This is a genomic window from Gilvimarinus sp. DA14 (assembly GCF_024204685.1).
Lineage (GTDB): Bacteria > Pseudomonadota > Gammaproteobacteria > Pseudomonadales > Cellvibrionaceae > Gilvimarinus.
The window spans coordinates 1,652,501-2,575,246 of the sequence record NZ_CP100350.1; the positions used below are offsets into that span (position 1 = coordinate 1,652,501).

786 protein-coding genes, 2 tRNA genes and 1 riboswitch (2 of these 789 only partly in view) are annotated in these 922,746 nt (G+C 53.7%); of the genes, 302 read left to right on the forward strand and 486 right to left on the reverse strand.

From position 1 onward, the window contains the following. Nucleotides 1-932, reverse strand: the 5' portion of a protein-coding gene (gene ilvC / locus NHM04_RS07315) for a ketol-acid reductoisomerase (RefSeq protein WP_254266327.1). 85 nt of this gene lie to the left of the window's left edge; 932 of the gene's 1,017 nt are visible here — the first part of the coding sequence; its start codon is at nucleotides 930-932; the stop codon falls past the left edge of the window. Between the two features lie 113 nt (nucleotides 933-1,045). Between ilvC and ilvY the strand changes: the two genes are divergently transcribed. Next, nucleotides 1,046-1,909, forward strand: a complete 864-nt coding sequence (gene ilvY / locus NHM04_RS07320) for an HTH-type transcriptional activator IlvY (protein WP_254266608.1) — start codon at nucleotides 1,046-1,048, stop codon at nucleotides 1,907-1,909. Between the two features lie 33 nt (nucleotides 1,910-1,942). On the opposite strand, the gene NHM04_RS07325 is transcribed toward ilvY, so the two are convergent. The 4 genes from NHM04_RS07325 to NHM04_RS07340 all read right to left on the reverse strand — a co-directional run bounded on the left by NHM04_RS07325 (nucleotide 1,943) and on the right by NHM04_RS07340 (nucleotide 9,648). Further along, nucleotides 1,943-4,564, reverse strand: a complete 2,622-nt coding sequence (locus NHM04_RS07325; RefSeq protein ID WP_254266328.1) for a glycoside hydrolase family 5 protein — start codon at nucleotides 4,562-4,564, stop codon at nucleotides 1,943-1,945. A 69-nt stretch (nucleotides 4,565-4,633) separates the two neighbouring features. Continuing rightward, nucleotides 4,634-7,762: a TonB-dependent receptor gene (locus NHM04_RS07330; protein WP_254266329.1), complete on the reverse strand. Its 3,129-nt coding sequence runs from the start codon at nucleotides 7,760-7,762 to the stop codon at nucleotides 4,634-4,636. A 348-nt stretch (nucleotides 7,763-8,110) separates the two neighbouring features. Continuing rightward, on the reverse strand, nucleotides 8,111-8,710 hold the full coding sequence (locus NHM04_RS07335) for a beta-phosphoglucomutase family hydrolase (RefSeq protein ID WP_254266330.1): 600 nt from the start codon (nucleotides 8,708-8,710) through the stop codon (nucleotides 8,111-8,113). 53 nt (nucleotides 8,711-8,763) lie between these two features. After that, complete coding sequence (locus NHM04_RS07340) at nucleotides 8,764-9,648, reverse strand: ABC transporter substrate-binding protein (protein WP_254266331.1); 885 nt, start codon at nucleotides 9,646-9,648, stop codon at nucleotides 8,764-8,766. Between the two features lie 230 nt (nucleotides 9,649-9,878). Here NHM04_RS07340 and NHM04_RS07345 point away from each other — a divergent pair. Both NHM04_RS07345 and rnk read left to right on the forward strand, forming a co-directional pair. Continuing rightward, nucleotides 9,879-9,965 (forward strand) — tRNA-Leu (locus NHM04_RS07345). A gap of 792 nt (nucleotides 9,966-10,757) precedes the next feature. Further along, entirely contained in the window at nucleotides 10,758-11,150 is a 393-nt protein-coding gene (gene rnk, locus NHM04_RS07350) for a nucleoside diphosphate kinase regulator (RefSeq protein WP_254266332.1), read from the forward strand. Here the strand turns inward: rnk and azu are convergent, their stop codons facing one another. The 5 genes from azu to NHM04_RS07375 are packed head-to-tail and all read right to left on the reverse strand — an operon-like array spanning nucleotide 11,151 to nucleotide 16,002. Continuing rightward, entirely contained in the window at nucleotides 11,151-11,603 is a 453-nt protein-coding gene (gene azu / locus NHM04_RS07355; RefSeq protein WP_254266333.1) for an azurin, read from the reverse strand. It abuts the gene before it with no gap. Between the two features lie 24 nt (nucleotides 11,604-11,627). Next, entirely contained in the window at nucleotides 11,628-12,641 is a 1,014-nt protein-coding gene (locus NHM04_RS07360; protein WP_254266334.1) for an ABC transporter ATP-binding protein, read from the reverse strand. After that, entirely contained in the window at nucleotides 12,641-14,161 is a 1,521-nt protein-coding gene (locus tag NHM04_RS07365; RefSeq protein WP_254266335.1) for an iron ABC transporter permease, read from the reverse strand. The genes NHM04_RS07360 and NHM04_RS07365 overlap by 1 nt, the downstream gene beginning before the upstream one ends. After that, nucleotides 14,158-15,195: a substrate-binding domain-containing protein gene (locus NHM04_RS07370; RefSeq protein ID WP_254266336.1), complete on the reverse strand. Its 1,038-nt coding sequence runs from the start codon at nucleotides 15,193-15,195 to the stop codon at nucleotides 14,158-14,160. Before NHM04_RS07370 ends, NHM04_RS07365 begins: the two co-directional genes overlap by 4 nt. After that, the gene (locus NHM04_RS07375) at nucleotides 15,196-16,002 is read right to left on the reverse strand and encodes a hypothetical protein (protein WP_254266337.1); all 807 of its coding nucleotides are present in this window, start codon (nucleotides 16,000-16,002) and stop codon (nucleotides 15,196-15,198) included. A gap of 163 nt (nucleotides 16,003-16,165) precedes the next feature. Between NHM04_RS07375 and NHM04_RS07380 the strand changes: the two genes are divergently transcribed. Together NHM04_RS07380 and NHM04_RS07385 are read left to right on the forward strand one after the other, a co-directional pair. After that, the gene (locus NHM04_RS07380; protein ID WP_254266338.1) at nucleotides 16,166-17,320 is read left to right on the forward strand and encodes a Card1-like endonuclease domain-containing protein; all 1,155 of its coding nucleotides are present in this window, start codon (nucleotides 16,166-16,168) and stop codon (nucleotides 17,318-17,320) included. Then, nucleotides 17,317-18,024: a glutamine amidotransferase gene (locus tag NHM04_RS07385; protein WP_254266339.1), complete on the forward strand. Its 708-nt coding sequence runs from the start codon at nucleotides 17,317-17,319 to the stop codon at nucleotides 18,022-18,024. The genes NHM04_RS07380 and NHM04_RS07385 overlap by 4 nt, the downstream gene beginning before the upstream one ends. Before the next feature lie 129 nt (nucleotides 18,025-18,153). Here the strand turns inward: NHM04_RS07385 and ada are convergent, their stop codons facing one another. Further along, nucleotides 18,154-19,257 (reverse strand): bifunctional DNA-binding transcriptional regulator/O6-methylguanine-DNA methyltransferase Ada, encoded by a 1,104-nt coding sequence (gene ada / locus NHM04_RS07390; protein ID WP_254266340.1) that lies wholly within the window; start codon nucleotides 19,255-19,257, stop codon nucleotides 18,154-18,156. A 392-nt stretch (nucleotides 19,258-19,649) separates the two neighbouring features. On the opposite strand from ada, the gene NHM04_RS07395 reads away from it, so the two are divergent. Both NHM04_RS07395 and NHM04_RS07400 read left to right on the forward strand, forming a co-directional pair. Then, nucleotides 19,650-22,658 (forward strand): TonB-dependent receptor, encoded by a 3,009-nt coding sequence (locus NHM04_RS07395; RefSeq protein WP_254266341.1) that lies wholly within the window; start codon nucleotides 19,650-19,652, stop codon nucleotides 22,656-22,658. Between the two features lie 219 nt (nucleotides 22,659-22,877). Beyond that, complete coding sequence (locus tag NHM04_RS07400; protein ID WP_254266342.1) at nucleotides 22,878-23,612, forward strand: DUF599 domain-containing protein; 735 nt, start codon at nucleotides 22,878-22,880, stop codon at nucleotides 23,610-23,612. Nucleotides 23,613-23,615: 3 nt separating this feature from the next. Here NHM04_RS07400 and NHM04_RS07405 read toward each other — a convergent pair whose 3' ends face one another. The 3 genes from NHM04_RS07405 to NHM04_RS07415 are packed head-to-tail and all read right to left on the reverse strand — an operon-like array spanning nucleotide 23,616 to nucleotide 25,698. Continuing rightward, a complete protein-coding gene (locus NHM04_RS07405) occupies nucleotides 23,616-24,503 on the reverse strand; it encodes a hypothetical protein (RefSeq protein WP_254266343.1) in 888 nt (295 codons plus the stop codon). A 44-nt stretch (nucleotides 24,504-24,547) separates the two neighbouring features. Continuing rightward, nucleotides 24,548-25,027: a hypothetical protein gene (locus NHM04_RS07410; RefSeq protein WP_254266344.1), complete on the reverse strand. Its 480-nt coding sequence runs from the start codon at nucleotides 25,025-25,027 to the stop codon at nucleotides 24,548-24,550. A 5-nt stretch (nucleotides 25,028-25,032) separates the two neighbouring features. Continuing rightward, nucleotides 25,033-25,698: an SDR family oxidoreductase gene (locus tag NHM04_RS07415; protein ID WP_254266345.1), complete on the reverse strand. Its 666-nt coding sequence runs from the start codon at nucleotides 25,696-25,698 to the stop codon at nucleotides 25,033-25,035. Between the two features lie 58 nt (nucleotides 25,699-25,756). Here NHM04_RS07415 and NHM04_RS07420 point away from each other — a divergent pair, with 58 nt between their 5' ends. Next, nucleotides 25,757-26,383 (forward strand): SDR family oxidoreductase, encoded by a 627-nt coding sequence (locus tag NHM04_RS07420; protein WP_254266346.1) that lies wholly within the window; start codon nucleotides 25,757-25,759, stop codon nucleotides 26,381-26,383. A 113-nt stretch (nucleotides 26,384-26,496) separates the two neighbouring features. Here the strand turns inward: NHM04_RS07420 and cls are convergent, their stop codons facing one another. Further along, a complete protein-coding gene (cls, locus tag NHM04_RS07425; RefSeq protein WP_254266609.1) occupies nucleotides 26,497-27,930 on the reverse strand; it encodes a cardiolipin synthase in 1,434 nt (477 codons plus the stop codon). Between the two features lie 128 nt (nucleotides 27,931-28,058). Between cls and NHM04_RS07430 the strand changes: the two genes are divergently transcribed. Continuing rightward, entirely contained in the window at nucleotides 28,059-28,685 is a 627-nt protein-coding gene (locus NHM04_RS07430) for a hypothetical protein (RefSeq protein WP_254266347.1), read from the forward strand. Nucleotides 28,686-28,697: 12 nt separating this feature from the next. Here NHM04_RS07430 and NHM04_RS07435 read toward each other — a convergent pair whose 3' ends face one another. The 12 genes from NHM04_RS07435 to NHM04_RS07490 all read right to left on the reverse strand — a co-directional run bounded on the left by NHM04_RS07435 (nucleotide 28,698) and on the right by NHM04_RS07490 (nucleotide 43,385). Beyond that, nucleotides 28,698-30,254, reverse strand: coding sequence for a phosphatidylserine/phosphatidylglycerophosphate/cardiolipin synthase family protein (locus NHM04_RS07435; protein ID WP_254266348.1), 1,557 nt, complete (start codon nucleotides 30,252-30,254; stop codon nucleotides 28,698-28,700). Nucleotides 30,255-30,614: 360 nt separating this feature from the next. Then, complete coding sequence (locus tag NHM04_RS07440; protein ID WP_254266349.1) at nucleotides 30,615-31,910, reverse strand: adenylosuccinate synthase; 1,296 nt, start codon at nucleotides 31,908-31,910, stop codon at nucleotides 30,615-30,617. A 44-nt stretch (nucleotides 31,911-31,954) separates the two neighbouring features. Next, complete coding sequence (locus NHM04_RS07445) at nucleotides 31,955-33,130, reverse strand: ATP phosphoribosyltransferase regulatory subunit (RefSeq protein ID WP_254266350.1); 1,176 nt, start codon at nucleotides 33,128-33,130, stop codon at nucleotides 31,955-31,957. 179 nt (nucleotides 33,131-33,309) lie between these two features. Continuing rightward, nucleotides 33,310-34,185 (reverse strand): protease modulator HflC, encoded by an 876-nt coding sequence (gene hflC, locus NHM04_RS07450; RefSeq protein ID WP_254266351.1) that lies wholly within the window; start codon nucleotides 34,183-34,185, stop codon nucleotides 33,310-33,312. Continuing rightward, nucleotides 34,185-35,330 carry an FtsH protease activity modulator HflK gene (gene hflK, locus NHM04_RS07455; protein ID WP_254266352.1) on the reverse strand — a complete coding sequence of 382 codons (1,146 nt, stop codon included), beginning with the start codon at nucleotides 35,328-35,330 and terminating at the stop codon, nucleotides 34,185-34,187. Before hflK ends, hflC begins: the two co-directional genes overlap by 1 nt. A 111-nt stretch (nucleotides 35,331-35,441) precedes the next feature. After that, nucleotides 35,442-36,767: a ribosome rescue GTPase HflX gene (gene hflX, locus NHM04_RS07460; RefSeq protein WP_254266353.1), complete on the reverse strand. Its 1,326-nt coding sequence runs from the start codon at nucleotides 36,765-36,767 to the stop codon at nucleotides 35,442-35,444. 17 nt (nucleotides 36,768-36,784) lie between these two features. Then, nucleotides 36,785-37,051: an RNA chaperone Hfq gene (gene hfq / locus NHM04_RS07465; protein ID WP_020209817.1), complete on the reverse strand. Its 267-nt coding sequence runs from the start codon at nucleotides 37,049-37,051 to the stop codon at nucleotides 36,785-36,787. Between the two features lie 129 nt (nucleotides 37,052-37,180). Further along, on the reverse strand, nucleotides 37,181-38,170 hold the full coding sequence (gene miaA / locus NHM04_RS07470; RefSeq protein ID WP_254266354.1) for a tRNA (adenosine(37)-N6)-dimethylallyltransferase MiaA: 990 nt from the start codon (nucleotides 38,168-38,170) through the stop codon (nucleotides 37,181-37,183). Next, a complete protein-coding gene (gene mutL, locus NHM04_RS07475) occupies nucleotides 38,160-40,016 on the reverse strand; it encodes a DNA mismatch repair endonuclease MutL (RefSeq protein WP_254266355.1) in 1,857 nt (618 codons plus the stop codon). The genes miaA and mutL overlap by 11 nt, the downstream gene beginning before the upstream one ends. A 10-nt stretch (nucleotides 40,017-40,026) precedes the next feature. Next, complete coding sequence (locus NHM04_RS07480) at nucleotides 40,027-41,370, reverse strand: N-acetylmuramoyl-L-alanine amidase (RefSeq protein ID WP_254266356.1); 1,344 nt, start codon at nucleotides 41,368-41,370, stop codon at nucleotides 40,027-40,029. Nucleotides 41,371-41,434: 64 nt separating this feature from the next. Beyond that, nucleotides 41,435-41,911: a tRNA (adenosine(37)-N6)-threonylcarbamoyltransferase complex ATPase subunit type 1 TsaE gene (gene tsaE, locus NHM04_RS07485; RefSeq protein WP_254266357.1), complete on the reverse strand. Its 477-nt coding sequence runs from the start codon at nucleotides 41,909-41,911 to the stop codon at nucleotides 41,435-41,437. Next, nucleotides 41,904-43,385, reverse strand: a complete 1,482-nt coding sequence (locus tag NHM04_RS07490) for an NAD(P)H-hydrate dehydratase (RefSeq protein WP_254266358.1) — start codon at nucleotides 43,383-43,385, stop codon at nucleotides 41,904-41,906. The genes tsaE and NHM04_RS07490 overlap by 8 nt, the downstream gene beginning before the upstream one ends. Nucleotides 43,386-43,465: 80 nt before the next feature. Between NHM04_RS07490 and queG the strand changes: the two genes are divergently transcribed. The 3 genes from queG (at nucleotide 43,466) to NHM04_RS07505 (ending at nucleotide 47,296) form a co-directional block, all read left to right on the forward strand. After that, entirely contained in the window at nucleotides 43,466-44,593 is a 1,128-nt protein-coding gene (queG, locus tag NHM04_RS07495; protein WP_254266359.1) for a tRNA epoxyqueuosine(34) reductase QueG, read from the forward strand. Nucleotides 44,594-44,782: 189 nt separating this feature from the next. Continuing rightward, the gene (gene gnd / locus NHM04_RS07500; protein WP_254266360.1) at nucleotides 44,783-46,237 is read left to right on the forward strand and encodes a decarboxylating NADP(+)-dependent phosphogluconate dehydrogenase; all 1,455 of its coding nucleotides are present in this window, start codon (nucleotides 44,783-44,785) and stop codon (nucleotides 46,235-46,237) included. 171 nt (nucleotides 46,238-46,408) lie between these two features. After that, nucleotides 46,409-47,296: an alpha/beta hydrolase gene (locus NHM04_RS07505; protein ID WP_254266361.1), complete on the forward strand. Its 888-nt coding sequence runs from the start codon at nucleotides 46,409-46,411 to the stop codon at nucleotides 47,294-47,296. Between the two features lie 24 nt (nucleotides 47,297-47,320). Here NHM04_RS07505 and NHM04_RS07510 read toward each other — a convergent pair whose 3' ends face one another. Beyond that, nucleotides 47,321-47,656 (reverse strand): zinc ribbon domain-containing protein YjdM, encoded by a 336-nt coding sequence (locus tag NHM04_RS07510; RefSeq protein WP_254266362.1) that lies wholly within the window; start codon nucleotides 47,654-47,656, stop codon nucleotides 47,321-47,323. Between the two features lie 141 nt (nucleotides 47,657-47,797). Then, nucleotides 47,798-48,625: an alpha/beta hydrolase gene (locus NHM04_RS07515; RefSeq protein ID WP_254266363.1), complete on the reverse strand. Its 828-nt coding sequence runs from the start codon at nucleotides 48,623-48,625 to the stop codon at nucleotides 47,798-47,800. Between the two features lie 306 nt (nucleotides 48,626-48,931). On the opposite strand from NHM04_RS07515, the gene NHM04_RS07520 reads away from it, so the two are divergent. Continuing rightward, the gene (locus tag NHM04_RS07520) at nucleotides 48,932-49,141 is read left to right on the forward strand and encodes a DUF3622 domain-containing protein (RefSeq protein WP_254266364.1); all 210 of its coding nucleotides are present in this window, start codon (nucleotides 48,932-48,934) and stop codon (nucleotides 49,139-49,141) included. Nucleotides 49,142-49,156: 15 nt separating this feature from the next. On the opposite strand, the gene NHM04_RS07525 is transcribed toward NHM04_RS07520, so the two are convergent. Continuing rightward, the gene (locus NHM04_RS07525) at nucleotides 49,157-49,843 is read right to left on the reverse strand and encodes an alpha/beta hydrolase (protein ID WP_254266365.1); all 687 of its coding nucleotides are present in this window, start codon (nucleotides 49,841-49,843) and stop codon (nucleotides 49,157-49,159) included. A gap of 222 nt (nucleotides 49,844-50,065) precedes the next feature. Further along, entirely contained in the window at nucleotides 50,066-50,623 is a 558-nt protein-coding gene (gene orn / locus NHM04_RS07530) for an oligoribonuclease (protein ID WP_254266366.1), read from the reverse strand. A 72-nt stretch (nucleotides 50,624-50,695) separates the two neighbouring features. On the opposite strand from orn, the gene rsgA reads away from it, so the two are divergent. Genes rsgA through NHM04_RS07545 form a run of 3 tightly spaced genes read left to right on the forward strand, consistent with a single transcriptional unit; the run spans nucleotide 50,696 to nucleotide 53,428 of the window. Beyond that, nucleotides 50,696-51,712: a small ribosomal subunit biogenesis GTPase RsgA gene (rsgA, locus tag NHM04_RS07535; RefSeq protein WP_254266367.1), complete on the forward strand. Its 1,017-nt coding sequence runs from the start codon at nucleotides 50,696-50,698 to the stop codon at nucleotides 51,710-51,712. A 27-nt stretch (nucleotides 51,713-51,739) separates the two neighbouring features. Further along, nucleotides 51,740-52,546, forward strand: coding sequence for a sulfurtransferase (locus NHM04_RS07540; protein ID WP_254266368.1), 807 nt, complete (start codon nucleotides 51,740-51,742; stop codon nucleotides 52,544-52,546). A gap of 3 nt (nucleotides 52,547-52,549) precedes the next feature. Then, nucleotides 52,550-53,428 (forward strand): mechanosensitive ion channel family protein, encoded by an 879-nt coding sequence (locus NHM04_RS07545; RefSeq protein WP_254266369.1) that lies wholly within the window; start codon nucleotides 52,550-52,552, stop codon nucleotides 53,426-53,428. A 500-nt stretch (nucleotides 53,429-53,928) separates the two neighbouring features. Here NHM04_RS07545 and NHM04_RS07550 read toward each other — a convergent pair whose 3' ends face one another. From NHM04_RS07550 to NHM04_RS07560, 3 genes are all read right to left on the reverse strand, one after another. Continuing rightward, nucleotides 53,929-54,921, reverse strand: a complete 993-nt coding sequence (locus NHM04_RS07550) for an LLM class flavin-dependent oxidoreductase (RefSeq protein ID WP_254266370.1) — start codon at nucleotides 54,919-54,921, stop codon at nucleotides 53,929-53,931. An 80-nt stretch (nucleotides 54,922-55,001) separates the two neighbouring features. Next, the gene (locus NHM04_RS07555; RefSeq protein ID WP_254266371.1) at nucleotides 55,002-56,153 is read right to left on the reverse strand and encodes a glycoside hydrolase family 18 protein; all 1,152 of its coding nucleotides are present in this window, start codon (nucleotides 56,151-56,153) and stop codon (nucleotides 55,002-55,004) included. Nucleotides 56,154-56,216: 63 nt separating this feature from the next. Further along, nucleotides 56,217-57,818 carry a carbon-nitrogen hydrolase family protein gene (locus tag NHM04_RS07560; protein WP_254266372.1) on the reverse strand — a complete coding sequence of 534 codons (1,602 nt, stop codon included), beginning with the start codon at nucleotides 57,816-57,818 and terminating at the stop codon, nucleotides 56,217-56,219. Nucleotides 57,819-57,896: 78 nt separating this feature from the next. On the opposite strand from NHM04_RS07560, the gene NHM04_RS07565 reads away from it, so the two are divergent. The 4 genes from NHM04_RS07565 to NHM04_RS07580 all read left to right on the forward strand — a co-directional run bounded on the left by NHM04_RS07565 (nucleotide 57,897) and on the right by NHM04_RS07580 (nucleotide 62,838). Further along, complete coding sequence (locus tag NHM04_RS07565) at nucleotides 57,897-60,221, forward strand: fatty acid cis/trans isomerase (RefSeq protein ID WP_254266373.1); 2,325 nt, start codon at nucleotides 57,897-57,899, stop codon at nucleotides 60,219-60,221. Between the two features lie 85 nt (nucleotides 60,222-60,306). Continuing rightward, the gene (locus NHM04_RS07570) at nucleotides 60,307-61,410 is read left to right on the forward strand and encodes a DnaT-like ssDNA-binding domain-containing protein (RefSeq protein WP_254266374.1); all 1,104 of its coding nucleotides are present in this window, start codon (nucleotides 60,307-60,309) and stop codon (nucleotides 61,408-61,410) included. Continuing rightward, the gene (locus NHM04_RS07575) at nucleotides 61,322-61,999 is read left to right on the forward strand and encodes a replication protein P (RefSeq protein WP_254266375.1); all 678 of its coding nucleotides are present in this window, start codon (nucleotides 61,322-61,324) and stop codon (nucleotides 61,997-61,999) included. Before NHM04_RS07570 ends, NHM04_RS07575 begins: the two co-directional genes overlap by 89 nt. A gap of 17 nt (nucleotides 62,000-62,016) precedes the next feature. Further along, nucleotides 62,017-62,838: a glucosaminidase domain-containing protein gene (locus NHM04_RS07580; RefSeq protein WP_254266376.1), complete on the forward strand. Its 822-nt coding sequence runs from the start codon at nucleotides 62,017-62,019 to the stop codon at nucleotides 62,836-62,838. On the opposite strand, the gene NHM04_RS07585 is transcribed toward NHM04_RS07580, so the two are convergent. From NHM04_RS07585 to NHM04_RS07610, 6 genes are all read right to left on the reverse strand, one after another. Next, a complete protein-coding gene (locus NHM04_RS07585; RefSeq protein WP_254266377.1) occupies nucleotides 62,835-63,377 on the reverse strand; it encodes a DUF924 family protein in 543 nt (180 codons plus the stop codon). The genes NHM04_RS07580 and NHM04_RS07585 overlap by 4 nt on opposite strands. An 11-nt stretch (nucleotides 63,378-63,388) precedes the next feature. Then, nucleotides 63,389-64,447: a polysaccharide deacetylase family protein gene (locus NHM04_RS07590; protein ID WP_254266378.1), complete on the reverse strand. Its 1,059-nt coding sequence runs from the start codon at nucleotides 64,445-64,447 to the stop codon at nucleotides 63,389-63,391. After that, nucleotides 64,447-65,628 (reverse strand): pilin, encoded by a 1,182-nt coding sequence (locus tag NHM04_RS07595; protein WP_254266379.1) that lies wholly within the window; start codon nucleotides 65,626-65,628, stop codon nucleotides 64,447-64,449. The genes NHM04_RS07590 and NHM04_RS07595 overlap by 1 nt, the downstream gene beginning before the upstream one ends. A gap of 6 nt (nucleotides 65,629-65,634) precedes the next feature. Continuing rightward, complete coding sequence (locus NHM04_RS07600; RefSeq protein WP_254266380.1) at nucleotides 65,635-65,898, reverse strand: PilZ domain-containing protein; 264 nt, start codon at nucleotides 65,896-65,898, stop codon at nucleotides 65,635-65,637. 11 nt (nucleotides 65,899-65,909) lie between these two features. Next, complete coding sequence (gene parC, locus NHM04_RS07605) at nucleotides 65,910-68,168, reverse strand: DNA topoisomerase IV subunit A (protein WP_254266381.1); 2,259 nt, start codon at nucleotides 68,166-68,168, stop codon at nucleotides 65,910-65,912. Nucleotides 68,169-68,240: 72 nt separating this feature from the next. Beyond that, nucleotides 68,241-68,717 carry an LEA type 2 family protein gene (locus NHM04_RS07610; protein WP_254266382.1) on the reverse strand — a complete coding sequence of 159 codons (477 nt, stop codon included), beginning with the start codon at nucleotides 68,715-68,717 and terminating at the stop codon, nucleotides 68,241-68,243. Between the two features lie 215 nt (nucleotides 68,718-68,932). On the opposite strand from NHM04_RS07610, the gene NHM04_RS07615 reads away from it, so the two are divergent. Beyond that, on the forward strand, nucleotides 68,933-69,265 hold the full coding sequence (locus tag NHM04_RS07615; protein ID WP_254266383.1) for a hypothetical protein: 333 nt from the start codon (nucleotides 68,933-68,935) through the stop codon (nucleotides 69,263-69,265). A 4-nt stretch (nucleotides 69,266-69,269) separates the two neighbouring features. On the opposite strand, the gene NHM04_RS07620 is transcribed toward NHM04_RS07615, so the two are convergent. Genes NHM04_RS07620 through NHM04_RS07630 form a run of 3 tightly spaced genes read right to left on the reverse strand, consistent with a single transcriptional unit; the run spans nucleotide 69,270 to nucleotide 70,999 of the window. After that, a complete protein-coding gene (locus NHM04_RS07620; protein WP_254266384.1) occupies nucleotides 69,270-69,632 on the reverse strand; it encodes a DUF2750 domain-containing protein in 363 nt (120 codons plus the stop codon). Between the two features lie 19 nt (nucleotides 69,633-69,651). Further along, complete coding sequence (locus NHM04_RS07625; RefSeq protein WP_254266385.1) at nucleotides 69,652-70,359, reverse strand: M48 family metallopeptidase; 708 nt, start codon at nucleotides 70,357-70,359, stop codon at nucleotides 69,652-69,654. Further along, entirely contained in the window at nucleotides 70,352-70,999 is a 648-nt protein-coding gene (locus tag NHM04_RS07630; protein WP_254266386.1) for an MBL fold metallo-hydrolase, read from the reverse strand. The genes NHM04_RS07625 and NHM04_RS07630 overlap by 8 nt, the downstream gene beginning before the upstream one ends. A 111-nt stretch (nucleotides 71,000-71,110) precedes the next feature. Here NHM04_RS07630 and asd point away from each other — a divergent pair, with 111 nt between their 5' ends. Further along, entirely contained in the window at nucleotides 71,111-71,974 is an 864-nt protein-coding gene (gene asd / locus NHM04_RS07635; RefSeq protein WP_254266387.1) for an archaetidylserine decarboxylase, read from the forward strand. A gap of 41 nt (nucleotides 71,975-72,015) precedes the next feature. Here asd and NHM04_RS07640 read toward each other — a convergent pair whose 3' ends face one another. From NHM04_RS07640 to gltB, 4 genes are all read right to left on the reverse strand, one after another. Beyond that, nucleotides 72,016-73,392 (reverse strand): HD-GYP domain-containing protein, encoded by a 1,377-nt coding sequence (locus tag NHM04_RS07640; RefSeq protein ID WP_254266388.1) that lies wholly within the window; start codon nucleotides 73,390-73,392, stop codon nucleotides 72,016-72,018. Between the two features lie 120 nt (nucleotides 73,393-73,512). Beyond that, a complete protein-coding gene (gene hemE / locus NHM04_RS07645) occupies nucleotides 73,513-74,577 on the reverse strand; it encodes a uroporphyrinogen decarboxylase (RefSeq protein WP_254266389.1) in 1,065 nt (354 codons plus the stop codon). 80 nt (nucleotides 74,578-74,657) lie between these two features. After that, nucleotides 74,658-76,076, reverse strand: a complete 1,419-nt coding sequence (locus tag NHM04_RS07650) for an FAD-dependent oxidoreductase (RefSeq protein ID WP_254266390.1) — start codon at nucleotides 76,074-76,076, stop codon at nucleotides 74,658-74,660. A 33-nt stretch (nucleotides 76,077-76,109) separates the two neighbouring features. After that, the gene (gene gltB, locus NHM04_RS07655) at nucleotides 76,110-80,564 is read right to left on the reverse strand and encodes a glutamate synthase large subunit (RefSeq protein WP_254266391.1); all 4,455 of its coding nucleotides are present in this window, start codon (nucleotides 80,562-80,564) and stop codon (nucleotides 76,110-76,112) included. A 552-nt stretch (nucleotides 80,565-81,116) separates the two neighbouring features. On the opposite strand from gltB, the gene NHM04_RS07660 reads away from it, so the two are divergent. After that, entirely contained in the window at nucleotides 81,117-83,138 is a 2,022-nt protein-coding gene (locus NHM04_RS07660) for an Ig-like domain-containing protein (RefSeq protein WP_254266392.1), read from the forward strand. Between the two features lie 96 nt (nucleotides 83,139-83,234). Here NHM04_RS07660 and NHM04_RS07665 read toward each other — a convergent pair whose 3' ends face one another. The 8 genes from NHM04_RS07665 to NHM04_RS07700 all read right to left on the reverse strand — a co-directional run bounded on the left by NHM04_RS07665 (nucleotide 83,235) and on the right by NHM04_RS07700 (nucleotide 91,284). Then, a complete protein-coding gene (locus NHM04_RS07665; protein WP_254266393.1) occupies nucleotides 83,235-84,650 on the reverse strand; it encodes an SPOR domain-containing protein in 1,416 nt (471 codons plus the stop codon). 18 nt (nucleotides 84,651-84,668) lie between these two features. Continuing rightward, the gene (aroB, locus tag NHM04_RS07670; protein WP_254266394.1) at nucleotides 84,669-85,754 is read right to left on the reverse strand and encodes a 3-dehydroquinate synthase; all 1,086 of its coding nucleotides are present in this window, start codon (nucleotides 85,752-85,754) and stop codon (nucleotides 84,669-84,671) included. A gap of 89 nt (nucleotides 85,755-85,843) precedes the next feature. Continuing rightward, nucleotides 85,844-86,353: a shikimate kinase AroK gene (gene aroK / locus NHM04_RS07675; protein ID WP_254266395.1), complete on the reverse strand. Its 510-nt coding sequence runs from the start codon at nucleotides 86,351-86,353 to the stop codon at nucleotides 85,844-85,846. A 3-nt stretch (nucleotides 86,354-86,356) separates the two neighbouring features. Next, entirely contained in the window at nucleotides 86,357-88,468 is a 2,112-nt protein-coding gene (pilQ, locus tag NHM04_RS07680) for a type IV pilus secretin PilQ family protein (RefSeq protein ID WP_254266396.1), read from the reverse strand. Nucleotides 88,469-88,504: 36 nt separating this feature from the next. Then, nucleotides 88,505-89,035 (reverse strand): pilus assembly protein PilP, encoded by a 531-nt coding sequence (locus NHM04_RS07685; RefSeq protein ID WP_254266397.1) that lies wholly within the window; start codon nucleotides 89,033-89,035, stop codon nucleotides 88,505-88,507. Next, entirely contained in the window at nucleotides 89,025-89,636 is a 612-nt protein-coding gene (locus NHM04_RS07690; protein ID WP_254266398.1) for a type 4a pilus biogenesis protein PilO, read from the reverse strand. Before NHM04_RS07690 ends, NHM04_RS07685 begins: the two co-directional genes overlap by 11 nt. Then, nucleotides 89,636-90,217: a PilN domain-containing protein gene (locus NHM04_RS07695; RefSeq protein WP_254266399.1), complete on the reverse strand. Its 582-nt coding sequence runs from the start codon at nucleotides 90,215-90,217 to the stop codon at nucleotides 89,636-89,638. Before NHM04_RS07695 ends, NHM04_RS07690 begins: the two co-directional genes overlap by 1 nt. Continuing rightward, nucleotides 90,217-91,284 (reverse strand): pilus assembly protein PilM, encoded by a 1,068-nt coding sequence (locus tag NHM04_RS07700; RefSeq protein ID WP_254266400.1) that lies wholly within the window; start codon nucleotides 91,282-91,284, stop codon nucleotides 90,217-90,219. The genes NHM04_RS07695 and NHM04_RS07700 overlap by 1 nt, the downstream gene beginning before the upstream one ends. A gap of 155 nt (nucleotides 91,285-91,439) precedes the next feature. Here NHM04_RS07700 and NHM04_RS07705 point away from each other — a divergent pair, with 155 nt between their 5' ends. Next, complete coding sequence (locus NHM04_RS07705; protein WP_254266401.1) at nucleotides 91,440-93,881, forward strand: penicillin-binding protein 1A; 2,442 nt, start codon at nucleotides 91,440-91,442, stop codon at nucleotides 93,879-93,881. A 77-nt stretch (nucleotides 93,882-93,958) separates the two neighbouring features. Here the strand turns inward: NHM04_RS07705 and rpmE are convergent, their stop codons facing one another. Beyond that, nucleotides 93,959-94,180, reverse strand: coding sequence for a 50S ribosomal protein L31 (rpmE, locus tag NHM04_RS07710; protein WP_254266402.1), 222 nt, complete (start codon nucleotides 94,178-94,180; stop codon nucleotides 93,959-93,961). 234 nt (nucleotides 94,181-94,414) lie between these two features. On the opposite strand from rpmE, the gene NHM04_RS07715 reads away from it, so the two are divergent. The 6 genes from NHM04_RS07715 (at nucleotide 94,415) to NHM04_RS07740 (ending at nucleotide 100,443) form a co-directional block, all read left to right on the forward strand. Continuing rightward, on the forward strand, nucleotides 94,415-96,613 hold the full coding sequence (locus NHM04_RS07715; RefSeq protein WP_254266403.1) for a primosomal protein N': 2,199 nt from the start codon (nucleotides 94,415-94,417) through the stop codon (nucleotides 96,611-96,613). 62 nt (nucleotides 96,614-96,675) lie between these two features. Next, complete coding sequence (locus NHM04_RS07720) at nucleotides 96,676-97,263, forward strand: SPOR domain-containing protein (protein WP_254266404.1); 588 nt, start codon at nucleotides 96,676-96,678, stop codon at nucleotides 97,261-97,263. 170 nt (nucleotides 97,264-97,433) lie between these two features. Further along, nucleotides 97,434-97,973 carry an ATP-dependent protease subunit HslV gene (hslV, locus tag NHM04_RS07725; RefSeq protein ID WP_254266405.1) on the forward strand — a complete coding sequence of 180 codons (540 nt, stop codon included), beginning with the start codon at nucleotides 97,434-97,436 and terminating at the stop codon, nucleotides 97,971-97,973. A 14-nt stretch (nucleotides 97,974-97,987) separates the two neighbouring features. Beyond that, nucleotides 97,988-99,304, forward strand: a complete 1,317-nt coding sequence (hslU, locus tag NHM04_RS07730) for an ATP-dependent protease ATPase subunit HslU (RefSeq protein ID WP_254266406.1) — start codon at nucleotides 97,988-97,990, stop codon at nucleotides 99,302-99,304. Between the two features lie 8 nt (nucleotides 99,305-99,312). Next, entirely contained in the window at nucleotides 99,313-99,687 is a 375-nt protein-coding gene (locus tag NHM04_RS07735; protein WP_254266407.1) for a gamma-butyrobetaine hydroxylase-like domain-containing protein, read from the forward strand. 75 nt (nucleotides 99,688-99,762) lie between these two features. Then, on the forward strand, nucleotides 99,763-100,443 hold the full coding sequence (locus NHM04_RS07740) for a hypothetical protein (protein ID WP_254266408.1): 681 nt from the start codon (nucleotides 99,763-99,765) through the stop codon (nucleotides 100,441-100,443). Between the two features lie 30 nt (nucleotides 100,444-100,473). Here the strand turns inward: NHM04_RS07740 and NHM04_RS07745 are convergent, their stop codons facing one another. From NHM04_RS07745 to NHM04_RS07785, 9 genes are all read right to left on the reverse strand, one after another. Further along, the gene (locus NHM04_RS07745; RefSeq protein ID WP_254266409.1) at nucleotides 100,474-101,460 is read right to left on the reverse strand and encodes a glycosyltransferase family 4 protein; all 987 of its coding nucleotides are present in this window, start codon (nucleotides 101,458-101,460) and stop codon (nucleotides 100,474-100,476) included. Nucleotides 101,461-101,617: 157 nt separating this feature from the next. Then, nucleotides 101,618-103,051 (reverse strand): bifunctional D-glycero-beta-D-manno-heptose-7-phosphate kinase/D-glycero-beta-D-manno-heptose 1-phosphate adenylyltransferase HldE, encoded by a 1,434-nt coding sequence (gene hldE / locus NHM04_RS07750; RefSeq protein ID WP_254266410.1) that lies wholly within the window; start codon nucleotides 103,049-103,051, stop codon nucleotides 101,618-101,620. 11 nt (nucleotides 103,052-103,062) lie between these two features. Further along, nucleotides 103,063-104,835 (reverse strand): lipid A export permease/ATP-binding protein MsbA, encoded by a 1,773-nt coding sequence (msbA, locus tag NHM04_RS07755; RefSeq protein ID WP_254266411.1) that lies wholly within the window; start codon nucleotides 104,833-104,835, stop codon nucleotides 103,063-103,065. A 22-nt stretch (nucleotides 104,836-104,857) separates the two neighbouring features. Then, nucleotides 104,858-105,631 carry a glycosyltransferase family 2 protein gene (locus NHM04_RS07760; RefSeq protein WP_254266412.1) on the reverse strand — a complete coding sequence of 258 codons (774 nt, stop codon included), beginning with the start codon at nucleotides 105,629-105,631 and terminating at the stop codon, nucleotides 104,858-104,860. After that, complete coding sequence (locus NHM04_RS07765; protein ID WP_254266413.1) at nucleotides 105,624-106,748, reverse strand: O-antigen ligase; 1,125 nt, start codon at nucleotides 106,746-106,748, stop codon at nucleotides 105,624-105,626. Before NHM04_RS07765 ends, NHM04_RS07760 begins: the two co-directional genes overlap by 8 nt. A 213-nt stretch (nucleotides 106,749-106,961) precedes the next feature. Continuing rightward, a complete protein-coding gene (gene waaF, locus NHM04_RS07770; protein WP_254266414.1) occupies nucleotides 106,962-108,029 on the reverse strand; it encodes a lipopolysaccharide heptosyltransferase II in 1,068 nt (355 codons plus the stop codon). A 3-nt stretch (nucleotides 108,030-108,032) separates the two neighbouring features. Next, nucleotides 108,033-108,962 carry a branched-chain amino acid transaminase gene (locus NHM04_RS07775; RefSeq protein WP_254266415.1) on the reverse strand — a complete coding sequence of 310 codons (930 nt, stop codon included), beginning with the start codon at nucleotides 108,960-108,962 and terminating at the stop codon, nucleotides 108,033-108,035. Nucleotides 108,963-109,021: 59 nt separating this feature from the next. After that, a complete protein-coding gene (gene glnE, locus NHM04_RS07780; protein WP_254266416.1) occupies nucleotides 109,022-111,937 on the reverse strand; it encodes a bifunctional [glutamate--ammonia ligase]-adenylyl-L-tyrosine phosphorylase/[glutamate--ammonia-ligase] adenylyltransferase in 2,916 nt (971 codons plus the stop codon). Between the two features lie 14 nt (nucleotides 111,938-111,951). Then, entirely contained in the window at nucleotides 111,952-113,730 is a 1,779-nt protein-coding gene (locus NHM04_RS07785) for a GspE/PulE family protein (protein WP_254266417.1), read from the reverse strand. 131 nt (nucleotides 113,731-113,861) lie between these two features. Between NHM04_RS07785 and NHM04_RS07790 the strand changes: the two genes are divergently transcribed. The 5 genes from NHM04_RS07790 (at nucleotide 113,862) to ilvD (NHM04_RS07810) (ending at nucleotide 120,404) form a co-directional block, all read left to right on the forward strand. After that, nucleotides 113,862-114,542, forward strand: a complete 681-nt coding sequence (locus NHM04_RS07790; RefSeq protein WP_254266610.1) for a TIGR00153 family protein — start codon at nucleotides 113,862-113,864, stop codon at nucleotides 114,540-114,542. A gap of 49 nt (nucleotides 114,543-114,591) precedes the next feature. Next, on the forward strand, nucleotides 114,592-115,866 hold the full coding sequence (locus NHM04_RS07795) for an inorganic phosphate transporter (protein WP_254266418.1): 1,275 nt from the start codon (nucleotides 114,592-114,594) through the stop codon (nucleotides 115,864-115,866). A gap of 93 nt (nucleotides 115,867-115,959) precedes the next feature. Further along, complete coding sequence (gene argE, locus NHM04_RS07800) at nucleotides 115,960-117,129, forward strand: acetylornithine deacetylase (RefSeq protein WP_254266419.1); 1,170 nt, start codon at nucleotides 115,960-115,962, stop codon at nucleotides 117,127-117,129. Beyond that, nucleotides 117,126-118,445 carry an amino-acid N-acetyltransferase gene (argA, locus tag NHM04_RS07805; RefSeq protein WP_254266420.1) on the forward strand — a complete coding sequence of 440 codons (1,320 nt, stop codon included), beginning with the start codon at nucleotides 117,126-117,128 and terminating at the stop codon, nucleotides 118,443-118,445. Before argE ends, argA begins: the two co-directional genes overlap by 4 nt. A gap of 117 nt (nucleotides 118,446-118,562) precedes the next feature. Continuing rightward, entirely contained in the window at nucleotides 118,563-120,404 is a 1,842-nt protein-coding gene (ilvD, locus tag NHM04_RS07810) for a dihydroxy-acid dehydratase (protein ID WP_254266421.1), read from the forward strand. Between the two features lie 152 nt (nucleotides 120,405-120,556). On the opposite strand, the gene NHM04_RS07815 is transcribed toward ilvD (NHM04_RS07810), so the two are convergent. The 11 genes from NHM04_RS07815 to NHM04_RS07865 all read right to left on the reverse strand — a co-directional run bounded on the left by NHM04_RS07815 (nucleotide 120,557) and on the right by NHM04_RS07865 (nucleotide 131,078). After that, nucleotides 120,557-121,939, reverse strand: coding sequence for a lipopolysaccharide assembly protein LapB (locus tag NHM04_RS07815; protein ID WP_254266422.1), 1,383 nt, complete (start codon nucleotides 121,937-121,939; stop codon nucleotides 120,557-120,559). 9 nt (nucleotides 121,940-121,948) lie between these two features. Continuing rightward, entirely contained in the window at nucleotides 121,949-122,572 is a 624-nt protein-coding gene (locus NHM04_RS07820; protein WP_254266423.1) for an energy transducer TonB, read from the reverse strand. Nucleotides 122,573-122,578: 6 nt separating this feature from the next. After that, on the reverse strand, nucleotides 122,579-122,983 hold the full coding sequence (locus tag NHM04_RS07825; protein ID WP_254266424.1) for a biopolymer transporter ExbD: 405 nt from the start codon (nucleotides 122,981-122,983) through the stop codon (nucleotides 122,579-122,581). A 39-nt stretch (nucleotides 122,984-123,022) separates the two neighbouring features. Further along, nucleotides 123,023-123,550, reverse strand: coding sequence for a MotA/TolQ/ExbB proton channel family protein (locus tag NHM04_RS07830; RefSeq protein ID WP_253968999.1), 528 nt, complete (start codon nucleotides 123,548-123,550; stop codon nucleotides 123,023-123,025). Between the two features lie 10 nt (nucleotides 123,551-123,560). After that, nucleotides 123,561-124,937 (reverse strand): MotA/TolQ/ExbB proton channel family protein, encoded by a 1,377-nt coding sequence (locus NHM04_RS07835; RefSeq protein ID WP_254266425.1) that lies wholly within the window; start codon nucleotides 124,935-124,937, stop codon nucleotides 123,561-123,563. After that, nucleotides 124,934-125,716: a DUF3450 domain-containing protein gene (locus NHM04_RS07840; protein WP_254266426.1), complete on the reverse strand. Its 783-nt coding sequence runs from the start codon at nucleotides 125,714-125,716 to the stop codon at nucleotides 124,934-124,936. Before NHM04_RS07840 ends, NHM04_RS07835 begins: the two co-directional genes overlap by 4 nt. A 276-nt stretch (nucleotides 125,717-125,992) precedes the next feature. Then, on the reverse strand, nucleotides 125,993-126,505 hold the full coding sequence (locus tag NHM04_RS07845) for a dihydrofolate reductase (RefSeq protein ID WP_254266427.1): 513 nt from the start codon (nucleotides 126,503-126,505) through the stop codon (nucleotides 125,993-125,995). A 38-nt stretch (nucleotides 126,506-126,543) separates the two neighbouring features. Beyond that, nucleotides 126,544-127,383 carry a thymidylate synthase gene (locus NHM04_RS07850; RefSeq protein ID WP_254266428.1) on the reverse strand — a complete coding sequence of 280 codons (840 nt, stop codon included), beginning with the start codon at nucleotides 127,381-127,383 and terminating at the stop codon, nucleotides 126,544-126,546. Further along, on the reverse strand, nucleotides 127,380-128,204 hold the full coding sequence (gene lgt, locus NHM04_RS07855; protein WP_254266429.1) for a prolipoprotein diacylglyceryl transferase: 825 nt from the start codon (nucleotides 128,202-128,204) through the stop codon (nucleotides 127,380-127,382). The genes NHM04_RS07850 and lgt overlap by 4 nt, the downstream gene beginning before the upstream one ends. A 71-nt stretch (nucleotides 128,205-128,275) precedes the next feature. Continuing rightward, nucleotides 128,276-130,540 carry a phosphoenolpyruvate--protein phosphotransferase gene (gene ptsP / locus NHM04_RS07860; RefSeq protein WP_254266611.1) on the reverse strand — a complete coding sequence of 755 codons (2,265 nt, stop codon included), beginning with the start codon at nucleotides 130,538-130,540 and terminating at the stop codon, nucleotides 128,276-128,278. A 40-nt stretch (nucleotides 130,541-130,580) separates the two neighbouring features. Then, nucleotides 130,581-131,078 (reverse strand): RNA pyrophosphohydrolase, encoded by a 498-nt coding sequence (locus NHM04_RS07865; RefSeq protein ID WP_254266430.1) that lies wholly within the window; start codon nucleotides 131,076-131,078, stop codon nucleotides 130,581-130,583. 212 nt (nucleotides 131,079-131,290) lie between these two features. On the opposite strand from NHM04_RS07865, the gene NHM04_RS07870 reads away from it, so the two are divergent. Both NHM04_RS07870 and NHM04_RS07875 read left to right on the forward strand, forming a co-directional pair. Continuing rightward, nucleotides 131,291-131,950 (forward strand): HAD family phosphatase, encoded by a 660-nt coding sequence (locus NHM04_RS07870; RefSeq protein ID WP_254266431.1) that lies wholly within the window; start codon nucleotides 131,291-131,293, stop codon nucleotides 131,948-131,950. A 4-nt stretch (nucleotides 131,951-131,954) separates the two neighbouring features. Next, complete coding sequence (locus tag NHM04_RS07875; protein WP_254266432.1) at nucleotides 131,955-133,013, forward strand: imelysin family protein; 1,059 nt, start codon at nucleotides 131,955-131,957, stop codon at nucleotides 133,011-133,013. Here the strand turns inward: NHM04_RS07875 and NHM04_RS07880 are convergent. The 8 genes from NHM04_RS07880 to NHM04_RS07915 form a co-directional block, all read right to left on the reverse strand. Beyond that, nucleotides 132,958-134,148: a class I SAM-dependent rRNA methyltransferase gene (locus NHM04_RS07880; protein ID WP_254266433.1), complete on the reverse strand. Its 1,191-nt coding sequence runs from the start codon at nucleotides 134,146-134,148 to the stop codon at nucleotides 132,958-132,960. The two genes, NHM04_RS07875 and NHM04_RS07880, sit on opposite strands and share 56 nt — an antisense overlap. A gap of 94 nt (nucleotides 134,149-134,242) precedes the next feature. Then, nucleotides 134,243-134,668, reverse strand: a complete 426-nt coding sequence (locus NHM04_RS07885; protein ID WP_254266434.1) for a hypothetical protein — start codon at nucleotides 134,666-134,668, stop codon at nucleotides 134,243-134,245. Nucleotides 134,669-134,719: 51 nt separating this feature from the next. Further along, a complete protein-coding gene (locus tag NHM04_RS07890) occupies nucleotides 134,720-136,195 on the reverse strand; it encodes a cellulase family glycosylhydrolase (protein WP_254266435.1) in 1,476 nt (491 codons plus the stop codon). Nucleotides 136,196-136,411: 216 nt separating this feature from the next. Further along, entirely contained in the window at nucleotides 136,412-137,773 is a 1,362-nt protein-coding gene (locus NHM04_RS07895) for an NAD-dependent succinate-semialdehyde dehydrogenase (RefSeq protein ID WP_254266436.1), read from the reverse strand. An 8-nt stretch (nucleotides 137,774-137,781) separates the two neighbouring features. Continuing rightward, nucleotides 137,782-139,050, reverse strand: a complete 1,269-nt coding sequence (gene doeA / locus NHM04_RS07900) for an ectoine hydrolase (RefSeq protein ID WP_254266437.1) — start codon at nucleotides 139,048-139,050, stop codon at nucleotides 137,782-137,784. Further along, entirely contained in the window at nucleotides 139,047-140,321 is a 1,275-nt protein-coding gene (locus NHM04_RS07905; RefSeq protein WP_254266438.1) for an aspartate aminotransferase family protein, read from the reverse strand. Before NHM04_RS07905 ends, doeA begins: the two co-directional genes overlap by 4 nt. Nucleotides 140,322-140,370: 49 nt before the next feature. Then, on the reverse strand, nucleotides 140,371-141,534 hold the full coding sequence (gene doeB2, locus NHM04_RS07910) for a N(2)-acetyl-L-2,4-diaminobutanoate deacetylase DoeB2 (RefSeq protein WP_254266439.1): 1,164 nt from the start codon (nucleotides 141,532-141,534) through the stop codon (nucleotides 140,371-140,373). Between the two features lie 212 nt (nucleotides 141,535-141,746). Further along, nucleotides 141,747-142,514 carry an EAL domain-containing protein gene (locus NHM04_RS07915; RefSeq protein ID WP_254266440.1) on the reverse strand — a complete coding sequence of 256 codons (768 nt, stop codon included), beginning with the start codon at nucleotides 142,512-142,514 and terminating at the stop codon, nucleotides 141,747-141,749. A gap of 154 nt (nucleotides 142,515-142,668) precedes the next feature. Here NHM04_RS07915 and NHM04_RS07920 point away from each other — a divergent pair, with 154 nt between their 5' ends. Then, a complete protein-coding gene (locus NHM04_RS07920; protein ID WP_254266441.1) occupies nucleotides 142,669-143,691 on the forward strand; it encodes a sulfite exporter TauE/SafE family protein in 1,023 nt (340 codons plus the stop codon). A 15-nt stretch (nucleotides 143,692-143,706) separates the two neighbouring features. On the opposite strand, the gene NHM04_RS07925 is transcribed toward NHM04_RS07920, so the two are convergent. Further along, nucleotides 143,707-145,734 carry a cadherin-like domain-containing protein gene (locus NHM04_RS07925; protein ID WP_254266442.1) on the reverse strand — a complete coding sequence of 676 codons (2,028 nt, stop codon included), beginning with the start codon at nucleotides 145,732-145,734 and terminating at the stop codon, nucleotides 143,707-143,709. Between the two features lie 223 nt (nucleotides 145,735-145,957). Between NHM04_RS07925 and NHM04_RS07930 the strand changes: the two genes are divergently transcribed. Next, nucleotides 145,958-146,728 (forward strand): polysaccharide deacetylase family protein, encoded by a 771-nt coding sequence (locus NHM04_RS07930; RefSeq protein WP_254266443.1) that lies wholly within the window; start codon nucleotides 145,958-145,960, stop codon nucleotides 146,726-146,728. Nucleotides 146,729-146,787: 59 nt separating this feature from the next. Here the strand turns inward: NHM04_RS07930 and nagP are convergent, their stop codons facing one another. The 5 genes from nagP to NHM04_RS07955 form a co-directional block, all read right to left on the reverse strand. Next, nucleotides 146,788-148,131, reverse strand: coding sequence for an N-acetylglucosamine MFS transporter NagP (nagP, locus tag NHM04_RS07935; RefSeq protein WP_254266444.1), 1,344 nt, complete (start codon nucleotides 148,129-148,131; stop codon nucleotides 146,788-146,790). Between the two features lie 809 nt (nucleotides 148,132-148,940). Beyond that, nucleotides 148,941-149,016: transfer RNA gene (locus NHM04_RS07940), tRNA-Phe, on the reverse strand. Between the two features lie 81 nt (nucleotides 149,017-149,097). Beyond that, nucleotides 149,098-149,376, reverse strand: a complete 279-nt coding sequence (locus NHM04_RS07945; protein ID WP_254266445.1) for an oxidative damage protection protein — start codon at nucleotides 149,374-149,376, stop codon at nucleotides 149,098-149,100. Next, nucleotides 149,373-150,452, reverse strand: coding sequence for an A/G-specific adenine glycosylase (gene mutY, locus NHM04_RS07950; RefSeq protein ID WP_254266446.1), 1,080 nt, complete (start codon nucleotides 150,450-150,452; stop codon nucleotides 149,373-149,375). The genes NHM04_RS07945 and mutY overlap by 4 nt, the downstream gene beginning before the upstream one ends. Further along, nucleotides 150,449-152,632 carry an AsmA family protein gene (locus NHM04_RS07955; RefSeq protein ID WP_254266447.1) on the reverse strand — a complete coding sequence of 728 codons (2,184 nt, stop codon included), beginning with the start codon at nucleotides 152,630-152,632 and terminating at the stop codon, nucleotides 150,449-150,451. Before NHM04_RS07955 ends, mutY begins: the two co-directional genes overlap by 4 nt. A gap of 169 nt (nucleotides 152,633-152,801) precedes the next feature. Here NHM04_RS07955 and gcvT point away from each other — a divergent pair, with 169 nt between their 5' ends. The 3 genes from gcvT to NHM04_RS07970 are packed head-to-tail and all read left to right on the forward strand — an operon-like array spanning nucleotide 152,802 to nucleotide 154,581. Next, complete coding sequence (gene gcvT, locus NHM04_RS07960) at nucleotides 152,802-153,887, forward strand: glycine cleavage system aminomethyltransferase GcvT (protein WP_254266448.1); 1,086 nt, start codon at nucleotides 152,802-152,804, stop codon at nucleotides 153,885-153,887. A 19-nt stretch (nucleotides 153,888-153,906) separates the two neighbouring features. Then, complete coding sequence (gene gcvH / locus NHM04_RS07965) at nucleotides 153,907-154,299, forward strand: glycine cleavage system protein GcvH (RefSeq protein WP_254266449.1); 393 nt, start codon at nucleotides 153,907-153,909, stop codon at nucleotides 154,297-154,299. 3 nt (nucleotides 154,300-154,302) lie between these two features. Next, a complete protein-coding gene (locus NHM04_RS07970) occupies nucleotides 154,303-154,581 on the forward strand; it encodes a hypothetical protein (RefSeq protein WP_254266450.1) in 279 nt (92 codons plus the stop codon). Between the two features lie 214 nt (nucleotides 154,582-154,795). Here NHM04_RS07970 and NHM04_RS07975 read toward each other — a convergent pair whose 3' ends face one another. The 3 genes from NHM04_RS07975 to NHM04_RS07985 form a co-directional block, all read right to left on the reverse strand. Continuing rightward, on the reverse strand, nucleotides 154,796-155,332 hold the full coding sequence (locus NHM04_RS07975; protein ID WP_254266451.1) for a peroxiredoxin family protein: 537 nt from the start codon (nucleotides 155,330-155,332) through the stop codon (nucleotides 154,796-154,798). An 84-nt stretch (nucleotides 155,333-155,416) separates the two neighbouring features. Continuing rightward, a complete protein-coding gene (locus NHM04_RS07980; protein ID WP_254266452.1) occupies nucleotides 155,417-155,956 on the reverse strand; it encodes a hypothetical protein in 540 nt (179 codons plus the stop codon). Between the two features lie 593 nt (nucleotides 155,957-156,549). Next, complete coding sequence (locus NHM04_RS07985; protein WP_254266453.1) at nucleotides 156,550-158,430, reverse strand: choice-of-anchor I family protein; 1,881 nt, start codon at nucleotides 158,428-158,430, stop codon at nucleotides 156,550-156,552. Between the two features lie 234 nt (nucleotides 158,431-158,664). Here NHM04_RS07985 and ettA point away from each other — a divergent pair, with 234 nt between their 5' ends. From ettA to arfB, 6 genes are all read left to right on the forward strand, one after another. Next, nucleotides 158,665-160,329 carry an energy-dependent translational throttle protein EttA gene (gene ettA, locus NHM04_RS07990; RefSeq protein ID WP_254266454.1) on the forward strand — a complete coding sequence of 555 codons (1,665 nt, stop codon included), beginning with the start codon at nucleotides 158,665-158,667 and terminating at the stop codon, nucleotides 160,327-160,329. Nucleotides 160,330-160,407: 78 nt separating this feature from the next. Further along, nucleotides 160,408-160,956, forward strand: a complete 549-nt coding sequence (locus NHM04_RS07995) for a hypothetical protein (RefSeq protein WP_254266455.1) — start codon at nucleotides 160,408-160,410, stop codon at nucleotides 160,954-160,956. Further along, nucleotides 160,953-163,178 carry a patatin-like phospholipase family protein gene (locus tag NHM04_RS08000; protein WP_254266456.1) on the forward strand — a complete coding sequence of 742 codons (2,226 nt, stop codon included), beginning with the start codon at nucleotides 160,953-160,955 and terminating at the stop codon, nucleotides 163,176-163,178. The genes NHM04_RS07995 and NHM04_RS08000 overlap by 4 nt, the downstream gene beginning before the upstream one ends. A 149-nt stretch (nucleotides 163,179-163,327) precedes the next feature. Beyond that, a complete protein-coding gene (locus NHM04_RS08005; RefSeq protein ID WP_254266457.1) occupies nucleotides 163,328-163,648 on the forward strand; it encodes a helix-turn-helix transcriptional regulator in 321 nt (106 codons plus the stop codon). 1 nt (nucleotide 163,649) lies between these two features. Then, on the forward strand, nucleotides 163,650-164,714 hold the full coding sequence (locus NHM04_RS08010) for an alkene reductase (RefSeq protein ID WP_254266458.1): 1,065 nt from the start codon (nucleotides 163,650-163,652) through the stop codon (nucleotides 164,712-164,714). Between the two features lie 111 nt (nucleotides 164,715-164,825). Further along, entirely contained in the window at nucleotides 164,826-165,239 is a 414-nt protein-coding gene (gene arfB / locus NHM04_RS08015; RefSeq protein ID WP_254266459.1) for an alternative ribosome rescue aminoacyl-tRNA hydrolase ArfB, read from the forward strand. 4 nt (nucleotides 165,240-165,243) lie between these two features. On the opposite strand, the gene NHM04_RS08020 is transcribed toward arfB, so the two are convergent. The 3 genes from NHM04_RS08020 to NHM04_RS08030 all read right to left on the reverse strand — a co-directional run bounded on the left by NHM04_RS08020 (nucleotide 165,244) and on the right by NHM04_RS08030 (nucleotide 169,057). Next, nucleotides 165,244-166,710 carry an alpha/beta hydrolase gene (locus NHM04_RS08020; RefSeq protein WP_254266460.1) on the reverse strand — a complete coding sequence of 489 codons (1,467 nt, stop codon included), beginning with the start codon at nucleotides 166,708-166,710 and terminating at the stop codon, nucleotides 165,244-165,246. 65 nt (nucleotides 166,711-166,775) lie between these two features. After that, complete coding sequence (locus NHM04_RS08025) at nucleotides 166,776-168,242, reverse strand: S9 family peptidase (protein WP_254266461.1); 1,467 nt, start codon at nucleotides 168,240-168,242, stop codon at nucleotides 166,776-166,778. A gap of 392 nt (nucleotides 168,243-168,634) precedes the next feature. Then, complete coding sequence (locus NHM04_RS08030) at nucleotides 168,635-169,057, reverse strand: CBS domain-containing protein (RefSeq protein ID WP_254266462.1); 423 nt, start codon at nucleotides 169,055-169,057, stop codon at nucleotides 168,635-168,637. 342 nt (nucleotides 169,058-169,399) lie between these two features. Here NHM04_RS08030 and NHM04_RS08035 point away from each other — a divergent pair, with 342 nt between their 5' ends. From NHM04_RS08035 to NHM04_RS08045, 3 genes are read left to right on the forward strand one after another with little or no spacing between them, the layout of a single operon-like run. Then, nucleotides 169,400-170,710: an acetyl-CoA C-acetyltransferase gene (locus NHM04_RS08035; protein WP_254266463.1), complete on the forward strand. Its 1,311-nt coding sequence runs from the start codon at nucleotides 169,400-169,402 to the stop codon at nucleotides 170,708-170,710. Nucleotides 170,711-170,718: 8 nt separating this feature from the next. Next, the gene (locus NHM04_RS08040) at nucleotides 170,719-172,824 is read left to right on the forward strand and encodes a 3-hydroxyacyl-CoA dehydrogenase NAD-binding domain-containing protein (RefSeq protein WP_254266464.1); all 2,106 of its coding nucleotides are present in this window, start codon (nucleotides 170,719-170,721) and stop codon (nucleotides 172,822-172,824) included. Continuing rightward, nucleotides 172,817-174,685: an acetyl-CoA hydrolase/transferase C-terminal domain-containing protein gene (locus NHM04_RS08045; RefSeq protein WP_254266465.1), complete on the forward strand. Its 1,869-nt coding sequence runs from the start codon at nucleotides 172,817-172,819 to the stop codon at nucleotides 174,683-174,685. Before NHM04_RS08040 ends, NHM04_RS08045 begins: the two co-directional genes overlap by 8 nt. 20 nt (nucleotides 174,686-174,705) lie before the next feature. Here NHM04_RS08045 and NHM04_RS08050 read toward each other — a convergent pair whose 3' ends face one another. From NHM04_RS08050 to NHM04_RS08060, 3 genes are all read right to left on the reverse strand, one after another. Next, nucleotides 174,706-177,165 carry a vitamin K epoxide reductase family protein gene (locus NHM04_RS08050; RefSeq protein ID WP_254266466.1) on the reverse strand — a complete coding sequence of 820 codons (2,460 nt, stop codon included), beginning with the start codon at nucleotides 177,163-177,165 and terminating at the stop codon, nucleotides 174,706-174,708. A gap of 139 nt (nucleotides 177,166-177,304) precedes the next feature. Next, complete coding sequence (locus NHM04_RS08055; RefSeq protein ID WP_254266467.1) at nucleotides 177,305-178,540, reverse strand: hypothetical protein; 1,236 nt, start codon at nucleotides 178,538-178,540, stop codon at nucleotides 177,305-177,307. A gap of 109 nt (nucleotides 178,541-178,649) precedes the next feature. After that, nucleotides 178,650-179,129: a hypothetical protein gene (locus tag NHM04_RS08060; protein WP_254266468.1), complete on the reverse strand. Its 480-nt coding sequence runs from the start codon at nucleotides 179,127-179,129 to the stop codon at nucleotides 178,650-178,652. Nucleotides 179,130-179,467: 338 nt separating this feature from the next. Between NHM04_RS08060 and nhaD the strand changes: the two genes are divergently transcribed. The 4 genes from nhaD to NHM04_RS08080 all read left to right on the forward strand — a co-directional run bounded on the left by nhaD (nucleotide 179,468) and on the right by NHM04_RS08080 (nucleotide 188,163). After that, on the forward strand, nucleotides 179,468-180,913 hold the full coding sequence (gene nhaD, locus NHM04_RS08065; protein ID WP_254266469.1) for a sodium:proton antiporter NhaD: 1,446 nt from the start codon (nucleotides 179,468-179,470) through the stop codon (nucleotides 180,911-180,913). Nucleotides 180,914-181,541: 628 nt separating this feature from the next. Continuing rightward, complete coding sequence (locus NHM04_RS08070) at nucleotides 181,542-182,354, forward strand: gamma-glutamylcyclotransferase family protein (protein ID WP_256527338.1); 813 nt, start codon at nucleotides 181,542-181,544, stop codon at nucleotides 182,352-182,354. Nucleotides 182,355-182,363: 9 nt separating this feature from the next. Beyond that, nucleotides 182,364-183,098 carry a hypothetical protein gene (locus tag NHM04_RS08075; protein ID WP_254266471.1) on the forward strand — a complete coding sequence of 245 codons (735 nt, stop codon included), beginning with the start codon at nucleotides 182,364-182,366 and terminating at the stop codon, nucleotides 183,096-183,098. Nucleotides 183,099-183,117: 19 nt separating this feature from the next. Next, on the forward strand, nucleotides 183,118-188,163 hold the full coding sequence (locus NHM04_RS08080; protein ID WP_254266612.1) for a diguanylate cyclase: 5,046 nt from the start codon (nucleotides 183,118-183,120) through the stop codon (nucleotides 188,161-188,163). A 66-nt stretch (nucleotides 188,164-188,229) separates the two neighbouring features. On the opposite strand, the gene NHM04_RS08085 is transcribed toward NHM04_RS08080, so the two are convergent. After that, nucleotides 188,230-189,138 (reverse strand): ROK family protein, encoded by a 909-nt coding sequence (locus tag NHM04_RS08085; RefSeq protein WP_254266472.1) that lies wholly within the window; start codon nucleotides 189,136-189,138, stop codon nucleotides 188,230-188,232. A gap of 107 nt (nucleotides 189,139-189,245) precedes the next feature. Here NHM04_RS08085 and NHM04_RS08090 point away from each other — a divergent pair, with 107 nt between their 5' ends. The 4 genes from NHM04_RS08090 (at nucleotide 189,246) to rimI (ending at nucleotide 192,677) form a co-directional block, all read left to right on the forward strand. After that, nucleotides 189,246-189,611: a PilZ domain-containing protein gene (locus tag NHM04_RS08090; protein ID WP_254266473.1), complete on the forward strand. Its 366-nt coding sequence runs from the start codon at nucleotides 189,246-189,248 to the stop codon at nucleotides 189,609-189,611. A gap of 233 nt (nucleotides 189,612-189,844) precedes the next feature. Then, nucleotides 189,845-191,392: a 2-isopropylmalate synthase gene (locus NHM04_RS08095; RefSeq protein ID WP_254266474.1), complete on the forward strand. Its 1,548-nt coding sequence runs from the start codon at nucleotides 189,845-189,847 to the stop codon at nucleotides 191,390-191,392. A 6-nt stretch (nucleotides 191,393-191,398) separates the two neighbouring features. Next, nucleotides 191,399-192,178, forward strand: coding sequence for a hypothetical protein (locus tag NHM04_RS08100; protein WP_254266475.1), 780 nt, complete (start codon nucleotides 191,399-191,401; stop codon nucleotides 192,176-192,178). Further along, nucleotides 192,168-192,677 (forward strand): ribosomal protein S18-alanine N-acetyltransferase, encoded by a 510-nt coding sequence (gene rimI / locus NHM04_RS08105; protein ID WP_254266476.1) that lies wholly within the window; start codon nucleotides 192,168-192,170, stop codon nucleotides 192,675-192,677. The genes NHM04_RS08100 and rimI overlap by 11 nt, the downstream gene beginning before the upstream one ends. Before the next feature lie 87 nt (nucleotides 192,678-192,764). On the opposite strand, the gene ilvN is transcribed toward rimI, so the two are convergent. Next, nucleotides 192,765-193,256 carry an acetolactate synthase small subunit gene (gene ilvN / locus NHM04_RS08110; protein ID WP_026286800.1) on the reverse strand — a complete coding sequence of 164 codons (492 nt, stop codon included), beginning with the start codon at nucleotides 193,254-193,256 and terminating at the stop codon, nucleotides 192,765-192,767. A gap of 1 nt (nucleotide 193,257) precedes the next feature. Beyond that, nucleotides 193,258-194,991, reverse strand: coding sequence for an acetolactate synthase 3 large subunit (locus NHM04_RS08115; protein WP_254266477.1), 1,734 nt, complete (start codon nucleotides 194,989-194,991; stop codon nucleotides 193,258-193,260). A 425-nt stretch (nucleotides 194,992-195,416) separates the two neighbouring features. Here NHM04_RS08115 and NHM04_RS08120 point away from each other — a divergent pair, with 425 nt between their 5' ends. After that, complete coding sequence (locus tag NHM04_RS08120; RefSeq protein WP_254266478.1) at nucleotides 195,417-195,860, forward strand: DUF4124 domain-containing protein; 444 nt, start codon at nucleotides 195,417-195,419, stop codon at nucleotides 195,858-195,860. A 197-nt stretch (nucleotides 195,861-196,057) separates the two neighbouring features. Here the strand turns inward: NHM04_RS08120 and clpB are convergent, their stop codons facing one another. The 3 genes from clpB to rluD form a co-directional block, all read right to left on the reverse strand. Next, the gene (gene clpB / locus NHM04_RS08125) at nucleotides 196,058-198,706 is read right to left on the reverse strand and encodes an ATP-dependent chaperone ClpB (RefSeq protein WP_254266479.1); all 2,649 of its coding nucleotides are present in this window, start codon (nucleotides 198,704-198,706) and stop codon (nucleotides 196,058-196,060) included. 106 nt (nucleotides 198,707-198,812) lie between these two features. Beyond that, the gene (gene pgeF, locus NHM04_RS08130) at nucleotides 198,813-199,571 is read right to left on the reverse strand and encodes a peptidoglycan editing factor PgeF (protein ID WP_254266480.1); all 759 of its coding nucleotides are present in this window, start codon (nucleotides 199,569-199,571) and stop codon (nucleotides 198,813-198,815) included. After that, nucleotides 199,564-200,517 carry a 23S rRNA pseudouridine(1911/1915/1917) synthase RluD gene (gene rluD, locus NHM04_RS08135; protein ID WP_254266481.1) on the reverse strand — a complete coding sequence of 318 codons (954 nt, stop codon included), beginning with the start codon at nucleotides 200,515-200,517 and terminating at the stop codon, nucleotides 199,564-199,566. Before rluD ends, pgeF begins: the two co-directional genes overlap by 8 nt. Before the next feature lie 130 nt (nucleotides 200,518-200,647). Here rluD and NHM04_RS08140 point away from each other — a divergent pair, with 130 nt between their 5' ends. After that, entirely contained in the window at nucleotides 200,648-201,550 is a 903-nt protein-coding gene (locus NHM04_RS08140) for an outer membrane protein assembly factor BamD (RefSeq protein WP_254266482.1), read from the forward strand. A 62-nt stretch (nucleotides 201,551-201,612) separates the two neighbouring features. Here NHM04_RS08140 and NHM04_RS08145 read toward each other — a convergent pair whose 3' ends face one another. Then, on the reverse strand, nucleotides 201,613-202,764 hold the full coding sequence (locus NHM04_RS08145) for an IS4 family transposase (RefSeq protein ID WP_254266613.1): 1,152 nt from the start codon (nucleotides 202,762-202,764) through the stop codon (nucleotides 201,613-201,615). 124 nt (nucleotides 202,765-202,888) lie between these two features. After that, complete coding sequence (locus tag NHM04_RS08150; RefSeq protein WP_254266483.1) at nucleotides 202,889-204,517, reverse strand: NAD+ synthase; 1,629 nt, start codon at nucleotides 204,515-204,517, stop codon at nucleotides 202,889-202,891. Nucleotides 204,518-204,631: 114 nt separating this feature from the next. On the opposite strand from NHM04_RS08150, the gene NHM04_RS08155 reads away from it, so the two are divergent. Then, a complete protein-coding gene (locus tag NHM04_RS08155; protein WP_254266484.1) occupies nucleotides 204,632-206,242 on the forward strand; it encodes a PAS domain-containing sensor histidine kinase in 1,611 nt (536 codons plus the stop codon). Next, nucleotides 206,239-207,618, forward strand: coding sequence for a sigma-54 dependent transcriptional regulator (locus NHM04_RS08160; protein WP_254266485.1), 1,380 nt, complete (start codon nucleotides 206,239-206,241; stop codon nucleotides 207,616-207,618). Before NHM04_RS08155 ends, NHM04_RS08160 begins: the two co-directional genes overlap by 4 nt. Nucleotides 207,619-207,664: 46 nt before the next feature. On the opposite strand, the gene NHM04_RS08165 is transcribed toward NHM04_RS08160, so the two are convergent. From NHM04_RS08165 to NHM04_RS08195, 6 genes are read right to left on the reverse strand one after another with little or no spacing between them, the layout of a single operon-like run. Next, the gene (locus tag NHM04_RS08165) at nucleotides 207,665-208,060 is read right to left on the reverse strand and encodes a type IV pilin protein (RefSeq protein WP_305881966.1); all 396 of its coding nucleotides are present in this window, start codon (nucleotides 208,058-208,060) and stop codon (nucleotides 207,665-207,667) included. Nucleotides 208,061-208,074: 14 nt separating this feature from the next. Further along, the gene (locus tag NHM04_RS08175; RefSeq protein ID WP_254266486.1) at nucleotides 208,075-212,346 is read right to left on the reverse strand and encodes a pilus assembly protein; all 4,272 of its coding nucleotides are present in this window, start codon (nucleotides 212,344-212,346) and stop codon (nucleotides 208,075-208,077) included. Between the two features lie 36 nt (nucleotides 212,347-212,382). Continuing rightward, on the reverse strand, nucleotides 212,383-212,901 hold the full coding sequence (locus NHM04_RS08180) for a PilX N-terminal domain-containing pilus assembly protein (RefSeq protein WP_254266487.1): 519 nt from the start codon (nucleotides 212,899-212,901) through the stop codon (nucleotides 212,383-212,385). A gap of 10 nt (nucleotides 212,902-212,911) precedes the next feature. Continuing rightward, nucleotides 212,912-213,946, reverse strand: coding sequence for a PilW family protein (locus NHM04_RS08185; protein WP_254266488.1), 1,035 nt, complete (start codon nucleotides 213,944-213,946; stop codon nucleotides 212,912-212,914). A 3-nt stretch (nucleotides 213,947-213,949) separates the two neighbouring features. Continuing rightward, a complete protein-coding gene (gene pilV / locus NHM04_RS08190; protein ID WP_254266489.1) occupies nucleotides 213,950-214,354 on the reverse strand; it encodes a type IV pilus modification protein PilV in 405 nt (134 codons plus the stop codon). Next, the gene (locus NHM04_RS08195; RefSeq protein ID WP_254266490.1) at nucleotides 214,354-214,926 is read right to left on the reverse strand and encodes a GspH/FimT family pseudopilin; all 573 of its coding nucleotides are present in this window, start codon (nucleotides 214,924-214,926) and stop codon (nucleotides 214,354-214,356) included. The genes pilV and NHM04_RS08195 overlap by 1 nt, the downstream gene beginning before the upstream one ends. Before the next feature lie 206 nt (nucleotides 214,927-215,132). On the opposite strand from NHM04_RS08195, the gene NHM04_RS08200 reads away from it, so the two are divergent. Further along, entirely contained in the window at nucleotides 215,133-215,660 is a 528-nt protein-coding gene (locus NHM04_RS08200; protein ID WP_254266491.1) for a GspH/FimT family pseudopilin, read from the forward strand. Here the strand turns inward: NHM04_RS08200 and ispH are convergent. The 8 genes from ispH to NHM04_RS08240 form a co-directional block, all read right to left on the reverse strand. Next, nucleotides 215,652-216,584, reverse strand: coding sequence for a 4-hydroxy-3-methylbut-2-enyl diphosphate reductase (gene ispH / locus NHM04_RS08205; RefSeq protein ID WP_254266492.1), 933 nt, complete (start codon nucleotides 216,582-216,584; stop codon nucleotides 215,652-215,654). The genes NHM04_RS08200 and ispH overlap by 9 nt on opposite strands. 61 nt (nucleotides 216,585-216,645) lie before the next feature. Next, complete coding sequence (locus NHM04_RS08210) at nucleotides 216,646-217,095, reverse strand: peptidylprolyl isomerase (protein WP_254266493.1); 450 nt, start codon at nucleotides 217,093-217,095, stop codon at nucleotides 216,646-216,648. Continuing rightward, the gene (gene lspA / locus NHM04_RS08215; protein WP_254266494.1) at nucleotides 217,088-217,639 is read right to left on the reverse strand and encodes a signal peptidase II; all 552 of its coding nucleotides are present in this window, start codon (nucleotides 217,637-217,639) and stop codon (nucleotides 217,088-217,090) included. The genes NHM04_RS08210 and lspA overlap by 8 nt, the downstream gene beginning before the upstream one ends. Continuing rightward, nucleotides 217,632-220,433: an isoleucine--tRNA ligase gene (gene ileS / locus NHM04_RS08220; protein WP_254266495.1), complete on the reverse strand. Its 2,802-nt coding sequence runs from the start codon at nucleotides 220,431-220,433 to the stop codon at nucleotides 217,632-217,634. The genes lspA and ileS overlap by 8 nt, the downstream gene beginning before the upstream one ends. 12 nt (nucleotides 220,434-220,445) lie before the next feature. Then, a complete protein-coding gene (ribF, locus tag NHM04_RS08225) occupies nucleotides 220,446-221,387 on the reverse strand; it encodes a bifunctional riboflavin kinase/FAD synthetase (RefSeq protein ID WP_254266496.1) in 942 nt (313 codons plus the stop codon). Between the two features lie 195 nt (nucleotides 221,388-221,582). Further along, nucleotides 221,583-224,069: a ThuA domain-containing protein gene (locus NHM04_RS08230; RefSeq protein WP_254266497.1), complete on the reverse strand. Its 2,487-nt coding sequence runs from the start codon at nucleotides 224,067-224,069 to the stop codon at nucleotides 221,583-221,585. Between the two features lie 299 nt (nucleotides 224,070-224,368). Continuing rightward, complete coding sequence (gene radA, locus NHM04_RS08235) at nucleotides 224,369-225,742, reverse strand: DNA repair protein RadA (protein ID WP_254266498.1); 1,374 nt, start codon at nucleotides 225,740-225,742, stop codon at nucleotides 224,369-224,371. A gap of 12 nt (nucleotides 225,743-225,754) precedes the next feature. Then, a complete protein-coding gene (locus NHM04_RS08240) occupies nucleotides 225,755-226,021 on the reverse strand; it encodes a YrhK family protein (RefSeq protein ID WP_254266499.1) in 267 nt (88 codons plus the stop codon). A 130-nt stretch (nucleotides 226,022-226,151) separates the two neighbouring features. Here NHM04_RS08240 and NHM04_RS08245 point away from each other — a divergent pair, with 130 nt between their 5' ends. Further along, nucleotides 226,152-226,616 (forward strand): hypothetical protein, encoded by a 465-nt coding sequence (locus tag NHM04_RS08245; protein WP_254266500.1) that lies wholly within the window; start codon nucleotides 226,152-226,154, stop codon nucleotides 226,614-226,616. Nucleotides 226,617-226,625: 9 nt separating this feature from the next. Here NHM04_RS08245 and NHM04_RS08250 read toward each other — a convergent pair whose 3' ends face one another. The 3 genes from NHM04_RS08250 to NHM04_RS08260 form a co-directional block, all read right to left on the reverse strand. Then, entirely contained in the window at nucleotides 226,626-227,264 is a 639-nt protein-coding gene (locus tag NHM04_RS08250) for a hypothetical protein (RefSeq protein WP_254266501.1), read from the reverse strand. 68 nt (nucleotides 227,265-227,332) lie between these two features. Then, on the reverse strand, nucleotides 227,333-228,790 hold the full coding sequence (locus tag NHM04_RS08255) for a YHYH protein (RefSeq protein ID WP_254266502.1): 1,458 nt from the start codon (nucleotides 228,788-228,790) through the stop codon (nucleotides 227,333-227,335). A 124-nt stretch (nucleotides 228,791-228,914) separates the two neighbouring features. Continuing rightward, the gene (locus NHM04_RS08260) at nucleotides 228,915-230,447 is read right to left on the reverse strand and encodes a sigma-54 dependent transcriptional regulator (protein ID WP_254266503.1); all 1,533 of its coding nucleotides are present in this window, start codon (nucleotides 230,445-230,447) and stop codon (nucleotides 228,915-228,917) included. A 186-nt stretch (nucleotides 230,448-230,633) separates the two neighbouring features. On the opposite strand from NHM04_RS08260, the gene NHM04_RS08265 reads away from it, so the two are divergent. From NHM04_RS08265 to NHM04_RS08290, 6 genes are all read left to right on the forward strand, one after another. Beyond that, a complete protein-coding gene (locus NHM04_RS08265) occupies nucleotides 230,634-231,560 on the forward strand; it encodes a diguanylate cyclase domain-containing protein (RefSeq protein WP_254266504.1) in 927 nt (308 codons plus the stop codon). A 55-nt stretch (nucleotides 231,561-231,615) separates the two neighbouring features. Beyond that, entirely contained in the window at nucleotides 231,616-233,697 is a 2,082-nt protein-coding gene (locus NHM04_RS08270) for a TonB-dependent siderophore receptor (RefSeq protein WP_254266505.1), read from the forward strand. A 25-nt stretch (nucleotides 233,698-233,722) separates the two neighbouring features. Continuing rightward, complete coding sequence (locus NHM04_RS08275; protein ID WP_254266506.1) at nucleotides 233,723-234,307, forward strand: hypothetical protein; 585 nt, start codon at nucleotides 233,723-233,725, stop codon at nucleotides 234,305-234,307. Then, the gene (locus NHM04_RS08280) at nucleotides 234,304-235,899 is read left to right on the forward strand and encodes a HAMP domain-containing sensor histidine kinase (RefSeq protein ID WP_254266507.1); all 1,596 of its coding nucleotides are present in this window, start codon (nucleotides 234,304-234,306) and stop codon (nucleotides 235,897-235,899) included. The genes NHM04_RS08275 and NHM04_RS08280 overlap by 4 nt, the downstream gene beginning before the upstream one ends. Nucleotides 235,900-236,139: 240 nt before the next feature. Further along, nucleotides 236,140-237,102: an FHA domain-containing protein gene (locus NHM04_RS08285; protein WP_254266508.1), complete on the forward strand. Its 963-nt coding sequence runs from the start codon at nucleotides 236,140-236,142 to the stop codon at nucleotides 237,100-237,102. A gap of 32 nt (nucleotides 237,103-237,134) precedes the next feature. Next, a complete protein-coding gene (locus NHM04_RS08290) occupies nucleotides 237,135-239,711 on the forward strand; it encodes a serine/threonine-protein kinase (RefSeq protein ID WP_254266509.1) in 2,577 nt (858 codons plus the stop codon). Between the two features lie 45 nt (nucleotides 239,712-239,756). Here the strand turns inward: NHM04_RS08290 and NHM04_RS08295 are convergent, their stop codons facing one another. The 9 genes from NHM04_RS08295 to thiD form a co-directional block, all read right to left on the reverse strand. Further along, nucleotides 239,757-240,245 carry a DP-EP family protein gene (locus NHM04_RS08295; protein ID WP_254266510.1) on the reverse strand — a complete coding sequence of 163 codons (489 nt, stop codon included), beginning with the start codon at nucleotides 240,243-240,245 and terminating at the stop codon, nucleotides 239,757-239,759. Nucleotides 240,246-240,281: 36 nt separating this feature from the next. Next, nucleotides 240,282-242,540 carry a TonB-dependent receptor gene (locus tag NHM04_RS08300; protein WP_254266511.1) on the reverse strand — a complete coding sequence of 753 codons (2,259 nt, stop codon included), beginning with the start codon at nucleotides 242,538-242,540 and terminating at the stop codon, nucleotides 240,282-240,284. Nucleotides 242,541-242,685: 145 nt separating this feature from the next. Then, a complete protein-coding gene (gene parE / locus NHM04_RS08305; protein ID WP_254266512.1) occupies nucleotides 242,686-244,575 on the reverse strand; it encodes a DNA topoisomerase IV subunit B in 1,890 nt (629 codons plus the stop codon). Between the two features lie 19 nt (nucleotides 244,576-244,594). Further along, entirely contained in the window at nucleotides 244,595-245,191 is a 597-nt protein-coding gene (locus NHM04_RS08310; RefSeq protein WP_254266513.1) for a YqiA/YcfP family alpha/beta fold hydrolase, read from the reverse strand. Nucleotides 245,192-245,206: 15 nt separating this feature from the next. Next, nucleotides 245,207-246,031 (reverse strand): 3',5'-cyclic-AMP phosphodiesterase, encoded by an 825-nt coding sequence (gene cpdA, locus NHM04_RS08315; protein ID WP_256527339.1) that lies wholly within the window; start codon nucleotides 246,029-246,031, stop codon nucleotides 245,207-245,209. Nucleotides 246,032-246,187: 156 nt separating this feature from the next. Then, nucleotides 246,188-246,595: a DUF1249 domain-containing protein gene (locus NHM04_RS08320; RefSeq protein WP_254266515.1), complete on the reverse strand. Its 408-nt coding sequence runs from the start codon at nucleotides 246,593-246,595 to the stop codon at nucleotides 246,188-246,190. Between the two features lie 46 nt (nucleotides 246,596-246,641). After that, entirely contained in the window at nucleotides 246,642-247,274 is a 633-nt protein-coding gene (locus NHM04_RS08325) for an NUDIX domain-containing protein (RefSeq protein WP_254266516.1), read from the reverse strand. 6 nt (nucleotides 247,275-247,280) lie between these two features. Continuing rightward, on the reverse strand, nucleotides 247,281-249,197 hold the full coding sequence (gene thiC, locus NHM04_RS08330) for a phosphomethylpyrimidine synthase ThiC (RefSeq protein WP_254266517.1): 1,917 nt from the start codon (nucleotides 249,195-249,197) through the stop codon (nucleotides 247,281-247,283). After that, nucleotides 249,184-250,071: a bifunctional hydroxymethylpyrimidine kinase/phosphomethylpyrimidine kinase gene (thiD, locus tag NHM04_RS08335; RefSeq protein ID WP_254266518.1), complete on the reverse strand. Its 888-nt coding sequence runs from the start codon at nucleotides 250,069-250,071 to the stop codon at nucleotides 249,184-249,186. The genes thiC and thiD overlap by 14 nt, the downstream gene beginning before the upstream one ends. A 102-nt stretch (nucleotides 250,072-250,173) precedes the next feature. Further along, nucleotides 250,174-250,268, reverse strand: a riboswitch (TPP riboswitch). A 229-nt stretch (nucleotides 250,269-250,497) separates the two neighbouring features. On the opposite strand from thiD, the gene NHM04_RS08340 reads away from it, so the two are divergent. After that, complete coding sequence (locus NHM04_RS08340) at nucleotides 250,498-251,880, forward strand: TolC family outer membrane protein (protein WP_254266519.1); 1,383 nt, start codon at nucleotides 250,498-250,500, stop codon at nucleotides 251,878-251,880. A gap of 84 nt (nucleotides 251,881-251,964) precedes the next feature. Here the strand turns inward: NHM04_RS08340 and panD are convergent, their stop codons facing one another. The 3 genes from panD to NHM04_RS08355 all read right to left on the reverse strand — a co-directional run bounded on the left by panD (nucleotide 251,965) and on the right by NHM04_RS08355 (nucleotide 253,945). After that, nucleotides 251,965-252,345 carry an aspartate 1-decarboxylase gene (gene panD, locus NHM04_RS08345; RefSeq protein WP_254266520.1) on the reverse strand — a complete coding sequence of 127 codons (381 nt, stop codon included), beginning with the start codon at nucleotides 252,343-252,345 and terminating at the stop codon, nucleotides 251,965-251,967. A gap of 51 nt (nucleotides 252,346-252,396) precedes the next feature. Continuing rightward, nucleotides 252,397-253,248 carry a pantoate--beta-alanine ligase gene (panC, locus tag NHM04_RS08350; RefSeq protein ID WP_254266521.1) on the reverse strand — a complete coding sequence of 284 codons (852 nt, stop codon included), beginning with the start codon at nucleotides 253,246-253,248 and terminating at the stop codon, nucleotides 252,397-252,399. 154 nt (nucleotides 253,249-253,402) lie between these two features. After that, on the reverse strand, nucleotides 253,403-253,945 hold the full coding sequence (locus NHM04_RS08355; RefSeq protein WP_254266522.1) for an MOSC domain-containing protein: 543 nt from the start codon (nucleotides 253,943-253,945) through the stop codon (nucleotides 253,403-253,405). 167 nt (nucleotides 253,946-254,112) lie between these two features. On the opposite strand from NHM04_RS08355, the gene NHM04_RS08360 reads away from it, so the two are divergent. Then, nucleotides 254,113-254,598 (forward strand): 2'-5' RNA ligase family protein, encoded by a 486-nt coding sequence (locus NHM04_RS08360; protein WP_254266523.1) that lies wholly within the window; start codon nucleotides 254,113-254,115, stop codon nucleotides 254,596-254,598. Between the two features lie 67 nt (nucleotides 254,599-254,665). On the opposite strand, the gene dnaB is transcribed toward NHM04_RS08360, so the two are convergent. The 12 genes from dnaB to NHM04_RS08420 all read right to left on the reverse strand — a co-directional run bounded on the left by dnaB (nucleotide 254,666) and on the right by NHM04_RS08420 (nucleotide 269,257). Then, the gene (gene dnaB, locus NHM04_RS08365; RefSeq protein WP_254266524.1) at nucleotides 254,666-256,060 is read right to left on the reverse strand and encodes a replicative DNA helicase; all 1,395 of its coding nucleotides are present in this window, start codon (nucleotides 256,058-256,060) and stop codon (nucleotides 254,666-254,668) included. Nucleotides 256,061-256,205: 145 nt separating this feature from the next. Continuing rightward, nucleotides 256,206-256,652 (reverse strand): 50S ribosomal protein L9, encoded by a 447-nt coding sequence (rplI, locus tag NHM04_RS08370; protein ID WP_020209935.1) that lies wholly within the window; start codon nucleotides 256,650-256,652, stop codon nucleotides 256,206-256,208. A 36-nt stretch (nucleotides 256,653-256,688) separates the two neighbouring features. Then, on the reverse strand, nucleotides 256,689-257,537 hold the full coding sequence (locus tag NHM04_RS08375; RefSeq protein ID WP_254266525.1) for a hypothetical protein: 849 nt from the start codon (nucleotides 257,535-257,537) through the stop codon (nucleotides 256,689-256,691). 11 nt (nucleotides 257,538-257,548) lie between these two features. Then, nucleotides 257,549-257,776, reverse strand: coding sequence for a 30S ribosomal protein S18 (rpsR, locus tag NHM04_RS08380; protein WP_254266526.1), 228 nt, complete (start codon nucleotides 257,774-257,776; stop codon nucleotides 257,549-257,551). 3 nt (nucleotides 257,777-257,779) lie between these two features. Then, nucleotides 257,780-258,226 carry a 30S ribosomal protein S6 gene (rpsF, locus tag NHM04_RS08385; RefSeq protein ID WP_254266527.1) on the reverse strand — a complete coding sequence of 149 codons (447 nt, stop codon included), beginning with the start codon at nucleotides 258,224-258,226 and terminating at the stop codon, nucleotides 257,780-257,782. 458 nt (nucleotides 258,227-258,684) lie between these two features. After that, a complete protein-coding gene (gene glyA, locus NHM04_RS08390; RefSeq protein ID WP_253968897.1) occupies nucleotides 258,685-259,947 on the reverse strand; it encodes a serine hydroxymethyltransferase in 1,263 nt (420 codons plus the stop codon). A 528-nt stretch (nucleotides 259,948-260,475) separates the two neighbouring features. Beyond that, nucleotides 260,476-261,456: a 2-hydroxyacid dehydrogenase gene (locus tag NHM04_RS08395; protein WP_254266528.1), complete on the reverse strand. Its 981-nt coding sequence runs from the start codon at nucleotides 261,454-261,456 to the stop codon at nucleotides 260,476-260,478. Between the two features lie 6 nt (nucleotides 261,457-261,462). Continuing rightward, the gene (locus NHM04_RS08400; protein ID WP_254266529.1) at nucleotides 261,463-261,984 is read right to left on the reverse strand and encodes a DUF4870 domain-containing protein; all 522 of its coding nucleotides are present in this window, start codon (nucleotides 261,982-261,984) and stop codon (nucleotides 261,463-261,465) included. A 20-nt stretch (nucleotides 261,985-262,004) separates the two neighbouring features. Beyond that, nucleotides 262,005-263,624 (reverse strand): tetratricopeptide repeat protein, encoded by a 1,620-nt coding sequence (locus tag NHM04_RS08405; protein ID WP_254266530.1) that lies wholly within the window; start codon nucleotides 263,622-263,624, stop codon nucleotides 262,005-262,007. A 47-nt stretch (nucleotides 263,625-263,671) separates the two neighbouring features. Further along, nucleotides 263,672-265,426 carry a DUF1631 family protein gene (locus NHM04_RS08410; RefSeq protein ID WP_254266531.1) on the reverse strand — a complete coding sequence of 585 codons (1,755 nt, stop codon included), beginning with the start codon at nucleotides 265,424-265,426 and terminating at the stop codon, nucleotides 263,672-263,674. 157 nt (nucleotides 265,427-265,583) lie between these two features. Then, entirely contained in the window at nucleotides 265,584-266,897 is a 1,314-nt protein-coding gene (locus NHM04_RS08415; RefSeq protein ID WP_254266532.1) for a hypothetical protein, read from the reverse strand. A 20-nt stretch (nucleotides 266,898-266,917) separates the two neighbouring features. Beyond that, nucleotides 266,918-269,257, reverse strand: coding sequence for a TonB-dependent receptor (locus NHM04_RS08420; protein ID WP_254266533.1), 2,340 nt, complete (start codon nucleotides 269,255-269,257; stop codon nucleotides 266,918-266,920). A 378-nt stretch (nucleotides 269,258-269,635) separates the two neighbouring features. Here NHM04_RS08420 and NHM04_RS08425 point away from each other — a divergent pair, with 378 nt between their 5' ends. Beyond that, nucleotides 269,636-270,628 carry a GTP-binding protein gene (locus NHM04_RS08425; RefSeq protein ID WP_254266534.1) on the forward strand — a complete coding sequence of 331 codons (993 nt, stop codon included), beginning with the start codon at nucleotides 269,636-269,638 and terminating at the stop codon, nucleotides 270,626-270,628. Here the strand turns inward: NHM04_RS08425 and NHM04_RS08430 are convergent. Beyond that, entirely contained in the window at nucleotides 270,625-273,240 is a 2,616-nt protein-coding gene (locus tag NHM04_RS08430) for an ATP-binding protein (protein ID WP_254266535.1), read from the reverse strand. The genes NHM04_RS08425 and NHM04_RS08430 overlap by 4 nt on opposite strands. A 444-nt stretch (nucleotides 273,241-273,684) precedes the next feature. After that, entirely contained in the window at nucleotides 273,685-274,821 is a 1,137-nt protein-coding gene (locus tag NHM04_RS08435) for a cellulose binding domain-containing protein (RefSeq protein WP_254266536.1), read from the reverse strand. Nucleotides 274,822-275,118: 297 nt separating this feature from the next. Between NHM04_RS08435 and NHM04_RS08440 the strand changes: the two genes are divergently transcribed. From NHM04_RS08440 to NHM04_RS08510, 15 genes are all read left to right on the forward strand, one after another. Further along, nucleotides 275,119-275,493: a MerC domain-containing protein gene (locus tag NHM04_RS08440; protein ID WP_254266537.1), complete on the forward strand. Its 375-nt coding sequence runs from the start codon at nucleotides 275,119-275,121 to the stop codon at nucleotides 275,491-275,493. After that, on the forward strand, nucleotides 275,487-275,891 hold the full coding sequence (locus NHM04_RS08445) for a TraR/DksA C4-type zinc finger protein (protein ID WP_254266538.1): 405 nt from the start codon (nucleotides 275,487-275,489) through the stop codon (nucleotides 275,889-275,891). Before NHM04_RS08440 ends, NHM04_RS08445 begins: the two co-directional genes overlap by 7 nt. Further along, nucleotides 275,881-277,086: a zinc metallochaperone GTPase ZigA gene (gene zigA / locus NHM04_RS08450; protein WP_254266539.1), complete on the forward strand. Its 1,206-nt coding sequence runs from the start codon at nucleotides 275,881-275,883 to the stop codon at nucleotides 277,084-277,086. The genes NHM04_RS08445 and zigA overlap by 11 nt, the downstream gene beginning before the upstream one ends. Beyond that, a complete protein-coding gene (locus tag NHM04_RS08455; RefSeq protein ID WP_254266540.1) occupies nucleotides 277,086-277,748 on the forward strand; it encodes a DUF1826 domain-containing protein in 663 nt (220 codons plus the stop codon). Before zigA ends, NHM04_RS08455 begins: the two co-directional genes overlap by 1 nt. Continuing rightward, nucleotides 277,745-278,347, forward strand: a complete 603-nt coding sequence (locus NHM04_RS08460; RefSeq protein ID WP_254266541.1) for a DUF2796 domain-containing protein — start codon at nucleotides 277,745-277,747, stop codon at nucleotides 278,345-278,347. The genes NHM04_RS08455 and NHM04_RS08460 overlap by 4 nt, the downstream gene beginning before the upstream one ends. A 2-nt stretch (nucleotides 278,348-278,349) precedes the next feature. Then, entirely contained in the window at nucleotides 278,350-278,892 is a 543-nt protein-coding gene (locus tag NHM04_RS08465) for a Fur family transcriptional regulator (protein WP_254266542.1), read from the forward strand. Between the two features lie 30 nt (nucleotides 278,893-278,922). Beyond that, nucleotides 278,923-279,351 carry a MerC domain-containing protein gene (locus NHM04_RS08470; protein WP_254266543.1) on the forward strand — a complete coding sequence of 143 codons (429 nt, stop codon included), beginning with the start codon at nucleotides 278,923-278,925 and terminating at the stop codon, nucleotides 279,349-279,351. Further along, nucleotides 279,348-279,761: a phosphoribosyl-AMP cyclohydrolase gene (gene hisI / locus NHM04_RS08475; RefSeq protein WP_254266544.1), complete on the forward strand. Its 414-nt coding sequence runs from the start codon at nucleotides 279,348-279,350 to the stop codon at nucleotides 279,759-279,761. Before NHM04_RS08470 ends, hisI begins: the two co-directional genes overlap by 4 nt. A 49-nt stretch (nucleotides 279,762-279,810) precedes the next feature. After that, nucleotides 279,811-280,737: a GTP cyclohydrolase FolE2 gene (gene folE2 / locus NHM04_RS08480; RefSeq protein ID WP_254266545.1), complete on the forward strand. Its 927-nt coding sequence runs from the start codon at nucleotides 279,811-279,813 to the stop codon at nucleotides 280,735-280,737. Next, nucleotides 280,734-280,916, forward strand: a complete 183-nt coding sequence (locus NHM04_RS17370) for an SEC-C metal-binding domain-containing protein (protein ID WP_083915359.1) — start codon at nucleotides 280,734-280,736, stop codon at nucleotides 280,914-280,916. Before folE2 ends, NHM04_RS17370 begins: the two co-directional genes overlap by 4 nt. Nucleotides 280,917-280,961: 45 nt before the next feature. After that, complete coding sequence (locus tag NHM04_RS08490) at nucleotides 280,962-281,186, forward strand: hypothetical protein (RefSeq protein WP_254266546.1); 225 nt, start codon at nucleotides 280,962-280,964, stop codon at nucleotides 281,184-281,186. Nucleotides 281,187-281,289: 103 nt separating this feature from the next. Beyond that, a complete protein-coding gene (thrS, locus tag NHM04_RS08495) occupies nucleotides 281,290-283,293 on the forward strand; it encodes a threonine--tRNA ligase (protein ID WP_254266547.1) in 2,004 nt (667 codons plus the stop codon). Beyond that, nucleotides 283,290-284,669 (forward strand): dihydroorotase, encoded by a 1,380-nt coding sequence (locus NHM04_RS08500; protein WP_254266548.1) that lies wholly within the window; start codon nucleotides 283,290-283,292, stop codon nucleotides 284,667-284,669. The genes thrS and NHM04_RS08500 overlap by 4 nt, the downstream gene beginning before the upstream one ends. A gap of 34 nt (nucleotides 284,670-284,703) precedes the next feature. Next, entirely contained in the window at nucleotides 284,704-285,093 is a 390-nt protein-coding gene (locus NHM04_RS08505; RefSeq protein WP_253969072.1) for a nuclear transport factor 2 family protein, read from the forward strand. Between the two features lie 24 nt (nucleotides 285,094-285,117). Next, entirely contained in the window at nucleotides 285,118-286,032 is a 915-nt protein-coding gene (locus NHM04_RS08510) for an aspartoacylase (RefSeq protein WP_254266549.1), read from the forward strand. Between the two features lie 80 nt (nucleotides 286,033-286,112). Here the strand turns inward: NHM04_RS08510 and NHM04_RS08515 are convergent, their stop codons facing one another. Continuing rightward, on the reverse strand, nucleotides 286,113-287,813 hold the full coding sequence (locus NHM04_RS08515; RefSeq protein ID WP_254266550.1) for a YdiU family protein: 1,701 nt from the start codon (nucleotides 287,811-287,813) through the stop codon (nucleotides 286,113-286,115). 223 nt (nucleotides 287,814-288,036) lie between these two features. Here NHM04_RS08515 and NHM04_RS08520 point away from each other — a divergent pair, with 223 nt between their 5' ends. From NHM04_RS08520 to NHM04_RS08535, 4 genes are all read left to right on the forward strand, one after another. Continuing rightward, complete coding sequence (locus NHM04_RS08520) at nucleotides 288,037-288,453, forward strand: DUF4174 domain-containing protein (RefSeq protein WP_254266551.1); 417 nt, start codon at nucleotides 288,037-288,039, stop codon at nucleotides 288,451-288,453. Nucleotides 288,454-288,657: 204 nt separating this feature from the next. Then, complete coding sequence (locus NHM04_RS08525; RefSeq protein ID WP_254266552.1) at nucleotides 288,658-288,891, forward strand: hypothetical protein; 234 nt, start codon at nucleotides 288,658-288,660, stop codon at nucleotides 288,889-288,891. Nucleotides 288,892-289,079: 188 nt separating this feature from the next. Further along, a complete protein-coding gene (locus tag NHM04_RS08530; RefSeq protein WP_254266553.1) occupies nucleotides 289,080-289,433 on the forward strand; it encodes a DUF1428 domain-containing protein in 354 nt (117 codons plus the stop codon). 44 nt (nucleotides 289,434-289,477) lie between these two features. Next, complete coding sequence (locus NHM04_RS08535; RefSeq protein WP_254266554.1) at nucleotides 289,478-289,963, forward strand: VOC family protein; 486 nt, start codon at nucleotides 289,478-289,480, stop codon at nucleotides 289,961-289,963. A 634-nt stretch (nucleotides 289,964-290,597) separates the two neighbouring features. On the opposite strand, the gene NHM04_RS08540 is transcribed toward NHM04_RS08535, so the two are convergent. The 5 genes from NHM04_RS08540 to NHM04_RS08560 form a co-directional block, all read right to left on the reverse strand. Then, complete coding sequence (locus tag NHM04_RS08540) at nucleotides 290,598-291,863, reverse strand: metallopeptidase TldD-related protein (RefSeq protein WP_254266555.1); 1,266 nt, start codon at nucleotides 291,861-291,863, stop codon at nucleotides 290,598-290,600. After that, complete coding sequence (locus tag NHM04_RS08545; protein WP_254266556.1) at nucleotides 291,863-293,221, reverse strand: TldD/PmbA family protein; 1,359 nt, start codon at nucleotides 293,219-293,221, stop codon at nucleotides 291,863-291,865. Before NHM04_RS08545 ends, NHM04_RS08540 begins: the two co-directional genes overlap by 1 nt. 150 nt (nucleotides 293,222-293,371) lie before the next feature. Beyond that, the gene (locus NHM04_RS08550; protein ID WP_254266557.1) at nucleotides 293,372-293,911 is read right to left on the reverse strand and encodes a hypothetical protein; all 540 of its coding nucleotides are present in this window, start codon (nucleotides 293,909-293,911) and stop codon (nucleotides 293,372-293,374) included. Between the two features lie 102 nt (nucleotides 293,912-294,013). Further along, a complete protein-coding gene (locus NHM04_RS08555) occupies nucleotides 294,014-294,343 on the reverse strand; it encodes a hypothetical protein (RefSeq protein WP_254266558.1) in 330 nt (109 codons plus the stop codon). 161 nt (nucleotides 294,344-294,504) lie between these two features. Next, nucleotides 294,505-295,062 carry a DUF3299 domain-containing protein gene (locus tag NHM04_RS08560; protein ID WP_254266559.1) on the reverse strand — a complete coding sequence of 186 codons (558 nt, stop codon included), beginning with the start codon at nucleotides 295,060-295,062 and terminating at the stop codon, nucleotides 294,505-294,507. A gap of 68 nt (nucleotides 295,063-295,130) precedes the next feature. Here NHM04_RS08560 and NHM04_RS08565 point away from each other — a divergent pair, with 68 nt between their 5' ends. Beyond that, nucleotides 295,131-295,808 carry an ATP-binding cassette domain-containing protein gene (locus tag NHM04_RS08565; RefSeq protein ID WP_254266560.1) on the forward strand — a complete coding sequence of 226 codons (678 nt, stop codon included), beginning with the start codon at nucleotides 295,131-295,133 and terminating at the stop codon, nucleotides 295,806-295,808. Beyond that, nucleotides 295,805-297,019 (forward strand): ABC transporter permease, encoded by a 1,215-nt coding sequence (locus tag NHM04_RS08570; RefSeq protein ID WP_254266561.1) that lies wholly within the window; start codon nucleotides 295,805-295,807, stop codon nucleotides 297,017-297,019. Before NHM04_RS08565 ends, NHM04_RS08570 begins: the two co-directional genes overlap by 4 nt. A 62-nt stretch (nucleotides 297,020-297,081) precedes the next feature. Here the strand turns inward: NHM04_RS08570 and chrA are convergent, their stop codons facing one another. Continuing rightward, nucleotides 297,082-298,269: a chromate efflux transporter gene (gene chrA / locus NHM04_RS08575; RefSeq protein WP_254266562.1), complete on the reverse strand. Its 1,188-nt coding sequence runs from the start codon at nucleotides 298,267-298,269 to the stop codon at nucleotides 297,082-297,084. 404 nt (nucleotides 298,270-298,673) lie between these two features. On the opposite strand from chrA, the gene NHM04_RS08580 reads away from it, so the two are divergent. Together NHM04_RS08580 and NHM04_RS08585 are read left to right on the forward strand one after the other, a co-directional pair. Then, nucleotides 298,674-300,134 (forward strand): family 43 glycosylhydrolase, encoded by a 1,461-nt coding sequence (locus NHM04_RS08580; protein WP_254266563.1) that lies wholly within the window; start codon nucleotides 298,674-298,676, stop codon nucleotides 300,132-300,134. Nucleotides 300,135-300,572: 438 nt separating this feature from the next. Next, nucleotides 300,573-301,097 (forward strand): PepSY-like domain-containing protein, encoded by a 525-nt coding sequence (locus NHM04_RS08585; protein ID WP_254266564.1) that lies wholly within the window; start codon nucleotides 300,573-300,575, stop codon nucleotides 301,095-301,097. A gap of 61 nt (nucleotides 301,098-301,158) precedes the next feature. Here the strand turns inward: NHM04_RS08585 and NHM04_RS08590 are convergent, their stop codons facing one another. From NHM04_RS08590 to NHM04_RS08600, 3 genes are all read right to left on the reverse strand, one after another. After that, the gene (locus NHM04_RS08590; RefSeq protein WP_254266565.1) at nucleotides 301,159-302,733 is read right to left on the reverse strand and encodes an MFS transporter; all 1,575 of its coding nucleotides are present in this window, start codon (nucleotides 302,731-302,733) and stop codon (nucleotides 301,159-301,161) included. 146 nt (nucleotides 302,734-302,879) lie between these two features. Further along, on the reverse strand, nucleotides 302,880-303,239 hold the full coding sequence (locus NHM04_RS08595; RefSeq protein WP_254266566.1) for a PilZ domain-containing protein: 360 nt from the start codon (nucleotides 303,237-303,239) through the stop codon (nucleotides 302,880-302,882). Between the two features lie 27 nt (nucleotides 303,240-303,266). Beyond that, nucleotides 303,267-305,012 (reverse strand): DUF1631 family protein, encoded by a 1,746-nt coding sequence (locus NHM04_RS08600; protein ID WP_254266567.1) that lies wholly within the window; start codon nucleotides 305,010-305,012, stop codon nucleotides 303,267-303,269. A 289-nt stretch (nucleotides 305,013-305,301) separates the two neighbouring features. Here NHM04_RS08600 and NHM04_RS08605 point away from each other — a divergent pair, with 289 nt between their 5' ends. Next, entirely contained in the window at nucleotides 305,302-306,777 is a 1,476-nt protein-coding gene (locus NHM04_RS08605; RefSeq protein WP_254266568.1) for a NarK family nitrate/nitrite MFS transporter, read from the forward strand. 92 nt (nucleotides 306,778-306,869) lie between these two features. Continuing rightward, nucleotides 306,870-308,591 carry a bifunctional protein-serine/threonine kinase/phosphatase gene (locus tag NHM04_RS08610; RefSeq protein WP_254266615.1) on the forward strand — a complete coding sequence of 574 codons (1,722 nt, stop codon included), beginning with the start codon at nucleotides 306,870-306,872 and terminating at the stop codon, nucleotides 308,589-308,591. Nucleotides 308,592-310,295: 1,704 nt separating this feature from the next. Here the strand turns inward: NHM04_RS08610 and NHM04_RS08615 are convergent. The 3 genes from NHM04_RS08615 to serB form a co-directional block, all read right to left on the reverse strand. Next, the gene (locus NHM04_RS08615; protein ID WP_254266569.1) at nucleotides 310,296-310,748 is read right to left on the reverse strand and encodes a hypothetical protein; all 453 of its coding nucleotides are present in this window, start codon (nucleotides 310,746-310,748) and stop codon (nucleotides 310,296-310,298) included. A 369-nt stretch (nucleotides 310,749-311,117) separates the two neighbouring features. Then, nucleotides 311,118-311,450: a hypothetical protein gene (locus NHM04_RS08620; RefSeq protein ID WP_254266570.1), complete on the reverse strand. Its 333-nt coding sequence runs from the start codon at nucleotides 311,448-311,450 to the stop codon at nucleotides 311,118-311,120. A gap of 842 nt (nucleotides 311,451-312,292) precedes the next feature. Further along, nucleotides 312,293-313,510: a phosphoserine phosphatase SerB gene (gene serB / locus NHM04_RS08625; RefSeq protein ID WP_254266571.1), complete on the reverse strand. Its 1,218-nt coding sequence runs from the start codon at nucleotides 313,508-313,510 to the stop codon at nucleotides 312,293-312,295. A gap of 95 nt (nucleotides 313,511-313,605) precedes the next feature. Here serB and NHM04_RS08630 point away from each other — a divergent pair, with 95 nt between their 5' ends. Then, a complete protein-coding gene (locus NHM04_RS08630; protein WP_254266572.1) occupies nucleotides 313,606-314,745 on the forward strand; it encodes a hypothetical protein in 1,140 nt (379 codons plus the stop codon). Between the two features lie 86 nt (nucleotides 314,746-314,831). Continuing rightward, nucleotides 314,832-316,550, forward strand: coding sequence for a lysophospholipid acyltransferase family protein (locus tag NHM04_RS08635; protein ID WP_254266573.1), 1,719 nt, complete (start codon nucleotides 314,832-314,834; stop codon nucleotides 316,548-316,550). A gap of 130 nt (nucleotides 316,551-316,680) precedes the next feature. Here NHM04_RS08635 and NHM04_RS08640 read toward each other — a convergent pair whose 3' ends face one another. From NHM04_RS08640 to NHM04_RS08660, 5 genes are all read right to left on the reverse strand, one after another. Further along, nucleotides 316,681-317,244 (reverse strand): HdeD family acid-resistance protein, encoded by a 564-nt coding sequence (locus tag NHM04_RS08640; protein WP_254266574.1) that lies wholly within the window; start codon nucleotides 317,242-317,244, stop codon nucleotides 316,681-316,683. A gap of 67 nt (nucleotides 317,245-317,311) precedes the next feature. Beyond that, nucleotides 317,312-318,175 carry a TraB/GumN family protein gene (locus NHM04_RS08645; protein ID WP_254266575.1) on the reverse strand — a complete coding sequence of 288 codons (864 nt, stop codon included), beginning with the start codon at nucleotides 318,173-318,175 and terminating at the stop codon, nucleotides 317,312-317,314. Between the two features lie 32 nt (nucleotides 318,176-318,207). Further along, nucleotides 318,208-318,645: a D-aminoacyl-tRNA deacylase gene (dtd, locus tag NHM04_RS08650; RefSeq protein WP_254266576.1), complete on the reverse strand. Its 438-nt coding sequence runs from the start codon at nucleotides 318,643-318,645 to the stop codon at nucleotides 318,208-318,210. Next, a complete protein-coding gene (gene pip, locus NHM04_RS08655; RefSeq protein ID WP_254266577.1) occupies nucleotides 318,645-319,616 on the reverse strand; it encodes a prolyl aminopeptidase in 972 nt (323 codons plus the stop codon). Before pip ends, dtd begins: the two co-directional genes overlap by 1 nt. Before the next feature lie 117 nt (nucleotides 319,617-319,733). After that, nucleotides 319,734-321,038 (reverse strand): endo-1,4-beta-xylanase, encoded by a 1,305-nt coding sequence (locus NHM04_RS08660; RefSeq protein WP_254266578.1) that lies wholly within the window; start codon nucleotides 321,036-321,038, stop codon nucleotides 319,734-319,736. A 122-nt stretch (nucleotides 321,039-321,160) separates the two neighbouring features. On the opposite strand from NHM04_RS08660, the gene NHM04_RS08665 reads away from it, so the two are divergent. Beyond that, on the forward strand, nucleotides 321,161-322,288 hold the full coding sequence (locus tag NHM04_RS08665) for a PQQ-dependent sugar dehydrogenase (protein WP_254266579.1): 1,128 nt from the start codon (nucleotides 321,161-321,163) through the stop codon (nucleotides 322,286-322,288). 74 nt (nucleotides 322,289-322,362) lie between these two features. Here the strand turns inward: NHM04_RS08665 and NHM04_RS08670 are convergent, their stop codons facing one another. Together NHM04_RS08670 and NHM04_RS08675 are read right to left on the reverse strand one after the other, a co-directional pair. Then, nucleotides 322,363-322,638 carry a DUF6482 family protein gene (locus tag NHM04_RS08670; RefSeq protein ID WP_254266580.1) on the reverse strand — a complete coding sequence of 92 codons (276 nt, stop codon included), beginning with the start codon at nucleotides 322,636-322,638 and terminating at the stop codon, nucleotides 322,363-322,365. After that, entirely contained in the window at nucleotides 322,628-322,999 is a 372-nt protein-coding gene (locus tag NHM04_RS08675; RefSeq protein ID WP_254266581.1) for a thiol-disulfide oxidoreductase DCC family protein, read from the reverse strand. Before NHM04_RS08675 ends, NHM04_RS08670 begins: the two co-directional genes overlap by 11 nt. 126 nt (nucleotides 323,000-323,125) lie before the next feature. Here NHM04_RS08675 and hemH point away from each other — a divergent pair, with 126 nt between their 5' ends. Continuing rightward, nucleotides 323,126-324,148, forward strand: a complete 1,023-nt coding sequence (gene hemH, locus NHM04_RS08680; RefSeq protein ID WP_254266582.1) for a ferrochelatase — start codon at nucleotides 323,126-323,128, stop codon at nucleotides 324,146-324,148. Here the strand turns inward: hemH and NHM04_RS08685 are convergent. Next, nucleotides 324,145-324,948, reverse strand: coding sequence for a sulfite exporter TauE/SafE family protein (locus NHM04_RS08685; RefSeq protein ID WP_254266583.1), 804 nt, complete (start codon nucleotides 324,946-324,948; stop codon nucleotides 324,145-324,147). The genes hemH and NHM04_RS08685 overlap by 4 nt on opposite strands. 21 nt (nucleotides 324,949-324,969) lie before the next feature. Continuing rightward, on the reverse strand, nucleotides 324,970-325,191 hold the full coding sequence (locus NHM04_RS08690; RefSeq protein ID WP_254266584.1) for a peptidase S14: 222 nt from the start codon (nucleotides 325,189-325,191) through the stop codon (nucleotides 324,970-324,972). Nucleotides 325,192-325,255: 64 nt separating this feature from the next. Between NHM04_RS08690 and NHM04_RS08695 the strand changes: the two genes are divergently transcribed. The 3 genes from NHM04_RS08695 (at nucleotide 325,256) to NHM04_RS08705 (ending at nucleotide 327,552) form a co-directional block, all read left to right on the forward strand. After that, complete coding sequence (locus NHM04_RS08695; RefSeq protein WP_254266585.1) at nucleotides 325,256-325,936, forward strand: TrmH family RNA methyltransferase; 681 nt, start codon at nucleotides 325,256-325,258, stop codon at nucleotides 325,934-325,936. A 475-nt stretch (nucleotides 325,937-326,411) separates the two neighbouring features. Next, a complete protein-coding gene (locus NHM04_RS08700) occupies nucleotides 326,412-327,209 on the forward strand; it encodes a transporter substrate-binding domain-containing protein (RefSeq protein ID WP_254263403.1) in 798 nt (265 codons plus the stop codon). A 1-nt stretch (nucleotide 327,210) separates the two neighbouring features. Beyond that, nucleotides 327,211-327,552 carry a hypothetical protein gene (locus NHM04_RS08705; RefSeq protein ID WP_254263404.1) on the forward strand — a complete coding sequence of 114 codons (342 nt, stop codon included), beginning with the start codon at nucleotides 327,211-327,213 and terminating at the stop codon, nucleotides 327,550-327,552. 9 nt (nucleotides 327,553-327,561) lie between these two features. Here NHM04_RS08705 and NHM04_RS08710 read toward each other — a convergent pair whose 3' ends face one another. Both NHM04_RS08710 and NHM04_RS08715 read right to left on the reverse strand, forming a co-directional pair. Further along, nucleotides 327,562-328,374 carry a DUF4824 family protein gene (locus tag NHM04_RS08710; protein WP_254263405.1) on the reverse strand — a complete coding sequence of 271 codons (813 nt, stop codon included), beginning with the start codon at nucleotides 328,372-328,374 and terminating at the stop codon, nucleotides 327,562-327,564. Then, a complete protein-coding gene (locus tag NHM04_RS08715) occupies nucleotides 328,371-329,435 on the reverse strand; it encodes a DUF2157 domain-containing protein (RefSeq protein ID WP_254263406.1) in 1,065 nt (354 codons plus the stop codon). The genes NHM04_RS08710 and NHM04_RS08715 overlap by 4 nt, the downstream gene beginning before the upstream one ends. 137 nt (nucleotides 329,436-329,572) lie before the next feature. On the opposite strand from NHM04_RS08715, the gene NHM04_RS08720 reads away from it, so the two are divergent. After that, nucleotides 329,573-331,540 (forward strand): glycoside hydrolase family 97 protein, encoded by a 1,968-nt coding sequence (locus NHM04_RS08720; protein ID WP_254263407.1) that lies wholly within the window; start codon nucleotides 329,573-329,575, stop codon nucleotides 331,538-331,540. A 321-nt stretch (nucleotides 331,541-331,861) separates the two neighbouring features. On the opposite strand, the gene NHM04_RS08725 is transcribed toward NHM04_RS08720, so the two are convergent. Further along, entirely contained in the window at nucleotides 331,862-332,569 is a 708-nt protein-coding gene (locus NHM04_RS08725; protein WP_254263408.1) for a hypothetical protein, read from the reverse strand. A 123-nt stretch (nucleotides 332,570-332,692) separates the two neighbouring features. Between NHM04_RS08725 and NHM04_RS08730 the strand changes: the two genes are divergently transcribed. The 11 genes from NHM04_RS08730 (at nucleotide 332,693) to NHM04_RS08780 (ending at nucleotide 344,069) form a co-directional block, all read left to right on the forward strand. Further along, nucleotides 332,693-333,241, forward strand: coding sequence for a DUF2058 domain-containing protein (locus NHM04_RS08730; protein ID WP_254263409.1), 549 nt, complete (start codon nucleotides 332,693-332,695; stop codon nucleotides 333,239-333,241). A 108-nt stretch (nucleotides 333,242-333,349) separates the two neighbouring features. Beyond that, a complete protein-coding gene (locus NHM04_RS08735) occupies nucleotides 333,350-334,489 on the forward strand; it encodes an endo-1,4-beta-xylanase (protein ID WP_254263410.1) in 1,140 nt (379 codons plus the stop codon). Between the two features lie 166 nt (nucleotides 334,490-334,655). Further along, nucleotides 334,656-335,372 (forward strand): septum site-determining protein MinC, encoded by a 717-nt coding sequence (gene minC, locus NHM04_RS08740; protein WP_254263411.1) that lies wholly within the window; start codon nucleotides 334,656-334,658, stop codon nucleotides 335,370-335,372. 28 nt (nucleotides 335,373-335,400) lie between these two features. After that, the gene (minD, locus tag NHM04_RS08745) at nucleotides 335,401-336,210 is read left to right on the forward strand and encodes a septum site-determining protein MinD (protein ID WP_254263412.1); all 810 of its coding nucleotides are present in this window, start codon (nucleotides 335,401-335,403) and stop codon (nucleotides 336,208-336,210) included. Next, a complete protein-coding gene (gene minE, locus NHM04_RS08750; protein ID WP_020210023.1) occupies nucleotides 336,210-336,470 on the forward strand; it encodes a cell division topological specificity factor MinE in 261 nt (86 codons plus the stop codon). Before minD ends, minE begins: the two co-directional genes overlap by 1 nt. A 202-nt stretch (nucleotides 336,471-336,672) precedes the next feature. Next, complete coding sequence (locus tag NHM04_RS08755) at nucleotides 336,673-337,848, forward strand: MFS transporter (RefSeq protein WP_254263413.1); 1,176 nt, start codon at nucleotides 336,673-336,675, stop codon at nucleotides 337,846-337,848. Nucleotides 337,849-338,056: 208 nt separating this feature from the next. Continuing rightward, nucleotides 338,057-340,399: an arylsulfatase gene (locus tag NHM04_RS08760; protein WP_254263414.1), complete on the forward strand. Its 2,343-nt coding sequence runs from the start codon at nucleotides 338,057-338,059 to the stop codon at nucleotides 340,397-340,399. Between the two features lie 927 nt (nucleotides 340,400-341,326). Next, entirely contained in the window at nucleotides 341,327-342,268 is a 942-nt protein-coding gene (locus NHM04_RS08765; RefSeq protein WP_254263415.1) for an MrcB family domain-containing protein, read from the forward strand. Between the two features lie 122 nt (nucleotides 342,269-342,390). Further along, complete coding sequence (locus NHM04_RS08770; RefSeq protein ID WP_254263416.1) at nucleotides 342,391-342,732, forward strand: hypothetical protein; 342 nt, start codon at nucleotides 342,391-342,393, stop codon at nucleotides 342,730-342,732. A gap of 88 nt (nucleotides 342,733-342,820) precedes the next feature. Next, complete coding sequence (locus tag NHM04_RS08775) at nucleotides 342,821-343,288, forward strand: GNAT family N-acetyltransferase (protein WP_254263417.1); 468 nt, start codon at nucleotides 342,821-342,823, stop codon at nucleotides 343,286-343,288. 61 nt (nucleotides 343,289-343,349) lie between these two features. Continuing rightward, complete coding sequence (locus tag NHM04_RS08780; protein WP_254263418.1) at nucleotides 343,350-344,069, forward strand: ZIP family metal transporter; 720 nt, start codon at nucleotides 343,350-343,352, stop codon at nucleotides 344,067-344,069. A 31-nt stretch (nucleotides 344,070-344,100) separates the two neighbouring features. Here the strand turns inward: NHM04_RS08780 and NHM04_RS08785 are convergent, their stop codons facing one another. Further along, on the reverse strand, nucleotides 344,101-344,394 hold the full coding sequence (locus tag NHM04_RS08785; RefSeq protein WP_254263419.1) for a hypothetical protein: 294 nt from the start codon (nucleotides 344,392-344,394) through the stop codon (nucleotides 344,101-344,103). A 202-nt stretch (nucleotides 344,395-344,596) separates the two neighbouring features. Between NHM04_RS08785 and NHM04_RS08790 the strand changes: the two genes are divergently transcribed. Together NHM04_RS08790 and NHM04_RS08795 are read left to right on the forward strand one after the other, a co-directional pair. Further along, nucleotides 344,597-345,310: a spermidine synthase gene (locus NHM04_RS08790; protein ID WP_254263420.1), complete on the forward strand. Its 714-nt coding sequence runs from the start codon at nucleotides 344,597-344,599 to the stop codon at nucleotides 345,308-345,310. 110 nt (nucleotides 345,311-345,420) lie between these two features. Then, nucleotides 345,421-345,741, forward strand: a complete 321-nt coding sequence (locus NHM04_RS08795) for a heavy metal-binding domain-containing protein (RefSeq protein WP_254263421.1) — start codon at nucleotides 345,421-345,423, stop codon at nucleotides 345,739-345,741. Nucleotides 345,742-345,870: 129 nt separating this feature from the next. On the opposite strand, the gene NHM04_RS08800 is transcribed toward NHM04_RS08795, so the two are convergent. Together NHM04_RS08800 and NHM04_RS08805 are read right to left on the reverse strand one after the other, a co-directional pair. Then, complete coding sequence (locus NHM04_RS08800) at nucleotides 345,871-346,467, reverse strand: hypothetical protein (protein ID WP_254263422.1); 597 nt, start codon at nucleotides 346,465-346,467, stop codon at nucleotides 345,871-345,873. A 245-nt stretch (nucleotides 346,468-346,712) separates the two neighbouring features. Continuing rightward, the gene (locus NHM04_RS08805) at nucleotides 346,713-347,144 is read right to left on the reverse strand and encodes a DUF4168 domain-containing protein (RefSeq protein WP_254263423.1); all 432 of its coding nucleotides are present in this window, start codon (nucleotides 347,142-347,144) and stop codon (nucleotides 346,713-346,715) included. A gap of 201 nt (nucleotides 347,145-347,345) precedes the next feature. On the opposite strand from NHM04_RS08805, the gene NHM04_RS08810 reads away from it, so the two are divergent. Next, nucleotides 347,346-348,095, forward strand: a complete 750-nt coding sequence (locus tag NHM04_RS08810; RefSeq protein ID WP_256526209.1) for a DNA alkylation repair protein — start codon at nucleotides 347,346-347,348, stop codon at nucleotides 348,093-348,095. Here NHM04_RS08810 and NHM04_RS08815 read toward each other — a convergent pair. Then, the gene (locus NHM04_RS08815) at nucleotides 348,092-348,796 is read right to left on the reverse strand and encodes a GMP synthase (RefSeq protein WP_254263425.1); all 705 of its coding nucleotides are present in this window, start codon (nucleotides 348,794-348,796) and stop codon (nucleotides 348,092-348,094) included. The genes NHM04_RS08810 and NHM04_RS08815 overlap by 4 nt on opposite strands. A gap of 89 nt (nucleotides 348,797-348,885) precedes the next feature. Between NHM04_RS08815 and NHM04_RS08820 the strand changes: the two genes are divergently transcribed. Then, the gene (locus NHM04_RS08820) at nucleotides 348,886-349,665 is read left to right on the forward strand and encodes a polysaccharide deacetylase family protein (RefSeq protein ID WP_254263426.1); all 780 of its coding nucleotides are present in this window, start codon (nucleotides 348,886-348,888) and stop codon (nucleotides 349,663-349,665) included. Here NHM04_RS08820 and NHM04_RS08825 read toward each other — a convergent pair. Continuing rightward, nucleotides 349,662-350,903: an EAL domain-containing protein gene (locus tag NHM04_RS08825; RefSeq protein ID WP_254263427.1), complete on the reverse strand. Its 1,242-nt coding sequence runs from the start codon at nucleotides 350,901-350,903 to the stop codon at nucleotides 349,662-349,664. The genes NHM04_RS08820 and NHM04_RS08825 overlap by 4 nt on opposite strands. Nucleotides 350,904-351,263: 360 nt before the next feature. Between NHM04_RS08825 and fusA the strand changes: the two genes are divergently transcribed. Beyond that, nucleotides 351,264-353,354, forward strand: coding sequence for an elongation factor G (gene fusA, locus NHM04_RS08830; protein WP_254263428.1), 2,091 nt, complete (start codon nucleotides 351,264-351,266; stop codon nucleotides 353,352-353,354). Nucleotides 353,355-353,480: 126 nt separating this feature from the next. After that, nucleotides 353,481-354,491, forward strand: coding sequence for a Solitary outer membrane autotransporter beta-barrel domain (locus NHM04_RS08835; RefSeq protein ID WP_254263429.1), 1,011 nt, complete (start codon nucleotides 353,481-353,483; stop codon nucleotides 354,489-354,491). Nucleotides 354,492-354,511: 20 nt separating this feature from the next. On the opposite strand, the gene NHM04_RS08840 is transcribed toward NHM04_RS08835, so the two are convergent. The 3 genes from NHM04_RS08840 to NHM04_RS08850 all read right to left on the reverse strand — a co-directional run bounded on the left by NHM04_RS08840 (nucleotide 354,512) and on the right by NHM04_RS08850 (nucleotide 357,074). Beyond that, on the reverse strand, nucleotides 354,512-355,315 hold the full coding sequence (locus NHM04_RS08840; protein ID WP_254263430.1) for a hypothetical protein: 804 nt from the start codon (nucleotides 355,313-355,315) through the stop codon (nucleotides 354,512-354,514). Between the two features lie 64 nt (nucleotides 355,316-355,379). Beyond that, the gene (locus tag NHM04_RS08845) at nucleotides 355,380-356,051 is read right to left on the reverse strand and encodes a lysozyme inhibitor LprI family protein (protein ID WP_254263431.1); all 672 of its coding nucleotides are present in this window, start codon (nucleotides 356,049-356,051) and stop codon (nucleotides 355,380-355,382) included. 105 nt (nucleotides 356,052-356,156) lie between these two features. After that, the gene (locus NHM04_RS08850) at nucleotides 356,157-357,074 is read right to left on the reverse strand and encodes a LysR family transcriptional regulator (protein WP_254263432.1); all 918 of its coding nucleotides are present in this window, start codon (nucleotides 357,072-357,074) and stop codon (nucleotides 356,157-356,159) included. Nucleotides 357,075-357,200: 126 nt separating this feature from the next. Between NHM04_RS08850 and NHM04_RS08855 the strand changes: the two genes are divergently transcribed. Then, entirely contained in the window at nucleotides 357,201-358,205 is a 1,005-nt protein-coding gene (locus tag NHM04_RS08855; protein WP_254263433.1) for an NAD(P)-dependent alcohol dehydrogenase, read from the forward strand. 224 nt (nucleotides 358,206-358,429) lie between these two features. After that, nucleotides 358,430-359,296, forward strand: coding sequence for a hypothetical protein (locus NHM04_RS08860; protein WP_254263434.1), 867 nt, complete (start codon nucleotides 358,430-358,432; stop codon nucleotides 359,294-359,296). A gap of 123 nt (nucleotides 359,297-359,419) precedes the next feature. Here NHM04_RS08860 and NHM04_RS08865 read toward each other — a convergent pair whose 3' ends face one another. From NHM04_RS08865 to dauA, 6 genes are all read right to left on the reverse strand, one after another. Then, the gene (locus NHM04_RS08865; protein WP_254263435.1) at nucleotides 359,420-360,496 is read right to left on the reverse strand and encodes an ABC transporter substrate-binding protein; all 1,077 of its coding nucleotides are present in this window, start codon (nucleotides 360,494-360,496) and stop codon (nucleotides 359,420-359,422) included. Between the two features lie 12 nt (nucleotides 360,497-360,508). Continuing rightward, nucleotides 360,509-361,768, reverse strand: a complete 1,260-nt coding sequence (locus NHM04_RS08870) for a porin (RefSeq protein ID WP_254263436.1) — start codon at nucleotides 361,766-361,768, stop codon at nucleotides 360,509-360,511. 9 nt (nucleotides 361,769-361,777) lie between these two features. Beyond that, nucleotides 361,778-363,889 (reverse strand): BCCT family transporter, encoded by a 2,112-nt coding sequence (locus NHM04_RS08875; RefSeq protein WP_254263437.1) that lies wholly within the window; start codon nucleotides 363,887-363,889, stop codon nucleotides 361,778-361,780. A gap of 301 nt (nucleotides 363,890-364,190) precedes the next feature. After that, nucleotides 364,191-365,198, reverse strand: a complete 1,008-nt coding sequence (locus tag NHM04_RS08880) for an HAD family phosphatase (protein ID WP_254263438.1) — start codon at nucleotides 365,196-365,198, stop codon at nucleotides 364,191-364,193. A gap of 314 nt (nucleotides 365,199-365,512) precedes the next feature. Continuing rightward, nucleotides 365,513-366,007: a TspO/MBR family protein gene (locus NHM04_RS08885; RefSeq protein ID WP_254263439.1), complete on the reverse strand. Its 495-nt coding sequence runs from the start codon at nucleotides 366,005-366,007 to the stop codon at nucleotides 365,513-365,515. Between the two features lie 130 nt (nucleotides 366,008-366,137). Continuing rightward, nucleotides 366,138-367,886 (reverse strand): C4-dicarboxylic acid transporter DauA, encoded by a 1,749-nt coding sequence (gene dauA, locus NHM04_RS08890; protein ID WP_254263440.1) that lies wholly within the window; start codon nucleotides 367,884-367,886, stop codon nucleotides 366,138-366,140. Between the two features lie 260 nt (nucleotides 367,887-368,146). Here dauA and NHM04_RS08895 point away from each other — a divergent pair, with 260 nt between their 5' ends. Next, complete coding sequence (locus NHM04_RS08895; protein WP_254263441.1) at nucleotides 368,147-368,941, forward strand: transporter substrate-binding domain-containing protein; 795 nt, start codon at nucleotides 368,147-368,149, stop codon at nucleotides 368,939-368,941. Nucleotide 368,942: 1 nt separating this feature from the next. Here NHM04_RS08895 and NHM04_RS08900 read toward each other — a convergent pair whose 3' ends face one another. Beyond that, nucleotides 368,943-369,587 carry a class GN sortase gene (locus tag NHM04_RS08900; RefSeq protein ID WP_254263442.1) on the reverse strand — a complete coding sequence of 215 codons (645 nt, stop codon included), beginning with the start codon at nucleotides 369,585-369,587 and terminating at the stop codon, nucleotides 368,943-368,945. Further along, nucleotides 369,577-371,616: a marine proteobacterial sortase target protein gene (locus tag NHM04_RS08905; protein ID WP_254263443.1), complete on the reverse strand. Its 2,040-nt coding sequence runs from the start codon at nucleotides 371,614-371,616 to the stop codon at nucleotides 369,577-369,579. The genes NHM04_RS08900 and NHM04_RS08905 overlap by 11 nt, the downstream gene beginning before the upstream one ends. Before the next feature lie 115 nt (nucleotides 371,617-371,731). On the opposite strand from NHM04_RS08905, the gene NHM04_RS08910 reads away from it, so the two are divergent. The 3 genes from NHM04_RS08910 to NHM04_RS08920 all read left to right on the forward strand — a co-directional run bounded on the left by NHM04_RS08910 (nucleotide 371,732) and on the right by NHM04_RS08920 (nucleotide 374,272). After that, nucleotides 371,732-372,304: a GNAT family N-acetyltransferase gene (locus NHM04_RS08910; protein ID WP_254263444.1), complete on the forward strand. Its 573-nt coding sequence runs from the start codon at nucleotides 371,732-371,734 to the stop codon at nucleotides 372,302-372,304. Then, entirely contained in the window at nucleotides 372,279-372,749 is a 471-nt protein-coding gene (gene ybaK / locus NHM04_RS08915) for a Cys-tRNA(Pro) deacylase (protein ID WP_254263445.1), read from the forward strand. Before NHM04_RS08910 ends, ybaK begins: the two co-directional genes overlap by 26 nt. Nucleotides 372,750-372,826: 77 nt before the next feature. After that, nucleotides 372,827-374,272, forward strand: a complete 1,446-nt coding sequence (locus NHM04_RS08920) for a helicase HerA-like domain-containing protein (RefSeq protein WP_254263446.1) — start codon at nucleotides 372,827-372,829, stop codon at nucleotides 374,270-374,272. On the opposite strand, the gene NHM04_RS08925 is transcribed toward NHM04_RS08920, so the two are convergent. From NHM04_RS08925 to NHM04_RS08940, 4 genes are all read right to left on the reverse strand, one after another. Next, the gene (locus NHM04_RS08925) at nucleotides 374,265-375,158 is read right to left on the reverse strand and encodes a neutral zinc metallopeptidase (RefSeq protein WP_254263447.1); all 894 of its coding nucleotides are present in this window, start codon (nucleotides 375,156-375,158) and stop codon (nucleotides 374,265-374,267) included. The two genes, NHM04_RS08920 and NHM04_RS08925, sit on opposite strands and share 8 nt — an antisense overlap. Before the next feature lie 114 nt (nucleotides 375,159-375,272). Continuing rightward, nucleotides 375,273-375,752, reverse strand: coding sequence for an ATP-binding protein (locus NHM04_RS08930; protein WP_254263448.1), 480 nt, complete (start codon nucleotides 375,750-375,752; stop codon nucleotides 375,273-375,275). Beyond that, the gene (locus tag NHM04_RS08935; RefSeq protein WP_254263449.1) at nucleotides 375,749-376,171 is read right to left on the reverse strand and encodes a CBS domain-containing protein; all 423 of its coding nucleotides are present in this window, start codon (nucleotides 376,169-376,171) and stop codon (nucleotides 375,749-375,751) included. The genes NHM04_RS08930 and NHM04_RS08935 overlap by 4 nt, the downstream gene beginning before the upstream one ends. A gap of 109 nt (nucleotides 376,172-376,280) precedes the next feature. Further along, nucleotides 376,281-377,144: a PA4780 family RIO1-like protein kinase gene (locus NHM04_RS08940; protein ID WP_254263450.1), complete on the reverse strand. Its 864-nt coding sequence runs from the start codon at nucleotides 377,142-377,144 to the stop codon at nucleotides 376,281-376,283. A gap of 253 nt (nucleotides 377,145-377,397) precedes the next feature. Between NHM04_RS08940 and NHM04_RS08945 the strand changes: the two genes are divergently transcribed. Together NHM04_RS08945 and gdhA are read left to right on the forward strand one after the other, a co-directional pair. After that, a complete protein-coding gene (locus NHM04_RS08945) occupies nucleotides 377,398-377,841 on the forward strand; it encodes a hemerythrin domain-containing protein (protein ID WP_254263451.1) in 444 nt (147 codons plus the stop codon). Nucleotides 377,842-377,879: 38 nt separating this feature from the next. Further along, the gene (gdhA, locus tag NHM04_RS08950) at nucleotides 377,880-379,220 is read left to right on the forward strand and encodes an NADP-specific glutamate dehydrogenase (protein WP_254263452.1); all 1,341 of its coding nucleotides are present in this window, start codon (nucleotides 377,880-377,882) and stop codon (nucleotides 379,218-379,220) included. Between the two features lie 79 nt (nucleotides 379,221-379,299). On the opposite strand, the gene NHM04_RS08955 is transcribed toward gdhA, so the two are convergent. Continuing rightward, the gene (locus tag NHM04_RS08955; RefSeq protein WP_254263453.1) at nucleotides 379,300-380,073 is read right to left on the reverse strand and encodes a cation diffusion facilitator family transporter; all 774 of its coding nucleotides are present in this window, start codon (nucleotides 380,071-380,073) and stop codon (nucleotides 379,300-379,302) included. An 89-nt stretch (nucleotides 380,074-380,162) separates the two neighbouring features. On the opposite strand from NHM04_RS08955, the gene NHM04_RS08960 reads away from it, so the two are divergent. Then, the gene (locus NHM04_RS08960; protein ID WP_254263454.1) at nucleotides 380,163-381,044 is read left to right on the forward strand and encodes a LysR family transcriptional regulator; all 882 of its coding nucleotides are present in this window, start codon (nucleotides 380,163-380,165) and stop codon (nucleotides 381,042-381,044) included. Here the strand turns inward: NHM04_RS08960 and NHM04_RS08965 are convergent. From NHM04_RS08965 to efp, 10 genes are all read right to left on the reverse strand, one after another. Further along, nucleotides 381,041-381,505 (reverse strand): hypothetical protein, encoded by a 465-nt coding sequence (locus NHM04_RS08965; RefSeq protein ID WP_254263455.1) that lies wholly within the window; start codon nucleotides 381,503-381,505, stop codon nucleotides 381,041-381,043. The genes NHM04_RS08960 and NHM04_RS08965 overlap by 4 nt on opposite strands. 259 nt (nucleotides 381,506-381,764) lie before the next feature. Further along, the gene (locus NHM04_RS08970; protein ID WP_256526224.1) at nucleotides 381,765-382,250 is read right to left on the reverse strand and encodes an NUDIX hydrolase; all 486 of its coding nucleotides are present in this window, start codon (nucleotides 382,248-382,250) and stop codon (nucleotides 381,765-381,767) included. 195 nt (nucleotides 382,251-382,445) lie between these two features. Next, nucleotides 382,446-382,871: a hypothetical protein gene (locus tag NHM04_RS08975; RefSeq protein ID WP_254263457.1), complete on the reverse strand. Its 426-nt coding sequence runs from the start codon at nucleotides 382,869-382,871 to the stop codon at nucleotides 382,446-382,448. Nucleotides 382,872-382,970: 99 nt separating this feature from the next. Beyond that, on the reverse strand, nucleotides 382,971-383,708 hold the full coding sequence (locus tag NHM04_RS08980; RefSeq protein WP_254263458.1) for a trypsin-like serine protease: 738 nt from the start codon (nucleotides 383,706-383,708) through the stop codon (nucleotides 382,971-382,973). Nucleotides 383,709-384,090: 382 nt separating this feature from the next. Beyond that, on the reverse strand, nucleotides 384,091-384,720 hold the full coding sequence (locus NHM04_RS08985) for a nucleotidyltransferase domain-containing protein (protein WP_254263459.1): 630 nt from the start codon (nucleotides 384,718-384,720) through the stop codon (nucleotides 384,091-384,093). Then, nucleotides 384,720-385,538, reverse strand: coding sequence for a pentapeptide repeat-containing protein (locus NHM04_RS08990; protein WP_254263460.1), 819 nt, complete (start codon nucleotides 385,536-385,538; stop codon nucleotides 384,720-384,722). The genes NHM04_RS08985 and NHM04_RS08990 overlap by 1 nt, the downstream gene beginning before the upstream one ends. Before the next feature lie 78 nt (nucleotides 385,539-385,616). After that, a complete protein-coding gene (locus NHM04_RS08995; RefSeq protein WP_254263461.1) occupies nucleotides 385,617-387,305 on the reverse strand; it encodes an ATP-binding protein in 1,689 nt (562 codons plus the stop codon). A 430-nt stretch (nucleotides 387,306-387,735) separates the two neighbouring features. Next, nucleotides 387,736-390,351, reverse strand: a complete 2,616-nt coding sequence (ppc, locus tag NHM04_RS09000) for a phosphoenolpyruvate carboxylase (RefSeq protein ID WP_254263462.1) — start codon at nucleotides 390,349-390,351, stop codon at nucleotides 387,736-387,738. Between the two features lie 324 nt (nucleotides 390,352-390,675). Further along, nucleotides 390,676-391,629 (reverse strand): EF-P lysine aminoacylase EpmA, encoded by a 954-nt coding sequence (gene epmA, locus NHM04_RS09005; protein WP_254263463.1) that lies wholly within the window; start codon nucleotides 391,627-391,629, stop codon nucleotides 390,676-390,678. Nucleotides 391,630-391,634: 5 nt separating this feature from the next. After that, a complete protein-coding gene (gene efp / locus NHM04_RS09010; protein ID WP_254263464.1) occupies nucleotides 391,635-392,204 on the reverse strand; it encodes an elongation factor P in 570 nt (189 codons plus the stop codon). A 39-nt stretch (nucleotides 392,205-392,243) separates the two neighbouring features. Between efp and epmB the strand changes: the two genes are divergently transcribed. The 3 genes from epmB (at nucleotide 392,244) to NHM04_RS09025 (ending at nucleotide 397,482) form a co-directional block, all read left to right on the forward strand. Then, nucleotides 392,244-393,266 carry an EF-P beta-lysylation protein EpmB gene (gene epmB, locus NHM04_RS09015; protein ID WP_254263465.1) on the forward strand — a complete coding sequence of 341 codons (1,023 nt, stop codon included), beginning with the start codon at nucleotides 392,244-392,246 and terminating at the stop codon, nucleotides 393,264-393,266. A 92-nt stretch (nucleotides 393,267-393,358) separates the two neighbouring features. After that, nucleotides 393,359-395,164, forward strand: coding sequence for a hypothetical protein (locus tag NHM04_RS09020; RefSeq protein WP_254263466.1), 1,806 nt, complete (start codon nucleotides 393,359-393,361; stop codon nucleotides 395,162-395,164). A gap of 236 nt (nucleotides 395,165-395,400) precedes the next feature. Beyond that, nucleotides 395,401-397,482, forward strand: coding sequence for an EAL domain-containing protein (locus NHM04_RS09025; protein WP_254263467.1), 2,082 nt, complete (start codon nucleotides 395,401-395,403; stop codon nucleotides 397,480-397,482). Between the two features lie 229 nt (nucleotides 397,483-397,711). On the opposite strand, the gene NHM04_RS09030 is transcribed toward NHM04_RS09025, so the two are convergent. From NHM04_RS09030 to NHM04_RS09050, 5 genes are all read right to left on the reverse strand, one after another. Next, a complete protein-coding gene (locus NHM04_RS09030; RefSeq protein WP_254263468.1) occupies nucleotides 397,712-398,938 on the reverse strand; it encodes a glycoside hydrolase family 27 protein in 1,227 nt (408 codons plus the stop codon). An 11-nt stretch (nucleotides 398,939-398,949) separates the two neighbouring features. Then, nucleotides 398,950-400,272, reverse strand: coding sequence for a cellulase family glycosylhydrolase (locus tag NHM04_RS09035; protein ID WP_254263469.1), 1,323 nt, complete (start codon nucleotides 400,270-400,272; stop codon nucleotides 398,950-398,952). A 36-nt stretch (nucleotides 400,273-400,308) separates the two neighbouring features. Next, a complete protein-coding gene (locus NHM04_RS09040; RefSeq protein ID WP_254263470.1) occupies nucleotides 400,309-401,529 on the reverse strand; it encodes an AGE family epimerase/isomerase in 1,221 nt (406 codons plus the stop codon). Next, on the reverse strand, nucleotides 401,526-402,707 hold the full coding sequence (mgp130, locus tag NHM04_RS09045) for a 4-O-beta-d-mannosyl-d-glucose phosphorylase Mgp130 (RefSeq protein WP_254263471.1): 1,182 nt from the start codon (nucleotides 402,705-402,707) through the stop codon (nucleotides 401,526-401,528). Before mgp130 ends, NHM04_RS09040 begins: the two co-directional genes overlap by 4 nt. A 113-nt stretch (nucleotides 402,708-402,820) precedes the next feature. Continuing rightward, nucleotides 402,821-404,680, reverse strand: a complete 1,860-nt coding sequence (locus NHM04_RS09050; RefSeq protein WP_254263472.1) for a sodium:solute symporter family protein — start codon at nucleotides 404,678-404,680, stop codon at nucleotides 402,821-402,823. 293 nt (nucleotides 404,681-404,973) lie between these two features. Here NHM04_RS09050 and NHM04_RS09055 point away from each other — a divergent pair, with 293 nt between their 5' ends. Then, nucleotides 404,974-405,975, forward strand: a complete 1,002-nt coding sequence (locus NHM04_RS09055) for a LacI family DNA-binding transcriptional regulator (RefSeq protein WP_254263473.1) — start codon at nucleotides 404,974-404,976, stop codon at nucleotides 405,973-405,975. A 517-nt stretch (nucleotides 405,976-406,492) separates the two neighbouring features. Here NHM04_RS09055 and NHM04_RS09060 read toward each other — a convergent pair. Beyond that, nucleotides 406,493-407,638: an AGE family epimerase/isomerase gene (locus NHM04_RS09060; protein ID WP_254263474.1), complete on the reverse strand. Its 1,146-nt coding sequence runs from the start codon at nucleotides 407,636-407,638 to the stop codon at nucleotides 406,493-406,495. A 196-nt stretch (nucleotides 407,639-407,834) separates the two neighbouring features. Between NHM04_RS09060 and NHM04_RS09065 the strand changes: the two genes are divergently transcribed. Next, nucleotides 407,835-408,659 (forward strand): hypothetical protein, encoded by an 825-nt coding sequence (locus NHM04_RS09065; protein WP_254263475.1) that lies wholly within the window; start codon nucleotides 407,835-407,837, stop codon nucleotides 408,657-408,659. Here NHM04_RS09065 and coaD read toward each other — a convergent pair. Both coaD and rsmD read right to left on the reverse strand, forming a co-directional pair. Then, nucleotides 408,652-409,128: a pantetheine-phosphate adenylyltransferase gene (coaD, locus tag NHM04_RS09070; protein ID WP_254263476.1), complete on the reverse strand. Its 477-nt coding sequence runs from the start codon at nucleotides 409,126-409,128 to the stop codon at nucleotides 408,652-408,654. The two genes, NHM04_RS09065 and coaD, sit on opposite strands and share 8 nt — an antisense overlap. A 37-nt stretch (nucleotides 409,129-409,165) precedes the next feature. Further along, on the reverse strand, nucleotides 409,166-409,762 hold the full coding sequence (gene rsmD / locus NHM04_RS09075; protein ID WP_254263477.1) for a 16S rRNA (guanine(966)-N(2))-methyltransferase RsmD: 597 nt from the start codon (nucleotides 409,760-409,762) through the stop codon (nucleotides 409,166-409,168). Between the two features lie 76 nt (nucleotides 409,763-409,838). Between rsmD and ftsY the strand changes: the two genes are divergently transcribed. From ftsY to NHM04_RS09110, 7 genes are all read left to right on the forward strand, one after another. Continuing rightward, a complete protein-coding gene (gene ftsY / locus NHM04_RS09080; protein ID WP_254263478.1) occupies nucleotides 409,839-411,020 on the forward strand; it encodes a signal recognition particle-docking protein FtsY in 1,182 nt (393 codons plus the stop codon). After that, a complete protein-coding gene (gene ftsE, locus NHM04_RS09085; protein WP_254263479.1) occupies nucleotides 411,017-411,682 on the forward strand; it encodes a cell division ATP-binding protein FtsE in 666 nt (221 codons plus the stop codon). Before ftsY ends, ftsE begins: the two co-directional genes overlap by 4 nt. Next, entirely contained in the window at nucleotides 411,679-412,665 is a 987-nt protein-coding gene (ftsX, locus tag NHM04_RS09090; protein WP_254263480.1) for a permease-like cell division protein FtsX, read from the forward strand. Before ftsE ends, ftsX begins: the two co-directional genes overlap by 4 nt. Nucleotides 412,666-412,821: 156 nt before the next feature. Beyond that, nucleotides 412,822-413,682 carry an RNA polymerase sigma factor RpoH gene (gene rpoH, locus NHM04_RS09095; protein ID WP_254263481.1) on the forward strand — a complete coding sequence of 287 codons (861 nt, stop codon included), beginning with the start codon at nucleotides 412,822-412,824 and terminating at the stop codon, nucleotides 413,680-413,682. Between the two features lie 76 nt (nucleotides 413,683-413,758). Beyond that, on the forward strand, nucleotides 413,759-414,133 hold the full coding sequence (locus tag NHM04_RS09100) for a DUF423 domain-containing protein (RefSeq protein ID WP_254263482.1): 375 nt from the start codon (nucleotides 413,759-413,761) through the stop codon (nucleotides 414,131-414,133). Nucleotides 414,134-414,139: 6 nt separating this feature from the next. Beyond that, nucleotides 414,140-414,838 carry a tRNA (guanosine(46)-N7)-methyltransferase TrmB gene (gene trmB / locus NHM04_RS09105; RefSeq protein WP_254263483.1) on the forward strand — a complete coding sequence of 233 codons (699 nt, stop codon included), beginning with the start codon at nucleotides 414,140-414,142 and terminating at the stop codon, nucleotides 414,836-414,838. Between the two features lie 36 nt (nucleotides 414,839-414,874). Beyond that, nucleotides 414,875-415,630: a CPBP family intramembrane glutamic endopeptidase gene (locus tag NHM04_RS09110; protein WP_254263484.1), complete on the forward strand. Its 756-nt coding sequence runs from the start codon at nucleotides 414,875-414,877 to the stop codon at nucleotides 415,628-415,630. A gap of 11 nt (nucleotides 415,631-415,641) precedes the next feature. On the opposite strand, the gene NHM04_RS09115 is transcribed toward NHM04_RS09110, so the two are convergent. After that, complete coding sequence (locus NHM04_RS09115) at nucleotides 415,642-416,433, reverse strand: ABC transporter substrate-binding protein (protein ID WP_254263485.1); 792 nt, start codon at nucleotides 416,431-416,433, stop codon at nucleotides 415,642-415,644. 202 nt (nucleotides 416,434-416,635) lie between these two features. On the opposite strand from NHM04_RS09115, the gene NHM04_RS09120 reads away from it, so the two are divergent. The 3 genes from NHM04_RS09120 to NHM04_RS09130 all read left to right on the forward strand — a co-directional run bounded on the left by NHM04_RS09120 (nucleotide 416,636) and on the right by NHM04_RS09130 (nucleotide 419,592). Further along, complete coding sequence (locus tag NHM04_RS09120) at nucleotides 416,636-417,718, forward strand: endonuclease/exonuclease/phosphatase family protein (protein WP_254263486.1); 1,083 nt, start codon at nucleotides 416,636-416,638, stop codon at nucleotides 417,716-417,718. Between the two features lie 50 nt (nucleotides 417,719-417,768). Continuing rightward, on the forward strand, nucleotides 417,769-418,488 hold the full coding sequence (locus tag NHM04_RS09125) for an SIMPL domain-containing protein (RefSeq protein ID WP_254263487.1): 720 nt from the start codon (nucleotides 417,769-417,771) through the stop codon (nucleotides 418,486-418,488). Nucleotides 418,489-418,602: 114 nt separating this feature from the next. Then, on the forward strand, nucleotides 418,603-419,592 hold the full coding sequence (locus tag NHM04_RS09130; RefSeq protein ID WP_254263488.1) for a GGDEF domain-containing protein: 990 nt from the start codon (nucleotides 418,603-418,605) through the stop codon (nucleotides 419,590-419,592). Here the strand turns inward: NHM04_RS09130 and fghA are convergent. Together fghA and NHM04_RS09140 are read right to left on the reverse strand one after the other, a co-directional pair. Beyond that, nucleotides 419,552-420,388, reverse strand: a complete 837-nt coding sequence (gene fghA, locus NHM04_RS09135; protein WP_305881938.1) for an S-formylglutathione hydrolase — start codon at nucleotides 420,386-420,388, stop codon at nucleotides 419,552-419,554. The genes NHM04_RS09130 and fghA overlap by 41 nt on opposite strands. Next, nucleotides 420,388-421,512 carry an S-(hydroxymethyl)glutathione dehydrogenase/class III alcohol dehydrogenase gene (locus NHM04_RS09140; protein WP_254263489.1) on the reverse strand — a complete coding sequence of 375 codons (1,125 nt, stop codon included), beginning with the start codon at nucleotides 421,510-421,512 and terminating at the stop codon, nucleotides 420,388-420,390. Before NHM04_RS09140 ends, fghA begins: the two co-directional genes overlap by 1 nt. Before the next feature lie 104 nt (nucleotides 421,513-421,616). On the opposite strand from NHM04_RS09140, the gene NHM04_RS09145 reads away from it, so the two are divergent. Continuing rightward, complete coding sequence (locus tag NHM04_RS09145) at nucleotides 421,617-422,501, forward strand: LysR substrate-binding domain-containing protein (RefSeq protein WP_254263490.1); 885 nt, start codon at nucleotides 421,617-421,619, stop codon at nucleotides 422,499-422,501. Between the two features lie 119 nt (nucleotides 422,502-422,620). Beyond that, nucleotides 422,621-424,759 carry a methyl-accepting chemotaxis protein gene (locus NHM04_RS09150; RefSeq protein WP_254263491.1) on the forward strand — a complete coding sequence of 713 codons (2,139 nt, stop codon included), beginning with the start codon at nucleotides 422,621-422,623 and terminating at the stop codon, nucleotides 424,757-424,759. A 19-nt stretch (nucleotides 424,760-424,778) separates the two neighbouring features. Here the strand turns inward: NHM04_RS09150 and NHM04_RS09155 are convergent, their stop codons facing one another. From NHM04_RS09155 to NHM04_RS09185, 7 genes are read right to left on the reverse strand one after another with little or no spacing between them, the layout of a single operon-like run. Further along, nucleotides 424,779-425,978: a hypothetical protein gene (locus NHM04_RS09155; RefSeq protein ID WP_254263492.1), complete on the reverse strand. Its 1,200-nt coding sequence runs from the start codon at nucleotides 425,976-425,978 to the stop codon at nucleotides 424,779-424,781. Next, complete coding sequence (locus NHM04_RS09160; RefSeq protein WP_254263493.1) at nucleotides 425,971-427,581, reverse strand: VWA domain-containing protein; 1,611 nt, start codon at nucleotides 427,579-427,581, stop codon at nucleotides 425,971-425,973. Before NHM04_RS09160 ends, NHM04_RS09155 begins: the two co-directional genes overlap by 8 nt. After that, the gene (locus NHM04_RS09165; RefSeq protein ID WP_254263494.1) at nucleotides 427,574-428,563 is read right to left on the reverse strand and encodes a VWA domain-containing protein; all 990 of its coding nucleotides are present in this window, start codon (nucleotides 428,561-428,563) and stop codon (nucleotides 427,574-427,576) included. Before NHM04_RS09165 ends, NHM04_RS09160 begins: the two co-directional genes overlap by 8 nt. After that, complete coding sequence (locus NHM04_RS09170) at nucleotides 428,560-429,039, reverse strand: DUF4381 domain-containing protein (RefSeq protein ID WP_254263495.1); 480 nt, start codon at nucleotides 429,037-429,039, stop codon at nucleotides 428,560-428,562. Before NHM04_RS09170 ends, NHM04_RS09165 begins: the two co-directional genes overlap by 4 nt. Before the next feature lie 3 nt (nucleotides 429,040-429,042). Beyond that, a complete protein-coding gene (locus tag NHM04_RS09175; RefSeq protein WP_254263496.1) occupies nucleotides 429,043-429,990 on the reverse strand; it encodes a DUF58 domain-containing protein in 948 nt (315 codons plus the stop codon). 9 nt (nucleotides 429,991-429,999) lie between these two features. Next, nucleotides 430,000-430,977, reverse strand: a complete 978-nt coding sequence (locus NHM04_RS09180; protein ID WP_254263497.1) for a MoxR family ATPase — start codon at nucleotides 430,975-430,977, stop codon at nucleotides 430,000-430,002. A 16-nt stretch (nucleotides 430,978-430,993) separates the two neighbouring features. Continuing rightward, on the reverse strand, nucleotides 430,994-433,285 hold the full coding sequence (locus NHM04_RS09185; protein ID WP_371872537.1) for a tetratricopeptide repeat protein: 2,292 nt from the start codon (nucleotides 433,283-433,285) through the stop codon (nucleotides 430,994-430,996). A gap of 316 nt (nucleotides 433,286-433,601) precedes the next feature. Between NHM04_RS09185 and NHM04_RS09195 the strand changes: the two genes are divergently transcribed. After that, on the forward strand, nucleotides 433,602-435,176 hold the full coding sequence (locus tag NHM04_RS09195; protein WP_254263498.1) for an arylsulfatase: 1,575 nt from the start codon (nucleotides 433,602-433,604) through the stop codon (nucleotides 435,174-435,176). 92 nt (nucleotides 435,177-435,268) lie between these two features. Further along, nucleotides 435,269-435,691, forward strand: a complete 423-nt coding sequence (locus NHM04_RS09200; protein WP_254263499.1) for a hypothetical protein — start codon at nucleotides 435,269-435,271, stop codon at nucleotides 435,689-435,691. Nucleotides 435,692-435,777: 86 nt separating this feature from the next. On the opposite strand, the gene NHM04_RS09205 is transcribed toward NHM04_RS09200, so the two are convergent. Continuing rightward, entirely contained in the window at nucleotides 435,778-436,578 is an 801-nt protein-coding gene (locus NHM04_RS09205) for a hypothetical protein (RefSeq protein ID WP_051083982.1), read from the reverse strand. Between the two features lie 91 nt (nucleotides 436,579-436,669). Continuing rightward, nucleotides 436,670-437,245 (reverse strand): MliC family protein, encoded by a 576-nt coding sequence (locus tag NHM04_RS09210; protein ID WP_254263500.1) that lies wholly within the window; start codon nucleotides 437,243-437,245, stop codon nucleotides 436,670-436,672. Nucleotides 437,246-437,339: 94 nt separating this feature from the next. Between NHM04_RS09210 and NHM04_RS09215 the strand changes: the two genes are divergently transcribed. Both NHM04_RS09215 and NHM04_RS09220 read left to right on the forward strand, forming a co-directional pair. Continuing rightward, on the forward strand, nucleotides 437,340-439,070 hold the full coding sequence (locus NHM04_RS09215; RefSeq protein WP_254263501.1) for a diguanylate cyclase: 1,731 nt from the start codon (nucleotides 437,340-437,342) through the stop codon (nucleotides 439,068-439,070). A gap of 206 nt (nucleotides 439,071-439,276) precedes the next feature. Further along, the gene (locus tag NHM04_RS09220) at nucleotides 439,277-440,422 is read left to right on the forward strand and encodes an AraC family transcriptional regulator (RefSeq protein WP_254263502.1); all 1,146 of its coding nucleotides are present in this window, start codon (nucleotides 439,277-439,279) and stop codon (nucleotides 440,420-440,422) included. A gap of 335 nt (nucleotides 440,423-440,757) precedes the next feature. Here the strand turns inward: NHM04_RS09220 and NHM04_RS09225 are convergent, their stop codons facing one another. The 6 genes from NHM04_RS09225 to NHM04_RS09250 all read right to left on the reverse strand — a co-directional run bounded on the left by NHM04_RS09225 (nucleotide 440,758) and on the right by NHM04_RS09250 (nucleotide 453,537). Beyond that, entirely contained in the window at nucleotides 440,758-445,905 is a 5,148-nt protein-coding gene (locus NHM04_RS09225) for a di-heme oxidoredictase family protein (RefSeq protein WP_254263503.1), read from the reverse strand. A gap of 372 nt (nucleotides 445,906-446,277) precedes the next feature. Beyond that, the gene (locus NHM04_RS09230) at nucleotides 446,278-447,411 is read right to left on the reverse strand and encodes a helix-turn-helix domain-containing protein (protein ID WP_254263504.1); all 1,134 of its coding nucleotides are present in this window, start codon (nucleotides 447,409-447,411) and stop codon (nucleotides 446,278-446,280) included. 9 nt (nucleotides 447,412-447,420) lie between these two features. Beyond that, complete coding sequence (locus NHM04_RS09235; protein WP_254263505.1) at nucleotides 447,421-448,905, reverse strand: tryptophan halogenase family protein; 1,485 nt, start codon at nucleotides 448,903-448,905, stop codon at nucleotides 447,421-447,423. A 27-nt stretch (nucleotides 448,906-448,932) separates the two neighbouring features. Beyond that, nucleotides 448,933-449,700, reverse strand: coding sequence for a cupin-like domain-containing protein (locus NHM04_RS09240; protein ID WP_254263506.1), 768 nt, complete (start codon nucleotides 449,698-449,700; stop codon nucleotides 448,933-448,935). Between the two features lie 152 nt (nucleotides 449,701-449,852). Then, nucleotides 449,853-452,912 (reverse strand): TonB-dependent receptor, encoded by a 3,060-nt coding sequence (locus NHM04_RS09245; RefSeq protein WP_254263507.1) that lies wholly within the window; start codon nucleotides 452,910-452,912, stop codon nucleotides 449,853-449,855. A 373-nt stretch (nucleotides 452,913-453,285) separates the two neighbouring features. Beyond that, nucleotides 453,286-453,537 (reverse strand): GlsB/YeaQ/YmgE family stress response membrane protein, encoded by a 252-nt coding sequence (locus NHM04_RS09250; RefSeq protein WP_254263508.1) that lies wholly within the window; start codon nucleotides 453,535-453,537, stop codon nucleotides 453,286-453,288. 262 nt (nucleotides 453,538-453,799) lie between these two features. Here NHM04_RS09250 and NHM04_RS09255 point away from each other — a divergent pair, with 262 nt between their 5' ends. After that, nucleotides 453,800-455,020, forward strand: coding sequence for a DUF3300 domain-containing protein (locus NHM04_RS09255; protein ID WP_254263509.1), 1,221 nt, complete (start codon nucleotides 453,800-453,802; stop codon nucleotides 455,018-455,020). A 50-nt stretch (nucleotides 455,021-455,070) separates the two neighbouring features. Here NHM04_RS09255 and NHM04_RS09260 read toward each other — a convergent pair whose 3' ends face one another. Together NHM04_RS09260 and aqpZ are read right to left on the reverse strand one after the other, a co-directional pair. Continuing rightward, nucleotides 455,071-456,849: an alkaline phosphatase gene (locus NHM04_RS09260; RefSeq protein ID WP_254263510.1), complete on the reverse strand. Its 1,779-nt coding sequence runs from the start codon at nucleotides 456,847-456,849 to the stop codon at nucleotides 455,071-455,073. A gap of 450 nt (nucleotides 456,850-457,299) precedes the next feature. Continuing rightward, nucleotides 457,300-457,992, reverse strand: coding sequence for an aquaporin Z (aqpZ, locus tag NHM04_RS09265; protein WP_254263511.1), 693 nt, complete (start codon nucleotides 457,990-457,992; stop codon nucleotides 457,300-457,302). A gap of 217 nt (nucleotides 457,993-458,209) precedes the next feature. Here aqpZ and NHM04_RS09270 point away from each other — a divergent pair, with 217 nt between their 5' ends. Further along, nucleotides 458,210-459,691 carry a glycosyl hydrolase gene (locus NHM04_RS09270; protein ID WP_254263512.1) on the forward strand — a complete coding sequence of 494 codons (1,482 nt, stop codon included), beginning with the start codon at nucleotides 458,210-458,212 and terminating at the stop codon, nucleotides 459,689-459,691. 48 nt (nucleotides 459,692-459,739) lie between these two features. Here the strand turns inward: NHM04_RS09270 and NHM04_RS09275 are convergent, their stop codons facing one another. Beyond that, nucleotides 459,740-460,288 carry a YbhB/YbcL family Raf kinase inhibitor-like protein gene (locus NHM04_RS09275; RefSeq protein ID WP_254263513.1) on the reverse strand — a complete coding sequence of 183 codons (549 nt, stop codon included), beginning with the start codon at nucleotides 460,286-460,288 and terminating at the stop codon, nucleotides 459,740-459,742. Nucleotides 460,289-460,432: 144 nt separating this feature from the next. Between NHM04_RS09275 and NHM04_RS09280 the strand changes: the two genes are divergently transcribed. Continuing rightward, on the forward strand, nucleotides 460,433-461,509 hold the full coding sequence (locus NHM04_RS09280) for a CNNM domain-containing protein (RefSeq protein WP_254263514.1): 1,077 nt from the start codon (nucleotides 460,433-460,435) through the stop codon (nucleotides 461,507-461,509). A 334-nt stretch (nucleotides 461,510-461,843) separates the two neighbouring features. Here NHM04_RS09280 and NHM04_RS09285 read toward each other — a convergent pair whose 3' ends face one another. The 9 genes from NHM04_RS09285 to tkt form a co-directional block, all read right to left on the reverse strand. Then, a complete protein-coding gene (locus tag NHM04_RS09285; RefSeq protein WP_020207706.1) occupies nucleotides 461,844-462,050 on the reverse strand; it encodes a cold-shock protein in 207 nt (68 codons plus the stop codon). Between the two features lie 277 nt (nucleotides 462,051-462,327). After that, nucleotides 462,328-463,161, reverse strand: a complete 834-nt coding sequence (gene rhlP / locus NHM04_RS09290; protein ID WP_254263515.1) for a rhombotarget lipoprotein — start codon at nucleotides 463,159-463,161, stop codon at nucleotides 462,328-462,330. A gap of 66 nt (nucleotides 463,162-463,227) precedes the next feature. Then, nucleotides 463,228-463,557, reverse strand: a complete 330-nt coding sequence (locus NHM04_RS09295; protein WP_254263516.1) for a YceK/YidQ family lipoprotein — start codon at nucleotides 463,555-463,557, stop codon at nucleotides 463,228-463,230. Nucleotides 463,558-463,628: 71 nt separating this feature from the next. After that, nucleotides 463,629-465,257, reverse strand: a complete 1,629-nt coding sequence (locus NHM04_RS09300) for a DUF4124 domain-containing protein (RefSeq protein WP_254263517.1) — start codon at nucleotides 465,255-465,257, stop codon at nucleotides 463,629-463,631. A gap of 119 nt (nucleotides 465,258-465,376) precedes the next feature. Then, nucleotides 465,377-465,781: a GFA family protein gene (locus tag NHM04_RS09305; protein ID WP_254263518.1), complete on the reverse strand. Its 405-nt coding sequence runs from the start codon at nucleotides 465,779-465,781 to the stop codon at nucleotides 465,377-465,379. A 13-nt stretch (nucleotides 465,782-465,794) separates the two neighbouring features. Further along, on the reverse strand, nucleotides 465,795-466,313 hold the full coding sequence (locus NHM04_RS09310) for a GNAT family N-acetyltransferase (protein WP_254263519.1): 519 nt from the start codon (nucleotides 466,311-466,313) through the stop codon (nucleotides 465,795-465,797). 58 nt (nucleotides 466,314-466,371) lie between these two features. Next, entirely contained in the window at nucleotides 466,372-466,968 is a 597-nt protein-coding gene (locus tag NHM04_RS09315; protein WP_254263520.1) for a hypothetical protein, read from the reverse strand. 1,054 nt (nucleotides 466,969-468,022) lie between these two features. Further along, nucleotides 468,023-469,198, reverse strand: coding sequence for a phosphoglycerate kinase (locus NHM04_RS09320; RefSeq protein ID WP_254263521.1), 1,176 nt, complete (start codon nucleotides 469,196-469,198; stop codon nucleotides 468,023-468,025). Between the two features lie 92 nt (nucleotides 469,199-469,290). After that, a complete protein-coding gene (tkt, locus tag NHM04_RS09325) occupies nucleotides 469,291-471,291 on the reverse strand; it encodes a transketolase (protein ID WP_254263522.1) in 2,001 nt (666 codons plus the stop codon). Nucleotides 471,292-471,536: 245 nt separating this feature from the next. Here tkt and NHM04_RS09330 point away from each other — a divergent pair, with 245 nt between their 5' ends. The 7 genes from NHM04_RS09330 to ppk1 all read left to right on the forward strand — a co-directional run bounded on the left by NHM04_RS09330 (nucleotide 471,537) and on the right by ppk1 (nucleotide 479,054). Next, complete coding sequence (locus NHM04_RS09330; RefSeq protein ID WP_254266618.1) at nucleotides 471,537-472,529, forward strand: metalloregulator ArsR/SmtB family transcription factor; 993 nt, start codon at nucleotides 471,537-471,539, stop codon at nucleotides 472,527-472,529. Between the two features lie 36 nt (nucleotides 472,530-472,565). After that, a complete protein-coding gene (gene metK, locus NHM04_RS09335; protein ID WP_253967900.1) occupies nucleotides 472,566-473,720 on the forward strand; it encodes a methionine adenosyltransferase in 1,155 nt (384 codons plus the stop codon). Nucleotides 473,721-473,854: 134 nt separating this feature from the next. After that, the gene (locus NHM04_RS09340) at nucleotides 473,855-474,211 is read left to right on the forward strand and encodes a four helix bundle protein (protein ID WP_254263523.1); all 357 of its coding nucleotides are present in this window, start codon (nucleotides 473,855-473,857) and stop codon (nucleotides 474,209-474,211) included. Between the two features lie 70 nt (nucleotides 474,212-474,281). Beyond that, entirely contained in the window at nucleotides 474,282-475,673 is a 1,392-nt protein-coding gene (ahcY, locus tag NHM04_RS09345; RefSeq protein WP_254263524.1) for an adenosylhomocysteinase, read from the forward strand. A 56-nt stretch (nucleotides 475,674-475,729) separates the two neighbouring features. Then, complete coding sequence (metF, locus tag NHM04_RS09350) at nucleotides 475,730-476,572, forward strand: methylenetetrahydrofolate reductase [NAD(P)H] (RefSeq protein WP_254263525.1); 843 nt, start codon at nucleotides 475,730-475,732, stop codon at nucleotides 476,570-476,572. A gap of 13 nt (nucleotides 476,573-476,585) precedes the next feature. Then, nucleotides 476,586-476,900 carry a DUF4156 domain-containing protein gene (locus NHM04_RS09355; RefSeq protein ID WP_254263526.1) on the forward strand — a complete coding sequence of 105 codons (315 nt, stop codon included), beginning with the start codon at nucleotides 476,586-476,588 and terminating at the stop codon, nucleotides 476,898-476,900. Nucleotides 476,901-476,999: 99 nt separating this feature from the next. Continuing rightward, nucleotides 477,000-479,054, forward strand: coding sequence for a polyphosphate kinase 1 (ppk1, locus tag NHM04_RS09360; RefSeq protein ID WP_254263527.1), 2,055 nt, complete (start codon nucleotides 477,000-477,002; stop codon nucleotides 479,052-479,054). A gap of 52 nt (nucleotides 479,055-479,106) precedes the next feature. Here the strand turns inward: ppk1 and ppx are convergent, their stop codons facing one another. The 4 genes from ppx to NHM04_RS09380 all read right to left on the reverse strand — a co-directional run bounded on the left by ppx (nucleotide 479,107) and on the right by NHM04_RS09380 (nucleotide 481,970). Next, nucleotides 479,107-480,624, reverse strand: coding sequence for an exopolyphosphatase (gene ppx / locus NHM04_RS09365; RefSeq protein ID WP_254263528.1), 1,518 nt, complete (start codon nucleotides 480,622-480,624; stop codon nucleotides 479,107-479,109). Nucleotides 480,625-480,728: 104 nt separating this feature from the next. Continuing rightward, complete coding sequence (secB, locus tag NHM04_RS09370) at nucleotides 480,729-481,241, reverse strand: protein-export chaperone SecB (RefSeq protein ID WP_254263529.1); 513 nt, start codon at nucleotides 481,239-481,241, stop codon at nucleotides 480,729-480,731. A gap of 31 nt (nucleotides 481,242-481,272) precedes the next feature. Then, a complete protein-coding gene (gene grxC / locus NHM04_RS09375; RefSeq protein WP_371872599.1) occupies nucleotides 481,273-481,512 on the reverse strand; it encodes a glutaredoxin 3 in 240 nt (79 codons plus the stop codon). Between the two features lie 44 nt (nucleotides 481,513-481,556). Further along, a complete protein-coding gene (locus NHM04_RS09380) occupies nucleotides 481,557-481,970 on the reverse strand; it encodes a rhodanese-like domain-containing protein (RefSeq protein WP_371872539.1) in 414 nt (137 codons plus the stop codon). 225 nt (nucleotides 481,971-482,195) lie between these two features. Here NHM04_RS09380 and gpmM point away from each other — a divergent pair, with 225 nt between their 5' ends. The 5 genes from gpmM to NHM04_RS09405 all read left to right on the forward strand — a co-directional run bounded on the left by gpmM (nucleotide 482,196) and on the right by NHM04_RS09405 (nucleotide 487,604). Continuing rightward, nucleotides 482,196-483,746: a 2,3-bisphosphoglycerate-independent phosphoglycerate mutase gene (gene gpmM / locus NHM04_RS09385; RefSeq protein ID WP_254263531.1), complete on the forward strand. Its 1,551-nt coding sequence runs from the start codon at nucleotides 482,196-482,198 to the stop codon at nucleotides 483,744-483,746. Next, entirely contained in the window at nucleotides 483,746-484,942 is a 1,197-nt protein-coding gene (locus tag NHM04_RS09390) for a murein hydrolase activator EnvC (protein ID WP_254263532.1), read from the forward strand. The genes gpmM and NHM04_RS09390 overlap by 1 nt, the downstream gene beginning before the upstream one ends. Before the next feature lie 72 nt (nucleotides 484,943-485,014). Further along, a complete protein-coding gene (locus NHM04_RS09395) occupies nucleotides 485,015-486,376 on the forward strand; it encodes a S41 family peptidase (RefSeq protein WP_254263533.1) in 1,362 nt (453 codons plus the stop codon). Further along, a complete protein-coding gene (locus NHM04_RS09400) occupies nucleotides 486,363-487,271 on the forward strand; it encodes a divergent polysaccharide deacetylase family protein (protein ID WP_254263534.1) in 909 nt (302 codons plus the stop codon). Before NHM04_RS09395 ends, NHM04_RS09400 begins: the two co-directional genes overlap by 14 nt. A 108-nt stretch (nucleotides 487,272-487,379) precedes the next feature. After that, nucleotides 487,380-487,604 (forward strand): DUF6316 family protein, encoded by a 225-nt coding sequence (locus tag NHM04_RS09405; RefSeq protein ID WP_254263535.1) that lies wholly within the window; start codon nucleotides 487,380-487,382, stop codon nucleotides 487,602-487,604. 86 nt (nucleotides 487,605-487,690) lie between these two features. On the opposite strand, the gene NHM04_RS09410 is transcribed toward NHM04_RS09405, so the two are convergent. Next, nucleotides 487,691-488,644, reverse strand: a complete 954-nt coding sequence (locus tag NHM04_RS09410) for an alpha/beta hydrolase (protein WP_254263536.1) — start codon at nucleotides 488,642-488,644, stop codon at nucleotides 487,691-487,693. A gap of 82 nt (nucleotides 488,645-488,726) precedes the next feature. On the opposite strand from NHM04_RS09410, the gene NHM04_RS09415 reads away from it, so the two are divergent. Both NHM04_RS09415 and NHM04_RS09420 read left to right on the forward strand, forming a co-directional pair. Then, entirely contained in the window at nucleotides 488,727-489,296 is a 570-nt protein-coding gene (locus NHM04_RS09415) for a CPBP family intramembrane glutamic endopeptidase (protein WP_254263537.1), read from the forward strand. A 66-nt stretch (nucleotides 489,297-489,362) separates the two neighbouring features. Next, nucleotides 489,363-489,605 (forward strand): DUF5062 family protein, encoded by a 243-nt coding sequence (locus NHM04_RS09420; protein ID WP_254263538.1) that lies wholly within the window; start codon nucleotides 489,363-489,365, stop codon nucleotides 489,603-489,605. Between the two features lie 34 nt (nucleotides 489,606-489,639). Here the strand turns inward: NHM04_RS09420 and NHM04_RS09425 are convergent, their stop codons facing one another. Genes NHM04_RS09425 through NHM04_RS09455 form a run of 7 tightly spaced genes read right to left on the reverse strand, consistent with a single transcriptional unit; the run spans nucleotide 489,640 to nucleotide 495,971 of the window. After that, on the reverse strand, nucleotides 489,640-489,975 hold the full coding sequence (locus NHM04_RS09425) for a cupin domain-containing protein (protein ID WP_254263539.1): 336 nt from the start codon (nucleotides 489,973-489,975) through the stop codon (nucleotides 489,640-489,642). Further along, nucleotides 489,972-491,198, reverse strand: coding sequence for a heme biosynthesis HemY N-terminal domain-containing protein (locus NHM04_RS09430; RefSeq protein WP_254263540.1), 1,227 nt, complete (start codon nucleotides 491,196-491,198; stop codon nucleotides 489,972-489,974). Before NHM04_RS09430 ends, NHM04_RS09425 begins: the two co-directional genes overlap by 4 nt. Further along, the gene (locus NHM04_RS09435) at nucleotides 491,195-492,367 is read right to left on the reverse strand and encodes a uroporphyrinogen-III C-methyltransferase (protein WP_254263541.1); all 1,173 of its coding nucleotides are present in this window, start codon (nucleotides 492,365-492,367) and stop codon (nucleotides 491,195-491,197) included. Before NHM04_RS09435 ends, NHM04_RS09430 begins: the two co-directional genes overlap by 4 nt. Nucleotides 492,368-492,381: 14 nt before the next feature. Further along, entirely contained in the window at nucleotides 492,382-493,170 is a 789-nt protein-coding gene (locus tag NHM04_RS09440; RefSeq protein WP_254263542.1) for a uroporphyrinogen-III synthase, read from the reverse strand. Then, entirely contained in the window at nucleotides 493,167-494,114 is a 948-nt protein-coding gene (gene hemC / locus NHM04_RS09445) for a hydroxymethylbilane synthase (protein ID WP_254263543.1), read from the reverse strand. The genes NHM04_RS09440 and hemC overlap by 4 nt, the downstream gene beginning before the upstream one ends. Nucleotides 494,115-494,167: 53 nt before the next feature. Next, entirely contained in the window at nucleotides 494,168-494,905 is a 738-nt protein-coding gene (locus tag NHM04_RS09450) for a LytTR family DNA-binding domain-containing protein (RefSeq protein WP_254263544.1), read from the reverse strand. Further along, nucleotides 494,898-495,971: a sensor histidine kinase gene (locus NHM04_RS09455; RefSeq protein WP_254263545.1), complete on the reverse strand. Its 1,074-nt coding sequence runs from the start codon at nucleotides 495,969-495,971 to the stop codon at nucleotides 494,898-494,900. The genes NHM04_RS09450 and NHM04_RS09455 overlap by 8 nt, the downstream gene beginning before the upstream one ends. Nucleotides 495,972-496,094: 123 nt before the next feature. Here NHM04_RS09455 and argH point away from each other — a divergent pair, with 123 nt between their 5' ends. Beyond that, the gene (gene argH / locus NHM04_RS09460; RefSeq protein ID WP_254263546.1) at nucleotides 496,095-497,486 is read left to right on the forward strand and encodes an argininosuccinate lyase; all 1,392 of its coding nucleotides are present in this window, start codon (nucleotides 496,095-496,097) and stop codon (nucleotides 497,484-497,486) included. A gap of 190 nt (nucleotides 497,487-497,676) precedes the next feature. Continuing rightward, nucleotides 497,677-500,148, forward strand: coding sequence for a PAS domain-containing hybrid sensor histidine kinase/response regulator (locus NHM04_RS09465; protein ID WP_254263547.1), 2,472 nt, complete (start codon nucleotides 497,677-497,679; stop codon nucleotides 500,146-500,148). Nucleotides 500,149-500,194: 46 nt separating this feature from the next. Here the strand turns inward: NHM04_RS09465 and NHM04_RS09470 are convergent, their stop codons facing one another. From NHM04_RS09470 to NHM04_RS09525, 12 genes are all read right to left on the reverse strand, one after another. Then, nucleotides 500,195-501,685 (reverse strand): tryptophan halogenase family protein, encoded by a 1,491-nt coding sequence (locus tag NHM04_RS09470; protein ID WP_254263548.1) that lies wholly within the window; start codon nucleotides 501,683-501,685, stop codon nucleotides 500,195-500,197. Nucleotides 501,686-501,695: 10 nt separating this feature from the next. Next, nucleotides 501,696-503,195 carry a tryptophan 7-halogenase gene (locus tag NHM04_RS09475; RefSeq protein WP_254263549.1) on the reverse strand — a complete coding sequence of 500 codons (1,500 nt, stop codon included), beginning with the start codon at nucleotides 503,193-503,195 and terminating at the stop codon, nucleotides 501,696-501,698. Beyond that, nucleotides 503,188-504,708 (reverse strand): tryptophan halogenase family protein, encoded by a 1,521-nt coding sequence (locus tag NHM04_RS09480; protein WP_254263550.1) that lies wholly within the window; start codon nucleotides 504,706-504,708, stop codon nucleotides 503,188-503,190. Before NHM04_RS09480 ends, NHM04_RS09475 begins: the two co-directional genes overlap by 8 nt. 76 nt (nucleotides 504,709-504,784) lie before the next feature. Then, nucleotides 504,785-508,171, reverse strand: coding sequence for a TonB-dependent receptor (locus NHM04_RS09485; protein ID WP_254263551.1), 3,387 nt, complete (start codon nucleotides 508,169-508,171; stop codon nucleotides 504,785-504,787). A gap of 783 nt (nucleotides 508,172-508,954) precedes the next feature. Beyond that, nucleotides 508,955-510,466, reverse strand: a complete 1,512-nt coding sequence (locus tag NHM04_RS09490) for a tryptophan halogenase family protein (RefSeq protein ID WP_254263552.1) — start codon at nucleotides 510,464-510,466, stop codon at nucleotides 508,955-508,957. Between the two features lie 22 nt (nucleotides 510,467-510,488). Then, nucleotides 510,489-511,946 (reverse strand): tryptophan 7-halogenase, encoded by a 1,458-nt coding sequence (locus NHM04_RS09495; protein WP_254263553.1) that lies wholly within the window; start codon nucleotides 511,944-511,946, stop codon nucleotides 510,489-510,491. Next, complete coding sequence (locus tag NHM04_RS09500; protein WP_254263554.1) at nucleotides 511,939-513,471, reverse strand: tryptophan halogenase family protein; 1,533 nt, start codon at nucleotides 513,469-513,471, stop codon at nucleotides 511,939-511,941. The genes NHM04_RS09495 and NHM04_RS09500 overlap by 8 nt, the downstream gene beginning before the upstream one ends. A gap of 138 nt (nucleotides 513,472-513,609) precedes the next feature. Continuing rightward, nucleotides 513,610-517,041 (reverse strand): TonB-dependent receptor, encoded by a 3,432-nt coding sequence (locus tag NHM04_RS09505; protein WP_254263555.1) that lies wholly within the window; start codon nucleotides 517,039-517,041, stop codon nucleotides 513,610-513,612. A gap of 281 nt (nucleotides 517,042-517,322) precedes the next feature. Then, nucleotides 517,323-519,011 carry a family 15 carbohydrate-binding domain-containing protein gene (locus NHM04_RS09510; protein WP_254263556.1) on the reverse strand — a complete coding sequence of 563 codons (1,689 nt, stop codon included), beginning with the start codon at nucleotides 519,009-519,011 and terminating at the stop codon, nucleotides 517,323-517,325. A 492-nt stretch (nucleotides 519,012-519,503) separates the two neighbouring features. Beyond that, on the reverse strand, nucleotides 519,504-520,838 hold the full coding sequence (gene xylA, locus NHM04_RS09515) for a xylose isomerase (protein WP_254263557.1): 1,335 nt from the start codon (nucleotides 520,836-520,838) through the stop codon (nucleotides 519,504-519,506). A 66-nt stretch (nucleotides 520,839-520,904) separates the two neighbouring features. Next, nucleotides 520,905-521,861 (reverse strand): aldose 1-epimerase, encoded by a 957-nt coding sequence (locus NHM04_RS09520; RefSeq protein ID WP_254263558.1) that lies wholly within the window; start codon nucleotides 521,859-521,861, stop codon nucleotides 520,905-520,907. Nucleotides 521,862-521,864: 3 nt separating this feature from the next. Further along, nucleotides 521,865-523,349 (reverse strand): xylulokinase, encoded by a 1,485-nt coding sequence (locus tag NHM04_RS09525; RefSeq protein WP_254263559.1) that lies wholly within the window; start codon nucleotides 523,347-523,349, stop codon nucleotides 521,865-521,867. A gap of 269 nt (nucleotides 523,350-523,618) precedes the next feature. On the opposite strand from NHM04_RS09525, the gene NHM04_RS09530 reads away from it, so the two are divergent. The 3 genes from NHM04_RS09530 to NHM04_RS09540 all read left to right on the forward strand — a co-directional run bounded on the left by NHM04_RS09530 (nucleotide 523,619) and on the right by NHM04_RS09540 (nucleotide 528,194). Continuing rightward, entirely contained in the window at nucleotides 523,619-524,347 is a 729-nt protein-coding gene (locus NHM04_RS09530; protein WP_254263560.1) for an NUDIX domain-containing protein, read from the forward strand. A gap of 399 nt (nucleotides 524,348-524,746) precedes the next feature. After that, nucleotides 524,747-527,629, forward strand: coding sequence for a glycosyl hydrolase 115 family protein (locus NHM04_RS09535; protein WP_254263561.1), 2,883 nt, complete (start codon nucleotides 524,747-524,749; stop codon nucleotides 527,627-527,629). A 118-nt stretch (nucleotides 527,630-527,747) separates the two neighbouring features. Beyond that, nucleotides 527,748-528,194 carry a DUF6491 family protein gene (locus NHM04_RS09540; protein ID WP_254263562.1) on the forward strand — a complete coding sequence of 149 codons (447 nt, stop codon included), beginning with the start codon at nucleotides 527,748-527,750 and terminating at the stop codon, nucleotides 528,192-528,194. A 270-nt stretch (nucleotides 528,195-528,464) separates the two neighbouring features. Here NHM04_RS09540 and NHM04_RS09545 read toward each other — a convergent pair whose 3' ends face one another. From NHM04_RS09545 to NHM04_RS09555, 3 genes are read right to left on the reverse strand one after another with little or no spacing between them, the layout of a single operon-like run. Beyond that, on the reverse strand, nucleotides 528,465-528,899 hold the full coding sequence (locus NHM04_RS09545; protein ID WP_254263563.1) for a response regulator: 435 nt from the start codon (nucleotides 528,897-528,899) through the stop codon (nucleotides 528,465-528,467). Continuing rightward, nucleotides 528,856-530,445, reverse strand: a complete 1,590-nt coding sequence (locus NHM04_RS09550; protein WP_254263564.1) for an ATP-binding protein — start codon at nucleotides 530,443-530,445, stop codon at nucleotides 528,856-528,858. The genes NHM04_RS09545 and NHM04_RS09550 overlap by 44 nt, the downstream gene beginning before the upstream one ends. Next, a complete protein-coding gene (locus NHM04_RS09555) occupies nucleotides 530,445-531,212 on the reverse strand; it encodes an ABC transporter substrate-binding protein (RefSeq protein ID WP_254263565.1) in 768 nt (255 codons plus the stop codon). Before NHM04_RS09555 ends, NHM04_RS09550 begins: the two co-directional genes overlap by 1 nt. 165 nt (nucleotides 531,213-531,377) lie before the next feature. Between NHM04_RS09555 and NHM04_RS09560 the strand changes: the two genes are divergently transcribed. Both NHM04_RS09560 and NHM04_RS09565 read left to right on the forward strand, forming a co-directional pair. Continuing rightward, on the forward strand, nucleotides 531,378-532,172 hold the full coding sequence (locus NHM04_RS09560; protein ID WP_254263566.1) for an AfsA-related hotdog domain-containing protein: 795 nt from the start codon (nucleotides 531,378-531,380) through the stop codon (nucleotides 532,170-532,172). Beyond that, nucleotides 532,169-532,855, forward strand: a complete 687-nt coding sequence (locus tag NHM04_RS09565; protein WP_254263567.1) for an HAD family phosphatase — start codon at nucleotides 532,169-532,171, stop codon at nucleotides 532,853-532,855. Before NHM04_RS09560 ends, NHM04_RS09565 begins: the two co-directional genes overlap by 4 nt. On the opposite strand, the gene NHM04_RS09570 is transcribed toward NHM04_RS09565, so the two are convergent. Next, on the reverse strand, nucleotides 532,856-534,949 hold the full coding sequence (locus NHM04_RS09570; protein ID WP_254263568.1) for a bifunctional diguanylate cyclase/phosphodiesterase: 2,094 nt from the start codon (nucleotides 534,947-534,949) through the stop codon (nucleotides 532,856-532,858). It abuts the gene before it with no gap. A gap of 455 nt (nucleotides 534,950-535,404) precedes the next feature. Between NHM04_RS09570 and NHM04_RS09575 the strand changes: the two genes are divergently transcribed. The 3 genes from NHM04_RS09575 (at nucleotide 535,405) to manD (ending at nucleotide 539,208) form a co-directional block, all read left to right on the forward strand. Then, complete coding sequence (locus NHM04_RS09575) at nucleotides 535,405-536,871, forward strand: hypothetical protein (RefSeq protein WP_254263569.1); 1,467 nt, start codon at nucleotides 535,405-535,407, stop codon at nucleotides 536,869-536,871. Between the two features lie 95 nt (nucleotides 536,872-536,966). Further along, nucleotides 536,967-537,911 carry a sensor domain-containing diguanylate cyclase gene (locus tag NHM04_RS09580; RefSeq protein WP_254263570.1) on the forward strand — a complete coding sequence of 315 codons (945 nt, stop codon included), beginning with the start codon at nucleotides 536,967-536,969 and terminating at the stop codon, nucleotides 537,909-537,911. Nucleotides 537,912-537,999: 88 nt separating this feature from the next. Continuing rightward, nucleotides 538,000-539,208 (forward strand): D-mannonate dehydratase ManD, encoded by a 1,209-nt coding sequence (gene manD, locus NHM04_RS09585; protein ID WP_254263571.1) that lies wholly within the window; start codon nucleotides 538,000-538,002, stop codon nucleotides 539,206-539,208. 21 nt (nucleotides 539,209-539,229) lie between these two features. Here manD and NHM04_RS09590 read toward each other — a convergent pair whose 3' ends face one another. Genes NHM04_RS09590 through NHM04_RS09600 form a run of 3 tightly spaced genes read right to left on the reverse strand, consistent with a single transcriptional unit; the run spans nucleotide 539,230 to nucleotide 541,393 of the window. Then, nucleotides 539,230-539,676, reverse strand: coding sequence for a hypothetical protein (locus NHM04_RS09590; protein WP_254263572.1), 447 nt, complete (start codon nucleotides 539,674-539,676; stop codon nucleotides 539,230-539,232). Between the two features lie 47 nt (nucleotides 539,677-539,723). Next, nucleotides 539,724-540,662: a lipid kinase gene (locus NHM04_RS09595; RefSeq protein ID WP_254263573.1), complete on the reverse strand. Its 939-nt coding sequence runs from the start codon at nucleotides 540,660-540,662 to the stop codon at nucleotides 539,724-539,726. Continuing rightward, nucleotides 540,659-541,393, reverse strand: a complete 735-nt coding sequence (locus NHM04_RS09600) for a phosphatase PAP2 family protein (RefSeq protein WP_254263574.1) — start codon at nucleotides 541,391-541,393, stop codon at nucleotides 540,659-540,661. The genes NHM04_RS09595 and NHM04_RS09600 overlap by 4 nt, the downstream gene beginning before the upstream one ends. A 245-nt stretch (nucleotides 541,394-541,638) precedes the next feature. Between NHM04_RS09600 and NHM04_RS09605 the strand changes: the two genes are divergently transcribed. The 3 genes from NHM04_RS09605 to NHM04_RS09615 are packed head-to-tail and all read left to right on the forward strand — an operon-like array spanning nucleotide 541,639 to nucleotide 543,701. After that, nucleotides 541,639-542,967: a sodium:alanine symporter family protein gene (locus tag NHM04_RS09605; RefSeq protein ID WP_254266620.1), complete on the forward strand. Its 1,329-nt coding sequence runs from the start codon at nucleotides 541,639-541,641 to the stop codon at nucleotides 542,965-542,967. A 15-nt stretch (nucleotides 542,968-542,982) separates the two neighbouring features. Continuing rightward, the gene (locus NHM04_RS09610) at nucleotides 542,983-543,228 is read left to right on the forward strand and encodes a DUF2164 domain-containing protein (protein WP_254263575.1); all 246 of its coding nucleotides are present in this window, start codon (nucleotides 542,983-542,985) and stop codon (nucleotides 543,226-543,228) included. Next, entirely contained in the window at nucleotides 543,225-543,701 is a 477-nt protein-coding gene (locus NHM04_RS09615; RefSeq protein ID WP_254263576.1) for an N-acetyltransferase, read from the forward strand. Before NHM04_RS09610 ends, NHM04_RS09615 begins: the two co-directional genes overlap by 4 nt. Before the next feature lie 84 nt (nucleotides 543,702-543,785). Here NHM04_RS09615 and NHM04_RS09620 read toward each other — a convergent pair whose 3' ends face one another. Both NHM04_RS09620 and NHM04_RS09625 read right to left on the reverse strand, forming a co-directional pair. Beyond that, nucleotides 543,786-545,111, reverse strand: coding sequence for an OmpP1/FadL family transporter (locus NHM04_RS09620; protein WP_254263577.1), 1,326 nt, complete (start codon nucleotides 545,109-545,111; stop codon nucleotides 543,786-543,788). A gap of 101 nt (nucleotides 545,112-545,212) precedes the next feature. Then, complete coding sequence (locus tag NHM04_RS09625) at nucleotides 545,213-546,847, reverse strand: mechanosensitive ion channel family protein (RefSeq protein ID WP_254263578.1); 1,635 nt, start codon at nucleotides 546,845-546,847, stop codon at nucleotides 545,213-545,215. Nucleotides 546,848-547,055: 208 nt separating this feature from the next. On the opposite strand from NHM04_RS09625, the gene NHM04_RS09630 reads away from it, so the two are divergent. Then, nucleotides 547,056-547,466 (forward strand): Dabb family protein, encoded by a 411-nt coding sequence (locus NHM04_RS09630; RefSeq protein WP_254263579.1) that lies wholly within the window; start codon nucleotides 547,056-547,058, stop codon nucleotides 547,464-547,466. Between the two features lie 20 nt (nucleotides 547,467-547,486). On the opposite strand, the gene NHM04_RS09635 is transcribed toward NHM04_RS09630, so the two are convergent. Together NHM04_RS09635 and NHM04_RS09640 are read right to left on the reverse strand one after the other, a co-directional pair. Next, entirely contained in the window at nucleotides 547,487-548,917 is a 1,431-nt protein-coding gene (locus NHM04_RS09635; protein ID WP_254263580.1) for an MATE family efflux transporter, read from the reverse strand. A gap of 37 nt (nucleotides 548,918-548,954) precedes the next feature. Further along, the gene (locus NHM04_RS09640; protein ID WP_254263581.1) at nucleotides 548,955-550,724 is read right to left on the reverse strand and encodes an SLC13 family permease; all 1,770 of its coding nucleotides are present in this window, start codon (nucleotides 550,722-550,724) and stop codon (nucleotides 548,955-548,957) included. 152 nt (nucleotides 550,725-550,876) lie between these two features. On the opposite strand from NHM04_RS09640, the gene NHM04_RS09645 reads away from it, so the two are divergent. Continuing rightward, nucleotides 550,877-551,971, forward strand: coding sequence for a Gfo/Idh/MocA family oxidoreductase (locus NHM04_RS09645; RefSeq protein ID WP_254263582.1), 1,095 nt, complete (start codon nucleotides 550,877-550,879; stop codon nucleotides 551,969-551,971). Between the two features lie 91 nt (nucleotides 551,972-552,062). Further along, nucleotides 552,063-553,172, forward strand: coding sequence for an acyltransferase (locus NHM04_RS09650; protein ID WP_254263583.1), 1,110 nt, complete (start codon nucleotides 552,063-552,065; stop codon nucleotides 553,170-553,172). 54 nt (nucleotides 553,173-553,226) lie between these two features. Here the strand turns inward: NHM04_RS09650 and NHM04_RS09655 are convergent, their stop codons facing one another. The 7 genes from NHM04_RS09655 to NHM04_RS09685 form a co-directional block, all read right to left on the reverse strand. Then, on the reverse strand, nucleotides 553,227-553,955 hold the full coding sequence (locus tag NHM04_RS09655) for an energy transducer TonB (protein WP_254263584.1): 729 nt from the start codon (nucleotides 553,953-553,955) through the stop codon (nucleotides 553,227-553,229). Between the two features lie 371 nt (nucleotides 553,956-554,326). Then, nucleotides 554,327-557,026: a TonB-dependent receptor domain-containing protein gene (locus NHM04_RS09660; protein WP_254263585.1), complete on the reverse strand. Its 2,700-nt coding sequence runs from the start codon at nucleotides 557,024-557,026 to the stop codon at nucleotides 554,327-554,329. 160 nt (nucleotides 557,027-557,186) lie between these two features. Further along, on the reverse strand, nucleotides 557,187-558,884 hold the full coding sequence (locus NHM04_RS09665) for a hypothetical protein (RefSeq protein WP_254263586.1): 1,698 nt from the start codon (nucleotides 558,882-558,884) through the stop codon (nucleotides 557,187-557,189). Between the two features lie 312 nt (nucleotides 558,885-559,196). Next, a complete protein-coding gene (gene arsB, locus NHM04_RS09670) occupies nucleotides 559,197-560,216 on the reverse strand; it encodes an ACR3 family arsenite efflux transporter (RefSeq protein ID WP_254263587.1) in 1,020 nt (339 codons plus the stop codon). 1 nt (nucleotide 560,217) lies between these two features. Further along, nucleotides 560,218-560,922 (reverse strand): arsenical resistance protein ArsH, encoded by a 705-nt coding sequence (gene arsH, locus NHM04_RS09675; protein ID WP_371872540.1) that lies wholly within the window; start codon nucleotides 560,920-560,922, stop codon nucleotides 560,218-560,220. Continuing rightward, nucleotides 560,915-561,391, reverse strand: coding sequence for an arsenate reductase ArsC (locus tag NHM04_RS09680; RefSeq protein WP_254263588.1), 477 nt, complete (start codon nucleotides 561,389-561,391; stop codon nucleotides 560,915-560,917). Before NHM04_RS09680 ends, arsH begins: the two co-directional genes overlap by 8 nt. A 52-nt stretch (nucleotides 561,392-561,443) precedes the next feature. Beyond that, complete coding sequence (locus NHM04_RS09685; protein ID WP_254263589.1) at nucleotides 561,444-561,767, reverse strand: metalloregulator ArsR/SmtB family transcription factor; 324 nt, start codon at nucleotides 561,765-561,767, stop codon at nucleotides 561,444-561,446. A 101-nt stretch (nucleotides 561,768-561,868) separates the two neighbouring features. On the opposite strand from NHM04_RS09685, the gene NHM04_RS09690 reads away from it, so the two are divergent. Then, complete coding sequence (locus NHM04_RS09690; RefSeq protein WP_254263590.1) at nucleotides 561,869-562,237, forward strand: STAS/SEC14 domain-containing protein; 369 nt, start codon at nucleotides 561,869-561,871, stop codon at nucleotides 562,235-562,237. Here the strand turns inward: NHM04_RS09690 and NHM04_RS09695 are convergent, their stop codons facing one another. Further along, entirely contained in the window at nucleotides 562,238-562,804 is a 567-nt protein-coding gene (locus tag NHM04_RS09695) for a DUF922 domain-containing protein (protein ID WP_254263591.1), read from the reverse strand. Between the two features lie 185 nt (nucleotides 562,805-562,989). On the opposite strand from NHM04_RS09695, the gene NHM04_RS09700 reads away from it, so the two are divergent. The 3 genes from NHM04_RS09700 (at nucleotide 562,990) to serA (ending at nucleotide 567,432) form a co-directional block, all read left to right on the forward strand. Beyond that, nucleotides 562,990-565,329 (forward strand): methyl-accepting chemotaxis protein, encoded by a 2,340-nt coding sequence (locus NHM04_RS09700; protein WP_254263592.1) that lies wholly within the window; start codon nucleotides 562,990-562,992, stop codon nucleotides 565,327-565,329. 51 nt (nucleotides 565,330-565,380) lie between these two features. Further along, entirely contained in the window at nucleotides 565,381-566,127 is a 747-nt protein-coding gene (gene tsaA, locus NHM04_RS09705; protein WP_254263593.1) for a tRNA (N6-threonylcarbamoyladenosine(37)-N6)-methyltransferase TrmO, read from the forward strand. Between the two features lie 75 nt (nucleotides 566,128-566,202). Then, a complete protein-coding gene (gene serA, locus NHM04_RS09710; protein WP_254263594.1) occupies nucleotides 566,203-567,432 on the forward strand; it encodes a phosphoglycerate dehydrogenase in 1,230 nt (409 codons plus the stop codon). 39 nt (nucleotides 567,433-567,471) lie between these two features. Here the strand turns inward: serA and NHM04_RS09715 are convergent, their stop codons facing one another. Together NHM04_RS09715 and NHM04_RS09720 are read right to left on the reverse strand one after the other, a co-directional pair. Then, nucleotides 567,472-569,241, reverse strand: coding sequence for a hypothetical protein (locus NHM04_RS09715; RefSeq protein WP_254263595.1), 1,770 nt, complete (start codon nucleotides 569,239-569,241; stop codon nucleotides 567,472-567,474). A gap of 77 nt (nucleotides 569,242-569,318) precedes the next feature. Continuing rightward, complete coding sequence (locus tag NHM04_RS09720) at nucleotides 569,319-570,566, reverse strand: TonB family protein (protein ID WP_254263596.1); 1,248 nt, start codon at nucleotides 570,564-570,566, stop codon at nucleotides 569,319-569,321. A gap of 136 nt (nucleotides 570,567-570,702) precedes the next feature. Between NHM04_RS09720 and NHM04_RS09725 the strand changes: the two genes are divergently transcribed. The 4 genes from NHM04_RS09725 to NHM04_RS09740 all read left to right on the forward strand — a co-directional run bounded on the left by NHM04_RS09725 (nucleotide 570,703) and on the right by NHM04_RS09740 (nucleotide 574,400). Next, entirely contained in the window at nucleotides 570,703-572,706 is a 2,004-nt protein-coding gene (locus NHM04_RS09725; RefSeq protein ID WP_254263597.1) for a protein-disulfide reductase DsbD, read from the forward strand. Next, on the forward strand, nucleotides 572,706-573,311 hold the full coding sequence (locus NHM04_RS09730) for a thioredoxin family protein (RefSeq protein ID WP_254263598.1): 606 nt from the start codon (nucleotides 572,706-572,708) through the stop codon (nucleotides 573,309-573,311). Before NHM04_RS09725 ends, NHM04_RS09730 begins: the two co-directional genes overlap by 1 nt. Before the next feature lie 85 nt (nucleotides 573,312-573,396). Further along, on the forward strand, nucleotides 573,397-573,987 hold the full coding sequence (locus NHM04_RS09735) for a DUF938 domain-containing protein (RefSeq protein ID WP_254263599.1): 591 nt from the start codon (nucleotides 573,397-573,399) through the stop codon (nucleotides 573,985-573,987). After that, the gene (locus tag NHM04_RS09740; RefSeq protein WP_254263600.1) at nucleotides 573,984-574,400 is read left to right on the forward strand and encodes an MAPEG family protein; all 417 of its coding nucleotides are present in this window, start codon (nucleotides 573,984-573,986) and stop codon (nucleotides 574,398-574,400) included. Before NHM04_RS09735 ends, NHM04_RS09740 begins: the two co-directional genes overlap by 4 nt. Before the next feature lie 353 nt (nucleotides 574,401-574,753). Here NHM04_RS09740 and NHM04_RS09745 read toward each other — a convergent pair whose 3' ends face one another. After that, nucleotides 574,754-575,053, reverse strand: a complete 300-nt coding sequence (locus NHM04_RS09745; protein ID WP_254263601.1) for a type II toxin-antitoxin system RelE/ParE family toxin — start codon at nucleotides 575,051-575,053, stop codon at nucleotides 574,754-574,756. After that, a complete protein-coding gene (locus tag NHM04_RS09750; protein WP_254263602.1) occupies nucleotides 575,050-575,331 on the reverse strand; it encodes a type II toxin-antitoxin system Phd/YefM family antitoxin in 282 nt (93 codons plus the stop codon). Before NHM04_RS09750 ends, NHM04_RS09745 begins: the two co-directional genes overlap by 4 nt. A 274-nt stretch (nucleotides 575,332-575,605) precedes the next feature. Here NHM04_RS09750 and NHM04_RS09755 point away from each other — a divergent pair, with 274 nt between their 5' ends. Beyond that, entirely contained in the window at nucleotides 575,606-577,003 is a 1,398-nt protein-coding gene (locus NHM04_RS09755) for a methyl-accepting chemotaxis protein (RefSeq protein ID WP_254263603.1), read from the forward strand. Nucleotides 577,004-577,462: 459 nt separating this feature from the next. Here the strand turns inward: NHM04_RS09755 and NHM04_RS09760 are convergent, their stop codons facing one another. The 7 genes from NHM04_RS09760 to NHM04_RS09790 form a co-directional block, all read right to left on the reverse strand. After that, nucleotides 577,463-578,125, reverse strand: a complete 663-nt coding sequence (locus NHM04_RS09760) for a hypothetical protein (RefSeq protein ID WP_254263604.1) — start codon at nucleotides 578,123-578,125, stop codon at nucleotides 577,463-577,465. Then, nucleotides 578,125-579,000 (reverse strand): nucleotidyltransferase, encoded by an 876-nt coding sequence (locus NHM04_RS09765; protein WP_254263605.1) that lies wholly within the window; start codon nucleotides 578,998-579,000, stop codon nucleotides 578,125-578,127. The genes NHM04_RS09760 and NHM04_RS09765 overlap by 1 nt, the downstream gene beginning before the upstream one ends. Before the next feature lie 78 nt (nucleotides 579,001-579,078). Then, entirely contained in the window at nucleotides 579,079-579,855 is a 777-nt protein-coding gene (locus tag NHM04_RS09770) for a toll/interleukin-1 receptor domain-containing protein (RefSeq protein WP_254263606.1), read from the reverse strand. Nucleotides 579,856-579,994: 139 nt separating this feature from the next. Then, nucleotides 579,995-580,552 carry a hypothetical protein gene (locus NHM04_RS09775; protein ID WP_254263607.1) on the reverse strand — a complete coding sequence of 186 codons (558 nt, stop codon included), beginning with the start codon at nucleotides 580,550-580,552 and terminating at the stop codon, nucleotides 579,995-579,997. Nucleotides 580,553-580,725: 173 nt separating this feature from the next. Further along, nucleotides 580,726-581,346, reverse strand: coding sequence for a GTP pyrophosphokinase family protein (locus tag NHM04_RS09780; RefSeq protein ID WP_254263608.1), 621 nt, complete (start codon nucleotides 581,344-581,346; stop codon nucleotides 580,726-580,728). Between the two features lie 96 nt (nucleotides 581,347-581,442). Further along, the gene (locus NHM04_RS09785) at nucleotides 581,443-581,796 is read right to left on the reverse strand and encodes a hypothetical protein (RefSeq protein WP_254263609.1); all 354 of its coding nucleotides are present in this window, start codon (nucleotides 581,794-581,796) and stop codon (nucleotides 581,443-581,445) included. Continuing rightward, nucleotides 581,786-582,553 (reverse strand): toll/interleukin-1 receptor domain-containing protein, encoded by a 768-nt coding sequence (locus tag NHM04_RS09790; RefSeq protein ID WP_254263610.1) that lies wholly within the window; start codon nucleotides 582,551-582,553, stop codon nucleotides 581,786-581,788. The genes NHM04_RS09785 and NHM04_RS09790 overlap by 11 nt, the downstream gene beginning before the upstream one ends. Nucleotides 582,554-583,353: 800 nt before the next feature. Here NHM04_RS09790 and NHM04_RS09795 point away from each other — a divergent pair. The 6 genes from NHM04_RS09795 to NHM04_RS09820 all read left to right on the forward strand — a co-directional run bounded on the left by NHM04_RS09795 (nucleotide 583,354) and on the right by NHM04_RS09820 (nucleotide 593,749). Then, entirely contained in the window at nucleotides 583,354-586,926 is a 3,573-nt protein-coding gene (locus NHM04_RS09795; protein ID WP_254263611.1) for a family 16 glycoside hydrolase, read from the forward strand. 229 nt (nucleotides 586,927-587,155) lie between these two features. After that, nucleotides 587,156-588,346, forward strand: a complete 1,191-nt coding sequence (locus NHM04_RS09800; protein ID WP_254263612.1) for a BamA/TamA family outer membrane protein — start codon at nucleotides 587,156-587,158, stop codon at nucleotides 588,344-588,346. Between the two features lie 760 nt (nucleotides 588,347-589,106). After that, nucleotides 589,107-589,745, forward strand: a complete 639-nt coding sequence (locus NHM04_RS09805; RefSeq protein WP_254263613.1) for a hypothetical protein — start codon at nucleotides 589,107-589,109, stop codon at nucleotides 589,743-589,745. A 6-nt stretch (nucleotides 589,746-589,751) separates the two neighbouring features. Beyond that, nucleotides 589,752-591,008, forward strand: a complete 1,257-nt coding sequence (locus tag NHM04_RS09810) for a flagellar assembly protein T N-terminal domain-containing protein (RefSeq protein WP_254263614.1) — start codon at nucleotides 589,752-589,754, stop codon at nucleotides 591,006-591,008. A gap of 36 nt (nucleotides 591,009-591,044) precedes the next feature. Next, on the forward strand, nucleotides 591,045-592,238 hold the full coding sequence (locus NHM04_RS09815; RefSeq protein WP_254263615.1) for an NAD(P)/FAD-dependent oxidoreductase: 1,194 nt from the start codon (nucleotides 591,045-591,047) through the stop codon (nucleotides 592,236-592,238). Nucleotides 592,239-592,597: 359 nt separating this feature from the next. After that, the gene (locus NHM04_RS09820; RefSeq protein ID WP_254263616.1) at nucleotides 592,598-593,749 is read left to right on the forward strand and encodes an MFS transporter; all 1,152 of its coding nucleotides are present in this window, start codon (nucleotides 592,598-592,600) and stop codon (nucleotides 593,747-593,749) included. 20 nt (nucleotides 593,750-593,769) lie between these two features. Here NHM04_RS09820 and NHM04_RS09825 read toward each other — a convergent pair whose 3' ends face one another. From NHM04_RS09825 to NHM04_RS09870, 10 genes are all read right to left on the reverse strand, one after another. Continuing rightward, nucleotides 593,770-594,912, reverse strand: a complete 1,143-nt coding sequence (locus NHM04_RS09825; RefSeq protein ID WP_254263617.1) for an HBL/NHE enterotoxin family protein — start codon at nucleotides 594,910-594,912, stop codon at nucleotides 593,770-593,772. A gap of 249 nt (nucleotides 594,913-595,161) precedes the next feature. Next, nucleotides 595,162-596,256 (reverse strand): putative urea ABC transporter substrate-binding protein, encoded by a 1,095-nt coding sequence (locus NHM04_RS09830; protein WP_254263618.1) that lies wholly within the window; start codon nucleotides 596,254-596,256, stop codon nucleotides 595,162-595,164. Nucleotides 596,257-596,273: 17 nt separating this feature from the next. Further along, nucleotides 596,274-597,221, reverse strand: coding sequence for a hypothetical protein (locus NHM04_RS09835; protein WP_254263619.1), 948 nt, complete (start codon nucleotides 597,219-597,221; stop codon nucleotides 596,274-596,276). A gap of 9 nt (nucleotides 597,222-597,230) precedes the next feature. Continuing rightward, entirely contained in the window at nucleotides 597,231-598,265 is a 1,035-nt protein-coding gene (locus NHM04_RS09840) for an isopenicillin N synthase family oxygenase (RefSeq protein ID WP_254263620.1), read from the reverse strand. A 317-nt stretch (nucleotides 598,266-598,582) separates the two neighbouring features. Next, on the reverse strand, nucleotides 598,583-599,008 hold the full coding sequence (locus NHM04_RS09845; protein ID WP_254263621.1) for an FKBP-type peptidyl-prolyl cis-trans isomerase: 426 nt from the start codon (nucleotides 599,006-599,008) through the stop codon (nucleotides 598,583-598,585). 33 nt (nucleotides 599,009-599,041) lie between these two features. After that, on the reverse strand, nucleotides 599,042-599,464 hold the full coding sequence (locus NHM04_RS09850; protein ID WP_254263622.1) for a DUF488 domain-containing protein: 423 nt from the start codon (nucleotides 599,462-599,464) through the stop codon (nucleotides 599,042-599,044). A gap of 23 nt (nucleotides 599,465-599,487) precedes the next feature. After that, a complete protein-coding gene (locus NHM04_RS09855; RefSeq protein WP_254263623.1) occupies nucleotides 599,488-600,939 on the reverse strand; it encodes a sodium:solute symporter family protein in 1,452 nt (483 codons plus the stop codon). A gap of 143 nt (nucleotides 600,940-601,082) precedes the next feature. Continuing rightward, the gene (locus tag NHM04_RS09860; RefSeq protein ID WP_254263624.1) at nucleotides 601,083-601,472 is read right to left on the reverse strand and encodes a RidA family protein; all 390 of its coding nucleotides are present in this window, start codon (nucleotides 601,470-601,472) and stop codon (nucleotides 601,083-601,085) included. A gap of 16 nt (nucleotides 601,473-601,488) precedes the next feature. After that, nucleotides 601,489-602,940 (reverse strand): amidohydrolase family protein, encoded by a 1,452-nt coding sequence (locus tag NHM04_RS09865; RefSeq protein WP_254263625.1) that lies wholly within the window; start codon nucleotides 602,938-602,940, stop codon nucleotides 601,489-601,491. 20 nt (nucleotides 602,941-602,960) lie between these two features. Beyond that, a complete protein-coding gene (locus NHM04_RS09870; protein ID WP_254263626.1) occupies nucleotides 602,961-603,827 on the reverse strand; it encodes a MurR/RpiR family transcriptional regulator in 867 nt (288 codons plus the stop codon). Between the two features lie 161 nt (nucleotides 603,828-603,988). Between NHM04_RS09870 and NHM04_RS09875 the strand changes: the two genes are divergently transcribed. From NHM04_RS09875 to NHM04_RS09885, 3 genes are read left to right on the forward strand one after another with little or no spacing between them, the layout of a single operon-like run. After that, nucleotides 603,989-605,230: an amino acid deaminase gene (locus NHM04_RS09875; RefSeq protein ID WP_254263627.1), complete on the forward strand. Its 1,242-nt coding sequence runs from the start codon at nucleotides 603,989-603,991 to the stop codon at nucleotides 605,228-605,230. Nucleotides 605,231-605,259: 29 nt separating this feature from the next. Next, nucleotides 605,260-607,617, forward strand: coding sequence for a beta-N-acetylhexosaminidase (locus tag NHM04_RS09880; protein WP_254263628.1), 2,358 nt, complete (start codon nucleotides 605,260-605,262; stop codon nucleotides 607,615-607,617). Next, nucleotides 607,614-608,540 carry an SMP-30/gluconolactonase/LRE family protein gene (locus tag NHM04_RS09885; RefSeq protein ID WP_254263629.1) on the forward strand — a complete coding sequence of 309 codons (927 nt, stop codon included), beginning with the start codon at nucleotides 607,614-607,616 and terminating at the stop codon, nucleotides 608,538-608,540. The genes NHM04_RS09880 and NHM04_RS09885 overlap by 4 nt, the downstream gene beginning before the upstream one ends. On the opposite strand, the gene NHM04_RS09890 is transcribed toward NHM04_RS09885, so the two are convergent. Together NHM04_RS09890 and NHM04_RS09895 are read right to left on the reverse strand one after the other, a co-directional pair. After that, on the reverse strand, nucleotides 608,519-609,421 hold the full coding sequence (locus NHM04_RS09890; protein WP_254263630.1) for an aspartyl/asparaginyl beta-hydroxylase domain-containing protein: 903 nt from the start codon (nucleotides 609,419-609,421) through the stop codon (nucleotides 608,519-608,521). The genes NHM04_RS09885 and NHM04_RS09890 overlap by 22 nt on opposite strands. A 284-nt stretch (nucleotides 609,422-609,705) precedes the next feature. Then, entirely contained in the window at nucleotides 609,706-609,915 is a 210-nt protein-coding gene (locus NHM04_RS09895) for a helix-turn-helix domain-containing protein (protein ID WP_254263631.1), read from the reverse strand. 93 nt (nucleotides 609,916-610,008) lie between these two features. Here NHM04_RS09895 and gmk point away from each other — a divergent pair, with 93 nt between their 5' ends. The 4 genes from gmk to NHM04_RS09915 all read left to right on the forward strand — a co-directional run bounded on the left by gmk (nucleotide 610,009) and on the right by NHM04_RS09915 (nucleotide 613,980). Beyond that, nucleotides 610,009-610,626 carry a guanylate kinase gene (gmk, locus tag NHM04_RS09900; RefSeq protein ID WP_254263632.1) on the forward strand — a complete coding sequence of 206 codons (618 nt, stop codon included), beginning with the start codon at nucleotides 610,009-610,011 and terminating at the stop codon, nucleotides 610,624-610,626. Nucleotides 610,627-610,782: 156 nt separating this feature from the next. After that, nucleotides 610,783-611,040 (forward strand): DNA-directed RNA polymerase subunit omega, encoded by a 258-nt coding sequence (gene rpoZ, locus NHM04_RS09905; protein WP_254263633.1) that lies wholly within the window; start codon nucleotides 610,783-610,785, stop codon nucleotides 611,038-611,040. A 53-nt stretch (nucleotides 611,041-611,093) separates the two neighbouring features. Next, entirely contained in the window at nucleotides 611,094-613,208 is a 2,115-nt protein-coding gene (locus tag NHM04_RS09910) for a bifunctional (p)ppGpp synthetase/guanosine-3',5'-bis(diphosphate) 3'-pyrophosphohydrolase (protein WP_254263634.1), read from the forward strand. Between the two features lie 142 nt (nucleotides 613,209-613,350). Next, nucleotides 613,351-613,980, forward strand: coding sequence for a hypothetical protein (locus NHM04_RS09915; RefSeq protein ID WP_254263635.1), 630 nt, complete (start codon nucleotides 613,351-613,353; stop codon nucleotides 613,978-613,980). Here NHM04_RS09915 and NHM04_RS09920 read toward each other — a convergent pair whose 3' ends face one another. From NHM04_RS09920 to NHM04_RS09930, 3 genes are read right to left on the reverse strand one after another with little or no spacing between them, the layout of a single operon-like run. After that, nucleotides 613,981-614,706: a LytTR family DNA-binding domain-containing protein gene (locus NHM04_RS09920; protein WP_254263636.1), complete on the reverse strand. Its 726-nt coding sequence runs from the start codon at nucleotides 614,704-614,706 to the stop codon at nucleotides 613,981-613,983. It lies immediately after the preceding gene. After that, nucleotides 614,688-615,740, reverse strand: coding sequence for a sensor histidine kinase (locus NHM04_RS09925; protein WP_254263637.1), 1,053 nt, complete (start codon nucleotides 615,738-615,740; stop codon nucleotides 614,688-614,690). Before NHM04_RS09925 ends, NHM04_RS09920 begins: the two co-directional genes overlap by 19 nt. Nucleotides 615,741-615,773: 33 nt before the next feature. Continuing rightward, entirely contained in the window at nucleotides 615,774-616,646 is an 873-nt protein-coding gene (locus NHM04_RS09930; protein ID WP_254263638.1) for an alpha/beta fold hydrolase, read from the reverse strand. Nucleotides 616,647-616,815: 169 nt separating this feature from the next. Here NHM04_RS09930 and NHM04_RS09935 point away from each other — a divergent pair, with 169 nt between their 5' ends. Next, complete coding sequence (locus NHM04_RS09935) at nucleotides 616,816-617,205, forward strand: RidA family protein (RefSeq protein ID WP_254263639.1); 390 nt, start codon at nucleotides 616,816-616,818, stop codon at nucleotides 617,203-617,205. Here NHM04_RS09935 and NHM04_RS09940 read toward each other — a convergent pair. Then, nucleotides 617,192-618,010, reverse strand: a complete 819-nt coding sequence (locus NHM04_RS09940) for an SDR family oxidoreductase (protein ID WP_254263640.1) — start codon at nucleotides 618,008-618,010, stop codon at nucleotides 617,192-617,194. The two genes, NHM04_RS09935 and NHM04_RS09940, sit on opposite strands and share 14 nt — an antisense overlap. Before the next feature lie 44 nt (nucleotides 618,011-618,054). Here NHM04_RS09940 and NHM04_RS09945 point away from each other — a divergent pair, with 44 nt between their 5' ends. From NHM04_RS09945 to NHM04_RS09955, 3 genes are all read left to right on the forward strand, one after another. After that, nucleotides 618,055-618,990, forward strand: a complete 936-nt coding sequence (locus tag NHM04_RS09945; protein WP_254263641.1) for a hydrogen peroxide-inducible genes activator — start codon at nucleotides 618,055-618,057, stop codon at nucleotides 618,988-618,990. Nucleotides 618,991-618,994: 4 nt separating this feature from the next. Continuing rightward, nucleotides 618,995-621,082, forward strand: coding sequence for an ATP-dependent DNA helicase RecG (recG, locus tag NHM04_RS09950; RefSeq protein ID WP_254263642.1), 2,088 nt, complete (start codon nucleotides 618,995-618,997; stop codon nucleotides 621,080-621,082). A gap of 273 nt (nucleotides 621,083-621,355) precedes the next feature. Continuing rightward, entirely contained in the window at nucleotides 621,356-622,756 is a 1,401-nt protein-coding gene (locus tag NHM04_RS09955) for an aminoacyl-tRNA deacylase and HDOD domain-containing protein (RefSeq protein WP_254263643.1), read from the forward strand. Nucleotides 622,757-622,798: 42 nt separating this feature from the next. Here NHM04_RS09955 and NHM04_RS09960 read toward each other — a convergent pair whose 3' ends face one another. Continuing rightward, nucleotides 622,799-624,058 (reverse strand): dicarboxylate/amino acid:cation symporter, encoded by a 1,260-nt coding sequence (locus NHM04_RS09960; RefSeq protein WP_254263644.1) that lies wholly within the window; start codon nucleotides 624,056-624,058, stop codon nucleotides 622,799-622,801. A 173-nt stretch (nucleotides 624,059-624,231) separates the two neighbouring features. Here NHM04_RS09960 and NHM04_RS09965 point away from each other — a divergent pair, with 173 nt between their 5' ends. The 11 genes from NHM04_RS09965 (at nucleotide 624,232) to NHM04_RS10015 (ending at nucleotide 633,614) form a co-directional block, all read left to right on the forward strand. Continuing rightward, nucleotides 624,232-624,825, forward strand: a complete 594-nt coding sequence (locus NHM04_RS09965) for a chorismate lyase (RefSeq protein ID WP_371872541.1) — start codon at nucleotides 624,232-624,234, stop codon at nucleotides 624,823-624,825. Continuing rightward, nucleotides 624,822-625,694: a 4-hydroxybenzoate octaprenyltransferase gene (ubiA, locus tag NHM04_RS09970; RefSeq protein ID WP_254263646.1), complete on the forward strand. Its 873-nt coding sequence runs from the start codon at nucleotides 624,822-624,824 to the stop codon at nucleotides 625,692-625,694. The genes NHM04_RS09965 and ubiA overlap by 4 nt, the downstream gene beginning before the upstream one ends. A 181-nt stretch (nucleotides 625,695-625,875) precedes the next feature. Beyond that, the gene (gene phoB / locus NHM04_RS09975; RefSeq protein WP_254263647.1) at nucleotides 625,876-626,571 is read left to right on the forward strand and encodes a phosphate regulon transcriptional regulator PhoB; all 696 of its coding nucleotides are present in this window, start codon (nucleotides 625,876-625,878) and stop codon (nucleotides 626,569-626,571) included. Nucleotides 626,572-626,615: 44 nt separating this feature from the next. Then, on the forward strand, nucleotides 626,616-627,938 hold the full coding sequence (gene phoR / locus NHM04_RS09980) for a phosphate regulon sensor histidine kinase PhoR (RefSeq protein WP_254263648.1): 1,323 nt from the start codon (nucleotides 626,616-626,618) through the stop codon (nucleotides 627,936-627,938). Nucleotides 627,939-627,987: 49 nt separating this feature from the next. Beyond that, complete coding sequence (locus NHM04_RS09985) at nucleotides 627,988-628,980, forward strand: cellulase family glycosylhydrolase (protein ID WP_254263649.1); 993 nt, start codon at nucleotides 627,988-627,990, stop codon at nucleotides 628,978-628,980. Nucleotides 628,981-629,044: 64 nt separating this feature from the next. Beyond that, nucleotides 629,045-629,323, forward strand: coding sequence for a dihydrouridine synthase (locus NHM04_RS09990; protein WP_254263650.1), 279 nt, complete (start codon nucleotides 629,045-629,047; stop codon nucleotides 629,321-629,323). Nucleotides 629,324-629,343: 20 nt separating this feature from the next. Continuing rightward, the gene (locus NHM04_RS09995; RefSeq protein WP_254263651.1) at nucleotides 629,344-629,772 is read left to right on the forward strand and encodes a hypothetical protein; all 429 of its coding nucleotides are present in this window, start codon (nucleotides 629,344-629,346) and stop codon (nucleotides 629,770-629,772) included. A gap of 21 nt (nucleotides 629,773-629,793) precedes the next feature. Continuing rightward, complete coding sequence (locus NHM04_RS10000) at nucleotides 629,794-631,614, forward strand: DUF885 family protein (RefSeq protein WP_254263652.1); 1,821 nt, start codon at nucleotides 629,794-629,796, stop codon at nucleotides 631,612-631,614. A gap of 65 nt (nucleotides 631,615-631,679) precedes the next feature. Next, a complete protein-coding gene (locus NHM04_RS10005; RefSeq protein ID WP_254263653.1) occupies nucleotides 631,680-632,120 on the forward strand; it encodes a hypothetical protein in 441 nt (146 codons plus the stop codon). 68 nt (nucleotides 632,121-632,188) lie between these two features. Further along, entirely contained in the window at nucleotides 632,189-633,115 is a 927-nt protein-coding gene (locus NHM04_RS10010) for a sensor domain-containing diguanylate cyclase (RefSeq protein WP_254263654.1), read from the forward strand. A gap of 46 nt (nucleotides 633,116-633,161) precedes the next feature. Then, the gene (locus NHM04_RS10015) at nucleotides 633,162-633,614 is read left to right on the forward strand and encodes a DUF2147 domain-containing protein (RefSeq protein WP_254263655.1); all 453 of its coding nucleotides are present in this window, start codon (nucleotides 633,162-633,164) and stop codon (nucleotides 633,612-633,614) included. Nucleotides 633,615-633,631: 17 nt separating this feature from the next. Here NHM04_RS10015 and NHM04_RS10020 read toward each other — a convergent pair whose 3' ends face one another. The 9 genes from NHM04_RS10020 to NHM04_RS10060 are packed head-to-tail and all read right to left on the reverse strand — an operon-like array spanning nucleotide 633,632 to nucleotide 641,167. Beyond that, entirely contained in the window at nucleotides 633,632-634,420 is a 789-nt protein-coding gene (locus NHM04_RS10020) for a MipA/OmpV family protein (protein WP_254263656.1), read from the reverse strand. 2 nt (nucleotides 634,421-634,422) lie between these two features. Then, nucleotides 634,423-635,298 (reverse strand): Hsp33 family molecular chaperone HslO, encoded by an 876-nt coding sequence (gene hslO, locus NHM04_RS10025; protein ID WP_254263657.1) that lies wholly within the window; start codon nucleotides 635,296-635,298, stop codon nucleotides 634,423-634,425. After that, nucleotides 635,299-635,730, reverse strand: coding sequence for a DUF4124 domain-containing protein (locus tag NHM04_RS10030; RefSeq protein ID WP_254263658.1), 432 nt, complete (start codon nucleotides 635,728-635,730; stop codon nucleotides 635,299-635,301). Between the two features lie 55 nt (nucleotides 635,731-635,785). Next, the gene (locus NHM04_RS10035) at nucleotides 635,786-636,178 is read right to left on the reverse strand and encodes an RNA-binding S4 domain-containing protein (RefSeq protein WP_254263659.1); all 393 of its coding nucleotides are present in this window, start codon (nucleotides 636,176-636,178) and stop codon (nucleotides 635,786-635,788) included. 2 nt (nucleotides 636,179-636,180) lie between these two features. After that, on the reverse strand, nucleotides 636,181-636,843 hold the full coding sequence (gene yrfG / locus NHM04_RS10040; RefSeq protein ID WP_254263660.1) for a GMP/IMP nucleotidase: 663 nt from the start codon (nucleotides 636,841-636,843) through the stop codon (nucleotides 636,181-636,183). 41 nt (nucleotides 636,844-636,884) lie between these two features. Then, nucleotides 636,885-637,958, reverse strand: coding sequence for an efflux RND transporter periplasmic adaptor subunit (locus NHM04_RS10045; RefSeq protein ID WP_254263661.1), 1,074 nt, complete (start codon nucleotides 637,956-637,958; stop codon nucleotides 636,885-636,887). A gap of 16 nt (nucleotides 637,959-637,974) precedes the next feature. Next, nucleotides 637,975-639,240, reverse strand: a complete 1,266-nt coding sequence (locus NHM04_RS10050; RefSeq protein WP_254263662.1) for an ABC transporter permease — start codon at nucleotides 639,238-639,240, stop codon at nucleotides 637,975-637,977. After that, nucleotides 639,240-640,478 (reverse strand): ABC transporter permease, encoded by a 1,239-nt coding sequence (locus NHM04_RS10055; RefSeq protein WP_254263663.1) that lies wholly within the window; start codon nucleotides 640,476-640,478, stop codon nucleotides 639,240-639,242. Before NHM04_RS10055 ends, NHM04_RS10050 begins: the two co-directional genes overlap by 1 nt. Beyond that, a complete protein-coding gene (locus NHM04_RS10060; protein ID WP_254263664.1) occupies nucleotides 640,475-641,167 on the reverse strand; it encodes an ABC transporter ATP-binding protein in 693 nt (230 codons plus the stop codon). The genes NHM04_RS10055 and NHM04_RS10060 overlap by 4 nt, the downstream gene beginning before the upstream one ends. A 132-nt stretch (nucleotides 641,168-641,299) precedes the next feature. Here NHM04_RS10060 and nudE point away from each other — a divergent pair, with 132 nt between their 5' ends. After that, nucleotides 641,300-641,845, forward strand: a complete 546-nt coding sequence (nudE, locus tag NHM04_RS10065; RefSeq protein WP_254263665.1) for an ADP compounds hydrolase NudE — start codon at nucleotides 641,300-641,302, stop codon at nucleotides 641,843-641,845. 129 nt (nucleotides 641,846-641,974) lie between these two features. Then, nucleotides 641,975-642,208 (forward strand): hypothetical protein, encoded by a 234-nt coding sequence (locus NHM04_RS10070; protein ID WP_254263666.1) that lies wholly within the window; start codon nucleotides 641,975-641,977, stop codon nucleotides 642,206-642,208. A gap of 9 nt (nucleotides 642,209-642,217) precedes the next feature. On the opposite strand, the gene glp is transcribed toward NHM04_RS10070, so the two are convergent. Genes glp through moaA form a run of 3 tightly spaced genes read right to left on the reverse strand, consistent with a single transcriptional unit; the run spans nucleotide 642,218 to nucleotide 644,962 of the window. Further along, nucleotides 642,218-643,420 carry a gephyrin-like molybdotransferase Glp gene (gene glp / locus NHM04_RS10075; RefSeq protein WP_254263667.1) on the reverse strand — a complete coding sequence of 401 codons (1,203 nt, stop codon included), beginning with the start codon at nucleotides 643,418-643,420 and terminating at the stop codon, nucleotides 642,218-642,220. Beyond that, entirely contained in the window at nucleotides 643,417-643,920 is a 504-nt protein-coding gene (gene moaB / locus NHM04_RS10080; RefSeq protein WP_254263668.1) for a molybdenum cofactor biosynthesis protein B, read from the reverse strand. Before moaB ends, glp begins: the two co-directional genes overlap by 4 nt. 40 nt (nucleotides 643,921-643,960) lie before the next feature. Further along, nucleotides 643,961-644,962, reverse strand: a complete 1,002-nt coding sequence (gene moaA / locus NHM04_RS10085; protein ID WP_254263669.1) for a GTP 3',8-cyclase MoaA — start codon at nucleotides 644,960-644,962, stop codon at nucleotides 643,961-643,963. Nucleotides 644,963-645,414: 452 nt separating this feature from the next. On the opposite strand from moaA, the gene cobA reads away from it, so the two are divergent. From cobA to nirD, 3 genes are read left to right on the forward strand one after another with little or no spacing between them, the layout of a single operon-like run. Continuing rightward, nucleotides 645,415-646,251: a uroporphyrinogen-III C-methyltransferase gene (gene cobA / locus NHM04_RS10090; protein ID WP_254263670.1), complete on the forward strand. Its 837-nt coding sequence runs from the start codon at nucleotides 645,415-645,417 to the stop codon at nucleotides 646,249-646,251. A 24-nt stretch (nucleotides 646,252-646,275) separates the two neighbouring features. Continuing rightward, nucleotides 646,276-648,822, forward strand: a complete 2,547-nt coding sequence (gene nirB / locus NHM04_RS10095; protein ID WP_254263671.1) for a nitrite reductase large subunit NirB — start codon at nucleotides 646,276-646,278, stop codon at nucleotides 648,820-648,822. A gap of 13 nt (nucleotides 648,823-648,835) precedes the next feature. Then, on the forward strand, nucleotides 648,836-649,192 hold the full coding sequence (nirD, locus tag NHM04_RS10100; protein ID WP_254263672.1) for a nitrite reductase small subunit NirD: 357 nt from the start codon (nucleotides 648,836-648,838) through the stop codon (nucleotides 649,190-649,192). A gap of 278 nt (nucleotides 649,193-649,470) precedes the next feature. Here nirD and NHM04_RS10105 read toward each other — a convergent pair whose 3' ends face one another. After that, the gene (locus tag NHM04_RS10105) at nucleotides 649,471-649,713 is read right to left on the reverse strand and encodes a hypothetical protein (RefSeq protein ID WP_254263673.1); all 243 of its coding nucleotides are present in this window, start codon (nucleotides 649,711-649,713) and stop codon (nucleotides 649,471-649,473) included. A 188-nt stretch (nucleotides 649,714-649,901) separates the two neighbouring features. On the opposite strand from NHM04_RS10105, the gene NHM04_RS10110 reads away from it, so the two are divergent. From NHM04_RS10110 to NHM04_RS10125, 4 genes are all read left to right on the forward strand, one after another. After that, nucleotides 649,902-650,777, forward strand: a complete 876-nt coding sequence (locus NHM04_RS10110) for a CsgG/HfaB family protein (RefSeq protein ID WP_254263674.1) — start codon at nucleotides 649,902-649,904, stop codon at nucleotides 650,775-650,777. A gap of 90 nt (nucleotides 650,778-650,867) precedes the next feature. Next, a complete protein-coding gene (locus NHM04_RS10115) occupies nucleotides 650,868-651,524 on the forward strand; it encodes an HAD family phosphatase (protein WP_254263675.1) in 657 nt (218 codons plus the stop codon). A 159-nt stretch (nucleotides 651,525-651,683) separates the two neighbouring features. Beyond that, nucleotides 651,684-652,247 (forward strand): type 1 glutamine amidotransferase domain-containing protein, encoded by a 564-nt coding sequence (locus NHM04_RS10120; protein ID WP_254263676.1) that lies wholly within the window; start codon nucleotides 651,684-651,686, stop codon nucleotides 652,245-652,247. Nucleotides 652,248-652,304: 57 nt separating this feature from the next. Further along, nucleotides 652,305-652,463: a YqaE/Pmp3 family membrane protein gene (locus tag NHM04_RS10125; RefSeq protein ID WP_254263677.1), complete on the forward strand. Its 159-nt coding sequence runs from the start codon at nucleotides 652,305-652,307 to the stop codon at nucleotides 652,461-652,463. Between the two features lie 257 nt (nucleotides 652,464-652,720). On the opposite strand, the gene NHM04_RS10130 is transcribed toward NHM04_RS10125, so the two are convergent. The 7 genes from NHM04_RS10130 to mutM all read right to left on the reverse strand — a co-directional run bounded on the left by NHM04_RS10130 (nucleotide 652,721) and on the right by mutM (nucleotide 659,432). Continuing rightward, nucleotides 652,721-653,887: a class I SAM-dependent methyltransferase gene (locus tag NHM04_RS10130; RefSeq protein WP_254263678.1), complete on the reverse strand. Its 1,167-nt coding sequence runs from the start codon at nucleotides 653,885-653,887 to the stop codon at nucleotides 652,721-652,723. 117 nt (nucleotides 653,888-654,004) lie between these two features. Next, nucleotides 654,005-654,544 (reverse strand): hypothetical protein, encoded by a 540-nt coding sequence (locus tag NHM04_RS10135; protein WP_254263679.1) that lies wholly within the window; start codon nucleotides 654,542-654,544, stop codon nucleotides 654,005-654,007. Nucleotides 654,545-655,032: 488 nt separating this feature from the next. Continuing rightward, the gene (locus NHM04_RS10140) at nucleotides 655,033-655,482 is read right to left on the reverse strand and encodes a hypothetical protein (protein ID WP_254263680.1); all 450 of its coding nucleotides are present in this window, start codon (nucleotides 655,480-655,482) and stop codon (nucleotides 655,033-655,035) included. Between the two features lie 618 nt (nucleotides 655,483-656,100). Further along, a complete protein-coding gene (locus NHM04_RS10145) occupies nucleotides 656,101-657,513 on the reverse strand; it encodes a TonB family protein (protein WP_254263681.1) in 1,413 nt (470 codons plus the stop codon). A 13-nt stretch (nucleotides 657,514-657,526) separates the two neighbouring features. Then, a complete protein-coding gene (locus tag NHM04_RS10150) occupies nucleotides 657,527-658,042 on the reverse strand; it encodes a hypothetical protein (protein ID WP_254263682.1) in 516 nt (171 codons plus the stop codon). A 68-nt stretch (nucleotides 658,043-658,110) separates the two neighbouring features. After that, nucleotides 658,111-658,554 (reverse strand): DUF2059 domain-containing protein, encoded by a 444-nt coding sequence (locus tag NHM04_RS10155; RefSeq protein ID WP_254263683.1) that lies wholly within the window; start codon nucleotides 658,552-658,554, stop codon nucleotides 658,111-658,113. Nucleotides 658,555-658,619: 65 nt separating this feature from the next. Continuing rightward, nucleotides 658,620-659,432, reverse strand: a complete 813-nt coding sequence (gene mutM, locus NHM04_RS10160) for a bifunctional DNA-formamidopyrimidine glycosylase/DNA-(apurinic or apyrimidinic site) lyase (RefSeq protein WP_254263684.1) — start codon at nucleotides 659,430-659,432, stop codon at nucleotides 658,620-658,622. Between the two features lie 91 nt (nucleotides 659,433-659,523). Between mutM and NHM04_RS10165 the strand changes: the two genes are divergently transcribed. Further along, entirely contained in the window at nucleotides 659,524-661,500 is a 1,977-nt protein-coding gene (locus NHM04_RS10165) for a hydantoinase/oxoprolinase family protein (protein ID WP_254263685.1), read from the forward strand. Between the two features lie 12 nt (nucleotides 661,501-661,512). On the opposite strand, the gene NHM04_RS10170 is transcribed toward NHM04_RS10165, so the two are convergent. Then, the gene (locus tag NHM04_RS10170) at nucleotides 661,513-662,496 is read right to left on the reverse strand and encodes an alpha/beta hydrolase (RefSeq protein WP_254263686.1); all 984 of its coding nucleotides are present in this window, start codon (nucleotides 662,494-662,496) and stop codon (nucleotides 661,513-661,515) included. A gap of 114 nt (nucleotides 662,497-662,610) precedes the next feature. Here NHM04_RS10170 and NHM04_RS10175 point away from each other — a divergent pair, with 114 nt between their 5' ends. Then, entirely contained in the window at nucleotides 662,611-663,327 is a 717-nt protein-coding gene (locus NHM04_RS10175) for an SIMPL domain-containing protein (protein ID WP_254263687.1), read from the forward strand. A gap of 9 nt (nucleotides 663,328-663,336) precedes the next feature. Next, complete coding sequence (locus tag NHM04_RS10180; protein WP_254263688.1) at nucleotides 663,337-663,780, forward strand: MgtC/SapB family protein; 444 nt, start codon at nucleotides 663,337-663,339, stop codon at nucleotides 663,778-663,780. Here the strand turns inward: NHM04_RS10180 and NHM04_RS10185 are convergent. The 9 genes from NHM04_RS10185 to NHM04_RS10225 are packed head-to-tail and all read right to left on the reverse strand — an operon-like array spanning nucleotide 663,765 to nucleotide 669,973. Then, the gene (locus tag NHM04_RS10185) at nucleotides 663,765-665,039 is read right to left on the reverse strand and encodes a glycosyltransferase (RefSeq protein ID WP_254263689.1); all 1,275 of its coding nucleotides are present in this window, start codon (nucleotides 665,037-665,039) and stop codon (nucleotides 663,765-663,767) included. The two genes, NHM04_RS10180 and NHM04_RS10185, sit on opposite strands and share 16 nt — an antisense overlap. Beyond that, nucleotides 665,036-666,010 (reverse strand): lipid A deacylase LpxR family protein, encoded by a 975-nt coding sequence (locus NHM04_RS10190; protein ID WP_254263690.1) that lies wholly within the window; start codon nucleotides 666,008-666,010, stop codon nucleotides 665,036-665,038. The genes NHM04_RS10185 and NHM04_RS10190 overlap by 4 nt, the downstream gene beginning before the upstream one ends. Then, the gene (locus NHM04_RS10195; RefSeq protein WP_254263691.1) at nucleotides 665,994-666,287 is read right to left on the reverse strand and encodes a DUF3144 domain-containing protein; all 294 of its coding nucleotides are present in this window, start codon (nucleotides 666,285-666,287) and stop codon (nucleotides 665,994-665,996) included. Before NHM04_RS10195 ends, NHM04_RS10190 begins: the two co-directional genes overlap by 17 nt. 8 nt (nucleotides 666,288-666,295) lie before the next feature. Further along, nucleotides 666,296-666,685 carry a nuclear transport factor 2 family protein gene (locus tag NHM04_RS10200; protein ID WP_254263692.1) on the reverse strand — a complete coding sequence of 130 codons (390 nt, stop codon included), beginning with the start codon at nucleotides 666,683-666,685 and terminating at the stop codon, nucleotides 666,296-666,298. 57 nt (nucleotides 666,686-666,742) lie between these two features. After that, nucleotides 666,743-667,495 (reverse strand): hypothetical protein, encoded by a 753-nt coding sequence (locus tag NHM04_RS10205; protein ID WP_254263693.1) that lies wholly within the window; start codon nucleotides 667,493-667,495, stop codon nucleotides 666,743-666,745. Further along, nucleotides 667,492-667,842, reverse strand: coding sequence for a hypothetical protein (locus NHM04_RS10210; protein WP_254263694.1), 351 nt, complete (start codon nucleotides 667,840-667,842; stop codon nucleotides 667,492-667,494). The genes NHM04_RS10205 and NHM04_RS10210 overlap by 4 nt, the downstream gene beginning before the upstream one ends. Before the next feature lie 9 nt (nucleotides 667,843-667,851). Further along, nucleotides 667,852-668,757, reverse strand: a complete 906-nt coding sequence (locus NHM04_RS10215) for a hypothetical protein (protein WP_254263695.1) — start codon at nucleotides 668,755-668,757, stop codon at nucleotides 667,852-667,854. Next, nucleotides 668,754-669,614: an ABC transporter ATP-binding protein gene (locus NHM04_RS10220; RefSeq protein WP_254263696.1), complete on the reverse strand. Its 861-nt coding sequence runs from the start codon at nucleotides 669,612-669,614 to the stop codon at nucleotides 668,754-668,756. Before NHM04_RS10220 ends, NHM04_RS10215 begins: the two co-directional genes overlap by 4 nt. Further along, entirely contained in the window at nucleotides 669,611-669,973 is a 363-nt protein-coding gene (locus NHM04_RS10225; RefSeq protein WP_254263697.1) for a GntR family transcriptional regulator, read from the reverse strand. The genes NHM04_RS10220 and NHM04_RS10225 overlap by 4 nt, the downstream gene beginning before the upstream one ends. 213 nt (nucleotides 669,974-670,186) lie before the next feature. On the opposite strand from NHM04_RS10225, the gene NHM04_RS10230 reads away from it, so the two are divergent. Then, a complete protein-coding gene (locus tag NHM04_RS10230; protein ID WP_254263698.1) occupies nucleotides 670,187-672,511 on the forward strand; it encodes a Tex family protein in 2,325 nt (774 codons plus the stop codon). Nucleotides 672,512-672,753: 242 nt separating this feature from the next. On the opposite strand, the gene NHM04_RS17375 is transcribed toward NHM04_RS10230, so the two are convergent. Together NHM04_RS17375 and NHM04_RS10245 are read right to left on the reverse strand one after the other, a co-directional pair. Then, nucleotides 672,754-675,120, reverse strand: a complete 2,367-nt coding sequence (locus tag NHM04_RS17375; RefSeq protein WP_305881939.1) for a LamG-like jellyroll fold domain-containing protein — start codon at nucleotides 675,118-675,120, stop codon at nucleotides 672,754-672,756. 223 nt (nucleotides 675,121-675,343) lie between these two features. Continuing rightward, the gene (locus NHM04_RS10245; RefSeq protein ID WP_254263699.1) at nucleotides 675,344-676,213 is read right to left on the reverse strand and encodes an alpha/beta hydrolase; all 870 of its coding nucleotides are present in this window, start codon (nucleotides 676,211-676,213) and stop codon (nucleotides 675,344-675,346) included. Nucleotides 676,214-676,358: 145 nt separating this feature from the next. Between NHM04_RS10245 and NHM04_RS10250 the strand changes: the two genes are divergently transcribed. Continuing rightward, nucleotides 676,359-676,985, forward strand: a complete 627-nt coding sequence (locus NHM04_RS10250; RefSeq protein ID WP_254263700.1) for a trans-aconitate 2-methyltransferase — start codon at nucleotides 676,359-676,361, stop codon at nucleotides 676,983-676,985. Then, nucleotides 676,982-677,338, forward strand: a complete 357-nt coding sequence (locus NHM04_RS10255) for a VOC family protein (RefSeq protein WP_254263701.1) — start codon at nucleotides 676,982-676,984, stop codon at nucleotides 677,336-677,338. The genes NHM04_RS10250 and NHM04_RS10255 overlap by 4 nt, the downstream gene beginning before the upstream one ends. Here the strand turns inward: NHM04_RS10255 and NHM04_RS10260 are convergent. After that, nucleotides 677,327-677,821: a DUF4019 domain-containing protein gene (locus NHM04_RS10260; RefSeq protein ID WP_254263702.1), complete on the reverse strand. Its 495-nt coding sequence runs from the start codon at nucleotides 677,819-677,821 to the stop codon at nucleotides 677,327-677,329. The two genes, NHM04_RS10255 and NHM04_RS10260, sit on opposite strands and share 12 nt — an antisense overlap. A gap of 189 nt (nucleotides 677,822-678,010) precedes the next feature. On the opposite strand from NHM04_RS10260, the gene NHM04_RS10265 reads away from it, so the two are divergent. Next, nucleotides 678,011-678,484: a hypothetical protein gene (locus NHM04_RS10265; RefSeq protein ID WP_254263703.1), complete on the forward strand. Its 474-nt coding sequence runs from the start codon at nucleotides 678,011-678,013 to the stop codon at nucleotides 678,482-678,484. Nucleotides 678,485-679,002: 518 nt separating this feature from the next. Here the strand turns inward: NHM04_RS10265 and NHM04_RS10270 are convergent. The 5 genes from NHM04_RS10270 to NHM04_RS10290 form a co-directional block, all read right to left on the reverse strand. Further along, nucleotides 679,003-680,364: an efflux transporter outer membrane subunit gene (locus tag NHM04_RS10270; RefSeq protein WP_254263704.1), complete on the reverse strand. Its 1,362-nt coding sequence runs from the start codon at nucleotides 680,362-680,364 to the stop codon at nucleotides 679,003-679,005. A 3-nt stretch (nucleotides 680,365-680,367) separates the two neighbouring features. Next, the gene (locus NHM04_RS10275) at nucleotides 680,368-682,338 is read right to left on the reverse strand and encodes a MacB family efflux pump subunit (protein ID WP_254263705.1); all 1,971 of its coding nucleotides are present in this window, start codon (nucleotides 682,336-682,338) and stop codon (nucleotides 680,368-680,370) included. Beyond that, a complete protein-coding gene (locus tag NHM04_RS10280) occupies nucleotides 682,295-683,473 on the reverse strand; it encodes an efflux RND transporter periplasmic adaptor subunit (protein WP_254263706.1) in 1,179 nt (392 codons plus the stop codon). Before NHM04_RS10280 ends, NHM04_RS10275 begins: the two co-directional genes overlap by 44 nt. Nucleotides 683,474-683,627: 154 nt before the next feature. After that, nucleotides 683,628-685,256, reverse strand: coding sequence for a methyl-accepting chemotaxis protein (locus tag NHM04_RS10285; RefSeq protein WP_254263707.1), 1,629 nt, complete (start codon nucleotides 685,254-685,256; stop codon nucleotides 683,628-683,630). A gap of 80 nt (nucleotides 685,257-685,336) precedes the next feature. After that, nucleotides 685,337-687,235 (reverse strand): ATP-binding cassette domain-containing protein, encoded by a 1,899-nt coding sequence (locus tag NHM04_RS10290; RefSeq protein WP_254263708.1) that lies wholly within the window; start codon nucleotides 687,233-687,235, stop codon nucleotides 685,337-685,339. A 46-nt stretch (nucleotides 687,236-687,281) separates the two neighbouring features. On the opposite strand from NHM04_RS10290, the gene NHM04_RS10295 reads away from it, so the two are divergent. Further along, a complete protein-coding gene (locus NHM04_RS10295) occupies nucleotides 687,282-687,740 on the forward strand; it encodes a TIGR02444 family protein (RefSeq protein ID WP_254263709.1) in 459 nt (152 codons plus the stop codon). 52 nt (nucleotides 687,741-687,792) lie between these two features. Here NHM04_RS10295 and NHM04_RS10300 read toward each other — a convergent pair whose 3' ends face one another. Next, nucleotides 687,793-688,623 carry a hypothetical protein gene (locus tag NHM04_RS10300; RefSeq protein ID WP_254263710.1) on the reverse strand — a complete coding sequence of 277 codons (831 nt, stop codon included), beginning with the start codon at nucleotides 688,621-688,623 and terminating at the stop codon, nucleotides 687,793-687,795. 348 nt (nucleotides 688,624-688,971) lie between these two features. On the opposite strand from NHM04_RS10300, the gene NHM04_RS10305 reads away from it, so the two are divergent. After that, on the forward strand, nucleotides 688,972-689,718 hold the full coding sequence (locus tag NHM04_RS10305) for an FKBP-type peptidyl-prolyl cis-trans isomerase (RefSeq protein WP_254263711.1): 747 nt from the start codon (nucleotides 688,972-688,974) through the stop codon (nucleotides 689,716-689,718). Nucleotides 689,719-689,811: 93 nt separating this feature from the next. On the opposite strand, the gene NHM04_RS10310 is transcribed toward NHM04_RS10305, so the two are convergent. Together NHM04_RS10310 and rsd are read right to left on the reverse strand one after the other, a co-directional pair. Further along, nucleotides 689,812-690,750, reverse strand: a complete 939-nt coding sequence (locus NHM04_RS10310) for a WD40 repeat domain-containing protein (RefSeq protein ID WP_254263712.1) — start codon at nucleotides 690,748-690,750, stop codon at nucleotides 689,812-689,814. A gap of 121 nt (nucleotides 690,751-690,871) precedes the next feature. Continuing rightward, nucleotides 690,872-691,336, reverse strand: a complete 465-nt coding sequence (gene rsd, locus NHM04_RS10315) for a sigma D regulator (RefSeq protein WP_254263713.1) — start codon at nucleotides 691,334-691,336, stop codon at nucleotides 690,872-690,874. Between the two features lie 146 nt (nucleotides 691,337-691,482). Here rsd and fliL point away from each other — a divergent pair, with 146 nt between their 5' ends. Next, entirely contained in the window at nucleotides 691,483-691,887 is a 405-nt protein-coding gene (gene fliL / locus NHM04_RS10320; protein ID WP_254263714.1) for a flagellar basal body-associated protein FliL, read from the forward strand. Here fliL and gshA read toward each other — a convergent pair. The 3 genes from gshA to NHM04_RS10335 all read right to left on the reverse strand — a co-directional run bounded on the left by gshA (nucleotide 691,871) and on the right by NHM04_RS10335 (nucleotide 694,538). Beyond that, nucleotides 691,871-693,496 (reverse strand): glutamate--cysteine ligase, encoded by a 1,626-nt coding sequence (gshA, locus tag NHM04_RS10325; RefSeq protein ID WP_254263715.1) that lies wholly within the window; start codon nucleotides 693,494-693,496, stop codon nucleotides 691,871-691,873. The genes fliL and gshA overlap by 17 nt on opposite strands. Nucleotides 693,497-693,510: 14 nt before the next feature. Then, nucleotides 693,511-693,837: a hypothetical protein gene (locus NHM04_RS10330; RefSeq protein ID WP_254263716.1), complete on the reverse strand. Its 327-nt coding sequence runs from the start codon at nucleotides 693,835-693,837 to the stop codon at nucleotides 693,511-693,513. A gap of 149 nt (nucleotides 693,838-693,986) precedes the next feature. Continuing rightward, nucleotides 693,987-694,538 carry a DinB family protein gene (locus tag NHM04_RS10335; protein ID WP_254263717.1) on the reverse strand — a complete coding sequence of 184 codons (552 nt, stop codon included), beginning with the start codon at nucleotides 694,536-694,538 and terminating at the stop codon, nucleotides 693,987-693,989. Between the two features lie 99 nt (nucleotides 694,539-694,637). Between NHM04_RS10335 and uvrD the strand changes: the two genes are divergently transcribed. Further along, on the forward strand, nucleotides 694,638-696,836 hold the full coding sequence (gene uvrD / locus NHM04_RS10340) for a DNA helicase II (protein ID WP_254263718.1): 2,199 nt from the start codon (nucleotides 694,638-694,640) through the stop codon (nucleotides 696,834-696,836). Nucleotides 696,837-696,925: 89 nt separating this feature from the next. Then, nucleotides 696,926-698,068 (forward strand): TRAP transporter substrate-binding protein, encoded by a 1,143-nt coding sequence (locus NHM04_RS10345; RefSeq protein WP_254263719.1) that lies wholly within the window; start codon nucleotides 696,926-696,928, stop codon nucleotides 698,066-698,068. Between the two features lie 100 nt (nucleotides 698,069-698,168). On the opposite strand, the gene katG is transcribed toward NHM04_RS10345, so the two are convergent. From katG to NHM04_RS10405, 12 genes are all read right to left on the reverse strand, one after another. Further along, nucleotides 698,169-700,385 carry a catalase/peroxidase HPI gene (gene katG / locus NHM04_RS10350; protein WP_305881940.1) on the reverse strand — a complete coding sequence of 739 codons (2,217 nt, stop codon included), beginning with the start codon at nucleotides 700,383-700,385 and terminating at the stop codon, nucleotides 698,169-698,171. Nucleotides 700,386-700,697: 312 nt separating this feature from the next. Next, complete coding sequence (locus NHM04_RS10355) at nucleotides 700,698-701,810, reverse strand: glycoside hydrolase family protein (protein ID WP_254263720.1); 1,113 nt, start codon at nucleotides 701,808-701,810, stop codon at nucleotides 700,698-700,700. A 389-nt stretch (nucleotides 701,811-702,199) separates the two neighbouring features. Next, nucleotides 702,200-705,100, reverse strand: coding sequence for an NAD-glutamate dehydrogenase domain-containing protein (locus NHM04_RS10360; protein WP_254263721.1), 2,901 nt, complete (start codon nucleotides 705,098-705,100; stop codon nucleotides 702,200-702,202). 288 nt (nucleotides 705,101-705,388) lie between these two features. Next, on the reverse strand, nucleotides 705,389-706,345 hold the full coding sequence (locus NHM04_RS10365) for a DUF4862 family protein (RefSeq protein ID WP_254263722.1): 957 nt from the start codon (nucleotides 706,343-706,345) through the stop codon (nucleotides 705,389-705,391). A 154-nt stretch (nucleotides 706,346-706,499) separates the two neighbouring features. Beyond that, a complete protein-coding gene (locus tag NHM04_RS10370; protein ID WP_254263723.1) occupies nucleotides 706,500-707,924 on the reverse strand; it encodes a heme peroxidase family protein in 1,425 nt (474 codons plus the stop codon). A 668-nt stretch (nucleotides 707,925-708,592) separates the two neighbouring features. After that, on the reverse strand, nucleotides 708,593-709,786 hold the full coding sequence (locus NHM04_RS10375) for a transposase (RefSeq protein WP_254263724.1): 1,194 nt from the start codon (nucleotides 709,784-709,786) through the stop codon (nucleotides 708,593-708,595). A 156-nt stretch (nucleotides 709,787-709,942) separates the two neighbouring features. Beyond that, on the reverse strand, nucleotides 709,943-710,458 hold the full coding sequence (locus NHM04_RS10380; protein WP_254263725.1) for a hypothetical protein: 516 nt from the start codon (nucleotides 710,456-710,458) through the stop codon (nucleotides 709,943-709,945). A gap of 400 nt (nucleotides 710,459-710,858) precedes the next feature. Continuing rightward, nucleotides 710,859-713,594 carry an aconitate hydratase AcnA gene (gene acnA, locus NHM04_RS10385; RefSeq protein ID WP_254263726.1) on the reverse strand — a complete coding sequence of 912 codons (2,736 nt, stop codon included), beginning with the start codon at nucleotides 713,592-713,594 and terminating at the stop codon, nucleotides 710,859-710,861. Between the two features lie 537 nt (nucleotides 713,595-714,131). After that, the gene (locus NHM04_RS10390) at nucleotides 714,132-715,631 is read right to left on the reverse strand and encodes a tryptophan halogenase family protein (RefSeq protein ID WP_254263727.1); all 1,500 of its coding nucleotides are present in this window, start codon (nucleotides 715,629-715,631) and stop codon (nucleotides 714,132-714,134) included. Between the two features lie 80 nt (nucleotides 715,632-715,711). Next, nucleotides 715,712-718,675: a TonB-dependent receptor gene (locus NHM04_RS10395; protein WP_254263728.1), complete on the reverse strand. Its 2,964-nt coding sequence runs from the start codon at nucleotides 718,673-718,675 to the stop codon at nucleotides 715,712-715,714. 451 nt (nucleotides 718,676-719,126) lie between these two features. After that, nucleotides 719,127-722,057: a TonB-dependent receptor gene (locus tag NHM04_RS10400; protein WP_254263729.1), complete on the reverse strand. Its 2,931-nt coding sequence runs from the start codon at nucleotides 722,055-722,057 to the stop codon at nucleotides 719,127-719,129. A gap of 612 nt (nucleotides 722,058-722,669) precedes the next feature. Then, nucleotides 722,670-725,054, reverse strand: a complete 2,385-nt coding sequence (locus NHM04_RS10405; RefSeq protein WP_254263730.1) for a glycoside hydrolase N-terminal domain-containing protein — start codon at nucleotides 725,052-725,054, stop codon at nucleotides 722,670-722,672. A gap of 279 nt (nucleotides 725,055-725,333) precedes the next feature. Between NHM04_RS10405 and NHM04_RS10410 the strand changes: the two genes are divergently transcribed. Beyond that, the gene (locus NHM04_RS10410) at nucleotides 725,334-726,584 is read left to right on the forward strand and encodes a lytic polysaccharide monooxygenase (RefSeq protein ID WP_254263731.1); all 1,251 of its coding nucleotides are present in this window, start codon (nucleotides 725,334-725,336) and stop codon (nucleotides 726,582-726,584) included. 104 nt (nucleotides 726,585-726,688) lie between these two features. Next, nucleotides 726,689-727,201, forward strand: coding sequence for a superoxide dismutase [Cu-Zn] SodC (gene sodC / locus NHM04_RS10415; protein WP_254263732.1), 513 nt, complete (start codon nucleotides 726,689-726,691; stop codon nucleotides 727,199-727,201). A gap of 41 nt (nucleotides 727,202-727,242) precedes the next feature. On the opposite strand, the gene NHM04_RS10420 is transcribed toward sodC, so the two are convergent. From NHM04_RS10420 to NHM04_RS10440, 5 genes are all read right to left on the reverse strand, one after another. Next, on the reverse strand, nucleotides 727,243-728,286 hold the full coding sequence (locus tag NHM04_RS10420; RefSeq protein ID WP_254263733.1) for an RDD family protein: 1,044 nt from the start codon (nucleotides 728,284-728,286) through the stop codon (nucleotides 727,243-727,245). A 51-nt stretch (nucleotides 728,287-728,337) separates the two neighbouring features. Next, entirely contained in the window at nucleotides 728,338-729,057 is a 720-nt protein-coding gene (locus NHM04_RS10425) for a YebC/PmpR family DNA-binding transcriptional regulator (protein ID WP_254263734.1), read from the reverse strand. An 80-nt stretch (nucleotides 729,058-729,137) separates the two neighbouring features. Then, nucleotides 729,138-729,974: a CPBP family intramembrane glutamic endopeptidase gene (locus tag NHM04_RS10430; protein ID WP_254263735.1), complete on the reverse strand. Its 837-nt coding sequence runs from the start codon at nucleotides 729,972-729,974 to the stop codon at nucleotides 729,138-729,140. A 598-nt stretch (nucleotides 729,975-730,572) separates the two neighbouring features. Further along, entirely contained in the window at nucleotides 730,573-731,706 is a 1,134-nt protein-coding gene (locus tag NHM04_RS10435; protein WP_371872542.1) for a GNAT family N-acetyltransferase, read from the reverse strand. Between the two features lie 541 nt (nucleotides 731,707-732,247). Continuing rightward, nucleotides 732,248-732,991: a polysaccharide lyase gene (locus NHM04_RS10440; RefSeq protein WP_254263736.1), complete on the reverse strand. Its 744-nt coding sequence runs from the start codon at nucleotides 732,989-732,991 to the stop codon at nucleotides 732,248-732,250. Nucleotides 732,992-733,319: 328 nt separating this feature from the next. Here NHM04_RS10440 and gspC point away from each other — a divergent pair, with 328 nt between their 5' ends. The 15 genes from gspC to NHM04_RS10515 all read left to right on the forward strand — a co-directional run bounded on the left by gspC (nucleotide 733,320) and on the right by NHM04_RS10515 (nucleotide 748,413). Beyond that, the gene (gspC, locus tag NHM04_RS10445) at nucleotides 733,320-734,363 is read left to right on the forward strand and encodes a type II secretion system protein GspC (protein ID WP_254263737.1); all 1,044 of its coding nucleotides are present in this window, start codon (nucleotides 733,320-733,322) and stop codon (nucleotides 734,361-734,363) included. A 12-nt stretch (nucleotides 734,364-734,375) separates the two neighbouring features. Continuing rightward, nucleotides 734,376-736,400 (forward strand): type II secretion system secretin GspD, encoded by a 2,025-nt coding sequence (gene gspD / locus NHM04_RS10450; protein WP_254263738.1) that lies wholly within the window; start codon nucleotides 734,376-734,378, stop codon nucleotides 736,398-736,400. Nucleotides 736,401-736,457: 57 nt separating this feature from the next. Beyond that, nucleotides 736,458-737,957, forward strand: a complete 1,500-nt coding sequence (gspE, locus tag NHM04_RS10455; protein ID WP_256527344.1) for a type II secretion system ATPase GspE — start codon at nucleotides 736,458-736,460, stop codon at nucleotides 737,955-737,957. 3 nt (nucleotides 737,958-737,960) lie between these two features. Next, nucleotides 737,961-739,196 (forward strand): type II secretion system inner membrane protein GspF, encoded by a 1,236-nt coding sequence (gene gspF, locus NHM04_RS10460; protein ID WP_254263739.1) that lies wholly within the window; start codon nucleotides 737,961-737,963, stop codon nucleotides 739,194-739,196. Nucleotides 739,197-739,331: 135 nt separating this feature from the next. Continuing rightward, the gene (gene gspG / locus NHM04_RS10465) at nucleotides 739,332-739,778 is read left to right on the forward strand and encodes a type II secretion system major pseudopilin GspG (RefSeq protein WP_254263740.1); all 447 of its coding nucleotides are present in this window, start codon (nucleotides 739,332-739,334) and stop codon (nucleotides 739,776-739,778) included. Between the two features lie 6 nt (nucleotides 739,779-739,784). Beyond that, nucleotides 739,785-740,339, forward strand: a complete 555-nt coding sequence (locus tag NHM04_RS10470; RefSeq protein ID WP_254263741.1) for a prepilin-type N-terminal cleavage/methylation domain-containing protein — start codon at nucleotides 739,785-739,787, stop codon at nucleotides 740,337-740,339. Then, nucleotides 740,336-740,710 carry a type II secretion system minor pseudopilin GspI gene (gspI, locus tag NHM04_RS10475; protein ID WP_254263742.1) on the forward strand — a complete coding sequence of 125 codons (375 nt, stop codon included), beginning with the start codon at nucleotides 740,336-740,338 and terminating at the stop codon, nucleotides 740,708-740,710. The genes NHM04_RS10470 and gspI overlap by 4 nt, the downstream gene beginning before the upstream one ends. Next, entirely contained in the window at nucleotides 740,703-741,407 is a 705-nt protein-coding gene (gene gspJ / locus NHM04_RS10480) for a type II secretion system minor pseudopilin GspJ (RefSeq protein ID WP_254263743.1), read from the forward strand. The genes gspI and gspJ overlap by 8 nt, the downstream gene beginning before the upstream one ends. Next, nucleotides 741,391-742,476: a type II secretion system minor pseudopilin GspK gene (gene gspK, locus NHM04_RS10485; RefSeq protein ID WP_254263744.1), complete on the forward strand. Its 1,086-nt coding sequence runs from the start codon at nucleotides 741,391-741,393 to the stop codon at nucleotides 742,474-742,476. The genes gspJ and gspK overlap by 17 nt, the downstream gene beginning before the upstream one ends. Further along, complete coding sequence (gene gspL, locus NHM04_RS10490) at nucleotides 742,469-743,713, forward strand: type II secretion system protein GspL (RefSeq protein WP_254263745.1); 1,245 nt, start codon at nucleotides 742,469-742,471, stop codon at nucleotides 743,711-743,713. The genes gspK and gspL overlap by 8 nt, the downstream gene beginning before the upstream one ends. Then, a complete protein-coding gene (gene gspM, locus NHM04_RS10495) occupies nucleotides 743,710-744,195 on the forward strand; it encodes a type II secretion system protein GspM (protein WP_254263746.1) in 486 nt (161 codons plus the stop codon). The genes gspL and gspM overlap by 4 nt, the downstream gene beginning before the upstream one ends. Then, nucleotides 744,195-745,340 (forward strand): sialidase family protein, encoded by a 1,146-nt coding sequence (locus NHM04_RS10500; protein WP_254263747.1) that lies wholly within the window; start codon nucleotides 744,195-744,197, stop codon nucleotides 745,338-745,340. Before gspM ends, NHM04_RS10500 begins: the two co-directional genes overlap by 1 nt. Nucleotides 745,341-745,352: 12 nt before the next feature. Then, a complete protein-coding gene (locus NHM04_RS10505) occupies nucleotides 745,353-746,102 on the forward strand; it encodes a type II secretion system protein N (protein ID WP_254263748.1) in 750 nt (249 codons plus the stop codon). Nucleotides 746,103-746,184: 82 nt separating this feature from the next. After that, complete coding sequence (locus tag NHM04_RS10510; protein WP_254263749.1) at nucleotides 746,185-746,535, forward strand: hypothetical protein; 351 nt, start codon at nucleotides 746,185-746,187, stop codon at nucleotides 746,533-746,535. Between the two features lie 324 nt (nucleotides 746,536-746,859). Continuing rightward, nucleotides 746,860-748,413, forward strand: coding sequence for a YfaP family protein (locus NHM04_RS10515; RefSeq protein ID WP_254263750.1), 1,554 nt, complete (start codon nucleotides 746,860-746,862; stop codon nucleotides 748,411-748,413). 64 nt (nucleotides 748,414-748,477) lie between these two features. On the opposite strand, the gene NHM04_RS10520 is transcribed toward NHM04_RS10515, so the two are convergent. Next, nucleotides 748,478-749,569 (reverse strand): MBL fold metallo-hydrolase, encoded by a 1,092-nt coding sequence (locus NHM04_RS10520; protein WP_254263751.1) that lies wholly within the window; start codon nucleotides 749,567-749,569, stop codon nucleotides 748,478-748,480. Between the two features lie 123 nt (nucleotides 749,570-749,692). Between NHM04_RS10520 and NHM04_RS10525 the strand changes: the two genes are divergently transcribed. Next, nucleotides 749,693-750,283: a TetR/AcrR family transcriptional regulator gene (locus NHM04_RS10525; RefSeq protein ID WP_254263752.1), complete on the forward strand. Its 591-nt coding sequence runs from the start codon at nucleotides 749,693-749,695 to the stop codon at nucleotides 750,281-750,283. Nucleotides 750,284-750,326: 43 nt separating this feature from the next. Here the strand turns inward: NHM04_RS10525 and NHM04_RS10530 are convergent, their stop codons facing one another. Together NHM04_RS10530 and NHM04_RS10535 are read right to left on the reverse strand one after the other, a co-directional pair. Continuing rightward, nucleotides 750,327-751,202 carry a prohibitin family protein gene (locus NHM04_RS10530; protein WP_254263753.1) on the reverse strand — a complete coding sequence of 292 codons (876 nt, stop codon included), beginning with the start codon at nucleotides 751,200-751,202 and terminating at the stop codon, nucleotides 750,327-750,329. 263 nt (nucleotides 751,203-751,465) lie between these two features. Further along, nucleotides 751,466-752,881 carry a mechanosensitive ion channel family protein gene (locus NHM04_RS10535; RefSeq protein ID WP_254263754.1) on the reverse strand — a complete coding sequence of 472 codons (1,416 nt, stop codon included), beginning with the start codon at nucleotides 752,879-752,881 and terminating at the stop codon, nucleotides 751,466-751,468. Nucleotides 752,882-753,011: 130 nt separating this feature from the next. On the opposite strand from NHM04_RS10535, the gene NHM04_RS10540 reads away from it, so the two are divergent. Beyond that, nucleotides 753,012-753,311 (forward strand): DUF2007 domain-containing protein, encoded by a 300-nt coding sequence (locus tag NHM04_RS10540; protein WP_254263755.1) that lies wholly within the window; start codon nucleotides 753,012-753,014, stop codon nucleotides 753,309-753,311. Between the two features lie 61 nt (nucleotides 753,312-753,372). On the opposite strand, the gene NHM04_RS10545 is transcribed toward NHM04_RS10540, so the two are convergent. From NHM04_RS10545 to NHM04_RS10560, 4 genes are all read right to left on the reverse strand, one after another. Continuing rightward, nucleotides 753,373-754,161, reverse strand: a complete 789-nt coding sequence (locus NHM04_RS10545; RefSeq protein WP_254263756.1) for a sulfite exporter TauE/SafE family protein — start codon at nucleotides 754,159-754,161, stop codon at nucleotides 753,373-753,375. A 102-nt stretch (nucleotides 754,162-754,263) separates the two neighbouring features. Further along, nucleotides 754,264-755,298 (reverse strand): methionine synthase, encoded by a 1,035-nt coding sequence (locus NHM04_RS10550; protein WP_254263757.1) that lies wholly within the window; start codon nucleotides 755,296-755,298, stop codon nucleotides 754,264-754,266. 66 nt (nucleotides 755,299-755,364) lie between these two features. Then, nucleotides 755,365-756,342 (reverse strand): DUF1852 domain-containing protein, encoded by a 978-nt coding sequence (locus tag NHM04_RS10555; protein WP_254263758.1) that lies wholly within the window; start codon nucleotides 756,340-756,342, stop codon nucleotides 755,365-755,367. Nucleotides 756,343-756,706: 364 nt separating this feature from the next. Further along, complete coding sequence (locus tag NHM04_RS10560; protein WP_256526346.1) at nucleotides 756,707-757,072, reverse strand: zinc ribbon domain-containing protein; 366 nt, start codon at nucleotides 757,070-757,072, stop codon at nucleotides 756,707-756,709. A 179-nt stretch (nucleotides 757,073-757,251) separates the two neighbouring features. Here NHM04_RS10560 and NHM04_RS10565 point away from each other — a divergent pair, with 179 nt between their 5' ends. Then, on the forward strand, nucleotides 757,252-757,776 hold the full coding sequence (locus tag NHM04_RS10565) for a lipocalin family protein (protein ID WP_254263760.1): 525 nt from the start codon (nucleotides 757,252-757,254) through the stop codon (nucleotides 757,774-757,776). 295 nt (nucleotides 757,777-758,071) lie between these two features. After that, nucleotides 758,072-759,325: an MFS transporter gene (locus NHM04_RS10570; RefSeq protein ID WP_254263761.1), complete on the forward strand. Its 1,254-nt coding sequence runs from the start codon at nucleotides 758,072-758,074 to the stop codon at nucleotides 759,323-759,325. A gap of 199 nt (nucleotides 759,326-759,524) precedes the next feature. Here the strand turns inward: NHM04_RS10570 and NHM04_RS10575 are convergent, their stop codons facing one another. The 26 genes from NHM04_RS10575 to NHM04_RS10700 form a co-directional block, all read right to left on the reverse strand. Beyond that, on the reverse strand, nucleotides 759,525-759,977 hold the full coding sequence (locus NHM04_RS10575; RefSeq protein WP_254263762.1) for a hypothetical protein: 453 nt from the start codon (nucleotides 759,975-759,977) through the stop codon (nucleotides 759,525-759,527). A gap of 94 nt (nucleotides 759,978-760,071) precedes the next feature. Beyond that, complete coding sequence (locus NHM04_RS10580) at nucleotides 760,072-760,890, reverse strand: SIR2 family protein (RefSeq protein WP_254263763.1); 819 nt, start codon at nucleotides 760,888-760,890, stop codon at nucleotides 760,072-760,074. Further along, a complete protein-coding gene (locus tag NHM04_RS10585) occupies nucleotides 760,891-761,451 on the reverse strand; it encodes a non-canonical purine NTP pyrophosphatase (protein WP_254263764.1) in 561 nt (186 codons plus the stop codon). Nucleotides 761,452-761,544: 93 nt separating this feature from the next. Further along, nucleotides 761,545-762,492 carry a hypothetical protein gene (locus tag NHM04_RS10590; protein ID WP_254263765.1) on the reverse strand — a complete coding sequence of 316 codons (948 nt, stop codon included), beginning with the start codon at nucleotides 762,490-762,492 and terminating at the stop codon, nucleotides 761,545-761,547. 772 nt (nucleotides 762,493-763,264) lie between these two features. Beyond that, entirely contained in the window at nucleotides 763,265-763,555 is a 291-nt protein-coding gene (locus tag NHM04_RS10595) for a type II toxin-antitoxin system RelE/ParE family toxin (RefSeq protein WP_254263766.1), read from the reverse strand. Beyond that, complete coding sequence (locus tag NHM04_RS10600) at nucleotides 763,536-763,784, reverse strand: CopG family ribbon-helix-helix protein (protein ID WP_254263767.1); 249 nt, start codon at nucleotides 763,782-763,784, stop codon at nucleotides 763,536-763,538. The genes NHM04_RS10595 and NHM04_RS10600 overlap by 20 nt, the downstream gene beginning before the upstream one ends. Before the next feature lie 632 nt (nucleotides 763,785-764,416). Next, nucleotides 764,417-765,394: an AgmX/PglI C-terminal domain-containing protein gene (locus tag NHM04_RS10605; protein WP_254263768.1), complete on the reverse strand. Its 978-nt coding sequence runs from the start codon at nucleotides 765,392-765,394 to the stop codon at nucleotides 764,417-764,419. Beyond that, entirely contained in the window at nucleotides 765,394-765,915 is a 522-nt protein-coding gene (locus tag NHM04_RS10610; protein WP_254263769.1) for a biopolymer transporter ExbD, read from the reverse strand. Before NHM04_RS10610 ends, NHM04_RS10605 begins: the two co-directional genes overlap by 1 nt. Next, the gene (locus tag NHM04_RS10615; RefSeq protein ID WP_254263770.1) at nucleotides 765,912-766,484 is read right to left on the reverse strand and encodes a biopolymer transporter ExbD; all 573 of its coding nucleotides are present in this window, start codon (nucleotides 766,482-766,484) and stop codon (nucleotides 765,912-765,914) included. Before NHM04_RS10615 ends, NHM04_RS10610 begins: the two co-directional genes overlap by 4 nt. A 9-nt stretch (nucleotides 766,485-766,493) precedes the next feature. Further along, complete coding sequence (locus NHM04_RS10620) at nucleotides 766,494-767,174, reverse strand: MotA/TolQ/ExbB proton channel family protein (RefSeq protein ID WP_020211009.1); 681 nt, start codon at nucleotides 767,172-767,174, stop codon at nucleotides 766,494-766,496. Between the two features lie 65 nt (nucleotides 767,175-767,239). Then, complete coding sequence (locus NHM04_RS10625) at nucleotides 767,240-767,581, reverse strand: hypothetical protein (protein WP_254263771.1); 342 nt, start codon at nucleotides 767,579-767,581, stop codon at nucleotides 767,240-767,242. Next, nucleotides 767,578-768,279 (reverse strand): tetratricopeptide repeat protein, encoded by a 702-nt coding sequence (locus NHM04_RS10630; RefSeq protein WP_254263772.1) that lies wholly within the window; start codon nucleotides 768,277-768,279, stop codon nucleotides 767,578-767,580. Before NHM04_RS10630 ends, NHM04_RS10625 begins: the two co-directional genes overlap by 4 nt. Further along, nucleotides 768,266-771,247 (reverse strand): tetratricopeptide repeat protein, encoded by a 2,982-nt coding sequence (locus NHM04_RS10635; RefSeq protein ID WP_254263773.1) that lies wholly within the window; start codon nucleotides 771,245-771,247, stop codon nucleotides 768,266-768,268. The genes NHM04_RS10630 and NHM04_RS10635 overlap by 14 nt, the downstream gene beginning before the upstream one ends. Further along, nucleotides 771,244-773,184, reverse strand: a complete 1,941-nt coding sequence (locus NHM04_RS10640) for a hypothetical protein (RefSeq protein WP_254263774.1) — start codon at nucleotides 773,182-773,184, stop codon at nucleotides 771,244-771,246. The genes NHM04_RS10635 and NHM04_RS10640 overlap by 4 nt, the downstream gene beginning before the upstream one ends. Continuing rightward, nucleotides 773,172-773,675, reverse strand: coding sequence for an AraC family transcriptional regulator (locus tag NHM04_RS10645; protein WP_254263775.1), 504 nt, complete (start codon nucleotides 773,673-773,675; stop codon nucleotides 773,172-773,174). The genes NHM04_RS10640 and NHM04_RS10645 overlap by 13 nt, the downstream gene beginning before the upstream one ends. Nucleotides 773,676-773,802: 127 nt before the next feature. Beyond that, nucleotides 773,803-775,299, reverse strand: coding sequence for a diguanylate cyclase (locus tag NHM04_RS10650; RefSeq protein ID WP_254263776.1), 1,497 nt, complete (start codon nucleotides 775,297-775,299; stop codon nucleotides 773,803-773,805). Continuing rightward, complete coding sequence (locus NHM04_RS10655) at nucleotides 775,292-782,182, reverse strand: putative Ig domain-containing protein (protein WP_254263777.1); 6,891 nt, start codon at nucleotides 782,180-782,182, stop codon at nucleotides 775,292-775,294. The genes NHM04_RS10650 and NHM04_RS10655 overlap by 8 nt, the downstream gene beginning before the upstream one ends. Nucleotides 782,183-782,349: 167 nt before the next feature. Continuing rightward, nucleotides 782,350-783,165: an efflux RND transporter periplasmic adaptor subunit gene (locus tag NHM04_RS10660; protein WP_254263778.1), complete on the reverse strand. Its 816-nt coding sequence runs from the start codon at nucleotides 783,163-783,165 to the stop codon at nucleotides 782,350-782,352. A gap of 124 nt (nucleotides 783,166-783,289) precedes the next feature. Next, nucleotides 783,290-785,497 carry a biotin/lipoyl-binding protein gene (locus NHM04_RS10665; protein ID WP_254263779.1) on the reverse strand — a complete coding sequence of 736 codons (2,208 nt, stop codon included), beginning with the start codon at nucleotides 785,495-785,497 and terminating at the stop codon, nucleotides 783,290-783,292. After that, nucleotides 785,473-787,155: an efflux RND transporter periplasmic adaptor subunit gene (locus NHM04_RS10670; RefSeq protein WP_254263780.1), complete on the reverse strand. Its 1,683-nt coding sequence runs from the start codon at nucleotides 787,153-787,155 to the stop codon at nucleotides 785,473-785,475. The genes NHM04_RS10665 and NHM04_RS10670 overlap by 25 nt, the downstream gene beginning before the upstream one ends. A 10-nt stretch (nucleotides 787,156-787,165) precedes the next feature. Continuing rightward, nucleotides 787,166-788,158, reverse strand: coding sequence for an FAD:protein FMN transferase (locus NHM04_RS10675; protein WP_254263781.1), 993 nt, complete (start codon nucleotides 788,156-788,158; stop codon nucleotides 787,166-787,168). A gap of 49 nt (nucleotides 788,159-788,207) precedes the next feature. Beyond that, a complete protein-coding gene (locus NHM04_RS10680) occupies nucleotides 788,208-790,589 on the reverse strand; it encodes a bifunctional diguanylate cyclase/phosphodiesterase (protein ID WP_254263782.1) in 2,382 nt (793 codons plus the stop codon). Nucleotides 790,590-791,246: 657 nt separating this feature from the next. Continuing rightward, nucleotides 791,247-791,654: a hypothetical protein gene (locus tag NHM04_RS10685; protein ID WP_254263783.1), complete on the reverse strand. Its 408-nt coding sequence runs from the start codon at nucleotides 791,652-791,654 to the stop codon at nucleotides 791,247-791,249. Nucleotides 791,655-792,036: 382 nt separating this feature from the next. Beyond that, nucleotides 792,037-794,391 carry an arylsulfatase gene (locus NHM04_RS10690; protein ID WP_254263784.1) on the reverse strand — a complete coding sequence of 785 codons (2,355 nt, stop codon included), beginning with the start codon at nucleotides 794,389-794,391 and terminating at the stop codon, nucleotides 792,037-792,039. Nucleotides 794,392-794,519: 128 nt separating this feature from the next. Further along, nucleotides 794,520-795,059 carry a pyridoxamine 5'-phosphate oxidase family protein gene (locus NHM04_RS10695; protein WP_254263785.1) on the reverse strand — a complete coding sequence of 180 codons (540 nt, stop codon included), beginning with the start codon at nucleotides 795,057-795,059 and terminating at the stop codon, nucleotides 794,520-794,522. A 29-nt stretch (nucleotides 795,060-795,088) separates the two neighbouring features. Continuing rightward, nucleotides 795,089-795,739, reverse strand: a complete 651-nt coding sequence (locus NHM04_RS10700) for a DUF4919 domain-containing protein (RefSeq protein WP_254263786.1) — start codon at nucleotides 795,737-795,739, stop codon at nucleotides 795,089-795,091. 194 nt (nucleotides 795,740-795,933) lie between these two features. On the opposite strand from NHM04_RS10700, the gene NHM04_RS10705 reads away from it, so the two are divergent. From NHM04_RS10705 to NHM04_RS10715, 3 genes are all read left to right on the forward strand, one after another. After that, entirely contained in the window at nucleotides 795,934-797,193 is a 1,260-nt protein-coding gene (locus NHM04_RS10705) for a PepSY domain-containing protein (RefSeq protein WP_254263787.1), read from the forward strand. Between the two features lie 116 nt (nucleotides 797,194-797,309). After that, complete coding sequence (locus tag NHM04_RS10710) at nucleotides 797,310-798,398, forward strand: BamA/TamA family outer membrane protein (RefSeq protein ID WP_254263788.1); 1,089 nt, start codon at nucleotides 797,310-797,312, stop codon at nucleotides 798,396-798,398. A gap of 85 nt (nucleotides 798,399-798,483) precedes the next feature. Next, nucleotides 798,484-798,936: a hypothetical protein gene (locus NHM04_RS10715; protein WP_254263789.1), complete on the forward strand. Its 453-nt coding sequence runs from the start codon at nucleotides 798,484-798,486 to the stop codon at nucleotides 798,934-798,936. Between the two features lie 63 nt (nucleotides 798,937-798,999). On the opposite strand, the gene NHM04_RS10720 is transcribed toward NHM04_RS10715, so the two are convergent. The 4 genes from NHM04_RS10720 to NHM04_RS10735 all read right to left on the reverse strand — a co-directional run bounded on the left by NHM04_RS10720 (nucleotide 799,000) and on the right by NHM04_RS10735 (nucleotide 801,620). Next, nucleotides 799,000-799,467 carry a nucleoside deaminase gene (locus tag NHM04_RS10720; protein WP_305881941.1) on the reverse strand — a complete coding sequence of 156 codons (468 nt, stop codon included), beginning with the start codon at nucleotides 799,465-799,467 and terminating at the stop codon, nucleotides 799,000-799,002. Further along, on the reverse strand, nucleotides 799,467-800,291 hold the full coding sequence (locus NHM04_RS10725; RefSeq protein ID WP_254263790.1) for a response regulator: 825 nt from the start codon (nucleotides 800,289-800,291) through the stop codon (nucleotides 799,467-799,469). Before NHM04_RS10725 ends, NHM04_RS10720 begins: the two co-directional genes overlap by 1 nt. Before the next feature lie 66 nt (nucleotides 800,292-800,357). Continuing rightward, the gene (gene yaaA, locus NHM04_RS10730; RefSeq protein ID WP_254263791.1) at nucleotides 800,358-801,128 is read right to left on the reverse strand and encodes a peroxide stress protein YaaA; all 771 of its coding nucleotides are present in this window, start codon (nucleotides 801,126-801,128) and stop codon (nucleotides 800,358-800,360) included. Nucleotides 801,129-801,143: 15 nt separating this feature from the next. After that, the gene (locus NHM04_RS10735) at nucleotides 801,144-801,620 is read right to left on the reverse strand and encodes a DUF4265 domain-containing protein (protein ID WP_254263792.1); all 477 of its coding nucleotides are present in this window, start codon (nucleotides 801,618-801,620) and stop codon (nucleotides 801,144-801,146) included. A gap of 103 nt (nucleotides 801,621-801,723) precedes the next feature. Between NHM04_RS10735 and NHM04_RS10740 the strand changes: the two genes are divergently transcribed. From NHM04_RS10740 to NHM04_RS10775, 8 genes are all read left to right on the forward strand, one after another. After that, nucleotides 801,724-803,007, forward strand: a complete 1,284-nt coding sequence (locus NHM04_RS10740; protein WP_254263793.1) for a M48 family metalloprotease — start codon at nucleotides 801,724-801,726, stop codon at nucleotides 803,005-803,007. A gap of 68 nt (nucleotides 803,008-803,075) precedes the next feature. Then, nucleotides 803,076-803,627: a TRAP transporter small permease subunit gene (locus tag NHM04_RS10745; protein WP_254263794.1), complete on the forward strand. Its 552-nt coding sequence runs from the start codon at nucleotides 803,076-803,078 to the stop codon at nucleotides 803,625-803,627. After that, entirely contained in the window at nucleotides 803,620-804,978 is a 1,359-nt protein-coding gene (locus NHM04_RS10750) for a TRAP transporter large permease subunit (RefSeq protein WP_254263795.1), read from the forward strand. The genes NHM04_RS10745 and NHM04_RS10750 overlap by 8 nt, the downstream gene beginning before the upstream one ends. A gap of 107 nt (nucleotides 804,979-805,085) precedes the next feature. Beyond that, complete coding sequence (locus tag NHM04_RS10755; RefSeq protein ID WP_026286865.1) at nucleotides 805,086-805,478, forward strand: acyl-CoA thioesterase; 393 nt, start codon at nucleotides 805,086-805,088, stop codon at nucleotides 805,476-805,478. 131 nt (nucleotides 805,479-805,609) lie between these two features. Continuing rightward, nucleotides 805,610-806,170 (forward strand): cytochrome b, encoded by a 561-nt coding sequence (locus NHM04_RS10760; protein ID WP_254263796.1) that lies wholly within the window; start codon nucleotides 805,610-805,612, stop codon nucleotides 806,168-806,170. Nucleotides 806,171-806,192: 22 nt separating this feature from the next. Then, nucleotides 806,193-806,795, forward strand: coding sequence for a YceI family protein (locus tag NHM04_RS10765; RefSeq protein ID WP_254263797.1), 603 nt, complete (start codon nucleotides 806,193-806,195; stop codon nucleotides 806,793-806,795). A 426-nt stretch (nucleotides 806,796-807,221) separates the two neighbouring features. Further along, nucleotides 807,222-808,295 (forward strand): DUF1254 domain-containing protein, encoded by a 1,074-nt coding sequence (locus tag NHM04_RS10770; protein ID WP_254263798.1) that lies wholly within the window; start codon nucleotides 807,222-807,224, stop codon nucleotides 808,293-808,295. A 60-nt stretch (nucleotides 808,296-808,355) separates the two neighbouring features. Beyond that, a complete protein-coding gene (locus NHM04_RS10775; protein WP_254263799.1) occupies nucleotides 808,356-810,725 on the forward strand; it encodes an arylsulfatase in 2,370 nt (789 codons plus the stop codon). 62 nt (nucleotides 810,726-810,787) lie between these two features. On the opposite strand, the gene NHM04_RS10780 is transcribed toward NHM04_RS10775, so the two are convergent. Beyond that, nucleotides 810,788-811,837: an acyltransferase gene (locus NHM04_RS10780; RefSeq protein ID WP_254263800.1), complete on the reverse strand. Its 1,050-nt coding sequence runs from the start codon at nucleotides 811,835-811,837 to the stop codon at nucleotides 810,788-810,790. A gap of 194 nt (nucleotides 811,838-812,031) precedes the next feature. Here NHM04_RS10780 and NHM04_RS10785 point away from each other — a divergent pair, with 194 nt between their 5' ends. From NHM04_RS10785 to NHM04_RS10795, 3 genes are all read left to right on the forward strand, one after another. After that, nucleotides 812,032-812,883 carry an MOSC domain-containing protein gene (locus NHM04_RS10785; RefSeq protein WP_254263801.1) on the forward strand — a complete coding sequence of 284 codons (852 nt, stop codon included), beginning with the start codon at nucleotides 812,032-812,034 and terminating at the stop codon, nucleotides 812,881-812,883. Nucleotides 812,884-813,723: 840 nt separating this feature from the next. Then, the gene (locus NHM04_RS10790; protein WP_254263802.1) at nucleotides 813,724-814,113 is read left to right on the forward strand and encodes a hypothetical protein; all 390 of its coding nucleotides are present in this window, start codon (nucleotides 813,724-813,726) and stop codon (nucleotides 814,111-814,113) included. A 371-nt stretch (nucleotides 814,114-814,484) separates the two neighbouring features. Then, on the forward strand, nucleotides 814,485-815,981 hold the full coding sequence (locus NHM04_RS10795) for an alkaline phosphatase D family protein (RefSeq protein ID WP_254263803.1): 1,497 nt from the start codon (nucleotides 814,485-814,487) through the stop codon (nucleotides 815,979-815,981). Between the two features lie 95 nt (nucleotides 815,982-816,076). On the opposite strand, the gene NHM04_RS10800 is transcribed toward NHM04_RS10795, so the two are convergent. The 6 genes from NHM04_RS10800 to NHM04_RS10825 all read right to left on the reverse strand — a co-directional run bounded on the left by NHM04_RS10800 (nucleotide 816,077) and on the right by NHM04_RS10825 (nucleotide 821,287). Then, nucleotides 816,077-817,471, reverse strand: coding sequence for a family 43 glycosylhydrolase (locus NHM04_RS10800; RefSeq protein ID WP_254263804.1), 1,395 nt, complete (start codon nucleotides 817,469-817,471; stop codon nucleotides 816,077-816,079). A gap of 166 nt (nucleotides 817,472-817,637) precedes the next feature. Then, a complete protein-coding gene (locus NHM04_RS10805) occupies nucleotides 817,638-817,856 on the reverse strand; it encodes a helix-turn-helix transcriptional regulator (RefSeq protein WP_254263805.1) in 219 nt (72 codons plus the stop codon). Next, nucleotides 817,856-818,278 carry a hypothetical protein gene (locus NHM04_RS10810; RefSeq protein WP_254263806.1) on the reverse strand — a complete coding sequence of 141 codons (423 nt, stop codon included), beginning with the start codon at nucleotides 818,276-818,278 and terminating at the stop codon, nucleotides 817,856-817,858. The genes NHM04_RS10805 and NHM04_RS10810 overlap by 1 nt, the downstream gene beginning before the upstream one ends. A gap of 92 nt (nucleotides 818,279-818,370) precedes the next feature. Then, nucleotides 818,371-818,706: a glutaredoxin family protein gene (locus NHM04_RS10815; protein ID WP_254263807.1), complete on the reverse strand. Its 336-nt coding sequence runs from the start codon at nucleotides 818,704-818,706 to the stop codon at nucleotides 818,371-818,373. Between the two features lie 30 nt (nucleotides 818,707-818,736). Continuing rightward, entirely contained in the window at nucleotides 818,737-819,957 is a 1,221-nt protein-coding gene (locus NHM04_RS10820; RefSeq protein WP_254263808.1) for a nucleoside recognition domain-containing protein, read from the reverse strand. Between the two features lie 154 nt (nucleotides 819,958-820,111). Continuing rightward, nucleotides 820,112-821,287: a glycoside hydrolase family 19 protein gene (locus NHM04_RS10825; protein WP_254263809.1), complete on the reverse strand. Its 1,176-nt coding sequence runs from the start codon at nucleotides 821,285-821,287 to the stop codon at nucleotides 820,112-820,114. A gap of 374 nt (nucleotides 821,288-821,661) precedes the next feature. Between NHM04_RS10825 and rimO the strand changes: the two genes are divergently transcribed. The 4 genes from rimO to NHM04_RS10845 all read left to right on the forward strand — a co-directional run bounded on the left by rimO (nucleotide 821,662) and on the right by NHM04_RS10845 (nucleotide 827,718). Beyond that, nucleotides 821,662-823,071 carry a 30S ribosomal protein S12 methylthiotransferase RimO gene (gene rimO, locus NHM04_RS10830; RefSeq protein WP_254263810.1) on the forward strand — a complete coding sequence of 470 codons (1,410 nt, stop codon included), beginning with the start codon at nucleotides 821,662-821,664 and terminating at the stop codon, nucleotides 823,069-823,071. A gap of 50 nt (nucleotides 823,072-823,121) precedes the next feature. Further along, on the forward strand, nucleotides 823,122-823,595 hold the full coding sequence (locus NHM04_RS10835) for a Tfp pilus assembly protein FimT/FimU (RefSeq protein ID WP_254263811.1): 474 nt from the start codon (nucleotides 823,122-823,124) through the stop codon (nucleotides 823,593-823,595). A gap of 570 nt (nucleotides 823,596-824,165) precedes the next feature. Then, complete coding sequence (locus tag NHM04_RS10840; protein ID WP_254263812.1) at nucleotides 824,166-825,899, forward strand: polysaccharide lyase family 7 protein; 1,734 nt, start codon at nucleotides 824,166-824,168, stop codon at nucleotides 825,897-825,899. A gap of 169 nt (nucleotides 825,900-826,068) precedes the next feature. Then, nucleotides 826,069-827,718 (forward strand): polysaccharide lyase family 7 protein, encoded by a 1,650-nt coding sequence (locus NHM04_RS10845; protein ID WP_254263813.1) that lies wholly within the window; start codon nucleotides 826,069-826,071, stop codon nucleotides 827,716-827,718. A 72-nt stretch (nucleotides 827,719-827,790) separates the two neighbouring features. Here the strand turns inward: NHM04_RS10845 and NHM04_RS10850 are convergent, their stop codons facing one another. The 3 genes from NHM04_RS10850 to NHM04_RS10860 all read right to left on the reverse strand — a co-directional run bounded on the left by NHM04_RS10850 (nucleotide 827,791) and on the right by NHM04_RS10860 (nucleotide 830,513). Beyond that, a complete protein-coding gene (locus tag NHM04_RS10850; RefSeq protein ID WP_254263814.1) occupies nucleotides 827,791-829,773 on the reverse strand; it encodes a sialate O-acetylesterase in 1,983 nt (660 codons plus the stop codon). Nucleotides 829,774-829,842: 69 nt separating this feature from the next. Next, a complete protein-coding gene (locus NHM04_RS10855) occupies nucleotides 829,843-830,307 on the reverse strand; it encodes a hypothetical protein (RefSeq protein WP_254263815.1) in 465 nt (154 codons plus the stop codon). Nucleotides 830,308-830,336: 29 nt separating this feature from the next. Further along, nucleotides 830,337-830,513 (reverse strand): hypothetical protein, encoded by a 177-nt coding sequence (locus NHM04_RS10860; protein WP_254263816.1) that lies wholly within the window; start codon nucleotides 830,511-830,513, stop codon nucleotides 830,337-830,339. Nucleotides 830,514-830,577: 64 nt separating this feature from the next. Between NHM04_RS10860 and NHM04_RS10865 the strand changes: the two genes are divergently transcribed. Beyond that, a complete protein-coding gene (locus NHM04_RS10865; RefSeq protein WP_254263817.1) occupies nucleotides 830,578-831,045 on the forward strand; it encodes a tRNA-uridine aminocarboxypropyltransferase in 468 nt (155 codons plus the stop codon). A 6-nt stretch (nucleotides 831,046-831,051) separates the two neighbouring features. Here the strand turns inward: NHM04_RS10865 and NHM04_RS10870 are convergent, their stop codons facing one another. The 10 genes from NHM04_RS10870 to NHM04_RS10915 form a co-directional block, all read right to left on the reverse strand. After that, nucleotides 831,052-831,462 carry a hypothetical protein gene (locus tag NHM04_RS10870; protein WP_254263818.1) on the reverse strand — a complete coding sequence of 137 codons (411 nt, stop codon included), beginning with the start codon at nucleotides 831,460-831,462 and terminating at the stop codon, nucleotides 831,052-831,054. Nucleotides 831,463-831,595: 133 nt separating this feature from the next. After that, nucleotides 831,596-832,360, reverse strand: a complete 765-nt coding sequence (locus NHM04_RS10875) for a GIN domain-containing protein (protein WP_254263819.1) — start codon at nucleotides 832,358-832,360, stop codon at nucleotides 831,596-831,598. Nucleotides 832,361-832,417: 57 nt separating this feature from the next. Beyond that, entirely contained in the window at nucleotides 832,418-833,410 is a 993-nt protein-coding gene (locus NHM04_RS10880) for a lysylphosphatidylglycerol synthase domain-containing protein (RefSeq protein WP_254263820.1), read from the reverse strand. Nucleotides 833,411-833,413: 3 nt separating this feature from the next. Beyond that, nucleotides 833,414-834,715, reverse strand: a complete 1,302-nt coding sequence (gene clsB / locus NHM04_RS10885; RefSeq protein WP_254263821.1) for a cardiolipin synthase ClsB — start codon at nucleotides 834,713-834,715, stop codon at nucleotides 833,414-833,416. A gap of 14 nt (nucleotides 834,716-834,729) precedes the next feature. Further along, the gene (locus tag NHM04_RS10890; protein ID WP_254263822.1) at nucleotides 834,730-835,470 is read right to left on the reverse strand and encodes an endonuclease/exonuclease/phosphatase family protein; all 741 of its coding nucleotides are present in this window, start codon (nucleotides 835,468-835,470) and stop codon (nucleotides 834,730-834,732) included. A 130-nt stretch (nucleotides 835,471-835,600) separates the two neighbouring features. Then, complete coding sequence (locus NHM04_RS10895) at nucleotides 835,601-835,918, reverse strand: hypothetical protein (RefSeq protein WP_254263823.1); 318 nt, start codon at nucleotides 835,916-835,918, stop codon at nucleotides 835,601-835,603. Next, complete coding sequence (locus tag NHM04_RS10900) at nucleotides 835,905-836,462, reverse strand: RNA polymerase sigma factor (RefSeq protein ID WP_254263824.1); 558 nt, start codon at nucleotides 836,460-836,462, stop codon at nucleotides 835,905-835,907. Before NHM04_RS10900 ends, NHM04_RS10895 begins: the two co-directional genes overlap by 14 nt. Before the next feature lie 7 nt (nucleotides 836,463-836,469). Beyond that, nucleotides 836,470-836,835 carry a DUF6249 domain-containing protein gene (locus tag NHM04_RS10905; RefSeq protein WP_254263825.1) on the reverse strand — a complete coding sequence of 122 codons (366 nt, stop codon included), beginning with the start codon at nucleotides 836,833-836,835 and terminating at the stop codon, nucleotides 836,470-836,472. 137 nt (nucleotides 836,836-836,972) lie between these two features. Next, the gene (locus NHM04_RS10910) at nucleotides 836,973-838,388 is read right to left on the reverse strand and encodes a sugar porter family MFS transporter (RefSeq protein ID WP_254263826.1); all 1,416 of its coding nucleotides are present in this window, start codon (nucleotides 838,386-838,388) and stop codon (nucleotides 836,973-836,975) included. A gap of 164 nt (nucleotides 838,389-838,552) precedes the next feature. Next, entirely contained in the window at nucleotides 838,553-838,948 is a 396-nt protein-coding gene (locus NHM04_RS10915; RefSeq protein ID WP_254263827.1) for a GtrA family protein, read from the reverse strand. 78 nt (nucleotides 838,949-839,026) lie between these two features. Between NHM04_RS10915 and NHM04_RS10920 the strand changes: the two genes are divergently transcribed. Continuing rightward, on the forward strand, nucleotides 839,027-839,563 hold the full coding sequence (locus NHM04_RS10920; protein WP_254263828.1) for an FAD-binding oxidoreductase: 537 nt from the start codon (nucleotides 839,027-839,029) through the stop codon (nucleotides 839,561-839,563). Between the two features lie 44 nt (nucleotides 839,564-839,607). Here the strand turns inward: NHM04_RS10920 and NHM04_RS10925 are convergent, their stop codons facing one another. From NHM04_RS10925 to NHM04_RS10960, 8 genes are all read right to left on the reverse strand, one after another. Then, nucleotides 839,608-840,303, reverse strand: a complete 696-nt coding sequence (locus NHM04_RS10925) for a GPP34 family phosphoprotein (protein WP_371872600.1) — start codon at nucleotides 840,301-840,303, stop codon at nucleotides 839,608-839,610. 70 nt (nucleotides 840,304-840,373) lie between these two features. Beyond that, nucleotides 840,374-840,610: a helix-hairpin-helix domain-containing protein gene (locus tag NHM04_RS10930; RefSeq protein WP_254263829.1), complete on the reverse strand. Its 237-nt coding sequence runs from the start codon at nucleotides 840,608-840,610 to the stop codon at nucleotides 840,374-840,376. A gap of 10 nt (nucleotides 840,611-840,620) precedes the next feature. Further along, complete coding sequence (locus NHM04_RS10935; protein WP_254263830.1) at nucleotides 840,621-841,709, reverse strand: DUF3570 domain-containing protein; 1,089 nt, start codon at nucleotides 841,707-841,709, stop codon at nucleotides 840,621-840,623. Between the two features lie 106 nt (nucleotides 841,710-841,815). Further along, nucleotides 841,816-842,028: a DUF4266 domain-containing protein gene (locus tag NHM04_RS10940; protein ID WP_254263831.1), complete on the reverse strand. Its 213-nt coding sequence runs from the start codon at nucleotides 842,026-842,028 to the stop codon at nucleotides 841,816-841,818. After that, complete coding sequence (locus NHM04_RS10945; protein ID WP_254263832.1) at nucleotides 842,025-842,510, reverse strand: TlpA disulfide reductase family protein; 486 nt, start codon at nucleotides 842,508-842,510, stop codon at nucleotides 842,025-842,027. Before NHM04_RS10945 ends, NHM04_RS10940 begins: the two co-directional genes overlap by 4 nt. Before the next feature lie 17 nt (nucleotides 842,511-842,527). Then, on the reverse strand, nucleotides 842,528-843,166 hold the full coding sequence (locus tag NHM04_RS10950; protein ID WP_254263833.1) for an outer membrane beta-barrel domain-containing protein: 639 nt from the start codon (nucleotides 843,164-843,166) through the stop codon (nucleotides 842,528-842,530). Beyond that, on the reverse strand, nucleotides 843,136-843,897 hold the full coding sequence (locus tag NHM04_RS10955; protein WP_254263834.1) for an outer membrane beta-barrel protein: 762 nt from the start codon (nucleotides 843,895-843,897) through the stop codon (nucleotides 843,136-843,138). Before NHM04_RS10955 ends, NHM04_RS10950 begins: the two co-directional genes overlap by 31 nt. Next, nucleotides 843,897-846,569, reverse strand: coding sequence for a hypothetical protein (locus tag NHM04_RS10960; protein ID WP_254263835.1), 2,673 nt, complete (start codon nucleotides 846,567-846,569; stop codon nucleotides 843,897-843,899). The genes NHM04_RS10955 and NHM04_RS10960 overlap by 1 nt, the downstream gene beginning before the upstream one ends. Before the next feature lie 302 nt (nucleotides 846,570-846,871). Here NHM04_RS10960 and NHM04_RS10965 point away from each other — a divergent pair, with 302 nt between their 5' ends. The 4 genes from NHM04_RS10965 (at nucleotide 846,872) to NHM04_RS10980 (ending at nucleotide 853,392) form a co-directional block, all read left to right on the forward strand. Further along, entirely contained in the window at nucleotides 846,872-848,077 is a 1,206-nt protein-coding gene (locus tag NHM04_RS10965; RefSeq protein WP_254263836.1) for a hypothetical protein, read from the forward strand. A gap of 181 nt (nucleotides 848,078-848,258) precedes the next feature. After that, entirely contained in the window at nucleotides 848,259-850,745 is a 2,487-nt protein-coding gene (locus NHM04_RS10970) for a LamG domain-containing protein (protein ID WP_254263837.1), read from the forward strand. A gap of 389 nt (nucleotides 850,746-851,134) precedes the next feature. Then, a complete protein-coding gene (locus tag NHM04_RS10975) occupies nucleotides 851,135-852,724 on the forward strand; it encodes a general secretion pathway protein GspF (protein ID WP_254263838.1) in 1,590 nt (529 codons plus the stop codon). A gap of 320 nt (nucleotides 852,725-853,044) precedes the next feature. Beyond that, entirely contained in the window at nucleotides 853,045-853,392 is a 348-nt protein-coding gene (locus NHM04_RS10980; protein ID WP_254263839.1) for a hypothetical protein, read from the forward strand. 91 nt (nucleotides 853,393-853,483) lie between these two features. On the opposite strand, the gene NHM04_RS10985 is transcribed toward NHM04_RS10980, so the two are convergent. The 7 genes from NHM04_RS10985 to NHM04_RS11015 all read right to left on the reverse strand — a co-directional run bounded on the left by NHM04_RS10985 (nucleotide 853,484) and on the right by NHM04_RS11015 (nucleotide 864,460). Then, nucleotides 853,484-854,605 (reverse strand): toll/interleukin-1 receptor domain-containing protein, encoded by a 1,122-nt coding sequence (locus NHM04_RS10985; RefSeq protein WP_254263840.1) that lies wholly within the window; start codon nucleotides 854,603-854,605, stop codon nucleotides 853,484-853,486. Further along, complete coding sequence (locus tag NHM04_RS10990; protein ID WP_254263841.1) at nucleotides 854,595-855,326, reverse strand: hypothetical protein; 732 nt, start codon at nucleotides 855,324-855,326, stop codon at nucleotides 854,595-854,597. The genes NHM04_RS10985 and NHM04_RS10990 overlap by 11 nt, the downstream gene beginning before the upstream one ends. 9 nt (nucleotides 855,327-855,335) lie before the next feature. After that, entirely contained in the window at nucleotides 855,336-857,660 is a 2,325-nt protein-coding gene (locus NHM04_RS10995) for a RyR domain-containing protein (protein WP_254263842.1), read from the reverse strand. Nucleotides 857,661-858,217: 557 nt separating this feature from the next. Beyond that, nucleotides 858,218-861,118 (reverse strand): cellulose-binding domain-containing protein, encoded by a 2,901-nt coding sequence (locus NHM04_RS11000; RefSeq protein ID WP_254263843.1) that lies wholly within the window; start codon nucleotides 861,116-861,118, stop codon nucleotides 858,218-858,220. A gap of 552 nt (nucleotides 861,119-861,670) precedes the next feature. Continuing rightward, complete coding sequence (locus NHM04_RS11005; protein ID WP_254263844.1) at nucleotides 861,671-861,892, reverse strand: hypothetical protein; 222 nt, start codon at nucleotides 861,890-861,892, stop codon at nucleotides 861,671-861,673. Between the two features lie 151 nt (nucleotides 861,893-862,043). After that, nucleotides 862,044-863,159: a cellulose binding domain-containing protein gene (locus tag NHM04_RS11010; RefSeq protein ID WP_254263845.1), complete on the reverse strand. Its 1,116-nt coding sequence runs from the start codon at nucleotides 863,157-863,159 to the stop codon at nucleotides 862,044-862,046. Between the two features lie 422 nt (nucleotides 863,160-863,581). Next, on the reverse strand, nucleotides 863,582-864,460 hold the full coding sequence (locus NHM04_RS11015; RefSeq protein ID WP_254263846.1) for a LytTR family DNA-binding domain-containing protein: 879 nt from the start codon (nucleotides 864,458-864,460) through the stop codon (nucleotides 863,582-863,584). Nucleotides 864,461-864,570: 110 nt separating this feature from the next. Here NHM04_RS11015 and NHM04_RS11020 point away from each other — a divergent pair, with 110 nt between their 5' ends. The 3 genes from NHM04_RS11020 (at nucleotide 864,571) to NHM04_RS11030 (ending at nucleotide 868,230) form a co-directional block, all read left to right on the forward strand. Further along, nucleotides 864,571-865,758 (forward strand): acyltransferase family protein, encoded by a 1,188-nt coding sequence (locus NHM04_RS11020; RefSeq protein ID WP_254263847.1) that lies wholly within the window; start codon nucleotides 864,571-864,573, stop codon nucleotides 865,756-865,758. Nucleotides 865,759-865,954: 196 nt separating this feature from the next. Beyond that, nucleotides 865,955-867,253: a putative DNA modification/repair radical SAM protein gene (locus NHM04_RS11025; protein WP_254263848.1), complete on the forward strand. Its 1,299-nt coding sequence runs from the start codon at nucleotides 865,955-865,957 to the stop codon at nucleotides 867,251-867,253. Nucleotides 867,254-867,255: 2 nt separating this feature from the next. Further along, nucleotides 867,256-868,230: a TIGR03915 family putative DNA repair protein gene (locus NHM04_RS11030; protein ID WP_254263849.1), complete on the forward strand. Its 975-nt coding sequence runs from the start codon at nucleotides 867,256-867,258 to the stop codon at nucleotides 868,228-868,230. A 120-nt stretch (nucleotides 868,231-868,350) separates the two neighbouring features. Here NHM04_RS11030 and NHM04_RS11035 read toward each other — a convergent pair whose 3' ends face one another. Beyond that, nucleotides 868,351-868,851, reverse strand: coding sequence for a hypothetical protein (locus tag NHM04_RS11035; protein ID WP_254263850.1), 501 nt, complete (start codon nucleotides 868,849-868,851; stop codon nucleotides 868,351-868,353). Between the two features lie 12 nt (nucleotides 868,852-868,863). Then, the gene (locus NHM04_RS11040; RefSeq protein WP_254263851.1) at nucleotides 868,864-869,631 is read right to left on the reverse strand and encodes a MipA/OmpV family protein; all 768 of its coding nucleotides are present in this window, start codon (nucleotides 869,629-869,631) and stop codon (nucleotides 868,864-868,866) included. A gap of 162 nt (nucleotides 869,632-869,793) precedes the next feature. Between NHM04_RS11040 and NHM04_RS11045 the strand changes: the two genes are divergently transcribed. Both NHM04_RS11045 and NHM04_RS11050 read left to right on the forward strand, forming a co-directional pair. Continuing rightward, complete coding sequence (locus NHM04_RS11045) at nucleotides 869,794-870,948, forward strand: sensor histidine kinase (protein ID WP_254263852.1); 1,155 nt, start codon at nucleotides 869,794-869,796, stop codon at nucleotides 870,946-870,948. 11 nt (nucleotides 870,949-870,959) lie between these two features. Beyond that, nucleotides 870,960-871,598 carry a response regulator transcription factor gene (locus NHM04_RS11050; protein WP_254263853.1) on the forward strand — a complete coding sequence of 213 codons (639 nt, stop codon included), beginning with the start codon at nucleotides 870,960-870,962 and terminating at the stop codon, nucleotides 871,596-871,598. A 212-nt stretch (nucleotides 871,599-871,810) separates the two neighbouring features. Here the strand turns inward: NHM04_RS11050 and NHM04_RS11055 are convergent, their stop codons facing one another. After that, nucleotides 871,811-872,086, reverse strand: a complete 276-nt coding sequence (locus NHM04_RS11055) for a hypothetical protein (protein WP_254263854.1) — start codon at nucleotides 872,084-872,086, stop codon at nucleotides 871,811-871,813. Between the two features lie 139 nt (nucleotides 872,087-872,225). Continuing rightward, nucleotides 872,226-872,807 carry a TetR/AcrR family transcriptional regulator gene (locus NHM04_RS11060; RefSeq protein WP_254263855.1) on the reverse strand — a complete coding sequence of 194 codons (582 nt, stop codon included), beginning with the start codon at nucleotides 872,805-872,807 and terminating at the stop codon, nucleotides 872,226-872,228. A 159-nt stretch (nucleotides 872,808-872,966) separates the two neighbouring features. Between NHM04_RS11060 and NHM04_RS11065 the strand changes: the two genes are divergently transcribed. Continuing rightward, the gene (locus NHM04_RS11065; RefSeq protein WP_254263856.1) at nucleotides 872,967-873,365 is read left to right on the forward strand and encodes a RidA family protein; all 399 of its coding nucleotides are present in this window, start codon (nucleotides 872,967-872,969) and stop codon (nucleotides 873,363-873,365) included. 74 nt (nucleotides 873,366-873,439) lie between these two features. Here the strand turns inward: NHM04_RS11065 and NHM04_RS11070 are convergent, their stop codons facing one another. Next, nucleotides 873,440-874,900, reverse strand: a complete 1,461-nt coding sequence (locus NHM04_RS11070) for an Nramp family divalent metal transporter (RefSeq protein ID WP_371872543.1) — start codon at nucleotides 874,898-874,900, stop codon at nucleotides 873,440-873,442. Between the two features lie 440 nt (nucleotides 874,901-875,340). Between NHM04_RS11070 and NHM04_RS11075 the strand changes: the two genes are divergently transcribed. After that, a complete protein-coding gene (locus NHM04_RS11075; protein WP_254263858.1) occupies nucleotides 875,341-876,969 on the forward strand; it encodes an FAD/NAD(P)-binding protein in 1,629 nt (542 codons plus the stop codon). Further along, on the forward strand, nucleotides 876,962-877,339 hold the full coding sequence (locus tag NHM04_RS11080) for a DUF1622 domain-containing protein (RefSeq protein WP_254263859.1): 378 nt from the start codon (nucleotides 876,962-876,964) through the stop codon (nucleotides 877,337-877,339). Before NHM04_RS11075 ends, NHM04_RS11080 begins: the two co-directional genes overlap by 8 nt. Nucleotides 877,340-877,549: 210 nt before the next feature. Here the strand turns inward: NHM04_RS11080 and NHM04_RS11085 are convergent, their stop codons facing one another. From NHM04_RS11085 to NHM04_RS11095, 3 genes are all read right to left on the reverse strand, one after another. Then, on the reverse strand, nucleotides 877,550-878,098 hold the full coding sequence (locus NHM04_RS11085; RefSeq protein ID WP_254263860.1) for a DUF3617 domain-containing protein: 549 nt from the start codon (nucleotides 878,096-878,098) through the stop codon (nucleotides 877,550-877,552). Nucleotides 878,099-878,196: 98 nt separating this feature from the next. Beyond that, complete coding sequence (locus NHM04_RS11090; protein WP_254263861.1) at nucleotides 878,197-878,439, reverse strand: TIGR02647 family protein; 243 nt, start codon at nucleotides 878,437-878,439, stop codon at nucleotides 878,197-878,199. A 325-nt stretch (nucleotides 878,440-878,764) separates the two neighbouring features. Continuing rightward, nucleotides 878,765-880,984 carry a TonB-dependent receptor gene (locus NHM04_RS11095; RefSeq protein ID WP_254263862.1) on the reverse strand — a complete coding sequence of 740 codons (2,220 nt, stop codon included), beginning with the start codon at nucleotides 880,982-880,984 and terminating at the stop codon, nucleotides 878,765-878,767. Here NHM04_RS11095 and NHM04_RS11100 point away from each other — a divergent pair. Then, nucleotides 880,974-881,408, forward strand: a complete 435-nt coding sequence (locus NHM04_RS11100) for a hypothetical protein (RefSeq protein WP_254263863.1) — start codon at nucleotides 880,974-880,976, stop codon at nucleotides 881,406-881,408. The two genes, NHM04_RS11095 and NHM04_RS11100, sit on opposite strands and share 11 nt — an antisense overlap. A 295-nt stretch (nucleotides 881,409-881,703) precedes the next feature. Here the strand turns inward: NHM04_RS11100 and NHM04_RS11105 are convergent, their stop codons facing one another. The 3 genes from NHM04_RS11105 to NHM04_RS11115 all read right to left on the reverse strand — a co-directional run bounded on the left by NHM04_RS11105 (nucleotide 881,704) and on the right by NHM04_RS11115 (nucleotide 887,174). Beyond that, complete coding sequence (locus tag NHM04_RS11105) at nucleotides 881,704-882,645, reverse strand: alpha/beta hydrolase (protein ID WP_254263864.1); 942 nt, start codon at nucleotides 882,643-882,645, stop codon at nucleotides 881,704-881,706. A gap of 271 nt (nucleotides 882,646-882,916) precedes the next feature. Then, nucleotides 882,917-884,590 (reverse strand): dihydroxy-acid dehydratase, encoded by a 1,674-nt coding sequence (gene ilvD / locus NHM04_RS11110; RefSeq protein ID WP_254263865.1) that lies wholly within the window; start codon nucleotides 884,588-884,590, stop codon nucleotides 882,917-882,919. A gap of 208 nt (nucleotides 884,591-884,798) precedes the next feature. Next, complete coding sequence (locus NHM04_RS11115) at nucleotides 884,799-887,174, reverse strand: glycosyl hydrolase family 18 protein (RefSeq protein WP_254263866.1); 2,376 nt, start codon at nucleotides 887,172-887,174, stop codon at nucleotides 884,799-884,801. Nucleotides 887,175-887,515: 341 nt separating this feature from the next. Between NHM04_RS11115 and NHM04_RS11120 the strand changes: the two genes are divergently transcribed. Further along, nucleotides 887,516-888,025, forward strand: coding sequence for a protease complex subunit PrcB family protein (locus NHM04_RS11120; protein WP_254263867.1), 510 nt, complete (start codon nucleotides 887,516-887,518; stop codon nucleotides 888,023-888,025). Between the two features lie 58 nt (nucleotides 888,026-888,083). Here the strand turns inward: NHM04_RS11120 and NHM04_RS11125 are convergent, their stop codons facing one another. From NHM04_RS11125 to NHM04_RS11135, 3 genes are all read right to left on the reverse strand, one after another. Continuing rightward, nucleotides 888,084-888,830 carry a glycoside hydrolase family 11 protein gene (locus NHM04_RS11125; RefSeq protein ID WP_254263868.1) on the reverse strand — a complete coding sequence of 249 codons (747 nt, stop codon included), beginning with the start codon at nucleotides 888,828-888,830 and terminating at the stop codon, nucleotides 888,084-888,086. A 136-nt stretch (nucleotides 888,831-888,966) separates the two neighbouring features. Then, nucleotides 888,967-889,299 (reverse strand): zinc ribbon domain-containing protein YjdM, encoded by a 333-nt coding sequence (locus tag NHM04_RS11130; RefSeq protein ID WP_305881942.1) that lies wholly within the window; start codon nucleotides 889,297-889,299, stop codon nucleotides 888,967-888,969. A gap of 71 nt (nucleotides 889,300-889,370) precedes the next feature. Continuing rightward, nucleotides 889,371-890,366 (reverse strand): family 43 glycosylhydrolase, encoded by a 996-nt coding sequence (locus tag NHM04_RS11135; RefSeq protein ID WP_254263869.1) that lies wholly within the window; start codon nucleotides 890,364-890,366, stop codon nucleotides 889,371-889,373. Nucleotides 890,367-890,884: 518 nt separating this feature from the next. Between NHM04_RS11135 and NHM04_RS11140 the strand changes: the two genes are divergently transcribed. After that, entirely contained in the window at nucleotides 890,885-891,082 is a 198-nt protein-coding gene (locus tag NHM04_RS11140) for a CsbD family protein (RefSeq protein WP_254263870.1), read from the forward strand. A gap of 91 nt (nucleotides 891,083-891,173) precedes the next feature. Here NHM04_RS11140 and NHM04_RS11145 read toward each other — a convergent pair whose 3' ends face one another. Beyond that, nucleotides 891,174-892,628: an RICIN domain-containing protein gene (locus NHM04_RS11145; protein ID WP_254263871.1), complete on the reverse strand. Its 1,455-nt coding sequence runs from the start codon at nucleotides 892,626-892,628 to the stop codon at nucleotides 891,174-891,176. Nucleotides 892,629-893,185: 557 nt separating this feature from the next. On the opposite strand from NHM04_RS11145, the gene NHM04_RS11150 reads away from it, so the two are divergent. Continuing rightward, the gene (locus tag NHM04_RS11150; protein WP_254263872.1) at nucleotides 893,186-893,590 is read left to right on the forward strand and encodes an SRPBCC family protein; all 405 of its coding nucleotides are present in this window, start codon (nucleotides 893,186-893,188) and stop codon (nucleotides 893,588-893,590) included. A 211-nt stretch (nucleotides 893,591-893,801) separates the two neighbouring features. Here NHM04_RS11150 and NHM04_RS11155 read toward each other — a convergent pair whose 3' ends face one another. The 23 genes from NHM04_RS11155 to NHM04_RS11265 all read right to left on the reverse strand — a co-directional run. Further along, nucleotides 893,802-894,296, reverse strand: coding sequence for a cytochrome c oxidase assembly factor Coa1 family protein (locus NHM04_RS11155; protein WP_254263873.1), 495 nt, complete (start codon nucleotides 894,294-894,296; stop codon nucleotides 893,802-893,804). A 116-nt stretch (nucleotides 894,297-894,412) separates the two neighbouring features. Beyond that, nucleotides 894,413-894,706, reverse strand: coding sequence for a hypothetical protein (locus NHM04_RS11160; protein ID WP_254263874.1), 294 nt, complete (start codon nucleotides 894,704-894,706; stop codon nucleotides 894,413-894,415). Nucleotides 894,707-894,743: 37 nt separating this feature from the next. Beyond that, nucleotides 894,744-896,279: a methyl-accepting chemotaxis protein gene (locus NHM04_RS11165; RefSeq protein WP_254263875.1), complete on the reverse strand. Its 1,536-nt coding sequence runs from the start codon at nucleotides 896,277-896,279 to the stop codon at nucleotides 894,744-894,746. A 327-nt stretch (nucleotides 896,280-896,606) separates the two neighbouring features. Further along, nucleotides 896,607-898,337 (reverse strand): ShlB/FhaC/HecB family hemolysin secretion/activation protein, encoded by a 1,731-nt coding sequence (locus NHM04_RS11170; protein WP_254263876.1) that lies wholly within the window; start codon nucleotides 898,335-898,337, stop codon nucleotides 896,607-896,609. Continuing rightward, nucleotides 898,327-904,374, reverse strand: coding sequence for an MBG domain-containing protein (locus NHM04_RS11175; RefSeq protein WP_254263877.1), 6,048 nt, complete (start codon nucleotides 904,372-904,374; stop codon nucleotides 898,327-898,329). The genes NHM04_RS11170 and NHM04_RS11175 overlap by 11 nt, the downstream gene beginning before the upstream one ends. A gap of 108 nt (nucleotides 904,375-904,482) precedes the next feature. Then, on the reverse strand, nucleotides 904,483-905,052 hold the full coding sequence (locus tag NHM04_RS11180) for a DUF4136 domain-containing protein (protein ID WP_254263878.1): 570 nt from the start codon (nucleotides 905,050-905,052) through the stop codon (nucleotides 904,483-904,485). A gap of 10 nt (nucleotides 905,053-905,062) precedes the next feature. Then, on the reverse strand, nucleotides 905,063-905,827 hold the full coding sequence (locus tag NHM04_RS11185; protein ID WP_254263879.1) for a TlyA family RNA methyltransferase: 765 nt from the start codon (nucleotides 905,825-905,827) through the stop codon (nucleotides 905,063-905,065). Beyond that, a complete protein-coding gene (gene glmS / locus NHM04_RS11190) occupies nucleotides 905,827-907,656 on the reverse strand; it encodes a glutamine--fructose-6-phosphate transaminase (isomerizing) (protein WP_254263880.1) in 1,830 nt (609 codons plus the stop codon). Before glmS ends, NHM04_RS11185 begins: the two co-directional genes overlap by 1 nt. A gap of 44 nt (nucleotides 907,657-907,700) precedes the next feature. Continuing rightward, nucleotides 907,701-908,468: a DeoR/GlpR family DNA-binding transcription regulator gene (locus tag NHM04_RS11195; RefSeq protein ID WP_254263881.1), complete on the reverse strand. Its 768-nt coding sequence runs from the start codon at nucleotides 908,466-908,468 to the stop codon at nucleotides 907,701-907,703. A 101-nt stretch (nucleotides 908,469-908,569) separates the two neighbouring features. Next, complete coding sequence (locus tag NHM04_RS11200) at nucleotides 908,570-911,329, reverse strand: insulinase family protein (RefSeq protein ID WP_254263882.1); 2,760 nt, start codon at nucleotides 911,327-911,329, stop codon at nucleotides 908,570-908,572. Nucleotides 911,330-911,413: 84 nt separating this feature from the next. Further along, nucleotides 911,414-912,247 carry an undecaprenyl-diphosphate phosphatase gene (locus tag NHM04_RS11205; RefSeq protein ID WP_254263883.1) on the reverse strand — a complete coding sequence of 278 codons (834 nt, stop codon included), beginning with the start codon at nucleotides 912,245-912,247 and terminating at the stop codon, nucleotides 911,414-911,416. An 11-nt stretch (nucleotides 912,248-912,258) separates the two neighbouring features. Next, nucleotides 912,259-913,623: a bifunctional UDP-N-acetylglucosamine diphosphorylase/glucosamine-1-phosphate N-acetyltransferase GlmU gene (gene glmU / locus NHM04_RS11210; RefSeq protein ID WP_254263884.1), complete on the reverse strand. Its 1,365-nt coding sequence runs from the start codon at nucleotides 913,621-913,623 to the stop codon at nucleotides 912,259-912,261. Between the two features lie 120 nt (nucleotides 913,624-913,743). Beyond that, entirely contained in the window at nucleotides 913,744-914,169 is a 426-nt protein-coding gene (locus NHM04_RS11215; RefSeq protein ID WP_020208610.1) for a F0F1 ATP synthase subunit epsilon, read from the reverse strand. A 49-nt stretch (nucleotides 914,170-914,218) separates the two neighbouring features. Next, the gene (gene atpD, locus NHM04_RS11220; protein WP_254263885.1) at nucleotides 914,219-915,598 is read right to left on the reverse strand and encodes a F0F1 ATP synthase subunit beta; all 1,380 of its coding nucleotides are present in this window, start codon (nucleotides 915,596-915,598) and stop codon (nucleotides 914,219-914,221) included. A 70-nt stretch (nucleotides 915,599-915,668) separates the two neighbouring features. Continuing rightward, nucleotides 915,669-916,532, reverse strand: a complete 864-nt coding sequence (atpG, locus tag NHM04_RS11225; protein WP_254263886.1) for a F0F1 ATP synthase subunit gamma — start codon at nucleotides 916,530-916,532, stop codon at nucleotides 915,669-915,671. Between the two features lie 51 nt (nucleotides 916,533-916,583). Further along, nucleotides 916,584-918,128 carry a F0F1 ATP synthase subunit alpha gene (gene atpA / locus NHM04_RS11230; RefSeq protein WP_254263887.1) on the reverse strand — a complete coding sequence of 515 codons (1,545 nt, stop codon included), beginning with the start codon at nucleotides 918,126-918,128 and terminating at the stop codon, nucleotides 916,584-916,586. A 16-nt stretch (nucleotides 918,129-918,144) separates the two neighbouring features. After that, the gene (locus NHM04_RS11235) at nucleotides 918,145-918,681 is read right to left on the reverse strand and encodes a F0F1 ATP synthase subunit delta (protein ID WP_254263888.1); all 537 of its coding nucleotides are present in this window, start codon (nucleotides 918,679-918,681) and stop codon (nucleotides 918,145-918,147) included. A 12-nt stretch (nucleotides 918,682-918,693) separates the two neighbouring features. Continuing rightward, a complete protein-coding gene (locus NHM04_RS11240) occupies nucleotides 918,694-919,164 on the reverse strand; it encodes a F0F1 ATP synthase subunit B (protein WP_254263889.1) in 471 nt (156 codons plus the stop codon). Nucleotides 919,165-919,214: 50 nt separating this feature from the next. Continuing rightward, nucleotides 919,215-919,451: a F0F1 ATP synthase subunit C gene (gene atpE, locus NHM04_RS11245; protein WP_020208604.1), complete on the reverse strand. Its 237-nt coding sequence runs from the start codon at nucleotides 919,449-919,451 to the stop codon at nucleotides 919,215-919,217. Between the two features lie 49 nt (nucleotides 919,452-919,500). Continuing rightward, nucleotides 919,501-920,445, reverse strand: a complete 945-nt coding sequence (gene atpB, locus NHM04_RS11250; RefSeq protein ID WP_020208603.1) for a F0F1 ATP synthase subunit A — start codon at nucleotides 920,443-920,445, stop codon at nucleotides 919,501-919,503. Nucleotides 920,446-920,498: 53 nt separating this feature from the next. Continuing rightward, entirely contained in the window at nucleotides 920,499-920,831 is a 333-nt protein-coding gene (locus NHM04_RS11255; RefSeq protein WP_254263890.1) for an ATP synthase subunit I, read from the reverse strand. A 395-nt stretch (nucleotides 920,832-921,226) separates the two neighbouring features. After that, entirely contained in the window at nucleotides 921,227-922,138 is a 912-nt protein-coding gene (locus tag NHM04_RS11260; RefSeq protein WP_254263891.1) for a ParB/RepB/Spo0J family partition protein, read from the reverse strand. Between the two features lie 28 nt (nucleotides 922,139-922,166). Next, nucleotides 922,167-922,746: the 3' portion of a ParA family protein gene (locus NHM04_RS11265; protein WP_254263892.1), read on the reverse strand. It continues 227 nt past the right edge of the window; 580 of the gene's 807 nt are visible here — the last part of the coding sequence; its start codon lies off the right edge, out of view; it ends in the stop codon at nucleotides 922,167-922,169.

Consider the following 922,746-nt stretch of genomic DNA (forward strand, 5'->3'; position numbering starts at 1 on the left):
TGAGCCGCGTTGTTACGACGCGCCGCAGTCATTGAAGGATAGTTGTGTGCACCTTCGGCAATGAACATTTTGGCGTACTCGCCGTTTTGGATACGCTTAAGGGCGTCACGCATGGCTTCGCGAGATTCATCGTTGATCACCTCGGGGCCAGTAACATACTCACCATACTCGGCATTGTTAGAGATGGAGTAGTTCATGTTAGCGATGCCGCCTTCGTACATCAGGTCAACGATCAGCTTCAGCTCGTGCAAGCACTCAAAGTAAGCCATTTCTGGAGCGTAACCCGCTTCGGTCAGGGTTTCGAAACCGGCTTTTACCAGCTCCACCGCACCACCACACAGAACAGCCTGCTCGCCGAACAAGTCGGTTTCGGTCTCGTCTTTAAAGGTCGTCTCGATAATACCGGTACGACCGCCGCCTACGCCACTGGCATAAGACAGGGCAACGTCTTTGGCCTTACCTGATGCGTCCTGGAAGATCGCGATCAGATCAGGAATGCCACCACCTTTGGTGAACTCGGTGCGCACTGTGTGGCCCGGAGCCTTAGGGGCAACCATAATCACGTCCAAATCTTTGCGCGGCACGATCTGGTTGTAGTGGATCGCAAAACCGTGGGCAAACGCCAGGGTAGCGCCTTCTTTCAGGTTAGGCTCAATCTCTTCTTTATACAGCTGGGCCTGGAACTCGTCTGGAGTGAGAATCATAACCACTTCAGCACCGGCAACCGCTTCAGCAACTTCCGCTACCTTAAGGCCGTGGGCTTCAGCTTTCGCTACAGAAGATGAGCCCTTACGCAGACCAACAGTAACGTCAACGCCCGAGTCGTTCAGGTTGCACGCATGGGCATGGCCCTGAGAACCGTAACCGATAATGGCAACTTTCTTGCCCTGGATAATAGAAAGATCACAATCTTTATCGTAATAAACCTGCATAGCAGACTCCTGTAATTAGGGTGAATAGAAAAATCCCGTGCAGTGTAGTGAATACATCGCGTTACGTAAAATGATATATTCGCAACTTAATGTTGCAAAAACTAAAACACACTATGGACATTTATAAGCTCAAACTGTTTACCGCCCTGGCCTCAGCGGGCCACTTTGGCCGCGCCGCCAGCGCCTGCCACGTCAGCCCCTCGACAATTAGTCGCAACTTAAAACAACTGGAAGAGGAGTTGGGCACCGAACTGGTACTGCGCGACAACCGCTCGGTGGCGCTAACTGACCAGGGGCACCAGTTTTTGCAGTTTGCCCGCGAGACATTACAACAATGGGAAACTTTTCAGGAATCGCTGCTGGCAGGCAGCCAGGAGTTACGTGGCCAGCTCAGCATTTATTGCTCCGTGACCGCAAGCTACAGCTTCCTGTATGACATTCTCACCGAATTTCGCCGTCATCACCCGGGCATTCATATAAAGCTACACACGGGCGACCCCGCCCAGGCCATTGAACGAGTCACGGCAGGATTTGAAGATATCGCCATTGCCGCACGCCCCGACCGCCTACCCGCCGGGCTGGACTTTAAGCCCATCGCCCGCTCTCCGCTGGTCTTTATCGCGCCGCAGCAACAGACAGTGGACGAGCATTGGTATCTGCAGCCGGTGATTGTCTCGGAGGAAGGACTGGCTCGCGAAAGGTTTAACAGCTGGTGCAAAACCCAAGACCTGACCCCGAATATCTATGCAGAGGTAAAAGGTAATGAGGCGATCGTCAGCATGGTGAGCTTGGGGTTTGGCGTAGGGCTGGTACCACTCATTGTACTGGAGAATAGTCCACTTAAAGACAAAGTGCAGCGGATAAAAAACCAGCCGGATCTAGGCCCGTTTGAGACCGGCATTTGTGTACTGGAAAAGCGACTAAAAAGCCCGATTGTATCGGCGCTTTGGCAGCAGATTGCCGACAAAGCGCCTTGACGAGAGGGCGCAGCATGACTGCGCCCAGTGAAGTTACTCAAACATTACGGGAAAGGACGTCTCAGCGATACCATTTGCACCGTTCACGATTTCCTCACCGCGCTCGGTCAATACCTCGCCCTGCACGTCATCGGCAATGGTTAACGCACTCGTATCGAACCAAGTACTGGCGGTCCAGCCAAATGGCACTACATGGTAGCCTGGTTTTTTCGCTGCCAGCATTGAGCCCGAGTCCAGCGCACCCTGAGTAAAATCTACAGCCAAGTCATCTATCGAACCCATGGTACTGAAACCCTGCTCGTAGATAGGCTGCAAATCATCCACCACGCTATCACCGATGATTTCAATATCATCCAGCTTGAACTGACCTGCAAGAGTACCGCCGTACTGGAAGCCAAACATTTGTGGCGACAGAGTGCGTGAGAATCCCTCTGGGTAATCCTCATCCGTAATTTCGAATTGCAGATCATTCCACTCACCATAAGTGATGCCAGACATATCCACTTCCCCGAAGGGGAAATGTTGCCAACTACCGCTTTGGAAGAAGAACGTCATCCAGAATTCGGAGCCGGAGTACTCTTCTGGCAAAAACAAACGAGCTTTCACCGTCAAGTTGCCGGCAAAGTTAATCTCTTGCACCGAGTTCACGTCAGCTTTGTTCACCGCTCCGCCGTCACCAGCCGGCACAGTCGCCACCAGTTCGCCGTCCACGTTCGATACCTCAACCTGACCGCCATCCCAGCCGGCATTAACAAAGCCTTCAGTGCCGCCGGTAAAAGTGGCTTTGTACTGAGTATCAGTAACAATTTTAGTTGGTCGTGCCGAGGGGTCTTCGATCACGATAGAGTCGATGAGGACTGACTGTGATTTAGGCAAGCTGATACCGCCCAATTGCAAACCAAACGATTGTTTCGTATTAATGCAATTTGTGCCGCTAAAATCTACGTTAAATTTCAGCTCAGACCACTGGCCGGGAACTAGTTGTGCGACGGGCATTGACACCTGATTCCAAGCTGACCAATCGTCGCAGAACTGCGCAAATGCCTGCCCCCACAACCCGTCACCCGAATACTCCTCAGGCAAAAACATCCGCACAGTGACGTTTAAGACGCTGCTAAAGTCAATCAGCCCTAAGGTGCTTCCCCCAAGCTGGTAGTTTATCTGCTCACCTGTTGGCAATGCTTGCAAGCTACCATCCGCTGTCGTGAAATCGGCACCGTTGCCTCCCCAACCCTCAGAGTCGCCATCAGTATTGAACTCAGCGGTATACATGGGCGGAACACCCGGGAATAAATTCAAATTGTCGAACTTAATCTCGCCTTCAGCCAAATCAGATTTACCATTGGCAAGAATTTCTATTCCCACATGGGTGACGGCCGCCTGATCAAACTCAGTAGCACCATCCAATAAATTAGCCGGATCAATCTCAGCCGGAACATCAAAGCGCAATTTATTCCAGACGTTTTCACGCAGCTCGCGTGCTAATGACATGCCCAAACGCAGGCGATTGCCGTTCTCGTCCATCAAATACATCGCAATGCCCGTGGTGCCGTTGGGCGCATAGTTAGAGCTACCGGGAGAGACTCGCATAAACTCCAGGTAACGACGATCCATAAATACATCCAGCGACGTGGCACCGCTGGTTAAATCCAAAGTTTCGCCAAAGGCGTTTAAATAACCCACGCCATCGTCACTGCCAACCCAGGGGGTATCCACCACCAGTGCGGTATCGCCCACAGCCTGGGCCATAAACTCAGTTTCATCCACAGGGAAATCGCCAGTTTCAGAACCGCCAAATGCATTCATAACAAAAGGCACATCTTGCTGCGCAAGCAACGTGTTAGCGGCAATGATTTTGTCCGCGCTGTCCCAACGCTGGCCGTCACCATCGGCGGCGAAAATTAGATTCTTTTCCGCGTCCGCCGCCAACAGTTCGTCACCACGCCCCACTAAGAAGGCGTTAAAGTCCTGACCGCAGTTAGCGCCATCAATCATCAATGGCAGTTTAAAACCCGCTTCACGGAAACGACGAATCAACGCTTTATAAGTATCGATGTACTCTTTGTAGCCAAGACTTGAGGCGTTAAAGACACCCATGGGGCCCCAACCGTCGGCAATATTAATAATCACCCGGCCTTGATAACGATCTTGTGCCAGCACCGAAATCCACTGATCCAACCAAAGTGTGTTTACCGCATCGACAATTGCGTCTGAACTTTCCTGACAGTGCAGCGCCGAGCCGTCATCGGTCAGGCTCACAACCGCCACCATATTGTTGTTGGCGATAGTGCTCAGCGCGCCGTCCAGCTGGTCTTCCGTCACGCTGCTATCAATCATCAAACGCACCGCGTTAGCGCCAGTTGCTGCGATGGGTTCAATAGCCTGAATCATTTGCGCCGTGTCTTTGTAATACTCAAGCGTTACCCCGCGCAGAAAAACAGGATTGCCCGCGACATCCAACAAAAACTCATCGGTTGTTGTCATGGTGGGTTCACCTTCGGGGGGGCGCGGACGATCGGTCGGATCTTCTGTTCCCGCTTCGGGGTACATCATATCCACGTCATTGTCTTCACCCAGCAGGCCATCGCTGCCACCGCAGGCGGTTAGAGTTAACGCACCGGTCATAACGACCCATGGTAGTAATTTCATCTTCATATCAAAACTCCGTCATTATTCTTTTGACCTGCGCACTCAGTGCGCAGGCGAGTACATGATTAGTCAGCCTTAAAAGGTCAGAGTAAAGCCCGCCGCGTACCGGCGCTCTTGCACATTGATGCTTTGCAACTGATCTTCGTACTGGGCGTAGTTTGTGCGATCGGTAGCGGTCAGGTTGGTACCGTTCAAGTACACACTGATATGCTCGTTAATCCAGTAGCTCATAGACACATCCAAATAGCCTGCTGGCTCGGCCCACGTCGCTAGATTAAGAGGTTCGCCGTTGGCGCTTCTGCCAACTGATTGCACATACTCATCACTACGCCAGTTGTAAGCGGCGCGAAGATTGAACCCGGCGTTGTCGTACCAGAGAATCAAGTTAGTTTGATGCTCGGAGTTTGAAGGAAGGGGTAAGGTATTACCTTCAAGATCTTTTTCGTCAGACTCACTCTGCGAATAGGTGTAGTTAAACTCGATACCCGTCGAACTTAAAAAGCTCGGCAAGAACGTGAACGGCTGGCGGTAACCAAACTCAACACCATAAAGCGACGAGCCGCTGGCGTTTTCCGTGGTCCACACATTGGCGGTGTTGCCGCGGTCTACGTCATCGCCATCAACAAACGAGCGCTGCTCTTGAAAGCTTCTAACCGAAGTATCGACATCCATGTAGAAAAGGCCCACACCAAGAATGGCGTTATCGTCGAAATACCATTCGGCGGAGGTGTTATACACATCGGCAATCCACGGATCGATATTAATATCGCCGTTATCACTACCGCCACCTACACAGGTCACTTCTTCTCCCACCAAGTTACCCGAACTGTCGACGATCAGAACACGATCACCATTCTCGTCGGTTTTTTCACACTGGCTGTACCACAGACTCAAGCCCGAGCCGACGTTTTGCAAATCGTTGCGCGAGGTTGTACGCGCCGCCGCAAAACGCACCACGACATCTTCAGCGGGGAACATGTTCATATTGAACGACGGCAGGTACTGCGTGAACGAGCGCTCTTTGGTTTCAATATCGTACACAAACGCTAACTGCTGATAGTCAACCGAACCGATAGAGTTAAAAATGTCCAGTACTTCAGGGACGGTATTACGCTCTACCGTGCGGTCCGTTTGCATAACTTTCAAACCAACGTTACCGCTGTAGGGTATGCCAAACAAACCCTCTTCTGAGCCGAAGTTAAGTTGAGCAAACACCTCAGCCGAAGCTTCTTCAACGTTATAAGCGTAAGCCGGGTCTTCTACCGTGCGTGTGCCTGGATAGAGCTGGTTCATGAAATCCAGCGGCGAATCCCACGCGGAAGGATCAAGCGAAGACACCCCGCCAGCAAACCCGGTAAAAGGACCAAAATCGGTAAACACGGACGTATCGGCAGCCGTAAAGCCATTGTTGTACAAGCCGGCGTCAATCAATGCCTGCGGCTCATCATCGTAGTTAAACAAACGCCAGTCCGGGTAACGCTGCCACACGCGGTTACCTTCATACAGCTGGTTTCGCTTATCAATGGGAATACGTTGATCGTCAGCGTAGCGCTGTGTAGGCGTTACATAGTAGTACTGCGCATAGTCAGCCTCGCGCACGCCGTAGCGAACACCAAAATCTACAGACTCAAAAAAACCGCCATTATCGAACTCAAAATTCGCATCCACTCGGGCAACGTTCAGAACACCCTCGGTGTTATCGCCGGTGGCAATGGATTGATAGCGGCCCAGCAGGTTTGCATCGGAAACATCTTTGTCGAACTGGAAAGACGGATAATCACCGGTGTAATCAACCGTGACAGCGTAGGGATCGATCGGGTCTTTACCGGGAATGCCATCAACATCTACCCACTCCCAAGCCGGAGTACCCTGCTGCAACGAGGCATTACGATGACGCTTTTCCGCCTCAGCGTAAATATACCGCGCCGTTACCGTTAAGTTATCGTGGTTGGTGTAATCCAGCTGAATATTGGTGTTTAACGCAGCGGTTCTGTTGATGTCATTGGACGAAGTGGTGGTAAAGTCCGGCGCCAAGACATCGGCAACGCGCAAACTGTGAATGGTCGCGGTTTGCGACTGACCATTTTCATCGACATAAGAGTACTGCCCGCTTTCACTAAACACCGACCCTTCTTCCAGAGCGTTGAACAAATCCGACTCTGTACCCGGTGTGCCATTGACCTCGTAAGAGCTAACAGCGCTCCTGGCATTAAAGGCGACGCGCACACCGCGATCATACTGCTCCATCTCAGTGTAAAAGGCGTCACCGCGAAGGCTGAAGTTGTCATTGATTTGCCATTCGATACTGGCCGAACCGCCCTGACGCTCACGGGTGACAAAACTGCTAGAAGCACCAAAGGTTTCAGGCACTAAGTACCAGTCGTTGACCAAGTCGCCATCGCCATCCAAATCCAATGGGTCGGTGGGCGTTCCGTTTTGACGATCCAGAAAGCCGAAGTTGGCATCCTGAGTCATAGAATAGTTAGCGTTGTAAGACTCTGAGCTAAACAAGCCCATATTGAACGCCAGGTTGTCGTTAAACTTGTAACCGAAAAAGCCACTCACGTTGTAATCAGGGTCGCGAGTGCCGGTACTGCCGTCTGCTTTCACCTCGTCTTTCGAGCGGTCACCCATGGAGCCTTCGGCGCGCAGGTTGGCGGTAACGCCATCTTCCATTGCCAGCGGTGACAGGGTTTTCAAGTCAACCACGCCGGAAATACCGCCGGCCACCATTGAGGCAGACTGCGATTTATAAACATCTACACCACTAATCATACCGGCGGGAATGTCCGAGTAGTTAGCCCCGATGCCCGTAATACTCCAGGGGCTTAGGAACTGTTCGCCATTAAGGGTAGTAAGCACCTGGGGCATACCGCGAATGTTCAGAGAGGTACCCTCGTTCGCCTCGCGGTTAATCTGCACCCCGGTTACCCGCTGCAGAGAGTCAGTAATGGTTAAATCCGGCAGCTTGCCAATGTCTTCGGCGACGATTGAATCCACGATGCGGTCCGAGTCGCGTTTGATATCAATGGCTTTTGCCTGAGACTGACGCACCCCTCGAACAATCACTTCCTCTAAAAGCAGATCTTCTTCCGCCGTGGCGGCGCTGGAGTCTTGGGCATAACTGAACTGGCCTGTCGCGGCAACGCCTATGGCTAACGCCAGGGCACTCTTGCGCGCGAAAAGCATATGGCTTTTTCTCATCTGGAACATCCTCGTGCGATTTTATTGTTAGTTATCGTCTACAGGGGTACAGCGCAGCGTGTACCGCTACTGCTATCACCAGCGCCTTAGAAACGCCTGTGCAAATTGTTATTTTCTGCCAAGCGGACACTACCCCTAAAAATCCGCCACCAAACTGTAATCGATTACAATATGAGCAAGCAAGCACTATCTTCGTTTTATATAAAAACTTATTTTTTCATACAAAAAAACAAGAGCAACAAAGAGAGAAGAGAGAATGGAAAAAAGTACTTAAAAATCAATCGGTCATAGAGAAGAGCTGCTTGGTATCGCTTTCACCAAGCAGCCTTACGGAAGGGATACCAGCGCTTACAGAAAGTAATCGTTTTCAATGCCCAGCACTTCGAGTACATCAACACCCGTCATCCCGGCGCGCTCAGCGGCCTCCAGGCCGAGCTTTGAGTCTTCAAATACCACACAGTTTTGCGGCTGTACGCCCATCAGCTCGGCGCAGCGCAAAAAGGTATCCGGGGCCGGCTTGGGGTTAGCGACCAAGTCTGCGCCCACAATATGATCCAGCAAGTGACTGATACCACAGTGCTCGATAATTCCACGCGCCTCTTCGGTATAGGCGCCGGTGCCAACGCTCATGGGCTTGCTGCCTGCGTACTTCTCGGCCACCTGCAAAAGAGCGGTAGGTTTTACATACTGCTGCGCCACCCTGGCGACCACAGCCTCTTTATAGTCATTCATCTCATCCAGACTGGCGGGAGCCTGAAGGGAAAACTTATCCAGCAGAATTTCGATGGTTTTCTTGGTAGGCACTCCGGCCAGAGATCGCATTAAGGGGCGGTCAATGGGAATAGCATACTGGTTCAGGGTTTCGGTCCACGCCACCTCATGCAGCTGACCGCTGTCCACCAAGGTGCCATCCATATCAAAAATAATCGCTTCGTATTGATCGAACAAAAGAATATACCTACTACAACAAAGGAAGGGAGGCCTACTTTACCGCGCCCACCCTAAGGTTGGAACCATAGGTCGCTGTGTTCCAGAGGGGTTGAATCACTCAAATCGGGGTTATACAGCTGGTAAATACGCCGTTCACTCAAGCGCGAGCGCTCAATCACCTCGCCGTAATAACGCAAGAACAGCTGATCAAAAGAACCATCCTCTAGCGCAGAATGGAGCCCCTGCCTCAATAAGTCAGCTAGCGCCTCATTGTCGCGAGCCGTAAACATATAAAAGGCACTGGGGTAGTGAATAGCCACACAGCAGGCTACCGCAAGGGGCATTTGCCGATAATGCTCCAATTCGTCCCACACTTCGATGACTGAACGCGACACATAGTCGATCCGATCCCCGATCAACATATTGATAAGACTATCGCGATTGACCGAGGTAACCACCTCATAGCCATTGGCTTTCATGTAACGCACATCAGGCCAATCATGACCCAACCCTGCGCGCAGGCGTTTAAACTCGCCTGGCGTCAACTTGCGATCGAACCGACTGGCATCGGTTTCGCGCACCAGCAACAAACGCCAACCCGCAAGGCCTTTAAACATAGGAAAATAAATAGGCCGCAAGGTTGTTTCACGATCCGGACTGGTATGCATAAAATTGACGTCATAAACGCCGCTATCCAGGTTCCGCATAGCGCGTCTGTCAGTAACGGCCTGCCCCGGCACAGGAACCAAATGGTAAGTTCGCCCGCTTTTGGCCAGGGCCAAATCCAGCAGGTCGGCGAAATAATCCGTCAGACGAGAAAAAACTGGGTCATCACCCACATATTCTGGGTACCTCACCTGCAGGGACTCCTTCGCGGAGGGCTCGGCGCCACAGAAGCCGGTGGCGGCAACCATAAACAAGGCAACGCCCGCCACGACAGACCGTAAATACAACATAGGTGGCCCTCCAAATTATTATTCTGGGCTCAGTATAGACCGCAGGCAGAAATTCCCCAACCGTCGAAATCCCCCGCTAAACGCTGGCATCACTGGCAAAAATGCTCACAAAATCATCAAGTTGTACGTTTTAATCGTTTTTTTACAGTTTTCTTAATTTAGCCGTTGACAAGCAATTTCTCTCCCCCTATTATGCGCGTCCTCAGTTCGAGGTCACCCCGAACTGATCCGCCCAGGTGGTGAAATTGGTAGACACGCTAGCTTCAGGTGCTAGTGGCCTCACGGCCGTGGAGGTTCAAGTCCTCTCCTGGGCACCATCTTCGAAAAAGGCTGAATCCTCAGGGTTCGGCCTTTTTTATTGGCTGGACATACTTGTTACACAACGTCGAGGACTTTCGTCCTTCGTCGCTCCCGGCATCCTGCCTCCCGCGACACTTGCGCATCCCTGCGCATCGTCCTGGGCACCATATTCGGAAAAAGGCTGAATCCTCTGGGTTCAGCCTTTTTTATTGCCTGGAGTTGCGCGTTACACGACGTCGAGGACTTTCGTCCTTCGTCGCTCCCGGCATCCTGTCTCCCCGCGAGGTTTGTAGGTCCTGTTCGGTCGCTTTCAGCATCCTGCTTGTCGCGACACTTGTACATCCTTGTACATCGGTCGCTTTCAGCATCCTGCTTATCGCGACACTTGTACATCCTTGTACATCGCCCAGGTGCATATAGGCTTCTCGAAAGCTCCTGCCAGGGCACGTATTCAATTTTGAATCAGGATATGACGCTTATATGTGAGCGTTGATTTGCATTTGGTACTGATTTAGAACTTGACCTGCGAGATTTCGAAAATGCCTGCTAACGTCTTGATGGCAGGCCGCTCTCGATTTCTTGAACAATTGACTTTGCCGCCCAATGCGTTAATTTACTCAAATCACGACACAGGTATCAGTATGCTTATTATTCAGATCAACCGCTTTTTAATGTGGAGACTTGCTCCGATCTTCCCCGCCTAACCGGGCCGCCGTCAGGCGTCCCGTAGTCTCTATTACTTTTCATTTCGTGATTTTCGTTGCTACCCCGGCAAATGACTTGGCTGGGATTTCTTTATTGGAGTACGTATGGCCGTTAAAAAACCAAAAATCGTGGTGTCTCAGGATGTGTACGAGACCTTGTGTCGCATGATCGATGCCCGCGACGGTGACCCCGCTGCCGAACTGTTGTTGGATGAACTCGAGCGGGCTAAACGCGTTAAACCGGGCAAGCTGCCCCGTGATGTCGTTACGGTAAATTCCAAGGTCACATTTGTGGTGCAAAGCACCTCAAAAAGTTACACCTATCAACTGGTGTACCCACAGCATGTGAGCGGCAATGCTCAGGCGTTGTCGGTTTTCAGCCCGGCAGGCAGTGCGCTTTTGGGTCTGAGCCCTGGGCAAAGCATCGACTGGCCGGTAAAATCGGGCCAGTCGAGCGTGATAGAGGTGACTACGGTTGAGCCACCCGAGAAGGGATGATTATTCGACGGTGACCGTGCCTTTCATTAAGGCATAGTGGCCAGCAAAAGAACAAAAGAAACTGTAATCACCGCCCACTTCAAGCACAGAGGGATCAAAAGTTACCGATGTGCTTTCACCACCACCAATAACGTCGGTGTGAGCTATCACACGCTCGTCGCCGGGCTTGATGTAGTTGTTGTCCAGACCTGCACTCATACCGTCCATGGCAATACCTTGCAGGTCGGATGTTTTAGACAACACCCAGTTATGGCCCATAACATTTTTGGCCATACTGCCCGAGTGCGTGAGGTTGACGGTAAACTCTTCGCAAGATGAGGGAATTGTCATCGAGCCTGTATCAAAGCGCATCTGGTCGGTGCTATCGATGGTAACAGAACACTCTTGCGCCTGAGCAGTAAAGCAGAGCGTGGCCAAGGCTGCGCCGGCAACAATGTTAGAGACAAGTTTCATAGCGAACTCCTTTGAAGAAAGAAATCATTTTCGATTAAATACGGCCAACGGATGAGTTGTGATCACTTCTAACTGTACTCTGGCGCCGATGGCGGCGTGCACTTCGTGACTGACGCGTACTTTTACTTCAGTGTTATCGTCTAAAGTTACCGCGAAAAGACGGCTGCCGCCCTCGTAGCGAACCCAAGTAACGACGCCATGACCGCCTTCCGCGGCAGGTGTCAGAGCTATATCGTCGGGCCGCAGGAGCAGGTCCACCTCCCCTGCTGCGCCATCCACAGGTGTTCCTGGGGCATTACCTATTGCAGTAACGACCCGCCCCTGCTCCAGCTTACCCGGAATAAAACTCGCCTCGCCTAAAAAGCGGGCCACAAAACGACTGGAAGGCTCGCAAAAACAGGTTTCGGGCGTGTCCAATTGTTCCAGTTTGCCGCCGTTTAAAATACCGACTCTGTCACCCACCGACAAAGCCTCTTCCTGATCATGGGTTACCCAAATGGCGGGTACGCCGGCTTTTTTTAAAGCGTTGCGAATCTCCCAGCGCAAGCTGTCCTTGAGGGCGGCATCTAGGTTGGAAAGTGGCTCATCCAGTAGAATAAACACGGGCTGGTGCGCCAGGGTTCGCGCCAGAGCGACCCTCTGTTTTTGACCACCAGATAGAGTAGCAGGTTTGGCATTGCGCAGTGCAGAGAGCCCCAAAAGGTCAATCCAATGATCGCCCAGCGCAGGGTCCTTGAGACGAAAACAAACGTTTTGCTGCACCGTCAAATGAGGGAAGAGCGCAAAGTCCTGAAACACCATGCCAACGCTGCGTTTCTCAGGCGGTACGGGATTTTTTGCCGTGGCACTCCAGGCCCCCAGAGTGATCTCCCCTTCGGCAATGGGGATAAGCCCGGCAAGCGCCTGTAATATAGTGGTCTTACCGCAGCCGGTGGGCCCCACCAGCATCAGGATTTCATCGTCCGCCAGCGCCAGGTTCAGCTTATCCACTACTCGAGTGGGGCCGTAATCGACCGACAGATTGTTCACGCTCAGCATTAGCGGTTGGAATCCTCTGTTACATCAAATTCGCCTCGGCGCTCACCGGTAAGCATTAACGCCAGCCCCAGGCCGGACATTAACACCAGCAGCAAACCGGGCACTGCAGCACGGCCAAAGTAGCCGGCCTCATAAACCCGCCACAAATAAGTGGCCAGAGTTTCAAAGCCGGTCGGCCCGAGCAATAAAGTGGCGGGCAGCTCGCGCATCGCCTCTAAAAATACCAAAGCGGCGCCGGCTATCATACCGCGCAACGTCAGCGGCAGGGTAATACGGGTAAACGCCTCTTTGGGGCTGGCACCCAACAGGCGTGCCGCTTTCACCAGACTCGGGTCCAAACTCTCGGCGGACGAGCGCACCGAGCCTACCGCCAGAGGCAAAAAGCGCAACACGTAAGCAAGCACCAACAAACCCAACGTTTGATACAAAAACGGCAGTTTAAGCCCCACGTAGACCAGCGCCGTACCCATTACAATACCGGGCACACCAAACCCAAAGTACGTAACCCGCTCCATGATGCGGCCCGCCTTACCACTGATAGCGGCGTGGGCCACAGGCACGGCCAACACCACCGCAACGACAGCGGCCAAAAAAGAGGCATAGGTCGAATTCCAGGCGTAACTAAACTGGAAGCCAGCGGTTCCTTCGCGCACCAGCCAAAGCCCAAAAATCGCCAAAGGCAAAACAATAGACAACAAAGACACAGGCAATGCTGCCGCTAATAGAGCATTCACTTGCCAGCGCGAGGGCCAGAGCATTAGGCGGCGGCCAGGACGCTCACGGGTGGCTTTTACCCGCGACTCCAAAAACAGCACCAGCCCTACAATAACCAACAATTGTAACGACAACATGGCAGCCTGGCTGAGGCCAAAAGCGTTGTACTCGACGTAAATCACCCGGGTAAAAGTATCCAGCCGCATGATCGCCGGCGTACCAAAATCCGACAAAGTGTAAAGCGCTGCGAGCAACGCACCGGCGGCAATGCCGTTAAACACGCGCGGCAGGACAACCCTCCACAAACTCATCCCCAAAGACATACCCAGGGTGCGCGCAGCGTTGACCAGGCTGGCGTCCAGGCTCAACAAAGAGGCGCGGGTGGTGAGCAACACAAAAGGGTAGGTGTACAACGTCATCACCAGCGCGGCGCCGGGTAAGCCGTAAAACGCCGGGGTGGGCAATCCGGTGAGGTTATTAATTTCACCGCCCGGACCAAAGGCAGCATAGAGGGTAAAGGCGCCGATATAACTGGGCATTGCGAGAGGCGCGGCGAACAAAATCAACCACAGACGACGCCAGGGCAGATACACATAGGCCGTCAACAACGCCAGCGGAACCCCAATAAGCACTGAGCCCAGCACGGTTAACCCCATCAGCGCGAGGGTGTTACCTAACACTTTCAGGTTATGCGCATCGAACAGCTGGGCCGTGTCACTGGCCAGAGACACCAGCACCCCCACTGGCACCAGCGCAAACAGCGCTATCAGTAGCGCCAGGGGGTAAGAACCGGGCAGTCGGGTCATAGCACTCCGACGCGACGCATCAAATCCAAGGTGGGGCGTAAATCTGCCAAGCGAGTCAAATCCATTTTAGGCGGCGAGACAGTACTCAGTGCCGGCAATCCCTCAGGCGGCGCAACGCCATCTACCAGCGGAATTTCGTAGGCCTCGCTGGCGAGATACGACTGCACCTCGCGGGTGAGCAGGTAGCGAATAAAATTAACCGGCAGCTCGCCTTCGCTTAACGCCAAAATACCCGATGCGTTTACCAGGCAGCCAGCATCGTTGTTGGTAAAGGCCAAATCCACAGCGGCGTCTGGCTTACCCGCTTTCAGGCGTAAGGTGTAATAGTGATTGGCAAAACCCACATCCACCTCGCCACGCTCTACCGCCATAACCACGCCCAGCTCACCGGCGTAGTTTTTACCGCGTTTATTCATGGCCTTGAGCCATTCACCTGTGGCTTTTTCGCCCTCCAGTAAACGCATGGCGGTAATAAACGATTGAAACGAAGCGTAAGCTGGCGCCCAACCGATGGACAAACCGCTGTCCGGCAATGCCATGACACTGTCGGGTATTTTATCGGCGCTGAGCTTATCGCTGTTAAAAGGCAGGGTGCGAATCCGGCCGGTAACCGGAGACCAGTTATCGTAGCGAAAGCCTTCCTTTAACTGGCCGGTTAAATCCGCCGGCAACGGGCGCGCAAGGCCTTCACCATTAACCAAGCCAATCGCCCCCGAATCCACCGCCCAAAACACATCGGCGCGACGCACTCCCGCTTTGGCCTCGGCAACAATGGTATTGGCCAAGGCCGCGGTAACGCCGCGGCGAATGTTCAAGGTAAAGTCAGGATTGCGCTTTTGAATCGCCTGCAACACATTTTCGTACAGGCCCCCTTCGCCGCGGCCCAGATAGAGCGTCAACTCGCCTTTGAGGGCGGGCAAGTCCTCGACCGATACGGCGCCGGCAGTAGCGGCCAATGCGCGTGCGGCCGACAGTGGCAGGCTGCCGAGCAAGCCGGCGCCCGCCAGGGCTTGTACAAAAGTTCTGCGTTGCACTTAGAAAACGTCCTTACGTTCAGATTCGGCTTTTTCCAGCAGGTCTTTGGCGCTGTCGAGTTTGGTTTGCATATCCGTCACCACACCGCGCACCTCGTCTACACTGCCGCCGCCAGAGATGGCCTTGGGCAGAGTAACGTTAAAATCTTTTTCCAGACTCTCCACCAGCGCCGCGTCCTGCTCAATCAGCGCCCCCTCTACCCCTTCAAACAGGTTCAGGTAGGTGTCGTGCACAATGCCTGTGGCCTCATCGGGCAGCTGCTCGGCGTACTTGGCAACCACGCGATCCAGGCGGTGTTTTACCTCATCCAGGGTTGCTGTGGGAGTCGTCGGCGCGCTCGCGGTGGTTTTTACCTGATCCAGCAAACCGCGCTGCTGATACAGGGCCGCCAGTTTAACCGCACCCAGCGCCTGCCACAATGACTCTTCCAGGGCGGCTTGCTCGGCTCGAACTTCAGCCACGGGCTTTTCCGCATCAATCGCCTCTTTAACACCGTACAGCCCCTGCCAGATGCTGGCGTAAATAGGTACATAGTTCACTTCAATGGCAGAGTGAAAAAGTACCGACTCCCAGATATCCACAACCTTATCCGACTCGGCCGCCTCAGCGCCTTTTGCCTCATAGGTATCCACCATGGCGTCGATTCTCTCGTTAATCCAGTTCACCTCCTTGGTGTATTTGTCCAGATTATCCTGCAGGTGATTCACATGCTCGCCAATTTCGCCATTGGCCGATACCTGCACGGCGGCGAACAATAAAGAGGCCGCTACCAGGGCTTTGTGACAGTATCGCAATAAAACTTTCATAAAAATTTCCATTATTAAGACTTGACCACCTAAATGATACTTATTATCAGAAACCAGGTAAAGAAAAGCCGCGGTAAAGAAACGAAATCTGGCCAGCCCCCACCACTTGCCTCCATGGGTGAACACAGTAGACTGAGGCCTCAATGAAAGGATCCACAGCCCCATGGACAGTCACTCTACACAGTTTCTGATTATTTCCGACCACCCCAACGGCAACTTAATGCCACTGACCGATTCGCGCCTTAAACCCGATGAAGTCGTCTTACTGACTCCCCCCGGTGAACACCTGGCCGATTACCAGCACTGGCTGATACAAGTGTGCCAGCCCATGGGCATACGCTGCACCACCATAGAGCTGGCCCAACCATGGGATATTGAACAGTTGCGGCAAACTCTGGAAGAGCTAGTGGTCGCCAGACTGGCTCAAGGCGAAAACTTGATATTGAACAACAGCGGCACTAAAGGCCCCATCGGGATTATCGCGCACGAAGTGTTCTTCTATCGCAACCTACCCGCGTTTTATGTCCGCAACGATCAGGTGTACTGGCTTTGTAACCCCGATAACCGTTCCAGCTTTAACCTTGAAGACAAAATAAAGCTGCCCGCTTTTTTGCAAAGCCACGGCCTCAAGGTGACTCATTACTCTCGCGAGGGCATCGCCAGAGCGCAGCGCGATATTGCCGAACGCTGGTTGCTCGGTGCCACCAGCTACAGCAAAGCCATGGGCATTCTTAACTACTACGCCTCCAGAGCCGAATCCGGCCTAAGCACCCGGGTGGACCACAACCATTTGCGCGGCAATACACCGTTTAACCAACTGCTGGACGACCTGGCGCAACACCAACTTGTGCAACTAAAGGGCAACGAGTTGAGCTTCAGCAGCGAAGAGGCCCGCTTTTTTGCCAACGGCGGCTGGATGGAAGAGCTGGTGTTCAGCGAGCTACTCAAATTGCGCGGCGAATTTCCCCAGCTGCAAGACCTGGCGCGCAGCGTCCAGCTCAACTGGCTGGAAAGCCGCCGCCAACGCCCAGTGCGCAACGAACTGGATGTGCTCGCCCTCTACAACAACCGCCTGATTGCCATCGAATGCAAAACCAGCCGTTTTGAACAGGGCAACGGCAAGAAAGTTGTCTACAAGCTGGGCGCCATGCTAAAGCACCTAGGCGGCCCCAGCGCCCGCGGCTTGATCGTTAGCTTTCACCCCATTAAACAAATACACTGCGAGCGCGCCGAACTGTTCGATGTGCACGTATGCGAACGCAGCCAACTGGGCAACCTGACTCACCTTTTACGTACACTTCTTAAGGAGCTGCAATGAACACCGCCCTCGCTCTCTACCATATTGATTTTGAGAAACTCGGTACGCTTGAGCCCGTACTGACCGAGCAGAATTACCGGTTGCAATACCTCAATGCCTGCACAAATGATTTGCAAGCGGTGGATGCCAATGAGGTAGACCTGCTGGTTGTGCTAGGAGGGCCGGTGGGGGCTGAAGATGGACACTTGTACCCGTTTATTAGCGACGAACTGGAGTTAATTAAACGGCGTATCGCCAGCGGCAAGCCGTTGCTGGGTATTTGTCTGGGAGCGCAGTTTATTGCCAAGGCTCTGAACGCAGACGTATCGCCCACTGGCGGCAAAGAAATTGGCTTTGCTCCGCTCAACTTTACCCCTGAAGGACAAGACTCTGTTCTGGCGTTGCTGCAAGATACTCCTGTACTGCACTGGCACGGCGATGCATTTGCCATACCCGAGGGTGCACAGCACTTGGCCAGCACAAACGTTTGCGCCACCCAGGCTTTTAGCCTGGGCAACAATATTCTGGCGCTGCAGTTTCACTTAGAGGCAGACCCGGATGAGATTGAGCGCTGGCTGGTGGGCCACAACTGCGAGATAAGCGCGGCCGGGATAGACCCGCGCGAGATTCGCACCCAGGCCCAGCAGGCCGGAGCTCTGGCCGACAAGGCTCGCCAAGTTTTTAGCGCTTGGTTGCGTCAGTTGAACCATTTTCCCGGCAATTAACATTGCCGGACCAGGGCCTGTTAACACTAATTAGAACCGCCTGCTGGAAGCCAGCGCGAGCCCTTGACCTACCAGCACGCCCGCGTGCGCCAGAATTTTAAGGGCGGCAATCAAATAGATCAGGACGATTTATTTGATTGCCAGGTTAATAGCGGCGCCTTCGCGCTGTAGCAGTTCGCGTTTGCGCTCGACGCCCCAGCGGTAGCCGGACAATCCACCGTCGCGGCGCACGACGCGGTGGCAGGGCACAGCCACTGCCAAAGGGTTGGCCGCACAAGCATTGGCCACGGCGCGCGCCGCGCCGGGCAGGTTCATGGCCTTGGCAAGCTCACTGTAGCTAAGAGTTTTTCCGGGCTGAATACGCCCTAAAGCGTCCCATACTTTGCACTGAAACGCCGTACCGCGCATATCTAATGGCAGAGCATGCCCCTGGGCGGGCGACTCAATTAACCCAAGCACCTGGGACACCGTCTGCTCAAACGACGCATCGGCACCTTTCAACTCGGCCCGGGGAAAACGGCTCTGCAAGTCATCCAGTAGCTCTTGAGGATCGTCGCCCAGCAAAATAGCGCACACGCCCTTAGCCGTTTGCGCCACCAATACCTGGCCCAAGGAGCAGTTTGCCAGGGCAAAATAAATAGTCACGGTGTCTCCTTGCGCCCGGTATTGGCGCGGTGTCATACCCAATATGTGTTCTGCCTCGGCGTAAAAACGGCTGCTGTCCGAATAACCCGCGCCATAGACAGCAGCGGTGACACTCGCCCCGTGCTGAAGTTGCTCGCGCAAGCGGGCGGCACGCAATTGCCGCGCATACTGTGCGGGACTAACCCCCACCACCTGACAAAACTGGCGCTGTAAATACGACGCGCTAATTCCCTCGGCCGCGGCGAGCTGAGCCAACGAGGGGATGGAGTCTGCATTTTGCAGGTGGCGGCATACTCGCACGGCCCGCGCCAGCGAGCCATTCAATGATGTTAGCGCATGGGGCTGGCAGCGCCGGCACGGTCGCAGACCGTCTGCTTCTGCCTGTACAGAGTCTGCGTAAAAGCGGACGTTTTTAGCCAGCGGTTTACGCGCGGGGCACGAGGGGCGACAGTAGATCCCGGTCGTGACCACGCCGTACAAAAACTGGCCATCGGCCGCCGGATCGCGCTGGCAAAGGGCTCGCCAGCGCAAGTCTTGCTCATTAACCGGTGCGGTGAGCGGGGCTCGGGTGCAGACTGATATACTCATGGTGCTATGGTGCCGAGAAAACTTGGCGACGTCATCCCGAATCTTGCACTCAAATTTCCGCCCGCGACGCACTAAAAAAGGGCTTTTCAAGCCGCTGGCGCCAGCGACTGGTGCAAGCTTGCACTTTTTTACTTGAACGCCTGTTCATTCTGCCATACCCTTCTGTAACCGTTTACAAAATAGCCTCTGACTAATCTGATTATGCTCAGATTGTTTACTCGCTAAACTCACAATAACTCCAATAAAAAGCCTCGTTGAATGTTCGAATCATCTCGAACAAGGGCATGGTTTTATCTGTGAGACTGTAACCGGTTACTAAACTGGCCATTATTGCACTACAAAACTCCAAATAGCAGTAACGGCCATGCCTATAAAAATGGAGACCCTGATCGATGAAAGTTAGCCATGTACTCAGCAAAAAACGTCTTGCAGCCTGCGTATCTGCCATTGCGGTAGGGGGTACTGCCCTGCCCGCACTGGCCCAACTGGACAGCCCTGCGCTTGAAGAAGTAGTGGTAACCGGTGTGCGCGCCGCCCAGGAAAATTCGGTAAACATTAAACGCGACGCCGACTCGGTGGTGGATGCGATTTCCGCCGAAGATATCGGCAAATTACCCGATGTCACCATCACCGACTCACTGCAGCGCATCAGCGGTGTGCAAATCCGCCGCAGCGCCGGTGAAGGCACCGCCCTGAACATTCGCGGTCTGCCCCAAGTGTTGACCACTTTAAACGGTGAGTCTTACCTGGGCGCGAACTCGCTGACCACCGTACAGCCCAACTACAGCGACATTCCCTCGCAGTTATTCTCCGGTGCCGAAGTGGCCAAATCGCAAACGGCTAGCATGAACGCCGGCGGCATTACCGGTATTGTCGATCTGAACACCTATCGTCCGTTTGATTTCGATGAGGGCTTTACCATTTCCGGCGCCGTTAACGGCACCTATGGCTTAGAAACCGAAGAGACAGATCCCTCGGCCAACCTGCTGCTGAACTGGAACAGCGAGCGCATTGGCGTAATGGCAGCCGTGAGCCACCAAGAAGCGACTCTCGCCAACTATTACTCGGGTGTTATGGGAGACGGCGGCTGGACCGGTTTTACCAACGAGACCGACTACGGCTGGGTAAGCCCTGATAACGCTCAGTTTGCCGACCGCTACAGCGACGGCGGTGTCGACATTAACAATGACGGAGATCTTGACGATCGCTACTGGGCTTACGTAGGCCACACCGCCTACAACCGTCAAACCGAACGCGAGCGCACCGGTGCCAACCTGGCGGTTCAGGTAGACCTCGGCGCGGGCTTTGAGCTGATCGCCGAAGCACTGGTGACCGACCTGGAAGACAATGACTTTCAGGCAGGTATCGCCAACTCTGACAAGTGGCAGAGCTGGAGCTGGTACGACGCCACCCAATCTACCGACCATGGCAGCGTCAATACCGTGCAGGAATACACCACCTCTGGCCGCCGCATTAAGTCTTATTCTTCTGTCCAGGCGCAAACCGCCGAGTCGCAGAATTACAACCTGGAACTGAACTACGACAACGGCGGCGAATTTACCGGCTCATTCCGCTACATTCACGGCGAAGCCGAGCAAGAGCGCCTTAACAGCTACACCGATGTGGATCTGGCCAACGGCAGCCAGTGGGGTGTTGAGTGTCAGTACTACCCCGACGGCACCGCCGGTGAGCAGGGTGACTGCGCCGACGGCCAACTGCAAACCAACCCTGGGGGCTACCTGGGCTACCCGCAGCTGACTATTGATTACACCGGTGACGACCCGCGCTGGAGCGGCTTTGATAACAACGCCAACCTCAGCATTAACGGTGAATCACTGGGCGAGGCGCGCACTATTGCCGACTACCTGGGCGATGTAAACAGCTACGCGCTTGGTGCTTTTGCCAGTGAGAATAACTTCTCTCGTGAAGGCGAGCTGGACGTAGGGCGTTTTGACGGCGAGTATCGCTTTGACACCAACTTCCTTACCTCGGTGGAGTTTGGCGTGCGCCTGAGCGAACGCAGCGTAGACAATTTCGAATTTGATTTACTGTCTCCGGTAAACGGCTGCGACGTTAAATGGAAAGCCACAGACGTAGTGCTCGATGGCGGCGGCGTTGAGGGTGCCTGTGTTGCGGGCGATGGAGAAAACTTCTACACCGCAGGCATACCTACGCCTCTGGCCGATCTGAATCCGATTCAAATCAGCGACTTTGGCAGTGCATCTGGCATTCCCGCAATTTGGGGCGTAGACCCTCGCGCAATGGCTGATGTAGAGGCCTATCACGAAGCCTTGTACCCAGGCACCTATCGCTCTATTTTCCCGGGCCGCTCCTACGAGGTTGAGCTGGAAGAGCTGAGCTACTACGCCAAAGCCAATTTTGAAACCGGCATTATGAGCGGTAACTTTGGCCTGCGCGCGGTAGATTCGGACCTGACCGTGGTCCAAAACCAAGTGGGCGCTGCCCAGGCTTACGGGGCCGCCGCGGTAGATGCTGGCGATATCACCACCGAGCGTTCACTGGATTACCTGCTGCCTTCTTTGAACCTGCGCTTTGACTTAAGCGAAGACTTGATTCTGCGAGCCTCTTACGCACAAACCATGGCGCCGCTGGATCTGGCGCAGTGGGGCGGCGGCTTAGCCCCCAACTATGTAATCGACAGCAACCCAGAAAGCGACACCTACAACCAGTTTATCGTCAGCGGCGGTAACGCCAACGGCAACCCCGAGCTGGACCCCTGGGAGGCCACCAACTACGACTTGTCGGTGGAGTACTACATGGGTGGTGCCAGCAGTGTATCTGTGGGTTGGTTCTACATTGATGTCGAGAGCTTTATCGAAAGCGGTAGCGTACAAATGGAGCTGCCCGATCAGGATGGCGTTGTGCGCCGTAGCGTACCCATTTCTACCAGCATTCAAGGCGAAGGCGGCGTGTTGAAGGGTGTTGAGCTGGCAGCCAAGCTGGCTTTTGACGACTTCCTCGACTTACCCATGCTAAGCGGCTTTGGTATGGACGCCAACTACACCTACTCGCCCAGTGAGTCGGGCAACCAGGGTATGGACGGTCAGGAGCTGCCTTTCCAGGACAACTCAGAAGACGTTGTTAACCTGGTCGGTTGGTATGAAAACGGCCCGCTGCAGGCGCGTATCGCCTACAACTATCGCAGCGAGCGCGTGGTTGGCTTTAACCAAACCTGGGGCGAAGGCACCTTGTGGCAAGAGCCCACCGCGTATGTGGATGCGTCAGTCAGCTACGACATCAACGACTATGTCAGCGTGTTCTTGAACGCCTCTAACATTACCGAAGAGAAAGAGACTTACTACCTGGAGTACGAAGACCAGTTCGCCTGGCAGAACGAGTACGAAGCTCGCTACACCATGGGCGTAAGAGCTACTTTCTAAGCTCCATTCGGGGCACCTTGTGCCCCTCCTTACTGTCGTGGAGTTAGGGGTTCAACCCTAAGCTCTCCTGTTTGGCGCTCGGGCAACCGAGCGCCTTTTTTATATCCCTCTTAGGCCTGCCCTCACTGCAACCACAGACAATCCTGAAAATCTTTCCGCGCAGGATTTTTCTCGCCTCATGCATCAGGTAAGATGCCGGTATCGATCAAGGAGATACAAGTGCCGGTGACCGCATACGACTGGATTAACATTGGCGCAGCCATATGGCTGTTTGCAGCCTGGACTGGTTACGCTCGCTTTGCCCGCCATCGGGCACGTACCGATCACTGCTTGGCATCGGTACTGCACATCTATCGCAAAAGCTGGATGATCGAAATGCTCGGACGGCAGAACCGCATTGCCGACACCGCGCTCATTGCCAGCCTGGAGCGCAACGTTTCTTTTCTAGCCTCTACCGCCATTCTTATTATTGCCGGTTTAATCACGATAATGGCGTCCATTGACAAAGTGTATCTGACCATCAGTGCCCTGCCCTTTGCCAACGAATCCATGTCGCCGCGGCAATTGCAGCTCAAAGTGATTTTGCTGTTGCTTATTTATGTATACGCCTTTTTTACCCTGACCTGGGCTATGCGACAGTACGGCTTTTGCGCCATTTTATTTGGCGCTGCACCGGCTCACGACGCGCAAATAGACGATGAAGACCGTCGTCGCTACGCCATCAGCACGGCAAAAATTATTGACCAGGCGGGCCACAGCTATAACTACGGCCTGCGTGCCTACTATTTTTCGCTGGCGGTATTGCCGTGGTTTTTTAACACCTGGCTGTTTATTTCGGCAGTCGCGATTGTGGTTGGCGTGTTGTATCGGCGGGAATTTCGCAGCTCAACTCTGCAGGCGTTGCTGCGGGAGATTAAACAGCGCGAGACCACAGAAACTCACGCTGATTCTTAACCATCAATGCTTAAAATATTGATGGACTTTGTTGGGAAACAAGGTCTCAGCCAATCCCTTTAAGCGGCGGTTAGAGGAAGACACCCTGCAATGCAGTGCAATGCTGTCGTAAGCAAACTCACTAGCCGCAGCTATGTCTTCTTGCAGATTTCGATTATACAGTTTTGAGTGCAAATAAAACTCGGCAATGGCCGCGTTCCACTGCTCTTTATTGCCCCAGTAGTGCCCGATCCAAGTATCCGCAGGTTGCAAGGCTACGGCATGATTTAGCGCTAGAGAAAAAGCAAACTGTTCCAATAATTTCCGGGGCGCCTTAGTCGCACACAGGCTGTCGCAAACGGCCACGGTATGCTCTGCCACCGCGCTGGCGATTGGGCCGGGCAGCGCAACCACACCGGCGTTCCACATGGCAGAACCCTTGTCGATCGTTATGCCCTCGTGGCAGCTCCCCGCCAGCACTTGCCACATGTTACGTGTGGTTTTCGTATCCAGCTGCGCCAATTTTCCCTCGTTCAGGTGCATTAATGTCTGCCCCTGATCAAGGTGCTGGATCACGTCTTGTAGCCCTCCGCCTAAAAAGGTATCGGAGTCCACATACATAATGTGCTGGCCCGGGTGGCGCAGCACCATGTCCTCTACCGCTTTACATTTGATCCTCCAGAAAAAATCAGCCTCACCCCGCCACGCCTGCAACTGCACCTGATCAACTACCACAAGATCGACTTGGCCTTCAAAGCATCGGTAAAACTCGGGGCGATCGGTATAAACCGTCACCGCAGGTTTAAGAGGATCTTTTAAAAATGAAAGAATGCAAAAACAGGCTTGGTAGTGGTTTTTAATATTCGGCCCAAAGGTGAGCAACATTAGTTGTAATGATTGATTCTGGTTCATCTGTGACCCTGTGGACAATGTTAATCAATATCTAGCGCTGAAGTTTAAACAGCTTCTACTAACTGAGCCAAACGGGCAATACGCTCATTACTTAACTGACGATAATCCAGGTAAGGTGAGACAACCAGCCTGTCTGCTCGATTGATGGCAAAGTGTGCATCCAGCCAGTCCAGCCCCTGTAAACCCAGCTCGGTGGCGTGGGTTTTACCTGCCACAATGTGGATGCGCGTTTTAGCAATCGGCGGGGGACTGAACAACAAAGCCGTTTGGCTGTTGGCTTGTAACAAATAGTTATCGCGGTAATCCTGCCAGCGCACTGGCCACCCGGCGCGGGGGCCAAGCTGGTATAAAAACTTGGCATAAACACTGAACAGCTTGCGCCAGTGATTGCTGGTGTTGGCGACAATGTGCGTGAGCTCGCCCGGTGCCAGCGCCTGTAGAGTGTCCAACGCAGGATAGTGATCGAGCGCCGGCCTGTTAGCGACACAAAAGGCGATGCAATAATCCGCATCGCCCAAGCCCACAGGCCCTACCAAGGCAGCTGCTGGCCGTTGGAGTGCCAGAAGGTGCCACTGTTACCCAGATTGAGCTCGTCAATACGCGCCACCAAGCGCTCGGCCGCCTCATCTGGCGTGATATCTCCATGGCCGCCAATCATCTCGGTACCCACCAAGCCCGGGTGCAAAATCGCCACAGCAATACCACGGTCTTTTAAATCACAGGCCAGCGACCTACCCGCCGCATTTAAAGCCGCCTTAGACATACGGTAACCATAGCGACCGCCACTGGTGTTATCGGCAATAGAACCCATACGACTGGTGATTAAGCCGATTTTAGCATCGTCGCTTAACTGCGCCATTAACGCTTCGGTTACCCGCAAAGGCGCCAGGGCGTTTACTTCAAACTGCTCGCGAATGGTTTTTATATCCAGCTGACCTAAACGCTCATCGCGCAGAATTCCGGCGTTATTAATCAGCAAATCAATTGTCACGCCATCAAGCGCTTTTACCAAGGTTTTCAGACCTTCATCTGTACCCACATCAACACCGTCAACGATGCGCGCACCTGAGCCTTCCAGCTCGGGTGAGGCGCTGCGACAGGCGGCATAAACGGTGTAGCCGCGCTGTAAATAAAGCTTGGTAAACGACAACCCAATTCCGCGATTGGCTCCGGTAATTACGACAGTCTTAGACATATTCACCTCTTAAATGCGTTACAGTGGCGCTACTTTAACACAGCCTATAGGAGCGATTATGACCACATTAGTAATCGGCGCAGGCGGGCAAATCGGCCGCATGATTGTGCGCAAATTGCATGAAAGCGGAAAACCGGTGATCGCCATGCTAAGAAAACCCGATGCCGAGCTGGAATCACTGGGAATCGATATTCGTTTTGCCGATTTAGAAGAGGATTTTAGCCACGCGTTAACAGGCTGCGACCAAGTAATCTTTACCGCCGGATCTGGCGCTAAAACCGGCGCCGATAAGACCATTCTGGTGGATATGTGGGGCGCTATAAAAGCAATAGATGCCGCAAATAAGGCGGGAATAAAACACTTTGTTATGGTCAGCTCGCGCGGAGCAGAAGATCCGGACAATGGCCCTGCCGCTATTAAACACTATTCGGTGTGCAAAAAAATGGCCGATGACCATTTGCTGGCTAGCGGCTTAAACTACACTATTTTGCGCCCGGGGCGCCTGTTGAACGAACCAGCTACCGGTGGCTTTAGCAGCGCCATGCCCGAAGCAAAAGAAGCGCAGATAATCACCCGTGAAGACGTCGCCGACGCCTGCATTTATTGTCTGCAAACGTCGGGCACTGTGAATAAAATCTACCCACTGGTAAACGGCAACCAGCCCTTAGCCAACGCCCTGAATTAATCCAACCCCAGCGACGGGCACCACCACGTTGCCCGTATCCCGTCCAACATGCTCCGCTGTGCGTACCGGCCCCTAGCATCAGACTTCAGACATCCGGCGTCGGACGTTAAAACCTAAATCAACGGACTAAACAGATGCGTGATGTTCTCAAAAAAGCGCGACATCACACTGCGCTGGCGCCAACTTTCGGCACTGACACGATCGGCCTCGGCGCGGTAGGCGTCTAACAGCTTGGAGAGCTCGCAGGCGGTTGGCTGGTCATAGATAATCATGGTCATTTCAAAGTTCAGCCATAGGGAGCGCAAGTCCAGATTCACCGTACCAAAAAACGCCAGGCTCTGATCTACCACTATGGCCTTGGTATGCAGCAGACCGGCACGATAAGTGTAAATTTCCACTCCGGCGGCCAGTAAACCATCAAAATACGAATGGCTGGCATGGCGCACCAAGAACGAATCTACTTTTTCTGGCACCAATAGCCGCACCACCACACCGCGCCGTGCAGCGATGCGCAAAGCCTGCTCTAAGGCTTCCCCGGGCACGAAATAAGGGGTGACAATATCCACCGAGGTCTCGGCAGAAAAAATTGCCTGCAGCAGTGCACTGAGAATACTCTCCTTGGCGGCATCTGGGCCCGACGGTGCCAACTGCAAGAGCGCGGGACTGGGATCGGCAGCGAGCTTTTCCTGCAACAGAGGTAAGTCCTCACCCGTTTCGATATTCCAATACCAGCGAAACACCGAGTCGAATACCGTTACTGCCGGACCTTCAATGCGCGCCATCATGTCCACCCACTGGCCCACACCGGCATCCACTTTAAAGTGGGCCGGATCCACCAGATTAAAACTGCCCATATAAGCCACACGATTGTCCACCACTACCGTTTTACGGTGGTTGCGCAGGTCGTATCTGGCCAATTGCCAGGGCGTCATGTTTATGGGGCAGGCCTTTACCATCTGTACACCGGCCGTTTTTAAGCGGTGATACTCGGAGGTGGAGAAAAATGGCGAGCTACCGACAGCATCGAGCATTAGGCGACACTCGACGCCTCGTGTCGCAGCGTCCAGCAGCTCTGCCACCACCCGGTCAACCTGTCCACCCGCCTGGCAAATGTAAAACTCCAGATGACAGAATTCCCGCGCCTGGCGAATGTCGGCAACCAAGGCATCGATGATGTCATGGGTGTGACCGAGAAATGCCAAGCGATTCCCACCCACGGGCGGGATGCCCGAGGTGCGATACTCCAAGCGCGACAACGCCCTGCCGGCGGTGTGGTATTCGCGCCAATCAATTACCGACTCGTTTTGCTGGCGTGTGTGCAGGTAAGCCTGGCGCAAACGCACACTGCGCTGGGAGCGTTTAACGCCTAAAAAGCGCTCGCCAAACAACAGATATAGGCCCACCCCTACGTAGGGCAAAAGCACCAGTACCAGCAGCCACGCCAGCGACACCCCTACCGGCAAACGCTTCATAATCACCCGCACGGCGAATGTAATCACCAGTAGCAAGTGCCCCCAGATTAACAATTGCTGCAATACACTGAGCACTAAGGACAAGCAAAACCTCCATGGCGCCGCGCGAGCGCGGCAAAACCTACTAGATAAGGTATTATACGGTCATATCCCGTCATGGATGCAATCAACCACTTATGCGCGTAAATGCGATAGGAGATCAGATGTTAAACCGTACCGCCTGTGGCTTACTGCTAACAGCCCTACTTGCCAGCCCTGTATGCCAGGCTGCGAATTTACAGTTTATGGGTCGCAGTGTGGCCAGTGAAATGACGCCCTCTGAAGTAACCGACTTTAAGCGCAGCATAGCCCAAGCCCTGAACGAGGCGCCCGATTTACGCACTATTAACTGGCAGTCTGAAACCTCTTCGCGCCACGGTAGGGTAAAGATTAAATACAGCTACAAAAATAACGACCAGGAGTGTCGCAAAGCAATTTTCGATTTGCGCAACGAAGAACAGAGGCGCGATTTTTTCCATTTTGATGCGTGTAAACAAGATAGTGGCAAATGGGCCGTGAGCGAAACCGCGGCGACAGAATTTAGCAAAGAAGAGTGGAGCCAACTTAAGGCAATCTTTGTTGATGCCATTGAGCACAACCGCGACGGCGAAACAGCCGAATGGGCCAACAATGGTAACAGCGCCAGCATTACTCCACGCAGCACGCTTAAAAACGCCGACAGCCACTGCCGGGTTATGGACATATCCCTGGAGGACCAATCAGGGGACACCGCCGTTGGGATTTACACCTTTTGCAAAGATGAGTACCAGTGGCGCCGCCAGGCACCTTAACCCCCCGTCTAACTACAACTGAGACTCCACCGGCATTATTTTTAAGACATTAGCCATTGCCCGACGCCACCAGCTGGCGTTGGGCTCTGTGTTGTAGACTTCGCCGCTGTAAGTATCCAGCCAAGCAATATCTTCGTCCTGCCACTGCACTTCATAGGCTATATTTTGCAATAGCGCGTCTACGCCCTCGAGCAGTTTGCGAGCCAGATCGGGGGAGTCGATCAACACACCCATTTCAGAATTCAGCCAAGCCGAGCGCGGGTCCAGGTTAAACGAACCGACAAATACCCAGCGCTGATCAACGACAAAAGTTTTGGCGTGTAAGCTCGATGATGATGAAATGCTCCAGGCTTTCGGATCTACATTCGGCCTGGCTTTTACCTCGTAGAGCTTTACCCCCGCCCGCAGCAAATCATCGCGCTTTTTCGCATAACCACTGTGCACGGCTACTACATCGGTGGCGGCCAGAGCGTTGGTGATAACCGTCACCGACAATCCCTCGCTGGCTTTGCGTGTGAGAAGTTCGGTGCCGCTATCGCGGGGTACAAAATAAGGTGAAACTAAAAACAGCTCTTGCTCGGCCGAGCTAAACATTTGCATCAGCCGATTAATCACTAATGCGTCGCCCGAGTCTTTAGCATCCATCAGCGCCAAATCCGGAGTATCAGCCCAAATTTGCACTGGGGCCCAAATCATGGGCAAGCTGCCATCTTTAATTTTCTCGCCAACTGCCGTTTCCACCAGGGCGTCGCTGTAGCTGCTATTTTCCAGGTGCTCAAGCGCAGTCTCAACCGATGCATCGGCGCGGCGTTTATCACCAGAGCTTTGACTATCCTCGTGTAACAATGCCAGTGGATAAACTAGCTCACTGTTCCAGTAGGCATCAAACTGATTTGACACTTTAACCACCGCCGGGCCAAACAGGAGCGCATCCATATCGCCAAAATTCACTACCTGATTCGCTGCAAAATATTCATCCCCCACATTGCGCCCCCCAACTATGGTGGCAATATTATCTGCAGTGAGAGACTTGTTGTGCATGCGGTGATTCAGGCGGCCAAAATCAGTCATCAATTGCCAACCCCGCCCGCCGCGCCAATAAAACGGGTTGTACATTCGCACGGTAATATTCGGATGCGCATCCAGATAAGTCAGCGGAAAGTCGTGCGGGCGTTTTTCCATATCGTCTAATAACAAACGAACTCTCACACCGCGCTCTGCCGCCTGCCACAGAGCCCAGGATAAAATATTCCCCGTATCATCCTGATGAAACAGATAATACTGTACATCCAGAGTCTGGGTAGCGTTGGCAACCAATGCCAAGCGCGCAGCAAACGCCTGAGTCCCCTCGCTAAGAAGATGTACCCCAGAGTGCTCGGCCGCCGCTTGTGCATGCTGGCGCAACTTTCGCTCTGCCTCAACCAAGGGCGCTTGCTCGGGCGCGGGCTGACTTAACTGTACCTCCACTTCGGACCTATCCGGCGCCGAGGCACAGCCCCACAGCCCGGAACCCAAACACATAAGACTGGCAAGGCGAAGAAATTTTTTACGAAAGCCGATGAGCTGCATGAAAAGGTCCGTTTATTCTGTGCAAATTATTACTGTCAGTGTAGCAACAACCCCGAGAACACTGTAGTCAGCGTGCCCTTGTATGCCGATGCTGGTAAATGAATCAGGGGCAGGGCCAGTAAAGAGCCGCATTTTAATATCAGCGCAGGGCAAGCCAATATTTCGGCTTCTTCTTACTTTTCCACTCATCGACGGCAGACCGCTATGCAGTGAATATATGGTCAAGCGCTGGCTTAGGCAAACACCCCCTTAGCGATCGGGTGAAATTTTGCTGTGTAAAACCACCAGTACCATAATGCGACAGCTAAAAAAAACGCCACATCAATGTGGCGTTTTAATACAACACACCTTCGCGTTACATTATTCCGAGAACGGATGGCGCAAGACTATCGTCTCTACACGGTCGGGACCGGTCGAGATAATGTCCACCGGTGTGCCAAGAATTTCTTCCAGACGCTTGATGTAATTAATGGCATTCTGCGGCAGTTCGTCCATAGTGTGAACACCAAAGGTAGACTCGCTCCAGCCGGGCATCTCTTCGTAGATAGGTTGCACACGATCCCAGCCATCGGCGTCGAAAGGAATGGGCATAGCGTTGCCGTCTTTATCCTGATAACCGATACAGATTTTTACGGTCTCCAAACCATCCAGCACATCCAGCTTGGTCAGACACATACCCGATACCGAGTTGATTCGATTGGCGTGGCGCACGGCGACGGCGTCAAACCAACCGCAGCGACGCTGGCGACCTGTAGTAGCACCAAACTCGTGACCCTTTTCGCCCAGATGCTGACCCACTTCGCAACCCAATTCCGTGGGGAAGGGTCCGGAGCCAACCCGTGTGGTATAAGCTTTGGTAATACCCAACACGTAATCAAGGTACAAAGGACCAAACCCTGAACCCGTGGCGGTGCCGCCGGCGGTGGTGTTAGAGCTGGTCACGAATGGGTAGGTGCCGTGGTCGATATCCAGCAGCGAGCCCTGCGCACCTTCGAACAAAATGCTTTGCCCCTGCTCGCGAGCGGTGTGCAGAATTTCTGTCACGTCGGCAATCATGGGCTTAAGCTCTACCGCCCAGGCTTTTACTTGCTCCAAAACTTGCTCGTAGCTCACCGGGTCGGTTTTGTAGTATTCGGTCAGAGCAAAGTTATGGTATTCCATCACGTCTTTGAGCTTGCCGGCAAAGCTGTTCATATCCAGCAAATCACCCAAACGCAAACCGCGTCGAGCCACTTTGTCTTCGTAGGCGGGGCCGATGCCACGGCCGGTGGTGCCAATTTTAGCCGCGCCACGCTTGAGCTCGCGGGCCTGATCCAAAGCAATATGATAAGGCAAGATCAGCGGGCAAGCGGGCGATAAGCGCAGGCGCTCGCGCACAGGTACGCCACTTTCTTCCAGCTCGGCAAGCTCGGTGAACAGTGCCTCGGGAGACAGCACCACACCATTGCCAATCAGGCAGGTCACGCCCTCGCGCAGCACACCCGACGGGATCAGGTGAAGTACGGTTTTCTTGCCATCGATCACCAGGGTGTGCCCGGCGTTGTGTCCGCCCTGAAAGCGCGACACCAGCGATACCTGATCGGTCAGCAGGTCGACGATTTTACCTTTACCTTCGTCACCCCACTGGGTGCCCAATACCACAACATTCTTGCCCATGGTTGGCCTTACTCTCTTTGCAATAATTAAATGAATGAAATTTCTTACAGCGCTGCCAGGGTGTAGCCGTCGCCGTCTTTTACCAGTGTTTGATCGCAACCCAGCGCTTGCATCTCTTCTCGGCTGGCGGCCGCCACCAGGCATTTACCCTGGCCGCGCAATTCGGCCACAGCCTGCCACTGGGCAGCCGTGCCGTCGTCGCTGTAGCCGATCAGGGTGCTGGGTTCGGCGCTCAACACACCCAATTTCGAAAGGGCGGTAATATCCACCGCAAACCCGGTAGCCGGACGGCGGCGGCCAAACACTTCACCGATATGATCGTAGCGACCACCACTGGCAATCGGGTTACCGTAACCGGGAGCGAAGGCGGCGAAGACCATGCCGGTCAAATAGTGATAGCCCCGCAGCTCACCCAGATCAAAGTAAAGCTCGGCCTCGGGGTAGCGTGCCGCGACCACATCGGCCACAGCGGCCAGCTCATCCACGGCGTTAACTGCATCACTCGCCACCGCGGCGAAGAGCGCGCGGGCGTCGGTCAGAATTTCGCGGCTGCCGGCAAGATTGGGCAACGCCAACAAAACCTTGGCAATTGTTTTGTCTTTGATATTGGCGGCGACCCAAGCCTGCATTTCGGCTACGGCCTTGCGCTGTAGCATGGCAAAAAACATTTCTTTTTGCGGCGTGGGCACATCCACCTTGGCCATCAAAGCGCGGTAGATGCCTACATGTCCCAGGTCTATATGTAGTTTGGGCAGTCCCGCAGCGCGCAGTGATTCGAGCAATAACGACACGACTTCAGTGTCTGCCGCATTACTGGCATCACCATAAAATTCCAGCCCCGCCTGAATTGGCGTGCGGGTAGCGAGCGGATTTTTAGGTTTGGTATGCACCACGTGGCCGGCGTAACACAAACGGCTGGCGCCTTCACGTTTGTAACTGTGAGCATCCATGCGCGCGGTTTGCGGGGTAATATCGGCGCGTATGCCAAGAGTGCGGCCGGTCAATTGATCGGTCACTTTAAAGGTAAGCAGGTCAACGTCGCGACCCATACCTATCAGTAGCGAGTCGGTGTATTCCAGCAGCGGCGGAATCACCATTTCGTAGCCCCAGCTGCGATACAGTTCAAGCAGCTTGCGGCGTAATAATTCGATGGGCCGGGCCTCGTCGGGAAGAATTTCTTCAATTCCGTCGGGCAATAGCCAGCGGTCGGCATAAGTCATAGCAGACTCTATCGGTTTGAATCTTGGTTGAAACTGTGCGGCAGCGCCAAGCGGTACCTATCGATGCGACACAAAAAAGCCGGGCTTTAGTTCGCCCGTCACGGTATTGGTGACGGGCGAGCTCACCCGGCTGGGGGATTCTACCACCTTTGAGCGGCAAATGTTGAGCGAAAAATCGCCTATTTTTGCCCGTTTGCGTCCTTCAAGAAGCGGAAGAAATCGCTTTCGGGGTCCACTACCATCAGGTCTTCCTTGCTGGCGAACGACTTTCTGTAAGCCGTCAGCGAGCGCACGAAAGCGTAGAAATCCCGGTTCTGATTGTAGGCCTCGGCGAAAGTGGCCGCCGCAGTGGCATCGCCCTCACCGCGAATCTTTTCCGCATCGCGATAGGCGTTAGCTTCCAACACTGCCACCTGACGGTCAGCATCTGCACGAATCACTTCAGCCTGCTCGGCACCCTTGGAGCGATACTCGCGAGCTTCTTTTTCCCGGTCGGCCGACATACGGTCAAATACGGATTCACTCACGTCTTCAGGCAAGTCGATACGCTTAACACGAATATCCAGCACATCGATACCCAACAGCTCATTGGCTGACTCGTTCAGGCTCAGCGTCAGCTCGTGCATCAATTCATCGCGTTTACCGGAGACCACTTCGTGCAAGGTACGGCTACCAATCTGGTTACGAAGCTCATCGGCAACACGGCTGGCCAAACGACTGGCCGCCACCGCTTCATCGCCACCGGTAGCTTTGTAATACTCATCGACATTTTCGATGCGCCACTTCGCGTAGGAATCCACGATCAAACGCTTATTCTCGATGGTATAAAAACTTTCCGGGCGCGCGTCGGTAGTCATAATGCGACCGTCGAACTTGCGCAGTTTATCGGCAAACGGAATTTTAACGTGCAGGCCGGGCTCGACATCGGGATTGATCAGGCGGCCAAAGCGCAACACCACCGCACGCTCATACTCGGAAACGATATAGAGACTGTTAGCTGCCACCAGCACCACGAGGGCAATGGCTGCCAAACCAAAAAAGGATTTGTTAGACATTAGCGGCCCTCCCGATAGTTGCTGGTGCTATTGGTACGACCCAGCTGGCGTGCCACATAATCGCTGATTTGACGCAGCTGATCCTGAGTCAGGGTGGCACTGCGATTCTGACTTTCGCTCGCCGCCATCAGTTTATCCAGAGGCAGATACATCATGTTATTGCCCCCTTCTACGTCCACCAGTACTTTGGAAGCTGCGCCCATTACTTCCTCAACAGTTTCAATGTACAAACGCTCGCGGGTAACTTCCGGCGCTTTTTCGTACTCGGCCAGCAAATTCAAAAAGCGTTCGGTTTCACCTTCGGCGCGGCTGGTCACCTCGGCCTTGTAGGCCTCAGCTTCTTCCAGCATACGCTGAGCGCGACCACGGGCTGCGGGCACTACCGCATTGGCGTAGGCCTGGGCTTCGTTCTTCAGGCGCTCTTCGTCTTCTTTCGCTTTAATTACATCATCGAAAGCGGCGCGAACTTCTTCCGGCGGACGACCTTCCTGAATATTCACATCGCGCACCAAAATACCTGTGCCGTAGCTGTCCAGGTACTGCTGCAAACGCACTTCAACTTCGTCGGCTATTTTGCCGCGGCCTTCTGACAGCACCTGTTCCAGCTCGGTGGAGCCCACTACGTGGCGCAAAGCAGAGTCGGCGGCATGGCGCAGGCTGACTTCCGGCTCACGCACATTCAGCACATAAGCTTTTACGTCGTTAACATTGTACTGCACGGTAATGGGCAACTCGACGATGCTCTCGTCTTCGGTCAGCATCAATCCGCGGCTGGGGTACTGGCGCTCCTCGGTGACGTTTTCCACGAACACTTCGGTAACCAGAGGCGCATTCCAGCGCAAACCTGGCTGCTTGATCTCTTTAAACGCACCCAGCTGCAAAACGACCGCACGCTCTTTTTCATCTACCTGATAAAAGCCGGTAAACGCGTACAACAACGCTGCAACAATACCAGCGCCGACCAGCAGCGAGCCGAAGCCTTTGCCGCCACTACCACTGCCGTCGCCTCCGCCGGATTTACCGCCAAAGATACCGCCCAGCTTTTCCTGCAGTTTTTTCAGCGCTTCATCCAGATCTGGCGGGCCGTCGTTGTTGCGATTGCCCCAGGGGTCCTTACCCCCGCCTCCCGGTTCATTCCAGGCCATAGGTTAACTCCGTTGCATGTTAAGTGTGGCGAGCACCGGACGGTACTCGCCTGTTATTTTTGCTGGCGCAATTCTAGCATTGGGTGGAAGAGGTTAACACCAAGGCCGGACTTAAAAATTGCCCGCTGCCTGATGGTCTACAGGTGCCTCACCGTGCCAATGCAACTGATCAAACCGCAGCCCCAGACTACTGAGAATACGCATAAGATCGCTATGGGGAATACGCAGAGCCACGGTGCTGCAGCCATCTTCGCGATAGGTTTCAGCGCCTATAGCGTGCTGCTCAAATAAGCGCGCACGCAAACGGCCGTCGGTAGGGGCCAGGATCAGATCGCCCTCGATCATCTCTTCGCCCACCAGCTCGGTAACCGCCTGGTAAAGCAATTCGACGCCTGCACCGGTTTGCGCCGATAGCCACACGGCCACAGGGCTGCCGTCGTCATCGCGATCGATACGCGGCTCCATATTCAGCAGATCAATTTTATTAAATACCCGCAGCTGCGGCAGCTCGCCCGCGCCGATTTCCACCAGCACTTCGTCTACCTGCTCAATATAGTGCAGCCGCTCGTCCGCCGCCGCGTCTATCACGTGCAACAGCAAACTTGCATTTGCGGCCTCTTCCAAGGTCGCGCGAAAGGCCTCCACCAGCTTATGCGGCAAATGACTGATAAAACCTACGGTATCGGCCAGAATTACCGCGCCAATATCGTCGAGCTCGACACGGCGCATGGTCGGGTCGAGAGTCGCAAACAGCTGGTCCTCGGCGTAAACGTCCTCACCAGTAATCTGATTGAACAAGGTAGACTTACCGGCGTTGGTGTAACCCACCAGCGACACCGTGGGGATAGAGGCACGCTGACGCGACCGCCTGCCCTGTTCGCGCTGGGTGCGGACCTTGGACAAGCGCTTCTCGATACTGGAAATACGCCCGCGCAGCAGACGGCGGTCCGTTTCAAGCTGGGTTTCACCCGGCCCGCGTAAACCAATACCGCCTTTTTGCCGCTCCAAGTGGGTCCAGCCCCGCACCAGGCGGGTGGACATATGACGCAGCTGCGCCAGCTCTACCTGGAGCTTACCCTCGAAGGTACGAGCGCGCTGGGCAAAAATATCCAGAATCAAACCGGTGCGATCGAGCACCCGGCACTTGAGCGCTTTTTCAAGGTTGCGTTCCTGAGACGGACTGAGGTTGTGATTAAAAATAACCAGTTCTGCCCGGTGCTCTTCCACCAAGGCCTGCAGCTCTTGCAGCTTGCCTGTACCGACAAAGTATTTGGCGTGAGGCGCGTCGCGATGACCACCCACAAACGCCACCGGGTCGCCACCGGCAGACAAAACGAGTTCTTCAAATTCTCGGGGGTCTTCGGGCTCTTGCCCGCTGGAGAGGTCCAGATGAACCAGCACCGCTAGCTCACCTGAATCAGGTCGATCAAAAAACAATGATTTACCTCGTGGAATTACTCGCCCTGAGCATCGCCACCGTCTTCACCCTCAGCAGCAGGGTTCAACAGCGGAACGCGAACAGCGCGCGAAGGTACCACAGTAGAAATGGCGTGTTTATAAACCATTTGACTGACAGTGTTTTTCAGCAGCACCACAAACTGGTCGAAGGACTCGACCTGGCCCTGCAGCTTAATACCATTTACCAGGTAAATGGATACCGGAACGCGCTCTTTACGCAGCACATTCAAGTAAGGGTCTTGTAAGCTGTGCCCTTTTGACATCTTTTTTCTCCTTTTGATAATAAAAATACGCCTAAGTCTTTCAAAAACCGGAAGCATTTCGGCCCGAAAGGGGGCGATGACAAGCATGAAAAACTGACTAGGATTTTCACAGTTGTATTATATGGCCCCCTATGGCAGATAATTCAAGCTATATCGCACAATTTCTTTGATTTTTAATGCCTCACCGGCCTCATTTTCGGTATAAACCCAATTTAAGTCCGGCCAACCGCGCAACCAGGTAAATTGTCGCTTGGCTAATTGACGTGTCGCTATGATACCGCGCTCCACAGCTTCATTAAGGTTTGTGCGCCCGGCCAGGTAATCCCATATCTGCCGATACCCCACCGCGCGAATGGCCGGCAGGTTCTCGTCAAGATCGCCACGCTGATAGAGCGCTTCCACCTCCGCTACCAGGCCCGATTCGACCATAGCGTGAAACCTCTGTTCTATACGCCGGTGTAATATTTTTCGATCACGGGGCGCAATTGCGAGCTGAGTCACGTTAAAACGCTCGCTAAAGGCCGGGCCCTCCTCGCGCTTTTGCCGCGCGCGCAGCTCGGTCATGGTTTCGCCCGAACTCAAATAAACCTCCAGCGCCCGCGACAGGCGCTGAGAATGGTTGGGGTGAATTTCGGCGGCGCACTGAGGGTCGACTTTCTGCAACTGTGCATGAATATACGGCCAGCCATGCTCGAGGGCATCGCGCTCAATGCGCTCGCGCACCGCCGGGTCGGCCGCAGGCATGGGCGCCAGGCCGTCCAGCAGAGCTTTAAAGTAAAGCATGGTGCCGCCTACCAGCAGGGGGGTGCGCCCGGCCGCATGAATATCGGCAATTTCTCGCTCGGCATCGGCGACAAAGTCGGCCGCCGAATAGGGCTCTGCCGGATCGCGAATATCCAGTAGGCGATGCGGCGCTCGCGCAAGCTCGGCGGCCGAGGGCTTGGCGGTGCCGATATCCATGCCGCGATACACTAAAGTGGAATCTACACTGATCAAATCCACCGGCAACTGCTGATACAGTTCGCAGGCAAGATTGGTTTTGCCCGAGGCCGTGGGCCCCAGCAAAAAGATAACCCGGGGCTTGGTATCCAGCGCCGCTGAACTCAATTTACTGGCCACGCATAAAGAGCTTGTCCAACTCATCCAGCGACTGCAAAGTCCAGGTTGGGCGGCCGTGATTGCACTGACCACTGCGTTCGGTGGCCTCCATATCACGCAACAGAGCGTTCATTTCGGCGATCGTCAGCTTGCGATTGGCCCGCACCGAACCGTGGCAAGCCATGGTAGAGAGGATTTCATTGACATGATGCGCCAAGCGCTCACTACTGCCGTGCTCGATAATATCTGACAACACATCGCGCACCAGTTGGTCCACCTTGGCGCCGTGCAAAATTGAAGGAATCTGACGAATCAGCAGCGATTCGGGCCCCGCGCGCTGAAGCTCAAAGCCCAGGGCCGCAAAGGTCTCCGGGTGCTCTTCAGCGCAATAGGCTTCTTTTTCGCTCACCGCCAGAGTCACCGGCACCAAAAGCGGCTGCGCCTGGATGCGGCCTCCGGCAAAGGCGGTTTTCATGCGCTCGTAAGTAATGCGCTCGTGGGCCGCATGCATATCTACAATAATGAGTCCCTGAGCATTTTCAGCAAGTATATAAATACCCTTCAGCTGCGCTATGGCAAACCCCAGCGGTGGAATTTCTCCTTCGGCAGAAGACAACTCATCCATCACCGGATGCGCTGATGCCGTGGCCGAAGGGTAGCTAGGTGTCGGGGCCTCGGCAATAGCGGTATCAGCCTGCTCACCACCGGCCGCCTGCATTGCGGCGGGAAAATAGTTTTGCCGCCAGTCCCCCACGGGACGCGCCGAACCCGCCAGCGGCATGGGGGCTTGCTGCGACATCTGCCCCGGGTCATCGGCGCGCGGGCGCTGATACTGCTGCGCCTGATGATCCAAGCGCTCGCCGGGCGATACCTCTGCCAGGGCGTGATGCAGAGAGCTGAAAATAAAATTGTGCACCGTGCGGCCATCACGAAAGCGCACTTCGTGCTTGGTGGGGTGCACATTGACATCCACAGTGGCTGGGTCCACCTCCAGGTACAAGACAAATGCCGGATGGCGACCGTGGTAGAGCACATCTTGATAAGCCTGACGCACCGCATGGCTCACCAGCTTGTCGCGAATTGAGCGGCCATTGACGTAAAAGTGCTGCAAATCCGCCTGCGAGCGGGAGAAGGTTGGCAGTGCCACCCACCCCCACAAACGCAACCCAGCGCGTTCGATATCCAGATGCACCGCATTATCCATAAATGCCGGGCCGCACACCTGGGCCACGCGGCGTTCACGCTCGGGCTGGCTGGCACCGCCGCGCCAGTTGTGAATTGCGCGGCCGTTATGGCGCAAAGTAAAAGAGACATCATAGCGCGACAGCGCTAAACGCTTTACCACATCCTCAAGATGATTGAATTCGGTTTTTTCGGTGCGCAAAAATTTACGTCGCGCCGGGGTATTAAAAAATAAATCCCGCACCTCTACCGTGGCACCCTGCGGGTGCGGGGCGGGCGCCAGTTCGGTTTCCATGTCGCGGCCCGCAGCGGTCACCTGCCAACCGGCCCCCGATTCATCGGTGGCACTGGTGAGCGCTAAACGCGCCACCGAACTGATACTGGCCAGCGCCTCGCCGCGAAACCCCAGGGTAGCGACCGCCTCCAGGTCTTCCAAGTCGGTAATCTTACTGGTGGCGTGACGCGATAACGCCAAGGCAAGATCTTCGCGATCAATACCCGAGCCATTATCGCGCACCCGCATCAGCTTCACACCGCCGTCTTCGACCTCGACATCCAGGCGCGTGGCTCCGGCGTCCAGACTGTTTTCCAACAACTCTTTGATCACCGACGAGGGGCGCTCGACCACCTCACCGGCAGCAATCTGGTTGGCAAGGCGAGGGCTTAACAGCTTGATTTTTGACATGAAAACTTCTTTAGGAGGTTGGTATTCGCAGCACCTGACCGACTTGAATCACGTGATTATCCAAACCATTGTGCTGCTGCAAGCGACTGACGCTGATGTTAAAACGCTTGGCGATCTCGCTCAAGGTATCACCACTGCCGATGGTGTATTCCGTCTCACCGCCGCCATTTTGCTTTTGCCAGGCGATATAACTGCCCGCGGGCGGGTACTGATAAAAATACTGTTTGACCCCGGCCACCAACTGATTGGCGAGCTTATTGCGATAGTTACGACTGCCGAGGTTTTTCGCCTCGGTGGGGTTAGAGATAAACCCGGTCTCCACCAAAATGGACGGTACATCCGGCGATTTTAAAACCGCAAAACCCGCCTGTTCTACCTGATGCTTGTGAAGGTGTGCCATCTGCCCCATGGATTTGAGCACATAGTCGCCTACCTGCAAGCTGGCGCCTAAGGTGGCTGTCATGGACAAGTCCACTAACACGCCGGCGAGCACTTCGTCTTTATCTTCCAGGCTGACACTGCCCACTCCGCCGATTAAATCAGACTCATTTTCCCGCTGCGCGAGAAAGCGGGCCATCTCACTGGTAGCGCCGGAGCGTGACAGTGCAAATACCGAAGCGCCGCGTGCGGAGGGTTTAGTAAACGCATCGGCGTGAATGGACATAAACAAATCCGCCTGCATTCGCCGCGCGATGTTGCGCCGCTCGCGCAGAGGCACATAGTAGTCGCCGGTGCGCACCAGTTTGGCGGTATAGCCGGGCTCGGCATTGAGTTTATCCACCAGCGCTTTAGAAATTGCCATAACCACGTCTTTTTCGCGCAACCCGTTGGGGCCCAACGCACCCGGATCCTCACCACCGTGACCGGCGTCTATTGCGATAATAATATCCCGCTTACTAGTCTCCACTTCGGGTACGCTAACCGGTGGCGGCCCCTTCTTGCTGGGCACCAGGTCTTTTAAATCCACCACCAGGCGGTCACCGGCGCCGGCCTGACGCTCGAGAAAAAAGCTATTGGGCTTTACCTTGACGGACAAATCCAATACCACGCGCAAATCAGAACCATTGCGTGGGGCATGGCGAATCGATTTGATCGGTGTCTCGTTTAAATTAAGTGATGCAAAGTCGGCCTTGAAGCGGGTATTGCTGACATCAATAACAACCCGATCCGGGCCATCGAGCGTGAACAGGTCGTGTGAAACCGGAGCGGATAAATCGAACACCAGGCGGGTGTGATCTGGGGCGCGCCACAGCCTAACCCCTTCGACTTCGGTGGCAGCGCGAGCCAGGCCAGCCAGCATTAACACGCCGAACAACATAAAGGTAATGCAGGCTTTTACTCTGACTGGGGCCATACAAGTCATGGGCTCTTCGTAAGGGTGTTATTATCCGGCGCAGGACGACTGGCTTAAGCCCTCGCTATGGATGCTCGGGCAAGCGCGCAATCAGCGCCGCGCCTCGATCAGAACTGGCCTCTAGCTTAACAATTCGCCCGCCATCTTGCACCTTAAGGGTGGCAATCACATCGGGCGCGGGCAACACACCTTCACCTCGGCTGGGCCACTCAATCAAGCTAATGCTGTCTGTAGCGAAGTAATCGCGAATCCCCATGTATTCCAACTCTTCCGGCTCACCCAAGCGATACAGATCAAAATGGTAGAGATCGCGCTCGGGCAGCTGATACACCTCTACTAGCGTATAAGTGGGGCTCTTAACCGCGCCTGAATGTCCAAAATGCCGCAACACACCGCGAGTTAAAGTGGTTTTACCGGCTCCCAGGTCGCCCTGCAAATGCACCGTAATCAGCCCTTTCACTTGCGCCATGGCGCCACCAATAAGCTCACCCGCCGCAACGGTGGCGGCTTCATCGGGAAGAAACTCTGACCACTCAGTCACCCAGCAAGGCCCCCAGATAATCGAACAAATCGGTCGCGAGAAGACTGATTTGACCGCGATCTTCCGCGGCCAAATCGGCGCAGTGCGCGTGCAAACTCACGCCCAGGGCCGCGGCATCGGCAACCTCCATACCCTGCGCTAGCAGCGCCCCGAGAATACCGCTGAGCACATCGCCCATACCGCCACTGGCCATCCCAGGGTTACCGGCGGTGATAAGCTGCACCGGAGCGTCAGCCGCCGCAATCAACGAGCCAGCACCTTTGAGAACCACCGCACCACCGTAGTTTTGTTGCAGCGCCTCAACTGCGGCGAAACGATCCGATTGAACCGCGGCGGTATCTGATTGCAATAAGCGCGAGGCCTCACCTGGATGAGGCGTTAAAATCCAGTTTGTGCGAGTTTTTCCAGCGGGCCAGAGGTTACCCCCAGCAATCAAATTTAAGGCATCGGCATCCAGCACCAAAGGTAAATCCGTCGCCAACGCCTGTTGCAGCATTTGCTCGGACCAGGGCGAATCCCCCAAACCGGGCCCAACCACTAAAACGCTGGGGCGATCCAGCCAGGGCTCTAACTCCTGCCCCGAAATAACACCGCAGGTCATCACCTCGGGGCGGCGTGCCAGAGCCGCAGAGACATGCTCAGGCCGGGTTGCCAGGCTCACCAGCCCAGCACCCGAGCGCGCCGCCGCCTCGGCCGCCATTAAAGCTGCACCGCCACGACCAGTATCACCCCCAATCACCATCACATGGCCGAAACTTCCCTTGTGGGCATCGGCCTCGCGCTCACCCAACAGGGCCCGCAGCTCAGAGTACTCGGGCACCAACACCTGAGATTCAGCCTGCTGGTAGATCGCCTCCGGCGCGCCCAAACTTTCAAACAAAAGCTCGCCAATCAGGGCCGGACCGCGGCCGGTAAGCAGGCCGCGCTTCAGACCGATAAAGCTCACCGTCAACTGCGCCTTAACCGCCACGCCGCATTCGGCGCCGGTATCAGCGCTGAGGCCGGAGGGGATATCCAGAGCCACAACAGGCAGGTTACTGGCATTAATCTGCTCTATCACCTGGCGGTACTCGGGTCGCACCTCACCGCTGATGCCTGTACCCAGCAGCGCATCGACAATCACACCGGTGCTGGGCGCTGGGCCGGGCGGCATCATAATTACGCCCTCCTGCCGAGCATACTCGTAGGCGGCGCGGGCTGCATCGCTAAGCTTTTCTACGTCCCCCACCAACACTACATTCACTGGTATGCGCTGCGCCGCGGCTAAGGCTGCCACCACAAAACCGTCACCACCGTTGTTACCGCTGCCGCAGTAAATAGTCAGCTCCTCGGGCTCGGGCCAGCGCGCCAGAATTGCCTCAAAGGCGGCGCGACCGGCGCGCTTCATCAGCTGCGTAGCGGGCACCCCGGTGGCGATAAAAGCATTGTCGAGGGCACGCACCTGCGCGGCGGTGTACAAACGGGTGGCAGTCATAAAGTTTTCCGCTGTCTCTTCGGGTTAGAATGGCCGGTATTATAAGGATTTTCTCCCATCACACCCAACCGGAGTTACGCTTGAGCAGCTTTGATTTTCATCAACTGGCCCGCGATATTAAACGCTGGGGCCGAGAGCTGGGTTTTCAGCAGGTGGGAATAACCGACGTAGAGCTATCTGAACAAGAACAAAAGCTTAAGCAATGGCTGGCAAAAGGCTATCACGGAGAGATGCTGTGGCTAGGCGAACACGGCAACAAGCGCTCGCGCCCCACAGAACTAGTGCCCGGCACCGCGCGAGTGATTTCGGTGCGAATGGATTATTTGCCCGGCGACACAGCGCAAATTAAAGTGCTCAAAGACGCCGACAAAGCTTATGTGTCACGCTACGCCCTGGGGCGCGATTACCACAAACTTATCCGCAAACGCCTGGCGGCACTTGCCAAACAGATCGAGGCAGTCCTGCCAGAGGAGTTCAAACCCAAAGGCGAGCGACAAATGCGCCCCTTTGTGGACAGCGCCCCGGTAATGGAGCGCCCGCTGGCGGACAAGGCAGGCCTGGGCTGGACTGGCAAGCATACGTTGATTCTTAACGACAGCGCTGGCAGCTGGTTTTTTTTGGGCGAGCTGTTCACCTACTTACCTCTGCCGATCGATAAAAGCGAGCAACCCAACCGCTGCGGTGAATGTACGGCCTGTTTAAAGGTGTGCCCCACTGACGCATTCCCAGAACCCTACACCCTGGATGCGCGGCGCTGCATCTCCTACCTGACCATTGAACTCAAAGGCGCCATCCCCGAGGAGTTTCGCGAGCCCATAGGCAATCGGGTGTTCGGCTGCGACGACTGCCAGGCGATCTGTCCCTGGAATAAATACGCCAAACCCACCTGCGAGACAGATTTTTTACCTCGCCACGGGCTGGACAACAGCGACTTGCTAACCCTTTTTAAGTGGAGCGAGGCGGAATTTCTCAAGAACACCGAGGGCTCGGCCATCCGGCGGGTTGGTTATGAGCGCTGGCTGCGCAACCTGGCAATAGGCCTAGGCAATGCCCCCAGCCGACCGGATATTATCGATGCCCTGCAACAGCGCCTGGGCCAACACGGCGAGCTGGTGGACGAACATATTGAGTGGGCCCTGGCGCAGCAGGCGCACCCCAACAGACGCCGCAAGCGCAAGATTAAGCACCGCGAAGCTAACACTCGTTAGCAGCGCTATCGGCCCAATTGAGAATAAAAATCACCTTATCGCGCGCAAAAAAGGCCAGTTTCGGGTACAATGCCCGCCCGCTGAAGCCGGACACCGCCAATGCCCAGAAAGAATGAAGCGGTGATTATCGGTTACACGAGCTCCAAAAACAGCTTCCTCTCAAATCACTGACAAAAAGTACGGTTTGCTATGAAAACACTGTCTGATATCGGTTTGGTCGGTCTCGCCGTTATGGGTGAGAACCTTATCCTCAACATGGAAAGCAAAGGCTTCACAGTAACGGCGTATAACCGCTCTGTGGAAAAGGTCACCAACTTTATTGAGGGCCGCGCGAAAGGTAAAAACATTCGCGGCGCCGAGTCGATTGAAGAGCTGGTGAACTCGCTGGAAAAACCTCGCAAAATTATGCTGATGGTTAAAGCCGGTGCCCCGGTTGATGCTTTTATCGAGCAGCTGATTCCGCACCTGGACAAAGGCGACATCATCATCGACGGTGGTAACACCCACTTCCCCGACACCAACCGCCGCGTAGAGTACCTGCGCGAGAAAGGCATTCACTTTATCGGTGCCGGTGTATCCGGTGGTGAAGAAGGCGCCCTGATCGGCCCATCTATTATGCCCGGCGGCGCCCCCGAAGCCTGGGAATACGTTAAGCCTATTTTCCAAGGCATTGCGGCAAAAGTTGAAGACGGCTCGCCCTGCTGTGACTGGGTAGGCGAAAACGGCGCCGGCCACTTTGTAAAAATGGTGCACAACGGCATCGAGTACGGCGACATGCAGCTTTTGTGTGAAGCCTACCAGATCATGAAAGAACTGCTGGGCATGAGCGCCGACGAAATCCACAAGGTCTTCGCCGACTGGAACAACACCGAGCTGGACTCCTACCTGGTAGAAATCAGCCGCGACATCATGGCGTTTAAAGACGAAGACGGCGAGCCGCTGGTTGAGAAAATCCTGGATACCGCCGGACAAAAAGGTACCGGCAAGTGGACCGGCGTAGTCGCCCTGGACTTTGGCGTACCCCTGACGCTGATCGCTGAATCGGTATTTGCGCGCTGCATCTCGGCGCTGAAAGACGAGCGTGTAGAGGCCTCCAAAGTGCTGAGCGGCCCGGCGAAAAGCTTCACCGGCGACAAAGAAGCCTTTATTGAAGATCTGCGTCAAGCGGTACTGGCCGCCAAAATCGTTTCTTACGCCCAGGGCTATACCCTAATGCGCGAAGCGGCAAAAGAGTTTGGCTGGAACCTGAACTACGGCGGCATCGCCCTGATGTGGCGCGGCGGCTGCATTATCCGCTCAGCCTTCTTGGGTGACATTAAAGCGGCCTTCGATAAAAACCCAGACCTGAACAACCTGCTGCTGGACGACTACTTCAAAGAAGTTGTGGTTAATTCACAGCAAGGCTGGCGCAATGTTGCAGCCACTGCCATCACCAACGGTGTACCAGTGCCCTGCTTAACCGCCGCCCTTAACTACTTTGACGGCTACCGCACCGAGCGTTTGCCCGCCAACCTGCTGCAGGCGCAGCGCGACTACTTCGGCGCCCACACTTACGAGCGCTTAGACAAACCACGCGGTGAGTTCTTCCACACCAACTGGACCGGTCGGGGTGGGGATACGGCGTCTACGACCTACGATGTCTGAGGACTGATGCTGAACGCTGAACAGCGAACATAAAAAACGGGGAGCAGCTTGCTCCCCGTTTTTTATTGCCTTAAAGAAACATTTGGGGCATTTTATTCTGGCTTGAACTTAAGCGTTGTGCTTCACCAACAATAAGCTTACAGCTCAATAACACAATCAAGGAAAGATCATTTGAAAACACGACTGCTATCGCTGCCCTTACTTCTTCTTGGACTCTTTACGGGACATTTGGCCAGCGTCGCCCAAGCCAAGGGCTTTATTATCCCAGACTCGTCGACGCACACAATTACCTCGGACACCCTGGGAAGAACCTACGACATTTACGTTAAAGTGCCGAAGGAGTATCACTCCGTCTACGCAGCCCAAAAGCGCTATCCCGTTATCTACTTAAACGATGGTCCCTATACGTTTCAAGTCGCATCGGGGGTGACGCACCTACCGATGAATATTGGCAAGCTGGAAAAAGCCATTGTGGTCGGCCTGTCTTTTGCGGAGGGAGAAAACGGCATGGATAGCCGAGTGCGCGACTTAACGCCGACGGAGGATAAAGGCTGGACTCGCTACCAGACAGGGGGTGCACCCGAGTATTTAACGTTTCTGGAAAAAGAAGTAATCCCCTATGTGGAAAAACATTATCGAGCCGATAGCAGCAACCGAACCTTAGCGGGGCAATCATTGGGCGGATCTTTTGGCGCCTGGGTTCTGTTAACGCGCCCCGATTTATTTAATAACTACATCCTGACCAGTGGTTCTTACTGGTATCACGACCGCGTTATATTTGCCATGGAAGAGCGCTATGCCGAGCAGCACAACGACCTAAAAGCGCGTGTTTATTTTGCAGTCGGCGAACATGAAGATTTGGAACACCGCAACACGCGCAACGATATGGTCGGCGACCAGCAAGCGCTGGTGGCCAAGCTTCGCTCTCGCGGCTACCCAAGCCTTGTGATCAAGGATGACATTATTAGCGAGGGGCTGCACGAAACCACCTTCCCGATTGGCTTTACTCGGGGTGTACGTTGGCTTTTCGATAAACCACAGGAGTCGCACAAGCCTTAACCCGCCGATACAGTAAAGTCCAGACTAGGCTTTCTTCACAAACTCACTTTTAAGCATCATATCGCCGCCTTTGGCGAGCTTGCAGTCGATGTTGTGGTCGCCATCGACAATGCGCTTAATGGTAATTTTGGTTCCGACTTTTAGCACGTCCGACGTACCTTTCACTTTCAGGTCTTTTGCCAGAGTGGCATTGTCGCCCTCTAATAATTTATTGCCGTTAGCGTCGCGCACAAAGTTTTCTTCTTCAGATTCACTTTCGGCATTGGCGGACCACTCGTGGCCGCATTCGGGGCAAACCAATAGGGCTTGATCTTGGTAGACAAATTCGGAGTTGCACTGAGGACAGGGCGGGAAAGACATAGCATTATCTCGGCGTAAATTCGGCGCCATTATCCGCGGTGAACCTGATGTTGGCAAACGCCTCTGCGGAATACCAGCCGGAGATCAGGCCACATTTAACGCCGCAACGGCAACACAGGCAGTTTTTCCATAGCCGATCAATTACTCAACCATAGATTCCACGATATCCGCCAGCAGGGTAACATCCATAAAAAGTGGATCAATCAGATCAAAATGATCCGCACCAGTTATCAGCAAATGCTCACTGGTATCGCCAGCTTTTGTTGCGGCTTCTACGTACGCCTCAGAAATAGACGAGACCACAATGCCGTCACGTGTGCCACTAAACAACACCGTGGGAATGCCTGTCGGCAACATCTTTATGGGCGATGTGTTGCTCAATCGGTACTGCAAGGTAGTGGGAGTAAGCGCTTGCGCATCTATTAATCGCTGGGCATTGTCGCCACAGGCGTTCGCCTCCAGATCGGCCACACCCGCGAGGCTGATTGCTCCCGCTAAAAGCTGAGGATTTGAACGGAAAAGGGGACTGCCGGCATCGATATTTCGGCGGCTGGCGAGCCAAAGGGCCAAGTGCCCACCGGCGCTATGCCCCATACTCACCACCTTGGAGGTATCTAACGGATACTTGAGAGCAAGCTGCGGTACATAGTCTATGGCATTGGCGACATCATCAAACAGCGCGGGCCATTCGCCACCGCCGCCCAACCGGCGATACTCGATATTCCACACGGCTAAACCACGCGCCGCTAAAGCGCGGGATAATGCATCCTGTAACACCAGTCCATAGGGCTCACTCCAGCAACCGCCATGAATCATCACTACGACCGGCAAGAATGTACGCTCAGTTTTTTGCGGTAAATACAGATTGCCAAACTGGGAGTTTCCATCCCCCCAAGAGATTTGCTCAACCGTCAGATCAGGCTCCTCTGGCGGGGTGACTGGCAACGACGAGACCGACGACGAGGACATTGACGTAAGGCTGAAGCTCGAGCTTGTTACAGGCTCAGAACTGGACGATTGACCACCGCATCCACTCAATAAAACCGCACCACAAATACCCCATAAACACGCTTTTAACATAAGCCGCTCCCAACCTCTGAACACCTATGGGCTACGACAGAGACCGTGATTTGGATGCAGCGAGGAGGCTTAGCGGTCCAACTGAGACAACGGCAGCATTGTATCTGGGCGCCATGAGTGCATAATGCGCGCACCCGGCGCAAAGCCCAAGCGCCTCCGTTCACCACGCCCCAAGCGTTATCAGAGATTTTCACTATGGCAACAGGCAAAAAGTTTGACTACCGCGTCAGCGAGTCCAATGGTAACTGGAGCGCGGAGATTACCCGCCGCGCCAGCGCCCGCAACACCGTCACCACCAAAGCCCAAGATGGGTTTGCCAGCGAAGCCGAGGCCGTGCAATGGGCCGAGAATGAACTGAAAACCATCATAGAGAATGTGCGCGCCCGCCAGGACGCTAAGCGGTGACAAGATAACCGCCCGTTAATCCGCCAGCGGCAGACATCGATTGATAAACGCGCTGATATCCACAATCTGCTCGCGACACACCTCGTGGGCCATGGGATAGCGATGGGCATCGAAGCGATAACCCTGCTCTGACAGCACCGATTCAGCGCGATCGGCCAACTCGGGCGGCACCACATTATCCTGAGTGCCATGCTGAATCGAAACGGGGATATCTTTATTCTCTGCCGTAAAGTTGCAGCTATCGCTTGTGGCAAAATACGTGGATAAAGCCATCAGCCCCGCCAGGGGCTTGGTATTATTCAAAGCGACATCATAGGCGACCGCCCCGCCCTGGGAAAAACCCGCGATTAAAATTCGCTGGCTCTCGATACCCGACTCGATTTGCTCATTAATAATCTCATCAATCGCAGCACTCGCCTGCTTTAAATGCTCAGCGTTAAATTTGCGGTCCACATCCAAACTTAACAAATCGTACCAAGCGGGCATTTGGTAGCCATTATTCACGCTGACCGGCATGGTAGGCGCTTGGGGAAACACAAACCGAATCCGCGCCCCCGGCGTCAGGTTAAGCTCGGGCAGTAGATTGGCAAAATCGTTACAACTGGCCCCCAAACCGTGCAGCCAAATTACGCAGGCATCGCTCTCGCCGGCATTGGGATTCTCCAAGGTTAAGCATTCTAGATTTTCAAATGGGTTGGGCATTGTTGCTCGCCTTTTGGGTTAAAAAGTTTTGACCGCCAGTGGCGGACTCGTTTTAAGCTCGTATCATCCACGCTGCGATTTACTTTTTCGGGGCATAGTAACGCAGTGGTTCATCTGCACTTGGTATAAATGATTTGCTTCACGTCAATAACCTCGCCCTTGGGTTATGCATGCACTGCAACCGATTTGAGGGCGCCGTTCAGCATTCACCGCTCTCCCTCTCTACTCACCCAGATCAATAAACGTCTCGCGATAATGCACCAACTCGGCAATTGAGTCCTTGATATCATCCAAAGCCAAATGCGCACCGGATTTTTTAAAACCTTCCAGCGCCTCTGGCTTCCAGCGGCGGGCGAGTTCTTTTAAGGTGCTTACATCCAGGTTGCGGTAGTGAAAATAGCGCTCCAGCGCGGGCATGCCGCGCGCGAGGAAGCGACGATCCTGGCAGATGGAGTTGCCGCAAATGGGGGATTTTCCGGCGGGCACCCACTGTTCTAAAAAGGCGATAGTCTCCGCCTCAGCCTGGGCCAAGGTGACGTTGGATTCTTTAACCCGCTGGGTAAGACCGGATTTGCCGTGCTGGTTGGTATTCCATTCGTCCATACCGTCTAGTATCGAGTCTGGCTGATGAATCGCCATAACCGGCCCCTCGGCAAGAATATTGAGGTGTGCATCGGTGACGATGGTGGCAATCTCAATAATCACGTCATTGTCCGGATCGAGACCTGTCATTTCCAAATCAATCCAGATTAAATTATCGGCATTTACACTAGGGCTCATGGGGCGTTTTTCCTTTACAATGCGGGTTGAGTTTCTAACCCACATGTTAACACCGCAGACCGGGGCCTGCCTTTGAGCAAACGCAAGCTGACGCGCCGCCAGGCGTGGCGCATTGAAAAAATCCAGAAGGAGCGCGAAGAGCGTGCAGCCAAGCGCGACCAGCGAGCCGACGACAAGTTGGGCGAGAGCAATCTGGGCCCGGAGCAGTCGGGCCTGATTGTGACCCACTATGGCACCCAGGTGATGGTGGAAGATACCGCCACCGGAGAGGCCAAGCGGTGCCACTTTCGCAGTAACCTGGGCGGCCTTGTCACCGGAGATAGAGTCGCCTGGCGCGACGGCAACCCCTATGGGGTGGTGGTCGCCAGAAGTGAGCGCGAGACCGCGCTGATGCGCCCCGATCCTTATGGGGCAATGAAAACCGTGGCGGCTAATATAGACCGGATTGTGATCGTGATTGCTCCCTACCCCGAGCCTCATTTCAACCTGATTGATCGCTATCTCGTTGCTGCCGAGGCCATTGGCATTGAACCGGCGCTGGTGATCAACAAGATTGATCTTATCGATGACAACCAGCGCGCCAAGGTAGAGTCCATCCACACTTTGTACCAAGAACTGGGCTACCAAGTGATTCTCGCTGCCGCCAAAGAGGACCAGGGGCTGAAACCTCTGCGCGAGTATTTGGCCCACTTTACCAGCGTATTTGTGGGGCAATCCGGGGTGGGTAAATCGTCACTGGTCAATGCCCTGCTGCCCGAGGTGAACTCGCGCGTGGGCGACCTGAGTGAGAGATTAACCGGCACCCACACCACCACCAGTGCCCAGTTGTACCACATCCTTACAGGCGGAGAGTTGATCGACTCCCCCGGTATTCGCGAATTTGGTCTGTGGCATATAGAGCCCGACGACGTGCTGGCGGGATTTAAAGAGTTTCGCCCTTTTATCGGCGCGTGCAAATTTCGCGATTGCTCACATACCGTAGAGCCCGGCTGTGCTATTTTACAGGCGCTCGAAGACGGAAAAATCAGCCCGGGACGGCTTGCGAGCTACCGCCATATTCTGGCAGATTTGCACCCCGGCCGAGCCTGATAGAATTTTTAACGAAAGGATTGCTGTATGTCCGATTTGCCCCTAATCCTCGAACCCGCTGAGCTTTTACCCCTATTGGGTAGCCCAGATGCGCCGTTAATTGTGGATTTGTCCAGCGAAGACAATTACCGCCGGGGGCACATTCCCGGGGCCGCCCATGTACCGCCGCAAATGCTGCTGTGCAATCGACCGCCAGCACCGGGGCGTATTGCCCCGGTAGAACAACTGAACCGGCTGTTTACCTATTTAGGTCTTACACCTGAGACTCACGTGGTGGTCTACGACGACGAAGGCGGCGGTTGGGCGGGCCGTTTTATCTGGACGCTGGATACCATTGGCCATAAAAACTACAGCTACCTGAACGGTGGCCTGCACGCCTGGCTGGGAGAAGAGCTGCCCGTGACGCAGGATGTGGAGGACCCGAATACCCGCGAAGTGGAGGTGGAAATTAACCCCCAACACCTGGTGGAAATTCCGGACATTCTGCAGGGCCTGGAAACCGACAGCCTGCAAATATGGGATGCTCGCGGCCCGCAGGAATACCGCGGCGAAAAAATACTCGCACAAAAAGCCGGACATATTCCCGGTGCCATCAACGCCGAGTGGACCGAACTGATGGACAGACACAATGGCCTGCGCATTCGCAAAGATGCGCGTGAATATTTGGCAGCCAAAGGCATCACTGGCGATAAGCCAATTGTCACCCACTGTCAGAGCCATCATCGTTCGGGCTTTACCTATTTAGTCGGCAAGTCGCTGGGGTTCGACATCAAGGGTTACCATGGCTCCTGGTCTGAATGGGGCAATCACCCCGACACCCCGGTGGAGGTGTGAGTCTTGCTGGCCTGGCTGGATATTACGCTTGTAAAAGTAGGTGAATATACGCTAACCACAGGTGCACTGTGCGCGGCTATTTTGGTGGTGGTTGCCACTTTTATTATTGCCGGGCTTATCAGCCGCGCCATCAATCGCCTGGCGCTTTATCGTCACCCCACGGTTAGCCATCAAATTTATACCGTCAACAAAATTGTCTATTACTTTTTAATTGTATTAGGGTTTATCGGGGCTTTATCGGTACTTGGGTTTCAGCTCGATAAGCTGGTAATCGTCGGCGGCGCCCTGGGTATCGGTATCGGCCTGGGGCTGCAATCCATTGTTAACAACTTTGTTTCTGGCATTATTATTTTGCTGGAAAAATCCATCAAGGTGGGAGACTTTCTAGAGTTGGACTCGGGGTTAATGGGCGAGGTCAAAGCCATTCGCCTACGCTCAACGCTTATTCGTACCAACGACAATATTGATATTCTGGTACCCAGCTCCGAGTTTATCAGCGGCCGAGTGATTAACTGGACGCTGGAAGAAAATGTACGTCGCTTTCGCATTCCTTTTGGCGTGGCCTACGGCTCAGACAAACAAAAAGTGAAAGACGCAGTACTCGCAGCGGCGAAAAAAATCAGTTACACCCTGGATGATGACAAACACAAACCCCTGGTATGGATGACCGGCTTTGGCGACAGTAGCCTTAATTTTACCCTGGGTGTTTGGGTCGCTCCGGATGCGGTCAAGCGTCCCAGCCAAGTTACCTCAGACTACGTGTGGGCCATTGATGATGCTCTGCGCGAAGCAGGCGTAGAAATACCCTTTCCACAGCGTGATCTACATTTGCGCTCTAGCAGTATTGAGTTGGCTAACAGAACGCCAGACGCTGAACGCTGAACGCTGAACGCTGAACGCTGAACGCTGAACGCTGAACGCTGAACGCTGAACGCTGAACGCTGAACGCTGAACGCTGAACGCTGAACGCTGAACGCTGAACGCTGAACGCTGAACGCTGAACGCTGAACGCTGAACGCTGAACGCTGAACGCTGAACGCTGAACGCTGAACGCTGAACGCTGAACGCTGAACGCTGAACGCTGAACGCTGAACGCTGAACGCTGAACGCTGAACGCTGAACGCTGAACGCTGAACGCTGAACGCTGAACGCTGAACGCTGAACGCTGAACGCTGAACGCTGAACAGAAATATTTTGGTTTTGGCACAGCCGCTGTCAAGTTTATTGTTCGCATCTAAGGCATAATTCTCAGAGTAAAAAAGGGCAAGCCGCTAGGTCTTTCTCTTTTTTTGCGTTCCGCGTATCGCGTTCTGCGTTCCAGCTAAAGCTCTCTGGGCAACAAAGCGCTTCGCCCCCGTAAACCTTTCCCCGCACTCCCACTATCAAACTCCCTTCATTACCTCGGCAACTATTTCCAAGGACCGCAATCGGTCACTCTGCTCATAAAAGCTACTGGCGAAAATAAACTCATCGGCGCCTGTTTCAGCTTTAAGTTCGATTAAGTGGTCCTTAATTGTCTCGGGGCTTCCTACCGCGGCAATACCATTAAATTCATTAATGTGCATTTGCTCTTGGGGTGTCCACAAGTTATCCATACTTTCAACTGGAGGGCGCAAACGCAAGTGCTCGCCCCGCAGCAGGGCCAAGACACTTTGTTGCGCGGTGGTATGTAGGTAACGGGCGCGGGCGTCTGTGTCGGCGGCGCACACAGGCACGCCGATAGCGGCGTAGGGCTTATCCAGTACAGCTGAAGGCTGAAAGCCCGAGCGGTACACGTGCAGCGCCTCCATCAACAAACGCGGCGCAAAATGGGAGGCAAAAGCAAACGGCAGACCACGCTTTGCCGCCAGCTGAGCGCTGTATAGACTGGAGCCCAGCAGCCAAATGGGAATGTCAGAATTCATCCCTGGGGCCGCGAACACTTTCTGCCCCGGTTGTTTGTCGCCTAAAAAGTACTGCAGCTCGGCCAGCTGCTCGGGAAAGTCATCCACCCCGCTGTTAAAATCGCGGCGCAGTGCGCGCATGGTGGCGCCATCGCTACCGGGCGCTCGCCCCAAACCCAAATCAATGCGTTGCGGGTACAGCTCCGCTAGCGTACCAAAGTGTTCGGCAATAATAATAGGTGCATGGTTGGGCAGCATAATACCGCCGGCGCCCACGCGGATTGACTCTGTCGCCCCAGCAATGTGACCGATCAGTACACTGGTTGCCGAGCTGCCAATCCCTTCCATGCTGTGATGTTCGGCGAGCCAGAAACGGGTATACCCAAGTCGTTCGGCGTACTGCGCCGCCTCAACCACGCGCTGATAGGCGTCGCGATAACTAGCATCCAATTTGGCATGGGCGAGATCGAGAATGGAGTAGGCAGTAGACATAGCAAATACCTCGGGAGCAAAACACGGCTTATGCTAACGCGTCCTTTGCTCCCGGGGTGACAAGAATGGTTAATTTTCCCTCAGCGCCACCCTAACGCCTTATTGATTGTGTTGAGCAGCTCATTATTGTAATCGGAGGTATATTGCCAAAACATAACCCCACCCAAGTCCTGCTGACGGATGTACTTTACCTTGGCGGCGATGGACTGCGGATCATCGTAACTGACAAAAGTTTGTTCTTTTTCGCTCCACAACCAAGGGGCTTGGGCTACCTCGTCCCAATAGCGCCGATAACCCTTTTTACCGATGACATTGGGGCGTAAATTATCGTAACGGGCACTGCCAAAACTGGCCTCGCCAGCATCCGCTGATTGATTTAAACCAGAGTTTTTCGGGCTAACATTCACCCAAGTGCGACCGTAAAATGCCACCCCTACCACCAATTTGTGTGCGGGCACCCCAGCGGCCATATGGTTTTTAACTGCAGCATCGGCGGATTGGCCAGAAGCATCATCTGGGTGTGAATAGAGCGCGGTATGATGGCCAGTGACACCATCCTCGCGAGGGAAGTTATAGTCGTAAGCCATGATATTGATGTAGTCCAAATACTTCTGCCAATTACCTATATCACTCTTTGCCAGGTAATCTGGAAAACCGCCGCTGGCGATTGTAATTAATAAGGGGCGCTCTAACTCCTGCGCCAAAGAATCAAAGGCGGTGCGCAAACCCTTTAACACCAACGTAAAGTTGCGACCATCTTCCGGCCTGTGAGTATTGCCCGCGCCGACCAGGCCCGGGTACTCCCAGTCGATATCAATGCCGTCCAGCTGATGGCGGCGTACAAACTCTACCGCGCTATCAATAAATACCTGACGCGACTGCTCCGTTAGAGCCATATCCGAAAAACCGCCGGACCAGGTCCAGCCGCCTACCGATGAGAGTATTTTTAACTTAGGGTTACGCTCTTTTAAAGTCTGCAATAAGCGGTAGTTTTGATCGTCAAAATCAAACCCATTTACAATTCGCCCGCTCTCAATATTGGAAAAAGCGTAGTTAATATGGGTGAGTTTTTCCGCGGCAATGCTGTCGGGCTTGAGTGGTTTATCCGGACTAAACACATAGCCAATAATCGCGGGCTCTGTCGTGTGCGGGTGATGCTCAGCATGAGCATTACAAACAATGGCTTGAGCGGCAAACACTAGGCCGCTGAACCAGGCAAATAGGACTTTCATTGGATGTCTCCACAATTATGTGGCCCCCGGCTTAGCTCCGGGGGCGTGAGATCATCTATTGGCTCAATCGTTTTTTATCGGTAAGACTCTATCGCCCTTCCATACCATTCGGTACAAGTCGTGACGGCGGTCTTTTAGGTTCTGCACTGTACCACTGTTGCGCGCCATAATCAGCGATTCGGGGCGTAAGTCGGCAAAGGCCACGGTTTCAACATTTGGGTCGGTATCGGCGGCAATGCCATCGCGGGCAAAGGCAAAGTCGCAGGGCGTGAGAATACAGCTTTGCGCGTACTGAATATCCATATTGGCAACGTTGGGCAAGTTGCCCACATTGCCCGACATAATAACGTAAAACTGGTTTTCCACCGCACGGGCCTGGCACGAGTAACGCACCCGCAAATAACTTTGGCGCTCATCCGTACAGAAGGGAACAAATAAAAAGTGGATGCCCTGATCGGCCAAATGTCGGGCCAGCTCTGGGAATTCCGAATCGTAACAAATTAATACCCCAATAGGGCCGCAGTCGGTATCGATGGCTTGTAAACTGCTGCCGCCCTCTATATCCCACCAGTAAACCTCGTTGGGCGTAGGGTGAATTTTGGGCTGCTCGAACATTCGGCCATCGCGCAGAAAAATATAGGCAATGTTTTCGATACGGCCATTTTCCATCCGAGTTGGATGAGAGCCTGCAATAATATTGACGTTATATTGCAGCGCCATATTGCGAAACGCCTCTTTGAGGCGCGGAGTGTATTTGGTGAGTGCTTCAATGGATTCGTAGGGCGTTAACTCTTGGTCTTCAATCGATAAAAGCTGCAAAGTAAACAACTCGGGGAAGACCACAAAATCGCTTTTATAGTCGGCCACTACATCGACAAAATATTCGATGTATTTTAAAAACTCACTAAACGAATTAATTTTACGCTGCATGTACTGTACAGTTGCCACGCGTACCACCTCAGGGGTGCGCACCCCATAAGTTTTGCGCGGCTTGTCATCTTTTTTAATGACCTTGGGGTTTTCCCACTTCATGTGTGCGGCATAGCCTAAAGACTGTTTGTCTTCATCCAAATAGTCTTTGAGAATGCCGATAATTTCAAAACCGTTGCGCAACTGAAAAGACAGCACCGGGTCTTTAGCTTTTTTGTGGATCACCTGGTCCACGTAATTTTCCACGGTTTTAAATTTCTTGATCCGGCGGGCCAGGTTAGGCATTCGCCCGGCAAACACCACGCCTTTTAAGCTTAAAGATTCACACAGCTTTTTGCGTTCGTTGTACAAGCGCTGCCCGATTCGGTAACCGCGATAGGCGTCGTCGATGCACACTTCCATGCCGTACAACCACTCGCCGTTAATATCGTGGCGCGATGCGTAGCCGTTGCCGGTGATCTCGACCCAATTGTGGGGCTTAAGAGCCACTTTGCCCGAGATACGAAAGGTAGCACAGTAACCCACCAGCACGTCTCCCACCATGACGACAAACTGCCCCTGGGGAAAGGTATTGATCTGACCGACAATCGCCGAACGTACATAGGCTTCCATACCCACCGGGGTATAAACACGATCCGATAAATCCACAATGGCATCCACATCGCCCAAGGTAGCGTTGCGCACAATCAAATGCGATTTGGGATCGGCGAGCTTATTGTCTGCGGACGTAACCATAAATTGCCTCGTTCAGTTTAAGCGATCACTTTATAGCAAAACCCCTGTGGTATGCTACGGCGTCTGGAGGATAGCCGAATGAAAAAACGTACCACCGCCCTGCTGCTTTTTATTTTAACCGGTTGTGCCGTTATTGGAGCCTCCTCGATCGATATCGAATTCGGTAAACCCAGCCCTCGTGAATTGAGCGCCGGTGGCGACGCGAGCCATTACCAACAAGCCGTCAAACCGATTATCGAAACCCGCTGCACCGTTTGCCACGGCTGCTACGACGCCCCCTGCCAGCTAAAGCTGGACGCCGATATAGGACTGCTGCGCGGCGCCAGCAAAGAGAAAGTCTACAATGGCACCCGCCTGCTGGGCGCCGAGCTGACCCGTCTGTTTACCGATGCACAATCCACGGCCGAGTGGCGAGACAAAGGTTTCTACCCTGTACTTAATGAACGCGAAGACAGCGCCAAAGCCAATCTGCAAGCCAGCGCGATGGCGCGCATACTTAAGCTAAAGCAAGCCCATCCACTACCCACCCAAGCGGTGCTTCCCGACAGCTTCGACTTCTCAACAGACAGAGAGCAATATTGCCCCAGCATTGAAGAGTTTGATGATTTTGCCGAGGAAAAGCCGCTTTGGGGTATGCCCTATGGCCTGCCGGGGCTTGAACAAACTGAATATGAAACCCTGTTGACCTGGCTGCGCCAGGGGGCCGCACTGGGCGCTCAACCGGCCATTAGCGCAGGCCTGCTGGACAAAATAGCCCGCTGGGAAGATTTTTTTAACGGCCCATCGCTCAAGGCGCAGCTGGTTAACCGCTACTTGTACGAGCATTTATTCCTCGCCAGCCTGCATTTTGAAGCCTCCCCAGAGACAACCTTTAAACTGGTGCGCTCCAGCACTCCACCGGGCGAACCAATTGAGCGTATTGCCACGCGCCGCCCCTTTGACGATCCAAAAACCGAGCGGGTTTACTATCGCCTGTGGCACGACCCCAGCAGCCGCTTAGCGAAAACCTACATGCCCTACACCCTCAGTGAGGCGCGTATGGCTAACTGGCAAAAATGGTTCTACAAAGAGCCCTACCAGGTAAGCAAACTGCCCGGCTACCAACCCGAAACCGCCGCCAACCCCTTTGACAGTTTTGCCCAGCTGCCAGTGGATGCGCGCTACCGGTTTTTGCTGGATGAAGCACAGTTCACCATCATGAACTTTATTAAGGGGCCAGTCTGTCGCGGTCAGGTAGCGCTGAACGTTATTGAAGATCACTTTTGGGTGTTTTTTGTCAGCCCCGATACCATTGACCCCGCCACCGACAATGCCTTTTTTCAAAGCAATGCCGAGCATTTACGCCTGCCCGCCGAAGCGGGGAATACCTTTCGCCCGCTATCGCGCTGGCTGGAATACGCCCATCTGCAAGAGGATTACCTAAAGGCAAAAGCGCAATATGTGCGAAAGCGTGTCGGCACCTACAAGGAAATCAACCTGGAGTTAATTTGGGATGGCGAACAGAGCAATGACAACTCGGCACTGACGATATTTCGGCACAACGACAGCGCCTCTGTTGTTCGTGGCCTGGTAGGCCCCGAGCCCAAAACCAGCTGGCTAATAGACTACCCACTGCTCGAGCGTATCCACTATTTGCTGGTGGCAGGCTTTGATGTCTATGGCAACGCCTCGCATCAGCTTTTAAGCCGCTTGTACATGGACTTTTTGCGTATTGAAGGTGAGATGAACTTTGTCGCCCTGCTACCCAAGCAGGCCCAGGACCCGCAAATCAAAAGCTGGTACCGCGGCGCCGAAGACGATATCAACACCTACTTAAACCGCTACCTGGATAATTTGCCCGAGGTAGGTCTGATTGACTACCGCACAGAGGAGCCCAAAACCGAGCTTTTACAGGCCCTGCAAAAGCACGTAAAACCGAGCCAGCGAGACAGCAAAGCGATTCAGGCACTGACCTGGCCACAGGAGCTGAAAAGTGAACTGGCCCAACTGCAAGCCACCCAGGGCACCCCGGCAAGCATTATGCCCGAGGCCAGCTTGCTGTTAATTCCCCAGCAGGGCGTTTTTAGCCTGCTGCGCACCAGCGCCCACAGTAATGTCGCCTCACTGCTCGACGAGCAAGATCGACGCCGCCCCAATGAGGACCGACTGGTAGTAACCGCTGGCGTAGTGGGCGCTTACCCAAACACATTTTGGCTCGTGGACCAGAACCAATTACCGGACTTTGCCAGAGTCATGGCCCAACTCGGCAGCGAGGCTGACTACCGCAAGCTAAAAGCCAAGTACGGCATCAGCCGCGCCGATCCCAACTTCTGGCAGATCAGCGATCAAATACTGACTGCATACCGCCAGCAGCAACCTCGCTCGGCAGGTTTGCTGGACTACAACCGGCTGGAAAATCGCTGATTTGCGCGGTGTGGACGGAAAAAGCACTGACAGGGCGAAGTGATACACCTACAATCGGCCCCCCGTTCAATGCTAAAGTGCGCCCATGACCGCTTCTCTGCTGCCTGAAAAACCGTTGCTTATCTCCCCTTCGCTGGCCGCCACCATAGGCCTTGAGGAGGCTCTGTTGCTGAGTGTTATGGCAGAAGCAGAACACAGCTGTCAGCTATCACAGCCGATGCTAACCGAGCGCCTGCCATTTTGGCCCGCCGAGGATATCCAGCGTATTGCCAAAAACCTGCAGGAAAAGGGGCTGATTCAAATAACCAGCGCCCCCTACACCCAGAGCGCAATGCTCGCTTGGCGATTTAGTCCCGGGGTGATCGCGCGCGAACCACAGGCCTCTGCCCCTGCCAGCGCGCCCCCAGCGCCGCCTGTTAGAGCGCGCCAGAGCAATCAAATTGGCCCCCATTGGCAGCCGGACAACGAATTAAAAGCACAGCTGGCGCAGTACAACATTCCCGACTATTTTATTCGCCAGCAAGTACCGGAGTTTGTCACATATTGGCGCGAGCGGGGCGAAGCCCACCACAGCTGGGGGTCAAAGTTTCTCAAGCAGGTAGTGCGCCGCTGGCGCGAGCACGAAGCGGGGATGTTCCAGCGCGAGCAAGACACCCCCATGAGCGCCGAATGGCGACCATCGCGCGATGCCATGGTGCTGCTGGTGCGCCACGCCGGCATTAATCAGGCCTTTGTCGAGGATGCCATTCCCGAGTTTGTGCTTTACTGGCGCGAGCGCGGTGATGTCGGCCGTACCTGGAACACTCGCTTTATTCAGCATGTAAAACGCCAGTGGGCCAAATACACCAGCGCTTTGGAGCACGACCCCGACCCCAAGCGTATTCCCGACAACTGGCAGCCAGGGCAAGATGTATTCGATGTGCTGGCGCTGGCAAACATAGACTTAGACTTCGCGCGTCAGCAAATTCCTGAATTTGTGCTTTTCTGGCGCGAGAGCAACCGGGTGCACAGCTCCTGGAACACAAAATTTTTACAACATGTAAAATTCCACTGGGCGCGCCAGCATGCGCTCAGCCAAGTATCACCACAGGGTAATAACCATGTCCGACAGCAACCAGTTGCTGGATCAAGTACAACGCGAGATAGAAGCCTCGTCGAAGACCTCACCGACCGCAGCTGGGCAAGCTGAGCAGACAGAGCCCCGCCGGCAGGTAACCGACGCCCACATTGACGCGCTCAATGAGGTGTTTGCGCTGTTTCGTATCAATTACCACAACCAATATTACAAGGCCTATAGCGACGCAGCGGTACTGGGGCAAATCAAAAAACTATGGCTGGATTCGCTGCTGCGCTTTGAGCCTGAAACGATTCGCCGCGGCGCCCGCGAGGTTATTGAAACCAGCGAGTTTTTGCCCACACTGAACAAAATGATTAACGCCTGCCAGGGCGATCCCAAGAAACATGGGCTTAAAGATTCCCACGCAGCCTATGTTGAAGCCTGCCAGGCGCCCTCACCTAAAGCGGCATTTAAGTGGAGCCACCCTGCAGTTTATTATGCGGGCAAAGCCGCCGACTGGTATTTTCTTGCCAGCTCCAGCGAGCGCCAGGCATTCCCGGTATTTGAACAACATTACAAACGCTACTGTGAGCGCGTCATGAACGGCGAAACACTCACCCCGCCAGACACCCCGGCCCTCCCCGAATCTGTCGAGGTACCCCTTTCAAAAGAAGAGAATAAAAAACGTCTGGATGCGCTGCGCAAAGAGCTGGATCTGTAATTAGAGTTAGTATTGTTATGACATTTCAACAAAAATTTTACGCCCTAGCCGCTGCGCTAGTCCTCTACAGCATCGGCACCCTGGGCCTGACCATCTATCTCAGCCAGCATAGCTACCAACCCGCAGGCGTTGCGTTATTACACGGCAAAACCCCATTGCCGAACCTGAAAGCCATCAGTGATATTCCCCAGCGCAAACAAACTTTCGTCGCACTGCTCGAACCCTTAATTGCCGAGAAGAACCAAGCGCTTCTGGGGCTGCGCAGAGAAGTGCTGGCGCTGCATAAGAAGCTAAATGAGGGTTCTGCGTTAACTCGGGTGGAGCAGGAGCGGCTCGAGCGATTAGCCAGACGCTACAATATCCGCGTCGAAGGCCTGACCCCACTTGAGACCAGCAGCCTGCTGCTAAAACGCGTGGACATTATTCCGCCGTCTATGGTGGTAGCTCAAGCGGCTAAAGAATCCGGTTGGGGCACATCGCGCTTCGCCCGCGAGGGCAACAACTTATTTGGCCAGTGGTGCTACACCAAAGGTTGCGGCATAGTGCCGGGCCGGCGCAGTGCCGGAGCGCGCCACGAGGTGCAGAAATTCCCCGGTATTGAAGATGCCATCAACGCTTATTACCACAACATCAACACACACAAAACTTATCGCGAACTGCGCAATATTCGCGCACGGGCACGTCAATCGCACAGCCAGCTAAGCGGTTTAAACCTGATTCAGGGATTAAACGGCTACTCCAGCCGCGGAGAGGTTTATGTTCAAGAACTCGCCGAACTGATTCGCTACAACCAGTTCGCCAAGCTGGACATATCAACGGCAGAACTTACCGACAGTTAAAAAGACGACCCCGGCAGCTGTAAGAAAGCGAGTTCTTCCGCCGTACTTTTACGCCCGAGCACTTGATTGCGATGAGGGTAGCGGCCAAAGCGGTCAATAATGGCTTTGTGCTGACGCTCAAATTTTAAATTAATGGCGTTTCCCAGACGAGCAAAAAGATCCAACGCCGTCTTATGCACCTGCGGGCTTTCACTGTGCATATACGGCATGTAGAGAAAACTACGCTCCTCAGCTGTCAACTTGTTATCCCAGCCCCGCTTAACCGCAAACACAGCCAACGCCAGAGCCTGGTCGTCATAAGCAAACGCCTTAGCGGTATCGCGAAACATATTGCGACTAAACTGATCCAGTACGATAACCTTAGCCAGTAATGATCTAGGTGTATCTTTATCGCTGGGTGCGACATTTTCGCAGACAATGCTATGCAGCTCAGCAAAGCGCGCGCTAATGGTACGATCCAAACGATCACTTTTTTTAAACCAGTCTTGTGGCTTGAGCTCTACAAACCAAAACTTTAGCACCTCTTCCAGGTCACTCATGGCCATTCCCTTTAGTCTGTGTGCTGCCAATCGCCATTACTATCGGTGACAAACCAGGGCTGTGAAAACCAGAAGAAGCGGTCAGAACCGGAAATAGAAGCGGTACAATTATAGCGAGAACGCCCTGGCTTTAGACCTGCATCGCTTCGCACAGAAATTATCGCCCTATCTCGCATTACCTCCATTGGTTTGCCATTCCAGAAGCACTGCACTCGGGCCGCTAAGGAGTCATTCTCGAGCTCCAACTCAAGCATCGGACGGCTACCCCCCCTTACAATTGGCTCGTCGAGTTTATTATTGCTGTCGTCACGCAAAATCCTATTGGCCAGCGGCAAGGGCTGTGACATGACCTTGTCAGGGAAAGTATCCATATTGCCGTAAGAGCTGCCCATGGGAAAACGCGGCAGGGCCAAGAAGTCACTGTCCGGCCCCACTGCACCCGAGTGCTGCGCAAAGCCCACGTACCCCATACCTTCAACCAGCGCCAATAAAGGAGCACTGTACTCCCCGTAGGGGTAGGCGAGATATTTCTCAGAGCCTCCTAGCGCCTCTTCAATAATTTGCTGGGAAGACTCAATCTCGTCGCGCATTCTTTCACGCCACTGCTTTTGCGTTTCGCCTTTTTCTAAACGCACCATATGCGGGTGAGTCGCCGTGTGATTGGCGATGGTAGCGCCACTGTCCTGCATCAACTTAAGTTGCTCCCAACTCGCATAACCTGAACTTCCCACCAAAGCGGAATTAACAAATACAGTGAAGGGATAGTCGTACTTTTTTAGCAGCGGCAAGGCTGTGCGAAAAACCGAGTCGTAGCCATCGTCGAAGGTAATAGCGGCAACTTTTTCGTTTAGCGCTTCGCCATTGCGCAATCGCTTAAGCAGCTCGGGCAAAGCCAGAACGGTGAAATTGCGCTTATCGAGATACTCCAGGTGCTGGGCAAATAATTCGGGCTTGGTTGAGGTGGCGGCCGGAGTTGTCTCACTAATATGGTGATACTGCAAAATAACCGCCGCCCGGGCCCCACAGCCAAGCAACATACCCAGCACAAGCAACAATAGGTGAACTCGCATTAATACTCCTCACAAGCACTGGGTAATATGGAGGCGGCGGCATTACTGATGCAGCGCCACTTAATACCGGTATAACCATGCTCAAGCTCCGGGACCAGTTCGATAAACACACCTTCGTTCGCGCCGGCCAGATCGGCGCGCATTACGCCCGGCTGCCTCATCTCCAGATGCTGTATTACCTCACTGCGCATGGCGGGGCTGCGAACTCCGATAGCACTGACCGACAGCGGCATGACTCCACGCACCTGATAATACTCGGCTACCGCAACACGCAGCGGTGCAATCTCTGCAAAGGCTCGCGCCAGTTCGGCCTGTTGCAGATAGGTTTGCGCAGGAGTTTGCAACTGCGGGTCGGGTGGATCAGCAGCAGGGGCCGTGGTCCGGTTAGCATCTGGGTTGGTTACAGCCGCGCGCCAACGACTATCGTTTTGCAATTGATCTAAAGCTGCAAGATAAGCATCTTCAACAGCACGGTAAAGGCTTAACTCTCGGTCGAGCCTGGTGGCAGCCACCCCTTGGGTAACCCAAGTATGTGAGGGATCACTGCTGGGCGAATCGGCCAATTGCCAAGTGACTTGGATCCAGCTATTGAGAACATCAAAACTGCCGGCGGTTGCCGACTCAAGATCACCACTGGCGGCTCCTCCCATAAGCTTGGTGCGGCAAGCATTTATTTTTAGATCGGTCACCTGCGCATTTAAAACTCGTATCTCGGCGTTATCCACCACCGGCATAGAATAGTGGCCGGCACGATAGAGCAAACCATAGGAAGATTTACGCAGCTGACGATAGGTATTCGCCTGCAGCTTTTTGTCGTCCTGCAGGATTTGCGGATAGCGAACTCGCAATTGGTTAAAGTTCTCACTGGTAGGAGATACGCAGTCGCCGCCGAAATAATAAGTAATCAGGGCTCTATTTTCATCACTGACTGAGTCGGCGTAGAAAAAACGATCCAACACCAGTGGATAGACCTCAGCGCCATAGCTGGCCGGTGTTTGATGGTCAAGTAAAGGCGCCGGCGGCATTCCTCCGATATCAATCACTTTGGCCTCGGCATGAGACACCCGGCGCTGATCTGAGTAGTGCACCTTACCCTGCTCATCGGTCCAGGTGTAAACCTGCGCAAGAGCTTTCCCTAGCGGGCAAAGCAGCATTGCTAAGACCAGTAAACGAATGCCCATGAAAAATCAGAGATTGATAAAACGCAAGCCAACGCCTCGAGGCTCGACCCGCACCACTTCCATTTCCACGACAGGTGCATCATCCATCAAGCCTTGTACCTGGCCCGTCACAATGGAGCCCACGGGTGGGATTTGCTCAGGTTCGAGAACCACAAACACACCACCATCGGAGATGTCGCGGGTTTTGACCAGCATTTCTCCGAGTTGCTCGTGACAAATTTTAATTTGACACACCACCGGGGTGCGTAAGTGCTCTCGCTTATTCTCCACCTGCTACTCCGCTATTTTTGTTCTACCGCCAGGCGGTCTACTTTTTGAAAACCGCGCGGCAGTTTGTTGCCTCGCCGGCCCCTTTCACCATGATAGTGCTCGAGATCTGCGGGCTTAAGCGTTAAATGCCGTTTACCCGAGTAAACCGTCAGTGACTGACCAGCCACCAATGTGACAATCGCGGCAGCGAACTCTTCTCGAGCTTGCACGCGTGCAGCCGGAATATTAATGATTTTATTGCCTTTGCCTCGCGCCAAAATGGGCAATTCAGCCAGTGGGAAAACCAACAGGCGCCCCTCATTGCTGACTGCGGCAACATAGGCATTTTCCTCGGCGGCGACCAGTGCCGGCGGTAAAACCTGCGCGCCCTTCGGCAGCGTCAAGGCACTCTTGCCCGCTTTATTTTTACTGTACAAATCGCCTAGGCTCGTAATAAAACCATAGCCGGCATCGCTTGCCAAAAGCACTGCATCACTATCGCCACCCATTAACAAGCCTTCGAAGGTTGCGCCATTGGGCGGGTTTAAACGCCCGCTAACAGGCTCGCCCTGCCCTCGCGCTGAGGGTAGTGTATGCGCCGCAATGGCGTAGCTACGGCCGGTGGAGTCGAGCAATATCACTGATTGATTCGACTTGCCCGGCACCGCCAGCTTAAATGAGTCTCCAGCTTTATAATTGAGCGCGGCCGGATCTACATCATGGCCTTTGGCGGCGCGAATCCAACCTTTTTCTGACAACACCACGGTCACCGGATCGACACTGATCAGCTCGGCCTCACTAAAGGCCTGGGCGTCGCCGCGCTCTACCAATGGCGAACGGCGATCGTCGCCGTACTCATCAGCCACCTGTTTTAATTCTTTACGAACTAAAGTTTTCAGCCGTGCGGCAGAGCCGAGAGTTTTATTTAAATCCTCTCTTTCTTTTTCGAGCTTTTCCTGCTCTTCTTTAATTTTCATTTCTTCAAGCCGCGCCAACTGACGCAACTTGGTTTCAAGAATATATTCCGCCTGCATTTCAACCAGATTGAAACGCTCCATCAGGATTGGCTTGGGATGATCTTCCTCGCGGATAATGCGGATAACTTCATCGACATTAAGATAAACAATCATCAAAGCTGCGAGGCGCAGCAAACGCTCCTCAACTTTTTCCAGACGGTGCTGCAGTCGCCTGCGAGTGGTGACGGTGCGAAAGCTCAGCCACTCACTGAGTATTTTTTGCAAGCTTTTTACCGCCGGACGCCCATCAATACCGATCATGTTCATATTGATGCGGTAGGACTTTTCCAAATCGGTGGTAGCAAACAGATGCTGCATCAGTTGTTCGCTATCGACGCGATTGGAACGGGGAGTAATGACTAGACGGGTCGGGTTTTCGTGGTCGGATTCATCGCGTAAATCGGCCACCATGGGCAGCTTTTTGTTCTGCATTTGCGCGGCAATCTGCTCGAGGATTTTGGCTCCGCTGACCTGGTGCGGCAGCGCAGTTACCACTAAATCTCCGCTGTCTTTTTCCCGGCTCCACAGGGCACGCATTTTTAAGCTGCCGCGGCCGGTTTTGTACAGTTCGACAATGTCTTTGCGCGGAGTGATAATTTCCGCATCGGTGGGCATATCCGGCCCCTGCACAAACTCACACAGCTCATCGATATCCGCCTTGGGGTTATCCAGTAAGTGAATACAGGCCCCCACCACTTCCCGCAAATTGTGTGGCGGTATGTCTGTTGCCATACCCACCGCAATACCCGTAGTACCGTTGAGCAAAACATTGGGCACCCGCGCAGGGAAAACTTCGGGCTCGTCCATGGTGCCATCGAAGTTGGGTTGCCAATCGACAGTGCCCTGCCCCAGCTCTTCCAGTAACACCTCTGCGTAGCGAGCCAGCTTGGACTCGGTATAACGCATCGCGGCGAAAGATTTCGGGTCATCGGGCGAACCCCAGTTCCCCTGACCATCCACAAGCGGATAGCGATAGGAAAATGGCTGAGCCATGATCACCATGGCTTCGTAGGCGGCCGAATCACCATGAGGGTGAAACTTACCGATAACATCACCCACGGTGCGCGCCGACTTTTTATACTTAGCGGTGGACTTAAGTCCCAGCTCGCTCATGGCGTAGACGATACGTCTTTGCACCGGCTTCAGGCCATCTCCCACATGGGGCAGGGCGCGGTCCAAAATAACGTACATGGAATAATCTAAGTAAGCCTTTTCGGCATACTCTTTCAAGGAAATAAACTCTTCGGCCTCAGAGAAGGTCGTGTGTTCTGACATGCTTGTTCCTGCGTATTAGGCGGTGCCTAAATGATATTTTATGTAGTGGTTACCCCGGCAGTTGCAGCTAGCCTAAAGTGAATCCAGGGCAATAGTGCCGGCTTCGCTGACCCGAATAGCGGGACTGAAACGGCCGGTGTCCAGTTTGGCATTAAACTCGTATTCTAAAGGCTTATTTGCCGGTCGCTCGGCCAGGGCACGCACCAGTTTGACCATTTGAATCACATCGGCCGACAGCGATAGTTCCAACGGGGTTTCACTGTAAGCCTTGAAGGTTGGCACATCCGCACGTACCCCCGAGAGCAAACTGAAGCCATCCAAGTCTATGCTATAGGACATACCTGTGACAGACAAATCAACATTATTAGGATTGCTGATAGCCAGCTGAACGCCCAGTCGCGGAGCCATTTCACCCTGCTGAGCGGGCAGCAATTTTAACCCCACCACCTTGACCTCGGGGTCAGTAAAGCCAGGGGACAAAGCCGCGCAACCCGACAAACTGACTATCAACAGCAGCAGCCAAGCCCGCATATTAAGCATCCTTTTCATTTACATACCTCAAACCATTGATGGGCGCCCTAGAGAATACCCAAGCTCGCCGATTTACCCAAGCACCAGCGTTAAATTTGGTCTATGAAGCTACAAGGGCAGAACAGAAGCACACCGGCAAGCACCGGGCTTTTGTGACTCAGCTCACACCAGCCAGCCACCTACTGTGCTCTAATCGGTGGAAAAATATCAACCGGCCGGCCAGAGAGAGATGTATGCCTGACCAGCAGAATTTTAACCAAGAGTTTCTTGGCAGCAGGGAAATCAGCTTTACCAATCGACAGGAGTCAATTTACCCCACATTAATGCGCTTTTGCCTGGATTTTAAATTCAAGGTATTACAGGTGTTGTTCGCGCCTCAGGAAGGTTCACCGCCTAGTAAGATGCTGGTGATGACGCGGGCGGACTACGCTGGCAACACTGAGGGCGTTATTACCCCGGCCTTTACCCAGCTCGAGCAATTAGAGCGCTATGTGTGCGATAACCAGATAGATATTCTGCACGATTACCTATTCGGCGTGGATGAGCTAGCGCAGCAAACGGGCTGAACGGCTAGCCAAGCTCGGCTTCGAATTCGGCCAATAAATCCAGAGGCTCCCACTCTTCTCCTTCCAACTCGCTGTCCCAGTTTACCCCCACCAACAGCACATCGTCGTGCATACCGGGGAGCCAGTCTTCAAGAAACTCTTCCAGAGCGATAGCGACGGGCTTGTAAATGGACCACTCTTCCACGCAATGTGCCGCGGCCAGCTCGCGATCGGACCATAGAGGCATAACATCGGTATTATCGTAGCGTTCTGAATCACACAGCGCCCATCCTTCCGGTCCCTCTAGCCCCCACACACAACCCGTGTCTATCCCCTCGACCACAAAACGATCCAGGTTTTCTTCAAAATTATCGGTGACAGGTTCCATGGTCTGACCCTCAGGCAACTTATACGGCAGGTAAAATCAATGTATGGCCATGCTCGCGCAGCCACTGACGCCAGCTCTGGTAGCCGGGGCAAAGCCGCTCTACCTGGCGCCAAAACGCCGGGCTGTGATTTTGCTGAACCAGGTGGCTCACTTCATGGGCTACAAGATAATCCACCACAGGCTCGGGGGCCAGTAGAATTTGCCAGTTATACTGAATATCCCCTAGGCGTGTGCAGTGTCCCCATTTGGAGCGGGTGGCGCGCACACTAACTTTACCCGCCCTTAGCCCCGCATTAAGGCAAAGCCTGCGAGTCTTGGTCTCTAGCACCTCGAGCGCCCGCATTCGGTACCAGGCAGCCACAGCGGCGTGAATTTGCTGCGGCTCGCTCTGGCGACTGCGCCTACCCAACTGCACTACCAAGTCTTCTCCATCGCGCCAGCATTCTTGCCTAGCGCCCTGACTAACTTTTAAGCGCAAGCGGCCGCCTAGGTAAGGGAAATACTCAGCATCACAGTACTGATAAACGGGCCTGTCGTGGAGCCTCTGGCGTTGACGCGCCACCTTATCTTCAATCCAGCGCGATTTAGCAGCGACCATGGCGCGCAATTGCGACTCCGGAAAACCCCGCGGCGCCCGCACAACTACCTGGGCATCGCGCACCTCTATGCCTATGGTTCGACGACGTGACGAGTAACGAATCTCAACGCTGGGAAGCAACTTAGCCAAATTTTTTATCCGCCACAAAAGGATTATCAGCACGCTCAGCGGCAAAAGTAGACATAGGCCCGTGGCCCGGCACAAAGCGGATATCATCACCCAGGGGCCAGAGTTTGGTCGTAATCGAAGTCACCAAAGTCGCATGATCACCAAGCGGAAAATCGGTCCGCCCCACCGAGCCCTTGAACAAAACATCGCCCACAAAAGCCAGCCTCGAGGACTCATCCACCAATACCACATGACCAGGTGTGTGCCCGGGACAGTGCAGCACCGATAGCTCACATTCTCCAATGGAAATTTTATCGCCATCTTTTAGCCATTGATCCGGGTGAACATTACCCACGGGTGTAAAGCCCATCATCTGAGCCTGCTGCGCCAAATTATCTAGCCAGAATCGATCGTCTTTATGCGGCCCAATTATAGGAACGCGCAACTGCTCGGCAAGTGCCGTTGCCGCGCCCACATGATCCATATGGCCGTGGGTCAGGAGAATTTTTTCCACCACTAGTCCAGTCTGCGCGACCAACGCCAATAACTTTTCCGCTTCACCACCAGGGTCGATCAAAGCCGCTTTAGCGGTTGCCCGGCACCAGACCAGACTGCAGTTTTGCTGGTAGTGAGTGACGGGAATTATCTGGTACTCAAGCACTTTGTCCCCCTAAAAACGCACTATTTTACCAGTGTTTTACGCTTCGCAGCGCGGCAAGAGGGCAAACTCTGGTAGCATAGCGCCACTGTTTTTGCGGAGCTTAGCACTATCATGACGTTTAAAGACTCGCTATTTATTGCCAGCCAACATTTAATTCCTCAGCACACCATCTCGCGGGTTGCGGGGCGCCTTGCCAATTGCAGGCAGCCCGCCGTGAAAAAACGTTTTATCAGCTGGTTTGCTAAGCGCTATGGCGTGGACATGAGCGAAGCCGAGCGGCCCAACCTGGAAGACTACGAGTGCTTCAATGACTTTTTTACTCGTGCAATGAAAGCCGACGCTCGCCCGATCGACAATGGCGAAGAATCCATTGTCTGCCCCGCCGATGGCACCATCAGTCAGTTGGGCTCGATTAACGAGGGGCGCATCTTCCAGGCCAAAGGGCAAAGCTACAGTACCCTCGAGCTACTGGGCGGAGATCCGGCCCTGGCTGAAGAGTTCGCCGATGGCAGCTTCGCCACGGTCTATCTCTCCCCCAAGGATTATCATCGGGTACATATGCCTATGACCGGTACACTGCGACAAATGGTGGCGGTACCGGGACAACTGTTTTCCGTTAACGAAGTCACCGCACGCCATGTGCCGCGTTTATTTGCTCGCAACGAGCGCGTGGTCTGTATTTTCGACACGGAGATCGGCCCTATGGCGGTGGTTCTGGTAGGCGCCGTCATCGTGGCAGGAATTGAAACGGTTTGGGCTGGCGAACAGGCACCCATCGGCCGCAGGGTATCCACCACTTACTACGGCGATGCTGCGCCCGCGAGTATCAAGCTGGACAAGGGCGCCGAGATGGGCCGTTTTAAGCTGGGATCAACCGCGATTGTGTTGTTTGGCAGAGATAAAGTCCACTGGAGCGAGCAATTTAGCGCGGGTACCCCCACCCGAATGGGTGAAGCGCTCGGCCAGCGCGCATAAGGCGTTACACCCAAACTGCGAGGCGCGGCAGGACAGCGTAATTAATTTTTAAATCTGTCCAGCAGGCCGAGCAGGCCCTTGCGCTCGTTGGACATTAAATAATCGTCGCGTATCTTTAAAATATCCACATCATAGCTGCCGGGTTCCAGGTCGCGCGAAATTTCTATTTTCTGTGCATCTTCCAGGGTCCGCTTACCGGCATCAATAAGGGCTTGTTTACGCTTGTCGTCTTCCGCTAAATCCAGCAAATATGGCTTTTCTAGTGCGTTTTTCAGCGCGTCAATAACCACCATAACCCTTGGTTTTAAGCGGCGTTCGAAGTTTTGCTCCACCACCACGCCAACCTCCCCCGTGCTCAGCTCTACCAGAGTGCCCGTGGGGTAAAGCCCGATCGCGCGAATAAACTCCACCACCAAATCCTCTTGGAACAAGGTATTGCGCAGCTCGTAGAGGCGGGCCACCGCCCGGGAGGGCGCTATTGGTACGGTGGCGGTGCGCGGCGTTACGACAGTATCGTAAAAGGTTACTATCCCCGCAATTTTACCCAGCAAAGGAATTTTATCGCCCACCAAATGCTGTGGAAAACCACTGCCATTGAGGCGTTCACAGTGGGTGCGCACTACGCTAATCACCCGGGGCTCTACGCCCTCGGTTCCGCGCAATATCTGCACCCCAAACTCGACGAATTTTTCGTACTCTTCGCGCTCCGCTTCACTTAATTCTGCTTTGCCGATCAGCTCGCGTGGCAGCTTGGTTTTGCCCACATCTTTGAGCAAAACCCCCATCGCCAGAATGTCTAAGTCGCGCTTTGCCAAACCTATATGGCGGCCGAACAAGATGCCCCACACGGCAGCCCGCAACGCATGACTATAGGTGTACTCGTCGGTCTCTTGTACCCGCGACAACCAAGTAAAGGCATCGGGGTTACGCACCACACTGTCGACCATATCGCTGGCGAGCTTTCGCGTTTCGGCAACGGGAATGTCGTGATAACGCTCGGCGTCCAACTGCTGCAATACCTGACCGACGGCGGTGTAAACCTTCTGGTGCAACTGGCGAGCTTGCTTTACCTCTTTTTTCAGAGGCTTTACGTCTAGATACTGGTCGCGCTTTACGGTGATTGGCTTAACCGGCACCGACACGGGAATCTCTTCAGCGCGCCGGCCATTTTTACCTGACTTAGCGCCGCCAATACCCGGCGTTATAGTTTTTAGATTGGTTGAGACAGGAGCGCGGCCTTTTACCACATCGATATAAACGTGATTGCACAGGCTTTTTAACTTGCGAATCTCGTCCATCTCGCGAATGTAGAAGCCCTGCAACGGAAATGGGGTTTGCGTCCAGGGCCTATCGAGGCCCGAGACAAACATACCGATTGTCAGCTCGTTAACATTCAGTTTGACTTGTTTGATGCCCACATTTAATCCCCGTAAATGAGCGAACCTGCCCGCGTCCTTACTCGATTTATACCTTTAATCGAGACAGGCAGTTTAATCAATAACCAAATGCTGTGCCAACTACTTAGAATCTACGGCTGGTTAAGAGTGGTAAGCGGCCGACAAATCGTGGACAGCGTTAATAAACGCACCAGCGTGCTCCGGATCCACTTCGGGGGTAATGCCGTGGCCCAGATTAAAAACATGGCCTGCTCCAGCACCATAGGAATGTAGAATACGGCCCACCTCGTCACGAATACGGTCGCTTGAGGCATAAAGAATGGTTGGGTCCATATTGCCCTGCAACGCCACTTTATCCCCCACCCGACTGCGCGCCACACCGATATCCGTGGTCCAGTCCAAACCCAGGGCATCAGCACCGGTCGCCGCCATGGGCTCTAGCCACTGGCCGCCCCCCTTGGTAAACAGAATCACGGGGACTCTGCGCCCCTCGCGCTCGCGAATCAGACCAGAAACAATTTTTTGCATGTAATTGAGGGAGAACTCGGCATAGGCCTGATGCGACAGAGCCCCACCCCAGGTATCAAAAATCTGCACCGCCTGAGCACCGGCCTCAATTTGTGCATTCAAATACACCGTGACCGATTGGGCGAGAGTATCCAGCAGCTGATGCATCACCTCTGGCGAGTTGTAAAGCATCTGCTTGGCGCGGCGGAAATCGCGACTGGACCCGCCTTCAATCATATAGGTAGCCAGCGTCCAGGGGCTGCCAGAAAAACCTATCAGAGGCACCCGGCCGTTTAGCTCGCGGCGGATTAAAGATACGGCATCAATTACATAGGGTAAGTCGCGCTTAGGATCAATCACCTGCAGCGCATTGACATCGGCTTCGCTGCGCACTGTCTTTTTAAACTTGGGGCCTTCACCGGTTTCAAAATACAAGCCCAAGCCCATAGCATCGGGTATGGTCAGGATATCGGAAAAAAGAATTGCGGCATCCAGCGGGTAGCGCTCCAGCGGCTGCAAGGTGACCTCGCAGGCCGCTTCAGGATTACCACACAGCCCCATAAAGTTACCCGCTCGTTCACGGCTGGCCCGATACTCGGGCAAATAACGCCCCGCTTGGCGCATCATCCATACAGGGGTGACATCAACAGGCTCGCGCAGCAAGGCGCGCAGAAAACGATCATTTTTTAAATCTGTCATAAAGGCTTCTTACGGATAAAAATCTACGGGCCGAAGGTGAATAACCCATAAAAAAGCCGGTCAGATGACCGGCTTTTGCATCAAACACTCAAATAATCGAGTATCCCTTCAGCGGCTTGGCGCCCCTCCCAGATGGCGGTTACCACCAAGTCAGAGCCGCGTACCATATCGCCGCCGGCAAAGACTTTAGGGTTAGAGGTCTGGAACATATATTCCTGTTCTTCAGGTGCAACCACACCACCCCAGTTGTTGGTCTCGACACTGTGATCGGCCAACCACTCCGGCGGATTAGGACGGAAACCAAAGGCAATCAACACCACATCGGCGGGCAGGATTTCTTCGCTGCCGGGAATCGGCTCGGGGCGACGGCGGCCGTTTTCGTCCGGCTCACCCAGTTGAGTAGTAACTACCTTTACGCCCTCGACCTTGTCTTCGCCGACAATGGCGACCGGCTGACGATTAAACAAGAACTCCACGCCTTCTTCACGGGCGTTGGCCACCTCACGCTTGGAGCCGGGCATATTCTCTTCATCACGACGGTAAGCACAGGCCACAGATTCCGCGCCCTGACGGATAGAGGTGCGGTTACAATCCATCGCGGTATCACCACCACCCAGCACAACCACTCGCTTACCTTTTACGCTAATAAACTCTTCCGGGCTTTTTTCAAAACCCAGGTTGCGGTTGACGTTTGAAACCAAAAACGGCAAAGCGTCGTAAACGCCGGGTAGATCCTCGCCGGGGAAACCACCTTTCATGTAGTTGTAGGTCCCCATCCCCATAAACACAGCATCGTATTGCTCTAACAATTCGGCCATGGTGATATCTTTACCAACCTCGGTATTGAGGCGGAACTCAATACCCATTTCGGTAAAGATCTCGCGACGACGAGTCAGGACAGTTTTTTCCAGCTTAAACTCGGGAATACCAAAGGTGAGCAACCCGCCAATTTCTGGATAGCGATCAAACACCACCGGCTTAACGCCGTTGCGCACCAAAACGTCGGCGCAGCCAAGGCCCGCGGGGCCGGCCCCGATAACAGCGACCTTTTTGTCGGTCCACTGCACTTTGGACATATCCGGACGCCAGCCCATAGCGAACGCAGTATCGGTAATGTATTTTTCGGCATTACCAATGGTCACGGCGCCAAAGCCATCGTTCAAAGTACAAGCGCCTTCGCACAGACGGTCTTGCGGGCACACCCGACCGCATACTTCCGGCAAAGTGTTAGTCTGGTGACTCAGCTCCGCCGCTTCAAAGATATTGCCCTCGGAAATCAGCTTGAGCCAGTTGGGAATAAAGTTGTGTACCGGGCACTTCCATTCACAGTAAGGGTTACCACATTCAAGACAACGGTGCGCCTGACTGGCAACTTCTTCTTTGCCATAGGGCTCGTAAATCTCCACAAACTGGTGTTTGCGGGTTTGAATGTCTTTTTTCTGCGGGTCTTGACGACCCACATCAATAAACTGGAAGTTGTTGTGTAAACGCTCGGCCATAATCAATGCCTCTAATCTGTTCAACCCAAGGGGTTATTCACCGCGGTTCTTCATACTTTCAAGCAAGCTTTTCATGCTCGCCGCCTTGGGTTTGACTAGCCAGAATTTGCCAACATAGTCATCGAAGTTTGCCAGCAGCTGCTCGCCCCAGGCACTTTCGGTCTCGCGAGTAAACTCTTCTATCACACTACGCAAATGATTGCGGTGCGCCTCTAAAGATTCAGTATCCACGCGGTGAATTTCCACCAGCTCGTGGTTGTAGCGATCCACAAAAGTGTTGCTCTCGTCCAACACATAGGCAAAGCCGCCCGTCATACCCGCGCCAAAGTTCACGCCGGTATCACCCAGAACAGTCACAACACCACCGGTCATATATTCACAGCAGTGATCGCCCGCGCCTTCGACGACAACATGTGCGCCCGAGTTGCGCACACCGCAACGCTCACCCGCAGTGCCTGCGGCAAATAATTTACCGCCCGTCGCGCCGTACAAACAGGTGTTACCGATAATGCTGGTGCGATTTGAAGCAAACTCAGAACCTTTAGGCGGACGGATAACGATCTTACCGCCAGCCATGCCTTTGCCTACATAGTCGTTGGCATCTCCTTCTAGGTACATTTCCAGGCCGCCGGCGTTCCACACGCCAAAACTCTGCCCGGCAATACCAGTCAGCTGCAACTTGATGGGCGCATCCGCCATCCCCTGGTTGCCATAGCGCTTGGCAATTTCACCGCTTAAGCGCGCACCGATAGAGCGGTCGCAGTTTGTTAGATGGAAACTGAACTCACCGCCTTTTTTCGCTTCGATAGTGGGTAAGATCTCGCGCACCATCGCCTCGGCCAACTCACCTTTGTCGAACGGGTGGTTGCGATCAACCGCACACAGCTGCGGCTTGGTGGCCAGGAAGTCATCGGTGTGCACCACCGGACTTAAATCCAATTGTTTTTGCTTCTCGGTTATCCCTTCGGTCAGCTCCAACAGATCCACTCGGCCCACCAGTTCGGCCAGTGAGCGCACGCCTAGATCGGCCATCAACAGACGAGCTTCCTCAGCGACGAAACGGAAGAAGTTTTTCGCCATCTCCACGGTGCCGATATAGTGGTCGCGACGCAGCTTATCGTTCTGGGTTGCAACACCGGTAGCGCAGTTATTCAAGTGACAAATACGCAGATATTTACAACCCAAGGCCACCATAGGTGCAGTACCAAAGCCAAAGCTTTCTGCACCCAGCATGGCCGCCTTAATTACATCCAAACCGGTTTTTAAGCCGCCGTCGGTTTGTACGCGAACTTTATCGCGTAAGTCATTGGCTCGCAGAGTCTGATGAGTCTCGGACAAGCCCAGCTCCCAGGGCGAACCCGCGTAGCGGATAGACGTCAGAGGACTGGCAGCGGTGCCGCCGTCATAACCGGAAATAGTGATCAAATCAGCGTAAGCTTTCGCCACACCGGCGGCAATAGTACCGACACCAGGGCGGGATACCAGTTTCACCGAGACCAATGCATCGGGATTGACCTGCTTAAGGTCGTAAATCAGCTGCGCCAAGTCTTCAATAGAGTAAATATCGTGGTGCGGCGGTGGAGAAATCAATGTCACACCGGGCACCGAGTAGCGCAAGCGTGCGATCAGTTGATTAACCTTACCGCCTGGCAGCTGCCCACCCTCACCGGGTTTGGCCCCCTGAGCAACCTTAATCTGCAACACTTCGGCATTGACCAAGTAGTGTGGGGTTACACCAAAACGGCCGGAGGCGATCTGCTTAATTTTGGAGACCTTAGGCGTGTTGAATCGCGCCGGATCTTCGCCGCCCTCACCACTGTTGGAGCGACCGCCAAGGGTATTCATCGCCTCGGCCAGCGCTTCGTGCGCTTCAGGTGACAAAGCACCGAGGGACATCCCCGCCGAGTCAAAGCGTTTGATAATGCTTTCGACAGGCTCGACTTCATCCACGGAAATTGGCTCGCCCACTCCGCCGCGCACCTTAATCAAGTCGCGCAGGGTCGCCACCGGACGGGTATTTACCAAATCCGAATATTTCTGCCAGTCGCTCCAGTTGCCACTTTGCACCGCTTTTTGCAGCGTTTGTACGACATCTGGATTAAACGCGTGATATTCCTGGCCGTGTACGTACTTCAGCAGACCACCTTGAACAATAGGCTTGCGATCCAGCCAAGCGGTTTTCGCCAACGCTTTTTGATCAGCTTCCAAGTCTTCGAAGCGCGCACCTTTAATGCGCGAGGTGGTACCGGTAAAGCACATGTCCACCACATCTTCGGCCAGGCCCACAGCTTCAAACAGTTGCGCACCACGGTAAGAGGTGATGGTCGAAATACCCATTTTAGAGAGGATCTTCAACAGGCCTTTGTCCAGCCCTTTGCGGTAATTTTTATACGCTTGATCCACATCGGTAAGCAACTCGCCTTTGTTCAGCAAGTCGTTCATAACATAGTAACTGAGATAAGGGTAAACGGCGGTTGCACCATAACCGATAAGCGTCGCCACCTGATGGGAGTCGCGTGCGGTACCGGTCTCAACAATAATGTTAGCGTCGCAGCGCAGCCCTTTCTGAGTCAGGTAGTGATGCACAGCACCCGTTGCCAACAGCGCATGCACCGGCAGCTGGCCCTGTTGCAGCCCCATATCACTCAATATAACTTGTACTGTACCTGCGCTCACAGCTTCTGCGACACGCTCGCGCAGCTCAATCACGGCTTGTTTTAAACCTACTTTCTCCGGATCGTAAGCGAGCGAGAAGGTCTCGGCTTTATAGTCATCGCGCCCCAAGTTTTTCAGTGCGCGAAATTTCGCTGGCGACAATACCGGCGAACTGAGGATGACGCGATTGGCGTGGGCTTCGGTTTCGTCGTAAACCGACAACTCGCGGCCCACACAAGTTTCGAGCGACATTACAATCGCTTCACGCAGGGGGTCGATTGGCGGGTTAGTTACCTGCGCAAACTGCTGACGGAAATAGTCGTACAGGGAGCGCTGCTTACCAGACAGTACCGCCATGGGAGTGTCATCCCCCATCGAGCCGACCGCCTCCTGACCACCTTCGGCCAGCGGGCGCAGTACTTGGTCACGCTCCTCGAAGGTCACCTGATACTGCTTCATGTAAGCTTTCATTTCGGCTGCAGACAAGCCGTTCTCAGCCACATCGGTCTCTAAGGTAGACTCAATGCGCACGGCATTGTCTTTCAACCACTGCTTGTAAGGTTTACCGGCCTTAAGTTGGGCATCGATGTCTTCGGTGTGATAAAGCTTACCGGTTTCGGTATCGACAGACAGGATCTGACCCGGGCCAAGACGGCCCTTGGCAACCACATCTTCAGGCTTGTAGCCATAAACACCCACTTCGGAGGCTACAGTAATCAAATCGTCTTTGGTGATAACCCAGCGCGACGGCCGCAAGCCATTGCGATCAAGAGTACAAACCGCATAGCGACCATCGGTAATCACGAGTCCCGCGGGACCATCCCAAGGCTCTACGTGCATGGAGTTATATTCGTAGAAGGCGCGCAAGTCTGAGTCCATGTGCTCTACGTTTTGCCACGCCGGCGGCACCAGCATACGCACAGCACGATGCAGCTCCATGCCACCAATCAGCAGCACCTCGAGCATGTTATCGAGGCTGGATGAATCAGAGCCAGTACGATTAACCAGCGGCGCCACTTCGGCGATATCGGGCAGTAGCGGGGTAGAGAACTTATCGGTGCGGGCGACCGACCAGTTGCGGTTACCCATAACCGTGTTGATTTCACCATTGTGCGCCAGCATGCGGAAAGGCTGCGCCAGCGGCCACTGAGGCATGGTGTTGGTGGAGAAGCGCTGGTGGAATACACAAATAGCGGTTTCCAAACGTTCGTCGGCCAGATCGGCAAAAAATTTGGGCAAGTCCACCGGCATCATCAACCCTTTATAGGAGAGGATGCTGGTGCTTAGGCTGGCTATATAAAAGGAAGTGTCTTCCTTAAGAGCCAGCTCAGTGCGACGGCGGGCCATCAGCAATTTTGCACTGAAAACAGCATTGCTGGTATCCGCGGGCGCATTGACAAATACATGGTTAAACAGCGGCAAAGACTCAAGAGCGATAGGCCCCAGACAACTGGAGTCCACTGGCACTTCGCGCCAGCCTGCAGGTTGCAGTCCCTCTGCACGCAAGGCGTCTTCAAGTACGCGGCGAGCCTGATCGGCCTTTTCGACATTGCGGCTCAACATCACCGCGCCTACGCCATAGACTTCACCCAGCTCATCGCAGCCGGCCTCTTTGGCGACAGCTCGCAGAAAACTGTCGGGCTTTTGCAGCAACAGACCGCAGCCATCACCAGTTTTACCATCGGCCGCAATACCACCGCGGTGGGTCATGCAGGTCAGGGATTCGATAGCAGTTTCGAGTAAACGGTGGCTGGTCTTACCCTTAAGATGGGCAATCAGACCGAAGCCGCAGTTATCTTTAAACTCGTCCAAACTGTACAGACCAGTGGTCATACGCTGTCTCTCAATAATTACCTGTTTTACTCTCACAAAGGCAGGCCAACTTCACTGCACCATGCGCCAGACAAAAAAGCCCCTAAACAAGAGGGGCTGTACAAATGGGCGCAGAATATTACCCGCTGGAGCCTCTTTAGGCAAGCAAAAGCGAGCCTTTGGGCCTTTACAGCAGTGGGCTAAAAATCGAAGTTGAGCTGAATCACGGAAGCTCCCAGACTAGGCGCCATCGCCTAAAAAAGCAACTCACAATACGCCAAAGTCTGCGAGCAACTGGCGCAAAATGGATGAGAAACTACAATCAAAACCCACAACAACAGCCTGAAATTAAAAGAAATTGTAAAAATGTGCCACTATTCCTCATTTTCGGCACAACAGACCTTTATCCCGCCCGTAAATTACGCTAATTTAGGCACCAGGAGCGGTGTTTCACCTAGTTTCTACACAGAAGCACGACATTTGCCCGCACTACACAGGCCCATGGGGGAAGCTTTCGCTCGCGGCCGCGAGGCAAATAACAACGACAATTCCGATAAATTCAGGACCATAGATATGCGGATAATCAAACTCGGGTCTCATGCGTCAAAACTTGCGGGGGTCCTTGCCCTGTGTACCGGACTCGCTGCCTGCGGTGGCGGCAGCAACGGCACCACGCTCGACAACCTTAACAACCAAGGCGGCGGTGGCGGCGGCAGTAGCAGCAGCGCGGCCAATGATCTGGCAGAGATTGGCTCAGGCTCAGGAGCGGATTTTCAGCCCGGCGTTATCGGTGTAGGCATTGGTGACGGCGTACTCTCTGCCGGTGGAAACACCCTGCTCTCAGTTAATGTAGTCAATAACGGCGAGCTGATTACCGATGCGGTGGATGTGACCTTCAGCTCCCCCTGTATTGCCGCCGGCGAATCCCTGCTCAGCCCACAGTCGGGCGAGATTTGTGAATCCGACTGCCCCACCAACATTGTGCAAACCACTAATGGCCAAGCGACTATCCGCTATACCGCCAATGGCTGCATAGGGACTGACTCCATCACCGCAACCACCTCTTACGGCGGCTCGGTCATCAGCGCTAACGGCGCCGTAGAAATTGCGGCCGATACCGTACAAAGCCTGACCTTTGTAGAGGCATCGCCCAATGCTATTACCCTTAAAGGCACAGGCGGCAATGAAACTGCAACCCTAACCTTTAGAGTGCGCGGCAGTACTGGCGCACCGGTCAAAGGCATAGCTGTAGACTTTAAACTAAACAGCTCCAGCGGCGGCCTGTCTTTGGTGAACGACTCTGGCACCTCCGATGTGGACGGCCTGGTATCCACCACTGTGCAATCTGGCTCAGTTCCCGGTGCCGTGCGCGTTACAGCCACTACCGAAGGCGGCATTTCTACCCAATCGTCGCAGCTTGTGGTTTCAACCGGTCTGCCGGACCAAAACAGTATGTCGATCGCCGGTAGCGACAACCACCCAATCGCCTGGCGCTATAACAATGTCACGTCACAGATCACCGTGAACGCGGCCGACGCTTTCAACAACCCAGTACCTGACGGCACTCCGATTTACTTCACCACCGTAGGCGGTGCAATCGGCTCAAGCTGCTTAACCGGCACCAGCACTGAAGAGGACGAAGGTGTCAGCGGCTCCTGTAGCGTTACCTGGCAGAGCCAGAGCCCCAAACCAGAAGCAGATCAGGGCTTTACGATTATTGAAGAGCCCAACAACTACGATCACACGCCTTATTTACAGTGCAACAATGGCGCTGCGCATTGCCGCGACGGCCGGGTAAAGATTCTGGCCACGACTATAGGCAACGAATCCTTTATCGATGCCAACAATAACGGTATGTACGACCCTGATGTAGACGTTTTCTATACCGCAGACAGCACCGAAGGCGATGTTGCCGCGCGTATTAGAAACTGCCAACGCTCAGAGCCGGTATCAGGCTCAGCGTCTCATGCCGACTCAGGCTCTACCTCAGAAGCCTTCGGCTGTGACGACCTCGGCTCGCCCTATGTGGACCGCAATTTCGACGGTCGCTATAACGCCGGAGAAGAGATTGCCACCGTCAACGCCGGCGATAGCAACAGCTACGAGCCAGGTGACGGTCTTTACAATGGCGTGCTGTGCCGTGAAGAAGACGCAGCAGCGGGCGCCTGCACACGCGACGCCGTATTGGTGCGAGCTGAGCACATGCTGGTAATGTCTTGCGACGCCCCACTTTATACCGCAGATGGCCGCCTACCTGGCGAGCCCACCGAAACAGTCACCTTTGAACCAGGCGAAACCAAAAGCTTTAAGTTTATGCTGGCAGACTGCAACGGCAACGGCATACCCGGCGGCACCGAGATCTCCGTCAATGCCGACCTCGCCCAAGGTGTTGAAGCGGAAGTGTTCCCCAACGGAGAAATCAGCGCCTCGTCCGACTACAGCTACGTGACTTTATTTATCTCTGCCGATGACTCTGATCCAGCAAGCGGCGCCGTTTTTATCGAGATAGAAGTGCCCACTCCTGGAGATGGCAGTATCAAATATGGCTCTAACGGTGTGAGAGTATTCTCTGAAATACCCGAAGAAGAGGAATAAACCTTCCACCCATAAAAAAGCCCCAGCCTTACGGCTGGGGCTTTTTTATGCGCGCTTACAAATTGCTGTAGGAATCCGAAACATGCCACCGGGCTATTATTTTTGCAGCTCTTGCTGAATATCCTCTACACCACGAAGCCAGGGCTGAGCATCGCGCTGCTTGGCAGGCAGCCGGGCAATGGCCGCCTGTGCCTCTGCTCTGGATGAATATCTACCGGCCAACACCACATACCAAGGCTTACCTGCCCGCGTTGAACTATAAACCCGTAACTGATCACTATTCGCTTGGGCTCGCTGATAGCTTTGCGCAGACGCAAGGTTACTCACACCCAATACTTGCAAGGTATAGGAGTCTTTCGGCCACGATAATATTTCCAGCTCATCCTCGCTGTACGACGCATCGGCCGGCCTCACAGCGACGCTCGACGATGAAGATGAAGATGAAGATGAAGAAATTATCTCAGGCGCAGGTGCTAACACCAAGCTGGAGCTTGCACCCTGTACTTCAGCCTTATTGACATCATCAGGTCGGGATGCAGGCTCACTGACGGAAGACACCTGAGCGGAAGACGACTCAAGGCTGCTAGCCGCTTGCGACGATACTGCCGCGCCCACATCAGCAGCGGGGATCTTTAGCGTCTTGCTCGTTGCTACATCTTGAGTTGCATCATTACTGTAAAGATAGACCATCCCCAAAGCAGTAATAAGGCCCGCGACAGCAAGTATATGCACTACCGGAAGCTTAGAAATCGATTGAGGGCTGGCATCGCTATCTTGGGGAGGATCGCTTACAACAGCGTAATCCTGTAACCATAGCCTGGCCGACGCCAGCAAGCTGCCTATATTACCGGATGCAGAATCCCACCAGGGCTCTACCAATGAACGATCAAACAGCGGCTCGCCTTCGTAGCCGGCATCGTCGAGACGCCGCTGCAACAACTGAATCGACTCGTGTAAATCAATTTGCGGCAGCTGAAAATCCTGCACCTCTATATCAGGCATACCATAGCTATCGAGCCTGGGGGCTAGATCATCGCGCCCCAGGAGCAGGAGGCGAATAGGAGGCAGGTCTTGCGCCGACTGCAATAAGCTCATTAACGGAACGAGCGTCTCATCTCCCAATGCGTCGGCATCATCGATCACTACATAGATCTGGCCTTCGGCCATTGCAGAGCGTATCTGGACAAGTAACTCGCCGGTACTAGTATCAGCATTGAGGGGAAGATTGAGAAAATCTGCGATTTTTCTCAGTAGGTGATCACCTTCAGCCCCGCGCGCGGAAAAGTAAATTGTCTCGCGTGACAGCGCCAAACGATTATACAGTTCTGCAGCGAGCGAAGTCTTACCCTCACCCTCTGCGCCGGTAATCACCACTAGCGGAGCAATAAACTCTATGTTGTGTAGTACCTCAAGAGAAAGCGCTTCCAGCCCGGACCACAACTCGGCTGCAGGCGCAACGGCCATCGGGTCATGATCTAACCCAAGTAGCGCAAAGTAGCTAGGCTCACTCATGACGGACTCCGTAGTCACTTAGGCAATGCGCGATTGGGTAAGCGTTTGTTCGAGCAATTGCGCATCGAAGTCTGCGGTGACAACCGCTTTGCCCAATGCCTCGAGCAAGACCAGGCGCAAACCACCATCCATCGCCTTTTTATCGACTGCCATCAACGTTAAAAAGTCGTCGTTGCTCATGTCAGCTGGAGCGATGGTAGGTAAGCGGGCTGCCAGCAAAAGGCTGCGCGTTCGCTCAACCAAATCGGCGGGTACATTGCCCATACGCTGCGACAAGTCTACAGCCATCATCATGCCGGCGGCCACAGCCTCACCGTGCAGCCAGTTACCATACCCTTGAGCCGTTTCAATGGCGTGACCAAAAGTGTGCCCTAAATTCAATATGGCACGGACACCACCCTCGCGCTCATCTTCTGCAACCACTTTGGCTTTATCCTCGCAGGAGCGCACCACGCAATAGGCAAGCGCGTCGGTATCTCCAGCCATTACTCGTGCAATATTCTCTTCGAGCCAAACAAAAAAGCTGGCATCGCAAATCAACCCGTACTTAATCACCTCGGCAACCCCTGCAGCCAACTCACGAACCGGAAGGCTCTTTAACACAGAGACATCGGCCAGCACCGCTTGAGGCTGATAAAAGGCGCCTATCATATTCTTACCCAGTGGGTGATTTACCCCCGTTTTACCGCCGACGGAGGAATCTACCATTGAAAGTAAGGTAGTGGGTATTTGAATAAATTTTACGCCGCGCTGATAGCAAGCCGCGGCAAAGCCCGCCATATCGCCAATGACTCCGCCACCCAGGGCTATGAGCGTACATTGACGATTAAAGCGCGCCTGCAACAGACCATCAAAAACCAGATTTAGGGTTTCCAGGTTTTTATGTTTTTCGCCATCGGGCAACACGACGGTTTCCAGGGTGTAACCGCCACCAGACAGGGCTTCTAATAATGTCTGTAAATACAGCGGGGCAACGGTCTCATTGGTGACAACGCAAACTTGCCGACCGTGGATGTGAGGGGTTAAATACTCGGGACTAAACAGCCCCTCACCGATATAGATAGGATAACTGCGCTCACCGAGCTCTACCTTTAAGCTATGCATAATCTTTGGCACCGTTGCGAAAACTCTGCGGCTAGTTTACCACAGACACCCTCAGGCAAACGCGGGCAACAAGCGCAGAACAGCAATACCTAAAGTAAGGCGTCGACAATTTCCTGCACAGCTGCCTTGGGGCTAAAACGGTCGGTATTAACCACCAAGGTGGCAATGGCGCGATAGATAGGCTCACGCTCGGTCAGTATTTCTACAATTCGTTGCCTGGGGTTTTCAACCTGCAACAAAGGGCGCTTGCGATCCCGTGACGTGCGCTCAACCAGCTGCTCTACCGATGCGTTCAAATAGCAGACACAGCCGTGACTTTGCATCAGCTGGCAATTTTGCTCACGAGTGACAATTCCGCCGCCGGTGGCGATCACCGAAATTTCACCTTCGCAAAGCTCTTTTAAAACGCCCGTTTCGCGATCACGAAAGCCCTCTTCACCTTCCATATCAAAGATCCATGGGATATCCGCCCCGGTTCTGGACTCTATCAAGCGATCGGTATCGACAAAGGGAAGGTGTAACTCAGAGGCCAATAAGCGGCCGATGGTAGACTTGCCGACCCCCATGGGGCCGACAAGAAAGACATGCTGTTTAATCATCCGTTATTCAGTCAACTCGTTAGCCATAATACGCGGAGTAATAAAGACCAACAGTTCACTTTTCTCATTGTTCACAATATCGCGACGGAACAGGCGCCCCAAGTAAGGGATATCACCCAAGAATGGCACTTTATCCACACCGGTCAGTTGTTGCATCTCGAAAATACCACCCAACACAATAGTCTGACCATCGCTGACGAGGACTTTTGTGTTCACCCGAGTAATGTCGATAATCGGAACGTTAAACTCTTGGTTAATCTCAGCAAGCAAATCTTTTTTGATCGCCAAGTCCATAATGATGTTGTTATCCGGTGTGATCTGCGGCGTAACATCCAGCTCCAAGACAACCTCTTTAAAGGACGCAGCCGTTGCACCACTGGCCGAAGCCTCTTGGTAGGGGATCTCACTACCGGTAGAAATCTTAGCCTGCTGCTTATCGCCGGTAATCACTTTAGGCTGGGAGACAATCTCGGCGTAGCCGTTGTACTCCATTGCTGACAGCTCCAGATCCAAGAAGGTGTTATCGGTCAACAAGCCGAAAGCAATACTGCCAACAGGGTTTTCGATCCCCATGTCCACCATCATGTTTTCATTCAGATCCATGGTGCCGCCACCATAGATAAAGTCAAACGGAGTGCCGGGGTCTGAATCCAAACCATCAACAGAGCCACCCACCTCAAACAAAGCGTCATCGCCCAGGCTGGCTCCTACACCACCCCAGCGCACACCCAGCTCTTCGCGGAAATCTTTGTTGGCAATAACCAAACGCGCCTCGATCATCACCTGCTTGATCGGCACATCAATTTCTTGCAGCAACGTTTTAAATGCTTCAACGCGATCTACTGTATCGGTGACAATAATTGAGTTGGTACGGCTATCAACCACCGCATGGCCGCGCTCAGACAGCAGGGTGTAATTGGCGCCCTGACTGTTGTTACTGCGGTTGCCACTTTCACCACCCATGGCGATTTCAAAAACTTCCTGCGCATTGGCGTAGCTGATGCGAATATATTCAGTGCGCAGCGGTGCCAATTCTTCTAACTGACGCTTGGTAGACAGCTCTTGGCGCTCGCGCTCAGCGATTTCTGCCGCCGGTGCCACCATCAGCACATTACCCACCTGACGCTTATCCAAACCTTTGGTTTTAAGTACCATATCGAGCGCCTGATCCCAGGGCACATTGTCCAAACGCAGCGTAATCCGACCTTGCACCGTGTCAGAGGCAACCAGATTAAGCTCAGTGAAATCAGCAATAATCTGTAAGACCGCGCGCACTTCAATATCTTGGAAGTTAAAAGACAGGCGCGCCCCAGTGTATTCAAATTCGCGCTCTTTCTGGGCTTTCTCAGCCGCCGTTAGAGGCTTAACACTAACGATATAACGGTTATTGGTTTGGTAGGCGAGATAATCAAACTCACCCTGCGCCTTAATATTTAGTACCGCATCGCCATCGTCGCTGTCGGCCGAAATAATGCTAACCGGGGTAGCAAAATCAATCACATCAAGGCGGCGACGCAGTTCAGCAGGCAGCTGAGTATTGCTAAAACGAACCCGCACACCTTCGGCCGTATCGCGCAGATCAGCACGGATACTACTGTTGGACAAATCGACAATAATTCGACCTTCCCCGCTTTCCCCGCGGCGAAAATCAATGGCTTTGATAGCCTTAGCGCCAGAGCTTTTAGACTGCGTAGTAGTAACCGCCTTGGCTGTTTGGCTGGCGGTATTTTGCTGCACCACGCCTGGATCATTAGCTCCTACCTCAACGACATAAGCATTGCCATCAACACTCGATTTGTAAGTAGAGAGGTTTTCCAGATTCAAAATCAGGCGGGTACGGTCACCAGAGGTCAGCACCATGGCGCTCTTGCCATTGTCAAACGCCAATGGATAGCGGCGCTCTTGCAGCTCGCTGACAACCTCGGGGAAGTCCAGCACAATGCGCGCAGGAGATTCAATCGTATACCCTTGGGGCTCGGGAGGCGCGTCACTGAAAGTAAGGCGCACCTCAAAGCGCTGATTAGGCAGCTCTGCGAACCGGATATCGTCCAGGGTTGTCGCCCCCGCCGCACACGACAGCAGGGAAACCATTAGCAACACGAGTGTTTTTCTCATTTTCCACCCCATAAAGAACAAAGCACGCATGACCGCCTATTCCTTTTCTTGTAATTTGATAATACGAGGACGCTCGACCCAGCCGTCATCGCCATCGGATACGATTTCCATCACCTCAATTTGCGTCGGTGATGCCGATATAATCTTGCCGTGATTACGGCCCATGTAGTTGCCCACGGTGACAGGCTCAACGCTACGCTGACTACCTGGCCCGGTGTCGATCAAGGCCCATAGAGTACCTTGTTGCTCCACCGTACCTACCATCAGCATATTGGTGATACTGAAATTTTCCAGGTACTCTTTCGGCCGACTCAAATCAGGCTCGACGGATTTGCCGCCCTTGACGCTGGCCAGTTCCTCAACAGGACGCTCAAACGGACTGCGCAAGGTCATCGCCGAATAGCTAAACGGTGGCAGAGGCCGAAATACAGGCAAAGGTTCAATCTGCTTGCCCGGGCGACGCTTGGTCTCCTCAATGTAATCACGCAAGTCGCTTAAATCGCCGCCTGCGCCACAACCGGCCAGTAGCACTACAGCCAAAAGAAGCGGGGTCTTATTATTCATCATCCCCTCCTCCTTGATAATGGTAGGTTTTAGCCCCTATCTCCATCAACAAGTCTCCACCCTCTTCGGACTGCTTGATAGAAAAATCATGCAGGGTGACAATACGCGGCATGCCTGCCACACCACTGACGAAGCCACCGAAATCGTGATAGCCACCCTTCACGCTAATACTAATAGGCAACTCCACATAATATTCTGCATCTCGCTGATCTTGCAGCTCAAGACTCAGATCACTTAAACCGCTTTCGACGCTGCGCGCATCGATATCATCCAACAAGCCAGGCACTTCATTGTCAGAGGGCAAGCGTGCCAACAAAGACTCGAAAGAGCGCTGCATTTCTTCCATTTGCGCTCGATAAGCCGCCAGGTTGGCCGCCTGCGCACTGCGTGTTTCAAAAGTTTGACGCAAGGTGCGCTCTTCAGCCTGCTCTCGCACTAAAGTTTCGTTAATTGATTTAACTTTAAAGTAGTAGGTGGCCGCCAACACAGCGGCAACAATAAACAGACATACAAGAATTTTTGTTGGCAGAGGCCAAACACCCAGCTTATTGGGATCTTCGTAATCAAACTCGCGAACTTGCGCAATGGTATCTTTAAAAGCCATTACTCTGCCCCCTGCTCTTCTGACTCAACATCAGCCGCTTTAGCAACAACCGTTTTAACGGTCATAACAAAAGCATTTGCTTGCCCTCCTGCCCCCGGAGCCACTTCTACCGATGACAAGTTGGGTGAGTCGTACCAGGGAGAGGCATCCAGATTACGCATAAAACTGGACACCCGGTTATTCGATTCCGCCAGACCTTCCATATTCATGGTTTCGCCAACCCGCTCCAAGGAGGTCAGATAGACGCCATCGGGAATAGCGCGGACCAAATCGTCAAAATGATGCACGATTACCGAGCGAGTGCCTTCAAGGCTACGAATTAGCTCCATGAGTTCGAGCAGTTCTTCGCGCTTTTTCTGCAGATCTTTAATTTCGGCAACTTTTTTGTCCAGCTCGGTAATCTCGGCCTGCAGCATTTGGTTGCGCTGACGCTGATGATCTACCCGACCATTGGCCTGGGATACCCAGAAAAACGCAAGCACACAGGCGACTAAAAACACGCCGAACATGATGGCGATAAATTCTTTCTTCTTTTCTTCCCGGTAGGTGACCCGCCAGGGAAGGAGGTTTATATTAGCCATTAGTCAAAGCTCCTCATCGCCAGTCCGGTTGCCACCATCAGCGAAGGGGCATCATTGGCAAGAGCTGCTGCGTTCACCCTCGATGCGACCGACATGTTCGCAAAGGGATTGGCAACCAGTGTTTGCGTGCCAAGCTTTTCCTCTATTAATTCAACCAGGCCTTCCATAGAAGCCACACCGCCTGCCAGGACGATGTAATCCACATCATTGTATTCACTGGAAGAGAAAAAGAATTGCAGCGAACGAGTAATCTGCTGGATTACCGCCTCTTTAAACGGCTCAAGCACTTCGGACTGATAGTCATCAGGCAGACCGCCCTGCTTTTTCGCAAGCCCGGCTTCTTCCATCGACAAACCGTAGCGGCGCTGAATTTCTTCGGTGAGTTGACGCCCGCCAAACAGCTGCTCGCGAGTATAGATAGTGCGACCATCGACAAGCACACTTAGGGTGGTCATGGTGGCGCCGACATCGAGCACAGCAACAACCTGATTGTCCTGATCTTCGAGCTGCTCCAACACCAATTCAAAAGCGCGCTCCATAGCGTAAGCTTCGACATCGACCACTTTTTCTTCCAGGCCAGCGCCCTGAAGCGCCTCAACGCGGGAATCGACATTTTCGGTGCGACAAGCCGCGAGCAGTACCTCGACCATTTCCGGGTCGTTGGGAGACTCGCCCACCACCTCAAAATCAATGGAGACTTCGTCGGTATCGAAAGGAATGTATTGATCGGCTTCTAAGTAGATGCGATTTTCCAGATCGTCATCACTCAAGCCAGCGGGCTGCTCAATGACTTTGGTGATAACCGCAGAACCAGCTACCGAAACAGCGGCCTGTTTAACTTTGGTTTTCGACTGCTTTACCAAAGTGCGGATAACTTCCGCCACCGCCACCGGGTCATTAATGTTTTTTTCGACCACCGCGTTGGGAGGCAGAGCACGCACCGCATAGGTTTCTACCCGGTAACGATCCCCGCTGCGACTCAACTCCAGAAGCTTGACCGAAGTAGAGCTTATATCGACCCCCAGCACCGGCTTGGTCTTTTTATCCAAGAATCCGAAAACGCCCATTTTTCTATCTATATCCGTAACTTAGCCGTCGTTTATGTTATAGCACTTTAACTTAAGCCTGCAACAAGTACACACATATGTAAACCGATAAAAACCCCGTATAATGCTGGCCTCAATCGGCAGATGTTGCTAACCCTCTAATTCCCATAGAAAAAATGCTTAAAAAATATTCTTTTATCAAAGTGCTTTTATGGTTAATCGCGGCCGGATGCGGCGTGACAGCCATCACATTTGCCGGCCTCTACCTCTATCTTGACCCAAAACTGCCGGATGTTCAGTCTTTAAGACAAATAAAACTGCAAACTCCCCTGCGCATCTACTCCAGCGACAACAAGCTTATCGGCGAGTTTGGCGAGCAGCGGCGTACCCCTATCAGCTATAACAAGATCCCACCGTTATACATAAAAGCTCTACTTTCAGCGGAAGATGCCCAATTCTACGGCCATAACGGCGTCTCCATTAAAGGACTTTTGCGAGCGACTTCACAATTATTGCAAACAGGACAGATTCAGTCCGGCGGCAGCACCATTACCATGCAAGTAGCGAGGAACTTTTTCCTCACTTTCAACCAGACTTTTGCCCGCAAATTCAATGAAATTTTGCTCGCCCTGCAGATCGAGCGCGAACTCAGCAAAGCCGAAATCCTCGAGCTATACAACAACAAAATTTATTTTGGTAACCGCGCCTATGGCATCCAAGCCGCCGCCAGCGTCTATTACGGCAAGGATATCGGCGATTTGAGCCTCGCCCAATGGGCGATGATCGCCGGTTTACCCAAAGCCCCGTCAGCCTACAACCCGCTGGCCAATCCCCAGCGCGCCCTGATTCGACGCAATTGGATTCTGGGTCGCATGTACGAGCTGGGCCATATAGACGAGCAGACCTGGCGCAGCGCAACGGCCGAGCCTATTACGGCCCGCTACCACGGCCTAACCCCTGAGCTCTACGCGCCCTACGTTGCAGAAATGGCGCGCCAGGAAGCCATAGACAGGTTCGGCCAGGCAGCCTACACAGACGGCTACAATATCTATACGACAGTGAACGCCCACTTGCAAGAAATCGCGCAACAGGCGGTGGTTGAAGGCATTATCACTTACGATCAGCGCCACGGCTATCGCGGCCCGGAAGGGAATCTTGCCGACAGCGATGAAAGCGAATGGCTCGAACTACTTAAAGACGTTCCCGCCTATGGCGGCCTGACACCCGCCGTAGTCACGCAGGTAGCAGAGCAATCAGCCGACGTTATGCTGCGCGACGGCAGCCTGATTCAGCTCAACTGGGAGCAGGGGCTGTCTGACGCCCGCCCATACCTAAACGAAAATTACCGCGGTAAAAAACCCACTACCGCAGCCGATGTTCTGGCCGTTGGCGACTTAATTCGCCTGCGCGAGTCCAATGAGGGCTGGCAATTAAGCCAGCTACCTGAGGCAGAGGCGGCTCTTATAGCTCTTAACCCCCACGACGGCGCCATTGTCTCTATGGTGGGCGGTTTTGACTTCAACCAAAGTCACTTTAACCGGGTCACTCAGGCCACCAGACAACCGGGCTCGTCTTTTAAGCCTTTTATCTACACCACCGCACTTGAGCACGGCTTTACCCCAGCCACCATCATCAATGATGCCCCCATTGTGATTGAAGATGCGAGTTTGGAGGGAACTTGGCGCCCCGAAAATGACGGAGGTAAATTCCTTGGCCCCATGCGCATGCGCACGGCCCTTTATCGCTCGCGCAACTTGGTTTCCATCCGGATTTTACGCTCCCTGGGAATGAAAACAGCACACGAGAGCCTGGCAAGGTTTGGCTTTGACCCCGATGCCATGCCCTACGACCTGTCGCTCGCCCTGGGCAGCCACGATGTAACACCGCTGCAGCTTGCGGAAGGTTACACCGCTTTTGCCAACGGTGGCTTTAAAGTCGAGCCCTACCTGATCGACAGAATTGAAACCGTCAATGGTGACCTGCCCTTTAAAGCGACTCCGGCCACCGTCTGCCATAACTGCGAGCGCGAAGAAAAGGTGGAGAAGCCCGCCGAGGCGAGCACCTTAGAAGAGCTACTCGCAGCGAACAGCGAAAAGCCCGAAGACTCAACGACGGAGACCAGTGTACCCGCGCCGCGAATTCTGGATGCGCAAACCGCTTTTATCGCCGACTCAATGCTGCGCGATGTGATTGCCCGTGGCACCGGCAAACGCGCACGCGTGCTAGAGCGCGGCGATATCGCAGGTAAAACAGGGACCACCAACGGCCCCCGCGATGCCTGGTTTGCCGGTTACAACCCGGATATCGTGACCGTCACCTGGCTGGGTTTTGACAAAAACACCCCTCTGGGTAATAACGAATACGGCGGCTCAGCGGCTCTACCCATTTGGATTGACTATATGCGCGCAGCGTTAGCCGAAAAACCTGAAAAGCCCAGCAAAAGGCCCAATGGTATCGTCACGGTGCGGATCGATCCGGAAACCGGTAAACGCGCAGGCCCCAATGACCCCGACGCCATCTTTGAAATTTTCCGCGAAGACAACATTCCCCCCATGGAGGACTCGGGCGCGAGCAGCGCGGACCAAAAAACGCAAATGCTGCCCGAAGAACTCTTTTAATACCGCACACAAAAAAGCCCGTCGCGAAGACGGGCTTTTTTATTGGCTGCTGGAGCATAGCTCCAAGACAACTCACATTACTTTTTAGCGCCACCGATACGGCCGCCAAAACGCTTGTTGAAGCGATCAATACGACCACCGGTATCAACAACTTTCTGCTTGCCGGTGAAGAATGGGTGACACTCAGAGCAAACGTCGATGTGGAAGTCTTCGCCCAGAGTAGAGCGAGTTTTGATCTGGTTGCCACAGCTACAGTTTGCAGTGACATCGGTGTAATTCGGATGAATATCAGCTTGCATGATCTTGACCTATGTTGTGTATACCGCCACCTGAACACAAGGTCGAAGCCTCTTTGCCTGGCACGGTATCGCGGGTTATCGCAATTTCGGGGCCGCGATACTAACACAACGACTTACCAAATCAAGAAAAATGTGCGTTTTTTAGCCTCAAGTAGCCCAACCCTCCGCCCCAGTGAGTTTCCGCATCAATTCCAGTAAGCTTGGCGACTATCAATCATTTAAGCATTATCCTTAATGACCGAACTCTTCTGCGTACAAGTCGCGCTGCCCGTACCCTTGCGACAACTTTTCGACTATCGCCTAGCCCCAGCCTCTGCCCCCGCGACAGTGGGCGCGCGGATTCGTGTGCCCTTCGCTGGGCGCGAACTGGTCGGGGTAATAATGGCAGTAAAGGCCAGTGGCACAGTCGCCCCCGAGAAGATCAAGTCCGCCATCGAATTACTGGACCCCGAACCTGTCTTGCCAGCAGACATAGTGCAATTGTTAAGTTGGGCGGCAGACTATTATCACTGCCCTATTGGTGAAGCGATACAAGCTGCCTTGCCAGTCTTACTGCGCCAAGGCGAACCTCCCGAGTACCAGCAAGATCCACACAGCCGCTACTGGCAATTGACCCCGGAGGGACAGGGGCTGCCGGACCAACCACTGCGCAAGGCGCCGCGCCAAGCTGAGCTCATACTCTATTTGCGCGAGCAGGGCCCCAGCCGCTGGCAAGATTTAAAAACCGCGGGTTTTGCCCGCGATGCTCTCAAACGCCTGTGCGAGCGGCAACTCATCGAACCAACCCACGCCCCCAGGCGCCAATTCTCCCCCCAGGCTGCTCTACCCCTAAACGAAGACCAACGCCTGGCTTTGGACAATATTGATCTGAGTAAATACAACACCTATTTGCTCGATGGGATCACGGGCAGCGGCAAAACCGAAGTGTATTTACAAGCTATTGCCCGCACTCTAGAAGCGAACCCGCTGGCACAAACCCTGGTTTTAGTCCCTGAGATCGGCCTAACGCCACAAACCATTCGCCGCTTCGAGCGCCGCTTTGACGAAGATATCGTCACCTTGCATTCGGGGCTGTCCGATCGCGAGCGCCTGAACGCCTGGACCAAAGCGAGCGACGGCAGTGCTCGTATTATTATTGGCACCCGCTCGGCAATATTTACCCCATTGCGCCACCCCAGCCTGATTATCGTAGATGAAGAGCACGACGGCTCATTTAAACAACAGGATGGCTTTCGCTACTCAGCTCGCGACCTGGCTTGCCTGCGAGCCAAAAACCTTGGGATTCCAATCATACTCGGCAGCGCCACTCCCGCACTGGAATCGCTCTACAACGCCCGCCGCCAGCGCTACACTCAGCTAAAGCTGCGCCAGCGCGCCAACCAACAAGCCGCACCTCGCATTCAAATAGTCGACAGCAATGAGTGTGCTCCTGACAGAAGCATCACCGACTTCAGCATGAATGCCATTCGGCGCCACCTCGATGCGGGCAATCAGGTATTGGTGTTTCTCAACCGTCGCGGTTATGCCCCCACCCTGCAATGTTACGACTGCGGCAGCCAAGTCCTCTGTCCCAACTGCGACGCCAGACTTACCTTGCATCAACAGCCCAGACACCTGCACTGCCATCACTGTGACTACCAGAGCCCCGCGCTTACACGTTGCAGCAATTGCAACAGCCACAAATTGTTAGCGCTGGGCTCGGGTACCGAGCGCAGCGAAGAGCTGTTAGCCCGCGAGCTGCCCGGTACAGACATCATTCGTATTGACCGCGACTCCACCCGCCAGAAAAACTCGCTGGAAAACAAACTGGCCAGCATCAAAAGTGGTGGCCCCTGTGTATTAGTAGGTACGCAAATGATCGCCAAGGGACATCACTTTCCCGATGTGACCCTGGCCATTATTCTCGATGTAGACAGCGGCCTGCTGAGCGCCGACTTTCGCGGGCCCGAGCGCATGGGCCAACTGATCACCCAGGTGGCGGGCCGGGCTGGGCGCGCGCAAAAGCCAGGGGAAGTGATTTTACAAAGCCGCACGCCTGAGCACCCGCTGCTGAATTTACTGGTACAGCAGGATTACCAGCAATTTGCCGAAGCCATCCTCACCGAGCGCGAGATTACCCTGATGCCGCCCTACAGCCATTTGGCACTACTGCGTGCCGACGCCCCTAACGCGGAGCAGGCGCTGCACTTTCTCCAGGGCTTGCGCATCTTCAGCGATAGCTTACCCCACGACCCAGCCCTGCAAGTTCTCGGCCCCATGCCCTCATTGATGGAAAAACGCGGGCAGCGCTTTCGCTACCTGATACAGCTAAAATCCACCAGCCGAGGGCTACTGAATCAACACCTGCAGATCCTGGCGCATCACATTAGCGAGCTAAAACCCCATCGCAACTTACGCTGGTCAATCGACGTGGATCCACAGGATATGAGCTGAGTAACAATTGCAGCTTTGTTCCCACTGCCCGTAAAATACCCGCTTTTGTAAGAGCGCCCCCCATGACCCGAGACTACGCCAAGAAAAAGCGCCCAGCGGCTAAAAAAGCCGCAGCCAAGCCTCAAGTGCCCTGGTGGGTGTGGCTTTTTATCGGCTCCATGCTGGGCGCTTTCATTATGTTCCTGGTTTATCTGGCGGGCGTATCTCCCAGCCAGCAGGCACTGGCACCGCGCCAAGCTGCCCCTGCCCCGCAGGCCACGGCTGCCGAGCCAGAACCCGTCGAACAGGAAAAAAATGATTTACCCAAACCGCGTTTCGACTTTTACAAGCTGCTGCAAGAGAGCGAAGTGATCGTGCCCGCCACCGAGCCGGTCGAGACCTCGCAAAGCGCAACGCAAGAACCGGCCGTAGAGTACCTGCTGCAAGTGGGCTCATTTCGCAATGCCGAGGACGCCGACAACCTGCGCGCGCAACTCATTTTACTCAACCTAGATGCGCGCACAGAAGATGTCACCATCCGCAATGGCGAGCGCTGGCACCGAGTAGTGGTGGGCCCGTTCGACAACCAATCGCGCTTAGCTAAGGCCCGTTCAACGTTGGTATCGAACCGCTATAACGCTCTGGTACTAAAACGCAACCCAGAGGGCTAAAAGCTCAGCCCCCCTTTCCCCGCGCCGGCCGACAAACCCGTTTGCCGGCGGCGCCCGCCGCTGCTGCACGCTTGAATTTTTAAAACTTGCCCCCACCCTGACACTACTCGCCGCTCTCGCGGCCTCTGGCCTCAGCGCCACAAGTAATTACCAACAGCAAAGGATACACAGTGGAACAGTACCGAGGTACCACCATTCTCTCCGTGCGCCGTGGCAATACTGTTGTCATTGGTGGCGACGGCCAGGTCTCACTGGGCAACACCATTATGAAAGGCAACGCCCGTAAGGTAAGGCGTCTGTATAAAGATCAGGTTTTAGCGGGTTTTGCCGGCGGCACTGCCGATGCATTCACCCTTTTCGAGCGCTTCGAAGCCAAGCTCGAAGCCTACGGCGGCCAGCTTACCCGCGCGGCAGTCGAGCTTGCCAAAGACTGGCGAACCGAACGCTCGTTGCGTCGCCTCGAAGCTCTACTTGCGGTAGCGGACAAAGAAGCCTCGCTGATTATTACCGGCAATGGCGATGTCATTCAGCCAGAAGACGATCTGATAGCGATTGGCTCCGGTGGCGCATTCGCCCAATCGGCGGCGCGCGCCCTGCTGGATAACACCGAACTGGACGCCAAATCGATTGTAGAGAAAGGGCTGTCCATTGCCGGCGACATTTGCATTTATACAAACCACAACCAGACCATCGAATCTCTGGATTACTGATTGCGAGTAATTTTATGTCCAGTATGACCCCACGAGAAATCGTGCACGAACTCGACCGTTTTATTGTCGGCCAACAGGACGCCAAACGCGCTGTTGCCATCGCCCTGCGCAACCGCTGGCGCCGTATGCAGGTTAACGCCGATTTACGCAGTGAAATTACACCCAAAAATATTTTGATGATTGGGCCCACCGGGGTAGGCAAAACCGAAATTGCCCGGCGCCTGGCCAAACTGGCAAAGGCCCCTTTTATTAAAGTGGAAGCCACCAAATTTACCGAGGTCGGCTATGTGGGCCGCGACGTCGAATCCATTATTCGCGACCTGGTTGAAAGCGCGATCAAAATGCAGCGCGAACAAGCCATGAAACGGGTGGAAGTACGCGCCGCCGAGGCCGCCGAAGAGCGGGTTTTAAACGCACTGCTACCCAAAGCCCGCGGTGAAACCGACTCCGAGTCCGGCGCCAACACCCGCCAGGTATTTCGCAAAAAGCTGCGTGAAGGCGACCTAGACGATAAAGAAATTGAAGTAGACCTGTCTGCTAACCCTGTCGGCGTAGAAATCATGGCGCCTCCGGGTATGGAAGAAATGACCAGCCAGCTACAAAATATGTTTTCGTCCATGTCCAGCGGCAAAACGCAAACCAGCAAAATGACAGTTAAGCAGGCGCTAAAAGCACTGCAGGAAGAAGAAGCCGCTAAGCTGGTCAATCACGACGATATAAAAAGCATGGCCATCGAATCGGTTGAGCAAAATGGCATTGTGTTTATCGATGAAATCGACAAAGTAGCCAAACGCGGCGAAAGTGGAGGCGCCGATGTTTCGCGCGAAGGCGTGCAGCGCGACCTGCTGCCGCTCATTGAAGGCTGCACCGTCAGCACCAAGCACGGTATGGTAAAAACCGACCATATATTGTTTATTTCTTCCGGCGCCTTCCATTTATCCAAGCCGTCAGACTTAATCCCCGAGCTACAAGGGCGTCTGCCTATTCGGGTGGAGTTGAGCGCGCTGTCGCCGGATGACTTCGAACGCATTCTCACCGAGCCCTCGGCCTCACTCACAGAACAGCACCAGGCGCTGCTGCAAACCGAAGGGGTGGAGATTGAATTTACCAAAGATGGTATCCGTCGCATCGCAGAGACAGCTTACGACGTCAACGAGCGCACCGAAAACATCGGCGCACGCCGCTTGCACACCTTACTCGAACGCCTGCTGGAGGACATTTCATTCGATGCCGGCAGCGCCGACAGCCGCTTTGTGATAGATGCCAGCTATGTGGAAAAGCATCTGGGTGAGCTGGCCCAAAACGAAGATCTCAGTCGCTACATTCTCTAGGAGCTGCCGTGCAACCACCACGCAAGATAAAGCTGCACCGCGATACTGCCGAACTGGAAATCCAGTTCGGCGATGAATCTTATCGCCTCAGCGCGGAGTTCTTGCGCGTTCATTCACCCAGCGCCGAGGTTAAAGGCCACGGCCCTGGGCAGGCGGTTTTGCAACACGGCAAAAAAGACGTTGCCATCACCTCGGTAGCGGCCGTCGGCAACTATGCCATCGGACTTACCTTTAGTGACGGTCATGATTCTGGAATTTATACCTGGGAGCACCTGAAGGATTTCACCAGCCATAAAGAGGCCTATTGGCAGCAATATCTCGACGCGCTGAATAAAGCCGGCCTCAGTCGCGACCCACATACCAGTGCGGTAAAACTGGTTTAAGACAGGCATTTCGCTTTTTGCGCTGTGCATCCGTTATAATGCGGCGCTACATTCATACAGCCAGCGTAATACTGCATGTCGGACCTTCCCGCCCAACCTCTTCGCTATTTACTTCGTCTCGCACTGTTATTGGCAGGCCTGCTCGCAATTATCACCTACTACTTTCTTGCGGGTGACGAAGCCGCCCAGCGAGCTGCTCAGGAAGGTGGTTTGATAGACCTGTCCTCTGCCCTTGGCTATTTTATTTGCGCCGGGTTAATGGCCATTGTCGGAGGCCGGCACGTCATTAAACATCATTACCCTCTGATTCTGTCACTGCTATTGCTGGGCATGCGCGAGCTCGATTTTGACAAACGCTTCTCGACCTACGGCGTTTTCAAAAGCCAGACCCTTCGCTCTGCCGATGTATCCTGGCTGGAAAAAGGCCTGTCCTTGGCCATAATCCTGGCCGTGCTCTGGCTGTTGGTGGTCTTGATTAAACGCTACACCCGCCCATTGTGGTCCAGCGTCTGGCGCTTTGAGGCCGTCTCACTGATTACCGGTTTCGGCTGTGGCATGCTGGTATTGGCGCGCTTACTAGACGGCATTGCGAGAAAGCTTTCCCGGTTGAATATTGCGTTTTCTGAACATCAGGAAATTCTTACCACCATTACCGAAGAAGTACTCGAGCTGGGCGTCCCGCTGTGTTTTATTTTGGCGTTTTTTGCCTACTACCGAGTCTACCACCCGGGTGCGCAGCAAAAACAAATGCAATAATTTCCCCGCAAACAGCTCTCTAAAAACCAGTTAACGGCAGCTGGGCTTCACGTAGAAATTCAGTCGCTCGGCAATCGCTTCAGAGCTGTACATCTTTTCAACGGTTAATCTAGCCTGCTTTCCTAATCGCGCTCTGCGTTGAGGGTCGGCCACCAATTCCTTCAGCAGCGTTAAAGCTTGCTCAGAAGTATCAAACAGTAGGCCATTCACATCATGCTCGATCCAGTCTGCATAGCCGCCGTTGCGATGACAAACCACAGGCAAACCACAAGCCATAGCTTCGATCACGACACGGCCAAAAGTTTCGACTACTTGGTCACTGGTTCTATAATAGAAAATATCCAGACTTTGAAGAAACTCCGCTGCATCAAATTTACCAGCAGGCCACAAATGAACCCCAGGCGTGCGCTGCAAACTCTTGAGACACGCTCCCCCCTGCAGATAACATGGCACTTGCATAGCAGCCAAAGATTGGTAAATAGCGAGATCCTCGGGGTGATGCTTATCAACCGTATCACGACTTATGCGGCCTACTCGCACTGCTCGCGAAGTTGGCTTGGGCTTAGGCCAAAAACGTTTTATATCAATAGGAGATGGATGGACCTGAGCCTCTATACCCAAGTGCTGACACTGAAACTGGGAAATTGCCACATATTCAGGTTTAGGCCAGCGAGGGGGCACCTTGGCCGTATGCGTCAATAAACCTGGAAGAAGAGTGTTGTATATATAAATCAACCTTTGCGGTGGCTTCGCGAGCCATGGCCAGCACTTACCACGCCAATGGGTACCGACAAAAATATAATGCCCGCCATCGGGCATGTAGCTTGGAATAGGCCGGGTACGACGCAACTTAAATTCGCTTACAAGCTCATGTGAGCCTCGCGAAGAGGCAGCCCATAATGTCGTCTCTGCAATATTAGACAAGGCTTGCGACAAGCCTAAGGTTTCTAGCTCACTGCCACCATAGGGTGAGTGAAACGCATTGAATAAATGCAACTTGAGAGGAGAAAGCTCCATGAGTAACAACAACTCCCTACTAAATAATACCGCCTGCTCATAGCATAACGCTGCTCTATGAACAGATTATTGAAGCGTGATTTTAGTGAACTATGAACACAAAGATGCCGCCGCATCATCTCACGCGGCAGCTCTGACCAAACATTGAAGGGAAAGTTTACTCTTCGCTTTTTTGATTAATGCGCTTAATAAGACCCGTGGTAGAACAGTCATCCAAAAACTGAAGCACCTGTACCTGACCACCATAGGCGCGCACAATTGGGGCACCCACTACCTGCTCCTCAGTATAGTCGCCACCTTTTACCAATACATCGGGCTGTAGTTCTCTCAATAACGCTTCAGGGGTGTCGTCAGCAAAGCTGACCACCCAATCCACAGCTTCCAACCCGGCCAAGACTGCCATTCGCCTATCGACAGGATTAATAGGACGCGAGGGTCCTTTGAGTCGCGAAACTGATTCATCGCTATTTATCGCCACAATTAATCTATCCCCAAGCGCCCGAGCCGACTGTAAGTATCCGACATGCCCTGCGTGAATAATATCGAAGCAACCATTGGTAAAAACGACTTTTTCACCTTTGCTTCGCGCTTCTTGCAGTGCAATTCGCAGCTGCTCTTGAGAGACAACACCGCGTTCAACGCCTTGCTCAGCCTGAACGGCAAGGCGTAGCTCCGGTCCGCTGATGGTTGCCGTTCCCAGCTTACCTACAACCATGCCTGCGGCGAGATTAGCCATGCCCACCGACTCCGGCAGGCTATAACCTGCGGCGATAGAAGCGGACAGTACCGCAATCACAGTGTCTCCTGCGCCCGTCACATCAAAAACCTCACGGGCGCGTGCGGGCAAGTGCAGTTCGGGCTGAGCTTTACGCAACAACGTCATCCCCTGCTCGCCCCGGGTGACCAGCAACGCTTCTAAATCTAAGGTGGCCATCAATTGGTTGGCTTTATCGACTAGCTCCTCTTCACTAGTGCAGCTACCGACTACCGCTTCGAATTCGTGCAAGTTTGGCGTCAATAACGTCGCACCCGCGTAACGAGAGAAATCAGTGCCCTTGGGGTCAACCAGCACAGGAACACCGAATTGCCGCGCAGTTTTGATCAACGCCTGGCAGTCACCCAATGAGCCTTTGGCATAATCTGACAACACCAATACATTGACAGTTTGCACCAGTTGCTGCAGCTTTTGTTGATGCTCGCTACAATCACTGTCGGAAAAAGTTTCTTCAAAATCCATTCGCAACAATTGCTGGTGGCGGCTCATCACACGCAGTTTGGTGATTGTGGGTTTATCCTGCGAAATTTGAAATTGTGTCGACACACCGGCCGCCTGAAGCTGTCCGACTAAAATGTCAGCCGCCTCGTCCTGCCCCACTACACTAATCAGCTCCGCCGATGCGCCCAATGCCGCCAGGTTAAGCGCCACATTCCCCGCACCTCCAGCGCGATCATCCGTTTGCGATACTTTAACCACAGGCACCGGCGCTTCGGGAGATATACGTGAAGTTCCGCCATACCAGTATCGATCAAGCATCACATCGCCAATCACCAAAACCCGCGCATTGTCGTATCTGGGTGTAGAAAGATGCATAGCATAAAACCTTAAAGTGTCAGTGAATCGGATTGTGTGGCACTGTGCAAACGTGCGTAGTGGCCCTGTTTGGCCATTAGCTCAGCATGTGTGCCTTGCTCGACAATACAGCCATCTTCCAACACCACGATCAAATCGGCTTTTTCAATAGTCGACAAGCGGTGTGCGATCACGAACGTAGTTCGCCCCCGCGAAACCGTATCCAATGCTTGCTGAATATAGCGCTCAGATTCGTTATCCAGCGCCGAAGTTGCCTCATCTAATATAAGAATTGGTGCGTCTTTTAAAATCGCACGGGCAATGGCGAGCCTCTGTCTCTGGCCGCCGGAAAGTTTGGCACCGCCTTCACCAATAAAAGTGTCGTAACCCTGCGCAAGCTGTTCGATAAACTCATCGGCATAGGCTAACTTGGCAGCGCGCTGAATATCCTCTGCGGCGGTTTTATGCAAGGCGCCATAGGCGATATTGGCGGCCACGGAATCATTGAATAAAACCACCTGTTGAGTCACCAAGGCGATTTGCGAGCGCAGGTTCTGCAACTGAAATTTACGAATATCCGTGTCATCAACGGTTATGTCACCGCTAAAGCCGCTGTAAAAGCGCGTCAACAGGTTCACCAAGGTAGACTTACCGCTGCCAGACTTGCCCACTAGGGCGACAACTTTGCCCGGTTCAACTTCTAAATCTATTCCTCTTAGCGCTTCGCGCTCACTGCCTTGATAAGAAAAGTGTAAATTGCGCACAGACACCTTGCCGCGCACACGTTCTGGAGCATAATCGCCGTTATCTTCTTCCGGCTTTTCATCCAAGACCTGAAAAATACTGTCGGCGGCCGCTACACCTTTTTGAATCACTGGCACCATTTCACTAAGTTGGCGCATGGGCTTCAACACCATACCCACCGCCAAAAAATAGGCCACGAAGGCGCCTGAGTCCTGTATCTGCATCTGCCCTAAAGCGACCCAAAGTAAGCTACCCATAGCGAGTGCTACCAGGATCTGAATCAAAGGCGTGTTTAAGGTAGAGGTCAAAACAATTTTTAGGTTCTGTAAATAGTTGCGCCAGCTGGCCTCAGTAAACCGCTGTTTTTCATACTCCTCGCCACCGAAACTGCGCATTACCCGGTAACCATTTATCATTTCTGAAGTCACTTGGGTTATGTCTCCCATGCTGTGTTGCACTTTGGTACTAAGGCGACGCAGCCGTTTTCCAACATAACCCACCAAAGCGGCGATCACTGGCACTACCGCCATCATCAGGAGAGTCAGTACCCAATCTTTATAAAACAGATAACCGAGTAAAGCGATCACCGTGGTGCCTTCGCGAATCATGGTTTTTAGCGCTTCGGTAGAGGCTGTGGTGACGTTATTAACGTTGAAGGTAACCAGCGACATTAATTGCCCTGAGTCATTGCGCTCGAAATACTCGCCCGGCAGGTAAACCATATGACTGAACAATTGCACGCGCAGGGTATCGACAATGCGGTAGGAAACTTTGGCGATAAAAAAGTTACCCAAAAAGCCACCAAACCCGCGCACCGCGATAATGCCAATAATAATCAGCGAGGGCATCCATAAAGGGCCGCGATTTTCTGATTCGATAAAATTCAGCAAATATTCCATGTACTGAGCCATGGCAGGCTGCGATGCAGAATAAATGACAAAGCCTATAACGCTGATTAAAAAACTCAGCCAATGGGGTTTAACATAGCGAAGCAGACGCAAGTAAACCGTTAGCGAAGCGGTATCGGATGATGAGTTGGGCGAGCTTTTTGTAGCACTCATGGGCTCTTACCAAAGTTTTGATTCACGAAGAGGCGCGGGTGCGCACCCATAGATCAGCGTATTTCACAAAGGTGGCGTGAGACATCACCAGAGCAATCAGCAGCCCCTGCCCACCGTCGAGAAAACCGCGTTTGAGAATGTACATACGCAAGAAACAGGATAGACCGTGTAAACAGGCTGACCAAAGCGATCCTTTTTTCCCTTGCTCGTGCCGGGCTATGGCCCACTGCTCGGAGTAAAGCGCAGATTTTGTAACTAAATGACGCACACTGTTGTAGACATAATGCAACAAGTCGCCCTGTAAACGCTTCACTGGCAACTTATTAGGGTTTTGCAGACGCTCGTGCACCCTGGTGTTATCAAATCCCGCACTCAGGCGGGGATACAAACGCGGAATCCAGTCGGGGTACATATCGGTATGACGCATGTAGCGACCAAAACACCAGCTGAGGCGATTTACCTCATAAATACAGTCGTCGCTCTCTATTGCGTTCAGTATTTCACGCTTTAACGGCTCACTGACGCGCTCATCGGCATCAATGCACAAAACCCAATGCCCTCGCGCCAGCGCTTGAGCGCGCTGGCGCTGCACTCCAAACCCCTGCCAATCAGCATTCTGCGTGACCCGCGCCCCAAGGCGCTCGGCTAAAGCTTGGGTACCATCACTACTGCCAGAGTCGAGCACAACAATCTCATCGGCAAAATCTAATGATTGCAAGCAAGCCTCAAGCTTGTCTGCTTCGTTCTTTACGATCAGCACAGCCGACAAGCGTATTTCAGAGTCCACTTCAGGCATAAGCCTCGCCGACCTCCCGTTGCTGGGCACAGCGCATATAGCCCCACGCCGCCACCAACATAAACGCGTACAAGGTGACACCGCTGTTGTGGCGCAAAAAGGCCTGGGTAAGGCCGAATAAAACCACAGAGACCACTAGTATTATGCCGGACATGGCGAACGCCTTGGCTTCAACTTGAGAACGCTTCATGCGTAGGGCTTCACTGCAGAAAAGCGCAAGTGGAACGGTATAAATAATCAGTAGTGCCAGTAAACCCAATACTCCGCGTTTGACTGAGACATCCAGCACATCGTTATGGACGTGGGAAAAGCGACTCACACCTTCGCGTACCTTACTATCGTCAATGCGTTGCATCATTGGCTCGATGTAGCCTTCCTCGCCCCACCCTGCGAGAGGCTTTTCATCAATCAAAGTAGAAGCCGAGCGCCACATTTCCAGGCGCAAGCCCACTGAGCGGCCAACACTTTTGCCACTCAAATATTGAGCGGTTTCAACCGCGCCCCGGTTCACTCGCTCCTGCACGCCCGTTTGGGGAATTAAATATAGCGCCGCCAAGAATGCCAGGGCCGTCGCACAGCTGGTGTACAAAACGCGGCGCGGCAGATGGCTGCGCAGGTTAAAAAACAATATCAACACGATTGCCGGAAAGGCCAGCCAGCCGCCCCGAGCGCCCGACAATACAGATGCCAGAATACCCAGGGTCGCTGCCGCGGCCAATGCCAACACCCAGTAGCCACTGCAGCTCTGTCGCTTGGCCCAGCCTAAACCGGCCAGGCACAAACCACTCATCAAAATCGATAAATTGCCAAACTGAATCGGATTCATCAAACCAAAGGCCCGCTCGCGGTGCTCCATCAGCACTTGTATTAGTGCGTAAACACCGGCCGAAGAAGCCCCAATAATCAGTCCCACCCACCAAAACTTTACTAAGGGACGACAACCGAGAATGGCGAGTAAGGCCCCCACCGCCAACAGATATCGGCTCGGCTCTTCGTAGTAGCGTGACGACGCGCCGTGAATCAAATTTACGGTGCAATTCAACACAAAGCACGCCAACAGTGCGCCAATCATAATGGCGTCTTTACGGTTCAGTCCCAGCGCCGGGCGCTTTATCAACAGCCAGGGAACTCCCGCTAGAAAAACCAGGGCAGGCCCATAGGAATATCCACTGGGCAACACAAAGCAAAGAGCGCAGCTTATCGCGATGCAAAAGGACAAAAAGAGTCGAAAGCGCCCGTTGTCTGCGTGAAATCCAGCAGCTGTCATAAATTAATATCCAAACCTAAAAGATAGCCCCGCTCCGCGCATTGTCTCCTATGCACGGCCATTTTACTGAGCACTACTCATGTTACTTTCAATAACAGAGCCCTTGTTATCCGCCAGCAATCGGTCCAGCTGCGCCAACACTGCAGCTGGAGGTAAATCATGCAGGCACCTTTTATGTCCCAAGGGGCACTCGCGAGCGAAACACGGCTGGCAATCTAATGTTAGCGATGCCGTTGCCACAGCGTCACCTAAAGGCGGTGTAAAACCGGGTGAGGTAGACCCATACACCCCCACCAGTGGGAGCCCCAGTGCTGCAGCAATATGCATCAGCCCCGAATCATTGCTCACTGCCGCAGAGCTGAGGGACATCAAATCTATAGCATCTGCCAAGGTCGTTTTGCCGGCCAGAGAGACCACCGGCGCATCAGTAGCCAGCAATTGAGCAATCTCTGCAGCCACAGGCTGATCTTTTGCCGAGCCGAAAATCCAAACCTGCCAGCCTCGGGCGATCATCTGCTTGGCGACTTCGGCATAGTGAGGCGCAGGCCACTGTTTGGCCGGGCCAAACTCGGCGCCGGGACACAGTGACAGCACAGGTTTTTTCAGGTTGACTCCATAGCGCTCCCTTAGCGACTCAACACTGTCTTGCTGCGCCACAAGTCGAGGCTCGGGAGGCTTGGGTAGATAAGCGCCCGGCGCATAGGCCAGAGCGGTAAAACGCTGCACCATCAACGGATAGCGTATGGGGTCCAGTTTACGAATGTCGTTGAGCAGGCCATAGCGCATCTCGCCGCGCCAACCCACCCGCACAGGTATGCCGGCAAACGCAGGAATCAACGCAGACTTAAGTGAGTTGGGCAGCACATAGGCTCTGCTGTAATTGTGCTTAGCCAAGCTGCGAGCCAACTGCCAACGGGCTTTAAGCATTACCTTGCCATGGCCCACGGGCATATCAATGCTCGCGGCGACCTCAGGCATCCGCTCGGTAATAGGGCGACTCCAGGCTGGGGCCAGCACGTCGATGGCCGCGTCGGAATATTGCTGGCGCAACACTTTAAACAGCGACTGCGCCATTACCATATCGCCCACCCATGATGGGCCGACAATCAATATCCGTTCGCTCGCGGCCACGAATTACCCTTTAACCGGTGCCAACCATGCTTTGTGCTGAGGCAGCCGGCCTTTTACCGCATCGAAATACAAGCTCTGTAATTCAGTGGTAATAGGACCGCGCTTACCTTCGCCAATGACCCGGCCATCCAGCTCGCGGATAGGCAGGACCTCGGCCGCAGTACCGGTAAAGAACACCTCATCCGCCACATAGACTTCATCGCGGGTGATGCGCTTTTCTTTTACGGTATAGCCGCATTCAGCTGCCAGAGTAAAAATCGTGTTGCGAGTGATGCCGTCCAGGCAGGAGGTCAATTCGGGGGTATAGATAATGCCGTCACGAATCACAAACACATTTTCGCCACTGCCTTCGGCGACATAACCTTCGTTATCCAGCAGCAAAGCTTCTTCACAACCGCTGTCCAGGGCTTCTTGCAGCGCCAGCAGCGAGTTAATGTAATGACCATTGGCCTTGGCTTTACACATGGAAATATTCACATGGTGGCGAGTGTAACTTGAGGTACGCACCTTAATACCCAAATCACGGGCCTCGGGCGACATATATGACGGCCAATTCCAGGCCGCAACCATAACGTGTACACGCAGGTTATCAGCGCGTAAACCCATGCCCTCAGAACCATAAAAAGCCATCGGACGCAGATAACTCTCGTGCAGGTTATTTTCGCGCACCACCAGTTTTTGCGCTTCATTGAGCACGTCTTTTTCATACGGCAACTTCATACGCATGATGTGCGCTGAGCGGTACAAGCGGTCGGTGTGCTCTTGCAGGCGGAAGATGCTGGTACCATCTTCGGCGGTCTCATAGGCGCGCACCCCTTCAAAAACGCCCATGCCGTAATGCAGTGTGTGGGTCAAAACGTGCACGCGGGCGTCACGCCAGGGCACCAGTTCGCCATCCAGCCATATTACGCCGTCGCGATCGGCAAATGACATAGCCAACTCCTAAATAAAGTCTCAATGTAGTCTGGGATTATCGGTTTGACGGCCAGCTCTTATGGGGCACCGGGGTTGAGCAACAGCTGCTGCCACATCGCGGTTACCTGTTTGCGCTCGGCGGCAAACACATCTGTACCTTGCAAAACCGCCTGCTGGTGCTGTAGCGCCAGGCGGTGTCCGGTGGATCGATAAGCCTTGTAGGCGTCGATCAGTTGCAATACCTCGGCAGCGGGTAGCAAGGCCTCTCGCTCCAAGGTTTCCAAAATGCGTATATTATCCGTATACCGGGTCAGGGCAGGCGCTTTGTGGGCCCACGCCAAAACCGCGTATTGAACCATAAATTCAATATCGACGATACCTCCGCTATCCTGCTTGAGGTGAAATTCCTCGCTGCCGGCGGCAGTGCCGAGATGGGTGCGCATCTTTTCGCGCATTTCGATCACATCGGTACGCAGTTTTGCCAGATCGCGCTGGCGCTGCAGTACGCCGTCGCGCACCCGGGCGAACTCGGCCGCGAGACTTTCATTACCCGCAATGGCCCGCGCCCGCACAAGTGCCTGATGCTCCCAGGTCCAAGCTTCATTTTCCTGGTATTTGGCAAAGGCGCCTATAGAGGCAACCAACATACCCGAGTTGCCCGATGGACGCAGGCGCATATCCACTTCGTAAAGCTGGCCGGAAACCGTCTGGGTATTAAGGATATGAATAATGCGCTGTCCCAGGCGGGTGTAGAAGGTGAGATTGTCGACCGACTTTTCCCCGCCGGTCGCTCCGCCGGTCCAGGTGTTGTGCAAAAACACCAAATCCAGATCTGAGCCGTGCCCCAGCTCAATACCGCCGAGCTTGCCATAACCGATTATCGCCAATTCAGGCTCGCGGGCTTCGCCGCCGCCCTCTTGTGCAGGAAAACCGTGGCGCGCCACCATTTGCTCCCAGGCGAGCGCCAACACATGCTCGAGAATGACCTCGGCAATATAGGTCAGGTAATCACTGACCTTCATCAACGGCAATGCACCAGTGACTTCACTGGCGGCCACACGCAGGGCGTGGGCACTGCGGAAATAACGCAGCGATTCCATATGCCCTTCCAGATCATCCCATCCCAGACGCAGCAATTCACGGCGCAACTCATCACGCAGCTCGTCTTTATCCGGCGGCGAGTAGAGGCTTTCGGGGGTAAGCAACTCATCCAAAAGTATCGGGTGCTGCGCCAATTGATCCGCAATCCAGGGACTAACAGCGCTTAACTGCACCAACTGACTCAAAGCGGTGGGGTTTTCCACCAACAGCACCAGGTAAGCACTGCGGCGCACAACCGCCTGCACGAAGGGCATAATCCGCTTTAGCGTGGCGCCCCGGTCTATCTCATCTTGTGCCGCGACCGATGCCAGCAGCCGAGGCACAAAGGCATCGAGCCGAGTTCGGCTAGAGGCCTGCATCGCCAACACCTGACGAGAAGTTTTTAACTCCTCCTGCCACTGCATAACCGCCTGCGGATCAGCGAACGCCTGATCGGCCAAAAACTCTACTGCCTCGGTCTCGGCCAAGCTGCCATCCCACAGTCCCAGCCAGCTGGCGAGCTCGGCATCATCCACGCCGGATTCATTGTCCGGATCGGCGATAACCTGCTGAAACTCTTGATTGACGCGACTGCGGTGTGCACTTAAGGCCTGATAGAACTCATCCCAGCAGGCAAAGCCAAGCATAAACGCGAGGCGTAGCTGACCGGCTTCATCCATCGGCAGAGATTGGGTCTGGCGGTCTTGATAGCCCTGAATCGCGTGCTCGGTGTTGCGCAGAAAAATATAGGCCTGCAACAGGGCTTCCCCGCTACCGGCGGGCAGGTACTTCTCTTGCTCCAGCAACGGCAAGAGTTTACAAACCTGACGCTCGCGCAGGGCCATCTCTTTACCGCCGCGAATTAACTGAAACAGCTGCACCACAAATTCGACTTCGCGAATGCCTCCCTCGCCGAGCTTGACGTCCAGATCCATACCCTTGCGCTGCACCTGACGCTTGATCAAGCCCTTCATATCCCGCAGCGACTCAATCACACTGAAATCCACGTACTGGCGATAGGTAAAAGGCGCGAGCATTTGCATCAGCTCATCCGCCGCTGCTTCACCACCAGCACTCCAGGCCACGGGCCGCGCTTTGATCATGGCGTAGCGTTCCCAATCCCGCCCCTGCGATTGATAGTAACCTTCCATGGCATCAAAATTTTGCACCAGCGCGCCGCTCTGACCGTGGGGACGCAGACGCATATCCACCCGAAAAACAAAACCATCGGCGGTTTGTGCATCCAGCGTTTTAATCAGCTTTTGCCCCAAACGGACAAAAAACTCCTGATTGCTGAGGTTTTTGCGCTCGCCGTTGGTTTCACCGGCTTCGGGGTAGGCGAATATCAAATCAATGTCGGACGAAACGTTCAGCTCACGGGCGCCAAGCTTGCCCATGCCCAGTACCACCATGGCCTGAGCCTGGCCCGAGTCGCGGCCCACAGGCTCACCAAAACGCGCCGTCAGCGCGCGATGGTGCCAGTTGAGGCACCCTTGAATCACGGTATCTGCGAACGCTGACAGCTCTGCCGTTACCTCAGACATCGAGGCCAAACGATTCAGGTCCCGCCAAATAATGCGCACCATGGCACGGTTGCGCGCAAGCCTCACCCGGCGATCGAGTTCAGCGTCGTCTTCGGCGCCCTCTAAGGTCTTTTGCAGTGCAGCCAGCTGCTTTTCGCTCTGCACCGTAAATAAATCCCCGGTTTCTACCAACGACTGCAAATGCTGTGGATTGCGGGCGCAGGTTTGCGCGATAAATTCGCTACCGGCGAGAGCCAGATCCAGCTGTTGTGAAAACACCTCAGGCGCCTTATCCAGTAAAGATTGCAAGTCACAGGTTTCGGCTAACTGCTCGCGATGGCGTGCCGCAACGGCGGCCAGTGCTTCTGGCAGGGGACGATTTTGATTCATAGACATTGTTACTTTCAGTGGTCGGCGCGCTCGGGCGGTGGAGCCACCCGCAGCACTTCTTCCATAGTGGTCAGGCCCGCGGCGATCTTTTGCGCGCCGGACAAGCGCAGAGTCCGCATGCCCTCGCGCATGGCCTGCTTACGCAAGGCCTGCAAATTACACTGGCCGGTAATAAGATCTTTGATGGAATCGCTCAAGGTGAGAATCTCATAGATACCCTGGCGCCCCAGGTACCCGGTATTGCGACACTCCAAACACCCCACAGGACGGTACACCTTTTCTGGCAAGTTAACTTTCCAGGGTGCTACCAGTGAGTCCCAGTCTTCGCGTTTAATGCTGCCCTCTTCTTTGCAGTGAGGGCACAGTGTACGCACCAGTCGCTGCGCCATTACCCCCAGCAAGGTGGCGTTTATCAAGTAAGAGGGGATCCCCAGATCCAGCAGACGGGCCACGGTAGCCGGGGCATCATTGGTATGCAAGGTGGACAGCACCAGGTGCCCGGTGAGCGCTGCCTGCACCGCCATCTGTGCGGTTTCCAAATCGCGCATCTCACCTACCATGATGATATCCGGATCCTGACGCATCAAAGTGCGGATACCGGCGGCAAAATCCAATTCGATTTTGTGGTGCACCTGAGTCTGGTTAAAGCTCTCCTCCACCATCTCAATCGGATCTTCGATGGTGCTGACGTTAACCTCACTGGTGGCGAGCTTGCGCAGCGATGAATAGAGCGTAGTGGTTTTACCCGAACCGGTGGGGCCTGTGACCAGCACAATGCCGTTAGGGCGCGACAGCATGCCATCCCAGCGTTTGAAGTCGTCCCCAACCAGCCCCAAGTCGTGAAAACTGCGCAGCAGTACTTCGGGATCGAAAATACGCATAACCAATTTTTCACCAAACGCCGTTGGCAGTGTCGACAAACGCAGCTCCACCTCACTGTCATCGGCGCGGCGGGTTTTGATACGGCCGTCCTGCGGCTTGCGCTTCTCGGCAATGTTCATCCGTCCCAGCACTTTAAAGCGGCTGACCACGGCCATTGCCACGGAAGCGGGAAACTCGTAAACATCGTGCAAAACGCCGTCAATGCGGAACCTGACCTTGCCGATTTCGCGCCTGGGCTCTATATGAATATCACTGGCGCGCTGATCGTAAGCATACTGTAACAACCAATCGACAATATTGACGACGTGCTTGTCGTCTGCATCAGCATCGCCAAGGGATTTTAGCTCTACCAGCTGTTCGAAGTTAGTGGCGCCCGAGGCGCCGGGGCCACCGCTGGCGCCAGACACCGAACGGGCCAGAGTGTAAAACTCAATTTGATAGCGAGACACGTCCGCCGGATTGGCAAACACCCGCCGCACGCGTTTGCGCGCAACATGCTCAACCTGAGGCTCCCAGCCAGCGAGAAACGGCTGGGCACAGGCAATGACGACCTCATCTGGGGTCACTTCAACGCAGAGAATGCTGTGGCGCTTGGCAAAGCCATAAGACACCACCGAGGTTACTTTAGAGACATCGATTTTGAGCGGATCAATATGTACCACATCGAGACCGGCCCGCCCCGCCATCCATTGGGTGAGCGCTTCGCCGTCCAGCAGCTTGCCCGGGCGGGCGGCATCATCGACATTCTGGCTGGCCACATATGCCATGGGGTGCATGGCCGTCTGCGCGCGACTTCTATTAGCACCCAGCAGTATGTTGGCATCGGCCTTACTGATGCGCTCATCTGCCAACAGCTCATTGATGACAAAGCGCAGGTCCAACACCGTATCCGCCGGTATCTGCTGGGGCATAGCACACTCCCAAGTATTCGATTCGAGCGCCGATTGTAGCCTGCGGATGGCGAATGAGTCACCCGCCCGGCGTGACCTGGGCGGGCAATGTTTTTATACTGCGCGCTGAATTTGAGAGAGGACTCAAGATTATGGCTTTCAGCAACCCGTTTTCCAATATGTTCGGGCACTCCCCCATCAAACCCATGCAGGAGCACATGACGGCGGTGGTAGAGGCATCGGGCAGATTACCCGGCTTCTTCGAAGCGGCCATCGGCGGCGACTGGGACACCGCCAGGCAACTCCAGCAGGAAATCGCCGCGCTGGAAACCAAAGCCGACGACATGAAAAAGCAGCTGCGCCTGCACTTGCCCAAAAGCCTGTTTTTGCCGGTGCCGCGCACCGACTTGCTGGAGCTGCTAAGCACTCAAGACCGCATCGCCAACAAAGCGCAGGATATCACCGGCATTATGCTAGGTCGCAAAATGGCGATCCCCGCCAGCCTCAAAGAACCCTTTCAGGAGTTTGTCATGTCGGCACAGAAGACCGCCGAACAGGCACTGGCGGCCATCAATGAGCTGGACGAGTTGCTGGAAACCGGGTTTAGCGGCCGCGAGGTCAGCCTGGTGGAAAACATGATTGAAAAGCTCGACGATTACGAGCGCATCAACGATCAACAACAGGTAGAAATTCGCTCCAAGCTATTTGAGCTGGAAGCACAACTGCCGCCCGTAGACGTTATGTTCCTGTACCAAATTATCGACTGGATCGGTGATTTGGCCGACCGGGCGCAAGCCGTGGGCAGCCGCCTGCAACTGTTACTGGCGCGTTAAAAGCGCGCTTAAATGCAATTAAAAACTACAGAGACACTGGGGAATTTCCATGACCGTGATCGCTGAATACGGCCAGATTTTACTGATACTTGCCTGCGTTTTTGGCCTGTTTATGGCTTGGGGGGTAGGTGCCAATGACGTCGCCAACGCCATGGGCACATCGGTGGGCTCCAAAGCACTGACGATTAAACAGGCGATTGTCATCGCCATGATTTTCGAGTTTCTAGGGGCCTACCTGGCCGGCGGCGCGGTGACATCCACCATCCGCAAAGGGATTGTCGACCCGGCCATTATGGCCGGCTCGCCCGAGCTATTGGTGTACGGGATGCTCTCGGCACTTCTGGCTGCGGGCACTTGGTTGTTGATTGCCAGCATTGTGGGTTGGCCGGTATCGACTACTCACTCTATTGTCGGTGCAATTGTGGGCTTTGCTGCGGTGGGTATATCCACCGATGCGGTCGCATGGGGCAAGGTTATGTCCATTGTCGCCAGCTGGGTAGTCTCTCCTATGCTCGCTGGTACCATCGCCTTCTTCATCTTCCGCTCGGTGCAAAGACTGATTCTCAATACCGAGGATCCTTTCGCCAATGCCCGCCGCTACATTCCTTTTTATATGTTTGCGGTGGGTTTTTTGATTGCCATGGTGACCCTCCTAAAAGGCCTCAAGCATGTCTTTAAAGACACGGGATTCTCTCTTAACTTTCTAGAGAGCACCCTGATTGCAGCGGTGATTGGCGGTATCGTCTGCGTTATTGGTATTTTTTTACTGCGCCGTATTCAGCCCGAAGAGACACCAGCCAGCGGCAATCGCTTTGCCAACGTAGAAAGACTGTTTGCCATCTTAATGGTGTTCACCGCCTGCGCCATGGCTTTTGCTCACGGCTCTAACGATGTTGCCAACGCTGTCGGCCCTATGGCCGCGGTTATTAACGTCATCAACACCGGCGGTGTCGCAGCGCAATCGGTTATGCCCAGCTGGGTGCTACTGATTGGCGGCGTGGGGATTGTGATTGGTCTTGCCACCTATGGCTTTAAAGTAATGGCTACCATTGGTAAAAAGATCACTGAACTCACGCCCAGCCGCGGTTTTGCCGCCGAGCTTGCCGCCGCCGCCACCGTGGTGCTGGCCTCGGGCACCGGCCTGCCAATTTCAACTACCCACACGCTCGTAGGGGCTGTATTGGGCGTAGGCTTGGCCCGCGGTATTGGCGCCCTGAACCTAGGCGTAGTGGGCTCAATCTTCATGTCCTGGGTAGTCACCCTTCCCGCCGGCGCCGGCCTTGCCATTTTGTTTTTCTTTTTCTTCAAAGGCATTTTCGGTTAGTCCTCAGCCGCGCTTTTGCTATCGCAAAAGCGCGGCCTCTTGTGCCCCGTCACCACTGTATTACACTGGCGCTTCCCGAGCCGGAGACGCCAAATGTCACTCGACCTGAACCGCTATAAAGATTTTCTTACCCAACTAGTCGCTGAACCATCGGTTAGCTGTGCCGTACCCTCATGGGATATGAGTAACCAGCGCGTGATCGAGCATTTAGCCAACTGGCTAGAGGCTTATGGCTTTACCAGCCAGATTCTGCCTGTAGCGAACCATCCGGGTAAATTTAATTTACTGGCCACCTTAGGCACAGGCGACGGCGGATTGGTGTTTGCCGGTCACAGCGATACCGTGCCTTTCGACGAGCACCTCTGGCAGAGCGATCCTTTGCAGTTAACTGAAAAAGACAACCGGCTTTACGGCCTCGGCGCCACCGATATGAAGGGCTTTTTCCCGGCGGTACTTGAGGCGGTAAAAGACCTGGACGCCAGCAAACTGACGCAGCCAGTGATGGTTCTTGCCACTGCCGATGAAGAAAGTAGCATGAGCGGCGCGCGAGCGTTGGTCGATAGCGGCGGCCTATGTGCCCGCTATGCGGTGGTGGGTGAACCCACCGGGATGCGCCCGATCCACATGCACAAAGGAATTTTAATGGAAACGGTGCGCGTCAAAGGCGCCGCCGGTCACTCGTCCAACCCGGCGCTGGGCAACAGCGCCCTTGAAGCCATGCACGAGGTCATCGGCGAGCTTCTGCAATACCGCGAGGAACTGCAGCAACGCTACCGCAATCCTGGCTTTGCCGTCGATTTACCCACCCTAAACCTCGGTTGTATTCACGGCGGCGACGGCGCCAACAGAATCTGCGGCGAATGTGAACTGCACTTTGATTTGCGCTCCATTCCCGGCATGCATAACGATGAACTACGCCAGGGAATTACGCAGCGCCTCACCCCTATTGCCGAGAGGCGCAAGCTGGATATTGTGTTCTCCACTTTGTTTGAAGGGGTAGACCCGTTCTATCAAGACGAGCACTCTGAGCTGATCCGCACCTGTGAACGCCTTACAGGCCAGAGCGCTACCAGCGTTGCCTTTGCCACCGAGGCGCCGTTTTTTCGCGATATGGGTTTGCAAACCGTGGTTATGGGGCCGGGCTCCATTGACCAGGCTCATCAGAGCAACGAATATATTGAGCTGAGCCAGATCGAGCCGGCGGTAGACACCATTCGCCAGATGATTGAACACTTTTGCATGACCGAGACTAGCCACGCATGAGCGAACAACAGCAAAAAGATTACGTGAAGTGGTTTCGCCACTCCTCTCCCTATATCAATGCCCACCGGGGGAGGACCTTCGTGGTCATGCTGCCGGGAGAGGCGCTAAACCACGCCAATTTCAGCAACATCATTCACGATCTGGCGCTGCTTTCGAGCCTGGGAGTACGGCTGGTGCTGATTCACGGTGCACGGCCGCAGATCGATGCGCGCCTGGCCACAGAAGATCGCAGCAGTGATTTTCACAAACACCTGCGCATTACCGACGCCGACAGCCTGAGCGCGGTCCTTCAAGCCATTGGCGGTGCTCGTATTACGATGGAAGCGGCTCTTTCCACCGGACTGCCCAACTCGCCCATGCACGGCTCGCGCATCGAGGTGGTCAGTGGCAACTTCGTCTCTGCCATGCCGCTTGGCGTCTTGGATGGCGTCGACTTACAACATACGGGCAAGGTAAGACGGGTCAACGTCGCGCAGCTGACCCGGTCGCTAGATGCGGGTGCCATTGCACTGCTATCGCCGCTGGGTTACTCGGCCACCGGAGAGGTGTTTAACCTCAGTTACAGTGATGTAGCCACCCAGGTGGCGAGCGCACTGAAAGCGGACAAGCTGCTCGCTTTTTGCGATGGTGACGGCGTCTACGACGCTGAAGGTGCGCTGGTGCGCCAGCTTCCCCTCGGCCAGTGCAAAGACTATCTGGCCGCCCACGCGGGCGAGCTCAGCGATATGATCCGCCAGGCGCTGGAAAGCGCCTACCTCAGCTGCCTGCAGGGCGTCCAGCGGGCCCAGCTGGTTAACTACACTGCCGACGGCGCACTGCTGGGCGAGCTGTTTACCCGTGACGGCCAAGGCACCATGATTTACTCGGGGCAATACGAGCAGTTGCGCACCGCCACTATCGACGATGTGGGCGGCATTCTCGAGCTGATTGCGCCTTTAGAAGAACAGGGCATTTTGGTCAGGCGCTCGCGCGAGCTTTTAGAAACCGAGATCGATAAATTCAACGTGATGGAGAAAGACGGTACGGTTATCGCCTGCGCAGCCCTATACCCTTACGGCGAGGTCGCCGAGCTCGCCTGCGTTGCCACTCACCCGGACTACCGCAAAGGCGGGCGCGCCAGCCAACTCTTAGAACAACTCGAGCAGCAAGCGCGTCGCCGCGGCACTCACACACTGTTTGTGCTCACCACCCAAACCGCGCACTGGTTTTTGGAACACGGCTTCGTGCAGGGAAAGATCGATCAACTACCTCAAGAGCGCCAGACGTTTTACAACTACCAGCGTGGCTCGAAGGTATTTTTTAAAGAAATTGGTTAGCTTATTGCCCGGGGCGGCCTCCGAGGTCAGCCTGCCGAGATCAGACCCGCATCCGCTAACATTCTGGTATCCTATGCGGCTTTTCTCTGACCTGTTTCTACTTAAGTAGGTAAGATTATGCCGACCTATCGCTCCAGAACCACTACCGCCGGCCGCAATATGGCTGGCGCTCGCGCCCTTTGGCGCGCCACCGGCATGAAAGACGACGACTTTCAAAAGCCGATTATCGCCATCGCCAACTCCTTTACCCAGTTTGTTCCCGGCCATGTTCACTTAAAAGATATGGGGCAACTGGTTGCCCGCGAAGTCGAAAAAGCTGGCGGGGTCGCCAAGGAGTTCAACACCATTGCGGTGGATGACGGTATCGCCATGGGGCACGACGGCATGCTCTATTCACTGCCCTCGCGCGATATTATCGCCGACTCGGTGGAATATATGGTTAACGCGCACTGTGCCGATGCGCTGGTGTGTATTTCTAACTGCGACAAGATTACCCCGGGAATGCTGATGGCGGCCATGCGCCTCAATGTGCCAGTTATATTTGTCTCTGGCGGCCCCATGGAAGCCGGCAAAACCAAGCTGCTCGATCACGGTCTGGATTTGATCGACGCCATGGTCATGGCAGCCGATGACAATGTTGACGACGAGACCCTAACCGAGGTTGAGCGCAGCGCCTGCCCAACCTGTGGCAGCTGCTCGGGCATGTTTACCGCCAACTCCATGAACTGCCTGACCGAAGCCCTGGGACTGTCCCTGCCAGGCAATGGCACTATTGTCGCCACCCACGCCGATCGCGAGAAGCTGTTTAAGCGCGCGGGGCACAAAATCGTCGAACTGGCAAAACGCTATTACGAAGGCGACGAAGAGCATTTACTGCCTCGCGCAATCGGCAATCGCGCCGCTTTCAGTAACGCCATGGCGCTGGACATTGCTATGGGTGGCTCTACCAACACCATTTTGCACTTGCTGGCGGCGGCCCAGGAGGCTGAGCTGGATTTTGGCATGTCGGATATCGACCGAATTTCCCGCGAAGTCCCCCAACTGTGTAAAGTTGCCCCCAATACTCAGAAATATCACATCGAAGATGTTCATCGTGCCGGTGGCATTATGGGTATTCTGGGTGAACTTGATCGCGCAGGCGTCATTGATACCAGCGTACCGACGGTTTACGGCGATACTCTGAAGGATGCCTTGGACGAGTGGGACATTATGCGGGACCCCTCGCCAGAGGTCGTAGAATTTTACAAAGCGGGCCCCGGTGGCATACCTACGCAAGTGGCTTTTAGCCAGAGCGCCCGCTGGCCCAGCCTGGACGGCGACCGTAAAGACGGCTGCATCCGCAACCTGGAGAATGCCTTCTCTTTAGAAGGTGGCCTGGCCGTACTGTACGGCAATATCGCCGAGGACGGTTGTGTCGTCAAAACCGCAGGCGTAGATGACTCGATTTTAGTGTTCGAGGGTCCGGCACACGTCGTCGAGAGCCAGGAGAAAGCTGTAGAAAACATTCTCGAAGGCAAGGTCAAACCGGGCGATGTGGTGATCATTCGCTACGAGGGCCCCCGTGGCGGCCCCGGCATGCAAGAGATGCTCTACCCCACGAGCTATTTAAAATCTAAGGGCATGGGTAAGCAGTGCGCGCTGCTGACAGACGGTCGCTTTTCTGGCGGCACCTCAGGTCTATCTATCGGCCACTGCTCTCCGGAAGCCGCAGCCGGCGGAGCCATTGGCTTAATTGAGACTGGTGACATCATTCGGATCGATATACCCAAGCGCACAATTGATGTAAAGCTCACTATGCGCGAGCTGCACGATCGCCGCGAGCAAATGGAAGCCCGGGACAATCCTTGGAAGCCTCTGGAGGATCGCCCTCGCAAAGTCAGCGCTTCACTAAAGGCCTACGCTAAGCTCGCCACTAGTGCCGACAAAGGTGCGGTGAGAGATCTCAGCCAACTCGATTAAGCTTGGCACTGCAACTTAGCCTCATAAAAATACCCGCTCAGGCGGGTATTTTTTTATTACTGTTTTAAGTTACTAACGCCCTTAGTGTTGCGGGCACAAAAAAGCCGGCTGGGACTAACCGAGCCGGCTTTGTACGGATAACCTAAAAAGCATTAACCGTCGCTTTTCAGAGCTTCCTGACGCTTCTTCTCGCCTTCAGTGTAAGAAATCCACTGACTGGCAAACTTCTGGCTGCGCTTGTCGCGAGAGGCTTTCTTAAAGGCTTCGATGGCCTCATCGAAATTACCCCGTGCCAACTCCGCTTGACCAATGGTCAGGTGAACCGAGTCTGGACGACTCAAGCCACCTTTTTGCAGAGCGTTACGCGCGGCAGACACCGAAGCTTCAAACTCATCGCGAGCAAACAACAGACGCGACAGGTTGAAATAAAGATCGCCATCTTCAGCCTTAGCCGCAGCGCGCTTCATTTCCACCAGAGCTTTGTCGGTCTCTTGCGACAGGCGCCAAGAGTTGGCAAGCAACTCCAGGTTAGTCGCCGTAGGCTCGACAATTTTATCCGCGTTGATACCTTTATCGAGCAACTTCGCTGCTTTGTAAGGAGCATCGTTTTCAATAAAGTGCCCGGCCAGGCTCTTCAGCTCATTTTCTTTTTTCAGGCCACCCATCACATACATGGAGTCCATGGTGCGATAGTAGTTATCAAGCTGACCCAGCTCGTAGTACAAGCTAGCCATCTGTGACCAATAGTTCATTTTAGGATATAGACGAACCAACTCCTGCACTACAGCCAAGGTAGAATTGTAGTCTTCCTTAAAGAAGTACAGAGCGCGCAAAAAGCTGAGCCACTCTTCGCGTGGAATCTTGCCTTCTGCCTCGTACAATTCAATCGCATGCAGCATGTTGGCCAGCGCCTTTTCATGCTGTTCCGCGCCGTAGTATATCTGCGCCAGAGTTGAATATTGAGTCGCGGAGATCATGGTCACCATCTTCGACCAGCGCTCCAGATACTCAACAGCTTTCGTCTCATTTTCTTCCTGGGCGTACAACTGCCCCAAGAAATAGTAGAACTGAGCTTCTGTACCCACGGGCAAATTTGGACTCTGCGCCACAACCATCTCAAAGTACTTAATGGTGTTGGGCATATCCTCGCGCTCGTAGTAAAGCTGACCCAATACCTGATAAAGCATAGCTTTAGCGTAAGGGTTCAACTCACCGGCTTCACGCTCCATCTCTTTCGCCATCTGGAAAGCCTTGGCCGGATCGGCTTTCGCCCCTTCGGCTATTTGCTCTTCAGAAGGCTCCATGGTGGAGGTGATTTCAGAATAGTCTTCGATAAAGTCCTGCGGCAGGCCCGGCAGACGACGCGGATCTGGGCGCTGCTCGGCAGGCTTCAGATACTGGGCGTTCGCCGGGGCAATGCCATCAACTGCCATGGCGTCTACCGACACCATGGTCAGAACGGGGGCGGCAGCGAGCACCGCAACCCCTACAGACTTTTGCAAGGTGGCTGAAATTACTGATTTTAACGTCTTCATTTTCATCACCTATTCCTGTGCCAGCTCAAATACAAAGCGGTTGCGCACGCCGGGCACCTCAATTGGGTTTCCGTCTACTACGCGCGGCTTGTACTTAAACTTCTCCGCAGCTCGAATCGCAGCGCGGTTAAAGATGGAGGTCTCGTCGCCATCTTTGGTAATCGCCTCGATCACAACTACGTCGCGGGTTGCACCTGTGGTGGTTACCGTAAACTCCACGGTCACAAAGCCCTCAATGCCGCGCTGAGCCGCACGACGAGGATATTGCGGTGCCACTTTCACAATGGGCAGATACTCACCGTCACCACCCAACCCAGAAGTACTGATTTGAATATCAGAACCCAGGTTTGGTGCCTGCATATTCATGCCTTCCGGGTTTACATCCGGCGCATCAAAATCAGGCTCCGGAATATCCGGTGGTGGCTCTTGTGGTGTTTCCGGCTTATCGGGTTTCGCTGTTTCGTAGCGGGTTTCAATCTCCATTTCCGGCATATGAATGTCTTCAATGCGGGTAGTCTCTGGCTGATCGTCAGCCTCGAGATCGGAGTTGATCAAGAACTGCATTAAATACAGCAGCCCGAACGTGATAACCACCGCCAGCACGACAGCAATTAATACTCTTGCAAGTTTCATAGCGGCTTAGTTCTTCAGTGTTGAAACAGCAACGTTACTCACACTCAACTGTCGAGCGGTATCGGCCACCTCAGCCAGCAGTTTCACACTGGCTTCGGAGTCCGCTTGAATAACAACACTGCCGTTTGGATTTTCAGCAAGCAGACGCTCAATTTGCGCCCGCACCCCACGGGGATCCACCTGGTTTTTATCGATCCAGATTTCATCGGAGTCGGTGATCGCAATCAAAATACTGGCGTTTTTCTTTTCGTCAGCAGTGGTTGCTTCCGGCCGAGTCACTTCTACCCCGGTCTCTTTAATGAACGTGGCAGTCACAATGAAGAAGATCAACATGATGAACACCACATCGAGCATGGGGGTCAAGTCGATTGCCCCGGTCTGATCATCTTCAGATTGGTTTCTACTGCTCATGGCATATCTCTTATCACTGGGTTAAACGACGTGCCAGCCTTAATGATCCATTGTCAAATGGTCGGCAAACAGCTGATTCTCACGCTCGGCCGTACGGGTTAGATACGTATTGGCAAATACGCCAGACAGTGCTGCCACCATACCCGCCATTGTCGGGATAGTTGCTTTTGACACACCGCCAGCCATTTGCTTGGCATCACCGCCACCGGTCATAGCGAGAACGTTAAACACTTCAATCATACCGGTAACCGTACCCAGCAGGCCGAGCAGAGGACACAAGCTCACCATAGTGGCGATCATGTCCATATTGGCATTTATCTTCTGCCCGACACGAGAAATCAGTGCATAACGAACCTGATGGGCATTCCAGGATTTGCGCTCCGGGCGCGCCTCCCAAGCGTCCAAGGCCTCTTGTACATCACCTTTCAGACCGCCTTTGAAATACCACACCCGCTCGAAAATCAGGGTCCACATGACAAAGGTTAGGGCGGCGATCCATAACAGTACGGTACCGCCCTGATCCAAAAAGGCTTTAATGGCTGCGATTGCTTCCATTAATGCCAGCATGCTTTATCTCCTACTTACGCTCGGCGTTCTCGGCAATAATGCCCGCCGACTGTTCTTCAAGAACGTGGATTACGCGCTTGGCACGGCCATTAACAATGGTGTGCAGCAGTACAGTTGGAATGGCTACAACCAGACCCAGTACGGTGGTAATCAAGGCAGATGAGATACCGCTCGCCATGTTCTTAGGATCGCCGGCGCCGAAGATGGTAATCGCCTGGAAGGTCAGAATCATACCTACAACGGTACCCAACAGACCCATCAGCGGTGCAACCGCAGCGATAATCTTCAGAATCGACAGACCGCTTTCAATTGCGGGGCGCTCTTTCAGCACAGCTTCTTCAAGCTTCAGCTCCAGAGTTTCGCCATCGACGTGTGGATTGTCTTCGGCCACTTTCAACACGCGCCCCAGTGGGTTGTTGGTGTTGGCTTTCTTAGACTTCAGCTGGCTGCTCACCTTGGCATTTACAATGGTCAGGTAAATGATGCGCCACAAACCGATGATCAGGCCGATGATACCGACGATGGTAATGGCATAACCCACACCGCCGCCTTGGTGCCAGCGCTCACCCCAGGTGGGGCTGTCGATCAGAGCGGTCAGCAGAGAGCCGCCGGTAGGACCAGTTGGGTCAATACCCACACCAACCAGGCCACCCGTGGCGTTTTGCAGCTCTTGGGCCGAGCTCAGGAAAGCGTCTGGCTGACGTACCAGCTCTTCCATTTTGTAACCGTCTGGGATGTAGTTCAGGTACTTACCTTCAGAAACCAGGTTATAAGAACCGATACGAACCACTTCTTGCTCAACACGATCGCCGTTGGCTTTGATCACAGTGCCGTTGAACTTAACAACTTTACCGCTCTCAACCATTTGACGCTGTTGCTCATACCACAGACGCTCAATCTCTTCGATAGAAGGCAGACGAGTGTTGCTGTTCATTTTGTCGATCAGACCGGTCAGGAACTCACCGCGATTGGGGTACTGAGCAGAAATCAAAGAAGTGCTCAGAGTGGCGCGCAAATCGCCAGCGGTAGAGGTCAGGTGACCAAACAGCTCGCGCAGAGAACCCAGGCGCTCGTTAAACTGCTTGCGCTTGGCTTCTACTTCCAACTCTTGGTCGGCGTAGGTCTGCTCGAGGCGCTCAGAACGAGCCTCTTCAGAGGCCAGGGTGTCCTGAGCCTGTTTCAGCAGAGAGGCTTGGTTATTTTTCTCACGCTGGAATTGCTGCTCGCGCTGCTTGTGCTCGGCAGACTCCTGAATGCGTGACTCTTTAACCATGTTCAACAGTTCGTCAAGGCTGGCAGCCTTGTCTTCCTGGGCCACGGCTACACTTGTGTTCAACAGGCCGGCAGCTAGGGCTACCAGGCAGCTTTTGGCAAACTTCATTTTCATTGCGCTGCCTCCGGTGCTTGGACAGGTACAAACATAATGTCTTTAGCGGCTTGGTTACGCGCGATGCGCAGGCCTTTCAGGATCTGGTTGCGGTAGGAATCATCCAGCTCAACCCAGGCACCCTGGGCAGAGTCCCAAGCACCTGACTGTTCGGTATCGGTAGTCTGATACATCAGAGAAACGCGACCTACGCGGAGGATGTTAACTTCACGATCCTGACCGCCGATGTTCAGAGTGTCGCGATAGGCTTCAATAAAGCGGCCGTATTCGCTCTCAATTTTGTAGGCTTCCAGAACTTGACGGAATTTCTCAGCTACTGAGATATCGGCGCGTTCCTGGTTATTACGCAGCATAGCGATACGGTCCAGGCGCTCTTCCAGCTTGAAAGGCTTGTCCAGCTCTACGAACTGCTCCAGGGCGTCCAGCATACGCAGCACCAGAGGCTGGATACGACGCTCAATGACAGTAACGTTTTCAATTGACTCATCCAAGTCCTTGATCACAGCGAGCTGATTGGCAATTTGCTTTTCCAGCTGGCTGTTATACAGGCGGATATCTTCGATCTGCTTGTTGACCTGCTTGAACTGAGCCAGAAGATCATCGGTCTCCTGTGCCAAGCGATCGATACGTTTTTGGGAATCCTGAGCCAAGGTAGTTTTGGCCTGGCTTACCTGGAGAATTTGATCCAGGGTTTCATCTGCCATCACCGCGCTGCCCATGAGCGCTCCGGCAGAAAGCACTGTGGACAGAGCCACGGCTTTCATTCGCTGCTTTTTCATATTTCCCCCAACTCGGGTGCTTTCAATCAGATTTGTGCGACAGACTGCTGCCACAGACGCATATCCACTGAACCTCTTGCGAGGCAGCCAAGAACGCAGCATTGTAATAAGAGGGTTCCTCTACATTCAATGCTTTATCCAAATGCCTGAATGCCTGTGTATTTGGGTAGCAAATGGGTAACACTTAGCCGTGAAAACCATTAGAACCGGTAACACCTGGTTATTTTTCAACCTGCATCAAGCGCTAACCTACACCAAACTTATACAATAAGATTATTAAGATTCGGCTTCAGCAACACGCTCCAGTATCAAAAACCGATGAGACAGCGGAGCATCCGCCTCACCCGGCTGCCGGGATATCTCCCGCCATTGCTTAGCCGACAAGTCGGGGAAGTGCGCGTCGGCACCGTCAACCTCGACATCTATTTCTGTTTTATAAATTCTATCGGCCATATCCAGCGCCGCGCGATAGATTTGCTCGCCGCCGGTAATCATAATTTCTTCAGGATCTTGCTCGCGCGCAAACTCCACAGCTTTCGCCACAGAACCTGCCAGGACTACACCTTCAGGAGGGCACCACTGACCGCTTTGACTTACCACAATATTCAGCCGACCCGGTAATGGCCGGCCGATGGACTGGTAAGTCTTGCGCCCCATGATAATGGGCTTACCCAGGGTGACGCATTTAAAGTATTGTAAATCAGCGGGCAGATGCCACGGCATAGCATTGCCCTTACCGATGGCATTTGCGCGCCCGCAGGCGACGATCATAGAAACCTTGACTGGCATATTCACATCACCCCCGCCCCAAACTCATCAACCCTATGCTAAACAGAAATAGGCGCAGCAATTCGAGGGTACGGCTCATAGCCATCGAAATGGAAGTCATCGAGCTGATAATCAAAAATCGACTCCGGCTGGCGAGCGATACGCAACCTCGGCAGCGACTTAGGCTCACGCGACAGTTGCTCATAGACGATGTCGTCTGTCAGGTGATCGTGATACAGATGGCAGTCGCCAAAGGTGTGGACAAAGTCGCCCACCTCAAGACCGCACTGCTGTGCAATCATATGCGTAAGCAGTGCATAACTGGCGATATTAAAAGGTACGCCTAAAAATAAATCCGCACTGCGTTGATACAACTGGCAAGAAAGCTTGCCGTCCGCCACGTAAAATTGAAATAAGGTGTGGCAGGCCGCCAAAGCCATACGCCCAGCCTTCACGTTCTCTTGCGGGCTGACCGATTCATCCGGCAAGTCTGCAGGGTTCCAGGCACTGACAATCAATCGTCGCGAACTGGGCTTGGTTTTGATCTGTTCAATTACCTGACTAATTTGATCGATGGTAGAGCCGTCGGGGCAGGCCCAGCTGCGCCACTGCTTGCCATACACAGGCCCCAGCTCACCCTCTTCAGTAGCCCACTCATTCCAGATGCGGCAGCCACGCTCTTGCAACCACTGCACATCAGTACGCCCCTGCAAAAACCACAGCAATTCCACGATGACACTTTTTAGGTGCACCTTTTTGGTGGTAACCAACGGAAAACCTTGCTGCAAGTCAAACCTGAGCTGACGCCCGAACACCGAACGGGTGCCAGTGCCAGTGCGATCGCCGCGGTCGGTGCCGTTGTCCACCACATCGCGCATTAATTCTAAATACTGCTTCATGACTTTTTCTGCTCCGCCACGCTACTTTGCCCGGCAAGTTTCGGCAGCGCGTAAGCATATACCAGCAACGCCATGCCCAACGCCAACATTGGCAATGACAACAATTGACCTCGGGTCACCCAACCATATAAGTCAAACTGAATATGCTGGTCGGGCTCGCGCGCAAACTCTGCAATAATTCTGAAACAGGCATAGCCAATTAAGAACACACCACTAACGGCACCCGTAGGCCGCGGTTTGCGTGAAAACCAGTAAAGGAGAATAAACAACAACACCCCTTCCATGGCAAATTGATACAACTGTGATGGGTGGCGCGGCAATAGCTCCGGATCCTTGGGAAATACCATTGCCCACGGCCCCTCGGTCGGACGGCCCCACAACTCCTGGCCAATAAAATTACCCAGGCGGCCAAAGGCTAAACCTAATGGCACCACCGGGGCGACAAAATCAGTCAAGCGCAGATAGGGCAAATGAATGCGGTGGGCGTAGAACAGCATCGCCAGTAAAACGCCAATTAAACCGCCATGGAAAGACATTCCGCCTTCCCAGATGCGAAACAGCAGTAAAGGGTCGCGCATCCAGGCTTCAAAATTGTAAAACACCACGTATCCCAGGCGCCCGCCAAGCACCACCCCAAAGGCCCCGTAGGTAATCAGGTTCTCTACTTGCGCGCGACTGACCGGTGAGTCCTCACGCTTAGCTCTGTGCATGGCAATCAACCAAGCCGAGGCAAAGGCGAGCAGATACATGATGCCGTACCAATGCACTTGCAGCGGGCCTAGTGAGAGAGCAACGGGGTCGAAATCTGGGTGGGTTAACATAGAGCGTGCGCCAGTTAAAAAGTGCGGGCAATCATACCACCGGCGTGTTCAAGGTAAAACCGCGTGACTGACTACTCAGCCTCGGACAATGGCCGCACTACACGTGTCACTCCGGCCTCCTGCAGAGTCTGCTCAACTCTGGCTCGCACTTCGGCGGCATCCGATAGGCGCATTACATCGTCCAGCAGTGTTTCAGCCTGCGCCAAGTTGACGGCGCGAATCACCGATTTAACCTTAGGTAGGTTAGTGGCGTTCATTGACAAGACATCGTAGCCCATCGCCATCAGAATAATGGCCGCCCCCGGGTCACCCGCAAATTCGCCGCATATACCCACGCTCACCCCCTGAGAGTGACCGTCCTGAACGACCTGCAGCAGAGCTCGCAGTACCGCCGGGTGAAAAGCTTGGTACAAGTCCGCTACCCGCGCATTGTTACGATCTACCGCCAACAAATACTGAGTCAGGTCGTTACTGCCTACGGATAAAAAATCCACCCGCGCGGCCAATTCACGGGCCTGGTAAACAGCAGCCGGTACTTCGATCATAACGCCGATAGGTGGCAGCTTAACGTCATAGTCTTCTTCTAAAAGCTCGTGATAAGCACGATAAATAAGAGTTTTGGCCTCTTCCAACTCCTGCACCCCGCTGATCATGGGCAAGAGAATACGCAGGTTATCCAGCCCACTGCTGGCTTTTATCATGGCGCGTATTTGCGCGAGAAAAATTTCCGGGTGATCCAGGGTTACTCGAATACCACGCCACCCCAAAAATGGATTGGCCTCTTCAATAGGGAAATACGGCAGCGCCTTATCGCCGCCGATATCCAGAGTGCGCATGGTCACCGTATGCGGCGCAAAAGCTTCCAACTGCTCGCGATAAATCACGCGCTGCTCCTCCTCCGATGGGAAGCGGTCGCGCAACAGAAAAGGCACTTCAGTGCGGTACAGGCCAACCCCTTCCGCGCCGCGCTCGAGTGAGCGCACCACATCAGTCATCAAGCCAGTGTTAACCCACAGAGGCAGGCGGTATTTATCTAAGGTCTCGCAAGGCAAATCTTTCAGCGCTTCGAGACCTTTAACCAGCTCCTCTTCTTCACGGGCAATGGCGGTATAGTGTTTGGTCAGCTGAGCGCCCGGGTCGCTGTAAACGGCGCCCTTGTAACCGTCGACAATCACCGGACGGCCATCCATTCGGGTATAGGGCAAATCCACTGCCCCCATTACCGTCGGGATACCCATTGCGCGCGCCAAGATAGCCACGTGCGAGTTGCTCGAACCCTGCACCGAAATCAAACCCGCAAGCTTGTGCTCTGGCACCTCGCCCAACATTGAGGCGGTCAGGTCATCGCCGATCAAGATGGTTTGGTCAGGATAGACTTGGCACTGCTGATTGGATTCTTGTAAATAAGCCAGAACCCGGCGCCCCAAATCGCGGACGTCGGTGGCCCGCTCGCGCAGGTAGGCATCACTCATGCTCGCGAAGGTGTTCTCGTGCTCGAGTATCACCTCGCTCCAGGCGTAGGGCGCGCACGTACCCTCACGGATTTTGGTGATGACCTCCCCTCCCAGGGAAGCGTCATCGAGCATTGCCAGGTAGGCGTCAAACAAAGCGCGCTCTTCACGGTTGAGGCGCTCCTCAAGCTGACGACCAAGCCCTTTGATATCGTCCCGCACCGCCATCAGGCAGCTCTGAAAAAATTCGATCTCCGCCTCGACATCTTCGCACAGGCGGTAGGGAACGGATTTTAAATCGGCCAGTGGCGCAACCACCACCGCCTCCCCGATTGCGATACCCGGTGCGCCGGATACCCCGACAAACTTCGCCTGGGTGGCGGCATTGCCCACGGTCACCATGGTGCCGGTCGCCTCGGCGTGTGCGATTACCCCCGCCAGCTGGGCCGACATGGTAACCAGAAAGGCCTCATCCCCCTCATCGAAGCGTCGTTGCTCTATCTGCTGCACCACCAAAACGCCCAACACCTGACGATGATGGATAATCGGCACACCGAGAAAAGAGCTATATCTCTCCTCTCCGGTCTCGGGAAAATATTGATAAGAGGGGTGGGATTCGGCGTCCTCAAGGTTGACGGGCTCTTCCCGTGAGACCACACGCCCCACTAGACCCTCTCCACGCCCGAGCCGAACCTGACCGACGGCCTCCTGCTTCAGGCCCTCGGTAGCCATCAACACATAGTCGCCATCCGGATCACGCAGGTAAACCGAGCACACCTGGGTGTGCATAGCTTGTTTGACCCGCGTAACAATAATGGCCAACGCCTTGTGCAGATCACGGGCGGAATTAACTTCCTGAACAATACTGCGCAGCGAATTAAGCATAGAGGCCATTAATCGTAATCAATCCCTATCGCACAGCCCATCAACGCGTGGCTGTGCGCTCCAACTGACAATGAGTTGCTGCCAGCTCTTTCAAAGCCCGGCGATAAACGTCACGTTTAAACGCCACCACCTTCCCCAGCGGGTACCAATAACTGACCCAGCGCCAATCATCAAACTCGGCGCGCCCACCATTTTCCAGACAGACATTGGCTTCGTCGGATTTAAGACGCAGCAAAAACCACTTTTGTTTCTGACCAATGCACACAGGGTGTGAATGCTGGCGAATCAGGCGTTGCGGCAAACGGTATCTTAACCAGCCTCGGGTACAGCTTAAAATCTCGACGTCTTGCTCGGTTAGGCCTACCTCTTCACCCAACTCGCGATAGAGCGCCTGCTCGGGCGTCTCGTGAGGGTTAATCCCCCCTTGAGGAAACTGCCATGCATCCTGGCCACCCACACGCCGGGCCCAGAGCAGCTGCCCCTGATCATTGCTGAGCATAATACCCACGTTGGGGCGAAAGCCATCGGCATCTATCACGTTAAATTCCCGTTATATATTCTGTACTTAGCCTCGGTGTGGGCACACAGAGAAAAACTCCCCGCATTGTTCCACAAAACCTTATTGCACAGCAATTCGCTCTTTTGCTATCTGGAGGCCTTGCGCAAGCCACTATAGCAAATCTCGCCCGCGACACTGGCAGCTTGGCCAAGCCAAAGCTATGCTACGCACTTTTTATTCGGAGGCAGCCCGTGGCACTGGCCATTTTTGACCTAGACAACACCCTTATCGCCGGCGACAGCGACCACCTGTGGGGCGAGTTTTTGATCGCTGAAGGGCTGGTCGACGAGGCCAGCTACCGCCAGCAGAACGATCGTTTCTACCAGGATTACCAAGCGGCGCAACTGGATATCGACGCCTACCTTCGCTTTGCACTATCGCCCTTGCCCGAGCGAACCAGCGCCGAGTGGCAAAAAATCCATCAGCGCTATCTCGAACAAGCGATTAAGCCGCTGTTACTGCCCGCCGCCACGCGATTACTGCAGCAACACCGCGAGCGCGGTGACTACTTGCTGATCATTACTGCCACCAACGGGTTTATAACCCGCCCTATTGCCGAGCTTTTAGGGGTGGACGAAATTCTCGCCACCGACCCCGAAGTGATCGACAATTGCTATACGGGCAATTACCTCGGAACTCCCTGCTTTGGTGACGGCAAGGTCATCAATTTACAGCAGTGGCTGCAACACTCTACCCACACCCTTGCGGGCAGCTACTTTTACAGCGATTCGATCAACGATTTGCCCTTGCTGGAACAAGTAAGCAACCCAGTGGCGGTAAACCCTGACGAGCGACTGGAGGCCATTGCCGTCGAGCGCCAATGGCCCGTGCTGGACCTACGGAGCGAATAACCCCGTGCGCTTAGTATTGTTGTTTGCACTTTTGGCACTCATAGCCGGTTGTGAGCCGCAACAAAAGCCGGTGCCGGCCCCTGCTAGCACCGGTGCTTCCATTGAGGCACAGAGCGCAGCCGCAGAACAGCTAAGTGACCAGCTGTGGCAAATCGCCGCGCAGAGCATCGATAATAGCAACTTACAATGCGCACAACTCAGCCAGGCGGTACAACAACTGCTGCGAGCAACGGATGAGAAAAACCTGCACGCCACTCAGCAAGCCTGGCTGGCATTGCACGGCTCTGTCATCGAGAACGCCACCGCCTTTTCACTGGCAACTGTAAGCCCGGATTTATTTGCACCATTGGCAGGGCAGATAAATCGCATTGACAGCCAACCTATTGCCCCCGGCTTTATCGACGCAGTCGCAGGCTATCCTTACAGCGGTTTAGTGCACGACTTTTCGACGCCTATTAATCGCGCGACCTTAACCGATCAGCACCAGCTGACCGACGACAGCGAGGCGTTGCTGGGCCTGCATGTGTTGGAGTTTTTATTATTCGGCGAAAACGGCGAGCGGCAAGCCGAAGATTTTATCGCCACCGAGCAGGGCACAGATTCGCTCAGCCCGCAGCAAAGACCACAAAACCGGCGGCGCGATTTGCTCGCTCTGACATCGAAAATACTGTGTGACGATCTAGAAGCGCTAACCAACCTTTGGCGATCTAAACACTCGAGTATAAGCTCAGCCTACTACCAGCTGCCCCCACTGGGGCGCCTGATGCTGTGGCGCGAGGCAATGGCAGCAGCAGTGAACACGCTAGCGCAAAACGAATGCGTTTTTGCGGCGGATCTATGCCAGAACCCACAGAACCTGCTCAGCGGTCTAGAGGGTTTACTCGCTAGCACAAGACAATTCGACGCCAGCCTGAGCATGTCTGATGAGCAGCTTTACGCCATCATTAAAGATCAGCTGGCAGAGGTGGCACAAAACAAACTGCCCGATACGGCTATTTTATTAGATTTTATTGCGCAAACACCCGAGCAAACACCGCCTTCAGATAGCAAGTCTCCGCAATAGCCGGATGAATCGGGTGGTCCGCGCCCTGCCCTTGACGCGCAATCACCCGCGCATCGCGACCCAACTTGTGCGCACTGCCCCGAACAATATCCAGCAAGGTCTCTTCAGCCAAATGCATAGAGCAGGAAGCCGACACCAAGAGCCCGCCCGGATTCAGCAGCTTTAAACCCAGCTCATTAATATGCCGATAGGCTGCCTCGCCGGCCTTTTGGTCCTTGCGCTTTTTGATAAACGCTGGCGGGTCGAGCACCACTGCATCGAACTTTTCACCCGCCGCAATTAGCTGTTTGAGCACATCAATGGCTTTCCCCGTTCGCACGCTCACTGTGTCTGCTACATGGTTCAGCTCAGCATTGCGCAGTACCTGGTCGGTAGCCGCTTGGGAAGCATCGACACAGACAACCTCGCGCGCGCCGGCAACCGCAGTTTGAATGCCCCAACCGCCAATATAAGAAAATACATCCAACACCCGCGACCCACCGGCCCACTGGTTAAGCAGCTTACGTCCCTGTCGGTGATCGTAAAACCAGCCGGTTTTTTGTCCCGTCTGCACGGGCGCCAAAAAGCGTGCTCCATTTTCCACCAGCTCCACTTCGGCGGGCACTTCCCCATAAGCGACCTGGGTATAGCGGGTTAAGCCTTCCAGCTCGCGGGCACTATGATCATTGGCAAGCAACACCCCGCGAGGGCTAAGCAAATCTACCAGCGCCTGTACCAGAGACTCTTTTAACTGCTCCATACCCGCACTGGCAATCTGCACAATCAAGTAATCACCGAAACGATCCACCACTACCCCCGGCAACCAATCACTGTCGCCGTACACCAAACGATAATATGGCTCTTTGAATGCGAGTTGACGCAACTGCAGCGCCAGCTCCAGCCGCCGATAGAGAAGGTCGTACGCCAGAGGTTGGGCGGTGCGGCTCACCAAGCGGGCGCAGATTAAATTGGCAGGATTAACCTGGGCCACCCCCAACAACTGCTCTTTTGCACTAAACACCTGAACTTGCGACCCCGGCTCAAGCGCTTTTAACGGCGAGCGTTTTACATCCACTTCATTGCTATAAATCCACAAGTGACCACGCTTGAGACGGCGGTCCATCTGCGGTTTGAGGTACAAACTGGCGAGTGACATGGCGAAAGCTCCGGAAGAAAGGGGCGGCATTATACCGCAAGCGCGGGACGCTACCGAAAAAGCTTAAGCAGGGCGAACCTGATAGTAGATAGGATTATTCTTCCGGCAAATTGTCCAACGGCAGACTGGTGATATCACCGTAAGCTTGCATATCATCAGCGCTGGCCCCTTCGCGGCACTCCCCGCGCAGCCACTGCACATAGTTGCTCAGGCGAAAATCCAGCTCCAAAAAACCATCGCGACAGTAGCCAGTGGCCGCCACCACATATCCTGTCCGCGCCTTAAGTTTTTTATAGTCCCGCTTATCGGGGGCGCGTGTGGGGCCACGGCGGATATTGGCCTTGCGGTCCATCTCCGGTGACAACCCGACACGGTAAATAAACTGCTTGCTGCTATTAGGCAAAATGCGCACACTCAGTGTTTCGGGCAGATCGCCATAGGAAGGTGTACTGGAGCAGCCGGCCAAGGCCGCACCCAGCACCGCCATTAACATGAGTCTTTTTAGATTCGCTTTATTCATAAACCCGCTCAGGCCCCAATCCGAGCGGCCTAGTCTAGCGGCGCAGAATGCTTAAGGCAAAACCACCTGGCGAACATTGGAGGGGGCAGACTCGCCACTCTCGTTACTCGCAATTACCCGGTAATAATAGGTTTCGCCCGGCACCAGCTCAGAGGTGTCTTTAGATATTGCCTGCTCTAATGGGCGATACTCTTGAATGCCGTCGGAGACTTTATCGGCAATGACCTTCCAGGGGCCAGCTTCCGACGTAGCGCGCTCTATGCGGTAATAGCGTCCCAAAGGAGCACCCATAAAGTTGATGCGCTCGCGCGGGTCGACGATTGGGCGCAAAACTGGAGGTTCGGGTGCGGGCAGTGGCGCAGCCGCATCCAGGCCCGCCATTTGCGCCTGAGCCTTGCGTACTAAATCTACCACCGCTTGCTCTTCATTGGGTTCGCCCTCGGGAAAACCCGGCAGGTGATAGCTGTAATGGCCGGTGTATTCTTTATGCCAGTAAAAACCGCCATTGTGGCGGTGTCCGCGAAAGCCCCAAATAAACGCGCCCGCTGCACGTGCTCCTTTATGCTCGGTGTTTACTGCCGCCTGCATGATCGCATTCAAGCCTTTGGCATCGCGCAAGCCGAACTCACCGATCAAATACACTTTCTGTGCATCAATTGCCTGTAAGTCTTTGCGCACCTGTTCGGGGTTGTTGTTCTCATTGGTGGTATAAAAGTGGTTAGAAATAATATCCACGTTGGGATCAGTTAAGGAAAACTGATTGATCTTCAAATAAGTACCATCAATCACCAGATGATTGCTATCGAGTGATTTAATCAAAGCCGCCGTTTTACGCACAAATGGCTCTGTTGATTCTTTTAGCTCGTTGCCGGTCTCCCAGGCCATAATGGCCTTTTCATCTTTATACTGTCGCCCGGTGATAGTGTTAGTGCGGTTAATCACCTGACGAACAATGGCGTGATAGGCGGCGAAGGTTTTACTGTCCGTCGCGTAAAAATCGTCTGCCGTTTCATCGTAAAACGCGGCTAGCTGCTCGCGCCCACCCCACCATTTCCAATGATCAATAAACGGCAAAATCAACCGCAAGCCGTGTTTCTCCGCCAGTGCAATCATGCGATCGTAATGCACCATGGCAGCCTCGTTTAGCCGCGGCATGCCGCCGGGCTCGGCGGGTGCAAGTATATGGGTTTCGCGACCACACGCCTCGTCGTAGGGCGTCTCAATGGATAAGACATAAACCCGCATCGCTTTGTGGCCGCTTCTTACCAGCGCCTTGATCCAGTTTTCCTGCTCGTCGGCCGTAGGCCAGCGAAAATACTGGCCCCAGCCACGGGGGTCAGCTTCACATACACCGCGCGCGTCGTCTTCAATGCGATGCAGCTCAGGGGCATGAATTCCGGCAAAACGGAACTCTTGATCACCATCCAGTAAACGATGCCCATCGCGGGTGATAAAGCTGTCGAACGCCAGGACTTGGGCACAGAAGAACGAAAGAGAAAATAGGGAAAGTCGCTGCAGTAAATTCATAGGGCACCAGTGTAGCTACGCGAAATGTTGCGATTGTTGTTATCAAAACTGGCGCAAGCTTAGCAGCTTTTGGGGTCCATGTAACCCGTTACAGTGCAGGCAGGGTACGGGGTACGGGGTACGGGGTACGGGGTACGGGGTACGGGGTACGGGGTACGGGGTACGGGGTACGGACAGAATGTCCTTTTCCCGTACTCCGTCAACCGCACTCGCGCTCTATTTCATCCACACCTGTTTGGCGTTAACAAATTCACGAATACCATGGGGGCCTAGCTCGCGGCCAAAACCCGAGCGCTTAACGCCACCACTGGGCAGCCGCGGGTCTGTTTTCACTATGCCGTTAATGGCGACTTGGCCGGTTTCTATTACGCCAGCCCATTGCTCGGCCTTATCGACCTGCGCCGTCCAAATAGCCGCTCCCAAGCCGTACTCGGTTTGGTTGGCAAGCGCGAGCGCTTCGTCGATATCGGCAACGGGTGTCAAAGCCATTACCGGGCCAAAAGTCTCTTCGCAAAAAGCTGGCATCTCTGGATGGACATCGGCAAGTAAGGTCGGAGGATAAAAATAACCTTCACCCGCTGGTAGTTCGCCGCCCAACAGACAACTGGCGCCTTTACTCACCGAGTCGGCAACCTGACGGTGCAGATTATGCCGTAAGTCTTCCCGGGCGATAGGGCCAATATCGGTATCCGGCAACTGGGGGTCTCCCATCTTGAGTTTGGCCAGCCGCTCTTCCACCATCACGGTAAATTCACTGTACACCGACTTCTCGACCAATATTCGTTTGGCCGCAATGCACGACTGCCCGGCGTTGATTATGCGCGACAACACAGCAATATCAGCGGCGGTAGCTAAATCGGCATCGGCCATAACAATACAGGGGTCGGAGCCGCCCAACTCAAGCACGCAGTGTTTAATTTCGCTGCCCGCTACCGCCGCCACCTTAGCGCCGGCATTGGCTGAACCGGTAAAAGACACAGCGGCAATATCCGGGTGGCGAATCGCACTCTCGGCCAGCTCGGTGGTGATGGGCAGATTCACCATAATATTCTCCGGCGCTCCGGCCGCGACAAAAGCCTCGGCTATTGCCTGAGCACAGGCTGGCACATTGGGATCGTGCTTCATAACGCAGGTATTGCCCGCCATGAGTGCCGGCGCCAAATAGCGAAAAGCCAACCAAAGCGGCGCATTCCAGGGCAGAATACCGAGCAAAGTGCCGAGCGGCTGATAGCAAACATAACTCGTGGATGCATCCGAATCGATATAATCAGGCTGCAAAAACTTCTCTGCATTTTGCGCATAAAACTCGGCGCACCAGGCGGCTTTTTCGACTTCCGGTCCGCCTTCTTTCACTGGTTTCCCCATCTCCTGGGCCATCAGTTTTGCCAGATGATCCTTGCGGCTGCGCAACTCGGCCGCCACCGCATTCAGCACTTTGGCGCGGCCGGCAAAGCCTGTGTCGCGCCAGGCCGAAAAAGCCTCTTTTGCAGCGGCAATCTGTTCTGCCATCTGCTGTTCATTCAGCGAGGGGTATTCTGCGATGGTGGCTCCGGTATAGGGATTATTTGCCGTTAACATACTGCCTCCTAGGATTGACTCTCGGATTCTTCGGCTTGCTCCTGCTTAGCTTTTTTATCGGCTTTTGCCGATTTTTTCCGGTGCTCGTCAAGCTTGGCAACGTCGGCGCCCTGATCGGCTTTTACGGTAAAATCGCGATCCATAGTAAAGAAAGACTCGCAGCCCTCAGAGGTAATATGGATAGTATCTGAGATACCACAGGTCTTATCGCCATCCACGCCCCACATCCAGGGAATAATATGGAAGGTCATGCCTTCTTTTAACACCGTCGATTCACCCTGCTTTAAGCTCACCATGTAACCTTCATCCCAGCTGGGCGGAAAAGCGATGCCAATTGCATAGCCAGAGCGAGTAATTAAACGTGCACCTACATCGTTATCGGAAATGATGTTGCGAATTAAATTATCCGCATCCGACACTGTCATACCCGGCTGAAAGTAGTCGTGCACGACTGTCAGCGCCTGCTTCATTTTTTCCTGCGCTTTGTACATCGAATCGGTTAGATCACCCAGCACTACCGTGCGCATCATGGCGGTGTGATAGCGGCGAAAACAGCCGCCCACTTCCAAAAATACGTGTTCACCCGGTTGTACCGTGCGCCCCTCCCAGGTGGCGTGGCCGATCATGGTACGCGGGCCGGAGGTAACATAGGGCATAACCGCTGGCGGCTCGCCGCCGGCGCGGAACATGCCCGCACTGATTGCAGCGCCAATTTCATTTTCGGTGGCACCTGCCATACAGGCCTCAATACCCGCCTGCATACCTTTCTCGGTAGCCACGGCCGCTTTACGCATAATGTCAATTTCCAGCGGCGACTTACACACACGCCCTTCTTCGACAATGCCAAAGCAATCGAGAAGCTTGCCATCGGTTAAAGTTGTGTGAATAAAGTCCTGCTGATAAGCAGGGAAGAAATAACTGTTACGCTCGTAACCAATACGTTTATTAGCGAGGCCAAATTCGCGCAGTGCATCCACCAACATTTGAATCGCGCCGCCAGTATCTGGGTAAGGCCGGGTCCGTTCGACCCAGGTACGAGCAAAAATATTGGACTCTTCCATGGCCCGGGTGATCATAAAAGGCTCTTGTTCTAGCGGTACTACTAAAGCCTGAAAAAACGAGTAACCGGTGGTCTGATAATCCGTTAAATACATAATATTTTCCGGATCGGTGATCACTACCGCGTCCAGATGGCGCTCGGCAATTCGAGTACGCAACTCGCCCAAACGACGCTCGTACTCCTCAAATGGAAATGTCATATCATCGCGTTGGATCATGCGGCAGCCTCCATAACTTTCTCTGCGTGGCGCACAAAGGTTTCCAGACCAGCCTCTAAATCTTCCTCGGGAATGGTAAGCGGCGGAATCAGTTTAACCACTCGACCACCCGAGCCGCAGGCGGCCACTAGCAAACCATCGGCAAAACATTCAGTGACGATTTTTTTGGCATTTTCTCCGGAGCCGACATCGACCCCCAGCATCATGCCTTTCCCGCGCACCTGCACTTTGGCAAACTTATTCTCCAGCGGCGATACTTTTTTCAGCATGGTCTCGCCTTTGTCGCGAACCCCCTGCAGGAAATTTTCATCTTCAAAATAAGCAATAGCTTCATTACCAGCAACGAAACTTAGAGCCTGGCCGCGGAAGGTGCCTGTGTGCTCGCCGGGATTCCAATGTTTGTCAACCTCGGGTTTGACCAAGTTCATAGCAATCGGCGTGCCCCAACCGCCCAAACCTTTCGCCAGGCAAATTACATCCGGATCGATATCATAATCGTCAAAGCTAAAGAATGAACCGGTACGTCCACATCCAGCTTGAATATCATCCAAAATCAACAGAGCACCAACTTCGCGAGCCAATGCCTGCAAGTCTTGCAGCCATTTTTTATCGGCCACATTCACCCCGCCTTCGGCCTGAATGGTCTCGACCAAAAACGCCGCAGGCGGTAAAAAGCCACTGGAACCGTCACGATAAAGTGCGCGCAACTGTTCAATCACCTCTTTGCCATCGCTTAGAGGGTTATCGCTGGTGTGCTTATCAGCACCGAAAGGAAAGTGCGACACGTGAGTTAAGGGAACCCCAGCAGCGCCACGAAACGCTTGGTTAGCAGTGCAAGCCAAAGCCCCTAAAGTCATGCCGTGAAAACCGTGGGTAAATGAGACAATGTCAGTGCGACCGGTAGCACGGCGAGCAATTTTTAATGCAGCTTCGACTGCATTCGTGCCGGTGGGGCCCATAAACTGCATTTTATGGGGCATACCGCGAGGCTCAAGGATGGTTTTAGTAAAGCTCTCCATGAACGTCTGTTTCGCTGTGCTATGCATATCCAGGTGGTGGGTCACCCCGTCTCTCTCAATGTACTCAATAACCGCTCGCTTCATGCGCTCGTTGTTATGGCCAAAATTCAGCACCCCGGCGCCGGCAAAAAAATCGATATACTCATTTCCTTGGTCATCTTTCTGGCGGGCGTTGCTGGCCGTGTCAAAAACCACGGGATACACGCGGCAATAGCCACGAATCTCAGACTCACGCTGTTCAAATATGCTCATATAGCTTTCTCCTAAGTCACGCGTGTCGCAGTGTTTTATGGGTTTTCAATCAATCGGGTAAAGGGGCTCCTACAAGTTGGCTGTATAACCGCGTGACCGGCTCTAGCAGCCGATCGTTAAAATCGTAATAGGGACTGTGGCAGGGATGTCCATGATGAGTTCCGCCATCATTAGCACCGATCAGCGCAAAAGCGCCGGGAATTTCCCGCAGGTAATAGCTAAAGTCTTCCGATGCCATGATAGGCACCAAACTTTTGCAATCCAGTGACTCTTTGTCATAGAGTGCCGTCCAAGCGTTGCGGACATTCGCCGCCGCAGACGCATGATTAATAGTGGCGTGGTAGCGAGGCATAATCTTAACCTTGCAACCAACATCATAGCTGGCCGCCACCTGGTGACTGATCGATTCGATTAAATGGTTCACCTGATCGCGGGCCTGGGTGTCGGATACTCGGATACTACCGCCAATTACGGCGCGCTCGGGAATCACGGTAGGGGCACTGTGAGCGTCGATAGAAGTTATGCTCACTACCGTTGCTTGCTGCGGTGCGAGACGCCGGCTTACGATTTGCTGTAAAGCTTGAACCAGCGCACTGGCAGCCAGTATTGGATCGCGGCACAGCTCGGGCTGACTGGCGTGTCCACCCACGCCCTGCAGCTCGATCTCAAAAGTGCCGTTACCGCACATAACAATGCCATCTGGGCACAGCAGTTTGCCAAACTCAATAGCCGGCCAATTGTGCCAGCCGTAAATACAGTCCACACTCTCAAGTGCGCCATCGTTAATCATTTCGCGCGCACCATGGCCGCCCTCCTCTGCGGGCTGAAACACCAAGGTGACCGGGCCGTCTAATTGAGACTCGACGTGTTTCAACCAACCGGCACTTGCGAGCAGAGCGGCTGTATGGCCATCGTGACCGCAGGCGTGCATGCAACCTGCGCGGTTGGACTTCCAGGGGCTGGATGTTTGTTCGTTGATTGGCAGCGCGTCTATGTCACCGCGCAGCGCTATGTGCTTACCTTTACCTTCAGGATTGAGTCTAGCCAGAGTACCTGTATTAGCGCAGGCACGCCAAGGTATGGACAATGCATCAAGCTGCTGACGGATAGCAGCGGCGGTATCTGTCTCCTGCCATCCGAGCTCAGGCTCGCTGTGAAGTTGACGCCGCATCTGCTGCGCCTCGCTCATCAGTTGCTGCCAGTACTGCGTCATAAATCCCCTGCGTAAACAACGGTGTGTGAATCAGTAATTTCTCACTGATACTAGTCGCTACGCAAAGGTTGTTCCAATGAATAAAACGGGTAATTTCGAGGGCTGGTCACACAAAAACAGGGCACAGAAAAGGCAATTGAAGATTAGAGCGCCCCGAAAAGGCGCAAAGGACAGAAACCGTCTTGTAAATTTAACAGCAGCTGGCGCCCCCCCTACGGCCAGCTCACCTCTGGTAAGCACTCAAAACCGGGCTTGGCAAATAAGTACCCCTGGAAGCGTTTTACTCCCATACTCAAGAGTATCTCCAGCTCTTCGCGCTTCTCGACCCCCTCTGCCAGTATAAGAATATCCAGCTCGTCGCACATCGCCAGCAGGTGGCGCAAAATAATTTGCTTTACTTCCGACTGGTCGATATTGCTGATCAGCTCACGATCGAGCTTAACCACATCCGGGTGAAAGCTCGAGAGCAAGTTCAGCCCCGCATAGCCCGCGCCGAAATCATCCAACGCCGTGATAAAACCGGTGCGTTGGTAATAATCGACAATGGTGCGCAAGTGTGCGGAGTCCCCCACCTGCTCCACTTCGGTAATCTCGAACATAATACGCTCTACCGGAAACCCATGCCGCCTGGCAGCCGCGAGGGTGGTGCGAATACAAAGTTCGGGGCGATAGACCGCGTTGGGTAAAAAGTTAATACTCAAATAGCCTTTTAAATTGAGCTTTGCCGCCAACTCAATCGCTTTCACCCTGCAGGTCTGATCAAAGCGATAGAGATTGCTTTGATCAACCCGCGCGATCACCGAAGCGGCAGACTCACCATTGACACCGCGACACAAAGCCTCGTAACCGACGACCTCTCTTAGCTGAAGATCCACAATCGGCTGAAACGCCATGGAGAAATCGAACCCCAAGGCTTGGCCACAGGCGCACTCATCGCATCCGAGGCTGCGGTAATCTGCTGGTTTTACGGGGTCAGCCATACCACCCTCTTTTTAATGATTAATGTGCCAAACAGTTTAGAGGTTCAGCGCCCCTGAAATCCAGTAGCGCCGTGTGCTAACTACCAATATAACGTATCATAGCCCCCGAATAAGACTGATCACGACGCAAAGCACACCGGAGTCACCTCCCTCTATGTCCATCAAACCAAAACCCAAACCCCGGCTGTGGGTCTGGTTTCTCTGGCTGGCAATTTTTTATCTGGCCTGGTTCTGGTTAATCCAAGCCGAGGGCGCTTGGGAAACGGCCAAAGCCCACTGGCCCATAGCGCTGGCAATGGCAATTGGCAGCTATGCCGCAGGCTCCACCCCCATGGGAGGAGGCACTGTGGGATTTCCGGTACTGGTGCTCTTTTTTGACCTACCGGCAAGTTTGGGCCGGGACTTTAGCTTCGCTGTGCAGTCTATCGGTATGGTCAGCGCCAGCATTTTTATCTTTGCGCGCCGTCAACCTTTGGCCTGGTCGCTACTTAAAGGCGCGACTGCAGGAGCTTTGTTGGGTACCCCACTGGGCATCTTTTTCCTCGCACCTTTGTTTGCGGACTTATGGATCAAGCTGACCTTCGCTGTACTGTGGGGCAGCTTCGGATTGCTGCATCTTTATCGCATCCAGGAAATAGCTAGCCATACAGGGATGACAGACTTCAACGAAAAGTGGGATATCAAAGTCGGCTTTGCGCTAGGCTTTGCCGCCAGCGCCCTTGCGGTGGCCATTACCGGGGTGGGAATCGACATGGTAATCTACGCCGCACTGGTGCTTTTGTGTCGCGCTGATTTGAAGATTGCCATTCCTACATCCGTGGTAATCATGGCATTTAACTCGCTTTATGGCGTTATATTAAAAAGCGCTACCGACAGCTGGCAGCCCGGCGTCTACGATAATTGGTTAGCCGCGGCCCCGGTGGTGGCCTTAGGAGCCCCCCTCGGGGTTTTCATCGTCGAGCTGATCGGCCGCAAGCCGACGCTTTTGTTCGTGGCCGCTTTATGTGTGGGGCAATTTATCTGGACTTGCTTTGCCGAACACCAATCTTTGGGACTGTGGGGAGTTTGTGCCGCAATAGCAGCAGTGCTGATTTGCCTTGCGGGGTTTGAAAAGCTGCGCAGTTGGGGCATAAAACTCGTTGCAGCCACCAAGTCGAAACAGGGCACCGGCATCTAGCCGGTGCCTCTTGTATTAAAACCGACTACTGCTGACCACGACCCTATCGCCGCTTTCAGGATCGACCACCTGCAATTTCTGGTAATAATCCTCGCCGCCGACGACATAAATTAAACCAGTGGCAGCCTGATAAACCATATCTTTCGATGCCGCGCCACGCGGATCGACATCCTCAACCAGCACACTGCGCTCGCCATTAGCAAGGTTGATGGCGGTAATGTTATCTGCATTTCTAGTCAGTACAAATGCCCGGTTGTTTAACTGGTCGACCGCCAATGCCTCGGACGTTTCCAGAAGCGCGGGACCAAACGAAACTGACTCCCCAAGCGATATCATGGTGGAATAAGCAGGTACTTCTGCCACATTGATACCCACTAAATCCACTGTGGCTGATGACCGGTGCATAGCAAGTAAACGCTGCATATTATCGTCCCAACCTAGCTGGACGGGCGAATCCACCTTAACATCTAATGTCGACTCGTCCGCGACAATTGATGTCTCTCCAGTTTCGGGCTGATAACGAATCACTCGTCCGGCAAACTCATCAGCAATATAAAAGCTACCATCCGAATGCAAGTATAAACCTTGAGGGCCAATAAGCGCGGCTTCATCATTCAACGTCAATGGTAAATTCTTGCGCTCACCATCCGATCTCGCCACCGTAACCAGCTTACCCTCACCTTTGGTATAAACCTCCCCCGTTGCTGGGTCTTCCACTTCCTCTTCAGACCACCCGCTTAAATAAAACAGATCGGCCTGGGAGTCATAGATAATGTCCGTGAAGGTAGTGGCCGATTCACCGAGGGAAACATCAGAAAAATCCGTGATATCGTCGGTGCGGTATCCGCTCGACAAATCGATGGAAATCAGCTTCAGGTCGGACTCCTGTGTACCCGAGGCTAACACCCAGGCCTCCTCGCCATTGGGCGCCAACACCATGGCGGTAGACTGAACCCACAATTCACCGCCGCCAGTGCGCGCGGTCTGTGACAGCGTGAGCACCGATTCTGTATATCCCACACGTCCCAGGCTGTCGTATGCCGATACCATCACGCGAGCGTTCGTCTCACCCTCAGGCAGAGCAACATTATTCGCGCGCCAGTGGCCATCGGAACCTAGACTAGCCTCCACCGGAGCGACACCGGCATCCACGGTAACCTTAGTTAGCTCAGACTCTCCAACCACGGCTACCTTACCAAACACATCAATTTCTGTTTCGCCGTAAACACCATTTGCTGGAGGAAACTCCAAATCAACTACAGGTACATTGGCAGTAGTAGCAACGATGGTAACCGTATCCGTTGCTACCGCGCCTTCATTGTCTTCTACTCGTAAGCTAAAACGAAAGCGCTGCTCTTGCTCCGACTCGGGCACCATGAAGCTAGCGGTTTGAGTGTTGGCTGACTCCAATTCCACACTCGGCCCATCGACTTGCTGCCACTCAAAGCTGACAATTTCGCCATCTGGATCATAGGCCGTAGCGCCCAAAGTAACATTCGCCTGATCGGCTACTGTGCGTAAATTACCTGTGTTTACCACGGGCTTTTGATTCACCCGACTCACCGTAACCATCATGGTGTCTGCACTGGTTGCACCTTCATCATCGGTGGCGGTCAAACGAAACTGCATCGCGGCTGTTGTGTCCACACCGGTATTAGGCGCTGTAAATCGGTAATGGCCACTGGCTTGGTCCACAACCGTGAGCGGAGTGCGAGGTCCAGATACCTGTTGCCAAATCATGCTTGCCACCTCGCCATCGCTGTCGCTGGCATCGGCAATCAGGTTTACTTCATCTCCTGCCGCAACCATTTGGTCTGCGCCGGCATTAACAATGGGAGCTGTGTTTTCCGCAACCGAACTGCTGGAAGAAACGCTGCTTTGTTCTGAGCTACTGGAGCTACTGACCACAGAACTGCTACTGGAAGAAGAGACAGCCGGGCTGGAAGAGTCATCACTGTCACTACCGCAAGCCGTTAACCCCAAGGCCATAATGCAGGTAGCTAACAATGTACGTTTTGATACTTGTTGTTTTACTATACTCATGCGCTTTCACCATTTTACTGTTGATGGCCAGAGTGAGAGCAGAAAGCATACCAACTAAAAATGTCTTTTATTTTCATGAACTTACAACAAAACCAGAACCCGCTAACAAGTCACCTCAAGGTAAATTTCGCAAACTTTGCAAAACTAACAAGCCAATTCCTTGCATACTTATGTGCGGGGTAAAACCTATTGCTAAAACTGAAACATTAAGCGGAGAACAAAAATGAAACCCGTAATTTGGCTCTTTATAGCCTTGCTAACTTGCGCGGGTCTCGCGCAAGCAGACACCTTTAAATGGCCCCAAGGGCAACGCGCCGCAGTCAGCTTGTCCTACGATGATGCACTCAACAGCCAACTGGATAACGCCATCCCGGCACTCAACCAGTTTAATTTGCGCGGCTCGTTTTATCTCACTCTCGCCTCAGAAGTAGTGCCTGCACGCCTAGAGCAGTGGCGCGCAGCTGCAGCCCAGGGGCACGAGCTGGGAAATCACACGCTGTTTCACCCCTGCAGCAAATCGCAACCCGGAACCGAGTGGGTAAAACCATATAACGATATGGACTCGCGCACCCGTGAACAAATGCGCGAAGAAGTTATGCTTGCCAATAGCTTTTTACACGCAATAGACGGCGAAACTCTGCGTACCTTTACCCCGCCCTGTGGCCACACACAAACCGCCGATGGCGACTATCTCAATACGGTCGCGGATTTATTTATCGCAATAAAAGGTGCGGAGACAAATTTACCAGAAGTGTTCGGCTCGCTTGTTCTGCCAGATGGTCAAAGCGGTACTGAACTGATCAATTTTGTGAAGCAAGAGGCCGCCGATGGCGGGCTGGTACATATTATTTTTCACGGTATTGGCGGCGACCACTTAGCCGTTAGCGATCAGGCGCACCGCGAACTGTTAGAGTATCTCGACAAAAATCGCGACCTTTACTGGACCGATACCTACCGCAACATCATGACTCATGTAAACGAGCAGCTGGACTAACAAACAAAAAAAGCCCGGCTAAAGCCGGGCAAAAAATTAACAAAAGCGTAATCGATTGACTAACTTTGATCGGCCGCCGCTGTAGAAGTCGCAGAATTTTTCCAGCGTGTCATCTTGTGTCCTTTCAGCGCATAAAACAGGATGTACAAATAGCAGGGCAACATCACTAAGTAACCTTGCTGTTGCCCATCGGCTGCACCGGATGAACCAGAGGCCAGGCTGTACAACACAGGGCCGAAGGCGCCACCGGCAATACCCATCACCAGCAGACCCGAGCCAACACTGGTTAACCGCCCTAAGCCCGACAACGCTAAAGGCCAAACTGCGGGCCAAACCACCGCATTGGCGAACCCGCACAGCGCGAGAAGCATTACGGTATCGGGTAACGCACTTGCGCCAAAAGGGACCAAAATAGCATTGGCTATTATGGCGCTGTCGCGATCCACCATAGTCAGTGCCAAAACCAACACAAAGCCCAGCACCGCCGAGGCGCTCAGAGCTGTCTGCTGAGAAATGACACGGGGAATTAAAAGAATCCCAAGAATGTAACCAATCACCATACACGCCATGGTGTAGGAGGTCATAACACTGTAATTGCCGATACCCAGCGACAGCGCATAAGCGCCAATGGTATCGCCGGCAATCACTTCCACAGCGACATACAAAAAGATAGCAACCACGCCCAGCACCAAACTCGGGTGCGCCAGCACGGCTTTCACATCACCTTTGCCAGACTCGTGCTGCTCACCGTCTTCAAGTTCGGGCAGGGGTGAGAATTTAACCGCAAGCGCCAAGCATCCCATAAACAGCGCCATCCCCAGATAAGGCAGCACCAAACTGTTTGCCATATCGTTGATGTTTTCCTGGGAGAGCTCCTGACCTACCAGACCGGTAAAATTGCTGACAATGAGCGCAGTAAACACCATCGGAGCGAAGATACCCGCCCCCTTATTCAGAATACCCATAATGCTTACACGCACCGCCGCTGACTCTTCCGGGCCAATCCGCACGACATATGGATTAACGGCAGTTTGCAGCAGAGTTTGCCCAGTGCCCATAACCAGCTGAGCAAAAAGGAACAGCGCAAAAACCTGGGTTTTAGCCGCAGGAATAAACAGCAAACCGGCAAGCATCATGGTGCCCATCCCGAGCGCCATGCCATTCTTATAGCCTACCTTTTTAACGATCATCGCAGAGGGGATACCGGTGAAAGTCACTGCAATGTAAAAAGAGAACAGAATCAGTGAGGCTTGAAATGGCGTTAACCGTAGAATTTGCTGCAGGTAAGGCATTAAAGAGCCGTTTAACCATGTAGCAAAGCCGAGAATAAAAAATAAGATGGCCACAATGGTCATCGGAACGACAGCACTCTGCGAAGCCTGTGTCGATTTTTGTTCAGTCATTATGAATACACCTTTTGCCGCCGTAGCAGTCTCATCATTATTTTTCAGGCCCCAGTATCGCGCAGGCACCCAATCTTTACACCCTAGACTGGACACTACCCCCAAAAGACAACGTTGTCAATTTAATTTGCAGGTATGGAGAATCTGCCATCCAAGACAGCATTTTGCAGATCTCGTCCTGAAGCGGCTCAGAGTAATGAGGCCTATGAGCTGCCCGTAGGGCGAGGGCCAAAGACCGATGGCAGAGAAGGCAGCCCGGGCTGTAGCCCGAGTGAAGTCTCCCAATAGCTCAACCGGTATTGGGCCCCTGCGGGCTTCGCTGCGCTTGTTGCTAAATGCGACGCATTTGGTCGAACCGCCATACAGATCTGATTCGATTTCACCCGCAGCCAACTTGCCGATACAAAAAAGGCCCGATCCGAAGACCGAGCCTTTTATTTTGTATGGTGCCCAGAGGCGGACAACGCGGCAGGACGCCGCGTTGGACAGCTCTGCTGCCCGAAGGGCGAGAGCCATGGACGGCTCTCGTCAATCGAACCACCAAAAAAGCTGGTTCGATTTCGCCCGCACCCAACCTGCGGATACAAAAAAGGCCCGATCCGAAGACCGAGCCTTTTAATTTGTATGGTGCCCAGAGGCGGACAACGCGGCAGGACGCCACGCTGGACAGCTCTGCTACCCGAAAGGGCGAGGGGCAAGGACGCCCCGAGTCAATCGAACCACCATAAAAAGCTGGTTCGATTTCGCCCGCACTCGCCCCTGCAGATACAAAAAAGGCCCGATCCGAAGACCGAGCCTTTTAATTTGTATGGTGCCCAGAGGCGGAATCGAACCACCGACACGAGGATTTTCAATCCACTGCTCTACCGACTGAGCTATCTGGGCATTTCTTGTCCGGGGCGCCCCGTCACAAGAGGCGCGTATTAAACCGTTTGCGCCTTTTAGAGTCAAGGGCTTAGAACAAATTTATTTGTCGTTTTTCGGGGGAACATATCCTTCGGCGGCGTCGTAGTCGTCACCGGATAAAAACTTGGTCATTTGTTCACCAAGATACACTCTTGTCCCGGTATCCATCAGATTTAATTGCTTTTCATTAATCAACATTGTCTGGTGGTTCAACCACTCCTGCCAAGCCTCGGCGCTTACATTGTCAAAAATATCCTGACCTTTGGGGCCTGGATAAGGGGGCTGCGCCAAACCTGGCAGCTCTTTTTTGTATTTGCGGCAAAATACCGTGCGGCTCATAAACTCTCCTCGGGCCTTGCTGATAAAGGGTCCAGCCGCGCCAAGCTTTCCAGCAAGCGTTTTACTGGCGCGGCCAGGCCGACGTTTTCGGGCTGGTGCACGTTATACCAAAGTGCGCCGCCAGCTTCCATTACCCGGTCAGGCTCTCGGCCCAGCTGCACCAGTACCGGCGTAATATCTAAGTGATAGTGGCTAAAGGTGTGGCGGTAACTATCCCAGTACTCTATGGTGCCAGGTTCGCCATAACGAGTCGTGCAAAATTCGGCCACCTTTTGCTCCAGCGCCAACTCGGGAAAGCTCCACAAGCCGCCCCAAATGCCCGTCGCGGCGCGCTGCTCCAGTAATAACTCGCCGGCTGGCGAGCGCAGCATTAATAGGTAGGTGGCTTTAACCGGCTTGTCTTTTTTCGGCTTTTTGCCCGGATAAGCAAGCTGTTGCCCAGTCGCTCGGGCGACACAGCCATCGCCCACTGGGCAACTCTCGCAAGCGGGGCGCGTGCGCGTACACAACATAGACCCCAAATCCATCATTGCCTGGGTATAGTGGTTACAGCGCTGCTCGGGGGTATGTAGTCGCGCTTTTTCCCATAAAGCTTTTAATGTGCCGCTCTGCCCAGGCCAACCAGCAATGGCGTGATAGCGAGCCAAGACGCGTTTAACATTGCCATCCAAAATGGCGGCATGTTTTTTAAACGCAATGCTGACAATGGCGCCAGCGGTAGATTCTCCAATACCAGGCAGCGCCGCCAGCGCTTCTACGGTTTCGGGGAAGGCACCACAGTGCTCATCGACCACCTGTTGCGCGCACTTGTGCAAGTTGCGGGCGCGGGCGTAATACCCCAGGCCCGTCCATAAGTGCAGCACTTCATCGAGTGGTGCTGCCGCTAAATCCTGCACACAGGGGAAAGCATTGGTAAAGCGCTCGAAATACGGGATAACCGTGGTTACCTGAGTCTGCTGCAACATTATTTCCGACAGCCAAACCCGGTAGGGGGTGATGTTTTGTTGCCAAGGTAGGTGTTTGCGGCCGTGCTCGTCAAACCAGCGGAGCACAGCCGCCGCAAATGCATCTGTCATTGTTTGTCTTGATTTAACAGACGGTTGAGTATGCCCTCCACCGCCTTGGTTTTATCGTCTTTCTCGCCGCCCTCGGTGTCGCCACCGAGCTTACGGGTAAGCTCTTTTTGCAACTTGTACTTGGCGTAATCGCCGGTGAGCGACTCTAGCGCTTTGCTATCTAGGCCGCAATCTTTTAACGGCGAAAGATTATCTAGCGAACCTTTACAACGCAGCAGCGACAAACTGCGATTGAGCCAGTAATTGCTTTTTACCGTGCAGCCTTCGGCGCTGGTGGTTTTCTCCAGCAAGGTAAGAGGCAGGCGGAAGTCATAGGTTTCGGCGGCCAGGTTAAGCTGCCCTTGGGTCGCCAACAGTAGCTGGTCTACGCCGGCCTCAAAATTTTCTACCGTTACCACCTGATTGTTCAAGCGAATGGTGCCGTCCAGAGCGCTCATTTGGGTAAACTCTGGCCAGCTGCGCTGCTCGCTGGTTTTGCCATCGGCGCTTTCTGCCTCGTCTTTGGTTAACGCGACGATCCGGCAGAAATACTTTTCCACATTGAGCGGTGCAACGGTTACCTCAACGCCGCTTATGCTAGCTTCGGCGTTAAGCTGCTTAAATAGGTCGGAAGCAAAAGCACCGCTGGTATTACCCTTAGCTTTCACATTCAATGCGCCAGTTAGCTGGATATCCTGCTCTAACTGCAAATCTTCGAGTAACGGCTCTAGTTGCACCCCTGTCATGTCGGCGGTAAAGCTCGCCTTGGCCCGCCGTCCCCGGGCATCCAGTTGTCCCTGAGCCTGCAACTGCCCCTGGTATGAATTTAGGCTCGCCTCGGTCAGTTGCATCACCCCATTTTTTGCGCTCAATCGCAAGCGCATATTTTCCACGGTCAGCTTATTGACAATGGCCTTGGCAAAATCAAACTGCACATTGGCGTTTAGCGCGCGAATGGCATCCAGGGGTAAAGGCTCCTCTTGCACCTGAGGTTTAGACTTGCCGCCACTTGTTCCACTGACAGGGTTCGAACTTTTGCTGTCCGTTTGCGGCGCCGGGGGCGGCAAATAGTCATCGATATTGATAAAGTCGCCCACCAGTGTCAGCTGTAACGCCTGAGTGCTGAGATCGGTAATCGACAACTCGCCGTTCAAGTGGGTCTGATCCACGCTTGCCTCAATGGGTGAAAGCGCCAAAGTGTTCGCACTGCCGATAAGCTTTGTGCTCAGCGAGACCTGGCTTAGCGCATCTGGATTGGCCGTTTGCGGCGCAGCCATTCCCAGGCTTGCCAGTAACTCTTTTAAGTTAAATGTCTGTAGCGCAAACGAGGCGCCGTAACTCATATCGCCCTGCATGTCCTGCGCGCTAGCGCTGAAATCGCTCACCAGGGCAACGTCATCGTGCCCCACCCCCAGGCGCAATTGGCCATCACTCAGCTGAAATTGGTCGATATTTTCATTCACCTGCATAATGGCACTGAGATCGATAGCCAAAGGGATAACACCATCTGGCGCCGATGCGGACTCCAGAGACAGGTTCGCCTCGGCATTGAGTTCGAAGGGTTGATCGGTCAGGTTAAAGCCCGTCAACTCTACCTTGTGCAAGGCGGCGTGCACCTGCTGCCCGGCGGACTCGTCGCTGTAGTTGAGCTCACTGTCGGTAATGCTGATTTGCTCTACCGCCAGGGAAAGAGAACGGCCGCTCTGCGCATCACTGGGATCAGAACCCTCGGCACCGGAGGGAGTTTGTGCCTTTTGCTGTGCCTTGAGTTCACGCAGCTGCTCCTCGCTCATTTCGGCAGCGGCCTGGCGCTCTTGCGCAGTAAACCTCTGCCAGTTTTTGCTGCCCGATTCGTCAGCGGTTAACGTCAGCTCAGCGCCATCAACCAGTAAATGCTCTACCTGGAGCTCACCGCTAAACAAAGGCTTAGTGGCCACTAGCAGGCTGGCGCTGCGCAAGCTGGCCAGAGGTTCATCCGGAGTTTGAGTGGAAGCGACGGTTATGTCGTTAATGGCGATCCCGAGACTGGGCCAAAACTTCCAGGCTAGATCACCCTCGATGTCTAAATGTACGCCCTGCTGCGCGGCCAGCTTTTCAATTCGCGGCTTAAACACATTGGGGTCAAGAAACATCACCACAAAAGCCACCGCCAGAATGACCAGTAACAGCAGCAACATTAATATCTTCAATATCAGCTTCACAGCACAAACTCCGTGTCGATAGGACATTCAGCATAGCATGCCAAAATCATGGAGACTGCCAAGCAAATTACAAGTTCAGATATCGTCCGTGTACAGAGCAATCCTCTAAGCCCACTGGTTATCCGGCCGCCTCTCGCCTAAAATGTCCGCTTTTAGCCGGACACACGCTATGGGACAGAAAACACCGCTTTACCAAAGCCACATCGACGCTGGCGGCAAGATGGTGGACTTTGGCGGTTGGGACATGCCAATCAACTACGGTTCACAAATTGAGGAGCATCACAAGGTGCGCCAGAGCGCCGGTATGTTTGACGTCTCCCACATGACCGTTGTGGATATCAGTGGCGGTGATGCCCGCGCCTACCTGCGCAAGCTGTTGGCCAACGATGTTGCCAAGCTCGACGGCAAGCACGGCAAGGCACTGTACAGCGGCATGCTGAATGAATCCGGCGGCGTTATAGACGATTTAATCGTCTATAACCTCGAGAGCTGGTACCGCGTAGTGGTCAACTGCGCCACCCGCGACAAAGACCTGGCCTGGATGGAAAAGCAGGCGCAAGACTTTGACGTCACTTTAACTGAGCAAGCCGATTTGGCGATGCTTGCCGTGCAGGGGCCAGATGCCATCTCTCTGGTCAAACAAACGGTTGGCGCCGAGCAAGCCGAAGCCATTGCCGAGCTAAAAGTATTTACCGGCCAGCAGGTGGATCAATGGTTTATCGGCCGCACTGGCTACACGGGCGAAGACGGCCTGGAAATTATGCTGCCAAGCCATCAGGCCGCCACCTTTTGGCAAGCTTTACTGCAGGCCGGTATAGCCCCCTGCGGCCTGGGCGCTCGCGATACTTTGCGCCTGGAGGCGGGCATGAACCTTTACGGTCACGAAATGGACGAAACCATTTCCCCACTGGCCGCCAACATGGGCTGGACCATCGCGTGGGAACCGACCGAGCGCGACTTTATTGGCCGCACAGCACTGCAGCAAGCGCGCACCAACGGCAGCGATAAACTGGTGGGCCTGGTATTGAAAGAGCGCGGCGTACTGCGCGCCGGGCAAAGCGTGACTATTCCCGGCAGCGAACGCACCGGCGTTATCACCAGCGGGACATTTTCGCCCACTTTGGGCTACTCTATTGCCATGGCGCGGGTGCCCGCCACTGCCGGCACAGAGGCCAGTGTAGAGGTACGCAAAAAACAGCTTCCGGTCACCATTGTTAAACCCAACTTTGTCCGCCACGGACAGTCACTCGTTTAAATTTTTACAGGACACAACCATGAGCGAAATTCGCAGCGAACTGAAATATCTGCCCAGCCACGAGTGGGCCCGTGTGGAAGAAGACGGCACCGTCACCATCGGTATTACCGACCACGCGCAAAGCAGCCTGGGGGATGTGGTTTACGTCGAGACACCAGAAGTGGGCGCCAGCGTATCGGCAGGCGAAGAAGCCGGTGTGGTTGAATCGGTAAAAGCCGCTTCCGACATTTACTCGCCCGTATCTGGTGAAGTGATTGCCGTCAACGAGGCGCTGGAAGACGAACCCGAGCAGGTTAACAGCTCACCATTCGACGACGGCTGGTTCTTTAAAGTCAAACCCAGCGACCTGTCCGAGCTGGACGACGCCCTGGACGCCGACGGCTACCAAGCCGCCATCGAGGCAGACGAGTAAGTTTTGAAAGCGCCTCTACGTAAACTCGCCCGCCCGCTGCTCGACCCGCTTGAGGCGGGTAGCGAGCCCTATCACTACAAACCGCTGAGCCGTAAAATTTTATTATTTTTCGGCACCGCATTTACTTTTTTAGGCTTGTTGGCCGCTTGGCTCATTCCTCCTGGAGCCGATCCCGGTTACTACTTTCCTGTGTTCGTTTTTACTTTGGCAGGACTGTATGGCTTAATTGTCGGCGCACTTGGAGATGATCGCGCTGTAGCGCGGATTTGGGGAAATAAGTAAGAAAAGTTAGACAAATGGTTTACGGAGAATAACAGGCGCTCTAACCGCTAAAATAACCACCGGTGCTAAATCCTATAGCAATGGCCTCACCTGCTTCGCGATAACATTGCCCCCTTGAAAGGTCTCTTGAGACTATTTAGTCAGCTTAGACGCCGGGGTGGGCGTACGCCCAACCCCGGATGCCACGAGTTTATGTGAACCGTCAGGGCATACGCTATTTAGAGAAGGTACCACGGATGGGGTAGTTATTTTCTGGATCGCGTATAAAGCGCAGACCAGACAACAGTATATCTAGATCAGGCCGAGAGAACGGTGCGTTGGTAATTTCGACGATCTGAATCTTACCATCACCATTAATAACGAATAAAGCGGGCTCGGCAAAATTGTGATCAGTTTCCTGAGCATTCCGTGGAGTCGAAATGTACAAACCCAATTGCAACATTTGCTCTTGCGTTAAACCATAGGCCAGAGGAAAACTAACATTTAACTCCTCCTTATGCGCCTTCAGCTGCTGCTCACTGTCAGCGGAAACGGCTATCAGATCAACGCCCAACTCTTGCAAGTCTTCAACATACTGTTCGAGTGAATTCAGGTATTTAGTACAGATAGGGCAATGCTTTCCGCGATACACCACTACCATTTTCCACTCGCGCCCATGTTCGGGCTCACTCAGGTTCACAACTTCACCGCCGCTTAAAGTTGCCTTTATGTTTGGAAAAATACTACCTGCTTGCAGTTTGTCGGTATACATACAGCCTCCAACTCAATCAAAAGAATGGTGTGGACTGCAAAGCAGGTTACGTTCCAGCTTTAAGACCCGTCGCTTTTTTGTGAGCTATCGCCCCATTTGCACAATATCATCAGCCATCAACTGCGCCAGCCGTTTAACATCGGCCAGCTCTTCTTCACTGCCACGCTGAAAGCCGGCAATCTTCATCTGATCGTAAATACCATAATCCAAGGTATAGCTTTCCAGACCAAACACCGCCAACTCCTGTTCGCCGCGAGACGCGATAACTTTATGGCTTACCTTGGGCGTATTTAGCGCTTTGCCGCCGGTGTTATACTCGCGCACAAAATCCACCACGATATTTAAGTCGGCATCAGCTGTGGCTCCATCAGCAAGGGCGCCGCGCGCTTGCAGCTCCTCGCTCAGCGCCTGGGTAAACACCTCGGTAATTTTCGCTTCGGTATTAAAGCGGGTGTCACCGTCGCGCGCACCATGGCCCAAAATTAAATTTACTTCTACCGACTCAATTGCATACTGGGTGCTCTCAGCCTTCAAAGGCGTGGGCTCAAGGGTGTATTGATATTTAGGTGCGCTGGAACAGGCCACCATAAACAAGGCGAATAACATCAACATACAAATGCGCATAACTGACTCCATTCAAACAAAGGGATTTTGCAATCTACCCCATTCATTCAGCCGGCGCAAAACAAGGGGTTAATAAGGGCATAAAAAAAGAGCCGACACAAATGGCTCTTACTTAAGCTTGCCCTCCTCGCAGATACGGGAGATTAATAGACTTAAAGCATTTAAACAAATGCCTTAAGTGTGGAACCGATTGGTTTTTCGCCCGGTTACGACTGAGCCGAGCGGAAGCCGATTTTAGGGGTTGCGCGCTCTGGATGAGCGCGAAAGGTCTAAGCGCACATGGACGTGCGGTTTAGACCGACCGCTAAAATTGGCTGGAGCGAGGGGACCCCGCAGGGGCCAGTTGTTGGGCGAGGTTTTTGGTTACTTTTTGCCGAAAAAAGTAACTCGCAACGCCCGGCGACACGGGCTTATTGAAGGAGAATGGATATTCCAGCATTTTCCAAACAGCAGCTCCTCTAGCCCAGGCTGCTTCCTCAAACAGCGCAATGCACCTTGCGGAAATGACGTAAAAGATTTTCCCATAAGGTAAGTGCCATTCAGAGCCGACACTCTGTGCCGACTCTTTTGTCACAGCGAATAACACTTAACGATTATTCGAAGGTTTGCTCGATAACGTATACCGAGGTAGTGCCACTGACTTCGTTGCCAACCACCAGCAGTGCATCGTCGGTGGGTGAATCCTCGGCCGAGATAAACACCAGGCCTTCAGGCCCTAAATCGCCAGTGCTATCCAATACGCTTTCGGTGTCTTCGGTCGCCCAGTCTTCACGGCTGTTGAGGTAATCCATAAACACCGGTGCTTCGGGGTCGGTTACGTCATACACTAGCACACCGCCCATACGCTCCAGGCCAATAAAGGCAAAGGTTTTTTCGCCAATACTGCCAATAGCCACACCTTCTGGCTCTGGGCCTTTGGCATCGCTGCGACTGTCTTTTTGGTCGCCCTCATCGTGCGCACTATTAAAGTAATCGGCGCAGGGAATGCTTCGATCACTACCCAGCATGCAATCGTCACTGGCAAGGAACTGCTCAATAGCATCGCCAGAGTCCCAAATCAGCTGACCTTCCTCATCCCAAATAGAGAACGAGCGCGCGCCATAGCTGTAGAGGTTGTCGTACATCAAACGGTCGCCCTCGGCGGACTCATTACCGGCGGCATCGAACATAACCGGTGACCCATCGACATTAGCGCGATAACCCATGGTCCAAGTGATGTTTAAACGACCCAGTATGTCGTCTTCACGGCAATCGCCTGCATCACCCGCGCTTGCGCCGCAATAGGCGAAAGTATCGTGATTCAGCAAACCACCGGCGGCGAGCTCGCGCAGCTGCGGAGGTAGATCGTCATTGGCGCGGCGGTCAAAACCATCGGAATGAACCAGGTGTTTAACGCGGAACTCCTCGACAAAACCTTTGCTGGCATCGCCGGCCCAGTAATCGTCGTTATCTTCACCCCAGGCGCGGGCGTCGCCTTCGTTAGCAGTTACCAGATAAGTCATGCCATCAACATCATACGAGGCCATCGCATCGGGCAGGTACAAGCCGCGCACGCCGGGCCAGGTTTTGATATCAATCGGGCCTTCGTCACTCACATCCATGGCATTACCAGAGCCGAAGTTGTTGGCTTCCAAACCATGGTCTTTGTAACCCAGCGGCATAATGTTTTCGACAGTCGCAGAGCGGATGTCGATACGCGCAACTGCGTTATTCTCTTGCAAAACGGCCCAGGCGGTCATGCTGTCGCCGGATACAGCAATGTACTCAGGCTCCAGGTCCTGCGCCACACTGGCCATGGGGCCATAGATACGCACGCCTTGTTCGCGTAGGGTGTCGGCATCGCTGTTAAACCCGGTAAAATCTGCGGTCGCAACCGAAGGGTTGGCCATGTCAGAAACATCGATAATCGCAATCGAGCCTTCCGGATCAATCTGGTAATCGTCACTTGGCTCACCTTCGTTGGCGGCCAAAACATAATGGCCATCAGGGGTGAAGGTCACCATATCTGGCTGCGCCCCCACTCCCACGCTTGAGATCAGCGACAGGTCATCAGCCTTAAACAGAGCCACGGCACCGTCTTCGGTTTTCTCATCCGCTTCAATGGCGAGAGCTACGACGCCGTCGTAGACCGCTACGGAGTTCACTTCCCCGCCAGCCAACACGCTGCCACCATCAAGAGTGTCAATCAGACTGGGGTTAGCCGGATCGGAGAAATCAAGAACGTCGACCATGCCTTTTTCCGCATTCACCACAAAAAGGCGCTGGCTTGCGGCGTCGTAAGCGGGAATTTCGGCGGCGGATTCATCAAACTGACCGGTGGAATAACGCCCTAAAAAGTTCAGCGAGATACTCGCGGGGGTTTCAACCACCGGCGGATTGCCGCCATTTTCTTCATCGCTATCGTCGTCACTGCCACAGCCCACCAGTGCCAAAGCACTGCAAGCGGCCAACATATACGGAAAACTTTTTTTCATCGGTTAGCTCCTGTCGCTCTTGGAATAAGTCGCGCCTGAGCCTAGCGATGCAATGTTACAGGTTCGTGTTTACAATATGACGAGCTGAGCCGAATTGCCCCTTGCAGCCCGAAGTTCGGGCCTAAAAGATTGAATTTACCCCCGCCTTTCGGTAACTTGCGCGTTTTATTCCAATCGGCCGCAAGGCCCTCTCGCCCCCGCCAAAAATCGGGGCGCCAGCACGAGGCAAACCAAATGGCACAGTACGTTTTCACCATGAATCGGGTGGGCAAGGTCGTCCCCCCGAAGCGCGAAATTCTCAAAGACATTTCCCTGTCATTCTTCCCCGGAGCCAAAATTGGCGTACTGGGTTTAAACGGTTCAGGTAAATCCACCCTGCTGCGGATTATGGCCGGCGTGGATACCGAATATAACGGTGAAGCTCGCCCCATGCCGGACATCAAAATCGGCTACCTGCCCCAAGAGCCCGAGCTGGATCCAGCAAAAGACGTGCGCGGCAATGTCGAAGACGGCGTGCGCGAGGCGGTGGATGCGCTGGCCGCGCTGGAGCAAATTTACGCTGACTACGCCGAGCCGGACGCCGATTTTGACGAGCTGGCGAAAAAACAGGCCCGCTGCGAAGACATTATTCAAGCCTGGGACGCCCACAACCTGGATCACACCCTGGAAGTGGCCGCTGACGCCCTGCGTCTGCCGCCGTGGGACGCCGATGTCACCAAGCTTTCGGGTGGTGAACGCCGCCGCGTAGCCCTGTGCCGTTTGCTGCTGTCGCGCCCGGATATGTTGCTGTTGGACGAACCCACCAACCACCTGGACGCCGAGAGTGTGTTCTGGCTGGAGCAATTTCTGCAAAACTTTAACGGCACCGTGGTCGCCATTACCCACGACCGCTACTTTTTGGATAACGCCGCCGGCTGGATTTTAGAGCTGGACCGCGGTCACGGCATTCCCTACGAGGGCAACTACTCCGACTGGCTGGAAGCAAAAGAAAAACGCCTGGAGCAAGAAGCCAAAGCCGAAGCCTCACATCAAAAAGCCATTAAAGCCGAGCTTGAGTGGGTGCGGCAAAACCCCAAAGGCCGCCAGGCCAAAAGTAAAGCGCGTCTGGCCCGCTTTGACGAGCTGCAAAGCCAGGAATTCCAAACCCGCAACGAAACCAACGAAATCTATATTCCACCGGGCGAGCGCCTGGGCGATAAAGTGATCGAGCTGGAAAACGTCAGCAAAGGCTATGGCGATCGCCTGCTGATCGACAACCTGACCATGAGCGTGCCCAAGGGCGCGGTAGTGGGTATTGTGGGCGGTAACGGCGCGGGTAAATCCACCCTGTTCCGCATGATTGCCGGCACCGAGCAGCCCGACAGTGGCACCGTGACCCTGGGCGAGACGGTTAACGTCGCCTATGTGGAACAGAGCCGCGAAAACCTGCAGGACAACCAGACTGTGTGGGAAGCCATTTCCGGCGGCCAGGACATTTTGCGCATCGGCAACTACGAAGTGTCCAGCCGCTCCTATGTGGGCCGCTTTAACTTTAAAGGCTCGGACCAGCAAAAACGCGTGGGCGAGTTATCCGGTGGTGAGCGCGGCCGCTTACACCTGGCAAATACCCTAAAACAGGGTGCTAACGTGCTGCTGTTGGATGAACCGTCTAACGATTTGGACGTGGAAACCCTGCGCGCCCTGGAAGACGCCATTCTCGCCTTCCCCGGCTGTGTGATGGTCATCTCGCACGACCGCTGGTTCCTGGATCGTATCGCCACCCACATTCTGGCCTACGAGGGTGAATCTGAAGTGGTGTTCTTTGAAGGTAACTACACCGATTACCACGAAGACTTTATCAAACGTAAGGGCCAAGACGCCCAACCCAAGCGGATGAAGTACAAGCCGCTGAAAGGCTAAAAAACACCAACGCGCCTACGGGCGCGTTTTTTTTGCGATTCTTTTCTATAATGGCCCCAAATGGATCGGGGACTGACAGTGACAGGATTAGAGCGCGAACTCGCCCTGTGGCACGGCAAAAGCACAGACGCGATACTGCACATCTATCAACGCTATTATCGCGACGCTGACTTTTGCGCAAAGCTGTTGCAATCGTTACCCTCTCCCTGCAACCAGCAGGCGGCCAGCTGGTTGCTCAAGCATTATTGCGAACAACAGGCGTCACTTAGCCCCAGTGAGCTGGACACTCTGTGCCTGCACCTGCCGCGTTTAGCGCATTGGCAAAGCCAACTGCATGTGCTGCAACTGCTGCCGGGCCATAGTTTCAGCCACACCCAGCGCCAGCAGCTTGAGCCTTTTGTCCGCACGGCGATTGGCAGTGAAAACAAATTCGTTCGCGCCTGGGCCTACAACGCCCTGCACGAACTCGCACTCCAGTTCAAAGATTTGCGTCGCGATGCGCTGGACACTATCACCTGCGCGCAACGCGATGAGGCCCCCTCGGTAAAAGCGCGGTTACGCCACCTAAAGACCGCCGCCACGATTTCCGGTAAAGCAGCCGGTACAACTCACGGCAAAACGCCATGATTCGCTGGCTTGTTTTTTTATTATGTGTCTTACCTCTGCTGAGCCATGCCCAGGCAACAGCCAACCGCTGCGACGGGATTGACGATCGACCCTGCGTTGGCTTGGTACTGGGCGGTGGCGGCGCGCGCGGCGGTGCCCATATTGGAGTGCTCAAGGCGCTTGAGGAACAGGGCATACCGGTCGACATAGTGGTGGGTACCAGTATCGGCTCTTTTGTGGGCGCCATGTACGCGAGCGGCAATTCCGCCGAGGAAATCCAGCTTATTTTCGCCCGCGCTAACTGGGACAGCGGCTATAAAGATGCCTTGCCGCGCAGCAAAATACCCAACCGCCGCAAACGCCAGCTGGATGACTTCCCTATTCACTTGGACTTAGGTTTCGACGGCCATTCCCTGCGCCTGCCTCAGGGTGTCTTGCAGGGCCAGGGCATGAAAGACCTTATCGATCAGCTGGTAGGCACTCATACCACCTATGAGAGCTTTGACGATTTGCCCATTCCGTTTCGTGCCGTAGCCGCCGACATAGAAACCGGCAACGAGGTCGTGCTGGCGAGTGGCGATTTAAGCACCGCGCTGCAGGCGTCTATGTCTATTCCGGGGATCGTTCGCCCCATCGAATACCAGGGCCATCTGCTGGTAGACGGCGGCATTGCCAATAATTTGCCCGTCAGTGTGGCGCGCGAGATGGGCGCCGAGGTGATTATCGCCGTAGACATTGGCGCGGCCGCCATGAGCCGCGACGAGCTCACCTCGGGGGTCAGCATCCTGCGCCAGCTGACAAATTTTTTAACGCATAACAATGTTAACCAGCAAAAAGAAACCCTGAGCGAGCGGGATGTGTATATCCATATTCAGCTCGACGATATCGGCATGCTGGATTTTGATCGCGTTGTCGAGGCCGCCGATACCGGCTACACGCAGGCTCAAGCCGCACTGCAAAACAACAGCGTGATTGCCTCGCTCGCGGGCAAGTCCAGTGGCGCACGCAAAGAGTCGTTTCTCGCCAGTGACCAGGCTCTGCGCCTGGACAGGGTACGGCTGATCAATCACTCGCGCCTGGGCGATGATTACATTCTCGACCGCATGGACTTGCGCGCAGGCAATGCTTACACCAGCGACGACATCCATCGCGCCATGCAGCGGCTTTACGGCCAGGGCACCATCGCGCGAGTGCGCACTACTATAAGCCATGACGGTGACGTCAACACACTCAACACCGTAGTGGATGAAAAAGAATGGGGCCCGGGTTATCTGGATTTTAAAATTGCCTTCGAAGACAACCTGGAGTCACAAAGCCGCTACCAGATAGGCGCCAATTACCGCCGCACTAATTTATCGCCCTACGGGGCCGAGTGGTATTCAACCGTTGAATTTGGTACCGAAAAAATTCTTTCCAGCGAACTCTACTGGCCGCTTGGCACCTCAGACTTTTTTCTCAAGGCCGGCGCGCGCTACGACCGCGACATTTACAGCTACCGCGAAAACGATATCGGCTTTGGTGAAATCATCGAAACCGAAGCCGGCGTACTCACCGCAGTGGGCTACAACGTATCCGATAAGCTAGATATTATTGCCGGCCCGTTTTACGCCGAAGGTGAGTTAAAGCTGCCGGATTTACTCAGCCAGGCCTCCGGTGTGGTGAAAATTGACTACCGCCAAAAGGGTGCCCAATTAAACCTGGACTTTGACAACCTGAACCACCCCAACTTTCCCAGCCGCGGCTGGAAATATCAGCTTACGCTACGCCGCTCGGAATTCTCTTTTACCGGTCAGCAGGACGATGCAACCCAGTTAGAGTCGGTATTAATTGGGGCGGCTTCAATGGCACGCCATAGCCTGCGCGCCGAGCTGGAGCTTAACAGTACTTTTAACGACGACCCTCTGGCCGTCACGGGATCCTACAGCTTGGGTGGTTTCCTTAAGTTATCCGGTAATAATCCGGATTTTATCTCCGGCCAACACACCCGCTTTATGAGCCTGGTGTACACCTACCGCCTGGCCGACGGTAACTACCGCATTTTGAATATTCCCCTTTATCTGGGCGGCTCGCTGGAGGCAGGCAACGTCTGGAGCAAACGCGAGAATATTGATTATGCCGAACTAATCCATTCCGGCAGCCTGTTTCTCGGTTGGGACAGCCCCCTCGGCCCCGCCTATCTGGCGTGGGGCAAATCCGATACGGGCAACCAAAGCGCCTATGTCTTTATGGGCGTAACCTTCTAAGATTGCTGCCCCTAGAGGCTCGCCTGCTGACAAATCTTTACTCCCCGGTACCAGCGCAGCCCATCTAGCAACTTGTATTTCGTATTTTCACGAAATAAGATTAGGAAGAACACGAAATTCGATTGCACAGGATATAGCCACAAGAAATTATGCCACCCGATGACCTGAACGAGACCATCAAAGCCCTGGCCCACCCGCTGCGGCGTGAAATACTGTGCTGGCTCAAGTGCCCGGCGACACACTTTCCCGACCAGTTGCACTCGTTTGAGCTGGGAGTATGCGCCGGGCAGCTGCAGCAAAAGTGTGGTTTATCGGCCGCCTCTACCTCTGCGCATCTTGCTGTGCTCAGCAAAGCCGGTCTTATTCAGTGTCAAAAACACGGTCAGTGGCATTTTTACCGTCGCAATGAAACGTCAATCGAGAGTTTTTCCCAGGCCATTCAAGCCTATCTATCCCCCCAGGAGATGTAACATGGCAAGCCTATTCGACCCTCTGCAGCTCGGTGAGCTGTCTCTCAACAATCGTATTATTATGGCGCCCCTTACCCGCTGCCGCGCCAGCGAAGGCCGGGTTCCCAATGCCCTGATGGCTGAATACTATCGCCAGCGCGCCAGCGCCGGGATGATTATCAGCGAGGCCACCAGTGTCACCCCTATGGGGGTCGGCTATCCGGATACCCCTGGTATTTGGTCCGACGAACAGGTAGCAGGCTGGCAGCAGGTAACCCAGGCCGTGCACGCCGAGGGAGGCAAGATACTGCTGCAACTGTGGCATGTAGGGCGGATCTCAGACCCGATTTACCTCAACGGCCAGCTGCCGGTCGCCCCCAGCGCCCTCAAACCCGCGGGGCACGTGAGCCTAGTGCGCCCTATGAAAGACTACGAAACGCCGCGCGCGCTGGAAACCGACGAAATCAGCGATGTTATTCAAGCCTTTAGAGTGGGCGCTGAGAATGCCAAACGCGCCGGCTTTGACGGTGTTGAAATTCACGGCGCCAATGGCTACCTGCTGGATCAGTTTCTACAAAGCGGCACCAACCAACGCACCGATGCCTACGGAGGATCGCTGGAAAATCGCGCCCGCTTGATGCTGGACATTACCGATGCGGTACTCAGCGTTTGGCCGGCTGGGCGCGTAGGCATGCACCTGGCGCCGCGCGGCGACGGCCACGATATGAGCGATGCCAACCCCGCCGAGACTTTTGGTTATATTGCCAGTGAACTGGGCAAGCGCGGCCTGGCGTTTATTTGTACGCGCGAGCACGAAGCCGAAGACAGCTTGGGCCCGAAGCTTAAAGAACAATTTGGCGGCGTGTATATTGCCAACGAAAAGTTCGACAAAGCCAGCGCCAACCGTTGGCTAAAAGAAGGCAAAGCGGATGCAGTCGCGTTTGGGGTGCCCTTTATCGCCAACCCGGATCTGCCCCGCCGACTGCGCAAGGACGCCGAGCTAAACACGCCACGCCCCGAGCTTTTCTATGGCGGCGGCAAGGACGGCTATACCGACTACCCGAGCCTGGAAACAGAGACTGCCTGACATTTAGCGCTTAAATGCAAAAGCTACCGGCCTCATCACACATCGGTAGCTTTTGTTGCCCAGCCATATCCGTCGTTTCGACGGCGCGGCAATCTGCGTTATAATTCGGTCATGTTGAAAATCAGCAATACTGTCACCCTTGCCGACTGGGAAATCGATTTGCAGTTTATTCGTGCCCAGGGCGCGGGGGGACAAAACGTCAATAAAGTCTCCAGCGCGGTACATCTGCGCTTTGATATTAACCGCTCTACCCTGCCTGCGTATTACAAAGAAAGATTGCTTGCGTTTAACGACCAGCGTATTAGCAAAGAGGGCGTCATTGTGATTAAAGCACAGCAATTTCGCACTCAGGAAAAAAACATTGACGATGCGCTAAACCGTTTAAAAGATTTGATTGTAAAAGCGGGCTATCAGCCCAAAAAGCGCAAGCCCACCAAGCCCAGTCGCAGCTCGCAAAGAAAACGTATGGACAAGAAAACCCAGCGCGGTCAAATTAAACGCATGCGCGGCAAGGTAGATCTTTAATTCATCACAATCCGTTTACAAAACCCACCAGATCGTAATAGTACTGTGTGATCGGTTGTCCGTAGGCCACCTGAATGCGTGCCCCTATGCCATTGTTTTCGTAAGCCTCAATCATGGGTAGCGAAAAATTGGGTAAGTGCACCAAGTCATACGCCCCTGGGTCACCCGCATCCGGGCAGTGCTTTAAATCATCTACCGTCAACTTGTGTTCGGACAAATCCACCAGCTCATCAGCGTAATAAAGCCCAAGCTTAGGCGAGTTTGTATCCACTAAGCCAAATGCATGACCGTACAGTTGTAAGTTGCCATAGTCTTCAAGATACGAGTAATAACAGTAATAAGCATTAAGCTCGCTGGGGGTTGTTGGGGTGGGCGCTTCCAGATAGTTGTTTCGAATCCAGGTGGTCGAATAAGTGGTCGAGGCATCGTAACCCCACACCCCAGCCACCTTGGAAGACTCGCGGGCGACAGGATCCACACTGCCAATGTTTTGCAACTCCCGCATCCCCGTATAAACCGCCAAACCACCGCCGAGGGATGTCCCGGCCAGTACGATACGATTGCGATTGATATTAAACTCGTCGGCATAGTGTTTAAAAAACTGCACCGCTCGTCCCATATCATCTTTCGCCACCGGGCTCTTGTTGGCATCAACTTCCTTGAGCGGATGACGAAAGTCTAGCGCCGCCACAGCGTAACCGCTGTCCAGTAAAAACTCGATTGCCAACGCCTGATCGACGCGAAAAATCTCTTTAGTTTTGTTCGCTGGATGTCCCAGAATAATCAGCGTTTTGGCCGCGCTTGAATCAATTTTTCCCGCTGCGGCAGGGTAATAGTAATCAAAGGTTAGGTTATTGATATGAGCCGAGGCGGGCTCACCTCTCGGGCCGGGAAAGTCAGGGCTGACCCGATAGCTGTTTTGCCAAGGCTGATCGGACGCGAAAAATATGTCGCGATAAAATGCACAACTGTAAGCCATGCAACCACTGTAATTGTAGCCATCATTAAGCGCCGATGTATGCACATAGTGGCTGTCGAGCGTCTCACGGGTAACGCGCGTTTGCAGGTGCACGGTATCGCAATACTGGCGGTACTTATCCTCTAACCGAGTGATATCACCAATGCAAATCTCAAGAGTTTGATACTCTCCTACAGCACGCGCCAGGGAGCTGGGGTGGTTAACCCGCCAGTCGATTCCCGCCGCTCCGCCCGGAGGAGCGAGTTTGGCGACGTATGCGTTGTTGATATACACATAGTGATATTGAAACGTCAGATCGGCCGGCGGATTCTCAGGCAAAACCACATCGTAGCTAAACTTAAACGCCGAGTGTGGCGGTATTTGCGCGTAACCGTCGACGACTGGCGAGCCATCGACACTTTGAAAACTCACCTCTGTCGCCAACACAGACTGCGCACAGACAACAACCCCCAAAATACAAAATAACCGCTTACCGCACGTGCTTTTTGTCATTCGCTTTGACTCCTAAACCCTGGATTAAAATCCCTGTAACAGACCACCCAATGCGCGCCTCTTGCTTACGGCGGCAAACTATTGATAAAACCCACCAGCCCATAGTAGTAACTGGTAATGCTCTGCCCGAAGGCGGTAGAGGCGCGATGACCAATACCGGCCGCCTGATAAGACAGCACCATCTGCTCGCCGTAGTTCGCCAGATGAATCAGATCGTAGTTGCCGGGCGAGGTGATCGTGGGGCAAGCCAGCAAATCATCCACGCCCAACTTGCCCATCGACAAATCCGCCGGGTGCCCCATATAGCTCAAACCAATGTAGGGCGAGTCGGTGTCTACTTCCCCGAGGGCGTAACCGTATTTATGATAGTTGCCACCATCGTCCAGCTCGGGGTAGTAGCACAGGTAGGCGTTTTCGCTATCAGGCGCACCCGGCACTGGGGCCTCGAGGAAGTTTTCGCGAATCCAGTTCGGCGAAAAAACGGTGGTAGAGTCCAGCACCCAGACCCCGGAAGGACGAGAGGTCATTTGCTGCACCGGATCGCTGGACTGAGGATCGGCTAACTCGCCATAGGCTGAATGCACAGCCACTCCGCCACCTAGCGAATTGCCGGTCAAAACTATTTTGGTCGGATCTATGTTGAGAGTCGCGGCGTAATAGTGCAGAAACTGCACCAGCTTGGCCATGTCCTTCTTGCCCAGCGGGTTATTAAATTCGTCCAGCTCTTTGAGTGGATGGCGAAAATCCGGTACCGCCACGGCATAACCAAGATTGAGCAAAAACTTTAAAATACTGGCGCTGCCCAGGCGAAAGGTTTCTTTGGATTTACTGGCAGAGTGGCCCAGCACGATCAGTGGCTTGGGGGCAGTACTGTCTATCTCGCCGTCCGCGGCACTGTTTGGGTAGTAAAAATCAAACGTCAGGTAATTGATGTGTGCCGACGCCGGCTCGCCCTTGGCGCCTGGAAAATCCGGCGAGGTGCGATAGTCATTAACCCAAGGGTCGGCGCGTGCAAAGAAAATGTCGGCGTAAAAGTGACAGTAATAGGCCGAATCGCATTTTTCGTAGTCCTGTCCGTCATTGAGGGTTCTGACATCAACGCGTAAATCAGACAGGGTGTCCAGACTGACTTCGCCGCGTAAAGTAATCGCGTGACAATACTGCAAAGGCTTGTCAGCTATATTGGAAATATCGCCGATACAAACTTCCAGTGTTTCTGTTTCGCCAGTGTAAAGTTGTAGCACAGCCGGGTGATGAATTTTCCAATCCACTCCAACCACTGTCGCCCCAGTGTTGCGCTTTGCCACATAGGAACCGTTAACGTAAAAATAGTGGGCACTAAAAGAGAGCTCTGGCGGCGGAGCCGATGGCAGCGCAACATCGTAGTACACATTAAAGCTACTGCGAGGCGTTACCTCAACATAACTGTCTGCCACAGCGCGATCATCTACCGTATGTATATTGACTTCAGAAGCCGCACACACGCCGCTTGCCCAAGCCAGCATTAAGCTGCACCACACTAACTTTCTCATACACCTCGCCCCGCCCGATTGAGATCGGGAGTATTTGTATCCGCTGATGTGAAAGCTCAACAAGCCTGTGCACGAAATGCTTGGCGTAGCCGCACAGTGAGCATAATTGTGGGTACAATCTAGTTAGTATTTTGGCTGAAGCTGGCAGAGAGAAACCTGCCCAAAGGAACGTGTTGCTGCGATTACTATGCTAATACAAGCCGAGCGACATCCGCCAGAGGCGCGTCAGCTGTTTTATAGAGTTTAATTTTATTAGCACCCCTGTGCTTACATTGCGCCAATCTATAAGACAAAAACTGGCTCAAAAGAAGGCGAGTAGCCACCAAAGCTCAGAAAAAACATGGACGGGAGGGGCCGCTCTTTGGAGCGACCCGACCGCCGATAAGCCTCTGCTAGTGGTATAAACGACTGGCGTTGGTAACGCGTTTACTGAGATCTGCACTCTGGCTGTGAGCGGCAATGTCACTCAGACTAATGACGCCGACAAAGTCTTTATTGCTGGGATTGTTCAACACCACCAGCCGCTGTACCTGCTGATCCTGCATACTTTGCAGTACCTCGGCGGGGCTGTCGTCCTCGTAACAGTAAAGCACCTTACCACTGGCAATCTTGCCGACCTGCTCATCGGGGCTTTTGCCCTCGGCCACAGCGCGAATCGCAATGTCCCTGTCAGTGACAATACCGACAATTTTTTCGTTGTGGGCGATAGGCGTGAAGCCTCGGCCCGTGTCGCGCATGCGCTCGGCAGCTTCGCGAATAGTCGCTTCCTGCTCCAGATATTCGGGACGTTCAGTCATCATATCGCGTACTTTCATACATACCTCCTGATTCTTCGGGGAATCTATATCGATTGAGACAATGAAACCCACCAGTGGCTACGCAACACCTGTACCAGGCCACCCAGGCGGCACCTGCGCTCTTGTCAGAGCCGACTGAGGCCTATTGCGGTTGCAGAAATTGCACTTGCCTTCAGGTGAATTCGCAACATTTGCAAAGCGGACTTAAAAATACGCTTTGCCTGCCAGAAAACGCTGTGCATACTTTATGCTTAACACAGTACAGCAGTCAGCATTAAAAGGTATTTACTGCCATACTCAGGGGCCTGCGACATCTGTAACGCAATCCCGACCCATAAGCGAACAACAAAAGGATGACTTATGAGTTCTCTTGATCAGTCCTCTTCCGGCGGTGGCCGCCCAGTGTATCTGGTTGACGGCGCCCGCACCCCTTTCATCAAAGCGCGAGGCAAGCCTGGCCCTTTTACCCCGGTAGACTTAGCCGTGCAGGCGGGCCGCTCCCTGCTGCTGCGCCAACCTTTGCCCAAAGACGCTTTTGACCAAGTCATACTCGGTTGTGTAAACGTTGTTGCCAGTGAGATGAACCCAGGTCGCATTGCGGCGCTGCGGCTCGGGCTGGCAGAGACCATTCCCGCCTTTACGATGCAGATCAACTGCGGCTCGGGCATGCAATCGGTGGATACCGCATACCGCTACATTCGCGAGGGCCGGCAGGATTTAATTCTGGCCGGAGGGGCCGAAGCCCTCAGCCACGCGCCATTAATGCTAACGCCCGCCGCCACCGAATGGCTCGCCGAGCTTGGCCTTGCGCGCTCCATGGGCGATAAACTCAAGCATTTGGCAAAATTCAAACCTGGTTATATCAAGCCCGTTATCAGTCTGCAGCAGGGGCTGACCGACCCGGTGGTGGAACTCAATATGGGGCAAACCGCCGAGGTGGTTGCCAACCTTTTCGGCATCAGCCGCGAACAGGCCGACGACTATGCCGCCAGCAGCCACCTGCGTTTGGCCAGAGCGCAGGAAGAGGGCTATCTGGACGATGAAGTCGTGCCCCTCTACGCCCCCGACGGTAAGGTGTATACCTTCGATGACGGTGTGCGTCCCGATAGCACCGCCGATAAACTGGCTAAGCTCAAGCCCGTTTTCGAGCGCCCCTACGGCAAGGTCACCGCGGGTAACAGCTCGCAAATTACCGATGGCGCCAGCTGGCTGATTCTGGCCTCGGAGGAGGCGGTGGAAAAATACGGACTCACGCCCAAAGCGGTCATCAAAGACAGCGAGTGGTCTGGCCTGGAGCCAGAAATCATGGGCCTGGGCCCGGCGGTAAGTGCCGGACGCCTGGCACAGCGCAATAAAATGACACTGGACGACATTGAGCTGCTGGAGCTCAACGAGGCCTTCGCCGCCCAGGTGCTCGGCTGCCTTGCCGCCTGGGAGGACGCCGACTTCTGCCGCGCGGTATTCGACTCAGAACCACTGGGAAGGTTTAACCGCGACCGCCTCAATATCGACGGCGGCGCGATCAGCCTGGGCCACCCGGTGGGCACCAGCGGTAACCGTATCGTGCTGCATTTAATGAATGCGCTGCACCGCCAGGGTTTAAAGCGCGGTATTGCCACTCAGTGTATCGGCGGCGGGCAGGCCGGCGCCATGTTAATTGAAACCGTGTAGGAGGCCTTATGAACGGAATTATTCTCAACAGCTTACGCGGCCGTGAAAAGGCCATAGGCCCCTTCGCCGAAGCTGGCCAATCCCAGCCTCAAGCCTGGCAGCATTGGTCTCTTAAAATCGACAGCGAACAAATCGCCTGGCTGATGTTTGACTGCCAAGGATCTGACGTGAACGTGCTCTCCCAGCCGGTACTGGAAGAGCTGGATGAAATTGTCATGACTCTGCAGGCAGACAAACCCAAGGCGCTGGTACTGCGCTCGGCCAAGGCTTCCAACTTTTGTGTGGGCGCCGACATCAAAGAATTTGGCCAGTTGGAAACCACAGATGCTGCCAGGCAAAAGCTCGAAGCGGCGCACAATGTGGCCAACCGTTTCGCCGCTCTACCCTTTACCAAGGTTGCCGTGGTGCACGGCCACTGCTTTGGCGGCGGGCTGGAGCTGGCGCTCACCTGTGACTATCGCATCGGCGTGCAGGGTTCGGCCTATGGTTTTCCCGAGATTATGCTGGGCCTTCACCCAGGGCTCGGTGGTACCGCGCGCAGCATCGATTTAATAGACCCAATTCAGGCCATGACCATGATGCTGACGGGTAAAACCCAGCGCGATTACCGGGCCAAAAAACTCGGTTTAATTGACGCGCTGGTGCCCGAGCGCCACGTGTACGGCGCCATTGATGCAGCGATTAACGGCAAGCTCAAGCGCGGCAAGCGCGATCTTAAATCGCGGCTTATGTTGAGCGGCCCGGCGCGTAAATTCAGCGCCAAGAAAATGCGCGAGCAAGCCGCCAGCAAAGCACCACCCGAGCACTACCCGGCTCCGAACAAGCTGATCGAGCTATGGGAGGAATACGGCGGCAACACCAAGGCTATGCTTAAGGCCGAAATCGATTCGTTCTGTGAATTGCTGCTAACCGACACTTCGCGCAATCTGGTGCGTGTTTTCTTCCTGCAAGAGAACCTGAAAAAACAAGCCAGCAGCGCCGAGACGGATGCAAACTTTAGCCACGTTCACGTAATTGGCGCCGGCGCCATGGGCGGCGACATCGCCGGCTGGTGTGCGCTGCAAGGCATGACCGTCACCCTGTTTGATATGAAACCCGAAATTATCGGCAAAGCGATCGGGCGGACTGCCGCACTGTGCGATAAAAAGCGCCTGGGGGCAGCGGCCAAGCGCGCAGTACTGGACCGCCTGATTCCCGACCTCAATCACCAGGGTGTCGCCTCGGCGGATGTGGTGATTGAAGCGGTACCAGAAAAAATAGAGATCAAACGCCAGGTGTATAAAGACATTGAGCCGCGCCTAAAACCGGGCGCCATCCTGGGCACCAATACCTCCAGCATTCCGCTCGACCAACTGGCCGAAGAGCTGCAAAGCCCCGAGCGCTTGGTGGGCCTGCACTTTTTTAACCCGGTCGCGCAAATGCAATTACTGGAAGTGGTTAAACACCCAAAACTGGCCGACGATACTTATCAAAAAGCCCTGGCTTTTACCGGTAAGATCAAACGCCTGCCGGTGCCAGTGGCGGGAACACCGGGCTTTCTGGTAAACCGCGCACTGACCCCCTATTTACTCGAGGCAATTGTGCTGTTAGATGAAGGTGTTAAACCCGAGCTGATCGACAAGGCAGCGGAAGATTTCGGCATGCCCATGGGGCCGGTGGAACTGGCCGACGTTGTCGGCTTGGATATTTGTCTAGGCGTAGCCGATATGCTGCGCAGCTCGCTGGATAACGCCATGCCCGCTGCCCCCGAGTGGATGAAAGAAAAAGTCCAAATAGGGGACCTGGGCAAAAAAACCGGCAAAGGCTTATACACCTGGAAAAAGGGCAAACCAGAGAAAGACGATAACCCCGGAGAGGTGCCCGAAGGTTTAACCGACCGTCTGTTACTGCCCATGCTCAACACCTGTAAAGCCTGCCTGCGCGAAGGTGTGATTGACAATGAAAAGCTGCTAGATGGCGCCATGATATTCGGCACTGGCTTTGCGCCGTTCAAAGGTGGTCCGATGAATTACAGCCACACCCGGGGCGAGGCGGATATCAAACAAGCCCTGCAACAACTTGCAGATAAACACGGCGAACGTTTCACCCCGGACAGCAGCTGGGACAATGGCTGAAGCAAAAACCTACTGCGATAGCGCTAAGGCCGCGCAAGACATTGTCGCGGCCGTGGGAAAAAACATTGTCCTCGCTCTGCCACTGGGCATTGGCAAAGCCAACCGGCTTGCCAATGCCCTTTATCAACTTGCTTGCGAAGACTCCTCGATCCGACTGCATATTTACACAGCGCTGACGCTGCAGGCGCCCCATCCAAACGGTCGTTTGGCTCGGGCGTTTTTGGAGCCTTTGCAGGAGCGCTTTTTTGCGGGCTATCCCGCTTTAGAGTACGCCGAGGCCCGCCGACAAAATGCTCTGCCGGATAATATTACCGTCACAGAGTTCTTTCTTCAGCCCGCCGCCTGGCTCGGCGAGCCGGACGCGCAGCAAAACTATGCCGCCATTAACTACACTCACGCGCTCAACTTTTTACTGGACGCAGGGGTTAATCTGGTAATGCAGCTGGTCGCTCCCGACGACACGGATAGCTCCTTAAACCTTAGCTGCAACCCGGATATCACACCAGATTTACTCAAGGCGAGAAGCGCAGGCCGAGCCGATTTTTTACTCGCCGGAGAGCTCAACCGTAACCTTCCCGTTATGGCTGGACAGACAAGGTGCGATCGGCGGGAGTTTTCAGTACTGCTCGACAGCCGTGATACTCAATACTCATTGTTTATGCCGCCGCGTAAGCCGGTGAGCTTAACCGATCACGCCATCGCACTGCATACCGCAGGCCTGATCAAAGACGGTGGCACCTTGCAAATTGGCATAGGCTCTATAAGCGACGCCATTTGCCACGCGCTGATTTTGCGGCACACGCAAAACGCCACATTTAACCAACTCTTACAATCCCTAGGATCGCAAGCGCCAGCAGTCTCCCCCACACAAACGCAAGCCTACTTAGGCGAGTTTACCCAAGGGCTCTACGGCCTGAGTGAAATGCTGGTAGAGGGATTTCTACCACTACTGCAACAGGGAATTGTAAAACGCGAAGTGGATGGCGCACTGCTGCATGCAGGCTTTTTTATGGGCAGTCCTGGCTTTTATCAAACGCTGCAAAACCTGCCAGCCGACGTGCGTAAGCGCATTCATATGATGCCGGTATCCTTTATTAATGAGCTATACGGCGATGAACAAAGCAAGCGCCAAGCTCGTCGTCATGCACGGTTTATCAACTGCGCCATTATGACTACCCTAACGGGCGCCGTAGTGGCGGACGGTTTAGAAAACGGTCAGGTCATTAGCGGGGTCGGAGGGCAGTACAATTTTGTCGCCCAGTCCCATGCCCTGGGTTCGGATTCGCGTTCCATTATTACTCTGCGCGCCACTCGCACCACTAAGGGCAAGGTCTCATCAAATATTGTCTGGAACTACGGCCACTGCACTATTCCCCGCCATTTGCGCGATATGGTTGTGACCGAATACGGTGTCGCCGACTTACGCGGCAAAAGTGATGCCGAGGTAATCGCCACCATGCTCAATGTTACCGACTCACGTTTTCAGGCAGGTCTACTCAAGCAGGCGCAGCAAGCGGGAAAAATTCACCGCCACTATCAAATACCCCAAGCGCATCGGCGAAATACTCCCGAAGCACTACGCCGAACCCTGGGCCCGGCCGTGAACAACAACCTGCTGCCAAGTTTCCCCCTGGGAAGCGAATTCAGCCAGTGCGAACAGCGACTGAGCCAAGCGCTCACGCGTTTGAAAGAAGCGGGAAATTCCATGCAACTGATATCGATTTTTTCCCAGGGGCTGGGCAAAAGCAACACTTATCAGCAAGAGCTGCAACGGCTACAACTTACTCGTCCGGGGTTATCACACTCGATCATGCGAACCCTGGTAAGCGGTGCGCTTAGCGACATAGAAACAACGCCATAGCGCAACCGCTTAAGTCACCGCTACAAGTATTTACTCCAACTGCCGTAATCGCCTTTTACCGACAGCTTTACGCAGGAAAGCCCCACCAATATCGCGCCACAAACACCGGCATTGACCAGCGACACCAGCGGTGCTCCACTGACTAACAAGGCAGCTGGCAACAGCAAACCCAAAGGCACTAACAACCAGCGCACAGGTCTCGCCACCTCGGCAAAAACGCACACGGCCACGGTAATGACCAACGAACCGATAATATGATCCCAGTTGGCCACGGCGCCTTCTGCACCCAGAGTAAGACGGGTAAACATCAGCCAAATACCAATAGCAATGGCCGCCAGCATGGACCAGGGCAAGGTTACCCCACCGGCGAACATATCTTTCAGCACGACGCCTGGTGGGCGCGCGAAGTCATCCTGCAACAAGTCAGTTTTGCCATCGTCGGTATCACCGGTAAAAAAGATTTTTAGCACCGGTCTTCCGGCCTTATGACGGCGCTTTAAAAACTGAAAAGTTGCCACCAGTTCATCCAGCGAGTAGGGAATTTGCAGCAGCATAGCCGCCGCCCCAATCAGACACAGAGTGCACCAAGTGCCGATCACAATCGGCTGGATAATAATAAAAGTAATCGACACCACCCCGAGCGGCACAATCATAAAACCAAACAGGGTGACCAGCCAGGGCATAGTCCGCCAGCGTCGGTTAGAACCTAGCAAGCCTGTGAGAATTTCCAGAGCGTAGGTCATGGCACCGATACCGGCATCCGGTACCGGCCAGGCTTCTGAAACCTCGGAGGTAATAATTTCTTCGGTGCCGTTTTTCGGGTTAGCGCCGCCCATAAAAAACGGCTCCCAAACGCTGTCGATGTGCCCCAACTGATAGGCCGTTAGATAACGAGAGACAAAAAAGCCAACAAACGCCAGAATAATAATAGGCGCGCGCTGAAACCAACTCGAGGGGTTAACATCCCAACCTGGCGGAATGGTCGGGCCTGTCATTTGCGCCACCGGCGCAATGCCAGGAGTGGGAGGCACTAACACGGCAAAGCCGATAGCCAGTATCCCGACAATAGTCGAATTCAGGTAACCGGCGGCACTGGGTGTCCACAACGCGAGCGGCGCAAACAACAACCACAGGCCCACTATGGTGCTGCCCCAGCGCGCCCAACTGTGACGAAAGCTGAGCGCCAAAAACGAAAAAACCAATAACAGCGAACCGCTGATGTAATCATTGAAGGCCAGGTGCTGATCGGCATAGCCCATCACCGGCGGTGAGGTGATTAACCAAGCACCGAGGCCCATATTTAAAAACGGTGCCCACAAAGACTGACGGTGTTGCTGGCGTCTTTCGGCATCAAAGCGCTGCAGCATCTTATCCGGGTTTTGCTGCTTTTCGGCGGCACCAAGCATGTCATCAGTGGGTGTAATGCCATTGGCCTTATACCAACCGAGCGGGTCTTTTTTCAGGTTTTCAATCAGTATTTCTAATCTGCTATCCAGTCTGTGCTCGGCCTGCCAATCCAACTCCTGTTTTGCTTTAGAGCAATCCAACTCGTAATGGTCCGACGCCATTTCCACCATAAACGGACGAATAAATGGTTTTTCACCCTTATCGAAGTCGTCGGGCACCACGGGCTCGGATTTAGCTTCCAACCAGGCCCCCGCTTTGGCGAACGGCTGCGGTACCTGCATGGTTTGCCACTCGCGCTCGCCGTGCAGCAACTCACCAATGCGATTCTGCAAGGCTTCGTAACTGAGGGTAATTTCCTCGCCGGCAAGAAGGTAATGCCGCTCGGGCAATTGCGCTCGTCTATCCACCGCGCGGGCAAACAGTGCCTGCATATCCTCACTGTGTAAAAACGCCTGACCGGCACCAGTGTTACCGGAATACAAATGACTTTTAAAACCCTGCTTGTAAATCCGCGCAATTTGGTGGGCCAGTGTGGGCACACAGGTGTGTTCGTTATATAGGCCCGCCAAGCGCAAAATGCTAAACGGCATGGTCGCCTCATCGGCAATAAGCGCTTCTACTTCGGCCTTGGATTTTGGATACACCCAACCGGGCGCGATAGGCGAGTCTTCGTCAATCTTGTGACCCGGCACGCCCGGCTCGTGGACCAACATAGTACTGGCATAGAAAAAACGCTCTACCGTGAAATCCTGCAAACCATGTAATAAGTGATGAGTGCCATCCACATTCACCTTTTGGTACAGGGGCGACTCTTCACCGCTAAAATCGAAATAGGCAGCTAGGTGAATCACCGCAGCAATCTTGTCGCCGAACTCCTGGCGACATTTAGCCAGAGCCAAGGTAACGGAATCTTGCGACGTTAAATCGAGGGTAAAACTGGCGTCGGCGTCATTGGCGGGCTTTTGGTCTAAGCCGACCACCGTGTAGCCGGGCCGCAGTACTTCACAGAGCGCTGTACCGAGATTACCGGCGCAGCCAGTAATCAGTACGATAGGTTTGTCGAGTTCAGCCATGATTGCAGTCCCTGATAGATAATCGGCGATAATCGATTGCGGTTATCCAAAGGGAAAAGCAAAAACTGATCCCAGGCGATATAGGGACTAAATGCTGGTTATGAGGCGAAGTTTTTGTAAAAGCTGCAAGAGTGAAGCGTTACTGCTCACTGTTATGCAAAATTGTCTCAATGTCGACGCCCAGCGTTAACACCCCCAAAGGTTCGCCGGCAACGTCCAATCGCAAACTCATTTGCACCTGAAATCGGTGGGTGGAATGGTCGTAGACTACCTCGTCAAAAAACCACTGCTTTTCAGGCTGGTGAAACCCCTGCTGAAATTTCACCTCGTCGCCCTGGTAGTAATCCGAGGTAAAGGGTACGGCGGCGATATTGCGACCCTGAGTATCGATCACTATCACTTCATTAATGACAGCCGTTTCCGCCTGCCACGGAACCAATGCCGCCATCAGAGACGCGTCCAACATCGCCAGCAAAGCATCGCTGTTTTTTTCGCGATAATCGCTGCGCCATTTGATATCAAAGCGCTGAATAACTTCTTCACTCAAGGGGCCAAGATCGGCGCGGCGCACCAATGCATGCTGCAGAGCCGCCCGGCTCAATAATTCATCGACCTGGGGCTGCAGCTTTTCCACTATTATCTGCTGCTCCGCCTCGCTTAGGGCGAAGCCCTCCGGTGCGCACAGATGCACATGACGATTAAATTGCGATAAAAAGTCGGGATGACGGGTGATAAACTCCTTGCCAAAATAAACCCCCAGAGGCATATACCGATCAAACTGGGCGTGGTAGCGCTGCGGCGCAATATCAAGTGAGTGCGCCGCTTTTTCAAAGTGTTGCCTGTCTGCAAGAATCACCTCCACTCGACCGGCATAGAGCATTTTCAGCATCTGTGGCAAGTCTTGTGCAGTTATGTAATTAGCATCGCCATTCAGGTCAAACCACAATTGCTGGTGACTGCCGAGAATGGCGCCCTTGCGCATGCTGGACGGGTCGGCTGAAAACTCGGTATCGCTGCGAGTAAACCAATACCATTTTTGCAAAATAAGCGGATCAGAGAGGGTGGCGAACTCGTCTAACTCCGGATCGGGCATGGCGGTAAAAAAGCCATCGGTAGTGCCCGTACGAACCTCTTGCTGCGCCCGGCGCCATGGCTGGTAGAGTATTTTCGGCTGATAAGGGAGGTGGGAAAAAATACAATCGATATGAGTGAGCACGCCAATCTGCTCACGGGGCTTGCGCTCGGCCGAATAGGCCGACTGAGCATTGGTGCCCAACACTACGGGTATGGAATCTGTGACTCCCTCACTAACACCATCGGCCATTACCAATGGAGCCAGCGCAGGGATTAGCAAAGCTGCTACAACCCAGCGCACAGGTGACTACCTCGGCTATGTCATTATTGTCTTTTGAGTATAGCAGCCGATCGGCTAAGCACAGCCAGAAAAAGTGTGGCCCGGCCGGGCCACAAACGGGGGAGTATGTTTAAGCCTGCTTGCTGCGCTTAATTTGCGGCAGAAAGTGCCACTCCTCTAAGCCCACTGGCAAATCGCTGGGCAAGCTAAGTAAATAGAGGGCCATATCTTTTACCCGACCGCTGACATTTACCTCGACACTGCCGTTAAGCAAGGCGCTTTTGAATGAACCGGGTTTGCAGATATCCACCAAAACGGTGTTTTCACCACGCTGGTCAGTGTAACGCAGGGCAAGCTGCAGTGGCCGCGAGCAGCCTTGGGGCAAGCGCAGCCAAACCGCTAAATCGTAGACACCGGTCCACTGACCAGCAGGCTTCCAGCTGGCGTGGGTGCTCAGCATTGAGGCGGGAATATCGGTCACCCGCTTGTCCCGAATTTTTGCCGTGGGCACAGCAACCGGCGTTGTGGGCGCGCTGGGGGGGATTGCGCTGGCGCCAGAGTGTTGCATGGTTTCGGTAGCCGCTTGAACAGGTTTGCGATTAAACAGCATCTTGTGCTCCAGAGTTCGTTGATATAGCCAGTTGGAGCAACCTTAGCACCGCTAGACGAGGTAAAAATGTGATATATCCGGCATTGTCAGCGCCGTCTCGGGGAGGTTGCGATATTGGGTGACAAGCGTTACCCGGAGCGTGAATGGTAGCGCTATCAAAGCGTTTCTAAGGCTAGATGACAAAATGATGACAGCTTACAGCGTTTACGGCTGAAGGGTTCATGTTAGAATACGCGCCCTCTGGACTCCTGTGATCAGGCCTTAGAGAGTCGGCAAAGATCGACCCAAGGTGGAGCCGCCCCAGAGTAACTGCCACACTAACAACCACTGGAATTTACATGTCTACCAACACCTATCGCGCTAGCGCGCTGCTTGGGGTGTGTCTGCTATTGCTGTCCGGACAAACCCTCGCCGCCACCGGCACCATCGACCTCACCACCAGCGGCGTCGGCTACTTCGCCCTCGTGCTTTTCGCCATTGCCTACATTGTGGTGATGCTGGAGGAAAAGCTCCACCTGCGTAAATCCAAACCCGTTCTGGTTGCCGCCGGTATCATCTGGATGTGCATTGGCTGGGTCTACACTCAGGCGGGACTGTCCCACGATGCCGAGCACGCCTTCCGCCATACGCTGCTGGAATTTGCCGAGCTGATGCTTTTTTTGCTGGTGGCGATGACCTACATCAACGCCCTGGAAGAGCGCCGATTATTTGATGTATTGCGCGCCTGGATGGTACGCAAAGGCTTTAACTACAAAACTCTGTTCTGGCTGACCGGCTTTTTGTCGTTTTTTATCTCGCCTATCGCCGACAACCTGACCACCGCGCTGTTGATGTGCGCGGTGATTGTTAAAGTGGCCGGCGACGATAATCGGTTTATTAATCTGTGCTGCGTGAACGTGGTGGTAGCCGCAAACGCGGGCGGCGCCTTCAGCCCCTTTGGCGACATTACCACGCTGATGGTATGGCAGGCGGGCATTGTCGAGTTCCAGGAATTCCTCGCCCTGTTTTTGCCCTCGCTGGTTAACTTTATCATTCCGGCCGCGATTATGAGTTTCTTTGTCGAGAACCGTAAGCCGGTCGCGGTAGAAGAAGATGTAGAGTTAAAACGCGGCGCGCTGCGTATTCTCTCGCTGTTTTTACTGACAATTCTGACAGCAGTACTATGCCACCTGCTGCTGCACCTGCCGCCGGTACTGGGCATGATGACCGGCTTGGGTTATCTGCAATTTTTTGGCTACTTTCTGCGTCGCACCCTGCCGGGCTCACTGGCGCGCAAACGCGCCCTGGCCGAACGCGCCGGCGACCAGCAAGCTCTGGAGCGTTTAGGGGGCGTGGTTCCCTTTGATGTCTTTAACCGCGTGGCGCGCGCCGAGTGGGACACCTTACTGTTCTTCTACGGGGTGGTCATGTGCGTGGGCGGTCTGGGCTATATGGGCTATCTGGCCTATATGTCCGAGGTGCTGTACACGGGTCTGGGTGCCACTCAGACCAATATTATCCTGGGTGTCGCCTCGGCGCTTATCGATAATATTCCGGTGATGTTTGCGGTGCTAACCATGGAGCCAGAGATGTCTCACGGTCACTGGCTGTTGATTACCCTCACCGCCGGTACGGGCGGTAGCCTGCTGTCCATCGGCTCCGCCGCCGGTGTCGCTCTGATGGGCCAGGCCCGAGGAAAATACACCTTCTTTGGCCACCTAAAGTGGACACCAGTCATCGCCCTCGGCTACGCCGCCAGTGTGGCATTACACCTGTGGTTAAACGCGGGAATGTTCGCGCACTGAACGCTGAACGCTGAACGCTGAACGCTGAACGCTGAACGCTGAACGCTGAACGCTGAACGCTGAACGCTGAACGCTGAACGCTGAACGCTGAACGCTGAACGCTGAACGCTGAACGCTGAACGCTGAACGCTGAACGCTGAACGCTGAACAAAATTATGTGGCGGGGCGCTTGCACCTTTCAAGCCCCCGCACACCGATAGTATTCTCCCCAGCCCAAGTCGGGGCGCAACCTCGCGACAAACAACCATTTCCCCAGATCGGGTTGTCAGGTTACGGTGCGATAACCTGGATTAATAAACAACCGAGCTATTTGATCTACATCCATCAGTCAGCCAAAGTGGTCTAAGGCTCTCTCGCAGCCTCACGTACAGGCCGCAACACTCGGCTGCTGTTTAACTTATTTGTAACTTCGGACGGTGCGCCGCCGCAGCCCCTACCCCACTTGGCAGACGCCGTGATTGATCGCCGTCAGTGTCATACGATGTAATAGAAATCTGGCGCCCGAAAGAGTATTCTGGTGCCAAGTTGAGCAATATAGCTCCGGGGCAAAAGGTTGGCCGCCACCGGCGGTCAGGCCCGTGTATTGCCGCCCTCCCCTATCACTGACTCACAATTCGCTCGTTTGGTTATGTTTTACTACTTCGGCTTTGGTTCCAATATGAGTCTACTCTCTCTAAGAGCCAAGGGAGTAGAGCCGCTGGCATCGCAACGAGCTGTATTGTCCGGGTGGCAGCTACGCTTCAATGTGCAACACTTCTTCCGACACGAGGGAGGCGTGGGCAACATCGAGTACACCGGCAACCGAGGCGACCGGGTTCTCGGTGTGCTGCACCAATGCCCGGATGAGGCACTTGAACGTCTGGACGCCGCCGAGGCCTATGGCCACGGCTACGACCGCGTCGAGATCAATGTCGAGCCCCATAACCACTCACCTGCAGGCCCCCGAACCATCCCGGCGCTGACCTATATTGGCATGCCCGAGTTTATCGATAACCGGCGCCTGCCCAGTCGCCGTTACCTGAACATTATCCTGGAAGGCGCCCGGCAAGCTGAGTTGGACGAGGACTATATTCGCAGGCTGGCCGAGCACCCGGTGCATCCGCTGGAAAGCTACCCGCCCTTCGTGCCGCCGGCGGGAGACTACCCCACCTTTGACCGGGATTCGCTGTCCGAGCAGCCGCTTTATACCGCGCTCTATGGCGCGGTCTTTGATATGTCGCAGGCACGGCCATTGCACGAGTTTCTCAAAAGTTTTTTTGGCGGCAAGGATATGACGCTGTTCCACCTCAGACGGCTGGACAGCAGCCTGCTGGACGAAACCACAGAAGACATTCGCAACGAACGCCTGAACTACGCCCAAAAGCAATACCTCAACGCCTACCTCAATGAGTACGCCCGGGAGTATCGCTATGTGGGTCGCTATGATTATCATAAAGATTAGGAAGCCCTTATGAATCAATCCACCCCCAATGCTTTCCCGCCCGCGCTGGCACACGGCGCCATCGAAGAGGTATTCACCGATGTGTTTTGCGTTAGCGGTGCCATGGAAACGGTACTCATGGATATGGACTGGCGCTTCAGCCGGAATATGACCGTGGTCCGCGACGGCGATCGATTGATCCTGATCAACACCGTTCGCCTGGATGACAATGGGCTCGCCCAGCTGGAACAGCTCGGCGAGATCACCGATGTCATCCGGCTGGGGGCATTGCACGACCGCGACGACGCTTTCTACCTTGACCGTTATCAGGCCAGGCACTGGGTGATGCCAGGTATAGAGACCGACCCCGGCCACTCGGCCCAACCGCTCGAGCAGACTTCGGCTCTGCCCATCAGCGATGCCTCCCTGTTTGCGTTCGAAACTTCCAATATCCCCGAGGGGATAATCAAGCTGCAACGCGACGGCGGCATCCTGATCGCCTGCGACGCCCTGCAAAACTGGCTGAGCCCCGACGAGCACTTTTGCGATGCCAGCCGGGAGCGAATGGAAAGCATGGGCTTCTTTACGCCGGCCAACGTCGGCCCGGTGTGGTATCAGGTAGCGGAACCGAAGGCTGAAGACTTCCATCGCCTGAAGGCACTGGAGTTCAAACACGCCCTGTGCGGTCACGGTGAGCCATTGCGCGATAACGCCCACGAGGCATTCGGCGCAACTTTTGATCGGTTGTTCCAACAGGCCGACTGACTCTGCCGAGAGATGCGTGATGCAAGACACTGTGCAAGTGCCCGGATACACCATTGACTCACGCCTGTGGCGCAACGCGGGGCGAGTCGCCTACCGTGCCGAGAGCCAGGCGGACGGGACACGAGTCACTCTGGAAACGCTCGATACCGACTACCCGGATCGCAAGCAGGTGGCCGCACTGCGTCACGAGGCCAGCATCACCGCCCGCCTTGAAGGCGTACGGGGAGTTCGAACAGTCCACGAATTGGTCCCCCACGGCAGCGGCAACCTGGCACTGATCAGTGACCTTTACGATAGCTCTCTGGCCACTCGGCTCAGCCAGAGCCGGGCCGGGCACTTGCCGGTCATACAGGTTCTAGAGATCGCCCAAAGTCTGGTCCGAACACTGGGCGACATACACGCCCGCAACATTGTTCACAAATCCATTTGCCCCCACAACATACTGATCGATCCCAGCGGCGACTCGCTGGCGTTAACCGGTTTTGGCCTGGCCTCAGAGTTGGGCCAGGAACGTCAGGAAAGTGAGTATCTGAGCCAGCATACCCCCTTGCTGGCCTATATCTCGCCGGAGCAGACCGGCCGTATGAACCGCAGTCTGGATTACCGTTCCGATTACTACTCCCTCGGCGTCGTGCTGTTCGAACTGCTGACCGGGCAGTGCCCCTTCGAGGCAGGCGACACACTTGAGTGGGTTCATCAGCATGTAAGCCGCCTGCCGCCCGCGCCTGAGACGCTGTTACCGGGTATACCGGAAGCCGTTTCCGCCATCGTTTTGAAGCTGCTGTCAAAGTCCCCCGAAAAGCGCTACCAGAGCAGCCAGGGCCTGCTGCACGATCTCGCGTTGTGTGCGGACGCGGTCAAAGAGGGACGCACACCGGAGCCCTTCACGCCGGGGGAAAAAGACCGCCTGCAGAAATTTCTGGTGCCCCAAGCGCTTTACGGGCGCGAGCGGGAATTACAGCGGTTACTGGCTCTGTTCGAACAGGCCGTGTCCGGCAAGACCCGCTTTTGCCTGGTCCACGGCTACTCCGGCGTGGGCAAATCCGCACTGGTCAACGAGCTCGACCGCCACCAGATCCGCGAGCGCGGTTTTCTGGTACAGAGCAAGTTCGATCAGTACCAGCAGCGCCAAACCTACTCGGCACTCGCGACCACCTTTCGCGCTCTGGTGCAACAAGTGTTGCTCAAACCGGAACAACAACTACTCCGATGGCGGGATAGACTGATCGAGGCATTAGGCCCCAACGGCGCTCTGGTAATTGACCTGGTACCGGAGTTGGCTCTGATCATCGGTGAGCAGCCACCCGTGCCCGAGCTGCCACCGGCCGAAAGCCGCAATCGGCTGCAATTGGTGTTGGCGAGCTTTTTACAGGCGTTTGCCGGCGAGGGGCACCCGGTCGTGCTGTTTCTGGATGACCTGCAATGGAGTGACACCCCCACCCTGGAGCTGCTGCGCCTCATCGTCACCTCACGACACCAGACTCACCTGCTGCTGATCGGCGCCTATCGCAGCAATGAAGTCGGCCCCGGCCACCCGCTGCGGGGGCTGCTGGACGATCTGAGCCAGCATCAACGCCTTCACGATATTCCTGTGGGGCCACTCGATCAGCCCTCGGTAACCCAACTGGTGGCGGACGCGCTGCGCTGTGAACCGCGCGCCAGCCTCGGACTTGCCGAAATGCTCTTCCACCGGGCCCAGGGCAACCCCTTTTTCACCAACGAGCTGCTGCGCCAGTTGCACACCCAGGGCGCCATCTGGCCGGATCCGCAAACCGGTCAATGGCTCTGGGAACTGGACGGCGTCAGCTGGGATGACGCCGACCAGGACGTGGTTGAGTTCATGCTCAAAAACCTGCGCCAACTCCCCGACGAGACACAGACGGCGCTGAAACTGGCGGCCTGTATCGGCAACACCTTTACGCTCCAAACGCTCGCCAACATCTATGAGCACAGCACCGCCGAGACGGCCCAGGCGTTGCTGCTGGCGTTGAAGCAATACACAGTACTGCCGCTGCACAGCGACTACCGCCTGGTCAATCAATCCGACGAGCACCTCTCGCTCAACCCCTACTACCGCTTCCAGCACGACCGGGTGCAGCAGGCCGCCTACGGTCTTATTGAGGCCGACGAGCTGCCCCGGATGCACCTGCGGGTGGGGCGGCTGATGCTCCAGCACGCCGGCGATACGGTCGGCAACGACCGGTTGATCGATATCGTCAGTCACCTCAACAAGGGCCGGGGGTTGATCGACACCAGTGAACAACGCCTGCTGGCCGAGCTGAACCTGCGCGCGGGGATTCTTGCCCGCCAGGCCTCGGCCTACGAACCGGCACTGAACTACCTGCAGATCGCAAAAGATCTGCTGCCGCACAACCCCTGGTCACGCATGGGCTCACTGATGGCAACGCTGGCCAGCGAGATGCAATTGTGCCTCTACCTGACCGGGCGCACCGAAGAGGCGGATCACTGGCTTGAGCTCATGCTCGAGCATGCGCACACTTCGCTGGAGCGGGCTGAGATTCTCGCCATCCGCACCCGCCAGAATGCCACCCAAGGGCGGATGAGAGAGTCTATTCAGGCCTGTATCGAAGGTCTGGCACTGCTGGGCATCGACTTTACCGAACACCCCAGCCAAGCGGACATAGCCCTGGAGCGCCAGCACGTGGAGCAGTATTTAGCGGGCCGACAAATTGCCGAGCTGGTGGATGCGCCCGTCATTGATGATCCCGCCACCCTGGCGGCCATGCGGCTACTGATGGAGATATTCGCCGCGGCCTTTTTGTCCGGCAGTGGCAACCTGTTCAGCTATCTGGTGCTCAAGTCGGTTAACCTGGCGCTGCGCTGCGGCAACTGTCCGGAGTCCGCCTTCGCCTACGCCGCCTACGGCATGCTGTTGTGCGGCGAGCTGGACGAGCCCGCCCTCGGCTACCAGTACGGTCTGACGGGTTTGGCCATCAACGAGCGGCTGGATGATCTCACTCTCAGAGCGCGCGTCATCTATGTCTACGCCATGTTCATCCATCACTGGAGCAACCACTGGTCGAGCCTCACCCCCTGGTTCCGCAAAGGCATTGAGGCGGGCTACCAGTCCGGCGACCTGCTCTATCTGGCCTACAGCGCACAAGACTGCGTGATCTGGGACCCGGGCCTGGATCTGGAAACCGCACGCCAACAGCACGAAGAGAACCTGCAAATTGTGCGCGAATGCGCCTATCAGGACTCGCTCGATTCCAGCACACTCTTTTTGCAGTTGCAGCGCAACCTGCTCGGTGACACCAAGTCCCCGTTCAGCTTGAGCAGTGACGATTTCGATGCGCAACACTGTCTCGAGCAAATGAGCGAGCGCCGGTTCATGACCGGCATCGCCAACCATCATATTTACAACGCCGAGATCAACCTGCTCTACGGCGACTACGAACAGGCACTGACGTTTGTCAAAAAGCAGGATCCGCTGATCCGCTCGGCCATGTCGCTGCCGCAACTGGTGCGTTTTTACATCGTAGCCAACCTGACGCTCACCACACTCTACCCGGGCATGAATACCGCCGAGCAAAAAACCACGCGCCAACGACTGGAAAAGGATCTGGCCAGGGTGACCCGCTGGGCGGATAACTGCGAGGCCAACTTCCGCCACCTGCAAATGCTAATGAGTGCGGAACTGGCCCACCTGGACGGTAACTACGAGACGGCACTGACCCACTACGACGTCGCCATTGACGGCGCCCGGACTAACGGCTTTTTGCGCGATGAAGCCACCGCCATGGAGCGCGCCGCGCGCCACCTGTTAGCACAGGGCAAGGCGCGCTCGGCCGAGGGTTATTTACGCGGCGCCCACGGCGTTTACAACCGCTGGGGCGCCAGACGCAAAGTGGTCCAGCTGGAGGAGCAATACCCGGTACTGCGCGAGTGGCGTCAGGCTCCAGCGGGAGATTCGCCGACCCCACTGTCCCATCTGGATCTCGCCTCAGTCATGAAAGCCTCGCGGGAAATCTCCGGCGAGATGGTGCTCGATCAGTTGCTGCAAAAAACCCTGGCCATTTTGCTGGAAAATGCCGGCGGTCAGTGGGGCTGCATAATCGTACGACAGCAAGGCCGGTACGCCGTGGAAGCCACCCTCCCGGCCCCGCAAAGCCCACCTTCATCGGAGCTGCCCAATCACACACTGGTGAACGACCGTCAGGGTAAGGCCATCGCCCTGCCGATGAGCATTATCAGCCAGGTCTTTCAAAAGGGCGAAGCGATTGTGCTACACGACGCCTGCGCCGAGGGCCCCTTTATTCACGACCCCTACTCGGTCAATCGGCGCCCGCATTCGGTGCTTTGTGTTCCCATTAAGAGAGCGCATTTTGAAGCGGCGGTTTATATGGAAAACAACCTGGCCGAGGGCGTGTTCACCGAAACCCGGGTGGAGCTCATTCACCTGCTGGCGGCACAAGCCGCCGTTGCCACTGAAAACGCCAGCCTCTACGCGCAGCTTCAGGATTACTCACACACACTGGAAGAGAAAGTGGCCGAACGCACGGCCACCCTCGAGAAAGTCAACAACGAACTGCAGAAACTGGCAGACCGGGACGGGCTGACGGGCCTAACCAACCGGCGTTCCGGCAATGCCTACTTTGAAAACACCTGGTTGCGCCTGCGGCGCGAGGGTCAACCGCTGTCAGTGATCATGCTCGATGTGGATCACTTCAAGCACTTTAACGACACCTACGGCCACCAGAGAGGCGACGAGTGCCTGATTTCGGTTGCCAAAACACTACAGGCACAGATGCAACGCGTCACCGACAAAGTCGTGCGCTACGGCGGCGAGGAATTTATGCTGATACTGCCCAACACGGATCGGGCCGGGTCAACACGTATCGCCGAAAACACCCGCCGCGCCATCGAAACGCTGGCGATTGAACACAATGGCTCCCCCACACATAACTGCATCACGGTCAGTCTGGGCGTTGCCACCATCATCCCCGGCAAAAACAACTCCATTAAACAACTGGTGTACGCCGCGGATCAGGCGCTCTACCTCGCCAAACAAAGAGGGCGAAATCAGGTGCAAGTCGCCGACTAAAAACGCGCAGCCAATCGGCTTGGGGTAGCGGTGGATGCAGGGACAGTTCGTTCCCCGCTCCCAAAATTAAAACGGATTTAACCAGGCCGCTCCTCTTACCCCACTGGAATCCCCGTGCACAGCCTGTTTGATCTCGGTGTCGCACTCCCCACCAAAAACATAATTGGGTAAGATTGCAGGCACCTGCTGGTAAATTTCATCGATATTCGACGCCCCTCCTCCCAACACAATCACATCAGGGTCCATGACGTTAATCACCGCTGCCAAGGCGCGGGCCAGTTGGTCCATATACGCCGTCATAACCTCTATAGCAGCAGCGTCACCCGCACGCCAAAGCTCGACGACCTGCGCGGCGTCCAGTGTTTTGCCCGTGGCTAAACGGTAGGTTATGCCGATGCCTGTGCCGGATAAAAAAGTCTCTTGGCAACCGAACCGACCGCAATAACAAGGGCGGGCGTTTAGCTGGGCATCCCGCGTCCACGGCAGAGGATTGTGCCCCCACTCACCGCCCACACCATTGGGCCCCGCAAAAGGCGCGCCACGATAACAAACCCCACCGCCGCAACCTGTACCCAAAATAGCGGCAAACACAAAATCGTAACCGGCACCTGCGCCATCGGCGGCCTCGGATACCGCCAGGCAGTTCGCGTCGTTGGTCACCTTTACGTCGCGGCCCAACCTCTGCGACAAATCTACTTGTAACGGCTGACCGTTCAGCCAGGTGGAGTTTGCGTTTTTTACCAGGCCAGTTTGCCGCGATACAGTACCGGGAATTCCCAGCCCCACCGGCAGCAAATCGCAGCCGGCCGCCGCTTCGGCATCTGCCACGAGGGTTGCTAGATCATCCAAGGTGCGCTGATAATCATCCCGCGCGGTGGGAATACGCTTGCGGAACAGCTCTCGACTATCCTCGCCCAGCAGTATCACCTCGGTTTTTGTACCCCCTAAGTCAATGCCTATTCTGTAGCTTGTCATAAAAGCCCTAATACCCTGTACGCTTAAAAAAGCGAAATTATAACAGGCGGCGATCAACAACTTGTTCAGCTACAATGCAATGATTACTTTCACAATAAGGCTCAACCATGTCCGGTCACGAAAGACGTCGCTTCACCCGAATTCCTTTCGACCTCGATACTCAACTATCTCAGGGGGGCAACCAGTGGCGTGCCGAACTGCGAGATATATCCCTTAACGGTGCCCTGGTTGCCGGGCTCGATGCAGCCCAACTTGACTCCGCATCCCCCATTCAATTGGCAGTCACCTTGTCAGACCAGGCAGTGATTACCATGCAAACTACCTTGGCCCACCACAGCGATAGCGAACTGGGTTTGGCCTGCCAATCCATGGATTTGAACAGCATGCAGCACCTGCGCCGCATGCTTGAATTAAACTTGGGAGATCCCTCCGCCGCTGAGCGCGAACTGCGCGAGCTGCTCACGGCAGAGTAAAAACGCACCTCATTTAATTTCACCCAACTTTTGATCGGCTAGCGGAGAAAATATCCAAACCGATTAACAGTCTTTCCTCCTTCCCCCCTCAGCCCTAGGCATCTAGCTTAGTCCGCGGCGGGGGTCCTTCACCCCTAAGCCTCCTCTTCTACCCCCCAATCCACCGGTGTTATTCCCCTCGTGCAAACTCTATAATGCCTAATTGATTCAACCGTGATTATTTAGGCAAGGCCATGACCGCTAAAGACAAGCTGTATATTTTCGACACTACCCTTCGCGATGGGGAACAGAGCCCCGGCGCTTCGATGACCCGTGACGAGAAAATCCGCATCGCCAAGATGCTGGAAAAAATGCGGGTTGATATTATCGAGGCGGGCTTTGCCATTGCCAGTAAAGGCGATTTTGAATCCATTCAGGCGATCGCCCAGGCGGTGAAAGACAGCACTATTTGTTCCCTGGCCCGTGCGGTGCCGGGCGATATTGAACGCGCCGCCGAAGCGATCAAGCCCGCTAACAGCGGGCGCATTCACACCTTTATTGCCACCAGCCCCATCCATATGCAGTACAAGCTGAAGATGGAGCCACCCAAGGTGCTGGAGCAAGCGGTTGCTGCGGTAAAACTGGCCCGTAATCACACCGATGATGTGGAGTTCTCACTGGAAGACGCCAGCCGCTCAGAATTTGAGTTTATGTGCAAAATTATCGAAGCGGTTATTGACGCCGGCGCGCGTACTATCAACCTGCCCGACACAGTTGGCTATGGTGAACCGGGGGAATATGGTGCGATGTTTGGGCGTTTAATTAACGCCATACCCAATGCTGACAAAGCGATTTTCTCTACCCATTGCCACAACGATTTGGGCCTTGCGGTGGCCAACTCGCTGGCGGCGGTGATGCACGGTGCCCGTCAGGTAGAGTGCACCATAAACGGCTTGGGCGAACGCGCCGGTAACGCGGCGCTAGAAGAGATTGCCATGGCCGTGCGCACCCGCCAGGACATGATGCCGGTACACACCGACCTGGACGTCAGTCACATTGTGCCCACGTCGCGTTTGGTATCCAGCATTACCGGCTTTGCTGTGCAGCCCAACAAAGCCATAGTGGGCGCCAACGCCTTCGCCCACGAATCCGGCATTCACCAAGACGGGGTGCTCAAGCACCGCGAAACTTACGAGATTATGCGTGCCGAGGATGTGGGCTGGAACACCAACAAACTGGTACTGGGCAAACACTCCGGCCGCGCCGCTGTTAAAGCGCGCTTTGAAGCGCTGGGCATTACCTTCGACAACCCCGAAGCGCTGAGCGCCGCTTTTGAACGCTTTAAAGATCTAGCCGACAAGAAACACGAGATTTTTGACGAAGACCTACAGGCGCTGGTCAGCGATGTGAAGCCGCAATCGGTACCCGAAACCTATAAGCTTGGCGACCTGGAAATCGTTTGTAAAACCGGGCAACAGCCCACAGCCAAATTGAGCCTTAAAATCGACGGTGCGGTACAACAGGCCGAAGCCACAGGCAGTGGCCCGGTAGACGCTACCTACAAGGCCATCGAAAGCCTGGTAAAAAGCAATGCTACGTTAAAACTCTACTCGGTGAATGCCATTACCCAGGGGACAGACTCTCAGGGCGATGTCACCGTGCGTCTGGAAAAAGGTGGCCAAATTGTCAATGGCGTGGGCGCGGATACCGACATTGTCACCGCCTCTGCCAAGGCGTATTTGCACGCGCTCAATTTACTCGCGGCGCCCGAGCGCTCGCATCCCCAGCGCGAGGGCATTTAAAAGCGTATGAACGAACGGCAGCGCCATCAGTATTTAAGCGCCCTGGGGATAGACAGTTTTGTTCCCCGGGTAGTACTGCCCTATGCACCCGAGCCTGTGCTATGTGAACTGCCACTTGCCGCCCAGGATTTACCTCCAGCAGCGGAGGCGGCGCCGCCGCACAACGAGGCCACAAGGCTGCCCACTGCAAACACCGACGCGCCCACGTCACACGAACGAACACCGAGCAAAGTAGGTAATGTGCTGGATGATATGGGTATCACCCAGTCCAGCAAACCAGTGCGCAAAGAGCCGCTTCAAGTCAACCTGCCGAAAGCGCAAACTGGCGTAGCCCCTGTACATCTACATTTATGGCGGCCGAGCCCAAAATTGTTGATTATCGATGAGCACACCCCTGGCAGCGCCCTGCCCACCGAAACACTGCTCAGCAACATTTTGCGCCTGTGCCGCGAGCAGAATACCCCGCTTAGTAATCCCGAGCGCATGCGCTGCCCCTTGAATGAACAACTGGCGAAGATGTACAGTGAAGATGACCTACGAGAAGAACTACAAGCCTGGCTTGGTGAGGAGCTAGCTAAGCAACAAGAACCCGAGCTGTGGTTGATGGGCGGCGATGCCGCACAGTGGTTTGTTAGCCCCCACACAAAAGTCGACACTTTCGCCAAAGCCACACTCAATTTAACCGGCACGCAACAACTGCCCGCCCTGGTTTTGCCAAGCCTGAGCGAACTATTGCAAAAACCCCAGTTAAAACGCCAGTTGTGGAACGCCCTGCATGCCGTTTAAACCACTCGACGCGCAAACCCTGCTCGGTCCATGCCCAGCCCCGCAAGGCCAAAACATTACTTTAAAACCGCTGAGTGAAACTCAGATAGACGCCCTTTGCAAAATTGAAAACCGCGCTCATTCTCACCCCTGGAGCCGCAAATTATTCGCCGACTGTCTGCACACCCGCCAGCACTGTATTCTTATTTACGTTGAGCAAACCCTGGCCGGTTATTTTGTGGTGACCAGCGCTGCTGGCAGTGCAGAGCTTTTAAATGTCGCCGTCGACCCCGGGCAGCAAGGCAAAGGGCTGGCCTATGCCGCGCTGTCAAAATTGCTTCACAAGCTGGATGGTATTGCCGATACCCTTTATCTGGAAGTGCGCGAATCTAATCTGCCGGCTATTGCCTTATATCAAAAACTCGGTTTTGCCGAGGTCGGACTGAGACCGAACTATTATCCTGCGAACAAAGGGCGCGAGGATGCGGTGATTATGGCTTATAGCTTTGTAGGCGAATGATGGATGGGAGCCGCCTTGCGGTGCTGCCATTGTTTAACGGCTGAAAAAGAAAAACGGCTCCGCGCGATGCGGAGCCGGGTAGGCAAATTACAGGCTAAGCACCTTCTCGCCTCGGGCAATACCCGAAACACCAGAGCGAACCACTTCTAAAATAGAAGCATCGCCCACGGCTTGTAAGAAAGCGTCCAGCTTATCGCTGGTGCCGGTAATTTGGATAATGTACAAGCTGGCAGTCACATCCACGATCTGGCCGCGAAAAATATCAACACAGCGCTTAATTTCAGCGCGCTGAGCTCCGGCAGCTTTTACTTTAATCAGCATCACTTCGCGCTCGATGTGCGCGCCTTCGGTCAAATCCACCAGCTTTACCACATCAATTAACTTGTTCAGGTGCTTGGTAATTTGCTCGATTTTATGATCATCACCAATGGTGGTCAGAGTCAGACGAGACAATGTCTCGTCCTCCGTTGGCGCCACAGTCAGCGACTCAATGTTGTAACCACGCTGTGAAAACAAACCCACCACCCGTGAAAGAGAACCGGGGGCGTTTTCCATCAATACAGAAATAATTCGTCTCATTTTATGTGCGCTCCGTCTTGCTCAACCACATATCGCGCATAGAGGCGCCGGCAATTTGCATGGGGTAAACATGCTCGGAAGTATCGACTGCTATGTCCATAAAGACCACCCGATCTTTCATGGCAAAGCACTCTTCCATTTTTGCCTTCAGCTCTTCTTTTTTCGTGACACGAATACCCACGTGGCCGTAGGCCTCCATCAGCTTGACGAAGTCTGGCAGTGAGTCTTCATACAGGCTTTCGGAATAACGGCTGTCGTACTGCATGTCCTGCCACTGCCGCACCATGCCCAGGGCCTGGTTGTTGAGGCAGATAATTTTCACCGGCAGGTGATACTGCTTAAGCGCCGACAACTCTTCGATGCACATTTGAATACTGCCTTCGCCGGTCACACAAGCCACCACCGCGTCGCGATGGGCCATTTGCACGCCCATCGCCGCAGGCAGACCAAAGCCCATGGTGCCCAGGCCACCCGAGTTGATCCAGCGACGCGGCTTATCAAACAGATAGTACTGCGCAGCAAACATCTGGTGCTGCCCCACATCAGAGGTAATGTAGGCGTCACCACCAGTGACCTCGTGCAGGGTTTTAATCACGTCCTGCGGCATGATTTTTTCACCGCTGTTGTCGTAACGCGGTGCGGTGTAAATACCGTGGTTTTCACGCCACTCGTCAATTTGCTCCCACCAGTTTTTCACCGCCGAGGCATCGGGCTTTTGCTCGCTCTCTAGAATCAGCGCCAGCATTTCACTCAATACGCTGTCTACCGCACCCACTATGGGGATATCCGCGGTAACGGTTTTAGAGATAGACGCCGGGTCTACATCAATATGAATGATCTTGGCATTAGGGCAAAACTTGTTCACCGCATTGGTCACGCGGTCATCAAAGCGCGCGCCCACGGCCAATATGGCATCGGCGTGGTGCATAGCCATATTCGCTTCATAGGTACCGTGCATTCCTAACATGCCCAAAAACTGCCGATCAGACCCGGGATAGCAGCCCAACCCCATCAAGGTGTTGGTAACCGGGTAATTCAACTTGCGAGCGATGTCGGTTAGCAGCTCAGAGCCGTTACCCTGCACAACGCCACCGCCGGCGTAAATGACCGGGCGCTTGGCATCCAGCATCAACTGCACAGCTTTTTTAATTTGCCCCGCGTGGCCGCGAGTAGCCGGCGTGTAAGAGCGGATTTTGACCTTTTCCGGATACTCGTACGGATAGGTATCAAACGGGTTGGTGATATCTTTGGGGATATCGATTACCACAGGCCCAGGCCGACCGGTGCGGGCAATGTAATAAGCCTTTTTCACCACTTCGGGAATATCGCGCGCGTCGCGCACCATAAAGCTGTGCTTTACGATGGGGCGCGAAATACCGACCATGTCGGTTTCCTGAAAGGCGTCTTCGCCAATGCGCTCTGAGACCACCTGACCCGACAGCACCACCATTGGAATAGAATCCATATAAGCGGTAGCAATACCAGTAATGGCATTGGTTGCACCCGGGCCAGAGGTGACCAGTACAGTGCCCACCTCGCCGGTCGAGCGCGAATAGGCATCCGCCGCATGAGTGGCCGCCTGCTCGTGGCGCACCAGAATATGTTTGACGTCTTGCTGCCGGAAAATAGCGTCGTATATGTGCAGCGCAGCGCCACCGGGGTAGCCGAAAACGGTTGTTACGCCTTCGTCCCGCAGCGCGCGAATTAACATATCGCCGCCTGATAGCATTTCCACGTTATTTCCCCTTTATACTGCTGAATAAAATAAATACGCCCCACTATAGCAGAGCGCCAACGCCTGTTGCCGCCGCAATAGCAGAGCTAATTGAATATCAGGATTCCCCAAGTTACGCGCTGGTAGCGACTGCGGTTTCTTGGGCAGGCGGCATCGGTGGATGCGCCTACGCGGTGCGGATGGTTCAACAAGCGGGTGACTTGCTGGCGCGGCCGAAGCTGCCGAGGTTGTCGGCGGGCCTGCGAGCCATCTAGCGAGACTGGGTATTGTCTCAGCATATGCCATAAAGTCAAGATTTTAGGGCAGTTTTTGCTCTATCAAAAGGGCTGCAAAGCACCGATGTCACAAATCCCACAGCCGGTTTCACACCCGTTAGATAAATAAGGTTATAGTGCCAGTCGGATAACGAACAACTTGGTGGGGCTATGATTTCAAAAAAAGAGCACTCAGCACCGGCAGGCAAATGGCTGTTGGGCTTTGTTTTTACAGCACTGTGTTTGGGCGGGCTTGCCACTCAGGCAGCCGAGACCTTTTATAAGTGGGTTGATGAGGATGGCAATACCCATTTTGGCACCCGCCCGCCAAATGGTGTTAAAAGCACCGCCATTCAACCCAAAACCGGCCACAGCGAGCCGGTGGACTATTCTCACATGACACCCGAACAGCAGAGCGCTCAGAGCTCCAGCGCCCAGGCAGAAGCGCAAAAAGACCCCGAGCGCTGTGAAGCGGCACGTCAAAACGCAGAAGTACTGGGACGCGGCGGCCGCGTGCGCGAGCCTACCGACGACGGTAGCTTCCGCTATCTCAGTGAAGAAGAGAAAGCAGACAGACTCCAGCAGGCACAGGAAGCGATTGAGCAGTCCTGTTAGAACGCAGAACGCAGAACGCAGAACGCAGAACGCAGAACGCAGAACGCAGAACGCAGAACGCAGAACGCAGAACGCAGAACGCAGAACGCAGAACGCAGAACGCAGTTTATTGCAGCCCTTGTTGCTGTTGAGTTCAAGTAAAAAGCCGCCCCAAATGAGGCGGCTTTTTTATTGCTTTGGTGTCTTTTAACACTCGCTTAATGGACCTGACGAGCGCGGAATACGATTTGATCGCCCTGCAAAACCGCCTCAATGGTATCGCCCGGTGCGAACTTTCCGGCCAATATATCCTGCGCCAGAGGATTCTCAATATTTTGCTGAATCGCCCTTTTCAATGGCCTAGCTCCATAGACCGGGTCGTAACCCGCTTCGGCCAGCTTGTCCATCACCTCATCGGAAATATCCAACGCCATGTCTTTATCCGCCAGGCGTTTTCCCAGCTGCTCCACCTGAATGTCGGTAATCCCGCGAATTTGATTTTTCGCCAGCGGGTGAAATACCACCGCCTCATCCACACGGTTGATAAACTCGGGGCGAAAATGCTGGCTGACCACCTCCATCACTGCGTCTTTCATCGCCGCGTAGCGATTTTCGTTGTTGGTGGAATCCGACAAGCCGCCGTCACCGTCAAAGCTCACAGTATCGAAGGACTTATCCTCGGCTAAATCCTGAATGCGATCCGAGCCCAGGTTGGATGTCATGACCACCACGGTGTTGCGAAAATCCACGGTGCGGCCCTGGCCATCGGTCAGGCGGCCGTCATCCAACACCTGTAGCAGAATGTTAAAGACATCCGGGTGCGCCTTTTCAATTTCATCCAGCAACAGCACCGAGTAAGGCCGACGGCGCACCGCCTCGGTTAAATAGCCGCCCTCTTCATAGCCGACATAGCCTGGCGGCGCACCGATCAAACGCGCTACCGAATGCTTTTCCATAAACTCGGACATATCAATGCGCACCATCGCGTCTTCGGTATCAAACAGAAACGACGCCAAGGCTTTGCACAGTTCGGTTTTACCGACCCCCGTGGGGCCTAAAAACAGAAAAGAGCCATTGGGCCGGTTAGCATCCGACAAGCCCGCACGCGAGCGGCGCACCGCATTGGATACCGCCACCACCGCCTCGTTCTGACCGATCACCCGCTGGTGCAAAGCATCTTCCATTTGCAGCAGTTTTTCGCGCTCGCCCTCGAGCATTTTTGCCACTGGAATACCGGTCCACTTGCTCACCACCTCGGCAATTTCTTCATCACCCACGCGGTTGCGCAGCAGCTTCATCTCCATCATGTCGACCTGGCTGGCCATATCCAGCTGCTTTTCAAGCTCGGGGATAATGCCGTACTGCAACTCAGACATGCGACCCAAATCCCCTGCCCGACGCGCTGCATCCAAATCCTGGCGCGCTTGGTCAAGACTGCTTTTAATCTCCTGCGAACCATGCAAAGCCGCTTTTTCGCTGCGCCAGATTTCTTCCAGCTCGGCGTATTTACGTTCCAAGTCATCGATATCCGCTTCGATTTTCTCTAAACGTTTACGGCTGGATTCGTCCTCATCTTTTTTGACCGCTTCGCGCTCGATTTTCAACTGAATCAAGCGGCGCTCCAACCGGTCCATTTCTTCGGGCTTGGAATCAATTTCCATACGGATACGGCTGGCGGCTTCGTCGATCAAATCAATCGCTTTGTCGGGAAGCTGGCGGTCGGTGATATAGCGCTGGGACAGTTTTGCAGCAGCGATGATGGCCGAGTCGGTAATATCTACACCATGGTGCAGCTCATAGCGCTCTTTTAAGCCCCGCAAAATCGCAATAGTGTCTTCCTCGCTGGGCTCGTCCACCAACACTTTTTGAAAACGGCGCTCCAACGCAGCGTCTTTCTCAATAAACTGACGGTACTCGTCAAGTGTTGTGGCGCCCACGCAGTGCAGCTCGCCTCGCGCCAGCGCGGGCTTTAACATATTGCCAGCGTCCATGGCACCCTCGGCTTTACCGGCGCCGACCATGGTGTGCAGCTCGTCGATAAACAGGATGATGCGACCTTCCTGTTTGGAAAGCTCATTCAGTACGGATTTAAGGCGCTCTTCAAAGTCACCGCGAAATTTTGCGCCGGCCAACAGCGAGCCTAAATCCAATGACAACAGGCGTTTGTTTTTTAATCCCTCGGGCACTTCACCATTGACGATGCGCTGCGCCAGCCCTTCAACGATAGCGGTTTTACCCACCCCGGGCTCGCCAATCAATACGGGGTTGTTTTTAGTGCGGCGCTGCAATACCTGTACGGTACGGCGGATTTCATCGTCGCGGCCAATCACCGGATCCAGCTTGCCCGCTTCGGCGCGAGCGGTTAAGTCGACGGTGAATTTCTCCAGCGCCTGGCGGTTTCCCTCGGCATCGGCATCGTCTACGGTTTCGCCACCGCGCACGGCTTCCACTGCCTGCTTTAAACGCTCGGTATTACCGAACTGTTGCAGCAATTTGCCCAGCTCGCTGTCTTTGTCGTCCATCGCGGAAATTAACAAAGACTCACTGGAGACAAATTTATCACCCGCCTTTTGCGCGTAGCGATCGGCAAGATTCAACAGGCGCGCCAGCTCCTGCGACATACGCACATCGCCGGACGGACTTTGTACTTTCGCTAACCGATCCAACGACTTGTTGAGTTCATTGCGCAGACCTTTTACATCAAAGCCCGCTTGGGATAGTAAAGGCTGAACCGTGCCGCCCTGCTGATCCAGCATAGCCAGCATCAAATGGGAAGGTTCAAGTTGAGTATGGTCGCGACCTACCGCCATCGACTGGGCATCGGAGAGCGCCAGCTGCAACTGATTGGTTAAACGGTCTATACGCATGGGTGTAATGCCTCAATAACGCTTGAATAGTCTGGTTATTAAAGTAGGGGCGATTGAGGGGAAATCAAGTTATTCGTCTGACGTCAGACATGGGACGTCAGACAAATTATTTAATCCATATCGCGGTAGCCATGCGCCCTGTGTTTTTGCCGTCACGGCGGTAGGAGTAAAATTGTTCGCTGTCGCGATAGGTGCAAAAATCGCCGCCGTAAATCTGTGTCACGCCGCAAGCATTTAGCGAGGCTCGCGCCAGAGCGTAGAGGTCGGCGTAAAAGTGCATGGGCTTGAGCCCGGGGCGCATAGCCGCAGCTATGGCGTCCGTGTGGGTGTCGGACTGGGCATGCTTAAAAAACGCCTCCAGCACATCCACTCCCACCTCGAAATGTTCCGGGCCGATAGCGGGGCCGAGCCAGGCCATCACATCGTCTGCTTGAGCATTAAGCTTATCCAGCGCGCGGGGAATAATTCCGCGCGCCAGCGAACGCCAGCCTGCATGCACAGCAGCTACTTCATCACCCGACTTACTGCACAATAACACCGGCAAGCAGTCTGCGGTCAGAACCACGCAAGGCAGCCCCATCTCGCGGCTGTAACTACCATCGGCAGTGCGAACCAGGCCATCGTCTTGCGCCTTAAGCACTTTTACGCCGTGTATTTGCTCCAACCATTGCGGCTGTTTGTGCCAACCACAATGGGCCGCCATCGCCTCACGATTGGCCTCAACCGCCTGGGGAGAGTCCTCCACATGCAGGGCTAAATTGTTACTGGCGAAGGCTCCACCACTGTTGCCGCCCTTACGGGTGGTGACCACTGCTCCAACAGTCTGTGGCGCTGGCCACTGGGGCGTTATAAAAGAATCAGTCACTATCGTCCTCCAGCGCGGCCAATAACTGCAGCATATCCTCGGGCAAGGGAGCCTGCCAGCTCATGAGCTCTTCTGTGAAAGGGTGAACTAACCCGAGGCTTGCGGCGTGCAGTGCTTGGCGGGGAAATTCGCGCAGCGTTTGCAACAGCTCGGCGGACGCTCCCTGGGGTTTGCGAAAACGGCCGCCGTATACAGGGTCGCCCACCAGTGGATGATTAATATGAGCCATGTGCACGCGAATTTGATGAGTGCGCCCCGTCTCCAGCTTAAGGCGCAAATGAGCATGGTGCTTAAACCTCTGTAATACTCGGTAGTGAGTAACAGCCTCTTTACCGCTGATGGGCACCACCGCCATCAGTTTACGCTGCTTAGGGTGGCGCCCAATGGGCGCGTCCACCTTGCCACCACCGGTAAACTGACCGATAGCAATAGCTTCATACTCACGGCTGACACTGCGCGCTTGCAGTTGCGACACTAGGTTGTGGTGTGCCGCCAGGGTTTTCGCCACCACCATTAACCCTGTGGTGTCTTTATCCAACCGGTGCACAATACCCGCCCGAGGCAGCTGCGCCTGATCGGGGTTATGGTGCAAAAGCGCATTGACCAGGGTGCCGCTGTAATTGCCCGCCGCTGGATGCACCACAAGCCCCGCCGGTTTATTCACAACTAAAAGGTGCTCATCTTCAAAGACGATATCCAGGGCAATGTCTTCTGCCTCCCAGGTATCGTCGCTGGCAAGTTCTGCCTGCAGCGCCAGAGCCTCGCCACCTAGTAGCTTGTCCTTGGGTTTGCCGGATGCACCGTTAACGGTTAACTGCCCGGCTTTGATCCACTCTTTTAGCCGCTCGCGGGAGTAATCGGGGAACAAGAGTGCCGCCACCTGGTCAAATCGCTGCCCCCGACACTCGGGTGGCACTGCGGCGGCAAGCTCAATGGTATTACTCATCCGGTTTCTCTCGTTTATACAGGGGCGCCGCTTTGGCTTGCCCCCCGACTGTGTTTAAATAGCGCCCTACTGGGTCAAATGACCCGGACTCTGTGATGCGAGATGATAACGAATTGTGAGCTATAACCCTATGCGAGCGTCTGTTTTTCTTCTGAGTGGCCTGTTGGTGTTGCTGCTCAGCGCCTGTTCATCCAATGGTGACCGGCAGGACTTTACCTCTGAGGCCGATTTGTACGAGCAGGCCATGAGCCAGATGAGCAGCAGCCGCTGGGACAGCGCCATCCGCTCGCTGCAACTGCTGGAGGAGCATTTCCCCTTTGGTAAATACGCCGAGCAAGCGCAGCTGGAGCTGATTTACGCCTACTATCGCTCTGGTGACCCTGACGCCGCTACCGTTTCGGCTGATCGCTTTATTCGCCTGCATCCGCAACACCGCAACGTAGACTATGCCTATTATATGAAGGGCTTAGCGGCTTACGACAAAGACGAAAACTTCTTGGCCACCATTATGCCGCTGGACCAGACCCAGCGTGACCCGGGAGCGGCGCGTGAATCTTTGGCTTACTTTACCCAGCTGCTAAACCGCTACCCCGACAGCCCTTACGCCCAAGATGCGAAAAAGCGCATGCTCTATCTGCGCAACCGCCTAGCGCGCTACGAAATTCACGTCGCTAACTACTACTTTAAGCGCGGCGCCTATCTGGCATCGGTAAAGCGAGGCCAATATGTGCTGGAAAATTACCAAGGCACCCCCGCCGTACCCGACGCCTTGGCTGTGATGGTGCAGGGTTACCACCTGCTGGAAATGGATGAACTGTCGGATCGCAGCCTGGCGGTATTGCGCCTTAATTACCCGGATCACCCGGCGTTTGATAATGACGGCGACTTTAACTTTCAGCACGGTGATGTGGAAGAGCGCAGTTGGATCAGTAAGGCCACCTTCGGCCTGTTCGATAAGCGCGACCCGCGAGGCTTTGACTCCCGCCGGGTATTTGACCCCCAGTACCAAGACGCACCGCGGGCGACCCAGTAACAATTTGCTGGTTGCAACAAAAAAAGGGGCCGATAGAGCACTGCTGTCCCACAGTTTAACCTTCATAATGCGAATCTCATCTGAGGTTCGCATTTTTTGTGTCTGGGCGGGTCTGGCTGGAGTATCTCTCGCAGGCTTCTTCTCTCAAATAGATTGAGCTGAAGGACACGTAAGATTCTCTGAACCGTCCAGCCAGCCTTGGCACAGTGCCGAGCGAAAGAAACCAGTAGGTATGTGATCATTGCGATCCATAGCTGAGTCAATATGGCGTTCTTCGACAAGCCGACGAAGGCCTTTATTTTTAGATTCTGCTTAATAGCCTTAAAGAACAGCTCTACCTGCCAGCGACCTTTATAGATGGCTGCAATCGTGGAAGCACTGAGGGAAAAATTGTTGGTTAGAAAGACATACTTCTGGCCACTGTCACGGTCTCGATAGCCAACTCGGCGAAGCTTGGGGGCTCCACGTTTTAGGGCGTGGGCGCTATTTAGCTGGATGACCTGATCACTTGTAATGCCTTTTTCTTTGATGACTGGCCTGCGCTCCAAAACCTTATAAATAGCTTTAGTTCGAAGCCGGGTCACGAAGCTAACCCCTTGATTTGTAAGCTCTCCAAACCATTGGTAGTCGACATATCCTTTATCAAAAACGACAATGCTGCCTTTAGGAAACTTAAATTGGCGCCCCTTAACCATGTCGTTTTCATCGCCGTCAGATAACGCAACAAACTCAGGCAGCATGTTGCCATGATTAAGCCCCACGCTGAGTTTTACGCCGGCTTTACCCTGATGGCACGAAGCCCACGGAAAAAGATTGAGTGACAGATCAATAATGCTGGCATCCAGCGAGTAAAGTGGGTTCTTGAATCGAAATCTATGCTGGGACGGTTGCTGTTTGCAACGATGGAGGAGTTTATAAAAAACCGCTTCATAGAGATCGGCAGGCTGATTTTCATTGAGCCTGGCCAGCGTGGAGCGGGCTATGGGTTTGGCTCCGAGATGGTAAAGCTTACGTTGCTGAGTTGCCAAATTAGATTCTATGTCACGCAGGCTCTGGCGGCCGGATAGCTGTGACATGGCCATACCCACAAACTGGTCCCAGCGACTGGCCGAGCGTAATTTTTGGCCTGTATGATGCTGCTGCGCTAAGCCTTCAAATTCATGTCTCGAAAGAGGTTTTAGCAGCTGATGAAATGCGGTGTTATGATGTGACAAAGCCTGAATTCCCTGTTGTTGCTGTGTTTGGTCGCACATACATTGTAACAACAGAGGTTCAGGCTTTCTTATTTATTCCAAACTGTGGGACAGCAGTGCCGATAGAGCCCCTTTTTTGTGTCTGCTACTCTCCGGCTTTCCAACCCGAGGTAATCGGATAACGCCGATCGCGGCCAAAGCCGCGGGTAGTAATACGCGGGCCGATGGGGCTTTGGCGGCGTTTGTATTCGTTGACATCCACCAGGCGTACCACCCGGCGCACATCATCGGCATTAAAACCCTCGCGGATAATCTGGTCGGCGCTGTAATCGCGCTCGACGTACAGTGCAAGAATCTCGTCCAGCACCTCGTAGGGCGGCAGTGAGTCCTCATCTTTTTGATCCGGCGCCAATTCGGCCGAAGGCGGGCGGGTAATCACACTTTCAGGGATAATCTCGCCATTGCGATTGCAGTGTCGTGCCAGCTCAAACACCAGCGTCTTGGGTACATCCTTAAGTGCATCGAAACCGCCGGCCATATCGCCGTATAGGGTTGAATACCCCACGGCCAGCTCACTTTTGTTGCCCGTGGTTAAGACCAAATAGCCCTTTTTATTGGAGATTGCCATCAGCAACACACCGCGACAGCGCGCCTGTAGATTCTCTTCCGTGGTATCCACCTCGCGGCCGGCAAATTCTTCAGCCAAAGCGCCCATAAAAGCGTCATACATGGGCTCGATACTGATGGACTGATAGCGCACTCCCAAGGTTTCCGCCTGAGCAGCCGCATCGTTTTTACTGAGATCAGAGGTGTAGCGAAACGGCATCATTACCGCCTCTACCCGCTCGGCACCCAGGGCGTCCACCGCCAGAGCCAGGGTAAGCGCGGAGTCGATACCACCCGAGAGCCCCAGCACCACGCCGCGAAAACCGTTTTTGTTGACGTAATCGCGCAGCCCCAGCACCAGCGCCTGATACACCGCCTCCAAGCGCGAGGGCTGTGGCGCCAGCTCAGTCGCCGCCAGCGTGAGTGTATTGCCGTCACGCACCAGAGTGCTGCAGGCGATATCTTCGCGAAACAGCGGCGAGCGATGACAGAGTTTACCCTGCTGGTCTATCGCCATAGAGCCGCCATCGAAAACCAGCTCATCCTGCCCGCCCACTAAATTGGTATAAATAATGGGCATGCCTCCCTCAACTGCGCGCTGCGCCAGCAAAGCCTCGCGTTCGCCCGCTTTGCCCTGATGAAAAGGCGAGGCATTCAGATTGAGCATCAACCGGGCGCCGGCCTCGCGTGCCTGTAACATAGGCTCGCTGTGCCAGATATCCTCACAAATAGTCAGCGCCGTTGGCGTGCCGTTTAAATCGAACACGCAGTGGGTATCGCCGGGCACAAAATAACGCACCTCGTCGAAAACTTGGTAGTTGGGCAAATGCTGCTTGGCATACTCTGCCACCAGCTCGCCTCGGTGAATCACCCCGGCCATATTAAACACTCGGCCCGCCACCACTTTGGGATAACCGACCACCAGCGCCAGGGGTAAATTGGCCGACTGCAGCTCAGCGAGGGCACGATCGATACGCAGCTGCAAACTGGGGCGCAGCAGCAAATCCTCTGGTGGATAACCGGTTAAGGTCAACTCGGGGAAAACAATGGCATCCACCGCCTGGCTTTGCATCGCCTTGTGGGCAACCTCAAGCACCTTTAGGGTGTTGCCGGGAATATCCCCTACCAGTAAATTAATCTGCGCCTTAGCGATCACCAGATTGTCCATTACTCTACTCTCTACCACTTTAATAACAGCCGGTATTTTCCGCTAAAGCGCGCGATTAAGCAAAGCAGCGCTATGCTGTACAATGCCTCAACCCCTGGGCGGCAAATAAAACCTATGAGATCAAGACCGAATACATTAGAACAAGGTTACGACCCCTACCAGCTGCTACGCGTATACACCTACTACCGCGTACTCTTAGGCTGCCTGCTCCTGCTGATATTTGAAAGCGACGTACTCACCAACCTGTTGGGCAGCGAACACGACACCTTATTTTTTTACAGCTGCTGGGGCTACACAGGCCTGAACGTGCTGCTACTTGTGGGACTTTGGCGCAACCGCCAGCCTCCCAGCTTGAAGCAGCGTTTTGTTGCCGTTGCTTTCGATATTTGCGCGATCACCCTAATGATGTTTGCCAGCGGCGGCGCCACCAGCGGCCTGGGCTACTTAATGATCGTCTCGGTAGCCGCCGCGGGCATGCTACTGCCGGCACAACTGGCCATCTTTATGGCAGCTTTAGCCACCCTGGCGCTTATCGGCGAGAGCATTGCCCACCACGCCATCACCGGCATTGATACCAAATCATTATTTGCCGCCGGCTCTTTGGGCGCGCTGATTTTTATCACCGCTTTTGCCTTTCAGTATGTGACGGGAAAAATTCGCCGCAGCACCGCCGAGCTGAAAGCCCAGGCAGAACACGTCGCTCACTTACAAAAACTGGCCCGCCTTATCGTCGAACGCATGCGCACCGGCATTATCGTGCTGAATAAACGCGATGAAATAGAGCTGGTCAATGACGCGGCGCAATCCTTCCTGGGAATAAACGCCCACCCAGAGCTAAACCTCACCCTCGACAAATTACCGGCAATCCAAGAGCCGCTCGAGCGCTGGCGCAAAACCCGCGACCCACAGCTGGGCAGCACAGTGGTTAATGCAGCAGCAGGCAGTGCCAGTGAACTAAAAATAAGCCTGGCCAACCTGGAGCTGGGTAAAGATGAGGATACGCTGGTTTTTATTGAGGACAACCGCGCTATTGCACAACAGGCGCAACAACTTAAACTGGCCTCCCTGGGGCGTTTAACCGCGAGCATTGCCCACGAGGTGCGCAACCCATTAAGCGCGATATCTCACGCCAGCCAGTTGCTGGGCGAGTCGCCAGACATCAACCCTGCTGACGCTCGGCTGCTGGAAATAATTGGCCATCAAACCCAACGCGTTAACCAAATTATCGAAAACATTTTGCAGGTTTCTCGTCGCAGCCCCGCCTCTCCCACAACCATCGAGCTCAACGAGTTTATGAATGAGTTTCTCGCTAACGATTGCGAGCACAACAGCTCCATTGCGCTGCGCTCAGACACTCCTGAAGTTTATGTGCAATTTGACCCCTCACAGCTACAACAGATACTCTCAAACCTGATCAGCAACGCGCTGCGCTACACCCGAGCAGACAGTCAAGGGCGCCCGGTAACTATTGAGCTGGGTATAGAGAGTCGGCGCGACACGCCATTTTTAAAAGTAATCGATAACGGGCCGGGGATCGCAGCGGAGAACCGGCGACATATTTTCGAGCCCTTTTTTACCACCGAAAGCAGCGGCTCTGGTTTGGGCCTGTTTATTTGCAAAGAACTCTGCGAAGCCAATCAGGCTTTTATTGATTACTTGTGCGACGAAGAGCAACCCAGCTGTTTTACCATTCAATTTGCCCACCCCGATAAGGTACAAAAATGAGCGACGCCATAACCGCCCTTGTCATTGATGATGAACCGGATATCCGCGAGCTGCTGGAAATTACCCTGGGGCGCATGCAAATTGAAACTTTTAGCGTAGATACCATTAGTGGTGCCAAAAAGCTGCTACAGGAAAGAGAATTTTCCATTTGCCTAACGGACATGAAACTGCCTGATGGCAACGGCCTGGAAATTGTCGAGCATATTCAACAGCATCAACCGCGCCTGCCGGTTGCGGTCATTACCGCCCACGGCAATATCGATGTCGCCATCGATTCAATGAAAGCGGGGGCATTTGACTTTATCTCGAAACCGGTTGATTTAGGCACCTTGCGTAAGCTGGTCAATAGCGCGATACAAACCACACAAATCACCACAGAGCCGAGAGACGCCGGGCCGGCTATTACCGGCGAATCTCCGGTGATGCAAAAGCTTAATAACAGCATTCGCAAGCTCGCTCGTTCACAGGCGCCGGTTTATATCAGTGGCGAATCCGGTGCGGGTAAAGAGTTAGCCGCGCGCTCTATTCATCATTTGAGCCCCAGAGCCAACAACCCTTTCATCGCCGTTAACTGTGGCGCAATTCCGCGCGAGCTTTTAGAGAGTGAATTATTCGGCCATGTAAAAGGCAGCTTTACCGGCGCCCACCAGGACAAACCAGGTTTATTTAAAGCTGCCGAGGGCGGTACGCTGTTTTTTGATGAGGTGGCCGACCTGCCCTTAGATATGCAGGTAAAATTACTACGCGCGATTCAGGAAAAATCCGTACGCCCAGTCGGCGCTACCGGCGAAGTAAAAACCGATGTACGGATATTGTGCGCTACCCATAAAAACCTGGAGGACGAAGTCTCCCACGGCCGCTTCCGCCAAGACCTGTTCTATCGCCTCAATGTTATTCAACTAAATGTACCGGCGCTGCGCCATCGTCAGGAGGATATCCCACCTCTGGCCAGTCAACTGCTGCAAAAAATTGCTCAGGCGGCGGACATGCCCGCGCCAAAACTGTCGGCCGGAGCCATCAAAACTCTGCTTAACTATCCATTTCCCGGCAATGTGCGCGAGCTGGAAAACATTCTCGAACGCGCTTTTACCCTGTGCGACGAAGATATTATCGACGCGGAAGATTTACACTTACCCGAGTCAGCCCCTAAACCCGTAAGCGCTAACGTCTCTGGCGGCAGCGGCGCGCTGGATTATTATCAGCGCTGCCTGGAGCACAATTCTCTGGATGAATATCTGGAAGAAATCGAGCGGGAGATTTTGTGTAATACGCTTGAATCCTGCCGCTGGAATAAAACCCAAACGGCGAAAAAGCTGGGTATTACTTTCCGTTCGCTGCGTTACCGGTTGCAAAAACTGGGGCTGGATAAAGAATAAGGCCCGCTATCGCGGGCCTTATTTACGAGCAAGATTTCACTACAAACTACCAACACCGCCCGTCATTATCTGGAGTGGCATCTTTCTGCCCCAGATTGTTCAGTGTCATACTGGTGCAATCTGAGTCTCCAGTTTGAGGCGCCTTGGCCGGAGTAGCAGTCGCGGTAAAGCCAGCGCCACCATCCGTTACAGTAACTTCAATATTGTAAAACTCCTCTGCCGAGGTGGTAGTGCCCACCATCGGACAATCGGTAAACGTATTGTTTAAGGTATAGCAACGCTGCATTTGATGCGCCGCGTTGGTTAAGGATGCTTTTGCATCCGCGCGGTTGGACTTGCGGACGCTCTCCAGGTATGAAGGAATGGCAATGGCGGCAATAATTCCCACAATCGCCACCACAATCATCACCTCAATTAACGTAAAGCCTTTTTGTTGTTTCATTGTTCTTCCTGCAATTACTGAATTTGACGCCATGATTGGCGGCCCTGGACAATGCTAGGCTCCCCGGCGCAAATATAGTCCACGGTGCCATCACTATTTTGTTTAATAATCAACTGCCCGCCATCGGCACATATAGCCGAAGCACCTGGATCGGGATCCGGATCCGAGCCCGGACCAGGTGGTCCGCCACAATCAGGTCCCGTACATGGATCTTTTGGATCAGAAAGCTTAGAGAGAGTATCGTCTTCGATCCCACAACCTGCGCTTTCACACTCCTGTCCCGGAGGTGGATATAATCCACCGACACCAGTCAGCCCCATAATCCAACTCTTACCACCAAAATCGCAAGGGCTATCAGTGGGCACTACCGTCGGGAAGATAAGACGATCAAAGGACAAAATTGGCTTATCGACGACCCGCTCTGCACTCACGGTATCGAAATCCAAAACCCAGCCTGCATAACTGTCCCACTCAATCTCATTACCGTTGGGACCCTCCCCTTCATATACACTGCGAATGCCACCGCTTTCGCTGGTGATGTTTTTTGGGAAAAGGTCACCCGAAGAAACAGTTTCTCCAGTGTCAGCAATACCGTAAAAGCTCTGAACAGAGTCGTCGCTGAGATCGCCAATGGTTAAATAACTCCCTGTACCAAAGTACACCATGGTCGCAACTCGCCCATCCTCGTGCTTCCGATAAGGATTTATGCCTAAAATTGGCGATGCCGTAATAGGCTGAGAACCCCCTGCTTCAAACAGAGTGTACTCAACCGACAGATCCTGCAGGTCAAATTTATACATATTACCTTGCAGGTCACCGGCGTAAGCATAACGAGACAAGAAACTGCCACCAACAGCTATCGCAGGCTCACTCAAACCGTTATCACCAGCAATACCTGTATCAATATACTGAGGAGTAAAAGTGCCGTCTAAAGGGATCACCACCAGTTGAGCCTTGCCACTTTGACTGTTGTAACCATTACCGCTAATTACAGCCCAGCTGCCATCGGGCATAGGAGCGATTATCGGCGTACCGGTAATATTGCCAATTTCAGGAGCATTGCTTTCTGTCAGCTCAAATAAAACATCATCAGAGCCAAAACTGGATGGATTGGAAACATCCAGTGCAAAAATACCTTTAGCGCCCGCACCCATTGTGCCGACTAGTATGGTTCTCCATCGACCACCGTAGAATGCATCGCCGATAAAAATCTGACCATCCACAGAGTACTTGTGAGGATTTACCGAAGAGCCATAATTAGACGCCGTGCGCCGTCGCATTTGTTCATAGACGTTAGACGGTATATAGGCAAACCGCTCTGTCCCTGTTTCTGCATTGAAAGCATGCAACATTCCGTCATTAGCGCCAACAAAGACGGTTTTATCACTTTTACTTGCAACATAACTCTCATAGCTATCCGCGCCATTTGCCCCTGAAAACGCAAAACCGAAATTTTGCGTACCCGAAAATTTGGGGTTGGAGTTAACAATATCGCCTAGCTTTTCTTCTGGATCTCGTTCCGCCATCCCAGCGACATCTTCCCCCCTGATCCACCTTACTCTCTGCTCCCCCAAGCCATCCAGACCGAGTGCAGGATCGGGATTTGGTGTTGCGCCACCAAGTAAACTCTTTTGTGTGTCTGAGAGGTTAGAAAAACTAAACTCTACGGTAGCGTTATCGGCACGAGTCCAAATATTTCGGCTTGATGCTGCAGGAAGACGATTGGCCGCTGACCAAATTTTACCAGACAAGCCTGAGCTACCTAAATTGGCAGCGATAAGGTCCCCAGTCCAATTGGTCGTATTAAAAGTGGCCTGATAGGCAACCGAATCCGTCCCCAAGCGGGTCGAGTTAGTCGCCACCGCAGTGGCAGAGCCCGCTCCCTCGGCGAATGCCTCTACCGCCTTGTACAAAGAGGCCTCAAGCTCACGCGGGTCGGTGGCGAAAAAGTAGGTAGGGTTATCAGAACCGCTTGGTGCGCTGACGTCGTCGCCATTTTCATCGACAGTATCAAAGCCACCCCACCGAGCGGCGTAATATAGAGGTTGCTCGAGTGGTTTAGCTGAAGAGCTACCTATATCAAACTCTTGGGTGGTCGCATCCCAATACTGACTGTATCGGTTTTCACAACGCCCTTTATAGCTGTCGCGACACTGACATTGATTTGAGCCGCTACTATCACAACTTAATGCGTTAGGGTCAGGGTGATTATAAGAGAACCAGTTAATACCCGAATGGACATGGAAACCGTCCATTGTGGTGCCACTAATTACATAACCAAAACCCATTCGGTTCGGCGTAGACTGAGCAACAACCTGAGTGGTGACCTTAACTTTGTCGCCGCTGAGCTCGTAGTCAATAACACCCCACATGTCCTGATCAAAGTCACCGCCCTGCTCGCTATCTTCCCAGTTGACATACAGCTTACCGCTATAGCGCGAGCCAGAGTGATCTTGTTCAATTATTTTAAAATCAACAATTGCGCAGTTAGCGTCTGGGTTAGTAGTGGTATTACGGCATGCCGGTTGAATACTCACAGTTTTACCTGAAGACCCAGGCACAGGCACATCGACACGCGGTACGGCAGGAGCCAGGGCCACCCCAAAAGTTTGGACAGTCTCTCGATCGTTTGCAATACCATTCAATCTCGCATGATAGGCCATACCAGCGATTTGATAACTCCCCCCAAGTCTGGGTGCATCGGGGCAAGTCCCCTTAGCACCCGATAGATTTGAAACCGTTTTGGCAGTACAAAGCTGGTCTGTATTAGCCCCCGACTCGCCGACAAAGTAGGTTCCACCATGAATCCCCTCTGCCGAGCCCACGCCGTCCGTTAGCGAACTTAGATTTTTACCTCCAGCGATATCACTGAAGCCCGCCAGTTGGTCCGAATCGTAAGAACTGGTTGAAGCATTGAACTGCAACACCGCCATAGGCGCGCAGTAGTTATCATTGTCGATCGGGTCTTGCCAGTTAACTGTGCCCAGGCCCGATATCCGACCACTATCATCTGTGGAAAAGTTCGGACTTTTGCCAGCTAAATAGCGCAAAGACTCTAAGTATATTTCCGACTGCGGATTACCCCAGTTCGAACACTTGCCGTCGCTAAAATAGGCCAGCTCCCAACGGCAGTTATCCGAGCTATTGTACTGTCCCGAACTAAAATCGTAACGAGAAATACGTAGAGCATCCAAAGTGCCTACAATACCCAACCCCCCTCCGGAGGGAGTCTTGAAGGTACCATTTGCATTGACTTCATCGGCCATACTGCCGACATTACGACGCAGCACACCACCAGATTTATTAAGGGTATAGGAGCCAGTTATTAAGCCGAAATGAATGGTGTCATCTTCACCATAACGCTGCAGTACACCTATGGGTTTTGGTCCATCAGAGTAGGCCTTACAGTTTTCGTTGTTGTCCAAGTCAATATGGTCTGAATCACACACCTCTACCATTACTTCCAGGTCAGCCAACCTTGCATCAGTACTCGGGCTTGAGCTGTAGGCATGAATTCCCGAAATAGACGGTTCATTATCGTTACTACCGGTTCCCCATCGGCACTGCCAACCTTCGTTACTTGCCCAAAGGGAGTAATTACCACGAGCCACATGCATCATTGGAGGAGAGTTAACGTTTTGTGATTGCTGGTTGCGATTGGACGGGTTGGTGGAGTTACAAATTGTGATACCCGTAGCCGGCGTTCCAGTCTGACCTGCAGTGACTGAATAAGGCGTGAGCCGATTGATATCCGTGCCGTTGTAAAATTTCGCAAACGAGTGTGCATCCTGAGGAAGCATTGCACGCTCAAGGATGGTTAAGGTGCCGGTATCGCCATTGCTTGCGCGCTTACCACCATAAAGAATTTTTCGCACCGTATCCATACGGGTCATTGTTGCCCAGTTTAGGAAGTTACCACTCCAGTTTCCAGAGCAGTAATGGTTACTGGAACGACCGGCGGGGCGAAAGACATTGCCATCGTGACGATAGCATTTATTACTATCAAAGTAGCCGTAGTATTCGTAGTCATTTTTATAAGTAGTATCCGCGTAGCCATCCCCATCCAAATCCGAATAGTCATCGTACGCTTTAAAGAACAACTGATGATCGTTAGACATATTCAGCATAACAATCGGCGTTACCGGACGGGCCAAAAACAATGGTGACTGCGCCAAGTTAATCGCCTGAACACTGTGTACACTACCCAGTGTTAACACTGCTGTGACTGCGGCCGCGATCCAACGCATTGGCTGCTTGGTCGTTCTCATAAAATTTATTCTGTTCATCGTCTAAACTCCGTGTTGCTTGCGCAAACAGATGGCTTAATTTCGGTAAGTGGATTGCAAAATAACATTGGCGTCGGTAGAGCCGCCGGTAGAGCGCGAAGTCACTCGGTAGCGCACTTCCATGCCGCGATTGAGCATACTCGCCAGGTCCACCGGATTACCGTCAACACCGCTTGAATAGAACTTTACTTCTTCGACTAAGTAGGCCGGCCGCTCTCTCACATGATCGATATCTTCTGAATAACTTGCCGCCAAAGCTGACCAGTTGTTATCAAAGTCTTGCCAAAAAACGGTGCTAGACTGATCCAGCGACTCTTCAAATCCCACTGCTGTACCAATGGGCGGCTCCGGCACTTCTAGTTGAAATTCAGCCTCACGAAGGGCCGCCTCGGAAGCCTGAAAAGCCAATTGACGATCGCGCATATTACCGGCCATTTGTTCCTGCAAACCGCTACCGCGAATCGCTGACAAACCTAAAATGGTAATGACAAGCACCATAATCAGCCCCACGATTAGCGTGGCGCCCGTTTGCTTATGCTCTATCTGGCGATTCATAAAAATCTCCTTACGGTAGCTTGCTTCTGATGCCGACGGTGGTCGTAAACACCTGGCGAATACGTTTGTCAGTTGCGGTTATTTCTTCGCCGGCAAACTCAAAAGTTTGCTCATCACTAGTGGCATTATCATCGGGGGTTTGCACTAACACTTCTATCCTCGCCGCTACTGCATTCATCCAATTGGCAACCGCACTATGCTCTATATAATCATCGGCGGAGCGATTGGCATCGGTGTCCATACCAATTAATACATTGAAATCCTCTACACCACGCAAAAGCTCAAACGCGGGATCAGTATCGATTTTCTGATATAAACCCGGGTTGCCATCTGCATCTTCAGCCACATAATAGACAACGGTGTTAATCTTGAAAACTTCGGCACCCTCATCAAAAGTTTCGATCATATTATCCGGATTGCCGCCCCATGAAGTCCGGGCATTGCCGGGATCGGCACCGGGGCCGTGCCCGAGCTCGACCTCAGCCCCAGACTCCGTAACACTGGTGGCTTGAAACAACATAGCTTTGTCACAATCTGCTACAACAACAATATCGTTTGCACAAATACCACTAGGACAAGCCTGTCCCGGCGGAGTCGTTAAATCTACAAATACGCTATTGGCCGTATTCGCATTACTGACTGGCGCAGACTCCGAATTAGCGGTGTAGGCGACCAGCACTTGAGTTCCCGCTTTAGGCTCTGGAGCAAGAGGAATTTCTGCAGGCGGCGTAGCGGCATCGTAAACTTGCAGAGGAACACCAAAGTCGAAGTCAGAACTAAAGGTATGACCATTATTCAAAGTAGAGCTAATATTCCAATCGGTCGGGTAAGCACAACCCACATACCCTGCCTGACGTAAATCCCGGCTGATAAACTCGACGGCCAGGCGCCCTGTCTCTTGCAAACGGGATAACCCCTGCTGGGTAGTGAAAACCGTTTTGCTGGAAATAAACATCTGCACCACACCCGTCATCAATACCAGGCCTATGGTGATGGCGATCATAAGTTCGACCAACGAGAGGCCGGTTTGCCTATTCCTATTCATTTATTAGATCCTTGAAACATACTCGAATGTGGTTTGCTCAATTTCATCACCCGCCTGGTTTGCCGTGGGCTCGTTCCAAACCAGCCTAACGGTACAAACTCGTGCGGCACACTCCACCTCACCTTCACCGCCCGGCAATTGTGCGGCCAGGGCTTCAACATCGGGCTCAACCACGGCACCGCCGGTCACCACGGCGTTGGATGACGAGGAGGCGCGCATTTGCTCGAGTATGTCGTAGGCAATAATATTGGCCTGGGAGCGCAAATAGGCACTGCTGTTGTATTGCAGCGAACGGGTTTGCAAAGCGGCCAATGCCATCAGGGCGGTAGATAACACCAACACGGTTATCAGCACCTCAATCAGGCCGACGCCGGTTTCGCGACCACTGTAGAATTTATCGCTGTTCATTAGGGACACTCCACTTCGTCTACATCCATCATTCCCGCCACACCTATGGTGATAGCACGCTGCCTTTCCCCCTGACACCCTTCGACGCGAGCGTTAAGAATAACCGGCGCAGTGTTGGCTGGTCCGCCGATACGGGCCAGCTGACCAGTGCTGGTGTAGCGCACAAAACTGACATTGGCACCGTCGTTGGTGGCGGTAATAACGGCGTCGTCATGCAAATCATTAATATGTCGCAGCACATCTGTGGCGGCGGCTAACACAGGAGCGGCCGCAGCGTCGGATGCAGCACCGTCTACAAACATCAGCCAGCCGTTGGTCCAGTCAGCCGCGCAACCCGTGCCATCGTTGTTACTGGCGCAGAGGCTAACCCGGCGGCCGCGCTTCACCGCTTCGGCTTTAGTGGCCTGCAGCGCGGCGGCGAGCTCCTCACCTAAGGCTTCAGAGCGATTGTTAAGTATTAGCGTGGTAAAACTCGGGGCCGCAATAGCAACCAAAATAGCGGCCACAACTAAGGTGACCATCAGCTCAATCAGGGTAAAGCCTCGGTGCTTACCTGGGTTAATAGATTTCAACGAACCACACTCCCTTTTGTTTTACGTTCGACCTGTTTTACGTTCGACGTGTTGGACGCTTAACTTGCTGTACGTTTGACGCAGCTATTTTCACTTACTATATTTTTCAAACTATCACAGCGCTGGGGCCTTTGCCGCTAGCCGGTGATATGCGGTCATCATGGAAGAATAAACGGACGCACCACTCATAAAACAAGGATGCTGCCATGAAATATCAAGGATTTACCCTGATTGAATTAATGGCCACATTGGCCATAACTGCGGTGCTGCTGGCCATCGCCGTCCCCGCTTTTGAGCGCTTAATACGCGATTTACGCACCGAATCAATAACCTGGACGTTTTTCAACGCCACCCAAGCTGCACGCTCTTACGCCGTCAAAGCTAACAGCCGGGTAACCATGCTCGCCAACCCTACCTGGGGCGATGGCTGGCAGATTTTTTACGACGCGAACCATAACGGCCTTTACGACGACGGCGAGCAACTGCTGACCTCCCAAGGGGAGTTCCACGAATCTATAGAGATAAAGGGCAACCGCCCGCTCCAGGATTATGTGTCTTACTTGGGAACTGGGGAGAGCCGCTGGGCCAGCGGCGATAGAAACACGGCATTTCAGGCCGGTACCATTACCATTTGCCCCGCAGACGAAGGGCCGGGGTATGCGCTGGTATTGTCGCGCGGAGGCCGGTTTCGTAAGGAATCGCTAGACGAAACCGAATGCGACGATTCAACGTAGCTCTTTAGGCAGAGAAAAACGGATATTTTCCGGAATGCCTTCCACCTCTTGCGAGTTTTGCGCGCCTTTGCTGACCAAGTGCTCAATTACTTGCTGCACCAATGCCTCGGGCGCGGAAGCTCCGGCGGTGATACCCACCTGCTTTTTCCCCACAAGCCAGGCATCTTCTATCTGTTCGGGGCCATCCACCAGATAAGCCTCAGCGCCGCAGCGCTCGGCCAGTTCGCGCAGGCGGTTGGAGTTGGAGCTGTTGGGCGAGCCCACTACCAGCACCAGATCGCTTTCAAGGGCCAGTTGGCGCACCGCGTCCTGGCGGTTGGTGGTGGCGTAGCAGATATCGTCTTTGCGTGGGCCTTCAATGTGGGGAAACTTGGCCCGCAGCGCTTCGATAATTTTGGCGGTGTCGTCCATGGACAAAGTAGTCTGGGTGACATAGGCCAGCTGGGTGGGGTCTTTTACCTCCAGCGCGGCGACGTCGTCTTCGTCTTCTACCAGGTAGATGCAGCCACCATTGCTGTCGTCATACTGGCCCATGGTGCCTTCCACCTCGGGGTGACCTTCGTGGCCAATTAAAATGCACTCGCGCCCCTCGCGGGAGTAACGGGTGACTTCCATATGTACCTTGGTCACCAGCGGGCAGGTGGCATCGAACACTTGCAACTTGCGGGCCTCGGCCTCGTTGCGCACTGCCTGGGATACACCGTGAGCGCTGAAAATTACGATGACATCGTCGGGCACCTCACTCAGCTCTTCCACAAACACCGCGCCGCGCTCGCGCAGGCCGTCTACCACATAGCGGTTGTGCACCACCTCGTGGCGCACATAAATCGGCGAGCCGAACACATCCAGTGCCCGATTGACGATATCAATGGCTCTGTCCACCCCGGCGCAAAAGCCGCGGGGGTTAGCGAGTTTGATTTGCATATTTAAACCCTTCGGGTTTTGCAACACCGCGTCGGACGTCTGACGCCCGACGTCGGACGAATTAATGTACCTGCGCCGGTTCGATTTCCAATATCGCCACCTTAAAGACGATATCGCGCCCGGCCAGGGGGTGGTTAAAATCGACGGTGACTTCGTCATCGTTAAAGTCTACGACAACACCGGGTAGCTCGGCGTTCTGAGCGTCGGCAAACGAGAGCATCAGGCCTTCACTTAGCTCCAGCCCGGGCTCAAATTCCGAGCGGCTGATAATTTGTAAGTTGTTGGGATTGTGCGCGCCAAAGCCGTCCTCGGGCGGAATCACAAACTCTTCGCGCGCACCTTCGCACAGGCCGTAAAGCGCCTTCTCAAACCCTTTCAACATTTGCCCGTCGCCCACGGTAAAGGTGGCGGGCGAGCCTTCAAAGTTCGAGTCCACCATTTCGCCGTCGGGCAGCGACAGCGAGAAATGCAGGGTAACTTTGGTTCCCGGCCCTATCGCTAACTCACGCATTGTTTTGCTCCCCGGATTTTGTCGCACTGTCATCCTGGAAAAAGAGCATATACACAATCATTAAAAACGCCCCAAAACAAATCGCCGAGTCCGCGAGGTTAAACGCGGGAAAGTAACTGTTTTTGTAGTGGACGGAAATAAAGTCCACCACATAACCAAAGCGCAACCGGTCGATAAGGTTGCCCACAGCGCCGCCCAGCACAAAACCTAAAGCGGCGGCTTCAAGCCAGCGTTCGCGGGCGATGCGCAGCAGCCAGATCGTAATGGCTATGCTCATAAACAGCGCAATGCCGGTAAAAAACCAGCGTTGCCAGCCGCCGGCATCGCTTAAAAAGCTAAAGGCGGCGCCGTGGTTATGCAGCAAGGTCAAGTCAAAAAACCAGGTGACTTCGACCGGACGACCATAGGTTAAACCAGCCGTAGCCGCGGCTTTCGACCACTGATCTAACACAATCACCACCGCTGCCAGTAAAAACCACCCCCAGGGGTGTGCGAATCGCTTAAGCCCTGCGCTTTGTGTATTAGGCCTTTTTGTATTAGGCATAGTGTCGCTCTTCACCCGCGCCGTCGATATTGTCTACACAGCGCTGACAAATATCCGGATGAGCCGCCACAGCACCCACGTCGGCGCGGTGGTGCCAGCAGCGCTCGCATTTGGGGTGCTCGGATTTACTCACGCCCACCTTCAATCCTTCAACATCTGTGGCCACGGCATCTGCCGGGGCGTCATCCAATGCGGCCAAAGACGCGGTGGAGCTGATCAAAATAAAGCGCAGCTCGTCGGCCACTTTTTCCAGCGCTGCCTTTAGCTCGGCGTCGCAGTAAAGGGTCAATTCAGCGGTCAACGAGCCGCCAATGGCGCCTTCGCCACGCTTGGCTTCCATCACCCGGTTAACGGCGGTTTTGACCTCGGCAATTTGTTCCCAAAAGGCATCGCCCAGCTCGTCGTCGGCGCCACCGGGCAGCTCGTACCATTCGGCGGTAAAAACAAAGCCCGTGCGCTCGCCGGGAATTTGCTGCCACATTTCATCGGCGGTAAAACTCAAAATCGGCGCGATCCAGCGCACAAACGCCTCGCTCAAATGATAGAGCGCGGTCTGCGCCGAGCGGCGCGGCAGTGAGTCGGCCTTGGTGGTGTACTGGCGATCTTTAATAATATCCAGATAAAAACCGCCCAGCTCCACCACACAGAAGTTGTGCAACTTTTGGTAAATCTGGTGCAGGCTAAAGCTGTCGTAAGCGCTGATCAGCTCTTGCTGCAGGGCTGCGGCGCGGCGCACAATCCAGCGATCCAAGGCGATCATTTGATCCGCCTCGACCAAATCCGTCGCCGGATCAAAACCGTTGAGGTTAGCCAGCATAAAGCGCGCGGTATTGCGCATACGGCGGTAGGAGTCGGCGGTGCGCTTTAAAATCTCGTCGGACACGCTCATTTCCGAGCTGAAGTCGGTGGCCGCCACCCATAGGCGCAGCACATCGGCGCCCAGGTCGTTCATCACTTTTTGCGGCGATACGGTATTGCCGATGGATTTGGACATCTTGCGGCCGTCGGCGTCCACGGTAAAACCGTGGGTCAGCACGGTTTTGTATGGCGCGGTGCCGTTAATGGCCATGGCAGTTTTGAGCGATGACTGGAACCAACCACGGTGCTGATCCGAACCCTCAAGATACAGGTCTGCCGGATAGCTGAGCCCCTCGCGCTGGCGCAGTACCGCGTGGTGGGTCACGCCCGAGTCAAACCAAACATCCAGGGTGTCGGTGACTTTTTCATAGTCGTCGGCATCGCTGCCCAAAAGCGGCGCGGCGTCCAACTCGTACCAGGCATCCATACCGTCTTTTTCTACCGCTTGGGCCACCTGCTCAATAAGCTCGGCGGTGCGCGGGTGCAGATCGCCGCTTTGCTTGTGCACAAACAAAGCGATGGGCACACCCCAGGTACGCTGACGGGAGATACACCAGTCGGGACTGGATTCCAGCATGGAATCAATGCGCGCGCGGCCCCAGTTGGGCACCCACTGCACATTCTCCACCGACTTGGCCACTTCGCCGCGCAGATCGTTCTTGCTCATGCTGACAAACCACTGGGGTGTAGCACGGAAAATCAGCGGGGTTTTGGTACGCCAGCAGTGAGGGAAGCTGTGAGTCAGTTTGCCTGCATTAAACAGCGCGCCTTTTTCGGTTAACAGATCGATGACTTTTTCATCCACCTTGTACACATGTTCGCCGGCAAACACCTCGACAAAATCCCGGTACACGCCATTGTCGTCAATGTAATTCAGCGTGCCTATGCCGTAGTTTTTACCCACCGCAAAGTCATCCGCGCCGTGATCAGGCGCCGTGTGTACACAGCCGGTACCGGCGTCCAGGGTCACGTGATCGCCTAAAATAACGGGGACACGACGGTCGTAAAACGGATGCTGCAACACCAGATGCTCAAGCTTGGCACCGGTAGTGCGGCCGACTACTTTGTAGTCTTCAATGCCCGCGCGGTTCATCACCGACTCCAGCAGCCCTTCGGCGACTACCAGGCGCTTGTCGCCCACTTGCACCGCCACATAATCCAGCTCGGCATTTAAGCTAACCGCCTGGTTGGCGGGCAGAGTCCAGGGAGTGGTGGTCCAGATAACCACTTCTAAGTCGCCCTCTCCAGCCAACTCAGCAAACGCGGCACTGGCGGCGCTCTGGTCCACAAAGGCAAATTTTACGTCGATACTGAACGAGGTTTTGTCCTGATACTCCACCTCGGCCTCGGCCAGTGCCGAGCCGCCCACCACTGACCAGTACACGGGTTTAAAGCCGCGCTGCAAGTGGCCGTTTTCAACGATCTTGCCCAGGGCGCGAATAATATCCGCCTCGAACTTATAGTCCATGGTGAGGTAGGGGTTATCCCACTCGCCCAGCACCCCCAGGCGAATAAAGTCTTTCTTTTGCCCCTCTACTTGGCGTGCGGCATAGGCGCGACATTTTTCGCGGAACGCTTTAACGTCCAGCTTAACCCCGGCCTTGCCGTGTTTTTTCTCGACATTGTGCTCAATGGGCAGACCGTGACAGTCCCAGCCGGGCACATAGGGGGCGTCAAATCCGCTTAGGGTTTTGCTTTTAACAATAATGTCTTTAAGAATCTTATTGACCGCGTGACCAATGTGAATATCGCCATTCGCATAGGGAGGGCCATCGTGCAAAATGTACGACTTGCGCCCTTTACGGGATTCACGAATCGCCTGGTACAGGCCCGCTTTATCCCAGGCTTTAAGCATCTGGGGCTCGCGCTGCGCCAAGTTTGCCTTCATGGCAAAGGGCGTATGGGGCAAATTCAAAGTTGCTTTGTAGTCACTCATGGTCGTTGTCTGTTACCCGATCTGTGTTAAGGCCGCGAAAAAGCCGCGCCCCCGGCGAATATCCTGTTGCAATTGTGCTTTTAAGGCATCTACCGATGCAAACTTTTGCTCGTCTCTGAGCTTGGCGTGAAACTGGATTGCCAGAGCCTCGCCGTAAATATTGCGGTCAAAATCAAACAAGTGAACTTCCAGCAGCGGCTCAATATCACCCGCCACTGTAGGTTTTACGCCCACATTGGCGACCCCGTGAAAAGTATCACCTTTTAATTGCGCGCTAATCACAAACACCCCCGATAATGGCGAGCGAAAGCGCTTTAAGCGCAAATTGGCTGTGGGCACCCCAATCTGGCGCCCCAGCTTTTTGCCATGGCCAACGCGCCCGGTAATGGTAAATGGCCTGCCCAAGTAGGCCTCGGCGCGGGCAAAATCCCCCGCCGCCAACAGCTCGCGAATCCGGGTGCTGCTGATGCGCTCATCCTCGATGGTGAGGGTGCAGGTATCGGTTACCGTAAAACCCTGCTGCTTACCCACCTGCTCCAGCAAGGTGTAGTCACCGCGCCGGTCGCAACCAAAGCGAAAATCATCGCCCACTACCAAGTGTTTAATCCCCAGGCCGTTAACTAGCACGACATCGATAAACTCGGCGGCGCTTAAACTCCGCAGGGCCTCGTTAAACTGCAGGCAAAGCACCCGCTCTACCCCGGCCTGCTGCAGCGCGATCAGCTTTTCGCGCAGGCGCATCAACCGGGCGGGCGCCTTTTCGCGGGCGAAATACTCGTGGGGCTGGGGCTCGAACAGAATCACCACCGAGGGCAACTGAAACTGCCACGCCGCCTCGGCCAGCTGACGCAATATCGCCTGATGCCCCAGGTGAACCCCATCAAAGGTGCCAATGGTGGCCACAGAACCGCGATGTTCCGCGCGCAGATTGTGTAAACCGCGAATGAGATGCACTTAAACCAGAGCCTGCCGAGGGTCAAAAACTAAACGCGCGAGTATACCGTAGGTGCGGGGGGCGGGGGTACCTTTGCAGAGAATTCAACGGCAGGTATTGGCACGCACACCGCCAAACGCCAGCAAGCAGCCCGGTGTTTAGCGGTGATTAAGAGTTTTGACCCGGTTTTTACATCATCTTGGGGCCAATTAACGCTACTGCTCTTCGCTTAGCGAAAGAATATACGCGGCGATCTTATCCCGGGTTTCCTGGTCCAGAAAGTTATGGGCGGGCATTACATGCTCGCCCCAGCGGCCGCTGCTTCCCTCGGCAATAGTCTTGGCGATATAAGCTTTAGGGTCTTCCAGATCACTGTATTTTTGGGTGATCTGCAAAAAGCTTGGCCCCACCGAGGCTTCGCGTTCTTTGTGACAGGCGATACAGCTGGTGCTTTTGGTTGCCTCTTTGCCCTCGGCAATAATCAGCTGCGCCTGGTGATTCAGGTCATCGGCATTAGCAACAGCCGCGGCCGCGGCTGCCTCTTCTTCGGGGGTGGGCAAGGCTGCGTTTTCATCGTATTCGATATAACTCAGTTTGGTGTCGGCGCTGCTGCCCCACCACTGGGTGCCATATTCCAACACCCACAGGCGTCCGTCCGGGGTAATTTTCATATCCAGCGGCCCGGCCCACTCAATACCGGGAGCCAGGTCTTCAATTTTGGTGACGTTATCGAACGCATCCAAGCTCACCACCTTGACCCAGCTGCGCATAAAGTCGCCAATAATTAATTTACCCTGGTAGTAATCGTCGTACGCCAGATCATCGCCACTTGGGTACACACCGGCCACCAGGGCATTGCGCCCGCCCTGACCCAGCTCGGGAAAACGCTCGGAACGGGCATAGGGGTACCAAATCAACGCAGGCTGCGCCGGTGGCAACACTTTTAAACCTGTGTTGCGAGGCGAGAAGTTCTCCACCGCCAGCGGGTTAAACAACTTGCCACTTTCGCCCGCTTGGTAATCGTACATTCGATAGGGAATATTATTGGCCAAAACGGCGGGCCAGCCAAAGTAGCCGGGCTCAGTCACCTTGTTAATTTCGTCGTAACCGCGTGGGCCAAACTCCTGGGTATCGGCTTTACCATCCGGACCTACATCGCCGTAGTAAAGCGTGTCGGTATTGTCATCGATGGCGATGGTATAGGGGTTGCGCGTGCCCATCACGTAAATTTCTGGGCGGCCGCTTTCATTTGCGGCGAATAGATTGCCTTCGGGGATGGTGTAGCCGCCTTTTTTATCGGGAGTAATGCGCAGAATTTTACCGCGTAAATCCTGACTGTTAGACGATGTGCGCAGCGCGTCGTGGTAGGTGCCCTCGGGGGTATTGTTCATGGGGCCGGAGTCATTGGACTCGAACGGATTGGAGTTGTCCCCCAAGGCGACAAACAAATTACCATAGCGATCAAACTCCAGGTTGCCGCCGGTATGACAACAGGTGTTATCGTTGGGAATATCCAGCAGCACTTGCTCGCTGCTCATATCCAGTTTTTTATCGACTACCGTAAACTGCGATAAACGCTGCAACAATTCTGCTTCGCCGGATTCATCGGCCAGGTTATACATGGCATAAATTATCTGGTTATTCGCAAAGTTCGGATCAAAAGCGACAGCCACCAACCCAAATTCAATATTTTTCTTGGGCGCAAACACCTCAAACTCGGCCATGGTGTGCAAATCTTGCGTGGACATATCCAACCACAAAAGCTTGCCCTGGCGCTGGCCAATCATTGCCGCAGAATAATCGGCGCTAATGTCAAAGCTGATTGGCTCCACCAGATTTTTCACTAACACCTTCTGCTTAAAGCGACGCGAATCCGGTTTGGACTTTTCGTAATCCAGCGGCGCGCGATCGGCTAGCGCGTAATCCAGACCACCACTTAAGTGTTCGCGAAACAAGGGGTTGGCAAAAGTCTCGGCCGTGTGACCCAGCCCGGTATAAAAAGCCCGGCCACCATCGAACTCGTGGTACCAGGCAATGGGGTGGTAATCGCCGTGTTTGCCACCTTGGTAGCTGCGTTCATCCACCACCAGCAAGTCGTTGCGCTGCTCCGACAGCGCATAAAAATCGTACCACTCATCGGCCAAATAAAATTCGCCAGGCAAATTCTTGGTAGCCGGATGGTGTTTATCCACCACTTTTAAGCGCGCACGCTGAACATTGGAAGGGTCACCCGGATGAGATTTAAACGCGGCGCCAACCAATCGCTGGTACCAGTGCCAGTTACCCTGGCGGTGCTCGGTATCAGTGGCCGAATGTATGCCGACAAAACCACCGCCCGCCTGAATATAGCGCTCCATGGCCACCTGTTGCGACGCGCTAAGAATATCGCCCGTGGTATTCACAAATACAATGGCGGCCATTTTTGCCAACTCTTGATCGGTAAACACACCCGCGTCGTCGGTGGCGACCGGCGCCAATCCTTTCTCTTGCAATAATTCAGTGACCGCTTTTACGCCGGCGGGAATAGAATCGTGGCGCCAGCCCTCGGTCTTGGAAAACACCAACACCTGACTCAAGCGTTGCGCTTGGTCTGCCGCAGCAGCTTCAGGCTCTGACTTTTCGGTGGCACCGCATGAGATAACGGAAAGGCTAAACAGGGTAATGGCAACTAGCGCCAATAGTTGACGAGGATAGATAATCATTATTCCAAGCACACTTTAGGATAGTTATTATTTCGTCGGCCAAGCAAAACCGCCGCGTGACGAACAGCTCGATAAGCCAGTTTGATAATCGAGTTAAAGAGCTGACCCTAAAAGTCTACTTCACCATAAGAGACTCGTCATTGCACTTTTCAAATATTTAGTCGCCGCTTTACAGAAAATGACAGAAAAACGCCCAGCCGATTACCAGGCCGATAACGCTGTTTCTCGTTAGCATGTTCGTCAGTTGCGGCCGTTTGTCTACCTTAGAAGACACTCAGCCAAAACTCACTGCCAGGGCGCTATTCAATGGCCGCCAGGGCTTCACTCAGACTTTTTACGGCAACGATTTCAATACCATCCATTGCTTTGGGAGCATTGCCAATAGGCACAATCGCCCGCTTAAAGCCGTGCTTCGCCGCTTCGCGCAAACGCTCCTGACCGCTGGGTACGGGGCGGATTTCGCCGGACAGGCCTATCTCGCCAAACACCATTAAATCGTGCGCCAGTGGGCGGTCGCGAAAACTGGAGACTATGGCCAATACCAACGCCAAGTCCGCACTGGTTTCGGCCACACGCACGCCACCCACCACATTGACAAACACATCTTGATCGCCAACCAGCACTCCGCCGTGACGGTGCAGCACCGCAAGCAACATGGACAACCGATTCTGATCCAAACCTACCGCCACCCGACGCGGATTGCCCAGATGGCTGTCATCCACCAGAGCTTGAATTTCCACCAGCAGCGGGCGGGTGCCCTCCCACATCACCATCACCACCGACCCCGAGGCTACTTCGTCGCCGCGCTGCAAAAAAATGGCGGAGGGGTTGCTGACCTCTTTCAGACCTTTTTCGGTCATGGCAAACACGCCAAGCTCGTTCACCGCGCCAAAGCGATTTTTATTGCCACGCAGGGTGCGAAACCGCGAGTCGTGTGAACCCTCCAGCAAAATAGAGCAGTCAATCATATGCTCAAGCACCTTGGGCCCTGCCAGTGATCCGTCTTTGGTTACATGCCCCACCAAAATAACCACGGTGCCAGTTTGTTTGGCAAAGCGCGTCAAATAGGCCGCCGCTTCGCGCACTTGCGATACCGAACCAGGTGCCGATTGAATATCGGATAAATGCACCACCTGAATCGAGTCCACCACCATCACCTTGGGCTGCAGCTGCTCGGCCGCCTGCCCGATCAGTTCGACGCTGGTTTCCGACAGCATTTGCAGTTTGTCGGTGGGCAGCCCCAACCGATTGGCGCGCATAGCGACCTGCTGCAGCGACTCTTCACCTGTTACGTAAAGACAACTCAATTGCTCAGCGATTTTGCACAAGGTTTGCAGCAGCACCGTACTTTTACCCGCGCCTGGGTGCCCGCCTATTAACACCACCGAGCCGGGAACCAGGCCACCGCCCAGCACCCGGTCAAACTCACCCGTGCCGGTACTCAAACGTGGCAAGTCCTCCAGGCTGATATCCGCCAGAGTCTGCACTTTGGAGCCAGCGCTACCGGCGTAACCACTAAACTGAGCATTGCGCGCCCCGCCTTTGGGCGCCGGCCCCAATTTCATTTCCACCACCGAGTTCCAGGTACCACACTCGCTGCACTGCCCCTGCCACTTGGAGAAATCGGCACCACATTCATTGCAGACGTAAGCGACTTTTTGTTTGCTAGCCATAATTTGAAATCGTTATTGCGGCGGCATACGCCGTAAGTGAATATCTTGCACAACCCGGATGGCCGGACGCACGGTGAATAATAGTGACCCGATTAGAAACAACCAAGTGGCGGAGGTCTGAGTAGACTCGGAGAAAAACAGCACGCTGCCGATAACAAATAGGACCCCTGCCGCCAAATCGTTGAGCGAGTACCACAAATCATAGCGAGCACTTATCTGACGGTGACGATCACTTTGTTCAGCCAAACGGGCATCGCAAAAATGTAGTTTTGCGCTCATACAACTTTCCCATTTACGTAAATTTTACAAATAACACCTGTGTTGAATCGGTATCTCGCGCTCTGCGCGGCTATTGGCGCTGGCATCAATGTTGCGTTGCTATAGGCAAAGCGAATACAGGAGTAACTTTATGGCTATGGTACCGAAAACACTCAATGATTTATTGCAAATAACTCAGCGCTTTCACGCCGAGATGGCGAAACACCTAACTCAGTACAACACGCCGCAAACCGATGAACGTCAGCAGCTATTACTGCAGCATCTGGCGCATAAGGAGCAAGTGTTGGCCGACACCTTAGCAGAGCTGAAGCTCGACTCAGACTTAGGACCGTTACAAACTTGGTTTTACGAGTATACCGATCGCCACCCCATCGCCGCCTTTGAACCGTTAGAGATCAATCTGCGTGAGTACGATATAGACAGCGTCGCCGCTCTAACCGCAGATTGGCACGGCGAGCTGGTGGATTTGTTTATTTATCTGACCGAGCGCGCCGAGAGCGACCGCACGGAAAAACTTGCGCGCGATGTGCTGGCCATTGAAGCCAGCCACGCGCGGCAAATGAGCTACGATATGGCGCGCAGCAATGATATCTAAACAAGCAGGCTAATGAGTAGCCGCAGGCTCTACTACGACCAAAGACGGAGCACGAATCTGAAGCTGCCCCCACATAGTCATTAAAAATGCCACCTCTAGATCGACATTTTGGACTTCCCCGGCTTCAGGCAGAGTAAATGTAACTGCAATGCGTTGCCATGGTGTTTCACCAACGGCAGTGGGGATAGGTGTCTTCTCGGACAGCACGCTGCTACGGCCCAACATCGGCGGCGTACCTTTTCTCAGGCCCTTTACCAAGATCTTAAGGGCCGGTTCTGCGATCATGGAGCTGTCGTTATTACTAAACATAGTTTTAATGTCGGCGGAAAACTCCAAAGTCCTCCCCATCAAAGGGGCAACGTCCTCCTTGCTAAGTATCTGACGCAATTTACCCCAGGGTTCTGTTCCGGTACGAGTAATCGTCAATATGCTGCCCGACACGCTCAATTCATAGGAATTATTACCTGCATGCTGTAACAACGCCCAATGATTTAACTTACCAGCAGTAACATCCGTGAAATTAGCATTTTTTATCACACCTGGGGCCGGTGCGACATAGGTAGCGGAGGCATCTTTACTATGGTCACAGGCAGGCAAAACAATTGCACATATTAAAGCCAGCGCGAACGGCGGTAGTGATGGTTTCACGAGTTAGTTCTCCAAAAACTTACCCAGTCATCTTAACAGACTCATGCCCCACACTACGCCACTTGCGGTTAATGCGTGTGAATATGTTCCTCTCCACCTATAATATCGTGCCCATGCAGTAAATTTTCCAATGCCTGCCCCTCGGGCATAAATGAGTCATCCACCGCTGCGCGAAAACAACCCAGTATCCAAGGGTAGGCATCGGTCACGTAATAGCCGTACTGCCCCTCATAGGTCATGCCATTGCACTCATCCAAATCCCCGGCGCCCTCAATGTACTCGTAATCACCGATAAACTGTCCGTCGTAATTGCCACTGGCCACCGCACCTGTGCCCGCTTCAGGGGTCTCGTAGCCGGCCACCGCAAGGCGCTCTCCACCATCGTTTTTTAACCGGTAACTGGAGGTAACTGCTCGAATACTACCCGTGTCCTCAATGCAGGGGCCGAACACGGGAAAGCCATCGGCGGCAAAACCAATAAGCGGTGAAGGCCCGCTAGCCGAGCTGCACTCGAGCTCAAACAGCGCGCGCGGATTGCCGTGATAATGGTAACTACCATCCGGTTGCGGATGGGCATTGTGAGCATCGGTACCAAAATAATTTAAAGGCGACATAGGATCGTAACGCCAGGGATTGCTTTCCTGATCCGGGCCGCAGCCGATCTTTTCTTCGCCTAATGGCTCGTCGCCCACGCCATAACAGGCGGCGGCCAAAAGATCAGCTGTTACACCGTTGAGAAAAATAACGTTCTTTACACCTACCTGCAAAGGGGTAACTTCGTCGGCGAACTGGGGGTTAACCGGCAGGGTGTACTGCGCAACCACCTCGCTGACATCCGAGGCAAACTTGGCGGACGCATCGTTAAAGTCGTGATTGGGAATCTGATTCAGACTGAAAGTACAGGTGTCATCCTCAACAGAGACCTGCAATGAACCGCTAAAGGGCAGAGACCTTTGTATATCCGTCACTTGTGAATAATAGGTACCCTGGTACGAGGTACAGTTTCCGCCACGACGCGCGAGCGTGGCTTCAGTAATATCGATGTTATCCGCGAATGCTGTCACACTCGCTGCTGTCGCCTGGGCACTCAACTCGCCTACACCGATCGTCAGAGCAACCTGATATACACCGGGCACATCCGGTGTAAAACTCGGTTGTGCAGTATTAGCGTACTGCAATTGCGCACTACTGTCTGGCGGCGTCTGCACCAGCGACCATTCAAAATTGATAATCACATCAGCAAGTGCATCAGACACCACGCTTTGCAGTACCACTTGCTCTCCCACGGCCACCTCGGCAACCGACTGAATGGCCGGTGCAGGCAACTCTTGCGATGTTTCAGAGCTTGCCGCGGAAGCCGAACTGCTCGAAACGGTATCTGCGCTTTCGCTGGAGCTGGAGACACTACTCTGCGCTTTGATAATTTGCGTCACAGCCTCGCTGGCAGAACCGCTGGAACCTCCGCAGGCGCCCAGCAGGAGGAAAGAGGCAGAGGCCAGAGCTGTTAATAAACGAGGGTTATTCATATTCACGGTCCTTTAGGCAGTAAAGCCAGGCCTTGGCAATTTTAACGCCACCGTGAAAATCATTTTGTAAAACAATAGGTTGCAGAAAAAAGTCAAAACCTAAACGGGACATCGCTTATAGAACTCACGCGAGCGTGTAGTAACTCCAGCGCCTTTCGCCGCAGCGCTGCAAACGTCCGTCGCGATGCAGCTTTTTCAGTAGATATGAAGCGCGGTGATGATCCACCCCGAGCAACGCCTGCACCTCGGCATTGTCAATGCGACCGCGCTCCTCCAGCTGCGCCACAATCCGGTCTTCATCGCAGCCCTGGGCGGCGCGGACTTGTATCGTCTGCTTGTCGGTCGGCTCAGACGCGACTTGCGCTACAGGCTCGAGAAAATGCAAATGCCGTACACCGATATTCTGCCCGCGACTGGCGATCAGGGCGTATTCGATCAGATTTTTTAATTCGCGCACATTACCGGGATAATGATAAGCGCGCAGCTGCACCAATGCTTCCGCATCGATTTCCACATTCTCGCGGCCCATCTGTGCGCACAACTGTTCGGCAAAATATTGCACCAGCAGCGGAATATCCACGGCCCGCTCGCGTAAGGGCGGCAGAGTAATTTGGTAGCCGGCAAGGCGAAAATATAAATCTTTGCGAAACTCGCCACTACTGACCCTATCGCTCAGCTCGGCGTTGGTGGCCGCCACTATGCGCACGTTCACCCGCCGGGAGTTTTTCCCCCCCACCGGCGTGACCAACCCATCTTCCAGCACACGCAGCAACTTTGCCTGCAGGGGTAAAGGCATATCACCTATTTCATCGAGAAACAGGGTGCCGCCATCGGCGCGTACAAAAAAACCAGCCCGATCCGCCACCGCACCTGTGTAAGCGCCTTTGGTGTGGCCAAAAAACTCAGCGTCGGCCAGCTCGGCCGGTATCGCCGAACAGTTAACCGCAATAAATGGCTTGGCGCGGCGCTCGCTGCCATAGTGGATCGCGCGCGACACCAGCTCCTTCCCGGTGCCGCTTTCCCCCAACACCAACACATTGGTGTTCTGGGCACTTTGCAGCGCGCGCACTTGCTCAAGCAAATCGAGAATGGCGCTGCTTTGACCAATAAACGCCTCGATACCCCACTGCGCCGCTTCGCGCTCACTCACCGCCGATAATTGCTCACCAGCTAGATGCAACGCACTTTCCGCCTCAAGACGACGGTCTATTTGCTCTTGCAGCTGACGATTAAGACTCAAGAGTTCACGGTTTTGCTCGCGCAACTGCAGCTGCTGCTGGCGAATCGTTAAATGCGTGGTGATTCTTGCCAGTACCTCTTCTCGCTGCAGAGGCTTGGTAATGTAATCGACGGCCCCCACCGTAAAGCCTTTGACCTTACTGTCGGTATCACCCAGTGCGCTCATAAAAATAATCGGAAAGTCGTGACCTTGGGGCAGCTTTTTCAAACGTCGACAGACCTCAAAGCCGTCCATTCCGGGCATCATCACATCCAGCAACACCAGTTCGGGTTGGCGCAAGCTGGCAACCTCAAGAGCCTGCTCGCCATCGGTTGCCACCGCAAGCTCAAGGCCACTGCTGGAAAGGTAATCCACCAATATATCCAGGTTCGCGGGTTTGTCGTCGACCACCAGCACTAAAGGTTCGTTATTTTTCATAAGCCACGCACGTTCTGTCTTTGCGAAATCTCCCTATAAGCGATTATAAGCGAATACTGACACCTTTAAGCGATAACCTTCTTATAAGAGCCCAAGAAAACCATAAGCCACTGTTTACAAAGAATATTTATTTTGGCCAGGCTTTTGCTATAGCAGTTATTAACACGTTTATCTCTGGATTACGACATGATGATGACTGCAACTGACCTGAACCAAGAGCCGCAACCGCTGGTATTGCTGGTAGACGATACACCCGCCAACCTGGATGTACTGGTTGAACACTTGAGCAAAGAAAATATCGACCTGATGGTGGCCACCTCCGGCCAGGAAGGGCTGGAGTTAGCGCACCAGCACCTGCCGGATTTGATTCTGCTGGATGTGATGATGCCTGGCATGGACGGCTATACCATGTGCGAGAAATTGATGGCTGAACCTGACCTGGCCGATATTCCAGTGGTGTTTCTCACCTCGCGAGACAATGAGCTCGACGTTGAGCACGGTTTGTCCCTGGGCGCCGTAGACTATATTGTCAAACCCTTCTCGCTGCCGATTCTTAAGGCCCGTGTGCGTAATCATTTGGCGCTAAAGCGCCGCGGCGACCTGCTGACCCAGCTAGCCTGTACCGATGGCCTAACCCGTGTAGCCAACCGCCGCCACTTCGATCAAACCCTTACTCAGGAATGGGCGCGGGCGCAACGCAGCAACAGCGAACTGGCCCTGGTGATGATCGATATCGACGAGTTCAAACCTTACAACGACCGCCTAGGACACACTGCTGGAGATGCCTGTTTACGTCAAATAGCTCAAGCTCTGAAAGCAGCGCTGCACCGCCCCGGGGATTTGTTGGCGCGCTATGGCGGAGAAGAGTTTGTCGCCCTGCTGCCCGATACCGACCTGCCGAGTGCCGCACTGATTGCCGAGCAGATGCGCCTAGCCGTGCAGCAATTGCAGCTCCCACATCCCACCGCATTGGCCCCCGCACAGGTGAGCGTCAGCATGGGCGTCGCCAGCACTTACCCATGCGATCTGCAACAAGCCCAAGATCTTCTCGAGCTTGCCGACGAACACCTGTACCAAGCCAAGCGTATGGGACGTAACCGCGTTTATTGTTGATACACCGCGATAAGGGTACTCTTGCCATCCCAAGTTACGGACACTCAAACAACCTATGAATAAGAATCGCCGACAACCATTTGCCGCCCTGATCCTGTGCGCTCTTGCCAACACCGCAAACAGCCAAGCCGACGACCTCACGGCTCTTTTGGCAATCCTGGAAGAAGAGACCGCTCTAGCCACCCAAAGTAAAATGAACGCCGACTATGTTCCGGGAATGGTGACTATACTGCACCGCGAAAACCTGCAAACTCTCGGCTACAGCGATGTCGCTGCGGCGTTAAACCAAGTGGCGGGTTTTCATACTACCGTCAACAACGCTGGCGATGTCCGCACCCTGGTGCGTGGCGTGGGTGCCACACTCAACTCCAGCAACCTGAAATTAATGGTCAACGGCGTCGCAGTAAACCGGGCTACCGATGGCTCCGCAGACTGGGTGTTACGCCTGCCACTGGCGCAAATTGATCGCATCGAAGTCATTCGCGGCCCGGGCTCGGCACTTTACGGGGAGTTTGCCTTCTCCGGGACAGTCAACATCATCACCCGCAGCGACAACTCAGTCGGTGCCGAAATTGGCAGCAACGACAGCACCCAAATGAATGCCAGCTTTGCCCATCAGTGGGACAACAGCGTATCGCTGAACGGCACCGTCGCTTATTGGGACAGCGGCAACAGTGGTCTTTACACCAACCCCGACAATTTTGCCGGCTTTGATGCAGGGTTCTCTCCAGGTAAGGTCTACGATCACGAACAAGGCGCTACCGTCCTGGCGCAACTGGGCCTGCTGGGCTGGCAGGGCAACATTTATCTGGCCGATGTGGAGCGCGGTCCGGGCTACGGCGAGAGCGCCGCCATGCCGAGGGAGTTCGAACCACGCAAAGAACAAATCTGGCAGCTCGATCTCATTAAGTCCTGGACGCTCAGTGAGACACTCACCTTTGCCACCCAGCTGACCCACCTGCAGACCGATTTGGACCATGCTACTTATCTTCCCATCCCCGAGGGAGTCCGTGGCCCCGGAGGGCGCCCAATTCGAGAGTCTCGCTTTACACAGGAAGGCAATAGTGATCGGGAAACCAATCTCACGTTCAGCGCCCATTGGCATTTGGGAGAAGGCCATCGTATTTACCTGGACACAGGTTACACCCACAGCGAAGTGACCGATTCATTTCGCCATCAATTTGTTATCGGTGGCCCCATCATCGAAGTGCCCCAAGACGAACTCGCGCTCAGCCCCGGCACCCGGCGTGAATATATTCACTTTACGGCGCAAGACCAGTGGCAAATAAATCAGGCAATAGAATTAACCCTTGGCGTGAGATATGACGACTACAGCGACTGGGGCAGTAACCTTGCGCCGCGCATCGCCGCGGTGTGGCGCGCCTCCGATAACCATATTGTGAAAATGCAATACGCCGAAGCCTTTCGCCCCCCCTCTTTGGCGGAAAGCGGCGACGTGCGACCCGGCCGCCCAACTGGCAGACCGGACGGTCCGCCAGGAAGGCCAACTCAGGAGCCACCACCCCCGGCACTAACCGAAGAGCGGCTCAACTCGAGTGAAATCGCCTATATATACAAACGCCCCAGTTTTAAATTCAGCGGCACTGTATTTCACACCACAGTGGAAGATTTAATCGAGTTCCACCTACAGCCCGGGCAAAGACCCTATTGGCGCAACCGAGGGGATATCGACAGTTACGGCCTTGAGCTCGAGTGGCAACAAAAACTCGGTCGCAGCTGGGAGTGGAATGCCAATGTCTCTTACGTGGACGCCGAAGATCATTTCGACGTAGATAAAACGCTGCTCGGCTCTATTGCATGGCTCGCCAATGCCGACTTGGTATGGCACGCATCGCAACACTTCGATCACGCCCTCAAAATTCGCTATGTCGGCAGCCAGGAAGGCTGGGAGCTGGATTTACGCACCCCGGTCACCGAGCGTTTCCAGGACTACACCAGCTTGGACTATACATTGAGCGTCAATAAGCTATTGCAGGTAAACGGGTTAACCCTACGAGCTTCTGTTCTGAATATATTTTCCGATCGTCATAACAGTGTGCCCACCCCCGCGCAGTACCCACAGGGCTTGCCCCAGGGTGAACGCACGGTGAACGCGCAGCTGGAGTACCGTTTCTAACGGCCTAGCAGATGATGACCGAGCCATGAGCGCGCAAGGACGCCAGACATTGAGGCTATCGCTTTGGTTTAAAGCCATGGCTCTGTGTACCCTGCTGTCTCTACCGTGCCAAAGCCTGGTGGCCGACAGTTTCAGCGACAGACGCGCGCTGGTGGGTATTAAACTGTTTCGCACGTTAATCAGCGCAGACCTGCAGCTCGCGGAAAAACAAAGCGCAAACGGCTCCCTATCCATCTACTTTGTCTACGCTACAGACATGGAGCTTGCACGCGAGCATCTGCAACAATGGCAGAAAAACACCGCTGCGATTCAGCAAATTGAGACCACCGCCACCGTCATCTCACTGCAGGAATACTATCGCACCCAGCCCCTGCCAACCGCCGTATTTATTTCGCAAAAACTTAACAGCGCCGAGCTGGATGAGTTTATAGAGTACAGCCACAACAAAAAAATTATTACTTTTTCACCCTATGCGGGTGACGTCCAGGCCGGTGTGCTGGCGGGAATTTCAGTGGCAGCCACCATTAAGCCACTAATCAATACGGCCACACTGCGAACCTCCGAGCTGTCGATCAAAGACTTTTATCTCAAGGTGGCAAAACAATTATGAATATACTCAAGCTGCCTGCCAAGCTGAACACTTTGTACACCAATATCAGCTGGCGAAGTTTCTTGGCGATTAATTGCATCTTTGTGGTGCTGACGCTGGCCTTTGTAATCTCGCTGGGCCGCTACTGGTACAACACCCTGCAGCCCAGGCTATACAGCATGGCCGAAACCCAAGCGAGCATTCTGGCACAATCACAGGCGACCTTACTTCAGGAGATAGTGCAGCACACCGAAGCCAACTCACTGCCACTGGAACTCTACAACGCCGTGCAAACCATACTGCTGGTAGAAGACCCCGCCATTAATGAAAGCTTTGTTCGCGGCCTTAGCCTTGAGTTTGATTACGACAGCATGGCGGTCAAACAGGACTCGCTGAATTTTGTCGAAGGCAAGACAAATTGTGAAAGCTGCTTTGCGGCAAATTTTCCACTGCTCGATCAAAACGGGGCACTGGTAGGCATTGCGCATTTCAATCTAAGCGACAGCTACTTTCGCGCTCTAAGTCGCGATATGCAATCTAAGTTGATCACCGAATCAAGTATCGCGCTGCTGCTGTTATTTACAGTGTGGATAGTAATGCTGGTTATGTTCCACCGGCTTAATACCGCCAAGCGTATTATCGAAGATTCTGACCGGGCCAAAACCCGCTTTATGGCTAATGTCACCCACGAGCTACGAACACCGCTAAACGCAATTTTGGGTTACACCCAACTTTACAAAAGTGACCCCGACCTCGCCGCTCAGTACCGTGCCGGCATCGAAACCATCGACCGCAGTGCAGAGCATTTGCTACTGATGATTAATGACATTCTGGATTTCTCCCGCGCCGACGAAGAAAACCTGACACTTAACCCAACGGATGTATCGCTTGCGCTGTTTTTGCAGACCCTCGCCGAAATGGGACAGATCAGTGCACAACTACAGCAGATAGAATTTTGCACTGACTTCCCCGCCACCCTGCCCAGCGAAGTCAACATTGATGAAAAGCGCCTGCGCCAGGTGCTACTTAACTTGATCAACAACGCGATAAAGTTCACACCTGAAGGCGAGGTGTGTTTCCAGGTTCAAACTCTGAGTCAGTCGCAACGTCATATCCAGCTGCGTTTTTCAGTCAAGGATACGGGGCTGGGCATCGCCGCAGAGGATTTACAGAGAATTTTTATTCCCTTTGTACAAATAGAAAACGCCATTACCCGCGCAGAGGGATCGGGCTTAGGGCTGGCCATTAGCCAGCGAATTCTGCACTTAATGAACAGCCGGCTGCGGGTTAAAAGTCAGCCAGGCTCGGGCAGTGTATTTTATTTTGATCTGAACCTGCGCCTGGCTGCCAATGGCAAACAGGTGGATATAGTCACACCCATTCCACCGGAACCGCAAACACTCATATTGCCTAGCCCCACCACCCTCGAAGCGCTGATTGCGCATGCGCAAAAGCACAATATTCTTGGCTTGCGAAATTGCCTTCGCGATCTGCAAGACGACCCGCAGTATGCGGATTTTTTGCATACGGTTTCTCCCTACGTGCAAAGCTATCGCTTTAAACCGTTAAAAGAAAAACTGGTCGCTTACTTAAAATCGGCCTCAGCAGAATAATTGCCCCGCTCGTCGCCCCCCTGCGACTGACTTTAGCCATTGATTGTTAACCGGCCGGCTAGATATTTGCCGCCCGAGGCCCGCTGTATTAGACTTCCCCCATTCGGCGGCAAACCCGTCGGCATAATATAGAGAACCGCGCACCCCAAGGATCTGAACCGGCAGCACTTTGTGATTAAGGATTTGCCCCGCGCCCCATACGTTTGACTTGAGTATCTGACCAACTTTAGGGACCTGGTAATGGCTTACCTGCACCGGAAGGATGTGCCACTGCGGATTCCTGTCGTCGCGCATCACACTATTGGTGCGCTGGAAGGCAAGGTAGACACCTATATCCAAAACCCCTACATCTCACGTCGCCATTTGTGCTTAGAGTGGAGCGGAGAGCTGTGGCAAATAAAGGACCTGAGCCGCAACGGCACCTGGGTCAATGGCCGCAAGCTGGAGAAGGGAGTTTACTACCCACTGCAAAAAGGTGATCAGATCCAGCTGGCAGGCGAAGAAGGCGCGTGCTTTGAAGTAGAAGATCTGGCGCCGCCCCGAGATATCTTATTACCCATTGTCTCGCAGAATGGCACACCCGCGATTATTGAACTGCAAGCGGCCAACCTGATACCCGATGAAGAGCAACCCGAGTGGTACATCTACCAAGAGCCCAACAGCGGCCAGTGGCTGGTGCAGTCGGTAGCAGACAGTAACCAGCCCGCAAAGCCTCTGCGCCATAACGATATTCTGGAAGGAAGCGCCGGGCGCTGGCAGCTGTTTTGCGCCAGCGCCAGCGCCCCCACGATGGAACGCCCGAGTCAGGCTTGCATAACCGAGGCGGAGATCCGCTTTGAGGTCAGTCTGGACGAAGAGAGCACCGGGTTGTTAATCCACAGCGAAGGCCAGCGCTATAACCTGGGTATTCGCGCCCACAATTACCTGCTGCTGCTATTGGCGAGGCACCGCGCCGATGACGCCCGTCAGGGGTTGAGTGAACTCGACCAGGGCTGGGTGAGCAACGATTTACTGGTCCACGAACTGGGGCTGGAGCCCAATCACCTAAATATCCAAGTTTACCGAGCCCGACAACAGCTCACTAAGACCATTCCGCAGCTCAACCACGACAAGTTTGTCGAACGCCGAGGCACCACCATGCGCCTGGGGTGCAACAGGTTTTCTATCCACAAAGGTGGTAAAGTAGAACAACAATTGCCCTAAGGCTTAAGTCCGTTGTTCACTAGCACTTCTGCATGATCGATCAGAACCTACACACCGACTCATTGGTCGCCGGCCGTTATCGCGTTATCAAACGTATTGGTCAGGGCGGTATGGGCCAAGTGTTTCTGGCGCAAGATGAACAGCTCGACCGCCCGGTTGCCATCAAGCAACTGCGCCACGACGGCGACAACGCCAAAGCGCTTCACAGGTTTGAGCGCGAGGCTAAGTTCCTCGCCAAACTTAACCACCCCTGTATCGTGCAAGTTTACGATTACATCGCCGAAGTGAGCGGCGGCTCGCTGGTAATGGAGTATATCGACGGCGTGGATCTGGCGCGCAAGCTGCGCGAAGAGGCTACCTCCCTGGCGCAAAGACTGCAGTGGCTGTATCAGATTATGGCCGGGCTCGCCTGTGCCCACGCGGCGGGAATTTTGCACCGGGATTTAAAACCCGAGAACATTCTGGTGGGGCGCAATGGCAACGCCAAACTCACCGACTTTGGCATTGCCCGCGAACAGCAACAAAATACCGAGCTGACTCAGGCGGTGATTGGCAGCTACGCCTATATGTCACCGGAGCAAATTGCCGACGAGCCGCTGGATTTTAAAAGCGATCTCTTCTCTTTCGGCATCGTCGCCTACAGTGTGCTGCTGGAGCAGCACCCCTTTGGCGCCACCGGCAACACGTTAAAACTGCTGCAAAGTATCTCCGCAGCGCCCCTAAACAAACAGGCTCTGGATGACAGCAAGCTGCCCGAAGAACTCTGCGATTTGCTGCAGAGCTTGCTGGCCAAAGATAAATCCCAACGGCCCGACAGCAGCCAACAGGTCTGTGAAAAACTGGCGCTAATCAGCCAGCAGCATCCGTTGTCGGAAACTCTGGAAGGCGGCGCTCAAACCGCCGAACTGCCCCCTCTTACCCTGTTTACCCGGCACACGGGGCAGGCAGTGCCACGGCGACATAAGCATAGGCGCCACTGGCTAACGGTTGGCGCTACCTTACTGATCGCTGCGGTCGCCGGCATTTGGTTTAGCGGCCAGGGTTCCTCACCGGGGCTCATCCCCCAGGCTGTAGCCGTGCTGCCGCCACGCTTTAACCCCGACGGCGAATTGGCCGAGGCCGATCAACGCCTAATTGGGGGCACTTTGTATCAGGCCGCCCAACAGAGCGTGGTGCAACTGCCGGGAGCCGAAGCCATCCCGCGTTTTGAGGTGGACTCCCAGAGCGGAGAACCCTTTCAAATACTCACCGCCCTGGCCGCCAAAGAGCTGATCATTACCGAGGCCTTTTGTAACCTCACCTGGTGCGACATCAGCATCAACCGCCTGGCACCGGCCAGCGACAGCCAACGCTTGCAAGTGCTGGCAAGCGCCAACTTTCGCACCACAGTAGATCGCTACGCCATGCTCGCCGAGCGGGTGAACCTGCACATCAACAAGCTCTATAACCACGAAGGCGAAATCCAGCTCGACTTACCAGATGAAGCGGAGTACCGGGTCTTTGCCGAGCAGTATCAACATTATTACAGCGCCGGCGCTAACCCCGCCCAGCTGGATGCCTTAGAGGCGCTAAGCAGCCAAACCAGAAACTGGGCCGATGTACAAATTTTGTTTCGCGAGATTGCTTTGGACCTCTACCACGACACGGGTGACGACCAAGCATTGGTGCGCCTGGAGGAGTTCCTGCCAGCCAAGAACCGCAGCGACACAGAGACACAACTACTGAATCAATTTGCCCTGGCGCGCAGTCAGAACGATTTTGCCCAGGCCCGTCACTGGCTGGAGCGGCTTGAGCAACAAGGGCTGGAGCAGACGGCACTGACGGAACTGGAGGGCTTGCTGGCACTGTCGGAAGGCAATTACCCGGTGGCGGTGGAGAACTTTAGTTACAGCGTGCAACTGCGCCCCAGTGTGCACAATTACTTCCGTCTTTCTATGGCCTCCTGGCTCAACGGCGACATTGAAAGCGCCCGCGAGCACATTGCTAACGCCTACCAGCTCAACCCCCAAGACCATAAAACCAACCGCTTTCGCGGTTTAATCGCACTCTGGGAAGGCCGCCTGGATGAAGCCAACCAGGCTCTGCGCCAGGCCCTAGAGAGCGAGCGCAGTGCCATAGTGCTCAACAATCTCGCCGTGGTGTTGCTGCTGCAAGGCGACTACGCCAGCTCACAGAAGCGTTTAAACGAGGCTTTGCAAATTGCACCGGGCGACGAGCAGACGCTGTTTAACCTGGCCGATGCGCATAAACTAAGTGGCGACGATGCCACCGCAAACCAACTTTACCAACGTGTTGCCGAGCAGACCGCGAGCGCCTCTGATGCCTATTCGCTGCGCCTGAACGCCCAGGCGCAAGCACATACCGGCAACCATGTAAGCGCCATTGCTGTGTATCAAAAAGCGCGCGAGCTCGACCCCGACAGTGGCGACACCCACTACACCGGAGCCTTGGTTTATGCGTTGGCAGGAGAACAGATTTCCGCGCGCCTAGCGGCCCGGGCGGCCTTAGAGAGCGGGATGGGGCAGGCCTGGTTTGCCCTACCCTGGTTTGACGGGTTATGTGACCAAGCGCAGGGGGCGGATTGTTTAGCGATAGCGCAAGCTCTCTAAACAATCCGCCCCCCCCTAAAACGGGTTAACTACCCAGCGCAAAAATCAACCGGGCGGGCGACCCACGCGAACGCCGGGATCAGCTGAGGTATAAATTGTCGCCTCGCCGGATTTATTATCCCGGTACATTGCCACAAAACTGAAATCCACATCTTCGTTCGAGTCATCGAAGTTGTGAATGGTCAGCACCAACTCGCATCCATCCTGAGCAACCCGAGTTTCAATATCGTGCAGCGTGTCACCTTTACCCGGTGCGTAAATCAGCCCATCCTCAATAAAACGCCACTGACCTTTTTTATCATCTGTTTTGAGATGAAACACCAGTACCGCTTTTTCATAACGACGGTCATCGGCATCCGACTCAGGGTCAAAGGCCACCGTAATATTTTGAAAGCTCTTCTTTTTACCCACGCCGTTCATTGGCCAAACCTGCGCGCTGCCTTTCTCGGGTAACTGCGGGCTCAGCTCTATAGAGACGATCTGGGCACCGCCCTTGGGAACCACTAATTCATAGTTTTGTGTTTTCTTCGCCATACATTAATCCTTCTCTAAAGCCTTGATCCTATCGCCTTAAAAACGCACGCGCGCACTCAAGGTTATGCTGCGAGGACGAGTAATATAATCAAAGCGCCCCTGCTGGCCATATTCAGGTCTGTACCTGCCGCCAGTAATAGCGCGCTCATCAGTGATATTGTCGATATCCGCCGCCAGATACCAAGCACCCCACTCTATTCCGGCATGTGCGTTCACAAGGGTATAACCGGATAAGCTCTGATAATCGGCGAAGGTTTCGTTCAAGGCGGTGGTGGTGTCGCCAACGGTCACCAGCGATACTAGGGTATCCAGCTCAAAAGCGTCAAACGAATGCCGACCATCCAGCGCCAAATTCCACTGTTCACGAGGCGAGCCCGGCAGGCGGTCATCTTTTTGTGGATAGGCATCCATCACTAATTCGGCGTCGGCGGGTTCATCAATACGAGCATCGTTATAGCTGCCGCCAAACTTCAGTCCCCAAGAGGGCGAGAGTGACCAATAGCCTTCTAGTTCAACACCTTGAACCAAAGCGCTGCCCGAATTCACGTTAACGAGATAGCCATAATCATCATAGGCGCTCTGCTGAATCTGTTTCCAGTCAATTAAATAGACACTGGCGTTCAGACTTAGGCGCGACCACAGCTCGTTGGTTTTTATCCCCAGCTCATAGTGTTCGGCATAGTCTGGGCTGTAGGTGCGATTATTTTCGATCCCGGCGGGCAGTGCATTGCTGCCGCCACGGCGAAAGCCCTCTGAGTAAACCCCGTACCAGTGCACACCGGCAGTGGTCTCATATTGCGCGCTGGCCTTCCATAAAAAGCCGTCGTCGCTCTCCTCGTCGGCGTCGCAATAGGGCGTAGGTTCAACCCCATTAAAGCGATCATTCATGGGAAACATCGAGCAGATGGTTAAGTCATCAGTTTGATCGTAGTAGCGCCCACCCAGGGTCACCGTCCAGTGCTGGCTCAGCTTATGGGAGGACTCGGCAAAAATAGCCGACTCACCCAACTCTTCAATTTGTTCGGCGTAGTAATCGCGCGGCTCTGGCTCATCTAGCCCCCAGAAGATATCCAACCCAGGGGCTAAATCCACCACCGTGCCATCAATTTTATCTTTGCTGTAATACGCACCGACTAACCACTGCCAGACATCGGCAGACTCGGGCGAGGTCAAACGCAGTTCAGTGGTGTCTTTACTAACCGTAAAGTCTGAGACAGTTTCAGAGGCAAAGTCTTCATAAGGCGAGTAAAACGACGAATCGTAATAAACCTCATCCAGCCACAGTAAATAATCTGTCTGATCGGCGCGGCGCTCGGTCTGATAATCGTAACGGCTTTGTATAAACGTCGCGGTCGCAAAATCAAAATCGTAACTGGCGGTGATATTCGCCATATGTAACTCGGTATCGGCGGGCTGTAAAAACCGGCTGGAGGCGCCATAGGCATCGCCGGTAAAAGGCTCATTGCTCGCCTGGCGATCTTCCACGGTGCGATCCTGATAATGGTAGCTGCCATCCAATCGCAGACGCTCGCTGGGCTGCCAACGCAGGCTTAAGCGCGCCTGCTCGCCCTCTTCGCTGTTAATGTCAGATGCAGGCCCCGCGAGCAGATAATCGTTGTCGATAAACCCGGCTACTTCGTCTTTGCTCAAGACCAGCCGCGCAGCAAAGTTATCGCCCACGGGAAGGTTGCTGACCAAGGTGGAGGCATAACCCAGATCGTCACTGTGAGCCGTATCGGTAATGCTGGCGCTCAGCTCTGTCTGATAGTCGCCCAACTGGGGCTTGGCCGTGCTGTAGCGCACAATACCGGCCAGCGAACTGCTGCCGTACAAAGTGCCTTGCGGCCCCTTCAAAACTTCTACCTGCTCTAAATCAAGCAATTGCATATCCGGGGGTAAAAAATCCCCTTGCAGCGGGATATTGTCCACGTAGCGGGTAACCGTGCCGCCATTGCCACCCAGATCGTCTGACGCAACACTGTCATTGCGCAGGCCGCGAATAATTAATGGCGTGGGATTGCGGCTGCCGGTATCGACAATATTAAAACCGGGGGTCTGGCCTGCCAGCGCGTTCAATGTCAGCGGCTGCTGCCTGTCGAGCCACCACTTTTCATGCACCGACACTGAGCCGGCAAAGCTCGCCTGGGTTTGTTCTCGTTTACCCGATACGACCACCACTTCATGGATGGTCTCGGTCTGCTTCGTATCCGCTTCACCGGCTGCGTGCACCATAGCCGGCAAAAGTGCCACGACTAAGACCGGGCCCTGCCCGCGGAAAATAAGGTTTTTTATCATTTACTTGCCCCCAAGTTGTTCTAATCGCTGCGGCACTGATACCTCAGCACTGCGGCGCCCTGAACTTGTTATATAGCGATTATAAAAAAGGCGCCTGTGGCGCCTAAAACAAACAGCGAAAATTATGCCATAACCAGGCATTAACTCACGCGATTATTTCAGCAAGGTTACCTTTTTGTTCCAGCCAGCTTTTGCGGTCTGAGGCACGCTTTTTCGCCAGTAACATATCCATTACCTGATTCGTATCGTCGCCGTCCTCGACTCGTAATTGCACCAGTCGACGGGTGTCGCGGGCCATGGTGGTTTCACGCAGTTGCAACGGGTTCATCTCGCCCAGGCCTTTAAAGCGTTGCACACCGACTTTGCCTTTTTTCTTCTCCGCCTCAATGCGCTCTAAAATGCCGGCCTTTTCGCTATCATCCAGGGCGTAGTAAACCTCTTTGCCGACATCGATGCGGTACAGCGGCGGCATAGCCACATAGACATGCCCGGCCGCAACCAAAGGACGGAAGTGACGCACAAATAAGGCGCACAGCAAGGTGGCAATGTGCAGACCGTCGGAATCGGCATCGGCGAGAATACAGATTTTGTTGTAGCGCAACCCATCTAGGGACTCTACTGCTGGGTCAATGCCCAGGGCGACGGAGATATCGTGCACTTCCTGGTTGGAGAAAATCTCGCCCGAGTCCACCTCCCAGGTGTTCAGAATTTTACCGCGCAGGGGCATGATCGCCTGGTAGTCACGATCACGGGCTTGCTTGGCCGAACCGCCGGCCGAGTCCCCTTCCACCAAAAACAGCTCACTGGTCGCCGGATCATTGTTGGCACAGTCGGCCAGCTTGCCCGGCAGCGCGGGGCCTTGAGTGACTTTTTTGCGCGCGACTTTTTTGGAGGATTTCACTCGCCTCTGTGCATTGTTAATACACAGGTCGGCAATCTTATCGCCCTCTTCGGTGTGCTGGTTCAGCCACAGGGCGAAGGCGTCTTTGGCCACGCCGGAAACAAACGCCGCTGCTTCGCGCGAGCTTAAGCGCTCTTTGGTCTGCCCAGAAAACTGCGGGTCAGATAATTTAGACGAAAGCACATAGGCGCAGTTGGCCCAAATATCCTCAGGCGCCAGCTTAACGCCGCGCGGCAGTAAATTACGAAACTCGCAGTAATCGCGCAGTGCATCCAGCAACCCCGTGCGCAGACCATTTACATGGGTACCGCCCTGGGCGGTGGGAATTAAGTTGACGTAGCTTTCCTGAATAAGCTCGCCGCCTTCAGGCAACCATTGCACCGCCCAGCTGGCCGCTTCGGTTGAGCCCGAAAACTCACCTACAAAAGCCTGTTCAGGGATTACCTCAAAGCCCTGGGTATTGCCGATTAAGTAATCACGCAAGCCGTCTTCGTAATACCAGGTGTCTTTTTCACCCGAGGTTTCGTCGTTAAAGTTAACCGTTAAGCCTGGGCATAACACGGCCTTGGCGCGCAGCACATGGCGCAAACGGCTGACAGAAAACTTGGCCGAGTCAAAGTAACTGGGGTTGGGCACAAAGCGCAGAGTTGTGCCGGTATTGCGCTTACCGCAGGTATCAATGACTTCTAAGTCAGAGATCTTTTCCCCGTCGCCAAAGACAATGCGATGCACCTGACCGTCGCGCTTAATAGTGACTTCCAGCAGGGACGATAGCGCGTTCACGACCGACACCCCAACGCCATGCAAACCACCGGAAAACTGATAGTTTTTGTTGGAGAACTTACCCCCCGCGTGCAAGGTAGACAAAATCACCTCTACCCCGGGCTTGCCCTGCTCGGGGTGAATATCCACCGGCATGCCGCGACCGTCGTCGCTGACGGTAATGGACTGATCTTTGTGCAGAGTAACGCTTAGTGTTTTGGCGTGTCCGGCGAGGGCTTCGTCGACACTGTTGTCGATCACTTCCTGCGCCAGGTGGTTGGGGCGGGTTGTCTCGGTGTACATCCCGGGGCGTTTTTTTACCGGGTCCAGCCCCGTGAGGACTTCAATATCTTCAGCGGAATAATTGGCCATATTTCTTTTTTAAGTGGAATTAACGAGAGGCCGCTTTTTCAAACGTCCGGAAAAATTCGATGATCTCGCCCAGATGCCGTTCAAACGCCACAAAACTGTGGTCGCCCCCCTCTTCCACCAGCTGCTTACTACCAGCGTACTTGGCTACCGCTTGGCGGTAATCCAGGGTTTCATCGCCAGTTTGCACCATCAGCCAATAATTGTCGGGCCGGGTAATAGGGGTAGAGTCGGCCGCGCGAATTTCGTCGACATGGCGGGGCTCCAGGCGGTAGCTATCATCGGTGTGATAGGCGTTGAGGTCAACACCCAAATAATCCGGCATAAACTGCCAGGGCGCCACTGCCGGATTCACTAGCACGGCGGGGCGGTTGTAGCGCTCCGCCACCCAGGTGGCCCAGAAGCCACCGAGAGAGCTGCCGATTAACCACACGGGCTCGGGCTGTAAAAACTCCATCAGGGCTTTTAATTCGGCCTGGGTTTGCGCCGGATAGGGCGTTAACTGGGGGCAGTGGAAACTCAACTCGGGTTGCTGTTCGCTCAGCCAGGCTTTCATTTGCCGCGCTTTGAACGATAATGGCGAGCTTAAAAAACCGTGCAAATAGACAATGGCAGACATAAATACTCTAAGCCGCTAATACCCGGCAGACTTATAATCAATCACATAACTTTTATCGGTCACTCGCGAAACACCTGTTTCAAGGCGGCCGTCCGGGTATAAATCGAACCAGCGATAACCGGGCATTTGCGTGTCCACGGTAAAGTCATCACAACCAGGCTTAAACTGCACACACGTTGACGGGGTTGCCAGCAGCAATCGCTCATCCAATAACCGCTCGAAAGTCTGGTGCACATGGCCCCAGCAAACCGCTTTTACCTGGCTCTGGCTTTCCAGTGCGGCAAAAAATTCGGCGTGGTTGCGCACGATATACTGGTCTATCCATTCGCTGCCCACCGCCACCGGCTGGTGGTGGAGCATAATCAGAGTTGGGGTGTCCGGGTGAGCGGCCAGGGTATCGCGTAAAAACGCCATTTCGGCGGCCGCCAGCTCGCCGTGAACATAGCCGGGAACACTGGAATCCAACAATACCAGTAACCAGCCACCCACTAGCATGGTTCGGTGGGCGGGCTGGGTAACGTGAGCCACCTGATACATGACATCGGCCAGATCGTGATTGCCGGGCAGCCACCCCAAGGGACAGTCGAAGTTGCGTTGCAGGGTATCAAGAAAGCGGCTGTAGCAATCGGCATCTGGCTCGCTGGCCACGTCACCGGTGCAGACTACGGCCGCTGGGTCAGGCTGCTCGCGGGCGATCAGCGCCAGCACATCGGCCAGACTCTGGTCGGTATTCAGGCCCAGCAGTGTGTCCCCGTCGGCCGCGCCCAGGTGGGTGTCAGTGATCTGAATCAAGCGCACAGGAGTTCCGGTGCTTTGTGTGGATATCGCGCTCGCCGCCATTACCTCTAATGATCCTTGTTGTTACACCAAATCTGCGTCCATAGCAGAAATTTGACACAACGATAAACGGTAATAGGCGCCAAATCCAGAGGACGCAAGCACCGCGCAGCAAAACTATGACGCTCACCCCACTTTTTCGGACTTAACGTGCAGCGATCAAGACAGGATAATTTCGTGCAGCGAGTGACCATTCTTCAGACAATGGTGTAGCCACTCACCCAAAAAACGATTGAACTGGGATTTTTCGTCGGATTGATACATCTTCTGGTTGGGGTAGTCGTAGCGAACCTCAAGGCGGCGGTGCCCTTCCCACGCTAAGACTTCGGCAAGCGCCGCATCATGGTAGAGGCGCACCAGCAATTGTGGACTCTGCAGCCAGTCACTGCCGGTGTCGTCCACCCGACTGACCCGCAGTGTGGTGGTATAGCGCATACGTTCGGTCACCTCGATACGCATCTCCCAGCTGCTGGCGCCCTGCTCAACGGCAAACTGCCAGCTATCGCGCGCCTCAAAGCCCGGTGTCAGCTTCAGCAGCAACCAGTAGTTGGCCTCACACTGGGCCATGTGCCGGGGAAAGTCGACTTTGTAGCGCTCTTTAATCGCGATGACGTTATACCTCTTGCATCAATTGCGGGCGATTCAGTGCCAACCATTGCAACGTAATCAGGGCCGCCGGATTATTCCAGCGACCGGTGTAAAGGGAGCCGAGTACAGCCTCTGCGCTGAGAACATGCATTTTAATGTCCTCGTGCTCTTCGGGCAGACCGAAGACGCCTCCAGCATCAGTGAGGTCGCAAAGGCCAATATACAAGTAGAGCTTCTCATCACAGCCGCCGGGGCTGGCGCGGTAGTTACCAATGTAGCGCAACTCCACCTCGTGAATACCCGCCTCTTCTACCAGCTCGCGACGGGCGACATCCTCAGCAGTTTCGCCCTCTTCCATCATGCCCGCCACGACCTCAAGACACCAGGGGCCGGATTCATCGCGCAGCGCACCAATACGAAACTGCTCCACCAACGCCAACTCATCGCGGCGCGCATCGTACAAAAGCACCCCCACGGCCTGAGGGCGGTAGACAATTTCCCGACTCAAGGGTTCGCCCCAATCGCCATCGGCAAACTGTCGATGGCGCAGGGTGACTTCATCGGCATGAAAAAAGCCCCGGTACAGCGGCTTGCGCTCCATTATTTCCACGTCGTCGCGGTCGAATACGGGCGGTGCAATCTCGGGGCTTTTACTCATACTTACCTATACCTTGTGATAAAGCTGCGAACCTGTCTCACGAAACTCCTCCGCCTTGGCCTGCATTTCGGCCTCGACATCCAGCATACGAATCACTTGTTCGCCACTGTCATCCAAACCAAAACCGTTTTCGGCGGCGTAGTCGCGCACCTCCTGGCTGATTTTCATGGAACAGAATTTGGGGCCGCACATAGAACAAAAGTGAGCCACCTTGGCCGAGTCTTTCGGCAGAGTTTCGTCGTGATATTCGCGTGCGGTGTCCGGATCCAGCCCCAGATTGAACTGGTCCTCCCAGCGAAATTCAAAGCGCGCCTTGGATAGCGCATCGTCGCGCAGCTGCGCCCCAGGGTGGCCTTTGGCCAGGTCGGCGGCGTGGGCGGCGATCTTGTAGGTAATAATACCCTCTTTTACATCGTCTTTGTTAGGCAGCCCCAAATGCTCTTTGGGAGTGACGTAACAGAGCATCGCGCAACCGTACCAGCCGATCATGGCTGCGCCAATACCCGAGGTTATATGGTCGTAACCGGGGGCAATGTCAGTAGTCAGCGGCCCTAGAGTGTAAAAGGGCGCTTCGTCGCAGCACTCAATCTGCTTGTCCATGTTCTCTTTGATCATGTGCATAGGCACATGCCCCGGCCCCTCGATCATGCACTGGACATCGTGCTTCCAGGCAATTTTGGTCAGCTCGCCCAGGGTTTCCAGCTCGCCAAACTGAGCTTCGTCATTGGCATCGGCAATCGAACCTGGCCGCAGGCCGTCGCCCAGGGAGAAGGACACGTCATAGGCCTTCATGATTTCGCAGATGTCTTCAAAATGAGTATAAAGGAAATTCTCTTTGTGGTGCGCCAGACACCATTTGGCCATAATCGAGCCACCGCGACTGACAATACCGGTGACCCGCTTGGCGGTGAGCGGCACATAGCGCAGCAGCACACCGGCGTGAATGGTGAAGTAGTCAACGCCTTGCTCGGCCTGCTCAATCAGGGTATCGCGAAAGATCTCCCAGGTTAAATCCTCGGCCACGCCATCAACTTTTTCCAGCGCCTGGTAGATGGGCACGGTGCCAATGGGTACATGAGAGTTGCGGATAATCCACTCGCGGGTCTCGTGAATATTCTTGCCCGTGGACAAGTCCATAATCGTGTCCGCCCCCCAGCGGGTGCCCCAGGTGAGCTTTTCCACCTCTTCTTCAATGGAGCTGGTAAGCGCCGAATTGCCGATATTGCCATTGATTTTCACCAAAAAGTTGCGCCCGATGATCATCGGCTCTAACTCTGGGTGGTTAATGTTGGCGGGAATGATCGCGCGGCCACGAGCCACCTCATCGCGCACAAACTCGGGGGTAATTTCAGTGGGAATAGCCGCACCAAAGTCATTGCCCTGGTGCTGTTTCTCCAAAACCCCCTGCTCGCGCGCTTGCGCCAGCGCCATATTTTCGCGAATCGCAATGTATTCCATTTCTGGAGTGATGATGCCCTGACGGGCGTAGTGCATTTGCGATACGTTCTTGCCGGCCTTAGCGCGGCGCGGGACCCGGTGATGGTTAAAGCGCAGGTGGGCAAGCTTAGGGTCGGCCAGACGCTCGCGGGTAAACTCCGAGTTCACTCCCTCCAGCAACTCGGTATCGTCTCGCTCTTCAATCCAGCGGGTGCGGATATCCGCAAGCCCCTGACGCACATCCACAGCAACCGCTGGGTCGGTATAGGGGCCAGAAGTATCATAAACGCGCACCGGCGGGTTGGTTTCACCGCCAAAATCAGTGGGGGTATCGGCCAGACTAATTTCCCGCATGGGCACGCGTATATCGTCGCGCGAACCTGTTACATAAATTTTTTCCGAGCGGGGAAATGGCTGCACCGAGGCGTTATCCACCTGGGCGCTTTCACTGAGCACGCGCTCGGCGCTCTGTTTATTCTGAGTCATGGGAAATCTCCTGGGTTATGGGTGCGGCACTTGCCACGGTTGCATAAGAAAAAGCGTAAAAATGATCCACCGGGCCATGTCCCCGCCCTACCTGTAATCGGTCGGCGGCAGTCAGAGCTCCGGTTAAATAGTGTTTGGCCTCACGACAGGCCTCGTAAGATGACAGGCCACGGGCAAGAAAAGCGGCGATTGCCGAGGCCAGGGTGCAGCCGGTGCCATGGGTATTTGCGGTGCGAACCCGCCGCGCTCTGAGCAGCTCGCAGCGCTCGGCATCGAGATACACATCCACCGCCTCATCCGGATGCTGCAAATGGCCGCCCTTAAGCAGCACGGCCTGGGCACCCTGTGTAAGCAGCGCCTCCGCCTGCCGGGTCATTTGCGCTACGCTTTCTGCCACGGGAGCATCCAGCAGCGCGGCGGCCTCGTGCAGGTTAGGGGTAAGCAGACAGGCGCGCGGGATCAGTTTCTGGCGCAGCGCCTGCAAGGCGTCATCGGCCAGCAGCCGGTCACCGCTGGTAGCGACCATCACGGGGTCTAACACTAAAGGAATGAAGGTGGGGAGTTCAGAGGCCAGGGCGGAGATAATCTCGGCGTTGGCGAGCATGCCGGTTTTAATGACTTTTACCGGCATATCCGCTAGCACCGACTGTACTTGGCGAAGCACAAAATCGGCGGATACAGACTCAACCGCCTGCACCCCCTGAGTATTTTGCGCGGTTAAGGCGGTGATTGCCGAGGCGCCGTAAACACCCAGGGCGGCAAAGGTTTTTAAATCCGCTTGAATGCCCGCCCCGGCTCCGCTATCGCTGCCGGCAACAGTCAGAGCAACGCAGGCAGACGTAACGCGATTAGGATATTCGGTGATGTTGGACATAAGCTGCTTCCTGGAGGGGGCGAGGAAACAGCGCAGCAACTGCCGGTGCGGCAGCGGCTTGAAGCCGGGAGCAGACGCCCCGGCAAATAGAATGGATACATAAATTCATAAGCGCTCGTTCCCTACGCCGGTACTAACCGGATCAGGTCGACGGGACTCTCTCAGCTTCACCACACGAAGCACCCCGACAAGACAGAATCGGCAGTCTAGAGAACTGCTCCGCGGCTGTAAAGCACAGCGTTTACGGTTTTTTACTAGCGGCGCGAAAAAATGAACGTTTATTCATCTCGACCTAGAGGACGCAAACCGCTAAACTCTGGCCTGTATTAAAATCGCACACAGTAGAGTGCAACTAAATTTGTGGAGCCAGCGTCTTTACCGCAGCAACGACCACAAAAACGGACGCAAGACCTACCGGGATACCAAATGAAGCAGACAAAACGTTATTTTTTTGCCGCGCTGATTGCGCTTAGCAGCAGCGCCCAAGCCGAGTCTATCCTCGACATTTACAACCTGGCACTGGAAAACGACCCCCAGTTAAAAGCCGATAGAGCGGCTTTCGAGGCGGGGCTAGAAAACAAAACCATCGGCCGCGCCGCTTTGCTGCCGCAAATTACCGGTTCTGCTAACGTCAGCTACAGCGAAACCGACTCGGAGTATGAAATCCGCAGCGGCGAGGCGGCCCTTACGCCCGCCGGCACTACCGAAAATGAAGTCAAGCGCTGGGGGCTGGATTTAAACCAGGCGCTGATTGATCTGAACGCCTGGCACACCTATCAGCAAGGTGCCGCATTGAGCGAGCAGGCCAAGGCGCAGTACTCGGCCGACCAGCAGAGTTTGATTGTGCGCGTCGCCGAAGCCTACTTTAACGTGTTGCGCGCCATCGACAATTTGGAAGTAGCCCTGGCCGAAGAGAAAGCTCTGGGACAGCAGCTGGAGCAAACCAAGCAGCGCTTTGAAGTGGGCCTGACCCCCATTACTGATGTGCACGATGCCCAGGCAGCGTACGACAGCGCCCAGGCCGCCACCCTGGAAGCGCGCGGCCAACTGGGTATTAGTTACGAAGCCCTGGAGGTACTGACCGGTCAGTCGCACGATGCTATCGCACCTTTGGGCGAAGATTTTCCCGTGGTTCCCCCCTCTCCGGCCGATCGCCACAGCTGGGTAGAATTCGCCCTGGAAAATAACTTCACCCTGAAAGCGGTAAGCGAAGCGGCGAACGCGGCCGAACAGCAAGCCAAGGCCGCACGCGCTAACCACTACCCGACCCTGGGCCTGAGCGCGGGCTACAGCGAATCAGATAACGAAACCGATATCGACTCGACGCCGTTTAACTACAACGATCAGGACGGCTACACTGTGGGTGTCAATCTGACCGTGCCCATCTTTAGCGGTTTGCGCACCTCGGGCCAGCGCCGTCAGGCCTACGCGCAGGCGATGCAGGCCGACGAGCAGTTCAATTTCCAGCAACGCAATGTGATTCAAAACACGCGCTCGCTGCACTTGGCCGTCGAGACCGGCGTAGCACGGGTAAAAGCTCGCAAGCAGGCGATTATCTCTAACGAAAGCGCGGTTAAAGCCACTCAATCCGGCTTTGAAGTGGGTACTCGCAACCTGGTTGAAGTATTGTTGGCGCAACAATCTCTGTACCAAGCCCGTCGCGATTACTCCAACGCGCTCTACGATTACCTGATCCAAATGACCAACCTGCGCGAAGCCGCCGGCATGCTAACCCCTGCCGATGTTGAGCGTATTGACAGCTACCTGAAAGAAACCGAGCAGGTTAGACGCAGCGATTACGGCCTGTAAGCCGGCCGCCGCACAATAAAAAAGGGGAGCTAGCCGAACGCTAGCTCCCCTTTTTTATACCAAACTCAGCGTTGCTATCGGTGCTTACACCAGCTGCATGGGAATGGTATTGGTGGTGCGCTCGACTTTGTTTTTGTCATCCAGGTACACCAAACGCGGCTTGTAGTTTTCCAGCTGCTCTTCGGTGTACTGACCATAGGCGCCGATAATCACGCGGTCACCTACTTGCACTTTGCGCGCTGCCGCGCCATTCATTGATATGGTGCCAGAGCCGCGCTCAGCGAGAATCACATAAGTGGTGAAGCGCTCGCCGTTATTGACGTTGTAAATATCAATCTGTTCAAACTCGCGCAGTCCGGCCAGTTCTACCAGATCGGCGTCAATGGCGCAGGAGCCGTCGTACCAAAGCTCAGCCTGGGTAACAGCCGCCATATGTAATTTGCCTTTGAGCATGGTAGAGAGCATGGGCTCCTCCTTTGTATCAACTTATGGCGCCTGAGCGCCATCGCCGGGAGTTTAGACAATTTCCAGCGATATATTATCAATCAAACGGGCCCCTTCCGTATACATGGCCCCAAGGACGGTCATCTCCCTGTCATCATCCGCCGCAGGCTTGAGAGTGCGGCTGTTGCAGATCTCAAGGTAATCCACCTTAAAACCCGCCTCTTCAATTTGTTTGCGCCCCTCATTTTGCAGCGCTAAAAAATCCCGTCGCCCGGCTTTAACCTGCTCACCCACCCAGTTTAGGGTGCGATTTAGCTGGCTAACACGTGGGCGCTCGTCGTCGGTAATAAAGCCATTGCGCGAGCTGAGCGCCAGACCGTCGTCTTCACGGTAAATCTCGCCCGCGCTGATCTGCACCGGCATGCACAGATCCTCGACCATCCGGCGAATGACGGCGAGCTGCTGGAAGTCTTTCACCCCAAACACAGCTTCATCTGGCTGGACGATATTAAACAGCTTGCTAACGACGGTAGTAACCCCTTCAAAATGACCGGGACGACTGGCTCCGCAGAGCACATCAGTCATGGCCGGCACTATCACCCGGGTCTGCTCATCCATGCCGTTGGGGTACATTTCGGTCTCTTCCGGGCAAAAGAGAAAATCGCAGTTCACGCCCTCAAGCTTGGCGGTATCAACAGCCAAGGTGCGCGGGTACTTGTCCCAGTCCTCATTCAGACCAAACTGCAGGCGGTTGACGAAAATACTCACCACCACCACATCACAGCTGCGCTGAGCCTGTTTCACCAGTGCCAGATGAGCGTCGTGTAAATTGCCCATGGTGGGCACAAAGCCTATGCGCTTGCCCTCGCGCCGCGCTTTGGCAAGCTCTGCGCGCAGGGAGCTGATGTGATGAAATACCTGCATAAAGCCCTCAAACTACCCGCTAATTCCGGGGGGCGGATAATACACTTTCGCGCGGGGGATGTACATTTTTTGGGCGAGGTGAATGCCAGAGGACTGAAGTCGGATGTCTGACGCAGAACGCAGACAATACACGCCAACCACGCCCGCGCGAATGCTAACGAGCAAATAAAGAACCCTGTGACTGACCGGGCCGGTCGGGCTCACGGGGTAGGCGAACCACAGCATCCCCTACGGCTAATCGGCCACCCTGAACGATTCGGGCGCACAAACCGCCGTAACCGTACATGGCGGCGGCGCCTCCGGGTCCAAGGTTTTGATTCATTCGCGAACAGGGGTGACACAGCGCGGCGGGCTCGAGAACTACCTCGCCTATTTGTACCCGTTGATGGCGCAGTAAATTCAGGTTCAAGCCACTGACCACAAGGTTACGGCGCAGCAGGACAGGATCGATTTCAGCGAGGCCTGTATGCTGGCAAATTTGCTGGATAAATTCACGACTTATAAGCGTCACCTGCCGCCCAGAGCCGGGGGTTTTGCTGCTGCGGTGATCGCCTGCGAGGCCCCGGTCCGCAATCGCCTCGGCGGACTTCACCACGTGAATTCGACCGCGATGAACACTGCGCAGACCGATCCACTCCAGACGGCCTGGCTTTAGGTCTTGGGCGAGTTTGTCGAGTAGGCGGGCTTGAGAGTTCATAGTTTGGCCGTAATGCGGGTTACGGGTTACGAGGGATGAAAAGCTGCGCCGGGTATACGGCATGGAGACATTGTTTCCATATCCGACCCTACTTTAAAGTAAATTGACTTACCACTACCCGCTGATGATCGGTTCAAGTTTATTCCCGGAACCTTACCCCTTAAACAATGAAAGTCTATTCAATATATATAACCTTTACCGGCAGTAGCAAAGCTGAAATCGACGAAATACGGCAGCAGCATGACGAGCTTCATAAAAAAATAGCGGCGCACGTCACCGTTGTTTTTCCCTTTGAAAGTCGCGCGGATGAAACTGAGCTGATTAGACTTCTCAATCCCAAGATGAGAGCCAAAGCTTTTTCTTTTTCAGTGGCCCGTGAGGTCACTCAGCGTGAGAATATTGGCTATTTAAAAGTTTTGAAAGGAACGTCACATTTCCACGCTTTGTATGCGTCTTTAAACTCCACCCTCAACCTCGAAAACACTATCCCCTATGAACCCCACGTTACAATTACCCGCAACTGCGAGCCTATAGAAAAGGTAGAGTTACAAAACGTAGAATTTATGACTGAAGCAGTCATTCTAGAGAAGATTTATAGTAACGGCAGGGGACGAATAATTTACCAATGGCCTAACGCCGAATCTGAAAGCTGAGAAATCCTATTCCGCTTCCCGTAAACCGTAAAAAGCATCAGATCTCAGACATCCGTCGTCAGACTTCTCAATAATCATCCTGCTGCGAGAAATACTCCGGCGCCAGATTATCAAAGCGTGTGTATTTACCCACAAAAGCGGCGCGCACGGTGCCTACTTCACCATTACGTTGCTTACCCACAATCAACTCGGAAACGCCTTTATCAGGACTGTCTTCGTTGTAGTATTCGTCGCGGTAAATAAACAGGATAACGTCGGCATCCTGCTCGATGGCGCCCGACTCACGCAAATCCGAGTTCATGGGGCGTTTGTTGGGGCGTTGCTCCACACTCCGGTTCAGCTGCGACAGGGCAATGACCGGGCAGTCGAACTCTTTCGCCAGAGCCTTTAGGGCGCGGGAAATTTCAGAAATTTCCTGGGTACGACCTTCGGTGGAACCGGCCACCTGCATCAACTGCAGGTAGTCCACCATAATCATGCCGGGGTTGCCGTGCTCGCGGGCGATGCGCCGGGTGCGGGCACGCATTTCCTGCGGTGTTAAGCCCGGGGTGTCGTCAATAAACAACGGCTTGTCTTTCAGCTTACTCACCGCTGCTGACAATTTGGGCCAGTCCTCTTCGGTGAGTTTACCGTTGCGCATATGCCCCTGATCGATACGCCCTACGGAGGACATCATCCGCATAACCAGCGCGGCCGAGGGCATTTCCATACTGAACACCAGCACCGGCCGCTGCTGGGTAAAAATGGCGGACTCGACAAAGTTAAGGGCCAATGCGGTCTTACCCATGGAAGGACGGGCGGCGAGAATAATAAGCTCGCCGGGCTGCCAACCTGAAGTTTTTGTGTCCAGGTCCGCAAGGCCAGTGGTCACACCGGTTACGTCATCCCCCGAGCGAAACAGCTCGTCGATGCGCTCAACCGTCTCTTTGAGCAGGCCGTTAACTTCGCGCAGACCACCCTCTTTGGGGCGGTCTTCGGCGATTTGCGCAACGCGCTTTTCGGCCAACTGCAGCAAGTCGTCTGAATCCAAACCCGCTGGGTTAAAGCTGGACTGGCTGATGTCCTGCGCCGCGGCGATCAGTTGGCGCAAAGTGGAACGCTCACGGACAATGCGGGCGTAAGCGGTGATATTAGCCGCGCTCGGGGTGTTCGCCGCCAGCTCAACCAAGTAACCAAGGCCGCCAGCTCGCTCCAGCTCGCCGTGGCGCTCCAGCGCCTCTGACAAGGTAACCGGGTCGAGCGGCTGTGCGTCCTCCTGCAGCTCGATCATCATGCGCAAAATCAGCTTGTGATCTTCGCGGTAAAAGTCCACCTCCGAGGCCACTTCGAGCACCGCATCCAGGCGGCTGTTCTCCAGCATCAAACCGCCCAGCACCGCCTGCTCGGCCTCTACCGAGCTGGGCAGTCCCGGCCTGGCTGTGTCATTGTCAGAGCTGTAGTTTGATAGAGCCTCGGAGGACATAGCGAACTGGTATTTTCCTTGTGTTTTGCTACGGGCAAAAAAAACGGGCACCCGCCAGCGAAGCTGTCGATAGTGCCCGATTTTCGTCAGTTTGTCAGCGCTTGTAAACGCTTAGCCACCCGGCATAAAGGGCAGCTAAACAGAATTACTCGGCAACAACAGACAGTTTGATCGCCTGAATCACTTCAGCGTGAACCTGAACGTCGATGTCGTATTCGCCAACTTCGCGAATCACACCTTCGGGCAAGCGCACTTCTGATTTAGCCACTTCAACGCCAGCAGCGGTAATGGCATCAGCGATGTCGCGAGTACCGATAGAGCCGAACAGTTTACCTTCGTCGCCAGCATTGGCTTCGATGGTAACCGCCAGATCGGCCAACTTCTCGGCACGCTTTTCGGCTTCAGCTTTCTTCTCTGCAGCAGCAGCTTCCAGCTCGGCGCGACGCGCTTCAAACTCAGCGATGTTAGACTCGGTTGCCGGAACAGCTTTACCCTGGGGAACCAGGAAGTTGCGGCCAAAGCCTGATTTTACGGTAACTTTGTCGCCAATGGCGCCCAGCTTACCTACTTTCTCGAGCAGAATAACTTCCATCTCGTTAACCCTCTAGTTTCAATTTTGCCTGCGGGTTCATGCCTGTTTAGGCTTGATACGTCCGCGTATATCCAACCACGTGTCGCCAAAGGCGACGATCACTAACAGAATCTTAAACGGCTGCAGCAACACCAGTGCTATGTAAAACAACACCAACCACTGCACCCCCATGCCTTTCTTTGCTACCAGCGCATGCGCCAGGGCAATACCGGCAAACAACAAAGGCTGTGCAAACACCAGCGCCCAAACCTTAGTGGTGGCGGGCTGCAGGTAGCAGTAAACAACCGCCAGCATGCACACCAAAGAGGCCACCGGCATTAAGCGCAAGGCGCGAAACTCGGTGCCAAAACCACCTGGGTTGTACAACAAAGCCTGCCACCAGCGCCCCAGTACCAGCCCCACGGCCCCACTTAAGGTGGTCATGGCGGCCAGCAATCCCAGTACCATAGTGGCGTTGGGCTCAGGCAAGGCCAGCGGCGGCTCAGCCTCGGCGGCAATGGCGGCGATAATTTCTGCCAGAGCAGACACGGCCTTTTCGACCAGCTCCGGCAGTGCCACCCCCACAATTACTGCACCGAGAGTGTTAAAGGCCACCAAGCCCATCAGGGCGTGTTGCCAGGACGCGCTTTGCCGCAGTACCTGGGCTGCGGCAAAAATGCTCACAGCGCCAATAATTGCCAGTGCGGCGTTTTGCTGCCCCATAGCCATCAACACTATGGCCGGCAGCAGTGCCCAAGCAAGTACCATTACGCCATCGGCAAGGCCTCGCCTGAGAGTCACCAGGGCAACGGTGGCCGGACTCAGTAACGGAATCCAGTGCCCCAACAGGGCGACCGCTGCAGCCTGAGCGCGGCCGCGCATAATAAATTCAGCCAGCGCGCGCACAACTGTTAGTCTTACTCGTGGCTGTCCGTGTACGGCAGCAGTGCCAGGTAGCGTGCACGCTTAACAGCGGTAGACAGCTGACGCTGGTACTTGGCTTTAGTACCCGTGATACGGCTGGGTACGATTTTACCGGTTTCAGTGATGTAGGCTTTCAAAGTGTCCAGATCTTTATAGTCGATCTGCTTTACGCCTTCAGCGGTGAAACGGCAGAACTTACGGCGACGGAAAAAACGAGCCATGGATTATTCCCCCTCTTTCTCAGTGGTCTGTTCTTCGGCTTTCTCTTCGGTTTTTTCCTCAGAGTTGTCAGAAGACTTTTCAGACTCTTCGCGACGCGGGGCGCGCGGTTGCTTGCGCTCGCGGCTCTCTTTGTCAGCCTTGGCAATCGGAGACTCTTCGGTAACAGCCTCGTCAGTACGGATTACCATATTACGTAGCACAGCGTCGTTGTAGCGGAAGTTGGTGGTCAGCTCTTCGAGCGCTTCGTCGCTACATTCGATGTTCATCAGAACATAGTGTGCTTTGTGGATTTTGTTGATGGAGTAAGCCAGTTGACGGCGACCCCAATCTTCCAGGCGGTGAACCTGGCCACCACCGTTGGTAACGGTAGCGGTGTAGCGCTCGATCATACCGGGCACTTGTTCGCTTTGGTCCGGGTGGACCATAAATACGATTTCGTAATGACGCATTAATCGCTCCTTACGGATTAAAGTCTTCCAGCCATTGCCAGTAAGACAAGGAGTGGCCGAGCACAGGGCCTAGCCGGTTACTACCCGCACCCAGAGGGTACAGGGGCGCGGTATTCTAGGGAGTTTGGGGGAGGAAAGCAAGGTTAAATTTTGGGCAGAAATAACAGTCGGACGTCTGAGGTCGGATGTCTGACGCTGAACGCTGAACGCTGAACGGTGAACGGTGAACGGTGAACGGTGAACGGTGAACGGTGAACGGTGAACGGTGAACGGTGAACGGTGAACAAACTAATGATGATTTTGCCCCTATCCAGCGTCAACCCAGTTTCGGCATGATTTTATGGGCGACCCAAATAAAAAAAGGCGGCTCGATAATAGAGCCGCCCTTTTAGTGTTCCACGTTCAGCGAAGCTGGCATCTGACGTCAGACATCCGACTTCAGACGCGCGCAGCGCCCATTAACCATAAACCGGAAACTTAGCGCATACGTCCAGCACTTTCTGCTTCACGCTGGCGATAGCCTCTTCGGCGTTGCCTTTTTCCAGGCCGTCTAATACGTCGCACATCCAATGGGCCAGATCGGTACATTCGCTTTCACCAAAGCCGCGGGTAGTGATGGCCGGGGTGCCTACGCGCAGACCCGAGGTCACAAAGGGTGAGCGTGGGTCGTTGGGCACCGCGTTTTTGTTTACGGTGATGTTGGCCTCGCCTAGCGCAGCGTCGGCGTCTTTACCCGAGTACTCTTTACCGATCAGGCTTACCAGCATCAGATGGTTTTCGGTGCCGCCGGAGACCACATCCAGGCCGCGCTCCAGAAACACCTTGGCCATAGCCTTGGCGTTTTTAACCACCTGCTGTTGATAGGTTTTGTAGTCGTCGCTCATGGCTTCTTTAAAGCTGATGGCCTTGGCGGCGATTACGTGCATTAAAGGGCCGCCCTGACCACCGGGGAATACCGCCGAGTTGAGTTTTTTCTCAATCTCTTCATTGGCCTTGGCCAGGATAATACCGCCGCGAGGGCCGCGCAGAGTTTTGTGGGTGGTCGAGGTCACCACGTGAGCGTGGGGGATGGGGCTGGGGTATACACCCGCGGCAACCAAACCGGCCACGTGGGCCATATCAACCAGTAAGTAAGCGCCAACTTTGTCGGCGATTTCACGGAACTTGGCCCAATCCAACACCTGCGAGTAAGCCGAGAAACCAGCCACAATCATGGTGGGTTTGTGCTCCACGGCCAGGCGCTCTACCTCTTCCATATCCACCAGACCTGTGTCCGGGTTCAAGCCATATTGCACCGCGTTGTAGGTCTTGCCCGAGAAGTTAGGCTTGGCACCGTGAGTCAGGTGACCACCGGCGTCCAGGCTCATACCCAAAATGGTATCACCCGGCTTACATAGCGCCTGGTATACCGCGCCGTTGGCCTGTGAACCCGAGTGCGGCTGGACATTGGCGTAATCGGCGCCAAACAATTCACAGGCGCGCTCGATGGCCAACTGCTCGCTTTTGTCGACGTACTCGCAGCCACCGTAGTAGCGCTTACCCGGATAACCTTCGGCGTATTTGTTGGTCAGTTTGGTGCCTTGGGCCGCCATTACCAGCGGGCTGGTGTAGTTTTCAGAGGCAATCAGCTCGATGTGCTCTTCCTGACGACGGCTTTCGTTCTCGATAGAGTCCCAGATTTCGGGGTCAAACGAGGCGATTGTTTGGCTTTTATCAAACATGGACAATTCCTACACTAACGGGCAGCGCTGGCACTACCGGATTGTTGAAAGGGGATAGGTTGTAAATACAGGTTGCAAAAAAGAAAGGTGGCGATTGTACACCAATCGAACAGAGATTCGCCACGGCAAATTGGGAGGACGGGTCAAAGATCAGACCTCTGATATCAGACGTGACTTAGGGCCTGTTCACACAAATTAAATACAGCCTGTTGCGCCTAAAAATTCGCCAATCAAGGCGCGAGGAGAGAAGTTTGGTTATTCCAAATGAACGACGAGCAAAGCTTACCGCATCCTGCTCTCGCGCCTCACCTGCATCCATGCAGGCGACGCAGAGTGGTGGATTTTTAGGCGCAACCCGAAGGGCTGGAGCCAGTTTTGCCCCCAGCGTTGTTACCGCTCGCTTATTTGGAATAACCAAACTGCGCTCACGGTGCCTAGCTGGAAACAAAACTGACTTCCAGCAGGCGGATTTACTTAGTGTGAACAGGCCCTAGCCAAGTTCCGCCGTCAAAAGTCAGCTTCTAATGCTTAAACCACAAAAGTCGGCCCGCTGCGCTCACCACTGGCAAAAGCATTTAAATTCTCACCGGTGACTTTGGCAATTTGCGCTAATGCTTCGCGGGTGAAAAAGCCCTGATGACCGGTGACCATCACATTGGCGAAGGTAAACAAGCGGGCAAACACGTCGTCCTGCAGAATACTGTCGGATTTGTCTTCAAAGAACAGATCGGCCTCTTCCTCATACACATCAATTCCCAGGTAACCGATTTGTCCGGTTTTCAATCCGTCGATTACCGCGCGAGTGTCGATCAGCCCACCGCGACTGGTGTTGATCAGCATCACCCCGGGCTTCATTTGCGCAATGCTGTCGGCGCAAACCAGGTGATAAGTGGAATCGAGCAGTGGACAGTGCAGTGAAATAATATCCGCCTCGCGCCAAAGCTGCTCGCGAGGTACGTACTCGGCCATCGCGGCCATGGTGTCATTGGGGTAAGGGTCGCTGACCAACAGACGGCAACCGAAGCCCTGCATAATGCGGGCAAAAGCGCAGCCAATTTTGCCACTACCCACAACACCCACGGTTTTGCCGTGTAAATCGAACCCCAGCAAACCGTCTAAGGAGTAATCCTGCTCACGCATGCGATTGTAGGCGCGGCGCATACGGCGGTTTAAATCCAGAATTAAAGCGGTGGCAAATTCAGCCACCGCGTAGGGCGAGTACTCGGGCACCCGGCAGACGGTAATACCCAGACGTTTGGCCGCGGGTACATCCACATTATTAAAACCGGCGCAGCGCATAGCCAGCAGCTGCACACCCCCGGCGGCCAATTGCTGTAGTACGACCTCGTCCAGAACATCATTAACAAAGCAGCATACGGCATTAAAACCTGCGGCCAAAGGCGCGGTCTGCGCGTTAAGGTGCGCCTCAATAAAGGTCAACTCATGGCCAACAAGCTGCGCAAGATTGTCCCGGTCATAACGCTTGGTGTTGAACACCGCCACTTTCATGTGTCGTCAGTCCTTTTTCTCTATAGAGCCGTCCGCCTTGTCGTTTTGCGCACTGGCGGCGGCATTGGCGTCGACGGTGAAAAACGGAATGGTAATCGGATAGTTGCGAATCACACCGTCTTTGGCACGAATCGCCCCGAGCACAATAAACACAATCGAGACAATCCCAAGCACCGGCAAAAGCACTAAACCAATGCCGATAAATACCAAGAACAAGCAAATCCAAAAATAGATAAATGAGCTGATAATCCAATTAAAAACGACTTTACCCTGCTCATTAATGTACGGATCTTCACGTTTAAGCAGCCACATCACCAAGGGCACAATCCAGCCGCACATGGGAATGATATAACCGCACAGCTGGGCAAAATGTAAAATCATGCTGTAACTGCGGTTGTCTACATCACCGATCATATCGTCGGTAGTTGAGCCACCCAGCAATTTTGCCTTGGCCTTGTTGTACTCCTCGTCCGAGATCATGCCTTTTTCTTTTAACTCATTGAGTTTTTCAATTTTATCTAAGTCCATGGTTCACTCCTTTATTTCAATTAAACCGATTGTGGTGCCAAGCGGTTAAGGTATTTTTTCACCCGCGCAGCCATTTGATCGTAGTGCTTACCCAGAAGTACCTGCAGCTCTTGCTCAGTCACATAACCAATCGCCTGGCGGTGCTCTATTTTTAATTGCCGCAGGCGCTCCTGCTCGGCAAAAATGGCCTCGGCATCGCTAAACTCACGCAGCTGCAGATCCGCCAAACGCTCGCGGTGCACCCGCAAGACTTCGTCAATACTGGCCTTGGCTGGCAGCGCCTGTACATCCACACCGTTAATTGGGCTGGTAAACACATTCACCGCGCCAGTGTTGTTGCTGATGATAAAACCATCGCGCTCGGCAACACTTTCAAACTCGATAATATCGTGATGCCGCCACTGCCCCAGTAAACACTGAATTAGCCAAATCCACCATACCGGCTTTAATGGTGTAAGGCGATAACAGGCTGCGGCAATGGTGCGGTCAGCGGATAGAAAAACACTCACTAACACCGCCCGCCCCAATTGTTGGCGCAACCCCTGCGGCTCATAGTCTCCCAAATGCTGAAAACCCATAGACTGCAGTTTTTTGCCCACTCGCCGGTTGTAGACTTGTGCCGCCCGGGGAAACTCCTCCACGGCCGCCGGGGTGTAATCGGCTGGTGCCTCCTTGGCGTGTGCGAGAATTTCCTGGGCAACATTCAACGCCTGCTGCTCCGCCGGGTCGTCGCCCACCTCTTCCATCAAGGCCAGCATATTCCGCCCTTCGGCATGCTGGGTGGCGAGGGCGTTAATCATATTGTTGGCGAGATGGTCTTCCAGGCTCAGGCCTTTGGCATCAGCCAGTTGCAGATCCTCGCGCAGTGTTTGCGCCAATCGCTCGCGCTCGTTGCGCCCATTGTTAAGGCAACCATCGCGTTCGATCTCGATGGTTTCGCGCATCGCTTCGCTTTGCTCATCAAGGTGAGCTAAAGCCGCGTCAAAATCGGCTATAGCATCATCATATTGTTGCAGCTTTTTATACAAGCCCGCGCGCTTATAATAATTTTGCCACAGGGCTTCGCGCGCAATCACACGGGTCATATCGGCGACCGCCGCCTGCAGCGGCACCACGGCGTACACCATGCCAAGACCATCGTGAATCTGCGCCTCGTCATCTTCGGCGCCGTACGCAAGCCCGAGGTATGTATCCGCGCGCTCGCCCAGCAGCTCAGTGAGTTTATCCGGATGAGCGGCCATTGCCCTATCGTACTGCTGGTGCATGGCTTCGCGGTCTTCCGCGTCGGCGTAATACCCGGCCCGTTGCCGCATCAGTTCTAGGTGTTCGGGCACAACCGTTAACGCTTTTTCCAGAGTTTTATAGGCGGCGGATTCATCCTCAGCGACCCAATAGAGATCGGCGAGTGCGCCCCATAAGCGCGCCTGCTTAGGGTTGCGCTGCAACGAATGTAGTAACAGGGAACGAGCCTTAGGCTCTTGTTCCAGCGCCTCTAGGGCCTCGACGGTAGCGAGGATAATGTCAATGTTATCCAGGTGGGCGCGGTATAGAGGCTTGAGTAGCTTGTAGGCCGCTTGGGGCTCGCCTTCATCCAGCAACGCCTGAGCCTTCTGTAGATTTTTGCTAGCGGTGATATCCATGCTGCACTCCTTTTTTTACCTGTTATAACACAGGCACATGGAGCGCACTATGCCGGGCTGCGGCGCTGGCCAAAAACGATTTGCTCTAGGCGACTGTCAAAGCCGGGCGCGGCTTCGTAAAACTCTACCTGACCATCAACCAGCAACTGCACCAACTCATCGCGGCGCCACTCTCCCAGCTTGCGCTGAAACTTATCGTAAAAAAGGTACTTTTGCGTCGACGGCATGATCATGCCCAAATGACAGCGCTCGCGCGTCTGATCACCTACGGGAATATCGGCGTAGGCACCGACTTGCAGCTGCTCAACCTGCGCTAAGGCCGTCTGCCAGCGCTGCGCCTGGAGAGCTTCGCGGGCACTGCGTTCAGCCTCTTCGCGCTCGCGCTTTAACGCCTCCAGGCGCGCCAGCTCTTGCGCCATCGCTTTTTTCCGTGCCAAGGCATCGGCCTGGCGGCGCGCGGCCATAGCTCGTTCGCGCTCGGCGCGAAGCTTCTCTTCACGCTCTTGCTTTTGCTTCTCTAAAGCCTCTTGCAGCTCGCGCTCAGCCTTTACGTCGGCGTGGTAATAGCGCAGCCGCGACGCGGCTTTGTTGACCGCAGTGCTGTAAACACGAATTTTTGCCATGGGCTGGACTTCGCGCCGATCCAGCGCATCCAAAAATTTGCCCACCGAGACTTGGATGACTTTGTGTCCCTGGCGGTTGACGAAAATGAGCTCGTCACTAACCGGGGATTGCAGCAAATACTGACAACGTAAATCGCCTTCAAGCTGAGTGCGAAACACCAGCCAATCGCCACATTGCAAGCGGTGCTTTTCGCTGTCGCGTCGGTGACTGCGAACATTCAGCGGCTCGCGTTTTTTGCTGATCGGCGGGGCAATCACCGTATCCAACTTTCTGCCAGCCAGTAGCTCATCAATGCCAAGCAAAACTTCACTGACAAAACGGTGGTAACCATCACTGTCGCACGTGGCAGGCGGCTTTGCTGCACTGAGCCTGGCGCCTAGCTGAGGTGCGGTGCGGTGCAGCGACTCTTGCGCTTCGAAGGTTTTGTTAGGCTCAAAGACACGGCACAGCTGCTGCAGGGTGTCTGTCCAAAAATCCCACTGTTCATGCTGCTCATTGATCACCAAGTAACGCAGTGCCGGGCCCATGGATTGGTGCAAATACTGGTACACCGCATCGGGCAGGCTGCTACCGGCCATCCACTCATTTAAGCTGTTCTCTACCTGCTGCGCAGCCTGCTGCACCTTTAGTTGACCCTGTTCCAAGTCGTGTATGCGACTGGCTAGGCGAGCGGCTCGCTCCAACTCACGATCAGCTTGTTGGTTAAAAATTTCCAGCGCGGTTTGGCAGGCTGCCAGGCCTGAGGCGCCATCCGCCAACGACTCAAGCAGTTCGTCGCAGCGGCTCAGGAATTTATCCCCAGCGCTACCAAGCCCCGGGTACCAGCTCTGCCAGTGAAACAGTAATTTGTCCCACTCGTTTACCCAGTCGGCGTTTTGCCAGTGACCAGAGGCAGCATTGGTGAAGGTGAGCTGCAATAAGGCATCGAGCAGCCTATCCACCCGTGGCGCGAGCATTTCATCACACTGCAAATTATCGCGGGTACTGCGTACCAGCCAGGCGGCCAACAGCCAGGCCGGGTCAGCCCCGGGGGCCAGACGCTGAAAATCTTCCACCGCTAGACGGGCTTGGGATAACAGTTCTGAGGCGTGAGGTGGCGCAGCGCAGGGCCGGGTCCAACGGCGTAAATCGTCCAATGCCGCAGCCAATCCGGCGGATAAAGCGTGAGTGTTTTCCATTCGGCGCGCACAAACCCCATTACAGATACAAAGAACCCGCGCAACCACAAATAAGGGTTACGCGGGTTCGGTGATCTTAGCAAAATTGGCGCCTATTTTCTCACGCACTTACGATGGTGTGTAGCGCCAATAACCGCTCTAAGTCTAACGCTGTCGCTTAGTGGTCGTGATCATGCGCTTCTTCTTCGCTCGCATAACCCAGCCACACCCCGGCAGAAGGCGTAAATTCAAGACTCCAGGGCTCGTCGGCCGCCAATGCCTCGATGTCTACCTCTACCAGAGATTGGCTACCTGGGTTCAGCACATACACGTGATGGCCCGCGGGCGGCACAATCAATTTCAGCCCCTGGCCTTCACCCAAAGCACTGGCATCGGTGACGCTCAGTTCGCCGTGAATGCCCCAATCGTGGCTATCCAACACCACCAATGCACCCTCACTGGTCAAAGCGACAAAGAATTCGCCGTCGGCGGCAAAGTCGCTGGCCACTACGGTATCTTCCTCGTGCAGCGGTTCGGGCATAGGCTGTAGCTCGTCAGAGCCAGGCACCACACGCACCAAGCCGCCAGAGGCAATACCAATCACCTCATCGACATGATGGTGAGCCCGCAGGCTACCCACCCGGACACCCTCGGCCAAGGCGGTGCCGTTAGCTACTTTTGTGGCGGCAAAGTCGGCGCTCTCATCAATTACCAAGACGCCGTCGGTGCAGCCGAAGAAAATTTGATCTTCGTTTTGCGCGCTACCGTGCAAACCGGGGCAGGTTTCGCTAAAAACGGTTTCCAGCTCGTACTCGGTATCGTGCAGATGGTACAAACCCACTTTATCGGGCAGAGTGCTGGCGCTGTCGGCGTCGCGAATAGTCGCCAGCAAGTGCTCGCCACGCACCTGCGCTGCACCGTGCATATAGGTGTCGAAGTTCAAGGTAGCGGCCATGCCGTTTTCGGCCACGGCGGCCGAATCAAAAGTAGCCACTCCAGCGACATCGCCCGTCTCGCTATTGCCATCATAGAAAACGGCTACCTGTTCATCATTAAAGGTGTAATGAGTTGGCTTAACGCCATCCAGGTAAAAATCCTGGATGGCTGGCGCCTCGGCATAGGGGTGGTCATGATCACCGTGATCTTCGACCCAAACACCGCCATCGACAAAGCTGACCCAGTTGTCGTCGCGATGGACAAAGGCCGCGTAGCGATAACCAGGCACAGGGTAGGCATAGCCGATAGGCGCAGGTAAGCTCAATTCAGCCACTTCATCGCCATCGCCGGCCTCGAAGATATGGACCATCTCCGTACCTTCTTCCACCAAGAGTAAACGCGCAGCGCTGGTTTCCTCGTCGTGATCGTGATCATGCTCTTCTTCTGGCTCGGCAACATCCTGTGCGTAAATATTGGTTTCGCTATCGCCACAGGCGCTCAGCATCAGGGCAAGAAAAATCGCCGACAACGGTTTGATTTTGTTTTCTGACAACATGAATAAACTCCTTAAAAACCTTAAAAGCTCGCACGGATACCGGCAGAGACCGAACGGCCTGCACGCGGTGCAATGTCTTTGATAAATGAACTGTGTACACGCGCGGTTTCGTCCAACAAGTTATCGCCACGCAAATACAGTTTGGTGCCGCCCCAGACAGGCAAGGTGTAACTCACTTCGGCATCCACCCAGGTATACGCCTCTGTAGAGGTTTCCAACGCGGCGGTTTTGTCCGCCTCAAAATAGTGAGCGGCGCTGGCGTGTACAGCCCAGGGGCCTACTTCGTACTCGGCGGCGATACCCGCACGTAGAGGGGGAATGCGTGGTAAGTTGCCGCCATCGCGCAACGTCGCGCGAATGTAGTCGGTGGTAAAACGCAGCATTAACGGATCGCTAACCTGCCAGTGCACCTCACCTTCAAAACCGTAAAGCTCAGCATCGGCTGCGGTAAACTGATAAACAGGCAGCATTTCGTCTTCGTGCTCGCCGTGATCATGCTCTTCTTCATGGTCATGATCGTGGTCGTGGTCGTGGTCGTGGTCGTGACCACTTTCTGCTTCTAAACCGGTAGCGCGGGCGTAGTAAAAGTCGTCTACCTGGTTGTAGAAAGCGCCCACCACAAAGCCGATATTGCCAGCGAACTTACGCAGGGAAATATCGATGTTATTAGAAGTTTCCAGCTCGACAGGCTGGTCGGAAAAATTAACCACCCAATCGCCATCGTCGTTGGCGAGAATGTCAAAAATCGACCCCACCTCAAAACTGCCAGCACCGATGTGAGGGCCGTAGGAAAAGACTTCACTGGCAGTGGGTGCTCGCTGAGCGTGGGTAAGGTTCACCCCTAGGTTATAGCCTTCGGCAAAGTCCCACACAGTGCCTAAAGAAAAGCTATAGGGCGTAAATTCCTGATCCAGACGGTAGGTTCCGCGCTCGCCTTCGGAGTCCAGCAGCACGTCGTGCGCATCCACTTCAATCCACTCAATACGCCCACCCAGTTGCACCAGAAAATCACCAAAGTGCTTCTCTTCCATCAACGCTAAAGCATAGGATTCTGTGAGCGACGGCGGGGTGAAGGCCTCTTCGCCCTGGGCTGCATTTTCCTGACGCTTGCCATGCAAGCTCACAGCACCGCGCCATTCGGCGAAGGGCTGATGAAACAACTCTAACCTGGCCTCATGCAGTTCATTCTGGAACATGGTGCCAATGGCATCGCCTTCTAATTCATAGTGCTGGTAATCGGTGTAGCCATAGCGAAAACGCGCCTCCGCCAGGATGTCGTGATCAAAGCTGTACTCACTGACAAACTGCAAGCGATCCTGCTCCAGCTCGGCCTGAACCATTACACCATCGTGGCTGTGGCCGGGAATGCCATAAGTGCGTTCCAGGCGGCCAAAACTGATACCAGCGAAACCGTTATCGCCAACATAGCTACCGCCCAGGGTCGCGCCCTGGCTGTCGTAGGCGGAGTTTTCCAAGGTGCCGTAGCTGGCATCTTCGTCTGGCTCGATCTCGGCGTAGCCCGGTATTTCCAGGTCATCCGCCTCGCGCCAAAAGCCATCCACGTGCACGGCAAAGCTATCGCCAAGACCGACGTTGGCACTACCCTCGATCACCGGCTCGTTATTGGCACTGTTGTACTCCAACTGCCACTGACCAAAAGTCTCGGTATCTTGGGGCACGCGATCGTCCACCACATTGACCACGCCACCAATGGCGCCATTACCGTAAAACAAAGTCGCCGGGCCACGTAAAATTTCTACCTGCCGGGCAGTAGTGGCTTCGCCGGTTACCGCGTGGTCGGGACCGCTACGCGACACATCACCTACATCTAAACCATTTTGCGCCACCAGAACTCGCGGGCCAGATAAACCGCGAATAATCGGCGTACCGGCTACCGGGCCGTAGTAGCTGGAGTGCACGCCTACTTGCTTATTCAAAGTGTCACCCAAAGTGGCCGACTGCTGATCACGCAGCTGATCGCCACTTAACACCGAAACCGGAGTAGCCGACTCCAGCTGGGAGATGTGCCAGGGCATGCCCGTTACGTCGACCACCTCGATTACTGTCTCGGTCAGGGTAATACGCAGCGAATCGCTACCGTCATGTACGTGTACATTTTTGTGCATAAAGCGCGGAGCGCGCACGTGCAGTTCAACGTCATCGCTGGATAAATCATCCAGCAAAAACTGACCAGACGCGTCGGTTTCAGCGCTCACGCGAGTGCCGACAACCTCGACCAAGGCACCGGTGACAGGCTGGCCGTCGCCATCGAGCACCACCCCTTGGATTGTATCGGCGCTGGCAAGCCCGGGCAGCGCCAGAAAACCAAAACCTAAATAAGCTAAAGACCGCTTCAACACGGAACCCCCTAATGGTTGAGACAGAAAAATTAAGAATGGCAGCGGAGCAGCTATCGCGCCCTCATTCACTTATGTTATAACGTAACAATACATTATTGCAACATTATAACGTTCGGATGGACGGTGGACGCTGAACGCTGAACGCTGAACGCTGAACGCTGAACGCTGAACGCTGAACGCTGAACGCTGAACGCTGAACGCTGAACGCTGAACGCTGAACAATTTTGTGCTGTACTAATGCCATGTCAAAAACGACTTTGGGCTTTCCGCGTACTGGAGCCCCGTAACCCGTAACCCGTAACCCGTAACCCGTAACCCGTAACCCGTAACCCGTAACCCGTAACCCGTAACCCGTAACCCGTAACCATCAGGATCAGCATGAACCCAATCCCCACCAATATCATCACCGGATTTTTAGGCGTGGGTAAAACCACATTAATCCAGCATTTGCTGAGCGAAAAGCCGGCACAGGAGAGCTGGGCTGTGCTGGTGAATGAGTTCGGCGAGGTGGGGATTGACGGCGCCCTGCTGCGTGAACAAAAAGGGCGCGGGGGTGGCGCCGTGGTTAAAGAAATTCCCGGTGGCTGCATGTGCTGCGTCGCGGGCTTGCCAATGCAGGTCGGACTCACACAGTTGCTGCGCAGCCGGCAGTTTGACCGGCTGATTATCGAACCCACCGGCCTTGGTCACCCGCTGGAGGTGCTGCAAACCCTGAGCGAGAGCTTTGCCGACACTCTTGAGATCAAGGCCTGTCTGACACTGATCGATCCGCGCCACTTTATCAGCGAGCGCCACCTGCAAAACGATACTTTTATGCAACAACTTCAGGTGGCCGACGTTTTAGTGGTGAATAAAACAGACTTGGCTGAACCGGCCGAGCTAAACGCCATGCAAGCGTATCTTCAGGCTCAAGAACTTGACCAGCGTCCACGGGTAGAAATTAAACTGGGTCAACTGGACTCCGCCTGGCTGGAGCTGCCCCATAAAACACAACTCGCTTTACCCGAAACCGTCCACCATCACGGCAGCAATTTTCCCGCAGCCAACTTGCCCACGCCCACAGCGCAACAACCGATCACCCGCAAGCAACATCAGGGGCAAGGCTACTACAGTGCGGGGTGGGTATTTCACCCGGCCAAGGTGTTCGCACTAACGCCATTATTTAACTGGCTGCACGGACTGGAGTGCGATCGCTTAAAAGCCGTATTGATCACGGACCAGGGCATAATCGCCCTGAACCTTGCCGACGGTGTGGTAAAAACATTGGAGCTGGACGAATGCGAAGACAGTCGTCTGGAGATTATCCATCACCAACCGCTGGATTGGCAGAGCCTGGAGCAACAACTTAAGCAACATCTATTGCAGAACTAAAGAGGTGGCGACAAGGGTAGGCGGATGAAAAACTCACTGCCTTTGCCGAGCTCTGATTCGTAGGAAATAGAACCATGCATTTTCTCGGTTAAGGCCTTAACAATATATAAACCAAGACCAGTACCACTTTTTTCCCGCTTATCCGACGAGTCGGCCTGAGAAAACTTTTGAAAGATTTGCTTGCGAAAATAATCCGGCATTCCGCGCCCAGAATCCTTAACCGAAAAGACCAACTCTTGCCCTTCGCGGCGCGCTGACAATATGACTTGCGAGCCCGGGTCAGAATACTTGATGGCGTTGGAAAGCAAGTTCGTTAATATTTGTATCAGCCGATGGGAGTCCGCCGCGACACAGTCCTGCCCACTCAGGTCTGCAGAGGTATGCTGCGTCAATTGCACGTCAAAACCCTCGGCGTAACCCCGCATTTGCTGTATCACATGCTCCATTGTGGCGATCACAGGCACCTGAGCAATATCAATTTTTAACTGGTCAAAATCCAGCTTTTCAATATCCAGAATATCATTTACCAGAACACTTAAGCGCTCGGCGTTATCCCGTGCAATGGCAACCATGCTGTGAGTTTTTGGGGTGATTTCACCGGTCACACCGGCCAACACCAACTTGAGGGAACCTACAATGGAAGTCAGCGGTGTGCGCAGCTCGTGACTCACCGTACTGACAAACTCGCTTTTTAGCTTTTCTGTTTTCTTGCGCTCGGTAATATTATGCAGCATCACAACATAGTGAGGATCGGTGCCAAGCTCCATCTTGCTCACCCCAACCTCTACTGCATGGCGCTGTTCGTCGGGTGTGGTCAAAGTGGTTTCAAACATCGTATTGAGCCGTGCATCCAGCACCTGTTTTACCTGTGTGTTAGCGCCGGCAAACGCATCCAACCAGGTCGTAATACTCGAGCGCTGTAGTTGCTCACGCTCAACCGCAAACAGCTCCAGCGCTGCCGGATTATAGCGGTGCACGGAGCCAGAGCCGTCAATGGTTAGAATGGCATCGGTCGCGCTGCTTAAAATGGAAGAAAGCTCGGCCGTTCTCTCCTGCACCAGCTCGCGAATTCTTTCGGAGCGCACACTCAGGGAAAGTAAAAACCCGCCGAGCAAAGCGCAGAATAAAAACCCACCTGCGAGCACTGTCCAGGTCAGGGAGCTGTAATGCTTGCTGACAAAGGCAGTGGTTGGCTCAAGGGTGATACGTACGGCAGCGCCTGCAAACGGGTAGGTCTGCTCAAAGCGCAATAAAGACGCCAAATCAGAAACAGGGTCGCCACCTACACTGGCCAGGCCCTCTGTTTGCGCCCCCACATAATCGACCGTGACGGTAAAGCCGGCCTGCTCACCGTAATCCGATACCATTTGGGTGATCAACTGCTCCATAACCACCACAGCAGTGGCAAAGCCCTTAACGTTTTGCCAACTAGGTAGCGTCGCTTCTTTGAAATAGACCGGATAAAAGACCAACAGCGCCTTACTGGTTACCGTGTCCTGCACCAGCTGAATCGGCATAGTCATACGCGCTTCGCCACTTGCGGCGCTTTGCTCTAACGCCGCGCGGCGACTCGGTACGCCGCCCACATTGAAGCTTTGCGCTTTCTCATTGCCAGCGGCCGGCACTATATACTTAACGTACACATAATCGTCGCGCCTAGGGGCGGGTACGAGCTCACCATTATCCGCACGCTCGGTGATGGTGGCAGGCAACCCCTGCTGACTTTGGGATAGTTCTTCCGCCCCTCGCTGCGCGTGATTAATACGCGCATTCCACGACACCGCGTGCAGCACTTCGCTGCCCTCCAGGCTGTGTTCATTAAAGCGTGTGAAATCTGCCAAAGTCACATGTTCTGAGGCCTGAAACAGTCCGTCGATACTCTTTAAAACGCCCAACTGACTCTCTAGGGCCGAGGCAAAATTAGCGGCAAAGGGAACACTCAGTTGTTGAAAGGATTTATCCAGCCGATCCAGCTCGGCCTTATTAATGCGCACAAACACGACAATCATTAGCGCAGTGGCCGCAGCAATGGGCAAGCCAACAGTGATCATCCGGCCGCGCCACACCTCTCTAGGGCGAGCAAAAAATATGTACATAATAGGCAGCGCCAAGGCGACCCCGATGCTATCGCCAATCCACCAGGTCCACCAACTGGAAGCCACAGCTTCGGCACGTACTACATCCAGCCCGTAAAGCACACCGACGCCGCCGCTCGCACTTAGCAAACAAGCCACCGGCCCCGTCACTATCAACAAACTAACAATATCGGCCTCGCGGGTAAAAGCCTGGCGCCCCTGCAGAATTAGCGAAGATAACTTTTTTGCCAAAAGAACGGCCGCCGCGGTAGACAGAGCAATGCCCGCTGCAAGCACGACACCGGAGGCGGTCAACTTACCCGCGTTTTGCCAACCCACGGTCAAATTGAGCAGCACGGAGCCGAGAAAAACACCAGGAAGCAAACGTGCCCCAAATAGCATGACCGCCCCAATCGCCATACCTACCGGAGGAAAGATGGCACTGGCAAAGCCTGGGGGAATGGCCAGAGTAAGAGCCAACAGCCCCACGCTCCAATAAGCAAGCGCCAATAGCACGATAGAGACAAATGTATTCAAAAAGACCTGACCTGAATTATGGGTTTGCATCTAGTCAATGGATACTGCGAAAAAGACTGCTAGATGGCTGTCTTAATCCAGATGGGGCGATACTGAGTAGATGCTTTTGTTACAGCCCAGGCGCGCGGAGATTGCCCCCTGCCCTAGCCCCGGATTTCAGTTTATCGACCGAGGGCGGTCCCCTCAAGCGCTAAACTCACCCTAATGAGACTTTGATGTACCAAAGCCCAGAGCTAGCTTGGCCGCCCTCGCCCTGCATTAGAACGTAAGCAAAGCAACGGCGAGAACTCAGGAGATGAATGTTACAAGTATAACCGCAGAGAGAATGATTGAACCCTGTTTGTATGGTCGGTGGGGCCGCTGTCTACAAACAAAAAAATTTGCTAACCCCAACCGAAAGCGGCGCTGGCCGTCTCGGTAAGGGCTAAACGACTGTGCTTCGAGCTATTCAATCACAATGGTCTGGGAAAGATAATCCGAATAGGGACCGCCGAAAACTCGCAATCTAACCTCATACTCGCCCGGCTGGTCATAAGTGTGTGAGGTAACGACCCGCGAAGTGCTGACGCCGTCTCCATACTCTAGCAACAGCTCAGCACCATAGCTTTCGTGCGCATCAAACAATACAGTTCGGCCATCGACTTCATAATTTAAATTGGCATAAACCGAAGAGTGATAGCCACCTCCACAGGGCACGGGATTGCTCGTTTGAGCGGTATCCGACAAAGCTCCATCAGAAACGGTCAACACGCTGTAGGAGCTATTTATCCAGCGGGTAGTTTGCCATTGTCGTGTCAGGGCCTGTCCGTCCAGATCGTAAGACAAACCATCGCTGATATTAGGCGAGCCACCATAGGGGACATCCACGTAAGTGCGGGCCACGGGCGCCCGATTATCCGCGTTAACCACTTGCACCGACACCTGCTGCTCGCGAGTGACCGTGTGATGTCCACTGCGCGCCGTAACCACTATGCTGTAAACACCGGGCTCGGCGTAGGTATGCCATGCATCGTGATGGTAAATCACCTCACCATCACCGAAATCTATCCGGTACTGCCAATTGCTTTGCGGCTCTTTGGCCAATTTTGCCTGAACCGTAAAGCCGTGCTCCGCCACAGTAAAGTCAGCATTTGGCTCGGGCATCGCACTACATTGCGGCATCACAAACGCCCCGGGGTGACGCCCCAACAAACCAAAGCTTGCGCTTTCCCCCGGTTGTAATCGCCCATTCCAAGACGCATTGCGCGCCGTGAAATCGCTATGGTCGCGATCGAGCAGCACATTCCAGGAATGATCGATCGTATGTCCCGAATCGAGCATCAAGTAGACCTGCCACGAGTCAATCGCCCGATCACTGACATTGGTCACATCGACCGCTGCTTGATACCCCTGTGCCCAGGAGCCAGCGCTGGAAACCGAGCACGCCAGCGCTGGCAAAGGTGAACTGGGCGCAGAGCTGGACGAACAGGATGAACTGCTTGATGAACTTGAACTCGACTGAGTTTGCGCGGCTGCAATACCCGAAGCCAGGGCGCTAGCGGCAAGCACCCCTAATGTATTAATACTGAATAAGCTTTGCACAAAGACTCCCTCCTAATGTTATTTGAACGCACAGATCGGGCGCCGCGCTAGATGCGTGCCCAAGCGTACACAAAGCTAGCACACCCGCCCTGTGTCTCCACCGCTTGGCACACTTGACCGCATAGGAGAACAAGATTTGGGCAGTACTGCGCAAAAACTACCGGTTTTACACCAACAAAAACCCTGAACACCCCCCAGTTGAGGCCACCGGTCTTAGCGCCTCCTTCGCCCCCTATTGACCGACACTAACCTTTTCCTTATTGTTATGTTATAACGTTTTATTTTTGAGAGAGCGCCATGAAAGACGAAACCGCCGCACTGTGCTCCGGCCTGTGCCTAATCCACTGTATTGCTACCCCTATTTTGCTATCCATTGGAAGCCTCGGCCTGATCGGTAGTCTGTTTACTTCGGAGTGGGTACACCTCGTACTGATCATACCCATTGCCGCGCTGGCACTGGCCAGCTTCCCCAGCGGCAGAAAGCGGCACGGCCGCTGGTTACCCACGGCGTCGGGCTTTAGCGGCTTAGCTCTCTTGGTTACCGCCTTTTTCGCCCCGCACGAGGCCGAAGCGGCGCTTTCAATCAGCGGCGGCCTGCTGCTGATAGCGGGACATTTAAGCAATCGCTTTCACTGCCGTCGCCTGCCGCAAGCGGAGGAGCCCGCATGCTAACCGAGCAACAACTACGCAAGGCGCCCAAGCGCGATTACATGAACCCCGAACAACAGGCATTTTTTAAGCATCACCTGCTAAGCCTGAAACAAGAAACCCAAAACCACATTGAGCAGATAAAACAGCAGCTTGCTCAACCCCCGGAGTGCAACGACGAAGCCGACCGTGCACAACTCGAGGACGACATGGCGATTAAGCTCAGACTGGCCGATCGGGAATACAAGCTGCTGCGCAAAATTGACGCTGCACTGCGCCGTTTGCATGTGGGCGAATACGGCTACTGCCAAGAGACCGGGGAGCCGATTGGTATTGAACGCTTATTAATTAGACCGACCGCAGAGTTCGGTACCGACGTTAAAGTGATTAGCGAAGAGAAAGAGAAGTTTTATGCAGACTGAACAAACAAGGCTACCCGTTACCGTTCTGTCCGGTTTTCTGGGTGCGGGCAAAACCACGGTTCTCAATCATATTCTGCACAACCGCGATAATCGACGGGTGGCGGTTATCGTCAATGATATGAGTGAAGTCAACATCGACGCCGAGTCGGTGAAAAACGATGTCAGCTTGAATCGCAGCGAAGAGAAGCTGGTCGAGATGAGCAACGGCTGCATCTGTTGCACCCTACGCGAAGATTTGCTGCTGGAAGTACGTGCGCTTGCCGAATCCGGGAAATTTGATTACTTGCTGATTGAATCCACCGGTATTTCCGAGCCCCTACCCGTCGCAGAAACTTTTACCTTTGCCGATGAAGACGGCATTAGCCTGTCGGACATTGCCCAGCTGGACACCATGGTAACAGTAGTCGATGCGGTCAACTTTATGGCTGAGTACCAGCAAGCCAAAGATCTGCGCGATTCGGATGAAAGCCTGGGCGAGGAAGACGAGCGCAGTGTCACCGACTTGCTGGTCGAGCAAGTGGAGTTTGCTGATGTCATTTTAATCAGCAAAACCGATTTGGTAGACGAGCAGCACTTGCAAAACCTCACAGGTTTACTGCGCGGATTGAACCACGACGCTCAGTTGATGCCAATCAAAAACGGCGAAGTGCCGTTGAACCGTGTACTGGGTACAGGACTTTTTGACTTCGCCCGTGCCCAGCAATCGCCCCTGTGGCTAAAAGAAATGCGCGGCGAACACACCCCAGAGACTGAAGAATACGGCATCAGCAGTTTTGTCTATCGCGCGCGCCGGCCCTTTCATCCGCGCAAGCTTTTCGACTTTATGCAAAGCCCTGCCCCCAACGGTCGGCTAATTCGCTCCAAAGGCTATTTCTGGCTGGCCTCACGCCCAGAGTTTGCCGGCCAGTGGAGTCAAGCGGGCGGAATTGCCCGGCACGGCGCGGCCGGGATGTTCTGGCGCGCGGTGCCCGAGCAATACTGGCCCGAGGACGAAGACACACTCAGTTTCATTCAGGAAAAGTGGCAAGAACCCTTTGGTGATATGCGCCAGGAGCTGGTGTTTATCGGCCAGGGGTTAGACCAGGCCGGGATGACCGAAACTCTGGATGCCTGCTTGTTAAACGACGACGAAATGATCGCCGGTAAAGACTACTGGAAAAAACTACCCGACCCTTTTCCCAGTTGGAGTGAGTGATGCAACAAGCCGCTGAAATTATTGCTGCCCCCACGGGGCTCAGCCAGAGCACTGACCCGGCCGTGTTCACCGACTTATATAACGCCGAGACTAATCTGTGTGTCTGGCAGCGGCACCTGCCCGCGCAGGTCGATCAGTACAGCAAGTTTGTGCTGGAGCAGCAGCCACATGCCACCGAGATACGCCTGTCCAGCGATTTAAAATCGCTGGAACAAGAACTGTGTAAACGCTTGCCTGACCATGTGCTACGTCAGGCTTTTATTGACGATGTGAATATCTTGGCGGATATGGTGACCTGCCTGCTGGGTGCCAAGGCCGTAGGCCTGAGACTGTGCACGACGAGCTCAGCCACCTGCCCGCGCTTTCACGTCGACAAACTGGGCTGCCGGCTAATTACCACATATTGTGGACCGGCGACCGAATGGCTCGACAACAGCGTGATTGATCGCGGCAAATTAGGGCGCGGCGCCGAAGGCAAAGCCGACAGAGAATCCGGGCTCTATTTAAACGCCTCGTCTATTCGTAAGCTCAACACCGGCGATGTCGCGTTGTTAAAGGGTGAAGACTGGCCCGGCAATGAAGGCCAGGGCATTGTGCACCGCTCGCCAGAGCTAATTGCTCCGCAACGACGCCTGTTTCTTACTATGGATGCCATCACATGAATACTATCCGCACTAAGTACAAGACTTCACCGTCCGCTCGCGCTTCAGTGCGAGCGCTGTTGATGGCCGCGATACTCAGCAGCGCGGCCGGGGCAATTGGCGCCGGCATGCCGGCTCACACTCATGGAGAGGCCGAGCTCACTATTGTCCTCGCCAACAACACTCTAGACGTGGAATTAATGTCTCCGAGCGTCAATCTGGTGGGCTTTGAACACAAGGCTAACAGTACTGATGAAAAGGCCTTGCTGGCACAAACCGAACAGCAGCTGCAACGGCCCGACACTTTTTTGGACTTTACGGATCATCAATGCGAACTAGTGAACTCTTCGATAGACGTATCTGCACTGCAGGCCGAAATTGCACACAGCGATCATACTCACGAACACGAACACAGCGAGCACGATCATAGAGGCGGACACAGCGAAATCGGCGCCCGCTACCGTTATCGCTGCGAGGCCGGGGCCTACCCCGAAGAGATCAAGGTAAAACTCTTCCAACACTACCCAAGCCTAAGCAAAGTCAACCTGATGTGGATAAGCCCATCCGCGCAGGGCGGGGCCACCCTAACGCCAAAGAGCGCCACAGCCAGCTTTAAATAACCATGCGCACAAACGTTGAGAAACTTATCGCCCAGGCAGATAAAAACTGCAGTGCTCGCGGCACCCGCTTAACCGTCAAACGCAAGCAGGTTCTGGCGGGGCTTTTAAACTGCAAAAAAGCACTGTCAGCTTATGAATTAATCGACTATTGCGAACACGAGTTCGGCGAGACATTCTCGGCCATGTCGGTTTATCGAATTTTAGAGTTTCTGGAGCAAGAGCATCTGGCGCACCGGCTCAACCTGGCGAATAAGTACGTTGCCTGCGCGCACATTTGCGAACGCCACAGCCACGACGCGCCCCAATTTTTAATCTGCCAAGTCTGCAATAAGGTAAGAGAAATTATTATTAAACCCGACACCATATCAACCCTGAAAAAAACGGTGGCCGATGCCGGCTTCGAACTCAAAAGCCCTCAGCTGGAGATGAACTGTATTTGCAATGACTGCAAAGATACGAGTTCAGAACCTCTCCACTGCACCGAAGATTCGCCCGCTAGCCGTGCGCGAACCGCTATTACGACCACCGCAGCGACCAGCAAATAGAAATCGCCACCACAACTGGAAATTAACACCATGAAATCCGCGCAAGTATTAACCGACAAACTGGCTATTACCCTTTCACTCGCCTGTGCTGTGCACTGCCTGGCTATGCCTCTCATTTTGGCGTTGCTACCCAGCCTTGCCGCACTGCCACTGGAGCATGAATCCTTTCATTTTTGGATGGTGGTAGCTGTTATTCCCAGCAGTCTTTACGCCTTGACTCTGGGTTGCAAAAAACACCGCCGCGTGCGCGTTCTACTGTTAGGCACGATCGGCTTAGCCCTGTTAGTACTGGCGGTGGCACTGGGCGAAGCACGCATTGGTGAAGCTGGCGAGAAGCTACTGACGCTGGCGGGCGCCGCCTGTGTCGCCCTGGGGCACTGGATGAACTTCCGGCTGTGCCGCACACACGAAAGCAAAGCCTGCCCTTGCCCCAGCCAAAACCCGGCCCAGGCTTCATGAAGCGCTCCTACTTTATCGCCCTTGAAAATGGGCACGAGCCATTGCCCTTAGACGAAGTGATCGATCAGCTGGCGTTTGATGCACAGGGATTGATACCTGTTATTACCCAAGATGCCGGCAGCGGCGAGGTGTTAATGTTCGCCTGGATGAATCGCACCGCGCTGGAGCACACCATTACCCATCAGCGCATGACCTACTGGTCGCGCAGCCGTCAGCAACTGTGGTGCAAAGGAGAAACCAGCGGGCATGTACAGCAACTTATTCAAATGTCCTTTGACTGCGATGGCGATGCCATTCTGTGCAAGGTGGAGCAACGCGGCGCGGCCTGTCATACGGGACGCCCTTCGTGCTTTTACTTAAAGGTCGATACGCAGGAAAAACGTGTGCGGGTCACCGCAAATCCATCTTAAGGTTAAGGCGACAACCGCCTTTTCCAAAACATCGATTAGTTAACTTTTTATGCAACAAAACAAACAACTGCCCGACATCGCTAATACCCGTACGCCTTCCGTCACTAACGGCTTACGCTGGGTGGGCATGGAGGCGATCGCCGTTCCTGTGACTCTCGCCAGTGATACTGGCAATGAGCAAACCGTCGCGGCCAAGGCCAATCTTTATGTCAGTCTGGACGACCCCGGCGCCAAGGGCATACACATGTCGCGACTGCATCGGCGCCTGAACCAGTTGGCAGGCAAGCTGTGCGACAAAGCACAACTCGATTCGCTGCTGAACGACATGGTGTCGTCTCAAGGACCTATCAGCAAAAGCGCCAAGTTCGATTTAAGTTTTGATCTCTGCCTGGCGAAAGACTCCCTGCTAAGCAACGAAACGGGTTTTCAATCTTACAATGTGACAATTACTGGCGAGCATCATCACGGCGTAAACAGCTACCGGCTAGCGCTCACTGTTCCCTATTCCAGCACCTGCCCTTGCTCGGCTGCGCTATCGCGACAACTGCTGGCGGGCGCCATTGACTCGCAGTTTTCAGGGAAGCAGATAGACAAACAAGATTTGCTGGCCTGGGTAGAGGCCACCAGTGTCGCCACGCCCCATAGCCAGCGCTCGTACGCGTATTTGAATTTGGTATTGCGCGACCAAAACTGGCCCTCGCTGCTTTCACTGATCACTCAAATTGAAACCACTTTGGCCACGCCAGTGCAAACCATGGTCAAACGCAGTGATGAACAGGAATTTGCAAGACTAAACGCCGAAAACCTAATGTTCTGCGAAGACGCAGCGCGAAAATTAAAAACCATGCTAGAGCAGTGCGACTGGGTTAAGGACTATGCATTTAAAGTCGAACACCAGGAAAGTTTGCACGCCCATAACGCCGTGGTTATTGATACGAAATACAACCCTATTGCCGAGAGATTTTTTGACTTATGAACACTGAACAATATTCCAACGACGATTCCACACAAGATTCCGGTTCTTGCTGCGCCAGCGCCAGCTGTTGCGCACCGCAGGCACCGATAAAACGCGATCAGCCTAAAGTAGGCCGAAACTCGCCCTGCCCCTGTGGCAATGGCAAAAAATTCAAAAAGTGCTGCGGCCGCCAGGCGTAAAAGAGCGGAGTTTTCCCCGGCCATTTTACTTTGGATGGATAACTTATGACGGATTCAATCGTACCCAAAACCTACCAACAATGGCGCCACTGTATCACTGAAATTTGTCAGATACCGCTGACCGCCGAATACATTGAAAAGCGCCTGCAATCGCTGAACAACCACAACGATCACACGACCGCACAGTTCGTGCGGCTTTATGGTGAGAAACAGCGAATACAAACCTTGCAGTGGTTTGAGCAGGCGAAAACAGAGCTACCAACGCCGTAAGTAAAGGCCAAAAGAGAGCTGCACTTAGCCCGCGAGCTCTACCTACGTAATGAGCCCTCTGTGTAAGCCACCATCATTACCATTTAACGAAGATTGCATCGCCATGACCCAAGCTACACCAACCTGCGCCCCTCAATTCATTACTCTCACCCTGCCCGATGGCTCGCAGCGGACATTCCCCACGGGCACCTCAGTTCTGAATGTGGCCAGCGCCATCGGCCCCGGGCTTGCAAAAAATACCCTCGCTGGCAAGGTGGCCGGCAAACTCGTGGATGCCTGCGATCCGATTGATCAAAGCGCTTCGCTGCAGATTATCACCCCCAAAGATGATGAAGGACTGGAGATCATTCGCCACTCCTGCGCGCACTTGATCGGCCATGCGGTTAAGCAGCTCTATCCCGAGGCAAAAATGGTGATCGGCCCGGTGATCGATGACGGCTTTTATTACGACATCGCTTACGAGCGGCCGTTTACCCCGGAAGATTTAGCGGCGATTGAAACTCGTATGCGTGAGTTGATTAGCTCAGACTACGACGTCATCAAACGCGTACTGCTGCGCGATGAGGTGATCGAAACTTTCCGCCAGCGCGGGGAAACTTATAAGCTGCGCTTGGTGGAAGATATGCCCGACGAACAGCAAATGGGCCTGTATTTTCACCAGGAGTACGTGGACATGTGCCGCGGCCCGCACGTGCCCAATACACGCTTTCTCAAACACTTTAAGCTCACCAACCTCTCCGGCGCCTATTGGCGAGGCGACGCCAAAAATGAGCAATTGCAACGTGTATACGGCACCGCTTGGGCGGATAAAAAATCCCTTAAGGCGTATCTGCAGCGCATTGAAGAGGCGCAAAAGCGCGACCATCGCAAACTGGGGCGCGAGCTGGATTTGTTTCACTTTCACGACGATGCCCCCGGCGCGGTGTTTTGGCACCCACACGGCTGGACCTTGTTTCAAGAACTGATCAGCTATATGCGACGTCGGCAACAAGACGCCGGCTACGTCGAGGTTAATTCTCCCGATGCCATGGACCGCAGCCTGTGGGAAATTTCCGGCCATTGGCAAAATTACCGCGACAATATGTTCACCACCGAGACAGAAGACGGTCGCGTGCTGGCACTCAAGCCCATGAGCTGCCCAGGCAGCGTATTGCTTTATCGTCACGGTTTAAAAAGTTATCGCGACCTGCCCATTCGCATGGCCGAGTTTGGCAAGGTACACCGCTACGAACCCTCGGGCGCGTTGCACGGACTATTGCGTGTGCGCCACTTTACCCAGGACGATGCCCACATTTACTGCACGCCAGAGCAAATGGACAGCGAGTGCCGCGAGATTGTCGCGCTAGTGTTGGATATTTACCGTGAGTTTGGCTTTGACGATATCCACCTCAAGCTCTCTACCCGCCCGAACAACCGCATGGGCGATGACGCAACTTGGGATCTGCTCGAAGGCGCATTGGTTAAGTCATTGGAAGACATGAACCTGAGCTACCAGCTCAACCCAGGCGAAGGTGCGTTTTACGGCCCTAAATTGGAATTTGTACTGCGCGATGCCATTGGCCGCGACTGGCAATGCGGCACTTTGCAGGTGGACATGAACCTGCCCGAACGCTTCGGCATTGAGTATGTCGCCGAAGACGGCGAGCGCAAACGTCCGGTGCTTTTGCACCGCGCTTTGTTCGGATCGCTGGAGCGCTTTACCGGTATTCTGATCGAACACTTTGCCGGCAAATTGCCCGCCTGGCTGGCGCCGGTGCAAGTGGCCGTGCTGTCGATTACCGATGACCACGCCGCCTACGCACAAGACGTAGCCCAATTGCTGCGCGGTGCCGGCCTGCGCGCCGAAGCAGATACCCGCAACGAAAAAATTGGCTACAAAATTCGCGAACAAACTTTGGCGCGGGTGCCCTTCTTGCTGGTCGCCGGCGGCCGAGAGCGCGACGCGGGCACCGTAGCAGTGCGCACCCGCGATGGCGAAGACTTGGGCGTTCTGCCAATAGAGCAGGCACTTGAGAGATTGCTGGATGAAGTCAAAGCGCCGGATCAAAACACTCGCGCTGACGGGCTTCGGGCTTTGTGGCAACGCCTGGGGAGCCACTCGGTATGAGTCACACACGGGAGCTATCGCAAAGGCTAAACGCCCGCCACGCCGACCTGCTGGTCCATGGCGGCACCGCGATCACCCCCAATGGCGCCGAGCGTATCGACCTGGCGTGCATCGACGGTCAGATTGTCGCGTTGGGTGAATTACACCGCACCTGGACGGCAGAAGATCGCATCGACGCCACCGGCCTGTATATTCTTCCGGGAGTTATCGACAGCCAGGTGCATTTTCGCGAGCCTGGCTTAACCCACAAAGAAGATTTAGAAGCCGGCACCCGAGGCGCCGTTCTCGGTGGCGTGACCGGGGTATTTGAAATGCCCAATACCAACCCGCTCACCCTGTGGGAGTCCGACTTAAAAGCCAAACTGGATGCGGCCGACGGACGCGCCTGGTGCGACTATGCGTTTTACATTGGCGGCTCGGCTACCAATGCCGAGCATTTACACACGCTTGAAACTTTGCCCGGCTGCGCGGGCGTCAAAGTATTTATGGGAAGCTCGTTTGGCGACTTACTGGCCGATGAAGACGAAGTGCTGCGTCGCATTTTAAAAAACGGCAAGCGTCGTATGTCCGTACACGCCGAAGACGAAGCGCGGCTGATCGAGCGCAAAATGCTTGCCGAGGCCAGTGGCGACGTCTGCGATCACCCCAATTGGCGCGATGTGGAAAGCGCGTTTAAAGCGACGCGCCGCGTGGTGGCAATTGCCGAGGAAACCGGTCGCCGTCTGCATGTACTGCACGTCACCACGGCCGAAGAAATGGCGTTTCTGGCGCAGCATAAACGACGCGTCACCGTGGAGACCACGCCGCATCATCTCACTATGCACGCACCCGAATGCTACGAGCGCTTGGGCAGCTTGGCTCAAATGAACCCACCGGTGCGCGAGCGGCACCATCAGCAAGCACTTTGGCAAGCCATCCAAGATGGAGTAGTGGACGTAATCGGCAGTGACCACGCCCCCCATACACTGGAAGAAAAAGCCAAGCCCTATCCGCAAAGCCCCAGCGGCATGACCGGGGTGCAAACCCTGCTGCCCACCATGCTCAATCATGTTAGCGCCGGTCGACTCAGCCTGCAGCGCTTGGTCGACCTGACCAGTGCGGGGCCAGCACGGATTTTCGGCATCGAGGGCAAGGGGCGTATCGCGCTGGGCTATGATGCGGATTTAACTCTGGTGGACATGAAGGCCGAGCGGATTATCCGTAACGACTGGATTGCCAGCATTAGTGGCTGGACACCTTACGACGGCATGCCCATAACAGGCTGGCCGATTCATACGGTAATACGCGGCAAAGCCGTCGTGCGCGACGAACAGTTAACCGAAACCCCACAGGGTAAAAGAATTCGATTTTTGGAAACCAACACAAACCACACTTAACCGATATTTTTCGCCTTCAAGACGAGGAAAAACAATGACTCAGCCAACCCCCCGAGAAATTCTGGATCAATGGATGCAAGCGGTGAACAACGCCGACGTAGAAACTCTGCTCAACCTGTACGATGCAAACGCGGTTTTGATTCCCACCTTTTCCAACCGCACCCGCAACACACCGGAAAAGCTGCGCGAGTACTTTGAACAGTTGGGCAGCCGGCCGGAGCTGAGTATTGCGTTACATGAAAAAACCTTGATCGTTCAGGATTTATCAAACCAGCTCTATACCCTGGGCGGCATTTACAACTGGCGCTTTGCCGTCGACGGTGAAGTTCTGAATTTTGAGGCACGCTTCAGCTATGTAATGGATCTGTCCAAACCTAACCCCATTGTGCATCATCACTCATCGCAAATCCCCCGCACCCTTTAATCTCACTCCGAGACCCATTACGGTATGAACGACATCATTACGCAAGTTGCAGTCACCGGCGGCACACACGGCAACGAGTCTACCGGTGTCTATCTGGTCAAGCACTGGCAATCCAACCCTGAGGAGATTGCGCGCGAAAGCTTTGCCACCGAGCTTCACCTGACCAACCCGGCGGCCATCAAGGCTATGCGACGCTATATCGATCAGGACCTAAACCGCCAGTTCAACCTCAAAGATTTGCAAAACCCGGCGCTGCAAGGCAGCGAACAGCAGCAAGCCAAGATGATCAACGAGCAATTGGGCCCCAAAGAAAACCCGCGGGTGGATTTTGTGATCGATATGCACACCACCACCGCCAATATGGGCATGACCGTGGTGTTTAACTCCGATCACCCGCTGGTGATCGGAACCGCCTTTTACATCAAGCAAAAAATGCCAGACGCGCATTTATTTTTTCAACCCAGCGACCGGCTGGAAGACAATTTTTTGCGCTCCATGGGGCGTTATGGCGGATTGGTGATCGAAGTGGGGCCCATTCCCCAGGGGCTGTTAAAGCACCAGGTGTACGCCGATACGCACGAGGCTGTGATGCACGCGCTGGATTACCTTGAGCAATACAACCAAGGCCAGAAACCCGAGATACCCGCCGAAACAACCGGCTACCGGTTTATCGAAAAAATCCCCTTCCCGGTCGATGAACACGGCGAAATCGCCGGTATGATTCACCCCGATCTACAAGATCGAGATTATCAACCCATTGCCCCCGGCGACCCGCTGTTTATCACCCTGGCCGGCGAGACAATAACCTACCAGGGCGAGCAAACCGTGTACGGGGCGTTTATCAATGAGGCGGCCTACTACGACCGCAAAATCGGCCTGAGCCTGATGGAAAAAGTGCGTATCGCTTACCCCCATAGCAAAGGGAACGATTTGAGTTAGAGCCAGGGTTTTGGGGCGTCACTCAGCGGCATTGCCCGAGCCCCCGCATGCAGTGCAATCATTTACGACCTGTTGCGGGCTCAAGACGAACAACTGTAGTGGGATACCCCGCCGGCCAGAAAAAACTCCGGCGGCTTGAGCCTGTAGTACTTTTCCTCGACTTGCGGCGATTGCTCATCATAGGGCCGGGTTAACACATCTTGTAGCTCTCGCACCAAAGAGTAATCGCCCTGCTTCGCTTTCTCGTAGGCGGGCACTACCAACCACTCGCGCCAGGTGTATTTAGGGTTAACCTGCAACATTTTTTGTGACACCTCGGCAGCATTACTCTTACCAATTAGCGAACGCCATTTTTCCAGCCAGCTCGACCATTGCGCCTCAAGCGTGGCTGACGGCGCTTGATAAAAGCTCTGCCGCAAAGGCTCCAGGCTCTCAGGTATATAGGAGAGCTCGCGGAAGAAGATGGTGTAATCCACCGGCGTTTTCATCATTAGCGCCAGAAGCTCGTTAAGCAGCTCGGCATTATGGGTTTTGAGCCCCAGCTTTTCGGCGAACATAGTCTCAAGCTTTTGCTGCATGACAGCGCCAAAACCCTTTTGGAGCTCGTCGAATGTCTGTAGCTGTTCTGGGTGAGGTGTCAACAAAGGCCGCAGTGCGCTGCAAAAGGAAAGAAAATTCTGCTCCGCCGCCGCCGGCTGATTAAAAAACGAAAAGTGCTGTCCGCCGCCGGTCCAGGGTTGAAAGTAGGGATCAAAGCGCTCGCAGAACCCGAAGGGCCCATAGTCCAGCGTATAGCCGCCGCCCGCGCAGTTGTCACTGTTAAAGTTGCCCTGGCAGTAGCCTACCCGCAGCCAGTTGGCGATAAGCGACGTCAAACGCTCACGAAAAGCCGAGGTCAGCGCCAGCAGCTTGTCGGCCAGGGGCGACTCGGGATTGATGTCGCTTGAGTATTCGCGGTCAATCAAATGCAGAACAATTTTCTCCAACTCTTCTAATGAATCGGCATGGGCCTGGGCGCGAACCCGGCGGGCAAACAGCTCCAGCTGCCCCACTCGCAAGAAAGATGGAGCGACCCGTGTGGAGATAGCCACTGGCTCTGAGACCAATGTATCCGGGTCCGTATTGGACGAGCCTTGCGTATACCAGGGCCGCTTGACCGCCTCGGTTTTAGAAACATACAAACACAGCGAGCGGGAGGTAGGCACGCCCAGTGCGTGCATATGCTCCTGCGCTAAAAACTCGCGTACACTGGAGCGCAAGACCGCGCGCCCATCGGCGCCACGGCAGTATGGTGTGCGGCCGCCGCCTTTTAATTGCATCTCCCAGCGCTGACCGTTGATGACCGCCTCGAGCACCGACACGGCGCGCCCATCACCGTAGCCGTTACCCGTTTGAAACGGACATTGCTGAGTGTACTCGGTGCCATAAATCGACAGCGCGTAACCCGTGGCCCAACCGACTTTGCGCAGTGACGCGGGAAGGTCAGACATATCCCCGGAAAACAGGCGACGAAAGCCCTCTGTGTGTGCCAGATTGTCGTCAAAACTAAGCTCGCAAAAAAAGTCACTGCTGTGGGCAACATACTCGGGCTCAGGAATAGGTGTGGGTTTGACGGGAACATAGTGGCCCGAAAAGACCTCCCGGGGCCGATAATCCTCGCCGTCGTCCGTCGCATCTGGATCGCGGGTCAAAGTATCCAGCAGCGAATAGTCGGCCAACTCCGCAAGCGCCTCAAGACTGGTCACGCGAAGCGCTGCTTCTTTACCCTTTTGCTCATTCATACAAAGTGCCAATACTGTTTGTTACTGCTTAACAGGTGTAAGTGCTTAACAAGATGTTATTCAAACTCACTGTACCACAGAGGCGCCACCGTCATTAGCGCCGAATTTATTAGCACGAGTGATCGCGCTGCACAATTCACCGTATATCCAAAGTGAAAATACGGGGCGGGGCTTACCCGCCTTCACTGCGATGTCACAGTCACACTGATTCACGGTAGATGCTATGAAACCCTGGCGACTATGGCTGCTCACCCTACTCCCGTTTGCGGCGACAGGTTACTCGGCGCCGCTCAACGACCTGGCGCCTCTACGATGGGAGAACCGAATTATCCTTGCCTGGACAGACAAACCGCAAGCCGTGGTAAAGGCGTTAAGACGTGAGAGTGCGGCCGTGCAAGAGCGGGACATCGTCTGGTTTGTTTTCTCTGATGGCGCCACGCAATCGAACTATTCAGGTAAACTCAGTGACGACTTTGCCACTGTAATGACTGAAAAATACCACCGCTCTACACCCCAGGTACTGCTGATTGGCAAGGATGGCGGCGTCAAAGATGACGAAAGCGAGCTTTTGTTAAAGTCCCTGTTTCAACAAATTGACGCCATGCCCATGCGACAGCGCGAAATGCAAAATGGCAGCTGACGCCGCAAGCGGGTTTGTTATCTTTGCAGCCTTAATATCGGGGTAGGATTATTAAATTCGCGTGCCGCTCGTGTTTACTCTCAGCATTATTGATCGACCCCAATGCTAAAGCCCGTGCGGCAGACCCCAAGATGGCGCTTTTTTGACTTAACGCACGCAAAACGCGACACTCAGGTAACAAAATAGAAATAACAGGGAGTTGTTATGCGATACATCCCGGTACCACCTCCAACCGAAGTAAAGACTTGCTCGCGCTGTAGCCTGCAATCCCCTGCCGACGCCGAACAGTGTATCCACTGTGCCCAGCTCTCAGACCCCGAACTACATCAGTATTTAGAGAAACACCAGCGCAGGCTTCAGGCAGGCGCGAATCTGGGGCGCTACTTTGCGCTCGCTGCCGCAGTCATTCTAGTGTTAATGGCCATGCTGTTGTTCTAGGAATAACGAGCCCTAATTCGGCCCCCCCCTAGGCTTTTAATTCTCATTTTTTTACACGCGGCTGTCGATTGACAGTCGCGGCAACCGACTATGCTGTAACAGTCGTCATTTATCAGGCGATTGCGGGTTTGCGGCGGGCAACCTATGCACGCTGCATTTTGCCATAACATTTTTCACAGGAGATTCGCATGAACTATATCGACGGATTTGTAGCGGCTGTACCCACGGCCCGCAAAGAGGAGTATTTGCAACACGTAAAAATAGCCGCCAAATGTTTTAAAGAGCACGGTGCGATTAAATTAACCGAGTGCTGGGGTGACGACGTACCCGAGGGCGAAACCACGTCTTTCCCGATGGCGGTTAAATGTAAACCAGACGAAACAGTGGTGTTTGGCTTGATTGAATGGCCTTCAAAAGAAGCGCGCAACGCTGGCATGCAAAAGGTCATGGAAGACGAGCGCATGAGCAGCGATGCCAACCCCATGCCCTTTGACGGCAAGCGGCTGATATACGGCGGTTTTCAAGTTATTTTTGATGGCTAACCCCTTGCAACGCTACAGCAACTACTCGAACACAGGAAAAACGTATGAATAGCATTGCCGCAAACCGCGTATGCCTTTGGTATGACGGTGAAGCACAAACCGCCGCCGAATTCTATGCCCGCACCTTTCCCGACTCTGAGGTCACCGCCGTGCACCACGCCCCCGCCGATTATCCGGCGGGCAAAGCCGGTGATGTACTGACGGTAGATTTTGTGGTCTTAGGCATTCCCTGCCTGGGGTTAAACGGCGGGCCCGTCTTTCGGCACAACGAGTCTTTTTCGTTTCAAGTGGCGACCCAAACTCAGGAGGAAACCGACCGCTACTGGAACGCCATTGTTGATAACGGCGGTGAGGAAAGCGCCTGCGGCTGGTGCAAAGATAAGTGGGGAATTTCGTGGCAAATTACCCCTGTGGCATTAACCCGCGCCGTCACCAGCGAAGATGCCGCCCTGGCCAAACGTGCCTTTGAAGCTATGCTGACGATGAAAAAGATTGATATAGCCGCTATCGAAGCGGCCGTTAACAGTTGAGTCTAATCCTCCAGAGCAGTTTCCCTACCCGCTGCTCTGGAGGGTGAAGTCCGATTAGGAAACCGCCAGCCACGGATGTTTAACCAGAGCAAACTGCCGCCGCCAAAGTCGGACATCTCGGCGCTGATAGCCTGAATACCCTGCCGCATTTGTGCTACCTAAGCGGCGGGTTCAAGCGAACAGTGTTGCGCCCGGTAATGAGCGATAACAAAACACCCCAACCCTATGGCCAACCCCAACACGCTTAGCAAAGGACCATACCCCGAAAAGAAAGGGACCAGCTTATAGGTACTTAAGGTGCCATAGAAAAAAATACAAGCTCCTGCCAACCAAACATAAAAAATCCGTTTTAGCGTTTTTTTTGCGGCACTATCCCACTGCAAGCGCTCACCGCATTGGCCGCAGCGAACGCTCCGGTTAAAACGCCCAAACGCGATCAGACGATCCCTATCGCGACGCCTCAGGGTATTATGGCAATGGGGGCAGGAGGGTATTTTAAAATCAGACATCAGTTACTCCCTTAACGTTTTTATAATCACGCTTTAAATACTTCGGTAATGCTTAAACCTGGCGGCGTGTCGCCTTTATAAAAGACGACACGCGGGGCGGCTATCAAACACCTTTCAACCGAGCCTTAAGAAAACCGCAAACCGCTGATTTTTACCCAAGGCAAACGACTGCCGCCAAAGTCGGACACCTCGGCGCTGATGGCCTGAATATCCTGCAGCATTTGCGCGACATTACCGGTAATCATGGTTTCGGTTAGTGCTTGGGTGCGCTCGCCGTTTTCCAGTAAAAAGCTGTTTTTAATCACTCCAGAAAAGTCACCATTGGGCGCCGGGCTGCCCATGGATAAACGCCCCACCAAAGCGCCATGCGCGACGCTTGCCTGCATATCGGCGCGGCTGATACTGCCGGGGTCAATACTCCAGCTACCGCCCGATGCCGTGTAGGGAATATCCAGCTTGCGGCTGCCGTAGTAGGTAGGCAGCAATCGCGTCAGCTTGCCACCGTCTACCAAGGTGACCGGACCAATGGTAAAGCCTTCACCATTGTAGGCGCGCTCGCCTGCCCCCTCGGGGTTATTGCGAATGGTCAGCGCCGGTGCGCCAATCATGTCACCCACGGACTTTTGATACACCGACGTCTGGCTAATCAAGGCGCCGTCACCCAGCTGGCTGGTGAGCCAGCCGATCAAATCCATCACCGCCATGGGCATAAGCACCACATCGCCGGTAAACTTTTCTTTGATCATGCTGGTTTGGGTTTCCTGCACACTGTTGGCCATGATTTCGCCAATATCCAGCACTTCGGTCAGACGCTCAGGTAACGCATCCATTTCACCGCCGGTGTAGGTAAACGAGCTGCTGCCGTGCTCGTCTTTGCTGGAGCCCATAATCATGACTTCGTAGCTGCCGACCGACGAGCTCAACTGGGTATCGGCGGTAGTGACTAACGTGTTTTTGGCCAGGGTGTGCTTAATCGCGCACTCTTCAATTTGAAAGCTGGGAAACTCCTCGCTGCGCGCTTGCAGCAAAGATTTAGCGGCGGCGGCAATGGCATCGCGATCAACCGACTGCGGGCCCTTGGTAAAATCACCGCTCTGTCCGGGTGCCACGGCATAGGCTTCGTCATGAGGTGAAGTGGCCACATCGCGCTGTAAATCGGCGATGACTTTTTCGATTACCGACTCATCCAGACTGCTAACCGATGCGGTTACACGGCGCTTGTCTTTTATCGCCATTACCGCCAGTGATTGGTTTTGGGTGGTACGCATTAAGCTGACATGGTTGTGGGCGATATTCAGCTCGTTCACGTCGGCCTCGGTAATACTGACGCGGGCATCGTCAAATCCGGCGCCGGTAAGCGCTTGTAAAATCTTACTGGCTTGCTCGTGCATTATTCACCCCCCAACTGTGCTTTGGCGCGAATCGCCGGGCCGCCCATGGACACCACCATGGGCTGCTTTTTACCGCAGTAACCGCTGCTGTCCCAGTGCATATCGCCCGACACCGCATCCACCGATTGCAGCATTTTGATCGCCGAGCCCGACAAAGTAGTGTCTTTAATGGCGCGGCCCAGTTTGCCGTTTTTAATTTCGTAGCCGAGGTTAATACTGAACATAAATTCGGTGGTGGTATCGGCCTGGCCGTTGCCGGTTTTCATCAGATAGTAGCCGTCTTCTACGTCGGCAATCATATCGTCCAACTTACTGGTACCGGGCAAAATGGCAGTGTTGCGCATGCGAATCAGCGGCTCGTCATCGGGAGCGTAGGCGCGGGCGTTACCCGTGGCGGGGTTATCAAAGGTAGCGGCCGTCTCGCGGTTGTGCATAAAGTCGGTGAGTAAGCCGTCTTTAATTAAGGTCACATCCTGTGCGGGCGTACCCTCGTCATCGGCGTAAACGGGTACCGCCAACTCTTGGCCCTCGTAGCTGTGGGCAAAATCCATCATCGTAATCAAATCGCTGGCAATACGCTCACCGCGCATGTCGCCGGTGACCGCGCCGCCCAATACCAGGTCGGCCTCGCAGGGGTGGCCCATGGCTTCGTGGGCCAGCATACCGGCCAAGTTCGGGGCCAGTACCACTGACTGCAAACCACCCTGGGCGTGCACCGCCTCGCGCTTGGCCATTAAGTGTTCGTACAGCTCATCCAGCTGCGCCTCAACCGAGGCCATAGACAAATCCAAATCACCAAAGCTGCCCTTGCCGCCAATCACCTGCATTAGCTCTACGGGTTTATCGTCTTTGTCTTTTACCGTCAGTATCAGGTAAATCATGGCGCGGGAGATATTGTTGTAAGTGCGCGCGCCCAGGCTGTTCTGGACAAACTTATCGTGGTATTCATCCAGCGCCAGCACCGTCATTGACGCCAGCTTATCGTAACGGCTGCGCGCCAAGTCGTTGACCGACTGCTGCCATTCAATTAACTGCTCGGAGGACCAATTGGGTTTGCAGGCAATACCATGCTCGCCCTGATGGGCTTGCTGCGGCAGGGGACGACTGCTACCGCCAAAAACCTGCAGTGCCTGGGCATTGGCCAGGGCAATATTGCCCAGCTTATCGGCACCAGTGGGCTGGGTAGCCGAGGCAAAACCCCAGTAACCGTTTTGGTAGGCCCGGGCCGACTCGCCCATGGCGTGAGAGTTATCGTTAACCATCAGGTTGCCGTCGACCATCACCAGCCGACGTTTGCGCAGCTCGTGCTGACGAAATTCGTTGTATTCTCCAGCGCGGGAGAAATCTGCAAAAGACATGTAAGACTCCTTGCAAGGTAGGGTGCGGGCAGCTTAGCAGAGCCGATGCGCGGAACAAAGAAACCACTGCACTTTAGCGAACAACCAGGTTACGCCAAGGTTGGCGAAAACAGCGGATAGGCTTTGAAGCAAAAGATGAAAGTACCGGCCTCAGGCGGCCGGAGCTTTTGCCTTAAGTAAAATAAGCAACGCAAACACAAGCTCAATTGCGCCACCGGCAATACCACCGGCATACACAGGTGCCTGCAGCGCAAGCAAAAGCCAACCGGCGGCAAATAACACCACACCAAAGAGCCAAAAAACGCGATTGCCATAAAGGGTATTAAAAGTCAGGTAGCGCCCACCAATCACAAACATCATCGCGGGGAAAAACCACTCCGGGCGATAAAAGGCCGCGCCAATGGCGATGGGAATGGAGAACAGCATCCATAATGTTCCCTCAATAGCGAGCGGTGCCAAAGGGTTGCCCGGTTGGTGCTTGCCGCTGCGGCCCAGTGCCTTACACAGCAGTACCGATAGAGGAAAGATGAGTGTTCCACCTAGCACCAGGGTCGCAATACCGATATTTGCACTGTGTACAAAAGCCACTATACCGGCCAGCAACCAAACAGAACCCGATGCAATAACACCCGGAACACCATAGTAATAACCGGTGTTCATATCTTTTTGATAATCTTCCACTGTGTTCATGTTAAATCCCTCTTTATTTTAATCGCGCTATTAAACCCGACATTTAGCGCTCTGCCAACACCTGACCAATAACCCTCATCAAAGGGTTTAAGAGCGGGGCCTTTAACCAAACCGATCCTGCCAGCGCCCGTTGTGTTCCCGTTCGCAGTTTTCCTCGGTATCAAAACTCACCTGGCGGCGCCCATCAGCAAGCTTGATATCAATGGCTCTTAATTGCTCGGTTACCAGCGCAATAATTGCCTCCCGGTCGGCACGAGCCAATTGCTTATTCGTGCGATAGACACAGACCACTTCCAGCGAAGCGGGAAAGCGATCGTAATCTACAAAGTGCGTTAACCACAAAAAACCATCGCCGCGGTCTTTAGCTATCTCGCACGCCCGGGTCAACGCCTGGATAATCGCTTTTTCTTTTTTCTTATCGGTTTTTCGCATGGGAAAATATGTGTGATGTCTGATGTCTGATGTCTGATGTCTGATGTCTGATGTCTGATGTCTGATGTCTGATGTCAGTAGCGTAAGACATCAGACCTCCGTCGTCCGACGCCCCTGTTCTGCGTTCTGCGTTCTGCGTTCTGCGTTCTGCGTCGTTCAGCTTACTCCGAATACAACTCCATCTCATCCACGCGCATTTGATACGCCGCCTGAGATAAATCGGTTTCCACCAGCTCAATGGTCAGGTGCCCCGACACCCAGAACGGGTCGTAGAGCGCGTCCAGCACAATGCCCTTTTTGAATTTGGCGTAGATCACCTGGTTGGGTGGCGGGGGCGGCAGGTGAATGCAGGCGCCGAAAAATGGCACCAGCAAAAATTCGGTAATGCGCTGATCATCACCAAAGCGCAGCGGCACCACAAAACCGGGGATACGAATATTTTTGTTATCAAACTCAGGGATGGTTTTCGCCGAGCGCAGTGCGCGGCTGTAGGGGTCGTCCTCGGGCAGTCCCGCTATGCCATCTCCGGTGGGCGGCATTTGATCCGCGGCGCCACCCTCAGGAACTTCGTCTATCCACTCGGGGCGATTCATCAGCGCCTGCAAATCTTCCTCTGGCATTAAATCTGGCCACTCAATGGTTTGATAGTCTTGCGCCGCTGCGGCGCCCGTTATCAGGCACACCGTCAGCACCATTAAAGTACTTACAAGCCTTTTCATTTCACACCTTGCTTCACCGGAAAATGGCGTTATAACATAACACATTAAATTCCGCTTAACGGTAAACCATGTCCGCTACTGCCGAATTCAGCATTAATATCAACCAGATAGAGTACGGCCATCCACGCGGTCCCCAATGGCGCCTGCCGCGCTGGCAGGTGGCCGCCGGGCAAACCATTTTTATGCAGGCTCCCTCGGGGGCGGGCAAGTCGACCCTGCTGCATGTGCTCGCCGGGCTTTTGCCGGTACACCATGGTGAGCTGACGGTATTAAACGAACCCCTGCACTTGCGCCGACCGGCCCAAACGGCACCCTGGCGGGCACAGCAGCTGGGTATTATTTTTCAAAGCTTGAACCTGATAGATTATTTGAGCTGTCTGGATAATATTTTGCTGGCGGCACACTTTGCCCAAAACCACGACTCGGGCCTGGCCCGCAAAGCACAAGAGCTGCTCGCCCAGTTAAATCTGCCCCCGCAGTTGCTGCAGAAAAAAGCCAGTGAACTCAGCCTTGGCCAACGGCAGCGAGTAGCCATTGCACGGGCACTGATCAATGACCCAGCGTTAATATTGGCCGACGAACCTACCTCGGCACTGGACAGCGATAACCGGCAGGATTTTATCAATCTGTTGTTTACCATGGTGCGTCAGCGAAATTGCACGCTTATATTCGCCAGTCACGATCACAGCCTGAGCCAGAAATTCAACCAGCGCCTGGCCCTTAAGGAGTTGGCTCAACCGCTATGATGTTTCGCCTAGCCTTAAAAAGTCTGATCAGTCGCCGCTTTAGTGCACTGGTGTGCATTGTGATGATTGCATTAAGCACCGTTGCGCTGCTGACGGTCGACACGCTATACCGCGGTACCCAATCGGCTTTTGGCCGCAGCGTCGCCGGTATTGATTTGGTGGTCGGCGCGCCTACCGGCGATATCAATCTGCTGTTGTTTTCTGCATTTCATGTGGGTGCTCCCAGCCGCGAGCTGAGCTTTACCACCTTTACCCGCTGGCAGAATGATCCGACCATCGCTCGCGCAGTGCCGCTTATGCTGGGCGACAGTCATAAGGGGTTTCGGGTTATCGGTACAGACACGAGCCTTTTTGACCATTTTACCTCGCTGCATGATGGTCAGGTCTTTACCAGCGGCCGAGCCTTCACCCAGGTTTTTGACGTGACCCTGGGGCATGAGGTGGCGCACAAACTCAGGCTCAAGGTGGGCGACACTTTAAACCTAAGCCACGGCCTGGGTAACCACAGCTTTCAAAAGCACGATGCCCGAGCCTTTACCGTTAGCGGTATTCTCGCCGCGACTGGTACTCCCATCGACAAAACCCTGCAAGTGAGCCTCGATGGAATAGAAGCTATTCACTGGCCGCCCGCCAAATTAGCAAACCTGCCTGAACAGTTGGCAATCGGCGCACGCGCCGATCTCACCCCCGACAGCCTGGCGGCGTTTTACCTGACGTTAGACAACAAAGTTCGCACCTTTGAGGTTCAGCGCAGCATCAACCAAAACTCAGCCGAGCCGGCTCAGGCCATCTTGCCCGGGGTAGCCATCACCCAGCTGTGGTCAATGCTCGACTGGGTCGAAGCCGCTCTGCTGGGCTTGGGACTGCTGAGCGCGCTGGTAGCGGCCATCGGTGTGGCAAGCACACTGCTGGGCCTTTTAGATAAACGCTTACCGGAGTTTTTGTTACTGCAAACCCTGGGTGCAAAACGGCGCTTTGTTTACACGTTACTCGGTATCGAAACCGCGACCCTAGTGGCCTTGGGCATGCTGAGCGGGGTAGCTGCCACGCTTCTGGTGGAACGCACCCTATTGCAACTGGCGCAGAATAATTGGGGGCTTTATTGGCCACTGGAAGTAAACTGGTTGTGGCTGGGCAGCGCATTTATCGCCCTGCCCGTTGTTACCAGCCTATTCCTTTGTGCCATATGCGCCTGGCGCTTACGCCGCTAGCGCTCACTCCATACTCACTTAGGTTGGCGCTTTTGCAGCTTCTATAATCAGCCCCACGCCCCTTAAGAGATTGCCTTAATGGCAACTCCCGCACCCCCTCCTGCCAGTACTACTAACCAGGGCGGCAGTTTCCAAAACATCAGTGCAATCAAGGCGAGCAACCCCAAAGCAAAATCTTCCACCGAATGCACAGCACTGGTCCACACAGGCTGATAAAGTGCGGCGAGCAAAATGCCCACCACCGCTGCGTTCACGCCTTTTAAAGCGGCCTGGATACGAGCGTTAAGACGCAACCGATCCCAAAACGGTAGAGCCCCGAGCAAGAGTAAAAACGCAGGAATAAAAATAGCGATCAGACACCAGAGACCACCGGCCCAGCCCGAAGGCGAGCCGGAGCTAGCTGCGCCTAAAAAGGCGGCAAAGGTAAACAGAGGGCCGGGCACCGCTTGCGCCGCACCATACCCGGCAAGAAAAGTATCGTTACTTACCCACCCGGCAGGCACCACCTCGGCCTGTAACAGCGGCAAGACCACATGCCCACCACCAAAGACCAAGGCGCCTGCGCGATAAAATGAGTCGAACATCGCAAGCGCCTGGCTCGGATATACACTCACCAGCAGCGGCAAGGCAAAAAGCAGCACCGCAAACGTCACTAACAACACAAATCCAACACCGGTTTTAGCCGCCGGGGATTGTGGCGGCGGAGCGGGTGTTTTATTGGTGTTAAAAAGTAGCAAACCGACAGGCGCCGCCAACGCTATAACCGCCAGCTGTGCCCACACAAACGGAACGAGCAACACAAAGCAAGCTGCCAGCGCCATGATAGTAATGCGGCTAAGATCCGGACACAGGTTGCGGCCCATGCCCCAAACCGCCTGCGCGACTACAGCGACGGCAACCACCTTTAGGCCATCGATTGCTCCTGAGGGCACAGCATTACCAAACTTTACGAGCCCCCAAGCAAATAAAATAAGCGCGATAGCCGAGGGCAGAGTAAAACCAAGCCAGGCTGCCAGTGCGCCCGAATACCCGGCACGGGAATAACCAACGGCCATTCCCACCTGACTGCTGGCCGGACCCGGTAAAAATTGACACAGCGCGATTAAATCCGCGTAATAGTTTTCCGTTAACCACCGGCGGCGAGTGACAAACTCCTCGCGGAAATAACCCAAGTGAGCGACCGGCCCACCGAAGGAGGTAAGGCCAAGGCGCAGAAAAACCTTAAAAACCGACCAGCTAGTCGCCGTCATAGGGTGCTTTCTCCTTAAGCACTGGGTCTGCCCCAGACAATAAAAATGCGTGAGGAAATGCTAGAGAGTCCCGCCGCGCCAGTACAGTAAACTCCGTACAACACACCATTGCCGTAACGCATCGCATATGCCTGCCCGCAGTACATTCAAGCTGGCCGTCTTACCCAGACCCAAAGAGGCTTCTCGTGCCAAAATGGTCCGTTCATCTAAGTCCATATAGCGTTTTGTTCGGCACTGTCTGGCAGTGTTATTTCAAATCAATATCGATCAAGGCGTATTTCGCGATCTTGTCTGCTTTTTAGGCAAAGCAAATATAATAGTATTGTAATACCTATTATATATAGGCAGTTAACACGCTTTTGCAGTGCGTGCTCCCAAACAATAATCAATTATCGGAGAGTACTATGATAATAACTCGCTCCATAGCTAGAGTAATGGGCCTATTTGTCGGCCTGATTTTATGCTTACACGGTCACGCCATTTCACTGAATGGCACAACCGACATTCACGACCCCTCAACCATTGTTAAAGACGGCGACACCTACTGGACTTTTGGTACGGGCACCGGCGCATCGAACCATCCCATTAACGCGCTCTACTCCACCGACTTGGTTAACTGGTCGCGCGGGCCTTCACCGGTTGCCCCCAACACCTATCCAAACTGGATTAATAATAAGGTGCCGGGTTTTGACGGTAACTTTTGGGCACCGGATATTATTGAAATGAACGGCCGTTACTATTTGTACTATTCGGCCTTCTCGGATTCCACCGGCATGAAATCAGCCATCGGCGTTATGGTGACCGACTCGCTCAACAACCCCAACTGGCAAGATTTGGGGATGGTGGTCTCCACCATGGACGAGCCCTATTCGGGCGGCCAACCGGTCAACGCAATTGACGCCGGGCTGTACCGCGACGCCAACAATAATGTGTGGATGGTGTACGGCTCACACTACGCCGGTATCTACGTACGTCCTATTAATCCCGCCACCGGCCACCTGCTAAACGGCAACCGCTATCCGGTCGTGGGCAACAATGGCGCCTGGCACGAGTTTGAAGCCGCTCAAGTGCAATACATGAACGGTTACTACTATATGTTTGCCAATTTGGGCGATTGCTGTGTTGGTAACTCCAGTAACTACTATGTGGTTATGGGTCGCTCTACTAGCCCTACCGGCCCTTTCCGCGATCAGGGCGGCGTTGATATGTGGAACTATGGCGGCAGCACAGTGCTGGCCACCGAAGGTATTTACATTGGCCCCGGACACTTCGGTTACCTGAATAACTACGGCCAAAATTTGGCGACCTTCCATTACTACGACGGCCGCACCGCCAACGGCTGGCCCGCCCGTCTGGACATAATGCAAATAAACTTTGCCAACGGCTGGCCGACCTTTACTCGCAACTATACTCTAGCCGATGAACCCACGGGCCCCTTGGCTAACGGCCGAGTATCTTTCACCTCAGTGCACAGCGGCAAGTTGCTGGAAGTCGCATCGGGCAGCCACGATGACGGCGCCAATGTCGTACAGTGGGAAGACAACGGCAGCGCCAACCAACAATGGGACATCGTTAACCTCAACAATGGTTACTACTCCATCCGCGCAGCGCACAGCGGAAAGTCTCTGGATGTATTCGAGTGGAGCACCGAAGACGGCGGCGAAATTCGTCAATGGGAATACTTCGGCGGCGAGAACCAGCAGTGGCAGTTTGTCGATGAAGGCAATGGCACCTACGGTATTATCTCGCGCTTTAGCGGCAAGGCTCTGGATGTATTCGAGTTCAGCACCGAAGACGGTGGCGACATCCGCCAGTGGGAATACTGGGGCGGCGAGCCGCAGCGCTGGACCGTTAGTTATCAGTAATCCAGCCTGACACGAGAGGCACCGCATTTACGCGGTGCCTTTTTACATTGAACGCGGACTTCAGTGGGTCATCACAACAATCAGTCGTGAGGGGTAGAAGCCTCTTAAAACTTGCCAAGTTACTCCCTTCGCCGAGACCACCCAATAGCCACCACTCGCTACGCCGCGCAAAACCAGGCAGGCCCAGCGCGACTTTATTTACAGCCCTCAGAACCACCTTACCTTATGCTACGCCAGCTTCGAATAGCCGAGCTCGCACTTTGACACCTTTCACACACGGTTCTTTTAAATAGGTTAGAATCTTTGTGCAACGGCCAAATACCGCTAGACGTTGCATTAAGCACAGAGAATAAGAAATACCAAATACTAAAAAACCAACAGAGCCCCTGAGCTGCCAGTGCATAGATATTATTCATTACTTAGCTATAGGGCCATTTTATGAAATTCTTGCTACACCCAACACTCGTACTTTTATCACTAGGCGTATCCGTCACCGCTGGCGCCGCGCAATCAGAGGTAGGTTCAGACTTATATCAGAAACAAGATATTCAAGTAGAGCAGGTACCGCCGCAAGCACTTGAGGCTGTGGAAAAACTCGCACCCGGTTTTGTATTACACGAGGCCGAAAAAGAATCCAAACACGGCAAACAATATCTGGACCTGGAGGGTGAAACAGCCGACGGCGAAGAAATAGAATTTGATATGTTGTTGAACGATCAGGGTTTGTGGGAAGCGGTGGAGATTCAAAAAGACCTACAGCTTGGTGACACCCCCGCTCCAGTACAAGACTTATTCAGCAACAGCTTCCCCAGCAAACACCCCGCCCGGATTATAGAAAGCCAACAAATGGACGGCTTAGTTATCTACGAATTTTATTTTGTGGAAGAAGGAAAAACCACTAAGCGGGAAATTAAACTGGACGGCGATAAAGCCTCGGTACTTGAGCAGGAGTGGACTCACTGATTCATAGCTTGACCGCAAAAAGGCCGGGAAACCCCGGCCTTTTTATTGCACTTAATGAAAATCACACACTCTGCGCCCGACGCGCTTCCAAGTCTGTTTCAATCTCACTCATCCGTTGACTGTTGAGCGGATAGACAATCAACAAGAACACCGCCACAAACGCAAACACGGCGGGTATCCAGCTCATTAACATCACCATGCCGTCAGTGGCCTGGGCAATGGTACTGGGGTCGGTGCCCACATAGCCGTAACCACCCAACACCAGCAAAACCAAGGCGCCGGCAAAGCCACCGCCGGTTTTTTGGATAAAGCTACCGGCGGAGTAAAACAGACCGGTAGCGCGGCGGCCGTGTTTCCACTCGGAGTAATCGGCAGCATCGCCCAGCATGCTGAACGTCAGCACCGGCATAAAAGCGGCGAAAAACTCGGCGGCGCAACCCAGTACAAACAGGCCGGTGACATTCTCGCTGTGCAAAAAAGAGATACAGCCGGTAAGCACGCCGCTGATAATCAAAGAGGCAATAAACAGCGTCTTTTTGCCCACCAAGCGAGTGAAGTAACCGCACACAAATGCCGCGAAAATCGAGGTGATCAGCAGCGCCAAAAAGTACATACCGGTGAGCGTGGGCTGGTGCAGGTAATGTTTAAAGTAGTAGGCAATCACCACATATTTAATGCCGTTAAACAACATGGTTAAAAAGCCGAGACCCAAAATCATCAACCAGGGTTTGTTGGTTAACAGGTCAATTAAATCGCGCTGCGAGGGCGTGGTATCCGTGTCGGGGCGATTAATCAGTTTGCGAATCAGATACCCGGTTGCGGCCAGTACCACCGCACAAAACACCCCCATATACCAAGGGTTAAGTTTATAAGTCGCATCACTGCCCTGGGTCAGGCTGAAAAAGAACAGCGAAATAGACAGCAGCGGCACAATGATAAACGGCAGGTTAAACAGCAGGTCTTTAAACTCTTTTTTGAACGAGCCGCTATTGGCAGTGGGCACAATGCGCTCTTTGGTGGTGGCAAAGGTAATCACGCACAGCGCCACCAATAGAACCGCAAACACATACATGGTTTGCTGATAGCCTTTGGCCTCGTCGCCCTGGCCGAAATACTCCACCAGGTAAGGCGTACCCGCCATAACCAAAGCGCCACCTAAAAACGCGCCGGCAAACCGGTAGCCGGACAACACGCTTCGTTCTTCGTGGCTGGAAGTCATCACCCCCATCAGCGCCGAGTAGGGCACATTATTGACCGTGTAGGCCAAGGTTAAACCGATATAGGTAAAGTAGGCCCACAACAATTTCATCTCGGGACTGATATTGGGCGCGGTAAACGCCAGTACCATAAATAGGCCCAGCACCGGTGCGGACCATAAAATCCAGGGGCGGAATTTACCGTACTTAGTCTGGGTGCGGTCGGCAATCATGCCCATAATAATGTCGGTAATACCGTCGGAAACCCGCACCAACAGCAGCAAGGCGGCAGCGGCAGCGGCGGTAATACCGAGCGTATCGGTATAAAAAACGGCCAGATACGCCAGCGCGCCGCGCCATACCAAGTTGGCAGCGGCATCGCCCATGGCGTAACCGGATTTTTCTAAAATAGAGAGTTTACTGGCAGAAGATGTGGCCACGTGTCACCTCGAGGTCTTGTCGTTATATGGGCATTTGGGGCTCTGGGGTCAGTGCGTGCGGCCCCCAAAGCGGGTCAAGCATAAGAGCCGCTTCCCCAAAAGTACAGCGCTAAAAGCGCGTTAGCGCTATCGGGAAGGGCAACAATTTACTCTTGATGTAACCGATGCGCAATCACCGCCTTCCAATCCGCTATCGCGGTAAGGTCCGACTCGTACAGCGCAATGCCCGTGTGATAACGCGCGCCCTCCGCGCGACACCATTTCACCTCGCCCGAGAGCACAAAGCGCTGGTCCGGCCGGCGCAGTTGCACACACAGCGTGTAAATGTGCCCCACCGGTAAGGCGCGGTCCAACTCCACCTGCAGGCCATTGGCGGACAAATCCGTCGAGCGGCTAAGAACAATCGTGCCCGCACCCTCGGCCTGCTCGCTCTCCAACTCGATGTAGACCGCCTCGCGTGCATCGAGGCGATACTCTTGGCGCTGCTCGCTTATTTGCGTTTTCATATTCAGCCCTTTGGCGTAGGTTTCTTGTTATTCCGTGCGCCTTAAGCCGCGCACTATGGTTTCCAAACGGTTTTCAAAACGCTGCTCGGGCGGGTAGAACACCGCCTTGCCAGCCAGTGCCATTGCCAGTAACTCGTCGTAGTGCAATTCGGCAACTTTGCTGCCCACCCGGTCCACAAAAATATATTTGCCGGTAGAGCGCATACTCACCGCCAGCTTGCAGCGGATACTGCGCCCATCTTTGCTCGGCAAATCTGCCCAGGTACCTAGGGTAAGGTTATCTATATCGTCGCGCACTTTCTGTTCGTGGGCAGCCTGGCGCTCCGCCTCTTGCTGTTGCTGACGACGCAGCCGAGCCGCCTCGGCCTCGGCCGCTAACCGCTCGGCCTCGGCGCGGGCCTTGGCCTGCGCCTCTTGGCGCGCAGCCGCTTCGCGGGCGCGGGCTGCGGCCAGCTGCTGCTGACGCTCCAGCTCTGCCTCGCGGGCCGCGGCGCGAGCGATTGCGCGCGACTCGTACAACGCCTCCAACTGGCCCAAGCGCCCATTGGCCGCTGTAATCGCCGCCGAGACCACGGGTATTTGCGCTATCTCTCGGGCTATGTCCGCATCCAGGCAGGCACGCATTTGCGCGGCGGATTTTTGCAGCGCTTTTTGTCCATTGCGATTTACAAACAGCAGTTGGTCGGTACCCGGCGCCTGCAGTAAAAACTGACAACGCAGGGTCGTTTCGCCGTGAAACTCCAACCAATCGCCGGTACTAAAGTGGTGGGTCTGTCCTGCCGCCTGCAATTGCTTTAACGCCTGGGCTTCACTGTTAACAGCACGCGCATCAGCAGTGGCAGTTTCAACACCCAGCCCTTTGAGTAAGCTGATGATTAACGCCGAGATATCCGCAACAAAACCCTGATACTCGGCAGGTGAACAGGACGGAGGCGGCTCGGCCTGCTCCAACTGCGACAGCATCGCCGGGCCTTTATTAAAGAAGGCCTGGCGATCTTCGGCCGACTTGTCGGGGTTCAGTGTCCAGACCATCAGTCGCAGCATGCGGGTCCAAAAGCTCCACACGGCACTCTGGTCGGAATCATTAATCAGCACGTACTGCAGCGCCGGGGTAAGCTGCTGCTGAATAAAAGCGAGCACAGATTCTGGCAGCTGGCGACCGGCGACCGTTTGGTTATATAGCTCGGTCACCTGGTGCTCAGCGTGGGCCGCGCGAATACGCCCAAGCTCCGAAGCCTGCATACGCTCGGCCAGAAGCGCAGCGCGATCCAGCTCTTTATTACAGGCCTGATTAAACAGGCCCAGCGCTTGCTCTTCGTCTTCTCCAGCTTCCAGTGATGCTACTAAAGCCTCAAGACGCTGGAGAAACTTACCCCCCTGAGGCCAGAGCGACTCGCACCAGGTTTGCAAGTGGTAAAAGACACTGTCCCAAGCCCGTCTGCGCTGGCGCAGCTCGCTCAGCTCGAGACTCGCGTCGCGGGCGACATGGGCGACCAACACTGCGCCGAGGCGCTGCACCCGAGGCATCAGCGCCGGGTCGCAATCGACACTGCTGCGCATCGCGGCCCAAAACCAGGCGGCATGCAGCCCCGCCAGCCCGGCCTTGGGGGCCAGGGGCAGAGCCGCGTATGCTTGCCAGCTATCGTCGGCCTCCAGCACCGCCTGTGGCACAGCCATCAGCTCGGCCGCACTCGCCTCGCTGGCGCAGGCGTGACAATCCAGCAGTTGGCAAAGACGCGCGGCGCGCGCTCTGCGGTCTGGCTCTTTGCTCATAATTTACCCAATACGCGACCCATCAATGTGCACTTACTCTAAATTCGCACCTTTGCGATGCCAAATAAAATTTGGTTTCTGCACCGCTTATGGCGCAAACAGTCGTGCACGCGCACCAAAGAAAAACAAAAGCATCCTCTAGGGCGACTTAACCGTTAAAAGCCTGCACCAAAGCGCGACATTGTAATTGTGGCACACCGGTTGCTGAAGGGGGTTACTGTTACGCACTGATAAGTCAACACCCGGCGCTTGTGAACATCACACCGCCAGTTTAGACGGAAGAGTTGTTATGAGTTCAGAAAAACTTAATTTACTTGATGTGACCCGCGCGAATATAAGGCTGCTACACCTAACCTGGTTCGCATTCTTTTTAACCTTTGTGGTCTGGTTTTCTCACGCGCCGTTAAAGCCGCTGATTATGGAAGCCTTTAACATGAGCAACGATCAGTGGAAAGCTCTGCTGATTCTTAACGTTGCCCTAACCATTCCCTCGCGCATTGTGGTGGGCATACTGGTGGACAAATTTGGTCCACGAATTGTGTACTCGCTGCTGTTGGCCGCAGGCGGTTTGATGTGTCTGGCTTTTGCCAGTGCGCAAAGCTACGAACAACTGGCGCTGTTCCGCTTCTTGCTCGGCTTTGTGGGTGCCGGCTTCGTTATTGGTATTCGCCTGGTGGGCGAGTGGTTCCCCGCCCGTCATGTCGGTTTGGCCGAAGGCGTTTACGGCGGCTGGGGTAACTTTGGTTCGGCCGCAGCGGCGTTTACCCTTCCCACCGTGGCACTGCTGTTTGGTGGTGAAGACGGCTGGCGCTACGCCATTGGTGTTACCGGCCTGATGGCACTGGCCTACTCTGGCTTTTTCTATGCCCGTGCTCGCAACACACCCAAAGGCTCCACCTACTTTAAGCCGAAAAAGTCCGGCGGCCTGGAAGTGACCAGCAAAAAAGATTTTTACTTTTACCTGGCCATGAACCTGCCCATGTACATTATTCTCGCGGTGCTGGCGTGGAAGCTCTCTCCCGCCGGCGTTGGCCTGTTGAGCCAGGGCACCACCTATCTAATGTACGGTATTTTGCTGCTGCTGTGTGCGTATCAGTTCAGCCAAATTTATAAAGTAAACAAAGACATGTTGCACGGTGCCCCGGTGCCCGAGCACGACAAATACAAATTTAAGCAAGTCGCCATCTTAGACTGGGCTTACTTTGTAACCTTTGGCTCTGAGCTGGCGGTGGTATCTATGCTGCCCGCGTTCTTTTTAGAAACCTTCGAGGGTATGAGCCTGGCCGCAGCTGGCGCTCTGGGTGCCGCTTTTGCCTTTATGAATTTGGTAGCGCGCCCCGGCGGCGGTTATATCAGCGATAAATTCGGCCGTCGCCGTTCTATGTCTATCTTTATTATTGGCCTCACCATCGGCTACTTTACCCTGTCGCAAGTCAGCGGTGCCTGGCCTGTGTGGATGGCGGTAATCGCGGTTATGTTCTGCTCGTTCTTCGTGCAGGCCGGTGAAGGCGCCGTGTTCGCCATGGTGCCATTGGTCAAGCGTCGCCTGACCGGGCAGGTTGCCGGTATGGCCGGTGCTTACGGCAACGTAGGTGCGGTAACTTTCTTAACCATCTACAGCTTTGTGGACGCCGGCACCTTCTTTATGGTGATTGGTGGCTGCGCGCTGGTTATCTTCGCGATTGTGCAATTTCTGGAAGAGCCCCAGGGCCATATGCACGAAGTGAACGAAGACGGCAGTATCGCGCAAATTGAGCTGACTTAATGGACGCCGATACCAAACAGGCCCCGGACGCTTTGGCGCCCGGGGCCAAACGCGTTACTATGGACGAAAATAATAAGTCCACGCGCGCGTCTATGGAACATTTACAGCCCTCCCTCAAAATCGCTTTTGCCCAATTGAGCGAGGCTGGCCGCAAGGCCGAAAATCAGGATACCGTTGGCGCCCGCTTTCCCGAAGGCGCCGCCATGGCCACTAAGGGTGTCGCCATTGCCATTGCCGATGGCGTCAGTTCCTCCAGCGCCGCTCGTCAGGCAAGCCAAACCGCCGTGACCGCCATTCTTACCGACTACTACGCCACGCCGGATACCTGGCGTACAGGGCAATCGGCCAGCCGCGTCATTCACTCCATTAACCGCTACCTGTGGAGCCAAAGTCAGAACAACGTGCGCCAGGAAGGCTACCTGACCACCCTGTCGCTGCTGGTGTTAAAAGGCGATAAGTTATTTACCTTTCACGTGGGCGACAGTCGCATTTACCGCTTTCGCGCCGGGCAACTTGAACTGCTCACCCGAGATCACAACCAGCGCATTGACAAAAATACCACCTATTTAAGCCGCGCCCTGGGGGCCGATTTATCCCTGGAAATTGATATGGAGTCGCAGGAAATTGAGCGCGGCGATCTTTATCTTTTAAGCACCGATGGCCTGCACGATTTTATTGACGAGAAAAAGCTAATACAGATGCTGCAAAGCAGCGATGATTTAGACGCGCTAAGCAAAGCTCTGTATCAAACCGCGCTGGATAACGGCAGCGAAGACAACATCAGTGTACAACTGGCACGGGTGGATGACATAGGCACGCCCAGCGAAAGCGATGCCATTACCGTGCTGTCGCGCTTGCCATTTCCACCGTTGTTAAAGCCCGGCAACATTCTCGACGGTTTAACAGTAGAAAAGATTCTGCACGAGTCAGAACGCAGCCAGGTGTACCTGGTAAAAACCGCCGAAGGCACACCGCTGGTAATGAAAACCCCCTCGGTCAATTACGAAGACGACGCCGCGTACATAGAACGCTTTGTACGCGAATCCTGGATCGGCTCGCGCCTAGCCAACCGGCATGTGGTACGCGTGGTAGAACCACCGCAAACCCGCACCTGCCTGTACTATTTAACCGAGTATATCGCCGGCCCCACCCTCACCCGGGTTATTAAAGAACGCGCGCCTTTACCGGTATCCGACGCGGTGGAGTTGGCCGAGCAGCTGGTGATGGGCATACGCGCCCTGCACCGCAAAGACACCTTGCATCAGGATTTAAAACCCGACAACGTAGTCGTTGGCGCGCAGGGCGTCTGCCTAATTGACTTCGGCTCATGTTGGGTGGCGGGCATTGAAGAAATGGCCTCCCCCATTGTCGCCGACAAAATACTCGGCACCCTGGACTACTCCGCCCCCGAATACCGCTACGGCGCCCCCACCGGCCCGCGCTCGGATCAATTCTCACTGGCGGTATTAATGTACGAAATGCTCACCGGCAAACACCCCTTCGGCGAAGGCTATGGCAAAGCCATGTCACTGCCACAATTTCAAAAACTTAAATACCGCTCAGCGCTACAATTCAACCCGCTAGTGCCCGCATGGATGGACCGCGCCCTGGAAAAAGCGCTGTCCATTCAGCCGGGGCAACGCTACGAAGTCTTGTCAGAATGGCTGCAGGATTTAAAACGCCCCAACCCAAACTGGCTAACCAATCGGCATAAACCGATTATGGAAAGACACCCGGAGAAAGTGTGGAAGGTGTTAGCGATTTCAGGGTGGGCCGTGGCGGTTGGGCTATTGGTGTTTGTTGTTACGCGATAGGGAGGTGGGTCGGACGTCTGATGTCTGATGCTAAATGGCGATTGCTTTTACCTATTTCCTCATATTAAAAACTTGAAAAATCTTTTACTTTTTACATTTATTCAGCGGCGTGGCGACTGATAATAAATAAACAATTGCAACAATAACAAAGGCTGCCGCCCATTCCGATCCCGCTCCAGCGCAGGGCACCCCACACCCAGAACCCTTCTTAAAAATTACCCCCAGAAAGAAAAAAACCGAAAACCCTATAGCTAACCACTCAAATTTATATTCGTATCTTGCTCCGCAATGCGAACAGAATATCTGCAACTTTCTATAACTAAGAAGATAAATGGTTTTTAAGGAAAACCTATTCAAGCTAGAGGAACACTCAGAGCAACGAAATATAGTCACAATCAATTCTCACGCCTCGATATGACAACTATTACCTTCACTCACAAAATCACTTCCAACGAAAAGCCACAAAATAAAGAGCTCGCATAAGATAACTGTGCATTTGAAAAGTCAAGAAACGTTTGCAGTGCAATTAGTCTCCATACGGCTCTGCCAACAGAGGCTTAGCTGGATTCTTGTATATATACCACGCCGCTACAATCAATAACGGAATGTAAAAATAGACCTGTGAGACTCCTGTAAATTCTTCGAGTTTCCAAATAGCACCAAAGACTAAAAATACGAAAATTAACGTTATCACTTGAGTCTTTGCCATTCCGCTTAAGGCAGGCCCCACATCTTGTTTTCTAGGGTCCCTTAGAAATCTTAGGCAAGCCGGACAGCCAAATGATCTTTCTTTAATCCGCCAATCTTCACAGATAGCCGTTCGCCCTGTGAAGATATGATTACATTCAGCACATTGAAACTTCATGTTGACCTCACCTTTGGCTCCATATATCCGCGCGACGACTGGCAGCATGCCTTTTCAAGGCCGACGCTAACAACATTCACCTGGTTGTTTCCACCATGGGGCATACACTCCATTACGATTTCGGAACATTGTCGTTAGCGACTCTGATCCGGTGAACTCTTTCAGCTTCGTCGAAATACAACATCGACCCACCAAAGCAGCCGACAGCAGTCAGGAACGATAGAAGCACCGCAAAAGAATTTAGACCAGAAATCAGCCCAAAAATACCAAACAATATCGCAGAAAAAGAAAATACCCATAGCCACATAACTCATGCCAATAGCTGCTTCAATTTGCCGCCTGGATAATGCTTTATCAGCTTTGCCACTCTTACGGCCTTATTCATATTAAATTAAGCCCAAACCTTACAGCTCACTTAATACTTTCAAGTGCAAAACTTGAAATTAACATATTAATGAGAATGTTAGGTGAAATCATTTACAACGACCCAGTGTAGAAGATGTGCACAGGAAAAAGACAGAATAAAAATGGCGAAAAGCCAAAACTCCTTACTCCAGCTGACCTTAGAAACCCATGAGGCGTCACTTGGAAGAAAAGATAATCCCGGATGCTTTAAAGCGAAAACGCCCGAGACTAAAATTACGGCTAAAATAAGCCACTGCAATCCAACATGCTTGGAAGACTCAAGCAGTAAGGATGCGCATCCAGCCAGAAACCCGAGAAGTGTAGATTTTAGCTCTCGCACTGAATCACCTAATAGCTTATTAAGAAGAGAAGTGGTCAGATACCGACAGACGACCATACTTTAGCGTGTGATTTTGACACACTTTGTTATGCACTTACCAAAGCCTATTTTTTAAATTGAACCGCCTACTTGATAAGAATTGCTTTAGCTCCAAAAAATCGTTGGTTAGCCTCTGTCCATTATTCATTAATATTATTGAATTGGAGGACTTTTCTTTAAAGTGTATTTCAAATATTTTTGGAATTCTTCTATAAATTATAAAATCAAACTCACTGTAACTATGGCTAGATGAACTTCCATCTTTAGATAAAATTGAAATCCCACCATCATCAAATTGAAATGTTTTTATAAAGAGGCATCTATATTTGAACAAATAGTACGCCCCCTTAGTACACAAAAAAATCATTGCTATAGAGATCAGCAGCCACAATGGTGTTTGTACTGGCATTTTCTGCAACATATTCTCAATATCAAACATTGAGAGAGCAAACAAGCCAGAAAATAAAAGTGTAAGCATTGCCATGGATATCCCACCAAGATATTTCATAAAATACCCAAGCCAACCATAAGAGTAGGAAATCCTCATATACCCCCCACCGTGCATAACAGTTCATTAAAATACGAATTGATAAATTCGTCTGACAACCTAGCTTTTATAAAATTTATTAAACGCTTGAGGAGCTATGGGGTCAAATCTTGACTTATCCTACTTAAATTACAGGCCACTTCATAGGCACAACCGAGCCACTTAATTTTTCTTAAGTCAAGATTTGACCCCATTCGTTCACTTAAACCAAGATTTGACCCCATCTTTCACTGCACAACTACCTTGTAGGTTTAGTGGCGACTGGAGCGAAGCGTAAGCCGTCCCAGCCACAAGTTTTTTGTGCGGCGCATCTAGAACCGCTTGTTAACTTTAACGCTGGACCACTTGGAACTCAAAAATATGAACATAGTCCTCCAGCCTTGTCGAGACTGAGAATTTTGCTCTCAGAATTTCCTTTAGAATCTTATCCTTGTTTAGTGAATCCGGCTTGACAGATATCAGCTTTGCTTTTGTAACCTCACCATTTTCGTTAATGGACAGCAACGCCTCAGCTTCGCCTTTCCTTACATTGCCCTGTACATCATCTATCATTATGATCGATTTGAATTGCTTCAGAACTGGGCTTTTACCGGGAACCAAATCAGCACACGAGTATGAAAGCTGAGATAGGGCAATGAGCAATAACATCACAATTATCTTCATGAGTACTCCAAAGTTAACAGCTTATTAATGTGCGAGTTGAAAAATACGCCTGGCAATGTATCTTCCCTAGAAAATTTTTAAAAAGTGCTTTCAAGCCTTTTTTAAACTCTCATGTTAATGGCCATTTGGTGCGTTTATTGTAGTTTGTAAAGAAGCCGTCTTACTTTCACACTGGCAATGTATCACTCGTGCTTGAGAGCCTTTGCTTTACGTTCTAAACAGCTGAATACTATTGCTTGTGTTTCAGTAATATCAGCCAAACTGGAAAAACAAAGTGAGCCGGCTCACTTTCTACGGCAACACTGGCTTTGGCAACCAAAAACCAATCGTTCAGAACACGTTATAACGTGCCTAGAAAATGTATGGGATTTCAAAACAGAAGGGAGAAGTGCTCGCACATCAGTCCCGATGCACTGTTTACCCTACCTTTCCGCTGGCCCAGATGTGAACTTAATGCGACTTAAACAAGCCGATCAAGACCACAAAAAACTTGAGGAAAAGAGTGCCATAGGTCGACCCATTTGGCAACGGGTTAACGTGTGACGGCTCAACGTAAAAGAATAGCGAAATGCTGAACAAGCGACGAACTCGCATGGGTTTCGCCCGATTACATCTGAGCCGAACGGAGGCCTATTTTAGTGGTTGAGCGCTCTGGATGAGCGCGAAAGGTTTAAGCGCACATGGATGTGCGATTTAAACCGACCGCTAAAATAGGCTGGAGAGAGGGAACCCCGCAGGGGCCAGATGTTGGGCAGGGTTTTTGGTTACTTTTTACCCCTAAAAAGTAACTCGCAACGCCCGGCGACACGGGCAAACAAACACCCGCGCGCAGCGCGACACTGTCACAGAATCTGATCCCGCTCCCGAAACCCCAGCAAATACAAAATCGCATCTAATCCTAACGTCGAAATCGCCTGCTCGGCGCTGGCTTTGACCAGTGGCTTGGCGCGAAACGCGATGCCCAGGCCTGCGGCGGCGAGCATGGGCAGGTCGTTGGCGCCGTCGCCTACAGCGATGGTTTGTTCGGCGGTAATGCCTTCGCGCTCGGCGAGCATTTTTAACAGCGCGGCTTTGCGCTCGCCGTTAACCACTTCGCCTTTTACCTCACCGGTGACTTTGCCGTCGACAATATCAAGGGTGTTGGCGTAGACGTAATCGATGCCGAGTTTCTTTTGCAGGTATTCGCCAAAGTATTGAAAACCGCCGGAGAGAATGGCGGTTTTGTAGCCGAGCTTTTTCAGGCTGCTGATCAGCTTGGCGGCGCCTTCGGTAACAGGCAAATTTTCGGCAATCTCGGCCAGCACGCTTTCGTCCAGACCTTTTAACAGTGCCATACGGCGGGCGAAACTTTCGTTAAAATCCAGCTCGCCGGCCATGGCCAGTTCGGTAATTTCGGCCACCTGCTCGCCCACGCCGGCCGCTTTGGCCAGCTCGTCAATCACTTCGGCTTCAATCAGGGTGGAGTCCATATCGAAGCACACCAAGCGGCGGTTGCGGCGATAGACGGTGTCGCGCTGAAAGGCAACGTCCGCTTCGTGGCGGGTGGACAGCTCCATAAAGTCGCGCCGCAAAGCTTCGCGGTCGGCCGGTTCGCCGCGCACCGAAAATTCAACGCAGGCGTTGCTTTTTTCGCTCTCACCCACCAGTGAAATACGGCCCGACAGGCGACTGATATTGTCGATGTTCAAACCGTGCTTCACCGTGACCTGGGTCAGGTCGGCAATTTGCCCGGCCGTCACTTCGCGAGCCAGCAGGGTGACGATGTAGCGCGCCTTGCCCTGCTGTTCAACCCAATGGTGGTAACTGTCGTGGCTGATGGGAGTAAAGCGGATGTCGATGCCTAAATCGACGGTAGCGCTTTGCAGCTCGGCCAGTAAGTGTTCTTCTTTCACTTGCTCGGTATCCACCCCCACCATAATGCCTAGGGTCAGGCTGTCGTGGATGACGGCTTGGCCGATATCGAGCACGGCGGCCTGATAGCGACTGAGCACTTGAGCGATGGCAGAGGTGACGCCGGGTTGGTCGGCGCCGACGGCGTTGATCAGGAGTATTTGCTTCACAATAACTGACTGCTGTCCGAAAAGGGGGCATTATAACGCGCAGCGTCTATCATTTGCGTTAGAATGCGCAAAAATCTGATTTGCCCGGACACGGAATGAGCCTTTACCAGTACTGCACCCGCCGCCCCCTGCTTTGCCTTTGCTCGCTTGTCTTGCTCGCCCTGGGTTTGCTGGGCACCGGCTTGACGCTGCACTATGCCAAGCAGCAGCAAAACACCCAGGCTAGCCGCTATGGCCAGGCAATGGCCGAGCGCGCCGCGGCGCAGGCGGTAGAGCCGGCGCTGGCCCAGGACATGATCAGCCTGCAGGTTATTTTGCAATCGCTCGCCGCGCAACCCGCGGTCCACGGCGCCACCGTGCACGATGTGGAAAATAATCTGCTGGTACAAGCGGGCGGAGGTAATCTTGCCACTGAGTTGCAGGCCGCGCAGTTTGCCGCTCCCATCACCTTGGATACTCACATAGCCGGTCACCTAACCGTGACCCTGGCGCTTGCACCCGTGCATCGGCTGTACGCCAATTACTTATGGATTTGGAGCCTTGTGGTGCTCGCTTGCATCGGTGCGCTATGGCTGGGAGATCATTACCTTGCCGTCTACCAAGCCCGACCGCCCAAAGTCAAAAAGAAACCCAAACCGACTCCGACTGAACACGATGACACCGTCGCAGAGCAAACCTTTGCCATGGACGGTAGCGAAGACGATGCACTGCCAAGCGAGTTCGAAGACGAAGACGAGTCGACGACACATTACGCGGTGCAGGTGGAGCTGCATTTTCTGAACCTGCCCGCGCTGCAACAACAGCTAACCAAACAGGGTTACGAGCTGCGCCTGAGCCGCTTCAAGCAGCAGCTGCAGGGCATTCTGGCGCTTTATACCGGTCACCAGGAATCCTTCGACGATAAATGCCTTCGCCTTTGCGCCACCGCTGACACCCGTGAAAACGCCATTTTTTACGGCATTTGCATCAGTCAGCTGGCGGTAGGGTTGAGCGAATCAAGCGATAGCCCGCGCCTGAAACTGGCCGCCAGCATCAGCGAGTCCGGCTGCGAGCAGCCCCCCGCGCTTACGCCCTACCAGATTTGGCTGTCCGATGCGATTTCGGACAGTGCGCTGTCGGGCTATATCCGTTTGAGCGATACACAATTGGTGGAAGAAATTAAACCGCCCTACAAGGCATTGCTGGAGCGCCAGCAAACTCAATTGATGGCCCTGCCTGTCACGCGGCGGTCATAAAATCATCACAGTTCTGTCACTGTTTGGCACTAGCGTTACCGACAACACACCCCACCAGCCGGGGCTATCACGTCAGGTAAAACGCTATGCTGAATATTGAACAGTCGGTCACCGATAAATTTCCGGGCTTTGCCACTACCAAACCCATTATCCGCCGTCCCACCCTAAGCCTGCTGCGCAAACTTACCCACGAGCAAAAAATCAATCAGTTTCTGCGCAACAACGAAGGCCTGCGGGGCATTGATTTTATCGATCAGATTTTCGATTACTTCAATTTCACCTACAGCGCGGGCGCGCGCGATCGCCATAACATTCCCGCCAGCGGCCGGGTGGTGATCATCGCCAACCACCCCATTGGCTCGCTGGATGGGTTGGCGCTGCTGCGTATGGTGAGCGAGGTGCGACCCGACGCGCGCATCGTCGCCAACGATATGCTGATGGCCTTTGAGCCACTGCACAATGTATTTCTACCGCTGGATAACATGACCCGGGGCGCCTACCGCAAAAGCTACCGCGCTATTGTCGATGCACTTAACAGCGAACAGGCGGTGATTGTATTCCCCGCCGGGGAAGTGTCCCGCGCCAGCCCCAAAGGTATTCGCGATGGCGCCTGGCACGCAGGCTTTTTGCACTTCGCGCGCAAAACCAATTCGCCGATTTTGCCCATGCACATCGAGGCGAAAAACTCGCTGCTGTTTTACTCAGCCTCCATGCTCTACAAGCCCTTTGGAACCGCGCTGTTAGCGCGGGAAATGTTCAAAAAGCAATCCGCCGAAATACGCATTCGCGTGGGCGAGATGATTCCCTGCGCTGAGCTGCAAACCGACAAGCTGGCCGACAAGGCCCTGATTAAACGGTTAAAAAAGCATATTTATAAATTGCGCAAAAAGCGCAGCACCCAGTTTGTTACTGAGCGCACCATCGCGCACCCGGAAGAGCGCGGCGCGATTCGCGCTGAATTAGCCAAAGCGCAACTTTTGGGCAACACCTCGGATAACAACAAAATTTATCTGTGTGATTATGAAAGCCACCCCACGGTACTGCGTGAAATTGGCCGCCTGCGTGAGCACACCTTTCGCCTGGTGGGCGAAGGCACCGGCGCCCGCCGCGACCTGGATAAATACGATCACCACTACCGCCACCTGGTCTTGTGGGACGATGTAAATCTGACCCTGGCAGGCGCCTATCGCATTGCCGATTGCGGCCGCATTATGCAGCAGCAAGGTCTGGAAGGTCTGTACACCGCCGAGCTGTTTCACTACACGCCAGACATGTTCCCCTACCTGGAGCAGGGCGTAGAGCTGGGCCGCAGCTTTGTAAACCCCAAATACTGGGGCAAGGCCAGCCTGGATTACTTATGGCAAGGCCTGGGCGCTTACCTGCAGCACAACCCGCAGGTACGCTATGTACTGGGCCCGGTAAGCATGAGCGATGAGTACCCCAAAGCGCTGCGCGACCTCACCGTTTATTTTTACGAGCGCTACTATCGCACCCAAAAACCGCTGGCCCAGGCAACCCACCCGCACTTACTGGAGCCCGAAGCCTTCGCTGCCATCAATCAGGAATTTGCCGCACTGGATCAAGACGATGCTTTCCGCCTGCTGCAAAAAAAGTTTACCGAGGCCGGACACAAGCTGCCGACACTTTATAAACAATACGCAGCTCTTTACGAAGCGGGCGGCTACAGCTTACTGGCGTTTAGCGTTGACTCGGATTTCGGCAACTGCCTGGACGGCTTATTTATGGGCGACTTAACGCTAATGAAAGCCAACAAAAAGAAACGGTACTTGGGCGTGGAAGATTGAGCGCAGAACGCAGAACGCAGAACGCAGAACGCAGAACGCAGAACGCAGAACGCAGAACGCAGAGTAGTATTACGGTACAGAGAGAAAAAACCGGCATTTAGCCGGTTTTTTGTTAGGCGAAAGTCGTGGATTAAGCTGACACCTTAAAGCTGCGAACCTTAAACGCCAGAATCACCAGCAGCACACCAATCAATACGGCAAAGGCGCCGATTAGCCACAGCAGGGTTAAAATGCCCGCGCCAGGCCAGGCAAATAGGGCAACACCAAACAAAACACCCAGAGCGCCACTAAGCACCAAGCGCCATTCGCCCTGCAACTCTTGACGCAGGCGAATAGCCGCGGCAATTTGCAGCACGCCAACAATAATGGACCAGGCCGCAATCAACCATAGCAGCACCACCGCCGTTACCCCCGGGGCGAAAAGTGCGCACAAACCCACCAGTAAACTGCTGATAGCCCAGAGCAACAACACCCACCAGTGATCGTTTTGCTGGCGCCCGGAAAAAGCCATCCAAATGCCCACCACGCCATCGGCCAGTGAAAAGGCGCCGAACATGATAATCAGCACCGCCAGGGAAACGCCGGGTAAAAACCACGCACATAAGCCGAAGGCAATGGCGAATAAACCGCGCAACAACAGCATCCACCAATTGCTGGCAATGGCCTGGGTAAGCGGTAAATTTTCAATATTCATAAGTTACTCCTTGTCACTGCTTGGACTGCACTATTAACGTAAAGCGAAAATCAGTTCGCCACTAACATTACTTAAACCTTTCTACTTTATAACCATCCGCGCGCAGCATTTCCACCACGCTGTCCGGTCCTGCCAAATGCAGAGCGCCCACCATAACCAGTTCAGTCTCCGGGCTCGCTAAATACTGATCGATATGCGCCGTCCAGGCCCGATTGCGATCGCGGACAATCGTGTTGTAAAGCTCGGCCGAATATTCCTGCATGGGCGCGCCGCCCAACTCAAACAGGGCTTTATCGTTACCGCTTTTAAAGGCGTTGACCATATCGTCCATAATCAGCGGCAACTGCTCTAAATCTTCCAGGCTGTAACGCATAAACTCGTTGGCATCCAGCTCGGTCATGGCGACAATAAACTGCAATTGTTCTTCCGGGGTTTCCAGCCAAGCGAGTGTTTTGCCCTGCTCGCTCGCCAGGCGTGAATAGCGCACATCGACGCCTTCGGTAAAGCCGAGTTTTTGCATTTCTAAAATGGAATAGGTCAGAGCAACAAAGGCAGGTTTAAACTGCTGTAGCTGCATCAAAGGCAAGCTGCGTGCACTGGCAAACTGACGCAGCTCGGCGTAAACATCAGAGCTTAATTCGCTCTGCAAGCTGCTGCCGCTGGGCAGCATCATCAACTGCGTCATTTGCATGGCAAATTCGGGCGACTGCACCGCAGCCATATCCGTTTCAAACACCACAGTTTGCGCTTCAGAAAAAGCGCGCTGATACTCGGCCGGCAGCGGGTAATCTGAAGCTTTTAGCATATGAATGGTGCCGGCCAGGTAGACTGTGTTGTCGCCGCGGGTCACTTCCCACACCATGGCGTCGGCGCTAACGCGACAACTGATAGCCAATACACACAACAAGCCGAAGTGAATGATCCTTTGCATAAGTGTTCCTTATTTAAAACGCAGACTAGAGGTTAAGACGAGAGTAAAAAGGTTACCGGCCCATCATTGACCAACGCCACCTGCATATCGGCGGCAAACTGGCCGGTGGCTACCTTGGGGTGGGCGTCGCGCAGTCGATCAATAAAGTAATCGTAAAGTTCGCGGGCAAGTTCAGGGCTGGCAGCGGAGGAAAAACCGGGGCGCAGCCCCTTACTGGTATCTGCCGCCAGGGTAAATTGCGACACCGCCAGCACGCCGCCATTTACCTGCGCGACGTTTAAGTTCATTTTGCCATCGGCATCGGAAAACACGCGATAGGCGAGTAATTTTTTAAGTAATTTATCGGCGTTAGCGCGGGTATCATCTCGCTCTACCCCGAGCAACAGCAACAACCCCTGATCTATCTGCCCCACGCATTCGCCGGCAACGCTGACCGAAGCGCTGCTGACACGTTGTATTAAGCCGCGCATCAGGCCAGGTGATCTGAATCGTGGCTGAGCTTGCGCGCCAGATCGTCGGTGGCGCGTATTAGTGCATCGACAATACCCGCCTCGCGTGAAGCGTGACCGGCGTCGCGGATAATTTGCAGCTCGGCCTCGGGCCAGGCTTTTTGCAGCGCAAAGGCATTATCCAGCGGGCACACCATATCGTAGCGCCCGTGCACAATCACACCGGGAATTCCCGCCAGGCGGTGGGCGTTTTCGACAATTTGGTTGTCATCCAAAAAGGCGCCGTGAACAAAATAATGCGCTTCAATACGGGCCAGTGCCTGTGCTTTGAAGGGGTTGGAAAACGCATCAACCACATCCTGGTTGGGGCGCAAGGTGGCACAGCGCCCCTCCCACAGTGACCAGGCCTTGGCGGCCGACATTTTTTGCAGCTCGTTATCGCCGGTAAGTTTTTTGTAATAGGCGCGCATTAAATCGTGGCGCTCGTCGGCTGGAATAGGGGCCAAAAAGTCCTGCCAGTAGTCGGGAAAGATCGCACTGGCACCTTCCTGATAAAACCAACGCAGGTCTTTTTCACGGCACAGAAATATGCCGCGCAAAATCAGGCCCAGCACTCGCTCGGGATAAGTTTCGGCGTACACCAAGCTGAGAGTGGAGCCCCAGGAGCCGCCGAACAACACCCACTGATCAATTCCCAGCTTGGTGCGGATGGTTTCGATATCCTTTACCAACGCCGGGGTATTGTTACCCTCAAGCTCGGCATGGGGGGTGGAGCGCCCACAGCCGCGCTGATCGAACAAAATAATGCGATAGCGCTCCGGGTCAAAGAAACGCCGGTCGTATTTACCACAGCCAGCGCCTGGGCCGCCGTGCACAAACAGCACGGGTATGCCGTCGGGATTGCCGGATTCATCCACATATAATTCGTGAGGAGCATCCACCGGAATTTGGTGGCGGGCGAAAGGTTTAATTTCGGGGTAGAACATCAACATGTAAGACGGCCCTACGACAGTGAAAGTCAGCGATTAATAATCAGTCTGCAACTTAGCACACAAAGCCGTTGGGAGGGAGCCCCGGCGCATGGCGCCGGGGCTTATAGCAAGGCAAATTTAGTTACAGCCCTGGCCGGTAAACGCATCGGCTACGCCCTGTAAAGCGGGCTTGGCAGACAGATTGGCGTTAAACAGCAGTGGCCACACGTCGTCGTAATTCGCACCGGCTGCGTTGGCAAATTGGTTCATCAGCCAACTTTCATCATCGGTAAGCCCCCACACGGTAAAACCGCCGCGCAGATTAGCGGGCACAGTATCTAAGTAGACCTGGGTGATCTCACAAAAACGCTGCTTTTGCTCGTCCGCCAGCTGCTCATCATACTCGGGCAAAGCCGGAGCTCCACCGCCGCCATAGGGGTTTACCACGGCGACATCTAACTCGGTGATTTTTACCTTCAGCCCCAGATCCACAACTTGCTGGAAGGCGTTCTCGAAGTGGCTAAGCGAGGGGTAAGTCATATACACGTGCATCTGGAAACCCACGCCGTCGATGGTGCCCTCTTCGTTCAAGGCCTCGGCAATCTGCAAGGTCTTGTTTAAACGAGTCTCGTTGGCTGTGTTGTCGTAGTCGTTGTAGTACAAATCCACATCCGGGGCGGCATCGCGTGCGGCCTGAAAGGCAACTTTGAGGTACTCGGGGATCTCGCCCTCGGACGCTGGTGGCAGCTCGTTGTAAAACACAGAACGACGGAAACCGTCACCGGCCCCCTGGTCTACGGCTTCGTTCACCACATCCCAGCTGGTCACCACCCCTGGAAACTCAGTCTCGAAATGCTCTACCACGCCGGTCACATGGTCGCTCAGCATGGCGGCAAAGTCGCCGTCATAGTTGTTCATAAAGTCGGGCACTTGATAGCCAGAGTGCCATACCAGTGCGTGGCCGTGTACGGTCATGCCATTCGTTGCGGCAAAGCCTACCAGCTGGTCGGCATCGCCAAAGGTAAAGGTGTCTTCCTGCGGGTGCAGGTAGCTCATTTTCATAATATTGCCGGCTGTCAGCTGACTGAAGTGCCGGCTAATAACACTCTGGCGCTCGGCGGCGTCACTGTGGTTGAAAATACTGTAGTTTTCGTTGGCTGCAGATACCGCCACACCCACAGGAAAATCTGATGGAGTAATGGCATAAAGATCAAAATCCGGCTCAATCGCAATCGGTCCATCCGAGCTGACCGACGAACTAGTACTTGAAGAGGACGAACTACTCTCAACCGAGCTGCTGGAAGAGCTAGATGACGACTCAACCGATGAAGAGCTCGATGATGAGGCCGGTGGAGTCGTAGTGCCGCCACCCGAGCCACCTCCACAGGCGGTTAGGGCTGCCGCCAAGACAAGTAAAGTTATGGGCTTTAAATTCGTTTTCATAGCAGACCTTCGTTATTATGGTTTTGATTCAAATGGATTGACTTATCAAATAGTCAATAAGACCATATTAACGTGCCCATTGCTGATTCTCAAGCGCTAAATCACTCGTTATAGGAGCTATCATGAAGTTACGTCATTTAGTTTGCGCCTGCGCCCTGGCCTCCATAAGTCTTGCTCCGGCTCTCAATGCCAAAACCATCGACACCGAACGCGCCGAAATCGAGCTTGAAACTGTCGCCGAAGGCTTGAAAAACCCTTGGGGATTGGCCTTTTTACCCGACGGCTCCATGTTGGTCACCGAACGGGTGGGCACCATGCGCAAAGTTTCCGCCGATGGCCAAGTAGGTGAGCCCATTACCGGGCTGCCGGAAATCTTCAGCCGCGGTCAGGGCGGCCTGCTGGATATCGCCCTGGACCCGGACTACGCCAACAATGGTTGGATTTATTTCAGCTACTCTGAGCCAGGCGAAGGTGGCAACAGCACCGCCCTGGCGCGGGCAAAACTAAACGGTAACGCTCTGGCAGAGTTTGAACGCATCTTTAGTCAGCAACCTAAGGTCAGCAGCAACAACCACTTTGGCTCGCGCATTGTGTTTAAAGGCGATGGCACTTTGTTTCTGACTCTGGGGGAGCGCTACAGTCGCAAAGATGATGCGCAAACCCTGGACAACCACCACGGTAAGGTGATTCGCATTAAAACCGACGGCAGCGTTCCTGCCGACAATCCCTTTGTAAACACCGAGGGCGCCCTGCCGGAAATCTGGTCTTACGGCCATCGCAATATGCAGGGAGCCACCATTCACCCAGAAACCGGAGAACTGTGGAGCGGGGAACACGGCGCCCAGGGCGGCGACGAACTCAATATCGACCGTGCGGGTCTGAACTACGGCTGGCCGGTGGTGACCTACGGTGAAGATTACGGCGGCGGGAAAATCGGCGAGGGCTTTAAAAAAGAGGGGATGGAAACCCCCGTTTACTACTGGCTACCCTCTCTGGCCACCGCCGGCCTGACCTTCTATACCGGCGATAAATTTCCCGCCTGGAAGGGCGATATCTTTGTCGCCAGCCTGCGCGCCGAAACACTGTCGCGCTTGGATATAGAAGGTGAGCGGGTTCTGCATGAAGAGCGCATGCTCACCGACGAGCTAGGCGAGCGCTTGCGTCATGTGGTGCAGGGGCCAGACGGCTATCTGTATCTGCTAACAGATGCCTCTGACGGACAAATTATTCGCATTACCCCGGCTGACTAGAGGTATGGCCCCGCTCAGTGACCGTGAGCGGGGCAGTAGATACGATTCTCCGATCAAGTCCACTGTAGACTTGGTCAGAGGATCCGTATCCTCATTTCATCCACAACCGGGCCTTCATTGCCGATCATTTCATCATAAGGACTCTGCATTACCAGCCATGCCTCGCGCTTACCCTGCCCGGCCCACCAGCATTTGGCTGCCATAAGGCTGGGGAAGCGTTTGGGTTGACCTGCCTGCCCCTGTATCACTCGCCAGTCTGGCATCTCGCCCTGGGCTTCGTGCCCCCAGGCGGCAAGGTAATGGGAGCAATCGGTCAACGACAAGATCAGGGGACGCGGTTTAGTGCTCATCAGAAGTCCTCGCTTCTATCCATTTATCCTTAATCCAACCACAGCGATTGGCGCGCCGCTCGGCCCAGCGACGATACGCACTCTCGGCCAAGGAGCGAATGCCCGGCCACAACAGCGGCCGCCATAGAAAACCAATGGGGGTATAGCTCCAGGCCGCCACATTGGCCTCGACACCAATAGCCCAACTGTCGTCGGCAAATTGCACATGTAAGCTGTAGAGCATCTGCTGACGCTGGTACTCGCTCAGCGTCGCCTCGTGAACATCAACCAGTTGCAGCTCACTGGATTTGAGTCGGCGTAACCAGCGCATCTCGCGGCTGCACAGTTGGCAGTATCCGTCGTAGTAAAGGGTGGCTTTCATAGCTTGGCCAATTCTTACCGATGAGTGATTTATATTTTTTATACGGCGTATAAAAAGGCGAAGATCAATTCATTGCGATCTAACTGATAGAATTAGTTATAGCAAAAGAAACATTGGACGCAACTTATGCCAGCAAAATATCGGGCGCTTACCGACAATGCCCACGAGACCGTTAAAAACCAACCGCAAGTGGGTGTTTTACTCACCAACCTAGGCACGCCCGATGCGCCCGATGCCCCGGCGCTGCGCAAATATCTGGCGGAGTTTTTATCCGACCCGCGCATTGTGGAAATTCCGCGCATTATCTGGAAGGCGATCTTACACGGCATTGTGCTGCGCACCCGACCGAAACAATCGGCCGAGCTTTATCAAAGCGTTTGGACAAACGAAGGCTCGCCGCTGTTAGTCATCAGCCAAAAACAGCGCGATAAAATCGCCGCCCGTATTGGCACTAAAGCGCACGTCGTATTGGGCATGCGCTACGGCAATCCGTCCATCGCCAGCGCCCTGCAGCAACTGCAGGCCGCTGGGGTAAAAAAGATTATTGTTCTGCCGCTGTATCCTCAATATGCCGCCTCCACCGTGGGCTCTACCTTCGATGCCGTGAGCCGCGAGCTACAGCGATGGCGCTGGGTGCCCGAGTTGCACTTCGTCAGCGGCTACTGCGAAAGTGAAAGTTATACGGACGCCTTGGCGAACAGTCTGAAAGAGCACGCCAACACGCACGGCGCGCCGCAAAAGTGGGTGTTCTCATACCACGGCACCCCCAAGTTTTGTCTGCAAAAGGGCGACCCCTATTACTGTTTCTGTATGAAGACCACGCGTCTGGCGGCCGAAAAGGCAGGCCTGAACCCGGATGACTGTCTAACCACCTTTCAATCTCGCTTCGGCAAGGCCGAGTGGCTTAAGCCTTACACAGACAAAACTCTGGAGTCGCTACCGGCGCAGGGTATTAAACATATTGCGATTTTAAGCCCGGCGTTTAGCGCCGATTGTTTAGAAACACTGGAAGAGCTGGAAGTGGAAAATCGCGAAGTGTTTTCCGAGGCAGGGGGTGAGACTTACCACTATATTCCCGCGCTGAATGATCGCGAGGATCACATTAACGCCTTGGTGGAGACATTAGAAAACGCGGGGCTCACACCTTAACCGCCCCACACGTCAAACAGTACCTTAATGGCCAGCGACACCATCATGATGGCAAACACCTGTTTGAGGCGCGCCACCGGAATTCGGTGCGCCACCTTCACCCCTAAAGGGGCGGTAAGCAAACTCATACAGGCCATGGCTACCACGGCGGGCCAAATCACATACCCCAATGCCAGGGGGCTGTCACTCGCGCCCCAACCGTTAATGATATAGCCGATACTACCGGCCAGGGCTATGGGTAAACCCACTGCCGCCGAGGTGCCAATCGCTTTGGCCGGATGCTGATTACACCAGATTAAAAACGGCACGGTAATTGAGCCACCACCGATGGCCACCAGCGCCGAAACACCGCCAATGCCACTGCCTACACCAAACATGGCCGGCGCCGAGGGCAACTGTCGGTCGGCGGCGGGCGCGCGGCCAAATACCATGTACCAGGAAATAAACACCATAAAGGCAGCAAAAAAAGTCGCTAAAAACACGGTGGGCAAATGCGAGGCAATGAAGGTGGTGGCGAAAGTGCCCAACAACACCCCGGGAGTGAGCTGCTTAACCGCCAGCCAGTTGACCGAACCGCGTCGGTGATGGGCGCGCGCAGAAATAATCGCCGTTGGCACAATGGCCGACATAGAGGTACCCAGAGCAAAATGCACAATATGCTCCGGGGCAACCCCCTGGTGTGCAAACAGCATGGCGAGAATCGGCACCATAATACCGCCACCGCCAATACCCAACAGCCCAGCAAAAAATCCCGTTACCCCGCCGAGCGCGAGATAAGCCAACAGCCACCACCATTCCATGTCGCGTCCTTGGTTATCCTGTTAATCGTCGTCTTTGCGTTTTTTCCCCGGCCCTTCGCGCTCCATGCGCGCAAGCTCCGCTTTGTACTTTTCCAGATCCTCCCAATCGTAGGGCGAGCCGACATTTAAACCGTTCTCCAAATGCGCCGCCCGCTCGCGGGCATTGTGCTCTAACGAGTGATCTTCAGCTTCTTTATCCTGCTGCTCTTGCTCATACTTTTTCAGAAACTCGGATGCTTTCATACAACCTCCTGCGATTTGCTCAACGGCCCCGCTATAATGACGCCTTTTTTGCCCGGATAACACCATGAGCCGCGAGCGCTTCGAAACCTTTAAAAAAGCTTTGCGCCAGCGTCAGCCGGATATGACCGTACTGACCGACAAAGTCCACAAAGCACAAAATATTTCTGCCATTTTACGCACTGCCGAGGCCGCGGGCATCGGCCATATTCACATGGTACGCCCCGAGCGCGGCCATTTGGTGTATCACAATACCGCCGGCGGTATCGGCCGCTTTACCAGCCAAACGGTACACGACACCATTGAAGATGGCTGCAGCGCCCTGCGCCAGCAGGGCTTTACCCTCTACGCCGCGCATTGGTCCGAGCGCGCCATCGACTACCGCGAGGCAGACTTTACCCGACCATTTGCGCTAATTATGGGCGCCGAAAAACGCGGCCTGTCGGACTACGCCGCCCGCGAGGCCGATGCCCACCTCACTATCCCCAACATGGGCCTGGTAGAGAGCTACAACGTCAGCGTCGCCGCCGCCATTATTCTACAAACCGCCATGGAACAACGGGTTAAAGCTGGATTATACGAACGCCCCCTAGAAGAAGATGATAACTACTGGACCACCCTGTTCGAATGGATGCACCCGAAAATGGTGAAATACTGCCGCAAACATAACCTCCCCTACCCCGAGATGGACGAAGACGGCGATATCATCCCACCCGAAGATGAAAGATACCGACGGCCGTTTGATTGATGTTTTTATTAACTGTCGCCAACAGGTCATTAGTCTTCAGCCCATTACTTTACGATACAAGGTGAAATACCCAGATCTCTTTTGATAAGCCCGTGTCGCCGGGCGTTGCGAGTTACTTTTTGCGGCAAAAAGTAACCAAAAACCTCGCCCAACAACTGGCCCCTGCGGGGTGCCCTCCCTCCAGCCAATTTTAGCGGTCGGTCTAAATCGCACGTCCATGTGCGCTTAGACCTTTCGCGCTCGTCCAGAGCGCTCACCCCCTAAAATCGGCCTCCACTCGGCTCAGTCGTAATCGGGCAACCCCCCTATAAATTCCACACCTTTAGTTCAATTAAATAGAGATCGCCCGTCAAAACGATGCTCACTTCGACCAGAAGTAACAGAGGCACACCAAACCACCGCCAAGGTGGTATTCCCCCCACACGTGTAATAGTATCGACCTCGGATTTTTACTGAATAACTAACGGAGTAACTCATGACATCTGTGGCAAAGATTTTTGCGGGCGCCTGTCTGCTGATCGCCGGACTCTTCACCGTGCAGGCTCAGGCCGACACCTTGGACAAGGTGCTGGAAAAAAACACCCTTCGCGTGGGTGTAGCACTGTTCACGCCTTGGACCATTCAAAACGAGAAAGGCGACACCAGTGGTTTTGATGTGGACATCGCCAAAAAACTTGCCGCCGACATGGGGGTTAACCCCGACATTAAAGTCTACGAGTGGGAAGACATTATGCCCGCGCTGGACAAAGGCGAAATTGACGTGATTGCCGCCGGCCTTGCCGTTACCCCAAAGCGCGCCCTGCGCCTGGAGTTTTCTAACCCCTACTCAGAGTCCGGCGTTGGCCTTGCCACCAACACCGAAAAAACCAAACACATTAACTCGCTGGCCGAGCTAAACAGCGACAAAATAACCATTGCCGTGGTAAACGATAGCATTGGCGCCAGTCTGGCACCGTCGGTGTTCAAAAAAGCCAAGATCCAAACCTTTGATACCTCTAAAGAAGCCGAGGCGGCAGTATTAAAAGGTGATGCTCACGGTTATGTGGCCAGCCAGGCCGTAGTGCGCTTTTTCGCTCTGGATAACAGCGACACCATCGACGTTCCATTACCCGAACCCTTGCTGAGCTACAAAGTGTCTTTCGGCGTACGCAAAGGCGATCAGGCGCTGCTAAACTTCTTGAATGCATGGGTGACGGCACGCACCGCTGACCGCTGGCTGCCAGCCACCCAGGATTACTGGTTCGATAGCCTGGAGTGGCGGGAGGCGCAATAACATGGCGCTTAAAGATACTTTGCTGTTAAGCGTTGCCGCAGGCAGCTTTGCCCTGGTGGCCACCGCACAGGACGGTGGCGGGGCAACCGCTTACGACGACCGCGTGGTAGAAGAGGTAGTCGTACAGGCGCGCGGCTGGCGCCAAAAGGCGCCGGAGCTGGAAATCCCCGACACCACCCCGCGCTGGGAAATTAGCGACGAAACCCGCGAAAAAATGCAGAGCCGGATGCAGTTTGGCTACGACCCGGTATTGGAGGAGATCCGCAATACCGACAACCGCATCAAGGTGCGTGGCAATATGGCCGAACCCGAACCTGCAACGGTCTTTCGAATCAGTTTTTAAATCTTTACTTCAGGGCGCCAACCGGCGCCCTTTGTTTATTTCGCACTCCCCTTCGCAGCGGCTAATTTCCTCTACCCACGGCATTCCCAAACTGCCTATCGCCAAACTGACACGATAGCGCGGCGCCTCATTAGGCCGGTTGTAGCGAACCACCGTGGGGGCAAGGTCCAGCCCATCTGTTTGCGCGCGGCTTAAGTGAAAATGGGTAGCGCTGTTAATACTGACTGTGACCCGGGTGGTTTCACAGTCATCAAGGGGCTGTATTCGAGCCGGCAAAATCAAGCTGGGAGCGTCATAACTCGTCGCCCGCGCACTCAATTCGTCCCGGTTACGCGCAACATCCACGGCGATCAGGCGCGAAGCACTAAGCTGTTGATTGGCAAGCAACTGCTTGGCCCTTTCCAGTTTTTGAATGTCCTCTTCTCTCCCGCCCAGCGCCCGGGTTTGCGCCTCTGCCAGGTTCTGGCGATAGCGAGCCAGCAGGGTTTGATAGGGCTCGCCCTGATAGATAAACAGAGCAAAACCATCGCGACTAGCCTGTCGCGCCCGGCAGGCTTCGGGCGAAAACTGGAGCGCCCGAAAAGCATCGCCACCCAGCTCAAGTGTTCTGGAACTGTAATAACCAAATTCGGGCGAGTTGCCCCGCCAGCGCAAATACACCGAGCGGCTGGCATCGTGGGAATGCCGACCGGCCATAGCCAGTTCGCGTTCGGTAAATTCGAAACGCTGGGTATCACCCCAATAGCGATTAATCGCTACCTGGGAAAGCATCCAGATATTAACGCCCAGCACCAACAGGGCGGCATAGCGCAGCAGTTTCATAGCGCACCCCCAGCGGTTACTTTACGCAGGCGCGCAAACACCACCAAAGCCAACAGGGCGGTTAAACCCAACAGCAAAAAGAACAGCGATTTAGGCAGCCAGTCCCACCACCAGTCAAAAAACTTGGTGTACAAAAACAAAAAGAAAAACACATTGCCGGTGGCCACTACCGCCGCCCAACCGAGCCTGACGCCAAGCCAGATTGCGCCGCCGCTGACCGCAAAGCCCAGCAACTGGTAAAGCCCCTCAATCGTATTGTCTGACCAGGGCAGATAGCTGGCCCGACCCCAGTTGGCCAAGACTAGAATCACCACACACAGTGCGCAAAGCGACAGTACCCGGTAAATGCTGGCAAAACCGTCATAGCGGACCTGGGAGATTAGCGAGGGTAAGAAAAACAGCACCAGAGTGGGCAACAGAAAATGCTCGGGCCGCTCGCCTACCGACAGCCAGTAAGTACCGCTGTAGGTGGCACTTTGCGCGCCGATAAACGCAAACAACGCCAAGATTGCTACCGCCAGCAACAGTTTTACCCGCAGCGCATAAGCGAGCAACCCCGCATAAACTGCATACACCGCCAGCGCGCCCGGCGAGGGGGTGAAATTAAACAGTTGCCCCAACAAAGCGATGTTAATAACAAAGCAGGCGAAGCTGATCATGGCGGCAATTTTGGCAAAATAGCGGGCCGGACCGTCGCGCCCGGCAATAGCCACTGCCAGCGCCAAACTGAGCAGGGGCGCCGCCAGTAACACTAAAACCTGCCAGACAGTATCGAGTAGCCCCCAGTACTGCTGAAAAAAGAAAAATACACTGGCCGCCAGGGCCCAGGCACCGATAAAACTCACCACCTGCATGCCCAGGCTCAGGCGTTTGGCGCCTTCGGCCAAGTCGACATCGTGAGTTTGCTGCAACTGCTGTAATTGGTCGTGGTGATACTGTGCAATGGCGTCGCGCTGCGCCTGGCTGAGCTCGACAATCGGCGCAAGCCGGTTCAGCTCACGACGAAAGGCGTGGATATCGTCGGCGCGGGCCTGCGCCTCGGCGCGATTAATCTTTTCCATAGGCTTTTCTCCTTATTCAGCGCCAATATGCCTGCCCCCAAGGCGCTAAACAAGGATTAACGTTCTTTACTTGTCTAGAGCTTACGGCCAAGGCAATATGTCCGTCCGCAATCGGTTACACAATAAAAAGGCACGTTATGAAACTAACCTGGCAAGCCGCAACTGGCGCATTGTTTTTCGGCACCCTACTCGCCCCCCTGACACAAGCCGACACTTTCGAACTAACCTCTCCCGACGGTGACCTGGCTCTGAGTATCAATACCGACTCGGCGCTACAGTGGTCCGCCACGCTAAACGGCAAGCCTGCCATCACCCCCAGCACCATTGGCCTGGTGTTAGAGGGCGAGGGGAATATAGCGAGCGAGATTGAAGTCAGCTCTGCCGAGACCAGTGAAGTGCACAACACGCTAACCCCCGTGGTGACACATAAAAATGCACAGGTAACAGAGCATTACCGCGAACTGCGGCTACGCTTTAGCAACGGCTATGGGGTGGACTTTCGCGCCTACGACGACGGCGCCGCCTATCGCTTTGTGGGCGAAAAAGACACCGCGATTGTGGTGCAAGAAGAGATCATGTCGCTCAATTTTCCCGAGCTGACTGAAACGCTCTTCCCCGAAGAAGAAACTCTTATTTCTCACTACGAGCGCCTTTACGTGCCAGAAATTTTGGCCGACATTGAGGCGCCACGCTTTGCCTCATTGCCGGTTTATTTTGATGCCGACGGTATCAATATCTTGTTTACCGAGAGCGACCTGCGCGACTACCCCGGCCTGTTCGTAGAGGGCACCGGCACCAACGGCGTAACAGCCAAGCACCCGGGCGTGGTAACCAAAGCCACGCCTATGCCGGGCACCGAAGATCGCAATCAGGACATCACCATGGCAAGCCACATTGCCGAAACCACCGGCAAGCGCAGCTTTCCCTGGCGCCTGGCGGTAATTACCGATAGCGACGCCGAGCTGGTACAGAGCGAGTTAGTTTGGCTGCTGGCCGAAGATAACCAGCTGAGCGACACCAGTTGGATTAAACCAGGTCGCATCGCCTGGGATTGGTACAACGCCAATAATTTATTCGGTGTGGATTTTAAAGCGGGCATCAACACCCAGACCTACAAGTACTACATCGACTTCGCCGCCCGGCACGGCCTTGAGTATGTGATTTTGGACGAGGGCTGGACCAAAACCACCACCAATATTGTCGAGTCCAACCCGGACATGAACATCCCCGAACTGATTCGCTACGGCAAAGAAAAAGGCGTGGGTATTATTCTCTGGGCGCTGTGGGGGCCGTTGGATAAAGACTACGAAAATATCCTTAAAACCTACGGCGAGTGGGGCGCAGCGGGTATTAAAATCGACTTTATGCAGCGCTCGGATCAGTACATGGTCAACTACTACGAGAAAATTGCCAAAGAGGCCGCCAAGCACCAATTGCTGGTGGATTACCACGGCGGCTTTAAACCCGCCGGCCTGCGCCGCACCTATCCCAATGTGCTCACCTATGAAGGGGTTAAAGGCAACGAAAACAACAAGTGGAGCCAGGACATCACCCCCGAGCACAATGTGACCCTGCCGTTTACTCGCATGGTGGCGGGACCTATGGACTACACCCCAGGCGCGCTACGCAACGCGCATTTGCCGCAGCATCATGTGAGTCATTTCCGTCCGGTCAGCATCGGTACCCGGGCACACCAGGTAGCCATGTACGCCGTGTACGAAAGCGCGCTGCAAATGCTGTGCGAATCACCGTCTACCTATTTACGCGAACCCGAGGTCACAGAATTTATCGCCGCCTTTCCCTCGGTGTGGGATGAAACCCGTGTGCTGGACGCCTCGGTGGGCGACTATATTCTGGTGGCCCGCCGCAGCGGCGACACTTGGTATCTGGGCGCCATGACCGACGATACCGCCCGCACCCTAAAAGTGGACTTTAGCTTCCTCGGCGACGGCGAATTCCAGCTAGACCTGCTGCGCGACGGCCTGAACACTGAGCACTACGCCGAAGACTACAAGCGCGAGCAGCGCGACATCAGCGCCGGTGAAATACTGGAAATTAACCTTGCCAGCGGCGGTGGCTGGGCGGGGATTGTGCGCAAGCGCTAGAGCGCTGCGCGCCTGTCTGATGTCTGATGTCTGATGTCTGATGTCTGATGTCTGATGTCTGATGTCTGATGTCTGATGATCAGTATCTGCGACAGCCGAAGCCAATAAAACAAGCTTTGGCGTCAGACATCAGACGTCCGTCATCCGACTCATTCTTTCTGCGTGCTGCGTGCTGCGTGCTGCGTGCTGCGTGCTGCGTTCTGCGTTCTGCGTTCTGCGTTCTGCGTTCTGCGTTCTGCGTTCTGCGTTCTGCGTTCTGCGTTCTGCGTTCTGCGTTCTGCGTTCTGCGTTCTGCGTTCAACAGCATCCGGCCTCAGCCTATCAATCCCCCAAATACCACTCATCCCGATAGGTTTTCACCATATCGGGCCAGAGAATGGTAAACACGGTAGCTAGGGCCCCATTGCAGAAGCCTTCGGGGAACATCATCAGTACAAACAGCAGGCCGTGTTCATTCAGCACGGCCAGAGGCGCTTCGCTGCCGGTAAGATAAAACAGGGTAAAAGCGGCGGCCCCCATCCACAGGCAGCTGAGCATGGCGCCGAAAAAGCCAACTCCCAAAAAGAAAGTAAACGGATTTTTAAAGCTCCAGCGATCCACCAGATACAGCACCAGCAAGGTCCAGCTGGCCGGCACCACAACACTCAGCACAAAATCCACCGGCAGGGCCGCTGGATTAAGCCCCTGCCACGCCTCAAGCCAACCATCCAAGCTGCCCCACAGCGCCAGCCGATATACCTGCAAGGCTACCAGGGCTAAAGCGCCAATAATCAGCGCCAAGTGCCAGCCGAAAATCATGGTCACCACCGCCATTAACATGGGGTGAAATCCCAAGCTGTCACGCACTTCTACCTGCAGCAGCCAGAATAATCCCAACGCCAGAATCGCCGCAAAAAAGGCGTGCTGGCGCTGCTGTGTCGCCGCCAGCTGACGCCAGGGCGCACCGCGTAACGCCACACCCAACGCGGGCAAGGCCAGCGCCAGGCTCGCCAGCAATAGCGTAAAAGATGGAGGCAGAAGTAAATTCATAAGGTTATTGTAACCTTTGCGCCAATGCTTGTTGCCACGCGCGAAGGTGGCTATTCTGCCAAGCTTTATTCGCCCCTTGCACTGGGCACAAGTTATAGTAATATTGACCAAAAGAGGTAAGCCATGGCTTCGCTGCAAGATCAGTTGAAAAATGCCGGCCTGATAGACGCCAAAAAAGCCAAGCAGATTCAAAAAGAGAAAAGCAAACAACACAAGCAGGCGGTTAAATCCGGCCAGACAACCGAGAACGAAAGCAAGGCCGAAGCGCAAGCCGCCCGCCTGGCCAAAGCCGAACGCGATCGCGAGCTGAACCGCCAGCGCCAAGCCGAGGCCGAGAAAAAAGCCATCGCCGCACAGATTAAGCAGCTGATTGAAACCAACCGTCAGCCCAAACACGAAGGGCGCGAAAACGAGCTGGAATACAACTTTACCGATGGCAAGAAAATTAAAAAGATATTGCTGGGCGAGCAAGCTCACGGCCGAGTCACTCGCGGACAGCTGAACATTGTCAAGCTCGGTGACGGCTACGAGCTGGTACCCAAGAAGATTGCCGACAAAATCGCCGAGCGCGATCCGGCCTATGTACTGGTTGCCAATACCGTCAGCAGCGACGCCCAGGACGAGGATGACCCCTACAAAGATTTCGTCATCCCCGACGACCTTATGTGGTAACGACGACCTGTTTTACAAGCACAACGGTCTGTCGGTATTACAGCGCTCGCGGTCGCTAACAAAGCCAACTGCGAGCATTATGAACAATAACTCAAACAGGCCCAAACTATGACTATTAACCGCCGAACCCTACTCACCCGCACCGCCCTTGGCGCCGCTGCTCTGGCGCTGACTAAACAAAACGCCATCGCTAAGGCGCTTGCCGAAACCGGCCTGAAAGATCTCTATAAAGAAGACTTTTACATCGGCACCGCCATTGGCAACGCCCGCCTGACCAATCCTCCCGCCGGCTTTAATGCGTTGGTGGCTCGCGAATTTAACGCCCTAACCATGGAAAACGACATGAAGTGGGAGCGCATTCACCCAGAGCCCGAAAAGTGGGTGTGGGACTACGCCGACCAGTTTATGCAGTTTGGCGAACAGCACGGCATGTTTATGGTGGGCCATGTGTTGGTGTGGCACTCACAAACCCCAAGCTGGGTATTCAACGATGACAGCGGCAAGCCGCTATCACGCGCGGCTTTGCTGGCACGCATGAAAAACCACATCGATACCCTGGCGGGCCGCTACCGTGGTCGTATTCACGCCTGGGATGTGGTGAACGAAGCCATCGACGAAGACAAAGGCTGGCGTAAAAGCCCCTGGTTTAATCAGATTGGTGCGGACTTTCTCGATCACGCTTTCCGTTTCGCCCGCGAAGCGGCCCCCGAAGCCCACCTGATGTACAACGACTACAACATGCACAATCCGGGCAAGCGCCAGTTTGTGGTAGATATGCTTAAGCGCTTTAAACAAGAGGGCGTGCCCATTGATGGCGTTGGCATGCAGGGCCACGTGGGGCTCGAGTACCCCGAGATTACCGAGTTTGAAAAAAGCATTGAAGCCTATGCCGCGCAAGGCGTTGCCGTGCATATTACCGAGCTAGACCTGGATGCGCTGCCCGTTGCCTGGGACCACATAGGCGCGGAAATTTCAGACAGCTTTGAATATTCGGACGAGCTTAACCCCTACCCCAACGGCCTGCCCGCCGACATAGAGGACAAACTTGCCGAGCGCTACGTCGAATGGTTTAAGCTGTTTTTAAAGCATCGCGATAAAATCGCCCGGGTCACATTCTGGGGCACAGGTGATGCCGAGTCCTGGAAGAACGACTTTCCGGTACGAGGGCGCACCAACTACCCGCTGCTGTTTGACCGTCAATACCAACGCAAACCGGCCTATCAGGCCGTCGCCGCGCTGAAAAAATAAACCTACTACACCTCCTGCCCCTTATCGCCGGGCCGCAATATTTGCTATATTGCGGCCCACTTGGCAAAACCGCGTGCGAAGCCTTTTGCGGCCCAGACTGTAACGCTAACCTGCCCACATTGAACAAGCGGCCCTTCGGCCGTGCCAAAAACATCAGGATGACCCGATGGCAGACCCCTGCTTTCAAATCAAAGGCACCAGTGTCACCAGCATGGTGCTGGATTTATACCATTACCAAAGCGAAGAATTTGCCCGCACCCTGCACGAAAAAGTGCAGACCGCGCCATTGTTTTTTACCGGCTCGCCACTGTTTATAAACCTCGCCTCTTTTAGCGGAGAGTTGAACAAAACCGAGCTGCAAGAGATTATCAAACATTGTCAGGCGCTGGGTTTTCAACTGTTCGGCTGCAAGGGCGGCAGCGAGCCCCAGGCCAAAATGGCCAAAGACTTAGGGTTGGTGCACATTCCCTCCAGCCGCCCGCGTCCGGAAAAAGCTGAGCAGGCGCCGGAGCCAGAGCCCGTTGCAGTGCAAAGTCCGGCCCCCGATACGGCCAGTCGCCCTACTCGTATTATTGAGCGCCCGGTGCGCTCGGGGCAGCAAATTTACGCCGAGGGCTCAGATTTAATACTGCTGGCTCAGGTGAGTGAAGGCGCCGAAGTCATTGCCGACGGCAACATTCACGCCTATGGCCCGCTGCGTGGGCGCGCGCTGGCCGGGGTGCGCGACAATCCCAACGCGCGTATATTCTGTCAGCATCTGGAGGCCGAACTGGTTTCAATTAACGGGCACTTTGTGCTCAACGACACCCTGCGGGAAAGTTGCTGGAAGCAACCGGCACAGGTTTTTTTACAAGACGATTCCATTGAAATTGCCGCACTGTAAAAAGTGCCAAACACATTGAGGAAACACCGTGGCTAAAATTATTGTTGTGACTTCGGGTAAAGGCGGCGTAGGCAAAACAACCTCCAGTGCCGCTATTTCAACGGGCCTGGCATTGCGCGGCCACAAAACCGTGGTAATTGATTTTGACGTGGGCCTGCGCAACCTGGATTTGATTATGGGCTGCGAGCGCCGCGTGGTATACGACTTTGTTAACGTAATTAACAAAGAAGCGTCGCTAAAGCAGGCGCTGATTAAAGACAAGCGCACTGAGGGTTTGTTTATTCTGCCCGCCTCGCAAACCCGCGATAAAGACGCCCTGACCCACGAGGGCGTTGAAGCCGTGTTAGACGAGCTGGCGAAAGATTTCGACTATATTATTTGCGACTCCCCCGCCGGTATTGAGCAGGGCGCGCAAATGGCGTTGTACTTTGCCGAAGAAGCCATAGTGGTAACCAACCCCGAGGTTTCCTCAGTGCGCGACTCCGACCGTATTCTGGGCATTTTGCAAAGCAAATCGCGCATGGCCGAACAGGGTAAGTCAGTTAAAGAACACCTGCTGCTGACCCGCTACAATCCCGCCCGAGTTGCCAGCTCTGAAATGCTGAGCGTGGCAGACGTAGAAGAAATTCTTGCCATTCCGCTGCTGGGCGTGATTCCCGAGTCCGAAGCGGTACTCAAGGCTTCTAACCAAGGTGCACCGGTTATTCTTGACGAAGATTCAGAGGCCGGCCAGGCGTACTCTGACGCCGTATCGCGCCTGCTGGGCGAAGACGTAGAACACCGTTTCTTGGAACAACAGAAAAAAGGATTTTTACAGCGTCTGCTGGGAGGCAAGTAATGGGCATTCTTGATTATCTGTTAAAAAAGAACAAACCCTCATCGTCGGCCTCGGTCGCCAAAGAGCGCCTGCAAATTATCGTCGCACACGAACGCAGCACCCGCGGCCAACCTGACTACCTGCCGCTGATGCAGCAGGAAATTCTGGAGGTGATCCGCAAGTATGTGGACATTGATCAGGATCAGGTGTCCGTGCAACTGGATAACGAAGACGACTGCTCGGTGCTGGAGCTAAACATTACCCTGCCCGACGCCAAGTAAACCTGTGCGGCCGGCATTTATCTGTCGGCCGCATACGTATTCAATACCAGCAGCCCGGGTTTAACACCCCCTTAACACTCAATGCTGCGCACTTAGCGTACAATAGCGCCCTTTCCATAATTCCAATCACAACCCCAACTATCATTTATAACCGGACATGCCTGCATGTGCCGGGTACAGCTCGTTAATACGCGAAGGATATATGCACACAGAACAACCCAAACTCAGTAAAGGCACTATGTGGCTTATCGAAATCGCCCTCGCACTAGGCGGCTTTGGCATTGGCACAGGTGAATTCGCCGCTATGGGGCTGATGCCCGCCATCGCCACAGACATGGGCGTGAGTGAACCACAAGTGGGGCTGATTATCAGCGCCTATGCGTTTGGCGTGGTGGTAGGCGCGCCGGTACTGGCCGTGTTTGGAGCCAAACTTTATCACCGCCACCTGTTGCTGGTGCTGATGGGCTTTTACGCCCTCGCCAATATCGCCAGCGCCTTTGCCCCTAATTACGAATCACTGTTAGCGCTGCGGTTTATCGCAGGCCTGCCCCACGGTACCTACTTTGGTGTTGCCGCCTTGGTGGTGGCGAGCCTGGTGCCGCCCAACCAGCGCGGCAAAGCCGTCAGCCGGGTAATGGTGGGGTTAACGCTCGCCATCTTAATTGGCAACCCGCTCGCCACCTGGCTGGGGCAATCGATTAGCTGGCGCTACGCCTTCGCCCTGGTAGGTATTATTTCGGTGATAACGGTCGCCATGATTATTGCCTTTGTACCGCTCAACCGACAGCAGCTGCGCAACAAACCACTGGCTGAGCTGAAAGCGTTTAACAACCCGCGGGTGTGGCTGGCGCTTATGATTGGCGCCACCGGCTTTGCCGGGGTTTTCTGCGTATTCAGCTATCTGGCTCCCACCATCTTGCAGGTAACCGGCGTAGGCGAGAATTGGATTCCCATCGCCATGGGCGTGTTTGGCTTTGGCGGCTTCTGCGCCAACTTTTTGGGCGGCTGGCTGTTCGACAAATACCAGTTTAAAGCGGTGGGCTGGCTGTTAGTCTGGAGCATTGTTGTTCTGCTCATTTACCCGTTTACCACCGGCCACCTCTGGAGTTTATTAATCGCCATATTCACCGTGGGTACAGTCGCGGCCATTTCGCCACCACTGCAAACGCACTTAATGGATGTCGCCACCGGCGCTCGAACCCTGGCCGCCGCCTCGCATCACGCGGCCTTTAACACCGCCAATGCTATTGGCCCATTGCTGGGCGGCTTTGCTATTTCGGCCGGTTTTGGTTGGAGTTCGACTGGGTTTGTGGGGGCGATTACGGCGGTGATTGGGTTGGTGTTTTTTGGGTTGGCGTGGCGGTTGGAGAAACGGTGAACTAAAGTTCACATAATTTGAGATCTATAACCATTATAGCGTCGTAGCCCGTCTCGATTCATATATCGGTTTTTCGTTACTCCAGTGGCCGAATACCGGCACTGCAATGCACCAAGCATGTCATATTAATCAACCGACTACCCCTGGCTCAATTGTGTAAGATACCAAACAACGTTAGCGCCTTTAATGTGTAAAGAGAGGAACCACTATGAGACGGATATTCCAAGTAACAGCCTGTGCCGTGCTTTGCCTGGCAGGGGCTGCGGCCAGCGCAGCATCCAAGGGAATCGACCGAACCACACTGCCCATTGAGCCTGCCAAATTCAACGGCAAAATTAGCGAAACTTTCGAAGATTCCAAGCAAGATTATCCGCAACCCATTACTCCTCCCGACGGCGCACCCAACGTCGTTGTCGTGCTCATTGATGATTTTGGGTTCGGCCACCCCGGCACCTTTGGTGGGCCAGTACCCACACCATCATTGGATAACCTAGCCAACCAAGGCTTGCGCTACAACACCTTCCATACCACCGCCATTTGCTCCCCTACACGGGCGGCACTGCTCACCGGGCGCAATCATCATCAGGTCGCCTTCGGCACAATTTCTGAACTATCAACCGGTTACCCGGGTTACCACTCGGTATGGCCCAAAGAAACCGCGAGCATTGCTGAGATCCTCAAAGGTAACGGTTATAGCACAGCCGCTTTCGGCAAGTGGCATAACACACCGGACTGGGAAACCAGCCCTGTCGGCCCGTTCGACCACTGGCCAACCGGCCTTGGTTTTGAATATTTCTATGGTTTTCAAGGGGGCGAGACCAGCCAGTGGGAGCCCCAGCTGTTTCGCAATACAACCCCTGTTGAACCCGAGAAAAAGCCAGAGGAAGGCTACCACCTAACAGAGGATTTGGTTGACGATGCCATTGTATGGATGAACCAACAACAGTCCATTGCGCCCGACAAACCATTCTTTGTTTACTTCGCCACGGGCGCAACCCATGCACCACTGCACGCCCCCGAAGAATGGATTAACAAATTCGACGGCCAGTTTGACCAAGGCTGGGATAAAGTCCGTGAAGAAACCCTGGCTCGACAAAAGCAGCTGGGCGTTGTTCCAGAAAATACACTGCTCACCCCAAGGCCCAAGGAAATCTCCGCCTGGGACTCTCTGTCCGACGATGCCAAAACCCTGTACGCCCGTCACCAGGAAGCATTCGCAGGTTTTGCTGCACACACTGACTACCATGTCGGTCGCTTACTTGCCGCCATCGAAGCCATGCCGGACAGTGATAACACTTTGGTTATCTATATCGCCGGCGACAATGGCCCCAGTGCAGAGGGAAGCCTGTCGGGCACACTCAACAATATGATGACCCAAAACGGTATTCCAGACTCGGTCGAGGCTCAGTTACCCAAAATGGATGAAATTGGTGGCCCGCTGCATGAAAACCACTTCCCGGTAGGTTGGGCTTGGGCAGGCTCGGCACCATTTCAATGGATGAAGCGCGTACCCTCGCACTTTGGCGGCACTCGCAACGGCATGGTGATTTCCTGGCCAGAAAAAATTAAAGACAAAGGCGGCTTGCGTAGCCAGTTCCATCACGTCATCGATGTTGCACCAACCATTCTCGAAGCCGCCGGCTTGCCAGAACCCAGCAAAGTGAACGGCGCCAAGCAAACGCCAATGGCTGGCACCAGCATGCTGTATAGTTTTGCCGAGGCCAAGGCCCCAAGCCAACGCACAACACAATACTTTGAAACTGGCGGGCACCGAGCCATTTACCACGACGGCTGGGTGGCGGCATCATTCCACGGCGTACCCTGGGCCCTATCCGGCTCAGCCGGCTTTGCCAACGACACGTGGGAGCTCTACAACATCGAGGAAGACTTCTCGCAAGCGGTAGATCTGGCAAAGCAACACCCAGACAAACTCAAGAAGTTAAAGAAAATCTTTGATAAGGAAGCGAAAAAATACAACGTTTACCCTCTCGATGATCGCTTTGTTGAACGCGCTAGCAACCCAGAACGCCCGAGCGTCACTCGGGGTAAAACTCACTTTGAGTATGTACAGGGTGTGAAAAGAATTCCCGAAGGCAGCGCGCCTCCGGCTTATGCACGCAGCCACGTTATTAATGTGAGCCTCGACTCATCAGGCGTTGATGATAACGGTGTATTGGTTGCAAACGGCGGCTCAAGTGCGGGTTACACCCTGTACGTGATGGACGGAAAACCTGTGTACGAAGTCAACTTCTTCGGCAAAGAAAGGTATAAAGTCATCGCTGACAGTATCCTGCCTAAAGGCAAGGTGACCTTAACCATGCAGTACACCCAAGAAGGCGAAGCCCCCAACGGCGGCAGCGCTAAACTTTTGGTGAACGGCAAAGAAGTCGGCAGTGGAAGGATTGATATGGTACCTCCTGTACGATATTCCGCTACAGAGACACTCGATATAGGTATGGACCTGGGTGCCACCGTTTCCACTGCATACAGTCATATGGGACCGTTTGAATTTAACGGAACCATTGAAAAGGTCACGTTCGACTTACAGTAGCACCTTCCTCTCGTGCACTCCGGGTCAAATCGCAAAGTTGGATTTTTCCCGGAGTTTCTGCGGCTAACCCTTTTATCAGCTATTTATCGCGTATATAGCCTAGTGGCAAAGTTTTCGCGATTGGTGGCGTGTTTTTTGGTTTGGCGTGGAGGTTGGAGAAGCGGGAGGGTTTGCGGGCTGACGCCTGAGATGAATGAAGCCGCCCTCGCGGGCTTTTTGTTTGCCCGAGTCGCCGGGCGTGGCGAGTTACTTTTCTGTTGTTTGGGCAACAGAAACCTAACGAAAAGAAAAGCCCACCCCGGCGAATAGCCCTAAAGGGTGCCCTTACTACGGTCAATTTTTGAGGGCCGTATCGACGCGCCTTCCCTGGCGCGGCGATACTTGCGTGAGCGTCCTGCTCACTTACCCACAAAAATAGACCTTCGTTCGGCTCATTCGCAGGGGCCCAATAGGTATAAGGCCGCGCTAGCGCGCTACTTTTTCTGTTCTGTCATTCCGTGCCGCGACACGGAATCCAACTAAAAAGCGTGATTTGTCGCCACCTTACGCCTGCCAAACCAACCCTCTACATCTACCAAGTGAATGGCCCAGAACACTAAGCCATCAGGCCGATTTACCCTTTTTCAGCAGAAAGCCCTTGTTCAAGAGCATATGCCAGACCGCCAGCACAATATTTCACCATGACGATCAATCAGTTACAGCAACCTTGCCGCGAGAGGTAAAAAGCCTTACATTGGTGTAAAAACAAGACAGAGTCTTTCTTTCCCTTGCCATGGAGCGGTACCAAAGTGCGCTTTTATTCTTTACTTTAAACCACTTCCACCCAGTTGATAAGCCGCATTCTAGCGACGTTATATTGCGGCGGGGAATTTTACTTTGTCTTTTGAATTAGCTGTTAGCCGCTTCTGAGAGAGGGATGAAAACTCAGTGAATTTCAAAGAATCTATAGATCATCTAATTGAAAACTATATCGTAGAAAAAACGAAAGATTTCACAGGTAATGCTTTAGCGAATCATTTAAGAAATGTAATTCCTGATAATGTAAGGAAGGCGTTAGGAGAAAACGACCGATATTACGTCAAAGGGAGTGCTGGACAAAGTGGCTGGGCCAACGTTCCTTGGATTTCAGTTTTAGATAGAACAGTTACCACGAGTCCTCAAAATGGTTTTTATCTTGTTTACTTACTTAGAGAAGATGGTGCAGGTGTTTATTTAAGCCTCAATCAAGGTGTCACAAACCTAAAAGAAAAATACGGCAAGTCTGTAAGTGACGTACTCCGAGTAAGAGCAGCAGATTTTAATGCTCAGATTAAATTTCAACATAAAGGATCTATTGAGGGGCCAATTGACTTAGCTTCATCTAAAAAAGGCTCTTTGGGAGACTTATATCAACATGGGGCTATCTACTCGATTTACTATGAAAAAGGTAAGATTCCTGAAGATTCTGAGCTTGAGCATGACCTAATAGCCTTTGTTGACCTTTATCTTAAAATGGTTGTAAATCAAAGTGTCTCAGATGGTTCAAATGTAGAAGAAGATGAAGCTGGCTTAGATGTAGAAGACGGCACTAAGCTACGTGAGCATAAAAGAATTGAGCGGAATCAAAAGCTAGCAAAGAAAGTCAAAGAACTTCAAGGTTACAAGTGTTCTGCATGTGGTTTCGATTTCGAAAAGAAATATGGTGAAATTGGTAAAGGCTTTATTGAAGCGCACCATTTGACTCCTGTTTATAATATTAAGGGTAAAAAGGTAGGCTTGGATCCAGTAAAGGACTTTTCTGTACTGTGTTCAAATTGCCACCGGATGATACACAAAACACAGCTTGCTGATAGAGTCGAAGAGTTTAAAGCTCAGTATGTCACCGGCTAACAAGTGGCTGCAACCGACCGAAAAAACTGTCACTTGTTTTGCCAAAAAGCCGGCAAAACAACCGCCATTTTTTTTGCGGCGACTGATCCAGGCGTTCAGATAAAATCAAGGAATATAGAAAAATGAGAAAAATAATTGGATTTTGTGCCCTGGCATTCGCCGCCTATTCGGTATGCGCGGAGGAGTCGTTTATGGTTTACTCGAAGGTATACGATGAAGGTGCTTTAATCGGCTCGCCTGGGCTGGCGGTCGCACCTGAGACTGAGGCCTCAGTATCGCAAGATAACTATACGCTGAACCTTGCGTTAAGCGATATTAAGGACAAAACCGCGAAAGTAACGGCGAGTGTGATAATCGATGGTGAAGAGTTCTCGCCTTCGTTTCTGGTGGAGTTTGGCAAAGAAGCCACTGTCACGTCGGAGGGCGCTTCGCTGTCGGTAACCGTGCAGCGACTCGGTAGCTGATAGCGTCGTGGGCCCGGAGTTCAGCATGGTTACACTCCGGGTTAATCTAAGCTGCCCCGCACTCCCCTAGCCTATTAATGGAGACTCCGTGCCGATAATAAGAAACGCTACTCCGGCAGACTTGGCGTATATGCATGAAGCGCTGTTTCGCTTGAACGAGCTACATCATCAGGCAGAGCCGGATTATTTTATGTCTGCCGCTGACATTTCTGACCACAAGAACCTCGTCGCTTACATAGATAAAAACGATGCCTTCGCTTTTATTGCGGAACACGATGCAATGCCCATTGGGTTTGCGGTCGGAGAAATCAGGGAGCTTAAATCATCCATTTCTAAAACGATAAAGATGGGCTCAATTGAAGAGATTTATGTCGAAGAGCACTACAGAGATACTGGAGTGGGTAAAACCCTTTACGCGGCCATAGAGGAGCATTGCCGGGACCGGGGTGCAACCGACTTATTTACGGAGGTGTGGGGGTTTAATGAATCGGCGCTCTCGTTCTACGCCGCTCGCGGCTTAACCACGCACGTTCATTGGCTTAGAAAAAGGTTATAATTCCCGCACCCTCTAAGAGCTCTCTGGTCGATATGAATCGGGAAAACGAAACCTACTTTTTATGAATGAAATTTTGAGCGTTGCGCTTTTATCTCTACTGGCTGGGGCCGCCATGCCGATTGGCGCGTTGGTAGCCAGGTATGATTTACTGCACCCAAAGCTGTTAACCCCGAATATACGAAAGTTTATCGTCGCGTTTGGTGGCGGCGCGCTGGTATCGGCGGTGGCGCTGGTTCTGGTCCCGGACGGTGCGAGCAAGTTAACCCCGGTACCGGCAAGCTTATGCTTTGCAGCGGGGGGTATTTTCTTTTACTGGCTGGACCGCTATTTAAGCCAACTAAAAAGCTCAGCGGGCCAATTGGTGGCGATGCTGTCTGACTTTATACCCGAAGCGATAGCCCTGGGCGCCGCGTTTGCCGTGGGTGAAGGTACAGGGTTAATTTTAGTGCTACTGATGATTCTGCAAAACTTCCCCGAAGGCTTTAACGCTTTTGAGGAGCTTGCTCAATCATCCTCTTATCGTCCTGCAAAACTGCTGGCAGCTTTCTTTCTGCTAGCGGTTGTGGGGCCTGCGTGTGCGCTAACGGGGTATCTGCTTCTGGCTCAGGCCAGTGACCTGGTGGCGGGAATAATGCTATTCGCCAGCGCCGGTATTCTTTACCTGGTCTTTCAAGATGTCGCGCCCGAATCCAAAGCCAAGGACGGCGGCCTGCCAGCCTTAGGTGCGGTCGCCGGGTTTATGCTGGGCTTAATCGGTCATATGCTGATTATTGCTCATTAGGCGCTACCGATATTATCACGGCAATGCCGGCCTACCCCGAATGATCGTCATTGTGGGGGCGGGTGCTAGATATTACCGTCCAGAGCTTCCTGAATCGGCGCTCCAGTAACTTTTCCACGCGATGCACAGTGCGATTAATTTTATGCCAGCGCGAGCGCGTGGCTTTGAGTAAATGACGGGAGCGCGCGTTAACACACAGCAGCGCAGCCAGGCTGGCGGTAATGACCACCAGCCCGACCGGGATGGGCGACATCAGCAATACGACCCCTAACATCAGCCCAACTATTGAGATAAGTGTAACCAGCCAGTCACGGACTATTTTCATGACAGCAAGCCTTGGCACACGAGCATCACTTTACCTTTGTATGGATTCTGGTTTTACACCTGCGACAAAGGTGGACAACGACGCTGGAGCCTAACAGGCGTTTGTTTCAATCCGTTAACAATAGCAACTTGCTGCAACCTGTCGACCTGACATCAAATTCGCCAACGCGTATGATGCGGCTACTCACTTTTAAGGAATCATCATGCCGCTATTCCAAGAGCTCGATACCCAGGACTCCCCCATCGGGGAAATCTCACTGCGTCGCCGTCGTATACCGGTGTTGGGCGAGCGGGACATTTACGAAGTTAAACTGGGCGACGAGTTTTTAATGTCTAGCATGTTTGTGGCGGCCGAAGAAGCGCTATCGTCGCTGGGGCTAGCAGCTGCCCAGGGCGACAAACTGGATGTGGTTGTAGGTGGCTTGGGGCTGGGTTATACCGCGGTTGAAGCCCTAAAAGACCAGCGGGTAAACGAACTTTTGGTCGTGGACTTTCTACAAGCCGTGATTGGCTGGCACCAAAATGAACTAGTACCGCTGGGCAAAGTGTTAAATGCCGACCCGCGCAACCGCTATATCCACGGCAGCTTCTTCGACCTGGCCGTTGACCCGGCAAGCGGCTTTGATCCGGACCAAAAAGCACGCCGCTTTGACGCCATATTGCTGGACATTGACCACTCCCCCACCGAGTTTTTACACGAGGGCAACGCCGAGTTTTACACCACCGAAAACTTGACCCTGATGGCGCAGCAACTTAAAGCGAATGGCGTGTTTGCCATGTGGTCGCAAAACCCACCAGAGCCCGCCTTTGAAGAGCTCCTGGAGTCGGCATTTGCTAAGGTAGACTCGCATTTAGTGAGCTTCTACAACCCTTTTCAAAATAATGAAGCCACTAACACCGTATACGTCTGCCAATAGTTAACTAGCGTCTGGATCACGACGAAACCGCTCATTCATAGCTTGCGCAGCTCTCGGGAGTGTTACACGATAACCCTCTCGCTTCCCTCTCAATAAGAAAAGGATAACTTATGCTTAAGACCACCACGTCTAACATAGACGGAAAAACCATCGAACAGTATCTTGACGTTGTCGTCGGCGAGGCGATATTGGGAGCCAATCTGTTTAAAGACATTTTTGGCGCCGTTCGCGATATTGTTGGCGGTCGCTCCGGCGCCTATGAAAAAGAAATGGGCAAGGCGCGCGAAATCGCCTTTGCCGAAATGGAGGCCAAGGCACGTTCTCTGGGCGCCAATGGCATTGTCGGTATTGATATAGATTATGAGGTGGTTGGTCAACAAGGCGGCATGATGATGGTAAGCGTTAGCGGAACGGCGGTTAAATACCGTTAACACGCGCATTGCCAAGATGGCGCTTTTTAGCCGACCACTAAAGGCTTAACCTCAAAACACCAGCACAACTAATTGCCTTTCAACGGCGAGAAAGCCTTCTCCAACTCTCACCACACAGTGGCGCGGCCCTCAGGGTGCGCCTCGCTGCTTTAATGTTTCAATATCATCGTGCAAGTCGCTCACTAGCCGCTGAAACGAGCGTTTCCAGGCCAGGTTACGCCCCACCCTGTCATCCACCGAATACGAGCTGGATTTGATTTCCATGGCATCTTCTATTACGGCGACCAACCTGCCGGTTTGTGACTCCACCAATACCGCCTGAAATGTCAGCACGCCAACGCCCATATTGTTTGTCGACTGGCCAACCGTATCCAGAGCATCCTCGCGGCGCATTGATGTAGGCATAAAGTCTTTCATGCGAAACTCAATGGCCAAGACATCGGGCCCACCGGTTCGGGTAGATTCAAGCACATCCGAACGAGCAAATTTTTTCTCGATATAGTCATCAAAAAACTGACAGATTTTATCCATCTCTTCAAACGACGACTTATTCCAGGATGCACGGAAGTCTTCATCGGTATGATTGGAAAGCTGCATACGGTCAAAGGTCATGGGAAAAAATATCGCCTTTTCGTAACGGGAGAAATCTACCCGCCTATCATAGAAAAACGTGCTGAAATGCGAATCTTGCCAAAGGGAAAATTTCTCCACCTCGGTTGTGGGCATTTCTGTTGCGACCTTTGATTTAGGGGCAGGGTCAGCCCCATCGAAGACCTGGGAGTGCACCAGAGCAGAACCACAAAGAAACGGAATAACAGCTAAGAATGGTAAGCGCATGGCATTTCTCGGTTTATCGTTATTCGAATTAACTTATACCGACAGAGGGTATGCGCGATAATATAGCGGGTTATGATAAATAATGCATGGAAAGAAAGTCGCCGCTGCATCAAGAGCAGCGGCGCGGGATGCGATTAACTTCCAGCTTCGGTGTCTTGACCTTGGCCGGTTATTTCAGATATGGCCGCGGCAATACGGTTGCGCAACTCTTCGCTCTGGTTCGCAGCTTGTGCAATTTGGCGATACTCAACCAGCTCCAGGCCAGAATCGGTAATCGCTGATTTCATTTTACCCTGGGCTTCTTGTTGTAACTGCTGAGTTTGCTCTGGATCCTGCGCAGCGCCCTGCAGTTTAGTACGATACTCCTGGCTTAGGCCCTGTACCGCCACATAGGCATCGGCAAACTCTGATACTTGCTCATCGCTTACTTCGATTTGCGGTGCAGCCTGCTGAGGCATCGCTGGCGCGGCGGGCGCCTGGTTGTTCTGCGCCTGGGCATAAACGTTACCAGCTGCAAGGCCAGAAACCATTGCAAGGGTGATCAGCGAAGTTTTTACAAATTTCATAATGTTCTCCAGTTTCCAAGAATGATCTTCAATGCTCACTATTTGTGTCGCACTTGTTAACGACTAACGCAGCATTTGTGCCGATATTTTAAGTGCCTGATTTCCAAGAAAAAGGTTTTCATTCTTCAGAGAAACCATAAAGCTCTGTGTAACTTTCACCGCCTTTTGCATAAAATCTACAAAAAACTCAGGCACACAGCTATGGCGCCGACCGTAACATACGCAGACGAACTAACCAAATCACTCAGATCTGTCGCGAGCACAGAGCATGCTGTCTCTATGCAGCGGTTTTTTCCTCATAACATCGCTCTGCTTGGCGTTGCGGCACCCCAGCTGCGACAGGTGGTCAGGGACTTTTACTCCAGCCACTCCCATCTCAATGCTGAAGATGTGCTACAGATCACAGAGCTGCTTTTGCAAAACGCCAAATACAACGAAGAGAAATTGCTGGCCTTTAGCCTGCTGAATAAGTGGACAAAAAAATTTTACAGTGACGAGCTTCTGACTAAATTTAGATTCTGGTTAGAAAACTACGCGAACAATTGGTCATTAGTGGATGATTTATGCCTGAAAACCATTTATCCATTCTTGCTTGGCAGACCCTATTTGATTGAGACGATCCAACCCTGGTCACACTCTAAAGTGCCTTGGTGCCGCCGCGCGAGCAACGTAGCCTGGGTGAAATTTATCGACAGAAAAATTGGCAGAACCCACTACCAGCTTAGGCCTGAGCTGGTATTTGAAAATTGCGATACGCTTTTATACGACCCTCACGAATATGTGCAAAAGAGTATTGGCTGGCTGCTGAAAGTAACCGCGCAACACCACCGGCGATTGACTACAGATTACCTGCGTCGCCAGGGACCGAAAATGCCGCGCAGCACCTTGCGCTACGCACTGGAAAAACTGCCGGATAGAAAAAAGCTGCTGACTGAGATTGTCGCGCGCTAGCTCGACAAGACCTGCAGCATCCAGCGCAGGGCTCGTTTATCATCCAAAGGCTCAGCAAGGGACGCCACACCCTTTTGATACACCTGCTCGCCAATGTTTGTTCGACGTTTATTCATCAGCGCCAAGGCATATTCACGAGTAAACTCCGGGTGCCCTTGCAGCGTTAAAATATTCGTGCCTATACGGCTAATAGCAACCGGACAAAACCGGGTACTGGCCAGCACCTCGGCGCCATGCGCGGCTTGCACCACCTGATCCTGATGACTGGAAAGCAGTCTCAGTGTTGCATTTTTATCACCCACACCAGGCACAGACACGTGCAAGCGGTTTTGATGCACTCCGACACACCAACCGCCCTGCGCCTTTCGCACTTGCCCGCCCAGTGCCTGATGAATAATCTGATGACCAAAACATATCCCCACTAACGGCACCGCCGCTTCAACCATGCTGCGAATACTTTGTTGCAGCACACTAATCCAGCCATCCGTATCATAAGCTGCACTTTGACTGCCTGTAATTAAAACACCGGCAAAGCCATCTAAAGAGTTAGGGTACTCCCCCCGATTAACATCAAAACGAACGAATTCGCGCTCGGGCTCTAATGCCGACAGACTACGTATAAACATATCCGGGTATTGACCGTGAATACTGGCAAGCTCAGCGGCAATAGTATCGGTATTAAAAATGGCGATGGGCTTCACGGCAGGCTCCTGAATCGTAAATACAAGCTTTGCGGTATTGCATACGCTCATTTATTCTACCCGGCAACAACAAGCAAACGGATTACCACATGAGCCCACTATTAAAAAAATTTTCCTCTCTGACCTTTAGCCTAAGCTTGTCATTTACCGCTGCCGCCGAGTCCTGGCAAGGCAAAGATGCCGCGGTAGCCCTTACTTACGATGACTCACTGCACGTGCACCTGGACACTGTTATTCCCGCCCTGGATAAACGCGACCTCAAAGGTACCTTCTACATTACCGTTGACACCGAGGGCTTTAGCCAACGCTTACCAGAGTGGCGCGCGGCGGCGGCAAACGGCCACGAACTGGGCAACCACACATTATTTCACCCCTGTAACGGTGAAGGCCCGGGTCGCGAGTGGGTTGCGGCCGAGCGCGACCTTTCCACTTGGACCGTGGAGCGCCTGCTGGGCAACCTGAGAGCTGCCAATACAGTTTTGCAGGCACTGGATGGCAAAAGCAGTCGCACCTATGCCTACCCCTGTGGCGACGCCGAAGCGGGCGGCGAATCCTATGTGGCCGCGATTAAGCCAATGTTTGCAGGCGCACGCGGTGTAGTCCCAGGCTTTCCCTCACCGAGCAAAACCGAGCGTTACAACATCGCCGCCCACGTGGTGAACGGGCAAAGTCTTGATGAACTAAAAACTCTGGTTGACAACGCCATCGCCCAACAGGGCCTGCTGGTGTTTTTGTTTCACGGCGTTGGCGGCGAGCACTCGCTGAACTTAGACGCCTCCACCCACGGACAACTGCTGGATTATTTACAACAAAAACAAAGCCAACTGTGGATTGCCCCCATGGTGGATATTGCAAAGAGTCTGCCCTAGCGAGCGAACAGCACTTGGTCGTTAACCAGTACATCCAACAAGAGAATATGTGTGTCCGACAGCGCCAGTGCGTAGGTTTTGCACATATCGCCGCTGCGAATATCGCGGTAAATGTCGGACACCACCATCTGTTCCACGGGTAAATCGCGAATACCGATTAGACGGGAAAAGTAGGGTCTGTGACTCCAGTTACTACCTAGATAGTTGTCCTCGGCAATAACACCCTCGGCTGCCAGTTCATAATTGGGCGAGGTTTGCGTACCTTCGTAGTTGCACCAATAAAACCTGAGTACACCCAGGCTGTGCAGCGAGCGCGACGACAAAGTGTGATGAATATTTGTGGCATGGTCTGCGGCATTCAGCCAATCTTTTAAGTTGCGCGCCTCTTGCTCTACGGCCATTTGATGACGGAATGCACGCCTATGGCTGTCGGACTTACGCTGCAAATAGCGTGACTTTAACTGCCCCACCTGAGCGCAGTAAGCATCGCGCGGCGCCTGCTCGCTAAGGGCGGGCGCGAATATCCAGCCCTGCACCATATCCGCACCGCACTCCACCGCAAAATCAAACTCATCGGGAGATTCTACCCCTTCACACACAATTTGGCAGCCCGCGCGCATCGCCATAGCGGTGGTGGCCAGAGCGATATCCGCCGCAGCACCACCAGCGGTGGCCGCCTTAAACAGAGTCATATCCAGTTTTATCAGATCGGGCTCCAGCGCAATTATGCGATCGACCTGCGACGCCCCCGAGCCAAAGTCGTCCACCGCCACGCGAATGCCATAACGCTGGTACTCACGGGTTAAACGCCGCAAGTTCTCAAGGTTACCGCTGCGCTCGGTTACCTCAATCACCACCCGCCGCGGGTCCACTTGCAGCGACTCAATCATCTGCAGGGTGGGAATCACGTGGGTATTGGGCAGCCGATCAACCCACTCGGGGGAGATATTTAAGGCCAGAAAGCCTGGCTGCGTCTGCTTCGCGAATTGCGCGAGTGCCTTTTGCCGAATTGCGCGATCTATCTCCAGCACCCACTGCTGCGGCTGCGACTCGTCAAAAAAGAGCGCAGCGGCCGAAACGATATTTCCCCGCTCATCCAGGCATCTAGCGAGGGCTTCATTGCCAGCCACGCCACCTGTCTCCAGCTCGATAATGGGCTGAAAACAGGGAAAATACCGTGCCTGCGCCTGTGAGGCCGAACAAGGCGCCGATCCGGCCAAGACAAGCTTATCTTTCATAAACACAACGTCGGACACGCCCACTCTACTGTCAAAATGACAACGATGTCAGCAGGAAGCGTACCAAGTGCGGCAAACGCGGCCACGGCCTTAGGGGTCACAGCAACCAGTTTGATGCACCGGTTTGGATTGGCGCCGTAAAATATTGCACTAAAGCTGCACCAATTTAGCGCCAAGCTCTTTTCGCCCTATTAAAGAGTGGTAGACGATACCCCTGCACTATCGATTTTCAGGGCCGACATAAGAATTTCAGCAAAATAGCAAAAAGCTGGACTTCCAAGGCCATTTGGTATTGGCAATTAGTACCTCCCTCGCTGTACAATGCCGTCCAATTTTTGGCCTAGATCAACGAGTATCGAAATGACAGACCTTAGTTTATATAGAAACATCGGTATCTTTGCCCACGTAGACGCGGGTAAAACCACCACCACCGAGCGTATCCTGAAGCTCACCGGTAAAATCCATAAGCTGGGTGAAGTGCACGAGGGTGAATCCACCACCGACTTCATGGAGCAGGAAGCCGAGCGCGGTATCACCATTCAGTCCGCCGCCGTTACTTGTGAATGGAAGGGCCACCGCCTGAACGTGATCGACACCCCCGGACACGTTGACTTCACCGTTGAAGTGTATCGTTCTTTGAAGGTACTGGACGGCGGTATTGGCGTTTTCTGTGGCTCTGGCGGTGTTGAGCCTCAGTCAGAGACCAACTGGCGCTATGCTAACGACTCTGAAGTAGCCCGTATCATCTTCGTGAACAAGCTGGACCGTATCGGTGCCGACTTCCTCAACGTGGTTGATCAAATCAAAAACGTACTGGGCGCCAAGCCACTGGTTATGACTCTGCCAATCGGCCGTGAAGACACCTTTAAAGGTGTGGTTGACCTGCTGAGCCAAAAAGCCTACGTATGGGACGATTCTGGCCAACCAGAAAACTACAGCGTTGAAGATATCCCAGAAGATATGCTGGACGACGTAGAAGCTTACCGCGAAGAGCTGATCGAAACCGCTCTGGAAGCCGACGACGACCTGCTGATGGCTTACATGGATGGCGAAATGCCTTCCGAAGAAGACCTGAAGCGTTGCATCCGTAAAGGCACCCGCGATCTGACTTTCTTCCCCACCTTCTGTGGTTCTGCCTTTAAGAACAAAGGTATGCAGCTGGTACTGGACGCCGTAGTTGACTACCTGCCAGCTCCTACCGAAGTTGATCCGCAGGATTTGACCGACGAAGAAGGTAACCCCACCGGCGAGAAAGCGATTGTAAGTGCCGACGAGCCCCTGCGCGCTCTGGCGTTTAAAATTATGGACGACCGTTTCGGCGCCCTGACCTTCGTACGTATTTACTCCGGTAAACTGAACAAAGGCGACACCATCCTCAACTCGTTCACCGGTAAAACCGAGCGTGTGGGCCGTATGGTGGAAATGCAGGCGGATGAGCGTAACGAACTGAGTCACGCCCAGGCCGGTGACATTATCGCCATCGTAGGTATGAAGAACGTACAGACTGGTCACACCCTGTGTGATCCGAAAAACCCCTGTACTCTGGAAGCCATGGTGTTCCCGGATCCCGTTATCTCAATTGCCGTTGCACCGAAAGACAAAGGCTCAACCGAGAAGATGGGTATCGCCATTGGTAAAATGGTGGCCGAAGATCCATCCTTCCAGGTTGAAACTGACCAGGACTCTGGCGAAACCATTCTGAAAGGTATGGGCGAGCTGCACCTGGACATTAAAGTAGACATTCTGAAGCGCACCTACGGCGTGGAAATGGAAGTGGGCCAGCCTCAGGTGGCTTACCGCGAAACCATTACCCAGGAAATCGAAGACTCTTACACCCACAAGAAGCAGTCTGGTGGTTCGGGTCAGTTTGGTAAAATCGACTACCGCATCAAGCCCGGTGAGCCAAACTCTGACTTCACCTTCCGCTCTAGCGTTGTGGGCGGTAACGTGCCGAAAGAATTCTTCCCGGCCATTGAGAAAGGCTTTAAGAGCATGATGGAAAAAGGCCCGCTGGCTGGCTTCCCTGTGCTGGACGTAGACATCGAGCTGTTCGACGGTGCCTACCACGCGGTTGACTCCTCGGCGGTAGCCTTCGAAATCGCCGCTAAAGGCGCTTTCCGTCAGTCTATGCCCAAAGCTGGTCCTCAGCTGCTGGAGCCTCTGATGAAAGTGGACGTGTTCACCCCGGAAGATCACGTAGGTGACGTGATCGGTGACCTGAACCGTCGTCGCGGTATGATCAGCGGTCAAGAGCCTAACGCCACTGGCGTGCGCATTAAGGCAGAAGTACCTCTGTCGGAAATGTTCGGCTACATTGGCCATCTGCGTACCATGACTTCTGGTCGCGGTCAGTTCTCGATGGAGTTCTCTAAGTATGCTCCATGCCCTGCGAACGTGACCGAAGAAGTGATTGCCAAGGTCAAAGAGCGCGAAGCTGCCGAGAAGAAGTAAGCGGCAACCCGCGTTTAAGAAAAAGCCCCGCCAGTGTGCGGGGCTTTTTTGTTTTGGGGTGTGGCAAAAGCCGTTTTTTGCTATAAAACATACTCGGTACTGGACTCGGCTTTTAGCAGGATCGCTATGATTAATAAGACTCGCTCTCTTACGTCCGCACTTATAGCAAGCAACCTGCTCTTTAGCAGTTGCTTCGCCGCCGAATCTCTTGATGATTTAGGCTTGGGACACATTGCCGGAGAAATAGTCGCGCAAAACAGTGCCCGCTCAATTGTCCTATCGGATGCGAATTTAATCACCCTGGGAGTTGTAGATTTTGACCCCAACGAATTTGTCGATTTTGAAAATATTAATGTCGGCGACGAATCCACTCTGGAGCAACGCAGCCAGCTGACCACTTACTCCCTGCCCTGGAACTTTACCCCCCGCACACACGGTGAGCGCTGGCGCTCACAAACGCAACTGCGGCTTTCTTATATCGCCACCGAGCAAGAACTGGTATTCGAAGATCAGGCGCTGGGTAACCCCCTGGATGAAACCACGTTTCTGCTGTACGCCGAAAATAACTGGCGCTACGAGCTAAACCAAGCCTGGGCGTTCAAGATGGGAGTAGGTAGCGAGATATTGTTTTACGAAAATGATTTTGACTACCGCGACCCTGTGCTGGAAATTCTTGCCCCCTACTTTGATAGGAGCCTGTTTAACACCTCCTACAAGGTATGGACCCTGGACCCGAACTTAGGGGCACACTATCGCGGCGAATTTATGGGACACACCTGGGAGTATCAATTAACTTACCGCTACGCCATCGGTCATTCATTCGATACCGACACCCACTTACAAGAGACCACCATCGAGGCGGGACGCCTGAGCAACAGTTTGATATTTCATTACGACACCCCGGATGTCTGGAATCGTCGCAGTCAGATACGCTTATTGGCCCGCCGTATCGATTTAAGTGCCGATGCCGTGCCGGCGATGGGTACCCACCATTACTATGAGCTGGGCGCAGGCTGGCTGGTGGATACCAGCAACGACATCCGGTTCCTGGACAACATCGGTATTGGTCTGTCGCTCAATATCGACAGTGAGCTGAGCGGTGGCAGTGTGGTCATACTGTTTAACGAAGCCATGTAACCCACGCCAACCGCCAGACACTAGGGCGCCTGGCGGTCGAATAGGTTTAACTGGTTTCTATAAAGGTAGTGCACGCCGTATGCTAAGCCTCCACCTGCGGCGTCGGTGTCCGGGTCGCCCGGTACCCGGGCCACTATATAATCCTCAGCTTCCAGCAAAATTTCGCAATCCTTTACTTTGAACACTTCGGCCCCCACCAGGCCACCTATTTTACCGCTGACAAAATATAGACTGCCTAAGGTTGCCGCAGGCCCGTGTTCAGGTATCTCACCGCTCACCCGCTTTTCGATGGTATCAATCAGGATCGCGGCCCCCTCTTCTAGCTGTTGCGCCAACTGAGCCAATTGCGCCTCAGGAATCGACTGAATGTCGTCCGCCGCTATCGACATTGGCAAATGATAGAAGTAGCGGCTCATCCAGTCGCCGGACTCTATTTGATACACCAGCGATAACAGGTAGCGCTCATCAGAGGTCTCACTCAACACCACCACAGGGTAAAGGGTGTAGTCGCCGCCGCTCGCGCGAAAAGCGGGGTGGTTTTGCATCTGCCGCACGGGAATAGTGTAGGGATCGCTATTGGCGTATTGATCCTTATGTGCATTATCAACAGACTCTTTGTAGCTAGAAATCGCCATATCAGTAACAAATGGAATGGGCACTGCCATGGAAACCAGCATCTCTGAGCCATGATCGGCATGGACATAGACGTACTGAGTTTCCTCAAGCCGGACAATGCCCGAGGGCAGCTTCTCGGGCAGCCCCCGCACCGGAGTCACACTGCGCCCCTCGCCCCACTGCAAAGGGGTGGACTGCTCGATTGACACACACCCCGTCAACCCTGCCAAGCACGCCACTGCTACCCATAAGAAAGCTATTTTTTTATTTGCTTCATTTTTCCAGCGCCTCTATTGGCCAACAATGCAGCGGTGTATCTGCCTCCACGCCGCTGATAATAAACTCATCGCCCTGCGCGCGCAGCTCAGTATCCGCGCCGCGATACAACGGTGGTGAGGTTGATTCACGATACATAAGCGATGCGTTCTCCCGCCAAAGCACTGTCGCAACCGCGGGCTGAGAGGAATAAAAACGAAGCGTCAACGCGAGATCGGGCACCTGCTCACAAACCGCCGTGACATGACGTGCTTGTTCTATCTGCACGGCGGTTTGCTGCAGGGCGTCCAGTCGCTCAGCATACTCGCTAGCCACACACTCATTTATCGGTGGGGATTTCCAGCACTCATCGCGGCCTTTAATCCAGCCGCGCTGCACCGCTCTTAGGTGAGATGTAAAAGCGTCATCATCAAGCCTCCGCAGCAGCGTCTGAAAGCTGTCGTGCAAGGCTAGATCTAAGCGCGCCAAATCGGGGGTTTCACATATCGCTTGTTCTGCAGAGCTCAAGCGCTCGCCAGCACAGGAAAATGAGGGGCTCGGGGGATCACTTACCGGGCGAGGCTTGGTGTAGTCGATCGTGTGATCACAACTGCCATTGTTTTCGCAATCGTTGACCCCGTCGCCATTGACATCCCAGCTCGGGTGCATGGCTAACGCGGGTAAAGTCATTATCCAGATACCGAATAACCAGCCTCTTTGCCGCACAGCCTGTCTCCTTAGCGTTTTGTATCCATTCTATAACAACCCAGTCAGTTCATCGCGCGCAAAAACCGCCTAAGGTTCGCGACGCTGCAACTCAAAAAGATGTTGGTGCTTATCAATCAGCGCTAAAAACTCCGCCAGCTTGGCCGGTTTATTTACCCCAAAGCGGTACACGGCCGAAATACTCATTCCACTGCTAACCCAACCGGCTAGTACCTCGACCAAATGCCCGCTTTTTATCTCATCGCGCACCACCAGCCAGGGCAACTGCGCCACGCCAGCACCGGCCAGGAGCATGCTTTTGAGCGCTTCCATATCACTGCACTGGAACACCGCCGGCACCGTCACCACATGGCTGGCACCGGCGCGGGTCAGGGTCCAGTCGATATACGGGCGATCAAACACCTGCAGGCAGCGATGCGCCGGCAGCTGCTGTGGCTGAGTAATGGCGCCGTAGCGCTTAAGGTAAGCGGGCGATGCGACCACCACCCGATTGGCGTACCCCAGCTTTTTCTCAATCAGGTTGTCATCGCGAGGGCCGCCCATGCGAAAGGCCAGATCCAGCCCCTCGCGAAACAAATCTTCGTAGTCGTAGGATAGCTTCAAAGAGACATTAACTTCGGGCCAATCGGTCAAAAAACGCGGCAGCAACTCGCGCGAAATATAACGGCCCAAAGCGGGCGGAGCCGCCAGACGCAACTGACCGCTTACCCGGCGGTGGCTGCTCTGAACATCCGCAAACATCAACGAGGCCTCCTCCAATAAGGAGCGGGCGCGGTTAAGTAAAATGGTGCCCGGCTCGGTCAGGCGCACCACCCGCGAGGAGCGCTCGAACAAGCGCACGCCCAGCTCTGACTCCAGCCGCTGCACCGCTTTACTCACCGCCGACTTGGGCACCCCCAACTCCTCCGAGGCGCGGGTAAAACTCAGCTGCTGCGCCGTCGCCACAAAAACACGCAGTACCTTTAAGTCTATCGTTTCTAAATTCATAACAGTGGGTTTCTTTTCGTCGCATTGTTTCACCAGCTTCAAGATACCATAATCTAAGCTTTACCCATCACCGATCGCAGTGCTAACACTACCCGGCGCTGCTCAACCTTTATCCAGGAGGGACAGATGATCAAAGCATACGCCGCCCAACAAGCCGGGCAAGAGTTAACCCCCTACGAATACGACCCGGGCCCACTGGGCGCCGACGAAGTCGAAATTGCCGTGGAATCCTGCGGCCTGTGCCACAGTGACCTAAGCATGCTGGATAACGAGTGGGGCTTTACCCAGTACCCATTTGTGCCGGGCCACGAAGTCATCGGTAAAGTGGCCGCGACTGGCGACAATGTCAGTCATTTAAAAGCAGGCCAAACCGTAGGCCTGGGCTGGCACAGCGCCTACTGCAACGAGTGCAGCACCTGCAACGATGGCGATCAAAACTTATGCGCTAGCGCTCAGCCCACCATCGCCGGACGCCACGGCGGGTTTGCTGACAAGGTACGCGCCCAGGCTAAAGCCGTTGTCGCCCTTCCCGACGGGGTAAACCCGGACACCGCTGGCCCACTGTTTTGCGGCGGTATTACGGTGTTTAATCCGCTGGTACAGTTTGATGTGCCGCCAACGGCAAAAGTAGGCGTTATCGGTATTGGCGGTCTGGGTCATATGGCGGTTAAGTTTTTAAGCGCCTGGGGCTGTGAGGTAACCGCTTTTACCAGCAGTGAAAACAAAAAGGCCGAAGCCCTGGAAATGGGCGCCCACAAAACGCTCAATTCCAAGAGCGCTGAGGCACTGGAGGAAGCCGCCGGTTACTTCGACCTGATTCTGTCTACCGTTAATGTAAAACTGGACTGGAACGCCTACCTCAACACCCTCGGCCCCAAGGGTCGGCTGCACTTTGTGGGCGCCACCCTAGAGCCTATTGAGCTGGGCGTATTTGGCTTGATTGGCGCGCAGCGCTCGGTTTCCGGCTCGCCGGTGGGTAGCCCCGCTACCATCCAAAAGATGCTGGACTTTGCGGCGCTACATAACATTGAGCCCACCACCCAGACTTATCCCATGAGTAAAATTAACGATGCGATTCAGGCGCTGCGCGACGGCAAGGCGCATTATCGTATCGTGCTTAAAAACGACTAGGGTGAGAAGCGCCGCAGCGCTGTAAGCACTGAGAAGCCTCTGGAAAACATCGTCAGCGTAATCAGGCGCAACGCCTAGCGCAGTAGTTTTTCAGAGGCTTCCTAGGGCACAATGGCCTGATCATTCACAGCTAGCGGTTTAACATGTCAAGGCAGACCACGTTTACTCTTTTTTTACTCATCGGCGCAACACTAGTTTCTACCGCACCGTCCTACGCAGGCGTTATGACCGAATGGGCCGAAAAATTTGCCCAGAGTGACATTCGTTTTAGCCGCTCCGACTCCAATGTGCCTTTCCTTCCTTTGGCTTTCGCCAGCGCCAAACACTATCAGGACAGCGAAGTCATTTTAGACGATGGACGCTCGCTCAACTTTTCCCAGGACACCATCAGCCAAGGTGCAGTGGTACCCATTTTAATGAGCAATCGCGACGCCTTGCTCTTGGGCGAATGGGTTAGCTGGTCAAAACTCTCTCCTGAATCAGACCCCCAGCAAGACTTACAGGTGCTGTCCGTTGGTGTTCCCGTGGGCTGGTTTCATCAGCGCAGTGAAAACTGGCAAACCGGAGGCTTTTTAATGCCTTTGGGCCACAAAGCCGACAGCGCGAACTCCGAGTGGAGCTGGGAGCTAATGGGTGGAGGTTTTGCCCGCTACACCCAGACCGATAATCTCTGGTGGGCCTATGGTTTGTATTTCGACGTCAGTGATCACTCCTCACTGGTGCTTCCCTACCTTGGCGCCTCCTATCAGTTCAATGAACGCTGGACATTGAGCGCAATTATGCCCTGGCCTGCAATCATGTACGCCCCCGCCGATGATCTATTGTTTCGCTTTGGCCTGGCGCCTGCGGGAAACTCCTGGCAACTGGATACCGACGGCGATCAATTTAATTATGTAATGGACAACTGGGATTTAGGTTTGTCGGTAGAAAAGCGCGTGCACAGCCACTTTTGGTTGGAGCTGGAAGTCGGGGTAGGTGGTTTGAAAGGTTTAAGTGTGGATGTCGACAATGGCGATTGGGAGGCACCGGACTTTGCCATGAGCAGTAGCACTTACATTAATATCGGTTTTAATTTTCGCCCATCTCTATAGGGGGTAATCATAACCTTAGCAGGTCGCTTTTTCGCTGAATTTTCCTCTTATTTTTAAGTTTATGACTTTGGCGTTTGCCGCCGCCCCGCACGCAACCGGTAGCGTGCGGAGCGCGAAAATGTATTATCGTGGTAAGGCTTTGGGCACCATCACAGGGCGATCCACCCAACGATCAAAACGCGGCTTAATCCGGTCTAAATTTTCCGACCACCATACCGAATCCAGCTCCAGCGCATTTTTTAAATGCGCCTCTGAGGTTGGCAAACGCTCGCGCACTTTTTTATCCAGCATAGCGACGGCCGAATGGCGCATGGGACCATAGGAAATATAGTTAACCTGCTCGGCCAAACTTTCGGTCTTGCTGGCATAACGAATAAAATCCAGCGCCAGCTCGGGGTTGCGACCATTTTTCACAATCGCCCAGACGTCGTAATACCAGACGTGGTTATCCCATAAAATGTCCAGCGACTCGCCCCTATCAATGGCGGCCCCTACCCGGCCGTTGTAGGCCGAAGACATTAGTACCTGTTCGGTTGCCAGTAAACGAATGGCCTCTTGCCCGGTTTCCCACCAGAGCAAATTAGGTTTCATACGATCCAGCACAGCGAAGGCGCGATTGAGCCCTTTTTCCGTACCCAGCACCTTGTATACGTCATCGGCCGCAACGCCATCGGCGATAAGCGCCCACTCCAAATTTCCCTGGGGCGTTTTGCGCAGCGCGCGCTTGCCCGGGTAGGTATCCAGATCGAAAAAGTCCTTCACGCTGCCGGGGGGATTATCAAAGCGTTCGGGGTCAAAGCTGATAACCGTGGCACTGGCAACATTGGGAACACCGCACGGGGTCACCTGGCCATTGATAAAGTCATCCTCAGCCGGAGTGCCATCAGGAGCCGCGGGCATATCAGCAAGGTCAATGGTTTCCAGTAGCCCTTCTTTACAGGCTCGAATGGCGTCGTAGAGTTCTAAATCTACAACCTCCCAAGACACATTCCAGGCACGCGCCTGACTCCTGATTTCATCAATTCCGCCAGTGTAGTGAAGTACATTTACCCGGTTGCCACTCGCCTCTTCATAGGGGCGGATATACCCTAAGATCTGACTTTTCACATAGGCGCCGTCCCACGAAACCACGTTTAAGGTTTCCGCGGAGGCCATCGCACTGGTCGCTGATAGCAGTAATCCTGCCCATAAGCCTTGCATACGCATAAATCGTTACCAATAGTATCCGATGTTAATGTTAAACCGCCCCTGCCAATCGTCCTCGCCGCCTCCGGCCAACGAACCGGCACCAAAGTACGGCATATTTTTCGCCATAATGTAATCCACATAGGTGAACAGAGGGCCACTGCCAATTGCACAACCGGTGGTGTTGATTTCGGAGTTCACTGCGCCATGGATGGATTTATCCAACAAAGAGTAATCGTTATAACAGGTCAAACTGTCGATTAAGCGCCAGGGCGATGGCAAGTTGTAGGCGATATTGGCGACTAAGACATCGGCATCGCTGTCGATGTCGTAGCTGCCGGCAAACGCGCCCACCCGCACCACGGACGGGTCCACACCCGCGGGATCTTTAGCATCGTATTCGTAGGAGGTGCCCTGCAACTGAAAATTCCAGCGCCCGCAGCGGCTGTCTAAATGGGCAGCGCCCGCATAGCGATCGCCATTACTATCGGTGCTGGCATTGTACATTTGCCCCACTTCAACCGAGGCACCCACTTCAGTTTCACAACCAGAGTCCAAGCCAAAGGTATAGGCAAGTCGTCCATTGAAAGTGTTGGTTTCTTCGTTTTGTTGTTCGCCTACCCGCACCAGATCAAAAGCGTAACGATCGAGATTAGTAGCGTCGTTCAGCTCTTCGTTTTTGTAAAACGCAAGCTGCGAACTCCAGGGGCCGTCGCTACGCACATACTTGACACCCATGTCATAGTCATCCGCCAGCCCCACATAGTAAGGCACGCCATACCAGGCATTGTGTGAGGCATAGGGTAAAATACCAAACGGAACCTGACTGATGCCTACCTGCAACTGGCTATCGTCATCAAACTCGTAACCCACCCAGCCGTGGTGAATGACGTTCATGTAGGCGTAAAACCGATACTCCGCGGAAATCAAAAAATCATTTAATTTTCCGTCCACATTCAGGCGAAACACATCCAGCCCACTCTCGCCTTTTTTACCTACCGAAGCGTCCACATCATCGCGATAAATTACGTTGAAACGCAGTGCCCCACCAATGTGAATCGGCGGCTCATCCGCCTCTTTGGCTTCAGAGGCATCTTCACGTTCAGCAGCTAGCTCCACCGCGCCCAGGTTTTGCTCGGCAACACTGTTTTGCTGACGCTCCAGTGCTTCTATGCGCTGCTGTAAAATTTCAATCTGCTCCTGCAACTGCTCGTTGGTCTGTTCCGCACTCGCGCTCATCGCTAAAACAGAAGCAGAGCTGATTACAAAATAACGTATAGCGTTCACGCTGGCCTCCTAGCTCGCTGATGGTGTGTGCGGCTTATTCTCCGATCCACCTTTTTTAACTCCCGGCTCATCCTCTGGCGGCTCGGGCGGAGTCGCCAACATGTCGTCGTGCTCTTCCATACGCCAGGGCAAGCTGGCGGTAGAGATGTGCAAAAAGTGCAGATGCTTTTCAAACTGATCGAGAATATCGGTAATAATATCCTGCTGATCAAAGCCGAACACATCGTAAGACTGCCCACCGCGGCGCAGGAAAACCTCAGCGCGATAGTAGTTTTCTTGCTCTTCATCAGAGCGTAAACCCTGTTCATACGCATAATCTGGCAGCGGATGCTCGAGGCGACGGATCTCGTAAATAAAATCTACGTGTTCGTCTTTAATCACTTCCAGATAGATGCGGTTATTATCCCGATCCTCGCGCACCGCGGCCTGCCAGCCCTCTTTAACCAGCTCGCGTTCTACCCGATGCATCGCTTTACTGACGGTGGTGTCCATAAACTGCTGAACTTCCTCAAGGTTGGGAAAGTTCACCAGGCCGTGCAACCGCTGGCGCCATAGGCCTCGCCCGTTGGTGCCAGAGAAGCGCTGATGCACATCGGTTTTCAAACTGCTTTGGTGGTGTCCTTCAATGACCAGGGCGCGCCACATACCCACGGCCGAAATAATCATAATAATGCTAAACGGCAAAGCACTGGCAATGGTCATGGTTTGCAGTGCGCCCAGCCCGCCGGCGAGCAACAAGGTGCCAGCCACAACGCCCTCGGCAGAGGCCCAGAACACGCGCTGCCAGGCAGGCGTGTGTAATGCACCGCCCGAGGCCAGGGAATCGATCACCAGCGAGCCCGAGTCCGAAGAAGTAACGAAGAACGTAATAATCAGCAACACAGTAATGAACGATACAACAGAGGTCCAAGGCAGGACTTCGTACAGTTTAAACAAGGCGATGGCCTGGTTGTTCTGCACCTCACCAATCAGCGAGGTGTAGCCCTCGTTCATAATTTCATTGAGCGCGGTATCGCCGAAAACCGAAAACCACAAAAAGGTAAACAGTGAAGGCACCAACATTACCCCCACCACAAACTCGCGAATGGTGCGGCCGCGACTAATCTTGGCAATAAACAGCCCCACAAATGGAGCCCAGGCGATAGTCCAGCCAAAAATAAACAGCGTCCAATTTCCAATCCAGTCGCTGCGCGAATAAGCTTCCAAGTTAAATGTGCGCTCGACAATGAAGTTGAGATAGCTACCGGTGTTTTGTAAGAAGGTTTCCAGAATGTGTACCGACGGGCCGACAATAAAGACAAAAATCATCAGCGATACGGCCAGCACCATATTCAAAATAGACAGTCGCTTTACGCCTTTATCCATGCCCGCAACTACCGAAAAAATTGCCAAACCGGTAATGCAGGCGATGGTAATCAGCTGCACAGTGGTACTGACGGGAATGGACGGCCAAAGATAATTAATCCCGGCATTAATTTGCGTGACGGACAGCCCCAGGGTGGTGGCAATACCAAACATAGTGCCGAGAATGGCAAAAACATCCACCGCGTGACCGATGGGCCCGTAAATGCGATCGCCCACCAACGGATAGAGCGCCGAGCGAATAGAAAGTGGCAAGCCGTGGCGGAAGGCAAAGTACGCCAGTACCAACCCAACCAGGCCGTAAATGGCCCAGATGTGAAAACCCCAGTGAAAAAAAGCGATTTGCATTGCCTGTTTCGCAGAGCCGACTGTTTCTGCCGCTCCCGCTGGCGGCGAGGCGTAGTGAAGCACCGGCTCCGCCACACCAAAAAACAGCAGTGCAATACCGTAGCCGGCTGAGAACAACATGGCGAACCACTCGGGAAAGCTGTACTGCGCATCGGCATGATCCGGGCCGAGCTTGATACTACCCCACTTTGTCATGGCCACACTGACGATAAACACCAAAAAGAAAGCCACCGACAGCATATAAAACCAGCCGAAGGTTTCGGTGATGTAAGAAAGGGTTGATTCAAACAGATTACCCGCTAAATCTGGATTGCTGATGGTGCCAACCACCAGTAAAAAGATAACCACCACAGCGGGGATAAATACTGGAATGAGAACCGTAGAACTGCTCTTGGTTTTTTCTTCCGTCATAAGTCCATCCTGGGATTGCAAAAAACTTTCTTAGACTAGTGCCTGATAACACTATTTAAGTACAGCCTATCAGTTGACTGCGCGCATTTCATCTTGCAAGCCCTGCACGGCAACTAACAGCCAGTAATTTGAAGTTCGCGCCCGCGTTGGGCGGAATAGTCAATGAAGCGCCAGGTTGAGACATTTCACACTGCAGACAAAACCTGGCAGAAGAGGCTGAGCGCTGCACACTCATTTGCCTATCTTCACTGCAACACACATAAGCACATCTTCGGGCGGTTCAGCGTCCGCCCTGATCTTGTTAAGGGTAAATTTGGCTCCAATCTTCTTTCATATCGACGACCAACCAACCGCGCTGGGAGGCTTCATCCAAGGCGGCATCAAGCTTGCCGATATGCGACTTGCGGTCATAGGCGTATTCGCGCTCGGCATCCGTGTGGTGAATAATGACGCCCAAACGCGGGGTAGTGTCGGTTTCGTTGCGAGCAATAGTCGTGTACTGCAGCATCTGTAAATCACCATCTGAATTGCCTATCGCAATTAATGGTCGACGCCCAATATGGCGAGAAATACCAACGGGCTTACCCTCTTTATCGTCGATTAAACTAAGAGCCGGCTGGCGTATTACGGCGGGCACGCCATCATTCATTACATATTTAGCCTCAATGGTAGAACCCACAACCTGCTCAGGCGGCACACCGTAAACATCCTCTGCAAAAACGCGTAAAAAACCAATACCGCCACCAGAGACAATAAACACTTTAAAATCATTGGCTCGCAAGTAATCCATCAGCTCAAGCATCGGTTGATACACCATATCGGTATAGGTTTTTCCCGTGCCCGGGTGCTTGGCATTAGCCAGCCAATCGGCGGCAATTTGTGCGAACTCCTGCTCCGACATTCCGGTATGAGTTTCCGCGATAATTTTCATTAAAGCGTCCATTCCACCGGCGGACAGTTTCTTCATATCTCCATTTAAAACACTTTTGTAAGGCTCAATCTCTTTCCACTGCGGATTATCTTTGGACAGAGCCTTGATGCGATCCAGCGCGAACAGCAGCTGAAAATAAACAGGCTGTTCGGACCAGAGTGTGCCGTCATTATCGGTGGTTACAATGCGTTCAGCCGCAGGTACAAAATCAGCGGAGCCAGGAGTTGTGACTTTTTTGACGTATTCAATAATGGTCTGTTTGGTGGGGCCATCTTTCCAGGACGGTAAGGGCTCGTCAGCTTGCACGTTTACCGCAAGCGCGAAAAGCAGCCACACTGAGATAAAAGATGCCAGCCTAGCGTGAACAGATGTGTTCATAACCAATATCCTTTTGCATCGATACGGCGAGCGCGAGCCCGCACTAAAAATAGTTGTTGAGCGGTAGCTGCGAGGTATTCGCAAAATTGAACTGTTGTTCGATTGCACGCATAGATCAACCACACCTCTGTGGTGTTCTGTGTGGCCGCGCACTCAACACAGGCGTAATAGTATAGCCACTTTTATGACAGCTGATAACCGCAGCCACGCCAGCTAGTCACATTGCTTCCTCGCGCTGGCGGACAATATGCAGCAGTTAGAGCCTCGTTTGCTATTCGCACACACAAACACGTTTGTTCACAGCGGGGATCAGACTACAAGTTCTGAGGATTAAGCTGCCAAACCACCAGATTCAGTGCAACAGCAAAGGTTACCCACCCCCAACAGGGCAACATCAGTGCCGCCGCCCAGCGGCTGACAAAGGCAAAGTGGTACACAGTGCAAGAGAGTAGCGCCCACAGAATCAGGACATCGAGAAACGCCAGGCCACCCATTTTCCAGGCAAAAAATAGCCAGCACCACAGGGCATTAGCCACTAACTGTAAAACAAAAAATATCAGGCCTTTACGTGCGTGCGGCTTAGCTCGCTGCAGCCACACGAGCCATGCAGCTACCGCCATCATAACGTACAGCGCCGTCCACACCGGGCCAAACGCTTTACCTGGCGGTGCCCAGGACGGCTGCTGCAGTAGACTATAAAACTCCTGCGCATCTGCAGCCGCGAGACCGCCAACACCGGCAGCGGCAAAACTTAAAGCCAACCAAGCTAATAACGCCAGCCATGAGCTCCGTGTTGCAAACAACTTCATTATTGCGTCCTTATTGGTTGAACAATCCTCGTTGCACTACGCACCGAGGACTATTTTGGCTCACTGACATACCAAGCCCGAACTGACTCTTTACTGCACTGTGACGTCGCAGCGCACTTGATCCTACGGCTTAGGAATCTTCCACCACCGGCTTCACTCGCGGATCGGAATCGATCACCGCGTCCAAGGCTTCTGCCAAGGTGGGGTAGACAACAAAATTCCCGTTTTCTGGCTTTATTTGCGCCTTCACCATCGCCTTTAACGGCTGAAACTGTATATCAGACAGTACCAGCTCTACTTTACGTTTTTTACAGCGCTTTAAGAAAGTAGCAAAACCGTCAAGTCCACCAGCATCCAGTAAAGGCACGCCATCCATATGAATCACTAAACCGCGCTGGTCCTTTGCCAATCGATCCAACTCGGCAAATATCTTATCCGCCGCGGCAAAAAACAGCGGCCCAGAAATTTTAACCACCCGCCACCCCTCTGGCAGCGGCTTGGGCACATGTTTGAGCTTTTTGGTGATATCACTGACCTTTGTCATGGCGGCGATATCGCGCATAAACAACAGGGCAGCAATCACCACCGCGCTGCCAATCGCCACTACCATATCCACCATTAGTGTGAGCAGTAAGCAGACCGTAAACACCAGTACATCCGCAGGCGGTGCGGTGCGCACAGTGGCGATAATCTGGCGGCCGTAACACATCCGCCAGGCGACAATAATCACCAGCGTGGCCATAGAGGCCATGGGCAAGTGCTTGAGGTAGGGAGCAATCCACAGCAAACTCACTGCAATCACTAGTGCATGCACCACCGAGGCCATAGGTGTTGCCGCCCCGGCGCGAAGGTTAGTGGTGGAGCGCGCCAGCTCGGGGGCGGCACTGAACCCACCAAAAAATGCCGCCGCCGTATTACCCACCCCCAGGCCAAACACCTCGGCATTCGCGTGATAGCGCTTGCCAGTCATGCGCTCCAGCATTACCGCGCACAGCAAGGCCTCAATAGCTCCCAGCAAGGCGATAGTGAGCGCCTGGGGCAAGAGCGAACTCATCATCTCCAGCGACCAGGGCTCCCCCTGGCTCTGCTGCCAGGGGAGAACTAACTCCGGCAGAAAGTTGGGAATGCCCGCCACGGTATGCCCGGCTGGAGCCTGATACTCAAAGCTGGTGGCAATGGTCGCCACCGGGTAACCCCAGTGCGCCAGTAAAAAGGCCAAGAGCGTACCGGCAACAATGGTCAGCAAATGAGCGGGAATGGGAATGCGCAACAGTGGCCAGGCGTACATCACCGCAAAAGAGACAAAGCTCACCAACAAAGTGGGCCAGTGCACCGTAGCCAGATGCCGCAGGATCATCCACAACTTGGCAAAGTAAAAATCCGGCATGGGCTCTGTCAGCACCAGGCCGAGCAAGTCAGGCAACTGAATAGTAGCCAAAATAAGGGCGATACCCAGGGTGAAACCAAAAGTCACGGTATTGGGAATATAGGTGACCACCCGGCCGAATCTGGCCACTGCCATCAGCATCATAAACACGCCGGACATCAAGGTCGTAAGCAGTAAACCCGACAAGCCAAACTGCTGCACTACCGGCTGTAAAATAACGACGAAAGCAGCGGTGGGGCCGGACACCGAAAAACGCGAGCCGCCCAACAAGGCCATCAACAAGCCCGCCACCAGCGAGGTGTACAAACCGTGTTCGGGCGGCACGCCGATCGCGATGGCCAGAGCCATAGATAGGGGGATGGCCGAAATGCCCACAGTGATGCCAGCCAGCAAATCGCCGCGCAGCTTGGCGACGTTATAGCCCTCATCAAAGCAGCTTTCGCGCACAGCGCTCGCTACCTTCAACCCCAGTAAATTGCGTCTTGCCGACATAGCGCGCCCGTTTCCAGCTCCTTGAACTCAACTGTAAAGTATACACCTGCCCCCTTGCCAAGCCCCGGGCAAAGGGATATAACACTTGTCACAATAATGACACAATATACGCCACGACACTGATCGTAGGCTCACTGGGCGGATGTATGCAGTGCACCAGATTAGCGAAGTATGTAGCCTTCTTTGCGGCTCTCATTAGCATTATCCTTTGCTTGAGCCCGAGCGCTTTGGCGCAGCCCAAAGTATCGCCGAGCGCCCCTATGAAAGTAACACTTTGGGGCGGTAAAAACGGCCGCACCGCCTACGAAGCCGACCTTCTGCAGGCCATTCTCCAGGCCACCGACGATGAGTATCCGGCGTATCAGTTTAGTATCAACAATGACCTTCTAGGCTCCGAGCGCGGCCGTCAGGCTGTAGCACAAGGGGACATCGTTAACGTCTATGTCTCGGGCCTGCAACGCGATAACTACACCGAAAGTGGCCAGCTTTTACCCATTGAACTCCCTACCATGAATGGCTTGCTGGGCTATCGCGCAGCAATAGTGCGCACCACCGAGCTACCCCAAATACAAAATTCCGCAGCGCAAAATCAACTGCGTAATTTAGTGATAGGCCAGGGCAAAGGTTGGCTCGATACCGACATTCTGCGCTTTAACGACTACACGGTAGATGACAGCGGCCGCTATGAGAACTTATTGAATATGCTTGCCTACGGGCGCTTTGACGCTGTACTGCTGGGCCTTGCCGAAGCGCAAAGCGAGTTGCGAGCCAGCGCGGCGGCCAGTCAGCTCAGCATCCTCCCCGAGCTGATTCTTTACTACCCGCACGCCATGGTTTTTTACGTCAGCGGCAGTCAGCCTGAGCTTGCCCAGCGAATCCACCAAGGGCTGGTTAAAGTTACCGACAACGGCACTCTTAACCAGTTAATGCAGCGCCACTTTGGCTCAGCACTGGAGGCCATTCGCCAGCGCGAGACGCAAATGCTCGTACTGGATCACCCCAACCCGACCCTGTTCCCCGATTTAAAAACCCCATTATTGGCCCAGCATCCGTGATTTACAGACGCGCCTGATAGCGACCCAGCGGCGCCTGGTGTTGCCAACTGCGATCGGCACGCACCACGTAGCGCAACGCACCGCGGGGCACCAGCGCATCGAAGGGATAGCAGGTTACCAGCCACAGGGTGTCGGCCGAAGGTTCTATCCACAATTGCTCGCGGCTGGCATCGGCAATGGAATACTGGCTGATGGTGTAGCTGCGCCATACACCGTCTTCGCCTTGCCAGCGCAGGGTGTCGCCGCGCTTGAGTTCACGCAAAAAGCCAAAGTGAGTATCCCGGTGCCCGCCAATGACCCGGGCACCCGAGGCAACCGAACCGTCCAGCAATCCCGGCCCAAAGGCCAGCGCCTCACCGTGCCCGCCGGCAAGTACAAACAAATCGCGCTGCACTCGCCCGGCGCTGTCAACCCACTGTAACCGGGCCACTGGCTGAGTATCGGCCCAGGGCCAGGGCGCGACGCGCAGATTAGGCGCCGCCAGCTTTTGCTGCCAGGCGCGTTCAATCAGCAATTGCGCGAGGCTTGCCTTTACCTCAATACCCAGGGCACTGCCCCACTGCCAGCACAACACCATCACAAGGATGGCACTGACCAATAACCGGCCGCGGTTTTTCCTCACAAAGTGCGTCGCATTAATGCCCATAGCGCACCCCCCGCCCCTGCAATACCAACAGCGCCAGCAGCGCCAAAGCTCCGAGCAGCCAATGCCAAGCAACACCTGTCGCGGTTTGCGGGTAACCGACTGCGCGCATGCTGGCGCCGGCAGGCATGGCATTGGCCAGAGCCTGCTCGCGGGCCGTCTCTGCAGCGGGTTTGCTGGGGGTCTTGTCCACCGCCACTAAGCTCGTAAAGCGCGACATTAATTGGTACTTAAGCGCTACCGGGAGTATTTTTCCAGAAGCGCTGTCTCCCTCACCTGCGCGGTAGGCCTCGTCCTCTAAAAAAGCGATTTTCTCGCGGCCAAAGCGCTGCGCCAACAAAGGCACAAATTCTTCTTCACCGCCTACCGCACCATCGCCTAACACTAACTCGCGCAGCCAGGGCTTACCGGCGGACTCCCCACGCACCACCACCCGTGCATCCGAGCGCGATGGCCAGGGCGGTAGCTTGGCGATAACCTGCACCGGCTCGCCCCAGTACAAATCCGGCACCTGGCGGGGAAAAGCCTCTACTGGCTGCGGCCAGTCGATACTGACATTGGTCACCACCGGCTTTTGCAATTTACTCAACAGCTGCTGCATACGCTCCTGCACCTGATTGGCATTGGCAATTTCGGTGAAGCTGCCGCGTCCAAACTCCGCCGCGCGACGCATAAAAAACCGGTTGGGAGCACTGCCGATTGCTACGGTAAACAGGCGCGCGTTGCCTAACCGGCGGTGAATAAGCGTTAACAACTGTGACTCATTACCCACACTGCCATCGGTAACAAACACAATTTGCTGCAGGTGTGATTGCTCGCCTTTGTGATCAAAGGCGCGAGACAAAGCAGCATGCATTTCAGTGCCGCCATCAGCGCGCATAGCAAGGATTTCTCGCCTTGCTTCTAGTTTATTGTGTTCACTGGCCAGCACCGCCTGAGAAAATACGGCGCGGGTTTGACTGGCAAAAAACACCACATTAAAACGGTCGCCAGCGCTCAGCTGGTCCAGCGCCATCAGTGCACTTTGGCGCGCCTGCTCTATGGACTGCCCGGCCATGGACCCCGAAGTATCCACCACCAGAATCAACTCGCGAGGCAAGACTTGTCGTGAATCGATTTGCTGCGGGGGCATCAACAGTATTTGTGCGTAGCGCTCACCGCGCCACTGACTGACAAACTGCGCAGCTACCGGCGCGGCATCCGGCTGGGCCCGCCAGCGCAGTTCAAAATCGCGATCCATCTCGGCTGTGTTCTTTTGCAGCCTAATGCGACGCTCTGTCTGAGCCGCAATCTCGACGCTGATGGCATGGGTATCACTCACAACACTCTGCAATGGCATACCCGCCTGCAAATGCACATCGAGCGTCATGGGGTTTAACAGTTTTGCCGGGCGACTGTGCAGCTGAGGCGGAGTCATTAAGTGGGCATCGGCCACCTGATCAGTAGGCAGTGCCCAGCCGCTAACACCGGTGGCGATACTCGCCTCGGGCAGTAAGTCAGAGCGGGTGACGCCCGGAATATAGCGCGGTGTTAAGGTGGTGGGGATGCGCAGACGAAACTCTCCCGAGTCATAGATCACCTGCTGGCTGTAGCCCAAAGTCACCTCCACGGTTTCCCCCGGGCCCACGTTGGCCAATTGCTGGCGAAACAGATTGGGCCGCTGCTGCTCTACCAGGCTCGCCTTTTGCCCCGCAGCCTTCGCGGCGGCGAAGGTTTCTCTCGCCTTTTGCTTCTCCTGTATTTCACCTTCAATAATCCGCTCACCGACTTTCATCGTCAGTCGGCTAACGGCGCTGTCCTCCGGCAGCGGAAACACATAAGTGGCATTCACCCAAGTATCGGCGGTGTTTTTAAACTTCTGGGTCAGCTCTACCCGCGCCTCCAGCCCTTGAATAGTAAGCGTGTAGTGGCTGGCGAGGTGCAATGCCTGCCCGCCCCCATCCAGCTCAAGCTGCCCAGTTTGTTCACTCGATTGCGCCGCGGCACTAAAACAGACCGCAAGCAGCAACCAGAACCCCATAGTTTTACCCATCTCACTTCTCCGTTGATAGCGATAGAGCCAGTAAAACAAAGCAATAGGGAGGCGCCGGGGCCGAAAAAGGCAAAGCGCTGATCAATTGTGATTAAATATGGCAGGAGGAAAAATCATGCAGCCGATTACCGTTGACGCGCAGGTCAGCCTGCAACCGGTTATGGTGGCCGACGCCGCGGAAATATTTGCCCTAGTGGACAGCAATCGTCTGCACCTGCGCCAGTGGTTGCCCTGGGTAGACGCAACCACCACATTAACGGATATGCAAAAGTTTCTTGCCGATGCCTCGCAAGACAACAAGCAAGGCCGCGACGCCACGTTCTGCGTGGTTCACGCCGCCAGTAAAGTAGGAATTTGCTCGCTCAATGCGATCAATAAATCGCCGGGGCAAGCGCGCATTGGCTACTGGCTAGCGGAAGATTATTGCGGCCAGGGCATAATGAGCCGCAGTGTGAACAGCCTGTGCCAGTTCGGCTTTGCGGTGCTCAAGCTGCATACATTGATACTCTGCGCCGCCGAACACAACGAAAAAAGCCGTGCAATTGCCGAGCGACTGGGTTTTAGCAATACCCGAAAAATCATGGCGGCAGAAGATTTATACGGCGAAGAGGTTAATCATATCCGCTATGCATTAACGCTCTCGCAGTTCGAGAAAAACGATTATGACCCCAGCAATTATTCTGCTTGATAAGAGCAACACCCAGTATCGTTTACACGAATATACTCACGCCGCAAATTGCACCGCTTATGGCGAAGAGGCGGCCCAGGCGCTGAACGTCGCGGCGGCGCGTATATTCAAAACTCTGGTGGCGGAGTTGGCCGACGGCGAATTGGTTGTCGCCTTGGTAAGCGTTGATTCAACCTTGCAGCTCAAAGCGCTCGCAAAAGCCGCTGGCGCGAAGAAGGCTAGCATGGCAGCGGCGGCAAAAGTTGAGCGCACCACAGGTTTCGTGCTGGGCGGCGTCAGCCCACTGGGACAAAAGAAAACCTTGCGCACATTTATCGATGCCGCCGCGCAAAACTTCTCCACTATATACATCAGCGCGGGTAAGCGCGGCCTGGAGATCGAGCTAACCGCGCAGGATTTAGCGGCCTTAACTCGCGCCCGCTTCTGCAATATTGCCACCCCATGATATAGGCTATAGTTTATTGCCCGCTAAACGATTGCATAAAAGTGTACGGTTTAGGACATTGCAGCAGAGGAAAGCTTATGCCCGCTCCCATTATTCTCGGCGGCGCCGAGGGTGCCAACATCACCCTGGAACCATCACTGGCCAATCGCCACGGCTTGATTTCCGGTGCCACCGGGACCGGCAAAACAGTCAGCATGCAGGTATTGGCCGAGTCATTTTCGCGCCTAGGGGTGCCGGTATTTTTACCCGACATAAAAGGTGATCTATCGGGCATAAGCCGGGCGGGTAAAGCCCACAAAAACATAGACGCACGCCTCGCCGCGATGCAGATACCGGACTTTGCCTTTGCCGGTAACCCGGTGCGATTATGGGATTTAACCGGCGCCAAGGGCATTCCGGTACGTCTGTCCATTTCCGATTTAGGCCCGCAGCTGTTGGCGCGCCTGTTGGATTTGAACACCATCCAGGAATCTATTCTCAGCATTATTTTTGACTATGCCGACGATCAGGGTTTACTGCTTCTGGATTTAAACGATTTGACCACCAGCCTTAACTTTGTGCAGCAAAATGCCAAAGAGCTGCAGGCGGAATACGGCCGGGTCTCGGCAGCCTCGGTGGCCGCTATAAAAAGGCGCTTATTACTTTTGCAGCAGGAAAACCTGAGCAACTTTTTCGGCGAGCCGGCGCTGGACTTTGGCGATTTAATCGCCCAGCAAAATGGCGCTGGCGTTATCAATATTCTCGATGCCAGCACCTTGATGCAGAGCCCTAAAACCTACGCGGTCTTTTTGCTGTGGTTAATGTCTGAGTTATACGAACATTTACCCGAGGTAGGCGACCCAGAGAAGCCAGTCATGGTTCTGTTTTTCGATGAAGCGCACCTGCTTTTTAACAACACCCCCAAGGTGTTTGTAGAAAAAATCGAACAGATTGTGCGACTGATCCGTTCCAAGGGTGTGGGTATCTATTTTGTCAGCCAGAGCCCTGGCGATATTCCCGACAATATTCTCGGCCAGTTGAGCAATCGCATTCAGCACGCACTGCGAGCCTATACCCCCAAAGAGCGCAAAGCCGTGCGCGTAGCTGCGCAATCGTTTCGCCCCAATCCAGCACTAGACACCGAACAGGTTATTGCCGAGTTGGGCGTGGGTGAGGCGCTGGTATCAACACTTGAAACCGGCGGCATACCCGCCGTGGTGCAGCGAACCTTAATGGCACCACCGCGCTCTAAAATTGGCCCCATCAGCCAAACGCAGTACAAGGAGTTAATCCGCGGTGACACCCTGCTCAGCAAATACGCCACCACCTTAGATCCGGAATCCGCCCACGAAATACTGCTAAAGCGTCAGGCCAAAATGGCCGAACGTGCGGAATTAGAAACGCAAAAGAGCAAAAAATCCAACCGCCGTGGCTCATCGCGCCAAAGTGTAGGTGAGGCGTTTATGAAAAGTATTGCCCGCAGTTTTGGCAGCGGGCTGGGGCGAAAATTGGTGCGGGGATTGTTGGGATCGTTACTTAAATAGGGCCCGAAAACGTATCGCACTGGCGAATATCGCCACTCTCAAACCCGCGCGTAAACCAGTTTACCCGCTGCTGAGAGGTGCCGTGGGTGAAGGACTCGGGGGTAATGTATCCGCGCGCCTGTTGCTGCAAGCGATCGTCGCCAATGGCCGAGGCGGCCACTAAGGCTTCATCTAAATCGCCCGGCTCCAATAAATCGCGAAACTTATCGGCGCTGTAACCCCACACGCCGGCAAAGCAGTCGGCCTGCAACTCCTGCCGTACCGACAGCTCATTGGCCTCGGCCTTACTCACCCGCGCCTGCTGCTCGCGCACCTTAGGGGAAATACCCAACAGCGTCTGCACATGGTGGCCCACCTCGTGGGCGATGACATAAGCCTGAGCAAAATCGCCGGGGGCGTTGTGGCGATTTTTTAAGTCCTGATAAAAACTTAGATCGATATACACCTTGCGATCCGCCGGGCAGTAAAACGGCCCCATGGCAGAGTCAGCGCGGCCGCAGGCGGAGTTAACCGCGCCGTTAAACATCACCAGGGTCGGCTCTTGATACTGACCGCCGCCCTCGGCAAAAATCCGCCCCCAGGTTTCTTCGGTATCGGCCAACACCACGGCGGTAAACTCCGCCAGTTCCTGTTCGGCGGCACTGGGTTGGTAAGCCGCACTCTGCTGACCCGATGGCCCGGAGGCGGATAAAAACGGGATATCCACACCCAGATAAGAGGCAACCAATAACCCGCCAATAACCAACACCACCCACTTACCGCCTTTGCGCCCTAGCAGCATGGGTAACAGTCGCAGCAAAGGCGCCGCACCCGAACTACTACCAGAGACCCGCTGCCCCCGGCGATCTTCAATATTGCTGCTGCGTCTGCGGTTTTGCCAGCGCATAGCTCTCTCCTTGAAAGGGTAAACCTAAGGAACCTCTGTTAGCCAGAAGCCGGATAGAACTTAATCAGAGGTTCCCTAAATAATAGCCCGCCAATATGGCCGCTTGCGTATTTTTTATCGGACGATGTTAAAGCCTTCTTCGGCGCTGGGGGCCTCAAAATAGCGACTTACCTGGGCAAACATTTCCGGCGTGTCGGTCTGCGCGCGACCGGGCTCGGTCTCGCGGCGCTGTTTAATCCGTGCCAGGCACACCGCGTCCGTCTGCTCGATATACACCAACCGATGCTCTGCCCCGACCTCCGTAAAAATATCGTGAAACCACTGCCGCTGCGCTCTGGTATTGGCGGGAAAGTCCAGCACCACATCCGTACCCGCCAGTAAAATCGACTGAACCAGGCTTTTAACCTGCCCCTTTAACCGCGTAGACAGCTGAACATAATCCACCAAGGATGCAATTTGCCCCGGGTACAGTGCCGCCAACCACTCGTCCTCACTAATCAGCGCTACACGGCCGTCTGCCGACATTTGCTTGGCGCGGGTAGACTTACCCGCGCCCATTTTGCCGCAAAAAAAGGTGAGCGTACCTGTGCTCATTCGCCTTTGCCCTTATTGCGGTTGCCAATTTCGCGCATAAGATCGCGCCACGAAATAATCCCCACGGGCTTTCCATGCTCACTGACGACCGGGACACAAGAAATTGAATGGGTATTAAAAAGTTCAACCACCTCGAGAATTGAAGCAGTTTCGTAAACAGTCACGGGGTTGCGACTCATAATCTGGTGGGCTTTCTTTTGCAGGGTCGCCAGGTCTTTGCTGGTGGCCGCTGGCGTCCCTAGATTGGGACTGATGGCTTTAAAAAAGTCGCGGTCGGATATCACGCCCAATAGCTTGGTGCCCTCAACTACCAATAAGTGATGAAAGCTTACGTGGTCAAAAATCTCCTTGATCAGGGCGAGGGAATCGCCCATCTCTACCGTAACCAGCTTAGAGCTCATTAAGTTTTTAGCTTTCATAAATACCGCTTACGCCTTTTAGTGTCTTTAAGACTACTGAAATACACCTTTTATAAATGCCGGTTGTGTTGTTGGTAAGAGAGCGAAGCGGCGGACAAACTCAAACCCGCTAAGGCTCGTCATCCTCCGTCAGGCGGCGAATCCGCGCCTGCTCTTCTTCGTGCTCGGCCATTACCGCTTTAATCTCTGCCAACACCGAATCCACATCCGCGTCGTCTTCATCGGCGGCATAGACACCGGTAATGTCGGTTTCGGGCGTCAGCTCACCCTCGGCAAACAGTGCCCACATTTCTCCAGCGTAGTCGGTGTCGGCAAGCTCCGGAGCAAAGGCGGCGTAGTATTGGGTAATTTTATTCACGTCGCGGGTAAACATCTTTTGGGCATTGTTATTAGCGGCGGCGTCCACTGCTTGGGGTAAATCAATAATCACTGGACCATAGGGGTCGAGCAGAACATTAAATTCCGACAAGTCGCCGTGCACCAGCCCCTCACACAACATCAGCTTAATGTAGTGCATCATCACGGCATGATCTTCCAGCGCTTGCTCGCGGGTTAAGATCACATCGTCCAGGCGAGGCGCTACATCGCCCTCATCGTCAGTCACCAACTCCATCAGCAATACGCCGTCCACGCAGCCGTAGGTTTCCGGCACCCGCACCCCGGCCTTTGCCAGGCGCGATAGCGCGGTGACTTCGGCGCTCTGCCAAATCTCTTCTTGCTGCTGGCGTCCGTAAGAAGAACGTTTCGCCATGGCGCGAGCCCGGCGACCGCCGCGCACCGAGCGCCCCTCTTGATACTCGGCGGCTTTTTTAAAACTGCGCTTGGCAGCGTCCTTGTAAACCTTGGCGCAGCGAATGGCATCGCCACAGCGGACAATAAAAATATCCGCCTCTTTACCACTCATTAAACGAGACTGAACCGAGCTGATTAAGCCATCATCCACCAACGGCTGCAAACGTTTTGGAACTTTCATTATTCGTGTGTAGCACCTATTGAAAACTGCCAGCCACAATAGAAGTACTGGCGGCAAAGTGCAACGGGGATTGACGGGATTTTATCTACTGGGCGAGAAAAGGAGAGCGGCTTACGGTAAACGAGAATAGCCCATTGCTGATGGCCTTGGGCGTTGATCCACTTTTGGCAGGTATATTGCTATATGCAGTTATATGTAATCCAATCTGATTTACATCTCGTAAGCCTAAAAGAAGAAACCATGGAGATAAGACATGAGCATTTTTGATGCCCTGCGCGAAGACCACGACGTACAGCGTAAGCTGTTGGATGACTTGATCAGCACCCAGGGTAAAAGCCGCGAAAGAGAACAGTTTTTAAACCTGATTAAAGAGGCCATGGAAAGTCACGCCGCCGCCGAAGAGCGCTATTTTTACAAACCCCTTATCGATTTTGACACAACCATTGATCACTCCCGCCACAGCGTGGCTGAACACCACGAGCTGGAAGAACTGCTTGAAGACTTAACCGACACCGACATGGACTCTTCTGCCTGGATGGCTAAAGCAAAAACGCTACAAGAGCGTCTATTGCACCACCTGGATGAAGAAGAGACCGAAGTGTTTCCACTTGCCGGTAAAGCACTAACGCCCGAGCTGAAAAATAAACTGGGGTCCGACTATGTGGCCGAAATGTCCAAGCGAAGCCATTTTGCCTAAGCCACGTCAAATTCAGCACCACGCGTAAGGAGCCATTAATGCCTGCGGATTCCGCCATCCGATCGTTCGACGACTATGTAAAAACGCTGTACCCCGACTACGATGCCTTTCATCAGGCGACCCACGATATTGCCGAAGACGTTATCCCCTACCTACTAGAAAGCGATGATCAGGAAGGCATAGAAATTCTTAAGTATTTGGCACAACCGGACCGGGTGATCGACTTTCGGGTAGATTGGCGCAACGACAAAAACCAGACCGAAACTCACCGCGGCTTTCGCGTTCAGTACAACAACGCCTTGGGCCCTTACAAAGGCGGCTTGCGCTTTAGCGATTCGGTTGACTTAAATGTGCTGTTTTTTCTGGGCTTTGAACAGTGCTTTAAAAACGCCCTTACCGGCCTGCCCTTGGGCGGCGCCAAAGGCGGCGCAAACTTTAACCCCCACGGCCGCAGTGATGAGGAAATCCGTCGCTTCTGCCAGGCGTTTATTACCGAACTGGCGCGCCACATAGGTCCGACCACAGACATTCCCGCCGGTGATATCGGTGTCGGCAGTCGCGAAATCGCCTTTATGTTTGATCACTACAAAAGCATTACCGGGCGGTTTGAATCAGCCCTGACCGGCAAAAGCCCCGCCTTTGGCGGCAGCTGTGGACGGCAAGAAGCCACGGGCTACGGCGCTGTTTACTTTACCAAAGAGATATTGGCGCACCACGATGACAGCCTTGAGGGCAAGCGCTGCTGCGTATCCGGCTCGGGTAATGTGGCCCTGCATACCGCCGAAAAGCTTATTGAACAACAGGCCCAGGTACTGACTCTGTCCGATCGCGGCGGCACCGCTACATTCCCCGACGGACTCGACCAGGAAACTCTTGCTAAGGTGCAGCGCAAAAAAGCGCAACGCCAGTCTCTGCAAGAGATCTGCGAAAAATACGATTTTGAGTATCACGACGAACAAAAGCCGTGGCAACAAAAGTGTGACATTGCCTTTGCCTGTGCCACGCAAAATGAACTGGAAAAGCAGGACGCCCAAAGCCTGGCGGATAATGGCTGTCGCTATGTCATTGAAGGGGCGAATATGCCCAATACCGATGGCGCCTTAAAGCTGTTTGCCGAAAAGGGTATTGTGGTCGCGCCGGGTAAAGCGGCCAATGCCGGTGGGGTGGCGGTTTCCGGATTAGAGATCAGCCAGAACCGGGCACTGATGCCCTGGAACATCGACCGGGTGGATGAAGAGCTGAGAAAAATCATGAAAGATATTCACAAAAGCTGCGTTAAATACGGCGAGCAAAACGGTACTGTTAACTATATTAAGGGCGCCAATATCGCCGCTTTTAAACAGCTTTCCGAGGCGATGACTTTGTACGGCAAAGTCTAATTACCAACAATTCTGGCATTGGCTGGGCTGATCGATACTTCAGTCCTGCCAAAACACACCCTTTAACACCACCCCGCTATTAGGCCCGCACCAACCGGGCCTCCAGTAGTAAGTTGGGGCCCAGCTTTACCACCTTTACCCTGCGCGGGTTAAGCCCCAACTCTTGCAGGGTTTCATGAATTTCCGGTAACTGCTCCGCTTGCGGCGCCGCCAGTAATAGTTCGCGCACCGCGCCCAACACCATTTTGACCGGCACGGCGATAAAGTACACCGAAATCAGCACCATCATCATTGGGTCGGCGTATACCGCATAGTGAGACCAAGCCGTTTGCTCCAGCAACCAGGCCAGCACAAAGCCAAAGGTTACGGCGGCGCTTAAGACGCTGTCCATAAACCACTGGTGTTGCTCGGCCTGCACCAAGCCACTGTCGTTGCGGCCGAAAGCCCAGCGCAGATAACCCCACACCATAGCGCAGCCCACAAAACTGATGGCGCCAAATCCTATGGCCATATCAACCTCGATCGGGCGGCCGCCCTGCGCCAAACGCACCAAGGCCGACAGCAGCGAGAACAAGCAGACAATGGCAATCACCAAACCTTTTACGGCAATGACTAAAGGCTCTACCGCACCCAGGCCAAACGGGTAACGACTGTTAGCCGGGCGGCGAATAATTCGCGCGGCGTACAGCGAAAGCAGCGACAGCCCCAAGCTGATCAGCGAATAAGCGCCGTCGAACAAAATCACCATTGATTGTGCCCACAGCCCCCAGACGGTGCCAGCCACGGCAAACAGGCCAGCCATTAGCGCCGATATAATCAGCGCCATATTTTCCCGCGCCAGATACGTAAACATTTTGACCTCCCATGCGTTACAGGCCATATTATCGGTATCCGCTCACAGGCGTGAGTCACTCAGCGACGGAAAAACCGTCACAGGTTCCCATGAAAATTTCTCAGATCTCGGCGTTTCTCTGTGTTGCCCGGCACGGCAGTGTGGCCGCCGCAGCCCGCGAGCTAAACCGCAGCCGCACCACGGTAAGCACCATGCTGACGGCGCTGGAAGATGAGTTAGGGGTAGAGTTATTTGAACGCACAGGCAACCGGCTGCAGCTTACCGCCATTGGCCAGTCCATCCTGACCGACGGGCGGCGCCTTGAACAGGTTGCGGGGCAAATTCAGGCGCGCTGCCAGCATCACTTAAGCGGGGCCGAATCGGTTTTGCGTATCGCACGGGACGATTCACTGCCAGAGTCGGTATGGCGCGACCTTCTGCGCCAGCTTAAGCTCAAATTTCCGCAAACCAGCGTTACCGTGTACCTGGCGCCGCCGCGTGAACTGGCACCTTTGGTGCGCGACCAATCGGTGGATGTTGCCTATGGGCTGATGCCCGAGCTGTTAAACGAAGGCTACCAGTGGTTTCGCGAACTGGCCGATGTACGCATGCTCACCGTAGCCGCCCCCAACCACCCCTTAAGCCAGCTGAAGCGAGTCACCCAAGACGACCTGGTGGCCCACACCGAAATTACATTAGCCTATATGCAAGACGCCATGCTGGTGGCCGAATCACCCGAGACGGCCAACTACCTGGCGTTTACGCAATACGAATTAATACGCGATGCCGTGATCGACGGCGCTGGCTGGGCAGACCTGCCCCTACCGTTAATTGCCGAGGCGCTGCGCGCAGAAACCTTAAAAACCATCCACCATCGCAGCGCCAACTGGTGGAAGGTATTCAGCGCCCTGGAGTCAGAGCAGGCCCAGGGCGGCGCTGTGGTGAGCTGGCTGGCACAAGCACTGGAGAAACAACTGGAAGCCTTGCACTAAGCGTTATCACCAAGGCGTCGGTAAACTCGCACTACCACCTCTTCGGCGGCAATCATCACGGCCACCACCGCAATAAAAGGCACGGCGCCATGAAAGCGACCGTCAAAGTGAATCTGCCCACCAAACGCGAATTCTATGGCGCCAAGCATAATAAATTTTGAGACAAACAGAATAAACCAAACGGTAACAAAGTAAGCACCCTTGGCCGCTGCGCCCGACTTGGCTTTAAAATAATCACTAACGTAATGCTCAACCTTAAAGGTTGCCTGCAACAAGAGTTGCATCAACGCCGCCACCAGCAACGCCACCGAAAAAGCCTCAATATGCACCCGGTCCCAATACTCGTTAAACAGCCCCAGCACCACCAGATCAATCAAAATAGCGAGAGTGTAGCGTACAAATAACTTCTGACGATTAGTCGGAGGCAGCGCCAGCGCGGAAACAGCGTCTTGTTTTGACATGGTTGATTCTCTTTTTTAACAGCGAAGACTTGCGCTTTGTGATTAGCGTAGACGGGGAAATATACAGGTTTCTTGGGGCGGCGTCAGTTCAAGTGGTTGCATCGGACTCTTGAAAATACGGCATTCATTGCTCTTTCGGGGGTTTTCACTTCACCATCCACGGGAAAAACCCTCAACAACCAAAAAACTGACTCCGAAACCTATGATTGCCTATAGCTTCTTAATAGGGTAGCTGGGCGGGTATCGATTAATTTCAAAATCAGTCCGCAATACAACTGCACTCGTTAATGATGACGTGCCGAACAGAATCTGGCAGCCCCTTTAGCCCGGCCACTAAAAACTTAGGATACAAGTCATAATCACCAACGCTGCCTAAGGGAACCCAACGAAAAACCAAATTCACATCCTCTTCCACACCCTCGAAATCCACTTCAGGCTCAAAGTGTGGATAATCGTTCAAAGAAACCATGAAATAATTGGCCACCTCATGGCATCTCTCAGCTTCATGCTCAAAGAAATTTTCCGTATGCCAAACAAGCCTCTCAACGCGACATTTAACGCCTAGCTCTTCAAAAAGCTCCCTCTCGACAGCACCCACTGAAGACTCAAAGAGCTCAACCCGGCCACCCGGAAGCGCCCAAAAATCATCGCTCGCGGCTTTATGAATTAACACGTGCTCTCTGTAAATAACTACAGCCGCAGCCCTAAAACTAAAGCGGCCCTCGCTTGCATCAAAACAAATCACTTTTCACCTCAATCACAGCCAGCACTCGCAATACGCTTGTTCCGCACAGAAATCAAAGACTTGCCCCGGCTCTGTACTGACAAAGTGAAATATTGACGTAAAAAGAATGACTCGACTGTGCCTATTAAATGGACTTAAACCTAAACAGACTAATTCAAGATGTTGTCCTTATTTCTTTAAACCTCCATGTTGCACTCACCACCAAGGCGGCGCCGTTAATGAGGCCGAAAAACCGGCGCTTTGAATTTTTGACAGTAGGCTTTCATTTCTCACTAGACACATGCCTTCATGACCAACTGCACAGGCACTCCACTCTTTGTCTCCTTCAGGGTACAGTGCAATACTATCGCTGTTACACTTGAGCTTCGAGGCAAAGGATTTTAGCGTCAACATAAAATTAGATGTTGCAAGTAGCGAGCTGGTTCGCCTAGGTTTAGTCCCATCTTCGTACGTTGTTATTGCTACCAGATTTTCGTGATCATTTAAAATAAGAATTCCCGCAAGATGTTTTATTTTCGACTCTGGGTATAGCCAAATAACCAACTCACACACTTCCACCTCGGATAGAAGCGCGAGCAATTCAAGCTGCCTCTTAAGCCCGCTCTCTTGAATATAAATCATAAGACACCATTCAGAAACAACGTCCGCACCAGCCTTAAAGGGGAGACAAAGGCCGACTACTACAGCTAGCTCCGACGCATAATTATTTTGTAATGTCCACTAATCTTCTGGCGTTTGATCCGGCTTCGAATTATCAATTACCTCCCTTAGCCAGGGGTAATGTGTAGACACACGAGAATAGTACTCTGAAACTCCGTAATGCCCCTCTTCAAATCCGTTACCCTTTTGATACGCGCTGACGCCGGCAACGTAAAGTAGTCCGTCAATTTCCATCAGCGCAGGGCCACCGCTATCACCCGGCCCGCTGATCCCTTCCAGATTTGTCGCGGTTTCGGGTTTATCAAATAAGAATACGAGGTTGTATTGTGTAGCTTCAATCACCGTATTTCTTGCGCCGCGCAAATTACCATCCTCTCCGGCTAGGCCATCGCAGCCGTTACCGAAAACACCATTGCCAACGAATACAACGTTTCTGCCAAGCTCGTTTTTCTGGTTGTATAGGGCAATGGGTTTACCGTTGCGAACAGGATTTTTCAGCTGGACCAGAGCAATATCACTGTCTGGATGGACAAAGGTTTGCTCAACCTGATACGGGACTTCGAGATGCAGTGCAGTTTCGAGACCGACGCCCTCCCCTCTCATACAATGCGCCGCCGTCAACAGCCAACCTGGCTCGACTAAGGTGGACATACAACCCCCGATATAGGCGACAGACGCAGCATACCGCGCGCCCAACTCCTGACATTCTTTATCATCCACATCATGTCGAGTGATGATTCCATGCGCCGGAGAGATTGTTAACAATGTAAGTAATGTTACGTATAGGGCTAACTTCATGTGGTATTTCCTTTACGTTTTATCTCTAGGATAGCTTGGGCTAACGCTTGGCTTTGCGGCGCATCGAAGCGGAGCGTAGGTGCGTCCGACACCAGACACTGGTTACACCGCATCCGTCAGTGCGGCAACGGCTTCAATAATTTTATCCCTTCTCAGTTCGTATTCACTACTCACTGGCTCTTGGCTACGAGTAGCCATAAAAAAGAGCTCCGAAGAGATACTCCTCAGTAGGTTAACCACTCTAGAAGATGGCCCAAGTCGGTTGTTCACCGCCCAACGGTCAATCGCACTTGAGGACAGTCCGAAGAGCTTTTCGTCAAGATCCAGTCTTGAGTTAACCATATCCAGAACATGTCTTTGAGTCGCCATTCGGCTAACAAACTCATCCATTTAAATTTACCTCACGGCATAGTTCATCGATCCAAGATCGGCAGCGCTTCAACTCCGGCAATAGAATCGCCAGATCGATATCACCAATACTGTCCCCGGCTCCTCTCGTTGAAAGCAGGCGAGCCTGCATTAGCAAAGAGTAAACATTCTCATCAACATCCAGGCTTCTCGAGCCAAGCCTTCTCGCCGAATCCCTTCCGAAGGTTGGGCTGTCCATCCTCGAAAGCGAATAGCAGGTTGCGATGTTTCGCAAAGCTAGAAAAATCGTTGAAAGTTCAAACACTAGACTCGGCGAGCCTTTTTGAACAGACTGAAATGAGGATTCAAATATATCTCGAAATTTCAAGCAATCGGCTACTGCTCCCGAATATTTAGACGGCGCCCCCAAGCTCTTCAAAAAATCAGCCCCATCAGCTGCGTAAATCAGGCGGCTCTCAAGAGAAAGATGCCAAGCGAATGCATTACCAGCTTTCCAGAGCTCAAGTATTCTCGCATACGAATAAATCGAAAATCTCTCAGGGTTGAGGCGAGAATCCCGACCTTCCACAAGGGCCAGCAGATCAACATCAGAGTCAACAGAAATGTCACCGCGACAAATTGAGCCAAAAGCGTAGATATGCATTATCGACGACTAAACCGTTTAACTAAAATCGACACCAAGCAGGCAAGCATTACATACCTCAAAGCCGCGATGCCTGCCAATAGCAGACCTGAAAACCCATCTGGCTTAGCGACACCAAGGAATACTTGCGGAGCATTTTTTACTGCCTCAAAGTAACTGGTCAGTGAGTCTGCATCCTTTAAGAAATAAACCTCGCCCAATGCAATAGCCAACATTACCAAAAGCAACGTTCTAAGCAGCTTCATGAAGCTTTCACCATTCCCCCAGAACGCATCAAGCAATACAAAATCAAGCCACTCTAAGAAAGCCTTAATTCGCGCTACACCTGGATAATGCTTTCGGTAATAGGCCTCGCGAGAGCGCCAAGCTTTATACAAATGAATACGACCGGCCTCAAGTTCAATTTTTATCGCCTTGTTTGCAGCAACTGAATTTCCGATTTGATGGAAGTTCACCCTAAGCGTTCTGGCAAATTTCTGCTGAAGGTTTTCCTTTCCGGGGCATCCTGTATCAAGAATTTCGGGCTCTACTTGCGTTTGGGAAAACTCTGCGTAATCAAACACACAGCCATCAAACTTACTACCTCTAAGGTTTGAGTTAGTAAATTTACACCCAACAAATCTGCAAGAATCAAAAACACACTTATGCAAGTATGCTGAGTCGAAATGCGAGTAGCTGAAATCGCAATCTGTGAAGCGCTTCTTCTTGGCAACCAAACGTTCAAATTGTTTATTTCTCAGGTTTACGCCTTTAAGGTCATGGGCGATAGCTTGGTCTGGGATAGTTTCCCTGCTCGTAGGGCGAAAATGATCATTCATGCCGTGGGACTCATCCTTCATACGGTATAACGCAAGAACTCACCGGCGCACTTTAGTGCGTCCGAGTGACGCGGTTTGTTAAACTACGGAATCCGAAGTTCTAGGCGTAAATTCTATATCCAGTATTTCTTTTAGGTACCCTTTCAAACAAAAAACCTCAATTTTATGAGCTTTTTTAGGATTGTCTAAAAAGTACTTGGTATAAGACTCGTTCGAATCAGGGGCTATTATTTTCATTTTCCGCTCCTCCCCGTTTACATCCTTCAGGACATCATCGTGCTTTATATCCGATTCCCAGCAAACAATGCTGTGTAGATTCTCAAAGGAATGATTGAAGTTTCCCGTCAACGTTCTTTTAAATTCTACATAGAATAGGCGAGCACTAGATATAGGCGTTTTTTTATCCCCCTTGGCAATAACATCTATCCCCTCATGGGTGTCGTAATCAACAACATGAAATGGAAAGAGGTCTGGCCTCTTTTGTTCGAGCAATAGAAATATTGAGAATACTCCACTTTCTCGTTCAGGCTCCACAAGCGTAAGCCCTTCATAAACAGCAACGTTTGACCGATTAACCTTCTTAATACGCCATTCAAAGTTCTTCTTTTCTTTTTCCGTTGTTTGGTATGCCTGAGCCTCATCTTCAAGCCATTCCAATGAAGTCCACTCATCACTCTTTATAATTTCCTCATATATTTTCTTTACCTCCTGCTGGAGGTCCTGAAGAACTTCCGAAGGAGTATTATCTATAGATCCTCTGTTAGCTGTGAGCCGCAGATCCTGGCAATTAATAAAGGCATGGAATTTTGTATACTCAGAACCTTTAAAGGTGATCCATTCATTCTTTCTCTGGATTGGTATAAAATCTTTGCAAACCCACAACCCGTATCGCTCTTGGATAGTATAGGCACCAGTTGGTGCTGAATATCCTGGCCTTCTTAGCATCGCATTATAAGAATACTTTCTATACTTTCCTTCCACACAAAAGATAGCGTTGAACCGAATCTCAGGATAGTTTTTAAGGCTTCCAGTTCTAACTATCCTCTTGGAGTAATGATCAGGGGCTTTTACCAAATGCTCTTCGAACAGCTTATTTATATCTTTGCTGTCCTCTGGGAAGTAATGGCCTTGCTTAATTGTTTCAAACTCTTCCTCACCCAATCCCTTTAGCTCGAGGGTTACAGGGGTCTTGAAATCAAAGAACTGGTTCTCTACCGATCCATGCTTTGTAAACCAAGAAATATAGTCCTTCAAAATATCGTGAGTAAACTTATCTCGTCGATTGTTGTTGTAACCCCAAACTACTATTTTCGTTCCTTTCTGAACTCCCTCTTTACTAACCACGTGAGCAACTGGTATCTCTCGGTCGAAAAGTTTCCGAAATGGAGAGTCCATAGTGGCGTGTAAGCCATTGTTCCCATCTGATGTTTCCACCTCAATCTTTTCGCTATTGAAATAGACTTTCGTCCCATGGCCTTTCTCACCAATTGATTCGATATCATCCCTTCGGGTAGAGTTTCCCAGGTCGAAAAAGTTCTGCAATTGCTCAGAAGTCATTCCGGCGCCGTTATCAGAAATCTCGATTTTCAAAACGGATTCGCCGTATTTTTTTACGACGTCAAAGCAAATTTTAATTTTTGAAGCCTTGGCGTCATAAGAATTGCTAACCGCCTCTCTCACCAAATCCAAAGGATTAGAAAAATCATTGGCAATTTCAATAAACTCTTGAGTTTCATCAACAGCAGGTCTGATTTCGAACGAATTCATCTCATCTCTCGGTTGGTTGTATTTTTGTTTAACATTTGTATATCGCGCATGCGCATTATCCTTCGATGAAAAACTCCAAAAAAGAGGCACAAGCCTTTGAATTATCAGTCATTTAAGCCGCTTACGGGCTTCAGGAAGGGCGAACAGAACGCGCGAAGAGTGATCTTGTTATCTAACCTTCCAAACTGGTTAAATGCCTGACTATAAAGCTTTTTATAAAATTTGAAAACCGCAAAGCGAGCAAGCGCCTATAGCAAACCGCGCACACAATCGAAAAGCTTACCACTAGAGCACAAACAAACGCTTTAGCATCAGACCTCAGACGTCCAGCATCAGACACCTCAAATAAAAAAAGAGGAGACAACCCAAAGGCCATCTCCCCTCCTTTCCATCAACCGTTCACCATAACCCGTGAACCGTCAACCAACCACTAACCCGTATTCCGCATCCCCGCAGAAATACCGGCCATGGTCACTTTAAGCGCGCGCTCTAACTCGTCGCTAAACGGTTTGCCACTGCGGTAGCGTTTAAGCAGTTCCGCCTGCAGCAAGTTGAGCGGGTCGATGTAGGGTTTGCGTACGCTTAACGTCTGGCGCAGTACCGGATCGGACTCGAACAATTCGTCTTGCTTTTTGATGCGGTTAATCAGCACTTCAAGCGCAGACAAATCGGCGCGCAGTTCCTGACCCAGTGGGTGCAGCTCTTCGGGCACCAGTTGCTTTTCGTAGTAGGCGGCGATGGGTGTGTCCGCCTTGCCGATCACCATTTCCAGCAAATCTAAAAACGCGGAGAAGAACGGCCAGTTCTCTACCATGTCGTTCAAGGTGCCGGGGGCATTTTCCAGCGCGTACTCCAGCGCTTGGCGGGTACCCAACCAGGCGGGCAGGTTTAAGCGCACTTGCATCCAGGCGAATACCCAGGGAATGGCGCGCAGGCTTTCGACCCCACCGGTGGCTTTACGCTTGGCCGGGCGCGACCCCAGTGCCAACAGGCCCAGCTCTTGCTCGGGGGTGAGCGAGCGGAAGTAAGGCACAAACTGCGGGTGGCCACGCACCACACGGCGGTAGCCTTCAAGGCTGGCCTGGGCCATGCGCTCGATCAAGTCGCGCCACTCGTCGCTCGGGGCGGCGTGGGGTTCGAGAGTCGCGCGCAAGGTGGCCACGGTGTAGGTCGAAAAGCTGCTGAACGCCACTTTGGGCAAGCCGAACTTGTAGCGAATCATCTCGCCCTGTTCGGTTACGCGAATTTTGCCTTTTACGGAACCCGGCGGCTGCGAAGCCATGGCTTTTTCTACCGGGCCGCCACCGCGCCCCACAGTGCCGCCGCGGCCGTGGAACAAAATTAAATCGATACCGTGCTTATCGGCCAGTTGAACCAAGCGCTCTTGGGATTTGTACTGGGCCCAGGTAGCGGCGAATTTGCCCGCGTCTTTGGCCGAGTCGGAGTAGCCGATCATCACGGTTTGCTTGGTGCTGGTGTACTCGCGGTACCAAGGCAGTTGCCACAGCAGATCCATAACCTCGGCGGAGCGATCCAGATCGTCCAGGGTTTCAAACAGCGGTACGATGGGCATGTTCCAGCTCATGCCGCACTCTTTTAACAGCAGCGCTACGACTAATACATCCGAGGGCTGCTGCGCCATGGAGATAATATAGGTGGACAGAGTTTCCGGCGGTTCGCTGGCGATCACGCGGCAGGTTTTGAGTACCTCGGCGCCTTCGTCGCTCACGGGCCAATCGGCGGGCAGCAGCGGGCGTTTTTCCTGCAGGTGCTTCAGCAAAAACTCCTGGCGTTTGGCTTCGCCCCACTCCAGGTAGCTTCCCATTTCCAGATACTGGGTCAGCTCGTCCATAACGGCCACGTGGCGCTCGCCGTCCTGGCGTACATCCAGCGGCACCAGATTAACGCCAAAGCTGTGCACCCGGCGGATGGTATCCAGCAGCGGGCCATTGGCAATATGCGGCAGGCCTACATCGTGCAGCGAGCGGTAGCAGAGCATTAACGGCTCGAGCAAATCGTCGCGGCTTTCGATCAAACCGGCGGGCTTGGCAGGCTCTTCGCCCTTAAGGGTGGCTTCGGCCCAGTCGAGAGTGGCCTGAATACGCTTGCGGAAATCAGCCAGGTAGTCGCGATAAGGGGTGTCGGAGTCGCCCACCTGCTCGCGCAGCTCGTCGCTGGCCGCGTGCATGCTCAGATCGCCATAGAGTCCTTCGACATCGCGCAGGTAAAGCTCCGCGGCCATCCAGCGGCCCAGCAATAGAACCTCGCGGGTAACGGCATGGGTGACATTGGGGTTGCCGTCGCGGTCGCCGCCCATCCACGAGAAAAAGTGGAAGGGGTGCAAATCCAGCGGCAGTTTTAAATCCAGGTGGCGACTGCAGAGGCGATCTAAGTGGCGGATAAAGTCCGGCACCGCCTGCCACAGGCTGTTTTCAATCACCGCAAAGCCCCACTTGGCTTCGTCCACGGCGGTGGGCCGCTCGCTGCGAATTTCGTCGGTGGACCACATTTCTTCCACCAGGCGGTGCAGCCGGCCGATCACTTTGTCTTTTTCAAAGCTGAGCAGGTTGCCGCGCTGCTGATCCGACAGAGTATTTACAATTTGGTCGTACTTGCGAATAAGGGTTCGGCGGGTCACCTCGGTGGGGTGCGCGGTTAACACCAGCTCGATGCGCAGGTTGCGAATCTCTTCGGCCAGTTTGTCCTGCCCATAGGTGTCTTTAAAGTTGAGCAACATGGCCTTTAGCCCATCTTCGGGCTCGGCCTCGGCGCTGGCGCCGTACTCTTGATCGGCCATATTGGCCAAATTAAGAAACTGATTAAAGGCGCGCACGATGGGCAGAATGTCCTCATCGTTAAGTTCGCCCAGCATATCCACCAGGGCCGAGGGGTCATCCTCTTCGCTCTGATTGATACTTTTGCCCAACTGGCGGATCTGTTCGATCCTGCTGAAACGCTCTTCGCCCTCGTGGTCGCGAATGGTCTCGCCCAGTAACTCCCCTAATAAGCGGACGTTTTCCCGCAGGGTTTCGGGTAACTGTTGCATCAACTTTTCTCCGTTGCCAAAAAAAGACATTTTAAGGGATTTTTAAAAAGCGTGTCAGCGCCTCTTATTCACCCCCATTTCATTATCCACACTCACTGTGGATAAGTTTGTGCACGGGCTTTGCGTAACCGCCCCGAGCCCAGACCACGCCTGACCTGAGCAAAACTGTGTGATTCACAACCAGGGTAAAAAGCGCACAAAAACAGTGAGTTATACGCCTCCTTTTTGCTCACAGATGCATCAAAAGTGGATACTTTTTCGGCGCCACGCAACCTCGTGTGAGCATTTTGCAATTAACCCACAGAGCCCACTGCAAAAAGTTATTCACACACGCTCAGAGGCAAAGGCCAGGGTGTGAGCAATATCGACAGTGCCGGTTATCTGCATGAGCAAGCGGTCCACTCCCAGGGCGACGCCCGCGCACTCTGGCAGGCCCGCCGCCAACGCCGCTAAAAGCTTGGGGTCGGCCGCCATTTCGGGCAAATCCAGGTCGCGGCGGCGTTTCTGGTCTGCGCTAAAGCGGTGCCGCTGCTCGGTGGCATCGGTTAGCTCCCAGTAACCATTCGCCAGCTCCATTCCATTAAAGAAGGCTTCAAAGCGCCGCGCCACTTGAGTGCCGTTTTTGTCTGGCAGTATTTTCGCCAGCGCAGCCTGGCTGGCGGGATAATCGTAAATAAAGGTAAGGCCCGGCGGCAGCTCTGGCTCCAGCTTGTGAGTAACCAGCAAATCCAGCCAGTCATCGCGGGTAAGGCCGGTGTCATCTATTTCAATCAGCGCTTTACCCACAAGGCGCAGCTCGGCCAGCTCACAGGTGTGCGGGTTTATCCCCAGGCTGTTAGCAAACCACTGGTGATAACTCATGTAATGCACAGGTACGCCGGGCTGCAGGCTTTGCACCAGCTCGGCGACCTCGGCCATTAGCTGTCGGTCATCCAACCCCAGACGGTACCACTCCAGCATGGTGAACTCGGGGTTGTGGCGACGGCTGGTTTCGCCGGCGCGAAAAACTTTATTGAGTGAATAGATACAGCGCGGGTATGCAGCCAAAAGCCGCTTCATGGCGTATTCGGGCGAGCTTTGCAAAAAGCGTTGGCGACCGGCATCGTCGGCGACAATGGGCTGAATAAAAGGGTCGGTGACAAAGTGCGACGCCAGCAGCGGCATATCCACTTCAAGCACATCGCGGGCGTAAAAGAATTCGCGAATCTGGCGATATAAATTCGCCCGCGCTGTGAGCAGCGCGGGCGAACAGGAGGGTAAATACGAGGTGTCTGACACAGCGCTTAGCTGTTGGCACGACCCAGGTATTCGCCGGTGCGAGTGTCTACACGCACCACATCGCCTTCATTCATAAACAGCGGCACTTTTACTACGGCGCCGGTGCTTAAGGTGGCGGGCTTAGTGCCGCCCTGAGCGGTATCGCCTTTCAGGCCGGGATCGGTCTGGGTCACTTCCAGCTCAACATGGTTGGGCGGGGTTACTACCAACGGGGCGTTATTAAACAGGGTTACCACGCATTTGTCCTGCTCGCGCAGCCACTTGGCAGCGTCGGCCACGGCTTTTGCGTCGGCGGCAAACTGGTCGAAAGTGTCTGGATCCATAAAGTGCCAGAACTCGCCGTCGTTATACAGGTACTCCATATCGCGATCGACCACATCGGCACTTTCCAGCGATTCGTTGCCGCGGAAAGTACGCTCCCATACACGACCGGTGGTCAGGTTGCGCAGCTTCACGCGGTTAAAGGCCTGACCTTTACCGGGCTTAACCAGCTCGTTTTCCACGATGTTACAGGGATCACCGTCCAGCATTACTTTCAACCCGGTGCGGAAATCATTGATAGAATAGGTGGCCATAACCCCTCTCTAGACGTTAACTGAATTTGAAAGGCGCCAATGATACATCGAACCGCCGCCACATGGCAGACCGAAACCTGGCAAGAGGCGCTGAAAAACCTGATTCGCACCCCCGAAGAGCTGTTTTCCGAACTGCACCTGGACCCCAAGCTGCTGCCAGCCGCGCGTTTGGCCAGCCAGGATTTTGCGCTGCGGGTACCGCGCAGCTACGTGGCGCGCATGGAGCGCGGCAACATTAATGACCCACTACTGCGTCAGGTACTGCCGCTGGGCGAAGAGCTACTGGCCGAACCCGGCTACACTAGCGACCCGCTGGGCGAAGCCGACAGCAACCAGCTGCCCGGGCTGATTCACAAATACCACGGCCGGGTGCTGCTGGTAGTAACGGGCAATTGCGCCATCAATTGTCGCTACTGCTTTCGGCGCCACTTCCCTTACAGCGACAATCGCCCCAGTCGTGACCACTGGCAACAGGTGTTCGACTATATAAAAGCAGACCCGAGCATTACCGAGGTAATCTACAGCGGTGGCGACCCGCTGGGAGCGCCCGACACCACCCTGAGCTGGCTGACCGACCAAATCAGCGCTATCGGCCATGTGCGCCGCCTGCGGGTGCACTCACGTTTGCCCATTGTGATCCCGGCGCGCATTACCGACGAGTGCATAATGGCGATCACCCGAGCGCGACTACAGACCACGCTGGTCATTCACGCCAACCACGCCCGCGAACTCAACGGCGAAGTGAGCGATGCGCTTGCAACGCTAAAACGCGCCGGGGTTACCCTGCTGAACCAAACGGTACTGCTGCGCGGAGTGAACGATTCAGCGCAGGCACTGACAGACCTGAGTGAGGCATTATTCGCCAGCGGCGTGCTGCCCTATTACCTACATTTATTGGATAAAGTGCGCGGCGCGGGACATTTTGATGTGAGCGAAAATCGGGCGCTGGAGCTGCACCAAAACCTTCAGCACCATTTACCCGGGTATCTGGTGCCCAAACTTGTGCGGGAAATTGCGGGACAACCCTGTAAGACCCCGGTGCACCCAGCTCCAGAACATTAACTGTATCGGCTGTGGCGTAATTAAAGGTAAGCGACACGCGGCGGCTAAATCCGCTATATTTGCAACTACAGCAACACAGGCATGCGAGTTTAATGAGTACTACATCATCCCAGGATTTACTGGCGCGGCTGCGCCTGCCAGAGCCCGAGCTAAAGCAGCTGAGCTTTTGCAAAAGCCCTACGCCTAAAAGTGTCTCTGCCTGGGTAGATGCTCTGCCGCTGACGCGCACCAGTTTTGTCAGCGCGCTGTTGTATTCCGCCGTGCCCGAGCTGGCGCGACTAAAAACCGACGGCGAAAACCATTTGCAGCTCATTGAAGCCGTGCGCCCGGCAGTGCAGGGCAGCATACTCGGCTTGTCTAAAACCTTTCTTAATCAGCCTATAATTCTGCCCGAACCGGCCCGCAAAGCCGCTACCGTTGCCCAGGCGCTGCAAAAACATTTAAGCAACGCCTATTGCTGCGCCCTGCGCGATTTAATGAGCGGTAAATCCAGCGATGAGCTGCGCGCCCTGGCAATCCATCGAGCAATGACGAGCCTGGGGCAGTTATTACTGCGTAGCTATCAACTCTATGCCCCGGCGATGAGCCAGGCCTGGCGTGAAGTAAATACGCTTTACCAGTTGGCCGAATCCCTGTCGCTGAGCAAATTAACGCTGGATGATCCCCTGCCTCATCACCGCAATATCACCACCATCGAGGCGGCCTATTTGCGAATTACCCTGCTGGCGTCATGCCGGCCCAACCAGTTGCGGCAAAACGATTTGTATAACGTTTACCGCGCGCTGGAGACGCTCGCTCCCAAGGCCCGGCTCGAGAGTGAATCGAGCCTGTCTCCAGACGGACTTTACAGCGTCATGCTCGATGGTGCGGGACCGCCGGTTTATCGCAATCGCCTGGGGCTTTACGAGAGCGACGCCATTCGCCAAATTAATACGTCGCAACTGTGCAACGAGCTGGCAGCAATGGTCAGCGCACCCGACAAGCTACGCGAGCTTAGCCTCAACTCGGCGCTGGCCAGCCACATGCTTAATGCCTGGCAGCACACCGCCCAGCGCACCTTCGACCGGCACGCGGGCGAGGGCAAACTGGATGTCACCGTGGGGCTGTCTAATCTGCACTTTTATGTGGCCGATGAAACACCTTTCAGCATGTTCGTGCGCCAACCATCGGAGATGGGACTGGAGGACAGCGACGAAGGGATTTTCAAAAAACGCAGCCTGAAACTCAAAGACCGCATTAACGCGGCTGCGGGTGACCCCTGGGGCGAGGCCTTCGATGTCGCCCGCCCGGCACTGAGCAACTCCGGCGCCGCCACCACCAACGTGGACGAGAGCATTCGTCGTAGCTCGCGGCTGCGCTATCGCGGCGAACACCCAGTATTCTCGGTCGATATTGTCGATGTCAGCGCCGGCGGCTATTGCCTGGAATGGCACACGGAGATACCGCTACAACTGAAAGCGGGTGAGCTGCTAGGCATACGCGAACCAGGGCGCTACAAATGGGCCATTGCGGCGGTGCGCTGGGTACAGCAGGCACGTGGCTCCAGTCAAATAGGTATTCAACTGCTCTCGCCGCAAGCACAGCCGGCCGCCGCTGCGGTCATACAAAAAACCGGCGACGATGCAGAATATTTACGGGTACTGGCCCTGCCCGCCCAACGTTTAGCTAATCGCCCGGCCAGTTTGCTGACCAACGCGGTAAGCTTTCATGAGCAGCAGAAAATAAAACTCTACCAGGGCGGTAAACTCACCACTTTACAGCTGACCCGACGGCTGTTCACCACAGGCACAGTCAGCCAGTTTGCTTACAAAGCACTGGCCACGGCCAATATTGACGATGAAGAACAAGACAAGTCTAGGTCCAAAGCAGACGACTTTGCCGCTGTCTGGCGACAGTAAAAACATCGACGCTGTCGCATTATTCTTTTTACCCGTGTCGCATTAATCATTATTGATTCCTAAGCGGTTGTCGTGGGCTCGGATTCGGGTAATATAGTTGTTTCCGCTGACCGATTAGACTAAATATTGCAACACAATACCGATAATTGGTTTTGCTTTGTGGGCAAACGGATAGGTGTTGTGCCCGGCTTATCAGCCTTTGCCATCAATGAGAACGAAGAGCGCAGTTATTCTCTATGAATCCCAATGACACCATACGCCTGCTGATCCTCAATGACTCTCAGGCCGAGGCCGAACGCCTAATTAGCATGCTGCATAACGCTGGACGCCCCAACCGCGCTCAGCATGTCACCAGCGATGAATCTCTGGTCAAATTGCTGGAGGAGCAGGCCTGGGATTTAGCCATCGCCCACGACCACACGCAAAACGTTGCGCCCGCCAAGGCCATTCAAACCATTCGCCGCCTTAACAAAGACGTGCCCCTAATATTGCAAACCGATGAAGAGGGAAGCTTGCCGATTGTAGAGGGCATGAAAATCGGTGCCTGCGATGTGATACGCCTGGACGAAGACCAACACTTGCTGCTGGCCATCAGCCGCGAAATGTCCAACCGCCAACAGCGCCAGGACAAACGCATTGCCGAGCGACGCTTTCGCGAATCCGAGCGTCGTGCCCAGTCGCTGCTGGACAGCTCCCGCGATGCCATTGCCTATGTGCAGGACGGCCTTTACCTCTACGCCAACGAATCTTTTGCCGAGCTATTCGGTTACGACGACAAAGACGATATCGACTGCATGCCCATTATGGACATGGTGGCCGACTCGGATCAGGCGCGCCTGAAAGAGTTTTTGAAAGACTTTACCCTCAAGGGGGTAGATGCCGAATCCACCAAGGTTGATTTTAAAGGGCTGCGCAACGACGGCGGCACCACAGATATTGCGCTTGAGGTCTCTCACGCCACCTACGATGAAGAGCCCTGCATGCAGTTTTTGGCTCGCGCCACACGTACAGAAGGCCCCTCGGCGCAGGAGATTGAGGCGGTCAAGTCGCGCGATGTTGTCACAGGCCTGTATAACCGCAGCTACATGATCAGCCACAGCGACAAAGTGATCGACAGTATCGCCGACGGCCAGAGTCGCGCCTTGCTGTACATTGAGATTGACGACTTTGCCGACAGTGTACAAGGCAAGCTGGGTGTGTCCGGTGCCGATATGGCTCTGGCAGACCTGGCAAATCTGTTCAACTCACAGGTCGCTGAGGGCGAAACCCTGGCGCGCTTTGGCGATTCAAGCTTTACCCTGCTAAGCGCTCAAACCACCGCTAAAGATGCCGTGGCACGGGCCGAGAAAATTTGCCAGCTGGTGGCCGATCATATTGTCGAGGTCAATAGCAAAACCCTGCAGCTTAGCGCCAGCATCGGGGTGTCTTTGATTAACGAAAACACCGTCAGCGCGGAAACGGTTATCGAACAGGCCATAGACGCCATGGAGAAAGCGCGCGACAGTGAGGATACTTCAGCACTACTGTACGAACCGCCGATCAGTGCCGAGGAAAAGGAAGAGAAAAATATTCTCGCCGAAGTTCAGCATGCACTGGATAACGATTTATTCCGGCTGATGTTTCAACCCATTATCAGCCTGCGCGGCTCGGACGATGAGTACTACGAAGTTTTGCTGCGCCTGACCAATCAAAATGGTGAAGAGATCTCCCCCAATCGCTTTCTGGAATCGGCCTCTGAGGCGGGGCTGGGCACCAAGGTAGACCGCTGGGTAATTCTCGAATCAATCAAAATGCTTTCCGAGCATCGCTCGCAGGGCAGCAAGACCAAGCTGATCGTCAATCTCAACCGCGACTCTCTTTGCGATGACAGCCTCCTGCCCTGGCTGGGGGTAGCATTTAAAGCCGCCAAATTGCCTGCAGACTCGGTTGTATTTCAAACCCAAGAGATTGATGTCACCAATCACTTAAACGCCGCTAAGGCGCTTAATAACGGCCTGACAAAACTGGGGACTTCACTGGCCATCAGCAGCTTTGGCTGCGGCTTAAACCCATTTAACGCTCTAAAGCATGTAAACGCGCAAATCATAAAAGTAGATGGTTCCTTCACCCAGGACATTCAGAGCAAAAGTGAAAATCCCGAGGCACTGACCCAGTTGCTGCAGGAATTACACGAGCTCGAGAAAGTCACCATTGTGCCCTATGTGGAGAACGCCAGCGTACTGTCCACCCTATGGCAGGCGGGCGTGCACTATATTCAGGGGCACTATCTGCAAGAACCCACCGAGTCAATGAGCTACGATTTTAATATGGAGGGGTAGGCGCAGAACGCAGAACGCAGAACGCAGAACGCAGAACGCAGAACGCAGAACGCAGAACGCAGAACGCAGAACGCAGAACGCAGAACGCAGAACGCAGAACGCAGAACGCAGAACGCAGAACGCAGAACGCAGAACGCAGAACAGTTTAGGCTAGAGCTCAGTTAGGTAAAATTCAAACATAAAAAAAGGCGGCAATTTTGCCGCCTTTTTTGTGCTTGTCGCTGCCCGCTTAGTTGGCAGGCTTTAAGCGCAACACCACCACATCGTGAGGTGGGATTTCCAAGCTCAGGGGCTTATCGGTATTACCCTTGCCGCCTTTCCACAGGTCCTTCCAGGTGAAACGCTTACTATTAAAGTTGATCTCCAACCCAGTCTGGTCATCTTTAATGATATTAAACTGCCAGTCGTGAGTGTACTTGAGCACCTCGTCGCCACGGTTTAAGAACAGCAATGCCAGCTCATCGTTTGCCAGTGGCTTGAGGAACACATTCAAGTCGCCGGCATCAATGTAGCGCATGGCCTCAACACCCTTGGGATCTTGATTCAGGGCGATGATTTCCTTATTGGTTAAGATCTCGCGGGTGGTATCCGACATGCTGCGCAAGTCATTACCGGTAATCAATGGCGAGTTAAGCATGGCCCACAGCGAGAAGTGCGAACGGTCTTCCGCCTCGGTCATGCCATTGCCCACTTCCATCATGTCGTAGTCATTCCAATGGCCGGGGCCGGCGTACTGACGCAAGCGCAAGTCTTTGCGGATATCCAGAATTTTTAAGACCCCCAAGCTGCTCCAGCTACCCCAGTTGTAGGAGCAGTCCCAGCAGGGGTAGATGTCGCCGGTAGCCCGCCAGCTGTGGCCGATATCCTGCGCCCACTCCCAGGGCTGGTTATCGCCCCATTCGCAAATGCTGTAGTAAATGGGCCGCCCTGCTTCGTGCAAGGCATCGCGCATGGTGGTGTAGGCGCCGATGGGGTTAATGTTCTCGGTGTCGCACCAGTCGTATTTTAAATAGTCGATGCCCCACTCGGCATAGGTGCGGGCATCTTGATATTCGTGGCCGCGCGACCCCGGACGACCAGCGCAGGTGGTATCACCGGCGTCGGAGTAAATACCCAGCTTTAAACCTTTGCTGTGCACGTAATCGGCCAGAGCTTTCATACCCGAGGGAAAGTGCTCTTCGCTTACCTGAATTTCGCCATTCTCATCGCGCTCTCCGTGCCAGCAGTCATCAATATTGATGTACTCGTAACCGGCGTCGCGCATGCCCGACTCCACCATGGCGTCGGCCATTTCGCGAATCATGTTTTCATCGACATCACAGTCGAAAGTATTCCAGCTGTTCCACCCCATGGGCGGGGTATCGGCTAAACCTTCAAACTTTTTCTCGGCGGCGGCGTTGACGCTAAGCAGCAGTGCGCTGCACAGAACGCCAGTTTTAATGAGAGTTTTTCGCATAATCCTGTCCTTTATTCTATTGCTTGTAGTGCCTGGGCATGGTCTTTAATAATGCGCAGAGTCGACTCGTCGTTGGAGAAAACCGAATTTAAGCCCTGCGCCTCTTGCGGTGGATCGCCAAAGAAATCGTCCCCTGGCTGCCACATATAATCTTCGCGGTCGGTTTCACCAAAGCCGCCCCAGGCCCAGAAGTTAGAACCGGCAAAGGGGCCACCAGCGCGGGCGTTGGTTTCAATAAAGTCAAACACCTGAGCGTAAAAACGGTCGCGGTACTCGGTGCTGGTATTGCGGGCAAAAACGCCGTTGTCACGCTCCACTCCAAACTCTTCCAAGACAATAGGTTTGTTTAAACGCTCGGCAATCGCCATATGTTGCTGCATGTATTCTTGCGCGGTTTCCCAGGCACCGGGGTAAGAAGCTTCGGCGTCTTTTACGTCGAACCAGCTCCAGTTTTTAATCCACATGTGAAAAGTCAGGTAGTCGACATTGCCACTGGCGTGGGATTTTTCGAATAGCTCGGCATCCTGCAAAGTGCCCATGGCGCCTTCGTTACCCGTGCTTACCAACTGTTGCGGCGCGAGGGATTTAATATAGCCGGCAGTTTCGTCAATCCACTTTTCAAACTGCGGATAAAACGGACGACCGTCGGCATCGCTGCCGGGGCGCGGCTCGTTGGCCAGCTGCCATGACATAATGGTGGGGTCTTGACTGTAGGCAACACCGGTAATAGTGTTGGTGCGGGTCACCACGGCTTTAATGACATCGCGGTACAGCGCCTGGGCCTCGGGCATGCGGTAAAAGCGTGCCGAGTTTTGCATAAACGGGTTCCACTTACCGGTCACATCTGGATCGAATACAGGCTCGCCGGTAAACCAGGCAACATACTGCGACATACCGCCCGACCACTGCCAGAAATTGTTCAGGTACAACACGGCTTTCATATCGCGCTTGGCCATTTCTGCCAGTAGGAAGTCCATGCCTTGCAGCAGAGCCTGATTTAACTCACCCTCTTTATTTTCCACAATCGCTGGACGTACCGCGCGCATTAATTCGCTGTCTTCCGAGGCGGCGAGTACACGCAAGTTGTTGATGCCTTTGGCGTGCAGCAAGTCCAACTCTTTAATCAAACGCTCGCGGTCACCCAGCTCGCCGGGCGCACCCAGGTAGGCGCCATACCACATGTTGGTGCCAACGTAGCGATAGGGCTCGTCGTCTAACATAAATTGGGTGCCCTGAACACGGACAAAGTCATCCGCCGGGGCATTCGTTTGCGGACCGGCGCAGGCGGCCAACAGGCACACCAACGCGAAAAGAAAAGCGGGCATTTTTATCATGAGAATTCTCTACTTTTTTAGTTGAATCGTTTAGCTTTATTCGGCCAACAGCTTTGCCACCTCAATCATGGCGCGGCCATTGTGATAAGGGCCTTTCCAGAAACCGGCTTTGTAATCGCGCGCACCATCGGGCTCATCCAACCGACAATGCCAGCGCCACTCACCGCGTTCGGTATCCATTTGGTATTCTTTAATAAAACTCCAAACATTGGCGGCAGTCTCAAACAGAACCGGCTCGTCGCTGAGTTTCCAGGCGACCAAAAAGCCTACCAAGGCTTCGGCCTGCACCCACCAAACGCGCTGGCTGTGCACTTTGCCTGTGGCCTTTTCCATACTGTCCAGCACTTCGCCCAACTCGCCCAGCGCCTCGCGTCGGCAGGTGTGCGAAAGCTTAATAATATCCGGCACCAGCTTATCGGTACGCGTTTGATCGCCCAGTGATTGCAGGGCTTTATACAGCAGCCAGGCACACTCGATGTCATGGCCGTAGGTCAGCTCGGTGGAGCAGTCCTGCCAATCGTCTTGCATAAACATACGCAGGTGATAGTTGCCGCGATCGATCATATAGCGGTCAAACAAATCGATGTTGTACGCCAGTGCTTTTTCAATGCGCTCTTCTTTGCATACCTGGTACAACGAGGTGTAGGCCTCCAGCACATGCAAATGGGTGTTCATTGTCTTGGGAAAGTTAAGATCCTTTTCGCTCAGGCGCACATCGTCCATCTTGCCCCACTCGCGGGTATAGGCTTCAAAGTAGCCCTCTTGCTCGCGATCAATACAATGGCACTCAATCAACTCAAAGCAGGCCAAAGCATCATCCAGCGCTTGTTGTTCGCCGGTTAACTGGTAGTAGGCCACCAGGGCATAAACGCCAAACGCCTGGGCGTAAACCTGCTTTTTGTCATTGGCAACCGAGCCGTCTGCATTCAATGACCAGTAATAACCGCCAAACTCCGTGTCAAAAAAGTAATCGCGCAGGTAGTGATAGGCGCGCTCGGCCGCCTGACGATAATCGGCATTATTACTAAAGCGCGCCGCTTCGCTAAAGAACCAGAGTATGCGCGTGTTTAACACAATGCCTTTTTCCGCAGCGGGATCGGGCTTGTTGTCGTCGCAAACTTGGCCGTAAAAACCGCCGTTTTCGTGATCCAGCGAATAATCCAACCACCAGCGACCCGTGCGCGCCAATTCGGCGCGACACTCGTCTGCCATTTGTGTTTTGCTTAGTAGGTTTTGTTGAATAGCCGCCTGACTCATTTCAGCGAATCCAAAATATCCAGGTTGCTTTTGATCAGCGCATTGCGCGTTTGCACCGAAGCGGCGGAACGCAGTCCGTCCTCGGGAGTATTGATGCAGTAATCCACTAGCTTATCGACAGTGGAGGTAGCCACATGCATGCGGGTGTCGGACGAGGCGTAGTAAACAAACACCTCGTTGTTTTCATTCACGATCCAGCCATTGGCAAAAGCCACGTTGGATACATCACCCACACGTTCGCTGCCTTGCGGGGCGATAAAGTGACCACCGGGGCGATGCGTAACCACCCAAGGTTTTTCCAGGTCGGTCATAAACACATACAACACATAGCGCAGACCGGCGGCGGTGTTGCGCACACCGTGAGCCAGGTGCAGCCAGCCTTTATCAGTTTTGATGGGCGCAGGACCCTGACCGTTTTTCACCTCTTTAATGGTGTGGTATTCCTTGCCGTCGACGATAACTTCATCTTTAATTTCGGCATTTTCCATGGACTCGCTCAAACCCCAGCCGATGCCGCCGCCGGAACCAACACTGATAAAGCCGTCCTGCGGGCGGGTGTAAAGAGCGTACTTGCCATCCACAAACTCGGGGTGCAGTACCACATTGCGCTGCTGGCCCGAGTAGGTAATTAAATCGGGCAGGCGCTCCCAGTTGACCAGGTCTTTAGTACGGGCAATACCACACTGAGCTTCGGCGGCTGACAGGTCATGGGGTTGAGTTTCGTCTTTGCGCTCGGTGCAGAACAGGCCGTAAATATAGCCGTCTTCGTGCTGGGTTAAGCGCATATCGTACACATTGGTGTCCGGACGATCGGTTTCCGGGAGAGTGATGGGGTAATCCCAAAACTTGAAGTTGTCGACACCGTTAGGGCTTTCAGCGATAGCGAAAAAGCTTTTACGGTCATTGCCTTCAACACGCACCGCAAGAATGTACTTGCCGTTCCAGTAGAGCGCGCCGGAATTAAACGCGGCATTAACGCCCTGACGCTCCATCAGATAGGGGTTAGTGGCCTCGTTTAAATCGTAGCGCCAGGTAATGGGAGCGTGTTCGGCGGTGAGAATGGGGTTCTCCCAACGCGAGTAAATACCATTGCCCGGTGTCACTTCGCGGTTAGGGCGGGCGATAAGCGCCTCGTGGTTTTGTAATAGTTGTTTGGCGCGTGTTTTAAAATCACTCATACATGTTGTCCTGCAAGTTCTATTGTTCAGTCGTTTAACTGTCGCCGGTGGCGCATTTAGAAACCGGTTACAGATTACGGTATAAAAAGCCCCAAGAAGGGGCTTGCCCGGCGCTAAGCGCGGGGCAGGTATTGCGCTGGGGTGTCCTTTGGGTGATCTTCCAAGGTACACCACCAGAATTTCCACAAATACACACTACTGGCAACCACCACCAACAGTGAGATAACGAACTCTTGCCAGTGCTGGATAACCATAAAGATAGCTGAAGCGGTCATAGAGGTTTGCCAGACGATGCCCACCAGGATGTTGCCCCAGTCGCGCGCGCAGTGACGGTTGCGCTCCAACTCTGGATGCTCCAGTTTGGCGGCTTCGTAAACCGGGCCCCAGAAGCCCCAGGGCCGAACCTTAATATAGAAGACTTTCAGCACTTCCATGTCGTCGGGCTTGGAAAGCAAAGAGCCGATCACACAGGCAATCAAGCAGCCGCCGAAAATAAACGGGAAGGCGTATACCTGCATAAAGGTGACGTCCAGCATCCACTGCAACACCTGGATAATCAGCAAGATCACCACCCCGGCGGCCATACCGCAGAAGTAGCCCACACCATTAAAGCGCCACCAGAACCACTTGAGTACATTAGAAGCGGTATAGGCGCCGTAGAAAGCACTCACAATCCACATAATGATGGAGTTCAGTGACGGCACAAACAGACCGATCAATACGCCCAAAACCACAAACAGTACAGACACTATGTAGCTGGCAATCACATAGTTTTTGTCGTCGCCTTCGGGCTTGAAATAGCGCTTGTAAATATCATTAACCACATAGGCCGGTGCGGCGTTGGTGGTCGCAGCAAAAGTAGACATAAACGCCGCCAGCAAGCCGGCGATCAGCAAACCTAACAAACCGGGCGGTACGAATTCGCGCATAGCGAACGGCAAGATTTGCTCGAAGTCCACATCCGGCCCCATGGCACGCAAGTCATCCATAAAGTAAACCAGCGCCAGAATGGTCAAACCGGCAATCAGCATATAGCGCGGGAACAACAACACCACATTCACAAAGCCACTCATTTTTGCGGCTTCGGTGGGGCTGCGGGCCGATAGAACACGCTGCATATCATAGTTAGGCGGCGGGCCCATCAGGCTTTTAAGGATGCCGGAGGTCAGCATCAGCATAAAAAAGATGGTGAAGGGCTCGTAGCCATCGGCAACTATTTTTTCGTTCGCGGACTGCAGAATATCCGACCAGTCCATATCCAGATTCCAGCCAAACCCAATGCTCGCCCAATTGTCCGGCACCACCGCCGCCAGCATATCGGGCGAGACCTGATTCATAGCGATAATACCCACTGCCACACAGGCAAAGGTCATAATAAAAAACTGCAGCACTTCGGTGAACACCACGCTGAACATACCGCCTTTCACCACATACACCGTGGTTAACGCCGTAATAATCAAGCCGTAGTAGATATCGTTAGTGGTTGGGTCGGGCGATAGCTCCCAAGGCAAAAAGACCGAGGCGAATTTACCGATGCCGATAAAGCCGTAGGCCAAAAATCCCACCACATTAACCAGTGCGAACAGCACCACGATAAGATGGGACAGGCGCGCGCCCAGGCCATCGCCAAAACGGAAGGTAATCCACTCTGCGCCAGTAAGCACGCCAGAGCGACGCAACCACACAGACAGAAACACCATCATGAATATCTGGTTAAACACTGGCCACAGCCAGGGGATGTACACGCTAGTAAGCCCGTAAACGAACAGCAGATACACCATCCACATGGTGCCCGAGATGTCGAACATCCCCGAGGCATTTGATAGACCGAGGGTATACCACTTGAGCTTGTTGCCACCGAGAAAGTAGCTGCGGATATTTTTGCTGGCTTTGGCGGAAATCCAGAAACCGATTACGATTGTGGCCAGGATGTAGCCGACGATGACCGCCACGTCGATAAAAGCTAATTGCATGCTGTAGTCCAACGTTATTATACGAACTCGAGCTGGATTCGAGTGCCCGGGGTCTGTGGGGCATGGTAAACAAGCCCTACTGCAACCGGTATCAGTCGCGCCCCTAGGCAGAATAATGCCAGAAGCAACGCCCGCTGGGAATTCCCCGAGGGCAATCTCATCGCTCTATCTATACTAACGCGGCGCAATGTAACCGATTACACCTCAGATATCCAGCACTTTACACTACTTATCGGCGCCCTGGGGCTGTGCTAGTATCCCCCTTTCGCATAAAACAGCAAAAGGCAAAGCGAGTGTCCAATATCCGAGATGTAGCCCGCGAGGCAGGTGTATCCGTCGCCACAGTGTCACGCGCTCTGAGCGACCCCGAAAAAGTGTCGCAAACCAGCCTGAGCAAAGTTCACAGCGCCATCGAAAAGGTCGGCTACCGGCCCAACATGCTGGCGCGCAGCTTTCGCTCCGCGAAAAGCTACGCCGTAGTGGTATTGGTACCGGACATTACCAACCCGTTTTTCTCCGAGGTAATTCGCTCCATTGAAGATCGCGCGCAACAAAAAGGCTATGCGGTTTTGCTGGGTGATACTCGCGGCCTGCCGGAAAGAGAAAAAGAGTACATCCGCCGGGTAGAGACCCGCCTTGCTGACGGTGTGATACAGCTTCGCCCCGACGAGCCCGGCAAGCAGAGCCAAATTCCCAGCGATGTCTCATTTGTGAATGTGTGTGGCTGCGAATCTACCACCGGCCCGCGGGTGCGTATCGATAACCGTGGTGCGGCGCGCTCAGTGGTTGAGTATTTAATATCCCTTGGGCACAAACGCATTGGCGTTATATCCGGCCTTAGCACCAACCCTCACACCATTGACCGCCTTGAAGGCTACAAAGAAGCGCTGGAAGCCGCCAACATTGAATTCGACAAAACCTTAATTGCCGAGGGTGATTTCACTACCTGGTCGGGCCTTAACAGCGCCAAGCAGTTTTGCAGTATGGCCGAGCGCCCTACCGCCGTATTTTGCATGAACGATGAAATGGCCATCGGCGCAATTCAAACGTTTAAAAGCCAAGGATTAAAGGTGCCAGAAGATATTTCTGTTACCGGCTTTGATGATATCAGCTACGCCCGCTACAGCGACCCAAGCCTAACCACCGTCACCCAGCCCGCCGAAGAAATGGGCAAGCTGGCCATGGATATGCTGCTGCGGTTAATTGAGGGCCAGGAGTTGGCCCAGGAAGAGAATGTATTGCCGGCGGAATTTGTGATTCGCAAGAGCACGACGGTGCCAGCTAAGCGAGACTGAATAAATGTCAGACGTCTGACGCTCAACGCCTTAAGCGTCTGACATCAGACCTGAATGGCACTTACTTAAGGGAAAATCTTGTACGTCATTTCCGCAAGGCACATTGCGCAGTTTGGAAGGTAGCCTAGGCTAGAGGAGCTGCGGCCCGGAAAATGCTGGAATATTCATTCTCTTGCAATAAGCCCGTGTCGCCGGGCGTTGCGAGTTACTTTTTGCGGCAAAAAGTAACCAAAAACCTCGCCCAACAACTGACCCCTTCGGGGTCCCCTCCCTCCGGCCAATTTTAGCGGTCGGTCTAAACCGCACATCCCTGTGCGCTTAGACCTTTCGCGCTCATCCAGAGCGCTCACCCCCTAAAATCGGCCTCCGCTCGGCTCAGTCGTAATCGGGCGAAAACCCCAATCGGTTCCACATGTTCAGCTTTGCTTAAAAATACATTTAAACCTATTAATTCCCGCATTTGTGAGGAAGGCAAGATTAATTAAGTGCCATTGACATCAGACCTCCGACGTCAGACTTATTTCCCCTGATACCGAAGCAATTCCTGCATCAACACCAGCAAATGATAAAGCGTACTGGCGGGCGCAACATCGGCAACCACCTCATCGTGCTCACCGCGCTGATCAATATAACTGCCGGGCGTTGAACCGCACAGGTAATAGTCGAACAACCGGGCGACAGAATCGGCGGCACGCTGCTCAGCTTGCGCATCGCCCCGCCCTGCCATCACCAGCGACGCCTTGATTAGCTCTGTTAACCCCCAGCAGCGTTTGGTGTGCTGCAGCACTTTGCCTTCGGGGGTAACCGAGTCGAACAGCAACCCAGAATCTGGTTTTAAACCTAACTCAAGCCCGCGGTTGTACAGTACCGTTAGGTACTGACTAACATCTTCACCGCTCAGGCGTGAATACCAATCCAGCAACCACACCCACTCCATCATATGGCCGGGCTCGACAACCTGTCCGTCGTCGCCGGGGGCGAGACTCCAATCGTCGCAAAAAAATTCAAACAGCACACCGCGCTCGGGGCAGAAAAAATACTTTTGAAACAGGTTATACATCTGCTCTGCGCGCGCCAGCCACTGCCTGTCGCCACTGGCCTCAAACAGTGCCATAAACGCCTCAAACAAATGCATATGGGGGTTTTGCCGGCGCCACTTATAATCGTAGTCGCCTTCAATCCAGCCGCCGTTTTCACCGGCAAATGCCGCATCAAAGTGCGCCACTAGGCGCGCGGCTTTGTCCAGCGCGGTTTGATCGCCGCGCACCCTGAACTGCCAAGCGTAAGCGAGCAAAAAGAAGGCGTGATCGTAAAGGTCCTGACGGGAGTCAATGACCTCAAGCGCCGGATTCAAAAGATGGGTAAACCCCGCTGCCGCACTTGGGTGCGCAGCATTGTTTTCGACAAACTCGAGCATTCTCTTACCCACTGCGGCGCCGTCGGCGCACCAACCCAACGCTTGCGCGGCGGTAAAAAAGAACGATTGGCGAGCCTGCACCCGCACCCGAATATTCGCCTGCCCATCCACTTCGCCCGAGGCCAACAGGCGCTCGCAGCTGTTACCGGCGGCGGGGTCGACGCTGCGCTCGCGCCACATCGGCAGGGCGTCGTCGACGAACCAGGCCGCCAGGCGCTGTGTTTGGCTGGATAAAGAATTGCTCATGGGATCTTCCCTTAATTTACTGAGATTCGGCCGGCGCGATAATGCCGCAGAATGTAACCGGTTTCAAGGCGTTCTTACTCAGCGGGCCCCAACCTTACTAATTCCATTGTTATCGCGGCCCCATACGCTATAGGGTAAACTTTACCGGATTCAAATGACAAAACAACGGGCAACTTTGCCAGTGCCAACAGCCACTATGCGACACTCACTCCTCATCTGGCTTATTGCCCTTAGCGCTTCTGTACTGCCGCCCCTTGTGTGCGCCCAGCAACCCGTCGACCACTTAGTGTTTTCTACCGGCACCATGACCGGAAAACGTATTGCCCATGAGACAGCGGTGGTAAAGCTCGCACTGGAGAAAAGTCACGATCGCTACGGCGACTACTGGTTTGAAATAGACACAACCAGCTACAGCCGTACGCGAACCCTGCGCAGCTTGCTGGCGGGCGAAACCATCAACACCATTTCCGCCCCCGCACAAACCTACTTAAAAGGCGGCGAGAGTCCGCCGCTACTGCTAGTCCCTGTACCTTTACTGCGCGGCACCCTGGGCAAACGCCTGTTGATCGTAAAACGCGAGCGACTGCCGGAATTTCGCGGGCTGCGCTCGCCCCAGGCCCTGGCACAGTTTTCCGCAGGCCTCGGTTTTGACTGGATTGATACGCAAATCTTTGCCCAGAGCCAACTGCCCTACACCACTGGCAGCGACACTAAGCAGCTTTTTGCCATGCTACTGCACGGCCGCTACGATTACCTGCCCCTGGGGATGCTAGAGGCCGAAGCCGCCCTAGAAGCATCCGGCTACAGCGCACAACTAGCAATTGTCGATGACCTGCTACTGGAATATCCGCTACCGGTGTATTTGCAATTAAGCCCCGATGAAGTCGCGCTGGCCGAGCGCCTTACTTATGGCTTACAAAAAGCCAAACGCGACGGCAGCCTGCAGGAGCTATTTAACGACTATTACGGTGACCAGGTAGACGACTACGTCGATTACCATCGCCTGTCGTTGACTAGGTAAACTTAGACTTTAGCGCCAACTCCACTTCGGGCGTGACAAACTTACTCACATCGCCTCCGAGGGCAGCGATCTCTCGCACAATGGAAGAGGATATATAAGAGAGATGCTCGGCGGGGGTCAGAAATAAGCTTTCCATGCGCGGATCGAGCGCGCGGTTCATGTTAGCCAACTGAAACTCATATTCAAAATCAGATACGGCCCGCAGGCCTCGCAACACACCGTGCGCACCGCGGTCATGAACAAATTCCACCAGCAGATTATCAAACCCGCACACCTCGACATTATCCAGATGCGACAGGGTTTGCTGCACCAGATCAACCCGAGCCTCGAGATCAAACAGCGGTTGCTTGCGAGTACTGGCCGCCACAGCGACGATGACGTGATCAAAGAGCCGGCAAGCGCGCTCCACCAGATCCTTGTGGCCATTAGTGATGGGGTCGAACGTGCCTGGATACACGACCTTGCGCATAATTTTATTCTCTGCTGACGGTTTGTGGGGGCGGATACTACAAAATTCGCTCTGGGGTTTCCACTCGGTAGAGACAATAGCGCACCTTGCCGGCACGTTTGTCGCGATGCAGGTGCCAGTGCTCGGGTACCTGATACCGAGTGTCAATGCCCGACTCAATATAGACCATAGCCTCGTCGGCAAGCCAGGGCTGTAAGCGATCGATACATGCCTGCCATAAATCGGCGGCAAAAGGCGGATCAAGAAACACCACCTCATAGGGCTCATGCGCGGCCGTCGCCAGCAACGTCAGGCTGTCGCCGCGATACAAATGACCTGGGGACTCCTGCAGGGTATTGAGGCTATCGGCAATACAGGCTGCCGCCTGTGAATCGCGCTCGCACATCAGCACCTCTGCAGCGCCGCGCGACAGCGCCTCCAACCCCAAAGCGCCGGAGCCGGCAAACAAATCCAGACAGCGAGCCCCCGGTAAATGAGGGGCCAACCAGTTAAATAAGGTCTCGCGAATACGGTCACCGGTCGGGCGCAGGCCGTCCACCGAGGCAAAGGGCAGTTTACGGCCGCGATGGCGACCGCCAATAATCCGCAGGGTTTGAGTTTGTGTTTTTTGCGCTCTATTGCGGGAATTGGCCACCAGTTTCTCTCCACCGTCCTGAGAAGTGGTAGGATAGCGCCTTTGTTGATCAGCGATAAGGGTTAGCACTCCCGCCATGTTCTTTAAGCGCTTTAGAAAAAACACCGACACTCAGGACAAAGCCGCCCCGAGCGAGCCGCAACCCCCTGAAAATACCGCCGAGGCGAAACCCTCAAGCGAGCCCGAGACCGCCCCCGAGGTAAAGCTTGAGGCCGAGGCATTGGCTGAACAGCCCGGCAAGCCGGCAACTGAGTCTCTGTCGTCCACGGCCGATTCTGCCGCAGGTGCACTGCACAACGTCAGTGAACCCGCCCCAGAGCCCGAAGCTCCGGCTAAAAAAGAGGGCTTTTTCAGCCGCATTAAGCGCGGCCTGTCGCGCACCAGCAACAATTTCTCCGAGGGCATTGGCAATCTCTTTTTAGGTAAAAAAGAGATTGACGATGAGCTGATGGAAGATATTGAGTCTCAGCTGTTGGTGGCCGATGTGGGCATGGAAGCGACCGAACAAATCATCGAGGATTTGACTGACCGGGTCGCGCGCAAACAACTGGCCGATCCCGACGCACTTTTTACCGCCCTGAAAGCCTCTTTGCGGGACTTGCTGCGGCCGGCCGAAGCGCCACTGGTAATCGACACCAGCCGCACACCCTATGTGATTTTGGTGGTAGGCGTTAATGGTGTGGGCAAAACCACTACCATCGGCAAGCTCGCCAAACGCCTACAAAACGAGGGCAAGTCGGTAATGCTGGCAGCGGGGGACACCTTCCGCGCCGCCGCGGTGGAACAACTACAAGTGTGGGGCGAGCGCAACAGCATACCCGTAATCGCGCAGCACACCGGCGCCGACAGCGCCTCGGTGATATACGATGCGGTACAAGCGGCCAAAGCGCGCAGCATTGATGTTTTGATTGCCGATACCGCCGGGCGACTGCACAACAAAGATCACTTAATGGAAGAGTTATCTAAGGTGCGCCGAGTGATGGGCAAGCTGGACGACAGTGCCCCCCACGAAACACTGTTGGTGCTGGACGCCGGCACTGGCCAGAACGCCGTCAGTCAGGCCAAGCATTTTATTGAATCGGCCCAGGTCTCAGGCCTGGCACTGACCAAGCTCGACGGCACCGCCAAGGGCGGGGTTATTTTTGCCCTGACTAAGCAGTTTAACCTGCCAGTGCGCTTTATTGGCGTAGGCGAAGGCATTGACGACTTACAACCATTCAGCGCAGAACCTTTTGTCGAGGCGCTGTTTAACCAGTGATTCGCTTTGAAAACGTCAGCAAACGCTACGATACCGGGCAAGAGGCCTTAAGCCGGGTCGATTTCCATATCGGCCGTGGCGAGATGGTTTTTCTGACCGGTCACTCGGGCGCTGGCAAAAGTACGCTAATGAAGCTGATCATGCTGATGGAAAGACCCAGCAATGGTCAGGTATTGGTGGGCGGGCGCCAAACCAGCCGCATTCGCGGCGCCGGTATCGCCCACTTTCGCCGCGATATCGGGGTGGTATTTCAAAATCACCAACTGCTGTTCGACCGCAGCGTATTCGACAATGTCGCCCTGCCTTTGCAAGTGGCAGGCTTTCAATCAGGCGATATAGGCCGCCGAGTGCGCGCCGCGCTGGATAAAGTCGGCTTGCTGCACAAAGAAAGACAAAACCCGATCACCCTCTCAGGCGGTGAACAGCAGCGCGTGGGCATCGCCCGCGCGGTGGTTAATAAACCCGCGTTGGTGCTGGCCGATGAGCCCACCGGTAATCTGGACCCGGAGCTGTCCGCCGAGATCATGACCCTGTTTCGCCAGTTTAATGAGCTGGGCACCACACTGGTTATCGCCACCCACGATATCGACCTGATTGGCCGTATGAACAAGCGTGTGCTCAGCCTGGCCCACGGCCGGGTTGTCGCCGGGAGCCAATCGTGAAAGCGCGCCAGAAAAACACCATCCGCCCCCAGGGTGCGGTGCATAGCAAAACCCTCTGGCAAGACAAGCTCAGCGCTTGGCAAGCCCACCACAGCACCTGCGCCATAGAAAGCTTGGTGCGACTGCTGCGCAGCCCGTTGCAGAGTTTTATGACCTGGCTGGTTATCGCCGTCGCCACCGCACTACCAGCCACCTTGTACGTTGCGCTGGAGAACATTCAGGCACTGGGGTATCAATGGCAGGACTCCAGCCAGATTTCGGTCTTTCTACGCCGCGACGCCAGTGACCAGGCGCTGACCGAATGGCGACAGCAACTCGGTCAGCGACAGGACATCGCCGAACTCACCTACATCAGTCCAGCGCAAGCCATGGCAGAGTTTCGCCAGCATTCAGGGCTCGGCGATGTGCTGGACGACTTAGAACAAAACCCTCTGCCACCGGTGCTGCTGGTGCAGCCAGCCACCAGCGCGAGCCAGGGCCCAGCACTGGAAACACTGCTGGCAGACTTACAGACTCATCCTTTAACTGACGATGCCCGCCTGGATATGGTGTGGGTGCAGCGCCTGGAACAGCTCTTACTGCTGGCCAGCCGCGTCATATTTTTTCTCGCTCTGCTATTGGTGTTAGGCCTGCTGCTAGTTATCGGCAACACCATTCGCCTGGCTATTGAAAGCCGACGCGCGGAAATTTTGGTGGTAAAACTGGTGGGCGGAACCAACGCCTATGTGCGCCGTCCATTCTTGTACACTGGCTTATGGTACGGATTGGGTGGCGGCCTAATCGCTTTGCTGTTACTGGCGTGCGGCCTACACTGGCTGTCACCTCCTGTGTCCCAGTTGGCGAGCCTGTATCACAGTGATTTCCAGCTGGAAGGCTTGGATTTTATTACCAGTGCCCAACTGGTTCTGCTGGCAGGCCTGGTAGGTTTAGCGGGCGCCTGGCTGGCGGTGGGCAGACACTTGGCCGCGATCGAACCGCAATAACCTTGTATATGCTGTAAATAAGGGTTAAGACCCTGTTTTATATAGCTTTTAAATGAACTTTAGGTTATTGGAAGTCTCTAATCAGTAGTGCTAGACTAACCGGCCCCTAAAACGTGTTAGGGGGTAATCAAGGTACCACTTAGGAGTAGACACACTATGGGCACAAGCCTACAGCCATTGGGGAACCTCGCGCCAGGCGGCAACCTCAACGCCTACGTGCAGGCTGTCAGCAGCTTTTCCGTACTTACTGTCGAGGAAGAGCAGTCACTCGCTGAAGACCTTTACTACAACGACAACCTGGATGCCGCCCGCAAACTGGTGATGGCACACCTGCGCTTTGTCGTTCACATCGCCCGCTCCTACAACGGCTACGGTTTGCCGCTGGGCGATCTGGTGCAAGAAGGCAATGTTGGCCTGATGAAAGCCGTTAAGCGCTTTAATCCCGAAAAAGGTGTGCGCTTGGTGTCTTTTGCGGTGCACTGGATTAAAGCCGAAATTCACGAATATATTCTGAAGAACTGGCGTATTGTTAAAGTGGCGACCACCAAAGCCCAGCGCAAATTGTTCTTCAACCTGCGCGGTGCCAAAAAGCGCTTGGCTTGGCTGACCAACGATGAGGCCAAAGCCGTTGCCGCAGACCTCAACGTTGAGGTTAAGCATGTGCGCGAAATGGAAAGCCGCCTGTCTTCCTACGATGCTGCCTTTGACGCCCCCGAGGGCGACGATGACGACAGCAACTATGTGGCCCCGGCCCACTACCTGGAAGACAAACGCCAGGATCCGGCCGCCCAGCTTGAAGCGGCCGACTGGGAAGAAAACAGCGTTAATGGCCTGGAAGCGGCTATGTCACAGCTCGATGATCGCAGCCGTACCATTTTGCAGCGCCGCTGGCTCAGCGATAGCAAAGCCACACTGCACGATTTGGCCGCCGAATATGGCGTGTCAGCAGAGCGGATTCGCCAGCTGGAAAAGAACGCCATGAAAAAAGTGAAAACCATGATGCTGGAAGCCGCTTAACAGCTCCCGCATTAAAGGTCTAAAGGCCGCGCATCGCGCGGCTTTTTTGTGTCAGTGACTTACATAAGCCAGAACTATGTCGCAGTTATTTTTAGCTATCGCTGCCCTCTCGGGTTTTTTCGCCGTCGCCTTGGGGGCCTTTGCCGCCCACGGGCTGAAAGGCAAATTGGCGCCCAATCTGCTGGCCGCCTTTGAAACCGCCACTCAGTATCAGATGTACCATGCCCTGGCACTGCTGGCGGTTGCGCTGCTCGTTAAAGCGCACCCATCCGGCTGGCTCAATGCCAGCGGCTGGCTGTTTATTGCCGGCAGTGTGCTGTTTAGCGGCAGTCTGTACGGCTTGGCGCTCAGCGGTATCCGTCTGTTCGGACCTATTACACCTATCGGCGGAGTCTGCTTTTTACTCGGCTGGCTCTGCCTGTTAATCGCCTCCTTAAAATTTATCAAGTAGCCATCCATGAACGAAGAGTTTCGTCCCGAGTACAAGAAAAAGTCCATACGCAGCTTTGTCATCCGCGCCGGGCGCATGACCGAGGGGCAGCGCAAAGCGTTTGAAGCGCACTGGCCCAAATATGGATTAAGCCTGTTTGACGGCCCGCTGAATCCCGAACAGGCCTTCGATCGCCAAGCGCCGTTAGTGCTGGAGATTGGTTTCGGCATGGGCGACTCGCTGCGGGAAATGGCTATAAATGAGCCGGAAAAAGACTTTATCGGTATTGAAGTACATCCACCGGGCGTGGGCCGGCTGATTTACACCGCGGCGCAGAATGAAGTAGACAACCTGCGTGTGTATATGGCCGACGCCACGGATGTATTGGATGACTGCATCGCCGATAACAGCATCAGCCGTCTGCAGATTTATTTTCCCGACCCATGGCACAAGAAAAAGCACCACAAGCGCCGTATTGTGCAGCCCGAATTTGTACAACGCATTCGCCGCAAGCTAGCCCCCGGCGGGGTATTGCACCTGGCCACCGATTGGGAAAATTATGCCGAACACATGAAAGAGGTAATGGACGCCGCCGAGGGCTACCGCAACACCCAGAGCGATGGCGGCTATTCACCCAGACCCGAATACCGCCCCATCACCAAGTTTGAAAAACGCGGCGAACGCCTCGGCCACGGCGTTTGGGACCTTGTCTATAAGAAAATTTAAACGCTGAAGCCGCAAGAGCTGAACATGCCAAGGATTGTGTGCTCCCCCCTGCCCCTTACTTATGCTGTTGCGGCAAGCAGCGCCCTCGCGCTCGTGGCAATAGCAGGTTGGGCTTGTGGGATTTTACCCCTGCTCTGCCTGATGGGTTTAATCATTCTCATCCCCTTGCTCTACGGCTTGCAGAGGCTGAATGGCCCTAGCGCCACAGGCTTATGGTCAGTGTGTTTATGCATTCCTTTTTTCGTCGCGACCTATCGGCCCGAACAATTCCATTATCCGCTGATACACCACTACAGCGAACTCGATTTTGATTTGTTTTTGAATGTCGGCAAAATGCTGACTGGTTATTTGCTGCTGACGTGGCTCTGGCAACAAGAGCGGTGTCAGCCCTGGCAACGCAGCGTGATAATCGGCCTCGCGGCAGGCCTCTCTCTTGTGCTTGTTGCCCATTTGCTGTTCGGTTATGAGTGGCTGCCCAAATGGCCGCACGGCACACTGTATTTTTTTGCAGTCAATCTGGGTGCAACGGTATTAGCCGAAGAGGCCTTCTTCAGGCTGGCAATACAACGACCTCTGCAGCGCATTACTGGCTCGCAAACATTGGCCGTGGCAGCAACGACTTTACTGTTTGTGATTGCGCACAACCCTGCGAATTTAAAAGCTGCAAGTTTGATCGGCGTAGCCGGGCTTATCTATGCGTTGGTTTACAGCTACAGCAAGCGATTCAGCGCCGCCTTGACCTGTCACTTTGCGGTCAATGCACTGCACTTTACCCTACTCAGCTACCCCTAGGCGCAGGGCAATCACTGCCAGTCGCTGATCCCGTATTTTTGCAAAATGGCCGCGAGCTCACCGGAGCGGCGAGCTTTTTCCATATAGTCGGTAAGCCATTGAGCGTAGATCGCGGACTTTTCTCCGGCAGGCGAAAATGCCACATACACCTGACTGAAAATATCACTATTGCGGGCGCTTCCCGCAAGTGAAAACCGGGACTGGAAATTGTGTTCCGCCATCCAATGACGCATCACTTGTTCGTCTTCCAGCAGTACATCGAGACGGTTTCGCAGCAACATACTCGCGCCGCGCAGCAACGGATCTTCTCCAGAGAGCACAGTAACCTGAGCCGCATTGGCGGGATCTTGAATATAGGCTTCTATTTCCTCACCATAACTGTAACCGCCAATCACACCCAAGCGCACATTCTGCAATGATTCCACCCCTGAGTAAGTCCAGGGGTTGGGTGCCGCAACCCAAAAGCCGTTGCGCATTCTCCCCTGAGCCATGGCTGGAAACACAAACCCCGGTGCTTCTATTTTAGAGGCGCCAATCACTCCGTCCAACGCCCCCTTCTGCACTGCGTGCAAGGCGCGCAGCCAGGGCATTACCCGGTAGTCGACTTTAACTCCATGGGCCGCAAAAGCGCCCTCGGCAATTTCTATCATAAAGCCCGGCGCCTCGCTGCCCGGCTCGCAGTTGTAGGGGCACCAATAGTCCGCCACCAGAGTAATGGATTGCGCCCGTAACCAAGGGCTAAAGCAAAACAGCAACAGTACGATGAGCGAGCGCCTACCGGCGCGCAGCGGTAATACTTTCATAGTCTCCAACCCTGGTGACATTGCTGTGCGCGCAAAACGAGCACGATTCTTGAATAAACCCACTGCGAAGCAGCTTTTACCGCTATCAGAGATAAAAAATTGCTCTGGACAGCAACCTGTACTTTTATTCTAAGTAATATTTACAACATTTTGCAGCACAAATAAGTGCATCGGCAAAATCAACCAGGACTTGATTACACGAATGTTAACTTTTTTCTCTGTTCTTACTCTGGTCTTACTGCTGGCAACCCTCATACCTCTGCTTAAGCTCCCCTATTGGCCCATACGCGTGCTGGATTTCCCTCGATTACAAATAGCCTGTCTGTGGGCGGGGTTAATCGCCGTCGAGCTGTTCACCCTACCGCTAAGCAGCGGCTCCACTTGGCTGTTGCTCACCTTGGCGGCTGCGGGACTGGCGAGACAGCTGTGGTGGATTATCCCCTACACTCGCCTGGCATCGACGGAGGTGAGACTCGCCGGTGAGCAAGACAAACATCCGACCATTAAACTGCTTACCGCCAATGTGCTCACTCCCAACCGACAGGCCGAGAAGTTATTGGAGCAAATCCGCGAGCACCGCCCTGACATTGTAGTAACCCTGGAGTCAGACTTATGGTGGCAACAGCAACTGGATTCGCTAGAGCCCGACTATCCCTACACGGTTAAATGTCCGTTGGATAACCTTTACGGTATGCACGTCTACTCACGTCTGCCTCTACACGATGCGCGATTAGAATATCTAGTAGAGGAAGACAAGCCTTCGGTGCACGCTCAAGTCGAACTCGCAGATGGTCACCGGGTCCGCTGTCATTTTCTGCACCCAGCGCCACCCAGCCCCACCGAAAACAGCGAATCCTCAGAGCGCGATGCGGAATTATTAGTGGTCGCGAGAAAGCTGCGCGGCTACCAAGGACCTGTAATCGTCACGGGCGACCTGAACGATGTCGCCTGGTCGATTACCACCCGCGCGTTTCGTACTGTAAGTGGTTTACTTGACCCGCGCATTGGCCGCGGCATGTTCAACACCTTCCACGCCAACTACAAATTGCTGCGCTGGCCGCTGGATCATATTTTTCACTCGGACCATTTTTCGCTAGTGCGGATGTTTCGGCTTAAGCCCTTCGGCTCGGATCATTTCGCCCTGTTTACCGAGCTTGCGTTGACGCCAAGCGCTCGTGAGCAACAAGATGCCCCCAGCGCTGACCAGGAAGAGCTAGAATTGGCCCGGGACAAACTAAAAAGCGAGTCCGTCAGCCCCGCCGATGTACCGAAACCCGGGAACTAACCCGTAAGCGAGGCAATCCAATACGCGACCTTTCAAGGAGTTTGATATTTATGCGCACAATTCACCACCTTTGTTTAAGTTTGATGTTGGTATTGACCGCCGCCACCTGTGGAGCCCAAACCATGCCAGATTTCCCCCATATTAGCGTTACCGGCGAAGCAAAAACCGATGTCGCACCAGATATTGTCACCCTGCAATTTCAAATTAGTGCTACCGAGCAAAAAGCTGACAGCGCTGTTGACACCGTCACCCAAAGAGCGGCCAATGTCGTTGCAATAGCAAAGAAAAACGGTATGAGCCACAAGGATATAGAATCCTGGGCCATCGATAAGCAAACACGCCGCGAGCGTGATCCCGCCAGCGGCCTTTTGAAAATTACCGGCTACGAGGTTAGCCAGAGATTTATTCTTCACATCAAAGGCATGGACACCTACGAAAACATTGTTAATGAACTTTTGCGCATGCCCAACACTGAGCGCTTAAACGCCGAGTTTGATGTCAGCGAACGCGACAAGCTCACCCGTGAATTGACCGCCAAGGCGGGTAAAGACGCAAGGCGACGTGCCGAAGAGATGGCCCATGGCCTCGGCGTGGAAATAAGCAGCGTTTACGCCATCAGTCAGGCGGGAGACTTCAACCAGCCCATGGCCAAGTTTGCCATGAGTGAGGCTCAGTACGACCGTGCTGGCGGCGGCCGCTTTGAACTCTTCGCCCCCCAGTCCATAACCCTGGAAAAGCACATCAACGTTATTTTCCAAATTGATCCCTAATCTGCTGTGTGGCCCGGTTTAACCGGGCCTTAAATTGCCCGCCTTGTGCTTCACTGCTATGTTTACTTAGGCCCTTACAATACTTGGGCAATCCCCTAACACAGCGGCTCGTCTATGATTAGAAAACTGCGGGAAGAGTTTCGCCAGACTATGGCAATTTTATTGTCCTGCTGTGCGATTCTGGCCATTTCCATTTTGGCTGTAGTCCGAGCCCTATCCGACCAGTGGTTAATTGCAGCACTGGATACAGCAATAGTTCTAGGTATTACGTATGCGCTGTGGCATCAACTAGTCAAAGGGCAGTCTTCACTCACTAATTTTATCTGTGCTTGTTTCTACACGCTGGCCGGCCTGGGCATGTCCTATCTAAACCCACAGCCTATGATTTACTGGCTTTACCCTATCGCTATTGCCAACTTTTTTCTCCTACCGCTGCGCCAGGCCGGGGCACTCAACCTATTTGCCGGCATAGTGCTGCTGCCTTTATCCGTATATTTTTCGCAGCAGTTAGAGTTTGTCGATATGTTAGTTTCCTGGGTATTGGTATGTGCTTTTTCCGGTATTTTCGCTTGGAAGACTGATGATCAACACCACCAGTTGGAGCAATGGGCCCACCTTGATACGCTGACCGGGATAGGCAACCGACGCAAACTGTTTAGTCGCCTTAGCGAACAACCCCACGAGCCCGTTTGCTCGGTGTTGCTACTGGATTTGGATCACTTTAAAGCGATTAACGATCAACACGGACATGAAGTCGGAGATCATACCTTGCAGTCTGTATCGCAACTTATTCACTCTCGTCTGCGCTCAGGCAGTGATGAGGTGTTTCGCTACGGCGGCGAGGAATTCTTGATTTTACTTCACAATACAGACCTGCCCGGCGCCAGCCTTCTGGCCGATAGCTTGCGCCAACAAATACAACAGCAGCTAAGTGTTACGGCATCCATTGGTTGCGCGCAAAAACAGCTGGAGGAAAACTGGCAAGAACTGATTAAACGTGCCGACGCGGAGCTTTATAAGGCCAAGAGCGCGGGGCGCAATTGTGTGCGCCCCGCGCCCGGCACTACCAGTGGCGAGCGTGAAAACGCAGATGCTCTTCTATAAAACTGGCGATGAAATAATAACTGTGGTCGTAGCCTGGCTGCAGCCGTAACTCAAGCGGGTACCCGCTTTTATCCGCCGCCTTTTGCAAGGCCTCGGGTTTTAATTGTTCCTGTAAAAAATTATCGGCATCGCCCTGATCAACCAATGCCGGAACATTACCCCCCTTTGCCATTAACACACTGGCATCATACTCTCGCCACAAGTTTTCATCCGATCCCAGATACGCGCTAAACGCTTTTTTACCCCAGGGGCAATCAACGGGATTGCTGATGGGACTGAACGCCGTTACCGAACTGTAGCGTCCGGGGTTTTGCAAAGCCACAGTCAAGGCGCCATGCCCACCCATGGAGTGACCACTGATTGCACGCTGTTGGGTGACGGGAAAATACTGCTCGATTAACTCGGGCAGCTCTTTCACCACATAGTCGTACATTTGATAGTGACGCGCCCAGGGCTCGGCGGTGGCATTGACGTAAAATCCCGCCCCCAAACCTAAATCGTAAGCGCCGTCGGCATCGTCCACGACGCCCTCCCCTCGGGGGCTGGTATCGGGGGCGACCAGCGCCACCCCCAGCTCGGCGGCTATACGCTGGGCACCGGCCTTTTGCATAAAATTTTCGTCGGTGCAGGTAAGACCAGAGAGCCAGTAGACTACCGGCACACTCTTACCCTCGGACACCACCGGCGGCAGATAAACCGCAAACTCCATGGTGCAATTCAGCACACTGGACTGATGGCTGTAGCGTTTGTGCCAACCACCAAAACACTTATTGCTGCTGATCGGTTCGATGTTCATTAAGCCTCCTGTTGGAAGTGAATCACCGAGCGAATGCTCTCGCCCTCGTGCATCAATTCGAAGGCCTCATTAATATCATCCAGAGGCATGGTGTGGGTAATAAAGTCACTCAGCTTAAATTTGCCCGCCAGGTAATCTTCGACAATGCCCGGCAGCTCGCTGCGACCTTTTACACCGCCAAAGGCCGTGCCTCGCCAGACTCGGCCGGTCACTAACTGAAACGGCCGGGTGCTGATTTCCTGCCCGGCCCCGGCAACGCCAATAATGACCGACTCGCCCCAGCCCTTGTGGCAGCACTCAAGCGCCGAGCGCATTACATCCACATTGCCGATACACTCAAACGAGTAGTCCACCCCGCCGTCGGTTAGCTCGACAATAACCTCTTGAATCGGTTTGTCGTAGTTTTTAGGGTTAATGCAATCGGTTGCCCCCAGCTGCTTGGCCAGCTCGAACTTTTTCTCGTTGATATCAATCGCCAGAATACGTCCGGCACCTGCCATGGCCGCCCCGATAATGGCCGACAGACCAATACCACCCAAACCGAAAATCGCTACGGTGTCGCCCTTTTGCACTTTCGCGGTATTGAGCACCGCGCCCATGCCCGTGGTCACACCGCAACCGAGCAGACACACTTCTTCCAGCGGCGCAGACTTGTTCACCTTAGCCAGAGAAATTTCGGGTAATACCGTGTACTCAGAGAAAGTCGAACAACCCATATAGTGATAGATAGGCTCGCCATCTTTGTAAAAACGGGTGGTGCCGTCGGGCATCAAACCCTTACCCTGAGTCTCGCGAATTTTCTGACACAGATTGGTTTTGCCCGAGGTACAAAACTTACACTCACCACACTCGGGGGTGTATAGCGGAATCACATGATCACCCACCCGTACGCTGGTGACGCCCTCGCCCACCTGCTCGACAATACCGCCGCCTTCGTGGCCCAAAATAGCGGGCCAGTTGCCCTCCGGGTCATCCCCTGACAGGGTAAAGGCGTCGGTGTGACAAACACCCGAGGCGATCACGCGCACCAAAACCTCGCCGGCCTTGGGCGGCATAACATCGACTTCTTCAATGCTGAGTGGTTGGCCCGGACCCCAGGCGACAGCGGCTTTTGACTTAATCATCACAGTTTCTCCAATGTTTTTTGCGTATGGGGCTATTGTATTTAGCACCGCCAAGGTAATAATAGAGCCAATATGCAAAACATTTTTACCACAGAGTAATAATAGTGATTAACTGGGAAGGTATTAACGAATTTGTCGCCGTCGCCGAAGGCGGCAGCTTTACCGCCGCCGCGGATAAGCTGGGGCTGTCGATTGCCCATGTAAGCCGACGCATAAAGGCGCGCGAAGCGCGCATGAACACCCGCCTGCTCAATCGCACCACCCGCAAAGTCAGCCTGACCGAAGAGGGCCAGGTGTTTTACCAGCACTGTCGGCAAATTCTGGATGCTCTGGCAGGCGCCGAAAATGCCCTGGACGATTTACAATCCAGCCCCACCGGCGCGCTGCGCATGACGGCTCCGGTCTCTTTTGGCGATACCTACATTGCCCCGCTGGTGAACGACTTCGCCCGCCAGCATCCCAAACTGCGGGTGGACCTTAAACTGACTAACCAACGTCTGGATATTATGGATGAGGCGCTGGATTTGGCGGTACGCCTGGGCCCGCTGGAGGACAGCCGCCTGATTGCCCGGCGCCTGGGCGAGCGAGCGCCGATTGTTTGCGCCGCCCCGCAATACCTGGCCCGAGCCGGGCAGCCTCACACGTTAAACGAACTTAGCGAGCACAACTGCCTGCTGGGCACCTTGGATTACTGGCGCTTTCGCGACAATGGCCGCGCCCGCACCATCCGGGTCAGCGGCAGCCTGCGCTGTAACAGCGGCCCCAGCCTGCTGGATGCCGCGCGCAAAGGCCTGGGGCTGGTGCAGCTACCGGACTACTATCTGCGCGCCGACCTGGACGCGGGTAAGCTGGTGCCCTTACTGCAAACCTACGCCCCCGAACGCGAAGGTATTTGGGCGCTCTACCCTCCCACCCGCCGCCTCTCACCCAAGGTACGCCTGTTGGTACATCACCTAGAGACGCAGCTGCCTCCGCTGCTGGGCGGGTAAATTTTCCTCAATCTATTGCTGCGGCGTCCGATAACTCATTATCCGGGTGTTTCCGGAAACCAGAATAGTCGTCAGATTCAACTATACTCTGTTCAATTAAAGGACTGCCGGAGAAAACCATGTTCCGCTCGTTGAAATCCAAACTGCTGAGCGTGATTGCGATCGCGTTTATTGTGCTACTGGTACTGTTAGTGGCTCAGCTTACTTACAGCTTAAACAGCATGAAAACTCAGCTGGTGGAGCAAACCCAAGACACCATGGAGACGGAAGTTCTCGGCCGTCTGGAAAGTGAGGGCGCGCGCTTGGGCAACGCCATTTCAGGCTACCTGAACAGTCTGTTTCGTGTATCCGACACCCTCGCCAGCACTCTGGCCGCCAACGCGATCAACCGCGAAGGCCAGAATGAGACGGAACTTAATCGCGCGCAGATAAACCAGCTGGTCGCGTCAACCCTCGCCAGTCACCCGGACATTAGTGCCCTTTACGCCCAGTTTGAAGCCAATGCCTACGATGGCCTAGACGGCGAATACCTGGGCAGCGATGCCATTCACTCGGTACCCGACACCGGCAGCCTGGAAATTTACTGGATACGCGATGAAAACGGTCAGTTGGTCCAGGAACGCGTGCTGGACGCCAGCGAAAAATACTTGGATGACACGGGTGAGTTTGGCCAGCGCGAAGCCGAGTGGTTTCTCTGCTCCAAAGACAAGGGCCGCGCCTGTATGCTCGAACCCTACTTTTACGAAATCCGCGAAGGCTACAGCGAGCTGATGACCAGCCTTACCAGCCCGGTTATGGTGGACGGCAATTTTCGCGGGGTGGTGGGTATTGATGTGAACCTACCCGTAATTCAATCGTTGATCGACGAGCTGCAACAGGAACTCTACAGGGGTAAAAGCCGCGTCACTCTATTGAGCGAAAAAGGTCTGATTGTGGGCTCGAGCGAGTACACCGAGCACCTGACCCGCCCTCTGAAAGAGGCCCGCGACACCCTGGGCAACCAGCTTACCCAGCTTCACCAACAGCGCGACGCTTTTATACATCAGGACGGCACCTACTTTGTCGCCCATCCGCTAACCATTGAGGCGTCAGGCACTACCTGGTCACTGCTGCTCGAGCTGCCGGAAGAGATTGTGCTCGCCTCCACAGACACTCTTACCTCAACCATTGACAACAATGTCGCCAGCCTGCTCAGCACCGAAATTATTATCGCACTGATCAGTACGGCGATAATTATGTTCGTACTGCTGTTACTGGTGCGCTCAATCGTGAGCCCCATCCGTCAGCTGGACGAGCGGGTTCACAACCTCGCCAGTCAAGACGGCGACCTGAGCGCCAATATTAATATGCAAACCCACGCCGAGCTGATGTCGCTGAGCAGCGGGTTTAACGACTTTATCGCCAAGCTGCGGCATATGGTTTTGGAGCTGAAAAATATCGGCACTAACGCCAAACACTCCGCCGCACAAATCAAAACCATTAACGCCCGCGCCGCCGAAGCCACTGGCGAGCAGCAGCGCGAAATCGACAGCGTGGTAACCGCCACCAATGAAATGTCGCAAACCGCCGCCAGCGTGTCGCAACTGGCCGCCGATGTTGCCAGCAACGCTACCAGCTCGCTGGACACGGTAAAACGCTCGCGCGAATCGCTGGCCAATTCGGTGACTCAGGTAGAGGCATTAACCGAGGATATGCTGTCGGCCAGTGACAGTATCCGCGAAGTATCCGACCGCACCGAAGACATCAACCGCATTTTGGATGTGATTCGCGCGATTGCCGAGCAGACTAACCTGCTGGCATTAAACGCCGCCATCGAGGCGGCGCGCGCGGGCGAGCAGGGACGCGGCTTTGCGGTGGTGGCCGACGAGGTTCGCAGCCTGGCCAGTAAAACCCAGGACAGCACCAATGAAATTAACGATTTGATTTCCAATTTGAAAGAGGGCGTGGCGCGCTCGGTGTCGATTATTGCCAGCAGCAACGAAAAAGCTGAAGACACCAAGCTCAATACCCAGGAATCTTACCGCTCACTGAAAACCGTGGTGGAAGATGTCAACGCCATTGCCGATAACATCACCCAGGTCGCCACCGCTGCCGAAGAGCAAAGCGCGGTAAGTGAAGAAATTAGCCGCAACCTGACCATTATTGGCGATGCCGCCAATCGCCTGGCGAGCATGACCGCCGAATCGGATCAGGCCGGGATAGAGCTGGAAAGTGTTATGCAGCAGCTGGACGAACAGCTAGCGTCGCTGCGCACTTAAGGCGCGAAATGAAAACCCATTAAGGGTTTAGCGGTTGCAGCTGTGTATGCTTGCGCGCTTGCATCTGCTGCAAGGCGCGGCGATAAGCGTCCAGCTGGGCAACCAAATCGGTGTTGGACTGAACCTTGGCTCGGGGAAGATAGATTTGCTGCTCCAACGCCAGCATTAAGGCGCTAAACTCTTTTTGCCGTTGATGTTGGTCTCGGTACTGGACGGGCCAGCAATGATGCCATTGGTGTAAAGCTTGTTCGCTGGCGCGCTCGGGTTTTGCCAGAGCGTGGCGGGCGCGTCGAAAGCGCGCCGGCTCGGTTTGCAAATAGGCGTTATATTGTTTTCTCAGCCATAGGCCCAGCAGCGCCAAAACCAGTAATCCCACCAGCGCCAGCACAGCGTAAAAGAGTTTTTGCAGTGCCGTGGCCGGGGGCTTGGCAGCCTCAAACACGGTGCCCTCGGCAACCACTTCAACTATCTCGCCAGAACTGGGTTGATAGTAGCGCAGCGCTATATCGGCAAATGGAACCCGCCCCGAGGCTTTAACCAGAACATCCTGTTGCTCGGTGCGCACGCCGTTAACCCAGTCGCCTTCGACTTCATCTTGACTCACCGGGCTCTGCTGATAAGACGACACTGACTCATCTTCCAACGCCTTAAGCAAGGGCGGCAAAAACAAGGATGAACTGCCGCTGACGCGCACGGTTAACGAGCGACTCACACTATCGCCCACCGTTAACTGATCCGGTGCGCTGAACGATTGCTCGAAGGTAATATCCTCGGCAATAATCAACGGCTGCAAACTTTGCGCCGCAGGAGGAACAAAAGCATTAAAAGTCACCGGCGGGGGAGTCACCTCAAGGTTCTGCGGCTTTCCATCATCGCCACTATAGTGCAACTTTAACGTCGGAAAGTTTAAGGTAAAACTGCCCGCCGTCATGGGCACCACCGTATAGTCTTTGACAATACCAGACCAGGTTTGACCGTTAACACTTTCCGATACCGGATAAGAACTTTTATTGCCCGCGAGACTGATAATATTGACCGCCTCGACCTCATCAAAATAAACCGACTGGGTAAACCAGGTAGGCACCAATACCTTGACCGAGAGAGTGTTCAGCTGCCCGACCATAACCTGTTCGTTTTTTACCGATGAGCTCACCCTGGGTTCAGCCAGCGCAGACAAGCAGAAAAATCCGAGCAATAGGGACAAAAGCCATCTATTCATTAGCGTCACCTACCGGATTATTCGCCTCGTTGGCAAACTTGGCCGAGAGAAAATCACTCATATCCGAGTCTACACTGCGCATCCACTTTTCCCGCGCATCTTCCGACAGGGTATCGCCCACCTGATACTGCTGCGACTTACCCGTTTGCTCCTCGGGCTTGGCCTGTCTATCGTCTACCTCCAGCGAGATACTCTGCTCGGCATCAATATTCTCGCCGGCATCAATCAACTCCTGAATAATCGCCTGAGTGATGGCGAGGTTGCGCTCGGCCTTGGCATAACCGGGCTGTTCTTTTAACACCTGCTGGTAGGCGGCCACGGCGCCGTAATATTGGTGGGCTTTTAGCAGCGCATTGGCGCGGTTATACATAGCCTCAACCGTGCCAATGGTCGCAAATAAAGTGGCGGCTTGATTGTATTTCCCCTCTTCATAAAGGGCGGTGGCTTTCCACATAGGGTTTTCAAACTTCTGTGCTGCCCGCTCAAAATGATTTTTCTGAAACTGCCAATAGCCCTGCTGATCGGGAGTAACAAACCAATCCAGAACATCGGCGCGCGCTGTTTGCGGCTGCATGGCAAACCCCAGAAACAACACCCCCAGCACTGAAGCCGCGCCGCGCGAGCCAATCTGAGCACCGGTGGAGGTAAAACCTTTGCGAAACCACAGCGCCATCAACCCCAACACCGGCCAGATAAAATACCAAGCCATATCTTGATAGGGGGCGTTAGGGTTATTGCGCAAGGCCTCGCGCTGCAACTCGCGCACAGCGTTATCCAGCGCCAATAAATCCTGATTATTGAGCGTAACCTTTTGTGTAATCACTTGATCCAGCTCGGCCGCAATAGTCGGGTTGAGCGCGAAGTTCAACGCCTGGCCACTGTCATCACTCTGATAAGCGCCACTGTCACTGACAATAACCCCGCCCTGTTCGGTCGCAAACTGCCACCAGATAAAAGGTGTCTCACTCTGTTTTAATTTCTCTACCTCGCCCGGCTGAAGGTTATCGGCCATTAAAATCACTACGCCCTCACCGGCGCGCTCAACCTCCTTCGCGGCCAGCTCAATGGCGGCGGCCGCGTCGTCGGCGCCCAGCGAAGTGTTATTGGGCATAATGTCCGGGCTCAAAGCTTCGACAAACGGCTGGAAAACGCGATTGTCTTCGGTCATGGGCAAAACTTTATGACTGCTGTCGGCGTAGACAATCAGTGCGGTTTTGGCCCCCGCGCGAAACGAGAGTAAATCGGTAATCTTTTGTTTGGCCCGGGTCAGACGGTTGGGTTGAAGGTCGTTGGCCATCATGGTCTGCCCCAGCTTGAGCACCAAGACCACCGGCGGTGACTGCTCGGTGTCGTCAACCGCTTTGTACCAGGCTGGGCCAGCGGCGGCGAACACTAATAGAAAAGCGATTACCGCCACCAAGTCTACCGGCTTGAACTTATCGAGTAAGCTCTGGCGTGGAGTTAATGCTTTAACCAAATGCGGCGCAATGGTCTTTTGCCAGTTGGCTTTGCTGATCAAGCGACGGCGCAAAGCCCAATAAAGCAGTGCCAGTATGGGCAACGCCAGCAATAAGGCGGGACGCAAAAAATGGAAATCAAACATGATTGCGCTCCAGCATCAGCACACGAATAAAACTGATGAAAAACGACAGAATGAACATCCCCAGAGCCGCTACCAGTGGGTAAACGAGTAATGCCTGCTCGCTGCGTTGCACAGGTTTTTCGCTGGTGGTCGCGGCAACCTGATCAATTTCGGCATACACCTGGCTCAGGGCATCAGCGTCCTGGGCCGAATAGAAAGCCGCGTCGGTAATCTTGGCAATTTTGCGCAAGGTGTCAAAGTCTACCCGGTACTGGCCTTCACCGTTTTCGTCACCGATACCGATGGTGAAAATTTTCACTCCGTCTTCGGCGGCAATATGCGCAGCATTTAAGGGCGACATTCGCGAGCCGGTATCGGCGCCGTCGGTCAGTAAAATTAACACCCGGTCTTCTACCTGGGAGGATTCAAAGTGTTTGATGGCCAAGCCAATAGCATCGCCAATGGCGGTATGTGGCCCGGCAATAGAAACCGCCGACTCGCGCAAAATTTCTTCTGCGCTGGCCAAATCCTGAGTAAAGGGCACCTGCAGATAGGCGCGGGTACCGAACACAATCAACCCAATGCGATCTTCGCTGCGCTCGCGTATGTATTGCGACACCACATTTTTGACGGCCTGCAAACGCTGTATTTTTACGCCGCTGGCATCGGGAAAATCCTGCTCATCCATGGAGCCGGATAAATCAATTGCGAGCATAATATCGCGGCTAATCACTTTTTCCTGAACAGGCGCCCCCAACTTTACCGGTTCGGCCAAAGCCAACACCAGCAAGCCCCAGATCAGCAATCCCGCAACAATATCCCACAAAGGCTTACCAAACACCTGGCTGCCCGCCCCTACCCGCGCACCGGAAACCTCGGCGGCCAGATTAAAAAACGGAATGCGTATCGCCAGAGCGCGCTGGCGCAGCGCGGGTAAAAGCCAGTACACCAATAATGGCAAAGGTAAAAGTGCCAGCAGCCACAGATGCTTAAAGACAATCATGGCACCGCCTTGTAGTTTTGCAGCCAATAAATAGCCTGCTGCTTAAGTGCCTGAGGATCAAACTCGTCGCTGTCGCGCAAACGATAGAAATTGGTAAAGGTCACTTGATGATCGGCCCGAGCGTTTAAATACTCACACCATGAATCCCCTGTGAGGGACGCCACTTCATTGCGCGGCGTATGAGACAAAAGGCAGCGCTTGAGAATCGAGCTGATATCGAGCGGGCTGTAATCATCACTCAGCGCCTGGACCTCGGCAATGGCGTACAGGCGATAGCGGTTTTGATAACGGCGGTAATAGTGCCGCCCCATCATCACAGTCAACACCAGTAAGACAACGCCCAGCAAAACCCACCAACCCGGTCCCTGAGGAATCATCGAGACAGGTTCGGCGGGCTCCAGCGGTTCCATCAATTCGAACAGCTGATAGATTTCCAGCCCTTCTAAATCACTGTTATCCATGGCCCCGTCACTCATTATTTATCTCCGCACCGCCAGGGCCTCGGCCATTTGCATAAAGGTATCTTCGGCGGTGCTCAGCTCCATAACCGATAATTTCATGCGCTCACGCCAGTGGCCGATTTTTTCTACCCGTTCGCTAAAGCTCGCCTGCAATTTGGCGTGGGTTTGACGCTGGCTGGTATCCAGGGTCATTTGCAGGCGACCGTCGCTCACCACCATTTGCATGTCCGCTGGCAGCTCGCGGGCCATGGGGTCCACTACCTGCACCAGTACCACATCATTGTGAGCGCAAAGCTCGCCCAGATACACCTCGGTTTGTTCATCCACCTCGTCAAAATCGCTGATCACGATAATCAGCTGATCGTGGCCGGCACATTCTGCCGCCGTTTTAAGCGGCAGGTTTAAATGCATGGGTTGGGAAACCGGAAGGTCGCAGTTAAGGGCCAGATTACAGTCGGCCAGTGCGCGCACGATTTGCTCCAGCGAGCGGGCGCGTTTGCTGGGTTTATAGGCGTGAACCTGCTCGTCGTTAAACAGTACCGCCCCCACCCGATCACCGCGCTCGAAAATGCCGTAAGCGCAAAGCGCGGCGGCCTCGCTGGCGGTGACGGATTTCATATTGTGGGTCGAGCCAAAAAACATACTCATGCGCTGGTCCACAATCAGCAGGGCCGAGCGGTCTTTTTCTTCGGCGTAAACACGCACATGGGGTTTGCCCGTGCGTGCCGTCACGCGCCAGTCTATGGTACGGATATCGTCGCCGACCCGATAATCGCGCAGCTCTTCAAAACTTAATCCCCGCCCGCGCATCCGCGATCCATGGCGCCCGGACAAAATGCTTTTACTGTTGTGGCGGGGCAGAAAGTTGAGTTTGCGCGCCCGTCTTTGCAAACCCTTTAAGTGCACAAAGTCGGTGTAGATGCGCGAATCGTGTGAGCCTGTGGCGTCATTCCCTGTCGGCTTCATACTACGCCCCTAAGGTAAGGCGACCAGCTCGATAATTTTGTCGATCACGCCGTCGGCGTCCAGCCCTGCCCCCTGAGCTTGATAACTCAGGGCCAAACGGTGGCGCATGACGTCTTTGGCAATGGCGCGAACATCTTCCGGGAGCACATCGGCGCGGCCATTTAACCAGGCCTGGGTGCGGGCGCATTTATCCAGTGAGATGGAAGCGCGCGGCGAAACACCAATTTCAATCCAACCGGCAAGCTCGGCGTCGTACTTTTCGGGGGTGCGGGTGGCGTAGACCAAGTCGGCCATATAGCGGGCCATGGCGGGGTCGACGTTAACCGCCGCTATTTCCCGGCGGGCGGCAAAAATAACTTCTTGCTCGGTGCATTCGGTTTCACTGTGGGGCTTGGTACCCTGGGCTTGTTGCTCCTCGCCGCGCACCAACTCTATCACTTTAACTTCGTCTTCAACGCTCGGGTAGTCGATATTAACCTTCATTAAAAAGCGGTCCAGCTGCGCCTCGGGCAATGGGTAGGTACCCTCTTGCTCCACCGGGTTTTGCGTGGCCAGCACCATAAACAGCGGCTCCATGGCGTGGCTTTTTCCATTAACCGTTATCTGCCGCTCTTCCATGGCTTCCAAAAGCGCTGACTGGACTTTGGCCGGGGCGCGGTTAATTTCATCGGCCAAAACAATGTTGGCGAAAATGGGACCGGGGTCAAAGTGAAACTCGCCGCCAGCGGGAGTTTGGTGGAAGACCTCGGAACCGGTGATATCCGAGGGCAGCAGATCGGGGGTGAATTGCACCCGGCTGAACTCGCTCACCATGTTTTTTGCCAAAGCTTTAATCGCGCGGGTTTTAGCGAGCCCCGGCAGACCTTCGATCAGCAGGTTGCCATTGGCCAGCAGGCCAATCAGCAAACGGTCAACGACTTCTTCCTGGCCAATAATACTGGCGGCGATACGGGTTTTTAGTGCTTTTACTTGTTCCAGTGTATTCATACCAACTCTTTCAACCTCAATCCTTTTGCTGCTGTTGCAGTTGTCGCACCATTTGCTGAATTTGCCGATTGCCTGGCACCAGAGTGTTTAGCTTTTTAGCATAGAACAATGCGCGGTCGTATTGCTGTAGCTTTACATACAATTGCGACAATGTGTAACTGATATCCGGGTTGCTTGGCTCCAAATGATAAGCTTTTTGCAACTGTACTACCGCGTCATTTAAACGCCCTAAATCTTGCAATAGCAGGCCGTAAGTGTAAATAAAGTTAGCGCTGGTATCCGGCGCATTTGCCGCCGCCTGCAGCTCGGGCAATGCCGCCTGTTTATCGCCCTGGCGGATAAAACTCATCGCCATAGAGTAATGCACCGAGGCTGCTTCGGCGTTTACTTGCAAGGCTTGTCGTAACACTTGCTGCGCTTTTTCTTCATTCTGACGCAGGCGATATAAGTCAGCTAGGTTGACATAGGCCGGCATAAAAATGGGTTCAATCTCTATCGCCTTGCGATAATGTGCTTCAGCGTTTTTCGCTCGCCCCAACTCCTGCTCCAAATTACCCAAATTGGTATGCGCAAAGCCGCGGTCGGCCTGGTACAACTGAACCTCACGATACTCTTCCAGCCCTCGGTTAAGTCGCGCCTTGTCCTTTTCGGACAGTGCGGTTTCGGGTGGCTGCACCAGCATACGCGCTAACGAGCGTGCAGCCTCGACGCGAATCGGCAGATGTGCATCATCCAACAAGCTATTGAGCATGCGCCACTTATCTGGCGCAGGGTAAGCCGATGCCGCCTCAATGGCTGCCTGACGCTTTAACGGGTCTTGGTCCCGCACCGCGCGCACAATAGCGACCACTGCGTTTTGTCCGGGGGTGGCAGCCATTCGATGCAGAGCAGAAGCGCGAATAATATCCGGGTAGCGCGGGTCCTGGGCGATTTTAGTCAGTTCTTGCCCGGCGTCAGCGGCGCCGGTATCGCCCTTATAAAAGGCGGTGGCAAAATGCTCAGCACCCAATATTTCGCTGTCCGGGTGCCACTGGCGAATTTGCGCCTCAGACCACTTTGCAGTTTTATCGGTGTGGCAGCCGTTACAGGCGTTAGGCACATCAAGGCTTTGGGTTAAATCCGGGCGGGGCACTTTAAAGCTGTGATCCCGGCGCGGATCAATCTGCATATAAGTAGTAGCGGGCATATGACAGTCCACACAAGCACTGCCACTCGTGCCCAGCACATGGCCGTGGTGCTTTTTGTTCTCGTAAGTTTCCTGTGTATGACACTGGGTGCATACCAGATTACCGGGCAGCTTAAGCTGCCCCGAATGCGGATTGTGGCAGTTGGTACAGGTGACACCGGCCTCGTGCATTTTGCTTTGCAAGAATGAGCCCCAGACATAATCTTCATCCCAGATTTGCCCGTCGGCGTGATACAAGCCTGCGGTGATTAATGCAGGCTGATAAGTATGGTGATAATCATCTGGCGCCGAGCTGTCATTAAAGGCTGCACGTCGCGAATGGCAACGGGCACAGACCTGAACTTGCTGGCTGGGTTTAATTTTGGCAATGGCCTGCATTAAGCCCTGATCATTTTCACGAAACAGCGCAGTTTTAGCACCAATATAAGTACTGTAGCCTTTATCAGCGATAGATTTATCCCCCGCCGCCCACTGTAAATGCTTTTCCGCACTGCCATGACAAGCAGCGCAGGAAACGTTGACTGCCGAGTAAGTAGAATTATAGGACTGACTCTCTAAATCAAAGCCTTTGCGATAGTCTGTGGAGTGGCAATCGGCACACATCTGGTTCCAGTTCTGCCCCATATTGGACCAGTGAAACTCGTCGCTTGGAGTTTGTTCAGGGTGCAATACAAACCAGCGCTGGCCCCCGTCATCTTTAGGGCGGCTGTCCCACGCGAAGGGGAAAAATTGATATTTACCCTTGCCCGCATCAAACATATATTGCTGCAGAGGCTGGTAACCGAAGGTATAGGCAACGGCAAACTCCTGCTCTTTACCGTCCAGCCCCGGCATCGAGATAAACAGCTTGTCGCCGCGCTGGGAAAAGCTTGCAATTTTCCCCTGATAAGGCAGCGACTGCTGGTTAAAGTTACCAAGTACAGTACCCACCGTCGCGGGCTCCATGGCGTGAAAATGATGCGAACTCTGCCAATCATTAACTTGCTGTTGATGGCAATCTGAACATTCTGAGACTGGATCTTGTGCGTAACTTAACCCGCTTAATCCTCCCAACCAGATTGCCAGCAGCCCAATGATTCTACTGCCCAAATGTACCGGGCTCTTCTGTCTTCCTAACGCCACGCTCTGCCTCGTATAACTGCTTTGTACTAATCACGGTAGGCGTATTCTGGCACAGCTTACATGGGTAAAAATAGCAACTGCTCTATCTCGAAAGAAATTGCAGCCCCTAAACATAGTTTGATGACGCCACCATGAACATAAAAAAAGTGGTAGATAGCTTGGGCGGGCAACAATTTAGGTTATATACTCAGTGATCCTGTTCCAAGGTACGGACGTACCACATAGGTGCCCCTACTTTACAGACAAGGCGATATAATCTGTAAACACATGTTTGTGGATTAATCTGCCAGCCTGCCACAACTAAAGGAGTTAGATCGTGTTTACATTTAAAGCACAGTGGAAGAAGCTAGTCGCTTTGACCGCACTCACCCTCGGCGCATCCGCCGCCACCCAAGCTGCCGACAAACCCAATATTCTGGTGATATGGGGCGATGATATCGGTGTTCACAATATTAGCGCTTACAACCACGGCATTATGGGTTACCAAACCCCGAATATTGACCGTATCGCCAACGAAGGCGCTATGTTTACCGATGCCTACGCGCAGCAGTCCTGTACTGCCGGGCGCGCATCATTCATCTTAGGTCAACACCCCTTCCGGACCGGTCTTTTAACCATCGGTATGCCAGGCTCGGATCACGGCATCCCAGATTGGACCCCCACCATCGGTGACATTCTGAAAGAACAGGGTTACACCACTGGTCAGTTTGGTAAAAACCACTTGGGTGATCAGGACAAGCACCTGCCCACCAATCACGGTTTTGATGAGTTCTTCGGCAACCTTTACCACCTGAACGCAGAAGAAGAGCCAGAAGGTTATTACTATCCTAAAGACCCAGAGTTCCGCAAAAAATTTGGCCCTCGCGGCGTACTGCATTCAACCGCCGATGGCAAAATTGAAGACACCGGCCCGCTGACCAAAAAGCGCATGGAAACTGCGGACGAAGAGTTTTTGTCAGCCGCTCTGGATTTTATTGATCGCGCGGTTAAACAAGACAAGCCTTTCTTTGTATGGATGAATACCACCCGCATGCATGTATGGACTCATCTGAAGGAAGAGTCTGTGGGCACCACCGGCATTGGCCTTTACCCTGACGGTATGGTTGAGCACGACAAAACCGTTGGTGTACTACTGGACAAACTGGATGAGTTGAACATTGCCGATAATACTATCGTAATGTACTCCACTGATAATGGTGCCGAAACCATCAGCTGGCCCGACGGCGGTACCACCCCGTTCCACGGTGAGAAAGGCACCACCTGGGAAGGCGGCCACCGTATTCCTCTAGTTGTTCGCTGGCCTGGTGTGATTGAGCCCAACACCAAGATCAACGACATCATCTCTCACGAAGACTGGATGCCTACCTTCGCCGCCGCCGCAGGCGAGCCCGACTTGGTCAACAAGCTGAAGAAAGGCTACCGCGCCAACGGCAAAAAGTGGAAGATTCATCCCGATGGCTACAACTTCATGCCTTATTTTAAAGGTGAAGCCGAAGCGCCTCGCAAAGAGATTTTTTACTTTGGCGCTACTGGCGAGCTGAACGCTGTACGTTACCAGGATTGGAAAGTGCACTTCGCGACGTTGAAAGGTGGTATCAACACCGCCACTCGTGAAACGCCCGCCTGGCCACTGGTTATTAATCTGCGTGCCGATCCTTATCAAAAAGGAGCTTTGGAGTCCGAAATGTACCTGAAGTGGTATGCGGAAAACACCATGTGGATTTTTGTACCCATTCAGATGGAAGTAGCTAAATTTCTGAAAACCATTCCTGAGTACCCCTTCCAGCCGGGTTCAAGCCTCAGCATGAGTAATATCAGCTACAAAACTTTCGAGATGAAAGACGCCATGCAGCGCCTGGAAAACCTGGAAACCACAGTACCTCGTAACTGAGTTTTCACTAAGCGTTAACGCTTAGAAGGCCTGTAATGCCCTGGCACAAAGCCAGGGCTTTTTTGTTTCTGCCTATTGGTTAGGAAAATGAAATGACAGAGTTTGAGATCTCTTATCTAACCAGCGAATCCCTGGACCGAATGTGGGACATTATGCAGTTCTGGGTCAGCATTACCTTCGGCCTGATCGCCATGTCGCATATTGCGCGTCGTCATTTAAACATTATCTTGGTGGGCGCCGTCAGTCTGTTGTACTTACTTTTTTCTCTGTTTGTTTTTCGGGTGATTTATTTCAATCTGAAGGTCATGCAGGGCCACTTGATTGACTTACGAGAGCTGGGAGAGCAAAATCTAAGCTCAGCGCAGCGCTATTTTATCGAATACTTTCCATCAGAGTTTGAGATTGGGGTAGGAGTCTTATTCGCCTTTGTGGGGCTGCTGGTGTGTGTTCTGCTGTTTCTTTGGCACAACACCATGGAGCAAAACAAAACCTTTCGCGATAAGCTGCGCAAATAAGGCGTGGAATCACCCTTACCTCAAACTTCCTTGTCAGAGGTAAGAGCAATGTCTATCTATGGCAACAGCCTTATCGCCGGTGACTATTACAGCTGATAGTTAAACTCGATGCGCTGATCGCCATCGTCAAAGTCGACATTCTCGTTCCAATTGGCGAAATAGCGAACATTAAAACGCGGGGTAATTTGATAACTGAGCGCGAACTCGTGGGTGAGAATATCGCCATTGTCGCGGCCGTAGTAGTTGTCTTCGTAATTGTCAGAACCTGTGATGGTCGTTAACCAAAACGGGTTGTAGTTAATCCAAATTTTATCGGTAATGGCCAGCTTGGCGTACATACCGGCCAAACCGTAGAAACCCATAATCGAATAACCGCTATCGATAGAGCCATCGTCTTCTATTGCGTTCTCCCCCATGGATACACCAGCGCCCACCAGAGGGTATAAATTAACCGGTCCCATTTTGGGCAGAGCCTGCATAATACCGTAAGAGATATCAGCCGACTTTTCCGCCACCAGGTTCTGCTTTAAGTTAACCGTAGCGTCTATTTGTTTACCACGGCCTTTAGTCACATCCACGGTAAAATTACGAAAGCGAAATGAATCGACAGAATCGGTGGTGATATCTTCATCTCGCCACCCCAATGCATCACCGTAAATTCCCTTTACTTCAATCAAATTCATGCCCGCTGTCGTGGGGCTACCGGTATCATAGGACTGACCCACTTTGAGGTTTAGGCCTTTATCGGTAATGCCCGCCCCCACCTGAGTGTAAATGGCAAGCGGGTCCGACATATCCTGAACCTCTCCTTCTTCAGCTGCCATGACAGTCGCAGAGAAACATGCCCATGCGCACAAAGCGCCTGTAGCCGCTAGTTGAATTTTCATCGTGTTTCCTTTTCCCTTGAAAATGTAAACAAAAAACTTACCTGAGCACTAAAATCATACAGGCGCAATACGACGGATTAAAGCAACAACTCTAATTAGCACTGGGAGTACAAGCTTTGTACAAAATTTTGTCGTCTTGTTGCACAATTGCCTCTGCCCCTTTAGCCCAAAATGTAATACTGCCGTCACTGTACTTCTCTCCCGAAGCGCTGGGTACTTTTTGCATTCGGTGCGCGGTGCGCGTTTGCGTATCCGAGAGCCAAATTTCATCCGCCTCCAGTTTTACCCGCATGTCACCGGCGCGATATTCACCGCGAAACACTTTAAACGACTCGCCGCCCTGGCACTGGTAATCCGTCTGCTGATATTCGGCCGCAGCGGTTTCGCTGTCCAGGCAGCGCGGTTTTTTATAGGTCATACAGGCTTTGCGGGTACAGGCAGCCACCTCTGCATCCGGGGCGCGAGTGCAGGTATTGCAACCATCAAAAAAATGCCTGCATGAGGCAGGGATAATATCTTTCCAGCTCTCGGGCCCATAGCTTGGCGTTTTTTCCTCGGCCGTTGCCAGACCCGTGCTGGCAGCCGATTCTGTCTGCTGCGGTTGCTCCGGACTGCAGCCACCGAGCAATAGCGCCAGCAGGCCGCTGACCATCCAATATTTCATCATAATAAGATCTCCATAACTGTCCGTCTGGATTTATAGCATTTATAGCCACTGAGTGTGAGTCTATGTTTATACTTAGGAGAACTTCTCCGCCAAAATGATCAACAAAGTGCAATACTTAACACTTCACGGCCTTCGGCTAACCCGATGGCCAGCTGCAATTGTTTTCCTGCTGGCCATGCTAATAGCCAGCAGCATGGGGCAGGCGGCGCAGAACCTGGCCGAGCTCGATGCTGAGTATCTGAGCTCAGAAAAGCGACTGAATCTGGAGCAGGCCGAAAGCGCTGCGCAATGGCAAAGCTTTAACGCCGCTCAGATGAACCAGGGTATTAGCAACCGGGATTATTGGATCCGTTTTACCCTTGCCAACTCGACAGAGCGCCCGCAAGTGCGTTTTTTGGTAAGCCAAACCAGTTATTTGGATAACCTCAATGTAATCTATTCAGCGGCGGATGGTTCGCTTAGAAGTATCGAGCTATCGGACCGCCAGCCCTTTGCCTCCCGTGCAATTGATCACCGTACCCTGGTGGCGCCCATAGAGCTGCCCGCCAGAGCCCAGACTCAGGTATACGTGCAAGCCTATAACCAAAAGCCGGATTCGGTCACGCTGGGATTTCGCCTGTTCAATGAGCGCGAGTTTCGCCAGCTGCAGCAACGCGATTACACCGCCCTGGGGATATTCTACGGCGCACTGGCAATTTTAGTGATTATGTCTCTGGTGTTTGCCGTTATGCTGCGCCAGCTCAACGCGCTCTACTATGCGTTGTTTTTGCTCGCCACGGCACTGATGTGGCTGCCACTCAACGGTTTGGGATTTCAGTGGCTGTGGCCCAAGGCCGTCTACTGGCACAACGAGGGCTTTCACCTTAGCTACTTGGTATTTGTGTTTTTTGCGCTGCAATTCAGTAAAAACTTTCTCCAACTGGCGCACTTAAGCCCGAAGCTTTTACGGGTGTTCAACGCTGTGCAGTGGGTGGCGTTAGTAACCGCTGCCATACGCCTTGCGGGGTTTTACTTACCCGTGCTGGTGCTGTCGTTTGCGCTGCTGGTGGTGCTGGGTATTATTATTCCCCTGGCCAGTGCGGTGGTGTGGCGACGCGGCTTAGGCTATGCCTTTTGGAGCCTACTTGCCTGGCTGCTCTACGCCGCCGGGCTCATTACCAGCATAATCAGCGCCGCCACCCAGTGGTTACCCTGGGGCATGACACCCCTACTTATGGTGCAAACCGCCAGTATGCTGGAAAGCATGTTTTTAATGATCGGCATGGCCACCTGGCTGGTCAGCCTAGAGCTGGATAGGCAAAAGGCTCTGAGCCTGGCGAATGAAGATCCGCTCACCGGCCTCGGTAACCGGCGCTGCCTGCAGGCGGCATTTGAGCAGAGCAAGTCCAGCCCAGAGCAGGATACCCGTCCATCGTATTTGATTATGATCGATTTGGATTACTTTAAAGCTATCAATGACACCTATGGTCACGACGCCGGCGACCAGGTGCTGCGCGAGGTGGGACAACTGTTAAAACGCAGCTGTCGTGAAGAAGATGTGGTAACCCGCTACGGCGGCGAAGAGTTTGCCATTTTGTTGCGCGCGGCAGATCAAAACAGAGCACTTGCCATTGCCGAGAGAATTCGACAAGAATTTTCTGCCACGCCAACCCGCTATCGCCATCACGAAATTGCGCACACGTTATGCTGCGGCATCGCCGAGGTTTCCAACCCACAATGGCAACCCAGTGCCCAGGAGATGATGCGCCACGCCGACGAGGCCCTGTACCAGGCCAAAGCAGCCGGGCGCAATCAGAACCATGTCTACCAACCACCAGGCAGCTGACTTCGGCGCTTCCGATAGGCCGAAGTCACTAATAATGATTGCCTCAATATTCTTATTGCTTATACTGAAAACGTTATAATAAAAATTCTCTAAACCCTGACTCAAACCAAGACTGTTGTTTTATGCAGGCCCAGTAGCCTCGATTTACCATCGCGCCTTACACTTCGCCCGCAAAGCCGCAGCTTCATTATAAAAATAGCCATCCTATGGAAGCATATATATTCAATTTTCACGATGTCGTGCTGTTTATGACGATCATCGAATGCATTATGTTGGCGCTGTTTCAGTGGGCGCTCCCCACCGGCCGCCACCTATCCAGCACTATGCTGATCAGCTTTTTGCTATCCACCAGTATTCACAGTGGGTGCGTGCTGCTGCTGTGGAACGATATGGTCCACACCACGGACTTTTTTGACCTGAAAGTTATTCCCTATTTGTTAATGCTAGCCACTTTGCTCAAGGGGCCAGCGCTGTACTTTTACGTTGCCTCGCTCACCGAGCAAGAATTTAAGCTCAAGCGCGTACACCTGCTGCACTTAGCACCGCTGGCCATTAGCTGGCTGTTGTTACTGGCGTTTGGCTTAGACAGCGATGCCATGCGCTGGCGCAGCGAGGGCCAGACGGATACCGCCACCGCGGTGGTCAACTTTCTCTGGCACAGCTCTAAGGTCATCCCCTTTATTTACGGCCTAGCTTCCGTCTACTTGGTGCGCCACTATTACCAGTCACTGAAAGATCAATACTCATCCATTTCCAGTAGTGAGCCGGGCTGGCTTAGCGTACTAACGATTGGTTTTTTGCTCAGCTGGGCATTTTCGCTGTTTGTTCATATCAGCGCGCAGTTCGTCTCAGAGCAAATGTCGAACTACTTAGGCATATCCGAAAACTACGTTATCTTTGTGCTGATTAACGGACTTTTCGCCTACAGCGCCGCCTATGCCCATCGGGTACTGACCACCAAGCCGATCGCCAGTAAAGAGGTCCTACCGGAGCAACCCGACGACAGCGCGATTGATAAAGTCCGCAAAGGCATGGAGGTAGAGCAGTTATACCTGGAGCAGAACCTGAATATTGAAGAGTTCTCCAACCGCATCGACTTGCCGGTGCGCGACGTCTCGGGAGTGATTAATAAGCACTTTGGCACCAACTTCTTTGAGTTTATGAACTCTTACCGGGTGGAGGAAGCCAAGCGCCTGCTCGCCGACCCTGCCCATAGCAATATGACTATTCTGGATATTCTGCTGCAGGCCGGGTTTAACAGTAAGTCTGCGTTCCATCGCTTCTTTAAACGCTTAGTGGGCATGTCGCCATCGGAATATCGCAAGCAGCAGACTCAGAAAAAAAGCGCCTGAACGCAGAACGCAGCATCAGTGCTCGCTGTACAAGCAGACATAAAAAAGCCCTCCCGAACGGGAGGGCTGAAAGGAGAGTCAGTTATATTCGCAGACTCGCTATGACAGTCACCTGACGGGACTTGGCAACCAAGCCCAAACTGTCAATACCGTGAACGTAATCCGGTTACCCGGTTGCCCATACATTCACTCGATCACTATCGCCTGCTTTTTCTTTACGATCGTCCCACCTTGTAAAACTGGCACCGCTTGTTTTTGGTCTTCAGCCAGTTTCCAGAGAGCCCTGCGCGCCTCACTTTCAACAAAACTAAGTGGGACGCACCAGGGCGCAACGCTTACAAGGATTCGATAAACGCCAGCAAGTTATTGCGAGCACCAACCGAAAGCGCATCGTAAGATTGCTTAGAGGCTAACGCCTCGCCGCCGTGCCAACGTATGGCTTCATCGATAGTACGTGCGCGACCGTCGTGCAGGAAGTTGGCGTCGGGTGTGCAATATTCATAGCCATCCAAGCCGAACGCATCCCAACCACGGTTGCCCGCCACGCCACCGGTCACACAGGCCGATAAACCCACACCCCACAAGGGCGCGGTACGCCATTCACTGCCACTGGCCTCACCTTCACCTAAGTTATCAGCCAGGCCAGGCCCCATATCGTGCAGCAGCATATCGGTATAAGGGCGAATGGTTTGATCGCGCAGCTCCGCCAACGGATGATACTGGCTGGTTTGATGCGTGGGCGTGTGGCAATCGGTACAACCGATTTGCGCAAAGGTCTGCTCACCGCTCAACACCGCCGGGTCATCGTAGTTGCGCTGCGGCCGAACGCCCAGCAGCGAGACATACTTCACTAGGTTGTCCACATGTGTATCATCGATTTCCGCACCCGATGGACCACAGTCGCTTTGCTGGGGACCACAATCCGGGCTAGGCATAGCGTTGGTCATTACACCCATATCGGTGTTAAACGCTTGCACCACCTGATGCTTAACGCTGGCGGTACCTGCCTTGTAACCAAAGCGGCCCAGGCGGGTTTGCCCGGTTTCAGGATCGGTCACACGGTTAGCGCGGCCCGAAATACCATCACCGTCGGCATCGTTAGGATCTTCCATGGCCAAAATATCCGCCTCGGGGATGGCCTCGAGCAAACCTATACCATTTAAATTAGGTGCCAAGCGCGCCGAGAAGGCCTCAGGTGTGCCGGTATCGAACACATAGTTAGGCGAGCGCAGGCCGCCAGCTTCGGTCCAAAAGTCGATGGCCACCGCGCCTTCGCCCATAACACCCCCGGCGTTGGCAGGCTGGAGTACACGCCCACGCAGCGGGTCGGGGTTGCCATTGGCATCGCCAATTTTAAACACCCAGCGATCCAGTGGCTCGTCGTCATCGGCCACCGAGGCGCGACCGTTGCGTACGTGGCAACCCGAGCAACGCTCGTGGATATAGTGCGTATCCGATTGACCCACCATGGGCGCAAAAACACCATTTTCCGCATTTTCGTCGTGGCTGCCATCGACAAACGAGGTGTGATGCACCCGACGCCCCAACACAAAGGGCTGACCGTTTTCATAGCCCAAGTTAGTTGCCATTTGCTGAAAGTGGCCATCGGGTTCGGCAGTCATCTGCACATGAAGGGTTGTATCACCACCCATGCGGGCTTTTTCGGGTACAGGTATGGAATCGCGCTGCAAATAATTGCCCGATACAAACTCCACCTTGTCCGTTACATCCCAGGGCACTAAGCCTTCACCCACAATGTACAGGTAGGTGGTGCCGTAATAATTGGCGCGGCCACGGGGTACACCCGCATCCAGGAACTGGCTGATTTCAAATTCCAGCTTATCGCCCACTTGGATTGGGCGGCCTTCACGGCAGTTCCAGCTTTCTTCTTTCCAGTAATTCACGTTGTCGTTGGTTTGCATCACCCCGTTGCCGCAGTATTGCGCCAAGGTGTTTAAACCTTCATACCACCAGCGGTTTTCCGCTTCGGTATCGGACAACTTGAACTCGGTGCGCACATTCATACGAATGGAGTCACCGCCTTTCGCCACGTAGTCGATAATTTCGATGGCAGCGGTGCGATCTTCCCAATAGAACGTCAGGTAATGATCGTAGGCCTGGAAGTGGTTCTCTTTAGCGTGTCGATCGCGAGCGCGGTCGGCAAAACGCGTGACCAAGGCGTCGCCGCGGTCGTAACTGATCACCGGCTCAAGGGGGGTATTTTGATCAAACAAAGGCACGACTTGAGCACCGGGCGTCAAGGTCACCGCGCAGCCGTTGGCATCCACATTCGTACCAGCTGGTGTGCCTGGGCACTGATCTTGACCATCGACAACACCATCGCCATCACTGTCGGTGGGGGTCGGGTCCGGATCGGGGTCTGGGTCTGGATTAGAACCGCCACCCAGAGTCAAGCTGGCCCAAGGTGAGTCCACAGCGCCTCCCAAGTTTGCATCCCAGTAGGTGAAGCTGTACTCCACTACATCACCGCTGGCTAAACCGCTCACAGAGTAACTATTGCGACCGGCGTTCTGAACCATAGCGACGTTCACTTGGCCGCCGCCATTAATTGTGTAGTGCAAATCAGCCCAATCAGGCGTATTGAGATAAAACTCAACGGCGCCGCCCGCCTGCTCGGTGGCGCCATAACTACCACCACCGCCATTATTGTTGGTTATCACACAACCGCTGGCATCAACCTGAGACCCCGCAGCCGTTCCGGCACACAGATCTTTGTCATCTGTAACGCCGTCGCCATCGCTGTCACCAAACACCTGACAACCCGCGCTGTCCACGCTGGCGCCTGCCGGGGTGTTGGGGCACGCATCCGCGCCGTCGCTCACACCGTCGCCATCACTATCACTCACGCCGGTACCGGGTGTTAGGGCCAGCCAGTTCACGTTAAACGGGGCGCTCTCGACATTCAGGCGAACATTTGCCACACCATTGGCGACAGTGATTGATCCGAGGTTTACGGTTGTCCAGCTCTGCCAACCGCCGGTATCGCCCACCGATACTGCACCGGTTGAGGCGCCATTCGCGCTGACGCTGATACTGCCCCCGGCCCCCTGAGAAGCCAGGCGTGCGGTCACCTCATAGGTGCCACCGGCCAGCTCAGCGTTAAACTCAAGCCATTCACCGGCGGCCGTCCAGCCCACGTTATGGCCCCCGCCGGTGTCCGTGGTCGCCTCGATATCCACATCATCGCTGCGATAAACGGCCCCGTCGTTACCGGGGGTGGTGTCGTAGTAATTGAGGTAGTCTTCCGCCTGCAACTGCACACCTGCCGTCGCACAGCCTGCGCCATTAACGCTGCTGCCTGCGGCCGTCGCCGGACACAGGTCGTTGGCGTCGCCAACTCCGTCGCCGTCGGTATCGACCGTCATCCGCTCAAGACCAATCCAGTTGAGATTAAAGCCCGCCGCGTCGACGTTAACACGCACATTGGCGCTGCCAGCCGCGACATCAAGCGTGCCCAAGCTTACGCTCGACCAACTCTGCCAACCCCCAGTGCTATCGATGCTGCGACTGGCTGTATAGGCTCCGTTAATGCCAACACTCAAGGCACCGCCGCCGTCCTGCGAAGCAACACGAGCGGTGATCTCATAGGTTCCCGCGGCCAAATCAGTGGAGTATTCCAGCCATTCGCCAGCCGTCGTCCAACCCACGTTGTAACCGCCGTCGGTGTCGGAACTGGCTTCAATGTCTACATCGTCCGTACGGTAAGCGCCACCGCTGTTACCGGCATCGGCATCGTAATAACTCTGATAATCCTCAGCCTGTAAACGCACGCTATTGGTGGCACAACCCAGGGCGTTCACACTCGCGCCTGCCGGAGTATTCGGGCAGGCATCATCGCTGTCGTTCACCCCATCACCATCAGAGTCCGTCGGCACCGACACGGCGCAACCAGAGCTATCAACACTGGTTCCTGCAGGCGTATTGGGGCAGCTATCGTTCTGATTCGCAACGCCATCACCGTCGTCGTCAGCGGCATCACCACCGCCCTGGTAAACAATATCGTCGATAGCAATGGAGAAGTTGGCACTTGGCAAGGCATCATCGCCATTTAAAATCACGAAGGGGTACGACAGTGACTGCATCGCCACCAGTGAGCCACGTAGGTCAGCAACCGGAATGGTTACCGTGCCCCACTGGCCGTTGCGTACCAAGCCGTACTTGGTTTCGCCAGCGGGGAAACTGATGTAGTGCTCATTGGTATAGGTATCTGTGATACCAATTTTAAAAGAAACATCGGCGGGTACCTTGATACGGAACGTCAGTTGACCGTTCTCAAAGTTACTTAAGTTCACCGCTTGGCGCGCTTGAATACCACCGCCAAACCACTGTCCGGGTGCGGTGTAATCCCAGCTGATCACGTTACTGCCCTCGGCAGGAGCTTCACTGCCCCCGGCAAGAGAGCCCGTGCTCCAGATATACACATCGGAGCTAGAACCCACCTCCAGTTTATTGCTGGTAGGTGTATTGTCGGTAAACACCCCAAAGGTGCCTACCTCGGGCTGCGATGTGTTGCCCAGAATAACTTCACCCTGGCCGTCGTACTCGTACACACGCACGTAATCGATGTACATCTTGGCCGGCAAAGGTGCCGTCACTTCGCTGTTTTGCAGTGCGTCGGTAAAGTTACCGCCAACAGCCAAGTTCATCAGTAAATAAAAGGGTGCACGAAATTCTTCAGACTCTTCGGTAATGCCGATGGGCGCATCGTACATATCGTATTCAACGCCGTTATCGACCGCGGTAAACCGCAGGGCGTCTTCGGTCCAATACAGCCGATAGGTAATAAACCGGTCGTTCATGGGGGTAGACGACACATAGGCGTTGTCGGTCTCCCACGCAGACATGGCCGCGCACGTCGGGTTACCCTCAACACAGGCGCCCTCGGCGTAAAAAATCGCGTTACCGCCGACAAAGTTATTTACGCTGGTGCCGGGGTAAAATTTATCAATTTCCTCCTGGCGATGGCCCATCTCCATCATGTCGATTTCGCCTTTGGCGGGCCAGCTTGCGGTACTGGTACCCAGTAACCAAAAGGCGGGCCACAAGCCCGTATCCAAATTAGGCACGCGAATACGGGTTTCAATCATGCCGTACTGAATGGCCACCGCGTTTTGACTGTCGAGCTTACCCGAGGTAAACGCGCTACCATCGACTGTTTCGGCGCGCGCCTCAAACACCAGCGCCGAGTTACCGGGCTCGCCCGGTACAGGCTCAATCGAGACATTATCGGCCTGATAGTTTTCCAGCTCCTGGTTACCCCAGCCGCATAAATTCGGCCCGAGTTGGCAACCGTTACCGGTCACTACATTCCAGTGATCGGAATTTAAAGAATTGAAATTATCTTCCCACAGCAGTTGCCCGACTTGCTGGGCCTGTGTGGATGCTGCAAGTAAAGCAGTCGCCAGAACGGCTCCTGCCATTAACGGTGGACGGCTGCGCACGCGCCGATAACCTGTTTTCATTTGACGTCTCCAGGGTTGCTTATTGTTATCCCTTATTCTGAAAATGAGTGAAATCCATTCGCACTTTTGCGGGGCGTTACGCCTGATCAGTAATGACGCACTAACAAGGTAAAATCCTCCAGGCGCACCCACTTTGAGCGTTTAACATAACGGCAGCTCACACAAGAGTCGTCACCCTTTACCTGTTTGTGCAATCTGCTACTCGAGAAAATTAACGAATCGGCTGCAGCCCTTAACTGACGGGAGGTCTGAGAAACTTCCAGACGAACAATGAAACAGCATTTTCTATCAGTGCCACATTCCGCTTTAGCGATAAAAAAATGGGATTAATGCATTCAGACGGGCAAGCGTGATGCCCTGCACAATTTCGACTCACTCTGCATTCAGATGCTGCCGCCGATAAGCGGTGGGGGACATACCCACCAGGCGGTTAAAAAAGCGGTGAAAAGAAGATTTATTATTAAAACCCGACGCCAGCAAAATATCTAACACGGTCATATGCTCACAGCTCGGGTCTGCCAGCAGTCGTTTGGCGTGCTCTACGCGGTGTTGATTAATAAATTCAAAGAAACGGGTTCCCAGCTCTCGATTTATGGCTAGGGAAACGACTCTGGCGGGCTGCTGGATACGCTCGGCAAACTCTTCAATATTAATACTGGGCTGCAAATGCAGTCTCTGGCTTTTGATGCCAAGCTCTATGGCCGCCAATACCTCGGCAGACACAGGGTTTGCCTCGGCGGCGCCTTCATCGCCAGTAAATTTTGCGTGCAGCGTCCAAGTACAGGCAAGATTATAAAAAATAAGACCGTTGATCAGCAAAAAGCGAATGAAATTGTGTGAAGTTCCTACCGTATCGGCCACCGTCCCACCGATGAAATCGGCGATACAAATCACTAACACAGACCAGCCCCAGCTGACCAAAAAGCAAAGGCTGAGCACCACCAGCCAGGCAATTTCTGACGATGGCAAACACGACAGGCGCTGTTTGGCCTGACGAACCGAACGGTTTAACAACAACACACACCAACAGGCGTAAGCGACAGAAACCACACTGGAAAAGTACCAAAGCCCGCTCGCCAGCTTGTCCGCAAGACTGGTATCGGCGCGCGACTGCAAATCCGTCGTGGTAACGCCCAGCCAAACCACGGCCAGCAACGCCACAAGTACAGGGATGGCATGCAGCCAATCACTGCGTCCCAGGTGCTTCTGCTCTTGCAGCAACGAGCGCACGTAAAAGTAAAACAGCGGCCCACGGGCAAAGTGACTAAAAGCAAACAACAGTGCCAACAGTCTATCTCGCCCCCAGCCCTGCAGCGGAAATTCCGGGTTCCACATAATCAGGTTGGTAACCATATCTATTGCCACCACCAGCAAAAACATCGTTAGCCAATTGCCGGGGGCACTATTCTTATCCCGGTGCACTGTGCGATAGGCAGCCAGCAACAACACCTCAAAAATGGTGATAATCAAAAAGATATCGTGCAGATTAAAAATTCGATTATCCATAATTGGGTATTAGCTTTGCGGCCGACAATAGCGCGCTAAAAATTCACCGTGACTGGGCATTTCACTGACCTGCTGGCGAATACTTGTCTCAAGTTCAGACAGGGTCTGATACAAAACATCGCGGGGAATCGTATCCACAAACGGATGGTAGGACTTGGGCATTAGCCCCTGCCCCAGAAACACTTGAATCCAGGACTCTTCGCCAAACAATTCGTAAGAACGCTTAAACACCTTGGCGGAGCTTTTAAACAGCTTTATACGATGAGAAAGATCATCCGGCACATCCATATCGCCGCAATGGCGCCAGAAATCCGAATCGCGCCGATTATGCACTTTGTAATGCATGATAATAAAGTCGCGAATCGCCTCAGTATCTTCGCGCGCCTGGCGGTTGAATTCGTCCACTTCAGCGGCATTGATTCCCTGGGCCGGAAACCACTGTATCAGCCGCATAAGATTGCGCTGCACCAAATGAATACTGGTCGATTCCAACGGCTCAAGAAACCCGCTGGATAAACCCAGCGCGACACAGTTTTTATGCCACTGTTTGCGCCGCGCTCCTGTTTTAAAACGTATTAAGCGCGGCTCATTAATGGGCTTTGCATCCAGGCTATCCAACATTAAATCCAGCGCCGCCTGATCGGTGGTAAACGCACTGGAAAATACATGACCATTACCCCGGCGCGACTGCAAAGGGATACGCCACTGCCAACCCGCGTGATTGGCAATTGAACGGGTGTAAGGCGGAATCTCGCCCGGCAAGTCGCTCTGTACCGCATAGGCACTGTCACAGGGAAGCCAGTGGCTCCAATCTTCATAACCGGTATGCAAAGCCCCCTCAATCAGCAGGGCGCGAAACCCAGTACAATCGATAAATAAATCCCCCTCTACCCGCTGGCCTGACTGCAACTGCAGAGCACTTATATGACCATTGTTTTGATTCAGGCTAACGGCGTCTATTTTTCCCTCTACCCGCGTTACGCCATGCGCCTCGCTGTAGCGTCGCAAGTACACGGCGTACTTTCCGGCATCTAAATGATAGGCATACTGAACCCGCCGATTGGGAAGAATGTTAAATTTATTCTGTTGCGCTGCGACAAACTCTAAACAATATTTTTCAAAATCTGCACTGCCCTTGTCCTTGGCTGCAGCCAGCCAATAGTTAAAAAAGCGACAGTGCCAGCTGTCTTTTCCGAAATGACCAAAGGCGTGCATATAGGTGTGGCCGGGCTCGCGCCAGTTTTCAAACGCGATGCCCAGCTTAAAGGTTGCATCAACCGAGCGCATAAAGTCGCGCTCATCCACCTCTAAAAACTCGTGAAACAACTGCAAGGGTGGAACCGTGGCCTCGCCAACACCGACACTGGCGATCTCATCCGATTCTACTAATACGATTTCTTTGGTTGCCCCAAAGGCTTTGCTTAACAGCGCTGCAGACATCCAACCGGCAGTTCCGCCACCGGCAATAACAATTTTTTTAATTCCCTGACTCATTGTGCCCCCGCCATGTGTAACATCACATTACCACCAAAAATTTATTAATGTGTTGACGTCGTCCAGAGATTCTACGTTGTGCCACCAGTTTTTGGGGATATAAAGCGCATCGCCCGGCTCAAGCGTATAGCTTACCGAAGACCCTTCAGCCAATCGGTAGTTGGGGTAGACGTGTAGATCGGGACGCGCCACATCCACTAGGCTGACCGGACGACCGGCCGGGGTTTGCGGCAGCTGTGCGATGTACAAGTTCACGTCTTGGTCGGGAGGAAACAGAGTAAAGCGCCTGCGGCCTGCCACCACGCAAGCGACGTTATCGTTTTTGTCGTTGTGGGTCGGCACCACCACGCGGTTACCCAGCCATATATTGGCTACCGCAGATTCAGGAATGCCCGTTAACTGGCAGTATTTTTCTAAGCCCGGTAAATACTCAGCTATAGAGTTCGCCCCTAGGTAAAAGGTCGGGCTGTGCGGGTTACCCAAGTGAGACTGCAAATATTCCAAGGCATCGGCCAGATAGCCGTTCATGCGGGTAAAGTTGAAGCCTGTAAAGTCGCGACGATAAAAAATTCGACCTCGCTCTTCGGGGCGAGCGATCATCGCCTGAAACACCACTTTTTGATCAAAGCGGCTGAGGTAAGCAAAATACTGGGCAACTGAGGTTTTCGCCTGCTGAACAATATCCCAGTGAGACACCAATCCAGGCAGCAATACTGGCTGGTTAGGGCTACGGGCAATAAACGACGATAAGTCAAACTCGGGTAAATCAGTGGCTACGAAAGTAGAGCGGCTCATGAGCCGTACCTTTTCTGGCTAATATTTTTATTATCCGTGTAGCGAATAATGCCCGGCGATGACACCGGGCATTAACAGTAGCTTCCGTGTTTTACCCGCCCCACATAAGAGAGCCGGGTAAAACGCTACCAGTGGTTTTAAAAACCGTTGGTTTAGAAAGTGTAACGCGCACCGATGTTGTAGCGTGCGTAGCCTTCATAGTAACCAACAATCTGGTTGGTGCTGCGGCTGTAGTTACGGCCATTTTCTTCCGTCAGGTTCAAGCCTTCTACAAACACAGTAAGATTATCAGTCACATCATAGCTAACGTTCATATCGATCTGGCTGTATTCATCCACAAACAGCGGACTATTACCCAAGCCGCCCTGAGCAACCGCTGCCAAGAAGCTGTCACGCCAGTTGTAAGCGATACGCGCTTGCAGACCGTTCTTATCATAGAAGGCCACAAGGTTAGCCGTATCACTTAAGCCAGTAATAGGCGTTTGCGCAGCATCCAAGTCCAGCAAATCGTAACCAATGTTTTCATCCACCATGGTGTAGTTGGCAATAAAACCAAAACCTGATTCACCAAAGGTATGCTGGATGTTGGCTTCGATACCGTCGATAGTCACTTCACGATCTGAATTGAAGAACGTATTGTAATGAACAGTAGCGTTAGGATCTTCACCGGCAATACCGACAATTATAATATTGCCGTTCGCATCCATATAAGCGGTATCTGGGTCAGCAAAGTTATCGTAGATATACTGGCGAACCGCTCCAGAGTCGCTTCTCGCAATACCAGAATCCCACGCAGCCTGAGCCCGCTCGCCCGCAGCCGGGTTTGGCGTATTGTCTAACGGCCCCTCGACTGGACTGTTAATCGAGCTAATGAACTTTGATACGTTCTTGCGGAAGTAGCCGACAGAGGCATAGCTCGCATCACCGTAGTACCACTCTAAAGACAGATCAATGTTGTCAGACTGATAAGGTTCGAGCCCTGGGTTACCAGCAGAAGCATCTACACCATCAACGCGAGCCTGTTCGTTGTAGCTGTCACCCACAAGCTGCAACCAATCGGGACGAGCGATACTCTCACTATAAGAGGCACGAACGGTTACGTTTTCCAGCACATCCAAACGCAAATCGAGCGATGGCAGGATAAAATCGTAGCTGCCTTCGGCGTTAACCGTTCTAGCACTACCCTCTACCGGACGCATATAGATTTCATTGTTCGACACCCAGCGCAGCGGCTGATAATCAAACCCAGTGTAAGGGGCTTCGACGTCAGTCTCTTCGTAGCGCAAACCAGCATTTGCGTAGAAGGCCATGCTACCGATATCAGTGGTGAAGTTGGCCTGTACAAACGCACTGTTCGTGGTTTCGATAATCTGCTGGAAGGTATCCGGATCGGCCGAGCAGTACCAGGTAGAGCCGTCGGCGCAGCTGGCTTTACCGTTGCCGTCGCGGTAGTTTTCAGAGGCGAAATCTCGCAACTGATAGAAATCCGCTTCCCAGCGCTGGTTGATAACTTGAGTGTTGCTGCCGCCCAGGAAGTTCATCTCTTCTTGGGTAGTCTCACCAAATGATCCACTGAAATGGTCAGTCACGGTAGCGGCGGTAAAGAACTCGGCCGGTACATCACCCGGTGAACCCAGGCCACCCCAGGTATCGCGCAGGTTATCCGAGAAGCCAGAGTTAAACTCGCCCTCGGTCCAGGCCACGCCAAAATCAACATTCAGGTTATCGTTAAACTCCCAGTTACCATCAAACTGAACTTGTTTGATTTTGTGCTCAGAGTGACTTTCGCGGAACCAGCTACCGGATACCTGCAAATCTTGCAGCAGAATGTCTGAACCGCCCTGGCTGTTGGTCAAATCCACCACCAGCGCAGGTACTTCACCGCGGGTGTTCAAGGTGGTGCGATCACGCGAGTAAGACGTGACTGAAATACCCGAGCTATTGCCGTAAGGGCTATCTGGCCCAAGTTTCGCTTCAGAACTGTGAGCATCCAAACCCAGCGTGAGAGGTTCGATGGGATTCCACTCGATGTTTAAACCAATGGAGTTGTTTTCAGCGCGGGTCTTCTCAACGCCGACACCCATGGTCAAGTCACCGCCGCCAGAGCGCTCGGAGTAAAGCTCGGGGGTTTGCACACCGGGCGATGGGTTATCGGTGAATATAGTGTCTTGGCCACCCCAACCGAACCAGGCGCCTAAATCGTGATAGGTTTGTGAGAACTCGTTTTGGCTGTAGGTATAGTCCACCGTGGCTGTCAGATCGTCAGTGGGCGCAAATTGTAAGGTCAGCTGACCGTTGGTACGGGTGCGCTCAAACTCACCAAAGGCATAACCCACCTGCTGGGGCACACCGTATACATCGCCATCCTCGGGCTGATTGCGGTGGGTACCACCGAGAAAGTCGATACCGCCCCACAGCCAATCAACACCCTCTTGGCCACCCCAGTCCTGCACTACGGAGCCTGGCACGCCAGTCCAGCCGCCACCGTTGGTGGCGTTGGCAAAGCCGCCTTTACGCTCTTGGTAGCTACCGGTCACCGCAATACCGATTTTGCCGTCGGCGAAAGAGTTGCTGTAAATACCAGAAATTTCGGGGGTCAGCTCGGAATCAGGAGCTGACTCATCCCATACACCTTTAACCCCCACAGAGGCTTTGCTGTCAATTTCCAAAGGCTTGGGGGTAACAATGTTGATGGTGGCACCCATACCGCCGGAAGGTACGTCAGAGCGCGAGGTTTTAAACACCTCCACCGCCTGTACCCCTTCAGATGCCAGATTGCCGAAGTCAAAAGAGCGCGAGCCTGAGGCGTAAGTCGCCCCAATTGTGGCACCCGGCATTTGTCGGCCGTTCAGGGTTACCAGGTTAAAATCCGGGCCCAAACCACGTACGGTCACCTTGGAGCCTTCGCCGTTTTCGCGACTGATAGACACGCCGGTAATACGCTGCAGGGATTCCGCGAGGTTAGTATCCGGGAACTTACCGATATCTTCGGCAGAAATGGCGTCCACCACACCGCTAGTGTCGCGTTTCATATCCATCGAGCGCTCAAGACTGGCGCGAATACCAGTAACAACCACTTCTTCCAGCATTACATCTTCGTCTGCCTGACTGGAATTAGTTTGGGCAAGCACCCCACTGCTGAGTGTGGCGAAAGCCGATGAGGCAATTGCCGAGGCAATGAGTTTACGTTTGAAATTCTGTTTCATTCTCATGGAGCTGATCCTCGAACCATTATTGTTATGTCATAAGCCGGACCGCAGAGCCTGATGAGCCAAACTCTACTCCCGGCCGAACCGGAGCCAATATCTGCCGCACGGCGAAAAGCGTCGTCCCACTTTGACGGTGATCGCTAACATGGCGTGTCTCACTTTTCCCCGCCGCAAGTGGGACTGTTTTTTTATTTAAATATCAAAAGCTTAGGTTTGTCACACAATTAAGGTAAAACACAGATTAGAAACGTAAAAAACGGCTGTTTAGCGTCGCTACTGGCGAGAATTCATCCTGTTTCAGGGGCAGACAAACAAAAACCGGGGCCTGTTTGACCCCGGCTTTTGCGTTTACTGAAGCGCCAAAAGGCCGCGACTGTTACGCTTTTTTAATCAAAGATATTAAGAAGAGCAAGATGACCGCGCCAAGGGTAGCGGTAATAATGGAGCCGATTAGACCACCTGCGGTAATACCCAAAAGGCCAAATACAAAGCCGCCGATTAAAGCGCCGACTATGCCGACCACTATATTCCCGAGCAGACCAAAACCGCGGCCCTTCATTAACTGGCCCGCGATCCAGCCCGCCAGAGCGCCGATAAGTAGAAAAATAATAATGGCTGTAATATCCATAAAAACACTCCTGTTATATGCGGTTAATGGGTTAGCTTAGTTAGCCTATACCATGAACAGCACCGCTCCCATGTCAGGGTTAAACCTAATCACCATAACCAACAACACTCATATAGCCATAAGCTTTGGGGAGTGCGACACTGTTCAGCGTGAATTCAGCGCGAGGCTCTACACTGTTAAACAGGGCCAAATACCCTGAGGAGCAAAACACCCATCCAGGTGTCTGACAACGGCATGGAGCACACGCTTTAGGGCAGATACTATGAATACATCGATACCCAAAATCTTCGCTTTTGTGCTGTTAGTGATCAGCATAACAGCGCAGGCCGCGAGCGAATTTAGCAGCGAGCGACGCCAGCAACTTCTAGCCCCTGTCGCTTTGTATCCTGATACAGTTCTCACCCATATCCTGATTGCCTCTACCTACCCGTTGGAAATTGTGCAGGCCGAGCGCTGGCTACAGTCGCGCAAAGGTTTGTCCGCCGAAGAGGCGGTCAACGCGGCAGAAAACGAGCCCTGGGACCCGAGCGTAATAGCTCTACTGGCCTTTCCCGAGCTACTCTCACGCATGAGTGAGGACTTACTCTGGACTCAAGAGCTGGGCGAAGCTTTCCTCGCGGACGAAAAAGCCACCCTGGCCGATGTACAACAGCTGCGCCAGCGCGCCTGGGACAACGGCAGCCTTGCCGACATGGAGCACCAAAAAGCGAGCCTTGAGGACCGACAAATTATTATTCAGCCGACCCGGCGCGAAGTGGTGTACGTACCCTACTACGACACCCGGGTGGTGTACGGTAGCTGGGGCTGGAACGCCTACCCGCCGGTTTACTGGCCGCGTCCACCGCGCTATAGCGGCGGTTTTTACTGGGGCTTTTCCGCTCCGGTGGGTGACTGGTTTTACTTTGGCGGCTTTCACTGGAGCCATCGCACCGTGGTGATCAGCCACAGCCGCCCCTACTACCACTATCGCCATCGCCATTACGGCTATCACCCCCGGGTGGAGCACTGGCGCCACAACCCGCACCACAGACGCAATGTGCACTATCGCCACCAAGGTGCAATACCACAGCAGCGCCTGAACGCCTTCGAGCAGCGCGGTCGCATCAACTCGGACCAACACCGGGAGCAGGTGCAGCGCCAACTGCGCCACCACCAAAGCCGTATAGACGCTGTTTATGGCAACAATAAACAGCCACGTGCAGACAGAAGCCCAGCGCCCAAGCAGCATTCAAGAGAGTCGCTGAGCCGCACCCAGCAGTTACAACGTCAGACGATTAAGCGCACCGAAATCCAGCGCAACAATCCGCGTACACAGGTGATTGAACGCAATACCAACCGCCTGCAAAGCCAGCCTCGCATGCACAGCGACAGCCGCCCCAAGGTTAACCGCCAGCCGGCGCCCAGTCGCTCGGTGGAGCGCAGCCGCTACAGCAACGGCAATCAGCGCTCGGGCCCCGGCGCGCGTGGTGGGCGGTTTGACTGAGACGCCGCAGTTTGCCCTGCGGTGTGCTGCCCAGCGCGACAATCCCCCCCCTAAACTAACTTTGCTGGGTTAGCCGCCTGAACTTGCATGGTTTGCCCACGCTCGGCCTGTAGCTGGTAGCCCGCAGCCTTAACCGAGCTGACAAACTCCCACTGGGCCTCTACCCGCTCTCGGGTGATATCCAGCAGCAAAAAGCCGCGATCTCCAGCGTTCAGATATTTAAGTCCGGCCACCAAATCCACAATACCCGCCTCGGTTTGCGCATAAGCTGGGGCGGGAATGGCTAGGTACTCTTCCAGACCGGGCGAGCTGACCGACGATGTCGCCAGCTCCACCCCCACTGTATTACCTGCAGCGTCGCTTAGCTCGCTGGCCCACGCATTGTGAGTGTCACCGGCCAACACCACTAGTTTCGCGTTAGTCTCACGGGCGATCTGGTACACCGCCTCGCGGGCGGCGCCGTAGCCATCCCAGGCGTCCAAATTATAGGGCACAGCCGGGGCCTGCAGCAGGGCCACGACTTCGGGCGTCAAGCGATCCTGGTTGGCCTGCAGGTACGTCAGTTCTTCATCAGCGAGGGTTGGATCGCCGGCTTGAGCGCGCGCAGCCAGTTGTGCCAGTGCCCCCAGCTCGGCGTAATCAGGTATGGCCAGCTGCTGGGTGGCAATGGCAAAAGGCAAATACATTTGCCCCATTAATACCTGCTGGCCCAGCAGCTGCCAGGTAGCGCTGGAGCTGGCCATAGCCGAGCGCAACCAATCGAGCTGGGCACTGCCCAGTAACTGGCGTGAGGGGTCGTTAATATCGGCAAACAGGCCTTCAAAATCAAACGCGCCGCTGGTCGCGTCGAAATAGTCGGTAATCACCAACGGTTTGGCGCGCGCTTCGTTACGGGTGTCCAGCATTAGCAGGTTAACCAAATCACCCCACTCAAATTGGCGGTAAATACTCGAGGGCATGGCCAACTCATCACTGCTCATGGCTCCGTCCGGGCGAATGGGTAACCATTCAAAATAGGCGCGCATGGCCGCCAGTTTGCGCTCGTTAAAGTCGCCCTCGCCTTCGTTGTGATTCTCGGCGCCGCCGTCGTAGGTGTCATTGGCGATTTCATGGTCATCCCACACCACCAAGAAGGGTGCGCTGGCGTGCACCGCCTGCAAGTCGGCATCGCTGCGGTACTGGGCATAACGCGCGCGGTAGTCGTCTAGAGTAAACAGCTCGCCGGCCGGCACAGACTCACGCCCCATAGCCGCAGCCTGCTCTGAGGCGTAGCCCCCGGCGCCGTATTCGTAGATGTAGTCACCCAGGTGCAGCACCAGATCCAGATCGCGCTTGGCAAGCTCAGCATAAACATGAAAATATCCGGCCGGGTAATTAGAACAGGACACCACCGCCAGGGTTAAGTGCTCGCTGGTTAAATCGGGCAGGGTGCGGGTCTTGCCAACCGTAGAAACCGCGGCAGCCGTGCGAAAACGATAGTAGTACTGGGTATCGGGGCTCAAGCCGCGCACATCCACTTTTACCGTAAAATCGCGCGAGATGTGTGCCTCGCCGGACCCCTCGGCCAATACATTATTGAACTCGGCGTTATCGGCCACCTCCCAACTCAAGCGCACAGTTTCGGCGGCAGAATCGCTGGGCGTTACCCGCGTCCACAAAATAACGCTATCGGCCAACGGATCGCCCGAGGCCACGCCGTGATCGAAGCTGCCAAAACCAAGTGAGTCATCGTCATCGCTGCCGCAACCTGTCAGCGCGCTTGTGACATAAAGTCCACCCAAACCCAACAGACCGTTGCGGATAAAACCACGTCTGGATACATCTGGCATCTGAACTCTCCTGCAAGTTAGATCATGGGAGTATCAACGCCGGGGGTGACAAGTAAATGACAGCCCCGGCGAGCGCTGGGGCCGAACAAGGTCAGTTAGGGCTGTTAACACTAATTAAATGCGCCTGCTGGAAGCCAGTTTTGTCTCCAGCTAGGCGTCGTGAGCGCAGTTTGGTTATTCCAAATAAGCGAAAGCTGGCCCCGCGAGCACAGCGAGTGCTTTGGGTCTCGGCAACAACGCTGGGGGCATAACTGGCTCCAGCCCTTCGGGTTGCGGCTAAAAATCCGCCACTCTGCGTCGCCTGCATGGACGCAGGTGAGGCGCGAGAGCAGGATGCGGTAAGCTTTGCTCGTCGTTCATTTGGAATAACCAAACCACTCTCCTCGCGCCTTGATTGGCAAATTTTTAGTGGCAACAGGCTGCATCTAATTAGTGTTAACAGGCCCTAGATTAAGCGGCTTCGTCTTTGCCAATAAAGCGGTACACCAGTGCACCCAACACACCACCGACAATGGGCGCCAGCCAAAACAGCCATAGCTGCGCCACCGCCCAGTCGCCGACAAACACGGCCACCCCGGTGCTACGCGCCGGATTAACCGAGGTATTGGTAACAGGAATACTGATTAAGTGAATCAGGGTCAGACACAAGCCAATCGCAATCGGCGCCAGCCCCGCCGGAGCCCGTTTATCCGTCGCCCCCATAATGACCACCAAAAACATCATGGTCATTACTACCTCACAGACTAAAGCCGCAGTAAAACTGTAGCCACCGGGAGAGTGCTCAGCGTAGCCGTTGGAGGCAAAACCCGCCGCCACATCAAACCCCGCCTGGCCACTTGCAATAACGTAGAGCACACCGCCGGCGACTATACCGCCCAACACCTGAGCGGCAATATAGGGGGCCAGTTGCGAGGCCGCAAAACGGCCACCCGCCCACAAACCAATAGACACCGCCGGATTTAAATGACATCCGGAAATATGACCGATGGCAAAGGCCATGGTCAGTACCGTTAAACCAAATGCGAGGGAGACGCCCAGCAGGCCGATTCCCACGTCGGGGAAAGCGGCGGCCAGCACGGCACTGCCGCAACCACCTAAAACTAACCAAAATGTTCCTACAAATTCCGCTGCATACTGTTTCATTTTCAATTCCTTTGTAATCCCTGAAAGCCGCTGGCGCGGGCTCTTAATCATTACTCCAAAGTCGTTGAAACACCAACTAAATTATTCATCGTAAGTACTCACTGGCGTCGGAATATTAAAATTGAGCCGCCCACTGTAATCGGTTACACTTCCGGCCGCACGAGCTTACCTCAATAAGAAAAGGCCGGAACCCTCTGGCGCTAACGAGAGAATAATTATGAGAGCAAACCTAATCAGAGCACTTGCCCTGGCATGCACAACCATTGTCTTGAGCGCCTGCGGCAGTAGCGGTGGCGGCAGCACTCCGGACAATCCAGTGACAGGTAGCTCGTCTACCCACCCGGTAATCAGTTCATCATCAAGTATGGCGAACACAACAAGTAGCTCTAGCAGTTTGTCCTCCGCAGCTTCTTCCCCGGGCGGCCATAGCGCTATCATCCCCAACGCCGCCAGTAACGGCAGCCCCTACTGTCGCTACAGCGAGGCAGACGACGGCTGGGGCTGGGAGAACAGTCACAACTGTGTGGTGTATCAATCGGCCGCCGATCCGGGCGCGGGCGAGTTTGGTCACTGTAAAGTGGGCTCAGAGGAAATTTCCTACTGCGAAAGCAACGAGGGAGACTGGCAGATCGACGGCTCCGGCGTGTGCATCGCCTACGATTTTTGCCCCGGCAACAAAGCTAAAACCCAAGCACCGATGAGCACCCAGCTGGTGACTGCCAACGCTAGCGAGACCGCACAACAGGTATTTGACTACCTACAAAGCGTTTGGGGCGAAAAAATGCTGAGCGGCCAGATGGACTTAACCTGGGCGGACGATGTGGATATGCACCAGCGGGTGCTGAACGATACCGGTAAATCCCCAGCAATCATGGGCTACGACTTTATGAACTACGGCGCCTACGCCAATGGTTCGGGCCTGACCCAAACTGAAGAGGCGATTGAGTACTGGAACCAAGGCGGCCTGGTGACTTTTGCCTGGCACTGGCGCGATCCATCAGGTGAAACCAAGAACTTTTACGCCAGCGAAGACGATGCGAGTAAAAACGCCGCCTTTACCATTCCCGTCGCCAACGGCGAACTGGACACCGCCAGCGAAGCCTTTACCGCGCTTGAGCGAGATGTAGATCTGATAGCCGGCGAGCTGCAAAAACTTGAAAACGCCGGCGTGCCTGTCTTGTGGCGCCCGCTACACGAGGCTGCCGGTGGTTGGTTCTGGTGGGGTCGGGCGCGCACCGACGGAGTGCCTGCGGCTTACGCACAAAAACTGCTGTGGCGTTACATGTTCCAACGCCTCACCCATTATCACGGCCTGAACAACTTAATTTGGGTGTGGAACGGGCAAAACGCCATTTGGTATCCGGGCGATGACGTCGTCGATATTGTCAGCACCGATATCTACGATGGTGCGCAAAACTATGAGTCGCAAAAAACCTTATACGACGTCACCAAAGCCTATCCGCACCGGGAAAAGATGGTCGCCCTGAGTGAGAACAGCAATATCCCAGATCCAGATGCCATGGCGACCGACAATGTCTGGTGGCTGTGGTTTATGGTGTGGAACGACGGCGCCTTAGACACCATGGACGACCACGCCAACAACTTCTGGACCGGCGAGTACTACAACACCGATGCCCACAAAAAGCATGTGTATGAGCATGAGTTAGTGATTACTCGGGATGAATTGCCGGAGTTTTGATGCTCGCGTCAGACTTCGGACGCCCGTCGTCTGACGCTAAAAAACAACTTACCTCCCATACATCGCGGTAAAGCTGGCCTCGCCGATTTTATTGGCGTTAATCATAAAACCAATCAGCGCGGCACTGGCGTTTTCCGGCACTTGCAGGGTCTCGGTGCCCAGCGCGTAGAGGGTAAATTCATAGCGATGAGGTTCGTCCCCTTCGGGTGGGCAAGCGCCACCAAACGCTTTAACGCCGTAATCTGAAGGCCCCTGGCGAGCGCCCCGGGGCATCTTATCGCCGGCTTCGGTGCCAGCCCCGGCTGGGATTGCGCTTACCTCGGCGGGGATATTAATCACCTGCCAATGCCACCAGCCAGACCCAGTGGGAGCATCGGGATCGTACACGGTTAACGCGTAGCTTTTGGTGCCCTCGGGGGCGCCGGACCAGTTAAGTGCGGGCGATACATTCTCGCCACTGCAACCAAAACCGTTGAATACCTGAGCGGAGGTCAGAGTGCCACCGTCGGTGACCGCAGGACTACTTAGGGTAAAGCTCTCGGCAGTCGCATAGCCGCTGCTCGCTAAGACCAACGCGGCAATCGCTTGTTTCCACATAACTATCTCCTTGTAATAATGACGCGGGACAACGGGTGCTTTAAAAGCTTACCACCCCATTAAAGGTCCCGAACCCTGTATGATTGGGCAAACAAAAACTATACCGTTAAACACAGTTCACCCACCAGCCCCGGAGGCTGATCAATGACACTGTTAATTATTTATATTGCCCTGGCTTTGGGCGTGTCGTTTTTGTGTTCGGTAGCTGAGGCTGTGCTGCTAAGTGTGAACTCGGCCTATTCGTCACTGCTGGAGCAAGGTGGCAAACGCTCTGGCAAGCTATTGGCGGAGCTCACCAAAGACGTCGAACGCCCCCTGGCGGCAATCTTGACTCTCAATACCATCGCTCACACCATTGGCGCCGCCGGGGCCGGTGCACAAGCCACGGTAGTATTTGGCAGCGCTTATTTGGGAGTGTTCTCCGCCGTACTTACATTGCTTATTTTGGTACTTTCAGAAATTATTCCCAAAACTCTCGGCGCTTATTACTGGCGAGGTCTGGCCCCCTTTACCGCGTACGGGCTGCACTATTTAATCAAGTTGCTCTACCCGTTTATCCGCCTATCCGAAATGCTGACCAAGCTTATCACCCGCGGTGAGCGCGCCGGCACGGGGCTGGATCGCCAGGAGCTGGCCATTGCCGCCGACATTAGCAGCGCCGAAGGACACTTGGATGAAAACGAAAGCCTGGTGGTAAAAAACCTGCTGGCGCTTCGCAACACCACTATCCGCGAGGCCATGACCCCGCGCACCGTGCTGTTTAGCGAGGCCGAAGAACATAGTGTAGAGAAATTTTTCGCGCGCCATAAAACCATTCCCTTCTCCCGCATTCCAGTCTACGCCGACGATCCGGACAATGTTACCGGCGTGGTTCTGCTCAGCGACCTGTTAATCGCCCAGGCCAAAGGCGACACCCAAATGCCACTGCAAGACTACCGCCGCGAACTACCCGCCCTGCTGGATGCCATGCCGCTCACTCAGGCGCTGGAGGAGTTTTTACGTAAAAAGACCCATATGATTCTGGTGGTCACCGAATTTGGCGATGTGCAGGGCATTATTACCCTGGAGGACGTGCTGGAAACCCTGCTGGGGCGGGAAATTGTGGATGAAAACGATAAGACCCGCGATATGCAGGAACTGGCGCGCCGACACTGGCGCCGGCAGGCCAAAAAAAGCGGCGCCGATATAGAAGAGGAGCGCCCTAAGCCGGAAGAAAGCTAAGGAACCTCTGATTAAGTCCTCAGCAGCCTCTGGCTTACAGAGCTTTTCGAGGTCAAGGCGGCGAGCCGATGGCGTGCTGACGGCCCGGTGAGGTGAGCCAACGCAGAGATCGGAAAGCTCTGTAAGCCCCGAAGGGCGCGGCCAAAACGTCCATCCGCTGTGTTGCACTTCTTGCCAAGGACTATGCCATTGCCTGCGAAGCGCGCCTTGCGGAGTGAACGTTTTGGACTCGCGCAGAGACCGCTGAGGACTTAATCAGAGGTTCCCTAAAACAGCGGGCATAAAAAAAGCAAACCCGAAGGTTTGCTTTTTCAGTCTGGCAAAATAAGGTTACTTAAACAGCAACGATATTCTCAGCCTGAGGACCTTTTTGGCCTTGAGTTACGGTGAACTCAACGCGCTGGCCTTCGGCCAGAGTTTTGAAGCCAGAACCAGAAATGGCGCTGAAGTGAGCAAAAACGTCTGGACCAGACTCTTGCTCGATAAAACCAAAACCTTTTGCTTCGTTGAACCACTTAACGGTTCCTTGAACTGTAGACATAACAATATCCTGTAATCAAAAAAATAAGCGCCTTGCGCCTGCTAACCATAGCAAACCAGGCAGGAGTAGCAAAAAATCTAGACGTATCTTTAAAACTGCAGGACGAGGTGTTACAAGTACAAACTCGAAGGCGGATCTAACGAGTGGTCAATTTCTAGCTAGCCTGCACTCTATAGAGTTTCAGCAGGCTTGTCTATCTTTATTTTCCACACAGGGCAGAACCCGCCTTCGCACGGTTTTGCAGTTAAACGGCCCATACGCTTAAGACCACTCAGGTTTATCTAGCGCTCCGCTGGCGCCAGGCCATTAAGAGCGCCAACGCCAGCAATGTCAGCAGAGATACAGAACCACCACCGCCGTAACCTTTACGATAGGACACCTCAACACTCTTATCCTGCTTAATACGCTCTTCAAACGCCTGCAGTTCCCGGGCGAGGTTTTGGCTCATGTCCGCCATGGCCACCTCAAACCCCTCTTCTTTGACTTCACGGCTTACTTTGTCTAGCTCAACCAAGGTCGAGTTTTTGGCCAACTCACTTACGCCGGGCGCACGCAGCAGCAGCTTTCGGGTTTTCATATCAATGACGGCCGTATCGACGAAAGTGTTGACACTATTCTGGCTGCCCTTTACCACATACGAACCGACAATAGTCCAATACAGCAGCGAACTCTTGCGCCCAGATGAAATCGCCATCTGGTCAAAGGACACCAGCGCAATAACATCTAAGCTGTAAAGACGAGACAGTTGCTCCAGCCCATCGAACCCTTTTCGTGAACGCATGTAAGCCTCGGGGATAACGGTAATATCGCTCACGTAAGGTAAATGCGAGAACTCTGACTTCACCTGCTCAAGCAGTTGAGTTTTCTTGTTTTCAGGTAACGTGTCCCGATTCGAATACTTAGCAGGAACAAACGCCAGCCCCACCCGTAATGGCAGCTTAAGGTGTGGCGTTTGATCCTGCTCGATAGTCGGCACCTCATTACCTGGGTACAGAAAGTCCACCAAACTACTGGAGGTGCCGGAGCGATATTCATTATTAACAAAGCCACTGCAAGCGGTAACAAGAGCGGTGAATGTAAAGACTAAAAAAGACAGCGTTACTTTTGACATGCTCATCCCTGATTGTTGTTAGTCATTAGTAGAGTTGCGGCATCCTAATAAAATAGTGGAACTCCTTCAATCCAAAATCACGCTACCTTCTTTGACTTGTAGATACCCGGTATAGGGCAACAACAGCGTGTCCAGTACCGCCGAAGCAATCCCGTCTACTAGGTAATAGCCCGCAAACCAGTTTAAGTTGGCACCTTTCGAAGGCGCGTGCAGCGAGCAAAAATCAAAGGCGACCCCGCTATACATTCTGGGGATAGTCTTACAATAAGTATTTTTACGCTCCAGATTCGCAGTCACCCTAGAGTCCGACGAGCCTACCGTGGTTACCGAGCCACATCCCGTTATGCTTATGAACAGTATCAGCATGGTTATCTGCCACGCAGTGATTCGGTTCATGACCTTACCTACCTTGATGTTATTTGTTTTCGCGCTTAGTTTGAGCAACGGACCTTTAATTCCCTTATGTGCTATTGACTCGCCAGGCGGGGCTCAGGCCTCGTGGTCAGCGCCACCAAACGCTGCACAAACTCGGGAGCCTCAGGGTCACCCAGCTTCTCCGCCATACGCGCGCTGTCCAACGCGCGGTAGTATTGCTCCAGGTGATAGTAGGTACCAGCGCGCTCGGAATAAGCGACAGCATTGTCCGGGTAGCGCGCGATCACACCATCCCAAAACGCGACAATATCGCTCAGTCTGGCCTGGCGAAACAGTGCAAAATCTAGCCAGCGGGCGTACTTCATGTTTTCAGGCTTTAGCTGGGTCAAGCGTCTCAGTACAGCCTCGGCTGACTCATTCTCACCCAACACCAAATACGCCAAGCTTTGTTTAAACTGGTTTTGCTCATCGTATTTAGCCACCTCTTTTTCGACCATCTGCCGAGCCAGGTTATTATCGGCATCGCTCAGTTCAGGGTGGTTGTAATTGCGAAAAATTTTCTCGCGAAACTCTGTCGTATCTTCATCTGCAGAGTTCAAAGCATAGGCCCTTTCTATATCCGCCAGTGCGTTGCTGTAACTACCAAAATAATAGAAAGCTTTTGCGCGCCAATAGTGAAAATAATCGATATCAGGCTGAAGATGTATTGCGCCGTTAAAGTCGTCAATAGCCAAGCGATACTTACGCAACCAGTAATGGGCTCTGCCGCGCTGGTATAGCGTTGCAGAGTTGGGTCCGGTCGTTAAAGATTTATTAAAAGACTCAATGGCAAGATCATAGTCTTTGCTTCGATAGTGTTCCAAGCCTCGCTCATAATCTTCAAAACCAGCTAATTGTTTTAGCTTGGGGTTCGCGGATGTATCCAATGGCTGGCGCGACACAAACGTTTCAATCTCATTCCATGACCCGCCCCAGCGAGGCACCAGAAGGCGTATATAAGCACGCCTGACAATGTAGTTATCGGGGTACATCCGATTAGCTTCTTGCAACGCTCGGTTAGCAGCTACTCTGTCGGCAATCGGCTGCGCCAGACTGATCTGAATGACAAATGCCATCAATGCCCGAGGGTTGATCGCCAGAGCCTTTTTGAGATCATCGTGAGCAAAAGCAAACTCGCGCTGCATGCGCGAGAAGTTGTCTCGAGGTGTTCTATGCGCATAGGCACCACCGCGCTCGGCCCAACCGCGAACGCCCCTGCATCTCGCACGGGCAAGGTAGGGCTGGTAATTATCGGGCGTGGCGTTCACCCAACGATTAATTTCATTGAGCATTTTATTTTCGGCACTGGCAAATGTGGAATATACCGAGCGAAGCGCTATATCCTGGGTATTGTCGCGCTCCACAGCCTGCTGCCTAAACTCCAGTTCTCGATTGAGCTGATCATACTGACCTGTACGCAACAGATGGCGCAGATAAAAGGCTTCGCTATAAGCCGGACGACTATAAGTGACATTATCGAGATTGGCCGGCTGACTCTCGGCAGGCATTGGTTGAGGTTCACGCTTTGCCGGCACCGAACTCGCACCAGGCGCCTCGACCTGTTGTCCCGGCGGCGGTTTATCACTGTAGTGGGTGCGACCATCTTCATCGGTCCACTGATACAATTGCGCGGCGGCGGGCAGGGTTATAAAGATTAAAAACAGCAAACACAGTCGCATCATCGTCCTCCATGAAATTTTGCGCTGTTCAACTATTGTACTGCCAGTATAAATCGATTTAGAGAGCCAAACCAACAGCCGTGATCGTTAACAAGCTGTCGCCTTGTATAAAATCGATTACTTTACGAATCAGGCAGAGTAGCAAAACCGGGAGCGCCTTCAATATCAGTCTCCCACCGTGCGCGACTGGCGTTAAAAATATTCGCAGTAGGCGGGGTTACCACTTCCGTATCCAGACAACCGGCGGGGACCAACACATCGCCACTATCCTCCACCCCCGGCACCGCCGAACCACAGACATTACAAAAGCTCTTGCGGTGCGCCGTACCCGGTAGCGTAAAACTCGTTACGGTCTCTTTACCGCTCAGCCAGGTAAGCACTCCAGCAGGTACAAATAAATTAGCCGCAAAAGCAGAGCCTGTCCCCTTCTGGCAATAGCGGCAGTGGCAGATATAAAAACTGTCAAAATCACCTTTGACATCAAACTTTACCGCGCCACATAAACAGGAACCACTATGCACAGTCATTGATTTCGTTCCTCTATTGTTTAGCGTCAAGCGATCTAGCGTACTGCACTTCATCCAATCTATGGCCGGTCAGGTCAGACGACGATCGCTTATTTCCGGTTTTCGTAAATCCCATCTTCTCGTAAGTTGATTGCGCGGGCACATTACCTGCAGTGCACCAAAGCTCGATGCGGCCAAAACCTAGATGATGAGAATCTTCAATCGCCTGGGCGATCAGCCTACTCCCTATACCGTTCCTCCAATATTCGGGAAACACATTTAAGGCGCACAGCTCTATTGTGTTGTCAGCCGTTTTATATCGAGGCGCCTCCACTATGAAAAATGCTACAACGCTGCCACTAATTTCCGAAACCGTAACAAAGAGTTCAGAATTCAACCGAGAAAGCCGGTCGCGAAGCTCATCCAGGTTATTTTCTGGAGTTAAAGAATTTAAAAAATCGCACTGCATAAAACCCTGATAAGCCGCACGCCAAGCGGCTACCCGCACCTTACCGATATTCTTTGCGTCTCTGGGCTCAGATTTTCTTAACATAAAAATTCTTAATAGGCCATCCAAGCAACGGTAGCCCGCTGATCTAGGCGTCCATCAATTATTCTTTTCCTTGAGATTCTAAAATTGCGGACAATGCTTTGGCAGATCGACACGCCTTGTCTTCAACTCCATTCATGCAACCCAACTCTAAGTATTTTTTAGCTTTCGCCACATCAACCTCCGCGCCTTCACCTGTAGCAAAAATAAAACCGTACATCGTGCAACCCCAAGCATCAGACCGAGCACAAGTTAATTTAAAAGTTTCTATGTAACAATCCGTACGCTCTGGCTCGAACTGGTTCATTGCTGCAGCACGGTTTGTACAGCCAGATACAACCCCTTGAATACAAGACGCCGCGAACAAACTGGAAGCCACTCCATCATCACCTTTCGACTGGTAGATCTTCGCGAGACTATAGCAATAGCTAGGGTCTTTGCTTTTACATTTATTAAAACATTCCTGCTCATTGCTCTTGCAATACTCGACAACGTTCCTAGCCTCAACGTCCCTCGCGGAAATATACTCTGTAGGGCAGGAGCCCTCAAATTTAGAAAAGTATTCGTCACTCTCTATAAGCTCATAAACGGTCATTTCCTCACTCGCAGAGGCGCTCCCCCAAAGCAATAACATAGCTAGCAATAGTATGTGCTTCATACTTTCTCCTTTAATTGTTAATTCAATAGCCTGCAAATTAATCTCGGTACTTTAATCGTCGAAAATACGATTCAGAGTCGGCTCTCACTAGCTTGATTCAAGACCTAACATAACCTCACCTCTAACACACCCCTGTAAGGGCCAACTGAAGGTAAAATATTTGCGAACAACGGAAGCATTAACCATTCAAGATCTAACCCCGCTATCGACACTCAACAAGGGATTGAGCATTCGTTTGAATTGCTTGAACTCCCAACAAGCGCTCCAAAAACTGCCGCCGGTCGAGCCCACTGTCAGTGTGGACCTGAAGATTTATTACAACAGTCACAAAATTGCACCTTGTAGTTTACAGTTAACCCCAACGCTCCCACGGCGAATCAACTTCGCCACAAACGGGATCAAGAGTCCACCAAAAGCAATTAAAAATTGAGAGGATATAGGCACTATCTAACCGCTCCATGGCCAAACAATCTACGACTAAGTCTTATTTACGCTCCAATTTAAGGTTTTTTACCTTGCCCGACAAGGCTAGTGCACCATACGCAAAATTAAGTAACCGTTCGCTGCAAAACTAAAAATAGAACAGGCGACACGTATTATTTGCTCGATATGATGCAGTGACAAGTCACGCTTTTTAGCTGGATTCCGTGTCGCGGCACGGAATGACGAAATTCAAACAAAAACACCTCGACTAACCCGCACCCGGGGGCCCTGAGAGCGAGCCGAATGGAGGCCTGTTTTAGTGGGTAAGCAAACAGGAGAAGGTGAATGCCGAAGGCAGAGAAACCGGCCTGGGCCGCTTTTGCGCAAGTATCGCCAGGGCATGGACAAGGTGAATCGCGCAGCGAGAGAGGGTGCCCTGGGGTACGCCCTGTCGATACGGCCCGCTAAAACAGGCCGGAATGAGGGCACCCGCAGGGCTGCGAACCGGGGTGTCCTCTTTTGAGTACTTTTCTGGACAAGCAGAAAAGTGCTTCGCCCGCCCGGCGATTGAGGGCACATAAAAAAGGCGAGCACTAGGCTCGCCTTTTCAAACCACACAAAAAACCAAAACTTAGTCTTTCGCGCGCTCTTGCAAAATCGCCACTGCAGGCAACTCTTTACCTTCCACAAACTCCAGGAAAGCACCGCCACCGGTAGACACATAGCTGATTTTATCAGCCAGGTTCCACTTATCGATAGCCGCCAGAGTATCGCCACCACCGGCCACCGAAAAGGCTTCGCTATCGGCGATTGCGCGAGAGATAACCTCGGTGCCTTTGGCAAAGGCATCGTATTCAAACACACCGCAGGGGCCGTTCCACAAAACGGTTTTAGCGTTTTTGATAATCTCGGCAACGCGCGCGGCAGTTTCCGGGCCATAGTCGATGATTTCTTCATCGGCCTGAATCTCGCTGGCCGCTTTGACTTCGGTTTTGCTGTCGTGGCTCCAGTCGCTAAAGCCGTCTTTGGTGGTGCGCACGTCGGTGGCGAATACCACATCGGTTGCTTCACGCAAACGCTTGGCTTCGGGAATCAGGTCTTCTTCGTACAGCGAGTTCCCCACCTCGTTACCGGCCGAGGCAACAAAGGTGTTGGAAATGCCACCGCCCACAACCAAGGTATCGGCAATTTTAGACAGCGCATCCAACACGCTCAGCTTACTGGAAACTTTAGAGCCACCCACAATCGCCACCAATGGGCGAGCCGGGTTATCCAGCGCTTTGCCCAGGGCATCCAGCTCGCTGGCAAGCAAGGGGCCGGCGCAGGCCACCGGGGCAAACTTAGCTACACCGTGGGTCGAGGCCTGGGCGCGGTGCGCGGTGCCGAAGGCGTCCATCACAAACACATCGCACAGTTCGGCCATTTTTTTCGCCAGAGTTTCATCGTTGGCTTTTTCGCCTTTGTTGAAACGCACGTTCTCCAACAGCACAACATCGGCATCGCCCATGTCGACACCGTTTACCCAGTCTTTAATCAGCGGTACATCGCGGCCCAGCTTTTTGCCCAACTCGGCAGCGACCGGCTCCAGCGATGCTGACTCGTCAAAGCTGCCTTCTTCGGGGCGACCCAGGTGAGACATCAGCATGACTTTGGCGCCGGCGTCCAGGGCTTTTTTAATGGTGGGCAGCGAGGCGTCGATACGCACGGTGCTGGTAATTTTGCCATTATCTAATGGCACGTTAAGGTCCTGACGGATCAATACGCGCTTGCCCGACAGGTTCTGATCACTCATCAGTTTTACGTTCATGTGTGTCGCTCCGTAAATTGCGCTTACGCGCAGGTGTAGATTATTCAGGCGGGAAATAAAACGCCGCCATGTGGCGGCGCTTTATGGCGAGCTTAGTCCAGCAGCTCTTCGGCGGTAGCCGCAATATTGTCGGCGGTAAAGCCGAAGTAGTTCATCAGGTCGGGGCCTTTGGCCGACTCACCGAAGGTGGTCATGCCCACAACGCGACCGTCAATGCCTACATACTTGTACCAGTAGTCGGCGTGCGCCGCTTCTACCGCAACGCGGTTGGTTACCGACAGAGGCAGAACAGACTCTTTGTATTCGGCGTCTTGCTGATCGAATACGCTGGTGCTGGGCATAGAAACCACACGCACTTTTTTGCCTGCCGCGGCCAGCTTGTCCGCCGCTTCAACGGTAACCGGTACTTCAGAGCCGGTGGCAATCAGAATCACTTCTGGCTCACCGTCGCAGTCTTTCAGTACGTAGCCACCTTTGGCGATGTTGGCGACTTGATCGTCTGGGCGCTCAACGGTATCAATACCCTGGCGGCTGAATACCAGAGCAGCGGGGCCGTCTTTGCGCTCGATGGCCGCTTTCCAGGCCACGGCGGTTTCGGTGTTGTCGCAGGGGCGCCAGGTGTCCATGTTTGGCGTCAGGCGCAGGGTGCCCAATACCTCAATCGCCTGGTGAGTAGGACCGTCTTCACCCTGACCGATAGAGTCATGAGTGTAAACAAACACGTTGCGCAGCTTCATCAACGCGGCCATACGCACGGCGTTGGCGGCGTACTGTTGGAACATCAGGAAGGTAGCGCCGTAGTTAATAAAACCACCGTGGGCGCTCAGACCGTTCATGATCGCGCTCATACCGAACTCGCGCACACCGTAATAGATGTAGTTGCCTTCGGCGTTTTGTGCAGTAACCGGGCGCGAGCCTTCCCACATGGTCAGGTTAGAGCCGGCCAGGTCGGCAGAACCACCCACCATTTCGGGCAGCAGCTTGTTGTAAGCGGCGATGGTTTTTTGCGAGGCCTTACGCGAGGCTTCTTTAACCGGGTTTTTGTGACACTCTTGAATAAACTCTTGTGCCTTAGCTTCAAACTCGGCGGGCAGGTCGCCCTTGATGACGCGTCGCTCGTATTCGGCGGCGTCTTCGGGGTAAGCGGCCTTGTAGGCTTCGAACTTTTCGTTCCAGCTTTTCTCGGCGGCGGCGCCGTCTTCTTTGGCATCCCAACCGCTGTAAACATCGGCGGGGATTTCAAACGGGGCAGCGTCCCACTTCAGGAACTCACGCGCCGCGGCGATTTCGTCGTCACCCAGAGGGGCACCGTGACAATCGTGTGAGCCAGACTTGTTGGGCGAGCCAAAACCAATGGTGGTTTTACAGCAGATCAACGTCGGCTTCTGGTCTTCGGCTTGAGCCGCTTCAATCGCGCGCTTAACGGCGTCTGGGTCGTGACCGTCAACGTTGGCAATCACATGCCAGCCGTATGATTCAAAGCGCTTAGGAGTATCGTCGGTAAACCAGCCTTCAACGTGGCCATCAATGGAGATGCCATTGTCGTCCCAGAAGGCAACCAGTTTGCCCAGGCCCAGGGTACCGGCCAGCGAGCAAGTCTCGTGCGAGATGCCTTCCATCATGCAGCCATCGCCCAAAAAGCAATAGGTGTAGTGATCGACAATTTTATGACCGTCGCGGTTGAATTGCGCGGCCAGCATTTTCTCACCCAGGGCCATGCCCACTGCAGTGCTGATGCCCTGACCCAGCGGGCCGGTAGTGATTTCAACGCCCGGGGTGTAGCCCAGCTCGGGGTGGCCTGGAGTTTTGGAGTGCAGCTGACGGAAGTTTTTCAACTCTTCCATGGGCAGGTCGTAGCCGGTCAGGTGCAGCAGCGAGTAAATCAGCATAGAGCCGTGGCCGTTGGACAGCACAAAGCGGTCGCGATCACTCCACTGAGGGTTTTGCGGGTTGTGCTTTAAAAAGTCGTTCCACAGGACTTCGGCGATATCGGCCATGCCCATGGGGGCACCGGGGTGGCCACTACCGGCCTTTTGTACGGCATCCATAGACAGTACACGGATGGCATTAGCGAGTTCTATACGAGACGGCATAGGGGTCAAGGCTCCTTAAATGTCGTAGCTTAGTTAGGTTCAGGTTGACCTCTAGCGGGTCTAAATCAGTGATTACGCAACCTTGTCTTGTACGCGGGTACAGGGCTCCCCACCCATTACTCCGCTTTTTTAGGGGGCGCTATTGTCCCGCACATGGGGCCATCAGTAAAGGCGAATCATTTTTAATAGCCAATCTATATCAAAATATTTTGATATAGGTGTGAATATGCTCTATTATGCGCCTCATGAATCAAGCCGCCCTTACTCCCAACGCCCACCCACTGGTGGACAACTCCGAAGCCCTGGCCGGACTGTTAAAAGCCGCCGGCGATCCGCTGCGCCTGCAAATTCTGCAGGTGTTGGCGCAAAACTCTTACGGGGTGTCAGAGCTGGCGCGCATTTTCGATGTACGCCAGTCGGGCATGAGCCACCATTTAAAGCTGTTAACCGGCGCGGGCCTTACCACCACCCGGCGCGAGGGCAACTCCATTTACTACCGCCGCGCCATTGTGGTGCCTGGCCAGCCGCTGGCAGAACTGCAGCGCGCCCTATTTAACAGCGTGGATCAAAACAGTTTGAGTGATGCAGTGGCCGAACAGTGCCGAACCATTGCCGCCGAACGGGCCGAGGCGTCGCAGCAGTTCTTTGCCGCCAACGCCGACAAGTTCCGCGCCCAGCAGGACTTGATCGCCAGTTACCCAGTTTACGGCGAGCAGGTGACGCAACTGTTAAACAACACTCCGGTTAAAAATACCTATCTGGCATTGGAAGTTGGCCCCGGCCAGGGCGAGTTTTTGCCGGTGCTCGGAAAGCGCTTTGCCCATGTGATTGCCCTGGATAACGCCGAACCTATGCTGGAGCACTCGCGCGCGGCGGCCGAGGCCTCGGGCCTTAACAATATCGAGTTTATTCACGGCGACACCACCGAGCTGGCCGCCCACAAGGTGCTGGCCGACTGTGTAGTGATGAATATGGTGCTGCACCACACACCCTCGCCCGCAGACATTTTTAAAGATTTAAGCCGGGCCCTGACGCCCGGCGGCGCCCTGGTGGTCACCGAGCTGTGCCGCCACGAACAGGACTGGGCGCGAGAAAACTGCGGCGATTTATGGCAGGGCTTTGACCCCGCCGACCTGACCCAGTGGGCCCAGGACGCGGGCCTGGAAGATGGCCAAAGTATGTTTATTGCGCTGCGCAACGGTTTTCAGGTGCAGCTGCGACAGTTTTTTAAACCTTAAAATTTAATTATTGATCATTATCAGGAGCCACACTTTATGGCCGAATATTCTGTATTTACCTCCGAGTCGGTCTCGGAAGGCCACCCCGACAAACTGGCCGATCAGATTTCCGACGCCGTACTGGACGCCATTCTCAAGGACGACGCCGATGCGCGGGTCGCGGTGGAAACTTTGGTGAAAACCGGCATGGCCGTGGTCGCCGGTGAAGTGCGCACCTCAACCTACGTGGATTTAGAAGACCTGATCCGCCAAGTCATTCTGGACATTGGCTACAACAGCTCAGACGTGGGCTTTGACGGTGCCTCGTGCGCGGTGCTGAACGCCATTGGCAAACAGTCGGCCGATATCGCCGTGGGCGTGGACGAAGCAGAAGCCAAAGATCAGGGCGCCGGAGACCAGGGGCTGATGTTTGGCTACGCCTCGGACGAGACCGACGTACTGATGCCCGCACCTATTTACTTCTCGCATCGCTTAGTCGAAAAACAGGCCGAGCTGCGCAAAAACGGCAAGCTCGACTGGCTGCGCCCAGACGCCAAAAGCCAGGTGACCCTGCGCTACGAAAACGGCAAACCCGTGGCGGTAGACGCCGTAGTGCTATCCACCCAGCACGACCCCAGCATTAAACTGGCGGATTTGCAGGAAGCGGTGCGCGAGGAAATCATTAAACCCGTGTTACCCGCCGAATGGCTGCACGACGACACCCTGTACCACATTAACCCCACCGGCCAGTTTATTATCGGCGGCCCTGTGGGCGACTGCGGCCTGACCGGGCGCAAAATTATCGTCGACACCTACGGCGGCATGGCCCGTCACGGCGGCGGCGCCTTCTCGGGCAAAGACCCCTCCAAGGTCGACCGCTCCGCCGCCTACGCCGGACGCTACGTGGCGAAAAACATCGTCGCCGCCGGGCTTGCCAGCCGCTGTGAAATTCAGGTGTCCTACGCCATCGGCGTGGCCGAGCCCACCTCAATTTCGGTGAACACCTTCGGCACCGGCAAACTGCCCGACGCCGAAATCGGCAAACTGGTGCGCGAACACTTCGATCTGCGCCCCAAAGGCCTGATCGCCATGCTAGACCTAAAGCGCCCCATCTACCGCGCCACCGCCGCCTACGGACACTTTGGACGGGAGCTGCCGGAGTTTACCTGGGAGAAGACGGATAAGGTTGAGGCGTTGAAGAAGTATTTGTAAGGGGATGGTCAGATGTCTGAGGTCGGATGTCTGACGCGGAACGCGGAACGCGGAACGCGGAACGCGGAACGCGGAACGCGGAACGCCAATAAGCATATGACCTAGGGTCATCATTAACAAGCAAGGATGCGGGGATGGAACGAAAACATCGGCAGTTACAGATTTGGCACGACTCTCTCTCGCTGGTGGAAGCTGTCTATCGAGAAACGCAGCAACTGCCCGAGTGTGAGAAATACGGTCTTACCAGCCAAATGCGCCGAGCGGCCGTTAGTATATCCAGCAACATTGCAGAGGGATCTGCCAGAAGTAGCGAAAGAGATTTTTTACGGTTTTTATACATTAGCCGCGGCTCGCTGGCCGAACTGGAAACCCAGCTCGAAATAGCCGCTAGACTTAACTTTTTAGATCAAGGCGCTTGCTACGAACACATCGAACGATTATTTGCAAAACTGGCAAGCCTAATTAATCGGCTTAAACAGTCGCAAACATAGCGTTCAGCGTTCAGCGTTCAGCGTTCAGCGTTCAGCGAGACAGTCTCGGTCACCTAAATTGGAGATTACAATGAGCACCTTCACCGACTACAAAGTCGCCGCGAAAACCGCGGAAGAGTTCCAACAACTGGCCCAGTGGGGTCGCCGTGAGATTGAAATCGCCGAGGGCGAGATGCCGGCGCTGATGGCGCTGCGTACCAAGTACGCGGGCGAGCAGCCGTTAAAAGGCGCGAAGATCATGGGCTGTATTCACATGACCATCCAGACCGCGGTGCTGATTGAAACCCTGATTGCCCTGGGCGCCGAGGTACGCTGGTCGTCGTGCAATATTTTCTCAACCCAGGATCACGCCGCCGCCGCGATTGCCGCCGCCGGTATTCCGGTATTTGCCTGGAAGGGCGAAACCGAAGAAGAGTTCTGGTGGTGCATTGAGCAGACCATTTTAAAAGACGGCGAAGTCTGGGATGCGAATATTATTCTGGACGATGGCGGCGACTTGACCCAGCTGGCCCACGAAAAGTATCCGCAGATTCTGGACAATATTCACGGCATCAGTGAAGAGACCACCACCGGGGTTCACCGCCTGCAGGATATGATGAAAAAAGGCACTCTGAAGGTTCCCGCCATTAACGTAAACGACGCGGTAACCAAAAGCAAAAACGACAACAAATACGGCTGTCGTCACAGCTTGAACGATGCCATTAAGCGCGGCACCGACCACTTGCTGTCGGGCAAAAAAGCAATGGTGATTGGTTATGGTGACGTGGGTAAAGGCTCGGCTTTATCGCTGCGCCAGGAAGGCATGATCGTGAAGGTCACCGAAATTGACCCTATCTGCGCCATGCAGGCGTGCATGGACGGCTTTGAAGTGGTTTCGCCTTACACGAACGGCGTTAACACCGGCAAAGTCGAAGACATCAATACCGCCGTGCTCGGCACCACCGACTTGCTGGTTACTACCACCGGCAATATTAATGTCTGCGATTCAGCCATGCTGCAAACCCTGAAAAACGGCGCTGTGGTGTGCAATATCGGCCACTTCGACAACGAAATCGATACCGCCTTTATGCGCGAGCAGTGGGAATGGGAAGAGGTAAAACCGCAGGTGCACAAGGTGTATCGCGACCGCAAAACCAACGACCACTTGCTGCTGTTATCCGAAGGCCGTCTGGTAAACCTGGGCAACGCCACCGGTCACCCATCGCGCATTATGGACGGCTCATTCGCCAACCAGGTGCTGGCACAAATGTACTTGTACGAGCACAAGTTTGCCGACCTGCCCGCCGCCGACAAGCCGGAAAACCTTTACGTAAAAGTTCTACCCAAGCAGCTGGACGAAGAAGTAGCCCGCCACATGGTCGAAGGCTTTGGCGGGGTCATTACCCAGCTGCGCAGCGAGCAGGCCGACTATATTGGTGTCGCGGTGGATGGACCGTTTAAGCCTGAGAGTTATAAGTATTAATGATGTTTACGTCGGACGTCGGACGTCCGACGATTACTGCGAAGCAGGAATATGATATGAGTGAAGATTCTTTACGCCTAAGCTTTGAGTTTTTCCCACCCAAGACGGATGAGGGAAAGGCTAAGCTTGCGGTGGTGCGCGACAAGCTGGAAGTGTTTGCGCCGGACTTTTTTTCGGTAACTTATGGCGCCGGTGGTTCTACCCGCGACAATACAAAAAACCTGGTAGCTCAGTTTAATGCCCTGGATACGCCAGTTGCGCCGCATTTATCGTTCGGCGGCGACGATGAAGCCGACATTAAGGCATTGATCAACGAGTACAAGGAAGCCGGAGTGGAGCGCATTGTGGCGCTGCGCGGTGACATGCCCTCTGGCGTGGGCGGCTCCTATCAGCTGGTTTACGCCAACGAGCTAGTGGCATTTATTCGCGAGCACTTTGGCGACGCCTTTGAGCTGGAAGTGGCGGCCTACCCGGAAATTCATCCGCAGGCCAAAAGCTATGAAGATGATGTGCGCTACCTAAAGGGGAAGTTTGACGCCGGAGCCGATAACGCCATTACCCAGTACTTTTTTAACCCGGACGCCTACTTTTATTTTATGGACCAGTGCGCCAAAATCGGGATCGAGAAACCGATTTATCCGGGCATTATGCCGATTATTAATTATCGCAACCTGGTTCGTTTCTCGGACAGCTGCGGCGCCGATATTCCGCGCTGGCTGCGGCGACGCCTGGAGAGCTTTGAGCACGACCCCGAAGCGCTGCGCGATTTTGGCGAAGAAGTCGTTACCGAGCTGTGCGAAACTCTGCTAGAGGGCGGCGCGCCTGGGCTACACTTTTACACCATGAACCAGGCCGAACCTGTTGCCAGTATTGTCACCAATTTAGGTCTGGATGAATAATAAGGACACAAAAATGAGAACACTGAGCCTAGCTGTAGTAACTATCGCAACCCTAAGCGGCTGCACCTGGGTAGATTTAAAACCCGAAGCGCAGTCCATTGCGGTGGCACGCAGCCAAGATATCGCCAATTGCAAACAAGTCAGCCATGTTACGGCGAATGTGATGGATGGTGTTGCTTTTCTCGACCGCAATGCCGACAAAGTCGCCGAAGAGTTGACCACCATCGCCCGTAACGAGGCAGTGCGCTTGGGCGGAGACACGGTCGTGCCTTCCTCCAGCATTACCGATGGCAGTCAGCACTTTACCGTATACCAGTGCGGGCGCTAGCGCCGGCCCCGCTTTGCGGGGCGCACCCGTAACAAATTTGTCATAAACTCAGTATAGCGTGCAGAGGATTTTGAATTGATACAGCACAGGGGTAGTACAGTGTCCGAGCAGTTTTTCAATCGTGAGCTGAGTTTGCTGGAATTCAACCGCAGAGTGTTGTATCAATCGTACGACACCAGCCTGCCGCTGATGGAAAGGCTGCGCTTTCTGTGCATTTTCTCCACCAACCAGGACGAGTTTTTTGAGGTGCGCGTAGGCGGCCTGGTGCAAATGCTGGAAGTAGGTACCAGCGCCATCCCCTCCGACGGCTTAACTCACGCCGACAATCTGTCAGCCATCAGCCAGATTTCCCACCAGCTGGTGGATGAACAATACAAAATTTTCAATCAGGACATACTGCCCAAACTCAATCAAGAGGGGATTCACTTGGTGCGCCGCGACGATTGGAGCGCGGAGCAAATAAAGTATCTGAACGAATACTTTGAAACCGAAGTACTACCTCTGCTAAGTCCCATTGGCCTTGACCCGGCACACCCATTCCCGCGCATTATGAATAAGTCGCTGAACTTTATCGTGGCGCTGGACGGCAAGGACGCTTTTGGCCGCAGCTCGGGCCGCGCCATTGTGCAGGTGCCACGTTCGCTTCCCCATGTGGTCGAACTGCCTCAAGAAATTTCCGCAAATGGACGCAACTTTGTCTTTATGTCGTCCATTATCCACTACTTTATGGCCGAGATTTTTGTCGGCATGACAGTACTGGATTGCTTCCAGTTTCGCCTCACGCGCAATTCGGACATTTTTTTGGATGAAGAGGAAACCGACGACCTGCTGCGCGCCATGCAAGGCGAACTAGTTTACCGCCAATACGGCGACGAAGTACGGCTGGAACTCACCGGCACCTGCCCCAAAGATATCGAAGACTTTTTGCTTGAGCGCTGCGAAATCAACCACCGCGATCTCTACAAGGTAGACGGCCCGGTGAACCTAAATCGATTGACAGATCTATTCGACTTAATCGATGACCCGGCGCTTTATTTCAAACCATTTGTGCAGTCTATGCCCAAGCTGCCCAAGCGCGCCGACAATTATTTTGAAGCCTTAAAGAAAAACGATATTTTACTGCACCATCCGTTTGACTCTTTTCAGGCCGTGGTGGACTTTCTGCGCGAATCAGCAGCTGACCCACATGTATTAGCCATTAAACAAACCCTGTATCGCACCGGCTCTAACTCACCCGTGGTGGATGCGCTGGTGGCCGCGGCTAAAGCGGGCAAAGAAGTCACTGCTATTGTTGAGCTGCGGGCACGCTTTGATGAAGAGCAAAACGTCGCGCTGGCCGAGCGCTTACAGCGCTACGGTATTCACGTAATTTACGGGGTAGTGGGCTACAAAACTCACGCAAAAATGCTCTTGGTGGCAAGGCGCGAGAACAAAAAGCTCAGCTACTATGTTCACCTGGGCACGGGTAACTACCACCCCAAAACCACCAAGTTATACACTGACTACGGCATTATGACGGCAGACCCGTCGGTGTGCGCCGATGTGTATCGAATCTTTATCCAGCTTTCCAGCATGGGTAAGGCGTCCAAAATGAGCGAACTGATGTACGCTCCTTTCACTCTGCACAAGGGCATGTTGAAACTTATTCAGCAAGAAACCGAGAATGCCCGCAAAGGTATTCCCGCACGCATTATTGCCAAGATGAATTCGCTGTACGAAGAACAACTGGTACTGGCACTTTACGAAGCATCAAACGCCGGCGTGCAGATAGATTTAATCGTGCGCGGGGTATGTCAGCTGCGCCCGGGCATTCCCGGACAATCCGAAAACATTCATGTACGCTCTATTGTGGGCCGCTTTTTGGAGCACACCCGCGTATTTTATTTTGAAAATGGCGGTAACCCTCAGGTGTTTTGCTCAAGCGCCGACTGGATGATTCGCAATATGTTTCACCGGGTAGAAACCTGTTTCCCGGTCAAAGCAAAGAAAATTCGTGAGCAGATGGTCAACGACCTGAAACTGTATTTGGCCGACAACACCCACTCGTGGATTTTGCAAAGCGACGGCAGTTATGTGCACACCCAGCCCAAAGAGGGTGAGCGCGCTATCAATGCCCAGGACGAATTGCTGCACCAGTTGACCGTAAGCAGCTGATAGAAAGCTCGACATATCAATAAGGCAGCGCCAAGCGCTGCCTTATTGAGTTTTATCCAGCCCGGGAAATCGACTGGACGCTTAACTCAAACCCCGCCTTGCTTTGATAACACGCCTCTGACTCCAGGTCCGCATAGGTCAACGGATTCGCCTCTAACCAGGCTTCAGGAATCGACAGCAGAATTTTTTTCTTTTTCGCGCTTAACGTGAGCCCCTCAGGCAACGAATGACGCCGGGTGCGATTAAAAATATGCGCCAGGCGTAAAATAATCGCCAACGGAATTAAATCCGTGCCGGCGTCGGCGAAGTGTTTGGGGCGCAAACTTTTGCGATGACAACGCACCAGTGCGGCAAGTTGAGTCTGCTCTGCGCGCGAACAACCGGCTATATCCACATTCTGCACAATATAGGCACTGTGCTTGTGATAATCACTGTGGGAAATATCCAAACCCACGGGATACAAAAAGGCCGCCCAGCGCAAGAGCTTGCCCGCCTCATGAGGCTCCAGACTCCACTCCTCGGCCACCTGAGCCAAGAGCATCTGCGCGGTATTGGCAACTCGCTCGGCCTTACTGACATTGACGTGAAAACGATCGGCCAAAGCGCGAACACTGTTCTCGCGAATGTCGTGATCTTCTAAGCGCCCTTTTAAGTCGAACAGTAAGCCCTCGCGCAGCGCCCAGTCCGCGGCGACCATAGAATCTATATTAAGATTTTCAAACAGTGCCGCAAGCACGATGGCGCCACCTAAAAACACGGGCTGGCGATCTTCCGAGACACCGTCCAACGCCAAATCTGTGGCCCCGTGTTTGGCGTAGAGGGAGATGATTTTATCCAGTGATTTGAGAGTGATTTCGCCGTTGCTCCACCCTGCGGCCTGGCACACTCCGGCCACGGCTTTTATGGTGCCAGAAGCACCTATGGCCTCTTGCCACGAATGCTCGCTGTACTCATCAGCCACCGGCGAAATCTCCTGCCCAGCGGCAATGCGCGCTTTTTTAATCGCCTTATCGGTAACCTTGCCATCGGCAAAAAAGCGCTTGGTCATGGCCACACAGCCCATGCTTAAACTCTCTTTTACCTTCGGCTCCATACCCTGGCCAAGAATGACTTCGGTACTGCCACCGCCGATATCGGCCACTAGCCGCGTGCGGCCGTCGGGCGCAATACAATGGGCCACCCCCAAATAGATTAAGCGCGCCTCTTCCTCACCGGAAATAATCTCCACCGGGTGGCCAAGCTTTTGCCGCGCCTGCTGCAGAAACTCTTTCGAATTGGCAATGGAGCGCAGTGTTTTGGTGCCCACACAGCGGACACTGCCAGAGGGAAAGCTGCGCAGCCTTTCCCCAAAGCGCTCTAGGCACGCCAACGCGCGTTCGGCCACCTCGGGGTTCAGGCTGCCATCCTCTTCCAGCCCCCAGCCCATACGCACCGGCTCGCGCAACTTATCCAACAAAGTCAGCTGCTGGTTCTCCCAGCGGGCGATAATCATGTGAAAGCTGTTGGAGCCTAAATCAATCGCGGCAATATGACCGCCATCACTGGGGACAAACTTGGAGAGGTTAAACATAGCCGATGAAACCCAAACCCGATTAGTATTTTCGTGAGTCTTATTGCAGCACAAATAAAAAGGGCCCGCCACTGGCGAGCCCTATTACACGCAAGCTTTTGCTGTTAGGCGTCCGTTTGTTCGCCCGCTTGTGCTTTTTCGGCGGCCTGTTTTTGCGCGCTGCTAAGGGCCTGCGCAAACACCGCGTCAAAGTTAATCGGTGGCAACATCAACGGCGCAAAAGAGCCGCGAGTAAGAACGCCATCAATGGTTTCGCGCGCGTAGGGGAAGAGAATATTAGGACAGTTGGCGTTGATAATCTGCGCCATCATGTTGTTGTCCATACCGCTAATGGCAAACAGGCCGGCCTGCTTCACTTCAATCAGAAAAGCCACGCGATCTTCAATTTTGGCGGTTATGGTCAGCAGCAGCACCACTTCGTGATGAACTTCATCAACACGATGCACCTGAACGTTCAGTTCCTGCTCAATCTTAGGCGGCTGTTTCTGATTAAAGCCTTCCAAGCCCATGGGGGTTTCGAACGACAGGTCTTTCAGATACACGCGCTTGATGGAGAAAGAAGGCGCGGCCTGGTCTTGTCCGTTGGCCTGGGCCTCTTGGGTGTTTTCTTCTGACATAATCTTTTCTCTTTATCGAATTAAATGAATATTAACCGGCCAGCAACGCATCCAGCTCGCCGCGCTTATCCAGCGCCCACAAGTCGGTAAAGCCACCCACATGGCGCTCGCCAATCCAAATTTGCGGTACCGTCTGCTGACCACTCTCTGCCATCATTTTCTGGCGCAAACCGGGCTCGCGATCGACGCGAATTTCTTCTACCTCTACCCCCTTGCTCGCCAACAGACGCTTGGCATTAACGCAAAACGGGCAAATGGCGGTGGTGTACATAATCACTTTTGCCACAGGCCTACCTATCAACCACTCTCTAAAGTTTACTTTTTAACCAGCGGTAAACTCTGATTTTGCCACTCGCTGATGCCACCGGACAAACGGCGCACGGTGAAACCTTTGGCGCCCAGCTGACGCCCGGCACTGCCGGCGTGCTGCCCCATTTTATCCACCACGATCAGAGTTTTATCGCGGTACTTTTCCAAGCTGTCGATCTGTTCGGACAATTTGGAAAAGGGAATATTGACCGCATCGACCATATGGCCAGACTTGAATTCGCCACTGTCGCGCACATCCAGCCACACAGCGGCATCGGAGTTAATCAGAACCGTCGCCTCAGATGTGGTGATCGGCTGACCATTTTTCAAGCGCTCGCGCCAGGCGTAGACATAAATAAGCACCACTAGAATGCCAACCAGCATCCACTCCTGACTCAAAAATACAAATAAATCGTCCACCGGCTGCCCTTTAACACTGAATATCAACCACCGACCCACTGGGCCGGGCCGCAGAGGGCGGGAGTATACACCAGCTGCACACTTCCCGACAGGCACCGGGATTTATGGCCCAGATAGCGAAAAACTGCCTTGGGCCTGCCCCCGAGCGTAGAGTTACGCGGCGTTAATCGGTAGAATAATTGTCCTACTGAATCATTCCCCCAGACATACAAAAGCGATTGACCTATGACTGCCAAGAAAAAACCTATGGTGTTGCTGGTTCTGGATGGCTTTGGCTACTCCGAAAAAACCGAGCACAATGCAATTTACAGCGCGAATACCCCGGTATGGGACGACCTGTGGAATAACTGCCCCAGAAACCTGATTGGCACTTCTGGTATGGCAGTAGGCCTGCCCGAAGGGCAGATGGGTAACAGTGAAGTGGGACACATGACCCTGGGGGCCGGGCGCGTGGTTTACCAGAGCTTCACTCGCATCAACAAAGCCATCGAAGATGGCGAGTTTGCCAACAATCCGGCTTACACCAAAGCCATCGACCAGGCCAAAGACAAGGGTAAAGCCGTGCATATTATCGGCTTGCTCTCGCCCGGCGGTGTACACGCCCACGAAGACCACATCTTCGCCATGATAAAAGCCGCCGCTGAGCGCGGCGCCAAGGACATTTACCTGCACGCCTTCTTGGACGGCCGCGATACCGCACCGCGCAGTGCTGAAGCTTCGCTGCAAAAAGCGCAGGACCTGTTTGCCGAAATCGGCACAGGTCGGGTCGCCAGCATTTGCGGCCGCTACTTTGCGATGGACCGTGACAACCGCTGGGATCGAGTGGAACAGTGCTATAACGTGATGGTAACCGGTGAATCCGAATACGACGCCGAAACCGCCGTTGAAGGCTTAAAAGCGGCTTACGCCCGTGACGAAAACGATGAGTTTGTGAAGGCCACAGTGATTGCCGCCGAGGGCGAAGAAGTCGCCACCATTAGCGATGGCGACTCGGTCATCTTTATGAACTTCCGCCCCGATCGCGCCCGCGAAATTACCCGCGCCTTGATCGAACCCGAGTTCGACGGCTTTGAACGCAAGCTGGTGCCTCAGCTGGGTGAATTTGTCATGACCACCGAGTACGCTGCCGACATCAAAGCCAGCTGCGCTTTCCCGCCCCAGGCGCTCACCAACTCGTTTGGCGAGTACCTGCAAAACCAGGGCAAAACCCAGCTGCGCATCGCCGAGACGGAAAAATACGCCCACGTCACCTTCTTCTTTAACGGCGGCCAAGAGGCAGTATTTGAAGGTGAAGACCGCATTCTGGTGCCCTCGCCCGATGTTGCCACCTACGATCTTAAGCCGGAAATGAGCGCCCCGGAAGTAACCGACAAGTTGGTAGAAGCCATTGAGTCGGGCAAATACGACGCCGTTATCTGTAACTATGCCAACGGCGATATGGTGGGACACTCGGGCGTGTTCGAAGCCGCTGTAGCCGCTGTTGAGGCCGTCGATGCCTGCGTGGGCCGCGTAGTCGAAGCCACGCGCAAAGCCGGTGGCGAGGTACTGATTACCGCCGACCACGGCAACTGCGAAGAAATGTTTGACCCCGAGTCGGGCCAGGTTTCTACTCAGCACTCCACCCTGCCGGTACCTCTGGTATACGTCAGCGAGCGCAAAGGCACTATTGCCGACGGCGGCTCACTGGCGGATGTGGCGCCCACCATGCTGCACCTGATGGGACTGGCACAGCCCGAAGAAATGGGCGGGCGCAACCTGATTACCCTGGAAGGCTAATGCCAGGGCGCAAGTTGCTTCGTTTACCCGCAACAGGCAGCAACACCCGACAGCGCCAATGGCGCTGTCGGGTGTTTGCGTTGCTAGTGATGTTTTTCTGCACCCCTCTCAGCTTTGGTGCCGACGACGCTGCGGAGTATCAGCAAAAGCTTAAAGAGCTGAAAGCCACCATCGAAAAACTCAAACACGAGCTGGACGATGTAAAAGGCGAAAAAGGCAAACTGCAAAAGCAGTTGGAAAAATCCGAGAGCGATATCGGCGAGTTGGAAAATAAAGTCGACTCACTCAACCGAGAAATCGACCAACAAGATCAGGAACTGCAAAGCCTGCAGCAGCAACAACAAGAGCTGCAACAGCAGCGTCAGGCGCAGCAGCAGCAAATCGCCACTCAGGTGCAAAGCGCTTACCGCGCCGGCCCCCAAGGGCCTTTGAAAATGCTGCTGAACCAAGAATCTCCCGAGCGGATCACCAGGCTCAACAAATACCACGACTATCTGCTCAGTGCGCGCAGCGATAAACTGGCAAGCTATCGCGCCACGCTCGACAAGCTCAATGCCATCGAGCCCGACATTATCGCCACCCGCGACGGCCTTAAGCGCCGCAAAGATGAGCTGGCGCAGCAGCGGCAACGGCTGCAATCCGAGCAGCGCGAGCGCTCCGCTACCTTAAAAAAACTAGAGGCGGTCATCGCCAACAAAGACGCGGAACTGGCCAGCGAACGACAAAACAGCCAGCGCCTCAATGCCCTGCTGGCAGAAATGACCGCTACCCTGGGCAGTGCCAACCCCTCCAATATTCGCTTTAGTCGCCTGCAGGGCAAGCTGCCATGGCCCACCGAGGGCAAACTAAGGCACAGCTTCGGCAGCCGGCGGGTGGGCGACCAGCTGCGCTGGGAGGGTATGGTCATCGAGGCTCCTAGTGGCGCGCCCGTGCAGGCGGTGCACAGCGGGCATGTGATTTTTGCCGATTATCTGCGCGGCCATGGTCTGCTGGTGATTATCGATCACGGCGAAGGGTTTATGAGCCTATATGGTCACAATCAGAGTCTGCTTAAACAGCTCGGCGATTACGTCGACGCCGGCGAGGCCATCGCCCGGGTGGGTAACAGTGGCGGGCAGAATTACTCGGGCCTGTATTTTGAAATTCGCCACCGGGGCCAGCCCACCAACCCCAACAAATGGCTGGCACGGGCCTGAGGCCGATCCGCCGCCCAGTAAAAAAGGTTACACTGTGCGCCGTTTAAAACGCGCACTATCCAGGAGACACCCATGCGTTTTGCCGGAACTTTAATCACCTTTACGGCGCTGATGTTCGCCAGTGTACTGCCCGCCTGGGCGCAGCCCGCCGAATCGCAACAGCAGACCGCCCCACAGGCGGCCGCAGAGGCCAAGGCACTCCTGCCTCTGGAAGATCTGCGTACCTTCACTCGCGTTTACGATCATATTCGCTCCAGCTACGTCGAGGAGCTTAGCGACTCGGAGCTGCTGGAGTACGCCATTAAAGGCATGATGGCCGAGCTGGACCCGCACTCGGCCTACCTGGACGCCGAATCCTTTGAAGACTTACAGGTCAACACCTCGGGTGAGTTTGGTGGCCTGGGCATTGAAGTGGGTATGGAAAACGGCTTTGTCAAAGTCATCTCCCCTATCGACGACACCCCGGCGCAAAAAGCCGGCATTGAAGCGGGAGACTTAATCATCCGCCTGGGCGACCAGCCGGTAAAGGGCATGACGCTCAATGAAGCGGTCGCCATTATGCGCGGCCCCAAGGGTAGCGACCTGAGCGTAACCGTAGTGCGCGAGGGCATCGACCAACCCTTTGATATCACCATCACCCGCGACATTATCAAAGTGCGCAGCGTGCGCACCAAAATGCTCGATGACAATTACCTCTACCTGCGCATCGCCACCTTTCAGGTAAATACCGGCCGCGACGTACAGGATAAACTGCAAAATACGCTGCAGGACTACCCCAACACCAAAGGGGTGATTCTGGATTTACGCAATAACCCCGGTGGTGTATTGCAAGCATCGGTAGACGTTGCCGATGCCTTTCTCGACGGCGGCTTGGTAGTCTACACCGAGGGCCGTCTGGAGAGCAGCTACAGCCGCTATAACGCCAACCCCGGTGATCTGCTAGACGGTCTGCCCGTTGTCGTACTGATTAACGACGGCTCGGCCTCGGCCTCAGAAATTGTCGCCGGAGCCCTGCAAGACCAGCACCGCGCGGTCATTATGGGCACCCGCAGTTTCGGAAAGGGCTCGGTGCAAACCGTGGTTCCCATTACCGACAGCCGCGCCATCAAGCTCACCACCGCCCGCTATTACACCCCCAGCGGCCGCTCGATTCAGGCTCAGGGTATCGAGCCCGATGTGGTCGTAGAGCGCGCTAAGGTAACGGCGGTAAAACCGCGTTTGCGCACCACCGAGGCCGATTTGGCCGGACACCTCAATAATGACAATGGCGCCGCGGAAGTCGGCAGTAAAGAGAGGGAGAACCAGCGCAACGGAAGCACTTCATTACTGGCCAACGACAACCAATTGCACGAGGCTCTCAACCTGCTCAAAGGTCTGAACATCTTCCGTCACCAACCGCAAGCCAGTCGTGAAGCGCCGCTTGATCAGCCCTAAACAGCTACTGGCCGGCCTGCTTTTAAGTGCCCTGATCTCAAGCGCGGCTCTGGGCGAGCCCGGCCAGGCAAAGCTGGCCATTATTATTGACGATCTCGGCTACAATCTGCGCGCCGGGCTGCGTACCATCGCGCTGCCCGGCGCTTACACCCTGGCACTGCTTCCCTCCACTCCCCATACCCTGGCGTTAGCCCAAGCCGGCGCAGCCGAGGGCAAAGAGCTGATGCTGCACGCCCCCATGGCCAATACTGCCGGCCTGGCACTGGGGCCTGGGGCACTCACCGAGTCCATGAGCCGCGCCGAATTCACCGCAAGCCTGCGCCACAGCCTGGAGCAACTGCCCGGAATAAAAGGCGTGAACAATCACATGGGCAGCGCACTGACCCCCCTGCCGCGTCCCATGGGGTGGGTTATGACAGAAGCGGCTAAACGCGATTTGTACTTTGTTGACAGCCGCACCACCGCTAGCAGCCGAGCCTATGAAGTCGCGAGCGCCTATGGGCTGGCCAGTGCACAACGGGATGTATTTCTCGATCACGAAAGGGATCGCGCGCATATTGCGACTCAGCTAAAGCGCGCCATTGCCATTGCTCAACACAAAGGTCAGGCGATTGCTATCGGCCACCCCTATCCAGAAACCCTGGATGTACTGGAGCAAGCCGAACCGCTATTGCGCGCGGCAAAAGTTTCTCTCGTCCCTGCTTCGCAACTGGTACGCAAACAGACACCGGGGGCGCAGGCGTGCCTGCTACCGCCGGTCATGCTGCGACGACCGCTGACGGCAAATGCACCGGTTTTTGCGAGCAAAAAGTGGTGGGTTCTGCGATATTTGATGCCAAGTGGTTATGAGCGTAAAACCCCAGTAGAGAAACACGATATAAACACCCGAAGCTGAGAGGCGTATAATCCAAAGAGGTATGCCGCAGCTTGTGCAGGAGCAGCTTAAGCAAGACTGTGCCATCGCACCACGGATAAAGATTCTTGCAAGATAAAGGTAGACACTATGAGCGAAGATCACAGAGAAGGCGAACAAGGGGCCATTCCCGAGCGCAGTGGACGCTTCCTGGAAAAATCCGGCTACTGGTATTATCAAACCCGTGAAGGTGTCGACATAGGCCCTTTTGACACTCGCCAGGATGCCGAAGTAGGCGTGGGCGAGTTTATCGACTTTATTTGCGCCTCGGCTCCTGAAGCGGCCAAAATTATCGAACGCTACCGCGCCGCTTAAAACCTTTCTTGTTAGCGACGCAAAAGCCGCTTAAACCGCCTGGGTAGCTATCCGGGCGGTTTAAGCTTCAGCTTTATAAATCAGATTTAATAAATCCCCTCAGATTTCATCCACTGCAGCATGGTTGCAAACCAATCGACCGGATTGCGCATGCCAAACCCATGACCACCGCTCGGCAGTATCAGCATACCGGCAGCCACATCACTAGCCTTTAAGGCCCGATAATAGCTAAGAGAGTTTTCCACCACCACCGATCCATCATCGCCCGCGTGAACGAGGAATGCAGGAGGCGTCTGCGCATTCACTTGCGTGTCGTTGCTGAAATAATCGATCCACTTTTGGCCGGCGGGATCGCCCAATAAGTTCGTCCGCGACCCCAAATGACCGATAGCGTCGTCAAAGCTGATCACAGGATAAATCAGCACCTGAAAATCCGGACGCACCTCGTCCGGGGCAAGCGAGGACAGCACCGGATCATTAAAATGCACTGCCGCCGACGACGCTAAATGCCCTCCCGCCGAGAACCCCATAACACCGATTTTATCCGCGTTTAAATGCCACTGTTGCGCATTACTGCGAACCTTAGCCAGCGCCTGTTGCACATCCTGTAAAGGGCCGAACTTCTTATCGGCCATTGTGGCATCCAGCGGATCGCGGTATTTGAGTACAAACGCGGCAATCCCCTGAGATTGCAAGCGCTCGGCAACCTGATACCCCTCTTTTACGATAGAGACACCGCCATAGCCGCCGCCAGGACAAATCACTACAGCCACACCCGTGGCCAGTTCGGGGTTCGGTAAATAGCCGGTTAAGGTTGGATAAGTTACCTTTTGAATAAAGGTATCCGGGTGCTCGGGATCGCGAATGGTCTCTAAGTCCTCACTCGCGACGGCTCCCGGAATATCGCCGTCGTACAACTTCATAACAAACGCATCCTGGGGGGGATTTTCCCCCGCTAAAACTCTCGCCGCAGGCAGGCAAACACCCACCACTAACGCAGTAACAATACCTGCAACAACACGCTTTGCAATGTCTCCCATAATCCAGTTCCTGTACACAATTTTATTAAGCTCCTATAGTAGCCCGCTAACACTCATTAGCCTAACGCCAGAGATTCAACTTATGCGAGCCCGAAGCTTTTGGACTTTTTTCAGCTTTGAAGCAGCCCTGGGTTTGGTGGGTATAGCCGGATTAATGCTGGCAGGATTGGCACTACCGGTGATTTGGCCCGTATCACTTATCGATATTAGCTGGGGCATTGGCGCCGCACTCTTAACCTATTTGGGTTGGTGCGTAACCTTAATCCTCTGCAAGCCACTGCAAAACATGCTGGCACCCCACCTCATGCAATTGCGCCACCTGTTTAAAGGCGCCCACCTATGGCAGCTGGTGTTGATCAGTATCGCCGCCGGTTTTGGCGAAGAGCTACTCTTTCGCGCTTTTTTACAGCACACCATTGGCCATTACTGGGGCGATGCGGTCGCAATCTGCATCGCCGCCTTTGTATTTGCTGCGTTGCACTTTTTGTCTGTGGTGTATTTTGCAGTAAGCCTGGTGATGGGGCTGGCCTTTGGACTGGTATACGCCATTAGCGACAGCTTACTATTAGTGGCAGTATGGCATGGTCTGTATGATTTTATAGCCTTGGTGGCTTTGCTTTATCGCCCCCGCCTACTGGGGTTAACAACCTAAATGGCACAGTGGCAACAGCCTTGCCAGGATGCTACAACTGCGTAATAACTTAGCGAGAGGCAGGCTATGAAAAAGCTCGACAACGAAAAAGAACTGTTTAAAAAGGCCTTAAAGGTGGGGGGAAGTTACGCAGAAAAACGCGGCGCGGCAAAGTTTGAAGCTACCGATTCAGTCGCGGACCGGGCGCTGTATATCTACCGCCTGTTGGCACACGACAAGTTAATTCAGCCTCTGCCCGAAGATCAGGTATCGCAGAAAACCATCCAACATAAACTGGCCCTGTGGGCCTCGCGCCTGCCATCATCTTAAAACCTGGCGCAATAGCAATAGATAGACGCCCACCTCACGCGGCAAAAAACACCGCCAGCCAAACCGAGTGTTCATCGGCCAGGGTTCCCTCCACCCGGTGTTTTTCCCCGGCGGGGATAAACACGTAATCACCCGGAGCGAGAGCTTCTTCACGGCCTGAAGCCCAGCGCAACAGAGCGCCACCCGTGAGTAGAATCACCCACTCGTGCTCCTCTTGCTGGTACCAAAAGTCGGGCTCAGAGGCGTGGCCATAGGACACTATCCGCTCGATTCGAAGGTTTTTTGCGTCCAGTAAGCGGGTGCTTAGCTCCTGCGGTAACTGGGCGGGGATATCGGCGAACAAATTGGCAATGTCGGTGGAGTGGTTCACTGCAGTGCCAGCTCGCGCTGCGAGTTTGCCAAATGATGCAAAGCCTCGCGGTACACCGCCGCGCTCTTTTCCGGCTCGCCCAGCTGTTCCAGCAACTGCCCCAGCTCCAGATACACATCCGCCAGGGGACACATATCCAAGGACTCACGGAAATAATCTTTGGCTTTGCCCCACAGTTGGTTGCGCACACAAATACGCCCCAGTGCCGCCAACAGCACTGCATCAGCATCGTGTTGGCGCGACCAGGCGGTAGCGGTTTTTAACTGCGCCTTGGCGTTACTGACATTGGTGCGCCCGTATAGCTCAACCCACTCTTCCTGCCAGTTTTTTTGCAGTGCCTTGGCCAGCATAGGCTCGGCCTCTTCATCACACCCCAAGCGCAACAGCACCGCGGCAAATCCTGCCATCAGCTCGGGCTCTTTTTGCAAAGGCGCTGGCACCCGCGCCCAAATTTCATCCAGTGCGGCCTTGCTTGCCTCTCTATCGGGCTGCTTTTTGTGTCGCTTCTCTAGCAGCTGAAGGTGGCGCAAATAGACTTTTACCTCCAGCGTACGCAGGTCTTCGGCGCTGCGCACCTGAAGTTGACGCAAACTCGGCAGCAACTCTTCCAACGCCTCTATATCGTCCAGCTCCCAGTACACATTGGCGAGTAAATCGAGCACCACAGGATGCTCGGGGGCGCTGCGTTTAATGCGCTTTAATGTGGCCAGACACTGCTCGTAACGCTGGCTGCCCAACTGCATCCGCGCCTGAGTTAACGCCACCGCCAATTCACTGCTCTCACGACTTTTTTCCGCCTTGTGCAGCAAATCCAACGCGCCCGAGAAATCTTTTAACTCGTAGGAGCAGCGCGCGGCGGCGAGGTAATTGACCAAAGGGTTCACGGATTTGTCCGCTGACTTGACCAATTTTTTGCGCGCCACCAGCCAGTTGCCCTCGATAAAATCCACCAGTGCCGCCATGGTCTGTGATTGCGCCCGCGCGGAATGCCGGCGCCCGCCTGCAATTACCCGAGTCACTTTGCGGCCACCTTGCAGCAAGCGCCAGATAAGGTAAATGGCAAACCCCAGCAATAATGCAAAGGCCAGTGCAGTCCACACACTCATCTCGACGGTGGTGGAACCATAGGCGAGCAGCACATAGCCACTGTCGTGACGCATAAGCTGGAACACCAAAGCGCCCAGCAGCATAAATAGCAGCAGCAGAATCAGGCGTTTTTTCATGGCGTCTGACCTCCGGATACTTTATGCAACCGGTCGATATAATCTTGCAGCTGTTGCTGGGCGGCGCTGATATCGGGTACTTCGACTTTAATCGCCAGCTCATCGAGCTTTTGCAATTCATCGCTCACGACTTGGGTCTGAGCATTGCGGGAGAAATATTTCTGCAGCCAGTCCTGCGCCCGCTCCAGGCTCTGGTGGTACACCCGGGACTCCTCGCGCAGCAGCGCAATTTGTGCCTGCTCCAGCATCAACTGTAAGTTCTGGCGTAAAAACCAGGCCTGCTCTGGCCCAAGCAAGGGCTCTACCGGCTCGGCGTGATTGTTGACCCGAACCAGTGACCCCAGCGTTTGCAGGCCGCGCATCACGCTGGCCTTAACCCGGGCCCAAGCTCCCGCTTCGGCGGCTGGATCTTGCACCTGCGCTTCGGTGGCGACCGGCAACTGGCGCTGGAACGACTGCAACAGCGGAAGCTGTGACACTTGATCAATCAGAGCCTGAAGCTGCAAATAGATGCCCTCGCGATCCACCGGCTCCACCATTTTAAGTTCGGTCATCTCCTGGCTAAGTGCCTGGCGAATGGCAAATAAGCCTGGGTCGTCCTGCTCTTTGATAATTTTATCGGCCGCCTGAGCCAGGGCCAGGGCTTCAGAACTGTTGTGTTCCACCAGCACTTTTTGATTGGCCAGACGCAATAAAAAAGCCGCTTCAGCTAATTTCCAATCGTCTCGTGAGGTATCGGCCATGGCGTCGAGCCGGCTTTGTACCGAACCCACATCCGCCGCCAGCGAGCGCACCAACTGGGGGTCAATTTCAGCATTGGCAAGCTGCTCCAGGCGCCGACTCAGGGTGTTGTTCTGTTGCTGCAATTCGGCCAGCTGACGCTCTAAGGGGCCTGCATCGAAAGGGGGCGGCGCTTCCACCGGGGCGGGAAGCTCGCGCGCCTGCAAAGCTTGTAGTTGCTGCCACATCTGCCAGCCGTACCAGCCACCGGCAACGGCCGCAGCCAATAACAGCAGCAGACAAAACCACGCCAGCCCCGCACCACCGGTCTTACGCGCCGGTTTTTGCGCCGATTTATGCTCGGCCTCTGAGCGGTCTTGTTCGGCGGGCACTGATTCGCCCTGCGATTGTGTCTCTTGCTCGGGGTGTTCGGCGGGTGTCTCTGACATGAGTAATTCTCCTGCTACGCCAGTTTTTGGCGGTAAGCCTGTAGCTGTTCCAACATCGCCTTATTGCCCGCGTTGCGGGCCTGCAGCACTTTGGTAAATCCGAACTCGCGCGCTTGGGCGGCCACTCGCTCGCCCGGCACCAGTAGGGTTAAATCTAGCAAACGCGCACCCTTCCCCCCACGCTCGGCCAGCTCGCATAAGTTCGCGAGGCTTTCGCCACTGTGAACTGTCACCAGATCGGCGGGACCTGCGACCTCAAGCCAGCGCTGCAGAGGCGCTTCGCTGACGTCGACGAGCACCCGATGGTAGAGCTCGCAGTGGTGCACGGCGGCGCCGCGCTCCTCTAAGGTGCGGCTGATCAGTTCGCGCCCGCCGCAGCCCCGGAAAATAACAATTTTCTCTCCCGCTACATCTTGCAGGTCGGGCTCGGCAAGCAGGTTTTCACTGTTCATTGCGGAATTGTCATCGCCCAGCGCACGCACGGGAATATCCGCCTCGGCCAAGGCTTCTGCAGTGGCGCGCCCGACCGCAAAACAGTCCACCCCCACCGGCCACTGCGGCCAGTAATCATCCAGCCACTGGCTGGCATAATAGGCGGCGTTGCGACTCACAAACAGCGCTTTCTGATACTGATCAAAATCCAGAATAACCGACTTGATCGCCTGCAACTGTTGCTCGACGCTAACAGGCTCAATCGCCATTACGCTGATCACATCCGCCACATAGCCCTGCCCGGCCAGCCACTGCTGCCATTGTTGGGCCGCAGGCTGGGGGCGGGTAATAAGCAGGCGCCAGTGACTCATTGCAGCTCGCGACCATACACTTCGGCAAGAATTTTATCGGCGCCAGCTGCCAGCAAACGCTCGGCCATCGCTATGCCCATGGCCTCAGCACTTTGCTCGGGACCTCGGTCTTCTTCGTACAATAGAGTCGAACCATCCACCGCGCCGACCAGACCGCGCAGCCATAGCTGGTCGTTTTCGCGCACCGCATAACAGGCAATAGGCACCTGACAACCACCTTCAAGACGGCGATTCATGGCGCGCTCGGCCTCGACACAGACGGCGGTGGGGGCATGATGCAAAGGCGCGAGCAACTCGTGTAGCTCGGTGTCATCGGTGCGGCATTCAATTCCCACCGCGCCCTGCCCACCGGCAGGCAAACTCACTTCGGGCGCCATAAAGCTGGCAATACGCTGCTGCAACTGCAGGCGAATCAGCCCGGCGCTGGCGAGGATAATGGCGTCGAACTCGCCGTCGTCCAGCTTTTTTAGCCGGGTTTGCACATTACCGCGCAAAAAGTTAACGGTTAGATCTGGCCGAGCCGCGAGCACTTGGCACTGACGTCGCAAACTGGAAGTACCCACCACGCTGCCCTCCGGCAGTGCATCAAGGGTGTTAAATTTATTGCTGACAAAAGCGTCGCGCGGATCTTCGCGCTCGCAGATAACGGCCAGGCCCAGCCCCTCAGGAAACTCCATGGGCACATCTTTCATAGAGTGCACGGCAATATCGGCCTCATCGGCCAGCATGGCCTGTTCCAGCTCTTTTACGAACAAGCCTTTGCCGCCCACCTTGGCCAAGGGCACATCGAGAATCTTGTCGCCGCGGCTGGTAAGGGGCACCAGTTCAACGGCAAGCCCTGGGTGATGTTTTTCCAGCTCGGCTTTTACATATTCCGCCTGCCACAGGGCCAACAGGCTTTTGCGTGTGGCAATACGTATGGTGCGATGAATAGGCTGGCTCATAAATCTCCCGCGGGCATGTAAAAGGTCACCATGATAGCAAAGCCCGGGCGCCGCTACAGGCTCTGCAATAGAGCTTTTACCGCACCCGCGTGGCGGCGACTGACAGACGGGCGCTGCTCCATGTCCGTGAGGCGTAGGCAGTAGCCCCCCTCCGGATTGCGCTCCAAGGCGCGAATATGCTCTATCACCACCAGCGCATTGCGGTGCACTCTTACCACCCGATCGCCCAGCATTTGTTCCAGCTCTTTGAGTGAGTTATCCAACAGGTGCTGGCCCGAAGTGTGATAGACAGTGACATACTTTTGATCGGCAAGGAAAAAGCGCACTTCGCTCAGCGGGATACGCTCTACGCCGCGGTGCGTTTTGGCGGTAATACTGAGCGGGGCAGACTTGGGCCCGGTCGCCGCGCGCTGCAGCTTGTTGGGCTTGGCGGCTTGACGCAGCGCCTCGTGCAAGTGCTCACGGCGCACCGGTTTAAGCAGATAACCCACCGCAACTGTGGCAAATGCCTCCAGCGCATGTTCGTCAAAAGCGGTGCAGAATATTAGCGCCGGAGGATCATCCAGCTCACCGATTTGTCGCGCCGCGCTTAAGCCGTTATCACCCGGCATCTGAATATCAAGCAGGACAATATCCGGGTCGACCTGATCAATTTGCGCCAAAGCTTCAGCCGTATTCGCCGCCTCTGCGGAAACCGCGTAACCATCCAGCTCCTCAATCATGCGCACCAGTCGAGCGCGCGCCAGAGGCTCGTCATCCACAACCAGTATTTCTAACATTACATTATCCATGGTGTTGCCTTTGCATCGCTTCAGTACAGGCTTTCAGTGCGATTCTTATACTCACTGCGAAACTTTCATCGCCACGCTCGAGCCGCAGCTCGGCATGGTCGCCAAAATGCGCCCGCAAACGATGCTCGATGTTGGCGAGCGCCATGCGATTGCCCGGCCGCCTCGCACTCTGACCTGCCTCGGGCAAGGAATTGCTGATCATAATCGTCAGCGCACTGGTATCGGCACCCACCTTAACCGTTACCCAGCCACCTGCAGGCGATGGTTCGACACCGTGATTAATGGCATTTTCCAGCAGCGGCTGCAGTAGTAAATTAGGCAGCACCGCCACGGCGGGAAGCTCGTCAACCTGCCAAGTCAATGCCAGCCTGTCGCCGAGCCGGGCCTGCTCGATGTGCACATAACTCAAACACAGCGCCAACTCACGCTTGGCGGGAATCAGTGCGGGCTCGGCCAGACTGGCACGCAGCAAATCGCTCAAATCCTCTACCTGACGCTCCGCCAGAGCCGGTTCTATCGCAATCAAGCTGGCAATAGAGTTCATACTGTTGAATAAAAAATGCGGCTCAATACGAGCCTGCAGAGCCTGAATCCGGGCGCGCAGCTCGGCCTGCTGTTGACGATATAAACGCTGCTGCAAATAAAGATAGCGCAGTAAAATACCGGCCAGAATCGCCGCGATCAATACATGAGTGGCCACCTGCCACCAATCGATAAAACGTCCGCCTAAGCCCTGCAGCAGCCACTGCCCTGCGACGGAAAACACAGCGGTGCAGGCCAGCACCACAGCATAACTGCACAGCCCGGATAACACCGGACTGACGCGCGCAAGCAAGGGCCGCAAGCGACATAACACAGCGGCGCTGCCCAGCACGATCCACTGCAAAAGAAAGGACACCAACCCCAATTGCGACCAGCTAAAACCCGCTAAACCGCCGTCAGCCAACACCAGTAGTAACGCCAAAAGCTCGGCCACAATCACTAACAACAGCAAGGCATACACACTGCACAGATTGGGCAGGCCGTCGCTGCGACTATTATTTACGCTTGCAGTGCGATCCGTCATTTGTCCTTTGTCAGCCCCTTTACCGCCTGTTATTGGCTATAATGCCGCCACTTTGTATTTTATCGGCACTGGTGTTCACAGCAACTGGCGCCAGCGCCAACCACTATAGCCGCGAGAGAGACTATGAGCGAACAAGATCAGACCGCCAAACCCTGGGGTGGCCGTTTTAGCGAAGCCACCGATGCTTTTGTGGAGCGCTTTACCGCATCTATCGGATTTGACTGGCGACTGTATCACCACGACATAAACGGTTCTATTGCCCACGCCACAATGCTGGAAAAAGTCGGTGTCCTGAGCGCCGCCGAAAAAGACCAAATTATCACCGGGCTGGAAGAAATTCGCGCCGACATAGACGCGGGCAAATTCAACTGGTCGGTTACCCTCGAAGATGTGCACATGAACATCGAGGCGGCTCTGACCGAAAAAATAGGCATTACCGGCAAAAAACTGCACACGGGCCGCTCGCGCAACGATCAGGTAGCGACCGATATACGCCTGTACCTGCGCGACGAGATCGACACCATCGCCGGCGAGCTAAAGCGCCTGCAAAGCGGGATTTTGGACATAGCCGAGCGCGAAGCCGACACCATAATGCCCGGCTTCACCCACCTGCAAACCGCGCAACCGGTAACCTTTGGCCACCATTTGCTGGCCTGGTTTGAAATGCTGACCCGCGATGCCGGTCGCCTGGCCGACTGCCGCGCGCGCCTGAACCAATCGCCCCTGGGAGCAGCCGCACTGGCGGGAACCACCTACCCCATTGATCGCGCCCTTACCGCCGAGCTACTGGGGTTTGATAAGCCTACTAACAACAGCCTGGACTCGGTGTCGGATCGCGACTTTGCCATTGAGTTCTGCGCCTTTGCCAGCATCTTGCTGACGCACCTGTCCCGCGCCAGTGAAGAGCTGGTACTGTGGACCAGCGCGCAATTTGATTTCATTGATCTGCCCGATCGCTTCTGCACTGGCTCATCCATCATGCCGCAAAAGAAAAATCCGGATGTACCCGAACTGGTGCGCGGTAAAACCGGCCGGGTCAACGGCCATCTGATCAGCCTGCTGACGCTAATGAAGTCACAGCCGCTGGCCTACAACAAAGACAACCAAGAGGACAAAGAGCCGCTGTTCGATGCTATCGACACCGTCAAAGACTGCCTGCGCGCCTTTGCCGACATGGTGCCGGCCATTACCGCCCGCAAAGACAATATGTACGAGGCGGCACGCCGCGGTTTCTCCACCGCCACCGATCTGGCCGACTACTTGGTTCGCAAAGGTATGCCTTTCCGCGATGCTCACGAGGTCGTGGGGAAATCCGTCGCATACGGTATTGAAAGCGGGAAAGACTTATCGGAAATGAGCTTGCAAGAGCTGCAGCAGTTCTCCGATACCATTGCCGCCGACGTGTTTGAGGTACTGACATTGGAAGGCTCTGTGGCTGCACGCGACCACACCGGCGGAACCGCCCCCAAACAAGTCAAGGCCGCCGTTGCGCGCGCCCGCGCCGAGCTCGGCTAAGACTCTAATACTTGCCTGCATAAGCCCCGCCGTAGCGCTCACTGCTAGGCGGGGCCTCCCTTCTGTTTTTGCCGCCGCCTCTGCCCGAGTTAATTGTGTAAAGCCGCTGGAATTGTCGCCATAATTGACTATGATTATCGGTTCAACAAGAATTATTAGTCTACGCAGGCGGTAAAACACCGGGGGCCCCATGCCAGGGAAAGAAAAAGCGCTAGAGGCTCGCATCGAGCAGCTGGAACAGGCGCTCGCCGCTCAATCCGGCGGCTCGCAGTCATCGGAGCAAGACCCGCTACTGCCTCATTTCGAGTTGTTATTGGGTGATTCCAATGAAGGCAACATCCTCCTCAGCCTGCAACTTTTGGCCACCCAAATTAACTGCCCCGAGCTTGCCGTGTGGCTGGTTTCCGACCTCCTGCAACCCTGGCAACTCATTGCCCAGTCTGCCGCTTTAGAGCAGCCTCAACCGTCAGCACACGATTGCGCGACACTAAAACGCTTTGCAGCGGTACTCAACAATAACCAGCAGCTGGTGCCAGTATCTTCCAATGGCAAACTTGTTGCCGTATGGCAAATCGCTGCCAAGCAGATCTCAACCCCCGAGCTATCGCTGGTGAGGAAGGTAGGCGCCCTGATACACGATGCCTACTGCCGCAATCAGCTGTTAAACGATTTGCAGGAACGAGATAAACGCTATCACTATGCCATGGAGGCCTCTCGCGACGGTCTATGGGACTGGCAGATTGGTGAAAACCGCATTCACTTTAGCCGCGGTTATTGGCGTATGCTCGGCTACGATTACCAACAGCGCCCAGGTAGCTTAAACACATTTGTGCATTACTTGCTCCACCCGGATGACGCCGATACGGTGATTGAAAAGTTGCAAGGCGCACGTCAAAACCGCCAATCACATCTGAGCTTTGAGCATCGGCTATTGAGCAGACACGGCACGGTAGTTTGGGTGAACTGTCGCTGCATTTTTGTAGAGCCCGACGAGCAAGGCCTCTTTACCCGCTGCGTAGCAACAAGCAGCGATATCACGCAAAGTATTCTCGACAAAAATGAATTGCTTGAAGCGCGAACTCTGGCAGAGGAATCGAGCCACGCCAAAAGTAAGTTTATGGCCAGCATGAGTCATGAAATACGCACACCGATGAATGCCATTATCGGCCTGAGCCATCTACTCGAAGACACGTCAATTAATGATCTGCAAAAAAGTTACATCAGCAGTATTCAGAGCGCCGCGGGTACGCTCTTGCAAACCATTAATCAAGTGTTCGACTACGCAAAACTAGAAACCGGCAAAATAATTATTGAAAAAAACCATTTCGATTTAGAGCAAATGCTGGAACGCTTGGCGCGCATGTTTGAAAGCAGCGCTCTACATGAGAAGTCGAACATTATATTTGACATAAAAGATAACACACCGCGCTTTGTGCGCGGCGACGCCACCCGCATCAGTCACATTATCAGCCAACTGATCAAGAACTCACTGCAGTATTCCGGTAGCAACGAGGTCATTGTCAGCGCCGAAGCCCTGGCAAAAACACCTGAGGCGGTAAGTGTAAAATTTAGCGTTACGGACCATGGTGAAGGCATAGCGCCTCAAGCACTTCGACAGCTGCAAGAAAGCCTCAAAGCCTCTAATCTTGACCGGCAAGAGAATAACAACGACTTTGGCCTGCATATATGCAACCTGCTGGTAAACCTAATGCAAGGGCAGTTAACCGTAGAGAGCAAGCCAGAGCAAGGAACCACTTTTTCGTTTACGGCCGAGCTTGAACCCAGCAAGATTGGTGATAATCGTATACAGCAAAGAAGCTCTAATTGTAGATCCCTCAAGATCTTAGTGGTTGACGACAACCAGCTGGCTCTGGATATATTATTAAAAACTGCCAGTAAAATTATAGATAATGTTGATACAGCAAAAGATGCCCATTCTGCCCTGGGGAAAATACAGCAGGCCGAAGCTGACGCCGCCCCCTACGACATCGTACTACTAGATTACAAAATGCCCCTTAAAAATGGCCTTGAGGCCGCCAGAGACATCAAATGCTCAGAGACTATTCACAATAAACCTCTGATATTTCTGGTCTCGTCTTTTCAGCGCGACGAAATTTTCACCGACCATCAAGACTCCGACTACGTAGATAGCTTTCTCAGCAAACCTGTCAGCGACTCGCGTCTGTTTGACGCCATCTGCCGCGCCCTGCCCGAGTGCGCCATAGAGCAAAGCGCCAAGCACAGCGAAACTCGGGCGGCGGCGCTAAAAGGGCTTAGAATTTTACTCGTCGAGGACAATGTTATTAATCAGCAGGTAGCACGCGGAATTCTGAGAAAGGTGGGGATCAGCGTAATCAGTGCCGACAACGGCCAACAGGCGCTAGAGATCTTAGAAAACAGCCCTGAAGGATTCGATGCCGTTTTAATGGACATTGAGATGCCGATATTGGATGGTATCAGCGCCACCAAAATTATTCGCAAAGACAAACAGCTGCACAACTTGCCTATTATTGCGGTTACCGCTCAGGCCATCCAGGGCGACAGAGAAGCCTGCTTGGCGGCGGGCATGAACGAATACATCAGCAAACCTCTAAAGCCTGACGACCTGTATCAGACACTCTGCGACCTACTCGCAACCAAGCCTGAGCGGGCACCACAATAACAAAATCAAACCGCTATGCTTTCATGCACAAAACACCCTAACGAACTTACATATAGTGCTTTCTGACAAACTCGCCGTGCTTTGGCAGCGTAGAAACCCGCTTTGCCACGGCGTTGCGAATATGCGTAAGTCGCATGTGCAGTTGCTCATCTGAGATAGCATCGGCCACCGGGTGATAGCCCTCAGGCTCGAAGCCTTGCCCCAGCAGCACAGCAAACCAGCTGGTTTCACGAAACATATCGTATCGGTTCACCAACACCTCGCCGCGCTCTTTGAACACTTCGAGCTTTTCCACCAGGCTGGCAGGCAACTCCATGTTTTTCACATAGCGCCAGAAGGGGCTGTCATCGCGCTCTGTTATAGCATAGTGAGCAATCAGAAAGTCTTTGACCTCATCGTACTCTTGATACATTTCACGATTAAAGCGCTCTACCAATGACGGTTGGATTTTACTGCGGGGAAACATTGCCAGGATTTTATGTACCGCGCGCTGAATCAAATGAATGCTAGTAGATTCTAGCGGCTCTAAAAACCCGCTCGATAAGCCTACCGCGATGCAGTTATTCACCCAGGATTTTTTTCTCACCCCGGTGGTAAAGCGAAGTGTTCTAGGCTCAGCCAGAGCCTCGCCGTCGAGGTTATTCAACAACACCTCGCGAGCCTGCTCATCACTTGTATATTTACTGCAGTAAACATAGCCGTTACCCACACGGTGCTGCAGGGGAATACGCCACTGCCAACCTGCATCGTGCGCGATTGAACGCGTATAAGGAAGAAGCTCACCCGTTGATGCAGAAGGTACGGCTACTGCACTATCCACAGGTAACCAATGGCTCCAATCCTCATAACCGGTCTGGTACACCTGCTCAATCAACATCCCTCTAAAGCCGCTGCAATCGATAAACAGGTCGCCTTCAACGACTCGCCCGTTCTCCAGCAGCAGCTTTTCAATATCGCCTGTGTGCGGGTTTTGTGTCACCTCGCTCACCTTGCCCTCAATACGCGAAACACCGCGAGCCTCGGCGAACTCGCGCAAAAACTTTGCGTACAAGCCGGCATCAAAGTGATAGGCGTAGTTCACATCGGGCAGCATTTTGGGGCCGGCTTCATTCTCGACCCAGGCAAACTTATTCTCACGCGCCGCACAGGCCTCGGCATTAAAGCTGAGAAAATCTGTGGCGCCACCGTTTTTTCTCCAGCGCAGCCAATAGTGCATAAAGCTGATACCGTCCATGTCAGAACCCAACATGCCAAACGGATGAAAGTAGGAAACGCCCTGCTTACGCCAATTGGCAAATTCGATTCCCAACTTAAAAGTGGCTTTAGTGGCGCGAACAAAATCCGCCTCGCTGATTCCAAGCGCATTGTTGTAGATCATGATAGGCGGAATTGTCGCCTCACCAACACCAACGGTGCCTATCGCTTCCGACTCAACCAGGGTGATAGACACTGGCCCGCCCGCCAGAGATTTAGCCAGGGCTGCAGCGCTCATCCAACCGGCCGTGCCGCCACCGAGAATCACTACACGATTAATCATAAAATCCCCTCTAAAACATTGCACCCGTATAGTTATCGTTATTTTCTAAGCCTAAGTGTACCGATAAGTCTGGCATTTGTTCCGCCTCACGGGCGACAAAGCTCAGCATTTTTTGGAACTCTTTGATTTGTTCCTGTTCATCCAGGTTATTCACTTGCAAGTCATAGGACTGAGGCAAGAGGCCATTACCACACAAGAGCGCATACCAATCCTCCTCTTGAAAGGTTTCATCTTCATACATGCAAAGCGCCCCTCGCGCCTGAAACAAGTTTAATTTTTGTTGTAGATGAGCGCTTGGCGACAATGACTTGAATGAATGCCACAAAGTATCGTTATCGCGACCATTCAGTAAATAATGCGCCTGCTGAAAATCCACTATTCGATCTATATGCGAATTCACTTTTTCGATGTATTTTTTTTGCTCGGCCGTATAGCTGTCGGCAACCGGGAACAACGCCATCAGGTAGGACAACGTCAAATGTAATACATGTAGTTCCACACCATTAACATCGTCTAAGCAGGCGGCCGAACCACCTACAGCCACACAGTTTTTCAGCCAGGGAGATCGCCTCCGACCCGCCACTTTATTCTTTACCACACCTTCTCTCATTGGCATAGCGCACAAACCTTGCAGCGTTTTTGCCACCTGGTCGGGCACGGACTGTTGCGGATTATAGTTGAACCTCAGCGCGGTCTTATCCGCAAGCGGATAGACGCCCAGCCACCCACGCTCATTGGCAAGGCAATGGTTGCATGACGGTATGGGAGTTATCTTGTCTGCCAGAGCGTGTACACTCGCCGTTAGTGGAAACCTATCCTGAAGCGACTCATAAGCGTCTCCTCCAAGTTTGGAGATCAGCTCTCCTGCCGGGCCACAGGCATCGACAAAGAGATCCGCCGTAACGGTTTGCCCGTCTTCCAATAGGATATGCCGAATTGCACCAGCTTCAACCTCTACTTTGGCAATAGGCCCCTCATACCTTTTCACACCACTGGCTATGGTGTCAGAAGCGATACGCTTAAGATACGCTAGCGCCGGAATATTAAAGCTGTAGGATGCATGACTGAATGCTGACGCCTGCTCATTGAGCAGTACGAATTTATTTCTTTTGGCTGCAGCCACCGCCAGAGAAAACTCGTGATATGGAACCTGCAAGCCTTTTTTTCTGCCTCGAATCCAATACTGAACAAAATCTATATCTTTAATGGGCAAGCCGTGGGTATCGAAAACCTGATAGTAATCACCGTCTGATGACCAGCCGGAAAATCTATTGCCAATGGAATTAGCTACCCCCAAATTAGCAATCAAGTCCGACTCAGAAAGCCCCAGCAATTTGTGCAGCCCTCGCACAGAAGGGATACTGGGGTATACATCCTGCGGACCAACCTCGGAGGGTAGCTCGACAATCTGCACTGTTAATAATGAATTCTCACCCAGAAACCTCTGTAGCACCCGCGCCGTTATCCACGCATCTGCATCCCGGCCTACCACGCAAATACTTTTAACCATGGGCTCTCTCACTTAGCGTAGATTTACAGTAATCGTTAACAAACTCAGTGTGATCGCCCAGCCCCATCACACTCGACTCAATCGAGCTGCTAATCGACTCAACTTTGTCGGTTAAACGAGCCACGGGGTGATTGTCACAAACACGCTCGTAGGTGCTTGCTTGTCCCACCTGCCCCATCAGTACCGCCAGCCAGCTCGCGGGTGAAAACAAACCATATTTGTATTGATCGATATAACCGCGACTGGAATACAACTCAATCTTTTCAGTCAAAGAGTCAGGAATTTCCATTGTGCGGCAGTTATCCCAAAATGGCATACCCCGCCGCTCATTGGCTGCGTAATGCAAAATTAAAAAATCCCGGATTCGCTCATACTCCAAATTGATACGGCGGTTAAATTCATCAGTCAGAGCTGGCGAGGGTACTTTCCCCGGGAACAATTTCAATAGCTGCTGAATGGAAACCTGTATCAGATAAATGCTAGTAGACTCCAAAGGTTCCAGAAAGCCGCCGGAAAGCCCCACGGCGATGCAGTTAGCCTTCCAGTTCACCTTGCGCCGCCCGGCTTCAAACCTTAACAACGCGGCATCCGTAACCGGTGCACTCGGCATATCTGCGTATAAACTGTGTACCGCCTCGTCATCACTCAGGTACTGACTGGAATACACATAGCCATTGCCTGTGCGATGCTGCAACGGAATGCGCCACTGCCAACCTGCGACCTTGGCCATAGACCTAGTATAAGGAGGCAGATTTTGCATCGGCGCACTTGGTGCGGTAACCGCTCTATCGCATTGCAACCAGTGAGCCCACGACTCAAAGCCTACACCCAACTGTTGCCCTAAAAGCAAAGATCGGAAACCTGAACAATCGATGAAATAATCGGCCGTTATCTGTTGGCCGGACTCGAGCACAATTGTATCTATGCCCTCGCCTGCGTCTTTCCCCAGAACCTGAGCAACCCGCCCTTCTATACGTTGCACGCCCTTCGCGACTGACATCTCCTTTAAGTAATTGGCATACAGCCCCGCATCAAAATGATAAGCATACGAATACGTAGAGGCGATGGCGCTGGCATCACTGGCGGGAAAAGCAAACCTCCCGTGTCTGGCTGCCTGAATGGAATAGCTGTAATGCTCTAGGGGTTGGGCCGATCCCTGTTGGCGCACTTTCAACCAGTACTGGTGAAAATCCATGCCCTGTAAACTTTTACCGTAAGCGCCGAAGGGGTGCATATAAGTTTCACCAGGCACTTTCCAGCCTTCAAACTCGATACCCAATTTAAAGGTGGCGCCGGTCTTTTGCATCATATCCGGCTCGATAATACCCAACTTGTCATTAAACTCTTTGATCGCGGGAATGGTCGCCTCACCCACGCCGACCGTACCGATGGATTCCGATTCCACCAGAGTAACGTCACAGACTCTGTCGGTAACCACATGGGACAGGGCTGCGGCAGTCATCCAACCAGCCGTGCCACCGCCAACAATGACTATTTTTATTCTCTCTTGCATAACAATATTCAGCCTCAAATAAAAAATGCGCTGCTATAAATAGCAGCGCATTTTCGGGTTGGCTTAGCGTTACGATTTACTGGAACACAAAGCGCAAACCAACGGTGAAGCGTCGATCCTGCTGATGCCAGCCAGTGGGCAAAAGCAGTCCGCCGTCGTCTACGTCGGTAACCTGCTGCCTAAGAACAGTCTCCTCGTTCAACAGATTACTACCCTGGAAGGTAATATCAAGGTTATCCGTCAAGCTGTATTTGATCGAACCATCCAGCTGACCATAGGCCTCGTTCCACACCGGGTAGGCAACACAACAATCGATGGCCGTCACCATGTACTCATCGCGCCAGCTGTAGGCCAACCGCGCCTGCCAGTCGCCATATTCGTACATACCAATCAGGTTAAAGGCGTGATCACTCAATCCCTCTAAGCGGTCAGTGCCAATGGCATCCGGCGCCTGATCGGTGATGGTCGAACCCTCACCACCGGTATTTCTAACACCGGTGTTGGTAATGCCGTTGTTATCAATAAAGGTGTAGTTAGCCTGCATACCCAAACCATTAAAAGGCTCTGGCAGGAAATCGAAGAACTGCTGATAGGCAATTTCAAAACCACTGATGTCTGCACCCTCACCATTGAGTGGGCCGCGAACTTCGGCGGTGCGAGTCACACCATTGTTTTCAAACTCGCGAAAGTAGGTACCAAACTGGATATAGTCGTCAAACTGCTTATAAAACACCGTACCAGTCAATGAACCCACATCCGAGAAGTAGTACTCCAACGCCAAGTCGTACTGAGTCGCTTCTATCGGCTTAAGGAAGGGGTTCTGTGCATCGCCGCCATAATAGACGTTGGCCCCAACAATCTCGCCATCAGCATTTTTCTCCCATAAAAGATCATTGGGATCATTTGCATCAGGTAAACTTTGACCAACGCTGACATAGTTACGCAAGTTACCGATATCCGGGCGCGACATGGCCTTAGAGGCGGCAAAGCGCAGCAATAGCTCTTCGGTCAGGTCAAACTTGATGTTAAAGCTCGGCAAAATATTGGTGTGCTTGGCTTCGGTAGTGCTGGTTTCGTTACCGCCTCCCATAAAGGCCACATCGTCTTCCGACAAATAACAGCCAACGGAACCCGGCACCGGAGCTGGGCCACCGCCCTGCGCAAATTGCGGCTCACAGCCGACATTGGTTCGGGTGGGATCGGGCTCGCGCACATAAACCGGGTTGCCAAACTCGTCCACTTCACCAGTATCAATCGCGGTAAAGAAATATTCATCCCCCAGGCGTGGGTAGACAATACCGCCGGTGCTGGTATCAGTGGTATCCACATAGCGAACCCCTAAGTTACCCGAAAAGGGGATGCCAAAAAGTTCGGCGTCTGAGCCGCCGAAATTAAACTGCACGTAAAAAGCTTCGGTAGTCTCGGTAATATCGACCAGCTCCGCCGGGGTATAGCAGGTGCCTGGAATTTCTTCGGCCCGGTCCCCCATATTCGAGCAAATAGGATCCCAACCGGTACCACCGGTAAAGCCGAGCGCGGCAGCGCCAAAGCTATTGGCCATACGTTCACGATCCTGCAACAGCTCCATGTCGGCGAATACAAACTGATTCGGGCTGATATCGTGATAGCTGGAAGTGCCGAATTCGCGAACTTCGTAGTAATCCTCCGGGTAGCCGGTAAAGCCTGGTTGTGCGCCCTCACCATTTGCCGGATCATGCTGGTCCAGGTTGTAGTATGGTGCCTGCCCTCCCGTCCAAGTATTAGCAACGTTCTGCCAGTTATAGCCGCTCCAGCGCACTTGTTGGTCGCGCTCAGCCCAGCGCACGCCGGTTTTAATAGATTCTAACCAGCCGTTGTCGATATCAAACTCAAAATCGGCCTTGGCCGCCAACTGCTCGCCCTCACTTTGTTCCAAGTGGTCCATAATAAAGTGGGTGCGATAATTGTTGGGGTTGGCCCACAACCCAGGCGACATATTAACGTTAGTTGGCTCGTGCAGAGTTAGCGATGGATGCCCGCCACTTAAATCCAGCTCCGCATTGGAGTAGGTGGCAAAGTTCATCGAGATATCGTAGTTGGTAACTTCCGACTGAACATACTGAACATCAAAGTTCGAGCGGATACGGTCTGTGATTGACCATTTCAGATTTAACGAAAAGTCTTCGGTGACATTTTCGTTGTTGTTGGAGCGGGTTTCAGCTGTGGTGTCTACGCCACGGGTAGAGGGTGAGCAACCATTGCCGTCCCAACCATTATCGTTATTGTCATAACAAGGCACGATAAGTGGTTCGCCAGCGGCATTAGTAGCAAAGCCCTTCGCCTCTTCGCTACTACCGCCCCACCAACCGACACCAGTATTGAACGTCCCGCTTTGGAATAGGCCCTGCTCATCAAATATAAAATCATCGGTGCCGGGTGCAGGCTGAGGCCTCGTATTATCCCGCGGCTCACCTTCAAACGGCGGCACTTCATAATAAACACTCTGCTCGTAAGACAAATCGGCAGGTGCAACTCCCACTACATACTCTTCCCAGGCGTTATCGTACTCCGAGCGGTTGTACTGTGAGGTGAACACCACTGTTTCCGACGGGTTTTGATACTGGAACGCCAACGCCGTGCCCAAACGATCACGGTTGTAAATATTTTCACGGAAATTAACGGTGGCGGGAATGTAACGCAATGTATCTTCACCGTAGACATCGCGGAAACGGTTCATTCGGTAGAGCTGCATACCTTCGGTTTGCGTCACCACCTCGGAATAAGCGACGTTACCCAGAAAGCCAAACTCACCTGCACTGGTCTCCCAGCGATTGCTGTACAGGCCAGACACTTCAGGCGTGACCTCATCAGACAGAGTGCCATAGTTGGCATTTAAGGTCAGCGCGATCATCTCGCCGTCTTGATCGAAAGGTACGCGGGTACGCATATTTACGGTACCGGCGATACCGCCCTCAATCAGCTCTGCCATTTGGTTTTTATAGGTGTCCACGCCGGACATGAGTTCGGGGGAAACATCACCCCAGCTCAAACCGCGCGAGGAGTTGGCACTGAAAGAATCGCGGCCATTAAACTCGGTGCGCACCTGATTCAAGCCGCGCACCACCACACCCGATGGCTCGGCGGAAAAGTGGGCAGTATCGTCGGAGGCGGCGAACCGGTTAACGGTAATACCAGCCACGCGCTGCAAAGCTTCGGCTACGGATTTATCCGGGAAGGAACCCAGATCTTTAGCGGTGATGGAGTCAACCACGGTGGCGGCGTTGCGCTTAATGTCCTGGGCGGTTTCCAAGGACTGGCGCATGCCTTTAACCACCACCTCTTCGAGCACTAGCTCTTCATCGCTGGCGGCGTTGTCTGCCTCAGAGTTCTGAGCAGAGGCAACCACACTGGTTAATACCAATAGGGATGACGCAAGGGAAACAATCCCGGCTTTGCGACCGGGTATACGGGTACGAGTAGTCATAGCATGATCTCTTTTATATTTATTAAACTCATGAGCCTCAGTAGCTAATGGAAAAGCCTCTTTACGTACCGAGTTAACTTGGGCAAGAAATGTTAGCGATAACGTAAATGCGGCATAACCCATTGCCTCAAAAATCATGGTCCATATCAGGCTAGTAGTCAAACAGATATGGAGATTTTGGCCGCCAAAAGTAACCGATTTCAACAATGTGTCCAAAAGGGTAACACTTGCTTCACAAAACAAGGCTTAACGCTGTGTATCCAGTGACCGGAGGCAAGCTAATGGACGAAAAACACGCCAACGTTAACGACACACCGGGGCAAGTGGGAGTACAAAATAAAGGGTAGATGGACGACTGGATTAATAGAGAAATTGGACGTGAAATAAAGCCCAATGTTAACGCTAACAGATGGTCCCGCAAAAACAATATGACCTATTCAGATTTAAAAAACCCAATCCAGATCGGCCATTTCAGTCAATCACTTTAAGGCTTAGCATTTTCTGAGGAAGTGATGCCAAGGATCGTGGCGCCAATTAAGATATACGGACGGCTACTTGCACAGCGGGTGAACGACTTGTGGCTAATGTGCAAGAGGCTCACCGTATATTGAAAAAAGTGGTATTAGAGCCGCCGCAGCGCAACGAGCTCTCACCACTCTTACACAATCCTGACTGGTTATAGCACCCATTAATGGAGATAAAAACGCTGACACTCGGTGGGGCGTCAATGCGATTAAAGTAACCAGCGTATAGTTGTTAAGCGATGCATGCGAAAACTCCAGGTCACATATCTTTTGCAGCGCAATGCTGCGCAATAAAGTCCTCGTGTAGAGGCATGTACTCCGCCGAGCGTTTAATCACCTCGCGAATACTCGCCAAACGTCGTTCAATTTCCTGGGGCGGCAAGGTATCCACAATCGGATGGTAGGCACGCGCACTTAACCCCTGGCCATGCATTACCTCCAGCCAACTTAAATCGTTAAACAACTCCTCATTGGTGCGAAAGATTCGGCCGTTTTTCTGATACTGATCAATCTTCTGCTGCAAAGTCGCGGGAATGGGCATAGTGCGGCAGTAGTTCCAGAATTCGGAATCATCCCGGCGGGTAATACAATAATGGGCAATTAAGAAATCGCGAATGCGCTCGTATTCAAAATCCACCTGACGGTTGTACTCGTCGATGTCTTCCTGATCGAAATAGCGATTAGGAAACAGACTCATTAGTTTGGCAATGCCTGACTGCACCAAATGGATACTGGTCGATTCCAAAGGCTCCATAAAACCACCGGCCAAGCCCAAGGCAACACAGTTTTTATTCCAGAGGCGTTTACGCTTGCCAGTGGTAAAGCGCAATAACTTGGGGTCCGCCAACGGCTCGCCGTCAAGGTTATCCAGCAATATTTGCGTCGCCTGGTCATCGCTCATAAATTGGCTGCAATACACATGACCGTTACCAGTGCGGTGTTGGAGCGGTATGCGCCATTGCCAACCGGCGCTGTGCGCGGTTGAGCGAGTATAGGGGGTGGGGTCAGAGACTTTAGCGCAGGGCACGGCAACGGCGCGGTCGCAAGGCAGCCATTGGCTCCAGTCCTCGTAGCCTGTGTGCAAAGCTTGCTCGATCAGCAATCCCTTAAAGCCGGAGCAATCGATAAAGAAGTCGGCCTCCAGGGTGTCCCCATCTTCCAGCGTGACCGCTTGGATAAAACCGTCGTCGGGATTAACGGCAACATCGGTAATCTTTCCCTCGCGGCGGGTTACGCCTCTTTGCATGGCAAACTCGCGCAAGTAGATGGCATACAGCGTCGCATCAAAGTGGAAGGCGTAGGCAATATCCGACAGCGGTGAATTACCCGCATCTACTGGCCGCATAAAGCGCCCCTGCTCCGCAGCAAGACAGTTAAGGGTATACTGATCAATATCCGGCGCTTTGCCCGCCTGAAACATTTTTAGCCAATAGTGATAAAACTGCACGCCTTCCATATCTTTACCCACGCCGCCAAAGGCGTGCAGATATTTCTCGCCAATATGCCCCCAGTTAACAAACTGAATCCCCAATTTAAAAGTACCCTGAGTTTTGCGTACAAACTCATTTTCATCCAAACCCAGCATCTGGTTAAACAGCTGGATCTGCGGAATCGTCGCCTCACCCACACCAACGGTCCCAATAGCATCGGATTCAATCAGCTGAATGTCGCAGTACTGATTTTTTAACACCTTGGATAGAGCCGCAGCTGCCATCCAGCCGGCAGTGCCTCCGCCCACAATCAATATTTTTCGGATACGGTTGTCCGTCATGGTCTTATTAAAACCTCGTCACTTAGCCCCTGGCGGGATCTTTAAGTACAGCCTCCAAGGCGGGCATGGAATCGGCCTCGCGCTGCAGAGTCTGGTAAATGGTGTGATGCTTGCGCGCCAGTTGCGCCGCGTCGGTATCGGCCAAGGTAAGGTCGCAGGCACCCGCGTGCCACCCCAACCCCAACGCCAATGCGAGCCAGGTCTCATCCCCCAGCACTTCCTCATCCCGGCGCCAAAGCCTTCCCAGGCGCGTAAAAACCTCCAGGCGCCACTTTATATCGGCGGGAAGCTCTTCTTGTTCGCACTCGTACCCGACAGCGTGCACCCAGTGTAGCTCGTTAATTTTTTGGTACAACAAACCGCGGCGACGGTTGTACTCAGCGCGCAGCTGCAACTGATTACCCGCGCCCGGCAGCAGCTCGAGCCAGAGCAGCAAACAGCGCGACGCCCAGTGCCACTGAGACAACACCAGCTCACCCGGGTTGGCATCGGCGCCACCCAGCGCCAAACAGTTGTGACACCAGCCTTGAGCTCGTGCGCCTTCGGTTTCCTGCCAGCGAACAAACTTCTTACCTTGCTCACGCAGTGAGACCTCAAGACTAGCCAGCGCCGCCGTATCGCAGAGCCATGCATCCACTATGGCTTTATCCTGCAAACCCACCCGGCGTTGCCAGCCGCCGGATATTCGCACAAGTTCGGAGCGTGGTTGTAGCGGAGCTTCTACCGACTCGATATAGGTAAGCCGGTGGGGCCACAACGGCCGACTCTGAGATTGAAACTCAATGCCCAAGGTTTGTCCGAGAAGCCGAGACGACTCGCCACTGGCGTCGATAAAAAAGTCGGCCTCCAGCCGCACGTCGTTATCCAGCGATAGCGCTTTTATACCCTGCTGGGAATCCCCGTGCACTTGCAGCGAAGCGGAGCTTCGACAATCCACGCCCAAGCTCTGGGCACGCGCAGCAATCGCGCCAATGAGCGCAGTGCGCTCTAAATGCAAACCGTATTTAAGTGTAGATCTGGCCGAGCGCGGATCTTTCACCGGAAAAGCAAAACGCCCCTGGGCTGCTGCACGGGTAGCCAAAAAGTGTTCGTTAAAGGCAAGTTGATCAGATCCGCAGAAGCGTTTAAAGAACTCCTGTTCAAAGGGTGCCGGAGAAGGCTGGATGCCATGGCGGCCGTAAGGCAGAAAAAACCTAGCCGATTGCCGCTGGTACTCGGCGCCCAGGCTGTAAATTCCGCCGCACCGCTGCACAAGCTCGGCCTCAGAAAAGCCCACCATTTCCAGCCAGCGACCCAAAGCAGGATCGAGAACTTCGGCCCGAGCAACATTTGCAGCATTAGCATTTTCGGCCGCTTGCACCCAAGTAATACGGGTCGCAAAAGGCCGCAACATTTTCGCCAGAGTTAGCGCCGTAGCAGCGGCTACCAACCCGTTCCCGAGCACGACAATATGCTGCAAGGGGGCAGGAATATTAGTCACGAGCGCCTCCGTATAGATCCATAGTGGCTGGCGGCTCGCGCTTAAGACCACCGCGAGCAATCACCTCGGCATGCTCGGGTGCACTTTCAGCCATTTTTTGCAGCTGCGAGGCTAAACCTTGTAACGTGCGGCTGACTTGAGCGGCTGGCACAGACGCCGCCCGACTGTCCCAGCTCGAGGGCAGCAAACCTTGCCCCAAATACACCGCTAGCCAGCTGGGCTCGGCAAATAGCCCCTGATCATAAGATTGAACGACGGCAGATTCGCGAAACAATTCGATTTTTTCTTGCAAGCTTATCGGTATATCCATAGTCGCGCAGTAGCGCCAAAAATCGGAATCGTCACGACGATTAAGATGATAGTGCAAGATTAAAAAATCCCTTACCCTGCGGTACTCCATGCTCATCCAGCGGTTAAACGCCTCGCGACTTAAGTTCTCGTCGGTACAGGGAAAGAACTCCAGCAATTTCACAATCGCCATTTGAATCAGATAAATACTGGTGGATTCCAAAGGTTCCAGAAAACCACTGGACAAGCCAATAGCGATGCAATTTTTTTCCCAGCTTCGGGAACGGCAGCCTGCCTCGAAACGGATAAAGTTGGGATCGGAAACCGGCACACTGTTGAGTGCCCCCTGAAGCTGGGCGCAGGCTTCGTCATCACTGAGGCTTTCACTGCAATAAACCTGGCCATTACCCGTGCGATGCTGCAGAGGAATACACCACTGCCAACCACTAGCGGTTGCGCTAGAGCGGGTATAAGACGGCAGGGGCGTTAAAGGATCGGATGCCTGAGCGACCGCGCGGTCGCAGGGCAACCAATGTCGCCAGCTTTCAAAGGGAACGCCCAGGGTTTGGCCCAACAACAGCGAGCGAAAGCCCGAGCAATCGATAAACAAATCGCCATCAATAACCTCTTCCGACTCCAGTATCAGCGCCTGCACTCGGCCGTCATCCGCAGAGGTTTTCACGCGGTCAACTTTGCCTTCGTATCGCTCCACCCGGCGCGCTTCGGCGTAACGACGTAAAAAAGATGCGTATGCCGTCGCATCCAGATGGTAGGCATAGCCATAACCGAGACCCGCCTCATCGGGCGGCGGGGCGAAGCGATTGCCTTGGGCTAGCTGCGCCGATAGAGAAAAATCATCCAACGAAAATTTAGCACCGTTTGCTCGCGCCGATAAAAAATGGTGATGAAAACCGACGCCGCCCAAATCGGCTCCAAAAGCGCTGAATGGATGCATATATCGGCTGGCCGAATCGCCCCAACCGGTAAACTCGATCGCTAATTTATAAGTCGCCCCAGTCGTCTGCATAAAATCGCGCTCGGAAATACCCAGCAATTGATTAAAATAACGTATATGGGGAATGGTTGCCTCGCCAACGCCAACAGTGCCAATTTGCTGCGACTCTACTAACGTGACCGCGCATTCGTCGGGCAGCAAGTGTGCGAGCGCCGCCGCGCTCATCCACCCTGCTGTGCCGCCACCGACAATGACAATGTTTTTAGCGAGCGGGCTCGCCATAGCGTTTCTCCGCTTATTGTTTGACACAGTATTATTCTATCAGCCCAGCAGACCGACAAACCCAATAGCGAATTAATTTGCTGCAAAAAAAAGGCGCAACCCGGAAGTTGCGCCTTTTTTGTCTTCACTCAATCAGGCTTAGTAAACAACCTTTAAGGTCAAAGCAAGGCGACGGTCGTTGATAAACCACGAACGGCCAGTCTCGCGACCATTTTCGTCCAATGTCATCAATGTTTTCGTCTGAGTGTCGAGCAGGTTAGTGGCCTGCAAACCCAAGGTGACATAGTCATTCATTGTGTATTGAACAGAGCCATCCAAGAAGCCTGCATCGTCGTTCCAGATCGGCTGACCACTGATAACATCGCGCGTGGTTACCAGATACTTAGAACGCCAGTTATATGCCAACCGCGCTGACCAATCGTGCTTCTCGTACATCAGCACCAGGTTAGCGGTATGTTCCGATTGACCGCGCAAAGGCAAACCTTCGAGCAAGCTCAGGTCCACAGTTTCCAGGCCCGGTTGTGGGGTATCTGGACCGCTGTCATCGAGATCGTCTTCGGTAGTGGCGTCGGCATCACTGGTAAAGTTGGGCACGCCTTCTGAATCAATAAAGGTGTAGTTAGCCTGAATACCAAAGCCGTCGAAAGGTTCGGGCAGCATATCGTAGAATTGCTGATAGGCGATCTCGATACCTTGCATCTTACCTTCTTCACCGTTGCGGGTGGTGGTGAAGTCAACAGTCTGGCTAACCCCTGTGGTTGGGTTGGTGAAAGTCCGCGGCACCGCACCTTCAATAAAGAAATTACTTAAGTCTTTATAAAAGATACTGGTAGTCAGCGAGCCCACCGGAGCAAAGTACCACTCCAAAGAAGCGTCGTACTGAATCGACTCCATTGGCTGCAGCGCGGGGTTACCACCACTACCGGTCCACACCACATCTTCAACCGATAGAATATTCACGCCATCATCAACCGGGCCGGGCTCGACAATTTCACTGGTGTCGGTTTCACGGGTTACCGTCAATTGACGTGCGCCCAGTACTGCCTGATTACGCACTTCAGACATGTCAGGCATAGCAATGGCTTTAGCCACAGCAAAGCGACCAATCAAGTCGTCGGTGAGTTCCAGCTTTAAGTTAAAACTGGGGAGCACTCCATCCCAAGAGGCGCTGTCTTCCTGTAGCTGATCCGCATCATTACCAAAGCCCTGCTCGGTCTCTGATAACCAGTTATTGGCGTCGCGAGAGTAGGCCATTAACTGATTAACTTGATCCAGCCAATCCTGCTCGCTGGGGAACAAGCCCGGATCAAACGGGCCAACCTCTTCCTCGGCCCACTTACGAATAGCGCCGCTATCGGACAGGTCGGTAGGGGCCCCGGCGGGATAGGCTTGACCAATCATGTCGGGGTACTGAATAGAACCCAGAGCGTCGCGCTCCAACTCTACATAGCGCAGGCCAATGTTACCCGAGAAGCGCAGTGCAAAATCGTCCGAGCCGAAATCTAAGCGAACATAGGCGGCTTTGTTGGTTTCGGTAGTATCGTAAATTTCCGCTTCCGAGAAGTAGGTGCCGTTTTGCGCTTCGGGGCGCAGGTTAGCTGGCTCCCAAATACCTTCGGCGCCCGGGTTGTTTTGCGGTACTGTGCGACCGTCGATGACGTCTTTGAGGAATTCTTCCTTGGGAAACAGGAATCCATCACCCGGAATATTGGCCACGCCACCGCGGTGGAAATCAGACCAATCGATATACTCGTAAGCATCACTCAACTCTTCGGTTTCAGACAGCCACATGGCGCCTTCACCACCGTTGGGAGCCCACTCGGCACCAATGCTACCCCAGTTGTAGGGCGTGGTACGCACAACCTGATTGCGATCAGCGAAGCGCACACCGGCTTTTACCGAACGCAGCAGGTGCGTATCGTCAAAGTAGTGAGTCGCATCAAAACGAACCGCCTTAGATTCACCCTCAGAACGCTCGTAGTGATCCATGGCCGAGCGCCACCAGTAGCTGTCGGGGTCCTGAAAGTAGTTGGCGTCGCCTTGCGGGTCATTAGAAAAGCCCGGAAACAGAGGCTGATCTTCTTCACCTAGCTCAGGGTAATACTCAGAATTAACCCGGTAATAGTCAGGGTTCGCATCACGGCGACCATCCCAGGGCTCGATAACATTGAGCCAAGGCTTGTCTCCGTCACCTTGAATAGCGAACTGCTGCAAGGCGTAGAAGCCGTTGGCAATCTGCAGGTCGTCGTCTTCGGTGGTTGCTTCTACCCACTGGAAGTCGCCCTCAAACTCCCAAGAGTCGCTGGGCATCCACTTAATATTAAAGCTCAAGTCATCTACGATGGTGTGAGTATCTTTAAAGCGCGTGTCTGCTTGATACTTCTGACCAAAGTAATCGTTTTGAGTCACGTAATCATCGGGAGCATCACCTTCGCCAGCCCAGCCGCGAGGCACGCGACCTTCACCGCCGCGCCAGCCACCGCCGTCAACAATGTAACCCTCCTGGAAGATACCCATATCATCCCAGCCAAACTCGGTACCAGGATAGGGACGAGCGCGACGGGTTTCGCTCACCGAACCATCATCATTTTCGTCGCCGTAACCACCTTGATATTTAATGGCGTTCTCTTTCCAGCTTAAACGCGCATCGGAGCGAATAAACTCAGCGGTCGCTTCCCACTCATCGTTAGGGCTGGCCCACTGGAAGGATGTGGCTAAACCTTTACGCACACGATCGTCTTCTTTGGTGAAGAAGTTTGAGCCGTTGGTCATCCACACCTGGTTGTTTTCATCGGCAACACTGGAAGGTGCACCCAAAGTGTCGGCGTTGTATTTAACAAAGGCGTCACTCTGGATACCGTTAGATTCGCCGATCAATTCCGAGTAAGAGGCATTAATCAAAAACCCAAACTCACCGGCGGACTCGGTATCCCAGCGGTTACTGTACAAACCCGACACAGTAGGTGAAGCCTCTTCGGCCATATCGCCGTAGGAAACATCGCCGGTAAAGGCGATCATTTGCCCATCCTGATCAAACGGCTTACGAGTTTTAAGACTGACCGTACCGCCAATACCACCTTCAATCATATCGGCAGTTTGGTTTTTGTATAGATCCACACCGGACATCAGCTCGGGCGGAACATCCTGAAAGTTAAGACCACGACCCGAGTTGGCAGTAAAAGAATCGCGACCGTTAAATTCACTTCGCGTTGCGCTCATACCCCGGATAACGGCGCCACTACCTTCAACCCCGAAGTGATCGGGATCCTCAGGCGCAGCAAAGCGCTCGATCGATACACCCGGCATGCGTTGCATTGCTTCAAGCACACTGCGATCGGGTAATGAGCCAATATCTTCCGCAGAAATAGCGTCTACGAAGGTATCTGCATCGCGCTTAATATCCTGCGCGTTTTGCAGGTTCTGACGCGTTCCGCTGACCACAATTTCTTCTAACAGCATTTCGTCAGAGGCTTCTTGTGCAACGGTGGGCGAACCAATTGCCACAACACACATGGCAAGCAAGGATTTTTTGAATGAAACTACTTTATTCGTGTTTTGGCGATAAACCATAGCGCTTTACCCCGTTGTTATTATCTAACTTGTTATTATGAAACCTTAAGTACCGACGTTTTAATCAGCAGAGTTTCATACGTGTATTTATAAAATCTGCCTGTCTGTGTTGCGTTACTGACGGGCATAGACTCTCTTCTTGTGCAGTTGTACCAAGCGTCTTGAATTTTTATGACGTTTGGCACTACTCCTGTTTAAACTTGCTCAAAGCGTTAGAGACTTTGCGCTTCTAGCCCGCCCCGCTCGGGCGGGCTATCGCAAACGGTCTCTTTGCAGCTCAACTACTCAATAGTGATCTGGCGCAACAGAATGGGTTCGCCTTCTTCACGAGTCGCCAAGCCACCACCTTGCAGCTTGATACCCACACGCTGAGCGGTCGGCTCGGTCGGCACGCCCTCAAACTCCTGCTCAAACCGGTACCAACCATCACCCAGGTCTTCGCCCGCACTGGGAGCAAGGAAGTCACCATAGATACCCTGGTAACTGCCTTCGTTTTGCTGAATATAAGGTTGAATTTGCATGCCGGGGTTTTCTGTCAGGTAGTAATCACTCAAATACAACTCAAACCCAACAGTGGCGCCTTCAAGATCGGGCAATTCATCAGCCGCCGCCACATACATAATGGTGCGTTCGTCGCTATCGGTTGCCTGCCAGTTAGGATCGATTTTGAGAGTGCCGGTATCACCGTCAATCGATAGATCAGGCGCACCCTCTAAACCCTGCCAGTTGTCGTTACCCCAAGTGCCAGCATCGATTGCTTCTTGAGTGGGCACCAATGTGAACGGGCCACTATCGCCACTTGAGGTGGTGATGTTGATCTGCATGCTGTTGATGGTTACGCGACCAGCCACTTCGTTTTTCACTTGCAAGCCTACGCGAATGTTTTGGCCTTCCTCGGCAATAAACGCTTCGTTTTCAGTGGCGCAGTTAATTTCATAGGGTTCGCCTGCGGTCAGCGATCCGTTACCTACATAGCATCCAAATTCGCCGGTATAGCTGCCGAAGTTTTGCTGGATGATTGGTTGGATATCAGCGCCAGAATCTTTAAAGGCCTGATCCACAGTAATGGTCATATCGAAGCTGCGGCCCACCAAATCGGCCGGACCTTCCAGCAGATAAACCAATTTCTGATCGGCTGCGGTAGGCTCGTAGTAAACGCCAGTGTCATCGGTTTGCACGGTCACACCATCGGTAGCGTCCATTACCGTCCAGCCCGGATCATCGGCCTCAACAACCAACGGACCGCCCGCACCTGAAGATGGGGTTAAGGTTACGTTATCAAACCAAAGCGGGCCCGCCACTTCAGGCGCTTTTCCGTTTGCCACTAAACGCACGCCCACCTCGTTGATATCGCGTAGCGAGAAGCCTTCGTCGTGCCAGGCGAAGGTGCCGTAATCAACCACAGGCTCACCATCGACAACTTCGGTTTCGCCGCTGCCGGCCGCCAGTTCCCACATTTCAATGCGGCTCCAACCCGCCTCTGCGGGGTAGGGACGACTTACCCCTTTCAGACCCGAGGCATTGCTCAGTAAAAGGTGCATTGTCATATTGCCATCGCTGGCGTAGGCATCGCTGACAAATACCCAGATGCTCGCAGCAGAACCGGCCATATCGTCGACCTCATCTACCGCACCATAAATATCCAACTGGTCACTGTCGCTTGCCCAGGTGGGCTCAGCCACCAGAACTTCTTCGCTGCCATTCCAACTCATACTGGCGGTGGCGTTACAGCCGTTGGCGCAGGCGCTCATCCATGCGTCAATGTCGGCTTCTTCATCAAAGGGAATATAGGTATAGATTTTCGGCTCACCCGGCTCAAAATCACCATCACCGCCGCTTCCATCGCCACCATCGCCGTCTCCGCCGCCATTGTCTGGTGGCGGCGCGGTACTCGGCCCCAAATCTACATCTCCGCCGCAAGCAGAGAGCACACAGACTGTGCATAGCGCGATAAGCAGTTTTTGTAACATATCGTAACCCTCTATTATTCTAATATTAAGCGTAGTTATTCTCGTCAGTAGAGTAAGCTGATCGAATTCGGTTGGCTTTCGCCTTTGTTATTTGTGGCCTGCGTAAAGTGTCGTGATTAACTCCATGGGCTGAGCATCACGGCACCTTACAAATGCTCAATGTGCTGTACATCACACAACATACCACACAAATGTTCGATATGACTATAAGCTTCTGAGAATTTCATTAAAAATAATTTTTTCTCGGCCGGCAGCCCGAAAAAATGTATGACAAATTCCGTAAATCTTCCTTAGACGCAGACTGATTTATTCCGCACACGGCCCAACTTTTAAGCCGGATAACAACCCGCCTCAGAGCAAAAAAACAAAGCGTGTAGAAGCCAAAGCACTGTAAAATCAAAGTTGAACGCAACGTTTTAGTGACTTATAAAAAAACGGCGCACCGACTTAGTCGGTGCGCCGTTTCCAATAACGGAAATTGTCAGGGCAAGATTAACGAATATAACGATTGATAATATTTTCGTACAACTCTTGCTGGCCACTGACCTGGGCCGGTTCGCCACCGGCGTTGCCGATAGCTGCCAGCGCTTCCAAACTCAACTCGCCCGCTTCAAACTTGGCGCCATCACCCGAATCGAAAGTGGCGTAACGCTCTTTGCGCATAGCTTCGATAGGTGAATTTTGCAAAATGTCATCGGCAATCACCAACGCGCGCGCAAACACATCCATGCCGCCAATGTGACCGTGGAAGGTATCTACCAAGTCGGTCGAGTTACGACGACGCTTAGCATCGAAGTTAACACCGCCACCGGCCCAGCCGCCAGCGCGCAGTACCACCAGCATCATTTCAACCGTTTCGTTGATGTTGTAGGGGAACTGGTCGGTATCCCACTGGTTTTGGTAGTCACCGCGGTTAGCGTCAATAGAACCCAGCATGCCCGCGTTAGCCGCCACTTGCATTTCGTGGTCCATGGTATGGCTGGCCAAAGTGGCGTGATTAGTTTCAATGTTCAGTTTAAAGTCTTTATCTAAGCCGTGATGACGCAAAAAGCCAATAACGGTTTCGCTGTCGAAGTCGTATTGGTGCTTGGACGGCTCCATCGGCTTGGGCTCGATCAGGAAGCTGCCCTTAAAGCCGTTGGCACGGCCGTAGTCACGCGCCATGGTCAGGAAACGCGCCATGTGCTCTTGCTCGCGACCAATGTCGGAGTTCAACAGACTCATGTAGCCTTCGCGGCCACCCCAGAATACATAGTTCTCACCACCCAGAGCGATAGTCGCATCGATAGCGTCTTTTAACTGCGCACCGGCGTAAGCCACCACATTGAAATCTGGGTTGGTAGAGGCGCCATTCATAAAGCGCGGGTTGGTAAACAGGTTAGAAGTGCCCCAAAGTACTTTCATGCCTGAAGCGGCCTGCTTTTCTTTGGCCCACTCAACCCACTGGAACAAACGCTCGCTAAATTCTTTGCGCGAGCAATCGCCCTCTTCCACCACATCTACATCGTGAAAGCAGTAATAAGGTGTGCCCACTTTGGTGAAAAATTCAAAGGCGGCATCCAGCTTCATACGCGCGCGAGTTTCGGCATCTTTACCCTCGTTCCAAGGAAAGATAAACGGACCAGGGCCGAAGGGATCATGACCGGCGCCGCAGAAAGTGTGCCAGTAACAAGTGGCAAAGCGCAGATGCTCCTTCATGGTTTTGCCCGCTACTACGCGGTTCTCGTCGTACCATTTAAACGCCAGAGGGTTATCCGACTCCGGGCCCTCGTAGGCAATTTTGCCGACGCCTTTAAAATATTCTTTATCTCCGATGACTACACTCATAGCAATTACCTTTTAGTGTTGCTGCAGCACTTGAAAAGCGCCGCAAAATTAATAGTGACGAGAGGCTTAAACCTCGTAAACGCGTACACCAAATACGCCGCTATAGACCTGGCCGGGTTTTATAACCACCAACCCTTCACCAGTATTAAATGCATCGATACCGCAGCTCATGGGCTCGACCGCTAGCGACTTGCGATCGGGCGACGTGTACACCTGCATAAAATTCAAACCGCGGGGCCCTGTTTGCTGCCACAACTGCAAACCAAACCCGCCGCTCTCGCTTGCAAAAACCGCCGAGGCTTGTGTCGCCTCCGGCCCCAAAACAAAACAATTATCCAGCTCAACCCCAGCCAAATTAACCGCGGCATGAAAGCGTGAATCCACCACACGCTCTCCGGTCGGCAACAGTCGAGCATCCACCAACACGCGCTCCACCTCTGGCAATTGCAGCGAGCAATTGTCGATGGACTCGCCCAGGGTGTAATAGGGATGCCAACCCAAACCGACCGGAATGGGTTGCGAATCCAGATTCTCAACCATCATTTCCACCCGCAGCGCACCCTCAGCACTTAGCTGATAGACCATGCGCACCTCGGCCTTAAACGGGTAACCGGGTTCGCTGCCATCCACAGCGTAGACCAAAGTGGCGCTACTGATATCGCCAGCGGTTGTTTGCTTTGCCACTTTGGCGGGGGTGCGATGCAAAAAGCCGTGCAGAGCATTGTTTAAGTCAGCCTCATTAACGGCAAACATCAGCTCCCGACCGCCAAAGTGATAGCGACCATCGCGCAAACGATTGGGAAAAGGAAATAACACCGCACCCCTATAGCCGGGGTTAGAGGCACATTCACTGCGCTCGATACCTGCAATCACATTGCGAGCGCCGTGCAGCGTTGGCACAATCAATTCGTTAATCATGCCGCCGTAACCTGGCTCCAAACTCAGGCGGGCTTCACCCGCCTCTAAGACCAGCGGGGCTGACTCTGAGATCAGAGGGCCTGATTGTTGCTCACCACCTGCCATAAGCTAGCCTAAATCCGCCAACGCTTTTTGCCAGGCACCGTAGGCCTGCTGGTACTCGTTGGCACGGCTGCTATCGGGCTCGATGATGGCAACCTTCTCAAGCCCGCCAAAGGCCTCTTTGCCCGAGGCGTAAAACCCCGAGCCCAGGGCGGCGCCTCGGGCGGCGCCCGCAGCACCGTCGGTATCGTAAAGTTCGACCGCCGCCTGAGTGGTATTGGCAAAGGTTTCGGCAAACACCTGGCTTAAAAACATATTGCCCTTGGCCACTTTAATCACTTCGCAGCTGCCGCCCAGCTCTTTGAGCACGTCAAAGCCCTGATTGAGAGCAAACACAATGCCCTCTTGCGCAGCGCGCACCATGTGACCCAAGCCGTGCCGGTTAAAATCGATATTGCGAATATGGCCGCCCAGGTTACGGTTTTGGAAAATCCGTTCGGCGCCGTTGCCAAAGGGGTGAAACACCAAACCATCACTGCCCACAGGAATTTGCGCCGCCAGTTCATTTAGATGGGGGTAACTGATATCTCCCCCCGCCGTCAGCATTTGTCGCAGCCAGCTGTAAAGGCGGCCAGTACCGTTCACACACACCAGTACGCCATTGCGTTTTTGCGCTTCAGTATCCGTGACATGGACAAAAGTGTTAACCCGGGATTTCACATCCGCCACGTCTTTATCGGTGACGCCGTAAATCACACCCGAGGTGCCCGCAGTAGCCGCGACCTCACCCGGCTCAAGCACATTCAAACTAAAGGCATTGTTGGGCTGATCCCCGGCGCGGTAGCTAATAAGCGTGCCCGGCGCCAGTCCCAGCTCGGCAGCCACCGCATCACTGACGCGGCACTGCTCGCCGATATTGGGCACCAGAGGTGGCAACAAAGCCGTATCCATGCCCCAATGGGCCATTAATTTATCGGCCGGAGCGCGTTTCTGGTAATCCCAAAAGGTGCCCTCAGACAAACCCGAGGCAGAGGTAGTCAGCTCGCCGGAAAGCTTCATAGCAATATAGTCACCGGGCAGCATGGCCTTATCGATGCGGGCAAACAACTCGGGCTCGTTCTCTTGCACCCAGCGCAACTTGGCGGCGGTAAAATTACCCGGTGAATTCAGTAAGTGACCGTAGCAGTACTCATCCCCCAGGGCCTCTAACGCACTCTGGCCGTAGGGCACTGCCCGTGAATCGCACCAGATAATAGCCGGGCGCAACACCTGCTGCTGACTGTCCACCAACACCAGGCCGTGCATCTGATAAGAGATACCGATAGCCCTGATCTCTTTTAGATCAATGCCCTTCGCGGCAATTTTCGCCAAGCCGGCGGTGACGCAATCCCACCATGTTTGCGGGTTCTGCTCGGCAAACCCCGCCTCAGGGCTGCTAATTTCCAGTTCGCTTTCGGGGTGAGTAACCGCCGCCTTGGTCAGCCCGGTGTCGCCATCAATCACAGCGAGTTTGGTTGACGAACTACCAATATCTAATCCTAGAAATAACATGACTCTCCACTTATATAATCGTTGTTATCAGCGCGCCGCCTGAGCGGAAATGGCGATACTATAAATCTTTAGTGTGCGCATCCTAGCTTATTGTCTCAATGACCACAAGACTTTTCGCTTGAATTTTGTACCGGTTTCGTCCAAATTACCCCGCCGGCAATCATCCAGTGTTGTAATATGGTATATTCGACCACAAGAAATCAAATACAAAATGATTACCATATTTAAACAATTGTAAGTTTTAGCGTTTTACTACAGGCAAAACCACCGTGTCAGATACCAGCCAGTCTTATAGCAGCCACGTCGAACCTTCGTTTACCCCGGACAACGTCATCAAGGCGCTATCCATCGATAACCTTATTTTTGGCCTCGATCACGGCAAGCTAGATATTCTGCTGATCAAGCATAAAGTGGGTATCAGCAAGGGACAGTGGGCGCTGCCTGGCGGCTGGATTCGCTACGACGAAAACCTGCGCGACGCCGCCACCCGCCACCTGCATGCGCTAACCGGGGTGACCGATCTCTACCTAGAGCAACTGAAAACCTTCGGCCGGGTAGATCGCTTCCCCTCCGAACGTGTGGTAACCGTAGCCTATTACGCCCTGGTAAGTGCCGAAGACTACAAGGTAGTGGCCGGCAACGACGCCACCGAAGCCTGCTGGTTTGGCATTCACGAGCTGCCGGAGCTGATTTTCGACCATAAAGAAATTATCAATTTCGGCATCCAACACCTGCAACAAGAAGTGCGCCGGCGCCCTATCGGTTTCAACCTGTTGCCGGAGAAATTTACCCTGCTGCAGTTACAAGAGCTTTACGAGGGCATTTTAGACACCAAACTGGATAAACCTAACTTTCGCCGCAAAATCATGAAAATGAACTTACTGGCCAGCTGCGACGAAAAGCAACAAGGTGTGGCCCACCGCGCTGCCAAGCTCTACCGCTTTGACGAAGACGCCTACCAGGCGCTGACGGAAAAAGGCTTCTCTTTCGAAATTTAACCACTTGACGCCCAATAGCTATAGCGCCATCGGCATTGGGCTGACTACACCCCCTCCTCTGCACTTATCCCCGCCCCACCACGGACAAATCTCTGCACAACCGCTATCAGGGGTTGTAGCTTGCATGATTTTAGTTTAGGTTATAGTTTTTAAGACTATAAGAAGCATGCAAAAGCCTGCTATTCCATTAACAGTGATCACCGTGTGGCCGCCAACGCCACAACACATCATCAGTGGCAGCTGAGCTCAAAGGCAAGAATAGATAATACCCAAGAGGCCATGCCGAGACTGCCGCCGCTGTCTGAACCTCAGGCCCGGCAAGCTTGCGGGCGCAATGTGATCTGCACGAGTAAAATGAGGGTGCGGTAAACGGTGTTATTTTAGCGATCGACTTAGATTATGAATATTATTAATAAATTATCGACTGCCGCGGGACTACTCTCGATCCTAGCCATACCCCAGAGCGTGTTAGCACTGGGCAACCCCAGCTTTGTCAGCGACACCCAAGGGGGCAACAGCTTCCCATTGGTGCACCGCGAGCAAAGTGCGCCCCTGTTGCATTACGCCCAGGCCGATGCCGCAGTGACCATCGCCTTAAAAAACCTGCAGGCAGATATCGAGCGGGTGAGCGAGCAGCGCCCCCAACTGACCACACTCGACCAATTAAACACCTTAAAAGGCTCAGTTAAACACGCTGTTATCGCCGGCCAAATCGGTACCAACCCGCTAATTGATGCACTGATTGCCGAAGGCAAGCTGGACACTCAAGCAATTGCCAATCGCTGGGAGGGCTACGTGATCCAGATGGTCGAGCAGCCAAACGCCCACATCGAACAAGCCCTGGTAATCGCCGGCACCGACCGGCGCGGGGTCGCCTACGGCATTTACGAGTTAAGTGAACAAATCGGTGTCTCCCCTTGGTATTGGTGGGCCGATGTGCCGGTTCACAAGCGAAACAATATTTACCTCGACGGCGACTTGAAAGTAGCCGACTACCCAGAAGTGAAGTATCGGGGCATTTTCCTTAACGATGAGGCGCCCGCCCTAACTGGCTGGGCTCACGAAAAGTTCGGCGGCTACAACCACGAGTTTTACGAAAAAGTCTTCGAGCTACTCACCCGTCTCAAGGCCAACTACCTCTGGCCCGCCATGTGGAACAACGCCTTCAATGACGACGACCCGCTGAACATGGTGCGCGCCCACGAATACGGCATTTTTATGGGCACCTCGCACCATGAACCCATGATGCGCGCCGATAAGGAGTGGAACCGCTACGGCGAAGGCCCCTGGGATTACGAGCGCAACCCGGAAAAACTGTACGACTTTTGGGTCCAGGGGGCTAAACGCAACAAACCCTACGACTCCATCTACACCTTGGGTATGCGCGGTCAGGCCGACACCCCCATGAGTGACGAGCAAAATATTGATCTGCTGGAAAAAATTGTCGCCGACCAGCGGGAAATTCTGGACGATGTTTTCGAGCGCGACCTAAGCGAGATTCCGCAAGTCTGGGCTTTGTACAAAGAGGTGCAGGGTTACTACGAAGACGGTATGCGAGTGCCCGATGACGTCACCCTGTTGTGGGCCGACGACAACTGGGGCAATGTGCGCCGCTTGCCCACCCCCGAAGAGCGCGAACGCGAAGGCGGTGCCGGTGTTTACTACCACTTCGATTATGTCGGCGGCCCTCGCTCCTATCGCTGGATGAATGTAACCCCCATCGCCAAAATATGGGAGCAAATGAACCTGGCCGACGCCTTTGACGCGAAAAAGATTTGGATTGTTAATGTCGGCGATTTAAAGCCCCAGGAATTTCCCACCGAGTTTTTCCTGCGCCTGGCCTGGGACCCAAGTGAGTGGCCCAAAGAGCGCCTGGAAGAGTTTGGTAAGCTGTGGGCCGAGCGCGAATTCGGCGCCGAGTACGCCGCCGACATCGAAGATATTATCACCGGCTACACTCGCCAGAACGGGCGCCGTAAACCCGAACTGATGAGCCCGGAAACCTACAGCCAACTGAACTATCGCGAAGCGGATCGCATCAGTGCAGAGCTGGCAGGGCTGCTGGAAAAGGCCGAAACGATTTACCAAAAAATCCCCAGCCAATATCAGGATGCCTTTTTCCAACTGGTGTTACACCCCATCAAAGCGACCACCATAATTCACGAGCTGTACAGCAACACCGCCAAAAACCGGCTGTACGCGGAACAGGGTCGCGCCAACGCCAACGAGTATGCCGAACGGGTTGAGGAACTGTTTGCCGCCGATGCCGCACTCAGCGAGCGCTATCACAGCATTAACCACGGCAAGTGGAATCATTTTATGAGCCAAACCCATATTGGCTACACCCACTGGAATAATCCGCCCGCTAACACCCTGCCGGTCACCTATCGCTACCAACCTCACGACCAGCCGGATATGGGTGTGGCGGTTGAAGGGCAGGCCCAGAGCTGGCCCGCCACCGGCAACCTGGCACTGCCAGAGTTCAGCCCCTATGGCGCCACCAGCCATTACATCGACATCTACAACAAAGGCACAGCGCCGTTTGCCTTTACCGCCGAACCCAGCGAGCCCTGGATCAGCATCAGCCAAACCGAGGGTGAAATCACCACCGGCGAGCGTTTGCTGGTCAGTATCAACTGGCGAGAGGCCCCCGTGGGCCGCCATACCGGTCATGTGTTTATTAAGGGCACCGGCTGGGGCGGGGCGAAAGTGAAAGTCGAATCCTTCCTCCCCGATCTTGATACACGCGCCAAGGTGAAAGGGTTTATAGAGGCAAACGGTGTTATCGCCATTGAACCGGCAAACTACACCGCCAAGCAACCGGCCGACGGTATCGACTGGCAGGAAATACCGCTGCACGGTCATACCGGTTCTTCCATCTCCACCTTCCCAGTGACCGACACAAGTTTTGAGGATCTGCAGCACGCGCCTTGGGTGGAATACGATTTCTATCTGTTTGAGGCAGGCGAAATAACGGTAAAAGGTATCTTCGCGCCAAGCCTCAATTTTGTTCCGGGGCGCGGTTTGCGCTACGCGGTTGCTATAGACGATCAAGAACCCGAAATTGTGGATATTCTCAGTGACCTTTCCCACAGTGCCTGGCAAGAGGCCGTGCGCCAAGGGGCCCGAATCGCGACTACAAACCATAGCCTGGAGCAACCCGGTCAGCACACCCTGCGCATTTACGCCATAGACCCGGGCGTGACACTGCAGAAATTGATTATCGATACCGGTGGCCTGAAACCCAGCTACCTGGGGCCCGCGCCCAGTTACCACCGCTAACCCTACCCTGTAGCAACCTCAGGAACTTTGCCCGGCCCTGCGCCGGGTTTTTTTTGCTTCAGTGCCGACTATACTGAGAGACTTCAAACACCCATTGGCAAGCTAACGAGAGACTTCTATGGAACAGCAAACTCTTATTCGCATCCTGGCATCTTGTGTATTCGCAGCCGGTCTCAGCGGCTGCAGCACTACCGGCGGCCCATCCACCAATATAAGTTCTATTTTGCAGGACACTACCGGCCAAAACGGCCGCGCCTGTATCGATGCCGGCGACATTCGCGGTTATGGCGTACTGGAAAAAAATGTAATTTCCATTGACGCTTTTAACAAATACTATTTGGCCACGGTGCTGCCCGGCTGCACCAACCTAGAGGTATCCACGCGGGCCATTTTTGAGCAGCGTTTTGCCGAGGTTTGCGGCGGTGGCATGGACAGTGTGCGCACCGGTGGCGACAATTGCACTATTCGCAGTATCTTTGAGTTTGAGGATCGCAGCGAAGCCTTTGCCGCCCACGAGCAGGCGTTGGCAAAGCAAGCCGAGATAAAAAAAGCGCAGGACAATTGAGTCTTAGGGCCTGTTAACACTAATTAAATGCAGCCTGTTGCGACTAAAAATTTGCCAATCAAGGCGCGAGGAGAGTGGTTTGGTTATTCCAAATGAACGACGAGCAACGCAGAGTGGCGGATTTTTAGCCGCAACCCGAAGGGCTGGAGCCAGTTTTGCCCCCAGCGTTGTTGCCGATCGCTTATTTGGAATAACCAAACTGTGCTCACGACGCCTAGCTGGAGACAAAACTGGCTTCCAGCAGGCGCATTTAATTAGTGTTAACAGGCCCTAGTGGATTCGGGTATTCAGGCGTAACCAATAGTGGCTGACAGCCTGCAGAAGCTGAGCAAACCCCTCAAAATCCAGCGGCTTTTGCAGGTAGCTACTGGCGCCCAGCGCATACCCATGAGCGATATCATCGCGCTCATCCGAAGTGGTTAGCATGGCAATTGGCGTATGGCTGTAGCTGGACGAGGCGCGCAGCGTGCGCAACACATCAAAGCCGCTGATTTGCGGCAAATCGATATCCAACAAAATTAAACCCGGCTTGCGCTCTGCGGGCCTGTGTTCATAGCGGCCGGAGGCAAAGGAAAAGTCCAATGCCTCTTCACCGTTAGTGACGATTTGCAAATCGTAACAGGAATCAAGTCGCGCAAAAGCCAATTGCGCCAGTTCCGCTTCATCCGGGTTGTCTTCCACCAGCAATATCGTGTCCCTGTCCACTGTCCTTGTTCCTATCCCAAAAAGTAAAATAAAAAATCGCTCCCTCGCCGGGCCGCGACTCGGCCCATACCCGACCACCGTGTCGTGCCACTATACGCTGCACGGTAGCCAGACCGATACCCATACCTTCAAATTCACTACTCTTATGCAGCCGGGTAAAAGGGGAGAATAACCGACTCGCATAGCGCATATCAAAACCGGCGCCATTGTCACGCACAAAATAGACCGGAACATCTTGCTGCGCATTAAGTCTGCCGAACTCAATAAGAGCCCGAGGCTCTTTACTGGTGTATTTCCAGGCGTTGTGAACCAAGTTATTCAATAGCATCCGGACAAAACGCGCATCGGCCTCAACGCAAATGTTGTCTTCTATGCTCACCTCGAGCTGTCGCTCAGGGTGCTGGGCCCGCAGTTCAGCAATGGCGCTTGAGACAAAGTCCGACAGATTAACGGTGGCCACATAAAGCTCGCCCTGCGTGGCCCGCGACAACTGCAAAAAACTGTCGATCATTTCGCTCATTTCCTGCACCCCTGCCTCAATACGCTGTAGGTAGTGGCGCTGCTTATCGCTGTAATCGGGCGCCACCTGCTCCGCGAGAATACGGCGAAAGCCTTCAATGCGCCGCAGAGGGGCACGCAAATCGTGCGAGACAGAATAGCAAAAACTTGCCAGCTCACCGTTGGCCGCTTCCAGCTCCGAAGTGCGCTGCGCCACCCGTTCCTCCAGCACCGCGTTGAGATGCGACACCTCTTTCTCCGCGCGTCGTCGGGCGACAATGTCGTCGGCAAGCGCCAGATTTACCTGGCGCATATGATCGTGAGCATCCTGCAGTTTTTGAGTCAGATCGTTAAACGAATCAACCACCAAGTCGAGTTCATCTGGTTCACGAGCGGCGCGACGATTAAGTCGCAAAGCCGGTCCCGGAGTGGAGAGGTTAAAGGCCGACAAGTGGCGCGCTATATGCCCCAAATGAACCGTAACCAAACGATAAAACATCAAAAGAATAAACATTGACACCAAAAAAGTCTTTATCGTCTGGCTCAGCAGAATGACGACCGCCTTGTCCCACAACCTTGCATACAATTGCTCAAGCGAAGCCTGCACCCGCAACACACCGATGGTGCGCTCCTGGGAGGGAAACTGACGCACAATTTTGTAATCCCTGACAATGGTATTAACTTCGGTAAACTCCCCGGATTCGATCACAATAGGGCTGCTACTGCTATCGCCCATCTCATATACGGCGACCGCGGAAATATCGGGAAGCTGGCGGATGCCGTCCAGCTGCAGGCGCAGCTGGGTCACATCCAGATTCCAAAGACTGGCGCCTATGCTGCCGATGTAGCTGCTTTCAATGTCAACTAAGCGGCTCTTAATTAAGCCTAGATCGCGTTTGTAGTCGGTAAATAACTGAACTCCTGTAGCGATCAGCGTAACCAAAGAGCTGAACAAAATTATGCTGACCAGTAAGCGTCGACCAATTCCCCGGCGCTCCAGCGCTAGGCGCAATTCGGAAAGCTTGCGTTTTTTCCAGAATTCGGCCATTAGAAATAGTACTGCGACTTAATGCGGTCGATTACCCCTTGCGCTTTCATCTCGGCAATAGCGCGGTTAAGTGTTGGTAAAAGCTGCAGGTGAGGGGATTTATTGGAGCACTGTAAGCGCAAGGGAACGTCGGCAAGTTTTAGCGGCTGACCCAGTTTGTCACCCAGATTGTTATTGTCCGCCAAATAGCGAATCGTAGGTATTGCACCGGCAATCGCGTCTACCCTTGCGCGCGCCAATTTACGCAAAGACATCAGGTAGTCGGTGTCGAGAACCTTAATAAAAGATTCATCTGTATCGAACTGTGGAGTAATGCTGGAGCCGCGAATCAGGGCCACTTTTTTTCCTTCTAACGCGGAATAATCGGGAAGCTCAACATTTTTTGCTGGCACCACACCAATGTCGTGATAGGCCACCAGCTCACCCGCGGTCACAAACTCTTCACTGCGGGGAACCAGAATTGTACAGTCGTGACTGCCCAGTTCCAGCTCCCTATCCACTCGGGCAAAAGGCGTTAGTGATACTTCAATATCCGCATCCACGCGTTCGCGTAGAGCTTTCACCATTTCTATAAACGCGCCTTTCATCTCACCGCTGTCGGCATCCTGCCACCCCCAGGGCGCAACCTCTAGTGAAATAAATTTTAACGTTACCGGCTCGGCAAGGCTCTTAGCGCCCCACAGTAACCCAACTGCCACCAGCGCGGCCTTCATAACACCAAATAAAACACCAAACTGTCTCACCACAATACCCTTATCTTTATTCATTCACCCTCTTATTCGGGGCATCTACTCACTGGCGACGCCAGTCAGGCGCCGATATACCTAAAAGACTCGTAAGGGGCGCAACTTGCTGTCGCTTCCCGCGAGTCCACGCTGCTTTGAGCAGCTTCAATGTATCACCATTCCTTCCCTTTATATAGGTAACTTACTATGAACGCATCCGTTATATTAGTGGTTGGCGACAAGTTCGCAGCTTACGCGCAAGGCAAAGACGTTATCACCAAAACTCAGCTGCTGGGGCTCCTGGCGCTGCCCCAGCACCTTCTCCCTTTTTCTGGCCGAATTAAGTTAGTACCTGGCCAAGGGTTAGGCGATCAATGTGTGAGGCAAATTCTAGAGCAAGCTGACAACCTAGCTCGCCACGCTCAATTTGATTTCAGCCTATGGCGGCAACTGCCAGCTCGTGCCCCAGTTAAGCTTAGTCACAAGCACCAGATCGAAAATACGCTTATTTCATCACCGGCGAGAATGGCAGAGGACATATTTCAGCTGCATTTATTGATCGATGAAGACGGGGAGCTTATGCAGGACCATCAAAGTGGCCAGCATGTTCAGGGGATGCTGCTGATTGAAGCCGTACGTCAGGCGACGGTCGCTATAACTGAAGCCTATTATCTGGCAGAAAGCAGCGGTGACTATGCATTTGTCCTGAATAAGATGGCGGTTCAGTACAATAACTTCTCCTTTCCTCTTCCTGCCAGTATTTTGTGTACCGTAACTGCCAAAAAACTGGATCTTCCCAAAAAGATTAGTCTGACTATAGAGGCTGACGTTGTGCAATGTGGAACCTGTGTATCTCACTTGCAGTTTCAGATAGCAGCTGTCGAAAAGAAACGCATTTTCAGTCAGGAGAACCGCCAGGCCATTGCAGCGCAAAAGCGCCACGTCAATTATCTCACTGATATCACTCATCAACTTTCAGCCGCAGAGGAGGATCAGGCATGAGACCTCGCAAGAGAGATCACCACTCCCCCCAAGCGGTTGCATTCTTTGATGTGGACGACACGCTTATCTCCAATAAAAGCATGCTCAGCTTTCAGAACTTGTGGTTTCAACAACATCCCGATCCTATCAAGGAGCGAGATTTCCAGCGTATTCTCGCCAAGCTAAAGGAGGAAAACTGCTGCTGGAAGTCTCTCAATGAAGCTTACTATCAAAGCTTTTCTGGCCGCTCTGTAGCACAGGTAGAGGATCTTGCCAGACAGTGGTTTAATTTTTTTCACAGTAGGCAAAGCTTTTATCGCGCACGGGTTCTGCAACGCCTGCAACATCACCAGACTCTGGGGCATTTGTGTGTCTTTGTCTCCGGTTCTTTTCCCGCGCTTTTAGATCCAATTGCCAGAGACTTAAACATTAAACACATACTTGCCACAGATTTGGAGGTGGTAGGTCAGAAATATACCGGACGAATTAACCCGCCGGTGATGATTGGCGAGGGTAAGGAGAGGCAGGTCAAGGAGTTTCTATCGCAGCGATCTGTCAATCCGGAAAATTGCTATGCCTATGGCGATGACATTTCGGATTTCCCCATGCTAGCACTGGTAGGACATCCGGTGGTTATTGCAGGGGGACGGGAATTAGAAGCTCAAGCTAAGAAATTGGGCTGGAGCATTATCCAGCCCGACTAGTCAGTCTTGCTCCCGCTCAGCGGGAGCTTTTTGAATAAGTCCCTGCAGACTCATCAGTGGAGCGGGGCGACCCAGCAAATACCCCTGCGCTAGATCGCACCCCACTGAGCGAATAAATTCCAACTCAGGCTCTGTTTCTACGCCTTCCGCCACCACTTCCATTCCCAAACCGTGGGCCAGGCTGACAATAGTTTCTATCAACCTTTTTGCGCTTTCGCTTCTACTTATATTAGAGACAAAACTGCGATCTACCTTTAAGGTGGTAAAAGGATATTTTTGTAAATAACCTAACGAAGAATAACCGGTACCAAAATCATCTATTGATAGTCGCACCCCCATAGCACCCAGCTGCTCCAGATTCTCTCGGGTAACTTGGGTATCTTCCATTAAAATGCGTTCGGTAATCTCCAGCTCCAGCTGTTCTGGGCGCATGTCAAATTCGGCCAGGGTGGCCGTTACAAGCTCTGAAAACCTCTCTACCTGCAGCTGCTTTGGCGATATATTCAGTGCCACACGCACAAGCTCTTTCGCATCACTCAACACCTGAGTCACTTGCCGCAATGCCGTGTGCAAGACCCAGCTATCAATTTCTTGCACCACCCCGATTTCTTCTGCCAGGGGAATAAAGTCTCCCGGCATGCGCAGTGTTTCATCTCGTTGACGCCAGCGCACCAGCGCTTCCACTCCCACCGCGCGGTTAGTTTGCAAATCAACAATAGGCTGGTAATGCACGTGCAACTGATCACGCACTACCGCATACCGCAGGTTGGCCTCTAACTCCAAACGATCAAGTAAGGCGGTATTAATCTCTTCGGTAAAAAAGCAGTAGCGATTGCGCCCCTGATCCTTTGCCTGATACATCGCCAAATCAGCATTGCGTAACAATAAGTGAGGGTTTGTGCCATCGTCGGGATACAGGGCTATCCCTAGGCTTGTGGTGACAAAATACTCCCGACCAAAGATAGTAAAGGGGGAGTTAAACTGCCGCAGAATTTTTTTACTTACCTCGTGAACATCACGCAAGTCCTGCAACTCGGGGATAACCACCACAAACTCGTCGCCCCCCATTCGCGCCAGGGTATCTCCGCCGCGCACACATTCGGATAGCCGCTCGGCCGCTTCTTTGAGCAGAGTATCACCAATACTGTGACCTAAGCTGTCGTTAACATTCTTAAAGTGATCGAGATCAATCCCCAATACAGCGACTTTATTGCCACTGCGCTTGGCGCTTTCTAAAGCCAGGGTCAAACGATCCATCAGTAAGACCCTGTTGGCGAACCCGGTTAGATCGTCATAATGCGCCTGACGCACCAGCTGCTGTTCGTAATTAAGACGAACCGTAATGTCCTCTTTTACGGCCAAGTAGTGACTGGGATCGACATTTTTTTCACTGTCGACCAGCGGTGTCACCTTGATAAATTCCCACACCAACTGCCCGGATTTAGTTCGACTGGCAAATTCGCCGCGCCAGGGCTGTCCGCCGCAGCCGGTTTGCCACAATTTATCCAATGCCGCGACCGATTCTTGCTCTGCAAAGGTAAAACCCAGAGGCTGCCCCATGGCCTCGCTGCTGGAGTAGCCCAGACTTTGCTCAAAACAGGGGTTTACATACTCTATAATGCCCTGGTCGTCGGTTATCACAATAGCCACAGGGCTCTGCTCCACCGCTTGTGACAGTACTTGCACACGTCGCTCGGCGGCATTTTTGATGCGCCTTACCTGAGCATCGCGTATCTCTCTCTCGATAGCGGGGACCAATCTTGCCAAGGCGCTCTTATCCATAAAATCATGGGCGCCCTGCTTTAACAGGCTGACGACATCTTCCGCGCTGACCGCGCCGGAGGTAATAATAAAAGGTAGGTCCAAACCGAAGTCCTTAACGGTTTGCAACGCTTGTTCGGCACTGAACTGTGGCATGCGGTAGTCACAGATTACGACGTCCCAAGATTCATCACTCAGAGCCGCCGCCATTTCATCGTAGGTTTGCACCAGCTGAGACGCAGGAATAAAACCACCGCGCTCAAGCTCGGCCGTTGTCAATTCGGCATCAACTTCCGAGTCTTCCACAAACAGTACTTTCAGAGGAGTTCCCATAATGCGTTGTTATATTCCTCTACACTTTTAAAACTCTGGTTTCACTACCGGCTTTACGAATTTTCCAATGATTAATGTAACGCGCAAAACAAGAAATTGCGACCAACCGAGCAAAAAACCGCAACTTATTGCGTAGGGCCGGGGCTGCCGGCAAGATAGAGCAGCTGTGTACGCCAAAATTTTTAACCAGCCATTTTACTCTTGCCGCCCCTTATTTGATTATTTTCTAAGCACAACAGGCGCCCTCATCCGAGCAGAAAAAACCCTGAATAAAAGCATTAGCCGAGGACTCTATCGGCTTAACCGCCGCTAACAAAATTAAACTGGCGCAGTGCACCGCTATAGATCATTCTGAGGCAACCTTAAAATTTAATGAAAAATAACTAGGAGATCAGATGCGCCCCCTGTCGATGACGACCACTAAAGTTATAGCGGGGCTGGTAGCGATAACAGCTATGGCAACACACGCAAATTCCATCGGCCAGTTCACTCATATTGCCAAGCCCACATCAGAGGCCAACAGTCTCAGCTTCGAGCCCGAGCGGCAAACTTATCGCATGCGGGCTAGCGAACCCGATGCGACGCGAGAAGACCAAGCGATAAGCCTTGCCTGGCACCCCCTGGAGGGTGATTTTATCGTCCGCGCTCAAATCCACTGGCCCACTGACAGTGGCGAACAACAGACATTTGGCTGGGAGGTTCGCGAATCTTTAGATCCCGATAGCAAATATCTGCTTACCGGCATCAATGCACTGGGCGAGGCTACAACCCGTTTTTACCAACCTGCCAATCCCAGCAGTACCAGCCACACCAACCTAGGCGCCCTCAATCAACCAAGCTCGTCAATGGTGCTGCAGCTTGAGCGCCGCGGGGAAACCTTTATTACTTCAGCGGCCCATTTTGGCGAACCCCTGCAAATTCTATCCAGTATAGACTCAAATCTCCCGACATCGCTGTTTGCCGGTTTGAGCCTAGGCGCCTCCCCCGGTAGCCCCGCTGTTGAGATCAACAACCTGCGCCTGATAAAGCCAGCCCCAGAGGGGTTTACCCCCTACCAGGATTACATTGGCAGCCACCTGGAAGTTATGGACATGCGCACCTTCAACCGCCGGATACTGCACAGCGCCCCCAATTCACTGCAGGCACCCAACTGGACTCGCGACGGCAAGGCCTTGATCTACAACTCCGACGGTTTACTCTACCGCTTTGACCTGGGAAGCCATTCAATCGAGCCCATTGAAACAGGCTTTGCCAAAGACAATAACAACGACCACGTACTTTCATGGGATGGTCGCCACATTGGCATCAGCCACCACGCAGTCAGTGAACAGGGCCGCTCAACCATTTACACGCTGCCGCTGGGCGGCTCTGACAAACCCGTGCAAGTTACCCACCCGGGAGTGGGACACTCTTACCTGCATGGCTTTGCACCAGATGATCAGTCCCTGGTATTTACCGCCGATCGCAAGGGCCAGTACGACATCTACTCCGTCGCTATAAAAACCGGGGAAGAGCACCAGCTCACCGATACCCCCACCTTGGATGACGGCGCAGAGTACAGCCCCGATGGCCGCTACATTTACTTTAACTCCAACCGCACAGGCACCATGCAACTGTGGCGCATGCGCGCCGATGGCAGTGATCAGCAACAGCTGACATTTGACGAATACAATGACTGGTTTCCACACGTATCACCCGATGGTGAAACACTGGTTTTTATCTCCTACGCCGCCGAGATCGACTCGGAGGATCACCCCTTTTACCGGCATGTGTATTTACGGCAAATGCCAGCAGCCGGTGGCAATGCCCAGGTGATCGGCTACCTGTATGGAGGCCAGGGCAGTCTTAATGTACACAGCTGGTCGCCCGATGGCTCGCATATTGCGTTTATCAGTAATAGTCAGTGGCCCCTAAAGCCATAGCAGGCCATTTACTTGCCCGCCCAAGGCGCCTATTCTTTTCGCAGACCCATTGTTAAATAGGGGGTATCAGCCGATACCCCCAGAGGAGCGCCGCCATGACCGATACGGACACACCACACAATTTGCCCGACGCGACTTTTTATAAAACCCTGCTGGAATCCACCCGCGCTATTCCCTGGCAGATCGACTGGCAAACCCTGACGTTCAGCTACATAGGTCCACAAATAGAAGAGCTGCTGGGCTGGCCCCAGGACAGCTGGCAAAGCGTTAACGACTGGGCCGAGCGCATGCACCCCGACGATCGCGACTGGGCCGTGGACTACTGCGTGTCCCAATCCAAGGCTGGCGCCGACCATGAGGCGGATTATCGCGCGCAGACCAAAGATGGGCGCTATATCTGGATCCGCGATGTAGTGCACGTTATTCGCGACGCCAGCGGCAATGTCGAGTCGCTGGTAGGGTTTATGTTCGATATCAGTGAGCGCAAGAAAATAGAAAACAAACTGTTTGATTTGCAAAAAGAGCTTGAAGAGCTGTCCTTCCAGGACGGGCTGACGGGCGTGGCCAATCGACGCATGTATGACTCGGTGCTCGAACTGGAATGGAACAACGCCAGACGCAACCAACAGCCGTTGTCGATGATCTTGTTCGACATCGACTTTTTTAAGCAGTACAACGATCACTATGGGCATATTCAGGGAGACGACTGTCTTAAACAGGTCGCCAAAACCCTCAGCAAAGCCGCCACCCGACCGCGCGATTTTTTTGCCCGCTATGGTGGCGAAGAGTTTGTGCTGATTCTTCCCGAAACTGATGCCGACGCTGTGCAAAAAGTCGCAGAACGCTGCCGCAGTCTAATATTTAAACAGCAGATACCTCACCAACACTCCCCCGTGAGCCAAGTACTTACCTTGAGTCAGGGCGTGGGCACTATTATTCCGAGCCATAAGGACAGCATCAAAGCGTTTAGCAACTTGGTGGATCAACGGCTGTACCGCGCCAAACAACAAGGTCGCAACTGCATGGTCAATGCTGGCTGAACCTTGCCCCACAACAAGATTAGCGCTACTCTTATGGTTTTTTAGACCATAAGAGTAGCGCCGCACAGGCCCATCAGGAGTTTCCCCCGTGAAGATTGTCGCCGCCAAGGTAATTGTCTGCAGTCCCGGACGTAATTTCGTCACCGTAAAAATCACCACCGATGAAGGCGTGTATGGCATTGGCGATGCCACCCTCAACGGCCGTGAAAAAGCCGTCGTCTCTTACCTTGAAGATTACGTATTGCCGGCGCTTATCGGCCGCGACCCGCAGCAAATTGAAGACATATGGCAGTTTTTGTACCGCGGCGCTTACTGGCGGCGCGGCCCCATCGGTATGACCGCTATTGCCGGGGTCGATACCGCGCTGTGGGACATTAAAGCCAAGCTGGCCAATATGCCGCTGTATCAGCTGCTGGGCGGTCGCAGTCGCGATAAAATCATGGTGTACACCCATGCCAACGGTAAAGACATCCCCTCCACTTTAGAGGCTGTTGCCAAAGCACAAGAAGCGGGCTACCAAGCCATTCGTATTCAGTGCGGGATACCCGGAGTCGCCAGCACCTATGGCGTGGCAAAAGCCGGTAAAGCTTATGAGCCCGCCGACGCCGACCTGCCTACCGAATCGGTATGGTCCACCGAAAAATACCTGAACTTCGCCCCCAAGCTGTTTGCCGCCGTGCGTGAACAATTTGGCGATGACATTCACCTGTTGCACGATGTTCACCACCGTTTAACCCCCATTGAGGCGGCGCGGCTGGGTAAAGAGCTGGAGCCGTTTCATCTATTCTGGATGGAAGACGCGGTACCAGCCGAAAACCAGGAAGGTTTTAAACTGATACGCCAACACACCACAACGCCCATCGCGGTAGGCGAAGTATTTAACAGCATCCACGACTGCCGCGAGCTGATTCAGAATCAACTGATTGACTATATTCGCACCACCATTGTCCACGGTGGCGGTATCACGCATTTGCGCCGTATTGCAGACTTAGCCAGCTTGTACCATGTGCGCACGGGTTTTCACGGTGCTACCGATTTATCACCGGTGTGTATGGGCGCGGCCTTGCACTTTGACTACTGGGTGCCGAATTTTGGTATTCAGGAGCATATGCCTCACAGCGAGCTGATGGAATCGGTCTTTACTCGCCACTACGAATTTAACGCCGGCTTCTTTACCCCAGGCGAGGCGCCGGGTCATGGGGTGGATATTGATGAGTCCCTGGCCGCGCGCTACCCGTACAAACGCGCCTGCCTGCCGGTTAACCGACTGGAAGATGGCACCCTGTGGCACTGGTAACCACGCTTTAAAGTTACGACGCTAGGCGGAGCGCAGCTCGCTTAACTGCTGGCGCGCGCGGGCGATATTGTCGCGGCACGATTGCCACAAATCCGCACGTACCTCGCGCAAGGGGCCTTCGATCTCGGAATGCTGCAGCAGCTGCTCAAGACGGTTTTCCGCATCGAGGCGCTGCTCCACCAATCCTTCCAACTCATCGGCAGCAAACAGGGTGGCCAGGTGACTGAGAAACTGCTCCCCGCCCTCCAACTCCGGGTCGGGTACTGAGGGTAGATCATCGGCGGCGCGGATAGCCTCCGCATAGTCATGGGCCAGTGCTTCACGCGCCTCGGCAATAGCGTTAAAACACTCTGCCGCCACTTGGTTGCTGGAAAACTCTGCAGCATCGCGATAGTGATCCACACTTTCCAACAGTGCCACATGCACATCGCGCAGGGCCACTTGGGTTTCATTGCGCACAAAGCTCATTTTTCTGTACTCCGGGCTAATTCTCTCGTTCGCTAACGGCTTATCGGCTAGTCGCTCCCAGTCTTACCAGACCCATCGCCATGTGCAGTAAATGTATTGGGGTCCACCACCACCTGTAAAGCGCCCGCCAATAATTCAAACTTGGCAGGGGTGTGAGCAATAGGCTCGCCATCGGCGTGTATCTCCATGCGCTTGGGGCGGGTTGTCAACTCCATTTGCTTGCCCCGCAACTGCACCACTCTCTGTGCACGCTTCTGGCGCCCCTCGCGCAACAGCGGAGCCAGGGTTAAAAACTCCCATACGCTCTGCGGCTTAATACTGTAGAGCGAAAACTCGCCGTCGTCGATGCGCGAGCGCTCATCCACCACGTTACCGCCACCATAATAGCGACCATTCCCCACCGCCAACTGAATAGAGCGCAGTTTGTACTGGCGTCCATCGACCTGCAAACGTACTTTAAACTGCTTGACCCGCACCAGGGCCGCAAAAAAAGCGCGCAGGTAACTGAGCACGCCCCAGCTCTTTTTCACCTCGGGAGTCAGCTCTTCGGTAACTTGAACACCCAACCCCATATTGGCCACGTTAAAAAAACAGTGCCCGTTAACCGACCCCAGATCAATGGGCATCAACTGGCGCCGGGCGATAACGGCAAAAACATCTTCAATGTCTTCCGGCAGCCCCAGCGAGCGCGCCAAGTCATTCGCCGTTCCCAGGGGCAGAACCGCCAGAGGTAAGCGGTACTGGTGCAAAGTTTGCGCAGCCGAGCTTATGGTGCCGTCACCACCGCCGATAATCACCAGATCTAATTCGCGATGGCGCTCGGCGATAAACTCCCTTGTCTGTTCGGCACTTTGCGATTCAAACAACTCAGTGGCAATGCCCGCTTCTTGCAGTGTTGCCATGCCTTCTTGCAGCTGTGCCGAGGCGCCGTTGCGGGCTTTGGGGTTGACGATTAACAGCGCTTTGCACTTACCATCCAGAGTCATCCCGCCACCTCGTCTACGCCGCTCTCAACCGGTGAGACCTCCACCTGGCCGTGACGCTGCAGCCAAAGTGCGATCAGCCCGCAGGCCATCGCCCAACCGGCGCCGGCGGCCCAGCCGGCCAGCACATCTGTGGGCCAATGCACGCCCAGATACACCCGGCTGATACCAACCAGAGCAGTGAGTACCATAGCGACAATAATGCCGTAAACTTTGATTCTGCGACGCCGTTCGGCCCGCGCCATCAGCACGGCCAGGGTCAGATAGGTACTGGCGGCCACCATGGAATGGCCGCTGGGAAAGCTCGCGGTATAAACCTGTGAGCCATGGGGCACCAGTTCAGGCCTGTCGCGCTCAAAGGAGTTTTTCATAAGGGTATTCATCCCCAGCCCACCCAGCGACGCCAGCAGTACCACAAAAGCCAGCCTGCGATAGCCGCAGAGCAGTACATACCCCACGACGGTCAGAGTCACCAGGGTGAGAACAACATTGCCCCCCAAGGCCGTCAGGTCTCGCATGACTTCTTCGAACCAGCCGGGCCCGAGCGGGTCTGAGACGTCACCGGCGCTGCGCATCGCCAATAAAATTGTCTCGTCAAACTCGGCGGTACTGCCTTCGACGACCTCATCGGCCAGCTCTACAAACCCCCATCCGCAAGCGAGAATGGCAAACACTACCGCCATAAAACTCAGCTCGCGCTTGCCCAATCTGCTTAAAATATTTCCACTATTCACAAGTTCCACTCTTATTTGCAATTGCACCAAACCAGTTAGCTAGCAAAAACAGCTCCAGCACTGCAGAGCCCTATATTACGTGCTACCCCCGCCCCGCAATGTAAATAGTGCCGCTAAGCGCGGCAAAAATTGCCAAACATCACATCGGCCAAGCTCTGAAGGGGTGAGCGCGTCATGCTACCCTAAAACCAAATTTCTAACCGGTAACGAGAGTGGAAGAACTACTGCAACAATTTGTCTCCTTTATGTGGGGCCTGCCACTGATCTTTCTGTTGGTCGGCGGTGGTTTATTTTTTGTCATTTACAGCCGCGCGCTACCCTATCGATATTTTGGTCACGGCTTTGCGATACTCAGCGGCCGCTACGATAACAACAGCGACAAGGGCACACTAAGTCACTTTCAGGCGTTGGCCACTGCACTGTCTGGCACCTTGGGTCTTGGCAATATTGCCGGTGTCGCCCTGGCCATTACCGCAGGCGGCCCCGGCGCCATTTTTTGGATGTGGTTAACGGCCATTGTGGGTATTGCCACCAAATTTTTTACCGCCACCGCCGCCGTCAAATACCGCGGCGAAGACTCACTGGGACAGCTGCAGGGTGGTCCCATGTATGTCATTCGCGAAGGCCTGGGTAAAAAGTGGCTATGGCTCGCCGCATTTTTTGCTCTTGCCGGTCTGTGTGGCACGCAACCGGTGTTTCAAATTAATCAGTTGGTCGCCATGCTGCGCACCTCAGTTGCCTACCCACTAAACCTTGCCAGTGAAACCAACCACCTACTCTTTGATGCCAGCGTTGGAGTGGCGGCCGCCGTGCTGGTATTTACCGTCATCAGCGGCAACTTAGCGCGTATCGGTAAAGTCACCTCACGCCTAATTCCCGCCATGGTGCTGGGTTATATGGCGATGACCCTTGGCTTACTGGTAAGTCACGCCAGTGAGATTCCCGCCGCTTTTGCGCTCATTTTCAGCGACGCTTTCACAGGTGAAGCCGTAGCCGGTGGAGCCTTGGGAAAAGTGATTCAGGTGGGGGTCAGCCGCGGCGCATTTTCTAATGAGGCGGGTATAGGCACAGAATCTATGGCCCATGGTGCGGCGCGAACCAATGAGCCCGTGCGCGAAGGTTTAGTCGCCATGACAGGTCCCGTGATCGACACCTTAATTGTCTGCACCTGCACAGCCTTAGCTATATTGATAACCGGTGTCTGGCAGGGCAGCGACGCTGACGGGGTCACGTTAACGGCCAGCGCTTTTGCCGCAACCTACGGTGCTTGGGGGCCCATTCTGCTCACCGTTATGGTGATTTTTCTCAGCCTTAGTACTATCACTACCTTCTGGTACTACGGCAGCAAATGTTTGGGCTATTTGATCGGCGCCCAGCATCAACACCATTATGTCTGGTTCTACTGCCTGCTGGTCATACTCGGGAGTATTGGCTCAATAGACATGATTTTTAACTTTTTAATCGGTATGTACGCCGCCATGGCGATACCGACCATGGTGTCCGCACTGCTGCTGGCGCCCAACATTATGGAGACGGCCAAAGACTACTTCGCAAGGCAGCAAAAGGCCGATTAAGCAATGGGAGCGCAAATGAAATTTTCAGAACAGGAAAAAGAAGTCATCGTCAAAAAGATCCAAGGGTACTTTCGCGACGAGTTGGATCAAACCATCGGCGGTTTTGATGCGATATTTTTATTGGACTTTTTCGCCGAAGAAATCGGCCCGTATTTTTATAATCGTGGCCTCTACGATGCCGCAGCCGTGCTGGACGATAAAATGGAGACGATCACGGATGCCATTTTAGAGATCGAAAAGCCTACGGAGCTGCATCGGTGATTACCATAACCCGCGCCGACTACCACGACCCACAGCACGGCTACGACATCGTTCGTCTGTTAGACGCCTACGCACGCGACCCGATGGGAGGCGGCCAGCCCCTCAGCACCTTTACCCGCGAGCATTTAATCGCCCGGCTGGCGCAATACGAGGCAATTTCTTTGCTTGCGTACGACGGTGAACAAGCCGTCGGCCTGCTCAATGCCTTTACCGGTTTTTCTACGTTTGCCTGCCGCCCCCTTATCAACATTCATGACCTGGCTGTACTGCCTGACTATCGTGGCCGGGGGATTAGCTTGCAATTGCTGAGTGAAATTGAATACATCGCCCGCGAACGCAATTGCTGCAAGTTAACCTTAGAGGTCTTGAGCAATAACACGATTGCCGCTAAAGCCTATAAAACATTCGGCTTTAGCGGCTACGAGCTGGCCCCTGAAGCGGGCCGGGCGGAGTTTTGGGAAAAGAAGATTTGAGCACTGAAAGATATGTCGGATGACGGAAGTCGGATGTCTGACACCTTCCGACCTCAGACATCCGACGTCAGACGCCTATACACATCAAAAACGCCAATTCACCTGCGCCGCGAAAATATCCACGGTTGCGTCAAACTCGCCCGCCAAACGTGTGGGCGCGCCGATCGCAGAGGTGCCCTCTTCTTCCAGCTGTGCATCATCCACAAACAGGTGTGCGTAGCTAAAATCAAAGGAGATATGCTCCGCGAGTGGCCAGTGCACACCAGCGGCAAGCCAGGTGCGGTCCGCATCGGGAATACGCGGGCTGACATACTCGGGGTTATCCTGCGGCGTTTCATCCAACGCCACCCCAAAGCGCCACTGCAAGTGGCCGTCGCGACCAATGGTGGTGCCCAGCGCGTAGCGCATGGTGTCGTCATACTGCAAGTTGAGCGCATCCACAGGCGCACCACCATCGGTGACTACCGCAATGTTTTTAATGCTGCTCCATTCGGTTTGCGCAATATCAGCGTGAATTTTCCAGCTGGGTGACAGCGCCTGGCTAAAGCTTAAGGTGTAGGTATCGGGCAGTTTTACCGATGCGTTAATGCCACCTTCCAACGCTGTCAGTGCACCAAAACATCCCGTACCGGTGGTAATGCCCGTGGGCAGAGGGTAACCAGCACCGGGGCTACAGGCCGCATTCAAATCAAAACTGGCATCGCCGTCCAGGGTAAATTCACCCCCTTCGCGCCAGACAAAACCAATGCTGGTGCTTTCGCTGGGGGTAAACAAAATACTGGCATCGAGAACGTAATCGTCATCGTCGCCTTTGATTTTTGCACTGCTATCGGTGCTTGGATCTGGAGCAACCCCAAGCGTGGAATCAAACTGGTTTTCAAGTGTGGCCTCAATGGTCTGGTAATTAACCCCCAAGCCCAGAGAAATCATGTCATTCACAGCCCAGGCGGCGGTGACATTCAGGTTAACCACTTCCAGTTCGCTATCGGTGGCGGAATAGCGCCCCGCCCACTGCTCATCGAAACGGCTGGCAAGCCCGAAGGGCGCACTTAAACCAAAGCCCACGGCAAAGCTGTCGGATAAAGGCGCAACCAAGTAAGCGTTGGGGATATAGCCATTTTCTTTGGTGGAACCATTGCCACCGCTAAAGCTGGAATCGTGATCGTGAAATTCAGCATCGGTAGCCACCACATTCAAACCACCCGTCAAGGTCAGGCGATCTAACTTGGTCATACCGGCGGGGTTAAAAAATACGGTGCTGGCGTCGGTAATATCCGAGCCAGTGCCGGCAAAAGCTTTACCCATATGGGCAGGGCTTTGCTCCAACAGTTGGAACGAAGCCGCTTGGGCAAGGCCACTAACTGAAGCGAGGGCGGTAACCAGTGCGGCTTTGGTAAATTTATTATCCATTATCAGTCCTCAGGTTGTGTCAATTACATCCACTTACAAGGACTAAGGTTAGCAGAATTACGCCCAATTACAGCACCCCTTAAGCGATCATTATCACAAGTTTACAGCTCACCTTCCGGCTTATTGTTAACCACTGGTGGTGTCCAGGGCGCGGGCACCAGCGGCTTCTCAGGTTGGGCCATAAAATGTGGTGACATAATCTGTAAATCCGCCTCGGCGAAAGCATCTTGAATATTCTGGTGCAGCTCCGACAAAACCGCCACTTTTAGCTCTGGCTCATCAATATGCACCAGTAAGCGATATTCCACATACCAATCACTGAGGGCAATTTGCCGCACTTGGGGCTCGGGCTCATCCCGCACACCGGCAGTTTTGTCCGCGGCACTCAGTAATAAATGATGTACCTGAGGCCAGGGCGTGTCGTAGCCAATAGTGACACTGGTGGACACAATGACCCCATCCGGTTTGCTCAAGCGGGTATAGTTGGTGCTGGTCGCATTCAGCAGCACCGCATTGGGAATAGTTATTTCTTCTCTTTTAATGGTTTTCACTTTTGTCGACAGTACGCCTACCGCCGTTACGGTTCCTTCATATTCTCCGATACGCACATATTCACCCGGTTGAAAGGCGCGGCTGTACACCACAATCAGACCACCCAAAAGCTGACTGACAATACCCGCTGAACCCAGCGAGACAATCAAACCCAAAAACACACTCACGCCCTTAAAGGCTTCGGTATCGGAACCGGGAATGTACGGGTAGGCCACCACCACCGAAAACAACCACACCAGCACCACAATAACCCGGCGTGTCGCTTTGGCGGTTTCGGCATCGAATAAATTCGAGCGTAAGCGTCCCTTTTCGATACGCGAGAAAATATTACGGACAATATCGCTGACGACCTTAGCCAGCCAGAAAATCACGGCGACCATGATCAAGTCGGGAATGGAATGCAGAATACCCAAGCCTATCTCGGCGACTAGGCGGACAATGTAGTCCGTTAACCGCTGGCTATAGCCGATGGTGTAGGGGAACTGCCGCATCACATAGGCAAGCCACAGATAACAAAGCAGGCCAATGGTTAACAACATCAGCAAGCGCACAATGCCCGATAAAAGCATAACCAAATAGGGCATTAGATATAAGTTGCCGAACTGTAATATGCTGACACCCTGCTTGGGGTTGTTAGCATGTTCTAGCCACAACAGCACTTTTTCGCGGCCGCGATAAATACCGTAAATCATCACGCCAAAAATAAGCGAGGCTATGGCCGAATACAGGGTGCCAAATAAAAACACTTTAGGCCGTTGCTGAGCGTCGCGCCTCTCGAGCCATTGTCGCAGCCGTTCGATAATAGTCTCACCGTACTGTTCCAGCGTCATATTCGGCGGCGCGTCACCGGCCAACAGCCCAATAATGCGCAAGTCATTGACCAGAATCCAGGCGCCTTCGTACTCCCCTTCAATGACCGGGCTGTAATCAAACTCGTATTTCGTAGCTACGGGAATAGAGTGGACTTTATCGAGGATGGTTTTAGCGCGGCTTTTCGGCGCCAGATGCCGATACTGGCTGCGTAAGGTGAGAAGGTGCATACCCCACACATCCACCGATTCGTATTCCGCTTCAGTCAACGCGTGTACTTGATCTTCCGTGTCTTGGCCTTCATCTGACTGCGCCCAGGCAAGATGGCTACAGAACAATAAAACGCCAAGCAATAAGCTGCGCAACAACACCATGGCGACTTCCTTGATAAGTTGTTAAGCCTTCGAATATACCACAGCCCCGATACCAGAAAAGGTGTTTATCAGCGCCGGCGAAAAGGGCACAGATAAGGCTTGGGTGAAGATTCGTTAACCAATGATTGCGCTGTCACAACAGCCGGAAATAATAGTAAACTGCCGGGCAACTAGATTAATAACCCTAACCCATTGCCAGGAGAGCTTCATGTCTACCATATCTCGTCGCCAAGTCTTAAGTGGTGCCGCAGCCCTGGGCGCAACCGCCGCCGCAGGCTCGGCCATCGCTGCCAGCGGAGCTAACGAAATGCCAGCCCTAAAACACAATGTCTATTTTTGGTTAAAAAACCCAGACTCCAGTGAAGACCGCGATGCTCTGATTGCCGGGCTTAAAACCCTGGGAGAAATTCCCTCGGTGAAAGCCATCAGCATAGGTGTACCCGCCTCGACCGAAAAGCGCGAGGTGGTAGACAATTCATTTCAGGTATCCGAACTACTGATGTTCGACGACGTAGAAGGCCAAAACGCCTATCAAGTGCACTCAATTCACAAGAAGTTTGTCGAGGACTGCGGCCACTTATGGGAACGGGTGGTAGTCTACGATTCGATCGCCGTCTGACCACCTCGGCAGCGGGCCGCTCAGTACCTGGGCAGCCCGCCTTCATCGGTTATGGTGTTATCCACCACTGCCTGCACTTGTTTATCCTCTTCGGTAAGCCGGGTTCGTTTCCAGCCTCCGGAACTAAACCAAGCCAGAGCCACCAAGGCCACCAAAATATTGGTGAGCGGAAAAGACCACCAGATCCCGTCCATGCCTAAGCTTGTATGCTTAGACAGCACATAAGCTAAGGGAAACTGGAGTAACCACTGCGATACCAGAGCCAACACCATGGCGTTGACCATATTGCCTGAAGCGCGAAAGGCTGCCACCACGCAAAGTTGCACCCCGATTCCGCCCCAGGCCAGTGCCATAATGCGAATAAACTGCCCGCCCTCGGCGATAACATCGGCCTCATCCGGCACAAAAAAAGCCACAATATTGGCCGCCTGCCAAAACACCAGAGCACCGATTAACGACAGAGACAGCAAACCATACACCGCACCCAAACGGGTAATACGCTCCGCCCGCTCGGCAAAACCCGCACCCATGTTCTGCCCCACCAACGTAGAAACAGCCATAGACAAGCCCATCGCCGGAATCGTAATCACCTGCAGTATATTGGCCCCAATGCCATAGGCCGCAATCGCCAGGGTGCCAAAGCTTGCCGCCAGAAACGACATAATCATCACCCCGAGGCTGCGGGTCGATAACTCAATCGAGCCGGGTAAGCCCAGCGCACAGGCTTTTTTAATATACGCAAAGTCCGGTTTAAACAGCGGCAGGGACAAATGAATGCCATGCTGGCCGCGCCAGAATACCCACAAGCCTGCCACCGCCGCCAGCCCCTGGGTAATTAGGGTAGCCAGGGCGGCGCCCATTACCCCCAAACCCGGCAGCGGCCCAAAGCCAAAAATCAGTAGCGGGTCCAGTGCCATATTTAATAACAGCGTGAGGGCGACAATAATCAAGGGAATTTTGGTTTGCCCCACGCCGCGCATCAGCGACTGCATCATAAAAAAGGCAAACACAAAAACCACGCCGGCAAAGGAGGTGCGCATATAAGCCAAAGCGCCATCAAACACGGCGCTGCTGATACCGAGTAGTGCGAGAAAATCGGGGGCGAAAATAAAACCCAAAGAGCCTAGCAGCAGTGACAGCACCGCCACCATAAGCAAGGTTTGCGCGGCAACTTGATTGACCTTGTCAGGCCTGCCGGCACCAATGTATTGAGCGGTTAAGGTCGTGCCCGCCATGCCTAAACCGGCCCCCAGCGCGACCACCAGAAAGGTCACCGGAGTACTTACGGATACCGCCGCCACGGCGTCCGCACCCAGGCGCCCCACCCAGTAAGTATCGGTAAGTTGATAACCGGCCTGAAGAATATTGGCCAGAATAATAGGCACGGATAACGTCAGAAGGGCCCGTGAAATAGACCCGTACAAAAACAGTTCGCGCTTCGCCTGGGGCATAACTCCCTCTTCCGTTGAGACACGCGCGGCAACCCCACTACAGAGTTAATGGCCAGCCAATGGCCAACACCACTACGGTCGTTGCGCCCACCAGTATACTCATAGGAAGGCCCGCTTTGAGAAAATCGGTAAAGCGGTAGCCACCGGGGCCATAAACCATCAGGTTGGTCTGGTAGCCTAAAGGCGTAGTAAAGCTCGCCGAGGCGGCCATCATTACCACCAGCATAAAGGGCTCGGGATTAAGGCTCGCTTTCTGAGTCATTTCCAATACCACAGGCACCATCAAAATTGCCGCCGCGTTATTGGTGATTGACTCGGTCAGCAGCCACACAGCCACATAGGTTAAAAATAAAATCAGCAGCGGATGCCCCATACCGATGGTCAGCAGGCCTTCGGCCAACCACTGGGCTACGCCGGTTTTGTACATGGCATTACCTAGCGCAAAAGACGCGGCAATGGTCAACAGTACGGTCGGGTCTAAACTCTTTTGCGCCTGCTGCGCCGAGCAACAGCCGGTCAACATCATCGCCGCTGCGCCTAACAAGGCGGCATTGAGCATAGATAAGGCGCCAAACGCCGCCGCCATAACCACCGCCAAAAGTATCAGCCAGGATAAAAACGCACGCTGATGGCGCGGCGGCTCGGTCCCCAGATCGCTTACCAGGAGAAAATCTTTGTTGTACTTCTGGCGGCTGACAAACGCCGGGCGCGCCTCCAGCAGCAGAGTGTCACCCGGCTTGAGTTTGATGGTACTGAGGTTGCCCTGCACCCGCTCACCATTGCGCGCTACCGCCAGTACCGCGGCGCCATAGCGCTCGCGAAACTGCGAGTCGCGCACCGTCTGGTTAATACAATGGCTGTGCGGCGAGATCACCGCCTCTACCAAACGGCGCTCGCGCCGTTCGCTGGCAAGCGTGGGCTCGCCATCGGTTGAAGGCACGATACCTTTTATACGCAACAGGTCTGATATGGCCTCGGTATTGCCGGCGAACACCAGTCGATCCCCCGCCTGCAATGCTTCCTCGGAGCTTACCGCCGGAACAATCGCGCCCTGGCGCTCAATTTCCACCAGATAAATGCGCTTGAGATTGCGAAGCCCTGCCTCTTCTACCGTGCGTCCCACCAGCGGGCCATCCGAGGCCACGGCCACTTCGAGGGTAAACTCCCGCAAATTGCCAAACAGACCTTTTTCGCGTCTGTCGGGTAAACTTTTGGGAAACACAAAATACATAAACAGCATGCCCACAATCACCACGGGCAAGCCCACCACCGTAATCGAGAACAGTGAAAAGCCGCTGTGGCCGGTGAGTTCTTGATACTGACCATTCACCACCAGGTTGGTACTGGTACCGATCAGCGTCAAAGTGCCGCCCAGAATCGCGGAGTAACTGAGAGGAATCATCAGCTTGGAGGCGGGCACATCGATGCGCTTGGCCCAGGCGCGCACCGCCGGAATCATAGTGGCGACGACCGGTGTATTGTTCAAAAAGGCGCTGAGAAAGGCCACCGGCAGACCGATACGCATCTGCGCGGCACGCACGGTTTTAGGGTTACCCAACACATGGGTGACCAGTAAATCCACACCGCCAGAACCGTGAATACCCGCCGCCACCACAAACATGGCCGCGACTGTTAAGACGCCATGGTTGCTAAACCCGGCAAAGGCTTCGCCAGTGGTTAACACTCCGGTGACGCTGAGAATGACCAGCACGCCCATCATCACTAGGTGCGCCGCAATCCGCGTAAAAATCAGCGTAGCCAAGGCGCCAACCGCTAACCCCAGTGAGAGTAAACCCTGCCATTCCATTTTCTTCAGACCCAATTACAGACGATAAGGCGGCGAGGATACCGGAATGAACTAACTAGGAAAAATAGTAATTTCAACTAGCTATATAACAAGCAGCTCTAAAGACTGCTTATGGTAACGCCCAGCGGCCGACTTTCATTTGCATAGCCCCGGTGGCTCATGCACCATGGCCCGAAAATTTGATTCGCGAGGATGTTATTTTGCCCAAGGTTCTGAATCTGGCTCTGGCCTCTTACGGCATGTCGGGCCGCATTTTTCACGCACCTTTTATTCACCAACATCCCGGCCTCAAGCTACACAGTATTCTCGAGCGCACAGCCTCGCACTCTCGTGAGCGCTACCCGGACGCCAAAATCGTGCGGGACTTTGCTTCACTCATCGACAACCCGGACATTGATCTGGTTGTCGTCAACACCCCCAACTATCTGCACTACCCCATGGCCCATGCGGCACTCGAAGCGGGTAAACACGTAATTGTGGAGAAACCTTTTACTGTGTCGGTGGACGAGGGCAAGGCGCTGATAGATCTGGCAAACCAGCGCCAGCTGATGCTCTCGGTCTACCATAACCGCCGGCTTCAGTCGGGCCACTTAACGGTGCGAGAGCTGTTGGATAAAGGCGAATTGGGGCAGCTCAACACCTTTGCCACGCATATTGATCGCTACCGCCCCCAACCCGGCCCCAAAAAATGGAAAGAAGAACCCAACCCGGGGGCTGGTTTGTTATACGATCTTGGCTCGCACCTGCTGGATGAAGCGGCGATGCTGTTCGGTTTACCCCAGGCCGTTACCGCCGATTTACGCTGCGAGCGAGATCAGTCACAGGTATGCGACTATTTTCATTTGCGCCTGGATTACCCCCATCACAAGTGCCTGCTAAGTGCCAGCATGCTCGCCCGCGCACCCGGCCCCGCCTATGTTCTGCACGGCGACCGGGCGTCCTTTGTTAAACAGGGCGCGGATATTCAAGAATCACTGCTAGCGGCGGGCACTCTCCCAGATTCCGACAATTGGTGTCAGGAAGAACCGCAATATTGGGGCCTTTTGTACTCAGATGAAGGCAGCACTGCCTACCCCACCATCGATGGCCGGTATCAGGATTACTACCACAATATATACCGACACCTGACAGAAGGCGCGCCCCTGAACACCTTGGCAGAACAGGCGCTAGTCACCGTGGGGCTGATCGAAATTGCCGAACACAGTGCCCGGGAAAAGCGCACCATTGAGCTGGGGACGGCGCCCTAAAACGTCAAAGACGGCATTCTAATACGCGATCACTCTAAAGCCATTGTCATACAATAAATGGCAGTTAACACTTATAACCAGAGCAACTCCAGTGAAATCGAGCTCCATCCGCCGACTAATCGACTTTGATGGCAATCGCAGCAACAACTTTACCCTGATACGCCTAGTATTTGCCTGGGCTGTTCTTTATGGACATAGCTATGCCATACAAGCTGCGGATGGCTATTCGGACCCGTTGAATAGGCTATTCGCGGGCTCAACATGGGTCGGAGCCATTGCCGTAGAAGGATTTTTTGCGATAAGCGGCTTTTTGGTTACAGCTAGTCTTATGAAACGAGACGCGATTGACTACATCATCTCTCGCTCATTGCGTATCGTGCCCGGCTTAACTGTCTGTGTATTTATATGTGTATTTCTACTCGGTTCACTTGCCTCCGAGCTACCGATCAGCGATTACTTCGAAAGCACTCAAACTTTCACCTACCTTAGAAACTCGCTGGCTTTTATACCCATGCAATGGGAATTACCCGGAGTTTTTGTCGACAATACCCGCACAGCGGTTAACGGCTCATTGTGGACTCTGAATGTCGAAGTGTATTGCTACGTTCTGCTGCTAGTATTAGGCACATTTGCACTGGTCAAATATGCCGCGATAGCAAACGGTTTCTTAGTCGTATTGTTTCTATTTTCACTAAAGTTTTACCCTAACCTACCCCTTATAGGCATTAATGAAGCGTGGGCCAGACCATCACTTTATTTTCTCTTAGGTGTATTTTTCTACGTAAACCGAAAATATATTGTGCTGCACTGGGTACTCGCCATCACAAGTCTAGTTTTATGCTTAGCGTCTTTTGGCAAGAGCTGGTATCAATACGTGTTTCCTTTGGCGTTTGTCTATCTGCTCTTCTACACCGCTTATGCCACAAAACACATTGATATGGATCGCTCACTCGGTGATATTTCTTTCGGCTTTTACATTTACGCATGGCCCACCCAGCAGGTCATTGCAAGCTCACTGCCCAGTGCGTCGCCTTATATCAATACGCTTATTTCCACTGTGATAACTGGCGCTCTGGCCTGGATGTCATGGACGTATGTGGAAAAACCAGCCCTCTCGCTTAAACAGTGGTTAATGAACCTAAGGAATGGCTTAAAAAACGCCTCTGCAAAACCAGACATAAACTCTCCCAGTCAGCAATAAAAAAGGCCGCCCAAATGGGCGGCCTTTGCAATAGGAGCCAAACCTTGACAGGGGTTATTCGGATCCTGGGTAGTTGATTACCGCGATGGTGTGCATATCTACCGCTTCGCTGCCGACAAAGCCCGGAATAAAACGCGACTTTTTCAAGGCGGTTTCAATCACTTTGGCATCGCGACGGGCGCGGCCGGCAGCCTCTACGGTGCGCACAGACTTCACATTACCGTCGGCGTTAACGTCGGCCACTACACGGGCGAGGCGGGCATCGTCAAAAAACGGTTGTCCTTCGCCGTTGGAGCGGTAAGCGGAGTACCAATCAGTCTGATCCAGGCGCTCTTGCGGGGCGATGTAATCAACACCGTATTCGCGCTGCAGAGTACCCAGGTTGGGCAGCATGACCACATTGGGCTGGCTGTCATTGCGCGAGTACACTACGCGAAACGCCATACGTACTGGTACCGCTTCGCCGTCGACCATGGCCGGAGTAAAGCTCAAACCATCCAGAGCGCGCTGAGTCTGACCCTGCAGATCGTTGTACGCGGCCTTATCAAAGCAGGTTACATTACTGGCCACGCCGGTGGTGGCAATGTCGGCCTGGCAATAAACAGCTATAGTTCTATTATCAGTCGCCATAGACTCTGGAATGGTCACTTTTTGACTGACTTGGTCTACTGCACCGCCAAAATTAGCGGGCTGATACATGGAGCTGGCACTGCTAGAAAAGGGCAGTACTACTGCCAGAATCGCCAGTGAACCGAGCACTTTATTGGTTAGAAGTGATTTCATGCTCTAATCCTCTTTTAAAGGTGGGGCTTTGCCCCGGTATCAAGTAGCGCAGCTGATGCTCTGAACACGAAGCTCAATCTGCGCTGTTGATATTAGAATATCACCGGCCTAACCATACGATTGTTAATTTATTATTACAGAATTGTCTTTTTTCTGATTTTTTTGCCTAAAAAGCTATTTTTTTCACATTCAAAGCCCAAAAACACCCCTCAACCCGCTCATTTAATAAACAATTAAGAGCACCCTATAACCAAATATTCTAAATAATAGGGTGAGTTACCCGAGTTTCGGGCATAAAAAAGCCGCTGACGAGCAGCGGCTTTGTCACAATCCTTCGCGTTATTGTCTTGCCTTCCGGCACTTTCCGGGTTTTAGAAAGAGTACTTAAAGTCCAACCCGATGCCTGTGCCTTGCTCCTGAGTCAAAATAGTCACACTCTCACCGCCGGAATTCACCTGTTCAAACTCCCGATCCTGATCCAACAGGTTGCTGAGCTTAAATTTCATGCTCAATGTTTCGGTCGGATAAAAGGTGTAAACCAAATCCAGTGAGTGATAGGGCTGCTCGTAAGCGTCGTCGTGACCGTCCAGCACCGCGGCATAGTAAACGCGATCTCCGAACACGTTGTACAACAACGATGCGGTGTGCATACCATCTTCCGAGTCGAAGCCCAACTGCGCGTTCATCACATACTCAGACTGGCCGGTCATGCGACGTACAGTATTGGTAAAACCCTGACCTTCGGGCGATACGATTTCCGAATCACTCAAGGTCAAGTTACCCGAAACAAAGAAACCCGCACCGATATCTTTCAGGCCTTCAAACTCCAAACCGTAAATCTCACCGGATACGGCATTGTAGTAAGTCAGCAAGATATCATCGTCCGAGCCGGGCTGACGCGCCTGCTCAATAGGGTTAACAATGTCTTTATAGAACAGCGATACGGTAAAGTTGTCGCCACCTGGGTAGAACCATTCGGTACGCAGATCAAAATGATCCAGCTCGGAGAACTGCAGATTGGGGTTACCCACTACGCGCACATCCAGCTCCGGGTCCAGGTACTGAACGTCGGATACTTCACGCAAGTCGGGGCGAACCACGGTCTGCGCAACAGAGGCGCGCACCTGGAAGTCGTCGGCACCCATAAAGCCCTGATTCATAAAAGTCAGCGCCAATGAGGGATACCAGCCGTCATCCTTCACCACGTAGTTTTCCGGGTTTTCTTCCAGGTCCTGATTCAAGTCAACGATCGACTCGCCGGTATAATCCAGCAAATCCACCGGCAGTACCGCTTGACGGAAATCTTCGTAGCGTACACCACCGGTTAAGCGCCAGGTGTAGTCGATATTTAAATCGAACATACCGTAAGCGGCGTCGGTTTTCTGCGCGGCGATGTAGCTTTCCTTACCCAAGCCCGGATCCATGGTGAGATCAAAGTTGTAATCCAGGTTACCCAGATTCTCGTCACCCAACACATGACCAGGCGTGCCCTCTAGCGCATCGTTGCTAATACCCGGGGCATTAATCGCTGCAGTGTAACCATAATAGGCACGGGTCTTGTCGCTGTAGTCGTAACCACCGGTAAGCGTTAGCAAGGTGTCGCCAAAGTTGATCGGTAGCTCTACATCGTAGCCGTAACTGGTGACGTTATCTTCCAGCTGCAAGAAACCAAAGCTCGCCATATTAGTGGTGGACTGCAAGCGAGTGTTGGTCACCTCCCCGGTTTCAGTATCAATCAAGTTTGAAGCCTTGATGTTCACTTCATTGGGGATGGCAGTCTCAGCGCGCGAATCGGAGTAGTACCAATCCACACCCAGCTCATCAATGGCGTCGGTCAGATCAAACTCAAAGTTGTGATCACCCGTTACCTGGCCAATGGTCAAACGGCGTTCTTCGTAGCGGGTTTGGTAATCCAACACTTGTGAGCCATCGGACTGACGATTGTTGGCATCAAAACCACTTGAAATGGACGCGCGATCTTCCACATCAGTGATGTAAAAACCGCTGGCTTCAATGGTGTGCATTTCCTGAAAGCTAACACCGCCACTGACGGCCGCCAGGGTACGGGTCTCTTCAGAGGTGCGCTGAACTTCTGAGTTCACCTCTTCGGGGTTACCAATACCTTTTTTCGATTGGTTTTTGTTGCGCCACTCATGGTCGTAAGACAAGTTGGCGAGCGCACCAATGCGCCAGTCATCGCTCACGTACCAAGAGTTACCCAGCGATAATTTACCGCCATAGTCCGGATCCAACGATTGCGGAGTAATCTCTACATCGCGGTCCAGGCTTAACATTAAGTCGCGGTTAATTTGCTGCGCCTGGGCGCGAACTTCCGGCGATACTGACTGCCCCTGACCCACCATAGTCTGGGCGATTTCGTTGGTAGTGATATTACCTTGATACAAAGTAATCGCACGGCTCAACTGATCGGGCACACCATTATCTACATCGCCGCCGGAGTAGAAAATACCGTCATCGTTGTTCACGGTATTCCAGCCGGTGCCGATAGATACATCGAACACCACATCTTCCGGCATACCCTTAGTGCGGATATTCACGTTACCACCGCCAAACGTCGCGGGCAGGTCCGGCGAAAATGCCTTTTGCACTTTCAGGGTTTTTACGATGGTAGAGGGGAACAAATCCAGCGGTAACACATTACGGGTCAACTCAGGTGAAGGAACTGACGCGCCGTTTAAATTAACGCTGGAGTAGCGCTCGCCCAGTGAGCGAACATATACGTATTGATCGTCGACAACGGTCAGGCCCGTCACCCGGCCCAGGGCCGAGGCAATGTCGGCATCGCCGGCGCGGGAAATCTGATCGAAGCCAAGTACGTCGGCCGAGAAGGGCTGCTCAATACGCTCATCGATAATAGAATCGGACGCGCTTTGCAAACGGCCGATGGTTAATACCTCTTCAATTACCGGGGCCTGAATCGCGGGCTGACTGCTCATCCCGTTATCGTCTTCGTCGCTTTGTGCCACAGCGCCTTGGCTGCTAAACAAAGCGGCGGAGGCCGCGATAATCGCCAGACTAATCTGGCTTCGTTTGGTCGTAATTGTGCGCATTTTAAAAACCTTTTAGAGGCGGTTTTCCAAACGGTCTGGGTGTTACCCACCCCGCAAGCAGGGAAACATGTTGCCGGGTGGTGTGAGGGCTAAAAAGCCCGGGGGTTTATCGCAAAAGGCGCCCCGGAAGGCGCCTTGCAATACAGCTGGCGCAGGTGGATTAGTTATCCAGACCTACAGTCCAACCGGCAACCCAGTCGTTGTCAGCGCTTACGGCACCGATGAAATCAACCGCGTCGAAGAAGTTGCTGGTACCTGAAGCACCTACCGCAGGAGCGGCGCCGGCTTCGAAAGTGTTTTCCAGCATGGTCACGTCGTAAACATCAACCTCAATCGCACCGCCGTTGCCGTCAGTCATGCTAGCGGCAGTGATGTAAGCGCGTGGGTTGCTGTCCAGACCTTCGATAACCATTGCAGGCAGAGCACCGGTGGTGTTTTCGTCCAGAATCACGTTGTTGGTGTTCTCACCAGAGGTCAACCAGGCGTTGATGTCGAAGTCGCCGTTAGCAGGATCAACACCAGCTTTGGTCGCTTCGGTACAGGCGATTACGTTGCTCTTGGCAACAGACCAGCCACCGGTAGCAGCAAAGATAGTTTGCGGACCTTCAGAATCGTCCAGCTCGAAGCACTCGTTAGAGGCCATGCCAGAGGCGTTAGAAGTCACGATAGAGTTGTACATTTCGAAGTGCGCACCTTCACGGTACAACACGCCTTCAGAGCTACCTTTAGAGCTTGGGTTCTCACCTTCGTTTTCACCTACGTTCGAGGTGATACAAGTCATGTTAGAGATACGACCTTTGGTGAAAGGCTCCAGATCGTCGGCACGGCCGCCACCAGTATTGTCCGCTTCAATACAACGGTTGGCACCAGAAGTGTGAGTAACCAGAGCGTACTGGATGTTACCTACCCAGCCTTCAGAGAAGTCGATAGAGTCATCGCCCACGTTAACCGCAACAACGTTTTTCAGATCAACCGCACCACCGAACATTTCAAAACCATCATCCTGAGTGGTGTAGGTTTGTACGTATTCGATAGTAGTACCAGAACCTACCGCGTTCAGGGTCAGGCCGTTCAGCTCAGAGCCATCAACAACCTCAAAGCCGGCGTGCTTGATCACAACGTAACGCAGGATACCGCTGCTCTCGCCGTTGTTGTTACCACCGTAAGTGGCCGGACGACCTTCGGCAGTAATGTGGCAGCCGTGAACATTGTTAGCAGTTGCTTCGCGCTGCTCATCGGTACACTTGTTGGTAATACCGTTACCGTTAATCTGTACACCGCCCCACAGACCGCGATCAGATTCGTCGGCTGCATTGTCGCGCAGGTCTTGTACCGCAGAGAAAACAATCGGCGCGTCGGCAGTACCTTCGGCAATGATTGAAGAGCCGCGAGCGATACGAACGTAATCGTTAGAAGAAGAGAAGGCGATTTGCGCACCAGCTTCAATGCTCAGCGACGGACCATCACCTTCTTGCGGAATAGAAGTGCCGTTAGAAGCCTGGCTGGCGTCTACGTCTTCACCTACCCACAGGCTGTTTTCAAAAATGTGCAAACCGCCATCCAGCGCAGGGATGTTCAGATCAACGGTCAGGGGGTTGGTATCACTTACGAAAGAAGCGCTGTAAGTACAGTTGCCATCGGCGAAAGCACCTTGACGAGTTTGACCATTTTCTTCGTAGGTCGCACATGGGTTGTCATCACCGCCGCCGCTGTCGCCACCGCTGTTGTTGGTGGTGTTGTTGGTAGTGTTGTTCGAGTCGATCACGGTGTTAGACGGATTCAGTTCGATGTCTCCACCGCCACAGCCAACTAAAACAGCAGCCAGTACGTTTACGCTTACCAGGGTCTTGATATTCATAAATTCCAACTCTCCCCAAGTGGATAGTTTGTCAAATTGCTTTGCAGGCAAGATTGCCCACAGTGAGTAATCGGTAGCACGGTGTGCTCAGTCCATGGCTGACTGAAAAGGCTCTTGCGTTCTTTAGCGCGCCTAATTCGAGCCGTGTGCTCATGTGGCGCCTATGGTTGATGAGTTTTATGAAAGCCGCGTGACAGAAATGTGAAGGTTTTGTTTCAGGGGATAAGAAGAGAGATTTTTATAGCGAATAATAAGGCGGGGCAAGTATGTGGCCACTAACACTTCGTGGCCACATGTTAAAAAGTGTGCGAATTAGGGCCGCGCGAACCAGCCTCGGGTTCGGTTGGCAAAAGCCACCAGCGACAACATTACCGGCACCTCTACCAACACCCCCACCACCGTGGCCAAAGCCGCGCCCGAATGCAAACCAAACAGTGATATGGCAACGGCCACCGCCAGCTCAAAAAAGTTTGAGGTGGCAATCATACAGGCGGGAGCCGCCACTTCGTGACGCAACCTGAGCTTATGCGCCGCCCAATAAGCCAGGGCGAAAATGCCGTAGGTTTGAATCAAAAGCGGAATGGCGATTAACACAATGGCCAAAGGCTCAGCCAGAATCCGCTCGGCCTGCAGGGCAAACAACACCACAATGGTGGCCAACAAACCTACGATGGACAGCGGCTTACTGCGATGTAAAAAGTTGTCCAATGCCTCCGCGCCGCGCCCTAAAAGATGGCGGCGCACCAACATACCGGCCACCAGCGGCAGCACCACATAAAGCACCACCGACAACAACAGGGTTTCCCAGGGTACCGCAATGTCGGTCACCCCCAGCAGCAAACCGGCAATGGGGGCAAAGGCCACCACCATAATTAAATCGTTCACCGAAACTTGTACCAGGGTATAGGTGGCATCGCCGCGAGTCAGATGACTCCAGATAAAGACCATGGCGGTACAGGGCGCAACTCCCAGCAAAATCATACCGGCGATATATTCATTGGCCGTTTCCGGCTCGACCAGACCGGCAAAGATATAGTGAAAGAACAGCACCCCGATGGCGGCCATGGTAAACGGCTTAATCAACCAGTTTACCGCCAGGGTTAGGAAAAGCCCTTTAGGGTCTTTGCCCACATCTTTTACCGAGGCAAAATCCACCTGCACCATCATGGGAAAGATCATCAGCCAGATCAGCACCGCCACCGGCAAATTCACCCGCGCCCACTCCAGCGCCGCCACAGCGGAAAAGAAGCCCGGGAACACGCTACCCAAAGCGACACCGGCGACAATGCCGATAGCGACCCATACAGATAAATACCGCTCAAAAATTCCCATGCTATATCTCCTTTTGATTGACGCGCTTTGACAATTCCGCCGCCGACTCCACCCGCTCGGAGTAGCGGTCCACCAAATAGTCTTCGCGCCCCTGCACCAGCAGAGTAAATTTCATCAGCTCTTCCATGACATCCACAATGCGGTTGTAGTAACTGGAAGGTTTCATCCGGTCGTTATCGTCGAACTCTAAAAAGGCCTTGGCCACAGATGACTGGTTGGGAATGGTCAGCATACGCATCCAACGGCCCAGCACCCGCAACTGATTCACCGCATTAAACGACTGCGAGCCGCCGCACACTTGCATCACTGCCAGGGTTTTACCCTGGGTTGGACGCACCGCCCCCACACTTAAGGGAATCCAGTCGATCTGCGCTTTCATAATGCCGGTCATGGCGCCGTGGCGCTCGGGCGAGCACCACACCATGCCATCGCACCACATCGCCAGCTCGCGCAGCTCGGCCACCTTGGGATGGTCGGCCTCTTCGCTGTCCGGCAGCGGCAGACCCGCCGGGTTAAAAATACGTGTCTCGGCGCCAAACTCACGCAGCAAACGCTCCGACTCCTCCACCACTAACCGGCTAAACGAGCGCGGCCGCAATGAACCATACAAGAGCAAAATCTTCGGTGCCCGGGCACCAGTGGCCGCCAACTTTTCTTTATCGATTGCCTGCAGCGCGTCGCGCTGAATATTAGGCAAATCAGTCACGGTAAACCTCCTGCTCGCCTACTTGATTGGCCAAATCGGTTAACTGCGCAGAGGTTAACTCCTCTAAAGGCGCTTTTAGTAGAGCGCCAATACGGCGCTCTAGCACATCAACTACTGCATCAAAAGCGCTGGCAGAATCGGCCGCGCGAGACGGGTCAGGCAAACCCCAGTGAGCCTTGGCCGCATCCCCCATCCACAGTGGGCAGGCCTCACCGGCGGCGCTATCGCACACGGTAATCACCAAGTCGGGCTGGTAATCGGCAAAGTCATCCCAGCTCTGGCTTTTTAACTCGTCGGTGTCGATCCCTTTGCCCTGTAAATACTCTACCGTGAGCGGGTGGATGCGCCCGGCGGGTTGGCTACCCGCGCTGGCGGCCTGTAACCGACCTTCGCCCAAGCGGTTGGCGGTCACTTCCGCCAGCACGCTGCGACAAGCATTATGAGTACACACAAACAATAATTTTTTCATTCGAGCCTCCTTAAAATATATATGGTTTTTCGCATATAAACGCGCAAAAAAGTCAGTCGCAGCAGCGCACCTCGCCCAGGCGGGCCAGGGCGTCTTTTAGATAGGCGCGATTACCCTCGGCAGCCTGCTCGATAACCGATGCTGCCCAGGTCGGCAACTGCGGATTCAACCGGTAATACATCCACTGTCCCTGGCGGCGAGCCACTAGCAGCTCACATTCGCGCAACTGCGCCAAATGCCGCGACACCTTTGGCTGGCTTTCGGCAATAGCGTCAACCAAATCGCACACACACAACTCACCTGTGTGCTGCAGCAAAAGTACACAGTGCAGGCGCGTCTCATCGGCTAAACACTTAAAAAAGCTGACTGGATTCATAAACTCCCCAAAAGTAATGTACACAATATATACGGAAAAACATATATACTCAACACGCGCTATACTGGTGCAAAATTAAAAGGAAGCCCGAGGAGATTATAATGAATGTACATGGATTGCAGGTGGGTATAACCCGGCACGAAAACCGGTTTTTATTCAGCTTGAAAGTGACCGGCAAGCTGACCCATGAGGACTATCAAAAAATCACGCCGCTGCTGAACAACGCCATCGCCGATTTAGAAGACCCGGAAATCTACGCCCTGGTGGACTTGAGTGAATTTGAGGGCTGGGAGCTGCGCGCTGCCTGGGACGACTTTCAGCTAGGGCTGAAACACGGCAGCCACTTCCATAAAATCGCTATTCTTGGCAATCAGCGCTGGCTGGATATGGCCAGTCGCGTGGGCAGCTGGTTTACCGAGGGGGAAGTAAAACACTTTGACCGTTTAGACGAGGCCCTCGCCTGGCTGTAGCTAGTCTTTAGCCGCTGGCACCACTACGCCCTGCTGGGCGCCATAATCGGTCATCTTATCAAAGGCTATTGCTTTGTCGCGGTGCTCTTGCACTATGGCTTCGGCAAGTTGATCGGCGCGCGCCTGCAGAGCATCACAATTTTCCGCAGGCGCGAGCTGCCCTAGCTTTAATTCAATTTTATTAGCGGCCTGAATCGCCACCACATAGTGGCCCACCAGGTGGCGCTGCAAGTGTTCAATATACTCATTAAAGCGCGCCTGCACCTCGGCATCACTGCTCTTTAATTGCGGCAATTGCATCAGGGTGTCCAAATCGACGGTTATCGCTTCGATGCTGCACTCGCGCTCCGACTCGGCAAAGTCCAAGTGCCAGCGAATAGACCAGCGGTTATAGCCGTGCAGAGGGCGCTCGCCATATTCAATCGGCGTGGCCGCATCGAGGCTTTGCGCCAAGGTCATATCGCTGAGTGCCGGGTCTGGCACATCGTAGTAAATGTAATCGAGCATTTCGCGCACTTCGCCACGGGCCGCAGCCGCCAGCAAAAACACGCCCCACCCAATCGCCATAATCAACGCCTTTAGCCTCATTGACACCCCCAACAAGTTGACGATTTGCCTTCCATTTCTACCCCGCTGCCGATAAAACGTCGGCCCATTGACGCTCGGTTTCACTTTATTTAACTCCAGCCACCAAAGTCGCAAAAGTGTCACAAAACCCACCTATGTTGTCGCCAGAATCACCGGAGGTAACTGTGAAAATATCCACTCGTTTAATGGTGGGCGCCATAGCCCTAACCGTATTCGCCGTGATCGGTTCGGCTGGCACTACCGGCATTTTAGCCCTCAAGGACAGCTCTAACGCCATTGAAACCACACTGAAAAATCAGTTTCACGCCATTGCACTGGGACGCGATACGGCCATTCAATCCAGCCTTAGCCACTATCAGGATTTACTCAACTCCCTTGCCAATGGCCGTATGACTCAGGATGCCGCCTATGGTTTCGTGCGGCCTTTCGATTCCTACCGCTACGAGGTGGGCATTATGGATAAAAATGCCTTAAGCGGCGAGCTGGCGCAATGGTATCGCAATGAATACTCGCCCTTTCACCAACGCCAAAGCGCGGGCGAAGCGCCGAATGTAAACCAATGGCTGGAGCAAATGGCCTACGAGGCGCAGCTGCTGCAACATTTCTACCTGCAAACCAACCCCGGCTGGCCCGACCAACTGGCGCAAATGAGTGACCGCAGTGACGCGACCATTTACGGCCAACAGCATCGCAAATATCACGCGAGCTATCACGATGTCATTCAAAGGTTTGGCTTTAGCGATCTGATGCTGGTGGATCACAACGGCCTGCGGGTTATTTACTCGGTCAGCAAAGGCCCTCATCTCGGGACATCACTAAAGCAGGGGCCATTTCAAACCTCGCAATTGGCGCTTACGGCCAAAAACCTGCAGCAGAATCCTGAGCGCTTTTTTATCTCCGGCTTCGAGCACAGCCAGTTTCGCCAGGGCGAGCTGTCACTGTATATCGGCGTCGCTGTCTACCACGCCGCCCACAGCCCCGAGCGACCGGTGGGCTATTTGATTGCACAGATACCGGCCACACGTTTTGCGCACCTGCTATCGAATAACGGTCAATGGCAAGATCTGGGATTGGGGCAAACCGGCGATATCTACCTGGCAGGCCCAGATGGGCTGGCAATCACCGACCTGCGCGCGCACCAGCAAACCCCCGCCGACTTCAACCGCCAACTGCGCGAGGCAGGGCTGAGCCAGCAGGCGCAAGATATTGAACGCACCGGCACCAGCGCGGGCCGGCTCACCCTTGCCACCCAACCGGTACAAGACGCCACCAACGGCAACGCCGGCACCGACATGGCCGAGGACTATCTGGGCCGCGAGGTTTACACCGCCTGGCAGCCCGTCACCCTCGGAAACACCACTTACGCCTTGATCGTGCAACAAGAGCCAGACGAAGTGTTTGCCGCTCTGCACGAACTGCGCGCTCGAGTAGGCGCCAGCATTGCGGTGGCGGCACTGGTACTGATTGCTCTGGCCGCGCTGGCCGCCTTCTTTTTCTCGCGCTATCTGGCTCGCCCCATGAGCGAACTATCGCAGCGCATTGAAGCGGCCGCCGGCTCGCGCGACCTCACTACCAATTTCGATACCTCGCGCAGTGACGAGGTAGGCGATATTAGCCGCAGCCTCAACGGCCTGTTTGCCAACCTTGGCGACACCCTGGCGGGAGTCATTACCTCGACCCGGAATTCGGCCGCTACCGCCGACGAAAACGCCCGTATCAGCGCCAGTTGTCGCGCCGATGCACAAACCCAACGCCAGCACATGGCGCACATGGACTCCGCCCTCAACCAAGTAGAGCAGTCGCTGCAGCACATGCACCAAGAACTGCAAGAGACTGCCAGCCAGAGCCACACCGCCAGCCAAGAGGCGCGCCAGGGTAAACACCAAATGGGCGATGTAGTGGATCAAGTCAGCCGCCTGCAAACCCACATCAGCCACTCTGGCGAAAGCATGCAAGCACTCAGTTCAGCTGCCGACGATATAGTCGCGGTGGTAGACACCATTAAAGGCGTAGCCGAGCAGACCAACCTGCTGGCCCTGAATGCGGCGATTGAGGCGGCCCGCGCCGGTGAGCACGGGCGCGGCTTTGCCGTCGTGGCCGATGAAGTGCGCCGCCTGTCGGCCAACACCCACGATGCCACCGGCGAAATTCAGGCGCTGATTGACCGGCTGCGCGAAACCGTAAACTCCACCGCAGCAGGTCTGGCTACCGAGCGCGACAGTGCCGCCGAGTGTGTCGATTACGCCAGCGCCGCGCAGCAATCGCTGAGCAATATCCAGCGTTCGGTAGCCGATATTGAAGGCGTCATTACTACTATCGCCCAGCGCTCGGAGGGTGAGTACCAGCGCGCCCAACAGGCACGCAGCTCGCTCACCCAGGTGCTGGAAACCGTCGAGCACACAGACGACTCCATTACCCAGCTGGCCGACAGCGCCGAGCGCCAGCGCACCCTGGCCCAAAGCACTCTGGAGAGCGTCAGCAGTATTCGCGTGGCGCAGCACTAAAAGACAAATGGTTTACACTGGCGCTATTTAGTGCGGCAGTAACAGCAAACTATGTCTTTTACCCTCGAGCCCATTGGCGTTGTGCAATCGTGTTTTAGCGGCAAATTCGGCATTCCCCGGCAGAGCGGGCTTGCCAGTGCCGCGCGCGCGGTGCTGGAGTTTTACCCACCCTTTGATCAGGCCGAAGCCTTTAGCGGGCTGGAAGAGTGCAGCCATCTGTGGGTGGAGTTTATTTTTCACCAGTTTAAAGTCGGCGAATTTCGCCCTCGGGTGCGCCCGCCGCGCCTGGGTGGTAACCGCTCCATCGGGGTATTCGCCACCCGGGCACCCAACCGCCCCAACCGCCTCGGTCTTTCGGTGGTAAGGCTAGATCAGGTAGAAGTGCGTCAGGGCAAGGCGCGCTTGCATATCAGTGGTCACGACTTGCTCGATGGCACACCGATTATCGACATCAAGCCCTACGTCCCCTACGCCGACGCCCTGCCCCAGTCCCATAACAGCATCGCTCCGGCGCCCCCCACACTGATCCCCGTGCGCTTTAGCCAACCAGCGCTAGAGCAGTGCCAGAACGAAAGCGCCCGACTGGGCCAGGCCCTGCAACCGTTAATCGAACAACTGCTGGCGCAGGACCCCCGCCCCCAGTACCAGCAGCCAGATCCCGAGCGCCGCTACGCCATGACCCTGTTTGACTTGGACGTGGCCTGGCACTATTGGCTGGAGGGGGAAAGTCATGGGGTGGAGGTTTGCAGCGTCCGACGTCAGACGTCAGACGTCAGACGTCTGACGTCTGACGTCTGACGGGTTTTATGCTATCATCGCGCGCTTTTCCTACCCCCTAAAATCCATTCGCCGCAAGCTGAGGTCTGACCGACTATGGCCAAGAAGTCACTGGACAAAAGCAAGATTAAGTTTCTGCTGCTGGAGGGCGTCCACCAGAGCGCCATCGAAACCCTGCACGCCGCCGGTTACGAGAACATTGAGTATCTGAAAACCGCCCTGTCCGAGGACGATTTGATTGAAAAAATCAAAGACGCCCACTTTGTCGGTCTGCGCTCGCGCACCCAATTGACCCGCCGGGTGTTTGAAAACGCGCCCAAGCTGATCGCCGCCGGCTGCTTCTGCATTGGCACCAACCAGGTGGATTTGCAGGCGGCGCAAGAGCATGGCGTCGCGGTCTTTAACGCGCCCTACTCCAACACCCGCTCGGTAGCCGAGTTAGTGGTGGCCGAAGCCATCTTGATGATGCGCGGCATCCCCGAGAAAAACATTGTCTGCCATCGCGGCGGCTGGTTGAAATCGGCGGCGGGCTCCTACGAAATTCGCGGCAAAACCCTGGGCTTAATCGGCTACGGCTCGATCGGCAGCCAGACCAGTGTGCTGGCCGAATCCATGGGTATGAAGGTCAAGTTTTACGACGTAGTCGCCAAGCTGCCTTTGGGCAATGCCTCGCAGGTGCGCTCGCTGGATGAGCTGCTGCAAAGCGCAGACATTATCAGCTTGCATGTTCCCGAAACCGGCTCCACCAAAAATATGATTGGCGAGCGCGAGCTGGGGCTGATGAAAAAAGGCGCCTACTTAATTAACGCCTCGCGCGGTACCGTGGTGGACATTGACGCCCTGGCTGCAGCGGTGAAAAACAAACACATTGCCGGCGCGGCGATTGATGTATTCCCGGTTGAACCCAAAGGCAACGACGACGAATTTGTCAGCCCATTGCGCGGTCTGGACAATGTCATCCTCACGCCGCACATCGGTGGTTCCACCCAAGAGGCCCAGGAAAATATCGGTGTAGAAGTGGCCGAAAAACTGGTGCGCTACTCGGATAACGGCACCACCATTACCTCGGTTAACTTCCCCGAGGTGGCGCTGCCCGAACACCCCGACGCCCACCGCCTGCTGCACGTGCACGCCAATGTGCCCGGCGTGCTGTCGGCCATTAACCGCGTGTTTTCAGATAACGACATCAATATTTCGTCGCAGTATCTGCAAACCAATGACAAGGTCGGCTACGTGGTGCTGGACGTGCACTCGCCCTACAGCGAAACTGCGCTGGAGCAGCTGCGCAATATCGAAGGCACCATTCGCTGCCGCGTACTCTTCTAAGTTGTCTCCCGGCTCAGGCGCCAAAGCCTGAGCCGGGCGTTATTTTTTCTCCAGCTCGTCTAACGTTTCCGCCAACTTGGCAATTTCCCCATCGACCACGCCACCGCTCTGCAGTAACAAACTAAAGCGCTCGCTGGCCTCTGAAATGGCCGTTTCAAAAACCTCGCGCAACTCGGGTTCTATTTCAGACGCGGCTACTAGCTGGCGCAACTCAATAATCAAATTATTCACCAGCGACCGCGCCTGCTCGGTACCATAGGCGTATTGAATTTCAATATTAGCCACACTCTCTTTGACGCTGGAAACAAATTGCGCGACGTGCTGCTGGTACCCCGACAGGTTTTGTAAATCCGTTAAATGCTCAAGCTGCAAATCAACCAATGCGGCAATAAATCCTAGCCGTTCAAGCAAGTGCTCCTGCTCAACCGTATCGGCCATCTGATTGGAAAAAAACACCCGCAGCGAAGCCTGCGCAAAAAATAGACCGGTATCACTGTGCACCGGAGATTCTTCGGCTTTTGCCGCCTGTAACATTGAACTTATGTGGGCGTCCTCAATGCCGCTAAAGTTGTGCAAGCTGCGGCCGGAGTCGTGCGACAGATAAAACGCCGCCCGCCACTGCAAATTCGCAAACACCCGCGCCAGTAACGCGGCAATATCCTGCACCGAGGTTTGCAATACCACATTGGCGGCAAAAAATTTCAGCTGCACCACCACAGGGTCGGACTCACCGGTTTGCTCTAGATGGCGTTGCGCCAGTTTATCGTGCAGATAATCAACTTCGCTCTCCAAAGTTGCCACACAGGTTTCCGTTTCGCGCACTAACTTTTCCAAGCGCTGCACTTCCGCGCTATCGCCCGCCTCGCTCTGCTCTTCCAAAGCTCGACGTAAACATTGCAGCTCTTTGCGCAACTGCACAATGGTCTGGCGCTGCACCCGATTATTGCGGCGTAACTGCTCCATCAGCGCCAGCTGGGCTTGTTGCTGTGACTCTTGCAGAATTTCATCGATGCACTGGTCCGAATCTCTGGCGATATCGCTAAGCTCGGCGATGTGCCCCAGCAAAGGTTTTTTGTCGCGGTATACGGCGGCGTGCTCTTTTTCCACCCGCTGGGTTAACTGCTCCACCGCGGCCTTGTGGCTTTTCTGCGACTGGGCAAGAGAGCTTAACTCTGCGGGCGTGACCCCCTCACCCAGCTGCTGCATCAGCGCCTGATACTTCTGCCGATAACCGCCTAACTTTTCCACCTGTTTGGCAAAAGCGCTGTTTTCGCGCTGCAGCTGTTTATTATCATCTTCCACTTTGCGCAGCGCTTTGACCCGCTGGCGCAGCAACGCCACCTGATCCGGCTCGTGGGCTTCGACCGGCTTGGCATTATTTAGCAGCACGGTAATCAGTTGCGCCAAACGCTTTTCCAGGGTCAGCCAGGCGCGCTGTTCTGTGCCGGCTTGCGCCGCCTCGTCTTCCGCCTGCAAATAGTGATAGCGCACCGATGCAATACGGGCGCTGAAAGGGTCGTCCTGCGCGTAATCGCCCAGGGATTTCCCAGTGAGCTGTTGGTAGCGCTCGAGCGATTTTTGACTTAACGCCCTCCAGTCTAAGGCCGCGGGTTGGGCATTCTCTTCTGTGTCAGGTGGGGGCTCGCGCCGCACCGGTGGCCGGGCACTTTTTAGGCGTCGGCAGGCGCTCATTAGTCTTACGCACTGCTGGCGCAAGCGCCAAACCCACCAACCAAGCACCGCACACACCACAAGCGCCAGGGCGAGAAGCTGTAATAGCAAGATAAGTAAGGTAGTAGATTCGGGCATAGCATCTCTCATTGACGATGCCCAGAGTATAGCCAAGTTACCCGGCAAGGCCCGCTTTGCGGACCTTGCCGGGCGGGTTAACTTTGCTCCAGCATAAAGGTAATGGGAAAGACAAACTCAAAATGCTCGGCCGGTAGTGACTCCGGAATGGCCGGATAGGGCGCGGCCTTTTCAATGGCTTTTTCCACCGCGTCATCTAACTGTTTGTAGCCCGACTCCAGCAGCGGCTGCATTTCCACCAGCTCACCCTCGGCATCAATCACCACCGCCATCCGTACACTACCGGTTTGCTGCAATTTCATCGCGCGGCGCGGGTATTTTATTTGCGCGTGGGTCAATTGCACCAGCTGCGCAGTGTAGTCCTGCAGCACATTCAGCGACTCAGCAGAGAAGTTAGGCAAATCTTCTTCCGGCTCTGGCTCAGGCACAGCCGCTACCGGCGCGGGTTCAGGTGCCGCAGAGCTCGCGGCCGCCGAACTTTCTGCAGCCACTTGCGCTACATTGGCTGCGGTTGCAGCCTCGGGCAAAGCCGCCGGGGCGACGGCCAGAGCCGGGGCCACCAGTTCAACATCGGCATCGGGCAGCGCAGCAACACTGGCCAGCGCTTCACTGGATTGTTCTTCTTGCTCATCGTTTAAAGCGGCGCTGGACGTGCTTGCCGCTGCGGCCACTTCGGGCTCAACGGCAGGCTCAGGCGATTCCACTGCCGGCGCCAGCCAGGCGGCTACCGCTTCGCGCCTCTCGGGTGAAGGCTCAATGTGACGAAAACGCGCGACATCATCAGCGTTGGAGTTACCCAAAAGCGCCGCTTTAAAATCGGTACTGGGCGGTACCGAGCCTATCCACCCCAACAGCAATAAGTTAAAAAAGTTAGCGTCATCAATATCAGCCAGGGTGATGCCATTGAGGTAAATCAACACGCCGCTGGCATCGGTTTTTTCACTGATGCTCAGTACATCGCCGGTTCTTAGGCTGCCCTTTAACGTGTTAAAAAACTGAGCCAATGAGTCGGCACTGGCGCGCTGCAACTGAGGGCTGGCATTAATCGCGATGCTCTGCAAAAACAGGCGGGACAGTTTTCCGGCGGTCATACGGTCGGCGGTAAATTTAAACTCCATCGCGCGACTGCCCGCCGTGTTTATGACATCCTGCGCCGTAACCGCAAAACCCGGAACAAACAGGCCCATTAAAAAAGCTTCGCGCTCCAGCTCAACGTATGGCGCCACCCCCAAAGGGGCCGAGGCTGATCTGCCCTCTTGAGCCAAAGCGACAGCGCCCAGGGCCCACAACAAAGAGATCAAGAAAAGTCTGCTCAGTATTTCCATATCAGGCTCTAAAATTAGAATATTGGCGGCAGCGTATTATGCGTATTGGTTATTATCTTTTTATGACAGCACACTTTCGCCATCGCGTGAAAATCGCGCTACAGTAGCGGCTTATTCAGCGGGGTAAGAAATTTTTATGCGTTTGATCAAAGGCTTTACGCTGTTATTTTTTCTTTGCGTTTTTCCAACATTGTGCGCGGCGCAAACCGAGGCGTCGGGCGATCATGTGCGCGTGCGACTGCTGGCTCCAGAGCAACTCGCCGCCGGGCAAACCCACACGCTGGGTTTTTACTTCGAGGTAGACCCCCACTGGCATGTCTACTGGCGCAACGCCGGCGACTCGGGCGCGGCGCCTAAATTCAATATTCGCAGCGACAGCGCCAGCACTGGCGATATTCAGTGGCCCTTTCCCACTCGGCTGCCGGTGGAGCATTTAACCAACCTGGGTTACGAAGGCAATGTCGCCTACTTGTTTGAGCTGACCCCCAAGGCCGACGCAAAAACGATAGCGCTCAATATCGATTTGGAATGGCTGGTGTGCAAAATCGATTGCATCCCAGGCTTTGGCAGCATGACAACCGAATTACCCGTAGGCAGCGAAGCAAGCTGGAACGCGGAAGACAAAGCGCTGATAGAGCAATGGCAGGCGCGTATTCCCCAGGCGGCTGCCAACAGCCCCTGGCAAGCCGAGTCTTTACTGACCGGCGCGGATAACACCTTGCAACTTAGCCTGAACGGCAGCGGAGAAGCGCCCGAGGTATTTCCGCTGGACGGCGCGCTGCTGGCGGCGGCTAGCCCCGAACACAGCAGCACCGAAAACGGCTATCGCTATACCTTTAAGCGCCAACCGGGCGTCGACCTACCGGCCCACACCGGCTTTGTGATCAGCGACGGCGAGCAAGCCTGGCAGCTGGATAACGTCCCCTTAGGCAGTGCGCCACCAGCGCAGGCCAATCAACCGTTGTGGCTGTTATTAGTCGCCGCGTTTGTAGGCGGCGTTATTTTAAATTTAATGCCCTGCGTATTTCCGGTGCTGTCCATCAAATTATTTGGCCTGATTAACAGCGGCGCAGGCGCCAGTGCTCGCACCCGCGAAGGCTTACTGTACAGCGCCGGAGTACTGGCTACCTTTGCCGCCCTGGGCGCCTTGCTGCTGGCACTGCGCGCCGGTGGCGCGGCCATTGGCTGGGGCTTTCAATTGCAATCCGCGCCCGTGGTGCTGGGGTTAATTGTTTTATTCTGGCTGATGGCGCTGGCCTTTAGCGGCGTGTTTGAGTTCGGCCACCGTTTAATGCAAATGGCAGGCTCCGCCTCGGGCGGCTCGTTTGTGACCGGGGTACTCGCCGTGTTTGTCGCCGCGCCTTGCACCGGCCCGTTTATGGGCGCTGCCCTGGGCGCGGCGGCCGTGCTGCCAGCGGCCTCAGCCATGGCGATATTTTTGGGCCTGGGGGCTGGCCTTGCCGCACCTTTCTTATTGCTGACCTTGTCACCGGCACTGCTCGCTCGCCTACCCCGCCCCGGCCCGTGGATGGACACTTTGCGCCAGCTGTTCGCCTTTCCTTTATACGCCACCGTCATCTGGCTGCTGTGGGTATTGGGCCAACTGGCGGGCGAAAGCGGCTGGCTGCTGGGCAGCAGCTTGTTACTGACCCTGGCGTTTTGCCTGTGGCTGGGTGGTAAAGGCGGAAAGCTCTGGCGCCTGGTGGCATGGGTGCTGGCGCTGGCCGCATTGGTAGTCACCTTTGCCCGCTTAGCGCCCAGCGAACCTGCCACCACCGCAGGTGATGGTATCTGGCAGGGTTACAATGCCGAATTAATCCAGCAGGCCCGCGCCGACGGCCAAGCGGTGTTTATCGACTACACCGCCGCCTGGTGCATTACTTGCCAGGTGAATAAAAAGCTGGTGCTGAATACCGAACACACCACCGAGCTGTTTAAGCAGCACAATGTGCTTGCCATTCGCGCCGACTGGACCCGCCACGACCCGGCTATTACCCAGGCGCTGAGCCAACTGGGGCGCAACTCCGTACCTGTTTACGCCTGGTATGCGCCAGGCGCCGAATCCGCCCAGCTCTTGCCGCAAATTCTGCAAGAGCGCATGATTAACGACCTCTTTAAAACCTCAACAGGAGATCAGTGATGAACATCATCAAGCAAGGTTTACTGGCTAGCGTTTTATCCCTACCCGCTCTGGCATTCGCCGTTGCCACCCCGGGCGAGCCCGCACCGGATTTTTCCGAAACCGACGCCGCAGGCGACACCCACACCCTGGCCGACTACCAAGGCGAATGGCTGGTGCTGGAGTGGTTTAACAAAGACTGCCCCTACGTGCGCAAACACTACGGCAGCGACAATATGCAATCGCTACAAGAGAAATACACCGCCAAGGATGTTAACTGGCTGACAGTGATTTCCTCCGCCGAAGGCAAGCAAGGTTACTTGGAGCCCGACGAGGCCCTAGCCGAAGCCAAGGCCCACAATATGCACAACAGCGCCCCGCTACTGCTGGACCCGGACGGCAGCATGGGCCGCGCCTACGGCGCCAAAACCACACCGCATATGTACATAATCAACCCCGAGGGCACCCTGGTATACGCCGGCGCCATTGACAATAACGACTCCGCCAACCCGGCGGTTATCCCCGACTCAAAAAACTACGTAGTCGCTGCGCTGGATGCGGCGATGGCAGGTGAGCCGGTGGAAGAGCCATCCACTCGGGCGTATGGGTGTAGTGTTAAATACTGATGTCTGATGTCTGATGTCTGATGTCTGATGTCTAAATTATTTGGCCACTTTTCATTGAGTGGCCGCTCTTTTTTATTGTGAATTTATGTCCCTACCTTTTTCTCAAGCCTGCGAAAACAACAAAGATCCAATCCTTGCCATTTTAAAATCGGCGTTTGCCAAATCCAGTCGAATTCTGGAAGTGGGCTCGGGCACCGGTCAGCACGCGGTTTACTTCGCGCCCAATCTGCCGCATGCAATCTGGCAGACCAGTGATCTGGAAATTAATCACGCCGGCATCAACCAGTGGATAAACGCCGAGCCCAGCGATAACTTACATCGGCCAGTGGTATTCGATTTATCCACCCCCCAGTGGCCGGGTGAGTTTAATGGCGTTTACTCGGCCAACACCGCGCATATTGTCAGCTGGCCACTGGTGCAAAACCTATTTCGCGAAGTGGGAAAGCATTTACCCCCAGGTGGCGTTTTTGCGTTGTACGGCCCCTTTAATTACGGCGGCAAATACACCAGCGACAGCAACGCCGCGTTTGATCAAATGCTGCGCGAACGCGACCCGGCCAGTGGCATTCGCGATTTTGAAAACCTTGAGGCGTTAGCAAACGAAAGCGGCTTAACGCTAAAAGAAGACTGCGCCATGCCCGCCAACAACCGTTTACTGTTATGGAGCAAAACATGAACTACGACTACAGCGTTACCTTTATCGGCTTTTTTATCGCGTTACTAACGCTTTTTGTCCAATCGATTATCGCCGCTGGCAGCAAAGCCAAACAACCGGGCGCAGTACCGGGCAAAATCAGCGACAACTTATCTCACGACTCGTTTGTATTCCGTGCCCACCGCACCTTTATGAACTCGCTGGAAAATATGCCGCTGTTTATCGGCAGCGTATTGCTGGGCATTTTTGCCGGAGCCCACCCGCGCTGGTTAGGCGTGGCAGTAATGGTCTACGCATTTGCCCGCATCGTGCATATGATTCTTTACTATGCTATTGCGACCGAGAAAAACCCCAGCCCGCGTAGTTACTTTTTTGGGATTGCGTTGTTGGCACAGGTTGGGATTTTGGTTTTGGTAGGGGTTGCGGTGGTTTGAGGTTTGGTTTTTCAGCACTTACTTAGTACTGAAGTTTTCCTTTTAGTATGCCCGTGTCGCCGGGCGGGCGAGCTACTTCTTTGGTGAGCAAAGAAGTAGCCAAGAAACTCACCCCGGAGATCCCGCCCTTCGGGTTCCCTCTCTCCAACCCGTTTTTGCGGGCCACATCGACAGGCCATCCCAGGCCAGACGATGCTTGTGCGCACGTCCTGTGCGCGTACCCCCAAAAAGCAGGCCTCCGTTCGGCTGACTCTACGGGGGCCAAAAGCAGCACTTCGTAGCAACCTCCCGATAGCCAAATTCACAATTCAAGACCTGCCCCTGGTCCCCTGAGAGCAAATCGAATGCTAAGACTAATTTTCGTCGCCAAGCTCGGACATTCGCAGTAATTGACTGCTGCGTCTTACGGTCAGAATATCAATTTGGTCGCTGACACTGTAAATAATCCGATAGGCTCCAAACATCACCTCCCTGATGCGTCGCCCACCTACTTCGGGAACGACGCGGCCGCTTTGAGGGAAGTCCGACAGTCGCTCCACAGTGTTGAATAAGCCCTCCACCCACTCAACCGCAGCATCCGGTTTATCTTCCGCTATATACCGGGCGATATCCTCAACACGCTCCAAGGCAAGTGGGGACCAAACGACCTTCATTTTTGCAATGTGCCCAGTATCCGCGATTTAGCATCTTCATGGGACATACCCTTCCCACTTGCTATCTGCTCCTCGGCTTTGTAAATCTCCTCAAGCAGCTCAAGACGCTCTTGCATTTTCTCGTATTCCTGCACATCAATCAGTACAGCAACCCCCCGCCCCCTCTGTGTTAGCACCATGGGGCGGCGGGTTTCATGAATCTGTTTTACAAACGTAGCAACACCCGCCCGAAACTCTGAAAGAGGGCGAATATCTTCATCAACACGAACTCTTGACATGGGGCCACCTGCGTACACCTAAATGTACATTAAAGCGTACTCTTGATTGAATTGGTTAGCAAGGTCAAACAGTACCGATTCAAGGCCCCCCACACATTTGACACTCACTCCGCCGGTCTAAACTTGGGCCGGGCGCACTAAGTTGGCGCATTTTTCTCCATCAGATCTGTGCCTTTTTGATGTGGCGGGCCAGGGTGCGGGGCTCTTGGCCAATGGCACTTTAATTGCTTTGCTTCACCCCCTGATAATCACTCGAATTCGGGAGAGCCGAGCTATGGGAAGCTTTGGAAGATCTTGGGGGCGTGATCGGTCTGAGCGAGAGTTACAGAAAATTCTACAGGGCAGCGATCTAACCCTGCGGCTTGAGGCGTCCGACCCCACCAGTCGCTTTGCCGATGAGTTTATGGATCGGCTGCAGAAGCGGCTGGGGCAGAGTGTTTCCGCAGCGGTCACCATCGCCGGCCAAGCGCCAGTGTTGGGCCGTATGGCACAAAGCACCGCCACCGCCGGGCGGGAATTGAGCCAGGCGGCTGACACCATCGCCAGTACCAGCGAAGAGGTTTCCACCACACTCGCGTCAGAGCTGGTTCCGGGGGCCAACGATATGGCCCGCCTATCGCGGGAAGTGGCCGGTTCGGTACGGCAATGCGAGACCGGCGTCGACCAGGCGCTCGGCCACTTCGGTGCCATCAATCGCAGTGAAAGGGACCTGGAAGGCGCCATCGGCACTCTGCAAACCCAGCTCGAAGAAGTAACCAAAGTCATAGGCGTGATCGCCGAGATATCCAAACAGACCAACCTGCTCTCGCTAAACGCCGCCATCGAGGCCGCCCGCGCCGGGGTGCACGGCGCCGGCTTTGCGGTCGTGGCCGAGGAGGTCCGCCGCCTGGCGCAACACGCGACCGAGTCCACCGATCAGGTATCCGACATCGTTCAGCAGTTTCGCGCCGACATGACCCAATTAACCGATGCCGGTAGCCAAATGCAGCAAGCGGTGTCAGCCGGTGAAGCGGGCGTTGAGCAGATGCGCACAGAACTCGGCAAAGCGCGCTCGGCCATGGACGACTTGGACACCCGTGTCAGCTCTATTGCTTCGGGCACCGAGCAAATCGGCGCAGCCGTATCAGCGATGAACAGCGATGTGCACACCGTCGCCGACGCGGCCGGTGAACTGCTAAGCAACGCCGAGCAGATGGGTGAAACCAGCGCCGCAATTCACGACCAAAGTAACCACCTGCTGGAAGGTCTCGGCGGCTTTCATCTGGACTTGCACAAACAGGCACGCGAAGCCGTAGTTCGCCTCGCACAGCAGTCGGCCTTGCGCACCGGCTCAGAGGCGCAAGCGGAGCGCGAGCTGGAACAGGCCCTGGCCAAAGACAAACGGTTTGAACTGCTCTACCTGGTGGGGCGTGACGGTAAACAGCTAACCGCCAACTGCTTCGCGCAGGACCTAAACCACCTGGACGGCACACAGGCGCGCGGCAAAGACTGGCGACAACGCCATTGGTTTAAGGCCGTGCTGGAAAGCAAACAACCCCACATCACCGACGTTTATCGCTCGGCAGCAACCGAAGCCTTTTGTTTCACCGTGGCGGTACCCGTTCTCGATGAGCGGGGAGAATTGGTGCGTGTGCTGGGTGCTGATCTGAGGCTTTCGGCGCTTACTTCCTGATTTGCATTTCTGTTGTGTTGCTGCAGTTGATAGCTTGATTCTGCATTAACCAACGAGTGTTATCGTTGGGAAAGCAACCTGACATTGGGGGCAGGCTTAGTGCTGGAGTTTCTTTTTTTATATGCCCGTGTCGCCGGGCGTTGCGAGTTACTTTTTTCGGCAAAAAGTACCGCCGCCGTTCCTGCGCCTCCATGCGCCCACGGCATTAGTGATTCCCTTCACGTCAAAGCCGCGCCCCAACATCTGGCCCTGCGGGTCCCCTCATTCCAATCTATTTTAGCGGGCCGTATCGATAGGCCGTCCATGGCCTAGCGATACTTGCGCAAACGTCCTGTTTGCTTACCCGCTAAAATAGATTTCCATTCGGCCTAGATGTAAACGGGGCAAAAAGCGGCACTTCGTAGCAGCCTCTCGATAGCGAAATTCACAATTCAAGAACTGCCCCCAACTCGTCCCTTACTAGCGTCGATTCTCAACTTCCGTGACAGGGTGTTCACCAAGACTATCTGGAAGTTCTTCGATAAGCTCATTTGAATAATACTCCAAAACTATTTCCCCTTTTGTTAGTCTTTCAGTCCAATATCTACCTATAAGCTTTAACTTCGGTTTCTCCACTATCTTAAATACCGCTGTTCCATCATGCGGAATACTTCTTTCGCTCAAGCTTAATCTCGGCTTACTAGTATAAGAGTATGCTACGTTTTTAATTTGTCGATCTGGGTCAATTAGAAAACCTTCTGAGTAGGAAGAGCTTTCCATTTCACTTGTGCGCATCATGCAGCTGATGTGGAAGAAAGACTGATTTATAGTGAGCATTACAGGTATCGGAGGGGGCTTTTCTCCTGTATCTGGATTTTTCCAGTCCGAGTGTATAAAACCCAACCAGCTACCATTCAAGTTTGGGAAAGGAACAAGCCACCCTCTAAATAGTTTAAGTTTCCACCCCCACCTCACGAAAACTGCAACTATTAAAAGATCAATACTCACCACTTTGGGGACAAGCCCGAAAAAATCTTTAACCTTAGATAAGTCCAGCCCACCAAAGTATGCAAGAGAAAACCAAGCAACCGCTGATATGCCGACCAGCAAATATAAAGAGCTCTTAATCGTCACGTTACGCATTATTTAAAACCAAAATAATTCCAAGCCGCTTTAGCAAACTCACGCCCATCCGCACGAGTCCACTTTTGACCTGAATGAAATAGGAAAAAGCATTCGTTTACTTCGAGCCAACGCCCCTCATCTGGTTCGTCGCCCTGAAGATTATCCCAAATATAAAAAAGCATACCTCTTAACCGCTCCGTCCATATTGAGCGTGAAAACACTTCATCTGGACAGTTATATGCCAAACATTCCATAAAAAATGATGGTAATTCGCGAAACGTTCCATCCGCTGCCATTGCATTTTCAATTCGCTTTAGAAGGCGGGCTCCTTTTTTATAGGCATACCCGGTTGCATTATTCTTGGCTGTTCCTTTTTCCATTTGCTGGACAGGATAATTGACGATACTACTACCATCCTTTTTGAAAATCTTAGTTCCATCCCTCGTTCCATATTTCATGTAATAGCGATAGCTAAAACAAGGAACTACATCAGCATCGACTCGCGAAGAGCTTGAATTTATCTGTATCGCTGTAGAACCCGAAGAGTCCACTTGTCCAGGAAACTTAGCCGTCATTGCGGAGACAAGTTCACTTCTAAGTTTTGAAGGGGTCCAAATTCCTTCGTATGGCTGACCAGGGGGATGATTACCTTTTTCTGACTCACCCCAATATTTGACTTCTGTACATTCAACAGCTATATCCACATCGCTATCAGCACGAACATTTGTATTGTTAGCATAAGATCCTTTTGAGAATACCTTCAATGAACAGTTATTGAATGGCGCATGGGAATTAATCGCTTCTCGAATCATCCGCTCGGTTCTATCCTGCTTGTCCTTTTCTGTATTACTAGAAGGGCCTGTCCATCCGGCCAGCTTATCTTCAAGGCTCATTCTTCATCCTTTGTAAACGCTAACGCCCGCGTAATAGGTGCGAGCTTGCGAGCGTCCTAATTGACGCGCTTGTTAAGTTCATCTGAATGTTCTGACCAAATGTGCTTTATTGGCCGCAATACGCGCTTCAGCATAGAAGGCTCCCCCAAATGCAATTACTGCTGCGACAGGAATTGACCAAAATCCTATACCCCACATCATAGGTAGTTGAAAACCAAACCATGACTCAGAGTATGACGGAAGATGGAGCATTGTGACTAACGATAGAATGCCAACCGTCGCTGCTGTCACCTGTCTAATACGAAGCCTTTCCTGTGGAGTAAGGCCATACTTTATTGCACCCTGGCATCCAAGGCATACATGCACTCCATGCTGAAACGGAGTTGCACAATGTCCGCAGGTATGCATTTCAACTTGCGGTTCATGTGAAATATCTTGAGATTTTAGAACTGTAGTTTGGATGGCGTTGGCAACACGATTTGCATCACCGCTCCAAAGTTGAAACAACTTATCATTTAGAAGCGGAAATTCTTCAACTATTCCATCAATCTCGGTCTGAGTTCCAACCAAAATAGGAATAATGATTACTTTTCCGGACTTGGCTTCTAAATTAAGCACCGCCCATAGCTCTCTTTTTGGCCAGTGCTTGGCCATGAATGCACGGCTTAGAATAACCACGACAAAATCTGAGACTTTAAGTCCATCATTGACCCTTTCAGTGATGCTTTCTCCAGCGGATATCTCAGCTTCGTCGATCCAATAAGAAAGACCTCGCTGTGCCAAACAGCTAGCCAAAGGCCTAGCAACAGCGGTCTTATCTTCACTTGCGTGACATATAAAAATGTCTTTTTTCATATGATGCGATTTTCCTTGTTCCTAACGCCGCCAGAACACGGCAGCTCTGTAGTGGGTTGTTGCAAAACATCGGGATCAGGCCTTACATTTTACACCTTGATGTGAAATGTAAGGCCTGACACTCACCTATTATTAGGCATCAATCTTCGTCTGCTTCACCTATCTTCTGCTCGAGATCTAAAGTTGATAAAGCAAGCTGTAGATTATCAGCATCATAAACCCACTGTGTTCCATCTGAAAGTCGAACCCGAGCGACATACGTAACAGTTGTTAGCATTTCGGAAACATCGTTTTCAAACGCACGCCATTCCCCATTAACTCTAGTCACTCCCTCACCAAAGTCCTTGGGCTCTGTGTTCGCTAAATTTTTCATGTGTTGACCAAACACATCATAGAGTATAGTTCTGACTTGAATTGCCACTATCGAGCGCTTTACGTTTAACTCGGTAGTCCCCGAAAACCGGAAACTGCGATCTTTATAAACGATCTCCGTAGAATGAGAGTTGAGCTCAACAGGGGAAGTCGGATCATTGAATAGAATGCTTTCGCGGATCAGGGCAGACCCTTCATTGACCGTAACCCCAGATATTGAGAATGAAAATGGGCCGTCTTCCATGCGTTCAATCTCGTAACTTTGAGCTCTGGTACTGACCGCAAAAACTAAGCAAATGAAAATTAGGAATGCTTGATGTTTCATGCTTACTCTCTTTTTAGTTAGGACGCGAACACTTCAATAACCGGAGCAGCTTTGCTGCGTCCGGCGCCGAAGGCGCGTAGTTAATTGGCTTGTTAGAACCATTCCATGATGCAGCCAACTAAGCCTGTGCTAACAGCCACCATGAAAAAAATTGACCAGGTCAAGCATCGGGGTCAGTGTGGTTGCTTATACATTTCAATGACGCTGTTGATCCGAATAGATTGATCAAAAGTCAAAGACCTGACCCCGACTTTAGTGGAAAATTTCCGCCTAATAGGCTTCGGCACTTCGATCTTGGCCTTGTACCCTATGTCGTGTTCGATTTCTGCCCATGTGTGCTGTAAAATCGATCGGACCTGGATCTCAAACTTTAGCCCAGTGAATCCTTGGTATTCTAGCAAAGAAGCGCGATGCGGCTTCAATGAAACCACATAGTGCAACGAAAGGTAGCCGAAACGGTCAGGGTCCAAAACTGTTCGTTTATCGATAGAATTTTCGGAGTCGATCAGGAACTCTTCCTCGATTATCTTGGCAATATCATCAATCTCATCGGCATAATGACAAATGATTCTAAGGCCGACAATATCAGTGATGTCTGATATCGTGGAGTACTTATCTTTTTTCTGTATTTTTCTCTCGATGCTACTTCTTTCTTTGCCCCTCCCACTGATTGAGTGAACGTCTATATTGGACGCCGTGAGCAACCTTTTCAGAAGCGATTCCATCGTGCTCGAAAATGCAGCATAGATCATTTGTTTTTCGTCAAATTGTTGCAGCAAAGCTTCCGTGGTCAATCTTTATTCTCCATTTCGCATAACGCCGCGCTCTGCGGAAATTTGGGAGCGCCAGCGAGTAAATTTTCCGTCGCAGCGCTTTGTTATATTTCGATGTCACGAGGCCGCATCAGGTATTGAAGATTGCGTAGTCGGTTGCAACTTAGAAACTGACCTCGGGTTCAGTGCAATTTTCCACACCCCCATCAACATTCCAAGAACATCTACGAATAGCGCTGCTCCAGCCGCTGTTACAACTTGCACTGGAAAATCAGTACTATTGAATAGTATATAAACCGACACCACCATTACGGCTACAAGTAACACCACTGATGAAAACCCCATTACTAGCCTGAGAATGAACCACCATTGGTCGTGGGCTTTGGCTTGGTCAAATGTCTCACGCTCTTGCCTTAGCTGCTCTGAAGCACGCTCGACAATTACAGGGTTCAACTCTGAGTTATTGCTCATTGCGAACCCCAAGATCTTTTATCAGCTTGTGGAGATCGTCAATTTTCTTATTCAGCTCCTCCTTATTTGGCCTCTCCTTTCTCATGTAGAGAATAGACCCAAGCATTGTCGCCATAGAGCCAACTAAAAATGCAATAACCCATTCAAATTGTGAATAGTCAATTTTTGCAACCCAGCCAAGCAAGCCGACAGAAGCAATAAGTGCTGAAATTAAAGTAACTATCATTGATACAAAGAACATTTGACGAGTCTTAAACTTTTTAAACTCCTCATGCTCCATGCATTTCAATTTTAAAAATTCTCTTTCAATTTCTATATCAGCCACTTTGGCTTCTAAATCTTCTCTGGTGCTAGTCCTATGTTCGCTTTTAATTCCTTCAATGAGTTTCATCATTGAAGACTCGAAATCTTTTGATTTCGACATATCAAGATACAAGTAGTCTTTTAGAAAAAATGGTACTTCTGCATGCTTATCCAAAACTAATGGAATAAGCTTAACGTCCTTTCCTTTTAATCTATTACTGACAGCCAATGACATTTCGTGCTGAACCCATTGGCTTTTTTCAGAGTTTTTTGAAACAAAGAAAAGAACCGCATCGGAATCACTAATAGCCTGATTTATTGATGATTTTAGATTTGATCCTGTAGCAATATCAGTTTTATCATCAAAAACATCCAGGTCATGATGCACAAGATAATTTCGCACCATCTGGGCGATGTCGTTGTCTTCATATGAATGGCTTAGAAAGACTCTCATTCATGCTCCAAGAAATATAACAGCTATATCCATGAGTATCGTCATATACAGGCATTATGTGTATATCTGTTCCTATATATAGACATGTCTAAATATGAACATGCCCGAGACTTCAGGGGGCAGACGTTCTTTATTCGCAATTTCTAGCTAGCCTCTCAGGGCTCCACTGAAAAACAAGCAACTCGGAAACATTACAATGAAGGGCATGCGTCAATGATTAGATACTGCCCTGTTCTGTTCCCAGCCTCCTGGCTACTCCACCGTTTTATAGTTGTTTTGCGAGACAACAATAAACGCATATTTTGATGAGGAAAATAGTGCCATGGGCTAGCCCGTTTTGCAACGGGTTAACGTCGGACGTCAGATGTCTGACGCTAGAGCAAGGCTTCGCCTCTTTAGGCCCGATGGACTCAACTTACTACGAAGCACCGCTTTTTTGCCCCGTTTACATCTAGGCCGAATGGAAATCGATTTTAGTGGGTAAGCAAACAGGACGTTTGCGCAAGTATCGCCAGCGCATGGACGCGCTGTCGATACGGCCCGCTAAAATCGATTGGAATGAGGGAACCCGTAGGGCCAGATGTTGGGGCGCGGCTTTTGGGTACTTTTGGCCAAGACCAAAAGTACCTCGCAACGCACGGCGACACGGGCATACAGAAAAACCCGCTTCCAGCGGCACTAAACCAACCATCAAGAAAAGTAAAAACCCCTTTCTAACATCAATGAAAACGTATGCATAAAGTCCGCACCCCAGGCCGCCTGTGGCAAACTAAACGCCTAAAAATAAACAGGAGACCACCATGGCCCCTTATGCAACCCACACTCTGTTAGCTAGCTTTATCGCGGGCAGCGCTTTACTCAGCGCTTGCCAACCCGACACACCCGCCACCGAACAAAACGTGCAAAGCCCGCCGATGACGGGGCAGATGACAGCGTTTCGCTCGGTGCTGGACGGCAAGCCCCGCGTATTAACCCTGCGCCTGGGCGATGACTTAAGCCTTGCCTATGACACAGACGCGGGCACTTTATTTAAAGTGTGGGATGGCCAGGTGGAGTTTTCCGGCGCGGTGTACGACCAGAAGCACGGCCCCCAGCCTGGGACCCCGGGGCGGGATTACCTGAAAAATGAAAACGCGCGCTGGCAAGGCGACATTGAATTTAAAGGCCACCGCTTAAATGGCAACACCCCCACCCTGCTGTACGCGGGCGGCAACGTTAATATAGAAGAAACCCCCCGTTATCAGATGCAGGGGGAGCAGGCGGTGGTAACGCGCCAGTTTGTGGTAACAGGCGGCACGGCCAGCTTAAGCGGTTTACAGCTGCCGCAAAACCATTCTGTGAGTGGCGCGGGTGAGCTTAACGGCGACCGCCTGATTCTTAAACCCGGCACTACCGAATTAACCCTGCACTATTCGGCTCTGCCGCCACAAGCAGCGCAAGAACCACAATCGACCGAGGCCGAGCAACAACACCCAGGCGAAGCATTAATTGCCGGTAGCGACTGCGCCGCCTGCCACAACCCCGAGGTAAAAACCGTGGGGCCGTCTTACGCCTCCATTGCGCAGCGTTATATCAATGAAAGCGGCGCACGGGAGATGCTGGCACAAAAGATTATTGACGGTGGTGCGGGCAACTGGGGGCAGATCCCCATGACGCCGCACCCCAGTTTAAGCGCCGAAGACGCCGCCACCATGGTGGATTATATTTTCACCCTGGCACCGGCTGCCGAGCCCGTTGCCGACGGTGCAAACCCCATGGCGCAACCAGCGGTGGCGGTTAACTTAAAAGACACCACGCCCGAAATAAACCAAAAAACAGCGGGCGCGCTGTTTTACCTGCATTATTTTTCCGGCGACCAACCCAATGTGGATGTACTGCGCAACACACCCCCGGCGCTGGCGGCGCACAGTGCGCAAATTCATTTACCCGACATTGACGCCTTTGAACCGATTAAAGAGCGTTTTGCCTATCAGGTAAAAACCAACTTAAAGCTGGAAAAGCCGCTGCAAACCACCTTGCGCTTGGTGAGCGACGATGGCTCGTATTTGTATTTAAACGGCGAGCTTGCCATTAACCACTGGGGCTTTCACGGCCCCGACCCCATGGATGCCAACATCAATTTAGAAGCAGGCCTGCACCCGTTGGAAATTATTTATTTTCAGGGCACCTCGGGCGCGGCCTTATCGCTGCAATGGAAAAACCCCGCCACCGGCAAGTTTGAGTTAATCCCCGAATCCATGCTGGAGGTTACGCCCAATGACCTACGCACGGTAGAGCCGGTAGTCACCGACCCGGATATTGTGAAAACCGTGCCCGGGGATATGCGCGAGGTGGCGGGCGTGCACCCGTCCTTTGATTTGCATCAGGCGCGTCCGGAAGAATTTGAACCCATGGTGGGCGGGCTGGACTTTTTGCCCGACGGCCGCTTGGTAGTCTCTACCTGGGACCCGGAAGGTTCGGTGTATATTGTCTCTGATTGGGATGCGGCGCCGGAAAACATTCAGGTTAAACGCATCGCCCGCGGGCTTGCCGAACCCTTGGGTTTAAAAGTGGTGGACGGCGATATTTACGTGCTGCAAAAGCAAGAGCTGACCCGCCTGGTGGATGTGAATGGCGATGAAATTATTGACGAGTATCGCCTGGTAGCGAACGACTGGTCGGTAACCGGCAACTTTCACGAGTTTGCCTTTGGCCTGGAGTATCAAGACGGCTATTTTTACGGCGCTTTGGCCACCGCCATTTTACCCGGCGGCGCCAGTGCCGACCCGCAAGCGCCCGATCGCGGCCACGCGTTTAAAGTGAACAAAGACACGGGCGAAGTAAGCATGATTGCCTCGGGCCTGCGCACCCCCAACGGCATTGGTTTTGGCATTGACGAACAACTGTTTATTGCCGACAACCAGGGCGACTGGGTGCCGTCCAGTAAAATTATCGAGTTAACCGAAGGGGCCTGGTATGGGTCGCGCTCGGTGGATTTTGCAGGCACCGAAAACTTAACCGAAACCTTGCCGGTGGTGTGGCTGCCGCAAGATGAAATTGGCAACTCGCCGGGCGAGCCCGCGCCGCTTAACATCGGCCCCTACCAAAACCAGATGATTCACGGCGAAGTTACCCACGGCGGCATTAAGCGCGTGTTTGCCGAGCGCATTAACGGCCGCTTGCAGGGCGCGGTATTTCGCTTTACCCAGGGCTTAGAAGCCGGGGTTAACCGCTTGCAATGGGCGCCCGATGGCTCGCTGATTGTGGGTGGCGTAGGCAACCCCGGCAACTGGGCCCACGCCGGTGGCAAGTGGTATGGCTTGCAGCGTTTAAACTACAACGGCAATACCGCCTTTGAAATGCTAAGCGTTAGCGCGCGCAGCGACGGTTTTGAAATTACCTTTACCGAGCCGGTCGCTGCCGGGCAAAACATTACCGCCGAAGATTTTGAGGTTATTCAGTGGCGTTACGAACCCACCAGCGAATACGGCGGCCCGAAACTGGACAAAGGCCCGCTAAAAGTTGAAGCGTTTTCGCTGTCGGAAGATCGCCGCCGCGCGCAGTTTAAATTGGCCGGGCTAAAAGAAAACCACTTGGTGTATTTCCGCATTAAGCGCGGCTTTGTGAGCGAAAGCGATAACGAGTTGTGGACCACCGAAGCCTGGTACACCTTAAACGCGATTCCGGAAAATAAACCCGTTGCCATCAACACTGACTACCAGCCAAGTAATAACCGCTTAAGCGAAGCGGAAAAAACCGACGGCTGGCAGTTATTGTTTGACGGTAAAACCCTAGACGGTTTACGCAATTACAACAGCGATCAATTAGGCAAGCGCTGGGTAGTGGACAATGGCGCGCTGCATTTAACCGGCCGCACCGCCGCCGACGAAGGCTGGAAAACACCGGGTGGTGGTGATGTAATCATTACCCCGGCGCCCATGGAAAACTTTGAGCTTTATTTGGAATGGAAGCTGGCCGAAGACGGCAACAGCGGTATTCTTTATAAGGTAAAAGAAACGCCCGAGCTTGAGCACTCGTACCAGAGCGGGCCCGAGTACCAGCTGCTGGATAACCCGGGCCACCCGGACGGCAAAATAGAAAAACACCGCGCGGGCGATTTGTACGATTTGATTAAGTCCAAATTCGTGACCGTGCTGCCCGCCGGGCAGTGGAACCGCACCCGCCTGGTGGTGAACAACGGCAAAATCGAGCACTGGTTAAACGGCTATAAACTGGTGCAGGCGGATACCAGCTCGCCCGAGTGGCAGCAGTTAATTGGCAACAGCAAGTTTGCCGACTGGCCCGAGTTTGCCAATAACAGCGAAGGGCATATTGTGTTGCAAGACCATGGCGATAAAGTGTGGTTTCGCAATATAAAACTCAAACCGCTTTAGTCGCGTTAGTCGCTTAAATAGCTACTGCTCAATTACACTTTTGCGCCCCGTTAATCGGGGCGCGCGTATTTTTACTGGTTTATACGCTCTCTGCACGGTTGGCGTGGCGCCTCCGTCGGTCCGTTAGCGGGCGCGTTTTTCATCAAGATTTTGGGCACTTTTATTAGTAACTGGCTTATCCGGCTGTTAGTCGCTACCATTTACCATCCATGCGATACAAGGATAGGTTATGAAGCTTCCAGTCCCCATCAAAGCAGCAACCCTGTTGCTCGCCTGCAGCGCCTCGCAGTCTTACGCCATCAGCGAAGAATTTATCGACCCCGAAGACGGCATGCTGGATGCCAGCCAGTTTTTAAGCCAGCACATGCTGGGCTTTTTGCCCGTGCCCATCATTATTACCGAACCGGCCACCGGCAATGGCCTGGGGGTTATGGGTGTGTTTTTTCACGAGTCCGAGGCGCAAAAGCAAGGTAAGCAAACAACCGGGATTATCCCCGAAAACATCAGCGTATTAGGCGGGGCGGCTACCGAAAACGGCAGCAAGTTTGGCGGCGCCGGGCACATGGGTTTTTGGCGCGGCGATACCATTCGCTACAAGGGCGGCATTGGCTACCCGGATATGAATCTGGATTTTTACCGCATCGCCAACGTGGATTTGCAAAACCCCATTGAGCTGAACGTAAGTGGCCCGGCCATACTGCAAAAACTCACCTTTCGCCTGGGCGACAGCAAATGGTTTGCGGGCTTTTACCAAACCTACCAGCACATGGAAACCAAGCTCGCCGAGGATATTAATATCGACCTGCTGCCCGACGATGAGCTGAACGAAAAAGTCGAGGCTTTTTTGCAAAACCGTCTCAACATCAGCGAAGACACCTCGGGTTTGGGGTTGATTCTTGAGTATGATTCGCGCGACAACCCCATGAACCCCGAGGCCGGTTACAACTACCGCGCCCGCGCCGTGCGCTTTGACGACGCCATTGGCAGTGATTTGAACTACACCCAGTATCAATTTACCGGGCTTAATTACTGGAAGCTGAGCGACACCTTCAACCTGGGCCTGCGCCTGGATTACCAAAGCGTTGAGGCCGCCAGCGGCGAAACCCTGCCCCCCTACGCCCTGCCCGGCTTGCGCATGCGCGGTGTACCCGCCGCCCGCTACCAGAATAACCAGGCCTTTATCACCGAAATTGAAGCCACCTACAAACTGACACCACGCTGGCATCTTAAAGGCTTTGGCGGCGCGGGCTTTGTCGCCGACAGCTGGAGCAACCTAACCAGCGACGCCGAAGACGTAGAAAGCTACGGCACCGGGTTTCGCTACCTGATCGCCAAACGCTACGGCTTTACCATGGGTGTGGATGTGGCCTGGGGGCCGGAAGAGTCCGCTTACTACATTCAAGCCGGTTCCAGCTGGTAACCCATGGCGAAAGGGAAACTGATTCGCTGGAATGACGCCCGCGGCTTTGGCAACACATGGCTGAAATTGAATTTCAGCCTTTAATATGCCCGTGTCGCCGGGCGTTGCGAGTTACTTTTTTCGGCAAAAAGTAACCAAAAACCTCGCCCAACATCTGGCCCCTTCGGGGTCCCCTCCCTCCGGCCAATTTTAGCGGTCGGTCTAAACCGCACGTCCATGTGCGCTTAGACCTTTCGCGCTCACAGCCCAGGCTGGCCTCTCTGCTACTGCGTAGCATTCACCTTCTCCAGAGCGCTCAACCCCTAAAATCGGCTTCCGCTCGGCTCAGTTGTAAACGGGCGAAAAACCCAGCCGGCTCCACGCTTTCAGCTCTGGTAAAAAGTCAACTTCGCTATTAGCTGAGCCGAACCATTATTCACTACGAAGTGCCGCTTTTTTGCCCCGTTTACATCTAGGCCGAATGGAAATCTATTTTAGCGGGTAAGCAAACAGGACGTTTGCGCAAGTATCGCCAGCGCATGGACGCGCTGTCGATACGGCCCGCTAAAATCGATTGGAATGAGGGGACCCGCAGGGCCAGATGTTGGGGCGCGGCTTTTGGGTACTTTTGGCCAAGACCAAAAGTACCTCGCAACGCCCGGCGACACGGGCATATAAAAGAGAAGCTTTCGATTAACAGACCGTTTTTCAACGGTCAGCTAAACAATTCCAGCCACTGGCCGATACAGGTTCTATCGACGATTGATTTCAAGGACCCAGTATGAACCGCCGCCTGTTGCTCGTGACTTCACTGTTTTTATCAAGCCTGTTAAGTGGCTGCGGTATTATTGAATGCCAAATTTGCGGCGGCTATGACGCCAGTACGGCCAATGCCTCGGCAACGGCGTCGGCCAGCGCAACCGCCAGTACCAAAGCCCAAAGCACCACCACCTTATACCCTGCGCCCGTTACCATCACCGCGGTAGGCTATGGCGCGCTGGACCCGGCCCTTGCGGGTAACCCACCCCAACAAGAGTTAATGGCGCTGCGCGCCTCGGAAGTGGAAGCCTACCGGACCCTGGCCGAACGTGTGCGCGGTGTAGAGATTACCGCCGACACTCGGGTGGCGGACTTTTTAACCGAGCACGATCGTATTTACGCATTGGTGGACACCTTTGTGCTGGTTAAATCCCGCGTGATTAGCCAGGGCATTAACCGCAAGGGCTACTACGAAACCACCGTGGCCCTGTCACTGGATACGGATTTTTATCGCGACCCAATCGGCGCCATGCAATCGGACATTGAAAACTCGGGCACGGCGTACCACAAAGCCGCGCCAAAAGCCGAGCAACCCCGCACCGCGTCGGTCACCGCCAAGCACTTTGACATTGGCACTTACGCTCAACTGTCTAACAGGTAAATCGTTATGCTGCGCTCCTACGTTCACATAGCCACTTTTTTAGCCTTGCTGATCGGCGCGGCCGCCGCGCAGGCCGACATCATTACCGCACAGGGCAAAAGCAGTGTGGTGAACGGGGACGTTACCGGCGCGCGTCAGGCCGCCATCCGCGACGCCGCTCGCACAGCGCTGATGCAGGCGGGCTTTGATTTACGCAGCAGCACCAACGTGATTAACGTGACCGAGGTAAACGACCAGATTCGCGTGAGCACCCGCGGCCAAATTCAAGCCATGGATGTGATCGACGAATCACTGCAAAAAGGCATTTATCAGGTAACGGTAAACGCGGACATTCGCGATAGCAGCATTCACGCCGCCGAGTGCCCGGTGGCGCCCTACAGTAAATCGCTGCTGGTCACGGCGTTTAATAATCGCAAACCACAGTCGGTGCGCGTGGGCAAACTGTACAACGCCGAAAGCGCTATCGCGCAAACTCTGGCCGAACGCCTTTACCCGCAGCAAAACCTGGAGGTGCAAACCCAGCCCGAGCTGACCCTGGCCAGCGGCAACCGTTTGCTCAGTAACCACTACGAAGTGTTTAACGCGGTGCAACTGGTGGCCAGCCAATACCAAACCCAGTACGTGGTTACCGGCACCATTGAAGATATGTCTATGGCCAACCCGGACTACTTTCGCTACAACAGCCTGGGGCGCACGGGCAACCGCGTGGGCAGTACCCTGAAAAGCTGGGTGGGCGCCAACCCGGCGGACATTCGCGAGCGCCAGTTCAGTTTTCGCCTGATGCTGCACGATGGCGTCACCGGCACGCGCATTTTTGATAAAACCTACTCCACCCGTGGCCTGTGGGACGCGGACTACACCGCCGCCACCGGCTTTGCCAGCCCGGGCTTCTGGGCCACCGATTACGGCCAGGCTGCCGACAAATTGTTAAGCCAGGCCGCGCTGGAGCTGGGACAAAAAGCCCTGTGCCAGCCGTTTATGGCGCCGGTAAAAGTCTCGGCCCGCGACAGCCAGGTGTACGTACTGGCCGGAGCTAACAGTGGCGTCAACGTGGGCGACACCTTTAACATTTACGCCGAAGGCGAGGCGCCCTTTGCCAATATCGAGCACTTTGGCACCATGGCCTTAGCGCCCTCGGCCTACAAAAAGCTAGACCACACCAGCGCCCAGTTACAGATCACACAAACCTACCCCGGCTACAGCATCGGCACCTTCGATGCCCCCCTGCAGCCGTACCTAAGGTACATGGCCGTCGCACACTGAGGTATCATGCCCGTTTTTCTGCGGGCATGATGTTGTATGAACCACTTTGATTGCGTGATTATCGGCGCCGGCGCCGCTGGCTTAATGTGCGCCGCTACCGCAGGCCAGCGTGGCCGCAAGGTCGCTTTGTTAGATCACGCCAATAAAGTGGGCAAAAAAATTCTTATGTCCGGCGGCGGGCGCTGCAACTTTACCAACTACGACATAGCCCCAAACAACTACCTGTCGGCCAACCCGCATTTTTGCAAATCGGCCCTGTCGCGTTTTACCCAGTGGGATTTTATTGCGCTGGTAGAAAAACACGGCCTCGCCTACCATGAAAAAACCCTAGGGCAATTGTTTTGCGACAATAAAGCACGCGACCTGCTCAATATACTGCTCGCCGAGTGCGAAGCCGGAGATGTGGACATTCGCACTCACTGTGAGATTTTAGAAATCAAAAAACACAGCGACGGCGGTTTTATTCTCACCACCGGGCTCGGCCTCTACCAGTGCGACTCGCTGGTTATTGCCACCGGCGGTTTGTCCATTCCCACCATGGGCGCCACCGGTTTTGGTTACGACATTGCCAAACAGTTTGGTCTGAAAGTGACCGCCCGCAACGCCAGCCTGGTGCCATTTACTTTTAAGGGCGACTGGCTAACGCTGGCACAACAATTGGCAGGCGTGGCCGCCGACGCCACCGTGGAATGTAATGGTCAGGTATTTCGCGAGGCCTTGCTGTTTACTCACAAAGGCATCAGCGGCCCCGCCGCACTGCAAATTTCCAACTACTGGAACCCGGGCGACACCGTCACCGTTAACTGGCTGCCAGAGCTTGATTTGCAGCAACAGTTACACACCTGGCGCCAGCGCGCCGAAAAATCACAACTAACCACTTTGCTCAGCCCTTGGCTCGCCAAACGGTTTATTACCCAATGGCTGGAGCATCACGGCTTACCACATTTACTCAGTAAACCACTGGCGGACTGGAGCAACGGCGACATCGACAACCTTAGCCACGTGCTCTGCGCCTGGCCCATGCAACCGACCGGTACCGAAGGCTACCGCACCGCCGAAGTCACCAAGGGCGGTATAGATACCGACGGCGTTTCCTCCAAAACCTTTGCGGCAAAAACAGAGCCGAATTTGTACTTTATTGGCGAAGTATTGGACGTAACCGGTTGGCTGGGCGGGTATAATTTTCAGTGGGCGTGGGCGAGTGGATATTGTGCGGGGCAGTATGTGTAATGTTTTGTGTTGAGTAACGCTGCATGAGCAGTTGGGATTCGGATCCAGATCGCCCACAGGCTAAAGCTAGATTCCGCTCAGCTCAAGTATAAATGAACGACAGCCTCACCCGAGTTTGATTCCATATCCCTTCGTATAGTCCTCTGCCCGGCTGTGAAAAATATACTGCACTGCCGGGCACATTTTTAAAATCAGACATTGATAGGCGTTTAAAATCCGGAATGAGAGCTGAGCTAAACCAACAGATGACTATGCGGAGAAAAGTGAGGTCAGCGACTAACAAATACTTGCAGACAACCCCTTGGTAAACCCCTCGAATCAGTGTCTAATCTCGCCACATTCATTTCCTGGAGCTTTGCGTGACGTCGCAACCCCCAATCGTAACCTCGGCTAATACCCCTGCTACCCGCTTGGCAACCCGGCTGGGCTTTCTTGTGGCGGGTTTTGGTATTGCCTGCTGGGCGCCTATGGTGCCTTTTGCCAAGCAGCACTTGAACCTGAACGATGCGGTACTGGGGCTATTGCTGCTGTGTATTGGCATTGGCTCGATCGGGGCGATGGTGCTGACCGGCATTATTGCCACACGCCACGGTAGCCGCCCGGTGATTATAGTCAGTGGCTTTGCGCTGTTAGCCATTTTGCCTTTACTGACGCTTGCACCGGGCCCGCTGTACTTGGGCGCGGCTTTGCTGGCTTTTGGCGCCGCCCTGGGCTCGTTAGATGTTGCTATTAACCTGCACGCGGTTGAAGTAGAGCAATCCGCCAACAAACCCATGATGTCTGGCTTTCATGCGCTGTTTAGCCTGGGTGGATTCCTCGGTGCGGGGCTGATGACGCTACTGCTTTCAACGGGCAGCCCGCTGCTGATCGCGAGCCTGGTCTGTGCGGCTATTATGCTGCTGGCCATGGGCCTTACGGCGCCGAGGTTGCTGCGCGATAAACCCGAGGCCAGCGAGACGCTGTTCGCCGTTCCCCGCGGCATCGTATTGTTGCTCGCCACGCTAACGGCCATTGCCTTTTTGGTGGAAGGCGCGATTTTAGATTGGAGCGCGGTGCTGATTACCGAGAGAAACCTGGTGGACGAACAAAGCGGCGGCCTTGGCTACATGCTGTTTGCCATGACGATGGTAGTGGGTCGCTTCAGCGGCGATGCCCTATCAGAAAAACTGGGTGATGCTAAACTTTTGATGATCAGCTCTATGCTGTCCATTGCGGGGGTAGCAGTACTGCTTAGCGTGCAGCAGACTTATATTGCCTTAAGCGGTTTTTTACTGATCGGCTTGGGGTTAGCCAATATTGTGCCCGTACTGTTTCGCCGCGCGGGCACACAAAGCATTATGCCCCCGGCGCTGGCAATCGCCAGTGTTACCACCATGGGCTATGCCGGCATTTTGCTAGGCCCAGCGGCCATTGGCTTTATTGCGCAAACTATAGGGCTAGCAACTTCTTTCTGGATGCTAGCCCTACTCTTGTTTGGGGTAATGCTATCAACCCCTAAAGCGTGCAAGTAAATTTACTCTAAACAGTTTCGCTAGGCAGCGCTTTTTGAGCTAGCGTTATCTAGATTTACCGCAGGTGGTGTGGCCTGGTTATAGCTGATGCCGGCGATGGTGGTTGCAAACTTCTGCAACGTTTTCCAATCGTCGTTTGCCATATTCAGGTCATGCGACAGAGCTTCTAAATCCATATTCGACAAATCAGCATCAGCGTTAGTTAGGTCTTGAATAACCGCTGAAATCTCCTGCTGTAAGGTTGACCAAGCCTGGAGAATCAAATCAATTTTTGAACTTGCTTTGGCAGACAGATCAATCAAGTCGTTTAATGCTGATTCAAGTACTTGCAAGGTTGATATTTGCTGCTCAATATCACCCATTTCTGCCTGTTCTTTCTGAATTTCAGCCGATAGGTTTTTGATCTCGACGCTCGCAGCGATTATTGTTGCGATGCCCGCCGTTGCGGCAATCACACCAAAAGCGAGACCAGCGCCGAACGTGAAAATAGCGATTACCGCACCAGCAAAAAAACCAACACCAGCAGCAAGCCCTGCCGCCGTCTCGACCACTTGCCAGGTTTTCACTTGCTGTTTTAAGTCCGCAATTTTCTTCTTCAGGCTCTCAACTTTATCTTTATCGTACTTCTCGGTTTCCTCAGCGTTGGCGACCGCGTTACGCATCACCTCTGCATCGTTTTCCAGATTTGACGAAAATTGATTAATCTTTGATTTGAAATCTGTGGCAGATGAAATTTGCGCACTTAACCCCTGCAGTAGCGATGATAGAGAGTCTGCAATCGCATTCTTCGCCGCCGCGTCCGCAGGGTTCGCCTTTAAGATATCAAGGTTTTGATTCATCGTGATCATATTCAAACTGAACACAGACGCGTAATTTGCGATCCCTGCGGGAATACTTACCAAACCCGGTGTAATTGTATTAAACCAATCCATGGCATGAATCTTGGCATCGGCGAATGCGCTGCTAAAGCCTGCGTACCACTCTGGCTCTGGTGATAATGCCGGCAATGAGCTGTTAGCCAATCCATTTACATACGCAAGCACGTCGTTATTCGCGTTAAACGCATCGGCGAGCTGCTGGTCAATCGGGGTGTCACTGCCACTGGCGGCAGCCATAAGTTGGTCGTTAGATGAAACGACAAAAGGCATAAAACGATTTTTCATAAATCCCTCCACGATAACTCGTATGCTGTAACACTCACCGCCTATTCGATGAGTTGACCTGAGTCTAGGACGGGGATTTAACAGCCTCCATTACAGCCGATTACGGAAATAACAATTATTATCACCTAATACCGCATTGCAATTTTTTCTGCCAACTTAAACCTGAGACAAAGCTTATTGTTTGAGTAGAGCTATAAAAAAGCCCGGGGCTTAGCGCACCCGGGCAAAGAACTTACAGAGAAATCGAACTTACAATTTACCGTCGGCAGCCATTTTTACGTAGCTGGCATCGAAGCGAAGTTTAATATTACTTTTGTCGCCAAGTACGGCGCCATCGGCGAATTCCATACCGACTACATCCGGGCTTGGGCTGGCTTCGCCCAGCAAACCTTTGTCAAAAGAGAACTGACGCACTTTGTCCATAAAGCCGAGTAAATCTTTATTGCTGGCAAACTCATACGCCGACGCAGGGGTGTAGAACAACATGGTGTCGGCCAGCTGCGCTTCGTACCCGGCTAGATCGGTGCCGGCTTGGTCGGCCATATAGCTGCGCGCGGCCTTCGCTTCTTCCGAGTCGCCTTGCATTAGGGCCAGGGTTTCAAACCATGCCCCAACCAGCGCTTTACCAAACGCAGGATTGTCTTTCAGGGTTTCTGTATTGGCGGCCATCATGTCGATAATTTCACCCGGAATTTCTTTTGAGGTGAATACTTCGGTCGCGTCTTCGGCGCGATCCAGAATAATTCCCAGCTGCGGGTTCCACACGGCAGCAGCGGTGACGTCATCAGTCATAAACGTTGACACTGCATCCGCATCTGAAGTGTTCACCACGGTCACGTCGCGCTCTGACATGCCATTCATATCCAGTGCACGAGCCAAAAAGTAGTGAGATACAGAAAGCTCTACCAGGTTAACGTTACGGCCTTTAATGTCGGCGATGCTGTCGGCATTTTTAAGCACAAGGCCGTCGTTACCGTTTGAGTAGTCACCCAAAATCAAGCCGGTGGTATCCACACCGTAAGCGGCCGGAATGGTCAGTGCATCCATATTGGTCATGGCGCAGGCGTCAAATTCACCGGCCGTAAACTGGTTAATGGATTCGATGTAGTCGTTCATCTGCACCACTTCAATCTCAATACCGTACTTATCGGCCCACTTTTTAATAATGCCTTTGTCGTTGGCATAAGCCCAAGGCATCCAGCCAGCGTAGATGGACCAGGCAACTTTAAAGGATTTTTTTTCAGCCGCCTGCACGGACGCCGCACCAAACACAAACGCCAACAAACACAACGCAGCGGTAATTTTTTTACTGTGTACACTCAATAGACTAAGGAGTTTTTTCATCGTTTGACCTCTCGGCATTAGTAACAGGGTTGGTTATAACGGCACAGGGTTTCACTTTCGCGGTCAAACCACTGCTTAGATTGTTCGCAGGTTGGCGTTGTCTGAGTAAACTCAACACCTGACTCAATGGTATCGATCGCGTAGATTCTTTCCACAATATCGCCATTGGCAGATTCAAAGTTTTGCGTAAGCGTTTTTGAGTCTGAACTTATAGCGAACCCATCCAGACTGAAAATTTCCTTACCAATGCGCTCGGGGCAAGTGCTTAAGAAAACCGCAAAGCCACGTTGCATTGAGCCTTTGGCAACCGAGGTTTCAAAATCGAAAAGTTGCTGTAAGGCTGCTTTATCGCCCACTGCAGCTTGCGATTTTTCACGCAGGGCATTAGCAGAAGCGGCCACCATAGGCTCCGGCCGCCCCAGCACCAGTGCTGCGTAATCACCGCAAACAATCAAACCACCGCTTTTACGGGTAATGGTTTGTGTGCTTAGGTTTTTTTCTTGCAGTAATCGCAAACCAATCAGCGGGCCCGGCGCACTAGGCTGCAAACGCCAATCTTCTACATAGGCGTCGCTGGGGCAGAACTCCATCATGCAGTTGCCAACCCGCTTCAGGTAAGCGGGCTCTTGCCAGCGACCATGCAGCTGCAGCGCGATTTCTTTTTCCCAGGCTAAAGTTTCACCGTTCCATACGCTGTCGGCCACCCAGCCTTCATAGTTACCCAAGGTGCGTAGTTCCGCTGCGCTGTACTCTTGCAATGGCTTGCTAACAACTTGCTCGCTTTCTATGGGCAGGCGTAAATCGATGGTGAAGTTGCGGCTTTGCAGCCAGCACACATGGGTCTTTGTGTCAGTTTCGCCATTGGCGAAACTGATGCTGCGACGTTTAAAGTAGCCCAGCATCCAATCGGGTACACCAGCTTTTGCAGGAGAGGTGTGGTTATTGACTATGTCTAATAAATGCATACCCCGCTCCTATTGCCCGTGATAGCCGAAGCTATCCACCGATTGAGAGTTTTCGGGCATGCTGATTTCGCCGCGAGCGAGTTTATTTTTTAAATAGGTGAACGTTTGAATGGTTTGCGCGTATAAATGATCGCCGCATTTCAGGGAGGTGTAGTCGCGCCCCGGATTCGCTTTTGTCAGCGATTCAATGGGCGCAATTTCGGTGTCGTAATCGCAGGCGCAAAACAGTGGAAAGGAATAACGCTCTTCTTTCACCTTACGCACTCTGTGAGAGGTGGCGACAAACTGGCCATTACTCAACACCTCCAGCATGTCGCCTATGTTGATCACAAACGCATTGTCTTTGAGTGGCACGTCAATCCATTCACCCGCACCGTTTAATACCTCAAGCCCCGGAGCGGTAGGCAGCAAAATGGTGAAGCATTCGTAATCGGTATGGGCGCCAATACCCGGGCGGTCCGAGGGCGCTTGCTCGTTGTAAGGGTAGTGAATCATCCGCAGCTGACTCGGCGGATGGTTAACATGGCGGCTTAGCGCATCCTCATCAAGCTGCAAGGCCAGGGCAAAACCGCGAAATAATGCATCGGCCACATTCAGCGCTGCTTGATAATAGCTTTGCACATCCTCTTTAAAGCCGTGCGCATCTGGCCACTGGGTTGGCCCCAACATGGGCCGACGACCGAGTTCGGCGCGGTAGTCGTAATTAACATCGTAGGCTTCTTTGCAGTCCACCGCGCCATCACCGAGTTTTTCTTCTCCCTCGGGCACATAGCCACTGTGGTTCTCAGATTGGCCGATGTAAAAGCGCATTTTTTCGTCTAGGGGCTGCGCAAAATAATCTTTGGCGCGCGCTATTAAGCGCGATTGCAACTGTGGGCTTACACCATGGCCGGTGATGTATAAAAAACCCACGTCGCGAGCCGCGCGGCCGAGTTCGTCGGCCACGGCCTGACGCTCGGCAAGATCAGCACTGAACAAGCCAGCGATATCAACGCAAGGCAATGCGGTAAACGCAGTATGGGGGGATGGCGAATTGTCTGGCACTGGGCAACCTCCTGAATAAAATTGAATATTCAAAACGCCGCCTGGTCGTCCAGACAAAAGAAACGGCAAGCCGCTCCGGGTCGTCCCGGATGCTTCTTACCTTACTGTACAGCAATGGTTGTACCAACAGCCTGGCTGATCACCTAAAGACTTGCTAAAGGCTTACTGTACAAAGGAATTTTCTACAAAAAGAAAAATAGCGGAGGGTACAGCGACAAACCCATTGCACCGTAATAGGGAGCATAAACAGTCGTTTGCACCGCAGGTGCATGATGACACCCGATGCCCACTATCCCAAACTCAGCAAGTTTAAAGGTTTAAAAGAGCACGCGGAGCAACCGCAGATCAAAAATCAGCACGGCATTGGGGCCAATTTTATTGCCTACACCTTTTTTGCCCCAGGCTAAATCCGGCGGCACCACAAACTCGTAACGAGCCCCCTCTTGCATTAGCTGCAGGCCTTCGCGAATACCGGCTATGGCTTCTTTCATGGTGAATTCGTCGGGCATGCCTTCTTTGTAGGTGTCGCCCACCACTTTGCCACCCACTAGCTGGATACGCTGATTCACTTCAACGCTGTCCGCTTCGGTGGGGGTCATACCGTCGCCCGACTCTAGGACGCGGTAGAGTAAGCCGCTGGCGGTTTCCTGCACATCGTCTTTCTGACGATACTTTTCAATGTAATTGTCGCTGGCAGCGCGATTCTGCCCCGAGGAGCCTTTGTTGAGTTTCTTCTTTGCCATGGTCTTTGTTTACGTAAAAGCGGGTATTTTACCTCAGCTTTTACTCTGACCATAACAGGTAGGCGAAGCCGGACCGTCTCGAGCGACGGCATCTTCGGCCTCAAGTGCGTCCAACAAGGCGCGGCGTAGCACCGGCAGGTGGGAGTGTTCGGGCTCGCGGCTGGCAGTCAGCAAAGTGACGGTGCCTTGGCGGGCGGCCCGCAGAAGCGGCAAAAGTGTTTCGGGAGCCTTGTCCAACTGGTGGCGGTAGGCGTGACCGAAGGCATCCTCGGTCAGCTCGCCGCGATGCCAGCAGCGGCGCAGGTCTGTCGACGGGGACGCATCCTGATACCAGTCATCCATGGGCAAGTCATCTTTACTCTGCCCGCGCGGCCAGAGCCGATCCACCAGAATTCGGGTGCCATCGGATAAATCGGCCTGCTGGTAAATGCGCTTGAAGCGTATGTCGTAGCTCATGCCTACAGGCTACTCTTTCACGCTTACAATTCAACTCCTTCCATAGCGCGGCGCTCATCGTCCAGTACTTTTAACGCCTGTTCAGGAGTTAACCGGCTGGGCTTGGTCAACAGTGATACCAGCACCCCTGCAACCAGCGCGGTTAGCACCGCCGGAATTACCGGGTTGCCCCAAAACTCTTTATAAAAATTGACCACCACCAGTGAGGCGACAGAAGCGGCCAGCAAAGACGCAATCGCACCCGGGGCATTGTAGCGCGGCCAAAAGCGCCCCAATAAACCACACACGAACAAGCCCGCCATAACCGTGGAGATCATGGTGGTGATGTAACTGATCACATCATTCGAAAGCAGTGCGAAAGTCAAAGCCAAGGCAATGACTATTACCAAAGACACGCGCGAGTAATAGATGACTTTGTCCCGCGGCGGCATTTTGCCGGTGGCCAGGATATAAATATCCCGCAGCAGTACGGCCACCCCGGCAATGGCATCGGAGCTGGCGCTGGACATGGTGGCCGACAGGCCAGCAATTAGTATCACCACGCCTACAGCCAAAGGCAAAACTTCAACCGCTAAAAACGGAAACGCGAAGTTGCGATTGTCCAACTCGGGGCTTAAGGCATAGGCCCCCATGCCTATAATGGCGGGAATGCACGAAAACAACAGATACAAGCTACCCGAGGTATAAAACGATTTGCGCACCGAGGCGACATCGTGAGATGAATAGATTCGCTGACGAAACGAAGGAGTGGCCAGCACGCCAACGGCCACCACAAGCGCCAGTGACAGAGCGTGCAGAGCACCGATGGATTCAATCGCCAAGAATGAAATATTTTCTTCTGGCTGCGCCGCCATCAGCGCGCTCCATCCTCCGGCTGCATCCACCGCCAGCAAGGCCATTAGAATAAAACCAATAAACAGAACAATGGCCTGCAAGGTGTCGGTCCACACCACGGCGTTGTAACCGCCAATAACCACATAAATGGCAAAGCTGATCGCGATAATAATTTTTGCCAGCTGCAAATCAATATCCGCAATCCAGGCCAGGTACAGACCGCCCCCCAGAATATGCGCCCCCAACCAGCCGATACTGGCAATAAAAATTAGCAGCGCGACAATATTTTTTACCCAGCGATTGGCTCCCACATAGTAGGACAGCTCTTCGCTCATGGTCATAAACTCCAGCTTGCGCACCGGCGCAAACCACAAACCCAAGAGTAAAATACCAATAGCGCCGCCTACACCGTAGAGCATACCGCCCCAACCATTGGCATAGCCAAAGCCCACCGCCCCCATGGATGAGCCAGTGCCCACCATTGTGGCCACAGTGGTGCCGATGGTTAAGAAAACCGGCAGGCCACGACCGGCCAGCAGGAAATCTTCGCCGCTTTTGTTGTTGCGCGAGACATACCAACTTAAGGCGATTAAAAAAACGATGTAAGCGGTGAGCGCGGTTAAAAACAAGCTGGTGTTCATAATATTATTCGAATAATCTGGGGTTGGGTTTCAGCGTTCAGCATTCAGCGTTCAGCGTTCAGCGTTCAGCGTTCAGCGTTCAGCGTTCAGCGTTCAGCGTTCAGCGTTCAGCGTTCAGCGTTCAGCGTTCAGCAATTATCAAACTATGCCGGCTGCTTATAACAAACAACGCCCACCTCAACCTTGCAGTCCACTACCAGATCGCACACCGAGCAAATTCGCGCGGGCGGGTGCTCGCCAAAGTTTTCTTTAAACACTTTATTAAACGATTGAAAGTAACGGGCATCGGTCAAAATTACCGTCAGGTGCACCACATGCTCTTTGCCGTAACCGGCGTTTTTCATAATTTTTAAGCAGTTGTCGATCGCCAATTGCGATTGTTCAACCACCGAGCCCTCAACCACTTCGCCGTCTAACATGGGCGTTTGCCCCGACACATACAACCAACCGGCCGCTTCAGTAGCCAGAGAAAAAGGTAAATGCTGACCACCAGTGCCTACGCTACCCTCGGCGCCATAACGTTTTATACTCACGATAACTTACTCCTGATTACGATTGTCGATACAAAAATTGCCCGGCGCGTCCGGTTTCGCGCGCGCCCGGCTGATAACTTAAAACCCCGTTGACCCACACTCTTTCGATTCCGGCGGCGGCTTGGCGCGGTTTAACAAAGGTGGCGATGTCGGTTACCCGCTCAGCGTCAAACAGCACCAAATCGGCACAGTAGCCTTCGCGAATTAAACCGCGGTTTTGCAGGCGAAACTCCTCGGCGGATAAACCCGTCATTTTATGTACGGCCATAGGCAGAGAGAGAACGCCTTTTTCACGGCAGTAGTGGCCTAAAACCCGGGGGAAGGCGCCCCACAAACGCGGGTGCGGGTGCGGGTCATTGGGCAGACCGTCGGAGCCGATCATGGACCTGGGATAACTGACAATGTTTTCCACATCGTCTTCACTCATGCAGTAATACACCGCTCCGGCGGGCATTAAACGCCGAGCCGCATCCATCAGACTCACATTCCAATCATTGGCGATGTCGGCCAAGTAGCGCTCGGCTTGTTCGCCATGAGGCTCAGACCAGGTAATAAAAATAGCCGTTTCATCGGTGACCTGGGCTAAATCCAGGGTGCTGGAGCTGGCCGAGTATGGGTAGCAGTCGCAAGCCACCCGCTGATGCTTCGCCGCCGCTTGCAAATGATTTAACAGCTCTTCACTGCGCCCCCAGTTTCCTTTGCCTGCGCACTTTAAGTGGGAGATCACCAAGGGTACTTTACCGCTGCGCGCGGTGTAGAAAGCCTCGTTCATGGCATCTATAACGCCGTCAAATTCGGTGCGCAAATGAGTGGTGTAGACAGCGCCCTGCACACCCAGCTCTTTTACCAGGGCAATGACTTCGTCGGTACTGGACTGTTTGGCGCTACCGTATGCCAGCCCCGAGCTCATCCCCAGGGCGCCATCTTTTAGCGCGCCACGCAAATCACTGCACATAGCATCTAGCTCAGTTGCGGTGGCGCTGCGCTGCAAATCGTCCATATGATTGTTGCGAATAGCCGTATGCCCAACCAGCGCCCCCACATTAACCGACGGCAAAGCTCTACTAACGGCTTCGGCATACTGAGAAAAACGCGGGTAACAAAAAGAGCTTTGATCGCCCAACAGGTTGAGAGGATCGGGAGGATCGCCCGCCAACACAACCGGGCTGGCACTGATGCCGCAGTTGCCGACAATCACCGTGGTCACCCCCTGGCTGATTTTTTCCAGCATATGGGGGTTGTGGATTACATTGAGATCGTCGTGGGTGTGAACATCGATAAACCCGGGTGCCAAACACAGGCCGCGAGCGTCGATTACCTCGGCGGCCTCTTCGGCCATAGCGTCGGCAATCGCAATAATTTTCCCGTCTTTTATCGCGACATCAGCAACATAAGCCGGGGCGCCTGTGCCATCAACAATTTGAGCTTTGCGAATCAGGGTGTCGAACAAAACTTCTACCTCTAACACCCTGTTCGCCGCAACAAGGGTTAGTCGCCCAGTGGCAGACGGTCGTCCCCTTGTTTGTGGTTGTCCAGCGTGTGTTTAATGCGCCGAAGTGTTTCCCGGCTTTTGCGTTTATGCCTTACGGCTAGTTCCATCACCAGTACGTCAATCGCCGCCATCATCACGTAGCGCGAAGCACTGGGTTTAAAAATATAATCCGTTTCAATGGGCTCTATGGGCACCAAATAATCTGCAGCTGCCGCCAGCGGCGAGCCTTCGGTGGTCACCGCAACAACCTCGGCGCCGTATTCCTGGGCGATCTCAGCCGCCTCTTGCACGTCGGGGCTATAGCCACCGGCGGACAACACAATCACCACATCGGTGGTATCCACCGCCGCTGCCGCCATGCGCATTAGCATGGGGTCAGAGTAAGCCGAGGCGGTAAACCCCAAACGAAACAAGCGATACTGGCACTCTTGCGCCAACACGGTAGAGCCGCCACCCACGCCAAATATTAAAATTTGCCGCGCCTCGGCCAGTGCATCCACCGCCGGTTCGACTACCTCATCGGTGACGAGGCGAGCGTTGTGATCCAGCGCGCTTTTAACCGCTTCGTACACCGCGTGCAGGCCCGCAGGTTCGGCTGGGGTCTCGGTGTAAAACCTCTGCCCCACTGCCAGCGACTGGGCCAGGCGCAACTTTAAGTCGCGCACGTTTTTGCAATCCACCGCCCGTGCAAAACGGGTAATGGTCGCCTCGCTTACCTCAGCCCGCAGCGCTAATTCGCTGATACTGGCGTGAGAGGCAAACTCGATATCTTCCAGAATCACTCTGGCAATTTTTTGCTCCGCATCGCGCAGCTGACCAAACAGGGCGTTAATACGCGAGACAATATCCGGTTCGTGAGTCACTGCCGGGCTCCTTTTCTATCATTACCATGGCGCCCCGGCGCAGGCCTGCCAGGGCAGTGTAAATCATTTTGTTATATACTAACAGTCGTTGACCAATGAAAACGTTATTTTCTATCATTGCGGATAATCGACCTTGATAACCGCTTACCCCCAGGTGCTCCATGAACCAGAAACCATCACTTCGGCCACTCTCTGCAACCAAAGGCGCCGCCACGCCAGATACCGAGGGAACATTGAGTTTACTGCACGAGTCCGTCAGCCTGCCAGCGGCAGTGGTGTACCGTTCGCGCCTGGCCAACAATCTGCACTGGATGCAAGACTTTGCCGACTCGCAACGGGTTAAGCTGGCCCCACACGGCAAAACCACCATGACACCACACTTTTTTCAGCTGCAACGCGAGGCTGGCGCCTGGGCGCAAACCCTGGCCAGCGCCCCACAGGCCGTGGCCGCTGCCAATGCGGGCATTGAGCGAATTCTGATGGCAAACCAACTGGTGGGCAAAGCCAATATGGCTCTGATCAGCGGCTTGCTGGCCAAGGGCGATGTGGAGTTCCACTGCCTGGTAGATAGCGCCGACAATATTGACGAGCTGGGAAATTACTTTCACACACGGGGCCAGGTGCTCAATGTGTTAATTGAAATTGGCGTGACGGGCGGGCGCTGCGGCTGTCGCGACGAATCCCAGGCACACGAGCTGGCCGAACGCATCCGTCAGCAGCCTGGCCTGCGCTTAAGCGGCATAGAAACCTATGAGGGTGTAATTGGCGGCGCGGACGCGGCGAAGAAAATTCGCACTCATCTGGCACGAGTGCGTGACCTCACCCTGGATCTGTACAGTAAGGGTTACTTTGGCGAGCACAAAGCCATACTCACCGGCGCAGGCTCGGCCTGGTACGATTTAGTCGCTGAAGTTTTTGGCGATACCGACGCCGATAAAATCATTCCGGTTATCCGCCCCGGCTGCTACCTGATTCACGACAAAGGCATTTACATGCAGGCCCAGCAACAGGTGCGCGAGCGCCTGGGCGACAGCTGCAGTATTGGCGGCGATTTACAATCGGCGCTAGAGGTTTGGGCCTATGTGCAATCTCTGCCCGAGCCAGGTCTGGCGATTTTAACCCTGGGAAAACGCGACTGCGCCTTTGATGCCGGACTGCCGCAACCGGCGCTGCATTTCCGTCCGGGGCAAGAGGCGCCAACTCCCGCACCCGATACCTGGCAGGTGTTTCATATCATGGATCAGCACAGTGCCATGAAAATACCTGAAGGCGCGGACCTCAAAGTGGGAGATATTATCGCGCTGTCCACCTCTCACCCCTGCCTCACCTTCGACAAGTGGCGCGAGCTGCATGTTATTGACGACGATTACACCATTGTGGCGCAAGCCGAAACCTGCTTTTAAAAAACGCGATTAACTTTGAAGATAAAAACATGAAGATAAAAACACTGCTTTTTGCCGTCGCCTGCGGCGGCCTTGCGGCTTTTTCTCACGCCGACTCTTCCACTCTTGCGCTTATGCCTTGGCCCAGCTCGGTACAAACAAGCGAGCAATCTCTGCCGTTAAAAGCCCTGCCAAACATCCGCGTAACGGGCGCTGACAGTGAAACCTTACAACAGGCCATCGCGCGCTTTAAAACACAATTAGCCAAGCAAAATAACCTGACCGCAGGCGAGGCAGAACAAACACTGCACATTGAAGTTGCCAGCAAACACTCGGCGCTGCTGCAAACCGATGCCGAAGCCTACCAATTAACCGTAAACGCGGACGGCATTGAGCTAACAGCCGCCACCACCATGGGCGCCCAACGCGGCATGCAAACTCTGCTGCAGTTAGCCGCAAGCAATAACTCGACGCTGCCCGGAGTGACTATCAAGGATTCACCGCGTTTTGCCTGGCGCGGTCTGCTACTGGATTCGGTGCGCCACTTTTTTAGCGTTGACACCATAAAGCGTCAGCTCGATGGCATGGCGGCGGCCAAACTGAATGTATTCCACTGGCACCTCACCGACGACCAGGGCTGGCGCCTGGAATCCAAAGCCTATCCAAAATTGCACCAAAGTAATCAAGACGGTCATTACTATACCCAAGCGCAAATAAAAGACGTGATTGCCTACGCCGCAGCGCGGGGCATTTACGTACTGCCAGAAATCGATATGCCCGGCCACGCCAGCGCGATTGCCGTTGCCTACCCCGAGCTTATGTCGGCCCCCGGCCCCTACCAGCACGAAGACCGCTGGGGGGTACACAAACCACTGCTCAATCCGGCCAACCCCGAGGTGTACACCTTCGCGCAGAAGATACTGGCCGAAGTAGCCGAGCTTTTTCCGTTTCCCTATGTGCACATCGGGGGCGATGAAGTTGACCCAGAGCACTGGGAATCCAACGAGCAAATACAAGCCTTTCGCCAACAGCATAAACTGGCGGACAGTCACGCTCTGCACGCGTATTTTAATCAGCGCCTGGCGGAAATTCTCACCGAACTGGATCGCAAAATGATCGGCTGGGATGAGGTGCTGCACCCGGATTTACCCCAGGGCACAGTGGTGCAATCCTGGCAGGGGCCAGATGCCTTGGGGCGCGCCATCAACATGGGTTACCCGGCACTGTTATCTACCGGGTTTTATCTGGACCAGCCACAGTACGCCAGCTACCACCACAGGGTGCGCCTGCTGCCCGAACCGATTCGCATTGCAACCACGCCGGGCAATGATGAGCCCTGGAGCAGCTGGGAGTTTACCGCGCCGCGCAAACGTGGCAGCGCCATCAGCGGCAGCATTACCGTTTTAGGTGAGGGCGACTCTCTGCGCGGGTTTATTGATTTTAAAAATAAGTCGCGCCAAGTACTGCGCGACCTTTCTTACGCGAACCACACGCTTAGCTTTGCCGTCGACACCTGGATGGGCCCGGTGAATGCCACACTCGACACCCGAGCGGACACATTAAGTGGCGTTTTTGTTACCGGCAACGCGCCCTACGAGGTAACCGGCAGCAAAAGCGCAGGCCACACCATGGAAAACTCCAGCGTTCCCACCCCGGTGGGCAAAGATTTAGTTAGCCCCGACAAAGAGAATTTATTGTTGGGGGGCGAAGCCGCGCTCTGGACCGAGATTATCGATGAAAACAGTATCGACCTGCGCCTTTGGCCGCGCGGCTTTGTAGTCGCCGAGCGGCTCTGGTCTAAAGCCGATGTGCGCGACCAGGACTCTATGTACCAAAGGCTCGATAAGATCAGTGAGTGGGCGGCGGATTCGGTGGGTCTGCAACATTTCGCCGAGCAAAAAGCCGCTTTGCAAAAGCTCTACCCAACACTGTCTCAAGACAACTTGCTATCGCTCAGCTCAGCGATGGAACCGGCGCACTACTATCATCGTCATCATGAAAAGTCCGTCAACGAAACCTATTCGCGGCGCGATCCGTTAAACCGTTTTGTCGACAGTTTGCCAAGCGAAAGTATTGCCGTCCGTCAGTTTCGACAAAACATCAACGCCTGGCTGCATCAGCCCGAGAATAAAGCGCTGCAACAAAGTATTACCGCGCAATTGCAATCCTGGCGTCGCGCCGCGCAGAAAATTCAATCAGCCAAGCTGGAAAACGCTTATGAGTTAAATCAACTTAGCGATAACCTTCTTGCCGTTAGTGAAATAGGCTTGCAAGAGGTAGAGCGAATTGCAGAGGGTAAACCCGCCCACGCCAGCAAACAGCAACAACTCGAACAAGCGCTCAGTATTCAACACGAAGTCATCCTTGCCGCTGCTTTTGGCGTGCAAACCTTAAGGAACTTTCCATGAAAAAAAGTACAACCTTAGCGGCCCTGTTAACACCACTGCTTTTCAGCGGCGCACTGAGTCAGGTATGGGCGGGGTCTGCCAGTGAAGACTGGGTGGCCGAGAACACTTTTACCCAGGGGGTAGAAGGCCCTGTGGTTGGCCCGGACGGCACCCTCTACGCGGTCAACTTTGAAACGGAGGGCACCATTGGCGCAGTGAGTGAGAAAAACAGCGCAAGCTTGTGGGTAACCTTGCCCGAAGGCAGCACCGGCAATGCGCTGCGTTTCTCCCCCGAGGGGAAAATGCTGGTGGCGGATTACTCGGGTCACAATGTGCTGAGTATTGATCCAGACACACAAACCGTTAGCATTCTGGCTCATAACGACCAAATGAATCAGCCTAACGACATAGTGGTGGCCGATAACGGTTTAATCTACGCCTCCGACCCCAATTGGGCAGACAACACAGGTAACCTTTGGCTGATAAGACCAGACGGCCTCACCGAGCTATTGGAAAGCGAAATGGGCACCACCAATGGTATTGAGCTATCGCCCGATGGCAAAACGCTTTACGTAAATGAAAGCGTGCAAAGAATCGTCTGGGCTTACGATGTGAATACGGACGGCACTGTAAGCAATAAACGTGAGTTTTTTCGCTTTGCCGATCACGGTATGGATGGGATGAGCACGGACGTAGAGGGCAATTTATATATCGCCCGCTATGGGGCGGGAAATATCGCGGTATTAACAACCTCGGGGTTGCTGCTTAAGGAAGTTCCGCTGACCGGACAGCACCCCACCAATATCACCTTTGGCGGGCCTGACGGCAAACGCGCTTTTGTCACCATGCAAAAGCGCGGCAATATTGAATCTTTTATTAACGATTTGCCGGGCTCCGACTGGAACAAACTGCAATCACCCGGTCAGGCGAAAAAAAATAAATAAATGAGCAGAAGGTAAAGGCCGTACTGCAGGCCGTAATACAGCCTGCGGTTATAGGCCTTTAGCTTTTTCCCCCACACTCGCAGCTGGTACACCTTGCCGAAAATTCGGTTTAAAGCGCCCACTTTATCGCCGGGCATATTTTTGGTGGCCGTGGCAGACATAACCATTCGCGAAAAGGCACGGTTAAACCAGTCCACCGGGGCGAAGGTTACCGGGCGCTTGATATCCAAAAACAGCACAATGCGATTGCTATCAGTGGTGTTTTCGGCGTAGTGAATGTAGGTTTCATCAAACATCACCGCCTCGCCATCGCGCCAACTGTAGCGCTCACCATCCACTTCGATATAACAGCCATCATCATTGGGCGTTTGCAGGCCTAAGTGATAGCGCAGTGAACCCGCATAGGGGTCGCGATGCTTAACCAGGCGCGCGCCCGGCGGGAGCATGGCAAACATGGCGCCTTTAATTTCCGGCACGGCGGCGAGCAACTTCACCGTTGCGGGACAAAGCTTTGCCGCGGAGGCCACGGGCTCACCGTACCAGCTGAGGTAAAAGCGCTTCCAGCCAGTGCGAAAAAATGAGTTAAACCCCAGATCATCCAGATCATCCGAGGCTTTAATCTCCGCGGCGCGGTTTAAGTGGATCGCCTCGTCGCGAATCACCTGCCAGTTGTCTTGTAACAGCGTTAACCGCGGAAACTCTGACACCGAAATATAAGGTTTATTTTTGACCGCCGAGAACAGATAAAACAGACAATTGAGCGGCGCCATCAAATTGGAGTGGTCTGTCAGGCGGCGTGTCAGTTTTTCGTGCTTCACCTTGCCGCGCATTTGCACATAGCAGGCGCAGACCACAAATAGAATAAAAATCACAACTCCCACAATTACCTCTCCTTGAATACAGGTTGCGACGGGTCGGTTAAATTTTTGGCTTGATTTGAGCTTATTGTGGCGGGGCGACTTAGACGCTATATAGCCTGAGTGCTATATCGCTGTATGCCGTATATAGTGACGCGAACTATTTAAGTAAGTCGTTACACAAGTCGCCGAGGCAGTCGACTAAGAAGGTTGTCGACCAAGAGCGGAAAATTATCTCACGGCTTGAGAAGCGCGCAAGCAGAAGAGTTAAAAAATTTGTTAACAGCAGCGCATTTTGTCAGCAAACTTTACAGATATTGATCAATGCTCCCCACCATGGCGGCAATCCCCCCGCCTTTTAGTTTTTCCATCAACTCTGCCAACCCATCCAGCTGGCGCTGCTCGACCTTGCCGTCGCCGTTTAAAGTCAGACGGCCCTTATCGATCATGGTATGGACGAAAGTTTCGCTCACTTGCAAATATTCGGCGCTTTCAGCGATGGTGTAGCTGGTGGACATACTTGGCTCCTGAGGCCGGTGTTCGGAATCATTTAGCTTGTGCCATAATAACTGTTTTCAACGACACACCCCACTGAAGAAACGGAAGCATTCATGAGCAAAGGCATTCTCTACACTGTCTCCGCGCCCTCCGGCGCCGGTAAAACCAGCCTGGTCAGCGCCCTGGTAAAATCCAGCCCGGAAGTCTGCGTTTCCGTTTCCCACACTACCCGGCCCATGCGCCCTGGGGAGCAGTGCGGGGTCAATTATCACTTTGTTAGCCACGACGAATTTAACAGCATGCTGTCTGAAGGGGCATTTTTGGAGCACGCCCAGGTGTTTGGCAACCTTTACGGCACCTCGCAGCAGTGGGTAGAAGCCACCCTTAATAGTGGTCTCGATGTGATTTTAGAGATCGACTGGCAGGGCGCCGCCCAGGTGCGCAAATTAATGCCCGAAACCGTCAGTCTGTTTATTCTGCCGCCCTCGCTGTCTGCCTTGCGCCAGCGCCTCACCGGCCGCGGCCAGGACGACGAGGCCGTGATCGAAGCGCGCATGAAAGAGGCGATTAATGAAATCTCTCACTATGTCGAGGCAGACTATCTGATCATCAATGACGACTTTACGGTCGCGCTGGCCCAGTTTCAGGCCCTTATCACCAGCCAGCATTTGCGCCAGAGCTCACAGGCCGAGCGCCACGCCCATCTTTTGACGGAGTTGCTCGCTAAATAAGCTCAGACACTTCCACCTCTGGGCAATTTGTGTACAATAGCGCCCCCGCTCGCGACCGCCCTCACTGGCTCTTGGCGCCAATCTCGCGCATAATAGCCCCAAAGGCCGCGATTCTCGCGAGCTCCCGAATTTCTTGAGATCAGTAACGGAAAACCTATGGCACGTATTACAGTTGAAGATTGCCTCGACCACGTCGACAACCGCTTTGAATTAGTGATGGTGGGCAGCAAGCGCGCCCGTCAAATCGCCGTGGGCGGCAAAGAGCCCCATGTTGCGGAAGAAAACGACAAGCCCACCGTAATCGCCCTGCGCGAAATCGAAGAGGGTTTTATCGATGCCAGCATTCTCGCTGAGCGCGACGAACCGGCGCCCACGCCCCAACTTGAAGAACCTAACTTCGACCCGCAGATATAAGCTAAGACCTGTTACTCTCAGGGCGCGCTCATCAACCGGATCGGAGGACGACATTGTTAACCATTGAGGCACTGAGCCACCGGCTTTCGTCTTATTTGGAACCCCCTCAGATCGATCAGGTGAGGCGCGCCTATTTTTACGCCGAACAGGCGCACGACGGTCAAAAACGCCGCTCGGGTGAAGACTATATTACCCATCCGCTAGCGGTTGCCGATATTCTCTCCGGTATGCACATGGACCATCAAAGCCTGATGGCCGCCATGCTGCACGACGTTATCGAAGATACCGGCATTCCCAAAAAAGCTATCTCGGCGCAGTTTGGCGACACCGTGGCCGAGCTGGTAGACGGCGTCAGCAAGCTCACCCAAATCGAGTTTGAATCCCAGGCGGAAAAGCAGGCCGAGAACTTCCAAAAAATGGCGCTCGCCATGGCCGATGACCTGCGGGTGATTCTGGTTAAGCTGGCCGACCGCCTGCACAATATGCGTACCTTGGGCGCCATGCCGCCACACAAGAAGCGCCGCATCGCCAAAGAGACCCTGGAAATTTACGCCCCCATCGCCCATCGCTTGGGCATGAACGATTTGCGTCTGGAATTTGAAGACCGCGGCTTTTACGCCATGTACCCGCTGCGTGCCACGCGTATGCAGGCGGCACTCAAAACCGCACGCGGCAACCGTAAAGAGCTGGTAGAGCAAATCCAAACCGCAATTGAAAAACGCCTGGGGCGGGAAAAAGTGAACGCGGTAGTGATCGGCCGCGAAAAGCATCTGTACAGCATCTACCAAAAGATGCGGCAGAAGAAAAAATTCTTCAAAGAGATCATGGATGTCTACGCCTTTCGCATCATTGTCGACAGCGTAGACGCCTGTTACCGCACCCTGGGTGTGATTCACAACCTCTATAAGCCCGTGGCCGGCGAGTTCAAAGACTATATTGCCATCCCCAAGGCCAATGGCTATCAGTCTTTGCACACGGTGCTGGTGGGTATGCACGGCGTTCCCATCGAGGTGCAAATCCGCACCAAAGAGATGGATGAAATGGCCAACACGGGCATCGCTGCGCACTTTCTGTATAAGTCCAACAGCGACGACACCCTCAGCAGCAGCCACAATCGCGCGCGCCAGTGGGTGCAGGGCCTGCTCGAGATGCAGCGCCGCGCTGGCGACTCGCTGGAGTTTATCGAAAACGTAAAAATCGACCTGTTCCCGGACGAAGTTTACGTGTTCACCCCCAAAGGCCGTATCGTCGAGCTGCCCCACGGCGCCACCGCCATCGACTTTGCCTACGCAGTGCACACCGACATTGGCAACACCTGCGTCGCCTGCCGAATTAACGGCCGCCTGGCGCCATTGTCACAGCCGCTGCAGAGCGGACAGAAAGTCACCATTATTACCGCCCCCGGTGCTCAGCCAAATCCCAATTGGCTCAACTTTTCCATTTCCGGCAAAGCGCGCAGCGCCATCCGTCACTTTTTGAAAAATCAGCGGCATCACCATTCTGTGGCTCTGGGTAAAAAGATGCTGGGACGCGCCCTTGCGGACATAGATCTGGATATCGACAACTTGAGCGAAGAGCACGAGCAAAAGCTGCTGGTGGGTACCGGCTTGAGCTCGCTGGAGGCCGTGTGCGAAGACATTGGCCTGGGTAACCGCATCGCCTATGCGGTGGCCAAGCTGGTCCAGCCCGATGCCGACATCACCCCTCGCGGTGGCAGTATTTATTCGCCGCTGACCATCGACAGCTCCGACGGCGTGTTGATTACCTTTGCCAAGTGCTGCCGCCCCATTCCGGGCGACCCGATTATCGGCCACATTAGCTCGGGCAAAGGCCTGGTGATTCACCAGGAAACCTGCCACAACCTGGCAGAAATTCGCCACAACCCGGAAAAAATCAGCCACGTAAACTGGGCCCCTACTGTGTCTGGTGAATTCCTGGTAGATATTCGCGTCGAGGTGGAATCCGAGCGCGGCATTATCGCCACCCTGGCCACTCGCGTTACCGAACAGGGCGGCAATATCGAGCACATTCACGTCAACGAACGCGACGCCCACAACAGTGTTATCAACCTGTGCATCGGGGTACAAAACCGTATTCACCTGGCCAATATTATGCGCCGCATCCGCAACCTGAGCTTTGTGATTCGGATTCAGCGGGCGAAGAATTAACCCGCTCTTTAATGCGGCCGTCTTGTCGAAGAAGCGTTCTGTTAAAAAAAGCGTGCTGTTAAAGATTGTTACCAGCGCTCCCAGAACAAGATGTCATTGCTTACAATCCTCCCGGTAATCGATAAATCTCAAGGAATCGAGAATGCGCCTGACACTCACCCACTTATGTTGTCTTTCTATTTTGCTCAGCGCCTGTGGCGGCGACAGCAAAGGCATAGCCGACTGCGGCGATTTACCCCCCTACCGGGAATTTGTGATTACCGATTACGATATCTCCACCAGGCAACACAGCGACCCCGTAACAACGACCACCTACGATTATGGCGAGCCGACCACCACCGAGCCGGTGCCATGGAACCACTTAGGTCTCCAACTCGAAAGCCAGGCGAACGTCTATGTGGCGCGCGAGGAGACTACGCGCTGGAGCCTTTTCCCCACTGCCAATGCCTGTAGCCCCGTCCCCCCGCAGCCCACGCAAACCATTCAGTCTATTAAAATAGTCAGCGATAACGCCTATACCGATGCTTACCCGGCGGGTACCGATTTGGCCGCGATTATGAACCGATATTGGGATGACTACGGCGTGCATACCGACAGTGTTTCCGCCTACCTGGCTGAACAACCTCCGGCACGGCGCTCGCTCAATTTATTTTTTACTGAAGCGCCGCAGTACCAACGCCACACTTTCACCATTACCATCGAGCTGGACGACGGCAGCGTGTTTGTCGTCGATACACAAGAGCTTTACCTTGCGACTACCGAGGGCACATAACTAGAGAGATTGTGATTCGCGAAACAACTGTGATTGACGACGGGAAAGCTCCACCGCTCTGCCGTCGCGCAAAACCAATTCGAGATTTCCATTGACGGCCGTATCCACTCGCTCGACATGAGCGAGGTTAACAATGTGTTGCCGACTGGCGCGAAAAAAAAGCGCGGGTGGGAGGCGACTTTCCAGTTGATTGAGTGAGCGGCGAATCAAGGGCTTGCCATCACTCAATCGAATTTGAGTGTAATTGCCCACCGACTCCATTAAACCAATATCGGACAGAGGCAGATACCAGCAGCGCTCGCCATCTTTTAAAAACACCTTATCTTCGGCCGCGAGGGGAGCCTCGCTGAACGAACGGGAGTGATAGTCAATACGGGCGCGCTTAAGTGCTTTGGCGAGGCGGGCGGGCTCAACAGGTTTAAGAAGGTAGTCAATGGCGCTGGTTTCAAACGCGCGCACGGCGTATTCATCATAGGCAGTCACAAAGATCACCAGTGGGCCCGGCCCCAATTGAGCGAGCAGCTCAAAGCCACTTTTGCCCGGCATTTGAATATCCAGAAATATTAGATCGGGCTGACAATCCTCAATGCGAGCCATGGCCTCATCCGCGTTGCCAGCTTCTGCAATCACTTGGATATCCGAATGTTCGGATAACAATTCGCGCAACTCGTCGCGCGCCAGACGTTCATCGTCGACAATCAGTGTGTTTATTGTTTTGTCAGCCACAAGATCGCCTCCACTGAATCATCCCCCTGCTGTGACACCGCAAGACCTGCCCCCTCACCAAACACCAGCTGCAAGCGCGCACGCGTGTTGCTAAGTCCCGTGCCTTGCGGCGCAGAGGCATCGAATTGCCCGCTGTTTTGTACAGTCAATAGCACTTGATTGCGCTCCTCGGCGACTCGCACCTTGACCCAACCGCCACGCGGGCACTGGCTGATACCGTGCTTGAGTGCATTCTCGACCAAGGTCTGCAAACTCATGGGCAATACCGGTTGCTCAAGCAGTGCGTCGTCCACCTCAATTTCGTATTCCAGCCGCTCTTCGAACCGCACTTTTTCCAAGGCCAGATAAGCGCGCACGCTGTCGAGCTCTTCGTGCAGGGGTATGGTTTGTCGCTCTGTACTGCGCAACGATTGACGTAACAAACCAGACATTTGGGTAACCATTTCGCGGGCCTTGTCGGGATCAACGCGAATCATGGCACGCACACTGTTGAGCGAGTTAAACAAAAAGTGCGGGTTCATCTGCCACTTTAAGTTCTGCAGGGTGGCATCTCTAAGCGCGATTTCCAGCTGCAGCTTTTCCACCAGGTCGCGGCGACGATCAATCACAATTTTGCTGGAGAAGTACAACAGCGACCACAGACTCAATACTACAAAATAGTAGTAATACCAGAAAATGGCGGCGGGGATGCTGATGGTTTTCCAGTCATAATAATTGAGCATTCCTATATGCAACACCACAATAATGGCCAGCTCCCACAATGCTGTGGCAACCAGCACACACAGCAAAACTTTAACAAGCAACGACCAAATTTGGTTGATGTTAAACCAGTGCGTCAGATAACAAAGACGCAGTCCGTGGGACACCAACAAACCCGTAGCACCAATAAAAACCCCGTTCACTACAGTGGAAACGTTGAATGGCAAGTTCATGGTTGAAAACAACACATGCATCACGGAAAAAATACCCCAGCCGACGCCCTGCAGAGCGTAGTACCTCTTTTGCGAGGGTTTTACATAGGAAGGTGCTCGCATAGAAAATGGCGTCCAGCCGGGTGTGTCTGTGAGTTATTGTAAAAATTCATCCATGCGCGCCATGGTCCATTGGGCGTCGTCCAGCATAATAAAGTGGCGGGCGGACTCGTGCAGGGTAATCTCAACGCCATCGAGCTGTTCGTATTGCTGCTGCATATGTTCGGCAACAGATTCCATAGTACCACCAAAGGTTTTGGCCGAGTACCAACTGCCCAACACCAGCGTCGGCACGTCAATAGCGGCCAAGTCATCGCGTAAATCTGTGGTCATCATTTCGTACATGGATTGAGCCGTCATGGCCGGGTCGGACGTCATGCTCCAGGCAACTACGCGCTCGACATCGTCTTTGTCCTCAACCAGCCCGGGAATACTCTGTTGGTAGTACTGGCGCCGCCCCTGCTCGTCTGCGCCGGCAATGCCCTGAGTCTGTTGCTTGGCCATCGACGCCATGTTGTCTTCGCTAGCGCCGGGATTAAACACCAGCGGAAAAAATGGCAGCGAATCCACTATCACCAATGACCCCGCGGCTGCGGGTTTTTCGCTGGCCGCCCAGAGAGACAGAAAACCACCGAGACTATGCCCCACAAGCACAGGGGCGTCCAGCTGCTGCTCGCTTATGTAGGCCAGCAAGTCGTCTTTTACGGCGGCCAAAGAAGGCTCACTTTTCAGCGCCGCGCCGGCAAAACCGTGCAAGGTCAGAACATGAACTTGATACTGCGACTGATAGTGGTCAGCCAATTCATTCCAGACCTTGCCGGGCGTATTTAGCCCGGGAATCATAATCATCGCCGGCCCCTCGCCGGTAACTTTCACATCAAATCGCTTGTCCGCAGCATTGGCCGAGCCTACCGCTACTGACACAATAAATCCCAGCGTCATCAACACAGCAATAAGTAAACGCTTCATAAATTTCTCCTGGCAAAGTAAGTGCGTAAATGTCGCTGTCACTGTATCTGGGCAGACGCCTGAGGAGAGGAAAAAGTGATGGGCGGCAAATCAGCGCCATGGGCGGCACATCTTGGCGGGTGCGGGAGGGACGCGCTATACTCGGCGGTTTTTACGTAGTGGAAACAATATGCCCAACAAAGCGATTATCCATACCGAAAACGCACCCGCCGCCATTGGCACTTACTCGCAAGCGGTCAAGGTCAACGGCACCGTATACCTGTCGGGACAAATTCCCCTGGTACCCGAAACCATGGAAATGGTGGCTGGCGATTTTGCCGCCGAAGCCCACCAGGTTTTTAAAAACCTGAGCGCGGTCTGCTCGGAGGCCGGTGGCAGCCTGCAGGATATTGTGAAGCTGAATATTTACCTCACCGATCTCGGAAACTTCCCCATCGTCAATGAGGTCATGACCGAGTATTTTGATGAGCCCTACCCCGCTCGCGCCGCCATCGGCATCAGCCAGCTGCCTAAGGGCGCTCAAATTGAGGCCGATGGCGTCATGGTCACTGCGGGATAAGCTTGCTGAACCCCTCGCGGTAACCGCAATACTGCAATTGATAGCCGGTGGCCAGCATGCGCCGGTTATCAATGCGCTTATTCAGATTCTCCGCATCCTCTGGCGCAGGCCGGGCAACACCTAGCTGCTCCGCCAGCCAGTTGACCACCTCCGCCTTACTGGGCGCTTCGCCGTCACTCACCAGATAAAGAGCATCCGGCTGCTCCATCCGCAGCACCCAGGCCATAAACCCGGCAGCGTCATCGGCATGAATGCGGTTAGTGTAGGCTGGCGAGGCCTTCGCTTTGCCCTCGGCTACCGATTGCACTAATCGCGTTCGGCCCGGCCCGTAAATGCCCGCCAAGCGCAGAACCACCAATGGCAGACCTGCCTCCGCCAGCACAGTTTCCGCTTGCAACAACCGCTCGCCGTTGTAGCGTGTGGGCATCGCTTCGGCCGCTTCATCCAGCCACTGGCCGTCGCTCTGACCGTACACAGACGTACTGCTGACCAAAATAACCCGCGGCTGGCGCCCCGCGAGGGCCCGGACCAGCACCTGACACGGCTCTACATAGCCGCGCCGGTAGCCCTCGTCACCGCGGCCGGTCGGTGTCAGGGTCAGCACTATAGCGTCAAATTCACGCTGTAAAACACTGGCCATAGCCTGGCCGTCGGCAGCGTCGCCACGCAGATAGTGAATGTCCTCCATACCGCTCGCGGGTGGGTTGCGACGCAGGCCATAGACCTCGTATTCATCTGCCACCTGAGCCGCTAAACGCTCGCCCAAGTCACCGCAGCCGATTATCAATAGTTTTTTTCTATCCATTTTGCTAGATTGGTGCCCATCGTTCACTTACTGATTACAAGCCCATGACTCTGACAGAATTGCGCTACATCGTCACCCTTGCTCAAGAACAACATTTTGGTCGCGCCGCCGAGCGCTGCTTTGTCAGTCAACCGACGCTGAGCATCGCGGTAAAGAAGTTAGAGGAAGAGCTGGGCGTGGCCCTGTTTGAGCGCTCCAAATCTCGCGTATCCGCTACCCCGCTGGGGGAGAAGATTGTCGCTCAGGCCAATTTGGTGCTGGAGCAGACCTCGGCAATCAAAGACATTGCCAACGAGGGTAAAGACCAGCTGTCCAGCCCCCTGGCGGTGGGGGCCATTTTCACTATTGGCCCCTACTTACTGCCCTATTTTATTCCCGAGCTGCAAAAAGAAGCCTCGGCCATGCCGCTGTACGTCGAGGAAGGCTATACCGGCACTTTGCGCACCAAGCTGCGCAAGGGCGAGCTGGATGTGATTATTGTGGCCCTGCCGTTTACCGAGGCGGATGTGGTTACCCAACCACTGTATGAAGAACCTTTTGTGGTGCTGCTGCGCAAAGACCACCCGCTGGCTGAACAGGATGCCATTGACCCGCGCGCCTTGGACGACGAAGAAGTATTGCTATTGGGGGAAGGTCACTGTTTCCGCGATCAGGTGCTGGAAACCTGCCCCAATCTGCAGCCCTCACTGGAAGGTAGCAAAGGCAAGGTGCGCACCGCCGCCGAGGGCAGCTCGCTGGAAACTTTGCGCCATATGGTGGCCTCGGGCCTCGGGATTACCATTTTGCCTGTCTCGGCTGCCAGCACCGCCGGTTACAGCGAGGATGTACTGGTAACCAGACCTTTTAGCGGCAAGGGCCCTCAGCGCACCGTGGCGCTGGCCTGGCGCGCCAGCTTCCCCCGCTTTAAGGCGGTGGATGCTCTGCGCAACGCCATCCGCCGCTGCCAGCGCGATAACCCGCTGATCAAGCTTATTAACTAACCTCATGGCGCAAACAGGCGACAGCCTCGCCACCCGACCGGTTAGCACCCTGAAGGGAGTGGGTCCGGCGCTGCAGCAAAAACTGGCCAAGCTCGGTATTTTCACCGTGCAGCAGCTGCTGTTTCACCTGCCCGGTCGCTATGCCGACCGCACCCGCGTGCTGCCCATAGGCGCGCTGCAACCCTCGGTAAATGCCGTTATTGAAGGCGAAGTGCGCGCCGCCGATGTGGTCTACGGCAGGCGCCGCTCACTGCTGTGCCGCATTCAGGACGGCACCGGCACCCTCAGCTTGCGCTTTTTCCACTTTAACGCCGCGCAAAAACAGCGCTTGGTGACTGGCGCCCGCCTGCGCTGCTTTGGCGAAGCCAGACGCGGCGCCACCGGCCTGGAAATGGTCCACCCGGAATACGAATTGCTGGAGCAGAACCAGCCCCAGCCCTTAGCAGGCAACTTAACGCCCCACTACCCCACCACCGAGGGACTGACTCAACCGCGCCTGCGAACGCTCACACAGCAGGCTTTAGCACAGCTTGAACATACCCCCATTGAGGAGCTGCTGCCGGATAATGTGCGCCGCCACTTGCACCAGATACCCCTGGCCGAAGCTCTGCGCCTTTTGCATCAACCACCGGCCGATGCCAATATTCAGCAGCTGGCAGACGGGGTGCACCCATACCAACAACGCCTGGCGTTCGAGGAGCTACTGGCGCAGCAGCTGAGCATGCTGCAATTTCGCGCCCGCGCCAGACAACAAAAAGCCGCCCCTCTTAAAGACCTGAAGCAGCTAGGCGAACAACTCAAAGCGCAACTGCCCTTTTCTCTTACCGGCGCTCAGCAACGTGTCAGTGCCGAAATCTCCGCCGACCTAGCACAGCACACACCCATGCTGCGGCTGGTACAGGGCGACGTGGGGTCGGGCAAAACCATTGTCGCGGCTCTCGCGGCGCTCAGTGCCATCGCCTGTGGCAAACAGGCGGCGGTTATGGCGCCCACCGAAATTCTTGCCGAACAACACCGCATCAACTTTAGCGCCTGGCTGACACCGCTGGGCATTACCCCGGTGTTTTTAAGCGGTCGGATGCGCGCCAAGCAAAAGCGCGAGGCTCTGGCCGCCATCGCCAGCGGCGAGGCGCAGCTGGTGATCGGCACCCACGCCCTGTTTCAGGAGGAGGTCGCCTTTGCCGATCTGGCGCTGGCAATCATCGACGAGCAGCACCGCTTTGGCGTGCATCAGCGTTTGGCTTTGAGTGAAAAAGCGCGGGACGAATTTACCCCGCACCAGCTGATCATGACGGCGACGCCTATTCCCCGCACCCTGGCCATGAGCGCCTATGCCGATCTGGACTGTTCGGTAATCGACGAGCTGCCACCGGGTCGCACGCCAGTAGCCACGGCCGTGATCGCGGACGATCGTCGCGCTCAAGTCATTGAGCGGGTGCGTGCCGCCTGCGCCGAGGGCCGCCAAGCCTACTGGGTGTGCACTTTAATTGAAGAATCTGAAGCACTTGAGGCGCAGGCCGCCGAGGCCACCGCCGAGGCTTTGCAACAGCAGCTGCCGGGGCTTGAGGTAGCGCTGGTTCACGGGCGCATGAAAGGCGCCGAGAAAGACGCGGTGATGACGGCCTTTAAAGCCGGCGACATTCATTTGCTGGTAGCCACTACCGTGATTGAAGTGGGTGTGGATGTACCCAACGCCAGCCTGATGATTATTGAAAATCCCGAGCGCCTCGGGCTATCGCAGTTGCATCAGCTGCGCGGTCGGGTCGGCCGTGGGGCAGCTGCAAGTGCCTGCGTGCTCTTGTACGGCTCGCCACTATCCAAACACGCCAAATCGCGGCTGCGGGTTATGCGCGAGAGCAACGACGGCTTTTATATCGCCGAGCAGGATTTAGAGCTACGCGGCCCTGGCGAAGTGCTGGGCACCCGGCAGACAGGGGAAATGGAATTTCGCATTGCCGATCTTGCGCGTGACAGTCACTTGCTGCCAGTTGTGCGCCAAGCGGCAGAGCATATTCACGCACACTATCCAGAGCGGGCTGCAGCTATTGTCGAGCGCTGGCTGGGTGGGCGCGAACGCTATCTCGGCGCGTAACGGGCCCGTGCATTGAGGCCCGCGGCAGGGTGATTCAAAACCCGGCGACAATAACTCACTCAGCCTTTGGCGGGTGACTGAACCCCGAGCTTTAGTGAAAAAGTATGCGCCAAATCACGCCGGGCATAGTATTCGGCTCTATAAGACACTATATTTACTGCTACTCTGCATAAGATGCCATTGTCTTTCCGACTACACTGAATGAAATGCAAACAATAACGGAAAAAGACGCCAAAAATGGTCGCGCAGGCGAGTTTACAGGAGATTTTTCACGTGCCAGTACCCACCAATGTTGAAACACTGCTCAGCAATCAGAATATCCGCTACGACCTGACCGCCACCCCCGTCAACGAAGGCAATTCGCTGGTTTGGCACGACGAACATCTGCGCAATGTGGGTGCCGCTCGCTCCATGCTTTTGCAAGACGACATCGGCCAGGTGCAAGTAGTTTTTGCCGCTGACAGCCTGCTGGATATCTCAGCGGTAAACCGCCACCTCGACCGCCAGCTGCACGCGGTAGGTGAACAGGCTCTGCAACAATTTTACGAAACCCACCAGTGCAACTCGATTCCCGCCCTGCCCCAAGTCGCCGGGCTGCTAACGCTGGTGGATCAGTCCCTGTTACAGCGCGACAACTTACTACTTGACTCCGGCGATGAGTCGCAGCTTATTCAAGTACTGGGTTCGGAGTTTCAGCAAACTCTGACCGACGCAATTGTCTGCGATATTTCCACACCCTTAACGGCACTGGAAAAAGCGCAGCCCAACGAAGACCAAATACAGCAAATCGAGACCGCGGTGCGCAACTTTACCGAGTTGCGGATCAAGCAGCGGCTGGAAGAAACACTGGAGCTGCCGCCTTTGTCGGATACCGCTCAGCGTATTATCAAATTGCGGGTAGATCCCGACGCCGATATCTCCGATCTGGCGCAAATAGTCAGCACCGACCCAAGCCTGGCGGCGCAAGTGGTCAGCTGGGCCGCCTCGCCCTACTATTCGGCACCGGGAAAAATTAAATCCATTCACGACGCCATAGTGCGGGTGCTGGGTTTTGATATGGTGCTGAACCTGGCCCTGGGTCTGGCGCTGGGAAAAACCATATCCCTGCCCAAAGACGGCCCGGACGGTGAACTGCAATACTGGCAGCAGGCAGTGTATATGGCGGCCACCATCGAGGGCTTAGTAGCTGCCATTCCCCGCGAGCAACGCCCGAGCTTTGGCATGGCCTATTTGACCGGCCTGCTGCACAATTTCGGCGCCCTGGTCATGGCCGAGGTTTTTCCACCCTACTATTCTCAGTATTGCCGCCTCAGCGAAGCCAACCCGCATGCATCGCCCCAGGCGATTGAGCGTCACCTGATAGGGATAACCCGGGATCAAATTGCCAGTACCCTGATGGAGCTATGGAATATGCCAGAGGAAGTCGTGGTTGGACTGCGCGAGCAGAGCAACCCTTTTTACCAGGGCGAGCACGCTGCCTACGCCAAGCTGGTTTATGTTGCCAGCGGATTGCTACGCCAGCATGGTATCTGCCGCGGGCCCAAACACGCAATTGCTGAATCGCTGTTTCACGAGTTGGGCCTACCCCGCGATAAGGCCGAAGCGGCGATGGTGAATATCATTGAATCATCCGAGGAACTCGAGCATATTGCCGGCGCCCTGTCTCCCAGCTAATGGTTGACAGGGCGCACACAAAAACCGGCTGCGGCCGGTTTTTTATTGCGCGCTTTCCGGCAAGTGCGCATTGTACGTGGCGGGCTCCAGTAAGCCTTCGCTTTTCGCCACCACCGCCGTTACCGTGGCATCGCCCGTCACATTTACCGAAGTTCGCAGCATATCCAATAACCGGTCCACGCCGATAATCAGTGCAATGCCTTCCTCGATTGGCAAGCCAGCCTGCTGCAACACCATAGTCAGGGTAACCATGCCCACACCCGGCACCCCGGCCGTACCAATTGAGGCCAGGGTTGCTGTCAACACCACCATCAGATACCCGGTAATGCCCACATCAACGCCATAAGCCTGAGCAATAAATACCGTCGCCACACCCTGCATGATCGAGGTGCCGTCCATATTGATGGTGGCGCCCAAAGGCAGAGTAAAAGAGGCAACTTTGTTATCCACCCCCAGCTTTTTTTCTACCGTACTCAGGGTGTAGGGCAGAGTCGCATTGCTGGAGGCGGTGCTGAAAGCAAACACCTGCACCGGGTACATTTTGCGAAAAAACACCAAGGGGTTCAGTCCCGCCAAGGTCTTTAGCAAGGTGGGATAGACCAAAAAACACTGCAGCAGTAGCACCCCGATAACCGTGAAAAAGTAAAACAGCAAGTCCTCGAAAACTTCGAACCCCATGCTCGCAAAAAGCTTGGCCAGCAGGCAAAACACCCCGTAGGGCGCGAGCTGCACCAGCATCAGAATCATTTGCATAACAACCTCGTTGAGATTGTTAAAAAAGCTGGCGATGGGTTTGCCTTTTTCGCCGCTGCGACTTATGGCAATGCCGAACAGCACGGCGAATACAATCACCTGTAGCATCACGCCATCGGCCATGGCCTGCACCGGGTTGGAGGGGAAAATATTGATAATCGTGTCTTTTAGCGAGAGGCTGAAATCGGCATCCGCAGCGCCTGAAGAGGTCAACCCCAACCCCTTACCTGGGCCGACCAAGCTGGCCACTGCAATGGCCAGTGTAATTGCCACTGCGGTCGTCAATACATACAACCCCACGGTCTTAGCGGCCATAGGCCCCATGCGACTCTGAGCGCCCAGCGATGCTGTACCGCACACCAGCGATACAAACACCAAGGGCACCACCAAAAGTTTAAGGGAGTTGACAAACACCGTGCCCACTATGTCGAACAGGCCTTCGACGATATAGCGATCAAGCCAGCCGCCTGGAGCATGAAACAAATTGAGCACCAATCCCAGGGCAATCCCCAGCACCATTGCCAGTAAAATGCGCTTGGTCAAGCTCACCGCACACCTCCCGAGCCCAGGAGTCGGTTTGTATCGATCATAGTTTTATCCTTCTGTCGCGATGGGCCATTAAACCAATCAACCTAGGGCGGGTAAAGTAGCGGGCGAAGTGGGCGCAGCGGTATCTGGCTGCTAGAATAGCGCCTCCGCTTTCTGTGTACCCCGAGGTTTTTTTGCCCCCTACAAAGCGCCACATCGCTCGCGACCGCCGCTTCGCCCGCCAGGGTTGGGGTTTATGGCGGCCGGCCGGGCAGCAGCCAAATATGCCTAAAACGCTGCGCCCCTGGCTACTCGATAGCGGCTCATTGACCGCCAAGCTGCGCCGCCTGAGCGTGGGCCAGCTAAGTGTCGAGATACTGCGCCAAAGCTGGGGTCGCCCTCGTCTGAGCGAAGCGCGGGCACTGGGCTGCAAACCCAACCAGGCCTGTTTAATCCGCGAAGTGGTGCTGCAGGGGCCAGGACAAATGCCCTGGGTTTATGCGCGCAGTTTGTTTCCGGCCCCAAGCCTTACCGGCGCATTGCGGCATTTGCGCCAGCTGGACAACCGTCCCCTGGGTGGGTACCTTTTCAGCCACCCGAACCTGGGGCGCTCCCCCATCAGCATCGCCGCCATTCCGCCTTATACCGGCGTACCCGACCAATTACAGAAACAGCAATTGCTCTGGGGAAGACGCTCGATTTTTGGGCTTTACGGCCGGCACATTTTAGTGAGCGAAGTATTTTTGCCCGGGTTTGTCACCCGGGTGTCAGGAGACCAAAGGCCATGAAAACCGCAAGCCTAAACCGGCTCAAGCTCTACGCGCAATTGACCCGCCTCAACCGCCCCATTGGCTGGCTGCTGGTGTTGTGGCCCACCCTCTGGGGGCTGTGGCTTGCATCCGACGGATTGCCGAGATTGGATTTGTTTGTCATCTACACCCTGGGCGCCATTGTCATGCGCTCGGCCGGCTGTGTGATTAACGACTATGCCGACCGCGATTTTGATGGCCATGTAAAGCGCACCCAAGACCGCCCCCTGGCCACCGGGCGCGTAACCGTGTCCGAGGCCTGGGCCGTCTTTGCCGCTCTGGTCTGCGTAGCGTTTATTTTGGTGCTGCTAACCAACACCCTTACCCTGTGGCTGGCCTTTGGCGGCTTGGCGCTGGCCTGTTGCTACCCATTTATGAAGCGCTATACCCACTTACCCCAAGTAGTGCTGGGGGCGGCTTTTGCCTGGGGTATCCCCATGGCATTTGCCAGTGTGCGCGATTCTGTGCCCGCCGAGACATGGCTAATATATTTTACGGTGCTAATCTGGACCGTGGTATACGACACCTTCTACGCCATGGTCGATAGAGACGACGACTTGCAAGTGGGTATTAAATCCACCGCGGTGCTGTTTGGTGATCAGGACCGTGTCATCACCGCCACCTTGCAGGTGCTGGTGATTTTTGGCCTGCTACTAATGAAGCCTCGCTTTGAGCTAAACAATTTTTACTACCTGGGCGTAGCCGCCGCGGCAGCGCTGTTTATCTACCAGCAAAAACTCATTCGCTATCGCCAACGCGGCCCCTGCTTTAAGGCATTTTTAAATAACAACTGGGTGGGCCTCGCGGTATTTATTGGTATCGTTTTGGGTACGCTGGATATCCGCTAAAGCACACAGTATGTAAAAATGAACGCCGAACTGTCATAAATATGCAACAATTAATACATTAAATACGCTTGCACGGAGGAGCCCCGGCGGGAAAACAACCGCTCACCGCCGCGAATTACCAGGTAAGGTTCTTCCCTCTTAGAATTTCCGCTCCACCAAAGTTGGATCACAGGCAGGCAATATGACAAGTCGCACCATCCTAATCGTTGACGACGAATCCGCCATTCGCGATATGTTGCGTATCGCACTGGAAATGGCCGAGTACCGGTGTTTGGAAGCGTCGAATGCGCAGGATGCACACGGTTTGATCATCGATGAAAAACCAGATTTAATTTTGCTCGACTGGATGATGCCGGGCACCAGTGGCATTGAGTTGGCGCGGCGCTTAAAGCGCGATGAAGTCACCGCCAATATCCCTATTATTATGCTCACCGCCAAGGGCGAAGAGGACAATAAAATTCAGGGGCTGGAAGTGGGCGCTGACGATTACATCACCAAGCCCTTCTCGCCGCGCGAACTGGTAGCACGCTTGAAAGCAGTGCTGCGCCGCGCCGATCCGCAGTCCTCTAGCCAGCCGATTAAAGTGCAGGGCTTGTGCCTGGACCCAGCCAGCCACCGCGTTACCATCAACGATCGCGAAGTGGATATGGGCCCCACCGAGTTTCGCCTGCTCCAGTTTTTCCTCACCCACCAGGAGCGCGCCTATACCCGCAGCCAATTGCTGGATCATGTATGGGGCGGCAATGTCTATGTGGAAGAGCGCACCGTTGATGTTCACATTCGCCGCCTGCGCAAAGCCCTCACCGTCGACCAGCACGAAAACTTAGTGCAAACTGTGCGCGGCACCGGCTATCGCTTTTCTACTAAAGCGGGTTAAGCTAGCCCCATCTTCGCTTTAGCCCGGTACCGCCGGGCTCCGATTTGCAAATAGGTTCCGCTTTGCTACAGGGATTTCACGCCGAACTCAAACGCCTGGCCGTAGTATTGGCCATCGCTTTTGTCATCGGCCTTCTGCTCGATCAACTTGCCTGGACACTGGTCGCCTGTACCTTCTGGTATATCGGCTGGAACCTGTGGCAGATGCTGCGCTTGAATATTTGGCTACAGGGCAAGCGCAAGGCACAGCCGCCCGAATCCACCGGCTTGTGGGGTGATGTGTTTGATGCCATCTACCATTTGCAACGCCGCCAAAAACGCGAGAAGAAAAATCTGCAGGCGGTTATCAACCGGGTTCAGGAAACTACTTCGGCGCTAAAGGACGGCGTTATTCTATTGGACTGGCGCGGCTACCTCGACTGGTGGAACCCTGCAGCGCAACGCTTATTGGGGTTTTACAATTCCGATCAGGGGCAATCGGTCATTAATTTTATTCGCCACCCGCGTTTTGTGGATTACTTTGAAGCAGGCGACTATGCCGAGCCTTTGGATATACCCTCGCCGCGCTTTCCCGACAAACGCCTGCAGTTTCAAATTACCCGCTTTGGTAAAAACGAACGGCTGATCGTGGTGCGCGATATCACCCAAATTTACCACTTGGAGCAAATGCGCAAGGACTTTGTGGCCAATGTCTCCCACGAGCTGCGCACCCCTCTGACGGTGATTAGTGGCTATTTGGAAACCCTGGCCGACAATAACAGTATTCCCACCTGGGACAAGCCTTTGGAGCAAATGCAACAGCAATCCAAACGCATGTCGCTGTTGATTAACGATTTGATCATGCTGTCAAAGTTGGAAACTGCGGATACCGGCTTTAACCAAAAGAGCATGCCGCTGGAGCCTTTGCTACAAACGGTAAAATCCGAAGCCTGGGTGCTGGCGAGCGAAAAGCAGCAACAGCTGAGCCTGCACTGCGACGAGCCCATCAGCATTATTGGCAACGAGAAGGAGCTGCACAGCGCTTTCTCTAACCTAGTCATTAACGCAGTAAAATACACCCCCGAGAAGGGCAAAATTGCCATGCGCCTGTGGCGCAGCGGGCCCAGTGTGTACTTTTCGGTGACGGATAACGGCACCGGCTTCGAAACCAAACACATTCCCCACCTCACCGAGCGGTTTTATCGCGTCGATGCCAGTCGCAACAGCAAAACTGGCGGCACTGGTTTGGGCCTGGCGATTGTAAAGCACGTACTGCTGCGCCACGACGCCGAATTACAAATTAACAGCGAGGTCGGCAAAGGCAGTGTTTTTACTTGCGTCTTCCCCGCCAACGATGGCCGCACCGGCTTGCGTCCGGCGGACAAGTAGCCCCGCAGAGGTTACACTAGGGACTCAATAGCTTAATTTGAGTGCTCTGATGCTGACACGTTTGCTTCCACTTTCCGCCCTGTTGTTTTGTCTGCTCACCGGCCAAACGCTGGCCGCCAGTGACAAACCCGGCTTTTACGTTAAAGGGCGCCACCTTTACGACGCCTGCGATGCTCGTATCGTGCTTATGGGGCCCAACCGCATGGTGTACTGGATGGACCGCACCGGGCTTTCCAGCTTCAGCGAGATCGCCAAAACCGACTCCAACACAGTGCGCATTGTCTGGACCACCGAAGGCAAACCCGCCGAGCTGGACACAGTGCTAAAAAATGCGCGCCGCTTCGAGCTGGTGCCCATTATTGAGCTGCACGATGCCACCGGCGACTGGAGCAAGCTCAAGCTTCTGGTGGATTACTGGACCCGACCGGATATCGCCGCCGTGATCGCCAAGCATCAGGCCTACACCATCGTTAATATAGGCAACGAGGTGGGCGATAAAGTCGCGCTCGAGGATTACATTGCCGGCTACAGCAAAGCCATCAAACGCCTGCGCGAGGCCGGCTACCAAACGCCGCTGATGATCGACGCACCCGGCTGGGGCAAAGATATAGACACCCTGCAAGCGGCCGGCCCCAAACTGATTGAGGTCGATCCCAAGCACAATATTTTGCTGTCGGTACACATGTGGTGGCCCGCCATGTGGGGCTATGATGAAGCCCGCGTGCGCGCCGAAATTATTGAATCCGTAGAGGCCGACCTGCCGCTAGTGATAGGCGAGTTTGGCGATCGCTGGGACGACTCCGAAGGCGGCGCCATTCCCTATCGCGCTATTATTAAAACCGCTCTGGAGTACGATATCAGCTTCTTACCCTGGTCTTGGGGGCCGGGCAATAACCCTCAAAAGCATCTGGACATGACCGACGACGGCTCAGCCGAGGGTTTGACCGGCTGGGGCCGCGAGGTAATGCTGGACGAGGACTACGCCATCGCCAAAAATGCGGTAAAGCCGGATTGGGAATGCCTCTTGAACGGTGAACGGTGAACGGTGAACGGTGAACGTTAAAAAGCTGTCTTAAGCCGGACCGACGAACAACACGAGTGACTCTATGACACTTCCAGAAAACGAATTAAAACCTAACAAGCGCCACAATGTGCTGCGCCGCAGCTACGACAAGGTAAAGCGTAAGTATGCAGGCAAAATTCGCCACAAGGCTATCGAACGGGCCAAAACCCGCATCTACCTGCACGGACGCAAACCCGAGGACTATGAACCCGATATTCTCGAGTCCATTGTCAAAGAAGAAGAGGATAAAATTATTAGCGAGTACAAGTCCCGCGGTATTGTGGCGCTGGTAGCCGCCTTGGGCATCAGCCTGTTTCCCTAACCTAAGACAGCCGCGCACTCATGTTCCGATTTTTTGCCAAATCAGCCATAGCCACACTTATCTGGAAGCGTTACCACCGGGTGATTGTCGCCACTCTTTCGTTGTTGCTGGGCTACTTTCTGATCTCCATGATCCACGGCGACTATGTTGACTACGCCCAGGGCGCGCAGGACACCAAACTCTTGTGGCTGTCCTACATTGCTAAATGGTTTGGCTTAATAGCCATTACCGCACTGTATTATTTTTATTTGAAATTTGTGCTCACACCCAAACCGACAACCCCAACAAGCGAACCCGCTAGAGATTCGGCCAGTAAAACTAGCACCAACCGCCAGACTGACACTACTACCTCTGAGAGTGATCCCTTTGCCAGCATTCGCGAAAAAGAAACGTTAAAAAGCCGCGCCGACATTGCGCTGGATTCTCACCGTCACAACAAACGCAAGTAAACCAACAAGAAAAATTTATTTATGCGCAGCTTTTCCACTATAGCTTTTGGTATTTTCCTGTATTTTTTTACTCTTAACGCTCTCGCGGTCACCGCTGCCGAGTCCGAAAATGCCAAAGCCGAGTATTTATTTGAGCAATTCTTTGCTGAGCAAGTGTCCCTCAGCCCTATGTATCAGGCACAGCTGGGCCGCAAAACCCATTACGGCGAATGGGACGATATCAGCCCCGCCGCCGATGAGTTGGCTCGGCGCCTGACGGCCGATCAACTAAGGCGCCTCCAGCAGCTGGATGCCTCTTTGTTAAACCCCGCCAATCAGTTAAATCTGACTTTATTGCAACGCGACCTACAGCAGCAGTTGGACCACTATCAATGGCGCGACTACAACTACCCGGTCAATCAAATGTTTGGCCTGCATGCAGGCGTAGTATCGTTTTTAATTAACACCCATCGCATCGACACCATAAGCGACGCCCGAGCGTATATCAGTCGCTTAGAAGGCATAGAACCGTTATTCGCGCAGCTCATTAGCAATTTGATGCGCCGCGCCGAAAACGGCATTATCGCACCCGAGTTTGTCTACCCGTACGTGATTTCCGATAGCGAAAATATCCTGCACGGCAAACCCTTTAGCGACAACGGAGAAAGCCCGCTATGGCGTGACTTCACCGGCAAACTGGAAACGCTGAAGCTACCGCAAGAGGAAAAGAGCCAGCTGCTTGAAGATGCACGCAATGCCCTTTTAAGTCGTGTGCAACCGGCATACAACAGACTTATTCAAGCACTACAGCAATTGCACAGCCAGGCCGACCAGCGCAGCGGTGCGTGGAAATTTCCTCAGGGGCAGGATTTTTATAACGATAAACTCAAAGCGGTAACCACGACTGCCCTTACCGCACCACAAATACACCAATTGGGTTTGCAAGAGGTAGCGCGGATACAAACCGATATGCGCAAACTGCTGCGCGAATTAGATTACGACGGCAGCTTGGCAGCGTTTTTTAGCGAGCTGAAAAGCGACAATAGGTTTTACTACCCGGACTCGCAGTCCGGCAGAGATCAATACCTTGCCGACACCCGGGCAATCATTCACAGCATTCAAAGCAAGCTGCCCGAGCTTTTCGGCCATATTCCTCAAGCTGAGCTGAAAGTTAAAGCCGTTGAAGCGTTCCGTGAGAAATCAGCCGGCAAGGCTTTTTATCAATCGCCGGCTGAAGACGGCTCGCGCCCGGGCATTTACTACGTAAATCTGCACGATCTTGCCGCTATGCCCAAATATCAAATGGAGGCGCTGGCTTACCATGAAGCCTTGCCCGGCCATCACATGCAAATTGCCATCGCGCAGGAGCTGGACCAATTGCCCGAGTTTCGCCGCCACAGCCATTACACGGCATATGTTGAAGGCTGGGGCCTGTACGCCGAACGGGTACCCAAAGAGCTCGGCTTTTACTCTGACCCTTACTCGGATTTCGGTCGTTTGAGCTTTGAGCTGTGGCGCTCTATTCGCCTGGTAGTGGATACGGGCATTCACCACTATCGCTGGAGCCGCGAACAAGCCATCGACTATTTTCTCAAGAACTCACCTATGACCCGCGCCGACGCCACGCGTGAAGTTGAGCGCTATATCGTTATGCCCGGCCAGGCTACCGCCTACAAGGTTGGCATGGAAAAAATACTCTCTCTGCGCGCCCGGGCGCAGCAGGCGCTGGGTAATCGCTTTGAACTTAAACAGTTCCACGATGTCGTTTTGGGCGGTGGCGCCCTGCCTTTAGATGTTTTACGCCAGCGGGTTGAACAGTGGGTCCGCTCTGTCAACGACGCCGCTAACTCGCCCCGCAACTGATACAGAAGCGCACAGCAATGTTAAAATGGGCAAAATTTATATTCTCTAGGTACACTCAGAAACTTATGCATTTATTTTCCAAGCTTGTCATCATCAGCGGCCTGCTGGCCATCGGATCCTCTGCCAGTGCGGGGCCACGTCAAATGGGGACCGACTTTCGCACCATGCAATCCAACTACTCCATGCTGGATTTTATTAGCCAAAAGTGTCCCGACTATGTATTGCCGGAAGTCATAGGCAAGCCCACGGTAGAAAAAGAAATGCAGACTAAAATCGGCATTCAATCTTATATCCAGTTTATGATTGCGATAAACAAATCGGATTTGAAAAAAAACGCACAAGACACGATTGACACACTCTTCAACAATATTGAAGGCTGTGAAGACCCCAAACTAGACCAGGCCGTGGAGCGCATAGCCTCGGTGCACGCCCAAGCTTACGAGCGCTTTCACGCCGAGCAGGCTCTGGTAAAACCCAACGCCGTACCAGTACCAATGCGCCGCTGAGATATCCCCGTCACCAACCGCTGGTCTAGGCTATAACTTAACCAGGTAACCACCGAAGCAGACCAGTTATGCCAGACCAGACCAACAATCTGCTGCTCGATGTACTGAGCAGTTTGCCGGACCCGGTCTTTATCATCACCGAGTCCGGTCGCTATGTCGCTATTATTGGCGGGCACGACCGCCAGTTTTATCACGACGGCTCCCACTTAGTGAACTTTACTCTGCACGACGTTCTTTCCCCCGAAAAAGCCAATTGGTTTTTACAGCAAATCCAAATTACTTTGACGGAACAACATCTGCGTTTGGTTGAATACCCTCTGTCCGCCGCGCAAGTCCAGGGTATTGTCCCCGATACTGGCCCCGCGGGTGAACTCTGGTTTGAAGGCCGCATACAACCTCTGCCCAATATGATCGAAGGCGAGCGGGCGGTAATCTGGGTGGCGAGCAATATTACCGAGCGCCATAAGCTGGCGCAGCAACTGCAGTATTTGAGCGAAACGGATGAGCTGACGGGCGTCTATAACCGCCGCAAGCTACTGCACGAGTTAAATTTGAGGCTGGCTGAAAGCCTGCGCTATCAGCTGCCTTTTTCTCTCATCATCTTTGATATTGACTTCTTCAAACGCGTTAACGACCGCTATGGCCATATCGCCGGTGACTCTGTACTGCAAGAAATGAGCAATCTGTGTCGAGAGCAGCTGCGAGCTGCGGATATTTTAGGTCGGCTCGGCGGTGAGGAGTTTGCACTGGCACTGCCCAATACCAGACTGGAAGAAGCCTGCCAAACAGCGGAGCGCTTTCGTCGCTTGATCGACGCACACGCCTTTAGCATAGGCGCCCATGTCAGCATTAGCCTGGGCATCGCCGAATTTGACGGCACAGACACTAAAATTGAAAACCTGCTTAAACGGGCTGATAGCGCCCTGTACAAAGCGAAAAAAAACGGCCGCAACCAGTGGCAGACCGACCAGAGGCCCGCCACCCCCTTGGCATAGCGAGAGTCCCGGGGCTATAGTTATCCCACTGATCGGAGGACTAGCAATGGCTGTTTTAACACGTACAACCTTGGCTCTGGCGCTGTTTCTATTGTTGGGTGTTGCAACTAACCTCCAGGCCGCGCCCATAGAGGGCCGCTGGATTACCATCGATGACGACGATGGTAGCGAAAAAAGTATAGTGCTCCTACAGGTCACCGACGAGGGGCTACTGGAGGGAAAAATCGAATCACTGCTGCAGCCAGAGAGCCGCGGCAAGGTCTGCAAAAAGTGCCCGGGGGAATTTAACAATCAACCCCTTGAAGGGCTGACCTTTATGTGGGGGCTGAGCCAGCAGGCGCCGAGCGAGTGGGCGGAAGGTAAAATTCTCGACCCCAAGTCCGGCAAGGTCTATAAAGCCAAAGCTTCTCTTTCGGAAGATCAGGCGACGCTAACCGTGCGCGGATTTATAGGCTTCTCGCTTTTTGGCCGCAGCCAGACCTGGCGCCGGGCCGATTAAGCCGCATCCGGCGGCTTTTATAGAAACACCCAGCTGATGGCAAAGCCACCGGTGATATTGTGCTCGGTTTCCACCAAAGGGCTATCAGCAAAATTCACCCCCTGGATATTCGAATAACGCAGGTAAAAAGCATACCAGTAATCTGAGAAACGACGACTTAACGCGCCCTGTAAATTAAAGCCATTATAACCGCTTTGTGCATTGTACTCGGGCCTATCGGGCAGCGCATACTGCGAATCTACCGAATAGTAGTAATCGTGGTACTTACCGCTAGCGAACACCGGGCCGCCGCGCAGGGTGGATTTCCAGCCACCGCTAAAATCACGCCGGAACACCAGCGACGGAGCGCTGACCATACCAATATACTCAGGCGAGCCGTCCCCCAGCGCAATCACAGCGCGCACGGGCAAGGTAAGTGACAATCCTTGAGAGAAGTCCACTCCACTGAGATTAATATTAACCGCAGGGCCCAGCTCCAGAGTAGAGGTTAACTCCGGCATGCCCTGACGCAGCTCGTTCTTATCGCTGTCTGGTGTTACCGATACGGCCATACTGGCCGTAAATTCGTAGGCATTGGTGCGCAAAAAGTCTCCACGCACGCCGTCGCGATCGGTGCGAATAACCGGGCCGCGATAGACGACGTAAGGAATAGGAGCGAGATAGTCGCGATAACTTTTCGAGCCTTTGTAATCCGGCGCGTAAATACCACCTACACCTATACCCAACTCCCAGCGTTTTTCTGGCGTTTGTTCAGCGTGCACCGTCGCGGCCGTCAGTAAGCCAATAAAAGTTAATAGTTTTTTCATTACTAGTGCAGCGTCGATTGACCAAACAGATCGCGCACCGCCGCCGCGTCAAAGCGATACACCTGATTGCAAAACTGGCAATCGATAGTGATTACGCCTTTCTCCACCAGCAGCTGCTCCACTTCATCGCGCCCTAACGACTGAAGCGCCTCGGCGCTGCGCTCATGGGAGCAACTGCAGTGAAAGCTTAAAGAGGCCGGACTGAACAAGCGCACAGGCTGTTCGTTAAACAGGCGGAATAGAAGCTCATCGTGGCCCACACTTAAGAGTTCATCGGCGGTGACCGTATCGGCCAAGGCCACTGCGGTTTCCCACTGATCACGATTGTGCTCTAGGCTGCTCGCTACCTGAAGCGGCAGCGCCTGGACCAGTAAGCCGCCGCAAGTTTGCTCGTTAGCGGCCAACCAAAAACGGGTCTCGAGCTGCTCTGACTGACGGAAATAATGCTCCAGACAACCAGCAAGTGTATCGGCCTCCAGCGGCACTATGCCCTGGTAGCGCTCGCCGATGGCGGGGTCGAGCGTGATAACCAACACCCCTTTGCCCAGCAGCTCGGGCAAACTGGCAATCGTTTCGGGCATCTCTTGGCCCGGTTGCGGGCGCACTATGGCACGCACTTCGTTGTGATGGCTGCACTCAGCCATAATCAGCGATATCGCGCCCTCGCCTCTTGCCTGCAGGGTAATCACACCATCGAACTTCAAGGTGCTGGACAGTAACGTAACCGCCGCTAAGAACTCCCCTAACAAGCGCTGTACAGGTGCCGGGTAGGGGTTATTTTCCAGCACCTGCTGGTAACTTTGCTCTAAAGTGACTATTTCACCGCGAATGTCGCACTGGTCAAAAATAAACCTGTGTAGTAAATCGTTAGACTTCATTCAGAAACACTGCTCTTTTACGTATGCTTCCATTTGAGCCTGGCGCTCTTGGCGCTCCCGCTCGGAAACGTGGACCATATTTCCATCTTCATCAATAAACTGAACTCGTCCGCTGATTTTTCGTAAATACTCCCGCGCCTCGCGACAATGCTCCTCTTTGCGCTTGGCCATCTCGCTCTTGCGTTTACTATCCGTTCGGCTGGGCTGTGGGTGTTGCTCGGGAAATACCTGCCGCATCGCCGCTGTCGCCTGCCCACTGTCTTGGATATTGATAGGTTTGACCTGCTGCTCAGTGACCTCCGCGCCTTCAGCTTTTGTCGCATCGGGCTTGCGATCACTGTAGTGCACCTGACCATCGGCATCTGTCCAGCGATACAGCTCGGCCTGTACCGGTAAAGTAATGCACAATGCCAAAAACCAAAATTTGTTCATCGTATCCTCCGTGACCCGACAGCATTGCCCCAAGCAAATGGCAGCTGCTTGCTGTCTATTGGGTATCGTCCATTTCTCGTTTGAAGCGGTGAATTTGCCGGCGCTGCTTTTTGTTGGGCCGGTGCTCACTGACAATAAAAGAACCCAGCCCTGCTTTGCGCTCGGCGGCGCGCTGCTCACGCAGAGCGATACTCTGCTCAGTTTCGCGGTACAACTTTTGCGCCTCGGGCGCACCGCGACGCTGGTCAGATAACGCCAGCACTTCAACGGTTTTATCGTCCCAGCCCTGGCGGATGGTTAAGTTTACCCCGGTGGTGATTTCGCGACTGGGCTTAATGCGCTGACCATCGGCAGTGATTTTACCACCTTCTATGGCCTGCTTTGCGATACTGCGGGTTTTAAAGAACCGCGCCGCCCACAGCCATTTATCAATACGTACTTTTTCCACGTTTAGACGCCCTCTGCAGAAGGCATAATTTCATCGAAGTGTTCAATCGCTGGGTATCCGCTGACCCGGCGGGCAATTCGACTGTCCGGCTGATGAATCGCCAGCAGATGTCCAATACCATAGTCGCGGGCCGAATCTAACACCCGCAAGGTGTCGTCCACAAACAACGTTCGCGCTGGATCGAAGGGTTCTCGCGCCGCCAGAGCATGCCAAAACTCCTGTGCTTCTTTGGGATGGCTAAACTCGTGGGAAGAGACGATCAGATCAAAATGCCTATCGATTTGGGTGACTTCGAATTTTAAGCTCATCACCTGTGGATGGGCATTGGTCACCAGCATAACTTTTTTATCTATGCGCCGCAGCCAAGCCAAAAAATCCGTCACATGGGGGCGAATGCTAATTTTATGCTTTACCTCTTCTTTCAGCGAGCGGATATCCAAAGCTAGGGTGTCAGACCAGAAGTCCAGGCAGTACCACTGCAGACTCCCCTCATAAGAGGCAATTTGTCCGGCCAGCTCGTCTCGCACTGTAGCAAATTCGCGGCCGTGTATTTGCGCATAGCGCTGGGGTAAGTATTCAACCCAAAAGTAATTGTCAAAGTGCAGATCCAGCAGCGTGCCATCCATATCAAGCATGACGGTATCTATCGACTGCCAGTTAATCATAGTTCACCTCTAACTAGGGGCAACCCAGTTCATCGTACAGATTACAAACGCTTGATTTTATCACTTTCATCAATGCCAGATACAATCTCGATATTAATACCGTCGGACAGGCCAGTTTCCACCGTGCGTTTTTGGAATTGCTGGGGCCCTGTTTGCACCTCGACATAGTGCTGGTCGCCCTCAATAATCAAGTTGCCTTCGTTAATAGCCAATACATTTTCGCGTTTATCGAGCACGATATCGGCGTTAGCACTGTAATTGGCGCGCAAAAATAGATGCTCTTGCAGACTGATTGCGGCGCGAATCTCAAACTTGATGGTGCCTTGATCCTCCACCCCCTTGGGGGAGATGTACTCCAGCTCGGCACTAAAAGGCTCGCCGCCGAGAGCGCCCACGTCTAACAGCAGCTCCATGCCCTCGCGAATTTTACCGACTTCGGCTTCATCCACCATACCTTCAAAAATCATGTCCTGCATATCAGCCAAGGTGGCGATTGCCGTACCCGCGCCATAGGTACTCGACTCGACAATAAAGGCACCCTCTTTATGAGGCACATCGAGAATCATACCGTCGCTGGTGGCGTGAATGACATTGGAAACCAAATCAGATTTTTTCGTTGCACCTTCGCGAATCAGCAGCAGGTTATTTTCCGCTGCATTGACCGCCTGCTGTTTTAATTCGAAATCCAGCAAAAACCGGTTGTATTCTGATTCGGAAATAAGCTGCTGCTGCATCAGGTTTTGCTGTCTTGCCAACTCCTGTCGGGCATTGTTTAAACTGATCTTAGCGCTTTCTAATTGTGACTCGGCATTGTTAATGACCACCATACTGGGAGCGAGTGAAATTTTGGCAATAATGTCGCCCTTTTCGACCGTCTGCCCCGCCGTTACAAACAGCGCATCCACCACCCCCGACACCTGCGAAGTCACATTAACTTCCTTGCGCGGCACCACTTTTCCCGTAGCAACAGTCTTGTTCACAATCGTGGTTACGAAAGGAGAATCCACCTCAAAGACTTCGGGCTGTTGCTGCGATTTCTGGTAGAGAAAGACCGCCGTACCGATAAACACCAGCAAAACGATTAAACCCAGTAAAATCAGAAAAAATCTTTTCATAGTTATTGTCCAGTTACTATTCATCCTGAAGTGCGACAATGGGGTTGACCCGCGCAGCTTTAGCGGCCGGCAACAAGGCGGCCAACAAGCCCGAAACAATTAAAATACATACCGCCAACATCGCGGTATCAAAGTCTACCGAGGGGTTTAAAAACATATCCGAACCACCGGACATTGCGACAGCTTTAGACACTAACTCAAGAATCAACACCCCGGCCACTAACCCCAGGTAACCAGAAACCGCGGTAATTAACACCGACTCTTGCATAATCATGCCGACAATCGAAGCGGGCGTTGCCCCTAATGCTTTACGCACGCCGATTTCGCGGGTGCGCTCTCTTACCACAATCAACATAATATTACCGACACCTATGGCGCCCGCGAGAATCGTACCCACAGCTACTAACCAACTGAAAAAGCCAATCCCCAGAAACAGCCCCTGAATCTTGTCAAACTCCTGCTGCAGGTTAAAACTTCCAAATACGCCGACATCGTCTGGGTGAACATGCTTTCGTTCTTTTAAAAAACTCAATACTTCTTGCTCCGTTTGCGAGGCGTGCACGCCCTCAGCGGGAAGAATCGTTAAGCTGCCCACCCAACCCACCTGGTTGAAGGCGTAACGCAAAGTATCATTGGGCACATATATTTTTTCCTCTTCCTGAGTAGTATTACCTTTGGATAGCGATTTAAAGGTGCCCACCACCTGAAAACTAATACCATTGATGGTGATGTACTCACCCAAAACAGTCTCGCTACTAGCGAAAAGCTGTTGCTTAACCCGCGCACCAATAACAGCAACCTTGCGTTTTTTTTCGGTGTCAATCTGGTTCAAGTAGCGGCCCGCCGTCACTTCCAGTGAATGCATTAATGCCATCCCCTCGTGGGATCCCTGCACAAAAAAAGTTCCGTTTTTATCTTCGTAAACAGTGTATGGTGGCGTGCCGCCCCAGATACCAATACTGTTTTGCCCGCGCACAAATCCCACACTACTCACATTTTTTCGCACCGCATCTACATCTTCCGGCAACAGAGTGACACGCCTGCCTATGCCATGGCCTTTATAAGGGATTTGGGTTTCGCTGCCGGACCAAATAAATACTCCATTGGGCACCTGAGGGAAACCTGCCATGACGCCGTTTTCTAATCCCTTTGCCGCACCGAGTAATATGGAGAGCATAAAAATGCCCCAGAAAACCCCAAACGCGGTAAGAAATGTGCGCAATTTATGCTGGCCCAGAGTGGTGAAAATCTCCCTCCATTTATCGACATCCACCAGACTCATTACTCCGCCCTCATAGCTTCTATAGGCGGAATTCGGGCGGCGCGAATGGCTGGCATTAATCCGGCCAACCCACCCACCACAACCAACAGCACCAGGGCGGTGACCGCGGCAGAAAAATTCACTTCTGGGCGCTTAAAGAACTCCATCTGCGCCCCACTTACCTGCAGCCCGTAAGCCATCAATTCAATCAAAGCCACCCCCAATACCAGGCCCGCATAACCGGCAATACTGGTTACCAGAATCGACTCCAACAGCAATGTGCTGACGATGGAAAATGGAGTTGCCCCCAGGGCTTTGCGAATACCGATTTCGCGGGTGCGCTCTTTTACGGTAATGATCATAATATTGCTGATACCGACGATACCCGCTGTCAAAGTACCGAGCCCGACAAACCAAATAAAGCCATTGATAGCGACGAACAACCCTTTCACCATCTTGGCCGGCTCGGCAAAATTAAACGTTTGAATCGCACGATGGTCTTGCGGGGAAACGTTATGGCGCTTTTTAAGCAGCGTGACAATTTCCTCTTCCAAAGCAAATCCGTCTACATCGGGTTTAGGACGCGCCCAAATCACGTGTACCTGATTGCCACGGCCAAAGGTTTTGGTAAATGTGCTGTAGGGGACAAAAACCCGCTCCGAGTCGCGGCCATTGTTATTGCGATCGTGAAAGACTCCGATAACGGTCAAATTAATGTTATTGACCTGTATCATTTTTCCTTCGGGCTGCGCATTGGCGCCAAACAGGCGATCGCGCACACTGGTGCCGATCACCGCAACTTTGCGCGTTTCAAAGTTATCGAGATAGTTTACCGTGCGACCCGACGGAAAAGGCACCTGGTCGCGGATTTTAAAGTAGGTGTCGTCAATACCGTAGAGATCAAAGAAGCCGGTTTTATTGCCGTAAGTAACCGTCCCCTGCCCCATGGAGTTGGCGCCGGTGATAAACCTTAGGCCATCCACCTGTTGGCGCAGCGCGGTAATATCATCGTCGGTATAACCGATACGCCGCCCCAGGCCCTGCCCCCGATAAGCCACCGAGGTGGTGCCGCTCCAGATAATAATGGTGTCCAGCGCGTTGTCGGCAAAACTATCCATCACACCGTTTTGCATGCCCCGCCCGGCGCCGAGCAGCAGAATTAACATAAAGATTCCCCAGAACACGCCAAAGGCCGTGAGTGCGGTGCGCAATTTATTGCGCCGCAGTGTGTAGAAAATCTCTTGTAGGCCGTCGATCACCCCATGGCTCCGGAGGCAAGCTTTGCATCGTTCACCACCAGACCATCGCGCAAAATAATACAGCGCTCGGTCTGATCGGCAATATCTTGCTCGTGGGTGACAATCACAATGGTATTGCCCAGCTCGTGAACCTGTTGCATCACCTGCATGACTTCAGCAGTGGTTTTACTGTCAAGCGCACCTGTGGGTTCATCGGCGAGTATGACCTTGGGCTGGGTTACCAAAGCCCGAGCCATTGCGACCCGCTGTTTTTGCCCGCCCGATAATTGATTGGGCATATGCTCGGCGCGGTCGGCCAACCCCACCATATCTAAATACTCTGCCGCCCGGCGGTTGCGCTCGCGCCTGCCCACCTTTTGGTAGTAAAGAGGCAGGGCCACGTTCTCCAGCGCCGATTTGAACGGCAACAGATTAAACGACTGAAACACAAAGCCGATAAATGCATTGCGCAATTGTGCCGCCTGGCGCTCTTTAAGGTGGGTAATTTCCTGCCCGGCGAGAAAATAGTGGCCGGCGTCGTGGGAGTCTAGCACCCCGAGAATATTCAGCAGGGTAGACTTACCCGAGCCGGACGACCCCATAATAGATACCAGCTCTCCCTCACGGATATGCAGATCGATACCCTTTAAGACGTGTAAGCGCTGATCTCCGGTTTGGTAAGATTTATGGATATTTTCCAGGCGAATCATGGCCGAGGCTTCCTTTTTCTGTGCGGCATTGCCTTGTTATTGTCCGTAGGACGCCTTTAGGAGCGGTAAAGTTGCACCTGCGGCTATGCTACCATGGCTTTTTGTCATCCACCCGAACGAAACCAATCACCAATGCCCACTAAACCCGAAATCATCAAACGGCATACCGTCGCCAAGAGCCGTCTGTTTCGTGCCGACGAACTACACCTTAAATTCAGCAACGGCGAGCAACGTGTGTATGAAAAGCTGTGTAGCGGCGGCCCCGGAGCAGTCCTTATGGTTCCCATGCTGGATGACTCTACAGTATTAATGGTGCGCGAATACGCGGGCGGCCTGGAGGATTATCACCTCGCCCTACCCAAGGGCGCAATCGACCGGGGCGAAACCCCGGAGCAGGCCGCCAACCGCGAGCTCAAAGAGGAGGTAGGCTATGGGGCGAGCAATATCCACTGGCTCAAAAGCATCCATTTGTCCCCCGCCTATATGGAGCACAAGATCAATGTCCTTCTGATGCGCGATCTCTATGCCGAGAGGCTGCCAGGCGATGAGCCAGAACCCATTGAAGTAGTGCCCTGTAATATCGATGATTTGCTGGCCCTGGTTATGCGTGATGAGGTTATCGAAGGACGCACCATCGCCGCACTTTTTATGGCCAAGGCGTGGCTGCAATCACAATAATAGTCGGGCATATAGCACAACATAAACATCTGCTAGCGGCAAAACACAAAATAATCTAACGGCCGACTTGGGGCCGTGCTAGGCTGTTATTTCTATTTATTTGGCAGTGGCAAGAAAAGGGAGATTGTTATGTCACAGGCTCGCGCCCGCAACGCTGACACCTTCGGTGTTTCCATCAATATCAACCACACAGGCCGGTTACGCCAGAAGCTTATCTCGGAAATTACTGGGCTGGAACGTCAGGTACACGAGCTAAAATTGGCTGGCCAGGCAGTGGATTTTGAGCTTATGGCCTCTTATAAAGAGTTGATACACAGCCGCAAGCAACTACTGAAGCAGCTGCCCAACTCCTGGTGCTGGTAACCGGCAAGGTTAGCAGCACCACTGAGCGAGCGGCAGAACGTCTACCCACTGACCTCGCTCAATGACCTCCCCCGCAGGCAATCGCACCAGACAATCGGCCCATGCTACCGATGACAAAACACCGGAGCTTTGCTGGGCAAACAGCTCAACCCCACTGCTGGACATTCTGCCGCGCGCGTATTCATCGCGCCCACCGGGGTGCATACGCTCAAACAGCGCTTGCTGTCGTACAGACAGAAGCGGCTTTTGCTGACCACCCGCCATCACCAACAGCGCCGGGCGCACCATAAGCTGGAAAGTGACCCAGGCGGAAACAGGATTGCCCGGCAGCCCAATAAAAGGCGTTTTCGCTACGCGGCCAAACGCCAGAGGCTTGCCCGGCTTCATCGCGACCTTCCACAAATCTAACTCGCCCAAGGCTTGCACCGCGGGCTTTACATGGTCCTCATCGCCCACCGACACTCCACCGCACGTTAAAATCACGTCCGCCACTGCCGCTGCATGACTTAAAGCCTCACATGTCGCCTGGTAGTCATCTTTTACTTGTTGCTGCAGCACCACCTCGCCGCCGAGCGAAGTCACCAGAGCCGCCAGCATAGGCTGGTTGGAGTTATAAATCTGCCCGGCCTGTAAAGGGCTTCCCGGCGCCACCAGTTCATCCCCCGTGGACAGCAGTGCTACCCGCAGCGGCTGGCAAACACTTACTTCTGCAATGCCAACGGAGGCTAACAGACCGATATCCTGGGGGGTTAAATACCGGCCACCAGACAACACCAAGTCGCCCTTGGCAATATCCTGCCCGCGCGGGCGAATATTGGCCCCGGGTTGAACCTTGGCATTGAGAGTTATCCGGTCCCCATCGCGGGTGACATTTTCCTGAATAATGACACTATCGGCGCCCGGCGGAATTTCAGCCCCCGTGAGAATACGCGCCGCCGAACCGAATGGCAGTGGTCTAGGTGCGGTGCCCGCGGCAATGGTTTGACTGACCGGCAGAGTCGAACCTGGCGTGCCGTCCATCGCCGCCAGCGCATAACCATCCATAGCACTGTTTGCGGCCGGGGGCACATCCATAGGGGCCAAAATATCCTGCGCCAGAATGCGCCCACAGGCGGATGCGATGTCTATCGTTTGTCTCTCGGGTTGCGGCTGGCTAAGCGCCGCCTCCATCAGTAGCCTCGCGGCCTGTTCGACACTAAGCAGGTTTTTCATATCAGCTGGCCGACAAAATTGCAGGGCTTGTGGCGCGCATCCAGCTGAGACTCGATAATTCCCCAGGCAGTTTTGCATGCGCCTGTAGAGCCCGGCAGGCAGAACATTAACGTACGATTGGCAAGCCCTGCCGTCGCGCGCGACTGAATAGTCGATGTGCCAATTTCCTGGTAGGAAATTTGACGAAATAGCTCACCAAAACCCACCACTGTCTTGTCGAATAAGGGCGTCATGGCTTCAACCGTAGAGTCGCGCCCCGCAAAGCCTGTACCGCCGGTAATAAGCACCACCTGAACCTCGGGGGTGGCGATCCACTGGGACACCAGGGCGCGAATTTGATAGATATCATCTGGCACCAACTCGCGCGCCGCCAGGGTATGGCCGGCCGATATAAGCGCATCAACCAGCGCCTGGCCAGAGGTGTCATTCGCATGGGTTCGGGTATCTGATACGGTAAGAACAGCAATATTTAAAGCAACAAATTCACTACTGGCTGACATATAAAGTCCAGAATTTACACAAGATAATAAGCGGCTGGGGCTAGCCGCCGGTGGTATTCATAAAGCGGACAATTTGCGGCTCATCGGCACTTAAGTCAAAGGTGTGCTCCTTGGGCTTTAAGTCCATAGCGGCAACAATGGCTGCCTCTAGTCTCGCCTCATCGTTCGGGTATTCGCGCAGCACAGCGCGTAAATCACTACTGTGCTCTTGCCCCAGGCAGAGTAGCAAGCGGCCGGTAGCGGTCAATCGCACACGATTGCAACTGGCACAAAAGTTATTGCTATGGGGCGAAATAAATCCGATGCGCGAGCCGTACCCCGGACTCATCCAGTATCTGGCCGGACCACCGCTAGTGCTACTGCTCGGCAATAGCGGAAAGTGGGCGCTGATTATCTCGCGCAGCTCGGCACTGGAAATAAATTCCGCCGCACGACCATGGCTATCAATTTTGCCCAGCGGCATCTCTTCGATGAAACTAATATCCAAGCCTTCACTCAGGGCGTAACGAACCAGCGCCACGACTTCATCGGCGTTGCGATTTTTAAGCGCCACGCAATTGAGCTTAATACGTGTAAACCCTGCTCGCTGCGCGGCGTCGATACCACTTAGCACCTTGCGTATATCGCCAAACCGGGTCAGAGCGCGAAATTTTTGCTCATCCAAGGTATCCAGGCTAATGTTTATGCGATCCAGGCCCGCCCTTTTTAAATCGGCGGCAAACGCATCAAGCCGCGTGCCATTGGTGGTCAAGCATAACTCCTGCAACCCCGGCAGGCGGCGCAGCCGTGACACTAACTCGACCAACCCCTGGCGCACCAGAGGCTCGCCTCCGGTTAAACGCAATTTGTTTACTCCCAGGCGGGTAAAAGCCGCCGCCAAACGCTCCAGCTCTTCCAGGCTCAACACTTCACTGCGTGGCAAAAAAGTCATATCTTCAGCCATGCAATAAACACAGCGCAGATCACACCTGTCTGTTATCGACATGCGCAGATAATTAACCGTACGACCAAAACGATCGACCAAGGTGTTGGCTGTAGACATCACAAAACCTAATTAATAAAGACACTGGCGTCTTCAATAGCAAATAGCGAACCCACTACCCAGATTGTATACCACGAGGCCCGGGGGCGCAGGAACAGGCGCACCTGACAGGAGCTTTCTCATTCCCACCAAACCAAAGCGAACCAATAAAGCGCACAACAAATCTAAAATGAGTTAATTTTTACGATTTGGCACCAAAAAGAAGCACTACTAATGCCCACCAAAAACTCATTCTTGGTGCATATGACGGTGCAAGCCGCCCCACTCTGATGCGCGACTGTTTATGCGACGCAACCTTCCCCATAAAAAACTAGACCTCTAACACAATGTTTTTAAACAATAATTTTTAAAAGCAAATATTTTTTCTGAGGCTGGCACCGTCTTTGCTCTAACCCTAGGCAAGTCAACTCGATGTTTGAGTTATACGAATTGAATAGCCGTGAGAAAGCACCATGCACAAGCAAAGCACACAACAAGCCGCCATTATCAGTCTTGCGAACAAAGCGCCGCAGCAACGTGGCAAGGTTTGGCTGGTGGGCGCGGGTCCGGGCGATGCCGACCTGTTGACCGTAAAAGCCGTACGCGCCATTGAAAGTGCTGACGTGATTTTCTTTGACCAACTGGTCAGCAGCGATATTCGCGAGTTGTTCCCAAAGCATGTGCCGGCGATCTATGTGGGCAAGGTCAAAAACTGCCACAGTGTCGCCCAGGGTGATCTCAACCAAATGCTGGTTGAACACGCCCAGCGCGGGCTTAAAGTGTGCCGTATTAAAGGCGGCGATCCGTTTGTATTCGGTCGCGGCGGCGAAGAGCTATTAGAGCTGCGCCAGGCCGGCTGCGATGCCGAGGTCATTCCCGGCATTACCGCCGCCTCTGGCTGCTCTACTTCAGCGGATATTCCGCTGACCCATCGCGGCGTCTCCCAGGGTTGCACACTGGTTACCGGGCACGGCGAGAAAGAACTTAACCTCAATTGGCAGGCCCTGGCGGGGCTGAACCACACTCTGGTGTTTTACATGGGCGTGACCCGCGCCGGGCTGATCAGCGAGCAGTTGACTCGAGCAGGTCTCGACGCCGCAACCCCGGCGGCCATTATCGAAAATGGCTGTCGCGACAACCAGCGCGTCATTACCACGCCTTTGGGTCAATTGAGCGACGCCGTTAAAGAACACGCCGTGAAATCTCCGGCGCTCATTATGGTGGGCGAGGTGGTCAACCTGGCTCAGCAACTTAAATCCATCGAATCACAATTAAAAGACGCAGGCCACTACCAGAGCCTGAGCGCCTAACCGCATTAGCAGAGGAAGAAAGCCATGAGTAAACAACGCATTATTGTCGTCGGCAATGGTATGGTCGGCCACAAATTCATCGACGGTATTATCAATAGTGATAACGCCGAGAACTACGAAATCCTCACCTTCTCGGAAGAGCCACGCCTGGCCTACGACCGGGTGAAGCTGTCCAGCTACTTTTCCGGCTCTACCGTAGATGACTTGATGCTTACCAGCGAAGAGCACTATCAGAGCGCGGGCGTGGTTTACACCCTGAACGACAAGGTAGTGGACATTGATCACGACAACAAAACCGTGAAACTCGCCTCGGGCAAAGTGGAAGGTTACGACAAGCTGATTCTGGCCACAGGCTCCTACCCGTTCGTACCTCCCATTCCCGGTAAAGATCAGCCGCACTGCTTGGTATACCGCACCATCGAGGATTTAGAAGACATCACCGCTTCAGCAAAGGAAAGCAAAGTAGGCGTGGTAGTCGGCGGTGGTCTGCTGGGCTTGGAAGCGGCCAATGCGTTGAAAAACCTGGGCCTGGAAACTCACGTGGTGGAATTCGCTCCGCGCTTGATGGCGGTGCAGCTGGACGAGGGTGGCGGCAACCTGCTGCGCCGTAAAGTTGAAGCGCTGGATGTGAATGTTCACACCGAAAAGAATACCAAAAACATCACCGCTGGCGAAAAACATCGCTACCGTATGGAGTTTGCCGACGGCAGCTACTTAGAAACCGACATGATTTTGTTCTCGGCCGGCATTCGTCCGCAAGATGAATTGGCGCGCAACTGCGGCATCGACATCGGCGAGCGCGGCGGCATTATCATCGACAACTATTGTCGCACCTCAGTCGAAGACATTTACGCCATTGGTGAGTGCGCTCTGTGGGACAGCAAAATTTTTGGCCTGGTGGCACCCGGCTACCAAATGGCCAAGGTGGCCTTCTCTCACATTGATGGTGGCGCGGAAGAGTTTACCGGTGCCGATATGAGCACCAAGCTGAAATTACTGGGCGTTGATGTGGCCAGCGTGGGCGATGCTCATGCGCGTACCCCCGGTGCGCAAACCTACACCTATGAAGACGGCGTTAACGAAGTCTACAAGCGCTTAGTGGTTAGCGAAGACCGCAAAAAATTACTGGGCGCGGTGCTGGTGGGTGATGTAGAAGCCTATGGCACTTTGCAGCAAATGTGCGTCAACAGCATGGACCTGCCCGAAGCGCCCGAACAGTTAATTCTGCCCGCCTCAGACGGCAGTGCTGGTGCGGCCATGGGTGTGGATGCCCTGCCCGACACCGCGCAATTGTGCTCGTGCCTGGATGTCACCAAAGGCGATATCGTTGAGGCGGTACAAGGCGGCTGCTGCACCATGGGCGACATTAAGGCCAAAACCGAAGCCTCGACCGGCTGCGGTGGCTGCGCCGCTCTGGTGAAAAGCGTAATGGACAACGAGTTGAAGAACTTGGGCGTGGAAGTCAACAACCACCTCTGCGAGCACTTCAATTACTCGCGCGCCGAGCTGGCCGATATTGTCCGGGTGAAAAAGATTGAGTCGTTTGACGAGCTGCTCGACAGCCACGGCAACGGCGGCCTGGGCTGTGAAATTTGTAAACCCACTGTAGGTTCCATTTTAGCGTCCTTCTGGAACGACTATGTGCTGGAAGACAAGCACATGGGCTTGCAGGACACCAACGACATTTACCTGGGCAATATGCAAAAAGACGGCACCTACTCTATTGTGCCTCGGGTTGCCGGCGGCGAAATCACCCCCGATAAATTAATCGTTTTGGGTGAGGTTGCCAAAGAGTACGACCTGTACACCAAAATTACCGGTGGCCAGCGCATCGACTTGTTCGGCGCGCAACTGCACGAGCTGCCTGAGATCTGGAAAAAACTGGTAGACGCCGGTTTTGAAACCGGTCACGCCTACGGTAAATCCGTGCGCACGGTTAAATCTTGTGTGGGCAGCACCTGGTGCCGTTACGGCGTGCAGGACAGCGTGGGCATGGCAATCGCCGTCGAGAACCGCTACAAGGGGCTGCGCTCGCCTCACAAACTGAAGTTTGCCGTTTCCGGCTGTACTCGCGAATGTGCCGAGGCGCAGTCCAAAGATATTGGCGTTATCGCCACCGAGAACGGTTGGAACCTTTATGTATGCGGTAACGGCGGCATGCGTCCGCGCCACGCGGATTTGTTCGCCACCGATCTGGACGACGAAACTCTGGTGAAATACATCGACCGGGTACTGATGTTCTACATCCGCACCGCCGATCGCCTGCAGCGCACCTCGGTATGGCTGGAAAACCTGGAAGGCGGTTTGGATTACCTGCGCGAAGTGGTGATCGATGACAAGCTGAACATTGCCCAAGAGCTGGAAGACGAAATGACCAGCAACATCGGCAAATACCAGTGCGAGTGGAAAACCACCATTGAGAACCCCGAGAAACTCAAGCGCTTCCGTCACTTCGTTAACAGCGAGGAAACCGACAGCAACCTGGCCTATGTGGTCGAGCGCGATCAGCGCCGCCCTGCCAACGAAAAAGAGCGCGAAAACCAAATTCCCACCGTTGAAGTAACGGCTTAAGGAGCAACAGACAATGAATGCAAATGCAGTAAGCAACGAACAACAAACCCAATGGGTAGAAGTCTGTGACAAAGACGCGCTGGATGCCGATACCGGCGTCTGCGCGCTGATTGACGGTAAGCAAATCGCGATTTTCTATGTCGGCAAGCTGGACGAAGTTTTTGCCATTGATAACTACGACCCTATTGGCAAAGCCAATGTTTTGTCGCGCGGCATCATCGGCACCCAGGGCGAGCGCATTTGCGTCGCCTCGCCGCTGTATAAAGAGCATTATGACCTGAAAACAGGCGAATGCCTGGAAAGCCCCGATAACAGTGTCACCGCCTATGCGGTAAAAATTGAAAACGGCAAAGTCATGGTTGCCGTATAACGGTTCCGGTGAGCCCCTCTAGGCTGATAATGGCAGTATCGCGGCACAGGGATGCGCTGCCACCGGACCTTAAGCCAGGGCGAGGTGAACGCGAGACGGAGCACGGGCTAAAAAGATAAGGTCGGACGTCTAACGCCGGGAAAAACAAAATTTTAACAACTTAGAGAGGCGGGTTACCCAGCAAAAATTAAGATAACTCGCTTAAACGCTTTCTTCCCCCGATAGCTTCATGATATCGGACTTAAGGGTAGCCTCCCGGCTACCCATTTTTTTGTCTGTTAATCGCCACCCGATCCACCATCACCCCCGTGGTCGTGGGAATCGAGTACATCATAAGCGGTTGGCTGTGCCCCCGAACTACGCCGAGCCGCCAGAGCAAACACCGTCCAAATCATTAGTGCCAGCGCGAACAGCACAACGCATAACGGCATAAACAGGTTAAAAAAACCACTCTCTGAGCGCACATCAGTAAAAATCCAGCTGAGAATCAACCCCGCCACAATAACGCACAAGGACTTCATGCTCTGTCTCCTATCACTGCAAGCGCTATATTGTGAGAGCCACACGGGAGTTTGTACACCGCCACCCATCCGGCAAATAGTCGCACTTATCCATTTACGAACGTCTGAACTGGTAGATATTCAGCCCACAGCTAGCTACTATTGCCGCAATTAAGTGCCACAATTAAAAATTCGACAAGGAGAGGGAAATGAAGCGTCATATTTGTGTAAAGCTAGGGGCTCTGCTATTGGCAGCTGTATGTATGTCCAATGCCTGGGCAGCGCCGCGTATCGCAGTGGTCGATTTTGAAAACAAAAGCCAATACGGCGGCTGGAAGGTCGGCCGTGGCGCCGCCGATATGCTCACCACAGAATTGGTGAAAGAAACCGATTTCGATATCTACGAACGCGACCGCCTAAACGCCGTCCTGGACGAACAGAACCTGGGTCAATCAGGCTTGATGGATGTCAGCACCGCCGCCAAGGTCGGTAAGTTAATCGGGGTTGAATACATTGTCACAGGGGCTGTGACTGAATACGGTGACAGCAGCGCCGGCGGCGGCGGTGGCGGAGTGCACGTGGGTAAAAAAGGCTACTACGCCACGGTCGATGTACGCCTGGTGGACGTAAACACCGCACGCATTGTCTTTGCCGACACCGGCAATGGCAACAAAGCTTCCATGAATGTCCGTGTTTTTGGTTTTGGCGGAGGTGAGGGCTGGAATGAAAAGCACGCCTCAGAAGCCATGCGAGGCGCCATTCAAGAACTTACCCAAAAGCTCGCCGACGCAGACCTTGAAGGCGGGGGTATTGGCGGCTCGGTAAGCGCACAGCCCATTCTGTTAGCCGATGTTGCCGGAAGTGCCATTATTCTCAACGCAGGTAGTGGTGCGGGACTTACCAGCGGCGACACCCTGACCGTTAAGCGCAAAGGTCGCGAAATCAAAGACCCGGCCACGGGCGCCATACTTAAAGTGACTTATGACACCATCGGCACAATCAAGCTAACCAATGTTGAGGCCGCCTACGCAGAGGCCAAGGTGGCCAGCGGCAGTGGTTTTAAGGTCGGCGATATCGCCGAGTAACCAAAGTAAACCACCAATGCACGGGGCCGCCAAGCGGCCCTTTTTTATGCCCGTGCTATAATCGGCGCCTTCCGAAACAGGGCTAAGGTTATGATCAAAGGCATTATTTTTGACCACGATGGCACTCTGGTAGATTCCGAGCGCAAACACTACGGCCTTTGGGTAGAACTGCTTAAAACCTACGGCATTGACTTCCCAGAGCGTGAATACAAAGACCACCTGGCGGGCGTTCCCACTCAGCAAAATGCAGAGTACCTGGTTAACGCCTATTCCTTGCCTGTTAGCAGCGATGAATTATTTGCCGCGCGTGAAATTGCCACCCAACGGGTACTGGGCAGTGAAGCCTGCCCGCTGATCCCCGGTGCCCAAGAGTGTGTGCAATGGGTGGTTAATCAGGGCCTCAAAACAGCCATTGCTACTGGTGCCTCATACAACGAAGTCAAACCCACACTGACCCAGCATGGCTTTGATCGTTATTTCTCTATCGTCGCCAGCCGCGACAATGTAAGGCACGCCAAGCCAGCGCCTGATGTCTATCAATATGCGCTGCAGAAAATGGGGCTTGAGGCCAACGAATGCATTGCCATCGAGGACAGTCCGACCGGCCTGAAATCGGCTCTTGCCTGTGGTCTAGAATGCATTGTGGTAGAAAACGAGTACTCGGCGGGTCACGACTTTAGCAGCGCCACCGCCGTTTTCTCGACAATGACAGACGCGCGCCTGTGGCTTGAGCAAAGATTTTTGTAAAAATCACATACCACCGCAAGCCGTTTGCAAGCAATGCAAAACTCGCCTCTCCATTGACGCCTATTTCTCGCAAAACAGCGGGTCGCAGAAGGTTTTGCGTATCCGGCCCACACTTTGCAACCTCCTGATCGAAACCACAATTACTGTCAGGAGGTAATTATGTCTAAGTCAGTAAAAGGTAAACACGTAGCAATTCTTGCCACCGACGGCTTTGAAGAATCGGAGCTGTCATCTCCACGTGAAGCGTTGGACGCCGCAGGCGTCGATGTTGATATTGTGTCAATTAAAAGCGGCCAGATTACCGCGTGGGCCAAAACCAACTGGGGCAAAGATTACCCGGTGGACAAAGTGCTCGATGACGTCAGTGCCGACGACTACGATATGCTGGTATTACCCGGCGGCCTGTTTAACCCGGACACGCTCCGAGCCAATAAAGAGGCACTGGAGTTTACCCGCAACTTTTTTAAACAACACAAACCCGTAGCCGCCATTTGTCATGCCCCTTGGGTGCTTATCAGCGCGGGTGTGGTCAATGGACGCGATATCACGTCCTACCCCACGGTCAAAGATGACCTCATCAATGCGGGCGCCAACTGGCACGATCAACCAGTAGTGGTCGACAGCGGGCTGGTAACCAGCCGCAGTCCTGAAGATCTGGAAGATTTTAACCGCAAAGTGTTGGAAGAGTTAGCTGAAGGCAAACACCAACGCCAAGTAGCATAAAAACTTCAGGCGCCGTTCGCCCGAGCGGCGCCTTATTTTCACTCACAAGGAAACATTATGGACGTTATTCGAGTACTGCTCTCAATTCTACTACCCCCAGTAGGGGTATTTTTGCAAGTAGGTTTCGGCCTGCACTTTTGGCTAAATATACTATTGACCTTATGTGGGTATATACCCGGCATCGTTCATGCGGTATGGATTATTGCGAGACGGTAAGTGTGAAAAGAGGAGATTCGAAAATCGCCGCCAGACGTCAATTTTTGAATCTTCTCGGAGGCTAAAGCTTACTCCTAGCTGAGTTGTCGGCGCATCAAAGTGAAAGCTTCAATCGCACGCCTCGAAAGATTTATCCTGCACTTTAATAAAAGTAAACCTTAAAAAGACAAGCCACCTCAAACTCAGTCACCTACCCGAAGCGTCACTTGTAAGGCCCGAAGCTGATGCTCTTGAACTAATTAATTTGCGGCACACGGCTAGGCGTCAGTTGGAACCTCCATAAATCCAGTGTACAGAAGCGCCTTTTCTTGCTGGTCAGTTTCCGCGCTAACGAGAACATAAATGGACCGCTTATCGGCAATTTTCTCGTAAGGTATGCAGAACTCCCAGCCCGATGAATTTAAAGCCGTATTTTCGAAAGCGCGCCCGACATCGGGCCGCGATAGCCCGGTCGGGCAAGTATACTGCTTACCATCAATAGTTATATTAACGCTTCGAAGTGCACCATCATCAATGGATGCGGCCCAGCCGCGTAAATACAGTCCTTTTTCTCTAGTGATCATTCTTTCGTCTACCCATCCCCATGGTCCACGACGAATTTCGTTGAGTACCGCTAGCGACTTTCGCTCAGTGCCGCCCACAACGTATACGTCTTGTTCGTGGGCCAGGCCTTTAGGCAGTCTGAAGGTGGTCCGGGCCTCGCCACAAACATCGTGAATGGTACTTAGTACAAATTGCTCATTAACGAAAGTGTTGCCGTATATACTGGTGTCAAGATCCGCATTCTCGCTTTCCGGCAAATACAAAAACCCCTCTTCCTCAGAAAAATTTCTTGTTCCTTGCAATAAAGCCGCATCATGAACGCTAAAACACAAAATCCCATTCGGCGCGAGAAGCTCTGCTAACCTGGTTAGCCATTGCTTAAACAATGCTTTTGGCAGGTGCGAGAATAACGATGCAACCCAAATAACTTGATATTGCTCGCCAGGCTTAAAATCATCGGGGCAAGGGTAGGAAACAAGGGTTTTAACGCCGAACTCTTGCTCGACGAACTCAGTGGCATTCTTTTGAATGTCGGCTCCCGTAACCTTCTCTTTTTCAACCATTTCACTTAGAAAGCGGATGAGCCTACCGTAGCCGCAGGCGAAATCAAGGAACTTAAATGCTGGCTCCCTCATTATATGAGTGAGCTCTAAAATCTGGCGTACGGTATTAAACTGTTGTAAGGCAACGTTGTAGTACTGACTTGTCGCCGCATTGGCGTCGTTATGGTGCTTTAGGGAGTGATCAAGCATCTGATCGCCAGCATAAATATGAGTGTTCAGCTTCGCTGCCGACACCCCAAGGCAATGCGCTTGAAGGACCTTTTGAAACTCTGGGCTGTTGCAAAGCTCGATTACTCTGTCTCGCAGGTCTGAAGTCATAAAATGCGCCTCGATTGCCATTTGCGTGAAAACAGAATGCTAACATAAGCGCTTTACGTCAACGATAGGAGAGGTAGGACCGGGGTCACATATGACCCCATTACCTGCGACCGACTATCAGAGCATTTTCTTCAGCTCTGCGGCCATTGAGTTTGCGATTTTCTGTAAATCCTCCTGCTCTTTTTTAAAGTCGTTACCCAGGCCTGCGGTGGCAACTGTTTTTAAGTTATTAAGAAAACCCTGACTCAGGGTCTGATTGGCTTTACTGTAGCTATCGATAAGTTTATCGCCCTGGTAGAACTGGTAGGTGTAACCGAAAGTCGGGGTAGCTACAGAGCTCGATGGCGCAAAAGTATCCTCGCCAGAAAAATGGCGGAAGTAGCCTAATGTAACCTCAAGCCTTATGGAGTTCTCCTCGCCTGAAATTACCAAGCCCCCCACTTCCGACAGCGACGAGCGGAGGTTCTCACTAAACTGCTTTTCAAACGCACGTTCATCTGGGTACCCTTCAACGGTATGCTTCTCTTCTAAAGTCACACTGACATCAGCCAACTGATAACCTTGCGCGTCAGGCACCACCAATGTTTTCTTTGGCGGGTTAGAGCCACAGGCTGATAGAAAACCAAGACAAAAAATAGTGATAAGAATATAACGCATAACTTCTCCTAGGTTTATTGTAATTTTAAATTTAGAGGTGCATAGATACTACAGAACTCTCAATTCAAGACGTGACGCTGATGACCTTTCGGCGCGCACCGAGTTGAGTAATACGATGAGGGTAATTCGGCACAACCAGTCGAGACATCCTTGCCATAAGCATCTCCTGTCAAACTTTGAGTATTAGGTACAATAAAACCGATAGGCTATGAATTGAATTAAGTAAACTGTCCTCGGAACTTCCAATCGTCGAATTCACAATTCAAGACCTTCCCCCGACCTTCTGACCCCGACCTTTTTAGGTGGAAGAGGTAAGTCGTATAATCCTGATCAACAACGAAACAGGCTTCTCTATTATTTCCGCGTTGAATAACGTGTTGTGCACAACCAGGCAGATATGGACGACGAAGACGGGGCATTTGCTCCTCCTTGAACGAATCATTTGTCCTAATCTTAAAAATCTAAAACAACCAAACCACTCTCAAAATTCAACAACTCAAATCAACGACTCTGACCCTATTGATCTTCAAGCTCCAGTGTATTTTTATGACGCTAGACATAGATTTTTGCTTGTCTAAAACGGATGAAACCCTTCCCCATTCGTATATATAGGATACTGAAATATCATTTTTATCACTTGGCTTACCTAGGCATTCTTTTAGAATTTTGTTGTGGCAAGAAAACCTATCTTCGATCGTACCGTAAACACACGCGTTGAAGCCTACGGTCGCCTGATTAAGCGTTCCAAGATAAGAGTGTAAAGCTATCTGCCCTTCAAAACCGCCAATCTGTATGTTTTTAAAAATCTTAATTTTCCAACCATTTTCCATATCTATTTCTTCGTCGGGAATTATAGCTCGAGGAACTCCACATTCTTTTTGTACATACTCCCCTGCGATACATACCGCTCCAGTTGACACATCTATAAATTTACTCATTTCCTTCGACCTTTTTGAATGGTATGGAAAAAAGTGGTTCTAGAGAATTTCTGAAATTAGGTATATACAACTGTTCTACTCCACCTTCACCAAAACCTGTATTAGCCAAGGCGCGGGAGAGCGCTGCATTCGTGCTTCCGTTAACACGATAACAGTAACTCCATCTCTGTACACTCCATAGTTTGGGTTGTCTAAATTTGGTTGTATCTGCAACCCTAGGTAGTAGCCCTGAGCTGTACCATTTGCAATCAATGGGCTCAGACCTTACATTTGACACCCTATCCATCGAGTTTCTTTACGCCACGACTGATCATTATGTAGCCAAAGACTTGCCCGACTTCCGATAGCGTGTAATGACCGCTGCGATAGGCTGCTGACATACCTTCCTTCGGTTTTGTTAATGATCGACCTAGTGCTCCAGCGGCTTTGGTGGAATGAGTTTCTATGGTGTGGGAATTTCAGCAAGGGTGTAACAATCAGGTGCGGTATCCTTGCCATCTGCATCTCCTATCAAGTTTTAAACTTTACGCATAGTGAAGTGACAATCGATATACTGAGTTAAGCCCGCTGCCCAAAGTTCGCTCGCTCAAGCAAGGGCGAAACTCAAAATTTTCCAACTTATGCCGACTTATTATTTTTTATCGATTTCTCGTAATTACTCAAAGTGCTTTTGTATCTTTCGAGAGGTAGGTCCAGGGATTCTGCCTCTTTTACGGCTTTCTCCTGCCAGTTTTTTGCGCTGGCTAGATCACCCTCTGCTGAAGCAACTGCGGCGGCGACTTCGTAATAGGTCAACCGATCTGCATGATCTTCCGGTACTTGTGAGAAGTATTCGCGCGCCTTTGCAATAGCGTCCTGATTGTTATTTTCAGATCTTGCCAGGTAAGCTGCATAGCGCAGTTTAGCTTCCGGTAGGCTTTGCGCCGCTTCACTTAACCAATACAGCCCTTTGGTTTCATCTTTGGGAAATGAGGCGCCCCCCATATACTCGATGGCCAGTGCGTATTTGGCATCCGCGTTACCGAGCATTGCGGCGCGATAGAGCCAACCGGCGCTTTTGTAGGTATCTCTTTCACAGTAGCGCCCCTGAAGTGTGTTCAGCCCCAGAAAGTAAGCCGCGGATGCATTGTCGTTAGCTGCTGCCTTCTCAAACCAGGTGTTGGCGTTTTCTTTAAAACCTTGGATTTCTACTTCCTCGCCGAAGCGATTAGTTAACCCGTCGGTAAAGGAACTGGCGGCACCCAGGGTGTAGCCGTAAACAAACTGTTCGGAGGCATCACCAGTTTCCGCCTGCTGCTTTTGCTCCGCCAATAGTTCCTCTAATTTTGATGCCACTAAATAATTGCCAGCCAATTGAAACACCATGCGAATACGAACGCCCGGGGTTACTACCGGTTTACCATTCACTGTGCGCGGTTCATACAGGGATGCTCGCGTCGCTTCAATAGCGGCATTATCAAAACCTTTTTCGTTGCTATATAGCACCGTATGATCACGCGTCGTTCCATCTTCGGCGATGGTGTACATGACATCAACCCAGCCTGTTTTACCCCGTCTGGCCATATTTCGGGGATACTCCGGCGCTTTGCGTCGTAACACTTTATAGGGTTCGCTAACGGCGGCGCCCAGACTTAATTCGGGCGACAGTGAGTTGATAATATTCTCTTTTGAATATTGCGATAGCAGCTTATTCTTCTCTTTATCAGCCTGAGCTTTTTGTTCGGCAGATAACCGATTATAGACTTTGTCGGATAATTCGCTGCCTTGCGGATGACCTGTCGCGCCAGATAGCGCAAACCAAGCGTAGCTTTTTACCAGATCCTTATCGAGATGCTGGCCGCGAAAATACATAGCGGCAATATTAAACTGAGCGTCTTTATCGCCGTATGCCGAGGCCAGTTTGAACTCTTCGTAGGCTTTTTGCATATCGCCTTGCTCGTAGTACATAGCCCCCAGCTTAAAATCTGCTTGTACTGAGGCAGATAACAAGCTAAAGACCAACGCCACTGCTGATACTGCTTTTATGTTCATAAATCCTCCTTGATTACTTACTGCTCTTAAAGTGGATATAGCCCACTTCAGCCGAGCCTTTCGAGGTAGCTAACACCAGCTCGTCCGGCATATCGGTAAGCTCTACAGTTGTTTCAAAGTCGCCAGCAGAGAGGGTTAAGCCCGAAGGCGAGTCCCAGGAAATTACCAAATCAACCGGTCGGTTCCAGGGCAAGACGTCAGAGCGTGTGTACAGGGTGCCGGACTCTTCAGTTTTATGAGATAGAACCAACTCGTAGCCATCGCGGCAGTGCTCGCCTGAAAAGGCCAGCACTGCGACCGGAAATTTTCTACCGTCAATCTGACTAGACTCTAAAAATTGCAATACGGTGTAGGACTCAAAAGACGGACTAATTTGCATTTCAATTGTACCCGGCTGCGACATGGCAGCTAAAGTCCAAGGCACTGAGTCTTCTGAGAGCGAAAAATCCTGTTGCGACTGGGGCTCAGGCTGGGCGCAAGCAGCCAGAAAGAGCACTAACAAGAGTAAAATAGTGTTGCGAAAATTCATGGCAAATCCATTATTTATTATTGAATAGTCCTTAAACATCCCTGTCACCTCTACCTCCTACTATAAAATTATTCGGCCGCTTCTGCCTCATTTTCCGCCTTAGCGTCTTCCAGCATCTGCATCAACTCAGCCTGATGCTCCTGGGCGATGCGCATGCCTACCTGGCTGCCCTCTTGGAATAACTGCGGCATAACTTCGATGGCTTTTTTGCCCACCGGACTGCTATAGAATTCAATCAGTTTTTCAATTTCTGCATCGGTAAAATACTTTTTGTAAATCACCACCATGTCGTCTTTCATGGCATCCCAGGTGAAGTATTTCTCTGACCACTGGCCAATTACATCCTGATAAGGCGCCAGCGCCGGGTTGGCCTGCACCATCATATTCACCATTTGCCCCGACATCTGATTTAGCTGATCTTTACTTCCAATTAAATCCATTAGTTCGTAAACGGGCTCGGCTTGGGCGCCACTGCAAAGTACCAAAGCGGCGGTTGCGAGTAGTTTTTTCATCGTCCTTTTCCTTATAAAAAATGAAGGGGTGTTATAGCACAAAAATGCGCGTGTTTCTGATAGCGTTAACTTTGGCACACTGTACAGTAGACGGTGGCGCGCTGCCCCAGCTGGATCTCCTTAAGCGGTTTGTGACACACCGCACAGGGCTGCCCGCCACGGCCGTACACCATCAGTTGCTGTTTAAAGTATCCGGGTTTACCGTCGCCGCCGACAAAGTCTCGCAGAGTAGTGCCCCCCTGCTCAATGGACCTTTGCAGCACAAACTGAATTTTCTCCCACAGCAATTCACATTGCTTACGGCTCAGGGTACCGGCTTTGCGGATAGGCTTTATACCCGCCATAAACAGCGCTTCGTTGGCGTAGATGTTCCCCACCCCCACCACGACTTTGCTGTCCATTAAAAATTGTTTTACCGTCTGTTTGCGTTTGCGCGAGCGAACGAACAGGTATTCGGGGTTAAATTCGTCGCTTAGGGGTTCGGGCCCAAGGCTTGCCAGCAGCGGATGGGTGAAAGGGTCACCTGGGTGCCAGAGAATTGAGCCAAACCGGCGCGGGTCGTGATAGCGCAATACCGCCCCAGTGAACTCAATATCAACGTGATCGTGCAGCTCGGGGGCAGTATTTGGCGGCACTATGCGCAAGCTGCCTGACATACCCAGGTGAACCAGCAAAACGCCGTGGTTATACCCCAGCAACAGGTACTTGCCGCGCCGCCCCACCGTTTGCAACTGCTTGCCGCGCAGAATATCGTCCAACCCATCGGTTACCGGCCAGCGCAAGCTGGGCTGCCGCACAGTCACCTGGCGCACTTTTTTGCCATTGATGTGCGGCGCAATGCCGCGCTTGGTGGTTTCAACTTCGGGTAATTCAGGCATACAGGGCTCGCGCAAAAGCGCTATTGTAGCCCCTGTCCCTCGTCTTTGCTGGCGCTTACAATGGCGCTTTTGCAATAACCGGGCGAAGCTGATGTTACTGGGTGTAGATACGGGCGGCACATTTACCGATTTTGTTTTACTGGACGGCGCTGCACTTCGCGTGCACAAGCGCCTGTCGACCCCGGATGCCCCCGAGCGCGCGATTATTGAGGGCATTGCCGCCATGGGCCTCACGGCAGCGGCCCGCGCCGGCGAGCTAACTATTGTGCACGGCAGCACCGTTGCCACCAATGCCGCGCTGGAGCGCAAAGGCGTGCACACTTTATACGTGACCAACAGCGGCCTGGCCGATGTCCTCAGTATCGGCCGCCAAACCCGCGACCAGCTCTACAACCTAACCCCAGCCCCCAGAGACAACCCGGTTGCGCGGCAAGACTGTGTCGAGGTCAATGCCCGCCTGGCGGCGGATGGCTCACGGGTGAGCGAGCTCGGCGAGACGGATATCGAACAATTGCAGCGGGTTATCGCCGAGCGTAAACCCGCCGCCGTAGCGATTAACCTACTCTATTCGTTTATTAACGACGACGATGAAAAAGCCCTGGCCGCCGCCTGCCCGGCCGACGTTTTTGTCAGCTGCTCGTCCAAGGTGCTCCCCGAGTATGGTGAATACGAACGCGGTATGGCCACTTGGTTAAACGCCTACTTGGGCCCCAAGGTACAGGGATACCTAAACCGTCTGGCCGCCGGTGTGGCCCCCAGCCCATTGGGGGTTATGCAATCTTCCGGCGGCACCATCGATGCGGCGCAGGCTGCGGAGCGGGCGGTCAATCTGCTTTTATCCGGCCCGGCCGGTGGTCTGGCGGCGGCCAAGTTTTTTGCCGAGAAGCTGGGCGCAGCCGGTGCACCGGAAAAGCTACTGACCTTTGATATGGGCGGCACCTCTACCGATGTCGCCATGATTGACGGCGAGCTCAAACTCACCAATCAAGGCAAGCTCGGGCCTTACCCAGTGGCCGTGCCCATGGTGGATATGCACACCATCGGCGCAGGCGGCGGCTCTATCGCGCAAATGGATGCCGGGGGTCTGCTGCAAGTCGGCCCCGAATCCGCCGGAGCCACCCCCGGCCCCGCCTGCTATGGCCAGGGCGGCACCCGGGTGACGGTTACCGACGCCAATGCCTATTTGGGCCGCTTGCATCCGGATTATTTTTTAGGCGGCGCCATGAGCCTGGACACTGCCTCAGCCGCTGATGCGATAGAAACCTTGGCCGCGCAGCTGGGTCTTTCCACCATGGATACGGCACTCGGCGTGATTCGCCTGGCCAACGAACATATGGCAGCTGCGCTACGGGTGATATCCGTGCAGCGCGGTTACAACCCGGCGGATTTCCGTCTGTGCTGCTTTGGCGGTGCAGGGGGTCTGCATGTATGTGCCCTGGCCGAAGCTTTGGGTATGACACGGGCACTGGTGCCGGTGCACGGCGGGGTATTGTCAGCCTTGGGGATGCTGGTAGCCAACCCCGAAAGGCAGTTGTCGCGCTCGCTACAAACACCTCTGGCCGCTTGTAGCGAGGCACAATTGCAGCACGAACTAGCGGCTCTGGCGCATTCTGGCGAACAACAGCTGATCGCCGAGGCGGTGGCGCAAGAGAGCATTAGCACCCACTCCAGCCTGGACTTGCGCTACCAGGGCCAAAGCTTCTGCCTGAACATTCCCTACACAGGTTTAGCAAACGCCGCCGAGGCCTTTCATCAGGCCCACGCCACCCGATACGGGCACCGACTGGATATTCCGGTAGAGTTGGTCAATGTTCGGGTCAAGTGCGAAGCGCCGAGCCATTCTATCCAGTTACCCCAATTACCCAGCCAACCGGCGCGCGCGCTGGAAACCCTGCACCTGCCGGAGCTGGGTGAGACCCCAGTCTACCAGCGCGATCAATTGGGAGCCGGAACCAAGCTGCAGGGGCCGGTGCTGATTTGCGAAACCGTCTCCACCACGCTGGTAGCGGCGGGCTGGCAAATGGAGGTCGACGCGACAGGCAACCTGTTACTGCAAAAGCTTCAATAAGAGGCGGGGTTGCTAAGGCATCAGCTTTTCCGGGCGGCTCACCTGCCCTAGCCAACGAAACATGGCGTGAATCACCTGCTCGCGCGCAGGCTGGGGCGAGAGGATTAAATCGTGCATACCGCCTTCGATTTCCACTAGGCTAACGTTCTGCCCCAGCCCCGGTCCGTAGCGCCGCATATGGTCAACGTCCAGCACCACATCGGTCCCCATGAGTTCGTCTGTCCAGGCAGAGGGTAACTTAAGCGAACGCGCCGAGTGCAACACCAGCACCGGGCACTCGATATGCAAACCTGCTTGCAGCTGCCGCTGCGCCAGTACCACCGCACGAATCCAGCCGAGAAAAATAGGAAACCCCACCACCGGCTTGAGGGTTAAGTTATAGTCCCACTCGCCGCGATAGCCGCAATAAATGCTCTGCCCATAGAGCGAAGGCATACCGTGGTGATAGGACCAAGTGGGAAAAAAACGCCCAAGCCAAACCAAGCCGTTCAATAAAACCCTCTGTACACCGCTTAGGGCAAAATCGAAAAACGGACTGTTTAAGATTAACCCATCAAGCTGCGCACGCTCACTACCACGATCAGCATAGAGCGAGCTGACTAACCCCCCGGTGGAATGAGCGTTGATAACCAGCCGCTCTGCGCCTGTAGCTTTAATGCGGCGCACCGCTTCATCTAGCTCGGCAAAATACTCTTCGATACTGTGGCAGTAATTAGCCCGCTCACCGGTGCGCATTGAGCGACCGTAACCGTGCAAATCCAGAGCGTAAAAGGCGCAGCCTTCATCCACACAGGCGCGCGCCAAATGAGTTTGAAAAAAGTAGTCGGTAAACCCGTGCAGATACAAAATAGCCGTATGCGCCACGCGCGGATTATTACAAGCTCGCACCAAAGTCGCCCGGTACTGGCGCCCGTGGGATTGCACCTCGACCGGCTGCACCTCAAACCCCTCAAGCTCCGCATCCGGCGTCCAGCTTATGTCCTTATCTGTACTCACAACTCACTCCCGAGTGATAACAATTGCCTAACACACATAGCCGCAATCAACACTTTCGCAGTATAGTAACTGGTCGAGCATTCCACGATAACGCCTGTTAGAAGGTATCATGCCATGGAAAGATTTCAGCTTCGCAACGCTCTCGCTTTTGGTTTCTGCGCCATTATAGCCTTTGCGATCTTGGGTTATTTTTTACGCGATGCAGCTATAGCGGTAAAAGAATATGAACGCACGGTAACGGCTAAAGGCCTGGCCGAGCGAGAGGTGCCCGCCGATATCGTCATCTGGCCGGTTAGCTTTACCCTGGCCAGCAACAGCCTGGATGAGCTGTACGCCAGCCTGGAGCAGAACACCCAGAGTGTGCGCGACTATCTCTTGGCACGCGGTATTAATGCGGCGGACATCAGCGCTAACGCCCCAGTGATTACCGATAAGTCAGCGCAGTCTTACGGCGGCCCGGACGCCCCATTTCGCTATGTGGCAACCGCTGTCGTGACGGTATACAGCCACGACATCAACACCGTGCGCGGCGCCATGCAGGGTCTTGCCGAGCTGGGTAAAAAAGGCATAGTACTCACCGCCGGCAACTACGACTCGCAAACCCAGTATCTGTTTACCGGGCTCAACGATATAAAGCCGGCAATGATTGAACAGGCCACCATTAACGCCCGCGAAGTGGCCAACAAATTCGCGGCCGACTCAGGCAGCCGTTTGGGGAAGATTAAACGCGCCTCGCAGGGGCAGTTTAGTATCAATCCCCGCGATGCGAATAACCCGCACATCAAAAAAGTTCGCGTCGTCTCCACCGTTGAATACTATTTGGCCGATTAAGGAGCCGCCATGGACTTTGATTTAAATATTCAAGATGTTATTACCAACCTGTTTCAGTTGGGCATTGCGTTAGTGCTGGCCCTACCCATGGCGGTTAACCGCGAGCACAGGGCCAAGGGCGCGGGGCTACGCACCTTTCCACTGGTGGCCATTGCTTCTTGTGCCTATATGCTGGTGGGCATGCAGGTATACGACAGCGGTGAGGCCGAAGCGCGGGTGATGTACGGTATTATTACCGGCATAGGTTTTATCGGTGGCGGTGCAATTTTAAAACATAACAACCAAACCGTAGGCACGGCTACCGCGGCGAGCATCTGGAATACCGGTGCCATTGGTATTGCAGTGGCGTACAGTCGCTACGAAATTGCGCTGGTCCTGGCGATAACAAACTTCGTGATCCTGCAGTTTGCCACGCCACTGAAAAAGCATGATACCGATCAATCGGAAGTCTGATTGCGACTTTTTGCCTCTATCCAACGCGACATAAATTCGGTACTACGCGCCGCGTGATACTGAAACATAGCGCCCAAAAAATTATCCTGGCGGTGCTGCGCCAGGTTCTGTCGCAACTCGTTTAAGTGCGCAAGCCAAGCAGGGCATAAGTGCTCAGCTAGGTAACGCGCTCGCAGCAAGTTGTCGCAATGCTGCGCTGCCAACTGCCAGCGTGTGCCATCGCGATATAACTGCACCGCGCCGGCAACAAACTCATCCACCGAATCGGCAATGACGCCGGGCCAGGGATTGCTTCCTGCCATGGCTTCACTGGCGATACTGGTAGCCACACTGGGCGTGCCGCTCAGCATAGCGTCCATCAGTTTGCCCTTGATGCCCGCACCAAAACGCAGAGGCGCCAACAGCACGCGCGCGTCAGAAATAACCTGCTGCGCATCGTCAGCCCAACCCTTGACCAAAAATCTCTCTTTAGGATTGCTTAACTGGGTCGCTTTTTTGGGCGGGTACGAGCCGTAAATATGCAGCTCAGCCTCAGGGGCCTGCTTGCGCAACTGCGGCCAAATGGTCTGCTTTAGCCAAAGCACCGCATCCCAGTTGGGGGCGTGGCGAAAGTTGCCAATGGTGACAAAATGCTCGCGCCGTGCGAAGGCCGGCACCGGCCTTTGGCCGGGCTCAACCATAAATGGCAAGTGATACAAAAGCGATGGAGGAACCGAAAAATACTGGGTAAGCAGGGCAATTTCTTTGTCCGAAATCATCAGCGTCAGATCGCAGCGAAATATCGCCGCAACTTCGCGCAAAATCATATCGCTAGCGCGCATGGCGCGATACAGCTCGGCATCGTCTGCGAGCACCGGCCCGGCACTGGCATTCACTTTCAGCGCGTCTTTTAACAGCGCCTCGCGGGCGGCGCGCAAACTGTGCAGATCTTCGGTATCCAGAACCCGCAATGCATCCGGGCAAGCACTGGTCACACGCCAACCAAATTGCTCTTCGGTAACAAAGCGATCAAAAATCACCACCGCCGGATTTAACTCGGCGACAAACTGATCAAAACTGCTGCAGTTGAGCGCTACCTGATGGGCGTGAACATTCACCGACTGCAAATCGAGTTGATGTTCGCTAAGCGCGGCGGCGCAGGCAAAGTGCACTTCGTAGCCAGCGCTGTTTAAGCTTGCCAATAGCTGTGCGATACGCGCACCGGCCGCCGATGAATTGGGCTCGGGCCACACATAACCCACAAGCAAGGCGCGCATCATAATCGCCACGCCAAACTGATCGCGCCAAAACTGTCTTTGCTGGATTTATTTTTATCCAAAGAATCACCGCTTTTGTAACTCACCGCCAAACTAAAACTGTCCCAGCTGTAGGCGAGGCCGACGGTGGAGGCCAGCTGTTCATGCTCGAGATAATCGGCGGCATTATCGCGATAGCTATTGCCGTTTACCAAAATCTGATTAATCACATACTCGGCCTCCAAACCGGCGTAGACATACCAGCCTCCCTCTACCGCCATGGGCACACTAATCCGGCCATACTGCAACGCTGTGGTAGCAAAACTCTGGCGCAAACCTTTGCCAAAACGCACGATGGCGCCCGCGCCTAACGTACTTTCTAAATTGCCGACACCGGCCTGCGCCAGCAGTACCGTGTCCCAGCGCTCGGCCAGGCTATAACGCCATACCGCTGTGCGTTCGAAGGCAAACAAAAATTTATTGCCAAGTTGATAATCCCAGCCCTGGGGCTGATCGGAGCCGGTGATTTTATGCACCAACTCCTGCGAGCGCTCGGCACCGGATGCCGGCCCCATTATCCCTGCGGTGGTGCGCACCAAATCCGCAAAGTCTTCCTCTACCACGGCGTGGCTTACCCGATACAATAACAGCCCCGCGTAGGGTGAATCGGCAGGGTCAGGTACAGCTTGGGTTATATCGCTCGGAGTAATCATCGCCTGGCCCAACGAGTGCTCACTAAACATGGTGGCATTAGCCGACGGCTGCAGCATCCACGCCAAGGGTTTGGCTAGTAGCGGTGTTTTATAGGGGGTCTCGCCCTCGGTGGATAAATCGTAAAGCGAGAGAAATAAACCGTTGGTATAGCCCCCGTCTGTGCCGATAAACAAATCGTTTTGCCACACGGCCGAGGCCCAGTCGAACGCCTGAGTATGGGGAGATAACAGAGCTAAAAGAGCGGCAAGACCTGAAGCTGAGGCTTTATTCGTCTTCGTCACTGCGCATATATACCTTGTAGTTTTCCCGGTAGTCCTCAAGGTTGTCACGCAGTAAATCCCGATACTGGTTGGTCAGATAGCGCAGCGAGGGCTCTATCTCTTCGGTAAATTCTTTTCTATCCACCGATGCACCGGCTACGGTGAATGCATTAAAACGCGCGGCGGCCTGCAACAGGGCCGCGCTGACCATGCTGGGGTCGGCATCATCGCAGCGCTCGTTGGCGCGCTGGATGAACTCATCCACCAAATTCCAAAATATTTCGTCGTTATCGCTCAAAGTTAGCCTCAATTCATAAAGGTCATGCGGCGAATCAAACCGCCTTGAAACTGATATATTTTAACCACATCCATTTGCTGGCGCGTGCCTTTTACTTTGTAGCTGGCGCGCTCCAGGGTAATCACTTTATCGTTAAGCTCGATGACTTTTAGTATTTCGCTGGTGGGCTCATGCTGGGCAAATGTACGGCTGGTGGTGGCGATTAACGCACCTTTGCCCGAGGTCACAGGGGTATCCGGGTAGTTGTACACCTCGATATCATCGTGAAAATAACTCGCGTACTTATCCGCGTCGTGCAGGTTATAGGCGGCCACCTGATCCTGCACCTGTATTGAATGTTGCGCCATCGCCAGGGCGCTCACTAGCCACAACACCACCGCCGTACACCAATGTTTCATTGTTTTCCCTCCCGAATGCTTGCGAAAGTGTAGCGCAAGCGCGCGGAGCAGCAAAACCTAATCGACAGCGGTGACTGTGCGTTGAATCTCTCTTTCGAATCGCTCTCCAGCACCATAGCTGAGATGGTAGTAACGATCGGTAAGCGCAACCAGGGTATCGTTGACTACCCCGTAGCGTCTTTGCGACTCGGTTTCTACGTGAAAGCTGATAAAAATAAAGGCACGCCCCGAGGCATCCACCCGACTGCTACTGGCAAGGGGCACACCATCCGCACGAATCCATACCGAGTAGATACCCTCGTAAGACTTTACGTATTTGCGCTGGCGTTTGCTGAGCCGACTCTCGGGCAGGCTAAAGTCCAAACGCATTACCTCGCGCCCGTCCAGTTCGTCTGCCTCGGCGCCCAGGTATTCACCCTCACCCATTACCCGGCGAATTTGATCGGCGGCGCGAACCGCTGCGCGCACCGGCAGCGCCGAGAGTTCGTGCACACCCTCTATGGCGGGCGTGGGCGCATCGGAGTTTTCCAGCCTGGCTTGTTCTTCGCTATCGATTTGCGCCAGTAGCGAGCGGCTGTAGGCGATGCTCAAGCTCGCGCCTGTATCTACGGCCTCTACCTCGGCGTAGCCCTCGCGGGTGATTTTGTCATCGCCCTTGCCGTTGGCCTCCACCACTTTTGCACTGACTTGGTAGCGCCCGCTGACGGGCTGACTGAAACGGTCTAGAGCGCTGTGCAAATCATCTAAAGGTTCAGCGCGCACGCAGACGGCGCACAGCAACAATAAGATACCGCTTGAGGATTTGTTCATGGTTTACACACCTCTGTGATCGCCAGCACTAGAATGCCTCCGCTAAACACCAGGCTTAACAGCGCTCCGCGCAGCAAAATCACATCCGCCGATGCGCGCCAGGCTGTGGTCGGCAGTTCCACGCTGGAGTGGTTAAAGCTCACTTGACTCAGCAATTGCCCGAGCCACTGCTGTAACAGTGACAACCACTCCAGGCCTAGGTTTCGCCAATCCAGATTCCCAGCCCCACGCCAAACCTCAACCTCGAGAAGGCCAACCGCATCGCCGGGCCAGGGTGGTGGATAAGCTTGAGCTGCGCCACTGCACATGGCCAGCACACAGACACTGAACAAAGCCAAATGGCGCATCCTCGCCCCCTAGATTTCAAAGCGGCGATTGCGTAAATACACCGCAGCCGTCAGCGACAAGGCCGCAACCAGCCACCCGAGATACAAACCAGGGCGGGTGAATAATTCCAGTACTGCCGCACTAAAATTATCCTGCCCTGACGGCCCATCCAGAGATTGCAGCGCAAAGCCTTCCAGGTAATCACCCAAGCCACTCAGCAGATAACTCTGACCCAGCAGAAGATTTTCAATAAACCACACCAGTAATATAAGCAGCAGCAAGTTCCCCAGCGGGTGTTTTTTGCTCCAGGCCGAAAACAGCAACAGCATGCTGTATAGCGGCAACCCCCACAGCGCCGCCAATAGCAAATACACAAAACTGGTAGCACCTACGGCCATGGCATCCATGGCGGACCAAAGAGAAAAAGCATCCAATGACAAAGAGGTTGTTCCCAGAGCAACCGTTAAGGTGCTGAATACCAGTGTTGTGAACAAAGCGGCGAGCCAATACATCAATGGTATTGCCAATACGGCCACAAACAACTTGGTCGCAACCACCAGCCACTCGGACACGGGCATGGATTTAAAAAAGAGCACACTGCGATCCTGCCGGTCCGTCAGCAGAGCTGCAAGACTGTAACTGACCATATTAATCAACGCCACTACAGTAAAAATGAGGTAAATGATGTATTGCACATGGGCTAATTTATCCAAAATGCTCTCGCCACCACCCTGCCCTTTTATCTCGACGTCCTTTTTCCAGGGCAGGTCCAGTTCGACATCCACATTCATGGAAACATCCGCGTGCTGAAACAGCGAGTGCATGGACACAACCGAAAATAAAATAATAATCAGCGCCAACCAAAACGGCACTTTGAACAAATGGCCCGGGTTTTCCCAATACTCCCGGCGCAGCTGAGCAATAACCTGATTCATGTCTGACCTCCCTGGACCGCTTTGGCCACAAACACTTCAGCTAAAGACGCGCGCGCCACCTCACCCATAGCTTCTAGCTGCGTGCGCTCTACGCCCTCAAACAGATACTGTTTAGCGCCCAGGGCTTTGATTTCACCAATAGGGTTCAGAGCTTGCGCCTGTGGCTGCAGCTCGGTGGGCACAGTCACTTTGCTAAAGCGCGCCTCAAAATCTTCCAGCGTGGAGTTCAGCACAATGGCGCCATCGACAATAAACATCACGTCGGTCAGCAGATGCTCAACTTCTTCCACCTGATGGGTGGTGATAAGAATGGTTTTCTCGTCGTCGTAATAATCGTTGAGCAGGGCGTCGTAAAAGGTGCGGCGATAGAGCAAATCCAACCCCAGGGTGGGCTCGTCCAACACCAACAGTTTGGCGTTGATAGCCATCACCAGCGCCAGATGCACCTGGGTCACCATGCCCTTGGATAAACTGCGGATACGACTGGATAACGGCACCTTGGTTTTTGCCAGAAACTCGCGCGCCCGCTGCTCGTTAAAGTTGGGGTGCACACCCGCCGCATAGGCAATTGCCTGCTTTACCGTCATCCAGCGTGGCAGGGTGGCGGTATCGGCGATAAAGCACACTTGCTCTAACATTTTTGCCCGTTCACGCCGGGGGTCAAAACCCAATACATCTATGTCACCATCGGCCACGCAAAGTCCCAGCAGCGACTGCAGCAAGGTCGTCTTGCCCGCGCCATTGGGTCCAATCAAACCGACGATCTTACCGGCGCCAACCTGTAAATCCAGCTTCTCTAGCACCCGCTTCTTGCCATAGCGTTTGCTGAGCCCTGCGGTTTTTATTATTTGCTTCACGACTCCTCCTTAAGGCTGTTAATGGCCTTTACTAATGCCTCTTTATCCATCCCCAAGCGCCTGGCCTGGGCCAGCAACTCTGGCAGCTGTTGCACAAACTGCTCGCGCTCGCGCTCGCGCAGGCGGACATCGGCCCCCGCACGCACAAACATGCCCAAGCCGCGACGCTTTTCTACCAGCTGCTCATCCACCAGCGCCTGGTAGGCCTTGGCAACAGTCAAATGATTAATCTGATAATCCGCCGCCACCTGACGTACCGAAGGCAGGGCTTCGCCGGGCGCTATATCACCGGCCACAATCAGCGCCACCATGCGCTGGTATAGCTGTCGGTAAATGGGTTGATCATCGCGCCACTGCATGCCTACTCCGCTCGCCCTTCGATATAGTGTTATACATAACTATATCACCATATCTTTGCTCGTCAATAGGGTGACGAGCTGCAAAAGACACAGATTGGGGAACAATTCAAGACTGTAATAGGGCGACGATTTGCGCATAATGCGCTGGGGCCCGACCTCAAGGGCCCTGAGACCGCTGTGCGGCGAACGAAAATGTCCAACAGAGAAACTTACATGAGCAGTATTTTTCAACGCATTGCCGACGAGCTGAGTATTCGCGAACAACAAGTAGACGCCGCCGTGGCGCTGCTGGATGAAGGCGCTACCGTGCCGTTTATCTCCCGCTACCGCAAAGAGGTTACCGGCGGGCTGGACGACACCCAGATGCGCAACCTGGAAGAGCGACTGCGCTATTTGCGCGAAATGGAAGACCGCCGTGAGGCCATCCTGAAAAGCATTGCCGAACAGGACAAGCTGACCCCCGAACTGGAAAACGACATTCGCGCCGCCGACACCAAAACCCGGCTGGAGGATTTGTACCTACCCTACAAACCCAAGCGCCGCACCAAGGGCCAAATTGCGATTGAGGCCGGTCTGCAACCACTGGCCGATGCTCTGCTGCAAGACCCCACTCTGGAGCCTGAAACCGAGGCCGCCAAGTACCTCAACGCCGAGCATAAAATTGACGACAGCAAGGCCGCATTGGACGGTGCCAAATACATTTTGATGGAAAAATTTAGCGAAGATGCCGAGCTTTTGGGTAAACTTCGCGGCTTTTTGCAGCGTGAGGCCTTGATCTCAAGCCGCGCCGCCACGGGTAAAGAAGACGATAAATCCCAGGATGTACAAAAATTCCGCGACTACTTTGAACACGACGAAGCCCTAAAAAGCACCCCCTCGCACCGGGCCCTGGCCATGTTCCGCGGCCGCAACGAAGGCGTACTCACCATCGCGATTACCCTGGGCGAGCAGGAGCCGGGCGCCACTCACCCCTGTGAGGTGATGGTGGCCGAGCACTGGGATCTGCGCGATCAAGGACGCGCCGCCGACAAATGGCTGGGCGAGGTAGTGCGCTGGACCTGGCGGGTGAAATTGCTCACCCATCTGGAAACTGACCTGTTGGGCGAGCTGCGCGACCGCGCCGAAGAGGACGCCATTAAGGTATTTGCCAGTAACTTAAACGATCTGCTGCTGGCCGCCCCCGCCGGACAAAAGGCCACCATCGGCCTCGACCCAGGCCTGCGCACCGGGGTGAAGGTGGCAGTGGTAGACGCTACCGGCAAGGTGCTGGATCACGGCGCTATTTTCCCGACAGCCCCGCAAAATAAGGTAGCCGAGGCGGAGAAAGTACTTACTAACTTATGCCAAAAATACGATGTCGAGCTGATCGCCATCGGCAACGGCACCGCCAGCCGCGAGACGGAAAAGTTCGTTAAAGACATGCTGAAAAAGCAACCCGAGCTGAAGGCCCGCCCGGTAATGGTGAACGAATCCGGCGCCTCGGTTTATTCGGCCTCGGAATTTGCCGCTAAAGAGTTTCCGGATTTGGATGTGACCATTCGCGGCGCCATTTCCATCGCCCGCCGCCTGCAAGACCCGCTCGCCGAACTGGTAAAAATCGACCCCAAATCCATCGGCGTGGGCCAGTATCAACACGACGTCTCGCAAACCCAGCTGGCCCGCTCGCTGGACGCGGTGGTGGAAGACTGTGTAAACGCCGTAGGTGTGGAGGTAAACACCGCCTCGGCCGCACTGCTGGCAAGAGTTTCGGGCCTAAACGCTTCACTTGCCAACAATATCGTTGAATTTAGAGACAAAAATGGCGCATTTACCAGCCGTAACCAACTGAAGGATGTGACCCGTTTCGGCGCCAAGACCTTTGAACAGGCGGCGGGTTTCTTGCGCATCAGCGGCGGCGACAACCCACTGGACGCCTCGGCGGTGCACCCGGAAACCTACAGCGTGGTAGAGGCCATTGCCGAGAAAAATCAGCGTGATGTTAAAGGCCTGGTGGGCGACTCGGGCTTTTTAGGTAGCCTCAAGGCCCAGGATTACGTTACCGAGCAATTTGGTGTACCCACCATTACCGACATCCTCAAAGAGCTGGACAAACCCGGCCGCGACCCGCGCCCGGAGTTTCGCACCGCCGCCTTTAAAGAGGGCGTAGACACCATTAAAGACCTGGAACCGGGGATGATCCTGGAAGGCACCGTCACCAACGTGACCAATTTTGGGGCCTTTGTGGATGTGGGTGTTCACCAAGACGGTTTGGTGCATATATCCGCACTTTCTAACACGTTCGTGAAAGATCCCCGCGAAGTGGTTAAAGCCGGTGATATCGTCAAAGCCAAGGTGATGGAGGTGGATGTGGACCGCAAACGCATCGGCTTATCGATGCGCTTGGACGACACACCCGGAGAGAAAACCGGTGGTGACAATAAACCGCGCCGCCAGCCGGGCAAACAGGGCCAGCGCAAGCAAGGCGGCAACAAACCCCAGCAGGCCTCCATGGGCAGTATGGGCGCGCTGTTGCAGCAGGCGATGAAAAATAAGAACTAAAGCGCTCTTTTTTACTCACTTGGCGCTTAACTTTTTATAAAAGTCGCCGTTAACAGCGTATCGGGGCCCCTGGATTTCTTGCCCGTTGTCCAACGCAGGGGTTCCCGATATATTCCTCTCAGGCTGTCAGACCTCCCTATCTAAACCGACCGCAAAGCCTGCGGGAGTTTGTTGTGGGCATAAAAAAGCCCCGAGGATTCGGGGCTTTTGCTCAATGCGGTAAAACCACCGTCTAAGGGGGATTACTCGCTGTAAAGGTCGTAAATTTGCTCGGCGCTCAGCGCCTGCTCATAGACCTTCAACTCATCCATCAGGCCCTGATAGGGAACATCCCACCAGTTGACGCCCAGGCTGAAAATGCCGTTTTGCCCGGTGAACAGATCCGGGAAGTTTTCTCCAGCAAAGCGCAGTACGCCATCCACATAGACGTTGAGCGCGCCTTCATTGACGGTAAACGCCAAATGGCTCCAGGCATCGCCCGGAATGGTCAATCCGGTGACCGCGTCGTACCAGGCCTGGCCGGACCAGACCATGGTGTTGCCGTTGGCAAAGCCGTGCCCCACCGGCAATACACTGACCCAGCTGGCGTTGCTAGCGGCACCAAAGAAGGTAGTGGTAAAGGCAGTCAACTCGCTCGGATTGAGCCAGTAAGACACGGTGTACTCGTTGGTACTGATCAAGCCGTCGGGTAAACGTACACCGCTGGCGCCGTCGAACAAAGCGGCGTCACCTTGCACACCGGTCATATAGCCGATTTCCCCACCCGCGGTATCAATCAGACCACCACTAACCTGGCCCGCTGCCGCCTGTCCGGTGCTATCGCTCAAATTACTGTCAAAGCTGTAGTGAGCCAGCAGGCCATTGGGAGTTTGCTGACGCACAGTAAACCCGTAGCTGCGCGACTGGGACTGTCCCTGATAGCTGACGGTAGCTGTGAGCGTCACCGCTTTATCGCCTTCGCCGTGAGCGGGCCGGGTGACGCTACCGTCGGCCGCCAACCACTCAGGAGCAGACGATACCCAGGTAATTTGGCTGCCGCGCGCCGCCTCGGTCGGCAGAAGGATATCATCCAGCAGTAGGTTATTGGAGAAGTTGATATCGTCCAACACGGCCTGTATCAGCTCATCTGCATCGCGTGTCGGCATGTGGCTGCCCCACACCGTCAGGCCGGTTTCAGAGGCTGCGCTGAAAGTCACATCGTAGCGCTCGGCGGTGGGGTTCCACTGATGCGACAGCACACCACTGTATCCTTCGCCATCAATTTCCAGGTCTATCCGATTGTTGCCCGCAAACCACCAACGGCCCTCGGCAGCACCTTGAATCCGGCCGTTATTGGTCAGGCTGACATACTCGGACTCATCCATATCACCGGTAATGGTTTTACTCAGACGAATAAACTTGTAGTCGCCCACAACATCCGGGCGGCGCACTTTCATGGCTTTACCACCGCCATTGCGCTCGGCCGTGTTGTCAGCGTAGCGGTAGGGCGCCACCACCGGCCAGCCGTCCTCATTAAAGAAGAACTCGTGGGTGCGTATTTCATGAAGCTCCCCGGTGCCCGGGAAGCGGCTGTGGAAAATCAGGTAATAGCGGCCTGTTTCAGCATCGTAATAGGCGCTGTTGTGGCCGGGGGACTTATAGCCTGTACCCAAGCCCGTGCCGACTTCGCCCAGCTCGCGGGTAAACAGGTGGTTACCCATAATTTTCACGCCATAGGGCTCGATGCTGGCATCGTCAAACAAAGGCAGTGCCGGATCCGATTTAACATCGGCCATGTTGTTGCCCTGGGCGTCAAAGAAGGGGCCGTCCGGCGTGCGGGAGCGGGCAACGCGAATATTGTATCCGCCGTCTGCCGCCAAGCCGCCGAAGGACGTGAACAAGTAGTAATACTCGGTATCCGGGCTGTAAAGCATATAGGGCGCTTCAATCCGGCTGTGATTACCGCCCATTAAGTGCTTGCCATAGCCCTGACCGGGTAAGGGAAAGCCTGTCTCGGGGTCCATCTCAAAAATAAACAAACCGCCAGAATATGAGCCATAAACCATCCAAAGTTTGCCCTGTTCATCGTAGAAGGCATCGGGGTCAACGACATTGGGATGTATGCGGGCATCGTAGATGGTGCCATCTTCACTGGCTTCGCCCCACATGCCCGAACGCAAGAAAATACCCTGATTTTCGTAGGGCCCTTCGATGGCATCGGACACCGCAATACCCATGGCCGAGCGCGGTGAATCGCCGCGACTGGCGTTGTAATACATGTAGTAGCGGCCGTCCTCGAGCTGAATCACATCGGCCGCCCAGAGGGTATCGGTTTCGGCCCAGGCAAAAGTGTCTGCCAATTCGGTGTGTACATCTTCAAACAGCGGGTTTTCAGGGTTCGCGCCCTCGGCAAAGCGCTCCCAATTCATCCAATCGCGGGTTTTAGCCGCTGCTAAATGCGAGCCAAAGACATAGTATTGGCCATCGGTGGGAATCACAGAGGGGTCATGCACCGTAGCATCGGTGAACTCGGGTGGGGTCGGACTGTGGCTCGGCTTTCCGGCCAAAGCCGGCAGGGCGCACATTAGGGCCAGAGCCCCAGATACGTAAATCAGTCGCTGGCGCAACATAGGGTTTACCTCGTTATTCATTATTAGGGGTATTTTGATCTTGAACGCAGGGCTCAGGATATAAGGCATATTGTATTACAATAAGATTATTAACAAGGGCGAAGCTGGCGGAAAAACGTGAAGGGTTTAAAAAAATCGAAAATTTTCAGCCAGTTACGACGGAAACCAGACTTTAGACAAATACAGACTAAGTCGCTTCGCCTTCTATAACTGATCCATTCATCTAGCGGCACAGCGACCCTAAGTAAGCATCAATATCCTCTGCCGCAGGGGCCAGAAACCCCAATGGTCGCCCCAGTGCCGCCACCAGCTGTACATGAGACACACCTGCATAGGTGTGGCGCTCTACTGCAACGCCTGCCTGTTGCAGCTTATGCTCAAGGGATACTGCAGATTTTGGGGTAACCGTTTCATCGTCCGCGCCGTGCAAAATCAAGGTCGGCGGATTATCCGCATGCACATGGTTCACGGTTAACGCATCCACCTGGCGAGTTTTATCGCTGCCGAATATTCGCGTCCACTGCGGCTTTTCAGTGGGCAGAAAATAATCGTGCGGCCCGGCCAGAGAAATATAGCGCGCAATCTGCGCGCGGGATAAACCCTCCGCCTGCAAATACTGAGGGTCGTAGCTGATTAACCCCGCAATCATCGCGCCCGCTGAATGACCCATGAGAACCAATGACTGACCGGCCAACAGGTTTTGCACTTTTTCACTGGCAATGGCCTTGGCGATATCCTGCACAAACGCGGGGTAGGTTACCTCCGGGTACAACCGATAATCGGGCACGATCACCGTGTAGCCTTTGCGAGCCAAGGCCGCCCCGACAAAGCCATACTGCTCCTTTTTGCCGCTGTCCCAGCTACCACCATAGACAAACATCACGGTGCAGCCGTTGGCATCTCTGTCGGGTGAGTAAATATCCAAAGTCTGTCGCGGGTGTTGGCCGTAGGCAATATCGGTTGCGCTTTGGTAATGCGGCGCTCGGCCTAAGGTATTCAGCACATCTGTACCACTGCAACCGGTAAGCCAGGCCAGGACACTCATAACAATAAAACCCTTTCCAATGTGCGCCAGTCGCCTGCTCAAACCCATGCAGATTCTCCCGATTAAATAGAGCCTTACGAGTGTGTGATGCGAGCGGATCACCAGTGCTTTGGGGCTCGTGATCTTTGAGCGATTATGGCATAGTAAATTGACTAAAAATAAGATGGCTGACGCTAAGAGGACGGAACTTACAGTGCACAACGATATGCCACCAGAGGCTATAGGCAAAGCCTACGATACCATTACCCATCTGTGGCAAAGCGAGCGCTTTAATCTCAACAATGGTATAGACGCTCATAAAAAAGCACTGCAATTTGTTAAAAGCAACACCGGCCAAGCATTGGATGTTGGCTGCGGTTGTACCGGCCGCTTTGCCAATTTGCTGCAAGGCGCAGGCTATCGCTACACAGGCTTGGATGTGTCAGAAAAAAAGATTGAGTTGGCGCGTACCCAATCACCCAGCCACGACTTTATCCACGCCGATATTTGCCAATGGCAGCCACAGGCTCAGTACGATTTTATTACTGCCTGGGACAGCATCTGGCACATTCCCCTGCAGCAACAGCAACCTGTGCTGGAAAAGCTGTCTCACAGCCTTAAGCCAAACGGGGTTTTTATTTTCTCTTGCGGCGGCACTGATGAACCCGGCGAGCATACCGATGATTATATGGGCCCTGCTGTCTATTACTCATCACTGGGCGTAAACGGATTCTGGAAGGTGTTTGCGGATATAGAAAACTGCCACATCAAACACTTTGAATTTGATCAGCCGCCAGAGCTACACAGTTATTTTATTGTGCAGAAAGGCGAGAACATATGAAACCCTGCGCGCTGTTAATTCCCGTTGCCGATTGGCGCGCTGGCTTTCAATGGTACCAGCAGGCATTTCCCATGGCGGAAGTCATTGACTTGCCCGAGCACGACTTTAGCGCCTTGAGGATTGGCGGAATCACACTGGAAATTGTCCAGGTCGACCACAAGGTAAACAGCGGACCTTCCGGCACCGTACTCTACTGGAAAACGGATAATCTGGAAGAGGCCGTGCTTAAGTTGACGGCGCTAGGCGCAAAACTCTATAGAGGTCCGTTAGACATAGAAGATAACCAGGTCATCTGCCAGCTAATGGACCCCTTTGGTAATTTAATTGGCTTACGTGCGCTTTCACAATCGTGAAAAATTTCCGGGCTTCGCAATAAACCTACCCGTACGTTTTCCTGTTTGCGTATTCACATAACTCCTACTGTGGCGCATCACACTAAAACGTTCGCCCAGCTCTGAGTAGAGAACCAGCGTTTGCTCGCAGGGCGTTACGTTCTGATATTCGCAGGCAAACTCATACTCAACGTAAAAACCTTCTGCTGGCGCTTTGGCGGGGTCCAACTGCCAGTTGGCACCTACCAATGTATCGCTCAGACTTTTACCGGAATTGTCGCTAAACGCTGCCTGGCTTTTGGCAAAACGTTCATAGTCCATGCGCTGATTCAGCAATTCACTGTGCATGTCGTAGGCTTCGCGATACTCACCAGCATTAAGGTGCTCGATGTACTGCAGGGCTGTTGCCTGCGCGTTTTGTCGCTCCTGCGGGCTTGGCTCGTAGGCCTGGACGAAGTGGAAGCACAATAAGCACAGAAGAGTTGCGGTTAATCGCCGTAGCATTCATTACCCCCAGGTAATCACTTCGCGGGCTAATATACGCGACCACTGTCAGGCTGCAAGAGGCCGATAAACGGTCTGTGAATCAGCACGTGACTTGTGCAATAATTAGCCACCCATGGCCCGACTGTAACCACTGTTTTGAAATTACCACACCTGTCTAACACCAACCTCTATTCGCTACAGAACCCGGTGTCGAATCGTGTTCAAGCCAGCGAACCCGTGCAGCAGAGCGAGCGAGCGCGGCCGGTTAATCAGCCCGAATCCGCGAGAAAAGGCGAAAGCAAAGAGTCGTTAGTCCCGCTGGAAGGCGAGCTGCTGGAGGCCGGCTTATTTGATCCGGACACTCTGGATATTGCCGTGCAGCAATTACTGCAGCGCGGCCGGGAAGAGGGAGGTGAAGGTTCTGCCGCTGAGCGCGAGCTATACCGCGAGCTAAACATTGCAGAGCGCGGGACCAGTGCTCAAGCCGGCGCAGACAACCCACCCAACAATCCATCCAACAATGGCCGCTTTGCCTTTGCCGATTTGCGCAGCGCTCTCGACTACTGGGAATCGCTAAAACCGGAGCATACCGCCCCAGAGGATTTACCCGCCCCCATTGCCGCTTACCGGGCGGTGGAGTCCGGCCCTACACTCAGATTGGGGTTGTCAGCTTACGCGTGATGCCCGCAACAATTTTGACCGTTAGGATCAGCCATTAAAACCCGGGCTGAAACAAATAAGCGGTCAGCTGTGAATAACACTTACTTAAACTTACGTTCCTCGCAAATGCAGGGATTAACAGGCTTGAATGTATTTTTAAGCAAAGCTGAACATGTGGAACCGATTGGGGTTTTCGCCCGATTACGACTGAGCCGAGCGAAGGCCGATTTTAGGGGTTGAGCGCTCTGGATGAGCGCGAAAGGTCTAAGCGCACAGGGATGTGCGGTTTAGACCGACCGCTAAAATTGGCTGGAGGGAGGGCACCCCGAAGGGGCCAGTTGTTGGGCGAGGTTTTTGGTTACTTTTTGCCGAAAAAAGTAACTCGCAACGCCCGGCGACGCGGGCTTATTGCAAGAGAATGGATATTCCAGCATTTTCCGGACAGCTGCTCCTCTAGCCTAGGGCTGGCTTCTCAAACGGCGCAATGTAACTTGCGGAAATGACGTACAAGGTTTGCCCTTAAGTAAGAGCCATTCCGCTCAGCTGTCGGTCTCGACCAGCGCGGGCGCCGACCCCATGGCTTCGTACACATTCACCAGTGCTAGCAAATAATTCAGCTTGCTGGATACCAAATCTTCTTTAGCACCAAACCAGCTTTGCTGCGCCAAGAGTAAATTTAAAAAGTCGGTATCACCCGCCTCGAAGCGCGCGTTGGAAATGTCATACAGCGTGCGGTTGTTGGCGAACTTATCCCGCGCGATATCCAACTGCTGCGCGCGTAGGCGCTGAGTTTCCAGCTGATCAATGGTATCGCGATAGGCATCTGCCAAGGTGTATTGATAGCTGGCGTAGTCGATATCGGCATCCAGCTCGGCCAAACGGATTTGCGCACGAGTCTGGCCGCCGTCAAACAGCAACAGCGATGTAGCCTCGCGAATGCTGGCGGCCCATTCACTGCCACCGGCCAGTATGTCGTCAATACCCCAGCTTAAGCTCAAGGTTAAATCCGGCCAGCGGGCGGTTTTCGCTTGGTGGATCAATGCCTGGTTTTCCGCCAGTGCCAAGGTAGCAATCTGTACGTCCGGGCGCTGCTGCAAAAGCTCTGCACTTTGTACCGAGGCTACTTGCGGCAAGGCCAAGTCGTCAAAACTTGTTTGCAGCTCGGGGGTTTGTAAATCCAGGCGGCCCAACATAATGGCCAGTGCGCGGCGGTTGATAGCCAAATCGCTTTGCAAGCCCACCAATTTATTGCGCGCGTTTAACACCAGGTTTTTCTGCTGGCGCAGCTCTAACCCAGAGGCGCCACCCGAATCGTAGGTCAGCTGAAATAAATCCAATAATTTCTCACTGGCTTCCAGGTTTTGCTCGGCCACTTCATACAAAGATTGCAAACTCAAGGTATCGAAATAGGTGCGGATAAACTGCGCCTGCAACGCAATAAAGCTGGCACGCTCTTCCCACTTGGCCACTTGCAGCTGGGTTTCACGCTGACTGATTCCCGCTGCGCGCTCGCCCCACAAATCAACGGTATAGCTGGCGCTAAAATTCAAACCACTGCCATTACCCGTATGGCCAGTATCGTCGTAGCTGTCGCTGTTGCTTAGCGACGCACTCGCGCGCGGCCAATTGCCCGCGCGCGCCGAGGTTAACATCTCGCGGGCGCGCTCAACCCGCAATTGCGCTATCTGCAAATCCAGGTTGTTGCTCTGCAGTTGCGCCAAATACTGCTGTAACTCTGCGGGCAAAAATTCGTTCCAGGTATTTTGCGTTAGTGGCGTGAGTTCGCGCCCGTTTAACGCATCCTGATACGCTACGGCTGCCAGCTCTTCAGGCGTGTGCTGTTGCGGGTTAAACGCGCAGGCACTCAAGGCAAGACAGGAAAACCATACTCGCAATTTCATCGGTTACTCCTCAGCCAATGCCGTAATAGGGTTTAAGCGCGCGGCTTTACGTGCGGGTATAAAACCAAAAACAAGGCCCACCGCAATAGAGGTGGCGAATGCCAGTGCCGCGGGCAATAACGTAAACGCAATGGCAACATCAAAAAATCGTGCAATTAACGCCCCGGAAAAACCGATAAGAATACCCAACACACCGCCCAAAAAGCACACCACTAAGGCCTCGATATTAAACTGGCGTAAAATGTCTGAGGGCTTGGCGCCGGTGGCAATGCGCAAACCAATTTCCCGTCGCCTTTCGGTCACATTGACCAACATAATGTTCATCACCCCAATACCGCCAACCAAAAGCGAAATAGCCGCAATAGAGCCAAGCAAAAACGTTAAGGTGTTCTGCGCCGCCGTGACCGCTTGCACCAAAGATTCGGTGGAGCGTACCTGCACATCTTCAGCCTGATGGCGAGCGAACAACAGCTCTTCCACTTGGGTTTCCAGGCGCGACGCAGCTTCGGTGTCGGTTGCCTGCAAGGTAATACTGCTTAGGTGAGCACTGCCGAACATTTTCAGCCGCGCGGTGGTAAGGGGTATTAATACCTCATCGTCGCGATCGTCGCCGGACGGGTCGGCACCTTTGGCTTTGAGTAAACCAATAATTTGGTACGGCGCCTTGTTCACCAGCACAAAACGACCGATGGGGTTTTGCCCGGGCTCGAACAAATTTTCGGCGATGGTATTGCCCACCACCATAACCGAAGAAAAACTCTGTAAATCCTCATCGGAGAAAAACACCCCTTGGGACAGCTCCCAATCATGCACGGTAAAGTAGCCTGGCGTGGTGCCTTTAATCCGGCCGGAATAATCTTTATTGCCATAGCGCAGGGTAGAGCGGGTGTTACGCTCGGCCGCGACCGCACGCACGCCCGGCAGATTTTCAATGGCCTCGGCATCCTCCACTACCAGGGTGGCAATACTATCGTTGCCCCGGCGCATATTGGGGCCACCGGGGCGCACCGAAATTAAATTTGTACCAATCGCTTCAATGCGGTCCAAAACCTCCGCTTTACCACCCTCGCCAATGGCGATCATTAACACCACACTGGCAACGCCGATAATAATTCCGAGCAGCGTCAACAGAGTGCGGAATAAATTGACCCGCAGCGAGGCCAGCGCAATACGCGCCGACTCAAATAAACTGATACTGGGAAATACGCGTACTTTTTCTGGCGCACTGGGGGTCGCCTGATCACTCTTATGTGCAGCGGCCGTATCGTCAATTAATCGCCCATCTTTAAACGACACTACCCGCTCGGCATGTTCTGCAATGCCGCGATCGTGGGTAATCAGAATTACCGTAACACCTTCGCGATTTAGCTCTTGCAACAATGCCAACACTTGCTCGCCACTGTGGCTGTCCAAAGCGCCGGTAGGCTCGTCCGCCAGAATTACCTCGGCGCCGTTAATCAGCGCGCGGGCAATAGATACACGTTGCTGTTGGCCGCCGGATAATTCGCTGGGCTTATGGTGGGCGCGCTCACCCATGCCCAGCTTTTGCAATAGTTGCTGCGCGCGCTCTGTGCGCGCCTGTCTTTCTTGCCCTTTGTAAATACCGGGCATGGCGACGTTATCCAACGCACTAATGTTGGCCAATAGTTGATAGCGCTGAAATACAAAGCCAAAGGTATTTAAGCGCAGCGCCGAGAGTTCATCGGCGGTCAGGTTTGCGACGTTAATGCCATCAACCTCGTAGATGCCGGACGATGGCTGATCCAGGCAACCGAGAATATTCATCAGGGTGGATTTACCCGAGCCAGACTGCCCCATAATCGCGACAAACTCGCCGCGTTCGATGGTTAAGGACACATCTTTTAGTGCGTCGACCCGTGTTTCACCTAATTGATAAAAGCGCCCGATACCCGATAGTTTTATCAGCGCCTTAGAAGCCACGGCGACCTCCGGGGGGCCCACCCATAGGTCCACGACGGTTTTCCTCGACCGCACCGGTTTCCGGGTTGCGGATACCGGCCACTACGACATCGCCTTCATTCAGCCCCTCGGCAATTTCCACCTGGGTGCGGGTGCGCATGCCCAGTTTTACGGCGACCCGCTCAGTACCACTTGCAGTTTGCTTTAACACCCCCAGGCCACCGGGGCCGCGCCGCAGCGCACCAGCGGGCACGGTTAATACATTTTCAGCCTGGTCTTCAATAAAAAACACTTGCGCGGTCATGGAGTCCATCAGCCGCGAGCCTTTGTTTTCAATATCGATCAGTACCTGATACAACACCACTTCGTTAACAATTTCCGGCGTGGGCAATACTTGGCGTACGGTGGAGTACCAACGTTCTTGCGGCTCGCCCAAAGTAGAAAAGTACACCGGCATGCCGGGATAGATTCGCGTGACATCCGCCTCGGATACTTCGGTGCGCAAGGTGAGTACCGACAAATCGGCAATCTTCATAATCAGCGGCGCGCTTTGATTGGCGTTCAGTGTTTGCCCTTCGCGCACCGCAATAGATACCACAGTGCCATCCATAGGCGCGTATATTTTGGCGTAGTTGAGGGTGGCTTTGTCGCCGTCTAAAGATGCGGAATCGGCTTTAATTTGCGCCTGCATAGCGCGAATACTCGCCTTTAAGCCTTTTACTTCGGTTTCACTGGCGGTCAAGGTATCGCGGCTGATGGCGTTTTGGGTAAACAGATTTCGGTTGCGCTCCAGCCTTTCCTCCGCCAAATATTGTTCCGCGTGTAACTTTTCTAATTGAGCCCGTTTGTTTTCTAGACTCGCCTCGGCGCTCATCACCTTGGTCTCAAATACCGTGGCATCAATTTCGGCCAGCAGTTGCTCGCGCGCCACTACATCGCCCACCTCAACCGCCAGGCTTTCCAGCTGCCCGGATACCTGTGCCCCCACTTCTACGTAATCCTTAGGTTCTAGGGTGCCACTGGCGGCTATCACATTTTCGATAGAGCGGCGCTCAACGGTGTGCCACAGATAATCCGGCTCGGCAGCACTGGCAAATACATAGCGATAGGCGAGCGAGCACAGCAGTATAAGTGCAAGTAAAGCAAGTACGACCAGTGTAAGAGGTTTGCGTGAGGCAAATAGATTCATAGCATTGATATATCGGCAAAATCGAGAGGCTATTGTAGAGAATGCGTAGAGGGAGGAGGGCACTGGGGGCCTTTTTATACACTATTTTACCTGTACATAACCCAGTTTACAGTGGCTATAAATCGGTTGAGCCGTCCCTGGCGAAGGATAATTCTTACACTCTGAAGTGCGCTATCTGTTGCGATAAGGTCTGGGCAGACTCATCCAGTTTATTGGCCGTTTGGGTAGACTGGCGCGCGCTCTGGTTGGCGTTTTGCACCATGGTGACCACATTGGCGACGTTTTTATTGATCTCTTCGGCGGCGTAGCTCTGTTCTTCGGCGGCGGTGGCGATCTGGGTATTCATATCCACAATACTGGCAATAGCCGCAGAGATGGCACGAATGGATTCGCCCGTCTCGCCTACCAGTTCAACCGTACGCTGAGTTTTCTCGCGGCCAATTTCCATCGCCCGAGTTGCGCCTGAGGCGCCCTGCTGTACCGCCTCGATAATTTCCTGAATTTCGGCGGTGGACTCCTGAGTGCGCTGCGCCAATGCCCGCACCTCATCAGCCACTACCGCAAAACCTCGCCCCTGTTCACCGGCGCGCGCCGCTTCAATCGCCGCGTTTAAAGCCAGCAAATTCGTTTGCTCGGCTATGCCTTTAATCACCCCCAGCACGTGACCAATACGGTCGGTTTCGCCTTCCAGCTGCACCATGGCGCCACTCACTTCTTCCACCTGCGCCGACAATTCATTGATAGAGGCAATGCTCTGCTCCATCATCCCCAGCCCCTGCTTGGCACCGGTATCGGCGTCGCCCGCGGCATTGGCCGCACCGGACGCATTGGTTGCCACCTCCTGCACGGTGGAGGACATTTCATTCACCGCCGCCGCAACCTGATCGGTGGAGTGTTCCGTCTCACTGATACTGCGGGCAATATCACTGGCGGTTTGATTAATACTGACCGAAGCCTCGCCCAATTGGCCCGATGTCTGTTTCACCGAGTGGACTACCTGGCGGATCTCCTCCTGCATTTGCTGCAGGTTGTCGCCCAGCTGACCCAACTCGTCGCTGCGGCGCAAATGAAAGGCGCGGGAGAAGTCGCCACCCGCCATAATACGAATATGCCCCATCACCGCCTGCAGTGGTTTGATCAAACTGCTACTGAGCAGCAACCACAGACAGACCAGCACCATCATAGCCACGACAAAAATAGCCACTTGCGACCAAAAGGACACCTGCTTGCTGGTACTTTGCACCGCCACAGAAGCCGCCGCCACTTCGTCTTTTATGTTATCGGCCGCTTCGGCGAGTAGCCGGCTGGGCTCGCGGTCAATCCCTGCGACGGCGTCATCGCCAGCTTGGGCGTTAAAACCCGAGGCTATAAAAGCATTCAGCCCGGACTGGTACTGGCCGTAAGCCGTTTGGTGCGCATTTAAAAACTGACGCAGTAAATCGGCGCTGGCGCCCGCCTGCAACTGCTGTAATAGCGCTGCCCCGCGCGCCTGAATTTGCTCGTGATTTTCTTCAAAGCGGCCCCAGTATTTGTCCCGCTGGCTAGCATCGGCGCCGCGCAGGAGTACGTTTTTCCACTCCTGTACCTGGACTTTAAAATCAAAATTGATCTGGTTAATCGCTCGCTCTTGCGCGACATTTCGTTCAATCAGCTGGTTGTAGCTATTAAGCTGGGTATTGAGCATGGACATAGCGATCTCGGCGGCCAGCAATAGTCCTCCGAGCCCTAAGCCCACAACAACCATTAATCGCACTTGCACGCTGTGGGTTACCCATTTCATCATTAGATGCCTCTTATTTTAGGGTCATAGAACCCGGCGCGAAGACGTGTCTTCGCGCTAGTGTTTAACCAGTATAGGAAAGTTTATGCGCCGCCGAGGGCTTCTAGCTCTTCCTGAACCTCGAGCCACTGTTCCTCGGCCTCGTCCAGTTGCTGGCGGGCATCCGCTTGCTGCTGCAGTAACGTCTGCAAGCGGTCTTTTTCGCTATCGTCGTAAAGAGAGGTATCGGCCAATTGCTCTTCCACTTGAGTCAGTTGGGCATTGAGCTTTTCCATCTCTGACTCGAGCTTTTTAAGCCGGTTGGTCAAAGGTTTTAACTGCTCGCGTCGGGCGGCAGCTTGTTGACGCTGGGCTTTTTTATCCCCCGCCTGCGGTGCGCTGGCAGCGGGTTCGGGTTCGCTGGGCGCTTGCACTCGACGGTTGTGCTCGCTCAGCCAGTGGTGATAATCGTCCAGGGTGCCATCAAACTCGGCCACTTTGCCCTCGGCCACCAGCAGCCATTCATCCACAGTGTTGCGCAGCAAGTGGCGATCGTGGGATACCACAATCACTGCGCCTTCAAAATCTTGCAGCGCCATGGTGAGTGCCTGGCGCATTTCCAAATCCAGGTGGTTGGTAGGTTCGTCCAACAGCAGCACATTGGGCTCACACCAGGCGATTAACGCCAGCGCCAGGCGGGCCTTCTCACCGCCCGAGAAATGGTGAATGGGCTCAAACGCACGATCGCCCTGAAAATCAAAGCCGCCCAAAAAATTTCGGATTTTCTGCTCGCTCGCCTTGGGGCTGATGCGCTGAATATGCAGCGCAGGCGAGGCAGATAAATCCAAAGCCTCCAGCTGATGCTGGGCAAAGTAACCCAGGCGAAAATGCTCCCCCGTCACTCGCTCCCCGGTTAAAGGCTCAAGCGTGCCCGCCAGCGTTTTAATCAAACTGGATTTACCGGCACCATTGGGGCCGAGCAAACCAATGCGCTGGGCCGGGGCGATATTGAGCCCCACTTTGGATAACACCGCACGACCGGGGTAGCCGATATCCATATCACGCAATACGATCAAAGGGTCGGAGACTTTCTCCGAGGCGGTAAAGCTAAAGGTAAACGGTGAATCCACATGGGCCGGGGCGATGGTTTCCATTCGCTCAAGCTGTTTCACCCGACTCTGGGCTTGCTTGGCCTTGGTGGCCTTGGCGCGAAAGCGGCGAATATAGTTTTCTAAGTGGGCAACTTTTTCTTGTTGCTTTTCAAAGGCAGCCTGCTGCTGGGCCAAACGCTCGGCGCGCTGGCGCTCGTAGGCGGAATAATTACCGGTGTAAGAAATCAGCTTTTCGTTTTCGATGCTGACAATGCGCCCAATGACATTATCAAGAAAGTCGCGATCGTGAGAGATAATCAACAGTGTGCCGGCGTAGGCTTGCAGCCACTGCTCAAGCCACAGAGTTGCGTCCAAGTCCAAGTGGTTGGTGGGCTCATCCAGCAGCAGCAAATCCGACGGGCACATCAGCGCCCGCGCCAAGTTCAAACGTATGCGCCAGCCGCCGGAAAAATCGCTCACCGCGCGCTGGTGATCACTGGTGGCAAAGCCAAGTCCGCTTAACAGCTGCGCGGCGCGAGCGCTCGCGGTGTAACCATCCAGGTGCTCGAGCTCGGCATACAATGCAGCCAGCGCTTCGCCATCATCGCCGCAGCTAGCAATTCGCTGCTCCACCTCGCGCAGTGCGGTATCGCCATCGAGCACATAGTCCAGCGCACTGCGATGAGTGTCGCCCACCTCCTGCGCCATGTGGGATAAACGCCAGTGCTTGGGAATATCCACCTGGCCGCTGTCGCTGGCAAGCTCACCCAACAACAATTTAAATAAAGAGGATTTACCACTGCCATTAGAGCCGATCAGGCCCAGTTTCTGGCCGGGAAATATGGTCAGCTCGGCCTCGGTTAAGAGAAACTTGGCGCCGCGCTGCAAACTGATAGAATCGAGTGTAATCATGGGCGCATTCTAAGGAATGCCGCCTCGCTTTCCCACTGGAATTTTTATGTCCGACTCGCTGTGGAACTTTGCCCTGACCGTATACAACCGCAAGGGCGTGGAACAAATTTGCCTGCAATTGCAGGACGAATGGCAGGTCAATATCCCACTGCTGCTGTTTTATCTGTGGCTGGATAACACCGGCCGATGTCTTAACAATAACCAGGCACGGCAGGTACGCGAGCTAGCAGAACACTGGCAAAAGAAGGTTATTACCCCCCTGCGCCGTGCCAGGCGCACCTTAAAACAAACCCCTCACGAGGGTGAGTTGCGCCAAGACATCAAAGCGTGCGAGCTACAGGCCGAGCGTCAGTTAATTGAGCAGCTGCAAAGCTTAGCGCCTGCCCCAGCTACCAGGGCGCGCTCTGCAAACCAGTGCGAATTGTATTTGCGCTCTGCACAGGTTCACGAATCGGCACTCCAGGCATGGGGCGATCTTGCCCGCACTGATGAGCCCACCCCATAAAAAAAGCCCCGCGATCTAGGGCGGGGCTTTTTCTACAACAAGTAAAACCTGCTCAACGATTAAAGTCGTCGTCAAACAAACTGCCGGTTTTGGGGGCAGCGGGCGCATCGGGCACAGGTTCGGGTTTTAACTTGCCCTCTTCTACCGGCTCAATCACATGGGTGCCCATATGGCTAGGTAGTGGTTGCGGGCTTAAATCCTCTTTGGGCGGCGCGGGCATTTCACTGGCCGGCGCTGCGGCCTCGGGCGCGGGAGCTGGCTGCGCCGCAGGTGCGCTTGCTTTAGCCTTAGCGGGTGCTTTTTTTGCCGCTGTTTTTTTCACCGCCGCTTTTTTAGCAGTGGCTTTTTTGGCCGTAGGCTTTTTCGCTGTGGCTGTCTTGCTCGCTGGCTTAGCGGCTGGCTTTTTCTCCTCCACCGCAGCCTCTTTTGAGGCGGTTTTTCGCCCACTGCCAGTAGCTTTTGCCGGACTCTTTTTCGCCTTGCGCTTAGCGCCAGCCGCGGCCTTTTTAAGCTTGGCTTTTAACTCGCGCTCGGCTTTTGCCTCGGCGCGGGCCAACTCTTGAGCGTGCTTTTGCTGCATACGAGCCTGCGCCAGAACTTGTTTGGCAGTATCAAGCGACTCGCGCAGCGCGGTAACTTCACTGTCTTGGGCTTGCAAAGCCGCTACCGCTTTTTCCAGGCGCTTTTGTGCCGCTGCCGTTTTACCGGCTTTAGCCGCCGCCTGTTTGCGGGCGCGCAAGGTTGCCTGTTTCTTTTTCGCTGTAGCGAGCTTTTTGGTCGCGGCACTTACATCCTTTGCCGCGCTGTTCACTTGCGCTTTGCGCTCTTTATCCAGCTTGGCTTTGACCGCGGCAATGTCCTTTTCCAATTGCACCACGGACAAGACTGATTTCCTCTTGGCAGCCATAGTAAAACCCTTTGTGAGCAAATTTTGGTAATCGAAGGGGGAACTTTCTGGGTTTATTGTAGACGTATCCCATTCAAATGTGTACGCCACAAGCTTAATTGTTGCTGCGCGCTTGAAAATTTCTCCAGCGCCCACACCCTCTGAGTTTATGGCATTAAATGCCGGCCGCATTTGCGGCAGTTCGCATTGTGCACAGGAATACGCACACAGACATCTGCATAGGTTACTATGTGTGCCCTTGGGGCCATCGGGACATCCGGCGGACTAATTCATCACCGCCAGTGGTGGCGGTGGACTAATACACTAAAAAGACGGGTTAAGACCATGAACAAGCGTTTACTGATGACCGGTATGCTCTGCTCGGCCGCTATTCTGGCCGGCTGTAACCAGGGCGAAAGCGAACAACCAGCCAAGGAAGTGCAGCTGGAAACCCTGGACCAAAAAGTTAACTACGCCATCGCCCTGAATATGGCCAACAACTTCAAACAACGCGAAGTTCCCATCGAGGTAGAGGCCTTCACCCAAGCGCTTAAAGATGTTCGCGACGGTACCGAACCGCGCCTGAGTGAAGAGCAAATTCAGGAAACCATGCAAACCTTCCAGGAAAAGCAAATGGAACTGCAACAGCAGCGCCAGAAAGAAATTGCCGACCAGAACAAAGCCGACGGCGAGAAGTTCCTGTCTGACAACGCCGCCAAAGAAGGCGTGGAAATCACTGAGTCCGGTCTGCAGTACAAGGTTCTGGAAGAGGGCGATGGCATCAAACCTGCGGCCACCGATACGGTAACCGTTCACTACGAAGGCACCTTGATTGACGGCACCGTATTCGACAGCTCTTACGAGCGCGGCAGCCCGGCCACCTTTGGCCTTAACCAAGTGATTCCGGGCTGGACCGAAGGTCTGCAGCTGATGGAAACCGGCGCTAAGTACGAGCTGTACATTCCTTCTGACCTGGCCTACGGCCCCGGCGGCAACCACGGCATCCCTCCCAATGCCACCCTGATTTTCCAGGTTGAGCTGTTAGAAGTGGAAAAAGCCGAAGAGCCAGAAGCTGAAGAAGCGGCTGAGTAATTTAAGCACGCCGTAAAAAAGCCCCGCTTGTTAACTCAAGCGGGGCTTTTTATTGTGCGATGTTTAATCGCAATTAGCGTCAGACGTCTAGCTTTAGTAACTCAACGTATAAATAAACCCGTTACCGCTCATCGCCCGGTACTCGTCCGGGTCGGCGGTAAAACTGACATCTAACACCGGCGAGGCACTGGGCTGCCAGGCTTTGCGCTCGGGTAACTGCCAGGCGTAAATCTCGCTCTGCCCATCTATGTCCCACAACTGCACAAAACCGTCCGGGCGGCCAGTGAGTAAATAGCGCCCATCCGCAGAGAAGCGCGCGGCGGTGATGTTTAAACCGCGTTTAACCCGCTCGCGATTAAACGGCAACTGCCAAAGACTCTGATTATCAGCGGTGCTGAATACCTCTATCTGATCGTACTTAGCCGCTGCCAGCGCGCGGGCACCGTCTGCACTTACGCCCACCTCTTGCACCGGCTCACTGTATTGACGTTGCTGACGCAGCTCGCCGCTGTTGGCATCCCATACCTTTACCTGGCCATCTTCGCTGCCGGTGACCATGACCGCTAAGTCGTCGCTGACAGCGACTGAATTAACCCTGTCGCTGTGAGCAAACTGGCGCAGTATGCCGCCGCGGCGCAGGTCGTAAACCAGCGCCCGGCCATCGGCCAGCCCCAGCAAGGCGACATTGCCATGCCGCCCCAGAGCCACGGCCAACGCCTCGGCGGGCAGGCGCCAGTAGCCGGCACTTTGACCGCTTTGTGTGTTCCACAACACCAGCGACAGCTCATCCAGTGTGACGGCCCAACCGCCATCGGGCGATACCGCGCTGCGCTGAATCAGAGTGGCCTCGCCATTGGTATGGTTCCAGTTATACAGCCGCTCACCCGGCGCCAGACTCCAGTAACTACCGCCGTGATAAGCCGAGCCAACCACCGCGTTGTCTCCGCCGCGCGCCAAAGCACCGCTCTGTATATTGCGCGCCGCCACTTCCAGTTGAGCGCTGGGCGCTGGCGCGGGGGTACAGGCCGTCAAGAGTTGACTTGATAAGAGAAAAATCAGAAATAGCGAAGGGATTTTGCGCATGGGCTGCCGGTTATTCAGATTCACACGGCAAGTGTAGCACCCGCCCGAACGCGGGTGCGGCAATCTCAGGTTATTCTTCCACCAGATCTTTATGCGCGCTGTGCAGTACCGCAATCATGCGGTCTTCAGCGGCAAAGCGAGCCTCCAGGGTTTCCCCCAGATTGGAGAGGTCAACATTCAGGCTGGAGAGATCGTCGGTTTCCAGATACTTATCGTTAAAATCGAGGATATTTTCAGTGGTCGCATCCACCACTTTAAAATGCTCTGCGCCCTCTTGCAGCGCTTTCTCATCGCCAAAGTCCTGGCCCTCTTTGATCAGCTGGTCATAGACCTCGAAGTGTCCGGCAGAGACGTAATCCACCATAATCTGACACAGAGTACGCAGCTTCTCGCCGCGGGCTTCGTCTGGCTTGTCCTGGTTGTTGGACAGGGAGCAGTAACGCACCAGCATTTCCTGACGCTCGGCCAGCCAGCGATCAATAATTTGGCTCACACCGCCCCAGCGTTCTTTGGCGTCCTGACAGTTCTCCAGCATGGTTATCCTCTATACATATAGTGTCGCCAACAAGGCCGGCTATAGTAACACGGGCATTGCATTTAGTAATCCTTGCGCCGGCCGATAACTTGTTTCCCCAATGGCTTGTGACTATGCTGGCTGCGGATTAGTAAAGGTGGTAGGAAATGCTGAAAAAACTCTCTGTGCTACTGGGGCTGACTCTACTCAGCCTGGTGGCGCTAGCGCAGGAAAAAGAAGAAGTGGTAGAGGGGTCTATTTACATCCCCATGCAACCGCCATTTGTGGTGAATTACGGTGGCGAGGGGCGCTTAAAGTACCTGAAAACCGAACTCACCTTAAGGGTGAATGACGTGCACACAGCCGCCGCGGTGCGCCATCATATGCCGCTGTTGCGCAATGCCATGGTGATGCTGTTTTCACGCCAGAGCGAGGAGTCCATCACCACCCAGGAGGGCGTAGCCCTGCTGCGCGAAACCGCTAAAGAGGAAATAATCGCCCTGCTGGAAGCCGAGCAGGGCGCCGCTGATGTGCTCGAGGTGTATTTCAACAATCTTATTGTGCAGAAGTGATCGGCTCGGGCGGCGCAGAGGCGCAGCCACAGTCGCTGTACTGACGGTAGTATGCGGCCAGATAATCCGCAAAACTCACCTCATCCGAACGCTCCACCGACCTTTGCCGGGCGCTGGAATCTTTTGCCAGCTCGCTGAAATAAGCCTGTCGCTCTTGCGCCAAAGGACGGGTGGCAAAGTAATCCCGGTGGCGATTGGCCATTTCCAGTGTGTGAGCATAATAAGTTTGCCCCTTATCCCGCAGTGCCTGTAACACCTCCTGCGCCGGCGTGGCCTGTTCGCCAGCCAGTTTGCGCTCCTGGGCAGCGAAAGCGCGACCATAGTCGTCGATACCCCAGGCGCCATCAAGCAACTGGGCGCAGGCTTCGATACCGCGTTGCAGCTCGCCAGCCCACTGGCGGGCACTGACCTCGCCGTCACCATTGCGCAGTGTCAGCTGAGGGTCCAGGCCGCGGTATACCACGCGTTTTTGATTCTCTTGCAGATTGGCGTATTCGGCATCCGTGGTCTGGGGGCTGTCTTGCAGCAGGCAGAACAGCAAGAAGGCATCCAGATAATGCAGTTGATCGCTGGACACGCCCAAAGGCTCAAACGGGTTTAAATCCACGCAGCGCACTTCTACATACTCAACTCCGCGCAAGCGCAGCGCTTGCAGCGCCGTTTCACCCGAGGCGGTGGTGCGTTTGGGGCGAATGGTGCTGTAAAACTCGTTTTCAATTTGCAGCAAGCTGGTATTGAGCTGGCGGTAGTGGCCCTCGGCATCGGTAACGCCTATGGCCTGATAATCCGGATGCGGCTGGGTGATGGCACCACAGAGGGTTTTTAGATAGTTATCCAGGTTGTTGTAACAGACAATCAGCGAATTCTGCGCATCACTCTGGTAGCCCAAATCGCCCATGCGCAATGAGGTGGCAAAGGGCGCATGCAGGGTGTTGGCGTCGCTGCCAAAAGGCTTGAGGCTGTGTTCGCGACCACGTACAAAACTTTTACACACCGCTGGCGCGGCACCGAACAACATCAATAGCAACCAGAAATAACGACGAAAGTTGCGAATCAGGGCAAAGTATTTGTCGGTTTTAAAATCCTGCAGCGTCTGGGTATTGCCCTCTTGCCGGGCCAGTTCGCGCCAGAAATCATCCGGCAAGGAGAAGTTGTAGTGTACCCCGGCGATGGTCTGCATCGCCCGGCCATAGCGATGGCCAAGCCCCAAACGGTAGACGGTTTTCATGGTGCCGCTGTTAGAGGTGCCATAGCGAGCCACCGGAATAGAATTATCGCCGGCCAGCACACAGGGCATGCTGCCGGGCCACAGTAGTTCATCACCCAGCTGGCTGTAGGTGTAGCGGTGAATATCATCCAGTTGCGCCAGAACATCACTGATGCGGGTGGCGGGCTCGGTAATAAACTCCAGCAGGGCTTCCGAGTAATCGGTGGTGATGTGCGGGTGAGTCAACGCCGAGCCCAGCCCCGCTGGGTGATCGGCGTGGGATAAGCGGCCCTCGGGGCTCACTCTCAGGCTCTCTTTTTCAATGCCGCGCAGAATTCCACGCAATGTAGGTGTTGCAGCGGGGGCGGCCAAAGCCGCCAACTGCGCGTCGAGCTGTGACAAGGGGCAATCCTCGGTTAGTGAGCGGCCTCGGAGGTCGGCGTAGCATCGGCGGCGGGGGTCGCAGCGCTGTCCAATTCCAGTGGCTGGGTTTCTTTTTCCTTGGGCAAAGGCGGCGGCAGGATGTCCGGATCAATAGCGGGCTGACCGCGCTCGTTTAGCGCACAAGCGACCAGTTTAACTCGCTGGCTGTAGTCCTTAGCGTTGACTTCAAACTTCTCGTTAACCGCTTCATCTTTGTGGGGCGAGCGGTACAGAGCGGCCGGATCGCGGCCGTCGAGCCAGGTGCGCTGCTTGCCCAGAAACAGCTTGTCCTGATTTTGGATAATATAAACCTCAGACATAAATAACCATACTTGTCTGTAACAGAAAAACTCTGCGCATAATGGGGCCTAATCAGTCAGAGTCAAGTGTGAAGGCTCGAGGCATCATTATCAATGCAGACAACTGCATACTGACCGCTTGTTTTTACCGCCACTGCTGGGCAATGCCCTCAGCCAGCATTGCCATCCAGCCGGGGAATATCCAGCAGAAAGTCTGTTACCCCGATATCCACACCGCGCTGCGCCAGCAGTGTGCTCACCTGACCGCGGTGATGGGTTTGATGGTTAAAAAAGTGCATTACCAGCTCGCCGAAATCGCGCCGTGTAGCTTCACCTTGCACATTGCAGTAGGCGAGCGGCTGAGCCAGATCGGGCGCGGCCAGTTCATCGCTCGCCCAGCGAACAATAGCCTCATCCACCAGTGCGCGGGCTGCGGCCAGGGCGCCAAAGCGCGGGTAAAGCAGCTGGTCCAAAGCCTGGGGGCAGGGCAACTCCGCCAGCGCCTGCAGGCTGCTATAGGCCTCTTTATGAGTCGCAAAGCGCGCAAGCCAGATTAAATCACCCACTAAAATATGATTGAGTGTGCCGAAAATAGAACCAAAATACGCCCCGGCGGGCTCGCTCAACAGGGTTTCCTCCAGCTGCGCGGCAGCGGCATAAACCTGGCGGTTCATGCGGCGGTTATAGCTGGCTAATAATTGCGTGTGGCTCAGTACATCCATTGTCAGGTTTCTCACTGCTGGGGTTTTACTGGGTAAATTTACAGTAAAATGCTATGCTTGCTCACCCGTTTATAACACACCAAATCGAAAGTTAACCTAATGTCTGTAGCAGAACTGACCGCCAGTCTTAACACCGCCCAAAGTGAAGCCGTTACCGCCGAACCCGGCAATCAATTGATTCTGGCCGGCGCCGGCAGTGGTAAAACCCGGGTACTGGTGCACCGTATCGCCTGGCTGGTGCAGACTCAGGGTATCTCCCCCTACAGCATTCTCGCGGTTACCTTTACCAACAAAGCCGCCAAAGAAATGCGCGCGCGGCTGGATGAGCTGTTTCGCGACGCGGGCACGCCCATCAATACCCGCAGCATGTGGGTGGGGACTTTTCACGGCCTGGCCCATCGCCTGTTAAAAGCCCACTGGAAAGACGCCAATCTGCCGCAGAACTTTCAGATTCTCGACAGCGACGATCAGCTGCGGCTGATCAAGCGTGTGTACCAAAACCTGGGGTTGGACGCCGAGCGCTGGCCGCCGCGCCAGGCCCAGTGGTTTATTAACGGGCAAAAAGACGAAGGCCTGCGCGCCAAACATATTCAGGACAGTGCCGACCCCTTTATTCGCACCATGGCGCAGGTGTACCGTGCCTACGAGGCCGACTGCAAGCGCGGCGGCCTGGTGGACTTTGCCGAGTTACTGCTGCGCGCCCACGAGCTGTGGCTCAACAAGCCGGCCATTCTGTCTCACTACCAGGGCCGCTTCCCGTTTATTTTGGTGGACGAATTCCAGGATACCAACTCGGTGCAATACGCTTGGCTGCGAGTGCTGGCCGGCGAAGCGTGTTTTGTTACCGCCGTGGGCGATGACGATCAATCCATTTACGGCTGGCGCGGCGCCAAGGTTGAAAACATTCGCCGTTTTGAAGAGGACTACCCGCAAACCCACGTGGTGCGGCTGGAGCAAAATTATCGCTCCACCGGGCATATTCTGAAGGCCGCTAATGCAGTCATCGCCAACAACTTTGGTCGCCTGGGCAAAGAATTGTGGACGGACGGCGACGACGGCGCGCCCATTTCACTCTACGCCGCCTTTAACGAGCAAGACGAAGCGCGCTTTATTGTAGAGCGCATTAACGACTGGATTGCCAAGGGCAACGCTAAAAGTAGCTGCGCGATTTTATATCGCTCCAACGCCCAGTCGCGGGTGCTCGAAGAAGCGCTGCTGCGCGAAAGCATCGCCTACCGCATTTACGGCGGCCAGCGATTTTACGACCGCTTAGAAATTAAAAACGCCCTGGCCTATATGCGCCTGGCGGCCAATTGCGATGACGATCCGGCGTTTGAACGTGTCATCAACACGCCCACCCGGGGCATTGGCGGTAAAACCGTGGACGATATTCGCGCTTTCGCCCGCGAACACGGTTGCTCATTGTGGCAGGCGGCGCGGCAAATGGTGGATAACAAAGTATTCACCGCCCGCGCGGGCAATGCCGTACTGGGATTTATTTCTCTGGTGGAAAGCTTGACCGAAAAAAGCACTGAACTGGCACTGGATTTACTGGCCGAGTCGGTGCTGGAAACCACCGGCCTGTTCGAATTTCACAAAAACGAAAAAGGTGAAAAGGGCCAGGCCCGCGCCGAAAACCTGGAAGAACTGGTGACCGCCTGCCGCGTGTTTAACGCTGAAGACGAAGACGAGCCGGTGCTGCAACAATTTTTGGATACCGCCGCGCTGGATGCCGGCGACGCCCAGGCCGACGAGTTTGAAGACGCGGTACAACTGATGACCCTGCACTCCGCCAAGGGCCTGGAATTTCCGCTGGTGTTTATGGCGGGCGTAGAGGAAAACCTCTTCCCCCATAAAATGTCCATTGAAGATCCGGATCGCCTGGAAGAAGAGCGCCGCCTCGCTTACGTAGGCATTACCCGCGCGATGGAAAAACTGTATATCTGCTACGCCGAAACAAGGCGCCTGCACGGCGGCGAAACCTTTAACGCGGTATCGCGCTTTGTTAAAGAAATACCCGATGAACACTTAGAAGAAGTGCGCATCAACAGCACCATCACCCGCCCCGCGCGCTTGCAAGCAGGCGCAAAGCGCGCCAGCAAAAATCAGCCGCGCCTGTCAGACTCGGGGGCCGACACTGGCTTTCAGTTGGGGCAGCGGGTTATGCACAAGAAATTCGGCGAGGGCATTATTGTTCACTTTGAAGGCTCCGGCGCCAGCACCCGAGTGCAGATTAATTTTGATACTGAAGGCACCAAGTGGTTGGTAATGCAGTATGCGAAGTTAGAAGCGGTTTAATTTTCGCGTCAGACGTCCAACGTCTGACGCAATTTCAACACAGCTCATGCTATCCTTTTCCCCTTCAACCAAAACAATAAAGCAACACCATGACTCAGTCTCGCTCATTTAACTTTGCCCCCATTATCATTCTCGCCCTTGTGGCGCTTTGCGTAGCTTTGTTTGCGGCCCTGGTGATGAGTAAAACTCAACAGTTTGGCAGCACTCAAAACGAAGGCACCGCACAGCAGCAGCAAAGCTTTCGCTGGCGCATGGTGACTACCTGGCCAAAGAACTTTCCGGGCCTTGGTACTACCGCCGAAAAGTTTGCCCGCATGGTGAATGAAATGAGCGGCGGACGCTTAACCATTCACGTGCACGGCGCCGGAGAAATCGTGCCCGCCATGGGCGTGTTTGATGCCGTCTCTTCCGGCAGTGTTGAAATGGGCCACGGTGGCGCCTACTACTGGCGCGGCAAATCGCCCGCCACGCAATTTTTTACCACCGTGCCTTTTGGCATGAACGCGCAGGAAATGAACGGCTGGTTACATCACGGCGGCGGCCTGGAACTGTGGCGTGAGGTTTACGAGCCGTTCAATATTATTCCCTTTGCCGGCGGCAACACCGGCATTCAAATGGCCGGCTGGTTTAATAAAGAAATTAATTCACTGGCCGATTTAAAAGGCCTGAAAATGCGCATACCCGGCCTGGCCGGTGAGGTGTTTAACCGCGCCGGTGGCACCAGCGTTAATATTCCCGGCGGCGAGCTTTACACCGCCTTGCAAACCGGTGTGATTGACGCCGCCGAATGGGTGGGCCCGGCCAATGATTTAGCCTTTGGTTTTCACGAAGTTGCGCGCTATTACTACTACCCTGGCTGGCACGAGCCGGGCAGCACTTTGGAAATTTTGGTCAACAAACCCGCGTTCGAAAAATTACCGGCGGATTTACAGGCCATAGTCACCTACGCCGCCCGCGCTGCCAATCAGGATATGCTGGACCAGTACACCGCCACCAATAACGCGGCGTTAAACACCCTGGTGAACGAACACGGTGTGCAACTGCGCCGTCTGCCGGACGAAGTACTGCACGAACTGCACGCCATGACCGAGCAGGTGTTTATCGAACAGGCGCAGCAAAACGACATGTTTGCCAAAGTCTGGCAGTCGTACAAAGACTTTAAACAAAAATCCGGCGACTGGCATAAAGTCTCGGAAGAGGCGTATTACCAAGTCAGAGAAAGCAGCAAATAATTTTCTCACCCAATAGATGCAAAAAAGCCCGGGTAAAACCCGGGCAAAGCCATTAGAAAGGGAATTAAAAACGCAGGGGCGAACCCCTGCCAAAGGACAATTACTTCAGATCAAACCGGTCGGCCGTCATCACTTTGCTCCAGGCGCTGACAAAGTCCTGCACAAATTTCTCGTCGCTGTCGTCTTGCGAGTAAAACTCGGCAATAGCGCGCAGCTCGGAGTTGGAGCCAAAGATCAAATCCACCGGGGTGGCGGTCCACTTCACCTTGCCCGTGTCGCGATCCAACCCCTGGAAAATACCGGCCTGGTCATCGGACTTTTGCCACACGGTGGACATGTCCACCAGGTTGACGAAAAAGTCGTTGCTGAGCGCGCCCGGCTGATCGGTAAACACACCGTGCTGGCTGCCATCGGCGTTGGCTTGCAGTACGCGCATACCACCCACCAGTGCGGTCATTTCCGGCACGCTTAAATCCAACAGCGCAGCGCGCTCTACCAGTGCTTCGGCCGGGTTACGGTCGTAGCCTTTGGCGTGGTAGTTACGGAAGCCGTCAGACTTAGGCTCCAGCCAGGCAAAGGTGTCGACGTCGGTCATATCCTGGCTGGCATCGGTACGGCCGGGGTAGAAAGGCACCTCGATGTCGTAGCCGGCTTTACTCGCCGCCTGCTCAATGGCCACGGCGCCGCCCAGAACGATGACATCGGCCAGTGATACCTGGGTTTTACCGGCTTTGTCGTTGAACCTGCTCTGCACGTCTTGCAACACACTCAGCACGCGCTGCAGCTCTTGGGGCTGGTTGACCGCCCAGTCTTTTTGCGGTGCCAGGCGAATGCGTGCGCCATTGGCGCCGCCGCGCATATCGGTCTCGCGGTAGGAGGCGGCCGATGCCCAGGCGGTTTTCACCAGGTCGCTGGTGCTGAGGTCAGTATCCAAAATGGCTTTTTTGAGCTTTTTAATATCGCGCTCGCCAATTTGCTGGTAGTCCGCCTCCGGGACTGGGTCTTGCCAAACGAAAGTTTGCTCGGGAACCAGATCGCCAATGTAACGCGAGGTGGGGCCCATATCGCGGTGGGTCAGTTTGAACCAGGCGCGGGCGTAGGCGCGGGTAAACTCCTCTGGGTCGTTCAACCACTTTTGCGTAATTTCGCGATAGGCCGGGTCAACTTTTAAGGCCAAGTCAGTGGTCATCATTATGGGAGCGTGGCGCTTGGTGGCGTCGTGGGCATCGGGCACCATGTTGGCAGCCGCGCCGTCTTTAGGCACCCACTGTTTGGCGCCGGCCGGGCTGGCGCTCAGCTCCCACTCAAAGCCGTACAGGTTTTGCAAAAAGTTGTGGGTCCACTGCGCCGGGCTGATGGTCCAGGCGCCTTCTAGGCCACTGGTGACGGTATCTTCAGCGTTGCCTTTACCGCATTTGTTTTTCCACCCTAAGCCTTGATCTTCCAGGCTGGCGGCTTCCGGGTCGGCGCCGACACAGTCGGAGGGCTTGTGCGCACCGTGGGCTTTACCAAAGGTGTGGCCACCGGCAATCAGGGCGACGGTTTCTTCATCGTTCATGCCCATGCGGCCAAAGGCCTGGCGAATATCGTGGGCGGCCGCCTGGGGGTCCGGGTTGCCGTGGGGGCCTTCAGGGTTGACGTAAATCAGGCCCATTTCGGTAGCGCCAAAGGGCTTGTCCAGCTTGCGATCACCGCTGTGGCGCTTGTCGGTTAGCCATTCGCCCTCGGGGCCCCAGTTAACTTCTTCGGGTTCCCACTCGTCATCGCGGCCAAAGGCAAAACCGATGATGGGAAAGCCCATATCTTCCATACCAATGGTGCCGGCCAGGACCAGCAGATCGGCCCACGACAAGTTATTGCCGTACTTTTGCTTAATCGGCTGCAGCAGGCGGCGGGCTTTATCCAGGCTGGCGTTATCGGGCCAGCTGTTGAGCGGGGCAAAGCGCTGCATACCACCGTCGGCGCCACCGCGGCCGTCCACCATGCGGTAGGTACCGGCGGCGTGCCACGACATACGAATAAAGAAGGGGCCATAGTGGCCGTAGTCGGCGGGCCACCAGTCTTGCGAGGTGGTCATCAGCTCTTTCAAATCTTTTTTCAGCGCCTCTACATCCAGATCTTTTAGCGCTTGCTGGTAGTCAAAATTCTCGGGGCGCGGGTCGGCCGAGGCGGATGAGTCGCGCAGCGGCTCCAGGCTCAGACGGTTGGGCCACCAGTAATCGTTGTTGGGGGTATTGCCTGTGTTGGCTTGGGCGGTAGCGCCCATAGCGCACAGTACGGCGATTGAGAGAAGCCTTTTCGGCATTGAGGGTGTCATTGTCGCTGTCCTCTTTCCAGTGGTTTGCGGTAAACAGGAGCGATAACAAGAGGGTGTATCCGTAATTGGCTAGCAGGGTTACTTGTTATCGGCGACAACTTTAGATGCACTTTATCGGTGCAACCAATTTCATTTATTGAAGTGCTCGATAGGTATTTTTAATGGCGGTCTTTTAACTGATCATCTATACAAATATCTTATGGAGGAAAATTGCCGATATTAAGCCAAAAGCACCAAAATAATGCGTAAATCTCAGTCTATGGCAGGTGGGCGGGCAAGAGCACCGAAAGCCTGTGCCCGCTCCAGACCACTTTATGGCAGGGCCGCATCCAGCGCGCGATCAAAGCATTTGCCATCAAAAGGCACCACCAACACCTTGCTGCCGTGGGCGTCGTTGCCCATATCGTCCCACTTGTTCACATCCAGAGCCGAGAAAGTAAAGTGGGTGACATGGCCGTTTTCTACCAACACTCCAGGGCGTTCCAGCAGGCTCCAGGTGTTTTTACTGCCGTCGGTATATTCAAATCCCAGGCGTGGGTCGTAGGCGATGCCGGTATCCACCCAGTTATCGATGCCGTTGCGCGAGACCAAATGACGCGCCTTGCGAATGTCCCACCAGTTAAGGGTAATGTGATACAGGCCGCCGCTGTACCAGACAATCGGGTCTTCGGCCTTGCTGTTATCGTAGCCTTCAATTGTGGGCCAAATGCTGGGCCCCTGAGCAACGTAAGGCCCCATAATATCGTCGCTCAGCATCACGATACCCGGGCGCGATACCAGCATAAAGGTATCGTCGGGGCGCACGATAATGCTCACATTAGCTCCGGCATGCTCCAGGCTTTGGCCATTGGCCTCCATGGTTACGGTGCCCTGCAACTCAAACTCGCCGTCAATGGTATCGGAGATAAACACATCCCCGGCGCGCCCCGCATCACTGGCGACGACATAATAGCGGCCGTCGGGCAGTACGCCGCCGGTAATATTGTGGCCCAGACCATCGCGGTCTGAGAAAAACGGTTGTGGGTTTTGGTAGGGGCCTTTAGGCGAGTCGCCAATGGCATGTACGGCAATCGATTTAGACCAATCGTAATGCGTTAAATCACCCGACCAGCGGCTGGCAAATAAATGATACTTACCCTCGGGGCCCTTAATAATTTTGCCATCCCAGTAGTTCCATGCCGGCTGCGCCTGGGCACTTTCCAGGCCGTTATCAATATCGCGTGGCAGCACGCCTTCGGCGCCCCAGACCTTATCGCTTTGATTGCCCAGAGGCATCGGCTTAAAGTAATCCACCATGCGCAACGAGTCCTTCCCCTCGCAGGCACTCGGATTCCGATCGGTATGGTCAGAAACAGACGCTTGATGACTACAGGCACAAAGAAGGGCGCTGGCGACCAGCAACAGTGAGGGTTTGCTTAAGGGCATGGGCTTTTCCTTTTTCGTATTTATAATGGGCACTTCTATTAATCCAGAGTTGCCTCTGGCTTTCAGGGCTTTCCGAGATCAAGGCGGCTTTGCGACGTCGGGCTGGTTGCCCGCCGAGTAAAGCCAACACAGAGATCGGTAAGCCCTGAAAGCCCCGAAGGGCGCGGCCAAAACGCCCATCCGCTGTGTTGTTCTTCTTGCTAAGGGCTACGGCCATTAGCGGCGAAGAGCGCCGTGCGGAGTGAACGTTTTGGACTCGCGCAGAGACAATTCTGGATTAATAGAGGTGCCCTAAAGCCAAAGATACCCCAGTAGCTCGCCCCGCGCGATGCCCTAAAACGACGCACAGGACTCGCTTTACAATCCTTAATTCAGTCAGCCGTCGAAACTCAGCCCCACTTAAGCCCGGTGCCCGTGGCGCCGCGTTTTACCAGCTCTATCAGGGCGGACTTATCGGGCAGGTTCGAGTGCTCGATTTTTCGCACCCAATCGGCGGTGACTTCTTCCTGTTGCAAATAATGAATCAGGTGCTGTTCCAAACGCTCATGGGGCAGCGCTTGCAGGTGGCGTATTCCCTCGTGGTAAACGATACGACTGGCCAGCACTGAGGCCATGGCACGGGAAAAATAGCTGGCCGGTAGTTTGTCCAAAGCCGTGTCACCGGCTTTATGCAACAGCGACCGGGGAAAGAATTCCATTAACAGCGCCCGGCATACGCCATCGCGGGGCACCCTGCCGGAGTCTATTAGCCCCGCGATCACATTGGTTAGGGCGATGATTTCTTGCGAAAGCTGCATACTGAGTTGGGCGAGGCTGGAGTCCGGCTGAAAATAAAACTCGCGAAACAAAGTTTTTGCCTCTAACAGAGCCAGAGCGCGCAGTTTTTGTTTTACCTCTTCGACAAACGTTTTTTTTATTTGCAAAAAAGCCGCTTCATTTAACATCATGCCCGCGGCGATTTCGTAACTACTGCAAATAACCCCGCACTTATTGGCCGAGCTATCTTTGACGATAAACACCCCCTGCCGGGTTAGCCACTCGCGGGCCTTGGGGGTTAAAAACAGGTTGGCGCCTTCCACAATCAATTTGCTCGCAGGCTTGCCCTGGGCGTCAATAAACTGCGGCGCATTGGCTTCGTTAATGGTGCCGGGCCGCCCCCCGGCGGGCACAAACACGTCGGAGGACAGGCGACAGTGCAGCGTGTTCCTCGCCTCAATGCCGCCGGGCTCGTCAATGCCGAGCACCCGGCCCCGGGGGCCGAGCTTTTGCCTGTCGAAGTGGGCAATGGTCAGGCTTTGCTCAACCAAGCGTAACAGTTCGTCGCGCGCGAGGCCCTCGGGGTCTTCCGCGCAGCCGCTGCCGTCGGCAATGCCGGTAATCGCCGCCGTGTCGGGATAATCACGAAACAGAATGCGGATTAAATTGCCCGCTACATCACCATCGGGGCCGCCGGTCATGGTAACGGTGAAAGGCTGCGTTGCCGGATCAATGCCTATGTTTTCCAGCCCCACCTGCAAAAAGACATTCACCCCTTCACTGGTCACGCCATAGGCTTTGTGATTAATTCCGGCACCGGGTTTTGAGCTCATAAACGAGGCGGGCAGGGGGTAACCGCGTTGCCCGGCTCGCTGGATAATCCACTCGATTAATTGATCCGAGACATTTTCATCCGGGCCTAGAAAGAGAAGCTCGGGTGCGGGGTAATAATCGCATCGCCGCTCCTGGGTAAGGGGGTTGTCCAAAATCAAATCGAGCAAACTATCGACATACGATTTTCCGCAGCGCATGGTATTCGCCGAAGGTTTGACCAGAATGACGCCCTTAGAACCCCCTTCGGGTATGTCTTTGTTTTTAAGCTGTTGCGCGCTCGCCAGTTGGTAGGCCTCATCAAACAGGCGCTTTACTTCAATGCCATGCTGATCAATGGCCTGCGGCTGTACAATGCGCACGCCGCCACGGGCGACATCTTCAAAGCGCACATGGAAACCATCAAAGGCTTTGCCAAACACATAAAAAATACCAAAGGCCTGTTGCGGGCGCTGTTGCGACACCATCACCTCGGGGTTAACTTTAAAGGCCAGTGCATAGCGGCGCGGCGCGTAGAGGTTAGCTTTAAGTAAGTGCTGGGTCAGATTAAGCAGCGCGTTAAACAGTTGCGCGACACGGCTATCGGCTACCTGGTCGTTGATAGTGGCCGCAAGCTCGGTATGCAGGCGCGTAAAGTCGTGAGAACTTTTGCTATCAAACCGAACCAGTACAAGCCGTGCCAGGGCTTGGGCAATCCCGTCCTCGTTGAGCACATCGGTCAACATAGTGTGGCGGCTAAATTCCCCGCTTGTGGTGGCGCTCAACGCTTGATCGGCCAGGTGACACAGCCCCACCAAAACCTCGGCTTCTGACAGCGACCAGCCAGGGCGGGTAAAAGCGACCTGTAACACTTCTTTATCGAGGTAGGCGAGGCGATTAATCTCAGCGTTAAATTGCGACATCTGCCCGGCGTTAGGCTCGCTTATCAGCACTTCCAGCACCAGCAGGGTGCGCTGCTCTGGTGTGTTCAAATCAAAGTTTTCGACATAGCTTTCACGTATATCAATACCGTGCTTGCCACAAAAACGGGCAACCCGAGTAAATAAATTGGTGGAATCCACCTGGCCCGCGGCGTAGGCAATTTGGTAAGCAGAGCTTGCCCCGGCTGCGGGTGTCATTATGGATTCGCTATCCAGGGTGTTGCGCACCTTTTGCGCAAGCCGTGCATGCTCGCTCAGCTGCGCCAGCGAATAGCGAGCAAGGTAATTGTGATTGGCTGCACCGACAAAGTCGCGGAGGGTTTCGCGGGTGGCTTTGTCGTATTCAACGTTTGGGCTTTTTAACTCGGCCAGCAGTGTTTCGCGCCGCATCGAACTGGAGTGGCGGGTGGCCTGTTTCGCTTGGCCAAAATCGAAAACATCAATAACCAGCGAATTATCGTTAGCCGTATAAGCGCGAGCCTGCTGGATACTTTTGTGCGCTGGAATCTGCTGCAGAATATCGCCCAGCAAGCCCGGGTATCCGCCAAAGTGAATATAGGTTTGGCGACTGGCATCATGATTTTCCAACATAATGCGCTCTTGGCTGCCAGAGATGTTCGCCAATAATATCGCCGACAAATGCTGCAGAATTGTTTGTTCATCATTAGAGCTGAAATAACTGTTTGGCATGATGCCGAAGAAGTTGTCCAGCATGCTGTCTGTGGAATCTGTTACATACTGAATAAGACCCGACTTAAACGTTTCTTTAAGCTCGTTTGGCATGACCATTCCTTTGTTGGGTGAAAATCGCCTCTTGCTAAACTGTAACTAACGCACTGGTAAGCGCCATGAAAGTGCTTTGGCCAATAGCAATGCCCCGTTGCAGAGCTGCCTGAAACAAACACATCAGAGGCTTGGGCTTACCCTAGCCTCCGGCAGTCGCCAACCCCCGGCCTGATAAACGCTTAAAACCACTGCGTCATACCAGGTTGGTATCAAAACTGATACCAACCTGGCTAAAACGACTTTAATATGGATTAAAAGCGACCGGGTCGTGTAATAACTTTGGAACTATGCCCGCTCAAGCATTGCCAGAGCTTCGCGATTATAGGCGACGCGATTTTCCAGGGCTTCGTCTTTGGGGCGAATACCCAATTTAATCCCTAAGATAGGCAGATTCTTGGCATCAGCCACTTTAATACAGTGGTGTATTTGCTCTTCGGTCATCAACGAGCCTTCTGCACCAATCTCGGCTTTCGCCGACGGTGCTGCAGGCATATGAGTATCGGCCCAAGCGCCGTAGGGGGTCTCTTGATCGGAGACGCCTGAGAACATTAATCCGGCCAACACGCCAGCGTGTTTCGCTTTTTTAATATGTTCAATAGCTCCAGAAGTAGAGCGGGTTTCAATCACCGAACGCCCCCAGTTAATCACGACGCCTAGCTTCGCGTTACAGTGCTCGTTAACCGCTTTAATTACGTTTATTTCTTCTTCAAGAGTTAAAAAGCCCTTAGCGGGAGTTTGCCCCTCAATAAACGTATCGCAATGTTCAAGTACAATTCGCGCACCCTGCCAATCCCACCCCAGCATGGTTTCTAACGACGCTTTAAGCGAAGCCGGTGACGAGCTTGCTTTGGCTTTATTGGGTGCAGTTTGTATTTCAATGGCCTGTACCACCTGGCGCCCGGCATGGGCGTTTAGTTTAACAATCGCGGCGCGAGCTTTTTCCATAAAAGCCAAGGCCTGCTCGCGGCCTGCTGGGTCATCAGAGGCAATACCAAAATCAGGGTTTTTTCCTATCGCGCCCATAGTGCCGGGCACGCAAGTAAAAATATAACGCCAGTCGGGATCAATGTTCTGCAAAAACCAGCCATCATCGTGAGCGTGTAAATGCTCGCCCAAAAACGGATGCTCAAGGCCTTTAACGTTGGGCAATTGCTTTAAATGGTTGTAATAACTGGTTTCCAGTTCCGGGTTCCACCCGGAGGTACAGGGCGAGGAGGCGTAGGCGCCAACGTAGTAAGACATGGTTTTTCCTTGCGGTATCAGTGAGAGAGCATCTTATCAACTTTAAGCGCTAAGTTTCTAACCGCAACCGCAGAAGAACATCGCATAAACCGCATCCCTGCGGCCGTCTAGGCTTGTATCCTTACACATTGGAGCTGATAAATTTAAGCCCAGGCTAATAGGTTAAAATTTCACCTAAGCTTCTCACACCAACGCCATCGGCAGGGTCCCAGTTGCGATTAATGTGCATGAATGAACGTGGATCCAGCTCCATTAAGCCAATCATAGTTTCAGCGACTATGCGCGCGCCCACCGGACCAAGACCTTCCGCTGCGTCAAACTGCCCGGCTTTAGACTCCCGACCAATACACTCAGCTTCGCTCAACAGGTAAAACCACAAGGGTGTGCCGCTGCTGAGGTCAATATCTGCTCCGGCGATGTTCGCCGCCTTTTGCGAAACCTGGTCTATCTCGGACTTATCACGCCCCATAGCTTCTGCCACCTGCTCACCAGAAGGCAATTGAAAACCCTGCCCACGCAATAAATTTCGTGTCGCTAATGAAGACTCCCCAGAGGTAACAAACGGCAGATCAAGCAAATCCGACGCGAGCTGAGTATCCATTTTTTCAGCCATTTGTACCACATGGCCCGAATCGGCATTTACTAACTCATTCCAATCGACTACAGCATCCTTATCACCAAGCGGGGAAAACCCACGCCCCAACTTAGTGCCAAATAGCTCGAAAGAGGATCCATTTTTTTGTACCTGTATTTTTTGTGGGACCATTGAGTGACCAAATCGGTAAGCGGCGACGGAAAACTCTACGGGAATAAACGGGCTGCTATTGGTAGGACAGAAAAATTGTCGCCCATTCCCGAGTATTTCTGAAACAACTGCATTTCCACACATTGCGGGCAGAAAATCAGTAAGCACGCACCACTGGTAATGCCAGGTAACCTGCTGACGTGCATGCTCAAACAGCTCACCCCCCTCTAAAGCACTGTTGTCGGCATGGATTGCATCCACTACTTTGTTATGAAAACGAATAAACGCAAGCTGTAACTGAGAAATTATTCTGTTCTCGTCGTTACGTGGATCACCGATAATCGCCGTACCGTGAGATGTTCGGGGTAAATCGTCAGCGGCTAACGCTTCACTTTGATCCGGCGCGGCAGTGCCATCCGCCCCAGTTAACAGTTTTACGCCAGCGTATTCTCCGGCACCATAATACAAAAATGGGCTCGCCTCCGGGCCCTGACCGTATATACAATCCAGGTCTAAGGTTGGCGTTCGGGCATTGGACAGCTCATTAAGATCGACTGTTTGATCAAAACTCGTCTCCACATCCAAAGTAATGTCGTGGTCAATAAACTGACCAAAAAACACCATACCGACTGGAACAGAATCTGTTCGATTGGCATTTTTTCCGCCGTCCATAGGGCCATTCTTTTTCCCTAAAGCTTTAAGCGTATCGATTGGTGTGAATAGCGGGGGAAGATCAAACAGCCGGCCAAATCTATCTCCCTCGCTCCCTACATAGCCAAACTCACAATACTTATGAATGGCAGGCATTTTCTTTGTGCCATGATGCTGCGACATAATTAACCTCCTTTTAATGCTGTACGCTTAAATTAATACATTCGACATGGGATCATGGGTCTCCGCGAAAGAGACCTAAATTCAATAGAAATTGACTAACCCGTGGATCCAACTCAATTATCCGGAAGGAATTATCTTAGCTTATTAATTATCAGAAACATCTTTGCTAATTTCACCAGATACCTGAAACTACGGTTACTGGCGCAAAACGTACCGACAAAGCCGAGCGAGATCAGAGCCTATAATAACTGCCAAATAATATTTGATGGTTGGATGAATTTTTTTAAATCTATGCGTATTGACTATTCATCCAAATACAAGCATGGATAATCACGGTGGTGTCACTATAGAATCTTAACCTGGAAACTTGAACGAATAAAAAACTATAACTGAAAATCCCTTCATAACCCTCAATCCTATTTCAGAAACATGACAAGCCTAAAACTATCGGTAACATTGAACGACCAATAGCTTCTTTTCGAAACTCTTAGGTTTAATTCTGAATCTTATTATGTAGAGTTCAGGACGCCTCTATTTAGGCAATATAAACCTTGCAGGGTGTCTACTTTTTATGGGTAACTTGGCTAAACTCTTCGGTGTAGTGCTGGTGCTTTTTGCGTGCCATTTTGGACACCTCCATATAGAGTCAATATTACTATACAGGGTGTCTACTTTTTATGGGTAACTTGGTGACTTAACCACATTTCATTGCCTTCGGGACAATGACAAGTTTTTTGTCGTTTATTAAAGTCGAATTCGCTGGACGGAATAACACTCTTGATGCCTTTTAAAATGTCTCTGTGCCGCTTCCCGTATTTGTCTTTTTGCTTGGCAAAGGTTTTGTCACGACGACGAAATTGGTTGTCGGGAATATAGGCGTTGATGCCGGATTCACGAAGGTATTCATTGTTAGCGTCATTGGAAAAGCCCGTGTCGGCGGTGATGATCGTGTTTTCTTTATAAATGTCATCACTGATGCCGGTGCGGGCATAGCGTTCTTTCACGCTATGGAGCACAGGCTTGAGGGTGTGGTGCTCTTGCCCTTCTCCGAACGCTTGAGCATGCACAATTATCTGATGCTTTTTGTCGACGGTTGCGACACCGTTGTAGCCTTGAATGGTGCCCTTGCTGGTCGTCATTTTGGCCGACTCGTTGTCGGTGATATTGCTTTTGACTTCCTTGGGGCGCTTACCATTCCCCATCCTTGGGGACGCCGTCTTTAGGAACTTGTCGATGCGTTCAAACTCTTTCTCAAGAGTATCGGCCGCCTGCTGGAGTCGCTGTTTTCGCTCTCGCTCCTGAGGCTTGCGCCCGTCTAACTTTTTGTGCTCTTTCAGGCATTGGCGGACTTTCTTGCGCAATTTCTGCGACCTCTCCTCCAGCTCTTTCAATGTGCCGGAGTGTTCCTTGGCCGCGTTAGAGGACATTTTGCACCCGTCGATGGCAAACAGCTCATTACCGAGTAAGCCTTGCTCGTTACAAACCAGCAGGACTTGAGTGAAGACGTCTTCAATAGCCTCTGGGTAACGACTGATAAAACTGGCAATGCTGGTGAAATGGGGCACCAAATCGCAGAACAGAGCCTTAAAGATAATATTATGCTCGCACTGCCACTGAATCTCCCGACTGGACGTGATGCCTTTGGAGTAAGCGAATAACACAATTTTTAGGAGAATGGCTGGATCGTAAGCGCTGCGGCCGCCTTCTTCGTTCTTATAGTGATTGTAGAATGCTGACAGATCAATATGCTCTTCGATTAACCGATGAAGGGTATATTCAAACGTATTGGGTTGCAGCTGCTCCTCAAAGTTGATGACGACCATACTGTCCTGATCGTAGTTATATTTTCGGAAGTTGGGCATGGCCGGCTCTCCTTTTGGCAAGCCCCAATTTTAGCAAAAAACGCCTTGTTTTCTGAGTTTTTCTACAGCCTCAACGCCGCAATAAAGAGCGCGCGTCAGCGCGTCCAGCCGCAGGCGCCTTTGATTTCTTTGTTAGGTATTTAGTTGTCATATTTTTTACTTTGTAGCAAGAAAATAGAGAAGATACAGGATAATACCAAGATTCATATACGCTGTTGCCGACATCCCGGGAGCCCGATATAAGGGGTTTATGCGGTAACCTAGCCAGAAAATTAATCGAGCCACCACAAAAACTATTACGCAAGCCCATATAATTTGTAGATAACCTAAAGGTACAACTGTACTTAATGAAAGTGTTGCAATAGCAAAAACAAAATTTTGCTGAAGTGTATTCTCTGCCACATTCCCATCAATGATCATCTTGCTACTTTCCGCTCCTCGTGTAGGGTCTATGGCTTCACTTAAAAATCGAGAATTACCTACAGTGATAAGCATGATAAAAAAAGGGATGATAGCAACAACATTTGCATGCAAAGCAAAGGCGATACGCTCCTCAAATGAGCCGGTAATTTCTGGTATTGGCAAAGTGTTGGTGAGAATCCAAATACTTAGTGCCATTACAACAACTCCACTTGCAGCACCAATAGCGACAATTATTTGCTCTTTTCGCATGAAGTATCCTCGGCTTAGTTAAAATGCCTAACATTTGTATATCGCGCATGCGCATTATCATTTCTTGAAAAAGCATTAGGAGTTATGCGCAGGCTTTTGACTTATAAACTATTTAACCAATTTATTGGTCCTGGGAAGGAGAGGCAAAGTGTGCGTGCGCATCATCTCGCCCACGGCGGTCTTATTATTTAACCTTCCTATTTGGTTAAGCCTTTGACTATAAAGGTTTTTCCGTTAATTGGAAACCGAACCCCACTTCGAGCAGAGCCGACGCCGCTGTACAAGCCAGCAAGTGGGCATCAGATCGGATTCACGCTCTCTATTAACCGAAAAAAGGGCAGCTAAAAGCTGCCCCTATGTTTTTCCGTTCTACGTTCACGGTACCCCGTAAACCAATCAGCTACCCCGCCAACTGCCGCAGTACGTAGTGCAAAATACCGCCGTGGCGGTAGTAGTCCCACTCTACGGCGGTATCAATACGCACGCGCACTTCAAAGGAAATATCTTTGCCGTCTTTGTGTGCGGTCACACCCAGTGTTTTGGGCTCGCCTTCAATGGCGTCAAAGTCGAAGGTTTCCGACCCGTCCAGCCCCAACGACTCAACGCTTTCACCATCTTTAAACTGTAAGGGCAGCACGCCGAAACCGACGAGGTTAGAGCGGTGAATACGTTCAAAGCTTTGCGCGATAACCGCTTTAATGCCCAATAAGTTAGTGCCTTTGGCGGCCCAGTCGCGGCTTGAGCCGGTACCGTATTCTTTACCGGCTAATACAATCAGCGGTACCTTATCGGCCTGATATTTTTGCGAGGCTTCATAAATACTCATTTGCTCGTCGGTAGGCAAATACGTTGTCCAACCGCCTTCGGTGCCGGGGGCCATTTGGTTTTTAAGGCGCACATTGGCGAAGGTGCCGCGCACCATGACTTCATCGTTGCCCCGGCGTGAGCCGTAGCTGTTGAAGTCTTCGGGCTCTACCCCTTTTTCGCGCAGGTATTGCCCCGCTGGGCTATCGGGTTTGATAGCACCGGCCGGAGAAATATGGTCGGTGGTAATGGAGTCGCCCACTTTGACCAAACAGCGTGCGCCGGTAATAGGTTTAGCCTCGGGCAGTTCCATGGTCATGCCATCAAAGTAAGGCGGTTTTTTCACATAGGTGGATTCGGGCCAGGAGTAAATTTCATCTTCTGGCACGGGCAATTGCTGCCAGGCCTCGGTGCCTTTAAACACATCGGCGTATTTGTCGGCGTAAATGCCTTCGGTCATGGCGCTAGTAATCGTGTCTGCCACTTCTTTGGGGCTGGGCCAGATGTCTTTTAAATACACCGGCTTACCGTCTTTGCTTTCGCCGACCGGGTCGTTGAGTAAATCCACGTTCATATTACCGGCCAAAGCGTAGGCGAGCACCAATGGCGGCGAGGCCAAATAATTCGCACGCACATCCTGGTGGATGCGGCCTTCAAAGTTGCGGTTACCCGAGAGTACGCCAGCCACCAGGAGATCACCCGCGCGCACAGCGTTTTGCACCGGCGGCGGCAGCGGGCCGGAGTTACCAATACAGGTGGTGCAACCGAAGCCGACAATATCAAAGCCCAGCTCGGCCAATGGCTCCAGCAGGCCTGCGTTTTTCATGTAGGCGGGCACCACTTGCGAGCCGGGGGCGAAGGAGGTTTTCACCCACGGCTTGGTGGATAAACCCAGCTCGTGCGCTTTTTGCGCCACCAAACCGGCGGCCACCAGCACGGCAGGATTTGAGGTGTTGGTGCATGAGGTAATGGCCGCGATGACCACCGCACCATGCTCCAGCATAAACTCTTGTCCGTTCATCTCTACCGGCACCGCGCCTCGCTCGTGGAGGTTGGTGTTGTCCACGGCGGTCTGCCCGCCTTCGCTGGTAAAGCGGCCGTCTTCCGAACTGGCAATTTTTTGTTGCTGCTCCTGCAGCTCTTTTTCCAGCAGGGCATCAAACTCGGCTTTGGCGTCAGTGAGGGCGATACGATCTTGCGGACGTTTAGGCCCGGCCAAGCTGGGCACCACATCGCCCAAATCCAGGTGAAGAGTGTCACTGTAATCGGCCACGGGATCGTCGTCATGCCGCCACAGGCCCTGTGCTTTGGCGTAGGCTTCGACCAAATCAATTTGCTCTTGCTCGCGCCCGGTTAAAGCCAGGTAATTCAGGGTTTCGTCATCGATGGGGAAGATACCGCAGGTGGCGCCGTATTCAGGCGCCATATTGGCAATGGTGGCGCGGTCGGCCAGGGGCAGCTTAGACAGGCCCGGGCCGTAAAACTCCACAAACTTGCCCACCACACCTCGCTCGCGCAGCATTTGGGTCACGGTCAGCACCAAGTCGGTGGCGGTGGCCGAGGGCGGCAGCTCGCCTTTTAATTCAAAGCCCACGACTTCGGGAATCAGCATGGTAATGGGTTGTCCCAGCATGGCGGCCTCGGCTTCAATGCCGCCTACGCCCCAGCCCAGAACCCCCAGGCCGTTGATCATGGTGGTGTGCGAGTCGGTACCTACCAGGGTATCGGGCAAAGCAACTTTTTCGCCGTCGTGTTCCTCTACCAGCACAGCCTTGGCCAGATACTCCAGGTTTACCTGATGGACAATACCGGTGCCGGGCGGCACCACGCGAAAGTTGGAAAAGGCCTGCTGGCCCCAGCGCAAAAATTGGTAGCGCTCGTTATTGCGCTCAAATTCTTTTTCGGTGTTTTTAGCCAGTGAATCCGGGTTGCCGTAGTAATCCACCATAACCGAGTGGTCGATCACCAGATCCACCGCACCCAAGGGGTTAATTTTCGCCGGGTCGCTGTTCAGTTGGCGCATGGCGGCGCGCATGGCCGCCAAATCGACTACCGCCGGTACCCCGGTAAAATCCTGCAGCACCACCCGCGCTGGGGTGAAGTTAACCTGCTCGGTGGCCTCATCCGAGCCCTTCCAGCGACACAGTGTATGAATATCGTCCACGCTCACACTTTTGCCGTCTTCTTTGCGCAGCAGGTTTTCCAACAAAATTTTTAAACAGTAGGGCAGACGTTCGAGGTTGTAATCGCCGGCCAGGGCGTTGAGGTTGTAGTAGCGGTATGTTTGGCCGTTTACTTCGAGTGTACTTTTGGATTTAAAGCTATCGCTCACGGTTGTTTCCCCTTTGGCTAATCCATTTTTGCTGATACAGGAAGCAAGCTTTGCGCCGAATCCTGCACGGGTGAACTTGTTGCTAAAGCTTAGGCCATATGGGCGCCGTTGATAACCCATGGACGCTTATAGCGGTAATAGAGCCTGTAAATCCGCCAAGCGCATGTAAAGCTCACAAAAACCACGGATAAAAAAACGGCAACCGCCAAGGCAGGTTGCCGTATCAATAACGATGTAGAGACATCAACTCATGTACAGAAGGCAATGCATGCTATTCATTGCCCCACAAGCAAAGCTACAAACGCTCAGCTCTTCTGGCAGGTAACCGCCAGAACTGGTGTTATCGAGCAGGTACCCTTGGCACTAAAACCCGATAAAGAATTTGGAACCACAAGTATTCAAAACGACTAACGATTGCTGGAAAAGGGAAATTACCACCGAAATATTACAAATAAAATTTATTTTATATTTGATTTTACTTATAGCGCATTGATTTCATTTAAGCAAATGCTTTCTTATATAAAAATATATACTCAGCTACTTGGAGGTTTCTTGCAGATAACGGGCGTGACTGGGCATGTGCCCCACCACGGCGGCAATAGCTTCGCGCCGTTTTGTCATTAGCGCCTTTAGCTCGGCGGCGGGAATGGCATCCGCTTGGCGGGCGCAATGTTCGGGCACCACCCCCTGGCCGGTAAAAATGGCCACCCAGCTGGACTCAGCGTAAGACTCGTCGGCATACATAGGCACCCGCCCCGAGGCGCGGTAGACCTCTATTTTATGGGCGAGAGTGTCGGGCAGTTTTCGTTCCCGGCAAGTGCGCCAAAAGTCGCTGTCATCGCGCTCGCTGGTGCAGTAATGCAAAATTAAAAAGTCCCGCAGGCGCTCATATTCACCCTGGGTAATGCGGTTGTATTCCGCCTGCATAGGCGCGGTATCGCCACCGCTGGGAAACAGTTCTAAAAAGCGCAGCAATCCGGTTTGAATCAGCTGAATACTGGTGGACTCCAAAGGCTCCAAAAAGCCCGCTGCCAAGCCGAGGGCAAGACAGTTTTTATACCAGAAGTGCTCCCGGTGGCCGGTGACAAATTTAAGCGGGCGCGGCTCACCCAGGGCTTTTCCTTCCAGGTTTTGCAGCAGTTGCGCGGCTGCAGCATCGTCACTGATAAAGTCGCTGGCATACACCAGACCGTTACCTACCCGGTGCTGCAGCGGGATACGCCACTGCCAACCGGCTTGCCGTGCTGTAGCGCGGGTGTAGGGGGAGAGTTCATCTTGTCGCTCGCAGGCAACGGCCAGAGCGCGGTTACAGGGCAACCAATGGCTCCAGTCCCGAAAGGGCACCTGTAAAGCACGATTTAACAAACGCCCGTGAAAGCCGGTGCAGTCGATAAAAAAATCAGCCTCAACCCTTTCGCCGTTATCAAGCGTCAATGATTGAATATCGCCACTGTCACCACATAGCTGCACATCGGCTACCTGCCCTTCAATATGCTCCACTGCACGCGCGCAGGCGTAGCTTTGCAGCAGCGCGGCATAAAGGCTGGCGTCGAAATGGTAGGCGTAATCAAACGCAGCGATAGCGGCAAGACGCGGGTCATCCGGCGGCGGTGCAAAACGGTTGTGCCGTGCCGCCTGCGCGGAAAACGAGTAGTCCGCCAAAGGCGCGGTGTCGCCCAATGCCCTGGCGCGCAGCCACAGCTGATGGGCCGCAACCCCTTGATGGGCCGCGCCAAAGTCACCAAAGCCATGAAAGTACCGACTACCCGGGCGCAGCCAATCGCGAAACTCGATGCCCAGTTTGTAACTGCCACGAGTGGCGCGCACAAACTCGCGCTCATCCAGCCCTAAATACTGATTAAACTGACGCAAAATCGGCACAGTTGCCTCGCCCACTCCCACCGAGCCCAATTGCGGTGCCTCTATCAGCTTTACCTCAACCGGCTGCTGGGCGAAAAAGCGCGCCAAAGCGGCCGCGGCCATCCAACCAGCGGTGCCACCACCGAGAACCACGAATTTGTTTTTTGGGCGAGTCATAGGAAATGTACGAAGCGTAAGATCACGCCAGTGAAGCAAAATGCCACCCCCGGCACAAGGGCCGGGGGTGAGGGGGAGGTTTAGAACTGGGTACGTACCACAAAGGCAAAGCGGCGGTCGCCCTGAGTCCAGCCGTAATCGCCCGCGATTTGGGTATCACCCACTTCAAGCTTGGTGGACTCGGCGGTCAGGTTAGTCACCTGCAAGCCAACCTTCACATTGTCGTTGATGGTGTAGAACACCGAGCCATCCAGCTGACCATAGTCATCAAACCATACCGGACGGTTGATGTTAGCCGCTGAAGTCGTCAGCAGGTAGCGCTCGCGCCAGTTGTACGCCAAACGGGCCGACACATCGTATTTTTCGTACATCAGCGTCAGGTTATAGCTGTTATCCGAAATACCTTCGATGGGCAGAGACTCGTCGGTAGAACCTTCCACCTGAGGTGTTTCGAAAATGTTCACAGCTTCATTCATACCACCTTCGTTGTCGATAAAGGTGTAGTTAGCCTGTACGCCTAAACCATCGAACGGGCTGGGCAGCATGTCGAAAAACTGCTGGTAAGCCAACTCGGCGCCCTGCAATTTACCTTCAGAGGCGTTCACCTGACGGGTCACTTCAAAGTCGTAGGTTTGCCCACCGGAGGTGATGCTTTCTACCTGGTTGGTGGTGGCGATATAGTCTTTGATGTCTTTGTGGAACAGTGCCAGGGTGACGCTGTTGGCGTTGCCGAAGTAGTACTCCAGACTCAAGTCAATCTGATCAGAGACAGTCGGCTCCAGCTGGTAGTTGCCCCCGGTACCTGTACCCTCGTAGGGGGTGTTGGGGTTAAAGGCATTGTCCATAAAGTCAAAGCCCAGAGTGGTGTAGGGCTGAGTTTGATGGAACCCCGGGCGCACCATCGCGCGCGACAGGCCAAAGCGCATTTGCAGCTCTTCACTTAGGCTAAAGCGCAGGTTTAAGCTGGGCAGCACATTGGTGTAGCTGTGTTCGTAATCGGCGTAGTCGCCATAGGCGGCGTTATAGGCATCGGCAAAGGCCTGAGCGCCTTCACAGTCTGCAGACGGCGCTGTGGCACAGGCATCACCGCCGCCACCAGCGGCGGAACGTCCACGTGCGGTCAGCTCGGTTTCCACGACACGGACACCGATATTACCGTCAAAAGGAATACCTAAAATTTCACCGGCATCGTCGCCAAAGCGCGCCATCAAATACCCGGCTGTGGTCAGTTCTTTTTGGTTATTGATACCGGCACTGACGTTATCGGCGCGCGGGTTCAGATCGTAAGCGGTTTCCGGATCCAGCGGCACCCAGCCCCAACCAGCGCGCTGCACATCGGCCAACTGCTCGTAGGCGTAGTTGGGGTCGCGCGTCAGGTCATAAGTGGGGAACCAACCCACCGTAGGGGATGCAATATCACCGCCGTAGAAGTTATCAAAGGTGTACAGCTCGGTGCCGTCCTGAGTGTCTTGATCAAGATAAACAATGTCTTCAGGTGTCGGCGCACCACCCCAGAACTGGTTATTCAGCAGTGACCAGTTCCAGCCGGATTGACGGGTAATGGCTTCGCGATCCGAGCGGCGGGCGCCGAAGGATACACTACGCATAAAGCCGCTGTCGGTAAAGTGGTAATCCACATCGACCGAGCCCGCCAGAGCGTCGGCTTCGTTATCTTCAATGTGGTCCATCGCCGCGCCCCACCAGTAAGCGCCCTGTTGCGCTTGGCGCTCGTCGGCACTTACGTCAATCCAGGGGTCACTGCCAAAGCTAAAGTCGGCCTGAACATTGGAGTTAGAAGAAGGGCCACGCTCTTCACCAGCTAACTGGGTAAACAGGGCGTTGCTCAGCACTTCGGTGGTGGAGTCTACGTATTGCAGGTCACCTGTGATGGTCCAGTTTTCGGTGGGGGCATACTCAATATTAAAAGAGTAATCGCTGGTTTCAGCGTCGCGGCTACCAAAACGAGTATTGTTACTGATGCCCGCGTTGTAGAGCGTGCCGCCGGTTAAGAAACCTTCGTCATCGTAGGTAAAGTCACCGTTCCAGGGCATGATGTCGTTGCCCCAATCGGCATTGATACCCACCGCACGCTCTAAATCTTCGGCGTAGGTTGCGGTGCGAATCGCCTGTAAGGTCATCTCCAGCTTGTCGCTGGGCGCCCACTGCACGGCGGCGGAGTAAGAATCGCGCTCTTGCTCCCAGTCAATACGACGGAAGCCGAGGCCATTGGGCAGATAGTTTTGTGCCGGTAAACCGCTGGCGCTGGAGGCTTCGCCATTGGCGTCGTAGCCCACGTAGCGACCAGTTTGAATGCTGTCAGTGCGGTTACCAATTTCAGCCACACTGGCCGATACCAATACACCCACCTCACCAATGCCAGTGTCCCAGCGGTTGCTGAATAAACCGTTAAACGACGGGAAACCCTCTTCGTACAACTCGGCGTAGTTGTAGTCGGCCGAGGCCGCTGCAACCATGTCATCCGAATCGAACGGCTTGCGTGTGCGCAGGTTTACCGTACCGCCAATACCGCCTTCAATCATATCGGCAGTCGGCGCTTTGTATACGTCTACCCCGGCCATTAAGTCGGCCGAAACATCCTCAAAACCCAGCGAACGACCGTTAGAAGCCGAGAAAATATCGCGCCCGTTCAGTTCGGTGCGCACCCAGTTCAAGCCGCGGACGAACACATCGCCACCTTCCGCCGCCAAGCGAGCCGGATCGCGGGCTTCATTAGTGCGTTGCAGTTGTACACCCGGCACACGCTGCAGGGCTTCAGCCACCGAGCGGTCTGGGAGCGCGCCAATGTCTACCGCGGTAATGGAATCCATCACCATTTCGGCATCGCGCTTGATCTCTTGCGCCGACTCAATACTGGCGCGTTGGCCGGTTACAATCACTTCTTCTAGCGTGGTTTCGCCGCTGCCAGCGTCTTCCTGCGCAACGGCCGAGCCGACAACGCCCAGGGCGCAAAGCACCATGGCAGATACACTGGTTTTCGCCAAAGGGCGACGAAATTTCTGGTTGGTTTGGGTATGGGCAATCACTGCACTCTCCTAATTATTATCTTAAGTGTCTAGCTAACTCGACCTGCACACAGGAATGGTCAACGCAGGGCGATTTAAATTTTAATAATGAGACTTATTCTTTACTGGAAAAAACATTTTCTTATTTAAACTTTACACCGCATTATATACACCATGAATTTTACAGGCGCAATAATTTTCTTATGTAAAATCAGATATGTCATCTAAAGCGATGAAGAGAAGGAAGGACAAAACTCTTACTTTGATGAGCGCTAGCGTGGCAAATTGACGGAATTTTTCGGGTGTCGCCTGAAAGAAAAGCGGCCTGGCCCAGTGTTAAATCACGAGGCCAGGCCTTAAAAGGTACAGGTATCCAAGTTAAGCACATTAACCTAACCCGGATGCCTGCACATGCTAAGTAAAGACTTACTGTAATAGAGAGCTGACGCCGCCATAACGGCGCCAGCAACTATTAAAACTCCGCTTGCAGTGTCACACCGTAGCGGCGATCGCCCAGATAGCTATCGCGATAGCGAGACGATGAGCCCTGATAAGTGTCGTTGCGCGAGTCGGTAATATTCACGGCATCGAACTGCAGGGTGAAGGTGTCGTTCAAGGTCCAGTTGATCGAGCCATCCAGCTGACCATAGGCGTCGTTGTAGATGGGCAGATTACCGGTACCGGTACCGGCGGTAGTCACCAGGTAGTCGTCGCGCCAGTTGTAGGCCAGACGCACCGACCAGTCGCCATATTCGTACATGCCCACCAGGTTGTAGCTGTTCTCTGACAGGCCTTCCAACGGCACCAGCAGCGCATTGCCCTGAATATCCGTGGCGAAAGGGCTGGGCGCTTCACTGTCTACGTAGGTGTAGTTAGCCTGGCCGCCAAGGCCATTCCAGGGCTCGGGCAGGAAGTCGAAAAAGCCGGAAACCCCCACTTCAAAGCCTTCAATTTTGCCGTCTTCACCGTTGAGCGGAATATCCGAATCAAAGGCGCCAGTTTCGGTTTCGCCGGTCAGAGGGTTCTGATATTCAAAATCGCGGGTCACCGTACCGTTGGCAATAAAGCTTTGCACATCTTTGTAGAAAACGGTGGCGTAGGCCATGCCTGCATCAGAAAAATACCACTCCAAAGCTACATCCGCCTGGGCCACTTCCATGGGTTTCAAGTCTGGGTTGCCACCGGAGGCAGTGCGATCAGTGATCGTGCCCGACTCGTTATCCACCGACACGTTCAGATTAATATTGGGGTCCATCTGATCGAAACCGGGGCGGCTGATGCCCTTTGAAGCGGCAAAGCGCAAGTACAGGTTTTCCTGCAGCGACCAGCGCAGGTTCAGGCTTGGCAGGGTATTGGTGTACTCGTTCTCGAACAGCGAATCGTAATACTCACAATTGTTGCCATCGGCATCGCACGAGGCGTTGGCGCCGCGCGCGGTGGTTTGTGTTTCTACTACCCGAACGCCCAAGTTACCGTCCAGCGGCATACTCAAAAGTTCGGTGGCGAAACTCACCATCCCATAGGCGGCTAAAGTATCTTCTTCCTGGTCGTTGATTTGCTGTGGACCATAATCCGGAATTCCGTCCAGACGGTATTCGGGGTTGGGATGGTTCTGAGTCAAAAAGCGCACGGTTTCATCCGAGAAACGCCCAGCCAGGTCCGACGAAGCCGCAAGAGTCACCCCAAACGCATCGGCACTACCGCGCATAAAGTCGGTGAACTGGTTTTGCGCCCAGTTAGCGCTGCCGTCGTCATTGTAAAAGCGCGGATCATCCAGCGGGAAGGTCTCGCCCCAATTTGCCTGATTGCTCCAGTCTTCAGGCTGCAGGTTGTCGGGGTTACACTCTGGGTAGAGTGGGCCTCCTGTAGCCCAGTCGGTGCAAGTCCAGGCGGGCGCATCGATGGTGGTCCAGGGCGTCCACTCCATGGATTTGGTGGTAGCCTCGCGGTGCGAATAACGCACCCCGGCCGAGAGCGAGCTGATAAACCCGCCGTCGTGGAACTCCCATTCGCCATCAAAACGCGCAGCGGTCTGGCTGCCATCACTTTCTTGGTGGTGCGGGATTAGCCAGCTCCACTTGTAGTTGTCAGGATTAGCCAAATCAGCCGATTCGGGATCGCTGGGGTCCGAGGGACGCACTCCCATTTGCGGAAAGCTGGTGGTGACATCCACATCCAGCACAGGGGCCTGAGCATTAACACTGAGAATGAAGTTTTCACCCTCGGTGGTGGCTTTCACATGCTGCAAATCACCGCTCAGGTTGAGATTATCGTTGGTTTGCCATTCAAACCCTACCGCGAAATCTTCGGTAATAGAATGGCGTTTGTTTAAACCAGTGTTGGAATCAATATTCACCCCGGCAAACGAGCCGGTAAGCATTTCACCGCGCTCATTAAATGAGAAATCGCCGTTGTCGAACGGCACTAGGTTATCACCGCCATCGCTGGCCTCGGCCGGAAGAAACGCAAAGTAGGAATAATCGTACAGGCTCATAGTGTAATCAGAGCGGATGTACTGGGCGTAGATGTCCAGATCATCGTTGGGACGCCACTGGAACGCCGAGGCCACCCCCAAACGCTCGCGATCCCCAAAGGAGCTGTTGATACCGCCGCCGGCGGGTACGTACACACTCTCACCCTCGGTGCCACCAAACTCGGCCGCGTCGCGCTCCCAATAGGGCTCAATGGAGGTCGTGTCCTGGCGGAACGCCGTCTCCTGATAAGACAGGTTTACCATAAAGCCCATTTCACCCATGCCGGTATCCCAGCGATCGCTAAACAGGCCGGATACATTGGGGTTGAACTCGTCAATCAGGTCGTAATAGGTGGAGCCCACGGTGGCGCTAATTTTACGGCCATCAAAGTCGAAGGGCTTAAAGGTGCGTAAATCCACGGTGCCGCCAATGCCGCCCTCAATCATTTTCGCCGAGGGATTTTTGTACACATCCACACCGGCCATCAATTCAGACGGAACATCCTCAAAGCTCAGGCTGCGGCCTTCATTGGCAGTAAAGCTGGAACGGCCATTGAGTTCGGTGCGCACCTGGGTTAGGCCGCGAATGGCAATGCCGCTGCCCTCGCCCATATTGCGGGTAATTTGCACGCCCGAAATACGCTGCAGCGACTCGGCGACATTCATATCCGGCAACTTACCGATATCCGTAGCGACAATAGAGTCCACAAATTGAGGCGAGTCGCGCTTGATGTTTTGCGCCGAGATAACGCTGGCACGCTGACCCATTACCACAACTTCTTCAAGGGCCAGCTCTTGGTCGTCTTGATCATCGGTATCGGTCTGTGCCCACACGGGGGCCATCAGGGCGCTCAGGGTCAGCACCGAAACACTGGTTTTCAACAAATGTTCAACATCAATGGCTTGGGCAAGCGACTTAAGTTTAGTCACAGAGATCTCCTCAGGTTTATTATCTTAATCTTAGGTTTCTCAGATTTTGGAGCGCGAGTAACCGGCAGCTTGAATAGCTTTTTCTAATTTTTAATCGGGATTTTTACCGCAATCTCGCGAGCCACGTTATAAATTATATTTTTATTAGTGGAAATAGTTTACCAGGTAAAAGTTTGTAATCTGTGGTCAATTAGGAGTCGGAATGACTAAAGGCGCTGCGCCAGCGCACAGTTTGGTGATTTACTGACCACGCATAGCAAAACCTGGCATGACCTTGCAGTGCCGGAGGGGGATCGGGAGGTATAACCCCCAAGCACCGTTTTTACGGTGCTTGGGATTGGCTCGCTAGGGCCTGTTCACGCTAATTAAATGCAGCCTGTTGTGACTAAAAATTCGTCAATCAAGGCGCGAGGAGAGTGGTTTGGTTATTCCAAATGAACGACGAGCAACGCAGGGTGGCGGATTTTTAGCCGCAACCCGAAGGGCTGGAGCCAGTTTTGTCCCCAGCGTTGTTGCCGATCGCTTATTTGGAGTAACCAAACTTCGCTCACGGCGCCTAGCTGGAAACAAAACTGGCTTCCAGCAGGCGCACTTAATTAGCGTGAACAGGCCCTAGTGCGAAGCGCGCGGAATAATGCGGTAACTTTTACCGCCACTGACCGCAAAGCTCAGGCCATGGTTGGCACTGGGCTGGGTGCTGATGGGATTACCGGTAGCGCCGTCCAACACCTGGTACTGGCGGCCAACCAGCGTCACAGTCTGATCGCTATCGGGGGTCAGGATAGCCTGGGTGAGCTGGCCCTTGGCCCACTGCATAGCCACCCCCACATCGCCGCGCGCGCGCAGCCCGGCAACCGAGCCCTCGCTCCAGGCGCTGGGCAGCGCGGGTAGCAGATTCAGGCGCAGATCGTGGCTTTGCAGCAGCATTTCGGCGATACCAGCGGTAGCGCCAAAGTTGCCGTCAATTTGAAAGGGCGGGTGGTTGTCCCACAGGTTGGGCAGGGTGCTGCGTTTGAATTGCTCACCCAACACCTTGTGGGCGCGGTCGCCGTCGGCCAAACGTGCCCAAAAGTTCACCTTCCAGGCCTGGGACCAGCCGGTGCCGCCGTCCCCACGCGCGTTCAGGCTCACTTTGGCCGCCTCGGCCAGCTTGGGCGTGGCCTCGGGCGTAATTACCCGCCCGGGGTGCAAGGCGTATAAATGCGATACATGGCGATGGTGGTTGTCCGGATCGTCGCGGTCCTCTTTCCACTCTTGTAGCTGGCCCCAGTGACCAATGCGCAGGCCGTCGTCCAACTTGGCTAGCGCCGCTTCCAGCTCGGAGGCAAACGCCGGGTCAGATTTAAGAGTGCGCGCCGCTTCTAAGGTGTTGGTGAACAGCTCGGTCACAATTTGCTGGCTCATGGCGGCGGCCACGGTAAAGTCGCCCTGCTCGGGGCTGTAGCTGGGGCTGACCACCAGCTTGCCGTCGCGCGGGTCGGTCACCAGCGCGTTCAGCCAAAATTGCGCGGCCTCTTTCATAATCGGGTAGGCGCGCTCGCGCAAAAAGGTTTTATCCTGGGTAAACAGGTAGTGCTCGTAGTAGTGCTGCATCAACCAGGCGGCGGATTCGGGCTGCCAAAACGCCGTGGGCCAGGCGATTACACCGGTAAAACCGTAAATATTAGTGTTTAAAAACAGGGTCCAGCCGTCGGCGCCCAGTAGCTTTTGCGCCGAGATACGACCGGGCTCAACCAAGGATTCCACAAAATCGTAAAACGGTGTGGTGGTTTCAGCCAGGTTGGTCACAAGCGCGGGCCAATAGTTCATCTGCAAGTTAATGTTGACGTGGTAGTCGGCATTCCAGGGCGGGGTATTGGAGTTGTTCCACACACCTTGCAGATTGGCGGGCAGCGAGCCCGCACGGGAGGAACCAATCAGCAGGTAACGGCCGTACTGAAAATAAAGGGCCTCTAAGGTGCGATCCAGCGTTTTATTGCCCGAGCCATAAGCCGCTAAAAGTTCGGCGGTGGTTTGCGAATAGTCGGTTTGGCCGAGATCTAGCTCCACACGGCTAAATAACGCCTGATGATCCGCTAGGTGGCGCGCTTGCAAAGACTCAAAACCGCGCGCCTGAGCCGCCTTTACCCGTGCAGAGACTTTGGCTTTGGGGTCGGCGCCGCGGTATTCGGGATAGTTTTGCGCGTAATTGGTGGCCGCCGAAAACACCAGGGTAAGACTATCGGCGCCATTCACCGTCAGCTTTCCCGTCTTATCATCAAGCGCGGCCTTAACCTCGCCCCCCTGTGCCTGAATCGCCAGCTGGCCTTCGTAGATCAAGCCATTTTCATTGAGTGCACCGCGCACCCGCAGGGTCTGCCCCTCGGCGCTGTCGGTACGCGAGCGATTGTCGGGTATCTCAAAGCTCGCGGTGACATTCAGCTGGCCTCGCTCGCTGGCACTCCAATGCCCCACCAGGGTTTGATCCGGGTAGCTGTAAAAGTACTCGCGGCGATAGTCGATGTCGTTTTGGCTGTAGCTAATGCGCAAAATGCCGCTGCTTAAATCCAGCTCGCGACGGTAATCCGATACATCACCCTCGGCCGCTTGCGCCAGTTGGATGTACCCAAAATTCTGGTAATTGCCGTACCCCGGGTGATCGCGACCCATAAGCTCGGCTGCCGCCTCCGGAGTCATACTGCCTTTGTCGCGCAAAATGCTTTGCACCTTGGCTAAGGCGTCGTGCTGATTACCCTCTTCGGGCCAGCCAAAGGTATAGCCATGGCTGGAGCCGGGGCCACCTTCCCACAGGGTTTTCTCGTTTAGCTGAATACGCTCGAGCGCCGGGTCGCCAAACACCACCGCCCCTTGGGCGCCATTGCCAATGGGAAATGCCTGCTGTTCCCAGTCGCTGACCGGTTGATCAGACCACAGGGTTAAGGGTTCGACGGCGTCGCTCGTCATAGGTAGAGACACCAGCGTCATGCCAATGCCTAGGTAGCGTTTCAGTTGAGTCATGTTATTTGGGCTCTTGGATTTCATTTTTATAAGGGCAAGCACTTTACTATATGAAAACCCGTTTATTAAGTCATTCACCTTTGTCCAGCGGCGCTGGGTCCCCGCAGCAACGAAATTTTCGAAATATCAAACCCATACCGATATTTACTAACATTATTTATCAATAGCCACGTTAATCAGTAACATTCCAGGCCATAAAAAATAACGCTTGAGAGCCCCAACTCACCTCAGCCTGGCAGAGCTGACGCCCATATCTGCGACTCAATCATGGGTGCAATCATGAAACTTAATAACAACCTGACGCCACTGTTTAAAACCGCGCTCGTTTCATCGGGCTTACTGTTAACCGCTGTGGCGCAACAATCCCTTGCGCACGGTTACGCCGATTACCCCAAGGCGCGCCAGGGCTACTGCGAAGAAGCTGGCGGCTACTGGTGGCCTTCCGACGGCTCGGGAATTGCCAACGCCGCCTGTCGCGCGGCTTTCCAGCAATCGGGCAGCTATCAATTTGTGCAGGCCATCGAGTTCTCGGCCAACGTCACCAATTACAACAGCCAAGCCGCAGTAGAGGCCGGTGTTCCCAACGGTAGCTTGTGCGCGGCCGGAGACTCCGCCAAAGCCGGTATCGATTTGCCCCACCCCGACTGGCCCGCGCAGCAAATTACGCTGAATGGCGCCGGTGAGTTCGAGTACCGTTTTTACGCCTCCACCCCGCACGATCCGAGCTTTTGGAAGTTTTACCTGACCAAACCCGGCTTTAACCCCGCAACCGATGTGCTCACCTGGCAAGATTTAGAACTGGTGGATGAAAAATCCAGCGCCAATCTGCAAACCATAAACGGCACTCGCTACTATGTGATGAACGTCAGTTTGCCCACCAACCGCAGCGGCGATGCGATTCTGTACACCCGATGGCAGCGCCAGGATGCAGGCGGCGAAGGCTTTTACAACTGCAGTGACATTGTTTTGGGCGATGTAGAGCCCCCCACCTGGACGGACGCAGGCGGCTATGTGCAGCCGGGCCTGGCAGCAGCGGCTGGCGATCAAGTGTGGTTTAGGGTGTTCGATAACTACGGCAGTGAAGTGGTGTTTAACCAGTTTGATATTACCGCCGCCAACCAGACTAATAACGCCTGGGCGACGGAGCTTGCCAGCGATATTAACGGCAGCGAAGCTCAAGTACAGGTAGGGGTTTTGAGCGGTGGCAGCATCAGCTATAACGCCGGTGATTTGTACGCCAACCGCGTGTATGTGCTCAATGGCGATTACACCTATCAACTGGATTTGGAAAAAGCCAGCACCTCTTCAAGCTCATCGTCTTCCAGCGTTAGCAGCTCCTCGTCTAGCTCATCCTCCAGCGCTGCGCTCTGCTCTTCAACGCCTGCTTGGGATGCGGCCTCCGTGTATACCGCCAGCGATCAAGTGCAACACAACGGCGGTTTATATGAAGCCAAATGGTGGACACAGGGACAAAGCCCAGCCGATTTCTCGGGACAGTGGGAAGTGTGGTTAAAAACTGGGGACTGCTAAACTCTGCTTAACAGTCCTAGGTTTTCGCCCTATTCGGCCAGTGCCTGCGCACTGGCCCTTCCTTTGCTTCTTTCACTGTGAACGACGAAGCAACGGAGGTTTCAATGAACACATCCATTCGCACATTAATAGCCGCATCACTACTCACCCCCCTTGCCTGTTACGCAGGCGACTATCGGGTTCCCATGCACAAGGTAACCGAAGATGGAAAGCTAAACGCCATCGGTACAATTAAGGTGGAAGAAACCGAGTATGGTACGGTTTTTACGCCCGATCTGTCCGGGCTAATGCCAGGTGAACACGGCTTTCATGTACACCAAAATCCCAGCTGTCAGCCCGCTGATGGCAAGCCCGCCGGCGCCGCCGGTAGCCATTACGACCCGCACGAGACAGGTAAACACGCCGCGCCCTGGGAGGATGGGCACCTGGGCGATTTACCGACGCTGGCTGTGAACGAAGCGGGCGAAGCGACAACCCCTGTGCTGGCACCCAAGGTTAAATTTGCGGATTTACAGGGCCGCGCCCTGATGATTCACGCCGGTGGTGATAACTACGCCGACGAACCTAAACCTTTGGGTGGCGGTGGCAGCCGAGTGGCCTGCGGTGTTGTTAAATAGCCAAACGGCTGCAAAATTTACAGCACGACAACACGGTTAACTCAATTCTGGGTAAGTGCCGGGCGGTGGTGGTCGACTACCACGGTCGCGGCAATCTTATCCTGAATGGCTTGTCGGTTCGGGTCCCAATAAATTTGCAGGTACCCCAAAAGCCCGGTGGTAATCCCCGCCGCGTAACCGCCAAAGCGGAAGAAGCTGTCCCAGATAGTAAGTGGGCTGCCGTCTAGCTTTATTACCCGAGTGCCAAACAGCCGCTTGCCTGGAGTGCGCCCGCTGACCAAGCAATGAAAAAGGGTGAAGTAAAACGCCGTCCAGCTCACCCCCAGGCCCATATCCTTTGCCAGCGCCTGCAACCAACCCAAGGGTGAAAATCGCGGCGCCGCCTCGACGGGCGCATGTGAGCCGGGGTGGTCACTCATTTCAGCGCCGTAATGTGCATTTAAATACTCGCTCAAGCGCTCGCGCTCTGGCTCAGCCAGCGGTGTAAGCTGGGCAAAACGATGGTAAATGTCGCCAGCTTTAGCGCGCGATATGCCCAAGTCGGGCAATGCGACCGACAGGTAAAAAAGCTCCTGCTGCCAGCAATCAAGATTCGTGCAATCGGACAGTCGAATACTCTGCGAAGCGCTGAATAAAAACGCGTTCACCCCCAAGGCTTGGCCGGCGGGCACCTCATCGCTCACGTTTACCCCGTAAAACACCACCTCTGTGGTCACCTGACGAATCCGCTCACCGTACTGCAGCCATACCACGGCGCCAAGCAGCGCCACCAGTAGCAGCACAGTACTGACCAGCATTAACAGCAGTTTTAACAGCACACGCAGCTGCGCCCTGCCACGCTGCGGCACTAACGCCAGATTAATCGAGCGGCGGTTGCGCCAGCCAAGCACCAGCAACACCAGCGATAAAATAACAAAACCCCACGGCAGCGCGCTAAGGGCGAGAATTAGCGCTAAATCGATTGCGATGGCCGCGAGCCGTTTCCAGGGAGACGCCAGGGTTAAGCCGATAAGCGCGGGGTTAATATTAAGCGCATGGGGCGTAATAAATTCCTGCGTATCATCGGGCGGGGTGGTTTGAGTCATGGCATTTATTGTTATGGGTACAAAAAAGGCGGGTTGCCCCGCCTGATTGTGTTACTGGATTTCGGCGTTGTGATAAACGCGCTGCACATCGTCTACGTCGTTGAGCATATCCAGCAGTTTTTCCAGGGTTTCGGCATCTTCGCCGGACACCTCGGTAATGGCTTGCGGTACAAACTGAATTTCGTCCACATCAAAGTCGACGCCCTCAAAGGCGTTAGTCAGCGCGTTGCGCACATTGGCGTATTCGGTGGTGGGAGCAAACACGGTTACCTTGCCGTCTTCACACTCGATGTCGTTCACATCGGCATCGGCTTCCATCAGCGCTTCCAACACGGTTTCTTCATCACTGCCGTCAAAAACAAAAATGGCGCAGTGGTCAAACATGTGACTCACACTGCCTTCTACACCCAGCTTGCTTTTGGTCTTGTTAAAGCAAGTGCGCACATCGCCAATGGTACGGTTGGGGTTATCGGTTAAGCACTCCACAATCACCATGGCGTTGCCGGGGCCAAAACCCTCGTAGCGCGCGGGGCTGTAGTCTTCGCCGGCACCGCCCTGGGCTTTATCCAGGGCCTTTTCGATCACGTGGCTGGGCACCTGGTCTTTCTTGGCGCGGTCAATCAGGCTGCGCAGTGACAGGTTACCGGCCGGGTCGGTACCGCCCTGTTTGGCGCATACGTAGATTTCGCGGCCGTATTTGCTGTAAACCTTGGTTTTCGCGGCGGCGGTTTTCGCCATGGATTCTTTGCGGTTCTGAAAAGCTCTGCCCATTGTTCCGTCTCTTGCTGGAGCCACTGAAGGCGGCTCGGGTGTTCAAAATTTAGGGCTGGATTCTACCGTCAATTAGCTGTTCAGGGAATGGGCAACCACTGCTCCGGCAAACCGGACTTACGCCACAGCGCCGCCGAGTCCATGGCCAGCGCAATGGTAACGTGCACCATTACCCCGCCCCAGATAGAGCGCGACGCCAGTGCCAGTATCCCCAAAAACAAGCCGAACAGAATGGCCCCCGTCGCCTCCAGCCACAGTTTGGGAAAGTGAATCATCAAATAGGGAACACACATAATCCAAATGGCGTTGGCACCCAACGCCGGGCGCAGGGCGTTCAGCATAAAGCCGCGAAAGAAAAACTCTAAAAACACAAACTGACCGATGTACAGCGCCCACCAGCTGAGCAAATCCAACCAACTGCGCGACGCCTGACCGTAAAACGGGTAGTGATTGACAAAGTCATCGCCCAAGCTGACCAGGTAGACAAAAAACAGAATCGGCGTGGTCAGCAGCAGGTAGCCGCGCCAGTGCCGGGCGGTGTCGTTCCAGCGCCAGCCCATGTCGGCTACCCGCTCGCGTAAAATCCAGCGGATGACCAAGGCGGGGATAATCACATACCCCACTAAATGAATAAAACTCCACCAGGCGTAACCGGCCAGCTCTAAAAACCCGGCCTCGCGCAGAGCTACTATATAGGTATTTGGGTTACCACCCAGCTCACCCGTCCAGCGCAGCAACTCGAAAAAATTGCGTGAATATTTAACATAGTGAACTAGCAGCAGGCACACGCACACACAGGCCAGCACCGCCATTACCCGACGCAGCGAAGCTTCACGCGAGAGCGAATGGGAGGGAGGCTCGCGGTCGAGCTGATCCAACAGGGTGAGAATATTTTTGGGGTGCAGGGCGTTAATCACCGATGAGGAGGCCTCTATTAAAAAGTTGTTTAGGAGAATTATGATGAAGTTATCACTTCACTCTCAATATGCCCGTGTCGCCGGGCGGCGCGAGTTACTTTTTCGGCAAAAAGTAACGCCGCCGTTCCTGCGCATCCATGCGCCCACGGCATTAGTGATTCCCTTCACGTCAAAACCTCGCCCAGCAACTGGCCCCTCGGCAACTGCTCCTGCGTTGCTCTACTACACTACATCCATGTAGTTATGCGGGGTCCCCTCGCGTCCGGCCCGCGAGCACAGCTTGCGGTCGTTCGGTTACGTGCGAAGCAGCGCTTTGCAAACACTAGACCTCACCCAGCCATTTTAGCGGGCCGTATCGACAGGCCTTACCCCAGGGCACCCTCTCTTGCTACGCAATTCACCTTGTCCCTGGCCTGACGATACTTGCGCAAACGTCCTGTTTGCTTACCCCCTAAAATAGGCCTCCATTCGGCTCAGTCGTAAACAGGCGAAAACCCCAATCGATTCCAGACTTATGAGGCCTAACATTAAGTCGTTTCTGCGACCGATACATATCTGAGCTTCTTAACCGAGTCGATATCTAATTCGCACATCCATTTCAGGATTTATAAGGTAGATGCGCTTGGGCGTCTTTTTGATAGGCCGCTACCATAGCAGCTTCTTGCTCTAAAAAATCCGCGATCGCCTCGTCGAAGCGTTCATCGGCCAGCCAGTGATTGGAGTAGGTGAGCACCGGCTCGAACCCGCGCGCCAGCTTGTGTTCGCCCTGGGCTCCGCCGTCAAAGCGTTTCAATCCGTGAGCAATGGCGTAATCAATGCCCTGGTAATAACAGGTTTCAAAATGCAGAAAATCAAACTCTGCCAGCGAGCCCCAGTAGCGGCCGTACAAGGTTTGACTATCGCGCAGCAATAGCGAAGCGGCCACCGGCTGGCTCTCAAGGTAGGCGATAACCATCACGCACTGTTCACTCAAGCGCTGGCCCAATCGGCTAAAAAACTCTTCATTTAAATAGCCGGTGTGGCCGCTGCGCTTTAAATAGGTGCGCGCATACATCTGGTAAAAAAAGGCCCAGTCGCTATCGCTGATGTTCGCGCCCGAAAGCGTTTTAAAAGTAAAACCCTGCTCGCGCACCTTGCGTCTCTCTTTCAGCACGTTTTTGCGCTTGCGTGAACTAAAGGTGGCCACGAAATCGTCAAAGCTCTGGTAGTCGCGATTAAACCAGTGAAACTGACATGCAGTGCGCTGCCCCAAACCCTGCTCGCGCAGCTGCTCGCTAAGCTCAAGGCTTGGGAATAAACAGTGCCAGCCCGATAACTGGTGGCTTTCGCACTCGCGCTTTATGGCCTCCAACGCATAGGCTCGAACCTCTGGATCATCGCTGCCCAAAAAGCGGGGACCGTAGCAGGGGGTAAAAGGCACGGCGCTGATCAGCTTGGGATAATACTCCAGCCCATAGCGCTGGTAGGCATCCGCCCAGGCCCAGTCAAAAACATACTCGCCGTAGGAATGTGCCTTGATAAAAGACGGGATCAACAGCACCGGGGCATCGTTTTCTTCTACTAATAAATGGAAAGGCTGCCAGCCGGTATCGGCAGTGGTGGCCCCCGAGTGCTCCAGCGCCGCAAACCATTGGTGGCGATTAAATGGATTGTCACCAGCGACCAGAGAATTCCAGTCGGTATCAGAGCATTGGTCGATAGAGGTAAGAAAACGGTGGGTCATTTTGGCCATAGGGCTATGATACACCGTAACTAAGTTTCTGTTCTTGGTTGCCTGCACGTTCAATTATGAGTCTGAAGCCGTGGATTCACTTGGGGTTTTCGCCCGTTTACAACTGAGCCGAGCGGAGGCCTATTTTAGGGGGTGAGCAAACAGGATGTTTGCGCAAGTATCGCCAGGCCAGGGACAAGGTGAATTGCGTAGCAAGAGAGGGTGCCCTGGGGTAGGGCCTGTCGATACGGCCCGCTAAAATGGCTGGGTGAGGTCTAGTGTTTGCAAAGCGCTGCTTTGCACGTAACCGAACGACCGCAAGCTGTGCTCGCGGGCCGGACGCGAGGGGACCCCGCAGGGGCCAGTTGTTGGGCGAGGTTTTGACGTGAAGGGAATCACTAAGACCCAAAGCACTCGCTGCGCTCACGGGGCCAGCTTTGCCGTGGGCGCATGGATGCGCAGGAACGGCGGCGTTACTTTTTGCCGAAAAAAGTAACTCGCCACGCCCGGCGACGCGGGCAGATTAAAAGAGAAATGGCAATTTCTGCAGTACGCATCTGGTCTAACGGCCGATGCCGTCACACTTAACCCGCGTATCCGCATCGAAAGCAGCCAGCAGTTCAACGGCGTTGTCAGTCTGGCGGGCGTTGTCGATCAAGATAGTCTCGGTGGAATCCTCGCGGGCGCGCAGTATCCCGATTTGGGTGAACATAGCGTCCGTATCGTTCACTCGGGTCTGTAAATGTTGGGCGAAGACTTGCTCGCCGTCGTGCCAAAGGGTGACGTGGCCTTTTTGCGGGTCGCTGGAGAAATGGATGTGCATGGCGACATCGTGCCACACGCCGGCACTGGCGCCTTGGGGCGCGCTCCAGTGGGCGGTATCGGCGCTGGAGGTCTGAAAGCTGAGTGCCTCGCCGTGGATATTAAAACGTATTTGCTGCTGCCAGGAGTCGCTGGACTCCCAGTACCCCAGCTCGTGCTTGGCCTGGGACAGAGCCTCGGGTAGATAAAAGCTCCAGCCAAAGTAAACCTCGGCACCCTCGCGGGTATCACTGGGCTTAAAGGTCAGCTCGCTGCGGTTAAGGGCGGCATTGCCGTGCCAGAGAAATTCTTCGGCGCCGGTGAGGGTAATCAGTGCGGCGTGTTCGCCCTGGTACACACAGTCGCTTTGTACCTCGATCCCCTGCGGATTCAAGTGATAATGCCACTGACTTAAATCGCCGGTTTCAAAATCGCCGCGCCAGATGTCGTCGGCCTGAGCGCTCGCCGCCACTGCCAGTAGCCCCACTAACACCATTATTTTCATAAATTGACTCCCTAGCCCACCCAACACTCGACGATCCGACAACCGACTATAGAGGCGCAAAAAACAAATTGGTAGCGTTGTCATGATCACACAAGTGTAAAAAAGTGAGACAGTCTCGAACCTGCGATGCAAAAAAACTGTCACAATGCCAGCGTAGGCTGGCCGGCCTTTGCGCCATTTCGCTTTTACCAGGGGGTTGCAGTACAATCGGTCGGCTACACGTGGGCCCGGGAAATGGCCCCGATGATAGATGAACGATAAAAACAGCAAATCGCCCCAAGGCGATTGAAGAAGTACCCGCGCCAGCCGGGATAAACAAAGACCATTTATGCAGAATCTGACAATGCAAGAACCCGGCACCTCGGGCGCTGATCGCCTGAACGCAGTGGGCCGCCGCTTGGGCCAGGCTCTGTCTCGCGTTTCTACCCGCCGCTGGCAGCAACTGGCGTTGCTGCTGATTGTGCTGTGGCTGGCCCACAGTCTGGCGCAGTTGTTTTGGGCGCTGACCCCTAGCCCCGAGATTCCCCCCGCCAGCATTTCCCCCAATGCCCTCGAAACCGGCAACTCGCAATCCGGCGCGCGCCCCGTGGATGTCAGCGAATTAAAAGAACTCACTATATTCGGCGCCGGTAGCGGCGAGGTTGAAGAACTTCCGGTAGAGCAGGCGCAACCGCTGGAGCCGCAAATTGAAGACCAGGCGGTGGATACCAAGCTATCGCTGGTGCTGCAGGGCGTGATTAATTCCAGCGATAGCAAATCCGCCCGCGCCATTATTGCCGACTCCAAGAGCCAGGCCATTTACGGCCCGGGCGACGAGTTGGAAAACATGAACAATGTAAAGGTCGCCAAGGTACTCGATTTACGGGTCATTCTGGACAACAAAGGCCAGTACGAGTCCCTCTGGTTGTACAAAGACGACCCCAATGCACCGCGCATTGCCAGGCGTCAGGCGCCCCCACCGGCCGATACCCCAAGTCGCAGCTGGGACGGCGACCCACAAGAATTGAGTGAAGGCCGCGATGCCGAAGACCCCGCCCAGGGTCCCATGGAACAAGACACACCCGCGGCGGAGGACGACGCCAGCCAGGCCATTGAAGCGGCGCGTAAAAATCTGTCCGACGTGGTCGCCTTTAACATTCACCGGGAGAACGGCCAGATCAAAGGCTACAAGGTTCGCCCCGGTCGCAACTCGGCGGCCTTTGATGCCGTCGGTCTGCAAAACGGCGATGTCGTTACTGCCGTAAACGGTACGCCTTTGGACAACCCGGGGCGCATCATGGAAATTTATCGCAATTTAGGTCAAGCCACATCCGCCAGCCTCGAAATCGAGCGCAATGGTGAATCCGTGACCGTTGACGTAGAGCTGGAGTAAGTGAGGTTTTTTGTGAGAGCGTGTTACCAACGAATCCGAGCCACCTTTTTGGTGATTGCCCTTGCCCTGCCGGTAATGGTTGCCGCCGCCGAGCAAACCTGGACCGTCAATTTTAAAGACTCGGATATTCAAGAAGTTATTAAATTTATCGCCGAAGCCACCGGTAAAACCATTGTTATCGACCCCAAGGTGCGCGGTCAGGTAAAAGTGATTTCGGAAAAACCGGTCAACAGCAAGGAGCTATACGGCCTGTTCCTCTCTATTTTGGATGTGCACGGTTTTACCGCGGTGGAAAACGGCGAGGTGGTGCGTATTGTCCCCAACCGCGACGCCCGCTCACTGCCCATACCCAGTGCCGACAGCGGCCCGGACGATAACGACGCCTACATGACTCAGGTGATCCAGCTGGAAAACATCAGCGCCGCCAAACTGCTGCCGGTGCTGCGCCCGCTGGTACCCCAGCACGGTCATATTTCGGCCTACGACCCCAGCAATGCCATTATCGTTACCGACACCCGCGCCAACATTAACCGTTTGCTGGATGTGGTAAAGCAAATCGATAAGGCGGCGGTGATCAGCACCGAACTTGTTGAGCTGCGCTACGCCCAGGCCGACGCCATTGTGAAGGTGATTCAGCAGCTGGAAAAACCCGACGCCCAGCGCGGCAACGGCAATGCGCCAGTTACTGTAGTTGCCGACACCCGCATTAACGGCGTATTAATCAATGGCGATGACATGCAGCGCGAGCGCATCAAAATGCTGATTCGCCGCCTGGACCGGCCGCAGATCACCAACTCCAACGTGCGCGTGGTTTACCTCAAATACGCCAAGGCCGACCAGGTGGCCGAGGTGCTTAACGGTGTACTGCAAAATATGCAGAAGTTGGAGCAGGCCGAAGGCGGCAACAGCAACACCGGCTCGCGCAATCAGATTAAAGCGAGCGTACAGGCCGACGAAGACACCAATGCCATTTTAATTACCGCCGACGGCGATACCCTGCAATCGCTGATGGTACTGGTGGAAAGCCTGGATATCCGCCGCGCCCAGGTGTTGGTGGAGGCCATTATTGTCGAGCTGTCCAGCTCTGATGCCGCCGAGCTGGGTATTGAGTGGATGTACCGCGATGACAACGCCGGCTTTGGCAGCTCTGCCAACGACGCCGCCAACGACATGGGTGTGATTGGCTCAATCGGCGCCAGCGGCTTCGGCGACGACGACACAGCCCTGGTTAACCTTGCCCAAGGGCTTGCGGGTATTCCAGGGCAGGTGTTCGGTATTGGTCATCTGGGCCAGTCCACCGATATGCTGGCGGTACTGAAACTGTTAAAGGCCAATGGCGCGACCAACATTCTGTCGACACCAAGCCTGTTAACCACAGACAACCACGAAGCGGAAATCTCCGTGGGTAAAAATGTGCCTTTTGTTACCGGCTCTTACACCAGCACCGGCAGCGGCAGCAGCAACCCCACCAACCCGTTTAACACCGTAGAGCGTAAAGACGTGGGTATTCTGCTGACCGTAACCCCCCATGTGAACGACGGCGATACCGTGGTGATGGATATTGCGCAGGAGATTTCCAGCGTGGATGAAACCGCCGCGCAGAGTAACGGCATTGTCACCAATCAGCGCAAGATCAACACCCAGGTGATGGCAGCCTCGGGCGAGATTATCGTTCTCGGCGGCCTGATTCAGGACGATGTCAGCACCTTTGAGCGCAAGGTGCCGTTGCTGGGCGACATTCCGATTCTTGGCAACCTGTTCAAAAGCCAGAGCAAAAACACGGCAAAAACCAACCTGATGGTGTTTATCCGCGCCAGCGTGGTGCCGGACGATGAAATGCTGATTGGCGCCACTTCGGAAAAATACCGTCATATTCGCGAGCGATTGATCGATCAACGCAATAACACCAATCTGATCACCAGCCCGGACGACATTCCCATGTTGCCCGAATGGGAAGAGCAGCTGCGCCGGGTGCAAAGCCGCTACGAATACGGCGAAGAGGCCGTGGAAGAAACCCCAGCCGAGGCCGGAGAGTAAGCGGTGAACAGCGAAATCTCTGAACCGGCTAAGCTGCCCGAGGAATTTGAAGAAGCCCTGGGCACCGAGGAAGAAGAACATCTGGCGGCCAGCGCCGGCGAAAGCCCGCGCCTGCCGTTTAGCTATGCCTCGGATCACGGCGTAATGCTCGACCCCGAACGCCCCAACACCGTGCTGCATAAACCTGGGCTGCGCCTTGAAGTGCTGTCCGAATTGTCGCGCTACTTTGATGGCGAAATGACCCTGGAGGAGCTGGACGCCGACACCTTCCAGCGCCAGCTGACCCGCGAATACCAAAGCAGCGACGGCGCCGCCCAGCGCGCTGCCGAAGATCTGGGTAACGAGTTTGACTTGTCCTCTATGGCCGATGATCTGGCCGATCGCACTGACCTGCTGGCCGGTGATGACGACGCCCCGGTGATTCGTTTGATCAACGCGATTTTGTCCCAGGCGGTGCGCGAGCAGGCTTCGGATATTCACCTCGAGCCCTTCGAAGACCGGGTGTCGGTGCGCTTTCGCACCGACGGCGTACTGAGCGAAGTACTCTCGCCCAAGCCCGAGCTGGCCCCGGTGCTGGTATCGCGTTTAAAAGTGATGGCGCGGCTGGATATCGCCGAGAAGCGCCTGCCCCAGGATGGCCGCATTACCGTGCGCCTGGCCGGGCACGCGGTGGATATTCGCGTCTCTACCATTCCCTCGGCCCACGGCGAGCGCATTGTGCTGCGCCTGCTGGATCAGGCCGCCGGGCAACTCAAGCTCGAAGAGCTGCAAATGCCCAAACTGGTGGAGGAGCGTTTCGGCAAAGCCCTGTTGCGCCCCCACGGAATTATTCTGGTGACCGGCCCCACCGGCTCGGGTAAGACCACCACGCTATACGCGGGGCTCAGTCACATCAACGCCCCCAGCCGCAATATCCTGACCATTGAAGACCCTATCGAATACCTGCTGCCGGGCATTGGCCAGACCCAGGTAAACGCCAAGGTGGATATGACCTTTGCCCGCGGCCTGCGCGCCATTTTGCGTCAAGACCCGGACGTAGTGATGGTGGGTGAGATTCGCGACTCGGAAACCGCCGACATCGCCATTCAGGCCAGTTTGACCGGCCACTTGGTGCTCTCTACCCTGCACACCAACACCGCCATTGGCGCGATTATGCGTTTGAAGGATATGGGCGTAGAGCCCTTCCTGCTCGCCTCTAGTGTGGAGGTAGTGATGGCGCAGCGCCTGGTGCGCAAACTGTGCAACGAGTGTAAAGAGGTCTACGAGCCCACCGAGTCCGAGCGCGAAATGCTGAAAATACCCGCCGGCCAGACCATTTTCCGGGCTAAGGGCTGCAATAAGTGCAACCAGATGGGCTATCGCGGCCGTAAGGGGATTTACGAGCTGATCGAAATCAACGAGGCCATGCGCCACCTGATTCACGAAGAGGCGGGCGAGCAGGAGCTGATTGCCGAGGCGCGCAAACACTCCGAGTCCATCAGCGACGATGGCCGCCATCAGGTGGTGACCGGCGTGACCAGCCTGGAAGAAGTTCTGCGGGTCACCACAGCGAGTTAACCTATGGGCGCCTACAGTTACCGAGCACTCAACGAATCCGGCAAAACCGTCAAGGGCATCCTTGAAGGGGACTCCGAACGTCAGGTGCGTGCACAGCTGCGGGCGAAAAAACTCAAACCCTTAGAAGTAGCCGACGCCGGTAACGCCAAGGTCCGCAGCGCCAGCAGTGGTAGCAGTGGCTTCTCCCTGTTTAATACCACCCCCAAACTCAAAGGCCGGGATTTAAGCCTGGTCACCCGCCAGCTGGCCTCGCTGCTGAGCTCGGGCCTGCCACTGGACGAAGCCCTGCAAGCGACCGCCAAACAGGCGCAAAAGCCCGCGGTAAAGCAGGTGATGCTGCAAATTCGCACCAAGGTGCTGGAGGGCTTCTCCCTCGCTCAGGCACTGGGTGAGCACCCGGGCTCGTTCGACGATATGTACCGCGCCATGGTCAAGGCGGGTGAAAGCTCGGGCTATTTGGGCCCGGTGCTGGAGCGCCTGGCCGAGCACACCTTGAATTCGCAGCAGTTAAAGTCGCGCCTGAAAACCGCGATGATCTACCCCATCGTGCTGCTGGTAATGAGCCTGGCGGTGATTGTCGGTCTAATGGCCTTTGTGGTGCCGGACCTGGTCAACCTGTTCGCTCACTCCAAGCGCGAGCTGCCCGCACTGACCCGCGCACTGATCGCCACCAGTGATTTTATTGTCGGCTATGGGATCTGGGTGCTGGCTGCGGGTATCGCAGCGGTATATGGCCTCAAACAACTGCTGAAAAACCCTGCGCGACAAAAGCGCTGGCACCAGGTTCAGTTAAAACTGCCGGTCATTGGCAATGTGGTGAACCAGTCCAACTCGGCCCGTTTTGCCTCCACGCTCAGTTTGTTAATGTCCAGTGGTGTGCCACTGCTACAGGCACTGAAAATTGCCGGCCAGGTGATGACCAACCGCGTGCTACAAGAAGCCTGTGAGGACATCGCCAGCCAGGTGCACGAGGGCACCGCCCTGCACCGGGCGATGGAAAAAGCCGATTGCTTCCCGCCGCTGCTGGTACAGATGGTAGCCAGCGGCGAAACCAACGGCACCCTGCCGGTGCAGCTGGAACACGCCGCCAAAGACCAGCAGCGTGAACTGGAAATGGTGCTGTCGGTCTCACTGGGGTTAATGGAACCGGCCACCATTGTGCTGATGGGCGGCGCGGTGCTGGTGATTGTACTGGCCATTTTGCAGCCGATTTTTGAAATGAATCAGATGGTGGGTTAGGGCCAAAGGCCCCAAGTCGGAGGTCTGACGCCCGACGTTAGACGCGTGTACATCAGACCTCAGACATCCGACGTCAGACACGAATTAATTTTGCCAAGCGTAACGCTGGGTAATAGACACAACGGAGTAATACACATGAAACCAACCAATCGCCAAAGCGGCTTTAGCTTGATTGAAATTATGGTAGTGGTAGTGATTATTGGCCTGCTGGCCAGTATCGTGGCCCCCATGGTGCTGGACCGGGCCGATGAGGCGCGGGTTAACAAAGTGAAGGCGGATTTTAAAAATATCCAGACCGCGCTGAATTTGTACCGCATTGATAACTATGTCTACCCCTCCAGCGAGCAGGGCCTGGAAGCGCTGGTGACCAAACCCACCATCAGCCCAGTACCGCGCAACTATCGCCAAAGTGGCTACCTGGATCAACTACCGGTGGATCCCTGGGGCAGCGCTTACTTGTACATCAGCCCTGGTGAAAGCCGCGAGTACGACATTTACACCCAGGGCGCCGACGGTGTAGCCGGTGGTGAAGGCCCGGCCGCTGATATCAGCGTGTGGGATCAGGATCTGCCCGAGCAGTAATGAACCATGAGCTTTTGCCCGCGCCAGAGGGGCTTCACCCTCATCGAGATAATGATCGTGGTAATGATCATCGGCCTGAGCGCGGGCATGGCCACTCTCGCCTTTGCCCCGGACGACACCAGCCGCCTGGAGCAGGCCGCCGATAAATTTATGCTGCAGGCGGAATTTGTCGCCGAGCAGACCACCTTAACCGGCGAGGTGATCGGTCTGTTTGTCAGTCCTAGTCAAAGCCGCGAAGGCGAGCAGTGGTGCTACCAGTGGCGCCGCTTTCGCAACAGCAGCTGGCAGCCGGTATCCGATTTTCTCGAAGACCAGTGCCTGAACCCGCAAATGTCACTGGAAATGATCGTCGAGGGCGAACCCTACGAATACGACGAGCGCGAAACCACCCCCCAACCGGTGTTAATTTACTACCCCAGTGGCGAAGCGACGCGCCTGGAGCTGGCGCTGTTCACCCGCTTTGAGAGCGATGAAGTGCAGCGCATCACCGTGGATATGATGGGCGATGTGGTGTGGGAAAACCGCGAGCAAGAACTGGCCGAGCTGGAGAACGACTGGTGAAGTTCGCACGCGGTTTTACCTTGCTAGAAGTCATGGTCGCGCTGGCGATTGTCGCCACGGCGTTGCCGGCGCTGATGATGCTGATTACCAGCCAGCTGCAGGGCGCGGGCTTTAACCGCGAAAAAACTCAGGCGTACTGGATTGCCGAAAACCAGCTCACCCGTATCAAAATGCGCAAAGAGCTGGTCGAGCAGTACACGATTCCCGATACCGAAAACGGCAATATCGAGCGCGGTGGCGTGCGCTGGTACTGGGAGCTGGAATCCGAAGACACCGAGGTAGAAGGCTTTTTGCGCCTCGACGTACGCGTTGCATTGGATGCCAACAAAGATAACACCCTGGCTACCCTTTCGGGGTTTATCAATGAGTAGAGTGGCCCGCCCGCAAACCGGTTTTACCCTGATTGAGGTGGTGATTGCCCTGGCGATTACTGCGGTGATCATGACCTTCAGCTATCAGTCGTTCAGCACCGCCTCGCGCAGCGCCGAAGCCAGCGCCCAGGTATTGGCGCGCATTAACGAGCTGGACCGCACCTGGCAAATACTGGGGCAGGACGCGCGGCACATTCTCACCCCGGTGAATGCCAGCGGCGATGCCTCGGTGATTGGCGGTGTGCGCCGCCCCTTTCGCGGCGCCAGTCTGTACGGTGATACCAGCGGCGATAAGCTGGTGCTGCAATTTACTCGCGGCGGCTGGCTCAACCCCATGAACCGCCCCCGTAGCGATATGCAGCAGGTGATTTACCGCATTGAAGACGGCACCTTATGGCGCGACTTTCGCCCCGAGCGCAACTTTGTCGTGGAAGATTGGCTGTACGCCGAAGATCTAATTCGCCAGCCCATGCTGGAGCAGGTGACGGATATCGATGTGCGCTTTTTGTCGCCGCAAATGGCGCAACAGCAGGGCGCGGGCGTGCTCAACGGCGAAGACTACGCCCGCGACTGGGTGCAAAACTGGCCCGACAGCAGCGGTGCGGGGGTAGACACCAGCCTGCCCCTCGCCATGCTGGTGCGCATCGAACTGGAAGACGGTTTAGTGAGCGAGAGGCTGTATGATCTGGCGCAGTAAACCTTCACCCAGCTTACCCAGGCGCCAGAGCGGCACCGTGCTTATTCTCGCCATTTTAGTGGTCACACTGGTGGCGGGTTTTGCCATTAAAGCCTCGCGGGATTATCAGCTGAGCATGGCCCGCGCCGAGGCGCGCTGGCACGGTGCCCAGGCGCGCGCTTATTTGTCCGGCGCCGAGAGCCTGGCCATTTACTTTCTCGAGCTCGACGACAATACCGAGGTAGACAGCCTCCTGGAACCCTGGGCCATGGAGCTGCCGCCATTTCCCATTGAAGGCGGGATGATTCTCGCCGAAATTGCAGACGCCAGCGCCAAAATCAACCTTAACGATTTGAGCAATCCACTGGGCAACTTGGAGCAGGGCCCTACCTCTTACACACGATTCAATCCCGCACAAAAACACTTTTTACGCCTGCTGCAGAGCTTTGAAGAGCAGTACCCACTATCGCTGGAAGACGCCGTTGGCATACTTGAGGCCATAGTGGACTGGACCGACAACAACGACGAAATCACCGGCTTTACCGGTGCCGAGAGCGATTACTACCAGTCTCTTGACCCGGCCTACGCCGCCGCTAACGCACCGTTTACCAGTGTCGATGAGCTGCGCCTGGTGCGCGGTTTTACCCCCGAGCTGATGCAGCTGATTAAACCCTATATTACGGTGTACACAGCGGGCGGCCACTTAAACGTGAATACCATCAACCCGTTTTTACTGCGTACCTTTAACGACGGAGAAAACCTGGAGCCGCTGGCGGGCCAGGTAGCCGGGCAAATCGTTGCGGAAAACGGCGAGTACGCCAGCATGGACGAATTTACCAACCACACCGGCTGGGGCAGCGCCATCACCGGCGAGCTGGATACCGGGTATGCCGCCGTCACCACCAGCTATTTTCTGGTCACCACTCGGGTACAACTGGGTGAGCAGAGACGCAGCATGCAAAGCCTTTTATCGCGTGCAGACGGCGATTTTAAGGTAGAAAGCCGCCGCGACGTGTACGATTACATCCTCAATCTGGAACGCGCCGGTGCCAATGCCGGCCTAGCGGGAACGACAAACAACAATGAGTGAGCAGATCACCCTCTACATAAGCCATTACGGCAGCGATATCACCTGGCTGATACGGCGGCCAGAGTTACCCGACGAGCTGGGCCAGGGCGACAGCCAGGCCCTGGGCCAAACGCTTGGCCAGGGCAACCACCGCGCGCGCCTGATTGTGGGCGGGCCCCAGGTAGTGGCGCGCGCACTGAGCTATCAGGAGAAAGAAAAACGCCACCTGCGCAAGCTCATGCCCTTCCAGCTGGAAGAAGAAGTCATCGGCGATATCGACCAGTTCCATTTCGCCTTGGGTAAAGCCCAGGACGGCCTGGTAAATGTGATTTATACCGAGCGCGCCCGCCTGGCGGAAGTGTTTGCCCAGCTGGCGGAGATTAACGTCGAGGTGGTACAGGCGCTGCCCGCAGGCCTTATGCCCGAAATGCCCCAGCCGGACTCAGCCGAAGACGAGCCCACCGATGCCTGGGCCATTCACTGGCAAGATGGCCTGGTAAGCGTTCACTATGGCCCCAGCCAGGGCTTCACCGTGGCGGCGAACAATGTGTCCGCCGCACTTGAGCTGTTGCTAAAGGCGCAAAACCGGGTGGATAAACTACCGCACTTAAACCTCAGCGCCCCGGACGAAAACCAACTTGAGGCACTTGAGCAGACCCTGCCCGCCAGCCTTGCCGAGGCGAACGGCAGTACCCGAATTTGCTCACTGTGGGACTTTGAGCCGGGCACAGATTGCATTGACCTGTGCCAGGGCGAATTCTCCCAGCGCCTGCCTATCGAGCGCTGGTGGAAAGCCTGGCGCACCGTGGCTATTGCCGGGGCCGCCGCTGTCGTGGTCTACATCGCCACCTTGCTGATATCCATCAACCAGTTGCAAAACCAGAACCTGGAAATTCGCAAAGACATCGAACAGGTGTTTCGCACCGTGGTGCCCAATGGCCCGGCCAATGACCCCGAGCGCCGTTTGCGCATTATGGCCCGCGACCTTCAACCCCAGGGTGAGGGCAGCCAGGTGCTGCCACTGTTGGCCGAGGTACTGCCCAAAGTGCAGAGCCAGGGCGACATTAACCTTAAAGGCGTCTACTACACCGCCGAGAGTGACGAGCTAAGCCTGAACCTGCAGGCGGGCACTTTTAATGCCATTGAATCGCTGCGCGGCGGTATTGAAAGCGCGGGCCTGTCGGCGGAGCTATTGTCCGCAAGCGCCCAGGGCGACACTCACTCGGCGCGCATGAAAGTAAAACGGGAGCTACCATGAACCAGTTATTCGACGCCCTCGGTAAATACAATCGCCGCGAGCAAACCATCTTGCTGCTCGGCGCCCTGGCGATAGTGCTGTATATCCTGTGGATGGGCGTATTGGCACCCTTGAAAGAAAAACGCGAGCAACAGGTGGTCACCAATGCCTCTACCGCCGCCGCATTAGAGCGGGTAAAAGTGCTTACCGCGCGGATCAACAAAGCCGAAAGCGACAGCCGCCAGCAGAACGCTGCCAGCAGCGGCAACATCAGCCAGCTGATTGACTCCACCTTGCAGGCCAACGGCCTGCGCATGAGCGGCTTTCAGCCGGGCACCCGGGGCGAAGTGCGTGTCAGGCTGGATAACGTCAACTACAGCGCCATGATGCAGTGGCTGTATGATCTGGAATACAAGCACGATGTCAGTGTCAGAGATCTCTCCATGGCATCCACAACTACCCCAGGGCAGGTCACGGCCAACGTGCGCCTGAGTAAAAACTGATGCGCTCGCTGTTGCTATTAACCGCCTTAATAACCGGCCTGTGTCAGGCCCAAGAGGCACCTATTCGCGCCGCCGAGGACCTGTTCGATGCCAAGGCCCTAAACCTGGGGCTGGAAATGGCGCCGGGCACCGAGACCTATACCGTTTTTAAGGCAGAGGATCACACGCATCAATATAACCATGGCGCAGTACCCTTTGCTTTCAATGGCAAGCTGTACGTGCAGTGGCAAAGTTCGCCCAAAGACGAAGACGCCCCCATGACCCAGGTGCGCTACGCCATGAGCGTAGACGGTAAACGCTGGAGTGATGCCATTATTCTCGCCGAGCCCCGCGCCGATGCCACGGTCACCAACGGTGGCTGGTGGGCCTACGGCGACACTCTGGTGGCCTACATCAATGTCTGGCCCCACGCCACCGAGCCGCGCGGGGGCCACGTTGAATACCGCACCAGTAAAGACGGCATTCACTGGAGCGCAGCCAAGCCGGTGCTCGACCACCAAGGCGAGCCCTTGCAAGGCATACTGGAGCAGGACGTACGCGCCCTGCAAGACGGCCGCCTGCTCACCGCCGCGCACCTGCAGCCGGGCCTAAAGGTGGCACCGCTGTTTACTGACGATGCCACAGGCCTTACCGGCTGGCAGGCAGGTGAGATGAACAACTTGCCCAGCGACTCGGACGTGAGCCGCGAAATCGAACCCAGCTGGTTCAGCCGCGGCGACGAGCTGGTGATGATCTTTCGCGATCAGGACTCCAGTTTCCGCATTCTCGCCTCGCTCAGCGACGATCGCGGGGAAACCTGGAGCACCCCGGCAGTTACCAATATCCCCGACTCGCGCGCCAAACAAAGCGCGGGCAATTTACCGGGCGGCGGCGCCTTTATTATCAATAACCCCAGTGCCAGCAAGGAGCGCTACCCACTGGTCATTACTACCAGTGCAGACGGCCAGCTGTTTGATCGCGCCTACATCCTGCGCGGCGAGGGCGATGACGTGCCGGCGCAGAAATACCCCGGCCGCTACAAGCGCATTGGCTACAGCTACCCAAAATCGACAGTGCACAACGGCTATGTCTACACCACTTACGGTACGGGCAAAGAAGACATTGATATCACCCGGGTGCCGATCGCCGCACTGCAATACAAATAACGGTTAGAGTTTATGATTCGCTGGATTCTGTTTGGTCTTGTTTGCACCCTTGTGTTCGCGGTAACGCAAATTCCCGCCACTTGGGGCGCGTATCTAATGACAAAGGGCACGGGCCTGGGGCTGTCGGGTATTTCTGGCAGCTTGTGGAATGGCAAGGCCGGTATGGCCTCGGTGCGTATTGACGGGCACAGCTACTCGCTGGGCGAGCTCAGTTGGCAACTCAAGCCCCTGAGCCTTCTCACCCTGCAGCCCTGTGCAGATATCGCCGCCAGCCTGGAGCGCCAACAAATTAACGGCCGCGCCTGTGCCGGTACTGGCAACACCTTGAAGCTGAGTGACGCCAATATCGCCATTCCCGCCACACTCATTCAGGACATACCCGAACCCACCAAGTTAAACGGCCAGGTATCCGCGCATATCGACACCCTGAAACTCAAGGGCCAGGCCCTGCAAGCCCTAAAGGGCAATCTAAGCTGGACCAACGCGCGCCTGCACAATGGCCAGAACTGGCTCAACCTGGGTGCTTTCGCCGCCGACTTATCGGCCACCGATGAAGGGCATATTCGCGCCGATATTTTCTCGCTGGAGGGACCGGTAGATTTGACCGGCAATGTGGTAATGCCGCTGACGGGCGGTATTATTATCGACGCCAATTTTAGTTTCAGCGACGAATTCGCCCGCGAAGTGCAAGCTGACCAATGGCTGCCGATGGTCGCCGAACCATTAGACGACAACCGCCACCGTTTGCGGATGACGCTGTAACCGCACTGGCGCTGCGCACGCAATAAGCCGCGCTTAAGCGCTAAGCAGGGCGCGGCGACTGGGCTATTACCGGAGTCATTGTATGCGAACGATCATTGTCCTTTTGCTTTTCCCCTTGCTGGCCAGTGCAGCCGAACTGGAAACGGCGCAGTTTCGCATCGCGATTGCAACACACTGTGAAGAAGGCGAGGTAACCTGCGCTGACGTTGCGGCAAGCATCACCGATAAGCAATCACAACACACCCAGTTTATTCAGGGAGGCACGCAGCACACCACTTGCGCCGACGGCATTAGCCCCTGCCGTTTTTTAGGTTATCGCTTTGTCGCTGAAGACAAGTATTACTCAGTATCTGAAGGTGGGCTGCTAACGGTCACTACACATCAAGGTAAAGAAATTTATCGCGAGCAAGGTCGCTGGGACTATGAAAAATAGTCATTGCCGATCAATCCCAAATCGCCACTTGCATCAATTCGTAATCGTTCAGCGCATCGTGCAATACCCACAAGGGCATTTTTTAACAAGGTTCGTAGAAGCCATTACGTGAACAAATTAAGGCAAGCCGACTAACGGCCTGCACGTTTTATCACCCCCGTTTCTCCGCAAAACTCAGAAACTCGCTGCAGCTTAGAGACTATCTATAATCACCGCGTGTGCTTTGTCTACCCCTAAGCTTTAGGGTTATTTATGCGCCGTCCTCCTAATATCATTGCCCTGGACACTTAATACCTATGGAAAATAATTTGGGGGAGTTAGGGCATGGAAATCAATTCTGTAACAAAAAAATGGCGCAAACATTCAGCGCTTTATTCGGTGGCAGTGGTATCAAGCATTTTGCTTACGGCCTGCGGCGGCGGTGGTGGCTCCGGTGGTGATAGCGGGGGTGGCGGTGGCGTCCAGTCGAGCAGCTCAGTGGAATCTTCGCTCAGCTCATCCAGCGAAGCCTCAAGCAGCAGTCAGGTAACACAAAGCAGCTCGAGCGAGGCCAGCGAACAACCCTTTACCGTCAACAGCCCCGACGCTCTGTCTAAAGGACTCGAGTTTGACGGCGCCATTAAAATGAATCGCGCTATTCCCGCTCCCGGCAATGCCAGTGGTGGCAGCCTGGAGGTCAGCCGCGAGGTGGCCATTACCGCCGGCGGTGGCAGCCAATTGTTGGTCAAGCCCGTGCTTGAAGACGGCTACTATGTACACGCCTATATGGTTCAGCTGGAAGGCGTAGAGGAAACATTCGTAATTCCCGTGGGGTCCGATGGCCTACCCATGTATCAACAGTCGCGCAGCCTGGCAGCGTCAGACTTGCCGGGTAAAGTGGACAACCAGCTTCTCGCCCTGAAAACCGGCGCCTCGGGGCCGGTCGCCAATGATCTCAGCGGTGACGATCGCATCCAACTCAGCTGCTTCGGCCGCCCTGTAATCCGTTTTGACGCACCGAGCTACTCCGCTCCGGCGCGGGTACAAGCCTATGTGCAACCGCAACCGCCAGTGCAAAGCATGGACTACGACGCCTTTCGCGACGGCCTGTCCATTCCCACAGACTTTTGGAGCATCGACACCTCTAGCTGGACTCAGCCAGCCGAAGTTGAAATTAAAGCGGTAGAGGTAGGTTCGGGTGAGCTGCAAATCACTCTGTCTTGGGACAGCAATGCTGATGTAGACCTGCATTTGGAAGAGCCAGGTGGCAATACCATTTACTACGGCAATCCTAATTCAGCCGAAGGTGATGGCTATTTAGACGTAGATGACATCGATGGCTTCGGTCCAGAGAATATCTTTTTTGATACAGATATTCCCGGTGGGGAATACACCATTAAAGTACATATGTACTCAGCATATTCTCCCAGCGATCTGCCTACTTCATACACAGTGACACTGAAAAACGACGGCTCGGTAAACACTTTTAACGGCACCCTCACCGCCGATGATGAAATGGATGTTATTACTAACTTTACCCAGGCGGGCAGCGTCAGCGGTGGCAATGGCCAGAGCAGCAGCGCCGGTGGCGGCCAAGGGCGGGATAACGGGCAGGGCAATGGTAACGGCGGCTCCGGCGACGGCTCGGGTATTATCGATGACGTTGACAGTGGTAGCGGCGATCTACAGCTGGGCGCCTGTGGCGTGAAGCAGTACGGCTTTACCAATATCTGTTATACCAACTATCCAACCGAAGCCTGCGACTTGTTGGCCGATGAAATGGCCGGGCTCGCCGATGTATTTACTTATCACAGTACCGATTGCGGCAGTGGTTATAACTGCAGTATCGATCTACTCACCTACGACGGGCAGAGCATTCCCGCCGATTGCTTAGACTAGTTTGAAGCGCTGCGTATTAAGCGCTCTTTGCCGGCCGCTTCTTCTCGGAGCGGCCGGTTTTTTCTTACAGTGCTTCGCGCTGCCACCACTGGTGCGCGGGCAGCTCTTCGCCAAGGGTCATTATCTCGCCGACTAACGGCGTGGTAAGACTGACGCCGCGGCGCTCGGCTTCGGCGGTTGCTCGCTGCAGCGGGTCGTACCAGGTATGAAAGGCCAAGTTAAAAGTGCCGTTGTGGATGGGCATCATTACCCTGCCGCGCAAGTCTATATGCGCCGCTACAGACTCTTCCGGCGTCATATGAATTTCAGCCCAGTCTTTGTCGTAAGCACCGGTTTCTATCATGGTTAAGTCAAACGGACCAAACCGCTCGCCGATAGTTTTAAATCCGGGAAAGTAACCCGAGTCGCCGCTGAAATAAATTTTTCCCGCTGCCGTTTCAATAACCCACGAACCCCATAAGGCTTCGTTGGCATCCCCCAAACCACGGCCGGAAAAATGCTGCGTGGGGGTAAAGGTAACGCGCGCGCTTTTGTCTTCAGTCTCTTGCCACCAGTCAAACGCTAGGATTTTTTCTTCCGCAACGCCCCAGTCGCGCAGCTCGGTATCCACATTCAGCGGTACCAAAAATCGCTCGGTTTTATCGGCCAGAGCCGCCACAGCTTTTTTATCCAGATGATCGTAATGATTGTGGGAAATCAGCACCTTGGCGATGGGTGGCAATTGCTCAATAGTAATGGGGGTGGGCTGAAATCGCTTCGGGCCCATAAAACTAAAGGGCGACGCGCGCTCGGAAAAGACCGGATCAATCAGCCAGTACTCGCCCATCACTTTTAACAACAGCGAAGAGTGACCGAGCTTGACGATGTGCAGCTGGTTATCGCTCAACTGTTCTAACTGCGCGCGGGCCAGTGTTTGCATGGGCAGCTCGTTTTCAGGCTCCGGGTCGGTGCGGCTTTCGGTGAGAAAACGCCAAAAAATCTCTACCGTGCGCCAGAAAGAGGAGGGCTCGGTGGGCTTTTGATTGACGAACTTACCGCCTTCGCGGGGTGCGGGTGCATATTCAGCTGCGCCTGCAGCGAAAGAACCTTGAGCCATATACACACCTCCGAGTGTTAACGCGGACAAAGCCAGCGCAGCCATTGTTAAACGGGTCATAGTTACACCAAAAGTAAACTGTCCAGTGTAGTTTAATATCATCCACCGCAAAAAGTAAACTGATTAGTGTAATTAAACCCGCAGTCCGCTAAAATGCCCTAAAGTTTGAATATTCCCACGCCTATGAAATTGTCCGAGAAGAAACGCCTGCAAATTCTTGAAGCCGCCGAGAACCTGTTTGCGCAGGAAGGGCTGGACGCTACCAGCATGGATCAGGTGGCCGCCGTGGCTCAGGTTTCCAAACGCACGGTATACAACCACTTTGCCACCAAAACAGACCTTTTTGTCGCCATGTTAGAGGGTATGTTCCACAAGCTTAAGCAGGGCGATATTCTCAGCTACGACCCAGCCCGGAGCATTGCTGCACAGCTTACCGAAGTCGCGCAGCAAGAGGCAGAGCTACTGAGCTCGGAAGAATTTTTGCAACTTGCCCGGGTTACTTTTATCCAGCTTCTGCAAGATCAAACCCTGGCGCAGTCACTCAATAAATCGTCTATTGGCTGTTTGCGCTATCTGGAGCCATTACTGACAGCGGCACTGGCAGATGGCGTGCTGAAGATTGAAGACATCCCGCTGGCGGCGCGGCAGTTTGTGTATCAGCTCAAATCGCTGATTTTTTACCCGCGCCTTTATGGTGTGCAAGAGCTGAATAACGATACGCAGACGATTATCAACGAAACCGTAAAAATGTTTATGGCGCGCTACGGCGCCTAGCCTTTGAGATCAAAATACGCCCACCCATAAGATGGGCGTTTTTTTAGCGCGAAGCGGCCTCACGCATATCCATAATGGGCATGGCGCCATCGCCCATCATGGTGCTGGGCAGCTTGCCATCCCACGCCTGGGCCTCGGTGAGTTTTACAATCAACGGGTTATCGCGCAGCGCCTTGGCTTTGGCCTCAATCGCTTTTGCTTCCGCTTCACCTTTTAACGTGATGGATTGCGCTTCGGCCTCGGCCACTTTAATAATGCCCTGGGCTTTGGCATCGGCGGTGTTCACTTCGCGCAACGCCTCTAAACGCTGGCGCTCCAGCTTATGCTCTTCAGCGGCCGCCAGGTTTTTCTCGGTTTGTTTGGTTTCAATGGACTGAATGTATTTACGCGGCAGGACTATATTCTCAATTTGAATGTTATCGACAATAACCGGAAACTCCGCCATTTCCTCAATCAAGCGCTGCTCGATCCCCGTAATGGCCAGGGCACGGTCTTGAATTAACTGCTCGGCTTCAAATTTGGGAATGGTATCTTTGGTCGCAGAGCGAAAGCGCGGGTCGAGAATGCGCTGCTCAAATTGCATCAGACCACCATAGCGACGGTATAAGTCCAAGGCGGCTTCTTTATTCACGGTCCAGTTAACCGATACCTCAACAGTCACCGGCATTTGCTCGGCGGTACTGCTGGCCATTTTCTCACCGTTTTTACGCGTGCGCACCTCGATAGACTCCACCGAATCCATAAACGGCACTTTAAAATGCAGGCCGGGGTTTTCTTGATATTTCGCCTCGCCAAAGCGTTTAACAATGCCCACGTGCCCCTCTTCAACGGTATATACCGCGCTTAAAGCAACCATCAGAGCGATAAAAGCCACGACACCAATGGCTATCCATTTAACATTTAATTGTTTTTGAAACATAAGAGGTAGATTCCTTTTTGTTTTAGAGTAATTCCTGAAGTTTTCAACGAGATTTAATTCGCGTAATCGCATTAACTGAAACTGCGGCAGCAAAGGCTGTAATGCCACAGATCAAAACCAATGACCAACTAAATTTGCCAAAATACCAGGAAACCAGTGACTGACCCAAAGAAACTGCTAAGGTTACGGATAGGATGAGTGTCCATTTCATTTATTTTCCTTTTAAACCAATAATTATTTTTGTATCAGAATTATACCGCTATTCAAATAATATTTTTACCCTCTTCGGGCTCGCGTGAGTTTTGGGCCTGCTTCTGGATATTTTCGGTGTCGCTGGCCAGATCGTCCAGCAAACGCTCGGTAGCCTCTGGGTGGGTCGCGGTCTGTTCGGGTTTATGATCTTGCCGCTCGGTAACAGCAGGCGCCGGCAATTCAGGTTCTGTGGCATTAGGCTCGTCCTGCGGCTCCCAGGGTACACCCTGGGGAAAGATAATCTCGCGGGCATCGTCCGGCATGGATACATCCGCCGCTTCAAAGGCGCGCACTACCTGACGCATAAGCGCCGAGGCGACTTTAATCACACTGTATTGGGTGGCATCTACCCAGAAATACACCCGTAAGTTAATGGTGGAAGAGCCCAGGTCTTCGATTAACACTTGAGGCTCGGGGTCTGCCAACACCGCTGGGTGCTCCAGCATAACCGCCATGGCGGTTTCCTGGGCAAAACGCACCTTTGAGTCGTAGCCCACACCAATTAAAAAATTACCGCGCACATTGGGGTTGGCAGAAAAATTCTGTATCACGCTTTTATAAATGGTGGCATTGGGCACCTGTATATGATTGCCGTCAAAGTCCACCAGCGTTGTGCCCCGCGTGGTGACTTTTTGCACCACACCGCGAAAGCCACTGACCTCAATCACATCACCCAAACGAAATGGCCGCTGCATACTAATTAACAAGCTGGCAATAAAATTTTCGGCAATATCGCGAAAGGCAAAGCCCACCACCAGGCCCAAAAGGCCGGTACCGCTCATTACCGCAACGGCGAACTGAGTTAAGCCCGCAATGCGCAAAAAGAAGTACAGCCCCAGCAGAACAACTAGCACGGCGACGATACGCTGCAACACAACTTTAATAAGCGCACTGTCGGTTACGTAGCGAACCGGGCCCACTAAAAATGCCGATACAGGCCGAGAGATAAAAAAGAACACCACAAAGGTCAACGCAGCGGCCAGCAGCAAGGGTAGGGCGTGGAGAAATTTATACCAGGCTTTAAGCAGTTCGGACTTGAACACTGAGACGCTAAAGTAGTTGCCCGGGCTCTGCTCCAGGTTATTCACCACCGCCACAACACCCTGGGTATTATTGGCAATGTCACCGGCCCACTGAACAAAAGCGCGCTTGTCCGTGTAGCCTTTTAAAAAGACCAGGCCGTTATCCACCCGAACCTCCAGCTGGGTAAACTGCTCCGAGCTGGTTAAAATTGCTTGTAAGCGAGCCTGTATCTGGCTATCCGTTGCACTGGCATTCGCCTCAATCACCTGGCCGGTATTGTGAATACTACCGGCATCTATATCGGCCTCGTTGGTCGATTCTGGATCGGCAAACGCGGCTGAGGCGCTCAGCAACAGCGCAACCAGCGCGCCGATAATAATATGAACACTCAGGTCATATCGCATTGTATTATCCCTATCCGTGATTCTACCCCTTAGCCTAACGTATTCCTCTTGCACCGGCCATCTCCAGGGCCTTTGTATCTGTGATACATTGGATTAAACAATCACGGGAAACAATACACACGATAATCTTATGCAGCTGGTCTACACCCACGAAAATAAAATTCTGGTCGAGAATGCCCGCAACCTGCTGCGGGAGAACGGCATTGATAGCAGGCTAAAAAACGAGTACGCCGCAGGCGCCATGGGCGATCTTTCTCCCATTCAGACCTGGCCAGAGCTGTGGGCAGACGAGGCCGACTACGCTAAAGCCAAAGCGATTATCGACGATTTACTAAACCGCCCAGCGGGCCAGGCCTGGTACTGCCCGCAATGCGGCGAAGAGAACGACGCCAGCTTTGAGGTTTGCTGGCACTGTCAATCTGAGCGATAAGCTCAAAGTGGCCGCCAGCAAGTGGCGGTAGCCTGTAAATACTTAGCTAAGCGCACCTTATTTAAGCCAGTAAAAAACGAATACCGACCACAAACAGCAGTACCGCAAATAATTTTTTCAGCAACTTGGCGTCCAGCGAGTGAGCCAGCTTTGCGCCTATGCGCGCACAAGGCACACTGGCAATGGCGATACCCAACACCGCAGGCCAGTAAACATAGCCGGTACTCCACTGGGGTAAGTCCGGATGGTTCCACCCGGCAACGATATTGGCGAAGGTAGCCGCCACCGCAATAGGCAAACCACAGGCTGCAGACGTTGCCACGGCGTTTCGCATATTAATGCGCAGCCAGGATAAATAAGGCACAGTAAAGGTGCCGCCACCAATGCCAAACCACGACGAACCAAACCCAATCACACCACCTGCTATGCTTAACCCTCCAGCGCCCGGCTCTTTGCCTTCACCGGGTGGCTGCCAGTTAAGCAGCATTTTCAACGATAACAGCAAAGCGAATAGGCCAATCAGTTTTTGCAGTACGGGGCCAGGCACCGAGGAGATAAAAAACACCCCAATCGCGGTACCAATGATTAACCCCAACGTCATCAGCTTAACAATTCGCCAAATAACCGCCTGTTTACGGTGATGTGCCCAGACAGAACTGATGGAGGTGAAAACAATACTCGCCAGCGACGTCGCCACCGCCATATGAGTCAGTACGTCGGGGGAGAGACCGGCACCAATAAAGCTGAAAATAAGTACCGGCACAATCACCATACCGCCGCCGATGCCAAACAAACCCGCTAGCAGCCCGGCAAAGGCGCCAACCAATAAATACAAAAGAATAACGAACATGAATACCCTTAATCGCTCTAACTTTATTATTCACCAAAGCAAGAAAACCCCAGCGCATTCAAGCTGAGGTTTCTGCTACAAGAGATTTTTAGAACCTGTGAATCAACTGTGACCCGCAAGCTCTTTACGCACAATTTCCGCGCCCGCGCTTAGGGCGCTAAGCTTGCCTCTGGCAACTTGTCGCGGCAATGGCGCCATACCACAGTTGGTGCATGGGTAAAGCTTGTCCGCGTCCACAAACCTTAGGGCTTGGCGCAGGGTATCAGCAACCTCCTCGGGCGTTTCGATGTTGTGGCTTGCCACATCAATGGCCCCCACCATCACTTTTTTACCGCGAATCAGCTCCAGCAAATCCATTGGCACGCGGGAGTTTTGACACTCCAGCGAGACGATATCGATACTGGAGCTTTGCAGTTTGGGAAACACCTCTTCGTACTGGCGCCACTCAGAACCCAGAGTTTTCTTCCAATCGGTGTTCGCCTTAATGCCATAGCCGTAGCAAATATGCATCGCCGTCTCACACTGAAGCCCTTCAACCGCTTTTTCCAATGCAGCGATCCCCCAGTCGTTGACCTCATCAAAAAATACGTTAAACGCGGGTTCGTCAAATTGAATAATATCGACACCCGCCGCTTCCAGCTCTTTGGCTTCTTGGTTAAGAATTTTGGCGAACTCCCAGGCCAGCTTTTCACGGCTCTTGTAGTGGTCGTCGTACAGGGTATCAATCATGGTCATGGGACCGGGCAGGGCCCATTTAATCGGCTGCTGAGTTTGCTGGCGCAAGAACTTCGCATCGTCCACAAATACAGGTTTTTGTCTGGCCACAGCACCCACCACCACGGGCACGCTTGCCTCGTAGCGATCGCGAATTTTTACCGTTTTGCGCTGTTCAAAATCCACACCGCTTAAGTGCTCAATAAAGGTCGTGACAAAGTGCTGACGGGTCTGCTCGCCATCACTAACGATATCAATACCGGCCTGTTGCTGTTCTTGTAGGGCCACACGTAAAGCGTCTTGTATGCCTTCAATCAGTTCGTCGCCCTGCAGTTTCCAGGGGGACCACAGTTTTTCAGGTTCGGCAATCCAGCCGGGCTTGGGCAAGCTGCCCGCCGTTGAGGTGGGTAATAGTTTTTTCATTGCTATCTCAGTACTTGAATAGATGGCTGCTGAGAACCCTAAGTAGTTTTTCAACAGCCTAATAGATCAAACCGCGCAGTTAGCTGCCCAGTGTTCCAAAACGCCTTGATACGGCCTTATAAAATGTTCTTCGGCGTATTTTCCCTGTTCAACGCCCAGCTTGCTGCGCTCTTCGCGGTCGTACTCAATCCGAGTTAAGGAGTAGTCACGATGCTGCAAGCTCGGCTGGTAAAATGCACCTGCCTCGCTGTTAGCGTTGTAAATTTCCGGGCGATAAATTTTCTGGAAAGTCTCCATGGTGCTGATGGTGCTGATAAGCTCAAGGTTTGTGTAATCGCTAAGCAAATCGCCAAAAAAGTAAAATGCCAAAGGCGCCGCACTGTTGGGCGGCATAAAATAGCGCACCTGCAGCCCCATTTTTTTAAAGTACTGCTCGGTTAACGAAGGCACATTGGGCTGATACTCAACCCCCAATACCGGATGCTGATTTTCAGTTCGTGTATAAGTTTTGTTATCCGACACGCTCAAGCAAATTACAGGCGGCTTACTAAAATTCTGCTTGTAGGCCGCAGAGCTGATAAAGCTTTTAAAAATTTTGCCATGCAAGTCGCCAAAGTCTGCCGGAACGCTAAACTTCGCTTGATTTTTATTGTGCTCGCGCAGCACCACACTAAAATCATAGTCGCGCACGTAAGAGGAAAAATTATTCCCCACCACGCCTTCAATACGCCTGTTGGTTTCATGATCAACAATCTGCGTTTTTAACACCTCAATCGCTGGAAAGGCTTCATCGCTGCCTTCAATATGCAGATCGACGGAAATAATCTCCAGCTCAAGCGAGTAGCGATCACCCCTAGGGTTGTCCCAATTGGCCAAGGCGTTGAATCGGTTATCGATCATTCGCAGCGCGTTGCGCAGATTCTCCTGCCGACTTTCCCCGCGCGCCAAATTGGCAAAGTTCGTGGTAATACGCGTACTGTCCGCTGGGTGATAATTCTCATCGAAATCAATGCGTTTAATCGAAAACGTAAACTCGCTGTTCATGGTAATCCACCGTCCTTAATCTGAGGCTCAACCCAATGTAACTTTCTGGCTTACAAGGCGAATAAGCATCCTAGTCAGCGTCAACTTGCCTTAAGCCGAAAACAGGTGTGATTTATACGCGAGGGAAAGCATGAACGAAAATGGTATTAATTCATTTATACATGTATAAAATTCATATTTATAACCAAAATGCTCGATTTAAGGCATTTATAAGGGTTGATAGGCGGTCTGGGTGAGCCGGAGAACCTTCTGGATGGAGCTGTAATGGTCTGGGGTGTCAGTGCTGTTGGGGAAAAGTGCAAAACGCTTAAAATTCATGGATCTTTTGACGTTTATATGCCCGTATCGCCGGGCGTGCGAGTTCTCACATTGCAACCAATGCCAAGATTACCAGTAGCACAAAAGTAAGAAGACCAATCAGCGCGGGGGTATTTTCTTTGGCTATTTCATCCATTCTCAACTTCATCAGTTGTCGTTCGTTATCGCAAATCTCATCCCCGCAGCCTCTGCAGTACGCATCCTTGATGGCAACGTGTTCTTGGCAATGGACGCAGCGGTACACATCGCGCAAGTTCCATGGCAAGGCCCCCACCACAGACTGAATATTGTCTTTCATATGATCGATATCGGCAGCCGTAAACCGCACTCCGCACCCTCGGCAGTGCCTATTTCCATGAGCCACTACCGCTTTGCATTGGATACACTGATATATGTCGTTTAGAGTTCTCATATTGCTATCCCTGCCGCTATGCAGATAGATCGCTAGCCTGATCCCGATTTCTTATTATCCAAGCGCTAGGTTATTTCAAAGCTATGGCAAATGTAAGGCCTGATACGAATCAGCATCGCTGATCCCGTAATACCATTTCGTCGTACTGAATCCTTTGTGCTACTGGATGGAGCTTTTTTATGCGTTATTTCCTAATAACCCTTCTAACCGTCTTTTTATTAACTTCTTGCGTAAGCCAACCTGAAGGAGTAACACCCGTAGAGTCATTCGAGCTAAACCGATATTTAGGTAAGTGGTATGAAATCGCCCGGCTAGATCACAGCTTTGAAGAAGACCTAACCCACGTAACCGCCCACTACAGCTTGGACGAGGACGGAAATGTTACCGTGATCAACCGAGGCTATGACGCACAAAAATCTGAATGGAGTGAAGCAGAAGGAACCGCCAAATTCGTCGATTCGCCGGATGTCGGCTTTTTAAAAGTCTCCTTCTTTGGACCTTTCTACGGCTCCTACATCGTGTTTGAACTGGACCAAGACTACCAGCACGCATTCGTCGCAGGCCCCAATACTGATTACCTTTGGCTGCTATCCCGCCAACCAACAGTACCGGACGCCTTAACACAAAAGTTTGAGAACCAGGCCCAAACGCTGGGTTTTCACATCGACCAACTGATTTACGTTGACCAAAGCGAAAGGCCTTAACGCTATTGCTTAAACTGAGTTGTTCAAACAGCTTACTGGGGTAGGTACTTACTTTCGTTACACTAATATAAATTGTAGGCCCTGCCCCAGTGACTCGCGGACTTCAACAAATATATTCAAGTAAACCGTCCCTGGCATTCCTGTATTGACTCGCCAAACCGCTCATCGACGGTTGGCGCATGGTTTGCAGCTTTTTAAGCGATTGGCTCAGCCGCCTTTAGCTCACCCCCTCTAATCTCCCAGACATGTCGTAGCGCGGCGTTTTGCGCGCTTTGTTGATAAACAGGAGACCACTATGTGGACCATTGTGCACCCTATAAGTGCAATACTGGGTAGCGTCGCGCTATTACTGTTAGGCGGCGGACTACTGAACACTCTGTTAACAGTGTCGGGCAGCCAGGCCGGATTCTCGACGGCAACCGTCGGGTTTATCATGTCGGGCTACTTTGTTGGCTTTATGGGCGGCACATTTGTCAGTGGCCGGCTGATCGCTCAGATTGGGCATATCCGGGCTTTTGCGTTTTGCGCCGCGCTGTCTTCCTCTATCGCGTTAATGCACAGCTTGTGGCACAACCCGTACTTCTGGTTTTTGCTAAGAGTTATCTACGGGGTGTCGTTTGTCACCCTCGTGACCGTCACCGAAAGCTGGCTTAATGCGCGCGCCTCTAAAGAAGAGCGCGGCAAAGTGTTTGCTTCTTATATGGTGGTAAACTTAAGTGCCATCGCGCTGGCTCAGCAGCTACTGGGTATTCAAGCTGACGGCCCGCACTTGCTGTTTTCTCTAACGGCCATTTTTATTTGCCTGGCGGTTTTGCCCATCACGATCACCTCCCGCAGCCAACCCCAGGTACCTTCCCGCCCCAAAAGCACACTCAAAAAAGTCTTCCGCTTGTCGCCCCTGGCCGTCGCGGCTGCGGTACTGTCGGGTTTAGCCATGGGAGCGTTTTGGAGCATGGCGCCACTATTCGCCGCAAGCCGAGACTTTGACTTGTCTCAAGTGGGTTGGTTAATGAGCATAACCATCATTGGTGGTGCATTATTGCAAATGCCCATAGGGCGATATTCAGACAAACACGATCGGCGCAGAGTATTAACCGTGGTCTGTGCGGTTGCGGCTATTGCGGCGCTGGCGATGACAGTAACTACCAGCGATAAGTTACTGCTGGCTTTATTTTTTCTTTGGGGCGGAATGTCATTCTCAGTCTACCCGCTTGCCGTTGCCCTAATCATTGACCTGTTAGAGCCCGAGGACGTGGTATCTGGATCAACCGATATGCTCGTCTTACACGGCGCAGGGTCTGTATTCGCGCCCATTGTAGCGGGCAACTTAATGAACCTGACAGGCCCCAATGCCCTGCCTATTTATATTGCCATCGTATTCTTGGTGCTTGGTAGCTATGCCGTCTTCCAAGTGCGAAAACTGTCGACCATACCCGCCGGTGATCCGGCTCACTTCGAACCAATGGTCCAGACTTCTCCCGAGATATTGGAAATGACGGCAGCCCAAGAGGAGTCATCTCAGGTTCCAAATGATGAAGAAGTGAAATAGCACCTTTAGCTGCGGAAAATCTGCACGCAGAGAATGAGTTCCCGACTTCCTTCACTTTGGGATAAATTGTGTTGGCCGAATCCAGCCTTTCTTATGGTTGATTGAATCTAAATAGGTTAAGTCAAGGGAGACTCGGGGTCAGGCCTTACGTTTGACGGTTTTATGTCAATTGTAAGGCCTGACCCCGGAAGCTCGTTCGCTATGCATTGTAGTCTTCGATTGTTATTAGGTACTCAATACTTGATATAAAAATCTTGTAATCACTATTGAGCGCTTGTACTAAGCTTTCTTCAATTCGTTCGATACGCTCTTCCGGGGTTTCATTATTATTGGAAGCTGGTTTAACCATTCTTTGAACGTGCTTTTCAGCAGCATATCGCATTTGAGTTAAATGACCTACTGCTGATTTAGGAAACAATAACTTCGCTTTTGCAATATGTGCATCAAAGCTAGACAACACATCAAAATCCCAGTTTCTGTAAACAAAAAAACTCGTATCGTTGATGAAGTCGTATCGCCTGCCAAATAGTTCATGCTTAAGGCGTTCTCGATCAAGATACGCTTGCCTACCCGAAAGTTGATATTGTTTCCAAGCTACAAAAGCTACTGACGTAGCTATAAGTATTTGCGATATCGAAGCGATTAATTCCATCAACTACCCTCTAGATACAACGCCTCAATAATCGGCGCGGCTTTTTCGCGTCCGGCCCCGAAGGAGCTTAGTTAATTGACTTGTTGTGGTGAATTTAAGGCTCCAGCCTCTTGCCGTAGGCTTCTTGTAATAACTCCACAAGGAATTTTTGTAATGACTCTTTTGGATTATCAGTTTCAGCAACTATCGGCACCACCCCTCTAGCGCGAAGTATTTCTTCCTGGACCACATTTGGACGAGCTAAAAAGATATACGACTTTGGTCTTGTTTTATCGCAACCTTCTTTCTCCCACTGCTTCTGTAACCTAAAAAGAAGATAGCGGATATTGATATCAGACAAGCTGTATCCTAAAAACAAGACAGTCTTACCTAGAACATCGCTCCTTAGCTTTATATCTAGCGGAGATTCAAAGTTCATTCTTTCGAAGTAACTAGATTCCGTGAGAACAATAGACTCATCGTCGTCAAAATCTCCATGAAATTTTATTATTTGAGTCTGATCCTCTTTCGCCGATGCTATATCAGAAACATTAGCAATTTTGCTATAAGGTACTTTCCAATAATCAAAGGACCTTTCGATCCATCTGTCATAGTTTGTTGTATAGATCGCTGATAATTCAAGATCTACAATTGCCTTGTGAATAAGGGATTCAGAAATATTTACATCACCAGAGTGCCAAGTAGTATCCATCCAGCTTCTCAATGGGCCAAGCTTTCCTTTGACTTGATAGTAGTACTCAGCGAGCGTCAGGTAGTCACCCGACATACGGAAAAGCTCTGAATCAAATTCTAACTCTTCTGCCAACTTGCCAATCAGAGAATTAAAAGACGGCAGTCCAAGATTCATTGATAATCCTGCGCCGGCAAAAAGCACTGCTTTCTTATTTCGAATTGCCTCAGCTAACTCATGCATTTATACGTGGCCCCTAATTTTCAGAAACGAGGCGAATTGATCCAGCGCTTTTTTTCTCATGGATATTTCATTCTTTCTCTCTCCAAGCTCGGCGAAAGTCTTTGATTCACCCTCTGGAACGAAGACGCAATCCCATTGAAAGTCTCGGTTGCCAATGGGTTCAGTTGGGACATAGCCTTTCACACAGCCCTCAAACAAGTGGAATCTCTTTCCATCAACAAACCCTATTACGGTCTTTGCCACCAAAGTATTCTCACCACCTTTACCGAAGAGTTGCGTAAATTTATCTGCTTGTAATGTGTCCCAAAATATTTGAGTAAGACCGCCTGGGAGCCCGTTCATGTAATCAATATATAAACCAGTGTGTTCTACAAATAGTGGACGCCCAATTTTCTCAAAAGCCTTAAGCGCTTTATCTTTTACTAGCCGCGATGTGTCCTCAGTTTGCAGCTCTTCGACTTTTGCTTTAACCGGAACAACAGAAACCCCAGCACCTTTAAGAATAAGTGAGGCTTCTTTGATCTTGAATTTATTTCCAGACAGAAATCTTATTTCTAGCAACTCTATTTTCCTTGTACGATGTAAGGACTCTAACGCCCACAACACCGGGCAAATTGGAGCGCAGCGGAGATTTGATCCGAGTGATTGCGCTTGTTAGCTTTTTCGATAAGAGCTAGGCTCAATACAATCACTCACTTTAACCATGTTTCCAGCACCTAAGGTTACATAAAAAAATCCAGCTCTACTTTTCTCATCCACTATATCAACATTACAGATATGATAATGACTGCGCGCTCTGGAGTCTGAATAGAGGCGAAATCTTAGTTCTTCCGTATTTATTTCCACCACAAGACCAGAGAAGTCAAGTTCGTAGCACTTCCTCAAAACTTTTACTTTTGGAGAAGGGAATTTAATTTTGAACTTATCATTGTAGAGCGGTTGAAAATATCTAATTAGCGCGGCTTCAACGAGATCTATTTGTTGCTTTTCCGTTAGAGGGTTTTCTTGAATACTACGAAATCGATTATTTTCTACTTTATTGTCATTCTTTACGCCTGATCTACCATCCATGGTTATAAGTAGTTGGCATGGCTCAAACTTTACCATCAATACTGATATTTCACCGTCAGGATATTTGTGATGGCTATCGGCAAGTATTTTTTGCAATGTTGAGTGGCTTTTAAGCCTTTCATGAGCGGACCTTGAACCATTTCCAAATGCCTGCCCAACGTAAAGGACTTCTAATTGCTTCAGCGGGCTATCCCAATCCTGATTTATTGATATTAAATTTGCGGGTAAGCGCCTTACTTCTCTCCCATCTTTATCATATGTAATGATTTCCCTGTAAGGGTAATCACTTACAGCAAGACTAACTGCACCATCTAATAATGGGAACTTACCTTTATAGCCAAAGTTTTCTTCCTTCCCATCAATTTTGTAGGCAACATCAACTTCTAAAATTTCGCCATCATACTTCATTGTATCTTTGAGGAAGTACGTGGATGGCCTCCTGCAAATTAAATAGATATGACAGGATTTCGAAACGTTTTCTGTCTCCTCATCCATTGTTGCATCAGATTGGATCTGATCTGATGGCATCATAATCCACTTTGAGCTACAAATATGTACGCTATATTCTGAAAGATACTTCCTAGTTTTCTTCATCTACTTCTCAATCTGAAAGCTAACAGCTAATTCATAAGCATGATCAGATATAGACATTATGTGTATATCTGATCATGTATTCCTATATGTAGACATGTCTACATATGAACATGCAAGAAACTGCAGGGGCCTGTTACCCTCTATTCGTTATTTCTAGCAGGCCGCTCAAGCGGCTTTCCTGAACAACAAGCAAAAGGGGAATATAAATGAAGGGCATGCGTCAATTTCTAGATACTGCCCTGTCCTATTCCCAGCCTCCTGGCTACGCCACTGTTTTATAGTTGTGCTGCGTGACAATAAATAAACGTATATTTTGATGAGGAAAATAGTGCCATGGGCTAACCCCTTTTGCAACGGGTTGCTGTCTGATGTCTGACGTTAGACACTTCAGCAAGGACTTTGCCTTTTGACGATCCGAAGTACGTGGCCTTACTACGAAGTACCGCTTTTTGCCCCCTTTACATCTAGGCCGAATGGAAATCGGTTTTAGCGGGTAAGCGAACAGGAAGTTTGCGCAAGTATCGTTAGGCCATGGACGGCCTATCGATACAGCCCGCTAAAATCGATTGGAATGAGGGTACCCGCAGGGCCAGATGTTGGAGCGCGGCTTTTGGGTACTTTTGGCCAAGACCAAAAGTACCTCGCAACGCCCGGCGACACGGGCATACAAACCAGCCCGCCCGGGCAATCCAATTAAAAATTATGAGAGTTACCCATTCCCCGGCCACTGCTGCGAACAATGCAAAGTTCTAAGCACCTCCACCCCACTACCCCCTTCACGATAAATAACCACAAAGGGCAAACCGTCAATGACGAGTTCTCGGGTATTTCTAACTCGGCCCTGCCGACCCGCACGAGGGTGCTGGGACAGGATCAGCTCGGCGGTGTTAATAATGGACAGCACGACATCTATTGCAATACTCGGGTCGCTGTCTTCGGCGATATACTGCTCTATTATTTCTAAATCCTGCGCCGCCAGATCAGTCCACTTTAGCGGCACGCTTTGCCTCCCAGCGGGCTTTTAAATCCGCATGGTCGATCAGGCGGTTGGCATCGGCGGCGGCTACGCCTTGCTCCACCTCGCGGATAAACCATTCCTCGCGGGCGATATACTGTTTAATCGCCTCGGCCATTAACCAGGCACGCGGCCTGTCCATAGCGTCTGCCATCTGCCCGATTCGGGCGAGGGTTTCATCGTCCAGCCTTACCGACGTTGCTTTAAGAGACATGAGGTTCTCCGAGGTTCTAAAAGGTTCTTAGTATATCTGAGGGGGTTGGAGCTGTATATTATTTGTACTTTGGCTGATGAGTTTTGTATGCCCGTGTCGCCGGGCGTTGCGAGTTACTTTTTTCGGCAAAAAGTAACCAAAAACCTCGCCCAACATCTGGCCCCTTCGGGGTCCCCTCCCTCCGGCCAATTTTAGCGGTCGGTCTAAACCGCACGTCCATGTGCGCTTAGACCTTTCGCGCTCGTCCAGAGCGCTCAACCCCTAAAATCGGCCTCCGCTCGGCTCAGCTGTAAACGGGCGAAAACCCCAATTGGCTCCACGCTTATACCCCTGAAAAAAGCCAAATAAATTAATTTCAACCGACATAAAGGCAAGGGCTTGATTCTAAATTCAACTACGAAGTGCCGCTTTCGGCCCCCGTAGAGCCCGCCGAACGGAAGTCTGTTTTTGGGGGTACGCGCACAGGACGTGCGCACAAGCATCGTCAGGCCAGGGACGGCCTGTCGATGCGGCCCGCAAAAACAGGCTGGAGTGAGGGTACCCGTAGGGCGGGATCTCCGGGGAAGGGTTTTTGGTTACTTTTTACACCTAAAAAGTAACTCGCAACGCCCGGCGACACGGGCCTACAAACCTTACAGTTGCGGCAAAAAATTCAAAGTATAATTCCGTGTAGTAACAACCACATCACTACGCGCCGGGAAGGTAATCAACTTAACCCGCGCCAAAACCTTCGCCTCCAAATCCGGATCGTTCAGGCCAGAGCTGACGATGCTGACATCCGCCAAGGTACCGTCGGGATTAATCACCAGTTTTAACACCACCTTGCCCTGCAGCGCGGGGTTGCTGCGCAGGGCGCGGCGGTAGTAGCGATCCAGCGCGCTGGCGTGTTGGCTCATGATTTGGCGAATTTCTTCGTCGGTGCGCTCGGATGCAGCGCGGCTTTTGGCGGGCGCGGCTGAGGCCACGGCATCTTCACCGCCCAGCGGGCTTTCTACCTGCGTGGTTTCGCGGCCCGACAGGGCGACACCACCGGTGTCGGTGGAAAGCGCTGCAGTGTTGATACCGCCGCTGTCGGCTTCAGCATTACTAGTAATTAAATCGCGCTGGGCGCGTTCGGCTTCGGCCTGGCCACGGGTTATGTTTTCGCTGGCAACGGCTTTGGTATCGATGGCCTCGCGCATATCCGCCAGGGCGTCTTGAAACTGCAGTACGCCGGTGGTTTTGGCTTTTTCCCGCGCTTTATCCACTTCGGTGATGGGCTCTGGCTCGGGTTGTTCTTCCGGTTCGGGTTCCGGCTCCGGTTCGGGCACCTCTTCCGGCTCCGGCGGCTCTTCGGGCTCGGGTTCTTCTTCCGGTTCTGGCTCGGGCTCTGGTTCAGGCGGCGGTGGGGGCGGCTCGATTTCCTGTTTTTCTAACAGTACCCGCGCCAGTTGCGGCGGCAGCTCTTCTTTTTCGGCGCGTTCAATTTCCGGCAGTTGAATAAGCGGCACCACCACCCCGGCGATGGCAAATACGGCCACGGCGCCGATCAGGATTTTGCCAAAGCGCGAGTCGTCGGCCGCGCTGCGGGCAAAGGGCGATTGCCATTCTGGTGTCTGCCTGCGAGCCATTACTGCACGGCCCCCTCAAGCGCTTCGCCGCGTTTGTCGGCGGTTTTGTTAACCGCTAAAGCGATATCGCGGTAGCCCGCCTGGGCGCAGGTATTCATAACCTGTTTGAGCAGGGTATAGGGAATGGCTTTGTCGCCCATAATTGTGATGGGCAGGCCCTTGGCCTGTTGCTCGGGGGTGATGTTGCGGCGCGAGGCGCGGTATTCCAGCTCGGCTAGCAGGGGCTCGATTTCCGGGTCTTCGCCAATGCTGGCAATGTCGGTTACCGGGCGGCCGCCCACCAGAATGTTCTCGTCGTTTACCATGACCACCAAGGTGGTTTCGGGCACTGTGTCGGCGATAGAGGCTGGCAGCTTGATGGATTTGTCGTTGGTCAGTACCTCAACGTCAGACGAGTTGACCAACAAAAAGAACACCAGGATGGTGAAAATATCCATCAGCGATACCAGGTTCAGCTTGGGTACCTTCTGGTTGCGGCGATGGTGCTTGGCCATGCGCTTGGCGCGCAGTGATTGTTTCATGGCGCACCTCCGCTCACCGTGTCGCAGGGCACTTGATCGCGCAGCGGGTCATTGTCGGGGGCATCGCCCAGAGAGATTTGCGGAAACAGCGAGGCATCCACCACGTTGGCGGCCACCACGGCTTTAAACGAGCGCACCGCATCCATGGTACTGACAATGGTTTGGTAATCCGTGTCTGGCTGGGCCAAGAGGACAATGTCGTTTTTCTCGATCTGGTATTCGTCTTCGAGGCGGATTTTGATTTGCTTGAGCGCCTCGGTCAGCTCGGCGTAGTTGTGAGTACCGGCCATGTCGCCATCGATGTGCGGGCAGACGGAAAACGCGCGGTTGCCCGCCGGGTGATTAATACCCAGGTAATCCGGGTAGAGAACCACTTCCAGAAAGTCCATATCCTCGGAGTCTTCGGCGCTGCTGGCCGAGACGGAATCCGGCAGGTTGAGCTCCAGCACGGTAATGCGCGAGAACACCATGCTCAGCAACAGCACCGGCACCAATACGATCATCAGATTCATAAAGGAGGTGATGTTGAGCTCGGCTTCCTCGTTGTGGCGCCGTCTTCTAAAGCGCATGGGCCAGCCTTACACCCCGGCTCTGGGAGCGGGCTGACTGGCGGCGGCCGCTTTGGGCTGGGCGCTGCCGGTCAGAAGGTTAAGGCACTTCACCCCGGTCATTTCCAGCGAGTCTACAAGCTCGGTGGTTTTGGTTTGCAGCATGGCGTGAAACAGCAGCAGCGGAATGGCGGAAATAAGACCGAAGGCGGTGGTGTTCATGGCCACCGAAATACTGTTAGAGAGCAAGGTGGCTTTCTCGGCGGGGTCGGCCTCGGCCACGGCGGTAAACGCGGCAATCAGGCCGATAATGGTACCTAAAAGCCCTAAAAGGGTGGCGATATTCGCCAAAGTCGCTAAGTAAGGCGTGCGTTTCTCAAGCCGCGGCATGGCCTCTAATACGCCCTCTTCCATGGCCAGTTCGATGTCGTCGCGATTGCCCGACTGGCCCATGCGCGCCACCCCGGCGGCTACGATGCGAGCGATGGGGGCATCGTCTGAGCGGCCCAGTTGCACTACGCCCTGATAGTCGCGTTTTTTCAGCAGCGGCATCACCCGGTTAAACGCCTGGCTGTTGGCGCGGCGCGCGGCGCTGAGCACCAGATAGCGTTCTACCGCAATCACCAGGCCGATAATCAGCACCAGCGCGATGGGGTACATAAAAGGCCCACCGTTTTGGAAAAAGCGCACGATTGTGGAGAAAAAATCCATAGTTATTTACCTTGTGTGTTGCTCTGCGCCGCTGGGCGTCCCCCAAAATACCGGCGCATTATGCCTCAGTTGTCTGTCTCGGTTGATGTAGGTTGCGGCGTTTCTGTTACCTGTGTCTCATTTTTATCGCTCGCTTGCGATGCCGGCTCAATCTGATCCAGCAGGTTTAACTCGCGGTGAAGCTCAGAGCGCTCTAAATGCTCAAATACAGCGGCGGACTGATCGCGTACCACATCGTACTTAAGCGTGGGGCTGTCGGGCGTTTGCCAGGGCACAATGTACAGCACCTGGGGCTGCTCCTGATTACCGGTGATGGTACTTTCCAGGCGCTCATCCTGCGCTTGTGCCGCCAGCGGCAATAACAGCGCGGCGATTAACACTGCTGAGTTTAAAACTAAGGGTTTCACTGCACCCCCTGTGCGGCCATGCGCCGCTGTAAGTCGATAATCCAACCCGCCAGCTGCGTATCCGGCGCGCCCTGGGTTTGCTCGGTCAGGTACTGGGCGGCCTGATAGTGCAGCAGCGCCTGGGGCCAGTCGCCGGTGTAAATATCTTGCAAAATGCCCAGGTTTTTGTGGCTGGCGATTGAGTGCGGCCACACCGCCAGTGCCTGCTCGTACAGCTTTTGCGCCTCGGCAAAATTGCCTTCGCGCCGCTCTAGCGCCGCCAAATGGTTGTAGGCATCCACATTCAGCGGGTTGGCGGCCAGGGCGCGGTCAAAGGCGGCGCGGGCCTGACCCGGCTCATTCAGCTGTACCCAGACAATACCGAGGTTAAGCCAGGGGCCGGATAACTCGGGCGCCTGTACCACCAGCGCCTGTAAAGTGTGGCGCGCATCGCTCCAGCGCTGTTGCGTCATTTGCTGTTGGGCGGTGGCAAAATCGCTTTGTATGTTGGCGCTTACCTTGGGTGCGGGGCTTTGCAGGTAAGGATTAATGGTAACAGGGCCCGGCGGTAGCGCGGCGTTAAAGGCCGGCTCGCTGGCTTCCGCCTCGGCCATGTCCGCCTCGGCGGTGGCGGCATCATTAGGCTGCTCGGGGGAGCTGGCGCAGGCGCTCAGCAGCAACACACCCCATAACCCCAGCAGTGGCTTAGCGAATCTCACGGGCCACCTCCACGATTTGTTCCTGTTTGCCGTAGCGCGCGGGCAGTAACTTTGCCAGCGACTGAATGCTGGCCGCGACCCAGTCGTCGTAAAGCCCCTGCCAGCTGCGCTGGGCATTGGCTTCGTGTAAGTCGATGGCTTTTTCTTCAAAGGGGTAGGTCTGTTCTTCCAGCAGAATATCGTATTGCTCCAACTCCAGCGCGTTGAGGTTGGCGGGCCGTTCGGAGTCCATTAAATCGCGCGCCAGCGAGGTGTAAATTTCGCCGATAAAGAAATTCGCGCGGGTGGTAAAGTCCGCCACTTTAAAATCCAGCACCCGCTGTTGCGCGGCCAGGGCCGCATCCAGCGCGCTGCGCTTTTGCCCCAGGCTCTGTTTGATAGGCAGAGTGAGGGCGATATTTTTAAACCGGTGGTAGGGCGCTTCGGCCAGCGTGGTCGCCGCCTGCGCGCCCAAATAGCGACTGCGCTCGGTGGGATTTTGCTGCGCGGTTTTAACAATGCGCGCCAGCCAAAAATCCCGGCTTTCGCTATCGCCCACCTCGTTGTAAAGCTCGGACAGGCGCAGCTCTACCTCCAGCCGCTCGCTGACGGGTTCGGCGTAATTGTGGGCGTAGTCGCGGTAGTGGTCGCGGGCCTGCTCCCAGTCGCCTTCTTTGTCGTAGTACTCGGCGGCGCTTAGCAGCGACTGGCGGCCCAGCTCGGTGCCGGCGTTGGCGCTGGCCTGGGCACTCAGCAGCGTAGCGGCGGCGGCCCAGTTGCCCTGCGCCTCGTGAATCACAATCAGTTTGGCGGGCAGGCGGGCGCTCAGTTCGTGGTTGGGATAGGCGGTTTTAAACTCGCTTAAGAGCTGTTGCGCCTGGGCATAGTCACCGGCCATTTGCGCGGTGTGCCCGGCATCGAACAAGGCGGTGGCGGCAATGCTGGTGCCCGGCAGCTCGGTGTGAATGCGCAGCAGCTGGTTAATAGCGGTGGCGTTATCGCCACTGGCCAGGGCTAACTGCGCCTGCTGGTAAATACTGGCGGCAATGCGCTCGCGCAGCTCGGCGGCGGTGGGCGAGCCGGGCTTTTGGCCGTAGTTGGCGTGTAGCTCCAGCGCCTGCCAGTAGGCGGCCTCGGCCTCGGGGTAAAGCTGTTGTTCAAACTCTGAATGCCCCAGGGTCAGCCAGGCGGTGTAGAGCAAGTCGCCCTCTGGGGCGGGCTGCCAGGTAATCACCCGCCGCGCCACCTGCGAGGCGCGCGCCAGCTCGCCCTGGTACATCAGCTCGGGGGCGGCCTGGGTTAATACCGCAATGGCGCGCTCATCCTGTGGGTAGGTGTCGGCAAATTTAATGGCGTTGTCGATTTTGCGCTCTTGCCACTGCCACAGTTTGCTCTGCACCGGCTCATCGGTCAGCGAATCGGTGGGCAGGTTTTCGCCCGCCTTCGAGCGCTCAATCAGGTTTTGGCTCAGCAGTACCGCGCTGTAGCCGGCATCGGCGCCATAGGTTGGGTCTATGCGCTCAAACGCCACGGTTTCGTAGGCGCCCAGCGCCGCGATGGTGCGGCCGCTTTCGTTGTAGGCCTCGGCCATCAGGAAGTTGACCTCGCCGGCGCGTTCATCCAGCGGGAAAGTGAGCAGAAATTCTTCGTACAGCTCGGCGGCATCGGCGTAGGCACGGCGCACATCCGCGCGGGATGGGGCCAGGGCATCGGCATCGTCTTGCGCTTTGGCCAGGCGCTGCGCTTCGGCATGGTTGTGGCGCGCCAGCTCTTCCAGATACAGCTTGAGCTTACCCAAAGCCTGCGCACTCATATTGCGCGGCCGGTTGCTGCGCACCACCTGCCGCGCCGCCAGACCGGTGGCGGGGGTGGCAATACCGGCGCGGGCCTGCCAGTAGTTGCTGTAAATACCATAGTGATTCACGTAAGCGCGCTTGGCGGGCAGCACCAGGGAGGGAAAGCCGCCCGCCTGATACACCTCAATTTCGCGAATGGAAAAGTCGGGCGCGATGTCTGCACTGGGGTTATTGCTGACAAAGCGGGCGTAGGTATCGGCGCTGTCCAGGTAGCGCTCTTGGCTCAGGTACAGCTCGCCCAGCTGCTGGTAGAGCAAGTATTGATAGGGCCGGGCGCCGATGTCTTGCTGCTGTTCGGCAATAGACTGGGCGCCGTCGAGGTTGGCGTAGGTAAAGCTGAGCACCCGCAGGGTGTCGTCTACCAGATTGCGCTGATTGGGGTCCATACGCGACATCGCCGTGGCCACTTGCGAGGGCAGTACCGCGCCTGCAAAGGCGTCGTCCAACAGCTGGGTAAACTGACCCAGCGCATCGCTGTAGCGCGATTGCTTGTAAGCGGCCCAGCCCTGCATGTACAGGGCATTATCGGCAAAGGCGCTGGTGGGGCTGGTGGCAACTTCAAGGTACAGGGCCTCGGCCAGTTCGTAATCGCCTGCGGCAAAGGCGCGCTCGGCGCGGCGGAACTGCGCCTCGTGAATGTAGGGGGACTCGGGAAAGCGCTGCGCCAGCTCGTCCAGAGTGGCGGCGGCTTCGCGGTCGCGACCGTCCAGTGCGTAGGCTTTGGCGAGTTTGTAGTAAAGGGCATCCGGCGCGCTCGCCACCGATTGCGCCGGGTCTGCCTCGTAGGTGGCTACCAGCGCTTGATAGTGACTGATGGGCTCGGCGAAAAAGGCGGTTAACGTGCGAGCCTCTTGCTGGGCCTGTTCGCTGCGGGCCATTTCCAAATCCGCCAGGCGCACCTGAATGTGGTGGCGCACTTCGGGGTCGGTGGCCACCAGCAGGGCGGCGCGGTATTGGGCCTCTATCTGCTCCAGATTTTCAGCGGCCACACCTTCGTCGTGCCTAGGGATGACGGGCTCGGGCAGGTCTGCCAGGGTGCGGCTGTCCTCTACCGGGTTATGGCCGCAGGCCGACAACACCAGCAATAGCGCCAACGGCAAGATGAACGAGGACGGCGCGCGATGCCAATTCATTGCGCCACCTCAGGCAGTTGCGGGCCGTCTGTGGGGGTATCGGCGCGATAGGCATCGTCCAGCAGGCGCGCGATACTGAGGCGCGTTTGCGCCAGATAGTCGTTAAGGCGGGCGCGGTGCCCCTGTAAATGCTCGGTTAACGTAGTGGCTAAGGCCTCGGCGCGGGCGTTGATGGCGCTGCGCAACCCGGCCAGCTGCTGGCTGTTTTGCTGGCTTACTTGCGCCAAACGGGCGAGATCGGCGTCGATATCCGGGTCTTCTGCCAGCAATTGCTCAATACTTGCTGCACGGGTTTGTGACTGTTCGAGTGTGGTATCAATCTGATGCAAACGCTTTTGAATCTGCCAGGTGTTGTGGGCGAAGTTCTGCTCGGCGCGCCAACTTAAAATACCGCGATAGAGCTCGAGCTTAGCAGCGGCATCCGCTGGGGCGCGGCCACTGGCCGCCAGCCGCTGCAGGGCGGTTTCGGCGTTTTGTAAACGCTGATACAAAGCCGCGGTGTCGCCTTCGGCCAGGGCCAAAGCATCACGCTGCTGGCGCACATTGGCCAGGGTATTGGCCAGTTGATCGCGCTCTTGCATCAGTTCGGCGGGCTGTTGCAGCAGGCCGCTGTCGGCCACCTGCTGGGCGCGGGCGGCGCGGCGGCTGCGTTTTTCCTCCAGCAGTTGACTGTAAATGGCGAGCTTGTGGCTCCAATGATCGAGCTTATCCGCCAAGCCGAGTAAGTCCCGCAGGTTTTGCACCTGAGCTTGAAATTCGTCGCTGATTAACAGCCCATCCAGATAGGTTAAATCGCTGCTCATCACGCTTACGCTATCCAGCGTGAGCCAGTTTTGTTTTTGTGCGCCCGGGGCGCTGCTAAGACTGGGGTGCGGCGCATCGCCGGTTAATTGCGCCAGCAACGCCTCGCGGCTCATGGCGCTGATGGCGGTATCGAGATTCGCAAGCTCGGTGTTAAGCAGCTGCTCCGACTCGCGGTAGGCACCCAGGGCGGCGCCGGTGGCATCAATTTGCTCGTAGGCCCAGGGCACGGCGAGTAAGGATTCCTGCACCGCCGGGTCCAGCAGTGAACGCTGGCGCAGCGCCTGCCAGGGCTTTAGCGCCAGTACATAGTCGTGGTAGCTGGCGGCGGCCCAGCCATAGCCCAGCAGGGCGCGATTGGCCAGGGCGTTATCCAGCCGTACCTCGCGAAATGCGGCCTTGGCCGAGGCGTAATCGCGCTGGCCCAAGTAGCTGTAGCCGAGGGCGGTATAGGTTTTGTCGCGCACCGCGAGGTACTCTTCTACCCGGTTGTTATCCTCGGGCGGCTCGGCCTCGAGCATGGCGTTGTAATAGCTTTGCGCGCGAATGGGATCGCCTGCGCGGGCCGCGCTATTGCCCAAGTTAAGCAGCGCCAGATACAGGTTATCGCCTAGGGGTTCGAGCAAGCTCTGGGCGCTGTTTAAGCTGGGCGCGCCGCTGGATTGAATTTGTAAATGCACCGCGAGCAGCGCCGCTTCGTCTTGCAGTGACGCGGGCAAAGCGCCTTCTAACGCCTGTAGATGATTCGCCGCTGCGGGGTAGTCGCCCGCCTGATAGCTGAGCCGCGCGAGAAAGAAATGCGCGGTATCGCGTACCTCGGGGGCTTCGCCCTGGCCTAAGTGGGCGGCGAATTCGGCGCGGGCTTTGTCGGTCATGCCGAAGGCCAGGTACATACCGGCGCGCATTAATTCTGGGTAGTGCCCATGGCCGCTGATGCCGCCCTGCTGGCGGGCAAGCTCAAGGGTCGAGAGCGCCTCGGCGTAGTCGCCCTGGTAGTAGTGGTACAGGCCCTCGCCGTAGTCCAGGTTTTGCGCCGCGCTGTGCTTGTCGCTGGCACCGGGGGTTTCTGCAGCGCTCGCAACACTGCTGAGGCACATCACTAATGCCAGGCACAGGCTGTGGCTTACAGCTCCCATTGTTTGATTTCAAACACCGGTTGCAGCTTGGCGGTGGAGTCGACAATTTTTAACTCCAGCACCACGGGCGCTGTGGATTTATCAATGGTGATGGCGGCAGCGCGCTTGTAGGGCTGGCCCTGCGGGCCAATGCCGGTAAAAAAGGCGCTGATTTCGTGACTGCCGCTTTTGACGTTACCGATATACAGCTTTTGGATACCGCCGCGAATCAGGGCATCGACCTGTTTTTCGGTATAGAGCTCGGCGGCGACAAAGGTGTCGTCGATTTTGAGTTTCACCGCATCCAGGGCGAAGTACTCGGCCACATCCATGCTGAGATACACCGCCACCTGGCTGTTGGGCGGGTAGAGCAACTCTTCTTCAAGAATCAGCAAATCGCGATTGAGATTAAGCGCGCTCTGCTTCAGCGCCTCGGCATCGTCTGCGCTGGCCTGCGCGAAAGCTGGCGCCGCCCCCAAGCAAAGCGCCAGCAGTAAGAGAATTCGAATCATGGTGTCTTCCTATGAGGCGAGCCTTATTCTGTGGTTATGGCCCGCACGATCTTGCCCTATTGTAGAGACATGCGCCGCGCACGGCTGTGACTGGCGTCACCTCTTACTATTGCCTATCGGTAGCCGGCTAGTCAAACGCCTTCATCTTATGACGAATGCCGGGATTCCAGACGGTGACCCGGTTGCGCCCCCCTTGCTTGGAATAATAAAGCGCTTCGTCGGCGTGCTGGATCAAATCGTTGGGTGAATCGGCATCGGGCATTAAAAACGCTACGCCAAAACTGCAGCTCACGTTTACCCCTTCTATTGGCTCGGCGGCAATTAACTCCCGACAGCGCTCAGCGATTTTTGCGCTTTGCTCGCTGTCGCTATCGGGCAGCAAAATACAAAACTCTTCGCCGCCGAACCGGGCCAGTAAATCGCCCTGACGCACTTGCTGGCGCACCCTCTCGGCCACTTGCTGGATGACCGTATCGCCCTGGCTATGGCCGTAGGTATCGTTAATGCGTTTAAAGTGGTCGATGTCTAACATAATGCAGCACAGTGGCGTGCGCTTGGTGGTGGCGGCGGTGAATAGTCGCTCTAATTGTTCGCGCAGAGCGCGGCGGTTAAGGCAATTGGTCAGCGCGTCGTGCGCGGCCATATGTTCCAGCTCGCGATTTTTTTCTTCAATGGCGCTCTGGCTGCGAGCCAACTCCACCAGCATTTGCTCCAGCTGTTGGTTTTTATGCTCCAGCTCCGAGACATCGTCAAAGCTGGCAATGACGCCTTGTGTTGCGCCTTTGCCATCCATAATCGGCACCGCATTAACATTAAAAACCGTGGTATTGCCATTGCCCTGCACCAGGGTTAATCGCTGCGCGACCACTTTGTCGCCGCTTTGCAGTGCCTGGCTCCAGGGCAGCTGTTCGCTTTGCCCCCGCCACTGCAGCTGCCCGGCTTTGCGGCCCAGCAGTTGTTTTTCCGACACGCCCAAACGCTGCAGTAAAATGGTATTTACCAACACAATATGCTCGCGCCGATCGAGAATAAACACGCCTTCGGCGAGTACGTTTAACGCGTTGCGCACCCTGGCTGGCACCACTGCGCTGGGATCAAGATGGCGCAGCGCACGGCCGATGAACAGGCGATAGCTGACAAAGCCCGCGAGCACAATAAAACCGCCCAGCAACACTGTGCGCGGCAAGCCCCAGTAGCTGGCATCGGCTTGTACCAATGGTTGATACACCAGCTGTAACTCTCCCACTTTTCGCTCCCCGAGGGTGAGAGGCACGTTGACGTATTCAGGCGTAGAGCGGCCATTAAAATCTGCAGGCCAAAGCGACTGATGCTGCGCCGTTACCACAAAAGGATCGCGATTACCGGTAGGGTAAACAGCGGCGGATTTTAGCTCGGGCGTGGCCTGCACTGCATGTTGCAATAACTGCTCTACCAGGGCGCGGTCCGAGCGCGAGTAACCCACCAGGGTTTGAAACGCCAGCGCCTGAGACAAATTTTGCCGCCCTTCAATTTGTTTTTGCTTCGCGTCTGGGGTTAAACCTAAGGCATCAGCAAATAACAATATGGATACCGTAAGTACCACCAAACCAAAACTTAAGCGCACTGCCGGCGTTATGTTAATCATGCTTAGCCCCGGGACTTGGCACTGCTGACTGATCGAATAGGTAACCCACTTCGCCCGCGCTGGCATCTTCGCGGCGGCGATCTTTTTTCTGGCGGGCCAAGAGTTTCTTTTTCTTTTCTATGTTTTCTAAAATCGGCAGCGGATCAACCCCGCGCCAAAGCGGCAGTACCGACATCAACGCAAACAGCAAGCTGCTTGCACGCAAAGCCCATAAAATTAATCCGGTGCCCAGTGACAAGGATACGGCGGCAATCATATTTTGCTGCTGTTGTTGTTCGCGATACACCTGCTCAATTTGCTGACGTGATTCGCTCAGCGCCTGGTTAAACTCGGCAATGTCACTGACACTTAAGTGGGTGTTTAAACCTGGCTCTAAACCAATAAGTGGTAGCTCCGCAGAGGCCGTCAAATCAGTTGCGCCGGGGCTTGTTTCTTCCGTCTGCGAATCACTGACAGCTCGGTCATCGGTACTTTGCTGGTAACTGAATAGGTCGTCGCTGGCAGGCAAGTCTGTGACGGTTACGGGCACATCTATTTCAAGCGCCGGTGTGGATTCCACTGTACCGGAAATACCCGGCACCACGGGTGCAGAAGGTTCGCTGGGCACAACTGTGTCGGGCTGTGGAGGTTCAACTACCACAGGAGCGCCCGGCTCTGGTTGTAACCTAATTGTATCGTCGTTATCACCCCTAGGAGGCGGGGTATTTGGGTCGGGCGGAGCCTGCTGCACGCCCACCACTAACGTATGTTCTACCCAGCTGCCCTGGCTATCGGTGGCGCGCAGAGTAATTTCCGTAACCCCTGGGGTATCGCCACTGCTAAGCTCCAACTGACCGGTTTCACTGTCTATGGCACTGATAACGGCAACCTGCGGGTAGCTATTTGCTACCACAGAGAAATTCAAATCAAAGCCATCTTCCTGATCAAAAAAACTGCCCCAAACGCTGTGCGGAATTTGATAGCGGCCGGTTTCGGTGGTTAGCAGCTGCAACGCCGTGTCGGTCACAACAGGCGCATCGTTTACAGCGCCAACATGCACGGTTAAGTGCGCCGTAATCGCCTGCCCGTTATTGTCCACCCCGGCAAACGATAGATCAGCGCGGCCAAATTCATTGGCGTTTAATGCAATTTGCAAGTTCCCTGTTGCAGAATCAAAGGCCAAACGCGAAAAAAGCTCGGGGGCCGAATTGTCATTAAGGCGAATATCGGAAACGCCTGCGGGAAATTTTTCTTGCAAAGCTGACAGCAGCGCATGATTGTATGCCGGCGCATCTTCTTGCAAGTAGACGTCGGCTAGGCGGGCAACCTGAGAGGTGGCGTCATCCACCGTCAGCAAAAAGCTGTCAGTGACCGAGTGCTCGCCGTCGGACGCGCTAACCTCGAGCGCGTAACGCCCGGCGCTGTCCAGAGGTGCTTGGCCACTTAATAATCCGGTATTCGAGTCAAATTGCAGCCAATCGGGTAGAGCATCACCGGCAGCCAAGCGCACAGTAAAGTGCAAAGTATCTGCATCGGGATCGGAGAAACTCTGCGCTATGTTGAGCTGGACAAAATCGCCCACCGATAGCTGTTGATCGGTAAGCGGCTGTTGCACAATGGGCGCCCGATTCGATGCAATAATATTCAGCACAAAGGAATCTTGCACCTGGCCCACGCCGTCGCTTGCCAGCACTGTAATGTTTAGCTCGCCCGCAGCGTCCTGAGGCGCCATGCCGGTAAATTCACCGCTCACCGCATCAAAAGTTAACCATGCTGGCAGTGCGCTGCCATCTGCCAATCGGGCACTATAGTGCAACACGTCACCATCTGCATCCACAAAGGTATCGCTAGGCAGACGAAAACTATACGCCTGACCAATTTCTGTTTGTTGATCGGCGAGCGGCGTTTTTAATTCGGGCACCTCATTGACATTGCGCACCTCCAAATTAAAACCGGTGGTTATCGACGCGCCCTGGGCATCACTGGCGCTAACGCTAAGGCTGTAATCACCCAGATCATCGTTGCCAGGTGTACCGCTAAAAGTGCGCGTAGCAGTATCAAAATCCAACCAATCTGGCAGCGCAGCGCCATCGCTGAGCGTCACTTGAAAAGCCAAGTCGTCACCATCGGGATCGAAAAACGCATCTGTCGGCAAAGTGTAATTAAAGTCGCTGCCTTGCAATATCAACTGATCAGGCAGCGGATAATTTAAGCCGGGCGCATCATTAATATTCAGAATTTGTAGCGCTAAATTGACACCAGCGACTCCTCCCTGACCGTCGTGTGCTTGAATTAAAATTTCTTCGCTGCCGACATCATTGTTTCTGGGAGTGCCAGAAAATACTCCGGTACTGCTATCAAACCTCAACCAGGCAGGCAGAGGATCGCCATTCGTTAAAATGGCGGTATAAGTTAGCGCATCGTTATCGCTATCGGTGAAAGTGCCCTGGGGAAGTTGATAAAACCACTGGCTGTCTTGGGTAGCGGTTTGCGCCGGCAGTGCATTAACTAAAACCGGCGCGTCATTCACATTGATGACATTGATAGAAAAGTAGTCAAAGCTGGTGGCACTGGCATCACTGGCCGCCAGGCGTAGGTCGAGCAAGCCCACATCGGCGTTGCCAGGCGTACCAGAGAGCGTGCGACTTGCCGCATCAAAATTCAACCAAGCGGGCAGTTGCTCGCCTGCAGCAGTTTCTAATGCATAGGTCAGAATTTCGCCATCGTCATCCGTAAAAGTATTGGCCGGAATCTGTAAATAAAAGTCCGCGTCCTGCTCCACCGTTTGGTCCGCTATGGGATTAACCACTCGCGGTCCATCGTTGGTATTATCAACGTGCAAAATAAAAGATGTGGTTGCCGATGCGCTTTGTGGGTCGGTGGCTGTCAGCTGAATCGCTACACTGCCAACATCTTCATTAGCGGGTGTGCCGCTAAAGGTTCTTGTATCTGCAGCAAACGTTAACCAGTTGGGCAGCGATCCACCCCCCACGAGCTGGACTTGCAACGCTAGTACATCGCCATCTTCATCGCTAAAGGTATCTGACGGCAGCTGAAAACTAAAGGCAGAATCTTCAGTGGCAAACTGCTCGCCAATGGGCCTCGTCAAGGATGGCCCGTCATTAATATTGCTGACGGTGAGAGTAAACGTTTGTGTGGCTGGCGTACCGCCATTGCCGTCACTGGCCTGCACGTCAATATCAATACGGCCAACATCTGCCTGCAAGGGCGTACCGCTAAAACTGCGAGTACTGGAGTCAAATTGTAGCCAAGCCGGCAGCACGCCGCCCGAGGATAATCTGGCGGTATAACTTAGAGTATCACCATCGCTATCGGTGAAAGTATTTGCGGCAAACTGAAAATAAAAATTCGCACCTTCATCCACAAACTGATCGGCAATGGCACTATTTGGTTCGGGATTATCGTTAAGATTATTCACCGTCAAGGTGAAGGTGTCCGACGCCGACGCACCACCACTGCCATCGCTGGCTTGCACCTGAATATTCAGGCTGCCCACATTCTCTTGCAACGGAGTACCACTGAAGGTACGTGTGGCCGCATCAAACAGTAGCCAGGAAGGTAGGGCTGCACCACCGACTAATTGAGCGCTGTAACTCAGAGTGTCGCCGTCTGCATCGAAAAACGTATTGAGCGGAACCTGCCAGCTGTAAGGTGAATCTTCGTTGATGGACTGATCCGGCAAGCTATTAGCCAGTTCTGGATTGTCGTTAACGTTATTGACCGTGAGGGTAAAACTATCGCGCGCATCTGTACCGCCGTTACTGTCACTGGCGCTAACCTCTATTTGCAACTCGCCCACATCTGCCTGCGAGGGTGTTCCACTAAAGGTACGGGTAGCGGCATCAAAATTAAGCCAGGTTGGCAGCGCCGCGCCTCCCACTAAGGCCGCTTGATAACTTAGGCTGTCCCCGTCTTCATCGCTAAAGGTTGCCGCCGAAAACTGCCAGCTAAACGGAGAATCTTCATGGGCGGTTTGATCAGACAAACTGCCTGTAAGCGCAGGATCATCATTTACATGACTCACCGTTAATACAAACGAGTCGGTTGCTTCAGACCCGCCATTGCCGTCACTGGCACTTACCTCTATCTGCAAACTGCCAGCATCCGCCTGTAAAGGTGTGCCGCTGAAGGTGCGGGTGCTTGCGTCAAAGCTCAACCAGCTTGGCAAAGCCCCGCCGCCGGCCAAACGAGCCGTGTAAACGAGCGTGTCATTGTCGTAATCGGTAAAGGTATTGGCTGCGAACTGATAGCTGAAAGCCACGTCTTCACTGGCGGTTTGATCCACAAGCGCATTGCTGAGCAGCGGATCATCATTGGTATCCACAACCTGTAATTGAAAGGTATCTGAAGCCGGTGTGCCGCCGTTACCATCGTCGGCGTAAACGGTGATATCAATGCTGCCTACATCGCTGGAGCCAGGCGTACCTGAAAACGTTCGTGTGGATTCATTAAACGTAAGCCATGCAGGTAACGCACCTCCGCCTGCAAGCTCAGCGGTATACGTAAGCGTATCCAGATCAGAGTCGCCAAAAGTGTTTTCGGTGAAGGTATAGCTAAAGGCTTCATTGTCATTGGCCGACTGGTCCACTAACGGAAATTCTAAGTGTGGGTCGTCGTTGGTATTGGCGATAACCAAATCAAACGATTCGTCGGTTTGCCCACCCTTGCCATCACTGGCGAATATGTCTATTTCCCAGGTAATGGAGTCACTCTCACCCGGCGTACCATAAAAACGACGCGCCGCAGCATCAAAATTTAACCACGGCGGAAGCGAGCTTCCGTCACTGAGCTTGGCTTCATAAAAAAGTGTATCGCCATCGGCGTCGGTAAAAGTGTCGGCGGCAAAAATAAATTCAAAGTATGAGTCTTCTGCCCCGGTTTGGTCGCTGATTGGTCGGTTTAAAACAGGTGCATTGTTGGCCGTATGGCTGACAGAAAACGCTAAATCTCTGCCTGCATCCGCCACTCCATTATGATTAAAGTACTGACCATTCGCGTAAACGTCTGTGTTGTGTATGCCGATATACACAAAAGGGTCTAAATCAGAGCCCGTTGCGCTGGCCTTGATATAGTAATCTTGACCGCGGTTTAGCTCTACGCTGCCAAAAGAGAACTCGACCCATTCTAAGGAGTCACTTAACGCATCTGAGGTTTGAGCTGTACTGGCGAGAATATCGCCGCTAATGCCATCGCGCAATTCCAATGTGATGGTTTGCGTTGTTTGATCTGCAGCAAAAGGGTTAATACGAAGTTGCACCGATACAGTATCAACATAATAGGTTGAGCTGCCATCGGTTTGAGAAAAGCTCTGGTAGACATCCTGCCCGTTCGCTAAGCCGGTGCTCTCTGCTGCAGGTGGTGTGGCTTCATGCACCTGATGGGTAGAATCCGGCTCGTTGGCTATCACAATGTTAAATTGATCTTGCGCTGCCGTACCCCCATTGCCATCGTCCGCTATCACGTTGATGGCAATCGTTCCTACATCTGAATCTGTTGGCGTACCGCTAAAGGTTCTACTATTGGCATCAAAGCTTAGCCAAGCAGGTAGACTGCCCCCATCTATGAGCTGCGCGCTATAAGTTAATAAATCGCCATCGTTATCCGTAAAGGTATCAGCAGCAAACTGAAAGTTAAAAGCATCGTTCTCGGTAGCGGCTTGATCGGCAATAGGGTCATTAACGGTGGGGGGGGAATTGGGCGCAGCGCCACCGACTTTAAAAATCAGATCCCAACCACTGGGATGGGCGCTAGAGCTGTTCTCTAATAGGGCTCCGTCACTGTACTGATCAACGTCTTGATAACGGACAAAGACACTGTCCGAATCCGTGCCATTCGTACTCACCCGGATAGTATAAGTTTGCGCGTCGGTCAGGGTAACTTCAGAAAATTCGAATGTTTGTTCTGCAAACCCAGTATCACTAATTTGACTCGAAGCGACGGTGCTACTCGCCAGTATCGCCCCTCCCCAGCTGTCAAGAAGTTCAACTGTTATAAGCTGACTGTCGGCCGCTGATAGGCGCTCGAGCACAAGTGAAATTTCGCTAACTTCATAACTACCATTGCCGCTGACATAGGAAAATGTTTGTCCTACATCGTAGCCAGTGTAAATATCAAATTCCCGGTTTCCGCCAGTCGTTTCCACAAACGTAGTTTCAGCCAAGGTGCTCTTCCACGCCTGCTGCGCAATCTGGTCGATAGCTATCTCACTTTCGATAAGACCGTGCCGGTACTCTAAATCCCAATCGCCCCCCAAGGTGCTGTGGCCAGTGGTATCCGCACTGGCGGCAATGTCGGCCCCGGTAAGGTCACCCCAACGCTGCAGCAAAAGCTCTCCCGTTGGGGTTTGCGCCAGATCGCAGCCGTAAAACAGAATATCGGCGTTCTCTGACAGCACCGAGCGCCACTGCTTTAACACCTCGGAATACTGCTCGATGGTGGCATCGTTAATCTGTGTATTGCCCAGGCTGATGGCTCCGGGAGTGGCATGGGAAATTACGTGAATACTGTCGATGCCCTGCGCCCCAGCTAGGGCCTCGCTCATTTGCACCAGACCATCGTCGGTACTTTGCAAAAATACAACGCGGGTATGCGAGTCTTGCCCCAGCTCTTGCAGCAAGGTCTCTGTGTCCGCCACGCGAGAATCGACAAAAACGAAACGGGTGAGATGCTCGGCAGTGCGGGTATCGGGGTTTATGGCATCATCGGCTGCACTGACACCGGGATAGACCTGCAGCAAATCCACCTCGGCGGCAAATTGCTGCAGCTGCGCCTGTTCCAGATCACCATCATCAAACAGCAAGGCGTCAGCCGTTGCCGAGAACAAAAGCCGCGGCTCTAAAGGTTCAATGATGGGCCGACGCTTACGCCGCGATCTGTCCGACATTCAGCTTTCCCCTCGGGAGTCTGGGTAACTGCGATCCTTCAGGTTGGCCCCACAGGGCCTGGCAGGGTTCCTAACAACAACTGTTGATTCTAGCGCCAAGCGTGACAGCCTAGTAGCCATCGGTTAGATCGTATCAGCGTTAAAACCAAAGATTTATAACCGAAAAATTACACCTCAGGAAAGGTCACGCTACAGCGCTGGCCGCTAGGAACGCTCTGCTCGGCATTGGCGATTTCCAGGCGGACCCCAAAGGTATTACTGGGGCCATCGATCATGCGGTCGACACGAGCCACCGCAACCCGATACCCCTGCGCCGGGCCTATGTCTGGCTGTACTAAGGCGCGGCTGCCCGGGTGAATTTTTCCAAACAGATTTGCCGGTGCGTACACCTCTACCAGCAGGGGGTTTAACTGCGACAACTGCAAAATAGGCTCGTTATCAATGTGTTCACCCGGCTCTTTGTAGCGCTCGGTGACTACCGCATCGATAGGGCTAACAATGGTATAGCGCTTCAGATTTTCCTGGGCACGCTTGTGCTCCAATTGCGCCTGGCGTTTGCGGTCTTTGGCCTGCTCCAGCCGCTGCAAAGCCAGCGCGTGTTCGGTTTTGGCCTTGTCCAGCTCGGCAAACGAGGCCACCTTTTGGCCGTACAAATCCTCCACGCGCTTGAGGGCACGCTCGGCAAACTCCAACGCCAGTTGCTGCGAGGAAATATCGCTTTCAACCTCGGCCTGTACCCGGCGTAAATCCACCGTAGCGGCTTCAAGCCCAGACTCCAGCCGCGCCAGCACATCGCCAGCGGCAACGACATCGTTTTTCTCGACCAAGACTTCCGCAATCACACCTTCAACGGCGGTGCTCATTTCCACCTGAGTAAAGGGTTCGATGCGACAATCCAGCGTCACCCCCTGCTGGGCATATGCCCCAAGCGGCAGGCAAGCCGTCAGTAAAATGGCTGATAAAGCGCGGGTAATGGAATTCATTTGGCTGTGCATACGGTTGTACTTCGCGGTTTCTTATAATGTGTATCGGCAGCTCGGGCAGCGCCTTTATAACTGTGATACTTATCACAAAATCAGTTTAGCACAGGCATGAAATGGCTGGGCGTTATTTATACAGCTGACGGATAAATAGCTGATGCAGCTGGCGATACCAGCGCTTTATCAGCGGTTCGGGAGGATGGATGAATTTGACGTAAGCGCGCTGACCATAGTGAACCTGGCCATCGGGTTTAGGAATTTGAATGTCCAGCAAAAATATTTGCTGCTGTGTTTGCAGGCCTCTGGCGTCATCGCTTTTAACCGCCAAACGCCCTCCACCAGCGGCGCCCAGCGCAGCACTGGGCAATTGATAGCCCACCGCGGGTAGCTGAGACAACCTCTTGCCGGGCAGCACCGACTCCCTATTGCCCGCCAAGCGTACATCAATATTAACAGCGGCCTTTTGCACCAGCCCGGCTTGCTCTTGAGTGAGCGCAGTGCGCACCCGCAAATCACGCCGCGAACTCAGGCCCGAGGTGTCTACGTAGGCCAGCAAGTCGCCACGCTCTAGGTACCGGCCGGGCAAAATATCCGGGCTGGCCCAATACACCGTGCCGTCCGCAGGGCTTGCCACCTGTAGCTGCTCGACTTGCTGTTGTAAATCCGCAAGCTCCGCCCGCAGTACGGCTAAGTCTTCGCGCAGCAGGGCGGCACGCGGCCGGTCACTGCTAAAAAATTGTTCCGCCCGCAGCTGGTATTCCTGCACTTGCGCGCGCTTAACCGCCAGCTGCGAGCGTAACTGGGGATTGTGCAGCTCAAGCAAGCGCTGCCCCGCCGCGACCGTTTGACCATCGCTGACCGCCATGTGCGCGACCTGGCCCGCAGCGCCTGCGCGCAGGCGGCTGTCCTCTGGGAGCCAAATGACCCCGTCCACACGAGTACTCAGCGGCACAGGCACCACCGAGGTGAATAACGCCACCGCGATTAAAAACAGTGCCGTAACGGCGCCTATGCGGCGGCGCTCAGAGCTGTTTTCGGTATGGCCGAACAGCTGATAAAAGTAACGCACCAACGGCCAAAACAGTTGCAGGCTCAGCACCCACACAGCCAACAACAGCGCCAATGGCAAAGACACCCGGGCCAACAGCATAAAAATAAAGCCGAAGATCACAAACCGATACGCGGTGGCCGCCAGGCCATACGCCGTTAACCAGCAGGCGCCTACAGCGGTGCGTGCCTCGCCCTGGCAGGCAGTCAAACCATACCCATAACGCTCCAGTAAATAGCGCAACTGGGCGCGGGCACGCGATGCCAGGTTGGGGGTTTCAAGCCAGTCGCACAGCAGGTGATAGCCATCAAACTTTAACAGCGGGTTGCCGTTAAACAGCAAGGTCGAGACGCTGCCGAGAATCACTATATTGAGCAGCAGCGCCTGTAAAAAAGCGTTTTCTACCGCCAGCCACAGCATAAACGCCAGCGCCGCCAGCAGCATTTCCAAAGCCATACCGGCAGCGCCTACCATCAGCCGCTGGGCTTTTGAGCTAAAACCAGTAGCGGCCGTGGCATCCACGTACGGCAGTGGAACGCCCACTACAAACACTACCCCGCACTCGTACACATTGCCGCCAAAGGCTTTGGTAAACAAACCGTGGGATAGCTCGTGAAGAATTTTCATGGCCGGGTAGGTCAACCACAACAACAGCAAGTTGGTGGGGCTGAGTAAATCGCTAAAGCTAACGGCCGCCACACGGGGCCAATGCACCACAGCCAAGGCCAACGCCAGTCCCACCACCACCAGCCACAGCACGCCAACCCAGGGCTTGGCCAGCTCCAGCGCTAAAGGCTGCAAGCGATCGAGCAAAGCGTTGGGGTTACCCAGGCGGATTCGCCAGGTGAGCGGGTTTGCCCACATCCGTCGCCACCCGGCGCGACGGCTTTGCTGGCGCCGGGCGAACAGCGCCTGGGTGCTGGGGGGCATATCGCAGATTAATAAATCGGCCACCTGCAGATACTGCAGAAGCTCCAGTAAATCTTCAGCGTCGGGTAAATCGTCTGCTCCGCTGTGGCTCAGTCCTTGGCGCGCCACATGCAAAATTTGCGGCAGGGTGCGCTCGCCATTCATGGCACCCAACAACTCGTAGGCGGAGGCCGTCAGGCGATGAAAACGGGCGCCGGCTTTATCGTGTAAAACGTAGTAAAGCTCGCCGCGATAGTTCCGTGGCGTCAGCTCGGCGTGGCTGGCCAGTTGCGGCTTGAGGTTTTGTAACTGCTGCCACAGGGGACTGCGCTGAAGATCACTGTCGGCCATTTCTACCACAAGTTCACTCGCAGCCAATCGATGCCATCGCCGAATAAAATCCAGCCGATACTGGCACGGCCAACCCGCACCTTCGCGGTGCCCGTCATGCCAGGTAGCAATCGGTCAACCGGGCCGGGCAAAGCGCACTCAACGCGAAATACATTGCGCCCTTCACGCACCTCGCTAACCGGGGTAATGCGCTCCACCGAGAGAGGAATCTGGCGGTCGGGCAAGCTGGACAACACCAGCGACCCGCTTTGACCTTTGCTCAGGCGGTTGATGTGCCGCTCGTCAATATAGGCAATCACCCGATAAGCACGGGTAGAGGAAATCTCGAATAACACCTCACCGCGCTCTAAAGGCTTGCCCACGCTCTGGCGAATATCGTCAGAGACCACCACACCGCCAATGGGCGCACGAATTTGCGCACGCAACAGCTGCTGCTCCAAGAGCGCCAGCTTAGCCTCGGCCTGATCGACCTCGGCGGCAATCACGGCGGCCTGAGCACGCTCGGAGCTTGCCAGAGCGTTGTTGTACCTTTGCTGCAGCTGCTGCAATTCGGCCAGCAATTGGCGCCGCTCAAGGCGCAATTCGCGCTCTTGCATTTGTGCCAGCAGCTGTCCCTGCTTCACCGCATCCCCCGGGCCGACCAACACTTGCTCCAAATAGCCCTGGTCTGTGGCCACCACCAGGTTTTTCTCTTCGCCCTGCAGTAACGCATCGCCACTGATGCGATAGGGCACCGGTATGAGCGCAATGGCTAACACCAGCGCCGCTATTGCCGCCATGCGCAGGGCGCGTTTGCGCGCTGAAGATGTACGTAAAGTGATTGTCTCTCGGCTTTTGGCGCGCTCGGCGCTGGCGCGCAAACTTAACAACCGACCCACCGGGCGCAGTCGTTCTTGGCATTGGTTAAGTTGCGTCTTTACGACCTCAGCATCCACCGCCCCGGTCCATTGCAAAACCAACACCGCTACGGGCTCACGCCCTTGCCACAGCAAACAACTGGCCAGGGCACTGGCGCCAGTGTGTTGGCCAACATCAGCAAGATAAGGCAAGTCGGCTGAGGGCTCGCCCGAGATAAGCCAAGCGTCCCGGCGCCTTAGCAGGGCTTCATCCATCGCGCGGCGCAGGGTTTCGTTCACCTGGGTGCGCGGGTCAAAACTCGCACTGTGAGACAAAGCCTGAACCTTCACCCGGCGCCCGTCACTTAACCCCAGCGCTGCCTGGCTACAGTCCAGTTCAAACGACAGCTGATTGACCAGAGTAAGGCAGGCTTCTTCAAGAGAATGTTCGTTGAGCAAACGCAACACTAAATCAGGGTCGGCACCCTCGGCTTCATCCACCTCAATCGCGTATTGCAACCAGGGTTCGGCCAATTTGAAGCGCTTGCTACACACACTCAGGTGCTGGCGATCACGGCTATTGAGGCGCAACACCAGAGCCCAGCTCGTACTAGCACCGCAGGGGAGAGCCATTAACATATCGGAATCGCCGTGCGGTTGCAGCGCCATGCGCTGTGTACTCAGCGCCCGCGCCGCCAGCGAATGAAACTCATCATCCATCGGCGCATTGGCGGGCCAAATGACGGGGCGACGCGCGCTGTCGGCGCAATGCAGTACCCCTAACTCAACCTCGTGGTTGGCCTGACAAAACCTTTGAAGCCATAACTGAGCGCAATTGGATACGGACATAACAATATTATTATTCGCCTGCGGCTAAACCACTACTGTAATGCACTTTGCCCTTGCGGGTAATCACTACCGCATCAAAGCCAGACAGTCGATTGATAAGTGTCAGCCCTTTTTCCACACCCAGCACAAATACGCTGGTGGACAGGGCGTCGGTATCAAAACCCTCGGGGCCGATAATACTAACGCTGGCCAGCTCACCAGCACTTTTACCACTTTGCGGGTTGATGATGTGGTGCACCCACTCACCCTTGTCATCGATAAAATAGCGCTCGTAATCGCCCGAGGTGGAAATAGCGGCGTCCGTTAAAGGCAAGGTAATGGCTACACCATCGCCGCCACGGGGTTTTTTAATGCCTACCATCCAGGGGCGGCCGCGCCGGTCGCCCAGCACCCGGCTGTCGCCACCGGCGCTGACACTGGCGTGCTCGACCCCGTTTTTTCGCAGCAGCTCGATGGCCTGATCCACCGCATAGCCTTTGGCGATACCGCCTAAATCCACGTACACCGCCGGATGACGGTAGTAAACCGTGTGCGCCTCGGTATCCAGAACGACGTGTTTGTAATCGATGGCCGGTAGCAGCTCGGCACGCTGCTCGGCACTGGGCTGCTCGCCTTTGCGGTAATCGTAATAGCGCGCGAGCGACGCATAGGTAATATCGAACGCGCCTTCGGTAAGCTCACCGTAAAACAACGCTTTGTCTAGCAAGCGCGTCATTTCGCCGCTAATGGCCCAGGGGTTGGCGGCATCGGCCACAGCGGCTTCGCGGTTCATTAGCGACAGATCACTTTGGGTTTTGTAGGGGCTGTACTGATCGTCAATACGGCGCATCTGTGTGAGCACCTGGGCAGCCAGGGTTTCGCCTTGCGTCAGGTTCTCGTGCCACAGGGTAACCGTCACTTGGGTGCCCATTATCTCGGCCTGACGGTAAATCCATTCAGCCCGCACGACAGTGCTCAGTAGTGGCAGCACTAGCCACAAAATAATCAGTATTAACGGTCTCATGAGTAAGGCTCCGACGCAGGTGGAGCTATCTTAGCGGAGCCTTGGGTGCCTAAGCTACCGGCTCGGTGTTTGTGTCTTTCAGCAGCTCGAGAAAACAGGCGGGTTTGTGCAAGCCATAGCCCTGGGCGGCGTCGACGCCCATGGTTTTTAGTACCTGCAGGCTCGCGTCGTTTTCGACAAACTCGGCAATGGTGTACTTGCCCAACGTTTGCCCCACTTCGTTAATCGCGCGCACCATAGCCAAATCGGTTTTGTCCGCGACGATATCGCGCACAAATACGCCGTCTATTTTTAAAGTATCGACCGGCAAACGCCGCAAGTAGCTAAACGACGACAGCCCAGTGCCAAAATCATCCAACGCGAAGCTGCAGCCGATTTTGCCCAGACTTTCCATCAGCGCGATAGCATCCAGCAAATTATTGACCGCCGCAGTCTCGGTAATTTCAAAACAGATTTTCTCTGGCGGCACGGCGTAGCGCTGAAAACACTCGGCCACGTAGGTGTAAAAATCTGGTTGATCCAAAGACACGCCCGACAAATTGATATGGCATTTATACAGGCGCTGCACATGCAGTGGGTGAGCCGCCAATAGCGAAAGAGTTTTATCAATTACCCAGCGATCAATTTGATTGGCCACGCCAAATCTCTCGGCGGCGGGCAAAAAAGCCGAGGGCGGAACCACCTTTCCCGTCTCGTCTTTTAAGCGCACCAGCACCTCGTAGGAAATACTGTCGTCCTGTTGCTGGATAGGTATAATTTTTTGCGCATCGAGAAACAGTCGGTCGGAGTTCATCGCATCGCGGATGCGCCCCAGCCAGTTCATTTCGCCCTCGCGCTGACGCTGATGCTGATCGTCATCGCGCGACACATACACCCGGTTGCGCCCTTTTTCTTTCGCGAGATAACAGGCAATATCCGCCGCCCGCATAATCGATTCGGTATCTTTATCATTGGCGGATATCGACACCACCCCCACACTGCAACTGATGTTGTAACTGTTGCCGTCCCAGGCGAAGTGAAACTCTTCGAGCGCTGCGCGCAGTTTTTCGGTAATGCGCCCCGCCACATCCAAAGGGCAGTTTTCTAAAATCATGGCAAACTCGTCGCCCCCCAGGCGGGCGAGCATATCGCAATCGCGCAGCTCGCGGCGAAATACATCCACCACCTGTTGCAACAAGCGGTCGCCGGCAAAATGGCCGGAGGTGTCATTCACCACTTTAAACTGATCCAGGTCGATAAAGCACAGCGAGTGCTGTGTCGACTCAGCGCGCGCCCGTTTCAGTGAATCGGTGAGGCGCCGTTCAAAAGCGCGACGGTTGTACAAGCCTGTAAGGGCATCGTGGGTGGCCTGAAAACTCAACTCTTTAGACAGACGTCGCGATTCGGAAATATCCTCGACAATCACCACGCTCTCGCGGGCGTCGTGCGCGCGCGAATAAGTCAATCTGGCCCATAGCACTCGATTTTGCGAGCGCATTAAACGCTGCTCGACCGTAAAGCGCGACAATTCCCCCTGCGCCAGAGCGTCGCGCTGGGATTTATCCAGACTCCAATCTTCCGGATGAATAAGATTCTGCAAACTGTGGCCTTTTAAATCTGGGCTCTCGCGATGCAGAATCTCGGCAATAGCGGGGTTGGCGCGGGTGATTACCCCCTTATTATCGAGATGTAAAATGCCGACCGCAGCCTGTTCAAAAATTGCCTGAAACTGACGCTGCGCGCCCTGCAGCAAATTCACCAAGCGCCAGATAAGCCAGCTGGCAAGCAGGGCAAAAACAATAAAAAAGATAATGCTGGCCAGCGTTAGTGTTTCGGTCAGCCAGCGGCTGGTGTCGGTCATTACCCGACGAAAATCGGCCGCCAGTTGTTGTAACTCGATGTTGGTTTGATTGAGATTTTGATCCAACTGCTGCAGGTACTGGTCGTCGGTGGGGTTTTGCCAGTGGCCTTCCAGCTGATCGGCGATGTCAGTGAGAGTGAGAATGTACCGATCTGAATCGCGCCAGACAGAAAAGGCTCGCTGCAGAGCGCCCAGCTCACCAAAATCTTCGTACAGCCAGACCATCAGTGCGACATCGTCGGGGTGATTGCCACCGCGCACAAAAGCCTGGGTGATTTGATCGCCGGGGGCCTGCGCCTCCATATACAAACGACCTTCGCGATCGGACAGAGGTATCACCAAGTACTCGCGCGCGCGCAGCAAATCGGCTTCATCGCCGTATTGGGCGTAGCGGCTTAAACTGTGCACTGCGCCTATCTGTGCCTGGTTCCAAACACTTAGACCACTTAAATAGGCGCTGGCTGCAGCCTGCAATTGCACCATGTTAACCGTAAGGCTGGTAGCCAAACCCAACAACGCCACCAGGCCCGCCACCAAGAGGGTCACCTTAAAAGGGTAAGTTAAGTTTGGCTGCGAACTATCCTTGGCCATGGTCCTTGCTTAGTTCGATGTAAGATTCAGAGCTCATTGGTTACTCAGTTAAGCAGTCTTGCATTAAAATTTCCATTTTAGTGGAACCTTGATTTACAGCTTCCCCTACCGCTTCGAGAGGAAGGAAACAACCATTATCTGCCCTGCCCACTTACAAAACACCTTACGCAGAAGCGATACAATTGACAAGTTAGCACCGACCAGCAGCGAAAACTCCCAAGCTAAAGCCACCACTTGCCTCTTGCGGTTACTTTCACGAACATTCAAACCATAGCCTACCGCTCCTGCTTTAGGTCAAAACGTCTCATCGCGCCGGCAGCCAAATCGATACTTCAGCCAATGTATAGCTTATAGCTCTTGCTTCGATATACAGACCCACGGCGGAGCCAGATCGATGATGGCAGGGCCCTAAACAGATGCCGAATTTCTTCTTCGTTGTAGCGGGGCAGGATCACGAACAAGAAGGCTGCATCCTGGTTAGAGCATCGTTTAACTCGGCGCTAGCAGATACGCCGACTGTTATTTAACTCTCTTTATCCGCAACAGATATGACCCGGCATCACACATCCACTGTGTAATCTAGGCCAGAAAAAGTAACCCATCATTCCTAACAGGCCAACAAGCCCTTGTCGATCGTATTCTCATGCCTTTTACAGTCTATTTTTTCCCTCGCTCTTTTACCAAACGCACATAGCTGTACCAGCAAAATACTACGGTGCCTATAAACAACGCATAAAACACACTCGATAGAGTCAGCGCAATTTCTAACGAACCGGGAGCTTCATTGATAAAAGCCATCGTACCTAAAGATAGGTCCGCTAGTGCTTCCAGCTCGGCGACAAAGCCTTTAACCACATCGCCATTAAATCGTATAAGCCGGGCAGTAAAAAAGGAAAAATCAATATATAGAAAAGTAATTATAATTAGAAAACCGGCATTTAAATGTCGTATAGCTAATTGTGCTATCGCCAGTAGACCGAACGTGATACTGACCCAAAACTGAAGAATATTCCAACTTCGATTGATGTATTCACTGGCCAGATACACATACTCGTACTCCTGCATAAATCTATTCACTCCCTTCGTAAAAACTGACTACAGCACTGAATCGGATAGCCGATTAGCTCGCTATTTATATCGGTCAACACAGCAATAACGTAGCCGCCCGTGGAAGCTTAGGGTGGTAACGATCGCTTACAAATTTATCAAGCACTCGCACAATATAGCGCGCTTAAAATTATGTTAGGACACCCAATTAACTGTGAGTTTTCGGCTAATGATTAATGGCACGATCGGCAACTTTCGCAGAAGGTTTAGCCAAGGGGCGCTTTCTCAACTTTCTGCAATATTCACATAGATCTCACAAAACGGACCGCAATGGTTTCATTCCTATAACTTCAAGCCTTAACGAGAATTAGAAAGCCCGGCGATACCGGGCTTGGAGAGCTTACAAGTACTTAATGTAAAATCTTTCGATATCGCTGTTGAACTTAAACGGCGCTCTATCAAAGTAGGCCATAGAGACGGGGGAATAGCTGTCCATACCTACATCGAAGGAATCGTTTGCGGTAAACGCAAGCGCCGCGGTTCTGGGAACCTTCGTGCTTGCCACTTCTTTACCGTTAATCGATATAGAAATGTTCGCCTCGCCGCGCACTTTAGGAATTAAGGTTTTCACCTGAATATTGACTTTGCCTTGCGGCAGTTTTTCGTCAATGACCAGCGAGGTTCGCTCAATTTCAAAAAGGTTGTATTCGTAATTGAGTTTGCCTTTATCAAGCCATAACGACACACCGCCAGAGAAAGCGCCCAGGGCGTAGAGAACACCTTCGGAATCTTTGTTTAAGTTTACGTCTATATCCACCAGGTTACTGCGCGAGCCCACTTTAGGCCCGGCAAATTCAGGCACGCCGGTAACGTCTTGGGTATAGTGAAACTCGGTAGCGGGATTGCTTGGCGCAGATTGCGGGCTCCAGATAATAGACCACAAGCCGCCGCCAATGGGGTAGACGTTATTGGCCTTGGCTTCTTTATCAAACAGCTTTTGCATTTGCTGCAGTTTTTTCGGGTTTTTCGCGGCTAAATCATTAGCCTGGGAAAAGTCTTCCTGCAAGTTATAAAGCTGCCAAGTGTCGTTTTCAGGTGTCCACTTTAATGCTTCTGGTGAAATTCCCGGCACCCATGGCACGCGAGGCCCCCAGGCGGAGGCAAACCAGCCGTCGGCGTAAATGCCTCGATCCCCCATCACCTCAAAGTACTGCGCTTTTTTCTGGCCTTTGGCGTCTGCCTTATCGAAGGTGTACGCCATGCTGATACCATCCATGGGCTGCTGTGATACGCCATCCACCAACTTGGGCGGTTCAATGCCAATCACGTCGTAAATCGTGGGGACGATGTCGTTAACGTGGTGAAATTGCGCACGGGGTTTGTTATCAGGCTTGATGTGCCCGGGCCAAGACACCACCAAGGGGGTGCGGGTGCCGCCAAAGTGCGAGGCATTTAGCTTAGTGCCCTGAAACGGGGTTGACCCGGCCCAGGCCCAACCGGCGTGGTACATATTGTCGGTTTTGTTGCTGCCCAAAACATCCAAACCGCCCAGCTCATTTAGGGCCTTGATGTGATCTTTAATTTCCGTGGCGATACCATTTTGCGCTAACAGCTCGCTGATAGAGCCGTACTGGCCCTCCGAGCTGGAGCCGTTGTCGCCCCAGATATAAAATATTAACGTGTTTTCGCGCAGGCCCAGTTTTTCAACTTCGTCCACTAACTTGCCAGCGTGAACATCGGCGTGCTCAGTGTAGCCCGCAAACACTTCCATTAGACGGCGCTGAAACGCGCGCTCATCTTCCGGAATGCTATCCCACGCGGCCATGGTATCGGCCCTTGGGGTTAGCTGGGTATTTTCAGGTATCCAACCCAGCTCTTTTTGTTGCGCAAAAATGTCTTTGCGCAGTTCATCCCAGCCTTCATCAAACTGGCCTTTGTACTTGTCTGCCCACTCTTTAAAAATATGGTGCGGACCGTGGGATGCACCGGGTGCCCAGTACATTAAAAAGGGTTTGTCGGGCTGTAAGGCTGTATGGTTGCGCAGCCAGGATATAGCCTTGTCGGTCATATCTTCGGTGAAGTGGTAGCCCTCTTCGTGTACCGCAGGTAAACGCACGGTGTTTTCAACAATCGCTGGCTCCCACTGAGACGATTCACCCGCTAAGAAGCCGTAAAAATAGTCAAAGCCTACCAGCCGGCCCGTGGGCCAGCGCTCGTAGGGGCCCTGGCTGGTGGTCTGCTCGGCTGGGGTGTTGTGCCATTTGCCAAAGGCCGAAGTGGCATAACCGTAATACCCCAACACTTTCGCCACCGAGGCGGTTGTCGCGGGCCAGTGGCCGCTATAACCATCCCAATCATTAGCCAGTTCGGCAATTTGGCCAAAGCCTGAGCGGTGATGATTGCGCCCGGTTAACACCGATGCCCGGGTAGGAGAACACATGGCCGCATTGTGAAAGCTGTTGTAGGCAATACCTTCATTGGCTAGACGGCTCACGGTAGGGGTATTGATTGGCCCACCAAAGGTACTGGGCAAAGCGGGGCCCACATCATCGAGCATGATGATGAGAATATTTGGTGAGTTGTCGGGTAAATGTTGTTTCGGTTTTTGCGGGGAGTAAACAGAATCGGCAATGGTGGGGCCGGCTTTACTGCCCGAAGGGGTGGGCGAAAATGGCAGAGACTCTTGGGCGACTGCGGTCCCGCCAAACATTAACAATGCCGCCAGGCAGGCGGTGCGTCTGAGTTTTTGTAACATCGTCCTTCTCCTTGTTAGCTATGCCTGCCACGTAAGTACCCTGCAGCACGCGGTAAAAACCCTAAGTTTAGTTAGGGTTAGGGTGTTTAAAAGTGAGCATTACCCGTCGCACGGGAATTGTCGTCTAACTAATCCATTCCCGTGGGCAAGCCATCAATACTTTGCCGGTTTTTCTGCTGCCAGTATTCCTTGATACCTTCTTCGCCTTTATTTTCAGCCCACTGATTTAATTGCTCGCGCTCGCCACGGTAATCGAAAAAGGGCACCGCCATACCGCAGGAGGTTTGCACCAGATCGACCGCAACATCAAATATTTGCCGCGCACCCGGCAGCGGGTTGAAGTGGGCGTAAAGAGTCGCCCAATCGGCATCGTCCGGGTGTATAACTCGCGCGCTTCCGTACAGGCGCAAAATCATCGGCGCACCTTCAAAAGCACAAAACATTATGGTCATGCGAGGGTTTACACGAATGTGGGCGGCGGTTTCATTACCCGAGCCAGTAACGTTGAGCCAAATGACCCGGTTGGCATCCAACACGCGCAGTGAATCCATACCCTTGGGTGAAACATTGACCCGGCTGTCATCGCTCGCGGTGGCGACAAAAAAGAGTTGTTGACGATCGATAAAATTCGCCAGTTCTGTACTTATTGTTTGGTATTGGCGTCCCACTTGCCACTCCTGCTTGCAGAAATTTTTACTTATAAAGCGCTGAGGTTTTTTAATCCTTTTTGCCACTGGGCGGTAATATCAAAGTACCAGGTAAATTCTCGCCCGGTGACCGGCTCTTTGACCTCCATAATATCGAAGGCGCGACCATTGTCGCCCTCGCTTAACGCCTGACCGATGATCTCCAGCCCCTGAATTTGAATAAACGCCTGCAGCTCGGGGGTACTGGTGCAAAAGAAGGCCTCGGCCTCGCTGGTACCATTGCCCGAGGACCAGATGGCCTCCATCAGGCCGTCTAGTAATATCTGATGAAAACTGCTGGCATCGCTGTCGCCCAGCATTTCTTCGCACACCATGGCGGCATAGTGTGCGGAGAGGCTAATAAAGTTGCTGTCCAGAATGGTTTGGGCGTGGCGTTGGCAAGTGTCCCAATCCTCGGTACCCATAGCTTCAAACATCACCTGCGACAACACCAGTTCGGGCCCCGTGTAGGGCTGGTAGTAACTGGTTTGTACATAAATTTCCCGCAGGCTGATTAAATCCGGCAGGGTAGTGTGTGTGCTGACACTATCGACCAGCTCATGGTAGGTGACATCTGCCTGGGTGCGACTGTGATCTTCTGTTGGAGTGCTACTGCAAGCCGCCACTAACAAAAATACTACCGCCAATCCTATTGCGCGCATCGTCCGACTTTGGCCTCTTCCTTTTCGTTAATGCCGTGAAGCGGCCAGCATAGCACGAGCGCCGGGAAAAAAGCTGACTCAGCTCGCGTTAACACAGCCACAAAGAGCAAGAGATATGCATTGCACAAGTAAATAAGAATAGTTTGTATTACAATGCGCCATCGAGTGAACAAATCAACACAGTGGTAACTGACATGCGTTCTTTTATGCTGCGCCTGCACCGGTATATGGGGCTGACCATTGCGGTCTTTCTGGTAATTACCGGCCTGACAGGGGCAATTATTTCCTGGGATCACGAGCTGGACGAATGGCTCAACCCCCACCTGAACGAGACGCACACGGAAGGCACCCCCATTGCGGCCACCGAGCTGGCCGCAATGGTTGAAAAGGAATTTCCCAAGGTAGAAGTCACCTATTTTGAGCTAGACCCAGAGCCCGGCCACTCGCAATACTTTTGGGTGGCGCCCCGGGTCAACCCGCAAACCGGGCACTTGTACAAACCTGAGTTTAACCAGGTGTATGTGGACCCGGTCAGCGGCGAAATTATGGGCAAGCGCCTGTGGGGCCAGGTGTGGCCTATTACCGGCGAGACGTTTATGTCTTTCCTGTACAAGCTGCACTTCAGTCTGCACATCCCCGAGTTTTTCGACATAGACCACTGGGGTATTTGGCTACTGGGCGTAATCGCACTGATTTGGACCTTTGACTGTTTTGTGGGTTTTTACCTCACCTTGCCGCGCAACAAAGGTCGCGAGCGCAAAAACGGCCGCGGCTGGATGAGCCGCTGGGCACCAGCGTGGAAAATCCGCCGCACCGCAGGGCCCATACGTTTTAACTTTGATTTGCACCGCGCCCTGGGCCTGTGGACCTGGCTGCTGCTGTTTATCATTGCCTTTACCGCCTTCTCGCTCAACCTGTATCGCGAGGTGTTTTTTCCGGTGATGTCCATGGTGTCGGATGTAACGCCATCGCCGCTGGAGGAGCGCGTGCCCAACGACCACGACGAGCCCATTACACCGACACTGACTTTCAGCGATATCGAGACTCTGGCACGCACCGAGGGTGATGCCATCGGCTGGACTCAGCCCGTGGGCTCTATTTGGTACGCCCGCGAGTGGGGTATGTACCGGGTAGAGTATTTCGCCGGTGGTGACAGCCACGGCTCGGGCGGCGTGGGCCACGAAGCCCTGTTCTTTGATGGCCATACCGGCGAAGTACTGGGCGATTTTGTGCCCTGGGAAGGCACGGCCGCCGATATTTTTGTGCAGGCGCAATTCCCCTTGCACTCGGGCCGTATTCTCGGCTTACCCGGTCGCATTTTAATTTCCATTATGGGTATCGTGGTGGCCGCACTCAGCATCACCGGGGTGATTATCTGGTGGCGCAAAGTGAAGGCAAAAGAAAAGCGCATTGCACAAATGCAAGCCGAGGCGCAGCCTGCTACCGCCTCTTAAACACCGATAAAGGCCAGCTTAGCTGGCCTTTTTTGTGGGCATAGACAAGCGGACTTTCAAACGCAAAGTTTACGCGCTATTTTTACTGTTCACCCGCGCGGCAAAGGAACTTAGCCATGCCATATAGCCCAGGTACTAACCTTTTACGTCGTCTCGCCATGGGCGTAGCCTTTAGCATGAGCACCTCACTCGCCTGCGCCCAAACCACCGGCGACGCGAGTACCGAGGCAAATAAAGAATCCCCCTGGCTGCTGGTACCCAAAATCAGCAGCAACCCCAAAATTGGCACTTCGGTGGGCGGCGTGGGCGGTTACCTGTTTCAGCTCGATAAAGAGTCCACCGCCTCAATGGCGGCGCTGATGGCCAACTACAGCGATACCGACTCGGTGACCGCCTCGGGATTTTTTAAAGGCTTTTGGGACGGCGACAGCAAACGTTTGATTGCCGGCGTGGCCGGAGGAAAAATTCGCAACGATTACGAAGATTACCTGGGCACCGGTCAGGAAGTCTCCACCACCGATGACATGAAATTTGCGTTTGTGCGCTACCTGCAAGAGGTACACAAAAACTGGTTTTTGGGCGGTCAGGCGGTCTACACCAATTACTACATCGACGGCGAAGGTTTACTCACCAATGAAATTTTCTCGCTGCTGGGTCTTACCGGTTATACCTCGGGTGGGGTGGGCTTAACCGCTATGTACGATAGCCGCGACAATCAGAACTCACCCCTTCGGGGGATGAACCTGAACCTTAGCAACATCGCCTACCGGGAAAATTTAGGGGGTGATCAGGACTTCGACACCTACCGGTTGCAGTTTAAACACTACTTACCCGTGGGCGCCAAATCGGTCTTTGCCTACCGCGCGGTGGGCCGCTGGAGCGATGATGCCCCAACAGGCGCTTACTCAAGCGTGACCCTGCGCGGCTACACTCGAGGCCAATACCTGGCGCCTAACTCGGTGATGGCCGAGGGCGAACTGCGCTGGAACCTCACCGGCAAATGGGGGCTGCACCTGTTTGGCGGTGTGTCTTGCCTGTATGGCGACGACAAAAGCTGCGGCGACAGTGAGAATATTTACACCAGTGGCGGTGTGGGTGGCGAGTATATGCTTAAGCCCTCGCAGCGCATGGTAGTCTCGGCTGACTATGCCGTGGGCGAGGGGGATAACCAGGGGTTTTATTTACGCTTTGGTCAGGCGTTTTAACGTTTTACGTTAGTTTACCTGCCCACATTCAACTGCCAACACAATTCACTGGTCTACACAGGCAACTTTTCATTAGGAGTTGTCTATGCCTCGTTTATTGCTTTGCAGCCTTACCGTGCTTCTTACCGCCTGCGCCAACGGCCCGGATCGCGAGCCACCGCCCATGGAACATAAGCTTCATACCAGTATTTACGACAACGGCTCGAAGCTGTTTGTGTTCCAGATGTTACGTGCCTCTGGGCCGGATGGGGCTAGAGAAGGCGCCGGGCCGAGGGGCGGCGGCCATGGCGGGCCGCCACCGGGCGGTGGCCGCGGAGGTAAACCCGGCAAGGGGCCAGCCCCGGACAAAATGCTCACGCAAGCCCACGAGGCCTTAGCACTTACGCTGGCAGAAACCGGCTACTGCCGCGAGGGCTATATGACGCTGGAAGAAAAAACCGACCGCGGCCAGCTGGCCATTCGCGGTGAGTGCACCGAAACCGCGACCGAGGCGGATAGAGAAGAATTCGGCAAGAGCAAACTGCCCCTGTGGTACTAAAGCCGCCGAGTTGCTCCAACGCAAAATCGTACTCAATCGAAAAGATGTGCTTATTCGGGCGGTCTAATAAAGTGTTTTTTCGGCATTAACCTGCCATTCGTTAAACGGCCGCTCGCTCTGGGGCGCCTCAATATGCTGAAAGGGAATCTGCCGCTGTGCTAAAGGCTGGGAGACCTCGCGGTAGATAAGCGAGTCATCAAAACCCGCCGCGGCTGCCTGATCGCGGGTTGCGGCGAAGTAAACGGCATCGAGCCGCGCCCAGTATATGGCGCCCAGGCACATGGGGCAGGGTTCGCAACTGCTGTAGAGCGTACAGCCCGTCAGTTGGTGATCGCCCAGGCGCTCGCAGGCTAAACGAATGGCTGCCACTTCGGCGTGGGCCGTCGGGTCACAGCTGCCGGTAACCTGATTACTGGCCTCGGCCAGCACCTGCCCGTCTTTAACAATCACCGCGCCAAAGGGACCGCCGCCACTGGCAGCAGACGCCGCCGCCAGTTCGATACTGCGGGCTATAAAATCATTGTGATTCATCAGCGGCCTATTAAGTGAGACAGCTGCTCGGCTTTGGCGCCGTCGTTATCCACAAAGCGCAGCTGGATTTTTACCAATCGGCTATCGGGGCGCGCCTCGGCGGCCTGCAGGCTGTGGGTGTAAGCGTTAAGTTGCACCGTCTCGCTGCCGTCCTCAGTGCCAATATCCACCACCACCTGGTCGAATAACCCCGGCAAACCATTGTCTTTGGCAATAGCCGCCGACAGCACCTGTAAATTTACATCGCGAATTACGCAGGCGACGGGCGGCTTGTTGCTGTCAAAGCGCAATTGCGCGCGCAATTTTTTCGCCTTGGTTTTCACCTCGGGAGCAGAGGCGGGCACTTCGGCACTGCCGCTGGTCAGCACATCTACCGAGCCGAAGGCGTGACCTTTTGCCTGGGCTTGTGCCTGGCCCGCCCCCTTGCCCGGCGGGCCGGGGAGCTTGCCGATTTTTTGCAGTTGCTTAAACACTTTGCGAATCAGCTCTTCAGGGGTGAAGGGCTTGGTGATGTAGTCCGTCACCCCCGCCTGCACGGCTTTAACCACGTGAGCGCGATCGCCCCGGCTGGAAATCATAATAAATGGGGTGGCCTGGTAGCGGGCATCTTCGCGCAGGCTGCGCAGCAACTCTTCACCACTGAGGTTGGGCATTTCCCAGTCGGACAAAATTAAGTCCATGGTTTGCCCCTTGGAAGCGGCCAGTGCCCGGCTGCCATCGGGCGCTTCGTATATCTCTACACCGGGCAGTTTGTCGCGCAGGTGCTTTTTCACCATATCGCGGATAAAGCTGGCGTCATCGGCCACAAGTATTCGCAGTGCCATTGCCGGCCCTCTGTTGATATTGCGTCAAATTTCTCCCTAACAGAATAGCCGACTTTGGCGCGTCATTTATTCTTTACGGGTAAATACCCATTCTCGCTCTTTGGACAGCTCGGGCGCAAAGCCGTAGCCATCTACATCAAAGCCTTTTAGGTCTTCGGCCGATGTGAGGCGATTTTTAATAATATAGGCGCTCATTAAACCGCGCGCTTTTTTGGCGTAAAAGCTGATGATTTTGTACTGACCATTTTTCCAGTCTTTAAACACCGGGGTAATAATATCGGCATTCACCTGCTTGGGTTTAACCGCTTTAAAGTATTCATTGGAGGCCAAATTCACCAGGGTTTTGCTTTTGTTCGTGGCCAGTTGGTCGTTCACCGCGTTGGTAATAATGTCGCCCCAAAACTGGTACAGATTATCGCCGCGCTGGTTATTAAACTTGGTGCCCATCTCCAGCCGGTAAGGCTGAATCAAATCCAGCGGCCGCAGCAAACCATAAAGACCCGAGAGAATGCGCAGGTGCTTTTGCGCAAAGTCAAAATCCCGCGCTTTGAAAGTCTCGGCAGCCAGCCCCGTATAAACATCGCCCTGAAACGCCAGCGCCGCTTGTTTGGCATTGGCCTGGGTGAAAGGTGTTTTAAAGGCGTGGTAGCGATCGAAATTCAGCACCCCCAGCTTATCGGAGATTTTCATCAGCCCGGAGACATCCGCCGGCGACAGCTCGCGCAGCTCTTTAATTAGGGCGCGCGAGTCTTTGAGAAAATCCGGCTGGGTAAACTTGTCGGTGACCGCCGGGGTGTCAAAATCCAGCGTTTTCGCCGGAGAAATCAATATCAGCATAGGTAAAAACTCGGTTTACTCGGGTTTGAGAATGTCCTGCCACCAGTTAAGCGGGGTGACACCGTCGGCCGGATCATAGACATTGCCGTACAGCCACATGGCGTTATCGCCGTTGATGGGATTAAACACCTCTTCAATGGCGCTAAAACCGCAGCTGACGTGAATGGTGTAAATCAACATGCGCGGGGTTTCAAAATCCAGCTCACCGCCCAGTTTGGCCACCGGGCCGTTCAGTTGATCGGCCAGTGCGGTGGTGTCGGTTTTACTGTAAACCCGCACGCTCAGGTTGCCGCTGTGCTTTACTATTTCAAATTCGCGCTTGTCGTTGTCGGCCTTGATTACATCGCCACCGGCCAGGCCTTTGACAAACGCCGGTGAACGCACCAGCTGTACCGTGTTGTCGGGCAGGACTTTAACCGGCAGTCGCTCTACCATGGGCTGACCATCGGGTTTAAGGCCGGCGAACAGTTCTATCGCTTGCAGTGATTCCATGTATCCTCTGTGCGGGTAAAATGCGGCATTATAAATGCTTAAGCTATCGCTTGAATAATCTTAGCGAGAGCGTCAAGAGTTATAACAACATAAGGAGTCGGTTGTGAAATTGCTTCATTCAATAGCGTTTATTGTACTGGCGGCCGCGCTGGCCACAGGCTGCAGCGTCAACCCGGTTACCGGCAGCAGCGAACTGTCGCTGATGTCGCCCGAGCAAGAGGTCGCCATTGGCGAACAGCAGTACGAGCCCAGCCAGCAGTCACAGGGCGGGCGCTATGTGGTGGACCCGGACTTAAATGTCTACGTCAATAACGTGGGGCAAAAGCTTGCCCGAGTAAGCGACCGGCCCGATTTGCCCTACGAGTTTGTGGTACTCAACAACAATGTGCCCAACGCCTGGGCGTTGCCCGGTGGCAAGATTGCCATTAACCGCGGCTTGCTGGTACTGCTGGATGACGAGTCTGAGCTGGCAGCGGTGCTGGGGCACGAAATTGTCCACGCAGCCGCCCGCCACGGTGCCCAACAGCAAACCCAGGGCACCCTGCTGAACGTGGGCCTGATGGCCGCCGGGGTAGCCCTGGCCACCCAGGACCACGAAGCCGCCGGCCTCGCCGTAGGCGCTTTAGGTGTGGGCGCCCAGGCCTGGCAGGCCCAGTATGGTCAGCGCCAGGAATTGCAGGCGGATAAATACGGCATTGAGTACATGGTACGCGCCGGTTACGACCCCCAGGGCGCGGTAGAATTGCAAAAAACTTTTGTAAAATTGTCCGAAGGTCAAAGCGCTAACTGGATGGAAAGCTTCTTTGCCAGTCACCCGCCTTCGCAAAAACGGGTTGAAGCCAACCGCGAAATGGCCGCCGAGAACCCCGGCGGGGTACGCAACCGGGCCGAATACCAAGCCGCTATTGCGCAACTGAAAGAAGACCAGAGCGCCTACAAAGACTATCAGCAAGCGCTTAAAGCCATGAGCGAGGAAAACTACAGCGAGGCGCGCCGTCTGGCGGACAAGGCCGTAAAAGCCCAACCCAAAGAACCTCTGTTTTGGGAGCTGCAGGGGCGCCTGGAAGCCCAGCAAAAAGATATGGACGGCGCCGCCAACGCCTTTAGTCGTGCCATCAGCGCCAACCCCGAGTACTTCCGGCCCTATGTCTATCGCGGCATGGCCTACAAACAGCTGGACAAGCCGCAAGAGGCCGCCGCTGACTTCCAACAGAGCATGAATTTGCTGCCCACCCAAATCAGCGCCTATTACTTGGGCGAGTACGCCATGGAAAACGGTGATCGACAAAAAGCCATTCAATATTTTCAAATGGCCGCCCAGGGCGATGGCGAAATCGCCAAAGCGGCTCAGGCTAAGTTGCAACAATTGCAGCAGCAGGGGGGCTGACCCTGCAATTCAGCGCAAGCGCCCGTTATAATGGGCGCTTTGCTTTTCGAGCCGATAATAATAACCCCATGACTGAACACCCCAGCAAGTCCCTTACTCCCGCCATAGTTCGCCACTTGGATGTCATTACCGAATGGACCGGTCGCGGCTGCGCGTGGCTGACGTTACTTATGGTGCTCGCCACCCTTGCCGTAGTGCTAGTGCGCCGCTTTCTCGGTCTGGGCTCTATTGGCCTGCAAGAGTCGGTTATTTATATGCACGCGGCGGTGTTTTTGCTGGGGGCGGGTTATGCGCTTAAACACTCTGAACAAGTGCGCGTGGATATTTTCTACCGCCGTTTTACGCCCCGCACCCGCGCCTGGGTAGACGCCCTGGGCACCTTGCTATTTTTACTGCCGCTGTGCGTATTTACCGCCGCTATCAGCTGGTCTTACGTGCTGGGCTCTTGGCAGGTGGGAGAAATTTCCACCGACGCGGGCGGCTTGCCGTTTGTCTATTTGCTTAAATCGCTGCTGCTGTTGTTCTCAGCCAGTTTACTGCTCGCGGGGCTGGCGGAATTTGGCCGCGCCCTGGCGACCTTGGTCTACGGCGAGCAAAGTAAAGGAGCAGCCCGTGATTGAATTGCTGCCCATCATTATGTTCGCGGTGGTATGCCTGGCGCTGATGCTGGGCTATCCGGTGGCCTTTACCCTGGCTGGGGTAGCGCTACTGTTTGCCGGCGGCGGTATTATCGGCGGGGTGTTCGACCCGGCGCTGATGCTCACCTTCCCCAGCCGGCTGTACGGCATTATGAGCAATTACACCCTGGTAGCGGTACCACTGTTTGTATTTATGGGCGTAATGCTGGAAAAATCCCGCCTGGCCGAAGAGCTGTTGGGCAATATGGCAAAGGTTTGCGGCCGGTTACCGGGCGGCTTAGGGCTGTCGGTGATTCTAGTGGGTGCACTGCTGGCCGCCAGCACCGGTATTGTGGGCGCAACAGTGGTCACCATGGGGCTGATGTCACTGCCCACCATGCTGCGTCACGGCTACAACCCCTCTTTGGCAACGGGCACCATTTGCGCCACCGGCACCCTGGGGCAAATTATTCCACCCTCCATTGCGCTGGTACTGCTAGGCGATGTGATCTCCAGTGCCTACCAACAGGCGCAGCTGCGTTTGGGTGTGCTCAACCTGGATACCGTATCGGTGGGCGATTTATTCGTCGGCGCGGTGGTGCCGGGTTTGCTGCTGGTGTGCCTGTATATGTGCTATGTGCTCGGTAGCGCCTGGCTCAAACCCGAGCAGGCGCCTCGGGTGACGATAAGTGAAGAAGACGAAGCGGTATCGCGCACCCGCCTGCTGCTGTCGCTGGTGCCGGTGCTGGTGCTTATTACCCTCGTCTTGGGCTCGATCTTAGGCGGCATTGCCACCCCCACTGAGGCCGCTGGCGTGGGCGCCGCCGGTGCGATGGTGTTGGCCGCGCTGAAGAAGCAGCTGACTCTGGCACGGCTGCGCGAGGTAATGACAGCCACGGTGCGCATTAGCGCGATGATTTTTACCATCTTGATCGGCGCCTCGCTGTTTTCGTTGGTGTTTCGCGGTTTTGGCGGTGAAGAGCTGGTACACCATTTGTTCTCCCAGCTGCCCGGCGGCGTGGTGGGCGCGGTGTTGGTGGTGATGCTAGTGATATTTCTGCTGGGCTTTATTCTCGACTTTATCGAAATTACTTTTGTGGTAGTGCCCATTGTTGGGCCGGTGCTACTGGCCATGGGAGTGGACCCGGTATGGCTGGGCATTATGATCGCCATCAACCTACAGACCTCGTTTTTAACCCCGCCGTTTGGCTTTGCCCTGTTTTACCTGCGCGGCGTCGCCCCGGACTCTGTGCCCACCGGCGCAATTTATCGCGGCGTGGCGCCGTTTATTGTCTTACAATTACTGCTACTACTGGCGCTGGCAATCTGGCCGGGACTGGTAACCTGGTTATAACGTCCATTCGCTATAACCGGAACTGGCTTCGTATTTGCCTGTCGTTACTGCGGTAGCATTGATACGCCACTCATTCAGATAGATAGAAGGTAAGCACACACATGGCCATGCACGGTCTGGACGACGACCCCACGCCCAACGGCGAATTAACCCTGCAAACACTTTCCATGCCCGCCGACACCAACCCCTATGGCGATATTTTTGGCGGCTGGTTGATGTCGCAAATGGACATCGGCGGCGCCATTCTGGCGCAGGACATAGCCCGTGGCCGCGTTACCACCGTCGCCGTAGGCAGTATGGTGTTTCTGCGCCCAGTACCTATTGGCGCCACTGTGAGCGTCTACGCCGAGCAAGTGGAAGTCGGACGGTCATCTATCCGCATAATGATTGAGGTGTGGATTAAGGATCACCGCAACGGTGAAGTGGCGAAAGTTACCGAAGGCGAATTTGTCTATGTTGCCATTGACGACAATGGTCGCACCCGCCCGGTGCAGCGTTAACCCTTCGGCACAAAGACAGTGACAAAAAACGCGCATTTAGCGGCGCGTTTCTCACAGTTCTTAACCGCGCGGGCGGGCTTTCTCTGGTAGCTTATACTCACGTTTACCGGTAAGCGACAGGACGACACTTTATGCTGCAGGACAACCGCCAGGGCTACGGCCTGGTAAGCATTACCATTCACTGGGTCAGCGCTCTCGCCATTGTTTTTCTGTTTGGCCTCGGCCTGTATATGACCAGCCTTAGCTACTACGAACCCTGGTACCACAAAGGCCCGACGCTGCACGTCAGTATCGGCCTGCTGCTGTTTGCACTGACGCTGCTGCGCGTTTTGTGGCGCCTTGTTAGCCCCAAGCCGGCCGCACTACCCAACCACACCCCGCTGATGCGTCTGGGCGCTAGCGCCATCAAAATTCTGCTGTATGCACTGCTTTTCACCCTGCTGATTACCGGCTATTTAATCAACACCGCCGAGGGCAAAGGCGCAGAAATCTTTGGCCTGGTTACCATACCCGCCGTGATCGAACTGGGCGCCGACAGCGTAGATCTCGCAGGCACAGTGCACCTTGTTTTTGCCTGGGCAATTATTGTTCTGGCATCTATACACGGCGCGGCGGCACTGCTGCATCATTTTGTGCACCGCGATAAAACTTTAGTACGTATGTTAAAACCCACTGGGGCTCGTTCAAACTAGCAAGCCCATCAAGGAGATAGATATGCAAGCGATTAAAACTCTGAGCAAAACCTTTGCCGCCGCTGCGGTATTAACTGGCGCGAGCTTAACCGCAAGCCAAGCTCTGGCAGACGAGTATGTCATTGACACCAAAGGCGCCCACGCCGCCATCAACTTTAAAATTAAGCATTTGGGTTACAGCTGGTTAACCGGCCGCTTCAACACATTTAGCGGTGACTTCAGCTACGACCCCGCCGATGTTGCCGCCAGTAAAATATCGGTTACCATCGACACCACCAGCATCGACAGTAACCACGCCGAGCGCGACAAACACCTGCGCGGCGGCGACTTTTTAGAAGTGAGCAAATACCCGGAAGCCAAATTTGTCAGTAAAAGCATTACCGACATTGACGATGACGGCGAAGAGTTCGACGTAGTGGGCGACTTAACCCTGCACGGGGTGACCAAAGAAATCACCATTGAAGTCGAAAAAGTCGGTGAAGGTAAAGACCCCTGGGGCGGCTACCGCGTCGGCTTTGAAGGCGAAACCACCATTATGCTGAAAGACTTTGGTATCGACTATGACCTGGGCCCGGCCTCACGCTCGGTTGAGCTGGAACTGCATGTGGAAGGTATTAAGCAGTAGGTTAGAGAGTCTGACGTCGGATGTCTGAGGTCAGATGCGGCTGTACGGTGAACGGTGAACGGTGAACGGTTCAGCTTAAAACTCAGCCAGCCTTCGGGCTGGCTTTTTTGTGTCCGCTGTAGACAATAGCGCCATAATGTTAAATATCCCACCCCGCTTTCTTGCGCCTACTCCGAGCGTCTTCTACTATACTCCCGCAAGGCTTATGTTGACACGACTGCGCCAGGGACCCACGCAATTCATCTCAGAAACAATATCCCCCCGAGGGATTTCCCTTCGCGTCATAGACTGACGACCCATTCCAAAACCTTGCCATAGGTAGCACAGCCGTTTGTTTACCCAAAGACAGCTTGAAACTAAAGCCATTTATAAATCGATGCGATTTTATTAGGTGACGCTCTAAACAGACCAGTAGGAAGGAACTCTATGATCTCTTTAATCTCGCTGCGAATTAACCCTCGCATTATTGCCACCTCCATACTCACCGCCGCACTGACCTTGCCCTTAACTTTGCAGGCCAATGACACAGTCCCCGTCACCGATGAAAACTTTGCCTACGCCATGACTGACTTGGCGATGCAGAAAGAGTTTGTACAGGGCGCCGACAACGCCTGGAACCACCATCGCAAACCCATGCCGCTGGACGAGCAGCCCGCCCCGCTGATGAACCGCGACACTCTGTACTCGTTTGCCATTCTCGACGGCCGTGGCGATGTGGCCATCACCCTGCCGGAAAACGATGGTCGCTATATGTCGCTGCACGTTATGAACCACGACCATGTCACCAACCGTGTGCTCTACGGCCCCGGCCGCTATGTGCTGCCGGCCGACGAGACCTCCAACTTTTACTACGCCAATGTGCGTATGCAACTGGACGCCAGCGACCCGGCCGATGTGGCCAAGGTCAACGGCTACCAGGATCAACTCAAAGTCGAACATTTAAGCGGCTACCAACCCGAATCCTTCCAGGTAACCAACTGGAACATGGAAGACTTTACGAAGGTGCGCAATAAGTATGTAGAAATTGCGCAGAAGGAAGGTGTTCTCGGCACCATGGGCACGGTGGAGCACCCGGTATCACTGGAAGATCGCAATCGCGGCGTCTCCATTGCCACGGGACTGCTGCCCGATAAAGACGCGGTTTATTTTACCGAAAAACACGAAGTGGAGATGGGCAAAGTCTATAAAGCCACCTTTAAGGTGCCGGAAATGGCCAACCCCGATCTCGGCTTTTTCTCCATCACCATTTACGGTGAAGACCAGCACCTGAAAACCGACCAGGGTTCTATCATCAACAACAAAACCATTGAGCTGAACCCCGACGGCAAAACCTTTGATGTGTGGTTTGTCCCCGAAAGTGAATTTGGCAAAGGCACGTACAAAAACGAATTTATTATTCCCACTGCACCTTTTTGGACTTGCTTCCGGGTTTATATGCCGGGCGGCCAGGTGCAAGAGGGTAAGTACCCGCTTCCCGAGTTGATCGAGCAAGCGCACTAAGTCGCTCTTGGTTCTACCACCCGGAAAATTGAATGGATTAACGTAAAAGGGGATTTCATTATGAAAATACGTCACTTATCTAAAATCAGCCTAGCGCTGCTCACGGGCCTGATGTCCGTCGACGCGCTGGCAGAGGAAGAGCGCGCCGGGGTAACCGCGCCGCAATTATCTTTGCCCTATTCAGAGCAAAAATACCGGGGCGATATCGGCACCACCTACCTGAACTCAGACCCGGCCCAGTTTCCTAAACAAGTCGCCGCGCCAGAAGGTGCCCCCAATGTTCTGGTAGTGCTATTAGATGACGTGGGCTTTGGTCAGTTTTCGGTTTCCGGGGGCGGCGTGCCCGCACCCAGTATGGAAGAGCTGGCCGAAAAAGGCTTCTTTTTCAACCGCTTTCACACCACTGCCGTATGTACCTCTACCCGCGCCGCGTTGTTGACCGGACGCAATCATCACGTGTCAGGCAGCGGTAACATTACCGAGGTAGCCACGGGTTACGATGGCTATACCGGTATTATTCCCAAGGATACCGCCACCTTCGCCGAGATCATGCGCCTAAACGGCTATATCACTTCGTGGATTGGTAAAAACCACAACACCCCCACCTACGAAACCAGTGAAATGGGGCCTTTCGATCACTGGCCTAACAACCTGGGCTTTGATTATTTTTACGGCTTTATGGCCGGCGATACCAACCAGGTACGCCCCTGGCTGTATGAAAACCAAACCCCGGTGGGGCATCAAACCGATGACGATTACTACTTAAGCGTCGACCTTGCCGACAAGTCGATTGAGTGGCTGCAACAGGCCGAGGCTATTCAACCCAACAAACCCTGGATGATGTACCTGGCCCCAGCGGCGACTCACTCGCCCCACCAAGCGCCCCGTGAACTGATTGAAAAGCACAAGGGTCGTTTTGACGGCGGCTGGGACAAATACCGTGAAGAGACGTTTGCGCGGCAGAAAAAAATGGGCATCATTCCCAAAAACACCCAGCTGACCGAACGCCCCGACAGCTTGCCCGCCTGGGACAGCTTAAACGCCGACGAGCAAAGACTGGCCGCCCGCATGATGGAAGTGTTTGCCGCCTATGGCGAGCATGTCGACCAAGAGGTGGGCCGCGTATTGGATTTTGTTGAGTCCATGCCGGATTCCGACAACACTTTGATTGTCTACATTATTGGTGACAATGGCGCCTCTTCGGAAGGCGGTATCCCCGGTACCCTGAACGAAAACGCATTTTTCAATGGCGTGCAAATGCAGACCGAAGACATGATGCCCTACATCGATGAAATCGGCACCGAGAAACACTTTAACCACTTCCCTGCCGCCTGGGCCCATGCAGTGGATACCCCGTTCAAGTGGGTGAAGCAGGTAGCCAGTCACCTGGGCGGTACCCGCAACGGCATGATTGTCAGCTGGCCGGAAAAATTCGACGACGGCGGTGAAGTGCGCAGCCAATTCACCCATGTGATTGATGTGGCCGCCACCATTCTCGATGCCGCCGGTATCGAAGAGCCTCGCAGTGTAAACGGTATTGCGCAAAAACCCATTCAAGGGCGCAGCTTCTTAAGTGTGTTGGAAGACGAGGATGCCGAAGAGATTCGCACCAGTCAGTACTTTGAAATGTTCGTTAACCGCGGCATGTACAAAGACGGCTGGTGGGCCGGTTCACGCTCGTTCGATCCCTGGAACCCGATCCGCAACCAGTTCAATCCTCTTGAGGCCGAGTGGGAACTCTACAATCTGGACGAAGATTTCTCTCAGGCCAACAACCTGGCGGACGAAAACCCCGAAAAACTCGATGAGATGATCAAACTCTGGTGGGCCACTGCTGCCTCCAATCAGGTTCTGCCGCTGGACTGGCGCGGTTCGGAACGCTTTAGCGCCGAGCTGATGGGCAAACCCAATCTGGCCGCCGGTCGTTCCGAATTTGTTTATCCCAAACCTTTAGTTGGGCTACCTGAAGCATCAGCGCCTGATCTTAAAGGCAAGTCATTTACCATTACCGCCGAGGTCTCAATTAAAGATAATGCCAGCGGCATGATCTTTACCCAGGGCGGCAACACCGGCGGCTGGGGCTTTTACATGCTCAACGGCAAGCTTGCGGCAACTCACAATTACATTGATATCGCCCGCTACACTGCCACGAGCGACGAGCCCATTTCTGCCGGTGATCACAAACTGATGCTGAAGTTTGAATACGACGGCAAAAAAGGTGAAGTGGGTAAAGGCGGTTTCTTGACCCTCTTCGTCGATGGTAAAAGAGTCGCCACGGCCGAGGTAAAGAAGACGGCACCCATGAAATACTCACTGTCGGAAAACCAGGACATTGGTACCGACACGGGCACTCCGGTTACCTACGACTACCGCACACCGTTTGATTTTGAAGGTGAGCTGAAAGAGGTTGTGGTGAAACTGGACAGCTGATAACTGTTTGCCCATTAAGCCAGCCTGCGGGCTGGCTTTTGGTATCCGTGAAAACAAATATTTTATTTAGTCTCAGGCTTTGGCAAAAGCTTGCGCTTTAACCACACCTGCGCAGGCTTTTCTACCCAGCGCCAAATCAGCCACGAGACCAGCAACATAAACGCCAGCACTCCGGCTATCAGAACCCAAGCTGGCACATAGGTATGCCAGGCGTTAAACATCATAAACCCAACGTTTTCGTGCAATAAATATAAAGGGTAGGTGAGCACACCCAGGTAATAAAACCGTGGGTCGCGCAGCAGACCGTTTTTACGTAAAGCCACCAGCGCTAAAAATGCGTAAAACAGTAAGGTGGCGCCAGCGACAATCCAGGCTTTAAATTCTACCTGATAAAAGTCCGTTAAAATCTGCGCAAACACCTGGTTCTGGCGCACACAAAAAATAATGCTGAGCAGTACCAGTAAGCCATAGCCCCAGTTAAAACCGTGTAGTCGAATTAAATAGAGTACGCAGCCGCAGGCAAAGTAGCCCGCCCAATGCGGAAAGCCCGCAACAAAGGTTGCTACGCTTGTCGCCAGCGAAGTGCTCAAGCCAACAATAGACCCCGCTAACACCACGCCACAAAACCAGGGTAAAAAGCGAATCCAACGCAGCCAGACCATAATCAGCACCAGCGCGTAGAATTTAAGCTCCATCCACAGCGTCCAGTAAACCCCATCCACCAAAGGGACATCCAGCCCACTTTGCAGCATAGTCAGGTTAATGAGCACATCGGTCCAGGGTAGCTGAAACGCCTCTTGGGAAAACATCACCGCCGCTCCAGCGGTTAGCAAAACGCACAGCCAATAAGCTGGGTAAAGTCGGATAAAGCGCGACAAAACAAACTTGCGCGGTTCTCCATCCTTGGCGCTGAGCAAAATGACAAAGCCGCTGATAATAAAAAAGAAGTTAATACCCAAGTACATATAGCGGCTGTACTCGCCAAAGCATTCGGTGCGTGGCTGCGGGGCAAAGTCGAGCATCCAGCCCACAAAGGTGTAGTGGAATAACACCACTAAAACAGCCGAAATAAGACGCAGCAAGTCTATTTCGTAAAATCGGTTACCTTGCATTTATTGTTCTCCAAAAGACGCGCAAAGGCAAAGTGTAGAGATACTTATCCCGGCCAGATAGTTAATATCAGTAAAACAGCGTTAATTTTGTAACTTTATATTTCTACATCGCCTGGAGCCTAGGTAAATCGACGTATAGACAGCAACTTTCCCTGTACCTATGCTCCTTCCATGTATCTGGCAACGAGACCGCTATGAGAATCGGCACCATACAGTCCATTTGGCGTTATCCCGTAAAAGGTATGGCCGGTGAATCAGTATCCCAGTGCCGGCTTGATGCCACCGGCCTGCAAGGTGACCGGCAGTGGGCGGTGCAAGATATCAAGCGCCGAGAGATCCAAAGCTGCAAGTTTCGCCCCGAGCTACTGCGCTGTCGCGCGCAGACTGACGTGAACGGTGAAATCAATATTACCTTTCCCAGCGGCGAAGTTTTAACGTGTGACGACCCACAAACGAGCCAGCTTATTTCCCAACTGGTTGGTTACGACAGCCAGCTGCAAGCGCTTCGCCCGGCGGCCGATAGAGACTTTTATCGCCGTTTTAAAAAAGACGATCACACTTGGCTGAAAGAGTTAAAATCCACCTTCGAGCGCGAAGACGGTGAGCCACTGCCAGATCTCGATAACCTGCCGCCAACCATGCAGGAGTTTGTCTCCTTACTCGGTACATTCTTTTTAGTCTCGCCTTTTCACTTGCTCACCACCGCCAGCTTGAATCATATGGCCTCTCTCAACCCAAACGCCGATTGGCACATCGAGCGCTTTCGCCCCAACCTTGTTGTGGCGACAGAAGCGGGAATAGAAGGCTTAGCCGAACAAAACTGGGTTGGTCATAAGGTGCAGATTGGCGCGTGCACCATCGAATGCAACGCCGAGGCGCCTCGCTGCGGCGCAGTGATAAGACAACAGAGCGAGCTGGAAGCGGACAGCCAAGTGCTGCGCAGTATTGTGCGCGATGCTAATCAAAACCTTGGTGTTTACGGTGAGATCATTAAACCCGGCCACATTCGTTGCGGCGATACTGTCACTCTACTGGAAAAATCATAACCAGTTTCATCTGTATGTGGCATGCAGCGCCAACACTTTAATATAGTTTCTTCACTATTGCCGACCCTCCACCCTTAGCCTAGTATGTACCCAAGGCAAACGTTAGGACGACGACGCCAGGGAATTCGCTTCGCACAAAAAGTTCAAGTGTAAGCGAGAAACACCTCCATATGCGTAGTCCTACGTGTTCAGTAATCAACCTGGTTTTTGCAAACCCGGTCAGCGCCTCAAAGCAGGTAGCGACATGCACACCCTGGGCATTAATACTCAGCGCAGGCAATAATTCGCTCACCCCTATGACTACCGAAGGATTATGCAGTACGGGATCTTTGGTAATTGCGCAGTCGAATAATAGCTAACAGAATCAAGGAAAAGGGAACTTGGATGAAGTTATCGACAATACTTTGCACACTCTCCGTGTCGCTATGGTCCGTGGCTGTAACAGCTCAAACAACCGTACCGAATATATTTGTTAACGGTACAGTCGCCGATGCTGACGAAGTCAACGAGAATTTCGAGGCTCTGGCCAATGCAATAGATGGCATTCCGACTGGGGTAAGCGGGCCTGCAGGGCCAGAGGGACCAGAAGGGCCGGAAGGACCGCAGGGACCAGAAGGACCGCAGGGGCCAGAAGGTCCACAGGGGCCAGAAGGACCGCAGGGACCAGAAGGGCCGCAGGGAGCCGCTGGGGCAACAGGCGCCACTGGCCCAATTGGACCACCTGGACCGACGGGGCCCGCAGGCCCGGCCGGAGCTGATGGAAGTGATGGAGCGCCCGGACCAACAGGACCAACAGGACCAACAGGACCAACAGGACCCTCAAATGGTTATGCTGCACGCTTGTCAATCGATCCCAGCGCTACAGTAAGCCTGCAAACCACACCCACCGCCGTAGTAGCCGTTACCCTGCCGACCGGTGAATACATAGTCTCTGGAAAATCCACAGTGCGATATTTTGGCAATATTGACGATGAAGGCACGGTGGTTTGCTACCTCACACCAGAAGCTACAATCACTGGCACCGATGACATACTCGACTGGTCCCATCTGAAATTTACCTCTACAGGTACAGGCGCCGAACAGACCACAGTACCTGTAATGGCGGCAATCTCAATTACCGCCGATACAACGATCACCTTAGGGTGTTTACAACAGGGCTCGACCGGATCTAGCCAGGCACTTTATGCCTACCTGACGGCGATAAGAGTGGGTGATCTTGATGTCCAGTAGTGTCAGCTCTGTGTTAACGAAAATACCGCCCATTCGGCGTTACTTCTGCTTCACCAAACGTCGTTTATGTGGCTTAAGGCTTTTACTAATAATTTCGCTAACTGTGCCTTTGCGCGTTAGTGCCGGCAACTGGGGCGAACCTTGGGGCGGGTTTCTATGGGGCCCAGAAGTTAGAGCGGCGATAAAGTCTTTGCCCATCGACAATCCCTTGATGCTGATCAGTGTCGCTGTTTTTCTTGTTTTAATCGGCCTGCGAAAAATTCGCAAAAATATGCCCGAGAAAAATAAACGGTAAGCCGTGGAACAGTGCGAGCCGTCTCTTACCTATTGCAAAAAACGAGACTTAATGGATTAATCAGGGAGTTAGCTCCATGAGCAAAATCATTTTAGGCCCTCTGCTGGGTTTGGAGGGAAACCATCACTACAGCGTCTGTGTACTTACCGAAACGGATGTAGAACAGCTAGACATTCTATGCGATGGGCAAACGGTATCCGCGCATTACATTGACTGCAAAGCCGGACGTTTCTGGCGTGCCGAATTAAACCCTATTAATGCGAATAAAGGCACATCCGGACATTTTGCCGCATACCAGGTTTTGCTGGACGGCCAGCGCAGTGGCAATTTCACCCAACAGGACCAGTGGCAGTTTTATGTGCCGGGCAAAAAAGAAGCGCCGAAGATCGCCTATACATCCTGCAATGGTGTCTCAAAGCAGGATCAGTTTAATAAATTGGATGAACCTTTTTCCCTCTGGCAGAAAATGCAACAGCAGCACCAGGAGGAACCCTATTCGCTGCTACTGATGGGGGGCGATCAACTGTATGCCGACGCCCTCTGGGAACAGTCACCGGAGTTAAAACACTGGTCATCTCTGAGTCGCAGCGAGCAAGTTAAGCGCAGCTTCACCAAGGCCATGGCAGCACAAACCGAACGTTTCTACGCCGACCTCTACGCTCAACGCTGGCGCGAACCTCACATGGCCTTCATGCTGGCGTCGGTACCCAGCATAATGATGTGGGATGACCATGATATTTTTGACGGCTGGGGCAGCTTTCCCGAAGACTTGCAACAATGCAATGTGTACCAAGGAGTGTTTAAAATCGCGCAGCGCTACTTTGAGCTGTTTCAAATACGCAGCTGTGGTAATCGTGCGCTACTTAATAATCAAGGCTTGTACTATTCACAGTGCGTAGAATTTCGCGATTACACTATTATCGCTCTGGATCATCGCAGCGAGCGCTCAATCAAGCAGGTGATGAGTCGCGAGCACTGGAATGACTGGCTTTCCAGGCTGGATAAAATAACAAAAGGCAAGCTGCTGCTAATGTCAGCCGTTCCCGTGGTGTACCGCGACTTTGCATTTGTTGAATGTGGCTTTGATATCACCCCCTGGCAGGAAGAGTTAACCGACGACTTAAAAGACCATTGGCGAGCCCGCGAACACGAAGGTGAACGCAGCCGCTTGATTATGCGCTTGCTGCAAAATGCCAAAATTCGCCACAACCAAAACGACGGCCCCGCCGCGCGCACCATTATTCTCTCGGGCGATGTGCATGTTGGCTGCCTGGGCGTTATTACCGAGCGGCACAAAAAACACACCCTGCGAGTGCATCAGGTTGTCTCTTCGGGGATCGTGCATCCAGCCCCCAGTTATATTCAGTGGCTGGGCATTACTTCGGTGACCAATGATAAAATTGAATACTTAAATGAAGATCGCACGATCAGCGCGGAAATACTGAAACCCGTGGGGTCCGATAAATACATTCGCGCGCGTAACTTTGTCAGCATTCAATGCGGCAGCGACGGCAAGGAGTGGGTCAACTGGATTGTTGAAGGAAAGGACACCCCCGAGTTTCCCATTGACTAGCCCTAGTAATGAAATTTCTCAGGTATAAAAAAGGCCGACAAAACTATTGTCGGCCTTTTTTGTTGCATAACTAATGTAGTCCTGTTCGTCGCAAATTATTGACGCAACATCAGCCACTGCTGATTGTGACCACCAGCGCCCTGCCACTGAACTATATTGCCACCATTTTCGGTACTAAAGCCATAAACATCCAGAAGCTTATTGCTTAGGTTCGACTCAATTTCAACAATATTGCCGCTGACATGGTTCAGGCGCCATTTCTGACCGGGCCCACCCCAGTACTCCCACTGTGCGATATTGGCACCGTCTGCCGAGCTCTGCTCCCACACATCCAGGCTCTTTTGGCTCCAGGCGTTAATCAGACTGTAGGTACCGGTACCGTGATCCACCAGATACCACTTTTGATGCAACCAGTCGTTAAAATCATACTGCACAACACTGGTGCCATTGTCAGTCACAGCGCCTTCAATTTCCATTGCCTTACCGCTGTGACGCGACTGCAGCTGATATAAACCTTCACTGTAGCCACCGCAACTGTGGATAGAATTAAAGTTGCTGGTCATAGTGGGCCAGCCATTTACAAAATCCATACGCTGAATATCCAGCTTGGCGGCGCCATTATCGTTCAGATCATAGTAGTGAGTGGTGGTGTAGTTGCAGCCATCTTGTTTAATAATACCAACGTGCCCGGGGCCTTTACGGTTACCGCTGACATTGGGCATTAAATTGCGCTCACCGGTATAGGGGCCAAACACGCTGCTTGAGCGCGCCACCTGTACCTGATAGGTACTGTTCACGCCCTGGCAACAGTTGCCACGGGTGAAAAACAGGTAGTAGTAATCGCCATTACGAGTGATGTAGGGCGCTTCAATGGATTGATGTCCGCCGCCAAAAATATGCTGTACCGAAGAGGCCAGCTTACCGGTACTGGGGTTAATTTCGGCAACGCCAAGACCGCCAAACCAAGAGCCGTAAGACATATACACACGGCCGTCGTGATCGCGAAACAATGCCGCATCGATAGCGTTGATTTCATTGTTGCCGCCGTAGGACTGAACTACCGGCCCCAGATCCTGCCAATTGGGATTTTTCAACGACTCAGTGCGCGCGACACCAATCGCAGAGCGCGAGCTACCGAAGGTAGATACCGAGTAGTACAGATAATAGTGATCGCCCATCTGAATAATATCGGGCGCCCAGAAATGGCCGTCAAAGCCGGGCACCGCATCGTTAATCCAGCTGGGCCAGCCACTGCCAAAAACAGTTCCCGGGTTACCCCAGTTCACCATATCGGTCGAGCGGGAAAACCAAACGCCATTACCGGTCGTGAAATGGAAATAGGTGTCGTCATCTTTGACCAGAGTAGAAGGATCGTGAGAGTTGGTAATACCGCCCAGATTGAGGGCACTGGCAATACTGCTGCAACCGATCAGACTGAAGATACCCACACGCAAGGTTTTACGTGCGATATCACGCATAGAGTGGAACATAAACAAACCCTTTTATGATTATTGGTGGTTTTGTCGTCCATAACATTTTGTATTATTGTCCTACAATTAACCATAACAGGTATTTACGTTTCTGCCTAGCCGGGTATACCTGTTCCCCGGACCGGCAAAGCGGTTACCAGCCCGGGTTTAAGCGCGAACAGGTGACTTAAAGCTCCTCCCAGTAGAACACCTCTTCCAGTGACACCCCGAACTCGCGAGCAATACGAAAAGCGGTTTCCAGGGTGGGTGAATAGCGGCGCTGCTCGATAGCCGCCACGGTTTGCCGGGTAACGCCCACAGCGTCACCCAATTGCGACTGCGTCATCGGCCCGCGCGCTTCACGCAACTCGCGCACCCGATTGCCTATAGGTAATTTCTTCGCCATTACAGACTCGCGTAGCGGAAGTAAAAAATTTGCAGCAGGTATTCCGCCACCTGGCCGATAATCAAACTGGCAAAAACGCTGTAAAACAACAAATGTCCGCTGTAGGTAAACAAATACACCAGCAGCGACAGCATCAACAAAAACCCCATGACCCGTCCGGCCTGGCTCTCTGCGCGGTCGGCTATTTGTTTCTCGCGCTCATCCACTGCGGCATTGGCCTCTTTCGGCGCCATCAGCGCCGCTGCGATATGACCGACGATTGCGATAACTACCAGCACCACGGTGTAAACCACCAATGTTGGTAGCAGCGGAGGGGCCAAGCCCTCGGCGGTGGAGAGTGTTAATACACTGTAAAAATACAGTGCAGCTGTAAGCATCAATGCCAGCAGCATGACCCAGGCGGACTTTTCTTGAAATGACATACTCTTTCCTCATGTTAAGTATTCTTAACATCGAAGAGTAGAGCGATTTTTAGCCAATGTCAAACATTTTTAACATTTGGCGTTTGTAATGCTTACAGGTTTTTCGCCAGCTTAAGAATACGGCGCGGGTCGTAACCTCGTACCACCTCGCCGTTTATTACCATCAGCGGCACGCCGCGCCCCTCCAGCGCCTGATAATCGCGCTCGCCCTTCACAGACTTTTCAATATCGTATTCGGTGTAGGGGATATTGTGCTCGCGCAACAGCTCACGGGTTTTCTTGCAGTAGCCACACCAGCTGGTGGCGTAGAGAATGGTTTCACCGCCGTAGCCTTCAACCTTCTCGCCCTCGGGCGCAAAAGGGTTGGGCACCCAGCCCACTTTCATTAAGACGGCAGCGGTCAAAATCAAAAAGAAGAGTTGTTTCATATCTTTCCCTGATTGTTATTGGAAGTTCAGTTAAGTAAAAAACCAGTAGCCCAGCAAGGTGGCGGCAATAATGCCAGCGCCATCGGCGAGCAGAGCACAGGCCAGTGCGTAGCGAGTGTGGGTAATGGCCACTGCCCCGCAGTATACCGCTAATACGTAAAAGGTCGTTTCGGTACTGCCTTGGTAGGCCGAAGCCAAGCGACCGGCAAAAGAGTCAGCGCCATAGGTTTCCATGGCTTCGATCATCAGCGCACGCGAACCCGAGCCGGAAAAAGGCTTCATTATCGCAGTGGGCAGGGCATCGACAAAACGGGTATCGCCGCCGCAGTAAGCCACCAAAAAGCGCAAACGCTCTAGCAGTAAATCCAGTAGACCCGAGGCGCGTAACAACCCCAGCGCAAACAGCATAGCAACCAGATAGGGAATAATACCGACGGCGATAGCAAAACCGTTTTTCGCTCCGTCGATAAACGCATCGTACATTTTGACGCGGCGTTTAAAACCGTAAGCGAATAGGCCCGCGATTAATGCCAGCAGGGTTAGATTGCCCACCAGTGCCGATCGTTTGCCAATTTCGCCATCGTCCACACTGGCGGCCAGCAGGCCACCCAAAATCACGGCAGCGCCAACAAAATAGGCCAGTACCACCGGCGACCAGAGCCTTAGTTTTTGTATCCAGGCGACGGTTAACAAACCCACCAAGGTGGAGCAGCTGGTGGCCAATAAAATGGGTAGAAACACATCCGTGGGTGCAGCCGCCCCCAGCTGGGCGCGATACACAAATACCGTGGTGGGTATTAGCGTCACCGAAGATGTGTTGATCACCAAAAATAAAATTTGCGCGTTGCTGAGTACTGCGGGAGTTTTGTTGTGCACCTGCAAATCGCGCATGGCCTGAATACCGGCCGGTGTGGCGGCGTTATCCAACCCCAGCATATTGGCCGCCATGTTCATGCTGATACTGCTAATGGCTTTGTCGCCTCTGGGGACCTCGGGCATCAGGCGGCTAAACAGCGGCGCCAGGGCGCGCGCCAGTTTTTCGCTCAGGCCGCTGACATTGGCAATTTCCATCAGCCCCAGCCAAAAACACATGACGCCAATCAGGCCCAGGCAGATTTTAGTGGCAAGCTCGGCCATATCAAATAGTGAGGCCACCAGTGCCTCGGCCACATCGGCCTGGCCCAACAGGCTAGCGCCTATGCCCCACAGCAGAGAAATAAAAATCAGCCCCGCCCAGATTTTATTTAGCAAAATCGTCCCTTACAGCGTTAACGGTTATGGCGATCAGTATACAACGGCGGCATGGGCGGGAAAGCACCGCCGCCCGCAGAACACGGGGGCGGTTTACGTTTTACCAACTAGTTAAACCTGCGAACGCACACTGGCGCCGCAGGCGCAGCACTGCTTAGCAGTCGAGATTGCTGCCCGGCGTTACACCCAAAATCTGAGTGAAATCCAGGTACAAGTTAATCCGGCTTTGCACCTGGGCCGGGTGGCCACCATTACACTCAAGCGAACCATTAATGGTACGAATGGTTTCGCCAAAGCCCTGGCCATTTACCATAGACTGATGCGCCGGACGGTAGCCCGCGCCACTTTGGGTCATCCAAAACCAGAGTGCGGTACGCCAAGCAGTCGTGGCATTTTGCGCGACTTGATCGGGGTTGGACCACAAGTCCAAGCCAAGCGCCTGGCCTGCGGTGCAGTAGTTGTAATTCCAGCTCAGCTGAATCGGCCCACGCCCGTAGTAGCGTTTACCCGGCGCGCAAACACCACAGGCCGTAGCGCCACCGGAGCAGTATTCACCTTTGGCGATTTCCTCAATGTAATACAAACCGCCGGTTTCGTGAGAAAAGTTCGCCAGCGCCGCGGCCGCTTCACGTTTTTGTGTGGTGAGGTTGCCCGTGGTCGCAAAGGCCGGAAAGGTAGCCGCCGCATTCACCAAACCCGCATAAGTGTAAAAGCCGTTGCGGTTGGGAAACATCTGATTGAACTGCGCTTCACTCACGATAGAGGAGAAACCGTTACCACCGCCCACGCTTGATGAAGAGCTACTACCATTGTCGCCGGGGCACGAGGGTGTTGGCTCCCAAAACCAGGTACTGATGGTTGGGTCGTAACCCGGGTTATCGTGCTCGGCCAAATAGTAAGAGCCCTGATACAACACCACGTCACCAGCGTAATAAACTTCATTTGATGACCACACTGGGCAGTTTCCACCGCCAGCGGAAGAACTGCTGGAGCTAACAGATGAGCTGCTAGAACTGATAGATGAAACACTGGAACTGACCGATGAGCTGGACGAACTCACAGAAGAAGAACTGCCCGAGCCATCGCAGCCGCCAAGGTCATTCCAGGCGTTGCTCCAGGCCCAACCTTCGCCCGGGGCGTAGGGTCCGCCGATAGAACACCAGCCGCCCACGCTGCATTGATAAGCCGCGTTATTGTTTGTAACCACGGCGCCATTACTGTAGCCGCTGCCATCCACATAAGCGGGCGTGCCCGAACAATTGTAGGCCTGAGCTGAGGCGCTAAAACCTAAAGTCAGCAAAGCTGACACCCATAAAGAGCGTAATTTCATAGTGATTTCCTTTCTGTGTATTAGGAGTTGTTAACCGCTATACATCAGCGAGTTTCACCACAACGGGAGGGGTGTCTTACAGCTGCTACAGACGTGGGCATCATCTGCACAAAGACGGTGTTCTATTGTTATAGCGTTATGGACGCCTAGGCGCGCACTTAACCTAAGCGACACAGACAACGTTGTCAAATATGGCAGATCTAGACTAAGAAAGAGATCGCAAAAACAGTCTCACCACCTGATCTGGACGGATAAGCAAAGCACATCGGTGCGAGCTATTTCTCCCCTCGGTAAATACACAGCGTTATACCTGTGTATGCCGTGGGCGAATCCGCTATAATCCGCCCACTTTTCACCTGATTAAAATTTGGCCAATGACAGTAGAAACCTATACCCCCGGTAAAACCCCCAGCAGCAACCCCACCACCACTCTGGACGCCCCCAAAAAAGCACTGCAAGAGGGTGCGAGCGCTGGCGGCAACCGCATAGGTTTTGTCAGCCTGGGTTGCCCTAAAAACCTGGTGGACTCCGAGCGCATTCTCACGCAGCTGCGCACCGAGGGTTACGACATTGTGCCCAGTTACAACGATGCCGATATGGTGATTGTGAACACCTGCGGCTTTATCGACAGCGCGGTAGAAGAGTCCCTCGCCACCATTGGCGAGGCGCTGCAAGAAAACGGCAAAGTGCTGGTCACCGGTTGTCTGGGCGCCAAGGAAGAGTCCATCCGCGAGATACACCCGGGGGTGCTGGGCATTACCGGCGCCCACGCGTACGAGCAGGTGCTGGAGCAGGTGCACGCGCATATTCCCCCTGCCGCCAAGCACAACCCGTTTACCGATCTGGTGCCGCCACAGGGTATTAAGTTAACCCCGCGCCACTACGCCTATTTAAAAATTTCCGAGGGCTGTAACCACAGCTGCAGCTTCTGCATTATCCCCTCCATGCGCGGCAAACTGGTCAGCCGCCCTGTAGGGCAGGTAATGAGCGAAGCAGAGCGCTTGGTGAAAGCGGGGGTGCAAGAGTTACTGGTTATCTCACAAGACACCTCTGCCTATGGGGTAGATGCCCGCTATCGCACCGACTTTTGGGACGGCCGGCCGATGAAAACCGACCTGTACAATCTGTGCAAAGGTCTGGGCGAGCTGGGCGTGTGGGTGCGCCTGCATTACGTGTACCCCTACCCGAACGTGGACAATCTGATTCCACTGATGGCGGAGGGAAAAATTCTGCCCTATTTGGATATCCCGTTCCAGCACGCCAGCCCCAAAATTCTCAAGGCCATGCGCCGCCCGGGGCAGGTAGAAAAAACCCTAGAGCGCATCGCCAACTGGCGTGCTCAGGTGCCTGAGTTAACCATTCGCTCGACGTTTATTGTCGGCTTTCCAGGCGAAACCGAAGAAGACTTTCAAATGCTGCTGGACTTTCTGCAACAAGCGCAGCTCGATCGCGTAGGCTGTTTTAAATACTCGCCGGTAGACGGCGCCACCGCCAACGACCTGCCTGATTCTGTACCAGAGGATATTAAGCAAGAGCGCTTTGATCGGTTTATGCAATTGCAGCAAGAAATATCCACCGCCAAACTACAGCAGAAAATCGGTCAAACCATGGAAATTCTGATCGATGAAATTGATGAAGAGGGCGCCATTGGCCGAACCCAGGGCGATGCCCCGGAAATTGACGGCATGGTGTACCTGCCCGCCGAGGGTTTAAGCGTAGGCCAGCGCATTCACGCAGTTATTGAGCACGCCGACGAGTACGACCTGTGGGCAACGCCTGTGTAGTAACCCGCAGCAAATACCCCATGGCGCGTAAAATAGGGTAGGATTTGCCTATGACTTTACGCGCTAGAAACCAACAAGGCTTTACCTTAGTCGAACTCATCGCTGTGATTGTGGTGCTCGGTATACTCGCCGCTACCGCCGTACCGCGTTTTCTCGATCTGCGCAAAAGCACCATCGAGGCGACCATGGATGCTATGACCGGCGCAATGCTAAGCGCCGCCAACCTGGTGTACGCCAAGGCCATTACCGAGGGCGTGGACGGCGAAGCCAATGCCAGCGTTACCATTGAAGGCACCACGGTAGCCACAGTTTATGGCTACCCGGCCGGCACGGCGGCCGGTATCGACGCAGTAGTCGATAAACAGGGCTGGAAAAAGCGCGCCAGTATTTTCAGCGGCGCCTGGGTTTACTGGCAGGGGGTTATTGCTGAAGACGCCGGGGTTGCCCAATGCTATTTACGCTATCGCCAGCCAACGGCGGCGAATAGTGCTCCGGTGGTGGATGTGGAAAAATCCGGTTGTTAAAAGTAAAAACGGCAGAAAACATGTAACTGTCACTTTGAATATAACAACAGCATGATAAAGATCACAAATAAGAAACCGATCTGTTAAGTACGACCGGTTTTACGTTTCTTTCATATCGAACAGAAATAATTTCTCCTTTTTCATATTCTCCAAACAAATAATATCTTGCGAGCTTCGCCTCTTCCCTATGTTACATATGCTTCAAAAAGTAACGCTTCAAGAAACACAAAAGTCAATTTATTCAGAGAATGTTCTACTACCAAAAAAAATGGTGTAGGCTCCTCTCCCGACGTTGCATGAGGATGATTTAGGACTAAACCCAAGATTAATAAATGGGTAATCACACGAGTAAATCTTTCATTCATTTCAGATGGTTGATTGATATTTTTACTCTTAAAAAAATAATTTAAAGTCCTGCAGTTATCATCCACTTCGACCAGTGCCTTGTATTCGTCTGCAATAGATGATCAATTTTCATCTGCACGCCACAATGGCCCGTGCTGACGTATCTGCTTGTTACGAAAATTGATCGACTGTTTCTTAAAATAGCGAATAGTAGGTCTACACATCATGAAACTAAATAGATTCATTCTCGCCGCCTCAATAGCGACCGCTGGTGTTTCCACCCAAGCGGCAACTTTTGTCATTGAAAAATATGGTACAGGCCACTCTATTGACGGCAATGGTGGTGCTCAGGTTGGGCAACAGCTCTATTTGTGGGGCACAAACCTCAATAACGTCAATCAGCAGTGGGTTCAGCTGGATCGTGGCAATGGCTTTTACTCGTACAAAAAAGAAGATACCAACTTATGCTGGGATGCCGGCGGTGGTGGCACTCGCAATCAGGCGGTCACCTTACAAGAGTGCAACGCTGGCAATTACAATCAACACTTTGCCAAAGTAAAAATTTATGACGGCACCGAAGTGTACCGCTTCGAAAAGCGCAATGCTTCAGGCTTTTCACTGGATGGCAATAATGGCGCGGCCGAACGCCAATCCATTTATCTTTGGAACTCCAATGATGACAACATCAATCAGCAGTGGGAACTGTTCCGCGTCGATAACGGTGATGGTGGCTCAAGCGCCAACGATAGCCAGCTTGCGGTCGATACTGCATTCGACGATGGCAGCAGCCACTCCAGCTATCCAGCTTCTAAGGCCGTAGACGGTGATACCTCTTGGGCATCTCGCTGGGCGGCATCTGGCTCACCGGTTAATTTAACCATTCAGTTAGAAGAGGTGAGCGAAGTGACCGAGGTGGGCATTGCCTGGGGTCGAGGCGACTCGCGCGCTTACACTTTCGAAATTTACGCGCGCCCTGGTACCAGCGGATCGTGGACCAAGGTGTACGATGATGTCAGCAGCGGCTCTACCGCCGGTATTGAAGTGTTTGACATTACCGATATAGAAGCGCAACAGATTCGTGTTAAAACCTTTGAGAATACCTCAGGCAGCACCTGGACAAACATTACTGAAGTCGAGGTGTACGGAGCAGAGGGAAGCGGCTCTGGCGGCGGCGATAACGGTGGTGGAGACAATGGTGGTGGCAACGTCCCCCCGGGTTCAGCAAATGTTCCCTCTGACTTAATGAACAACTGCAACCAGTGGAAAATTACTTACCCTGACGGCGTTGAAGACAAAACTCTGTGTGGTGAAGATAATAACGAGTACTTCTATGTAAACGACGCTGGCAACGGTATTGTCTTCTTCGCTCCGGTACGCGATGGCAACGGCACTACACCTAACTCCAGCTATATTCGCTCTGAGCTGCGCGAACGCGAAGCCGATGGCAGTAAAGATATTTACTGGACTACGTCGGGTCAGCATGTCGTCTATGTTAAGCAAGCCATTACGCACCTTCCCATTGTCAAAAGCCACCTGGTTGCCACGCAAATTCACGGCAACAAGGACGAGGGTATTGATGACGCACTGGTGCTGCGCTTAGAAGATTCACACTTATTCCTGAGCTTTAACGGCGGTAAATTGCGCAGCGATGTCACCGTTACCAACAACTATAGCCTGGGTACCAACCACGAGGTTATTTTTGAAGTAATCGATGGCAAACACTACGTCTATTACAGTGAAGACGGCAACCTGGAAAGTGCTTATAACTCGGGCAATGCCGACCAGTACCTGGTGCGCGACGGTTCTAATGATTATGTGATGGACCGCAGCTACGGCGATGCCTATTTCAAAATTGGTAATTACACGCAAAGTAATGCCGACCACGAGGGTAGCGCAACCGGCGATCCTGACAACTATGGTGAAGTGGTTGTTTACGACTTCTGGGTAGATCATCAGTAATTAAGTTCCGGCCCACGGGCCGGACGATTATCTTCTCACCCGATCATACTCGCCTGTGATCGGGTGATTTTCTCCCTAATTCTTTTAAACCCTGCGCGCAGGCAGACAGCCCTGTGCGCCCTTTTTATGGGTTTTGATCGGCTAAATATAACAATAGGTACTGACTACGATGACACTGTATAAATTTATGCTCGCCGCTTCTCTCGCCGTTACTGGCAGCCTGGCCCAGGCAGCTACTTTTGTTATGGAAAAACACGGCACCGGACACGCTATCGATGGTAATGGCGGCGCCCAAATGGACCAGCAATTGTATTTATGGGAAACCAACCTCACTAACCTTAACCAGCATTGGGTTCAACTAGACAAAGGCAATGGCTACTACGCCTACAAAAAAGAGAACACAAATCTCTGTTGGGATGCCGGTAGCGGCGCCTCACGTCAACAAGCCGTAACCTTACAAGAATGCGATGAAAGTAATTACGACCAACACTTTGCCAAAATAAAAGTTTACTCCGGTAGTGAGGTTTACCGTTTCGCTAAGCGTAATGCCGATGACTTTTCGCTTGATGGCAATCGCGATGCGGCAAACCGACAATCCATTTACCTCTGGAACTCTAATAGTGACAACATCAATCAACAGTGGGAATTAATTCGCGTCGACGACGGCAGCGACAACTCCGAGGATAATAATGACACTGACAACCGTCTCGCGGTAGTAAATGCCTTCGACGACGACAGCAGTCACGCCAGCTACCCGGCAAGTCACGTTATTGACGATGACACTAGCTGGGCGTCGCGCTGGGCCGCCTCCGGTTCTCCGGTAAACCTCACCCTTGAGCTCGAAGAGTTGAGCGACGTCACCAAGCTGGGTATCGCCTGGGGCCGCGGCGATGAACGCGCCTATACCTTTGAGGTGTATGCCCGCACCGATACCAGTGACCCCAATAGCTGGACTAAAATTTTTGACGGCGTCAGCAGTGGCGCAAACAGCGGTATTGAAGTCGTGGACGTAACCGACATCGCTGCCAAGCAGGTGCGTATTAAAACCTTTGCCAACACCTCGGGTAGCAACTGGACTAACATCACTGAGGTAGAGCTATATGGTAATAGCAACGACAGTCCGGGCGTAGGCACGGAAATTCCAGCGAACATTACCGACGGCAGTATTTTCGACTTGGAAGGAGCCAGCCCACATCCGCTGGTAAACGCCTCCACCTTGGAGTTTGTTCCTCTTGAGGCCCGTTATGTGTCACCGAACGGCAACGGCTGGCGTCAGGAATACAAAGTTAAGCAAAGCCTGCGTGTTGCCATGACCGACGTGTATGAAGTGTTTGAGGCAGACGTAAAGGTAGAAATGTCCGATGCCGGAAAAACCATTATCGCTCAGCATCATGCCGGGGATTTAGGCACCATTATGAAACTGTACGTGTCCGACTCCTCCGAGTCTGGCTTTGATGACAGTGTGGCCGGAAACGGCATTTTTGATGTCTACGTACGTTTGCGCAATACCGATGGGGAAGAAGAAAAGTACGCCCTGGGCACCATTCGCAGCGGCGATAGCTTCGATTTTAAAATGGTGAACGATTACGGCTATGTCACCGTCTACGGTATGGGGCGTGCGTTTGGTATTCCGGTGGAGGATGATGCGGACTCTTACTTTAAGTTTGGCAACTACCTGCAATCGCAAAATACCTACACGCGGAAAAACTGCGGCGAGCCCGGAGATTCTGAATCCTTTGCCCAGTGTTTTGCCGATTTAGGCATTACCGAATCTACCGTCACCATGACCAACGTAAGCTACACGCGTATCGCAGATTAACTGTCACTGCATAAAATAAGCCGTGAGCATATCGCTCACGGCTTATTAAGTAATGTGTGCCCGCAATTGGCTTTACGGATTTTCAATGGCCGCTGAAGATGCTTGAATATTGTTCGGTTTCACTTCCAGCGCAAAAGGCATTAACGGCAAGCCAGCACTGTTGTACACATTCGCGCGCTCTGGATAATCCGCCCAGGCGTACCGAACCTGCACAGGTTCTTTTACTTCGTCGCTCCAAACTCGAATTAAATCACCATCCAGCTCAGCCTCAGCCCAAACAAACTCACCGTCTTTACCGGCTATCGCAAAACCATCCGGCTTGCCGCCTTTACTTTTTAAACCACGATACGCGTGCACGGTGCTGATAAACGCTTTGCCATCATTCACCTGCATAACATAAGGCGCAGGCGCTTCGGACTGTAGACGAGTTTCGCCGTACACCTGCTGGCGCGCTAACAGAGCCAAACGCTCACCCACGGGCTTTTTATTCAGCGGGTGTATGTCGTTCCACTCGCCCAAATCGATGGTCACGGCCATGGCGGTATTGGGCTCGGACAATACTTTGGTTTGCGCCTGGCGCATCTCGGCCCAACCGCTTTGTACCGGCGCATCAACCGGGTCGCCAAAACCTGGCAGCTGAGCGTAAATAAACGGCAGCTTTGGCTGACCAAACTCGGCGCGCCACTGGCGAATCATAGTGGGCAACAATGTCGCATATTCATCGGGCTTACCGGCATTGCTCTCACCCTGATACCAAATAACGCCCTTGAGCGGTATTGGGGTAATAGGCGCGAGCATGGCGTTATAAATTCCCACCGGCTGGCTCATATCCCAAAACTCACGCGAAGGTGCCGGGCTGACACTGGCGCCTACGCGCGCGCGCCAGCTTCCTTCCAGTGAAATCTGGGTATCGCCCACCTCAAGGCGGTAGGGCTTGTCTTTAACAAAACCGCCATTACCCGCGTTTGTCACAGCGCGTACAACAATGGTGTTGTCCCCGGCTTTTAACACATTTGCGGGCACCTCATAGCGGCGCTGAGGGTACATATACGTCGTGTTGCCCACCTGCTCGCCATTGATAAACGCGGTATCGGCATCCACTATCCGGCCCAGGCGCAACATGCCGGGCTTGCCTGCGGCTTCTGCAGGCAAAGTGATGGTTTTGCGCAGCCAGAGCACACCGTTTAAATCCTCTATGCCGCTATCGGCCCACTGACCGGGCAGGCTTACTTCTCGCCAATCGCTGTCGTCAATGGCTTCGGCTGACCAGGCAGGGTTCGCGTGAGTGCCCTCATCAGCTTTGTGTAAGCTTTCATACCAGGGGGTGGTAGTGGCGTTGTCTTTTGCTTTGGCGTTTTCCACATAACCAGGGGCGGCATTGCGCTCGGCCTGCTGCACATAGTGGGGAAAATGCTTTAACGCCTCCGGGCTCATCCACGCCTGGGCGCCTGAGCCGCCGTAAGCATTCATAATAATCCCCACGGGCACGTCTTGAGTACGCTCTATCTGACGGGCAAAAAAGTAACCTACGGCGGTAAAATTCAGAGCGTTGTCAGGGGTCGCGGCCAGCCACTCCCCGCCGTTTAAATCGTATTGCGGGCCGTCATAAACAGCATTTTTAGGCACCTGAAAATGGCGAATACGCGGGTTTTCCGCATCGGCTAAAACATCGGCGTAGCCTTCCTTGATGTTGGACATTTTCATTTCCATATTGGACTGCCCGGCGGCCAGCCAGACATCGCCAAAGTAGATGTCCGTTAACTCAATGCGGTTATCGCCCTCAATCACCAACTTATGGGGCCCGCCAGCGGAGTAGGCCTCGCCCTCCCAGTACCAGTGACCGTCTGCATCCGCTTTAAAGCGGCCAATGGCTTCGCCATTTAACTGCACCCGAATATCTTCGCCGGCATCGGCGCTACCCCAGAGCGTAAGCGGCAGATCGCGCTGCAACACGGCGCCGGAGGTGAGTAAGCGATTGGGGGTTACATCGGCAAAAGTCTGCGCGGCCAGCATGCTGGCGCCGACGACAGAGGTAAGTAGCGGAATCAGTTTCATAACGTGCTCTTATGGTTTTATGGTCGTTTTGACCATAATAAAACAAAAATACGCTGATGAAAACTTGCGCTATTCGCTAAACATGAAGGAAGGATACGAAGCTTGGCAAGGACCTATTAATTGATACTCAGTACGAGTTTGATCAGGCCAGGCTTCCATATACACCGTTTGTGCACTTCGCTTATCTTTGCGTTTCGATTTCTCATCCGCAAAAACCCAAACCTCATAAAATACTAACGCCTCATGACTCACGACACGAGTCTCAACTAATTCATCAAGACCATAGCCACACTTTTTCTCGATGTTGGTAATAATACCTTCGAACAAAACATCGGATCTGAAAGCTGCGCTTGGCGCTACTTCTCCTGCCCATACCGTATCCCAGATTTCCGTTGTTTCAGTCTTTTCCAAGGTATAGCGTACGGGAAACTTGGCTTCTGCAAACTGACGGTTAAATTCTGCGAAATTTTGCTGATTCGAGGCGCAAGCGCTCAGCGCCATACAAATAGCAATTAGAAGCCCTCGATTGAACATATCAACCTCCCTGTAAATTTCGTTATTAATTATGGGCTTTTGTTTTTCTTATCCGCCAAAGAAAACAGTCCGGTCCAAAACAGCGCTTCGAATATAAGCCCTATGCCCAAAAAGATCGCGCCTCCCGCCGGTATGCCGAAAACATAGCAGGCGATAGCGCCGAAAAAACAGCCGATTAAAATCAGCAAACGGGTCATGAGTTTCATTGCAGGAATCTCCTTAGCAGTGCTTTATACTATGCCGCCAGACACCAAGGCGCAAGCAATCTGAATGTTTATAACCCTGCTGACTCACAGCGAAGAACTTAAAAAAAGTACCAACACCGGCAGGCTGGTTATAGAGCAGGCGTGTTTTTTCAATATAGAATGTGCACAAGTGGTTTGGCAGCGCAAAGCGCCCGATGCCAACCTAATAGAGCGATTACAAACTAGAAGCAGCGCGCTCCTTTACCCAGCCAAAAATGCCACAGAGCTGAATACCGGCATTGCCCCGGAACACTGGGTGCTAATAGACAGCACCTGGCAACAGGCGCGAAAAATTTATAATCACAGCCCCTATTTGCACTCACTGCCCCACGTAAGGCTGGCGCCAAGTGAGAGTTCGGCATTTACCTTACGGCGCAATCAAGTGCCGGGTGGCCTGTGTACCAGCGAGAGTGTGGCTGCAATTGCAGCCACCAATGGGCTATATGACTTTGCCCGTAATTTAACAAACGCGCTTGAGGCAATGCAGTCTTAAGCGGGGTTAGCGCAAGCGTCGCCAGTGCTCTTGCTCGACTGTTTTACCGTTTTCCGTGCGTTCGGTATACCAGTTGTCGCCCTCAAGGCGGAAGGTAAAGTTATAGCGGGTACCCTCAGCAACGGTGTAGGACAACAGCTCGGGGGTTTCGCTGTATTGATCTCCCTCAATTATGTAGGGCCCGGTGCTCGCGGCCCAAAACTCACCGCCCTTGCGCGATACAAACGCATAGTCTGTGGCGGTAAGCACTTTGCGCGACACCATTGCCTCCAGATCATAGGCAATTTTTTCCCCCTCGGCGTCGATCATAAAACCGCTTACCAGCTCCCAGGTGCCGGTCAAATCCGGTGTATCGGCCGCTTGGACTGGCAGATAAAAACATGACAATAACAATAAAAGTAAGGCGTGCTTGTGCATAAATAATCCTTAAAAGTTACATTGTTATCATCCATCATGGTTGGGCCTTGGCCCTTATTTTTGTGCGCTGATTATGACATAAAAAAGCCGGGCAATGCCCGGCAACCTGGGGGAGGATCAAACTCAGGGTGGGTCAGTAGGCCTTTACATTACTGGCGCCGGAGGTATTCACATTCAACTTGGGCGAGCCACCATAACGAAGGTTAGAGGCACCTGAGAGGCTCGCTTTTAACTGCTCGGAGACTTCCAGCTCAATATTCGATGCGCCCGTGGCCTCGGCAATAACCGACTGGCCGACAAGAGACGCGGCCTCGAAATTACTGGCTCCGGTTAGCTCCAGCGCCAATTTTGCGATGCTGCCCGAGCCAGAGACGACCACATTGGACGCCCCGGTTAGCTCTATTTTAGCGGCCTCGGCATTGAGACTGTGAGCCTCAAACTTGCTCGCCCCGGTTATATCCAAGTCCAAGTTGTCAGCATTAAGAGAGTCGGAAAAACCCGCATAACTGGCGCCGACCATTTCAATTTCCAGATTGCCCACGTTGAGACTTTTGCCATGGAAATCCACCTCGCCCACCATTTCAAGACGGCTTAACTGTGGCACAGAAATTTTTATCTCAAGCTCGGCATTGGCGCTGCCCCAAAAATTCCAAAAGCCTGTTTTGCCTGAGACTTTAAAAAGGGCTTTGGTCTGCTTAATCTCCACATCATCCCAATCGCCTTTAACCAGGGTAACCATGGCCTGGGCATTATCGGCCTGCGTAAATTTCACGGTTATATCACCGTCAAACACTAATTCCGTTACGCCATTAAGATCAAAAGAACGCGCCTGCGTTTCAGCCGAGGTCCAGTTGGCCGACGCTAAAAGAAGCATACATAGAAATAGACGAGTAACCATGGCTTATCTCCTGTTTTGGTTACTCGTAAGACGCAAACAATAATGTTTTGGATGCAGCTAAGCGGAGACTTTTTCCCGCTTGCGGGTACTGGCCTCAAAAATCAAATACAGCGGGGTCGCCACCGCCAGCGGCAACAGATAAAACACACAGCGGTAGGCAAACAAGCCCGCCAGAATATCGGTTTTATCCACCTGTCCCGACAGCAGGGCGATAAAAACGGCTTCAAGTACACCCAGGCCACCGGGAATATGCGTAATAACACCCGCCAGGGCGCTGACCAACAAGACCGCAAACACCGTGGCGAAGGCGATCTCGTCCGGCATAAACTGATAAATAACACTGGCCATTAACGTCCAGTGGGCGCAGGCCATGACAAGTTGGAGCAGGGCAATGCTGACTGGAGGTAGAGTAATAGTCGTGGATTTAAAACGATATTCGCGCTTGCGCGCGCCCCAACAAACACCCACATAAGCGGCTATCACTAATATAAAAACGGCGCCGATCACCTGTAGGCTGATCTGGCCCACCGGCCAAGAGTCGGGTGGGTTAATCTGCCCCGATACAAACAAGCCGCCGGCTAATAAAATATAGCCCGACCAGTTGGTGACCACACTGATGCCCAAAATACGGGTGACATCGGCGGCTTTAATGCCCAAGCGAGAATACAACCGATAGCGAAACGCAACTCCGCCCACCAGCGCACTCAAATTCAAATTAAACGCGTAGCAAAGCCCGGCCGCAAACCAGGTTTTAGGCCATGAGACCTTGAGTTTTAACAGGTAGCGGCCCAGCAAGTCGTAACTGGCGTAAACGCAATAACAGAGAAACCCCAACCCCGCCCCGATACCGAGAGTGAGCACCGAGGTATCTTTTAAGGTTTGCCATACCTTTGCCCATTCAATGGTGGCGCCTTGCTTAACCAGTAAGGTCGCCACCAAGACGAAAAATACAACCGTTAATACCTTTTTGATGATGGGCCAGGGCAACTTTTCACGGGCCCAGTCATAGCCGTTAGTCCAGGTGTTTTTTAACCCTTCGGTCGCCGACATTGTTTATACCTCCGCCGAGTGGTAATCGGTCTTGCGCACTCGACGGGCACCGCGCGATTCCGGGTAACGTTTGCTTAAATCATCATTCTCGGTTTTACCCGGATCGGTTTGCCATTCGCGCTTCAGTTCGCGAATAGTAGGGGTGTGTGCCGGGAATAACCCGTTCAGACGCGGGAAATAACGCAGCGCGTGGTACATAAAGAAATCCTTTACCACCAAATACCAGGCGCGGCGTTTTATCCAGCTATTCTCAATCAACTCGCTTCCGGCAATAAGTTCATCGATTTTCTCGCCAATTTGTGCGTTAAAGTTTTTATCTTTAATCACAATATTCGCCTCGAGATTAAACGCCAGGCTGAGCGGGTCGAGATTACTGGAGCCTATGGTTGACCACTCATCGTCTATCAGAGCAATTTTGGCGTGCAGGGGCCGATCGCGATACTCGTAAACCTCCACTCCCGAGCGCACCAGCACCTCGTACAGGGTGCGCGCAAGCGTCAATGCAAACGGGATATCCGGGTCGCCCTGCAGAATCAGCTTAACCTCTACCCCGCGCTTACGCGCCTGACGGATGGCGCGCATAAAACGGTAACCCGGAAAGAAATAGGCATTGGCAATCCAAATGCGTTTTTTTGCCTGGCGCATGGCCGCCAAATAGGATTTTTCAATATTGCTGCGATTGCGACGGTTATCGCGCGAGACAAAGGCAATTTCACTGTCGCCAGTGCGCGGCGGATTTTTAATGTAGTCGATACTGTCTTGTAAATGACTGTCGCGAGCGTCGCGCACATAACTTTTGCACAGTTCGCGAATCTCGGGCACCACCGGGCCTTCCACTTCTACCATGTAGTCGGTTTTACCGTGGGGGCCGCAGCCGATCAAGTGGTCGTGACACAGGTTAATCCCGCCAATAAATGCATAATGACCATCGATAACCGCAAGTTTACGATGCAGACGACGAAACAGTTTGGGGCGGCCGTTGTACCACTGTGGTTGCGGGTCGTATATCTGAAACACAATGCCCGCCTCGGTCAGCTCTTCAATATATTCTTTTTCCAAAAAGTGACTGCCCCAGCTGTCGGCGGTCACGCCAATCCATACCCCTCGTTTGGCCGCACGCAACAGCGCCTTTTTGATATTGCCGCCCACCCGGTCGTCTTCCAGAATAAACGTTTCCAGAAAAATCTCGTGCTTTGCAGCGCGAAGGCGGCGCAGCAGTTGTGGAAAAAACTCTTCGCCGTTTTGCATCAGCGTGAGTTTGTTACCTTGCGAGAATCGACCTTTAAAATTGCGAAATCCAAACATCTACGGCTCCGGGTTTAAAATTCAACTTCTGCCAGCAAAGGGGCGTGATCCGACAAGCGCGACCACGGCTTGCGCGACAGGACTATCGGCATATGCGACTTTGCCGAGCGCACGTAAATCCGGTCCAGTCTCAGCAGCGGGCAAAGCGCCGGAAAGGTACGTGGCGGCTTGCCATAGGCTTCGGTAAATACTTCTTGCATCCCCGCATCGCGGGCGAGAATAGGGCGCGACTTCTGGCGCCAGTCATTAAAATCGCCCGCCACCACCACGGCTTCATCGCGGGGAATTTGATTGACGTGCTCGGTCAGCTTTTTCAGCTGAATCTGACGGTGTGGCTCACGCAGACTCAGGTGCACACAAATTGCGTGGACAATTTTTCCCTCTACATCGATTTTGCAATGCAGTAGGCCGCGCTTTTCGATCCCGTTTAACGAAATATCCCAGTTGTCCCAACTGACTATGGGGTATTTGCTCAAAATAGCGTTGCCGTGGTGACCATCGTCGTAAACGGCGTTGCGACCGTAGGCAAAGTCCTGCCAAATACTGTCCGCCATAAATTCGTACTGTGGTGTATCTGGCCACAGCTCGGCATGGCGATCCGACAGGCGTGCATGCTCGCCCAATACCTCCTGCATAAAAACCAAATCGGCCGATACAATACGCACAGCGTCGCGCAGCTCGTGCAACATAAATCGTTGGTTGAACGAGGTCAGGCCCTTATGGGTGTTTACGGTTAGTACTTTTAAGCAGGTCACAACTCCCCCAATAGCAGCAAAAATTACACGTCTATTGCAAAAATAGACGCGAATTTCACTATTTACCGTCCGTAAAAGGGGTTATTGCAGATTTAATGCCGATTTTTAAAACCGGGCGCAAAAAGAAAAGTTATACGCGGTTAAACGCGTAAGCCCCCGCACTGATAGCAGCGGCGGTAAACAGCCCCGCCAGGATTACCGCAGCGGATAGTAAACTGTCAAAGCTCATGCTGCTAAGCAGAGGCAAGGTTGTAGACCAGGGAAACACACTGCCCGCCACCGCGGCTGCCGCCAGCCCAGCACCCCAGTTAAACAACTTCACCCGCCGGGGGTTAATCGCAGGCTGGGGGAGCCTGGCCATCACCTGGTCGGTAAAACCATCATCGTGCAAATACTGGTCTTGGAGCAGGGCTTCTTCCAGCCACTGGTCGAGCTTATCTTGTTGCATGGGTAAGATTCCCCTGACGATTCTGGAGTAAGGTTTTGAGTTTAGCCTTACCGCGTAATACGTGTGATTTAACAGTACCCACAGGTACTTGCATAAGACGGGCCGCTTCTTCGTTGCTGTGCCCAAGCTGATAAGTTAAGTGCAATGCCTCGCGCTGGGCGCTGCTCAGTTCGGCCATAGCGCGGTGTAAATCCCGCCGGGTGAGCTCACAGGCATCCTCCACCGCTGTCTCGCGCCCAAGGCTCTCTACTTTTTCGCTATCGGGTTCGGGGAGTTTTTTGCGATAGTGGCTCATCAGCTGGTTGCGTGCAATCTGGTACAGCCAGGTAAAAAACTGCGCCTGGCCCTTAAACCCAGCCAGGGCTTTATAGGCTTTAATAAACGCCTCTTGCGCCATATCATCGGCCAGCGCATCGTCGCCATTGCACAGCGCGCGCAAGGCTTGGCGCAAGCGCGACTGGTAGCGCCGCACAAGCTGGCTGTAGGCATGTCGGTCCTGACGCTGTACCGTGCGCTCAATCAGAACCTGATCGGATACTTCCATGGCTATTTTACTCGGACTTGTCCGCCCGGGTTTTGCTCTCCTGCCAGAGTTTGTAATTCACCGCACCAATAGCCAGTGGTATGAGAGCCAAGGCCGCCACATCCAGCCCGGCAAGAAAGAACAGGGCGAGAAACACCGCGCCACCTACCCATAGTAAATACAGACTGCGGCGGTACAGGGCCCTGGGGTCGGTACCATCTTCACCACCGTTAAACAGGCTATCGGGTACCGGCTGACCCGCCTCTATCAGGCGGTTGACGATATCCAGCTGCAACTTTTTGCGCTTGTGCAGGCTGTACATCAGTATGGCCAGACAGGCCACGGGGGTAGAAAACACCATCAGAATGGCGACGATAGGAACCAGATGGTGCATGGCTCGCTCCTTATTGCATGATTGCGATGTTGGCGCTTGTTAACAGTTACCCCATAGACGCCCCAGAGCGCAATTTGGATGCAGCCACAAAAAAGCCACCCGCAGGTGGCTTTAATGCAGAGCGACGTAAAGGCTGCTTAGCCCTCCATCTGTTCCAGCTCTTTGCCTTTGGTCTCTTGCACCATAAAGATCACAAAGAACACCGACAGCAGGGCAAAGAAGGCGTAAATGCTGTAAGCCGCTGACAGACCAATACCGGCCAGCATAATCGGGAAGCTCCAGGTCACCAGGAAGTTCGCCAGCCACTGGGCCAAACCAGCCACCGCCAGGCCAGAGCCGCGAATCTGGTTGGGGAACATCTCGCCCAGCATCACCCACATCACCGGGCCCCAGGACATATTGAACAAAAATACATAGGTATTGGCGCCATACAGCGCCAGCAGGCCGGATTCTTGCGACAGGTTCAAATTCCCCGCCGCATCTACCGGCGCACCGGCAAAGGCGTAAGCCACCACTGCCAGGCTGATGGCCATACCGGCCGAGCCAAACCACAGCAGTGGCTTGCGGCCGATTTTATCCACCAAAAAGAAGGTAATCAGGCAGGCGGCGATACTGATGGTGCCAGACAGCACGTTGGTTTGCAGCGCCTCGCTCTCGGTGAAGCCGGCGGCCTCCCATAGCACCGCGCCGTAGTAAAACACCACGTTGATACCCACAAACTGCTGCAGTACCGCCAGGCCAATACCGACCCAAACGATGGGACGCACCCGGTTTTTCACTTTATCGAACAGGTCTGACAGACGCGGCTTGTGGTGGTCCGAGGCCAGCGAATTGCTGATCTCGGTCAGCTTAGCGCTGCCGTCAACCTCGCCGTACAGCTTCACCAGTACCTGGCGGGCTTTATCGTCTTTACCCGAGGCCACCAAAAAGCGCGGGCTTTCAGGGATAATCAACAGCGCCAAAAAGAAAATACTGGCGGGGATCAGCTCAACCCAGAACATCCAGCGCCAGGTTTCATAGTCGGCCCAGTGCATGGCGGTAGAGCCGCCTGCGGTTTCGGCGAGAAAGTAGTTGGAAAAGAAAGACGCGGTCAAACCGCAGATAATCGCAATCTGCTGCACCGAAGTCAGCATCCCCCGATACCTGGCCGGGGCCACTTCGCTGATATACGCCGGCGCCATCACCGACGCGGCGCCCACCGCCATACCACCCAAAATGCGGTAAACCACAAACTCAAAGGTTGAGGTGGCGATACCCGAGCCCCAGGCAGAGACAATAAAAAAGATAGAGGCGACAATCAGCAACGCCTTACGGCCGTATTTATCGGCCAGACGACCGGCGAAAAACGCGCCCACCGCACAGCCAAGCAGCATCGACGACACACTAAACCCCGTGCCTGCGGCTTCGGAATTAAAAGCCTGCTGCAGGCCCTTCACGGTGCCATTAATCACACCACTGTCATAGCCAAATAAAAAGCCGCCAATGGTAGCGATAACGCTGATAAAAATAATAAACCCAGTGCTGCCCTGATCGGGGCTGGAGGAATTGCTCATGGATCTTGCCCTGTTATTAATATGAGTAGAGAAAGAAGCGGGTGATCATAGCGGTAAAAAGGGCACCCTCACAAGTGAAGGCGCCCTGTCGGATCATGGCTCTCCCGACTTATAGTTAATATTACACTTTGGTAGGCAAATTAAACAGTCACTAACGAGGGCATTTACAAATCAAAAACAAAACGCCGCCCCAGGGTAAAGTTACTCACAGCCACCGCCGCCATAGCGCCGAGCTTTGCCGTTAGGGGTAAAAACGACAGCGCCAGCAGCCCGGTAAAAACCCCCGATCCCAACATCAGGCTTAGAGAAAATATGAGCAAATACTTCTGCGCTGCGGCCCAGTTTAGTGGCGCTTCGCAGCGGAAGGTAAAGCTGTGATGGAGCACCAGCCCCAGGGCATAACCCACCACCAACCCAGCAACATTGGCCCACTGCACGGGTACCCCCAACCACGCCAGGGCAGCAAACAGGCTGAGGTCTGTCGCGCCCAGCAACGCACCGGTAACGGCGAAACGGGACAGCTGCGGCAGACTGTGTGTAAAAGACTGCAGCGAAGGCATAAGCAATTGGATGTTAGTGAATGGCCCCAGAGATTGGGGTATGCTGCATCCAGCATAAAAGCTCGCTATGACAGGACAATGACAAAAAATATCACCGTAACCCTCACGTTATTATTGCTAACCAACATCAGCAACGCGCAGCAGCTCACCCCTTTTACCAGCGACGGTTGCAGCCGTTTTCCCAATGGCACTCCAGCGCAGCAAGACTTGTGGCTGGAGTGTTGTGAAAGGCACGACTTTGCTTACTGGCGCGGGGGGACCTACGCCGAGCGGCTAAGCGCCGACGAGGCTTTGGAGGCCTGCGTTGCTGATCTTAACGAGCCCATAATTGCGAGTTTGATGTACATGGGCGTGCGAGTGGGTGGCACTCCATTTGCGCCCACAGATTTTCGCTGGGGTTATGGCTGGACTGAGTACCGAGGTTATCGCGCGCTCTCCGAGGCAGAGCGGCGCGAGGTAGCGCGAGCGATAGACGCGATGGACCCGCTTGAATCTGCTCGTTTGTTGCAGCCGTCCGTTTTAAAACACTCAGCCACGCCAAAAGAGCAACACACAGAAGAACAACTTGATTCGCCGCCGCAAGACGGACCGGCTAATAATCAGAACAAACCATAAACTTGTCTTATACGTTAAAACCAAGCCTTACACCCTAATCGGCATTAGCTACTGATTGTGCTGGCCGCAATTGCGGGCACGACGGCCGCAACAATAACGGCCGACTGGCAGGCGGCAATAACCTGTTGAGTCGCTTTGCCCGTTAACTCTCCTTGCTGAATTTTCTCTACCCGCTGTTGGTAGGGCTTTAGCTCTTTGCGTGCGAAGGTTTCTTGCAGTATTCCCGACCCGTTGGCCAGCGAAACTAATACCACTGTGCGGGGGTCTAGCACTTCCGTTTCGGTAAAAATAGCGGTTTTTAGCCTGGCGATAATCTCGCGCTCCGGCGCGGGATCTATTTCGGGGTAGACACGTCTTTTGAACAGAAAAAGGATTGTCTGTTCGTCCGCGCGCAAAATGTCCCGCTCGCACAGCTGCTGTGCTGCTTTGTGTTTTAACTCTTTTACGCCTGCCAAGCGCGAAATCCAATTTTTTAGAGACGACCTTCTTTTAGCTTTGGTCATTTTTGCAAGACATTCGTCGACCACCGGATCGCCGATAGGAGCAGAGCTTTCTATATCAACTAATTGCTTTTTTGAGTTTTCTACGCTGATCTTATTCGCAAGCAGAAGCTCCGCCAAAACCGCGCCTGCAATTACCTGCTCAATAAAACCAAAGCCGGTGGCGATGGTTCCCTTTTCATCGCGCAGCGCCAGCAGAATAATTTCTTGGTAAAGATAGAGTGATTTATCGCTTTTGATGCACTTGCCTCATATTCAAGACGAGCTTTTGCTTGGGTAAACGACAACTATCCGCCTTATCCGCTGTAAGCTAACGACCCAGCTTGGCTAGGCCTATCGCGGCTTTTACACTGGCCAGCGCCTTGGGGTTATTTTTCCAGCAGCTGGAATGCAACATTGCAGCGACCATTTGCGCAATTTCCTGCGGCTCGTGCTGGGCCAGTAGGGAAAATGAATCGATTCCCACCTCTTCAAAACGTTTTACCACCGTCGGCCCCACGCCTTTTAAGGCCAGTAACGCTTGTCTTTCTGCTGCGCTAAACGCCATGGCTGCGCCTCTAATACCAGAAAGAAAAGTACAACCGAATTACGTTTGCATCAAAGCTGTATAAGGGTTCTTCGCCGGGCGCTGCGTCTGTGTCCAGAACATTGCGAAAATTATCGTAGCTGAAATCAAAGTAATCCCAGTATAAATTGACGGTGCTTTTGTCGAATAACCACAGCCATTTCTGCGGCACATCGTAAGTCACACCCAAACCGAAATTGTCCGATTGATATTCACTGAGCTCTTTATCCCGCGCCATAAAGTTCTGCGCATTCTGATAGGGGAATAAATCCGAATAAAAATCCGCTTCGCTCTGTTGATAATTGCGGTACTTCAGCTCAAACAGCCAGCGCTCGCGCCATGGGTGGGTGTAGCGCAACTCCCAGTTGCTGGCCTGAATACCCCAGCTGTCTTCGTAATAGCGATAGTCGGCGCGCAGGCTGGCGCGATAGGGCAAGAAATACATAGCGCGAATACTGGCGGCATCCGAGTTGCGGGTTTCGGGGTAAACTTCGGCCTGGTAGCTGTAGCCCTGGGTGGCGTCTGGGTCCAGGTAGCGCACCTGACGGTAGGGATTATTTAAATAACCTTGATCAATGGCCGATTCAATATTAAAAGCCGCAATTAATGACTTGGTAAGAATCTGCGAGATATTTAACTGGTAGCGACGGCGCTGTACCTCTTCTTCAAATTCAGGGTTGCCGTTTTTACCCACCACATCTTGGCCGTAGCTAAAGCCGAAACTCAGCGTGGTCAAATCGCCAAAAAAACTTTGGCTGATGCCAATGCTGCCGGTTTGCGCGCTGTAGTCGTTTTCTTCGCTGCTGGTGTAACCCAGGCTGATAATGGTGCGGTCGTGCAAGTACTCCGTACCCAGTGAGTACTCGGTGCGTTTTTCCGAGTATTCACTGGCCGTTGCCAACACATCAATCGACGCCGACGACACCATATCCACATAGTAGTTGGCCGAGACCGCAACGTTAGTGCCGATATTTTTACGCACCAGAATCGAAGGGCCATCAATAGTCGCGCCGCCGCCATCGTAACTGTGATACATCACATCCAAACGATCCGGGTCCAATACCTCGGCTTGAATGGACATGCTCGCCAGCAGTAGCAAAAGCCCCAACGCTGCGACTTGAGCAATTGGCGTTCTGCGTTTCGCGTTCTGCGTTCTGCGTTCCGCGTTCCGCGTTCTACGAACTAAGTCAGTTACACCCACAGCCACCTCCACTGGCACCGTCGGCACCGCGCGCCGCTTCACGCGCTTCATACACGTGGTGCAGGTAATTACTGGCAATGGGGTCGCGATCAAAACTCATAATCGGGTCGGCCAGGTTTTCCCGCTCATAGGGTTTTACCCAGGGACTGCATCCGCTGGCGAGTAATAACGCTATCGCCACTACCAGTAAACGACTCATTCGCGAATCAGCTCTTTAATTTGTGTGCGGTATTTTTCTTCATCGCCCGAGCGATAGCCGCGGTTTACATAACGGATGCTGCCATCGCGATCGATCAAAATGGTGGTAGGCATGGCATCCACATTATAAAGCTTGCTCACTTTGCTGGTGGGGTCATACAGCACCGGAAAACTCACCGGAATATCTTCCAGTAATTTATCGGCAGCTGCGGTATCCGACTCGACATTAACGCCGTACAACACAAAGCCCGCGTCTTTATAACGCTGGTAGAGTTCATCCAGCAGCGGCATTTCTTTACGGCAGGGTGCGCACCAGCTGGCCCAAAAATTTAGCATTACGACGGTGCCGCGCTGCTCGGCCAAGCGCAGGTTTTCACCGGTAGTACTTTTAAGAGTAAAGTCCGGTGCGGCTTCGTTTGCCTGGGCGCTCGCCGTCCCAACCAGCAACGCCAGCGCGGCCAGCAACATTTGCCATATTTTCATAATTCAATCCTTCCAGTTTAAAAGAATACCGACAGGCCCAAACGGCCTTCAAAATTATTGGTATCGCGTGGCTCGCCAAATAATTCATGGGTAAACAAGTAATCGCGCAGGCCAATATCTATTGCAAACCAATCGGTAAAATAAATTTTATAACCTGCACCCAGCGAATAAGTCGCGTAACGATTGCTGGCAAATTCGGTATTGCCACCCCCAGCGGTTAGATAAAAGTGGGTATTAAACGCTGTGTTTTCGCCCCAAAAAACCTGCCCCGGAAACAGTTTGTAGCCAATGGACAAGTTGTAATAAGTGTATTCGCGTTCGTCATCGGTTAAAAACTCGACCGCACCGCTGAGTAATTCGTAGCTGGTTTTCTGCGCTTCACTAGTGCCGTAAATGGCCTCGACAAAAAAGTCTTCGGTGATGTGGTAGGCAAGGCTCACCCCCAGCACCGCGTTGCTGCCAAAATCTTCAATGCCGAGCGCGCCGCCGTAAATACCGATTTCAAAGTTTTCCGTATCCAGCATGTCTTCTTTGATTTCTCGTCGCTCGATATCGGCACCGACAATCGGTTCGAGCGGATCATCCTGCTGCGCGCTAACCAATAGCGGTAAACCAGCCAGGGCGGCTAGAAAAATACGTTGAATCCGACTCGCCATTCGTTAACCTCGTCGTTGTTTTCGCGGCTCGTTAAAAGGTAGTGATTGGTGTAGTCCAGGCGCAGAAAAAAGCGGCGCGATAAATACACATAAGTGCCCAGGCTTGCCTGCAGCACAGAGTCTTCCCGATCGACGGTATCCACCAGCGTGGCGCTGGGGTGAATGTTAATTTGCCCGGCGCCAAGACCTAAATAGGGCGACACCCGCCACTCTGGGAAGGGCTGATGCGTGAGCCCAGCGGCGAGAATTTCACTGTCGGAAAAACTGCCCGCCTGCTGCGCGTAACGCGCCTCGATGGTCAAATTGCGGGTAAAGCGATAGCCCAGAGTTAAGGTTGTGGAATCGGCGCCGCCAAAATCGCCAAAGCCTGCACCCAACTCAAACCGGCCCACTACGGCATCGGAGCGATAGTCGTCGGTAAAATCGGGTGGGTTGCCGGTGGCGTCCAAGGTGCTTGCCATGGCATCGCGTTTGACCCAGCCCTCTTGGCCGCGCTCGGTGCTAATTTTTATCCAACTGGTGCGACTTTTAATAAGCGTAATGCGCTCGCCTTTTTCCAGCGCGTGAAATATCGGGTAGCCGCGACCGGGGCCGGAGTACACATCAATATAGGCGCTATTTACCGTCACCTGCAGTGGCGCCTCATCCTCAAACCAGTTTAACCAACCGGCATGCAGGGGTGCGCTAAACAGCAGCAGTAATAGGCAACTTGAACTAAAAACCTTTGGCATTAATCGGGCACATCGAATGGATTGTTATAGTACTGGGCCCCGATATCGAGCCACTCGCTTAACAGCTTTTGTTCGCTGGCGTTTAAAAAACCGCGATGATCAACGGTATCTTGCTCGGCATCAAAGTTATTCATGCGGTTAAAGAAGGCGCCACTGGCCCAGGCCCCGGCCGGCGACATGGTGCGACCAATGGGCACCCGCACTAAAATCGGAATGGGGTTGCCTTCGGCATCGAGAATCAGCTCGCCGTCTTCATCCACTTCGTACTCGCCGCTTTCAATCAATACATCCTGTAGCACGCCTTCGACCACTTCCTGCTCAAAGCGGGTGGCAAGCAGCTCGCGATACGACGTGACATGGGGCGTGTTGTTTTCACTGGCGCTTAAGTCTAACTGGCCCGCCGGAATCTGCACAAGACCGTCGGCGTCCACCGGGCTGTGGCAGCTGGTGCAGGTATTATCGCTAATCACGCTGCCATCTTCCGCCAGCACCTGGCGCGGCTTATCCCACAGCGGCTGAATATGCGCGGGGTAGTTAATCACAATGCGGCACTGGGCGCTCCAGGCCTCAAGGCAGGCCTCGCTGGTGGGTAGCGCTTCGGGCTCGGTGGCCACCTCTGCGTAACGCCAAGCGAAGCTATCGTCTTTCTCGCGCACCGCCGGGTCGGTCCAGTCATCGTCAAATTGAATATCCACACTGGGGCGGCGAATACCGGCAATACGCGCGTACACCTCGGCCATGGTTTCGCCCATATCGGCAAACAGCGCGGGTTCGGTATTGGCGAAGGGCGCGCCGGTGGTTTCAGCGCCCTGGTTTATTGTCTCTGGCCCCGCGTTTAAGCGGCCGTGGGGAATTTCGGTGTCGCCATCGTGACAGCCCTGGCACTCGAAGGTCTCGCCCGGGCGCACTTGCAGCCAGTGCTCGTGGCGCGATGATATTCGCCGGCCATTGCCATCCAGTACCGACAGGGTAAAGGCCACATCGGCAGGCACCAGGGTTTTCACCGAACCGTCGGGCTCGATGGGCACATAGCCCAGTATCTCTTTAAAGCGCTGCGCGCTACTGACACCAAAGGCACTTCCGGGAAAGTTTAAAATCTCATCCGGCGGTTCAGACACGGCTTTTACCAGGCGCAGAAAACGCGCGGGGCGCTCGGCGGCGGTAAACTGCGCCGGGTCGCGTAGGTTTTCTATTCCGGCGGTGGTGCTGTCCACGCCATCTATATCGTAAACGCTACGAACGTGCAGCACCCCCAGGCCTTCGGCGGCCAGGTCCGTATCGGTAGTGGGGGCCAAGTAATCGGCTGGGGTGCGCGGCTCCAGGGTGACGATATCGGTGTAATAGACATCTTCGGCGGGCACTATCACCGGCTGCTGAGTGTTGTCGTCTAGGTTGTAAATCCACAGGCCGTACACCGGCGGGGCGGCTTCCAGCTCGCGCGCCAAATTATCTTCAGTGCAGGGCACGGTGCGGTTTTCGCTGTCCGGGTTTTTCGGCTCAACCGGGTCCAGCAGGCGGCACTGGCTCCAGCTCACCAGCAGGCGGTTGGTGCCATCGTACAGTGGTGTGAGTGCCGAGAATTCGCCGTGGCGGGAGATACTGCCGTCGATCATTACCGGCAGCACCGTCAGGGTATCCAGCGCGGCATCATCCGCAAGGCTGGTGTCCTCTTCGCTGGAGGTAACCGCGCGGTTATCCTCCACATAATCGACGTGGTTAATGGCCACCATATCGCCACCGAGCAGCGTATCGCGGGGTTTGTAAATACCCACCAACCGGCCATCTGGCAGCAGTTCTGGATTAAACAGCCAGGGGGTCTCATCACCCAGGCGGGTGTGATAGCCGTAATGCACCCGCAAGTTAGTGCCATCCGGGTGGGCGGTGTAGTAGCTGATGCGGTTATTGCGGTAGTTATCGGCGCGGGTAAACAGCAACCGGCCGTCTTCCAACAGCAGCGGCTCCCACTCGTGGCTTTGGTTGTAGCTTAACTGGCGAATATCGCTGCCATCGTCGTTCATGGAGTGCAGCACAAAAGCCGGGCCGTCGCCGCTTTCACTTTCGGCGGCGTACTGGGGCTTGTTGTCGTCCAGCAAAATGGCGCGGCTGCGCACCTGGCGGGTGGAGGAAAATACAATCCGATCGTCGGGCAGGTAGCGGGGGTTAATGTCGTCGGCCTGCTCGGCGACTATGTCCGATTCAATCACCCGGCGCAGGCTGTCCAGCTCTACGTTGTATTCCCAAATATTCCAGCTGGGCTGATCGTCTTCGTCTACATCTTCCAGCTCGGGCGCGCGCATGGCGAACAGCAAGCGGTCGCCACTGGGGTGAGCGCTTAAATCTTTTACATCGTATTCGGCTCCCTCGCCAAAGGCGCGGTCAGTGATGTTAATCGTCAGGGCCGAATCGGTGGCGCGGTCTTTTAAATACAATCGCGCGCCCGGGGCGAACTCATCACGCGCGAAAGGCTCCGGGGCCTCCAGCTCGCCCTCGTCATCGCGGGGCAGAGCGCGCTCGATATAGGCAATAGGCAAATCCACCACCACCGGGTCCGGCTCCTGGCCGCCGCCGGAAATACCACCGCCGCCTCCGCCACAGGCACTAAAACCGGCGGCTGCCAGCAGGCTCGCGGCCAGGCGGGCACGCTGAAAAGGTACAAACGGCGATAATTTCATGGATTGTTTCAATATCGTTGTCGTTATCGGACGGGCAGTGGCCGGATTAGCTCACCACTGCAACGGGTGTGAATCCGATTTAACCCTATTATTTGCACGCGCCACTTACGGTCGGTTCGCGCACCCCCAAAACGTTTATTCTATCGCCACAGTTCGACGGCATCTGGCGCAATCTACCACTAATTGGCCGTTTTGTGATTGGGTAGACAAGCGGCCGGCCCTTAAACACTGAAGTTCCCGCACCCGCTGGGCCTATAATAGACGGCTAAAAAGCATGCAAGCATAAACCGTGGAGCCGGGGGATGTCCCTTAACAAACAACTAAAGCGCGCCGGACTGGCCGCTGCACTGCTGTGCGCCTTTGCGCAGGCCTCGGCCGGGCCGCGCGAGCAGGCGCTGCAAATTCACTCGCGTATTGCCGGGGTACCACCCAGCGAAACCGTACTGCTGCAAATGGCCGAGCATATAGAAAGCGGCGATGTAGCCGCGGCGGCGAACTTGGCCATGGAGCACGACGGTTTCTACCGCGCCACCTTAAAAACCCTGGCCACCCCCTGGACCAACCGCGACATGACGCCCTTCGCGCCACTTAACGATTACACCGCCACGGTGATGGGTTTAGTACGCGATGGCGAGGACTTTCGCCAGCTGCTGTATGGCGATGTGCTTTATACCGGCAGTGGCAATCTGCCCGCCTATAGCACCGACAACAACGATCACTACCGCGCCCTGGAGGCGAGCGGCGCCAGCTTAAAAGACGCGCTGCAGCGGAAAAGTCAGTCCTCACTTACTGGCCTTCCCAGCGAGGCCACCGCCGGGGTAATGACCAGCCGCGCCGCCGCCAAAGCGTTTTTTTACGCGGGCACCAATCGCGCGATGTTCCGCTTTACCCTGCTCAACCATTTGTGCCGCGATTTAGAACAGGTACACGACACCACGGGTATTCCCGATCGCATCCGCCAGGATGTAAGCCGTAGCCCCGGCGGCGACAGCCGGGTGTTTTTAAATAACTGCGTGGGCTGCCACACGGGCATGGACCCCATGGCCCAGGCCTTTGCTTATTACGACTACGAATACGATGCCGCCACCGACCCGGACGCCGAGTTTGGCGCCATCCACTACAACCGTGAGGGTGAAACTGACCCCGCCACCGGCACCCGGGTAGAGGCCAAATACCACATTAATGCCGGCACCTTTGCCCCCGGTTACGTCACCCCCGACGACCACTGGGACAATTACTGGCGCCGCGGCCCCAACGTGGTGCTGGCCTGGGACCCAAGCCTTGAGGGCAGCGGCAGTGGAGCCAAAAGCTTAGGGATGGAGCTGGCCCACTCCGGTGCCTTTGCCAGCTGCCAGGTGGAAAAGGTGTTTAACGCCGTGTGCCTGCGCAAACCCGGCAATAGCGAAGATCGCGCCCTGATCGCTACCGCTACCGGCAACTTCGCCGCCAGTGGCTACAACTTAAAGCAGGTGTTTATCGACACCGCCGACTACTGCAAGGGTGAATAATATGGCGGCGATAAAAAACATCCTGCAGGCGATAGCATCTTTCACCCAGGCTCCAATGCGAAGGGCGGGAAGCGGCGCTGAAAGTCAGAACCTTCTCCAGCATGGAGGCTGGAGCAGAGCTACAAGGACGTATTCACCGCGTGTTCTGAATTTCAGCGCCGGTTACCGCCCGCCCCACAAATTGGAAAAGCACTCAAAACACCAGGCACCACTGAGTTTCGCCGCATTGGCCTTTAGCGCAGCTTTACTGGCGGGCTGCGGCTCAGACAGTGGCGAAGCCACCACCCCCAACGTTAACCCCGACACTGGCGGAGGCGGCGGCAACGGCCTGGAATACAACGGCCCGGCACCGCAAACCGACGATATCCAGCTGTACAAGCTGAACATTTGGGACAACCTGGCCACCCAGGAGCGCTGCGGCAGCTGCCACGGCACCGGCGGGCAATTGCCGCGCTTTGTGCGCAGCGACGATATTAATCAGGCCTACAGCGCGGGCGAGCAGTTGGTGGACTTGGGCACACCGCAGTTATCCACCCTGGTTACCAAGGTGGCGGGCGGCCACAACTGCTGGCTGGACAGCGCCACCGCCTGCGCCGATATTATTGAAGGCTACATTACCGACTGGGCCAGCAGCACCGGCTCGCTCACCAACGAAATCGTGCTGATTCCGCCGGTAGAAAAAGACGTGGGGCAAAGCAAAAACTTTACCGCCAGTCCAGGCACCTTTAGCAGCACCGTGTACCCGCTGCTTGCCCAGTACTGCAGCGGCTGCCACGCCGAAAGCGCGCCTACCCAGCAGCAACCCTATTTGGGCAGTGCCGATGTACAAGTCTCTTACGACGCTTCGCGCAGCCGCATTCGCCTGGACAGCCCCGCCGACTCGCGTTTGGTACAGCGCCTGGGGCTAGAAAGCCACAACTGCTGGAGCGGCAACTGCCAATCCGATGCCGCCGCCATGCAAAGCGCCATTCAAAGCTTTGTAAACAGCCTGCCGGTAACCGAGGTAGACCCGGACTTAGTCATCAGCAAAGCCCTGCAACTGGGTGATGGCATTATCGCCAGCTCCGGCGGCCGGGTAGAGTCAGATGTCATCGCCAAGTACGAATTTAAAGCGGGCGAGGGCAGCATCGCCTACGACACCAGCGGGGTCGAGCCCGCCGCCGATTTAACCATCAGTGGCGATGTGGATTGGATGTCCAGTTGGGGGCTGCGCATTATCGACGGCAAGGCTCAGGCTTCTACCGCCACCAGTCGCAAGCTGTTCGACTTAATCACCGCCACCGGTGAATACACCATCGAGGCCTGGGTAATACCCGATAACGTCACCCAGGAAGAGGCACGCATTGTCAGCTACTCGGGCAGCACCCAGGTGCGCAACTTTACCCTGGGGCAAACCCTGTACAACTACGACTTCTTCCACCGCAGCTCTACCACCGATGGCAACGGCATGCCCGCGCTGTCCACCGCCGATGCGGACGAACGTTTGCAGGCCAGCTTGCAACACGCCGTCATTACCTTTGACCCGGTCAACGGCCGCCGCATTTATGTTAACGGCGAGTACACCGGCGATGTGGATGAAACCGAGCCCGGCAACCTCAACGAGTGGGATTCCAGCTACGCCCTGGTGGTGGGTAACGAAGTATCATCGGATCGCTTATGGAAGGGCAGCCTGCGCTTTCTTGCCATTCACAACCGCGCCCTGCCGCCCGAGGCCATTGCCGCCAACTACGAGGTGGGCGTGGGGCAAAAGTATTATTTGCTGTTTGATGTGAGTGAAAAAGTCGGCCTAAGCCAGGCCTACGTGGTGTTTCAGGTGCAGCAGTTTGACGACTACAGCTACCTGTTCAGCGAGCCCTTCTTCGCCAGCCTGGGGGACGAACCCATTCCCACCGTTGATCTCGAAGGCATCCGCATCGGCATCAACGGCCGCGAGGCCATCGTCGGCCAAGTATTCGCCGCGCTGGATACCGAAATTAACGCCGCCGACTATGTGGATGGCAAGCAAGACTTATCCCGCCAGGGTGCAGTCATCGGGCTAGAGCAGGGCAGCGAGCTGGATACCTTCTTTTTAACCTTCGATCGCTTAGGCGAACACGAATACGTGCGAGTAGAGGCCGAACCACCCGCGCCACAACCGGCCGCCGACATCGCCGACCAACCGCGCATTGGTATCAAAACCTTCGCCGCCATTAACCAGTCCCTGGCCGCCATGACCGGCATCAGCCACAGCACAGACGCCGTGCGCGCCACCTACGAAAAAGTGGAACAGCAACTGCCGGTAGCCGCGCAAATAGACGGCTTTGTCGCCGCCCAGCAAATGGGCATAACCCAACTGGCCGTCGCCTACTGCAACGCCCTGGTCAACGACACAGACAAACGCAGCGACTTTTTCCCAGGGTTTAACTTCAGCGCCGCCCCGGCCCAAGCCTTTAACACCACCGGCCGCGCACAAATAATCGACCCGCTGTTAAACGCACTGGTTGGGGGTGAAGTAAACGGCAACAGCTTAAACAACCAGGCCGAGCCAACCGTCGTGCGCGACGAACTAAACCGCCTAATCGACACCATGGCCAACTGCGGCAATAACTGCAACGCCGAACGCACCGCTACCGCCGTAAAAGCCACCTGCGCCGCAGCACTCGGCAGCGCGATAATGTTGGTGCATTAGAAATGTTTTCCGTTGCTAGGCATAAAAAGTTTTGAGATCGAAGTGGAAAACGTGGAACCGCCGAGGGTTCGCCCGATTACAATGGAGCCGAATGGAGGTCTATTTTAGGGGGTAAGCAAACAGGACGTTTGCGCAAGTATCGTCAGGCCATGGACGGCCTGTCGATACGGCCCCCTAAAATAGACCGGAATGAGGGCACCCCGCCAGGGGCCCATTGTTGGGCAAATCTTTTGGTTACTTTTTGATTAAAAAGTAACTCGCCACGCCCGGCGACACGGGCATATGAAACGAGAATTGAAAATTCAGCAATATGTTGAATTCAGTGTTTGGCGATCAAAAACCAAACACCAAAAAATTGAAGCAACGCAATAAGGCCCAGGAGCCACCCCATGCGTAAAAACAAACAACCCCTGCACCCAGATGCACCGCTAAAGCTCAACGATCACAGCCTCCCCATCACCCGGCGCGACATGATCTGCCAGGGCTTTTACAAAGGCACGGCCACCGTGTTGGGCGGCAGCGCCTTTAGCCTGTTCGCCAACCCACGCCAGGCCGAAGCGGCACTGTCGTCGGATTTGGCTGCCATGCGCGATGCCTGTGGCATAGCCACCCAAGGCGCGGGTAAAATTCCGTTTATCTGTTTCGATTTAGCAGGCGGCGCCAATATTGCGGGCTCGAATGTATTAGTCGGTGGCCCCGGTGGGCAAATGGATTTTCTCTCTACCGCCGGTTACAGCAAACAGGGTTTGCCCGGCGATATGACGCCACAAAGCGGGCAGGGCGATTTTATTAATCAGGATTTGGGCCTGGCCTTTCATTCCGACAGCCAAATGCTGCGCGGTATTTTAGAACGCATTGGCACCGACCGCGCCGCCAGTGTAAACGGCGCGGTCATTCCCGCGCGCTCGGAAAACGACACCGGCAACAACCCCCACAACCCCATGTACGGCATTAACCGCGTGGGTGCCAACGGCTCGCTGCTGGCACTTATCGGTTCGCGCGCCAGCGACTCGGGCGGTAACTCTCTCGCCCCCGAAATGTTGATTAACCCCGAAGTGCGCCCCACCAAAGTCGACCGCCCCAGCGATGTCTCGGGCCTGGTGGATGTGGGCGATTTAGTGGGCCTGCTCAGCCAGTCGGACACAGTCGCGGTAATGGAATCCATGTACCGCATCAGCAACGCCAAGCTGGGCGCGGTGAATACCGGCAGCGTGCGCGATACGGTATTAAAAGATTTAATGCGCTGCGGCTATGTCAAAAGCGCCGATCTCGCCGACCGCTTCGGCAACCCCGCCGCCATTGACCCAGTCGCCGACCCGGACATTGTCGGCCCCGCCGGTATTTTCAGTTTTGACGAATTCGACTCGGACGGCGAATTCCGCAAGGCCGCCTCGGTCATGAAACTGGTGGTTAACGGCTACGCCGGCGCAGGCACAATCACCATGGGCGGTTACGACTACCACACCGGCGACCGCGCCACCGGCGAAATCCGCGACCTGCGCGCCGGACGCTGCATTGGCGCCTGCATTGAATACGCTGCCCGCGTGGGCGTACCGGTCATGATTTACGTCTTTTCCGATGGTTCGGTGTTCTCCAACGGCATGTTGGATAACTCCGCCGAAGGGCGCGGCAAAGGCGTTTGGACCGGCGACAACCAGCAAACCGCCGCCAGCTTCTTTTTGGTGTACAACCCCAACGGCCGCCCCGGTATCGTCGGCGGCTCGCTGGAAGAACAAGCCGTGCATCAGCAACTGGGCTACATGCGCCGCAGTGGCGACGTTGAAACCGCCTCCAGCCCCGCCGCTAATAACGTGAACTTATTGGTGGAGACTTTGGTGCTGAATTATATGGCACTGCATAACGAGCAACACCTTTTCCCCACGCTGTTTCCTCAGCATGGGTTGGGGAATGCGACCTTGATGGATCGGTTGACGGCGATGAATCCGATTGTGGATGGGGGGATTGGGAATCCGGTTTAAATCGGTTTCGCCTAAAGGCGAGTAACTTTTTAGCGGTAAAAAGTTACCAAAAACCGTCCCCCAAAAGATCCCGGCCTTCGGCTTCCCTCGCTCCGGTCTATTTTAGAGGGCCGTATCGACAGGCCGTCCCTGGCCTGACGATACTTGCGCAAACGTCCTGTTTGCTTACCCACTAAAATAGACCTCCACTCGGCTGGATCTACGGGGATTTAAGAGCGGTGCTTCGTAGCTCGGTTAGAACGTGATTCTTCTGCTATTCAAATTATAGAAATACCGCCAATTCTGGTAGTCTACAGCGCACTACTTCAAAGGAATTATTGATGCCTGAAGATCCGTTAAAAACTCTGTCCGACCAAATCACCGAAGCCCACACTAAAATCCAACAGACCCATCAAGACATTAACCCGGTGGTGGCGGTGCGGCGGGGCTTACGCGATACCGGTATTCCAGCCGATGTTATGACGGTTGACTGTTTGCGTACACGCAAACGCATTATGTTGATACTGCATGACGAAGAGCAGGGAATGCTGCTCTATCAGTTTGCCAACTTGGATGATGAAGCCAGCGATCAGTTTCAGCGTAAGCGATTCTCTGAGGTGAATGTTGAGGTGTTAGTTGAGTGGATGGAGGATTATTTTTCCGGAAAACCCTTGGCGGATAAAAAGTAAGTGTAAATGGGTCGCCTTATGTGTTGCCGAGAGAGTTTGGAGCAAGCCTTAAATTCACAATTCAAGACTTGGCCCCGATATTATTTAGACTTTAGAAGCCCGAACTCAATGCAGGATTAATTTCGTGAATCTTATCTACAATTTCCTTAATGTCCTTTTTTTGCTGAGTGGTCGCCTGCTCTACTGGCATAAGTTTCAGAGAATATAGCATCATAGCTAAATGTTCCTGCAGCTGTAGCTTTGCATTTTGATCGTTAGTGGTTTTGTAGGCTTCAAGAATCTCTCTAGCTTTGGATATAACAACGTCAAGCCCTCTAAGTTGCGCGCTGGCTAAATTACTATGAACCGATTCAGGACGAATAGTATGTTTATCCGAATAAACGCTCTCACCTCCCTGATTCGAGTCAGGGGAGGGGGTGGGGCTGTTCATACTTAGTCTTCTATCTAAAGGCTCATTCAATTTTTTCCGTTGATTTTCTGCTGCATCAAACATGGCCCCCATGATTTTTGTCATGTCTTTAGATGCCTTTTTGAATTCTTCCGAGTCAGCCATTTTTGCTGCATTCTTTGCGTAGTCTTCCTTAACCACTTGAGAAAAGGCGTCATCCGTTTGAATCTTGTGAGAGAATAGCAACGTAGAGAATGTTGGCATAAGAAAAAGCGCGATTGCTGTAATGAAAGGAACCATCATCCAAATCACAGCTTTACGTAGCCTTCTAAAGCTCTGATACCTCCGCATTCCAGATAACGGCGTACCACATATAGTAGCAGCTAACAAATCTACCGGCGTTCGTAAACCGCCCTTGGACCAGGTAATCCGGTGCTCTAAATCACCAGATGATATTATTTTTGCCATCTCCGGAGTGTATATTTCCTCCATTGGCGACACATCTTTAGGGATGAAGGCAATGATCCTAGAGGCTCGGCCAAGTTCGGAGAACTTTCGGATCTCCTCGTTAACCCATTTAGACTTCGCTGATGTTGGGGTGCATATAACCAATAAATACTTTGAATCTAGTAAAGCGGAGTTAAGTTGGCTGCCTAAATCTGAAGATGTGGGTAGCTCATCTTTATCCCTGAAAATTGGAAAAAGCTTTTTCACTCCATGCTTTCTTTTTGACAGTGGAAGCTTTTCTAAGTATTTATGAACTCTTTTTCCTATGCTTTCGTCGGTATGAGAGTAGCTAATGAACGCCCAATATTTAAAGTTCACTCGTATTCTCCTTTTCTTTCTTCTCAGTAGTTCTTCCCATCTCTTTAAACATGTAATCTATCGACTCTCTAACCTTTTCATTATCGAGTTCGCTATTCATGGGGCCTTGTCGTATCTGACCCCAGGTGATTGAAAACCACTTCAGCAACAAAAAAACAAAAGGTAATATAATTATAAAGGTGACGAAAAGTGAAATGTTTTTTCTCCTTTTTTCCCGTTGCATTAAGTCCCTATAATCGATCTTAAGAATCCCTGCTTTTATTTGTGTTATGGCATTCCGAGGCCTGTAGGCACCTTTTCTAATATCGGTATAAAGAGGCTCCGTTCGTTCATTGCTTATTGCTCCATCTGGTCCGATCTTATATAGAAGGCTTTGAGGGAAGCATTCTTCGCTTGCGCTGTTATTTTTTTCTATGCTCGAATAAGGAGATCCGTCAACAACTACAGGAAGAACTTCGTCGCTAGTTCCCTTAAATCTTTTAATTATTTGATTTGCTTTGCTATCGAGCAATAGGGACTTTGAGCAGATAACTAACATAGCCGAGTGAGTTTCAGTGTCAAAGTTGCTCGTGCTATCGGCTTCTATTATTTCGATATCGTCTAGCGAGAAAAGTGGCTTGACGCCTTTCGGTAACTTTCTTTTAAAAAACTCGGATTTTATCCACTCGAACGTTTTTCTATCCTTATCGTGGAATACGACAAAAACTATTTTTTTTAGCACAGAAAATCCTTATTTAACTTTATTTCTATCGATTTCAATGTGAAAAAAACCAGGATCACTGTCTATATTTTGGCAGGAGGAAGATTCAATCGTAGGAGGTGGTTTATGGTTGATCCACTTATCAACAACTTCGGAAGTGCCGCCTTGGCCTTTAGCTTCTTTTCCGTCCCATAGCGCTATAAGGTCATCGCCAGCTTGACATAAAAATTCGCCCAGTGCGCTATATTGACTCAGTCGCCCTTTGCTGTCTGGTGTCTCTAGATCCATAGGGTCGTGATATACTGGTGGAAGTTCACAATGCCACGACGCTTTTTTGAATATTTTTAGAAACTCTAATTCGCTCCTTTCATCTACTATACTATCTTTTCCTGAAAAATCCTGTCGGTAGTATGAATATGGCATGGGTAATATCACTATTAATTTAGCCCCCAATACCTCAATGCAGCGTTCCGCTACCAGCCGGTCCGCGCCTTCTGCGAGAGCGCTTACTACATGAAAAGTTGAATTCTCATGGGTTCTTTTCAAGTCCTTAAGGCGACTGTCTATCTTCTCGATAAGGCGAGCTTCATAAGCCTTATCTTGTATGTGAAGCCACCTATGGCCTACAACACAGATTGTCCGAACGCGGGCTAGGCCTTTAGGGGTGCCGCCCGGTAGGATGGGGTGTTCTAGTGCTTTTTGAAAAATGTTGAAGCTCTCCGAAACCCATTTTATATTGTCGTCTCTACTGGTCTTGGGAAGATTAGCCCATTGCTGTAGTAAAGGATTTTTCTTTAATATGGTTGACTTTTTCTTACCATAGCGCCAGCCTGATCGTATTCTTTCCGCGTACCATCTGCTGTGTTCGAGAGCCACTAAGTGCTCTTTTTCAGGCGCTGTTAACTCTATTTCTGAAACGCTATCAACAGTTTCTATCTTGAGCGCGCTGAGCTTGTCTTCCCAGCTTATCGAAGATTTCCTATTAGACTCTCGAAGCTCGTTAGAAAGTCTACTCCAAGGCTGCCACCCTCCTCTCTGGGATTCAGATTCTTTGATTTTCAGGTGTATTTCCTTTGCCATGTTGTTCATATCGCGTGACAAAATGGACGCGTAACTAACAAGGTGTTTCTCTGCATAAAAGTCATGAATATTGTTGGGGCCCAATGAAAATATTGATTTTACCGGGTCACTATAATAGTCATAGTCTAATCGTGCTCTGATAATTGGCGCCGAAAACAGTGCGTTCGATAGTTGACTTTTGTAGAGGGACGCGGAAAGCCTAACTTGATTTAGTTCTGGCATTCCAAAAATCACAACCTGAGTGCATTCGGACATGGAGTCTACGACGTCACTTTCAAACGATTCGTCATAGATGCTACTAAAAGTTCTAATGGTAATATTAGAAATAATACTTAAAGAAGATTTGTCTAAGCTAGATGTTTCTGCGTGAGGTCCGGCATAGATGGTTATTGTAGGGAGTTCACCCTCGGTTAACATGCATAAGTCAATAAACCGATTAACAACACTTTCTATACAGTCACCATCGCTGATAATGACTAAATTTGGACTTGGTTTCCCTTTTATTTTTGTATAACGTAAGGGAGGAAAGTTCCTAAAGAGACTTTCGACTGCAATTTGTTGAGCGCTCCAGAGACGAACGTCAATCGCCGAATCACCAGTTAGTTCAGACAGATCAATATACCCCTCCCTGATTTTAGCGTCAGAAAGGTGAAGAAAAATCTTTATTTTCTCAATCGAATCACACCGAGAATCAATGTGTTTAATCAATGATTTAGCTAAATATACACTCTGTGAGTCATCTGTAGCACAAACAAATATCGAGTCAGAATGGCTTAGTCCTATGCCACCTAAAAGGTTGCAATCTAAAGTTTCGTATTTGTAATGTGCACAATCTGAACGTATGTTCGGACTGCTTTGATTAATTCCAGCACCACATATCTCGAAGAATATACACCTTTTTCCTTTGGCAATGGCTGATTCCAGTATCGTCTGGGATACGGGCCCGCTACCGAAAATAACGACATGTCCTCTACGTGGCCGGAATATTTTAATTAGCCAGGCCCTGAACCCCGATAACAGAACTGCTAAAATAAAACCTACGGTAAAGACAGCCGACCCGAAGCGGCTTATGTTAATTATAATGCTTTCAAAAAAGCTTTTGCTCTCTTGCATTGTCCAATCTCCCTCGAAGGCAAATAGCCCGAGAGCTCGGTATACATCATTAGCAATGTTTCCCGTGGAGTAAGATGTGGTGGCAATCGCATACACATTAAAAATTAGCAAAACGGTGAAAGGAAGGTAGGCACGAATTAGGGGGCTACTGGATGCATTCATCAGAAATCACTTTCACTGTTAAAGGTTGTTTCAAAACCATAGGGGGCAGGTTGAATCTGCACCGTTCGAAGATAAACCTGATTGCTGCCCCACCAAAACTTGAGTACTTGTTTAAGTTTTTCAGACATCGCAGGCGTGAAATCTTGAATTGTAATTCAGCCTCGCTCTAAGCCTTGAAATATCAAGTTTGTAGAATATTGGCGTAATTGACTGGGGTGTGTGAAGGGAAAAACGTTGCGTCTATCTGGGCTATATCCGCTATTATCTCACCTTCCTGACTGGTTCAATCGTGCTTATCGTGGCTTGCTTAAAGTAAGCGATTCTGGAGATAAGCCTTACGCGCTATGCGGCTTAGTGTGCCACGGTGGGTTGGAGCTGACAACCGGGGAGATAGATAGAAGGCTGACTAGGGTTGGCGGTTTTGCGGAATTCTTGAGGGGCAAAAGCGAAAACGCAAAACAAAGCCCATAGGCATACTTTTACGCTTCACCGTTTGAAGCCAGGTTGCACTGACCCTGGGTTTTAGACCACAGGGTCAGTGCTTGCTGCATTGCGGTTTATTGCGGGTTTAAACCTAACTTTTCCAGTACCAAAAAGAAGTTTTCGCGGCGGTCTTCTATGCCGTCAACTTCACCGCTGATGGGGCAGGAGGAGTCGGGGCAGCCGCGGTTGACGATGCCGGAGATGTCGTCGATAAACTCGGTGCCTTGCATGCCGCCATCCACATAGGCTTTTAGCTCGGTCAGGTAGTCCCAGTCACCGTAGGGGCCGCCGTCTACGTTGTAGCCTTGAACGTCGTTCACCCAATAGAACAGGCCTGCAATCCACTTGAGCTCTTTGTGCTCTTCGGAGGTACAGATCAGCTGCGGGTTGGAGCAGAAGTCCAGGTTGGCGTACAGCGGGTCTGCTGGAGCGGGTGCTACGTTAATACCCTGTTGCACTGTGCCCACGGTGGCCGGGTCCACGTGGCTGCGGCCCAAAAAGTGGTTTAGCGTACCGAAGTTCTGGCGGCCTGTGGTTTGAATAACACCACGGCCCCACCAGCCACAGCCTTCAACAGACTTACCGGCTGCGCCATTGTGAACAAACTCACCGGCTTTTTGGCCCACATAGACTTTACAGGCATCACGCTCCCACGCTTGTTTGGAGGTGTCGATACGCTCGGGTGGTTCGGCGCACCAGCCGCCACCGAAGTTCCAGTATCCGACAGCGCCATCAACCAGCAGGCCGGCCTCTTCAAGTACTGCATCTGGCGCGGCAAACAATGGCGCAGGCGCACCATACCAACCGGCGTGGGTAGTAGCGGTTACTTCCATTTTGGGCGCACGCGGGCAAGAGTAGGGGTGGTCCTCACCGGTTACCGGGTTCACACCATAGCTGGCGTAATCTTGCTGCAGCTGCCCACAGGATGAACTCAGTGGATAGTCCACAGGGTCACCGGTACCAATCGACCAGTTGTTTTCGTCGCACGCATTGTAGCGAATGGTTTCTTTCATGCTTTGTGAAAGGAAAGCGGCGATGGCGACCTTTGCGTACTTCTCATTGGTAGCATCGTCGGCGTTTTCATCCAGCAGCCACAGCTTTTTGCCAGCAATGCCGACGTTATGCATGGAGCTTAACGCCTTCAAGTAGTCGTTCCACTTGTAGACGGTAGATGGCGCGTAGGAGCCTTGCGAAACTTCGTAGAGGAAGGCTTCGTTGTTCATGGTTTGCTCGACAGACAGAAGCGTCGCGTTTAATGAAGCGTTTGCGGTCAGCTCAAGGTTATCATCCACCGCGCTGCCCTGGCCCTCGTAGTACAGAGGAACGGTTGCCGTTGCATAGTCGGCAATTTTGTTGCTAAGGCTGGCGCTATCGGCATCGAACAGAACCGCAAATACATTGTGGTGCGCCGCGTGACGCAGTTTACGCTCGGCCGAAGTTTCGCCCAAAAAGTAAGTGCCGGCCTGAGCCGTTGGTACAGACAGCAAGGCAGGTGACTCGATAAAGTCAGACACTTGTTTTACAAATCGCAAGCCATTGTCCCACTGGTCCGCCGTCAACGCCGCCGTATCCGTTGTTTTAACGAAGGCGACTATGTCGGCCGCGTTATTGCCGCGATACAGCTCGAAAGAGTAAAGGGCATCTGCCGTCGCTTTAGAAGCGGCGTTCCAAACACTTCGATAACCCGTGTGGTATTGGTTGGCAAAGCTGCCAATGGTCAGCTCCCAGCCGAACACGGCGTTGGGGGCCAGCTCGTTAAGGATTAAGTTGTAAGCTTGCACTACGCCTTTGGCATCGTTGCTAAGCCCGCTGGCATCAATTGATGTTGTCGCCGCCGACAGTGCCGCTTGAACATCAACGGTACCTAAAGACGCGCCTTTGTCGGCAACAATTGAGTCGAGCAAGTCGCCACGGATAACCACCGTTTTAGTACCGGCGTTTTGCGCTTTGGCAATAGCGGCTTCAAAGGCGCTGGTTAAATCGGCCGTGCTGGCAACACTGGCCATAGACGCGGTGATGTCAATAATGTCAGGCGCGGTAGCGGGTGTTGCAGCGACCACCTGATTGGGCCAGCCGGCCACTTTTAAGCTAACCGGGTCTTTCGGGTTTGGCATAGAAAGCAGGGCCGGGCCACCTTCGGCGGTACCGTCACAGTTAAGCTCGTGCTGCCAGGTGTCATCGCTACCCGGAACGGTATCTGTGTAGTACTTAGCGCGGTAGGCGATATTGTCGTACACCACCACTTGGTCTTTTTCAGCGTAATCGGCTTGCGGCCAATTCGGGTACACGGGGTAGTCTGCACACAGCTCACCAACATCCACACTACTCGAGCTTGAAGACGAGCTAGAAACCACGCTGGATGAGCTGCTGCTAGAGACACTGCTCACACTGGATGATGAGCTGCTACTGGAAACGCTGCTGAGGCTAGATGACGAGCTGCTCGATGAGGACTCGCTGCCACAACTGGCGCTGCCAATCAGCTTCCAGGGGCCGTAAGCGCCTGCCGTTTGCGGGTCGTCGCCGCGCGTCCACCACTTAGCTTCATAACGAGAACCGCCGGCGGTGACCTGAGCGCCGCCGGTGTAGGCGATGCTGGCGTCCCAGGCGTTGGCACAGGCGCCGCCCGTTGACGATGACGAAGAACTTACGACGGATGAACTGCTAGAAGATACGGATGAGACCGAGCTGGAAGATACGCTCGATTGGCCGCTGCCATCGCACTGGCCCAAATCGGTCCAGGCATTTTCGTAAGCCCAGCCCGATCCCGGCTCGTAGGCGCCGCCGGTGGAGCACCAGCCGCCAACCTCGCAGCGAAAGGCCTCGCCGTTATGGCGAACCAGATCGCCGTTGGCATAAGTGGTGTTGGTGTAATCGCTAAGGTTAGCGCAGTCATAGGCCTGAGCCTGCATAGCGGTGCCTGTCCCCACGGTAAGAGACAAAGCAGCCAACAGCTTGCTCTGTTTGCATAGAGTCATTTTTTGTTCTCCCAAGTCGTTAAAGCTTTAGTCATGGACGGAGCATCGGTGCTCACCCCTATCAACACTCTGCTGGCAACGCTTGCTCCCATCGGTTACTGATATTTATTGTGTCTGAACCAAGGGACAACGTTGTCATATATGGGCAAAAAAAAGCGCTGACTACTTGTTATTAATCGGCTGTACAAGGAATAAGCGAAATCAGTATGCAAACACACGGGTCTAACAACAAGGAATTTTGGCCAAAAAACCGACAAAAACTCGTTAAATGTGTCTTAAGTCACATTGATGGGTTTATGGTTATAAAGGTCCGCTTTACCGCAACGATAAAGACAGCGTTGTCATTTTTACGGTTATTTAGGGGTTCGGAGAATTCCTCTCAAGCCAGTAAAGGCCAAGGGTTAGATTGAACAAACACGCCCCTCGTAGACCGACAAATAGTGCCACCGGTAGAGATCAGCGCAGTGATATTTTGGAGGAAGGATATTGCTTCTGCACCCGGATGTAAGCCGTCAGGCCCAGCGCCTTAATGTCTCGCTAAACCCAATTTTATTATGTCTTAAGCTCGGCAAGGATTTTTATCAACCCATGCATACCAATGGTGGCTCCCAGTATAAAAATCCAGCTAAGAAAATACCGAGGCTTAAAAGGACTTTGAGTGAAATAGTCGCTCATTACCATAAGCATCACAAGTATTGAAATCAGCCAAGCCAGGCGCACTGTCCAAATAAGCACTATGGTGAAACTGTCTTTGGTATGCGTTTTTGTCGTCATAGAAATTCCTTTTTTCAACGAGTAGAGCGAAACCAATCCTTTCAATTAAGGCTTCAAAGTAAGCTATCCAGAAATTAGCCGGCTTTACGGCCGGCTGATTGAGTATTATTCGTTAACCTCATTTTGTTCACTAAGGCGGATAAAGATAAGATTAACGGCTGGCACAAAACCCTACCGAAGTGTTGGATTGGCCCGGCTGCAAGGTGGCATTCCAACTTAACCCAGTAACGCTAAGTGTGTTGCCAGTTTGGCTCCAGCTGCCGCCCCATAAATTACTAATGTCACCGTCTACCTCAAGCTCGACGCTCCAGGTTTGCGGCTCAGCACTGGTGTTGGTCAACACAAGATTCGCGCAGTAGCCGCTGCCCCAATCTGAGTTTATATTTACACTGGCCGTCACCACAGGAACAGGCTCTGCGAGGGCCTCCTGATAGCTAAAAGTTGCAAAGGGGTAGCGCCCCGGGGCAGTAAAGCTGGTAATAAAATCAAACTCAGTTGAGTAGAGCAGGGCCGTGCTATCGTAAACACTGGAGGCCAAGAGTTTGCCCTGTTGAATATCCAAATCTCCCAAGGCGGAGCCGGTATCAACGGCTTCAAGTAGCTGGCCGGTCGAATTAAATTTGCTGATCACGCCATTCCAGGCCGCCATATAAATGTTGCCGTCAGCATCGGCGACCACTGCGCGAGACCCGGACGTATGACCGAGATCAAGGCTCGACACTACTGACATATCTTCAGGATCTATGATCAGCAAGTCACCATAGGTGTTAGTCAACCCATACAGCAGGCCATCTTCCCCTATTGTTAAGTCAATAAACTCATACGCGGGTAAAAAGCGCTCGGCAGCAGCCAAATCGGCGGTAAAGCGCACAATGCCTTGCGCTGCGCCACCGCTGCCAGTGCTCATATCGCCCACAAAAATGTAATCTTCGGTTGCCGCTATTCCGCCGAATGAAATATTGTTCGCGATTGACCAGCCTTCATACTCGGCGTTCTGCCAAACGCTACCATCAAACACACTTAAGGTCGGTGTAAAAACCCCATTGAATACGGCAATCTTCGTTTCTGATATGGCAATAATATCTCTCGCTGTAGCACCCGAGGTGATCGCGGGAATTTCTACCGTTTCTAAAAGTTCGCCAGAATACGCATAACGATTGATAGTGTTCTGCGCCGAAACAATTATCGAGTCCAGTTCCAGGGCTTTGACCGGAGCAGTAACACTGGCAGCCACAATAGCCGCGCTGAGGGTGAAAATCTTTTTCATTGTAGAATCCTTTTCTAAGTATTTTTTCATAGGAACGATTAAGCAAGACATACAGAATCGGCCGATCACTGACATATCTGAGACAAGCAAATACTTAACGCCTCGTCACACGATTAGCTGATACGGATATCGCCTGTAAGCACTTTAGAAGGAGGGATAGAACGCGAAATACTCTGAAGCGGTTCCATGCTTCCTATCAATAATCCTATGAGTCGGTAATTTGCCTAAATTTTTAACTCTTGTCTAGCGCTACGTAGCTTCTTGGCGGATTATTAAATCGGTGTTTGTTTTTCGCGTGCACTAAAAGGCCAGGGGAAACCATCGACGTAAAAAATACGTTCTTACTGAATGTGAATGAGGCTGGTTTAGGAAAATATCGCCCCTGCGATTTGAGTTTTAGTGGTAGCAAGTCGCAAAAGCGATTACTGCATGGCCGCTCTAAAATCATCTCGGTAACGGCGTGACAGTGGCAGGTTGGCGCCGCTTTTTAGGGTGATGACGTAGTCACCAAATTCGGTGGGCTGCAGGTGGTCTACGGCCGATAGATTGACAATAAACGAGCGATGAATCCGCTTAAATAGACTGCAGGGTAGCTGCCGCTCCAGTTTGGCCATGGTAATGCGCATGGGGTATACCCGGCTGCCCAGATGAAGGTTGGCGTAATTGCCAGAGGCCTCCACCCACTCGATATCCGCCACGTTAATTAAAAATTCTTTGCCCAGCTTTCTTACCAGTAGACGATCGGGCAGCGGCGCGCTGGATTGCTCGCTTTCGTCCACATAACTGGCCTCGCCCTGTAAGCGCCTGGCGATAAATTGGTACCCCGAAATAACCACCACCAGAGTTAGGTAGCTCATGGCATCTTTTCGGAATTCGTACAAGAACTCGTAGGCTGGGTCGCCAAAATCGTAATGTGAGCCCATGGCCCGGTAGCAGAGTATCCGCAAACCAACCATACCGCCCACATGAACCACCGAAAAAAGCACCAGCGCCGCGCCGTGAAAGGCCAACTGGGCGCCCAGGCTATATCTGGATTGTAGAAACCGAATCCACCAGGCGATGGGCCAGATGCAGAGCACAATCATAAAAATACTGGTGGCTTCCCAGCATATTGGCTCCCACAGCGGCAGAGGTTTACCCATTCTTTGCGCTTCCATCCACGCGGTGGTGGCGAGCAGGGCGGTATTAAGCAGCGCCCATATCAGCACCAGCGATGTTGACCACAGCCTGGGGTGGGCCAAAAAGTGGCGCTTTATGCGCTCGCGAGTTGCGGGCTGGGTTTTACCTTGGTTATTGATCACAACAGTCTGCCGCTTATCACATTTCTTATGAAATCAGTCACTTACAAAGCCCATATCAACACGCTTAAGGCAGAGTAGTGGAAGTTTACACGCTATCTCGGAGATCGCCCATGAGTATCCCCCCCGCTTGGCATCAACAACGACGCCATGAACTGGACTGGCTTAGAGTGCTCGCTTTCACGCTGCTTATTGCCTACCACATTGGTATGGCCTACGTCGCCGACTGGGGCTGGCACATTAAAAGCCAGCATCAGAGCGAAACCCTGCAGTACGCCATGTTGTGGTCCAACCAGTGGCGGATGTCGTTGTTGTTTTTAATCAGCGGCGCAGCGGTGTCTTACCAGTTACAAAAGCACTCGGGTATCCGCGTCATTGGCACCAACAGCCGGCGACTACTGCTGCCCTTGCTCTTTGGCACCCTGGTGATTGTCGCCCCCCAAGCCTATGTAGAAAGCAAAGTAGAGGGGGCAATCGGTGATATGTCGTATCTGACGTTTTGGCGCAACTATCTGGGTTACCCATTGGGCTTTAGCGATCCATTGCCACCGGTGTATCTGCGCCTGGAGCCAACTCAGGTGATCTACAACCACCTGTGGTATTTACTTTATCTATTTGCGTATATCGCGGTGCTATGGTTGCTCTATCCGTTGCTGGACAGTAAGCGGGCTCGATGTTGGGGGCAATGGCTGGGCGAGCGCACTCCCCAGTGGGTCATTATTATAGCTCCGGCGCTGGTGCTGTTCTCTATTGGCGAGCTGCTGTGGAAGAGGTTCCCCACCACGTTTCTTCTGCTGGATGATTGGTTTAACAACGCGCGCTACTTTTTTGCTTTCTTTTTAGGCTTTTTGCTGGTGCGCTCAAACAGCTGCTGGGGCAGCTTTGCACATTACCGGTGGTTAACCTTAATTCTGGCGTTAAGCGCGTACTTGGCCATTGCAGCCTATTCCAGGGGCGCTAACCCGTTTCCAGCTCCGCTGGAATTCTTAGGTGAAAGCCTCAAAGGATTTATATGGTCTGCTAATGGCTGGCTTTGGATAGCGACAATTCTCGGTTGGGCGCAGGCTTGGCTATCAAAACCCAACCTCAAAATGAGCGAGGTCAACCGCGCGATATTTTGTTTTTATATACTCCATCAAACCGTAATTATCGTGTTGCTTTACTGGCTTATGAGGTTTGAACTGAATATGGCTTTGGAGGTTACGGCACTTACCGTGTTGACGGTCGTGGTATGTATACTGTCCTATCTTCTGGTTCGGCGCATACCCGGGTTTAGGGTTTTATTGGGCGTTAATCGATAACTGGAGAAAGAAGAGTTCAGTGGCGTAGGTACGTTCACAATTCAAGAGCTGACCCAGGTGGCTCGAGTGTTTTGGATTACCTTTAATGAGCAGGCCGTTGGTGGTTACATAGCAACGGTTAAATTCTACCGACACGCCATATTGACTTTCCATCACACCTGTATAAGCATACAGTATATTTATATAGGTGTAGTGTATGTCTGCTTTAATCAAAAAACTCGCTATTTTGGCCGATGCCGCCAAATACGATGCCTCCTGTGCGAGCAGCGGTACCACTTTTCGCGACTCGGCTAAAACTAGCGGTATCGGTTCGTCTGGGGGCATGGGTATTTGTCACTCTTATACCCCCGATGGTCGCTGTATTTCTCTGTTAAAGGTGCTGCTCACCAACTTCTGTATCTACGAGTGCAGTTACTGCGTTAATCGTGCCTCCAGCAACGTACCCCGCGCGCGCTTTAGTGTCGATGAAGTGGTAAAGCTGTGTCTCGATTTTTATAAGCGTAATTACATTGAAGGGCTGTTTCTAAGCTCTGGCATTATTCAATCGGCCGATTACACCATGGAGCAAGTGGTGGCTGTCGCGCGAAAGCTGCGTATTGAGCACGGCTTTCGCGGCTATATTCATTTAAAAACGATTCCCGAGGCCTCCAAAGATTTACTGGCGCAAGCCGGCCTTTATGCCGACAGGCTGAGCATTAATGTAGAGCTGCCCAGCGAAGAGTCTTTGCAACAGCTAGCCCCAGAAAAGTCTACCGTAACCATTGAATCCACCATGGGGCGCCTGAAAGAGGCGATTAGTGAGCATAAAGCCGAGAAAAAAGAGCAGCGCAAAAAATCTACGAATCGTGCCAAGCGGATACCTGATTTTTCTCCGGCAGGCCAAAGCACACAGATGATCATCGGGGCTGACAACTCCAATGATGCGGTTATCTTGAATAAATCCCACCACCTGTATAAAAGCTATGAGATGCGGCGGGTTTATTATTCGGCCTTTAGCCCGATACCCGATGCCTCTTCTCAGTTGCCGCTAAAACCACCGCCTTTGATTCGGGAGCACCGACTGTATCAGGCCGATTGGTTGATGCGGTTTTATCACTTTAAGGTGGATGAAATCACCCAAACCACCAGCACTGATGACGGTATGCTGGATTTAGATGTCGACCCTAAATTTGCGTGGGCGCTGCAGCACAGAGAGTACTTCCCTGTGGATGTAAACCGCGCCGATTACGAACAAATATTGCGTATACCGGGGGTAGGGGTGCGAACAGCGCGGCGCATATTGCAGCAGCGGCGTTTTAAGAAAGTTCGGATTGAGGATTTCGAGCGCTTTAAAATACCCTTTAAAAAAATTCAGTTTTTTGTGCAAGCGGCTAACTACACTCCGTCTATTGGTGATGTAAGTTCTACGGCGATTAAGCAGCGCTGGTTGGCGCAATCTCAGGGCACGGCTTTCTTTGCTGCTGCGCAGAAGAAAAATCAGCTATCGCTGTTTTGAATATGTATTATTTCAATGTGAATCATTTTCGCGAATGGCGCCGCTGCGCCCGATCGCTTTTGCAGGCTCGCATCAGCCCCGATGAAATTGAGTGGGGTTCTGGCAACCAACACAGCCTGTTCGAGCCTATGGCTGATTCGCTTGATGAAATAGACAGTTTAGTTCCTGCAGGGCGAAAGCCCGCGATTACAATGCCCAAAGCGTTTGTGGAATTGGCGGAGACCGCGGCCTGCTATCGCGACAGCAAGAAGTGGCAGGTGTTGTACCGCCTAGCCTGGAAGCTACAAAACCATAGCCGCCATATTATTCACGACCTAACCGATAGCGATGTTATCGTTGCCCGCGACATGGCCAAATCAGTGTCTCGCGATATGCACAAAATGAAAGCCTTTGTGCGCTTTAATGATCTAGAGTTCTCCTGTTTACCCTCGCTGATTAATGCAGAGTCAGTTGAATTTTTAAAGCGGAATATATCAGGTGATGGTTCTTCTGGTGAGAGCTGCTTTGTCGCCTGGTTTGAACCCGACCACCTAATTGTAGAAAAGCTTTCGCCCTTTTTTGCCAAGCGTTTTACCGGTATGCATTGGTGTATTTTAACTCCGGATCAATGCGTATTTTGGAATCAAGCAGAGCTGCGCCTTGCTCCCGGCTGCGAAAAGCCGGCCGGTTTAGCTGACCCGATGCACGGCATGTGGAAAACCTATTATAAAAGCATATACAACCCTGCTCGCTTAAAAGAACAAGCAATGCAATCGGAGATGCCTAAAAAATATTGGAAAAATTTACCCGAAGCGGAGTTGCTGCCCGAGTTAATCGAACAATCCTCAGCGAGAACGCAAAAAATGCTGGAGAATGAGCGCACACCGGCCGATAGGCTCAGTAGAAAATCATCGGCCCTGCGCAACGCTCAGTTTGAGATTCAAAGAACACTCGAGAAAAAACGCCAGGAAGTGTCGAGCGCCCCACCCAAAAATTGACAGCTCGGTAGAGCGTATTTGCAGCGCTAGATATTGGCATAGTAGTGCTTCCCCAAAATCATTCGCGGGACACTGCGCTCCTTCATTGGTATCTCAATAGCGGGTTGAAGGTGACTAGACTTAATAAAAAGTTAGACGAGTAATTCTTGTTTCACAGTCTCCGTGACTGCATAGCTCTAGTATCAAGTAGTTTTCAAAAGGCAGTTGAGTTAAATATTCGGTCAGATCTTCAGCACCAATATTGTCACCATCTTCATAACAGCTAAAATAGTTGTCTGAGTCAAAGTCGCAGGTGAACTCTACTTCGCGTGCAGCATGACAATGGTCGTTGTGCTCGACACCGCACTCTTCGTCGATAACTCGAATATCACTATTGGATATTGTTCGGTCTTCGCTCAGGTAGAGGCGGGCATCAAACAATACAGCACCCTCAGAGCGCCATTCGATACGAAGCGACTGGCCCGGGTACAGGCTTGACTTATCGACATCAAAATCCTGAATATCCACCTCTAAGTGTCGGTTTAACTCTTTGGTAATCGGATCACTATTGCCCCCACAGGCGACTAACAACGTTATGCCGGTTAGCGATCCGATACACTTTAGTTGTCTTGAAAAATTCATAGGTATGTCCGTCTATAAGGTGACTACGTACATAATGCCTAACTGTGCGCGATAGTTTCGCCCCACCAGTGGACTATTATTGATTTCGCTGTCCAGCCGCTCATAGCGTGCGAAGCCGCGAACTGAGTGGCGTTTCCCCACCGGCACGTAAACTTGCAGCCCGGTGAAGTAGTTCAGTGAGCTATCCGCTTGATACTGATATCGACCAACCGATTCGTTGGTGTTGCTGGGCGAGACACCGAACACATGGGTTGCGTACTTATCTTGCAGCCAGTAGGCGCCAATTCGCGTGGATACCTGCCAACCCCTATTGTGCCTATAAACAGGTATGTCCGCCCTGAGAAGGGCGGTGCCACCTTCGGAGCGACCCTGAATATCTTGTGCCAGGCGTAAATGAAAGTAACTGTAATTGAACTGCATTCTGGCTGTGACTTCGCCCTTGGGACTTTTGTAATCGTTAAATACCGCATCGTCGGAGTCGTAATCAACCAGCGAAAAGTTACTTTGGTAGGTTTCATCGCGATAGCCAAGCCCGACCTCTACCTGAAGGTCGGATTGCATTAAGGTGTATTGAACCAGGCCTTCACCTACCCCAAATCCCCAGCGCCCGTAACGGGCCGTAACATAGGGCAAAGGCGTCGATTCAACCCCCACACCCCGCCAAGGCGCTTGAAAGCTAGCCCCGCCGCCGCCTACCTCAACGTGCCAACGGCTGTCCGCGTTGGTTTTCGATACTAGCATCAGGCTCAACAAGGTAGCTGTAAAAAGTAGTCGCCACATGATCTAATCCCTGTTTCCGGTAAAGGTTCCACTCAGTTTCGATGCAAAAGCGTACCCCTCGGATCCGGTAATCGCATGTGTCAATTGTCATGAATCCAGCCAAATTTTGATAATGACATATGACACATGCCAGCTAGGCGCTCACACAGGTAGAATTTAACGATGCCAAAGAAAAATGACTTTTTAGCGTCTTTATACGAACTGCGAACGTTGGAGCGAATACTGGCAATATGCACAGGTCTTATCGTGGCCTACTTGACGCTAACCTTTGAAGACCCCAGGGGCTGGGTGAAAACTCTGGCTGTGCCTAAGTACGTCATCGCCACCTTGCTTGCGGTGGTAACCAGCTACTTGGTCTTAGAGTTTTTTTGGGGTGGACTGGAAAAGCTAAGCCGATACCGCCGACATTTTTTTGCTTTAGCGTTTGCCGCCACCTATACACTGATGTTGCTGTATGAGCTGTCGTTCGTCAGCATTCTTACTATTCTAATGGTTAATCGCGCAACGCAAATATTCAGTTTGCCAACCTGCTTGGTTCTGGCTGTGGTACCGACAATGTCGGGCGGGCTAATTGATCACTATTACCACTCTATTCCCTATGCTATTCATGGTGCAATTTTATACGTACTTTTTAATTTAGCGATTTTGGTTATTGGGTTTGCGGTTATGTCTGAGCGCCGCGAGAAAGAACGATCTGAAAAACTTTTGCGTGAGCTAAGGGCCACTCAGTACTTATTGAGTGAGACCGCAAAGCAGGATGAGCGATTGCACATTTCCCGTGACTTGCACGACCAGGTCGGTCACCACTTAACCGCATTAAGTTTGCAACTGGAGGTGGCCATTAATGCTAAACCCGAACATGCATTGCAATACGTACATCGGGCTCGCGATATTTCACGTTTACTGCTAAGCGATATACGTGCAACGATTACTGATATCAGAGCCAATACCAATATTGATATAGAGCGCGCGGTTGCAAGCCTTTTACAGCCGACCGATGAAGGCCGTGTGTCTCTGAATATTCAAGATGACCTTAACTTGCAAAGCGCGACACTGGCCGAAACCTTGTTTCGATGTGCCCAAGAATCGCTGACCAATGCGCGAAAACACAGTAGAGCCACAAGTATTGAAATTTCTATTTTTAAATCTCACCAATCATTCGGGTTTTGCTACCGTGACAACGGAGGCGTTTCGGAAGGCTTTATTTGGGGTAATGGGCTAACCGGAATGAAAGAAAGAGTAGAAAATCTGGGCGGCACAATGGACATCGATTTCGACACCCGTGGTTTTAACCTGAATATAGACATTCCCAGTTAGGAGTTATAGCCATGACGATCAATGTCTTGGTGGTCGATGATCAAACCTTGGTTCGAGAAGGCATAAAGAGTCTGTTGTCGTTAAACAGTGATATTCATGTCTGTGGCGAAGCCTGGGATGGGCAGCAGGCGTTAGATATGCTTCAGTCCATGTCACCAAACGTGGTGTTGCTGGACATTCGTATGCCGGTTATGGGCGGGCTAGAGCTTTTACAGGCGCTAGAGAAAGAAAGCATATCGTTTAATATTCTCGTTTTAACCACCTTTGACGAGCACGACCTGGTGCTGGAGTGCCTCAGGCTGGGTGCCAAAGGCTATTTAAAGAAAGATGTAAGCCTTAATACCCTAGTCAATGCGATTAAAACCGTAGCCGAGGGTAAGAACTGGATGCAGCCAGTGGTGACCGAGCGTATTAAAAATCAGGTGCTGCCCGTAGGCGAGAGGCATAAGGTGATGGCATCACCGCTTACCGAGAAAGAGCAGCAAATACTACAATTGGTGGCAGCCGGGTATACGAATAATGAAATAGCCGGAGCGATCTTTCGCTCCGAGGGAACGGTGCGAAATCAAGTTTCTTCAATTCTCTCAAAATTAGAGGTTAAAGATCGTACGCGCGCGGTACTAAAGGCGATGGATTTGGGTATTCTTTAGTCAATCCTAACAGTTAAATCGAGCTTATCGTTCTGCTCTTCTATGATCGGTCCCGATCTGTAAGGTCATCGACAAACTAGCTGATTAGTCGTAAATATTGACGATTTATATTAACTTTCATAAAGGCTTTTTCGTCGAAAAATGCAGTGGATGCTAGCTCTTAGCACTTCGCTTAAATATAAGCGAAGTGCTCTTAGGTAGTTTTAAACGAATTATCCGCGTTTAATACGTACAACCTTCATAATCTCAAAATCCATCCCCGCGACCTTTTCGGTCTCGGGGTAGTAGGTCATATTCACCCGTGCGCCTTTTAGACTTTGATATTTGCCTTTGCGCTTAAACTTAAAGGGTACATCACAGTCCTCGACCATTACGGTATGCAGCACCCATTCACCCTGATCGCGCTGCACATGCGAGACGACTTTCATCATCTCGGAGTGGATAAGGTTTTGGTTTTTATCGATAAGTTTTTTAGGGTCTGATTTCATGGCTCTATTCGAGGAGAGTTATTGTTAGGTTCAATACAAAAGCCTTGCCTCACAACCTGCGTAAGACGTTCGCACACTCTGGCTAATTATTACAGGTTTTCCGGCTGATTCAGTAGCGCAATAAAGTGCGCGTTGACGCTTAGTATAATAAACCTGTCGCCAGAGCGCGGAATGCCTCGATAGCTTTGGGCAGTACTTTTTTGGGTGAGTCGCTGGCGGCCACCCACAGCGCCGCATTGAGCGCCGCACCATTGAGCAACCTGGCTGCAGCTTCGGTATCCACCGGTTTTACCGTTTTTTCCTGTATCAGCTTCTCCACAATGGCAATGGTAGCTTGCAAGCAACTGCTCTGGCTGGGCCACTGTGACGGGTCACCCAATACGGCGGGGCCATCCAGTAACACAATGCGCTGAACCTCGGGGTCTAGCGCTTTTTCAATATAGGCGGCTCCCTCGACGAGCAAGCCCTCCCAATCGCCCGCGGCGCTATTGCCCACGGCTTGCGCGTACTCGGCCATTTCTGAGTCCAGTTGTTCTACCACCGCCGCAAACAATCCGCGTTTGCTGCCAAAGCTGTGATACAGCGCCCCCCGGGTAAGACCCGCCTCGGCGGTCAGCTCATCCATAGACGCTGCAGCGTAGCCATGCTGGGCAAACGCCTTGCGGGCTGCGGTAATCAACTTGGCTCTGTTCTGGCGAGCACTTTCATCACGTTTATTCATGGGGACATTATCCCATAAAACATTTGACATACGTTGCGTATGTGAATTAATTTAACATACATGGCGTATGTTAAATCCATATTCGGCCTGAAATCTGAACCCGCTTCGCCCCCAAATGGTGAAATGCTAAATGATTTAATCTCATTGCAAAGGTACTCAATGATGCAGAAACAAGCGATATTCCCCGCTAACCGGCACGCCTTATACGAGGCCCACGGCTACTCTGCTGCCATAAAGTCCGACGACTTGTTGTTTGTCTCGGGACAGGTAGGTAGCCGTGAAGATGGCACTCCAGAGCCAAACTTTAAACGACAAGTCGAGCTGGCCTTTGCAAATTTAAAGGCCGTACTGGCGGGCGCAGGTTGCACGCTGGACGATGTTATAGACGTGACTTCTTTTCATACCGACCCAGAGAATCAGTTTGGACAGATCATGGAGGTCAAATCGCAGGAATTCAGTACGCAACCCTATCCCAACTGGACGGCGGTAGGCGTCAACTGGCTGGCAGGATTTGATTTTGAAATTAAAGTGGTCGCACGAATTCCGGCTGTACACTAAAACTGCTGGCAGCAGCTTTTCCTCTAGCCCATGGATACGTCATTGATGATTGCAATGCCCGACATGCGGCCGGTTTAAGCTGAACCAGAGCCGCCCGCTACCAAATCCCATAAATAGATCCCCGCAAAGCCTAAATAGAACAGCCCCGCTAGTGTCATGCTTACGGTGGCGATAATGCCGGGGCGTATGTCATGGGCCAGACGCGTGCGGTTAACATAAAGCGCCGTAAGCGCAATAAATGGAGTGTGTAATGCGGCGACTATGCCTGATGCCGACATAACTTTAACCGGGTCTTTAAACAGTAAAACTATAAAGACCGGAATAATGCCGGTTACGGTAACGACAAAAATTCTTTTTAAGGTTTTTCGCTTAAAAAGCGTGATACTCGTTTTATTGTTCAGCCAGTTTTCCAATGCGAGGGTTTTGCTAGACTTTCTACCATCGCGTAAGTCGCGGGTAAGGATTAACGTCATATCTGCGAAGCTTCTACCCCAGCCGTCCTGGTTGGCAAGCACGCTGCCGCCCAGAGCTATAATAATAGCGGCCAACAAGAGGTATTCACCCCAGCTTCCCCATACCTCAGAAAACAGGCTGGTTAAGTCCGTGGCAACATCAGCGCCCTTTGGAATGTCGCCGCCGCCGAGTAATTCAGCCCCCAAGATTAGAAATGCAGTGATCACCAACAAGCCGCCAACCACGCCTAATGTGGCCGCGCCAGTCATGACCTTAACCCAATCTTTTATGCGCTGAGACTTTACAACCTTGTTGTCATCCTCAGCAGCGGGGGCTGCCTGTTTACACTCGTCGTCTTTATCGCGGCTTTCCAGGCCTCCGCCAAAGCCTCTGGTAGCGGTCCAGTAGCCAAACCAAACAATGCCCATTGAACCGGCCAATATTGTTCCCACCCAAGGTAAAATGATGTACAGCTCGGACTCTTTAGGCCAGGCGGGTACTAAGCCTTCAGCCATTTTGGCTGTATCTGGTGAAACGACCAATGCCGCGGCGATGACCATAACCATTAATACCAACGCCATAATACGGCTTATGCGTTCGAGCGCCGAATACTGGCCGCCGGCTACCACCAGAGTGGATAAGCCAATTAAAACTGCTGCGTACAAAGTTGCGTTGCCCGGCAAAAAGCTTTGTAACGCACTACCCACCACGCCTGCTAAACCTGCAATACCGACACCGGCCGCCAACAATTGCGGCAACAATATAAACCACACCGCCCAACCTTTGGGGCCTTTTAAGCTGTACATTCCCTCCAGCATGGTTTGACCGCTGGCAATAGAATAACGGGCCATTTCCCGTATCATTACCCACATAAAAAAAACGACCAGCAGCAGTAACCACAGCAACTGGTACTCGTAGGCAGCGGCTACGCGAGGAGTAAACAAAATAGAGCCTGTGCCCACCGCTGATAACATCCACAGCAAACCTGGACCGTACCAACGTAACTTGTGCCAACCCTGGGGTGGCTGGGGCGTACAGGTTCGAACATGTAAGTTTTTCAAGATTTCCTCGCAATGTTTCAAAGATCTGCTCAGAGTGAGCGGTATGACAAAATTAGAAGCTACTCAGCAAATCTGAAGCCAGTCGCGCGCTTTAAATACGAATAAAAAGTACGTCGAGGATTGATGCCTTCGTCTCCCGGCCTGGGTGATTAGCTAATCGGAAGCATAGAGGCTTGGCGCGGTATTACGTAAAAAGCCGCAAGCTTCTGAAGAAAACTAAGGCCTGGAAAGCATGAGAAGAAGAAATACCCATCGCTGTTGAATACCCTAGACGTATAATTTCAATACCCACACTATTCATTTTCTTTGCCCCATCAAATTAATCCTACTTTCTCATCAGTCAAAAACGCTTGATTACGGTTCAAGTTCACCAGCCGCGGTACTAGGCGGAGCCTATAGGCAAAGAAATTGCTAACTAAGGTAATTCGGCTATGTAACGCAAAACAAAGAGCGAACCACCTATGCAGCGAATTGCAATTATCGGGAGCGGACCCACGGGCCTTTACACCTTGGCCGGTTTAATTGAGTGTGGGGTGCCGTTAAGCATTACGCTTTACGAGTCTCGCAAAGTGGCCGGGGTGGGAATGCCATTTGATGAGCACAACAACCATTCAGTGATGCTGGCGAATATCGCCAGTATAGAAATTCCGCCTCTGGCATGCTCTTACCTGGATTGGCTGCAAGACCAAAGCCATGTTTTTTTGAGCAAGTACAGGGTAAAAAAAGAGTCTTTGCATGATCGACAGTTTTTGCCCCGCGTATTACTTGGCCATTATTTTCACAATCAGTTGCAGCGGTTGATTGAGCGAGGCCAAAATAATGGTCACCACATTTGTGTGCAAGAGAGTAGTACCGTGGTTGATCTTGACGCACAAAGCTGCTGCAGGCTTTGGGTGGAAGGTCAGGCTGAGCCAGCTGAATTTGACTTTATTGTAGTCGCCACTGGGCACTCTTGGCCGTCTGAGTCAAAAAATAAGCCGGGGTACTTTGCAAGCCCTTGGTCTGGGCTAATTGAGAGTGATATTCCCGCGGCAAGTATCGGAATCAGGGGCGCGTCGTTAAGTGGCATAGATGCTGCCATGGCGGTGGCTGTTCAGCATGGACACTTTGTGGAACAGAGAAACAGTACCGAAAACGATTTGCAGTTTAAAGTAAAACCCGCAAGTGTCGACTTAAACATTACGCTAATGTCCCGTTCCGGTATTCTACCCGAAGCTGATTTTTACTGTCCCATTCCGCACCAGCCGTTAACCATAGCAACCCCTGAGGCGGTTAGCCGAGAGATCGGCGAAACTTCAGAAGGTCTACTGGATCGCGTATTTTCTCTGATGGTTCGCGAACTCCAACTCAATGCTCCCGAGTGGAGTGAGCGAATTGCACTACAGACACTGAATGCGAATAACTTTCCGGATGCCTACTTTTTATCGCGAAAAGAGCACAACCCGTTTAATTGGGCAAAAAAGAATTTGGACGAGGTTATAGACAATAAAAGAAACCGTCATACGGTCGCTTGGCGTTACACGCTACTGCGACTGCACGAAGCTATAGAGCCCGCCGTTACACATTTTAATGCGAAAGATCGCCAGCGCTTTAAGCAGGGGCTAAAGCGGGTGTTCATCGATAATTACGCTGCTGTACCGCCCGAGTCAATTCGGCGAATTTTGGCTCTTAGACGTGCGGGCGTCATCGATGTTAAAGCCTTGGGAGACGAGTACGAGTTGGAAACTCGATCAGGTAAAACGATTATACAAACTGACCACGAGCAACTAAGCTTTGATGTGTTTATCGAAGCGCGAGGGCAGAAAGCGGCTAGTCTGGAGGATTTTCCTTTTCCTCGACTGAGAAATCAGTTACTCAAGGAACATTACACTAAACCGCCGATCAACGATGATTTCACTCTTGCTCTCCCAAACAGTCAAGGCGAGCGCATCGCATTAGTTGCGCTACCTTACCTAATGCCAATCAAGCCTTTTGTCCAAGGCATTACCGTATGCGCCGAAATGGCTGAGGCGGTTAGCAAGAGTTTTATCGCCAGAATTTCTCAAAGTGATCTAAACGAAAGAAAGTTAGATGGAGTTGCTAATGATTGAGTTTGTAGAGCCACTTGCCGAATGGGGCGCGGCTATCATAGAAATAATAGGGATATTAATCATAGTCGTATCATCGGTCTATATATTAGCCTATGGTGCTTTCGAGGTAATTAGAAAGCGCGACTTTACCGAGATTTATGCTCGCGTCAGAAGTCAGTTGGGGCGGGGTATTCTGCTAGGTCTGGAGCTATTAGTAGCAGCTGATATTATTCATACTGTGGCGGTAGAGCTAACTTTTACTACCGTAGGCGTGCTGGCCATTATTGTCGTTATTCGCACCTTTCTTAGCTTTACCCTTGATGTAGAGTTAACTGGTCGCTGGCCGTGGCAGAACGCAACATCTGCAAAAAATCAGCGTCATGTTGAGTAAGACAAATAGGAAAATAATTGATGTTAGTGGTACACCAATGGGATACAAGCGAAATAAGCCGCGCTTGTATCCCACAATTTTGAAAATCTCTAAATGCATCCCGTAAAATTTTCGTTCACTTAAATGTGTTTCGCATAAAGCGCGAGTTAACCCCAACACAAGGCTTGGCTCGCTTTCGTGTGAGGCGCAGACAGCGCCTCACTACATGCTTTAATGGGGATTGATTTCGCCGCAGTCGCTACTTTGCCATTCGCCCTGGTGTGCGATGGTCATTTTTTCGGGCCGCCCCTGAAACTCGACGGTGGCGTTGGACTTTCCCGAATAGTGTTTGTCGCCATCAAAGGTGATGCTGCCGTCGGCGTCCGTATCGCCGCTGCAGATAAAGTGAATGGTGGTACTGTCACCGCTAGTATCGCGCGAGGTCTCTTCGCAGTGGTTATTTTCCATTAGTTTCAGGTTGCCCTGGGCGGCTTGTTCGGGGGTTAGGCAGGTTTTAAAAGCCTGACTTTTAAAGTCGAAATTCACCCCTCGGGATTTCATCATTTTTTCCATCATCTGCCGCTGCTCGGCGGGCATGTTCTCCATTTGTTGGCGCAGCTGGGCCATCATTTTCTCCATTTCACCGCTCTCACTGGTGAACTCAATTTTATGCTCCCAGAGGCCGGGTTTCATTTGTGACTCTGCGCCTTGCGCCAAGCCCGCCGAGAGTAGCAATGCTGCAAGTGTCGTTAACGTCCGAAAGCTGTGATTGGTATTCATCAGTGTCGTCCTTTTCGCCAGTGGATTGATCGAGCCAACCTATAAATTCTGCTCCGGTAAATGCGGCCATTTGAATGAAAATTAGCCGCGAGAAGCGATTATGCAGTACTGCTGAGTACTGACAATAGTTTATGCACCTGCTGAGTAATTTCGCTGCCCAGTGGGGTGAGGTAGCCGCCATCTGGCTGAGTGACAAGGCCGCGCTCGTGCAAGCGCTCGGCGGCCGCTACGGTGGCCGGATCGGCGGAATGTCGATGAACTTTTATGCCCTCTTGATTCGACGAGGAAGAAAATAGCGCGAGCAGGTTCAGTTCGTTTAGCTGGTCTTGTGAAAATGGCATAAGATACCTCTAATTGTTGTGGTGGTATTGGTGCCGTGGTCAGCATCCGCTTAGAGCAGCGCCTAGAGGTTATAAGAATAGACTGACTTTGCCTAAATGCACTATCAATTAAGCATTGCCAATCCATATTTGTGTGAGGCTATCGACTTACAGTGTGGGTGCAAGCATGTTTCGACGTGAGCGGTGGACTAGTGAAGGTCTGGAAGCTGAAGCACGCCTGTTGACGAAGCTTAACTTTGAGGGGTTTTTAGCGTTTCTGTCTGACGCCAATACAGCACAGGAACGGCAAGCCGTTCCTGTGTTTAGGTCGTGCGGTTTAGGTTAATCAGTAAAAGCTGTAATTAAATTTCACGTAGGCTGTTTGCGGCGCGCCCCAGACGGCGTAACCCCAGTCGTCGCCACCGGTGTTTTGGTAGGTGAAGTATTCTTCGTCTAACAGGTTTTTCACCGCACCTGTCACCGTCCAAGCGCCCGAGCTCCAGGATACCTGGGCATTGGTAATGCCGTAAGCGTCCTGCTTGGACCAGGGGTCATTTTCCAGCTGCAGTTCATGATCGTCCACCCAGGTGTAATCTGCCTGCAAGGTCCAGTTGTTTAGATAGTAACGCGCGACCAGATTGGCCGAGATACCGGGAGCCGAGGGCATTTCGTTGCCGTCGATTGCGATCTCCTGACCGCCAACATTGGTGATTAAATCTGAGTCAATTTCGGTGTCCAACAGCCCCACACTGGAGATAACTTCAAAATTATCGGTAATGAGGTAGGTGAGTTCAGCTTCGATACCGCGCCCGCTGACATCACCTAAGTTAGAGATATCCGCAGAGCCTGTGGAGGAGTCCCACAGCTGAGCCTGAAAGTCTTCCAGCTCGTAGGCGAACGCCGCCAAGTTCAGACGTGCACGGCCACCGGCAAGGGTTGCTTTATAGCCAGCCTCAACGCTGGTCATGGTTTCTTTTTCCACCGGCCCAAAGGCGCCCTGGCTGCCGACGTAAGAGCCGTTAAAGCCGCCAGACTTTAAGCCGCTGGATAAGCTGACATAGTAGAGTGTGTTGTCGCTGGGCGTGTAGTCCAGCCCCAAGCGACCACTAAAGCCCTCTTCGTTAATCGTATCGTTAAAGTATTGGTCGCCATAGTAACTAGGCTCACCACGGTTACTGAGCTCGGCGCTTTTTTCTTCCCAGGTGTAGCGACCGCCAATGGTTAACGACAGGGTTTGAGTTAAGATTTTATCGATCTGACCAAAAATCGCGTAGGATTCGGTGTCCTGATCCATATACTCATTGTGCCAGTAGCCGCCAAAGTTATCCGCATCGGTCGTGGTCGGCGCCTGGGTGATCAGGTCGCGATCATCTTTAAAATAGTAAAGGCCCGATACCCAGTCCATGGTGTCGGTGGCACCGCTGATACGAAGCTCCTGACTGAACTGCTCGGTGTCGGCTTTGTATTGTTCGTCAAACCACACCACCGCTGTCGCGTCAAAGTCGTCTTCTAGTAGCTTATCCATTTGCTCCAGCGCGGTAATCGAAGTGATATCAAAGTTGTCGGCGGATATCACCAGTTTTGCCGAGGCGCCAAAGGTTTCAATTTCTGTTTTGATGCCGCCTGCCGCACCGGAAGATACGTGCTTGGGGCCCCAGCCGCCGGCTTCTTCACGCCCGGTACCAGCGCCGTCGATACTGCTGATACACTCGCCGTTCTGAATACGCGACACCGAACAAAAGGTTGTGGTATCGGCCGGGTCCAGATAACCCATGTGCACAAAGCCGACGGTTTGCTGATCGGCTTCGCTGCCGTGCACATCCAGCAACAAATTTACCCGGTCGGTAAAATCAATCGCCAGTTTGCCACGATAGCCCAAGGTATCGGTGGTGCCCAAGTCCTGGCCATCCACTCCATTGGTTTGCCAGCCATCGCTGTCGTTCTTTTTAACCGCAAAACGGCCGCGTACGCTATCGCTCAGGGGGCCGCTAACCGCACCTTCAAAAATGCGCTGGTTGTAGCTGCCCAGCTGTACGCTCGCATCGGCCTCAAAGCTTTCGGTAGGGTCGTTGGTAATGTGATGCACCAAACCGGCGGAGGTATTGCGGCCAAACAGCGTACCCTGTGGCCCGCGCAATACCTCAACGCGCTCTACATCGAACAATTGCATACCCGAACCGGCCGGATTGCCGCGGTACACTTCATCTACGTATAGTCCTACGGGGGCTTCCCAGGTATCCGCAAAGTTAGATAAACCGATACCGCGCAATGTCATAGAGGGGCTGGACGCTTCGCCAAAAATGGCAAAGTAATTCATGTTCGGCACGCGCTGGGTAATTTCTATACCGGCTTCCACCCCCATGTTTTCCAGGTCCTCACCGCTAAATGCCGAAATGGCGATGGCCACATCTTGTGCGCTTTCAGAGCGCTTTTGCGCGGTGACCATCACTTCTTCAATGGCTCGGGGGGTTTTGCGGGGTTCTTGCGGGGGATCTTGCTGATCCTGTGCGGCGGTGGTACTTGCGTAACTTGCTGCAGCCACAGACGCAGCTGCAATGAACGACATAGACGCATTGCTGCGTTTAGTCTTCAACATTTTCATAGCTATTCCCTTTAGGTTTCCAACTCGTCCAGCCTCTACTGTAAAGACATTAAAGCGGTTAATTGATTTTAGTCAGTGTTATAACCAATTTTGGTCACACATAGGTTTAGTACGTTTTGTAGGTAATATCCAACTTCTGCTGCAGATAGCCGCAAACGCCCCCAATACTCAGATTTATAATTTAAAACCAAAATACGCCACTGACATGACCGACCCGGTAACGCACATATCAGGCCAATGCATTGGCCAAGGTTATTATTCGTTCGGAAAGATTTGCGAAAAGTCTGTCGATCAAAAAGTGGGGATTGCGCTTGAGGCCGGGCGTTGGGCGCTATCAGACATTAAAGATGTTGCTAGCAATTTATATAGTAAGGGTCGTTTTTTCTAACACTAAACTATCTATTTTTTGAAAGCTTCTGCCCAGCATTGGGGCAGAAAACGATGGGTTTGCATTCATCTGTTACAGGCACTGATTCGTAAAATCGGCGACTAATGTGTTAAGCATCAATTGGCGCATCGAAATAAAAAATTTAATTCACCGTAGATTGCGTTTGCGGATAACTATTTGCTGAACGCGTGCAGAGTGTAACTATCTATTAGGTAATGGTATTGGCAATAGCGACTTGACCTAGCCTGATAACTGCAAAAGGGCCCACCGATAACATGGGCCCCTGAAGTATTTTTCAGTCAGCGGCGACCAAAAACTTATTCACATCCAGCCAGTGCATAAACGCATCAAACCATTTATTACTGGTTCGATCTGGATTTCCCAAGCCGAATCCGTGACCGCCATTTTGGTATAAATGAAATTCTACGGGAACGCCCGCTTCATACCAGCTTTGAATCAAACCAAACTGGCCATGGAAAAGAAAATCATCGGACGCAATCGCCGCAAACATTGGCGGTGCATTCGCGGGAACATCCACCGAATTCATACCGCCGTAGATAGGACCAATAAAAGCCAGGTCGACTTTTTTAGAATTGAGTGTGGTGTGCATGGTTAACCCGGCGCCGGCAGAAAAGCCGATCATGCCAATACGTGAAGGATCTACACCCCATTCTTTTTTGCGAGACAAAATTAGGGCGTAGGCCGCTTCCACGTCTTGCAGTTGGTTAGCAAGATCCCAGCGCGGGCGCTGCGGAGCTTCCTGTTTGTTTTCATCGGTGGATTCAGCAGCCTCGGCAAAACGCTGATTCATTTGCTGCTCAAAATCTGTTAGCTCTGGCGCAGTGGGTTGCAGACGATACTTCAAAACAAAGGCATTAATACCCTGAGCCGCCAGCGCTTCGGCGACTTCCCAGCCTTCGTTGCCCATCGATAACCACATAAATCCGCCGCCCGGGGCAACAATTACGGAAGTCCCTGTGGCCTTGGCGGGGTCAGCCAATACGGGGGTTAAAGTGGCCTTGGTAATATTGCGGGCCATGGGGTCACCCCATTGGCGAAACCAGCTCTCATCGGCGCTTTGGTTTTCTACACCGCCTGTATTCAAAGCAATGGCATCAGGCTCTGCCGGTGCTTCCATGGGGTACATTTTGCCGTCTTGAGCATTCGAAACACCGATTGATAGCGAAAACAGCATGATTAGGGAAGCGAACATCCCTTTGGTTTTTATCTTTAGCATTGTTGCTCTCCAGAAATTAGTTATGCGTTATTTTTAGGGCCAAAACCTCGCACCCCGAATCGCATTATAGTCATACAGACTATAATTGACATAATACTATGGAGAGAAAACACCGACACAGCCATCTAAGCTAATCGAAAGCTCAGGTTTTGCGTGGTTGGAGTTGAAGAGTAGGGGCACCAAACGGTAGCACTGGCATGCTATCAAAGCCCTCTTAATTGTTAATGGCGCCTTATATAAACGGCGCCATTAGCAATCTTATGGTCTGTGACTAAAGCTCTTTATCCGTCACCGCACCCTCCGATGCGGAAGAGACAGTCTTGGCAAATTTAGCCAGTACCCCGCGCGTATAGCGCGGCGCGGGCCGTTGCCATTTCCCCAGCCGCGCCCGGATTTCCGCGTCGGGAATATTCAGGCTGATCTGAGCGTTTTCGGCATCAATGGTGATTTCATCGCCGTTTTCGATAATGGCAATGGGGCCGCCATCCATGGCCTCGGGGGTAATGTGCCCCACCACAAACCCGTGGCTGCCGCCGGAAAAGCGCCCGTCGGTAATCAGGGCAACGTCATTGCCAAGGCCTTTACCCATAACCGCCGAGGTGGGGCTGAGCATTTCGCGCATGCCTGGGCCTCCACGCGGGCCTTCGTAGCGAATGACGATAACATCGCCCTTAACCACAGCGCCGCCCAAAATGGCCTCTAGCGCTTCTTCTTCGGAATGGAAGACCCGAGCGCTGCCGGTAAACACTAAACCCTCTTTGCCGGTGATTTTCGCCACCGCGCCCTCGGGAGCCAAATTGCCTTTAAGGATAACCAGATGGCTGGTAGCTTTAATGGCGTTATCAAAATCTTTAATGATTTGTTGCTCCGCCGGGTAGGGCTTAACACCGGCCAGGTTCTCGGCCAGGGTTTTGCCGGTGACGGTCAGGCAATCGCCGTGCAGCAGGCCTTTGTCCAACAGCATTTTCATTAGCGGCTGAATGCCACCTACCGCGATCAGCTCGGACATCATGTACTGACCACTGGGGCGCAGGTCGGCCAGGACAGGCACACGTTGACCAATGCGCACAAAATCATCCAGCGTGAGCGGCACATCCACCGCGTGAGCCATGGCCAACAGGTGCAGCACGGCATTGGTCGAGCCACCCAGGGCGATGGTGACGGTAATGGCGTTTTCAAACGCCTTGTGGGTCATGATATCGGTGGGCTTGATGTCCTGCTCCAAAAGCTCCAGCACTGCAGCGCCGGCGCGGCGGCAGTCTTCGGCTTTGGAGGATGACACTGCCTCTTGCGCCGAGCTGTCCGGCAGGCTCATGCCCAGCGCCTCAATGGCCGAAGCCATGGTGTTGGCGGTGTACATGCCGCCGCAGGAGCCGGGGCCGGGGATGGCGGTTTCTTCAATCTGCTTAACCGCAATGGTCGATAAATCGCCCCGGGCGTGCTGCCCCACTGCCTCAAACACTGAAACGATATCGGTATGATTGGCGCCGGGTTTAATGGTGCCGCCATAGACAAACACCGAGGGACGATTGAGCCGCGCCAAACCGATCATGCAGCCGGGCATGTTTTTATCGCAGCCGCCAATAGCCACCAGCCCGTCAAAGCCCTCGCATCCGGCGACTGTTTCGATAGAGTCAGCAATCACCTCGCGCGATACCAGCGAGTACTTCATGCCTTCCGTGCCATTGGAAATACCGTCGGAAATGGTAATGGTGTTAAACACCACGCCTTTGCCGCCCGCTTGGTCGGCGCCAGCGCAGGCTTCATCCGCTAATTTGTCGATATGCATGTTGCAAGGGGTGACCATGCTCCAGGTCGAGGCAATACCCACCTGCGGCTTTTTAAAGTCATCGTCATTAAATCCCACCGCTCGCAGCATGGCGCGGGCGGGTGTCTTTTCAATACCGTCGACGACTTTGGATGAGTATTTGCGCTTATCGGTCATGGCTACCCCATTAACATTGAACGTAAATTTAGAAGGCCTTGTGAGCATAGCTTACAGGACTTGAGCTTTCGCAAAACAGGGGGCAGGTTAATGGCTAGATGATGTGCCTAAGAGAGAAGCTGTTAGCACCACACATATTGAGATGACATAAAAAAAGCGGCCCCATAAGAGGCCGCTTAGGTTGCAGTGAACTAGCACTTGTTGACGATCAATTACCCAGACCTGAGTCAATGGCCTGGATCAGTTCACCGTTGGCGGTATCGCCAGACAGCTCCCAGAAGAAGGCGCCGCCCAGACCTTGCTGCTCGGCGTAGTTCATCTTGCTGATAATGGTCGCCGGGGTATCGTAGCTCCACCAGTTGTCGCCGCAGTGGGCGTACGCGGTTCCTGCAAAGGTGCCAGTGACAGGGCAGGTATTTTTCAAGACTTTGTAGTCCTCAATGCCGTCTTCGTAGGTGCCATTGGCAGGGCCTGTGGCAGTACCACCCGGAGCGGACTGAGTGACGCCCGTCCAACCGCGCCCGTAAAAGCCGATGCCCAGCAGGATTTTTTCGGCGGGAACGCCCAGGCTTTTCAGGGTTTGCACACCATTATTAGTGGTAAAACCCTGCTGTGGAATACCATCATAGGTGTACAGCGCCGAGTGCGGGGCGGTGGGACCTTCCGCTGCCCAGGCACCGAAAAAGTCGTAAGTCATCAGCATATAAAAGTCCAGATACTGAGCCGCACCGCCGTAGTCCGCTGCCACCAGCTTGGCCTCACCGGCACCAATCGCGGAGGTCACCAGCTTGTTGCCAAACTCGGCGCGCAAGGCGGCCATGAGTTCACGATAGGCGTCGAAACCGCTGTTGTCGCACTCAAGACCACAGGCGTTGGGGTACTCCCAATCGATGTCGATGCCATCAAACACACCTTCCCAGCGCGGATCGAACACCAGGTCGTAGCAGGATTTGGCAAACTGCTGCGGGTTTTGCGCCGCCTGGCCAAAACCGCTGGAGTAAGTCCAACCGCCGAATGACCACACCACTTTAAGGTTGGGGTGCATTTGCTTTAGGCGCTTAATTTGGCCGAAGTTACCGCGCACAGCGTCGGACTCCCAGGAGTCAGCCACGCCGTCTACGCTGCCCGCCGCATCGTAGGCTTTATCGATAGCCGCGTAGGAGTCGTCCATAACACACTGGCCGTTTTTAACATTACCAAAGGCGTAGACTAAGTGAGTCAGCTTATCGGCGCTGCCGCTGGTTTCTATGTCTTTAACATGGTAATCGCGGCCGTAAATTCCCCACTCTACGAAATAGCCCACAACCTTGTCGCCACCGCTACCATTGCCACCACTGCCCACGTTGGCACTGGTAACGGCACTGTCGGTAGCGCCTTCATCATCGGTGACGGTGAGGGTAATGGTATAGAAGCCATCGGCACTGTAGCTATGGCTGGGGTTGGCTAGAGTGCTGCTATTGCCATCGCCAAAATCCCACGCGTAACTAACGATACTGCCATCGGCATCGGCCGAACCCGCACTGGACAACGCAATGCTCACATTGGCATCCACGGTAAAAGGGCCATTCACTTGCGCTACGGGCAGCTGGTTTTGATTAGCCGGTACAACTTCAACCTGAGCACTGGCCGTGCTGCTGGCGCCGTCGTCGTCGGTCACGGTTAGGCTTACCTCATAGCTACCGGCACTGGTATAGCTATGAGAGGCACTGGCGCCGGTTGCGCTGGCACCGTCGCCAAAGCTCCAGCTATAGCTGACTACAGTGCCGTCGGCATCGCTACCACTGCCGACAAAGCTGATGGCGGTGTTCACGGTACCCGAGTAGGGGCCGCCGACATCGGCATTTGGGGCCTGATTAGTCGGGGCAGTGCCATCGCAGGCGCCGTTATCGCTCCAGGCCTGCTGCCAGGCGCTGCCCACACCCGGCTCGTAAGCCCAGGCGCTGCTGGACGAGCACCAGCCAGCAATGTCACAAGTGTAGGTATGGCCCACGTTGGTGACGACATCACCCGCGCTATAGGCGGTGCCAGCCTGATAGACAGGCGCATTACAGTCGCCGCTGCCACCCCCGGCTTGGCTTACGGTAGCTGTAGTGGAGGCTGTGTCAGTGGCGCCGTCGTTGTCGGTAATCGTCAGTGAAACACTAAAGCTTCCAGTACTAGCATAGGTGTAGGAGGGGCTGGCCTGGGTGCTGGTATTGCCGTCGCCGAAGTCCCAGCTGTAGCTTGCGATATTGCCGTCGCTGTCGCTGGAGGCGGCACTGTCGAAGGCGATCGCATTGCCCAAAGTGGCACTGTAGGGGCCGCCGGCGTTAGCGGTGGGGGCAAGGTTGGTATCGCCGCCGCTATTGCCGTCACAAGCGCCCAAATCGGTCCAGGATTGGTACTGACCGGAATTGTCGGCAGGATTTTCGCCCCGACTCCACCAGTTGGCTTGGTAGGCGTCGCCGCTGTATTTTACCTGAGCACCGCCGGTGTAAGCGGTGGTGCTGTCCCAGCTATTCAGACTGGAGCAGTCCGCGGCCTGTGTGGCCTGCACCGTAAAAACGGATGCCGCGCAAAGGGAGAGTAAACCAATTGATCGCATAGTAATTCCTTGATGTTTTTATTGATCGATGCCGAAAGGCCAGATAAACCCCGCTGCCACCTTTCGGTACTGCCGCCGGTTGTCATTACTTACGTTGGGCTTAAGCCATAAAATGACAACGTTGTCCGATTATGCCGACAGAAGCGGTGAGGTGGTCAAGGTTTGATCATCAAAAACCCGGCGGAGCTCACAGAATAGGCACTGGGCCGTGATAACGATCACAATTGTTTCCACCCAACCGGTGGCAATCAAGCGCGACATTAAGGTTTTTAACACCGCAGCGAGCTCGGCTTTGTTAGGCTACCCGCTGTAGATTCACGGACTGAAACCAAGGAGCTTAAATGAAACCTGTCTATTTGCTCGCGCCCATTGCGCTTACTCTTTTCGGCTGCGGCGGTAGTGACGACGAGCCGCACAATAGCGGCCATGACAATACGGGCACGCCTTACGCCTATGAGGTGATTGAATGCGGCAGAAGCTGGCACACCACCATTGACGAGCCAAGCCGCGAGGTTATTACCGACGTACACCGCTTTCGCGAGGTGTACGGGGTTTCGGATTTAAACAATCAGGATGACATTCCCACTATCGATTTTGATACCCAACAGGTGGTGGCGATGCACGCCGGGCGCAAGCCCAACCCGGGCCACAGCCTGCGCATAGATCAGGTGGTAGAAGTAGAGGACAGGATTGAAGTGCGCTATACCAATATTTTGCCCAATTCCAGTGGCGATTGCGCTTACCCATCCGTTATTGCTCATCCTTATTGCTTTATCTCGATGGCAAAAAGCGACTTATCGGTGACCTATTCCGGAATAACGGAAGAGGGTAGTTGCGGTGGAGAAGAATAGTCCGCACCCTATCCGTTAAGGGGTAAAAAGGCCGCTGCATGCGGCCTTGGAATAAAAACTATTGCTCGGATGCATCCCACACTTGCCCCGAGGCGGTGCCGTCGCTGGGGGGGTTAAACACCTCTACCGCCATCACCTGATAGGTCGGGTCATCACTGGCGTTAAAGTTGTTCATATCCGGAATAATCCAGCCGGTATCGGCCCAGGCCTGCACATGGTCGGCAAACACAATTTTATAGTCTTTGCCCAACTCACGCTGCTCGGTAGGAATGCTCCAGTACTGATAAAACGTTGACGTACTGTTGATAGAGGGCTTTTGCTCGCGCACGGTGCGATAGGTGGAGTATTCCACGCCGTCACTGACAAAGGTTTTGCCGAAAATGCCATCTTTACTGGGGTTATAGGTAAAGCGCTGCAGAATATAGTATTCCACCAAATGCGCCGGATCGCTGGTGGGCATAGACTCGTCGTAACCCCAGCCGTACAGGGTAATAAAGTTGGCGCCACTGTCTTCGTCAAAGCGGTAGCCGATCACTCTGTCTTTATCGCCATAGTGCCAACCAGGGCCGCCCACATAGTTATAACCGCCGCCTTCCCAGTTGACGGTAAAGCTACCCTGATCATCCAAGCTCAACGAGGCCGCGCCGCCGTCTTTCCAGTGAGTGAAGAAAAAATTTCCAACGTGTCCTGTAGCATGGTTTTGCGTTAAATGGACTTGTTCTGGGTAGACTTGGGTATACGCCTCGAACTTATCAATACCCGCAACGGCCAAGCTATCGTTGGTTGCTGCCTGTTGCTCGGACATTACACAGCCTGCCAGCGCACACGCAGCTAGCAAAGCGACGGCTTTGCAAGGAATAAAGGTTTTCACAGTAAGGCTCTCCTGTTATGGTTTTATTGACTATAACAGGCTGGGGGCGTAAGAGCCAAGCCGTAAAATGCTAAGCCTTCTTTACAAACTTAGCGGTGATCATAATCTCGCCGGCGCCATCAACCTTGCAATCCAACTGGTGGTCTTTAGCTTCAACAATACGTCGAATGCGCGCTTTGGTGCCGATCTTTATCGGTTGTGAGCTGCCTTTGACTTTTAAATCTTTAATGCAAGTAACCGTATCTCCCTCGGCCAGTAGGTTGCCATTGGCGTCCTGAACGGTAAATCCCTCATCGCTCAGCTCATCCGGATTCCATTCGTAGGCACACTCGGGGCAAATCAATAAGTTTTGATCTTGATAGGTGTATTCAGACTGACAACTGGGGCAGGGAGGTAATGACATAATATTCGCCGCTAAAAATAAGGCGCCATCCTATAGCGCCTTACCGTCAGGATCAAAGGCCTTTAAGTGTTTTACCGATCGGCAAAATCACTCACCCCCTTTTCGGTTCTATCAACCGGCTGAATGGTGCCATCGTCATTAAAGTATAAGTACTCGGCGGCCACATGGCGCTGACGACCACAAGCCGAATCAATATCCAACCAGCGATGGTAAAACAAGAACCACTGTCCTTTGTATTCGACAATAGAGTGATGGTTATTGCTGTTGTGCTCCTGCCCCATAATTTCTCCCTTGTACTCCCAGGGGCCCATTGGCGATTTAGACATATAGTAAGTCAGCACACGGTTATTTTCGGGCATGGTGTAGTAATACCAGTCGCCGCGCTTAAAGACCCAGGGACCTTCCATTTTAGGTTCGTATCCGCCCATATCCATTTTTGTCAGATCACCCTCGGTGCTACGCATATCATCGGCCATTTTGATGACGTGGTAATCGTGATCTTTGGCGTGGGTGTATAAATATGCCTGGCCATCGTCATCAATAAACATACTGGGATCGTTGGCGTAGGGGGTACGCCACAGCGGCGCGCCAATCATGTCTTTAAAGGGGCCGGTGGGCGAGTCGCTTTCTGCGATGCCGATGCCCATCCACTTGGTGCTGTTTTCGGGGTTAACCCGGTCTTTATGGCCAGTTCCGGCGGGAAACACCAGATAGTACTTACCGTTTTTATAGGCGGCATCCGGTGCCCAGGCGTAGTTGTCAGCCCAGGTTAAGTCGTCAACAGAAAGCAGCGGACCATGGGTCTCCCAGTTTTTTAGGTCGGTGGATGAAAAGGCGTACCAATCTTTCATCCAGAAGTCTTCCTGACACTCCTCATCGTGTGAGGTGTACACGTAAATTTTGCCGTCGTTCCACACATGGGCCGAGGGATCCGCGGTGCGCAAATTTCCACCAAAATCAAGAGGGTTACCTGGGGCATTTTGGCCTTCAGCTGAGTGTTGAGCACAGCCTGTCACGGCACCGGCCATCACAGCAGAGGCGATTAAGCTGGTTAGTTTATTCATCATAGGGTTTTCCTTCAGGTTTCCAGCTGCGTTTTAGCATTATTAAATGGATAACAAGGCTCTCGATTCTTTTCTAATAATTGTGTCCAAAACAGCAATCTTACAGTATTTTTTGATTAGCAAATCGCATTGAGAATGCTTCAAAAATGCTAACACCCATTAGCATCGGCCAACCGTCGAATATGCGCTAATAACAATAGATGCGATTAAAAGGCGCAGAATACCGAAGCCAATGGATAAAATGTAAAAATTATTCAACGAGTTGAAAATAGAGAAAAACTTACCGCTCGAGCCTGAAAAATTTGCTCGTATTTACTTCTCGCTATACACGAAGTTCTGCAGCACAGACGCCAGATCGCGGGCCTTGGGCGTTTTTGCACGGATTAATTACTGCGTAACTTGGCTTTGGCATGCAACCTGCTCCTTCACCACTATCCTATTCAGGAATTCGTTCACCGGAATGAATTTCCGAGGATTAAACACTGATTAGCAATTTCATTTTAATGAAGTGAGGTACGACTATGAATCAGGATCAACTGGAAGGTAATTGGCATAAACTGAAAGGCAGTGCCCAGGCGCAATGGGGTAAACTCACCGATGACGATCTGGACCGCATTGAAGGAAACCGGGAAAAGCTAGAAGGTGAAATTCAAGCCAAGTATGGCAAGTCAAAAGAGGATGCGAAAAAGGAAGTTAACGACTTTATTGACAGTCTGTAACACCCTTTGAGTTTAAACCCGCAGTCGAGTATGTATTTCGACTGCGGGTTTTCTTACCCAATGAAACAATAAATTCTGAGTTTATGGACAGCTACTGAGCAATCAGTTGGTATTGCTGATTATTGGCACCTGGCAAACATTCCCACTGAATTAAGTTAGCACCATCAGCCGAGTCATTCGCATTCACATCCAAACATTTTTGACTCAGTCTGTTAATGATTCTCCAGCGACCTTCACCGGCACTTTGGAAGCGGAACTGCTGGTTTTCTCCACCCCAGTAATTCCACAGCATGGCATTCGCCCCATTCGCAGTCGATAAAGAGTCAATATCCACACCGAGGGTTGGCGCGTTTAACGGCGAGATGCGGTGGTAGTCGCCATCCACCTGAGTGATGGACCATTTCTGACAATCGTTATTCAGCCAGCTCCACTGTTGAACATTGGTGCCATCAGCCGTCGCGCAGTTGGCGGTATCCAGCGCCTTGCCACTGTGTACCGGCACTATGCGATACACGCCGTTAACCGAGCCGTTGTTACTGCCACCACTAGGCGGAGTCCCCACCTGCGCGCAGCCTGAAACGTTGATGCTGGAGCTGCCTGTGCGCACCAACTGGCAATTCGGGTTACCGTTTGCCACGCGGCCACTTACCACATGGGTGTCACTGGCGTCTTCAAGAAAAATACCGTGGGACGTTGTCGATTCGATATCCACATAGTTTACGGTGGTTCCGTGGCTTCCGGACACACTGAAAAAACCACGCCCCGAGTTGCGCGAGTAAACGCTGTTGACGGTGACATTGGGGCCATTATTGTTCGCCACCCGGAAGGTAGCATAACCACCGCCATTGTTATTATAGTGGCCTGTCACATTGCCCACTGTACCGTTGCGGGAATTGTTCAACAGAACCCCCGAACCGCCGTTATTAGTCACCGTCACATCGCCAATGGTAAAACCATCAATACCATAGGTTTCCAGGCCGTGCCCCTTAGCGCCGTTGATATTTATATTCCCCGCAACGGTCAAGTTGCTGGCCGGCGCGGTGGAGGAGTCCACTCTTATTCCCAAGCCCACTGGATTATTGTTGCTCAAATCCATAGTGATATTTTCCAGGGTGACGTTGGAGCACCCGCGAAACCAAACGCCGTAGCGAGGGTTGCCCACTACGTGCAAGTTGCGCACAGTAATATTGTCACGTCTGTCGCAATAAACAGGCACCACTAAGTCGCCACCATTGGCGTTAATTTGATGACCGTGAAAATCCAGAGTTTGGCCGGCACGCGGGCGCACAGCATAGACCTGCCCACCGTCACTGCCGCTGTTGCCGGAGTTGCGGATATTGATGGTTCCTGCACCCATGTTGTTGGCCGCTGCGTTGATCGCATCGAAATAGCGGTTGCCGTTATATACTTGATTTCCATCCACGCGGGCGAGCCAACTGCCATTGGTGTAAGTAACTTCGGCGTCCGCGAAGGCGAAAGGGGAGGCGCCAAGCAGGGCAGGCAAGAGCACAGTAGCGAGACTGAAGCTGCGTTTTATTCGAGACATGGTTGTATCCCTATCATGATCGGGTGTGTGAGCCCGGTGAGAGCTATCCAATCATCCTGAAAGCCCGAAAGGCAGGTACTGCGATCGTTATTATGGTCCCACTGGGAATTATTATGGTGCCGAACTAAGCGGCGGGAGACAGGCTAATGTATCGAATAGGCATTTTGTATTATTATAGTTTTATTGTGTGAGGTATCGCACACTGCAGCTGATAGATTGAGAACTCTGCCTCACGTACAACATGGCAGATAACTTTAATTTGGCGGCCGCCACTTTAGTGGCCCGGCTCTCTGAGCGAGAGACTGGTTGAGAGAAACATCGGCCCCGCGGTGACTTAAACGTCCAATATTCCTGTTGCACGGTGAAGTCGTGCCTGGGCTTTGAGGCTTCTAAGAAGTTAAGTAACCCTAAGCAGTATCAAGCCAAGCGCCAGCAGTCTTAACAATGACGTGGGGTCTCATCTCGGCACAGTTAGATGCGCTTATCGCTATTGATTTTCTGAACTCACTGCCTTCAATATAAAGAGCCTCCTCAGATAGCAACTTAAGGATGACTGCATGCGCACCGAAACACTGTCTGTATTGATTCACGCTCCCGCCGACCAAGTTGATCGCTTTGTACGTGATGTTAAGAACCTTCCTCGCTGGGTGCCTTTTTTCACTTCGGTAATCCGTTCAGATAAAAGCGGTGTCTGGTTAGTTGAAACGCCAGATGGTCCGGCAGAGTTCGAGTTTGTTGCCGCAAATCCGTTTGGTGTATTGGATCACACCATCCGCTTCGCCTCTGGAGCCTCACTAACCAATCCAATGAGGGTGCTGAACAACGGCGACACAAGTGTTCTTACCTTTACCGTGTTTCAGGTAAACGCCATGACCGAGCAACAGTTCAAAGAAGATCTTCGCCTGGTAAAAAAAGATTTATCAACCATTCGTCGGCTGATTGAAACTAGCTCTCAAGCCTAGGCTTAAGTGGTGCCAGCAACAGTAAAATACCCAAGCAAACCAGGAAACAAATACCACGGCCAGTAGCCAAGCGGCCTTTTCACCGCCGACGGTCCGTTTTGACGCGGCGATAAACAATATCGGAACTATCCATATCACCAAGAAGATAAACACCGGTAAAATAGCCGTTATATTGATATTCATAGGTTAACCCTTAACTCTTTTTAATGGCTTATTCAGAAATATTTTCCGATCCATCTACCAACACATCTTCGACCGGCATTGGTTCTTCACCGTCTTTGGCGTAGCCCTGGTGGTCTTCTGGCGCGTCGCAGCTTTCGCTCACAGTTTCATCAGATATATAGGCTTCAGACTCAATAACAGTAATAAATTCATCGCTGTCGTTTACTTGCACCCACAAACTACCCAACGTCCAAGCTCCATCACTTTTTTCACCCATAAGAACGACCCAGCCATCACCTTTCGGGCCGGAAATTTCATACTGCATGAACATGCTGTCAAAAAAGTAATTGCCACTGAAAAGTAAGCTTGGCTCTAGAGGTAGCCCGATTTTTTCTTGGATTTCTGAGTGCTGCTGGAGCGCGGTCAAAGAATCGTGGTATAGATCGCCGCGAAAGAGGTGGTAAGCGCTGTAGAGGATATAAATGAAGCCACAAAAACCTACAGCTGACAAACTCGCTAGTATTATTTTTCCGTTTTTTGTCATAGTACACATTCCCTGTAAAAGCTAAAACCTTACGAAGAATGCAGTAGACAGAAGTAAATTGCAAATGAAGATAACGAGAGAGAAAGGGGGACGGCAATCCTTCGCCGAGGGTTAAATTAACCGTTGCGAGATTTGAATTCACGAATCAATTTGTTAAAGCTTTCGGCATATTCTTCCAGATCTTTTACCGCTTTGTTTTGCTCTGAACGCGACATGCCCGAGCACCCCAGATACTCTTCCATAGATTTTACATAAGCTTTCACTTCATTGTTGGCCTTGACCATTTGTGCGGTTACCGCAGTGGCCGGATCTGGGAATTCACCGGGCTTAGCGGGTTCAGAGCAAGCCAGACTTACACCTGGCGCGCCAATAACAGTCAATAAAGCGAAAGTAATCAGTGTTTTTTTCATGCTCACTACCTCACAGTTCTATAAGGGCAGATACCAGTTAGATTTTAAAGCGGCCAACCAATTCAGACATTTGCTTAGCCATTTTTGCCAGATTTACGCTATTGGCGGTGATACGACTGGAACTTTCAGCCGTGCTCTGGGCTACACCGGACACACTGTCGATATTAACTTCAATTTGCTGAGTCGCGGCGCTTTGCTGTTCAGACGCTGCTGCAATTTGGTTGGTGCGGTCGCGAATCTCGCCCACATAGTTGGTAATTTCTTCCAGTGCGTCTGTGGCCTCATTGGCTCGGGTTACCGAGGCATCCGCCTGACTGGTACCAGCGGTCATCATTTCTACGGCTTCGGCCGAACCGGTTTGCAAGCGCTCGATCATTTCCTGAATTTCGGTGGTGGAGCTCTGCGTGCGCGAGGCCAATGTGCGCACTTCATCGGCCACCACAGCAAATCCGCGACCCTGCTCACCAGCGCGGGCCGCTTCAATAGCCGCGTTAAGCGCTAGCAAATTGGTTTGTTCGGCAATGCCGCGAATCACATCCAAAACCGTGCCAATGGCAACTGTCTCCTGGCGCAAACGATCGATAACCTCGGAGGCGGTTTTGATATCAGCCGACAGGCTCTGAATTTGACTCATGGTGCTCTGCACAATGCCTTTACCGCTCATTGCGACCTTATCGGCTTGCAGTGAATTATCCGCAGTCTCAGCAACACGCTGGGTCACATCGGCAACCACGCTGGCCATCTCTTTAATGGCCGTCACAATTTGTTGAATGTCCGACTGCTGCGAGGTAATGGAGCGTTCGTTTTCTTGCGATAGGTTAGAGAGAATATTCGCACTTTCGTCTACCTCAACGGCGGTTTCGGCAACGCTGGAGATAATATCCTGCAAACGCTCCACAAACCGGTTGAAGTTGGACGCCAACTGGCTGATTTCATCTGTGCCTTCAACTGGCAGGCGGCGGGTAAGGTCCCCTTCACCCTCGGATATATCACGCAGTGCGCGCACCACATTGTTCACCGGTTTAACGACACTGGCTTGTACCAAGTAAGCCAAAGCAGCGGCAATCACACTGATTATAATCACCACCCAAATGGCATCTACGACCGCTTCTGCAATAACCGCATCAAGCTCGGCCAAATCCACGTGCATGGAAATGGTACCCACCTGAGCACCATCTGAATTAATGGTTTCGGTCATAACCAGAGCGTTTTCGAGCTCGACGATACCCTCACCATTGGGGCGCGAGGGTAGGTTAGCTGGCATCTTGCCGTCACCCGAGCGAGAGAACCACGCAAAGGGTTCGCCATTGGTGTAGATCACAGCCCCCAGCACCCGGTCGCTGATTTTTAGCGCCTGCAGCGAAGCGGTGACGGTCATATCATCTTCAAAGGTGATGGCGCCGACACTGGCCTCGCCTAGTACATCTGCCAAGGTGCGAGTGTCTTTAATGATGGTTTCTTCAACCGTGGCAATACCCGAGCGCACGGTCACAAAAGTCGTGACCACTACGGCAGCTATACAGGTCAGGGTGACACTGAGCAGGATTTTCCACTTTAGCGATAAGTTTTTCACAGCGGCCTCGTATTTATTTCTGTGGCTGATGACATCTTTTACCCTTGGTTCTAGCACGACTAGACGGGCTCTGGCACCAGCTGACTTTTATGACTGTAGTATAATGCGCCAACTCGTGTTTTCCGAGGGCCTCCTGGCCTGCTTTACAAGTAATTTGCTATATCGGATTTGGAAACACGGATATTTGCGTATAAAGCCATCGCTTTTCAGGCGGCGGCTGTCCCTTTCAGTATCTATGTCGGCACCAATCAGGGTTACTTTAAAAAATGCGGATGGTTTCACAATAGGTGGGAAGGCGGGGCCGGCCGACGGCCAGCCCCAGTCAGCTTAAAAGCTCCAGGCCAACTTGGCGAATAACCTCACGTCGTCGTCATCGCCAACCGTGTCTTTGTTATCCAGGGGAGCGGCGGCAGTCGCGCTTAAGTGCCAGTGGCCGGTGTTGTAGCGGGCACCCAAACCTGCGCCCGAGAGTTCCCGGTCGTCATCGCTAATACCCTGCCACGGGTTTTTATTAAGCATTACCCGACCATAGTCAGCCAGACCAAATACCTGCCAGTGGCTATTGATGTTGTAGCGCAGCTCCAGGTTGGCGATGTAACCCTCATCCCCTGTCGCTTCACCCTGCGCGTAGGCGCGCACACCATAAGCACCCCCAAGGCTGATCTTCTCGGAAGAATCTAGGTTTTTATCGGCAAACTGACCGTGAATTTGCCCGTGCAAGCTCCAGTTACCACCCAGGTTTTGCAAACGCATAATCGAGGGGGTCCAGCGCTCAAAATCGCCCGCCGTTTGCGCCGTTAGCGAATCAATCACCTGGTCGAGATAAGAGTTGATGGTCAATTCGCCCCAGGTATAGGCCAGCGCCCATTGCGTTACACCGCCACCTAAAAACTGATCGCGCCAATCGCCGTTCAGGGTCAGGGTGTAAAGCTCAGACTCTTTTTGACTGTCAGAGCCAAAAGCATCAATATCATCCTGCAGCTCTTTGCTGTCGTATTGAAGCTGCACATTTAAGTTAAGCTCACGTGTACGTATCAAAGATTGATCGGCAAACACTGTGGTGATTTGTGCATTACCGGTAGCATCAAGGTCTTCGAAATTACCACCCAGCTCATAATCCATATCGGAGTAGGCGGCGCCAATATTCGTTGCCCATGGGCCTACCGGCATTTGGTACTGGGCACGGAAAAACACTTGCTCTTCATCGCTGCCCAGGGCGCGAATATCAAAGCGATCACCGAGGCCGAAAGGGCTATTAACCTGTAGACTGCCGCCCAGGCGATACTCGCCGATGGACTCGTTGCCATAGTTGTCCAGCTCGACGGTGCCGTTCACCCACGGCCCCTGAGTCACATCTACTTTTAAGTCGCTGGTGCCCACTTCTTCACCGGGCACAAGGGTGGTGTTGACGGCAAGACCGGGCAGATCAGACAAGCGCAGCAGCGGGGTTTCCAGGGTGTCGGCGGTCAGCATGGTGTCCGCCTCCAGTGAGCGGAAGGGGCGCTTGACCACAAAATCCGCGGTGTGGGAGCTGTTGCTTAAATCGACTTTACCCAGCCGGCCTTCCAGCACATCAATGGTAACGGTTCCGTTACTGACGTCCTGCTGCGGTAAATAAGCGCGGGCGAGAAAATACCCGCGCTCGCGGTAATAGGTAGTGATTTTTGCAGCCTGTTGGCGCAGCTCGCCCAGGGTTAAGGTTTGCCCTTGCTGGCTCTCAATTAATGCCAGCAGCTCTTCACTGTCAAAAGCACGATTACCGGTGATAACAAAACTGTCCACCAACACGGCAGGACCCCCCTCATCACTGACGGGGGCGGGGTTTTGCTCGGGCATGTCCACATCCAGCTTGCTGCTTTGCACCTCAGGTGCCGGCTCGGTTTCTAACTCGCGGATGAACGTACCGGCGTTAGGTACTACCTGAGCCAATACCTGAGCACTTGCCAGGGTTCCTGCCAGAGTAAGCATTGAAACTGAGCTAATCCGTTTTACCGTCATGGAAATGCCTTGTGTTGTTTTACTGGTCACTGTGCTACCGATAATTGTGTTACTGGTCATTGGTCTGCTCCCCGTCGTTGCGCGGCTGATCGGGGGTCACTTCTGCGCGGCGGTTCAAGGCCCGGCCCTCAAGAGTGCTGTTGTCTCCAATCGGGCGACTCCAATCGAACCCTTTAGTGCCCAAACGCGCGGGGTCGATACCCAATTCAACGAGATGGTTGTAAACCGCCATGGCGCGCTCACGCGCCAACCGTTGGTTAAGCCAGAAGGGACCCGTTTTAGAGGTGTGGCCCTCAATCAGCAGGGTAAGGTCGGGGTAGTGCTCCAACTTTTTCACAAACGCTTGCAGCATGTCGGCATACATGGGCTGTATTTCAGAGCTGTTAATCGCAAACAAAACCGCGCGCGGCATGGGTAAGCCGATATCCATCAACTCTTGCTCGCTCATGCGATTGCCGCCGTTCATGACACCGAGAGAAATCTCATCCAACGAGCCGTCGAGCAGGGCGCGACCTTCGTAGATGTTGGCGCGATCCTCACCGCCCAAAGATTCGCGGGCAGGCAGCTGGGTGCTTGTCAAACCATCGCCATAGCCTGTGCCCGGGTTTGAGCTCAGCAAGGTCAATACACCGTCCACAAAGCTAACGGTGTAGTTGTTACTTGCCAAGGTTGCGATGGGCGTGAGCGTATAGTCTCCGGGAATCGGCAGGGTTAAATCCGTTTCCACGGTCAGGCTATCGCCAAACACGTCTTGTTCGGTATCGCCGTTGGTTAAGCCGTCGATTAAGGTTGGAAACTCGTTCGGTAGTAAGTCCCAATAGGTTTCTACGTCTTCAGCGGTTACCGTCAGCTGGGCCGGGGTAATTTGCAGTACACCCGTGTTTACACTCAGGGCGTAGTTGTCGGACTGTACATCGCCAGTTACCGTTGGGGTAATGGTATAGCCACCTACATCAGAGCCTTCGGCGCGCTCAAGTGCCACCGTCATAGTGTCGTCAAAGGCCAGGGTTCCGGCTTGCGAGTAAGTCAACTCGGGATCCTGCTGGCCGTAAATTTTCACTAGGTCATCGGCGCTGATGACTATAGGCCGTGGATTAATCGTGAGCATGCCGTCGTTTAAAGTAACCGCATAATTATCACTGGCCACTTCGCCGCTCAGTTCGCCATTAATGGCGTAGTCACCGACGTTTTCGCCTTCAGCACGGCTCAGACTACCCTGTAAGGTTTCTCCGGGAGCCAGGCTGCCCTCGGTAACCGCCCAGGTGAGCTCCGGGTCATCGTCACCGTAAATTTTTTCCAAATCGCTAATACTGATAGTGACCGCGCGCGGGGTGATGGTAAACAGCCCATCGCTAAAGGTGACGCTGTAGTTATCGCCGGCCGCATCGCCACTGACCTCGCCGGTAATGGCGTAATCACCAACGTTTTCACCGGATTCGCGAGTCAGCGCTACCGCCAGCGTATCTCCGGCCACCGCCGAACCGTTAACGGAATAGGTGAGTTCGGGGTCCATTTCCCCGTAGACTTTGCTTAAATCATCAATGCTGATGGTGATAGCGCGCGGCGTAATAGTGAATACGCCTTCGTTTAAAGTGACGATGTAGTTTGACGAGGCAAGATCACCGGTAATGTTGCCGTGAATATCGTAGGTGCCAACATTTTCACCCGGGTCGCGATACAGCGAACCGGTCAGGGTATCGCCCGCACCCAGTGAGCCGGAGGTAACGCCCCAAGTAAAAGTGGGGTCAGCTTCACCGTAGACTTTACTGGCATCATTAATGGTTACCGTAACGCTCACCACCGCCTGATCGATGGTGAGCACACCGTCGGTGACAACTATGTCGTAGCCGGTTTGATTGGACCAAAGCTCACTTGGAGTAATGCTGTAAGTGCCGGCATCAACGGCGCCTTGCGAATCGCCGGCATACTCTAAGTCGGTGCTGTTGATATCGTCCGAGTCGTAGGGTGTGTCGTTTTCACCAAACACGGAAACAAACTCGGCGTAGCTGGTGCCATAACGCACGCCCGCACCGGTGGTGCCGTTAATATCGTGCAGGCCATCGTAAGCGGCGCCATCATAGACTTGGTAATCATCGTAGGCGATCACGTCGATTTCGGTTAGGAACGAACGCAACAGCGGGGCGCTGTTGCCCTCGTAGATCCGCCAAGTAGTACCCGTCCCGCCTTCGGCGTCTATGTCTGCACCCCACGCGGAGAATGATGCAGGATCTGTAAACTCGGTTAACGTCAAACCGACACTTTCAGCATCGACGGTACCTGTATTCGAGCCAAACCCACTGGCGTTTGCGCTGTTCCAGAAGCTGGTGATGATGTTTGCACTGTTGGTACCGACTAAACCACCAACATCAGTGCCCCCGGCCACGTTACCTGAGGCATAACTGTTACTTAGCGTGCCCGAGAAGTACAGACCCGCTAACCCGCCAGCACTGCCGGTGGCCGCGGTTACATCGGCAGCAGAGTAGCTATTGCTGATATCTGAATTGCTGTCTCCAATGATCCCGCCAACGCGGTTGTCACCATTGATTACCCCAGTCACAAAACTGTGGCTGATGCTACTGCCGGCAAAACTCCAGCCGACTAAACCGCCTACGACATCACCGCCGGTAATATCGGCGTTGACCAAACCCACATTCTGTATTTGACCGGTATTTTCCAACAAACTGATTAAACCAACCGCAAACTGATCGGGCCGATTAATAGTAAGGTCATTCACAACAAAGTTCTGCCCATCAACAGAACCCTGAAAATTCACAGAGTTATTGGCGATAGGGGCAAAACCACGGCCGCCCCATACATCGGAATAATCACCGCTATTACCGGCTGCCACACTAACGGCCGTAGCCGAGGCGTCGATGTCGGACATCAGGGAGTAACTGGCCCCCATATCGGCAGCCATACCCTGCAAGTCGTAAAGGTTATGGATTTCGCCGCCGCCAGAAAGGAAGGCGCGCAGCATAGGTCGTGACGAGCCCTCGGCGATAAACCATTCGTTAGTGAAGTCGAAACCAGTGTAAGAGCCTTCATTGTAGGCATTCGGCGCGGCATCCCAGTCGCCGTTAACAGCGGTACCACCATCCGAAGTGGCTTGACCGGTGGTGAAAGTATCCCAGTAACTGTTAATAACTGAACCACCGTTGCTGCCCACTAACCCACCAGTACTGCTGCCAGCTGTATTTCCTGTTGCGTAGCTGCTGCTGATCTCTCCATGAACGCCATTGGACCCAACAAGCCCACCTACATCGGAATTACCATTGACCGCGCCCGTTGCGTAGCTGTTGGTGATTTCGGCATTATCATTAAAACCAACCAGACCACCGACTTCCGCATTGCCATCAACCGTGGCTGTGGCGTAGCTACTGGAAATATCGCCAGAATTATCGCCCACCAGCGCGCCAACCTGATTTCTACCAACAACCGAGCCTGCAATGTAGCTGTTAGTGATAGTGCCACCGTCGTTGTAACCCACTAAACCGCCAGCTAAGTTATTGCCAGCTATAGAGGCCCCCTGCAAACGGACATTCACAAGTCCGGCACCAGCGCCCGTGGCCCCAAACAAGCCCACATAATCCTGGCTAGAGCGGCTGATGGCCAATTGACTAATCACAAAGCCCTGGCCATCAAAATCACCCGTAAACCTTGCGCCATCGACACCTATTGGCGCAAATCCACCACCACCCCACACATCAGCGGTATTGTTAGAGGCTGTTGCCGAGGCATCGATATCGTTAAGCAGGGTATAGCTGCCCGTTAAATCGGCAGCCATTCCTTGCAGCTGGTAAAGGTTAGAAATATTGCCGCCATCTAAAAAGGCGCGCAGCATTGGACGGGAAGAATCCTCAGCGATAAACCAGTCGTTGCTGAAATCAAACTGAATATAAGAGGCTTGCTGAAAGGCCGACGGGTTAACGCCACCGTCCCCAGACACTAAAGCATTGTCGGTGCTGGCGCCGTCGTTTTGCCCGATAACGGCCGATAAACCGGTGGTGTCACTATCCGCATAGCTGTTGGATACCGTGGCGTTCGTTTGGTTATAGCCAACCAAACCACCCATTTCACCACCACCTGAAACCGCACCCGAGGCCCAGCTTGCTGTGGTTAGTGCATCGCCGCCGTTATAGCCAACCAAACCACCGGCTCTGCCGTTGGTGCCATCGAGCGCCGATACACTGGCCGTCGAATAACTGGTTTGGACAATCCCGTTACCATTGTTCCAACCGACCAAGCCACCCACACTGTCATCGGCGGTTACGCTACCCTCGGCAAAGCTGTTAGAAACGCTACCCTCGTTGCGGCCCACCAGAATGCCCACATCAGCCGAGCTGGTAGCGGTTACCGAGGCATTGTAGAGCCCCACGTTGGCAACGGAACCACCGGCACCCACAAAGCCGAAAAGCCCTGTTTCATATTGGTTATCGACATTGATTGTGAGGTTATTAATGAAGTGGCCGTTACCATCAAACGAACCGGTATAGGCCGTTGCATCATCGCCAATTCGCTGGAAGTTACTAATCACCGATAGATCGATATCGGCGTCTAGGGTGGCATCAAAGCTGGGGGTAGTAGCCAAGCCCTGAAGACCATAGGCATCAACCAAGGTTAACGCTGAGCTTGCACCATTACCGCCGGTGGCACGGGTAAAAGTACCGCCGTTAATCACAAAATCATCGGCCTTAAAGGTGGGCAGGTTAGCGGTGATTTGCTCAAAGTTACCGGACTCAAGGGTGAAGGTGCCGACATTGATATGACCTTCGGCGCCGGTCGAGATGTCGCCCACTGCGTTGAGGCTGAGCCCGCCACTGGGAGCATGCAGATAATCGTTAAAGGCGATACCGCCATCGGCGTCCAGAGTTAAAGTGTTGCTGCTTGCCCAGACAATAGGGTCCACCACAGTGATATCACCAGCGCCGCCACCCGCGTCGGCAGTTTCCAGAATCACGTTGCCGGATTCCAGGGCGTTTTGCAGCGCCTGGGTGTGGGTGTGGCTGACATCGTCATCGGCGCCCATAGCATCGTAGCTGATTTCCAGGTCCGTGGGATCGAGCAGCCAGGTGCCAGCCGCGCCATTGGCGCTGGCGGTGTTTATCTTGGCATCGGCGCCCACTTTGACAATGGCGCCGGAGGTGTCAATAAAGCCGCCATCACCCTCGGTGGGTGCGCTGGCATCCAGAGTGCCGGACACACGCACGGTGCCACCGGTCTCTGGAGTCATACCACCCAGCAGCATAATTTTCCCGTCTTTTTCTTGCAGGGTTTGCGCTTCAATCACACCAGTGTTGTTGACCACCGTCTGCAGCAGAGCATCGCTGGCGTGCGCGGTCATTAATACCTGTCCCCCATCAGCTTTTATCAGGCCGTGGTTTTCCGCCAGGGCGTCCAGCGCCGCTTCGTCTACCTGAACGTTCAACAAGCCATCGCCGGCAAAATCCAAAGTGACCTGCTGACCCGCTGCCAGCGCCACATTGCCGAGCTTGGCCTGAATCACACCGTAGTTGCTTACCCGACCGCCCAGCAGAGCCACCGCACCAGTTTCTGCTGCAGTAATCTCACCCAGGTTGGTCACCGCGGCGGGATTTTCACCGCCATTAAAGGTAAAGGTATTGGTGTCGTAATCACTGTGGGTAAGATCAAGCGTGGAAGCGACTAAACTGCCTACATTTACCTTGGCATTTTTACCAAACAAGACACCATTGGCATCCAGCACAAATACCCGACCATTCGCGTTCAGCTGACCATTTATTTGTGTTCCATCGGCACTTAGCACCCGGTTCAGAGCCAGTGATTGGCTGTTCGGCTGCAGGAAATTAACCACCTCATTCACATCAATATCAAAGTTATCCCACACCACGGTAATGTTCTGACTGTGTTGCGAAATGTCCGTGACATTGCCCGCGTGAACAATATTTGCGCTGCCATCAATCACCACGCCGCCATCCGGCCCTGCTACAGCGCCCTGGCTGATTGCCGCCGCCATCGCAAGCGCTAGCGGACGAAGTTTTCGCCCCTGTAGGCGTGTGGCTTTTATGCAGTCAGGTTTAGCCGTTACAGACGTCGATGTCGGAAATTGCGTGCGGTTCATGGTTATCCTCTTTTTAGGATCGATAGGTCAACGCGTTGCTACACAAGTAGCGGGTGTGATCTGCATCACAAAGGGCGATTGTAACGATTAGATAGGGGAAAGGAACCCCTATTTGGGTTGTAGATGCCTGGCGAAGGTATCCACAGCGCTATCAACCCGACGCTGTCTTTCGCTGCTGGTTTGTTGCGGGTCGGTAAAAATCTCTATGGCGCCGCGCCACTGGGTGCGCATGCCGCCAGGAGAGATGACTCGCATTACCAGTGTGCCGGCATCATATTCAGCGCCGCTGGTCAAAGAAGGGGCGATATCAAATTTCTCAACCAACTCCTGCTCGGAAATAGGGGTGCCCAGAATAATCGCCGCGCTGAGTAGATAGTCGGCTCCATTTGCCGACGCGGCCATATCAAACCCTTGGCTGCGCATGTTTTGCTCAAACCGGCTGCGCAGGTGGGTGAGGGTTTCTGGCGCTATATTGTGGCTGTCATCGGTAATGATTTCGGGCTGCCCCAGCCAGGCAAAACTGTCGCCCTGTCGCAACTGAAAACCGGGCTCAGCGACAGAGATAAATGAACTGGTATAGTGTGTCTCATACGGCGGTTGCGTTTGCGTAGTGCACGCCGCGAGCATTAAAGCCGATACAAACCCAACCGCTCGGCCAGCTTTGTCAATAATCCCCATGCTTTCTTCCTTAAATATCGATGTTATTTTCCGCCAGAATAAAAAACTCCCGGTTGCCGTCACCCCCGGTAATCGGACTGTCAAAGTAGTCTATTACGTTTAGTCCCAGCTCGCGACAACATAGACTCAGTTTTTCTTCGACTTTCTTATAGTAACCCTGATCGCGAACAATGCCGCCCTTGCCAATACCTTCACGCCCCACCTCAAACTGAGGTTTTACCAGACTAAGAAGGACACCACCATTTTTCAGCAGTGGCACGAGCGATGGCAGAATAAGGGTTTGCGATATAAAAGACACATCCATTACTGCAATATCAAAACCGCCCGGGGCATGATTTTCTCGTAAATCTAACGGCAGCTCGCGGGCGTTAATACCTTCGTAGTAGCTAACTCGTTTATCTTCGCGAATTTTTTTCGCCAGCTGATCGTGGCCAACATCCACGCCGACTATTTTTTCTACACCAGCTTGCAGCAAACAGTCACTAAAACCGCCCGTAGACTGTCCCACATCCAAGGCGGTTAGCCCCTTAACCGACAATCCGGATTTATGCAGGGCACCGGCAAGCTTAAGGCCACCTCGGGAAACGTAACGATCGTCGTCACTGGCGATAACTCGCAGTTGAGTCTCGGGAGCAGTTTTAGCGCTGGGTTTAGTAACCGTTTGCCAAATCCCAGCCAGATTCTGTTGCACGCGCGACTCTTTCATGACCCGCTGGGCGTGAGCGCGGCTATCGACTAAACCGCGCGCCACCAGCTCGGCATCCAGGCGATTCACTATTCCACCGTGACCGATTTGGCCAGGTTACGCGGCTGGTCTACATCCGTGCCCTTAATAATCGCAACATAGTAAGACAGCAGCTGCAAAGGCAGGGTATAGACGATCGGCGCCATCCACGGGTGGGTGTGGGGAAGGTTGATAACGCGCATACTGTCATCCGATTCAAACTGCGCATCCTTATCGGCAAACACGTATAAAATCCCACCCCGAGCACGAACTTCTTCAACATTGGATTTCAATTTTTCCAACAGTTCATTGTTGGGCGCTACCACCACAATTGGCATATCGTCATCAATCAAAGCCAGTGGGCCGTGTTTTAGCTCACCCGCGGCATAGGCCTCGGCATGAATATAGGAAATCTCTTTAAGCTTTAACGCACCTTCCATGGCAATAGGGTATTGATCGCCACGGCCGAGAAATAAGGTGTGATGTTTATCGGCAAACTCTTCGGCTAATTTTTCAATTTCCGGGGCCAGGGTAAGAGTCTGTTCCAACTGCTCCGGCAAAGTTTTTAACGCGCCTACCATTTCTGCCAACAACAGCGGATTCATATCATTGTGCTGGCCCAACGACAGTACCAAAATACCCAAACCAACCAACTGAGTTGTAAACGCTTTTGTCGATGCCACACCAATCTCGACCCCGGCACGGGTCATAAACGCAAGATCCGATTCGCGCACCAGTGACGATGCCCCGACATTGCAGATTGCCAGGGTAGACAAGTAACCCAAGTGCCTGGCCATGCGAAGTGCAGCCAAAGTATCGGCGGTTTCGCCCGACTGGGAAATAGTCACCAGTAAGCTGTCTGGCAGAACCACGGGTTTGCGATAGCGATACTCAGAGGCAATTTCCACCGAGCATGAGATGCCGGCAAGGGATTCAAACCAGTAACGCGCCACCATAGCCGAATGGTAGCTGGTGCCACAGGCAACAATTTGCACATGTTTTACCTTGGCAAACACATCGGCGGCTTGTGTACCAAATGCCTGGTCCAAAACATGATCTTCCGCCAGCCGGGACTCCAGCGCATTGCGCACCGCCTGCGGTTGGTCATGGATTTCTTTCAGCATAAAGTGGCGATACTCGCCCTTGTTGCCGGCATCGTAGCTGGCGGTAGACTCCTGCGCGGGACGATCCGCCTGGTGACCGCTGCTGTCCTCAATGTACAAACTGGTGCGGCTGATTTCGGCGATATCTCCCTCTTCTAAATAGATAAACTGGCGAGTCACCGGCAAAAGCGCCAGAGAATCAGACGCGACAAAGTTCTCACCAATGCCCAATCCAATCACCAGCGGACTGCCTGAGCGCGCCACCACCATTTTATCCGGGTTATCAGCATCAATTACTACGGTGCCGTAAGCACCCCGCAATTGTTTTACTGCTGCGCGCACCGCAGACATCAAGGTATCTTTATGCTGCAGTTCGCGATGCACCAAGTGCGCAATTACTTCAGTGTCAGTTTGCGAGGTAAACTCATAGCCTTGCGCCTGCAAACTTTGTTTCAGCTCGGCGTGATTTTCGATGATGCCATTGTGTACTACCGCTATGCGGTCGCGACTTAAATGCGGGTGGGCATTTTTCTCCGAGGGCTCACCGTGAGTTGCCCAGCGAGTATGGGCAATACCCAGGCCGCCAGCCAAGGGCTCGAGCATAGCGTCTGAAAGAGCCTGCACCTTGCCCAACCGGCGCAAGCGCTGCAACCCGCCCGGTTTTTCGACGATAGTCAGACCCGCCGAGTCGTAACCGCGATACTCGAGTCTTTTTAAACCTTCTATCAGAATTTGTGCAACGTCGCGCTGGGCAATGGCGCCCACTATTCCACACATAATAATGTCCTGTATTCTGGCGACTGAATTGTCCAGCCTAGCCGTTAATTCTTAGTTGGCGCACAGATTACCTGTACCCCTTGATGTTCGATTTCCACTTTTGCCTGCGGCTCTATGTCGGTGTCTGTCACCAATATGTTGACCGCCGACCAGGGCAACTCCAGGTTGTGCATTTTGCGCCCCAGCTTGTCCGATTCAGCCATCACAATGACTTCGCGAGCTACTTCTGCCATCACCCGACTGAGACCGTAAAGTTCGTTAAATGTGGTGGTACCGCGGGCCACATCTAGGCCGTCGGCACCGATAAACAATTGGTCAAAATCGTAAGAGCGCAGCATCTGCTCTGCCAGCTGCCCCTGAAATGCCTCAGAACGCGAATCCCAGGTTCCACCGGGCATCAGTAGGGTGGGCTCGTTCTCCAGCTCCAGCAATGCCTGCGCAATACCCAAAGAATTGGTCATAACCACCAAACCCCGCAGCTGGGCAAGCTCTGGCAAAAGGGCGGCGGTAGTATTTCCACTGTCAATAATGATGCGGTTGTGGTCACGTATTTGCGCGGCTGCCAGACGGGCAATTTGCTGCTTAACAGGCGAGCTGATGGCACTGTCGCGCAGTAAATCCTGGGGCAGGGGGACAGCACCACCGTGGCGGCGCAACAATAAGCCGTTGCTCTCCAGAGCGCTCAAGTCCTTACGGATGGTGACTTCGGAGGTTTGAAACCGCAGAGCCAGAGCCTCTACCGCTACCTCACCGGATTCGGCCAACAGATCGAGGATTTGGCGACGGCGCCACTGTGTGTTTCGTTTGGCCATAACAAAGCATTTAAAGTTTCAAAACGAAACAAATTGTAGCAAAACGAAAGGTTATTCCCAAGTTTTGGTGAAAATAAGCGGGGGCAATATGCCCCCTTGAATCAGTTTTGTCCGCTCAGGGAAATAACCACTGTTTCAGAGTCGCCGTCCAACATTAGCGACTGGTACAAGGCCTGTACCTGTGACTTGTCTGTGGCAGCAATCGCCGCCGTCAGCTTGTCACGACTGTCAAACTGATCATTGCCTCGGTAAAAGTCATTGAGATAGCGTGGATAATCGTCGTAAAAATTACCTGGCGGTTGATTAATTTGCGCGATCACACTGTCGCGCAAGGTATCAAACACCGATGGCTCGATAGCATCCAATTGCTCAGGATAGTTTTTAACAAAGTCATTAAAGCGCTGTTTTAAATCGGCCAGCTCGGTATTGGTTGACTGCGCATAGAGAATAAAACCCCAGTAATCGCCGATGCGGTCGATACTCGAACCTACAACGTAACCCACCTGATCTTCGGTGCGCAGTTTATTGTAAAACGCTTGATGAAAGACCGAATTTAAAAGCAGCAGTTGTGCACCAGTGTTCAGCTTATCTACCGGTGAATAATAAGCTTGTAACAGTGCATTGTCCGTATGCTGGGTGCTGCTGGAGTACTCTTGTTGTTCACCGACTTTAGGCGTGTGGTACTGGCTGAGATAACGCTCGAGCTTTTGCCAGCTGTGCGGAAGTTTAGCTTGCGTAATCGACGCAAACTCTTTAACCATCTGCTCATCGTAATTACCGAACGCAAAAATTCGAATCCGGTTTTCGCTTAGTAGTTTTTGCTGATATTGGTTTATCTGATCCAGAGTGATTTGTTCGCTTGCCTGACGCAGCTGGGTGTCCGTCCAACTGGGGGTAGACATTAAACGATCTAATTCCGTAAATAGCTGGCGATTCGGCTCGGCTTTGGCACGACCATCCAACCAATCGCGATAGCCTTCCATAGCGATAGTGAAGGTCTGCGCGTCAATTTCCATCTCAACCCAGCGCTGCAATAAACGGCCATACAACAAAGCGTGTTTTTCACTGTAGCCAGATAATGTAAGGGCGTGATTGCCGCGCGGCCTCTCAATACCAATACCTATACCCGCACGCCCCGCTTTATCTCGTAACGCCGTAGTTTGCAAAGAAAAAATGCGGTTAATTAAATCGCTCATGACTTGATTTTCGGCATTTAGCTGCGGCAACTTCGTGTTGAACATGACTTGCAGATAACCATGTTCAGACTGATGGCGTATGCTATGGGCGAGCCATGCCTCAATACCTTTTTGCGCTACAACTTTCTTTGGCTTCTCAATGGTGGGCGCGACTACCTCTGCGTTAGCGGAACTAAACAGATCATTTTCTTCCGGCAGGGACATAGCTATATCAGCCGCCATCTTTTGCCAGTTATTGAGCTCTGAGGAAGTAAATTTTTGGACACTGTACTGACCCGCGTAATAGGGGATATCGGTATCAACCTCTACTTGGGGGTTTATATGCCAGATGCGCGAATTCTGCGGTTGCAACTGATCGAGCACATTATTGATCGCGGCTGGATCAAACCTTTCATAAACATAATGCATATCAATTAAATGCTCGACGGGTATGTTAAACATCGAGCTGGAAAAACCAATGGCCTGATTAAGCGGGTTGGGCATTTGCAGATCAGCAAACTGTTTTTCTGCCATGGCTTTATATTCGCGAAAGTAGCTCGCATCTACACCATCGTTGCGTATTTTATTTAGGTAGGCAAAAACCGTGGCGATAATTTCGTCTTCGTGAGCAAGGCCCGATTCGGTAAGGCCTATATTGACCATAAACATGCCATCTGGGCCATAGTAGTCCGGGCTTATACTCGCAGTGAAATCATCCACCCAACCTTTTTTCCGTAAAATCTCCGCCGCCGTTCCCGGCTCTTCGGAGCTTATTAAATTGGCGAGATAGCGATTGGGTTTTACTGGCCATTGATCGGTATTGTCGTCAATCGCAAACTCAATAACCAGCTGGCGAGTAGGTTTTTGCGGCTTATAATAAATATGCTCTCCTAGCACCTCAGCCGTTAAACCCTTTTGCTTAACTTTTGGGTGGGTAACTTGGCTATTGTTAATACCGCTAAAATGTTTCTCTGCTAAAGCTTCTAGCTCATCCAACGGCTGTTTGCCAAATAGTGTTAACTTCATATTGTTGGCTGAATAATAGCGGTTGTAGAAACTCAGCATGGTTTCATACAGCGGCATATTCGGCTGATCTACTAGAGTCTCTAGATTACCCACACTCATCCGGCTAGATGGATGCGCTGGGTTTGCGGTCAGCCCGCGCAGGCGGTTGATGATGCGACCATCCTGTTCGCGGCCCATTGACCATTCGCTGTCTACGGCATGACGCTCTTTGTTGCTGTACTGACGATCAAATGTCGGCGCCTTAAAATAGTCGCTGTAGCGATCCAATGCCTCGTCGTAGGCAGCTTCAGCTACCTGAAAGAAATAATTGGTATGGGTGCTGGCAGTGTACGCATTACTGAAGCCAGCGTTTTGCTGAACAAAGGTCTGAAAGCTGTTGGGCTCGGGATATTTTTCGGTACCGAGAAACAGCATATGCTCCAAGTAATGCGCTAGACCTGGAATTTGATCGGGGTTTTGATAGCTGCCGACACCGACACTGAGAGATGCGCCCGACACCTCTACACTTGGGTCGGATACCAGTACCACCTGCAGTTCATTTTGCAAGCTTAGCGTTCGGTACTGCCTTGTATCATTCGGGCTTTTGCGGATACCGCTGGCTTCAGCAGCGGGCGATGTATCAGAGCCTGGTTGAGTGTCTGCTGGAGTACATGCACCCATTACTACTAAAACCGAAACAATAACAGAGCTAAACCATATACTCCGAAGCAGTTTTAACACAGACATACGAGCGTCCTTTTTTCGTTAGCTGAATAGATAAATTAAGTAAGCGCCGAGTAACACTCGGTAAATAACAAAAGGCTGCATGCCAAGTTTTTTAATTAACAGTAAAAACCAATGAATGCATGCATAAGCGCTAATTGCCGATAAAGCAGTGGCAACCAATAGTTGATCAAGCCGAATACTTTGCGGCTCGCCGATCAGCTCGGTCGTTTGTAATAGCGCTGCCAAGGCGATCACCGGAATACTGAGTAAAAAAGAAAAGCGTGCACTGGCTTCGCGCGTTAACCCCAATAGCAAACCAGCTGTCATGGTAATACCCGAACGCGAAGTACCCGGAATCAGTGCCAGTGCCTGAGCAAGTGCGATACCCGTTATTTGTTTCACCGTTAGGTTGTACTCGCTATTGCACAGCGATTCGTTGCTTGCATTACTATGCTTTAGGCGCCGGGAGTAACGCCAATCGGCCCAACCCAGCAGCAAACCAAATATGATCAGGCTGTACCCCATATACACACCCGAGCGCATATGGTCTTCGATATAGCTTTTTGCCAACAAACCAGCTAAGCCTACCGGCACGGTAGCCCAGAGCACGGCCCAGGCGAGGCGTGCCTCACCGCTTTTTTTGCCCTGAAAAATACTCGCGCTCCAGGCAACGATTAAACGCGCTATATCCTTGCGAAAGTAAGCTATAACCGCGACCAAACTACCAAAGTGTACGGCGATATCAAATGCCAACCCTTGATCCGGCCACTGGGTAAACACCGGCACCAACAATAGATGAGCACTGCTGGAAACCGGCAAAAACTCTGTTAAACCCTGGATTAATGCCAGTATCAGCACTTCAAGCCATTGCACGGATGTATCGCCTATTTTTTTGTCGGACGCTGCCAACCAGAAATATTACGTTGCTTAGCCCTGGCGATTGCCAAATCATCAATCTCTGTAGTGCGGGTAATCGTACTGCCTGCACCCACAGTGGTACCTGCTGCCAGAACCACTGGAGCCACCAGCGCCGAGTTTGAGCCAATAAACGAGTTGTCACCAATCTCGGTGCGAAACTTGTTTACGCCGTCGTAGTTACAAGTAATGGTGCCAGCGCCGACATTCACTCCATCACCCATGGTGCAGTCGCCAATGTAGCTTAGGTGATTCACCTTACTGCCAACACCGATTACTGACTTTTTCACTTCGACGAAGTTTCCTACTTTGGCGTTTTTTTGCAGCACACTGCCAGGGCGCAAGCGAGCATAGGGGCCAATGGTGCAGCTTTCGTTAATTTGTGCACCGTCGATAATGCTGTTGGCCTCAACCACAGTGCCAGCAGCCAGGGTAGAGTTACGAATAACGCAGTTCGGGCCCAGACGAACACCATCGCCCAGGTGCACCTTACCTTCAATGACCACGTTGATATCAATCTCTACATCTTGATCGAAACTAAGGCTGCCGCGACAGTCAAAACGAGCCGGATCCTGCAATGCCAAGCCTTCGGACATGAACTTATCGGCCAGATAAGCCTGATAAGCACGCTCCAATGCCGCCTGTTGGCGCCGATCATTTACTCCTTCAACTTCCCAGACAAACTCTGGCTGAGCACTATTGACGACTATATTTTCCGCGGCAGCCTTGGCAATAATGTCGGTTAGGTAGTACTCGCCCTGGGCATTGTCGCAGGAAAGCTCTGGCAACCATTTTTTTAACAAGTGCACCGGCACCGCCATGATGCCAGTGTTTATTTCATTAATTGTGCGCTGCTGCTGCGTCGCGTCTTTTTCTTCCACAATGGCAATAATATTTCCCGCACTATTTCGCAGCATGCGCCCATAGCCTTTAGGGTTTGGCAAATTTACGGTTAAGACCGCGAGCGAATTTGAATCCGTTTGCGCAACCAATGACTCAAGTGTTTGTTTTTGGATCAGAGGCACATCACCGTAAAGAATCAGTGCCACCGCGTCGTCGCGAAGGTAAGGCAACGCCTGAGCGACCGCGTGACCTGTACCCAGCTGTTCACGTTGCTCTACTGTGGTTATTTCATTGGAAGTAAAGCCTGCGATCACCTGTTCTTTAGCAAAGCCAACCACAACAGTGGGGCTAGTGCCCGCCGTCAGTAGTTGTTGGGCAGTATCCACTACATGGCGCAGTAAAGGCTTACCGGCGATCGTTTGCATCACCTTGGGTTTACTTGAACGCATGCGGGTACCTTTGCCCGCCGCTAATATGACTATATCCAGCATGACTACTCCTCCTAGCGAAGCTGCATAATAACAATTCGACTCTGCGCTGACTGTGCTTTTCTTTTACGCAATAAAAAAGGGTGGCCTGAGCCACCCTTTTTCAACAACAGCGCGATAATGTTACGACCGCGTTTTGCGACGCACCGCTTGCAGTGCACGCAACTGTGCAGAGGCTTCCGCCAACTGAATCGCCGCCTTGGAATAATCAATATTCCCAGCTTGGCTCAGCAGTTTGCTCGCCGCTTCTTTCTTGGCTTCTTCGGCTGCCGCTTCGTCCATATCACCAGCGCGCAGAGCCGTGTCTGCCAAAATAGTGACGTGGTTGGGCTGCACCTCTAAAAAGCCGCCAGAAACATAGTAAACCTCTTCTTCACCGCCTTGCTTTTTAATACGCACAGGACCAGGCTCCAGCGCAGTAAGCAGTGGGGCGTGGCCGTAGTTAACCCCCAGATCACCCTGAGAGCCTGTAGCAACCAGCATTTCTACCAGACCAGAAAAGATTTCGGTTTCTGCACTGACGATATCGCAGTGGAGTGTCATGGCCATAATCCCGCCTCTTAAGCTTGTGGGATGAACGCGGCTAGGCCGCGCTCAATCACTTCATTTTCTCAGCTTTCTCGATGGCTTCGTCGATGGTGCCAACCATGTAGAAAGCCTGCTCGGGCAAGTGGTCGTAATCGCCGGCCAAAATACCCTGGAAACCGCGAATGGTTTCTTTCAGAGAAACGTAAGTACCGGGAGAGCCGGTGAATACTTCCGCTACGTGGAAAGGCTGAGACAGGAAGCGCTCGATCTTACGGGCGCGGGCAACGGTTTGCTTATCTTCTTCAGACAGCTCGTCCATACCCAGAATCGCAATAATGTCTTTCAGCTCTTTGTAGCGCTGCAGAACAGTCTGCACACCGCGAGCACAGTCGTAATGCTCTTGACCGATAACCAGTGGGTCAAGCTGACGCGAGCTGGAATCCAGTGGGTCAATCGCCGGGTAAATACCTTTTGCCGCAATATCACGAGACAGTACAACGGTAGAGTCCAAGTGAGCAAAGGTGGTAGCCGGCGACGGGTCGGTCAAGTCATCCGCGGGAACGTAAACCGCCTGTACCGAAGTAATAGAACCGGTTTTGGTCGAGGTAATACGCTCCTGCAGTACCCCCATCTCTTCGGCCAGAGTCGGCTGATAACCCACTGCAGAAGGCATACGACCCAGCAGTGCCGATACTTCGGTACCAGCCAAGGTGTAACGGTAGATGTTATCGACGAACAACAGAACGTCTTTACCTTCGTCACGGAACTTCTCAGCCATAGTCAGGCCGGTCAGTGCAACACGCAGACGGTTACCCGGTGGCTCGTTCATCTGGCCGTAAACCATGGCAACTTTGTCCAGTACGTTGGACTCTTTCATCTCGTAGTAGAAGTCGTTACCTTCACGAGTACGCTCACCCACACCGGCGAATACAGACAGACCGCTGTGCTCTTTCGCGATGTTGTTGATCAACTCCATCATGTTTACGGTTTTACCTACACCGGCACCACCGAACAGACCAACTTTACCACCCTTGGCGAACGGACAAACCAGGTCGATAACTTTAATACCGGTTTCCAACAACTCGTCAGAAGCGGCCAGCTCTTCGTAGGCAGGCGCTTCGCGGTGAATTTTCATCCGCTCTTGCTCGCCGATGGGGCCGGCTTCGTCGATGGGGTTACCCAGTACGTCCATAATACGGCCCAGGGTTTCTTTACCCACAGGCACTTTAATCGCATCTTTGGTGTTTTCTACATCCAGACCGCGACGCAAACCTTCAGACGAGCCCAGTGCAATGGTGCGTACCACACCGTCGCCCAATTGCTGCTGCACTTCCAAGGTCAGGTTTTTCTCGGTGATGGTCAGTGCGTCATATACCTGAGGCACAGCATCGCGCGGGAATTCCACGTCGATCACGGCGCCGATAATCTGTACGATACGTCCGCTACTCATTTCCGGTTCCTCTTTATTTCAGGCTTTGGCCTGAAGGTTTAAGCTAAATTCTTTTCTCAGGGCCGGGCGATTAGGAAATCGCCGCAGCACCGCCCACAATTTCCGACAACTCTTGGGTAATCGCCGCTTGACGTGCTTTGTTGTATACCAACTGCAGCCCGTCGATAAGCTCACCGGCATTGTCGGTGGCGCTTTTCATTGCGATCATCCGCGCAGCCTGTTCACAGGCGCCGTTTTCTACCACAGCCTGATAGACCTGGGTTTCAACGTAGCGCTTTAACAAAACGTCCAACAGTGATTCGGCGTCTGGTTCGTAAATGTAATCCCAGTGATGCTGAATCGCTTCGTCTTGCTTGGGCTCAAGCGGCAACAGCTGCGATACATAGGGGTCGTGAGTCATTGTGTTAACAAACTCATTGCCCACTAAGTACAGCTTGTCGATATTTTCCTCGGCGTAGGCATCCAGCATCACTTTGATTGAACCAATTAAATCGGTCAGTGCGGGTGCTTCGCCAATATCGCGGGTGCTGGCCAAAACCTTGCCACCAAATTTATTAAAAAATGCCTGAGCTTTAGCACCAATCAAACACAGATCGATTTCTATGTTCTGATCAGAGTAGCTCTTCATTTTTTTCAGGGCAGCTTTAAACAGGTTAATGTTCAAGCCACCACATAAACCCCGGTCGGTCGACACAATTACAAAGCCCACGCGCTTAACTTCACGCTGCTCCATAAAACTGTGCTTGTACTCAGGGTTGGCGTTTGCCAGATGTCCGATCACTTCACGCATACGCGAGGCATAGGGTTTGCCTTTTTGCATACGCTCTTGAGCTTTACGCATTTTACTCGCGGCGACCATGTTCATCGCGCTGGTAATTTTTTGCGTACTCTTAATGCTCGAAATCTGTGTGCGTATTTCTTTTGCGCCTGCCATTACTCCGGCCCTCGAGATTTCTTTAGGTGGTGCGCAATGCGCACCACACCATTACCAGGTTTGGCTGGACTTGAACTTCTCAACCAAGGCTTTGAACTGCTCTTCCAGCTCGCCATTCCAATTACCGGTTTCGTTGATTTGCTTCATCAACTCACCGTGCTCAGCATCGGCGTAAGACAAGAGGGCAGCTTCGAAGTCGAGAATTTTCTTAACTTCGATATCTTTCAAGTAGCCTTCGTTGGCGCAGTACAGAACCAGACCCATTTGCGCAATGCTCATGGGCGAGTACTGCTTCTGCTTCATCAGCTCGGTCACACGCTCACCGTGCTCAAGCTGAGATTTAGTCGCTTCATCCAAGTCGGAGGCAAACTGCGCGAAAGCTGCCAGCTCGCGGTACTGGGCAAGCGCGGTACGAATACCACCAGACAGTTTCTTGATAATCTTGGTCTGCGCCGAACCACCTACACGAGATACCGAAATACCGGCGTTCATGGCGGGACGAATGCCCGAGTTGAACATGTCAGCTTCCAGGAAGATCTGACCGTCGGTAATAGAAATTACGTTAGTCGGTACGAACGCCGAAACGTCACCAGCCTGAGTTTCAATAATCGGCAGTGCGGTCAAAGAACCGGTTTTGCCTTTTACTTCACCGTTAGTGAATTTTTCTACGTAGTCTGGGTTTACGCGCGCGGCACGCTCCAGCAGACGTGAGTGTAAGTAGAAAACATCACCTGGGTAGGCTTCACGGCCCGGTGGGCGACGCAGCAGCAGAGAGATTTGACGATATGCCCAAGCTTGCTTGGTCAAGTCATCGTAAATAATCAGAGCGTCTTGACCACGGTCACGGTAGTACTCACCGATGGTACAACCGGCAAACGCCGCGAGGTACTGCATGGAAGCAGGGTCTGATGCAGTCGCCGCAACCACTACGGTGTGATCCATAGCGCCGTGCTCTTCCAGTTTGCGTACAACACTGGCAATAGAAGAAGCTTTCTGACCGATGGCAACATAGATACATTTAATACCAGAATCTTTCTGGTTAATGATCGCATCTACGGCAATGGCCGATTTACCGATTTGACGGTCACCAATGATCAGCTCACGCTGGCCGCGACCGATTGGCACCATTGAGTCAACCGCTTTCAAACCAATTTGCACAGGCTCGTCTACCGATTGACGCCAAATTACGCCCGGGGCTACTTTTTCAATGGCATCGGTTTCTTTGGCGTTGATGGCGCCCTTACCGTCGATGGGGTTACCCAGTGCGTCGACAACACGCCCTTCCAGTTCCGGGCCCACAGGTACTTCAAGAATACGGCCAGTACACTTACAGGTTTGACCTTCGGCAATACCGAAGTAATCACCCAGAATTACGGCACCTACGGAATCTTGTTCAAGGTTCAGCGCCATACCATAGACGCCGCCTTCAAACTCAATCATCTCACCGTACATCACGTCCATCAGGCCGTGAATACGAACAATACCGTCAGATACTGATACAACCGTGCCCTCATTGCGGGCTTCGGATGACACATCGAGGCTCTCGATGCGCTGTTTAATAATTTCGCTAATCTCGGATGGATTCAGCTGCTGCATGCTTTGTTCCTCAATCCTACGAATTGATTGCTTTGGCGAGTTTCTCTAACCGACCGCGCATGGAGCCGTCGATGACTAAATCACCAGCCTTGATAATCGCGCCAGCGAGCAGTTCAGAATCAACTGCGGTGCTGACTTTAACCTTGCGTGCCAGCTTGGCACTGAGGGCATCCGCCAGTTTCTTCTCGCTGGCATCATCCAACTCAAAGGCAGTCGTCAGTTCTACATCGACAGCTTGCTCTTCGGCGGTTTTCAGCGCATCAAAAAGGGTGAATACCTCGGGCAACAAAGCCAAGCGCTTGTTTTCGGCCAACAGCTCGACAAAGTTTTTCACTTTGCTGTCCAACTCTTCGCCGCAAACACTTAGCAGGGTGCTCGCCTGCTGTTCGGGAGTCAGGGCAGGGGAGGTAATAACATCCTTCACCTTGCCATACTCGCTGACAATCGCCAGGGTTTTCAGTTGTGTTGCCCAACTCGCAAGATCGCCATGGTCGCGGGCAAATGCAAACGCCGCTTTGGCATAGGGTCTTGCGAGGGTAGTCAGTTCAGCCACAATTCACCTCACTTACAAACTGGCAGCCAGTTTGTCGATCATGTTTTTGTGTGCGGACTGGTCAACAGAAGACTCGAGAACTTTCTCGGCACCAGCAAACGCCAGGGTCGCCACCTGTGAACGCAACTGCTCTTTCGCGCGGTTCACTTCCTGCTCTACCTCTGCCTGGGCCGCCGCTTTGATGCGGTTAGCCTCTTCGCGGGCCTGCTCTTTCGCTTCTTCCACAATCTGAGTAGCGCGCTTGTTAGCAGATTCCAGAATACTGGCTGCTTCAGTTTTGGCATCGCGCAACTCATGCTTTGCCTTTTCCTGAGCCAGTTCCAGATCTTTACTTGCGCGATCTGCTGCGGCCAGACCATCGGCAATTTTCTTTTGACGCTCAGTCATGGCCGCAGTGATGTGAGGCCATATGTACTTCATGCAAATAAGCACGAAGACGATGAACGTAATGGACTGTCCAATGATGGTTAAATTAAGGTTCACGCCGACACCTCTGTTATGGGAAGTTTCTGTGCGTTAATACAAGCGTTAGCTTATGCCAGGCCCGGTACGGTAACGAACAGAATGTACATAGCGATACCCACGCCAATCATCGGTACAGCATCAAGCAGACCGGCGATCAGGAACATTTTACCTTGCAGCATAGGAGCCAGTTCAGGCTGACGGGCAGAACCTTCCAGCAGCTTGCCACCCAAAATGGCGAAACCGATAGCGGTACCCAGTGCACCCAAACCAATCAACAGCGCTACAGCGATCAGTGCTAAACCCATGGTAAATCTCCTCGATTTTTAAAGATAAAGGTAAAAGTTAAGTTAAAGATTAATGCGTAAACTGGTCTTCATCGTCGTTATGGAAAGCCATTGCCATATACACAATGGTCAGCACCATAAATACAAACGCCTGAAGGGTAATCACAATAATATGGAACAGCGCCCAGCCCAGCTGTAGTACACCCGCAAACAGGCCGAGGATCAGACCAGCACCAAACATGGTGGCGATCAGAATAAAGATCATTTCACCCGCGTAGAGGTTACCGAACAGTCGCAGCCCCAGTGAAATAGGACGCGCCAGTAGGGTCACAGACTCCAACGCAAAGTTAATCACGATAATCAAAGGTGCGAGAATAATACCGGCGCCCTTGGTGGGCGGATGGAAAGGGTGGAAGGTCAGCTCTTTGACAAAGCCGACAAAACCTTTCTCACGAATACTGAACGCAATCATCAAGAAGAACACCGTAAAACCCATACCCAGAGTAATGTTCGGGTCGGTAGTTGGTACTATCTTGAAGTAGAAATGAGGATCACCTGCAACCCAGGCAGCCAACTGCGGTATCAGATCCACCGGCACCAGGTCCATCAGGTTCATGAGGAAAATCCAAACAAAAATCGTCAGCGCCAGCGGAGCAACGAAACGGCTTTTGTACTGAAAAGCGTCTTTAACGGTTTTGTCGATAAATTCAATGATCGCTTCAACAAAGTTGAGCATACCTGTGGGAACACCCGCATGAGCTTTTGATGCTCCCCAGCGGAACAGGGCAAGAAAAATAATCCCCAAGCCTATGGACCACAACATAGAGTCCAGGTGGATGGCATTAAAGCCCATGGCTGACATTTCTTCTGAGCAATGTGCCACTGTCCAGCCGGTGGTTTCCTGCACACTTTTGCCATCGCAATAGGTGCCGGCAGGTAATTTACCGTAGGTCCAGTTGGTCAAGTGGTGCTGGATATATTCGGTGGTCGTAGGTGCGTTACCGTCCGCTGCCATCTGCAATCTCTCAACTTGTGTAATAAAACGTTTGTTTACCAGCTCGGCTGGCTTTAGCGGCGGTTTAACACCGCTGCTGTAACAATCATTTGTGCAATTTGCGCCGTAACAAAAGCGCATAAAAAAACCGGTAGGCTAATACGCACATCCCGGGTAAAAACCACCGCGAACAATACGGCGGTCAGTAATAACTTGGCTGATTCGGCCCGGTAAAACCGGCTAACACTCTGGCGTACTGCCGTCGCACCGCGAATTTGCCCGGCAAGCCTGGCAAATACCATGGCAGGAACCAGGCAAACAGAAAATCCCCAGAGTATTGAAATCCCCCAAAGTGGTTGCCAGTACAGAACTGGCCCACTAATGACACACAGTGCTAACCACAGCATTACCAGGTATCTAAAAACCGGGAGCTTGGCTAAAACAGCCGATGTCTGACGGCGTGCCCAGGGCATCGATTCTCTCTTTTGCTGCCTATTTGTTGGCATTCAGTCGATTTCGCCGTTACTGGCTTTACTGCAGCTTACAGATCAGCTGCAAAGCCGCCGCATTATAGGGGTTTTATTACAGGCCTTTCAACAGCAACCGCGCCATTTTCGCTCAGTTGGGGGTAGATACGCCCCGAATTTGGGCAAATAACAGCAAATCAACCATTAACGCTTCTTAACTGGCCAGACCAATCCCTGTGGATAACCCCGAAAACGGAGCGCAAAGCCTAGCAGGGTCTAAGGCAAAAGTTAAGGTGGACAAATAACGCAGGCGCGAAAAAACGGTCTTCTGATTTTTATTGGATATGAGCGAGAATGCCGTCTAACTCATCCAGGTTGTTGTAACTGATGACTAACTTACCCTTACCTTTGCTGGAATGCTGGATACTGACACCGGCACCCAGTGTTTCGGAAAGCTCAGTTTGCAGGCGTTTAATATCTGCCGATACTTCCACGGGGGCGGCAGGGGGGTTGTCTTTTTCTTCTTGCAGCTTGCGCACCAGAGCTTCGGTCTGACGCACAGTAAGCCCTTTGGCCACGATAATCCGACCCGCTTCACGCTGCTGTTCGGGAGAGAGAGTTAGCAGGGCGCGGGCGTGTCCCATTTCCAGGTCGCCGTGCTCCAGCAGCTTTTTCACCTCATCGTCGAGCGCGATCAATCGCAGTAAGTTGGTTACCGTGGTGCGGGATTTACCCACCGCCTGGGCAACTTCTTGTTGAGTTAACTCAAACTCGTCCTGCAGCCGCTTAAGGGCAATGGCCTCTTCAATGGGGTTTAAATCTTCACGCTGGATGTTTTCAATCAGCGCCATGGCGATGGCCGCTTCGTCGGGCACTTCGCGCACGACCGCGGGGATTTTATCCAGGCCCGCTAGCTGAGTCGCGCGCCAGCGTCGCTCCCCGGCGATAATTTCGTATTTGTCGTCGCCGATGGGGCGCACCACAATCGGCTGCATCACGCCCTGAGCCTTGATGGAGTCGGAAAGCTCCTCCAGCGCTTCAGGGTGCATATCGCGACGGGGCTGATATTTCCCCCGTTGAATCAGCTCTACCGGCAGCTGCATTAGCTTGCCATCGGCGGGAATGGTCGGTGCAGAGGCTTGTGTTTGCGGGCTGTTATCCGAGGGAGTGCCTACTTTGGGTGCGCTGACGCCAGCGCCCAAGAGCGCGTCCAAGCCTTTGCCCAAACCTTTGCGTTTTCCTGCCATGGGGTTACCTGTTTAAAACTTTCAGCGCTCAATGCGCGATTTCGGGTTGAATAGAATCGGCCGCTTCATTTTGATCGTTGCGACGCAGGATTTCGCCTGCCAGCGCCAGATAGGCCATGGCCCCTTTGGATTGACGGTCGTACACCAAAACCGGCTGACCATAGCTCGGGGCTTCGGCAAGACGCACATTACGGGGGATGCAGGTGCGATAAACACGGTCGCCAAAGTGCTGGTGCAGCTGCGCCGAAACATCGTTGGTCAGACTGTTGCGAGGATCGTACATGGTGCGCAAGATACCCTCAATTTTCAGCTCGGGATTGAGCACCTGCTGAATTTGGCCGATGGTACCCATCAGCGCCGACAACCCCTCAAGGGCGTAGTACTCACACTGCATGGGGATGATCACACCGTGACAAGCGGCCAGAGCGTTGAGCGTGAGCATGTTCAGCGATGGTGGACAGTCGATCAGGATGTAATCGTATTGCGCAGAAACCTCTTTCAACACCACATCCAATCGACGCTCTTTGTTGGCGAGCGACAACATTTCCACCTCGGCGGCGGTCAGATCACCATTGGCGGGCAGCACGTGGTACTTGCCCTCTTCTGAA

Bases quoted from the DNA above. Each gene is read 5' to 3' on its own strand.
- gspL (WP_254263745.1), top strand. From the start codon at position 742,469: ATGAGTGAGCAGATCACCCTCTACATAAGCCATTACGGCAGCGATATC.
- NHM04_RS08410 (WP_254266531.1), bottom strand. From the start codon at position 265,426: ATGGAAAACACTCACGCTTTATCCGCCGGATTGGCTGCGGCATTGGAC.
- NHM04_RS10590 (WP_254263765.1), bottom strand. From the start codon at position 762,492: ATGATGCCATCAGATCAGATCCAATCTGATGCAACAATGGATGAGGAG.
- NHM04_RS09280 (WP_254263514.1), top strand. From the start codon at position 460,433: ATGACACTGTTAATTATTTATATTGCCCTGGCTTTGGGCGTGTCGTTT.
- NHM04_RS08245 (WP_254266500.1), top strand. From the start codon at position 226,152: ATGGCTATGGTACCGAAAACACTCAATGATTTATTGCAAATAACTCAG.
- NHM04_RS09695 (WP_254263591.1), bottom strand. From the start codon at position 562,804: ATGGCGATTGGGTGGGGCGTGTTTTTGCTGGCGGCTGCGGCCCGTGGC.
- NHM04_RS11115 (WP_254263866.1), bottom strand. From the start codon at position 887,174: ATGCGATCAATTGGTTTACTCTCCCTTTGCGCGGCATCCGTTTTTACG.
- mutM (WP_254263684.1), bottom strand. From the start codon at position 659,432: ATGCCTGAATTACCCGAAGTTGAAACCACCAAGCGCGGCATTGCGCCG.
- NHM04_RS10110 (WP_254263674.1), top strand. From the start codon at position 649,902: ATGAAGCGTCATATTTGTGTAAAGCTAGGGGCTCTGCTATTGGCAGCT.
- NHM04_RS09485 (WP_254263551.1), bottom strand. From the start codon at position 508,171: ATGACTACTCGTACCCGTATACCCGGTCGCAAAGCCGGGATTGTTTCC.
- NHM04_RS10145 (WP_254263681.1), bottom strand. From the start codon at position 657,513: ATGAACATAAAAGCAGTATCAGCAGTGGCGTTGGTCTTTAGCTTGTTA.
- NHM04_RS08845 (WP_254263431.1), bottom strand. From the start codon at position 356,051: ATGACTTTACCCGCGTTAGCCATGCACCCGAGCTGGGATGTCAATGGC.
- NHM04_RS10910 (WP_254263826.1), bottom strand. From the start codon at position 838,388: ATGAGCAATTCCTCCAGCCCCGATCAGGGCAGCACTGGGTTTATTATT.
- NHM04_RS08895 (WP_254263441.1), top strand. From the start codon at position 368,147: ATGAAAGTAACACTTTGGGGCGGTAAAAACGGCCGCACCGCCTACGAA.
- NHM04_RS11000 (WP_254263843.1), bottom strand. From the start codon at position 861,118: ATGACTCTATGCAAACAGAGCAAGCTGTTGGCTGCTTTGTCTCTTACC.
- NHM04_RS07420 (WP_254266346.1), top strand. From the start codon at position 25,757: ATGACCACATTAGTAATCGGCGCAGGCGGGCAAATCGGCCGCATGATT.
- hflK (WP_254266352.1), bottom strand. From the start codon at position 35,330: ATGGCCTGGAATGAACCGGGAGGCGGGGGTAAGGACCCCTGGGGCAAT.
- NHM04_RS08535 (WP_254266554.1), top strand. From the start codon at position 289,478: ATGAATAGCATTGCCGCAAACCGCGTATGCCTTTGGTATGACGGTGAA.
- rpsF (WP_254266527.1), bottom strand. From the start codon at position 258,226: ATGCGTCATTACGAAATCGTATTTATGGTCCACCCGGACCAAAGCGAA.
- NHM04_RS11100 (WP_254263863.1), top strand. From the start codon at position 880,974: ATGAACGACATAGACGCATTGCTGCGTTTAGTCTTCAACATTTTCATA.
- NHM04_RS09115 (WP_254263485.1), bottom strand. From the start codon at position 416,433: ATGAAAGTATTACCGCTGCGCGCCGGTAGGCGCTCGCTCATCGTACTG.
- NHM04_RS10175 (WP_254263687.1), top strand. From the start codon at position 662,611: ATGGAAAGATTTCAGCTTCGCAACGCTCTCGCTTTTGGTTTCTGCGCC.
- NHM04_RS08635 (WP_254266573.1), top strand. From the start codon at position 314,832: ATGCTGAATATTGAACAGTCGGTCACCGATAAATTTCCGGGCTTTGCC.
- NHM04_RS08505 (WP_253969072.1), top strand. From the start codon at position 284,704: ATGACTCAGCCAACCCCCCGAGAAATTCTGGATCAATGGATGCAAGCG.
- NHM04_RS08985 (WP_254263459.1), bottom strand. From the start codon at position 384,720: ATGCATATCTACGCTTTTGGCTCAATTTGTCGCGGTGACATTTCTGTT.
- grxC (WP_371872599.1), bottom strand. From the start codon at position 481,512: ATGTACACCACCGCCATTTGCCCGTTTTGCGTTAATGCCAAGCGTCTG.
- NHM04_RS09795 (WP_254263611.1), top strand. From the start codon at position 583,354: ATGGCCCCTTATGCAACCCACACTCTGTTAGCTAGCTTTATCGCGGGC.
- NHM04_RS09230 (WP_254263504.1), bottom strand. From the start codon at position 447,411: ATGGATAATCGAATTTTTAATCTGCACGATATCTTTTTGATTATCACC.
- NHM04_RS10575 (WP_254263762.1), bottom strand. From the start codon at position 759,977: ATGGAATTAATCGCTTCGATATCGCAAATACTTATAGCTACGTCAGTA.
- NHM04_RS08005 (WP_254266457.1), top strand. From the start codon at position 163,328: ATGCCACCCGATGACCTGAACGAGACCATCAAAGCCCTGGCCCACCCG.
- gspK (WP_254263744.1), top strand. From the start codon at position 741,391: ATGATCTGGCGCAGTAAACCTTCACCCAGCTTACCCAGGCGCCAGAGC.
- argA (WP_254266420.1), top strand. From the start codon at position 117,126: ATGAGCGAACAACAGCAAAAAGATTACGTGAAGTGGTTTCGCCACTCC.
- NHM04_RS08310 (WP_254266513.1), bottom strand. From the start codon at position 245,191: ATGTCTGCCATTGTCTATTTGCACGGTTTTTTAAGCTCGCCATTATCG.
- NHM04_RS08790 (WP_254263420.1), top strand. From the start codon at position 344,597: ATGCCGCTATTCCAAGAGCTCGATACCCAGGACTCCCCCATCGGGGAA.
- NHM04_RS08910 (WP_254263444.1), top strand. From the start codon at position 371,732: ATGCAGCCGATTACCGTTGACGCGCAGGTCAGCCTGCAACCGGTTATG.
- glyA (WP_253968897.1), bottom strand. From the start codon at position 259,947: ATGTTTGATAAAAGCCAAACAATCGCCTCGTTTGACCCCGAAATCTGG.
- NHM04_RS09175 (WP_254263496.1), bottom strand. From the start codon at position 429,990: ATGAAGCCGACAGGGAATGACGCCACAGGCTCACACGATTCGCGCATC.
- NHM04_RS09455 (WP_254263545.1), bottom strand. From the start codon at position 495,971: ATGACGGATCGCACTGCAAGCGTAAATAATAGTCGCAGCGACGGCCTG.
- nagP (WP_254266444.1), bottom strand. From the start codon at position 148,131: ATGACTGAACAAAAATCGACACAGGCTTCGCAGAGTGCTGTCGTTCCG.
- NHM04_RS08905 (WP_254263443.1), bottom strand. From the start codon at position 371,616: ATGGGTAAAACTATGGGGTTCTGGTTGCTGCTTGCGGTCTGTTTTAGT.
- NHM04_RS09165 (WP_254263494.1), bottom strand. From the start codon at position 428,563: ATGATTGTCTTTAAGCATCTGTGGCTGCTGGCACTTTTACCTTTGCCA.
- NHM04_RS09130 (WP_254263488.1), top strand. From the start codon at position 418,603: ATGATTAGAAAACTGCGGGAAGAGTTTCGCCAGACTATGGCAATTTTA.
- tkt (WP_254263522.1), bottom strand. From the start codon at position 471,291: ATGCCGTCTCGTATAGAACTCGCTAATGCCATCCGTGTACTGTCTATG.
- yrfG (WP_254263660.1), bottom strand. From the start codon at position 636,843: ATGATTAACTGGCAGTCGATAGATACCGTCATGCTTGATATGGATGGC.
- NHM04_RS09420 (WP_254263538.1), top strand. From the start codon at position 489,363: ATGAAAAAGCTCGACAACGAAAAAGAACTGTTTAAAAAGGCCTTAAAG.
- nhaD (WP_254266469.1), top strand. From the start codon at position 179,468: ATGTCTACCAACACCTATCGCGCTAGCGCGCTGCTTGGGGTGTGTCTG.
- mutL (WP_254266355.1), bottom strand. From the start codon at position 40,016: ATGTCAAAAATCAAGCTGTTAAGCCCTCGCCTTGCCAACCAGATTGCT.
- NHM04_RS08770 (WP_254263416.1), top strand. From the start codon at position 342,391: ATGAGAAAAATAATTGGATTTTGTGCCCTGGCATTCGCCGCCTATTCG.
- NHM04_RS09235 (WP_254263505.1), bottom strand. From the start codon at position 448,905: ATGAGTCAGGGAATTAAAAAAATTGTTATTGCCGGTGGCGGAACTGCC.
- cpdA (WP_256527339.1), bottom strand. From the start codon at position 246,031: ATGGCGGCGAGCGCGATATCCACACAAAGCACCGGAACTCCTGTGCGC.
- NHM04_RS11130 (WP_305881942.1), bottom strand. From the start codon at position 889,299: ATGTCATTACCTCCCTGCCCCAGTTGTCAGTCTGAATACACCTATCAA.
- NHM04_RS10825 (WP_254263809.1), bottom strand. From the start codon at position 821,287: ATGAAATTACGCTCTTTATGGGTGTCAGCTTTGCTGACTTTAGGTTTT.
- NHM04_RS10745 (WP_254263794.1), top strand. From the start codon at position 803,076: ATGACTGAACACCCCAGCAAGTCCCTTACTCCCGCCATAGTTCGCCAC.
- gmk (WP_254263632.1), top strand. From the start codon at position 610,009: ATGAGCAAAGGCATTCTCTACACTGTCTCCGCGCCCTCCGGCGCCGGT.
- rsd (WP_254263713.1), bottom strand. From the start codon at position 691,336: ATGCTGGAGAACTGTCAGGACGCCAAAGAACGCTGGGGCGGTGTGAGC.
- NHM04_RS09120 (WP_254263486.1), top strand. From the start codon at position 416,636: ATGTTAACTTTTTTCTCTGTTCTTACTCTGGTCTTACTGCTGGCAACC.
- NHM04_RS08320 (WP_254266515.1), bottom strand. From the start codon at position 246,595: ATGGCCCAGTGTGAGGCCAACTACTGGTTGCTGCTGAAGCTGACACCG.
- mgp130 (WP_254263471.1), bottom strand. From the start codon at position 402,707: ATGAGTGATTTTAAAACACGCGCCAAACAACTATTACAAAACCACGAG.
- hslU (WP_254266406.1), top strand. From the start codon at position 97,988: ATGTCCAGTATGACCCCACGAGAAATCGTGCACGAACTCGACCGTTTT.
- NHM04_RS08090 (WP_254266473.1), top strand. From the start codon at position 189,246: ATGTCCGGTCACGAAAGACGTCGCTTCACCCGAATTCCTTTCGACCTC.
- NHM04_RS07590 (WP_254266378.1), bottom strand. From the start codon at position 64,447: ATGCGAGTTCACCTATTGTTGCTTGTGCTGGGTATGTTGCTTGGCTGT.
- ettA (WP_254266454.1), top strand. From the start codon at position 158,665: ATGGCACAGTACGTTTTCACCATGAATCGGGTGGGCAAGGTCGTCCCC.
- NHM04_RS11035 (WP_254263850.1), bottom strand. From the start codon at position 868,851: ATGAATTTTTCAAGACAACTAAAGTGTATCGGATCGCTAACCGGCATA.
- NHM04_RS07930 (WP_254266443.1), top strand. From the start codon at position 145,958: ATGAAACCCGTAATTTGGCTCTTTATAGCCTTGCTAACTTGCGCGGGT.
- NHM04_RS08160 (WP_254266485.1), top strand. From the start codon at position 206,239: ATGAGCGACGCCATAACCGCCCTTGTCATTGATGATGAACCGGATATC.
- NHM04_RS08280 (WP_254266507.1), top strand. From the start codon at position 234,304: ATGAATATACTCAAGCTGCCTGCCAAGCTGAACACTTTGTACACCAAT.
- NHM04_RS09255 (WP_254263509.1), top strand. From the start codon at position 453,800: ATGAATACATCGATACCCAAAATCTTCGCTTTTGTGCTGTTAGTGATC.
- NHM04_RS09880 (WP_254263628.1), top strand. From the start codon at position 605,260: ATGAAGATAAAAACACTGCTTTTTGCCGTCGCCTGCGGCGGCCTTGCG.
- NHM04_RS10780 (WP_254263800.1), bottom strand. From the start codon at position 811,837: ATGCAAGGTAACCGATTTTACGAAATAGACTTGCTGCGTCTTATTTCG.
- NHM04_RS09720 (WP_254263596.1), bottom strand. From the start codon at position 570,566: ATGGAAATACTGAGCAGACTTTTCTTGATCTCTTTGTTGTGGGCCCTG.
- NHM04_RS07925 (WP_254266442.1), bottom strand. From the start codon at position 145,734: ATGAGTATAGTAAAACAACAAGTATCAAAACGTACATTGTTAGCTACC.
- doeA (WP_254266437.1), bottom strand. From the start codon at position 139,050: ATGATCCAACGCGATGATATGACATTTCCATTTGAGGAGTACGAGCGT.
- NHM04_RS10070 (WP_254263666.1), top strand. From the start codon at position 641,975: ATGTCACAGGCTCGCGCCCGCAACGCTGACACCTTCGGTGTTTCCATC.
- NHM04_RS11105 (WP_254263864.1), bottom strand. From the start codon at position 882,645: ATGCTAAAGATAAAAACCAAAGGGATGTTCGCTTCCCTAATCATGCTG.
- NHM04_RS08640 (WP_254266574.1), bottom strand. From the start codon at position 317,244: ATGAATATTGAAAATTTACCGCTTACCCAGGCCATTGCCAGCAATTGG.
- NHM04_RS10720 (WP_305881941.1), bottom strand. From the start codon at position 799,467: ATGAATCACAATGATTTTATAGCCCGCAGTATCGAACTGGCGGCGGCG.
- pip (WP_254266577.1), bottom strand. From the start codon at position 319,616: ATGTTGATGTTCTACCCCGAAATTAAACCTTTCGCCCGCCACCAAATT.
- NHM04_RS09560 (WP_254263566.1), top strand. From the start codon at position 531,378: ATGAACGCATCCGTTATATTAGTGGTTGGCGACAAGTTCGCAGCTTAC.
- NHM04_RS10600 (WP_254263767.1), bottom strand. From the start codon at position 763,784: ATGTCTCTTAAAGCAACGTCGGTAAGGCTGGACGATGAAACCCTCGCC.
- NHM04_RS11050 (WP_254263853.1), top strand. From the start codon at position 870,960: ATGACGATCAATGTCTTGGTGGTCGATGATCAAACCTTGGTTCGAGAA.
- NHM04_RS09735 (WP_254263599.1), top strand. From the start codon at position 573,397: ATGTCCCTACCTTTTTCTCAAGCCTGCGAAAACAACAAAGATCCAATC.
- NHM04_RS07975 (WP_254266451.1), bottom strand. From the start codon at position 155,332: ATGTATACCGACAAACTGCAAGCAGGTAGTATTTTTCCAAACATAAAG.
- NHM04_RS10015 (WP_254263655.1), top strand. From the start codon at position 633,162: ATGGCTGTTTTAACACGTACAACCTTGGCTCTGGCGCTGTTTCTATTG.
- NHM04_RS09685 (WP_254263589.1), bottom strand. From the start codon at position 561,767: ATGAATCCAGTCAGCTTTTTTAAGTGTTTAGCCGATGAGACGCGCCTG.
- NHM04_RS11140 (WP_254263870.1), top strand. From the start codon at position 890,885: ATGAATCAGGATCAACTGGAAGGTAATTGGCATAAACTGAAAGGCAGT.
- NHM04_RS11125 (WP_254263868.1), bottom strand. From the start codon at position 888,830: ATGTCCGAGCAACAGGCAGCAACCAACGATAGCTTGGCCGTTGCGGGT.
- NHM04_RS08645 (WP_254266575.1), bottom strand. From the start codon at position 318,175: ATGCAAAGGATCATTCACTTCGGCTTGTTGTGTGTATTGGCTATCAGT.
- NHM04_RS09245 (WP_254263507.1), bottom strand. From the start codon at position 452,912: ATGAGAATGAAACAGAATTTCAAACGTAAACTCATTGCCTCGGCAATT.
- NHM04_RS09260 (WP_254263510.1), bottom strand. From the start codon at position 456,849: ATGCCAGATGTATCCAGACGTGGTTTTATCCGCAACGGTCTGTTGGGT.
- NHM04_RS10270 (WP_254263704.1), bottom strand. From the start codon at position 680,364: ATGAAATTGCGAGTATGGTTTTCCTGTCTTGCCTTGAGTGCCTGCGCG.
- NHM04_RS08995 (WP_254263461.1), bottom strand. From the start codon at position 387,305: ATGAATTCGTTCGAAATCAGACCTGCTGTTGATGAAACTCAAGAGTTT.
- atpD (WP_254263885.1), bottom strand. From the start codon at position 915,598: ATGAGTAGCGGACGTATCGTACAGATTATCGGCGCCGTGATCGACGTG.
- NHM04_RS07760 (WP_254266412.1), bottom strand. From the start codon at position 105,631: ATGCCTGAAGTGGACTCTGAAATACGCTTGTCGGCTGTGCTGATCGTA.
- NHM04_RS09215 (WP_254263501.1), top strand. From the start codon at position 437,340: ATGATCAACAAAGTGCAATACTTAACACTTCACGGCCTTCGGCTAACC.
- NHM04_RS10735 (WP_254263792.1), bottom strand. From the start codon at position 801,620: ATGGAATCACTGCAAGCGATAGAACTGTTCGCCGGCCTTAAACCCGAT.
- NHM04_RS09940 (WP_254263640.1), bottom strand. From the start codon at position 618,010: ATGGATAGAAAAAAACTATTGATAATCGGCTGCGGTGACTTGGGCGAG.
- NHM04_RS10715 (WP_254263789.1), top strand. From the start codon at position 798,484: ATGCCTCGTTTATTGCTTTGCAGCCTTACCGTGCTTCTTACCGCCTGC.
- NHM04_RS09220 (WP_254263502.1), top strand. From the start codon at position 439,277: ATGGAAGCATATATATTCAATTTTCACGATGTCGTGCTGTTTATGACG.
- NHM04_RS08210 (WP_254266493.1), bottom strand. From the start codon at position 217,095: ATGCGTGAGTTAGCGATAGGGCCGGGAACCAAAGTTACCCTGCATTTC.
- NHM04_RS07785 (WP_254266417.1), bottom strand. From the start codon at position 113,730: ATGCCCCAGCAGATACCGGCGGATACGGTGTTGGACCTGCGCTTTGTC.
- NHM04_RS08230 (WP_254266497.1), bottom strand. From the start codon at position 224,069: ATGATTATCTATCCTCGTCAACTATTGGCGCTAGTTGCCATTACCCTG.
- NHM04_RS09595 (WP_254263573.1), bottom strand. From the start codon at position 540,662: ATGACTCTGGATGGTAAGTGCAAAGCGCTGTTAATCGTCAACCCCAAA.
- panC (WP_254266521.1), bottom strand. From the start codon at position 253,248: ATGCAGGTATTTCATCACATCAGCTCCCTGCGCGCAGAGCTTGCCAAA.
- nudE (WP_254263665.1), top strand. From the start codon at position 641,300: ATGCCCACTAAACCCGAAATCATCAAACGGCATACCGTCGCCAAGAGC.
- NHM04_RS07885 (WP_254266434.1), bottom strand. From the start codon at position 134,668: ATGAATAAAGCGAATCTAAAAAGACTCATGTTAATGGCGGTGCTGGGT.
- NHM04_RS09925 (WP_254263637.1), bottom strand. From the start codon at position 615,740: ATGCGAGCACCTTCCTATGTAAAACCCTCGCAAAAGAGGTACTACGCT.
- NHM04_RS10520 (WP_254263751.1), bottom strand. From the start codon at position 749,569: ATGACCCGTTTAACAATGGCTGCGCTGGCTTTGTCCGCGTTAACACTC.
- NHM04_RS07705 (WP_254266401.1), top strand. From the start codon at position 91,440: ATGCTTAAAAAATATTCTTTTATCAAAGTGCTTTTATGGTTAATCGCG.
- NHM04_RS08540 (WP_254266555.1), bottom strand. From the start codon at position 291,863: ATGCACGAGCAAGCCAGTAAGATTTTACAAGCGCTTACCGGCGCCGGA.
- NHM04_RS08810 (WP_256526209.1), top strand. From the start codon at position 347,346: ATGGCGCCGACCGTAACATACGCAGACGAACTAACCAAATCACTCAGA.
- NHM04_RS09510 (WP_254263556.1), bottom strand. From the start codon at position 519,011: ATGTTACAAAAACTGCTTATCGCGCTATGCACAGTCTGTGTGCTCTCT.
- NHM04_RS17375 (WP_305881939.1), bottom strand. From the start codon at position 675,120: ATGTTGCGCCAGCGACTGATTTACGTATCTGGGGCTCTGGCCCTAATG.
- NHM04_RS08120 (WP_254266478.1), top strand. From the start codon at position 195,417: ATGATTTCAAAAAAAGAGCACTCAGCACCGGCAGGCAAATGGCTGTTG.
- NHM04_RS09505 (WP_254263555.1), bottom strand. From the start codon at position 517,041: ATGGTTTATCGCCAAAACACGAATAAAGTAGTTTCATTCAAAAAATCC.
- rimI (WP_254266476.1), top strand. From the start codon at position 192,168: ATGCCGTTTAAACCACTCGACGCGCAAACCCTGCTCGGTCCATGCCCA.
- NHM04_RS07715 (WP_254266403.1), top strand. From the start codon at position 94,415: ATGACCGAACTCTTCTGCGTACAAGTCGCGCTGCCCGTACCCTTGCGA.
- NHM04_RS10570 (WP_254263761.1), top strand. From the start codon at position 758,072: ATGTGGACCATTGTGCACCCTATAAGTGCAATACTGGGTAGCGTCGCG.
- NHM04_RS10710 (WP_254263788.1), top strand. From the start codon at position 797,310: ATGCCATATAGCCCAGGTACTAACCTTTTACGTCGTCTCGCCATGGGC.
- thiD (WP_254266518.1), bottom strand. From the start codon at position 250,071: ATGTCCAACATCACCGAATATCCTAATCGCGTTACGTCTGCCTGCGTT.
- NHM04_RS09930 (WP_254263638.1), bottom strand. From the start codon at position 616,646: ATGAAGCGTTTACTTATTGCTGTGTTGATGACGCTGGGATTTATTGTG.
- NHM04_RS09630 (WP_254263579.1), top strand. From the start codon at position 547,056: ATGTCTACCATATCTCGTCGCCAAGTCTTAAGTGGTGCCGCAGCCCTG.
- NHM04_RS08550 (WP_254266557.1), bottom strand. From the start codon at position 293,911: ATGAACACAGTGGAAGATTATCAAAAAGATATGAACACCGGTTATTAC.
- NHM04_RS11155 (WP_254263873.1), bottom strand. From the start codon at position 894,296: ATGACAAAAAACGGAAAAATAATACTAGCGAGTTTGTCAGCTGTAGGT.
- NHM04_RS08705 (WP_254263404.1), top strand. From the start codon at position 327,211: ATGGCGCTTAAAGATACTTTGCTGTTAAGCGTTGCCGCAGGCAGCTTT.
- rhlP (WP_254263515.1), bottom strand. From the start codon at position 463,161: ATGTCAAAAGTAACGCTGTCTTTTTTAGTCTTTACATTCACCGCTCTT.
- NHM04_RS09435 (WP_254263541.1), bottom strand. From the start codon at position 492,367: ATGTCAGAGACACCCGCCGAACACCCCGAGCAAGAGACACAATCGCAG.
- NHM04_RS07555 (WP_254266371.1), bottom strand. From the start codon at position 56,153: ATGAAAGTCCTATTTGCCTGGTTCAGCGGCCTAGTGTTTGCCGCTCAA.
- NHM04_RS10125 (WP_254263677.1), top strand. From the start codon at position 652,305: ATGGACGTTATTCGAGTACTGCTCTCAATTCTACTACCCCCAGTAGGG.
- NHM04_RS07520 (WP_254266364.1), top strand. From the start codon at position 48,932: ATGGCAACAGGCAAAAAGTTTGACTACCGCGTCAGCGAGTCCAATGGT.
- NHM04_RS09945 (WP_254263641.1), top strand. From the start codon at position 618,055: ATGACTCTGACAGAATTGCGCTACATCGTCACCCTTGCTCAAGAACAA.
- NHM04_RS07720 (WP_254266404.1), top strand. From the start codon at position 96,676: ATGACCCGAGACTACGCCAAGAAAAAGCGCCCAGCGGCTAAAAAAGCC.
- dauA (WP_254263440.1), bottom strand. From the start codon at position 367,886: ATGTCGGCAAGACGCAATTTACTGGGGTTGAAGGTAGCGAGCGCTGTG.
- NHM04_RS08440 (WP_254266537.1), top strand. From the start codon at position 275,119: ATGAAAGACGAAACCGCCGCACTGTGCTCCGGCCTGTGCCTAATCCAC.
- NHM04_RS08530 (WP_254266553.1), top strand. From the start codon at position 289,080: ATGAACTATATCGACGGATTTGTAGCGGCTGTACCCACGGCCCGCAAA.
- NHM04_RS07945 (WP_254266445.1), bottom strand. From the start codon at position 149,376: ATGAGCCGCACGGTATTTTGCCGCAAATACAAAAAAGAGCTGCCAGGT.
- NHM04_RS09885 (WP_254263629.1), top strand. From the start codon at position 607,614: ATGAAAAAAAGTACAACCTTAGCGGCCCTGTTAACACCACTGCTTTTC.
- NHM04_RS09035 (WP_254263469.1), bottom strand. From the start codon at position 400,272: ATGATAAAAATGCCCGCTTTTCTTTTCGCGTTGGTGTGCCTGTTGGCC.
- NHM04_RS10815 (WP_254263807.1), bottom strand. From the start codon at position 818,706: ATGAAACAACTCTTCTTTTTGATTTTGACCGCTGCCGTCTTAATGAAA.
- NHM04_RS10005 (WP_254263653.1), top strand. From the start codon at position 631,680: ATGCATTTATTTTCCAAGCTTGTCATCATCAGCGGCCTGCTGGCCATC.
- chrA (WP_254266562.1), bottom strand. From the start codon at position 298,269: ATGACGGCGACTAGCTGGTCGGTTTTTAAGGTTTTTCTGCGCCTTGGC.
- NHM04_RS07700 (WP_254266400.1), bottom strand. From the start codon at position 91,284: ATGGGCGTTTTCGGATTCTTGGATAAAAAGACCAAGCCGGTGCTGGGG.
- nirD (WP_254263672.1), top strand. From the start codon at position 648,836: ATGAATGCAAATGCAGTAAGCAACGAACAACAAACCCAATGGGTAGAA.
- NHM04_RS09785 (WP_254263609.1), bottom strand. From the start codon at position 581,796: ATGAGCAATAACTCAGAGTTGAACCCTGTAATTGTCGAGCGTGCTTCA.
- NHM04_RS07850 (WP_254266428.1), bottom strand. From the start codon at position 127,383: ATGAAGCAGTATTTAGAATTAATGCGCGATGTGGTGGACAACGGCACC.
- NHM04_RS11160 (WP_254263874.1), bottom strand. From the start codon at position 894,706: ATGAAAAAAACACTGATTACTTTCGCTTTATTGACTGTTATTGGCGCG.
- NHM04_RS08920 (WP_254263446.1), top strand. From the start codon at position 372,827: ATGCCCGCTCCCATTATTCTCGGCGGCGCCGAGGGTGCCAACATCACC.
- NHM04_RS10505 (WP_254263748.1), top strand. From the start codon at position 745,353: ATGATTCGCTGGATTCTGTTTGGTCTTGTTTGCACCCTTGTGTTCGCG.
- clpB (WP_254266479.1), bottom strand. From the start codon at position 198,706: ATGCGTATAGACCGTTTAACCAATCAGTTGCAGCTGGCGCTCTCCGAT.
- NHM04_RS10550 (WP_254263757.1), bottom strand. From the start codon at position 755,298: ATGAAAAAACTATTACCCACCTCAACGGCGGGCAGCTTGCCCAAGCCC.
- NHM04_RS07515 (WP_254266363.1), bottom strand. From the start codon at position 48,625: ATGTCCTCGTCGTCGGTCTCGTCGTTGCCAGTCACCCCGCCAGAGGAG.
- ilvD (WP_254263865.1), bottom strand. From the start codon at position 884,590: ATGACCGATAAGCGCAAATACTCATCCAAAGTCGTCGACGGTATTGAA.
- NHM04_RS17370 (WP_083915359.1), top strand. From the start codon at position 280,734: ATGAACACTGAACAATATTCCAACGACGATTCCACACAAGATTCCGGT.
- efp (WP_254263464.1), bottom strand. From the start codon at position 392,204: ATGGCCACCTATTCTATCAATGATTTCCGCACCGGGTTGAAAGTAATG.
- NHM04_RS07490 (WP_254266358.1), bottom strand. From the start codon at position 43,385: ATGACTGCCACCCGTTTGTACACCGCCGCGCAGGTGCGTGCCCTCGAC.
- NHM04_RS10760 (WP_254263796.1), top strand. From the start codon at position 805,610: ATGCTGCAGGACAACCGCCAGGGCTACGGCCTGGTAAGCATTACCATT.
- NHM04_RS10280 (WP_254263706.1), bottom strand. From the start codon at position 683,473: ATGAATCTATTTGCCTCACGCAAACCTCTTACACTGGTCGTACTTGCT.
- thrS (WP_254266547.1), top strand. From the start codon at position 281,290: ATGACCCAAGCTACACCAACCTGCGCCCCTCAATTCATTACTCTCACC.
- NHM04_RS09855 (WP_254263623.1), bottom strand. From the start codon at position 600,939: ATGAACACCAGCTTGTTTTTAACCGCGCTCACCGCTTACATCGTTTTT.
- NHM04_RS10565 (WP_254263760.1), top strand. From the start codon at position 757,252: ATGCGTTATTTCCTAATAACCCTTCTAACCGTCTTTTTATTAACTTCT.
- NHM04_RS08010 (WP_254266458.1), top strand. From the start codon at position 163,650: ATGGCAAGCCTATTCGACCCTCTGCAGCTCGGTGAGCTGTCTCTCAAC.
- clsB (WP_254263821.1), bottom strand. From the start codon at position 834,715: ATGTTTGGATTTCGCAATTTTAAAGGTCGATTCTCGCAAGGTAACAAA.
- fliL (WP_254263714.1), top strand. From the start codon at position 691,483: ATGCTGAAAAAACTCTCTGTGCTACTGGGGCTGACTCTACTCAGCCTG.
- NHM04_RS08180 (WP_254266487.1), bottom strand. From the start codon at position 212,901: ATGAATCGCCAGATAGAGCATAAGCAAACGGGCGCCACGCTAATCGTG.
- dtd (WP_254266576.1), bottom strand. From the start codon at position 318,645: ATGCGCGGCTTAATACAACGTGTCAGCAGCGCTTCGGTCAGCGTTGCC.
- NHM04_RS08720 (WP_254263407.1), top strand. From the start codon at position 329,573: ATGAAACTAACCTGGCAAGCCGCAACTGGCGCATTGTTTTTCGGCACC.
- NHM04_RS08975 (WP_254263457.1), bottom strand. From the start codon at position 382,871: ATGATTTATATTCAAGAGAGCGGGCTTAAGAGGCAGCTTGAATTGCTC.
- NHM04_RS08860 (WP_254263434.1), top strand. From the start codon at position 358,430: ATGACCGAATGGGCCGAAAAATTTGCCCAGAGTGACATTCGTTTTAGC.
- NHM04_RS08325 (WP_254266516.1), bottom strand. From the start codon at position 247,274: ATGAGTAAAAGCCCCGAGATTGCACCGCCCGTATTCGACCGCGACGAC.
- hflC (WP_254266351.1), bottom strand. From the start codon at position 34,185: ATGTCTAACAAATCCTTTTTTGGTTTGGCAGCCATTGCCCTCGTGGTG.
- NHM04_RS09340 (WP_254263523.1), top strand. From the start codon at position 473,855: ATGGAACGAAAACATCGGCAGTTACAGATTTGGCACGACTCTCTCTCG.
- serA (WP_254263594.1), top strand. From the start codon at position 566,203: ATGGCCAAGAAGTCACTGGACAAAAGCAAGATTAAGTTTCTGCTGCTG.
- NHM04_RS07650 (WP_254266390.1), bottom strand. From the start codon at position 76,076: ATGGCCGAGCGTTTACACAACAACTTCCAGTTTATTGATGTGGGTCGT.
- NHM04_RS08980 (WP_254263458.1), bottom strand. From the start codon at position 383,708: ATGAAGTTAGCCCTATACGTAACATTACTTACATTGTTAACAATCTCT.
- NHM04_RS09765 (WP_254263605.1), bottom strand. From the start codon at position 579,000: ATGAGCCTTGAAGATAAGCTGGCCGGATGGACAGGCCCTTCTAGTAAT.
- NHM04_RS09285 (WP_020207706.1), bottom strand. From the start codon at position 462,050: ATGTCTACAGTTCAAGGAACCGTTAAGTGGTTCAACGAAGCAAAAGGT.
- NHM04_RS09050 (WP_254263472.1), bottom strand. From the start codon at position 404,680: ATGCAATTAGCTTTTATCGACGTGGCGGTCATCGTCGGCTACATCCTG.
- NHM04_RS08150 (WP_254266483.1), bottom strand. From the start codon at position 204,517: ATGGACAATCTGGTGATCGCTAAGGCGCAGATTAATTTACTGGTAGGG.
- NHM04_RS10285 (WP_254263707.1), bottom strand. From the start codon at position 685,256: ATGATGAAATGGGTAACCCACAGCGTGCAAGTGCGATTAATGGTTGTT.
- NHM04_RS09430 (WP_254263540.1), bottom strand. From the start codon at position 491,198: ATGAAAAAACGCCTGATTCTGCTGCTGCTATTTATGCTGCTGGGCGCT.
- NHM04_RS10810 (WP_254263806.1), bottom strand. From the start codon at position 818,278: ATGTCATTTCAAGAAAAGTCCGCCTGGGTCATGCTGCTGGCATTGATG.
- recG (WP_254263642.1), top strand. From the start codon at position 618,995: ATGGCGCAAACAGGCGACAGCCTCGCCACCCGACCGGTTAGCACCCTG.
- NHM04_RS10060 (WP_254263664.1), bottom strand. From the start codon at position 641,167: ATGATTCGCCTGGAAAATATCCATAAATCTTACCAAACCGGAGATCAG.
- NHM04_RS08965 (WP_254263455.1), bottom strand. From the start codon at position 381,505: ATGTCAAAACAAGACGCTGTTTCCGCGCTGGCGCTGCCTCCGACTAAT.
- secB (WP_254263529.1), bottom strand. From the start codon at position 481,241: ATGTCAGAAGAAAACACCCAAGAGGCCCAGGCCAACGGACAAGACCAG.
- pilV (WP_254266489.1), bottom strand. From the start codon at position 214,354: ATGAACAGCGATAAATTCTACAGTGGTCGCGAAACCGGCGTCGGCCTG.
- NHM04_RS09580 (WP_254263570.1), top strand. From the start codon at position 536,967: ATGACCGATACGGACACACCACACAATTTGCCCGACGCGACTTTTTAT.
- NHM04_RS10645 (WP_254263775.1), bottom strand. From the start codon at position 773,675: ATGATTCGAATTCTCTTACTGCTGGCGCTTTGCTTGGGGGCGGCGCCA.
- NHM04_RS07895 (WP_254266436.1), bottom strand. From the start codon at position 137,773: ATGTTAACGGCAAATAATCCCTATACCGGAGCCACCATCGCAGAATAC.
- NHM04_RS08035 (WP_254266463.1), top strand. From the start codon at position 169,400: ATGAGTTCTCTTGATCAGTCCTCTTCCGGCGGTGGCCGCCCAGTGTAT.
- NHM04_RS09520 (WP_254263558.1), bottom strand. From the start codon at position 521,861: ATGGCAGGTGGTGAGCAACAATCAGGCCCTCTGATCTCAGAGTCAGCC.
- NHM04_RS10500 (WP_254263747.1), top strand. From the start codon at position 744,195: ATGCGCTCGCTGTTGCTATTAACCGCCTTAATAACCGGCCTGTGTCAG.
- NHM04_RS09610 (WP_254263575.1), top strand. From the start codon at position 542,983: ATGAAATTTTCAGAACAGGAAAAAGAAGTCATCGTCAAAAAGATCCAA.
- NHM04_RS07570 (WP_254266374.1), top strand. From the start codon at position 60,307: ATGACCGCTTCTCTGCTGCCTGAAAAACCGTTGCTTATCTCCCCTTCG.
- NHM04_RS07525 (WP_254266365.1), bottom strand. From the start codon at position 49,843: ATGCCCAACCCATTTGAAAATCTAGAATGCTTAACCTTGGAGAATCCC.
- NHM04_RS09565 (WP_254263567.1), top strand. From the start codon at position 532,169: ATGAGACCTCGCAAGAGAGATCACCACTCCCCCCAAGCGGTTGCATTC.
- epmB (WP_254263465.1), top strand. From the start codon at position 392,244: ATGATACATCGAACCGCCGCCACATGGCAGACCGAAACCTGGCAAGAG.
- NHM04_RS09790 (WP_254263610.1), bottom strand. From the start codon at position 582,553: ATGAGAGTCTTTCTAAGCCATTCATATGAAGACAACGACATCGCCCAG.
- atpE (WP_020208604.1), bottom strand. From the start codon at position 919,451: ATGGGTTTAGCACTGATCGCTGTAGCGCTGTTGATTGGTTTGGGTGCA.
- NHM04_RS08630 (WP_254266572.1), top strand. From the start codon at position 313,606: ATGAGCCTTTACCAGTACTGCACCCGCCGCCCCCTGCTTTGCCTTTGC.
- NHM04_RS10785 (WP_254263801.1), top strand. From the start codon at position 812,032: ATGAGAATCGGCACCATACAGTCCATTTGGCGTTATCCCGTAAAAGGT.
- ispH (WP_254266492.1), bottom strand. From the start codon at position 216,584: ATGCAAATCAAACTCGCTAACCCCCGCGGCTTTTGCGCCGGGGTGGAC.
- arsB (WP_254263587.1), bottom strand. From the start codon at position 560,216: ATGGGAATTTTTGAGCGGTATTTATCTGTATGGGTCGCTATCGGCATT.
- NHM04_RS09310 (WP_254263519.1), bottom strand. From the start codon at position 466,313: ATGTTAAGAAAATCTGAGCCCAGAGACGCAAAGAATATCGGTAAGGTG.
- NHM04_RS08570 (WP_254266561.1), top strand. From the start codon at position 295,805: ATGATGTTTCGCCTAGCCTTAAAAAGTCTGATCAGTCGCCGCTTTAGT.
- NHM04_RS09480 (WP_254263550.1), bottom strand. From the start codon at position 504,708: ATGCAAGAGAGAATAAAAATAGTCATTGTTGGCGGTGGCACGGCTGGT.
- NHM04_RS08670 (WP_254266580.1), bottom strand. From the start codon at position 322,638: ATGAGCACTAAACCGCGTCCCCTGATCTTGTCGTTGACCGATTGCTCC.
- NHM04_RS07435 (WP_254266348.1), bottom strand. From the start codon at position 30,254: ATGCAGCTCATCGGCTTTCGTAAAAAATTTCTTCGCCTTGCCAGTCTT.
- NHM04_RS08465 (WP_254266542.1), top strand. From the start codon at position 278,350: ATGCGCACAAACGTTGAGAAACTTATCGCCCAGGCAGATAAAAACTGC.
- NHM04_RS11150 (WP_254263872.1), top strand. From the start codon at position 893,186: ATGCGCACCGAAACACTGTCTGTATTGATTCACGCTCCCGCCGACCAA.
- NHM04_RS09990 (WP_254263650.1), top strand. From the start codon at position 629,045: ATGACACTTCCAGAAAACGAATTAAAACCTAACAAGCGCCACAATGTG.
- NHM04_RS07890 (WP_254266435.1), bottom strand. From the start codon at position 136,195: ATGAATTTACTGCAGCGACTTTCCCTATTTTCTCTTTCGTTCTTCTGT.
- NHM04_RS10605 (WP_254263768.1), bottom strand. From the start codon at position 765,394: ATGGCTCGCAGGCAGACACCAGAATGGCAATCGCCCTTTGCCCGCAGC.
- NHM04_RS08085 (WP_254266472.1), bottom strand. From the start codon at position 189,138: ATGACAAGCTACAGAATAGGCATTGACTTAGGGGGTACAAAAACCGAG.
- NHM04_RS08885 (WP_254263439.1), bottom strand. From the start codon at position 366,007: ATGAAGTTGTTTGCAACACGGAGCTCATGGCTGGCGTTATTAGCTTGG.
- NHM04_RS08155 (WP_254266484.1), top strand. From the start codon at position 204,632: ATGAGATCAAGACCGAATACATTAGAACAAGGTTACGACCCCTACCAG.
- NHM04_RS10540 (WP_254263755.1), top strand. From the start codon at position 753,012: ATGCAGCTGGTCTACACCCACGAAAATAAAATTCTGGTCGAGAATGCC.
- NHM04_RS09100 (WP_254263482.1), top strand. From the start codon at position 413,759: ATGTCGCAGTTATTTTTAGCTATCGCTGCCCTCTCGGGTTTTTTCGCC.
- coaD (WP_254263476.1), bottom strand. From the start codon at position 409,128: ATGCGCAAGGTCGTGTATCCAGGCACGTTCGACCCCATCACTAATGGC.
- NHM04_RS10305 (WP_254263711.1), top strand. From the start codon at position 688,972: ATGAACAAGCGTTTACTGATGACCGGTATGCTCTGCTCGGCCGCTATT.
- NHM04_RS08960 (WP_254263454.1), top strand. From the start codon at position 380,163: ATGAAAATTTCTCAGATCTCGGCGTTTCTCTGTGTTGCCCGGCACGGC.
- NHM04_RS10180 (WP_254263688.1), top strand. From the start codon at position 663,337: ATGGACTTTGATTTAAATATTCAAGATGTTATTACCAACCTGTTTCAG.
- NHM04_RS08425 (WP_254266534.1), top strand. From the start codon at position 269,636: ATGAACCCAATCCCCACCAATATCATCACCGGATTTTTAGGCGTGGGT.
- NHM04_RS08880 (WP_254263438.1), bottom strand. From the start codon at position 365,198: ATGAACACATCTGTTCACGCTAGGCTGGCATCTTTTATCTCAGTGTGG.
- NHM04_RS10255 (WP_254263701.1), top strand. From the start codon at position 676,982: ATGAAACCCTGCGCGCTGTTAATTCCCGTTGCCGATTGGCGCGCTGGC.
- NHM04_RS10470 (WP_254263741.1), top strand. From the start codon at position 739,785: ATGAGCTTTTGCCCGCGCCAGAGGGGCTTCACCCTCATCGAGATAATG.
- NHM04_RS10880 (WP_254263820.1), bottom strand. From the start codon at position 833,410: ATGTCGGCGACCGAAGGGTTAAAAAACACCTGGACTAACGGCTATGAC.
- NHM04_RS08240 (WP_254266499.1), bottom strand. From the start codon at position 226,021: ATGAGCGCAAAACTACATTTTTGCGATGCCCGTTTGGCTGAACAAAGT.
- glmU (WP_254263884.1), bottom strand. From the start codon at position 913,623: ATGCTGGATATAGTCATATTAGCGGCGGGCAAAGGTACCCGCATGCGT.
- NHM04_RS08025 (WP_254266461.1), bottom strand. From the start codon at position 168,242: ATGAGAAAGTTAGTGTGGTGCAGCTTAATGCTGGCTTGGGCAAGCGGC.
- NHM04_RS08340 (WP_254266519.1), top strand. From the start codon at position 250,498: ATGAAGCAGACAAAACGTTATTTTTTTGCCGCGCTGATTGCGCTTAGC.
- NHM04_RS08900 (WP_254263442.1), bottom strand. From the start codon at position 369,587: ATGGGCATTAATGCGACGCACTTTGTGAGGAAAAACCGCGGCCGGTTA.
- NHM04_RS10875 (WP_254263819.1), bottom strand. From the start codon at position 832,360: ATGGTTACTCGTCTATTTCTATGTATGCTTCTTTTAGCGTCGGCCAAC.
- gspF (WP_254263739.1), top strand. From the start codon at position 737,961: ATGGGCGCCTACAGTTACCGAGCACTCAACGAATCCGGCAAAACCGTC.
- NHM04_RS08725 (WP_254263408.1), bottom strand. From the start codon at position 332,569: ATGAATTTACTTCTGCCTCCATCTTTTACGCTATTGCTGGCGAGCCTG.
- NHM04_RS08040 (WP_254266464.1), top strand. From the start codon at position 170,719: ATGAACGGAATTATTCTCAACAGCTTACGCGGCCGTGAAAAGGCCATA.
- NHM04_RS07615 (WP_254266383.1), top strand. From the start codon at position 68,933: ATGCCTGACCAGCAGAATTTTAACCAAGAGTTTCTTGGCAGCAGGGAA.
- orn (WP_254266366.1), bottom strand. From the start codon at position 50,623: ATGAGCCCTAGTGTAAATGCCGATAATTTAATCTGGATTGATTTGGAA.
- NHM04_RS09725 (WP_254263597.1), top strand. From the start codon at position 570,703: ATGCGTTTGATCAAAGGCTTTACGCTGTTATTTTTTCTTTGCGTTTTT.
- NHM04_RS11135 (WP_254263869.1), bottom strand. From the start codon at position 890,366: ATGATGAATAAACTAACCAGCTTAATCGCCTCTGCTGTGATGGCCGGT.
- NHM04_RS09470 (WP_254263548.1), bottom strand. From the start codon at position 501,685: ATGATTAATCGTGTAGTGATTCTCGGTGGCGGCACGGCCGGTTGGATG.
- moaA (WP_254263669.1), bottom strand. From the start codon at position 644,962: ATGTCTACAGCCAACACCTTGGTCGATCGTTTTGGTCGTACGGTTAAT.
- NHM04_RS08060 (WP_254266468.1), bottom strand. From the start codon at position 179,129: ATGCTGTTTAATCGCAAACCTGTTCAAGCGGCTACCGAAACCATGCAA.
- NHM04_RS10020 (WP_254263656.1), bottom strand. From the start codon at position 634,420: ATGAAAAAACTATTAACTTTTATTGGCTTACTGACGGCCGCGACGGTG.
- NHM04_RS08290 (WP_254266509.1), top strand. From the start codon at position 237,135: ATGATCGATCAGAACCTACACACCGACTCATTGGTCGCCGGCCGTTAT.
- NHM04_RS10120 (WP_254263676.1), top strand. From the start codon at position 651,684: ATGTCTAAGTCAGTAAAAGGTAAACACGTAGCAATTCTTGCCACCGAC.
- NHM04_RS07325 (WP_254266328.1), bottom strand. From the start codon at position 4,564: ATGAAGATGAAATTACTACCATGGGTCGTTATGACCGGTGCGTTAACT.
- NHM04_RS08100 (WP_254266475.1), top strand. From the start codon at position 191,399: ATGAACGAACGGCAGCGCCATCAGTATTTAAGCGCCCTGGGGATAGAC.
- NHM04_RS08525 (WP_254266552.1), top strand. From the start codon at position 288,658: ATGCGATACATCCCGGTACCACCTCCAACCGAAGTAAAGACTTGCTCG.
- NHM04_RS11030 (WP_254263849.1), top strand. From the start codon at position 867,256: ATGTATTATTTCAATGTGAATCATTTTCGCGAATGGCGCCGCTGCGCC.
- NHM04_RS11195 (WP_254263881.1), bottom strand. From the start codon at position 908,468: ATGGCCAAACGAAACACACAGTGGCGCCGTCGCCAAATCCTCGATCTG.
- NHM04_RS10545 (WP_254263756.1), bottom strand. From the start codon at position 754,161: ATGTTCGTTATTCTTTTGTATTTATTGGTTGGCGCCTTTGCCGGGCTG.
- NHM04_RS10380 (WP_254263725.1), bottom strand. From the start codon at position 710,458: ATGCGAAAAGAGCAAATAATTGTCGCTATTGGTGCTGCAAGTGGAGTT.
- metK (WP_253967900.1), top strand. From the start codon at position 472,566: ATGGCCGAATATTCTGTATTTACCTCCGAGTCGGTCTCGGAAGGCCAC.
- NHM04_RS09210 (WP_254263500.1), bottom strand. From the start codon at position 437,245: ATGATGAAATATTGGATGGTCAGCGGCCTGCTGGCGCTATTGCTCGGT.
- NHM04_RS09805 (WP_254263613.1), top strand. From the start codon at position 589,107: ATGAACCGCCGCCTGTTGCTCGTGACTTCACTGTTTTTATCAAGCCTG.
- NHM04_RS08580 (WP_254266563.1), top strand. From the start codon at position 298,674: ATGATAATAACTCGCTCCATAGCTAGAGTAATGGGCCTATTTGTCGGC.
- NHM04_RS08930 (WP_254263448.1), bottom strand. From the start codon at position 375,752: ATGAGCACAGGTACGCTCACCTTTTTTTGCGGCAAAATGGGCGCGGGT.
- rplI (WP_020209935.1), bottom strand. From the start codon at position 256,652: ATGGAAGTTATTCTGCTCGAGAAAGTAGGTAAGCTGGGCGCCATTGGC.
- msbA (WP_254266411.1), bottom strand. From the start codon at position 104,835: ATGAGTGCTACAAAAAGCTCGCCCAACTCATCATCCGATACCGCTTCG.
- NHM04_RS08785 (WP_254263419.1), bottom strand. From the start codon at position 344,394: ATGAAAATAGTCCGTGACTGGCTGGTTACACTTATCTCAATAGTTGGG.
- NHM04_RS08710 (WP_254263405.1), bottom strand. From the start codon at position 328,374: ATGAAACTGCTGCGCTATGCCGCCCTGTTGGTGCTGGGCGTTAATATC.
- NHM04_RS10335 (WP_254263717.1), bottom strand. From the start codon at position 694,538: ATGGATGTACTGAGCCACACGCAATTATTAGCCAGCTATAACCGCCGC.
- NHM04_RS10900 (WP_254263824.1), bottom strand. From the start codon at position 836,462: ATGGAAGTATCCGATCAGGTTCTGATTGAGCGCACGGTACAGCGTCAG.
- NHM04_RS09535 (WP_254263561.1), top strand. From the start codon at position 524,747: ATGAATATTATTAATAAATTATCGACTGCCGCGGGACTACTCTCGATC.
- NHM04_RS11255 (WP_254263890.1), bottom strand. From the start codon at position 920,831: ATGCTGTGGTTAGCACTGTGTGTCATTAGTGGGCCAGTTCTGTACTGG.
- NHM04_RS09590 (WP_254263572.1), bottom strand. From the start codon at position 539,676: ATGAGCTTTGTGCGCAATGAAACCCAAGTGGCCCTGCGCGATGTGCAT.
- NHM04_RS09320 (WP_254263521.1), bottom strand. From the start codon at position 469,198: ATGAACGTAAAACTGATGAGTGATCAGAACCTGTCGGGCAAGCGCGTA.
- aroK (WP_254266395.1), bottom strand. From the start codon at position 86,353: ATGATTAAACAGCATGTCTTTCTTGTCGGCCCCATGGGGGTCGGCAAG.
- NHM04_RS10795 (WP_254263803.1), top strand. From the start codon at position 814,485: ATGAGCAAAATCATTTTAGGCCCTCTGCTGGGTTTGGAGGGAAACCAT.
- NHM04_RS10370 (WP_254263723.1), bottom strand. From the start codon at position 707,924: ATGTCGCAGCATCATGGCACAAAGAAAATGCCTGCCATTCATAAGTAT.
- NHM04_RS08490 (WP_254266546.1), top strand. From the start codon at position 280,962: ATGACGGATTCAATCGTACCCAAAACCTACCAACAATGGCGCCACTGT.
- xylA (WP_254263557.1), bottom strand. From the start codon at position 520,838: ATGAGTGTAGTCATCGGAGATAAAGAATATTTTAAAGGCGTCGGCAAA.
- NHM04_RS07820 (WP_254266423.1), bottom strand. From the start codon at position 122,572: ATGAAACTTGCAAGAGTATTAATTGCTGTCGTGCTGGCGGTGGTTATC.
- NHM04_RS08565 (WP_254266560.1), top strand. From the start codon at position 295,131: ATGTCCGCTACTGCCGAATTCAGCATTAATATCAACCAGATAGAGTAC.
- NHM04_RS10510 (WP_254263749.1), top strand. From the start codon at position 746,185: ATGCGAACGATCATTGTCCTTTTGCTTTTCCCCTTGCTGGCCAGTGCA.
- NHM04_RS09465 (WP_254263547.1), top strand. From the start codon at position 497,677: ATGCCAGGGAAAGAAAAAGCGCTAGAGGCTCGCATCGAGCAGCTGGAA.
- NHM04_RS10960 (WP_254263835.1), bottom strand. From the start codon at position 846,569: ATGAAATTATCGCCGTTTGTACCTTTTCAGCGTGCCCGCCTGGCCGCG.
- ilvY (WP_254266608.1), top strand. From the start codon at position 1,046: ATGGACATTTATAAGCTCAAACTGTTTACCGCCCTGGCCTCAGCGGGC.
- NHM04_RS08045 (WP_254266465.1), top strand. From the start codon at position 172,817: ATGGCTGAAGCAAAAACCTACTGCGATAGCGCTAAGGCCGCGCAAGAC.
- glp (WP_254263667.1), bottom strand. From the start codon at position 643,420: ATGAAAAACCTGCTTAGTGTCGAACAGGCCGCGAGGCTACTGATGGAG.
- NHM04_RS09800 (WP_254263612.1), top strand. From the start codon at position 587,156: ATGAAGCTTCCAGTCCCCATCAAAGCAGCAACCCTGTTGCTCGCCTGC.
- NHM04_RS08560 (WP_254266559.1), bottom strand. From the start codon at position 295,062: ATGAAAAGGCTTGTAAGTACTTTAATGGTGCTGACGGTGTGCCTGATA.
- NHM04_RS10515 (WP_254263750.1), top strand. From the start codon at position 746,860: ATGGAAATCAATTCTGTAACAAAAAAATGGCGCAAACATTCAGCGCTT.
- NHM04_RS07620 (WP_254266384.1), bottom strand. From the start codon at position 69,632: ATGGAACCTGTCACCGATAATTTTGAAGAAAACCTGGATCGTTTTGTG.
- NHM04_RS10230 (WP_254263698.1), top strand. From the start codon at position 670,187: ATGAGCAGTATTTTTCAACGCATTGCCGACGAGCTGAGTATTCGCGAA.
- NHM04_RS07430 (WP_254266347.1), top strand. From the start codon at position 28,059: ATGTTAAACCGTACCGCCTGTGGCTTACTGCTAACAGCCCTACTTGCC.
- NHM04_RS08270 (WP_254266505.1), top strand. From the start codon at position 231,616: ATGAATAAGAATCGCCGACAACCATTTGCCGCCCTGATCCTGTGCGCT.
- aqpZ (WP_254263511.1), bottom strand. From the start codon at position 457,992: ATGAAACAGTATGCAGCGGAATTTGTAGGAACATTTTGGTTAGTTTTA.
- NHM04_RS08075 (WP_254266471.1), top strand. From the start codon at position 182,364: ATGAATCAATCCACCCCCAATGCTTTCCCGCCCGCGCTGGCACACGGC.
- argH (WP_254263546.1), top strand. From the start codon at position 496,095: ATGAGCGAACAAGATCAGACCGCCAAACCCTGGGGTGGCCGTTTTAGC.
- sodC (WP_254263732.1), top strand. From the start codon at position 726,689: ATGAACACATCCATTCGCACATTAATAGCCGCATCACTACTCACCCCC.
- mutY (WP_254266446.1), bottom strand. From the start codon at position 150,452: ATGACAGATGCATTTGCGGCGGCTGTGCTCCGCTGGTTTGACGAGCAC.
- NHM04_RS09300 (WP_254263517.1), bottom strand. From the start codon at position 465,257: ATGATGCGACTGTGTTTGCTGTTTTTAATCTTTATAACCCTGCCCGCC.
- nirB (WP_254263671.1), top strand. From the start codon at position 646,276: ATGAGTAAACAACGCATTATTGTCGTCGGCAATGGTATGGTCGGCCAC.
- NHM04_RS09525 (WP_254263559.1), bottom strand. From the start codon at position 523,349: ATGTTATTTCTAGGATTAGATATTGGTAGTTCGTCAACCAAACTCGCT.
- ubiA (WP_254263646.1), top strand. From the start codon at position 624,822: ATGAAAACCGCAAGCCTAAACCGGCTCAAGCTCTACGCGCAATTGACC.
- gltB (WP_254266391.1), bottom strand. From the start codon at position 80,564: ATGACCACTGGTCTGTACAGTTTGGACGAGTTTAAAGATAACTGCGGC.
- NHM04_RS11180 (WP_254263878.1), bottom strand. From the start codon at position 905,052: ATGGGGATTATTGACAAAGCTGGCCGAGCGGTTGGGTTTGTATCGGCT.
- atpG (WP_254263886.1), bottom strand. From the start codon at position 916,532: ATGGCAGGCGCAAAAGAAATACGCACACAGATTTCGAGCATTAAGAGT.
- NHM04_RS11090 (WP_254263861.1), bottom strand. From the start codon at position 878,439: ATGCCATTTTCACAAGACCAGCTAAACGAACTGAACCTGCTCGCGCTA.
- NHM04_RS10955 (WP_254263834.1), bottom strand. From the start codon at position 843,897: ATGCCAAAGGTTTTTAGTTCAAGTTGCCTATTACTGCTGCTGTTTAGC.
- NHM04_RS08555 (WP_254266558.1), bottom strand. From the start codon at position 294,343: ATGCGAAAAACCGATAAGAAAAAAGAAAAAGCGATTATCCAGGCGTTG.
- NHM04_RS08445 (WP_254266538.1), top strand. From the start codon at position 275,487: ATGCTAACCGAGCAACAACTACGCAAGGCGCCCAAGCGCGATTACATG.
- NHM04_RS10930 (WP_254263829.1), bottom strand. From the start codon at position 840,610: ATGGCGTTTAGCGCAGCAGAAAGACAAGCGTTACTGGCCTTAAAAGGC.
- NHM04_RS08855 (WP_254263433.1), top strand. From the start codon at position 357,201: ATGATCAAAGCATACGCCGCCCAACAAGCCGGGCAAGAGTTAACCCCC.
- gspJ (WP_254263743.1), top strand. From the start codon at position 740,703: ATGAGTAGAGTGGCCCGCCCGCAAACCGGTTTTACCCTGATTGAGGTG.
- NHM04_RS09490 (WP_254263552.1), bottom strand. From the start codon at position 510,466: ATGACGGACAACCGTATCCGAAAAATATTGATTGTGGGCGGAGGCACT.
- NHM04_RS09605 (WP_254266620.1), top strand. From the start codon at position 541,639: ATGTGGGGCCTGCCACTGATCTTTCTGTTGGTCGGCGGTGGTTTATTT.
- NHM04_RS11080 (WP_254263859.1), top strand. From the start codon at position 876,962: ATGATTGAGTTTGTAGAGCCACTTGCCGAATGGGGCGCGGCTATCATA.
- NHM04_RS10995 (WP_254263842.1), bottom strand. From the start codon at position 857,660: ATGAATGCATCCAGTAGCCCCCTAATTCGTGCCTACCTTCCTTTCACC.
- NHM04_RS11085 (WP_254263860.1), bottom strand. From the start codon at position 878,098: ATGAATACCAATCACAGCTTTCGGACGTTAACGACACTTGCAGCATTG.
- NHM04_RS07790 (WP_254266610.1), top strand. From the start codon at position 113,862: ATGGCTTTCAGCAACCCGTTTTCCAATATGTTCGGGCACTCCCCCATC.
- NHM04_RS07565 (WP_254266373.1), top strand. From the start codon at position 57,897: ATGAAAAAACGTACCACCGCCCTGCTGCTTTTTATTTTAACCGGTTGT.
- phoB (WP_254263647.1), top strand. From the start codon at position 625,876: ATGACAAGTCGCACCATCCTAATCGTTGACGACGAATCCGCCATTCGC.
- NHM04_RS08945 (WP_254263451.1), top strand. From the start codon at position 377,398: ATGAGCATTTTTGATGCCCTGCGCGAAGACCACGACGTACAGCGTAAG.
- rimO (WP_254263810.1), top strand. From the start codon at position 821,662: ATGACAGTAGAAACCTATACCCCCGGTAAAACCCCCAGCAGCAACCCC.
- NHM04_RS10650 (WP_254263776.1), bottom strand. From the start codon at position 775,299: ATGATTAACATAACGCCGGCAGTGCGCTTAAGTTTTGGTTTGGTGGTA.
- NHM04_RS08405 (WP_254266530.1), bottom strand. From the start codon at position 263,624: ATGGATATCACCGCTAGCAAAAATCTACAGAAGGCTCAGGCGTTGCTG.
- NHM04_RS09250 (WP_254263508.1), bottom strand. From the start codon at position 453,537: ATGGATATTACAGCCATTATTATTTTTCTACTTATCGGCGCTCTGGCG.
- thiC (WP_254266517.1), bottom strand. From the start codon at position 249,197: ATGACTCAGAATAAACAGAGCGCCGAGCGCGTGCTCAGTGAAAGCGCC.
- NHM04_RS07365 (WP_254266335.1), bottom strand. From the start codon at position 14,161: ATGACCCGACTGCCCGGTTCTTACCCCCTGGCGCTACTGATAGCGCTG.
- NHM04_RS09570 (WP_254263568.1), bottom strand. From the start codon at position 534,949: ATGGGAACTCCTCTGAAAGTACTGTTTGTGGAAGACTCGGAAGTTGAT.
- NHM04_RS07825 (WP_254266424.1), bottom strand. From the start codon at position 122,983: ATGAGCAGTAGAAACCAATCTGAAGATGATCAGACCGGGGCAATCGAC.
- NHM04_RS07380 (WP_254266338.1), top strand. From the start codon at position 16,166: ATGGACAGTCACTCTACACAGTTTCTGATTATTTCCGACCACCCCAAC.
- NHM04_RS07980 (WP_254266452.1), bottom strand. From the start codon at position 155,956: ATGCGCATTTGTATGTTGATGTTATTCGCCTTGTTTATGGTGGCCTGT.
- NHM04_RS07540 (WP_254266368.1), top strand. From the start codon at position 51,740: ATGTCCGATTTGCCCCTAATCCTCGAACCCGCTGAGCTTTTACCCCTA.
- NHM04_RS11215 (WP_020208610.1), bottom strand. From the start codon at position 914,169: ATGGCCATGACACTCCACTGCGATATCGTCAGTGCAGAAACCGAAATC.
- gcvT (WP_254266448.1), top strand. From the start codon at position 152,802: ATGGGACAGAAAACACCGCTTTACCAAAGCCACATCGACGCTGGCGGC.
- NHM04_RS08455 (WP_254266540.1), top strand. From the start codon at position 277,086: ATGCAACAAGCCGCTGAAATTATTGCTGCCCCCACGGGGCTCAGCCAG.
- NHM04_RS07550 (WP_254266370.1), bottom strand. From the start codon at position 54,921: ATGTCTACTGCCTACTCCATTCTCGATCTCGCCCATGCCAAATTGGAT.
- NHM04_RS08095 (WP_254266474.1), top strand. From the start codon at position 189,845: ATGACCGCTAAAGACAAGCTGTATATTTTCGACACTACCCTTCGCGAT.
- NHM04_RS07330 (WP_254266329.1), bottom strand. From the start codon at position 7,762: ATGAGAAAAAGCCATATGCTTTTCGCGCGCAAGAGTGCCCTGGCGTTA.
- NHM04_RS11010 (WP_254263845.1), bottom strand. From the start codon at position 863,159: ATGAAAAAGATTTTCACCCTCAGCGCGGCTATTGTGGCTGCCAGTGTT.
- NHM04_RS10115 (WP_254263675.1), top strand. From the start codon at position 650,868: ATGATCAAAGGCATTATTTTTGACCACGATGGCACTCTGGTAGATTCC.
- fusA (WP_254263428.1), top strand. From the start codon at position 351,264: ATGACAGACCTTAGTTTATATAGAAACATCGGTATCTTTGCCCACGTA.
- NHM04_RS08820 (WP_254263426.1), top strand. From the start codon at position 348,886: ATGAGCCCACTATTAAAAAAATTTTCCTCTCTGACCTTTAGCCTAAGC.
- NHM04_RS11175 (WP_254263877.1), bottom strand. From the start codon at position 904,374: ATGAACCGCACGCAATTTCCGACATCGACGTCTGTAACGGCTAAACCT.
- NHM04_RS10375 (WP_254263724.1), bottom strand. From the start codon at position 709,786: ATGCCCAACTTCCGAAAATATAACTACGATCAGGACAGTATGGTCGTC.
- NHM04_RS08780 (WP_254263418.1), top strand. From the start codon at position 343,350: ATGAATGAAATTTTGAGCGTTGCGCTTTTATCTCTACTGGCTGGGGCC.
- rnk (WP_254266332.1), top strand. From the start codon at position 10,758: ATGGCCGTTAAAAAACCAAAAATCGTGGTGTCTCAGGATGTGTACGAG.
- NHM04_RS09275 (WP_254263513.1), bottom strand. From the start codon at position 460,288: ATGTGGAAACAAGCGATTGCCGCGTTGGTCTTAGCGAGCAGCGGCTAT.
- NHM04_RS08925 (WP_254263447.1), bottom strand. From the start codon at position 375,158: ATGCGCTGGCAAAACCGCAGACGCAGCAGCAATATTGAAGATCGCCGG.
- ftsY (WP_254263478.1), top strand. From the start codon at position 409,839: ATGTTCTTTAAGCGCTTTAGAAAAAACACCGACACTCAGGACAAAGCC.
- NHM04_RS10130 (WP_254263678.1), bottom strand. From the start codon at position 653,887: ATGACTTCAGACCTGCGAGACAGAGTAATCGAGCTTTGCAACAGCCCA.
- NHM04_RS10155 (WP_254263683.1), bottom strand. From the start codon at position 658,554: ATGAAAAAACTACTCGCAACCGCCGCTTTGGTACTTTGCAGTGGCGCC.
- NHM04_RS10685 (WP_254263783.1), bottom strand. From the start codon at position 791,654: ATGCAGGAGTACGAGTATGTGTATCTGGCCAGTGAATACATCAATCGA.
- minE (WP_020210023.1), top strand. From the start codon at position 336,210: ATGGGCATTCTTGATTATCTGTTAAAAAAGAACAAACCCTCATCGTCG.
- NHM04_RS10050 (WP_254263662.1), bottom strand. From the start codon at position 639,240: ATGAGTCTGGTGGATGTCGATAAATGGAGGGAGATTTTCACCACTCTG.
- hldE (WP_254266410.1), bottom strand. From the start codon at position 103,051: ATGCATCTTTCTACACCCAGATACGACAATGCGCGGGTTTTGGTGATT.
- NHM04_RS09550 (WP_254263564.1), bottom strand. From the start codon at position 530,445: ATGGCCGAATTCTGGAAAAAACGCAAGCTTTCCGAATTGCGCCTAGCG.
- NHM04_RS08620 (WP_254266570.1), bottom strand. From the start codon at position 311,450: ATGAAGATAATTGTGATGTTATTGCTCATTGCCCTATCTCAGCTTTCA.
- NHM04_RS09740 (WP_254263600.1), top strand. From the start codon at position 573,984: ATGAACTACGACTACAGCGTTACCTTTATCGGCTTTTTTATCGCGTTA.
- NHM04_RS07690 (WP_254266398.1), bottom strand. From the start codon at position 89,636: ATGGCTTTTAAAGATACCATTGCGCAAGTTCGCGAGTTTGATTACGAA.
- NHM04_RS09660 (WP_254263585.1), bottom strand. From the start codon at position 557,026: ATGCGCACAATTACGACCAAACGAAGCCAGATTAGTCTGGCGATTATC.
- gspM (WP_254263746.1), top strand. From the start codon at position 743,710: ATGAACCAGTTATTCGACGCCCTCGGTAAATACAATCGCCGCGAGCAA.
- NHM04_RS08695 (WP_254266585.1), top strand. From the start codon at position 325,256: ATGAGCCGCGAGCGCTTCGAAACCTTTAAAAAAGCTTTGCGCCAGCGT.
- NHM04_RS09555 (WP_254263565.1), bottom strand. From the start codon at position 531,212: ATGAATAAAGATAAGGGTATTGTGGTGAGACAGTTTGGTGTTTTATTT.
- NHM04_RS09755 (WP_254263603.1), top strand. From the start codon at position 575,606: ATGGGAAGCTTTGGAAGATCTTGGGGGCGTGATCGGTCTGAGCGAGAG.
- NHM04_RS07985 (WP_254266453.1), bottom strand. From the start codon at position 158,430: ATGAAAAAAAGTTTTCCGTATATGTTGGCCGCTTGCAGTGCTTTGGCA.
- NHM04_RS10690 (WP_254263784.1), bottom strand. From the start codon at position 794,391: ATGTTACAAAAACTCAGACGCACCGCCTGCCTGGCGGCATTGTTAATG.
- NHM04_RS07830 (WP_253968999.1), bottom strand. From the start codon at position 123,550: ATGCTGGCATTAATGGAAGCAATCGCAGCCATTAAAGCCTTTTTGGAT.
- gnd (WP_254266360.1), top strand. From the start codon at position 44,783: ATGAAAACACTGTCTGATATCGGTTTGGTCGGTCTCGCCGTTATGGGT.
- NHM04_RS08955 (WP_254263453.1), bottom strand. From the start codon at position 380,073: ATGTTTACGTATCTGGCGCGGGAAAATATGGCGCTGATTATATCGGCG.
- NHM04_RS10620 (WP_020211009.1), bottom strand. From the start codon at position 767,174: ATGGATTTTTTCTCCACAATCGTGCGCTTTTTCCAAAACGGTGGGCCT.
- NHM04_RS09295 (WP_254263516.1), bottom strand. From the start codon at position 463,557: ATGAACCGAATCACTGCGTGGCAGATAACCATGCTGATACTGTTCATA.
- NHM04_RS07795 (WP_254266418.1), top strand. From the start codon at position 114,592: ATGACCGTGATCGCTGAATACGGCCAGATTTTACTGATACTTGCCTGC.
- NHM04_RS09065 (WP_254263475.1), top strand. From the start codon at position 407,835: ATGCGACACTCACTCCTCATCTGGCTTATTGCCCTTAGCGCTTCTGTA.
- NHM04_RS10360 (WP_254263721.1), bottom strand. From the start codon at position 705,100: ATGCCAAACGAGCTTAAAGAAACGTTTAAGTCGGGTCTTATTCAGTAT.
- NHM04_RS10895 (WP_254263823.1), bottom strand. From the start codon at position 835,918: ATGCAACAAGATAAGCTCGACCAGTGGCTGGAAGAAGCCCTGCTCCAA.
- NHM04_RS08260 (WP_254266503.1), bottom strand. From the start codon at position 230,447: ATGAAAAATAACGAACCTTTAGTGCTGGTGGTCGACGACAAACCCGCG.
- ilvN (WP_026286800.1), bottom strand. From the start codon at position 193,256: ATGAGACGAATTATTTCTGTATTGATGGAAAACGCCCCCGGTTCTCTT.
- NHM04_RS07440 (WP_254266349.1), bottom strand. From the start codon at position 31,910: ATGGGCAAGAATGTTGTGGTATTGGGCACCCAGTGGGGTGACGAAGGT.
- NHM04_RS09240 (WP_254263506.1), bottom strand. From the start codon at position 449,700: ATGAGCCGCTCTACTTTCGTAGCCACTGATTTACCCGAGTTTGACTTA.
- NHM04_RS07445 (WP_254266350.1), bottom strand. From the start codon at position 33,130: ATGACTTATGCCGACCGCTGGCTATTGCCCGACGGAATTGAAGAAATT.
- NHM04_RS09355 (WP_254263526.1), top strand. From the start codon at position 476,586: ATGAGAACACTGAGCCTAGCTGTAGTAACTATCGCAACCCTAAGCGGC.
- ptsP (WP_254266611.1), bottom strand. From the start codon at position 130,540: ATGCTTAATTCGCTGCGCAGTATTGTTCAGGAAGTTAATTCCGCCCGT.
- NHM04_RS07360 (WP_254266334.1), bottom strand. From the start codon at position 12,641: ATGCTGAGCGTGAACAATCTGTCGGTCGATTACGGCCCCACTCGAGTA.
- NHM04_RS09225 (WP_254263503.1), bottom strand. From the start codon at position 445,905: ATGAAAACAGGTTATCGGCGCGTGCGCAGCCGTCCACCGTTAATGGCA.
- NHM04_RS07340 (WP_254266331.1), bottom strand. From the start codon at position 9,648: ATGTTGTATTTACGGTCTGTCGTGGCGGGCGTTGCCTTGTTTATGGTT.
- hfq (WP_020209817.1), bottom strand. From the start codon at position 37,051: ATGTCAAAAGGGCACAGCTTACAAGACCCTTACTTGAATGTGCTGCGT.
- NHM04_RS09770 (WP_254263606.1), bottom strand. From the start codon at position 579,855: ATGAAAAAAGACATTTTTATATGTCACGCAAGTGAAGATAAGACCGCT.
- NHM04_RS08165 (WP_305881966.1), bottom strand. From the start codon at position 208,060: ATGAAACAACAAAAAGGCTTTACGTTAATTGAGGTGATGATTGTGGTG.
- gdhA (WP_254263452.1), top strand. From the start codon at position 377,880: ATGCCTGCGGATTCCGCCATCCGATCGTTCGACGACTATGTAAAAACG.
- NHM04_RS08875 (WP_254263437.1), bottom strand. From the start codon at position 363,889: ATGACGGAAGAAAAAACCAAGAGCAGTTCTACGGTTCTCATTCCAGTA.
- NHM04_RS10640 (WP_254263774.1), bottom strand. From the start codon at position 773,184: ATGGGAGCTGTAAGCCACAGCCTGTGCCTGGCATTAGTGATGTGCCTC.
- NHM04_RS08285 (WP_254266508.1), top strand. From the start codon at position 236,140: ATGGCTTACCTGCACCGGAAGGATGTGCCACTGCGGATTCCTGTCGTC.
- NHM04_RS09315 (WP_254263520.1), bottom strand. From the start codon at position 466,968: ATGAAGCACATACTATTGCTAGCTATGTTATTGCTTTGGGGGAGCGCC.
- NHM04_RS11025 (WP_254263848.1), top strand. From the start codon at position 865,955: ATGTCTGCTTTAATCAAAAAACTCGCTATTTTGGCCGATGCCGCCAAA.
- NHM04_RS08050 (WP_254266466.1), bottom strand. From the start codon at position 177,165: ATGGCTGAACTCGACAAACCTATCGTACTGATTACTGGCTGCGCCGGT.
- NHM04_RS07740 (WP_254266408.1), top strand. From the start codon at position 99,763: ATGTCGGACCTTCCCGCCCAACCTCTTCGCTATTTACTTCGTCTCGCA.
- NHM04_RS11075 (WP_254263858.1), top strand. From the start codon at position 875,341: ATGCAGCGAATTGCAATTATCGGGAGCGGACCCACGGGCCTTTACACC.
- NHM04_RS10615 (WP_254263770.1), bottom strand. From the start codon at position 766,484: ATGCGCTTTAGAAGACGGCGCCACAACGAGGAAGCCGAGCTCAACATC.
- NHM04_RS09415 (WP_254263537.1), top strand. From the start codon at position 488,727: ATGCGAGCCCGAAGCTTTTGGACTTTTTTCAGCTTTGAAGCAGCCCTG.
- asd (WP_254266387.1), top strand. From the start codon at position 71,111: ATGACGTTTAAAGACTCGCTATTTATTGCCAGCCAACATTTAATTCCT.
- NHM04_RS09715 (WP_254263595.1), bottom strand. From the start codon at position 569,241: ATGCCCGAATCTACTACCTTACTTATCTTGCTATTACAGCTTCTCGCC.
- NHM04_RS10355 (WP_254263720.1), bottom strand. From the start codon at position 701,810: ATGCCCTTAAGCAAACCCTCACTGTTGCTGGTCGCCAGCGCCCTTCTT.
- NHM04_RS10940 (WP_254263831.1), bottom strand. From the start codon at position 842,028: ATGAGTCGTTTACTGGTAGTGGCGATAGCGTTATTACTCGCCAGCGGA.
- NHM04_RS10555 (WP_254263758.1), bottom strand. From the start codon at position 756,342: ATGAACAGCGAGTTTACGTTTTCGATTAAACGCATTGATTTCGATGAG.
- NHM04_RS09835 (WP_254263619.1), bottom strand. From the start codon at position 597,221: ATGCATTTATTAGACATAGTCAATAACCACACCTCTCCTGCAAAAGCT.
- NHM04_RS09825 (WP_254263617.1), bottom strand. From the start codon at position 594,912: ATGAAAAATCGTTTTATGCCTTTTGTCGTTTCATCTAACGACCAACTT.
- minC (WP_254263411.1), top strand. From the start codon at position 334,656: ATGGCAGACCCCTGCTTTCAAATCAAAGGCACCAGTGTCACCAGCATG.
- NHM04_RS07395 (WP_254266341.1), top strand. From the start codon at position 19,650: ATGAAAGTTAGCCATGTACTCAGCAAAAAACGTCTTGCAGCCTGCGTA.
- NHM04_RS09025 (WP_254263467.1), top strand. From the start codon at position 395,401: ATGAATCCCAATGACACCATACGCCTGCTGATCCTCAATGACTCTCAG.
- NHM04_RS08850 (WP_254263432.1), bottom strand. From the start codon at position 357,074: ATGAATTTAGAAACGATAGACTTAAAGGTACTGCGTGTTTTTGTGGCG.
- NHM04_RS09895 (WP_254263631.1), bottom strand. From the start codon at position 609,915: ATGTCCACCAGCTACACCATCGCTGAAAGCGCCGAATATTTGCAAGTG.
- NHM04_RS08700 (WP_254263403.1), top strand. From the start codon at position 326,412: ATGACATCTGTGGCAAAGATTTTTGCGGGCGCCTGTCTGCTGATCGCC.
- NHM04_RS10705 (WP_254263787.1), top strand. From the start codon at position 795,934: ATGCGTTCTTTTATGCTGCGCCTGCACCGGTATATGGGGCTGACCATT.
- NHM04_RS07510 (WP_254266362.1), bottom strand. From the start codon at position 47,656: ATGTCTTTCCCGCCCTGTCCTCAGTGCAACTCCGAATTTGTCTACCAA.
- NHM04_RS10840 (WP_254263812.1), top strand. From the start codon at position 824,166: ATGAAACTAAATAGATTCATTCTCGCCGCCTCAATAGCGACCGCTGGT.
- NHM04_RS11045 (WP_254263852.1), top strand. From the start codon at position 869,794: ATGCCAAAGAAAAATGACTTTTTAGCGTCTTTATACGAACTGCGAACG.
- NHM04_RS08685 (WP_254266583.1), bottom strand. From the start codon at position 324,948: ATGGAATGGTGGTGGCTGTTGGCTTATCTCGCGCTCGGCGGGGTAACG.
- NHM04_RS09150 (WP_254263491.1), top strand. From the start codon at position 422,621: ATGTTCCGCTCGTTGAAATCCAAACTGCTGAGCGTGATTGCGATCGCG.
- NHM04_RS10330 (WP_254263716.1), bottom strand. From the start codon at position 693,837: ATGTCTGAGGTTTATATTATCCAAAATCAGGACAAGCTGTTTCTGGGC.
- NHM04_RS08460 (WP_254266541.1), top strand. From the start codon at position 277,745: ATGAATACTATCCGCACTAAGTACAAGACTTCACCGTCCGCTCGCGCT.
- NHM04_RS10135 (WP_254263679.1), bottom strand. From the start codon at position 654,544: ATGCGTTATATTCTTATCACTATTTTTTGTCTTGGTTTTCTATCAGCC.
- NHM04_RS08295 (WP_254266510.1), bottom strand. From the start codon at position 240,245: ATGGCGAAGAAAACACAAAACTATGAATTAGTGGTTCCCAAGGGCGGT.
- NHM04_RS07385 (WP_254266339.1), top strand. From the start codon at position 17,317: ATGAACACCGCCCTCGCTCTCTACCATATTGATTTTGAGAAACTCGGT.
- NHM04_RS08265 (WP_254266504.1), top strand. From the start codon at position 230,634: ATGATGATGACTGCAACTGACCTGAACCAAGAGCCGCAACCGCTGGTA.
- NHM04_RS10365 (WP_254263722.1), bottom strand. From the start codon at position 706,345: ATGTCTTACTACGTTGGCGCCTACGCCTCCTCGCCCTGTACCTCCGGG.
- hisI (WP_254266544.1), top strand. From the start codon at position 279,348: ATGAAGCGCTCCTACTTTATCGCCCTTGAAAATGGGCACGAGCCATTG.
- NHM04_RS08415 (WP_254266532.1), bottom strand. From the start codon at position 266,897: ATGTTGTCAGAAAACAAAATCAAACCGTTGTCGGCGATTTTTCTTGCC.
- NHM04_RS08735 (WP_254263410.1), top strand. From the start codon at position 333,350: ATGACTATTAACCGCCGAACCCTACTCACCCGCACCGCCCTTGGCGCC.
- NHM04_RS09450 (WP_254263544.1), bottom strand. From the start codon at position 494,905: ATGGATAATGTAATGTTAGAAATACTGGTTGTGGATGACGAGCCTCTG.
- NHM04_RS10755 (WP_026286865.1), top strand. From the start codon at position 805,086: ATGCACGGTCTGGACGACGACCCCACGCCCAACGGCGAATTAACCCTG.
- NHM04_RS07560 (WP_254266372.1), bottom strand. From the start codon at position 57,818: ATGGTTACGTCCGCAGACAATAAGCTCGCCGATCCCAAATCGCATTTG.
- rpsR (WP_254266526.1), bottom strand. From the start codon at position 257,776: ATGGCTCGTTTTTTCCGTCGCCGTAAGTTCTGCCGTTTCACCGCTGAA.
- NHM04_RS10870 (WP_254263818.1), bottom strand. From the start codon at position 831,462: ATGCACAAGCACGCCTTACTTTTATTGTTATTGTCATGTTTTTATCTG.
- NHM04_RS08510 (WP_254266549.1), top strand. From the start codon at position 285,118: ATGAACGACATCATTACGCAAGTTGCAGTCACCGGCGGCACACACGGC.
- NHM04_RS09330 (WP_254266618.1), top strand. From the start codon at position 471,537: ATGAATCAAGCCGCCCTTACTCCCAACGCCCACCCACTGGTGGACAAC.
- NHM04_RS09040 (WP_254263470.1), bottom strand. From the start codon at position 401,529: ATGAGTCAGGCGGCTATTCAACAAAACCTACTAAGCAAAACACAAATG.
- NHM04_RS11065 (WP_254263856.1), top strand. From the start codon at position 872,967: ATGATGCAGAAACAAGCGATATTCCCCGCTAACCGGCACGCCTTATAC.
- NHM04_RS08395 (WP_254266528.1), bottom strand. From the start codon at position 261,456: ATGAAAGTGGCGGTGTTCAACACCAAGCGTTATGACCGGGACAATCTT.
- NHM04_RS09665 (WP_254263586.1), bottom strand. From the start codon at position 558,884: ATGAATATCAAGACCCTGGTAAGCGTAAACGTACTGGCTGCTGTTTTA.
- NHM04_RS10945 (WP_254263832.1), bottom strand. From the start codon at position 842,510: ATGAAAATATGGCAAATGTTGCTGGCCGCGCTGGCGTTGCTGGTTGGG.
- panD (WP_254266520.1), bottom strand. From the start codon at position 252,345: ATGCTCTCTACCATGCTCAAAGGCAAATTACATATGGCGGCTGTTACC.
- NHM04_RS08355 (WP_254266522.1), bottom strand. From the start codon at position 253,945: ATGAACTCTCAAGCCCGCCTACTCGACAAACTCGCCCAAGACCTAAAG.
- NHM04_RS09625 (WP_254263578.1), bottom strand. From the start codon at position 546,847: ATGGTGTTGTTGCGCAGCTTATTGCTTGGCGTTTTATTGTTCTGTAGC.
- NHM04_RS09140 (WP_254263489.1), bottom strand. From the start codon at position 421,512: ATGATTAAGTCAAAAGCCGCTGTCGCCTGGGGTCCGGGCCAACCACTC.
- NHM04_RS10700 (WP_254263786.1), bottom strand. From the start codon at position 795,739: ATGCGCGCAATAGGATTGGCGGTAGTATTTTTGTTAGTGGCGGCTTGC.
- NHM04_RS10245 (WP_254263699.1), bottom strand. From the start codon at position 676,213: ATGGGTTTGAGCAGGCGACTGGCGCACATTGGAAAGGGTTTTATTGTT.
- moaB (WP_254263668.1), bottom strand. From the start codon at position 643,920: ATGTCAGCCAGTAGTGAATTTGTTGCTTTAAATATTGCTGTTCTTACC.
- rpoZ (WP_254263633.1), top strand. From the start codon at position 610,783: ATGGCACGTATTACAGTTGAAGATTGCCTCGACCACGTCGACAACCGC.
- NHM04_RS11040 (WP_254263851.1), bottom strand. From the start codon at position 869,631: ATGTGGCGACTACTTTTTACAGCTACCTTGTTGAGCCTGATGCTAGTA.
- NHM04_RS10390 (WP_254263727.1), bottom strand. From the start codon at position 715,631: ATGACTCGCCCAAAAAACAAATTCGTGGTTCTCGGTGGTGGCACCGCT.
- parC (WP_254266381.1), bottom strand. From the start codon at position 68,168: ATGTCAGAACACACGACCTTCTCTGAGGCCGAAGAGTTTATTTCCTTG.
- NHM04_RS09405 (WP_254263535.1), top strand. From the start codon at position 487,380: ATGAGCGAAGATCACAGAGAAGGCGAACAAGGGGCCATTCCCGAGCGC.
- NHM04_RS09850 (WP_254263622.1), bottom strand. From the start codon at position 599,464: ATGAGCTACGACATACGCTTCAAGCGCATTTACCAGCAGGCCGATTTA.
- lspA (WP_254266494.1), bottom strand. From the start codon at position 217,639: ATGCCTAATACAAAAAGGCCTAATACACAAAGCGCAGGGCTTAAGCGA.
- NHM04_RS10845 (WP_254263813.1), top strand. From the start codon at position 826,069: ATGACACTGTATAAATTTATGCTCGCCGCTTCTCTCGCCGTTACTGGC.
- uvrD (WP_254263718.1), top strand. From the start codon at position 694,638: ATGTCTGTAGCAGAACTGACCGCCAGTCTTAACACCGCCCAAAGTGAA.
- NHM04_RS11055 (WP_254263854.1), bottom strand. From the start codon at position 872,086: ATGAAATCAGACCCTAAAAAACTTATCGATAAAAACCAAAACCTTATC.
- ppx (WP_254263528.1), bottom strand. From the start codon at position 480,624: ATGTTTAACCTCTCCAAGTTTGTCCCCAGTGATGGCGGTCATATTGCC.
- NHM04_RS08715 (WP_254263406.1), bottom strand. From the start codon at position 329,435: ATGGAAAAGATTAATCGCGCCGAGGCGCAGGCCCGCGCCGACGATATC.
- NHM04_RS09985 (WP_254263649.1), top strand. From the start codon at position 627,988: ATGCTGACACGTTTGCTTCCACTTTCCGCCCTGTTGTTTTGTCTGCTC.
- NHM04_RS07585 (WP_254266377.1), bottom strand. From the start codon at position 63,377: ATGAGTGACCTGGAAGAGGTGCTAAAGTTTTGGTTTGTAGAGCTCAAG.
- NHM04_RS08400 (WP_254266529.1), bottom strand. From the start codon at position 261,984: ATGGACTTAGATAAAATTGAAAAACTCAATGAGTTAAAAGAAAAAGGC.
- NHM04_RS10435 (WP_371872542.1), bottom strand. From the start codon at position 731,706: ATGGCCAAAATGACCCACCGTTTTCTTACCTCTATCGACCAATGCTCT.
- ileS (WP_254266495.1), bottom strand. From the start codon at position 220,433: ATGAGTGACTACAAAGCAACTTTGAATTTGCCCCATACGCCCTTTGCC.
- NHM04_RS09030 (WP_254263468.1), bottom strand. From the start codon at position 398,938: ATGCGAAAAACTCTCATTAAAACTGGCGTTCTGTGCAGCGCACTGCTG.
- NHM04_RS09750 (WP_254263602.1), bottom strand. From the start codon at position 575,331: ATGTCAAGAGTTCGTGTTGATGAAGATATTCGCCCTCTTTCAGAGTTT.
- aroB (WP_254266394.1), bottom strand. From the start codon at position 85,754: ATGCATAGCTTAAAGGTAGAGCTCGGTGAGCGCAGTTATCCTATCTAT.
- NHM04_RS09180 (WP_254263497.1), bottom strand. From the start codon at position 430,977: ATGAATACACTGGAACAAGTAAAAGCACTAAAAACCCGTATCGCCGCC.
- NHM04_RS10165 (WP_254263685.1), top strand. From the start codon at position 659,524: ATGTTACTGGGTGTAGATACGGGCGGCACATTTACCGATTTTGTTTTA.
- NHM04_RS09640 (WP_254263581.1), bottom strand. From the start codon at position 550,724: ATGGAATGGCAGGGTTTACTCTCACTGGGGTTAGCGGTTGGCGCCTTG.
- NHM04_RS11020 (WP_254263847.1), top strand. From the start codon at position 864,571: ATGAGTATCCCCCCCGCTTGGCATCAACAACGACGCCATGAACTGGAC.
- NHM04_RS08665 (WP_254266579.1), top strand. From the start codon at position 321,161: ATGAAGTTACGTCATTTAGTTTGCGCCTGCGCCCTGGCCTCCATAAGT.
- NHM04_RS08275 (WP_254266506.1), top strand. From the start codon at position 233,723: ATGAGCGCGCAAGGACGCCAGACATTGAGGCTATCGCTTTGGTTTAAA.
- NHM04_RS10225 (WP_254263697.1), bottom strand. From the start codon at position 669,973: ATGCAGTGGCGCGATGATCAACCCATTTACCGACAGCTATACCAGCGC.
- NHM04_RS10200 (WP_254263692.1), bottom strand. From the start codon at position 666,685: ATGAAACATTGGTGTACGGCGGTGGTGTTGTGGCTAGTGAGCGCCCTG.
- NHM04_RS10980 (WP_254263839.1), top strand. From the start codon at position 853,045: ATGCCTGAAGATCCGTTAAAAACTCTGTCCGACCAAATCACCGAAGCC.
- NHM04_RS10410 (WP_254263731.1), top strand. From the start codon at position 725,334: ATGAAACTTAATAACAACCTGACGCCACTGTTTAAAACCGCGCTCGTT.
- NHM04_RS09620 (WP_254263577.1), bottom strand. From the start codon at position 545,111: ATGGATAATAAATTTACCAAAGCCGCACTGGTTACCGCCCTCGCTTCA.
- ada (WP_254266340.1), bottom strand. From the start codon at position 19,257: ATGAGTATATCAGTCTGCACCCGAGCCCCGCTCACCGCACCGGTTAAT.
- NHM04_RS07405 (WP_254266343.1), bottom strand. From the start codon at position 24,503: ATGAACCAGAATCAATCATTACAACTAATGTTGCTCACCTTTGGGCCG.
- zigA (WP_254266539.1), top strand. From the start codon at position 275,881: ATGCAGACTGAACAAACAAGGCTACCCGTTACCGTTCTGTCCGGTTTT.
- rpoH (WP_254263481.1), top strand. From the start codon at position 412,822: ATGGGCACAAGCCTACAGCCATTGGGGAACCTCGCGCCAGGCGGCAAC.
- NHM04_RS09690 (WP_254263590.1), top strand. From the start codon at position 561,869: ATGAATGTACATGGATTGCAGGTGGGTATAACCCGGCACGAAAACCGG.
- NHM04_RS08730 (WP_254263409.1), top strand. From the start codon at position 332,693: ATGGCTTCGCTGCAAGATCAGTTGAAAAATGCCGGCCTGATAGACGCC.
- NHM04_RS09730 (WP_254263598.1), top strand. From the start codon at position 572,706: ATGAACATCATCAAGCAAGGTTTACTGGCTAGCGTTTTATCCCTACCC.
- NHM04_RS09540 (WP_254263562.1), top strand. From the start codon at position 527,748: ATGGAACAGCAAACTCTTATTCGCATCCTGGCATCTTGTGTATTCGCA.
- gcvH (WP_254266449.1), top strand. From the start codon at position 153,907: ATGAGCGAAATTCGCAGCGAACTGAAATATCTGCCCAGCCACGAGTGG.
- NHM04_RS09155 (WP_254263492.1), bottom strand. From the start codon at position 425,978: ATGAATAGATGGCTTTTGTCCCTATTGCTCGGATTTTTCTGCTTGTCT.
- NHM04_RS09915 (WP_254263635.1), top strand. From the start codon at position 613,351: ATGCGCCTGACACTCACCCACTTATGTTGTCTTTCTATTTTGCTCAGC.
- NHM04_RS08140 (WP_254266482.1), top strand. From the start codon at position 200,648: ATGCGAGCGTCTGTTTTTCTTCTGAGTGGCCTGTTGGTGTTGCTGCTC.
- NHM04_RS10775 (WP_254263799.1), top strand. From the start codon at position 808,356: ATGAAAATACGTCACTTATCTAAAATCAGCCTAGCGCTGCTCACGGGC.
- NHM04_RS10420 (WP_254263733.1), bottom strand. From the start codon at position 728,286: ATGACTCAAACCACCCCGCCCGATGATACGCAGGAATTTATTACGCCC.
- NHM04_RS08805 (WP_254263423.1), bottom strand. From the start codon at position 347,144: ATGAAATTTGTAAAAACTTCGCTGATCACCCTTGCAATGGTTTCTGGC.
- NHM04_RS10440 (WP_254263736.1), bottom strand. From the start codon at position 732,991: ATGAAAATAATGGTGTTAGTGGGGCTACTGGCAGTGGCGGCGAGCGCT.
- NHM04_RS10560 (WP_256526346.1), bottom strand. From the start codon at position 757,072: ATGAGAACTCTAAACGACATATATCAGTGTATCCAATGCAAAGCGGTA.
- NHM04_RS10205 (WP_254263693.1), bottom strand. From the start codon at position 667,495: ATGAACAAATCCTCAAGCGGTATCTTATTGTTGCTGTGCGCCGTCTGC.
- doeB2 (WP_254266439.1), bottom strand. From the start codon at position 141,534: ATGACGCAGTACTGGCAGCAACTGATGAGCGAGGCGCAGCAGATGCGG.
- NHM04_RS11200 (WP_254263882.1), bottom strand. From the start codon at position 911,329: ATGGGTGCATGTACTCCAGCAGACACTCAACCAGGCTCTGATACATCG.
- NHM04_RS10105 (WP_254263673.1), bottom strand. From the start codon at position 649,713: ATGAAGTCCTTGTGCGTTATTGTGGCGGGGTTGATTCTCAGCTGGATT.
- NHM04_RS10530 (WP_254263753.1), bottom strand. From the start codon at position 751,202: ATGTTTCAAAAACAATTAAATGTTAAATGGATAGCCATTGGTGTCGTG.
- NHM04_RS10855 (WP_254263815.1), bottom strand. From the start codon at position 830,307: ATGTTCAATCGAGGGCTTCTAATTGCTATTTGTATGGCGCTGAGCGCT.
- NHM04_RS10345 (WP_254263719.1), top strand. From the start codon at position 696,926: ATGACTCAGTCTCGCTCATTTAACTTTGCCCCCATTATCATTCTCGCC.
- NHM04_RS09995 (WP_254263651.1), top strand. From the start codon at position 629,344: ATGTTCCGATTTTTTGCCAAATCAGCCATAGCCACACTTATCTGGAAG.
- argE (WP_254266419.1), top strand. From the start codon at position 115,960: ATGTCACTCGACCTGAACCGCTATAAAGATTTTCTTACCCAACTAGTC.
- NHM04_RS09475 (WP_254263549.1), bottom strand. From the start codon at position 503,195: ATGGTTAAAAGTATTTGCGTGGTAGGCCGGGATGCAGATGCGTGGATA.
- NHM04_RS10535 (WP_254263754.1), bottom strand. From the start codon at position 752,881: ATGCGATATGACCTGAGTGTTCATATTATTATCGGCGCGCTGGTTGCG.
- NHM04_RS10770 (WP_254263798.1), top strand. From the start codon at position 807,222: ATGATCTCTTTAATCTCGCTGCGAATTAACCCTCGCATTATTGCCACC.
- parE (WP_254266512.1), bottom strand. From the start codon at position 244,575: ATGGCCAATTATTCCGCTGAAGATATTGAAGTCCTCACGGGGCTGGAC.
- NHM04_RS11095 (WP_254263862.1), bottom strand. From the start codon at position 880,984: ATGTCGTTCATTGCAGCTGCGTCTGTGGCTGCAGCAAGTTACGCAAGT.
- NHM04_RS10975 (WP_254263838.1), top strand. From the start codon at position 851,135: ATGCGTAAAAACAAACAACCCCTGCACCCAGATGCACCGCTAAAGCTC.
- hslO (WP_254263657.1), bottom strand. From the start codon at position 635,298: ATGAAGTCTAACGATTTACTACACAGGTTTATTTTTGACCAGTGCGAC.
- NHM04_RS07575 (WP_254266375.1), top strand. From the start codon at position 61,322: ATGTCCGACAGCAACCAGTTGCTGGATCAAGTACAACGCGAGATAGAA.
- NHM04_RS10965 (WP_254263836.1), top strand. From the start codon at position 846,872: ATGTCCCTTAACAAACAACTAAAGCGCGCCGGACTGGCCGCTGCACTG.
- ppc (WP_254263462.1), bottom strand. From the start codon at position 390,351: ATGCAACAGTTACCCGAAACCCTGCGGGAAAACGTCCGCTTATTAGGG.
- NHM04_RS09440 (WP_254263542.1), bottom strand. From the start codon at position 493,170: ATGAGTCACTGGCGCCTGCTTATTACCCGCCCCCAGCCTGCGGCCCAA.
- NHM04_RS07660 (WP_254266392.1), top strand. From the start codon at position 81,117: ATGCGGATAATCAAACTCGGGTCTCATGCGTCAAAACTTGCGGGGGTC.
- NHM04_RS08615 (WP_254266569.1), bottom strand. From the start codon at position 310,748: ATGAAATATCTTGGTGGGATATCCATGGCAATGCTTACACTTTTATTT.
- NHM04_RS10920 (WP_254263828.1), top strand. From the start codon at position 839,027: ATGACAAAAAATATCACCGTAACCCTCACGTTATTATTGCTAACCAAC.
- NHM04_RS10045 (WP_254263661.1), bottom strand. From the start codon at position 637,958: ATGAAAAGATTTTTTCTGATTTTACTGGGTTTAATCGTTTTGCTGGTG.
- NHM04_RS10660 (WP_254263778.1), bottom strand. From the start codon at position 783,165: ATGAATTCCATTACCCGCGCTTTATCAGCCATTTTACTGACGGCTTGC.
- atpA (WP_254263887.1), bottom strand. From the start codon at position 918,128: ATGCAGCAGCTGAATCCATCCGAGATTAGCGAAATTATTAAACAGCGC.
- NHM04_RS10405 (WP_254263730.1), bottom strand. From the start codon at position 725,054: ATGACTCAACTGAAACGCTACCTAGGCATTGGCATGACGCTGGTGTCT.
- ybaK (WP_254263445.1), top strand. From the start codon at position 372,279: ATGACCCCAGCAATTATTCTGCTTGATAAGAGCAACACCCAGTATCGT.
- NHM04_RS07835 (WP_254266425.1), bottom strand. From the start codon at position 124,937: ATGAAAATGAAGTTTGCCAAAAGCTGCCTGGTAGCCCTAGCTGCCGGC.
- ahcY (WP_254263524.1), top strand. From the start codon at position 474,282: ATGAGCACCTTCACCGACTACAAAGTCGCCGCGAAAACCGCGGAAGAG.
- NHM04_RS10635 (WP_254263773.1), bottom strand. From the start codon at position 771,247: ATGAATTGGCATCGCGCGCCGTCCTCGTTCATCTTGCCGTTGGCGCTA.
- NHM04_RS08070 (WP_256527338.1), top strand. From the start codon at position 181,542: ATGTTTTACTACTTCGGCTTTGGTTCCAATATGAGTCTACTCTCTCTA.
- NHM04_RS08865 (WP_254263435.1), bottom strand. From the start codon at position 360,496: ATGCAAGGCTTATGGGCAGGATTACTGCTATCAGCGACCAGTGCGATG.
- NHM04_RS08940 (WP_254263450.1), bottom strand. From the start codon at position 377,144: ATGAAAGTTCCAAAACGTTTGCAGCCGTTGGTGGATGATGGCTTAATC.
- gspC (WP_254263737.1), top strand. From the start codon at position 733,320: ATGCAGAATCTGACAATGCAAGAACCCGGCACCTCGGGCGCTGATCGC.
- NHM04_RS08605 (WP_254266568.1), top strand. From the start codon at position 305,302: ATGAGTTCAGAAAAACTTAATTTACTTGATGTGACCCGCGCGAATATA.
- NHM04_RS10000 (WP_254263652.1), top strand. From the start codon at position 629,794: ATGCGCAGCTTTTCCACTATAGCTTTTGGTATTTTCCTGTATTTTTTT.
- pilQ (WP_254266396.1), bottom strand. From the start codon at position 88,468: ATGAGAAAAACACTCGTGTTGCTAATGGTTTCCCTGCTGTCGTGTGCG.
- NHM04_RS08000 (WP_254266456.1), top strand. From the start codon at position 160,953: ATGATTCGCTGGCTTGTTTTTTTATTATGTGTCTTACCTCTGCTGAGC.
- arfB (WP_254266459.1), top strand. From the start codon at position 164,826: ATGTTGAAAATCAGCAATACTGTCACCCTTGCCGACTGGGAAATCGAT.
- NHM04_RS09060 (WP_254263474.1), bottom strand. From the start codon at position 407,638: ATGAGCAATTCTTTATCCAGCCAAACACAGCGCCTGGCGGCCTGGTTC.
- NHM04_RS11145 (WP_254263871.1), bottom strand. From the start codon at position 892,628: ATGTCTCGAATAAAACGCAGCTTCAGTCTCGCTACTGTGCTCTTGCCT.
- NHM04_RS11260 (WP_254263891.1), bottom strand. From the start codon at position 922,138: ATGGCAGGAAAACGCAAAGGTTTGGGCAAAGGCTTGGACGCGCTCTTG.
- NHM04_RS08760 (WP_254263414.1), top strand. From the start codon at position 338,057: ATGAGACGGATATTCCAAGTAACAGCCTGTGCCGTGCTTTGCCTGGCA.
- NHM04_RS10295 (WP_254263709.1), top strand. From the start codon at position 687,282: ATGTCCGACTCGCTGTGGAACTTTGCCCTGACCGTATACAACCGCAAG.
- NHM04_RS08020 (WP_254266460.1), bottom strand. From the start codon at position 166,710: ATGACAAAAAGCACGTGCGGTAAGCGGTTATTTTGTATTTTGGGGGTT.
- gpmM (WP_254263531.1), top strand. From the start codon at position 482,196: ATGACTGCCAAGAAAAAACCTATGGTGTTGCTGGTTCTGGATGGCTTT.
- metF (WP_254263525.1), top strand. From the start codon at position 475,730: ATGAGTGAAGATTCTTTACGCCTAAGCTTTGAGTTTTTCCCACCCAAG.
- NHM04_RS10865 (WP_254263817.1), top strand. From the start codon at position 830,578: ATGTTTATAACCCTGCTGACTCACAGCGAAGAACTTAAAAAAAGTACC.
- NHM04_RS09200 (WP_254263499.1), top strand. From the start codon at position 435,269: ATGACAGAGTTTGAGATCTCTTATCTAACCAGCGAATCCCTGGACCGA.
- NHM04_RS10655 (WP_254263777.1), bottom strand. From the start codon at position 782,182: ATGTCGGACAGATCGCGGCGTAAGCGTCGGCCCATCATTGAACCTTTA.
- NHM04_RS10835 (WP_254263811.1), top strand. From the start codon at position 823,122: ATGACTTTACGCGCTAGAAACCAACAAGGCTTTACCTTAGTCGAACTC.
- NHM04_RS08300 (WP_254266511.1), bottom strand. From the start codon at position 242,540: ATGATAAAAAACCTTATTTTCCGCGGGCAGGGCCCGGTCTTAGTCGTG.
- NHM04_RS08545 (WP_254266556.1), bottom strand. From the start codon at position 293,221: ATGTCTTTTGCAGATTTCTCCCGCGCTGGAGAATACAACGAATTTCGT.
- NHM04_RS08585 (WP_254266564.1), top strand. From the start codon at position 300,573: ATGAAATTCTTGCTACACCCAACACTCGTACTTTTATCACTAGGCGTA.
- NHM04_RS10185 (WP_254263689.1), bottom strand. From the start codon at position 665,039: ATGATGCGCGCCTTGCTTGTGGGTTATGTGTGGCCCGAGCCCAATTCA.
- NHM04_RS07665 (WP_254266393.1), bottom strand. From the start codon at position 84,650: ATGAGTGAGCCTAGCTACTTTGCGCTACTTGGGTTAGATCATGACCCG.
- NHM04_RS09170 (WP_254263495.1), bottom strand. From the start codon at position 429,039: ATGAGTGACGGGGCCATGGATAACAGTGATTTAGAAGGGCTGGAAATC.
- NHM04_RS07915 (WP_254266440.1), bottom strand. From the start codon at position 142,514: ATGGCTGACCCCGTAAAACCAGCAGATTACCGCAGCCTCGGATGCGAT.
- NHM04_RS07880 (WP_254266433.1), bottom strand. From the start codon at position 134,148: ATGTCACTCGCCAGTTTGTACCTCAAACCGCAGATGGACCGCCGTCTC.
- katG (WP_305881940.1), bottom strand. From the start codon at position 700,385: ATGACACCCTCAATGCCGAAAAGGCTTCTCTCAATCGCCGTACTGTGC.
- NHM04_RS08595 (WP_254266566.1), bottom strand. From the start codon at position 303,239: ATGAAAACGCAAATAAGCGAGCAGCGCCAAGAGTATCGCCTCGATGCA.
- NHM04_RS09160 (WP_254263493.1), bottom strand. From the start codon at position 427,581: ATGTTTGATTTCCATTTTTTGCGTCCCGCCTTATTGCTGGCGTTGCCC.
- NHM04_RS09745 (WP_254263601.1), bottom strand. From the start codon at position 575,053: ATGAAGGTCGTTTGGTCCCCACTTGCCTTGGAGCGTGTTGAGGATATC.
- NHM04_RS08600 (WP_254266567.1), bottom strand. From the start codon at position 305,012: ATGAGCAAAGAGCCAGACCGCAGAGCGCGCGCCGCGCGTCTTTGCCAA.
- NHM04_RS07845 (WP_254266427.1), bottom strand. From the start codon at position 126,505: ATGCCAGTCAAGGTTTCTATGATCGTCGCCTGCGGGCGCGCAAATGCC.
- NHM04_RS09935 (WP_254263639.1), top strand. From the start codon at position 616,816: ATGCCCAACAAAGCGATTATCCATACCGAAAACGCACCCGCCGCCATT.
- NHM04_RS07815 (WP_254266422.1), bottom strand. From the start codon at position 121,939: ATGAAGACGTTAAAATCAGTAATTTCAGCCACCTTGCAAAAGTCTGTA.
- dnaB (WP_254266524.1), bottom strand. From the start codon at position 256,060: ATGTCCTCCGAGGCTCTATCAAACTACAGCTCTGACAATGACACAGCC.
- NHM04_RS08520 (WP_254266551.1), top strand. From the start codon at position 288,037: ATGAAACCCTGGCGACTATGGCTGCTCACCCTACTCCCGTTTGCGGCG.
- glnE (WP_254266416.1), bottom strand. From the start codon at position 111,937: ATGAATCAAAATCGTCCCCTGCCAGAAGCACTGGCCGCCGTTGCGGCA.
- NHM04_RS10210 (WP_254263694.1), bottom strand. From the start codon at position 667,842: ATGCGCCATTTGGCTTTGTTCAGTGTCTGTGTGCTGGCCATGTGCAGT.
- NHM04_RS09395 (WP_254263533.1), top strand. From the start codon at position 485,015: ATGCGTTTTGCCGGAACTTTAATCACCTTTACGGCGCTGATGTTCGCC.
- NHM04_RS08030 (WP_254266462.1), bottom strand. From the start codon at position 169,057: ATGAAAGTACGCGATATGATGACTGAACGTCCCGAATATCTGGAGCAG.
- NHM04_RS09775 (WP_254263607.1), bottom strand. From the start codon at position 580,552: ATGAAACATCAAGCATTCCTAATTTTCATTTGCTTAGTTTTTGCGGTC.
- NHM04_RS09270 (WP_254263512.1), top strand. From the start codon at position 458,210: ATGAGAGCAAACCTAATCAGAGCACTTGCCCTGGCATGCACAACCATT.
- fghA (WP_305881938.1), bottom strand. From the start codon at position 420,388: ATGAACATCGAACCGATCAGCAGCAATAAGTGTTTTGGTGGTTGGCAC.
- NHM04_RS07610 (WP_254266382.1), bottom strand. From the start codon at position 68,717: ATGAAAAGGATGCTTAATATGCGGGCTTGGCTGCTGCTGTTGATAGTC.
- NHM04_RS08500 (WP_254266548.1), top strand. From the start codon at position 283,290: ATGAGTCACACACGGGAGCTATCGCAAAGGCTAAACGCCCGCCACGCC.
- NHM04_RS09680 (WP_254263588.1), bottom strand. From the start codon at position 561,391: ATGAAAAAATTATTGTTTGTGTGTACTCATAATGCTTGTCGCAGCGTG.
- NHM04_RS08610 (WP_254266615.1), top strand. From the start codon at position 306,870: ATGGAACATTTACAGCCCTCCCTCAAAATCGCTTTTGCCCAATTGAGC.
- NHM04_RS09845 (WP_254263621.1), bottom strand. From the start codon at position 599,008: ATGGCAAAGAAGAAACTCAACAAAGGCTCCTCGGGGCAGAATCGCGCT.
- NHM04_RS09635 (WP_254263580.1), bottom strand. From the start codon at position 548,917: ATGCCCCAGGCGAAGCGCGAACTGTTTTTGTACGGGTCTATTTCACGG.
- NHM04_RS07695 (WP_254266399.1), bottom strand. From the start codon at position 90,217: ATGGCTAATATAAACCTCCTTCCCTGGCGGGTCACCTACCGGGAAGAA.
- hemE (WP_254266389.1), bottom strand. From the start codon at position 74,577: ATGACAGATTTAAAAAATGATCGTTTTCTGCGCGCCTTGCTGCGCGAG.
- NHM04_RS07580 (WP_254266376.1), top strand. From the start codon at position 62,017: ATGACATTTCAACAAAAATTTTACGCCCTAGCCGCTGCGCTAGTCCTC.
- cobA (WP_254263670.1), top strand. From the start codon at position 645,415: ATGCACAAGCAAAGCACACAACAAGCCGCCATTATCAGTCTTGCGAAC.
- NHM04_RS10610 (WP_254263769.1), bottom strand. From the start codon at position 765,915: ATGAAACAATCACTGCGCGCCAAGCGCATGGCCAAGCACCATCGCCGC.
- NHM04_RS08755 (WP_254263413.1), top strand. From the start codon at position 336,673: ATGCACACAGAACAACCCAAACTCAGTAAAGGCACTATGTGGCTTATC.
- NHM04_RS08690 (WP_254266584.1), bottom strand. From the start codon at position 325,191: ATGAAAGCATCCGAGTTTCTGAAAAAGTATGAGCAAGAGCAGCAGGAT.
- NHM04_RS08360 (WP_254266523.1), top strand. From the start codon at position 254,113: ATGAAAGTCTATTCAATATATATAACCTTTACCGGCAGTAGCAAAGCT.
- NHM04_RS10765 (WP_254263797.1), top strand. From the start codon at position 806,193: ATGCAAGCGATTAAAACTCTGAGCAAAACCTTTGCCGCCGCTGCGGTA.
- NHM04_RS07745 (WP_254266409.1), bottom strand. From the start codon at position 101,460: ATGGAGCTTTCTCCTCTCAAGTTGCATTTATTCAATGCGTTTCACTCA.
- yaaA (WP_254263791.1), bottom strand. From the start codon at position 801,128: ATGCTGATATTGATTTCTCCGGCGAAAACGCTGGATTTTGACACCCCG.
- NHM04_RS07685 (WP_254266397.1), bottom strand. From the start codon at position 89,035: ATGATGAATAATAAGACCCCGCTTCTTTTGGCTGTAGTGCTACTGGCC.
- NHM04_RS10140 (WP_254263680.1), bottom strand. From the start codon at position 655,482: ATGAGTAAATTTATAGATGTGTCAACTGGAGCGGTATGTATCGCAGGG.
- hemC (WP_254263543.1), bottom strand. From the start codon at position 494,114: ATGAGCCAGCCTATTCATCGCACCATACGTATTGCCACACGCAAAAGC.
- NHM04_RS07375 (WP_254266337.1), bottom strand. From the start codon at position 16,002: ATGAAAGTTTTATTGCGATACTGTCACAAAGCCCTGGTAGCGGCCTCT.
- NHM04_RS10425 (WP_254263734.1), bottom strand. From the start codon at position 729,057: ATGGGCAGAGCTTTTCAGAACCGCAAAGAATCCATGGCGAAAACCGCC.
- NHM04_RS08990 (WP_254263460.1), bottom strand. From the start codon at position 385,538: ATGAATGATCATTTTCGCCCTACGAGCAGGGAAACTATCCCAGACCAA.
- NHM04_RS08675 (WP_254266581.1), bottom strand. From the start codon at position 322,999: ATGAAAGCCACCCTTTACTACGACGGATACTGCCAACTGTGCAGCCGC.
- NHM04_RS09020 (WP_254263466.1), top strand. From the start codon at position 393,359: ATGAGTACTACATCATCCCAGGATTTACTGGCGCGGCTGCGCCTGCCA.
- ilvD (WP_254266421.1), top strand. From the start codon at position 118,563: ATGCCGACCTATCGCTCCAGAACCACTACCGCCGGCCGCAATATGGCT.
- NHM04_RS10675 (WP_254263781.1), bottom strand. From the start codon at position 788,158: ATGAGACCGTTAATACTGATTATTTTGTGGCTAGTGCTGCCACTACTG.
- radA (WP_254266498.1), bottom strand. From the start codon at position 225,742: ATGGCTAGCAAACAAAAAGTCGCTTACGTCTGCAATGAATGTGGTGCC.
- NHM04_RS09305 (WP_254263518.1), bottom strand. From the start codon at position 465,781: ATGACTGTGCATAGTGGTTCCTGTTTATGTGGCGCGGTAAAGTTTGAT.
- NHM04_RS09830 (WP_254263618.1), bottom strand. From the start codon at position 596,256: ATGAAAAAACTCCTTAGTCTATTGAGTGTACACAGTAAAAAAATTACC.
- NHM04_RS10670 (WP_254263780.1), bottom strand. From the start codon at position 787,155: ATGTCCGTATCCAATTGCGCTCAGTTATGGCTTCAAAGGTTTTGTCAG.
- NHM04_RS10010 (WP_254263654.1), top strand. From the start codon at position 632,189: ATGCCAGACCAGACCAACAATCTGCTGCTCGATGTACTGAGCAGTTTG.
- NHM04_RS08255 (WP_254266502.1), bottom strand. From the start codon at position 228,790: ATGAATAACCCTCGTTTATTAACAGCTCTGGCCTCTGCCTCTTTCCTC.
- NHM04_RS10805 (WP_254263805.1), bottom strand. From the start codon at position 817,856: ATGGCGAAGAAATTACCTATAGGCAATCGGGTGCGCGAGTTGCGTGAA.
- NHM04_RS10950 (WP_254263833.1), bottom strand. From the start codon at position 843,166: ATGGCGAGTCGGATTCAACGTATTTTTCTAGCCGCCCTGGCTGGTTTA.
- NHM04_RS07595 (WP_254266379.1), bottom strand. From the start codon at position 65,628: ATGGGCATTCGTTTACTGGTCTTAGCAATGCTGCTTTGCCCGCTAGGG.
- NHM04_RS09205 (WP_051083982.1), bottom strand. From the start codon at position 436,578: ATGAAAATTCAACTAGCGGCTACAGGCGCTTTGTGCGCATGGGCATGT.
- NHM04_RS10290 (WP_254263708.1), bottom strand. From the start codon at position 687,235: ATGATTACACTCGATTCTATCAGTTTGCAGCGCGGCGCCAAGTTTCTC.
- glmS (WP_254263880.1), bottom strand. From the start codon at position 907,656: ATGTGTGGAATAGTGGGCGCCATTGCCCAGCGCGACGTTGCACAAATT.
- NHM04_RS10680 (WP_254263782.1), bottom strand. From the start codon at position 790,589: ATGGCCAAGGATAGTTCGCAGCCAAACTTAACTTACCCTTTTAAGGTG.
- NHM04_RS10905 (WP_254263825.1), bottom strand. From the start codon at position 836,835: ATGCACCATCTGGTTCCTATCGTCGCCATTCTGATGGTGTTTTCTACC.
- NHM04_RS11060 (WP_254263855.1), bottom strand. From the start codon at position 872,807: ATGAATAAACGTGATGAAAGTGCTCGCCAGAACAGAGCCAAGTTGATT.
- folE2 (WP_254266545.1), top strand. From the start codon at position 279,811: ATGCAACAAAACAAACAACTGCCCGACATCGCTAATACCCGTACGCCT.
- NHM04_RS08825 (WP_254263427.1), bottom strand. From the start codon at position 350,903: ATGAAAGATAAGCTTGTCTTGGCCGGATCGGCGCCTTGTTCGGCCTCA.
- NHM04_RS10850 (WP_254263814.1), bottom strand. From the start codon at position 829,773: ATGAAACTGATTCCGCTACTTACCTCTGTCGTCGGCGCCAGCATGCTG.
- NHM04_RS10800 (WP_254263804.1), bottom strand. From the start codon at position 817,471: ATGTTCCACTCTATGCGTGATATCGCACGTAAAACCTTGCGTGTGGGT.
- NHM04_RS07415 (WP_254266345.1), bottom strand. From the start codon at position 25,698: ATGTCTAAGACTGTCGTAATTACCGGAGCCAATCGCGGAATTGGGTTG.
- NHM04_RS11120 (WP_254263867.1), top strand. From the start codon at position 887,516: ATGAAACCTGTCTATTTGCTCGCGCCCATTGCGCTTACTCTTTTCGGC.
- NHM04_RS08935 (WP_254263449.1), bottom strand. From the start codon at position 376,171: ATGAAAGCTAAAAACTTAATGAGCTCTAAGCTGGTTACGGTAGAGATG.
- hemH (WP_254266582.1), top strand. From the start codon at position 323,126: ATGCCAGCAAAATATCGGGCGCTTACCGACAATGCCCACGAGACCGTT.
- NHM04_RS09125 (WP_254263487.1), top strand. From the start codon at position 417,769: ATGCGCACAATTCACCACCTTTGTTTAAGTTTGATGTTGGTATTGACC.
- NHM04_RS09815 (WP_254263615.1), top strand. From the start codon at position 591,045: ATGAACCACTTTGATTGCGTGATTATCGGCGCCGGCGCCGCTGGCTTA.
- NHM04_RS07840 (WP_254266426.1), bottom strand. From the start codon at position 125,716: ATGAAAAAGCAGCGAATGAAAGCCGTGGCTCTGTCCACAGTGCTTTCT.
- NHM04_RS08795 (WP_254263421.1), top strand. From the start codon at position 345,421: ATGCTTAAGACCACCACGTCTAACATAGACGGAAAAACCATCGAACAG.
- azu (WP_254266333.1), bottom strand. From the start codon at position 11,603: ATGAAACTTGTCTCTAACATTGTTGCCGGCGCAGCCTTGGCCACGCTC.
- rluD (WP_254266481.1), bottom strand. From the start codon at position 200,517: ATGAGTAATACCATTGAGCTTGCCGCCGCAGTGCCACCCGAGTGTCGG.
- NHM04_RS07905 (WP_254266438.1), bottom strand. From the start codon at position 140,321: ATGAGCATATTTGAACAGCGTGAGTCTGAGATTCGTGGCTATTGCCGC.
- trmB (WP_254263483.1), top strand. From the start codon at position 414,140: ATGAACGAAGAGTTTCGTCCCGAGTACAAGAAAAAGTCCATACGCAGC.
- NHM04_RS09575 (WP_254263569.1), top strand. From the start codon at position 535,405: ATGGCAACACACGCAAATTCCATCGGCCAGTTCACTCATATTGCCAAG.
- NHM04_RS08660 (WP_254266578.1), bottom strand. From the start codon at position 321,038: ATGAAAACGAATTTAAAGCCCATAACTTTACTTGTCTTGGCGGCAGCC.
- NHM04_RS11170 (WP_254263876.1), bottom strand. From the start codon at position 898,337: ATGACCAGTAACACAATTATCGGTAGCACAGTGACCAGTAAAACAACA.
- NHM04_RS09390 (WP_254263532.1), top strand. From the start codon at position 483,746: ATGCCAGGGCGCAAGTTGCTTCGTTTACCCGCAACAGGCAGCAACACC.
- NHM04_RS08800 (WP_254263422.1), bottom strand. From the start codon at position 346,467: ATGCCCACAACCGAGGTGGAGAAATTTTCCCTTTGGCAAGATTCGCAT.
- NHM04_RS07480 (WP_254266356.1), bottom strand. From the start codon at position 41,370: ATGGCCCCAGTCAGAGTAAAAGCCTGCATTACCTTTATGTTGTTCGGC.
- NHM04_RS08515 (WP_254266550.1), bottom strand. From the start codon at position 287,813: ATGAATGAGCAAAAGGGTAAAGAAGCAGCGCTTCGCGTGACCAGTCTT.
- NHM04_RS09655 (WP_254263584.1), bottom strand. From the start codon at position 553,955: ATGAAATCACTTCTAACCAATAAAGTGCTCGGTTCACTGGCGATTCTG.
- NHM04_RS08835 (WP_254263429.1), top strand. From the start codon at position 353,481: ATGATTAATAAGACTCGCTCTCTTACGTCCGCACTTATAGCAAGCAAC.
- NHM04_RS11005 (WP_254263844.1), bottom strand. From the start codon at position 861,892: ATGACGACAAAAACGCATACCAAAGACAGTTTCACCATAGTGCTTATT.
- NHM04_RS10935 (WP_254263830.1), bottom strand. From the start codon at position 841,709: ATGTCCATTCAAGCCGAGGTATTGGACCCGGATCGTTTGGATGTGATG.
- NHM04_RS10580 (WP_254263763.1), bottom strand. From the start codon at position 760,890: ATGCATGAGTTAGCTGAGGCAATTCGAAATAAGAAAGCAGTGCTTTTT.
- NHM04_RS09875 (WP_254263627.1), top strand. From the start codon at position 603,989: ATGAACCAGAAACCATCACTTCGGCCACTCTCTGCAACCAAAGGCGCC.
- atpB (WP_020208603.1), bottom strand. From the start codon at position 920,445: ATGGCAGCGGACGGTAACGCACCTACGACCACCGAATATATCCAGCAC.
- NHM04_RS07775 (WP_254266415.1), bottom strand. From the start codon at position 108,962: ATGTCATTTGCCGATCGCGACGGCGTAATATGGCTGGATGGCGAACTG.
- NHM04_RS08200 (WP_254266491.1), top strand. From the start codon at position 215,133: ATGAAATATCAAGGATTTACCCTGATTGAATTAATGGCCACATTGGCC.
- NHM04_RS08470 (WP_254266543.1), top strand. From the start codon at position 278,923: ATGAAATCCGCGCAAGTATTAACCGACAAACTGGCTATTACCCTTTCA.
- NHM04_RS10860 (WP_254263816.1), bottom strand. From the start codon at position 830,513: ATGAAACTCATGACCCGTTTGCTGATTTTAATCGGCTGTTTTTTCGGC.
- NHM04_RS08080 (WP_254266612.1), top strand. From the start codon at position 183,118: ATGCAAGACACTGTGCAAGTGCCCGGATACACCATTGACTCACGCCTG.
- NHM04_RS10150 (WP_254263682.1), bottom strand. From the start codon at position 658,042: ATGAATTTTCGCAACACTATTTTACTCTTGTTAGTGCTCTTTCTGGCT.
- NHM04_RS10725 (WP_254263790.1), bottom strand. From the start codon at position 800,291: ATGGCACTGCGAATACTTGTGGCCGATGACGCCAGCTTTATCCGCGAT.
- NHM04_RS09500 (WP_254263554.1), bottom strand. From the start codon at position 513,471: ATGGCGAGCCCGCTCGCTAAAAACATTGTCATTGTCGGTGGCGGCACA.
- tsaA (WP_254263593.1), top strand. From the start codon at position 565,381: ATGTCTTTTACCCTCGAGCCCATTGGCGTTGTGCAATCGTGTTTTAGC.
- gspG (WP_254263740.1), top strand. From the start codon at position 739,332: ATGAAACCAACCAATCGCCAAAGCGGCTTTAGCTTGATTGAAATTATG.
- NHM04_RS10030 (WP_254263658.1), bottom strand. From the start codon at position 635,730: ATGAACAAATTTTGGTTTTTGGCATTGTGCATTACTTTACCGGTACAG.
- NHM04_RS09810 (WP_254263614.1), top strand. From the start codon at position 589,752: ATGCTGCGCTCCTACGTTCACATAGCCACTTTTTTAGCCTTGCTGATC.
- NHM04_RS10260 (WP_254263702.1), bottom strand. From the start codon at position 677,821: ATGCTACGGCGATTAACCGCAACTCTTCTGTGCTTATTGTGCTTCCAC.
- lgt (WP_254266429.1), bottom strand. From the start codon at position 128,204: ATGTTAACCCACCCAGATTTCGACCCCGTTGCTCTCTCACTAGGCCCG.
- NHM04_RS10915 (WP_254263827.1), bottom strand. From the start codon at position 838,948: ATGCCTTCGCTGCAGTCTTTTACACACAGTCTGCCGCAGCTGTCCCGT.
- NHM04_RS10525 (WP_254263752.1), top strand. From the start codon at position 749,693: ATGAAATTGTCCGAGAAGAAACGCCTGCAAATTCTTGAAGCCGCCGAG.
- NHM04_RS08185 (WP_254266488.1), bottom strand. From the start codon at position 213,946: ATGAATAGGAATAGGCAAACCGGCCTCTCGTTGGTCGAACTTATGATC.
- NHM04_RS07920 (WP_254266441.1), top strand. From the start codon at position 142,669: ATGTCCATCAAACCAAAACCCAAACCCCGGCTGTGGGTCTGGTTTCTC.
- NHM04_RS08175 (WP_254266486.1), bottom strand. From the start codon at position 212,346: ATGAACAGAATAAATTTTATGAGAACGACCAAGCAGCCAATGCGTTGG.
- NHM04_RS10215 (WP_254263695.1), bottom strand. From the start codon at position 668,757: ATGAATCAGGTTATTGCTCAGCTGCGCCGGGAGTATTGGGAAAACCCG.
- NHM04_RS09760 (WP_254263604.1), bottom strand. From the start codon at position 578,125: ATGCGTAACGTGACGATTAAGAGCTCTTTATATTTGCTGGTCGGCATA.
- rpmE (WP_254266402.1), bottom strand. From the start codon at position 94,180: ATGCAAGCTGATATTCATCCGAATTACACCGATGTCACTGCAAACTGT.
- NHM04_RS09410 (WP_254263536.1), bottom strand. From the start codon at position 488,644: ATGGGAGACATTGCAAAGCGTGTTGTTGCAGGTATTGTTACTGCGTTA.